This is a genomic window from Nocardia arthritidis (assembly GCF_011801145.1).
Lineage (GTDB): Bacteria > Actinomycetota > Actinomycetes > Mycobacteriales > Mycobacteriaceae > Nocardia > Nocardia arthritidis_A.
The window spans coordinates 8,951,611-9,874,356 of record NZ_CP046172.1; the positions used below are offsets into that span (position 1 = coordinate 8,951,611).

At 65.9% G+C, this 922,746-nt stretch carries 876 protein-coding genes, 9 tRNA genes, 10 pseudogenes and 3 riboswitches (2 of these 898 cut by a window edge); of the genes and pseudogenes, 371 read left to right on the plus strand and 524 right to left on the minus strand.

All coding sequences use genetic code 11. From position 1 onward, the window contains the following. Nucleotides 1-304: the 5' portion of a hypothetical protein gene (locus tag F5544_RS40685; protein ID WP_167471248.1), read on the minus strand. The gene continues 83 nt to the left of window position 1, outside the view; 304 of the gene's 387 nt are visible here — the first part of the coding sequence; the start codon lies at nt 302-304; its stop codon lies off the left edge, out of view. Between the two features lie 160 nt (nt 305-464). Further along, entirely contained in the window at nt 465-929 is a 465-nt protein-coding gene (locus F5544_RS40690) for a MarR family winged helix-turn-helix transcriptional regulator (protein WP_167478064.1), read from the minus strand. Nucleotides 930-1,038: 109 nt separating this feature from the next. On the opposite strand from F5544_RS40690, the gene F5544_RS40695 reads away from it, so the two are divergent. Then, nucleotides 1,039-2,184 (plus strand): GDSL-type esterase/lipase family protein, encoded by a 1,146-nt coding sequence (locus F5544_RS40695; RefSeq protein WP_167478065.1) that lies wholly within the window; start codon nt 1,039-1,041, stop codon nt 2,182-2,184. On the opposite strand, the gene F5544_RS40700 is transcribed toward F5544_RS40695, so the two are convergent. After that, nucleotides 2,181-2,789: a TetR/AcrR family transcriptional regulator C-terminal domain-containing protein gene (locus F5544_RS40700; protein WP_167478066.1), complete on the minus strand. Its 609-nt coding sequence runs from the start codon at nt 2,787-2,789 to the stop codon at nt 2,181-2,183. The genes F5544_RS40695 and F5544_RS40700 overlap by 4 nt on opposite strands. A 75-nt stretch (nt 2,790-2,864) precedes the next feature. Between F5544_RS40700 and F5544_RS40705 the strand changes: the two genes are divergently transcribed. Beyond that, nucleotides 2,865-3,425, plus strand: a complete 561-nt coding sequence (locus F5544_RS40705; protein WP_167478067.1) for a peroxiredoxin-like family protein — start codon at nt 2,865-2,867, stop codon at nt 3,423-3,425. A gap of 38 nt (nt 3,426-3,463) precedes the next feature. Here F5544_RS40705 and F5544_RS40710 read toward each other — a convergent pair whose 3' ends face one another. The 5 genes from F5544_RS40710 to F5544_RS40730 form a co-directional block, all read right to left on the minus strand. After that, nucleotides 3,464-4,042 (minus strand): Uma2 family endonuclease, encoded by a 579-nt coding sequence (locus tag F5544_RS40710; protein ID WP_225725584.1) that lies wholly within the window; start codon nt 4,040-4,042, stop codon nt 3,464-3,466. A gap of 180 nt (nt 4,043-4,222) precedes the next feature. After that, complete coding sequence (locus tag F5544_RS40715; protein ID WP_167478068.1) at nt 4,223-47,812, minus strand: non-ribosomal peptide synthase/polyketide synthase; 43,590 nt, start codon at nt 47,810-47,812, stop codon at nt 4,223-4,225. Between the two features lie 357 nt (nt 47,813-48,169). After that, entirely contained in the window at nt 48,170-48,919 is a 750-nt protein-coding gene (gene cobM / locus F5544_RS40720; protein WP_167478069.1) for a precorrin-4 C(11)-methyltransferase, read from the minus strand. A 27-nt stretch (nt 48,920-48,946) separates the two neighbouring features. After that, nucleotides 48,947-49,372, minus strand: coding sequence for a PPOX class F420-dependent oxidoreductase (locus F5544_RS40725; protein WP_167478070.1), 426 nt, complete (start codon nt 49,370-49,372; stop codon nt 48,947-48,949). Nucleotides 49,373-49,516: 144 nt separating this feature from the next. Further along, nucleotides 49,517-49,771 (minus strand): hypothetical protein, encoded by a 255-nt coding sequence (locus F5544_RS40730; protein ID WP_167478071.1) that lies wholly within the window; start codon nt 49,769-49,771, stop codon nt 49,517-49,519. Nucleotides 49,772-49,838: 67 nt separating this feature from the next. On the opposite strand from F5544_RS40730, the gene F5544_RS40735 reads away from it, so the two are divergent. Beyond that, entirely contained in the window at nt 49,839-50,195 is a 357-nt protein-coding gene (locus tag F5544_RS40735) for a type II toxin-antitoxin system RelE/ParE family toxin (protein ID WP_167478072.1), read from the plus strand. Continuing rightward, nucleotides 50,192-50,497, plus strand: coding sequence for a helix-turn-helix domain-containing protein (locus F5544_RS40740; RefSeq protein ID WP_203217463.1), 306 nt, complete (start codon nt 50,192-50,194; stop codon nt 50,495-50,497). The genes F5544_RS40735 and F5544_RS40740 overlap by 4 nt, the downstream gene beginning before the upstream one ends. Before the next feature lie 7 nt (nt 50,498-50,504). On the opposite strand, the gene F5544_RS40745 is transcribed toward F5544_RS40740, so the two are convergent. Then, nucleotides 50,505-51,239 carry an ABC transporter ATP-binding protein gene (locus F5544_RS40745; RefSeq protein WP_167478073.1) on the minus strand — a complete coding sequence of 245 codons (735 nt, stop codon included), beginning with the start codon at nt 51,237-51,239 and terminating at the stop codon, nt 50,505-50,507. Between the two features lie 13 nt (nt 51,240-51,252). Next, entirely contained in the window at nt 51,253-52,311 is a 1,059-nt protein-coding gene (locus F5544_RS40750; RefSeq protein ID WP_167478074.1) for an ABC transporter permease, read from the minus strand. A 130-nt stretch (nt 52,312-52,441) separates the two neighbouring features. Between F5544_RS40750 and F5544_RS40755 the strand changes: the two genes are divergently transcribed. Further along, nucleotides 52,442-53,683: a sensor histidine kinase gene (locus tag F5544_RS40755; protein WP_167478075.1), complete on the plus strand. Its 1,242-nt coding sequence runs from the start codon at nt 52,442-52,444 to the stop codon at nt 53,681-53,683. Continuing rightward, nucleotides 53,680-54,297, plus strand: coding sequence for a LuxR C-terminal-related transcriptional regulator (locus F5544_RS40760; RefSeq protein WP_167478076.1), 618 nt, complete (start codon nt 53,680-53,682; stop codon nt 54,295-54,297). Before F5544_RS40755 ends, F5544_RS40760 begins: the two co-directional genes overlap by 4 nt. Before the next feature lie 70 nt (nt 54,298-54,367). Here the strand turns inward: F5544_RS40760 and F5544_RS40765 are convergent, their stop codons facing one another. Continuing rightward, nucleotides 54,368-54,877 carry a hypothetical protein gene (locus tag F5544_RS40765; protein ID WP_167478077.1) on the minus strand — a complete coding sequence of 170 codons (510 nt, stop codon included), beginning with the start codon at nt 54,875-54,877 and terminating at the stop codon, nt 54,368-54,370. 393 nt (nt 54,878-55,270) lie between these two features. On the opposite strand from F5544_RS40765, the gene F5544_RS40770 reads away from it, so the two are divergent. Further along, nucleotides 55,271-56,482 carry a lipase family protein gene (locus F5544_RS40770; protein WP_167478078.1) on the plus strand — a complete coding sequence of 404 codons (1,212 nt, stop codon included), beginning with the start codon at nt 55,271-55,273 and terminating at the stop codon, nt 56,480-56,482. Nucleotides 56,483-56,592: 110 nt separating this feature from the next. On the opposite strand, the gene F5544_RS40775 is transcribed toward F5544_RS40770, so the two are convergent. Continuing rightward, nucleotides 56,593-56,736, minus strand: a complete 144-nt coding sequence (locus F5544_RS40775; protein ID WP_167478079.1) for a hypothetical protein — start codon at nt 56,734-56,736, stop codon at nt 56,593-56,595. Between the two features lie 550 nt (nt 56,737-57,286). On the opposite strand from F5544_RS40775, the gene F5544_RS40780 reads away from it, so the two are divergent. Both F5544_RS40780 and F5544_RS40785 read left to right on the plus strand, forming a co-directional pair. Then, on the plus strand, nt 57,287-58,003 hold the full coding sequence (locus F5544_RS40780; protein ID WP_167478080.1) for a helix-turn-helix transcriptional regulator: 717 nt from the start codon (nt 57,287-57,289) through the stop codon (nt 58,001-58,003). A gap of 50 nt (nt 58,004-58,053) precedes the next feature. Beyond that, nucleotides 58,054-58,473: an ester cyclase gene (locus F5544_RS40785; protein WP_167478081.1), complete on the plus strand. Its 420-nt coding sequence runs from the start codon at nt 58,054-58,056 to the stop codon at nt 58,471-58,473. Nucleotides 58,474-58,536: 63 nt separating this feature from the next. Here the strand turns inward: F5544_RS40785 and F5544_RS40790 are convergent, their stop codons facing one another. After that, the gene (locus F5544_RS40790; protein ID WP_167478082.1) at nt 58,537-59,490 is read right to left on the minus strand and encodes a LysR family transcriptional regulator; all 954 of its coding nucleotides are present in this window, start codon (nt 59,488-59,490) and stop codon (nt 58,537-58,539) included. Between the two features lie 102 nt (nt 59,491-59,592). Between F5544_RS40790 and F5544_RS40795 the strand changes: the two genes are divergently transcribed. Together F5544_RS40795 and F5544_RS40800 are read left to right on the plus strand one after the other, a co-directional pair. Further along, complete coding sequence (locus F5544_RS40795) at nt 59,593-60,954, plus strand: MFS transporter (RefSeq protein ID WP_167478083.1); 1,362 nt, start codon at nt 59,593-59,595, stop codon at nt 60,952-60,954. A gap of 26 nt (nt 60,955-60,980) precedes the next feature. Then, on the plus strand, nt 60,981-61,736 hold the full coding sequence (locus F5544_RS40800) for a 3-hydroxybutyrate dehydrogenase (RefSeq protein WP_238846923.1): 756 nt from the start codon (nt 60,981-60,983) through the stop codon (nt 61,734-61,736). Between the two features lie 2 nt (nt 61,737-61,738). Here F5544_RS40800 and F5544_RS40805 read toward each other — a convergent pair whose 3' ends face one another. Then, on the minus strand, nt 61,739-62,290 hold the full coding sequence (locus F5544_RS40805) for an SACE_7040 family transcriptional regulator (protein ID WP_167479840.1): 552 nt from the start codon (nt 62,288-62,290) through the stop codon (nt 61,739-61,741). Between the two features lie 189 nt (nt 62,291-62,479). Between F5544_RS40805 and F5544_RS40810 the strand changes: the two genes are divergently transcribed. From F5544_RS40810 to F5544_RS40850, 9 genes are all read left to right on the plus strand, one after another. Continuing rightward, a complete protein-coding gene (locus F5544_RS40810; protein WP_167478085.1) occupies nt 62,480-64,063 on the plus strand; it encodes a carboxyl transferase domain-containing protein in 1,584 nt (527 codons plus the stop codon). A 5-nt stretch (nt 64,064-64,068) separates the two neighbouring features. Beyond that, nucleotides 64,069-66,117 (plus strand): biotin carboxylase N-terminal domain-containing protein, encoded by a 2,049-nt coding sequence (locus tag F5544_RS40815; protein WP_167478086.1) that lies wholly within the window; start codon nt 64,069-64,071, stop codon nt 66,115-66,117. Further along, the gene (locus F5544_RS40820; RefSeq protein WP_167478087.1) at nt 66,114-67,274 is read left to right on the plus strand and encodes an acyl-CoA dehydrogenase family protein; all 1,161 of its coding nucleotides are present in this window, start codon (nt 66,114-66,116) and stop codon (nt 67,272-67,274) included. Before F5544_RS40815 ends, F5544_RS40820 begins: the two co-directional genes overlap by 4 nt. Further along, the gene (locus F5544_RS40825; protein WP_167478088.1) at nt 67,271-67,741 is read left to right on the plus strand and encodes a MaoC family dehydratase; all 471 of its coding nucleotides are present in this window, start codon (nt 67,271-67,273) and stop codon (nt 67,739-67,741) included. The genes F5544_RS40820 and F5544_RS40825 overlap by 4 nt, the downstream gene beginning before the upstream one ends. Continuing rightward, a complete protein-coding gene (locus tag F5544_RS40830) occupies nt 67,741-68,538 on the plus strand; it encodes an HpcH/HpaI aldolase/citrate lyase family protein (protein ID WP_167479841.1) in 798 nt (265 codons plus the stop codon). Before F5544_RS40825 ends, F5544_RS40830 begins: the two co-directional genes overlap by 1 nt. A gap of 25 nt (nt 68,539-68,563) precedes the next feature. Next, nucleotides 68,564-70,501, plus strand: coding sequence for an acetoacetate--CoA ligase (locus F5544_RS40835; protein ID WP_238846924.1), 1,938 nt, complete (start codon nt 68,564-68,566; stop codon nt 70,499-70,501). A gap of 243 nt (nt 70,502-70,744) precedes the next feature. After that, nucleotides 70,745-70,993 (plus strand): hypothetical protein, encoded by a 249-nt coding sequence (locus F5544_RS40840; protein ID WP_167478090.1) that lies wholly within the window; start codon nt 70,745-70,747, stop codon nt 70,991-70,993. Continuing rightward, nucleotides 70,990-72,477 carry an aKG-HExxH-type peptide beta-hydroxylase gene (locus F5544_RS40845; protein WP_167478091.1) on the plus strand — a complete coding sequence of 496 codons (1,488 nt, stop codon included), beginning with the start codon at nt 70,990-70,992 and terminating at the stop codon, nt 72,475-72,477. Before F5544_RS40840 ends, F5544_RS40845 begins: the two co-directional genes overlap by 4 nt. A gap of 14 nt (nt 72,478-72,491) precedes the next feature. After that, nucleotides 72,492-73,697, plus strand: a complete 1,206-nt coding sequence (locus tag F5544_RS40850) for an aldo/keto reductase (protein ID WP_167478092.1) — start codon at nt 72,492-72,494, stop codon at nt 73,695-73,697. Between the two features lie 156 nt (nt 73,698-73,853). Here F5544_RS40850 and F5544_RS40855 read toward each other — a convergent pair whose 3' ends face one another. From F5544_RS40855 to F5544_RS40865, 3 genes are all read right to left on the minus strand, one after another. Then, nucleotides 73,854-74,039 carry a hypothetical protein gene (locus tag F5544_RS40855; protein WP_167478093.1) on the minus strand — a complete coding sequence of 62 codons (186 nt, stop codon included), beginning with the start codon at nt 74,037-74,039 and terminating at the stop codon, nt 73,854-73,856. Between the two features lie 220 nt (nt 74,040-74,259). After that, a riboswitch (M-box (ykoK) riboswitch) is annotated at nt 74,260-74,430 on the minus strand. A 74-nt stretch (nt 74,431-74,504) separates the two neighbouring features. Further along, nucleotides 74,505-76,520: a serine/threonine-protein kinase gene (locus F5544_RS46885; RefSeq protein WP_238846925.1), complete on the minus strand. Its 2,016-nt coding sequence runs from the start codon at nt 76,518-76,520 to the stop codon at nt 74,505-74,507. Nucleotides 76,521-76,629: 109 nt separating this feature from the next. After that, nucleotides 76,630-77,364, minus strand: a complete 735-nt coding sequence (locus F5544_RS40865; protein WP_167478095.1) for a DJ-1/PfpI family protein — start codon at nt 77,362-77,364, stop codon at nt 76,630-76,632. Nucleotides 77,365-77,486: 122 nt separating this feature from the next. On the opposite strand from F5544_RS40865, the gene F5544_RS40870 reads away from it, so the two are divergent. The 3 genes from F5544_RS40870 to F5544_RS40880 all read left to right on the plus strand — a co-directional run bounded on the left by F5544_RS40870 (nt 77,487) and on the right by F5544_RS40880 (nt 80,704). Continuing rightward, nucleotides 77,487-78,776, plus strand: a complete 1,290-nt coding sequence (locus tag F5544_RS40870) for a TetR/AcrR family transcriptional regulator (RefSeq protein WP_167478096.1) — start codon at nt 77,487-77,489, stop codon at nt 78,774-78,776. A gap of 145 nt (nt 78,777-78,921) precedes the next feature. Then, the gene (locus tag F5544_RS40875) at nt 78,922-80,166 is read left to right on the plus strand and encodes a TetR/AcrR family transcriptional regulator (protein ID WP_167478097.1); all 1,245 of its coding nucleotides are present in this window, start codon (nt 78,922-78,924) and stop codon (nt 80,164-80,166) included. A 100-nt stretch (nt 80,167-80,266) separates the two neighbouring features. Then, on the plus strand, nt 80,267-80,704 hold the full coding sequence (locus F5544_RS40880) for an SRPBCC family protein (protein ID WP_167478098.1): 438 nt from the start codon (nt 80,267-80,269) through the stop codon (nt 80,702-80,704). Here F5544_RS40880 and F5544_RS40885 read toward each other — a convergent pair whose 3' ends face one another. After that, entirely contained in the window at nt 80,705-81,838 is a 1,134-nt protein-coding gene (locus F5544_RS40885; RefSeq protein WP_167478099.1) for a serine hydrolase domain-containing protein, read from the minus strand. A gap of 172 nt (nt 81,839-82,010) precedes the next feature. On the opposite strand from F5544_RS40885, the gene F5544_RS40890 reads away from it, so the two are divergent. The 5 genes from F5544_RS40890 (at nt 82,011) to F5544_RS40910 (ending at nt 85,881) form a co-directional block, all read left to right on the plus strand. Then, complete coding sequence (locus F5544_RS40890; protein WP_167478100.1) at nt 82,011-82,427, plus strand: subtilase-type protease inhibitor; 417 nt, start codon at nt 82,011-82,013, stop codon at nt 82,425-82,427. Nucleotides 82,428-82,481: 54 nt separating this feature from the next. Continuing rightward, nucleotides 82,482-83,291 (plus strand): carboxymuconolactone decarboxylase family protein, encoded by an 810-nt coding sequence (locus F5544_RS40895; protein WP_167478101.1) that lies wholly within the window; start codon nt 82,482-82,484, stop codon nt 83,289-83,291. Nucleotides 83,292-83,371: 80 nt separating this feature from the next. Beyond that, nucleotides 83,372-84,052, plus strand: a complete 681-nt coding sequence (locus tag F5544_RS40900) for a hypothetical protein (RefSeq protein ID WP_167478102.1) — start codon at nt 83,372-83,374, stop codon at nt 84,050-84,052. A gap of 166 nt (nt 84,053-84,218) precedes the next feature. Next, the gene (locus F5544_RS40905) at nt 84,219-84,914 is read left to right on the plus strand and encodes a type 1 glutamine amidotransferase domain-containing protein (RefSeq protein WP_167478103.1); all 696 of its coding nucleotides are present in this window, start codon (nt 84,219-84,221) and stop codon (nt 84,912-84,914) included. Nucleotides 84,915-85,008: 94 nt separating this feature from the next. Continuing rightward, entirely contained in the window at nt 85,009-85,881 is an 873-nt protein-coding gene (locus F5544_RS40910) for an aldo/keto reductase (RefSeq protein WP_167478104.1), read from the plus strand. 4 nt (nt 85,882-85,885) lie between these two features. On the opposite strand, the gene F5544_RS40915 is transcribed toward F5544_RS40910, so the two are convergent. Continuing rightward, on the minus strand, nt 85,886-86,074 hold the full coding sequence (locus tag F5544_RS40915; protein ID WP_167471249.1) for a hypothetical protein: 189 nt from the start codon (nt 86,072-86,074) through the stop codon (nt 85,886-85,888). 262 nt (nt 86,075-86,336) lie between these two features. On the opposite strand from F5544_RS40915, the gene F5544_RS40920 reads away from it, so the two are divergent. Then, the gene (locus F5544_RS40920) at nt 86,337-87,665 is read left to right on the plus strand and encodes a helix-turn-helix domain-containing protein (protein WP_167478105.1); all 1,329 of its coding nucleotides are present in this window, start codon (nt 86,337-86,339) and stop codon (nt 87,663-87,665) included. Nucleotides 87,666-87,898: 233 nt separating this feature from the next. Here F5544_RS40920 and mftG read toward each other — a convergent pair whose 3' ends face one another. The 4 genes from mftG to mftA form a co-directional block, all read right to left on the minus strand. Continuing rightward, the gene (gene mftG, locus F5544_RS40925; protein ID WP_167478106.1) at nt 87,899-89,344 is read right to left on the minus strand and encodes a mycofactocin dehydrogenase MftG; all 1,446 of its coding nucleotides are present in this window, start codon (nt 89,342-89,344) and stop codon (nt 87,899-87,901) included. A 13-nt stretch (nt 89,345-89,357) separates the two neighbouring features. After that, nucleotides 89,358-90,758 carry a mycofactocin biosynthesis glycosyltransferase MftF gene (gene mftF / locus F5544_RS40930; protein WP_167478107.1) on the minus strand — a complete coding sequence of 467 codons (1,401 nt, stop codon included), beginning with the start codon at nt 90,756-90,758 and terminating at the stop codon, nt 89,358-89,360. Nucleotides 90,759-90,956: 198 nt separating this feature from the next. Next, nucleotides 90,957-92,456: a mycofactocin radical SAM maturase gene (gene mftC / locus F5544_RS40935; protein WP_167478108.1), complete on the minus strand. Its 1,500-nt coding sequence runs from the start codon at nt 92,454-92,456 to the stop codon at nt 90,957-90,959. Between the two features lies 1 nt (nt 92,457). Continuing rightward, nucleotides 92,458-92,565, minus strand: a complete 108-nt coding sequence (gene mftA, locus F5544_RS40940; protein ID WP_167478109.1) for a mycofactocin precursor MftA — start codon at nt 92,563-92,565, stop codon at nt 92,458-92,460. A gap of 335 nt (nt 92,566-92,900) precedes the next feature. Between mftA and mftR2 the strand changes: the two genes are divergently transcribed. Both mftR2 and F5544_RS40950 read left to right on the plus strand, forming a co-directional pair. After that, nucleotides 92,901-93,539 (plus strand): mycofactocin system transcriptional regulator MftR2, encoded by a 639-nt coding sequence (mftR2, locus tag F5544_RS40945; protein ID WP_167478110.1) that lies wholly within the window; start codon nt 92,901-92,903, stop codon nt 93,537-93,539. Nucleotides 93,540-93,607: 68 nt separating this feature from the next. After that, nucleotides 93,608-94,666, plus strand: coding sequence for a ferredoxin--NADP reductase (locus F5544_RS40950; protein ID WP_167478111.1), 1,059 nt, complete (start codon nt 93,608-93,610; stop codon nt 94,664-94,666). Here F5544_RS40950 and F5544_RS40955 read toward each other — a convergent pair. The 3 genes from F5544_RS40955 to F5544_RS40965 are packed head-to-tail and all read right to left on the minus strand — an operon-like array spanning nt 94,663 to nt 97,420. Next, a complete protein-coding gene (locus tag F5544_RS40955; RefSeq protein ID WP_167478112.1) occupies nt 94,663-95,403 on the minus strand; it encodes a DNA alkylation repair protein in 741 nt (246 codons plus the stop codon). The genes F5544_RS40950 and F5544_RS40955 overlap by 4 nt on opposite strands. After that, on the minus strand, nt 95,400-96,161 hold the full coding sequence (locus tag F5544_RS40960; protein WP_167478113.1) for a glutamate racemase: 762 nt from the start codon (nt 96,159-96,161) through the stop codon (nt 95,400-95,402). Before F5544_RS40960 ends, F5544_RS40955 begins: the two co-directional genes overlap by 4 nt. Nucleotides 96,162-96,208: 47 nt before the next feature. Beyond that, entirely contained in the window at nt 96,209-97,420 is a 1,212-nt protein-coding gene (locus F5544_RS40965) for an NAD(P)/FAD-dependent oxidoreductase (RefSeq protein ID WP_238846926.1), read from the minus strand. Between the two features lie 196 nt (nt 97,421-97,616). On the opposite strand from F5544_RS40965, the gene F5544_RS40970 reads away from it, so the two are divergent. The 3 genes from F5544_RS40970 to F5544_RS40980 all read left to right on the plus strand — a co-directional run bounded on the left by F5544_RS40970 (nt 97,617) and on the right by F5544_RS40980 (nt 99,597). Then, nucleotides 97,617-97,976 (plus strand): SPW repeat domain-containing protein, encoded by a 360-nt coding sequence (locus F5544_RS40970; RefSeq protein WP_167478114.1) that lies wholly within the window; start codon nt 97,617-97,619, stop codon nt 97,974-97,976. Nucleotides 97,977-97,981: 5 nt separating this feature from the next. Further along, nucleotides 97,982-98,623 (plus strand): TetR/AcrR family transcriptional regulator, encoded by a 642-nt coding sequence (locus F5544_RS40975; protein WP_167478115.1) that lies wholly within the window; start codon nt 97,982-97,984, stop codon nt 98,621-98,623. Nucleotides 98,624-98,721: 98 nt separating this feature from the next. Then, nucleotides 98,722-99,597, plus strand: coding sequence for a hypothetical protein (locus F5544_RS40980; RefSeq protein ID WP_167478116.1), 876 nt, complete (start codon nt 98,722-98,724; stop codon nt 99,595-99,597). On the opposite strand, the gene F5544_RS40985 is transcribed toward F5544_RS40980, so the two are convergent. Beyond that, a complete protein-coding gene (locus F5544_RS40985; RefSeq protein WP_167478117.1) occupies nt 99,594-100,409 on the minus strand; it encodes an alpha/beta fold hydrolase in 816 nt (271 codons plus the stop codon). The two genes, F5544_RS40980 and F5544_RS40985, sit on opposite strands and share 4 nt — an antisense overlap. 145 nt (nt 100,410-100,554) lie before the next feature. Between F5544_RS40985 and F5544_RS40990 the strand changes: the two genes are divergently transcribed. After that, on the plus strand, nt 100,555-101,157 hold the full coding sequence (locus tag F5544_RS40990) for a DUF4232 domain-containing protein (protein WP_167478118.1): 603 nt from the start codon (nt 100,555-100,557) through the stop codon (nt 101,155-101,157). 71 nt (nt 101,158-101,228) lie between these two features. On the opposite strand, the gene fusA (F5544_RS40995) is transcribed toward F5544_RS40990, so the two are convergent. The 13 genes from fusA (F5544_RS40995) to hppD form a co-directional block, all read right to left on the minus strand. After that, nucleotides 101,229-103,325, minus strand: coding sequence for an elongation factor G (gene fusA, locus F5544_RS40995; protein ID WP_167478119.1), 2,097 nt, complete (start codon nt 103,323-103,325; stop codon nt 101,229-101,231). A gap of 258 nt (nt 103,326-103,583) precedes the next feature. After that, entirely contained in the window at nt 103,584-104,774 is a 1,191-nt protein-coding gene (tuf, locus tag F5544_RS41000) for an elongation factor Tu (protein WP_167478120.1), read from the minus strand. Nucleotides 104,775-104,879: 105 nt separating this feature from the next. Beyond that, the gene (locus F5544_RS41005; protein ID WP_167478121.1) at nt 104,880-105,266 is read right to left on the minus strand and encodes a hypothetical protein; all 387 of its coding nucleotides are present in this window, start codon (nt 105,264-105,266) and stop codon (nt 104,880-104,882) included. Further along, nucleotides 105,263-105,745 carry a hypothetical protein gene (locus F5544_RS41010; RefSeq protein WP_167478122.1) on the minus strand — a complete coding sequence of 161 codons (483 nt, stop codon included), beginning with the start codon at nt 105,743-105,745 and terminating at the stop codon, nt 105,263-105,265. The genes F5544_RS41005 and F5544_RS41010 overlap by 4 nt, the downstream gene beginning before the upstream one ends. A gap of 98 nt (nt 105,746-105,843) precedes the next feature. Further along, nucleotides 105,844-106,179 carry a DUF5615 family PIN-like protein gene (locus F5544_RS41015; RefSeq protein ID WP_167478123.1) on the minus strand — a complete coding sequence of 112 codons (336 nt, stop codon included), beginning with the start codon at nt 106,177-106,179 and terminating at the stop codon, nt 105,844-105,846. Continuing rightward, nucleotides 106,176-106,394, minus strand: a complete 219-nt coding sequence (locus tag F5544_RS41020) for a DUF433 domain-containing protein (protein WP_167478124.1) — start codon at nt 106,392-106,394, stop codon at nt 106,176-106,178. The genes F5544_RS41015 and F5544_RS41020 overlap by 4 nt, the downstream gene beginning before the upstream one ends. Before the next feature lie 96 nt (nt 106,395-106,490). Continuing rightward, nucleotides 106,491-107,681 carry an elongation factor Tu gene (gene tuf, locus F5544_RS41025; RefSeq protein WP_167478125.1) on the minus strand — a complete coding sequence of 397 codons (1,191 nt, stop codon included), beginning with the start codon at nt 107,679-107,681 and terminating at the stop codon, nt 106,491-106,493. A 116-nt stretch (nt 107,682-107,797) separates the two neighbouring features. Beyond that, a complete protein-coding gene (gene fusA / locus F5544_RS41030; protein WP_167478126.1) occupies nt 107,798-109,900 on the minus strand; it encodes an elongation factor G in 2,103 nt (700 codons plus the stop codon). Nucleotides 109,901-110,050: 150 nt separating this feature from the next. Continuing rightward, a complete protein-coding gene (rpsG, locus tag F5544_RS41035) occupies nt 110,051-110,521 on the minus strand; it encodes a 30S ribosomal protein S7 (RefSeq protein ID WP_167478127.1) in 471 nt (156 codons plus the stop codon). 1 nt (nt 110,522) lies between these two features. Then, nucleotides 110,523-110,897 (minus strand): 30S ribosomal protein S12, encoded by a 375-nt coding sequence (gene rpsL / locus F5544_RS41040; protein ID WP_014353064.1) that lies wholly within the window; start codon nt 110,895-110,897, stop codon nt 110,523-110,525. Between the two features lie 271 nt (nt 110,898-111,168). Further along, entirely contained in the window at nt 111,169-111,723 is a 555-nt protein-coding gene (locus tag F5544_RS41045) for a DUF3558 domain-containing protein (protein ID WP_167478128.1), read from the minus strand. A gap of 10 nt (nt 111,724-111,733) precedes the next feature. Further along, on the minus strand, nt 111,734-112,258 hold the full coding sequence (locus F5544_RS41050) for a DUF3558 domain-containing protein (RefSeq protein ID WP_167478129.1): 525 nt from the start codon (nt 112,256-112,258) through the stop codon (nt 111,734-111,736). A 147-nt stretch (nt 112,259-112,405) separates the two neighbouring features. After that, entirely contained in the window at nt 112,406-113,584 is a 1,179-nt protein-coding gene (gene hppD / locus F5544_RS41055) for a 4-hydroxyphenylpyruvate dioxygenase (RefSeq protein WP_167478130.1), read from the minus strand. 141 nt (nt 113,585-113,725) lie between these two features. On the opposite strand from hppD, the gene F5544_RS41060 reads away from it, so the two are divergent. Then, nucleotides 113,726-114,250, plus strand: coding sequence for an Lrp/AsnC family transcriptional regulator (locus F5544_RS41060; protein WP_167478131.1), 525 nt, complete (start codon nt 113,726-113,728; stop codon nt 114,248-114,250). A gap of 3 nt (nt 114,251-114,253) precedes the next feature. Here the strand turns inward: F5544_RS41060 and F5544_RS41065 are convergent, their stop codons facing one another. Then, a complete protein-coding gene (locus F5544_RS41065; protein WP_167478132.1) occupies nt 114,254-115,366 on the minus strand; it encodes a winged helix DNA-binding domain-containing protein in 1,113 nt (370 codons plus the stop codon). An 11-nt stretch (nt 115,367-115,377) separates the two neighbouring features. Beyond that, nucleotides 115,378-116,352, minus strand: a complete 975-nt coding sequence (locus F5544_RS41070) for an NADPH:quinone oxidoreductase family protein (protein WP_167478133.1) — start codon at nt 116,350-116,352, stop codon at nt 115,378-115,380. A gap of 200 nt (nt 116,353-116,552) precedes the next feature. Between F5544_RS41070 and F5544_RS41075 the strand changes: the two genes are divergently transcribed. Continuing rightward, complete coding sequence (locus F5544_RS41075; protein WP_167478134.1) at nt 116,553-116,876, plus strand: type VII secretion target; 324 nt, start codon at nt 116,553-116,555, stop codon at nt 116,874-116,876. After that, nucleotides 116,876-117,982 carry a transglycosylase SLT domain-containing protein gene (locus F5544_RS41080; RefSeq protein WP_167478135.1) on the plus strand — a complete coding sequence of 369 codons (1,107 nt, stop codon included), beginning with the start codon at nt 116,876-116,878 and terminating at the stop codon, nt 117,980-117,982. Before F5544_RS41075 ends, F5544_RS41080 begins: the two co-directional genes overlap by 1 nt. A gap of 13 nt (nt 117,983-117,995) precedes the next feature. Here the strand turns inward: F5544_RS41080 and F5544_RS41085 are convergent, their stop codons facing one another. Genes F5544_RS41085 through F5544_RS41095 form a run of 3 tightly spaced genes read right to left on the minus strand, consistent with a single transcriptional unit; the run spans nt 117,996 to nt 123,006 of the window. Beyond that, nucleotides 117,996-119,210 carry a DUF7373 family lipoprotein gene (locus F5544_RS41085; protein WP_167478136.1) on the minus strand — a complete coding sequence of 405 codons (1,215 nt, stop codon included), beginning with the start codon at nt 119,208-119,210 and terminating at the stop codon, nt 117,996-117,998. Continuing rightward, entirely contained in the window at nt 119,207-121,147 is a 1,941-nt protein-coding gene (locus F5544_RS41090; RefSeq protein ID WP_167478137.1) for a serine/threonine-protein kinase, read from the minus strand. The genes F5544_RS41085 and F5544_RS41090 overlap by 4 nt, the downstream gene beginning before the upstream one ends. Beyond that, on the minus strand, nt 121,147-123,006 hold the full coding sequence (locus tag F5544_RS41095) for a serine/threonine-protein kinase (protein WP_167478138.1): 1,860 nt from the start codon (nt 123,004-123,006) through the stop codon (nt 121,147-121,149). The genes F5544_RS41090 and F5544_RS41095 overlap by 1 nt, the downstream gene beginning before the upstream one ends. A 225-nt stretch (nt 123,007-123,231) precedes the next feature. On the opposite strand from F5544_RS41095, the gene F5544_RS41100 reads away from it, so the two are divergent. Continuing rightward, the gene (locus F5544_RS41100; RefSeq protein WP_194252455.1) at nt 123,232-124,005 is read left to right on the plus strand and encodes an acyl-[acyl-carrier-protein] thioesterase; all 774 of its coding nucleotides are present in this window, start codon (nt 123,232-123,234) and stop codon (nt 124,003-124,005) included. A gap of 53 nt (nt 124,006-124,058) precedes the next feature. Here F5544_RS41100 and F5544_RS41105 read toward each other — a convergent pair whose 3' ends face one another. Further along, entirely contained in the window at nt 124,059-125,729 is a 1,671-nt protein-coding gene (locus F5544_RS41105) for an FAD-dependent oxidoreductase (RefSeq protein ID WP_167479844.1), read from the minus strand. Between the two features lie 145 nt (nt 125,730-125,874). Between F5544_RS41105 and F5544_RS41110 the strand changes: the two genes are divergently transcribed. After that, nucleotides 125,875-126,366 (plus strand): SixA phosphatase family protein, encoded by a 492-nt coding sequence (locus F5544_RS41110; protein WP_167478139.1) that lies wholly within the window; start codon nt 125,875-125,877, stop codon nt 126,364-126,366. 7 nt (nt 126,367-126,373) lie between these two features. Here F5544_RS41110 and F5544_RS41115 read toward each other — a convergent pair whose 3' ends face one another. Beyond that, a complete protein-coding gene (locus F5544_RS41115) occupies nt 126,374-126,577 on the minus strand; it encodes a hypothetical protein (protein WP_167478140.1) in 204 nt (67 codons plus the stop codon). A gap of 104 nt (nt 126,578-126,681) precedes the next feature. Here F5544_RS41115 and F5544_RS41120 point away from each other — a divergent pair, with 104 nt between their 5' ends. Together F5544_RS41120 and F5544_RS41125 are read left to right on the plus strand one after the other, a co-directional pair. After that, nucleotides 126,682-127,122: a MerR family transcriptional regulator gene (locus F5544_RS41120; protein ID WP_167478141.1), complete on the plus strand. Its 441-nt coding sequence runs from the start codon at nt 126,682-126,684 to the stop codon at nt 127,120-127,122. 13 nt (nt 127,123-127,135) lie between these two features. Beyond that, entirely contained in the window at nt 127,136-128,149 is a 1,014-nt protein-coding gene (locus tag F5544_RS41125) for an aldo/keto reductase (protein ID WP_167478142.1), read from the plus strand. 70 nt (nt 128,150-128,219) lie between these two features. Here the strand turns inward: F5544_RS41125 and F5544_RS41130 are convergent, their stop codons facing one another. Beyond that, a complete protein-coding gene (locus tag F5544_RS41130; protein ID WP_174867497.1) occupies nt 128,220-128,390 on the minus strand; it encodes a hypothetical protein in 171 nt (56 codons plus the stop codon). A gap of 167 nt (nt 128,391-128,557) precedes the next feature. Between F5544_RS41130 and F5544_RS47695 the strand changes: the two are divergent. The 3 genes and pseudogenes from F5544_RS47695 to F5544_RS41140 form a co-directional block, all read left to right on the plus strand. Beyond that, a pseudogene (locus tag F5544_RS47695) lies at nt 128,558-129,028 on the plus strand (carboxymuconolactone decarboxylase family protein); the annotation flags it as partial. 12 nt (nt 129,029-129,040) lie between these two features. Next, a complete protein-coding gene (locus tag F5544_RS47700; RefSeq protein ID WP_428847204.1) occupies nt 129,041-129,352 on the plus strand; it encodes a GNAT family N-acetyltransferase in 312 nt (103 codons plus the stop codon). Continuing rightward, nucleotides 129,349-130,338, plus strand: a complete 990-nt coding sequence (locus F5544_RS41140) for a pirin family protein (protein ID WP_167478145.1) — start codon at nt 129,349-129,351, stop codon at nt 130,336-130,338. The genes F5544_RS47700 and F5544_RS41140 overlap by 4 nt, the downstream gene beginning before the upstream one ends. A 35-nt stretch (nt 130,339-130,373) precedes the next feature. On the opposite strand, the gene F5544_RS41145 is transcribed toward F5544_RS41140, so the two are convergent. Beyond that, entirely contained in the window at nt 130,374-130,664 is a 291-nt protein-coding gene (locus F5544_RS41145; RefSeq protein WP_238846928.1) for a VOC family protein, read from the minus strand. 47 nt (nt 130,665-130,711) lie between these two features. On the opposite strand from F5544_RS41145, the gene F5544_RS41150 reads away from it, so the two are divergent. Both F5544_RS41150 and F5544_RS41155 read left to right on the plus strand, forming a co-directional pair. Further along, the gene (locus F5544_RS41150) at nt 130,712-130,984 is read left to right on the plus strand and encodes a MarR family winged helix-turn-helix transcriptional regulator (protein WP_238846929.1); all 273 of its coding nucleotides are present in this window, start codon (nt 130,712-130,714) and stop codon (nt 130,982-130,984) included. 127 nt (nt 130,985-131,111) lie between these two features. Beyond that, a complete protein-coding gene (locus F5544_RS41155) occupies nt 131,112-131,750 on the plus strand; it encodes a hypothetical protein (protein ID WP_167478146.1) in 639 nt (212 codons plus the stop codon). Here the strand turns inward: F5544_RS41155 and F5544_RS41160 are convergent. Then, complete coding sequence (locus F5544_RS41160) at nt 131,729-132,592, minus strand: helix-turn-helix transcriptional regulator (protein WP_167478147.1); 864 nt, start codon at nt 132,590-132,592, stop codon at nt 131,729-131,731. The two genes, F5544_RS41155 and F5544_RS41160, sit on opposite strands and share 22 nt — an antisense overlap. A 100-nt stretch (nt 132,593-132,692) precedes the next feature. Here F5544_RS41160 and F5544_RS41165 point away from each other — a divergent pair, with 100 nt between their 5' ends. Then, nucleotides 132,693-133,700 (plus strand): aldo/keto reductase, encoded by a 1,008-nt coding sequence (locus F5544_RS41165; RefSeq protein WP_167478148.1) that lies wholly within the window; start codon nt 132,693-132,695, stop codon nt 133,698-133,700. Between the two features lie 23 nt (nt 133,701-133,723). On the opposite strand, the gene F5544_RS41170 is transcribed toward F5544_RS41165, so the two are convergent. The 17 genes from F5544_RS41170 to rplJ form a co-directional block, all read right to left on the minus strand. Then, nucleotides 133,724-133,799: transfer RNA gene (locus tag F5544_RS41170), tRNA-Glu, on the minus strand. A 273-nt stretch (nt 133,800-134,072) separates the two neighbouring features. Beyond that, complete coding sequence (locus F5544_RS41175) at nt 134,073-134,507, minus strand: CD225/dispanin family protein (RefSeq protein WP_167478149.1); 435 nt, start codon at nt 134,505-134,507, stop codon at nt 134,073-134,075. A 363-nt stretch (nt 134,508-134,870) separates the two neighbouring features. Continuing rightward, on the minus strand, nt 134,871-138,824 hold the full coding sequence (locus tag F5544_RS41180) for a DNA-directed RNA polymerase subunit beta' (RefSeq protein WP_167478150.1): 3,954 nt from the start codon (nt 138,822-138,824) through the stop codon (nt 134,871-134,873). A 105-nt stretch (nt 138,825-138,929) separates the two neighbouring features. Continuing rightward, complete coding sequence (locus F5544_RS41185; protein ID WP_167478151.1) at nt 138,930-142,433, minus strand: DNA-directed RNA polymerase subunit beta; 3,504 nt, start codon at nt 142,431-142,433, stop codon at nt 138,930-138,932. A 433-nt stretch (nt 142,434-142,866) separates the two neighbouring features. After that, nucleotides 142,867-143,583, minus strand: a complete 717-nt coding sequence (locus tag F5544_RS41190) for a DotU family type IV/VI secretion system protein (protein ID WP_167478152.1) — start codon at nt 143,581-143,583, stop codon at nt 142,867-142,869. 10 nt (nt 143,584-143,593) lie between these two features. Next, nucleotides 143,594-144,304 (minus strand): hypothetical protein, encoded by a 711-nt coding sequence (locus tag F5544_RS41195; protein ID WP_167478153.1) that lies wholly within the window; start codon nt 144,302-144,304, stop codon nt 143,594-143,596. Nucleotides 144,305-144,332: 28 nt separating this feature from the next. Then, nucleotides 144,333-145,574, minus strand: coding sequence for an MCE family protein (locus F5544_RS41200; RefSeq protein ID WP_167478154.1), 1,242 nt, complete (start codon nt 145,572-145,574; stop codon nt 144,333-144,335). Then, a complete protein-coding gene (locus F5544_RS41205; RefSeq protein WP_238847542.1) occupies nt 145,571-146,779 on the minus strand; it encodes an MCE family protein in 1,209 nt (402 codons plus the stop codon). The genes F5544_RS41200 and F5544_RS41205 overlap by 4 nt, the downstream gene beginning before the upstream one ends. A 47-nt stretch (nt 146,780-146,826) precedes the next feature. After that, nucleotides 146,827-148,062 carry an MCE family protein gene (locus tag F5544_RS41210; RefSeq protein ID WP_167479848.1) on the minus strand — a complete coding sequence of 412 codons (1,236 nt, stop codon included), beginning with the start codon at nt 148,060-148,062 and terminating at the stop codon, nt 146,827-146,829. A gap of 34 nt (nt 148,063-148,096) precedes the next feature. Further along, nucleotides 148,097-149,107 carry an MCE family protein gene (locus F5544_RS41215; RefSeq protein ID WP_174867499.1) on the minus strand — a complete coding sequence of 337 codons (1,011 nt, stop codon included), beginning with the start codon at nt 149,105-149,107 and terminating at the stop codon, nt 148,097-148,099. Beyond that, nucleotides 149,108-150,187: an MCE family protein gene (locus F5544_RS41220; protein WP_174867501.1), complete on the minus strand. Its 1,080-nt coding sequence runs from the start codon at nt 150,185-150,187 to the stop codon at nt 149,108-149,110. Continuing rightward, nucleotides 150,184-151,530 carry an MCE family protein gene (locus tag F5544_RS41225; RefSeq protein ID WP_167478155.1) on the minus strand — a complete coding sequence of 449 codons (1,347 nt, stop codon included), beginning with the start codon at nt 151,528-151,530 and terminating at the stop codon, nt 150,184-150,186. Before F5544_RS41225 ends, F5544_RS41220 begins: the two co-directional genes overlap by 4 nt. Nucleotides 151,531-151,555: 25 nt before the next feature. Continuing rightward, the gene (locus tag F5544_RS41230; RefSeq protein ID WP_238847543.1) at nt 151,556-152,320 is read right to left on the minus strand and encodes an MlaE family ABC transporter permease; all 765 of its coding nucleotides are present in this window, start codon (nt 152,318-152,320) and stop codon (nt 151,556-151,558) included. Between the two features lie 104 nt (nt 152,321-152,424). Continuing rightward, nucleotides 152,425-153,135: an MlaE family ABC transporter permease gene (locus F5544_RS41235; protein WP_428847205.1), complete on the minus strand. Its 711-nt coding sequence runs from the start codon at nt 153,133-153,135 to the stop codon at nt 152,425-152,427. A gap of 95 nt (nt 153,136-153,230) precedes the next feature. Continuing rightward, a complete protein-coding gene (locus F5544_RS41240; RefSeq protein WP_174867503.1) occupies nt 153,231-154,307 on the minus strand; it encodes an ABC transporter ATP-binding protein in 1,077 nt (358 codons plus the stop codon). Nucleotides 154,308-154,572: 265 nt separating this feature from the next. Continuing rightward, nucleotides 154,573-154,959, minus strand: a complete 387-nt coding sequence (rplL, locus tag F5544_RS41245; protein ID WP_167478158.1) for a 50S ribosomal protein L7/L12 — start codon at nt 154,957-154,959, stop codon at nt 154,573-154,575. Between the two features lie 54 nt (nt 154,960-155,013). After that, on the minus strand, nt 155,014-155,550 hold the full coding sequence (rplJ, locus tag F5544_RS41250) for a 50S ribosomal protein L10 (RefSeq protein ID WP_167478159.1): 537 nt from the start codon (nt 155,548-155,550) through the stop codon (nt 155,014-155,016). A gap of 427 nt (nt 155,551-155,977) precedes the next feature. Here rplJ and F5544_RS41255 point away from each other — a divergent pair, with 427 nt between their 5' ends. Beyond that, nucleotides 155,978-157,600, plus strand: coding sequence for an MFS transporter (locus F5544_RS41255; protein ID WP_167478160.1), 1,623 nt, complete (start codon nt 155,978-155,980; stop codon nt 157,598-157,600). 1 nt (nt 157,601) lies between these two features. On the opposite strand, the gene F5544_RS41260 is transcribed toward F5544_RS41255, so the two are convergent. The 13 genes from F5544_RS41260 to F5544_RS41320 form a co-directional block, all read right to left on the minus strand. Next, the gene (locus F5544_RS41260) at nt 157,602-158,015 is read right to left on the minus strand and encodes a PIN domain-containing protein (RefSeq protein WP_167478161.1); all 414 of its coding nucleotides are present in this window, start codon (nt 158,013-158,015) and stop codon (nt 157,602-157,604) included. Further along, nucleotides 158,012-158,260, minus strand: coding sequence for an AbrB/MazE/SpoVT family DNA-binding domain-containing protein (locus tag F5544_RS41265; RefSeq protein ID WP_167478162.1), 249 nt, complete (start codon nt 158,258-158,260; stop codon nt 158,012-158,014). The genes F5544_RS41260 and F5544_RS41265 overlap by 4 nt, the downstream gene beginning before the upstream one ends. A 39-nt stretch (nt 158,261-158,299) precedes the next feature. Continuing rightward, nucleotides 158,300-158,860 (minus strand): NADPH-dependent FMN reductase, encoded by a 561-nt coding sequence (locus tag F5544_RS41270; protein ID WP_167478163.1) that lies wholly within the window; start codon nt 158,858-158,860, stop codon nt 158,300-158,302. A gap of 90 nt (nt 158,861-158,950) precedes the next feature. Further along, the gene (gene rplA, locus F5544_RS41275) at nt 158,951-159,664 is read right to left on the minus strand and encodes a 50S ribosomal protein L1 (protein ID WP_167478164.1); all 714 of its coding nucleotides are present in this window, start codon (nt 159,662-159,664) and stop codon (nt 158,951-158,953) included. A gap of 72 nt (nt 159,665-159,736) precedes the next feature. After that, complete coding sequence (gene rplK, locus F5544_RS41280; RefSeq protein ID WP_167478165.1) at nt 159,737-160,171, minus strand: 50S ribosomal protein L11; 435 nt, start codon at nt 160,169-160,171, stop codon at nt 159,737-159,739. Between the two features lie 107 nt (nt 160,172-160,278). After that, nucleotides 160,279-161,049, minus strand: coding sequence for a transcription termination/antitermination protein NusG (gene nusG, locus F5544_RS41285; protein ID WP_167479851.1), 771 nt, complete (start codon nt 161,047-161,049; stop codon nt 160,279-160,281). Between the two features lie 140 nt (nt 161,050-161,189). Then, nucleotides 161,190-161,591, minus strand: coding sequence for a preprotein translocase subunit SecE (secE, locus tag F5544_RS41290; protein WP_167478166.1), 402 nt, complete (start codon nt 161,589-161,591; stop codon nt 161,190-161,192). A 67-nt stretch (nt 161,592-161,658) separates the two neighbouring features. Then, nucleotides 161,659-161,731: transfer RNA gene (locus F5544_RS41295), tRNA-Trp, on the minus strand. A 237-nt stretch (nt 161,732-161,968) separates the two neighbouring features. Beyond that, nucleotides 161,969-163,042, minus strand: coding sequence for a fused (3R)-hydroxyacyl-ACP dehydratase subunits HadA/HadB (locus F5544_RS41300; protein ID WP_275107074.1), 1,074 nt, complete (start codon nt 163,040-163,042; stop codon nt 161,969-161,971). Nucleotides 163,043-163,266: 224 nt separating this feature from the next. After that, nucleotides 163,267-163,437 (minus strand): 50S ribosomal protein L33, encoded by a 171-nt coding sequence (rpmG, locus tag F5544_RS41305; RefSeq protein ID WP_029925945.1) that lies wholly within the window; start codon nt 163,435-163,437, stop codon nt 163,267-163,269. A 48-nt stretch (nt 163,438-163,485) separates the two neighbouring features. Continuing rightward, nucleotides 163,486-163,558, minus strand: a tRNA-Met gene (locus tag F5544_RS41310). Nucleotides 163,559-163,625: 67 nt separating this feature from the next. After that, nucleotides 163,626-163,698 (minus strand) — tRNA-Thr (locus F5544_RS41315). A gap of 735 nt (nt 163,699-164,433) precedes the next feature. Then, a tRNA-Tyr gene (locus F5544_RS41320) sits at nt 164,434-164,516 on the minus strand. Between the two features lie 172 nt (nt 164,517-164,688). Here F5544_RS41320 and F5544_RS41325 point away from each other — a divergent pair. Together F5544_RS41325 and F5544_RS41330 are read left to right on the plus strand one after the other, a co-directional pair. After that, nucleotides 164,689-165,180 (plus strand): YajQ family cyclic di-GMP-binding protein, encoded by a 492-nt coding sequence (locus tag F5544_RS41325; protein WP_167478167.1) that lies wholly within the window; start codon nt 164,689-164,691, stop codon nt 165,178-165,180. A 6-nt stretch (nt 165,181-165,186) separates the two neighbouring features. After that, entirely contained in the window at nt 165,187-165,648 is a 462-nt protein-coding gene (locus tag F5544_RS41330; RefSeq protein WP_167478168.1) for a MarR family winged helix-turn-helix transcriptional regulator, read from the plus strand. On the opposite strand, the gene htpX is transcribed toward F5544_RS41330, so the two are convergent. Together htpX and F5544_RS41340 are read right to left on the minus strand one after the other, a co-directional pair. Then, complete coding sequence (gene htpX, locus F5544_RS41335; RefSeq protein ID WP_167478169.1) at nt 165,645-166,520, minus strand: zinc metalloprotease HtpX; 876 nt, start codon at nt 166,518-166,520, stop codon at nt 165,645-165,647. The genes F5544_RS41330 and htpX overlap by 4 nt on opposite strands. A 136-nt stretch (nt 166,521-166,656) precedes the next feature. Beyond that, a complete protein-coding gene (locus F5544_RS41340) occupies nt 166,657-167,712 on the minus strand; it encodes a polyprenyl synthetase family protein (protein ID WP_225731558.1) in 1,056 nt (351 codons plus the stop codon). Nucleotides 167,713-167,930: 218 nt separating this feature from the next. Between F5544_RS41340 and F5544_RS41345 the strand changes: the two genes are divergently transcribed. The 3 genes from F5544_RS41345 to F5544_RS41355 are packed head-to-tail and all read left to right on the plus strand — an operon-like array spanning nt 167,931 to nt 170,137. Beyond that, entirely contained in the window at nt 167,931-169,211 is a 1,281-nt protein-coding gene (locus F5544_RS41345) for a geranylgeranyl reductase family protein (RefSeq protein ID WP_167478170.1), read from the plus strand. A 10-nt stretch (nt 169,212-169,221) separates the two neighbouring features. Continuing rightward, nucleotides 169,222-169,647, plus strand: a complete 426-nt coding sequence (locus F5544_RS41350; RefSeq protein WP_167478171.1) for a helix-turn-helix transcriptional regulator — start codon at nt 169,222-169,224, stop codon at nt 169,645-169,647. Between the two features lie 55 nt (nt 169,648-169,702). After that, the gene (locus tag F5544_RS41355; RefSeq protein WP_167478172.1) at nt 169,703-170,137 is read left to right on the plus strand and encodes a VOC family protein; all 435 of its coding nucleotides are present in this window, start codon (nt 169,703-169,705) and stop codon (nt 170,135-170,137) included. Between the two features lie 41 nt (nt 170,138-170,178). On the opposite strand, the gene F5544_RS41360 is transcribed toward F5544_RS41355, so the two are convergent. After that, on the minus strand, nt 170,179-170,685 hold the full coding sequence (locus F5544_RS41360; RefSeq protein ID WP_167478173.1) for a DUF2505 domain-containing protein: 507 nt from the start codon (nt 170,683-170,685) through the stop codon (nt 170,179-170,181). Between the two features lie 91 nt (nt 170,686-170,776). Here F5544_RS41360 and F5544_RS41365 point away from each other — a divergent pair, with 91 nt between their 5' ends. Continuing rightward, a complete protein-coding gene (locus F5544_RS41365; protein WP_238846930.1) occupies nt 170,777-171,232 on the plus strand; it encodes a DUF3592 domain-containing protein in 456 nt (151 codons plus the stop codon). Nucleotides 171,233-171,236: 4 nt separating this feature from the next. Here the strand turns inward: F5544_RS41365 and F5544_RS41370 are convergent, their stop codons facing one another. Continuing rightward, nucleotides 171,237-171,602, minus strand: a complete 366-nt coding sequence (locus F5544_RS41370; protein ID WP_167478174.1) for a cupin domain-containing protein — start codon at nt 171,600-171,602, stop codon at nt 171,237-171,239. 56 nt (nt 171,603-171,658) lie between these two features. Here F5544_RS41370 and F5544_RS41375 point away from each other — a divergent pair, with 56 nt between their 5' ends. The 4 genes from F5544_RS41375 (at nt 171,659) to F5544_RS41390 (ending at nt 178,405) form a co-directional block, all read left to right on the plus strand. Continuing rightward, nucleotides 171,659-172,120, plus strand: coding sequence for a MarR family winged helix-turn-helix transcriptional regulator (locus F5544_RS41375; RefSeq protein WP_167478175.1), 462 nt, complete (start codon nt 171,659-171,661; stop codon nt 172,118-172,120). Between the two features lie 85 nt (nt 172,121-172,205). Then, complete coding sequence (locus F5544_RS41380) at nt 172,206-173,348, plus strand: glycosyltransferase family 4 protein (RefSeq protein ID WP_203217464.1); 1,143 nt, start codon at nt 172,206-172,208, stop codon at nt 173,346-173,348. Between the two features lie 91 nt (nt 173,349-173,439). Next, entirely contained in the window at nt 173,440-174,144 is a 705-nt protein-coding gene (locus F5544_RS41385; RefSeq protein WP_167478176.1) for a demethylmenaquinone methyltransferase, read from the plus strand. 124 nt (nt 174,145-174,268) lie between these two features. Further along, nucleotides 174,269-178,405, plus strand: a complete 4,137-nt coding sequence (locus F5544_RS41390; RefSeq protein WP_238846931.1) for a bifunctional nitrate reductase/sulfite reductase flavoprotein subunit alpha — start codon at nt 174,269-174,271, stop codon at nt 178,403-178,405. A 1-nt stretch (nt 178,406) separates the two neighbouring features. On the opposite strand, the gene F5544_RS41395 is transcribed toward F5544_RS41390, so the two are convergent. Further along, on the minus strand, nt 178,407-179,441 hold the full coding sequence (locus tag F5544_RS41395) for an aldo/keto reductase (protein WP_167478177.1): 1,035 nt from the start codon (nt 179,439-179,441) through the stop codon (nt 178,407-178,409). A gap of 82 nt (nt 179,442-179,523) precedes the next feature. On the opposite strand from F5544_RS41395, the gene F5544_RS41400 reads away from it, so the two are divergent. Next, nucleotides 179,524-180,135, plus strand: coding sequence for a TetR/AcrR family transcriptional regulator (locus tag F5544_RS41400; protein ID WP_167478178.1), 612 nt, complete (start codon nt 179,524-179,526; stop codon nt 180,133-180,135). A gap of 431 nt (nt 180,136-180,566) precedes the next feature. Here the strand turns inward: F5544_RS41400 and F5544_RS41405 are convergent, their stop codons facing one another. After that, entirely contained in the window at nt 180,567-181,124 is a 558-nt protein-coding gene (locus F5544_RS41405; protein ID WP_167478179.1) for a TIGR03086 family metal-binding protein, read from the minus strand. 216 nt (nt 181,125-181,340) lie between these two features. Between F5544_RS41405 and F5544_RS41410 the strand changes: the two genes are divergently transcribed. Both F5544_RS41410 and F5544_RS41415 read left to right on the plus strand, forming a co-directional pair. Next, nucleotides 181,341-181,577 (plus strand): hypothetical protein, encoded by a 237-nt coding sequence (locus tag F5544_RS41410; protein WP_167478180.1) that lies wholly within the window; start codon nt 181,341-181,343, stop codon nt 181,575-181,577. A gap of 112 nt (nt 181,578-181,689) precedes the next feature. After that, nucleotides 181,690-181,929, plus strand: a complete 240-nt coding sequence (locus F5544_RS41415; protein WP_167478181.1) for a hypothetical protein — start codon at nt 181,690-181,692, stop codon at nt 181,927-181,929. Between the two features lie 64 nt (nt 181,930-181,993). Here the strand turns inward: F5544_RS41415 and menD are convergent, their stop codons facing one another. From menD to F5544_RS41430, 3 genes and pseudogenes are all read right to left on the minus strand, one after another. After that, the gene (menD, locus tag F5544_RS41420) at nt 181,994-183,637 is read right to left on the minus strand and encodes a 2-succinyl-5-enolpyruvyl-6-hydroxy-3-cyclohexene-1-carboxylic-acid synthase (RefSeq protein WP_167478182.1); all 1,644 of its coding nucleotides are present in this window, start codon (nt 183,635-183,637) and stop codon (nt 181,994-181,996) included. 177 nt (nt 183,638-183,814) lie between these two features. Next, nucleotides 183,815-184,264: a DUF6918 family protein gene (locus F5544_RS41425; RefSeq protein WP_167478183.1), complete on the minus strand. Its 450-nt coding sequence runs from the start codon at nt 184,262-184,264 to the stop codon at nt 183,815-183,817. Nucleotides 184,265-184,337: 73 nt separating this feature from the next. Then, nucleotides 184,338-184,535 (minus strand): annotated as a pseudogene (locus F5544_RS41430) (hotdog domain-containing protein); the annotation flags it as partial. A 153-nt stretch (nt 184,536-184,688) separates the two neighbouring features. On the opposite strand from F5544_RS41430, the gene F5544_RS41435 reads away from it, so the two are divergent. The 5 genes from F5544_RS41435 (at nt 184,689) to F5544_RS41455 (ending at nt 189,325) form a co-directional block, all read left to right on the plus strand. After that, the gene (locus F5544_RS41435; protein ID WP_167478184.1) at nt 184,689-185,582 is read left to right on the plus strand and encodes a 1,4-dihydroxy-2-naphthoyl-CoA synthase; all 894 of its coding nucleotides are present in this window, start codon (nt 184,689-184,691) and stop codon (nt 185,580-185,582) included. Between the two features lie 33 nt (nt 185,583-185,615). Next, the gene (locus tag F5544_RS41440) at nt 185,616-186,008 is read left to right on the plus strand and encodes a VOC family protein (RefSeq protein ID WP_167478185.1); all 393 of its coding nucleotides are present in this window, start codon (nt 185,616-185,618) and stop codon (nt 186,006-186,008) included. A 292-nt stretch (nt 186,009-186,300) separates the two neighbouring features. After that, complete coding sequence (menE, locus tag F5544_RS41445; protein WP_167479857.1) at nt 186,301-187,434, plus strand: o-succinylbenzoate--CoA ligase; 1,134 nt, start codon at nt 186,301-186,303, stop codon at nt 187,432-187,434. Between the two features lie 77 nt (nt 187,435-187,511). Further along, entirely contained in the window at nt 187,512-188,495 is a 984-nt protein-coding gene (locus F5544_RS41450; protein ID WP_167478186.1) for an ATP-binding cassette domain-containing protein, read from the plus strand. Continuing rightward, entirely contained in the window at nt 188,492-189,325 is an 834-nt protein-coding gene (locus F5544_RS41455) for an ABC transporter permease (RefSeq protein ID WP_167478187.1), read from the plus strand. The genes F5544_RS41450 and F5544_RS41455 overlap by 4 nt, the downstream gene beginning before the upstream one ends. A gap of 47 nt (nt 189,326-189,372) precedes the next feature. On the opposite strand, the gene F5544_RS41460 is transcribed toward F5544_RS41455, so the two are convergent. After that, nucleotides 189,373-190,203: an NAD(P)H-binding protein gene (locus F5544_RS41460; protein ID WP_167478188.1), complete on the minus strand. Its 831-nt coding sequence runs from the start codon at nt 190,201-190,203 to the stop codon at nt 189,373-189,375. Nucleotides 190,204-190,282: 79 nt separating this feature from the next. Beyond that, on the minus strand, nt 190,283-193,795 hold the full coding sequence (locus tag F5544_RS41465; RefSeq protein ID WP_238846932.1) for an AfsR/SARP family transcriptional regulator: 3,513 nt from the start codon (nt 193,793-193,795) through the stop codon (nt 190,283-190,285). Nucleotides 193,796-193,841: 46 nt separating this feature from the next. Between F5544_RS41465 and F5544_RS41470 the strand changes: the two genes are divergently transcribed. Together F5544_RS41470 and F5544_RS41475 are read left to right on the plus strand one after the other, a co-directional pair. Then, nucleotides 193,842-194,297, plus strand: coding sequence for an SRPBCC family protein (locus F5544_RS41470; protein ID WP_167478189.1), 456 nt, complete (start codon nt 193,842-193,844; stop codon nt 194,295-194,297). 18 nt (nt 194,298-194,315) lie between these two features. Next, nucleotides 194,316-195,188: a 1,4-dihydroxy-2-naphthoate polyprenyltransferase gene (locus tag F5544_RS41475; RefSeq protein WP_167478190.1), complete on the plus strand. Its 873-nt coding sequence runs from the start codon at nt 194,316-194,318 to the stop codon at nt 195,186-195,188. A 35-nt stretch (nt 195,189-195,223) separates the two neighbouring features. On the opposite strand, the gene F5544_RS41480 is transcribed toward F5544_RS41475, so the two are convergent. From F5544_RS41480 to F5544_RS41500, 5 genes are all read right to left on the minus strand, one after another. After that, nucleotides 195,224-195,613 (minus strand): phage holin family protein, encoded by a 390-nt coding sequence (locus tag F5544_RS41480; RefSeq protein WP_167478191.1) that lies wholly within the window; start codon nt 195,611-195,613, stop codon nt 195,224-195,226. 95 nt (nt 195,614-195,708) lie between these two features. Beyond that, nucleotides 195,709-196,296 (minus strand): Clp protease N-terminal domain-containing protein, encoded by a 588-nt coding sequence (locus tag F5544_RS41485; protein ID WP_167478192.1) that lies wholly within the window; start codon nt 196,294-196,296, stop codon nt 195,709-195,711. Continuing rightward, complete coding sequence (locus tag F5544_RS41490; RefSeq protein ID WP_167478193.1) at nt 196,296-196,517, minus strand: helix-turn-helix domain-containing protein; 222 nt, start codon at nt 196,515-196,517, stop codon at nt 196,296-196,298. The genes F5544_RS41485 and F5544_RS41490 overlap by 1 nt, the downstream gene beginning before the upstream one ends. Before the next feature lie 164 nt (nt 196,518-196,681). Beyond that, nucleotides 196,682-197,767: a PLP-dependent cysteine synthase family protein gene (locus tag F5544_RS41495; RefSeq protein ID WP_167478194.1), complete on the minus strand. Its 1,086-nt coding sequence runs from the start codon at nt 197,765-197,767 to the stop codon at nt 196,682-196,684. Continuing rightward, on the minus strand, nt 197,764-198,114 hold the full coding sequence (locus F5544_RS41500; protein WP_167478195.1) for a DUF4229 domain-containing protein: 351 nt from the start codon (nt 198,112-198,114) through the stop codon (nt 197,764-197,766). Before F5544_RS41500 ends, F5544_RS41495 begins: the two co-directional genes overlap by 4 nt. A gap of 182 nt (nt 198,115-198,296) precedes the next feature. Here F5544_RS41500 and F5544_RS41505 point away from each other — a divergent pair, with 182 nt between their 5' ends. The 3 genes from F5544_RS41505 (at nt 198,297) to F5544_RS41515 (ending at nt 199,448) form a co-directional block, all read left to right on the plus strand. Beyond that, entirely contained in the window at nt 198,297-198,506 is a 210-nt protein-coding gene (locus F5544_RS41505; protein ID WP_040783886.1) for a BldC family transcriptional regulator, read from the plus strand. Nucleotides 198,507-198,663: 157 nt separating this feature from the next. Continuing rightward, nucleotides 198,664-198,870, plus strand: a complete 207-nt coding sequence (locus tag F5544_RS41510) for a hypothetical protein (RefSeq protein ID WP_167478196.1) — start codon at nt 198,664-198,666, stop codon at nt 198,868-198,870. A 164-nt stretch (nt 198,871-199,034) separates the two neighbouring features. Next, nucleotides 199,035-199,448 (plus strand): hypothetical protein, encoded by a 414-nt coding sequence (locus tag F5544_RS41515; RefSeq protein ID WP_167478197.1) that lies wholly within the window; start codon nt 199,035-199,037, stop codon nt 199,446-199,448. 32 nt (nt 199,449-199,480) lie between these two features. Here the strand turns inward: F5544_RS41515 and F5544_RS41520 are convergent, their stop codons facing one another. Beyond that, the gene (locus F5544_RS41520; protein ID WP_238846933.1) at nt 199,481-200,176 is read right to left on the minus strand and encodes a helix-turn-helix domain-containing protein; all 696 of its coding nucleotides are present in this window, start codon (nt 200,174-200,176) and stop codon (nt 199,481-199,483) included. Between the two features lie 6 nt (nt 200,177-200,182). On the opposite strand from F5544_RS41520, the gene F5544_RS41525 reads away from it, so the two are divergent. Beyond that, nucleotides 200,183-200,554 (plus strand): DoxX family protein, encoded by a 372-nt coding sequence (locus tag F5544_RS41525; RefSeq protein WP_167478198.1) that lies wholly within the window; start codon nt 200,183-200,185, stop codon nt 200,552-200,554. Between the two features lie 49 nt (nt 200,555-200,603). On the opposite strand, the gene dmpI is transcribed toward F5544_RS41525, so the two are convergent. Next, the gene (gene dmpI / locus F5544_RS41530) at nt 200,604-200,786 is read right to left on the minus strand and encodes a 4-oxalocrotonate tautomerase DmpI (protein ID WP_167478199.1); all 183 of its coding nucleotides are present in this window, start codon (nt 200,784-200,786) and stop codon (nt 200,604-200,606) included. A gap of 178 nt (nt 200,787-200,964) precedes the next feature. Between dmpI and F5544_RS41535 the strand changes: the two genes are divergently transcribed. Then, nucleotides 200,965-201,510: a flavoprotein gene (locus tag F5544_RS41535; protein WP_167478200.1), complete on the plus strand. Its 546-nt coding sequence runs from the start codon at nt 200,965-200,967 to the stop codon at nt 201,508-201,510. A 649-nt stretch (nt 201,511-202,159) separates the two neighbouring features. On the opposite strand, the gene ccsB is transcribed toward F5544_RS41535, so the two are convergent. From ccsB to hemL, 6 genes are all read right to left on the minus strand, one after another. Continuing rightward, entirely contained in the window at nt 202,160-203,128 is a 969-nt protein-coding gene (gene ccsB, locus F5544_RS41540) for a c-type cytochrome biogenesis protein CcsB (RefSeq protein WP_167478201.1), read from the minus strand. 2 nt (nt 203,129-203,130) lie between these two features. Next, nucleotides 203,131-204,732 carry a cytochrome c biogenesis protein ResB gene (gene resB / locus F5544_RS41545; protein WP_167479860.1) on the minus strand — a complete coding sequence of 534 codons (1,602 nt, stop codon included), beginning with the start codon at nt 204,730-204,732 and terminating at the stop codon, nt 203,131-203,133. Nucleotides 204,733-204,778: 46 nt separating this feature from the next. After that, the gene (locus tag F5544_RS41550) at nt 204,779-205,609 is read right to left on the minus strand and encodes a cytochrome c biogenesis CcdA family protein (RefSeq protein WP_167478202.1); all 831 of its coding nucleotides are present in this window, start codon (nt 205,607-205,609) and stop codon (nt 204,779-204,781) included. Continuing rightward, nucleotides 205,606-206,232: a TlpA disulfide reductase family protein gene (locus F5544_RS41555; protein WP_167478203.1), complete on the minus strand. Its 627-nt coding sequence runs from the start codon at nt 206,230-206,232 to the stop codon at nt 205,606-205,608. Before F5544_RS41555 ends, F5544_RS41550 begins: the two co-directional genes overlap by 4 nt. Then, nucleotides 206,229-206,846, minus strand: coding sequence for a histidine phosphatase family protein (locus F5544_RS41560; RefSeq protein ID WP_167479861.1), 618 nt, complete (start codon nt 206,844-206,846; stop codon nt 206,229-206,231). Before F5544_RS41560 ends, F5544_RS41555 begins: the two co-directional genes overlap by 4 nt. 89 nt (nt 206,847-206,935) lie before the next feature. Then, a complete protein-coding gene (gene hemL / locus F5544_RS41565; protein ID WP_167478204.1) occupies nt 206,936-208,270 on the minus strand; it encodes a glutamate-1-semialdehyde 2,1-aminomutase in 1,335 nt (444 codons plus the stop codon). Nucleotides 208,271-208,437: 167 nt separating this feature from the next. On the opposite strand from hemL, the gene F5544_RS41570 reads away from it, so the two are divergent. Next, the gene (locus F5544_RS41570; protein WP_167478205.1) at nt 208,438-208,809 is read left to right on the plus strand and encodes a hypothetical protein; all 372 of its coding nucleotides are present in this window, start codon (nt 208,438-208,440) and stop codon (nt 208,807-208,809) included. Nucleotides 208,810-208,813: 4 nt separating this feature from the next. On the opposite strand, the gene F5544_RS41575 is transcribed toward F5544_RS41570, so the two are convergent. From F5544_RS41575 to hemB, 5 genes are all read right to left on the minus strand, one after another. Further along, nucleotides 208,814-209,056 (minus strand): hypothetical protein, encoded by a 243-nt coding sequence (locus F5544_RS41575; protein ID WP_167478206.1) that lies wholly within the window; start codon nt 209,054-209,056, stop codon nt 208,814-208,816. A 152-nt stretch (nt 209,057-209,208) separates the two neighbouring features. Continuing rightward, entirely contained in the window at nt 209,209-209,442 is a 234-nt protein-coding gene (locus F5544_RS41580) for a hypothetical protein (protein ID WP_167478207.1), read from the minus strand. 36 nt (nt 209,443-209,478) lie between these two features. Continuing rightward, on the minus strand, nt 209,479-209,745 hold the full coding sequence (locus F5544_RS41585) for a hypothetical protein (RefSeq protein WP_167478208.1): 267 nt from the start codon (nt 209,743-209,745) through the stop codon (nt 209,479-209,481). Further along, nucleotides 209,742-210,224, minus strand: a complete 483-nt coding sequence (locus tag F5544_RS41590) for a hypothetical protein (protein ID WP_167478209.1) — start codon at nt 210,222-210,224, stop codon at nt 209,742-209,744. The genes F5544_RS41585 and F5544_RS41590 overlap by 4 nt, the downstream gene beginning before the upstream one ends. A 331-nt stretch (nt 210,225-210,555) precedes the next feature. Continuing rightward, nucleotides 210,556-211,533 carry a porphobilinogen synthase gene (gene hemB / locus F5544_RS41595; RefSeq protein ID WP_167478210.1) on the minus strand — a complete coding sequence of 326 codons (978 nt, stop codon included), beginning with the start codon at nt 211,531-211,533 and terminating at the stop codon, nt 210,556-210,558. A gap of 171 nt (nt 211,534-211,704) precedes the next feature. Here hemB and F5544_RS41600 point away from each other — a divergent pair, with 171 nt between their 5' ends. From F5544_RS41600 to F5544_RS41610, 3 genes are all read left to right on the plus strand, one after another. Beyond that, on the plus strand, nt 211,705-212,493 hold the full coding sequence (locus F5544_RS41600; RefSeq protein ID WP_167478211.1) for a hypothetical protein: 789 nt from the start codon (nt 211,705-211,707) through the stop codon (nt 212,491-212,493). 136 nt (nt 212,494-212,629) lie between these two features. Then, nucleotides 212,630-213,493 (plus strand): tetratricopeptide repeat protein, encoded by an 864-nt coding sequence (locus F5544_RS41605; protein WP_167478212.1) that lies wholly within the window; start codon nt 212,630-212,632, stop codon nt 213,491-213,493. 111 nt (nt 213,494-213,604) lie between these two features. Beyond that, complete coding sequence (locus tag F5544_RS41610) at nt 213,605-213,877, plus strand: hypothetical protein (RefSeq protein ID WP_174867511.1); 273 nt, start codon at nt 213,605-213,607, stop codon at nt 213,875-213,877. 175 nt (nt 213,878-214,052) lie between these two features. Here the strand turns inward: F5544_RS41610 and F5544_RS41615 are convergent, their stop codons facing one another. The 5 genes from F5544_RS41615 to F5544_RS41635 all read right to left on the minus strand — a co-directional run bounded on the left by F5544_RS41615 (nt 214,053) and on the right by F5544_RS41635 (nt 219,442). Next, nucleotides 214,053-215,615: a uroporphyrinogen-III synthase gene (locus F5544_RS41615; RefSeq protein ID WP_167478213.1), complete on the minus strand. Its 1,563-nt coding sequence runs from the start codon at nt 215,613-215,615 to the stop codon at nt 214,053-214,055. Next, complete coding sequence (gene hemC, locus F5544_RS41620; RefSeq protein ID WP_167478214.1) at nt 215,612-216,661, minus strand: hydroxymethylbilane synthase; 1,050 nt, start codon at nt 216,659-216,661, stop codon at nt 215,612-215,614. The genes F5544_RS41615 and hemC overlap by 4 nt, the downstream gene beginning before the upstream one ends. Next, a complete protein-coding gene (locus F5544_RS41625) occupies nt 216,658-218,049 on the minus strand; it encodes a glutamyl-tRNA reductase (RefSeq protein WP_167478215.1) in 1,392 nt (463 codons plus the stop codon). The genes hemC and F5544_RS41625 overlap by 4 nt, the downstream gene beginning before the upstream one ends. A 3-nt stretch (nt 218,050-218,052) precedes the next feature. Next, nucleotides 218,053-218,943 (minus strand): redox-sensing transcriptional repressor Rex, encoded by an 891-nt coding sequence (locus F5544_RS41630; RefSeq protein WP_167478216.1) that lies wholly within the window; start codon nt 218,941-218,943, stop codon nt 218,053-218,055. A 238-nt stretch (nt 218,944-219,181) separates the two neighbouring features. Next, nucleotides 219,182-219,442 carry a glutaredoxin family protein gene (locus F5544_RS41635; RefSeq protein ID WP_167478217.1) on the minus strand — a complete coding sequence of 87 codons (261 nt, stop codon included), beginning with the start codon at nt 219,440-219,442 and terminating at the stop codon, nt 219,182-219,184. A 111-nt stretch (nt 219,443-219,553) separates the two neighbouring features. Here F5544_RS41635 and F5544_RS41640 point away from each other — a divergent pair, with 111 nt between their 5' ends. Next, nucleotides 219,554-220,582, plus strand: a complete 1,029-nt coding sequence (locus F5544_RS41640) for an HAD family hydrolase (RefSeq protein WP_428847101.1) — start codon at nt 219,554-219,556, stop codon at nt 220,580-220,582. Nucleotides 220,583-220,591: 9 nt separating this feature from the next. Here the strand turns inward: F5544_RS41640 and F5544_RS41645 are convergent, their stop codons facing one another. The 8 genes from F5544_RS41645 to F5544_RS41680 all read right to left on the minus strand — a co-directional run bounded on the left by F5544_RS41645 (nt 220,592) and on the right by F5544_RS41680 (nt 228,168). Next, nucleotides 220,592-221,623, minus strand: coding sequence for a lysophospholipid acyltransferase family protein (locus F5544_RS41645; RefSeq protein ID WP_167478218.1), 1,032 nt, complete (start codon nt 221,621-221,623; stop codon nt 220,592-220,594). Next, nucleotides 221,620-222,678, minus strand: a complete 1,059-nt coding sequence (locus F5544_RS41650; protein ID WP_174867513.1) for an NAD-dependent epimerase/dehydratase family protein — start codon at nt 222,676-222,678, stop codon at nt 221,620-221,622. The genes F5544_RS41645 and F5544_RS41650 overlap by 4 nt, the downstream gene beginning before the upstream one ends. A gap of 273 nt (nt 222,679-222,951) precedes the next feature. After that, nucleotides 222,952-223,053, minus strand: coding sequence for a 30S ribosomal protein bS22 (locus F5544_RS41655; protein WP_003402602.1), 102 nt, complete (start codon nt 223,051-223,053; stop codon nt 222,952-222,954). Nucleotides 223,054-223,249: 196 nt separating this feature from the next. Next, nucleotides 223,250-223,504, minus strand: coding sequence for a helix-turn-helix domain-containing protein (locus F5544_RS41660; RefSeq protein WP_225731612.1), 255 nt, complete (start codon nt 223,502-223,504; stop codon nt 223,250-223,252). Nucleotides 223,505-223,708: 204 nt separating this feature from the next. Then, entirely contained in the window at nt 223,709-224,533 is an 825-nt protein-coding gene (gene proC / locus F5544_RS41665; RefSeq protein ID WP_167478219.1) for a pyrroline-5-carboxylate reductase, read from the minus strand. Between the two features lie 24 nt (nt 224,534-224,557). Beyond that, nucleotides 224,558-225,448: a sugar phosphate isomerase/epimerase family protein gene (locus tag F5544_RS41670; RefSeq protein WP_167478220.1), complete on the minus strand. Its 891-nt coding sequence runs from the start codon at nt 225,446-225,448 to the stop codon at nt 224,558-224,560. A 15-nt stretch (nt 225,449-225,463) separates the two neighbouring features. Beyond that, nucleotides 225,464-227,137 carry a hypothetical protein gene (locus F5544_RS41675; RefSeq protein ID WP_167471250.1) on the minus strand — a complete coding sequence of 558 codons (1,674 nt, stop codon included), beginning with the start codon at nt 227,135-227,137 and terminating at the stop codon, nt 225,464-225,466. Beyond that, nucleotides 227,134-228,168 carry a Ppx/GppA phosphatase family protein gene (locus F5544_RS41680; protein ID WP_167478221.1) on the minus strand — a complete coding sequence of 345 codons (1,035 nt, stop codon included), beginning with the start codon at nt 228,166-228,168 and terminating at the stop codon, nt 227,134-227,136. The genes F5544_RS41675 and F5544_RS41680 overlap by 4 nt, the downstream gene beginning before the upstream one ends. A gap of 65 nt (nt 228,169-228,233) precedes the next feature. Here F5544_RS41680 and F5544_RS41685 point away from each other — a divergent pair, with 65 nt between their 5' ends. Both F5544_RS41685 and F5544_RS41690 read left to right on the plus strand, forming a co-directional pair. Continuing rightward, complete coding sequence (locus F5544_RS41685) at nt 228,234-229,082, plus strand: hypothetical protein (protein WP_428847102.1); 849 nt, start codon at nt 228,234-228,236, stop codon at nt 229,080-229,082. 106 nt (nt 229,083-229,188) lie between these two features. After that, nucleotides 229,189-229,530 (plus strand): hypothetical protein, encoded by a 342-nt coding sequence (locus F5544_RS41690; RefSeq protein ID WP_167478222.1) that lies wholly within the window; start codon nt 229,189-229,191, stop codon nt 229,528-229,530. Nucleotides 229,531-229,567: 37 nt separating this feature from the next. Here the strand turns inward: F5544_RS41690 and F5544_RS41695 are convergent, their stop codons facing one another. The 3 genes from F5544_RS41695 to F5544_RS41705 form a co-directional block, all read right to left on the minus strand. Then, nucleotides 229,568-230,257, minus strand: coding sequence for a response regulator transcription factor (locus F5544_RS41695; protein ID WP_014988578.1), 690 nt, complete (start codon nt 230,255-230,257; stop codon nt 229,568-229,570). After that, complete coding sequence (locus tag F5544_RS41700; protein ID WP_167478223.1) at nt 230,254-231,489, minus strand: sensor histidine kinase; 1,236 nt, start codon at nt 231,487-231,489, stop codon at nt 230,254-230,256. The genes F5544_RS41695 and F5544_RS41700 overlap by 4 nt, the downstream gene beginning before the upstream one ends. Nucleotides 231,490-231,648: 159 nt before the next feature. After that, the gene (locus F5544_RS41705; RefSeq protein WP_167478224.1) at nt 231,649-232,053 is read right to left on the minus strand and encodes a winged helix-turn-helix transcriptional regulator; all 405 of its coding nucleotides are present in this window, start codon (nt 232,051-232,053) and stop codon (nt 231,649-231,651) included. 89 nt (nt 232,054-232,142) lie between these two features. Between F5544_RS41705 and F5544_RS41710 the strand changes: the two genes are divergently transcribed. From F5544_RS41710 to F5544_RS41730, 5 genes are all read left to right on the plus strand, one after another. Further along, complete coding sequence (locus tag F5544_RS41710) at nt 232,143-232,808, plus strand: NADPH-dependent F420 reductase (protein ID WP_167478225.1); 666 nt, start codon at nt 232,143-232,145, stop codon at nt 232,806-232,808. Between the two features lie 181 nt (nt 232,809-232,989). After that, nucleotides 232,990-233,349 (plus strand): hypothetical protein, encoded by a 360-nt coding sequence (locus F5544_RS41715; RefSeq protein WP_167478226.1) that lies wholly within the window; start codon nt 232,990-232,992, stop codon nt 233,347-233,349. A gap of 376 nt (nt 233,350-233,725) precedes the next feature. Next, on the plus strand, nt 233,726-236,914 hold the full coding sequence (locus tag F5544_RS41720) for a hypothetical protein (protein WP_167478227.1): 3,189 nt from the start codon (nt 233,726-233,728) through the stop codon (nt 236,912-236,914). Then, nucleotides 236,905-237,150, plus strand: a complete 246-nt coding sequence (locus F5544_RS41725) for a hypothetical protein (protein ID WP_167478228.1) — start codon at nt 236,905-236,907, stop codon at nt 237,148-237,150. Before F5544_RS41720 ends, F5544_RS41725 begins: the two co-directional genes overlap by 10 nt. 15 nt (nt 237,151-237,165) lie before the next feature. Next, nucleotides 237,166-237,402, plus strand: coding sequence for a hypothetical protein (locus F5544_RS41730; RefSeq protein WP_167478229.1), 237 nt, complete (start codon nt 237,166-237,168; stop codon nt 237,400-237,402). Nucleotides 237,403-237,516: 114 nt separating this feature from the next. Here F5544_RS41730 and F5544_RS41735 read toward each other — a convergent pair whose 3' ends face one another. From F5544_RS41735 to F5544_RS41770, 8 genes are all read right to left on the minus strand, one after another. Beyond that, nucleotides 237,517-239,559 carry a CocE/NonD family hydrolase gene (locus tag F5544_RS41735; RefSeq protein ID WP_167478230.1) on the minus strand — a complete coding sequence of 681 codons (2,043 nt, stop codon included), beginning with the start codon at nt 239,557-239,559 and terminating at the stop codon, nt 237,517-237,519. 204 nt (nt 239,560-239,763) lie between these two features. Beyond that, nucleotides 239,764-241,815 (minus strand): CocE/NonD family hydrolase, encoded by a 2,052-nt coding sequence (locus F5544_RS41740; protein ID WP_167478231.1) that lies wholly within the window; start codon nt 241,813-241,815, stop codon nt 239,764-239,766. A 226-nt stretch (nt 241,816-242,041) separates the two neighbouring features. Then, a complete protein-coding gene (locus F5544_RS41745) occupies nt 242,042-242,776 on the minus strand; it encodes a S1 family peptidase (RefSeq protein WP_167478232.1) in 735 nt (244 codons plus the stop codon). Nucleotides 242,777-243,024: 248 nt separating this feature from the next. Further along, nucleotides 243,025-243,765 carry a phosphoglyceromutase gene (locus F5544_RS41750; protein ID WP_167478233.1) on the minus strand — a complete coding sequence of 247 codons (741 nt, stop codon included), beginning with the start codon at nt 243,763-243,765 and terminating at the stop codon, nt 243,025-243,027. A gap of 130 nt (nt 243,766-243,895) precedes the next feature. Next, entirely contained in the window at nt 243,896-244,801 is a 906-nt protein-coding gene (locus F5544_RS41755) for an ROK family protein (RefSeq protein WP_167478234.1), read from the minus strand. Nucleotides 244,802-244,855: 54 nt separating this feature from the next. Beyond that, entirely contained in the window at nt 244,856-245,350 is a 495-nt protein-coding gene (locus F5544_RS41760; RefSeq protein ID WP_428847206.1) for a YbjN domain-containing protein, read from the minus strand. Between the two features lie 5 nt (nt 245,351-245,355). Further along, entirely contained in the window at nt 245,356-246,744 is a 1,389-nt protein-coding gene (gene mshA, locus F5544_RS41765) for a D-inositol-3-phosphate glycosyltransferase (RefSeq protein ID WP_174867515.1), read from the minus strand. 108 nt (nt 246,745-246,852) lie between these two features. After that, entirely contained in the window at nt 246,853-247,674 is an 822-nt protein-coding gene (locus tag F5544_RS41770) for an alpha/beta fold hydrolase (protein ID WP_167478237.1), read from the minus strand. A 65-nt stretch (nt 247,675-247,739) separates the two neighbouring features. Here F5544_RS41770 and F5544_RS41775 point away from each other — a divergent pair, with 65 nt between their 5' ends. Then, nucleotides 247,740-248,474, plus strand: a complete 735-nt coding sequence (locus F5544_RS41775; protein WP_167478238.1) for an SDR family NAD(P)-dependent oxidoreductase — start codon at nt 247,740-247,742, stop codon at nt 248,472-248,474. 76 nt (nt 248,475-248,550) lie between these two features. Here F5544_RS41775 and F5544_RS41780 read toward each other — a convergent pair whose 3' ends face one another. Both F5544_RS41780 and F5544_RS41785 read right to left on the minus strand, forming a co-directional pair. Continuing rightward, nucleotides 248,551-249,789, minus strand: coding sequence for a L,D-transpeptidase (locus F5544_RS41780; protein ID WP_167478239.1), 1,239 nt, complete (start codon nt 249,787-249,789; stop codon nt 248,551-248,553). Between the two features lie 68 nt (nt 249,790-249,857). After that, on the minus strand, nt 249,858-250,940 hold the full coding sequence (locus tag F5544_RS41785; protein ID WP_167479867.1) for a UDP-N-acetylmuramate dehydrogenase: 1,083 nt from the start codon (nt 250,938-250,940) through the stop codon (nt 249,858-249,860). Between the two features lie 48 nt (nt 250,941-250,988). Between F5544_RS41785 and F5544_RS41790 the strand changes: the two genes are divergently transcribed. From F5544_RS41790 to F5544_RS41800, 3 genes are all read left to right on the plus strand, one after another. Next, nucleotides 250,989-251,474 (plus strand): DUF2505 domain-containing protein, encoded by a 486-nt coding sequence (locus F5544_RS41790; protein WP_167478240.1) that lies wholly within the window; start codon nt 250,989-250,991, stop codon nt 251,472-251,474. A 142-nt stretch (nt 251,475-251,616) separates the two neighbouring features. Then, complete coding sequence (locus F5544_RS41795; RefSeq protein WP_167478241.1) at nt 251,617-252,135, plus strand: DUF2505 domain-containing protein; 519 nt, start codon at nt 251,617-251,619, stop codon at nt 252,133-252,135. Then, complete coding sequence (locus F5544_RS41800; RefSeq protein WP_174867516.1) at nt 252,105-252,902, plus strand: class I SAM-dependent methyltransferase; 798 nt, start codon at nt 252,105-252,107, stop codon at nt 252,900-252,902. The genes F5544_RS41795 and F5544_RS41800 overlap by 31 nt, the downstream gene beginning before the upstream one ends. A gap of 21 nt (nt 252,903-252,923) precedes the next feature. Here the strand turns inward: F5544_RS41800 and F5544_RS41805 are convergent, their stop codons facing one another. After that, the gene (locus F5544_RS41805) at nt 252,924-253,499 is read right to left on the minus strand and encodes a hypothetical protein (protein ID WP_167478242.1); all 576 of its coding nucleotides are present in this window, start codon (nt 253,497-253,499) and stop codon (nt 252,924-252,926) included. Between the two features lie 178 nt (nt 253,500-253,677). On the opposite strand from F5544_RS41805, the gene F5544_RS41810 reads away from it, so the two are divergent. Further along, on the plus strand, nt 253,678-254,400 hold the full coding sequence (locus tag F5544_RS41810; RefSeq protein WP_167478243.1) for an LmeA family phospholipid-binding protein: 723 nt from the start codon (nt 253,678-253,680) through the stop codon (nt 254,398-254,400). 55 nt (nt 254,401-254,455) lie between these two features. Here the strand turns inward: F5544_RS41810 and deoC are convergent, their stop codons facing one another. Then, a complete protein-coding gene (gene deoC / locus F5544_RS41815) occupies nt 254,456-255,124 on the minus strand; it encodes a deoxyribose-phosphate aldolase (protein WP_167478244.1) in 669 nt (222 codons plus the stop codon). 179 nt (nt 255,125-255,303) lie between these two features. On the opposite strand from deoC, the gene F5544_RS41820 reads away from it, so the two are divergent. Beyond that, nucleotides 255,304-255,846 carry a GNAT family N-acetyltransferase gene (locus F5544_RS41820; protein WP_167478245.1) on the plus strand — a complete coding sequence of 181 codons (543 nt, stop codon included), beginning with the start codon at nt 255,304-255,306 and terminating at the stop codon, nt 255,844-255,846. Here the strand turns inward: F5544_RS41820 and F5544_RS41825 are convergent. After that, the gene (locus F5544_RS41825; RefSeq protein ID WP_167478246.1) at nt 255,834-256,106 is read right to left on the minus strand and encodes a hypothetical protein; all 273 of its coding nucleotides are present in this window, start codon (nt 256,104-256,106) and stop codon (nt 255,834-255,836) included. The genes F5544_RS41820 and F5544_RS41825 overlap by 13 nt on opposite strands. Nucleotides 256,107-256,189: 83 nt before the next feature. On the opposite strand from F5544_RS41825, the gene purU reads away from it, so the two are divergent. Then, nucleotides 256,190-257,080: a formyltetrahydrofolate deformylase gene (purU, locus tag F5544_RS41830; protein ID WP_167478247.1), complete on the plus strand. Its 891-nt coding sequence runs from the start codon at nt 256,190-256,192 to the stop codon at nt 257,078-257,080. Nucleotides 257,081-257,184: 104 nt separating this feature from the next. Here the strand turns inward: purU and F5544_RS41835 are convergent, their stop codons facing one another. The 5 genes from F5544_RS41835 to F5544_RS41855 all read right to left on the minus strand — a co-directional run bounded on the left by F5544_RS41835 (nt 257,185) and on the right by F5544_RS41855 (nt 261,190). Further along, on the minus strand, nt 257,185-258,216 hold the full coding sequence (locus F5544_RS41835) for an alpha/beta fold hydrolase (RefSeq protein ID WP_167478248.1): 1,032 nt from the start codon (nt 258,214-258,216) through the stop codon (nt 257,185-257,187). 125 nt (nt 258,217-258,341) lie between these two features. Then, complete coding sequence (locus F5544_RS41840; protein ID WP_167478249.1) at nt 258,342-258,638, minus strand: DUF2516 family protein; 297 nt, start codon at nt 258,636-258,638, stop codon at nt 258,342-258,344. A 65-nt stretch (nt 258,639-258,703) separates the two neighbouring features. After that, a complete protein-coding gene (locus F5544_RS41845; protein ID WP_167478250.1) occupies nt 258,704-259,369 on the minus strand; it encodes a heparin-binding hemagglutinin in 666 nt (221 codons plus the stop codon). Further along, nucleotides 259,366-259,869 (minus strand): helix-turn-helix domain-containing protein, encoded by a 504-nt coding sequence (locus F5544_RS41850; protein WP_167478251.1) that lies wholly within the window; start codon nt 259,867-259,869, stop codon nt 259,366-259,368. The genes F5544_RS41845 and F5544_RS41850 overlap by 4 nt, the downstream gene beginning before the upstream one ends. 103 nt (nt 259,870-259,972) lie before the next feature. Beyond that, nucleotides 259,973-261,190 carry a DUF445 domain-containing protein gene (locus F5544_RS41855; protein ID WP_238847546.1) on the minus strand — a complete coding sequence of 406 codons (1,218 nt, stop codon included), beginning with the start codon at nt 261,188-261,190 and terminating at the stop codon, nt 259,973-259,975. 434 nt (nt 261,191-261,624) lie between these two features. On the opposite strand from F5544_RS41855, the gene F5544_RS41860 reads away from it, so the two are divergent. The 4 genes from F5544_RS41860 (at nt 261,625) to F5544_RS41875 (ending at nt 265,910) form a co-directional block, all read left to right on the plus strand. Beyond that, entirely contained in the window at nt 261,625-262,308 is a 684-nt protein-coding gene (locus F5544_RS41860) for a TetR/AcrR family transcriptional regulator (RefSeq protein ID WP_167478253.1), read from the plus strand. Nucleotides 262,309-262,481: 173 nt separating this feature from the next. Continuing rightward, the gene (locus F5544_RS41865) at nt 262,482-263,927 is read left to right on the plus strand and encodes an ABC1 kinase family protein (protein ID WP_167478254.1); all 1,446 of its coding nucleotides are present in this window, start codon (nt 262,482-262,484) and stop codon (nt 263,925-263,927) included. 32 nt (nt 263,928-263,959) lie between these two features. Further along, nucleotides 263,960-265,210: a saccharopine dehydrogenase family protein gene (locus F5544_RS41870; protein ID WP_167478255.1), complete on the plus strand. Its 1,251-nt coding sequence runs from the start codon at nt 263,960-263,962 to the stop codon at nt 265,208-265,210. 67 nt (nt 265,211-265,277) lie between these two features. Then, nucleotides 265,278-265,910, plus strand: coding sequence for a class I SAM-dependent methyltransferase (locus F5544_RS41875; protein WP_167478256.1), 633 nt, complete (start codon nt 265,278-265,280; stop codon nt 265,908-265,910). A gap of 56 nt (nt 265,911-265,966) precedes the next feature. On the opposite strand, the gene F5544_RS41880 is transcribed toward F5544_RS41875, so the two are convergent. The 6 genes from F5544_RS41880 to F5544_RS41905 all read right to left on the minus strand — a co-directional run bounded on the left by F5544_RS41880 (nt 265,967) and on the right by F5544_RS41905 (nt 270,181). Further along, the gene (locus tag F5544_RS41880; protein ID WP_167478257.1) at nt 265,967-266,533 is read right to left on the minus strand and encodes a vitamin K epoxide reductase family protein; all 567 of its coding nucleotides are present in this window, start codon (nt 266,531-266,533) and stop codon (nt 265,967-265,969) included. Between the two features lie 7 nt (nt 266,534-266,540). Next, a complete protein-coding gene (locus F5544_RS41885) occupies nt 266,541-267,314 on the minus strand; it encodes a DsbA family protein (protein ID WP_167478258.1) in 774 nt (257 codons plus the stop codon). Between the two features lie 149 nt (nt 267,315-267,463). Next, nucleotides 267,464-268,309: a polyphosphate kinase 2 family protein gene (locus tag F5544_RS41890; RefSeq protein ID WP_167479869.1), complete on the minus strand. Its 846-nt coding sequence runs from the start codon at nt 268,307-268,309 to the stop codon at nt 267,464-267,466. Nucleotides 268,310-268,350: 41 nt separating this feature from the next. Then, nucleotides 268,351-269,082 carry an ESX secretion-associated protein EspG gene (locus F5544_RS41895; RefSeq protein ID WP_167478259.1) on the minus strand — a complete coding sequence of 244 codons (732 nt, stop codon included), beginning with the start codon at nt 269,080-269,082 and terminating at the stop codon, nt 268,351-268,353. Next, nucleotides 269,079-269,753 carry a hypothetical protein gene (locus F5544_RS41900; protein ID WP_238846934.1) on the minus strand — a complete coding sequence of 225 codons (675 nt, stop codon included), beginning with the start codon at nt 269,751-269,753 and terminating at the stop codon, nt 269,079-269,081. The genes F5544_RS41895 and F5544_RS41900 overlap by 4 nt, the downstream gene beginning before the upstream one ends. A 41-nt stretch (nt 269,754-269,794) precedes the next feature. Next, entirely contained in the window at nt 269,795-270,181 is a 387-nt protein-coding gene (locus F5544_RS41905) for a hypothetical protein (RefSeq protein WP_238846935.1), read from the minus strand. A 178-nt stretch (nt 270,182-270,359) separates the two neighbouring features. Between F5544_RS41905 and F5544_RS41910 the strand changes: the two genes are divergently transcribed. Beyond that, nucleotides 270,360-271,100, plus strand: a complete 741-nt coding sequence (locus tag F5544_RS41910; RefSeq protein ID WP_167478260.1) for a GntR family transcriptional regulator — start codon at nt 270,360-270,362, stop codon at nt 271,098-271,100. 84 nt (nt 271,101-271,184) lie between these two features. Further along, nucleotides 271,185-271,409, plus strand: coding sequence for a hypothetical protein (locus F5544_RS41915; protein WP_167478261.1), 225 nt, complete (start codon nt 271,185-271,187; stop codon nt 271,407-271,409). Between the two features lie 42 nt (nt 271,410-271,451). Here F5544_RS41915 and F5544_RS41920 read toward each other — a convergent pair whose 3' ends face one another. Next, nucleotides 271,452-272,453 (minus strand): zinc-dependent alcohol dehydrogenase family protein, encoded by a 1,002-nt coding sequence (locus F5544_RS41920; RefSeq protein WP_167478262.1) that lies wholly within the window; start codon nt 272,451-272,453, stop codon nt 271,452-271,454. Between the two features lie 100 nt (nt 272,454-272,553). Here F5544_RS41920 and F5544_RS41925 point away from each other — a divergent pair, with 100 nt between their 5' ends. Further along, entirely contained in the window at nt 272,554-273,492 is a 939-nt protein-coding gene (locus tag F5544_RS41925) for an AraC family transcriptional regulator (protein WP_238846936.1), read from the plus strand. A gap of 17 nt (nt 273,493-273,509) precedes the next feature. Here the strand turns inward: F5544_RS41925 and F5544_RS41930 are convergent, their stop codons facing one another. After that, the gene (locus F5544_RS41930; protein WP_238846937.1) at nt 273,510-274,640 is read right to left on the minus strand and encodes a S1C family serine protease; all 1,131 of its coding nucleotides are present in this window, start codon (nt 274,638-274,640) and stop codon (nt 273,510-273,512) included. Nucleotides 274,641-274,815: 175 nt separating this feature from the next. Here F5544_RS41930 and F5544_RS41935 point away from each other — a divergent pair, with 175 nt between their 5' ends. After that, entirely contained in the window at nt 274,816-275,868 is a 1,053-nt protein-coding gene (locus tag F5544_RS41935) for an NAD(P)-dependent alcohol dehydrogenase (RefSeq protein ID WP_167478263.1), read from the plus strand. A 45-nt stretch (nt 275,869-275,913) separates the two neighbouring features. Here the strand turns inward: F5544_RS41935 and F5544_RS41940 are convergent, their stop codons facing one another. Continuing rightward, a complete protein-coding gene (locus tag F5544_RS41940) occupies nt 275,914-277,221 on the minus strand; it encodes a phthiocerol/phthiodiolone dimycocerosyl transferase family protein (RefSeq protein ID WP_167478264.1) in 1,308 nt (435 codons plus the stop codon). A 126-nt stretch (nt 277,222-277,347) separates the two neighbouring features. Between F5544_RS41940 and F5544_RS41945 the strand changes: the two genes are divergently transcribed. Beyond that, nucleotides 277,348-277,905 carry a TetR/AcrR family transcriptional regulator gene (locus F5544_RS41945; RefSeq protein ID WP_167478265.1) on the plus strand — a complete coding sequence of 186 codons (558 nt, stop codon included), beginning with the start codon at nt 277,348-277,350 and terminating at the stop codon, nt 277,903-277,905. Between the two features lie 3 nt (nt 277,906-277,908). Here F5544_RS41945 and F5544_RS41950 read toward each other — a convergent pair whose 3' ends face one another. From F5544_RS41950 to aceA, 5 genes are all read right to left on the minus strand, one after another. After that, nucleotides 277,909-278,640: a ZIP family metal transporter gene (locus tag F5544_RS41950; RefSeq protein WP_167478266.1), complete on the minus strand. Its 732-nt coding sequence runs from the start codon at nt 278,638-278,640 to the stop codon at nt 277,909-277,911. Nucleotides 278,641-278,707: 67 nt separating this feature from the next. Further along, a complete protein-coding gene (locus F5544_RS41955) occupies nt 278,708-279,139 on the minus strand; it encodes a VOC family protein (RefSeq protein WP_167478267.1) in 432 nt (143 codons plus the stop codon). A 90-nt stretch (nt 279,140-279,229) separates the two neighbouring features. After that, complete coding sequence (metE, locus tag F5544_RS41960; protein WP_167478268.1) at nt 279,230-281,530, minus strand: 5-methyltetrahydropteroyltriglutamate--homocysteine S-methyltransferase; 2,301 nt, start codon at nt 281,528-281,530, stop codon at nt 279,230-279,232. Nucleotides 281,531-281,735: 205 nt separating this feature from the next. Beyond that, entirely contained in the window at nt 281,736-282,608 is an 873-nt protein-coding gene (locus F5544_RS41965) for a 3-hydroxybutyryl-CoA dehydrogenase (protein ID WP_167478269.1), read from the minus strand. Between the two features lie 212 nt (nt 282,609-282,820). Further along, nucleotides 282,821-284,107 carry an isocitrate lyase gene (aceA, locus tag F5544_RS41970; RefSeq protein ID WP_167478270.1) on the minus strand — a complete coding sequence of 429 codons (1,287 nt, stop codon included), beginning with the start codon at nt 284,105-284,107 and terminating at the stop codon, nt 282,821-282,823. A gap of 493 nt (nt 284,108-284,600) precedes the next feature. Here aceA and F5544_RS41975 point away from each other — a divergent pair, with 493 nt between their 5' ends. Next, the gene (locus F5544_RS41975) at nt 284,601-285,746 is read left to right on the plus strand and encodes a lipase family protein (RefSeq protein WP_238846938.1); all 1,146 of its coding nucleotides are present in this window, start codon (nt 284,601-284,603) and stop codon (nt 285,744-285,746) included. 6 nt (nt 285,747-285,752) lie between these two features. Here the strand turns inward: F5544_RS41975 and puuE are convergent, their stop codons facing one another. The 8 genes from puuE to uraH all read right to left on the minus strand — a co-directional run bounded on the left by puuE (nt 285,753) and on the right by uraH (nt 295,425). Then, complete coding sequence (puuE, locus tag F5544_RS41980; RefSeq protein ID WP_238846939.1) at nt 285,753-286,679, minus strand: allantoinase PuuE; 927 nt, start codon at nt 286,677-286,679, stop codon at nt 285,753-285,755. Then, nucleotides 286,676-287,641, minus strand: a complete 966-nt coding sequence (gene alc / locus F5544_RS41985) for an allantoicase (RefSeq protein ID WP_167478271.1) — start codon at nt 287,639-287,641, stop codon at nt 286,676-286,678. The genes puuE and alc overlap by 4 nt, the downstream gene beginning before the upstream one ends. Then, nucleotides 287,634-288,875 carry a DUF6986 family protein gene (locus F5544_RS41990; protein ID WP_428847103.1) on the minus strand — a complete coding sequence of 414 codons (1,242 nt, stop codon included), beginning with the start codon at nt 288,873-288,875 and terminating at the stop codon, nt 287,634-287,636. Before F5544_RS41990 ends, alc begins: the two co-directional genes overlap by 8 nt. After that, on the minus strand, nt 288,872-291,673 hold the full coding sequence (locus F5544_RS41995; RefSeq protein WP_167478272.1) for a molybdopterin-dependent oxidoreductase: 2,802 nt from the start codon (nt 291,671-291,673) through the stop codon (nt 288,872-288,874). Before F5544_RS41995 ends, F5544_RS41990 begins: the two co-directional genes overlap by 4 nt. Continuing rightward, nucleotides 291,670-292,527 carry an FAD binding domain-containing protein gene (locus tag F5544_RS42000; RefSeq protein ID WP_167478273.1) on the minus strand — a complete coding sequence of 286 codons (858 nt, stop codon included), beginning with the start codon at nt 292,525-292,527 and terminating at the stop codon, nt 291,670-291,672. The genes F5544_RS41995 and F5544_RS42000 overlap by 4 nt, the downstream gene beginning before the upstream one ends. Before the next feature lie 312 nt (nt 292,528-292,839). Next, nucleotides 292,840-294,210, minus strand: a complete 1,371-nt coding sequence (locus tag F5544_RS42005; RefSeq protein WP_167478274.1) for an 8-oxoguanine deaminase — start codon at nt 294,208-294,210, stop codon at nt 292,840-292,842. Further along, nucleotides 294,198-295,106, minus strand: coding sequence for a factor-independent urate hydroxylase (pucL, locus tag F5544_RS42010; protein WP_167478275.1), 909 nt, complete (start codon nt 295,104-295,106; stop codon nt 294,198-294,200). The genes F5544_RS42005 and pucL overlap by 13 nt, the downstream gene beginning before the upstream one ends. A 1-nt stretch (nt 295,107) precedes the next feature. Beyond that, the gene (uraH, locus tag F5544_RS42015; RefSeq protein ID WP_167478276.1) at nt 295,108-295,425 is read right to left on the minus strand and encodes a hydroxyisourate hydrolase; all 318 of its coding nucleotides are present in this window, start codon (nt 295,423-295,425) and stop codon (nt 295,108-295,110) included. 317 nt (nt 295,426-295,742) lie between these two features. Here uraH and F5544_RS42020 point away from each other — a divergent pair, with 317 nt between their 5' ends. Together F5544_RS42020 and F5544_RS42025 are read left to right on the plus strand one after the other, a co-directional pair. Continuing rightward, nucleotides 295,743-296,342 carry a nucleotidyltransferase family protein gene (locus F5544_RS42020; protein ID WP_167478277.1) on the plus strand — a complete coding sequence of 200 codons (600 nt, stop codon included), beginning with the start codon at nt 295,743-295,745 and terminating at the stop codon, nt 296,340-296,342. Nucleotides 296,343-296,357: 15 nt separating this feature from the next. Beyond that, on the plus strand, nt 296,358-297,395 hold the full coding sequence (locus tag F5544_RS42025) for an XdhC family protein (RefSeq protein ID WP_167478278.1): 1,038 nt from the start codon (nt 296,358-296,360) through the stop codon (nt 297,393-297,395). Nucleotides 297,396-297,407: 12 nt separating this feature from the next. Here the strand turns inward: F5544_RS42025 and F5544_RS42030 are convergent, their stop codons facing one another. From F5544_RS42030 to F5544_RS42045, 4 genes are all read right to left on the minus strand, one after another. Further along, nucleotides 297,408-298,496 carry an ABC transporter substrate-binding protein gene (locus F5544_RS42030; protein ID WP_167478279.1) on the minus strand — a complete coding sequence of 363 codons (1,089 nt, stop codon included), beginning with the start codon at nt 298,494-298,496 and terminating at the stop codon, nt 297,408-297,410. 95 nt (nt 298,497-298,591) lie between these two features. Next, entirely contained in the window at nt 298,592-299,389 is a 798-nt protein-coding gene (locus F5544_RS42035) for an ABC transporter permease (RefSeq protein ID WP_167478280.1), read from the minus strand. Continuing rightward, nucleotides 299,386-300,132, minus strand: a complete 747-nt coding sequence (locus F5544_RS42040; protein WP_167478281.1) for an ABC transporter permease — start codon at nt 300,130-300,132, stop codon at nt 299,386-299,388. The genes F5544_RS42035 and F5544_RS42040 overlap by 4 nt, the downstream gene beginning before the upstream one ends. Beyond that, nucleotides 300,129-300,974, minus strand: a complete 846-nt coding sequence (locus tag F5544_RS42045; RefSeq protein WP_167478282.1) for an ABC transporter ATP-binding protein — start codon at nt 300,972-300,974, stop codon at nt 300,129-300,131. The genes F5544_RS42040 and F5544_RS42045 overlap by 4 nt, the downstream gene beginning before the upstream one ends. 139 nt (nt 300,975-301,113) lie before the next feature. Between F5544_RS42045 and pnuC the strand changes: the two genes are divergently transcribed. Both pnuC and F5544_RS42055 read left to right on the plus strand, forming a co-directional pair. Beyond that, entirely contained in the window at nt 301,114-301,815 is a 702-nt protein-coding gene (gene pnuC, locus F5544_RS42050) for a nicotinamide riboside transporter PnuC (protein ID WP_167479876.1), read from the plus strand. 115 nt (nt 301,816-301,930) lie between these two features. After that, nucleotides 301,931-302,476 (plus strand): hypothetical protein, encoded by a 546-nt coding sequence (locus tag F5544_RS42055; protein WP_167478283.1) that lies wholly within the window; start codon nt 301,931-301,933, stop codon nt 302,474-302,476. 33 nt (nt 302,477-302,509) lie between these two features. Here F5544_RS42055 and F5544_RS42060 read toward each other — a convergent pair whose 3' ends face one another. The 8 genes from F5544_RS42060 to F5544_RS42095 all read right to left on the minus strand — a co-directional run bounded on the left by F5544_RS42060 (nt 302,510) and on the right by F5544_RS42095 (nt 311,706). Continuing rightward, nucleotides 302,510-303,274: a TetR/AcrR family transcriptional regulator gene (locus tag F5544_RS42060; protein WP_167478284.1), complete on the minus strand. Its 765-nt coding sequence runs from the start codon at nt 303,272-303,274 to the stop codon at nt 302,510-302,512. Between the two features lie 8 nt (nt 303,275-303,282). Next, nucleotides 303,283-304,785, minus strand: a complete 1,503-nt coding sequence (locus tag F5544_RS42065) for a cytochrome P450 (RefSeq protein ID WP_167478285.1) — start codon at nt 304,783-304,785, stop codon at nt 303,283-303,285. A gap of 153 nt (nt 304,786-304,938) precedes the next feature. After that, nucleotides 304,939-305,730 (minus strand): DeoR/GlpR family DNA-binding transcription regulator, encoded by a 792-nt coding sequence (locus F5544_RS42070; protein WP_167478286.1) that lies wholly within the window; start codon nt 305,728-305,730, stop codon nt 304,939-304,941. Between the two features lie 150 nt (nt 305,731-305,880). Continuing rightward, complete coding sequence (locus F5544_RS42075) at nt 305,881-307,503, minus strand: AMP-binding protein (RefSeq protein ID WP_167478287.1); 1,623 nt, start codon at nt 307,501-307,503, stop codon at nt 305,881-305,883. 144 nt (nt 307,504-307,647) lie between these two features. Next, complete coding sequence (locus tag F5544_RS42080) at nt 307,648-308,301, minus strand: TetR/AcrR family transcriptional regulator (RefSeq protein WP_167478288.1); 654 nt, start codon at nt 308,299-308,301, stop codon at nt 307,648-307,650. Nucleotides 308,302-308,667: 366 nt separating this feature from the next. Beyond that, nucleotides 308,668-309,573, minus strand: a complete 906-nt coding sequence (locus F5544_RS42085; protein ID WP_167478289.1) for a carbohydrate ABC transporter permease — start codon at nt 309,571-309,573, stop codon at nt 308,668-308,670. Beyond that, nucleotides 309,570-310,469, minus strand: coding sequence for a carbohydrate ABC transporter permease (locus F5544_RS42090; RefSeq protein WP_167478290.1), 900 nt, complete (start codon nt 310,467-310,469; stop codon nt 309,570-309,572). Before F5544_RS42090 ends, F5544_RS42085 begins: the two co-directional genes overlap by 4 nt. Then, nucleotides 310,456-311,706 carry an extracellular solute-binding protein gene (locus F5544_RS42095; protein WP_238846940.1) on the minus strand — a complete coding sequence of 417 codons (1,251 nt, stop codon included), beginning with the start codon at nt 311,704-311,706 and terminating at the stop codon, nt 310,456-310,458. Before F5544_RS42095 ends, F5544_RS42090 begins: the two co-directional genes overlap by 14 nt. Nucleotides 311,707-311,862: 156 nt before the next feature. Between F5544_RS42095 and F5544_RS42100 the strand changes: the two genes are divergently transcribed. From F5544_RS42100 to F5544_RS42120, 5 genes are all read left to right on the plus strand, one after another. Further along, the gene (locus F5544_RS42100) at nt 311,863-312,777 is read left to right on the plus strand and encodes an SIS domain-containing protein (RefSeq protein ID WP_238846941.1); all 915 of its coding nucleotides are present in this window, start codon (nt 311,863-311,865) and stop codon (nt 312,775-312,777) included. A 74-nt stretch (nt 312,778-312,851) separates the two neighbouring features. Beyond that, nucleotides 312,852-313,796: an ROK family protein gene (locus F5544_RS42105; RefSeq protein ID WP_167478291.1), complete on the plus strand. Its 945-nt coding sequence runs from the start codon at nt 312,852-312,854 to the stop codon at nt 313,794-313,796. 166 nt (nt 313,797-313,962) lie between these two features. Next, a complete protein-coding gene (locus F5544_RS42110) occupies nt 313,963-315,162 on the plus strand; it encodes an N-acetylglucosamine-6-phosphate deacetylase (protein ID WP_238846942.1) in 1,200 nt (399 codons plus the stop codon). Continuing rightward, entirely contained in the window at nt 315,159-316,106 is a 948-nt protein-coding gene (locus tag F5544_RS42115; RefSeq protein ID WP_167478292.1) for a 1-phosphofructokinase, read from the plus strand. Before F5544_RS42110 ends, F5544_RS42115 begins: the two co-directional genes overlap by 4 nt. Nucleotides 316,107-316,125: 19 nt before the next feature. Beyond that, on the plus strand, nt 316,126-316,953 hold the full coding sequence (locus F5544_RS42120) for a class II fructose-bisphosphate aldolase (protein WP_167478293.1): 828 nt from the start codon (nt 316,126-316,128) through the stop codon (nt 316,951-316,953). 341 nt (nt 316,954-317,294) lie between these two features. Here the strand turns inward: F5544_RS42120 and F5544_RS42125 are convergent, their stop codons facing one another. Further along, nucleotides 317,295-318,113, minus strand: a complete 819-nt coding sequence (locus F5544_RS42125) for a Scr1 family TA system antitoxin-like transcriptional regulator (RefSeq protein WP_238846943.1) — start codon at nt 318,111-318,113, stop codon at nt 317,295-317,297. A 235-nt stretch (nt 318,114-318,348) separates the two neighbouring features. On the opposite strand from F5544_RS42125, the gene F5544_RS42130 reads away from it, so the two are divergent. From F5544_RS42130 to F5544_RS42140, 3 genes are all read left to right on the plus strand, one after another. Beyond that, on the plus strand, nt 318,349-318,651 hold the full coding sequence (locus F5544_RS42130) for a hypothetical protein (protein ID WP_167478295.1): 303 nt from the start codon (nt 318,349-318,351) through the stop codon (nt 318,649-318,651). 269 nt (nt 318,652-318,920) lie between these two features. Continuing rightward, a complete protein-coding gene (locus F5544_RS42135) occupies nt 318,921-319,352 on the plus strand; it encodes a DUF4254 domain-containing protein (protein WP_167478296.1) in 432 nt (143 codons plus the stop codon). Between the two features lie 184 nt (nt 319,353-319,536). Continuing rightward, complete coding sequence (locus tag F5544_RS42140; protein ID WP_167478297.1) at nt 319,537-320,286, plus strand: hypothetical protein; 750 nt, start codon at nt 319,537-319,539, stop codon at nt 320,284-320,286. Here F5544_RS42140 and F5544_RS42145 read toward each other — a convergent pair. From F5544_RS42145 to F5544_RS42170, 6 genes are all read right to left on the minus strand, one after another. Next, on the minus strand, nt 320,276-320,560 hold the full coding sequence (locus F5544_RS42145) for a DUF3349 domain-containing protein (RefSeq protein ID WP_167478298.1): 285 nt from the start codon (nt 320,558-320,560) through the stop codon (nt 320,276-320,278). The genes F5544_RS42140 and F5544_RS42145 overlap by 11 nt on opposite strands. A 13-nt stretch (nt 320,561-320,573) precedes the next feature. Then, nucleotides 320,574-320,909: a DUF3349 domain-containing protein gene (locus tag F5544_RS42150; protein ID WP_167478299.1), complete on the minus strand. Its 336-nt coding sequence runs from the start codon at nt 320,907-320,909 to the stop codon at nt 320,574-320,576. Between the two features lie 4 nt (nt 320,910-320,913). Continuing rightward, nucleotides 320,914-321,189: a hypothetical protein gene (locus F5544_RS42155; RefSeq protein WP_174867520.1), complete on the minus strand. Its 276-nt coding sequence runs from the start codon at nt 321,187-321,189 to the stop codon at nt 320,914-320,916. Nucleotides 321,190-321,197: 8 nt separating this feature from the next. Beyond that, nucleotides 321,198-322,373 (minus strand): inorganic phosphate transporter, encoded by a 1,176-nt coding sequence (locus F5544_RS42160; RefSeq protein WP_167478300.1) that lies wholly within the window; start codon nt 322,371-322,373, stop codon nt 321,198-321,200. An 89-nt stretch (nt 322,374-322,462) separates the two neighbouring features. Then, on the minus strand, nt 322,463-323,725 hold the full coding sequence (locus F5544_RS42165) for a lipase family protein (protein ID WP_238846944.1): 1,263 nt from the start codon (nt 323,723-323,725) through the stop codon (nt 322,463-322,465). Between the two features lie 99 nt (nt 323,726-323,824). Then, nucleotides 323,825-325,369, minus strand: coding sequence for an ATP-dependent DNA ligase (locus tag F5544_RS42170; protein ID WP_167478301.1), 1,545 nt, complete (start codon nt 325,367-325,369; stop codon nt 323,825-323,827). A gap of 94 nt (nt 325,370-325,463) precedes the next feature. Between F5544_RS42170 and ramB the strand changes: the two genes are divergently transcribed. Then, complete coding sequence (ramB, locus tag F5544_RS42175; protein WP_167478302.1) at nt 325,464-326,870, plus strand: acetate metabolism transcriptional regulator RamB; 1,407 nt, start codon at nt 325,464-325,466, stop codon at nt 326,868-326,870. Between the two features lie 274 nt (nt 326,871-327,144). Then, nucleotides 327,145-327,786 (plus strand): hypothetical protein, encoded by a 642-nt coding sequence (locus F5544_RS42180; protein WP_167478303.1) that lies wholly within the window; start codon nt 327,145-327,147, stop codon nt 327,784-327,786. 9 nt (nt 327,787-327,795) lie between these two features. Here the strand turns inward: F5544_RS42180 and F5544_RS42185 are convergent, their stop codons facing one another. Further along, complete coding sequence (locus tag F5544_RS42185) at nt 327,796-327,936, minus strand: hypothetical protein (RefSeq protein WP_167471251.1); 141 nt, start codon at nt 327,934-327,936, stop codon at nt 327,796-327,798. Nucleotides 327,937-327,998: 62 nt separating this feature from the next. Further along, a complete protein-coding gene (locus F5544_RS42190; protein WP_167478304.1) occupies nt 327,999-329,231 on the minus strand; it encodes an MFS transporter in 1,233 nt (410 codons plus the stop codon). Nucleotides 329,232-329,305: 74 nt separating this feature from the next. On the opposite strand from F5544_RS42190, the gene F5544_RS42195 reads away from it, so the two are divergent. Next, complete coding sequence (locus tag F5544_RS42195; protein WP_167478305.1) at nt 329,306-330,181, plus strand: TetR/AcrR family transcriptional regulator; 876 nt, start codon at nt 329,306-329,308, stop codon at nt 330,179-330,181. A gap of 14 nt (nt 330,182-330,195) precedes the next feature. Here the strand turns inward: F5544_RS42195 and F5544_RS42200 are convergent, their stop codons facing one another. Together F5544_RS42200 and F5544_RS42205 are read right to left on the minus strand one after the other, a co-directional pair. Next, nucleotides 330,196-332,025, minus strand: coding sequence for an acyl-CoA dehydrogenase (locus F5544_RS42200; protein WP_167478306.1), 1,830 nt, complete (start codon nt 332,023-332,025; stop codon nt 330,196-330,198). A 93-nt stretch (nt 332,026-332,118) separates the two neighbouring features. Further along, on the minus strand, nt 332,119-333,009 hold the full coding sequence (locus F5544_RS42205; protein WP_167478307.1) for a nuclease-related domain-containing protein: 891 nt from the start codon (nt 333,007-333,009) through the stop codon (nt 332,119-332,121). Nucleotides 333,010-333,325: 316 nt separating this feature from the next. Between F5544_RS42205 and F5544_RS42210 the strand changes: the two genes are divergently transcribed. Beyond that, nucleotides 333,326-333,871 (plus strand): carboxymuconolactone decarboxylase family protein, encoded by a 546-nt coding sequence (locus F5544_RS42210; RefSeq protein ID WP_167478308.1) that lies wholly within the window; start codon nt 333,326-333,328, stop codon nt 333,869-333,871. Nucleotides 333,872-333,907: 36 nt separating this feature from the next. Here F5544_RS42210 and F5544_RS42215 read toward each other — a convergent pair whose 3' ends face one another. The 3 genes from F5544_RS42215 to F5544_RS42225 form a co-directional block, all read right to left on the minus strand. After that, nucleotides 333,908-334,693, minus strand: coding sequence for a TetR/AcrR family transcriptional regulator C-terminal domain-containing protein (locus F5544_RS42215; RefSeq protein WP_238846945.1), 786 nt, complete (start codon nt 334,691-334,693; stop codon nt 333,908-333,910). Nucleotides 334,694-334,726: 33 nt separating this feature from the next. Beyond that, nucleotides 334,727-335,116, minus strand: a complete 390-nt coding sequence (locus tag F5544_RS42220) for a VOC family protein (protein WP_167478309.1) — start codon at nt 335,114-335,116, stop codon at nt 334,727-334,729. A gap of 163 nt (nt 335,117-335,279) precedes the next feature. Then, nucleotides 335,280-336,128, minus strand: a complete 849-nt coding sequence (locus F5544_RS42225; RefSeq protein ID WP_167478310.1) for an SDR family oxidoreductase — start codon at nt 336,126-336,128, stop codon at nt 335,280-335,282. A gap of 98 nt (nt 336,129-336,226) precedes the next feature. Here F5544_RS42225 and F5544_RS42230 point away from each other — a divergent pair, with 98 nt between their 5' ends. From F5544_RS42230 to F5544_RS42240, 3 genes are read left to right on the plus strand one after another with little or no spacing between them, the layout of a single operon-like run. After that, nucleotides 336,227-336,625, plus strand: a complete 399-nt coding sequence (locus F5544_RS42230) for a winged helix-turn-helix transcriptional regulator (RefSeq protein ID WP_167478311.1) — start codon at nt 336,227-336,229, stop codon at nt 336,623-336,625. Nucleotides 336,626-336,667: 42 nt separating this feature from the next. Beyond that, the gene (locus F5544_RS42235) at nt 336,668-337,828 is read left to right on the plus strand and encodes a heparan-alpha-glucosaminide N-acetyltransferase domain-containing protein (protein WP_167478312.1); all 1,161 of its coding nucleotides are present in this window, start codon (nt 336,668-336,670) and stop codon (nt 337,826-337,828) included. A gap of 8 nt (nt 337,829-337,836) precedes the next feature. Next, complete coding sequence (locus tag F5544_RS42240; protein ID WP_167478313.1) at nt 337,837-338,256, plus strand: PPOX class F420-dependent oxidoreductase; 420 nt, start codon at nt 337,837-337,839, stop codon at nt 338,254-338,256. 58 nt (nt 338,257-338,314) lie between these two features. Here F5544_RS42240 and lpdA read toward each other — a convergent pair whose 3' ends face one another. From lpdA to F5544_RS42255, 3 genes are all read right to left on the minus strand, one after another. After that, on the minus strand, nt 338,315-339,715 hold the full coding sequence (lpdA, locus tag F5544_RS42245) for a dihydrolipoyl dehydrogenase (protein WP_167478314.1): 1,401 nt from the start codon (nt 339,713-339,715) through the stop codon (nt 338,315-338,317). Nucleotides 339,716-339,794: 79 nt separating this feature from the next. Continuing rightward, nucleotides 339,795-340,817 (minus strand): DUF418 domain-containing protein, encoded by a 1,023-nt coding sequence (locus F5544_RS42250; RefSeq protein ID WP_167478315.1) that lies wholly within the window; start codon nt 340,815-340,817, stop codon nt 339,795-339,797. A gap of 66 nt (nt 340,818-340,883) precedes the next feature. Beyond that, complete coding sequence (locus F5544_RS42255) at nt 340,884-341,852, minus strand: dipeptidase (protein ID WP_167478316.1); 969 nt, start codon at nt 341,850-341,852, stop codon at nt 340,884-340,886. Between the two features lie 168 nt (nt 341,853-342,020). On the opposite strand from F5544_RS42255, the gene F5544_RS42260 reads away from it, so the two are divergent. From F5544_RS42260 to F5544_RS42275, 4 genes are all read left to right on the plus strand, one after another. Beyond that, nucleotides 342,021-344,072 (plus strand): prolyl oligopeptidase family serine peptidase, encoded by a 2,052-nt coding sequence (locus F5544_RS42260; protein ID WP_167478317.1) that lies wholly within the window; start codon nt 342,021-342,023, stop codon nt 344,070-344,072. 164 nt (nt 344,073-344,236) lie between these two features. Continuing rightward, nucleotides 344,237-344,860 (plus strand): TIGR00645 family protein, encoded by a 624-nt coding sequence (locus F5544_RS42265; protein ID WP_167478318.1) that lies wholly within the window; start codon nt 344,237-344,239, stop codon nt 344,858-344,860. Nucleotides 344,861-344,933: 73 nt separating this feature from the next. After that, nucleotides 344,934-345,914 carry a LuxR C-terminal-related transcriptional regulator gene (locus F5544_RS42270; RefSeq protein WP_167478319.1) on the plus strand — a complete coding sequence of 327 codons (981 nt, stop codon included), beginning with the start codon at nt 344,934-344,936 and terminating at the stop codon, nt 345,912-345,914. Nucleotides 345,915-346,022: 108 nt separating this feature from the next. Then, complete coding sequence (locus F5544_RS42275; protein ID WP_167478320.1) at nt 346,023-348,158, plus strand: AfsR/SARP family transcriptional regulator; 2,136 nt, start codon at nt 346,023-346,025, stop codon at nt 348,156-348,158. A gap of 13 nt (nt 348,159-348,171) precedes the next feature. Here the strand turns inward: F5544_RS42275 and F5544_RS42280 are convergent, their stop codons facing one another. The 7 genes from F5544_RS42280 to F5544_RS42310 all read right to left on the minus strand — a co-directional run bounded on the left by F5544_RS42280 (nt 348,172) and on the right by F5544_RS42310 (nt 351,677). Continuing rightward, nucleotides 348,172-349,032 (minus strand): alpha/beta hydrolase family protein, encoded by an 861-nt coding sequence (locus F5544_RS42280; protein WP_167478321.1) that lies wholly within the window; start codon nt 349,030-349,032, stop codon nt 348,172-348,174. Nucleotides 349,033-349,068: 36 nt separating this feature from the next. Continuing rightward, entirely contained in the window at nt 349,069-349,701 is a 633-nt protein-coding gene (locus F5544_RS42285; RefSeq protein WP_225726174.1) for a TetR/AcrR family transcriptional regulator, read from the minus strand. Between the two features lie 15 nt (nt 349,702-349,716). Further along, nucleotides 349,717-350,127 (minus strand): hypothetical protein, encoded by a 411-nt coding sequence (locus F5544_RS42290; RefSeq protein WP_167478322.1) that lies wholly within the window; start codon nt 350,125-350,127, stop codon nt 349,717-349,719. Beyond that, nucleotides 350,087-350,434 (minus strand): hypothetical protein, encoded by a 348-nt coding sequence (locus tag F5544_RS42295; protein ID WP_194252456.1) that lies wholly within the window; start codon nt 350,432-350,434, stop codon nt 350,087-350,089. Before F5544_RS42295 ends, F5544_RS42290 begins: the two co-directional genes overlap by 41 nt. A gap of 112 nt (nt 350,435-350,546) precedes the next feature. Next, nucleotides 350,547-350,747 carry a hypothetical protein gene (locus F5544_RS42300; RefSeq protein WP_167478323.1) on the minus strand — a complete coding sequence of 67 codons (201 nt, stop codon included), beginning with the start codon at nt 350,745-350,747 and terminating at the stop codon, nt 350,547-350,549. A 95-nt stretch (nt 350,748-350,842) separates the two neighbouring features. After that, nucleotides 350,843-351,166 carry an ArsR/SmtB family transcription factor gene (locus tag F5544_RS42305; protein WP_167478324.1) on the minus strand — a complete coding sequence of 108 codons (324 nt, stop codon included), beginning with the start codon at nt 351,164-351,166 and terminating at the stop codon, nt 350,843-350,845. A 49-nt stretch (nt 351,167-351,215) separates the two neighbouring features. After that, nucleotides 351,216-351,677 (minus strand): MarR family winged helix-turn-helix transcriptional regulator, encoded by a 462-nt coding sequence (locus F5544_RS42310; RefSeq protein ID WP_238846946.1) that lies wholly within the window; start codon nt 351,675-351,677, stop codon nt 351,216-351,218. A gap of 122 nt (nt 351,678-351,799) precedes the next feature. On the opposite strand from F5544_RS42310, the gene F5544_RS42315 reads away from it, so the two are divergent. Next, on the plus strand, nt 351,800-352,795 hold the full coding sequence (locus F5544_RS42315; protein WP_167478325.1) for an SMP-30/gluconolactonase/LRE family protein: 996 nt from the start codon (nt 351,800-351,802) through the stop codon (nt 352,793-352,795). Nucleotides 352,796-352,827: 32 nt separating this feature from the next. Here the strand turns inward: F5544_RS42315 and F5544_RS42320 are convergent, their stop codons facing one another. The 5 genes from F5544_RS42320 to F5544_RS42340 form a co-directional block, all read right to left on the minus strand. Beyond that, complete coding sequence (locus F5544_RS42320) at nt 352,828-353,211, minus strand: hypothetical protein (protein ID WP_167478326.1); 384 nt, start codon at nt 353,209-353,211, stop codon at nt 352,828-352,830. 58 nt (nt 353,212-353,269) lie between these two features. Beyond that, a complete protein-coding gene (locus F5544_RS42325) occupies nt 353,270-353,560 on the minus strand; it encodes a hypothetical protein (protein WP_167478327.1) in 291 nt (96 codons plus the stop codon). Between the two features lie 2 nt (nt 353,561-353,562). Beyond that, a complete protein-coding gene (locus F5544_RS42330; protein ID WP_203217466.1) occupies nt 353,563-354,156 on the minus strand; it encodes a hypothetical protein in 594 nt (197 codons plus the stop codon). Between the two features lie 173 nt (nt 354,157-354,329). Continuing rightward, complete coding sequence (gene groL, locus F5544_RS42335; protein WP_167478328.1) at nt 354,330-355,955, minus strand: chaperonin GroEL; 1,626 nt, start codon at nt 355,953-355,955, stop codon at nt 354,330-354,332. A 217-nt stretch (nt 355,956-356,172) separates the two neighbouring features. Next, on the minus strand, nt 356,173-356,418 hold the full coding sequence (locus tag F5544_RS42340) for a hypothetical protein (RefSeq protein ID WP_225726165.1): 246 nt from the start codon (nt 356,416-356,418) through the stop codon (nt 356,173-356,175). 233 nt (nt 356,419-356,651) lie between these two features. On the opposite strand from F5544_RS42340, the gene F5544_RS42345 reads away from it, so the two are divergent. Then, nucleotides 356,652-358,724, plus strand: a complete 2,073-nt coding sequence (locus F5544_RS42345) for an NAD(+) synthase (protein ID WP_238846947.1) — start codon at nt 356,652-356,654, stop codon at nt 358,722-358,724. Nucleotides 358,725-358,902: 178 nt separating this feature from the next. Then, nucleotides 358,903-359,577 (plus strand): suppressor of fused domain protein, encoded by a 675-nt coding sequence (locus F5544_RS42350; RefSeq protein WP_203217467.1) that lies wholly within the window; start codon nt 358,903-358,905, stop codon nt 359,575-359,577. A gap of 10 nt (nt 359,578-359,587) precedes the next feature. On the opposite strand, the gene F5544_RS42355 is transcribed toward F5544_RS42350, so the two are convergent. From F5544_RS42355 to F5544_RS42375, 5 genes are all read right to left on the minus strand, one after another. Continuing rightward, complete coding sequence (locus tag F5544_RS42355; protein WP_167478331.1) at nt 359,588-360,307, minus strand: Clp protease N-terminal domain-containing protein; 720 nt, start codon at nt 360,305-360,307, stop codon at nt 359,588-359,590. A 101-nt stretch (nt 360,308-360,408) separates the two neighbouring features. Then, nucleotides 360,409-361,497: an NAD(P)/FAD-dependent oxidoreductase gene (locus tag F5544_RS42360; protein ID WP_167478332.1), complete on the minus strand. Its 1,089-nt coding sequence runs from the start codon at nt 361,495-361,497 to the stop codon at nt 360,409-360,411. Between the two features lie 81 nt (nt 361,498-361,578). Beyond that, complete coding sequence (locus tag F5544_RS42365) at nt 361,579-362,688, minus strand: RNA polymerase sigma-70 factor (protein WP_238846948.1); 1,110 nt, start codon at nt 362,686-362,688, stop codon at nt 361,579-361,581. A 118-nt stretch (nt 362,689-362,806) separates the two neighbouring features. After that, nucleotides 362,807-363,724, minus strand: a complete 918-nt coding sequence (locus tag F5544_RS42370) for a CDP-alcohol phosphatidyltransferase family protein (protein ID WP_167478333.1) — start codon at nt 363,722-363,724, stop codon at nt 362,807-362,809. After that, entirely contained in the window at nt 363,721-364,434 is a 714-nt protein-coding gene (locus F5544_RS42375) for a phosphatidylserine decarboxylase (protein WP_167478334.1), read from the minus strand. The genes F5544_RS42370 and F5544_RS42375 overlap by 4 nt, the downstream gene beginning before the upstream one ends. 334 nt (nt 364,435-364,768) lie before the next feature. On the opposite strand from F5544_RS42375, the gene F5544_RS42380 reads away from it, so the two are divergent. Further along, nucleotides 364,769-365,797, plus strand: coding sequence for a beta-ketoacyl-ACP synthase III (locus tag F5544_RS42380; RefSeq protein ID WP_167478335.1), 1,029 nt, complete (start codon nt 364,769-364,771; stop codon nt 365,795-365,797). Nucleotides 365,798-365,800: 3 nt separating this feature from the next. On the opposite strand, the gene F5544_RS42385 is transcribed toward F5544_RS42380, so the two are convergent. Together F5544_RS42385 and F5544_RS42390 are read right to left on the minus strand one after the other, a co-directional pair. After that, nucleotides 365,801-366,481, minus strand: coding sequence for an SIMPL domain-containing protein (locus tag F5544_RS42385; RefSeq protein WP_167478336.1), 681 nt, complete (start codon nt 366,479-366,481; stop codon nt 365,801-365,803). A 35-nt stretch (nt 366,482-366,516) separates the two neighbouring features. Next, entirely contained in the window at nt 366,517-366,975 is a 459-nt protein-coding gene (locus F5544_RS42390; RefSeq protein WP_167478337.1) for an SRPBCC family protein, read from the minus strand. Between the two features lie 173 nt (nt 366,976-367,148). Here F5544_RS42390 and F5544_RS42395 point away from each other — a divergent pair, with 173 nt between their 5' ends. The 11 genes from F5544_RS42395 to mnhG all read left to right on the plus strand — a co-directional run bounded on the left by F5544_RS42395 (nt 367,149) and on the right by mnhG (nt 378,625). Further along, nucleotides 367,149-367,343: a hypothetical protein gene (locus F5544_RS42395; RefSeq protein WP_167478338.1), complete on the plus strand. Its 195-nt coding sequence runs from the start codon at nt 367,149-367,151 to the stop codon at nt 367,341-367,343. A 95-nt stretch (nt 367,344-367,438) separates the two neighbouring features. Beyond that, nucleotides 367,439-369,106, plus strand: a complete 1,668-nt coding sequence (locus tag F5544_RS42400; RefSeq protein WP_167478339.1) for an FAD-dependent oxidoreductase — start codon at nt 367,439-367,441, stop codon at nt 369,104-369,106. Between the two features lie 13 nt (nt 369,107-369,119). After that, entirely contained in the window at nt 369,120-370,610 is a 1,491-nt protein-coding gene (locus tag F5544_RS42405; RefSeq protein WP_167478340.1) for an ATP-binding protein, read from the plus strand. Next, nucleotides 370,607-370,960, plus strand: coding sequence for a UBP-type zinc finger domain-containing protein (locus F5544_RS42410; protein ID WP_167478341.1), 354 nt, complete (start codon nt 370,607-370,609; stop codon nt 370,958-370,960). Before F5544_RS42405 ends, F5544_RS42410 begins: the two co-directional genes overlap by 4 nt. Before the next feature lie 306 nt (nt 370,961-371,266). Beyond that, on the plus strand, nt 371,267-372,577 hold the full coding sequence (locus tag F5544_RS42415; RefSeq protein ID WP_167478342.1) for a hypothetical protein: 1,311 nt from the start codon (nt 371,267-371,269) through the stop codon (nt 372,575-372,577). A 110-nt stretch (nt 372,578-372,687) separates the two neighbouring features. After that, nucleotides 372,688-375,510 carry a Na+/H+ antiporter subunit A gene (locus F5544_RS42420; protein WP_167478343.1) on the plus strand — a complete coding sequence of 941 codons (2,823 nt, stop codon included), beginning with the start codon at nt 372,688-372,690 and terminating at the stop codon, nt 375,508-375,510. Further along, nucleotides 375,507-375,890: a Na(+)/H(+) antiporter subunit C gene (locus F5544_RS42425; RefSeq protein ID WP_167478344.1), complete on the plus strand. Its 384-nt coding sequence runs from the start codon at nt 375,507-375,509 to the stop codon at nt 375,888-375,890. Before F5544_RS42420 ends, F5544_RS42425 begins: the two co-directional genes overlap by 4 nt. An 8-nt stretch (nt 375,891-375,898) precedes the next feature. Further along, a complete protein-coding gene (locus tag F5544_RS42430; protein WP_238846949.1) occupies nt 375,899-377,479 on the plus strand; it encodes a Na+/H+ antiporter subunit D in 1,581 nt (526 codons plus the stop codon). Continuing rightward, entirely contained in the window at nt 377,476-378,033 is a 558-nt protein-coding gene (locus F5544_RS42435; RefSeq protein WP_167478346.1) for a Na+/H+ antiporter subunit E, read from the plus strand. Before F5544_RS42430 ends, F5544_RS42435 begins: the two co-directional genes overlap by 4 nt. Further along, a complete protein-coding gene (locus tag F5544_RS42440; protein WP_167478347.1) occupies nt 378,030-378,290 on the plus strand; it encodes a monovalent cation/H+ antiporter complex subunit F in 261 nt (86 codons plus the stop codon). The genes F5544_RS42435 and F5544_RS42440 overlap by 4 nt, the downstream gene beginning before the upstream one ends. Then, nucleotides 378,287-378,625, plus strand: a complete 339-nt coding sequence (gene mnhG / locus F5544_RS42445; RefSeq protein WP_167478348.1) for a monovalent cation/H(+) antiporter subunit G — start codon at nt 378,287-378,289, stop codon at nt 378,623-378,625. The genes F5544_RS42440 and mnhG overlap by 4 nt, the downstream gene beginning before the upstream one ends. A gap of 13 nt (nt 378,626-378,638) precedes the next feature. Here the strand turns inward: mnhG and F5544_RS42450 are convergent, their stop codons facing one another. The 7 genes from F5544_RS42450 to F5544_RS42480 form a co-directional block, all read right to left on the minus strand. Next, entirely contained in the window at nt 378,639-380,876 is a 2,238-nt protein-coding gene (locus tag F5544_RS42450) for an AAA family ATPase (RefSeq protein WP_238846950.1), read from the minus strand. Between the two features lie 52 nt (nt 380,877-380,928). Next, entirely contained in the window at nt 380,929-381,363 is a 435-nt protein-coding gene (locus F5544_RS42455) for a hypothetical protein (protein WP_167478350.1), read from the minus strand. A 170-nt stretch (nt 381,364-381,533) separates the two neighbouring features. Beyond that, complete coding sequence (locus F5544_RS42460; protein WP_167479889.1) at nt 381,534-382,817, minus strand: phosphatase PAP2 family protein; 1,284 nt, start codon at nt 382,815-382,817, stop codon at nt 381,534-381,536. Between the two features lie 143 nt (nt 382,818-382,960). Continuing rightward, nucleotides 382,961-384,106 (minus strand): glutamate--cysteine ligase, encoded by a 1,146-nt coding sequence (locus F5544_RS42465; protein ID WP_167478351.1) that lies wholly within the window; start codon nt 384,104-384,106, stop codon nt 382,961-382,963. 9 nt (nt 384,107-384,115) lie between these two features. Then, nucleotides 384,116-384,802 carry a superoxide dismutase[Cu-Zn] gene (gene sodC / locus F5544_RS42470; RefSeq protein ID WP_167478352.1) on the minus strand — a complete coding sequence of 229 codons (687 nt, stop codon included), beginning with the start codon at nt 384,800-384,802 and terminating at the stop codon, nt 384,116-384,118. Nucleotides 384,803-384,933: 131 nt separating this feature from the next. Next, complete coding sequence (locus F5544_RS42475) at nt 384,934-385,521, minus strand: LytR C-terminal domain-containing protein (RefSeq protein WP_238846951.1); 588 nt, start codon at nt 385,519-385,521, stop codon at nt 384,934-384,936. Nucleotides 385,522-385,542: 21 nt separating this feature from the next. After that, nucleotides 385,543-385,890, minus strand: coding sequence for a DUF3263 domain-containing protein (locus F5544_RS42480; protein ID WP_167478353.1), 348 nt, complete (start codon nt 385,888-385,890; stop codon nt 385,543-385,545). Between the two features lie 229 nt (nt 385,891-386,119). On the opposite strand from F5544_RS42480, the gene F5544_RS42485 reads away from it, so the two are divergent. From F5544_RS42485 to F5544_RS42495, 3 genes are read left to right on the plus strand one after another with little or no spacing between them, the layout of a single operon-like run. Further along, nucleotides 386,120-386,707, plus strand: coding sequence for a peptide deformylase (locus tag F5544_RS42485; protein WP_167478354.1), 588 nt, complete (start codon nt 386,120-386,122; stop codon nt 386,705-386,707). Continuing rightward, nucleotides 386,697-387,680, plus strand: a complete 984-nt coding sequence (locus F5544_RS42490; protein ID WP_167478355.1) for an N-acetylglutamate synthase, CG3035 family — start codon at nt 386,697-386,699, stop codon at nt 387,678-387,680. The genes F5544_RS42485 and F5544_RS42490 overlap by 11 nt, the downstream gene beginning before the upstream one ends. 35 nt (nt 387,681-387,715) lie before the next feature. Beyond that, the gene (locus tag F5544_RS42495; RefSeq protein WP_167478356.1) at nt 387,716-388,540 is read left to right on the plus strand and encodes an exodeoxyribonuclease III; all 825 of its coding nucleotides are present in this window, start codon (nt 387,716-387,718) and stop codon (nt 388,538-388,540) included. Here F5544_RS42495 and F5544_RS42500 read toward each other — a convergent pair. Both F5544_RS42500 and F5544_RS42505 read right to left on the minus strand, forming a co-directional pair. Further along, nucleotides 388,533-389,114 (minus strand): Uma2 family endonuclease, encoded by a 582-nt coding sequence (locus F5544_RS42500; RefSeq protein ID WP_167478357.1) that lies wholly within the window; start codon nt 389,112-389,114, stop codon nt 388,533-388,535. The genes F5544_RS42495 and F5544_RS42500 overlap by 8 nt on opposite strands. Nucleotides 389,115-389,243: 129 nt before the next feature. Further along, nucleotides 389,244-391,166, minus strand: a complete 1,923-nt coding sequence (locus F5544_RS42505) for an acyl-CoA dehydrogenase family protein (RefSeq protein WP_167478358.1) — start codon at nt 391,164-391,166, stop codon at nt 389,244-389,246. A gap of 121 nt (nt 391,167-391,287) precedes the next feature. On the opposite strand from F5544_RS42505, the gene F5544_RS42510 reads away from it, so the two are divergent. The 3 genes from F5544_RS42510 (at nt 391,288) to fahA (ending at nt 394,549) form a co-directional block, all read left to right on the plus strand. Beyond that, on the plus strand, nt 391,288-391,950 hold the full coding sequence (locus F5544_RS42510; RefSeq protein WP_167478359.1) for a TetR/AcrR family transcriptional regulator: 663 nt from the start codon (nt 391,288-391,290) through the stop codon (nt 391,948-391,950). A gap of 224 nt (nt 391,951-392,174) precedes the next feature. Continuing rightward, entirely contained in the window at nt 392,175-393,374 is a 1,200-nt protein-coding gene (locus F5544_RS42515) for a homogentisate 1,2-dioxygenase (protein WP_167478360.1), read from the plus strand. 8 nt (nt 393,375-393,382) lie between these two features. Beyond that, entirely contained in the window at nt 393,383-394,549 is a 1,167-nt protein-coding gene (gene fahA, locus F5544_RS42520) for a fumarylacetoacetase (protein ID WP_167478361.1), read from the plus strand. A gap of 4 nt (nt 394,550-394,553) precedes the next feature. Here the strand turns inward: fahA and F5544_RS42525 are convergent, their stop codons facing one another. Continuing rightward, on the minus strand, nt 394,554-395,219 hold the full coding sequence (locus tag F5544_RS42525; protein ID WP_167478362.1) for a TetR/AcrR family transcriptional regulator: 666 nt from the start codon (nt 395,217-395,219) through the stop codon (nt 394,554-394,556). A gap of 97 nt (nt 395,220-395,316) precedes the next feature. Between F5544_RS42525 and F5544_RS42530 the strand changes: the two genes are divergently transcribed. Next, nucleotides 395,317-396,702, plus strand: coding sequence for a lipase family protein (locus F5544_RS42530; protein WP_167478363.1), 1,386 nt, complete (start codon nt 395,317-395,319; stop codon nt 396,700-396,702). A gap of 57 nt (nt 396,703-396,759) precedes the next feature. Here the strand turns inward: F5544_RS42530 and F5544_RS42535 are convergent, their stop codons facing one another. Further along, nucleotides 396,760-397,146 (minus strand): hypothetical protein, encoded by a 387-nt coding sequence (locus tag F5544_RS42535; protein ID WP_167478364.1) that lies wholly within the window; start codon nt 397,144-397,146, stop codon nt 396,760-396,762. A 138-nt stretch (nt 397,147-397,284) separates the two neighbouring features. Further along, nucleotides 397,285-397,866 (minus strand): TetR/AcrR family transcriptional regulator, encoded by a 582-nt coding sequence (locus F5544_RS42540; protein ID WP_167478365.1) that lies wholly within the window; start codon nt 397,864-397,866, stop codon nt 397,285-397,287. A 141-nt stretch (nt 397,867-398,007) separates the two neighbouring features. Here F5544_RS42540 and F5544_RS42545 point away from each other — a divergent pair, with 141 nt between their 5' ends. Next, nucleotides 398,008-399,477 carry an MDR family MFS transporter gene (locus tag F5544_RS42545; protein ID WP_167478366.1) on the plus strand — a complete coding sequence of 490 codons (1,470 nt, stop codon included), beginning with the start codon at nt 398,008-398,010 and terminating at the stop codon, nt 399,475-399,477. A gap of 69 nt (nt 399,478-399,546) precedes the next feature. Here the strand turns inward: F5544_RS42545 and F5544_RS42550 are convergent, their stop codons facing one another. Both F5544_RS42550 and F5544_RS42555 read right to left on the minus strand, forming a co-directional pair. Further along, on the minus strand, nt 399,547-400,008 hold the full coding sequence (locus F5544_RS42550) for a GNAT family N-acetyltransferase (protein ID WP_167478367.1): 462 nt from the start codon (nt 400,006-400,008) through the stop codon (nt 399,547-399,549). A 59-nt stretch (nt 400,009-400,067) separates the two neighbouring features. Next, nucleotides 400,068-400,529, minus strand: coding sequence for a MarR family winged helix-turn-helix transcriptional regulator (locus F5544_RS42555; RefSeq protein WP_167478368.1), 462 nt, complete (start codon nt 400,527-400,529; stop codon nt 400,068-400,070). A 58-nt stretch (nt 400,530-400,587) separates the two neighbouring features. On the opposite strand from F5544_RS42555, the gene F5544_RS42560 reads away from it, so the two are divergent. Continuing rightward, on the plus strand, nt 400,588-400,995 hold the full coding sequence (locus F5544_RS42560) for a VOC family protein (RefSeq protein ID WP_167478369.1): 408 nt from the start codon (nt 400,588-400,590) through the stop codon (nt 400,993-400,995). 49 nt (nt 400,996-401,044) lie between these two features. Here the strand turns inward: F5544_RS42560 and thiC are convergent, their stop codons facing one another. The 4 genes from thiC to F5544_RS42580 form a co-directional block, all read right to left on the minus strand. Continuing rightward, nucleotides 401,045-402,670, minus strand: a complete 1,626-nt coding sequence (thiC, locus tag F5544_RS42565; protein ID WP_167478370.1) for a phosphomethylpyrimidine synthase ThiC — start codon at nt 402,668-402,670, stop codon at nt 401,045-401,047. Next, nucleotides 402,662-402,772, minus strand: a riboswitch (TPP riboswitch). Its footprint overlaps the gene before it by 9 nt. Before the next feature lie 113 nt (nt 402,773-402,885). After that, entirely contained in the window at nt 402,886-403,362 is a 477-nt protein-coding gene (locus F5544_RS42570) for a VOC family protein (RefSeq protein ID WP_167478371.1), read from the minus strand. Nucleotides 403,363-403,417: 55 nt separating this feature from the next. Continuing rightward, on the minus strand, nt 403,418-404,293 hold the full coding sequence (locus F5544_RS42575; RefSeq protein WP_167478372.1) for an NAD(P)H-binding protein: 876 nt from the start codon (nt 404,291-404,293) through the stop codon (nt 403,418-403,420). Then, nucleotides 404,290-404,745 carry a nuclear transport factor 2 family protein gene (locus tag F5544_RS42580; RefSeq protein ID WP_167478373.1) on the minus strand — a complete coding sequence of 152 codons (456 nt, stop codon included), beginning with the start codon at nt 404,743-404,745 and terminating at the stop codon, nt 404,290-404,292. The genes F5544_RS42575 and F5544_RS42580 overlap by 4 nt, the downstream gene beginning before the upstream one ends. Nucleotides 404,746-404,848: 103 nt before the next feature. On the opposite strand from F5544_RS42580, the gene F5544_RS42585 reads away from it, so the two are divergent. Beyond that, nucleotides 404,849-405,676, plus strand: coding sequence for a helix-turn-helix transcriptional regulator (locus F5544_RS42585; RefSeq protein ID WP_167478374.1), 828 nt, complete (start codon nt 404,849-404,851; stop codon nt 405,674-405,676). Here F5544_RS42585 and F5544_RS42590 read toward each other — a convergent pair. Together F5544_RS42590 and F5544_RS42595 are read right to left on the minus strand one after the other, a co-directional pair. After that, the gene (locus F5544_RS42590; protein WP_203217468.1) at nt 405,657-407,186 is read right to left on the minus strand and encodes an MFS transporter; all 1,530 of its coding nucleotides are present in this window, start codon (nt 407,184-407,186) and stop codon (nt 405,657-405,659) included. The genes F5544_RS42585 and F5544_RS42590 overlap by 20 nt on opposite strands. Before the next feature lie 65 nt (nt 407,187-407,251). Further along, a complete protein-coding gene (locus tag F5544_RS42595) occupies nt 407,252-407,815 on the minus strand; it encodes a TetR/AcrR family transcriptional regulator (protein WP_167478375.1) in 564 nt (187 codons plus the stop codon). A gap of 39 nt (nt 407,816-407,854) precedes the next feature. Between F5544_RS42595 and F5544_RS42600 the strand changes: the two genes are divergently transcribed. After that, nucleotides 407,855-409,099, plus strand: a complete 1,245-nt coding sequence (locus F5544_RS42600) for a KasA/KasB family beta-ketoacyl-ACP synthase (RefSeq protein ID WP_167478376.1) — start codon at nt 407,855-407,857, stop codon at nt 409,097-409,099. A 10-nt stretch (nt 409,100-409,109) separates the two neighbouring features. On the opposite strand, the gene F5544_RS42605 is transcribed toward F5544_RS42600, so the two are convergent. Beyond that, the gene (locus tag F5544_RS42605) at nt 409,110-410,582 is read right to left on the minus strand and encodes an ATP-binding protein (RefSeq protein WP_203217469.1); all 1,473 of its coding nucleotides are present in this window, start codon (nt 410,580-410,582) and stop codon (nt 409,110-409,112) included. Between the two features lie 166 nt (nt 410,583-410,748). Between F5544_RS42605 and F5544_RS42610 the strand changes: the two genes are divergently transcribed. Next, on the plus strand, nt 410,749-411,537 hold the full coding sequence (locus F5544_RS42610) for a thioesterase family protein (RefSeq protein ID WP_167478377.1): 789 nt from the start codon (nt 410,749-410,751) through the stop codon (nt 411,535-411,537). A gap of 2 nt (nt 411,538-411,539) precedes the next feature. Here F5544_RS42610 and F5544_RS42615 read toward each other — a convergent pair whose 3' ends face one another. Continuing rightward, nucleotides 411,540-412,184 (minus strand): TetR/AcrR family transcriptional regulator, encoded by a 645-nt coding sequence (locus F5544_RS42615; RefSeq protein WP_167478378.1) that lies wholly within the window; start codon nt 412,182-412,184, stop codon nt 411,540-411,542. Between the two features lie 87 nt (nt 412,185-412,271). Between F5544_RS42615 and F5544_RS42620 the strand changes: the two genes are divergently transcribed. Next, nucleotides 412,272-413,357 carry an epoxide hydrolase family protein gene (locus tag F5544_RS42620; RefSeq protein ID WP_167478379.1) on the plus strand — a complete coding sequence of 362 codons (1,086 nt, stop codon included), beginning with the start codon at nt 412,272-412,274 and terminating at the stop codon, nt 413,355-413,357. A gap of 195 nt (nt 413,358-413,552) precedes the next feature. On the opposite strand, the gene F5544_RS42625 is transcribed toward F5544_RS42620, so the two are convergent. Genes F5544_RS42625 through F5544_RS42645 form a run of 5 tightly spaced genes read right to left on the minus strand, consistent with a single transcriptional unit; the run spans nt 413,553 to nt 418,581 of the window. Further along, complete coding sequence (locus F5544_RS42625; protein ID WP_167478380.1) at nt 413,553-414,701, minus strand: GTP-binding protein; 1,149 nt, start codon at nt 414,699-414,701, stop codon at nt 413,553-413,555. A 42-nt stretch (nt 414,702-414,743) separates the two neighbouring features. Then, a complete protein-coding gene (locus F5544_RS42630) occupies nt 414,744-415,571 on the minus strand; it encodes an ABC transporter ATP-binding protein (protein WP_167478381.1) in 828 nt (275 codons plus the stop codon). Continuing rightward, nucleotides 415,558-416,592 carry a glycine betaine ABC transporter substrate-binding protein gene (locus F5544_RS42635; protein ID WP_167478382.1) on the minus strand — a complete coding sequence of 345 codons (1,035 nt, stop codon included), beginning with the start codon at nt 416,590-416,592 and terminating at the stop codon, nt 415,558-415,560. Before F5544_RS42635 ends, F5544_RS42630 begins: the two co-directional genes overlap by 14 nt. Next, nucleotides 416,589-417,437, minus strand: a complete 849-nt coding sequence (locus tag F5544_RS42640) for an ABC transporter permease (RefSeq protein ID WP_167478383.1) — start codon at nt 417,435-417,437, stop codon at nt 416,589-416,591. The genes F5544_RS42635 and F5544_RS42640 overlap by 4 nt, the downstream gene beginning before the upstream one ends. 4 nt (nt 417,438-417,441) lie before the next feature. Next, complete coding sequence (locus F5544_RS42645) at nt 417,442-418,581, minus strand: LLM class flavin-dependent oxidoreductase (protein WP_167478384.1); 1,140 nt, start codon at nt 418,579-418,581, stop codon at nt 417,442-417,444. Nucleotides 418,582-418,797: 216 nt separating this feature from the next. Here F5544_RS42645 and F5544_RS42650 point away from each other — a divergent pair, with 216 nt between their 5' ends. After that, nucleotides 418,798-419,349 (plus strand): DUF4352 domain-containing protein, encoded by a 552-nt coding sequence (locus F5544_RS42650; protein ID WP_167478385.1) that lies wholly within the window; start codon nt 418,798-418,800, stop codon nt 419,347-419,349. A 92-nt stretch (nt 419,350-419,441) separates the two neighbouring features. Next, a complete protein-coding gene (thiD, locus tag F5544_RS42655) occupies nt 419,442-420,287 on the plus strand; it encodes a bifunctional hydroxymethylpyrimidine kinase/phosphomethylpyrimidine kinase (RefSeq protein ID WP_167478386.1) in 846 nt (281 codons plus the stop codon). A 161-nt stretch (nt 420,288-420,448) separates the two neighbouring features. Here the strand turns inward: thiD and F5544_RS42660 are convergent, their stop codons facing one another. Next, nucleotides 420,449-421,174, minus strand: coding sequence for a TetR/AcrR family transcriptional regulator (locus F5544_RS42660; RefSeq protein ID WP_167479893.1), 726 nt, complete (start codon nt 421,172-421,174; stop codon nt 420,449-420,451). A 188-nt stretch (nt 421,175-421,362) separates the two neighbouring features. Here F5544_RS42660 and F5544_RS42665 point away from each other — a divergent pair, with 188 nt between their 5' ends. Further along, nucleotides 421,363-422,925 carry a flavin-containing monooxygenase gene (locus F5544_RS42665; RefSeq protein WP_167478387.1) on the plus strand — a complete coding sequence of 521 codons (1,563 nt, stop codon included), beginning with the start codon at nt 421,363-421,365 and terminating at the stop codon, nt 422,923-422,925. Nucleotides 422,926-422,941: 16 nt separating this feature from the next. On the opposite strand, the gene F5544_RS42670 is transcribed toward F5544_RS42665, so the two are convergent. Then, on the minus strand, nt 422,942-423,964 hold the full coding sequence (locus tag F5544_RS42670) for an Lrp/AsnC family transcriptional regulator (protein WP_167478388.1): 1,023 nt from the start codon (nt 423,962-423,964) through the stop codon (nt 422,942-422,944). A 105-nt stretch (nt 423,965-424,069) separates the two neighbouring features. Between F5544_RS42670 and F5544_RS42675 the strand changes: the two genes are divergently transcribed. The 3 genes from F5544_RS42675 to F5544_RS42685 all read left to right on the plus strand — a co-directional run bounded on the left by F5544_RS42675 (nt 424,070) and on the right by F5544_RS42685 (nt 429,031). After that, nucleotides 424,070-425,581 carry an MFS transporter gene (locus F5544_RS42675; RefSeq protein WP_167478389.1) on the plus strand — a complete coding sequence of 504 codons (1,512 nt, stop codon included), beginning with the start codon at nt 424,070-424,072 and terminating at the stop codon, nt 425,579-425,581. Nucleotides 425,582-425,744: 163 nt separating this feature from the next. Further along, a complete protein-coding gene (locus F5544_RS42680; protein WP_167478390.1) occupies nt 425,745-427,007 on the plus strand; it encodes a bifunctional glycosyltransferase family 2/GtrA family protein in 1,263 nt (420 codons plus the stop codon). Then, a complete protein-coding gene (locus F5544_RS42685; RefSeq protein ID WP_167478391.1) occupies nt 427,004-429,031 on the plus strand; it encodes a glycosyltransferase family 39 protein in 2,028 nt (675 codons plus the stop codon). The genes F5544_RS42680 and F5544_RS42685 overlap by 4 nt, the downstream gene beginning before the upstream one ends. A 48-nt stretch (nt 429,032-429,079) precedes the next feature. Here F5544_RS42685 and F5544_RS42690 read toward each other — a convergent pair whose 3' ends face one another. Further along, on the minus strand, nt 429,080-429,667 hold the full coding sequence (locus tag F5544_RS42690; RefSeq protein WP_174867522.1) for an SDR family oxidoreductase: 588 nt from the start codon (nt 429,665-429,667) through the stop codon (nt 429,080-429,082). Between the two features lie 191 nt (nt 429,668-429,858). Between F5544_RS42690 and F5544_RS42695 the strand changes: the two genes are divergently transcribed. Then, entirely contained in the window at nt 429,859-430,050 is a 192-nt protein-coding gene (locus tag F5544_RS42695) for a hypothetical protein (RefSeq protein ID WP_167478392.1), read from the plus strand. 69 nt (nt 430,051-430,119) lie between these two features. Here the strand turns inward: F5544_RS42695 and F5544_RS42700 are convergent, their stop codons facing one another. Continuing rightward, on the minus strand, nt 430,120-431,430 hold the full coding sequence (locus tag F5544_RS42700) for a family 1 glycosylhydrolase (protein WP_167478393.1): 1,311 nt from the start codon (nt 431,428-431,430) through the stop codon (nt 430,120-430,122). A gap of 140 nt (nt 431,431-431,570) precedes the next feature. Between F5544_RS42700 and F5544_RS42705 the strand changes: the two genes are divergently transcribed. Then, nucleotides 431,571-432,620, plus strand: coding sequence for a hypothetical protein (locus F5544_RS42705; protein WP_167478394.1), 1,050 nt, complete (start codon nt 431,571-431,573; stop codon nt 432,618-432,620). A 24-nt stretch (nt 432,621-432,644) separates the two neighbouring features. Here F5544_RS42705 and F5544_RS42710 read toward each other — a convergent pair whose 3' ends face one another. The 7 genes from F5544_RS42710 to F5544_RS42740 are packed head-to-tail and all read right to left on the minus strand — an operon-like array spanning nt 432,645 to nt 441,779. Beyond that, nucleotides 432,645-433,274: a TetR/AcrR family transcriptional regulator gene (locus tag F5544_RS42710; RefSeq protein ID WP_167478395.1), complete on the minus strand. Its 630-nt coding sequence runs from the start codon at nt 433,272-433,274 to the stop codon at nt 432,645-432,647. A 5-nt stretch (nt 433,275-433,279) separates the two neighbouring features. Then, nucleotides 433,280-434,080, minus strand: a complete 801-nt coding sequence (locus tag F5544_RS42715; protein ID WP_167478396.1) for an enoyl-CoA hydratase family protein — start codon at nt 434,078-434,080, stop codon at nt 433,280-433,282. An 8-nt stretch (nt 434,081-434,088) separates the two neighbouring features. Then, nucleotides 434,089-435,249: an acyl-CoA dehydrogenase family protein gene (locus F5544_RS42720; protein WP_167478397.1), complete on the minus strand. Its 1,161-nt coding sequence runs from the start codon at nt 435,247-435,249 to the stop codon at nt 434,089-434,091. Nucleotides 435,250-435,258: 9 nt separating this feature from the next. Beyond that, the gene (locus F5544_RS42725; RefSeq protein WP_167478398.1) at nt 435,259-437,313 is read right to left on the minus strand and encodes an acetyl/propionyl/methylcrotonyl-CoA carboxylase subunit alpha; all 2,055 of its coding nucleotides are present in this window, start codon (nt 437,311-437,313) and stop codon (nt 435,259-435,261) included. A gap of 7 nt (nt 437,314-437,320) precedes the next feature. Continuing rightward, entirely contained in the window at nt 437,321-438,919 is a 1,599-nt protein-coding gene (locus F5544_RS42730) for an acyl-CoA carboxylase subunit beta (protein ID WP_167478399.1), read from the minus strand. Next, a complete protein-coding gene (locus F5544_RS42735; RefSeq protein ID WP_167478400.1) occupies nt 438,916-440,067 on the minus strand; it encodes an acyl-CoA dehydrogenase family protein in 1,152 nt (383 codons plus the stop codon). The genes F5544_RS42730 and F5544_RS42735 overlap by 4 nt, the downstream gene beginning before the upstream one ends. After that, entirely contained in the window at nt 440,064-441,779 is a 1,716-nt protein-coding gene (locus tag F5544_RS42740) for an acyclic terpene utilization AtuA family protein (protein ID WP_167478401.1), read from the minus strand. Before F5544_RS42740 ends, F5544_RS42735 begins: the two co-directional genes overlap by 4 nt. A gap of 174 nt (nt 441,780-441,953) precedes the next feature. Between F5544_RS42740 and F5544_RS42745 the strand changes: the two genes are divergently transcribed. Beyond that, on the plus strand, nt 441,954-442,103 hold the full coding sequence (locus F5544_RS42745) for a hypothetical protein (protein WP_167471252.1): 150 nt from the start codon (nt 441,954-441,956) through the stop codon (nt 442,101-442,103). Nucleotide 442,104: 1 nt separating this feature from the next. Here F5544_RS42745 and F5544_RS42750 read toward each other — a convergent pair whose 3' ends face one another. The 6 genes from F5544_RS42750 to thiO form a co-directional block, all read right to left on the minus strand. After that, nucleotides 442,105-442,869, minus strand: a complete 765-nt coding sequence (locus F5544_RS42750; RefSeq protein WP_167479894.1) for an adenylate/guanylate cyclase domain-containing protein — start codon at nt 442,867-442,869, stop codon at nt 442,105-442,107. A gap of 519 nt (nt 442,870-443,388) precedes the next feature. Then, a complete protein-coding gene (locus F5544_RS42755) occupies nt 443,389-444,189 on the minus strand; it encodes an ABC transporter permease (protein ID WP_167478402.1) in 801 nt (266 codons plus the stop codon). Beyond that, nucleotides 444,189-445,133: an ATP-binding cassette domain-containing protein gene (locus F5544_RS42760; RefSeq protein WP_167478403.1), complete on the minus strand. Its 945-nt coding sequence runs from the start codon at nt 445,131-445,133 to the stop codon at nt 444,189-444,191. Before F5544_RS42760 ends, F5544_RS42755 begins: the two co-directional genes overlap by 1 nt. Before the next feature lie 118 nt (nt 445,134-445,251). Further along, entirely contained in the window at nt 445,252-446,010 is a 759-nt protein-coding gene (locus F5544_RS42765) for a thiazole synthase (RefSeq protein ID WP_167478404.1), read from the minus strand. Then, nucleotides 446,003-446,221 (minus strand): sulfur carrier protein ThiS, encoded by a 219-nt coding sequence (gene thiS, locus F5544_RS42770; RefSeq protein ID WP_167478405.1) that lies wholly within the window; start codon nt 446,219-446,221, stop codon nt 446,003-446,005. The genes F5544_RS42765 and thiS overlap by 8 nt, the downstream gene beginning before the upstream one ends. Then, nucleotides 446,218-447,291, minus strand: a complete 1,074-nt coding sequence (thiO, locus tag F5544_RS42775; RefSeq protein ID WP_167478406.1) for a glycine oxidase ThiO — start codon at nt 447,289-447,291, stop codon at nt 446,218-446,220. Before thiO ends, thiS begins: the two co-directional genes overlap by 4 nt. A 112-nt stretch (nt 447,292-447,403) precedes the next feature. Between thiO and thiE the strand changes: the two genes are divergently transcribed. After that, entirely contained in the window at nt 447,404-448,108 is a 705-nt protein-coding gene (gene thiE, locus F5544_RS42780) for a thiamine phosphate synthase (protein WP_167478407.1), read from the plus strand. Nucleotides 448,109-448,151: 43 nt separating this feature from the next. Here the strand turns inward: thiE and F5544_RS42785 are convergent, their stop codons facing one another. After that, a complete protein-coding gene (locus F5544_RS42785; protein ID WP_167478408.1) occupies nt 448,152-448,769 on the minus strand; it encodes an NUDIX hydrolase in 618 nt (205 codons plus the stop codon). Between the two features lie 194 nt (nt 448,770-448,963). Between F5544_RS42785 and F5544_RS42790 the strand changes: the two genes are divergently transcribed. From F5544_RS42790 to F5544_RS42815, 6 genes are all read left to right on the plus strand, one after another. Beyond that, nucleotides 448,964-450,319, plus strand: a complete 1,356-nt coding sequence (locus F5544_RS42790) for a hypothetical protein (RefSeq protein ID WP_238847550.1) — start codon at nt 448,964-448,966, stop codon at nt 450,317-450,319. Next, nucleotides 450,316-451,278 (plus strand): glutamate ABC transporter substrate-binding protein, encoded by a 963-nt coding sequence (locus F5544_RS42795; protein WP_167478409.1) that lies wholly within the window; start codon nt 450,316-450,318, stop codon nt 451,276-451,278. Before F5544_RS42790 ends, F5544_RS42795 begins: the two co-directional genes overlap by 4 nt. 5 nt (nt 451,279-451,283) lie before the next feature. Beyond that, nucleotides 451,284-453,695: a serine/threonine-protein kinase gene (locus F5544_RS42800; protein ID WP_174867524.1), complete on the plus strand. Its 2,412-nt coding sequence runs from the start codon at nt 451,284-451,286 to the stop codon at nt 453,693-453,695. A 659-nt stretch (nt 453,696-454,354) separates the two neighbouring features. After that, on the plus strand, nt 454,355-457,321 hold the full coding sequence (locus F5544_RS42805) for a hypothetical protein (RefSeq protein WP_167478410.1): 2,967 nt from the start codon (nt 454,355-454,357) through the stop codon (nt 457,319-457,321). Further along, on the plus strand, nt 457,318-457,590 hold the full coding sequence (locus tag F5544_RS42810; RefSeq protein WP_167478411.1) for a hypothetical protein: 273 nt from the start codon (nt 457,318-457,320) through the stop codon (nt 457,588-457,590). The genes F5544_RS42805 and F5544_RS42810 overlap by 4 nt, the downstream gene beginning before the upstream one ends. Nucleotides 457,591-457,664: 74 nt before the next feature. Beyond that, entirely contained in the window at nt 457,665-457,952 is a 288-nt protein-coding gene (locus F5544_RS42815) for a hypothetical protein (RefSeq protein ID WP_167471253.1), read from the plus strand. Nucleotides 457,953-458,093: 141 nt separating this feature from the next. Here F5544_RS42815 and F5544_RS42820 read toward each other — a convergent pair whose 3' ends face one another. Both F5544_RS42820 and pta read right to left on the minus strand, forming a co-directional pair. Beyond that, nucleotides 458,094-459,299, minus strand: coding sequence for an acetate kinase (locus tag F5544_RS42820; RefSeq protein ID WP_167478412.1), 1,206 nt, complete (start codon nt 459,297-459,299; stop codon nt 458,094-458,096). Nucleotides 459,300-459,422: 123 nt separating this feature from the next. After that, a complete protein-coding gene (pta, locus tag F5544_RS42825; RefSeq protein ID WP_167478413.1) occupies nt 459,423-461,495 on the minus strand; it encodes a phosphate acetyltransferase in 2,073 nt (690 codons plus the stop codon). A gap of 154 nt (nt 461,496-461,649) precedes the next feature. On the opposite strand from pta, the gene F5544_RS42830 reads away from it, so the two are divergent. Next, the gene (locus tag F5544_RS42830; RefSeq protein ID WP_167478414.1) at nt 461,650-462,159 is read left to right on the plus strand and encodes a nitroreductase/quinone reductase family protein; all 510 of its coding nucleotides are present in this window, start codon (nt 461,650-461,652) and stop codon (nt 462,157-462,159) included. 48 nt (nt 462,160-462,207) lie between these two features. Here F5544_RS42830 and fgd read toward each other — a convergent pair whose 3' ends face one another. Beyond that, entirely contained in the window at nt 462,208-463,218 is a 1,011-nt protein-coding gene (fgd, locus tag F5544_RS42835) for a glucose-6-phosphate dehydrogenase (coenzyme-F420) (RefSeq protein ID WP_167478415.1), read from the minus strand. A gap of 175 nt (nt 463,219-463,393) precedes the next feature. On the opposite strand from fgd, the gene F5544_RS42840 reads away from it, so the two are divergent. After that, complete coding sequence (locus F5544_RS42840) at nt 463,394-464,149, plus strand: HAD-IIA family hydrolase (protein ID WP_174867668.1); 756 nt, start codon at nt 463,394-463,396, stop codon at nt 464,147-464,149. Between the two features lie 2 nt (nt 464,150-464,151). On the opposite strand, the gene F5544_RS42845 is transcribed toward F5544_RS42840, so the two are convergent. Both F5544_RS42845 and F5544_RS42850 read right to left on the minus strand, forming a co-directional pair. Further along, nucleotides 464,152-464,595, minus strand: a complete 444-nt coding sequence (locus tag F5544_RS42845) for a MarR family winged helix-turn-helix transcriptional regulator (protein WP_167478417.1) — start codon at nt 464,593-464,595, stop codon at nt 464,152-464,154. Nucleotides 464,596-464,624: 29 nt separating this feature from the next. Next, nucleotides 464,625-465,260: a DJ-1/PfpI family protein gene (locus tag F5544_RS42850; protein ID WP_203217721.1), complete on the minus strand. Its 636-nt coding sequence runs from the start codon at nt 465,258-465,260 to the stop codon at nt 464,625-464,627. 63 nt (nt 465,261-465,323) lie between these two features. Here F5544_RS42850 and F5544_RS42855 point away from each other — a divergent pair, with 63 nt between their 5' ends. After that, a complete protein-coding gene (locus F5544_RS42855; protein WP_167478419.1) occupies nt 465,324-465,767 on the plus strand; it encodes an RpiB/LacA/LacB family sugar-phosphate isomerase in 444 nt (147 codons plus the stop codon). 54 nt (nt 465,768-465,821) lie between these two features. On the opposite strand, the gene F5544_RS42860 is transcribed toward F5544_RS42855, so the two are convergent. From F5544_RS42860 to F5544_RS42870, 3 genes are all read right to left on the minus strand, one after another. After that, a complete protein-coding gene (locus tag F5544_RS42860; protein WP_167478420.1) occupies nt 465,822-467,036 on the minus strand; it encodes an O-succinylhomoserine sulfhydrylase in 1,215 nt (404 codons plus the stop codon). A 157-nt stretch (nt 467,037-467,193) separates the two neighbouring features. Continuing rightward, complete coding sequence (locus tag F5544_RS42865) at nt 467,194-467,610, minus strand: rhodanese-like domain-containing protein (protein ID WP_167478421.1); 417 nt, start codon at nt 467,608-467,610, stop codon at nt 467,194-467,196. A 14-nt stretch (nt 467,611-467,624) separates the two neighbouring features. Beyond that, a riboswitch (SAM riboswitch) is annotated at nt 467,625-467,741 on the minus strand. 34 nt (nt 467,742-467,775) lie between these two features. Then, nucleotides 467,776-468,222, minus strand: coding sequence for a hypothetical protein (locus tag F5544_RS42870; protein ID WP_167478422.1), 447 nt, complete (start codon nt 468,220-468,222; stop codon nt 467,776-467,778). Between the two features lie 334 nt (nt 468,223-468,556). Between F5544_RS42870 and F5544_RS42875 the strand changes: the two genes are divergently transcribed. Continuing rightward, nucleotides 468,557-469,945 carry an FAD-dependent oxidoreductase gene (locus F5544_RS42875; protein WP_167478423.1) on the plus strand — a complete coding sequence of 463 codons (1,389 nt, stop codon included), beginning with the start codon at nt 468,557-468,559 and terminating at the stop codon, nt 469,943-469,945. Between the two features lie 60 nt (nt 469,946-470,005). Further along, a complete protein-coding gene (locus F5544_RS42880) occupies nt 470,006-470,878 on the plus strand; it encodes an amidohydrolase family protein (protein ID WP_167478424.1) in 873 nt (290 codons plus the stop codon). A gap of 5 nt (nt 470,879-470,883) precedes the next feature. Here F5544_RS42880 and F5544_RS42885 read toward each other — a convergent pair whose 3' ends face one another. Beyond that, entirely contained in the window at nt 470,884-471,030 is a 147-nt protein-coding gene (locus tag F5544_RS42885) for a hypothetical protein (protein ID WP_167478425.1), read from the minus strand. A 217-nt stretch (nt 471,031-471,247) separates the two neighbouring features. Here F5544_RS42885 and F5544_RS42890 point away from each other — a divergent pair, with 217 nt between their 5' ends. Further along, nucleotides 471,248-472,342 carry a CaiB/BaiF CoA transferase family protein gene (locus F5544_RS42890; protein WP_167478426.1) on the plus strand — a complete coding sequence of 365 codons (1,095 nt, stop codon included), beginning with the start codon at nt 471,248-471,250 and terminating at the stop codon, nt 472,340-472,342. A gap of 42 nt (nt 472,343-472,384) precedes the next feature. On the opposite strand, the gene F5544_RS42895 is transcribed toward F5544_RS42890, so the two are convergent. After that, nucleotides 472,385-473,191: an SDR family NAD(P)-dependent oxidoreductase gene (locus F5544_RS42895; RefSeq protein WP_167478427.1), complete on the minus strand. Its 807-nt coding sequence runs from the start codon at nt 473,189-473,191 to the stop codon at nt 472,385-472,387. Between the two features lie 133 nt (nt 473,192-473,324). On the opposite strand from F5544_RS42895, the gene F5544_RS42900 reads away from it, so the two are divergent. Beyond that, nucleotides 473,325-473,900, plus strand: a complete 576-nt coding sequence (locus F5544_RS42900; RefSeq protein WP_167478428.1) for a TetR/AcrR family transcriptional regulator — start codon at nt 473,325-473,327, stop codon at nt 473,898-473,900. Between the two features lie 43 nt (nt 473,901-473,943). On the opposite strand, the gene F5544_RS42905 is transcribed toward F5544_RS42900, so the two are convergent. Continuing rightward, nucleotides 473,944-475,449 carry a PLP-dependent aminotransferase family protein gene (locus F5544_RS42905; RefSeq protein WP_167478429.1) on the minus strand — a complete coding sequence of 502 codons (1,506 nt, stop codon included), beginning with the start codon at nt 475,447-475,449 and terminating at the stop codon, nt 473,944-473,946. Nucleotides 475,450-475,511: 62 nt separating this feature from the next. On the opposite strand from F5544_RS42905, the gene F5544_RS42910 reads away from it, so the two are divergent. Then, the gene (locus tag F5544_RS42910) at nt 475,512-475,856 is read left to right on the plus strand and encodes a hypothetical protein (RefSeq protein WP_167478430.1); all 345 of its coding nucleotides are present in this window, start codon (nt 475,512-475,514) and stop codon (nt 475,854-475,856) included. Nucleotides 475,857-475,934: 78 nt separating this feature from the next. Then, entirely contained in the window at nt 475,935-476,483 is a 549-nt protein-coding gene (locus F5544_RS42915) for a methylated-DNA--[protein]-cysteine S-methyltransferase (RefSeq protein ID WP_167478431.1), read from the plus strand. Here F5544_RS42915 and F5544_RS42920 read toward each other — a convergent pair. Next, nucleotides 476,433-477,692, minus strand: coding sequence for an MFS transporter (locus F5544_RS42920; protein ID WP_167478432.1), 1,260 nt, complete (start codon nt 477,690-477,692; stop codon nt 476,433-476,435). The genes F5544_RS42915 and F5544_RS42920 overlap by 51 nt on opposite strands. 113 nt (nt 477,693-477,805) lie before the next feature. On the opposite strand from F5544_RS42920, the gene F5544_RS42925 reads away from it, so the two are divergent. Further along, nucleotides 477,806-479,017, plus strand: a complete 1,212-nt coding sequence (locus tag F5544_RS42925; RefSeq protein WP_167478433.1) for a helix-turn-helix domain-containing protein — start codon at nt 477,806-477,808, stop codon at nt 479,015-479,017. A gap of 198 nt (nt 479,018-479,215) precedes the next feature. On the opposite strand, the gene F5544_RS42930 is transcribed toward F5544_RS42925, so the two are convergent. Next, a complete protein-coding gene (locus tag F5544_RS42930; RefSeq protein WP_238846953.1) occupies nt 479,216-480,091 on the minus strand; it encodes a hypothetical protein in 876 nt (291 codons plus the stop codon). Nucleotides 480,092-480,640: 549 nt separating this feature from the next. Between F5544_RS42930 and F5544_RS42935 the strand changes: the two genes are divergently transcribed. After that, nucleotides 480,641-482,041, plus strand: a complete 1,401-nt coding sequence (locus F5544_RS42935; protein ID WP_167478435.1) for a glycosyltransferase family 39 protein — start codon at nt 480,641-480,643, stop codon at nt 482,039-482,041. Between the two features lie 8 nt (nt 482,042-482,049). Here the strand turns inward: F5544_RS42935 and F5544_RS42940 are convergent, their stop codons facing one another. Together F5544_RS42940 and F5544_RS42945 are read right to left on the minus strand one after the other, a co-directional pair. Beyond that, the gene (locus F5544_RS42940) at nt 482,050-484,653 is read right to left on the minus strand and encodes a helix-turn-helix transcriptional regulator (RefSeq protein ID WP_167478436.1); all 2,604 of its coding nucleotides are present in this window, start codon (nt 484,651-484,653) and stop codon (nt 482,050-482,052) included. 388 nt (nt 484,654-485,041) lie between these two features. Next, on the minus strand, nt 485,042-486,331 hold the full coding sequence (locus F5544_RS42945; protein ID WP_167478437.1) for an adenylosuccinate synthase: 1,290 nt from the start codon (nt 486,329-486,331) through the stop codon (nt 485,042-485,044). A 358-nt stretch (nt 486,332-486,689) separates the two neighbouring features. On the opposite strand from F5544_RS42945, the gene F5544_RS42950 reads away from it, so the two are divergent. From F5544_RS42950 to F5544_RS42960, 3 genes are all read left to right on the plus strand, one after another. Then, nucleotides 486,690-487,349: a hypothetical protein gene (locus tag F5544_RS42950; protein WP_225726057.1), complete on the plus strand. Its 660-nt coding sequence runs from the start codon at nt 486,690-486,692 to the stop codon at nt 487,347-487,349. Continuing rightward, nucleotides 487,346-488,131: a site-2 protease family protein gene (locus tag F5544_RS42955; RefSeq protein ID WP_174867526.1), complete on the plus strand. Its 786-nt coding sequence runs from the start codon at nt 487,346-487,348 to the stop codon at nt 488,129-488,131. Before F5544_RS42950 ends, F5544_RS42955 begins: the two co-directional genes overlap by 4 nt. Before the next feature lie 291 nt (nt 488,132-488,422). Next, nucleotides 488,423-489,274 carry a glycosyltransferase family 2 protein gene (locus tag F5544_RS42960; RefSeq protein WP_167478439.1) on the plus strand — a complete coding sequence of 284 codons (852 nt, stop codon included), beginning with the start codon at nt 488,423-488,425 and terminating at the stop codon, nt 489,272-489,274. Between the two features lie 272 nt (nt 489,275-489,546). Here F5544_RS42960 and F5544_RS42965 read toward each other — a convergent pair whose 3' ends face one another. From F5544_RS42965 to F5544_RS45895, 3 genes are all read right to left on the minus strand, one after another. Continuing rightward, nucleotides 489,547-490,692: an FUSC family protein gene (locus tag F5544_RS42965; protein ID WP_428847207.1), complete on the minus strand. Its 1,146-nt coding sequence runs from the start codon at nt 490,690-490,692 to the stop codon at nt 489,547-489,549. 61 nt (nt 490,693-490,753) lie between these two features. Then, nucleotides 490,754-491,197, minus strand: coding sequence for a DUF3151 domain-containing protein (locus F5544_RS42970; protein WP_167478441.1), 444 nt, complete (start codon nt 491,195-491,197; stop codon nt 490,754-490,756). A gap of 598 nt (nt 491,198-491,795) precedes the next feature. Then, nucleotides 491,796-492,239 (minus strand): hypothetical protein, encoded by a 444-nt coding sequence (locus F5544_RS45895; RefSeq protein ID WP_238846954.1) that lies wholly within the window; start codon nt 492,237-492,239, stop codon nt 491,796-491,798. A gap of 1,638 nt (nt 492,240-493,877) precedes the next feature. On the opposite strand from F5544_RS45895, the gene F5544_RS42980 reads away from it, so the two are divergent. Both F5544_RS42980 and F5544_RS42985 read left to right on the plus strand, forming a co-directional pair. Beyond that, nucleotides 493,878-495,053 carry a hypothetical protein gene (locus tag F5544_RS42980; protein WP_238846955.1) on the plus strand — a complete coding sequence of 392 codons (1,176 nt, stop codon included), beginning with the start codon at nt 493,878-493,880 and terminating at the stop codon, nt 495,051-495,053. Nucleotides 495,054-495,158: 105 nt separating this feature from the next. After that, the gene (locus F5544_RS42985) at nt 495,159-496,205 is read left to right on the plus strand and encodes a fused (3R)-hydroxyacyl-ACP dehydratase subunits HadA/HadB (protein ID WP_238846956.1); all 1,047 of its coding nucleotides are present in this window, start codon (nt 495,159-495,161) and stop codon (nt 496,203-496,205) included. A 52-nt stretch (nt 496,206-496,257) separates the two neighbouring features. Here F5544_RS42985 and F5544_RS42990 read toward each other — a convergent pair whose 3' ends face one another. Beyond that, complete coding sequence (locus F5544_RS42990) at nt 496,258-496,704, minus strand: hypothetical protein (RefSeq protein ID WP_167478443.1); 447 nt, start codon at nt 496,702-496,704, stop codon at nt 496,258-496,260. Between the two features lie 171 nt (nt 496,705-496,875). On the opposite strand from F5544_RS42990, the gene F5544_RS42995 reads away from it, so the two are divergent. Next, nucleotides 496,876-497,166 carry a DUF4190 domain-containing protein gene (locus F5544_RS42995; RefSeq protein WP_203217471.1) on the plus strand — a complete coding sequence of 97 codons (291 nt, stop codon included), beginning with the start codon at nt 496,876-496,878 and terminating at the stop codon, nt 497,164-497,166. A gap of 21 nt (nt 497,167-497,187) precedes the next feature. Here the strand turns inward: F5544_RS42995 and F5544_RS43000 are convergent, their stop codons facing one another. Continuing rightward, the gene (locus F5544_RS43000) at nt 497,188-497,850 is read right to left on the minus strand and encodes a LuxR C-terminal-related transcriptional regulator (RefSeq protein WP_167478445.1); all 663 of its coding nucleotides are present in this window, start codon (nt 497,848-497,850) and stop codon (nt 497,188-497,190) included. Continuing rightward, complete coding sequence (locus tag F5544_RS43005; protein ID WP_167478446.1) at nt 497,847-499,217, minus strand: sensor histidine kinase; 1,371 nt, start codon at nt 499,215-499,217, stop codon at nt 497,847-497,849. Before F5544_RS43005 ends, F5544_RS43000 begins: the two co-directional genes overlap by 4 nt. 95 nt (nt 499,218-499,312) lie before the next feature. Between F5544_RS43005 and F5544_RS43010 the strand changes: the two genes are divergently transcribed. The 3 genes from F5544_RS43010 to F5544_RS43020 all read left to right on the plus strand — a co-directional run bounded on the left by F5544_RS43010 (nt 499,313) and on the right by F5544_RS43020 (nt 501,908). Further along, nucleotides 499,313-499,669, plus strand: a complete 357-nt coding sequence (locus F5544_RS43010) for a DUF4190 domain-containing protein (RefSeq protein ID WP_238846957.1) — start codon at nt 499,313-499,315, stop codon at nt 499,667-499,669. A 42-nt stretch (nt 499,670-499,711) separates the two neighbouring features. After that, complete coding sequence (locus F5544_RS43015; RefSeq protein ID WP_167478447.1) at nt 499,712-500,431, plus strand: RNA methyltransferase; 720 nt, start codon at nt 499,712-499,714, stop codon at nt 500,429-500,431. A 388-nt stretch (nt 500,432-500,819) separates the two neighbouring features. After that, the gene (locus tag F5544_RS43020) at nt 500,820-501,908 is read left to right on the plus strand and encodes a glycoside hydrolase family 76 protein (RefSeq protein WP_167479899.1); all 1,089 of its coding nucleotides are present in this window, start codon (nt 500,820-500,822) and stop codon (nt 501,906-501,908) included. A 1-nt stretch (nt 501,909) separates the two neighbouring features. On the opposite strand, the gene F5544_RS43025 is transcribed toward F5544_RS43020, so the two are convergent. Both F5544_RS43025 and F5544_RS43030 read right to left on the minus strand, forming a co-directional pair. Beyond that, nucleotides 501,910-502,614 carry a DedA family protein gene (locus F5544_RS43025; RefSeq protein WP_167479900.1) on the minus strand — a complete coding sequence of 235 codons (705 nt, stop codon included), beginning with the start codon at nt 502,612-502,614 and terminating at the stop codon, nt 501,910-501,912. 19 nt (nt 502,615-502,633) lie between these two features. Beyond that, nucleotides 502,634-503,326: a DedA family protein gene (locus F5544_RS43030; protein ID WP_167479901.1), complete on the minus strand. Its 693-nt coding sequence runs from the start codon at nt 503,324-503,326 to the stop codon at nt 502,634-502,636. A gap of 197 nt (nt 503,327-503,523) precedes the next feature. Here F5544_RS43030 and fbaA point away from each other — a divergent pair, with 197 nt between their 5' ends. Both fbaA and F5544_RS43040 read left to right on the plus strand, forming a co-directional pair. Beyond that, nucleotides 503,524-504,558 (plus strand): class II fructose-bisphosphate aldolase, encoded by a 1,035-nt coding sequence (gene fbaA / locus F5544_RS43035; protein WP_167478448.1) that lies wholly within the window; start codon nt 503,524-503,526, stop codon nt 504,556-504,558. 30 nt (nt 504,559-504,588) lie between these two features. Continuing rightward, nucleotides 504,589-505,707 carry a BTAD domain-containing putative transcriptional regulator gene (locus F5544_RS43040; RefSeq protein WP_167478449.1) on the plus strand — a complete coding sequence of 373 codons (1,119 nt, stop codon included), beginning with the start codon at nt 504,589-504,591 and terminating at the stop codon, nt 505,705-505,707. Between the two features lie 32 nt (nt 505,708-505,739). Here the strand turns inward: F5544_RS43040 and F5544_RS43045 are convergent, their stop codons facing one another. Then, nucleotides 505,740-506,051 (minus strand): excalibur calcium-binding domain-containing protein, encoded by a 312-nt coding sequence (locus tag F5544_RS43045; protein WP_167478450.1) that lies wholly within the window; start codon nt 506,049-506,051, stop codon nt 505,740-505,742. Nucleotides 506,052-506,227: 176 nt separating this feature from the next. On the opposite strand from F5544_RS43045, the gene F5544_RS43050 reads away from it, so the two are divergent. After that, nucleotides 506,228-507,664 (plus strand): DUF4185 domain-containing protein, encoded by a 1,437-nt coding sequence (locus F5544_RS43050; RefSeq protein ID WP_167478451.1) that lies wholly within the window; start codon nt 506,228-506,230, stop codon nt 507,662-507,664. Nucleotides 507,665-507,746: 82 nt separating this feature from the next. Further along, a complete protein-coding gene (locus F5544_RS43055) occupies nt 507,747-508,706 on the plus strand; it encodes an alpha/beta fold hydrolase (RefSeq protein ID WP_167478452.1) in 960 nt (319 codons plus the stop codon). 95 nt (nt 508,707-508,801) lie between these two features. Here the strand turns inward: F5544_RS43055 and F5544_RS43060 are convergent, their stop codons facing one another. The 9 genes from F5544_RS43060 to clpB all read right to left on the minus strand — a co-directional run bounded on the left by F5544_RS43060 (nt 508,802) and on the right by clpB (nt 517,456). After that, nucleotides 508,802-509,224 (minus strand): type II toxin-antitoxin system VapC family toxin, encoded by a 423-nt coding sequence (locus tag F5544_RS43060; protein ID WP_167478453.1) that lies wholly within the window; start codon nt 509,222-509,224, stop codon nt 508,802-508,804. Further along, nucleotides 509,221-509,532 (minus strand): type II toxin-antitoxin system Phd/YefM family antitoxin, encoded by a 312-nt coding sequence (locus F5544_RS43065; protein ID WP_238846959.1) that lies wholly within the window; start codon nt 509,530-509,532, stop codon nt 509,221-509,223. Before F5544_RS43065 ends, F5544_RS43060 begins: the two co-directional genes overlap by 4 nt. Before the next feature lie 142 nt (nt 509,533-509,674). Beyond that, a complete protein-coding gene (locus F5544_RS43070; RefSeq protein WP_167478455.1) occupies nt 509,675-510,367 on the minus strand; it encodes a lysoplasmalogenase in 693 nt (230 codons plus the stop codon). A 4-nt stretch (nt 510,368-510,371) separates the two neighbouring features. After that, on the minus strand, nt 510,372-511,430 hold the full coding sequence (locus F5544_RS43075; RefSeq protein WP_167478456.1) for a beta-ketoacyl-ACP synthase 3: 1,059 nt from the start codon (nt 511,428-511,430) through the stop codon (nt 510,372-510,374). Nucleotides 511,431-511,505: 75 nt separating this feature from the next. Beyond that, nucleotides 511,506-512,087, minus strand: coding sequence for an orotate phosphoribosyltransferase (pyrE, locus tag F5544_RS43080; RefSeq protein ID WP_167478457.1), 582 nt, complete (start codon nt 512,085-512,087; stop codon nt 511,506-511,508). Next, entirely contained in the window at nt 512,084-512,905 is an 822-nt protein-coding gene (locus F5544_RS43085) for an SDR family NAD(P)-dependent oxidoreductase (protein ID WP_167478458.1), read from the minus strand. Before F5544_RS43085 ends, pyrE begins: the two co-directional genes overlap by 4 nt. A gap of 82 nt (nt 512,906-512,987) precedes the next feature. Then, a complete protein-coding gene (locus F5544_RS43090) occupies nt 512,988-513,971 on the minus strand; it encodes a hypothetical protein (protein ID WP_167478459.1) in 984 nt (327 codons plus the stop codon). A gap of 100 nt (nt 513,972-514,071) precedes the next feature. Further along, entirely contained in the window at nt 514,072-514,821 is a 750-nt protein-coding gene (locus tag F5544_RS43095) for a DUF5666 domain-containing protein (RefSeq protein ID WP_167478460.1), read from the minus strand. 79 nt (nt 514,822-514,900) lie between these two features. Beyond that, the gene (gene clpB, locus F5544_RS43100) at nt 514,901-517,456 is read right to left on the minus strand and encodes an ATP-dependent chaperone ClpB (protein ID WP_167478461.1); all 2,556 of its coding nucleotides are present in this window, start codon (nt 517,454-517,456) and stop codon (nt 514,901-514,903) included. Nucleotides 517,457-517,728: 272 nt separating this feature from the next. Between clpB and F5544_RS43105 the strand changes: the two genes are divergently transcribed. The 3 genes from F5544_RS43105 (at nt 517,729) to F5544_RS43115 (ending at nt 520,922) form a co-directional block, all read left to right on the plus strand. Further along, nucleotides 517,729-518,664: an NADP-dependent oxidoreductase gene (locus tag F5544_RS43105; protein ID WP_167478462.1), complete on the plus strand. Its 936-nt coding sequence runs from the start codon at nt 517,729-517,731 to the stop codon at nt 518,662-518,664. 240 nt (nt 518,665-518,904) lie between these two features. Next, complete coding sequence (locus tag F5544_RS43110; RefSeq protein WP_167478463.1) at nt 518,905-520,062, plus strand: FAD-binding oxidoreductase; 1,158 nt, start codon at nt 518,905-518,907, stop codon at nt 520,060-520,062. A 77-nt stretch (nt 520,063-520,139) separates the two neighbouring features. Beyond that, on the plus strand, nt 520,140-520,922 hold the full coding sequence (locus tag F5544_RS43115) for an FAD-binding oxidoreductase (protein ID WP_167478464.1): 783 nt from the start codon (nt 520,140-520,142) through the stop codon (nt 520,920-520,922). Between the two features lie 12 nt (nt 520,923-520,934). Here the strand turns inward: F5544_RS43115 and F5544_RS43120 are convergent, their stop codons facing one another. The 5 genes from F5544_RS43120 to dnaK all read right to left on the minus strand — a co-directional run bounded on the left by F5544_RS43120 (nt 520,935) and on the right by dnaK (nt 526,793). Next, complete coding sequence (locus tag F5544_RS43120) at nt 520,935-522,104, minus strand: FAD-binding oxidoreductase (RefSeq protein WP_167478465.1); 1,170 nt, start codon at nt 522,102-522,104, stop codon at nt 520,935-520,937. A 644-nt stretch (nt 522,105-522,748) separates the two neighbouring features. Continuing rightward, nucleotides 522,749-523,150 carry a heat shock protein transcriptional repressor HspR gene (locus tag F5544_RS43125; protein ID WP_167478466.1) on the minus strand — a complete coding sequence of 134 codons (402 nt, stop codon included), beginning with the start codon at nt 523,148-523,150 and terminating at the stop codon, nt 522,749-522,751. Then, complete coding sequence (dnaJ, locus tag F5544_RS43130; protein ID WP_167478467.1) at nt 523,150-524,307, minus strand: molecular chaperone DnaJ; 1,158 nt, start codon at nt 524,305-524,307, stop codon at nt 523,150-523,152. Before dnaJ ends, F5544_RS43125 begins: the two co-directional genes overlap by 1 nt. A gap of 24 nt (nt 524,308-524,331) precedes the next feature. Beyond that, nucleotides 524,332-524,949, minus strand: a complete 618-nt coding sequence (grpE, locus tag F5544_RS43135) for a nucleotide exchange factor GrpE (RefSeq protein ID WP_167478468.1) — start codon at nt 524,947-524,949, stop codon at nt 524,332-524,334. After that, the gene (gene dnaK, locus F5544_RS43140) at nt 524,946-526,793 is read right to left on the minus strand and encodes a molecular chaperone DnaK (RefSeq protein ID WP_167478469.1); all 1,848 of its coding nucleotides are present in this window, start codon (nt 526,791-526,793) and stop codon (nt 524,946-524,948) included. The genes grpE and dnaK overlap by 4 nt, the downstream gene beginning before the upstream one ends. Nucleotides 526,794-527,138: 345 nt before the next feature. On the opposite strand from dnaK, the gene F5544_RS43145 reads away from it, so the two are divergent. From F5544_RS43145 to F5544_RS43160, 4 genes are all read left to right on the plus strand, one after another. After that, a complete protein-coding gene (locus F5544_RS43145; protein ID WP_167478470.1) occupies nt 527,139-527,717 on the plus strand; it encodes a TetR/AcrR family transcriptional regulator in 579 nt (192 codons plus the stop codon). A 56-nt stretch (nt 527,718-527,773) separates the two neighbouring features. Further along, nucleotides 527,774-528,583 (plus strand): oxidoreductase, encoded by an 810-nt coding sequence (locus F5544_RS43150; RefSeq protein WP_167478471.1) that lies wholly within the window; start codon nt 527,774-527,776, stop codon nt 528,581-528,583. An 83-nt stretch (nt 528,584-528,666) separates the two neighbouring features. Then, nucleotides 528,667-529,977 (plus strand): cytochrome P450, encoded by a 1,311-nt coding sequence (locus F5544_RS43155; protein ID WP_167478472.1) that lies wholly within the window; start codon nt 528,667-528,669, stop codon nt 529,975-529,977. 46 nt (nt 529,978-530,023) lie between these two features. After that, nucleotides 530,024-531,181 (plus strand): zinc-binding dehydrogenase, encoded by a 1,158-nt coding sequence (locus F5544_RS43160; RefSeq protein ID WP_167478473.1) that lies wholly within the window; start codon nt 530,024-530,026, stop codon nt 531,179-531,181. Here the strand turns inward: F5544_RS43160 and F5544_RS43165 are convergent. The 6 genes and pseudogenes from F5544_RS43165 to F5544_RS47705 all read right to left on the minus strand — a co-directional run. Further along, nucleotides 531,178-531,822 (minus strand): endonuclease, encoded by a 645-nt coding sequence (locus F5544_RS43165; RefSeq protein WP_167478474.1) that lies wholly within the window; start codon nt 531,820-531,822, stop codon nt 531,178-531,180. The genes F5544_RS43160 and F5544_RS43165 overlap by 4 nt on opposite strands. 94 nt (nt 531,823-531,916) lie before the next feature. Continuing rightward, nucleotides 531,917-533,458 (minus strand): dynamin family protein, encoded by a 1,542-nt coding sequence (locus F5544_RS43170; protein WP_167478475.1) that lies wholly within the window; start codon nt 533,456-533,458, stop codon nt 531,917-531,919. 53 nt (nt 533,459-533,511) lie between these two features. Next, nucleotides 533,512-535,536, minus strand: a complete 2,025-nt coding sequence (locus tag F5544_RS43175; protein WP_167478476.1) for a dynamin family protein — start codon at nt 535,534-535,536, stop codon at nt 533,512-533,514. 69 nt (nt 535,537-535,605) lie between these two features. Further along, complete coding sequence (locus F5544_RS43180; RefSeq protein ID WP_167478477.1) at nt 535,606-535,860, minus strand: hypothetical protein; 255 nt, start codon at nt 535,858-535,860, stop codon at nt 535,606-535,608. Next, on the minus strand, nt 535,857-538,631 hold the full coding sequence (locus F5544_RS43185) for a beta strand repeat-containing protein (protein WP_167478478.1): 2,775 nt from the start codon (nt 538,629-538,631) through the stop codon (nt 535,857-535,859). The genes F5544_RS43180 and F5544_RS43185 overlap by 4 nt, the downstream gene beginning before the upstream one ends. After that, nucleotides 538,632-538,778, minus strand: a pseudogene (locus F5544_RS47705) (IniB N-terminal domain-containing protein); the annotation flags it as partial. It abuts the gene before it with no gap. Between the two features lie 291 nt (nt 538,779-539,069). On the opposite strand from F5544_RS47705, the gene F5544_RS43190 reads away from it, so the two are divergent. The 12 genes from F5544_RS43190 to F5544_RS43245 all read left to right on the plus strand — a co-directional run bounded on the left by F5544_RS43190 (nt 539,070) and on the right by F5544_RS43245 (nt 552,861). Further along, on the plus strand, nt 539,070-540,812 hold the full coding sequence (locus F5544_RS43190) for an Hsp70 family protein (RefSeq protein WP_167478479.1): 1,743 nt from the start codon (nt 539,070-539,072) through the stop codon (nt 540,810-540,812). Beyond that, nucleotides 540,805-543,450, plus strand: coding sequence for a LuxR C-terminal-related transcriptional regulator (locus F5544_RS43195; RefSeq protein ID WP_167478480.1), 2,646 nt, complete (start codon nt 540,805-540,807; stop codon nt 543,448-543,450). The genes F5544_RS43190 and F5544_RS43195 overlap by 8 nt, the downstream gene beginning before the upstream one ends. A gap of 39 nt (nt 543,451-543,489) precedes the next feature. Next, nucleotides 543,490-544,638: a hypothetical protein gene (locus F5544_RS43200; protein WP_238846960.1), complete on the plus strand. Its 1,149-nt coding sequence runs from the start codon at nt 543,490-543,492 to the stop codon at nt 544,636-544,638. 171 nt (nt 544,639-544,809) lie between these two features. Further along, entirely contained in the window at nt 544,810-546,168 is a 1,359-nt protein-coding gene (locus tag F5544_RS43205) for a S1 family peptidase (RefSeq protein ID WP_167478481.1), read from the plus strand. Nucleotides 546,169-546,354: 186 nt separating this feature from the next. Next, complete coding sequence (locus F5544_RS43210) at nt 546,355-547,611, plus strand: S1 family peptidase (protein WP_238846961.1); 1,257 nt, start codon at nt 546,355-546,357, stop codon at nt 547,609-547,611. Nucleotides 547,612-547,709: 98 nt separating this feature from the next. Then, nucleotides 547,710-548,564: an NRDE family protein gene (locus tag F5544_RS43215; RefSeq protein ID WP_167478483.1), complete on the plus strand. Its 855-nt coding sequence runs from the start codon at nt 547,710-547,712 to the stop codon at nt 548,562-548,564. A 75-nt stretch (nt 548,565-548,639) separates the two neighbouring features. Continuing rightward, nucleotides 548,640-549,062, plus strand: a complete 423-nt coding sequence (locus tag F5544_RS43220) for a MarR family winged helix-turn-helix transcriptional regulator (RefSeq protein WP_238846962.1) — start codon at nt 548,640-548,642, stop codon at nt 549,060-549,062. Then, on the plus strand, nt 549,059-549,448 hold the full coding sequence (locus tag F5544_RS43225; protein ID WP_203217472.1) for a hypothetical protein: 390 nt from the start codon (nt 549,059-549,061) through the stop codon (nt 549,446-549,448). Before F5544_RS43220 ends, F5544_RS43225 begins: the two co-directional genes overlap by 4 nt. A 181-nt stretch (nt 549,449-549,629) precedes the next feature. Beyond that, nucleotides 549,630-550,859 carry an acyl-CoA dehydrogenase family protein gene (locus F5544_RS43230; RefSeq protein WP_167478484.1) on the plus strand — a complete coding sequence of 410 codons (1,230 nt, stop codon included), beginning with the start codon at nt 549,630-549,632 and terminating at the stop codon, nt 550,857-550,859. Beyond that, the gene (locus tag F5544_RS43235) at nt 550,859-551,998 is read left to right on the plus strand and encodes an acyl-CoA dehydrogenase family protein (RefSeq protein ID WP_167478485.1); all 1,140 of its coding nucleotides are present in this window, start codon (nt 550,859-550,861) and stop codon (nt 551,996-551,998) included. The genes F5544_RS43230 and F5544_RS43235 overlap by 1 nt, the downstream gene beginning before the upstream one ends. Before the next feature lie 39 nt (nt 551,999-552,037). Then, entirely contained in the window at nt 552,038-552,505 is a 468-nt protein-coding gene (locus F5544_RS43240; protein WP_167478486.1) for a hypothetical protein, read from the plus strand. Then, nucleotides 552,502-552,861: a hypothetical protein gene (locus F5544_RS43245; RefSeq protein WP_167478487.1), complete on the plus strand. Its 360-nt coding sequence runs from the start codon at nt 552,502-552,504 to the stop codon at nt 552,859-552,861. Before F5544_RS43240 ends, F5544_RS43245 begins: the two co-directional genes overlap by 4 nt. A gap of 64 nt (nt 552,862-552,925) precedes the next feature. Here the strand turns inward: F5544_RS43245 and F5544_RS43250 are convergent, their stop codons facing one another. Further along, the gene (locus F5544_RS43250; protein WP_167478488.1) at nt 552,926-555,973 is read right to left on the minus strand and encodes a (Fe-S)-binding protein; all 3,048 of its coding nucleotides are present in this window, start codon (nt 555,971-555,973) and stop codon (nt 552,926-552,928) included. Nucleotides 555,974-556,442: 469 nt separating this feature from the next. Here F5544_RS43250 and F5544_RS43255 point away from each other — a divergent pair, with 469 nt between their 5' ends. Beyond that, on the plus strand, nt 556,443-557,138 hold the full coding sequence (locus F5544_RS43255) for a hypothetical protein (protein WP_167478489.1): 696 nt from the start codon (nt 556,443-556,445) through the stop codon (nt 557,136-557,138). Between the two features lie 71 nt (nt 557,139-557,209). Here the strand turns inward: F5544_RS43255 and F5544_RS43260 are convergent, their stop codons facing one another. The 15 genes from F5544_RS43260 to F5544_RS43330 form a co-directional block, all read right to left on the minus strand. Beyond that, nucleotides 557,210-557,914 (minus strand): DUF7257 domain-containing protein, encoded by a 705-nt coding sequence (locus tag F5544_RS43260; RefSeq protein ID WP_167478490.1) that lies wholly within the window; start codon nt 557,912-557,914, stop codon nt 557,210-557,212. 1 nt (nt 557,915) lies between these two features. After that, entirely contained in the window at nt 557,916-558,803 is an 888-nt protein-coding gene (locus tag F5544_RS43265; RefSeq protein WP_167478491.1) for a phage upper tail fiber protein, read from the minus strand. Next, the gene (locus F5544_RS43270; protein WP_167478492.1) at nt 558,800-559,132 is read right to left on the minus strand and encodes a DUF7264 domain-containing protein; all 333 of its coding nucleotides are present in this window, start codon (nt 559,130-559,132) and stop codon (nt 558,800-558,802) included. Before F5544_RS43270 ends, F5544_RS43265 begins: the two co-directional genes overlap by 4 nt. Beyond that, nucleotides 559,122-559,295, minus strand: coding sequence for a hypothetical protein (locus F5544_RS43275; protein WP_167478493.1), 174 nt, complete (start codon nt 559,293-559,295; stop codon nt 559,122-559,124). Before F5544_RS43275 ends, F5544_RS43270 begins: the two co-directional genes overlap by 11 nt. A gap of 173 nt (nt 559,296-559,468) precedes the next feature. Continuing rightward, complete coding sequence (locus tag F5544_RS43280; RefSeq protein ID WP_167478494.1) at nt 559,469-560,065, minus strand: hypothetical protein; 597 nt, start codon at nt 560,063-560,065, stop codon at nt 559,469-559,471. Continuing rightward, complete coding sequence (locus F5544_RS43285) at nt 560,065-561,093, minus strand: hypothetical protein (protein WP_167478495.1); 1,029 nt, start codon at nt 561,091-561,093, stop codon at nt 560,065-560,067. Before F5544_RS43285 ends, F5544_RS43280 begins: the two co-directional genes overlap by 1 nt. Continuing rightward, complete coding sequence (locus F5544_RS43290) at nt 561,090-561,512, minus strand: phage gene 29 protein family protein (RefSeq protein ID WP_167478496.1); 423 nt, start codon at nt 561,510-561,512, stop codon at nt 561,090-561,092. The genes F5544_RS43285 and F5544_RS43290 overlap by 4 nt, the downstream gene beginning before the upstream one ends. Before the next feature lie 2 nt (nt 561,513-561,514). After that, on the minus strand, nt 561,515-563,158 hold the full coding sequence (locus tag F5544_RS43295) for a phage tail protein (RefSeq protein ID WP_167478497.1): 1,644 nt from the start codon (nt 563,156-563,158) through the stop codon (nt 561,515-561,517). A 7-nt stretch (nt 563,159-563,165) separates the two neighbouring features. Continuing rightward, nucleotides 563,166-564,083 carry a phage tail protein gene (locus F5544_RS43300; protein ID WP_167478498.1) on the minus strand — a complete coding sequence of 306 codons (918 nt, stop codon included), beginning with the start codon at nt 564,081-564,083 and terminating at the stop codon, nt 563,166-563,168. Nucleotides 564,084-564,126: 43 nt separating this feature from the next. Next, nucleotides 564,127-567,960: a phage tail tape measure protein gene (locus tag F5544_RS43305; RefSeq protein WP_167478499.1), complete on the minus strand. Its 3,834-nt coding sequence runs from the start codon at nt 567,958-567,960 to the stop codon at nt 564,127-564,129. 76 nt (nt 567,961-568,036) lie between these two features. Then, nucleotides 568,037-568,288, minus strand: coding sequence for a DUF5361 domain-containing protein (locus F5544_RS43310; RefSeq protein ID WP_167478500.1), 252 nt, complete (start codon nt 568,286-568,288; stop codon nt 568,037-568,039). A 149-nt stretch (nt 568,289-568,437) separates the two neighbouring features. Then, entirely contained in the window at nt 568,438-568,695 is a 258-nt protein-coding gene (locus tag F5544_RS43315; protein WP_167478501.1) for a hypothetical protein, read from the minus strand. Nucleotides 568,696-568,840: 145 nt separating this feature from the next. Beyond that, complete coding sequence (locus F5544_RS43320) at nt 568,841-569,398, minus strand: hypothetical protein (RefSeq protein WP_167478502.1); 558 nt, start codon at nt 569,396-569,398, stop codon at nt 568,841-568,843. Nucleotides 569,399-569,460: 62 nt separating this feature from the next. Further along, nucleotides 569,461-569,880 (minus strand): hypothetical protein, encoded by a 420-nt coding sequence (locus F5544_RS43325; RefSeq protein WP_167478503.1) that lies wholly within the window; start codon nt 569,878-569,880, stop codon nt 569,461-569,463. 325 nt (nt 569,881-570,205) lie between these two features. Further along, a complete protein-coding gene (locus tag F5544_RS43330) occupies nt 570,206-570,742 on the minus strand; it encodes a YdcF family protein (protein WP_238846963.1) in 537 nt (178 codons plus the stop codon). 187 nt (nt 570,743-570,929) lie between these two features. Between F5544_RS43330 and F5544_RS43335 the strand changes: the two genes are divergently transcribed. Then, nucleotides 570,930-572,252, plus strand: coding sequence for a UDP-glucose dehydrogenase family protein (locus F5544_RS43335; RefSeq protein ID WP_167478505.1), 1,323 nt, complete (start codon nt 570,930-570,932; stop codon nt 572,250-572,252). Nucleotides 572,253-572,479: 227 nt separating this feature from the next. Further along, on the plus strand, nt 572,480-573,811 hold the full coding sequence (locus F5544_RS43340) for an Hsp70 family protein (RefSeq protein ID WP_238846964.1): 1,332 nt from the start codon (nt 572,480-572,482) through the stop codon (nt 573,809-573,811). 41 nt (nt 573,812-573,852) lie between these two features. On the opposite strand, the gene F5544_RS43345 is transcribed toward F5544_RS43340, so the two are convergent. The 3 genes from F5544_RS43345 to F5544_RS43355 all read right to left on the minus strand — a co-directional run bounded on the left by F5544_RS43345 (nt 573,853) and on the right by F5544_RS43355 (nt 577,863). Beyond that, entirely contained in the window at nt 573,853-575,127 is a 1,275-nt protein-coding gene (locus tag F5544_RS43345; RefSeq protein ID WP_167478506.1) for a YibE/F family protein, read from the minus strand. Between the two features lie 385 nt (nt 575,128-575,512). Continuing rightward, nucleotides 575,513-576,769: a pyridoxal phosphate-dependent aminotransferase gene (locus tag F5544_RS43350; RefSeq protein ID WP_174867670.1), complete on the minus strand. Its 1,257-nt coding sequence runs from the start codon at nt 576,767-576,769 to the stop codon at nt 575,513-575,515. Nucleotides 576,770-576,852: 83 nt separating this feature from the next. Further along, nucleotides 576,853-577,863: an XRE family transcriptional regulator gene (locus F5544_RS43355; protein ID WP_225726003.1), complete on the minus strand. Its 1,011-nt coding sequence runs from the start codon at nt 577,861-577,863 to the stop codon at nt 576,853-576,855. An 862-nt stretch (nt 577,864-578,725) separates the two neighbouring features. Here F5544_RS43355 and F5544_RS43360 point away from each other — a divergent pair. Further along, entirely contained in the window at nt 578,726-579,175 is a 450-nt protein-coding gene (locus tag F5544_RS43360; protein WP_167478509.1) for a hypothetical protein, read from the plus strand. Between the two features lie 435 nt (nt 579,176-579,610). Here the strand turns inward: F5544_RS43360 and dcd are convergent, their stop codons facing one another. After that, nucleotides 579,611-580,210: a dCTP deaminase gene (gene dcd / locus F5544_RS43365; protein WP_167478510.1), complete on the minus strand. Its 600-nt coding sequence runs from the start codon at nt 580,208-580,210 to the stop codon at nt 579,611-579,613. 111 nt (nt 580,211-580,321) lie between these two features. Then, entirely contained in the window at nt 580,322-581,590 is a 1,269-nt protein-coding gene (locus tag F5544_RS43370) for an amidohydrolase family protein (protein WP_167478511.1), read from the minus strand. A gap of 61 nt (nt 581,591-581,651) precedes the next feature. Between F5544_RS43370 and F5544_RS43375 the strand changes: the two genes are divergently transcribed. The 6 genes from F5544_RS43375 to F5544_RS43400 all read left to right on the plus strand — a co-directional run bounded on the left by F5544_RS43375 (nt 581,652) and on the right by F5544_RS43400 (nt 585,080). After that, a complete protein-coding gene (locus F5544_RS43375; RefSeq protein WP_203217473.1) occupies nt 581,652-582,194 on the plus strand; it encodes a MarR family winged helix-turn-helix transcriptional regulator in 543 nt (180 codons plus the stop codon). Between the two features lie 215 nt (nt 582,195-582,409). Then, entirely contained in the window at nt 582,410-582,733 is a 324-nt protein-coding gene (locus tag F5544_RS43380) for a type VII secretion target (protein ID WP_167478513.1), read from the plus strand. Next, on the plus strand, nt 582,730-583,461 hold the full coding sequence (locus F5544_RS43385) for a hypothetical protein (RefSeq protein WP_167478514.1): 732 nt from the start codon (nt 582,730-582,732) through the stop codon (nt 583,459-583,461). Before F5544_RS43380 ends, F5544_RS43385 begins: the two co-directional genes overlap by 4 nt. Next, nucleotides 583,458-583,931, plus strand: coding sequence for a hypothetical protein (locus F5544_RS43390; RefSeq protein ID WP_167478515.1), 474 nt, complete (start codon nt 583,458-583,460; stop codon nt 583,929-583,931). Before F5544_RS43385 ends, F5544_RS43390 begins: the two co-directional genes overlap by 4 nt. After that, a complete protein-coding gene (locus F5544_RS43395) occupies nt 583,928-584,536 on the plus strand; it encodes a hypothetical protein (RefSeq protein ID WP_167478516.1) in 609 nt (202 codons plus the stop codon). The genes F5544_RS43390 and F5544_RS43395 overlap by 4 nt, the downstream gene beginning before the upstream one ends. A gap of 100 nt (nt 584,537-584,636) precedes the next feature. Next, complete coding sequence (locus F5544_RS43400) at nt 584,637-585,080, plus strand: nuclear transport factor 2 family protein (RefSeq protein ID WP_167478517.1); 444 nt, start codon at nt 584,637-584,639, stop codon at nt 585,078-585,080. 183 nt (nt 585,081-585,263) lie between these two features. On the opposite strand, the gene F5544_RS43405 is transcribed toward F5544_RS43400, so the two are convergent. Further along, nucleotides 585,264-585,797, minus strand: a complete 534-nt coding sequence (locus F5544_RS43405) for a hypothetical protein (RefSeq protein WP_167478518.1) — start codon at nt 585,795-585,797, stop codon at nt 585,264-585,266. A 358-nt stretch (nt 585,798-586,155) separates the two neighbouring features. Here F5544_RS43405 and F5544_RS43410 point away from each other — a divergent pair, with 358 nt between their 5' ends. Beyond that, the gene (locus F5544_RS43410) at nt 586,156-587,658 is read left to right on the plus strand and encodes an APC family permease (RefSeq protein ID WP_167479906.1); all 1,503 of its coding nucleotides are present in this window, start codon (nt 586,156-586,158) and stop codon (nt 587,656-587,658) included. 268 nt (nt 587,659-587,926) lie between these two features. Continuing rightward, nucleotides 587,927-589,528 carry a lipase family protein gene (locus tag F5544_RS43415; protein ID WP_167478519.1) on the plus strand — a complete coding sequence of 534 codons (1,602 nt, stop codon included), beginning with the start codon at nt 587,927-587,929 and terminating at the stop codon, nt 589,526-589,528. A gap of 829 nt (nt 589,529-590,357) precedes the next feature. Here the strand turns inward: F5544_RS43415 and F5544_RS43420 are convergent. After that, nucleotides 590,358-591,833: a hypothetical protein gene (locus tag F5544_RS43420; RefSeq protein ID WP_167478520.1), complete on the minus strand. Its 1,476-nt coding sequence runs from the start codon at nt 591,831-591,833 to the stop codon at nt 590,358-590,360. A gap of 383 nt (nt 591,834-592,216) precedes the next feature. On the opposite strand from F5544_RS43420, the gene F5544_RS43425 reads away from it, so the two are divergent. The 5 genes and pseudogenes from F5544_RS43425 to F5544_RS43440 all read left to right on the plus strand — a co-directional run bounded on the left by F5544_RS43425 (nt 592,217) and on the right by F5544_RS43440 (nt 596,146). Then, on the plus strand, nt 592,217-593,182 hold the full coding sequence (locus tag F5544_RS43425; RefSeq protein WP_203217474.1) for an alpha/beta fold hydrolase: 966 nt from the start codon (nt 592,217-592,219) through the stop codon (nt 593,180-593,182). A gap of 681 nt (nt 593,183-593,863) precedes the next feature. Continuing rightward, nucleotides 593,864-593,956 (plus strand): annotated as a pseudogene (locus F5544_RS46890) (LGFP repeat-containing protein); the annotation flags it as partial. Between the two features lie 6 nt (nt 593,957-593,962). Next, complete coding sequence (locus tag F5544_RS46895; protein ID WP_238847552.1) at nt 593,963-594,559, plus strand: M57 family metalloprotease; 597 nt, start codon at nt 593,963-593,965, stop codon at nt 594,557-594,559. Nucleotides 594,560-594,563: 4 nt separating this feature from the next. Then, nucleotides 594,564-595,253: a hypothetical protein gene (locus F5544_RS43435; protein ID WP_167478521.1), complete on the plus strand. Its 690-nt coding sequence runs from the start codon at nt 594,564-594,566 to the stop codon at nt 595,251-595,253. Nucleotides 595,254-595,399: 146 nt separating this feature from the next. Then, nucleotides 595,400-596,146, plus strand: a complete 747-nt coding sequence (locus F5544_RS43440) for a DUF4261 domain-containing protein (protein ID WP_167478522.1) — start codon at nt 595,400-595,402, stop codon at nt 596,144-596,146. 59 nt (nt 596,147-596,205) lie between these two features. Here the strand turns inward: F5544_RS43440 and F5544_RS46900 are convergent, their stop codons facing one another. Then, nucleotides 596,206-596,517: a hypothetical protein gene (locus F5544_RS46900; protein WP_238846965.1), complete on the minus strand. Its 312-nt coding sequence runs from the start codon at nt 596,515-596,517 to the stop codon at nt 596,206-596,208. Nucleotides 596,518-596,659: 142 nt separating this feature from the next. Here F5544_RS46900 and F5544_RS46905 point away from each other — a divergent pair. Both F5544_RS46905 and F5544_RS43450 read left to right on the plus strand, forming a co-directional pair. After that, nucleotides 596,660-596,856, plus strand: a pseudogene (locus tag F5544_RS46905) (IS1634 family transposase); the annotation flags it as partial. Nucleotides 596,857-597,063: 207 nt separating this feature from the next. After that, a complete protein-coding gene (locus F5544_RS43450; RefSeq protein ID WP_167478523.1) occupies nt 597,064-598,533 on the plus strand; it encodes an alpha/beta hydrolase in 1,470 nt (489 codons plus the stop codon). Between the two features lie 315 nt (nt 598,534-598,848). On the opposite strand, the gene F5544_RS43455 is transcribed toward F5544_RS43450, so the two are convergent. The 49 genes from F5544_RS43455 to F5544_RS43685 form a co-directional block, all read right to left on the minus strand. Next, the gene (locus F5544_RS43455) at nt 598,849-600,051 is read right to left on the minus strand and encodes a tyrosine-type recombinase/integrase (protein ID WP_167478524.1); all 1,203 of its coding nucleotides are present in this window, start codon (nt 600,049-600,051) and stop codon (nt 598,849-598,851) included. A gap of 53 nt (nt 600,052-600,104) precedes the next feature. After that, nucleotides 600,105-600,290, minus strand: a complete 186-nt coding sequence (locus F5544_RS47710; protein WP_167478525.1) for a helix-turn-helix domain-containing protein — start codon at nt 600,288-600,290, stop codon at nt 600,105-600,107. Nucleotides 600,291-600,553: 263 nt separating this feature from the next. After that, on the minus strand, nt 600,554-601,843 hold the full coding sequence (locus F5544_RS43465; RefSeq protein WP_238846966.1) for an RNA ligase family protein: 1,290 nt from the start codon (nt 601,841-601,843) through the stop codon (nt 600,554-600,556). Between the two features lies 1 nt (nt 601,844). Next, nucleotides 601,845-602,744 (minus strand): AAA family ATPase, encoded by a 900-nt coding sequence (locus F5544_RS43470; protein WP_167478526.1) that lies wholly within the window; start codon nt 602,742-602,744, stop codon nt 601,845-601,847. An 842-nt stretch (nt 602,745-603,586) separates the two neighbouring features. Continuing rightward, entirely contained in the window at nt 603,587-605,392 is a 1,806-nt protein-coding gene (locus F5544_RS43475; protein WP_167478527.1) for a DNA polymerase, read from the minus strand. After that, nucleotides 605,393-605,659 carry a hypothetical protein gene (locus tag F5544_RS43480; protein ID WP_203217475.1) on the minus strand — a complete coding sequence of 89 codons (267 nt, stop codon included), beginning with the start codon at nt 605,657-605,659 and terminating at the stop codon, nt 605,393-605,395. Between the two features lie 44 nt (nt 605,660-605,703). Then, nucleotides 605,704-605,961, minus strand: coding sequence for a hypothetical protein (locus tag F5544_RS43485; protein ID WP_167478528.1), 258 nt, complete (start codon nt 605,959-605,961; stop codon nt 605,704-605,706). Nucleotides 605,962-606,061: 100 nt separating this feature from the next. Continuing rightward, the gene (locus F5544_RS43490; RefSeq protein WP_167478529.1) at nt 606,062-606,532 is read right to left on the minus strand and encodes a hypothetical protein; all 471 of its coding nucleotides are present in this window, start codon (nt 606,530-606,532) and stop codon (nt 606,062-606,064) included. A 66-nt stretch (nt 606,533-606,598) separates the two neighbouring features. Then, on the minus strand, nt 606,599-606,838 hold the full coding sequence (locus F5544_RS43495) for a hypothetical protein (RefSeq protein WP_167478530.1): 240 nt from the start codon (nt 606,836-606,838) through the stop codon (nt 606,599-606,601). A gap of 34 nt (nt 606,839-606,872) precedes the next feature. Next, nucleotides 606,873-607,076 (minus strand): hypothetical protein, encoded by a 204-nt coding sequence (locus F5544_RS43500; RefSeq protein ID WP_167478531.1) that lies wholly within the window; start codon nt 607,074-607,076, stop codon nt 606,873-606,875. Further along, entirely contained in the window at nt 607,069-607,314 is a 246-nt protein-coding gene (locus tag F5544_RS47245) for a hypothetical protein (protein WP_342760405.1), read from the minus strand. The genes F5544_RS43500 and F5544_RS47245 overlap by 8 nt, the downstream gene beginning before the upstream one ends. After that, nucleotides 607,311-607,694, minus strand: coding sequence for a hypothetical protein (locus F5544_RS43510; protein ID WP_167478532.1), 384 nt, complete (start codon nt 607,692-607,694; stop codon nt 607,311-607,313). Before F5544_RS43510 ends, F5544_RS47245 begins: the two co-directional genes overlap by 4 nt. 299 nt (nt 607,695-607,993) lie before the next feature. Then, nucleotides 607,994-608,608, minus strand: a complete 615-nt coding sequence (locus F5544_RS43515; protein ID WP_238846967.1) for a metallophosphoesterase — start codon at nt 608,606-608,608, stop codon at nt 607,994-607,996. Nucleotides 608,609-608,875: 267 nt separating this feature from the next. Continuing rightward, nucleotides 608,876-609,130 (minus strand): DUF3310 domain-containing protein, encoded by a 255-nt coding sequence (locus F5544_RS43520; RefSeq protein ID WP_342760436.1) that lies wholly within the window; start codon nt 609,128-609,130, stop codon nt 608,876-608,878. Nucleotides 609,131-609,608: 478 nt separating this feature from the next. Continuing rightward, nucleotides 609,609-610,811, minus strand: a complete 1,203-nt coding sequence (locus F5544_RS43525; RefSeq protein WP_167478524.1) for a tyrosine-type recombinase/integrase — start codon at nt 610,809-610,811, stop codon at nt 609,609-609,611. Nucleotides 610,812-610,864: 53 nt separating this feature from the next. Next, entirely contained in the window at nt 610,865-611,050 is a 186-nt protein-coding gene (locus tag F5544_RS47715; RefSeq protein WP_167478525.1) for a helix-turn-helix domain-containing protein, read from the minus strand. Between the two features lie 263 nt (nt 611,051-611,313). After that, a complete protein-coding gene (locus F5544_RS43535; RefSeq protein ID WP_238846966.1) occupies nt 611,314-612,603 on the minus strand; it encodes an RNA ligase family protein in 1,290 nt (429 codons plus the stop codon). A 1-nt stretch (nt 612,604) separates the two neighbouring features. Further along, nucleotides 612,605-613,504, minus strand: a complete 900-nt coding sequence (locus F5544_RS43540; protein WP_167478526.1) for an AAA family ATPase — start codon at nt 613,502-613,504, stop codon at nt 612,605-612,607. Between the two features lie 928 nt (nt 613,505-614,432). Continuing rightward, nucleotides 614,433-614,963: a DNA polymerase gene (locus F5544_RS46915; protein WP_238846968.1), complete on the minus strand. Its 531-nt coding sequence runs from the start codon at nt 614,961-614,963 to the stop codon at nt 614,433-614,435. Next, nucleotides 614,864-616,150 (minus strand): hypothetical protein, encoded by a 1,287-nt coding sequence (locus tag F5544_RS43545; protein ID WP_238846969.1) that lies wholly within the window; start codon nt 616,148-616,150, stop codon nt 614,864-614,866. Before F5544_RS43545 ends, F5544_RS46915 begins: the two co-directional genes overlap by 100 nt. Beyond that, nucleotides 616,151-616,417 carry a hypothetical protein gene (locus tag F5544_RS43550; protein ID WP_203217475.1) on the minus strand — a complete coding sequence of 89 codons (267 nt, stop codon included), beginning with the start codon at nt 616,415-616,417 and terminating at the stop codon, nt 616,151-616,153. A 44-nt stretch (nt 616,418-616,461) separates the two neighbouring features. Then, nucleotides 616,462-616,719 carry a hypothetical protein gene (locus F5544_RS43555; protein ID WP_167478528.1) on the minus strand — a complete coding sequence of 86 codons (258 nt, stop codon included), beginning with the start codon at nt 616,717-616,719 and terminating at the stop codon, nt 616,462-616,464. A gap of 100 nt (nt 616,720-616,819) precedes the next feature. After that, nucleotides 616,820-617,290 (minus strand): hypothetical protein, encoded by a 471-nt coding sequence (locus F5544_RS43560; RefSeq protein ID WP_167478529.1) that lies wholly within the window; start codon nt 617,288-617,290, stop codon nt 616,820-616,822. 66 nt (nt 617,291-617,356) lie between these two features. Next, nucleotides 617,357-617,596, minus strand: a complete 240-nt coding sequence (locus tag F5544_RS43565; protein ID WP_167478530.1) for a hypothetical protein — start codon at nt 617,594-617,596, stop codon at nt 617,357-617,359. Nucleotides 617,597-617,630: 34 nt separating this feature from the next. Beyond that, nucleotides 617,631-617,834 (minus strand): hypothetical protein, encoded by a 204-nt coding sequence (locus F5544_RS43570; RefSeq protein WP_167478531.1) that lies wholly within the window; start codon nt 617,832-617,834, stop codon nt 617,631-617,633. Further along, a complete protein-coding gene (locus F5544_RS46920) occupies nt 617,827-618,582 on the minus strand; it encodes a hypothetical protein (RefSeq protein ID WP_238846970.1) in 756 nt (251 codons plus the stop codon). Before F5544_RS46920 ends, F5544_RS43570 begins: the two co-directional genes overlap by 8 nt. Nucleotides 618,583-618,599: 17 nt before the next feature. Then, nucleotides 618,600-619,370 carry a metallophosphoesterase gene (locus F5544_RS43580; RefSeq protein ID WP_167478533.1) on the minus strand — a complete coding sequence of 257 codons (771 nt, stop codon included), beginning with the start codon at nt 619,368-619,370 and terminating at the stop codon, nt 618,600-618,602. Then, nucleotides 619,367-619,834: a DUF3310 domain-containing protein gene (locus tag F5544_RS43585; protein ID WP_167478534.1), complete on the minus strand. Its 468-nt coding sequence runs from the start codon at nt 619,832-619,834 to the stop codon at nt 619,367-619,369. Before F5544_RS43585 ends, F5544_RS43580 begins: the two co-directional genes overlap by 4 nt. A gap of 144 nt (nt 619,835-619,978) precedes the next feature. Continuing rightward, nucleotides 619,979-620,248 (minus strand): glutaredoxin domain-containing protein, encoded by a 270-nt coding sequence (locus F5544_RS43590; RefSeq protein WP_167478535.1) that lies wholly within the window; start codon nt 620,246-620,248, stop codon nt 619,979-619,981. Then, nucleotides 620,245-620,661: a toprim domain-containing protein gene (locus F5544_RS46925; RefSeq protein WP_238847554.1), complete on the minus strand. Its 417-nt coding sequence runs from the start codon at nt 620,659-620,661 to the stop codon at nt 620,245-620,247. Before F5544_RS46925 ends, F5544_RS43590 begins: the two co-directional genes overlap by 4 nt. A gap of 61 nt (nt 620,662-620,722) precedes the next feature. Next, the gene (locus F5544_RS47720) at nt 620,723-621,118 is read right to left on the minus strand and encodes a CHC2 zinc finger domain-containing protein (protein ID WP_428847104.1); all 396 of its coding nucleotides are present in this window, start codon (nt 621,116-621,118) and stop codon (nt 620,723-620,725) included. 49 nt (nt 621,119-621,167) lie between these two features. Further along, on the minus strand, nt 621,168-621,818 hold the full coding sequence (locus F5544_RS43600; protein ID WP_167478537.1) for a hypothetical protein: 651 nt from the start codon (nt 621,816-621,818) through the stop codon (nt 621,168-621,170). Continuing rightward, the gene (locus F5544_RS43605) at nt 621,815-622,276 is read right to left on the minus strand and encodes an endonuclease VII domain-containing protein (protein ID WP_238846971.1); all 462 of its coding nucleotides are present in this window, start codon (nt 622,274-622,276) and stop codon (nt 621,815-621,817) included. The genes F5544_RS43600 and F5544_RS43605 overlap by 4 nt, the downstream gene beginning before the upstream one ends. A 21-nt stretch (nt 622,277-622,297) precedes the next feature. Then, on the minus strand, nt 622,298-623,107 hold the full coding sequence (locus F5544_RS43610) for an AAA family ATPase (protein WP_167479914.1): 810 nt from the start codon (nt 623,105-623,107) through the stop codon (nt 622,298-622,300). 11 nt (nt 623,108-623,118) lie between these two features. Next, nucleotides 623,119-623,904: a phage antirepressor KilAC domain-containing protein gene (locus F5544_RS43615; protein ID WP_167478538.1), complete on the minus strand. Its 786-nt coding sequence runs from the start codon at nt 623,902-623,904 to the stop codon at nt 623,119-623,121. Between the two features lie 156 nt (nt 623,905-624,060). Beyond that, nucleotides 624,061-624,855: a RecB family exonuclease gene (locus tag F5544_RS43620; protein WP_342760437.1), complete on the minus strand. Its 795-nt coding sequence runs from the start codon at nt 624,853-624,855 to the stop codon at nt 624,061-624,063. Beyond that, the gene (locus F5544_RS43625; protein ID WP_167478539.1) at nt 624,828-625,055 is read right to left on the minus strand and encodes a hypothetical protein; all 228 of its coding nucleotides are present in this window, start codon (nt 625,053-625,055) and stop codon (nt 624,828-624,830) included. The genes F5544_RS43620 and F5544_RS43625 overlap by 28 nt, the downstream gene beginning before the upstream one ends. 92 nt (nt 625,056-625,147) lie before the next feature. Next, nucleotides 625,148-625,654 carry an XRE family transcriptional regulator gene (locus F5544_RS43630; RefSeq protein WP_167478540.1) on the minus strand — a complete coding sequence of 169 codons (507 nt, stop codon included), beginning with the start codon at nt 625,652-625,654 and terminating at the stop codon, nt 625,148-625,150. 1,171 nt (nt 625,655-626,825) lie between these two features. Further along, nucleotides 626,826-627,545, minus strand: coding sequence for a hypothetical protein (locus F5544_RS43635; protein ID WP_167471254.1), 720 nt, complete (start codon nt 627,543-627,545; stop codon nt 626,826-626,828). A gap of 559 nt (nt 627,546-628,104) precedes the next feature. Next, nucleotides 628,105-628,299 carry a hypothetical protein gene (locus F5544_RS43640; RefSeq protein ID WP_167478541.1) on the minus strand — a complete coding sequence of 65 codons (195 nt, stop codon included), beginning with the start codon at nt 628,297-628,299 and terminating at the stop codon, nt 628,105-628,107. Between the two features lie 28 nt (nt 628,300-628,327). After that, nucleotides 628,328-628,400 (minus strand) — tRNA-Arg (locus F5544_RS43645). 217 nt (nt 628,401-628,617) lie between these two features. Continuing rightward, nucleotides 628,618-628,770 (minus strand): hypothetical protein, encoded by a 153-nt coding sequence (locus tag F5544_RS43650; RefSeq protein ID WP_167478542.1) that lies wholly within the window; start codon nt 628,768-628,770, stop codon nt 628,618-628,620. Nucleotides 628,771-628,805: 35 nt separating this feature from the next. Further along, nucleotides 628,806-628,873 (minus strand) — tRNA-OTHER (locus F5544_RS43655). Between the two features lie 709 nt (nt 628,874-629,582). Further along, nucleotides 629,583-630,857: a hypothetical protein gene (locus tag F5544_RS43660; RefSeq protein ID WP_167478543.1), complete on the minus strand. Its 1,275-nt coding sequence runs from the start codon at nt 630,855-630,857 to the stop codon at nt 629,583-629,585. 192 nt (nt 630,858-631,049) lie between these two features. Continuing rightward, nucleotides 631,050-631,637 carry a hypothetical protein gene (locus F5544_RS43665; protein ID WP_167478544.1) on the minus strand — a complete coding sequence of 196 codons (588 nt, stop codon included), beginning with the start codon at nt 631,635-631,637 and terminating at the stop codon, nt 631,050-631,052. A 469-nt stretch (nt 631,638-632,106) separates the two neighbouring features. Next, nucleotides 632,107-632,367 carry a hypothetical protein gene (locus F5544_RS43670; RefSeq protein ID WP_167478545.1) on the minus strand — a complete coding sequence of 87 codons (261 nt, stop codon included), beginning with the start codon at nt 632,365-632,367 and terminating at the stop codon, nt 632,107-632,109. 62 nt (nt 632,368-632,429) lie between these two features. Then, nucleotides 632,430-632,684 carry a hypothetical protein gene (locus tag F5544_RS43675; RefSeq protein ID WP_167478546.1) on the minus strand — a complete coding sequence of 85 codons (255 nt, stop codon included), beginning with the start codon at nt 632,682-632,684 and terminating at the stop codon, nt 632,430-632,432. 58 nt (nt 632,685-632,742) lie between these two features. After that, a complete protein-coding gene (locus F5544_RS43680; protein ID WP_238846972.1) occupies nt 632,743-633,321 on the minus strand; it encodes a DNA-directed RNA polymerase subunit beta in 579 nt (192 codons plus the stop codon). 140 nt (nt 633,322-633,461) lie between these two features. Then, entirely contained in the window at nt 633,462-634,688 is a 1,227-nt protein-coding gene (locus tag F5544_RS43685) for a helix-turn-helix domain-containing protein (RefSeq protein WP_167478547.1), read from the minus strand. A gap of 2,152 nt (nt 634,689-636,840) precedes the next feature. On the opposite strand from F5544_RS43685, the gene F5544_RS43690 reads away from it, so the two are divergent. From F5544_RS43690 to F5544_RS43830, 30 genes are all read left to right on the plus strand, one after another. Beyond that, on the plus strand, nt 636,841-637,503 hold the full coding sequence (locus F5544_RS43690; RefSeq protein WP_167478548.1) for an NHL repeat-containing protein: 663 nt from the start codon (nt 636,841-636,843) through the stop codon (nt 637,501-637,503). Between the two features lie 369 nt (nt 637,504-637,872). Beyond that, nucleotides 637,873-637,946, plus strand: a tRNA-Leu gene (locus tag F5544_RS43695). A 383-nt stretch (nt 637,947-638,329) separates the two neighbouring features. Next, nucleotides 638,330-638,668, plus strand: coding sequence for an HNH endonuclease (locus tag F5544_RS47725; RefSeq protein WP_167478549.1), 339 nt, complete (start codon nt 638,330-638,332; stop codon nt 638,666-638,668). A 216-nt stretch (nt 638,669-638,884) separates the two neighbouring features. Beyond that, nucleotides 638,885-639,559 (plus strand): hypothetical protein, encoded by a 675-nt coding sequence (locus F5544_RS43705; protein WP_167478550.1) that lies wholly within the window; start codon nt 638,885-638,887, stop codon nt 639,557-639,559. Nucleotides 639,560-640,013: 454 nt separating this feature from the next. Next, on the plus strand, nt 640,014-640,727 hold the full coding sequence (locus F5544_RS43710) for a hypothetical protein (RefSeq protein ID WP_167478551.1): 714 nt from the start codon (nt 640,014-640,016) through the stop codon (nt 640,725-640,727). Then, entirely contained in the window at nt 640,694-641,437 is a 744-nt protein-coding gene (locus tag F5544_RS43715; RefSeq protein ID WP_167478552.1) for a hypothetical protein, read from the plus strand. The genes F5544_RS43710 and F5544_RS43715 overlap by 34 nt, the downstream gene beginning before the upstream one ends. 43 nt (nt 641,438-641,480) lie before the next feature. Continuing rightward, on the plus strand, nt 641,481-642,947 hold the full coding sequence (locus tag F5544_RS43720; protein ID WP_167478553.1) for a phage portal protein: 1,467 nt from the start codon (nt 641,481-641,483) through the stop codon (nt 642,945-642,947). Then, on the plus strand, nt 642,944-643,651 hold the full coding sequence (locus tag F5544_RS43725; RefSeq protein WP_167478554.1) for a hypothetical protein: 708 nt from the start codon (nt 642,944-642,946) through the stop codon (nt 643,649-643,651). The genes F5544_RS43720 and F5544_RS43725 overlap by 4 nt, the downstream gene beginning before the upstream one ends. Nucleotides 643,652-643,713: 62 nt before the next feature. Continuing rightward, nucleotides 643,714-644,259, plus strand: a complete 546-nt coding sequence (locus tag F5544_RS43730; RefSeq protein ID WP_167478555.1) for a capsid assembly scaffolding protein Gp46 family protein — start codon at nt 643,714-643,716, stop codon at nt 644,257-644,259. Nucleotides 644,260-644,277: 18 nt separating this feature from the next. Then, nucleotides 644,278-644,679, plus strand: coding sequence for a head decoration protein (locus F5544_RS43735; protein ID WP_167478556.1), 402 nt, complete (start codon nt 644,278-644,280; stop codon nt 644,677-644,679). Between the two features lie 15 nt (nt 644,680-644,694). Next, entirely contained in the window at nt 644,695-645,732 is a 1,038-nt protein-coding gene (locus tag F5544_RS43740) for a major capsid protein (protein ID WP_167478557.1), read from the plus strand. Between the two features lie 613 nt (nt 645,733-646,345). Continuing rightward, nucleotides 646,346-646,711: a hypothetical protein gene (locus F5544_RS43745; RefSeq protein WP_167478558.1), complete on the plus strand. Its 366-nt coding sequence runs from the start codon at nt 646,346-646,348 to the stop codon at nt 646,709-646,711. A gap of 2 nt (nt 646,712-646,713) precedes the next feature. Next, entirely contained in the window at nt 646,714-646,893 is a 180-nt protein-coding gene (locus F5544_RS43750) for a hypothetical protein (protein WP_167478559.1), read from the plus strand. Continuing rightward, entirely contained in the window at nt 646,893-647,162 is a 270-nt protein-coding gene (locus F5544_RS43755) for a hypothetical protein (protein ID WP_167478560.1), read from the plus strand. Before F5544_RS43750 ends, F5544_RS43755 begins: the two co-directional genes overlap by 1 nt. After that, nucleotides 647,146-647,556, plus strand: a complete 411-nt coding sequence (locus F5544_RS43760) for a hypothetical protein (RefSeq protein WP_167478561.1) — start codon at nt 647,146-647,148, stop codon at nt 647,554-647,556. The genes F5544_RS43755 and F5544_RS43760 overlap by 17 nt, the downstream gene beginning before the upstream one ends. Before the next feature lie 47 nt (nt 647,557-647,603). Then, complete coding sequence (locus tag F5544_RS43765; protein WP_167478562.1) at nt 647,604-648,197, plus strand: phage tail protein; 594 nt, start codon at nt 647,604-647,606, stop codon at nt 648,195-648,197. Nucleotides 648,198-648,294: 97 nt separating this feature from the next. Continuing rightward, the gene (locus tag F5544_RS43770) at nt 648,295-648,606 is read left to right on the plus strand and encodes a hypothetical protein (protein WP_167478563.1); all 312 of its coding nucleotides are present in this window, start codon (nt 648,295-648,297) and stop codon (nt 648,604-648,606) included. Nucleotides 648,607-648,794: 188 nt separating this feature from the next. Further along, on the plus strand, nt 648,795-648,989 hold the full coding sequence (locus F5544_RS43775) for a hypothetical protein (RefSeq protein ID WP_167478564.1): 195 nt from the start codon (nt 648,795-648,797) through the stop codon (nt 648,987-648,989). Between the two features lie 128 nt (nt 648,990-649,117). Next, nucleotides 649,118-653,557 (plus strand): tape measure protein, encoded by a 4,440-nt coding sequence (locus F5544_RS43780; protein WP_167478565.1) that lies wholly within the window; start codon nt 649,118-649,120, stop codon nt 653,555-653,557. Between the two features lie 525 nt (nt 653,558-654,082). Further along, a complete protein-coding gene (locus tag F5544_RS46930; RefSeq protein ID WP_238846973.1) occupies nt 654,083-654,469 on the plus strand; it encodes a hypothetical protein in 387 nt (128 codons plus the stop codon). A gap of 617 nt (nt 654,470-655,086) precedes the next feature. Then, a complete protein-coding gene (locus tag F5544_RS46935) occupies nt 655,087-656,199 on the plus strand; it encodes a hypothetical protein (RefSeq protein WP_238846974.1) in 1,113 nt (370 codons plus the stop codon). A 2-nt stretch (nt 656,200-656,201) separates the two neighbouring features. Continuing rightward, the gene (locus tag F5544_RS43795; RefSeq protein ID WP_167478567.1) at nt 656,202-656,771 is read left to right on the plus strand and encodes a phage gene 29 protein family protein; all 570 of its coding nucleotides are present in this window, start codon (nt 656,202-656,204) and stop codon (nt 656,769-656,771) included. Continuing rightward, nucleotides 656,764-658,035 carry an N-acetylmuramoyl-L-alanine amidase gene (locus F5544_RS43800; protein ID WP_238846975.1) on the plus strand — a complete coding sequence of 424 codons (1,272 nt, stop codon included), beginning with the start codon at nt 656,764-656,766 and terminating at the stop codon, nt 658,033-658,035. The genes F5544_RS43795 and F5544_RS43800 overlap by 8 nt, the downstream gene beginning before the upstream one ends. Continuing rightward, nucleotides 658,035-658,289 carry a hypothetical protein gene (locus F5544_RS43805; protein ID WP_167478568.1) on the plus strand — a complete coding sequence of 85 codons (255 nt, stop codon included), beginning with the start codon at nt 658,035-658,037 and terminating at the stop codon, nt 658,287-658,289. The genes F5544_RS43800 and F5544_RS43805 overlap by 1 nt, the downstream gene beginning before the upstream one ends. A 3-nt stretch (nt 658,290-658,292) precedes the next feature. Next, nucleotides 658,293-658,652 (plus strand): DUF2746 domain-containing protein, encoded by a 360-nt coding sequence (locus F5544_RS43810; protein ID WP_167478569.1) that lies wholly within the window; start codon nt 658,293-658,295, stop codon nt 658,650-658,652. After that, complete coding sequence (locus tag F5544_RS43815; protein ID WP_167478570.1) at nt 658,649-659,302, plus strand: hypothetical protein; 654 nt, start codon at nt 658,649-658,651, stop codon at nt 659,300-659,302. The genes F5544_RS43810 and F5544_RS43815 overlap by 4 nt, the downstream gene beginning before the upstream one ends. A gap of 339 nt (nt 659,303-659,641) precedes the next feature. Continuing rightward, the gene (locus F5544_RS43820; RefSeq protein WP_167478571.1) at nt 659,642-660,877 is read left to right on the plus strand and encodes a hypothetical protein; all 1,236 of its coding nucleotides are present in this window, start codon (nt 659,642-659,644) and stop codon (nt 660,875-660,877) included. Nucleotides 660,878-660,901: 24 nt separating this feature from the next. Then, nucleotides 660,902-661,243 (plus strand): DUF7264 domain-containing protein, encoded by a 342-nt coding sequence (locus F5544_RS47730; RefSeq protein WP_428847105.1) that lies wholly within the window; start codon nt 660,902-660,904, stop codon nt 661,241-661,243. Nucleotides 661,244-661,845: 602 nt separating this feature from the next. Beyond that, nucleotides 661,846-662,997, plus strand: a complete 1,152-nt coding sequence (locus F5544_RS43825; RefSeq protein WP_238846976.1) for an SGNH/GDSL hydrolase family protein — start codon at nt 661,846-661,848, stop codon at nt 662,995-662,997. Between the two features lie 78 nt (nt 662,998-663,075). Further along, nucleotides 663,076-663,501 (plus strand): Lsr2 dimerization domain-containing protein, encoded by a 426-nt coding sequence (locus F5544_RS43830; RefSeq protein ID WP_167478573.1) that lies wholly within the window; start codon nt 663,076-663,078, stop codon nt 663,499-663,501. A gap of 56 nt (nt 663,502-663,557) precedes the next feature. On the opposite strand, the gene F5544_RS43835 is transcribed toward F5544_RS43830, so the two are convergent. Next, nucleotides 663,558-663,989, minus strand: coding sequence for a hypothetical protein (locus tag F5544_RS43835; RefSeq protein ID WP_167478574.1), 432 nt, complete (start codon nt 663,987-663,989; stop codon nt 663,558-663,560). Between the two features lie 381 nt (nt 663,990-664,370). Here F5544_RS43835 and F5544_RS43840 point away from each other — a divergent pair. Beyond that, nucleotides 664,371-664,441 (plus strand) — tRNA-Gly (locus F5544_RS43840). Between the two features lie 83 nt (nt 664,442-664,524). Here the strand turns inward: F5544_RS43840 and F5544_RS43845 are convergent. Together F5544_RS43845 and F5544_RS43850 are read right to left on the minus strand one after the other, a co-directional pair. Continuing rightward, nucleotides 664,525-665,700, minus strand: coding sequence for an FAD-dependent oxidoreductase (locus F5544_RS43845; RefSeq protein ID WP_167478575.1), 1,176 nt, complete (start codon nt 665,698-665,700; stop codon nt 664,525-664,527). Further along, a complete protein-coding gene (locus F5544_RS43850) occupies nt 665,697-666,338 on the minus strand; it encodes a TetR/AcrR family transcriptional regulator (protein ID WP_167478576.1) in 642 nt (213 codons plus the stop codon). Before F5544_RS43850 ends, F5544_RS43845 begins: the two co-directional genes overlap by 4 nt. Nucleotides 666,339-666,719: 381 nt before the next feature. On the opposite strand from F5544_RS43850, the gene F5544_RS43855 reads away from it, so the two are divergent. Continuing rightward, nucleotides 666,720-667,574, plus strand: coding sequence for an SGNH/GDSL hydrolase family protein (locus F5544_RS43855; protein ID WP_167478577.1), 855 nt, complete (start codon nt 666,720-666,722; stop codon nt 667,572-667,574). A 3-nt stretch (nt 667,575-667,577) separates the two neighbouring features. Here the strand turns inward: F5544_RS43855 and F5544_RS43860 are convergent, their stop codons facing one another. After that, nucleotides 667,578-668,744 (minus strand): ROK family transcriptional regulator, encoded by a 1,167-nt coding sequence (locus F5544_RS43860; protein ID WP_167478578.1) that lies wholly within the window; start codon nt 668,742-668,744, stop codon nt 667,578-667,580. A gap of 127 nt (nt 668,745-668,871) precedes the next feature. Between F5544_RS43860 and F5544_RS43865 the strand changes: the two genes are divergently transcribed. The 4 genes from F5544_RS43865 to F5544_RS43880 are packed head-to-tail and all read left to right on the plus strand — an operon-like array spanning nt 668,872 to nt 672,062. After that, complete coding sequence (locus F5544_RS43865) at nt 668,872-669,918, plus strand: sugar ABC transporter substrate-binding protein (protein ID WP_238846977.1); 1,047 nt, start codon at nt 668,872-668,874, stop codon at nt 669,916-669,918. After that, the gene (locus F5544_RS43870) at nt 669,915-670,652 is read left to right on the plus strand and encodes an ATP-binding cassette domain-containing protein (protein WP_167478580.1); all 738 of its coding nucleotides are present in this window, start codon (nt 669,915-669,917) and stop codon (nt 670,650-670,652) included. The genes F5544_RS43865 and F5544_RS43870 overlap by 4 nt, the downstream gene beginning before the upstream one ends. A 41-nt stretch (nt 670,653-670,693) precedes the next feature. Further along, the gene (locus F5544_RS43875; protein ID WP_167478581.1) at nt 670,694-671,863 is read left to right on the plus strand and encodes a sugar ABC transporter permease; all 1,170 of its coding nucleotides are present in this window, start codon (nt 670,694-670,696) and stop codon (nt 671,861-671,863) included. Nucleotides 671,864-671,867: 4 nt separating this feature from the next. Beyond that, a complete protein-coding gene (locus F5544_RS43880) occupies nt 671,868-672,062 on the plus strand; it encodes a hypothetical protein (RefSeq protein WP_167478582.1) in 195 nt (64 codons plus the stop codon). Nucleotides 672,063-672,081: 19 nt separating this feature from the next. Here F5544_RS43880 and F5544_RS43885 read toward each other — a convergent pair whose 3' ends face one another. After that, on the minus strand, nt 672,082-672,432 hold the full coding sequence (locus F5544_RS43885) for a hypothetical protein (protein ID WP_167478583.1): 351 nt from the start codon (nt 672,430-672,432) through the stop codon (nt 672,082-672,084). Nucleotides 672,433-672,554: 122 nt separating this feature from the next. Between F5544_RS43885 and F5544_RS43890 the strand changes: the two genes are divergently transcribed. After that, nucleotides 672,555-673,994, plus strand: a complete 1,440-nt coding sequence (locus F5544_RS43890) for an alpha/beta hydrolase (RefSeq protein ID WP_167478584.1) — start codon at nt 672,555-672,557, stop codon at nt 673,992-673,994. A gap of 6 nt (nt 673,995-674,000) precedes the next feature. Here the strand turns inward: F5544_RS43890 and F5544_RS43895 are convergent, their stop codons facing one another. The 5 genes and pseudogenes from F5544_RS43895 to F5544_RS43915 form a co-directional block, all read right to left on the minus strand. Then, nucleotides 674,001-674,690 (minus strand): DUF899 domain-containing protein, encoded by a 690-nt coding sequence (locus F5544_RS43895; protein ID WP_167478585.1) that lies wholly within the window; start codon nt 674,688-674,690, stop codon nt 674,001-674,003. Nucleotides 674,691-674,816: 126 nt separating this feature from the next. Continuing rightward, on the minus strand, nt 674,817-675,020 hold the full coding sequence (locus tag F5544_RS43900; RefSeq protein WP_167478586.1) for a hypothetical protein: 204 nt from the start codon (nt 675,018-675,020) through the stop codon (nt 674,817-674,819). Beyond that, nucleotides 675,008-675,313, minus strand: a pseudogene (locus F5544_RS43905) (SDR family NAD(P)-dependent oxidoreductase); the annotation flags it as partial. The pseudogene F5544_RS43905 and the gene F5544_RS43900, both read right to left, overlap by 13 nt. 115 nt (nt 675,314-675,428) lie before the next feature. Then, the gene (locus F5544_RS43910; protein WP_167478588.1) at nt 675,429-676,916 is read right to left on the minus strand and encodes an alpha/beta fold hydrolase; all 1,488 of its coding nucleotides are present in this window, start codon (nt 676,914-676,916) and stop codon (nt 675,429-675,431) included. Nucleotides 676,917-677,038: 122 nt separating this feature from the next. Next, nucleotides 677,039-678,235 (minus strand): NAD(P)/FAD-dependent oxidoreductase, encoded by a 1,197-nt coding sequence (locus F5544_RS43915; RefSeq protein ID WP_167478589.1) that lies wholly within the window; start codon nt 678,233-678,235, stop codon nt 677,039-677,041. Between the two features lie 150 nt (nt 678,236-678,385). Between F5544_RS43915 and F5544_RS43920 the strand changes: the two genes are divergently transcribed. From F5544_RS43920 to F5544_RS43930, 3 genes are all read left to right on the plus strand, one after another. Continuing rightward, nucleotides 678,386-678,715: an ArsR/SmtB family transcription factor gene (locus F5544_RS43920; protein ID WP_167478590.1), complete on the plus strand. Its 330-nt coding sequence runs from the start codon at nt 678,386-678,388 to the stop codon at nt 678,713-678,715. Beyond that, complete coding sequence (locus F5544_RS43925; RefSeq protein WP_238847556.1) at nt 678,712-679,368, plus strand: cation diffusion facilitator family transporter; 657 nt, start codon at nt 678,712-678,714, stop codon at nt 679,366-679,368. Before F5544_RS43920 ends, F5544_RS43925 begins: the two co-directional genes overlap by 4 nt. Nucleotides 679,369-679,608: 240 nt before the next feature. After that, nucleotides 679,609-680,376 carry an SAM-dependent methyltransferase gene (locus tag F5544_RS43930; protein ID WP_238846978.1) on the plus strand — a complete coding sequence of 256 codons (768 nt, stop codon included), beginning with the start codon at nt 679,609-679,611 and terminating at the stop codon, nt 680,374-680,376. On the opposite strand, the gene F5544_RS43935 is transcribed toward F5544_RS43930, so the two are convergent. From F5544_RS43935 to F5544_RS43960, 6 genes are all read right to left on the minus strand, one after another. Next, on the minus strand, nt 680,377-681,495 hold the full coding sequence (locus F5544_RS43935) for a methyltransferase (RefSeq protein ID WP_167478593.1): 1,119 nt from the start codon (nt 681,493-681,495) through the stop codon (nt 680,377-680,379). It lies immediately after the preceding gene. 295 nt (nt 681,496-681,790) lie between these two features. Then, a complete protein-coding gene (locus F5544_RS43940) occupies nt 681,791-682,309 on the minus strand; it encodes a flavin reductase family protein (RefSeq protein WP_167478594.1) in 519 nt (172 codons plus the stop codon). Further along, nucleotides 682,302-682,817, minus strand: coding sequence for an NADPH-dependent FMN reductase (locus F5544_RS43945; protein WP_167478595.1), 516 nt, complete (start codon nt 682,815-682,817; stop codon nt 682,302-682,304). Before F5544_RS43945 ends, F5544_RS43940 begins: the two co-directional genes overlap by 8 nt. Nucleotides 682,818-682,838: 21 nt before the next feature. Then, nucleotides 682,839-684,131, minus strand: coding sequence for an acyl-CoA dehydrogenase family protein (locus F5544_RS43950; RefSeq protein WP_167478596.1), 1,293 nt, complete (start codon nt 684,129-684,131; stop codon nt 682,839-682,841). After that, on the minus strand, nt 684,131-685,246 hold the full coding sequence (gene sfnG, locus F5544_RS43955; protein WP_167478597.1) for a dimethylsulfone monooxygenase SfnG: 1,116 nt from the start codon (nt 685,244-685,246) through the stop codon (nt 684,131-684,133). The genes F5544_RS43950 and sfnG overlap by 1 nt, the downstream gene beginning before the upstream one ends. A gap of 108 nt (nt 685,247-685,354) precedes the next feature. Beyond that, nucleotides 685,355-686,737 carry a styrene monooxygenase/indole monooxygenase family protein gene (locus F5544_RS43960; protein ID WP_167478598.1) on the minus strand — a complete coding sequence of 461 codons (1,383 nt, stop codon included), beginning with the start codon at nt 686,735-686,737 and terminating at the stop codon, nt 685,355-685,357. 97 nt (nt 686,738-686,834) lie between these two features. Between F5544_RS43960 and F5544_RS43965 the strand changes: the two genes are divergently transcribed. After that, nucleotides 686,835-687,317, plus strand: a complete 483-nt coding sequence (locus F5544_RS43965) for a GAF domain-containing protein (protein WP_167478599.1) — start codon at nt 686,835-686,837, stop codon at nt 687,315-687,317. Between the two features lie 34 nt (nt 687,318-687,351). On the opposite strand, the gene F5544_RS43970 is transcribed toward F5544_RS43965, so the two are convergent. After that, a complete protein-coding gene (locus tag F5544_RS43970) occupies nt 687,352-688,785 on the minus strand; it encodes an LLM class flavin-dependent oxidoreductase (RefSeq protein WP_167478600.1) in 1,434 nt (477 codons plus the stop codon). Then, nucleotides 688,782-690,053 carry an acyl-CoA dehydrogenase family protein gene (locus tag F5544_RS43975; RefSeq protein WP_167478601.1) on the minus strand — a complete coding sequence of 424 codons (1,272 nt, stop codon included), beginning with the start codon at nt 690,051-690,053 and terminating at the stop codon, nt 688,782-688,784. The genes F5544_RS43970 and F5544_RS43975 overlap by 4 nt, the downstream gene beginning before the upstream one ends. A 104-nt stretch (nt 690,054-690,157) precedes the next feature. Here F5544_RS43975 and F5544_RS43980 point away from each other — a divergent pair, with 104 nt between their 5' ends. Then, on the plus strand, nt 690,158-690,457 hold the full coding sequence (locus tag F5544_RS43980; protein WP_167478602.1) for a DUF1905 domain-containing protein: 300 nt from the start codon (nt 690,158-690,160) through the stop codon (nt 690,455-690,457). A gap of 10 nt (nt 690,458-690,467) precedes the next feature. On the opposite strand, the gene F5544_RS43985 is transcribed toward F5544_RS43980, so the two are convergent. From F5544_RS43985 to F5544_RS43995, 3 genes are all read right to left on the minus strand, one after another. Further along, nucleotides 690,468-690,803 carry a hypothetical protein gene (locus tag F5544_RS43985; RefSeq protein WP_167478603.1) on the minus strand — a complete coding sequence of 112 codons (336 nt, stop codon included), beginning with the start codon at nt 690,801-690,803 and terminating at the stop codon, nt 690,468-690,470. Between the two features lie 92 nt (nt 690,804-690,895). Then, nucleotides 690,896-691,192, minus strand: a complete 297-nt coding sequence (locus tag F5544_RS43990; protein ID WP_167478604.1) for a hypothetical protein — start codon at nt 691,190-691,192, stop codon at nt 690,896-690,898. Further along, complete coding sequence (locus F5544_RS43995; protein WP_167478605.1) at nt 691,179-691,403, minus strand: hypothetical protein; 225 nt, start codon at nt 691,401-691,403, stop codon at nt 691,179-691,181. Before F5544_RS43995 ends, F5544_RS43990 begins: the two co-directional genes overlap by 14 nt. 132 nt (nt 691,404-691,535) lie before the next feature. On the opposite strand from F5544_RS43995, the gene F5544_RS44000 reads away from it, so the two are divergent. Next, a complete protein-coding gene (locus F5544_RS44000) occupies nt 691,536-692,312 on the plus strand; it encodes an alpha/beta fold hydrolase (protein ID WP_167478606.1) in 777 nt (258 codons plus the stop codon). On the opposite strand, the gene F5544_RS44005 is transcribed toward F5544_RS44000, so the two are convergent. The 3 genes from F5544_RS44005 to F5544_RS44015 all read right to left on the minus strand — a co-directional run bounded on the left by F5544_RS44005 (nt 692,300) and on the right by F5544_RS44015 (nt 695,301). Further along, on the minus strand, nt 692,300-692,947 hold the full coding sequence (locus F5544_RS44005) for a TetR/AcrR family transcriptional regulator (protein ID WP_167478607.1): 648 nt from the start codon (nt 692,945-692,947) through the stop codon (nt 692,300-692,302). The two genes, F5544_RS44000 and F5544_RS44005, sit on opposite strands and share 13 nt — an antisense overlap. A 3-nt stretch (nt 692,948-692,950) precedes the next feature. Beyond that, the gene (locus F5544_RS44010; RefSeq protein WP_167478608.1) at nt 692,951-693,718 is read right to left on the minus strand and encodes a crotonase/enoyl-CoA hydratase family protein; all 768 of its coding nucleotides are present in this window, start codon (nt 693,716-693,718) and stop codon (nt 692,951-692,953) included. Between the two features lie 71 nt (nt 693,719-693,789). Next, entirely contained in the window at nt 693,790-695,301 is a 1,512-nt protein-coding gene (locus F5544_RS44015) for an acetyl-CoA acetyltransferase (protein WP_167478609.1), read from the minus strand. A gap of 131 nt (nt 695,302-695,432) precedes the next feature. On the opposite strand from F5544_RS44015, the gene F5544_RS44020 reads away from it, so the two are divergent. The 3 genes from F5544_RS44020 to F5544_RS44030 all read left to right on the plus strand — a co-directional run bounded on the left by F5544_RS44020 (nt 695,433) and on the right by F5544_RS44030 (nt 698,736). Further along, nucleotides 695,433-696,179, plus strand: coding sequence for a crotonase/enoyl-CoA hydratase family protein (locus tag F5544_RS44020; RefSeq protein WP_167479918.1), 747 nt, complete (start codon nt 695,433-695,435; stop codon nt 696,177-696,179). 159 nt (nt 696,180-696,338) lie between these two features. Beyond that, nucleotides 696,339-697,448, plus strand: coding sequence for a DUF4185 domain-containing protein (locus F5544_RS44025; protein WP_167478610.1), 1,110 nt, complete (start codon nt 696,339-696,341; stop codon nt 697,446-697,448). Between the two features lie 64 nt (nt 697,449-697,512). Then, on the plus strand, nt 697,513-698,736 hold the full coding sequence (locus F5544_RS44030; protein WP_167478611.1) for an erythromycin esterase family protein: 1,224 nt from the start codon (nt 697,513-697,515) through the stop codon (nt 698,734-698,736). Nucleotides 698,737-698,745: 9 nt separating this feature from the next. Here the strand turns inward: F5544_RS44030 and F5544_RS44035 are convergent, their stop codons facing one another. Then, the gene (locus F5544_RS44035; RefSeq protein ID WP_167478612.1) at nt 698,746-699,498 is read right to left on the minus strand and encodes a TetR/AcrR family transcriptional regulator; all 753 of its coding nucleotides are present in this window, start codon (nt 699,496-699,498) and stop codon (nt 698,746-698,748) included. A gap of 78 nt (nt 699,499-699,576) precedes the next feature. On the opposite strand from F5544_RS44035, the gene F5544_RS44040 reads away from it, so the two are divergent. From F5544_RS44040 to F5544_RS44050, 3 genes are read left to right on the plus strand one after another with little or no spacing between them, the layout of a single operon-like run. After that, nucleotides 699,577-700,008 (plus strand): DUF4440 domain-containing protein, encoded by a 432-nt coding sequence (locus tag F5544_RS44040; RefSeq protein ID WP_203217476.1) that lies wholly within the window; start codon nt 699,577-699,579, stop codon nt 700,006-700,008. Between the two features lies 1 nt (nt 700,009). Beyond that, nucleotides 700,010-700,582 carry an NADPH-dependent FMN reductase gene (locus tag F5544_RS44045; RefSeq protein WP_167478613.1) on the plus strand — a complete coding sequence of 191 codons (573 nt, stop codon included), beginning with the start codon at nt 700,010-700,012 and terminating at the stop codon, nt 700,580-700,582. A gap of 24 nt (nt 700,583-700,606) precedes the next feature. After that, nucleotides 700,607-701,296 carry a class I SAM-dependent methyltransferase gene (locus F5544_RS44050; protein WP_167478614.1) on the plus strand — a complete coding sequence of 230 codons (690 nt, stop codon included), beginning with the start codon at nt 700,607-700,609 and terminating at the stop codon, nt 701,294-701,296. 78 nt (nt 701,297-701,374) lie between these two features. On the opposite strand, the gene F5544_RS44055 is transcribed toward F5544_RS44050, so the two are convergent. Together F5544_RS44055 and F5544_RS44060 are read right to left on the minus strand one after the other, a co-directional pair. Next, nucleotides 701,375-702,850 (minus strand): alpha/beta hydrolase family protein, encoded by a 1,476-nt coding sequence (locus tag F5544_RS44055; protein ID WP_167478615.1) that lies wholly within the window; start codon nt 702,848-702,850, stop codon nt 701,375-701,377. 92 nt (nt 702,851-702,942) lie between these two features. Continuing rightward, nucleotides 702,943-703,539: an alpha/beta hydrolase family protein gene (locus F5544_RS44060; protein WP_167478616.1), complete on the minus strand. Its 597-nt coding sequence runs from the start codon at nt 703,537-703,539 to the stop codon at nt 702,943-702,945. A gap of 364 nt (nt 703,540-703,903) precedes the next feature. Here F5544_RS44060 and F5544_RS44065 point away from each other — a divergent pair. Next, nucleotides 703,904-705,731: pseudogene (locus F5544_RS44065) on the plus strand (acyl-CoA dehydrogenase). A gap of 13 nt (nt 705,732-705,744) precedes the next feature. Here the strand turns inward: F5544_RS44065 and F5544_RS44070 are convergent. Next, the gene (locus tag F5544_RS44070) at nt 705,745-706,902 is read right to left on the minus strand and encodes a GGDEF domain-containing protein (RefSeq protein ID WP_167478617.1); all 1,158 of its coding nucleotides are present in this window, start codon (nt 706,900-706,902) and stop codon (nt 705,745-705,747) included. A gap of 393 nt (nt 706,903-707,295) precedes the next feature. On the opposite strand from F5544_RS44070, the gene F5544_RS44075 reads away from it, so the two are divergent. Further along, nucleotides 707,296-708,381: a DUF4185 domain-containing protein gene (locus tag F5544_RS44075; protein ID WP_167478618.1), complete on the plus strand. Its 1,086-nt coding sequence runs from the start codon at nt 707,296-707,298 to the stop codon at nt 708,379-708,381. Between the two features lie 57 nt (nt 708,382-708,438). Here the strand turns inward: F5544_RS44075 and F5544_RS44080 are convergent, their stop codons facing one another. The 3 genes from F5544_RS44080 to F5544_RS44090 all read right to left on the minus strand — a co-directional run bounded on the left by F5544_RS44080 (nt 708,439) and on the right by F5544_RS44090 (nt 710,079). Next, nucleotides 708,439-708,681, minus strand: a complete 243-nt coding sequence (locus F5544_RS44080; RefSeq protein WP_167478619.1) for a hypothetical protein — start codon at nt 708,679-708,681, stop codon at nt 708,439-708,441. 540 nt (nt 708,682-709,221) lie between these two features. Then, nucleotides 709,222-709,449 (minus strand): hypothetical protein, encoded by a 228-nt coding sequence (locus F5544_RS44085; protein ID WP_167478620.1) that lies wholly within the window; start codon nt 709,447-709,449, stop codon nt 709,222-709,224. Between the two features lie 339 nt (nt 709,450-709,788). Then, nucleotides 709,789-710,079: a hypothetical protein gene (locus F5544_RS44090; protein WP_167478621.1), complete on the minus strand. Its 291-nt coding sequence runs from the start codon at nt 710,077-710,079 to the stop codon at nt 709,789-709,791. Between the two features lie 185 nt (nt 710,080-710,264). Here F5544_RS44090 and F5544_RS44095 point away from each other — a divergent pair, with 185 nt between their 5' ends. Beyond that, nucleotides 710,265-710,444: a hypothetical protein gene (locus tag F5544_RS44095; RefSeq protein WP_167478622.1), complete on the plus strand. Its 180-nt coding sequence runs from the start codon at nt 710,265-710,267 to the stop codon at nt 710,442-710,444. A 175-nt stretch (nt 710,445-710,619) separates the two neighbouring features. Here the strand turns inward: F5544_RS44095 and F5544_RS44100 are convergent, their stop codons facing one another. The 42 genes from F5544_RS44100 to F5544_RS44315 all read right to left on the minus strand — a co-directional run bounded on the left by F5544_RS44100 (nt 710,620) and on the right by F5544_RS44315 (nt 747,087). Next, complete coding sequence (locus F5544_RS44100) at nt 710,620-713,325, minus strand: DUF3990 domain-containing protein (RefSeq protein WP_167478623.1); 2,706 nt, start codon at nt 713,323-713,325, stop codon at nt 710,620-710,622. A gap of 168 nt (nt 713,326-713,493) precedes the next feature. Then, nucleotides 713,494-713,790 (minus strand): hypothetical protein, encoded by a 297-nt coding sequence (locus F5544_RS44105; RefSeq protein ID WP_167478624.1) that lies wholly within the window; start codon nt 713,788-713,790, stop codon nt 713,494-713,496. 1 nt (nt 713,791) lies between these two features. After that, the gene (locus tag F5544_RS44110) at nt 713,792-714,001 is read right to left on the minus strand and encodes a hypothetical protein (RefSeq protein ID WP_167478625.1); all 210 of its coding nucleotides are present in this window, start codon (nt 713,999-714,001) and stop codon (nt 713,792-713,794) included. After that, nucleotides 713,988-714,773, minus strand: coding sequence for an N-acetylmuramoyl-L-alanine amidase (locus tag F5544_RS44115; RefSeq protein WP_167478626.1), 786 nt, complete (start codon nt 714,771-714,773; stop codon nt 713,988-713,990). The genes F5544_RS44110 and F5544_RS44115 overlap by 14 nt, the downstream gene beginning before the upstream one ends. Before the next feature lie 46 nt (nt 714,774-714,819). Next, nucleotides 714,820-715,266 (minus strand): hypothetical protein, encoded by a 447-nt coding sequence (locus F5544_RS44120; RefSeq protein WP_167478627.1) that lies wholly within the window; start codon nt 715,264-715,266, stop codon nt 714,820-714,822. Between the two features lie 13 nt (nt 715,267-715,279). Next, nucleotides 715,280-715,663: a hypothetical protein gene (locus F5544_RS44125; protein ID WP_167478628.1), complete on the minus strand. Its 384-nt coding sequence runs from the start codon at nt 715,661-715,663 to the stop codon at nt 715,280-715,282. 10 nt (nt 715,664-715,673) lie between these two features. Beyond that, the gene (locus F5544_RS44130) at nt 715,674-716,858 is read right to left on the minus strand and encodes a hypothetical protein (protein ID WP_167478629.1); all 1,185 of its coding nucleotides are present in this window, start codon (nt 716,856-716,858) and stop codon (nt 715,674-715,676) included. 210 nt (nt 716,859-717,068) lie between these two features. Further along, nucleotides 717,069-718,115 carry a hypothetical protein gene (locus tag F5544_RS44135; RefSeq protein WP_167478630.1) on the minus strand — a complete coding sequence of 349 codons (1,047 nt, stop codon included), beginning with the start codon at nt 718,113-718,115 and terminating at the stop codon, nt 717,069-717,071. Nucleotides 718,116-718,120: 5 nt separating this feature from the next. After that, a complete protein-coding gene (locus tag F5544_RS44140; RefSeq protein ID WP_167478631.1) occupies nt 718,121-719,230 on the minus strand; it encodes a hypothetical protein in 1,110 nt (369 codons plus the stop codon). Between the two features lie 10 nt (nt 719,231-719,240). Next, the gene (locus F5544_RS44145; protein WP_167478632.1) at nt 719,241-720,278 is read right to left on the minus strand and encodes a hypothetical protein; all 1,038 of its coding nucleotides are present in this window, start codon (nt 720,276-720,278) and stop codon (nt 719,241-719,243) included. 23 nt (nt 720,279-720,301) lie between these two features. Then, nucleotides 720,302-721,870: a phage tail protein gene (locus F5544_RS44150; RefSeq protein ID WP_238846981.1), complete on the minus strand. Its 1,569-nt coding sequence runs from the start codon at nt 721,868-721,870 to the stop codon at nt 720,302-720,304. Next, nucleotides 721,870-722,763 carry a phage tail protein gene (locus F5544_RS44155; protein ID WP_203217477.1) on the minus strand — a complete coding sequence of 298 codons (894 nt, stop codon included), beginning with the start codon at nt 722,761-722,763 and terminating at the stop codon, nt 721,870-721,872. Before F5544_RS44155 ends, F5544_RS44150 begins: the two co-directional genes overlap by 1 nt. Continuing rightward, on the minus strand, nt 722,760-725,210 hold the full coding sequence (locus tag F5544_RS44160; protein WP_167471255.1) for a hypothetical protein: 2,451 nt from the start codon (nt 725,208-725,210) through the stop codon (nt 722,760-722,762). The genes F5544_RS44155 and F5544_RS44160 overlap by 4 nt, the downstream gene beginning before the upstream one ends. A gap of 47 nt (nt 725,211-725,257) precedes the next feature. After that, a complete protein-coding gene (locus F5544_RS44165) occupies nt 725,258-725,590 on the minus strand; it encodes a DUF5361 domain-containing protein (RefSeq protein ID WP_167478633.1) in 333 nt (110 codons plus the stop codon). A 47-nt stretch (nt 725,591-725,637) separates the two neighbouring features. Then, entirely contained in the window at nt 725,638-725,928 is a 291-nt protein-coding gene (locus F5544_RS44170; RefSeq protein ID WP_167478634.1) for a hypothetical protein, read from the minus strand. 110 nt (nt 725,929-726,038) lie between these two features. Beyond that, on the minus strand, nt 726,039-726,635 hold the full coding sequence (locus F5544_RS44175) for a hypothetical protein (protein WP_167478635.1): 597 nt from the start codon (nt 726,633-726,635) through the stop codon (nt 726,039-726,041). Between the two features lie 132 nt (nt 726,636-726,767). After that, nucleotides 726,768-727,211, minus strand: coding sequence for a hypothetical protein (locus F5544_RS44180; RefSeq protein ID WP_167478636.1), 444 nt, complete (start codon nt 727,209-727,211; stop codon nt 726,768-726,770). Nucleotides 727,212-727,230: 19 nt separating this feature from the next. Beyond that, entirely contained in the window at nt 727,231-727,776 is a 546-nt protein-coding gene (locus F5544_RS44185; RefSeq protein WP_167478637.1) for a hypothetical protein, read from the minus strand. Nucleotides 727,777-728,194: 418 nt separating this feature from the next. Next, nucleotides 728,195-728,479, minus strand: a complete 285-nt coding sequence (locus tag F5544_RS47735) for a T6SS immunity protein Tdi1 domain-containing protein (protein ID WP_167478638.1) — start codon at nt 728,477-728,479, stop codon at nt 728,195-728,197. Nucleotides 728,480-728,946: 467 nt separating this feature from the next. Then, nucleotides 728,947-729,261: a hypothetical protein gene (locus F5544_RS44195; protein WP_167478639.1), complete on the minus strand. Its 315-nt coding sequence runs from the start codon at nt 729,259-729,261 to the stop codon at nt 728,947-728,949. Between the two features lie 203 nt (nt 729,262-729,464). Beyond that, a complete protein-coding gene (locus F5544_RS44200) occupies nt 729,465-729,848 on the minus strand; it encodes a hypothetical protein (RefSeq protein WP_167478640.1) in 384 nt (127 codons plus the stop codon). Between the two features lie 18 nt (nt 729,849-729,866). After that, a complete protein-coding gene (locus tag F5544_RS44205) occupies nt 729,867-731,057 on the minus strand; it encodes a hypothetical protein (protein ID WP_167478641.1) in 1,191 nt (396 codons plus the stop codon). Between the two features lie 13 nt (nt 731,058-731,070). After that, nucleotides 731,071-731,433 (minus strand): phage tail fiber protein, encoded by a 363-nt coding sequence (locus F5544_RS44210; protein WP_167478642.1) that lies wholly within the window; start codon nt 731,431-731,433, stop codon nt 731,071-731,073. 46 nt (nt 731,434-731,479) lie between these two features. Beyond that, complete coding sequence (locus F5544_RS44215) at nt 731,480-731,809, minus strand: DUF7264 domain-containing protein (protein ID WP_167478643.1); 330 nt, start codon at nt 731,807-731,809, stop codon at nt 731,480-731,482. 23 nt (nt 731,810-731,832) lie between these two features. Then, nucleotides 731,833-732,018 carry a hypothetical protein gene (locus tag F5544_RS44220; RefSeq protein ID WP_167478644.1) on the minus strand — a complete coding sequence of 62 codons (186 nt, stop codon included), beginning with the start codon at nt 732,016-732,018 and terminating at the stop codon, nt 731,833-731,835. Next, nucleotides 732,015-733,634, minus strand: coding sequence for a hypothetical protein (locus tag F5544_RS44225; RefSeq protein WP_167478645.1), 1,620 nt, complete (start codon nt 733,632-733,634; stop codon nt 732,015-732,017). Before F5544_RS44225 ends, F5544_RS44220 begins: the two co-directional genes overlap by 4 nt. Further along, a complete protein-coding gene (locus tag F5544_RS44230) occupies nt 733,631-734,053 on the minus strand; it encodes a phage gene 29 protein family protein (RefSeq protein ID WP_167478646.1) in 423 nt (140 codons plus the stop codon). The genes F5544_RS44225 and F5544_RS44230 overlap by 4 nt, the downstream gene beginning before the upstream one ends. A 36-nt stretch (nt 734,054-734,089) precedes the next feature. Beyond that, nucleotides 734,090-735,781 (minus strand): phage tail protein, encoded by a 1,692-nt coding sequence (locus F5544_RS44235; protein WP_238846982.1) that lies wholly within the window; start codon nt 735,779-735,781, stop codon nt 734,090-734,092. Further along, nucleotides 735,742-736,620, minus strand: coding sequence for a phage tail protein (locus tag F5544_RS44240; RefSeq protein WP_167478647.1), 879 nt, complete (start codon nt 736,618-736,620; stop codon nt 735,742-735,744). The genes F5544_RS44235 and F5544_RS44240 overlap by 40 nt, the downstream gene beginning before the upstream one ends. 29 nt (nt 736,621-736,649) lie before the next feature. Next, complete coding sequence (locus F5544_RS47250) at nt 736,650-740,096, minus strand: glycoside hydrolase family protein (protein ID WP_203217478.1); 3,447 nt, start codon at nt 740,094-740,096, stop codon at nt 736,650-736,652. Between the two features lie 38 nt (nt 740,097-740,134). After that, nucleotides 740,135-740,524: a hypothetical protein gene (locus F5544_RS44260; RefSeq protein WP_167478648.1), complete on the minus strand. Its 390-nt coding sequence runs from the start codon at nt 740,522-740,524 to the stop codon at nt 740,135-740,137. Then, the gene (locus F5544_RS44265) at nt 740,521-740,844 is read right to left on the minus strand and encodes a hypothetical protein (RefSeq protein WP_167478649.1); all 324 of its coding nucleotides are present in this window, start codon (nt 740,842-740,844) and stop codon (nt 740,521-740,523) included. Before F5544_RS44265 ends, F5544_RS44260 begins: the two co-directional genes overlap by 4 nt. A gap of 167 nt (nt 740,845-741,011) precedes the next feature. Next, on the minus strand, nt 741,012-741,341 hold the full coding sequence (locus F5544_RS44270) for a hypothetical protein (protein WP_167478650.1): 330 nt from the start codon (nt 741,339-741,341) through the stop codon (nt 741,012-741,014). Nucleotides 741,342-741,366: 25 nt separating this feature from the next. Then, nucleotides 741,367-741,531: a hypothetical protein gene (locus F5544_RS44275; RefSeq protein WP_167478651.1), complete on the minus strand. Its 165-nt coding sequence runs from the start codon at nt 741,529-741,531 to the stop codon at nt 741,367-741,369. Between the two features lie 122 nt (nt 741,532-741,653). Next, nucleotides 741,654-742,568 (minus strand): Ig-like domain-containing protein, encoded by a 915-nt coding sequence (locus F5544_RS44280; RefSeq protein ID WP_174867527.1) that lies wholly within the window; start codon nt 742,566-742,568, stop codon nt 741,654-741,656. A gap of 85 nt (nt 742,569-742,653) precedes the next feature. Beyond that, nucleotides 742,654-743,106 carry a hypothetical protein gene (locus F5544_RS44285; protein ID WP_167478653.1) on the minus strand — a complete coding sequence of 151 codons (453 nt, stop codon included), beginning with the start codon at nt 743,104-743,106 and terminating at the stop codon, nt 742,654-742,656. A 228-nt stretch (nt 743,107-743,334) separates the two neighbouring features. Further along, a complete protein-coding gene (locus F5544_RS44290) occupies nt 743,335-743,532 on the minus strand; it encodes a hypothetical protein (RefSeq protein WP_167478654.1) in 198 nt (65 codons plus the stop codon). 396 nt (nt 743,533-743,928) lie between these two features. Next, complete coding sequence (locus tag F5544_RS44295; RefSeq protein ID WP_167478655.1) at nt 743,929-744,606, minus strand: hypothetical protein; 678 nt, start codon at nt 744,604-744,606, stop codon at nt 743,929-743,931. A 40-nt stretch (nt 744,607-744,646) separates the two neighbouring features. Then, nucleotides 744,647-745,501: a hypothetical protein gene (locus F5544_RS44300; RefSeq protein ID WP_167478656.1), complete on the minus strand. Its 855-nt coding sequence runs from the start codon at nt 745,499-745,501 to the stop codon at nt 744,647-744,649. After that, nucleotides 745,501-746,259 carry an alpha/beta fold hydrolase gene (locus F5544_RS44305; RefSeq protein WP_167478657.1) on the minus strand — a complete coding sequence of 253 codons (759 nt, stop codon included), beginning with the start codon at nt 746,257-746,259 and terminating at the stop codon, nt 745,501-745,503. The genes F5544_RS44300 and F5544_RS44305 overlap by 1 nt, the downstream gene beginning before the upstream one ends. 80 nt (nt 746,260-746,339) lie before the next feature. Beyond that, nucleotides 746,340-746,618, minus strand: a complete 279-nt coding sequence (locus tag F5544_RS44310; RefSeq protein ID WP_238846983.1) for a hypothetical protein — start codon at nt 746,616-746,618, stop codon at nt 746,340-746,342. Nucleotides 746,619-746,865: 247 nt separating this feature from the next. Next, on the minus strand, nt 746,866-747,087 hold the full coding sequence (locus tag F5544_RS44315; RefSeq protein WP_167478659.1) for a helix-turn-helix domain-containing protein: 222 nt from the start codon (nt 747,085-747,087) through the stop codon (nt 746,866-746,868). A gap of 142 nt (nt 747,088-747,229) precedes the next feature. Here F5544_RS44315 and F5544_RS44320 point away from each other — a divergent pair, with 142 nt between their 5' ends. Next, entirely contained in the window at nt 747,230-747,481 is a 252-nt protein-coding gene (locus F5544_RS44320) for a helix-turn-helix domain-containing protein (protein ID WP_167478660.1), read from the plus strand. A 54-nt stretch (nt 747,482-747,535) separates the two neighbouring features. Here F5544_RS44320 and F5544_RS44325 read toward each other — a convergent pair whose 3' ends face one another. Continuing rightward, nucleotides 747,536-747,733 (minus strand): hypothetical protein, encoded by a 198-nt coding sequence (locus tag F5544_RS44325; RefSeq protein WP_167478661.1) that lies wholly within the window; start codon nt 747,731-747,733, stop codon nt 747,536-747,538. 251 nt (nt 747,734-747,984) lie between these two features. Then, nucleotides 747,985-750,027 carry a VanW family protein gene (locus F5544_RS44330; protein WP_238846984.1) on the minus strand — a complete coding sequence of 681 codons (2,043 nt, stop codon included), beginning with the start codon at nt 750,025-750,027 and terminating at the stop codon, nt 747,985-747,987. A gap of 390 nt (nt 750,028-750,417) precedes the next feature. On the opposite strand from F5544_RS44330, the gene gnd reads away from it, so the two are divergent. From gnd to F5544_RS44345, 3 genes are all read left to right on the plus strand, one after another. Then, nucleotides 750,418-751,449, plus strand: a complete 1,032-nt coding sequence (gene gnd / locus F5544_RS44335; protein ID WP_167478662.1) for a phosphogluconate dehydrogenase (NAD(+)-dependent, decarboxylating) — start codon at nt 750,418-750,420, stop codon at nt 751,447-751,449. A gap of 174 nt (nt 751,450-751,623) precedes the next feature. Further along, entirely contained in the window at nt 751,624-753,378 is a 1,755-nt protein-coding gene (locus F5544_RS44340) for an SDR family oxidoreductase (protein ID WP_167478663.1), read from the plus strand. Nucleotides 753,379-753,434: 56 nt separating this feature from the next. Next, nucleotides 753,435-753,590: a hypothetical protein gene (locus F5544_RS44345; protein WP_167478664.1), complete on the plus strand. Its 156-nt coding sequence runs from the start codon at nt 753,435-753,437 to the stop codon at nt 753,588-753,590. Between the two features lie 9 nt (nt 753,591-753,599). Here the strand turns inward: F5544_RS44345 and F5544_RS44350 are convergent, their stop codons facing one another. Then, complete coding sequence (locus F5544_RS44350) at nt 753,600-754,934, minus strand: acetyl-CoA C-acetyltransferase (RefSeq protein WP_174867672.1); 1,335 nt, start codon at nt 754,932-754,934, stop codon at nt 753,600-753,602. 254 nt (nt 754,935-755,188) lie between these two features. On the opposite strand from F5544_RS44350, the gene F5544_RS44355 reads away from it, so the two are divergent. Together F5544_RS44355 and F5544_RS44360 are read left to right on the plus strand one after the other, a co-directional pair. Next, nucleotides 755,189-756,547: a 3-oxoacyl-ACP reductase gene (locus F5544_RS44355; RefSeq protein WP_167478666.1), complete on the plus strand. Its 1,359-nt coding sequence runs from the start codon at nt 755,189-755,191 to the stop codon at nt 756,545-756,547. Continuing rightward, nucleotides 756,547-757,413: a MaoC family dehydratase gene (locus F5544_RS44360; protein WP_167479924.1), complete on the plus strand. Its 867-nt coding sequence runs from the start codon at nt 756,547-756,549 to the stop codon at nt 757,411-757,413. Before F5544_RS44355 ends, F5544_RS44360 begins: the two co-directional genes overlap by 1 nt. Nucleotides 757,414-757,493: 80 nt before the next feature. Here F5544_RS44360 and F5544_RS46950 read toward each other — a convergent pair whose 3' ends face one another. The 3 genes from F5544_RS46950 to F5544_RS44380 form a co-directional block, all read right to left on the minus strand. Beyond that, on the minus strand, nt 757,494-759,098 hold the full coding sequence (locus tag F5544_RS46950; protein WP_238846985.1) for a DUF5685 family protein: 1,605 nt from the start codon (nt 759,096-759,098) through the stop codon (nt 757,494-757,496). A gap of 227 nt (nt 759,099-759,325) precedes the next feature. Continuing rightward, complete coding sequence (locus F5544_RS44375) at nt 759,326-759,925, minus strand: TetR/AcrR family transcriptional regulator (protein WP_167478667.1); 600 nt, start codon at nt 759,923-759,925, stop codon at nt 759,326-759,328. 250 nt (nt 759,926-760,175) lie between these two features. Beyond that, complete coding sequence (locus F5544_RS44380) at nt 760,176-761,327, minus strand: glycoside hydrolase family 3 N-terminal domain-containing protein (RefSeq protein ID WP_167478668.1); 1,152 nt, start codon at nt 761,325-761,327, stop codon at nt 760,176-760,178. A 287-nt stretch (nt 761,328-761,614) separates the two neighbouring features. Here F5544_RS44380 and F5544_RS44385 point away from each other — a divergent pair, with 287 nt between their 5' ends. Continuing rightward, complete coding sequence (locus tag F5544_RS44385; RefSeq protein ID WP_167478669.1) at nt 761,615-762,103, plus strand: universal stress protein; 489 nt, start codon at nt 761,615-761,617, stop codon at nt 762,101-762,103. 99 nt (nt 762,104-762,202) lie between these two features. Next, on the plus strand, nt 762,203-763,372 hold the full coding sequence (locus F5544_RS44390; RefSeq protein WP_167478670.1) for an isochorismate synthase: 1,170 nt from the start codon (nt 762,203-762,205) through the stop codon (nt 763,370-763,372). On the opposite strand, the gene F5544_RS44395 is transcribed toward F5544_RS44390, so the two are convergent. Beyond that, nucleotides 763,292-763,516 carry a hypothetical protein gene (locus tag F5544_RS44395; protein WP_167478671.1) on the minus strand — a complete coding sequence of 75 codons (225 nt, stop codon included), beginning with the start codon at nt 763,514-763,516 and terminating at the stop codon, nt 763,292-763,294. The genes F5544_RS44390 and F5544_RS44395 overlap by 81 nt on opposite strands. Nucleotides 763,517-763,673: 157 nt before the next feature. Between F5544_RS44395 and F5544_RS44400 the strand changes: the two genes are divergently transcribed. The 3 genes from F5544_RS44400 to F5544_RS44415 are packed head-to-tail and all read left to right on the plus strand — an operon-like array spanning nt 763,674 to nt 769,509. Then, nucleotides 763,674-763,844, plus strand: coding sequence for a DUF2613 domain-containing protein (locus F5544_RS44400; RefSeq protein WP_167478672.1), 171 nt, complete (start codon nt 763,674-763,676; stop codon nt 763,842-763,844). 4 nt (nt 763,845-763,848) lie between these two features. Then, the gene (locus F5544_RS44410; protein ID WP_428847208.1) at nt 763,849-768,711 is read left to right on the plus strand and encodes an alpha-(1->3)-arabinofuranosyltransferase; all 4,863 of its coding nucleotides are present in this window, start codon (nt 763,849-763,851) and stop codon (nt 768,709-768,711) included. A gap of 54 nt (nt 768,712-768,765) precedes the next feature. Beyond that, nucleotides 768,766-769,509 carry a nucleotidyltransferase domain-containing protein gene (locus tag F5544_RS44415; RefSeq protein ID WP_167478673.1) on the plus strand — a complete coding sequence of 248 codons (744 nt, stop codon included), beginning with the start codon at nt 768,766-768,768 and terminating at the stop codon, nt 769,507-769,509. On the opposite strand, the gene F5544_RS44420 is transcribed toward F5544_RS44415, so the two are convergent. Then, nucleotides 769,486-770,727, minus strand: coding sequence for an acyltransferase family protein (locus F5544_RS44420; protein WP_174867529.1), 1,242 nt, complete (start codon nt 770,725-770,727; stop codon nt 769,486-769,488). The genes F5544_RS44415 and F5544_RS44420 overlap by 24 nt on opposite strands. A gap of 205 nt (nt 770,728-770,932) precedes the next feature. Between F5544_RS44420 and F5544_RS44425 the strand changes: the two genes are divergently transcribed. Then, nucleotides 770,933-772,078 carry a DUF3068 domain-containing protein gene (locus tag F5544_RS44425; protein ID WP_167478674.1) on the plus strand — a complete coding sequence of 382 codons (1,146 nt, stop codon included), beginning with the start codon at nt 770,933-770,935 and terminating at the stop codon, nt 772,076-772,078. A gap of 93 nt (nt 772,079-772,171) precedes the next feature. Here F5544_RS44425 and F5544_RS44430 read toward each other — a convergent pair whose 3' ends face one another. The 3 genes and pseudogenes from F5544_RS44430 to F5544_RS44440 all read right to left on the minus strand — a co-directional run. Beyond that, nucleotides 772,172-773,371 (minus strand): ABC transporter permease, encoded by a 1,200-nt coding sequence (locus F5544_RS44430; RefSeq protein WP_238846986.1) that lies wholly within the window; start codon nt 773,369-773,371, stop codon nt 772,172-772,174. Next, entirely contained in the window at nt 773,368-774,273 is a 906-nt protein-coding gene (locus F5544_RS44435; protein ID WP_167479927.1) for an ATP-binding cassette domain-containing protein, read from the minus strand. The genes F5544_RS44430 and F5544_RS44435 overlap by 4 nt, the downstream gene beginning before the upstream one ends. A 101-nt stretch (nt 774,274-774,374) precedes the next feature. Beyond that, nucleotides 774,375-774,998, minus strand: a pseudogene (locus tag F5544_RS44440) (polysaccharide biosynthesis protein); the annotation flags it as partial. Between the two features lie 1,434 nt (nt 774,999-776,432). On the opposite strand from F5544_RS44440, the gene F5544_RS44450 reads away from it, so the two are divergent. Beyond that, complete coding sequence (locus F5544_RS44450) at nt 776,433-776,588, plus strand: hypothetical protein (RefSeq protein WP_167478675.1); 156 nt, start codon at nt 776,433-776,435, stop codon at nt 776,586-776,588. Nucleotides 776,589-776,638: 50 nt separating this feature from the next. After that, a pseudogene (locus F5544_RS46955) lies at nt 776,639-778,297 on the plus strand (hypothetical protein); the annotation flags it as partial. Nucleotides 778,298-778,655: 358 nt separating this feature from the next. Here the strand turns inward: F5544_RS46955 and F5544_RS44460 are convergent. Next, nucleotides 778,656-779,822 carry a glycosyltransferase family 4 protein gene (locus tag F5544_RS44460; protein ID WP_167478676.1) on the minus strand — a complete coding sequence of 389 codons (1,167 nt, stop codon included), beginning with the start codon at nt 779,820-779,822 and terminating at the stop codon, nt 778,656-778,658. A gap of 178 nt (nt 779,823-780,000) precedes the next feature. Here F5544_RS44460 and F5544_RS44465 point away from each other — a divergent pair, with 178 nt between their 5' ends. Beyond that, nucleotides 780,001-780,786, plus strand: a complete 786-nt coding sequence (locus tag F5544_RS44465; protein ID WP_167478677.1) for a class I SAM-dependent methyltransferase — start codon at nt 780,001-780,003, stop codon at nt 780,784-780,786. A gap of 1 nt (nt 780,787) precedes the next feature. Here the strand turns inward: F5544_RS44465 and F5544_RS44470 are convergent, their stop codons facing one another. Next, nucleotides 780,788-781,090, minus strand: a complete 303-nt coding sequence (locus tag F5544_RS44470) for a hypothetical protein (protein ID WP_167478678.1) — start codon at nt 781,088-781,090, stop codon at nt 780,788-780,790. A 210-nt stretch (nt 781,091-781,300) separates the two neighbouring features. Between F5544_RS44470 and F5544_RS44475 the strand changes: the two genes are divergently transcribed. Then, a complete protein-coding gene (locus tag F5544_RS44475) occupies nt 781,301-782,746 on the plus strand; it encodes an aldehyde dehydrogenase (protein WP_167478679.1) in 1,446 nt (481 codons plus the stop codon). On the opposite strand, the gene F5544_RS44480 is transcribed toward F5544_RS44475, so the two are convergent. Then, nucleotides 782,743-782,964, minus strand: coding sequence for a hypothetical protein (locus tag F5544_RS44480; RefSeq protein WP_238846988.1), 222 nt, complete (start codon nt 782,962-782,964; stop codon nt 782,743-782,745). The two genes, F5544_RS44475 and F5544_RS44480, sit on opposite strands and share 4 nt — an antisense overlap. 332 nt (nt 782,965-783,296) lie before the next feature. Continuing rightward, nucleotides 783,297-784,241 (minus strand): GlxA family transcriptional regulator, encoded by a 945-nt coding sequence (locus F5544_RS44485; protein WP_167478680.1) that lies wholly within the window; start codon nt 784,239-784,241, stop codon nt 783,297-783,299. Between the two features lie 130 nt (nt 784,242-784,371). On the opposite strand from F5544_RS44485, the gene F5544_RS44490 reads away from it, so the two are divergent. Then, entirely contained in the window at nt 784,372-785,097 is a 726-nt protein-coding gene (locus F5544_RS44490; RefSeq protein WP_167479929.1) for a phosphohydrolase, read from the plus strand. Nucleotides 785,098-785,154: 57 nt separating this feature from the next. Here the strand turns inward: F5544_RS44490 and F5544_RS44495 are convergent, their stop codons facing one another. The 5 genes from F5544_RS44495 to F5544_RS44515 all read right to left on the minus strand — a co-directional run bounded on the left by F5544_RS44495 (nt 785,155) and on the right by F5544_RS44515 (nt 792,186). Next, complete coding sequence (locus F5544_RS44495) at nt 785,155-785,685, minus strand: DinB family protein (protein WP_167478681.1); 531 nt, start codon at nt 785,683-785,685, stop codon at nt 785,155-785,157. Nucleotides 785,686-785,839: 154 nt separating this feature from the next. Next, entirely contained in the window at nt 785,840-787,672 is a 1,833-nt protein-coding gene (locus tag F5544_RS44500) for a phosphoenolpyruvate carboxykinase (GTP) (RefSeq protein WP_167478682.1), read from the minus strand. Between the two features lie 280 nt (nt 787,673-787,952). After that, the gene (locus tag F5544_RS44505; protein WP_238846989.1) at nt 787,953-789,587 is read right to left on the minus strand and encodes a hypothetical protein; all 1,635 of its coding nucleotides are present in this window, start codon (nt 789,585-789,587) and stop codon (nt 787,953-787,955) included. Between the two features lie 625 nt (nt 789,588-790,212). Then, a complete protein-coding gene (locus F5544_RS44510) occupies nt 790,213-791,352 on the minus strand; it encodes a hypothetical protein (RefSeq protein ID WP_238846990.1) in 1,140 nt (379 codons plus the stop codon). A 51-nt stretch (nt 791,353-791,403) separates the two neighbouring features. After that, nucleotides 791,404-792,186: an SDR family oxidoreductase gene (locus tag F5544_RS44515; protein WP_167478683.1), complete on the minus strand. Its 783-nt coding sequence runs from the start codon at nt 792,184-792,186 to the stop codon at nt 791,404-791,406. 173 nt (nt 792,187-792,359) lie between these two features. Between F5544_RS44515 and F5544_RS44520 the strand changes: the two genes are divergently transcribed. The 4 genes and pseudogenes from F5544_RS44520 to F5544_RS44535 all read left to right on the plus strand — a co-directional run. Next, nucleotides 792,360-793,706: a lipase family protein gene (locus F5544_RS44520; protein ID WP_167478684.1), complete on the plus strand. Its 1,347-nt coding sequence runs from the start codon at nt 792,360-792,362 to the stop codon at nt 793,704-793,706. Between the two features lie 48 nt (nt 793,707-793,754). Continuing rightward, nucleotides 793,755-794,567 (plus strand): tRNA (guanosine(46)-N7)-methyltransferase TrmB, encoded by an 813-nt coding sequence (gene trmB / locus F5544_RS44525; protein ID WP_167478685.1) that lies wholly within the window; start codon nt 793,755-793,757, stop codon nt 794,565-794,567. Beyond that, nucleotides 794,564-795,289, plus strand: a complete 726-nt coding sequence (locus F5544_RS44530; protein WP_174867531.1) for an NYN domain-containing protein — start codon at nt 794,564-794,566, stop codon at nt 795,287-795,289. Before trmB ends, F5544_RS44530 begins: the two co-directional genes overlap by 4 nt. Next, a pseudogene (locus F5544_RS44535) lies at nt 795,290-797,617 on the plus strand (MMPL family transporter); the annotation flags it as partial. A gap of 2,991 nt (nt 797,618-800,608) precedes the next feature. On the opposite strand, the gene F5544_RS44540 reads toward F5544_RS44535, so the two are convergent. After that, complete coding sequence (locus F5544_RS44540; RefSeq protein WP_167478687.1) at nt 800,609-802,129, minus strand: DUF6301 family protein; 1,521 nt, start codon at nt 802,127-802,129, stop codon at nt 800,609-800,611. A gap of 207 nt (nt 802,130-802,336) precedes the next feature. On the opposite strand from F5544_RS44540, the gene F5544_RS44545 reads away from it, so the two are divergent. Then, the gene (locus F5544_RS44545; protein ID WP_167478688.1) at nt 802,337-802,975 is read left to right on the plus strand and encodes a DUF4097 family beta strand repeat-containing protein; all 639 of its coding nucleotides are present in this window, start codon (nt 802,337-802,339) and stop codon (nt 802,973-802,975) included. Between the two features lie 537 nt (nt 802,976-803,512). Here the strand turns inward: F5544_RS44545 and F5544_RS44550 are convergent. After that, entirely contained in the window at nt 803,513-805,252 is a 1,740-nt protein-coding gene (locus F5544_RS44550; RefSeq protein WP_238846991.1) for a DUF2339 domain-containing protein, read from the minus strand. Between the two features lie 718 nt (nt 805,253-805,970). Then, nucleotides 805,971-806,417 carry a hypothetical protein gene (locus tag F5544_RS44555; protein ID WP_167478689.1) on the minus strand — a complete coding sequence of 149 codons (447 nt, stop codon included), beginning with the start codon at nt 806,415-806,417 and terminating at the stop codon, nt 805,971-805,973. Between the two features lie 184 nt (nt 806,418-806,601). Here F5544_RS44555 and F5544_RS44560 point away from each other — a divergent pair, with 184 nt between their 5' ends. Beyond that, nucleotides 806,602-807,795 carry a helix-turn-helix domain-containing protein gene (locus F5544_RS44560; protein ID WP_167478690.1) on the plus strand — a complete coding sequence of 398 codons (1,194 nt, stop codon included), beginning with the start codon at nt 806,602-806,604 and terminating at the stop codon, nt 807,793-807,795. Nucleotides 807,796-807,801: 6 nt separating this feature from the next. Here F5544_RS44560 and F5544_RS44565 read toward each other — a convergent pair whose 3' ends face one another. The 6 genes from F5544_RS44565 to F5544_RS44590 all read right to left on the minus strand — a co-directional run bounded on the left by F5544_RS44565 (nt 807,802) and on the right by F5544_RS44590 (nt 813,846). Beyond that, the gene (locus F5544_RS44565; protein ID WP_167478691.1) at nt 807,802-808,464 is read right to left on the minus strand and encodes a DUF1707 SHOCT-like domain-containing protein; all 663 of its coding nucleotides are present in this window, start codon (nt 808,462-808,464) and stop codon (nt 807,802-807,804) included. Between the two features lie 85 nt (nt 808,465-808,549). After that, a complete protein-coding gene (locus F5544_RS44570; RefSeq protein WP_238847559.1) occupies nt 808,550-809,182 on the minus strand; it encodes a response regulator in 633 nt (210 codons plus the stop codon). Between the two features lie 50 nt (nt 809,183-809,232). After that, complete coding sequence (macS, locus tag F5544_RS44575; protein ID WP_167478693.1) at nt 809,233-810,405, minus strand: MacS family sensor histidine kinase; 1,173 nt, start codon at nt 810,403-810,405, stop codon at nt 809,233-809,235. Then, on the minus strand, nt 810,383-811,621 hold the full coding sequence (locus F5544_RS44580; RefSeq protein ID WP_238847560.1) for an AI-2E family transporter: 1,239 nt from the start codon (nt 811,619-811,621) through the stop codon (nt 810,383-810,385). The genes macS and F5544_RS44580 overlap by 23 nt, the downstream gene beginning before the upstream one ends. Before the next feature lie 230 nt (nt 811,622-811,851). Further along, entirely contained in the window at nt 811,852-813,321 is a 1,470-nt protein-coding gene (locus tag F5544_RS44585; protein WP_238846992.1) for a carboxylesterase/lipase family protein, read from the minus strand. Nucleotides 813,322-813,429: 108 nt separating this feature from the next. Next, complete coding sequence (locus F5544_RS44590) at nt 813,430-813,846, minus strand: hypothetical protein (RefSeq protein WP_174867533.1); 417 nt, start codon at nt 813,844-813,846, stop codon at nt 813,430-813,432. 164 nt (nt 813,847-814,010) lie between these two features. On the opposite strand from F5544_RS44590, the gene F5544_RS44595 reads away from it, so the two are divergent. After that, entirely contained in the window at nt 814,011-814,664 is a 654-nt protein-coding gene (locus F5544_RS44595; protein WP_167478695.1) for a TetR/AcrR family transcriptional regulator, read from the plus strand. A 202-nt stretch (nt 814,665-814,866) separates the two neighbouring features. Here the strand turns inward: F5544_RS44595 and F5544_RS44600 are convergent, their stop codons facing one another. Further along, nucleotides 814,867-816,057 carry an NAD(P)/FAD-dependent oxidoreductase gene (locus F5544_RS44600; protein ID WP_167478696.1) on the minus strand — a complete coding sequence of 397 codons (1,191 nt, stop codon included), beginning with the start codon at nt 816,055-816,057 and terminating at the stop codon, nt 814,867-814,869. Between the two features lie 183 nt (nt 816,058-816,240). Next, on the minus strand, nt 816,241-816,747 hold the full coding sequence (locus F5544_RS44605) for a hypothetical protein (protein WP_167478697.1): 507 nt from the start codon (nt 816,745-816,747) through the stop codon (nt 816,241-816,243). Nucleotides 816,748-816,873: 126 nt separating this feature from the next. Here F5544_RS44605 and F5544_RS44610 point away from each other — a divergent pair, with 126 nt between their 5' ends. After that, on the plus strand, nt 816,874-817,422 hold the full coding sequence (locus F5544_RS44610; RefSeq protein WP_167478698.1) for a TetR/AcrR family transcriptional regulator: 549 nt from the start codon (nt 816,874-816,876) through the stop codon (nt 817,420-817,422). Nucleotides 817,423-817,563: 141 nt separating this feature from the next. On the opposite strand, the gene F5544_RS44615 is transcribed toward F5544_RS44610, so the two are convergent. Beyond that, nucleotides 817,564-818,061 (minus strand): MarR family winged helix-turn-helix transcriptional regulator, encoded by a 498-nt coding sequence (locus tag F5544_RS44615; RefSeq protein ID WP_167478699.1) that lies wholly within the window; start codon nt 818,059-818,061, stop codon nt 817,564-817,566. A gap of 58 nt (nt 818,062-818,119) precedes the next feature. Between F5544_RS44615 and F5544_RS44620 the strand changes: the two genes are divergently transcribed. The 4 genes from F5544_RS44620 (at nt 818,120) to F5544_RS44635 (ending at nt 822,017) form a co-directional block, all read left to right on the plus strand. Then, nucleotides 818,120-818,695, plus strand: coding sequence for a hypothetical protein (locus F5544_RS44620; protein ID WP_167478700.1), 576 nt, complete (start codon nt 818,120-818,122; stop codon nt 818,693-818,695). A 242-nt stretch (nt 818,696-818,937) separates the two neighbouring features. After that, a complete protein-coding gene (locus F5544_RS44625) occupies nt 818,938-820,461 on the plus strand; it encodes an adenylate/guanylate cyclase domain-containing protein (protein WP_174867674.1) in 1,524 nt (507 codons plus the stop codon). Between the two features lie 57 nt (nt 820,462-820,518). Further along, on the plus strand, nt 820,519-821,607 hold the full coding sequence (locus F5544_RS44630) for a lysylphosphatidylglycerol synthase transmembrane domain-containing protein (RefSeq protein WP_167478701.1): 1,089 nt from the start codon (nt 820,519-820,521) through the stop codon (nt 821,605-821,607). A gap of 62 nt (nt 821,608-821,669) precedes the next feature. Next, nucleotides 821,670-822,017: a DUF3054 domain-containing protein gene (locus F5544_RS44635; RefSeq protein ID WP_167478702.1), complete on the plus strand. Its 348-nt coding sequence runs from the start codon at nt 821,670-821,672 to the stop codon at nt 822,015-822,017. Nucleotides 822,018-822,023: 6 nt separating this feature from the next. On the opposite strand, the gene F5544_RS44640 is transcribed toward F5544_RS44635, so the two are convergent. Further along, nucleotides 822,024-823,616 (minus strand): NTF2-like N-terminal transpeptidase domain-containing protein, encoded by a 1,593-nt coding sequence (locus F5544_RS44640; RefSeq protein WP_238846993.1) that lies wholly within the window; start codon nt 823,614-823,616, stop codon nt 822,024-822,026. 446 nt (nt 823,617-824,062) lie between these two features. Here F5544_RS44640 and F5544_RS44645 point away from each other — a divergent pair, with 446 nt between their 5' ends. Together F5544_RS44645 and aroQ are read left to right on the plus strand one after the other, a co-directional pair. Then, entirely contained in the window at nt 824,063-824,656 is a 594-nt protein-coding gene (locus F5544_RS44645; RefSeq protein ID WP_167478703.1) for a hypothetical protein, read from the plus strand. A 10-nt stretch (nt 824,657-824,666) separates the two neighbouring features. Further along, nucleotides 824,667-825,098: a type II 3-dehydroquinate dehydratase gene (gene aroQ / locus F5544_RS44650; RefSeq protein ID WP_167478704.1), complete on the plus strand. Its 432-nt coding sequence runs from the start codon at nt 824,667-824,669 to the stop codon at nt 825,096-825,098. Between the two features lie 44 nt (nt 825,099-825,142). On the opposite strand, the gene F5544_RS44655 is transcribed toward aroQ, so the two are convergent. From F5544_RS44655 to F5544_RS44680, 6 genes are all read right to left on the minus strand, one after another. Continuing rightward, a complete protein-coding gene (locus tag F5544_RS44655) occupies nt 825,143-825,775 on the minus strand; it encodes a maleylpyruvate isomerase N-terminal domain-containing protein (RefSeq protein ID WP_167478705.1) in 633 nt (210 codons plus the stop codon). 117 nt (nt 825,776-825,892) lie between these two features. Next, nucleotides 825,893-826,342 carry a nitroreductase family deazaflavin-dependent oxidoreductase gene (locus tag F5544_RS44660; RefSeq protein ID WP_167478706.1) on the minus strand — a complete coding sequence of 150 codons (450 nt, stop codon included), beginning with the start codon at nt 826,340-826,342 and terminating at the stop codon, nt 825,893-825,895. A gap of 162 nt (nt 826,343-826,504) precedes the next feature. Beyond that, nucleotides 826,505-827,407 (minus strand): hypothetical protein, encoded by a 903-nt coding sequence (locus F5544_RS44665; protein ID WP_238846994.1) that lies wholly within the window; start codon nt 827,405-827,407, stop codon nt 826,505-826,507. Nucleotides 827,408-827,585: 178 nt separating this feature from the next. Continuing rightward, a complete protein-coding gene (locus tag F5544_RS44670; RefSeq protein ID WP_167478707.1) occupies nt 827,586-827,966 on the minus strand; it encodes a YybH family protein in 381 nt (126 codons plus the stop codon). A gap of 115 nt (nt 827,967-828,081) precedes the next feature. Further along, nucleotides 828,082-828,690: a L,D-transpeptidase gene (locus tag F5544_RS44675; RefSeq protein WP_238846995.1), complete on the minus strand. Its 609-nt coding sequence runs from the start codon at nt 828,688-828,690 to the stop codon at nt 828,082-828,084. Between the two features lie 150 nt (nt 828,691-828,840). Next, nucleotides 828,841-829,644 (minus strand): ArsR/SmtB family transcription factor, encoded by an 804-nt coding sequence (locus tag F5544_RS44680; RefSeq protein WP_167479938.1) that lies wholly within the window; start codon nt 829,642-829,644, stop codon nt 828,841-828,843. Between the two features lie 158 nt (nt 829,645-829,802). Here F5544_RS44680 and F5544_RS44685 point away from each other — a divergent pair, with 158 nt between their 5' ends. Genes F5544_RS44685 through F5544_RS44695 form a run of 3 tightly spaced genes read left to right on the plus strand, consistent with a single transcriptional unit; the run spans nt 829,803 to nt 831,809 of the window. After that, nucleotides 829,803-830,729 carry an ABC transporter ATP-binding protein gene (locus tag F5544_RS44685; RefSeq protein ID WP_167478708.1) on the plus strand — a complete coding sequence of 309 codons (927 nt, stop codon included), beginning with the start codon at nt 829,803-829,805 and terminating at the stop codon, nt 830,727-830,729. After that, nucleotides 830,726-831,577 carry an ABC transporter permease gene (locus F5544_RS44690; protein ID WP_167478709.1) on the plus strand — a complete coding sequence of 284 codons (852 nt, stop codon included), beginning with the start codon at nt 830,726-830,728 and terminating at the stop codon, nt 831,575-831,577. The genes F5544_RS44685 and F5544_RS44690 overlap by 4 nt, the downstream gene beginning before the upstream one ends. Beyond that, the gene (locus F5544_RS44695; protein WP_167478710.1) at nt 831,567-831,809 is read left to right on the plus strand and encodes a helix-turn-helix transcriptional regulator; all 243 of its coding nucleotides are present in this window, start codon (nt 831,567-831,569) and stop codon (nt 831,807-831,809) included. The genes F5544_RS44690 and F5544_RS44695 overlap by 11 nt, the downstream gene beginning before the upstream one ends. On the opposite strand, the gene F5544_RS44700 is transcribed toward F5544_RS44695, so the two are convergent. Continuing rightward, nucleotides 831,797-832,681, minus strand: a complete 885-nt coding sequence (locus tag F5544_RS44700) for an NAD(P)-dependent oxidoreductase (protein WP_167478711.1) — start codon at nt 832,679-832,681, stop codon at nt 831,797-831,799. The two genes, F5544_RS44695 and F5544_RS44700, sit on opposite strands and share 13 nt — an antisense overlap. Nucleotides 832,682-832,827: 146 nt before the next feature. Between F5544_RS44700 and F5544_RS44705 the strand changes: the two genes are divergently transcribed. Then, nucleotides 832,828-833,181, plus strand: a complete 354-nt coding sequence (locus tag F5544_RS44705) for a winged helix-turn-helix transcriptional regulator (protein WP_167478712.1) — start codon at nt 832,828-832,830, stop codon at nt 833,179-833,181. Here the strand turns inward: F5544_RS44705 and F5544_RS44710 are convergent. Both F5544_RS44710 and F5544_RS44715 read right to left on the minus strand, forming a co-directional pair. Then, nucleotides 833,150-834,310: a glycerate kinase gene (locus F5544_RS44710; protein ID WP_167478713.1), complete on the minus strand. Its 1,161-nt coding sequence runs from the start codon at nt 834,308-834,310 to the stop codon at nt 833,150-833,152. The genes F5544_RS44705 and F5544_RS44710 overlap by 32 nt on opposite strands. Nucleotides 834,311-834,446: 136 nt before the next feature. Further along, nucleotides 834,447-836,024: an alpha/beta hydrolase gene (locus tag F5544_RS44715; protein ID WP_167478714.1), complete on the minus strand. Its 1,578-nt coding sequence runs from the start codon at nt 836,022-836,024 to the stop codon at nt 834,447-834,449. Nucleotides 836,025-836,183: 159 nt separating this feature from the next. Here F5544_RS44715 and F5544_RS44720 point away from each other — a divergent pair, with 159 nt between their 5' ends. Then, entirely contained in the window at nt 836,184-836,495 is a 312-nt protein-coding gene (locus F5544_RS44720) for a GNAT family N-acetyltransferase (RefSeq protein WP_167478715.1), read from the plus strand. Nucleotides 836,496-836,498: 3 nt separating this feature from the next. On the opposite strand, the gene F5544_RS44725 is transcribed toward F5544_RS44720, so the two are convergent. Next, a complete protein-coding gene (locus tag F5544_RS44725; protein ID WP_167478716.1) occupies nt 836,499-837,260 on the minus strand; it encodes a lysophospholipid acyltransferase family protein in 762 nt (253 codons plus the stop codon). Nucleotides 837,261-837,419: 159 nt separating this feature from the next. On the opposite strand from F5544_RS44725, the gene F5544_RS44730 reads away from it, so the two are divergent. The 3 genes from F5544_RS44730 to F5544_RS44740 are packed head-to-tail and all read left to right on the plus strand — an operon-like array spanning nt 837,420 to nt 839,346. Beyond that, the gene (locus tag F5544_RS44730; protein WP_167478717.1) at nt 837,420-838,064 is read left to right on the plus strand and encodes a YqgE/AlgH family protein; all 645 of its coding nucleotides are present in this window, start codon (nt 837,420-837,422) and stop codon (nt 838,062-838,064) included. A 59-nt stretch (nt 838,065-838,123) separates the two neighbouring features. Then, nucleotides 838,124-838,633 carry a sigma-70 family RNA polymerase sigma factor gene (locus F5544_RS44735; protein ID WP_167478718.1) on the plus strand — a complete coding sequence of 170 codons (510 nt, stop codon included), beginning with the start codon at nt 838,124-838,126 and terminating at the stop codon, nt 838,631-838,633. After that, the gene (locus tag F5544_RS44740; protein ID WP_167478719.1) at nt 838,630-839,346 is read left to right on the plus strand and encodes an anti-sigma factor family protein; all 717 of its coding nucleotides are present in this window, start codon (nt 838,630-838,632) and stop codon (nt 839,344-839,346) included. The genes F5544_RS44735 and F5544_RS44740 overlap by 4 nt, the downstream gene beginning before the upstream one ends. A 60-nt stretch (nt 839,347-839,406) precedes the next feature. Here the strand turns inward: F5544_RS44740 and F5544_RS44745 are convergent, their stop codons facing one another. The 3 genes from F5544_RS44745 to F5544_RS44755 all read right to left on the minus strand — a co-directional run bounded on the left by F5544_RS44745 (nt 839,407) and on the right by F5544_RS44755 (nt 841,812). Then, nucleotides 839,407-840,171, minus strand: a complete 765-nt coding sequence (locus F5544_RS44745) for an ABC transporter permease (RefSeq protein ID WP_167478720.1) — start codon at nt 840,169-840,171, stop codon at nt 839,407-839,409. After that, nucleotides 840,168-841,157: an ATP-binding cassette domain-containing protein gene (locus tag F5544_RS44750; protein ID WP_167478721.1), complete on the minus strand. Its 990-nt coding sequence runs from the start codon at nt 841,155-841,157 to the stop codon at nt 840,168-840,170. The genes F5544_RS44745 and F5544_RS44750 overlap by 4 nt, the downstream gene beginning before the upstream one ends. A gap of 115 nt (nt 841,158-841,272) precedes the next feature. Beyond that, a complete protein-coding gene (locus tag F5544_RS44755) occupies nt 841,273-841,812 on the minus strand; it encodes an EXLDI protein (RefSeq protein ID WP_167478722.1) in 540 nt (179 codons plus the stop codon). 215 nt (nt 841,813-842,027) lie between these two features. Here F5544_RS44755 and F5544_RS44760 point away from each other — a divergent pair, with 215 nt between their 5' ends. The 5 genes from F5544_RS44760 to F5544_RS44780 all read left to right on the plus strand — a co-directional run bounded on the left by F5544_RS44760 (nt 842,028) and on the right by F5544_RS44780 (nt 847,426). Continuing rightward, complete coding sequence (locus F5544_RS44760; protein ID WP_167478723.1) at nt 842,028-843,716, plus strand: thiamine pyrophosphate-binding protein; 1,689 nt, start codon at nt 842,028-842,030, stop codon at nt 843,714-843,716. Continuing rightward, on the plus strand, nt 843,713-844,378 hold the full coding sequence (locus F5544_RS44765) for an SRPBCC family protein (protein ID WP_167478724.1): 666 nt from the start codon (nt 843,713-843,715) through the stop codon (nt 844,376-844,378). Before F5544_RS44760 ends, F5544_RS44765 begins: the two co-directional genes overlap by 4 nt. Before the next feature lie 24 nt (nt 844,379-844,402). Continuing rightward, nucleotides 844,403-845,413 carry a 3-oxoacyl-ACP synthase III family protein gene (locus F5544_RS44770; protein WP_167479939.1) on the plus strand — a complete coding sequence of 337 codons (1,011 nt, stop codon included), beginning with the start codon at nt 844,403-844,405 and terminating at the stop codon, nt 845,411-845,413. Further along, complete coding sequence (locus F5544_RS44775; RefSeq protein WP_167478725.1) at nt 845,410-846,447, plus strand: aminotransferase class I/II-fold pyridoxal phosphate-dependent enzyme; 1,038 nt, start codon at nt 845,410-845,412, stop codon at nt 846,445-846,447. Before F5544_RS44770 ends, F5544_RS44775 begins: the two co-directional genes overlap by 4 nt. A gap of 193 nt (nt 846,448-846,640) precedes the next feature. Continuing rightward, the gene (locus F5544_RS44780; RefSeq protein ID WP_238846996.1) at nt 846,641-847,426 is read left to right on the plus strand and encodes a polysaccharide deacetylase family protein; all 786 of its coding nucleotides are present in this window, start codon (nt 846,641-846,643) and stop codon (nt 847,424-847,426) included. Between the two features lie 49 nt (nt 847,427-847,475). On the opposite strand, the gene leuS is transcribed toward F5544_RS44780, so the two are convergent. Next, on the minus strand, nt 847,476-850,319 hold the full coding sequence (leuS, locus tag F5544_RS44785) for a leucine--tRNA ligase (RefSeq protein ID WP_167478726.1): 2,844 nt from the start codon (nt 850,317-850,319) through the stop codon (nt 847,476-847,478). 373 nt (nt 850,320-850,692) lie between these two features. Between leuS and F5544_RS44790 the strand changes: the two genes are divergently transcribed. Continuing rightward, nucleotides 850,693-851,100, plus strand: a complete 408-nt coding sequence (locus F5544_RS44790) for an SdpI family protein (protein WP_167478727.1) — start codon at nt 850,693-850,695, stop codon at nt 851,098-851,100. A 1-nt stretch (nt 851,101) separates the two neighbouring features. Here the strand turns inward: F5544_RS44790 and F5544_RS44795 are convergent, their stop codons facing one another. Beyond that, complete coding sequence (locus F5544_RS44795) at nt 851,102-851,476, minus strand: cupin domain-containing protein (protein WP_167478728.1); 375 nt, start codon at nt 851,474-851,476, stop codon at nt 851,102-851,104. Nucleotides 851,477-851,580: 104 nt separating this feature from the next. Between F5544_RS44795 and F5544_RS44800 the strand changes: the two genes are divergently transcribed. Further along, nucleotides 851,581-852,585: a bile acid:sodium symporter family protein gene (locus F5544_RS44800; protein WP_167478729.1), complete on the plus strand. Its 1,005-nt coding sequence runs from the start codon at nt 851,581-851,583 to the stop codon at nt 852,583-852,585. Nucleotide 852,586: 1 nt separating this feature from the next. On the opposite strand, the gene F5544_RS44805 is transcribed toward F5544_RS44800, so the two are convergent. After that, on the minus strand, nt 852,587-853,297 hold the full coding sequence (locus tag F5544_RS44805; RefSeq protein WP_167478730.1) for a uridine kinase: 711 nt from the start codon (nt 853,295-853,297) through the stop codon (nt 852,587-852,589). 58 nt (nt 853,298-853,355) lie between these two features. Next, nucleotides 853,356-854,051: an SDR family oxidoreductase gene (locus tag F5544_RS44810; RefSeq protein WP_167478731.1), complete on the minus strand. Its 696-nt coding sequence runs from the start codon at nt 854,049-854,051 to the stop codon at nt 853,356-853,358. A gap of 168 nt (nt 854,052-854,219) precedes the next feature. Here F5544_RS44810 and ggh point away from each other — a divergent pair, with 168 nt between their 5' ends. Both ggh and F5544_RS44820 read left to right on the plus strand, forming a co-directional pair. Then, nucleotides 854,220-855,557, plus strand: coding sequence for a glucosylglycerate hydrolase (gene ggh, locus F5544_RS44815; protein ID WP_167478732.1), 1,338 nt, complete (start codon nt 854,220-854,222; stop codon nt 855,555-855,557). Between the two features lie 147 nt (nt 855,558-855,704). Beyond that, entirely contained in the window at nt 855,705-856,379 is a 675-nt protein-coding gene (locus tag F5544_RS44820) for a glycoside hydrolase family 25 protein (RefSeq protein WP_167479941.1), read from the plus strand. A 99-nt stretch (nt 856,380-856,478) separates the two neighbouring features. Here F5544_RS44820 and F5544_RS44825 read toward each other — a convergent pair whose 3' ends face one another. The 5 genes from F5544_RS44825 to F5544_RS44845 form a co-directional block, all read right to left on the minus strand. Beyond that, the gene (locus F5544_RS44825) at nt 856,479-857,318 is read right to left on the minus strand and encodes an alpha/beta fold hydrolase (RefSeq protein ID WP_167478733.1); all 840 of its coding nucleotides are present in this window, start codon (nt 857,316-857,318) and stop codon (nt 856,479-856,481) included. A gap of 123 nt (nt 857,319-857,441) precedes the next feature. Beyond that, nucleotides 857,442-857,738 carry a hypothetical protein gene (locus tag F5544_RS44830; protein WP_167478734.1) on the minus strand — a complete coding sequence of 99 codons (297 nt, stop codon included), beginning with the start codon at nt 857,736-857,738 and terminating at the stop codon, nt 857,442-857,444. Nucleotides 857,739-857,835: 97 nt separating this feature from the next. Then, nucleotides 857,836-858,561 carry an amino acid ABC transporter ATP-binding protein gene (locus F5544_RS44835; protein ID WP_167478735.1) on the minus strand — a complete coding sequence of 242 codons (726 nt, stop codon included), beginning with the start codon at nt 858,559-858,561 and terminating at the stop codon, nt 857,836-857,838. Between the two features lie 2 nt (nt 858,562-858,563). After that, nucleotides 858,564-860,375: an ABC transporter substrate-binding protein/permease gene (locus tag F5544_RS44840; RefSeq protein ID WP_167478736.1), complete on the minus strand. Its 1,812-nt coding sequence runs from the start codon at nt 860,373-860,375 to the stop codon at nt 858,564-858,566. A 138-nt stretch (nt 860,376-860,513) separates the two neighbouring features. Next, nucleotides 860,514-861,308 (minus strand): LLM class F420-dependent oxidoreductase, encoded by a 795-nt coding sequence (locus tag F5544_RS44845; protein ID WP_167478737.1) that lies wholly within the window; start codon nt 861,306-861,308, stop codon nt 860,514-860,516. Between the two features lie 265 nt (nt 861,309-861,573). Here F5544_RS44845 and F5544_RS44850 point away from each other — a divergent pair, with 265 nt between their 5' ends. Both F5544_RS44850 and F5544_RS44855 read left to right on the plus strand, forming a co-directional pair. Then, entirely contained in the window at nt 861,574-862,656 is a 1,083-nt protein-coding gene (locus tag F5544_RS44850; RefSeq protein WP_167478738.1) for an ABC transporter ATP-binding protein, read from the plus strand. A 90-nt stretch (nt 862,657-862,746) separates the two neighbouring features. Continuing rightward, entirely contained in the window at nt 862,747-863,391 is a 645-nt protein-coding gene (locus F5544_RS44855; RefSeq protein ID WP_167478739.1) for an NADPH-dependent F420 reductase, read from the plus strand. An 11-nt stretch (nt 863,392-863,402) separates the two neighbouring features. Here the strand turns inward: F5544_RS44855 and F5544_RS44860 are convergent, their stop codons facing one another. Beyond that, entirely contained in the window at nt 863,403-863,933 is a 531-nt protein-coding gene (locus tag F5544_RS44860; RefSeq protein WP_174867537.1) for a winged helix-turn-helix transcriptional regulator, read from the minus strand. A gap of 99 nt (nt 863,934-864,032) precedes the next feature. Here F5544_RS44860 and F5544_RS44865 point away from each other — a divergent pair, with 99 nt between their 5' ends. The 4 genes from F5544_RS44865 to F5544_RS44880 all read left to right on the plus strand — a co-directional run bounded on the left by F5544_RS44865 (nt 864,033) and on the right by F5544_RS44880 (nt 867,835). Beyond that, a complete protein-coding gene (locus F5544_RS44865; protein ID WP_167478741.1) occupies nt 864,033-865,202 on the plus strand; it encodes a thiolase family protein in 1,170 nt (389 codons plus the stop codon). Between the two features lie 149 nt (nt 865,203-865,351). After that, nucleotides 865,352-865,975 (plus strand): TetR/AcrR family transcriptional regulator, encoded by a 624-nt coding sequence (locus tag F5544_RS44870; RefSeq protein ID WP_167478742.1) that lies wholly within the window; start codon nt 865,352-865,354, stop codon nt 865,973-865,975. Continuing rightward, nucleotides 865,972-866,775 carry an SDR family oxidoreductase gene (locus tag F5544_RS44875; RefSeq protein ID WP_167478743.1) on the plus strand — a complete coding sequence of 268 codons (804 nt, stop codon included), beginning with the start codon at nt 865,972-865,974 and terminating at the stop codon, nt 866,773-866,775. Before F5544_RS44870 ends, F5544_RS44875 begins: the two co-directional genes overlap by 4 nt. Nucleotides 866,776-866,848: 73 nt before the next feature. Then, the gene (locus F5544_RS44880; RefSeq protein WP_167478744.1) at nt 866,849-867,835 is read left to right on the plus strand and encodes an o-succinylbenzoate synthase; all 987 of its coding nucleotides are present in this window, start codon (nt 866,849-866,851) and stop codon (nt 867,833-867,835) included. A 109-nt stretch (nt 867,836-867,944) separates the two neighbouring features. Here F5544_RS44880 and F5544_RS44885 read toward each other — a convergent pair whose 3' ends face one another. Next, nucleotides 867,945-868,451 carry a TIGR04338 family metallohydrolase gene (locus F5544_RS44885; protein WP_167478745.1) on the minus strand — a complete coding sequence of 169 codons (507 nt, stop codon included), beginning with the start codon at nt 868,449-868,451 and terminating at the stop codon, nt 867,945-867,947. Next, nucleotides 868,451-869,296 carry a DUF2786 domain-containing protein gene (locus F5544_RS44890; protein WP_238846997.1) on the minus strand — a complete coding sequence of 282 codons (846 nt, stop codon included), beginning with the start codon at nt 869,294-869,296 and terminating at the stop codon, nt 868,451-868,453. The genes F5544_RS44885 and F5544_RS44890 overlap by 1 nt, the downstream gene beginning before the upstream one ends. Nucleotides 869,297-869,420: 124 nt before the next feature. Here F5544_RS44890 and F5544_RS44895 point away from each other — a divergent pair, with 124 nt between their 5' ends. From F5544_RS44895 to F5544_RS44920, 6 genes are all read left to right on the plus strand, one after another. Continuing rightward, complete coding sequence (locus F5544_RS44895) at nt 869,421-870,713, plus strand: ABC transporter substrate-binding protein (protein ID WP_167478746.1); 1,293 nt, start codon at nt 869,421-869,423, stop codon at nt 870,711-870,713. Nucleotides 870,714-870,763: 50 nt separating this feature from the next. Further along, on the plus strand, nt 870,764-871,747 hold the full coding sequence (locus F5544_RS44900) for a carbohydrate ABC transporter permease (RefSeq protein ID WP_167478747.1): 984 nt from the start codon (nt 870,764-870,766) through the stop codon (nt 871,745-871,747). A 1-nt stretch (nt 871,748) separates the two neighbouring features. After that, the gene (locus F5544_RS44905; RefSeq protein ID WP_167478748.1) at nt 871,749-872,627 is read left to right on the plus strand and encodes a carbohydrate ABC transporter permease; all 879 of its coding nucleotides are present in this window, start codon (nt 871,749-871,751) and stop codon (nt 872,625-872,627) included. A 309-nt stretch (nt 872,628-872,936) separates the two neighbouring features. Continuing rightward, entirely contained in the window at nt 872,937-875,252 is a 2,316-nt protein-coding gene (locus tag F5544_RS44910; protein ID WP_238846998.1) for a transglycosylase domain-containing protein, read from the plus strand. A 230-nt stretch (nt 875,253-875,482) separates the two neighbouring features. After that, nucleotides 875,483-875,941 carry a GyrI-like domain-containing protein gene (locus F5544_RS44915; protein WP_167478749.1) on the plus strand — a complete coding sequence of 153 codons (459 nt, stop codon included), beginning with the start codon at nt 875,483-875,485 and terminating at the stop codon, nt 875,939-875,941. Nucleotides 875,942-875,950: 9 nt separating this feature from the next. Further along, a complete protein-coding gene (locus F5544_RS44920) occupies nt 875,951-876,379 on the plus strand; it encodes a GyrI-like domain-containing protein (protein ID WP_225725852.1) in 429 nt (142 codons plus the stop codon). Between the two features lie 52 nt (nt 876,380-876,431). On the opposite strand, the gene F5544_RS44925 is transcribed toward F5544_RS44920, so the two are convergent. Further along, entirely contained in the window at nt 876,432-877,523 is a 1,092-nt protein-coding gene (locus F5544_RS44925) for an inositol-3-phosphate synthase (protein WP_167478750.1), read from the minus strand. Then, nucleotides 877,520-878,074, minus strand: coding sequence for a PadR family transcriptional regulator (locus F5544_RS44930; RefSeq protein WP_167478751.1), 555 nt, complete (start codon nt 878,072-878,074; stop codon nt 877,520-877,522). Before F5544_RS44930 ends, F5544_RS44925 begins: the two co-directional genes overlap by 4 nt. A 133-nt stretch (nt 878,075-878,207) precedes the next feature. On the opposite strand from F5544_RS44930, the gene F5544_RS44935 reads away from it, so the two are divergent. From F5544_RS44935 to F5544_RS44970, 8 genes are all read left to right on the plus strand, one after another. Then, nucleotides 878,208-878,627 carry a DUF5318 domain-containing protein gene (locus F5544_RS44935; RefSeq protein ID WP_167478752.1) on the plus strand — a complete coding sequence of 140 codons (420 nt, stop codon included), beginning with the start codon at nt 878,208-878,210 and terminating at the stop codon, nt 878,625-878,627. Between the two features lie 210 nt (nt 878,628-878,837). After that, nucleotides 878,838-881,462, plus strand: a complete 2,625-nt coding sequence (locus tag F5544_RS44940) for a transglycosylase domain-containing protein (protein ID WP_167479945.1) — start codon at nt 878,838-878,840, stop codon at nt 881,460-881,462. A 41-nt stretch (nt 881,463-881,503) separates the two neighbouring features. After that, nucleotides 881,504-883,207, plus strand: a complete 1,704-nt coding sequence (locus F5544_RS44945; protein ID WP_167479946.1) for a glycosyltransferase family 87 protein — start codon at nt 881,504-881,506, stop codon at nt 883,205-883,207. 139 nt (nt 883,208-883,346) lie between these two features. After that, a complete protein-coding gene (locus F5544_RS44950) occupies nt 883,347-883,703 on the plus strand; it encodes a nuclear transport factor 2 family protein (RefSeq protein ID WP_167478753.1) in 357 nt (118 codons plus the stop codon). A gap of 97 nt (nt 883,704-883,800) precedes the next feature. Further along, on the plus strand, nt 883,801-884,217 hold the full coding sequence (locus tag F5544_RS44955; protein WP_167478754.1) for a hypothetical protein: 417 nt from the start codon (nt 883,801-883,803) through the stop codon (nt 884,215-884,217). A 257-nt stretch (nt 884,218-884,474) separates the two neighbouring features. Beyond that, nucleotides 884,475-885,845: a TerD family protein gene (locus tag F5544_RS44960; RefSeq protein WP_167478755.1), complete on the plus strand. Its 1,371-nt coding sequence runs from the start codon at nt 884,475-884,477 to the stop codon at nt 885,843-885,845. A 33-nt stretch (nt 885,846-885,878) separates the two neighbouring features. Continuing rightward, complete coding sequence (locus tag F5544_RS44965) at nt 885,879-887,447, plus strand: TerD family protein (RefSeq protein WP_167478756.1); 1,569 nt, start codon at nt 885,879-885,881, stop codon at nt 887,445-887,447. 54 nt (nt 887,448-887,501) lie between these two features. Then, nucleotides 887,502-887,666 carry a hypothetical protein gene (locus tag F5544_RS44970; RefSeq protein ID WP_167478757.1) on the plus strand — a complete coding sequence of 55 codons (165 nt, stop codon included), beginning with the start codon at nt 887,502-887,504 and terminating at the stop codon, nt 887,664-887,666. Between the two features lie 18 nt (nt 887,667-887,684). Here the strand turns inward: F5544_RS44970 and F5544_RS44975 are convergent, their stop codons facing one another. The 4 genes from F5544_RS44975 to F5544_RS44990 are packed head-to-tail and all read right to left on the minus strand — an operon-like array spanning nt 887,685 to nt 893,359. Continuing rightward, a complete protein-coding gene (locus tag F5544_RS44975; protein WP_167478758.1) occupies nt 887,685-888,533 on the minus strand; it encodes an HAD family hydrolase in 849 nt (282 codons plus the stop codon). Further along, a complete protein-coding gene (locus F5544_RS44980) occupies nt 888,533-890,923 on the minus strand; it encodes a phosphoribosyltransferase (RefSeq protein WP_167478759.1) in 2,391 nt (796 codons plus the stop codon). Before F5544_RS44980 ends, F5544_RS44975 begins: the two co-directional genes overlap by 1 nt. Beyond that, the gene (locus F5544_RS44985) at nt 890,920-892,131 is read right to left on the minus strand and encodes an HpcH/HpaI aldolase/citrate lyase family protein (protein WP_428847106.1); all 1,212 of its coding nucleotides are present in this window, start codon (nt 892,129-892,131) and stop codon (nt 890,920-890,922) included. The genes F5544_RS44980 and F5544_RS44985 overlap by 4 nt, the downstream gene beginning before the upstream one ends. A 10-nt stretch (nt 892,132-892,141) precedes the next feature. Next, complete coding sequence (locus tag F5544_RS44990; protein ID WP_238846999.1) at nt 892,142-893,359, minus strand: hypothetical protein; 1,218 nt, start codon at nt 893,357-893,359, stop codon at nt 892,142-892,144. Nucleotides 893,360-893,523: 164 nt separating this feature from the next. Between F5544_RS44990 and F5544_RS44995 the strand changes: the two genes are divergently transcribed. The 3 genes from F5544_RS44995 to F5544_RS45005 all read left to right on the plus strand — a co-directional run bounded on the left by F5544_RS44995 (nt 893,524) and on the right by F5544_RS45005 (nt 896,009). Continuing rightward, the gene (locus F5544_RS44995) at nt 893,524-894,099 is read left to right on the plus strand and encodes a TerD family protein (protein WP_167478760.1); all 576 of its coding nucleotides are present in this window, start codon (nt 893,524-893,526) and stop codon (nt 894,097-894,099) included. 166 nt (nt 894,100-894,265) lie between these two features. After that, entirely contained in the window at nt 894,266-895,345 is a 1,080-nt protein-coding gene (locus F5544_RS45000) for a DUF475 domain-containing protein (RefSeq protein WP_167478761.1), read from the plus strand. A gap of 40 nt (nt 895,346-895,385) precedes the next feature. Next, nucleotides 895,386-896,009: a TerD family protein gene (locus tag F5544_RS45005; RefSeq protein WP_167478762.1), complete on the plus strand. Its 624-nt coding sequence runs from the start codon at nt 895,386-895,388 to the stop codon at nt 896,007-896,009. Between the two features lie 148 nt (nt 896,010-896,157). Here the strand turns inward: F5544_RS45005 and F5544_RS45010 are convergent, their stop codons facing one another. Then, a complete protein-coding gene (locus tag F5544_RS45010) occupies nt 896,158-897,060 on the minus strand; it encodes a DMT family transporter (RefSeq protein WP_238847000.1) in 903 nt (300 codons plus the stop codon). Nucleotides 897,061-897,135: 75 nt separating this feature from the next. Between F5544_RS45010 and F5544_RS45015 the strand changes: the two genes are divergently transcribed. Beyond that, complete coding sequence (locus tag F5544_RS45015; protein WP_238847001.1) at nt 897,136-897,678, plus strand: CGNR zinc finger domain-containing protein; 543 nt, start codon at nt 897,136-897,138, stop codon at nt 897,676-897,678. Nucleotides 897,679-897,684: 6 nt separating this feature from the next. Here F5544_RS45015 and F5544_RS45020 read toward each other — a convergent pair whose 3' ends face one another. From F5544_RS45020 to F5544_RS45035, 4 genes are all read right to left on the minus strand, one after another. Continuing rightward, nucleotides 897,685-898,362, minus strand: a complete 678-nt coding sequence (locus F5544_RS45020) for a response regulator transcription factor (RefSeq protein ID WP_238847002.1) — start codon at nt 898,360-898,362, stop codon at nt 897,685-897,687. Nucleotides 898,363-898,423: 61 nt separating this feature from the next. Beyond that, on the minus strand, nt 898,424-899,557 hold the full coding sequence (locus F5544_RS47255; protein ID WP_167478763.1) for a sensor histidine kinase: 1,134 nt from the start codon (nt 899,555-899,557) through the stop codon (nt 898,424-898,426). Between the two features lie 33 nt (nt 899,558-899,590). After that, a complete protein-coding gene (locus F5544_RS45030; RefSeq protein WP_167478764.1) occupies nt 899,591-900,094 on the minus strand; it encodes a hypothetical protein in 504 nt (167 codons plus the stop codon). Between the two features lie 126 nt (nt 900,095-900,220). Beyond that, nucleotides 900,221-901,597, minus strand: coding sequence for a glycosyltransferase 87 family protein (locus F5544_RS45035; RefSeq protein WP_167479952.1), 1,377 nt, complete (start codon nt 901,595-901,597; stop codon nt 900,221-900,223). A gap of 214 nt (nt 901,598-901,811) precedes the next feature. On the opposite strand from F5544_RS45035, the gene rpsF reads away from it, so the two are divergent. The 5 genes from rpsF (at nt 901,812) to dnaB (ending at nt 906,800) form a co-directional block, all read left to right on the plus strand. Beyond that, entirely contained in the window at nt 901,812-902,099 is a 288-nt protein-coding gene (gene rpsF, locus F5544_RS45040; RefSeq protein WP_120039865.1) for a 30S ribosomal protein S6, read from the plus strand. Nucleotides 902,100-902,225: 126 nt separating this feature from the next. Then, entirely contained in the window at nt 902,226-902,762 is a 537-nt protein-coding gene (locus tag F5544_RS45045) for a single-stranded DNA-binding protein (RefSeq protein WP_167478765.1), read from the plus strand. A gap of 60 nt (nt 902,763-902,822) precedes the next feature. Next, nucleotides 902,823-903,074, plus strand: a complete 252-nt coding sequence (gene rpsR / locus F5544_RS45050; RefSeq protein WP_167478766.1) for a 30S ribosomal protein S18 — start codon at nt 902,823-902,825, stop codon at nt 903,072-903,074. 16 nt (nt 903,075-903,090) lie between these two features. After that, a complete protein-coding gene (rplI, locus tag F5544_RS45055) occupies nt 903,091-903,546 on the plus strand; it encodes a 50S ribosomal protein L9 (RefSeq protein ID WP_167478767.1) in 456 nt (151 codons plus the stop codon). Between the two features lie 704 nt (nt 903,547-904,250). Next, entirely contained in the window at nt 904,251-906,800 is a 2,550-nt protein-coding gene (gene dnaB, locus F5544_RS45060) for a replicative DNA helicase (protein ID WP_167479953.1), read from the plus strand. A 74-nt stretch (nt 906,801-906,874) separates the two neighbouring features. On the opposite strand, the gene F5544_RS45065 is transcribed toward dnaB, so the two are convergent. Further along, nucleotides 906,875-907,747 (minus strand): LysR family transcriptional regulator, encoded by an 873-nt coding sequence (locus F5544_RS45065; protein ID WP_167478768.1) that lies wholly within the window; start codon nt 907,745-907,747, stop codon nt 906,875-906,877. A gap of 108 nt (nt 907,748-907,855) precedes the next feature. On the opposite strand from F5544_RS45065, the gene F5544_RS45070 reads away from it, so the two are divergent. The 3 genes from F5544_RS45070 (at nt 907,856) to F5544_RS45080 (ending at nt 910,629) form a co-directional block, all read left to right on the plus strand. Next, nucleotides 907,856-908,851: a 4,5-dihydroxyphthalate decarboxylase gene (locus tag F5544_RS45070; RefSeq protein WP_167478769.1), complete on the plus strand. Its 996-nt coding sequence runs from the start codon at nt 907,856-907,858 to the stop codon at nt 908,849-908,851. 67 nt (nt 908,852-908,918) lie between these two features. Beyond that, entirely contained in the window at nt 908,919-910,220 is a 1,302-nt protein-coding gene (locus F5544_RS45075) for an IS256 family transposase (protein WP_238847003.1), read from the plus strand. A gap of 151 nt (nt 910,221-910,371) precedes the next feature. Then, nucleotides 910,372-910,629: a hypothetical protein gene (locus tag F5544_RS45080; protein ID WP_167478770.1), complete on the plus strand. Its 258-nt coding sequence runs from the start codon at nt 910,372-910,374 to the stop codon at nt 910,627-910,629. On the opposite strand, the gene F5544_RS45085 is transcribed toward F5544_RS45080, so the two are convergent. Continuing rightward, entirely contained in the window at nt 910,626-910,778 is a 153-nt protein-coding gene (locus F5544_RS45085; RefSeq protein ID WP_167478771.1) for a hypothetical protein, read from the minus strand. The two genes, F5544_RS45080 and F5544_RS45085, sit on opposite strands and share 4 nt — an antisense overlap. Nucleotides 910,779-910,898: 120 nt before the next feature. On the opposite strand from F5544_RS45085, the gene F5544_RS45090 reads away from it, so the two are divergent. Then, nucleotides 910,899-912,722 (plus strand): cutinase family protein, encoded by a 1,824-nt coding sequence (locus F5544_RS45090; RefSeq protein WP_167478772.1) that lies wholly within the window; start codon nt 910,899-910,901, stop codon nt 912,720-912,722. A gap of 33 nt (nt 912,723-912,755) precedes the next feature. On the opposite strand, the gene F5544_RS45095 is transcribed toward F5544_RS45090, so the two are convergent. The 3 genes from F5544_RS45095 to F5544_RS45105 all read right to left on the minus strand — a co-directional run bounded on the left by F5544_RS45095 (nt 912,756) and on the right by F5544_RS45105 (nt 915,491). Then, complete coding sequence (locus tag F5544_RS45095; RefSeq protein ID WP_238847004.1) at nt 912,756-913,439, minus strand: flavin reductase family protein; 684 nt, start codon at nt 913,437-913,439, stop codon at nt 912,756-912,758. Between the two features lie 87 nt (nt 913,440-913,526). Beyond that, on the minus strand, nt 913,527-913,778 hold the full coding sequence (locus F5544_RS45100; RefSeq protein WP_167478773.1) for a hypothetical protein: 252 nt from the start codon (nt 913,776-913,778) through the stop codon (nt 913,527-913,529). A 174-nt stretch (nt 913,779-913,952) separates the two neighbouring features. Continuing rightward, nucleotides 913,953-915,491, minus strand: coding sequence for an MFS transporter (locus tag F5544_RS45105; RefSeq protein ID WP_167478774.1), 1,539 nt, complete (start codon nt 915,489-915,491; stop codon nt 913,953-913,955). Between the two features lie 115 nt (nt 915,492-915,606). On the opposite strand from F5544_RS45105, the gene F5544_RS45110 reads away from it, so the two are divergent. Continuing rightward, on the plus strand, nt 915,607-916,224 hold the full coding sequence (locus tag F5544_RS45110; RefSeq protein ID WP_167478775.1) for a TetR/AcrR family transcriptional regulator: 618 nt from the start codon (nt 915,607-915,609) through the stop codon (nt 916,222-916,224). Nucleotides 916,225-916,227: 3 nt separating this feature from the next. On the opposite strand, the gene F5544_RS45115 is transcribed toward F5544_RS45110, so the two are convergent. Beyond that, nucleotides 916,228-917,475 carry a cytochrome P450 gene (locus tag F5544_RS45115; protein ID WP_167478776.1) on the minus strand — a complete coding sequence of 416 codons (1,248 nt, stop codon included), beginning with the start codon at nt 917,473-917,475 and terminating at the stop codon, nt 916,228-916,230. A gap of 98 nt (nt 917,476-917,573) precedes the next feature. Further along, nucleotides 917,574-918,794 carry a phthiocerol/phthiodiolone dimycocerosyl transferase family protein gene (locus F5544_RS45120; protein WP_167478777.1) on the minus strand — a complete coding sequence of 407 codons (1,221 nt, stop codon included), beginning with the start codon at nt 918,792-918,794 and terminating at the stop codon, nt 917,574-917,576. 193 nt (nt 918,795-918,987) lie between these two features. Here F5544_RS45120 and F5544_RS45125 point away from each other — a divergent pair, with 193 nt between their 5' ends. From F5544_RS45125 to F5544_RS45145, 5 genes are all read left to right on the plus strand, one after another. Continuing rightward, entirely contained in the window at nt 918,988-919,962 is a 975-nt protein-coding gene (locus F5544_RS45125) for a GlxA family transcriptional regulator (RefSeq protein WP_167478778.1), read from the plus strand. Continuing rightward, the gene (locus tag F5544_RS45130; protein ID WP_167478779.1) at nt 919,959-920,612 is read left to right on the plus strand and encodes a DJ-1/PfpI family protein; all 654 of its coding nucleotides are present in this window, start codon (nt 919,959-919,961) and stop codon (nt 920,610-920,612) included. The genes F5544_RS45125 and F5544_RS45130 overlap by 4 nt, the downstream gene beginning before the upstream one ends. A gap of 166 nt (nt 920,613-920,778) precedes the next feature. Further along, on the plus strand, nt 920,779-921,687 hold the full coding sequence (locus tag F5544_RS45135; RefSeq protein WP_167478780.1) for a DMT family transporter: 909 nt from the start codon (nt 920,779-920,781) through the stop codon (nt 921,685-921,687). Nucleotides 921,688-921,750: 63 nt separating this feature from the next. Next, nucleotides 921,751-922,404: a class I SAM-dependent methyltransferase gene (locus tag F5544_RS45140; protein ID WP_167478781.1), complete on the plus strand. Its 654-nt coding sequence runs from the start codon at nt 921,751-921,753 to the stop codon at nt 922,402-922,404. 136 nt (nt 922,405-922,540) lie between these two features. Then, nucleotides 922,541-922,746: the 5' end (the start) of a WS/DGAT/MGAT family O-acyltransferase gene (locus tag F5544_RS45145; protein WP_167478782.1), read on the plus strand. It continues 1,147 nt past the right edge of the window; 206 of the gene's 1,353 nt are visible here — the first part of the coding sequence; the start codon lies at nt 922,541-922,543; its stop codon lies off the right edge, out of view.

A 922,746-nucleotide genomic window follows, 5' to 3' on the forward strand; every position in this document is an offset into this window, starting at 1 on the left:
CGTCGTCGAACTGGACATTGATCGTCGACGCGCGCGCCGGATACCCGCACGCCGGGCATTTGCCGAAGTAGTTCAGGATCGGATCCACCTGGGAGGCAACGATTGTCCGCTGACGGCGGTTGGTCGTGTGGTCCATCCATTCCGCGCCGCAGTTCCAGCCGAGCGCCTCGGCGGCCTCGATCGATTCGTCGTCCCAATCGTTTTCGATGGCGCGACGTTGCTCCTCGGGCAGGTCCGGCGACCATCCGCAGCTGCGCCAGAACGCTTCCCGGTGTTCGTCGCTCAGTGCGTTGGGTTCGCGCATGGCGCTCACTCCTGGTGACGACGGTCTATTCACTGATTGTGGGCCGGTTCCGGCGTCGACATGCCAGGAACCGGCCCACAGACCGCGAGGTCTCGGAACATCGGCGCGGTTTAGCCGTCGGCCGCTCGAATCGGATTCCGTGGCAGCGGAATCCGAATAATCACTCGACGCCCGCGACCGCCTCCGGATTGGCGGCGTCGCGGATCCGCCGCAGTTTGGCGACCAGATCGGCGAGTTGGTCCTCGGTGAAAAGTTCGACGAACCAGCGATCGACGCAGTCCAGGTATTCCGGCAGCAGATTCGCCAATCGCCGCTCCCCCTCGGCGGTGAGCACCGCGTACGCGCTGCGCCGATCGGCGGCATCCAGCTCGCGCCGCACCAGCCCGCCGCGCTCCAGCCGATCGACAAGGCGGGTGACGCCGCTGGTCGACAGTTCGGTCTGGGTGGCCAGATCGGTCATTCGCAGGCGCCGCCGCGGCGATCGGCTGAGCCGCATCAGGGCATTCGAGTCGAGGCCGGACAGTCCGTGTCGTTCGAACACCGGACGCAGCTTGGCCAGCATTCCATTGGACGCCTCGAAGAGCAGGCCGACGCTGGTGAGTCGCGGATCGTCGAACAGGTCCATGCGACCAACCTACCGCAGTAAGTTGCTTAGCGGATAGTTGACACGAGGAATATCTACCAGTAGAAACATGCACAGGAAATATTCCTCGCGTCAAACATTGGAGGGTGCAATGTCGAACACCGGCCGCTGGATCGCCGGCTTCCGCTCCGGGGTGGTCAGCCCGTACGAGCAGATCAAGCTGGCCGTGTCCCGCGAATTCACCGATCAGACGGTGCGGCAGGTACTGCACCTCGCCGGTGGCGGCGAGCAGCTGCGCGTGCGGCTGTCCAATCGTTACGGGCAGGCGCCGCTGACGATCGGCGCCGCTCGGGTGGCGCTGCGCAAGGCGGGGGCCGGAATTGTCGCCGAAACCGATGCGCCGCTGCGTTTTTCCGGCGCCGAGCAAGTGACCGTGCCGACCGGAGCCGAGATGATCAGCGACCCGGTCGAACTGGATGTGACCGCGGGCGACGACCTGGTGCTCAGCCTGTACCTGCCGGGGCCGACCGGGCTCGCCACCTTCCTGCACGAGGCCGGTGAAAACTCATATGTGGCACCGGGAAATGTCACCGGAGACGCCGAACTGCCTGGAGCGGAGGAGGTTTCCGAACGTTTCTTCGTCTCGGGCGTAGATGTCCTTGCGGCCGATGACATTCCGGTGGCGGTCGCGTTCGGGGATTCCTGGTTCGGCGGCGTGGGCACCAGCGTCGGAGCGAATCGGCGGTCGATCGACGTGCTCAACGCACGGCTGGACCGAGGCTGGGCCGTCAACCAGGGCATCGCCGGAAATCGCCTGCTGCGCGCCGAGATCGGCGAGTCGGCGCTGGACCGCTTCGATCGCGACGTACTCGCCACCCCCGGTGTCGGGCGGGTGCTGATCAACTTCGGCATCAACGATCTGATCATCGGCGATATGGCCGATCCGGTGCAGCCGCCCGCCACCGCGGCGGAGCTCATCGCCGGATTCACCGAGCTGGCCCGGCGCGCGCACGCGGCGGGCCTGCCCATTCACGCCGCGACCATCGGCCCGTACGCGGGCTGCGTCTACGAGGGAATGTCGGTCGCCAAATCCCTCGCCGCGCGCCGCGAAGTGAACGAATGGCTGCGCACCACGGATATTTTCGACGGCGTCTTCGATGTCGCCGCCGCGGTCGAGGATCCGGAACGCCCGGACTACATCCGTCCGGAATTCGACTGCGGCGACGGCATGCACCTCAATGACGCGGGCGCCGCGGCCATGGCCGAAACCATCGATATCGCAGCACTTTTCGGCTAGGGGACCAACCCCCGCAGTACGATTTCGGCGCCCGCCCGGAATTCGTCGACGGGCGCGATCGTCCGGGCGAACGCGGCGGTTTCGGTCAAATGCGGGTAATCGGCCGCGGGCAGGCTCGCCAGTGCGGCGGTGCCGAGGCCGGACAGCGCGGCGTAATGCTCGTTGTTCAGGTGGCCCAGCAGAAATGCGATCAGGGTGCGCTGTGCGATCACGCGCTCGCGGCCGGTGAATCCCGCCTCGGTGAGCACCGCGAGCATCGCCTCGATCGTGCGGGTCGAGGCGGCGGCCTGCCGGTGCCGCAGCAGCAGGGGAATGACCTCGGAATGCTCCGACACCGCGGCCCGCATCCGATCGAGCAGGGTGAAAATCTTCATCCGCCAATCGGACTCGTCCGGCGGGACGGGATCGACGGTACCGAATACCCGATCGACGACCAGCACCTCCAACGCATCCCGGTCGGGCACATAGCGATACAGCGACATGGTGGCCATGCCCAGCCGTTGCGCCACCGCCCGCATGGTGAGCGCGGACAGACCGGAGCGGTCGATCACGGCGAGCGCGGCGTCCGCGAGGGCCGAATTCGTCAGCGTTTTGGGCCGGGGCATGGATTGACAGCGTACAAGATACGCGCATACTGATTCGTAGGCGTACGACATACGCCTACGAATCAGGGAGCTCTCATGTCGTTACCCAGCCAGATATCGCGCCGCACGCTGCTGTCCGTCCACGACGAGCCGGTCCAGGTGCCGGATCCAGATCGCCTGACCCACCTGCAATTCCGCCGCTTCGCCGGCTGCCCGGTATGCAACCTGCACCTGCGCACGTTCGCCACGCGCGACGCCGAGATCCGGGCCGCGAATATCCGGGAAGTAGTCGTATTCCATTCCAGCGCAGCCACATTGCGCACCTACACGGCCGATCTGCCATTCGCTGTGATACCCGACCCGAACCGGGTGCTCTACCGAGAATTCGGCGTCGAATCCGCCCCGCGCGCCCTGCTGGACCCACGCGCATGGCCCACCATCGCGCGAAGTATCGCCTACGAGCTCCGCGCGATCCGCCGGGGCGAAAAGGCCGCTCCGCCGAAGACCGCCGAGGGCGGACGGCTGGGCCTACCGGCGGACTTCCTCATCACACCCGACGGCACGGTGCTGGCATCGAAGCACGGCAAACACGCCGACGACCAATGGTCGGTCGACGAACTGCTCGCGCTGGTCCCGAACGCGAAAGGGCGGCAGTGACCGCCCGTGCTCCGGAGGCAACTGCATCGACCGGGGTCTCAAACGGACAGCAGGGCAGCCGGGTCGACGCAGAATTCGAACGGGATGCGCAGGGTTACGGTGTCGCCCGCGGATACGCGGTGGGTCAGCTGGTACGAGCCGTCGGTGCCGAGGACGTAGGTGAATACCACCGGCGGTAGTTCACCTGGCAATTGCGGGTGGACCGGTTGGATTTCGCAACGCCAGTAGTGCGGGATGCCCGCCTCGGCGTACAACAGCGGTTTGATCGAGCGGTCCGCCATGCGCGACGACTCGGAGACCACCTCGATCGCCAGCACCACCTGTTCCGCGGGGACCCTGGACAGGTCGGGATCGATCGGGCTGGCGGTGACGATGAGGTCGGGTATCGGTTCGTCCTGGCCGATCAGCACGCCGAGGCCGTAACCGATTTCGTAGTCGTCATCGGGCAGCGCCGCGTTCAGCGCATGCGCCATGCCGTGCAGCACCACCTGGTGGCGGGTGGTGGGCGGCGCACTGACCACCAGCTGGCCGTTCAGCACCTCGTAGTGCAAACCGTTTTCGGGTAGGTGGTCGAGGTCCGCGCCGGTCCACCGGTCGGAACGCATCGGTTTCGCCACGCCTAAGCCCACCTCCGACCACTTCGCACAGGTCCGGTCCCCGCGCGATTCGGCACGATCGTATCTCCTCGGTCCAGGCGATCCGTCTTCGGAAGGCCCGAATACGCGCGATACGACCGGGTTTCGCCGCTTCGCCGGATGCGGGCCGGGCAGGCGCCGCATCCGGCGAAGCGCTGATCGCTACTCCGCGACGACAATTCGGACTTCGTCGGTGGCCGCGTCGGCCGGTTCGCCCGGTGTGACGAACCAGTGGCCGACCTCGCCCTCGGCCAGGTCGTCGGCGGGTTCGCCGCCCGACGGAATCACCGAGAGCGCGCCCGCCGTCGCGGCGGCCAGGAATTCCAGCACCGCCGTGCGGCCGGTGACGGCCAGGGTGTACGTGGTCGACTCGTAGTCGATCGCGTATTCGTCGCGCAGCCGGACCGCTTGGTCCAAAGCCTCGGATTGAGTAAATGGAGTTCCGTCCACCACGAACGCCGGGTGATCCTCGCCGAGCGGGCGAACCCGGTCGGCGTAGGACACCGGATGCGTTGGCGCGGCGGCCAATTCGGCCCGAACCTGCGGATCGGACGGCACCAGCCAGCGCACCGGGCCCTCGGCCTCCTCGGCGCCGATGCCGAAGCTCGCCCCGGCCGCGGCGATATCCGCCGATCCGGAATCACCGGCGAACAGGCAGGCCGCGCCCGCCTTCTGCACCGCCCAGGCCGCGACAACCGAATCGACCGAATGCGGCAGCGCGATCGCGACGATATCGCCCGGTCCCGCACCGCGATCGATGAGCACCCGCGCGAGCTGCGAGGAACGCCGATCCAGTTCGTGGTAGGCGATTTCGGTGTCGCCGTCCAACAGCGCGGGCGCCTGCGGATCCGCCTCGACCACCTCGGCGAGCACCTTGGCGACCGTGCGCGCACCAACCCATCCGGTCGGTTCTGGCGTGGAAACCGCTGCCGTCACACCGGATTCGGCCAGCAGCTTGGCCCGCTCACCGCTGTCGAGTATGTCGATATCGCCGACCGGAGCGTCGGGATCGCCGAGCAGCGCGTCGAGCACCCGCAGGAACCGCGCGGACAGGGTCGCCACCTCGTCGGCGGTGAACCGGCTGCCCAGGTACTTGAAGGTGAGCTCGATGCTCGCCTCGGCCATCACCAGCAGCGTCAGCGGGTAGTGGGTGGCGTCGTTGACGCCGACACCGGTAACCGAGACGCCGTCGATCGAGCTGGCGGCCGAAATCGCCTCCTTGTCCATCGGATACGACTCGAACACCACCAGCGTGTCGAACAGCGAACCCGCGCCCGCCGCCCGCTGGATATCGGTGAGGCCGACGAAGTGGTGGTCGAGCAGGTCGGCCTGCTCGCCCTGCAGGCGCTGCAGCAGCTGGCCGATGCTCGCCCGGTCATCGATGCGCACCCGCACGGGCAGCGTGTTGATGAACAGGCCGACCATCGCTTCGACGCCGGGCAGCTCGGCGGGACGGCCGGAGACCGTCGCGCCGAACACCACATCGCCGCGGCCGGTCAACCGGCCGAGCAGGATGCCCCACGCCGCCTGCACCAGCGTATTCACCGTGACACCGAGTTCGGCGGCGTGCTTGGTGAGCTGGCGCGTGCGGTCGGCGTCGATTTCGGTGACCAGCTTGCCGATCTCGTACGTCTCGGCCGAACGCGGCTGCGGCGCAAGCTGAGTCGGCTCCTGCACACCTTCCAGCGCGGTCGCCCAGGCACGCAGCGATGCCTCGCGGTCACGCCCGGCCAGCCAGCCGAGGAAGTTGCGGTACGGGGTCACCCGCGGCAGCGCCGCCAGATCGCCGTGAACCGCGTACAGCACCAACAGATCCCGCATCAGCAGCGGCATCGACCAGCCGTCCAGCAGGATGTGGTGGGTGGTGATGACCAGGTGCCACTGCGTTTCATCGGTGCGGAACAGCGTGAACCGCAACAGCGGCGGCTGCGCCATATCGAAATGCGTTGCCTGGTCGGCCTTTACCAGCCGCTGCAGTTCGGGCATCCGCGCGTCCCGCGGCAGCTCGGTGAGATCCACCTCGCGCCAAGGCGCTTCGATCCGGTCGAGCACCACCTGCACGGCCTGACCGTCCGCGTCGGTGACGAAGGCGGTGCGCAGGTTCGGGTAGCGATCGACGATGGCCTGCGCGGCCGTCCGCAGCCGCTCGATATCGACGACACCGCTCAGGTCGACCACCGCCTGCATGGTGTAGACGTCGACGGTCGCCTGGGTGAGCAGCGCGTGGAACAGCAGACCGGACTGCAGCGGCGAGAGCGGCCAGACCTCGGTGATGGCCGGGTAATTCCGTTCCCACAGTTCGATATCCGGCTGGCCGACCCGCACCAGCGGCAGATCCGACGGCGTCAGGCCGCCCGCGTCCGGCCGCTGCGCGTGGGTGGCGAGCGCGGTGAGCGCGGCAACCCAGAGATCGGCGAATTCCTGCACCCGCTCCCGATCGAGCAGTCCGCTCGGGTAGGCGAAGGACGCGCCCAGCTGCGGGCCGTCCGCACCGTCGGTGACGATCGCGTTGATATCGACGGTCGCGTTGGCGGGCATATCCAGATCCATATCGCCGTCGAGGCGACCCAGGTCCGCCACCGGCACCCAACCGATTTCGGCCAGCTGCTGCGGAATCTCCCCCGCCGATGCCCGGCCGAGGTAGTTGAAGCTGATCTGGCCCACCGTGCGCAGGCGCTGCGCGGTGCTCGGGTTCAGGTACCGCAGCAGGCCGTAGCCGATGCCCTTGTCCGGCACCGCGAGCAGCTGTTCCTTGACCGATTTCACGATGTCGCCCATGGCGTTTCCGCCGTCGAACGCCTCGTCGAGATCGGCGCCGGCCAGTTCGAGCAGCACCGGATACGCGGTGGTGAACCAGCCGACCGTGCGCGAAAGATCCGCGCCCGCAACGACATCCTCTTCGCGACCGTGGCCTTCGAGTTTGATCAGGGCTGAATCGCCGTCGCGCCAACGCGCGACCGCCATGGCCAGCGCGGAGAGCAGACCGTCGTTCACACCACCCCGGTACAGACCCGGGATCGCGGTGAGCACCGCGTCGGTGACCGCGGCGGGCAGCAGAACCTCGACCCGCTCGACGGTGGCGAAGGTGTCCACCGCCGGGTCGAACGGACGCGCACCGAGGTGCGGATCGTCGGCCTGCGAGATCTTCTGCCAGAACGGCAGTTCCGCGACCCGTTCGGCCGAGACGGCCTCCTCGGTGAGCGCGTGCGCCCAGCGCCGCATCGACGTCCCGTTCTCCGGCAGCGCGACCTGCTGACCGGCGGCCAGCTGCGACCAGGCGACCGCGAGGTCCGGGATCACGATGCGCCAGGAGACGCCGTCGACCACGAAGTGGTGCGCGACGATCAGCAGCACATCGCGCCGGTCACCGTTGAAGGCGAACCAGATGAACTGCGCCATCACGGCATTCGCCGGATCGAGGCGACCCATCGCGGCGTCGAATTCGATGCTGGCCAGCCTGGACAGCTCGGCGTCGTCGAGGTCGGCGGGCAGTTCGACGCGATGCACGAGCGCGTCGACATCCACCGCGCCCTGCGGCAGCGCCTCGAACGTCCAAGCGTCCTTGGCGTTTTCGGCGTCGGCATTGCGCCGCAGCCGCGACCGCAGCACATCGTGGTGCTCGAACACCGCGGCGATGGTGCCGACCAGGGTCTCCCGGTCGATGCCGTCGGGCAACCGCAGCGACATCGACTGCGAGAACCGCTGATAGGTCGAACCGCTCGCCAGGATCTGGGTCATGATCGGCGTCAGCGGAATCTCGCCGACACCGCCGCCCTCCAGCTCCTCCAGCCGCACCTGCTCGACTTCGCCACCGAGCGTGGCGATTTCGGCCAGCGCGGCGACACTGCGCCGCTCGAAAACGTCACGCGGGGTGAATACGACACCGCGCGCCTTGGCCCGCGACACCAGCTGAATGGACAGGATCGAATCACCGCCGAGCGCGAAGAACGAATCGTCCAAACCGATCTGGGTGACACCGAGCACCTCGGCGAACACCTCGGCGATGGTCGCCTCGATTTCGGTTGCCGGGGCCCGGAATTCGCGCGGCGCCAGCACCGGTTCGGGCAGCGCCTTGCGATCCAGCTTGCCGACCGGGGTCAGCGGGATCTCGTCGAGCACGACGATCGCGGCCGGAACCATGTGCGGGGCAAGGCTGCGCGCGGCGTACTCGGTGAGTTGTGCCGGATCGACGGCCTTTCCGGGCGCGCCGAGCACATACGACACCAGGATCGTCGCGCCCGCATCGGTTTTGCGGCCGATGGTGATGGCGAACTCGACATCCTCGTGCCGGGCCAGCACCGAATCGATCTCGCCGAGTTCGATGCGGAAACCGCGGATCTTCACCTGGAAGTCGGAGCGGCCGACGTAGTCGAGCTCCCACGGCACCTCCGGCAGCGCGGCATTGCCCGCCCGCTCGCCCGGTTCGGCGAACCAGCGCACCACGTCACCGGTGCGGTACATCCGGTCGCCCGGCGCGCCGAAGGGGTTGGCCACGAACCGATCCGCGGTGAGGTCGGGGCGGTTGTGGTAGCCGCGGGCCAGCGCGTCACCGGCCAGGTACAGCTCGCCGGCGACGCCGGGCGGCACCGGGTTGAGCCGTCCGTCGAGCACCAGCGCCGAGACGCCGCGCACCGGCTTGCCGATGGTGATGTGCCGTCCCGGGGTCAGGTGCGCGTACGAGGTGATGATGGTCGCCTCGGTCGGACCGTACGCGTTGAAGTACAGCCGGCCCGGCGCCCACTTCGCCAGCAGCTCCTGGGTGGTGACATCGCCACCGACGGAGGCGACCTCGAGCGCGACACCCTCCGGATCAACGGTGCCGAGCACCGCCGGAGTGATGATCGTGTGCGTCACCTTTTCGGTGCGCAGCAGCTCGGCCAGGTCCGGACCGCCGATGATGCCCGATGGCACCACGACGAGCGTCGCGCCGGTGTAGCCCGCGCACACCCACTCCAGCACCGACGGGTCGAAGCTGGGCGAGCAGATGTGCAGGAACCGGTGGTGCCGCTCGAGCCGGTAGAGATCCGTTGCGACACCGACCAATCCGCCCATACCCGAGTGGGTCACGGTGACGCCCTTGGGCATACCGGTCGAACCCGAGGTGTAGATCACGTACACCGGATGCCAGGAGCGCAGCGGCGCGAGGCGTTCGGCGTCGGTGACCGGATCGGTCGGCTTGCTCGCCAGCAGCACGTCCATCGCCGGATCGTCGATGGTCATCCATTCGACGTCGGCCGGCAGCTGGTCCAGGTACTCGCTGGAGGTGAGGCCGATGACCGCGCCCGAGTCGGTGACCATGTGCCGCTTGCGATCGTCCGGGTAGGTCGGGTCGATCGGCACATGCGCGCCACCGGCCTTCGCCACCGCCCAGAACGCGGCGACCATCTCGTAGGACCGCGGGAACGACAGCGCCACAATCTTTTCTGGACCGACACCGCGATCGATGAGCACCCGCGCGAGTCGCGAAGAGTACTCGTCGAGTTCCCGGTAGCTGATCGAGCGGCCCAGGTAGCGCACGGCGGTGTGGTCCGGATCGAACCGGACGCCGCGGGCCAACAGGTCGGGCAGCAGATCGTGGGTGTCGACATCGACGCCGCACACGTGGGTGAGCAGCTCGTGCTCGTCCTCGTCCAGCAGCGGCAGGTCACCGATCGGCGTATCGGCCTGGGTGGCAATGGCTTCCAGCAGCCTGGTGAACCGCTCGGCGAACACCTTGACGGTGGCATCGTCGAACAGGTCACGGGCGAAGGCGAATTCGGCGAACATACCCGCGCCCGCGGTGTTCGCGCCCGCCTCCCGAACCGTCAGCGACAGATCGAATTTCGCGGTATCCACCTCGAAATCGACCGCGGCGACGCTGAGTCCAGGCAGTTCGAAGCTGCTCTCCGGCAGGTTCTCGAACGACAGCGCCACCTGGAACAGCGGATGCCGCGCCGTCGAACGCTCCGGGTTGAGCAGTTCGACGAGTCGCTCGAACGGCAGATCCGCGTGCGCGAACGCCTGCAGATCCGAATCCTTGGTCTGGGCGAGCAGTTCGGCGAAGGTCAGCTCGCCGCGCACGTGCGAACGCAGCACCAGGGTGTTGACGAACATGCCGATCACGTCGTCGAGTTCGGCCTCACCGCGACCGGCCACCGGGGTGCCGATGGCGATGTCGTCGGTGCCCGACATCCGCGCGAGGAACAGCGCGAGCGCGGCGTGCACCACCATGAACAGCGTCGCGTGCTGTTCCCTGGCGATCTCGGTGAGCCTGCGGTGCAGACCCGCCTCGATCGGGAACACCACGCGCCCACCGGAGAACGACTGCACCGTCGGGCGCAGGCGATCCGCGGGCAGGTTGAGCTCGTCGGGCAGGCCGGCCAGCGTCTTGCGCCAGTAGTCGGCCTGCTGCGAGATCAGGCTGTCCGGATCGGTTTCCGCGCCGAGAACTTCGCGCTGCCAGAGGCTGAAGTCCGCGTACTGCACGGCCAGCGGCGACCAGCCCGGGGTCACCCCGGCCGCGCGGGACGCGTAGGCGACCATCACATCGCGGGTCAGCGGGCCCATGGACCAGCCGTCCGCGCTGATGTGGTGGGCGACGAAGACCAGCACGTATTCGCCGTCCGCCACCTGGAACAGCTTGGCCCGCAACGGAACCTCGACGGTGACGTCGAATCCGGCGCCGATCACCTCGATGATCCGCTCCCGAATCGCTTCGGCCGCAACGGGTTCCGGCGTCAGATCGGGTACCGCGCGCTCGACCGGCAGGATGACCTGATGCGCCGTACCACCCTGTTCGGGGTAGATGGTGCGCAGGGTCTCGTGACGGCCGATGACATCGGTGACCGCTTGTTGTAGTGCGGTGACGTCCAGGTCGCCGGACAAGCGCACGGCCACCGGGATGTTGTTGACCGCTGAGGCGGTGTCGAACTGGTTGAGGAACCACATCCGCTGCTGGGCCAGCGACAGCGGGATCTCCTCCGGGCGTGGACCGGCGGCGAGGGCTTTGCGGCCACCCGCACCGGCGTGCTGTTCGACCTTGACCGCCAGACCGGCCACCGTCGACGCCTCGAACAGTGAGCGGACCGGCACCCGCGAATCCAGTGCGGCACCGATACGGGCCGCGACCTGCGTCGCCAGCAACGAATTACCGCCGAGGGCGAAGAAATCGTCATCGGCACCGACCCGCTCCAACCCGAGCACATCGGCGTAGACACCCGCCACGATCTCCTCGATCGGAGTCGACGGGGCACGGAACACCGTGGTCTCGAATTCCGGCTCCGGCAACGCTTTTCGATCGAGCTTGCCGTTGACGTTGAGCGGCAGCGCGTCGAGTACCACGAATGCCGAGGGCACCATGTACGACGGCAAACCGGCCGCCAGCGCCGACTTCACCTGCGCGACATCGACTTCCGCATCCGAGGCCACCAGGTAGGCGACGAGGCGGTCGCCGGTCTTCGGATCCGACTTCGCCACCACCGCGGCCTGCGCGATCTCCGGCAGCGCGAGCAGCGCGGCCTCGATCTCGCCGAGTTCGATACGGAAACCACGGATCTTCACCTGGAAATCGGTGCGGCCGCGGTATTCCAACTCACCGTTGGCATTCCAGGCGACGAGGTCACCGGTGCGGTACATCCGCTGGCCGCTGGTGAAGGGGTTGGCGACGAACCGGTCCGCGGTCAGATCCGCGCGACCGAAGTAGCCGCGCGCCAACTGCGCACCCGCCAAGTACAACTCACCCGACACCCCAGCCGGTACCGGACGCAGACGGTCGTCCAGGACGTAGACCTGGCTGTTCCACTCCGGCACACCGATCGACACCGAGGTCTGATCGGCCGAGGTGACCCGGTGGCTGGTGATCGAGACCGCGGCCTCGGTCGGACCGTAGAGGTTGAACAGTTCCGTGCGTGGATGTTCCTTCAGGAACTTCTGCGCCAGTGTCCCGGGCAAGGCTTCGCCGATGGCCAGGACCCGCCACAGCGAGGTCGGGAAGTCCCCGGCCAGCAGTGCGTCCAGCATCGACGGCACCACGTGCAGGGTGGTGACCCATTCCCGCGCCATGAGCTCGTTGAGGTAGGCGGGATCGCGATGCCCGTCCGGGGCGGCGATCACCAGGCGACCACCGCATGCGGCGGCCGACCAGAACTCCCACACCGACAGGTCGAAGGTCGCGGCGGTCTTGAGCAGAACCGCGTCCGCCGGGTCGAGACCGAATTCGGTGACCTTCCACAGCAATTGGTTCGCGATCGCGGCATGCGGCACCGCGACACCCTTCGGCCTACCCGTCGAGCCCGACGTGAAGATCACGTAGGCGGTGTTCGACGGGCGCAGCGGCGCAACCCGATCCGCATCCGTGACCGGGGTGGCGGACAGGTCGTTCAGGTCGAGTTCATCAATGCGAACCACTGGCGCGGCATCGGTAGCGAAACCGGCGTCGGCGTTGGTCAGCACGCACACCGGTGCCGCAGTCTCCAGGATGTAGGCCGTGCGCTCGGCCGCCTGGTCCGGATCCACCGGCACATACGCACCACCGGACTTGGCCACCGCATACATCGCCACGACCAAATCCACCGAACGGCGAATCGCCAACGCCACCCGCGACTCCGGGCCCACACCCAACGAAATCAGATGCCGGGCAAGACGATTCACCCTGGCGTCGAGCTCACCGTAAGTCAGCGTGGTGCCGTCATCGGTGACCAGCGCGACTTCCTTCGGATCCGCGGCGACCGTCGCGTCGAGGATCGACACCAGGGTCGCATCCGAATCCACCTCGTATGCGGTGGCATTGCGGCGCACCACCAGCTCGGCGCGTTCGGCGGGGTCGAGCAGTTCGATCTCGCCGACCGCGGTGCGCGGTGCGGCGATGATCTCGCCGAGCAGTCGCGCGAAGCGATCGACGAAGCCCTGCACCGTATCCCGGTCGAACATATCGGTCGCGTAGGTGAAGAAGCCGGTAATGCCTTCCGGCTCACCGGAATCGCTGTAGCGGTCGGTGGCGATCAGGTGCAGATCGAACTGCGACAGCTGGGTATCGATATCCACACCGGCCACGGTCAGACCGGGGAGTTCCAGGCTGGACTGGGCCAGGTTCTGGAACGACAAACCGACCTGGAACAGCGGATGCCGCGCGGTCGACCGCACCGGGTTGAGCACCTCGACCAGGCGCTCGAACGGCACATCAGCGTTGGCGAAGGCCTGGATATCGGTTTCGCGTTGCCGGGCAAGCAGTTCGGTGAACGGCTCACCGGCGTCGATCCGCGAGCGGAACACCAGCGTATTGACGAACATGCCGATCAGGTCGTCGAGCACGGCTTCACCGCGACCAGCCATCGGCGTACCGATCGCGATGTCATCGCTACCCGACAGCCGGGACAGCAGCACCGCCAACGCGGTGTGCACCACCATGAACAGCGTCGCACCCTCGGCCCGAGCCAACTCGATCAACGCCTGATGCGTGGCCGCATCAACCCGGAGTTCGACCTTGCCACCGGCGAAGGACTGCACCGCCGGACGCGGACGATCCGAGGGCAGGTCGAGCTGGTCGGGAAGGTCCGCCAATGCTTGCTGCCAGTAGGCGACCTGCTTGGACGCCAACGACTCCGGATCCTCTTCGCTACCCAGCAGTTCCCGCTGCCAGATCGAGTAATCCGCGTACTGCACCGCGAGCGGAGCCCAACCCGGCGCCTCGCCGAACGCCCGGGCCGCGTACGCGGTCACCAGGTCACGGGTCAGCGGACCGACCGAGGAACCATCACCGGAAATGTGATGCACCACCATCGCGAGCACGTACTCGTCGACCGCATCGGCGATCTGGAACAGCGCCACCTTCACCGGCACCTCGGTGGTGACATCGAAGATCGTCGAAATCAGTTCGATCACAGCGGTTTCCACCGCGTCCGCCGCGACAACCTGAACGTCTAGCCGCGGTGTCGCCTGGGCGGGCGGCAGGATCACCTGCACCGCACCGGCCTCGGTCTGCGGGTAGATGGTGCGCAGGATTTCATGCCTGCTCACCAGATCCGCGATCGCCGCACGCAACGCCGCGACATCCAACGCACCGGACAACCGCACCGCGATCGGCACGTTGTACGCGGCCGACTGCGTATCGAACCGGTTGAGGAACCACATCCGCTGCTGCGCCAGCGACAACGGAATGTGCTCCGGCCGCGGACCGGCGACGAGCGCCTTGCGGCCACCGGCATCCGCATGCTGCTCCACCCGAACCGCAAGCGCGGCAACAGTTGACGCCTCGAACAGCAGCCGCACCGGCACCCGCGTATTCAGCGCCTCGCCGAGCCTGGCGGCGACCTGCGTCGCCAGCAGCGAATTACCGCCCCAGGCGAAGAAGTCGTCGTCCAGGCCGATTCGCTTGCCGCCCTCGCGGTTATCGATGCGCAGCACCTCGGCGAAGGTGTTGGCGACGATCTGCTCGATCGGGGTCACCGGCGCGCGGAAGACCGCCTTCTCGAAGGTGGGCTCCGGCAGCGCCTTCCGATCCAGCTTGCCGTTCGCGTTGAGCGGCAGGGCATCCAGCTCGATGAGCACCGAAGGCACCATGTACGACGGCAATTCGGCGGACAACGCCGACTGTAGCGCGCGCTTGTCCACCGGGCCCTCGGCCGGGACAACGTAAGCGACAAGGCGGTCACCGATATTCGGGTCGGTGTGCGCCAGCACCGCCGCGGCGGCGATCGCGGGCTGGCGCAGCAGCGCCGCCTCGATCTCGCCGAGTTCGATGCGGAAACCGCGGATCTTCACCTGGAAGTCGGTGCGGCCCCGGTACTCCAGCTCGCCGTCGGCGTTCCAGGCCACCAGGTCGCCCGTGCGGTACATGCGGCTGCCCGCCGCGCCGAACGGGTCGGCGACGAAGCGGTCGGCGGTCAGCTCGGCGCGGCCGAAGTAGCCGCGCGCCAGCTGGGCGCCCGCGAGATACAGCTCACCCGAAACACCGACCGGCACCGGCCGCAGACGCGAATCCAGCACGTAGACACGGCTGTTCCACTCCGGCGCACCGATCGACACCGAGGCCCGGTCGGCATCGGTGACCCGGTGGCTGGTGATGGACACCGCGGCCTCGGTCGGGCCGTACAGGTTGAACAACGTAGCGGCATTGTGCTGCCGGAACCGCTGCGCGGTCGCGGCGGGCAGCGCCTCACCGATGGCCAACACACGACGCAGGCTGTGCGGCAACCGGTTACCCGACTCGGTGAGCAGCGCGTCGAGCATCGACGGCACCACGTGCAGGGTGGTGACGCCGGTCTCGCGCATCAGCTCGTTCAGGTAGGCCGGGTCGCGGTGGCCGTCGGCCAGCGCGATCACCAGGCGGCCGCCCGAGACGGCGGCCGACCAGAACTCCCAGACCGAGAGGTCGAAGGTGGCCGCGGTCTTGAGCAGGATCGCGTCATCCGCGCCGAGCTCGAATTCGGCCGTCTCCCAAAGCAACTGGTTGACGATAGCGGCGTGCGGCACCGCGACGCCCTTGGGCTGGCCGGTCGAGCCGGAGGTGAAGATGACGTAGGCGGTGTTCGCCGGGGTCAGCGCGCCGCGGCGCTCATCGGCCCGCACCGGATCAGCGGAGTACGCCCCGAGGTCGAGCACGTCGATCGGCACCACATCGGTTGCCACCGTGTGGAATCCATCGCCGACCGTGGTCAGCACGCACGCGGGTGCGGCGGTGGTGAGGATGTACTCGGTGCGCTCGGCGGGCTGATCCGGATCGATCGGCACATAGGCCGCACCGGTTTTCGCGACCGCGTACATGGCGGTCACCAGATCGGCGGAGCGGCGGATGGCCAGCGCCACCCGGTCCTCCGGGCCGACGCCGCGGCCGATCAGGTAGCGCGCCAGGCGATTCACCCGTGCGTCGAGTTCGGCGTACGAAATATCGACGCGGCCATCGGCGGTGTCGGCCACCAGCGCCACCGCGTCCGGGCCGGCCGCCACCGTGCGATCGAGCAGCGAGACCAGGGTTGCGGCGGTGTCGGTTTCGTGTGCGGTGTCGTTCCACGCGGTGAGGATCCGGTCGGTCTCGTCGGCGGAGAGCAGATCGATCTCGCCGACCGCGACCGCGGGATCGGCCATCACGGCGTCGAGCACCCGGATGAACCGGTCCGCGAAGCCCTGCACCGTCGCCTGATCGAAAAGATCTATGGCGTAACCGAATTCGGTGACGATCTCGGCCGGGGTGCCGTCCTCGGCGTACCGGTCGTAGAGCGTGACGTGCAGATCGGTCTTGGCCAGCTGCGAATCGAAATCGACCGCGCTCACCGAAAGACCCGGCAGCTCGAAGGTGGTCTCGGCCAGGTTCTGGAACGAAAGGCCCACCTGGAACAGCGGATTGCGCGCCGTCGAGCGCACCGGGTTGAGCACCTCGACCAGCCGCTCGAACGGCACGTCGGCGTTGGCGAACGCCTCCAGGTCGCGCTCCCGGACATCGGCGAGCAGATCGGTGAACCGCGCGCCCGAACCCACCCGGGTGCGGAACACCAGGGTGTTGACGAACATGCCGATCAGGTCGTCGAGTTCGCGCTCACCGCGACCGGCGATCGGGGTGCCGACCGCGATGTCGTCGGTGCCCGACAGCCGGGCCAGCAGCACCGCGAGCGCGGCGTGCACGACCATGAACAGCGAGGCGTTGTTGGCGCGCGCCAACTCGTGCAGGCGGGCGTGCCGCTCCGGATCGATCTCGAAGCGAATCGCCTTGCCCTGGAACGACTGCGCGGGCGGGCGCGGCCGGTCGGCGGGCAGCTCCAGCTGATCGGGCAGCTCCGCGAGCGCCGCGGTCCAGTACGCGACCTGCTGCGCGGCAAGCGATTCCGGATCGTCCTCGGCGCCGAGCACCGCGCGCTGCCACAGCGCGTAGTCGGCGTACTGCACCGGCAGCGGAACCCACTGCGGCACATCGCCGCCGACCCGGGCCACGTACGCGATCATCAGATCGCGGGCCAGCGGCCCCATCGACGAGCCGTCCGCCGCGACATGATGCACCGTGAACGCGAGCACATGCTCCTGCGGCGCGATCCGGAACAACGCGACCTTCAGCGGCACCTCGACGGTGACATCGAAGGTGGTGAGCGCGAATTCGATGACCTTGCCCACCAATTCGGACTCGGCCACCTCGACCGGGCTCAGCGCGACCGCCGACGCGGATGCGGGCCGGATCACCTGGTGCGGGCCGTCGGCCGAACGCGGGTAGGTGGTGCGCAGCACCTCGTGCCGGGCGAATACGTCGCCGATCGCCAGTTCGAGCGCGGCGACATCCAGCTCGCCGGACAGCCGCACCGCGAGCGGGATGTTGTCGACGGCCGAAGTGGCCGTGTCGAATTGGTTGAGGAACCAGTACCGCTGCTGGGCGGGCGAGAGCGGAATGCGCTCCGGCCGCTCCCCCGCGACGAGCCGGGGCCTGCTGCGACCCGAGCCCGCGGCCCGCTCCACCCGCGCCGCGAACGCGTGCACATCGGAGGCCTCGAACAGATCGCGCACCGCGAGCTGGGTATCCAGTGCCGCGCCGAGCCGCGCGGTCACCTGGGTGGCCAGCAGCGAGTTGCCGCCGAGGCCGAAGAAATCGTCGTCGAGGCCGACCCGCGCGACACCGAGCACGTCGGCGAAGGTGTTGGCCACGATCTCCTCGATCGGGGTCGACGGCGCACGGAACACCTTGGCCTCGAACACCGGTGCGGGCAGCGCCCGGCGATCCAGCTTGCCGGATGCGTTGAGCGGGAATTCGTCGAGCAGGACGAACGCCGACGGCACCATGTACGCGGTGAGCTGCTTGGCCAGCGCCGCGCGCACCTCGTCCACGTCGATGACGCGATCCGGTTGTGCGACAAGGTAACCCACCAGTTGGTCGCCGGTGCGCTCATCGGTGCGCACCACAACGACCGCCTGCGCGATCGCGGGCTGCGCGGTGAGCGCCTGCTCGATCTCGCCGAGCTCGATCCGCAGACCGCGCAACTTCACCTGGAAGTCGGTGCGGCCCAAGTACTCCAGCTCACCATCCGCAGTCCAGGTAACCAAGTCACCCGTGCGGTACATCCGCGTGGCGGCACCGAACGGGTTGGCCACGAAGCGATCCGCGGTCAGATCCGGACGTGCGACGTAGCCGATCGCCAGCTGCGCACCCGCGAGATAGAGCTCACCCGGCACGCCGACCGGGACCGGCCGCAGCCGCGAATCCAGCACGTACACCTGGGTGTTGAACACCGGCGCACCGATCGGCACCGAGGTGAGATCGGCATCGGTCACCTCGTGATAGGTGACGTCGACGGCGGCCTCGGTCGGGCCGTAGAGGTTGTGCAACGCCGCACCGGTCAGCTCGCGCAGGCGCTGCGCGGTCGGCGCGGGCAGCGCCTCACCGGATGCGAAGACCATACGCAGGCTGGTGCATTCGGCGGCGCGCTCGTCGGCGACGAACACCGACATCAGCGACGGCACGAAATGCGCCGTCGTGACGCCCTCTTCGGTGATGAGCTGAGCCAGGTAGGCCGGATCACGATGACCATCCGGCCTGGCGACCACCAGCCGCGCACCGATCTGCAAGGGCCAGAAGAACTCCCACACCGAAACATCGAAGGTGGCCGGGGTCTTCTGCAGCACGACGTCATCCGGGCGCAGGCCGTACTCGGCCTGCATCCAGACCAACCGGTTGACGATCGCGCCGTGGCTCACCGCGACACCCTTCGGGCGTCCGGTCGAACCCGACGTGAAGATCACGTACGCGGTATTGCCGGGCAGCGCCGGATGATCGGTGAGCGGCTCATCCGAAAGCTCGGTCAGATCCAGCTCGTCGATGCGGACCTGGCGCGCGTGCGTCGTCGCCAGATCGGCGCCGGAGGTCAGCACGCAGACCGGTTGCGCGGTCTCCAGGATGTAATCGATGCGCTCGGCGGGGAAGTCGGGATCCAGCGGCACGTAGGCGCCACCGGCCACCGAAACCGCGTACATGCCGACCACGAGGTCGATCGAACGCCGCATACCAAGCGCCACATACGATTCCGCGCCAACACCGGCCTGCCGCAGCCAGCGCGCGAGTCGGTACACCCGGCTCGCGAACTCGGCATAGGACAGAATTGTCCCCTCGAACGTGACAGCCGTCGCGTCAGGAGTACGCGCCACCTGCGCCTCGAACATCGACACCAGCGTTGCGGCCGAATCGATTCCGTGCGCGGTGGCATTCCACAGCTCGACCACCCGCGTGCGCTCGGCGGTATCGAGCAGGTCGATCTCGCCGACGACCACCGTCGGCTCGGCCGCCACCGCGGTCAGCAACCGCACCAGGCGGCGGGCCAGCGTTTCGATCGTGCCCGCGTCGAACATATCGGTGGCGTAGGCGAATTCGGCGGTCATGCCGTCCGGTGCGCCCGCGGCGTCGAGGCGGTCGGTCAGGTTCAGCTGCAGGTCGAACTTGGCGGTTACCACGTCGAGCGGCACCCCGGCCACCTCGAGGCCGGGCAGCTCGAACGAGGCCTCGCCCTGGTTCTGGAACGACAGCATCACCTGGAACAGCGGATGCCGAGCCTGCGAGCGCGCCGGGTTCAGGATCTCCACCAGCCGCTCGAACGGCAGATCCGCATGGCCGAACGCGGCAAGGTCGGTTTCCCTTGTCCGCGCGACCAATTCGGCGAAGGTCTCGGCCGGGTCGACCTGGCTGCGCAGCACCAGCGTGTTCACGAACATGCCGATGGCATCGTCGAGCGCCGCCTCGCCACGACCCGCGACCGCGGTGCCGATGGCGATGTCGTCGCTGTTGGACAGGCGGGCGAGCAGTGCGGCGAAGGCCGCGTGCACCACCATGAACAGGCTCGCGCCGTGCTCGCGGGCCAGCGCGTTCAACCCGCGCTGCAGCTGCGCGTCGAGCGAGAACTCGTACACGTCACCGCGATTCGACGCGATGGCCGGGCGCGAACGGTCCGCGGGCAGATCCAGCTGATCCGGCAGCCCGGCCAGGTTCCGCGACCAGAAGGCCACCTGCTGGGCGATCAGCGACTCCGGATCCTCCTCCGAGCCGAGCGTTTCCCGCTGCCACAGCGCGTAATCCGCGTACTGCACCGGCAGCGGCGCCCAGCCGGGCGCTTCGCCGCTCGAACGGGCCAGGTAGGCCACCATCACATCGCGGGCGAGCGGCCGGATCGACCAGCCGTCACCGGAGATGTGGTGCACGACGAAGACCAGCACATGCGTCTCCGGCTGCGAGCCGTCCATCGAACCCGCGACGCGGAACAGCTTGGCCCGCACCGGAACCTCGGCGGTGACATCGAAACCGGTGAGCACCAGCTCGCTGATCTGATCGCGAATCTCGGTCTCCGACACCGTGATCGGCGAAAGATCGATGGTCTCCTGCCCCGCGGGCAGCACCACCTGCACACCGTGGCCGTCGGCGGTCTCCGGGTAGATGGTGCGCAGCACCTCGTGCCGGTCGATCACATCGGCGACCGCGCGGCGCAGCGCGTCGGTGTCGAGCGCACCGGTCAGCCGCACCGCGAGCGGGATGTTGTTGACCGCGGTCGCGCTGTCGAACCGGTTCAGGAACCACATGCGCTGCTGGGCAAGGGAAAGCGGAATCTGCGCCGGACGCGGACCGGCCACCAGCTCGCGGCGGCGTCCGGTGCCCGCCTGCGCCTCGAGGCGGGCGGCGAGCGCCGCCACATTCGGCGCCTCGAACAGCAGACGCACCGGCACCCGGGTGTCGAGCGCCGCGCCGAGGCGGGCCACCACCTGGGTGGCGATCAGCGAGTTGCCACCGAGTTCGAAGAAGTCGTCGTCCAGGCCGACCGGGCGATCGCCCTCGGCCGCAACGAGCCCGAGCACCTCGGCGAAGGTGTCGGCGACGATCTCCTCGATCGGCGTCGCGGGCGCACGGAACTCCCGCGCCTCGAAGACGGGTTCGGGCAGTGCGCGCCGATCCAGTTTGCCGTTGGGACTCAACGGCATCGCGTCGAGCACAACGATCGCCGCGGGCACCATGTACGAGGGCAGTCGCGCGGCAAGGGCGCCGCGCAGCTCGTCGGCGTCCAGCTCGGCGCCCGAGGGCACGACGTAGGCGACCAACTGGTCGCCCGTGCGCGCGTCCGAACGCACCATGGCCACCGACTGGGCCACCGAAGCCTGTGCGGTGAGCGCGGTTTCGATCTCCCCGAGCTCGATGCGCAGGCCGCGCAGCTTCACCTGGAAGTCGGTGCGGCCCAGGTAGACGATCGCGCCGTCGGCGCCGCGGGTGACCAGGTCGCCGGTGCGGTACATGCGCGCACCCGGCGCACCGAACGGGTTGGCCACGAAGCGATCCGCGGTCAGGTCGGCGCGGCCGAAGTAGCCGCGCGCCAATTGCGCTCCGGCCAGGTACAACTCGCCCGCCATACCCGCGGCGACCGGGTGCAGGCGCGAATCCAGCACGTAGGCCTGGGCATTCCACACCGGCAGACCGATCGGGACCGCGCCCGCGACCTCGGCGGCCACCGGGCCGTGCGTGGCGTGCACGGTGAATTCCGTTGGACCGTAGAGGTTGTACAGCTCGGCATCGCTCACCCGGCGGATCGCGTGCACCGCGTCGGCGGTGAACGCCTCACCGGCGACGAACAGCAGCCGCAGCGAGGCCAGCGCCTCGCGGCCGATACCGGTCGCCTCGGCATTGGTCGCGAAGACGGTCAGCATCGACGGCACGAACGAGGTCATGGTGATGCGCTCGGCGGCGATCACCTCGGCCAGGTATTGCGGGTCGCGGTGCCCGTCGGGGCTCGCGATCACCATCCGGCCGCCCGTGCTGAGCGGACCGAACAGCTCCCACACCGAGACGTCGAAGGTGGCGGGCGTCTTGAAGAGCACGATGTCGTCGGCGCCGATGCCGTATTCGCCGGTGATCCAGCGGATTTGGTTCACGACGGCGGCGTGCGGCACCGCGACGCCCTTCGGACGGCCGGTCGAGCCGGACGTGAAGATCACATATGCCGGATGTTCGGGCCGCAGGGGCGCGATCCGTTCGGCATCGCTGACCGGCGCGTCCGAGTACTCGTCCAGCTCGAGTTCGTCGAGCGTCAGCGTCTCCCGCGCACCGGCGTCGAACGCGTCGCGCGCGGTGGTGAGCACGCAGACCGGCGCGGCGGATTCCAGCACGTACTCGATGCGCTCGGCGGGTTGATCCAGATCCAGCGGCACGTAGCCGCCGCCCGCGGCCTGCACCGCGTATGCCGCGACGACAAGGTCGACCGAACGGCGAATGCCGAGGGCGACAAGGCTTTCCGGTCCGACACCGGCGTCGATCAGGCGACGGGCCGTGCGATGCACCCGCGCCGCGAATTCGGCGTAGGTGAGGGATGTCCCGGTGCTCGGGTCGACGATCGCGACCGAATCCGGGGTCGCCGCGGCCTGCTTCGCGAATACGTCGACCAGCGTCCGCGCGGCACCCAACTCGTGCGCGGTGTCGTTCCAACCACGCAGCGCCAGTTCGGTTTCCGACTCGTCCAGCAGCGCGATATCGCCGACCGGACGATCCGGTTCCGCCGCGACGGCCCGCAACACCCGGTTGAACCGATCGCCGAATTCGGCCATCGTCCGCGGATCGAAAAGATCGGTGGCGTAGATCAATTCGGCGATGATGCCGGACGGCGTCGCCGCCGTGCCGTTGGTCGCGCTCGCCGCGGTGCGCTCGGACAGCGCCAGATGCAGGTCGAATTTGGCGACATCGATCGGCAGTTCGACACCGCTGACCGTCAACCCGGGCAGTTCCAGCACGTTCTGGCCGAGGTTCTGGAACGACAGCATCACCTGGAACAGCGGATGCCGCGCCTGCGAACGCGGCGGGTTCAGGATCTCCACCAGCCGCTCGAACGGCAGGTCGGCGTGACCGAAGGCGGCGATATCCGTGGCGCGCACCGCGCGCAGCAGGTCGGTGAACGTCGCGCCGCCATCGACCGGGGTCCGCAGCACCAGGGTGTTGACGAACATACCGATCAGGTCGTCGAGCGCGCGCTCACCGCGGCCCGCCACCGGGGTGCCGACGGCGATGTCGTCCTCGCCCGACAGGCGCGCGAGCAGCACGGCCAGCGCGGTGTGCGCGACCATGAACAGCGTCGCGCCGCGGGTGCGGGCGAGTTCGGCCAGCCTGGTGTGTGTTTCGGCGTCGATCTCGAAGGTGTAGGTCGCGCCGCGGCCGGAGGCCACCGCGAGACGCGGCCGGTCCGCGGGCAGATCCAGTTGTTCCGGCAGCCCGCGCAGCGCCTGTGACCAGTACGAGATCTGTTCGGAGATAACCGAATCCGGATCGGTCTCGGCACCGAGCACGGTGCGCTGCCACAGCGCGTAGTCGGCGTACTGGACTTCCAGTGGCCGCCAAGCCGGTTCGCCGCCGTCGACGCGAGCGCCGTACGCGGTCATCACGTCCCGGGTCATCGGGAGCATGGAGAAGCCGTCGGCCGAGATGTGGTGCACCACCAGGGCGAGCACGTGTTCGGTCGGGCTGATCTCGAACAGCCGCGCCCGGAACGGCACGTCGACGGTGACGTCGAAGCCGGTCAGCACCAGTTCCGAAAGCCGCTGCGGCAGTTCGGTTTCACTGACATCGATCGGCGTCAGATCCGGAATCACCTTGCCGGTCGGCACGATCACCTGATGAGCCGTGCCGTCTACCTCGGGGTAGTAGGTGCGCAGCGATTCGTGCCTGGCCAGGACGTCGGCCACCGCGATCTGCAGCGCCTGCCGGTCCAGCAGACCCGACATGCGCACCGCGGCAGGGATATTGTCCACGGCCGATTCGGGATCGAAGCGGTTGAGGAACCACATGCGCTGCTGCGCCAGCGAGAGCGGCACCAGCTCCGGCCGCTGCTGCGGCACCAGCGGCGCGCGCTTGCCCGCGCCGACCCGGGATTCCGCACGGGCCGCGAGCGCGACGACGGTGGAGGCCTCGAACAGCTCGCGCACACCCAGGTCGGTGTCGAGCGCGGCCGAAAGCCGGGCCGCGACCTGGGTGGCGCTCAACGAATTACCGCCGAGCGCGAAGAAGTCGTCGTCCAGGCCGACCCGTTCCAGGCCGAGCACCTCGGCGAAGGTGGTCGCGACGATCTCCTCCACCGGCGTTGTCGGCGCGCGGAACACCGCGGCCTCGAACACCGGTGCGGGCAATGCCTTCCGATCCAGCTTGCCCGATGCGTTGAGCGGGAATTCGTCGAGCGCGATGAGCACCGACGGCACCATGTAGGCGGGCAGCTGCCTGCCCAGATCCTCGCGCACCAGCTCGGTGTCGAGCGGAACGCCCTGTGCCGCGATGACATACGCCACCAGCTGATCGCCGGTATGCGCATCCGAGCGCACCACGACCACCGACTGGGCGATCTCGTCCAGCGCGGTGAGCGCCTGCTCGATCTCGCCGAGCTCGATCCGCAGACCGCGCAACTTCACCTGGAAGTCGGTGCGGCCCAAGTACTCCAGCTCACCATCGGCGGTCCAGGTGACCAGGTCACCCGTGCGGTACATCCGGCTGCCCGCGACACCGAACGGGTTCGCGACGAACCGATCGCTGGTCAGATCCGGCCGCGCGACATAGCCGCGCGCCAGCTGGGCACCCGCCAGATACAGCTCACCCGCGACACCGACCGGAACCGGCCGCAGCCGCGAATCCAGCACGTACACCTGGGTGTTGAACACCGGCGCACCGATCGGCACCGAATCCACGTCCGCCGCGGTCACCTCGTGGAAGGTGACGTCGACGGCGGCCTCGGTCGGGCCGTAGAGGTTGTGCAGTGCCGCACCGGTCAGCTCGCGCAGGCGCTGCGCGGGCTTGGACGGCAGCGCCTCACCGGAGGCGAACACCAGCCGCAGCGAATCGCATTGGGCCGCGGCCGCATCGGCGACGAACACCGCGAGCATCGACGGCACGAAGTGGGTGACGCTGATCCGCTCGGTGCGGATGATCTCGGCCAGATACGCCGGATCCCGGTGGCCGTCCGGCTTGGCGACCACCAGCCGCGCGCCGATCTGCAAGGGCCAGAAGAACTCCCACACCGAAACGTCGAAGGTGGCCGGGGTCTTCTGCAGTACCGCGTCGCCCGCGTTCAGCTGGTAGGCCGACTGCATCCAGACGAGGCGGTTGACGATCGCGGCATGGCTGACCGCGACACCCTTCGGGCGGCCGGTCGAACCCGAGGTGAAGATCACGTACGCGGTATTCGACGGGCGCAGCGGCGCACGGCGTTCCGCGTCGGTGACCGGTTCGTCGGACAGGCCGAACAGGTCGAGCAGATCGATGCGCACCTGGGCGGTGTCGATCTCCAGATCGACTCCGGAGGTCAGTACGCAGACCGGATCGGCCGTCGCCAGAATGTATTCCGTGCGCTCGGCCGGGTGGTCCGGATCCAGCGGCACGTACGCGCCGCCCGCGACGGTCACCGCGTACATGCCGACGACCAGATCGATCGAGCGCCGCATGCCGAGGGCCACATACGATTCCGGCCCGACACCGCGTTCGATGAGCCAGCGCGCCAAGCGGTAGACGCGTGACGCGAACTCGTCGTAGGACAGATTTGTCCCCTCGAACGTGAGCGCCGTCGCCTCCGGCGTCCTGGCCAGCTGTTCCTCGAACAGCGAGACAAGCGTTGCGGCCGAATCGATCTCGTGCGCGGTGTCGTTCCAGCCGGAGACCACCAGCTCGCGCTCGGCGGCATCCACCAGCTCGATATCGCCGACGGCGAGCTCGGGTTCGGTGGTGATGGCGGTGAGCACCCGGATCAGGCGGTCGGCGATGCGGCGCACGGTCGCCTCGTCGAACAGGTCGCGCAGGTAGCCGGCGCGGATCCGCAGCCGCGAATCCAGCTGTGCGATAAGGGTCAGCGGGTAGTGCGTGGCATCGGCCGCGGCCAAGTCCACCACCGACATACCGTCGATATCGGCGGCCTGCGCGCGCAGACCCTCCGCGTCCACCGGGTAGGACTCGAAAACCACCAGGGTGTCGAACAATCCGCCGATACCGGCCGCCGACTGGATATCCACCAGGCCGACGTAGTGGTGGTCGAGCAGATCGGCCTGCTCGCCCTGGGTGCGAATCAGCAACTGGCGCGCCGATTCCGACGGGTCGAAGCGCACCCGCACCGGCACGGTGTTGATGAACAGACCCACCATGTTCTCCACGCCGGCCAGCTGCGCCGGGCGGCCGGAGACCGTGGTGCCGAACAGCACGTCGTCGCGGCCGGTCATCCGGCCGATCAGGATGCCCCACGCGGTCTGCAGCACGGTGTTCGGGGTGACGCCGAGCGATGCGGCCAGCGCGGTCAGGCGTGCGGTGGCGGCCTCGTCGAGGTCGAACAGGTATTCCCCGGACAGCGCGGTGATTTCGCGTCCGGCGTCCGGCCTGGCCAGCAGCGTCGGCTCGGAAATACCTTGCAGCGCACGGGTCCACGCAGCCAGCGAGGCCGCGAGATCCTGCCGCGCCGTCCATTCCAGGAAGTGCCGGTAGGAGCGGGCGGCGGGCAGCACCGAGGCATCCGCGTGCGCCGCGTACAGCACGAGCAGATCGCGCATCAGCAGCGGCATGGACCAGCCGTCCAGCAGGATGTGGTGGTTGGCCACCACGAACTGCCAGCGATCGGCCGCCACCTGGATCAGCGTGAACCGGATCAGCGGCGGCGCGGTCAGATCGAAGCGCGTCATCCGGTCGGCGGCGATCAGGTCATCGGCGTTACCGGATTCGGTGCGGTCGTATTCGGCCCAGCCGACCCGGACGTTGTTGAGCACCACCTGCACCGGATTGCCGTTGGCGTCGGTGACGAAGGCGGTGCGCAGGTTCTCGTAGCGATCGACCAGAGCCTGTGCGGCCGAATGCAATCGGGTCGCGTCCACGTGCCCGGTGAGGGTCACCACCGCCTGCGCGGTGTACACGTCCACCGAGCTCGCGGCCAGGCGGGCGTGGAAAAGCAGACCCGCCTGCAGCGCCGAGAGCGGCCAGATATCGGCCAGCGCCGGGAAACGCCGCTCCCAGGCGTCGATATCGCGCTGAGTGGTGCGCACCAGCCCGAAATCGGACGGGGTGTGTCCGCCCGCACCGGTCGAATTCGCGTGCCGGGCAACCGCTTCCAGCGCGGTGGTCCACAGCTCGGCGAATTCGCGCACCTCGGGGGCGGTCAACAGCGTTGCCGGATAGCCGATATTCGCGGTGAGCTTGTCGCCGACCACGATCGCGTTGATGTCCAGCGGCGCCATCGCGGGCATATCCGCGTCGTAAGCGCCACCGAGCGAGGCCAATTCGGCCGCCGGGATCCAGCCGAAGCCGCGCAGCGCCTCCGGCACATCGCCGTCGGATACCCGGCCCAGATAGTTGAAGCTCACCTGGCCCGGCAGCTCGGCGGGCAGCTGCGCCGCCGTCTCCGGGTTCAGGTAGCCCAGCAGGCCGTAGCCGATGCCCTTGTCCGGCACCGAAAGCAGCTGTTCCTTGACCGCCTTGATGGCCTGGCCGAGCGCCGGGCCGCCGGCGAATGCGGCGTCGACATCGATACCGGACAGTTCGAAGCGGACCGGGAAGATCGCGGTGAACCAGCCCACCGTGCGCGACAGATCCGCGCCCGGCACCACCTCTTCCTCGCGGCCGTGGCCCTCCAGCCGCAGCAGCAGCGCGTCGTCGGTGCGCGTACCCGCCTTGCGCGCACGCCATTTCGCGGTCGCCAGTGCGAGCGCGGTGAGCAGGCCGTCGTTCACGCCGCCGTGGAACAGCGCGGGCACCGTGGTGAGCAGCGCCTTCGTCACCTCGGCCGAGACCTCGACCTGCAGCTTCTCGATGACACCCGATACGTCGACCGCCGGATCCATCGGCCGCGCGGTGAGCAGCGGATCGGCGGTGCCGACCACCGAGCGCCAGTAATCGAGTTCGGCGGTACGGCCCTCGCTCTGAGCCTCGCGCTCGAGCGCGTGCGCCCAGGCCCGCATCGATGTCGCGGGCGCGACCAGCTCGGGCTCCTGTCCCGCGGTGAGCTGACCCCACGCGGTCACGAAGTCCGGCACCAGGATTCGCCAGGTGACGCCGTCGACCACCAGGTGGTGGCCGACCACGATCAGGCGGCCCATCTGTCCGGCGGTCGCCGGATCCAGCCAGACGAACCGGATCACGACGCCCGCGGCCGGATCCAACCGGTCGAGCGCGGAATCCAATGCCGCCGAGGCGACTTCGAGCAGTTCGGCCTCGTCGGTGTATTCGACCCGATCGATCAGCGCGTCGACGTCGACGGTGCCGGGCGCGGCGGTCTCGAGCACGAGGCCGTCACCGTCGTCGTACAGCCGGGCACGTAGCATGTCGTGCCGATCGATAACCGCGCCAACGGTTTTCGCGATACCAGCGCGATCGATACCGGCGGGCAGCTCCAGCGCCATGGTCTGGTTGAACCGGCCGAACGAACCCGGCCGCTCGGCCATGAACCGGACCACCGGGGTCAGCGGCATCCGGCCGACACCGCCGCCCGGCAGTTCGGCCAGCACCGCAACGGCGGGTGCGGCGGCGTCGGCGGTCTCGGCCACCGCGGCCAGCCCGGCCACCGTGCGCTGCTCGAAAACCTGTCGCGGCGTGAAGATCACCCCGCGCGCCTTGGCCCGCGACACCAGCTGGATCGACACGATCGAATCGCCGCCGAGCGCGAAGAAAGAGTCGTCGACGCCCACCCGCTCCAGGCCGAGCACCTCGGCGAAGACCTCGGCGATGGTGTGCTCCACCGGCGTGCGCGGCGCGCGGAATACGACCTCGGTCGCGAATACCGGCTCCGGCAACGCCTTCCGGTCCAGCTTGCCGACCGGGGTGAGCGGCACCCGGTCGATCACCATGACCGACGACGGCACCATGTAGGCGGGCAGCCGCTCCTCGACGTGCGCGGTGAGCGCCGCTACGTCGATCGAATAGCCGTGTGTCGCAACAACATACGCGACCAAGGACACCGCGCCCGCGGAGTTCTTGTGGCCGATGGTCACCGCGAAGTCCACGCTCGGATGCGAGGCCAGCGCGGCGTCGATCTCGCCCAGCTCGATGCGGAAACCGCGCACCTTCACCTGGAAGTCGGAGCGGCCGACGTACTCCACCTCGCCGGTCCGGGTCCAGCGGACCACGTCACCGGTGCGGTACATCCGCGCACCGGGCACATAGGGATTCGCGACGAACCGCTCCGCGGTCAGACCCGGCCGGGCATGGTAGCCGCGCGCCAGCTGCACGCCCGACAGATACAGCTCACCCGCGACACCCACCGGGACGGGCCGCAACCGGCCGTCGAGAATCAGCGATTGCATGCCGCGCACCGGGCCGCCGATGGTGACCCGGTCGCCCTGGGCCAGCGCATCGCTGATGTTCGTCATGATGGTGGTCTCGGTGGGGCCGTAGCCGTTGTGGAAGCGGCGGCCCGAATCGTCTTGCGCGCCACCCCACTTCGTCACCATGTCGGCGGGCACCGCCTCGCCGCCGGCGACGATCACCCGCATATCGGCGAGCGCGTTCGGATCCAGCGAGGCCAGCACCGACGGGGTGATGAACGCGTGGGTGACCCGCTCGCGCCGGATCAGCTCGGTCAGCTCCTCGCCGCCGTAAACACCGGGCGGGCAGACCACCAGGGTGCCGCCGCGGCCGATCGCGAGCAGGAACTCCAGGATCGACGCGTCGAAGCTCGGCGAGGCGAAATGCAGTGCGCGCGTATCGGAATCGACCGCGTAGCGCTCGTTCTGCTCGGCGCGGAAGTTGGCGAGGCCCGCATGGGTGACCACGACGCCCTTCGGCACGCCCGTCGAACCCGAGGTGTAGATGACGTACGCCGGATGCTCCGGACGCAGCGGGCGCACCCGATCATCATCCGAGATCGCGGACGCGGCGTACTCGTCGAGCGCGAGCTCGTCCAGCACCAGCCAGTCCACCGATTCGGGCAGCTCGGCGCGGACAGACGAAACCGTAAGGCCCACCGGCGATCCGGAGTCGGTCACCATATGCGCGATGCGGTCGGCCGGGTAGGCCGGGTCCACCGGGACGAATGCCGCACCGGTCTTGCTCACCGCCCATTCGGCGAAATACGAGTCGTCGGAACGCGGAACCGCGACGGCCACCAGATCCTCGGTGCCGATGCCGCGCTCGATCAGCAAGCGCGCCAAGCGGTTCGAGCGCTCGTCGAGGTCGCCATAGGACAGACTTGTCCCCTGGAATACGACGGCGGTCGCCTTCGGATCGTGCGCGACGGCCTCGGCCAGCAGCTCGGGCAGCGTCTGGAGCGGCTCCGCGGGCGCACCGGTCCGCGCGATCAGATCGTCCCGCTCGGCGGCGTCGAGCACGTCGATCGCACCGACGGCGATGGCCGGATCCGTTGCGACGGCATCGAGTACCCGCTGCCAGCGGTCGATGATCTCGGCGGCGGTCGGCTCGTCGAACAGTTCGGTGGCGTAGGTGAGCGCCAGCGTCATTCCGCCGCGGTCGTTTTCGGACAGCGTGAACTGGAGATCGAAGCGCGCGACGCTCTCCTCCAGATCCAGCGCGGCCACCGAAAGGCCCGGCAGTTCGAAGGTGGTGCGGTCCAGGTTCTGGAAGGCCAGCATCACCTGGAACAGCGGGTTGCGCGCCTGCGACCGTTGCGGTGCCAGCAATTCCACCAGCCGCTCGAACGGCACATCGGCATTGCCGTACGCGTCGAGGTCGGTCTTGCGGACCCGGTCGAGCAGTTCGGTGAACGATTCGCCGGGTTCCACGCCGGTGCGCAGCACCAGCGTGTTCACGAACATGCCGACGAGATCGTCGAGCGCCTGCTCGCCGCGGCCCGCCATCGGCGTGCCGATCGCGATATCGTCGCCGCCGGACAGCCGGGCCAGCAGCACCGCGAGCGCACCGTGCATGACCATGAACAGCGAGGCGCCGCGTTGCCGCGCAACGTTTTCCAGCTCGCCGACGAGTGCGGCGGGCAGCTCCCGGTGCAGCGTCGCGCCGCGCAGCGAGGCGACTGCGGGGCGCGGCCGGTCGGTCGGCAGCGCCAACTCGTCCGGCACGCCGTCCAGCGCCCGCTTCCAGTGCGCGACCTGGCGGGCCATCAGCGATGCCGAGTCGTCCTCCGAGCCGAGGACTTCGCGCTGCCAGATGGCGTAGTCGGCGTACTGCACCGCCAGCGGCGCCCAGCCGGGCGCGCTGTCCTGGGTGCGCGCGGTGTACGCCAACATCACGTCGCGGCTGAGCGGGCCCATCGAGAAGCCGTCGCCCGCAATGTGATGCACGACGACGACCAGCACATGCTCGGCGTCGCCCGCTCGGTAGAGCCGGGTGCGCAGCGGAACCTCTTCGGCCACATCGAATCCGGTGTAGACGAATTCGGTGACCTCGCGGGTCAGCTCGGCCGGGTCCACCGGCACCGGGTGCAGATCGAGCGCGATCTCCTCCGCGGGCACGATCACCTGGACCGGAATGCCGCCGTGCTCCGGATATCTGGTGCGCAGCGATTCGTGGCGGCGCACCACGTCGGCGATCGCCAGCCGCAATGCGTCGACGTCCAGCGTGCCGGACAGCCGGATGGCCATCGGCAGGTTGTATGCCGCAGACGACTTGTCGTACTGGTTCAGGAACCACATGCGCTGCTGCGCGAACGACAGCGGCACCAGTTCATCCGCGGTGCGCGGACGGGCGACCAGGCTGGCGCGCGCCTCACCGGTGTGCGATTCCAGCCGTGCCGCAAGGGCTTCCACGCTCGACGCCTCGAACAGCGCGCGCACCGGGACGGTGACGCCCAGCGCCGCGCCGATCCTGGCGACCACCCGGGTCGCGATCAGCGAGTTGCCACCGAGATCGAAGAAGTCGTCGTCGACGCCGACCTGGTCCAGGCCGAGCACATCGGCGAACACTTCCGCGACGGTCTCCTGGATCGGATTCACCGGCGCGCGGAAGGTTTTCACCTGCGCCGCCGGTGCGGGCAGCGCCCGCCGGTCCAGTTTCCCGTTGACGGTCAACGGAATCCACTCGAGCCGCACCATGGCCGCCGGGACCATGTACGCGGGCAGTTGTTCGGCCGCGCCGTTGCGCACCACCTCGAGCTCGAGCTCGGCATCGGGTTCGGCGACGACGTAGGCGACGATCCGCCGATCGCCCGGCTGATCCTCGCGAACGATGACGGCGGCCTGCGCGACGCCCGGCTGGGCCAGCACCGCGGCCTCGATCTCACCGAGTTCGATGCGGAAACCGCGGACCTTCACCTGATCGTCGGCGCGGCCGAGGTATTCGAGCTCGCCGTGCCGGTTCCAGCGGGCGAGGTCGCCGGAGCGGTACAGGCGGGCCCCGCCCGGATCGAGCGGGTTCGCCACGAAACGGGTCGCGGTCAGGTCCGGGCGGCCGAGGTAGCCGCGCGCCAATTGTGGTCCGGCGACATACATTTCACCCGCGACGCCCACCGGCACCGGCCGCAGCCTGGCGTCCAGCACATACACCCGCAGGCCCGCGATGGCGCGGCCGACAACACTGCCGGAGGCGGCGGCGATGGTGGCGGCGTCCAGCGCCCGGTACGACACGTGCACCGTGGTCTCGGTGATGCCGTACATGTTGACCAGCAGCGGCGCTGAATCGCCGTGCCGGGCAACCCAATCCGACAGACGGCGCAGCTCCAGCGCCTCACCGCCGAACACCACGTAGCGCAGCGCGAGCGGCTGGGCGTCCGGTGCGGCGTTGCGATCCGCCTCGGCCAGTTGGTAGAACGCCGACGGGGTCTGGTTGAGTACCGTAACCCGCTCGGCGCGCAGCAGTTCCAGGAACTGTTCGGGCGAGCGGGTGGTGAAGTAGTCGACCACCACCAGCGTGCCGCCGAACAGCAGCGGGCCCCACAGCTCCCACACCGAGAAGTCGAAGGCGTAGGAGTGGAACAGCGTCCACACATCGTCGGGGCCGAAACCGAATTCGCGATCGGTATTCGCGAACAGCCGCACCACATTCCGGTGCGAGACCGCGACACCCTTCGGGCGCCCCGTCGAACCGGAGGTGTAGATGACGTACGCGACGTGATCCGGGGTCAGCGCCGCCCGGCGGTCGGCGTCGGTGACGGGCGCGTCGTCGGCGTCCTCCACATTGCCGGTCTCCACGGCGAATCCGTCGACCACCACGACCGGCAGGTGCTCGGGCACCTCGACCTGCACGGTGGAATCGATGACGACGCCGGTCGGGCGCGCGTCGGCGAGCACATAGGCGATGCGCTCGGCCGGGTTGGTCGGATCCACCGGCACATAGCCCGCACCGGTTTTCACGACCGCGAGCAGCGCGACGACCAGATCCAGCGAACGCGGCAGGATCACCGCGACCAGCGATTCCGGACCGGCGCCATCGGCGATCAGCCTGCGCGCCAACACATTCGCGCGCCGATCCAGCTCGGCGTAGCTCAGCGCCTCCGCACCGAACCGCGCGGCAGTGCGGTCCGGATGCGCGGCCACCGCGGCGTCGAACAGCCGAACCAGCGTGGTATCCGGATCCGCGAACAGGCCGCTGCCCGCATCCGCGCCGGAGGACACCCAGCGCTGCGAAACATCAAGGCGCTCGGCCTCACCCAGCAGATCGATATCGCCGACGGCGAGCTCCGGATCCTCGGTGATGCCGCGCAGGATCCGCACCAGGCGGTCCGCGAAGGATGCGACCGTCTCCGGGTCGAACAGGTCGGTGGCGTAGTTCCACGACATGGCCAGCCCGCCGTCGCGGGCCGCGCCGACGGTCAGCTGCACATCGAATTTCGCGGTGCCGGGGTCGAATTCGACGACATCGACATCGAGACCGGGGAGCCGCACGGTGTCGATTTCGGTGGCCGAGGCGGCCTCGAAGGTCAGGCCCACCTGGAACAGCGGGTGATGCGCCTGCGACCGGGCCGGGCTGATGACGTCCACCAGCCGCTCGAACGGCACATCGGCATTCGCGAAGGCGGACAGGTCCGTTCGGCGCACCTGCTCCAGCAGATCGACGAACCGGGTGCCCGGCTCGACCCGGCTGCGCAGCACGAGCGTATTGACGAACATGCCGACCAGATCGTCGAGCGCGCGCTCACCGCGGCCCGCGATCGGGGTGCCGATGGCGATATCGGTGCTGTTGGACAGCCTGCCCGCCCATGCGGCCAGCGCGGCGTGCACCACCATGAACAGCGTCACCCCGCGCGAGCGCGCGAGTTCGGCCAGCGCGTCGTGCAATTCGGCATCGATCGAGAAGCCGTGCGTGCCACCGGCATTGGAGGCGATCTCCGGGCGCGGGCGGTCCGCGGGCAGTTCGATCTGGTCCGGCAGGTCGCGCAGCTGTTCGGTCCAGTACGCGATCTGCTTGGCCGCCACCGAATCCGGATCGTCCTCGGCGCCGAGCACCGCGCGCTGCCACAGCGCGTAATCGGCGTACTGGACGTCCAGCGGAGCCCAGGTGGGGGTCTCGCCGCGCATCCGCTCGGTGTACGCCACCACGATGTCGCGCAGCAGCGCGCGCAGCGAGAAGCCGTCCGAGCTGATGTGGTGCATCACGAGCACCACGACGTGGTTCGTGTCGTCCAGGCGCAAAAGGTTTGCCCGGAAGGCGATTTCGTTCGTGACATCGAAGTGGACGCTGGCCAGCTCGACGATTCGGGCCGGCAGCGCGGCCGCCGCGACGGTCTCCGACGGCAGCCGGAACCGCATCTCCGAGACCGGCAGCACCCGCTGGTAGCCGGTGCCGTCCACCTCCGGGTACACGGTGCGCAGCGCCTCGTGCCTGGCCAGCACGTCCGCGATGGCCGCGTGCAGCGCGGTGGCATCGATGGTTCCGGTGAGCCGGATGGCGACCGGGATATTGTTCACTGCGGTCGCGCTGTCGAAGCGGTTCAGGAACCACATCCGCTGCTGTGCCAGCGACAGCGGCACCAGCTGTGCGGTCTCGCCGTTCGGCAGGGTCACCGGCGCGGGCCGCTCCTGCGGCTCCAGCGGGGCCCGGCCGCCCTGTCCCGCAGCGGATTCCACGCGTGCGGCCAGTGCGACGACGGTCGGCGCCTCGAAGAGGGTGCGCACCGGGATCTGCGCGTCGAGCGCCTCACCCAGCCGCGCCGCGACCTGGGTCGCGATCAGCGAGTTGCCGCCCAGCTCGAAGAAATCGTCGTCCAGGCCGACCCGCGGCGCGCCGAGCACCTCGGCGAAGACGCCCGCGACGATCTCCTCCACCGGAGTCGTCGGCGCGCGGAACACCTTGGCCTCGAAAACCGGTGCGGGCAGCGCCCTTCGATCCAGCTTGCCGGAGGCATTGAGCGGGAACGCCGCGAGCACGACATAGGCCGCGGGCACCATGTAGGCCGGAAGCTGTTGTGCCAGTGTGGCTTTCACGGCGTCGAGGTCGATCGAGCGATCCGCGTCGGCGACCAGGTAGGCCACCAGCTGATCGCCCGTGCGCTCATCGGTGCGCACCAGGACCACCGCCTGCGCCACCGCGGCCTGCGCGGTGAGCGCGTTCTCGATCTCGCCGAGCTCGATCCGCAGACCGCGCAACTTCACCTGGAAGTCGGTGCGGCCCAAGTACTCCAGCTCACCGTTTGCCGTCCATGCCACCAGGTCGCCGGTGCGGTACATCCGTGCCGCGTCGCCGAACGGATTCGCGACGAACCGCTCGGTGGTCAGATCCGGGCGCGTGACATAGCCGTGCGCCAACTGCACACCCGCGAGGTACAGCTCGCCCGGCACACCGACCGGAACCGGCCGCAACCGCGAATCCAGCACGTACACCTGGGTGTTGAACACCGGGGCGCCGATCGGCACCGATGCGGTGTCGGCCTCGGTCACCTCGTGGAAGGTGACGTCGACCGCGGCCTCCGTCGGGCCGTACAGGTTGTGCAGGCGCGCACCGGTCAGCTCGATCAGGCGCTGAGCGGCGTTGGCGGGCAACGCCTCACCGGAGGCGAAGACATTCCGCAGGCTGGTGCAATCGGCCGCGCGGTCCTCCGCGACAAACACCGAAAGCAGCGACGGCACGAAATGCGCCGTGGTGACGTGTTCCTCGACGATCAGCCGGGCCAGGTAGGCCGGGTCGCGATGACCGTCCGGCCTGGCGACCACCAGCCGCGCACCGACCTGCAAGGGCCAGAAGAACTCCCACACCGAAACGTCGAAGGTGGCCGGGGTCTTCTGCAGCACAACGTCATCCGCGGACAGGCCGTACGCGGCGTGCATCCACACCAGGCGGTTGACGATCGCCTGATGCGAGACCGCGACGCCCTTCGGCCGTCCGGTCGAACCCGACGTGAAGATCACGTACGCGGTATTCGCCGGGCGCAGCGGCTTGTGCCGGTCGGCGTCGGTCAGCGGCGCGTCCGAGAACTCGGACAGGTCGAGCTGATCGATGCGCACCTCGCGCCCGTACGCGGAGTCCAGATCGGCGCCCGCGGTGAGCACCCGCACCGGTCCGGCGGTCTCCAGGATGTAATCGATGCGCTCGGCCGGGAAGTCCGGATCCACCGGAACATACGCGCCACCGGCGGCATTCACGGCGTACATGCCGACGACGAGGTCGATCGAGCGCCGCATGCCAAGGGCCACATACGATTCCGGACCGACACCGGCCTGCTTGAGCCAGCGCGCCAACCGGTGCACCCGACCGGCGAACTCGGCATAGGACAGACTTGTCCCCTCGAACGTGACAGCCGTCGCGTCCGGGGTGCGCGCCACCTGCGCCTCGAACATGGAAACCAAGGTGGCGGCGGCATTTCCGTCGACAGCGGTCAGCGCGGCATCGATCGGGAATTCGGTGGCGTTCCACTGGTCGAGCACCAGCGCGCGCTCATCGCCGTCGAGCAGTTCGATATCGCCGACCGAGACGGTGGGTTCGGCGATGATGCCGCGCAACACCCGAACGAACCGGTCCGCGAACACATTCGCGAAGTCGGCGTCGAAAAGGTCGGTGGCGTAGACGAGTTCGGCATCCATGGCCGCGTCCGCGCCGGGCACCTCGCTCAGCGTCAGCTGCAGATCGAACTTCGCGGTCGGCGAATCGACGCCGAGCTCGGATACGGTCAGGCCGGGCAGTTCCAGCGTGGTGCGGCCCAGGTTCTGGAACGACAGCATCACCTGGAACAGCGGATGCCGCGCCTGCGAACGCGCCGGGTTCAGCACCTCCACCAGCCGCTCGAACGGCACATCCGCATGTGCGAACGCCTGCAGATCCCGCTCGCGCACCTGGGCGAGCAGATCGGTGAAGGCGGTGGCGGCATCCACCTCGGCGCGCAGCACCAGAGTGTTGACGAACATGCCGACCAGGTCGTCGAGCGCCTGCTCACCGCGACCGGCCACCGGGATGCCTACGGCGATATCGCCGGACCCGCTCAACCGGGCGAGCAATGCGGCGAATGCGCTGTGCACCACCATGAACAGCGTCGCGCCGTTATCGCGCGCCACCCCGTTCAACGCGTCGATCAGCTCGGCGGGCACTCGGAAACGATGCGTTCCGGCCCGGTAGGACGCGACCGCGGGACGCGGGTTGCCCGGCAGACGTAGTTCGTCGGGCAGCCCGGCCAGCGCACCGCGCCAGTAGTCGAGCTGCTCGGAGATCAGCGAGGTCCGATCGTCCTCGGAGCCGAGCGTTTCCCGCTGCCACAGCGCGTAATCCACGTACTGGACCGGCAGCGGCGACCAGCCCGGCTCGGCTTCTCCGGTGCGCGCGACATAGGCCATCATCATGTCGCGGACCAGCGGCCGCATCGAGAAGCCGTCTGCCGCGATGTGGTGCACGACCACGACAAGCACGTAGTCCTGCTCGCCGATCTGGTAGACGCGCAGCCGCACCGGCGGTTCGGCGGTGACGTCGAAACCGCGGGTCACGAATTCGCGCAGCAGATCGGGCAATTCGCCCTCGGCCGCCTGCACCACGTCGAGCGCGGGCAGCGCCCTGGTGGACGACAAGACCTTCTGGTAGGCCACGCCGCCCTGGGACGGGTAGATGGTGCGCAGCGATTCGTGTCGCGCGACGACGTCGGCGACGGCGCCGCGCAGCGCCGCCAGATCCAGTGCGCCGGTGAGCCTTACGGCCGCGGGAATGTTGTTCGCGGCCGAGTCGGCATCGAAGCGGTTGAGGAACCACATGCGCTGCTGGGCCAGCGACAGCGGCGGGTACTCCGGCCGCTGCCGCGCGGTGAGCGCTTGGCGCGCACCGGATCCCGCATGCGATTCGACGCGGGCCGCGAGCGCGGCGACGGTGGGCGCCTCGAACATCGCGCGCACACCGATATCGGCGTTCAGCGCGGCGCTCAGGCGGGCCACCACCTGGGTGGCGACCAGTGAGTTGCCGCCCAGTTCGAAGAAATCGTCGTCGACGCCGACGCGTTCGACGCCGAGCAGATCGGCGAAGATACCCGCGACGATCTCCTCGATCGGGGTCGACGGTGCACGGAACACCTTGGCCTCGAACACCGGTGCTGGCAGCGCCTTGCGATCCAGCTTGCCCGACGCGTTCACCGGGAAGGCGTCCATGATCATCAGCGCGGCCGGAACCATGTAGCCCGGCAGCGAACCCGCGAGCCCGGCCTTGACCGCATCCGGATCGATGGTCGAATCCGGTTCCGCGACAAGGTAACCCACCAGCTGGTCGCCCGCGTGCGCATCGGTGCGCAGCACGACGACCGACTGCGCGACGCCCGGCTGGGCCAGCAGCGCGGCCTCGATCTCGCCGAGCTCGATCCGCAGACCGCGCAACTTCACCTGGAAGTCGGTGCGGCCCAAGTACTCCAGCTCACCATCGGCCGTCCAGGTGACCAGGTCACCGGTCCGATACATCCGCGCGCCATCGCCGAACGGATTGGCCACGAACCGATCCGCCGTGAGGTCGGGGCGGTCGAGGTAGCCGAGCGCGAGCTGATCGCCCGCCAGATACAGCTCACCCGCGACACCGGCCGCGACCGGATGCAGCCGGCCGTCGAGCACGAAAACCTTGGTGTTCCAGACGGGGCGGCCGATCGGCACCGACACCATATCCGCGTCGGTGGCCTCGTGATAGGTCACGTCGACGGCGGCCTCGGTCGGGCCGTACAGGTTGTGCAGCCGCGCGCCGGTCAGCTCGCGCAGCCGCGCCGCGGTCGGCGCGGGCAGCGCCTCACCGGAGGCGAAGACCTGGCGCAGCGTGGAAACGTTTGCCGCGTCGCCGTTTTCATTGCCGAGGGTGGCAACGAATACCGAAAGCATCGACGGCACGAAATGCGTCGTGGTGACGCCGTGTTCGGCGATCACCTGCGCCAGATACACCGGATCGCGATGACCATCCGGCTTCGCGACCACCAGCCGCGCGCCGACCTGCAAGGGCCAGAAGAACTCCCACACCGAAACGTCGAAGGTGGCCGGAGTCTTCTGCAGCACAACGTCATCCGAGCCGATCGGATATTCGTGCTGCATCCACAGCAGGCGGTTGACGATCGCCCGATGCGAAACCGCGACACCCTTCGGGCGTCCCGTCGAACCCGATGTGAAGATCACGTAGGCGGTATTGCCGGGCAGCAGCGGGCGGACCCGCTCGGCATCGGTGATCGGCGCACCGCTCAGTTCGGCGAATTCCGGTGTCGCCATCAATGTTTCGAGGCTCAACTGGGTGACCTCGGTGGCGGCGAATTCGTCGCGCTCGGTGGTCAGCAGCAGCCGGGGACGTGCCGTCTCCACGATGTGGTTGATGCGATCGCCCGGCTGATCCGGATCCAGCGGCACATACGCCGCACCCGTCTGCAGCACCGCGTACATCGCGACGACCAGTTCGGTCGAGCGCCGGATGGCAAGCGCCACCGCGTCTTCCGTACCGATGCCACGGTCGATCAGGTGCCGCGCCAGCTTGTTCGCACGCTCTTGCAGTTCCCGATACGACAGCTGCTCGTCGGCGAACACCAGCGCGATCGCGTCCGGTGTCGCCTCGACCTGCCGATCGAACAGCGAGACCAGCGTCTCGACCGGCACCGGCCGCGCGGTGTCGTTCAACTCGATGACGACGCGCGCGTGCTCCTCCGGCGACAACAGGTCGATATCGCCGATCGCCGTATCCGGATCCGCGGTGATCGCGTCCAAGATCCGGTCCAGCCTGCGCGCGAATCCCGCCACCGTCGACTCGTCGAAAAGGTCGAGCGCATAGGAGAATTCGGCCGACATACCGGCCGACTCGCCCTGTTCGTCGCGGGCCTCCTGCAGGGTGAGCTGCAGATCGAATTTGGCCAGTCCCGGGTCGTAGTCGATGCCGTTCACCGAGAGGCCGGGCAGTTCGAGGCTGGCCTGCCTGGTGTTCTGGAAGGTCAGCATCACCTGGAACAGCGGATGCCGGGCCTGCGAACGCGCCGGGTTCAGCACCTCGACCAGGCGCTCGAACGGCACGTCGGAGTGCGAGAAGGCGTGCAGGTCGGTTTCCCTGGCCGCGCCGAGCACATCGGCGAAGCTCGCCGCGCCGTCGATTTGGGTGCGCAACACCAGGGTGTTGACGAACATGCCGATCAGCTCGTCGAGCGCGGCCTCACCGCGCCCGGCCACCGGGGTGCCGATGGCGATGTCCTGTGTGCCGCTCAGCCGGGACAGCAGCACCGCCAGGGCGCTGTGCAGCACCATGAACAGCGACGCGTTGTAGCGGTGGCCGAGTTCGACGAGCCTGCGCTGGGTTTCGGCGGAGATCACGAACGGGTAGGTGCCGCCGCGGTAGCTGGCCATCGCGGGGCGCGGCCGGTCCGACGGCAGCACGAGTTCGTCCGGCAGATCCGCCAATTCCCGCTGCCAGTAATGGATCTGCGAGGAAACCAGCGAGGTCGGATCGTCCTCGGAGCCGAGCACCTCGCGCTGCCACAGCGCGTAATCGGCGTACTGGACCGGCAATTCGGCCCAGGCCGGCGCCTCCCACGAGGTGCGGGCCGCATAGGCGACCATCACATCGCGGGCCAGCGGGCCCATCGACCAGCCGTCGGCGGAGATGTGGTGCACCACCATACCGAGTACGTACTCGGTCTCGCTGATCTCGAAAAGCCTTGCGTGCAAAGGCACTTCGCTGGTGACGTCGAAGGCCATGGAGGCCAGCTCCACCAGGTGATCGATCAGCGTCGCCTCGCTGACCTGGAAGGGCGTCAGGTCGGGCACGATCTGCGCCGCGTCCAGGACCACCTGCACCGGACCGTTCTTGGTCTCCGGGAAGACAGTGCGCAGCGATTCGTGGCGGTCGATCACGTCGATGACGGCGACCTGCAGTGCGGCGACATCGAGTTCACCGGAGAGCCGGATGGCCACCGGGATGTTGTTCACCGCGGATTCGGTGTCGAACCGGTTGAGGAACCACATGCGCTGCTGCGCAAGGGAAAGCGGCACCAGCTCGGGCCGCTCGCGGGCCACCAGCGCCTTGCGCGCGCCCGCGCCGACCTGCGACTCCACCCGGGCCGCGAGCGCGGCGACGGTCGGCGCCTCGAACAGCATGCGCACCGGCACCTTGGTGGTGAGCGCGATGCCGAGCCGGGCGGCCACCTGGGTGGCGATCAGCGAGTTACCGCCGAGCGCGAAGAAATCGTCGTGCACGCCGATCCGGCGATCCGGGCCGAGATCGAGCACCTCGGCGTAGATCTGGGCGACGATCTCCTCGATCGGCGTCGTCGGCGCCTGGAATTCGCGCACCTCGAAGGTGGGCGCGGGCAGCGCGCGCCGATCCAGTTTTCCGTTGGGGGTCAACGGGATCGCGTCGAGCACCACGAAGGCGGACGGCACCATGTACGGCGGCAGTCCCTGCTGCAGGCTCGATTTCACCGCCTCGACGTCGACGACGCCATCGGCCGGAACCAGGTAGGCGACGATCTGATCGCCGAGCCGGTCGTCCGGCCGCACGATCACCGCGGCCTGGCCGACCAGCGGGTGGGCCAGCACGGCCGCCTCGATCTCGCCGAGTTCGATGCGGAAGCCGCGCACCTTGACCTGGTCGTCGGCGCGCCCGAGGTAGACCAGGTCGCCCTCCGGGCTCCACTTGGCCACATCGCCGGAGCGGTACAGCCGCGAACCCGGCGCGCCGAAGGGGCTGGCGACGAAGCGAGCCGAGGACAGGTCCGCGCGCCCGAGGTAGCCGCGCGCCAATTGCTCACCGGCGACATAGATTTCGCCGGGCACGCCGACCGGCACCGGACGCAGCCGGTGGTCGAGCAGATACACCCGCAGGCCCGGAATGGCCTGGCCGATCAGCGAACCGTTCGCGGCGGCCACCGCCGCGCGATCCAGCGCCCGGTAGGTGACATGCACCGTGGTCTCGGTGATGCCGTACATGTTGATCAGCCGCGGCGCGTTATCCTCGTGCCTGGCGTACCAGTCGTTCAGACGCCGAAGCTCCAGCGCCTCACCGCCGTACACCACATAGCGCAGCGCGAGCGGCTCGGCATCGCTGCCCGCGGCGCGGTCCGCCTCCGCCAATTGATAGAAGGCGGACGGTGTTTGGCTCAGCACCGTGACCCGCTCCTCGCGCAGCAGGTCGAGGAACTGCTCGGGCGAGCGCGAGGTGAAGTAGTCGACGACGACCAGGGTGCCGCCGTGCAGCAGCGGACCCCACAGCTCCCACACCGAGAAGTCGAAGGCGTAGGAGTGGAACATCGTCCACACGTCGTTGGCGTCGAACCAGAACCATTCGCGGGTGTTGTCGAACAGCCGCACCACATTTCGGTGCGGGATCAGCACACCCTTCGGCCGTCCGGTCGAACCCGAGGTGTAGATGACGTACGCGACGTTCGCCGGGCGCAGCGCGCCGCGCCGATCGGCGTCGGTGATCGGTGCCGAACCGAGTCCGGCGATGATCGGGCTGTCCACGTCGAGCACGGGAACGCCTGCGGGCAGGGTCAATTCGTGCTGTGCGGTGGTGACGACGCAGATCGGGTCGGCGTCGGAGAGCATGAACGCGATGCGCTCGGCCGGATAGGTCGGGTCGACGGGCAGATAGCCGCCGCCCGCCTTCAGCGTGGCGAGCAACGCGACGACGAGTTCGGCCGACCGGGGCAGCGCGACGGCGACCAGCGTATCGGGCCGGACGCCGACCTGAATCAGGGCGCGCGCCAAACGATTCGCCCGCTCGTCCAGCTCGCGATACGTCAGCGTCGCGTAGCGACCCGATGAGGGGTGGTGGTCGGGCGACGGGTGGGCCAGCCGCTCGCCCTCGAAGACGACGGCGGTGCGATCGGCATGCGTCGCCACGGCCGTCTCGAACAGCTCGAGCAGCGTGCGCTCGCGTCCGATATCCGGTCCGGCGGAGGTCCAATCACCGGTGACCAGCGCGCGCTCGTCGGCGTCGAGGATGTCGATATCGCCGATGACGGCGTCCGGATCGGCGGTGATCGCCTCCAGGATGCGCAGCAGCCGGGTGGTGAACGACTGGACGGTGGCCGCGTCGAAAAGGTCCGTCGCGTACTGGGCGACGGCCTCGATGCCCTGCGGCTCCCCTGCCTCACCGCGTTTTTCGGTCAGCGTCCACTGCAGATCGAATTTCGCGATGTCGACGTCGAGTTCGTCGGCGGAGACCGAAAGGCCGGGCAATTCCAGTGTCGCGTGCGACATTTCCTGGAACGACAGCATCACCTGGAACAGCGGATGCCGCGCCTGCGAACGCGCCGGGTTCAGCACCTCGACCAGCCGCTCGAACGGAACATCGGCGTGCGCGAAGGCGGAGAGGTCGGATTCCCGTGTGCGCGAGAGGAATTCGCTGAACCGCTCGCTGCCGTCCACCTCGGAGCGCAGCACCAGGGTGTTGACGAACATACCGATCAGGTCGTCGAGCGCCTGCTCGCCACGGCCCGCGATCGGGGTGCCGACGGCGATATCGCTGGTGCCGCTCAACCGGGCCAGCAGCACCGCGATCGATGCGTGCATGACCATGAAGAGGCTGACGCCCTGTGCGCGCGCCAGCGCCGCCATCCTGCGGTGCAGGTCGACGTCGATCTCGAAGCGCACCCGGCTGCCGCCGAAGGTCGGCTCGGCCGGGCGCTGGCGATCGGACGGCAGGTCCAGCTGGTCGGGCAGTCCGGCCAAAGCGCCCTGCCAGTAAGCGATCTGGCGAGCGGCGATGGAATCCGGATCCGTCTCGGAGCCGAGCAGCTCGCGCTGCCAGATGCTGTAGTCCTGGTACTGCACCGGCAGCGGCGCCCAGGTGGGCGGGTGCCCCTCGGCGCGGGCCAGGTAGGCCGCGGCGACGTCGCGGGCCAGCGGGCCGAAGGAGACGCCGTCGGAGGCGATGTGATGGACGACGAAGGCGATCGCGTATTCCGGACTCGCCTCGGCATCCTCGGCGCCGAGCACCTGGAAGACGCGCACCCGGATGGGCAGCTCGCGCGAGACGTCGAAGCCGGTCGCGGCGAATTCGGTGAGTACGCCGAGCAATTCGTGCTCGGCGATGGCCTGGATCTCGATATCGAGATCCACCTCGTCCAGCGGCACCAGCTGCTGATAGCCGCCGTCGCCGGATTCGGGGAAGATCGTGCGCAGCGCCTCCTGCCTGCCGAGCACGTCCAGCAGCGCGGGCTGCAATGCGGCGACGTCGACGTGGCCGCGCAGGCGCACCACGAACGGCAGGTTGTAGGTCGGCGAGGTCGGGTCGAACTGGTTGATGAACCACAGCCGCTGCTGCGCCAGCGAGAGCGGCACCCGTTCGGGGCGCGGCTGGGCCACCAGCACGGGCCGCGAACCCGTTGCCGGAGTTGCGGATTCGGCGCGCGCGGCGATACCGGCGACGGTCGGGGTCTCGAACAGCGCGCGCACACCGAGTTGCACGCCGAACGCGGCGCCGATCCGCGCCATCACCTGGGTGGCGACCAGCGAGTTGCCGCCGAGGTCGAAGAAGTTGTCGTCGATGCCGATGCGCTCCTGGCTCAACACATCGGCGAAGATTCCGGCGACGATCTGCTCGGCCTGGGTGCGCGGCGCACGGAAACCGGCCGCGTCCGCGCTGAACACCGGCTCCGGCAAGGCCTTTCGGTCCAGCTTGCCGGAGGTGTTGAGCGGGAAGGCGTCCAGCACCATGACCGACGCGGGCACCATGTAGCTCGGCAGCTGTTCGCCGACGAACCGCGTCAGCTCCACCGGGTCGATCGAGAATCCCGGCGCGGGAACGACATACGCCACCAACTGCTGACCGGTCGCGGTATCCATCACCAGCACCGCGGACTGCGAGACCGCGGGGTGGGCCAGGGTCACCGTCTCGATCTCACCGAGTTCGATGCGCTGACCGCGGAACTTCACCTGGAAGTCGGTGCGGCCGATGTATTCCAGGGTGCCCGAATCGTTCCAGCGCACCAGGTCGCCGGTGCGGTACATGCGCTCACCCGGCGTCGAGAACGGGTTGGCGACAAAGCGATCCGAGGACAGGTCGGGGCGGCCGAGGTAGCCGCGCGCCAATTGCCTTCCGCCCAGGTACAACTCGCCGGGCGCGCCGACCGGGGCCGGGCGCAGCCGCGAATCCAGCACGTAGACCTGGACATTCCACTCCGGGATACCGATCGGCACGGTCAGCGTGTCGGCCGCCGTCGCCTCCCAGTAGGTCACCGAGACGGCGGCCTCGGTCGGACCGTACAGGTTGTGCAGGCCCGCCCCGGTGATCGCGCGGAAACCGGCGGCGGTCTCCGGCGGAAGCGCCTCGCCGATCACGAAAACCGCACGCAGCGTTGCGCATTGGGCCGCGGTGGCGTGCGCGACGAATACCGTGAGCATCGACGGGACGAAGTCGGTGACGGTCACGCCGTGCCGCTCGATCATTTGCGCGACGTACAGCGGATCCCGGTGCCCGTCCGGCGCCGCGATCACCAGCTTCGCACCGACCATCAGCGGCAGGAAGTAACCCCACAGCGAGACGTCGAACGTGGTCGCGGTCTTCTGCAGATACACGTCGGCCGCGGTCAGCCGGTACTCGTCGAGCATCCACAGCTGCTGGTTCACGATCGCGTGGTGGGTGACCGCGACGCCCTTGGGGCGGCCGGTCGAACCCGACGTGTAGATCACGTAGGCGGTGTTGTCCGGCCGCAGCGGCGCGATCCGGTCCGAATCCGTCACGGGCGCGGTCGAATACGCCGAAACGTCCAGGGTGTCGAGCTCGATCCGGCGCACCGTGTCCGGCAGTTCCAGCCCGTCGCCCGAGAGCGTCAGCACGCAGACGGGTTGCGCGGAATCGAGGATGTACGCCGTGCGCTCGGCCGGATGATCCGGATCGATCGGCACGTACGCGCCACCGGCCTTCAGCACGGCGTGCATACCGATGACGAGCTCGAGCGAGCGCCGCATACCAAGGGCCACAAGCAATTCCGGCCCGACACCGTCCGCGATCAGATGACGCGCGAGCTGGTTGACCCGCGCGCCGAACTCGGCGTAGGTGAGCGTCGCGCCCTCGAAATCGAGCGCGATATCGTTGCCCGACAACGGAATCTGCGCGTCGAGCAGGGCCGCCAGGGTGGTTTCCGGCACCTCCTGCTCGGAATCGTTCCAATCCAGCAGCGTCCGCGACCGCTCGTCGGCGGTCGTCAGCTCGAGTCCCCAGACCGGCGCGTCGGCGTCGGCGGCCAGGAAGCGTTGGAAGAATTCGAGGAATCGCGTGTGATGACGCCGCGTCTCTTCCTCGGTGTACAGGTTCGGGTTGGTCTCGAAATCGATCCGCGCGCGCGAACCGCCCTCGGACTGATAGAAATTGACGCCGAGATCCTCGATGCTGCCCGTCGACAACACCACCATGGTGCCGACCAGCGGCCCGAAGGTGAACTTGTCCTGGAACAGCATGATGTTGACCCACGGACCGAAGAATTCCGTTGTCACCGCGCCGGATCCGGCCGAATCGCGACGGATGTCCTCGTGCCGGTACCGCTGATGCCGCAGCGCGCCCGACACCTCGACCTGGATCTGCTTGAGCAGTTCGGTCAGCGTCGTCTCGTGCCCGATCCGCAACCGCAGCGGAACGATATTCGACGAGACACCGCCGGAGCGGCGCATCACCGCGGTGGTCCGCGCGGTCACCGGCAGGCTGAGGATCACATCGTCCGAACCGGTCCACTGCGCGAGATAACCGGCGAAGGCGGCCAGCATGAGCCCGGCGGGCGTCGAATCATGCCGCGCCACAGCGGCTTCCAGCAGCTCGTTCTGTTCGTCGGTGAGCAGCGCGCTGCTGATGGTGTTGATCGGCGCCGGCGCCGCCGACCGGCCCACCAGGCTGGTGCCGTCCTCGATACCGGCGACCCGTTCGGCCCAGTACGCCTTGTCGGACTGGAAGCGGGTGCTCTCCCGGTACGCCATCTCCTGGTCGTAGAGAGTGCGCAGCTTCGCGGCGTTGGCGGGCGCGACCTCGGTGCCGTCGACGATGGCGGTGTAGTGCTCGGCCACCCGGACCAGGTTCGTCACGGCGCCGAAACCGTCCAGCGCGATGTGATGCGCACGCAGGTACAGGTACCAGTGGTGGTCGCCGATCTGCAGACCCGCGAAACGCAGCAGCCGGTCTTCGAGCAGGTTCAGCGGGGCGCTGTATTCGGCGCGCATCCACGCCATCGCGGCCGCCGCCGGATCCTCCTCATCGCGGAAGTCGACGTAGTAGACCTTGTCGCGATCCGGGATGGTGTAGTCGATCCACTGATACGGCTGACCGTCGATCTCGGTGATGCAGAGCATGCCGGTGCCGCGCTCCTGGCCGGAGCGGATCAGCGCCTCGCGCAGCACCACCAGATCGAGGTCGCCGTGCAGATCGACGTACTGCGCGATGTTGATCGGCACCTGCGGGTCGACGTGCTGCGCGTACCAGATGCCCAGCTGCGCAGGGGACAGGGGGAAAGGATCACTCGATTCCCTCGAATCAGCGCGTGTCCGTTCGCCACCAGTTTCGCCGTTTCCGCCGAAATCCAGCCGGTCCAACCGTAACCTCGCTTCCGGAACACCACGCAAGCGCTCCCCGACGACACCCGGACAGGACGCGCACCTTTCACAGCGTGGCGTCCTGGTCTCCGAGTGCAGAACTCATACTCAATCAGGCAAAAATGTCCATTGGCACTATCTGTCAGCCAGACCGGTCTCGTTACATGGGCCTGTACACACCCATCGCCCACCGACCGGCATCACCGGGAATCTCGCAGCTGACCACCGACCTAATCTACCGTTGCCCACCGACACCCACCAACCACCCTCCATAGCAAGGACGTATCAGACCAGGCGGAATCCCTTCCGGGAGTCGACGATCACGGATGTGACCGCCGACACATCACACCGGGCGGCTCAATGACGGCGAACGCGCGCCGGATCGTAGAGGTGAGATCGGGTGCAGGACAACGACTCAGCGAGTGCCCGGCCGACCAGGATCACCGCGGCCTGTTTCAATCCGGCGGCCTCGGTCCGCTCGGCGATATCCGCGAGGGTGCCGCGCAGGATCAACTGCTCCGGCTGACTGGCTCGGTAGACGACCGCCGCCGGGCAGTCCGGTCCGTACTCCGGCGCCAGCTCCGCGGCGAGCGCGCGGATCCGGGTGACCGCCAGATGCAGCACCAGGGTCGCGCGGGTGTGCGCGAAATTCCGCAGCGCCTCGGTCTCCGGCATCGCCGTCGACCGCGCATGGGTTCGGGTCAGCACCACCGACTGCACCACCTCGGGCACGGTGAGTTCGGCGCCGAGCAGCGCGGCCGCCGCGGCATAGGCCGGGACACCCGGGGTGACATCCCACGAAATGCCGTGCCGGTCCAGGCGTTGGGTCTGCTCGGTCAGCGCCGAATAGATCGATGGGTCACCGGAACACAGGCGCGCGACATCCTTACCCGCCGCATCGGCCGCCACCAGGTGCGCGGTGATCTGATCCAGGTCGAGGTGCTGGGTGTCGATCAGCTCGGCGTCGGGCGCGCAGTGCGCGAGCACCTCCGGGTCGAGATACGTTCCGGCATAGAGACAGACCGGCGAATCGCGTAGCAGGTTGACCGCGCGCACGGTGAGCAGGTCCGCCGCACCCGGCCCGGCCCCGATGAAATGCACGGTCATGCGGGTGAGTGTATGCGGTTGCCCGTGCTACGCCGTCGCGTTGAAGTTCGCGATCACCTTCGTCGGCCGCAACCGCACCACCAGCTCCCCCGGCACACCGTTGCGTTTCCCGAACTCCTCCGCCCGATCCGCCCCCATATACCGGCCGCCGATCGCGGTCGCGGTCCGCAGCAGCTCGTCCGGATCCTCCGACAGCGTCACCGTCCCCTGAACCTGCACCGAGGGATACGGCTCCGCCTCATGATCGACAACCAGCGCGATCCGACCGTCCCGCGCGAACGCCCGCCCCTTCGCCGTCGCCTTCCCCGTGTTGAACACGATCTCCTCCCCCTCCACCACGAACCACACCGGCGAAACCACCGGCCGCCCATCCTTCGCCGTGAACGCGACCTTGCCCGTACGAGTGCCGAAGCTCAAGAACTCGCGAACCCGCGGATCGGATAGTGAGGTCATGGGGTTGAGCGTAGTAACCAACACCCCAGCTTTCCGACCGACGCGTCGGTACGCGCGCGACCCGTCAGGCGTGTCTCCGCATTCGCTCCGGCCATGCGCGGGACTGACGACGGCTTCGCCGACAGCGCCCATTTGGCGTACCCGCTAACTGATCCTTACCTCGGCAAGGTTGTTGGCTGAAGCCGCATGGAAGATCCAGGTTTCGAGCTGACCGAGGTCTTGACACTCGTTGATGCGAGCCTCGGCCTTCTTCGTGACTCGAATACCTCGCTCATGTAGCACCACTAGCAACAGTTTGGCCGCTTCTTCAAGCTTGCCCTTCGCTATGCCCTTCTCCTTGCCCTCGGAGAAGTAGCGGCGGGCGAACTCGCTCTTGTACTTGTACGTGCCGATCGACATAAGGCTCTCCCAAAATTGCCGGGCGGTCTTGGGGGTTACTATCACACAGATGTGATAAATTTGCTGGGTGCTATACGAGATTCTTGCCGAACCCGAAGTGGTCGAGTTCTTGTATCAGCTAGATCCGGCCGGTCGAGCGGCGGCCGACCATCGTGCATGCCTACTTGCCGAACAAGGACCGACCCTCGGCGAGCCGTATAGCCGCAACCTCGGCGACGGAGTACGCGAACTCCGATTCGCACTGTCCACCAGTCAACAAGCACGCATCACGTACTGGTTTCCAGGCGGGCCGCTCATCATCATGTTGACGGCTTTCATCAAACAGCGGCAACGGGAGATGCGGGAGGTCGAGCGGGCGAAGCTCGCCCGCAAGCTTTGCGAAGCACAGCACGACCGCACCTACGAGCACATCATCACGCTTTGAAAGGCAGCGACCCAACCATGGTCACACAGGAAGAATTCGATCGTAGAAGCGCCGAAGTGCGCGCCACTCCGGAGTACCAGACCGCCTATCGGAACGCTGAGATCGCCTACCAGATAGGGAAAACCGTCCGGGAAGCGCGCGAGGCAAGGGGCTGGACGCAAACCGAACTCGCGCACCGTTCGGGGTTGAAGCAACACGCGATCAGCAGGCTCGAGGCAGGGGATGTGGTTCCGACCCTCTCCACGCTCGAGAAGATCGCGCAGGCCTTCGGCGGACACGTCCAGGTAAGCATCGCGGCCTAGTGCCGGCTCAGGCGACTTCGGCTGTGCGGACGGGGGCGGGGGTGAGGTGGCCGTCGATCATCGTGTAGACCGCGTCCATTCGGTGCAGATGGGTGCGGTCGTGGGTGACCAGGAGGGTTGCGGCGCCGCGGTCGCGGACCACGTCGAGGATGAGATCGATGATGGCGGAACCGCGTTCGGTGTCGAGGGCGCTGGTCGGCTCGTCGATGACGAGCAGGGCCGGATCGTTCATGAGGGCGCGGGCGATGTTGACGCGCTGGCGTTGACCGCCGGAGAGCTGGGCGGGGCGCTTATGGTGCTGGTTGGCGAGGCCGACGGCGTCGAGTAGTTCCATTGCCCGGTAACGGGTTTCGCGACGCACCGCACGAGATGTGAAGAGCCGCTGGCCCAGATGGACCATCGCCTCCAGCTGTTCGACGGCGGTCAGCGCCGGGATCAGGTTCGGCTGCTGAAAGACGATGCCGATGGAGTCGCGGCGCAGGGCGGCGGCCTCCCGGCGGCCGACCCGTGCGAGATCGACTGAGCCGTCGGATGTTTCGAGCACTATGCGACCCGAATCCGGCCGGATCAAGGTGGACACGGCGGCGAGCAGGCTCGATTTCCCGGACCCGGATGGCCCGGTGATGGCCGCGATCTCACCGCCCCGCACGGTCAGATCCACCCGATCGAGTGCGGTGAGGCGACCGGCGCCATCCGGGTAGGTGAGCATTACTTCTTCGACGGAAAGTCTTGTGGCAGTCATATTTTCCTCGAAATCAGCGCGCAGCGCCGAGGGCGATGAGCGGGTCGGTGGTGAACAGGAAGCGCAGCGCGAAGGCGGCGCCGAGCAGGCCGAGCACGATCAGGGCGGCGGCGGGCAGCACCGTCGTCGCCGGGCTCAGCACGAAAGGCAGCGCGTCACCCATGAAACCTGCTGCGGCAACGGTGATTCCGAGCCCGATCCCGACCCCGGCGGCGAGCACGATCGCGGCCTGCGCCAGCGCGTCCCGCACCAGCGAACCGGTGGTCGCGCCCAGCGCCTTCAGCGTCGCGATATCGGGCTGCCGCTGCACCGTCCACACGGTGAAGAAGGCGCCGATCACCAGCGCCGAAATGGCGAACAGCAACACCGTCATCACAGTGAGCGAACCGTTTTCGGCCTGATAGGCGCTCAACGCCGACAGCGAACCGGGGACGCTGGTGGATGTGGTGTGCGCGGCGGCATCGACCGCGGCCATATCCGGCACGCCCGATACCGCGAGCACCGTCGCCGCCCCGCCGCGCGGGCTCACCGCCTGCCAGTCGGCGGGCGTCATCCAGACGACGGGCGTATGGCTGTACCAGTCGTCGCCGCCGACCGCATCGATCCGGAAGTCACGGCCGTCGACGGTGATCGAATCACCAGCTTTCGCAGGCAGAGCCTTGGCCGCGCCGGAGCTCAGCACAACCGTCCCGGGTTGGGTTGCGATGCGGTTGCCGAAGGCCGTGCCCGCCGCGCCGAACAGCGCGACCTGCGTCGGAGCCCGCCCCGCGAGAGCGACCTGCCCATGACCGATGCCGATCGGATCGACGGTTCCGTTCGGACCTGCCGCCCGACGCCAGATATCGACCTGCTGCGCCGTCAGCGCCGAAGCGTCGAACGACGGTTTCGCCCCCGTATCGGCGAAGACGACGGCATCGGCGCGCAGCGAATCGATCGCGGAAATATTCTGGTGGGCGAGCCCGGCGGTGAGCCCGCTCAGAAAACTCACCAACAGCGCCACCAGCGTGACGACCAGGCCGATGAGCAGGAATCTGCCGCGCGCGGCCCGCAGATCTCGTAGTGCGACGAACATGCCTCAACTGTTGCGCCGGATCCGGTCCGCGCCATCGCGCTCCGGAAGGAACCGCGGGCCATAGAAGGTTGGGCGGCGTTTTACACCTTTCGATGGATGCCCGCCCGGTTGCCGCACATAAGCTGGCAGGGTGCACTCGTCGCCGCTCACCCCTGTCTTCACCGCGCTCCACATCGGGCTGCATGTGCTGGTGACGACGCTGGCCGTGGTGGTCGCGGTGCGCGGGATGCTGCCCGGCGCGGCGCATCCGGTGGCGACCGTCGCGCTCACCGCGGGATTCCTCGCCGTCTACTTCGCGGGCCGCTGGTTCAGCAGCCGAATTCCGCTCTGGTTGCTGATGCTCACCGTGCTGTGGCTCGGGTTGGTCGTCGCGGCGCCCGACGCCGGATACCTCGCGTTCGGCCTGTTCTTCCTCTATCTGCACCTGATGGCACGGCCGTGGAGCCTGGTCGCGGTGGCGGCGGCGACCGCGGTGGCGGTGACCGGATTCGGCCTGCATCGCGGATGGTCGGTCGCCGGGGCGGTCGGGCCGATCATCGGTGCGGCCGTCGCCGTCGGTATCGGGCTCGGCTATCAGGCGCTGTTCCGCGAATCGGCGGAACGTCAGCGGTTGATCGACGAATTACTCAGCACCAGAGCGACTCTCGCGGAACAGGAACGCACGGCGGGCAAACTGGCCGAGCGGGAGCGGCTGGCCAAGGAGATACACGACACCGTCGCACAGGGACTGAGCAGCATCCAACTGCTGCTGCATGCGGCGGAGCAGTCCGCCCCGGATCATCCTGCGCTGCAACAGATCCGGTTGGCCCGGGAGACCGCCGCCGAGAATCTGGCCGAAACCCGAATGCTCATCGCCGAATTGGCGCCCGCGGCATTGGAGGGAAAGTCGTTGGCGCAGGCCCTGGAACGGATCTGCCGCCGCGCCGAGGGACCAGGACTGAGCACGCAGCTGGTGGTCGAGGGCACGCCGGAGCGGCTGCCGATGGCGATCGAGGCCGCCCTGGTCCGGATCGCGCAGGGTGCGGTATCGAATGTCATTCGGCACGCCCACGCCAGCCGTATGCGTCTCACCCTGACCTACGACGACGATATCCACCTCGATGTGGTCGACGACGGGATCGGCATCGACCCTGCGGTATTGGATCGCAGCCCATCCGGAACATTCGGGCTGGCCGCCATGCGCAGCCGCGTCGAACAGCAGGGCGGCACCATGACGGTGGAGTCCGAGCCGGGGCACACCGCCGTCACCGTGACCTTTCCGCTGGATGGCACATTGTCCGACAGAATCGACTACGACACAATCGAATCCGACGCACAACAGGCGAGTACCGATCCGCCCGTACCGAATTCGACCAATGAGGCACACCGATGATCCGGCTGCTGCTCGCCGACGATCACGCCATCGTCCGCGCGGGCCTACGTGCCATCCTCGACGGCAGCACCGATATCGAGGTACTCGGCGATGTCCCCACAGCCGAAGCGGCCGTTGCCTTTTGCGCCACCACCCCGGTAGATCTGGTGCTGATGGACCTGAGTTTCGGCCCCGGCCGCTCCGGCGTCGAGGCCACCGCTGAGCTGCGCGCCCTCCCGAAACCACCGAATGTCCTGGTGGTCACCAACTACGACACCGACGCCGATATCCTCAGCGCCATCGAGGCGGGCGCCTGCGGCTACATCCTCAAAGACACCCCGCCCCCGGAATTGCTCGCCGCGGTTCGATCGGCGGCGGCGGGCGAATCCGTCCTCTCACCGGCGGTCGCCTCCAAACTCATGACAAGGGTCCGCCGGGCCGACACCACGTTGAGCCCCCGCGAAATAGAGGTGCTCCGCCTCGTCGCCGACGGTCGCGCGAACCGCGAAATCGCCAAGGAATTGTTCCTCAGCGAAACCACCGTCAAATCCCATCTCGTGCACATCTACGCCAAACTCGGGGTGCGCTCCCGAACCTCGGCGGTGGCCCGCGCCCGCGAGCAGGGTGCGATCTGATTTCTCCCGAGATGCGAGCACCGGCTGAATGCGGCGCCGCGGATCATCGATCCGCGGCACCTGATCGACATCAGTAGTCGCAGAGCTTCTTCCAATCGAAATTGCCGTTGCGATCGTCGAGATCGCTGTAGCGGCTGTCGCGGTTGCCCCAGCGGTCGGTGTTCTCGAGCAGGTAGAGGCCGGAACCCGAAACGTAGGGGACGGCGAGGTCGAAATCGCTGGCGCGGTAGATGATCCACTTGCCGTCGCGGGCACCGAGCATCCGCGACTTTTCGGCGCCGTCGAGGAAGCCCATGAAGCTGAAGTCGTGGTTTTCCCAGGTGCCGACATTGCCGTCGAAGTCGGGGCTGGCCCACTGATAGGTACGCGCATAGAAGTAGCCGCCGTTGCGGAAGGGCCGGTCGACCGAACCGGAACAGCTTCCCGTGGCGCTCGACGCGCCGCGGCTGGGGTTCGGGTTCGGTTGCGGGACCGCCGGGCCGGATCCACTCGACCCGGTGTCGGCTTGCGCGGGTGCGGCCGAGAGCAGCGCCGCGGCGGTCAGCAGCACACCCGCGGCAATCCGAGAAATGGTTTTCATTTGTTAATTCGTCCTTCTGCCAAGGGGTTTCGATCCGTGGCAACGGATCGCCTACTTGATCGAGAACGGTCGGTATATCCGTTTCACGCGCGCATAACTTCGCGATCACCGCCCGATCACGGCGCATCATCGATGCGCCACGGCGTGTCGGTATCGACGAAACGCCGCACAACCTCCTTGCGGTACCGGGTATTTTGCCGAATCCGCACCTATCGCGGGGGCGCTTGGTCTTGGATGTCCAGCGATGAGCACGCACACCTGCGTTGGTTTTCGACTATGGATAACCGGACTTGCCCGGCCGACCCGCGATGTCGGCGATGTCGAGCCGAACGACTCGACCCGGTGAACTCATGAGAAAACGAGCGCAATGCTCATGACCAGGCAGGAAATGGTGTGATCAGAAGGCTTTTCGGCAGCGCGGTCCTCGCGGCCGGGTTCGCCTGCTGCGTGGCCGGTGCGGGAACAACCGCGGCACAGGCGGTTCCGGACCCAACGGCCGACCCGTTCTACGCGGCACCCGCCGACCTCGGCGCAAGTCCGAACGGCGCGATCCTGAAATCGCGAGAGATTGCGCCCGGCGGCCTGCCGCTGCCGGTCAAGTCCTGGCAGGTGCAGTACAAATCGCTCGATTCGCACGGCGGCCCGACGACCGGCGTGGCAACCGTTCTGGTGCCCGTCACGCCCTGGACCGGCCCGGGCGCTCGCCCGCTGGTCTCCTACCAGCTCGCCATCGACAGCATCGGAAGCCGCTGCGCCCCTTCGTATTCGATCCGGGCCGGGCTCGGCGCGGGCATCGATAACGCCAACGCCGAGGCCCCGGTGACAGCCATTGCGCTGCAACGCAACTGGGCCGTCGTCATACCCGATTACCAAGGGCCGCAGGAGCGGTTCCTCGACGGCCCGCAGGCCGCGCACCAGGTGCTCGACGCGGTCCGCGCCGCTCGCGCCTTCGGCGCCGACGGGCTCACACCGGACTCCCCGCTCGGGGCCATGGGCTATTCCGCAGGCGCCTTCGCCACCGCATGGGCGATGGAGCAACAACCGAGCTACGCGCCGGAACTCCATTTCGCCGGCTTCGCCGCCGGCGGCATCCCCACCGAACCCCGCGAAATGATCCGATCCGTCGACGGCGGACCCTCCTTCGGCTTGGCGCTGCTCATGCTGGCCGCGATCGACCACAACCATCCAGAACTCGATGTCCCCGCCCTGCTCAACGATCGAGGCAAGGCGGTGCTGGCCCAATTCGCATCCGCCTGCGGCACCGACTTCCAGAGCCTCGCCTTCCAGCGAATGGACCAGTTCACCACCCAGCAGGACATCGCGAGCAACCCGCGCCTGGCCGCCGCCCTGGACAGCATGCAACTGGGCCGAACAGCTCCAAGTACCCCAGCATTCATCTGGCACTCGACCGGCGACAACATCCTCCCGATCGCCGGCACCGACCATCTCGTCGACACCTGGTGCGCCGCAGGCGCATCCATCACATACACCCGCACCGCCATCCCCACCCACCTCGGCGCCGCCGCTGACCTCCCCACCGCCTTCAACTACCTCGGCGACCGTTTCTCGGGCCGTCCGCCCGCCCCAGGTTGCGCGCGCAATTAACGTTTGCCCAATTGCGCATTGCACCGACTCCGCAATCTTTACGGTCGGCTTGAACGCAAGGTGCTCACGGCAACACATGCCGTGAGCACCTTCCTAGTCACTCTTGCCGGTCAATAGATACCCAACTGCTTGCCCATCCAGGTAAGCGCCGCTTCGCGATCGTCACCCGGAATCGCCCGTGTCGCGTATATCGGTTTGCTGATCCAGCGCCGCGAACGGAAACCGCGCACGGGCCGCACTGTCCACCAACCCATCTCACGATCCAGTTGGTAGCCGCCACCAGTATCGTCCGGATGCAACTTCCTCCGACGAGGCCTCGGGCGAGTCAGCGCTCGCCACAAGCCGATCACTCGACCACGTATCGTCTCGCGACCGTGGTAGTCCGCGTAACGTCGTCCGCTCGGCCAGCCCATATCATCCTCATTTGCATTCGTCGGCATTGACATCACGCCGTTTCGTTATCTGCGAAAACAGAAACCCGTTGTCGCACAATGTCGTCTTCGTCGCGATTAACAGGACCCGTCCATGCCTGCGGGCGCAACTGCGGCACCAACTACCACCAACGTGACTACACCACCGGCTGCAAAAGGTAAGTTTCGACCTTTCACTATTTTCCCCTTTTCGAAGTGTGAAGGCACACTACTGAATTGGATGTACAAGGGGAGGATGCACTCCGGGTCGGCCATCGTTGGCACCTTTGGCCCAGAGATCATGTCCAGCGGCGCGAACAGCCAAACCGCATCCACCGAATGGTTCCGTCCTGGACCGGTTCACCGTGTCGGTGAAGTGCGCGACAATCGAGGGGTGACGAAAACCGAGCGGCTGTATGCGCTTGCCGAGGAGTTGCGGGCTTATAGTCCGCGGCCGCGCACGGCCAAGCAGTTGGCGGCGCGGTTGGGGGTGACGACGCGGACGATCGTGCGGGATATCGCGGCGTTGGAGCAGGCCGGGTTGCCGATCGTGGCGCTGCCGGGGCCCGCGGGCGGATATGCGATCGAGCGGGGACGGACGTTGGGGCCGGTGGCGTTGACGCCGGCGGAGGCGGCGGCATTGCTGGTCGCGTTGCCAATGCTGAACGGGAGCCCGTTCGCGGGCGCGGCGCGCTCGGCGGTGCACAAGGTGCTCGCGGCGCTGCCGGACGAAAACCGCGCGCAGGCAGCGGAACTCACCGATCGGGTGCGGTTGATACCGCAGGATCTGGCGCCGGTGCCGCCGCAGGTGCTCGAGGCGATCATCGGCAGGCGGCTGCTGCGGCTCGAGTATCTCGATCGCAACGGTGAACGCACGGTTCGGCCGGTCGAGCCGGTGGCACTGCTGTCCGGCGAACACTGGTATCTCTACGCGTGGTGCCGTCTGCGCGACGGCGTGCGCGGCTTCCGCCTGGATCGGATCGCGAGCGCATCGATAACGGATGAACCGGCGCCGCAGCGGAATATCGATCTGTCGGAGATCCCGACCGGCGACGGCAGGTGGATAGATGTGGCGTCGATCACGGACATACCGTTGTCGCGCGCGCACTGAATCCTGAACGCACACCGCTCGTCCGGAGCGGCCGAAGCATCAGGAGCAGCATGACCACCATCTCGCCCGTCACCGCCGACCAACTGGCCGCCTGGTGGACCGACCTGTGGAACGGATCGTTCGACCTCGCAAATCGTCTGTGCGCCAATGATTTCCGCATATTCTTCGCGGCCGCCGCACCGGCGGATGGACCGCACCGAGGCGACAAGGTCACCGGCCCAGCCCAATTCGTGGAATTCCTGCACGAATACCACGCCACCAAACCGGGCGTCCGATTCGTCGTCGACGGCCCCGCCGCGGGCGCTCTCGACGAGACAGGCGCCGGGAGTTTCGCGATCCGCTGGTATGCCGAACTCCCGGACCGGCGCAAGTTGAGCGGCATCGACATGTTCGACGTCGTCGACGGGAAGCTCACGACCGTGTGGTCGGTCACCGGTCAACGCCTCTTCCCCACTGTCGAGGCCGATTGATACCGCTTCCGGCGATGGGCTCAGCACACCGGCGAAACGTGCTGGGCCCCACCGGCAACCAGCTCAATCTTCGGCGGGTGACCCGAGCAGCATCCCCCGCTGCTCACGCACCCGAGCGCGAATCGCGTCGACCACCGCCGCGACCTCGGGCCGCCGCAGCGTCTCCGGCCGCGCCACCATCCAATACGAGAGCCGAATCGAAACCTCGTCACGCAGCACACGAACCAGATCGTCGTGCCGATCGGCCATGAAGCAGGGCAGCAGGCCCAGCCCGGCGGCGGCCCGCGTTGCCTCCACGTGCACGAAAACATTTGTGGACGTTACGGATTCACGCATCGCGGGGGCGAAGGTGCGAGCCATATCCAAATCGTCGACCTGGAGCATCGTATCGATGAAATAGATGAGCGGACGGTCGGCCAGTTCATCGATGCTCTGCGGTATTCCGCACTCCCGCAGGTAGTCTCGCGAGCCGTACAACCCGAGGCAGTAGTCGGCGAGCCGAGTCGCGGTGGCGCGATGGACCTGTGGCTGGCCGACCATCACCTCGAGATCGAGTCCGGAGCGCTGCTGCGAGATCCGCCGGGTGATGGCGACGATCTCGACACCGATTTTCGGATGCGACCGTTGCACCGCGGCGGCCGCGGGCGCGGCGATATAGGCACAGAAACCGTCGGTCGCGGAAAGCCTGACCACCCCTTCCAACTCCCGATCACCCGATGCGGCAAGCGATTTCACCGCCGTCTCCACCGCCTCGGCCGCGGTGAGCGCCTCGCGCCCGAGTTCGGTCAGCTCCCACGCGCCGCCGACCCGGGTGAGTACCCGCCCGCCCAAGACCTGTTCCAGCGCCGTGATGCGCCGCGAGATGGTGGTGTGGTTGATGCCGAGTTCGGTCGCCGCGGAGACGAACCGTCCGGTCCGGCCGACCGCGAGCAGTACGAGCAGATCGTCGGCGTTAGGTATCCGGCGTGGCGCGCTCACATCTGCATTCTTGCAGATACCGGGTGCGAATCTGGGCATTGCGGACGTATAAATCTGCACGAATACTCTTCCCAATCACGGTTATGTGTGGGCCATCACAATGTGCTTGCGGTGTGGCCCAGATCATGGAGGAGCGGTTCGATGAGTGTGCGAGATACCTTTGCGCCCACCAATTTACGTAGGGTGGTGGCCGCGTCCATGGCGGGCACGATCGTCGAATGGTATGAATTCTTCCTCTACGGCACGGCCGCGACGCTGGTGTTCAACAAGGTCTTCTTCAAGACCGGCGGCAGCGATCTCGACGGCATCATGGCCGCCTTCATCACCTACGCGGTGGGTTTCGCGGCCCGCCCGCTCGGCGGCGTCGTCTTCGGCCACTACGGCGACAAATTCGGCCGCAAGAAGCTGCTGCAGCTCAGCCTGGTGCTGGTCGGTGCGTCGACCTTCCTGATGGGCTGTCTGCCGACGTATCACCAAGTCGGTTATCTCGCACCGGCTTTGCTGGTCGTCCTGCGCTTCGTGCAGGGCTTCGCGGTGGGTGGCGAATGGGGCGGCGCGGTGCTGCTGGTCGCCGAACACTCCCCCGACCGCAGCCGCGGCTTCTGGGCCAGCTGGCCGCAGGCGGGTGTGCCGATGGGCAACCTGCTCGCCACCATCGTGCTGCTGACGCTCACCTCGACGCAATCCGATGCCGCATTCCTGTCCTGGGGTTGGCGCGTCGCGTTCTGGCTGTCCGCGGTGGTGGTGCTGATCGGCTACTACATCCGCACCAAGATCACCGACGCACCGATCTTCGTCCAGGCCCAGCGGGAGGCCGAACAGCTGAAGAAGACCTCACTGAGCGTGGTCGAGGTGTTACGGCGTTACCCTCGTGGCGTTTTCACCGCGATGGGGCTGCGCTTCGGCGAGAACGTCGTCTACTACCTGGTCGTCACCTTCTCCATCACCTACCTCAAGACGCAGGTGCACGCCGACACCACGAATATCCTGTGGTGGTTGCTGATCGCGCACGCCGTGCACTTCACGGTGATCCCGCTGGTCGGCCGGCTCAGCGATCGATTCGGCAGGCGCCCGGTGTATTTCGTCGGCGGCGTCACGGCGGGCACCTGGGGCTTCTTCGCCTTCCCGATGATGGACAGCGGCAATTACGCGTTGATCATGGCGGCCATCATCATCGGCCTGGTGTTCCACGCCATGATGTACGCGGGCCAGCCCGCGTTGATGGCCGAGATGTTCCCGACGCGGATGCGGTATTCCGGTGTGTCCCTGGGCTATCAAGTGACCTCGATCGTCGCGGGTTCGCTCGCGCCGATCATCGCGGTCCGGCTGCTGGAGGACTACAGGTCCTCGGTGCCGATCGCCTGGTATCTGGCCGGATCCGCGCTGATCACCGTGATCGCGGTGCTGTTCGCAAGGGAGACAAAGGGTTTCTCGCTTATTTCGATCGACCAGGCCGACGCCGCCGGCCACACCGGCCTACCCGTGCGGGCCGCCGCCAAATGAGTCCGAATCCGACGAAAGGTGCCGAGGTGACCGAAACACGTGAGCTGGCAGGACGTTCCGCACTGATAACCGGCGGAGCCAGCGGCATCGGGGCGGCATGTGCGCGGGCATTCGCCGCGCGCGGCGCCGAGGTCACCATCGCCGATATCGACGACGTCGGCGCCAAACGGCTGGCCCGCGAGCTCGGCGGAAAGGCGTGGGCGGTGGACCTTCTCGATGTCGAGGCGCTGGAAAACCTGCGGCTGGAGGTCGACATCCTGGTGAACAACGCCGGGGTCCAGCGCATCGACCCGATCCAGGACTTTCCGCCGGAACAGTTCCGCAGGCTGCTCGCCTTGATGGTGGAGGTACCGTTCCTCCTCATCAGGGCGGCCCTGCCGCATATGTACGCGCGGGGCTTCGGCCGGATCATCAATATCTCGTCGGTGCACGGCCTTCGGGCCTCGGCGTACAAGGCCGCCTATGTCACCGCCAAGCACGGGCTGGAGGGCCTGTCGAAGGTGACCGCGCTGGAGGGCGGCCCGCACGGCGTCACGAGCAATTGCGTCAATCCCGGATATGTGCGGACGCCGTTGGTGGACAAGCAGATCGCCGATCAGGCCCGTGCGCACGGCATTCCGGAGCAGGAGGTGCTCGACAAGATCCTGCTCACCGAGAGCGCGATCAAGCGGCTGGTAGAGCCGGAAGAGGTCGCGGCACTTTCGGTTTGGCTCGCATCGCCGAGCGCGGGCATGGTCTCCGGCGCGTCGTACACCATGGACGGCGGCTGGAGCGCCCGGTGAGCTCAGCGCAGCGCCGCCAGTGCCATCTCCCGCAGGATCGGACGGGCCTTGGCGGCGGTGGTCGGCGGCGCGCTGTGCGGCGTGGAGTTCAGCAGACCGAAGGCCGCGTGCGCCCTGACCCGCGCCGCCTCCTCCGGTAGACCGGGGTGCAGCTCACGCAGCACGCCGACCCAGACCTCGACGTATTGACGCTGGGTGCGCCGGATTTCGCGGCGGGCGACCACCGGCACGTTCTCCAGGTCGCGATCCTGGATCCGGATCAGTTCCGGCTCGCCGAAGGCGAAGTCCAGGTGGAACTCGATCAACCCGGAGAGCGCGTCGGATGCCGAAGTATTCTCCGCCGCAACGGCTTTGCCGCCATCGAGCAGTCGGCGACTGACCCCGACCAGCAGCTCGACCAGCAGCGCCTCCTTGTTCGGGAAGTGCCGGTACACCGCCGGCCCGCTGATCCCGGCCGCGGCGCCGAGGTCGTCGAGGCGCATACCGAGGAAGCCGCGCTCCGCGATCAACCGGGCCCCCGCATCCAGCAGTTGTCGCCGCCGCTGCGCCTTCATTTGCTCGCGCCGGGTCGGCGCGACCGGATCTATGCTGGTCACAACCGCTCCTCTCGCCCGACCTGGACATCTTGGTTAGTCAAGATTAACCTGGATTCCAGTTATCGGCCACTAACTGAGGGCAGGATCGCAGGCGGGCGCCCGACCTGCACCCACGAGGCGGCGACCACACCCCGAAAGGCAAGCGGGATGACACTTACCGAACAGGTCGACAACCGCACGGCGCACCGATCGCTGGTCGGCGACCTGCGCGCGCGACTGGCCGCGGCGGCGCTCGGCGGACCGGCCAAGTCCAGGGAGCGGCATGTGGCGCGCGGCAAACTGCTGCCGCGCGAGCGGGTGGACGAATTGCTCGATCCGGGCAGCCCGTTCCTTGAGCTGTCACCGCTCGCCGCCACCGGCATGTACGGCGACGAATGTCCGGGCGCGGGCGTCATCACCGGCATCGGGCGGGTATCCGGCCGCGAATGCGTCATCGTCGCCAACGACGCGACGGTCAAGGGCGGCACGTACTACCCGATGACGGTGAAAAAGCATCTGCGCGCACAGGAAATCGCGCTGCAGAACGAGTTGCCCTGCCTGTACCTGGTCGATTCGGGTGGCGCGCACCTGCCGCACCAGGACGAGGTATTCCCCGACCGCGAACATTTCGGCCGCATCTTCTACAACCAGGCGACCATGAGCGCCAAGGGGATTCCGCAAATCGCCGCGGTGCTCGGCTCGTGCACCGCTGGCGGCGCGTACGTGCCCGCGATGAGCGATGAGGCCGTCATCGTGCGCAACCAGGGCACCATCTTCCTCGGCGGTCCACCGCTGGTGAAGGCCGCGACCGGCGAGGTGGTCAGCGCGGAGGAGCTCGGCGGCGGCGAATTGCACTCGCGCACTTCCGGAGTCACCGACCATCTGGCCGAGGACGACCGCGACGCGCTGCGCATCGTGCGCCGCATCGTCGCCACCCTCGGCCCGCGCCCGGCCGCGCCGTGGCAAGTGCTGCCGAGCAGCGAACCGAGCGCGCCACCGGCCGAACTGTACGACGTGGTGCCGGTCGATCTGCGGACCCCGTACGACGTGCATGCGGTGATCGACCGAATTGTCGACGGCAAGCACGGTTTTCACGAGTTCAAGGCCGAATACGGCAAAACGCTGGTAACCGGATTCGCCAGGATCCACGGCCATCCGGTCGGCATCGTGGCCAACAACGGCGTGCTGTTCAGCGAATCCGCCATGAAGGGCGCGCATTTCATCGAACTGTGCGACAAGCGCAAGATCCCGCTGCTGTTCCTGCAGAACATCACCGGGTTCATGGTCGGGCGCGACTACGAGGCGGGCGGTATCGCCAAACACGGCGCGAAGATGGTCACCGCGGTGGCCTGCGCCCGGGTGCCGAAGCTCACCGTAGTGATCGGCGGATCGTATGGCGCGGGCAATTACTCCATGTGCGGGCGCGCGTATTCGCCCCGATTCCTGTGGATGTGGCCGAATGCCAGGATCTCGGTGATGGGCGGCGAGCAGGCCGCCTCGGTGCTCGCGACCGTGCGCGGCGATCAGCTCGACGGCAATGGTCAGCCGTGGTCGGCCGAGGACGAGGAGGCGTTCAAGGCGCCGATCCGCGAACAGTACGAGAACCAGGGCAACCCCTACTATTCGACGGCCCGGCTCTGGGACGACGGCGTCATCGACCCGGCCGATACCAGAACCGTGCTCGGACTTGCCCTTTCGGTGTGCGCACAGGCGCCGCTCGAACCCGTTTCCTACGGCGTATTCCGGATGTGATCGCGATGATGAACAAGACCCATCCCGTCCGGTTCGACACCGTACTGGTCGCCAACCGCGGCGAGATCGCGGTGCGCGTGATGAAAACACTGCGCGCCATGGGAATTCGGTCCGTCGCGGTGTACAGCGACGCCGACGCGCAGGCCAGGCACGTACGCGAGGCGGATATCGCGGTCCGGCTCGGACCCGCGCCCGCGCGCGAAAGTTACCTCGCCATCGATAAAGTCGTCGACGCCGCCGTGCGCACCGGCGCGCAGGCCGTCCATCCCGGCTACGGATTCCTGTCCGAGAACGCCGCGTTCGCGGCGGCGCTGGAGGACGCCGGAATCGTCTTCCTCGGTCCACCGACCAAGGCGATCGAGATCATGGGTGACAAGATCGCCGCCAAGAACACCGTTTCGGCCTTCGGCGTACCGGTGGTACCCGGTATCGCGAGACCCGGCCTCACCGATGCCGAATTGATCGATGCCGCAGCGGAAGTCGGCTATCCGGTGCTGGTGAAACCATCCGCGGGCGGCGGCGGCAAGGGTATGCGCCGGGTCGACCGGCCGGACGAGTTGCCCGCCGCGCTGGCCTCCGCGCGCCGCGAGGCCGCCGCGGCATTCGGTGACGACACCCTCTTCCTGGAGCGGTTCGTCACCCGTCCCCGGCACATCGAGGTTCAGGTGCTCGCCGACCAATTCGGCAACGTGCTGCACCTCGGCGAGCGCGAATGCAGTTTGCAGCGTAGGCATCAGAAGGTGATCGAGGAGTCGCCTTCGCCGCTGCTCGACGCCAAGACACGTGCCCGGATCGGCGCTGCGGCGTGCAACACCGCGCGCAGCGTCGACTATGTCGGTGCGGGCACCGTCGAATTCATCGTCTCGGCGGATCGGCCCGACGAGTTCTTCTTCATGGAGATGAATACCCGCCTGCAGGTGGAACATCCGGTCACCGAGCTGGTAACCGGTGTCGATCTGGTGGAATGCCAGGTCCGGGTGGCCTCCGGGCAGAAACTCGCGGTGGCGCAACACGATATCCGGATGGTCGGCCACGCGATCGAGGCGCGGGTCTACGCCGAGGATCCCGGCCGCGGCTTCCTGCCGACCGGCGGCACGGTGCTCGCGCTCGACGAGCCGGAAGGCGATGGTGTGCGGGTGGATTCGGGCCTCGCCGTCGGCACGGTGGTCGGCAGCGATTACGACCCGATGCTGTCGAAGATCGTCGCGCACGGCGCCGACCGCACCGCCGCACTGGCGAAACTCGATCGGGCGCTTGCCGATACGGTTCTGCTCGGGGTCACCGCCAATATCGAGTTCCTGCGCTTCCTGCTCGCCGACGCCGATGTCGCGGCGGGCCGGCTCGATACCGGCCTGCTCGACCGCAGAGTCGGCGACTTCACCCCCGTCGCGGTCGCCGATCCCGAATTCATCGCCGCCGCCGCATACCACTGGCTGCGGCGCTGGCCGAGTGCGCCCGCCGATCCGTGGGCGGTGCCGTCCGGCTGGCGGGTCGGTGATCCCGCGCCCACCGCGCTGCGGCTGGCCGCGGGCGATCGCACCGAGCACGTCTACCTCACCGGCGCCCCCGATGCCGCGCGGGTCCGGGTCGGTAACGGCGAATCACGGCCGCTCACAGCGGCTCTCACCCCCGATGGCCTCACGCTGACGCTCGACGGTGTGCGCCGCGCCTACCGGGTCGCCGAGGCGGGCGACCTGCTCTGGGTGGCAAGCCGGTCCGGCGCGGCGCTGCTGCGCGAGGTCGCCGAGGCCGATGTGCGCGGCGGCGCCGAACACGTCGGCGATGCCGAAATCCGCAGTCCCATGCCGGGTTCGGTGATCGCGGTGCCGGTCGCCTCCGGCGCCGCGGTGGCCGCGGGCGCGCCGATCGTCGTGGTCGAGGCGATGAAGATGGAGCATTCGCTCACCGCACCCGTCGCGGGCACCGTCGAACTGCTGGTGGAACCGGGCGCCCAGGTGCGCCTCGACCAGGTGCTGGCCCGCATCGTCGCCGCGACCGAGCCGAACGGCGCGCAGACCTCCGAAACCATTGAGCGAGAAGGAACTTCCACATGACTGACTTCCTGTCCACCGGCAGCCTGCCGGACGAGTACCGCGATCTGGCCATGACCGTGCGCGATTTCGCCAAGCAGGTCGTCGCACCCGTCGCCGCCGAACACGACGCCAACCACACCTTCCCCTACGAGGTGGTGGCCGGGATGGCCGAGATGGGCCTGTTCGGCCTGCCGTTCCCCGAGGAGTACGGCGGCATGGGCGGCGACTACTTCGCGCTGTGCCTGGCGCTGGAGGAACTCGGCAAGGTCGACCAGAGCGTCGCCATCACCCTCGAGGCGGGAGTCTCGTTGGGCGCCATGCCGATCTACCGCTTCGGCAACGAGAAGCAGAAGCTCGAATGGCTGCCGCGGCTCACCAGTGGCCGGTCGCTGGCCGCCTTCGGCCTCACCGAACCCGGCGCGGGCAGCGATGCGGGCGGCACCAGGACCACCGCGGTCGCCGACGGTGACGAGTGGATCATCAACGGCAGCAAGCAGTTCATCACCAACTCCGGTACGAACATCACCGAATTGGTCACCGTCACCGCGGTCACCGGGCAGTCCGGCGGCAAGAAGGAGATTTCGACAATCCTGGTGCCAACGGACACACCGGGTTTCGTCGCCGGACCGGCATACGACAAGGTCGGCTGGAACGCCTCGGACACCCATCCGCTGAGCTTCACCGACGTCAGGGTGCCCGCGGAGAACCTGCTCGGCGAACGCGGCCGCGGCTACGCCAACTTCCTGCGCATCCTCGACGAGGGCCGCATCGCCATCGCCGCGCTCGCGGTCGGCGCGGCGCAGGGCTGCGTCGACGAAAGCGTGCGCTACGCAAGGGAACGCGAGGCCTTCGGTCAGGCCATCGGCCGCAATCAGGCCATCGCCTTCAAGATCGGCAGGATGGAGGCGCGCACGCATGCGGCCCGCACCGCCTACTACGACGCGGCCGCACTCATGTTGTCGGGCAAGCCGTTCAAGAAGCAGGCGTCCATCGCCAAGCTGATCGCCAGCGAGGCGGCGATGGACAATGCCCGCGATGCGACCCAGATCTTCGGCGGCTACGGCTTCATGAACGAGTACGCGGTGGCCAGGCACTACCGCGACAGCAAGATCCTGGAAATCGGCGAGGGCACGACGGAGGTGCAGCTGATGCTGATCGGACGGGAGTTGGGCTTGTGAAAAAGGTTGTGCAGCGCGGGCTCTGGTACGAGGAGTTCGAAACCGACGTCGTATACGAGCACCGGCCCGGCCGCACCATCACCGAGGCCGACAACGTCCTTTTCACCACGCTCACCATGAATACTCAAGCGCTGCACCTGGATGCGGCGTTCGCCGACGGTCAGCCGCCGTTCAACCAGCGGCTGGTGAACTCGATGTTCACGTTGTCCACGCTGGTCGGTCTCTCGGTCGCACAGCTCACCCAGGGCACGCTGGTGGCCAACCTCGGCTTCGCGGATATCGCCTTTCCCAAACCGCTCTTCCATGGCGACACCATGTACGCCGAGACGGTGGTCACCGAGAAACGGGAGTCGAAAAGCCGTCCGGGCGAGGGCATCGTGACCCTCGCGCACACCGCGCGCAACCAGCACGGCGATATCGTCGCGACGGCCACCCGCAGCACCCTCGTCCGCAGGATGCCGGCGTGATGGGCCCGGCCTGGCTGTTCTGTCCGGCGGACCGGCCGGATCGCTACGAGAAGGCCGCGGCCGCCGCCGATGTGGTGATCATCGATCTGGAAGACGGTGTCGCACCGGCCGACAAGGCCGCCGCGCGCACCGCGCTGCGCGAGGTTCGGCTCGACCCGGCGCGTACCGTTGTGCGCATCAACGCGGCGGGCACAACGGATCAGCTACTGGACCTCGCGGCGCTGGACGGCACCGGTTACCGGCGGCTCATGCTGCCGAAATGCGAAGCGCCCGAGCAGGTCGGCGAGTTGCGCGACTACGAGGTGATCCCGCTGATCGAATCGCCGCTCGGTGCGCTCACCGTCGGGCAGATCATGCGGGCCGCCAACGCGGTCGGCGTCATGTGGGGCGCCGAGGATCTGGTCGCCGCGCTCGGCGGCCATGCCAGCAGGCACGCCGACGGCGGCTACCGCGATGTCGCCCGCCATGTCCGGTCCACCGCGCTGCTCGCGGCGAAGGCATACGGCAAATTCGCCTTGGACTCGGTCTATCTGGACATCCACGATCTCGACGGCCTGCGGGCGGAGTCGCTGGACGCGGTCGCGGTGGGTTTCGATGTCAAGGTGGCGATCCATCCGAGCCAGCTGCCGGTGATCCGATCCGCCTTCGCCCCGTCCGACGACGAAATAGCCTGGGCACAGCGGGTGCTCGACGAGGTGCCCAACCATCGGGGCGTATTCGCCTTCGAGGGCCGCATGATCGATGCCCCGGTCCTGCGGCACGCCGAACAGACCCTGCGGCGCGCACAGCGTCGCTGACCGATCCGAGCCAGGAGGTATTGCGGTGCAACCACAGTGGGTGCCCACCGAACGTGACATCGCCGACGCCAACGTCACCGACTTCGCGAAGTTCGTCGCGGCACGCACGGGCGTGAACGCACCGGATTATCACGCGCTGTGGCAGTGGTCGATCGACGACCTGTCCGGCTTCTGGCATGCGGTATGGGATTACTTCGAACTCGGACCGATCGCGGGCGAGGTGCTGGCGAGCACCGAAATGCCCGGTGCGCAATGGTTTCCCGGCACGAAGCTGAACTACGTCGATCAGGTGATCCGGCAGGCCCGCACCGACCGGCCCGCCATCGTGCAGGCCCGCGAGGACGGTTCGGTGCGCGAACTGTCGTGGGCCGAAATGATCGACAGTACAACGGCCTTCGCACGCACCCTGCGCTCGCTCGGGGTGCGGCCCGGCGACCGGGTCGCCGGATATCTGCCCAATATCCCGGAGGCGGTCATCGCCTTCCTGGCCACCGCGAGCATCGGCGCGGTGTGGAGTGCCTGCGGCCAGGACTATTCACCGAAGGCCGCGCTGGACCGGCTCGGCCAGTTGGAACCGACCGTGCTCGTCACCGCCGACGGCTACCGGTACAACGGTAAGGAACACGACAAGCGCGCCGATATCGCCGCGCTGCGGGCCGGTTTGGGCTCGCTGCGGGCCACCGTCACGATTTCCCAATTGGGACTGGATGTTCCGGACACGCTCGCCTGGGCCGAGGCGGTCGAGAACACGGACCTTGCCGTGATCAGCACGGAATCGGTCGATTTCGACCACCCGCTGTGGATCGTCTTCTCCTCCGGCACCACCGGACTGCCGAAGGGTATCGTGCACGGGCACGGCGGAGTCGTCCTGGAGCATTTGAAAGCCGTTGCGCTGCAGGCCGATATCGGACGCGGCGACACCTTCTTCTGGTACACCAGCCCCAGCTGGATGATGTGGAACTTCCAGCTGGCCGGGCTGCTCGTCGGCGCGACGATCGTCACCTACGACGGCAGCCCCACCTATCCTGCCGCGGATGCGCTGTGGCGCATCGCCACTCAGACCGGGACGACGGTGTTCGGCACCAGCCCGGGTTATGTGCTGGCCTGCATCAAGGCCGGCGCGGTGCCGCGCACCCAGCACGACCTGTCGGCGCTGCGCACCGTCGGGATCACCGGTGCGTCGCTGCCGGTCTCCTCGGCCCTCTGGTTGGGCGACAATATCGGTGAGCACGTCCAGGTCTCCTCGATCAGCGGTGGCACCGACGTGGTTTCGGCCTTCCTCGGCGGTGTGCCGACCGTTCCGGCATGGCCCGGCGAACTGTCGGTCCCGTTCCTCGGCGCCGCCATCGATGCCTTCGACGAGGACGGCAAACCGGTGCGCGGCGAGGTCGGCGAGCTCGTGATCACCAAGCCGATGCCGTCGATGCCGGTGCGCTTCTGGGGCGATCCCGACGGAAAGCGTTACCGCGAAGCATATTTCGACGTGTTTCCGGGTGTGTGGCGGCATGGCGACTGGATCACCATCACCGATCGCGGCAGCATCGTCGTGCACGGCCGGTCGGATTCGACGCTGAACCGGCACGGCATCCGGATGGGCAGCGCCGATATCTACCAGGCCGTCGAGCAGTTGCCGGAGATCACCGAGGCGCTGGTGATCGGCGCGGAACAACCCGACGGCGGCTATTGGATGCCGCTGTTCGTCGTCCTCGCACCCGGCGCCGAACTCACCGACGAGCTGAAGGACAGGATCAACACCACCATTCGCACGGAGGTGTCGCCGCGGCACGTGCCCGACGAAATCCTTGTCGCACCGGGTATTCCGCACACCCGCACCGGTAAGAAGCTGGAGGTGCCGATCAAGAAGCTGTTCCAGGGCGCGGAGCCGGGCCGAGTCGTGGAACGCAGCGCGGTAGACGATCCGGCGCTGCTCGACTGGTACGCCGCGGTGCGCCCGGCGCGGTAGTACCACCGATGATTCCCGCATATCGAGCATTCGATATGCGGGAATAAATATCTCGGGCGGTCCGACCTACCGACCAGAAAGTCGAATACGCCGGAATGATCCCGAATCCGAATATCGGTCGACCGAATTCACCGATCCGATCCGAAAAACGGGGCAGCGAGTACCTTTCCGAATGCATCGCTTTCCGGTACAGACGCACAGTACCCTCGATGCATCGGATTCTCATGGCCACAGGGGGTCATCATGTCGGAACCGACCGGCGTCGAAGAAATTTTACGCAAACTCCGGACACAAGCCAGTTTGACCGCCGATGAAGTCGATCGCCTGCAATCCCATATTGATCAATTGCAGAATCGGGCCACCGAGGAAGGCACCCAGCATCACAGCGATTCCACCCCGGGCTCACACCACTCGCACCACGAATCCTCGGCCACCGATCTGATCGGTTTCCTGGAGCGGGTGACGAGCAAACTCCAGCAGCCGCCGCAATGACGATCACCGATGCCCTCGCACCGGATGCGGCGCTGCCCGTATCCGAATTCGACGAGCTGCTGGTATCGCATCCGTTCGGCGATTCCGGATATCTCACCGGACAATTGGAGGCCGCGTTCCGGCGCAGGCTGCTCAGCCTCGCCTACCGATTGCCGCTGGCCAACGACGTACTCGACGCACTGGACGCCGCCACCCCGTACGCGCGCTACCGCATGTTCGGCGACACCGTATTCCGCTGTGCCGTACAGCATTTGCAGGTCCAACTGCTGGACGGCGGCCGATACGGCCTCGACGGCGGGCTGGCGAGGCAGATACTGCGCGCCGCGGCGGACCGGCTGGCCACCGGCGGTATCGGCCTACTCGGCGCACAACTCGACGACCGCATCGGCCCCGAGCCGTACCACGGCTGGATATGGCATGAGGACGGCCGGAATACGCCGGTCACCCGGGCATTTCACGATATCGTTCGCGATCACTACGGGCTGGCGCTGTGCACGCCGACCGAGAACGAAATAGCGCTGCTGATACAGGCCACCAGGCTATTGGAAACGGTGCTGCCCCGGGTGGCTCGCAGCGCACTCACCCACACCCATCTCGTCGCGATCTTCCGGCCCGAGGGCCGCTGGGAATCGACCCGGTCCAGCTCCGAATTCAAGGTCAGCGGAACGATTTTCCTCAACCGGCGTACCTTGACGAATGTCTGGACGGTTGCCGAACATCTGTTGCACGAATCGCTACACCAGCAGCTGTACGACATACGGCAGACTCATTCGCTGCTGGTTCCGAATGCCGCCAGATCCGATGCCCCGCTGATCCATTCGCTGTGGAACACACCGGACCGCGGCGGCGGAAACAAATGGGACACCCATCGCGCACTCGCCGCGTTCCACGTATATATCCATCTGACCCTGTTCGCCCGCGCCGCCGCGTCATCCGGCGAATTCGCCGCACGGTTCGGTCCGGTGCGGATGCTCGGACCGCAGACCGCTATCGCCAGAGCGCAATATCTCGGCGAACAATTGCGGCAGCGCGGCTGGCCCGAACTCGGGCGGGCGGGGCACACGCTGGTGGAGTGGTTGGATTCGATCCGCCCCGCGCTGATGCCGCCGCTGGTCACCGGATCCTTCGTCCATCTGCTGCTCGACCGATACTGGCGCGAGGCGGCGACCGTCGCCGCGGCGGCGGCGCGCGGCGAGCCGGACGACGACGGCCTGCTCGATGCCCTGATAACCCGCGAAATCGAGTCCGTGCGAACAATTCTCACCACCATCGACGGTGACGTGCGCGGCTTCGACGAGGCATTGGAGACCAATGCCGACACCCCGGCGGAACGGTTCACCACCGCCAGGGCGGTCATCGCGGAAACCCTGATCAGGGCCTGTCCGCGCAGATACGAACTGGCCCTGACGCGAGAACCGGACGAACTGGTCCGATCGATGATCGAACTGTCCAGTGAGCAATTGCGGGTCTACCTCGGACGGTGACGGAAGGCGGACGGATGGAGGCGCAGCACCCTGGTCTGCGTTCGGTGCTCGACGCGGTCCGCAGTGGTCGGCCGCTCAGCGATTCGGAGCTGGCGATCCTGGAAAGCCAGCTACGCGTGCTGCGGGCGGCGGGCGCCGCGAATCCGCCGTCCGCGCCCGAGCCGCAGGTCACCGAACGCAGCGTGCCCGCGCTGCCGGGGTCCATGCTCACGGGCGGGGCGCGGGCCGACGGCACCGCGGCATACGCGGCCGCCGGACCTTCTACCGCCGGATTTTATCGTGTGGCCCAGGGACTTTCGTTGTCCTCCATCGGTATCGGCACCTATCGGGGCGGGCAGTCGGCCGGGGTCGACGCCGCCTACATCGCCGCACTCCGGTACGCGCTCGCGCACGGCGTCAACGTCATCGACACCTCGCTCAACTACCGGCGGCAGCGCTCGGAAGTCTGTGTCGGCGCGGCACTTCGGCACTTCGTCGAATCCGAGCACGGCCGCAGGGACGGGGTGCTCGTCGCGAGCAAAGGCGGCTTCCTGGTGCCGGGCGCGCTGCCTCGCCACCTGCCGTTCGCCGACGAAATCGTCGGCGGCGCACACTGTTTGGCGCCCTCGTTCCTGGCCGACCAACTCGACCGCAGTCGCCGCAACCTCGGGCTCGACGTGATCGACCTCTACTACCTGCACAACCCGGAAACCCAGGCCAGGGTGGTCGATCCGCGAATCTTCGCCTCCCGCATCACCAGAGCCTTCGAATATCTCGAATACGCCGCCGACGAAGGACTTATCGGCTGGTACGGCATCGCCACCTGGGACGGATTCGCCAGCGGGCTGCTGTCGTTACCGACCCTCGCCGCCACCGCCCGGCGGGTCGGCGGTGAGCGGCACCGGTTCCGCTTCGTCGAACTACCGCTCAGCCTCGGCCTGCTCGATACCCTTCCGGCACTGGAGAATGGCGTACTGCGCGAGGCGCCGGATCTCGGTATCACCGTCCTCGCCAGCGCGGCCCTCATGCAGGGCCGAGTCAGTCGCGATCTCCCCCAATGGATCACCCGCGCCATGCCCGGCCTGTCGGACGCCCAGCGCGCAATCCAATTCGTCCGCTCCATCCCCGGCCTGACCACCGCGCTGGTCGGCATGCGCGACGGAGCCCACGTCCGAGAAAATCTCGACCTGGCCGCCCACCCCCCGCTGACCACCGCCGAATACCGCGCACTGCTCGACTGACCGACTCGCGAACCTACGTGCTCGGGCATTGATCCATCGCCAGTTGTGGCTATGGTTGTCGACCTGAATATGGCCGCCTAAGGGCACCAGTGGAGGCCACTACTGGACGCGCAGTGACTCCTGTTGCGGCGCGGCCGAATTCGCTGCGGCCAGCCGTCAGCGGTAGTAGGGATGGCCGCCGATGGATGCGGTGAATACGGCCGCGTATTCGGCGCGGCACTTGGCCAGGTTGCGGCGCTCCTCGGGAGTGAGGCGGTAGCGATTCCAGGCGCGGCGGGCCGATTCGCCCAGGGCGGTCAGCAGCGCGCGGTCGCGCAGGCGCGGGAAGGTTACTGTGGTCATGATCTGCTCCTTTGCGGAAAAGCAGGCACCACAACCGATTACCGGCACGCTCCGGTGCGGCGGTGGTGGATTGGGCAGGATGTGGGTGGCCGCCTACTCGGGTACGGGTCTTCGCCGTAATCCATGTCCATCACCTCCTTGCCGCCGAGACGCACGCGTCGTCGATTCGTCCGTGCCAGAACCACGCACGGCAGGAGCACCGCCACCGAAAACGGCAGGGCGGGCACCCCTCTCGTCTGAGCTTCGGCACTGCACGACGTATCCCGTTGCGGGGAAGCCACTTTGGATCGCGCCTTAATCCGGGACGATCTGTCCTAGCCCTGGGCGTCTCTCGACGTCGTGGGACCAGTGGCCTTTGTTCGTACAGGAGCCTCGCCTAGCGAGGTGCTGACCAGACCATCGTCGACCCACCGCTGAGCCGCGTCAAGTCGGATCGACGTAAAGATGTCGCGTGGACGGGTCCGCTCAGGCGCGCCCGGCCCAGCGACGCACGGGGCGCGACGCCACGCCGAACAGAATCACCGTCGCGGCGGCGAACAGCACGCCGTTCCCCGCGACAACGCTGGTGTGCAAGCCGCCGTTCATGACGAACCGGTAGCACAGGACTGTCGCGACCGTGCTCAATTGCGTTATCAGACAACCGGTTACGAGCATTCTCCGGGATCGCCGCCACCGCACGAACAGCAGCAGCGCGCCGAGTGTCAACAGGAACGCGCTCGGAATGGCCGTCAGATAATTCAGCAGCACGAACTGCCCCCACTCGGACCGCGCCAGCATGTGCTGCACGCTGCTGCGAATGGTGTCGAGGTGTCCGTAGGCGCGCCACGCCTGAACCCCACCCACCAGCAGAGCCATCAGGCCGACCGGCAACGCGACCACGGCTCCGGACGAGGGCCGCGCGGTATTCGCATCCGCCCGTCGCGGAGCCTTCGCCGCATCGTCCACGGGCACCGCGCCCCGACCCTGTTCCGGACCGCGCCGGGAACTCTGCGACGCGGCGGAGCCCGATCCGTGCCCACGGGCGGCTGCCTGCGCCGAAGCAGCACCCTGCCCACCCGCTGCCGCCTGGGCAGCGCCGTGATCCCGCACGGCACCCGGACCCGCACCCTGCCCGCGCGCAACCCCCTGCGCCCCGGCCGCGCCGGAACCCTGCGCCGCAACGGGAATCGCGTCCTGCCGATGCGCGCCGACCTGCCCCGCAGCGGGAATCACGCCTCGCCCGTGCGCGGCGGCCTGCGCCGGAGCAACAGCGGGACCTCGCCCATGCGCCGCGCCCGCGACGGAGCCGTGCGCCGCGACCGGAGCGGCGGCCTGGCCCCGCGTCGCGGATTGCCCCACAGCGGGAGAAGGCCCCTGCCCGTACGCGCCGGCTTGCCCCGCAACCGGAAGCGCACCTCGCCCATTAGCGGCATCAGGCGCGGCCGGAGCCTGACCTTGCACTCCCGGCACCGGTCCGGGCGCGGCCCCGAGCCCCGCACCGGCGCCAACACCTTGCGCCACACCGGTATTCGACGCTCGAACCGCGCCAGGAACCGAATCGCGCGTCCGATCATCGGCCCCGAGCCAACCCGGCCGCCGCCCCGGAATCCCTTGCGCCGGAGCCTGATCGGCTCGCATCCCGGCACGCGGTGGCCCGGCATGCCATCCACCGCCCGGCTCCGCGCGCATACGCAATACTGAAGCCGCAGCCGCCGCGAATTCCCCACAGCTGGCGAATCTTTCGGCGGGCCGCTTGCTCATCGCCCGCGCGATGACGGCGTGCAGCCGCGGCGGCACATCGGCCCGGGTGAGCGGCGGCACCTGCTGGCTCAGGTGACCGGCCACGATCTGGCCGGGATTCGTTGCGGAAAAAGGTGTTTCACCCGCCAGCAGCGCGTAGAGCGTGCAGCCGAGCGAGTACTGGTCGCTGCGGTGGTCGAGGTCGGCGCCGGTCAACTGTTCCGGCGAAGCATAGGCGAGCGTCGCCGAAAACGTGCCGGTGGCAGTCAATTTCGTATTCGTGTCGAGCATCCGCGCGATGCCGAAATCGGTGAGCACCGCGCGTTCGGCCCGACCGGCGTCGGGCGTCGAGAGCAGGATGTTGCCCGGTTTGATATCGCGGTGCAGCACGCCGCGGCTGTGCGCGTAGTCCAGGGCCGCCGCGGTTTCGCCGACGATCCGCACGGCTCGTTCGACGGTCACTGTTCGCGGATTCAGCTTGGCCGCGTCGACGCCCTCGATGTACTGCATGGCTATCCACAGACGATCGTCCTCGACGCCGCGGTCGTGGATTCCGACGATGCCGGGGTGGTCCAGCCGGGCGACGACATTCGCCTCCCGCTCGAACCGCGCCCTGATCTCCGGATCGGCGGAAACCTCCCGGTTCAGCAGTTTCAGCGCCACCATCCGCGGCAGACGCGGATGGCGCGCGAGGTAGACGGTGCCCATACCGCCCTGCCCGAGTACGTCCTCGATCACGTACCCGGCAAATGTCTCACCCACCCCTACTTCCACGCGATACCTTCCAGACGGCCGACCCATCGGCAGCATAGCGAGCATTGCGGGCCCGCGCCCCGGTGCAGCTCACCGCCGGTGCGCCCACGCCGCCGAATCAGCGCCGCATCCGCCGAATAGCGCTGCGCCACAGCGTTTTCTGTGCACCGGTCAGTGAGGAGACAAACGTCTCGCTGGCGCGCATTTCCGGGGCCGAGCGCACCATATCGGCGAGCGCCTTGCGTTTCACCGCGCCGCTGGCCTTGCTCACATGTCCGGCGTCGAACGGCGGGCGCGGATCGTATTCGATATTGAGCTGGATCGCCTCGGCTTGTTCCCGCCCGAACATCTCCCCTGCCAGCCACAACGCCAGATCGATGCCCGCCGAGACGCCCGCGGCGGTGACGATCTTCCCGGTCCGCACCACCCGTTCTTCGCGCTGCGGTTTCGCACCGAGCAACCCGAGTGCCTGCTGCGCCGACCAGTGCGTCGTCGCGGGTTCGCCGTCGAGCAGACCCGCGCCCGCGAGCACGAGTGCGCCGGTGCAGACCGAGGTGGTCCAGGTGCTGGTCCGATGCGCCGCGATCAGCCAGGCGAGCAGTTTGTCGTCGGCCGATGCGGCGGTGGCCGCGGGCCCGCCGGGGACCAGGATTATCCGTGGCCGCGGCACCTCGGCGAAGGTGTGCGTCGCGCCGATGGCCAGCACACCGCTGTCGGTGATGACCGGACCGGCCTCGTGCGCGACGAACCGGATCCGCGCGCCGGGCATCATCCGCAGCACCTCGTACGGCCCGATGGCGTCGAGCGCGGTCATTCCCGGATACAGCACGATGGCGATGTCGAAGTCACTCATTGTCCCACCCCTATCCTCCGATTGATCGGACACAATGCGACGCTATCCGAAATGCATGTTGTCCGGAACACACCACTACCTGGGGAAATCCCCGGCGGCAGCGGCTAGTTACGATGTCCGGCATGAGTGTCGAGAATCGCCGTACGGCGCGAAAGGCCGTCGCCCGGGGACTGCAGCCCGCCGAGGCCGCGGGCCGGGCGAACGCCACCGACTCGGCACCGCGGGAGGTCCGGCGCAGGCCCAAGAACCGGCGCGCCCAGATCGCCGCCGCATCGGCCGCCGCGTTCGGCGCGCTCGGCTATCACGGCGTCAGCATGGAGGACATCGCCTCCGGCCTCGGTATCAGCTCGGCCGCGCTGTATCGGCATTTTCCCAGCAAATACGCGCTGTTCCGCGAGGAGCTGATGCGGGTCGGCCTGGCGATGACCGAATCGGTGCGGCTGCCCGCCGCGGCCGCGGGCCGGTCCGCCGAGCAGCGGCTGCGCCAGATACTCGACGCGTTGATCGCGGTGACGATCGAGAACCGCCCGACGGTCACGCTGGTGCGCTGGGAGGGCCGCTACCTCGAACCGGAGGATCAGACCCTGCTCGCCGAACAGCAGCAGACGGTGCTCGGCGCGCTCGGCGAGCAATTGCACGAGCTGCGGCCCGAACTCACCGAGAACGATATCCGGCTGCTGCGCGCCGCCATGCTGAGCGCGATCACCAGCATCGCCGACCATCACGCCACCATGCCCGCGAAATCCCTTGCGCGCCTGCTCGCTTCGGCCTCCTGGTCGATCGCGCAGGCCCAATTGCCGCCGGAGCAGCCGACATCCGCGGCACCGGTGGCGATCGAGATCCCGGACTCGTTCAAACACGAACTGCTGCTGCACAAGGCCGTCGAACTGTTCCACGACCATGGCTACCCGAATGTGAGCGTCGAGGATATCGCCACGGCCGCAGGACTTTCCGCGGCGTCTGCGGTATACCGCTTCTACCGCGGCAAGAGCGATCTGCTGGCTGCCGCGTTTCGCCGTGCGGCGGAACGGGTTTCGAGTGCGATCGGTCCCGCGGTCGCGGCGAACACCAGCTGCGAGGCCGCACTCGATTCGCTGATCGGCCAGTACGTGGCGGGCTCGTTCACCGAGCGCGCGCTCACCTTCGTGTATTACACGGAGTTCCAACATGTTCCGCCGGAGGAGCGGACGGTGCTGCGCAATATCCAGCGGCTCAGCGTCGAGGAGTGGGCGCGGCTGCTGCGCGAGGTGCGGCCCGAACTCTCGGCCGCGGATGCGCGATTCCTCATCCACGCCGGGTTCGCGTTGGTTGTCGACCTCGGCCGCGCCTTCGGCAACGATCCGCTCGCCGCCCAGGACCGGGTGCGGCTGCTGATGCAGCTGGAGCTGTTCGGCCGCCCCGCGCAGGTCTAAATATGTTATCGGCAATTCTGTCGAGTCCGGCCTAATAATCGAACGTAGCTCCCGTCGTGGTGGTTGGTTTGTGACGAAGGATTCACTTCGGGTCCAGCGATGCAAGCCCGCTTTACCGAACGTCCGATTGGGCTAACATCGCGGCATGACCGCCGACGACCGAGATCCGGGAGCGGGTCCACCGCATGGACAGAACCCGGAGGGGCCCAAGACAATTCGGCGACGGCCGCGCGACCGGCGGGCCCAGATCGCGGCCGCGGCGGCGGAAGCCTTCGGCGCACTGGGTTATCACGGTGTGAGCATGGACGATATCGCCGCCCGGCTCGACATCAGCTCCACCGCGCTGTACCGGCACTATCCGAGCAAGTACGCGATCTTCCGGGAGGAGGCGCTGCGGCTCGGCGACCAGATCGCGCGCGCCGCACGGCTTCCCGACGAGGCGGCGGCCTGGACTGCCGCCGAACGGCTCGAGCACGTCATCGACGCGCTCATCGCCGCCGCCATCGCCAGCCGCCGCAGTGCGGCGCTATTGCGTTGGCAGAGCAGGTATTTGGCTGAGGACGACCGGCTCACCCTGCAACGGCAGCTCGCCGCCACCGTCGCGGCGATCCGGGAATTGCTCGGCCAGACCAGGGCGGGTCTGGCAGGCCCGGAGCGCGCGGTGCTCGCGACGGCCGCGATGAGCGTGCTCGGCAGTATCTCCGATCACCACGTCGGCATCCCGGTGCGCGCGCTGAGCGGTCTGCTGCACGACGCCTGCCTCGCGGTCGCCCGGTGCGAGCTGCCGCCACCCGATGATGAACCGGAATCGCCTGTGGCAAGCGCGATTCCGAGCACGTTCAAACATGAACTGGTGTTGAAGTGCGCGATCGAACTGTTCCACGAGCGGGGCTATCCGAACGTCAGCGTCGAGGACATCGCACAGGCGGCCGGGCTGCCCGCCTCCTCGGCCGTCTATCGGTTCTACCGCGGCAAGGGGGATATCCTCACCGCCGCGTTTCGCCGTGCGGCGGACCAGGTTTCGGGTGCGATCGCGCCCACCATCGCCACCTCGGACGGACCCGAGCAGGCGCTCACCCGACTGATCGACCTCTACGTGGCGGGTTCGTTCGCCGAGCGCAAACTCACCTTCGTCTACTACGCGGAGATCAGCAACGTGCCCGCCGACGACCGCACGGTGCTGCGAAATATCCAGCGGCTCAACGTCGAAGAGTGGGCCAAACTGGTCGCCGCGGTGCGGCCCCAGCTGTCGGCGGCCGAGGCCCGAGTGCTGGTACACGCGGCGCTGGCGCTGGTCGTCGACCTCGGCCAGTGGTTCGGCCCCGACAATCCGCTCGCATCCAGGGCGCGGGTGACGCACCTGATGCGGGTCATCCTGCTCGGTTGTTGAAAACGCGTTTCCTGCGGGGCCATACCGAAGTTCGGGCCCCCGCGGCCGATATGCACCGTAGGATGCGCGGGCAGAAGTATCTCCTCTGAGTGGAGCCGCTATGCGCACGGTGGACATCGAGCGAACCATCGAAGCCCCCATCGCCGATGTCTTCGACTGGCTCACCGATGCCACGAATTACCCTCGCGTACCTTTGGTTCGGCGCGTCACGTTGGTGCGGCCCGGCGATACCCATCCACAGGGGCGAGGCGCGGTGCGCCTGGTCGTGACGCCCGTGCTGCGGTTGACCGAGGAGATCGTCGAATACCATCCGCCGACGCTCATGTGCTACCGAATCCTGCAGTCCATACCGACGCTGCGACATGAGCAGGGGCGCATGGAATTCCGGGAGACCGCGAACGGCACCAGGGTGCGCTGGCTGAGCCGCTTCGAACTGGAATCGGCATGGTCCGGTTTTTTCACCGCGGCGCTTTCGCCGGGCATCGCGCTCAGCTTCCACCTGTTGCTGCGCACCGCCGCCCGGGACCTGCAAGGCTGATCAGGAGCACAGCGCGTGGCCGAGTAGGGACATCACATCAGGCTGCGGGAACGAGTCCGAGTTGAAGGAGTAGGTCACCGCCCGGCCCTCCGGTGTGGCGCCCGACAGCGCCGTGAAGCCATAGATCCCGCCGGTATGGCCGATAAACTTTGCACCGCACGGCAATTGCACAATGCCAACGCCCAGTCCGTACAGCTGTCCGGTACCCGACCCGGTCGGTACGCCATCCAGCATCTCCAGCCACTGCTCCGCCGACACCACCTGACCCGCCGCCAACGCCGAGTAGAACCGATTGAGATCGGCGCCGGTGGTGACCAGCGCGCCCGCGCTCCACGGCACCGACGGCTCGATCCGCGACACGTCGACCTGCTTACCGTCCTGTGTGTCATAGCCTTTCGGATGTGGTGCACGGATATCGCGCTCGCCCGCGGGCGGCAGATAGGTGTCGCGCAGCCCGAGCGGCCGCAGGATGCGCCGGTCGAGTTCGTCGGCATACTTTGCGCCCGTGACCTTTTCGATCAACATGCCCGCGACGATGTAGTTGGTGTTGCTGTACTTGTACTGGGTGCCCGGCGGGAAAACCGCCGGATGCCGCAGCGCGATCGCGATCTCCTCCTCCGGCGTCTTCGTCCGGCCCGCCAGCGCGTCCTGGTACTCGTCCACCTCATGACCGTCGGTGATATTCGGAATGCCGCTCTGGTGCCGCAGGATCTGGCGCACCGTGATCGCGCGCCCGTCGATACCGTCGCCGTGCAACAGCCCGGGCAGGTAGGTCTCGATCGGCTCGTCCAGCCGAATCTTCCCCTCCGCCACCAGCTGTAGCACGACTGCGCTGGTGAACGACTTGGTGATGCTACCGACCCGCACGTGCTGCGGCGGATCGACCGGGATCGGCGTCCGCGCCTCGAGATCGCCGAACCCACTGGTGAGTACGGTGTCCCGACCGTGGTCGCTCAGCGTGACGATCGCACCCACCGCCCCGGACTTCACCGCAGCGTCGATATCGCTCTGCACCTGGGAGGTGTTCTGCGACTGGCCGGTTCGGGATGGTGACGCGGGCGCACCCGAATCGCTCGAACATCCGGCGATGAGTGCGGCAGCGGACAGAGCACCGGCGATCGGCAAGAGACGCATGCCTCGACGCTAAGCTCCGAGCCGTCGGAGCACATCAGGGTCACCCCTGAACTTCCCCTGATTCGGGGTGATTAGAGCCCTGTTCAGGACGAATTAGAGAACTCTGAAGACCGGGTTCGCCGGCGAAATACCGCACTACGATCGGTCGATCCACCCGCTACGAGGAGAGACCATGTCCCTGGGTACTCGAGTGACGAGCGCGGCCGTCGGGGCGCTGGCCGCGCTGGCGCCCGCCGCGGTTCCGGCGCACGCCCAATCCGCCATCAACGGACCATCGGCCATCACTTTGACTGTGGGCGAAGGAGATTCGCTCGCCACTGCGGCAAACCAGCGCACCGCCTGGCTGGTCTGCGCGCCGCTCGTCTTCGGCAGCCATCCGAAATCCGGTCAGGCCTGCGGTGAATTGACCGAGGCCGGTGGCGATTTCGATAAATTGCGCGGGCACGGCATCCGCTTCTGCCCCTTCATCTATCAGCCGATAACCGTTTCGGCGGAAGGCATTTGGAACGGCGCGCAGGTTTCCTGGCAGCACACCTATCCGAACAAGTGCGTCCGGATGAACACCGACGACTACGTCTTCGATTTCTGAACCCGCGCGCGACGGCTTGCGTTGGAGTGAACTCCAGCTCCTAGAGTCTGAGTCATGACCAACGCACAGCAGCCGACCAGCAACGACGACCGGTACACCCGCGGACTCGCCCTGCTCCAGCAGATCGGCGGTAAGGAACGCCCGGCGGTGCTCGACAGCCTCGCCGATATCGCCCCCGACCTGGGGCGCTTCACCGTCGAATTCGGCTACGGCGACATCCTGTCCCGTCCGGGCCTGCCGCTGCGGGAGCGTCAACTCGCCACCGTCGCAGCGCTCACCGCCCTCGGCAACGCCGCGCCGCAGCTGCGCTTCCACATCGACGGGGCGCTCAACGTCGGTTGCACCCGCACCGAAATCGTGGAGACCATCATCCACGTCGCCATCTACGCGGGCTTCCCCGCGGCATTGAACGGGCTGTTCGCGGCCCGCGAAATCTTCGCCGCCCGAACCGATCTCCCCGAGTCGCCCGATACCGCCACGGCACAGGACGGCGACCGCTTCGAACGCGGCCGCGCCCTGCTCGAAGAGGTGGACGGCCACGCCGCCGACGCGGTACTCACCGCCCTGCGCGAGATCGCCCCGGATCTGGCCCGCTATGTCATCGAATTCGCCTTCGGCGATATCTACGCCCGTCCCGGACTCGACCTGCGGACAAGGGAAATCGTGACGGTCGCCGCCTGCACCGCGCTGGGAACCGCCGCGCCGCAACTGAAGGTGCACCTGCACGGCCTGCTGAACGTCGGCGGCACGCGCACCGAGGCGGTGGAGGTGATCAGCCAGATGGCCGGTTACGCGGGATTCCCGGCCGCGCTCAACGCGATCGCCGTCGCCAAGGAGGTGTTCGCCGAGCGCACGGGGAACTGATGTCATGCCGAGCAACTGCGCCTTCGGTATGGTGGCCGGACGGCCGAGGGGGCCGTCCCGGGGGAATTAAGGAGTTTGCATTGGTCGCGCCGCGCCAACCCGAACCGTTCGCGCCAGGGCAGCAGCCCGGCTATCCGACCGGGTATCCGGCACCCGGATACGCCCCGCCCGTACGCCCGAAAGCCAGTGGAGCGGACTGGATTACGGCGCTGACGCTGCTGCTGGCGGCGATTCTGCGGATCGTCGTGATCTTCCTGGAGCGGGGCCGCGTATACGACGATAGTGCATTCGATTACACGGCTACGGCGCTGAACTGCCTCGCGGCTTTCGTCGCCGCCATCGTGCTGATGACGGGCGCGGGTGCGCGCAACCCAGCGTTCCGTGCGCTCGCCGCGAGCGGTGCAGGCGCATTCCTCTTCACCGCCATCAGCAATGTTGTCTACTTCTTCACCGGCCAGCTCTGGGACCACCTGTCCTTCCTGCACTACAGCCCGGTGGTCTGGTTCCCGATCTTCCTGCTCGCACTCACCGCGACCATCACCGCGATCATCTCGGCCAAACCGGCGACACCCCGCCCCGCGGCACCGGCCCGGCAGTGGCCGCAGCAGCAGTGGCCCGCACCGGCCCAACCCACCGCACAGCCCTACTATCCGCAGCCATTCGCCCAGCAGCAGCCGCAGCAACCACCGGCGATGCCGCAGCAGGCGATGCCGCAACAACCGCAACAGTTCCCGCCGCAGCAACAGTTCCCACCACAGTGAATCCGCGCACACAACACCGGTGACCCATCGAAATCCCGATGTCCGATATCGGCGATCACATTGGATACCGCCGACCGATCGGCCTACCTTCGAGCACGTCGCGCGACCGACCGCGACATATCACGGCTGACACCGCCCGTTCGCGGGCCGGACTCGGGAGACATCAATGTCGAAGATCCTTTTCGTGCTGACCGGCGTCGATCATTGGACGCTCGCCGACGGCACGCCGCACAAAACCGGTTACTGGGCCGAGGAATTCGTGGTGCCGTACACCGCGTTCAAAGCGGCGGGTCACGAGATCGCGGTGGCGACGCCGGGCGGCGTGCCACCCACCGCCGATGCCGCCAGCCTGACCACCGACGCCGCGGGCGGGCAGGACAACGCCGACCATATCGCGGCCGTGCTGGCCGATAGCGATGAGCTGCGAAACCCGCTGCCGCTCAGCAAGATCCAACTCGACGATTACGATGCCGTCTTCTACCCGGGCGGCCACGGACCGATGGAGGATCTGTCCGCCGACCCGGAATCCGGCCGATTGCTCACCGCCGCACTGGAATCCGGCAAGCCGCTGGCGGTGGTGTGCCACGGCCCGGCCGCGCTGCTCGCCGCGACGAAAGCCGATGGCGGCAATGCCTTTTCCGGATACCGCCTGACCGCGTTCACCAATGCCGAAGAGACACAGGCGGGTTTCGCCGACAAAGCGCCCTGGCTGTTGCAGGATCGTCTGGTCGGCATCGGCGCGGACTTCCAGGCGGGCGAGCCGTGGGCGCCGCACGTCGTCGTCGACCGGAACCTGATCACCGGCCAGAACCCGGCCTCCTCCGCACCGGCGGCCACCGAATTGCTGCGCATGCTCGGCTGACGAGCCAGCGGGAACAGGGAACGCGACCGCGCTGTTGGTAGGTCCTGGGGGACTACAGTCCAACAGCCCGATCCTCCGATCGAAAGGATCACCTATGGCAACAACGAGTACCTCCCGCCCCGCCGATGCGTCGGGCACCTTCGCCATCGGCGGCGATCTGACCGTCAACCGACTCGGCTTCGGTGCGATGCAGCTCACCGGTCCCGGCGTCTGGGGCGATCCGAAGGATCCCGACGAGGCCGTGCGCGTTCTGCGCCGCGCGGTCGAGTTGGGTGTGAACTTCATCGATACCGCCGACTCCTACGGTCCGTTCGTCAGCGAACAACTGATCCGCAAGGCGCTGCACCCTTACCAGGACGATCTGGTCATCGCCACCAAGGGCGGGTTGAGCCGATCCGGCCCCGGCGACTGGCGCCCGCTCGGCAGGCCCGAATATCTGCGCCAGCAAACCGAATTGAGCCTGCGCCACCTCGGCGTCGACCGAATCGACCTGTATCAGCTGCACCGCATCGATCCGAAGGTGCCGCTGGCCGATCAGCTCGGCGAGCTCGTACTGCTGCAGCAGGAGGGCAAGATCCGGCACATCGGCGTCTCACAGGTGAGCGTCGACCAGTTGAAGCAGGCAAGCCAGATCGCGACCATCGTCTCCGTGCAGAACCTGTACAACCTGGCCAACCGCACCGACGAAGATGTGCTGACCTTCGCCGAACAGGCGAATATCGCCTTCATTCCATGGTTCCCGATCGCCACCGGCGAACTCGCCCGCCCCGGCGGACCGCTCGACGCGATCGCGAAGGAGCACGGCTCGACACCGGCCCAGCTGGCGCTGGCCTGGCTGCTGCGCCGCTCGCCGGTAATGCTGCCGATTCCGGGCACCAGCAGCGTCGCGCATCTGCGGGAGAATCTGGAAGCCGCGCGAATCGAATTGTCCGACAAGGAATTCCAGGCACTCACCGACGCGGTGTGATGCGTCAGCGCTCGGCGGCCCGCCGATAGCAGTAGGCCGCGGCGGCCAGGTATTGCCGACACCTGGCCCCGTGGCCCGCATGCACGGTCAGTAGAAAGCGCGCCCGGTCGTAGTCCAAACCGATAGGTTCCTGCGTACAGTCGCGTCCCTGTACCAACCACAATTCGCGCATATCCGTACGCAGTACATCCATCTGTTCACCTCCGGTGCCTGATGTGTGCACCCGGCGCCGCGACGTCACTCCATACCGCATTCGACGCGGTTGGATCGGGCCGCGTCGAGACCGTGCAGCGGTATCGGAGAATCAACGCCCACGAAAGGGTTTCGGGCCGGTTCCCTCCGGTGCCGGGTGCCGATCAAGCGTGCGCGTTCGGCACTCGTGCATACCAGTCCCGAATGCGGATAATTGCGAGTAATTTCCGTTTGTATCGGTCCGGTACGAGGAAGCGATCCCTATGGTTGAGATCGACTGGACGGGCGAAGACGTGCTCGCACTGCGCACGGCGATGCGGCGAAGTCGCTCCGAATTCGCCCGCCTGGTGGGAGTTACCCAGCGCACCGTGATCTTGTGGGAAAACGGCCGGACCGCCCGGATGCACGCCGCAAGTCAGCGCTTACTCGACCGGGTGTTGTCCGAGGCCGATTCAGTCGTCGTCGCGCGATTCGAGCGGGCGATCACAGCGGGCCGGGAGATGGCGCCCACCAACCCCGCCGGCGCCGCCGGCCGCCGAATCCCGGCCCTCGACAAGGAAGTCGAGGATGACGACATGCAGAGGCGAGAGTTATTGGCCTGCATCGGCGCGGGTCTGGCCGGCCAGGCGGCGGCCATGGTCGCGGGTGAACCGGAGAAAATGCTGGCGACCCTGGACGCCGGATCGATAAGCGAACGCAGGCTCGCCCTGCTGGAGGAATCGGCGGATACGCTCGGCCGCACCGTTGTTCAGGTGCCACCGCACGAATTGTTGCAGGGCACGCTCGAGCAATTCCGTACCGTCCGTTCGATTCTCGCCGATCGGCAGGCGACACATCAGCAGATCAGGCTGGTGCGCAGCGCGGGCCGGCTGGCCAATATCGTCGGCGAAATCCTGTTCAACGACGGGCATTTCGGCCGGGCCCGAATGTGGTACACCACGGCGATCCACGCGGCACAGGACATCGGAGATCGTTTTTCCGAGGATATCGCGCTGGCCGGTCTGGCATATCTGCCCACCTACAGCGACAAGCCGAGGGAGGTGCTGCGATTGCTGGGACCTAGGCTCGGGGAAAATCCGAATCACGGTGCGGCGGCTGCCTGGTTGTGGGGTATGGCGGCCCGTGCGCACGCGAGCGTCGGCGAGTCGGCGCAATTCGAATATTGCATCGCGCGATCGGCGAATGCGTTGGACGGAATTCCGAATGCCGAACTACCGGTCGGCATTTTCTCCTTCCGGCCGGAGAAACTCGCCTTCTATCGCGCGATCGGTTATTCGCGGCTCGGTCGCGCCGAGGAGACCGCACAGGCGGCGGCACAGGCACTTTCGCTCTACGACCCGAGGGAGACCACCGAACCGGCGCTGGTGCGGTTCGAGCACGCCACCGCGCTGCTCGAATCCGGCGAGGTCGAACACGCATGCGCCGTCGCGACCGAGGCCATCACCGACGGCAACACCTACGTCGGGCTGACCGTTGGCAAACGCGCGCGGCTCTTCGACGCGGCGCTGACGCATCGGCGCGGGCCCGCGATCGCCGACTGGCAGGAGCGGGCGCGTCCGGTGCTCGCGGCGGCGACGGACCGGTCGATGTAGCGCAACGAGGCGGCCGGTCAACGGAATCCGGCCCAGAGCGATCCAGCCCTGCGCAATTCGGCCAGCGGAATCCAGCGAAGCCCGCCGGTGCCGAACCTTCCCCGAGTCCGGCACCGGCGAAGCAACGGTGTGGGCGTACCGAGACGAATCCGGTCGCTCCACCATCCAGCGTACTTGCCGAAGCCAGGCTGTCCGGCGGTTCGGGCGCTATTTTTTCGGGCCTTCTCGCCGGGTCAGCAACGGCTCAGCCATTCGGCCGCGCGCTCGGCGAGCAGCACAACGGTGGCCTGCGGACCCCGGCTCAGCGGCACCGGCACCACCGACAGATCCACCACGGACAGACCGTCCAGCCCGTACACTCCGCACCGCGCATCGACGACCGCGCGCTCGTCGTCGGCCGGGCCCATCCGACAGGTTCCCGAAAGATGTTGCGAGGTACCGAGATTCGCCAGCAACCAGGCAGCCCACGCCGTACCGTCGCCGGACGGCGCCCGCGCGGTCACCCGTACCGCTGGCACCTTGCGCAATAGCTCGTCGGCCACCGCGACACCGGCGCGCAGCCGCTCCCGATCCTCGGTTGCGGTGAGGTAGCGGTACTCGATCAGCGGTGGCTCCGCCGGGTCGGCGGAGCGCAGTCGCACTGTCCCGGCGGACCGTGGCCGCATCAGCGCGACGCCGAGCATGCGCACCCCCGGCCGGAATGTCACGGTGTACGGCCGGATCTCGAGATCGTCGAGTGCGAGCACATATTCCACCGCGACACCGCCGCGCCCGGTATGCGTTGTGTCGCGCCGATATTCGATGCCGATCTCCGGGTGGTCGCTGAACCGCTCGCCGACGGGCAGCGCCTGGACAACCGTAATGCCCAGCGCCCGTAGCCGTTCCGGATCGCCGATCCCGGACCGCAGCAGCAGCGCGGCCGATTCGATCGCACCCGCGCAGACCACGATCCGGCCGGCCGCGATCGTGCCCGTCGCGCCGCCGCGCCGATAATCGACGCCGACCGCGCGATCGCGGCGAAATCTGATGCGCGTCACCAGGGTTTTGTCCTGCACCACGAGATTCGGTCGCCCGAGCGCGGGCCGTAGATAGGCCGACCCGGTATCCATCCGCAGACCGTCATCGACGCTGCACGGCACCGGCGCCAGCCCGATGGCGGGCGCTGCCACCGCATTCAAATCCGGAATGAGCGGAAAGCCCGCTGCCGCAGCGGCTTCGGCGAACTCCCTGGTGATCGGGGCCGGATTCGCGATGCGGCGCACCGGAATCGGGCCGTCGGCACCGTGCTCGGGACTGTCGCCGTAGTCCAGATCCCGTTCCAGCCGCCGATATCCGGGAAGCACCGCGTCGAATGCCCACGTCGGGCCGATGCCCGCCGACCAGGCCGCGAAATCCGCCGCGGTCGCGCGCGCGAAATAGCCGCCGTTGATCGCGCCGGAACCGCCGAGTACCTTGCCGCGCACGATATTTCCCGGCACGCCCGCGGCCAGCGTCACCGGATAGCGCCACAGCCAGTCCGCTTCGGGTCCGATCGGCAGCCGGGTGGCATCGCGCAGCTCGGCCGATACCGCACCGCTGCCCGCCTCCAACAGCAATACGCGGTGCCCGGGATCCGCGCTCAACCGCGCGGCAAGCACACAGCCCGCGGTACCGCCCCCGATGACGAGCGTGTCGACCATCCGGACCGGGCGATCAGTGTGGCGGCGCGGTGGGTTTCAGCGCCTCGACGCTGCGCGCGCGGAATGCGCCGAGCCACAGCCCGGCGCCGTAGGCGATATCGTCGAGCCGCTTGTACGCCACATAGCGCACCGGATCGAGTCCGCCCGCATCGCGGTGGGTGAACCAATCGGCCAGTCCGTCCGCGACGGCCATGGTCACCGCGATCCGGCGAATCCGCTTGGACGCCAACATCGCCAACAGGGTGACCGGCCAGTAGTGCCTGCACATCGCCGAGGCCAGCCGCCACAGTCCGGCGAAGAATCCGCGCGAGAGGTAGATGGCCGCGATCCGCGTCGAATTGTCGACGCCGGTGAACACCCTGCGTAGTCGGATCAGCGCGGTGGCCAGCGTCAGCAGCCCGCCGAACATCCCCCACTTGGTCAGCGTGCCGAACAACACGGTGGCAAGCACCGTCCAGGACGGCACCTGCAGCGGCGACACCATGCCCTTATGCCGTTCGCCGAGCGGGGCGGCGCCGGTGCCGTAGAACAGCTTTCGGCCGAACCACGCGCGGAACGACACCCGGTGGTCGTGCGCGACGTGCGCGGCCGGTTCGTAGCGCAGCCGCCAGCCCGCCTGCTCCAGCCGCCAGCACAGGTCGACATCCTCGGCCACCCGCATGGATTCGTCGAAGCCGCCCTCGCCGAGCAGCACCCGCCTGCGCACCAGCAGCGCCGCGCTCGGCACGTACGAGACCAGCCCGCGGGACTGCACCGCGGCCTCGCGCCTGCCGAGGTCGAGCGACGACCTGGTGTGCTCGTAGCGGGCCAGCGTATTCGACTCGGGGTCGAGCGCGACGATGCGCGGCGCGACCAGCGCGACCTCCGGATCGCTGAAGTGACCGAGCATCACCTCGAGCCAACCGCTGCGCGGCACCACATCGGAGTCGAGAAATGCGACGAACTCGGTTGTCGCCGCCCGCAATCCGGCATTGCGCGCCGCCGCGGGGCCCTGCCTGCGGTCGTGCCGCAGCACGGTGACCCGGCAGCGGGTGCCTCGGTTGCGCGGGATGCGCACCGGCTGGTCCGAGCCGTCGTCGACGACGATCACATTGTGACCGCGCAGCGCCGCGAGCAGCCGGGCGAGCCCGTCCGCGTTGTTGTACAGCGGCACAATGACGGTCACGTCCTCCGGCGACGGCAACAGCCGGGGCCGCGGATTGGCGACCCCGGAGTCGAGCAGCCTTCTGGCAACGACGGCGGACTTCGGACCGGTCACCTCCAGGTACCCGTCGCCGATCATCTCGGCGGCCTCCGGGGCAAGTCGCAGCAACCTCGCGGGCGAACCCCCGATGAGGATCCGCCCTCCGGAGTATGCGCGTACCCGTGGATCGATCCGCACCCCGAATCCGTCGGGCAGGCGATCATTGCGCATTCCTGGCATGCTAGGCGGAGATTCGCGCGCAGGCATCATCGGCCCGGTAAAAAGGACAGAAATCCACCCGAAACCCGTGGCCCGCGTCCACAATCCCGCGCGATCGCATATGCCGAACGGTCGCCAGCGGACCGAAACCCCACTCTGGCAACCATTCAGCTATCGCCAATCGGCACATCCCCGGCTATCGCTTCACCCCTACGCCAGCGGGCTTTCCGCGCAGGCACGCGACGGTCGGCGAACCGACAGCGTCAACGGGACGGGGCCGCGGGACTCGCGCCGCGCCGCGCTCGGACGCGAATGATCGACCGCCGGACGCGGAATGGTGCGCCCGCCATCGGCGAGCGCCGCCGCGCCGTAACCCTGAACGCACTCCGGATCGGGTCCGTCGGCGGGCAGCCCGGTGAAGAATTTGGCCGCCATACAACCGCCGCGGCAGGCGTCGTAGTGCGCGCAGCCGGAGCAGGCCCCGCCGCCACTCGGCACGCGCAGTTCGGCGAACAGCTCCGAATCCGCCCATACCCGCTCGAAACCGCCGTCCGCCAGCACATTCCCGGCCCGGAACCGGTCGTGAATGGCGAACGGGCAGGCGTACACATCGCCGACCGGATCCACCAGGCACACCACCCGGCCCGCGCCGCACATATTCAGCCCGGGCAGCGCCTCGCCGTACGCGGACAGATGGAAGAACGAATCGCCGGTGAGCACCCCCTCGCCGTTTCGCAGCAGCCACTCGTAGAGTTCGCGCTGCTGCTCGGCCGTCGGATGCAGTTCGTCCCATACGTCCGCACCGCGGCCCGACGGCCGAAGACGCGTCAAACGCAGTGTGGCGCCGTATCTTTCGGCTATCGCGCGGAACTCGTCGAGCTGCGGGATATTGTGCCTTGTCGCGACGACGGAGAGCTTGGCGTCCCGGAAGCCCGCCGACGCGAGGTTTTCCAATGCGCGAATGGCCATCTCGTACGAACCGGGGCCGCGCACCGCATCGTTCACCTCGGCATCCGCGCCGTCCAGCGAAATCTGTACGTCCACATAGTCGCTCGCGGCGAGCCGCGTGGCCACCTGCGGGGTGATGCGAACACCGTTGGTGGAGAACTTGACTCCGACGTCGTGCGCGGTCGCATAGTCGACCAGCTCCCAGAAGTCCTGTCGCACGGTGGGTTCGCCGCCGCCGATGTTCACATAGAACACCTGCATCCGCTGGAACTCGTCGATCAGCGCCTTGCACTGCTCGGTGCTCAGCTCGCGCGGATCGCGCCGTCCCGATGCGGAAAGGCAGTGCACGCAGGACAGATTGCATGCGTAGGTGAGTTCCCAGGTGAGGCAGATCGGTGCGGCCAAACCGGTTTCGAATTTGTCGATCAGGCGGGTGCCGCGCGCCGGTTGCGCGATCCTGCTCGGAATATCCGAAACAGGCTGTGCGACAACCTGTTTCCCATCACCGACCAGCATGTCGGATTCGGCCAGCTGCGCGAGCGCCCGCAGGTACGGACCCGCCGCGTCATCGGCGATGCCCGCGGCCCGGATCGCGGCGGACGCCGAAGCGTGCTCGGGCAACGAGCGGACGATCTCGACGATCCGCGGGCTCTTCAGGAAGGAGAGCTTGCGGGTGCCGAAATGGTAGAGCAGCGCACCGAACGGTTCGGGGCGCAGCGCCACCCGGGGATGCAGCCGCCATCGAGTTTCGACGTCGAGCATGTCAGTAGACGCCGCACATGCCGTCGATGGACACCTCTTCGATCAGCGTCTCCTCGATCAGGTCGGCGTCATCGACCTCGCCGGCGGCGGGGAATGCGTACTGCGACATGGCAACCTCCGAGTCAGGCGTTCGCGACTACCCGATGTAGTCCCGATCACACGATAACGTCATCGACTGACGAAATGGAACGGGTTCTACCCGAATTCCCGGCCGCGACGCGCCGCCGACAACGCGCCGGACCGGCCGGTCGCCCGTCGCGGTGGTATGCGCACCGCCCCGGCGCACCCGGTAGGCGCTCTAGACTTCCGGATGTAAAGCAGCTGAACAGAACGTGACGGGTGATCAGCACCCGCGTGGTAGAGGTGGCATGGGAATCGGACGGATGCGGGCGAGTGGGGGCGGCAACGCCCAGCGGTACGAGGGTCGGACCCGGAGGCGGAAGCTTGCGTAACCACGGCGGGACCGGGGGTACCGCGAATCAAACACTGTCGGAATCCGAGATCGTCGAGGCGGCGCTGCGGGTGGTCCGCGAGGACGGCGTGGAGAAATTGTCGATGCGGCGACTCTCCCGCGAACTGGGCGTCTCACCGATGGCGCCCTACTACTACGTCGCCGACAAACGCGAGTTGCTCGACCTCGTCGCCAGTGCCGCGCTCACCGGAGTGCGCACGCCACCACCGGAATCCGGGCCGTGGCAGCAGCGCCTGCGCGACCTCGTCGACCAGATCGATGAGAAGTTGCGCAAACATCCCGGCCTCGGCGATGTGCTGATCGAGCAGATGCTCGGCAAACAGCTGGATTTGATCGCGGCGGTGATGGAGATACTCTTCGACGCGGGCTTCAACGACCGCAATGTGCTCGCCGCGTACGCGACGATCCACACCTACCTGTTCGGCCGCAGCCGGGTGAACCCGCGCGACCGTTCGGCGCCCGCCGATGTCACCCTCCCCGACTCGGTGGCACGCGCCACCAAATACATTGCGGACCTGCGCGGAAAGTATTCGTACGACTTCGGCATGGACGTACTCGTCGCGGGCCTGGAGGCCCAGCTTGTCCGTCAGCCGAAGGCAGACGTACGATAAAACTGAAACACGTTCTAGTTTTGCTTCGAGGGGCGCACCCGGCGGGGCGCCCTATTCGAGAGGACGATATGACGACAGCATCGGAGCTTCCGCACGGCTCGCGCTCGGCCGTACTGCGGGTGGCCGCGGTCATCGCCGAAACACCCGACACCTGTTCGCTGGTCTTCGACGTGCCCGACGAGTTGTCCGCCAAATTCGCCTACCAGCCCGGCCAATTCCTCACCCTGCGCATCCCGAGCGAGCTGACCGGCTCGGTGGCGCGCTGCTATTCGCTGGCCAGCTCCCCGTTCACCGATGACCGGCCCAAGGTCACCGTCAAGCGCACCGTCGACGGCTACGGCTCGAACTGGTTGTGCGACAACGTGAAAGCCGGCGATCAGCTCGAAGTGCTGCCGCCCTCAGGGGTTTTCACGCCCAAGGACCTGGACGCCGATCTGCTGCTGTTCGGCGCGGGCAGTGGAATCACACCGGTGATGTCCATCCTCAAATCCGCGCTGGCCCGGGGCAACGGCCGAATCGTGCTGGTATACGCCAACCGCGACGCCGAATCGGTCATCTTCGCCACCGAACTGCGCGAGCTGGCCGACAAGAATCCGCAGCGGCTCACCGTAATTCACTGGCTGGAGCCGCTGCAGGGCCTGCCGACCGCCGACGGACTCGCCACCCTGGTGACGCCGTACACGGATTTCGAGGCGTTCATGTGCGGGCCCAAACCGTTCATGGACCGCGTGCACGACGCACTGTCCCGGCTCGGCGTCCCGCGGGCGCGCACCCACGCCGAAATCTTCAATTCCCTTGCCGGAGACCCGTTCACCGACGCCGAGCCGGTCGAGGTCAGCGAGCAGGACGCGGCCGAGGCTGCCACCGTCGAGGTGGAACTCGACGGCGAGGTGCACGAGCTGAAGTGGCCGCGCAAGCAGACGCTGGTCGACATCATGCTGGCCAAGGGCATCGACGTGCCCTACTCCTGCCAGGAGGGCGAGTGCGGCTCCTGCGCGTGCACGGTGCTGGAGGGCAAGGTCGAGATGGACAACTCCGAAATCCTGGACCCGGAGGATATCGAGAACGGCTACATCCTCGGCTGCCAGGCACATCCGGTGACCGACCGCCTGCGCATCCAGTTCTAGCGCGAACGGTAGTCGGCGCGCGTTTCGGCATCCAAATGCTCTGTGGCATAACTCAATGCGGTGCGGCCCAGCTTCGCGGCATTGACGTCGAGGAAGCCGGTGAGCAGGGTTCGATCGATCCGCTTACCCACCTCGCGCAGCATCCAGCCCAGCGCCTTCTGGATCAGGTCGCGGCGATCGTCGAGCAGTAACTCACTCAGCGCGAAGGTGGTCGACGCATCGCCCGCTTTGATGAACGCGAAGGTGGACAGCAGCGCGACCCGCCGCTCCCACAGCGAATCCGCTTGGGCCAGTTCGAAAAGCAGATCGCGAGGCCGGTCCAGCAGCCACGGCCCGATGATGTTCTCGGCCGAAACGTCCACCAGATCCCAGTTGTTCACCCGGCCGCGACGCACGGCGGCCAGATACCGGTCGACGATTCTGCGCTGCTCGACCTCGTCGGGTACGCCGCGCGACGCCCGCGCGAACCGGCCGTTGAGCAGCACCAGCCCGGCCAGCCGCTCCTCGTGCACCGGGCTGTCCAGCAGTAGGTCGATCTCGTCGAGCGGAAGTGCCGCAAAGCGTTTCGCGATCGAACGAGTCACCGGGACCCGCACGCCGATGAAGACATCGCCCGCACCGTATTCGCCGGGCCCGGTCTTGAAAAAGCGCTGTAGCGCAATGGCATCGGCCGGATCGGCGACCTCGGCCAGCGCCGCCCGCACCTGCTGCGCCGTCGGAGCGCCGGGTCGGGTCACGCCTGTGCGCCGAGAATCCGTCCGGGCTCGAAAGCGGCAGCGCTGCTTGGCAATTCGCCGGGGCGGCCGCTGTTGAAGACGAGCACCCCGCCGTTGCCGGTGGTCGGGCGGCCGAGTGCGTCCATGCGCCGAATCGTCTGCGCCGCAACGGCTTGCGCACTGTCGAAGAGCCGGACCGCATCGGGCAGCGCACCGACGATCGCGTCGAGCATCAGCGGATAGTGGGTGCAGCCCAGCACCACACCGTCCACGTCGGCGGGTGTCTGCTCGGCGGCGAGCCGGATCGCGTCCCGCGCGGCGGCCAGATCGCCCGCGTCGATCGCCTCGGCCAGGCCAGGGCAGGCGACGCCGACCACCTTCGCCTCACCGGCGAATCTGGCGATCAGATCGGCCTGGTACCGGCTCGCGGTGGTGGCCACCGTCGCCCACACGGCCACCGAGGCGCACACCGCCGCGGCCGGTTTGATCGCGGGCACCGTGCCGATCACCGGGATGTCCGGGCCGACCTCGGCGCGCACCTGCTCGAGCGCGGTGACGCTGGCGGTATTGCATGGCAGCACGATGACCTCGGCGCCCAATTCGATCGAACGATGCGCGGTGCCGACCACCCGATCGATCGTCCACTGCTCCGGTTTCGGTCCCCACGGCATACCGTCGGGATCCAGTTGCAGCAGCAGATCCACATCGGGACGCAACTTGCGCAACCATGCCGCCGTCGGCAGCATGCCGAGACCCGAATCGATGAGCGCGACGATCACACGACCACCGTATTACAGTGCGGCGATCGATCCCACACGGATCTGCGTCACTGGCTCGGCGCGAGCATCTCGTCGATCGCCGTACCGGCAGCGACGTTGGCCCGCGCCTTCATCACCTGCGGTGTCATACCCGCCCCGACCACACCGGTCAGATGTCCGTGCTGGGCGTAGTAGGCCAGGAAGCGTTTGCCGTCGTCGGCGACGATATGCACGTCATCGGATGCCGACGGCGTACCGAGCGCTTGGATCTTCACGTCGTACTGGTCGCTCCAGAAATACGGCACCCGCGCCGCGGTCGGCGGTTCGGTGCCGAGCAGCGCGCAGGCCAGCAGCCTGGCCTGTTCGCCCGCGTTGGTCCAATGCTCGACCCGTTTGCGAATTCCGGTGTCGTGCAACCACGCCGCGACATCGCCGACCGCCCACACCCCGTCGGCCGAGGTGCGGCCGACCTCATCGGCGAGCACGCCGCCGCCGTCCGCCGGATCGGCGAGCGCGATACCGGAACCGGCCAGCCATTCGGTCATCGGACGCGAACCGATACCGATCACCACCAGGTTCGTCTGCACCTCGGCGCCGTCGGACAGCCGCGCGGCACGAACCCGTTCCGCACTGTCGGCGACAAAGGTGTCCAGCCCGATCCCGCAGCGCAGATCGACACCCGCGGCCACATGCAGGCGCGCCACCAGCGCGCCGACCTCGGTGCCGAGCACGCCCGCCAGCGGTACGGGTTGCGGTTCCACCAGTACGACATCGAGTCCGCTCGCCCGGAAACTCGCCGCGAGCTCGCAGCCGATGAATCCGGCGCCGACCACGAGCGCCCTACTGACACCGGCCAATTCGGCACGCAGCGCACTCGCGTCGGCGTGCCCGCGCAGCACGTGCACGCCGCCGAGATCCGGCAGCCCGGGTAACCGGCGCGGGCGCAGGCCGGTCGCGATGATCAGCTGGTCGTAGGCCAGCGACCCGCCGTCGGCCAGTTCGACCCGGCGCGCCTCGGTATCCACGCCGACCGCCGCGGCGTCCAGGCGCAGCTCGATCCGCTTCTCGGCGAAAAACGCCGCGGGCCGCAGCGTGGTGTCATCGGTTTCGCCGCGCACGAATTGCTTGGACAGCGGCGGCCGGTCGTACGGCAGCCGCGCCTCGTCACCTACCAAAACGAGCCGGCCCGCGTATCCGGCCCGCCGCAACTCCTCCGCGGTACGAAGTCCGGCGAGCCCGGCGCCGACGATCACGATCGGGGCTTTTTCGGAAGGCGACACGAACTCACCCTAACGTCTGCTTGGTTGAACCCGACAGTGGCGGCGGTCACATGCCAGCGATCATGACATGCCGCGCCACTGCCCGTCGCCACCCCCGTGAATTTGACGCATCAATCGTATCCATCCGGATATTGATCGGGCGGTCAATCAGGTTTATACCGGAAACAGGACATAATCCGAGCCCAAGGAGGCACATATGTTCACCGATAGCCGCGCACAGCACTTCCTGGTAACCGTGCTTGGCGTGATCACCGCACTGTCCCCGATCTGGGTGACGCACAGCGACAAGACCATGTGGTCGCTGATCGTGCTCGGCGTGCTCATCGCGCTCACCGGTCTGGTGCAGATGTACCGGTCCGTCGGGGCGCTCGGCGATTACGCGCTCGGAGTCTTCGGCGTGCTGCTGTTCATCTCGCCGTGGGTAATGGACTTCGCGAGCGACCACAAGGGCGCATCCTGGACGGCATGGGTAGTCGGAGTGGTGACGGTGGTGGCCGCGCTGGCGGCGCTGCCGATGGTGTCGGGTCGCCTGGACAAGATGGTGCCGCATCACTGATGCAGATGCCGATACCCAGAAGGCCCGGGAAATCGGGTCGAGCGGGGCGCCGCCGTTCCGCGAAGGTGGACGGCGACGCCCGTCAGCTCATCCTGGACGCGGCCGAGAAACTCTTCGCCGCACAGGGTTTCGACGCCACCGCGACCGCGGCCATCGCGGCCGCCGCCGAGGTGCCGAAGGGCCTCGTCTTCTATTATTTTCCGACCAAGGATTCGATCCTGTCCGCGCTGATGGCCGAGCGGGTGCCCGCCGCGCCGATCGATGACATCGGCACCGTTGTAGCACCGGGCGATCCGGCCACCAGCCTGGTGAACCTGGACGCCGCGCTCAACCTGCGCGATCACCACTCCTCGGTGCTGCGGGTGATCATGTGGCGCGAGGCCGACACCCATCCGGACGTGCGGCGTCAACTGCGCAAGCTGCGCGATCAACTGCTCGACGTCACGGCGCGGGTGCTACAGGCCAGCGCGCCGGATCCGGTGCGCCCCGGCACCATTCGAGCCTGCGCGGCCGCCTGGGTTTCCGCGATGTTCGCGATCGCGAGCACCGATCGCTTGCACGCGCTCGACGGAGTTCCGATGCCGACGGCGGAGGAGATCTTGAACGTCGCGCAGGTGGTCGCCGCGGGGATGACGCACCTCGGCTGAGCTGGTCTTTCGACCAAAAGTTATCAACACCCCTGGAGTTGTCCCCAATCGGTGATCGGGTGGTTGTCGCGGTGCCTGCGGCGGCCGAGGATCGCGATATGGATGCACCGCAACTGATCTCGCGCAACCCGGCGCGGCCGCCGGGCTCGCGATATCCACGTCCGGATGCGGCGTCCGCCGACCGCACCCCTGCCGGTCGGCATCTGCTGCGTGTGCGGGCGATCGCCGAACTCATGCCCGCCGGCGCGGCCACAAGCCACGCTTCGGCGGCAGTACTGCACCGGTTGCCCGTCCGGGCGCCCCGGTTCGATCGCGTCCATCTCACCCGCAAGACCAGCAACGGAGGATGTATGGGCGGCCAGATCGTCATGCACTCGGCCGAATTCGCGCCGGATGAGGTCACGATCGTCAACGGCATCCGGGTCACCACCCCGCCGCGCACGGTCATCGATATCGCCAGATGGGAGGGATTCGAGCAGGCCGTCATCGTCGGCGATGCGGCACTGCACCGCGGCCTGACCACCGCCGATGAACTCCGCGAGCATCTGCGCCGGGCCGAACACCGGCCCGGCTATCGCAAAGCGGCGCAAGTGATTTCGTTCCTGGACGGCCGCAGCGAATGCGTGGGCGAATCGCGCAGCCGGGTCGCGATGCACCGCGCGGGCCTGCCCGCACCAGAGCTGCAGGCCTTCGTCCTCACCGAGGCGGGCGAGCCGGTCGGCCCGGTCGACTTCCTCTTCGACGACCTCGGCGTCATCGGCGAATTCGATCGAAAAGACCATAGCCACAACGGTTTACCGCAGTCGGCGGCCGCCGGCCATGTCACCGATGCCGAACTGCGCGCCATGGGCTGGTCGGTGGTCCGCTGGACCTGGGATGACCTGGACGATCCCGACGAACTGCCGCAGTTGCTGCGCACGGCCGCCACCACCGGGCCGCGCCGCGGTTCGTGGCGGGCGACACCGCGTACCTAATGGGTCAGGAATTCGATGACATCGGAGGTGAAACGCGCATGCTTGAGCACACCCGTATGCGTCGCGTCGGGATAGATGGTCAAGCGCGAGTCGGGAATTCCATCCGCCGTGCGACGGAAATTCTCCGTCGAATAGTAGGCGTCGCGCTCCCCGCCGATCACCAGGGTCGGCGCGGCGATCTTGCCGAGCCGATCGCCGATGTCGAAATCGTCCTCGGCCCGAGCGAAGGCCAGCGTATCGGCCGGATTCAGCGGCCGCACAAGCGGATCGAGCAGCCACATGGCGGCGGTGGCGACCCGGCTCAGCGCGGGCGAGGAGAACAGCGCGTCGGACAGCAGGTGCAGCGCGCGGCGGCCCTCATAGGCCGCCCGCGCGTACCGCATCTGCGAGGCGCGGGCCGCCTCCTCCAACCGGTAGCCGGACGACACCACCACCAGCTTGCGCACCTCGGCCGGATAGTCCGCGGCCAACTGCAGACCCACCGAACCCCCCGAGGACATGCCGATCACATCGACCGGGCCGCCGAATTCGGCGGCCAGCGCCTCGGCGTGCTGCCCGGCGATATCGCGCATGGTGGTGCCCTCGGGCATCCGCGGCGCGCGATTCACCGCGTACACCCGGAAATGCCGGGCCAGCGGCGCCAGCATCCTGATCTCCGCCTCACGCATCCAGCCGCGCGGGTTGGCGTGATCGGGGGTGAACCAGCGCAGGAAAACCAGCGGCCGCCCCGCACCGAGCGCCAGATACGGCAACCCGTGCTTCAACGCGCCGGTACTGACCCCAAGCTCGGCGGCGAGGGGAGACTTGCCCATGGTTCCTCCGAATTCTCCGATGGGTACTGCGCAGCTCACGACCCGGCCCGGGACCGGTTGCTACACGTTAATCGGCGCCATCCGCGGTCGGTAAAGGGCCACCGACTCCCCGCCGGGTATCGCCGATTTGCTCTACCCTGGCGTCATGCGCCCCGCAGCTGTCGCGATCCTCGCGGCTGTCCTACCGCTGGCGGCATGTGGCTCATCGACCACCTCCCCATCGAGTGCGCCGCCGACCACACCCACCGCGACGAACCTGCCCGCCACCGGTGGGCCATCGGTGACCATCACCAATCCCACCCCGGTGACCCCGACCCCATCCGATGTACCCGCCTGTGCGACAGACGATCTCACGGTGACGGCCGGTCGCGGATCGGGAGCGGCCGGACATATCTACACGCAGCTGGTCTTCACGAATTCGGGCAAGGCCGCCTGCACGCTCTTCGGCTATCCGGGCGTCTCGCTGGCCACCGGATCGCCGCCCGCGACGATCGGCCCCGGTGCGGAACGGGATACCAACAGCGGCAGCCCGCAATTGGTCACCCTCGCCCCCGGCGCCGCCGCCGAGACCACCGTCCGCTACGCCCAGGCGGGCAACTTCGACTGCACGCGCACCCCCGCCCAGTTCCTGTTGATCTACCCGCCCAACCAAACCGCGTCCACCACAGTGCCTTTCAACGCGGACGCCTGCACGAACCCGCCGATCGCCCTACTCCAGGTCGGCTTCGTGAAGCCGAGCGGCCAGTAGCCGTTCGACGGCCGCCGAGCCGGAACCCGGTCGGTACCAAACCCTTTCGGCTCGATACCGACCGGGCGGATTCAGCTCGCCTTGCCGATGATCGTCCGCTGCACCTCGGCCGGAACCGCGGCGTACGAGTCGAACACCATTGTGTAGCTCGCCCGGCCCTGCGTCCTGGACCGCAGATCACCGATATAGCCGAACATCTCGGCCAGCGGGACCAGCGCCTCGACGACGCGAGCGCCCGCGCGTTCGGCCATGGCATGGATCTGGCCGCGGCGGGCACTCAGATCACCCATCACCTCGCCGAGGTAGCGCTCCGGCGTCACCACCTCGACCCGCATGATCGGTTCCAGCAGTACGGGATTCGCCTTCGTCATCGCATCACGGACGGCATGCGCCGCCGCGGTCCGGAACGCGAGATCGGACGAATCCTTCACGTGCGCGGCGCCATCGAGCAGCACCACCCGAAGATTAACCACCGGATAGCCTGCCAGCACGCCGCTCTGCATGGCGTCCTGTGCGCCCGCGTCGACCGCGGGGAGGTACTCCCGCGGCACCCGTCCGCCGGACACCCGGCTCTCGAACTCGTAGATCGCGCCATCGTCGCCGACGAACGGTTCCACCGCGAGCACCACCTTGGCGAACTGACCCGAACCGCCGTGCTGCTTGCGCAGGGTGAATTCGAGCCGTCGCACCGGACGGGTGATGGTCTCGCGGTAGGCCACCCGCGGCTTACCGACATTGGCGGCGACATCGAATTCGCGACGCAGCCGATCCACCATGATCTCGAGCATGAGCTCGCCCATACCGCCGATCACGGTCTGGCCGGTCTCCGGATCCTGCCGCACCGAGAACGTCGGATCCTCCTCGGCCAGCAGCCGGATCGCGGTACCCAGCTTGTCCTGATCGGAGCGGGTCCTCGGCTCGATCGCGACCTCGATCACCGGTTCGGGGAAGGTCATGGCCTCCAGCACGATCTGATGCTGCGGATCGCACAGGGTGTCACCGGTCGTGGTGTCCTTCAGGCCGATCGCGGCACAGATATGCCCGGCCCGCGCCTCCTCGATCGGGTACTCCTTGTTCGAGTGCATCTGAAACAGCTTGCCCAGCCGCTCCTTTCGCCCCTTGGTCGAGTTGAGAACCGCCGAACCCGATGCCGCGCACCCGGAGTACACCCGCAAATAGGTGAGCTTGCCGAAGAACGGATGCACCGCGACCTTGAAGGCCAGCGCCGCGAACGGTTCCGCCGCACTCGCCGCGCGATGCACCACGGTCTGCTCCTGCCCCGGCAGGTGGCCGTAGGCGCCGCCGCCGTCCAAAGGCGAAGGCAGATAGTCGATTATCGCGTCGAGCAGGGGCTGAACACCCTTGTTCTTGAACGCCGAACCGCACAGCACCGGATAGCCCGCCGACGCGACGGTCACCCGGCGCACCGCGGCCTTCAACTCCGCGACCGACGGGGCCACACCGGCGACGAATGTCTCCAGCAGCGCCTCATCCGATGTCGCGACGAGTTCGACCAGCGCCTCGCGATACCGTTCGGCTTGCGCACGCAACCCGTCCGGAATCGGCGCCATCCGATAGCGGATGCCATGGCCGGTGTCGCCATCCCAGATCTTCGCCGTCATCTCGATCAGGTCGACAATGCCGGTGAAGCTGTCCTCGACGCCGATCGGCAGTTGCAGCACAAGCGGTTTCGCGCCCAACCGCTCCTCGATCGACCGCACCGTGCCAAAGAAATCCGCGCCGAGCTTGTCCATCTTGTTCACGAAACAGATGCGCGGCACGTCGTACCGGTCCGCCTGCCGCCACACCTGCTCCGACTGCGGCTCCACCCCCTCCTTGCCGTCGAATACCGCGACCGCACCGTCGAGCACCCGCAGCGACCGCTCCACCTCCACGGTGAAGTCGACATGCCCGGGTGTGTCGATGATGTTGATCTGGTGGTTGTTCCAGAAACAGGTGGTCGCGGCCGAGGCGATGGTGATGCCGTGCTCCTGCTCCTGCGGCATCCGATCCATCACGGCGGTGCCGTCGTGCACCTCACCGATCTTGTAGGTGACACCGGTATAGAACAGGATCCGCTCGGTGGTTGTCGTCTTACCGGCATCGATATGCGCCATGATCCCGATATCGCGTACCAGGTTCAGGTCGGCCAGCATTGCGCGCGTCATGAGAAATCCACTCCAGCAACGAGTTCCGTCGATTACGACACTCGCCGAGCTGTTGCGTCCCGCCGACGGCACGAGCATCATGCGCGGCGCGAGCGGCGCCGCCGATGCCCTATCGGTGAGACCGCTTCTTACCGCGCTCGCGGATGTGCTGGAAACATGCCCCCATGTCTACCGACTACCAACCGACTTGTCGACCGAAAATCGGAATACGCGAAAGATCAAACGGCGCCGGGCATTTCGCCGCGACGCCGTTCGGCCTCATTTCAGAATCTTGGTGACCCGTCCGGCGCCGACGGTGCGCCCGCCCTCACGAATCGCGAAACGCAAACCCTCCTCCATCGCGATCGGCTGGATCAGCTGGACGGTCATCTGGGTATTGTCGCCGGGCATCACCATCTCGGTGTCCTTCGGCAGCGTCACCACACCGGTCACATCGGTCGTCCGGAAGTAGAACTGCGGCCGGTAGTTATTGAAGAACGGGGTATGTCTGCCGCCCTCATCCTTGGACAGGATGTACACCTGACCCTCGAATTCGGTGTGCGGCGTAATGGATCCCGGCTTCACCACCACCTGGCCACGCTCCACATCCTCCCGTCGGATACCGCGCAGCAGCAGGCCGACGGCATCGCCCGCCTGACCCTGATCCAGCAGCTTGTGGAACATCTCGATCCCGGTGACATGGGTCTTCATCCGCTTTTCCCGCATGCCGACGATCTCCACCTCCTCGTTCACCTTGATCACCCCGCGCTCGACGCGGCCGGTGACCACGGTGCCGCGGCCGGTGATGGTGACGACGTCCTCGATCGGCATCAGGAAGGGTTTATCCGTCTCGCGCTCCGGCTCCGGAATCGATTCGTCGACGGCGTCGAGCAGTTGCTCGATCGACCGGATCCAGTCCGGATCCCCTTCCAGCGCTTTGAGTCCCGAGACCCGCACCACGGGAGCGTCCTCGTCGAACTCCTGCGCGGCCAACAGCTCCCGCACCTCCAGTTCGACCAGTTCCAGGATCTCCTCGTCATCCACCATGTCGGCCTTGTTCAACGCGACCAGGATGTAGGGCACGCCGACCTGGCGGGCGAGCAACACATGTTCCCGGGTCTGCGGCATCGGGCCGTCGGTGGCCGCCACCACCAGAATCGCGCCGTCCATCTGTGCGGCACCGGTGATCATATTCTTCACGTAATCGGCATGCCCCGGCGCATCGACGTGCGCGTAATGTCTACGGGCCGTTTGATATTCGACATGCGCGATATTGATCGTGATGCCTCGTGCCTTTTCCTCCGGCGCCTTATCGATCGCGTCGAACGGGGACATCGCATTGAGATTCGGATACTTCTCCGCCAGAACCTTGGTGATTGCCGCGGTCAGCGTCGTCTTGCCGTGGTCAACATGACCGATGGTGCCGATGTTGACGTGAGGCTTCGTCCGATCGAACTTCGCCTTCGCCACAGTGCAGCCCCTCCCTGGACTCGCCGGAATATCTGTAGCGAGGGCCCCAGCGGATTCGGGCACCCAACGGAACCCTCACAGCGACCATAACCCCCAAACCCCCGCCTACCCCCACTTTTCAAACTCCCCACCCGGATCGCTAATCGGTAATTTTGGATGACCCGTTCCGGCATGAACAATCCACACTGTCCGCTGCACATCGTCGATCAAGTACCAGATGCGGCCGCCACCGGTCACCTCGTATTGCCACTGTTCGAGGGTGTTGCCCTTCCAAATCATGGAGGCCAGCTGTCCCTTGAGCCGGTGCTGGCGATCCGGATTCGTCGTCGCCCTCGGCGACGCGCGGATAGCGTCGTAGGCGCGATGCAGATTGCCCGGCGCCTGCTTGGCCAGATGCTCCCATCCGGCGCAGGAATCCGTTGTAGCCAAACGTATTTCGAATTCATCTCCAATCGCGGGCGGAGCGGCCCGATCCCCTCGCTTCGGACTCATCGATCCACGTCCCCCGATTCCGGAATAGGGGCGGGTCCGAAATCTCCCTCAGGTTCACGGCTGAGCAACTCCCGAAGCGCCGGGTCGGCATAGACCTCGGCACTGTGCCGCCACTGCGCCAGCAGGGTAGCGACCGGAGCCAGATTCTCCAGTGCAGCTGCACCCTGTGTCACCGCAACCAATTCGGTAAGGAACAGTTCGAAATCACCCGCCGGAAGAAAAGTCACCCATGGAACCGCATCGGGCAGCGCCTCGCGCACTCCATCCATGCCGAATCGCCGCACGATACTGGCGAGCAGCCGCGCCGTGAAATCGACGACGACACCCTCCGCATCAAGTTGCTCCACCCGCATCAGCGCCAGATCACCGGCATCCCGCCGACGCAGCCGCAGCGCCCGAACGCGATCCAGCAGTCCAGCGGTAACAGCAGGCCGGTGCAGCAGATCGCTGAACGGAACAACATCGTAGGCAAAGCTCATAACATCCACACTACCTTGGATGTCCGCCCACTCGATACCCCTCCCAAAACGCGAAACGGCGCCGCCCCTTTCGGAGCGACGCCGTTCGGCTCAGTGATTCAGCGAATCTCGACTATCGTTTCGCCAGCCTGCAGCATCTCCACTACCGTCGGCAGCACCGGTAGAAATGCATCCAACAGTGCCCGCCGAGTGCAATTGCCGATCCTTATCCACACGACGGCGGGACCAGGTTCACCGGATCGGCCCTTCCCGATAAGGATGAAATCCTCGTCCTTGGTGACGATGACGGCGTCGCGCCGCAGAGCCTCTTGCCACACTTGGTGGTCCGGTGCCGACGTCAGATCGATGTCACAGACATGCACAGCATCATGCCCATGGTCTGCGAGAGCTCGCGCCAGTGCCGGTGGCAATTGCGCGTCGACGAGGAATCTCAAGAGGCCGTCCGCAGGATCGGATGATCGATCTCAGCAGCGGCGAACTCCAGGCAGGCGCGGATATCCTCGCGCTCGAGGTACGGGTAATCGGCGAGGATCGAATCCTCGGTCTCTCCTGCGGCCAGGAGTTCGAGCACGTCTTTTACCCGGATCCGCATACCGCGGATACAGGGGCGACCTCCGCATTGGTTCGGGTCGAACGTAATCCTGGACACCTGGCAAGCATACCGGTCGCGGTGCGCCGGTCCCCGAAACGCGAAACGGCGCCGCTCCTTTCGGAGCGACGCCGTTCAGCTCAGCGATTCAGCGAATCACTTGATGATCTTCGTGACGCGACCGGCGCCGACGGTGCGGCCACCCTCACGGATCGCGAAGCGCAGGCCCTCTTCCATGGCGACCGGCTGGATGAGCTTGACGCTCATCTCGGTGTTGTCGCCCGGCATGACCATCTCGGTGCCCTCGGGGAGGGTAACGACACCGGTCACGTCGGTGGTGCGGAAGTAGAACTGCGGGCGGTAGTTGTTGAAGAACGGGGTGTGGCGGCCGCCCTCGTCCTTCGACAGGATGTACGCCTGGCCCTCGAACTCGGTGTGCGGGGTGTTGGTGCCCGGCTTGATGACGACCTGGCCGCGCTCCACGTCCTCGCGCTTGATACCACGAACCAGCAGACCGACGTTGTCGCCCGCCTGGCCCTGGTCGAGCAGCTTGCGGAACATCTCGATACCGGTGACCGTGGTCTTGGTCGCGGTCGGGCGGATGCCGACGATCTCGACTTCCTCGTTCACGTTGATCACGCCGCGCTCGACACGACCGGTGACGACGGTGCCACGACCGGTGATCGTGAACACGTCCTCCACCGGCATCAGGAACGGCTTGTCGGTCTCACGCACCGGGTCCGGGATGGACTCGTCGACGGCGTTCATGAGCTCGAGCACCGACTCGGTCCACTTCGGGTCGCCCTCGAGCGCCTTCAGACCGGAGACGCGGACGACCGGAGCCTCCTCGTCGAACTCCTGGGCGGCCAGCAGCTCGCGGACCTCCATCTCGACGAGCTCGAGGATTTCCTCGTCGTCGACCATGTCGGCCTTGTTCAGCGCGACCAGGATGTAGGGCACGCCGACCTGGCGGGCCAGCAGCACATGCTCGCGGGTCTGCGGCATCGGGCCGTCGGTCGCCGCGACCACGAGGATGGCGCCGTCCATCTGCGCCGCACCGGTGATCATGTTCTTGATGTAGTCGGCGTGACCCGGAGCATCGACGTGCGCGTAGTGGCGCTTCTCGGTCTGGTACTCGACGTGGGAGATGTTGATCGTGATACCACGAGCCTTCTCTTCCGGCGCCTTGTCGATCTGGTCGAACGCGAAGGCCGCGTTCAGGTCCGGGTACTTGTCAGCCAGCACCTTGGTGATCGCTGCGGTCAGCGTGGTCTTGCCGTGGTCGACGTGACCGATGGTGCCGATGTTGACGTGCGGCTTCGTCCGCTCGAACTTCGCCTTCGCCACTTGTTGTCCTCCTGGACTTGTTGGTGCGTGCAGTTGCAGCAGTGCGATTTTTACTTACGGGGGGTCGTGCAGACTCCCGGCTATTGAGGCAAGTGTGACATCTTGCCTCAATTGAATTACTCGCCGGTCGCCTTGGCGATGATCTCCTTCGACACGTTGGCCGGAACCTCCGCGTACGAGTCGAACACCATGGAGAAGTTCGCCCGGCCCTGGGTCTTCGACCGCAGGTCACCGATGTAACCGAACATCTCCGAGAGCGGAACCAGCGCCTTGACGACACGGGCACCACTGCGTTCCTCCATGGCCTGGATCTGACCACGGCGGGAGTTCAGGTCGCCGATCACTTCGCCCATGTAGTCCTCGGGCGTGGTGACCTCGACGGCCATGAGCGGCTCGAGGATCACCGGACCGGCCTTGCGGGCCGCTTCCTTGAGGGCCTGCGCACCCGCGATCTTGAACGCCATTTCCGAGGAGTCGACCTCGTGGTAGGCGCCGTCGAGCAGGGCGGCCTTCAGGTTGACCAGCGGGTAACCGGCGAGGACACCGTACTGCATGGCGTCCTGGATGCCCGCGTCGACCGAGGGGATGTACTCCCTCGGCACGCGACCGCCGGTGACCTTGTTCTCGAACTCGTAGGTCGCGCCGTCCTCGCCCTTGAACGGTTCCAGGGCGATGATGACGCGCGCGAACTGGCCCGAGCCACCCGTCTGCTTCTTGTGGGTGTACTCGTGCTTCTCGACCGCCTTGGTGATGGTCTCGCGGTACGCGACCTGCGGCTTGCCGATGTTGGCCTCGACCTTGAACTCGCGCTTCATCCGGTCGACGTAGATGTCGAGCTGGAGCTCGCCCATGCCACCGATGACGGTCTGGCCGGTCTCCTGATCCAGCTTCACGTTGAAGGTGGGGTCCTCCTCCGCGAACTTCTGGATGGCGGTGCCCAGCTTCTCCTGGTCGGCCTTGGTCTTCGGCTCGATCGCGACCTCGATGACCGGGTCCGGGAAGGTCATGGACTCCAGCACGATCTGGTTGTTCGGATCGCACAGGGTGTCACCGGTGGTGGTGTCCTTCAGGCCGATGACCGCGTAGATGTGGCCGGCCTGCGCCTCGGTGACCGGGTTCTCCTTGTTGGAGTGCATCTGGAACAGCTTGCCCAGCCGCTCCTTACGCCCCTTGGTGGAGTTGATGACCTGGGCGCCGGAGTCGACCTTGCCCGAGTACACGCGAACGTAGGTCAGCTTGCCGAAGAACGGGTGCGTCGCGACCTTGAACGCGAGCGCCGCGAAGGGCTCGGAAATGCTCGCGTCGCGGTGGATGATCTCGTCTTCCTTGCCCGGCACGTGGCCGTCGGCGCCGCCGTCGTCCAGCGGGGTCGGCAGGTAGTCGATCACGGCGTCGAGCATGGGCTGCACGCCCTTGTTCTTGAACGCCGAACCGCACAGCACCGGGTAGAGCTCGGAGTTGACGGTCATCTTGCGGATGGCGCCCTTGATCTCCTCGATCGAGAGCTCCTCGCCGCCGAAGAACTTCTCCAGCAGCGCCTCATCCGATTCGGCGACGGTCTCCAGCAGTTCCTGGCGGTACTGCTCGGCCCGCTCCTTCAGATCGGCCGGGATCTCGACGACCTCGTACTGCTCGCCGAGCTTGGTCTCGCCCCGCCAGACCTTGGCATTCATCTCGACCAGGTCGACGATGCCCTCGAAGGTGTCCTCCGCGCCGATCGGCAGCTGGATGACCAGCGGCTTGGCGCCGAGGCGATCCTTGATGGTCTGCACGGTGAAGTAGAAGTCGGCACCCAGCTTGTCCATCTTGTTGACGAAGCAGATGCGCGGGACGTCGTACTTGTCGGCCTGCCGCCAGACCTGCTCGGACTGCGGCTCGACACCTTCCTTGCCGTCGAAGACGGCGACGGCACCATCGAGCACGCGCAGCGAACGCTCCACCTCGACGGTGAAGTCGACGTGCCCGGGGGTGTCGATGATGTTGATCTGGTTGTCATTCCAGTAGCAGGTGGTCGCGGCCGACGTGATCGTGATACCGCGTTCCTGCTCCTGCGCCATCCAGTCCATGGTGGCCGCGCCGTCATGGACCTCACCGATCTTGTAGGTGATGCCGGTGTAGAAGAGGATGCGTTCGGTTGTCGTGGTCTTACCGGCATCGATGTGGGCCATGATGCCGATGTTGCGGACCTTGTTCAGGTCGGTGAGCACGTCCTGTGCCACGGAAATCTTCCCGTCTCGTAGCTAGTTGGGATCTTCGGGTACGAGACCCGGTGTCCGGGTCATCACTATGTCAACGCCGGAAGTGGCACCGCAGTGCCACACCGACTGACTGCCTGCCGGCGCCGACGTGAGTGACGGGCCGGACGGCAATCACCAGCGGTAGTGCGCGAAGGCCCGGTTCGACTCGGCCATCTTGTGGGTGTCCTCGCGACGCTTCACCGAAGCGCCGAGGCCGTTGCTGGCGTCCAGCAGTTCGTTCGCCAGACGCTCGACCATGGTCTTTTCCCGACGGGCGCGGGCGAAGTTGACCAGCCAGCGCAGCGCCAGGGTGTTGGCGCGGCCCGGCCGAACCTCGACCGGAACCTGGTAGGTGGCGCCACCGACGCGGCGGGGCTTCACCTCGAGGGAGGGCTTGACGTTGTCCAGCGCACGCTTGAGCGTCACGACCGGATCGGTGCCGGTCTTCTCGCGCGCCTGCTCCATCGCGCCGTAGACGATGCGCTCAGCGGTCGACTTCTTGCCGTCGAGCAGGATCTTGTTGACCAGCTGGGTGACCAGCGGCGACCCGTAGACCGGGTCGTTGATCAACGGACGTTTGGGTGCGGGGCCCTTGCGCGGCATATCAGCTCTTCTCCTTCTTGGCGCCGTAGCGGCTGCGGGCCTGCTTGCGGTTCTTCACTCCCTGGGTGTCGAGCGAGCCACGGATGATCTTGTAGCGCACACCGGGGAGGTCCTTCACACGACCGCCACGCACGAGCACCATCGAGTGCTCCTGCAGGTTGTGGCCTTCGCCCGGGATGTAAGCCGTGACCTCGACCGCGCTGGTCAGGCGAACACGCGCGACCTTACGCAGCGCGGAGTTCGGCTTCTTCGGGGTCGTGGTGTACACGCGGGTGCACACGCCACGACGCTGCGGGCTCCCCTTCAGGGCCGCAGTCTTGGTCTTGGCGACCTTGTCGCGGCGACCCTTGCGGACCAGCTGGTTGATGGTTGGCATAGACCGGCTTTCCTTATTAGTTAACGCGGTGTCTGGAACTTCATGTCTTTGTCATCGAGCGTTGGCTCGCACGTCCGTCCACGTTTCTCGCGTCCCGAGGTCGGGCGTGTCGTACGAGAAACCTAGCCCTTTTTCTGGGCATGCCGGAGAGGTCAGCCGCTCTCGCTGGCCTACATTTCCGCACGAACTTGCCCGCATGCTTCCGGGCACAGCGATCCACGATACCCGTGGCCACGACGGAGGGTCAAAGCGGGGGTGCTGCGATACCGGCTCACCTGGCCAGATTCAGGGTCAGCTCGGTGAGCTTGCGCGCGGCGGCACACGGGTCGGGATGCGCGGAGCCCGCGCGATAGTTGATCCACCAGCCGACGATGCCGGTATCCGGCGCGGCGGCGCTGATCCCACACGAATCCGGATCGTTGGGCCGCAGCGTCTGCAACCCGAGACTCTCGCCGAAGTTGACGTTCGTGGTGCTGTAGCCCAGCCGGTCGTTGTTGGCCTTCTCATTGGTGAGCGAACCGAGCTCGTACCAGTTCAGCGTTGCCATGGCATTGCCGCCCGGCGCGCCCTGCACCTCCCACATGCACACCGCACCGTAGAAGGTCGGCTGGGCGTAGGAGCCCTTGCCGCCGACGATATCGCCGATCTGATCCATGGCCACCGCATCGCATTCGCGCAACAGCTTGTCGAATTTGGTGTTCACCGAATCGCTCGACCCCGCGGCCTGGGGATTCCCATTGATGGTCCGGCCGCAGCCGCCCGCCGAGACCGCGACCGTCAACAATGCGGCCGCGACGAGGGCACAGCGCTTCCCGCGCATCATCATCAGTTCTCCCCTACTGCAACCGCTGCACGGTCAACTCGGCCAGTTTGTGCATCCGATCGCACGGATTCGGCCCCTGGGAAATGCCATACGACATCGACCATTCGAAGAAGTCGTCGCCGAGCTGCACCGCGAGATCGCACACCTGGCCGCCGGGAGCGAGCGACTGGAATCCCTTGTGCCCGATGACGTCGATCGTCTCCGGATTCCTGCCCTGGGTGGAAACCCAGGCGCGCTCCCGATCGATCGGACTGCCCCGATACGACGCGAAGGTGACGCTGGGCGAATCGAGCCCCGCGGACTGCCAGTTGCAGCCGACCGAATTCCGGCGCACCTGGGAGATCTGCAGCAGCCCCGCCGCGGCCCGCACCTCGTCATCGGTCACATGGCCGCATTCGCCGACGAACGGACCGAGCGCCGCCACCTTCCGCGGCGGCCGGACCGGACCGTTCGACGAGTCGGAGTTCCCGCCCGATCCGCACGCCGACAGCAACAATGTCAGGGCAAGACCGGTGACAATCGCCGACGGAATCCGCATGCCGTGAACTCTACCGGCGGTGAAGTAGTGCGGACGTCCTGCGAATCGCCGCGCACAGGAACCTCACACTTTGTTCGGCGGCTGCCGACACGTCCGCGCGGTCGATCTGCGGCGCAGGTATTTTCGATCGCGCGGACGGGTGTCGCCTCAGAGGTTGCCGCGCGCCTCTTGTTCGCGCTCGATCGCCTCGAACAGCGCCTTGAAGTTGCCCTTGCCGAAACCGAGCGACCCGTGCCGTTCGATCAGCTCGAAGAAGACGGTGGGGCGGTCGCCGATCGGCCTGGTGAAGATCTGCAGCAGGTAGCCGTCCTCGTCGCGATCCACCAGGATGGCGCGGCTCTTCAGTTCCTCCACCGGAACCCGGACCTTGCCGATGCGGGCGCGCAGTTCCGGATCCTCGTAGTAGGCGTCCGGTGTTTCGAGGAATTCGACGCCCTCCCGCCGCAGCGCGTCGACGCTGGCGAGGATGTCGTTGGTGGCCAGCGCGATGTGCTGGACGCCGGCGCCGCGGTAGAACTCGAGGTACTCGTCGATCTGCGACTTCTTCTTGCCGATGGCCGGCTCGTTGAGCGGGAACTTCACCCGGTGGTTGCCGTTCGCCACCACCTTGCTCATCAGCGCCGAGTACTCGGTGGCGATATCGTCGCCGACGAATTCGGCCATATTGGTGAAGCCCATGACGCGCCGGTAGAACTCCACCCACTCGTCCATCTTGCCCAGCTCGACATTGCCGACGACGTGGTCGATCGCCTGGAACATCCGCTTGGGCCGTCCGGCGCGCGGCTCATAGCTGGACTTCCTGGTGACATAGCCGGGCAGATAGGGCCCGTCGTAGCGGGAGCGGTCGACCAGCGTGTGCCGGGTCTCGCCGTAGGCGGCCAGCGCGGCCGAGCGGACGGTGCCGAATTCGTCGGACTCGTCATGCGGTTCGACCAGTACGGTTGCCCCGTGTTCGCGCGCCCATTTCACGCAGCGGTCCACATCGGGCACCTCCAGCGCGATATCGACGATGCCGTCGCCGTGCCGGTCGTGGTGGCCGACCAGCGGGCTCTCCGGATCCACCGCCCCCTTGACAACGAAACGCGCTGCGCCGCTGCTCAATACGAACGACTTGTGATCACGGTTGCCGGTCTCCGGGCCGGAGTAGGCCTCCAGCCGCATGCCGAAGGCGGATTCCAGGAAGTGGGCGGTCTGTGTCGCGTTGCCAACCACCCAGACCAGTGCGTCCCAACCGATGACCGGGAACGGGTCGACGCTGTCGTCGTGGTCGACCAGCCCGACAAGTTTGCGCAGCTCACCTTGGGTGGGCAGTTGCTCGATCGTCATGCACCAAGGTAATCGCCGCGCATCGACGATAGGCAACAGCGAGATTTTTCGATAGACAGTGTGGCGAATTGGACTAGCTGAAGGCCCCGAATGCTGGACAATTTGAATAGATATGAGCTGTACCACACCAGGAGGGCCCCGATGTCGCGCACCCCGGCGAAACTCGACGAACTCGATCTCGCAATCCTCACCGCAATGCACGAGTACCAGAAGGCGGGGATTCTCGAGCTGTCGCGCCGAACCCGGGTCGCCAGAGCAACCGTACAGTCCCGCATCGGCCGAATGGAGGAATCGGGGGTGATCGCCTCCTACGATCCGCAAATCGACGTCACCGCAGCAGGTTTCGATGTACAGGCCTTCGTGACGCTGGAGATCGCACAGGGCGCGCTGGACGCGGTCGCCGCGGAGCTGGAAGCGATTCCCGGTGTGCTGGAAGCATATGCGACCACCGGATCCGGAGATGTGTTGTGCCGCATCGGCGCCGACTCACACGCCGGTCTGCAATCCGTGCTGCTGAGCATCGATCGGACCACTTCGGTGGTGCGCTCGCACAGCGTGATCGTGCTGTCGACGGTGGTATCACGACGGACGCTGCCGCTACTGCGCACGCTGACACCCGCGGGCACCAGCAAAGCCCCCGCATACCGCGAGGTCCGCGAGGGCTGAGTATTACGGCCGCAGATCCGCGTTCACCTCCAGGATTTCGACACTGGGCTTCCGATCCGATTCCAGGAAGGCAAGCAGCGCATGGGCTTCCGCTTCGACCTCGGCGCTCTCGCCCCGGGTCCATTTGCGGGATGGGACGACTCGCAGCCTGGCGATCCCGTTCTGCGGGAAGATCTTGTAGAAACCGCCCAGGTAACCATCGACCAGAATCGGGGAGACCATATTGGCGAAGGCGCGCAGCGTCGGCGGCCCGCCGTCGGGCACGATCCTGGATCGGTCCTGATGCGAAAGGACCGCATTGTCGTACCAGCCGAGCAGGCGGGCCGGGGCGGGTAGTTCGGGATCGGCCAGCTCGCCGTCGGCGACGTCGTAGAGGGTGCGGCCACGCTCATCGGTGTAGGTGCGCAGGCGGTCGCCGAGTTCGGTGACCGCACCCTTCATCCCGGGCAGCTTCGACCACGTCTGCATATCCATCGTGCTGGCCGGGCCGAATGCGCGCAGATACCGAACGATCAACTCCCGCAACGGATACGACGGGTCGAGGGGTGCGCCCAGCCACGGTTCGACGCGCGACCACACCGGCCTGCTGTTGTCCTTCCAGCGTCCGCGCGGCGGCGTCTGCAACACCGGCAGTTGATACAGCCACGTCTGCACCACCGCCCCCGCATCGCGATCCGGATAGCGGGCCGCGGCGTGGGTGCGCAGATCGGCGGCCGACATCGGCGCGTCACCCAGCACCGCCTCACCGTGTGCGCGGACCTCGTCGGGATCCAGCCCAACCATCGCGCCGGAGTTGAAACCCTTGCGGAACGGGATCTTTTCCAGCTCCGGTTGCAGATGCGGTGCGATCCGCAGCGCATCCGGCGGGGTGACCAGATGAATCGTGCCGCGCATCAAGGTGATTCGCACCAACGATCGATCCTCGAGGCCAGTCGAGACCGTCGCCGGATCGAAATCGGCTATCCGGCTCCACAGCGCGACGAACGGCGGCGGCACATCCTGGGCCTGCAGACCGACCAGATGATCACACATCTCGGGCACGGTCAGCGCGGACCGTCGCAGCAGATGCTGGCGGGCCAGCAAGGTGCGGTTCAGGATTCGATTGGACAGCGCCATATTTCGGTCGATCAGCGCAGCGTGACCACGACTTTGCCGGTGGCCGTGCGGTTTTCCAGCGAGGCGACCGCCGCGGCGGCCTGCTCCAGCGGATACAGCACCGGCTGCGGCGGTGCGATCTTGCCGGACGCCAGCAGCGGCTCGACCTCGGCCCACTGCTCGGCGAGATAGCCGGGATGGGTCATCACCCACTCGCCCCATGCCGCGCCGACAACCTCGACGTTCTTCAACAGCAGCCGGTTCACCTTCACCGTCGGAATCTCGCCCGCGGTGAATCCGACCACCAGCAGGCGGCCCGCCGAGGCCAGCGACCGGATGCTGTCGGTGAACCGGTCACCGCCCACCGGATCCAGCACGATATCGACGCCGCGCCCACCGGTCAGCTCCTGCACGGCCGCGAGCCAGCCGTCGGCCAGCACCACATCCGTCGCGCCGTTGGCCCGCGCGACCGCCGCCTTCTCCTCGGTGCTCACCACCGCGATCACCCGGCCCGCGCCGAGCGCACCCGCCATCCGCAACGTCGACGTGCCGATCCCACCCGCGGCGCCGTGCACCAGCACCGTCTCCCCATCGGCGAGCCTGCCCCGGTTACGCAGGCAGAAATGCACGGTCAGATCGTTGAACAGCACACCGGCGCCCGCCTCCAGCGAAACATTGTCCGGCAGCCGGAAAACCATCTGGGCGGGCACCACCGCCACCTCCGCCATCGCATTGCCGAGCAGCGTCAACGCCAGCACTCGATCGCCGGCGCGGACATGCGCGTCGGCGGGCGCTTCGCGCACGATCCCGGCAATCTCACCGCCGACCACGAACGGCAGCTGCGGCTTCATCTGATACAGCCCGCGCGTCATCAGCACATCCGGAAACGCGACACCGGCCGCATGCACATCGATCACCACGCCACCCGGATAGGCCGCGGGCTCCGGAATCTCCACCACCTCGACCGACTCCGGTCCGTCCAGCTTGCTCACCTGGGCTGCGCGCATCCGCCGACCTCTTTCGTCCACATCGGCAACTCCGTTATCGCCGATTGCACTGTGCCCAACCTAATACGCACTGTCGGCGAAGGCCGTCCTCAGCCGTGAATGCGGCAGTACGCCTGACAACCGACCCCCGCGCCCTGTCCAGACGAACCGATTTTGGCTATGCTGACCCGGACTTATGGTGGGCGGGAAGGGGGATTTCCGTGGTAGAGCAGGCACAGCAGCCGGTAACGGGTGTGCAGGTCGAGCCGGACGCGTTGCGCAAATTCGCCGATATGTTGCGCGCGGAGGCCAAGACGATCACCGATCTCAACGCGGGCGCCGAATTCGGCAACGCAGTGAACGCGTTGCCCGGCACCGATTTCGGTGGCGCGGCCCAGCAGGCCAAGGACGCCGTCGAGAAATGCGTCGGCCGGATCGGCGATCGGTTCACCACCCTCGCCGAGAGCCTGCACACCGCCGCGGGCGCCTACGAACTCACCCAGGACGACTTCACCGCCAAACTGAAGACGATCGGACTGCAGTAATGGCACTCACCATCCCCGATGTCGAGAAGTGGAAGCCCGAAGACCTCACCGCCGCGGGCAAGCACGCCGGCGATATGTCCGCCAAACTCGACTCCGCCGAAAACGACGGCATCAAGAACGCCGGCGAGCTGAAGTGGAACGGCGCCGCGGGCGCCGCGGCAAACACCCGCATGACCGCCGAGCAAGCGCGAGCGTCGAAGGTCAGCCAAGCGCTACAGGCCTTGCAGAAGGCGTTCAACGACCACGCCGAGAATCTGAAGAACGCCAAGGACAAGGTCATCCAACTACGCGACCAGGCCCAAAGCGATTCGAAGCACCCCGGCCTGGAGGTCAACGCCGACGGCACCGTCTCGGCCGCCAAGCGCATCGCCCAACTCGGCAACGCGAGCGATCGCGTCGTGCTGGAGGAAGAGCTCGCCGCCGCCCAGTGGGAATTCCAGATCACCAACGCCCTCCGCGACGCGGAAACCCTTGCCGGACAAGCAAAGACCGATGTAAGCCAAGCGACCACGGGTCTGGACACGGCATTCAACGATTTGGGTGACCCGAAGGCCGAAGCACCCACCGCACCGAAAACCCAAACCCAGCCCGCAACAACGGTTCCGCAATCGACGGATTCCCCCACCACCTACGTGCGCTCGAATTCGGGCTCGCCGAGCAGCAACAACGGATCCCAATCACACTGGACCCCATCCGTCCCGCACATGGGCACACCGATGACCCAAACCCCCATCGGCCCGATGCCGTCCGGGGACGTGGCGGATTGGATCAAACAGGCCAAAGAAGAATTGATCAAGATGGGCTACAGCCCGGACGATATCGATGAGCGAGCGCTGGCACTCATTATCGAGAAAGAGTCCGGCGGCAATCCCCATATCGTCAACGAATGGGACAGTAACTGGGTTGCGGGGCATCCCTCCAAAGGACTTATGCAGACCATCGATAGCACCTTCAACGCCTATAAAGCGCCTGGTCACGACGATATCTATAATCCGGTCGACAACATCATCGCCGGAACTCGGTATGCCATCGCGACCTACGGTTCGCTGAAGAACGTTCCTGGTGTGAAAGCGGTCGACACGGGCGGCTCGTACGTCGGCTACTGAGCCCTCGACATCGCTACCCCTGACTGTTCGCAAGCAAAGCGTATTGCGCGGCGGCGCGCTGCTGGGTCTCCCACAGCCGACCGCCGAGTTCCAATGCCGCATAGCGTCGATAAGCGACAAAGCATCGGAACTGGGCTTCCTTGGCAGCCGCATAGTCCTGGACACACGCCGCATTGGGGATACCGTCCGGAGGATCGACCGCCCTGCGATCAACCGCATCCCCGAGCTCCGCCGACTCCTTCACGAATTGCGCTGCGGCCGCGTCGTCCCGGGCGCGAAAGACGAAGGCAGTGGGCGACATTGCCACCCGATCCACCCCGGCGCGCGACATGACCGGGAACCGACTCGATTGGTCCTGCACATAATTCAGATAGCCCCGGAGCGTGTAGACGACCTCTCCCTGACCGTCGGGCGCCGGCACGACCCCGTTGTCCTGCAGCAATCGCGCGAGGACGCCGTCCGGATCCTGCCGTAGGGTGTCGAATTTTCCAGGCGGAGTCGCCACGTATCCGTCGAGTTCCGGAATTTCCGCGTCGAGGTACTTCTGGGTGACGTCGACGAGGTGATTCACATCGGTGTTGCGAGAATCCGCGAGAATACTGATCACATAGGGACCGTGCGGCGTGGTGCTGCCCAGCGTCGGCACCGTCGGACGCCAATGGGCATGCGCATCAGGATATTTGGGCAGCTTGACAGCCACGTTCTCCGGATTGAGCGAAGAATCGACCGCGTCCAGTTCCGCCGCCGCCGAGTTCGCCGCCGCCGCATCCGGAAAGCGCAGGACCGTGACCGTGAGACCTTCACGTTTCCTCGTGCCGTACAGGGCTTTCTTCAACGGCACACGTTCATCGGCCGAACCGGTGGAGAACCCGATGAGGAAGCCGTACTTCTGCAATGTCGGAACAGTCTGGTCGGCCAAGAAATCGGTCACCGTCTGCGCGTCGGTGTGTATCTCCGCCGAGGCGCCGATCGAATAAACAGCGGCATCCACCTCATGTGGACTCAGCACAGCCCCTGCCAACCGCGCCGCCTCCAGACGGGCATAGCCGACACTGTCCAGACGTGACGCGAACTTCGGTGGCGCGGTGGGAAATCGACCGGTATCCAACGTTCGTACGTCGATCTCGGCCGGAACGCCGGTGCCTGACAGTGTCGCACCGCATCCCGCCACCACGATGCCGGTCATGACGACAGCCAGGATCGGCGGGATTCGCCGTTTCCAGTTCATCCGCCCACCTGCGGAAGGTTGACCATGATGTTGGCCAGGATGGTCTGCGCGGCCAAACACCGAAACTCCGGATGCTGCGACAGCGAAGCATTGTCGATGTTCACCGTGACGATCTCGGCGTCCACATTGTCGATAGCTCGATACTGCCCCTGCCGAATACAGGTTGTCGACTTGAACTCCGAGTCATCCATATTTATGACATTGCCCCCGCCGAGATCTATCTGAATCGGCTTATCGGGTGGCACCAGGATTTTCGCACGCTCGAAGACGACGGTGACGGTACCCGTCGCGACCCACTTGCAGGAATGCAGCAGATCGGGAGTGCCGCGTACCTGATCGCCGATATTGAGTTTCACCACGATATTGTCGACGGAGGCACACGGGTCGAGTCGAGCGATCGAGTTCCGAATATTCGGCATCATCGGTGTTCGCTCGGATATTCGCCGCGTCAGCTCATCGGACGCACCGTCGGCGATGCCACACAGCTTGTCGGACTGCCCACCCTTCACCCGGACCGTAATACCGAACTGCGGATCGGTTTTCGCGGGCAGCAGAGCGCGGCCACAGCCATCCGACCCGGCGGTCACATCGTCGAGTATCGGCACGTCATCGAACCGACGGCCGTTATCCCGATAGCCCTCGATACGTTTGATGTCGATCACGAACTGATGACCACCCGCCGTCGCGGCGCAATTGCCCCACTGGGCGGATTCGGGCTTCGCCGTCCACCCGCCCAGCGACGGCACCAGGGGTTCATTGATCAGTGAACACACATCGATGGACCTGAGCTTTGTCATATTCAATCTGTCGAGCGGATTGCTCGCGCTCGATGTGGGTTCATCCGACCCACCGAACCCGACGACTCCGACGATAATGCCGCCGATCAAGACGAGCACTCCGATCAGAGCTCCCACCAGCAGGCGCACTCGACGCCCCCGTTCGGATTCCGTCCGCGACTGCTCGACGAGTTCCTGGAGCCGCTGCTCGAAATCAACGGGAGATGGTGCTACAGCGGCCGATTCGCCATCGATGACCTGGGTGGTCTCCGGATCGGACTGCAGCGCCGACAGCTCGGCGGCCTGCGCGCGTATGGCCTCGTGAACGGCGTCCGACCATGGGCGGGTGTGTGGCGGCAGCGGCCCGAGGTAGTCCAGGATCTGGGCCGGTGTCGGACGGGCCTCCGGCTTCTTCGCCAGACAGGGTTCGACCAATTGGCGCACGTCCGGCGGCAGCTCACTCAGGTCGGGTTCGGTGTGCACAATGTTGTACAGCGTGTGCGGCATCGAATTCGCCGCGAACGGGCTCTTTCCGCTCGCGGCCAGCACCAGCACCGTACCGAGCGAGAAGATATCGCTGGCCATCGTCAACGGCTGCGATTGCGCTTGTTCCGGTGACATGAACGAGGGCGAGCCGATGACCGACCCGGTGTGGGTCAGCTCGGAGCGCTCTTCGGCGGCTCGGGCGATACCGAAGTCGATCACCCGGGGGCCGTCCTCGGCGAGGATGACATTGCCCGGCTTGAGATCTCGATGGATCAACCCGACGCCGTGGATGGCCGCCAGAGCCGAGCTCAAACCGACCGCCAGCGTGCGGATCTGCTCAACGGTCAGCGGACCATAATCCGCGACCGCCTTGTCCAACGGCACACCTGGTACGAAAACTGAAGCCAACCAAGGAATTTCGGCATTGATATCGAAATCGATCACCGCTGCGGTGTACGCGCCGGAAACTTTTGCCGAGGTCTGCACCTCCCGCCGGAACCGAGGAAGAAAATCCTCTTCGGCCACCAGGTGCGGATGGATCTGTTTGATCGCGACGAGACGACCGTCCGGACCGACACCGAGCAGTACCCGCCCCATACCACCGGAGCCGAGCACCCCGAGCAGCCGGTAGCGTCCGATCCGGGGCGGGTCGTCTGGTTCCAGCGGTGTCGGCATCAAAGCTCCCGGAGCCGGGCGACGACCCCGGTCAGCACCGCTTCGGTCGACGCGCAGGCGGTTTGCCCGGCCTCGGCCGTCTTCGGCAGTACGGTCACCGTGATCATCTCCCCTCGATCCTCGATGGTCGGGCGTACCAAATAGTAGGTCGCACATGTTCCGTCGGCATCGATGCGGCGCCGCGACTGGAAATCGCCCTGTTTGCCGCCGTTGACAATGACCGGCAGGTATCCGGGGTCGGAGTCGACACGTTTCGACTCGGCGGTGTGCACCGTGACGACGGCCGCGGTCCCGGTCCACATGCAGGTGTGCGCGTCGACCGGTGACGGCGAAACGTTCGACCCCGATGCCGCGGCGATGATCGCCGGATCGACCGACGTGCACGGATCCATGCGCACTACCGACTGTTTCGGCGGATTGGCACTCGGGAAGTTGGTAACCAACCTGGTGACAACAGCTTTCAGCGCGGAGATGACCAGCCCACACGAATCTCCGTCGATCTGGTCGATTTTCAGGTCGACGCCGTGCGGCGGCTGATCGCCGAGCACGACCGCTCTGCCGCAGGAACGGTTTTCGCCTGTGGTGTCGACAACCGGTCGGCCCGCGATGCGGTCGGATGTCGGTCCGGCGGTGGCCGCGATCGGAGTTCCCACGGCGACGGTCAGCTTTGTCCGCATGCCCGCGCCGGTTACGAAATCCGTTGTGCACGTGGCGGAGTCGGTCAACCCAGGCTTGACCGGCTGGCCCAGTTTGCCGATGACATCGGTGCCGAGGAGTTGGCAGGAATCGACAAGGCGCAGCTGATCCTCGGAGAGCTGGAGGGTGCGGCCCGCGAGCGGGTCGGTCGGAGTGTCGGCCTGTCCGCGGGTGAGGACCACGGCCGCGGTACCGGCACAGGCGAGCAGGACGACCGCGGCGGCAACGGCGATCCATCGCCGCGAGCGACGGGGCTTCTCGAGATCCGGCAATCGCCCGTCGAGTTCATCCCAACGCTGCGCCTCCGCCCGCCCCTGAGCGATGGCGGCCCGCACCGAACCGGGCCATCCGGACCTTGCCGTCATCGCGTCGACGGCTTCCAGCAGTTGGGTCGGGGTCGGTCGGTGGGACGGGTTTTTGTCGAGGCATGCGTCGATGACGGGGCGGAGGGCGGGTGGGACCCGGCTGGTATCGGCCCGATTGTGTACGACGTTGTACAGCGTCTGCGGGGTCGAGGACCCGAGGAAGGGGCTTTGGCCGGTGGCGGCGAGGACGAGCATGGCGCCGACCGCGAAAACGTCGCTGGCGGGGGTTAGTTCGTGGCCGGAGGCCTGTTCGGGGGACATGTAGGCGGGGGAGCCGATGAGCGAACCGGTGGCGGTGAGCTGGAGATCGGCCTCCATGGCGCGGGCGATGCCGAAGTCGATGACGCGCGGGCCCTCGTCGGCGAGCAGGACGTTGCTCGGTTTCAGGTCGCGGTGCACGATTCCGGCGCGGTGGATCTCCAGTAGTGCGCCCGCCAGCCCGGCGGTGAGCAGGCGCAGGCCGCCGAGCAGCATCGGGCCGCCGGATTCGATGGCGTCGCGCAGTGCCGGGCCCGGTACGAAAACCGATGCGAGCCAGGGTGATTCGGCATCCGGATCGGCGTCCATGACGGCCGCGGTGTACGCGCCGGTGACCCGCCGCGATGCCTGCACCTCGAGCCGGAATCTGTTGCGGAACTCCGGATTCCGGGCCAGGTGCCGATGTACCGTCTTGACCGCGACGAGTCTGCCGTCCGGTGCGCGGCCGAGGAATACTCGACCCATCGCGCCCTGTCCGATGACGGCGAGCAGCCGATGCCGCCCCACGATGCGTGGATCGCGTTCACCCAGCGGCTTCACCGTATCCCCTCCCTCGATACCTGCCGGGATATTACCGGCGTCGCCGCGCGGGTCTGCTGAGTTTTACCGGCGGATCGGATTGGTCATGGTGTGATCATGCCCGCCCGAGTGGCATAACGGTTGGTAGAGACGACTCGACGCGAGGGGTTGACGCCAGCCCCGTAAAGTCGTGTCACAAAGCACCGCACGAAGAACGCGGCACCACGTGCAGCGCGAGGAGCACAAGTGTCACTCGATCAGCCACTCGCCCCGCTTCCCGAGGAGGGCATGGGCTTTGCCTCGTCGTGGCCCATCCGCGCCGGTGACGTCGACCCCTATGATCGGTTGCGCTTCGACGGCATCGCCCGGTACCTGCAGGACATCGCGTGGGAGCAGCTGCATCAAACGTTCCTCTACAAGACGGATCCGAATTGGATCGTGCGGCGCACGGTGATCGACGTGGTGCGGCCGGTCCACTGGCCCGATCAGGTGCGTCTGCTGCGCTGGTGTTCGAGCATGTCGACGCGGTGGGCGAATATGCGCGTGCGGATCACCAGCGACAAGGGCGGTTTGATCGAGACCGAGGGTTTCTGGATCAATATCAACGGCTCGACCAATATGCCGACGCGGATCAGCGACGACGGCATGGCCTACCTGGCGCAGACCACCACCGAGCAGCGGCTGCGCTGGCGGCCGTATCTGACCGACGCCACCCCGCCCGAATCGGACACCGATCTGCCATTTCCGGTGCGCGCCACCGACATCGATCAGTACAACCACGTCAACAACGCCTGCTACTGGCAGGCGGTGGAGCAGTTCCTCGTCGAATACCCGAAGTTGTTGACGAGCCCGCATCGCGCGGTGATCGAGTATATCGCGCCGGTGTGGGCGCGCCAGCATGTGACGGTGCGCAGCCGATTCGAGGCGGGGGATGTGAGCGGCAGACCGGTGCTGCGGTTGTGGTTCGTCGTCGGCGACACCACGACCACCGTCGTGCGAATTATGCCGCTGCCCAATTGATTCGCGGCATGGACACCGGCCGCTGGTTTTCCGGCCGGTGTCCGTGCGAACGCTCAGCCCCGCGCGGCCTTGAGCAAATCCTCGCGGGTGGTCAATTTGACCCGCGGCCTGCCTGCCGATTTGCCCGCGGATTTCTCGGCCAGATCGATGGCCCGCCAGCCGTCCCGGTCGACCAGGTCGGGCTGCCGCTGCCCCAGCAGGGTCCGCAATGCCGCCCGATCCGCTTGCGGCACAGCAAGTTTGCCCGCCGTGAAATCGGCGATCAGGTGCTCGACGGTTTCCTCCGAATCGAGCCGGTTCGAGCCGATGACCCCGCGCGGGCCGCGCTTGATCCACCCGGTCACGTAAACGCCGGGCAGCGGCGTCCCTTCCGGCCCGACGACCCGGCCGTGCTCGTTGGGCACGGTGCCGCGCCGCTCGTCGAACGGCAGCCCGGCCACCGGTTCACCGCGGTAACCGATGGACCGCAGCACCAGCGATGTGTCGATCCGCTCGGTGCGGTCGGTCGGCCGGGCGGCCAATTGCCCGTTCTCGGAGACCAATTCGTTGTGCGCGAATTCGATCGCATCGACCTTGTCCGAGCCGAGCAGCGCCGTCGGCGATGCCAGGTAGCGGAAGACGATCCGCCGGTGCGCCGGATCACGCGGTGCGGCGGCATACTCCTTCGCGAGCGTGTATTTGAGCCGAAGTGACGGCTCGATATCCGGATCGTCGAGCAGCCCTTGACTTTCCGGATCGAGACCGAGCTCGGCGTCATCGATCATCACGTCGACGCCCCGCAGATGCGCCAGCGCCATGAATTCCGGCGAGGAGTACGCGGCCTGCAGCGGCCCGCGCCTGCCGAGCACGACGACCTCGCGAATATTGCTGGCGCGCAACGCGTCCAGCGCGTAGTCGGCGATATCGGTCCTGGCCAGCTCGGCCGGATCCATGGTGAGCACCCGCGCGACGTCCAGCGCGACATTGCCGTTGCCGACGATCACCGCCCGCTCACCGGACAGATCGAATTGCCGGTCCGCGTAATCGGGATGCCCGTTGTACCAGGCGACGAATTCGGTGGCCGAGTGGCTGCCCGGCAGTTCCTCGCCGGGTATGCCGAGGTGCCGGTCGGTCGCCGCGCCGACCGCGTAGATCACCGCGTGGTGGTGCGCGAGCAGCTCTTCATGCGAAATATGCTTGCCCACTTCGACATTCAGGTAATACTGCAGTGTCTCGCGCCGGAACGCCGATTCGAACATGCCCGCCACCAGCTTGGTTTCCGCGTGATCCGGCGCGACGCCCGCCCGCACCAGACCCCACGGCGTCGGCAGCCGGTCGAACAGCTCGACCTCCACATCGCTGCGCCGCAGCAGCTCGTCGGCCGCGTAACAGGCCGCCGGGCCCGCGCCGACGATGGCGACCCGCAGCGTGCCCAGTTCCTTCGGCGGGCGCGCGGGCGTGACGATCGGATCGAAATTCGATTCGAGCGGATGCCGCTGGAAGTACTCCGCGTTGACCTCGCGGTACCTGGCCAGCGACGCGGTCAGGTCGTCCTCGGCGTAGATCGCCTCGACCGGACAGGCATCGACGCAGGCCCCGCAGTCGATACAGGTGTCTGGGTCGATATAGAGCATCTCGGTGGTCGCGAACTCCGGCTGATCCGGAGTCGGCCGGATGCAGTCGACCGGGCACTCGGGAACGCAGCTGGCATCGTTGCAACAGCGCTGCGTGATTACGTAGGCCATATTGTGCAGATCCTCGAAAAGGTACGTGGGCTGGGCGACCCGTGGGTCCCGCATCTGGGGCTGCGGGCGCGCCGGTTGTGACGCCGCTTTCAGTTTGCCTCGAGTGTGGTCCAGACCTCTGCGTTGGACGCTCTACGGTATCCCTATGGTGCGGACCTTGATCCTCATGCGGCACGGCAAATCGGCGTATCCGGACGGCGTCGCCGATCACGAGCGGCCGCTGGCGCCGCGCGGCGAACGCGAGGCCGGCCTCGCCGGGCAGTGGCTGCGATCCACACAGCCCGCGATCGACGCGGTCCGCTGCTCGACCACGACGCGGACCAGGCAGACGCTGGCGGCGACGGGCATCGACGCGCCGGTGGTGTACGAGGCCGGGATCTACGAGGCCTCGCCGCGCACGCTGATCGAGCTGATCCAGCTCAGCGACGACGACGTGCACACCCTGCTGCTGATCGGACACGCACCGGGAATGCCGTGGACCGCTTGGGAGTTGGCGAGCAACCGGGATTCCGCGCAGGCCACCGAGCTGAGCCGCAAATTCCCCACCTCGGCGCTGGCGGTGCTGGAGTTCGACCGGCCGTGGGCCGATATCGATCCCGGCACCGGCGAGCTCGTGCGGTTCCACATCCCGCGCTGAGCCCGCGCTACCGCAGCAGTTTGCCGCCGACCACCACGACGACGCCGAGCGCCACGAGCAGCACGAAGGCGGCGAACCCGCCGAACAGCCACCACACGACGCCGAGCGCGACCAGGAACGGGGCCACCGCGATGGCGGTGATCACCGGACTTTCCTTGACGGTTTCCAGGGCCGAGTGCGCCCTGACCCGCTTGATTTCCTTACCAGGCATGGCACCCAGGGTAGGCCGGTTTCCCACCGCGCAGAATAGTTCTTGCTTGGAGTGCACTCCAGGTGACTAGCGTCGTCAGAGGTACGACGAGGAGGGCGAGGGCGATGACTGCGGTGGCACCCCGGGGCGCGGAGACCGAATGGGATCGGCCGCGGTATTCGATCGGCGAGGTATCCGAGCGATCCGGGCTGAGCCGCGACACTTTGCGCTGGTACGAGCGGATCGGCCTGATGGGCTATATCGGGCGCGACCATGCGGGCAAGCGCCGCTTCAGCGACCGCGACCTCAACTGGCTGGAGCTGATCGGACGGCTGCGCACCACGGGTATGTCGGTGGCCGACATGGTCCACTACGCCGAGTTGGTCCGCGAGGGTGAGCACACCTCGCCCGAGCGGCTGGCGATGTTCCGCAACACCCGCTCGGAGGTTCTCGCCAAAATCGCCGAACTGCAACAGACCCTGGCCGTGCTGGATTACAAGATCTCGGTCTATGAGGGCAAGACCAGCGGTGGCCGGACGGTCGCGGAGATAACGCAGCACTGCTGAAAGGACGCGGGATATGACCGCAAAACTGCCGACCACGAAACTCGGTGCGAGCGGCATCGATGTGGGTGTGCAGGGACTCGGCTGCATGGGCATGAGCGACGCGTACGGCACGGCCGCCGATCCGGCCGTCGCGCGCGAAACCCTGGACAAGGCTTTGGAACTCGGTGTCACACTATTCGATACGGCCGATGGCTACGGAATGGGCCGCAACGAGGAACTGCTGAGCGATTTCGTGCGGGCCAATCGCGAGCAGGTGTTGCTGGCCACCAAATTCGGGATCGTGCGCAAGGCCGACGATCCGGGCTATTTCGGAATCGACAACTCCCCCGGCTACATTCGCACGGCCATCGAGGCCAGCCTGCGCCGCCTCGGCATCGACACCATCGATCTGTACTACATGCACCGCCGGGATCCGCAGGCGCCCATCGAGGAAACCGTCGGCACGCTGGCGGAGCTCGTGCGGCAGGGCAAGATTCGGGCCATCGGATTATCCGAGGTGACCGGACCCGAACTGCGCGCGGCACATTCGGTGCATCCGATCGCGGCGGTGCAGTCGGAGTGGTCGCTGTTCTCCCGGGATGTGGAGAACGCCGTCGTGCCGACGGCCGCCGAACTCGGTGTGGCATTCGTACCGTATTCCCCGCTCGGCCGCGGGTTCCTCAGCGGATCATTCACCACCGCAAGCGAATTGGGTGAGCATGACTTCCGGCGGCAGTTCCCTCGGCTCAGCGGCGACAATGCGGCACACAACCATCAGTTGCTGGAGCCGCTGCGCGCCATCGCGGCGGACCGGGGCCGCACCCCCGCGCAGATCGCACTGGCTTGGGTGCACGCACAGGCGAAAGTCCATGCGCTGCCGGTAATTCCGATCCCGGGAACGCAGCGGGTCGCGCGCGTGGTGGAAAACGTCGCCGCGGCGACGATCGAACTCACCGACGCCGAGCTGGCGACGCTGGAACCGATCGCGGGCAAAGTTGCCGGAAACCGTTCCTGGAATATGAATTTCATCTCCGCCGGTCGCGAATAGCAATCGATACGGAATCGGGCCCCCACACTGCCTCGGAGTGTGGGGGCCCGATCCTTTCAGCGTTCGCCGCTCAGCGTTTGGCGTGCCCGCCGAGGGAGGCGGTGATCACCGCGGGCGGGGTCCAACTCGCCAGCATGTTCGCGCGCTCCTGCGGGGTCAGATGATGCCTGGCCCACATCCGTTGCGCACTGCGGCGGCACGCGGTGACGAGCTCGGGCGCGGGGCGGTAGCGGAATGCCATGACTTTTCTCCTTCTCGAACTTGCCATTCTCGACCGGATTCGTTGGGCCGCGCGAGCTTTCGGAGATGATCTCTACGAGTTCCATATACCGCCGTAAAAGCCGGTTCCGGACGGGATCGGAGCCGCCGCCGGAGTGCGACTCGCGGGAAAAGGTAGACTTGTCAACCATGAAGCCCGGAGCGCCGCACGAACGGGTGTGGCTCGACAAGCAGACGCCCGAAGCCTTCCGCGCGCTCACCACGGTCGCCAACAGCGTGCGCGCCGCGGGCGCGGCGGTGGGGTTGGACCGCAAGGTGATCGAGCTGATCAATATGCGGGTCTCGCAGCTCAACGGCTGCGCGTACTGCCTCGACGTGCACTATCGCGCGGCCATCGCCGCGGGCAATTCCGAACAGGAACTCGCGGTGCTACCCGCATGGCGGCGCACCGATATCTACACCCCGGTCGAACAGGCGGCGCTGGCGCTCGCCGAGATAACCACGACATTGCCCAAGGAATCCGATATCGACCGTGAGTACGCTTTCGCCAGGAAGCATCTCAGCGAAGACCAGATCTCGGCCGTCATTTGGGTGGCCACCACGATCGGCGCATTCAACCGCGTATCGATCCTCAGCAAACACCCGGTAAAGGCACGGAAGGAACGCACAGGCATGACCGATCCGGCGGCGGAGACCAAGGTCGCGAACAATGGCGCGGCGAGCCGATACGAGATCCGCTACGGCGGCGAGCTGGCCGGCTTCGCCGAATACGACGAGCGCGACGACGAAACGATATTCGTGCACACCGTCATCGACGACGCATTCTCCGGTAAGGGCCTGGGCAAAATCCTGGCAAAGGAGGCGATCGAGGATGCCATCGCCCGTGGGCGGGCCATCCGGCCGCTCTGCCCGTTCATCCGGACATACCTGGAAAAGCATCCGGAATACGATGCGCACGTCATCGGTAAGGGGATCAAGCGGTGAGTGATCTCGAGGCCGATCCCGCGGTGGCGGTGTGCGAGCCGACGGCAGGGCCCGGCCCCGTCGCCGAACTCTATCCGGCGCGCGAGGTCCCGCTCGGCGGCGTACGCGGCGTCTTCGTGGAACGCGTACTGCCGCAACGGGATCTGCCGACCGTCGGCGCCTGGTGCTTCCTCGACCACTTCGGCTCGCCGACGGTGACCAAGACCGGGGCGCCGCCGGATATCGATCCGCATCCGCATATCGGCCTGCAGACGGTGACCTGGCCGTTCGAAGGCCGGATCCGGCACCGGGATTCGGTGGGTTCGGATGTCCACATCGAACCCGGCCAACTGAACCTGATGACCTCCGGCCGCGGTATCGCGCATTCGGAATACGCCGACGCGAACGCACCCGCCGGGCACGGCCTCCAGTTGTGGATCGCGTTGCCGGGCAGCGCAACCCGGATCGAGCCGCATTTCGAACAGCATCGTGAGCTGCCGGTGTACACCGCGCCCGGCATCCGCGCCATAGTGCTCATCGGCACGTTCGCCGGACTGACCTCACCCGCCATCGCCTACACCCCGATCGTCGGCACCGACGTGCGGCTCGAGCCCGGCGCGGATGTGCGGATTCCACTCGAAATCGGTTATGAGCACGCACTTTTCGTGATCGACGGCCAACTGGAGGCCGCCGGTACCGAATTGACTTCCGGCCCGCTGCTCTATCTCGGCACCGGCCGCGACGAACTGCGGCTCACCAGCGGCGCGGGCGCGCATTTCGCGCTGATCGGCGGCGAACCGTTCGGCGAGGAGCTGGTGATGTGGTGGAACTTCGTCGGGCGCAGTCACGAGGAGATCGTCGAGGCCCGAAACGATTGGGAGAACCGCGATATCGCCCGCTTCGCCGATATCGCGGGCCACCCGCCGGACCAGCGCATCCCCGCCCCACCCCTACCGGGCCTGCACCTGAAACCGCGCAAGCGCCGAATCGGATCCAACCACGACTGACACACCGATCCGGCTCCGCGCCACAGCTATCCGAATCACGGCACTGCGGTGAAGAATTCGTAGCTGTGTCCGTCCGGCGCGCCGACATAGACGCCGCGCCCGCCCGCCAATCGGTTGATCGTGCGATCCCAGCCGTGCTCCGGCCCCGAGCCGTAGTCGACGGCGGGCCACTTCGACAGCCGGAACAGCAACCCGTCGAAGGTCTCCTCGTCGACGAGGAAGCCGAAGTGCCCCGGCCGGACCGGACCTCGATCGTCGAAATCGAAGGTCAGCTGATCGTTCACCGCCACCGGCACGAACGGCCCGGTCTCCGCGCCGACCGGCACATCCAGTAACTCCGCGAAAAACGGGCACGATCGTGTGGTTCAGGACGATGGACATCTCAACCCAACTCGGGCTCGATCATTCCGGCGCCAGCCGGATGGTTCGCGACGCCGTCGCCGCCGGATATGTCGAGCGCGCGCCGTCCGAATCCGACCGCCGCAGTGCCGTTTTGCGGCTCACCGCGCGCGGGCGGCGGCTGCTCGCCGACGCGCACGAGTGGCAGCGCACGGTTTTCGACGAGCTCACGGCGGACTGGAGCGAGACGGATCGGCGCCGGTTCGCCGGTTACCTGCAACGGCTCAGCAATCAGATGCACCCCTGACCGGCGCGAAAGCTGCCGCACCGCAGCGGATCCCAACCGGCGTGCGGCAATTGGGCCTTCCACAAAAGATCACGAAACGGTATCGTCGGCGGGCAACCGGACAATCGGTGGCGACGGAAGTAGCACGATGAGAATTTCGAAATTCACCGCGACGGCCCTACTCGCCATTGCCGCAATGGGATTCACCAGCGGCGCGGCGCACGCGGACCCGGCACAGGCACAGGTCAATCCCGCCGATCCACTGGCATTACGCGGCTCCTTCCACGAAATCGCCTACCAGGTAACGCCTTCCACGGACCGCCGAGCCACGGTGGCCGCGGTGCAGAACGGCCGGTTCGCGGTGACACACGACGGCAAGATCGTGACGTTGACCGACGAGTCGGGCAATGTGGTCGCCGCCATCCCGATGGCCGTGCATCTGTCCGGCCACCGCGTCGGCCTGCTCCCGACCGTCGACGAGACCGGCAGCACGCTCACCATCACCCCGGTGAACGAGGCCGAGGCGCCGGTGCGCGACGTCGACGCGCAGGAACGACTGATGGGCGAGGTCCAGCAGGCCATGCCGACCATCCTGGCCGGCGCGGGGATCGGCGCCGCCATCGGATTTCTGCTCGGCTTCCCGCTCGGCCTCTTCATCGTCGACGTGATCACCGTACCGATCACCACGGTCGCCGGCGCGGCCATCGGCGCGGCGATCGGCCTCGCCGTCGGCGGCGGTCAGCCCGCCGTCGACGCGGCGCTCGCCTACTTCGACGCCCAGCCCTGATCCACCGCCGCGAGCGTTTGGGTTCCGATGACGCGCAGCAGATTCAGCTTCTCCGCGGCATCGGTGCCCGGACGCGGCAGGTAAACCAGCACGCGCTGATCGGCATTAGGTGTCAACAGGCTCTCGCAGATGGTGTCGATCAGCCCGACCTCCGGGTGCAGAATGCGCTTCTCATCCGAAATACGCACCGCCACTTCATGTTCATTCCACAATTCATCGAATTCCGAACTGACCGAGCGCAATACCTTGATGTATTCGGTGACATCCGGGTCACCGGCGCGGCGGGCCGCGGTGGCGCGTAGATCCGCGACATGCTTGCGGCCCAGGCGATCCCAGTCCTCCTCCGGGAAAATCGCCTTGGACCCCGGATCGGTGAACCAGCGGTAGGCGTAGTACCGCTCCCAGCCACGCCGATTACCGTGATCACCGACCAGCAGGGTATGCATCCGGTTCTGCACCAGCACCTCGCCGAGATCGGAGATCACCGTCGCCGCGGTGTCGTCCAGCTTCGCGAGCACATGCATGATGCCCGGGCCGACATGTCTGCTCGCTCGGCTGCGCGCCGTCACACCGTGCCCGACGAGGTGATAGAGGTGGTCGCGCTCGTCGCTGCTGAAGCGCAGCGCCCTGGCCAGCGCGTCCAGCACCTGCACCGACGGACGCGGCCCGCGCGCCTGCTCCAGCCGGGTGTAGTAATCCGTGGACATCCCGGCGAGCAGCGCCACCTCGTCGCGGCGCAATCCCGGGGTACGGCGGCGTACGCCCGGCGGCAATCCCACCTCGGCCGGGGTCAGCTGCTCGCGGCGTCTGCGCAGGAAATCGGCCAATTCGGAGCGGTCCATGCCACCACTTTCCCGCACCGCCGTCCGGTAAGCCAGGGATCGGCGATCCCCCGATAAGCAATCTCTCCCGGCGGCGTTATCCGTGGTTCAGGCTTGAGCCATGACATCGAAGATCCCCACAGTTCAGCTCGGCAGCACCGGCCCGCGGGTCGGCCGCATCGGACTCGGCGCCATGGGCATGTCCGGCATGTACGGCGCGACCGACGACGCCGAATCCATCGCCACCGTGCACGCCGCCATCGATTCGGGCGCCAACTTGATCGACACCGGCGATTTCTACGGCATGGGCCACAATGAAATGCTGATCGGCCGGGCCATCGCCGAACGGCCGCGCGAGGATGTGGTGCTGAGCGTCAAATTCGGCGCGATGCGCGGACCGGATACCGCCTTCGTCGGCGTCGACGGCCGCCCGGCCGCCGTCCGCAACTTCCTGGCTTACTCGCTGCAGCGGCTCGGCGTCGACCACATCGACGTCTACCGGCTGGCCCGGCTGGATCCGGCGGTCCCGATCGAGGACACCGTCGGCGCCATCGCCGAGCTCATCGAGCAGGGTTACGTCCGGCATATCGGGCTCTCCGAGGTGAGCGCCGAAACGGTGCGCCGGGCCGCCGCGGTACATCCCATCGTGGACCTGCAGATCGAATATTCGCTGATCTCCCGCGGCATCGAGGCCGAAATCCTGCCGGTGTGCCGGGAACTCGGCATCGGCATCACCGCGTACGGCGTGCTCTCGCGCGGCCTGCTCAGCGATTCGGTGCGCCCGGGCACCACCTTCGCGCCCAACGATTTCCGTGCGCACAGCCCACGGTTCCAGGGCGAAAACCTCAACCAGAACCTGAAATTGGTCGAGGCGCTCGCCGAAATCGCACGCGCCAAGGATGTTTCGGTCGCTCAGCTGGCCATCGCCTGGGTGCTGACGCGCGGCGCGGATATCGTCCCGGTGATCGGCGCCCGCCGTCGCGACCGCTGGGCCGAAACCGTTGCCGCACTGGACGTTCAGTTGTCCGCCGACGAACTCGCCGCGATCGAAGCGGCCATCCCGGCCGACCAGGTGGCGGGCGAACGCTATGCCACCGCGCAAATGGCGATGCTCGACAGCGAACGCTGACATGCGCGATTGACGAAAATCGGCGACGCAGATCGGAATCGAACCGACGAGGCTCCTGAATGAAAGTCAGGCCGCCCATACCAGCAGAGCAACTGCGCCAACGAAAAAGGGCCGCTACGGATTTTTTATGCTCCGCGGCGGCCCCTTTTCGAGTTTCGCCTACGGATCACCGGCGGCGCGGCCGAGCCGTTCCGCCGACGACGCGGAAATCGCCTGCAGGACACGACGTTCCACGGCGGCGCGTAATACCCGCAACCTCCGCCTGAACCCCATCTCCGTAGCCATCATCCGCAACCTCTCGTCATTTTTCGGTCAACCGACCGTAGCAACAACCACCGACATGCGAAACCGAATTACCCACCGGGACGGCCGTCAAACGCCGCTGTTGGCCCGTGCGACGGCGTAAATGATCACGACAATGAAGCCGATCACATCGACGATCGCACCCGCGATGACCCATTTCTTGGTCCGCTCGGAAGCCTCCTGCGCACGCTGGAAATCACCCATATTCCACTTGGATTTCACCTGGTTGGCGTTCACGATCGACGCGATACCGAGACCGAGACCGAGCAAACCGCAGCACAGCGCGCCCACGATGGTGACCGCGATCGCCCACCCCAGGTAATTCTGCGGCGGCTCCCCCTGATAGGGCTGATATCCCCCGGGCTGCCCATACCCCGGCTGCTGCCCATACCCCGGCTGATATCCCCCCGGCTGCTGCCCATATTGGGGCTGATAACCCCCCGGTTGTCCACCACTGTTCGGATACGGATCGTTCGGCCACCCCGGCGTCTGCCCGTACGTCATTTATCCACTCCTTTTCAGGGGGATTTACCAACCTCCCCCACGTGAGCAATCTAACCGCCCGACCTCCCCGAGTCGAATCGGCCAACCCCACCCCGACGGTCAGCGGGCATCGATCAGAACCACTTGCACGATTATCCGGATCAGCGACGGGCCGGCCTCGCGCAAATTGTAGAAGATCGCCACGCCACCGATACCCCATTCGTAGGCATTCGGAATCTCATCCCCATCCGCCCGAAAAGGAATGGCGCCTTTGGCAAATCCCTATGGCCGGTCGAAGACGTCGTCCCGAAGCAGATCCTCATCACATGAAACGGCCCCCGCACCTTTCCGGTGCGGGGGCCGAATCTTGTTGCTACGCAACGACTACCGGTAGTCGCTGAAACCGTAGTCGTCGAGCGGGACCGCGGCGCCGGTGGTCTGGCCGAAGCTGTCCGGGCTGTAGTAGGTGTCGTCGTAGGACGGCACCGCGTACGCCTGGGCACGGGCCTCCTCGGTCGGCTGCACCTGGATGTTCCGGTAGCGGTTGATACCGGTACCGGCCGGGATGAGCTTACCGATGATGACGTTCTCCTTCAGGCCGATGAGCTTGTCGGAGCGGCAGTTGATCGCCGCGTCCGTCAGCACCCGGGTGGTCTCCTGGAAGGAGGCCGCCGACAGCCACGAGTCGGTGGCCAGCGACGCCTTGGTGATACCCATGAGCACCGGACGACCCGACGCGGGCTCGCCGCCCTCGGCGACAACCCTGCGGTTGGACGCCTCGAACTCGGCGCGCTCGGTCAGCGAGCCGGGCAGGAACTCCGTCGCACCCGAATCGATGATCGTGACGCGACGCAGCATCTGCCGGACGATGACCTCGATGTGCTTGTCGTGGATGGACACACCCTGCGACCGGTAGACCTCCTGGACCTCGTGGACCAGGTGGACCTGCACCTGACGCGGGCCCATCACGCGCAGCACCTCGTGCGGATCCGCGGCGCCCTCCAGCAGCTGCTGGCCGACCTCGACGTGGTCGCCGTCGGCGAGCAGGCGCTCGGAGCCGTCGTCGTGCTTGAACACGCGCAGCCGCTGACGCTTCGAGAGCTTGTCGTACACAACCTCTTCGCCACCGTCATCCGGGATGATGGTGATCTTGTAGAAGCGGTCGTCGTCCTCCAGCCGCACGCGACCGGAGACCTCGGCGATCGGCGCCTTGCCCTTCGGCACGCGGGCCTCGAACAGCTCCTGAACACGCGGCAGACCACCGGTGATGTCGTCACCCGCGACACCACCCTGGTGGAAGGTACGCATGGTCAGCTGGGTACCGGGCTCACCGATGGACTGCGCGGCGACGATACCGACGGCCTCGCCGATGTCGACCAGCTTGCCGGTCGCCATCGAGCGGCCGTAGCAGACCGCGCAGACACCGGTACCGGTGGTGCAGGTCAGCACGGAGCGGACCTTCACCTCGGTGATGCCCGCATCCAGCAGCGCCTCGATGGCCGGGTCGCCGAGATCGTGACCCTTGGCCACGATGACATTGCCCGCCGCATCGACCGCGTCCGCCGCCAGGGTGCGCGCGTAGGTGGAGGTTTCCACATGCGCGTCCCGGATGAGCGAACCATCGGCCTGCTTCTCCGCGATCGGCACGATGATGCCGCGCTCGGTGCCGCAGTCGGTCTCGCGCACGATGACGTCCTGCGAGACGTCCACCAGACGACGGGTCAGGTAACCCGAGTCGGCGGTACGCAGCGCGGTGTCGGCCAGACCCTTACGGGCGCCGTGGGTGTTGATGAAGTACTCCAGAACCGTCAGGCCCTCGCGGAACGAGGACTTGATCGGCCGCGGGATGAACTCACCCTTCGGGTTCGTCACCAGGCCCTTCATACCGGCGAGGGTACGGGTCTGGGTGAAGTTACCCGTCGCGCCCGAGTCGACGATCGTGATGATCGGGTTGTCCGGCGGGTAGTGCGCGCGCAGCGCCTTACCGACCTCTTCGGTCGCCTCCTGCCAGATCTTGACCAGGGCGTTGTTGCGCTCCTGGTGGTCGAGAGCACCGCGCTGGTACTTCTTCTCGATCTGGTCGGACTGCGCCTCGTAGCGCTCCATGATCTCCGCCTTCTCCGGCGGCACCAGGACGTCCGACATGGAGACCGTGACACCCGAACGCGTTGCCCAGTAGAAGCCCGCGTCCTTCAGCTTGTCGACGGTCTGCGCGACCACGATCATCGGGTACCGCTCGGCGAGATCGTTGATGATCGTCGCCTGCCGCTTCTTCGGCATCGGCTCGTTGATGAACGCGTAGTCCGTCGGCAGCAGCTCGTTGAACAGCACCCGGCCCAGCGTGGTTTCGATGTTCCAGGCGTCGCCGCGCTGCCAGCCCTCGGGGAAGAGCTCCGCCTCGATCTCCTTCGGCGGACGCTGAGTCGTCAAGCGCACCTTGATCTTCGAGCGCACGGTGAGCTCGCCGCGGTCCACCGCCATCTGCGCCTCGGCCGGCGAGGAGTACACGCCGAACTCCGGCTCGTCCTTCGTGGCGGGCCGGTACTCGCCCTTCGCGCCCTCTTCGAGGCGGGTCAGGTAGTACAGACCGGTCACCATGTCCAGACGCGGCATGGCCAGCGGGCGGCCCGACGCGGGCGACAGGATGTTGTTCGAGGACAGCATCAGGATGCGGGCCTCGGCCTGCGCCTCCGCGGACAGCGGCAGGTGCACGGCCATCTGGTCACCGTCGAAGTCGGCGTTGAACGCCTCACAGACCAGCGGGTGCAGCTGGATGGCCTTACCCTCGACCAGCTGCGGCTCGAAGGCCTGAATACCGAGGCGGTGCAGGGTGGGCGCGCGGTTCAGCAGCACCGGATGTTCGGCGATGACCTCTTCGAGGACGTCCCACACCTGCGGCCGCTGCCGCTCGACCATCCGCTTGGCGGACTTGATGTTCTGCGCGTGGTTCAGATCCACCAGGCGCTTCATCACGAACGGCTTGAACAGCTCCAGCGCCATCAGCTTCGGCAGACCGCACTGGTGCAGCTTCAGCTGCGGACCGACGACGATGACCGAACGGCCCGAGTAGTCGACGCGCTTACCGAGCAGGTTCTGGCGGAACCGGCCCTGCTTGCCCTTGAGCAGATCGGACAGCGACTTGAGCGGACGGTTGCCCGGCCCGGTGACCGGACGGCCGCGGCGGCCGTTGTCGAACAGCGCGTCGACGGACTCCTGCAGCATCCGCTTCTCGTTGTTGACGATGATCTCGGGCGCGCCGAGGTCGATCAGTCGCTTGAGGCGGTTGTTGCGGTTGATGACGCGGCGGTACAGGTCGTTCAGGTCGGAGGTGGCGAAGCGGCCACCGTCGAGCTGAACCATCGGGCGCAGCTCCGGCGGGATCACCGGAACGGCGTCGAGCACCATGCCCATCGGCGAGTTGCCGTTGGTCTGGAAGGCCGCGACGACCTTGAGCCGCTTGAGCGCGCGCAGCTTCTTCTGGCCCTTACCGGTGCGAATGGTTTCGCGCAGGTTCTCGGCCTCGGCGTCGATGTCGAAGTTCTCCATCAGCTTCTGGATGGACTCCGCACCCATGGCGCCGGTGAAGTACTCGCCGTAGCGGTCGATGAGCTCGCGGTAGAGCACCTCGTCCACGATCAGCTGCTTGGGGGCCAGCTTGGTGAAGGTGTTCCAGATCTCCTCCAGCCGGTCCAGCTCGCGCTGGGCCCGGTCGCGGAGCTGGCGCATCTCCCGCTCGCCGCCGTCCTTGACCTTGCGGCGGACGTCGGACTTGGCGCCCTCCTGCTCGAGCTCGGCCAGATCGGCTTCCAGCTTCTGGGCACGGGCCTCGAGGTCGGCGTCGCGCTGGTCGGCGACGGCCTTCTTCTCGACCTCCATCTCCGCCTCGAGGGTGGAGAGTTCGTTGTGCCGCAGCTCCTCGTCGACGGCCACGATGACGTAGGCGGCGAAGTAGATGATCTTTTCCAGATCCTTCGGCGCCAGGTCGAGCAGGTAGCCGAGGCGCGACGGCACGCCCTTGAAGTACCAGATGTGGGTGACCGGCGCGGCCAGCTCGATGTGGCCCATCCGCTCACGCCGCACCTTGGCGCGGGTCACCTCGACGCCGCAGCGCTCACAGATGATGCCCTTGAAGCGGACGCGCTTGTACTTACCGCAGTAGCACTCCCAGTCGCGAGTAGGACCGAAGATCTTCTCGCAGAACAGGCCGTCCTTCTCCGGCTTGAGCGTGCGGTAGTTGATGGTCTCCGGCTTCTTGACCTCACCGTAGGACCACTGGCGGATATCTTCTGCGGTGGCCAGGCCGATCCGGAGTTCATCGAAGAAGTTGACGTCTAGCACGTAACTTCCTTTCCCCTGTTCGGGTCGAATTCGAGCAAAAGTTCACTAGTGGGTCGAGCGCGGAGGCCGGATGTCGTTGGCGGACAACAACATCCGGCCGACCGCCTAGTTCGCCAAATCGTCGACGGTCGCGGCTTCGTTGCGGGAGAGGTTGATTCCCAGGTTGGCGGCCGCGCGTTCGAGGTCTTCGTCTTCGCCTTCGCGTAGTTCGATGGCGGCGCCGTCGGAGGAGAGTACTTCGACGTTGAGGCACAGGGATTGCAGCTCTTTGAGCAGGACCTTGAACGATTCGGGGATGCCGGGTTCGGGGATGTTCTCGCCCTTGACGATGGCTTCGTAGACCTTGACCCGTCCGACGACGTCGTCGGATTTGATGGTGAGCAGCTCTTGCAGGGTGTAGGCGGCGCCGTAGGCCTGCATGGCCCAGCACTCCATTTCCCCGAACCTTTGGCCACCGAACTGGGCCTTACCACCGAGCGGCTGCTGGGTGATCATCGAGTACGGGCCGGTGGAGCGGGCGTGGATCTTGTCGTCGACCAGGTGGTGCAGTTTCAGGATGTACATGTAGCCGACCGCCACCGGGTACGGGAACGGTTCACCCGAACGCCCGTCGAACAACTGGGCTTTGCCGTTGGCGTCGACCATGCGTTCCCCGTCCCGGTTGGGCAGGGTCGACCCGAGCAGGCCGGTGAGTTCTTCTTCGCGGGCGCCGTCGAACACCGGGGTCGCGATATTCGAATCGGCGGGGGCGGCCAGCATTTCCTCGGGCAGGGCCTTGGCCCAGTCCGGGCGGCCCGACCCGTCGGCGTCGACGTCCCATCCGGCCTTGCCGATCCACCCGAGGTGGGTTTCCAGGATCTGGCCGATGTTCATCCGCCGCGGCACACCGTGGGTGTTCAAGATGATGTCGACCGGGGTCCCGTCGGGCAGGAACGGCATGTCCTCGGTGGGCAGGATCTTGCCGATGACACCCTTGTTGCCGTGGCGGCCGGCGAGTTTGTCACCGTCCTGGATCTTGCGCTTCTGCGCCACATACACCCGCACCAGTTCGTTGACACCGGGGGGCAGGTCGTCATCGTCGTCGCGGGAGAACACCCGGATCCCGATGACCTTGCCGGACTCGCCGTGGGGCACCTTCAGCGAGGTGTCGCGGACCTCGCGGGCCTTCTCCCCGAAGATCGCCCGCAACAGGCGTTCTTCCGGGGTGAGTTCGGTTTCACCCTTCGGGGTGACCTTCCCGACCAGGATGTCCCCGTCGCGGACCTCGGCACCGATCCGCACGATCCCGCGCTCGTCGAGGTCGGCGAGGACCTCGTCGGAGACGTTGGGGATGTCGCGGGTGATTTCCTCGGCACCCAGTTTGGTGTCGCGGGCGTCGATCTCGTGTTCCTCGATATGAATCGAGGTCAACACATCCTCTTCCACCAGGCGCTGCGAGAGGATGATGGCGTCTTCGTAGTTGTGGCCCTCCCACGGCATGATCGCCACCAGCAGGTTCTTACCCAACGCCATTTCACCGTTCTCGGTGCACGGCCCATCGGCCAGCACCTGCCCGGCTTCCACGCGTTGGCCCTCGTCCACGATCGGACGCTGGTTCGAGCACGTGCCCTGGTTCGACCGGTTGAACTTGCGCATCCGATACGACTTGCGGGTGCCGTCATCGGCCATCACCGTGACGTAGTCGGCCGAAACCTCCTCCACCACACCAGACTTCTCGTTCACCACCACGTCACCGGCATCGACCGCGGCCCGCAACTCCATGCCGGTACCCACCAACGGGGCCTCCGACCGAATCAACGGCACCGCCTGACGCTGCATATTCGCACCCATCAGCGCACGGTTCGCGTCATCATGCTCGAGGAACGGAATCATCGCCGTCGCCACCGACACCATCTGACGCGGCGAGACGTCCATGTAATCCACCTCGGCGGCGGAGACGAACTCGACCTCTTCACCGGCGCGACGCACCAGGACGCGGTCCTCGATGAACCGGCCTTCGGCGTCGACGGGCGAGTTGGCCTGCGCCCGGATGTGGCGATCCTCTTCGTCGGCGGTCAGGTACACGACCTCGTCGGTCACCCGGCCATCGACGACCTTGCGGTACGGGGTCTCGATGAAGCCGAACGGGTTGACCCGCGCGTACACCGACAGCGAACCGATCAGGCCGATGTTCGGGCCTTCCGGGGTCTCGATCGGGCACATGCGGCCGTAGTGCGAGGGGTGCACGTCGCGGACCTCGAGGCCGGCGCGCTCACGGGACAGACCGCCCGGGCCCAGCGCCGAGAGGCGGCGCTTGTGGGTCAGGCCCGAGAGCGGGTTGTTCTGGTCCATGAACTGCGACAGCTGGGAGGTTCCGAAGAACTCCTTGATCGCGGCGACCACCGGGCGGATGTTGATCAGGGTCTGCGGCGTGATCGCCTCGACATCCTGAGTGGTCATCCGCTCGCGAACCACGCGCTCCATGCGGGACAGGCCCACCCGGATCTGGTTCTGGATGAGCTCGCCGACGGTGCGCAGGCGGCGGTTACCGAAGTGGTCGATATCGTCGATCTCGACCGGAACCTCGACGCCGCCCGGCGCGGTCATCACCCGGTCACCGGTGTGCAGGCGCACCAGGTACTCGATGGTGTTGACGATGTCTTCCTTCGTCAACACCGAGCCGGTGACCTGCTCGCCCATGTGGATGCCGAGCTTCTTGTTGATCTTGTAGCGGCCGACGCGCGCCAGGTCATAACGCTTCTCCTTGAAGAACAGGTTCTCCAACAGCGTCTGCGCCGACTCCTTGGTCGGCGGCTCACCCGGACGCAACTTCCGGTAGATATCCAGCAGCGCCTCGTCCTGACCGGCGGTGTTGTCCTTCTCCAAGGTCGACATCATGATCTCGGAGAAACCGAACCGCTCGACGATCTCCTCGGTCGTCCAACCCAGCGCCTTCAACAACACCGTCACCGGCTGCCGACGCTTACGGTCGATACGCACACCCACAGTGTCACGCTTGTCGACGTCGAACTCCAGCCACGCACCACGCGACGGAATCACCCGCACACTGTGCAGATCCTTCTCGGTGCCCTTGTCGACCGAGTGATCGAAATACACACCCGGCGAACGCACCAACTGCGACACCACAACACGCTCGGTGCCATTGATGATGAACGTGCCCTTATCGGTCATCATCGGGAAATCCCCCATGAACACCGTCTGGGACTTGATCTCACCAGTGTTGTTGTTGATGAACTCCGCGGTCACGAACAACGGCGCCGCGTAGGTCATGTCCTTGTCTTTGCACTCATCGATCGAGGCCTTCACCTCTTCGAAGCGCGGATCCGAGAAGGACAACGACATGGAACCGGAGAAGTCCTCGATCGGCGAAAGCTCCTCGAGCACCTCCTCGAGTCCACCGACTAGGCCGACGTCACCACGAGCGGCGACCTTCTCACGCCATTCCGGTGAACCGATCAGCCATGCAAAGGAATCAGTTTGAAGATCGAGAAGACCCGGCACCTCCAAGGGTTCACGGATCTTCGCGAAAGACACCCGCTTAGGGGCTCCGGGGATTCCGGCAACTGCCTTGGTCTGGGTGGAGACTGCCAAGATGCGTCCTTCCAGCACCTCACGCGCGTCGCGTGGTGGTCCGCGACCGTCGCTTGTCTGCTACGAATTCCGCTGGTTACAACCCGAACGAAACCCGAACAGGCAACAACGGAAGTAACACCGGAAGGTGGAACTTACGTGTGCAAATCGAGGTATGGACAGGAGGCAGCCAGCGCAACGTCCAAACTTACACCAACACACACGGGGATGTCAAAGTACCACCCGTGTGGACTTCCACGTGGCTGGCGCGCCGGGCCGAATTCGCTGGCTGCGCGGTGGGCCGCGGGCGCCTGAAGCCACTGTGACAGCTGCCGCTGTTGTGAATAGCGTGACGGGTCGGGCGAAACTCGTCAAGTGGCAGGGCGCACCGCCTCGGCGGTACCGGATCGGCCGCTATGCGGCCGAGATCGACTGTCTCACTGGATGATCACCGTGATAGACCGCCCATCGGTCACTGCGGCGGGGCCTGCAGGACCGGCCGGTCCGGGATCTCGCTGGCCAGCCAGTGGCCGTTGACCTTCTGCATTCGCACGATGATGGGCCCGGTGGCGCTCGGCTGCGCCTCGCCGCCCTTGGAGGCGCTCACCACCAGGTTCACCAGCAGTTCGGCCCGGTCGTCGGTGAGCATCGTCACGCCCGTCGGCCCGGGTTTGGCATCGGCCTTGACCTGGGCCTGCCCCAGCGCGGAGAACGTGGTGTCGGCGTACTTGTCGAATTCGGCGAGCATGGTTCCGGTGAGCACGCCGCGCAGTGCGGCCTTGTAACCGTCGACGTTCTTCGCGTCGGTGGAGTAGATGGTCTTCAGCGCGTTCTCGGCGGCGGCCTTGACCTCCTCCGTCGACTTGGTGTCGATGAACGCCTTATTGCTGTCGTCGACGCCGGGACGCAGCGCGGCGAGCACCGCGAACGCGCCGAGCAGCACGGCGGCGACCGATAACGCCGCGACGCCTAGCCAGGACCGCTTCGGACCCGCCGGGCGCGGCAACCTCAGCTTCGGGCGCCGGGCAGGCGCGGCGGCGGGCTCGGGATCGCGCCGCGGCCGCGCCGCGGAACCGGAAACCCTGGTCCGCGTCGCGCGCGCGGCGGCCGGGCGCGGCTTGGCGCGCTGCGCGGTCTCCGCGGGCTTGCGCTTGGATGTGACCCGATTGACCGGTCGACCAGATGCCATCACTGTTCTCCTACGATCCGGGCTTCGGCGTCGGCTGCGCGGGCGGGGCCGGAGTCTGCGGGGCCGCCGGGTTCGCGGGCGCCTGGGTATCCGAGCCGAGCTCCACCGGCTGCTCCAGCGAGGCCACCTGCTCGGCCTTCCAGACATCGCCGACCTTGGCCATATTCAGGCTCCAGGTGTAGCGGTAGTTATCCGGCGGCTGCGAGTGGTCCTTCTTGGTCTCGGTCACCCGCAGCACCACGATGGCCGAGGCGCGATCGAGTTCGCTGTCGAGTTCGGTGAGCGACGAGCCGACCACCTTCGAATTGACCTGCACGCCCGCGCTGGTCATCATCGCCTCGATCTGCTGCTGATTCTTGGTGGCCGAATCCAGCAGCGCACCGGTCATCGACGAACGCTGCAGCGCGGACGAGCCGGGCACATCGTCGAGGTTGGTGGTGGTCATATTGAGCGCGGCCTGCCGGGCGCCGTCCAGCGCGGCCTCGCGGGCCTGCGCGCGCGGGCCGTCGGTGAAATAGGCGGCCCGCACCCAGCCGACACCGAACCAGGCGGCCGCGGCCAGCGCGACCACCAGCGCGGTGGAGGAGACCACGAATGCGATCGTGCGCGCCTTACCGGTGCCGACCTGTTCGTTCGTTGACTTGGCGAGCCCCGCGGGCCGCTCGTCGGCCGAGGTTTGTCTCGGCTGCGAATCGGATTCCTTGGTTATGTCGATGCTCACGCAAGACACCTAACGTCGTCGGTCTCGGTCACCGCTTCGGCGTGACCCCCATCAAAGTGGCCAGCTGGACGGCGACCGGGTTCAGATTCAGCTTGTCCGGATCGGTCTTCGGGACGGTATCCCACGGCTGCGCGATGCTGGGGTCGGCCAGCTCGGCGCGTTCGCCGCCGCGCACCGCCGTCGGATTACCGAACGGCACGGTGCACTTCGCGTCCTTGTTGAACGGGAACTCGTCGCGGGTGTCGTCGAAATTCGGATCCTTGGCCTTCATCTCGGCCAGAATCCGCTGAGTGCCCTCGTAGCCGACCGTACACGCGGGCGGATTATTGGTTTCCAGCACCAGGCCGAAGTGGCTGGTGCCGTCGCCCGGTGCGGTCGAGGAACCGCCCACCGAGAGGTGCGGCAGCATCTGCAGCAGCGGCTTGATCGCGTAGAACTTCGGCGAGATCGTCAGCAGCAATTCGCGCAGGTTGCCGAAATCCTGGGTCAGCGCGGGGCCGCTCTCCTTGATCAAAGCCTGCAGCGCCGCGCCCGCATCCGTGCCGGTGCCGATCAAACGACGGATATCCGGGTCGTTGGAACGCAATTGGGCGGTGAGCTGATCGAGGCCGTCGCTGAACCTGCGGATCGCATCCGACTGGTCCACCTGGGTGCCGAGCGCGACCTTGCCGTCCTCGATCAACCGAATCGTCTGCGGCAGTGTGTCATTGAAGGTGGCGGTGAACTTGTTGAGCGAGTCGACGAAGACCTTCAGATCGTCGCCCTTACCGTTGAACGCCTTGCCGAGCTCGGTCACCGTGGTGTTCAGCGCGGTGAGATCGACCGTGCGCGTGAAGGTGTCGACGCTCTGCACCAGCGTCTCGACCGAAACCGGCGTGCTGGCACCGTGAATCACCGAACCGTCTTTCAGGTACGGCCCCTTGTCCGCGTCCGGCTGCAGATCCAGATACTGCTCACCGATCGCGGAGCGGTTCGCCACAACGGCTTTCGCGTTGTCCGGGATCTTCGGCGCGTCCGAATTGAGTTCGAGATCCATGACGACACCGTCGGAGCTCAACTCGAGATCGCCGACCCGGCCCACCGGAACGCCCCGATAGGTCACCTCGGCGCCCTTATAGATGCCGCCGGTCTGCTTGGCCTGCACCTTCACCTGGTATTGGCCGAAGCCCAGCATCTGGTTCAGCCGAATGTATTTCGCGCCGACGAAAACCACACCGACAACGGCGATCACCGCGAACGCGATCAGCTGCCACCGAACCAGCCTTGTCATCGCGGACCACCCACTCCCAGCTGTTCGAGGATCTTGCCGACCGGATCCTGCGGGCCCGGCACGCCGACCGCGGGTACCGGCGCGAGCGCCATATTCGGTGGCAGCGGCAGCAGCGACACCGTCGGCCAGCCCGGACGCGGACCGTTGCCGTTGTAGTAGGGGTTGGTCGGATTCACCGGCACCGGCGGGCCGGGCGGCGGGATGTAGACCGGATCGGGTTTGCCGACACCGAGATTGCTCAGCGTCTGACCGATCTGCAGGTCCACCGACAGCCAGGTGTTCAGCTGGCCGCCGTAGAGGCCGTCCAACGAGGAGTCGGGGAACGGATAGGTGGGGATGAGCGGGAACGCGGTCACCAAATCCGGTGCGGCCCTACCCAATTCCTGCAGCGTCGGCCGCAGCGAGGTGAGGTCGCGGATCAGGTCGTCCTTCGACTTGTTCAGGATGTCGAAGCCCGCCTGACCGACCCGGTCCAGCTGCTGCAGCAGCGAGATCAGTTGCGGCCGTTGCTCATTCAGGATCTTGATGCCCTGCGGCAGCTCGTCGAGCACCTTGCCGATCTGATCGTTCTGCGCCGCGACCCGGCCGCCGAGCGTGTTCAGATTGTCCAGGGCCCTGTTGATCTCGTCGACCTGCTGATTGAGACCGATCACCAATTTGTCGGCCTGCTCCAGCAGCGAGCGCACATGCGGCTCACGGCCGCCGAGGGTTTTGTTGAGCTCGGTGACGATCGGCGTCAGATTCGCCACGCCACCGCCGTTGAGCAGCAGCGACAGTGCGCCGAGTACCTGCTCCACCTCGGTGGCGTGCCGGGTGCGCGTCACCGGGATGGTGGCACCGCTGGACAGCTTCTGGCTGTCCGGCTCCTCGGTGGTCGGCTTGGACAGCTCGATGAACTTCTCGCCGAGCAGATTCGACTGTCGCACCTCGGCGCGCGCGTTGGCGGGCAGGTCGACCGAATTGCTAACCAGCACATGCACATCGGCGGTCCAGCCGTCCTTGGCCAGCCCAATGTTCTCCACCCGCCCGACCGGAACGCCGTCCACCTTCACCGCCGACTGCGGCACCAGATCGAGCACGTCGTCGAATTCGATGTTCAGGTTCATCGGATGCGCGCCGACATCGGCGCCGCCGGGCAGCGGGACGCTGTATATACCGTCGGACGCGCACGAGGTCAGCAGCGTCGCCGATAGGCCGATCGCCAGTACGCCACCGAAAACACCTGCGCCGGAACGGATTCGACTACCTCTGCTCACCGGTCACCTCCCCGCTGGGACGGCGGCTGCTGATTCGACGGCGTGCCGGGAACGGTGCCGGGCACCGGGGCCCGCTGCTCGTTCTCGCCGCTGAGGATGCCGAACGGCAGGATCAGCGACGGCGTCTTCACGCCCGCGGTGATCTGATCGCTGAGCTCCTTGCAGTGATCGAGGATCGGCCGCATCTGCCTGCCGAGCGCCTCGAATTTGGGATCGCCCGGCCGCAGCTTGCTGACATCGATCAGCTTGCACATCACGCCGAACGGATCCTGCAGATCGGTGAAGTTGGAACGCATATCGAGGGTGCCCGATTCGGCGTTGTGGATATTGACCAGATTGCTCAGCGCCAGCGGCAGCACCGGCAGCGCCTTGGCCAGATCGTCGCGCTGATCGGCGAGCGTCTTGGTGAGCGTGATCAGCGCTTCGGCATTGCCCTTGATCTGGTCACGGTTGTTGTCGACGAACCGCGCGACATCACCGAGCGCGACCGACAGCAGGTTAAGCGCCTGCCCGAGGGTCTGGCGCTCATTGGCGAGGAAGCCGGACAGATCGGCCAGCTGTGCGTTGAAAGTCCGCACCTGATCGTCGTTCTGGGCCAGCATGGTGACGAACGTCTGCAGGTTCTTGATGGTGTCGAAGATGTCCCCGCGCGCGTCGGAGAAATAGCGCGCGGCCCGCGAGAGCTGAGTCAGGCTGTTGGCCAACGCTTCTCCGTTGCCCGCCAGGTTCGCCGCCGAGGTGCGCACCAGCGTATTCACCGCGCCGTCCTTGTTGGCGCCGTTGGGGCCCAACGCATCCGACAGTTCGGTGATGCTCTTGTACAGCTGGTCCACCTCGACCGGGGTCACCGTGTGATCGCGCGGAATCGTCGCGGTGCGAGCCATTTTCGGCCCGCCCTGATAGACCGGCGTCAGCTGGATGTAGCGGTCGGACACGATCGATGGGGTGATCTGCGCGGCCCTGGCATCGGCCGGGATATCGTACGAACGGTCAACGCTCATCACGATTTTGACCTGATCGCCGATCGGCTGCACCGAATCGACATGTCCCACCGGCACACCGAGGATGCGCACGTCCGAACCCTCGTAGATGCCGACCGAGCGATCGAAGTACGCGGTGATGGTCGTGGTGGTGAGCCGATCGAACAGCCACCACAGCGCACCGACGGCAACCACCGCGGCCACGGTCACCAGCGCGATGACGGCCTTTGTGCCCCGGCCGGATTCGCGCAACGCGGTGAGCGGTTCCCTACGCCAGTTCGCCAACTCAGTTACCTCCCAGGTTGCGTACCGGCGGGCGGTTGCCCGGTACCTCCGGCAGGGCGGGCGGAATCAGGTTGACGATCACCGCGTCGAACCAGCGGCCGGTGCCGAGCACGTTCGCGTAGATGCCGTAGAACGGCGCGGCCAGCTCCAGCGTTTTGGACAGGTCCTGCTGGTGGGCGTTGAGCAGATCGATCGCCGACTTCAGATTCGTCAGCGCCGGACCGATCTGCTGCTCGTTATCCTTCACCAGCGCGGTCAGCTCGGCGGCGACGGTGCGCGCGCCGGAAAGCAGCTGGGCGATGGACTGCTGGCGAATGTTGAGCTCGGTGAGCAGTTGCCCGCCGTCGCCGAGCAGCTTCTCGAACTGGGCGTTGCGGTCGGCGAGCACCTGGGTGACACCGCGGGTGGCGGCGAACAGCTTCTTCAGCTCCTCGTCCCGCTTGGCCAGCGTCTCCGACAGCCGGGCCACACCGTCGATGGAGCTGCGGATCTCCGGCGGCGTCGTGGCGAACGCGTCGGAGAGCACCTGCATGCTGTTGGCCAGCTGGCCGGTATCGATCTGGTCGATCTGCTTGGCCGCATCGCTGAACGCGTCCACCACGTCGTACGGGGAAACGGTGCGCGACAACGGAATCGGCTTACCCGGATCGGCGGGACGCGACCCCTTGGGATCCAGCGCCAGATACTTCTGCCCGAGCAGGGTCTTGATCTGGATGGACGCGGTGGTCTCGTCCCCGATCCAGGCGTCCTGGGTGCGGAAGTCGACCCGAACCTTGTTGCCGTCCAGCCGCACATCCGACACCGAGCCGACCTTCACGCCGGCGATGCGCACCTCGTTGCCCTTCTTGAGGCCCGCGGCCTCGGAGAACTCCGCGGTGTATTTGGTGCCGGCGCCAATGATCGGCAGCCGGTCGAGGAAGAACGCCGATACCGTCACCAGCAGGACCATCGCCAGGCCGAGCACACCCATGAATGCGGGGCTGCGCTTGCCGAGCAGGATCCGGTCGTCCATTTAGTGGCCTCCCTTGCCACTGCAACGCGGCGCGGCGTTCGTGTAGAGCGGCTGATTGATCGTCGGCAGGTCGGCGGGCAGGTTCAGCTGCGGCGCGGAGACCGCGCCGGGACCGACGACGATATCGATACCGCACAGGTAGAACTGGAACCACGAACCGTAACTGCCGACGCGGCCGAGCTTTTCCATCTTGATCGGCAGGTTCTTCAGCGCCTCGTTCACCTCGTCGCTGCGTTCGTTCAGCGTGCCGGTGAGTTGGCTGAGCCCGGCGATCGAACCCTGCAGCGTCGGGCGCACCGGAACGAGCAGGTCGGCGGTGGCCGAGGCCAGATTGCCCAGTGAGGTGACGGCGTGGCCGACGGTGTCGCGCTCCGCGGCCAGCCCGCTGACCAGTGCCTCGGTATTGGTGATGAGCTGGTCGAACTGATCGTCGCGCTTGTTCACCGTCTGCAGCACCTGGGTCAGGTTCGTCACCAGCTGGCCGATCACCGCATCCTTGTCGGCGATCTTGTTGGTCAGGCTCGCGGTGGTGCCGACCAGATCCTGGATGGTGCCCTGCTCACCCTGGAAGACCTGAATGATCTCGTAGGACAGCTTGTTCACATCGTCGGCGGTGAGCGTGCGGAACAGCGGCCGGAATCCGTTGAACAGCGTCGTCAGGTTCAGCGCCGGACGGGTCTGCTCCAGCGGAATCGTGCCGCCGCCGTTGATCTTTCGGCCCTGTGCGCCCGGCCCCTGCTCCAGCGCGATATAGCGCTGGCCCACCAGGTTGCGGTACTTGATGGTGGCGATGGTCGAGGCGGGCAGCCAATTGCGGTCGGTGAGTTCGAAATTCACCTCGGCCAGCCGCTTGTCCACGATCTTGACCCCGGTCACCTTGCCGACCCGCACACCGGCGATGCGCACTTCGTCGCCGTTGTTGAGCGAGGTGACGTCGGTGAACCGGGCCTTGAACGAGGTGCCGCCACCGCTGTAATTGGCGATGGACAGCCCGAGGAAGACGGTGACGAACACCGTGACGACCACGAAGATGATCAGTTTGGTCAGCGGCCCGCCGAGGCCGCGCAACTTCTCCCTCATCGCACGCTCACCTCGCTACCGCGCAGCGCCGGAGCGCCGATCCGGGTGATCCAACTCGGCACCTGTTCCGGCGAAACGCCTTGCGCCGCACCGTAGATCGCGCCGAGCGCGCGCTGCTCGGCGGGTGAGCCGACGGTGGTCGGCGCCTTGGCGGCCGGGTACGCGCTGAACTGCGGCGGCGACAACTCACCGGTCGTCTGATCGCCCGGGTTGCGGCTGGGCACCGCGTAGGAACCGTCGCTGAACGGGCCGTGCGGATACTGACCCGGATCGACGCCGGACGGCGGCTCGGGCACACACCACGGTCCCTCGGTGCTCAACCAGCGCGGCTCATCCTGATTCGGCAGGTAGCGGCCGCGAGTGTTGGTGAGCGCCACCGAAACTCGCGAACCGGGATGGTCCGAGCCCTGGCCCATGATCTGGTCGATGCGCGGCTTCACCTTCGCGAAATTGGCCAGCGCACAGGCATAGCTCGGCGAGTAGTAGGCCAACTGCTCCAGCGCGGGCCGCGAATCGGCGGATACGTCGATGATGTTGTCGCGGTTGGCGATCAGGAAATCGGCGGTGGTCGCCGACGCCGGGGTCAGCACCGCGTACAGCGAATCGATATCGAAACGCCGCTGCACGATGGTGGCATTGGTGGTCCGGAAATTGTCCAGCGTCTCGACCAGCTGCGGCAGCGCGTCCGAGTAGGTCGCGGCGACATCGGCGAAGCTCCTGATGTCCTGCTGCAGATCGGGCATCACGCCGTTGAGTCCGCGGAAGATATTGTCCAGCTTGTCGACGCTGTCACCGAGCGCCAACCCCTGACCGGACAGCGCCTGCGCCAGCGAGCCGAGGGTGTTCGCCAGATCCTGCGGCGGAATCGCCTGCAGCAGCGGCAGCAGATCGTCGAACAGCTTGCTCAACTCGATCGAATTGCCGCTCTTGTCCTGATGCAGCGTGACGCCGTCGGTCAGCTTGCCGCTCGGCTGCTCCGGGACGATCAGATCCACATACCGCTCGCCGAACAGCGTCTTCGGCAGCAGCCGCGCCGTCGCGTTCGATGGAATCTGTTGCGCCTTCGCGGGATCGATGGCCAGGTGCAGCGTCACCTTGCCGCCCTCGGACTCGCTGGAGCGCACCTCGCCGACCGAGACGCCGCGCACCTTCACCTCGGCATTGCGGGTGAGCGCGTTGCCGACGGTGTCGGTGATCAGGTTGACCTTCACGGTGTCGGTGAAGGTCTTGTTGTATATCGCGATCGTCGTCCAGAGGAACAGCGCGACGATCACGAAGAACGCGATACCGAGCAGCCGGACTCGCAGCTTCTCCGTCGCGCGCCAGGCCTGCACCGAGCTCATGACGCCCTCCCGAGCAACCGCCGCCTCATCCCGCGACCCGCACTGTCGTCGTCGTACCCCAAATCGCCAGGCTGAGGAAGAAATCGAGCACGTTGAGCAGCACGATCGCGGCGCGCACCGCGCGGCCGACCGCGACGCCGACGCCCGCCGGGCCGCCGGTGGCGTGGAAGCCGTAGTAGCAGTGCACCAGGATGATCACGAATGCGAAGATCAGCACCTTCAGGAATGAATAGAGCACGTCTTCGGGTGGCAGGAACAGACTGAAATAGTGGTCGTAGGAACCGCTGGACTGCCCGTTGAACCAGACGCTGATCTGACGCGATGCGATGTAGGTGCCGAGCAGGCCGACGACGTACAGCGGGATCACCGCGACGAATCCGGCGATCACCCGGCTGGTCACCAGGAACGGCACACCGGGCACCGCCATGACCTCCAGCGCGTCGATCTCCTCGGAGATCCGCATGGCGCCGAGCTGCGCGGTGAAACCACAGCCCACCGTCGCCGACAGCGCGATCGCCGCGACCAGCGGCGCGATCTCGCGGGTGTTGATGTAGGCGGTGAGGAAGCCGGTGAGCACCGAACTACCAAGGGCATCAAGGGCTTTGAAACCCTGCAAACCGACGACGACCCCCACCGAGCCGGACATGAAGATGATCACGCCGATGGTGCCGCCGATGACGGCGAGCGCGCCGGAGCCGAAGGTCACCTCGGCCAGCAGCCGCATGACCTCCTTCCGGTAGTGCACCGCGGTGCGCGGAATCCAAGCGATCGCCCTGGCGTAGAACGACATCTGCTCGCCCGCGCGATCCACCACATTCAATGGGGCACGCACGATTTGCACGACCCGACGGGTCGACTTGGCCAGGGCCGGGTTGCGATACGACGTTGCCACGGTTATGCGCCCTTGGCGGGGACGACCTGCAGGTACACCAGGGTCAGCACCAGGTTCACGAAGAACAACACCAGGAACGTGATCACTACCGATTGGTTCACCGCTTCACCGACTCCTTTCGGGCCACCCTTGGGGTTGAGGCCCTTGTACGCGGCGATCACGCCTGCGATGACACCGAATATCGCGGCCTTGATCTCGCCGATCCACAGATCGGGCAGCTGGGCCAGCGCCGAGAACGACGCCAGGTACGCGCCGGGCGTACCGCCCTGCAGGAGCACGTTGAAGAAGTAGCCGCCCGCGATACCGACGACCGAGACCAGGCCGTTGAGCAGCAGCGCGACCAGGGTCATGCCGAGCACCCTCGGCACCACCAGCCGGTGGATCGGATCGACGCCGAGCACCTCCATGGCGTCGATCTCCTCACGGATGGTCCGGGAGCCGAGGTCGGCGGCCACCGCCGAGCCCGCGGCGCCCGCGATGATCAGCGAGGTCACCACGGGGGCCGCCTGCTGCACGGTGGCGAGCACACTTGTTGCGCCGGTGAAGGATTCGGCGCCGAGCTGTTTGATCAGCGAGCCGGTCTGCAGTGCGACGACCGCACCGAACGGGATGGCAACCAGCGCACTGGGCAGGATCGAGACACTCGCGATGAACCACGACTGCTCGATGAACTCGCGCATCTGGAAGGGCCGGCGGAAGGTCTTGCGCACCACATCGATGAAGAGCGCAAAAATATTGCCGGCCTGGGCAAATCCCGACTCCAGTGGAGTCCGCAATCGCGCCAGGGTCGAATTCACGATCGCAGATGTTACCCGTTAGTTGGGTTGTGACGCACGGTGGTGTCGAACGACCCGCCCTGGTATCCCGCCAGGTCACCGTTGTTGTACGCGATCACTTGCGTATCGTCGTTCTCCGCAAGTGACTCACGGATCGCCACCTGCGCCGCGTGCGGCAGGGTATGCATGATCTCTCTGACCCGCTCCTTGCGGCGTAGCACCGCCTGGCGCACCGGCATGCCTGGGGTGGCCCGCATCTGCGGAATGATGCCCTCGACCTCCTCTGCACCGCCGTGGTGGTGGCCGGCGTCGACCAGCGCCTGCTCGCGCGCCATCTGCGCCTCGTCCTTTTCCTCGCTCATGCCGATCGGGCCGATCATGCGGCCGTTGAGGAACTGTTTGACCACGGGCTCATCGGAGGTGAGCAGCACCTCGCGCGGGCCGAACATCACCAGCTGGCGGCGGAACAGCATGCCGATGTTGTCCGGCACGGTGCGGGCCAGGTTGATGTTGTGCGTGACGATCAGGATGGTGGCGTCGATCTGCGCGTTGATATCGATCAGCAGCTGGCTCAGATATGAGGTGCGCACCGGGTCCAGACCGGAGTCGGGCTCGTCGACCAGGATGATCTCCGGATCGAGTACCAGGGCGCGAGCCAGGCCCGCCCGCTTGCGCATACCGCCGGAGATCTCGCCGGGCAGTTTGCCCTCGGCCCCCAGCAGACCGGTGAGCTCCAGCTTCTCCATGACGATCTTCTTGATCTCCGACTCCGTCTTCTTCGTGTGCTCGCGCAACGGGAAGGCGACGTTGTCGAAGAGGTTCATGGAGCCGAACAGCGCGCCGTCCTGGAACAGCACGCCGAACTTCTTGCGGATTTCATACAGCTGCTTGTTGGTGCAGGTGGTGATGTCGACGTTGTCGATGTAGATCGAACCGCGTTCCGGGCGCAGCAGGCCGATGAGCGATTTGAGGAAGACGGATTTACCCGTACCGGACGGGCCGAGCAGTGCGCTCACCTCACCCGCGGGCAGGGTCAGTGAAACGTCCTGCCAAATACGCTGGGAACCGAAGGATTTCGTTACACCCTCGGTCCGGACTTCGACGCCCACGCCAACCTCCACAATTCTCAGCGAACTGCCCACCGGCGAACCGCGCGCTGGGACATCGCGGTGTGTCACGTCACAGTGGGTGCGGTCACTGTAACCCATGAGATTGACGGGGCACAGCCCAACCTGACCGAAGAGTAACTAGGAATTGTGTCCAGCAAAACAAATCTCGGTCCGGTGTCGGCGGAAAAAGCAAACGGGCGGTCCCCCGAGTGGGGGACCGCCCGTTCAGCGATTCGCGGCGCCGCGGCGCAGAACAGATCGCGAATTACTTGACGGACACCTTGGCGCCGGCCTCTTCCAGCTTCGCCTTGGCGGCCTCGGCGGCCTCCTTGGCGACCTTCTCCAGGATCGGCTTCGGGGCGCCCTCGACCAGGTCCTTGGCTTCCTTCAGGCCCAGGCCGGAGACGATCTCGCGGACCACCTTGATGACCTGGATCTTCTTGTCGCCCGCGCCCTCGAGGATCACGTCGAACTCGTCCTGCTCCTCGGCGGCCTCGGCCGGGGCAGCGGCACCGCCGACGGCGGCGACGGCGACCGGAGCGGCCGCGGTGACCTCGAACTTGTCCTCGAACGCCTTCACGAACGCGGACAGCTCCAGCAGGGTCATCTCCGAGAAGACGTCGAGCAGCTCTTCGGTGGACAGCTTGGCCATTTGTATTTCCTTTCGGTAGTTGAATGTCTATGTGGGCGAACCCGCACAGGGTGATTACTCGGCGGCGGCTCCGCCTTCGGCCTGCTTCTTCTCCTGCAGCGCGGCGGCCAGGCGGGCCACCTGCGAGGCGGGAGCGTTGAACAGACCGGCGGCCTTCGACAGGTTGCCCTTCATGGCGCCGGCCAGCTTCGCCAGCAGCACCTCGCGGGTCTCCAGGTCGGCGATGCGCTCGACCTCGGACACGGACAGCGCGGCGCCGTCCATGTATCCGCCCTTGATGATGAGCGCCTTGTTGTCCTTGGCGAAGTTCTTCAGCGCCTTGGCCGCGTTGACCGGCTCACCGGTGATGAAGGTGATGGCGGTCGGTCCGACGAACAAGTCGTCCAGGCCCTCGACGCCAGCCTCGGCGGCGGCGCGCTTGACCAGGGTGTTCTTGGCGACGGAGTACGTGGCCTCCGCGCCGAGCGCGCGACGCAGCTCGGTGAGCTTGCTCACCGGCAGACCACGGTATTCCGTGACAACGGTTGCCGTTGAGCTCTTGAACTGCTCGACGATCTCCGCGACCGCGGTGACCTTCTCAGCTTTTGCCATACTTCGCCTCCTCTCTGAATGGTCGGTTCGTCTGCGAACTACCGATTCAGGGGCCGGCGACAAAACGAACGCCCCGGACGCAAGGCGTTCCGGGGCGCGACAGAAACAATCCGGGCCATGCCCGGATCGGTTCCCAGCCTCGGTTCTCCCTGCGTGGGCCGCCGGCAATGTCGCCGGACCTTCGACCGAACCCATGCGGGATCGGCGACCAACGGTCTTCGGTAGAACGGATTGGGTAGATATCGAACTCGTCGATAACTGACAGCCAGGGTACCTGGACCACCCGCGATCTGCCAAAACGAGGATGAATCACGGCTTTTGCGCCATCCAATCGTTGTGCGCCAGCTCACATTTCACCGGCGAACGTGAGCGAAGTCTCGGCCGACAAGTGTTACTTGCGGTGACATTTACTGGTTCACTGCCAATTATGGCACTCTCCATAGTCGATCCACCGGTGCTGCTGGAACGACGTTTCCAGCGCTATCTCGCGCTCGCGGTGATCTGCCTGGCCGAACTCCTCGTTCTGCTGGACAACACCATCGTCAACGTTGCGCTGCCGTCCATCGGCGTGCAGCTCGCCACCGGCGTCAGCGGCCTGCAATGGGTCGTCGACGCCTACACCCTCACCTTCGCCGGACTGCTGCTGGCCTGCGGAAACCTCGGCGACCGCTACGGCCGCCGCCGGGTGATGACGATCGGCCTCGTCGGCGTCGGCGTCATGTCGGTCGCGGGCGCGCTGTCCGAAACGATGGGCGGCGTCATCACCGCCCGCGCCGCCATGGGCGTCTTCGCCGCCGCGGTCTTCCCCGCGACGCTGGCCCTGATCATCAACATCTTCACCGAGAAACGCGAGCGGGCGCTCGCGATCGCCGCCTGGACCGCGATGGCCGGAATCGCCATCGCCATCGGACCGATCTCCGGCGGCTGGCTGCTGGAGCATTTCTCCTGGCATTCGGTGTTCTGGATCAATGTCCCGGTGGCCGCGGTCGCGGTGCTCGCCACCATGCTGTGGGTGCCGGAATCCCGTGCGGCACAGGTGGGTCGGCTCGATCTGCTCGGTATCGCACTGTCCATTTCGGGCATCACGCTGATCGTGTGGGCCATCATCGAGGGTCCGCGCTACGGCTGGCTCTCGGTGACGACGCTCGCCGCGGGCGCGCTCGGATTCGCATTGCTCGCCGTCTTCGTCATCTGGGAATTGCGTACCAGCGCACCAATTCTCGATATGCGACTGTTCGGAATTCGCCGATTCTCGTTGCCCGCCTTGGCAATCGCGGTCGGCTACTTCTCGATGTTCGGATTCCTGTTCCTCATCACCCAGTATTTCCAAGGGGTGCGCGAATACACGCCGCTCGAATTCGGCATCGCCTCATTACCTTTCGCCTTCTCGGTGGGTGTCGGCGCACCCATAGCGACGCTGCTCGCCCAGCGGTTCGGCACCACGCCCGTCATCGTCGTCGGCCTGCTGACCATGGGCGTCGGCTTCTACCTCGGCGGCCAGGTGACGGTGGACAGCCCCTATCTCACCGATGTGCTGCCGTCGATGGTCGCGATGGCACTCGGCGTAGCGATCGTGCAGGGCCCGGCCACCGAATCCATCATGGGCTCACTGCCTTTGGACGAGGCCGGGGCGGGCTCCGCGGTCAACGACACCACCCGCGAGATCGGCGGCACCCTCGGTGTCGCGGTACTCGGCTCCATCGTGGCCTCGTACTACACCACCCGGATGGCCCCCAAGATCGACGTCATCCCCGCCGCCATCATGAACGACCGGGAAAAAGGCCTCGTCAAGGCGAGCCCGCTGAGCGTCCTCGAAATGCGCTCCCGCCCACTCCCCCCGTTCCTGGACGCCCAACGCGAAACCCTCATCACCGCAATGAAATCCGCCGCCCTACAGGGCTCCCACGCCGCATCCCTCGTCGCCACCGGCGCGGTAATAGTCTGCGCCGTACTCGTCGCCATCTTCCTCCCCTGGGGCGTCCAAGAGGGCGAATCCATCCTCCTCGGCTGGCGCAAATCCCCCAAGCCCCAACCAGATTCAACCCTGTAGCTCAGTCAGCCGAGCCGAACCCCACCGGTTCGACTCGGCTGATGCTCTTCACCCTATCGATCCCTCGATCGAATGAGGCGATACTCGAGCCCGGATCCGCCTCGGCAAGTGCCACCAGGTAGGCATCGGCGAAGGAGAGCCGATGGTGTTCGTAGACATCGATCGTGCGAATCAACAAAGCAGGGTCGTCGCTGATGATGTTGCGCGAACCAATGATGACTCTGGCCAACGCGGCAACCTGCGGACGTTCCACCCGATAAACGCTCTGCAGGACGTAAACCGTTTCAGCCAGTATCAGATCCGGCAAGTACAGTTCCTCGGCTTCCGCGAGGAAGGCGGTCGCTCGCTTGCCCATTTCCGGCGGATCCTGGGTGAGGTGACGAACCAGAACGTTCGTGTCCAGGAAAACCGTCACTCCCGACCCTCCCACTGCGCGGTCCAAGCGTCATCTCTGATCTCATCCCAGGACTTCCCCCGCACATCGGGTGGGACGGGCACGCTTCCGGCCAACTCCAGCAGGTCCGGGGTGCGTGCAAGCACGACGACCTGGCCTTCGACCCGGAAGTGCACGTTGTCGCCAACTTGCAGATGCAGCGCATCGCGCACCGCCTTCGGTATGGTCAGCTGACCTTTCGATGTCAACCGGGCAAGCGCATCCATGGCTTCTCCTTACATTGGGGCCAATGTAAGGATAGCTAGCTACTTGGAGCTAGGTCCTAGGTCGAGTTTTCTGTCCGTCGCGTATTGGGCTAGTCGGGTCAGCGCTTCGAGGGCGCCCTTTTGGAATTCCGGGGCGGTGACCGTGCCGTCGGGGGCGACGTCGTCGCGGAGGACGGTCAGTTTGGTGGGGCTGTTGGGGAGTAGGTCGGCGCCGACGTAGCCGAGGACGGAGTGCAGGGTGGCGTCGGTGCCTTCGCCGCGGCCGGGGGCGGCGACGTTGATCCAGGTGACCGGTTTTTCGTAGAGGTGGGCGGTGCCGACGGTCCAGTCGAGGAGGTTTTTGAAGCTGCCGGGGAGGGTGCCCGCGTATTCGGGGGTGCAGAGCAGGACGGCGTCGGCGTCGGAAAGTTGTTCGCGCAGTGCGACAACCGCGGGGTGGGCGGTGCCGTCGTCATCGGGGCTGAAGGCTGGGAGTTCGGAAAGACCTTCGTACCAACGGGTTTCGATATCGGCGGGTGCCGTGGCGGCGACGGTGCGCAGAGCGGCGGTATTGGTGGACGCGGTCCGGGTGCTTCCGGAAATCAGCAGTACAACGGTCACATCGTCAAGCAACGATCGCGGCGAGCGGATTAGTCCGGAAAACAGACAAGGGCGGGAACGCGATGCGTTCCCGCCCTTGTGGTCTGCTACCTACGCGTCCTCGTCGAGGAGGTTGCGGGTGCGGTTCGGGTCCACCGGGATGCCCGGTCCGGTGTTCGTCGAAACCGTCACCTTCTTGACGTAGCGGCCCTTCGCCGTCGACGGCTTGACCCGCAGGATCTCGTCCAGCGCGGCGCCGTAGTTCTCGACCAGCTTGGCCTCGTCGAAGGACGCCTTGCCGATGACGAAGTGCAGGTTGGCCTGCTTGTCGACGCGGAAGTTGATCTTGCCGCCCTTGATGTCGTTGACGGCCTTGGTCACGTCGGTGGTGACGGTGCCCGTCTTCGGGTTCGGCATCAGGCCGCGCGGGCCGAGGACACGCGCGATCCGGCCGACCTTGGCCATCTGATCGGGGGTGGCGATCGCCGCGTCGAAGTCCAGCCAGCCGCCCTGGATCCGCTCGATGAGATCCTCGGCGCCGACCGCGTCCGCACCGGCGGCCTCGGCCTCGGCGGCCTTCTCACCGGCCGCGAACACGATGACGCGGGCGGTCTTACCGGTGCCGTGCGGCAGGTTGACCGTGCCGCGAACCATCTGGTCCGCCTTGCGCGGGTCGACACCCAGACGGACGGCGACCTCGACGGTCGCATCGGTCTTGGTGGTGGCGGTCTCCTTCGCGAGCCGCGTGGCGGCCAGCGGGGAGTAGAGCTTCGTGCGATCGACCTTGGCGGCCTGTTCCAGGTACGCCTTGCTTCGCTTTGCCATGATTCTCTGTCCTTAAAGTGCTTGGTTCAGAAGTGGTTACCGGGTCTGGCCGACCCTCCCACCGAGTTGGGCTTACGCCTCGACAGTGATACCCATCGAACGCGCGGTACCCGCGATGATCTTCGCCGCCTGCTCCACGTCGTTGGCGTTGAGATCTTCCATCTTGGTCTTGGCGATCTCGCGCACCTGGTCCATGGTGACCTTGGCGACCTTGTTGCGGTGCGGCTCGGCCGAACCCTTCTGCACACCGGCGGCCTTGAGCAGCAGCTTGGCGGCGGGCGGGGTCTTCAGCTTGAAGTCGAAGGACCGGTCCTCGTACACCGAGATCTCGACCGGGACGACGGTGCCACGCTGCGACTCGGTCGCCGCGTTGTACGCCTTGCAGAACTCCATGATGTTGACGCCGTGCTGACCGAGCGCCGGGCCGACCGGCGGAGCCGGATTCGCCTGGCCGGCCTGGATCTGAAGCTTGATGATCCCGGCGAGCTTCTTCTTCTTGGGGGGCATCTTTCTTTCCTAGGTGTTTGTAGTCCTTGCTCTTTGCAAGCCTCGTGCATCAACCCGTGGACCGGGCCGAATCATCCCGTCGTGTGTCGAACAGCCGACGGAAGCAACTAAATCTTCGCGACCTGGTTGAACGCCAGCTCGACCGGGGTCTCGCGACCGAAGATCGACACCAGCACCTTCACCTTCTGCTGCTCGGCGTTGACCTCGGAGATGGTGGCGGGCAGCGTCGCGAACGGGCCGTCCATCACCGTCACCGACTCGCCGACCTCGAAGTCGACCTCGATGACCGGCTTCGGCGCGATATCGGTGCTGGCCTCGGCGGCGGTGACAGCCGCGGCGACCGGCTTCTTCTGCTGCTGCGCGGCCGGGACCAGGAACTTCACCACATCGTCGATGGACAGCGGCGACGGGCGCGAGGTGGCGCCGACGAAACCGGTGACACCGGGTGTGTTGCGCACCGCGCCCCACGATTCGTCGTTGAGTTCCATCCGGACCAGGATGTAGCCGGGCAGCACCTTGCGGTTGACGTGCTTGCGCTGACCGTTCTTGATCTCGGTGACCTCTTCGGTCGGCACCTCGACCTGGAAGATGTACTCCTCGAGATCGAGGTTCTGCACGCGGGTCTCGAGGTTGGCCTTCACCTTGTTCTCGTACCCGGCGTAGGAGTGGATGACGTACCAGTCGCCGGGGGCGCGCCGCAGCGCGGCCTTCATCTCGGCAACCGGGTCGGCGGGTTCGGCGTCGATCGGAGCGGAGGCAGCGGGCTCGGATTCCTCGACCTCGGAGTCCTCGACGGTCGCGGCATCGTCGATGGTGGGTTCCACCACCGCGTCGTCGACCGGGAACTCGTCGTTTGTGTCGTTCTCCGGGGTGCTCACTGCGGCACTCGCTTCCTGTGTCGTCACGTACATCCTCTGCTGGGCCAGGCGCGGCGGATAGTCCGCCCGTCCGCCCCGAATCGGCTACCGGCTTCGGCGTCGCTGATTCGAGCGACCTGTGAGCGGTCGCTACGGCCCGGCTAGCCGAACAGCCAGTTGACACCCTTGATGAACGCCAGGTCCAACCCGCTGATGAACGCGACCATGAAGATCACGAACACCAGAACAACGCTCGTATAGGTGACCATCTGCTTCCGGTTGGGCCAGATCACCTTACGCAGTTCCGCGACGACCTCTCGCAGGAACTTGATCAGGCGCTTGAACGGGTTACCCGTCTTGGCGCGCTTGGCCTTTCCGGCAGTTTTATCCGCCTTCCGCGACGTATCCGGCCGGTCGAGCGTGGCGATGGTGCCCGTATCGGCCGATGAGGACGAACGTGCCCGCCGGGCGGACCGCTTGCCGCTCGGCCGAACCGCTGCGGCGGTGCCATCGCCCTCGTCGGCGGCATGCGCGCCGTGGCGAGTGTCCCGCTCGTCGGTCACGTCGATACCTCTCTCGTCGCTGGCATCTGGCCCTTTCGAGCGACCGGCAAGCGGCCGCTACGGAAAGCAGGGGCGACAGGACTTGAACCTGCAACCTGCGGTTTTGGAGACCGCTGCTCTGCCAGTTGAGCTACGCCCCTTCGGTTGAACCTCGGTGCTGTTCAACCATATTCAATTTTCGTGCCGGACATCGCTGCCCGGCACTGGCGTCACACACAATACGCGCGCCGCTCCGGCGGTGGCCGGCCCCGTGGGCGGTGGCCGGAGCTACCGCCTGGAACCAGCCCCATAGAGCAGCGCGCAGCGGCTGGTGACCCCAGAAACCCGAGTGTACGTTACCGCCCACCGCAATAGCCAATCAGGGTCACTCGACCAGGTCAGGACAGCTGCACCGTGGCGGTGGCCCGACCGAAGATCTTCTTGCCGCCGGACTTCGCCACGATCGCGATGACCGCGGTACGCGTCTCCGGATCGACCGATTTCACTTTACCCGTGTATTCGACCTCGGCCGCCTCGTCGACGCCGACATAGACCGGGCTGGTGAAGCGCACGTTGTATTCCTTCACCGCGCCGGGGTCGCCGACCCAGGAGCTGATGAAGCCGCCGCCGAGCCCCATGGTGAGCATGCCGTGCGCGACAACGTTTTCCAGGCCGACGAGTTTGATGACCTCGTCGCTCCAGTGGATCGGGTTGGCATCGCCCGAGACGCCCGCGTAGTTGACCAGGTCGCCGCGGGTGAGCCGGACGATGCGGGGCGGGAGTTCGGCGCCCTCGGTGACGTCCTCGAAGCGCAGCGCCCGCTTGCTCGGCACCACCTTCGGCTGGGTGGTGACCGGCAGCGGCGGCGGTTCGACCGGCGGCGTGCTGCGCGGGTGGTGGCCCGGCTCCTCGGGGCCGATGCCGTGCATGAGCACGTTGCGGACGGCGTTGTTGAGGTTCGGGTCGATATCGCCGCCGCTGCGGCCGACGAGGGTGGTGTACGTGGTCTGCACCAGCTCGTCGTTCTGCGCGGTGACGATGTTCTTGGTGACGATGATGTCGCCACCGAAGGCCTGCCGGAACGAGTGCAGGTAGACATCGCAGGTCAACTGGTCGCCGACCTTGATGGGCCGGTGGAATTCCAGGATCTGGTCGGTCTGCATGATCTGGCTCAGGTCGTAGCCGGTGACGATCTGCTCGAACAGCTTGCGCTGGGCCAGGATTCCGACCAGCGAGATGAAGGTGAGCGGCGCGAGCAGGCCGTCGTAGCCGTACTCCTGCGCGACGTCCTCGTCCCAGTGCACCGGGTGGTAGTCCTGCACGGCGCGGGCGTATTCGCGGACCTTCTCGCGACCGACCTCGTAGTAGTCGTCGACGCGGTAGTGGTGACCGACCATGGCCGCCGCGTGCGCAGCGGGGTCGAAGTCCTCGGCTCCGACCGCCTGGACCGCTTCGTCTGTACCGGTGTTGATTGTCACGTGGAGGACTGTACCTATCTGACTCCGCGACCCGGAGTCGGCGGAGCGATCACGACCCGGCCGACCTCCGGCCGCGACATGACCGCGTTGGTGGTTGTGTCCGATCTTCGCGCGTTCAGCGACCGCACATACCCGTGAAACGCGTCAGGGCCGGACGGATGTCCGGCCCTCGCAGTTCCACGGAACCCAACCACGCGGTACTGCACGCGTGGCGCGAATCAGCGGGATTCGCGGTGCGCCCGGTGCGTGCCACAGTTCGGGCAGAACTTCTTCAGCTCCAGCCGATCCGGGTCGTTACGCCGGTTCTTCTTGGTGATGTAGTTACGGTGCTTGCACTGCTCGCAGGCCAAGGTGATCTTTGGCCGGATATCAGTGGACTTCGCGGCCACGATTCTGCCTTCTTTCCGGTCAACCAGAGGGGGTCAATCAGTATGGGGTAGCGATGGCCGGACTTGAACCGGCGACACAACGATTATGAGTCGTTTGCTCTACCGACTGAGCTACACCGCCATGCGCGGTCTGCACAGCGGCGCCCGGCTCTGGAGTGCCAAACCCGGTCACCACCGGCAATCCGGCGAGCCCCCTAACGGAATCGAACCGTTGACCTTTTCCTTACCATGGAAACGCTCTGCCGACTGAGCTAAGGGGGCATGACTACATCCGCACCGAGACTGCTTTCGACAACCCCGGGGCGGTGAAGCCTTGAACGAGGTTACACACTCCCCCGTCCCACCTCCAAACCGCGTGGTCAAACCAGGTTTTGAAACCACTGCCCGCCCGCTGTGAACCCGGCCCCTCCGCCGGAGCGGATTAGATCACCGCCGATGGCACCCGGTTGGGCACGCCGCGCCAAAACGCCCGTTCCGACGAATCGGCAAGTTGGGTTGTCTGCAAGTTCCGAATCGGACTGAATCGCGCGAGGTATCCGCAGGCCCGCTTCATCAGCCGCCCCACCAGTCCCCATCCGGTCACCAACCACAATCGGGCCCACCCAAAGCTCGAACGGTCTCTGCACCTGATACCCCGCCACACCACATGCCCCGACCTAACGCCGCACCCCGTCTCACAACCGTGCACACAATGCACGGGGTGCCCGGCTCCAAATGAGGGTTCGAACACCCCCACCAGTAACGCACTCAGTAAGAAGGCCCCGGGATAGCCATCGATCAACCAGACTCCAACGCCCCCAACAAATCCCACCACCCAAACCGCAACAACCCCTAAAAACACAACCACCCATCAAGGGGGCAAGGGGCGGAGCCCCGTGGGGGGTTCGGGGGGCAAAGCCCCGCCGGGCGGGGTGTGGGGTTGCACCCCCACAAAGCACAACGAAAAGCGACCCCTGTACGCGCTTTCTGCGTACAGGGGTCGCCCAGGAGCGTTCGTGGCAGGTGTAGGATTCGAACCTACGTAGGCTTTCACCGACAGATTTACAGTCTGCTCCCATTGGCCGCTCGGGCAACCTGCCGTTCGCGCACTGTTTTGGTGCGGTGAGCAGAATACAACGTACCCTCCCCTGAAATGCAAACCGGCTGGCTATCGGCCGTGCGACGGGACTAACGTGCTCCTTCCGGGTAGAACTGACGATGCCGGTTTTCCGGCGTTCGTGACCCGTCGGACCGTCTGGACAGGAGCGCAGTGTGGCTGATTCGTCTTTCGATGTTGTGAGCAAGGTTGACCGGCAGGAGGTCGACAACGCCCTTCATCAGGCGGAGAAGGAGCTGAACACCCGTTATGACTTCCGTAACACGGGCGCGAAGATCGAGTGGTCCGGCGAGGACAAGATCGTGTTGTCCGCGGAGGCGGAGGAGCGGGTGAAGGCGGCCTTGGATGTGTTCAAGGAGAAGCTGATTCGCCGCGATATCTCGTTGAAGGCGTTCGATGCGGGTGAGCCGCAGCAGTCGGGGAAGTCGTATCGGATCACCGGCACGCTGGTGCAGGGTATCGATACCGAGCATGCGAAGAAGATTTCGAAGAAGATCCGCGATGAGGGCCCGAAGGGTGTTAAGGCCCAGATTCAGGGCGATGAGCTGCGGGTGAGCAGTAAGAAGCGGGATGATTTGCAGGCCGTGATCGCGCTGTTGAAGGGCGAGGATTTCGGTATCGCGCTGCAGTTCGTCAACTACCGCTAGGAACGTATGCCGGACGAGCGTGGCGCCGGGGTCGATGAGAGTATCCGGACGCTGTTGTTGTTGATGCCGCGGGTGGTGGGCCGGGCGAAGCGGTTGCGGGTTCCGCCGGAGCTGGAGTCGTTTTCGCTTGCGCCGCGGCATCTTTCGCTGTTGGCGAATCTGGTGTTCGACGGGCCGACGTCGATCAACGAGTTGGCGGCGCGGCTGGAGGTCGCGCCGACGACGGTGAGTTTGATGGTGGGCGAGTTGAGCAGGCAGGGCGTGTTGGAGCGGCGCGAGGATGCGGCGGATCGCAGGCGGGTGCTCGTGGGGATCGCGGCGGCCCATCAGAAGGCGGTGAACAAGTGGCTCGGGCGCAGCGCGCAGGCGTGGCGTTCGGTGCTGGAACCGCTTGCGCCGGAACAGCGTCGGTTGTTCGTCGAGACGTTCCGGGCGTATGAGGAGCGGTTGGCGGCGGACGAGACTTAGCGCCGCCCGCCCGCCATATCCTCGAGCCGGGCGATCCGGTCGGCCATCGACGGGTGGGTGGAGAACCAGCGGGCGGCGCGCTCGCCCGCGCGGAACGGGTTGGCGATCATCAGGTGTGACTGGGCGGTCAGCTGCGGTTCAGGCGGCAGTGGGGCGGCCTGTACGCCGCGTTCCAGTTTGCGCAGTGCCGACGCCAATGCCAGTGGGTCGCCGGTTAATTCGGCGCCGGATTGATCGGCCTGGTATTCCCTCGAGCGGGAGACGGCGAGCCGGATGAGGCTGGCCGCGATGGGGCCGAGCAGCGAAACCAGCAGCACGCCGAAGATGTTGGGGCCCTCGCCATCTCGGCCGCCGCCGAACATGGAGGCGAAGAACGCGAGATTCGCCAGGCCGGAGATGACGGCGGCGAGCGCGCCCGCGATCGATGAGATCAGGATGTCGCGGTTGTAGACGTGCGACAGCTCGTGACCGAGCACCGCGCGGAGTTCGCGTTCGTCGAGGATTTGCAGGATGCCGCTGGTACAGCAGACGGCGGCGTGGCGCGGGTTGCGGCCGGTGGCGAAGGCGTTGGGCGCGTTGGTGGGGCTGATGTAGAGCCGGGGCATCGGCTGACGCGCGGTGGTGGCGAGTTCCCGCACGATGCGGTAGATGACCGGCGCCTCCAATTCGCTGACCGGCTGGGCGTGCATGGCCTTCAACGCGATCTTGTCGCTGTTGAAATACGCCCACGCGTTCATGCCGACGGCCAGCAGGATGGCCAGGAACAGGATGGTCGGGCTGCGGAACATCGCCCCGGCGAACACGATCAGCGCGGAGAGCCCGACCATCAGCCCGAACGTTTTCAGTCCATTCGCATACCCGTGCGTGTGCATCTAGCCCGTCCGCCTCTCGCGTCTACGAATTCAGCTGCCGCGTCGACATCGTCTCGCGTGTGCATTACACCAGGTCAACGACGGAAGTTGACCGAAGGTTCCGAATCGGAGTGTGAGTGGGCGGACGGACCGGTGGTTATCCGACCCGTTCGATGGTGTAGCGGACCAGGTGTTCCAGCGCGTCGTTGGCCGGTCCGGACGGCAGCGCGGACAGTTCCGCATGCGCCAGATCGGCGTAGCCCTGCAGCTTTTCCTTGGCCAGCACCATGCCGCGGGAACGCGACAGCAGTTCGAGTGCCTCCGCCACCTCGTCGTCGGTGTGCAGCGGGTGGGCGAGCAGTTTGCGCAGGCGGTCGCCCTCGGCGCCGTCGTCGCGCAGCGCGTACAGCACCGGCAGGGTGTGCACGCCCTCGCGCAGGTCGGTGCCCGGGGTTTTGCCGGACTGTTCGGAGACCGAGGCGATGTCGATGATGTCGTCGGAGATCTGGAATGCGGTGCCGACGGCGTCGCCGAGCCGGGCGAGCCGTTCGACGTGGTCGGGGCCCGCACCGGAGAAGGTGCCGCCGAAGCGGCCGGAGGCGGCGATCAGCGAGCCGGTCTTCTCCCACACCACGCGCAGGTAGTGCTCGACCTTGTCCTGTGATTCGCGGGCGCCCATGGTTTCCCGCATTTGGCCGGTGACGAGTTCGGCGAAGGTTTCGGCGATGATGCGCACCGCGTCGGGGCCGAGGGTGGAGGTGAGCCGGGAGGCGTGCGCGAACAGGTAGTCGCCCGCCAGGATGGCGATATTGTTCCCCCAGCGCGAGTTGACGCTCTGCGCGCCGCGGCGCATCGACGCCTCGTCCATCACGTCGTCGTGGTACAGGGTGGCCAGGTGCACCAGTTCCACCACGGTGGCCGCGGTGATCAGCGCCGGGTCGGTGGGGCGCGGGCCGAGCTGACCGGTGAGGATGGTGAACAGCGGTCGGAATCGCTTGCCGCCGGCCTTGGCCAGGTGCAGCGCCGCCTCCTGTAGGAATTCCTCCCCGTCGGACAGTTCGGCTACGAGCAGCTTCTCGACCTCTTCGAGGCCGTTGCGCACCGTCTCGGCGAGCTCGAGGTCGCCGAGGTCGACCCCGGCCACCACCGTGCCCTCCCCGTCGGCTCCGCCTCCTACCCTCTCCGAGTGCTGATCCACAGCCGATGTGCTCATCTCTTCTCCCAGCGCTGCGTCCGACCCCACGGTAGAGAACCTAGCGTGTCCCCGTCCGATGGCCCATGAACACCGTCACTATGCGGTGTACCAGACACTTTCGCATACGCTCGCACACGAGTCGGTTACCCACACTCGCAGACACTATTGAGCGACCGCGCGCCAGGTGATATCCCCTTCATCGACACCGCCGAGATCGTCCTGCGAGTATGGACGCCATGGGTGCACCGGACGTAACTCCCGCAACCGAACCCGGGGACGCTCCCGGCGCGCTGCCCGACCGGGCCGAGGTGCTCGTCGTCGGCGCGGGCCCGGCGGGTTCGGCGGCGGCCGCGTGGGCGGCGCGGGCGGGCCGGGACGTATTGTTGCTCGATTCCGCGGTATTCCCACGTGACAAGACCTGCGGCGACGGTTTGACACCGCGCGCGACCGCGGAGTTGGAACATCTCGGGCTCGGCGAATGGGTGCGCGCGCACACCGTGAACCACGGCCTGCGACTGTCCGGATTCGGGTGCGAGGTGCAGCTGCCGTGGCCGGGCGGGTCCTTCCCGACATATGGAAGTGCCGTTCCCCGAACGGAACTCGACGACAAACTGCGTGAGACGGCGGTGAAGTCCGGCGCGGCGATGGTGGACGGCGCGAAGGTGGTCGATATCACCCGCGAGGGCGACCGGATCACCGGTGTGATCGTCAAGACCGCTTCCGGCGCCCGCACCATCGGCTGCCGCACGCTCGTCGTCGCCGACGGTGTGCGCTCCCCCGTCGGCAAGATGCTCGGGCGCACCTGGCATCGGCGCTATGCGTACGGCACCGCGGCGCGCGCGTACATCAAGTCCGGGCGCAGCGACGATCAATGGATCACTTCGCATTTGGAATTGCGCAACGCCGCCGGTGAGCTGGTGCCCGGCTACGGCTGGGTGTTCCCGCTCGGCAACGGCGAGGTGAATATCGGCGTCGGCTCGCTGGCCACCGAGCGGCGGCCCGCGCATATCGCGCTGAAACCGTTGCTGGAGCACTACACCGGGCTGCGCAGCGCGGAGTGGCAGTTCGACGGTCCGGTGCGCGCCGTCGCCTCGGCACTGCTGCCGATGGGCGGTGCGGTGTCGAATGTGGCCGGGCGCAACTGGGCGCTGGTCGGTGACGCGGCGGGCTGTGTGAACCCGTTGAACGGCGAGGGCATCGACTACGGCTTGGAGGGCGGGCGCCTGCTGACCGGGCTGTTGGACGAGCCGGATCTCACGAGGGTGTGGCCGGAGCTGCTGCGGGCCCGCTACGGACGTACCTTCTCGGTGGCGCGACGAATCGCCGCGCTGGCCACTCATCCGCGCATGGTGCCGCTGGGCGGGCCGCCGGTGCTGCGGTCGAAGTACTTGCAGCGCACCGCCGTTCGAGTGATGGGCAATCTGGTCACCGACGAGGACGCCGACGTGACCGCGTGGGCGTGGCGGACGGCGGGACGCGCGTCGATGCGTCTCGACCAACTACAGCCCTTCGCGTAGGGGCACCGCGATGGCGCGGCCCGAGCGGACGCAGCCGCCGCTGCAGCTGCTCACCCATCTGCGCCGGGCGCGCGATCACGCCGACCGCAACTATGCCGAGCCGCTGGATCTCGACGAATTGGCCGCTGCCGCAGGGATTTCCAAATACCACTTCCTGCGCGCGTTCGCCGCAGTGTACGGGGTGACGCCCGCGGCCTATCTGGCCGAGCGGCGGATCGAGCGCGCGCAGGATTTGCTGCGTGCGACGAACCTGATGGTCACCGAGGTGTGCATGCTGGTCGGATACAGCAGCCTCGGGTCGTTCAGCAGTAAGTTCCGGGAGCTGGTCGGGGTGACGCCGTCGGAGTATCAGGCGAAATTCGCCGATGGCGCGCCCCGGATTCCGGGTTGCTACGTCTTCATGCACGGGCTCTCGGATTGCAAACCCCGCGCCTGATATTTCCGCAATTCCGGAGAAGCACACGCGACCGCCCCGGCGATAGCCTGCTCGCATGACGATCACCAATGTTTCCCTGACCACGATCTATGTCACCGATCAGGATGCGGCCAAGCAGTGGTACATCGAAAAGCTCGGTTTCGTCGAGCACACCGATATCACGATGGGCGACAACGGTTTTCGCTGGGTCACCGTCGTACTGCCGAATCACCCGGAGCTGGAGGTGACGCTGATGATCCCCGGGCCGCCGCTGGACGAGAACTATGCCGAGGCGGTCCGGCGGGCGCTGGCCAGCGGCACGCACGGCGCGCTCGGGCTGCGAACCGACAACTGCAAGAAGACCTTCGACGAGCTGACCGCCAAGGGCGTCGAATCCATCCAGCCGCCCGCGGAGCGTCCGTACGGCACCGAGGCGATCATCCGGGACAACTCCGGCAATTGGCTGGTGCTGGTGGAGCCCAAGGAGTTCACGCCCTCGGACTTCGCGTGACCTCCCCGGCGTCCCCGGGCAGGGGACGCGGGGGTTGTCGGTCACACCGCGGACTGGGTGGCGTACCACTCCTCGATGAATTTGCGCTCGCTGTTGAGCACCCGGTGGTGCAGCTGTTCGGCGAGCGGTTCGATCGCGCCGCCGACCACCGGCACCTTCACCTGCACGGTGCCGACCACCTCGATCTCGGAACCCTCTGCGGTGGAACGCATTTCGTAGGTGCCGGACATCTCGGTGACGATGCCCTGGGTGGCTCCGGCGAACGAACCCCTGGCGACCTCGCCGTCGAGCGCGCCCCAGTTGTCGGTGCGCTCCAGCACCAGCTGGCTCTTGAGCACCTTGCTCACGATGCTGGGAACCTTTTCGTCACTTGCCTTTTCGGTCATATGGATGCGAATGGTGTTGTCGCCCTCGGGATGCGACAGCTCCAGGGTCGCCGTCTCGGCCCCGGCGAAACGGGCATGCCAGAGCTCGTCGTTGGTTACCGCCCGGTGAAGCTCTTCTACCGGGACGGTGTAGGGCACGGTGAAGCTGAATTTTCGGGACATGGCCGCACACGGTAGCCGAGCCGCGAAGTAGCCTGTTGCGGTGTCGGAAACCACGCAGTCTGATCGCCGCAGGCCAGGCCTTCGCCGGTCCGTGCGCGCTGCCGTGGACGGCCCGCCGGACCGGCGCCGGATTCGGCTGCGGCGGGCGGCGATCGGCGTCGTCGTCGCGGCGTCGGTGGTGAGCGCGCTCACGGTGCTGCTGGTGCTGGCCGCCTGGCGCAACGACTATCTGATCAATTCGGACAAGGGTGTCGCCACCGCCGAGGTGTTGTCGGCGGGGCGGCTGCGGTCCGCGGTTATGTTCGTCACGCCGGACGGCAAGTCGCACAATCCGAAGGTCGGCGTGTTGTATCCGACCAATCTGACGGCCGGGGAACGGATCAACGTCGAGTACTCGCGCAGCGATCCCGATCTGGTGCGGGTGGCCGGGCGCGATGTGCGCGTCGCGATACCACCCGCGCTATCGGTGATCGCGGTGAGTTGGGCGGTCGCGCTACCGACGTTGCTGGTGCTGCGCCGGGCGGCCCGGCGCAAGCCCGCGGACTAAAGCGCTACTGCGCCCACGGCGGCCGCACAGCGGGGCCATCGGCCATCTTGGCGGCGAAGCCCGCCGCGATCGCGACGAAGGCCTCGGCCGGTTCGTCGTTCGGGTTGGCGACGGTGATGGGTTCGCCCGCGGGGATGACGACGGTATCGCCCGCGCGCACGACTCGACCGCTGATCTCGAGCCGACCCGAGGTGAGCATGAAGATCTCGTCGCGATCGAGTACGTGCGGATCGTCGCTGGCCCGATGGGGTGCGACGGTGATGCGCCAGGTACAGAGCTCTTTCGAGCCGCGGCTCGGCGCGGCCATTCCGGTGAATTCGATGCCGGGAACCTCGAACTTCGGGGTTTCCTCGGCCTGGATGACGTGCATGACGCTCCTAAATAGACAAGCCAGCTTGAACAAGTTGGCTTGTCTATCATGGCGGTATGAGCGCAGCGCCGCAAGACCTCGGCATACTCATGGGCCTGGCCTACCAGGAATTCGTCCGCCAACTCCGCGAGGCACTGGCCGAACAGGGTTTCGGTGATGCGGGCCCGTCCTACGGCTACGTATTCCGCAGCCTCGCCGAGCGGCCGATGAACACCAGCGAGCTGGCCGACCGACTGACGATCACCAAACAGGGTGCGGCCCAACTGATCGAGGAGATGTGCGAACGCGGCTACGTCGAACGCCGCGCAAACCCGGCCGACCGGCGCGCCAAACTGCTCTACCTGAGCGATAAGGGCAATCGGGCGCTGGCCGCCGCCCGGCGCTTCCACCGCGACTTCGAGCGCGAACTGACCGAGGCCAACGACGCGGACAGCGTCGCGGCGCTGCGGCGCATGCTCACCGCGATCGCCACCGAGGAACGGCTGGCCGATCCGCGATGGCGGTCACCGCATGTGTGAAACGGGGGCAAGCGTTTGCCGTAACTTTCCGCGCTCTTCACGTCGGTGTCGGGGTGTGGCGCGCTGGCCCGGTCACCCTGAAAACGTGCGTGTAGCGATCGTCGCGGAGTCGTTCCTGCCGAACATGAACGGCGTCGTCAACTCCGTGCTGCGGGTCCTGGACCATCTGGACCGCCACGGTCATGAGGCGCTGATCGTCGCGCCGGACACCGTGCGCGGTCTGCCGCGCGCGCCGCACCGGCACGGCCGCTTCCCGGTGCACCGGGTGCCCGCCGTAATGGTGCCGAAGATCAGCTCGCTGCCGGTCGGCCTGCCGCAGCCCGGCATCACCGCGGCCATCGCGGCCTTCGACGCCGACGTCGTGCATCTGGCCTCGCCGTTCCTGCTCGGCGCCGGCGGGCTCGGCGCCGCGCTGCGGCTGGACCTGCCGACCGTCGCGGTGTACCAGACCGATGTGGCCGGCTTCGCCAAGAGCTACGGGCTCGGGTTGGCGACGCGCGCGGCCTGGGCCTGGACCCGCCGCATTCACGAGGGTGCGACCCGGACCCTGGCCCCCTCCAGCGCCGCCGCGGAAGACCTTGCGCGCCACGGTATTCCGCGAATCCACCGGTGGGGCCGGGGTGTGGATATCGCGCGGTTCACCCCGTCGGCGCGGCGGACCGAGCTGCGCGAGACCTGGCTGCGCGGCGGCGACCGGCTGCTCGTCGGATTCGTCGGGCGGCTCGCGCCGGAAAAGCATGTCGACCGGCTCGCGGCGCTGGCCGACGATCCCGGCATCCAGCTCGTCATCGTCGGCGACGGACCGGAACGGGCCCGCTTGGCGCGGCTGATGCCCGGCGCGGTGTTCACCGGCGAACTCGGCGGCGACGAGCTGGCACAGGCCTATGCGAGCCTCGATGTGATGGTGCATCCGGGTGAGCATGAGACGTTCTGTCAAGGCGTGCAGGAGGCGCTCGCCTCCGGGGTCCCGGTGATCGGGCCCGACGCGGGCGGGCCGCGCGACCTGATCGCGCACTGCCGCAACGGATATCTACTACCGGTCGACCGCTTCACCGAACTGCTGCCCAGCGCCGTTGCGGCGCTGCGGGATCCGCGGTTGCGGACCAGATTCGCCGGTGCGGCGCGCAAATCGGTGCTGCACCGCACCTGGCCCGCCATCTGCACCGAGCTCATGGGTCACTACGCGGACGTCATCGGCACGCGAATTTCATTGCCGCATACGGCATAAATCGCGTACGTCGGATCCGGTGGCCCTTTCGGACGCATAAATCCACCACTGCGGACAAGCCGACCCCGGCGGCATTTATTAGGGTCGTTGCGTGGCGAATACACAATCGACTCGCGCATCGCTGGACAAACAGCCGCACGAGGTCGCGTCGATGTTCGACGGTGTCGCGAAGCGATACGACCTGACCAACACCGTGATCTCGCTGGGTCAGGACCGCTACTGGCGGTGGGCGGTGCACCGGGCGGTGGCGCCCCGGCCCGGCGAGCGGGTGCTCGACCTCGCGGCGGGCACCGGCATCTCAACCCTGGATCTGGCGAAATCCGGCGCGTGGTGCCTGGCCGCCGATTTCTCGCAGGGCATGCTGGCCGCGGGCAAATTCCGCGGGGTGCCGATGGTGGCGGCCGATGCGACGAATCTGCCGTTCGCCGACGACTCCTTCGACGCGGTGACCATCTCCTATGGCCTGCGCAACATCTCCGACTCGGACCGGGCGCTGCGCGAAATGCTGCGCGTCACGAAACCGGGCGGGCGGCTGCTGGTATGCGAATTCTCCACGCCGATCGTCCCGGTCTTCCGGACCGTGTACATGGAATACCTCATGCGGGCGCTGCCCGCGGTGGCGCGCGCGGTGAGCAGCAATCCGGACGCCTACGTCTACCTGGCGGAATCCATTCGCGCCTGGCCCAACCAGCGTCAACTCGCGGTGCGGATCGCCGATGCCGGGTGGTCCTCGGTGAAATGGCGTAACCTCACCGGCGGCATCGTCGCGCTGCACCGCGGCTACAAGCTGGGCTGACCGGCCGAATTCAGCCGACGAAAATTCTTCCTCACCGTCGCCCCGCCCCGGGGTGAGGGGGATCGTCACGCACCGATAACGCGAGGTAAAGCCGCCGAAATCGGCGCTGACCATGATCGGTGCCATGGCGGAAACAGTCTCGGCCCCCGGTACGCGCATCGCCAGAACGGCGTGCTCGTACTGCGGCGTCGGTTGCGGGATGACCGTCGAGACCAAGTCCGACGCGCAGGGCGCACCGGTAATCGCCAAGGTCGCGGGCGACAAGCTGCATCCGACGAATGCGGGTCGGTTGTGCACGAAGGGCGCCACCCATCTGGAGCTGATGCGCACGCCGGGCCGGATGGCCACCGCGTACCGGCGGCCCGAGCGCGACGCCACCCCGCTGCCGGTCCCGGTCGACGAGGCCGTGCGCGAGGCCGCTGCACGGCTGCGGGCAATTCTGGACGAATACGGACCGGACGCGATCGCGCTGTACGTATCGGGCCAGATGTCGCTGGAGGCACAGTATTTGGCTACCAAGCTGGCCAAAGGCTATCTGCGCACGGTACATATCGAGGCGAATTCGCGGCTGTGCATGGCCAGCGCGGGCACCGGATACAAGCAGTCGCTCGGCGCCGACGGGCCACCGGGATCCTATGACGATCTCGAAAAGGCCGATCTGTTCTTCGTGATCGGTGCGAATATGGCCGACTGTCATCCAATTCTGTTCCTGCGCATGGCCGATCGGCTCAAGCACGGCGCGAAATTGATCGTGGTGGATCCGCGGCGCACCGATACCGCGGCGCGCGCCGACCTCTTCCTGCAGATCGCGCCGGGCACGGATCTGGCCCTGCTCAACGGATTGCTGTTCCTGCTGCTCGAAAACGGCGATATCGACAAGGATTTCATCGCCGAACATACCGAGGGCTGGGACGCGATGCCGGAATTCCTCGCCGACTATCCGCCGCACCGGGTGGCCGAGATCACCGGACTCGCCGAGGCCGATATCCGCACCGCGGCACGCTGGATCGGCGCGGCGGGCGAATGGATGACGCTGTGGACGATGGGCCTGAATCAGTCCACCCACGGCACCTGGAGCACCAACGCGATCTGCAACCTGCACCTGGCGACGGGTGCGATCTGCAGGCCGGGTAGCGGACCGTTCTCGCTGACGGGGCAACCCAACGCCATGGGCGGGCGCGAAATGGGCTATATGGGACCGGGTTTGCCGGGGCAGCGCAGCGTCCTCTCCCCCGCCGACCGCACCTTCGTGGAAACCGCGTGGGGTATCGAACCGGGCAGCCTGCGCACGGAGGCCGGACCGGGCACCATCGAGATGTTCCGCGAAATGGCCGACGGCCGGATCAGGGCGGCTTGGATAATCTGCACCAATCCCGTTGCCAGCATCAGCAATCGGAAGACGGTGATCGCCGGGCTGGAGGCGGCCGAGCTGGTGATCGCCCAGGACGCGTATCTGGAGACCGCGACCAACGCCTACGCCGATATCCTGCTGCCCGCCGCGCTGTGGGCCGAAGCCGATGCGGTGATGGTGAATTCGGAGCGCAACGTCACCCTGCTGCAACAATCGGTCGATCCGGTGGGCGCGGCGCGAGCCGACTGGCGGCTGATCGCCGACGTGGCCACCGAAATGGGTTTCGACGGCTTCCAATTCGATTCCAGCGCGGAGATTTTCGAGGAGATCAAACGGTTCGCCAACCCGGCCACCGGTTACGACCTGCGCGGGATGAGCTATGACCTGTTGCGCGATGGTCCGATGCAGTGGCCGTGCCCGGATCCGGCCCGGCGGCGCAATCCGCTGCGCTACCGCAACGACGGGGTGAGCCAGGACCTCTATGTCGACGCCGACGGGCACCGGCCGGAATTGGCCTTCCCGACCCCGAGCAGGCGGGCCGTCTTCTGGCCGCGCCCGCATCTGCCCGCCGACGAAATGCCGGACGGCGACTACCCGTTCGTATTGAACACCGGCAGGCTGCAACATCAGTGGCACACCATGACCAAGACCGGGAAGATCGACAAGCTGAACAAGCTGAACGGGCAGCCCTTCCTGGAGATCCATCCGGATGACGCGGAGCGACTGGAGCTGCGCGATGGCGATCAACTCGAAATCACCTCGCGCCGTGGGCGAGCCGTGCTGCCGACGCGGATCAGCGACCGGGTGCGGCCCGGCGACTGCTTCGCGCCGTTCCACTGGAACGACGAACAAGGCGAATACCTGACCATCAACGCGGTGACCAACGACGCGGTGGACCCGTTCTCGCTGCAGCCGGAATTCAAGGTCTGCGCGGTGGCACTGCGGCGGGTGGCACCGATGACCGAATCCGCAACGGGCACAGAGCTTTCCACCGAGGCCGCGGCGGTGCTCGCACCAGATGTTCCCGCGCACCCGCTCGCCGGGATACTCGGGCTGGACGCCGACGCGACGCCGACGCTCACCGAGACCGAACGCATCTACCTCAGCGGGTATCTGACCGCGCTGCAGGCGATTCCGGTGCACGGGCAGCCGGTGCTGCCGGATTCCGCACCGCTGGCGCCGCACAGCAGGCTCTGGATCGATGGTCTGCTCGCCGGAATGTATTCGCGGGCAACGGTGGCCGGTGCGGCCGCACCGGCGGTCCAGCGCCCGGTCACCGTGCTGTGGGCCTCGCAGACCGGGACGGCGGAGGAATTCGCGGCGGTGGTGGCCGAGCGGCTCACCGAAACCGGCTTCACCCCGCGACTGCTCGATATGGATTCCTGTGAGCTGACGGGACTGACCGGCGATGTGCTGGTCATCAGCAGCACCTTCGGCGACGGCGGGCCGCCGGACAACGGGGCGGATTTCTGGGATCGGCTGCACGACAGCACGATCGGGCTCGCGAACGTGCGGTACGCGGTATTCGCCCTCGGCGACTCGTCGTACGACGATTTCTGTGGGCACGGGCGCAAACTCGACGAAACCTTCGCCGAACGCGGTGCGACCCGGCTGCTTCCGCGCCTGGACAGCGAGGCCGACCTCGGCGAACCCGCGACCCAGTGGCTCGACGATATTATCGCGGTACTCGCTGGAGAGCCTAATAATACTGCGGCACAGCCTGATTCAGAAGGTATGCCGATCGAAACCCGACCGCGCGGCGCGACGATGCTGACCGCGCCGACGCGCACCCACCGCGCCCCGGCCCAGTTCACCCGCAGCGCACCGGTGCACGCCACGCTGCTACGCAATGAGGTGCTCTCGCAGGCGGGCACCTCGAAGGAGGTGCGGCAGTTCGGCTTCGACCTGCGCGGGCTGGAGGCGAGCTACGAGGTCGGCGATTCGCTCGGCATCTGGCCGACCAATAACGAAGCGCTGGTCGCGGAATGGCTCACCGTGACCGGGCTGGACGGACGCCGCGTCGTCGAACTCGACGACCGGGAGCTGCCGCTATCCGAGGCGCTGCGCACGCACTACGACATCAGCAAGGTCGGTGCGGAACTGCTCGGCTTCCTCGCCGCCAGGAATGCCAGCCCGCAACTGGCCAAGCTGCTGCGCCGGGACAACCGCAACGAGCTCGACAACTATCTGTGGGATCGTCAGGCCGTCGACGTGCTGCGCGATTTCCCGGTGCGCGCCGATCTGGTCGACTGGCTCGGCATGCTGAAAAAGCTACAGCCGCGCCAGTATTCGATCTCGTCGAGCCCGCTGGTCAGCCCGGACGAGGTGCAGCTGACCGTCAGCGTCGTGCGCTACGGCGAGCGCGGCGGGGTGTGCTCGACGTATCTGGCCGACCGGGTCGGCGCGACGCCCGTGCCGATATTCCTGCAGCGGGCACCGCATTTCCGGCCGCCGCAGGATCCGGCGGCGGCGATGATCATGGTGGGGCCGGGCACCGGCATCGCGCCGTTCCGCGGCTTCCTGCAGGAGCGGCGCGCCGTCGGCGCCACCGGACGCAACTGGCTGTTCTTCGGCGAACAGCATGCGGCGCACAACTTCTACTACCGCGCCGAGCTGGAGGATATGTTCCGCTCCGGCTTCCTCACCCGGCTCGATCTGGCCTTCTCCCGCGACCAGCGCGAGCGGATCTACGTGCAGCACAGGATGATCGAACACGGCGCCGAACTCTGGGCCTGGCTGCGCGATGGCGCGCACTTCTATGTCTGCGGTGACGCGACCCGGATGGCCAAGGACGTCGACGACGCGCTGCTGCGCATCGCCCGCATCCACGGAAAGCTCGACGAGGCAGGCGCGCTCGCGTTCCGCAAGCAAATGATCGCCGAAAAACGTTACGTCCGAGACGTTTACTGAGCTACACCGCAGGGGGATTCAGCCTGGCGAAGTCCGGGAGGCGGTAGTACGGGTAGTAGGGGTAGGGCGGGGTTGTCGCGCTTGCCTTGTCGAGGCGGGCGATTTGAGTGGGGTCGAGTTGCCAGCCGAGGGCGCCGAGGTTCTGGCGCAGCTGGTTCTCGTCGCGGGCACCGACGATGACGGTGGCCACGGTTGGACGCTGGAGCAGCCAGTTGAGCGCGATCTGCGGCACCGTTTTGCCCGTCTCCGCGGCGATTTCGTCCAGGACGTCGACCACGTTGTAGAGCAGTTCGTCGTCGACGGGCGGGCCGGCCTGCGCGGTCCGATGCAGCCTGCTGCCCGCCGGAAGTGGTTGGCCACGGCGGATTTTGCCGGTGAGCCTGCCCCAGCCGAGCGGGCTCCACACCACCGCGCCGACACCCTGATCCCGAGCCAGCGGCATCAACTCCCACTCGTAGTCGCGGCCGACGAGCGAGTAGTAGACCTGATGCGCCACATAGCGGGTGAGCCCGTTCCGGTCCGCCGACGCAAGGGATTTCATCAATTGCCAGCCCGCGAAGTTGGATGCGCCGAGGTAGCGGATCTTGCCCGCCCGCACCAGATCGTCGAGTGCCGCGAGCACCTCGTCGACCGGGGTGCCCGCATCGAAGGCGTGCAGCTGGAACAGATCGATGTGGTCGATGTCGAGCCTGCGCAGCGAGGCATCGACCGCGCGGATCAGCCGGGCGCGCCCGGAACCCGCGTCGAACGGGCCGGGTCCGGTCGGCAGCGAGGCCTTGGTGGAGATCAGCACCTGATCGCGGCGGCCGCGAATGGCGGCGCCGAGCACCTCCTCCGATGCGCCGTCGGAGTAGACGTCGGCGGTGTCGAACATGGTGACGCCCGCCTCCAGGCTGATATCGATCAGCCTGCGGGCCTGGGCCGCATCGGTTCGACCCCACGCCTCGAACAGTTCACCCCGCCCGCCGAAGGTGCCCGCGCCGAAGCTCAGGGCCGGGACCAGCAGACCTGATGCGCCGAGCCGCCGGTACTCCATGATGACTCCTAAAGGGTTTATAGTTCCATTAACACTTCGGACCATACACCCGGTTCGTCATAAATGAAACTGGAGTTCCGTTATGACCCTGGAGAGTGCCACGCCGGGCTCGATCCGCCCCGGCGGACGCACCGCCCGCGTCCGCGAATCCGTGCTGCGCGTCGCGGGCGATCTGCTGGCCGAACGCGGCTTCGCCCACCTCGACCTGACCGAGGTCGCGGCGCGGGCCGAGGTCGGCAAGACCACCGTCTACCGGCGCTGGCGCACCCCGACCGGACTCGTCACCGACCTGCTGGCGGAGATGGCCGAGGAGTCCGTGCCGCGCGCCGACACCGGATCGCTGCTCGGCGACCTCACCGCCAACGCCCTCCTGGTCGCGCGCACCCTCGCCGACCCGCGCCAAGGCAGGCTCTTCCGCGCCGTCATCGCGGCGGCCACCTGCGACGAGACCGCGGCCGACGCCCTGCGCCGCTTCTACGACACCCGCCTCACCGAATGGGCGCCCTGCGTCGAGGCGGCCATCGCCCGCGGCGAGGCCCCGACCGGCACCGATCCGCGCGCGGTACTGTCCGCGGTCTCCGCGCCGCTCTACTACCGGCTGCTCGCCAGCGGGGATCCGATCGACGACCGGGTCGCGGTCCAGTCCGCCGAAGCGGCGATGAATGCCGTTGCCGCAGGAACTTTCGTCGGATAAACCGTCTTGGTGACTTCCGGCGGTAATCGGTACGTCAGCGCCTGGTCGCGTCGCTACGACGATTCGGTCGCCTCGAGTTGGGAGTGATCGGTACGCCGGGTGAGTAGTCGCGTCGCTACGACGGCTGAATCGCCCAGGTAGGCGCGTGGTGCGCTGACATGTGGCGGCGCCGGTTCATCTTTGACCCAGTAGGTTATTCGCCGCCGCACCCCGTCTTCGAACCAAACACACAACGTACGGGGTGTTCGGCTCACACCCGGGGTGCGGCTAGCTCTGGAATGCCTTGAGCCCGTGGGAACAGTGTCATCCGTGGTGCGAAACCGCCGGACCGCTCGGCAACGCAGCCCCGCACCCATCTCGGGCGATCCAGCCGTCGTAGCGGCGCGACCACCAACCCGACCGGCCGATTCCTCCGAAACGACGGCCGCGGACTACGCCTGCCAGGAAGGCGATCGGCCGCTGCGGGCGATCACGCGATCAAGGACGGACGCGTCGTCGGGCACCGGGACGGCGGGGGCGAACATGCCGGGCATGCCCTCGGCGGGCACGTTCTGCCACCAGCCCCCTAGCACCTCCAGATCACCTGGGGCACATTCGAATTGCTGACCGGTCGCGACCGCGAGATCCCAGCCGTGCACGACCAGTTCGTCGAGCGCGATGTGCGCCCATGCCGACGCGGGTCGGGTACTGCCGAACACCTCCACATCGCCGTCCCAGGCCGCGGGCTCCCGCCAGGCGATGGCCAGCCCCTTCAGCTGGGTCGGGATCAGGTCGCGCCAGTCCGCAGGCAGCTCCTTCGACGGCGCGGAGACCTGCTCGCGCGCGGCCAGTCGGCGCAGCGCGTCGACGGCACCCGAGGTGTGCGCGAGCAGTTGGCGCACAGTGAAATCCGAGCACGGCGTCGGCTCGTCGAGTTGAGCTTCGGTGATCCCGCCTACTATGCGCGCCAGCGCGTCGGCGGCTTGCTCCATATCGAATTCCGGTTGCATTTCAGCTCCTACCGTTCATTCGGGTTCTCCCCGTGTTGAGACTATGCGGCCCAGCGGAATTCATCGGCGTCTCCGCATTTTCCGGTGAGTGAATTGTCAGCAATCCGATACGCCACGGTCGCGAAAACGTCTCGGCCCGATGACAACTCGGCCGACTGCCCGCGCCGATACCACCCTGTAGCAGCGAAAACCGCTGGAAAAGCGGAGAATTGGTAGATGAAGGGCGATCGGGTGGAGATCGTCGTCGATGTCGGCGACGGTACTCGCAATTACGAGGTGACGGCGACAAGGGCCGGGCGGCGCGTCGAGGTGCGGATCGCGCGCGGCGTCGTGGAGGTCAGCGAGGTGACCAGGACGGGAACACCGGTGCGCACGGCACGGTTCATGTCGGCCCGCACGCTGGCGCTGGTCGAGCATCCGGCGAACGGGACCGGTCCGGTCGACGGCGAATAACCCGGACCGACCGGTTGCCGTAATGGTGCGGGAAGGGCATCCTCGATGCTGTCGGCTGTTCATTTCAGTGCACCGCCGACGCCGCCGATCCACAACGGGGAGAGGAGCGCCGATGACAGACCGCAGCACACCCCGCTTTCTGGATGAGGTACCGGAAGCGGACTTCGCCGAGCAGTCCGTGCCCGCGTACCCCGACGACGGGCTGAATACGGACGACGCAACGGATAACGCGATCGACGAGGTGGCCGCCATGGTCGAGCGCGACGCGTTCAGTGCCGATCCGGCGGATATCGTCGAGCAGTCGATTCCGGTTCCACTCGACGACGAACCCGATCAGCAACCCGCGTACTGACGCACGTCTGCCCCGCACCCGTCGGGGTGCGGGGCAGACGAATATCGTTGGGCGCCAGCGAATATCAGGGTGCGATCTTGGCGCGCACGGTCGCGTGCAGCTCACGCAGGCTCGACCGTTCGGTGGCCACCTCCAGCACCCGCATGCCATGCGTCTGCTCGGCCAACTCGACGGCCAACCGCTCCGGATCCACCTGGCGGTGCGGAATCCGGTAGGCCGCGCACAACGCAGCGAGATCCATCCCGTGCGGGGTGCCGAAGACCCGCTCGAACACCCCCGCGTACTGCGGATCGCCCTGTTCGAGCAGTTCGAAGATGCCGCCGCCGTCATCGTTGGCCACCACGATGGTCAGGTCGGCGGGCCGCGGTTCGCCCGGACCGATCAGCAGCCCGGACGCGTCGTGCAGGAAGGTCAGGTCGCCGATCAGCGCGATGGTCCGCCCGGGGTGGTGCAGCGCGGCGCCGACCGCCGATGAGACCGTGCCGTCGATACCGGCGACGCCGCGGTTGGACAGCACCTTGACGCCCGGCTTCGGCTGCGAGACCAACGCCGCGTCCCGCACCGGATTGGACGCGCCGAGCAGCAGCTGATCGCCCTCGTGCAGCGCATCCATCACGACGGCCGCCACATGCAGTCCGGTCGGCTTCGGATGCCGGGCCAGCTCGGCGCGAACCACCTGATGCGCCTTGGCATTCAGCTCGCGGCAGTGCGCAAGCCATTCGGGCCGCGGCGCACCGGTCGTCACCGCGCGGGTGCCGGTGCCGAGCACATTGCCGGAGACATCGGGCCAGCGCGGGCCGGTGGTCAGCGCGTAGACCATGACCTCCGGGTCGGCGAGCACCTTGGCGACCTGGCGGTGCAGGGTCGGCCGGCCCGTGATGATGGCCTGGCGCGGCCGCAGCAGCGGCAGCGCGAGCGGATGCAGCGCCGGGCCGTGCATGGGCGCGGTGGGTTCCGCGACCGTCGGCAGATCGGCCAGTTCCGGCCGGAGTCCGGCGCCGTGCCCGGAGATCACCACGGTGTCGGGGCTCAGGTCGAGGTCTAGCGGGACATCGAGGGTCGCGTACCGGGTCTCGGTCCAGGCCCGGTCGCCGGTGCGGCCGGTCGGCACCGCCTCGCCGGGCGCGATATCGGGCACCAGCGGTTCGCGCAGCGGGATATCGAAGTGCACCGGCCCGGCATTGCCGGAGCGGGTGCCGCGGGCCGCGGCGAGCACCCGGCAGACGGCGGTGCGCCACTGGCTGTTCTGACGCTGATAGGGCGGGCATTCGGCGGATCCGGACTCCGCCTCGGCCAGGCCGAGGCTGACCGTGAGCCGCACCTGGCTGCCGAACAGACCGAGCTGTTCGATGGTCTGGTTGGCGCCGGATCCGAGCATTTCGTACGGCCGGTTCGCGCTGAGCACGATCAGCGGCACCCTGGCGTAATTGGCCTCCAGGACGGCGGGACCGAGGTTGGCCACCGCGGTCCCCGAGGTCATCACGACGGGTACGGGCAGGCGGCTGGACACCGCGAGCCCGATGGCGAGGAATCCGGCGGTCCGTTCATCGATGCGCATGTGCAACCGGAGCCGGTCGGCCGCGTCGGCCGCCTGTAGGGCGAACGCCAGCGGCGCGTTGCGGGATCCGGGGCACAGGACGACATCCCGCACACCCCCGCGCACAAGTTCGTCGACGACGACCTGTGCCTGTGCTGTAGACGGGTTCACACCCCCAGCCTCTCAGACAGTCCGGCCCACGTCTGCGTCACCCTACTCACAGTGTCTGATCGGCCACCAAGCCCTTGCGTGAACCCCGGACACCTCTGGCGCGCCGCACCCCGAAAGCCGTTCCTGCCAACGGCTTCCGGTGCTGCGACGCGCTCGACGCGCACGGCGCGCGCGAACTCAGTTGGCGTGGCGCTGAATCAGGTCGCCGACGCGCGGCAGTGCCTCGATGACGTGCTTCTTGGCCGAGCCACGCATCGAGGAGTAGACCTTCTGCAGCGCGGGCCGGGTCGAGCCCTGCGCGCGCTCGTCGGTGACGGCGAGCAGCGCCTCGGCCACCTCGTCGGACTTGGCGGTGAGCAGGTCGGCGAACTTGCCCGCCGAGCCGGCCGCCGCGTACTCCTGCCAGAACGGCTCCAGCTGCGTAAGCATCTTGGGCGCCAACGAATCCAGCAGATCCGGCACGATCGACGGGCTGATCTTCTTGACCGCCGCGTAGCCACCCTTCACGGCCAGCCCGGACGCACCACCCTTGTCCGAGACCTCGGCGTCGAGAACCTCGACGGCGTCGGTAAGGAAGGCCTTACGCTTGGCGTCGTCGAGCAGGGATTCAGACAGTGCTGCAACCACTTTCAGGTTCCTCCGGATAGGTTTCGATGAACGAGCAGCCGCAACTATACGTGCCACGGCCGGAGTTCACGCTCTATGGCTGCCACGGCAGCAACTGGACCATCAGCCCTTCACAATCGGCGAGCAAATCGCCCTGCTCATCGCGCAATTCGGCGGTGATGAAGGTTTTGCGTCCCTCGATCCGATCGACACGGCCGCACACCGTCAACGGGGCTTGCAGTGGAGTGATCTTGCGGTAGTTCACATGTAGGTACGCGGTGCGGCTGATCGGACCTGTTCCATTGCCAGCCTCTGGAACAGGTTTCACTCGCTCGCTCATATTTGCACGTTATCGCGAAGCTTTACACCGTCAAGTCGAATTGCTGGTTCCAGCAACGGGAACAGCGGACCCTGCGCCCCGAACGCCAGGACAATAATCGGACCGGTGACGTTCAATCCCAAACTGTGGCGGCCCGTTCCCGGATTCGAGAACCTGACCGATATCACCTATCACCGGCACGTCGACCAGGGCACCGTGCGTGTCGCCTTCGACCGGCCGGAAGTGCGCAACGCCTTCCGCCCGCACACCGTCGACGAGCTGTACCGCGCGCTCGACCACGCCAGGATGACCTCCGATGTCGGCGCCGTGCTGCTCACCGGCAACGGCCCGAGCCCGAAGGACGGCGGCTGGGCCTTCTGCTCCGGCGGCGATCAGCGCATTCGCGGCCGCAGCGGCTACCAGTACGCCAGCGGCGAGACCGCCGACACGGTGGACAAGGCCCGCGCGGGCCGGCTGCACATCCTGGAGGTGCAGCGGCTCATCCGATTCATGCCGAAGGTGGTCATCGCGCTGGTGAACGGCTGGGCCGCGGGCGGCGGACACAGCCTGCACGTGGTCTGCGATCTGACCCTGGCCAGCCGCGAGCACGCCAGGTTCAAGCAGACCGACGCCGATGTCGGCAGCTTCGACGGCGGCTACGGCAGCGCGTATCTGGCGAAGATGGTCGGGCAGAAATTCGCCCGCGAGATCTTCTTCCTCGGCCGCCCGTACACCGCCGAGGAAATGCACCAGATGGGCGCGGTCAACAAGGTGGTCGACCACGCGGAGCTGGAGAATGTCGCGCTGGAGTGGACCGCCGACATCAACGGCAAATCCCCACAGGCGCAACGCATGCTGAAGTACGCGTTCAACCTGCTCGACGACGGGCTGGTCGGCCAGCAGCTGTTCGCGGGCGAGGCGACCCGGATGGCCTACATGACCGACGAGGCGGTCGAGGGCCGCGACGCGTTCCTGGAGAAGCGCCAGCCCGACTGGACCCCCTACCCGTGGTACTTCTGATCTGACGGAACCCTCGATCGCGGACGGAGAACCTTGGACATCCTCAGCAGCCGGGTGCTCCTGCGCCCGGCCGACTACGAACGCACGCTCGCGTTCTACCGGGACGGGCTCGGGCTGGCCATCGCGCGTGAATATCCCGGCGGCACGGTCTTCTTCGCCGGTCAGTCGCTGGTGGAGATCGCCGCGCACGGCGGATCGGGCAACCCGTCGGCGTTCGACGGGGCGCTGTGGCTGCAGGTCCGCGACGCCGCCGACGCGGCCGCCGAGTTGGCGCTCAAGGGAATTCCGATCGACCGGCCCCCGGTGCGCGAGCCGTGGGGCCTGATCGAGATGTGGCTGCGCGACCCGGACGGAGTTTCGATCGTTTTGGTCGAAGTTCCGACCGAGCATCCGCTTCGACGCGATTCGCGCTGGTCATCGCCGTAATTGAAGCCTGGAATACGGCATTTGCACGGTAGGCCGGGTTGCCAAGCGGCAGCGCGGCGAGGACGATAGCGCTCGATGCCTCCCCGACCACCGACGTCCGAGGTGGCCGCCGATGACAATCGTCCGACGAGGGAATCGCTGTCTCGATGCCTGGCCTTCCAGAACCCCATTCCTTTGGGGTGGCCGCCGTACGCCCGCGCCACCCCAGCAAACCGCCGGTGCGCGGACATGACACGATCGCAGGCGTGAAGGGCAAGGAGGGGTCGTGACAAGGACACTGCGCACGCTGCCCATGCCGACCGGATCCGGTGTCGGCGATGTACTGCCGCACCTGCGTGAGGCATTGGAGGGCGGCGGCCCGGCGTGGCTGCCGATCCCGACCTCGGATCGTCGCGAGGCCAGACGGCTCAGCGACGCGCTCGCGCCCGGCGAGGCGATCGATGACGAAGTGGCGCTTGTGGTTACGACCTCCGGCACCACGGGTGTGCCCAAGGGCGCGCTGCTGAGCGCGGCCGCGCTGCGGGCGAGCGGCAATGCGACACACGATCGGCTCGGCGGTCCCGGCAGCTGGCTGCTCGCGCTGCCGACCCACCACATCGCGGGCCTGCAGGTGCTGCTGCGCAGCATTCTCGCGGGCACCGAACCCACCGTGCTCGACGTATCCGGTGGCTTCCTGCCCGAGGCGCTGGCGGGGGTCATCTCTGGAATGCGTGGCGAGCGCCGCTATACCTCGCTGGTGCCCACCCAGCTGATCAAAGCGCTCGACGCGCCCATCGCGACAAAGGCGCTCACCGAACTCGATGCGGTGATCGTCGGCGGCGCCGCGACGCCGCTGCCCGTCTACGAGCGGGCGCTCGACGCCGGTATCAACGTGGTCCGCACCTACGGCATGAGCGAAACCTGCGGCGGCTGCGTCTACGACGGCGTCCCGCTGGACGGCGTGCAGGTGCGCGTCAACGACGGCCGAGTGCTGCTCGGCGGCACCGTGCTCGCCTCCGGCTACCGCGGCCAGCCCGACCATCCCGCCTTCGCCGAACCCGGCTGGTTCCGCACCGATGACGCGGGAACCTTCGACGACGGCAAGCTGACGGTGACCGGCAGGCTCGACGAGGCCATCATGACCGGCGGGCTGCTCGTCATCCCGCAGGTGGTGGAGGCGGTGCTGAGCACGCATCCGGCGATCACCGAATGCGTCGTGCTCGGCGTGCCGGACGAGCGACTCGGTCAGCGGGTCGCGGTCGCGGTGGTGCCCACCCGCGATGCGGTGCCGACCCTCGACGAACTGCGCGAGCATGTGATGCGCGAGCTGGATCCGATCGCGGCGCCACGCGAATTGACTCTCATCGAGGAGATTCCGCTGCGCGGGCCCGGCAAGCCGGATCGGGCCAGGCTGCGCGAGCATCTGCTGGCGGAATCGGCGCACTGACAGCGCGCAAGCGGGTGTAAGCGGCCGCGCCATCGCGGTGCAAGGACCGTGCAAGACGCGGACCGCACAGTTGGCTCATGACTTCTTACGCACCAACTTCAGCGCTCGCCGTCGAGGCGGACCGGCTGGTCAAGGTGTTCGGGGAACAGCGTGCCGTGGACGGAGTGAGCCTGGCGGTACCGCAGGGCGCGGTGTACGGCGTGCTCGGACCGAACGGCGCGGGCAAGACCACCACCATCAAGATGCTGGCCACCCTGCTGCGACCGGATGGCGGCAGCGCCCGCATCTTCGGCCACGACGTGGTCGCCGAACCGACGGCCGTACGGTCGCTGGTCGGCGTCACCGGGCAGTACGCCTCGGTGGACGAGGACCTGTCGGCCACCGAGAACCTGATCCTGTTCTCCCGCCTGCTCGGGTTGAGCCGCGGCGCCGCCCGGCGCAAGGCGGCCGAACTGCTCGAGGAATTCGATCTCGTCGAGGCGGCGAACAAGCCGCTGAAGAACTTCTCCGGCGGTATGCGCAGGCGACTCGATCTGGCGGCCAGCCTGATCGCGGCCCCGCCGCTGCTGTTCCTCGACGAACCGACCACCGGGCTGGACCCGCGCACCCGCGCGCAGATGTGGGAGACCATCCGCAGGCTGGTCCGCGAGGGCGCGACGGTGCTGCTCACCACGCAGTACCTGGACGAGGCCGACCAATTGGCCGACCGCATCGCGGTGATCGACCACGGCAGGGTGATCGCCGATGGCACGGCCGATGAGCTCAAGGCCTCGGTGGGCGGCTCCTCGCTGCACCTCACCTTGGCCGACCGAGCGCAGCTGCCCCAGGCCCGCCGCGTGGTCGGTGAATTCCTCGGCGCCGCCGCGACGATCACCCCAGAGGCCGGCAGGCTGACCGCGCCGCTGCCCGATGCGGATGTCACCGCCGATCTGCTGATTCGCTTGCGCGAGTGGGAGATTCCGATCGATGAGATCACGGTGACCAAGCCGAGCCTCGACGAGGTCTTCCTCACCATCACCGGCCATCCAGCCGAAGACGAATCCGAAAGGAGCGCGGCATGACCACCATCACCGCACCCAGTCCGGCGCGCCATGCCGCGCGCGAGATTCCGGCCGCGAGTAACCGGATCTCCTTGCGGCAGACCGTACAAACCTCGTTCACCATGGCCTACCGCGGGCTGCTGAAGATCAAACACAATCCGGAACAGCTGTTCGACGTCACCGTCCAGCCGATCCTGTTCACGGTGCTGTTCGCCTACATCTTCGGCGGTGCTATCTCGGGCAATGTGCACGATTATCTGCCGACACTGATCCCCGGCATCTTCGTGCAAACGGTGATCATGACCTCCGTCGTCACCGGCACCCAATTGCGCGAGGATATGGACAAGGGGGTATTCGACCGGTTCAAATCCCTTCCCATCGCCCGCATTTCGCCGCTGGCGGGTGCGCTGCTGGCGGACGTCGTGCGCTATCTGCTCGCATCCGTGCTGACGATCGTCGTCGGCCTGTGCCTCGGCTACCGGCCGGAGGGCGGGTTCTTCGGCGTCGCGGTGGCCGGGCTGGCCATCATCTTCTGCTCGTTCGCCGTGAGCTGGATCTGGGCGCTTGTCGGCGTCACCGGTAAGAGCGCGTCCGGCGTACAAGGCATTTCGATGATGATCATGTTCCCGCTGACCTTCATGTCCGGCGTGTTCTCCACCGTCGCCACCATGCCGGGCTGGCTGCAGGGGCTGAACAAGGTGAACCCGATCTACTACATGGTCAACGCCTGCCGTCAGCTGATGAACGACGGCACCTACGGCGCGGATCTGGGTTGGTCGCTGCTCACCTCGGTGGCCGTCATCGCGATCTTCGCACCGCTGGCCGTCGCCGCCTACATGCGGCGGGCGTAAACCCTTGCCGGACAACGCCGGACAGCCACGAGCTGTCCGGCGTTTCGTCATGCGGCGAAATCGGCGTGATGCGCCAGTGCCCAGTCCCGGAAGGGGCGGGCGGGGTGGCCGGTGACGCGTTCAACGGTATTGGTGAGCGCGGCGGGGACGCCCACCGATCTGGCCGAGGTGTCGAGCAGGATCTCGAGTACCGGCGCGGGCAGCGTCGCCCGAGCCAGCGCCTGTTCCCTGGTCAACTCGTCGACCGGAATCTCTTGGCCCAGAACATCTCCCAGGGTGTCGACCAGATCGCGCAGGCGCAGCGATTCGGGTCCGGTCAGCATCAGCATGCGCGCCCGATTGTCTTCGCGCACCAGAAGATTCGCGGCGACCTCGGCGATATCGTCGATATGGATGGGCGAAACTCTGGCGTCCGGGTAAGCCATCGCGACGCGACCCGTCTCACGAATTTGCGCGCCCCAATCCCGGCGGGCGTTGGTGGCCAGCCAGCTCGGATACAGAATCGTGTGCGACAGACCGGATTTCACCACAGCCGCCTCGGCGGCGCGGTGCAGCAGACCGATTCGTTTATCGAATTCACCCGCCTCGAACGCGGCGGGCGACGATAGCAGGACGATGTGTCCTACACCGAATTCCTTTGCGGCGCGCAGGAATTCCGCGGTATCGGCGCGGGCGGTGTACAGGAATACGGCCGAGACGTCGCGCAGTGCGGCGGCGGCGTTGTGCGGCGCGGTGGTATCGAGTTCGACGGCGGGCACGCCGGGCGGCAGACCCGCCAGATCGCGTGCGGAGGCGCGAACATCGTGCCCGGCCGCCGCGAGGGTGGCGACCAGGCGCGCGCCGATATTGCCGCGCGCGCCGGTGACGAGGATGGTCATCGCGAAACCCACTGTCCCGAGCCGTGACTCGATCGCAATTTAGCTTTGCCTTCAAAGTTAAATTGCGACCGCGCGGCTGTCAACGATCCGCGACGAGCTCCGCGAACAGCCGCATAATTCGCCTGGCGGAATCGTGCCTGCGCAGGTGCGCGTGCTCGGCGCGGACCGAATCGACCCGCTCGGCGCCGAGCGCCGCCCTGGCCGCCTCGATGTGCGATGCCATCAACAACGATGGAAAATCCTGGCGGGCATACACATTCGGCACCAGGGCGAGCAGTTCCAGACCACGGTCGATATCCCGCCCCGTCACAACGCAGTGCGAGCCGATCACGGTCGCCGCGCAACCGACCTGCGGCAGATCCTGTAACTGGGACAGCGCCACCCTCGAGTGCGCGATCAGGCTGTCCATCAACGAATCCGTCGCGACCGCCCGGCCGTGCAGCACCCGAGCGCCGAGCGCGGCGGCCCCGATCATGATGCCGCCGGGGCCGGGCGCCAGCGCCTGGTCCGGCCAGCCGAAGATCTCCAACGCCCGGTCGAACCTGCGCAGGCCGAATTCGATATCGCCCTCGGCGAGGCTGAGTTCGGCAAGACCGACCACCACGGTGGCCAGTAGCGGGTTGGCGTTGGTCCAGCCGCCGCCGTCCACCAGACCGTCCGGATCGGCGCTGCCGAGCGCGATGACCAGTTGCTGGCGCGCCTCGGTCAGCGCACCGGCCCCGACCATCGCCGCGGCCAGCATGGCCCGGGTCTCGGTGGCCTCCGAGTGCGCACCCAATTGCCGCAGGTCATCGATGGCTTCCAGATAATGATCGACCGACTGCGCGTACTGGCCCGTCTGCGCGTAAACCCCGCCGAGATGCCGGGACACCGCAGACCGGGCGAACAGATCGCCGGGCTGAATGAACCGCAGCGCCCGCTCGGCGTCGAGCTTCGAACCCCAAATATCGCCGAGATTTTCGCGAATATTGGCGCGCATGATCAAGGCCGCCGAACGGACTTCGAAGTCGTCATCGCGGGTGGCCTCGGCGATGAGCCGGAACAGGCCCTTGGCGTCGGAGCGAGCGGTCATGACCCGGGCGAACAGGATCGAGAGCGGGCCGAGATCCGTACTGGTACGCAGCAATCGACGCACCCGCACTCGCAGACGTGCCAGCGCCCGGAAATTGTCGCCCAAATGAGCCAGGTGCATGAACAGCGCGGCGTACGCGCACAGGTGCAGATCTCCGGATGGCGAATCGGGTTGGCCCGCAACCGGTTCCAGATCGAGGACCCGGGCCTGCCAGGACAGCACCTCGTCGTGCAGACCGCGCGATACCCACAGGATGGCGAGCACCGGAAAGATGGTGTACACCGAGTTGGCATCGCGCCGCTCGACCGCGTATCGCATTGCCGCGAGCAGATTGTCGAGGTCGACGGAGACCTCCGAAACCACGGCGACCTGTTCGGGCGTTTTCAGGCGCAGCGCCGCATCGTTGGTGAAATCGCGGGCCCACGATACGATCCGGGACGTCACCAGATCCGCCTCGCCGGGCAGCGCCGCGAGCTGTTCCTCGCCGTATTCGCGCACCGTCTCCAGCATCCGGCACCTGGTGCCGAAGCCGACGTCGAGCACGGTCAGCAGCGACTGGTTGACCAGGCCGTCGATCGCGCTCGCCACATCGGGTAGATCCGGCCCGCCCGCAACGGCTTCCGCTGCGGCAAGCGTGAAACCCGCCGGGAACCGGCACAATCGGCGCAGCGCGATCTGCTGCGGCTCGTCGAGCAGATTCCAGCTCCAGTCGATCACCGCGTGCAGCGTGCGATGCCGCTCGGGCGAACTGCGATCGGTGTTGCGCAGCAGGGCGAATCGGTCGCGCAGCCGCGCGCTGATCTCCTGCACGCTCATGGTTCGCGCCCGCGCCGCGGCCAATTCGATGGCCAACGGCAGGCCGTCCAGGGTGTGGCAGAGCCAGGCGATCTCCTGCGGGTCGAGCCGGATACCCGGTCGCACCGCCCGCGCCCGTGCGATGAATAGATCGGTGGCCGGTGAACCAGCCGCGTCAACGGTCAAGGGCGGCAACGGATATACCGCCTCCGCGGTGATCATCAGCGGCGCGCGGCTGGTGGTGAGCACGGTGAGCCGATCGCACGCGCCGACGAGTTCGGCCACCACGATGGCCACCGCATCGATCAGGTGTTCGCAGTTGTCCAGGATGAGCAGAATCGGCCTGGCACCCAGCGCCTCGCGTAGCCGCTGCCGCACATCCGGCGCGCGCCCACCGCGCAGCGCGGCCGTGCCGTCGAGGTAGCGCTCGCCGAGGCCGAAGGGGGCACCGATCGCGGCCTCGATCTCCAGCCGAGCCTCGTCGATGTCCTCGGCCCGCACCGAGGCGAGCTCGACCAGCACGACGGACTGCCGGGATGCGACGCGCGCACCCAATTCGTTTGCCACACGGGTCTTTCCGGTGCCGCCGGGGCCGAGCACGGTGGTGACCCGGGAGCCGGACAGCAATCGCTCGAGCTCGGCGAGGTCGGCTTCGCGGCCGAGCAGAGCGTTCGGCGCGGCCCGCAGCCCGATCGGGGCGGGCACCACGGATGCCGTGGGTGGTTCCGGCATTCGGGTTGCGCCCAAGGCGAATTCGACTGGGGCGTAGGTCAGGCCGTCGGAGGGCGTCCGAATCCCCGCGGAAGCCGCGGTATCTCGGCGGTTCGCCTCGGCGGAAATGCCATCCCGCTCGACAACGGGACCCGGCGCTGATGCGCTGTGCCACAACGGTTCTCCGCGCAGGATTGCCGTATTCAATTCCACCAGCGCACGTCCCGGATCCGCGCCGAGCTCATCGGCCAGCCGGGCCCGGAACGCGGCGAAGGATTCCAGCGCCTCGTTCGCCCGCCCCGCCGTCGCGAGCAGCCGCATCAGATCGGACTGTGCGGGCTCGTCCAGTGGGTTGGCGGCGGTCCTGGCGCGGGCGATGCGCAGCGCACCGGCCAGGTCGCCGGTGGATTCGCGCGTCGCCAGCTCGATATCGTCCAATTCGCCGAGGCGGGCGGCGGCCATCGTGCGCAGTTCGTCGGCGACCGGTCCGTCGGGCAGATCCGCGCCCGGTTCGCCGCGCCACAGCGCGCGGGCCCGCGCGACCGCGGCCAGGCAGCCGGGCACATCACCGGCCGTGCGGCAGCGCCGCGCCGCGCCGACCAGTTCGTCGACGGCCGCCAGATCCACCTGTTCGGCGCATAACGCCAGCCGGTAACCGGCGGGACCGATCTCCAGCGCACCGTCGGGCAATGCGGCGCGCAGCCGCGACACTTGGGTGTGCAGCGCGTTCATCGGCGCGCGCGGCGGCTGCTCGCCCCATACGTCGTCGATGAGCGCCTGCGCGCTGCGGCTGCGGCCCGGCCGCAGCGCCAGCGCCGCGAGCAGCAGGCGCGAGCGGGCGCCGGGTAGTGCGGCGAGCGCACCGTCGCGGCGTAGCGCGATTTCGCCCAGCAGGGCCACCACGAGCGACTCACCTGTGGACTCGATCAACGCTTGTCCGCGGCCCACCTGGCCGCCCTGGTCCGGAAACATCCCACGGACATCGTAAGCGAGCAGGCTGGAATGGGTCTTCATGGTTTTCCTCCCCCTTTTCCGGCGCAGGGAACCTACGCTTTTCCGCATGGCTGAGTTCGAAGTGGTCCGGCAGGCCGTCATCTCGGCCGAGCCGTCGCGCGTGCACGAATTGATCGACAACTTCCACGAATGGCCCGCGTGGTCGCCGTGGGAGGACATCGATCCGCAGCTGCGGCGCACCTATTCCGGCGCCGAATCCGGCGTCGGCGCCCGGTATTCCTGGAGCGGGAACCGCAAGGTGGGCAGCGGCAATATGGAAATACTCACCAGCACCGACCGCGAGATCGGTATCCGGCTCGAGTTCGAGAAGCCGTGGCAGGCCACCAACGACGTGACCTTCGAGCTGAATCCGGTCGAGTCCGGCACCGAAGTGGTGTGGCGGATGCGCGGCAAACAGCGGGGCCTGATGGGCCTGCTGTCGCGGGTGTTCCCGATGGACCGGATGGTGGGCAGGGACTTCGAGAAAGGACTTGCCCGGCTCGGGAGGGCCGCCGAGAACTGAACGAACTACGCTGCGATCATGGCTACAGCAGCGCAATGGCTCGAGGGCGCCCGGCCCCGCACCCTCCCGAACGCGATAGCGCCCGTCATCGCCGGAACCGGGGCCGCCGCCGCGTACGACGCCGTGAACTGGCCGAAAGCCGTTCTCGCGCTGTTCGTTTCGCTCGCACTGATCGTCGCGGTCAATTTCGCCAACGATTACTCGGACGGCATCCGGGGCACCGATGAGGTGCGGGTCGGGCCGGTGCGGCTGGTCGGGCAGAAGTTGGCCGAGCCGGCGCATGTGCGCAATGCCGCATTCGCCAGTATGGCCGTCGCGGCCGTGCTCGGCCTGATCCTCGCGGCGACGACGGCCTGGTGGCTGGTGCTCGTCGGCGCGGCCTGCATGGCGGGCGCCTGGTTCTACACCGGCGGCAGCAAACCGTACGGCTACCGCGGTTTCGGTGAGGTCGGCGTCTTCGTATTCTTCGGACTCGTCGCCGTGCTCGGCACCGAATACGTTCAGGCCGAACATCTTTCGTGGGTGGGGCTGGGGATGGCGGTCGGCGTCGGCAGTTTCTCCTGCGCGGTGCTCGTCGCGAACAACCTGCGCGATATCCCGACCGACAGCCAATCCGGAAAGACCACGGTCGCGGTCAAGATCGGCGATTCCCGCACCCGCACGCTGTACATGACGCTGGTGATCGTGCCGTTCGTGATCACGCTGGCGCTGATCGCCAAGACCCCGTGGGTGTTGGCCGGACTGGTGGCGGCGCCGCTGGTGCTGCGCGCCAGCGCCCCGGTCCGCACGGGTCAGGGCGGGCCGAAACTGATTCCCGCGCTGAAGGATACGGGCTTGGCGATGCTGGCCTGGGCGCTCGTCACGGCGCTTGCGCTGGGCTTGGGCAGCTGACTGGGCTTCGGCAGCTGATCGCGCCGAGTGCTCGGCTAGTCCTCGTCCGGGACCAGGATGCCGAGCACCCAGTTGACCAGCGAAATGATGATCGCGCCGACCACCGCGGTCCAGAACCCGGTGACCCGCAGACCGTAATCGCTGCTGGCCGCCTCGGTGATCTTGGCGGTGAGCAGCAGCATCAGCGCGTTGATCACCAGCAGGAACAGGCCGAGGGTCACCACCACCAGCGGCAGCGACAGCAGTTTGACGATCGGCTTGACCAGGGCGTTCACAATAGTGAACACCAGGGCGATGCCAAGGACGACAAGGACTTTCACCCCGGTGCCCTTGTCCGGCGGGCTGAGGATGTCGATCTTGTCGACCCACGCGGCCGCGAGCCAGATGGCGACCGCGTTGATGATCAACCGAATCACTAGCGTCATGCGGCCATGCTAAAGCCGCCGGGCCGGTGTGCGCTGTCCGTAACCGGCGTGGCGGCGACGGTCGCGCATACATCGAGTCGTCCGTTTCGCCGGTCTCAGGCCGCCGCGTCCAGCAGCGCGTGCACCTTGGTGCGCAGCGCGCTGATGCCCTCGGCGCCGCCGAGCAGGCCGCTGACGGTTTCGTTGGGCGCGCGCAGGATGCCGAGCAGCACATGCCCGGACTCGATGGCGCGGTCCTTCCTGTTCAGCGCCTCGCGCAAGGCCAGCTCGACCACCTTCTTGGCATCGCGGGAGAACGGGATGTGGCCGAAGTTCATCCTGTCGCGCCCGCGCCCGAACGGGCCGGGCCGCTCCTCCCTCGGCAGCGGGCGGTCGAGCGCGTCGGCGCCGAAGGTGGCCTCCAAGCTCTCCCGCACCGCGTCGAGGTCGATGCCGATCGAGCGCAGCGCCTCGGCATCCTCCGCGCCGAGCGGAATCCCGTTGCCCGCCTGCCGAAGCCGCTCCACCACGCTCTCGTGGGTGAGCCCGGCCTCGGCGAGCAATTGCTTGAGTTCGGGTTCGCCCTGCGAGAGCAGGCCGAGCAACACGTGCTCCACCTCGATCCGCGGGGCGCGCAGCTCTCTGGCGTCTTCCTGCGCGAGGACGATCGCGGTCTTCGCCGACCTGGTGAATCGTTCGAACATCAGCGGCCCCTGCCTCTCCGGTTGTATTTCTGGTGAACCGCCTGCTTGCTGACCTCCAACGCCTCCGCGATCGCCTGCCAGGACCAGCCCTGTGCGCGGGCATTGTCCACCTGGATCGCTTCGAGACGTTCGAGCAGCCGACGCAGTGCCAGCACCGCGCGCAGCCCGACCCTGGGGTCGGGGCTGCCTGCGGCGGCCGCCAGTGTGGTTGCCTCAGTCATATCGTCAATTTAAATTGACACTCGCGCGGTGTCAACAAAAATTGACGACGAAGTCGGGGGCGACCCCGAAACAGCAAGCGGCCCCGCCCTCCGGATCTCCGGAAGACGGGGCCGCTCGGCCGTCGAATGGGCGCTGCTGGAACGAGATTCGGCGTCGCAGCCGACTAACCCGACCAGGTGCCGGTGGCGAAGAACTTCTCCAGCACCGCCGCGGGCTCCGCCAGATCCAGCCCCTGCGACTGGATCCACGCATCGTCGTAATACGTTCCCGCATAACGATCTCCGCCGTCGCACAGCAGCGTCACCACGCTACCGCTGCATCGGTCGGCGATCATCTCGGCGATGAGCGCGAATACGCCCCACAGGTTGGTGCCGGTGGAGCCGCCGACGCGGCGGCCGATCGCCTTGCTCGCGTGCCGCATGGTCGCGATGGAGGCGGCATCGGGCACCTCGATCATCCGGTCCACCACCTGACCGACGAACGACGGCTCGACCCGCGGACGGCCGATTCCCTCGATGCGCGAAGGCATTCCGGTCTGATAGTCGGCGTCGCCGGTCTCGTAACCGCCGTAGAACGCCGAGTTCTCCGGATCGACCACCGCCAATTTCGTTGCGTGCCTGCGGTATCGGATATAGCGCCCGATGGTCGCGCTGGTGCCGCCGGTGCCCGCGCCGACCACGATCCACTCCGGCACCGGATGGGATTCCAAAACCATTTGCTGGAAAATGGATTCGGCGATGTTGTTGTTGCCGCGCCAGTCGGTGGCCCGCTCGGCGTTGCTGAATTGATCCATGTAGTGGCCGCCGCACTCGCGGGCCAACCGCGCCGCCTCGGTGTACATATCCGGTGGCCGCTCGACGAAATGGCAACGGCCGCCCTGCGCTTCGATGAGCGCGATCTTCTGCGGCGAGGTGCTGGCCGGCATCACCGCGATGAAATCCAGGCCGAGCAGTTTGGCGAAATACGCCTCGCTCACCGCGGTGGATCCCGACGACGCCTCGACGACGGTGGTGTTCTCGGTGACCCATCCGTTACAGATCGCGTAAAGGAACAGCGAACGCGCGAGCCGATGTTTGAGGCTGCCGGTGATGTGGGTCGATTCGTCCTTGAGGTAGAGCTGCACATCCCACTCGCGCGGCAGCGGATACCTGAGCAGGTGGGTGTCGGCGCTGCGCTGGGTATCGGCATCGATCAGCCGGACCGCGTTATCCACCCAGTCGCGCGGTGTGCTGCGGTCACATGACCTCATGCCTGCGCGTCCTGGTCGCCGGATTCGCCGCGCAGCCGGGCTCGCAACTGGGCCTTGTCGTGGCGGCGCTTCTCGTCCACCAGCGCGATGTCCTCGTTCACCCGCGCGCGCAGCCGTTTGAACAGCGTCAGCGATAGCGGCAGCGCGATGACCAGCGCGAACAGAATCGCGACGATCACCGGGATATCAACCTTCACCAGCTTGGCCACCAGCACGATCACCGCGGTGATGACGGCGACCAGCACCAGCCTGGCCAGGGTGTAGAGCGCGAGATTGCGGGCCAACCGCCTGCCCGCACCAGCGGGTTGCCGTTCGGGAGCACCTTGCGGTGGAGTTGCGTCACTCACGCCGACCAGCCTATGCGAAGCTGTTGCTCCGCCTCGCTCGGCTCCGCCGGTCGAGGTCGAACGCGTATCCGTTTTGTCTATTACTTCCCCTTTACCAACTGTAGGTAGTTCGAGTACCTGGGGGTCTCAGTGCAACGATGACGCCACTGATGAGGGAACTGTCGAGAACGGAGAGGTTTGCTATGACTGCGATCACCGTCGGCGGCCAGGACACTCTGCTGACACCCGGCCAAGTGGCTGCCCTGTTCCACGTCGATCCCAAGACCGTCACCCGTTGGGCCCATGCCGGGCGCCTCGGGTCACTGCGCACGCCGGGCGGACACCGTCGGTTCCGCGAATCCGAAGTCCTGCAACTGCTCAAGTCGCTGACCACGGAGGCAACCGCGCGCTGACGCCACATCGGCGCGGGCCCGTCGTGCCGGGGCCCGCGCCGATGTGGCGTACCTGCGAGGGACAGGTGCGCCGTGGAGTGGAATCACCACAGATTTCGTGTCTGCGGTGTGCGTACCCCACTCACGCGGCTACCCTCGATAGCAGGAGGTGAGCGACGTGACGTACCTGTTGGCACTCATCGCGGTGGTAACCGTCGCGGTGTTGTGCTGGAAGGCGTTCGGCCCTGACAAGGCGGCCGGACCGACCGTCCCACACACGCGTTCACCCAGGCGCAAGCGCGTCATGGGGCCCGATGACGACCCCGAATTCCTCTGGCGCATTTCGCGCCAGCATCGCGACGGCGACGGTTCCAGCGACCGCTGAGCGATCGTTCCACACACCGGGCGATGTCGTGCGTCCGCACCAATTACCCGATGTGACAACCGAATACGTAAATGCCCCTTGACGGACCGGTCCCCGATACCGGTCCGTTTATTTTGCCGACGGTTCTCGAGAATCGAAACGATTTGCCGTGCAGGGAGTTACGAGTGGCGCACACCGGAACCGGGCCGCTGCCGCCGCTGCGATTCATGCAGGTGCAGTCGGCCGAGGCCAATGCCGAAATGGATTTCTACCGGTATATGGAGACGCTGAATCCGACCGGCCTCGGGGTGGCACTCGGTCTGAGACACCAAGGGTCCGACGATTACTACGCACTGCTCGGCGCGGCCAATGCGAATGCCGCCGTCTTCATGGTCATCGACGGCGGGCACGAACTCGGCATCTCCGGAATCAGCGGTATCGAGGTCCGCGCAGGTCTGGACATCCGCTACTACTTCACCCCGTGGGGGCAGGGTCACGGTGCGGGATCGACCTCGTCGAGTTCATCGTCTTCGGCGTCCGGAACGATGTCGAGCGCGTCCTCGGAAAGCTTGGGGTACAAGTCCGAATCCAGTTACTGAGCATTGACCGGGTGGCCACTGCTTCGCGCTGGTCACCCGGGCCCGAGCGATCCCGGAGTACGGCCGAGCAGGCGCTGCGCGGTTCGCGTCAGGTGGGACTGATCCGCGAATCCGGCCAAGGCGGCGGATTCGGCGAGCGGGCGGTGCGCCAGCTCGCCGACCGCAACGCGCAGGCGCTGCCATTGGCGGATACGGCTGAGCGGCACTCCGATTGCCGAGCGGACCAGCGCGCGCAGACGCGGCGCCGATAGTCCGATCTCCCGGGCGAGGTGCTCGAATCCTCCGGTATGACCGCAAGATCGGAGCACGTGCCCGAGCCGCGGATCAAGCGCCGGGCCCGCACCGAATATGCCCGACAGCTCGGAATACGCTGCGGCGAAATCCCATTCGTCGCCGAGCGCGTCGAGTAGACGACGAACCGTGCCGCCGTCCAGCGGGACCACTCCGGTCACCGGAGACAGGCGCCATGGTTCGACGAGAAGCGTGACGAACCCGGATGTCGTTGCGCAGGAATGGATCAGCTGGGGCGGCACCACCACGCCGGGCAGGTGGGCGCCATCCAGCACCACCGTTCCGGAGATCGGGAGCACCAGCTTCCGAACGGGATGACAGTGCAGGCCGACGGCCATCGCGCGCGTCTCGCCATAGGCATCGATGCCGTTACCCGTGGCGAAGCGGAGCACACGATCGTTTCGTTCAATACGCCAGTCGGTGCTGGTCGTGATCATCCGTACATGTCCACAGTCGCTGCCCTCCTGCTCGGAACCTACTTGGCCTGCACCGGAATCAGCCACTTCGCCGCGACGCGGTACTTCCGATCGCTGGTGCCACCATGGTTGCCCACCCCGAACGCCGTAGTCGCGGTCACCGGATTGGCCGAGGTCGGTATCGGGGTGCTGCTATTTCTGCCCGGTACCCGTGTGGTCGGCGGTTGGCTTGCCGCCGTGATGATTTCGGGATTCCTGGTTACGTGGCTGGACATCCTTCGCCGCTGGAATCCCGCCGCCGAGCGAATCACGCACCGCCCGCTCGGAGCCGCCGCGGCACTCATCGTCAACATCGGCTATGTCGCGTGGGCGGTGTATGTCGCCTGCGATATCGCCTGAGTTCACCCAATAGGGGGCCCGCGCCCACCGCGAACGCGGGCCCTATCCCCTACTTGTCGGCGGTCAACACCCCACCGACACCCCAGCTGTCGGCCGGGGTTTCGTGAATCCACACCTGCACGGCCTCGGCCGGAATCTCCAGCGCCTCGACGAACGCGTCCGTGATCTTGCGAACCAGCTCCCGCTTGAGCTCGATGGTGCGCGGCCCCTGCTGCACGGTAACGATGGGCATGATCTTCCTCCTCAGTGAAAACTCTTGCACTCCAGCGGTTTTCGATTCTCAGTCGCTCGAACTCCGCTGTACACAGTTCACTCCGATTCGAGCCGCCGAACAATGACCACTCCGTGTATGCAGTGATCACGAATCGTGATGAACGCACATCCACGACTCCAGCTGCCACCATGGGGCAATGAACGATCAGGGAAGCCCGGTCCTCTACGCCATCGTCACCGGTTCGCCCGCCGCCCGCGACGTCGGCAAACTCGTCGACCTCGCCCAGGACGACGGCTGGGACGTCTGCGTGATCGCCTCACCCGACGGGCGACGGTTCATCGACGCCGACGCGCTCACCGCCCAGACCGGGCACCCGGTGCGCACCCAGTACAAGGATCCGGGCACGCCGGACGTGCTTCCACCTGCCGACGCGATGATCGCCGCCCCGATCACCTGCAACTCCTTGGCCAAGTGGGCCGCAGGCATCTCGGACACCCTGCCGCTGGGTCTGCTGGTCGAAGCGGTCGGCCTGGCCCTGCCGGTTGTCGCCGTCCCATTCTCCAGCCCGGCACACCTGAGCTTCCCGGCAATCCAGAACGCCATGCGCAGCCTCTCCGACTGGGGCGTAACGGTTCTCGGCGACGACACCCGCGAGCCAGGATCCGACGAGATCCCAATCCTGCCGTGGGACAAGGCATGGCAGGCGCTACACGCCAACCCGCGACTCACGATCGACAAGTAATCGGCCCGAAAAGGCCTGGCCGACAACGCGAGCGATGTCTCAACGCCCACTCCCCCACGTACCCAGCACCGCTGCGTCCCAAGGATTGTCATCCGGGGTGTTTGAGAATTGATGGAACCGAACTACGGCTGGCGCATCTGGGATGACGGATTCGAAATGACCCAGGCCGCACAGCAAGCCTGCGGCCATAAAGCGATCCGCCGTCTCCAGACCTGGGGATCTCAATAATGATCGTTAGCCACTGAGACCAAACCCATTGGCGCGGGGGCAATTCGACGGGCGCGCGGGCACGTGAGCGTCTAAACACCGCAGACGCGGTAGATCGCTACGGAACCAGCAACAGCTGGCCGACCTTGGACCGGACAACGGAGAAATGCTTGCGATCGGATCACTAGATCGTGCCCCGATCCAGTTCTTCTCGAACGATCTCCTTAGCCCGCTCACCCAGGTCAGGTTCGGCGGACACGATGCCGTCGCTGTGGAAAAGTACGCCGGCCGGATTTCCGGACCAGCTGACGCAGCAACGCGGCCGGTACCTGATCGTCGGGCACAGCCTCGGCCAACCGGAGAAGTTCCTCGCGACTGGCGCGCATGATCACAGTGTATGCCGTACGCAGCCGAGTCCGACGGGCCTGGAGGGGTCCCCCGCTCAGTTGAGCCCGGCGTACGAGTGCAACCCGCTCACCACGATGTTGATGATGAACAGGTTGAACAGCATGGCGACGAAGCCGGCGGCGTTGATCCAGGCGGCTTTGGTGTCGCGCCAGCCGGAGGTGGCGCGGGCGTGGAGGTAGGCGGCGTAGAGGACCCAGGCGATGAAGGAGCAGGTTTCCTTGGGGTCCCAGCCCCAGAAGCGGCCCCAGGCGGCCTCGGCCCAGACGGCGCCGAGGACAATGCCGGCGCTGAAGAGGGGGAAGCCGATAATGGTGGTTTTGTAGGCGAGGCGGTCGAGGGTTTGCGCGTCGGGGAGGCGACGGGCGATGGCGCCGAACGCATTCGAGGATTCGTGGCCGTCGGACTGGCGCACCCGGTACAGGAACAGCATGCTGCAGACGCTGGAGAACATGAAGATGCCGCTGCCGACGCTGACGATGGTGACGTGCAGCGGCAGCCAGTACGACTTGAGCGCGGGCACCACGGGCGCGGCGTCGGCGTAGAGCACGGTTCCGGCCAGGAACATCAGGATCAGCACCGGGACGAGCAGGAAGACGAACATCGACCGGAATCGCTGCTCGCGCAGGAAGATCAGGCCCATCACCATTGCCGCGCCGGTCGCCATGGTGACGAATTCGTACATGTTGCCGAGCGGGAAGCGGTGGGTTGCGAAGCCGCGCAACACGATTGCCGCGATATGCAGCACCACCGCGACGTGCAGCACGGAGAAGCCCACATTGCCGTACCGCTCGGAAAGCGGTGTGCCCTCTGGTGTTTCGACCCGCCCCGGCACCGCCGGATCCGGCGCGGGCCCGCCGGAGCCGACCAGTTCCCGTTCGAGCACCCGCTTTGTCTGCGCCGACGCGTACTGCACAATCAGCAGCACCAGCACGAGCGCGTAGACGACGATCGCGGTTTTGAACGCGAAATCGCTGTAGCGGGCCAGGGTTTCGTCGATCGGCATGGTCATTCTCCCGTGGTTTTCGCCGCGGTCGGCGGGGCATCGTCGAGCAGCCGGGCGCGCAGGCGGTCGAATTCGCCGCCCCAACCGGCCTGATCACTTCTGGCCAGCCCGCCCATATCTACTACAGTGCGTCGTTGATCGACGGTACTCGCTTCGTCGGCGGCTGGATAGGCGCGCAGCCAGATCCGCCGCCGCTTGACGACCAGCGAAACCAGCAGTCCACCCAGCAGCGTTATCGCGGTGACCAGCACCCAGTTCTGCGCCGGATCGTGCGAGACCTGGAGATTCACGAATTCCTTCGCGCCGTCGAAGCTCACCTTGGTGCCGTTGGACAGCGTGGTCGACTCACCGGGGCGCAGGTTGACCCGCGCCTCCTTCGTCAAGCGGTGCTGACGCTCCAATTCCGGATCCAGCGCGAAGATCGACTGCGGCCTACCGGTGTCCAAACCGGTGTCGCCGCGGTAGATGTCGACCGCGACCGCCGGATCGTCCATCCTCGGATACGCGGAGCTCAGCAGGGTGCCCTGCATCAGCGCGGTCGGCGCGAACAGACCCTCGATGGCGATCTGGTTCTTGCGCCGCTCCTCGTCGCCGGCGTACATGCCGCCGGGCGGGTCGATGCGCAGCACACCGCTGGACAGGAAGGTGCTCGCGTTATCCGGCCGCCACTGCACGGTCTCGGTGCGGGTCTGGCCGTTCGGGAAGGTCACCGTGAAGGTCGGCGCGAAACCGTGGCCCTGCAAGTAGATTCGGTCGCCGCCGACGCGCAGCGGGTGGTTCACCTGGATGGTGGTGTCGCGCCAGGTGTTGGTCCGCAGATCGCCGCCGGCCTGGTAGGAGATGTTCGAGGTGAACATCTCGGCCTGACCGTTCTTCAGATAGTCGGCCTTGAAATCCTTGACCCGCACGCAGATCGGGGTCATGCCGGTGCCGTCGTTGACATTGCCCGCCCGGAAGGAGTCGAATACCGCGGGCGAGGTGGTGCAGAAGCCGGGGCCGTTGTCCGCGATGACGATGACATTGCCCTCGTATCCGAACAGCTTGCCGGCGGCGAAGGCGACCAACAGCCCGACCAGCGACAGATGGAAGACCAGGTTGCCGAATTCGCGCAGATAACCCTTCTCGGCCGAGAGGGTGACCTCACCGTCCCGCTCGCCCGGCCGCACCTCGACGCGCCAACCGCGTAATTGCTTGCGCGCGTTGCCGATAACCTCGTCCGGCGATCGCTCGGCCGAGGTGGCGAAATGGTGCGGCAGCCGAGAAAGGTTGCGCGGGGCCCGAACCGGCGGTGTGCGCAACGCCCGGTAATGGTCGTAGACGCGCGGCACGACGCAGCCGACGAGCGAAATGAAAAGCAGCACATAGATTGCCGTGAACCAGAAGCTGCCGAAGACGTCGAACAGCTGGAACCGGTCCATCCACGGGCCGAGGGTCGGCCGGTCGGCCAGGTACTGCGCCACCTTCTGCGCGTTGAGGCTGCGCTGCGGCAGCAGGGCGCCGGGGATGGCGGCGAGCGCGAGCAGGAACAGCAGCACCAGCGCGGTCCGCATGCTGGTGAGCCCGCGCCAGGTGTTGCGCACCAGCGCCCAGGCCCGGCCCGGCAGCGATTGCCGAGGGGTGTCGGTCGGATGTCGGTTCGGTCCAGCACGGTCATATCGGCAGGGTCACCTCGGAGACGAACGCATCACGGATCCAGGCCACGAACTGATCCCAGGCGCCGGTCACCAGCGCGACGCCGACCGCGACCAGCAGCAGGCCGCCGATGATCTGGATGATCCTGGAGTTGCGCCGCAGCCAGCCGACCCCGCGCAGCGCGCTGGCCGAGCCGAAGGCCAGGATCACGAACGGCAGCCCGAGGCCGAGGCAGTAGGCGACGATCAGCGCGACGCCGCGCACGGCGGTGGTGCCCTGGGTGCCCGCGGACACCGCCATCACACCGGACAGTGTCGGCCCGAGGCACGGCGTCCAGCCGAGTGCGAACACCGCGCCGAGCAGCGGCGCGCCCGCGATGCTGGTGAGCCTGCGCGGTTCCATCCTGGTGTCGCGCTGCAGCGCCGGGATCAGGCCGATGAACACCAGTCCCATCAGGATGGTGACCACACCGCCGATGCGTTGCAGCAGTTCACGATTCACGTTCAACGTCTGGATGACGCCGAAGACCGTCGCGGTGGCGAGGACGAACACCACGGTGAAGCCCGCGACGAACAGTCCGGCGGCGCCCGCCACCCGCAGCCGCCCGGACCGCTGCGTATTACGAACCGCCACAGTACTTTTCGCCTCGGCAACGGTGACGGGCGGCGACTCCGCGCCGACCAGCCCGGCCAGATACGACAGATATCCGGGCACCAGCGGCACCACGCACGGCGAGGCGAACGACACCAGCCCCGCGAGCAGGCAGGCGCCGACGGCCAGCAGCAGCGGACCGGTGGCCGCCGTCTGCTGGAACGAATCCCCAACGCCCGCAAGTACTGTCACGCTCATGCCGGACCCTCGTCGGCCAGCCGCCGCACCACCGGATCGAGATCCTGCGGCAGCAGCGTCTTCAGGAAGACCGCGGCCACCCGATGCTGCCGATCCAGTACGAGCGTGGTCGGGATGACGCTGGTCGGGAAGTTACCGCCCAGTGCGAGCAGGGTGCGCATCGACGGGTCGTAGATCGACGGATAGCCGATCTTGTTGCTGACCACGAAGTCCTGCGCCTTGTCCTGCTCGGGATCGCGAATGTTGATGCCCAGGAAGGCAACTCCCCGGTCTTTGTTCTCCGAGTAGACCTTCTCCAGCGCGGGCGCCTCGCCGCGGCACGGCCCGCACCACTGGCCCCACAGGTTCAAAACCACGACCTGGCCGGGAAAGTCGTCGACGGAGGTGGTTTTGCCCGCCGTCATCAGATCGGGCCCGGCCAACTTGCCGATGGTGCCGCGCGAGGACGGCGGATCGTAGAAGATCTCGGTTTTCCCGCCCGGCGAAACGAATTGGAAGGTGCCGCCGCCGGTGGCCACCGCGTCTTTGCCGGAGCAGCCCGCGAGCGCGGCGACCAGCGCCACGCACGCGAGCAGAACCGGCGCGAACCGCCGGGCCGACCGGGACACGGTGGCGGCTCTCATGCGCCGTGCACCGCGGGATCCGAACCGCCCGCCGGCTCCGAATATACGATGTCGACCAGCGTATCCCCTTGGTAGACAAGGGAAGTCAACGATGCGAGGGAGCACTGCCTGCTGCGCGGATCGTGCCATAGCCGCTGCCCCTGCAGGAATCGGCGCAGCGTCCACACCGGCAGCTGATGTGAGACGAGCACCGCCTCGCGCCCGGCCGCCTCCACCCGCGCCTTGTTCACCGCGGCCAGCATGCGGTGCGCGATCTGCAGATACGGCTCGCCCCAGGACGGAGTGAACGGATCGCGCAGCTTCCACCAGTGCCTGGGCTTGCGCAGCGCGCCGTCGCCGACCGAAACCCGCAGGCCCTCGAAGGTGTTTCCGGCCTCGATCAGATTCTCGTCGGTGCGCACCAGCAGTTTGTGCTCTGCGGCGATCGGTTCGGCGGTCTCCTGCGCGCGCTGCAGCGGCGAGGCGATCACCAGGGCGATGTCGTGGTCGGCGAGCGCGCGGGCCACCGCCGCGGCCTGCGCGCGGCCGGTCACCGACAGGCTGAAGCCCGGAAGACGGCCGTAGAGAATGCCTTTCGGGTTGTGCACCTCGCCGTGCCGGAGCACGTGCACGATCGTCTCGACGGGTTCGGATTCCGGCTGCGGGGCGTTATCGGATCCGAGCGCTAGTTCATGCTCGGATCGGGAAAGTTCGTGCTCGGAACTCACGCGATTCCTTCGGGGGTGGCGGCCGCGGCCGCGTGTGCGGCCGCGGGCAGAGCGGCGGCGATTCGGTCGAACGCGTCCTCGTCGAGTGCCGCGGAGACGAACCAGGTCTCGAACGCGCTCGGCGGCGCGTAGACACCGCCGTCGAGCAGTGCGTGGAAGAAATCCGGATAGCGCCAGGTCTGGCTGGCCTTGGCGGATGCGTAGTCGGTGACCGGGCGGTCGGCGAAGGACACGCTCACCATATTGCCCGCGAACTGCACCTGATGCTCGACCCCCGCGGCCGAGAGCGCCTCGTGGAACAGGCCGCCGAGCCGCTCGGCGTTGCGGTCGAGCGCCGCGTACACCGCGTCGTCTGCGGCGCGCAGCGTCGCCAGACCCGCGGCCACCGCGACCGGATTACCGGAGAGGGTGCCCGCCTGATAGACCGGCCCGAGCGGGGCCAGATGGTTCATGATCTCGGCGCGGCCGCCGAACGCTGCGGCGGGCAGACCGCCGCTCATCACCTTGCCGAAGGTGTACAGATCGCCCGCGACCCCGTCGCGCCCGAACCAACCGGCGCGGCCGACCCGGAAGCCGGTCATCACCTCGTCCATGATGAGCAGCGCGCCGTTGGCGGCGGTCAGCTCGCGCAGGCCCGCGTTGAATCCGGGCAGCGGCGCCACCGTGCCCATATTGCCCGCGGCCGCCTCGGTGATCACGCAGGCGATCGCGCCCGGATGCGCGGCGAACGCGGCGGCGACGGCGTCGAGGTCGTTGTACGGCAGCACGATGGTGTCGGCCGCCTGTGCGCCGGTGACACCGGGCGAGGTGGGTAGGCCGAGGGTCGCGACGCCCGAACCCGCGTCGGCGAGCAGCGCGTCGACATGCCCGTGATAGCAGCCGGCGAATTTGATGACCTTGGCGCGCCCGGTGAATCCGCGGGCCAGCCGGACCGCGCTCATGGTGGCCTCGGTGCCGGAGTTGACCAGCCGCACCCGGTCCACCGGCGCCACCCGCTCGGCGATGAGCTCGGCCAGTTCGATTTCGGCCTCGGTCGGCGCGCCGAAGGACAGCCCGCCCGCGGCGGCGCGCTGCACGGCCTCGACGACGGCCGGGTGCGCGTGGCCGAGAATCATCGGACCCCAGGAGCACACCAGGTCCACGTATTCGTTGCCATCGGCGTCCACCAGGGTGTAGCCGTTCGCGGCGGCAATGAATCGCGGTGTGCCGCCGACGGATTTGAATGCCCGAACCGGGGAGTTGACGCCGCCGGGAATAACCGAACAAGCCCGTTCGAAGAGCTGAGCGGAAACCGGTACCGATGCCCTGGTCGCGCGCGGAGAAGAACTCACGCGAACCAGTCTGTCAGCTCGCCGGGATCGAGTCGACGACAGGGTGTAGTGGAGGTGACCCAGACCGCAACACGCCGAACCCGATTTGGGCGGAATATTGATCGCTGATGGTTTGCCAATGCGTAAGGTTCCGGTCCGTACGCAAACCATCGGCCGGGAGGGACACCATGCGGATCGCCATTGTCAGCGCGGCCTTCGTCGCACTAGCCGCCAGCTTCGGCGCGGGCGCCGCCGCCGCGGCCGACCCGGTGAGTCAGCCGGATCGCGTCGGGCTGAGGTTGAGCCACGGCGAAACCCTGGGGCTTTCCGACGGACCGCTGCCCGCCATCGTGACGATGATGGTGCCGCTCAACCGAATCGGCGCCGGCCTCAAGGGCGACACCAAGATCTTCCGCGACGATCAGGGCGGCGTGCACGCATCGCTGCGCCAGATCATCATGGAGGCGGCCGACCACCCCGACGGCACCGTCACCATCTACCTGAACGCGCCCGGCACCCGCAACGGACGGGTGCTGGACGTTTACCAGAACTGGCAGTAACCCGCTACGTGTACATGCACGGCACCGCAGGCAGCATCGAATGCAGCATGCACATGAACTGGTTGTACGGTCCCGCCGAACCCGATTCGGGCACGAAGTCCAGGGTCGGCCGCGCCGACTGAACCACCTGGCCGTCCGCGGTCCGCTCCAGCGGCAATCCCGGATTCGCCGCGGCGGGTCCCGCGCCCATTCCGATCACGGCCGCCACCGCGACCGCCGCACCCAACTGACCGACCAACCGCTTCACCAGGTAAACCCTTCGTTTGCCGCTTGACCATCGCGCGGCCGAAATACACACGGCCGCACGGATATTCCGGAAATCGCAGCGGCGGTGCCGCGGCGATCACGTGCACGCTACCCGTGATCGCCGGGCGAATGAAGTGGCAATTTCGGCCGCGCTCAGCTCTGCGCGGTGATACCGACGCACCACAGTGCGAACCCGGTGGTGAACAGGCAATCCAGCGGTTCGGGCAGCACATGCAGCAGCGGTGCGGGCGGTGCGAGGTAGACGACCGGCGAGCGGGCCGGGCCGACATCAGGATCCGCGGCGGCCGGAGCCGCACAGGCCGCGCCGAGTAGACCGGCCGCCACCACCCCGATCAGATATTTCCGTACATGGGCTGTGGACTTCATGGGTTCGATATTCCCGCGAACCCGGCGCGAAAACGATCAAATGCGCGTATCGGCCGCTACGTCGGAGCGAACAATCCGGACCGCGCGGGCGCTACCGTCGATCGCGACGACGCCGCCGACCGTCACGAGCACCGCCGCCAGCAGCAGCCACGGCGCGGCATACCGGGTCGCCTCGAAGCCGGGCGTGTCGCCCGACCGCGCGAACACCGTCGTATGCAGGCCACAGCGCCAGCTCAGCACCGCGCCCACGAGGCACAGCACCGCGACGACCACGTCCGTCGCGAGCAGCAGCCAGTTCCTCACCGGTCGACTCCGTTCCGCTCCAGCGCCTCGGTCAGCGCGGCACGCAGGCCACGGTGGTCGCGCGCCCACGCCTGCACCAATCCACCGTCCGCGAGTCGCAGCCCGATACCCTTGCGCCGCCGCGGCACCCCGGTGAGCTCACCGAGCGCCCGCGCCGACTCCCATTCCGCATCCTTCTTGGCGTGCTCGTCGCGCTCGGGCAGCACCTCGGCGATCGTATCGAGCGACAGCGTCTCGGTGCCATCGCGCAGCGCGGTATCGGTGAGTTCCACGCTGACGTGCCTGCGCCCGGCGACCACCTGCAGCGCGACGAATCCGGCGATCAGCGCGGCGCAGAAGATCAGCGCGAACCAGTGGATATCGGTGCCGGTGGCCGCCTCCATCAGGAGTACGGCCAGGCATAGCAGCGGCCCATAGGCCACCGCGCGCCAGCGGGCGCCCGGCTCGGAAAACAGGACGGCGGAGGCGGATTCGGTCACGCGGCACTTCCGGGAACCGGCACGCGGCGATCCATCGAACGAGGGCTCAGCGAGTCAGACTCGGCAGCAACAGCACCGCTATGGTGACGAGACCGAAAAGGACCAGCAGGCTCAGCACGGCCAACTCCCGCCGAATGCTCTGCGGCTGTTGAATGACCACGCGCATCGAAGCCTCCGATCATCCGGAGCGTCTGCCGAACAAACGACTTCCGGTACACCTGTCCCCTGTGACAACCCTCACGATACATGGTGGCGTGTCCTGGACAAATTCGGTGCCCGATCCGTTCGGACGACGCCGAGCCTTCACCCGGAGGCCGCATGCGCGACAGGTTCAGGACAACCAGTTCGCCGCCTCGGTCGCCCAGTAGGTGAGCACGAAATCCGCACCGGCCCGGCGAATACCGAGCAACGATTCGAGCACCGCGGCCCGCCGATCGATCCAGCCGCGCTGCGCGGCGGCGGTGATCATCGAGTACTCGCCCGAAATCTGGTATGCCGCAACGGGAACGTTCGAGTTGTCGGCGACGTCGCGCAGGATGTCGAGATACGACATGGCGGGCTTCACCATCACGATATCCGCGCCCTCGGCCAGGTCCAGTTCCAGTTCGCGCAGGGCCTCCCGCCGATTCGCCGGATCCTGCTGGTAGGTGCGCCGGTCCCCCTGCAGCGACGAGCCGACCGCCTCGCGGAACGGTCCGTAGAACGCCGAGGCGTATTTCGCGGTGTAGGCCAGGATTCCGGTATCGGTGCGGCCCGCCGCGTCCAGCCCGGCCCGGATCGCGCCGACCTGACCGTCCATCATGCCGCTGGCGCCGAGCAGGTCGGCACCCGAATCCGCTTGTGCCAGCGCCATTTCCACGTAGACGCGCAGGGTGGCGTCATTGTCCACCGCACCGTCGGGCGCGAGCACGCCGCAGTGGCCGTGGTCGGTGAATTCGTCCAGGCAGGTGTCGGCCATGACGACCGTCGCGTCGCCGACCTCCTCGGCGAGCGCGCGCAGGCCGCGGTTCAGGATGCCGTTCGGATCGATGGCCTGGCTGCCCTCGGCGTCCTTGTCCTGCGGGCGCGGCACACCGAACAGCATCAGGCCGCCGACGCCCGCGCCGACCGCCTCGGCCGCCGCCTTGCGCAGCGAATCCATCGAATGCTGTACGACACCCGGCATCGAGGCGATCTCGCGCGGCTCGTCCAGACCGTCGGCCACGAACATCGGCAACACCAATTGCCGTGGCTGCAAGGAGATTTCGGCTACGAGACGGCGTAACGCCGGGGTGCGGCGCAACCGCCGCGGGCGGTCCATTCCGGTCATATCCGCGAGCCTACGCCGGTGACCGAATCGTGCCGACGGCACATCGCATCCCGACAGATCATGGATTGCGGTCCGGCGCGGTGACCAGGTGCGAGTCACCGACAGTGAGCGCGAGCACGTTCCCATGGCGCATACTTCACTCGCAGGGCAACTTCCGGGGGGCCGCAGGCAATGACCGATCCGCAGACCGACGCCTCGCTGGCCCGTGCCGCCGATTTCGAGTCATGGGCCGCGGTGGCCCTCGCGCAATGGTGGCCGCTGCTCACCGGCGGCCTGGCCCCGCCCGCGACGGCACTGCGCGCCTGGCGCGCCATCGACGGCAGCGGGCGCGAATTCCGGGTCGGCTTCATCGCGCGCAAACTCGCCGGTCCGGAACTCATGCCGGTGGCGCGCAACGCATTCGATCGCTTGGGTATGACACCGGACGAGCACGAGTGGCGGCAGTCGCAGGGCAGGCATCTGGTCGGCGGTACCGAGGACGCGGTGGTGCGCGTGCGGTTCTCCGATACCGCGCACACCGTTTTCATCCGGCTGGAGAGCAGACCGTGCGAGGTGTCATGGGCCGCGGGCCGCAGGCTGCTCGGCACACCGGACGAGAACGTGCCGTTCCCGAGCACAACGGTCGGCCCGCTGGATGTGCGGGTGGCGCGCAACAGCGCAAGGCATCTGCTGACCCAGCACGGTGCGGCGCTCGCCGAACCCGACGACCCGTTCCAGCTCGGCCCGCCCGATCACGTCTTCGACGTCGGGTGGGCCTTCATATTTCCGTGGTCGACCACGTCCTGGTACGAGGCGGGCAGACCGCCGCGCCTGGCGGCCGACAGCGGCGGGCCCATCGTCGTCGTCAAGGACACCGGACATGTCTGGCTGCTCGGCAGCATCGGCAGTTTCGACGCCCAGCTCGCCGCTTACGCCCGTGATCAGGGCTATCACCACACCATCGGATATCCGTCCGGGTAACTGGGGTCATGACAGCGCGCCCGCGCGGGCCGATCATGGATGACGGGGAGGGGACGCGTGCGCATCGACCGACCCGGCGACAACTGTGCGACCACCAGTCCCAGCACTGAAACCGCTACCTTCAGGACCGCCGCTCATGTTCAGTGATCCACCAGATCCGACGGGCATCGCCAACGAGCGAAAGCTGAACGCGCTGCGCGGGTTGGCCGCCGACGGCGACCCGCGCGCCATGGAACAGCTCGGGCACATGCTGTGGGATCGCGACGATCTGACCGGCGCCGAACACTGGTTCCGCCGCGCCGCCGACCTCGGCAGCGGCACCGCCATGGCGAATCTGGGCCTGCTCACCGGCACCGACGGCCGGATCGGCGAGGCCATCGGCTGGTTGGAGTCGGCGGTCGGGGCCGGCTGTCCCGGTGCCGATCAGCAGCTCGGGCTGCTGCATCTCGAGCGCGGCAATCTGGACGAGGCCGAACGCTGGTTCCGGCCCGCCGCCGAGGCGGGCGTGCCGGAGGCGCTGTGCAATATGGGCGTCATCGCGAACCGGCGGGGCGACGACACCGCGTCCGAGGAGTGGTACGAGCGCGCGGCCGGCAACGGAAACCCAACGGCCATGCGAAGTTTGGGGCTCCATCTGGCCCGCCGCGGCGAACTGGGCCGGGCTGTCGCACTGCTCACCGAGGCGGTGCGCCGCGGCCGCATCGACGCCATGGCCATCCTCGGCTCGATCCACCTGGACCACGGCGATGCGACGGCGGGCGAGGACTGGTTGCGGCGCGGCGCCGAGGCAGGCGATCCGGATTCGATGTTCCATCTCGCACTTTTCCTGCGGGAGCGCCACATTCAGGTGCCGGGCACCCTCGACGACCCGGATACCCTGCGCACCGTCGCCGGCATCATCACCGGCGCGATGTCCCCGCATCAGGAGGCGCAGGACTGGCTGGAGCGCGCCGCCTCCCTCGGCCATCCGCAGGCCATGCAACTGCTGCACGATCTCTGAGCCGCCGCGGTCCGGAAACCCTTCGTACGCAGCGGTTTTTGTCGGTGCCGCCGAGTACAATCGAAGACGTGTTCGAGGGGGTTCGGACACCTGCTCGATGGGAGGACACTCGTGCCCAAGCCGAAGACGGTTGTCATCGACCGGCCCTATGTTCCGTTGGAGAAGAAGCCGCTGCCCGCCGGGCGGCCGCGGTCGTGGTACGTCACTCACAACCGGCGACTGAAGGCGATGCGCCTGGCGATCGCGCTGCTCGATTCGGGGGTCTACCGGGCAAGTCAGGCGGATAACGAAAAGATCAGGCGCACCGCGGAATTGGTCGGCATCCGGCCACCGTCCAACACCACCTGCCGCCTGGTCCGCGACATGATGCGCACCCGGCGGTGAACCACAAGCAGAGCGAAATCAGTTGTCCGACTTGTGAAGCCGGACAACTGATTTCGCATGCACATGGGTAACTCGCCGGGTACCGGCTAACTCAGCCACGAGGCGAACCGGCGGCCGCCAACGCTCGTCTCACGGCACCCGAGTCTGGCCTGAAGACACGGAGAGGCGGGACAGCCTACCGGCTGCGGCGGCTCTTCTTGCGCGGCGGCGGCAGCAGACCCTCGGCGCGCAACCTGGCCGCATGCTCGGCCAGCGCCTCGACCAGCGGACCGACCTGCGCGACCTCCGGCTGCACATCCACCCGCAACCCGAATTCGATTGCCGTCTCGGCGGTTTTCGGGCCGATGCAGGCGACGATGGTGCGCGCGTGCGGCTTACCCGCGATGCCGACCAGGTTGCGGACCGTGGAGGACGAGGTGAACAGGACCGCGTCGAAACCGCCGGTCTTGATCATCTCGCGGGTCTCGGCGGGCGGCGGGGATGCACGCACCGTCCGGTACGCGGTGACGTCGTCGATTTCCCAGCCGCGATCGCGCAGCCCCTCGGCCAGCGTCTCGGTGGCGATATCGGCGCGCGGCAACAGAACCCGGTTCACCGGGTCGAAAACGTCGTCGTAGGGCGGGAAGTCGGCGAGCAGGCCCTCTGAGGACTGTTCGCCGCTGGGCACCAGCTCCGGATTGATGCCGAACGAGCGCACCTTGTCGGCGGTGGCCTCGCCGACGCAGGCGATCTTCACACCGGAGAACGCCCTTGCGTCCAAACCGAATTCGGCGAACTTCTCCCACACCGCGCGCACCGCGTTGGTGGAGGTGAACACCACCCACTGGTACCGGCCGTCGACCAGACCCTTGACCGCGCGCTCCATCTGCGCCGGGCTGCGCGGCGGCTCCACCGCGATGGTCGGCACCTCCATCGGGATGGCGCCGTGGGTGACCAGCCGCTCGCTCATCTCGGCGGCCTGATCCTTGGTGCGCGGCACCAGCACGGTCCAGCCGTACAGCGCGCGCGACTCCCACCACGACATCTTCGACCGCGCGGCGACCACCTTGCCGATGGTCACCACCAGCGGGCCGACCAGTTCGGATGCGGCGCTGTTCAGCGTGGCCAGGGTGGCCTCGATGGTGCGCTGCTGGCGGGTGGTGCCGCGCACGGTCACCGCGACCGGCGTCTGCGGCGCCATCCCGTGTTCCACCAGGGCGCTCGCGGTCTCGGCCAGATGGCCCGAGGTGGCGTGCAGCACGAGCGGGCCGGGGGCCGCGGCCAGCGCGGCCCAGTCGACCTCGCCGCGCACATCGGCCTCGGTGTGCCCGGAGCCGAGCGCGATACCCGCGTAGCTCGGCACCGCGGATCCGGTGGGCAGCCCCGGCAGCACCTCGAAGACCACATGCGACCGGGTGACGGCGTTGACCTCGGCGATCACCGAATCGGCCGTCAGCGGATCGCCCGCGACGACGCGCACCACATCGTGGCCGTTGCGCGCCTCGGCGACCAGCGTCTTGGCCACCTCGGCGGGTTCACCGAGCGCCGGTCGCACATCGACCGGGCGGGTGCCGTCGGGGTCCTCCTCAACCGCGGTGCCGATCAGGGCCAGCACACCCTTGTCGACATCCGGGTCGGTGAATGCCAGTGTCGCGCGGCCGAGCACCTCGCGGGCGTGCACTGTCAGCAGTGCCGGATCGCCGGGACCCGACCCGACGAAGAGGATCCGACCGGGATGCTTTTTGGTGGCTCGACTCATTCGAGGTTCTCCATTGGACTGGGGTTGGCAAAGTCTGCGGGCGGATTCACCGCCTGGGTCGAGCCATTCGGCTCCGGTGTGCCGAGCAGCTCGCGGGCACCCAGCTCGAGCAGCTCTCTGGCCAGCGCCCGACCGAGCTCGGCGGCCCGTTCCGGCGCGCCGACCACGGAGGCGCGCAGCACCTCGGATCCGTCGACGGCGGCGGCGCACGCGCGTAGCGAGAGCTCGTCGACGATGCGGCCGTCGTCATCCAGCGACTCGACCACCTCGGCCAGTGCGCCGATCGGCGCGGTGCAGCCGGCCTCCAGCTCGGCGAGCAGTGCCCGCTCGGCCAGTACAGCGGCCCGGGTCGCGGCATCGTCGAAGCGGCTCAGCGCGGTCACCAATTCGGTGTCGTCGCTGCGGCATTCGATCGCCAGCGCGCCCTGCGACGGGGCGGGCAGCATCTGCACCGGCTCCAGCGCCTCGGTGACCGCGTCGGTGCGGTCGATCCGGGCGAGGCCGGCTCTTGCCACGACCACCGCGTCGAGTTCGCCATCGGCGACCTTGCGCAGCCTGGTATCCAGATTGCCGCGCAATGGAACGATCTCCAGGCCGAGCCCGAGCGCACGCAGCTGCGCGGCCCGGCGCGGCGCCGAGGTGCCGATCCGCGAGCCGGGCGGCAGTTCGCCGAGCACCAGACCGTCGCGCGCCACCAGGGCGTCGCGCGGATCCTCGCGTGGCGGGATCGCGGCAATGGTGAAGCGCGGATCCTGTGCGGTGGGTAGATCCTTGTACGAGTGCACCGCGATATCGATTGCGCCGGCGGCCAATTCGTCACGCAGCGCCGAGGTGAACACGCCGACGCCGATCTGCTCCACCGGCTCGCTCGACAGGTCGCCCGCGGTTTTGACGACGACCAGCTCGGCCGGATGCCCGGCGGCGATCAGCGCGTCGCGGACCGTGCCCGCCTGGGTGAGCGCGAGCAGGCTGCCGCGGGTGCCGATCCGCCACGGCGCGCGGGTGCCCGCGGTCGTCACGTCCTGCTCCTCCCGCACCATCGTCATGCCTGCCGCTCCTGTCCGCCCGCTTGATGTCCCGCGGTGAAATCGTCGGCGAGCTCGCCGATCGAGCTGATCTCCATCGGCGCGGCAACCGCTTGTGCCGCACCGGGTTTCAGCTCGAACAACTCGCGCAACGCCTCGGCGTAGCTGTCCCCGCCCGGGGTGGACGCCAGCTGCTTGACCCGCACCGTCGGCGCGTGCAGCAGCTTGTCAACCACCCGGCGCACGGTGCGCGCCACCTCGTCGCGCTCCGGATCGGCCAGGCCGGGCAGCCGCGAATCCAGCCGCAGCAGTTCGGCCTCGACCACCTCGGCGGCGCGCTGACGCAGCGCGGCGACGGTCGGGGTGACCTCCGCCATCCGTTGTCCGGCAAGATATTTCGCGAGTTCCTCGGCGACGATCGCGCGGGCCGCCGCGGTATCGGCGGCGGCCGCGCCCGCGGCCGGATCGCGCTGCAGCGTCTCGATATCGATCACGGTGACGCCGGGCAGTCCGGCCACCGCGTGCTCGACATCGCGCGGCAGCCCGAGGTCGCAGAGCACGAGCGGCCTTGTCGCACTTCGGTTCTGATCGGTCAGCGCCCGGTGCACATCGGCGAGGGTGATCACGGTGCCGACCGCGCCGGTACAGGTGAGCACCACGTCGGCGGTGGCCAGCGCCTCGGCCAGCCGGGAGAGCTCGAACCCGACGGCGGCGCGCACCCCGTGCGCAAGCGCGGTTTCCGCCAGCCGGTGGGCCCGCTCGATGGTGCGGTTCACCACGGTGATCCGGTCCACGCCCGCACGCGAAAGATGCGCTACCGCAAGGCCGCCCATCGCGCCCGCGCCGACGACCACGGCGGTCTTGCCGGTCAGGTCGCCGAGCAGCTGCTGTGCCCGCTCCAGCGCCACCGAGACCACCGAGGCGCCCGCCCGGTCGATCCCGGTCTCCGAATGCACCCGCTTGCCGACCCGCAGCGCCTGCTGGGCCAGCTCGTGCATGGTGCGCCCGACGGCCTGCTGCGCGTCGGCGGCGGCGTACGCGCCGCGGATCTGGCTGAGCACCTGCTGCTCGCCGACCACCATCGAATCCAGCCCGCTCGCCACCGCGAACAGGTGCTCGGCCGCGGCCTCGCTGTAGCGGACGTACGCGTGCTTGGTCAGATCGGGCAGCGGCAGTCCGGAGTGTTTGGTCAGCAGCTCGCCGACCTCGGCCAGGCCGCCGTGGAAGGCGTCCACCACCGCGTACACCTCGACGCGGTTGCAGGTGGAGACGATCATCGCCTCCGAGACATGACTGGAGGCCAGCATGCGGTCGATCAGCTTCGGCCGGTCGGCATCGGTGATCGCGACCTTCTCCAGTACCGCGACGGGTGCGCTCCGATGCGAAATCCCGACTAGCAGAACACTCATGCCCTAAACCACCGATCCCTTGCTGGAAGGCTCCGTTGCCGAATGGGAGGCTGCGGCGTGCTTCGCCGTCGCATGCTGGGTCGTCGAATGCTTGAGTGCCGGATGCCCGTTCGCGGCGTGTCCAGCCATCCCCCGATGTCTACCGTCGGCCGTTACGCCGGGGAGGGTGATCCGGCCCGGGATCGCGGGTGTCACCTCGGGCAGTTCGGCCGCCGCGGTGGTCTCCGCGACATTGCGGGCGGTCTCGAACGAGAGCATCTGCAGTTCCGCCGCCAGATCGACGCGCCGCACCTCGACGGTGCCCGGCACGCTCAGCTCGCACGGCGCGAAGCTCAGAATGGATTGCAGCCCGGCGGCGACCAACCGGTCGCAGACGTCCTGGGCCGCGTCGTCGGGCACGGTGATGACGGCGATGGTCGGTGCGAGCGCGGCGACGGCGGCGTCCAGATCGACGACATCGCCGACGGTCAGCCCGGCCACCTCCAGCCCGATCACCGCGGGATCGCTGTCGAATATGCCGACGACGGTGAACCCGCGCCGCGGGAACCCGCCGTAGCCCACCAGCGCGCGCCCCAGATTCCCGGCGCCGACCAGCACCACCCGGTGCCCCTGCGAGAGCCCGAGCACATCCTCGATCCTGGTGTGCAGCTTGACGACGTCGTAGCCGACACCGCGCACGCCGTTGGGTCCGAGGAAGGACAGATCCTTGCGCAACTTCGCCGAATTGACACCCGCCGCGACAGCCAGTTCCTCACTCGATACGATGGCAACACCGTCGTCGGCCAACATGGCGAGGACCCGGAGATAGGTGGCCAACCGCGCCACCGTGGCCTGCGGGATGTCCTTCTGCAGAGCCCTGGAGACGCCGCCTGGCGCCTCATGCTGCTCTGTCACGTCGTCGGCTCCTCGTCCGGCCCGTGCGCGGTCCGGGTCGTCTGTCGACCTGCGGCCGGAAAACGGTCCGGTGCCACGGTCGATGTGTCGGATTTCAGGGGTGGGTTCGCGCCTCGGCGCTGCGGGTCGCGTGCCACCACCGTAACTGCTTGTGAAGCCCTGCACAAAGTCGGTGAATTGCGCCTCATTTTCCGCCGCGACCCGCCGTGTTGGGCAAAGCGACACGACCCTGTTTGGGTCAGCGACTGAGATCCGCGCGCAATCGGGGCTCGTCAACGTCGAAATAGCTGTGCTCACGACCGTTCAGCAACACCACGGGCAACCTGTCGCCGAACTCCGCGCGCAGCGCCGGATCGGTGGCGGCCGCCACGTCGACGTCGACGGTTTCCGGCTCGATCCCGAAATCCGCGCAGATCATCCGCAGTTGATCCAGTGCGACGGCGCACAGGCCGCAGCCCGCGCGGGTCAGCAGGGTCACCGAATGTGTGGCATTGGTCATGACGGACATTAAATCCCCTCGCCACATACCGGTTGGTCCACGCGGACCGGGTATAGGTGTCATCGAATCCGGTTAATGTGGACGTGGTTCGCGCGACGGGCGGAGGTACTGGTGCCGGAACGATCGAAGGTGGAGAGGGCCGGATTCATCGCGGGACGATTCGGCGAGTTTCCGGTGCGCTGGAATTTCGGGCCACTCGGCCAGAACCTGCAGGATCAGCTGGCGCGCATCTCGCGCAGCCCGTTCGGTCCGAGCGAGGAGGAGGTGCGCGCCAACCTGGCGGGCGAGGCCAGCGCCGATGCGGCGCTCGCGCTGCACGACGCCGAATTGGCCGCCGCCGATGCCGAACCCGCCGGTCCGGAGGCCCCGCGCGATCTGACCGCCGCCGCATTCTTCGATGTCGACAACACGATGGTGCAGGGTGCGTCCATCGTGCACTTCGCCCGCGGGCTGGCCGCGCGCAAATACTTCAAGACCTCCGACCTGGTCGACATCGCGTGGAAGCAGGTGAAATTCCGGGTCACCGGCAAGGAGAACAGCACCGATATGGCCAGCGGTAAGGAGAAGGCGCTGGCCTTCATCGCCGGCCGCTCCACCGCCGAATTGGCCGCGCTCGGCGAGGAGATCTACGACGAGATCATCGCCGACAAGATCTGGCCGGGTACCCGCGCGCTCGCGCAGATGCATCTCGACGCCGGACAGCAGGTGTGGTTGGTCACCGCGACGCCGGTGGAGCTGGCGCAGGTGATCGCCAAGCGGCTCGGCCTCACCGGCGCGCTCGGCACGGTGGCCGAAAGCGTAGACGGGAAGTTCACCGGCCGCCTGGTCGGCGATATCCTGCACGGCCTCGGCAAGGCACATGCGGTGCGCACCTTGGCGATTCGCGAGGGACTGAACCTCAAGCGGTGCACCGCGTACTCCGACAGCCACAACGACGTACCGATGCTGTCACTGGTCGGCACCGCGGTGGCGATCAATCCGGATTCGGATCTGCGCGAGGTGGCCAAGAACCGCGGCTGGGAGATCCGCGACTTCCGCACCGGCCGCAAGGCGGCAAAGGTCGGCGTGCCGACGGCGCTCGCTTTGGGCGCGGCGGGCGGCGCGGTGGCCGCCGTGATCACCCGCCGCCGCGAGCACTGAGGCGAAAATTCAGCCGGTGAACGGGTTCCGGCGCTTGTTCAGCAGCTTGTACAGGGTCTGCTGGATGGTCTCCCGAACCTGATCGGTGACCTCGAACATGGTCATCGGGTCGTCGGCCGCCTCCGGCTCGTAACCCGTTGTCGGGATGGGGGTTCCGAATTCGATGTACCACTTCGACGGCAGCGGCAGCGCACCGAGCGGCCCCAGGTGCGGGAACAGCGGCGTCACCGGGAAGTACGGCAGCCCGAGCAGCCGGGCCAGCGGCTTGATATCGGTCAGCTTCGGGTAGATCTCCTCGGATCCGACGATCGAGCACGGGATGATCGGCACCCCGGTGCGCACCGCCGCGGCGACGAAACCGCCGCGACCGAACCGCTGCAGCTTGTACCGGTCCGCGTAGTTCTTGCCGACGCCCTTGAAACCCTCGGGAAATACCCCGGTCAATTCGCCTGTGCGCAAGAGCCTTTCGGCGTCGGGGCGGCAGGCCAGGGTGTGCCCCGCCTTGCGGGCGAGCATGCCGAGCAGCGGCATCTCGAAGATCAGGTCGGCGGCGAGCAGCCGCAGCGCGCGCTGCTTGGGATGGTGGTCGTGCACGGCCAGCTGCAGCATCAACCCGTCGAGCGGCACGGTGCCCGCGTGGTTGGCCACCAGCAGCGCACCGCCGACCTCGGGAATGTTCTCGATACCGCTCACCTTGACCCGGAACCAGATATCCGAAAGCGGCCGCAGCGCGGGCAGAATCACCGATTCCAGCAGATGTTCGTCGAAACCGAATTCGTCGATCTGGTAGTCACCGGTGAGCCTGCGCCGGGCGAAATCGGCTGTCTTGCCGATCTGTTTGCCGATCGCACCGCGCACCAGGTCCGAAAGCGATTGCGGCGCGGGAGGTTCCGCCGCGGTCAGCCGATCGGTGAGCGAGGTGACCGGGCTCGGCAGGAAATCCGCGTCGGGCACCGTATCGAGCCTGCGCCGCGCCGCCGGTCGCAGCCGCGCCTCCAGCTGTGCGTCGTGGAGTTGAATGACCTTCGCTACATCGTTCATGAGTGTGCTCCCGTATCGGCCCCGACCAGGCCGAGCAGTTTTCGTTCTGCGACATCGATCCACGCGGGATCGAAGACGGGCCGCAACGCTGCGCCCCCGATGAAGTCGTCGAATGCCTGCACCGTCGTCCAGCGCGGCTGGAAGCCGAGCTCGGTGCGCATACGGGTGGTGTCCAGACCACAACCGAAGTGGAAGTAGTCCAGCTGCTCGCCGCTGAAATCCCGCATCACCGGGCCCATCAGCGCGCGGCCGACGGTGCGGAAAACAATGAACGGGACCGGTACCTCGATGCGTCCGGCCCGGCGCACCGCCTGCGAGAGCGCGAGCGCGCCGTCACCGGCGATATTGAAGGTTCCGGCGCGTCCGGCCGTCGCCGCGGTCGCGAGCGCCGCGACGGCGTCCTCCTCGTGCAGCAGTTGCAGCCGCGCGTCCCGGCCGAAGACGGTCGGGGTGATCGGTGAACGTAAATACTGCGCGCCCCGCGCGGCCGACCGCGGACCGACAATGGGCGCGAAACGCAGAATCGTCGTAGCGATATCCGGACGACGCCGCGCCAATCCTCGGACGAATCCCTCGATTTCGATCATGTCCCGGGCAAACCAACCGCTCGGTGGTTGTCGGGCGCCCATTTCTTCGGTGAATTTCGCCGGATCTTTCGCACTGCACCCGTACACCGCCGACGACGAACGCACCACAACTCGCTCTACGTTCGGCGATTTCTGGCATACCGCGAGCAACTGCATGGCGCCGAGGACGTTGAGATCCTTCATCACCGCCCGCGCACCGCCGGCGGGTGGGCGCGACAGCACACCCGCGTGCACCACGGTGTCCACCGCGTTACCGCCGATTATCTTGCGGATCAACGGATTTCGAATATCGGCCCGGATGAACTCGGCGCGCCCCATGCGGCGCTGCAGCTCGCGGCTCGGGGTCATCGTGTCCACCGCGATGATCCGCTCGATCTCCGGATCCTGGGCAAGGCGCGCCACCGTGTTGCCGCCGAAAAAACGGCTGGCACCGGTCACCAGCACCACTTTGGGTGCGCTGCCTCGCATCTCGGATCCCACCGCCACCTGCCTGGCCGCAAAGCCGAATTATTTCGCGTTCCAGAGTAACCGTAGTCATCGGCGGTCTCGAGGGTATTAACCAGCTTCTAACGATGACTTCAATCACTCGATACATGGCTTTGCGACCCTGCGCCGCAAGGAATTTCAATGCCGGTGATTTAAACGAAAGTTCGTTGCGCCCCTAGACGCGGCAGGGGCGAATCGTCACATGAAAGAGGCCCGGCACTGCGTACAGTGCCGGGCCTCTCCGCTCTCGCGCGCTTACTTGCCGAGTTTGCGCCGCTGAACACGCGTGCGGCGAAGCAGCTTGCGGTGCTTCTTCTTCGACATGCGCTTGCGGCGCTTCTTGATCACAGAACCCATAGGGTTGTTCCTCGCGTTCTCTCTACTCGGCACGCGCATACGTTCGCGCGCGTTTGCTGTCCGGTCGTTCGGCAAGCCTCACGCCCCATGTCCGCGCCGCCGGATACCACGGCGCACCGACTAGCGGTGCGGCCGGCGGGCGAACACGAACCGAGGGTCTATCGTACCGGGACGTCCTGGATGGACTCGAACCGGCTCAACCGGCGTCGAAGTAGGACGTCTCCAGGTAGTCGTGCACCGCCTTGGCGTGTACCCGGAACGAGCGGCCGACCCGCACCGCCGGCAGTTCGCCGGAGTGCACGAGCCGGTACACCGTCATCTTGGATACCCGCATCAGATTCGCTACCTCGGCGACGGTGAGGAACTGCGTTCCGCCGCCGATCACCGGTTGACTTGCCCTGCTAGATGAGCCGGAACCGCTGCCGGACGACCCACCATTGTTCGCAGACATCTTGTTCGAAGACATCATTGCACCATTGACCTCCGGCACGTCCGCGCCGCCGGCTTCCCCACCGGCGGAACAGACACGCACGTGCTCCTTGAAGCTTAGCGGGGCCAGTGGGATTACTGCGACGGGAGTGAGAAATCGGGTTTTACGATTGGGAACCGACCGGTCACGGTGCGTTTACTGGGTTGAATCGGCTCGTAAGATTCGCTAGCGGTCCTCACCCGCCTGGCCCAGCTCCGCCGATCGATCCCGGGCGGCGTGCAGCGCCTCCAGAAACGCCGAGCGCACCCCGTGACGCTCCAGCTCGCGCATCGCCGCCGCCGTGGTGCCGGCGGGTGAGGTGACCGCGGCGCGCAGCTCGACGGCGCTCTGATCGGCGTCGTCGAGCAGCGCGGCCGAACCCACCAGCGTCTGCACCACCAACTGTGTGGCCACCTCACGGTTCAAGCCCAGTCCGACGGATGCGTCGATCATGGCCTCGACCACCAGGAAGAAATAGGCGGGTCCCGATCCGGACACCGCGGTCACCGCATCCATCTGCGCCTCAGCGACGGTGGCCACCTTGCCGACGGCGCCGAGCAATTCGGTCACCTGGGCCAGTTGCTCGGCCCTGACGTGGCGTCCCGGCGCCAGCACGGACATGCCCTGACCGACCAGCATCGGAGTGTTCGCCATGACCCGGACGACCGGGAAACCCGCAGGCAGATGCCGTTCCAGCCGCGCGATCGGCACGCCTGCGGCCAGCGAGACCAGCACCTGGTCGCGCTCGCCGCCGATGACGGCCTTGCTCAGATCGGTCATCACCGATTCGACGTCGCCGGGCTTGACGGCGATCACCACCAGATCGGCGCCGGTCACCGCGTCGGCGACCGCATCGGTGACCCGGATGTCGAGGCGGTCGGCGAGCAGCAGCGCCCGATCCGGATGCGTCTCGACGACAACGAGATCCTTGGCCTGCCGACCCGATTCGAGCAATCCGGCGAGCAACGCCTCACCGATCCGGCCGCCGCCGATCACCGCAATCCTCGTCATGGAATCCAAGGCTAGAGGCGGCTTTCAGCCGCGGTTCGCGTGGGTCGGCTCGGCGGCGGGCGCCGGGGTCATGCCGTTGAGGTGGGTGCGCGCGAAGGTGAGCGTGCGGCGCAGCATGGCGGCGCGGTCCGCGGTGGTGCGCGCGTTCTGCGTATTGATCTCGGCGACAGCGTGTCCGGTGAATCCGGAACGCACCAGCATCGCGCACAGTTCGACGCACGGCTGGGTGCCGTCGCCCGGCACCAGATGTTCGTCGTGCGCGGCGCCGCGGCCGTCGGCCAGATGCAGGTGGGTCAGGTTGTGCCCCATCCGCGCCGCCAGCGCCAGCGGGTCGGCGCCCGCGGTGGCGGTATGCGAAAGATCCAGGGTGTAGTGCCGGAACCCGGTATCGGTCGGATCGTAGGACGGGCTGAAGGCGGTGAGCGCCAAGCCGGGACCGCCGCGGCGCTCCAGCCGCTTCACCGAGGCGCCGCGCCGCCCGAACAGCGTGTCGGCCCGCATCGGGAACATATTCTCCACCGCGACCGCGACCGGGCTCGACTCCTCCAGCTCGGCCACCTGCTCGGCGAACCCGTCGGCGTATCGACGCTGCCAGCGGAACGGCGGATGCACGACGACGGTATCCGCGCCGAGCGCCTCCGCGGTGCGCACGCTGCGCTCGAGTTTGGCCACCGGATCGGCGCCCCAAACCCGTTGCGAGATCAGCAGGCACGGCGCGTGGATGGCGAGCACCGGCACCCCGTACTTGTGCGCGTACGCCTGCACGGTGGAGATGCTCTGGCTGGCCGGCTCGGCCCACACCATCAATTCGATGCCGTCGTAACCGATTTCGGCCGCGTAGCGGAAGGCCGCCTCGGTGTTCTGCGGGTAGACCGAGGCCGTCGACAAGCCGACCCGAATCCCGTTGTCGCCCACTGCCCGCTCCCCGGCTCAGCTGGTACTGAGGAGAAAGGCCAGCGGTCCCAGCGTGACGAAGCTGCCGACGACGACCGCGATCACCGTGCTGAGAATGTCATCGGTGCGGCGCAGGATGCGGACCAGCGCGACCAGGCCGAGGATCACGACCATCGCCAGGATCAGCGCGACCCACGGAAGCATCTCCCACATCCGCTCGAAACCCTTGAACAGCAGCATGCCCGCGACCGCGGCGCCCGCGCTCTGACCGCCGAGGATCATCCACTGCCTGCGGTTGGCGTCCTCCTCGGACTGGCGCGAGGACCGCGCGCGCCGCGAACCGGTCCTGGTCGCGGTGGCGAAGGTCCGTGTCGCGGTGGCGAGCCGCTTGGGCCGCGAATCGGCTTCGGCGATATCGTCTTCCGCCTCGTCGACGGCGCGCTTGCCCATGCCGACCGGCGCGTAGACGTCGGTGTGACCGTCGTCTATCTCGTCGTCGCGTTTGCCACGACCGAAGCCCCGGCCGGATTTGCCGCCGTCCCGACCGGATTCGGCCCGGTCGAAGCCGCGGCCGGACCTGCCATTGCGGCCGTCGCGATCGGCCCGTTCGGCCTCGGCCCGGTCGACGCCGTCGCGCAGCAGATCGCCCGCGACGGTGTGGCCGGAGATGAGCTGTTGATCCTGGCTGGCCAGCGACCACGCGGCCGTCGGAATGCCGCCGGGTTCCGGTGCGCGCTCGTCTGGTGCGGCGGGCTTATGTCTTCGCGCCGACCAGGCGGGCAGGCCGCCGTCAGCGGGGCCGCGCTTGGCCGATCTTCGCGTATCCGGTTGCGGCGGTTCGGGATTCGCCGGACCGGCGGCGCGGCCGCGCGGTTCCGGATCGGCCGCGTAATCGGTGGTCGGCGACCAGGCCGCGGTCGACGGCCCTTCCTCGGCCGCCTCCTTGGCGCGGCGGCGGGCGGCCCGGCTGCCGGGTTTGGGCTCGTCATGGTTCGGCGCGCCGCGCCTGCCCGCCGGGCCGGGCGGCGCGTCGAGTTCGCGCAGCCGCTGCACCTCGGTGGTCGCGTCGTCCGGGTCCGGGCGATGCCTGCGGCCGGATCCGCCCGAGGGCGGTACACCGTTCGGCAGCGGATCGGCGACGTACGGGTCACCAACCGGATCGGCGACATAAGCGGCCGGGGCGAGCGGATCGGCGCGCCGCCCGGACCTGCCGTGCGGAATCTCGGTGGCGCCCGGCATTTCCCGGCCGGGCAGGCCGCGGGCGGGCGATTCGGGCATCTCGCGGCCGGGCATGACCCGGGCGGTGTACCCGGGCTGCGGATCCGGCGGCGGCGCGTACGGCTCCGGCGCGGCATAGGAGCGCAGCGGGTCGTACATGGTGATCGGCCCGGACATCGGCGAGTAGCCGGCGGGCTCGGGGGCGGGCTCCGGCGGGTTGTACGAAACCGGCTCGGAGGCAGCATAATTCGACAGCGAGTAGTCGAAAGGCGATGGTTCCGGCGCGGATTCGGCGGGCTCGTCCTCGGGTGCGGCGTGCGCGGAGTGGCCACGACCGACCGGGACGACCGGCAGATCGCCGGTGAGTTCGGCGACGGAGATACCGCGGCCGCCGCGCCTGCGCCGACCACCGCTCGAAGAGGGCGCCGCGCCCTGCTGACCGTTGCGGGCCAACAGTTCCGCGACCGAAAGCTGTTTCGACTCGTCCGTCACGAGGGCACAACTCCAATCGGCCCCGATAGTGCCGCGTCACCACCGGGCCTCGGCTTGCCGCTACCGGCCGCCGGGCCCGGGGAGCACTTGGCCCGGGGTCCGCCGTTCATATCGGTATCCAGTTTGCGCAGGATCAGTCCCTCTCGCAGCGCCCACGGACAAATTTCGAGGGTGTCCAGCGATAGTGCCCGCATACTCGCCTCCGCGACCAATGCGCCAGCCACCAATTGCTGTGACCGATCGGAACTTACGCCTTCCAATTCTGCACGGTCGGCGGCCGTCATTCGCGATATGAACGCAATCAGTTGGCGCAGACCTGAGCTGGTGAGTGTACGACGCACCCTGGCGCCCGCCCCCGAGGGTGCCGCCCCGGTCAACCGGGCAAGCGACCGGAACGTCTTGGACGTGCCGACGGCGAGATCCGGTTTACCCACCTCGATCAGCTGTTTCGCCGGGGTCACCAGTTCGGCGTCGAGCCAGTCGCGCAGCACGGCGACCCGGCGTTTGCCGGGCGGATCCTCGCGCAGCCACTCCCGTGTCAACCGGCCTGCGCCGAGCTGCAGCGAGAGCGCGACGTCGGGTTCCTCGTCGCCGCCGTTGGTCATTTCCAGCGATCCGCCGCCGATGTCGAGGTTGAGAATGCGGCCCGCGCTCCAGCCGTACCAGCGCCGCACCGCGAGAAAGGTGAGCCGGGCCTCGTCGACCCCGGAAAGCACCTGCAGATCCACCCCGGTTTCCCGGCGCACCCGGTTGAGCACCTGGTCGGAATTGGTGGCCTCGCGCAGCGCCGAGGTGGCGAACGGCATCAGCTCGACGCATTTGGAAGTCTCGGCGATGCTGGCGAATTCGGCCACCGTATCGATCAGCCTGCGCGCACCCGCCTCGGTGATCCGGCCGTGGTTGTCCATATTCTCCGACAGCCGCAGCGTGGCCTTCGTCGAGCTCATCGGCATGGGGTGGCCACCACGATGAGCGTCCACCACGAGCAGGTGCACGGTATTGCTTCCGACGTCGAGTACCCCTAGCCGCACAAGAACACGGTACTGGGTCGACCGGCGCTTCAGGTCACGCGATCGAACTGTTAGCGTCTCGCACTGTGACGGAAGGCGCAGCTGCGAAGACCCGGCGCAAGCCCCGACCAGCGGGAAAGATCGACCCGAGCCCGGAGGTGGCTCTCGATTTCCCGCGTGAGTGGATCGAATTCGTCGATCCGGCAAACGATGAGCATCTCATCGTCGCCGACCTCACCTGGCTGCTGTCGAAATGGACGTGTGTATTCGGCACGCCTGCGTGCCAGGGCATCCTCGGCGACCGGCCGGATGACGGCTGCTGCTCACACGGCGCGTTCCTCTCCGACAAGGACGATCGCAAGCGCCTGCAGAAGGCTGTGAAACTGCTCACAACCGAGGACTGGCAGCTCATGGACGAGGCCAAAGACGCCGACGGCAAGGTCACCAAGAAGGGCTATCTGGAGGTCGACGAACTCGAGGATGAGCAGGCGCTGCGCACCCGCCGGTTCGACGGCGCGTGCATCTTCCTCAACCGTCCGGGTTTCGCGGGCGGCGTCGGTTGCGCACTGCACACCATGGCGTTGCGCACAGGCGTCGAACCGCTCACGGTGAAGCCGGATGTGTGCTGGCAGTTGCCCATTCGCCGGACCCAGGAGTGGGAGGACCGCCCGGATGGCGTCCAGATCCTGCGCACCGTGATCACCGAATACGACCGGCGCGGCTGGGGCCCCGGCGGTTTGGATCTGGATTGGTACTGCTCCGGCTCCCCCGACGCGCATGTCGGGGCCCGTCCGGTCTGGCAGTCGTACGCGCCGGAATTGACGGAGCTGATCGGCGAGCCCGCGTACGCGGAATTGGCCAAGCATTGCAAGCGCCGAGAGGGGTTGGGGCTCATCGCGATCCACCCCGCGACGGCGGCGGCCGAGCGGGCCTGAACAGGCCGTCCAGTCCGCCGACCTGCATGTCTGGGACATGAAAATTGCATTACGAGCCATTCGCGCGCAATGCGCTTTTCACCGCGATCCGGTTTGATGGGCGGTCATGTTCAACAAAGCCATCACCTTCGCCACCATCGCCGTCGGCGCCGCGCTCACCGTGACCGGTGTCGCGCACGCGGACAACGCCGCCGACCCCACCCAGTACTCCGACCACACCGCGGACTTCGTGAACTCGACCGATCCCGCGGCGCTCAACGCCAAGGCCGACGGCAAGCAGCTCGTCGTCAGCCCGTACGGCACCCGCAGCACCATCGTCTGTCGTGGCAACGGCGCCGACGTCGCGCTCTACGACTGCAAGCAGGCCGACCCGTACGGCTTCGGCTGGATCGTCCTCGACAAGCAGGAAACCCCGCTGGGCACCGCATGGGTGCACATCATGCCTTGAGTCGCCGATCCAGGGGCCCGGGCGACCGGGCCCCTGATCACGCTTCCAGCTTGTAACCCAGCCCGCGCACCGTCACCAGGTGCTCCGGCTTGGCCGGATCGGCCTCGATCTTCGAGCGCAACCGCTTGACATGCACGTCGAGCGTCTTGGTGTCGCCGACGTAATCGGCGCCCCACACCCGGTCGATCAGCTGGCCGCGGGTGAGCACCCGGCCGGAGTTACGCAGCAGGTACTCCAGCAGGTCGAACTCCTTGAGCGGCAGGGTGACCGGCTTGCCGTTGACCAGCACCGTGTGCCGGTCGACATCCATGCGGACCGGGCCGGCCTCCAGCACACCGCTCTCGTTGCCGCCGTCCAGCTCGTCACCGGCGCCGCGGCGCAGCACCGCCCTGATGCGGGCGATCAACTCGCGCGCCGAGTACGGCTTGGTCACATAGTCGTCCGCGCCGAGCTCCAGCCCGACCACCTTGTCGATCTCGCTGTCCCGCGCGGTCACCATGATCACCGGGACACCGCTGCGGGTGCGCAGCTGCTTGCACACGTCGGTGCCGCTCATACCGGGCAGCATCAGGTCGAGCAGCACGATATCGGCGCCGGACCGGTCGAATTCGGCAAGCGCGGATGGTCCGTCACCGACCACCGTTACCTCGAATCCCTCCTTGCGCAGGAGAAACGCGAGCGGATCGGCCAGCGACTCCTCATCCTCGACGATCAGAACACTCGTCATCTGCGTGCCTCCACACCGTTGGTTCGGCCCGGACCCGTGGGACGCGGGCTTGTTTCTCTCGTGCCCACCCCGGACTCGGCGGAATCCTCATCTCCGTCGGCCTCGTGATGGGCGGGTATTCGCAGGGTGAACGTCGATCCGGTACCCAGCTTGCTCCACAGGGTGATCTCACCGTTGTGGTTGGCCGCCACATGCTTGACGATAGCCAGCCCGAGGCCGGTACCGCCGGTGGCGCGCGAGCGGGCCTTGTCCGAGCGGAAGAACCGCTCGAACACCCGCTCCTGGTCTTCCTTGGCGATGCCGATGCCGCGGTCGGTCACGGCCATCGCGACGTGGTCGCCGCGCAGCGAGCGGCTGACCGAGACGTGCGAGCCGGTCGGCGAATAGGCGATCGCGTTCTCCACCAGGTTGGACAAGGCGGTGACCAGCAGGGTCTCGTCACCGAGCACCTCGAGTCCGCTGGGGCGGTCGGTGCTGACCGTGATGCCCGCGGCCTCCGCCGCGGTGCGGGAGCGGTCCACCGCCTGGTTGACGACGGTATCGACGTCGACAACGGATAGATCGGGCAGTTTCTCGGCACCTTGCAGTCGGGACAGCGCGATCAACTCGGTGACCATCTTGCCGAGCCTGCGCGATTCGCCGAGCACCCGCTGACCGAAGTGGCGCACCGCATCCGGATCGTCGGCCGATTCCAGCAACGCCTCGGCCAACAGGCTCATCGCGCCGACCGGTGTCTTGAGCTCATGGCTGACATTGGCAACGAAGTCGCGCCGGGTGGCCTCCATGCGGGCCTGCTCGGAATCGTCGTCGGCGAAGAGCACCGTGAAATTGGTCTCCTCCTTGGACAGCGGCCGGGCGACACCGCGCACCGCGATCCGGCTGCGGCCGGGCATCGGGTTCTTGGCGGTCAGGTCGAATTCCGCGGATTCGCCGGTGGCCAGCACCTTTTCGACCGCGGCCCAGGCGCGTTCGTCGAGTAGTCGGTTGCGGACCAGGCCGAGCTCCTCGGCGCGCGGGTTGACCAGCACGACGTCGCGGTACTCGTCGACCACCGCGATACCGCTCTCCGAGGCGAGCACGATCAGGTCGAGCACCTGGGACATGGTGAGACCGGAATCGGCCTGCCGCCGCGCGGCCTGCCTCGCATTCATATATGGAATCAGTAGCCCGCCGACTGCCAGGCCCACGACAGCCGCGAGGACTGCCAGCAGGACGGCCTGGGGAACACTCACACTTGAATCGTACGGTCGACTAGCGACATACCAACGCCGGGTACACGAAGTTTCATGCAGGTCACAGGCCCTTTAGCGAGTGTTAGCCGCGCGTTTACACAGAATTCCGGCGACCGTGTCCGCATCGTTGACGCAGATCAAGACCGCTTGACCGAGCCCTCAGTCCTCGTCGTCGCCGTCTGCCAATGCGGCGGTGACCGCCGAGCCGTGCCGGTCCACCCAATCGCCCAGCGCATAGAGCGGTATGAGCAGATCGAGGCCCGCCTTGGTCAGCTCGTACTCCACCCGCGGCGGGGATTCGGCGTAGCGGCGGCGCTCGACCAGCGTCATCCGTTCCATCTTGCGCAGGGTCTGGGTGAGCATCTTCTGGCTGATGCCGCCGATGACTGCGCGCAGCTCGCCGGGACGCATCGGACCGTTGCGCAGCGTGTACACCACGACCGGTAGCCAGGAGTTGCCGAAGAGGTCGACGCCGATCCTGGCCGGGCAGTCCGAGGTGTAATCGCCGTATGCCGGGAATTCGACCGGGCCGATGGTGATGTGTTCGACGTGTGCCAGCGCCATCGTTTCAGCTTGCCAGGTTTATTGCGCACCCGCAGGTGCCTATCGGAGTCCCTAATTTCGATCGCGTTCCCCTCACTACAGGAGTTGATATGCGAATCGGAATCATCGGCGCGGGCTCGATGGCGGCGGCGCTCGGCGGCGGCTGGGCCGCGGCGGGGCATGAGATCCGCATCGGCGCTCGAAATGCCGGTGCCGCAAGCGAATTGGCCGCGAAGATCGGTTCGGGCGCGACCGGCGGGTCGATCGCCGAAGCGGCAGAGTTCGGCGAAGCGGTGCTGCTCGCACTGCCGCCGAGCGCGATGGACGCGGTATTGCGTTCGGTGCCAGGCGGTTTCGCCGGAAAGACCCTGATCGACTGCTCCAACGCGTTCATGCCGGACGAGGCCGCGCCGGAGGGCACGTTGGCGTTCGTCCTCTCCGAGGACGCGGTCGCGGAGCGGATCTCGGCCACCGTGCCCGACGCACACGTGGTGAAGGCGTTCAACCTCCTCGCCGCCGAGATCTTCGCTGCGGACACAAGGGAATTCGAGGGCCGCACGCTGGGGATGCCGTACTGCGGCGACGATCCCGCCGCCCTACGCCTGGTGGCCGATCTGATCGAAGACCTGAAGTTCCAACCGATCCCCGCGGGCGGACTGCACCGTGCGCGATACCTGGAGGCCACCTCGGTCTTCGTCGTCGGACTGTGGTTCGGTGGCCAGGACGCCAGGGCGATGTTCCCGCCCGTCGAGGCCACTTACGCCGAAGTCGATTGAGCGGCACCGCTTTTACTCACATGATCCTGCCGATGCACCGACTTCGAACTCAGCGGGCGAGGGCCTGATGCGCCAGTAGCGAAGGGCCCCAGAACTGCTCTGGGGCCCTTCGGATAGCCGATTCCAGCGCTCGCCAGCCGATTTCGGTCACCGGCTCCCGTTGAGTGATCTACTCATAACCATGGAGAAATTCGACGCCTGGCTGAACCAGATTCACCATTGGGAAGACCAGTTCGACTATCGCGCAATCTACTCCGCGTACTTGAACGCCGCCGGCGGTACCGAGTCGGAGAGCATCGAGTCGACGTGCAGACGGCGTCCAGATGGCGGCTACGAGATCTATGCGGGTCGAGAGACGATAGCGCTTGCCGACGATATCGAGCGAGAGGCATTGGCCGCGCATATCGCACATCGCTATTGCGGAGACCGCTATCCGGATATGGAAGCTTGGCACTGGCAACAACACGACTGGTATGTCGAGGATCTCCGTGCCTGGACAAGCGCTGATGGCTGGTCGAGTCAGGCCAAACCTCCGGCGTAAAGTTATGGCGGCACAAACTCATCCGCCGGTCCCGCAGACGGTAAGCGCTGACCAGCGTAGTTGTCCCCCGAGATGCGGCCGGATCCCAGCACCGCAGCCGAAGTCGATCTTGTCTTAGGTGAAGCCCTCTTGCTAGGCTGAAGCCTCCGGCGGGTCGAGTGCCCGTCAAGCAGCTCTCACCCAATCCTGTTGTCAGGGTTGGGTTTTTTCATGCCCCAACTCGGAGACGACTCCGCGATCCGAGACGGCGGGCGATCCGATCCGCGTAATCCGTAGCAGCCCGCGCCCTTCGGGCCACTGCGTCGCGCCTGCCTCCTGTTGTGTGGCCGACTGTGCTGTGGCGCAACCGATTACCTGACTTGACGAGGTCTTCGCCATGGCGAACTACGACGCCATCCTTCCGAACCCATCACCCGTCCCCGAGTGGACTAATCGGCGAGCAGCCCAGCTCACCACATACCGTCTTGCCCGCACCGAGGAACTCGACGAGTCCGCCGATGCACGTGGCGGCCGCGTATTCGACTTTCACGGGATGACCCCCGATTCAGCAGCCCGACAGCTGGATCGTATCTTCCGGGCCCGTGAATTGGCGGACTCGGCCATCGAATCATTCACTGTCGCCGACTCTTTCACGCCCGCCGGGCGCTCCGACGCGTCAGTTGCGGAACACGGCCAACCATCCGCACCGGGTGTCTCGCCTCAGCTGATCAAACCGGTCAGCTATGTCACCGGGGCCGGGGCTCCGTCTCCCCAAAACGAGCAAGAGCGCGACCGGATCATGGCCGAGCAGCAAGAGTACTGGAAGCAACGCAATCCGAATCCGCAACCCAAACCAATGGAAACGCAGCCGAATCCCCCTGCCAAGGCACCGAATTCGCCTGCACCGAACAACACCCCAGCTCCCGCTCCGAAGCAATCGGCACCCGCCCCGGCACCGGAAAGGCCAGACATCGCCGGGCCGGACAACAGCGCTGCCGCGCCGGAGGCACACCCCGAGCGCGTCGAGTCGGCAACGACGATCGACCCCGAAACCGTCCGCCGGACCCCGATGCTTCAAGGGTTCTACAACCTCGACGGCACACCCAAACAATCGCCGATGACGGTGCCGACGGAAGCCCAGCAGGCGTTCGATCAGTTGCCCTCGCCGCAGCGTGCGGTGATTGAGCAGACTATGTCCGGGCAGGTCACCTTCGAACACAAACCTCAGCCTGCGTCCCCGGGGCCGACCATCACCGAGGCGGGGCCACCTCTGGGGCGTCAGCCCGTCGAGCGGGTGACCAATGCCGATGGCAGTCAATCGCTCGTGGTGCCGGTGCAGGGGCGAGATGGGCTCTCGCGCATCGTGTTCGGGCCCGACGGCATCACGGTTATCGATCCCGATGGAACCCGTACTCCGGTCAACTCTCAGGGCATCGCGCCACCCCGGCGCACCCACGCCAACCGGATGTTCGATCCCGAACTCGGCGCGTGGATCATGCCGCCCCCCGAAACTCCGAAAGGGCTGGTACCGGAGGTAAGGCATTCACCGTGGCTGGATGCGGTAACCGACCTGCTCGATGGCAATGGCAGCACCACGAAACCATCGGTAGTCATCCCGCGCAGTGACGGTTCGACCGAGGTCCGCACGCCGGGTGGTGGCTCCGCCGGAGCCGATCGACCGTGGACCGAGGTGCGGATCCTCGACGCCGATGGCCGTGAAATCGCCTATTACCGTGAGGGATCCGACGGCAACAAACACTATCCGCTGGGCGCGGGCCACGACGTCACCATCGGCCCGGACGGCAAAGTCGTCGACCCGCCCCACCTCTCGCCTGCGCCGCTGGACGCGATCGGCCCGCCCGATCGACGCGGCAGGATCGGCTACATCGAGCCCGACGGCTGGACCACCGCCCTCGAACCGATCCCGCTACCGCCCGGTGTTCCCGGCCAGGCGTTGTATGCCCACGACGGTCGCCTGCTCATCCGAGACACGAACGGGAAATACCACTGGGTCGACCAAACTCCCGAAACCCCGTCGCCGACCCCGTCCCAGCGCAGCATCATCGTGCCCTGGGACGCCCCCAAGGGGGTCGATAGCTACCGGACCATGGACGGCACTTGGTATTTCGATGTCAACGGCCACAAGGTCGCATTCACCCCAGACCAACAACAGGTCATCGATATCCCCAATGGGTTGCGGCCCACCGGGACCGGCGGCATCTATGTCGACGATCGCAACCTCAGACCGGAAAGCATCGTCACCGCCGTCTTCCCGATTCCGAGCAAACAAATCCCGGTACCTGAAGGGGTACCAGCGACTGCCCTCTACGAACTCGAAGACGGACGTCTCGTCGTCGTCGACCGCGAGGGCGGAAACCATTACGTCTCACCGCTACCCGCACTCCCACCCGAAGGCTGGGTCAAAGGACTCGTCCGAGCATTTATGGACGTTGCCCTCACCTACGGCGGACGCAAAGGCGGCTGGGCCGCAGCTCCGGGACGCCCTTATCCCCGCGTACTGGAGCCAACAGCTCCCTGGTATCGCGGACCTGCAACGAAGTCCGGCCCGACAAAGCCCGGGTCCGAAGACGCTCCATCACCGGGACGTGGTGGTGGCAGCACCGTCAAAGATGAAGACGCCAGCCAAGTTACGGACAACAAGCCCAAGTCGCACACCAGTGTGGAGGGCGAAACCGAGGTCGTCTCCACACCGGATTCGAGCGGAAAGAACCGTGGATTCGAAGAGCCACGGCTGCGGGAAGACCCACCCGGTGGGCAGGGCGGGGACAAACCACCGACCGGAAGCGGTTCAGGTACCGAATATTCCACCGGGTCGACAGTCGGCAGAGCGAAGGCTCCTGGCGATTCGCCATCAGCCAAGCCCGCCAACGGGATTGATGACCTGCCGACGGTACGGGAGTTGTTCGACACCGACGAAGGCGAACTCCGGGGCATCCTACAGTGTGGGCTGGATGGTGAATATGGTCTACCTGACCCGAATGAAGGCTGGCGACTCCGCCTGCAGGTCGACCACGTCGAAAGTACGCGAAACACGAGGACCGGACGGCCCTACCTGGAGTTCGGCGCTACGATCCGCGACGGTGCAGGCAACGATGTCGGCCGCGTCATGCGTGCCTTCACAATCGACAGCGACGGAGATCCTGTTGTCGAACATGCGTGGCTCAGACTGGACAAATCTGTGCGTGGCCGGAATTTTTCGTCTGACCTGTTCAAGACCTTGTTGAGATACTACCGTCGCTCCGATGTCTCGGCAATCACCCTATTCGCCTCACTCGATGATGGTGGGTGGGCATGGGCGAAAGCTGGTTTCCGATGGGACAATACAGGACCGAAGAAGGAGCAGGGGAATCGCGCATCCATGCTCGAACAGATCCAGGAGGTTCGCACCGATCCGAATGTTTCGGAGGCCGATAAGGCCCTTCTCGATGGCCTAGCGGATCGCTTCGCCGGGCCGAGCGAGCGATGGCCAACACCCTTTGAAATGACAAGACTGGCAAGTCAAGACCCAAGCCTTGCGGAGCGGATTCTGCGAGGTTCGTCATGGTATGGAGTGATGTGGTTGTGAAGATCGAGGGCAGTAAGGCGTATCAGGAGTTTGTGAAGGAACAGAGTCGGGCGTTTTCCCGGCACTTCTTCGAGTTCATTTGGTCTCGCAATCTGGACATTGAAGACGAGTTCTGGTCGGAGCAGGACAAGGCTGACTTCAATGCTGAATCCGATCTGCTGCTGGCGGAGTGGAAACGCAGGGAGGCCGAGATGTGGGCGGCAGAAGAGTCTGATGATCGGGCACCCGAGTCATAAGCGTGGTGGGCAGTCTTGAAAATCAAAGGGAGCAAAGCGTATCAGGAGTTTGTCAAGGCGCGTAGTCGAGCGTTCGGCGAGCATTTCGACGAGTTCGTCCAGTCACGTGATTTGGATATCGACGACAAATACTGGTCGGAGCAGGATAAGGCCGATTTCAATGTTGGATTCGACGCACTCCTGGCAGAGTGGGCTCTCAGGAAGGCTGAACTATTGGCGGCTGAGGAGGCTGCGCAGAATGGCGAGTCGTGAAGCTGTACTAGACTTTGAATGCAGAATCGGATGTTGGCTGTGAAAATCAAAGGACTTCCGAAATGGCGACGTGTGTTCGCCAGGGCGGGCCCCAGCGAACACCAACCCCTCGCATCACCAGCCGGGATTGCCGGACACCGGCAGGTTGACGTAGCTCGGTTCGGCTGGGTCTAGCAGCAGGTGCTGGGGGCGTAGGCCGGTGTCGACGGTGATCGGGGTCGGGGTCAGGCCCTTGGGGAAGTTGGCGGCGAATACGTCGACGCGCAGGCGGTGTCCCGGCTGGAGGACGGCGGCTATGCCGGGCACCGAAATATCCAGTGCGGTTGGTTGTCCCGGCACCGTCTGCTGTCGGGTGTCCAGCGAGAGGTCGGGTACCGGATCGGTGTAGTCGCCGTCGGGCGCGCGGGTGCTGCGCGCCTCATCGATCTTTCGCAGTGAGGCGACGAGTTGGCCCGAGGAGAGCACCGTCGACTGTCCGTCCGGCGCCACATCGTTCACGGTGGTGACCCAGTAGCCGTCGGCGGCGTCCTGAATGGTGTTGAGGTGCACCGCGATCGGGCCCGACAGGTTGGTCGGCGCGGCCACCGGGGCGCTGGTGAAGGTGAGCGCGGCGACCTCGGCCACCCGCGAATCCTTCGCGCAGCCATCGATGATCGAAAGGATTCCGGCGGATTCCTGCGCCGCGTCCCTGGAGCAGATGGTGGAAAGCCCCGGTGCGACGGTGAGTTGATCGGTGCCCGGATCCGGTTGTGGGACAAGCGATCCATCGTGTGCACTGACGCCGGAGGCGCCGCTGGACGTGGCCGAGAGGTACATCCGCCGGTAGTCGACCCCCGGCTCGGGGAAGGAGGGCGCGGTGATCCAGCCACCGCCCTGCTGACGCACGGTCACCGGGCCGTATGCATCGATGCCGTTGTCGATTCCCTTGAGCCACTTGTCGAACCAGGCGCGCTGCAGCACGTCCATGCGCGGCGGCAGACCGGGCTTACCGGATTCGTTGCCGTTGCTGATGTGGTAGCCGTCGCCGATCAACAGCTGTTTGCGCCCGGGCGGCAACGGCATTCGCCGGTAAACGTCGGCCTGCGAGTTGACGAAGACATCGTGCCAGCCGCCGGTGATGAAGGCGGGCACGGTGATTCGGCTCGGATCGTTCTCCCACGCCTGGCGGATCGGGCTCGCGGCGTGCAGCAGATCCTGCACCTTCGGGTCGAGTTGGTCGATCTCCGGCGTGACGAACACATTGACCAGCGCGTCCATGAAGGTGAACGGGTCGGCCATCCGGTCCTGTAGCCATTTGAGGTCGAACCGACCGCCGGCCAGCGCGGACAGATCCGGCACCAGCTTCGCGCCGTTCACCGCGAGCAGCCAGGCGGGCATGAAGGCGACGCCGACAGCGCCGCCGGGTGCGACCAAGTCGCGGAACGGATTCCGGCTCGGCACCACCGGAAAGATGGCCTTCAACGCGGGCGGATTCTTGGCCGCGGCCTGCAACTGGTTCAACGCCGAGTAGGAGACGCCGGTCATCCCGATATCGCCGGTGGACCACGGCTGATGCGCGGCCCAGTCGATCACCTCGACGGTGTCCCGCTGTTCCCGATCGCGCAGCAGATCCCAATCCCCTTGGGAGAAGCCGGTTCCCCGGACATCGACCACCACCTGGGTGTAGCCGCTCTTGATCAGCTGCCGGTCGACCGAGAAATTGCGGATCAGGCCGCCGCCGAGCGCCTTGGTCAGGTCGGTGATGCCGGAGAACGGCGTGCCGGATAGGTCGGTGTCGCGCGCCACCTGCATGACCGCGTCGGACAGCCACGGGATGGAGATGAGGCTGTCGGCGATCATCGAGCCGAGTTTGGTGTACGGGGTGAGGTTCACGATGGTCGGTGTCGGCGCCGAAATCGGTTGTCCCGCAGCATCGGCCGGACGGTAGACGTTCGCCTTCAGCACGGTGCCGTCGCTCATGGTGATCGGCACGTCCCAGTCGATGTGGACATTCGGATACTGCTGTGGACCGTCTTCCGCGGCCGCCCATGCCGCGCCCGCGGCGCCGCCGTCCGGGCCGGCCGGTGCGGGCTCGGCCGGAGCCGCGGCGGGAGATAGGAAGGGCGCCAAGGCGATTGCGGCGAACAACGCGACGGCACAGCGCAGAGTGGACCGCATCCGACTACTTTCTATGAAAAGGCCATCTTTTCGGAATGACCCTAAAAGTAGGTCGAACGGTCGGAACTGTCCGCGAATCCGGCATGCGGACCGGAAATTCGTGCAACCTCACAACGTTCGGAGGTGCGGCTACGGCATCCGCACACAGAAAAACGCCCCCGCCCGACACCGTTGTCGAGCGAAGGCGCCCTTCTCTTCTCGCCGTTACCAGCCCGGGTTGCCCCGCACCGGAACATTGACGAAGCTCGGCCGCTGCGGATCCAGCTGCACATGCTGCGGGCGCAGTCCGGTGTCGAGCAGCATCGGCATGATCGGCAGTCCCTTCGGGAAGTTGCCCGCGTACACGTCCACCCGCAGGCGGTGTCCCGGCTGCAGCACCGCCTCGGTCGCGGGCAGCGCGATATCCAGCGTCGTCGCCTCGCCCGGCACGGTCGGCTGCCGATAGTCGATCGAGGTGTAGGCGCGCGGATCGGTGTAATCGCCATTGGCCGAACGGGAACTGGCGGCCTCGTCGACCTGCCGCAGCGAGGCCATCAGCTGACCGGAGGACAGCACCGTCGACTGTCCGTCGGGGGCGACATCGTTCACCGTGACGACCCAGTACCCGTCCGCCGCGTCCTGAACGGTGTTGAGGTGCACCGCGATCGGGCCCGACAGGCTGGTCGGCCCGCCGACCGGCGCACTGGTGAAGGTGAGCCCGCCGAGCTCCTCGATCCTGGAATCCTTTGCGCAGCCATCGATGATCGACAACACGCCCGCGCTGCCCTGCGCGGCGTCGTTGGAGCACAGGCTGGCAAGCCCGGGTGCGACGGTGAGCCGGGCATCATCGGAAACCGCTGTCGCACTGAGTGATCCGTCGTAGACGCTGTTCGCGGTGCCGCTGCGGGCCGCCGACAGGTACATCCTGCGATACTCGGCTTCGTCGGTGCCGGTGGCGGATTCGCCGAACCCGTTGCTGGTGACCCAGCCGCCGCCCTGCTGGCGCAGGGTGACCGGGCCGTATTTATCGATGCCGTTGTCGATGTCCTTGAGCCATCTGTCGAACCACGCGCGCTGCAATACGTCCAGCCGGGGCGGCAATCCGGGCTTGCCGTATTCGTTGCCCGAATTGACGTGGTAGGTATTGCCCATCAGCAGCTGCTTCTGGCCCGCGGGCAGCGGAATGTCGTTGTAGATCTTGGATTCCGAGTAGGTGAACAGATCGTGCCAGCCGCCGGTGACGAAGGTCGGCACCTGGATCCGGCTCGGATCGCCCAGCCACGCCTGGCGCGGGCCGGAATTCGCGGTGAGCAGTTCCTTCGCACGCGGATCGAGGTCGTCCATCTTCGCGGTGGTGTAGACATTGAGCAGTACGTCCATGAACGTCAACGGATCTCGCACCCGATCGGCCAGCCACTGGGTGTCGAACTGCCCGTTGAGCACCGAGGCCAGATCCGGAACCAGCTTGAGCCCGTTGATCGCGGTGAGCCACAGCGGAATGAAGTTGAAGCCGAAGCCGCCACCGGGCGCGAGCACATCGTCGACCAGATCGCTACCCGGCACGACCGGGAAGATGGCCTGCAGTGCGGGCGGGCGCTTTTCGGCGACCTGCACCTGGTTGATCCCCGAGTAGGAAATGCCGTTCATGCCGATGCGCCCGTTGGACCACGGCTGGCGCGCCGTCCAGTCGATCACCTCGACGGTGTCCTGCTGTTCGCGATCGCGCAGCATATCCCAATCCCCTTGGGAGAAGCCGGTTCCGCGCACATCGACGACCACCTGGGTGTAGCCGCTCTTGATCAGCTGCCGGTCGACGGTGAAGTTGCGCAGCTCACCGCCGCCGAATGCCTTTGTCAGATCGGTGATTCCGGACAGCGGGGTGCCGCTCAGATCGATCTGGCGGAACAGCCCGAGCAGCGCGTCGGACAGGCCGGGTATGGACTGCGCGTGGTCGGCCAGGTTGGAGACCAGCTTGGTGTAGGGCGTCAGGTTGACGACCGTCGGCGTCGGGGTGTCGATCGGCCGCCCGGCGGCGTCGGCGGGCCGGTAGACATTGCCCTTGAGCACGGTGCCGTCACTCATGGTGATCGGGACGTCCCACTGAATGAACACATTCGGGTACTGCTGCGGACCGTCTTCGGTTGCGGTCCAGGCCGCACCGGCGGCGCCGCCATCGGGGCCGGTCGGGTTCGGCGCCGCGGACGCGCCGGATGCGAGGAAGGGGACGAGCACCGCCGTGGCAACCGCCGCCACTGTGGCCCGCAACGCGTACTTCATCGGACGTGATCCACCTCTCATACTGGTCGAACGCCCGAAACGTAGCATGCTTACTGGTCGGTAAGGAACTCGGGTAACAGTAAATGTGACGAGAATGCCGATTTACATATCCAGTACGGCTCGCAATAGCGGCTGGGTATAGCTGGAAATGACGCTGTTCGGCGCAGAATCAAGATTTACCACAGCGCGGGTCGACGGCAGTAACCATCGACCCGCGCAGCCAGGTTCAGAACGGACGGAAGCCCGCGCCGATCCCGCCCTGGCGATCGATATCCGACAGCACCAGCGCCATCGTGGTGGACAGCTCCGGCTGGTGCAGCAGGTCGCCACCGCCGCTGCACAGCGGGAGCGGCACGGTGATCGGGCCCGCCTTGAAGTCCGAACCGGCTACGACCATGCCGACCAGCTTGTCGCCCATCAGCACCGGCGCACCGGAATCGCCGTGGTTGGCGCACACCTGGCTGCGGAACCACGCCTGCTTGGTCTCCCAGGCGGGGCCGCAGGTGAAGCCGGTGGTGCGGCCGTTCTTGCAGACGATGTCGCCGACCTTCGGCGGCGCGCCGATTCCGGCGATCACCGACTGCGCGACCTGCCGAGTCGGCGACACCCGCGCCGGGTCGAGTTCGATTACCGCCCAGTCATTGTCGACGCTCTTCGCCGCGACCTTGCCGACAACGCCGGACTTGGGCGAATATTCGGCGGCCACCCGCATGCCGATCTCACCGCAGTGCCCCGCCGTCAACCCGACCAACCTGTTGTCGCGATCGAAACCGATTGCGGTGAGCGTGCATTCGCTGACCGTATCCGGTTCCGAGGCCTCGATGTACAACCCGGAACCGCCGCCGAGCACCGCGGGACCCTCCGCCGATGCCGTCCCCCCGGAAAATACGCTGGTGGCGGCCAGAGCCGTCACCGCCGCGGCGACCCAGTGCACGATCCGGGTCCGCCCCGCTGAAAACATCTCTACTCTTCTCTATTCACCCCGGACCCGCCGGAGCCGGAACTCACACCCACGAACCACCGCACAGCCTCGGCATGAGGACCAAATCCCCCCTGGCGGAAAGCATCTCGACGGCCACACGAGCAAGGACGTTGGCACCCTATCAAGTGCCGCCGAGATCCGCGCGGCCGTCGATCCGCGACCGGATACGGCGGTGCGCCGCGGCCGAATCGACCGCGGCGCACCGAGTTATCCACTGCTACAGCGCTTTACCGGCCACCACCCTGGTTGGCGACAGCGGCCGCACCGGCCGCGGCGGCCTCCGGGTCCAGGTAGGCCGCCGGACGCACCGGACGCAGCTGCTCGTCCAGCTCGTACACCAGCGGGATGCCGGTGGGGATGTTCAGTCCCGCGATATCGGCATCCGAGATCCGGTCCAGGTGCTTGACCAGCGCGCGCAGCGAATTGCCGTGCGCGGCAACCAGAACCGTCTTACCCGCGAGCAGTTCCTTGGAGATGGTCGACTCCCAGTACGGCACCATCCGGTTCACCACGTCGAGCAGGCATTCGGTCTTCGGAACCTCGATGCCCGCGTAGCGCGGATCGCCGTCCTGGCTGTACTCGTCGGCCGGATCGATCGGCGGCGGCGGGGTGTCGTAGCTGCGCCGCCACAGCATGAACTGGTCGTCGCCGTACTCGTCGCGGATCTGGGCCTTGTTCTTGCCCTGCAACGCGCCGTAGTGCCGCTCGTTCAGCCGCCAGTCCCGGACCACCGGGATCCAGTGCCGGTCGGCGGCGTCCAGCGCGATATTGGCGGTGCTGATCGCGCGGCGCAGCAGCGAGGTGTAGACGACGTCCGGCAGCACACCGTGTTCGGCGAGTAGCGCCCCGGCCCGCTTGCCCTCGGCGATGCCCTTATCGGTCAGGTGCACGTCCACCCAGCCGGTGAACAGGTTCAGCGCGTTCCATTCGCTCTCGCCGTGGCGCAGCAGCACGAGGGTGTACGTCATGGCGGCCATTCTTGCAGGTCCGCCGGTAACGGTGGCAGCCGTGCGGGCTCGATGCCGGACAACTCACACTCGCCGGGACCGAGCGCGCGGGCGGGCGAACACCGGCGGCGCGCCGGTCCGGGGCGGCTGGTCAGTCGATGGTGTCGGCGGTCGCGTGCCCGGCCGCGAGCACACCGGCGCCGACGAGCGTGGCCCCGTTGGCGATTCGCGACTGCACCACCCGCAGCTTGCTGAGGAATCCCAGCCGGGCGTGCTTGGCGACGGCCGCGCGCAGCGGGGTCCAGAGCGGATCACCCGATTTCGCGAATCCGCCGCCGATCACCACCAGATTGATATCGAGCAGCGCCGCGGCCGAGGCGATGGCCTGGCCGAGCGCGGTGCCCGCCCGCTCCAGCGCGGCCAGCGCGACGGCGTCGCCGATATGGGCGGCCTTGGCCAGCTCGGCCCCGGTGGTTCCGGCCCAGCCCTGCGCCCGCGCCCAGCGCACCGAGGACATTCCGCTGGCGACCGCCTCGACACAGCCGACGCCGCCGCAACTGCACGGCGTATCCCAGCCGGGGACGACGATATGCCCGACATGTCCGGCATTGCCGGTGCGGCCGAGCACCACCTTGCCGTCGACGATCAGCCCGCCGCCGATTCCGGAGGACACCGTCATGGCCATTCCGTCCGGCAGCCCGCGCAACGCGCCGACATGGTGTTCGGCCAGCGCGAGACAGGCTCCGTCGCTGGCGAATCGGATGGCGGCCGCCGGAAACAGCTCCTGTACCTTCGCGACGATCGGGAAGCCGGACCGCCATTCGGGCATATTCAACGGCATCGTCTTGCCGTGCGGCACATCCACCGGACCCGCCGAACCGATGCCGACCGCGGTCACCGGCTCGTCGCCCGCCACCTCCAGCAGCAGCGCCCGGCACACCTCCCAGACGCCGTCGGGCGGCACGTCGACCTGACGCACCTCACGCACCCGCCGTCCGGCGTGCACCCGCCCCGCGGCGAATTTGCTCGCGCCTATATCCAGGGCAAGAACCGTCATCCATCTACCGCCTCTCGTGCTCGTGCCAGATCATGCCCGAGCCGAGCGCGAACTTCAGTGCTGTTCGGTGGACTCCACCAGATGTTCGAAGGCGCGCAGGTTCTTCAGCGACTCACCGCGCGAGACCCGCCACTTCCATTCCTTCCGGATGGATTCGGCGAAACCCAGCTCCAGCAGGACATTGAAATCGGCGTCGACGGCCTCCAGGACCTGGCCGAAGACCCGATCCAGTTCGTCTGCGGTGACGGCGTGCGTCGCGATCCGGCCGACGAGGTAGATGTCGCCGACACGGTCCAGGGTGTAGGCGACGCCGTAGAGCCTGCGGTTGCGGCGCAGCAGGAATTTGTAGACGCCCTCGAAGTTCTCGTCCGGTTTGCGGCAGACGAAGGATTCGATGCGCACGCCGTGTTTGCCGACGGTGAGCATGACGGTGGTCTTCAGTTTGCGCTCACCCGGCAGGATGACGACGAAGGTCTCCGCACCGGGGTGGGTGTATTCGATTTCCCTTTCGCGCAACGTCTCATCGATCAGCTGCGCGGTGACTCGCAGCTCGCTCACCTTTTGACTCCCATCCGTCGTCGCAGCAGCGCCCGCGGCGCACTGCGTTCCAGGCTAACCCGCTCGCCGGGACGCGCGTTCGCGCCGCGGGAGATCGCGCCGCGGAACCTGGCGTGCTCGGGACGGAATCCGGCGAGCGCGGCCGAATAACTGGCGAGCAAACCGTCCGCGGTGTGCTCCCAGGAGAAGTTCGCCGCATGATCGACGGCCCGGATTCCCATGCGCCACAGGCGAATCCGATCGGCGAGCAGGTAGGTCAGCGCATCGGCCCATTCCTCGGTGCGGTGCCCGGGCACCAGCAGGCCGGATTCGCCGTGCCGCACCGCGGTGCCGAGCCCGCCGACATCGGCGGCCAGCACCGGGGTGCCGCTGGCCTGCGCCTCGATGGCGACCAGGCCGAAGGATTCGTTATAGCTGGGGACCGCGACCAGATCCGCCGCGCGATACACCTGCACGAGCCGGTCCGGCGGCTGCGGCGGCAGGAAGGTGACGCGGTCCGCGATGCCGAGCGCGGCGGCCAATTCGATCAGCGAGTGCGGGCGTTCCAGGCCGGTGCCCGACGGCCCGCCGACGATGAGCACCCGCAGGGCGCGCTCCGGTTCCCGGCGCAGCACCTCGGCCGCGGCGCGAATCAGCACGTCCGGCGCCTTGAGCGGCTGGATCCGGCCGACGAACGCGACGATCTGCTCCGCCTGCGATAGCCCCAAAGCGGTTCGGGCAGCGGCCTTTTCGCCGGGACGATAGCGGGCGAGGTCGGCGCCGGGCGGTACCACGTCGATCTTTTCCGGATCGGCGCCGTACAGCTCGATCAGCTGTCGTGCCTCCTCGACGGTGTTGGCGACCAGCCGGTCGGCCTCGCCGATGAGCTGCTTCTCACCGATCTGCCGGGATAGCGGCTCCGGACAGTCGCCGTCGGCGAGCGCGGCGTTCTTCACGGCGGCCAGCGTGTGCGCGGTGTGCACCAGCGGGACCCGCCAGCGATCCTTGGTCAACCAGCCCACCTGGCCGGATAGCCAGTAGTGCGAATGGATCAGGTCGTAGTGGCCGGGCAGCTGCCTGGCCTCCTGGCGCAGCACCTCCGCGGTGAACGGGCACAGCTGGGTCGGCAGATCGCGCTTGTCCAGCCCCTCGAATGGTCCCGCGACCACATTGCGCACCAGGACACCGGGCGCGGCCTCCTGCACCGGCGGCACATTCGACGAGGTGGCACGGGTGAAAATCTCGACCTCGATGCCGCGTCTGGCCAGTTGCACGGCGGTTTGCAGCACGTAGACGTTCATGCCCCCGGCGTCGCCGGTGCCCGGCTGAGCAAGTGGTGAGGTGTGCACCGATATCACGGCGATCCGACTGGGCCGTATGTCCGGGCGTTGACTCACACTCTCCATAGTGCACGGGGAATCGCCGGACTCAGACACCGTCACCGGGCGGAGTGACAGCCATCACAGCCCGTTCGTGAGTACTGTCACCCGCCGCGGCGCAAGGGATTTATTCGGTCAGAGTCGTTCGACGAAGGCCGTCACCTCGGCCACGAATCGCGGCCGGTCCTCGATGAACAGGCCGTGCTGCGCGCCGTCCCAGAACGACGAATGCGCGTACGGCGCGGTCTCCAGGATGTAGCGCGCATTCTCGATCGGCACCACCGGATCCGCGGTCCCGTGCAGCACCAGCACCGGAATATCAAGGGCGCGAAGGGTTTCGGTATTGTCGACGGTTCGGTAGAACAGCGCCTTGCGCACCGAGGGCAGCGTCGCGAGGCTGGTGCCGAACATCCGCTGCGCCTCGACGCCCTTATCGGCGCCCGGCCCGGTATTGGCATTGCCGAAGGCGCCGAACGCGCGTACCGCGGGCCCGGCGTGCTCGTCGAAGACGCCGGGAATCGCCGCCTGCATGGCCGGTCCGGTGGCCGCACCCGGCACCCCGCGGCCGATATTGGCCATCGAACCGCTGTAGATGACGCCCGCGATCGCGCCCGAGCCGTAGACGGTCAGATAGTCCGACAGCACGATGCCGCCGTACGACCAGCCGAGCAGCACCGCGCCCGCCGTGATCCCCTCGGCCGCGAGCACCGCCGCGATATCCGCGGCCCAGTTCTTCGGATCGTCGTAACCGGCGGCGGGCGCACCGGAATAGCCGTGACCGCGCAGGTCCACCGCGATCACCCGGAAGCGGGCGGCGAGATCGTCGGCGGCACCGCCCCAGCAGCGCAGGTTGGCCGACCAACCGTGCAGCAGCACCAGCGGGCGAGCCTGCGCCGGACCGGTGACCTGGTAGACGATGGCGGTGCCGTCCGCGCTGGTTACTTCCCGTATAGCCATGCCGCCAGGCTAACGGTGAGAAGGACAACAGCGTCGGCTCCAACGGCCCACCTAGGATTGCGCACATGAGCATTCGCACCGCCGTCGTCACCGGAGCCAGCTCGGGTATCGGGGAGGCCACCGCCCGGGAACTCGCGAAACAGGGCTACCACGTGATCATCGGCGCGCGGCGGCTGGACCGGCTGGAGCGGCTCGCCGACGAAATCGGCGGCACCGCACTGGAACTCGACGTCACCTCGGACGATTCGGTGCGCACCTTCGCCGAGGCGATCGAGCGGGCCGATGTGCTGGTGAACAATGCGGGCGGCGCGAAAGGTCTGGCCACGGTCGCCGACGCCGACCTGGACGACTGGCGCTGGATGTGGGAGACGAATGTGCTCGGCACCCTGCGCGTCACCAAGGCGCTGCTGCCGAAGCTGATCGCCTCGGGCGACGGGCTCATCGTCACCATCACCTCGGTGGCCGCGTTCGTCACCTACGACAACGGTTCCGGCTACACCTCGGCCAAGCACGCGCAGGCGGTACTGCATCGCACACTGCGCGGCGAACTCCTCGGAAAACCGGTGCGGCTCACCGAAATCGCACCCGGCGCGGTGGAAACCGAATTCTCGCTGGTGCGTTTCGGCGGCGACGCCGAGCGCGCCGCGAAGGTGTACGAGGGCATCGACCCGCTGGTCGCGCAGGACATCGCGGAGATCGTCGGATTCGTGGCGAGCCGCCCATCGCATGTGAACCTGGACCAGATCATCGTCAAGCCGCGCGACCAGGCCGACGCCGGGCGTTTCGCCCGTCGCAACTGAGTCGTCAAGCGCGCATTGATACGGAATTGGCCCGCGACATCAGATGATGTTGCGGGCCAATCGAATCGGAGGGACCTCAGCGTCCGCCGACGGGCTGCGGCGGCACCGGGGTGGCGGTAACCACCTGCGACGGTTCACCTTTCAGCGCCGACATGGACTTCCAAGTATTCCAGTCTATGGTCCAGTCGTAGAGGTCGCCGTCGGCGGCCGAGAGCGGAATCGATGTGCCGGTCACCTCGACCGGATCGCCGTAGAGCGCGGTCGGGAAGTACTTCTGCGCATCACCGGGCGAGAGGTTGATGCAGCCGTTGGTGACATTCGCCGAACCCTGTGACGCAACGGATTCCGGGTTCGCGTGGATGAATTCACCGTTGTTGGAGATGCGTACCGCCCACCGTTCCCGAACGTTGGTGTAGAACGGCGGATTCGACATCATGAAGTCCTCGTACTTCTCGGTGACCACATGGACGCCGGAGCGGGTCACGTTGCGCGGCTCGTTGCCCTCGCCGTAGCTCACCGCGAAATCGAAGATGACCTGCCCGTCGCGCACCACCTGCATGCGGTGACTCGGCGCGTTCGCCTTGACGATCTGACTGCGGCCGATCTTGAAATCCGAAGTGAGATCGGTATATCCGTAGTTGCCGTTGCCCAGGTCCAGGCCGTACAGCTTGGCCGCGACGTGCACGGTGGTGCCGGGAACCCAGTAATCCTTGGGCCGCCAGTGCAATCGGGAGCCGTTGTCGTCCGGGAACCAGGCCCACGCCCCCTCGGTGGGCGGATCGGTGGTGATGGTGAGCGCCTTCTCGACCGCCTGCTTGTTCTGCACGGATGCCTTGAACTGCAGGATGATCGGCGCCGCGATGCCGACCTCTTGATTATCGGCGATATTGATGGTCGCCGGGACGGTGTTCTTGGGCGCCAGCGTGCTGAAGCTGCCCTCGATCGGAATCGGTTTGTGGTCGGTGCCGATCGCGGTGCCGGACCAGGTGTATGTGGCGTTGTAGCCGAGCGCCTCGGTGATCTTGAAGCTGTGTTTGTCGGGTGCGAGCTCGCCGGTGACCTGCTTACCAGCGGCGTTCGTCAGCGCGACCTGATCGATGGTGCCGTTGGCGACGCTGACCGAGACGGGATCGACCGGGTTGACGTTCTTCGCCTTGTCCCCCGGCGCCAGGGTCACCTTCGCGACCGGCTCCGCCGCCGCCGGATTGTCTTTCTTACCGCTTCCGCTCGAACATCCCGCTACCAGCGCGACCACCACGAGCAGTGCGGCCGATACGGCGAACGCCGATCTTCGGATCACTGGACGATTGCTCACTTCTTCGAATTTACGCGGAGCGAATAGTTCGGTCGGCTACCGAAAAATGTGGTGTCCGTTTCACCCGGTTAGAGGGTTATCCCGACGGTGACCGGCTCGGGCTCCAACCGGATGCCGAACCGCTCGGCCACCCCCGCCCGCACCGTCCTGGCCAGCGCGATCAGCTCCGCCGCGGTCGCATCGCCCCGGTTCGTCAGTGCCAGCGTATGTTTCGTGGACAGCCGGGCCCGCGCATCCGGCCCCGGATACCCCTTCGCGAAACCCGCGCGCTCGATCAGCCAGCCCGCTGAGAACTTCACCCCGTCCGGCGCCGGATAAGTGGGAATCGTGATATCGCCCACATGGGCGCGGATCGCGGCCAGCACCGCGTCGACGCGCGCGTGCGGCACCACCGGATTGGTGAAGAAGGATCCGGCGCTCCAGGTGTCGTGATCGGCCGGATCGAGCACCATGCCCTTGCCCGCACGCAACCGCAGCACCACCTGACGCACCTGATCGGCGGGGCGGGACTCGCCCTCGGCCGCGCCGAGCGCCGCGGCCAGCTCCCGGTAGCGCAGCGGCGCGCTCGCACCGCTGGGATCGAGCGCGAACTCGACCGCGAGCACCACCGCGGCGTCGCTGTGCTTGAGCACGCTGGTGCGATAACCGAAACCGAGCTCGTCCGGTGTCGCCCAACGGATTTCACCGCTGGCCCGATCCAGCAGCCGGATCCGGCGCAGCAGCTGCGCGACCTCGACGCCGTACGCGCCAACGTTCTGCACCGGCGTCGCACCCGCCGAACCGGGAATCCCGGACAGGCATTCCAGTCCGCCGAGACCCGCGGCCACGGTCCGCGCGACGACCGAATCCCAATCCGCGCCCGCCTCGGCCAGCACGCCGTCGGCACCGAGCGTCACGGCGTCGTTGGCCACCCGGACCACGACGCCGTCGAAGCCCGCGTCCCCGATGAGCAGATTCGAACCACCCGCGATGAGCAGCAGCGGGATTCGCGCCGCGTCCAGCGCGCGTACGGTCGCCACCAGCGCATCCGTCGTCGGACATGTCGCGACGGGAGCCGGACCGCCGACCCGGAGCGTGGTCAGCCCGGCCAGCGGCACGTCCGGCCGCAGCGTCGCGCCGGTCGCGGCCAGTGTGGCGCGCAGCTCGTCCATGGACACCACCCGAGAAGTTCGCACAGCCAGACGGTAGCGTGTCCGACCATGGCAACATGGTTGGCGTTCACGGCCCGCTACGCTCACTCGCTGGACGCCGTCCGTGCGGCGCTCGCGAACGAGCAGTATTGGAAGGACCGCATCGCCGAGGTCGGCGGGCCGAACGCCCGGCTCGACTCGGTCACCGTGCAGGGCGACCATGTGCGCGTCGAGATGGTGCAGGCGATCGCCGCCGAACTGCTGCCCGCCGCGATCACCGCGGTGCGTCCCGGGGATCTGATCATTCCGCGCACCGAGGAGTGGCAGGGCGATTCGGGCACCTTCACCGCGCGGGTCGAGGGTGCGCCCGCCGAGGTCGCGGGCACCATCAAGCTGGAAGCCGACGGCGCGGGCGCGGTGGCGACCGTCAAGGGCAGCATCGAGGTGAAGATTCCGCTGTTCGGCGGCAAGATCGAGGCCGCGATCCAGGAGCGCCTCGTCGAACTGCTCGGCAACGAGGAAGAGTTCACCAACACCTGGTTGTCCCAGCACTGAACGTCCGCGGGCGAGGCGCGTCCACGCCTCGCCGGTAGGAATTCGCGGCCGACGTGGTAACGCTGCTTCGGACCTCAGACTCGCGCCGCGCGGGGCCCGCCGAACGATGCGCCGACGATTCGCTCGCGTAATCTGTGCGCTCATGGCACGCCGACTCGACTACTCAGCCCGCTACCCGCTGCGTACCACCAAGGAGCTCTACGCGGCGCTGTCGAACCGCGACTACTGGGATGCGCGGATGGTGGAGATGAACAAGTACGCGCCGGGTAACGAGGTGGCGAGCTTCGAGGCCGGTGACGACGGCATCGACGTCGTGCTCAACCACGTCCTGCCGCGCGAGATGCTCCCCGAGATCGCGCAGACGGTGATGCGCAAGGATATGGTCATCACGCACAAGGAGACCTTCGGCCCGTTCGGCCCCGAGGTCGAGGGCAAATTCTCCGCCTCCATCCCGGCGGGCCCCGGCAGCCTCGGCGGCACCATGCGGATGTTCCCCACCGACACCGGCTGCACCATGCGCTATTCCTCGGAGGCAAAGGTTTTCATTCCGATGCTCGGCCCGCGGCTGGAACAGCTCATGCTGATCAACCTGGTGGACCTGTTCCGCGGCGAGGCCGAATTCACGATCCAGTGGCTGGACGAGCAAAACCCGATCAGCTGAGCAAACCGGTCGGCGCCATCACCCGGGGCACAACGGGTGTCAACCGGCTGCGGCGCAGCGACCGCTGGCTGATCAACGACGAACTGGTGACCGCGCGCCTGCGCGCCGCCGCCGATCCGCTGGTGGTCGATCTCGGTTACGGCGCGAGCCCGTGGACCACGCTGGAGCTGGCCGCCCGGCTGCGCACCGTGCGGCCGGATGTGCGGGTGGTCGGGTTGGAGATCGATCCGGACCGGGTGGTGCCGGGCCGCGACGGCGTCAGCTTCGCCCGCGGCGGATTCGAACTGGCCGGGCTGCGGCCGGTTTTGGTGCGCGCGTTCAATGTGCTGCGGCAGTATCCGGAATCGGCGGTGCCCGCGGCGTGGGACACCGTCCTCGCCGGTTTGGCGCCCGATGGCCTGCTGGTCGACGGCACCTGCGACGAACTCGGAAGACGTTGCGCCTGGGTGCTTTTGGAGCGTTCCGGACCGCTGTCGCTGACGCTGGCCTGGGATCCGTTCACCGTGGCGCGGCCGTCGGATATCGCGGAGCGGCTGCCGAAGGTGTTGATCCACCGCAACATTCCCGGCGAGCCGGTGCACGCGCTGCTCACCGCCGCCGACCGCGCGTGGGCCCGCGCCGCGCCGCTCGCGCCGTTCGGGCCGCGCGTTCGATGGCGCGCCGCAGCGAATTACCTACGGGCGGAAGGGTTTCCGGTCCGCGCCTACCGCCGCAGGATGCGCGACTGCGTGCTGTCGGTGCCGTGGTCGGTGGTCGCGCCACGCTGATACCGGGTCGCGCTCGACCCGTCAGCCGAGCGCCCGTGCCAACCGCGCCGCCGCGCGCGGTGTGAGCGCGGCTGCCGCGGAACGGATTTCGGAAGCGACGCAGCGCCCGATGGCCACCGCATCGCCCACCACCTCGTCCAGCGAGGTCTGGCCGATCTCCGATTCGGCGAGATCGAGCACCGTGCGCAGCGGCGTCGTCACCAGGAACGGACCCGCCGACTCCACGTCCGGGCCGCGCAACCTGCGCCGCAGCACCACCAGCCGCGGCGTCACCGGCGCGCGCCCGACGCCGACCGACAGATGCAGGAACCGCGGCCGCAGCCGGCCGAGCCCGTGCAGATCGGCCGCGCTCTGATGGCAGACCACCGCGGCGCCGTCGAACCAGGCCGACCACATGGCGAATTCGTCGAGCGGGCCGACGGGCCATTCGGCTAGTCGCAGCAGCCCGACTCCGGCGCGGGTCACCGAGCCGTCGCCGAGCCCCGCACGCACCCTGGCCTCACACCCGGTGCGCACCACCTGTCTTGTTGTGAAGAAACCGGCATGGCGCCCGGCGTACCGCCGCAGCACCCGCCACCCGTCAACATTGCCGGTCATTCACTCGAGGCTACGCGCCGATACTGTGCCACACGTCACAATTCGGAGCCCTCGCCGCGACACGAGCGTCAAGCCCGAAGGCGGCAGCACCGTGTAACCACGCAGGGCTAGGGAGTGGCGCAAATTCCACACAGCGTCCTCAGAACCAACACAGATTTTTCGGGAAGAATCTCTGCGCATGAGCTTGCAAGCCCCTTCGGGCCGGACCATCAGCCGGCGCACCCTGGTGATCGCCATCACCGCGGTCGCGGTACTGCTGGCGACCGTCCTGGTTGCCGGCGAAGCGTATGCCCGACACACCGTCGCCAAATGCATCAGCTCGCAGTTCGAGAAGGAGATGGGCTCCAAGATCGACGTCGGCTTCGGCTACAAGCCGCTGCTCATCAGCTGGGTGGACGGCAAGGTCGGCGAGGCCGACGTCAGCACCGATGACACCAAATTCGGCCCCGCCGTTGGCATGGTGGTGCACGCGACCTTCCGCGATATCGAAACCTCCGGCGGTAGCCAGGGCGGCGGCGTCATCGGCAGTTCGTCCGCCGACGTCACCTGGGACAACGACGGCATCCGGCAGACGCTCGGCGGGATGGTGAGCGGGGTCCGATCGTCGGCGTCCACCGGTCAACTGACCCTGGACGTCCTCGGCGGGCTGGCCCAGTTGCAGGTGCAGCCACAGATCAAAAATGGTGTCGTGCAGGTGGATACGAGGTCGGCCAAGGTGTTCGGCATCGGCATCCCGACCGATCTGGTGGCGGGCATCGTCGACATCTTCACCAAGAGCCTGCAGAGCTATCCGTACGGAATGCAGGCCACCGAGGTCAAGGTGACCGACGACGGCATCCACGCGACGCTGGCCGGTGGGCGGGCGGATCTGCCTGCGGCACAGGGCAACTCGGGCTGCTGATTCAGGCCGGGTTGTTGATTCAGGCCGGGCTGCTGATTCAGGCCGGGCTGTTGATTCAGGCCGGGAAGGCGTCGAGCACCGCGCGCGACTTCGACAACCCCAAACGCGTTGCGCCCGCGGCGATCAGCTCGGCGGCGGCCTCGGCGGTGCGGATCCCGCCGCTCGCCTTCACGCCGAGCCTGCCGCCGACGGTCTGCGCCATCAGCCGCACGGCGTGCGCGCTCGCCCCGCCCGCGGGGTGAAATCCGGTGGAGGTCTTCACGAAATCGGCGCCCGCGCGCTCGGCGGCCCGGCACACCTCGACGATCGCGGCATCGGGCAGCGCGGCCGCCTCGATGATCACCTTGAGCAGCGCCCGATCCCCCATCGCCTCGCGCACCGTGACGATATCGGCGAGCACCGCGCCGTAATCCCCCGCCAGTGCCGCGCCGACATCGATGACCATATCCACTTCGGCCGCACCCTGATCCACCGCGAGCCGCGCCTCGGCCCCCTTCACCAGCGAATGATGTTTGCCGGACGGGAATCCCGCGACGGTCGCGACGGTCAGCCCCCGCGCGTCCACCGGCAACATGGACGGGGAGACGCAGATCGCGAACACCCCCAACGACCTGGCCTCATCCACCAGCGCGGCCACCTCGGCGGGCGTCGCCTCCGGGGCGAGCAGGGTGTGATCGATCATGGCGGCAACTTCGGCCCTGGACGGCATCACGATTTCGGCCATGAGGTCAGAGTCTGGCATACCGGCGCGCGCCCGCCGTCCGCGTGCGGCGAATTCCGTTGCGCGCCTGGTGGCACTTCGCGCACACTCGTAATGGTCGGCGATAATCGGGCGGTACGGTTTGCCCGGCCGGCGCACAGACAGCGGGTGGCCCCAAACTCGGTCGGGAGGAGACGAACACCGTGCTGATCCGTCGCGAGCGCGCCGACGACGCTGCCGCGATCGCCGCGGTGCACCGCAGCGCGTTCGGTCCGCAATACGCGGACGACAATGTCGCACCGGAGGACAGCGCGGTGGATCCGCCCGAGGTCGATCTGGTTACCCGCCTGCGCAGCGACGCCAGCTGGATTCCCACCCTCGCCCTGGTCGCGGTGGTACACGACACCGTCATCGGACACCTCTGCCTCACCCGCGCCGGCGTCGGCCCGTTCCCGGTACTTGCCCTGGGCCCGATCGGCGTCCACGCCGACCATCAGGGCGTCGGCGTCGGATCGGCCCTGATGCATGCCGCCCTCGGCGCCGCCGACGCACTGGACGAACCGCTCATCGGCCTGCTCGGCAGCCTCGACTACTACCCGCGCTTCGGTTTCGTCCCGGCCGTCCGCCTCGGCATCACCCCCGACGAACCCGCCTGGATATCGCATTTCCAGATCCGCCAGCTCACCGCGTACGACTCCCAGATAGTCGGCGAATTCCATTACGCGGAACCGTTTTACGAGATGTGAACGTCGTAGACGTAAGAGCGATCGCCCTTTCTGCTCACCCAGGCTCCGCCCGGCGGCAGCGCACCGTGCCCCGCATCGTCGAACGGCCGCGCCGCGATCACACCGTCCGCGGTGCGCAGCACCCAGCCGAATTCGGGTAGCCGCTCACACCACAGGTCCAGATCGATCCGCTTGTACGACGGATAACCATGCGCCGTCCCGTCATCGACGAATTCGTAGGTGAGGCCGTCTGTGCGGCGCACGAACTTCAGGCTGGTCATCTGTCGATCATGCGGGGCGACGGAGCCCACATTCCAGCCGGGCAGGTCCCGGCGGTCCGACAGCCACCTGAAAGACTGAGCCAATGAGTTCCGCTCCACCCGCCTCGGACGACCGACGATTCGTGCTGACCCTCGGCTGCCCGGACCGTCCGGGCATCATCGCCCGGATCACCTCGTTCATCGCCGAATTCGGCGGGTCGATCGTCGAGGCGGGATACCACTCCGACGGCGATACGGGCTGGTTCTTCACCCGGCAGGCGATCAAGGCGTCGACGGTGCCGTTCGGGCTCACCGAACTGCGGGACCGGTTCGCGGAGGTCGCCGCCGAATTCGGACCGCAGACGGAGTGGCAGCTGCACGATTCCGGCGCCCGGCGCCGGGCGGTGCTGCTGGTCAGCAAGGACGGACACTGCCTGCACGACCTGCTCGGCCGGGCGGCCAGCGGCGAGCTGCCCGCCACCATCGAGGCGGTGATCGGCAACCATCCGGATCTGGCCGGTATGACCGAGGCGCACGGCGTGAAGTTCCACTACGTGCCGTTCCCGAAGGATCCGGCCGAGCGCGGCCCGGCCTTCGCGCAGGTGCGCGCGCTGGTCGACGCGCACGACCCGCACGCGGTGGTGTTGGCCCGCTTCATGCAGGTGCTGCCCGCCGAACTGTGCGAGTACTGGGCGGGCCGGGCGATCAATATCCACCACAGCTTCCTGCCCTCGTTCGTCGGCGCTCGCCCGTATCACCAGGCCTTCGCCCGCGGCGTCAAGCTGATCGGCGCCACCTGCCACTACGTCACCGCGGAACTGGATGCGGGCCCGATCATCGAGCAGGACGTCATCCGCATCGACCACGCCGACGATGTGCGCGACATGGTGCGGCAGGGACGGGATATCGAACGGGTCGTGCTGGCCCGCGGCCTGCGCTGGCATCTGGAGGGCCGGGTGTTGGTGCACGGCCGCCGGACCGTCGTCTTCTCCTAGATCCCAAGGACTTTCCAGACCTGGCGAGCACTGGGACGGCGGGGTGGGCCTCTGCGATGAAGGGCGCCCGCCCCGCCGTCCCGGCACTCGCCGGGCCGTCGGTGTCAGCCCGCGATCTCGGCGACTTGTGTTGGGTGATCGACGGATTCGAGTACCCGCGCCAGTTCGGCGTTGAATTCCCGGTACGCCTCGACATTGCCGAGATGTCCGGTGCGCAGCACGTGATAGCGCGCCAGACTGCCCGTCTCGCGTAGGATTTCGACGATTCGCTCCGAATGCGACGGCGGCGTCATGTCATCCAGCGATCCGGCCAGAATCGTGGTGGGCACCACCAGATTTCGCGCCGCATCGCCCAGATCCATATCGGCGAGCAGCAGGCCGAACCGGGCGCGCACCCGAGCCGGGCAGGATCGCACGATATTCATGCCGTAGCGCACCGTTTCCGCATCGCATTCCCTGCTCATCACCGTGTTGGCGAAGATCCAGCGCACCGGCGCGATCGGTGGGAATACCAGGGGTGTGCCGAGCGCGGCACGACCGATGAAGTGCGGCAACGGAATTCGCCGATGCAGCAGCGGCAGCTCGCTATTCACAAACGGCACAACGGTGGTCGCGGCGATCAGCCCGTCCGGTGCGGTGTTGGTCAGCAGTACGGCGTGCGCCCGCTCGGTCACCCGGTCCGGATAGCGCCGCGCCCACGCCTGCAATGTCATACCGCCGAGGCTGTGTCCGGCGAGCACGGCGCGCTGTCCGGGGCGTAGTGCGGCGGTGAGCACCGCATCCAGATCGTCGGCGAGCAGATCGCAGTCGAGGTGGCTGCTGCCGAGTTCGCTTTCTCCGTGCCCGCGCTGGTCGTAGGCGATCACCCGGTAATCACCCGCGAAGGCGTTGATCTGGGCGTTCCAGTACTCGATGGCGCAGCTCCAGCCGTGCACCAGCACGAGGACCGGGCGGTCGGCGGGTCCGTAGGCGTGTACACGCAGCCGCGCGCCGTCCCTGGTGGTCACCGGGATGGTTTCGGGCACAGCGGTCGGTGGGTTGTATGCCGAGGTCGCGTAGGTACGCGAGCGCAGATCGGCGCGGTGCGCATCCAGAAACTCGCGGATGCGCCCGGGGGTCGGCAACGGTGCACGCATCGGACACTCCTTTGTGTTACTGCTCGATACAGTAAACCCGATTTGCGCCGCTTGCCAGTGCAAGCACCCGAAAAGTTATGCGCGGTTCTGTCCCGACAGCGCGAACCAGCGCGCGAAAATCCCGCCTACCAGCGCGGACCCCGCTGAATCTCATCCACCTTCGGCCGCACATCCGCCAGATAGATACCGGTCGCCACGATCGCGAGCACACCGATGAACGGCATGGACAGCCCGAGGAACAGCAGCGCGGCCAACGCCGCGGCCAGAATCGTCATCCAGATGGGCTTGGTCAGCTTGTCCACGGCCGTGAACGCGTCCGGACGCTGCCGGACCGCGTGGATGAGCGCGAAGATCGTCGCCCCCAACGCACCCAGCCAGAGAACGAACATGATGAGCCCGGTCAATCCGTGCACAAAGGTCACTCACCCATGATAGAAGGAACGCCCCCGCACACCAGGGGTGTGCGAGGGCGTTGCGAAAGTCCTTCTTACTCGGCCTTCTTGGGCGCGGCCTTCTTGGCGGGGGCCTTCTTCGCCGGCGCCTTCTTCGCGGCGACCTTCTTGACCTCGCCGTTCTCCGCCGGAGCCGGCTCGGTTTCGGTGGTCACCTCGACGACCTCGCCATCCACCACCGGCTCGTCCCCGAGCTCCGCCTCGCCCTCGGCCTTGGCCGGACGATTCAGCAGCCCGTTCACCCGATCGATGACCACCTCGGCGCGGCCGGCCGCATCCTTATAGATGGTCTCGACGCGCTCGATCTGATCCTCGACCAGGTGGTTCGCGCGCAGGCGCTCCACGGTCTCCTCACCGCGTACGGCGAGGTCGGAGTACAGGTCGAGCAGTTGGTGGAAGTACTTGTCGGCCAGCGAGCGCAGTTCCTCGGCGGTGAACTTCTCGCGCAGCTCGGCGATATCGTCGGGCAGCTCCGACGGGAGGCCGGCCAAACGCTCGCGCAGCGATTCGAACTGCGCCTGCACATCGGCGGGCACATTCGCGAAGCGCTCGCGCGCCTCCTCGACCCGGCCGGAAAGGTCGGTGGTGCCGGTGCGCTCGCGCACCTTGCCGACAACGTCGACGACGGCGGCGTAGACGGCGTCACCCGCACCGACGGTGGCGTAGATGGGCTTGGTCACGGTGGGGTTCTTCTCGGTCATGGTTCCTGTGTCTCCTGGCGTGACGGAGTTTCGGTTGTGCGCGGAACGTCGCTGTCCCTGTCGGGTCCCCCCGGATCGCTCGCGCCGTTTTCCCGGCGGAACGATTCGTAGATGTCCAGCAAGACCTGCTTCTGCCGTTCGGTGATCCCGGTGTCGGCCAGCAGGGCATCCCGGACCGGACTGTGCGGCCGCTGCTCCAGATAGCCAGCCCGTACGTACAACACCTCCGATGACACCCGCAGTGCCTTGGCGATCTGCGCGAGTACTTCGGCGGACGGATTGCGCAATCCGCGCTCGATCTGGCTGAGGTACGGATTGCTCACTCCCGCGAGTTGGGCGAGTTGACGCAGCGAAACTTGCGCGGCTTCCCGCTGCGCCCTGATGAAACCTCCGATGTCGTGCGCCGCATTCGCGACGCGACCCCCGCGCTCTCCGGCGCCGGCGGATTTCTCCGCCGAACCTCCGGTGTACTCGGCGGAAACCTCGGGCTGGTCTGCCATCACTCACCTTCTGGCGGTTGTACGTGTGCAATTCTAGGACAGGGTGCTAGCTATTGCAAGCAGTCTGCTAGCACCCTTATGGCAAACATTCGGCGGCTACTTCTCAGCCACCGAATGTCAAATACGAGATCGTGTAAATCACCAGTCCGGCAATCGAACCCACGACCGTTCCATTGATGCGAATGAATTGCAGATCACGCCCAACCTGCAGTTCGATCTTCTTACTTGCCTCATCGGCGTCCCACCGGGCAACCGTATCGGTGACCAGGGTGGTGATCTCCTGCGCGTAGTTCCCGACCAGATACCGCGCACCGCGATCGATCCAACCGTCGACCTTGTCCCGCATCTCGGAGCCGTCGCGCAGTCGCTCACCCAACTGCTGCACGTTCTCGGCCACCTTGCTGCGCAAGGCCGAATTGGGATCATCCGCCGACTCCAGAATCAATCGCTTGGCCGCCCGCCAGGTGGCCTCGGCCATCCCGGTGATTTCCTCGCGGCCCATGATCTGGGCCTTGATCCGCTCGGCCTTCTTGATCGTGGCATCGTCGTGCTGCAGATCGTCGGCGAATTGCTCGAGAAAGCGATTCGCCGCCAGCCGCAGCTCGTGATCCGGATTCGATCTGACCTTCCAGGTGAACTCCACCAGCTCCCGATAAATTCGCTCGGACAGCAGGACGTTCACGAATTTGGGCGCCCACTGCGGCGCGTCGCGCATGACGATCCGGTCGATCGTCTCCTGACTGCCGAGCGCCCACTGATGCGCCCGCTCGGCGAGCATGTCCAGCAGCGGCAGCTGCCGGTTGTCGGCGAGCAGTTCGGCGAGCACCCGCCCGATCGGCGGCCCCCACAGCGGATCCGCGATCCGCTTGACGATCGTGCTGTCGATGATCTGCTCGACGTCCTCGTCCCGCAGCACCCCGACCACCGCGCGCAGAATGGTCGAACTCTCCTGCGCCACCCGCGCCGCATGCCCGGGATCGGCCATCCAGCGACCGATGCGGAAGGAGACCTGCGCCGAGCTGACCTTGGCCGAAACCACATCGGGCGCAAGGAAATTCGTGCCGACGAAGCTGCCGAGACTGGCCCCGAGCTGATCCTTCTTCTTCCGGATGATCGCCGTGTGCGGGATGGGTAGGCCGAGCGGATGCCGGAACAGCGCGGTCACCGCGAACCAGTCGGCGAGCGCGCCGACCATGCCCGCCTCCGCCGCCGCGCGCACGAAACCCACCCAGTCGCCGCCCGTGCCGCGCGATTCCAGCCAGCGACAGGTCAGGTAGATCGCCGCGGCGAGGGCGAGCAGTCCGGTCGCGATCGCCTTCATCCGGAACAGGTCGCGCTTCTTGTTCGCCTCGTCGAGTACGGACGCGAAGCCGAGCGGCGCGGGGGCGGGCACCGCCAGGTGCTCCCGGGGACCCGCCCCGTTGCGCTCCGGTGCCACGTCCGGGGCCTGCGCGCGCACCACGGTGTTGCCGGGGGATTCCTCCATGCCTCCATTCTGCGTTGCACCGGATGGGGGTATGGCTTGCGCCAGGTAACCGCCGGGCGAAATACACACACCGACCGGAAGAATTCCGTTGAGAAATCTGTGGTTCGCGCCGCATCGGCGACCAAACGCGCATATCGGGGGTTGCCTGCACCTAAGCTGATAAGCCTCGGCACAAAGCCGGTGGGTTTCTGCACACACGAGCGAGGGAGCCAACGCTGTCCACCGAAGACCTTGTCGACATCGGCGAGCGCGCGGAGCGCCCGTCGGCGGTGCGCGGCGGCCGGATGGACGGCCGCAAGCGCCGGTGGCGCCAGCACAAGATCGACCGCCGCGAGGAGTTGGTCGACGGTACCCTCGCCGCCATCCGCGCCCGCGGCAGCAATGCGGGGATGGATGAGATCGCCGCCGAGATCGGCGTCTCCAAAACCGTTCTGTACCGGTATTTCTCGGATAAGAACGATCTCGTGCACGCCACCATGCAGCGGTTCATCGAGACGACGATGATGCCGCGGGTCTACGAGGCCATCAGCCTGGACGCCGACGAATATCAGCTGGTGCGCTCGGCGCTGGCGGCCTACGTCGGAACGGTGGACGACGATCCCGAGGTCTACCGCTTCATCATGGGCAACGGTTCGGCCGATCAGTCATCGCTGGCCGAATTCGAGAAGCTGTTCGCCGAGGTGGTCGCCGCGGTGATCACCGACCGGGCCAGCGCCCGTGGCATCCAGACCGACGGCGCACTGCTGTGCTCCTACGTACTGGTCGGCGGCATTCAACTGGCCACCCACTGGTGGACGACGAGCAAGTCCATGTCCCGCGACGAGGTGCTCGACTACCTCACGATGATGGCCTGGAGCGCCATCGAGGGCATCGCCAAGGCCGAGGGTTCCCCGGCCGTGTTCAACCGGCAGCCGCATGTGCTGCCGACCCCGAACCGGCCCGCCGCGGACTGATCCCTTCTCGGGAAACGCGCGGCGCGCGGCATTTTCGACACCGCTAGCTGGGGTGCTAGCAAAAGTTTGGTTGCGGACTCGACTTTGCGGTTTCGTTGGCTACTCTGAAGCCGAGCGGTGCGGCTAGTGGGCTGCGTCACCGCGGGCGCGTCGGCACCAACGGAGGTACCTCGATGGCGAAGCAAGTACCGACCTCCCGGCTTGCTCGTGGCACCAAGCTGGGTGCGGTCGCGGCCAGCTCGGTGATTCGCACGCAGCGCGCCAAACTATCCATGCGCGGCAGATCGCAGCGGGTGCGGGCCAAAATGGCCGAGGAATCGATGATCCGGACCACCGAGCAGGTGGTGATGGTGCTCGGCACCATGAAGGGCGTCGCGATGAAACTCGGCCAGATGATGTCCGTGCTGGATATGGATCTGGTTCCGCCCGCGCACCGGGAACGCTTCCAGCAGCGCCTCGCCGTGCTGCGAAACGCCGCGCCGACCGTATCTTTCGAGGCCATGCGCCAGGTGATCGAGGAGGACTTCGGCAAGCCGCTGGACTCGGTATTCGCCGAATTCCAGCCGGAACCGGTCGCCGCGGCCTCCATCGGACAGGTCTACCGGGGTCGGCTGCACGACGGTCGCGATGTCGCGGTGAAGGTGCAGTACCCCGGTATCGATGCGGCCGTGCGCGCGGATCTGAAGAACCTCAACATGTTTCGCCGGGTGTTGCAGTCGGCGATGCCGTGGGTGACGCCCGCGGTGCTGGACGAGCTACGCCTGAACATGGAGGGCGAGCTGGATTACCACACCGAGGCCGCGACCCAGCTGGAGATCGCCGGGTTGTACGCGGGTCACCCGTTCATCCGGGTGCCGCGCTCGATCCCGGAACTGAGTTCGACACGGGTGCTGGTCAGCGAATACCTACCGGGCCGTGGCTTCGAGGAGATCCGGCAGCTACCGCAGGCCGAGCGGGACCGGATCGGCGAGATCATCTACCGCTTCTATGTCGGATCGCTGTTCACGTTCAACGAGTTCTGCGGCGACCCGCACCCCGGCAATGTGCTGCTATGCGATGACGGGCGGGTCGGGTTCCTGGATTTCGGACTGTTCAACCGAATGGACCCCGAACACGTGCAATTCGAGGCCATCTGTCTGCGCGCGGCCGCGGAGGACCGCGCGGAAGACCTACGCGAGTTGATGATTCAACGCGGCGTCATCGATTCGCCGGAGGAGATCGGCGCCGAGGAATGCCTCGAATACGTGCTCGCCGCCTCCGAATGGTGTTTGATCGACGAGGAATTGAAGATCACCCCGGAACTGGCCAGCGGCGCGTTCCTGCTCGCGGTGGATCCGCGGGCCAGTGAATTCGCCGGTATGAAACAGCAGAATCTGCCGCCGGAGCATCTGTTCTCGCGGCGCGCCGACTTCCTGACCTTCGGCATGCTCGGTCAGCTGGACGCCACCGCGAACTGGCATGCGATCGCCCGCGAATGGCTGTACGGTGAGCCGCCGGTCACCGAGCTGGGCCGGATCCACCACGAATGGCTGGCACAGAACCCGCCGCCCGCGCCGAAGCCGGCGCGTGGCAGGCAGAACTCCAAGTCCAGGGCCAAATCAACGGCGCGCAAGGCCTGATCGCAGATATCAATCGGAAGTAGATGAACGATATGGCAGATAGCCGCGAATTCGACATAATCCTTTTCGGCGCAACGGGTTTCGTTGGCAAGCTCACGGCGCGCTACCTGCTCGGCGCGGCGCCGGACGCCGCGCGAATCGGGCTGGCGGGCCGGTCGCTGGACAAATTGACCGCTGTCCGAACCGAATTGGGGCCGAAGGCCGCGAATTGGGGCCTGGTCGTTGCCGATTCGACCGATCAGGCGGCGTTGGACGCGCTCGCGGCGCGGACCAAGGTGGTGATCACCACGGTCGGACCGTATCTGCGTTACGGGATGCCGCTGGTCGCCGCCTGCGCCAAGGCGGGCACCCATTACACGGACCTCACCGGTGAGCCGCTGTTCATCCGGGATGCCATCGATCAATATCACGACCAGGCCGTCGCGACCGGTGCGAAGATCGTGAATTCCTGTGGCTTCGACTCGATTCCGTCGGATCTGAGCGTGTACGAGGTGTACCGGCGCACGGTCGCCGACAACACCGGCGAGTTGGAGGACACCACGCTCATCGCGTCCATGCGGGGCGGGGTCAGCGGCGGCACCATCGATTCGGGGCGGGCCATGATGGAGGCCATCGCGGCCGATCCGGCCAAGGGATCCGTTCTCTCCCACCCTTATTCGCTCAGCCCGGACCGCTCGATGGATCCGGATGTCGGCCGCCAGTCCGATCAGGCGCTGATGCGCGCGAGCACCATCGACCCCAGCCTGGACGGCTGGGTCGGCACCTTCATCATGGCCTCGCACAACACCAAGATCGTGCGCCGCACCAATGGGCTGCTCGGTTGGGTGTACGGCAAGAACTTCCGCTACCGCGAGGTGATGAGCGCCGGTAAATCGCCGGTCGCGCCGCTGGTGGCGGCGGGTGTCGCCGGCGGAATCGTGGCCACCATGGCGGCGGGCGCGGTGCTCTCCCGGGCGGCGGCCGGGCGCAAGCTGCTCGACCGGGTGCTGCCGAAGCCGGGCACCGGACCCGGCGAAAAGACCAGGGACAGTGGCTGGTTCAGCATGAAGACCTACGCGTACACCTCTTCCGGCGCGAAATACGTTGCCACCTTTGCCGGTAAGGGCGATCCCGGCTACAAGGCGACCTCGGTGATGCTCGGCGAGAGCGGGCTGTGTCTGGCCTTCGACACCGACAAACAGCCGGAGCTCGCCGGAATCCTCACCCCGGCGGCGGCGATGGGCGACGCGCTCACCGAACGACTGCGCGCGGCCGGGATGACCATCGAGGTGGAGCGCGCCTGAATCATGCTGCGGCGGGCGATATTTCGATATCGCCCGTCTTTCCGTATCCATCAGCAAGGAGCCGACGTTGAACCTCGCCCGGCGCACCATGAACGAACCCGCTCTCGCCGCCGTCTACGAGCGGGCATGGCGCCCCGCGCTGTTCTATCTCGCCAGCGGGCGCACCACCTCGGCGGATCGCCGCGACGCGGTGCGCACGCTGCGGCTCGGCGGCGATCAGAAGGTTCTCGATATCGCCTGCGGCCCAGGCAATTTCACCCGCTACCTGAGCAATGCGCTCACCGGCGGCGGCTACGCCGTCGGCCTCGACTACTCCGAGCCGATGCTGGCCCGCGCCCGCATCGACAATTCCGGCCCCCGCGTCGGCTATCTCCGCGGCGACGCCCGGCGACTTCCCTTCCAGGACGGCGCCTTCGACGCGGTGTGCTGCTTCGGCGCGCTATATCTGATTCCGGACCCGCTCACCGCCACCCGCGAGATGATCCGCGTGCTCGCGCCCGGCGGCCGCATCGCCATCAGCACCAGTCACCGCTGGAATCCGCCGTTCAGCCAGGCCAGCAAGATCGCGGGCGGCTGGATCGGCCTGCGCGTGTTCGATACCGAAACCTTTCCGACACTCTTCGCCGAGCACGGTCTGGTCGATATCGATCAGCGGATCCACCGCTCCCTCCAGTACGTCAGCGCGACCCGCCCGCGATGAATACGGCGAAGGGCCGCAGCGCATCCGATAGCGCTGCGGCCCTTCGTATCACCGAATTACACCAGCGAGAGCCAGTAGTCCTGGAAGCGCAGGAAGACCAGCAGCAGCACCACCGCGTAGAACAGCGCGACGAACGTCCACCGCCACTCCGCGACAATCCGCAACGGCCCTTTGGATCCGCCCCACAGCTGCTGGGTGCTCACCGCGAGCAGCGGGGTGATGATCGCCCACACCACCATGCAGTAGGGGCACAGCGCGTTGATCCGGTACAGGCTCTGGAAGATCAGCCAGCAGATGAAGCCGACACCGAGCACATTGCCCAACCACAGCCCGCCCCAGATCCAGCGCGGCATCGCGACACCAGCGACGGACAGCACCGCGAGCGTGACGACCACGGAGAATCCGACGACGCCGATGAGCGGATTCGGGAACCCGAACACCGCGGCCTGCTTGGTCACCATCACCGACCCACAGGACAGGATCGGGTTGATGCTGCACGACGGGGTGTAGCCGGGATCGGTGAACAGTTTGAACCGTTCGATGGTCAGCGCAACCGCGGCCAGCCAACCCGCCAGCCCGCCGATCAGCAACAACCAGGAGCCCCGGACCGAGGTAATACCCACTATCGGCTCACTTGGCCGCGTCGGCGATGACCGGCGCGAGTCCACCCTGCGCGAAGAGCACCTGGCTGGAATCGATCTGCTTGCCGTTGACGTACACCGTAGGCGTCGATTGGATACCGCTCTTCAGCACGTCGTTGGTGCGCGCCTGCACGTACTTGTTGTACTTGCGATCGGTAATGCACTGTGCCACCGAAGGATCGGTGTACCCGGCGTCCTTGGCGATCTGGATGATCTTGTCGTCGGTCAGGCCCGTACCGTTTTCCGGCGGCTGCTGGGCGTACATGGCCGCCACCCACGCCTGGAATTTGGTCGGATCCGAACCGGCGACGCAGTATGCCGCGTTGGCGGACCGCGAGGAGTATTCGGTGCCGCCGGACATGCGGTCGAGGAATGCGATGATGTTGTATTCCACGGCGGCGGTGCCGTTCTTCACGGCGTCCTCCAGCACCTGGGCGTTGGCCGCCTCGAAGCCCTTGCAGGCCGGGCACTGCAGGTCGGCGATTACCCGGACGGTCACCTTGGCGTCCGGCTTGCCGATCCGGATCGCGCCCTTGTCGGTGATGGATGCGGCGAAGTTCGCGGTGTTCTGGGTGGCGGCGATGGTCGGCGTCGGGCCCGGATCGTCTTTGCGCGCCTTCTTGATCGCGATCCCGACTCCGATGGCGGCCACCAGGCCGATCAGCACGACGGCCACCGCGACCTGAATGAAGATGGTGCGGTTGCGATCGGCGTTCTGCACCTTGGACAGCGCATTCTTCTTCCGACCCGGATTCTTGCTCACCGTGCGTTCACCACGCCTTTCGCTCTGCCGGCTGCCTGCCGTCACGATCGTAGTTCCGGAGTACGCCCCGGGCACGACCGGCCACGAGGCACATCATGCTGGCCGAACCTGAGAGAACCCGAAATTTCCGGCATCACGGTAACTGGGGGTCAGGCCCGCTCCAATAGTCGCAACTGTTCCGTCACGTCGAATTGGGCAGGCGGCCAATCCAATTTCAGCCGCTCCAGCGCGTCGATCAACAATTCTGTGACCGCGAGCCGGGAGTACCATTTGTGGTCGGCCGGCAGCACATACCAGGGCGCGTGCTCTGTCGAGGTCCGCTCCAGCATCACCTGGTAGGCCTCCTGATAGGCGGGCCAGTAGGCGCGCTCCTCGATATCGTTCGGATTGAACTTCCAGTACTTGTCCGAGCGTTCCAGGCGTTCGCGCAGCCGGCGTTTCTGCTCGTCCAGCGAGACGAACATGGCCACCTTCACCAGCGTGGTGCCCTCGTCCACCAATTCCCGCTCGAAGGCGTTGATTTCGTCGTAGCGCGGCTCCCACACCTTCGGCGGCACCAGGTTGTGCACCCGGACCACCAGCACGTCCTCGTAATGCGAGCGATCGAAGACGCCGAGCTGTCCGCCGCGCGGCAGCTGTTTGCGGATGCGCCACAGATAGTGGTGCCGCTTCTCCTCCGGCGTCGGAACGCCGAACGCGGCATGGTCCACACCCTGCGGATCCACCGATCCGATGACGTGCCGGACGATGCCGCCCTTGCCCGCGGTGTCCATACCCTGCAGCACCAGCAGCACGCTGCGACCGTCGCCGGAGCGACCGTTGGCGTACAGCTTCTCCTGCAGATCCGACAGCACCTGGGTGCGTTCGGCCAGCAGCTCCCGGCCCGCCTTCTTGTCACCCTTGAAGCCGGGTGTGCCGGAGGTATCCAGATCCGCGATGCGCAGACCGTCGGCCCGCAACGCATCGGTCGCGGGACGCGCCCATTGTTTGGCCATCATTCAGAACTACCACGTGCGTGCGCACAAATCGCGCAGCATCAGCAGATATGCGCCATCCGAAGCAGTTCGGCGGCGAATTCCGGATCCGAGACCGGGGTGAGCACCATGTCCTGCGCGGTGGTCAGCAGGTACCGTCCGTCGCCGGTGAAATCCAGCCAGGTGCGGTGCCTGGTCGGCGGGGACATCGGATTCTCCGGTTCCACCGTCACCGTGATGAAGCCGCGGCCGTCCACCGGCTTGCACAGCATCTGCCGGAATCGGGCCGCACCGCGAGATCCGTTGGCCGACGGCGGCTCCTGCGCGCCGAGCGGGGTGAGTACCGCGTCCTGCGGTTCACGCAGCGGACCGACCCGCCCGGCCCGCGCCGGGCCGATGATCTGCACGAGCAGCTGGCCGAGCGCGTTGATGTGACACATCCGCACGGTGACCCGCTCCGGCGTCGCGACCAGGATGCCCGCATGTTTGTGCACCGCGGCGGCGAAGGCGAGAATCCGCTCGTCCTCGGGTCCGGAACCGTTGCGGGGCGGCCGGGTTCGGACACCGGAGACGGTGACGGTGGTGGCATCGGCTCTGGCGCAGAGCGTGAGCGCCGCGGCCAGGTCCGCATCGGCCTGTTTGCCGAAGCGCTGTGCCAAACGCAGTGCGGCATATTCCTTTTCGGTGCGCACCGTATTGGCTTGCACCAGGTTTATCGGGTAGGGGCGGCGATCGAGATTCGTTTCGTTCTCCCAGACGTGGGTGAATTCGTCCGGGGTGAGCACCCACTTCACGGCAAGGCGCTCCCGCTTCCGGAGGAGGGCACGGCGGGTGGGCCCGCGGCCGCGGTCCGGTCGTCGGGCGGGTCGGTGAAGCGGGGTACGCGATCGCCGGAGGCGGGCATGGTCGGCGTGTATACGTAGGTCATCGTGTCCTGCGCATCGGCCTGGGCCGCGGCGGCCGCGATGTCGTATTCCATCCTGCGCCGACCGCCGAGTGCCGCCTCGGCGGCCGGGTCGGCGAGCGGTAGGTATGGCTGCGGGGCCGGTATCGCGGCCCGGATGGTTTGTGCGGCATCGCAATTCAGTTCCATCAGCTGCTGTATCGCGCGAGCGGTCTCGTGCGCGTCGATACCCGCCATGACGAATTCGCGGGTTGCCTGTCCGGCCGCGGCGGCGGTGCGTCCGGACCAATTCGCGAATTCGCGGTTGACGGTGTCGGAAAAGGCTTGGAACGCTTCGGCAACGGCGTCGGCGCCGGCCTGCCAGGCCTCGACGACCCGGCCGAGGGCGGCCGGGTCGAGCGCCTCGTGGACCAGATCCCAGATCTCCTGGTGGGTGTAGCCGCCGAAGTGTTCCCGTTCCGGTGCGTACGCGGGATCGGTTCCGCCGCTGGGTGATTCGGGCCTCGCCGCGAGGCGAGCCCGGATCCGGTCGGCGGCGGCGCGTGCCGTGGAGTCTGCCATCGGTCCCCCTCAGCGCCGCCGAGTGCGGCAGGCGGGGGTGGTCACGGTAGCTCCAGTTGATCGGCGGCCAGCTCCAACGCCGCCCGGTTCGCCGCGTCCGCGGCGCAGAGCTGGTGCGCCGCCGCCAGATACGCGGCCTTGTAGAGCAGCGCGGTTTCCTGGAAGGCGGTCAGCAGATCGAGGAACTGCCTGCCCTTGGCATTGAACCCTGCCGACAACCCATGTCCCGTCGGCAGATTCGCGAAGCCGCGCACATCGGTGACGAGATGCGCTGTGGCCTTTGCCCTTTGCAGATCGTTCACCAGTTTGTCGCAGGCCGCCGCCAATTTCTCGGCGACGTCACCCGCCAACACGAGGGGTTCGTTCCCGGTCGAATCGACGGCGGCGGCGTACAACTCGCGTGCCCTGCGCTGCCCGGTATCCGGCACCGCCAGCCACCCCCTTCCGTTCGGTCCACACCGTTTTCGGCGTGCACTCTACCGTCCGGTAGGGCCGCGCGTTACCCGCTTGACGCACGCCGGGTGTGAACACGCGATGTGGCGCATCACGACGCGTTGTTACACTGCCCGGAGGTTATCCGGCGATGTCGGCGGCGGAAGGCGTCCTGTGCCCGAATTCGATGCGGTGGTACCGAAATATCTCCAGATCGCCCAGGACATCCGGAACCGGATCGAGCGCGGCGAGCTCGCGGCGGGCGACGAGGTCGAGTCCGAGCGGGAATTGGCGGTGCGCTGGAAGGTCGCCAGGCCGACCGCGGCCAAGGCGCTGAACACCCTGCGGCAGCAGGGCATCGTGGAATCGCGTCGCGGTTCGGGAACCTACGTGGCCGACCGCGGAATGCCGGCCGTCGATCGCGAACAGTACGGGCATACAAGGAGTTTCGGCGCACCCTACGCGGAGCACGCGTCGGTGCGCATACTCCGGGTGGCGGCCGTCGACCCGCCGGAACACGTCGCGGAGGTTCTGCGCCTGCCCGATGGACACGCCGCGATCATGCGTAAACGGTTGGCTACCACCGATTCCGGGCCAACAGAGCTGGCAACCTCATGGTATCCTGCAGCGTTCGCCGCCACCGCACCGAAACTCCTTGCCGCCGAACGGCTCTCCGGTGGCACGCTGGCTTACCTGGAAGCCGCCGGCGGCCGCCGGGCCGTACACGGCCGAGACCGGGTCAGCGCCCGGCTGGCCAACGGCGAGGAGCGGGAACTGCTCGGACTGCCCCGCCCCGCCGCGGTCCTGGTCTACGAGCTCACCCTGTACGCGACCGACAACACCGTCATCCAGTTCGACGAAGTGGTCTTCCCACCCGGCCGCCGATTACTCCAACAGGAGTATTCCGCCAGGTAGCGGCCCATTTTCGACATTGACACCCACTCGAATTATTGGCATAGTCCAGAGTGGAATCGCGGCATAGTCCAGAGGGTGGGAGGCGTGGTGCTGGATCAACTGTCCATCGGTAGCTGGGTAGTCATCGGCGAACACTGCTCGGTCCGCCGCGCCCCGCTACCCGACGGGGACTACCTCAACTTCATCTTCGAAAGCGGCGGCAACGAATTCGAATTCGCTTTGGCCCCAGGGGTGTTACGTCGAATGGTCGCGCTCAGCACCATCCCGCCGCCCGGTGAGCACCGATCCGGCGACGCCGAGGTTCGATAGCCGAATCCGTTGCCGGAGCGCGGATGCCGGCGACTTCCGTTCTCAGAGTTCGACGACGATCTTGCCGGTGTGCGTGCCTGATTCCATCAGACGGTGAGCGTCGCGAATGCTGTCCAGACCGTCGAAAACCGCACCGACGTGCGGCCGGAAAACACCGTCGCGGATGCCGGAGGCGATCCAGTGGTTGACGCGGCGACGACCCTCGGCGGTGGCCGCCAACTCCATATTGGCGTAGCCGTACATTCGAAGGGGCCAGTTCATGGGCATCGCCATCGGGCGGTGGTCGAGCCAGCCGTAGACCACGATCGTGCCGTTATGTGTTGCGGCGGTACTCAATTCGGCCAGGCCGGGACCGCCGACGGCGTCGAAGACCACCTGCGCGCCCGCACCGTTGGTGATGCGGCGGGTCTCGGCGACCACATCGGTATCCGCCGAGGCTATGACGTGCGCCGCGCCGTTGTCGATGAGGTGCTGTCGCTTCTCACCGGTCCGGGTCACCGCGATCGGAATGGCTCCGATGCGGGCGGCGGTCTGTAGCGCCGCGATGCCGACGCCGCTGGAAGCCGCGGTGATCAGCACGTGGTCGCCGGGCCGCAGACCACCGGTTTCCAGCAATCCCCCGTATGCGGTGGAGTAGGTGAGCCAGGTCGCGGCGCCCGTGACCGCATCGAGGCCCTCCGGGCGGGGCACCACGGAATCCACCGAAAGCACCACCCGCTCGGCGTATACGCCAGCCGAGCTCATCTCGATATTGGGCCCGGTCAAAACCTTGTCTCCCACAGCGAATTCGGTGACATCGGCGCCGATCGCCTCGACAACGCCGGAGGATTCGTAGCCGAGCCGCGAGCCCGGCAGCGTCGGCGGATAGTAGTAGGTGCCGGCCCGGAACAGGGCCTCCGCGCGGTTGAGGCCCAGCGCCTCGACGCGGATGCGGACTTCCCGCGATCCGGGTTCGGGCAGCTCGAGATCCTCGATGGTGAGCACATCGGCGTCACCGAGTTCGTGGAAGACGACGGTGCGTGCGGTGATCGTGTCGGTTGTCATGACACCGACGCTATGCGCCGACGACGAGATGATCTATGCGTCAACGTCTTGCGGAAATATCCATTCGTCTCGCCGGGAGAACGTGGGATATCGTTCGGAGATGGGTTTGGACGTGCTGAGCGATGCGGTCGCGACCATGCGCACGGGCCGCCCCCACTCCTCGCTCCAAGACAAGTTCGCACCGTGGGGTATGCGCTTTCCCGCCTCGAACGGCGCCGGATTCCATGTGATATTGCAGGGTTCGGCATGGTTGATCCCACCGCGCGAGGACGGCGAGCCGATTCCGCTCGGCCCTGGCGATATCGTCTTTCTGGCGCACGGCCGCGGCCACGCGCTGGCCAGCGATCCCGCCACGCCGCTGCGTGAGGTGCGGCCGCTGCCGGACGGGTCATGGCCACAGCCCTTCTCCGAACCGCACGCACCAGATGCTTCGGCCACCGTAATGCTTTGTGGCGCATATCAACTCGATCATCGACGGGCCCATCCACTGCTCGCCGACCTGCCGGATGTCGTCCACCTGACCCCTCGCGTCGGCACGGACAGCTCCCTGCGCGCCGCGGTGGAGTTACTCGGCACCGAACTCGCGCAACCCCAACCAGGTTCGGACGCGATCGTCACCTCGCTGCTGGACACCCTGCTGCTGTACATTCTGCGCGCCTGGTGGCTCGGCGCTCAGGACGACGACACGATCCCGCACAACGGCTGGGCCGCGGCATTGGTCGACCGCCCCGTCGCCGCCGCGCTGCGCGCGATCCACACCAGCCCCGAACACCCTTGGACCGTCGAGGAACTCGGCGCCATCGGCGGCCTGTCGCGCGCCGCCTTCGCCCGCCGTTTCACCACTCTGATCGGCCGCGCCCCGCTCGCCTACCTGACCTGGTGGCGCATGACCATCGCCGGGCGGCTGCTCCGCTCCGACGACATCCCGCTGCGCGCAGTCGCCCAACGCGTCGGCTACACCTCGGAATTCGCCTTCGCCAAGGCCTTCAAACGCGAGTACGACATGCCGCCCGGCCGCTACCGCGCTCATCATTCGTAATCCCCATGCGGCGCAATTTAATTGGGGGCGCCGAGGGCGAGGACGATCGGTACGGTGCGTTGGGAACCGTCGGGGGCGATGATTCCGACCTGGATGGTCTCGTCGGGTTTGCGGACGTTTATGGCCGCGCGCAACGCGCTCGCGGTGGTGATCGGGCGGCCGTCGATTGCGGTGATCACCTCGCCCTCGGTGAGTCCGGCGGACTGGGCGGGGAGGCCGTAGATGGCCACGTCGATGTGGGCGCCCACCGTGGATTTGGCGTCGGAGACGACAACGCCGAGGGTCGCGGTCGGCCCGACGTGCACGGTGTCGGTCGGTGTGCCGGAACGGATTTGGCGCACGATGCGCATGGCCGTATCGATCGGGACGGCGTAACCGTTCGGCGGATGACCCACCGCCTTGCCGGAATCGCCCGATGCCGCGGCCACGACGCCGACCACCGCGCCGAGGCGGTCCGCGAGCGCGCCCCCGGACTGTCCGGAGGTGACCGGCGCCGCCACCTCGAGCATGCCGCTGAGCGACTTCTTGGTGAGATCGGCGGCGTTGACCGCGACGATGGCGCTGTTCAGATCGGTGATCCGGCCGCCGACCGCGGTCGGTGTGCCGCCGACGCCGCCCGCATTGCCGATGGCCAGCACCTCGTCGCGCAGGTGCACATCGGCGGAGCTGCCGATACGCGCGGGCACCAGATCGTGTGCGCCGGCGAGCGCGAGCAGCGCGATATCGGCGGCCGCGTCGTAGCCGAGCACGGTGGCGTTGTAGACGACGCCGTTGCCGACATCGGTGACGGTGACGGTGTCCGCACCCTTCACCACGTGATGGCTGGTGAGCACCTGACCGTCGGTGGTGAGCACGATGCCGGAGCCCGCGGCGCCGAGCCCGAACGGTTTGGTGGACGCGCTGATATTCACCAGCGCCGGATCGACGACCGATTTGACGTAATCCGGATCCAATGGCGGTACGGCGGCCAGCGTGACCGGCGCGGTTTCGCCGTCGGACGGCGGCCATCCCGGCAATTCGCCACGGAAGCCGAGAAATGCGGTGACGGCCAGGACCGCGGCGACAATGGTCGCCAGTACGCGGCCGCCACCCGCGCCGCGGCGCCGTGCCGCGTCGTCCGGCGGTATTCGCGGGCCCTGCGTGGTCACGCTGCGCTACCTCCTCCGGGCCTGACGCTCATGCCGCGTCGACCAATTCCATTGTGGCCGCATATGCCCGTCCCGGATCGGAAAAACACCGTCCGCCCGGTCCGCGCGGCCGGGTGACCTGGCAAATTTCGTTAGCGATTGGCAATTACATCCATGCGGCGGTAGGCATAGAAGCATGACCACAGCTGCCGCTTACGCCATCTCCGCACCCGACGGCGCATTCGAGAAGGTGACGATCGAGCGCCGTGAACTGGGTCCGCACGATGTGCTCATCGACATCAAATACGCGGGCATCTGCCATTCGGATATCCACACCGCCCGCAACGAATGGAACGGCACCTCCTACCCGTGCGTGCCGGGGCACGAGATCGCCGGACTCGTCGCGGGCGTCGGATCCGCCGTCACCAAATACCGGGTGGGCGACCGGGTCGGCGTCGGCTGCATGGTCGGCTCCTGCGGTCGGTGCGCGCCGTGTCTGGCCGATGAGGAGCAGTACTGCGCCAACGGCACCATCTGGACCTACAACACCCCCGTCGACGCGTCGCAGCAGGCCGAGGGCTACACCATGGGCGGGTACTCGACCCAGATCGTGGTCACCGAGAATTTCGTCGTCGGCATTCCGGAGGGCATCGGGCTCGATGTGGCCGCACCGCTGCTGTGTGCGGGCGTCACCCTCTACTCGCCGCTGCGGCACTGGCAGGCGGGCCCCGGCAAGCGGGTCGCCATCATCGGCATGGGTGGGCTCGGGCACGTCGGGGTGAAGATCGCCGCCGCGATGGGCGCCGAGGTCACCGTGCTCAGCCAGTCGCTGCGCAAGCGCGAGGACGGCCTGCGCCTCGGCGCGACCAACTACTACGCGACCAGCGAGCGGGAAACCTTCCGCGAGCTGCGCGGCCGCTTCGACCTGATTCTCAACACGGTCTCGAGCGACCTGCCGATCGACCAGTACCTGAAGCTGCTCGCCCTCGACGGCACCATGGTGCTGCTCGGCCTGCCCGAAACCCCGATGACGGTCACGGCGCGCAACCTCTCCGGCCTGCGCCGATCCCTGGCCGGTTCGATGATCGGCGGTATCGCGCAGACTCAGGAAATGCTGAATTTCTGTGCGGCGCACGGCATCGGCGCGGAAATCGAACTCATCTCCGCCGACGAGATCGATTCCGCGTACGACCGCGTCATCGCCAGCGATGTGCAATATCGGTTCGTCATCGACATTTCCACGGTGTAAGCCGTAAGGCCGCTCCGAAACACTTGCCGGAGCGGCCTTTTCGGCTTACTCCACACCGACCACACCGCGGGTGACGAGGCGAATCTGTTCGGCCGTCGCCCGGGTGAGCCTGCCCATCTGCGCGTGCGTGTGCTCGGCGGTGTCGTATTCGACCTGGATGATCAGCCGGGCGCCGACGGTGAAGATAGTCATCTTGGGCGGCATCCCCGGCATCATGGCGAAGACGTCGTCGCGGATGACATCGATACCCGCGGGCAGCGAATGCGCGGGCAGCCGACCGACATTCGACAGTGCGAGCGTCGGCCCGGCAGCGAAGACGGCCGCGGTCAATTCGTCCAGTTCGCGCTGGTTGGCTCGCATGAACAGGGCGGCGAAGCGGGTGTCCAGCGCCAGCCGCATCCCGTCGGCGACCGCCCGCGCCAGCGCGATCGGGTCCGCGTCCTCGTCGGCGACGACCGGCGTCCCGACGCCGGAGGCACAGTTGAGCATGGTCGATGCGGACAGGCGCGGGACCAGTTCGTAGCGCAGGTCCACCGCGTGGCCGCACAGCAGCGGCAGCGGTCCGGTGCCCGGCTCCAGCTGGGCGCGGACCGCGGCCATGGCGGCGCCGGACAGCAGGCTGTTCACCGAAAGACCATGTGTCCGTGCGGTATTCACCAAGGCTCCGGTCTCGTCCTCGGTCAGTTCGATCCGCTGAAGCGCCAGCCTGCCGCGCGGATCACCAACGCCGTCACCGTCTTTGGGCAGCATGCGCGGCGCGTCCGCCGGGTCCGCGGCGAGTACGGCGGCTCGGATACCCGCCAGGAATTCGTCCACCTCGGCCTCGGCGGTGACGGCGGCGAGCAGATTATCGACGCCATCGGGCAGCAGTGTCGAATTCACCTGCGGCAGCGGCGATCCGACGATATGACCGGTGTAGCGCTGCCACATCTCGTCCAGCAGGGCGAAGGCGGAGCGGCCGTCGGCGATGCCGTGATGGATGATCAGCACGATCCGGGTCAGGTCACCGTCGCGCAGCAGCCGCGCCCGGAACAGTCCCGCACGCCAATCCTGTTGGGAATTCACTAATTCCAAGTATTCGGCCGCGCCGCCGTCGGCGATCTCCAGCACCGGCCGGTGGGTGTCGACGCACCGGAAGCTGAGCACCCCATCGGTTTCCACGATCGAGCTGCGCAAGAGCGGATGTCCGGCGGCGAGTTCGGCCAGCACGCGACGCAGGATTTCGGCGTCGATCCGGCCGCGGACGGTGCTGCCGATGTAGAGCGGCATGCCGCCGATCGGCACGCTGCCGAGGCGGGCTTCGGTGCTGAAGTAGCTGGTTTCGAAGGGGGAGAGCAGACGCTGAGCGGTCATATCCGTGAACTTTCGTGCGGTTGAGCCAACAGTCATGACCATACACATGTCTCAAACATTTGTCACAAACATATGTTTGAAACAGTTGTCACAAACGTTCGTATGCCCCGCTGCTACCCTGGGTGGGTGGGAACCCGAGAAGATCTCCTCGCCGCGGCCAAACTGTGCCTGGCCGAGCGCGGCTACGCCCGCACCACCGTGCGCGATATCGTCGCCGCATCCGGCACCAATCTGGCCGCGATCAACTACCACTTCGGCACCCGCGACAAACTGCTCAACCAGGCCATGCTCGAATCCACCGCCGCGGCCGTGACGCAGCTGCTCGAATCCCTGCCCGACGCGGGGACCGGCGATCCGGCCGCGCGGCTGAATGCCTTCTGGCACAAGCTGGTCGACTCGTTCACCGCGGATCGCGCGCTCTGGTCGGCCAATGTCGAGAGCACCGCGCAGGCACTGCATCTGCCCGAGGTACGCGCGGAAACCGCTGCGGCCCAACAGGCTGCCCGCGCCGGACTGTCCGAACAACTCGGGCAGTCCGATCAGCGGATCGGCGTCGCGCTGCAGACGCTGATCGGCGGCATGCTGATCCAGTGGATGGTCGATCCGGAACACGCACCGTCGGCCGATGACCTCATCGACGGCATCGGGGCACTGGCCGAACTGATGGACGCCAATACCGACTGACGGTCAATTATTAAGCGCCGCAACGAGAAACATCAACGCGGCACCGGCGAGCATATAGAACAGGACGGCGCGCGACGGCCGCCCGGCATGCGCCTCGGGCAGGATATCGGCGGTCGCCAGGTACAGCAGAAATCCGGCGAAGTAGCCGAGATACAGTCCGGCGAATTCCGCGGGCACGGTGAGCACGGTGCCGAGTACCGCACCGGCGACCGGCGCGAGCGCGTCGAGCAGCAGCACCAGCAGCGCCCGCCGCCGCGCGTTGCCGTACAGCGTCGGAATGGTGAAAGCGTTGAAACCATCGGCGAAGTCGTGACAGATCACGGCGATGGCGACCGCGATACCCACCGAGGCGCCCGCCTGGAAGCCGATCCCGATGCCGAAACCGTCGAGCATGCTGTGGAATACCAGGCCCGCCGCGGCGAGCAGCCCCACCGATTCCAAATCGTGTGTGTGCGAACCATATTCGCCCTCGTGCCCGCGATGGATCGCCATCTCGCGCTCGATGATGTGAATGGTGAAGAAGCCGACCACCGCGGCCAGCAGCGCGACCGGAACGCCGTGCACCGGCGGCCGGGTCTCGATAAGCGCCTCCGGCAGCAGGTCGAAGAACACCACCCCGAGCATTACGCCCGCGGCCAAGCCGAGCACCAACCGCCTGCGCTCGCCGACGCGCATCGCGATCAGCCCGCCGAGCAGGGTCGAGCACATCGACACAAACGCCAGCACAATGGCCATCGGACCAGCATCGGACACCCACCTGGCGAATCGCGGTATCCGGTCCGGTATGTCGCCCGGCCCGGTGCTACTGGGACCGGAACACCGGCTGCGGCAGCAGCAACACCTGCCAGCCGTCGGGATCCGCGAAGGCCAGCGCGCCGTGTTCGGTCCAATACGGATTCTCCGGCGTCACCTCCGGTGCGCCGAATTCGCGCAGCCGCGCGGCCACCCGCTGCTGATCGGCCGCGCCGTCGAAGTAGAACACCAGCAGATGCTCCGCGCTCGGCGCATCACCGGGACTGCCGTCGACATGCGAGGTGAACTCCAAATGGTATGCGGCGCCGGGCAATCCGAGCATCACGACGCTGTAGCCCGCATGCCCGTCGGCGCGGAACAGCTCACGCAGCCCCAAACCTTCTGCGTAGAACCGCACCACCTCGGCGAGCCGGTCGGTGGGGCGGGCGATGCGCACCTGAGCGACCGGCAACGGCTCCGGCCAGTTGTTCTCGGTAGTCATGCCTCGATAGAACGCTCTCCGGCCGCGGTGAAATTCCGGCCCGTCGCGAAATTGGCCGCCTCACCATGAAATGGCAAGGCGGCCAACGTTTCAGCCCTGTTCAACCCGGCGGCGCAGTCGGCGTGCGGCCGCGACCATATTCCGCAGCGACGGCTCCAACTGCCAGTAGTGCCTGGTCTTCAGTCCGCCGTCCGGATTGGCCCACAGCCGCTCCGGCGTCACGGCTTCGGCTGCGGCGGTGAGCAATTCGTCCAGCTCGTCGATATCCGGGATACGCGCGGAACGACTCTCGTACACGCCGGGCCCGACGCCGTGGCTCAGCCCGTGCCCGGACGCGCTGTCGGTCTTCAGCGCCTTGAGCACCCATTCGATCGAACGGGTCGCCACGATCGCGGTGACATCGGCATCGAGCTCCTCGATCGCCTCGACGACCTCGGCACGGCCGGAATACCCGATATGCGTGTGGATTTGGGTTTCCGGCGCGACGCCCGAGGTGGCCAGCCGGAACGCGCCGACCGCCCAGCGCAGGTACTCCGCCCTGCCCTCGGGACGCAGCGGCAGCATCTCCCGGATGGCGGGCTCGTCCACCTGGATGATGGCGATGCCTGCCCGTTCCAGATCGGCCAGCTCGTCACGGATCGCGAGCGCGACCTGATCGGCGGTCTCGTGCAGCGGCTGATCCTGCCGGACGAACGAGCGCGCGATCATCGTCACCGGACCGGTCACCATGCCCTTCACCGGCTTGTCGGTGAGCGACTGCGCGTAGCTGATCCACTCCACCGACATCGGCGCCGGACGCGCCACGTCACCGTAGAGGATCGGCGGTCGCACACAACGGGATCCGTACACCTGCACCCAACCGAAGTGGGTGGTCGCGAAGCCGTCGAGCAGCTCGGCGAAGTACTGGATCATATCGTTGCGCTCGTGCTCCCCGTGCACGAGCACATCCAGGCCGATGTCCTCCTGCAGCCGGATCGTCGACTCGATCTCGGCCTCGATCCGCTTGCGGTACTCCTCGTAGGACAGCCGACCCTGCCCGAGGTCGTAGCGCGCCTGGCGAATCCGGTTCGTCTGCGGGAAGGAGCCGAGCGTCGTCGTCGGCACCGGCGGCAGATTCAGCTTGCGCTGCTGCGCCTCTCGGCGCACCTCGTACGGTTCGCGCGAGCGCATATCCGAGGTGATCGCGTAAACCCGTTGGCGCACCGCGTGTTTCTGCTTGAAGTGCACCTCGGTCGGCCGCTTGCGCCACTTGTCCGACGGACCCTCGGTGAGCGCCTTCGCCAGCGAAACCACCTCGCCCACCTTCTGTTTCGCGAAGGCGAGCCGGTCGGCGACATTGCCGTCGATCTCGTACTCGACGAGCAGGTCGTACGGCACGTGCAGCAGCGTGGTTCCGGTGGAGACCACCAGATCCGGGCACACCTGCGCGAGCTCGTTGAGGTACTCCAACGTCACGTAGCGATCGGCCCGCCACACATTGCGACCGCTGATCACACCCGCGTACAGGCGCTTGCGCCGGATGCCGGGCACCTGCGCCAGATCCTCCGGACGCATCCGGTGGCTCGCCAGATCGAGCCCGATCGCCTCGACGCCGGTGCGCGCCAGAATCGTCAGCGCCGCACCGAAATCGCCGTACTGCCCGGTGACCAGCATGCGCGGCCGCAGCGGCGCCGTCGAAAGCTGTTGGTAGGCCCGCTCGAACGCGGCCAGTTCGGCCTCGGTGCGCTCGCTGGTGAACGCGGGCTCGTCCAGCTGCACACAGGTGGAACCGCGCTTGGCCAGGATCTCGAACAGCTGCTCGTACACCGGAAGCAGCTTGTCCAGCAGGCTCAGTGTGTCGAATTCGGCCTCGCCCGGCACCGGACCGGCCTTCGAGAGCAGCAGCAGCGAAACCGGGCCGAGCACCACCGGACGCAGCTCGATATCCTGCGCCTTCGCTCGGTCCCACTCATCGAGCAGGGCCTCCGGATGCAGCGAGAATTCGGTGTCGGCATCCAGTTCCGGCTGCCGGTAGTGGTAGTTGGTGCTGAAGTAGCGCACCAGCTCCAGCGGCGGCAGATCCGGGCGGCCACGGGCCATCAGGAAGTAGAAGTCAAGCGGATCCAGCCCATCCCGGTACGGCTCGAACCGCTTGGGCACCGCGCCGAACAGCAGCGCGTTGTCGAGGACGTGGTCGTAGAAGGAGAAGGTATTGCCGGGGACCTGGGTCAACCCGGTCGCGGCCAGCTCGTTGAACTGGCGCTCCTGAATATCGCGGCCGACGGCGAGCAGCTCCGCGCGGGACAGGCTGCCGTGCCAGTAGGACTCCAGCGCCCGCTTGAGTTCCCGATGCGGTCCGATTCTGGGGTAGCCGAGGATGCTGGATCCGAATCCTTCGGTGACATTGACCATGGCGGCGGGCTTCCCTTTCGATCATCCGTCCGGCGGCCCGTGAGCGGGGGCCGCCGGACAGCGCTCGCTATCGATGTGCGGCTGTCGACGAGCGCCGGGCCGCCGGCTCGACTCGACGCGGGCGAACCGCCGTGACCAGCGGTTCTCTAAGCAGCTTAGGCCGGAAACGCCGCGGGCCCGGTTGATTACCGGGCCCGCGGATATATCAAGCGCGGTTGTACTGATAGAAGCCGGCGCCGGATTTCTTACCCAGCAGCCCGGCCTCGACCATTCGCATCAGCAGCGGCGGGGCCGAATACAGCGGCTCCTTGAATTCGGCGTACATCGAATCCGCGATCGACTTCACGGTGTCCAGCCCGACCAGGTCGGTCAGCGCGAGCGGGCCCATCGGGTGGGCACAGCCGAGCACCATCGCCTTGTCGACGTCTTCCTTTGTGGCGAAACCGGATTCGACCATCCGGATGGCCGAGAGCAGGTACGGCACCAGCAGCGCGTTCACCACGAAGCCGGAGCGGTCGGCGGAGCGCACCACCTGCTTGTCGAGCACATCGCTCGCGAAGGCCTCGGCGCGCTGCGACACCGACTCGCTCGTCTTGAGCGTGGTGACCAGCTCGACCAGCGGGAGCACCGGCACCGGGTTGAAGAAGTGCATGCCGACAACCCGCTCCGGGTTGGCGGTGGCCACCGCGATCTTCATGATCGGGATGGATGAGGTGTTGGAGGCCAGCACGGCGTCCGGGTCGGTGACGACCTTGTCCAGCTCGGCGAAGATCGAGGTCTTCACGTCCTCGTTCTCCAGCACGGCCTCGACCACCAGCTGGCGGTCGGCGAAATCGCCGAGGTCGGAGGTGAAGCGCAGCCGCCACGCGGCCTGCTCACGCTCGCGCTCGGTGATCTTGCCGCTGCTCACGCCGCGGTCGAGGGAACGCAGGATGCGGGCGCGTCCGGCGGCAGCTAGTTCCCGGGTCTGCTCGTACACCAGCACGTCGACATGCGCCCTGGCACACACCTCCGCGATACCCGCGCCCATCTGTCCGGCGCCGATAACGCCGACGCGTTGAATCTTGTCGCTGCTCACGTCCCGCTCCTGCTGTTTGTCTTGGCTGTCGGTGGCTCTGTACGAAGGTGGGCTCCGGAGTGTGAGCGCCTTCGATGGACCAAGGTATAGGGATGCCCTCCCCGCTGGGGCTGTTCAGCGGGAAGGGCTGGTGAGCCGGTGCCGGGAGCGCCGCTCCGCTCCCGGCATCGACTCATGGATCAGATGCGTGAACATCCGAAAGTTGTTCCGGCTCAGTGGAACTGACCCTCTTCGGTGGAGCCCTTCAGCGCCGCGGTCGAGGTGTTCGGGTCAACCGTGGTGGCGATGGTGTCGAAGTAGCCGGCACCGACCTCACGCTGGTGCTTGGTGGCGGTGTAGCCGCGGGCCTCGGCCGCGAACTCGCGCTCCTGCAGGTCGACGTAGGCGGTCATACCCTCGCGGGCGTAGCCGTAGGCCAGGTCGAACATGGAGTAGTTCAGCGCGTGGAAGCCGGCCAGGGTGATGAACTGGAACTTGAAGCCCATCGCGCCCAGCTCGCGCTGGAACTTCGCGATGGTGGCGTCGTCCAGGTGCGCCTTCCAGTTGAAGGACGGCGAGCAGTTGTAGGCCAGCAGCTGGTCCGGGAACTCGGACTTGACCGACTCGGCGAACTTGCGGGCCAGCTCCAGGTCCGGGGTGCCGGTCTCCATCCAGATCAGGTCGGCGTACGGGGCGTAGGCCTTGGCACGCGCGATGCAGGGCTCGATGCCCTTCTTCACGTGGAAGAAGCCCTCGGAGGTGCGCTCGCCGGTGATGAACGGCTGGTCGCGCTCGTCCACATCGGTGGTGATGAGGGTGGCGGCCTCGGCGTCGGTGCGGGCGATGACCACGGTCGGGACGTCGGCGACGTCGGCGGCCAGGCGCGCGGAGGTCAGGGTGCGGATGTGCTGCGAGGTCGGGATGAGGACCTTGCCGCCCAGGTGGCCACACTTCTTCTCGGAGGCCAGCTGGTCCTCCCAGTGGGTGCCCGCGGCGCCGGCCGCGATCATGGCCTTCTGCAGCTCGTAGACGTTCAGCGCGCCACCGAAGCCGGCCTCACCGTCGGCGACGATCGGGACCAGCCAGTTGTCGACCGAGGTGTCGCCCTCGACCTTGGCGATCTCGTCGGCGCGCAGCAGCGCGTTGTTGATGCGGCGCACCACGGCCGGAACCGAGTTGGCCGGGTACAGCGACTGGTCGGGGTAGGTGTGGCCGGAGAGGTTCGCATCACCGGCGACCTGCCAACCGGAGAGGTAGATGGCCTTCAGGCCGGCGCGGACCTGCTGGACCGCCATATTGCCGGTGAGCGCGCCGAGCGCGTTGATGTAGCCGTCGCCGTTCACGCCCTCCCAGAGGATCTCGGCGCCACGGCGGGCGAGGGTGTTCTCCTCGACAACGGTGCCCTGGAGCTTGGTGACCTGCTCCGGGGTGTAGTTACGGGTGATGCCCTTCCAACGCGGGTTGGTGTCCCAATCCTTCTGGATTTCCGCAGCGGTCTTCGGGGTGCCGGTGGTCGACATCTCTGACTCCACTTCTCTGGTCGGTCGGTGCCCCACGGTCGAGTTCGACTCGAACTGCTGGAGCGGCAATTTGCAGGCTTGCTAGGCCCATGGGGTGTACTTCCACACGATTGCACACGGTGAAATGGCCGTCTACCTGTTGCTAATGTGAATGTTCGCTAGGTTTCCACCTGGGTTTGCTAATTTTGCGAAATTAGCGGGTGAATTGCACGAGTGAAACCTACCCGCGAGTAGGCCTGACGTGCGGTTTTAGCGTAACGCTCGTACTGTTTGTGATCGACAACGGGATGTGACCTAACACCGGACATACCCCGCGGTTGTGAGTACATTCACAGGCCCGGCGACCACCTATGTGTGGGCTGGGCCACCACTTTCAGGGGCGGGGATCGGCATCGGGCACACTTGGGCTTCCCCGAGATCCTGGACGCACGTCCGGTCAACGCCCGTCGCGCGTCGGCAGGAGCCGGTACGCCGTGATCCGGACAGGAGCATCATGCCGAAACCGCGTATGACCTCGACCTTCGCCGCCGCCATCGGCATTGCCGCCGCAAGTCTGCTCGGCGGACCCACCGCGAACGCGGCCCCCGCCGCGGGCACGGTGTTATCGCTGGCGCCGCTGCCGCCGGTGGCCACCCTGCCGGGATCGGTCGGCTCCACCCGGATCCTCTACGGCTCCACCACCGCGAACGACCGATCGACAACAACGAGCGCCGCCGTTTACTTCCCGCCCGGTGAGCCCCCGGCGGGCGGCTGGCCGGTGATCGCCTGGGCGCACGGGACCGTCGGGCTCGCCGACAAATGCGCCAACAGCATCGGCGGACCCGCGCTGCCCGACCGCGACTGGGCCTACCTCGGCGCCTGGCTACGGCAGGGTTATGCGATCGTCGCCGCCGATTACGCCGGACTCGGCACGCCCGGCGGACATCCATATTTGAACGGTGTGACGACCGCGCACAATGTCGTCGACGCGGTGCGGGCGGCTACCCGCGAATTCGCTTCGCTGTCAAAGAAATGGGTGGTGGTCGGGCAATCGCAGGGCGCGGGCGCCGCGGTATTCACCGCGCGATACGCCACCGAATTCGGCGGGCCGGAATTGGATTACCGCGGCGGTGTCGCCACCGGAATTCCGGCATATGTGGAAGACGGCATGGCGCCGCTGGGCCCACACCTACCGCCCATCGAACTACCCCCGCACACAACGGCCTACCTGCTCTACATCCTCAACGGCCTGCGCGTCACCTACCCCGAGCTACATATCGAATCCTTCCTCACCGATGCGGGCCGCGCCTGGCTCGCCCGCGCCCGACGGGACTGCATCGAGCCGTTCGGCGACGAGATCGCCGCACAGCACATCGTCTTCGGCGATCTGCTCGCCCGCCCCCTCAGCGACATCCCCGATGTGCACAACTTCCTGCACCGCTACCTGGGCCTGCCCGAATCCGGTTACGACAGACCGCTTTTCCTCGGCCAGGGCCTACTCGACACCGACGTCATCATGCCGGAAACCCTCCGCTACGCCGCCGTCCTGAAATCCAACGGCGAACCCGCAACCTTCCACACCTATCCCCAAGACCACAGCGGCACCGTCAACGCCTCCCTCCCCGACTCGATCCCATTCGTCCGAAACCTGTTCGGCTAGTTGGGACTATCGGGCCGGGTGGGTTTTCTGCCAGTGGGTGGCTATGTCCAGGCGGCGGGTGATCCAGATTTTGTCGTGGGATTGGATGTGGTCGAGGAAGCGTTCGAGGGCGGCGGTGCGGGCGGGGCGGCCGACGAGGCGGCAGTGCAGGCCGATCGAGAGCATTTTCGGATTGCCTTCCGCGCCTTCGCGATACAGGACGTCGAAGGCGTCACGCAGGTGGGTGAAGAACTGCTCGCCGCTGGGGAAGCCGGCCGGGGAGGCGAAACGCATATCGTTGGTGTCGAGGGTGTACGGCACCACGAGGTGATCGCGGCCCTGCACTTCGACCCAGTAGGGCAGGTCATCGGCGTAGGAATCCGAGTCGTAGACGAAACCGCCGTGCTCGACCACCAATTCGCGGGTGTGCGGCGAATCGCGCCCGGTGTACCAGCCGAGCGGGGCGGCGCCCGTCAGGTCGGTGAGGATGCGAACGGCCTCGGCCATATGGGCGCGCTCGGTCTCCCGATCTACGAGTTGGTAGGACTTCCAACGCAGTCCGTGGCAGGCGATCTCGTGCCCCAGTTCCTGAAAGGCCGCCACCGCTTCCGGATTCCGCTGCATCGCCCGCGCCACCGCGAAAATGGTGAGCGGCAGCCCACGCCGCTCGAACACCCGAAGTACCCGCCACAGCCCGGCCCGCGAACCGTACTCGTACAGCGATTCCATGCTCATGTGGCGATTCGGAAACGCCTCGGCCGGAGTCATTTCCGAAAGAAATGTCTCCGAATGCGCGTCGCCGTCGAGCACATTGTGCTCCGCGCCCTCCTCGTAGTTGAGCACGAACTGCACCGCGATGCGCGCCCCACCGGGCCACCGCGGATCGGGTGGATTCGGCCCGTACCCGACGAAGTCGCGCATCAGCGCACCGGAATCGCCTGCTGCCGTTGTCATTTCACCAACTCCCCGTACAACCGCAGCCGGGCGAGGCCGCCGTCCGGATAGATGTCGAGCCGGGCCTCGTACACCGCGTCGGACGCCGTGACCGGAAATCGATGCCTGGTGTCGGGCAGCAGTTCGACGCGCGATAGCAGCTCCACCTCGGTGCCGTCGGCGGTGCGGCCGGTGAGCCGGGCCGCGCCAGGACTGTTGCCGAGAAAATAGGAGGTATCGATCTCGGCCAAATTGATTCGGCCCCAACCGGCGAGCCGGACTCGCACCCAATCGTTGCCGTCGTCGCGGCGGCGCGCGGTCTCCCAGCCGTCGCCCATTTTCCGGGCCAGCCCCGGATACAGCAGCTGGTTCGGTTCGCTGTAGAAGCGGTTCGAGCAGTCGAGCACCAGCGCGCCGTTCTCGATCGCGGCCAGGTCGAGCGGACCGAGCCCGAGCAGCCGCGGGTCGGGGCGCCCCTCGCCGTGCACCCGCAGCCGGGCCACGCCGCCATCCGGGTGCATGGTGAGTTTCACGTGGGTCCACCGCTTTTCGCTGACCACCGGGAACGGGTTGCGGCTGTCACCGGAGACCGGCGCCCGGTCCACCAGGGTGACCCAATCCATCCGCGCGGCAATGGTTTCCGCGTCGGGATAGCCGTCGATGGCCAGCGCGGACACCGAAACCGCCGGTGGGAAATTGCCTTTGAACCAGGCGGTGTCGACCACGACACCGCGGATCACACCGGGCACCCCGAGCCGGACGATAGCCGCATCGTCACCCGGTTTGCCGCGATGCCTGCGGGTTTCCCAGCCGTCGTATACCTGCCCCTTGTGGCCGAATGTCGACGGGCGATAGTCCGCGGGCCCGGGATTGATCAAATTCTCCTTCTCGGCGAAGAATTCGTCGTTCGCCCAGATCACCGAGCCACCGAGCGGCCGGACCGCTAGATCGGGCAGCAGCGTGAAATCCGGATCGCTACTCATTGTCGGCCTCCGCCGGAACGGGCTCGCGCGCCACCAGCGCCCGCAGCACCTCGGGCGTCAGCCGCGGCGCCATGGCGACCAGTTCGTCGGCCGTGCGCGCACCACAGTTCAGGCCGCGCAATACGGTGGCGGCCAATGCCTCCGCGGTCGCGGGCTCATCCAGCACGCCGCCCGAGCGCCGGGCCAGATACGCCTGCAGACGCGGCACCGCGACATCGATGGCCCTGCGGAAGAAGTCGTAGGTGGCCAGCCACCGGGTGATCAGATGTCCGGGGTGCATATCCCAGCCCTGGTAGTACCCGCGTTGCAGTGCCCGGGTGACCAGCCGGTGGTGATTGCGCAGCGCGGCTTGCGGATCGGCGTCCGGCACGATCTGTGTCGATCCGTCGCATACCCAGACGCCGGTCTGGGCGGCGGCCACCTGCATGACCGCCTTGGCGAAATCGGCGGCCGGATGATCCAGCGCCTGATCGGGTGCGGCGACACCGCAGGCCGCCGTGTAATCGTAGGTACCGAAATGCAATCCGCTGCAGCGTCCACCGGCGGCGCCGATCATCCTGGCGATCGGGACCGTGCCGTCGGCGGCCAGCACCGCCTGCGGACTCTCGATCTGCAGCTCGAAACGTAACGCGCCGTCGGCGAGGCCGGACCCGCGCTCCAATCCCTCACACAGCGCGGCGAACGCCGAAACCTGTTCTACCGCACGGATTTTCGGCACCGTAATAACGAATCCGTCGAGTACGCCACCGGCGGCGTCGAGCACCAACTCCAAGGTCCGCAGCGCGCGGCGACGCTCGTTGCCCGCCAGACCCTTCAGCCGAATGCCGTATGTGGTCGGACCGCTCGGATCCTTCGCCCAGGCGGCGAGGACCGCGCCCGCGGCGGTGGCCGCGGCATCCTCCTGCGCGTCGGCGCGGAAGCCGTAGCCGTCCTCGAAGTCGATCCGCATATCCTGAATCGGGTGCTGGCCGAGGCGTTTCCACACCGTCGGCAGCGATTCCGTGCTGTCGAGCCCGGCAAGCAGCTCGTGCTGGGCATCGAGCAGTTCGGTTGCCGTCCTTCCCCATTCGCGCGGGGTGTCCACCGTGACGCGATCCGCGGCGACATACGCCGTATGGATCGGCTGGGTTCTGCCATCCGGCCCTGGATACCGGGTGCGCAGCTCGGCGTCGACCGCGTCGAGCATCGCATCGATGCGGGCGCGGACGTTTTCGGGGAGCCGTGTCACGGTCACCCTTGTGCTCCTTCCTGGATGGCCCGCCAGATCCGGTCCGCCGTCATCGGCAGCCGGTACGGGCGGACGCCGACAGCGTCGCGAATCGCGTTGGCCAAGGCCGGCGCTACCGGGTTGTAGGGGGATTCGCTCATCGATTTGGCTCCGAGCGGGCCGAGTTCATCGGCGGTTTCGGCGAAATAGACTTCGGTACTGGGCAAGTCGGCCAATTGCGGGATGTGGTAGTGCCGCAGGATATCGGTGGTCACCTTACCGTCCACCGACCGCATATCCTCGTATAGCGCGGTACCGATCGCCTGGGCCACCCCGCCTTCCACCTGACCGCGGCACTGCACCTCATTGAGTACCGTCCCCGCGTCGGCGGATTGGACGGATTGCAGGATCCGCACGGTACCGGTCGCGGGCCGCACCGCCACGCGGAAGGCGTGCACATTGAAACTGACCGAGCGCGTGCTGCCGTCGTGGCTGCCGTGGGCCGAAAGTTCCTCGGCGGTAAGCAGTTCGGCGGGTCCGACGAGCCGGTCGCCGCACCTGACACCATCCGGCGTCAGGTGGCATTCGGCGAGATCGACACCGGTCAGCCGAGCCGCGTGCTTCAACAGCAGATCGTGCAGCGCGAGCGCCGCCGCGTGGACGGCCTTGCCCGCCACGGTGATTCCGGTGGATCCGAACGCCCCGGTGTCGTGCCCCACCAGATCGGTATCGGATTGCCGGATCACGATCCGGCCCGGCTCGGTGTGCAGCGCGGCGGCCGCGAGTTGGGTGTGCACGGTGGTGGTGCCGTTGCCGAATTCCGCGGTGCCGACCCTGACCTCGTAGCGGCCGTCGGGCAGCAGCGCCACGGTGGCGTCGGCGCGGTGGCCACGCGGTGGAATGGTGGCGATCATGGCGACCGCCATGCCGACGCCCACCTGCCAGTCCGGACCCGGTGCGGCAATTCCGTTGCCGCGCAGTAGGGCCCGTTCCGCGAGATCGAGACACTGATCCAAACCGTAACTGCCGAAATTCAGATCCTCCTCCACCGATGCCCCGACGAATCGGTCGCCGGGCACCACCACATTGCGCCGACGGAATTCGAACGGATCGACACCGGCCTTTCCGGCCAGTTCGTCGAAGGCCGATTCGATGCCGAAGATGATCTGGCCGAGACCGTAGCCGCGGAACGCACCCGACGGAATGTTGTTGGTGTACACCGCCTTCGCGTCCACCCGCTTATTCGGGCAGCGGTAAACGCCGATCGATTCGCCGACGCCGTGGAACATCACGCCCGCACTGTGGTTGCCGTACGCGCCCGCGTCGGCGAGCACCTCGACAACCAGCGCGGTGAGCACGCCGTCGCGGTCCGCACCCGCGCGCACCGTCACCCGCATCGGATGTCGGCTTGTGGCGGAGGTGAATTCGTCGGATCGAGTGAATTCGTACTGCACCGGGCGCCCGGTGCGCAGTACCGCGAGGGCGATCAGGTCCTCGGCCAGCATCTCCTGCTTCGCCCCGAATCCGCCGCCGACCCGGGCCGCGAAAACCCTTACCCGATCGCGGGCCAGCCCGAAGATCCGGGCCAGTTCGTCGCGCACCAGGAACGGCACCTGAGTGCTGCACCGGATGACAAGCCTGCCGTCACCATCCAACCAACCGATACCACCGTGGGTTTCGAGGTGGACGTGTTGGGCGCGCGGCGAATACCAGACACCGCTGACCGTATGGGCCGCGGCCGCCAGACCCGCCTCGACATCACCGGTTCCGCCGTGTGCCTCGGCGACCAGATTCCGTTCCCCGTCCGCGATCCGGGCCGAATCCGGTTTGTCGCCGTGCAGTTTCGGCGCGCCGGGCGCGAGAGCCGCCTCCGGCTCGAAAACCGCGGGCAATACCTCGTATTCGACCCGCAGCGCCCGGCAGCCGGCCCGCGCGGTGTCGAGACTGTCCGCGACGACGGCCGCAACCCGCTGACCGATGAATCGGACGGTGCGATCGAATACGTAGGTGTCGTCCGGATCGTCCTCGCGGAGTTCGTGGCGCGCGGTGGAAAACGCGAAATCGGGTGCGTCCCGATAGGTCAGCACCGCGTGGACACCGGGCAGCGCCTCGGCCGCCGAGGTGTCGATGGATACGATGCGCGCGTGCGGATGTGGACTGGGCAGCACCGCGATATGCAGCGGCGCGGTGGGCGGCGCGACCGACGGGTCGGCTCCGGCGGGCGGCACATCGAAGGTGAAAGGCTCCGTTCCGGTGCAGATTCGCGGCCCGGCGGGCGCACCCGGCCCGTTTCCGGCGGGCCGCGCAGCGCACGCTGTGTGGACGGGGTCGGACGCACCTTGGTCGTCCGGCACGCTCGATGCGTTTGTGCCTGTTGATAATTCAGCCGGTTGTCCGGTGAGCGCATCGGTGATCGCGCGATAACCCGTGCAGCGGCACAGGTTTCCCTTCATCAGCTCGGGCAGATCCGCCGGATCGGGCCGACCCGCGTGGCAGCCGAGTCCCGCGGCGGTCACCACCATGCCCGCGGTGCAGAAACCACACTGGAAGGCGGCGTTGTCGACGAAGCGGCGCTGGATCGGATGCGGCTGTTCGGGCGTGCCGAGCCCGGCGGCGGTGGTGATCGACCGTCCGGCGGCGCGGTAGGCGGGAAATATGCAGGAGTGCACGGTCATTCCGTCGACCTGCACCGAGCAGGCGCCGCAATCGCCCGCGTCGCAGCCCTTTTTTACGGCGAAATGGCCCTGTTCGCGCAGGAGGGTGCGCAGGCATTGACCCGGGCGCGGCTCGGCGTCCACCGCACCGCCGTCGACCTCGAACCTCATAGCTGCTCCCCCGGCATATCGCGCAGTTCGTCGGCCACCTCGCGGACCAGCAGCTCGGTGACATGCCGACGCCAATCCGGTGCGCCGTGCGGGTCGTCGAACCACAGCGCCGGATCCAGTGCGGCAACGGCGCTTTCGGCCTCGGCCGCGGACGGGACGGCCGTGAATTCCAGCACCACCGGACGGACGGTTGCCGCGGTGATCGTCAATGCGCAATCGCCATCCGGCATCCGCCGCCCCATCACAACGGATCCGGACCGGCCGAGCGGTGCGAGCGCGATCTTCCGGAATGCGGTGCGCGCCTGCAGCATTCGCAGCGGAACGCTGATCGAACGCAATACCTCACCGGGGTCGAGCACGTTTCGCCCTGGGCTGACCACGAACTCGCGCAACGGAATTCGACGGTCGGTCCCGTCCGGCGCCCACACCAGCGCCACACCGTCCAACGCGGTGAGCGCGGCCAGCACCGCACCGGCCGGCAGCGAAAGACAGATATTGCCGCCGACGGTCGCGGTCCGCCAGATCTTGTGTGAGGCCAGCAGCGCCCGGCAGGACTCGGCGAACAGCGCGGTACCCGGCCAGTCGGCCCGCAGCACCGGGCGACCCAATTCCCGCCCGGGCTCGGATCCGGCGAATTCGGCCAGCGTGCAGGTGGCGGCGATCTCCAACCCCTCGGCGGTTTCGCGGAGCGCAGGCCAGCCGAGCGCGGTGATATCGACCAGCCGGTCGAGGTGATCCTGCGGTTCGGAGAAAAGGAAGGTGCCCCCGGCCAGTACCGCACTCGTCGGCCCGAGGATCGAGAGGTCGGCCCGCTCGCGTGCCACCCGTACCTCCCGGATCGTATCCAGGTCCACTGCTCACCTCACTCACTAGCTTCGCCGCAACACTAGGAGCCTCGAGTTGCCGCGATGTTGCGCGGCAACCGGCCGACATTGCGTCACGGTTACCTCGGCGACCAGCGCCGATACACCAGGACGGCCGGTGTCGTGCCCGGCCCGACATCACCGCCCCGGTGAACCGACCGTAGCGTGCGCGGCCCCGGCGTTGCGACCCGGCTCACATCCGGGACGTGCATCACCGCGGCTCCCGCCCCCCGATCGGTGCGTTGCCCATCGTGCGCTGGAGAACCGAGCCGGTCGAGATTCGAGTACGACCGTGCCAGGTCGCTACCCCGCCTTCGCCACCAACTCCGCCTGCGCCCGCGCCACCTGTCCGCCGACGAACTCCTCGTCGACCGTGCGGACGACGCCGTCGGAAACCACCTCACACCCGTTGACGAGCAGCAGCGCCACCGGTGGCGGCGCGCCGAGCAGCAGTGCGATGACCGGATCGTCGATGCCCGCGTACGCCGGTCCATCGAGCCGCCAGAGCGCCAGATCCGCCAGTTTGCCGACCTCGATCGAGCCGATCTCGGCGCCCCGCCCGAGCGCGCGGGCGCCACCGATCGTGGCCATTTCCAATGCTTTTCGAACGCTCAGCGCCTGCGGACCACCGTGCGCCCTGGCATAGAGCAACGCGGTGCGCGGCTCCTCGATCATCGAGCAGTATTCGTTGCTGGCCGCGCCGTCGACGCCGAGCCCGACCGTCACCCCGGCGGCGACCAGGTCGGCGGTGCGGGCCAGCCCGGCCCCGATCCGGCCGTTCGAGGTGGGGCAGTGCGCGATCGCGGTGTGCGAGGCGGCAATCGAGGCGATGGCCGCATCGTCGAGGTGAATACCGTGCGCGTACCAGACATCTGGGCCCAGCCAGTCGAGCCCGGCCATATATTCGGCGGGCTTGCAGCCGAATACCTCGAGGCAGAACCGTTCCTCGTCCTGCGTCTCGGCCAGGTGGGTATGCAGCCGAACCCCGTATTCCCGGGCCAGCCTTGCGGATTCGCGCAGCAGATCGGTGCTGACCGAGAACGGCGAGCACGGCCCGAGCGCGATGCGCAGCATCGAATCGAAGGAGGTGTCGTGCCAGCGGTCGATCGCCGCGGCGCAGGCCGCGAGCACGGTATCCAGCGATTCGACCACCTCGTCCGGCGGCAGTCCGCCCGCACTCTGCCCGAGATCCATTGACCCGCGGCAGGGTTGGAAGCGCAGACCCACCTCGGCGGCCGCGGTTATCTCGGCGCCGAGCAGATCGCCGCCGTCGCGCGGGAACAGGTAGTGGTGATCGGTGGTCGTGGTGCAGCCGGTGCGTGCGAGCGTGGCCAGCGCACCGGTCGCGGCGATCCGCACCGCATCCTCGTCGATACCGGCCCAAATGGGATAAAGCGTATTCAGCCAACCGAATAACGAATCGTCGGCGGCCAGGCCCCGAGTAATCCATTGGTAGAGATGGTGATGCGTATTCACCAGGCCGGGCGTCAGCAGGCAGCCCGTGCCGTCGACGCGCCGCACGCCGCGGAATTCCGGCGCGGGACCCGCACCGACCGCGCCGATCCTGTTGCCGTGCACCACGACATGGCCGCTGCGGTATTCGATGCCCGCCGCGTCGACGGTGGCGACGGCACAGCCGTCGATGACGAGCGTCGGTTCGTTCACTGCTCCCATGCGGGTCCCGCTTCCGGTGCGTCGGCCCGCTGCACGGTGGCATGAATGAGCCCATAGGGCCGGTCGTCGGCATGGTAGACCTCGCCGCGGTTCTCGATACCGAATCTGGCCAGGTCGTAGTCGAAATGGTGTTTATTGGGCGCGGCGAGCCGGATCTCGGCGAGCACCGGGTGCGCCGTCAGCGCGGCCTTACCCATCTCGAACAGCGTCTGCTGCAGCGCCTTCGAATGGTGGGTCGCGAACGTTTCGGTCAGCCGGGTGAGCACGCCGGTGTAGACGGCATCCCAGTCGATACCATCGGTATCGGCGAAACGCCATTGCGCGACAAGGGAGGTCGCCAGCATCCGGTCGTCGGTCGGTGCGAGCACGGTGAATTCGTCGGTCAGGAACCCGGCGAATTCGGAGCCGGTCGATTTCAGGATGGTCAGATCCTTCACCCCGCCGATCACCCACGCACGCCGCTCGGATCCCTTGCCCGCCACGGTCACCGCCGCCGTACGCACCTCGGGACCGCGCCGCACCCAGGTGTGATCGTGTTCGGCGCCACCGACCGTCACCCGCTGCCACGCGTATTCGTCCACCTCGACCCGGGCGCTGGCGACCGGCTCGATATCGGCGACGAAATGCCCGGCCAGCGCCAGCGCGTAATCCTCGATCGGTTGTGCGCCGGGCTTTTTCGCGTACGCGTACGCGGTCTGCTTCTGTGTGTCGGTCGGCAGCACCTTGGACTGATCACCGGTGACGTACGCGTCGGCGAAATCCCCGCGCAGCACCGTCGAGACGTTGAGGTCGCGGATCTCGTGCCGGGGCGTATCGCGGTAGATCCGCACGATCCGGTTCTCGGCCTTGCCGTATCGGTTGTCGGCCAGCACGATCGGTCCGGTCAGTTCCCGCACATCAACTCCCTCGGTAGGTGGAGAACGCGAAGGGCGAAAGCAGCAGCGGCACGTGATAATGCCGCTCGTCGCCGACGGTGAACGAAATCGAAACCTCGGGATAGAAGGTCTCGATACCGTGTTCCGCGAAATATCCGCCGGTGTCGAACACCAGCCGGTACGCACCCGGCGGCAGATCGGCGGCCAGCGCGCCGATCCGGCCATCCGCGTCGGTGATGGCCGAACTCAATTGCCGCGCACCGTGATACACCGATACCGAGATTCCGGCCGCGGGCGTGCCGCGCATGGCGTCCAGCACGTGCGTGCTCAATGTGCTCATCCGAGCGGTCGAATTCGCTCGGTCGTCGCCGATTCCCTACGCATGAACCGCCTTTCGGTCGGTGGATCGTCGAGCACCCGGATTCCCGGTCGCGGCCGAAGTCCGGCTGCCTGCGCAGACCGAGTTTCCCGCGGCGCGCGCAGCAAACACGTCGGCATCGGCGCGTCGAACCGATGCCACCGATCCAGCATCGAGTACCGCATGCACGCTCGCCACCCGAACAAGCAAGATCACGTTCGGCGTGTCGCGACCGGCCGGAGGAGTTCCTAACATATTTCGGACACCCACCGGCAACCCGGACCGGCTACCGTCTACCCATGGCTGCACTCGACAGCACACCAACCCCTCCCAGCTGCGCGGGCATCGTGCTCGCCGCGGGCGCGGGCACCCGCTACGGCATGCCGAAGGCACTCGCGGAAAACGGCGCCTGGCTGCGTGCCGCGGTGACGGCGCTGCGCGACGGCGGCTGCGATCCGGTGATCGTGGTGCTCGGCGCGACGGGGCCGTCACCGGACGCGGTCGCGCTGCCGGCCGGCGCCCGCGCGGTGTGGGCCGCCGACTGGGCCACCGGGATGGGCGCCTCGCTGCGCGCCGGCTTGCGCGCGGCCGCCGAATCCGGCGTGCGTTACGTCGCGATCATGCCGGTGGATACCCCGGACGTCGGCGCGGACGTGGTCGCCAGAGTGCGCGCCGCCGCCTTCACTTCGCCAACAGGCTTGGCGCGCGCTGTGTTCCACGACACACCTGGACACCCCGTCGTTATCGAGCAAAACCATTGGAACGCGGTTTTCTCGACGGCGGAAGGAGATTCCGGTGCGCGCACCTATTTATCCGGTAACAACGATATGGTGTGCGTCACGTGCGACGACTTGGCGACAGGCAGCGATCGTGACTACCCGGCCGGCGCCGCACGCTGATCGGAGCGAAAACTGATGCGGGACATCGTCGACGACCTACTCCGGCTGTGGCATTCCGGCCGGACCGGTGGCCTGGCCACCATTGTGCGGACCGTAGGAACCGACACGTTTCCGGTTGGCTCGGCCATGCTCGTCGGGCCGGAGGGTCAGGCATACGGCACCATCGGCGGTGGCCCGCTGGAGGAAACCGTCTACGAGGCGGCATTTCAGGCCGCCCGAATCGGCCATCGCGGATTGCAGCGGTACGCGGTGGCCACCGGCCGGGAGACGAGTTCGCTCGGCGACGGCACGGTCGATATCTTCACCGAGCCGTTCTCCCGCCGCGACTTTCCCGAATTCCCGACGGTGGCCGCGGAAATCGCGGCGCACCGGCGGATCACCGTATTCACCGTCGTGTGGAATGCCGATCCCGATGTGATCGGCCAGCACCTGATCACCGACAAGCGGCACGGCACCGAACTCATCGCGCTGCCCGAATCGGATGTCTTCGTCGCCTCGTTCGCACCGCCGCCGCGGCTGATCATCTTCGGCGCCAACGCATTCGCCGCCGCGCTCACCACCCAGGCGCGGCTCATCGGCTACCGGGTCACCATCTGCGACGCCCGGCCCGACTTCGCGTCGTCGAGCGCGTTTCCGGGTGCCGAGGTGGTGACCGACTGGCCGCACCGCTATCTGAACTCCCTATCGGCTGCCGGTGAAATCGATTCCAGCACAGCCATTGTCGTGCTCGCACACGATCCCAAGTTCGAGATCCCGCTGCTGACCATCGCGCTCCGACTACCCGAGCTGGGTTATCTTGCCGCACAAGGTGATTCGATAACCCACGGCAGAAGGATGGAAGATCTGCGGGCGGGCGGCTTCGACGAGGCGACGCTGGCCCGCCTGCACTCCCCCGCCGGACTCGATCTCGGCGCGCGCACCCCGGCCGAGGTCGCGGTCTCGATCATCGGCGAACTGCTCGCCGCCCGCTCGGGACGCACCGGACGCGCCAGATCCGCCCCACAGCCCCCGCCCGCCACAATCGCGAAAGCCCCAGCGCGAATGGGGCTTTGACGAATCCGTCGGCTACTTCAATTCCGGATGCTCGGCGAACAGCTCGCGCAGGACCGACAGATCGAAGAGCTTGTCGGCCTTGATATCGATCTTGGCACTCTTCAGGGCGGCGACATTCTGCTCGATCAACTGATCGGTCATGGTGAACAGCCCGTTCGCCTTGGTCTCCGCCGAGGCGACCAGACCGTTCTGCGCCGCGGCCTCCTTCGTCTGCTCGGCCAGATCCAGTTTCTGATCCTTGCCGTACACCTCGACCGCGAGCCGGGCGGCCTCGGCCGAATCGGCTACCGCATCCTTCCAACCCTTGATCTCCGCGATCAGGAAGGCCTTGAGCTTGTCGCGCTCCTTGTCGATGGTGGACTGCTTCACCGTCAGCGTCTCCGCGACCAGCGGCAGGTTGTAGTCCGCGAAGAGGAAGTTGGTGTTCTCGAATCCCTTGGCCGTCAACGTAATCGGTTCGTTGGTCACATAACTGACCCAGCCGTCGACCTCGCCGTTGGCCAGCGGGCTCGGATCGAATTGCGCGGGCACGATGGTGACATCGCCCGGTTTCATCCCGTTGGCGGTGAGCAGCGCGTTGAAGATCAGCTGGTTGCTGTCCTGCACACCGATCTTGCGGCCCTTCATATCCTGCGGATTCTTGATCGGCTTGGCGGCGGAACTGACGATGCAGAAAGGGTTCTTCTGGTAGGTGGTGCCGATGATCTTGGCGGGCAGGCCCTCCAGCACCGCGGGCGCGGTGGTCTGCGGGGCGGACATGCCGATCCAGATCTTGCCGGTATCCAGGCCCGCCTCCACCGAGGTGCTCGCCGCGCCGCCCGCGATGAGATTCACCGAACCGAATCCGGCGTCCTTGTAGTAGCCCTTGGAGTCGGCGAAATATTCGCCGGCGAATTCGATGTTCTTCAGCCAGGACAGCTGCACCGCGACGGTGCCGTATTTGGATCCGTCCGCGGACGAGCCGCTCGACGATCCGCCGGAACCACCGCACGCGGCGAGCAGTCCACTGCCGCCGAGCGCGGCGCCGGTCAGCGCGGAATAACGAAGAAAGGCTCGGCGGTCCAGGTTCGGCCCGAACGAAGAGCGTTGCACGGGTGTCATGGGCCGAATCTAGGGGGATTTCGTTTCAAATTCTTTGCTTTCGAGTTCCGGATGTAAATTTCGCGCGAATCGGCCCGGGCCATCGGATGATCCCATCAACGCCCGGCGTCCGGGCCGAAACGGGCCAGGACCAGGTTTTCCACCACGCCGACAATCGCGTACAGCACCACCGAGACCAGCGTGACGATGACGATCGATGCCCACAGCCGGTTGTATTGGAAGGTGGGGATGGCCCGGATCAGGGTCGAACCCAAACCCGTTCCGCTGCCGAGCCATTCGCCGAGCAGGGCGCCGATCAACGCACCCGGCACCGAGATTCGCGCCGCGGCGAATACCGAGGGCAGCGCGGCGGGCACCGCCACCATCCGCAGCCCGGTCCAGCGCGAACCGCCGTATGCCGCAACGAGATCCAATGCCTGCCTCGGCGCGTTGCGCAGACCCGCCATGATCATCACCAGCGCCGGGAAGAATACGACGATCGCGGCGAGCACGGTGACGCCGACCAGCCCGCGCCCGAAGACGAGCACGATGATCGGCGAGAGCGCGACCAGCGGCACCGAACGCAGCAGCATGGCCACCGGCATGAAGGTCTGTTCGACCGCAGCGACCGAAACGAACAGCGCCGCGACGACGAGCGCGGCGAGCATGCCGACGCCGAAGCCGATCGCCGCGTCCCGCAGGGTGATCTGCAGATCGTCCAGGATCGCCTGCCGCACCGTCGGGGCGCTGTCCGAACTCACCAGATACCGCCAGATATCGGCGGGCGTCTTGCCGACCCGCGGACCGACCTGCGGAAATGCCTTCAGGAAGACAATCCAGATGATCAGCATCAGCACCAGCGAGGTGAGCAGCGGGAACAGGAACAGCCCGATCCGCCGTAGCGCGTTCTTCATCGTGTCTCCTGTGCCGTCCACGGCGCGACGAGCCGGGCGGCAAGCGCGACGATCACGTAGCCGAGCCCGGCCAGCGCAGCCGCCGCCAAAGCCATTCCCCAGGTGCGCGGCACGTTGTACGCCGTCTGCGCCGCGGTCAGCGCGACGCCGATACCGCTGTCGACACCACCCAGATATTCGCCGATGATCGCGCCGAGCACCGCCGATGGCGCGGCAATCTTCAAGGCCGCGAAGGTATTCGGCAGCGCCGCGATCAACTGCACCCGGTACAGCCGCTGCCAGCGGCCGCCGCCGTACGCGCGCACCAGGTCCAGGCTGGTGGCATCGGCCGAGCGCAGACCGGTGACCGTGCCGACCATGGTGGTGAAGAAGCAGTACATCGCCGCCAGGAACACCGTCGGGGTGCGCCCGCCGAAGACCACCAGGATTATCGGCCCCAGCGCGAGCAGCGGCGTGCAGTAGCTCAGAATGGCCAGCTGAGTGGCCAGCGATTCGATCGGCGGGATCAGCATCACCAGGATCGCCAGCCCGATGGCCAGCGCATTACCCCATACGAAACCCTTCAGCGCGCCGAGCGCGGTGATCCGGAAATTCGGTCCGTACAGGCCCCAACCGTCGGTGTACATGGTGTGCAGCACCTGCCACGGACTCGGGATGGTGCCGCCCGCGACGCCGAGCGCCGCGACGATCCACCAGATGGCGACCAAGCCGGCGATGCCGAGCGCTCCGCCGAGGCGTTTCATGACCGGCCGTCCTGATCCGTTGTGGCGCTGGGTGTTTCGGTGACCACACCGCCGGTGCCCGACTTGCCGAAGAGCAGCTCGGATAGATAATCGTGCAGTTTGTGGAATTCCGGGGTCCGCATCATCTCCGGTAGTCGCGGACGCGGCAGATCGATCTCCACCAGCTCCAGCACCCGGCCCGGCCGCGGGCTCATCACCGCGACCACGTCGGAGAGGAATACCGCCTCGGCGATGCCGTGCGTGACCATCAGTGTGGTGGCGGGCTTTTCGGTCCAGATGCGCAGCAGTTCCAGGTTCAGCCGCTGGCGGGTCATATCGTCCAGCGCGCCGAACGGCTCGTCGAGCAGCAGTACCGTCGGCTTCATCACCAACGCCCGCGCGATCGAAACCCGTTGGCGCATACCGCCGGACAGCTGCGCGGGCTTGGCCTTCTCGAAACCCTCCAACCCGACCAGCCGGATCAGGTCGGCGATCAACCCGGCATCCGTGCCCATCCCCGCCACCTGCAGCGGCAGCTTGATATTGGATTCGACTGTGCGCCAAGGCAATAGCGCCGAATCCTGGAATGCGATACCGAGCTCGTGGTGTCCGCGCAGTTCGGCCGGGGTCTCGCCGTTGATCAATGCCTTACCCGAGGTCGGCGTCTCCAGACCGGCCAGGATGCGCAGCACGGTCGATTTGCCACAGCCGGACGGGCCGAGCAGCGAGAGGAACGCCCCCTGCTCGGTATGCAGGTCGACCGAATCCAGCGCCTGCACCGTGCGCCTGCCGACCTTGAAGGTTTTGGTCAGCCCGCTGATGTGAATACCTGTCCCCCCGGCAGGGCTGCTTTCCGTACTCATGCAGGCAACCCTAGAAGGGGTCGGTTGCGCGGATATTGCAAATCGCCATCCCAGATTGCGCGGTCGTTACGTCGACGCCGATTTCCGCAGGCCGCGCCCCGGCCGGATGAAACCGCCGCCGACTCCGGTTACACAACAGGTGAATCCTCTGGTCGCGCTGCTGGACGCCAAACTGCACATCGCGGGCTCGGAGATCCTCTGGCGCGAGATCATCGGCAATGCCTTCGGGGTGGCCTCGGCGGTCGGCGGGATGCGCAGGCGGGTGTGGGCGTGGCCGGTAGGCATCGCCGGGAACGCGCTGCTGTTCACCGTATTCCTCGGCGGCGTCTTCGATACGCCACAGCATCTGAATATGGCGGGGCAGGCCGGGCGGCAGCTGATGTTCATCGCGGTCAGCGTGTACGGCTGGTGGCAGTGGTACCGGCATGCGCGCATCGATACGGGACTGGAGCATCGCGGCGTCGACCCGCGCTGGGCCTCCATGCGCGAGCGATTGTTCCTTGTTGTCGCGATGCTCGCCGGGACCGCGCTGTTCGCTCAGCTATTCCAGGCGCTCGGATCATATGGGCCTTGGGCCGAAGCCTGGATCTTCACCGGATCGGTACTCGCCACCTACGGTATGGCGCGCGGCTGGGCCGAATTCTGGTTGGTGTGGATCGCCGTCGACATCGTCGGAATTCCATTGCTGCTGAAAGCGGGTTATTACCCTTCCGCAACACTGTATTTCGTGTACGCCGGGTTTGTGCTGTGGGGATTTGTCGTGTGGGCCAGGAACCTTCGTTTCCGGAACGTTCCAGGGCGGAACCCCAGCAACGTTCCAGAAACGGTGGCGGACAGGTGAATCGACGCGGTTGAGGGCCGTCGCCAACGGCTCGGCGTGTTGCATTTTGGCGTGTCGGCAAACCCGCGTGTAGCTTCCGTCATCGAAATATTGTTCGAACGAGTTAGGGGGAAGTATGACCAATCAGGATCTAGCAGAACGCGTCGGTGCGCTGGAGAGCCGTGTAGAGGAGATGGGAGAGAAGTTGGAGCGCACGGCCGATATCTCCCGCGAGGCGCATAATGAAGCGATGGCCGCCAAGGATGCCCATCATCAGAACATCGCGTTGCTCAATGCGCTCCGGGTAACCCAAACCGAGCAGGGCTCGGTTCTGGCGGAACACACGAAAATGCTTAAAGAGCACCAAAAAACCCTGGACGAGCACACCGTGATCCTCGGTAAGCTCACGCTCGGTATGCACAAGATCGAAGCATTGCTACACAGCCAAGAAGAGCTGTTCGAGAAACAGGATGCGCGGCTCGACCGGCAGGAGGAGTTGTCGCGGACGACGAGCGGAAGACTCGACACGATCGATACCAGGCTCGAGGCAATCGATACAAGGTTCGAGGCAATCGATACAAGGTTCGAGGCAATCGATAGCCGATTCGAGTCCATGGACTCCAGGTTCGACGTCATCGAAACGCTGATTCGCAAGCACTTCAACGATCCAGTAGAGAACTGATCGACGGAGTAGGGCGCGGGATCATCCCGCGCCCTACTCTGTTGGTTCAGCCTCGACCGGTTGATCGGCGGCGGTGGAGAGCAGCTTGCTGAGCACGGTGCCCACCTGAGCGGTCCGGTCGAAGTGATAGCCGAGGTCGGCGGCGTGCCCCGCGTAGAGGTGCCAGACCGATGAAGTCAGCAGGCGGGCAATGGATTCCTGGTCGGGACGCGCGGAATCGTCGGGGGTGCTGAGGTATTGGGTGATCACGCCTTCGACCAGCCCCGCGACGCCGTACACCAGCGGGCGGTACCGCGTGACATCGATGGCGAGCATCGATGTCCACGAGGAGAAGGTGTTCCACAGTGTTTCCGCGACATGCTGACGCCCGATCAGCGGGCTGGTCTCGTCGGCGGCGTGCCCGTGTACCAGTCCGGTCTGACCGAACCGGTACAGCCGAGGATGGTCCGCGGCCCAGCGCACCACCGTGCGCATCACCGCGAGGATGATCTCCTCGGAATTCTTGGCCGGATCGAGTACCAGCACCTCCTCGATCGCGGCCGTATACCGATCCAGAATGAACTCGCGGATTCGCGAATCCAGATCCTCCCGGTTCTCGAACTGCCGGTAGACCACCGAGCGGGCCAGTCCCGCCCGCTCGGCGATCTGTTGAATCGAAACCTCGACGCCCGGATCGTTTTCCTCGAGCAGCTCCACCGCCGCCTCGAGGATGCGGGTCTGCCGCTCGGAATTGTGTTCCCGCCAGCGCTGACCGCCCCCGCGTCTGCGATGGGTACGCATATGGACGGGCGGCTTCACGGTCCCGACTATACGGCGGTGTCGGCGCGCTCCTGCTGCGGCAGGAATCGCGGACGCATCGGCAGCGGCCCATCCGGACCGCCGGTGAACGAGATCTGCCTGCGCACCCTGGTATCGGAGACGGCATCGAACTCGAGGTGCTGCGCGAAGGTGGCCACCACCATGGTCGCCTCCAAACTGGCGAAACCCGATGCGACACACATCCTTTTGCCCGCGCCGAACGGCATGGTCGCCCGCTTGTGCGCACGCTCCACCTGCTCCGGCAGGTAGCGGCTGGGATCGAATTCCTCCGGCCGGTCCCACACCCCCGCGTGATGGTGCACGCCGTGGATGACGATCGCGATGGTATCGCCCGGTTTTATCGGGTAGCCGCCGATCACGTCGTGATCCTTTGCGGTCCTTGCCAATCCGATCACCGGCGGCAGCAGCCGCATGGTCTCCATGATCACGGCCTGGGTCCACGGCAGCCGGTCCAGATCCTCGGCGGTGGCCCGCCGCGAGCCGAGTACGGTGCGCACCTCGTCGCGCAGCCGGTCACGCGCCTGCGGATGTTCCGCGAGCAGCTGCCACACCCAGCTCAAAGCCGTTGCGGTGGTTTCCATTCCGGCGCCGATGAAGGTCATCAGCTCGTCGTGGATCTCCTGATCGCTGTAGCGGTAACCGGTTTCGGGGTCCTCGGCATCCATCAGCAGGCTGAGCAGATTGTCCTTGCGCGCGATCCGGCCGTTGCGGGCGTCGGCGATCAAACCGTCCACCACCCGCTCGGCATGGCGCAGATCGCGCATGCTCCGCGGTTCGATCACCCAGCCCGCCGCACGCATGACCCGCATCGGCAGCCTGCTGTTCGGGTCGCGCCGCTGCAACCAGGTCGCGATGTGGTGAATCGGATGACTGAGATTGGTCATGAATCCGCGACCGAAGAAGCGCAGCAGTCGCCACAGCACCACATCGGACATGGGCCCGGTGATATCGGTGCCGAACATGGTGCGGGCGGTGACATCCAAAGTGAGCCGGTTCATTTCGGCGCCGACATCGACGGTCCCGTCGGCGGCGGCGAGCTCCCGGATCCGCGCCACCGCGTCCTCGGCGGCCTCGACCATCACCGGCGCGAACCCATCCACGTTGCGCTTACCGAAGATCGGCTGCACCAGGCGCCGATTGCGTTGCCACAGTTCGTCGTTCAGGTCGGTAACGAGTCCGCGCCCGAAGGCGACGGCGAGCATGTCGTACTCGGGACTCTTCATGTAGTTGTTCTGATTGGTGACAAGCACGTGCCGCGCCAGCTCCGGGCTGCGCAGGACGATGAATTTCTTGAACGGCACCCGCGCGACGAGCACATCGTCCGGCCCGGGCAGCGCGGCGACGTAATCGACCACGGTGTGGTCGCGCACCCGCGGCAGCACCTTCAGCGCCAGCAACCAGGAACGCCACCAGCCGATCTCGGTGCTGTGCCAGCGGATGAAGGTGGGCGCCCAGCGCGGTGGGTGCAGGGTGGTATCGACATCGGACATGGCTCGGTCCCCTTGCCGTGAGCTTTATATGGGACGACGCGTCCCACTAAGGCTAGTGAGACACCGTGACCCAGTCAACAAGCGCTTCGAGCCCGGCCCCGCTAGGCACACCCGTCACCCGACCGCCACCCCTCATCGAATCGCTACGCGATGCTAGACAACATCGACCCGCACTCCCGTCGACCGAATCGCGGCCAGCGCGACCGGATCCGCCGCGGCATCGGTGATCAGCAGGTCGACCTCCTCGATCGGACAGATCCTGGCCAAGGCCGTCTTCTCCAATTTGTCCGCGGTGGCGACCACGATGACGTGGTGCGACCGCCGCACCATCTCGGTATTCACCCCCGCCTCGTCGATATGTCTGCACTGCGCGCCGCCCGCCGCGGAGATGGCGTTCACGCCGAGGATCAGCTCGTCCAGATGCAGCTCCGCCAGCGCCCGCTCGGCCAGCGGACCGTGCAGCTCATAGGATTCGCGGCGGGCCACCCCGCCCAGACAGATGGTCCGCAGATGCGGTCGCAACACCATCTCGCCCGCGATATTGAGCGCGTTGGTCACGATGGTCAGTTGATCGTCCGCCGACTTGCCGAGATCGGGCCGCCCGGCCAGCGCCCGCGCGACCGCCGAGGTGGTGGTGCCGCCGTTGAACCCGACCACCGCACTCGGATCCACCAGTGCCGCAGCGTATTCCGCGATCCGCTGTTTCGCCTCGCCGCCGGTCTGCCGGTAGCGGGCCGGCAGGTCGTACGCCACCGAGGTGGCGACGACGCCGCCGTGCGTGCGGGTGGCCAGCTGCTGTTCGGCCAGCGCGGTGAAATCGCGCCGCACGGTGGCCGGTGAGACCCCCAACCGCTCCGCGGCGTCCTCCACCGAGAGCCTGCCCGATTCGGCGAGCAGTTCCAGCAACCGATTCCATCGCTGCGGCCGATCCGTCGACCCGGTCATTTCCCGCCACTCCGCTCGCCGCGACCTGCCATTTCTGTACGCACGCGAACAATATGACCACAGCGCGCCGCACGACCGCGCGAAATCCGGCTCGGCGGCGCATGTCCAAGGCGGCCCCACAGCGAAGATCGTAGGTACCGCCGAGACGGCTCAGCCGGCCGACAGATCCCCGCGCAACAGTTTCCCGGTACTCGTCCGCGGCAGTTCGTCGACGAAGGCGACCTCTCTCGGCACCTTGAACCGGGCCAGATTCGCCTTCACATGGGCGCGCACCGCGTCGGCGTCCAGCGCGGCGCCGGGCCGTCGGACCACGAAAGCCGCCAGCCGCTGGCCGAATTCGTCGTCGGGAACCGCGACGACGGCCGCCTCCGCGATATCCGGGTGCCGGTAGAGCAGTTCCTCCACCTCACCGGGAAAGACGTTTTCGCCGCCGGAGACGATCATGTCGTCATCGCGGCCGTCGATGAACAGCCTGCCGCCCGAATCCCAGTGCCCCACATCGCCGGAGGACAGCAAACCGTCGATGCTGTCTTTGGTGCCGCCGCCCGAGTAGCCGCCGAACGAGAGCATGCTGCGCACATAGATGGTGCCGCGGCGGTCGGGTTCGGTTATCACGCAACCGTTTTCGTCATAGAGTCGCACGGTGCACACGGTCGGCGGCCTGCCGACGGTGCCCGGCGCGGCGCGCCAGTCCTCGGGGGTCGCGACGGCGGCGACGCCGACCTCGGTGGAGCCGTAGAAGTTGTAGAGCACCTCACCGAACATCCGGACCGCGGCATCGCCCAACGCGGCGGGCAGTGCCGAACCGGCGCTGAAAATCACTTGTAGGCTTGATGTTTCGTACTTGGCGAGCACCGTCGGCCCGAGCTCGAGTATGCGGCGCAGCATGGTGGGCACCAGTACCAGCACCTCGGCGCGGTGGGTGTCGACCGCGTCCAGCGTCGCCTCGGCATCGAATCGCCTGCGCAACACCACCGTCGAGCCCAGGGACAGCGCCAGCATGAACTGGTTCAGGGCCGTACCGTGGAACAGCGGCGCGGCCAGCACCGCGGTCTGGTTGCGGCGCAGTGGGATTCGTTCCAGCAGGGCGGCGGCCGCCAGCGGCGAGCGCACCTCGCGCGGGACACCCTTGGGCAGGCCGGTAGTGCCGCCGGTCAGTAGCACGAAACCGCCCTGCCGGATGGGCGGCGGCAATTCGTCCGCCGCGTGGTCCGCGATCAGCTCATCGACCGATGGAATACAGTCGACCCCGGCGTCGTCATGCGCGGCGAGCACCCGCCGGATCTCAGCGGGCAACTCCGCCAGCAAGCCGTGGAATTCCTGGTCGTACACCACGGCGTGCACACGCTCGCGCACCGCGACATCGGCCAGCTGCGGGCCGGCGAAGCCGGTGTTGAGCAGCACCAACCGCGCCCCGATCCGCGCGGTGGCGAGCATGGTGTCGACCAATTCGCGACGGTCGCGGATCAGCGTGGCGACCGTACTGCCCGGCCCGAGGCCCAGGCCGAGCAGACCGCGGGCCAACGCGTTGGCCCGCGCCTCCAATTCGCGGTAGGTCAGCGGGCCGAGCTCATCGATCACCGCGACCCGGTCCGGCTCCCGCCGCGCCGAGATGCGCACCGGCCCGGCGATCGCACCGTACCGCCGCACCGCCCGCGCCGCTCGGGAAATCTCCAGTGGCGCAAGCAGATTGATCATCCCGGCGCGCTGCAGCACACTCACCGCATGCGCGTTGACGGTCGCCGCGCGCACCGCGCTGCCGATGGCGGACATACCCGCTCCCTCCCGTGAATCGTCGCCCGCCACGTACCGGTGCGGGCGGTACCGACTCTAGAGAATTCCGAGCCAATTCGGCAAGACATCTTTTCAGATACTTTGCGCAGAATCGCTCGATCCCCTCTGGGACGAATTCGAAAATCAGGCCATGCCAAGTCCAGAATTGACGAAATACGCGATCTCATCGCATATTTCGTCGACTGAGACAGTGGTGTCGGGCAGCGTGGTCTGCACCAATTCCTGGGCCAGCGAGTTCACCGCGCCGATCACCGCGAGCGCGAAAAGGTCGAAACGCCGCGCCTTGATCTCCCCGCGTTCCACCGCCCGCTCGGCCTCGCTGGTCATCAGCGCGGACAACAGCCTGCGCTGCTGGCGCCGCCAATTCTCCACGGCGGGACTGACTCCGACCACTTCGACATAACACACCCGGGCCGAGCGATGATCGGCGCAGGTTACCTCCAGGTATGCCCGGAATCCGTGCACCACCCGATCGGCCAGCGGTTCGCCCTCGGATTTCTCCAGGGCGGCCAATGCCCGCTCGACGGCATGCGAGGTCGTGCGATTCACCAGCGCGATGAGCAGCGCTTCGCGGCTGCCCATATCCTCGTAGAAGCTGCGCGTGGAGACATTGGCCTCCGCACACAACTTTTCGATCGATGTCGCGGCATAACCCTGGGTACCGAATAACTCCAACGCCGCATCGATCAATCGCGTCTGCCGCTGTGCTACCCGCTGCTCCTTGGACAGTCCGCCGTAGCTGCGACCGTCTTTGGTTTCGTCATCCCGCCGTGCCACCGTTCGATGCTACCGCGCAATGCGGCCCGGCTCCGGCATCCGCGCCGCTACCTCTCCGCACCAAACGCCCGCGGCGACCGGGTCAACGAAATCACCTGTGCGAGTTGCCATTCGGCTATCGCGCGCACCGGTCCGCCGATGCCCGGCCCACGGCAGCCGATCGATCCGTCACCAATGACGGGACACCTGAAAATCGATCCGGAATTCGGGCGCCGGGAACGTCCGAAATTCGGGCACCCCGCTGACGAATGCCCCAACACACCGCCGACATAAGCGTCGGAACATACCGCGGGCAACCGACGGGCGGCACACGGTTCCGGCAAACCGAGAGCGGACTCTCCATGGTGTGCCGCGCGCCGGTCGGCTCTACTTCACACTTCCCGCGGTCAGGCCCGCCACCAGGCGCTTCTCGATCAGCGCGAACAGGATGACGACCGGAACGATGCCGACGGTGGAAATGGCGAAAACGTATTGCCACGAGGTGTCGTATTGCCCGATGAACTTGGTCAGCGCCACCGAGAGCGGCTGATTCTCCGGCGTGGTCAGCACCACCAGGCTGGCGGCGAATTCGTTCCAGCACGACACCGCGACGAAGATCGTCGCCGTCACGATGCCCGGCCAGACCAGCGGCAGGCTGACCCTGGTCAGGATCTGGAACCGGTTGAGACCGTCGAGCTGGGCCGCCTCCTCGATCTCCACCGGAACACCGGCGAAGAAACTGTGCATGATCCAGACCGCGAACGACAGGTTGAACGCCGCGTTGACCAGGATCATGGCCAGCCAGGTGTCGTTGATGCCGAGGGTGAAGAATTCCCGGATCAGACCGGTGACCAACACGGTCGGCTGCAACATCTGGGTGACGAGCACCAGCCCGAGGAAGATCGCCTTACCCGGAAAACGGTGGCGCGCGGTGTGATACGCGGCCGGAATGGCCACGAGCAGCACCAGCACGGTGGCGCACACCGAAATGATGATGGTGCTCGCCAGATTGAACGGCAGCGGCGTCTCCGGCGTATTCCACATGGTGGAGTAGTTGTCCGGATGCCACTTCTCCGGCAGATAAGTCGGTGGGATGCGCAGGATTTCGGCGCGGCTCTTCAGCGAGCCGAGCAGCATCACCAGATAGGGCGCGAGGAAGATCAGTGCGATCACCGCACCGACCGCGCTGAGCTCCCAGCGCCTGCGCCTGGTTCGGCCACCGCGCCGTTCCAGCGTGTGTTCCGGTGGGACGGTTACGGTTTCGATCCGCGCCAAATCGGTCTGGGTAGTCATGCGTCAACCTGCTGCGTCGGTTTGATGAGCTTCACGTATATCGCGATGATCACGATGATCAGCACGAAGTTGAACACGCTCATCGCGGCGGCGGTGTCGACGTGCTGGTTCTGCCGAATCAGCTTGAACGTCAACGTCGTTGTGGTGTCGGCCTGGAATCCGGCGATGCTGCCGGTGATCACCTGCAGGATCGGCAGCGAGTTGAAACAGTTGATGATGTTGATGATGGTCGCCACCGCGAGGGCCGAACGCAGTTGCGGCAGCGTCAGATACCGGTAGCGCTGCCACGCGCCCGCGCCGTCGATCCGGCCGGCCTCCTCGATCTCGGCCGGAATCGATTGCAGCCCAGCCAGAATCGTGTAGGTGGTGAACGGAATGGAGACGAAGACGGCCACCACGATCGCGACGATGAACGCCTGGGTCGGCTGTTTGGTGAACCCGTAACCGCGGTCCAGCAACCCGATATCGACCAGCAGCCGGTTGAAGATGCCGTAATCCGGATTGAGCAGGTAGTAAAAGACCGTCGTCGTCATCACCACCGAGGCCGCCCACGGAATCAGGACCGCCATCCGCACCGCGGTGCGGCCCGGAAAATCCTTGTTCAGGAACTGGGCGAGCCCGGCCGAGATGAGCAGGGTGATCCCGACGACCGCGACCACCCAGACCACCGTGTGCAGCAGCACCGTGCCCAGCTCCGAAATACCGAACAGGGCACGGTAATTCGCCAAACCGGCGGCCCCGCGATCCTGTCCGTACGCGCTGAGCTTGCGGGTGCTGGTCCACACCATGTAGAGCGCGGGGAAGGCGACGATGGCCGCGATCAGGACCAGCGATGGTCCGATCCACGGCATCGCCGCCAGCGTGCCCTTACCGCGTCGCACGTTACTTAGCGGCATCCGAAACCCGCTGTAGGACCTGCGCCGGGTCCTGTCCCTGTCCGATGGTCCCCATCTGCTGCCGGATCGCGCCCTGCGCCTTGGCCCAGTTCGGGTTGTTGCTCGGGTAGAACTTGGCCACCGGGAGCGTCGCGGCGAATGCCTTGGTCACCGGGTCGTCGGCGAGTTTGGCCGCGGCCGACTTGGTGATCGGGATGAAGCCCTCGTGCTGCACGAAGTTGGCGTAGGTATTGGCCTGATAGAAGAAGGTCAGGAACTTCTTGATGCTGTCGGTCTTCTTGCCGTCCTTCTTGAACGCCATCAGATGGTCGGCGACGCCGAGGGTGACCGGGGTGCCACTCTTGGTGGGCGACGGCGCGGTCGCGTATTGCAGACTCGGGTTCTTGTCCTTGATCTGGCCGATGGTCGGCGGCAGACCCTCGATCATGCCGATCTTGCCCTGGATGAAGGCGTTGATCACGTCCTTGCGGTCGGTCGCGCCCGGATTCGGTTCCGTCGAACCGGAATCGATCATCGCCCGCATCGCCTGCACACCCTCGAGGTTCTGCGGGGTGTTGATGGCGAGCTTGTCGCCGTCGGACCAGTTGCCGCCCGCGCCGAAGGTCCAGATGGAGGTCTCGCCCTGCGCCTCCTCGCTGCCGAGCGGCAGGCCGTAGCCGGATACGCCGCCGCCGAGCGCCTGGATCTTCTTGGCGTCGTCGGTCAGCTCGGCCCAGGTCTTGGGCGGCGCGGCGATATTCGCCTTGGCGAACAGGTCCTTGTTGTAGAACAGCGTCCGGGTGGAGGCGAACAGGGGCAGCGCCCACTGGGTGCCGTTGATCGAAGCGTTCTGTTTGAAGGCCGGTTCGATATCGGCGAGCACCTGATCGGAGACGATATCCGAGGCCGGGTACAGCTGGCCGTCGGCGGCGAAGGTGGAATACGCGTCGATATTCAGGATGTCCGGGGTTGTCGACTTGGACTGAAGTTTGGTCCGCACCACGTCGTTGATCGAGTTCCAGGACTCCATCTGCAAATTGACGTCGATGCCCGGATTCGCCTTCTTGAAGTCCGCGATGATGCCGTCCCACAGCGCTTTGGTGCCGGTCGGACCGTCGCTGTAGACGGGGGCGAGGAAGTTGATCGTCGTGTCGGAGTCGTCGGAACTCTTCGACCCGAACCCACACGACGATGTCGCCAGCACAACGCTTGCGGCTATCGCGACCCCGGCCACTATGCCGTGGAGTGGTCTTTTCACGAGCAGAACCTTTCAAAAAGTGCGCACCCACACCATCGGACCGATGATGATGGAACGAACGATCGTTTGACCAACAATCTAGACCCAATAGTGATCGAGTGTGACTGTTTCGCTCAGATATTTGACATGAACGATCACCGGGCGGATTCTGTTCGTGTGCCGATCTCCGCTCATTCCACCCCCGTGACCCACCTCGCCACCGAGGTCGCCACCCAGCCGGAAGACTGGGTCCGCGCCGCGACGATCGCCGCCGACCACAAGGCCGTGCTGCCCCAAGAGGGCGAGCGCGTCGCCGTAATCGGCTGTGGCACTTCCCTGTTCATGTCCCGCGCGATCTCCGCGCTGCGCGAGGAGGCGGGCCACGGCCTGACCGACGCGTGGCCGGCCAGCCAGGTGCGCTTCGGTCGCGAATACGACCGCTACCTGGTGATCTGCCGCTCCGGCACGACCACCGAGGTGGTCAATGCCATGCGACAGATTCCGGCGGATATTCCGCGCACCGTCATCTGCAGCAGCCCGGGCACCCCGGTGCTCGACCTGGGCGATCCCATCCTCATCGATGAGGTCGATGAAAAGTCGGTGGTACAAACGCGTTTCGCCACCACCGCGCTGGCCATCCTGCGCTGGCACCTCGGCGAGGACCTGAACCCGGTGGTCGCCCAGGCGCGCGCCGTACTCGCCGAGGATCCGGCCGAATCGCTCGCCGCGGTGCGCAAGGCCGAGCAGATCAGCTTTGTCGGAATGGGTTTCGCCGCCGCCATCGCCGATGAGGCCGGCCTCAAACTGCGCGAATCCTGCCAGTCCTGGACCGAGAGCTATCCGGCCACCGAATGGCGGCACGGCCCGATCAGCATCGCGACGCCCGGGCGCGCGGTGTGGGCATTCGGGCCGCTGGAGCCGAACTTCGAGGCCGATGTCGCGGCCACCGGGGCCCACCTGGAATACCGCGATATCGATCCGATGGCCGATCTCGTTCGAGTGCAACAGCTCTGCATCCTGCGGGCGGCCGATCTCGGCCTCGACCCCGACCACCCGCGCAGCCTGGCCCGCTCGATCATCCTGGACCAGTGAGACAGGGGCACACGGTGACCGGCGCGACCTCGAAGCCGACGACATCAGCGCGGCCGGGAACTACTGTGCCCGAAATGGGAGCTGCGGAATTCACTGGGGATCTTTCCCCAGACGCGTTGGTGCTCGGCATCGACGTCGGCGGAACGACGATGAAGGGCGAGATCACCGATGCGGCGGGCCTCGTCTACGCGGCGGGCGTGCTCGAAACACCTAAGGGCGAGGCCGCTTTCGACACCATGGTGGCGCTCGGCGACCAGTTGCTCGCCGACTTGACCGACGCGCAGCGCGATCTCGTCGCCCGCGGCGCGGTGATCGTGCCCGGCATCGTCGATATCGCGCGCGATATGGCGGTGTTCAGCAGCAATATCGGCTGGCGCGATGTGGTGATCGGCGACCGGTTCAGCGAGCCATGGGGTATGCCGGTGCTTTTCGAGCACGACGTCACCGTCGCGGGTTGGGCCGAATGGCGTTTCGGCGCGGGCCAGGGCGTCGACGATGTGTGCGTGCTGATGCTCGGCACCGGGATCAGCGGCACCCTCTCCGTCGGCGGGCGGCTGGTGCGCAGCGGATACGGGCAGGTCGGCGAGTACGGGCACATCCCGGTGCGCTACCCGAACGGATTGCGTTGCGCCTGCGGCAATATCGGCTGCGTGGAAACCGTGGCGTCCGGCGCGTCGGTCGCGCGGGCCTACGCCGCCCGGACCGGTCGCGAAACCCGGGGCGCCGCCGAGGTTTTCGCCCTGCTGGACACCGACCCCGATGCCAAGGCGGTGATCGCCGACGCGGTCGACGCGCTGGCCGACGGGCTGATCGGGGTGGTGCACGCGGTCTGCCCGCGGCTGGTGGTGCTCGGCGGCGGCCTCGCGGGCGCGGGCGCCGCGCTGACCGAACCACTGCACCAAGCGATTTCCGAACGCCTGCGCCTGGTACCGGCACCCGAAGTGGTCGTCGGCCGATTCGGTGCGCGCGCAGGACTCATCGGTGCCGCCCGTTTCGCCCGCTATGGAGATCTCCTATGAGCCACCGTGGATCTCGGTTCCATCAGCCCCACCCGCACCGCCGGAAGACGCTCACCCGCCCGGTCCCGCACCGGCTGGCGATCGCCGGCCTGCGCCCGCACGACAACGAAGAGCGCTCGCGCGGAGACGATTTCGAGCCGGAGCAGAAAGGGGAGCTGTCGGGCGAGTGCCTGCGGTGCGGCAGGTCCGGCGTCTGGTGGTGCCCGTGGGCGCGCTGAATCCGGACGCGGTCCGCGGCCGGATCGTCGCGGCGGGCGCCGAGATGTACGACGGCGTGGTCTCCATACTCGACGACCGGATCGCCGACGTCATACCGTTCGCGGAATGGGTTGCGGCCCATCCTGATTCACAGACTCCCGAATTCCAGGGCACGATACTGCCCGGACTGGTCGACATCCACAACCACGGTGGCTACGGCAACCGGTTCGATACCGTCGACCCCGACGAGGCACGCCGCGCCGCCGAATTCCATCACAGACGCGGCACGACGACGCTGCTGGCCAGCGTGGTCACCGCACCGGGTGACGAGATGGTCGCGCAGGTCGCGATGCTGCGCGGTTTAGCGGAGGACGGGACCATCGGCGGGATACACGCCGAAGGGCCGTTTCTGGCCGAGGCCCGGTGCGGCGCACAGGATCCGCGTTACCTGTGCGATCCCGATCCCGAGCTCACCGAACGGCTGCTCACCGCCGCGGGCGGACAGCTGCGGGTGATGACGCTCGCACCCGAGCGGGTCGGATACGACAAAGTGGCACAACGACTTTCGGACAGCGGCGTGGTGGTTTCGCTCGGCCACAGCGATACCGAATTCCCGCGGTTCCGCGCCGCGTTGCGGCCGAACGGATTCGGCAGCCTCGTCACCCATCTGGCCAACGGGATGCCGCCCCTGCACCACCGCAGGCCGGGGCCGGTCGCGGCCGGATTGGTCGCCGCGGGCGACGGCGACGCGATCGTCGAACTGATCGGCGACGGCGTCCACATCGACTCCGGCTTCGGCGAACTGGTCTTCGCGACCGCGCCGGGGCGGGTCGCGCTGATCACCGACGCCATGCAGGCGGCGGGCATGCCGGACGGGGAATACGTGCTCGGACCACAGCAGGTGACGGTGACCGACGGCGTCGCCCGCATCGCCAACGGTTCGATCGCGGGCGGCACCAGCACCCTGCTCGATGGCGTGCGCTGGGCCGCCCTGGAATGCGGTGTGCCGCTGCGGGATGCGGTGTGCGCGGCCAGTTCCGTTCCGGCACAGGCGATCGGGCTCACCGGCGTCGGTGACCTGCGGACCGGTCTGTTTGCCGATCTTATTGTCGTAGATCGCGATCTCCGCTTGCGCCGGGTGCTCAGGCGAGGAGAGTGGTTGTCGTGATCCTCACCGTGACAATGAATCCCGCCTACGATATGACCTACCGGGTCGAACGATTCGAGCGCGGACAGGCGCACCGGGTCAGATCGGTCGAGCAGCGCATCGGCGGCAAGGGCATCAACGTCACCAGGGTGCTGAATCAACTCGGAAAATACGCGCGCGCAACCGGTTTCAGCGACCATGCGTTCGCCGCGGCGGCCGAGCTGGAAATGCCGGTGGATTTCGTGCACGCGCTGCCCTGGGTGCGCCGCACGGTGGTGATCAGCGAATCGGTGGACGGTACCGCGACCGCGCTGTGGGAGCCGGGCGCCAGGATCACCAATCCCCATGCCGCCGAGCAGCTCGCGGTCCGGGTCACCGGAATGCTGCCCGATATCAACGGATTGGTCATCTCCGGATCGTTGCCCGGCGGCATCGATCCCGGGCTGCCCGCGCAGATCGCGCGCTCGGCGCTCGCCGCGGACATCCCGACCATCTGCGATGTCGACGGTGAGGCGCTGCGTCTGGCCGCCAGGGTGCCCGGCATCGTCCTGATGCCGAATACCGATGAGCTGCAACGGCTCACGGGCGCCTCGCCGCGCACTGCCGACGAGGTGGCCGCCGCGGCGCAGCCGCTCATCGAGCGCGGCGTGCGCGCGGTGATCGCCACCAGGGGCGCCGAGGGTATGGTCGCGGTCACCTCCGAGGGCGCGTGGACCGCGACGCTGCCCGAGCCGATTTCCGGAAATCCAACCGGCGCGGGCGATTCCGCGACCGCAGCGGTGATGGCGCTGCTCTCGGAAACCGCGATACCGGATTGGCCCGCCATTCTGACCGACGCGGTCGCGACCTCCGCCTCGGCCGTCGTGGTCCCGGTGGCGGGCGAGATCGACCGCTGTCTGCGCGACCGCCTGCTCCCGACCGTCGTGGTGGCGGAACTGGCCTGCGCCAAGGAGACCGCGAAATGACACCCGAGGAGAACACCCTATGCCGTTGACGCCCGTGCCCGAACTGATCGCCGCCGCCCGCCCCGGCGGCCTCGGCGCCTTCAACGTGATAACGCTGGAGCACGCCGAGGCCATCGCGACCGCCGCCGAGGATGCGAAAAGGCCGGTGGTGCTTCAGCTTTCGGAGAACACGGTGCGTTACCACGGCGGCATCGCGCCGCTGGCCCTCGCCTGCCTGCGCATTGCGGCCGACTCCCCCGCGGCCGTCGCGGTACACCTCGACCACGCCACCGATCCCGAATTGGTGCGCACCGCGGTCGATCTCGGCATTCGCTCGGTGATGTTCGACGGTTCGACCCTCGACTACGCCGCCAATGTCGCCGCCACCGCCGAAATCACCCGCTGGTGCCACGATCGCGGCGTCTTCGTCGAGGCCGAGCTCGGCGAGGTCGGCGGCAAGGACGGTGCGCATGCCCCCGGCGTCCGCACCGACCCCGACGAGGCCGTCGAATTCGTCGCGAGCACCGGGGTCGACGCACTCGCCGTCGCCGTCGGCTCATCACATGCCATGCACACCCGCACCGCCGAACTCGACAACGAGCTCATCGCCCGGCTCGCGGCCAAGGTCCCCGTCCCGCTGGTGCTGCACGGTTCGTCCGGCGTCCCGGACCCCGGCCTGCGCGCCGCCGTCGAATACGGCATGACAAAAGTCAACATAGCCACCGCGTTGAACGTCCGCTGGACTCGGACGATCCGCGAGATCCTGGACGGTTCGCCCGATCTCTCCGATCCCCGCAAATACCTGAACCCCGCCCGCGCAGCCATCCATTCGGAGGTGACGCATTTCCTCGCGCTACTCGCGCTGTAGTTGCGATTTGAAGCAAATATAGGTCCGACCGGCGGCGCTGGTTGCAGGGGATGGCGCCGCCGGTCGGCTGGGGAGGGATGGCTGGGAGCATCCACTCGTTTGTCGTCGAGCGGGAGGGCTGGCCGGCGGCGCCGGCTAGGTGACGCCGCCGGTCGGCAGGGAAGGATGGACGCGGGCAGTGCGTTCACCCCGACTCGATCTCGACAGCTTCTATGCTCCGCCCGCGAACTCGAGGATGCAGCGAATCGAGCTGTGAGTCAGCTGGGAATCTTGCTCGGTCGCGTAACGGTCGGACGATTCGGGCAACCCCCCGGCGAATACGACGACCCGAGTCGGCGCGTCTACCGCCCGCTCAGTCGGCGCTCGATCAGCGCGAGCGAATCCGCCTGCGGCAGCGCGTGGTCCGCGAGTGCGATCGCGAACATGGTGTCGACGTTGTGCACCGGCTCCGCATCCTCGACCACACCCAGATGCAGCAGCGTTTCGGTCCAGGCGATATCGGGCAGCACGGCGCTGTCGAATCCGAGCAGATGAAATGTCGCACCGCCCAGCAGCGTCCCACCGGGCGCCTCGAACGGGATCACCCGGATATCGACGGCCGGATGCCGCTCCACCACCGAAAGCAGATGGCGCAACTGACCTTCCATCACCTCGGTGCCGCCGGTTTGCTGAGCCAGCGCCGCCTCGCCGATGATCGCGGTCAGCCGCAGCGGATCGTCGCCGGACAGCCGATGCTGTCTGCGCATCCGCACCTGGACCCAACTATCGATTTCGACCTTGCGGACGCGAGCGATGTCGTTGTCTATCACCGCTCGGGCATAGTCCGCGGTCTGCAGCAGCCCGGGCACCAGCACGCTCGAATAGGTTCGGATGCTGTCCGCGCCGTATTCCAGACCGTACAGCCGGGCGATCTCGACCGAAAGCAGCCCACCGTAGGCCGACCACCAACCGCGCTGCTTGGCGGCCTCCCGCAGCCGCAGCATCTCCGCTTGTTCGGCGGGGTCGAACTCGAGCAGTTCCATCAGCCGCTTGAGTTTGTCCGCGGCGAGGATCCGTTCCTTCTCCACTTTGGACCAATAGGAGAGGGTGAATCCGAGCTCCTTGGCAATTATGCCGGGACTGACGTCGAACTCGTTGCGGCGACGCCTGATTCGCAGCATAAGCTCCCAACGAGCGACCGTTGGCGAGAGTGGTGCCATCGTCCGATGGATCCTTCCAGCTCTGGCAGTGCGTGGGATGAAACTACTACGCGGCAGGTCGATCCCCGATTTCACCTTGTCGATACGTCAACTTGACGTATCTATCGACCGGAATCTAATCTTCGCGTGTCACACATCACAGGCGGGAGCTCTCTTGCCGGGCCCGCACGGCGGCGGGATGTCCAAGGGGGTTCTCATGTCTGTGCATGTCATCGATCGAGTGTGGATGGTGGGCGACCACACGGCCCATCAGGCGCGCCGGGTCGCCGATGACCGCTGGGTGGTGTCGTACCTGCGGGGCCGGATGCTGTCCACCGAGCAGGCAACGGCCGCGATTCAGGCGGCCGACGCGGCGGCGTGGGTGGAAGACCTGGCTCGCCACATGGGCCTCACCGCGCTGGAGGCAATCGGCCTCGCGGTAACCGAAAGCCCCTGGGAGATAGGGCCACACCGGCGCCGCAAGCGGTTCACCCGCCCACCCGGGCGTCATCGCCGCTGACGGCGGCGCGCTCATCGGGGACGCCTCGAGAGCAAAACCTTTGTGCGATAGAGCAATCCGATCACCTGGATGCAGGGAGGCATCTACAACACATCACCGCACGGAACCGGGCTGCCCCCGATGCCCGGCCACAAGAAACCCCTCGACAAGCGGATAGCGCGATGGCGGGCGAAGCGAACCGTCATCGACCCACATGGGCGATCGATATGCCCCGACCACAAACAGAAATGCTTGTCCAGCAAGGTAATTCGCTTCAGGGGGTTATTCCGATGGAACCTTTGCCAGCCAAGGAACAACTGCTCGCCGCATGCCGGTCGGCGCCGGTGAACGGACATCCCGTGCTCGAATCCGCTTATTTTCTGGCGGGATTACATCGACGCCGCATGGAGGCTCGGCCTGGCGCCGCCGCTGCGATCGACGAGCACCGCGCCAGGCTGGTGCACGCCATCGACCGCTGGGTCGCCAGCGAACTGCCGCTACCGTACGGCGGTGCGCATATGCATACCGAAAGCGTTGGCGCAGTGGTGGATCGGCTCGCCCAATACTCGGTGACCGCGCACCGGATCATCGAAGAAGCGCCCGAGTGGGTAATACACGCGGCGTGGGAGCGCCTCGCCGAACTGGCACTCGGCTACGAGGATCTGGCCTACGAGGTGTCGGCGGGGTTGCGCAGGCTCCCCAGCCATGATCACTACGACTGATCTCGGCACCCGCGGGAACGCCGCGCCGGGCACGCGCGACCGCTCTGCGCGTGTCCGGCCGTGGCGGATTCCCGAAACCCGTTATCTGCCATCATGTTTCCGATTCAGTACCGCGACCCGCCACGACACGCGGACCGCAGGCACCTCCGCCGCATTTCATATCGCATAGCTATAATTCGAACGCATGCGAAGCGCGCGGATCGGATGGGCGGTTGCGGTCGCGGCACTGTGCACGCTGCCATCGATACCGCCGAAAGCGAACGCGGACATAGGCTTTTGCGATGGTGAGGCGCGCACGGCCGCGCTGCGCCAAGACGAGGCGCGGGTGCTCGCCCGGCTCGGCAACCTGACAACGCTGCGCGGTCCGGCGGATCTGGCCGGTTTGGCCGCGCTGGGCTATCCGGTGCCGCCGAATATGCTCACCAGCTTCGTGAATCTCGGTGTCACGATCGCACGCGCGGATTCGTTCATCGGTCAGCAGGTGCGTTCCGGGAATCCGGCGGCACTGTTCTACCGGCCGAATCCGCAGGTTCCGTATGTGAAAGACCCGTACCGGCCCGCATTCCCGTATCAGCTCATCGGCTGGGAGCACGACACCGCGTACACCCCCGCCGCGCTGCCGACCTCACCCGATCTGTGTGTGAGCCAACTGGATTGGTTCGTACACGAACAGGGCGTGCACGCGCTGCCCGACTGGACCTTCACCCCGCAGCCGCCGCCGGAGCACTACCGCGGCGCGTCCAGCGGCGACCCGGTACCGCTGCCGACCTCGGCCTTCGGTCCGACAACCGGTCGATACTGGACCATCCACGTATGGCGCGATCCGGCCGGTGGCCCGCCGACCATCTCGGTGCAGCGCCCATACGACTACATCCCGGGCGTCTCGATCCGGCCGAACGCCACCTTCTTCTATCCGGAGCACCTCACTCGTTGAGCGGCCAAGCCCTGGCCTCCAGCCGGGCCCGCACCCGTGCGACATCCGGCTCGGACGGCATCTCGTTGGTGACCTTGGTGATCAGCACCTGGATATCGGTCTTATCGATCGGATGCTCGCCGGTGGACCACAGTTCCTCGGCGATCTGGCGCACTTCGTCATCGGACAGCCGCCTGCGCAGCAGCGCGAGCAGCGGGACGTAGTCGGATTCCGGGACGCCCTCCGGATAGCCGGCCCGCAGCCAATCGATGATCGCGTTGAGGAAAGGTGGCATAGGCGAACGCTTTTCAGTCGGTTTCGGACAGTGGTGTCGCCAACGGCCAGCCACCGGCGGCCAGATGTGACGCGACGCGAGTGACATCGTCCTCGCCGGGTTGTTCCTTGGCGAAACGGGCGATGGCCTGTTCGATCTCGTCGCGACCTATCGTGCCCTCCTCGCGTCCGTCGGCCAACTCCTCGGCGATCGCGACCACCTCGTAGTCGGTGAGATGCCGGTGCAGCACGGCGAACAGCGCGACATAGTCCGATTGCGGGATGCCCTGCGGATATCCGGCTCGCAGCCAGCCGATCACCCGGCTGAGCACTCGCGGCCGCAGCTGCCCGAACTTCGACTGCTCAGTCACCGCATCACCCCTGTCCGAACATGTGGATACCGAATCGCGCGGCGATGAAGGCCTTCGCGGTGTAGAGGATTCCGGTGACGATCGCCGCGATCACCACGGCGAAGCAGGCGAACGCACCGGCCAGCGCCGGGTAATTGCGCTGCGCCGCACCGCCTTCGGGGACCGCGGCCGTCCACAGCCGCACCCCGAACGCGAAGATGATCGGCAGTCCGGCGCCGAGCACCAACGCGGCGAGCATCACCTTCCACAGCGCGTTCAGATTCGTGATCAGCGTGTGCACAGCGCCTCCTATACCTGCGCCGAATGCTTCGGCTCGGCGACGGATTCGGTGTCGGCCGGCCATTCGTTGACATTGTCACCGCTCACCGGATCCCGCCGCGAACGCAGATAGATCGCCGCCGAAAGCGCGATCAGCAGCGCGAACACCACCAGCACCCCGGGCAGCCCGCCGATGAAGTGGGCCAGCGCCCAGCAGATCGCGCCCGCGATACCGGCCAGCGGCAGGGTGAGCAGCCAGGCGACGGTCATCCGGCCCATCACGCCCCAGCGCACCTCGGCGCCCTTGCCGAGGCCGGTGCCGAGGATGGATCCGGTGGCGGTCTGCGTGGTCGACAGCGGCAGGCCGAAGTGCGCCGAGCTGAGAATGATTGCCGCCGAAGCGGTCTCGGCGGCAAGGCCCTGCGGTGAGTCGATCTCGACCAGACCCTTGCCGAGCGTGCGGATGATGCGCCAGCCGCCGAGGTAGGTGCCGAGTGCGATGGCGAGGGCGCAGGCGGCCATCACCCACAGCGGCATATCGGCGTTCTTGGTGAGGGTGCCGTGCGCGACCAGCGCCAGGAAGATGACGCCCATGGTCTTCTGCGCGTCGTTGGTGCCGTGCGCGAGCGAGACCAGCGCGGCCGAACCGATCTGACCCCAGCGGAAACCCTCGCTCACCTTCTCCGGATCGGAGCGGCGGGTGATCCGGTAGACCGCCCAGGTGCCGATGGCCGAGACCAGCGCGGCGACGATCGGCGCGAGCACGGCGGGCAGAATGATCTTGGTCACCACCCCGTCCGCGCCCTTCGCCCATATCACCCCGCCCCAGCCGAGCGCGGCGATGGTCGCGCCGATCAACCCGCCGAACAGCGCGTGCGACGAACTCGACGGCAGGCCGAACAGCCAGGTGAGCAGGTTCCAGAGAATGCCGCCGACCAGACCGGCGAACACGATGATCAACAGATCGTGTCCGTGGACCGCGTCCAGCCGGACGATGCCCTTGGCAACGGTCGCGGCGACCGCGACGGAGAGGAAGGCGCCCAACAGATTGAGCACCGCGGACAACGCGACGGCCACCTTGGGCGGCAGCGCACCGGTGGCGATGGAGGTCGCCATCGCATTGGCGGTGTCGTGAAAACCGTTGGTGAAATCGAATGCGAGTGCCGTGATGATGACGATCAATAGAACAAGTAGTTCACCGGTCACACCTACAGTGTGCGGTACCGCGTTCATTGATTGCCAAACGGTTGCCCAATGCCGGGCAGACATCGGCATGCTTTAGCATGAACGTCTTCTTACAACCCGAAGCTCGAACAGCCCGTCGGCGCGGGCTTTCCGGCGAAGCGATCCTCGATCCAGCCGGTGGCCCCGGGAATGCCGCTGAGGCCGACCACCGAGTGTTCGCCGAGGTAGACCTCCAAACGCACCTGGGCGCCCTGCCCGCACCAGTCGTGATAGAGGTTGGTCGCGCTGGCCAGCGGGATCCAGAATTCGTTCGCGCCGTGATACAGGAATACCGGCACCGTCGGCGCGCTCGCGCCCAACCGGTTCTCGGCCAGGATCCGCCGCACCATCGGCAGCTCGGTGGGCGCCTTCTGGTCGGTGAACGTCTGCACCGTCAGCGGCGCGACCGCGCCGAGCACGCCCTCCGCGTTGACACACATATCGCGTCCGAGCCGGGCCAGCCGCCAGCCGTTGTCGTTCATCAGCTCGAGCATCTCGGGATACTCTCTGGCCAGGCCGAGGGTCGCGGCCAGGAAGACACCCGATGCGGCGTTCTTGCCGTTCATCGTGGCGAGCAGCAGGCCGAAATCGGCGGGCACGCCGCCGAATGCCGCGCCGACCAGGTGCACGTCGGGCGCGTACTCGGGGGCGAGCTGGGCGGCCCAACCGCTTGCGATGGCGCCGCCCGAATATCCGGTGACCACGACGGGCGCGTCCGGACGCAATCCGAGTTCCGGTGTGCCGATCGCGGCGCGGATGGCGTCGAGCACCGCGTGCCCGGCCATCCGGCCCGCGGCGTACGCCTGCCGAGGACCCTCGTGATCCGGAATCACCACCGCGTATCCCTTGGCCAGGGAGATATTGGTCTCGAACATCTTGTCGGACGAACCCTGCCGCAGCTTGTAGGAGGGCGCGCATTTGTTGCCGAGCGAGTCGATCGCGGCGTTGTACGAAACCAGCGGGCGCGGACCGGATCCCGGCCACGGCGCGACCGGGACGAGCAATGTCGCGACCACCGGCACCGGATTGTCCTTGGCGTCGGTGGACCGCAGCAGCAGCTCGGTCGAGGTCACCGGGACCGTGCCGGATGGTGTTCCACCCGGACGGGATGCGAGAACCGTTCCGGGAGCGAGCTTTTCGAATCCCAGCGGAGGCGAGTAGAAGGGATCGTCCAGCGGCGTCGGCAGGATATCCGCGGGAATCCGTGCGGGATTGAGTAATTCACCGACCGGATCGGCATGTGCACCGGGTGCGAGCAGTGCGGCCGCGATGGCGAGGGCCGCCGTGAAACTCCCGAACATCCGCGCGCCGCGCAGACACCTCACACTCCGCACGCGCCGAAACCCTCCAGAACCGAACCAACCGCCATTGCAGTGTGATCGGAGCGCGGCGGAATATGGAGCCCATATTTACAGTGGCACAGCGGAATTCGCTCAACCAGCGCCCGGCAGCAGCGCACGCACCGCATCGATCGTGTCGACATCGGCCGGATCCTTGTCGGGGCGGTAGCGAACCACCCGGGCGAAGCGCAGCGCGACGCCGCCCGGATAGCGCGGGCTCACCTGCACGCCGTCCAAGGCGATCTCCACGACCAGTTCGGGGCGCAGGTAGACCGCGTATTCGTCACGCGCACGTTCGTGCAGCGGGAATTCCGCTGTCTGCCAACGCAATAGCTCATCGGTGAGGCCCTTGAAGGTTTTGCCGACCATCACCGGCTCACCGGTTTCCGGATCGCGTGCGCCGAGATGCAGATTGGACAGGAAACCGGTGCGGCGGCCGTAACCCCATTCGGCGCCGAGCACCAGCAGGTCGAGCGTATGCGTCGGTTTGATCTTCTGCCAGGAACGGCCGCGGCGGCCCGCCGCGTACGGCGCGGTGAGCGATTTGATCATCACACCCTCGTGTCCGGCGGCCAGCGCACCGTCGAAATATTCGGCGGCGGCCTCGCCATCGGGCCGGACCAGCGCGGGCATGCTGTGCGCGGCGGCGACCTTGGCCAGCGCGATACGGCGCTCGTGCAGTGGCGCGTCCAGCAGATCTTGCCCGTCGAGGTGCAGACAGTCGAAGAAATAGGGGTGCAGCAACAGATCTCGGGTAGTGCTTGCGCCCGGTGGGATGAGGGTCGGGTCCAGCACGGCGAACCGGCTCATCGTCTCCTGGAATGGGCGAGGGCGGCCGGAATCGTTGAGCGCCAACGTCTCTCCGTCCAACACCACGCTGGTGCAGTCCAGTTCCGCGACCAACCGCACCAGCTCCGGCACGCTCGCGGTGATATCGCGCAGCGTCCTGGTGAATACCCATACCTGAGAGTCGTTGCGGTGCACCTGTATTCGCGCGCCGTCCATTTTGAGCTCGACGATCACCTCGGCGAGCTCGGTCAGCGCCTCGTCCAATGATGCGCCGGGCGAGGCCAGCATCGGCTGGATCGGCCTGCCGACCGTCAGCCGGAATTCGGTGAGCGCCGCCGCGCCGCCGCTCATCGCGGCCACCGCGGTGACCGGCAGTTGACCAGAGAGCATGTAGGCCCGGCGCACCAGCTCCAGCGGAACGCCCGCGGCCTGGGCCACCGCCTCGGCCACGATCGCGGTGAGCGCGCCCTGTCGCAGCTCCCCGGTCAGCAGGCGGATGAAGAATCCCTGCTCGGCCTCGGTGGCCGCCCGCCACAATTCGGCGAGCAGCTCCCTGCGGCGGGCCGCCGAACCCGTGCCCGATACGGCGGCCAGCTCGGTGAGCGTCGTGTCGACCGCCGAAACCGTCAGCGTCGCAACGGCGGCCGGTTCCTGTGCCAATCCGGCCACGGTGCGCCAGCCCGTGCCGATCCGGCCCTGCAAGAGCTCGCCGGACACCCAGGCCACCACCGCGGCGAGTTCGCCGGGCGCGGCCGCGCTCAGCAACCCGGCCAGCGCGGCGATCTTCGCCTTGCGTGACCTGGTCGCGCGCACATTCTCCGAGGCTTGCACCACGTCAGCGAACAACACAGCCTCGACGGTAATCCGGCGGTGTGACACATTGCTCGCCTCGCGTGTTAATCGGCCATTGGCATGTATGCGAAGGTCTCCATAAACTGGTCGCATGGCCAAGACATATGTCGGGGCGCGGCTTCGGCAGCTGCGCACCGAACGCGGGCTGAGCCAGGTCTCGCTGGCACAGAAGCTGGAGATCTCGGCCAGTTACCTCAACCAGATCGAACACGATGTGCGCCCGCTCACCGTGCCGGTGCTGTTGCGCATCAGCGAGGTATTCGGCGTCGATGCGACCTTCTTCTCCTCCCAGGACGACACCCGGCTGATCGCCGAACTCCAGGAGGTCGTGATGGATCAGGAGCTCGCCATCGAGGCCGATACCCAGGAGATCGCGGATATGGTCTCGGCCCACCCCAGCCTGGCCCGCGCCATGGTCAATATGCATCGGCGCTACCGCAACACCTCCGCCCAGCTGGCCGCCGCCACCGAGGATCGTTTCGCCGACGGCTCGGGCAGCGCCGCGATCAGCAAACCGCACGAGGAGGTGCGCGACTACTTCTATCAGCGGCAGAACTACATTCACGAATTGGATACCGCCGCAGAGGAATTGACCGCGCGCATCCGTTTCCACGGCGGCGATGTGAGCAGTGAGGTCGCGCGCAGGCTGCGCGCGCACGAGGTGCGCATCGTCGAGCGCATCGATCTCGGCGAGGGCGTCCTGCACCGCTACGACCGGGACACCAGGCAGCTGGAGATCGCACCGCACCTGTCCGGCGGGCAGCGCACCTTCAAACTCGCCGCCGAACTCGCTTATTTCGAATGCGGCGATCTGCTCGAAAAGTTGGTCGAGGAGGGCAATTTCGTCTCCGAGGACACCCGCAAGCTGGCCATGCTCGGGCTCGCCAACTATTTCGCCGCGGCAACAGTGTTGCCCTACACGCATTTTCATGAGGTGGCCGAGGATTTCCGCTACGACATCGAGCGACTCTCGGCCTTCTTCACCCAGAGTTACGAGACCATCTGCCATCGGCTTTCGACACTGCAGCGGCCCAAGTTGCGCGGCGTCCCCTTTTCCTTCGTGCGGGTGGACCGGGCCGGAAATATGTCGAAACGCCAGTCCGCCACCGGATTCCACTTCTCCTCCAGCGGCGGCACCTGCCCGCTGTGGAATGTGTACGAGACCTTCGCCTACCCGGGCAAGATCATGACCCAGATCGCGCAGATGCCCGACGGGCGCAAATATCTGTGGGTCGCCCGCACCGTCGAGCGCCGGGCCATCCGCTACGGCCAGCCGAGCAAGATCTTCGCGATCGGGCTCGGCTGCGAGCTGCGCCACGCGGGTCGCGTCGTCTACGCGGACGGTTTCGACCTGGACGAGGTGCAGCCCACTCTCATCGGTGCGGGCTGCCGAGTCTGCGAACGGACCAATTGTCCACAGCGGGCATTCCCACCGCTGGGGAAAAAGCTGGATATCAGCGAGCACCGCAGTTCGGTCTCGCCGTACGTACTGAAGTGAACATCGACGTGACGGCCGAATTCGCTGTCGCCCATGTCTTCTCACCTATGTGACCGAAATCTCCATCGCGCCGGGCATTCTCGCCGACTGCCGGGTATCCGCGCGGGCAATCGGCTGCCATGACTTCTGGTGCCCACGAAATTGTGGTGCGCGGAGTATATTTCGCCGTGTCGATCCGCCAGCCTAGACTGTCCTGGCTTGCGCGGGACCGAAAACACTTCTGTCTCTTATAGATCCCACGCAGGCGATGATTCGGTCGAACCAGAGGATCACCATGAGAGTCAAGAAGATTGGCGCAGCGGCCATCTTCACCATCGCGGCCATGGGCATCGCGGGAGGCGTCGCGCATGCCGACCCGGCACCGGGCTCGACCGACGCGGTTCCGTATACGGTGCACGGCGCCGAGCACGGCGTCGCCTTCGAGATCTCGCGATCCGCCGACGGAAAGAGCCTGGCCGCCAACCTGTCCGGCGGCACGTTCACGGTGACCGAATCCGCGTTGAACATCACCGATCCGACGGGCGCGGTCGTCGCGAGCGTACCGCTGACCATCGAATTCGAGCAAGGCACCGTCGACCTGCGGCCACAGGTCGACGCGACCGGCACCCATCTCACCGCCGAACCGATCGGCACCTGGCACCAGAGCTCGCCCAAAGAGCGCAGCTCCTGGAGCGGGGCCGCCCTCGGCGGCTTCATCGGCGCCACCCTCGGCATGCTCGGCATCCTGGGTGGCCCGCTCGTCATCGTCACCTTCTTGGGCGGAGCCTTGATCGGCGGCCTCATCGGCTACGGAATCGGCGCGGCCATCCCCAATTCCGATATTCCGGACCGCTGGGACTACATCGAACCGCAGAGGTCCGATCCGCCGTCCATACCGGGCTGCTACCCGCGTAACGCCCTGTACCCCCACTGCTGATGAACGCCGTCATGTCTCCCGCAGCCCGAGCCTGCGATGCAGGCGACGCGGCGCTGCGGGAGCCCACCAGTTGGCGGTCCCGAGCAGCCGCATGACGGCGGACACGAGCAGTCCGCGGACCACGGTGGCATCGACGACGAAGGCCCGCACCGGAATTGTGTTCCGGTGCGGGCCTTCGTCATTCGTCGACCAAGCCGTATTCGGCCGGTGGCTCAGGCGGCCGGTGTCGCCCTCCGCTGCAGACGCATGCCGACCAGTGTCAGCGCGAAGGCCGCGACCAACAGCAGCGCCAGCGTCCAGGCCAGGATCGAAAAGCCGTGCGGGGCGGCGGCCGCCGCGACGATCGGGCCGGCGGTGGCGCCGACGTAGAAGCTGAACATGGCGACCGAGGTTGCGGCGGCGCGGGATTCGCCACCGAGCTCGCCCGCGCTCTGCAACACCGCGGGCCCGATGGTGCCGAGCCCGCCGACCATGACGGCCAGCAGCACGGTCAGCACTCCGAGGTGCGTGCCCTCGAAGGTGGCGACGACCATCGCGGCGGCGGCCACCAGCACGCCGAGCACGATCTGCGCCGGCTTCGTCAGCCGGGACAGCGGCACGGCGAGCAGCGGTAGCGCCACCATGACGGGCAGTGCACCCGCCCGCAGGGTGAGCAGTTCACCGGAGCCCTTGACCAGGCCGGTGAGCTCGATGCCGGTGTAGACGCCGACCATTACCGACATGCTGAGCGCGCCCGCCGCCAGCATCGGCAGCAGCGCCCTGATCCGCAGCACCGCCGGGATGGCGGCATAGCTGTGCAGCAGCGGTTTGTCCGTGCCGGTCGGCACGTCGTCCAGCATGACCGCGCGCTGGGCGAGGGCAAGTGCCGCGAAAACGATTGCGGAGCCGATGAATACGACGCGCCAGGGGAAGGCGGCGACCACCGTCTGCGAGACGATCTGCGCGATCACCGTCGCGGCGAGGAACGAGGTGGCCACCGACATGGTCACCACGGCGCGATGCGCCGGGGCGATCCGGGTGGCGACATAGGCCATGATCGCGGGCGGAATCGACCCGACGACCAGCCCCTGCACCACTCGCAGCGCGACCGCGAGCGGCGCGCTGAACGCCAGACCGGTCAACAGGGTGACCACCGAGGCGACCAGCATTCCGGTCATCAGCACCCGGCGGTGTCCATAGCGATCGGAGAGCGGGCCGAACAGGACGAACCCGCCGGCGTAGCCGAAGGCGAAGGCGCTGATGATCCAGGTCATCACGCCGGAGCCGACATTCCAGTCGGCCTTCATGGCGCTGAAAAGCGGTATCGGGACATACATCTGACCGGTTGCCAGCAGTGCGGACAGTACGAGGACGGGTAGCGTGCGGCCGGTGTGCGCGCGGTGTGCCGCGCTCGTGCCGGGAACTCCGGCCGGTGCGGCCGGGAGTCGGATTGCCTGCGTTGCCATGCGGAGAACATTAGGGTTCCAACCGTTCGGTTGTCAACCAAATAGTTGGTTTAGGCGATGGTAATGTCGATGCCATGACCACCGAGGCCGCGCCGAGCACACGGCGCAGTGATGCGACGCGGCAGGCGCTGCTGCGCGCCGCACGCGACGAATTCGCCCAATACGGCCTGGCCGGTGCGCGAGTCGATCGGATAGCCGAGGCGGCAGGGGTGAACAAGGAGCGCATCTACGGCCTGTTCGGCAGCAAGGACAAGCTGTTCGACGTGATCCTGATCGAGACCATCGATGAGTTCATGGAGATGGTCAACCCGTTGGCCGAGACCGATCCCGGTGAGTACGTCGCCAAACATTTCGACTACCACAGCAAGCATCCACAGCTGATGCGCCTGATGCTGTGGGAGGCGCTGCACCGCGGCGACGACGAAGCGCACGATATCGATGGCAAGCGCGCCCGGCACTACCAGCAGAAGTTCGCAAGCGCCAGCAAGCAATTCGGCGTCGACCCGGGTAACGGCGGACTGCTGCTGCTCGCGCTGTGCGGACTGTCCAACTGGAATCTCGCGATACCGCAGGTGGTCCGGCTACTGCTCGGCCCCGGCGCCGACGACAAGGCGGCCACCAGGGAATTCATGAAGGAATTCGCCAGGGCCGCCATGCGCGATCCGGAGCTGTTCACACCCGTGAAGGGTGGGGACAGCCCGAATTCACCCGAACCCGAACCCGAGCCGGATTCGGAAGCCGACAGCGCACCGGTCAACGATATGACCAGCGCGGTCGACAGCGCCGCGGAGCGACTCCGCCTCGCCCAGGCCGCCGCCGACGCGGCCCGCGACGAGCTCGCCGCCGCACTGCGCGCCGCCAATGCGGCGGGTGCGAGCGCGAATCAGTTGGCGCGCCGGGTGTCCGGCACGCTTTCCCGTCCGGTCGTGCTCAAACTGCTTGCGGAATAACGCTATTCGCGCGATTAGAACGCCGCCTCGTCCAGGTTCATGATGTCGTTGTCGATGGCCGCGAGAATGCCCTTGACCGCGGCCAGCTCCGGCAGCACGTTCTTGGCGAAGAAGCTTGCGGCGGCGATCTTTCCGCTGTAGAAGGCGCGGTCCTTCGCCTCCGGCTCGGCCGCGAGCGCCGTCGCGGCCACCTCGGCCTGCACCAGCAGCCGCCACCCGATGAGCAGATCGCCGACGGCGAGCAGGAATCGCACCGAACCGAGCCCGACCTTGTACAGCTCCTTCGGATCCTGCTGGCCCGCCATCAGATAACCGGTCAACGTCGCCGCCATCGCCTGCACGTCGGCGAGGGCGGTGCGCAGCAGCTCCCGCTCGGCCTCGAAGCGACCGGTCTTGGTCTCCAGGAAGGCGCCGATCTGTCCGGTGACGTGCCCGATGGCGACGCCCTTGTCCCGAATGATCTTGCGGAAGAAGAAATCCTGCGCCTGGATGGCGGTGGTGCCCTCGTACAGCGAGTCGATCTTCGCATCGCGGATGTACTGCTCGATCGGGTAGTCCTGCAGATAACCCGAACCGCCGAGCGTCTGCAGCGATTCCGTGAGCAGCTGATAGGCCCGCTCGGAGCCGACGCCCTTCACGATCGGCAGCAGCAGATCGTCCACCCGATGCGCCAATTCCGCATCCGCGCCCGAAACCAGCTGTGCCACATCGGCGTTCTGGTGCGCGGCGGTGTAGAGGTACACCGCGCGCAGGCCCTCGGCGTAGGCCTTCTGCGTGATCAGCGAGCGGCGCACATCCGGGTGGCGGGTGATGGGGACGCGCGGGGCGGCCTTATCGGCCATCTGGGTCAGGTCCGCGCCCTGCACCCGCTGCTTGGCGTAGTCGAGCGCGTTGAGGTAACCGGTGGATAGCGTGCCGGAAGACTTGACGCCGACCATCATTCGGGCGTTCTCGATCACCTTGAACATCTGCGCGATGCCGTTGTGTACATCGCCGACCAGCCAGCCCTTGGCGGGCACCGGGCCGCCGCCGAAGGTGAGTTCGCAGGTGGGCGAGGACTTCAGGCCCATCTTGTGCTCGACATTGGTGACGTAAACGCCGTTGCGGTCGCCCAATTCGAGCGTTTCGTGGTCGAAGAGGAATTTCGGCACATAGAACAGCGATAGGCCCTTGGTGCCCGGCCCGGCGCCCTCGGGGCGGGCCAGCACCAGGTGGAAGACGTTCTCGGCGGTATCGCCGACATCGGCGCCGGAGATGAACCGCTTGACGCCCTCGATATGCCAGGAGCCGTCCTCCTGCTGAATCGCCTTGGTGCGGCCCGCACCGACATCGGATCCGGCGTCCGGCTCGGTGAGCACCATGGTGCCCTGCCAGCCGCGCTCCAAACCCGCTGTGGCCCAATGCTTCTGCTGCTCGTTGCCGACCTCGAAGAGCACCGCGGACATCACGGCGCCCATATTGAAGAAGCTGGCCGACGGATTCGCGCAGGTGATCAACTCGTTGACCGCCCAGACGACGGCGTTGGGCGCGGGCGTGCCGCCCATTTCCTCGGGCAGGCCGAGCCGGACCCAGCCCGCCTCCTGCACCGCCTCGACCGTTTTGCGCAGCGGTTCCGGCACCGAGATGGAGTGGGTCTCCGGATGGAAGACCACCGGCTCGCGATCGGCCGCCGCGAACGAGTCGGCCACCGGGCCCTCGGCCAGCCGCTTCACCTCGGCCAGAATCTCCCGCACGGTGTCGGAGTCGAGATCACCGTAGGCACCCGCATCGAGGAGCTTGTCCAGCCCGAACACCTCGAACAGGTTGAACTCGATATCCCGGACGTTCGCCTTGTAGTGACCCACGGGTCCTCCTCGGTGTTTTTGACGTCGTACAAACGAAGACTGCCGCACCGTCATCCCGCTACGCAACCGTAGGCCGCCGCGCGTTTGCGGAATTCAGCAACCGGGTTGGAACGGCCAGCACTGGACCGGCCGGTAGGGCGCCGGTGACGGGGTCGGGCTCGGCACGACGCTGGTCCGCTCCGGCGCGGGATGGGCGGTATCGGTGGCCAGCGCCACCGCGACGACGCCCACCAGGATCAGAATTCCGACCACGGCGACGGCGGTGATCAGCCAGGACAGTATGCGCTGCGCATCGGACGGCGGTCGCGGTGTCGAAGGTTCGCGCGGTTTCACCTCACGCGCAATGGAAGTCGGCGATTCGGGGGCGACGGTCTCGAATCCGTCCGCGAGCAGTTCATCGCGAGAAGGCGCATCGCTACTGAGCCCCAACGCTTTACACGCCGAGACGACGCGATCGGCGGTCCAGTTGCGCGGTCCGGCGGAGAAACCCTCGAGATAGATGCGCAGATCGGTGGCGTCGGAGACATTGCCGACCACCACATCCAGACCCGGCCGCAGGTTGGTGCGGGCCGGCCGCACCACGACACCGCGGAACGGCACCAGCACCACCGCACCGCATACATGTCCCGGATCGAGCAGCGCCCGTTCGAGCGCGCTGCGCACCTCGAAGACGGACTGCTCCAGTTCGTCGGTGGGGCTGCCGGTGCGGGTGTCGTCCAGATCGGCCGGGGTGTCGCTGATCGTCCACGCGCCGTCGGCGGCGATATTGAGAATGCCGCTCTGCCTGCGCCGGAAGCCGAGCACATGCAATACGGTGAGCCCGCGGGGGGTGAACACCACCGCGTCCACCCGCCGTGTTCCTCGGTTGTCGCCGACCCGCAGATCGGTGAGCGCCAAGGCCGGAGTGGGATATTTCCGCAGGCAGTCGACGAATTCCTGCTCCGCGCCGGAGATATCGGCTCCGGGCTTCACCCGCACGAGCATGTTTGCCCGCCTCCCTGCGTATTCCGGCCAGACTTGTAGGCAGCGAGAAACGCCTCGGCTGTCGGCGGTTTGGCTGCTGCGGAGTCGGCCCGTCCCCGGTGAGTGACCCGTGTACTCACGAAATTGATCCTAACGATGGAAATTCCGGTGTGCGCGGGTAATTCGGAGCGGAGCCGCCGGACAGACCGCCGCGAACCTCGGCGGCTCGTAATTCACCGGCTACCGGGTAGGCTCCGGTTCTGCGGCGGGCGCTCCGCCGCTCGACGTGATTTCGTCCGGCGCGCAGGCGCGGTGAACGCGAAAGAGGCGTACTGACATGGTTTCGACGCGGCAACCAAGAATCGCTCCAGGCCGGCTCCGTGAGCTCGGGCCGATCAATTGGGCTGTGTGGCAAGTACTTTCGCGCGCGATAGGCACCGACGACGCGCACCTGTTCAGCACGCTCGGCCGCACCGGCGGCCTGTTCCGCGGCTGGTTGCATTTCTCCGGCAGGCTGATGCCGGGCGGCAGATTACCGAGGCACGAATCCGAACTGGTCATCATTCGCGTCGCGCATCTGCGCGAATGCGCGTACGAGATGGACCATCACATCCGGCTCGGCAAGCGCGCCGGGGTCACCGAGGAGATACTGGAGCGGTTGCGCACCGGCCCGTCCGCCCCGGAATGGTCGGCCAAACACCGCGCCCTGCTCACCGCCGTCGATCAACTGGTCGGCACCCGGGATATCGACGATGCCACCTGGGCCGAGCTGGCCGCACACTACGACGAGCGCATGCTCATCGAAATCGTGCTGCTGATCAATCAATACGAGGGCTTGGCGTCCACCATCACCGCGCTGCGCATCGAACGCGACGGAATCTGATCGCACACCACTATTTTCCGCCCGGACGAGAACCGATTACGTTCCGGGGGAATGCTTTTCGATCAGCCTTTCGAGGCCGTCCAGCACCAACCCCAATCCGAACTCGTATGCGTGGTCGGCGCTGTACGCGCCGCCGTACGCCTTTCCGGCCGCGGCGCCGACCCGCGCGCCCAACGGATACGCCGCGGGATCCACGACCTCCGCGAGCAGTGGCGCGGCCCGCTCCCACCACTGGTGATCCGATATGGCGCTGTCGGCGACGGCGGCGGCGGAATCGATGGCGATGCGCGCGACGGAATTCACGAAGCCGAGCACATGGGTGAGCGCGGCGTCCATGGTGACATCGTCGAGGCCGAGGCCGTCGAAGGCATGCAGCTCGTATTCGTATTTCGCGGCGAGACCGGGTCCGAGCGGCGGACGGGTGGTCGGCAGGTAGGCCACCCAGGGATGCCGGGTCAGCAGCGCGCGATTCGCCGCTGCGATCAGCGCGACCCGCTCCCGCCACGGCATTCCGTCCATGCTCGCGCGCGGCATATCCCCGTAGACGGCGTCCAGCATCAGATCCACCAGCTCGGCCTTGCCCGGCACATAGGTGTAGGTGGACATCGGTGTGAGCCCGAGTTTCGCGGCCACCGCCCGAATGGTCAGCGCGCCGATGCCGTCGGCGTCGGCGATCCCGATGGCGGCGGCGATCACCGCGTCGACGCTGCTGCGCTGTTTGGGGCCGCGACCGGATTTCGGATTCCGCTCGACCCGCCACAGCAATTCCAGCGTGCGCACCGGATCGCCGGAGCCGCTGCGTTCCTTGGGCTCGCCCGCCACCGCATCCTCCTCACCTCGGCCCGGGAATCCGCGCTACCGCGGCGCGGGTTCGGTCCATTCGAGTACTTCGACCACGATGCCGTTGGGATCGGTGGCCTGGAACAGCTTTTCACCCCATGGCTGCTCCATCAGCGGCAGTGTGATGTTCGCGCCCGCCGCGCGCAGCCGAGCCTCCTCGGCGGCGACATCGGCGACGGTGAAGGCAAGGGCCATACCGCGGGTCGCGACGTCGCGCTGCTCCTCGGGCAAGACCTCCAGACCGCGGCGGTGGATGGCGATGCCGACGGCTCGATCGGCGTGGGTCAACGATACGAAACCGTCTGCCGCGATGGCCTCTTCGTAGCCGAAGAGGTCGACGAGGAACTTTTTGGTCGCGGCCACGTCGTCCACGGTCAACGACACGGTGCTGTCAACAATGCGCATTCGATGCCTCACCCTCCCCGGCAAGCCGGGTCGACTCGGAAATTCTCCGTACAATGTACACCATACATAGTACAGGGTTTTGATCAATGCGCACGAACGACGGCAGCGAGGCCCCCGCCATGCGGGAACCTCGCTGCCGTGTAACGGTTTTCGTCGATCGAAATCAGCCGAGCGCGGCGCGGAACACCTCGACCGCCGGGGTCGACGGACGGCCGAGCAGCTTCTGCAGATCACCGGAGTCCACATCGAGGATTCCGGAGTCGATGCCCGCGTCGGCGTCGGCGAGCGCCTCGGCGTACATATCCGGCAGCCCCGCACCCTTCAGGGCGGCGGCATAATCGGCCTGGGACAGGTTCTCGTACCGCACCTGCTTGCCCGCGGCCTGCGAAATCTCCTGCGCCAGTTCGGCATAGGTGAGTCGCTGGTCGCCGCCGAGTTCGTAGATCCGGCCCGCGTGGCCGTCGGTGGTGAGCACCTTGGCCGCCGCGTCGGCGAAGTCGGCGCGCGCCGCGCCGGCCACCCGGCCCGTTCCGGCCGCACCGTGCAGCACGCCGGTCTGCACGGCGTGCGCGAGCCCGCCCAGGTAGTTCTCCCAGTACCAGCCGTTACGCAGAATCGTGTGCGGCACAGTGGTTTTCGCGAGCTCGGCCTCGGTGGCGATATGTTCCTGCGCCAGGATCAGCGGGTTCTCGGTCGCCTTCGGAATACTGGTGTAGACCAGCAGCTCCAGTCCGGCGCGCTCGGCGGCGCGAATCACATTGGCGTGCTGGGCCACTCGGGCGCCGAATTCATTGCCCGAGACGAGCAGCAGCCGATCGACACCGGCCAGCGCCCGATCCAGCGCGGCCGCGTCGTCGTAGCTCGCCTGGCGGACATCGACGCCGCGCTCGGCCAGATCGGCCACCTTCGCCGGATCGCGCACGATCGCGACCGGCTGTACTCCCTCGCGCAACAGCGCCTCGACGACCAGGCGACCCAGCTGCCCGCTGGCTCCGGTGACTGCGACGGTCATGACATCCTCCAGATTTGTGACGGTTCGACTAGTACTAACTATTCGTAAGCACTATGCATTCCGGAACCACTTTGGTCAAGTTGGGTACTATCGATGTCATGAGCACACAGCGCACCCTGCCGATCGAGGCCGAAGACCCCGCGCTGGAAGCCGACGTTTTCGCAAAGAACTGCACGTCACGGCCGGTATTGCAGAATGTGGCCAGCCGCTGGGGCATCCTCGCCCTCGTCGCGCTGCGCGAGGGCCCCTACCGATTCAGCGCGCTGCGCCGCCGGGTCGACGGTGTGAGCGAACGCATGCTCTCGCAGACCTTGCAGGCCCTGGAACGCGACGGCATGGTGCACCGCGAGGTGCACGAGACGATTCCGCCGCGCGTCGAATACACCCTCACCGATCTCGGCGCCCAGGTGGCCGAACGACTGGAGGCGCTCATCGTGGTCGTCGAACAGAATATGGACCAGGTGCACGCGGCCCAGGCTGCCTACCACCGGCAGTGACGCTCACGATTCCTTAATCCCGGCTCGGGCACAGTGCTCGGCATGGCTGTCGAAACTCGTCTACCGACGTCGCGGCCCGCGGCCGACCGCACCCGGATCTCCGCCGTCGACACCGCCCGCGGACTCGCCGTCATCGGGATGATCGCGGCGCATACGCTCGACCTCACCGACCTCACCTGGACCGATCCCGGCCACTGGTACGCGGTCGTTTCGGGACGGTCGTCGATCCTGTTCGCGGTGCTCGGCGGGGTTTCGCTGGCGCTGCTGACCGGGCGGACCCGGCCGCCGAGCGGACCGGATCTGATCGCGGCGCGGCTGCGCGTCATCGTGCGGGCCTGCCTGCTGTTCCTGCTCGGCGGAATCCTCACCGCCACCGCGCCGAGCGCCGCGGTGATCCTCGAGTATTACGCGGTGATGTTCGTGCTCGCGGTGCCGTTGCTGACCTGGCGGCCGCGCAGGCTGCTGCTCGCCGCGGCCGTCTGGGCGTCGGTCACACCGGTGCTGATGTGGTGGCTGCTCGGCGTGCTGCCCGAAAGCGCAAGTGCCACAGGCGGAATCGTCAACCTTGGGATCACCGGAGTTTATCCCGCCGCTATCTGGGTCGCGTTCGTCCTGGTCGGCCTGGCTATCGGGCGCAGCGATCTGGGCGCGGAATCGACCCGAAAACTGTTGCTGTTGGGCGGATCAGCCGCCGCACTCCTCGGCTACGGGTGTGCATGGCTGGCCACCTGGCTGTGGAACCCCGACAACGCGAGTTACCTCGCCGGAGACGAATCATCGCTCTCCAGCACTTCGCGGCCACCGAATCCCGGTTTCACTACTCTGCTGAACGCCGAGCCGCATTCCGGAACCACCTTCGAGATCGTCGGCTCGGTCGGTGTCGCCGCGGCGATACTCGGCGCGCTGCTCTACCTTCCACCGGCGCGGCATCGAATTCTGTTGCCGCTCAATGCGATCGGATCGATGCCGCTCACCGTCTATGCCGCGCACATCATTTCGCTCGCGCTCTGGGAGCCGGAGGACGATCCGCGCTTCCTGCTGATCTCGATCGTCATCGCCGCGCTGTTCGCACTGCTGTGGCGCCGATTCGTCGGCCGCGGCCCGCTCGAATGGGTGATGTACCGGGTGAGCGCCGCGGCCCTCCGCCATACCCGGGACACGCCAACGGCGAACGGGGAAGGCCGGGCCGCCACTGCCGGTTGAATACGGCCATGGACATTACGACCGCACTCGATTTCGCGCGCGAACAGCGCCGTTCGGTGCTCACCACCATCCGCCGCAACGGCCGCCCGCAGCTGTCCAATGTGCTGCACGTGGTCGGCGACGACGGCATCATCCGCATCTCCATCACCGCCGACCGGGCCAAGTACCACAACCTGGTGCGCGACCCGTGGGCCGCGCTGCACGTCACCCGCGCGGACTTCTACGCGTACGCGGTGCTGGAGGGCGCCGTCGAGCTGACGCCGGTCGCCGCCGCCCCCGATGACGCGACGGTCGAGGAATTGATCGCCTACTACCGCGCGGGTTCCGGTGAGCATCCGGACTGGGACGAATACCGCAACGCGATGGTCCGAGACCGCAGGGCGCTGGTGAAGTTCACCCCGACGCACGCGTACGGAATGCTGCCGTAAACGAAAAGGGCGGCGGCCCAACCTTTTCGGTTGAGCCACCGCCCCGATCGAGCCGTGCTCAGAAGTTGATCATATGCCCGGCGAGGCCGTGGAAGGCCTCCTGCAGCGCCTCGCTGAGGGTCGGGTGAGTGTGCACATTGCGGGTGAGCTCGTTCACCGTCAGGTCCCACTTCTGGGCCAGGGTCAGCTCGGGCAGCAGCTCCGAGACGTCCGGACCGATGAGGTGGCCGCCGAGCAGTTCACCGTACTTGCCGTCGGAGATCAGCTTGACGAAACCGGTCGGGTCGCCGAGGCCGTGCGCCTTGCCGTTCGCGGTGAACGGGAAGGTGGCCACCTTGACGTCGTAGCCCTCGTCGCGCGCCTGCTGCTCGGTCAGGCCGAAGCTGGCGACCTGCGGCTGGCAGAAGGTGGCGCGCGGCATCATCCGGTAGTCGCCCAGCGTCACCGTCGGCGCGCCCGCGATGGTTTCGGCGGCGACAACGCCCTGCGCCTCGGCGACGTGCGCGAGCTGCAGCTTGCCGGTGACATCGCCGATCGCGTAGATGTTCGGCACGTTGGTGCGCATATTGTCGTCGATCGCGATCGCGCCGCGCTCGGTGGCGACGCCGGTGTTCTCCAGGCCGTAGCCGTCGATGCGCGGGGCGAAGCCGACCGCCTGCAGCACCTTGTCGACCGTCACCGTCTCCAGTGCGCCGGTCTTGTTGTCCTTGATGGACACGGTCACCTTGGCGCCGTCGTCCTCGATGGACTGCACGGCCGCACCGGTGGTGATGGTGATGCCCAGCTTCTTGTACGCCTTGGTGATCTCCTTGGAGACGTCGGCGTCCTCGTTCGGCAGCGCACGATCCAGGAATTCGACGATGCGCACGTCGACGCCGTAGTTCTTCAGCACGTAGGCGAATTCCATGCCGATCGCGCCCGCGCCGACGATGAGGATCGAACCCGGCAGATCCCGGGTCAGGATCTGCTCCTCATAGGTCACCACGTTGGCGCTGAGCGAGGTGCCGGGCAGCAGCTTGGTGACGGTGCCCGCGGCGATGATCACATTGTCGAACGTGATGGTCTCGGTGCCGCCGCTGTTCAGCGCGACCGAGATGGTGTTCGCGTCGACGAAGGTGCCCTTGCCGTCGAACTCGTCGATCTTGTTCTTCTTCATCAGGAAGTGGACGCCCTTGACCCGGCCGTCCGCGACCTTGCGGCTGCGGTCGAACGCCGCGCCGAAGTCGAAGTTGACGTCACCGGAGATGCCGAACGTCTTGGCTTCCTTGGTGAAGATATGTGCGAGCTCAGCGTTGCGCAGCAGGGCCTTGGAAGGGATGCAGCCCACGTTGAGGCACACACCGCCCCAGTACTTCTGCTCGACGATCGCGGTACGGAGGCCGAGTTGTGCCGCGCGGATGGCGGCGACGTAACCGCCAGGACCGGCACCGAGAACGACTACGTCGTAATGGGAAGTCACATGTCCGAGCCTAACTCCGTCGGCTATCTTCCACCCACCGGTCCCCCGACCACCTGTGGATCGGGCCACACCGATCCCGTCAGCGCGGCACCCGGACCGGACGGCGCATGGGGACGAGGGTCAGCCAGGTCGCGCACCGCCACAGCCACTCGCACGGACCGTACCGGAACCGGCGCAGCCACCACGCGCAGAAAACCGCCTGCGCGACGACGAAGGCCTCGGTGCATCCGAAGGTCACAGCGGAATAGTTCCAGCCCGCGACATCGAAGGCGGCGGCGAATGCCACCGCCGCGGCGGCCTGCACGAGGAAGTTCGTCAATGCCATTCGTCCGAGCGGCGCCAGCGCCGCGACCAGCGCACGCCGCGCTCGCGTGCGCAACAGCAGCAGCAACCCGGTCACGTACGCCACCGAGGTGGCCAGCATCGCGACCTCGCCGACCGCGGAACCGGATACCGTCACGGTGTCCGAATGCAGCACGTTCGCGACGATCGCCAGCGCCGCCGCGATCAAGAATACGGTCCGGATCGCCGCGGTGTGCCGGGGCAGCTCGTCCTGGATCCGGTAGTTCACCACCGTCGCGCCGAGCAGCAACAGCCCGCTCGTGATGGCCAGGATTTTCACCGCCTCGCCGACGCCACTGTCGGCGAACGGAACAGATACGAACAGCAATCCGGTCGCCAGCGCGAGCACTACCCGGCGCGGCAGGTACGAGGCCGGTAGCAGCAACACCAGGCCCAGCGTCGCGTACACCACCAGCTGCAGATTCCCGTCGAGCAGGAACAGCTGAAATATGCCGAATGCCAACAGCATTGCCAATCGGCGCGCGAGCACCAGACGCGGCCGCGGCGCTCGCTCGGCCGCGGCGCGCAGGACCAGCGCGAAGCTCAACCCGAACAGGAAGCAGAAGATCGTCACGAAGCGGTGCAGAAACAGATCGTGGTAGATCACCGAGGAGATCGGGCCCGGCACCGGATAATGCGACTTCCCAACGGTCAGCCCGAGATTGATCACCGGAAGTCCGGTGATCGCGAAACCACGCACCACATCGATGTCCGGAATGCGTTCGGCCATACGCGCCAGCACAACACGGCGCGATCGCACCGCACATCACCCCGCAGCGCTGAATCCGGCTCCCACCACGGTCCTACTTGCTGATACGAATGTGGCTCAGCGCCAAACCTGTTGGGCCACCCTGGCGAAGTTGCCGCCGAAGACCGCCGCGCGGTCGCCCGCGCTGAAGCCGCGGGCGGCCAACGCCTCGTCGAGGCCGGGAAAACCGCCGCGGCCGAGCAGGTCTTCCGGGGGAACCCATTGCAGTGGGCCCCATTTGGTGATCGCCTCGGAGTACGCCTGTGGATTGTTCCGCAGTTCGTCGTTGAAATCGTCGGCGTCGAAGGAGAAGTCGGAGCCGATGCCGATGTGATCGATGCCGACCAACTCGACGCCGTATTGGATGTGCGCCGCCATGGCCGCCACCCGCTCGGCACGTTCCTCAGGGGCGTTGTGGCCCAGGAAGATTCCGACGCCGTTGATGCCGATCACACCGCCGGTGTCGGCGCAGGCGCGGGCCTGCTCATCGGTGATATTGCGCGGATGGTCCCACAGCGCGGCGAAATTCGAGTGGCTGTAGATCATCGGCAGCACGCTGCGCTCGCACATCTCCAGACCGCTGCGGCGCGAACAGTGTGAGCCGTCGACGAATACGCCGATCTCGTTCAGCGTCGCCACCAGGTCTCGGCCGTACGCGGTGAGTCCGGTGTCCTCGGTGTCGAGGCAGCCGCCGCCCGCCGCGTTGGCGTAGTTGTAGGTGGGCAGCAGCGAGCGCAGGCCCAGTCCGTGGAACATCTCCACGTTGTCGAGCTTGCCCTCCAGCGGCCCGCAATCCTCCAGGTCGAAGGCGAGGGCGATCTTGCCCGGCGGCAGATCGCTTGGCCCGCCGACCATTTGGAATCTTCCGTCGGCCACCGCGTCCTGCCGGAACCGCCGCGCGAGCGCCACCGAATCCGCCGTGGACTGCGGCGAATACCCGATGTTCACCGATACATACGACCCGAGCGGATAGCGGGCCAGTTCCGCGATCCGCGCCGATGGCTGTAGCGGCAGGCAGCAGTGCTGCTCCCAGAGAAACGGCGGCAAAGTGGAACCTCCTGCTCGGAACGCCCCGATCTTACCGAGCGCCGCCGCGCGCGAAAGGGTTCGCGAAACCGCCGTCGATCGCCCACTTCGCACTCGGCGAACATGACCGATATCACAGCAACTCCCCGTTTTCGGCGTTTCGAGATGTGGCCCGGCAACAATGTGCAGATGACCCACGTTGACGAGAGTGTGACCGACCCTTACCTCTGGCTCGAGGAAGTGACCGACGAGCGGTGCCTGGATTGGGCCCGCGCGCACAACGACGTGGTAATCGAGCGGTTCGCGTCGGCGGACCGGTTCACCGAGCTCGAGCGCCGAATCCTGGCGATGCTCGATACCGACACCAAAATCGCCTACCCGGGCCGCCGCGGGCGCTGGTTGTACAACTTCTGGCGCGATGCCGAACATCCGCGTGGCCTGTGGCGGCGCACCACCTTCGAGGAGTACGCGAAGGAAGCCCCGGAGTGGGACGTGCTGATCGATCTGGACAGCGTGGCCGCCGCCGAGGAGGAGAACTGGGTGTGGGGCGGGGCGAGCGTGCTGCGGCCCGAACAGAGCCGGGCGCTCATCAGCCTCTCGCGCGGCGGCGCGGACGCCAAGGTGATTCGTGAATTCGATATGGAGACAAGGGAATTCATCGAGCCGGCGGACGGTGGATTCTACCTGCCCGAGGCGAAATCGCAGCTGAGCTGGATCGATATCGACAATGTCTATGTCGGAACCGATTTCGAGCCCGGCTCGCTCACCGATTCCGGCTATCCGCGCATCGTCAAACGCTGGCGGCGCGGTACGCCGCTCGCCGAGGCGGTCACCGTATTCGAGGGCGAGACAACCGATGTCGCCGTCTCGGCCGGCTACGACCGGACCCCGGGCTATGAGCGGCACTATGTCGGCCGGGCCACCGACTTCTTCAACGAGGAGGCGTATCTCGTCGAATCCGACGGCACGCTGATCCACATCGACGCGCCCAGCGATGCCAGTAAGTCCTGGTACAAGGACTGGCTCACCATCCGGCTCAAGACCGACTGGGAGGTCGGCGGCGTCACCTACCCGGCGGGCGCGCTGCTGGTCAGCGATTTCAACAAATTCCTTTCCGGCGCACGGGAATTCGAGGTGCTGTTCACGCCGGACGCGCATACCGCGCTGCACGGCTACGGCTGGACCGAGAACTATCTGCTGCTGATCACCCTGGAGGATGTGCAGACCAAGCTGTACGTCCTCACCCCCGGAACGTGGACCATCGAGCCACTCGCCGATACCCCGCCGATGGCCACCACCAGCGTGCTGAATCTGGATCCGCTCGAGGGTGGCGACGAATTCATGCTCACCACAAGCGGTTTCACCACCCCCGGCACCCTGCTGGCCACCTCGGTCGGCGGCAGCACCGCCAAGCTGAAGCAGGAGCCCGGCTTCTTCGACCCCGACGGCATCGAGACCGAACAGTTCTTCGCCCGCTCCGACGACGGAACCATGGTGCCGTACTTCGTGATTCGGCATCGCGACCACCGCGACAGCCCGCGTCCGACGGTGATGTCGGGCTACGGCGGCTTCGAGGTCTCGCGCACCCCCGCCTACAGCGGTGCGTCCGGCATCGGCTGGCTGGAGAACGGCGGCACCTGGGTGATGACGAATATCCGCGGCGGCGGCGAATACGGCCCGCTGTGGCACACCTCGGTGCAGAAGGAGAACCGGCACAAGGTGTACGAGGATTTCTCCTCGATCGCCAAAGACCTTGTCGCACGCGGCATCACCACACCCGACCGGCTCGGCGCGGTGGGCGGCAGCAACGGCGGCCTGCTGATGGGCGTGATGCTCACCCGCTACCCGGAACTGTTCGGCGCCATCGTCTGCCAGGTGCCGCTGCTCGATATGAAGCGCTACCACCTGCTGCTGGCGGGCGCGTCCTGGGTGGCCGAATACGGCGACCCGGACAAGCCGGAGGAATGGGCATACATCTCGAAATACTCGCCGTACCAGAAAGCAATGGAGGCCGATGCTCCCGCCTACCCGCCCATCCTGCTCACCACCTCGACCCGCGACGATCGCGTACATCCCGGGCACGCCAGGAAGATGGCCGCGCTGCTGGAGGCGCAGGGGCATCCGGTCTGGTATCACGAGAATATCGAGGGCGGCCACGGCGGCGCGGCCGACAACAAGCAGTCCGCGTTCCAGGCCGCACTGATCTACGAATTCTTCACCCAGATGCTGCTGGAGAAGTAGCCCGTCGGCCGCCGCGGCGGCAATAACGGATTTATCCATCCATTATCCGTTCATTGCCGCCGTGGGCCGTCGACCGGCATTGCCCGCCAACGATGGAATTCGAATGATATTTCGGTGATGAGTTGATTTCCCGGACACCCGTTGCGGTGTGCTGTACTCGGCTCATGGTTTCACCGAACAATCAACAGCCACAAGTTTCGCGAACTCACTTGGGCTACTTCATATTTCTGAGTCGCTGGCTCCAGCTACCGCTGTACGTCGGATTGATCGTCGCGCAGGCGGCCTACGTATGGCAGTTTCTCCGCGACCTCTGGCAACTGGTCGCCGGGCTGTTCGAACACGGCGGTGAGGCCGAAACCAACATCATGCTGGCGGTGCTCGGCCTGATCGATGTGGTGATGATTTCGAACCTGCTGATCATGGTGATCGTCGGCGGATACGAAACATTCGTCTCCCGGCTGCGGATCGACGACCACCCGGACCAGCCGGAGTGGTTGGCGCAGGTGAACGCGAATGTGTTGAAGGTGAAGCTGGCCATGTCGATCGTCGGCATCTCGTCGATTCACCTGTTGAAGACGTTCATCGGTCTCACTCAGGATCCGAATCCGGGCGGGCATATGGCGAGCTACCTGTGGCCGACCGTCATTCACTTCACCTTCGTGATTTCGGCGCTGCTGTTGTCGAGCATCGATCGGATCATGCCGCATCCGTCGACGCACGCGCACCACAGGCAGCACCACGAGTCCAACGGCCGTCACCGAGAGCTGGAATCGGCCGCGCTGAACTGAGATAGCGCTCTACCAAGATCCGCACTGTCCGTGATCAACTATCAGGTCGATCGGACAGGAGGTAGCCAGAGATATGGTCGACGCGGCAGCCGAACTCGGGCATGACGATGTAATCGGCGTCTACCAGGCTTTGGTGAGTAATCCCGAGTGGGGTGCGGCGGAGTTGCGCGGCCATCTCGGAATCACCGAGGGCCGAGTTGCGGCCGCGCTCGCGGCCCTGACAGATATGACCCTGCTGCGCCGCTCGGTCCACGATCCGCGGCGCTGGCATGTGATCGATCCGAAAACGGCTTGCGAGAGCGTATTTCGCCGTAGACAGGAAGAGTTGCTGCGCCAGCAGCAACTGATGTTGACCGTCGAGAAGATGATTGCGCGGCAGTCGGCGCACCCCGAATCCAACGCCCTCCCGAATCAGCACGAAACATTGGTCGGGATCGATTCCCTGCACGCCTTTCTCGGCCAATACGCCAACGAGGTGCAGACCTCGTGGTACGCCGCCACCCGAAACGCCGTCCCGTCCGAGGTCATGGCGGCGCCCATCCTCGAACAACATCTCTCGGCGCTGTTCCGCGGTGTCGACCTGCGCAAAATCGTTCCCGAAAGCGCCAGGCACGATCCGGTTACCCGGCACTATGCCGACCTGCTCGCGCGGGTGGGCAACGAGATTCGCACCGTGCCCACGCTGTCGCTCGAGCTGATCGTGCTCGATTCCACCGTCGCACTGATCCCGCTGAACAACGACGACATATTCAACGGGGTGGTCGTATTGCGCGAGCCGAGAACCGTGGCCGCCCTCGCCGCTTGTTTTCAACAAGCCTGGGATATCTCCGAACCGTTCAACCGAATCGCGGCGGCGGATGACACGCAGCTGAGCGCGCAGGAGCGCCAACTCTTGCGTTTCCTCGCCGAGGGGATGACCGATGAGGCAATTGCTCGGCGATTGGCGATATCCGCACGCACCAGCCGCCGCGTGACGACCGGTCTGATGCGACGGCTCGGCGCACGGAGCCGATTCGAGGCGGGCGTGAAAGCCGCTCGCCTCGGCTGGGTTTGAGATCTGGCCGGAAGCGTCCAGGCCGTTTCCGGCCACGCCTGGCATATTCCATCTTCGAGACTCTCCTGGGCAACCTTTAGAGCCGAAGATGTGCGATGAGGGGTTGCTGTGTCGTTTGTATACGTGGGTTTGCTCGGCCCGCTGGAGGTTTCGATCAATCGAGTCGTCCACCTCGGCCCGCAACAGCCGAAACAGCAGGCAACCCTGGCCATGATCACCAATCAGCCGGGACAGACGATTTCCGCGACGAAGCTGATCGATGGCATCTGGGGTTCCGGCGCGCCGCAATCGGCGCGGAGTTCGCTGCGCAACTATGTTTCCTCGCTGCGCGCCACGCTCCGGCGGCACGGTTGTCTCGATGCCGACGTGCGATGGGTCGGCGGCGGATACCGATTCGACGGGGAACTGAGCACCGATGCCATGGCCGCCGCCGAACTGGCGGTACAGGCACGCCGCGACCGGATGAACGGGCGGCTCGGCGATGCGGCGGACAAGATCGCCGAGGCGTTGCGGCTGTGGCGCGGCGAACCGCTGTCCGGTGTGCCGGGCCCGTGGGCGGAAGGCGAGCGCGCGCGGCTATATCGAACGCGAGATATGTTGCGCCAGTGGCGCATTGAGATACAGATCGAATCGGGCGACTATACCGATGCCATCTCCCGGCTTGCGGCGCTCGTCCGGACCGAACCACAGTGCGAAAAGTGGTGGCTGCTGCTGATGACCGCGTTGGCGCAGAGCGGGCGGCGGCTCGACGCGCTCGGCGCCTACCGCGACGCCCGGCGCTGGTTCGTGAAAAACACGGGGTTGGAACCGGGGCCGGAGTTGACCGATCTGCACCGCCGCCTGTTGAGCGACGATCAGCCCGCGAACGTACACCGGCCGGACACCGTGGCGCACGCCACTCCCGAGACTCCGGGGCCATCGCAATTACCCGCGGGCACAGTCGATTTCATCGGTCGAGCCACCGCGGTCGAGCAGCTCGTCGCGGCGGCGACGCCGGGAACCATTGTTTCCGTAACGGGTCTGGCCGGGGTCGGCAAGAGTGCGCTCGCAGTCCATGTCGCACATCGATTGCGGGAAAGGTTTCCGGACGGTCAGCTCTACGCCGACCTCCGACACCCCGTGGACGCCACGGCCATACTGCGACGCTTCCTGAGCGCCTTCGGAATTCACGACTCCGAAATACCGGACAACGTCTTCGAGCAATCGACCATGTTTCGTTCCGTCGTCGCGGGCCGCCGGGTGCTGATCGTCCTCGACAACGCCGATGCCCCTGGACAGCTCGAGTGGCTACTACCCGGCGCGGCCGCGAGCTCGGTCCTGGTCACCAGTCGAGGCCCGATCACCGCGACGCCTACCGCACTCCGGTTGTCGCTCGGTTCCCTCACGCAGGACGAATCGGCGGCGCTGCTGAGCCGGACCATCGGCGACGCCAGACCGACCGCCGAATCCGCCGCGTTCGCCCGCCTGGTCGGTTTGTGCGGCGGGCTGCCGCTGGCCATCGGCATCATCGCCACCCGGTTGGCGGCGCGGCCGTCCTGGCCGATATCCAGTGTGGTCGAGCGGCTGTTGGACGGCCGAGATCCGCTGCGGGAGTACCGGTTCCAGGACACGACGCTGGAGGCGGCATTTCGATCCGACTATCAGCGGCTGGGCGCCGAGCAGGCTCGGGCCTTCCGACTGCTCGCGCATGCCGAGGTACCGGACCTGACCAGCTTCGTGGCATCGATTGTCCTCGATCGCGAAATCGGTGCGGCCGAGGCGCTTTGCGACGATCTCGTCGACCGGAGTTTGTTGGACAGCCCGGATCCCGGACGGTATCGGTATCACCCGCTGGTCCGATCGTTCGCGCGCGGATGCGTCGATGCCGGTCCCGGCATCGACGTCGTCACATCACTTTTGGCCGGCTACCTGGCGCTGATCCAGCCGCGGCGCCGCGATTCCCGGGCCGACCGGTGGATCCTGCCCGCCGAATCCGTGCGGACACCGCCGATCACGGCCGCCGGCGACGACGAGGCGTTTCCGGCCGCCGAATATCGGAACCTCGTCGCCGTATACGGTTTCGCGCTGCGGGGGACGGCCCGACAGCGGCAATTCGCCGCCGAAGCGGCGCCGGTCATCGCCGAACTGATCGGCACCGCTCAGTTGGCCGTACTCGATCAGCGGGCGCGATACGGCGCGGAGTGGACTCGGTATCCGGACAGCACGCCGGACGTCGACAACGAAATCGACTCCTGCGCCTCATGAATCGGCTGCCCGGTCAGCGATCGCGCAACCACTTCTCGATCTGATCGATCGTGGTCTTCGACTCGGTGATCCAGCCGTTGTGCCCCAACGGTTCCGGCTGACGCCACCACGTAACCTCGGCATGCGGCAGCTTTTCCACCAAATGTTCGGCCGAGCTCTGCGGGGTGAGATCGTCGCCGGTCATCGTGATGGCCAGCACCGGAAGCTTCAGCCGGGCGATCCGCTCCTCGTAGTCGATATCGGCGCCGACCGGCACGAACCGCCCGGTGCGGGCCAGCCGGGCCCAGTCCGAGATCAACACCTTGGACTGGCGGCCGAATCCCGCCTGCCCCAAGCGATCCCCCGGCCAGAATCCGGCGAGATTCGCGGTCAGCGAGACGGCGGCCGTGCCGAACAACATGCCGGGACCCGAAATCCCGCGGTAGCCACGGTAATACGGCGTGCCCGAGGCGACCAGGACCAGCCCGCCGAGCCGACCGCGGATGCGCGAGGCATACATCACCGCCAACTGCCCGCCCATGCTGTGACCGAGCAAATACGGTGTGCTGTCCGGGAATCGGGCGCGCACCACCTCGAACATCGCCGGGAAATCCACCGAAACCAGTTCGTGGTAGCCGTAGGCGCTGGCCGAGCTCGGCTTCGGCCTGCTGTCACCGTTGCCGCGCAGTTCGCCGATCGCCACGTCGAAGCCGCGCCGCGACAGTCCGAGCGCGAATCCCTCGTAATACCCGCCGGGTACGCCGAGCCCGGGCACGATCACCACGACCGGGCGCGGTGCGTCGGGGGTGACCGGGTGACGATGGGCGCCCCCGGCCGGGATCAGCCGTACCGGGACGGTACTTCCGTCCGGCATCTGGATCGGAACTGTCTCCATGGTGCGCACGCTACCGCGTCGGGTACCGGCCGGGCGTCAGGCGCCGACCGCGCCCATGATCACCCGGCTGAGCACGCGGATCACATCGTCCAGCGGCGGCCGCGGATCCGAACCGCTCCAGGAATCCACCACGTAGTTGACCGCCCCGATGATCGCGAGCACCCGCATTTCGTAGTCACCGGGCGGGATTTCGCCCTGCATGGCGGCGTCCTCGGCGGCGCTGGCGAGCAGCGAACCCCAGACCCGGCGCAGCTCGAGGCGGAACTTCTCCACCTTCGGCCCGGCGCCGACCACCTCGACCAGCGCGACGCGCGCCTTGCGCGGATCGGAGCCGATCGACTCGACGTACGCGCGCACCGCGGCATCGATGATCTCCAGCGCACTCGCATCGGCCTTCGCCGCGAGCGCCGCGGCCACCGCGTCACGCGACTCCTTGTCGATCTGCTCGTAGAGCTCGAGTAGTAGGGACTCGCGGCCGGTGAACTCCTCGTAGAACTGTCGCGAGGAGAGCCCGGCGTCCTTACAGATGGCGCCGACCGAACTATTCGCGTAGCCGTCGCGTGCGAAGACCGTCAGGCCCGATTCCAGAAAACGCGCACGCCGCTGACGTTGCCGGTCCTCAACGGGTTGCCCGGCATACATTCGTCCCGTATTCGCATCCTGTGACATTGGGCCAGACAATACCTAAGCCCTACAGTTCCCCGGCACCGATCCGGGTGTTCCTTTCAACCGATACGCAATCGGGCGATAGCCGAAAGTTGGCGGCACAGTTGCACACTCGGTATTTAACGGACCAATCAGACGCAGCCCCTTGGGCTTAGGCAGAGCTGTTGGCTCGAAATCGACAAAGTTGGTTGATGTCACTGGAGGTTTGCCAAAAAGGCGATAGTGAGCGATCACATCAATTATGTAACCTTTTTGAAGGAAATCTTTAGAACAATTTCTGACGGTCTGAACATCAAACTCCGTGACACGATTCGATAAGTATTTGCTGACAATACGGACACGGTGCGCGCGTTGTTCGCGGGCGATAGCTGTTGGCGTGCTCGCGAACTCAGCTGCTGCCGCCGCCGCAGCCGCCGCCACCGCAGCCACCGCCGCCACCGCACCCGTGGTGGCCGCCGCCGCAGCCGTGATGTCCGTGGCCGCCGCCGCTGCCGCTGCCCGAGTCGAAGTAGTAACTCGAGCTCGCGCCGGTGCCGCCCGACCGCCACGCCCGCCTGCGAGCCGCGCGATCACCCGGCGCAACGGGCCTTCGCCCCGCCAGCACCACGAGCGCGATGACCCAGGCGACCGCGGCGATCAAGGCTGCCGCACCGGCCCATGCGGTACCTAATGCCCCGAGCAGCCCCAACACCGCTATCAGCGCCAAACCCCCGAACAGCAGAAATTTGCCAAACATCGTTCCTCCCCGGACGATTCGGCCACGGCGGGCCGCTTCGCTTGATATTGCCCAATTCTGCCGGGTTCGAACCATCCATCGGGTCCACCAGTTCTCGGGGCAACCGGAACGATCAGGAGTCCCAGAACCTCAGCCTGCGTGCGATCTGGTCGTACCCGGCGATGTCGATGGCAAGGGCCGCAAAGCCGATCACCACCAGGATCACGAAAGCCAGTGCCGCCCAACTGATATCGAATGAAGCCACCACGGCCGCCGGTGCGGCGAGCCCGAATGCCACCCGCCAGACCCATTTCGGTTTGTCCTCGATCGCCAACACCGCAGGCCTCCTTCGCCACAGCGCCGCTTCAGCCTTCACTCCATCGTCGCAGTGAAACCGGCCGGACGGCAACGCGAAGCGATGTCAGGCCCTCATCGAATCGCCGCGGGATGCTCGGTCGAGATGGCGGTGAGCAGACCCGGGAAGCGGTGATCCAGATCGTCGCCGCGCACCTGCACCAGGCGGTTGCGACCGGAGGCGAAGGTGCTGATCACCCCGGCGTCCCGGAGCACCTTCCAGTGGTGCGAGAGGGTGGCGGCGGTGATCTCGACGTCGAATCTGTCCGGACCGCACCGCATCGGCTCGCGCCGGCCGAGCAGCGCGCGCACCAACTCCAATCGCACCGGATCGGCCAGCGCACCGAGCACCCGCACCAGATCGAGATCCGCACTGTCGGGCTGGGGCAGCAGGCGCACTTTCTCGCTCCGATCGATTAGACGACAGTCGCGATGGTACCGATTCGTTCTAAGTGGCAGCGTTTTTCGTTTCCGGCCTGATCGAATCCAGTAGGTCCGCGCAACGAATCAGCAAGTCTTCCAACGCCACCCGCTCGGCATCGGTGAATTCGGCGGCGAGCGCGCGCTCCACCCGGATCGCGCGCGCGTCGGCATCCGCCATCACCGCCCGGCCCGCCTCGGTCAGCCTGGTCTCCAACACATTCCGATGCCAGGCGTGCGGCGTGCGTTCGATCAGACCTCGGTCCTGCAGGTTGGCCAGGATCGTATTCATCGTCGGCGGAGTGACCCCGCACAGCCGGGCCAGCGCCGCGGCCGAGATACCCGGGTTCTCGGTGAGGTAGAGCAGGGCCGCGTACTGCGGAACCGTCACGCCCGCCGGTTTCAGCGCGCTCGTCTTCGCGGTTTGCAGCGACCGCTCGGCGCGCTTGATGAAGCTGCCGATGCGCTCCGCGGCGGGCATCGAGGTCATGCCCGCATGGTATCCGCCCATCCCATGATTAGAGTCTTGACTGTCATTAGAACTCTAATCTATGTTCGTATGCGTTCAACGATGCGCCTGCATTCGAGTTAACCGAGAACAAGAGGAAAACCATGTCCCACCTGCTGCGTCGCGGCCTGGCGAGCATCGCGATCGTCATCTGTGGCCTGACCGATCAGGCGATCGCCACCGCGGCCAACGATCCATCCATCGCGGTCGCGTACGCATTGCCCGGCGACCGCGCGTACCCGGAGAGCATCGCCGTCGACCCGCGCAACGGGGATACCTACGTCAGCTCGTACACCACCGGCGCGGTGTTCCGCGCGGCCTCGGGCGCGGCCACGGCCGAGACCTTCCTCGCGCCGGGCGCCGACGGCCGCAATACCGCGAACGGCGTCAAGGTGGATCCCGCGGGCCGCCTGTGGGTTATCGATTCGACCGCAGGAGTTTCGGTGTACGACACCGTGACTCACGCTCGGCTCGCCCGATTCACCGTCGCCGCAACGAATCCCTTCTTCGTCAACGACCTGGCCTTCACCGCCGACGGCACCGCCTACCTCACCGACAGCAAACGACCGGTCGTATATCGAGTCACCCCAGGGCAATTCGCCGAGGCCACGGCCAATGGCGGTTGCGGCGAACTGATTCCGGCCATGGACCTCGGCGCCGTCGTTCCGCCGCACGGACCGGATGCCTTCACCCTCAACGGTATTGCCGTCGACCCGACCGGCCGCTACCTGCTGACCGTCGATATGACCGGCGGCGGGCTCTTCCGTGCGTCGCTGAACCCCGGCGACCCGAATCCGGTACGCAAGGTCACGCTGAACGGCGGTGATATGAAGGCGGCCGACGGGATCGAACTGCGCGGCGAAACCCTCTGGGTCGCACACAACTCGACCAACTCCATCTCCCGCTGGCGACTGTCCGACGACGGCGCGACGGCCACCCAGGAGCAGCGGTTCACCGACCAATCCCTGCGCGTCCCAACCGGACTGGTGCACGTCGGCGACCGGCTGCTGGTCACCGCGTCACAGTTCGACAAGGGCGGACCGATGGGCCAGGGCACACCGACATTGCCGTTCGCCGTGCTGGACGTCTCCGGCATTTGATCCGAAAGCCGGTGCACCGCACCGGCTTTCGTTCAGTAATCGCAAAGCTTGATCCAGTTGCGGTTGTCGTATGTGTTGTCGGCGACGAACAACCCCGCCCCGCTCACATACGGCACCGCGAGATCGAGATTCCCCTTGCGATAGACCGCCCACTTGTAGTTCCGCCCGTAGACGAGCCCCGCATCCTCCATACCCGAGAGAAACCCGTTGAAGTTGAAATTGTGGTTCTCGTTCCCGAAGGTACCGTCGGACTGCAGGTACGCGTACTGGTAGGTGTACGCGTAGTAATACCCCCAATCCGAAAGCGTCCCAGAGCAACTCCCGGAATTCGAGCTGGAGAACGAATCGGCCCGCGCCACCCCGACCCCCACCCCGAACACCAATACCCCCACCAGCCCCACCAAAATCCGTCGCATATCTCCCCCGTAGACTCCCGCCCTGTCAGTACCCCCCAAACCTAGTAGCCCGCCCCGATCAGCGACCAGCTATTTCCTTAAAACCCCAGCACTCGAACCCTTTCCGAGTAACCGGCCGCACGACCTCGACGGATTCATCCGTCTCGAACGGTCCGCGCAGCCTCCGCAACAGCTCGGGCTCCGCATAGATTTCGGCGGTCGCCCGCCACTCGATCACCGCTCGATCGAGCCGCGCCGATCCAGTCACCGAATCATCCCGAGCACAAGCCAGCAATTCGGCGGCACACTGTGCGCGTGCTTCTTCGGGAAGCCAACCAAACCAAGGGAATTCGTTGTCGGATCGCTCCACGCTCAACGATCACCTGCTGAGTGAGCGGGAGCGCAATCCTCGCCTGCCGCGGTTCGCAGGAAATCGACCAGATCGTCGATCCGGTAGCCGAGCAAGGGGGCGCGCTCGATCGCCATGAGCAGGAGCTGCCCCAAAATCTTTGCGCCCCAACCATCGAGGCCGCCGGAACACCACTCTTCGACTTTCTCCACGCCGAGGTCGGACATCATGAGTCCGTGTTCGGCGCGGATCTCGGCACACAGCTCGGCGACCGCTTCGAGCAAGGTCGGGGCCTGGCGCTCGCATTCGAGTGCGAAGTAGCCGCCCGCATCCTCGACCTGGCACCCGCTCGGCGGCACCGCCTTGATCCCGTCGAAACGCGGATCATCGAATTTGATGTCCCACAAGCCGATTGGGCAATACGTCAGACCGAACCGATGCCATCCCGGCGGCAGCGGCGGCGGGGGCCGATAGGCGGTGAATCCGAATGCCTCCCGCGCCAACGCGGTGGCCTCGTCTCGGGATTCATGTCTGATCGTCACGGTGGTGTCACCGTCATCCCCGGTGACCACCCATTCCCCGCTCTCCGGATCCTGCTCGTAACGGTACGAAACCATGCGAACCCCTCCCTAGCTCGATCAAGTAGCACTCGACGGGTGCAGGGTACTGTGCTCGTCACGGTCGCATCGACGAATTTCCAGGGGTTTTCGGGGTCGCCGGAGAAAGGCCGAAGGCCGGTCCCACCTGGAGTGGAACCGGCCTTCGGTTTCGAAAGGGGTTGGGGGTGGACTCAGAAGTCCATGCCGCCCATGCCACCGGTCGGGTCGCCGGCGGGAGCGGCGGCCTTTTCCGGCTTGTCGGCCACGACGGCCTCGGTGGTCAGGAACAGCGCGGCGATCGAGGCCGCGTTCTGCAGGGCAGAACGGGTCACCTTCACCGGGTCGGCCACACCGGCGGCCAACAGGTCCTCGTACACACCGGTGGCGGCGTTCAGGCCATGGCCGGCGGGCAGGTTGGCCACCTTCTCGGCCACCACGCCCGGCTCCAGACCCGCGTTGAACGCGATCTGCTTCAGCGGCGCCGACAGCGCCACCTTCACAATGTTCGCGCCGGTCGCCTCGTCACCGGACAGGCTCAGCTTGTCCAGCGCCGGCACCGCCTGCAGCAGCGCAACGCCACCACCGGCGACGATGCCCTCCTCCACGGCCGCCTTCGCGTTACGCACCGCATCCTCGATCCGGTGCTTACGCTCCTTCAGCTCGACCTCGGTCGCCGCACCGGCCTTGATCACCGCGACGCCACCGGCCAGCTTGGCCAGCCGCTCCTGCAGCTTCTCCCGGTCGTAATCCGAATCCGACGCCTCGATCTCGGCACGAATCTGCGCGACCCGGCCCTTGATGGCCTCAGCGTCGCCCGCGCCCTCGACGATGGTGGTCTCGTCCTTGGTGACGACCACCTTGCGCGCCTGGCCGAGCAGCTCGACACCGGCGGTCTCCAGCGAAAGGCCGAGCTCCTCGGTGATGACCTCGCCACCGGTCAGGATGCCGATGTCGGCGAGCTGCGCCTTGCGGCGGTCGCCGAAGCCGGGCGCCTTGACCGCGACGGACTTGAAGGTGCCGCGGATCTTGTTGACGACCAGGGTCGACAGGGCCTCGCCCTCGACGTCCTCGGCGATGATCAGCAGCGGCTTACCGGCCTGGATGACCTTCTCGAGCAGCGGCAGCAGGTCCTTGACGGTGGAGACCTTCGAGCCGACGAGCAGGATGTACGGATCCTCGAGGACCGCTTCCTGACGCTCCGGATCGGTGACGAAGTAGCCGGAGATGTAGCCCTTGTCGAAGCGCATGCCCTCGGTCAGCTCCAGCTGGAGGCCGAAGGTGTTGCTCTCCTCGACGGTGATGACACCTTCCTTGCCGACCTTGTCCATGGCCTCGGCGATCAGCTCACCGATGGAGGTGTCACCGGCGGAGATACCGGCGGTTGCGGCGATCTGCTCCTTGGTCTCGACCTCCTTGGCCGAATCCAGCAGCGTCGAGGTGATCGCCTCGACGGCCTTCTCGATACCACGCTTCAGACCCAGCGGGTTCGCACCGGCCGCGACGTTGCGCAGGCCTTCGCGCACCAGCGCCTGGGCGAGCACGGTCGCGGTGGTGGTGCCGTCGCCCGCGACATCGTCGGTCTTCTTGGCGACTTCCTTGACCAGCTCGGCGCCGATCTTCTCGTACGGATCCTCCAGCTCGATCTCCTTGGCGATGGACACACCATCGTTGGTGATCGTGGGAGCACCCCACTTCTTCTCCAGGACAACGTTGCGACCCTTCGGGCCCAGCGTCACCTTCACCGCGTCGGCGAGGCTGTTCAGACCCCGCTCGAGACCGCGACGGGCCTCTTCGTCGTACGCAATTGTCTTGGCCATTGCGTTGGAATCCTCCACATGTATATGGGGCTGACACACAGGACGACCGCAGGTTGGATCGTCCCAGTTACGCTGGCCAGGTTCGGTGCCCGCGACGGACGACCGAGGGTGTCGATGGAACCCGGTCTCACCGTCCCGACCTGGCACTCACAGGTCAGGAGTGCCAAAGCCATTTTTAGCACTCGGGGGTATCGAGTGCAAGGTCCGGCTCGGCGGATCAGTGCGTGCGGGCGTCGTCGACCCGCAGGACCAGCGCGACGAAGGCATCGGCCCTGCGCTCCTCCGGCGACCGCGGTTCGCCGGATTCGACCGTGACCAGCTCGGCGTCGTGCAACAGCAGCTCCGCCTCGACCCGCATGATCGCCCTGATGAACGGCGGCGCCACCTCTGGTGGCAGGTCGCCGTTGATGATGTACTCGCCGTCCGGACCCGATTCGGTGGAGACGTAAGACAGTGCCCGCATAAGATCTGCGCGCCGCTCCCCTGCAATTAGGTCGGAGTCCCTGTCATCCGCCATAGCCACATCTTAGCTATTGGCAAACGGCCGGGTGATGACGATCCGTGCAACCGTCCAGGAACAGCGCGGGTCGGCGACTCGATGGCGGCCGAGGTCAGGCGTAGATTTCCGGGCGAACCACGATCATGCTCGACACGCGCCGCGGCGCGAGCGTCGGTCGACTACCGAAAGGGGTCCCCGTGCCCGCTCTCCCCTTCGATTCGCTCTACCGGCACGGCTTCGCGCGGGTGGCGGTGGCGGTGCCGCGAGTCCGCGTCGCGGATCCGGCGTTCAACGCCGAGGCGACCTTGGAACTGGCCCGGCGGGCGGCCGACGATCACGCGGTGCTCACCGTCTTCCCCGAGCTCGGCCTGTCCAGCTATACCGCCGACGACCTGTTCCACCAGGACGCGCTCGACGACGCGACGGCCGCCGCGCTGAGCGCGATCGTGGCGGCCAGCGTCGATATCGATACGGTGCTCGCGGTCGGCGCGCCGGTGCGCGCGCAGGGACGCCTGTTCAACTGCGCGATCGCGATCTATCACGGCACGGTGCTGGGCGCGGTGCCCAAGAGCTATCTGCCGAATTACCGGGAGTTCTACGAGAAGCGCCAATTCGCCGCCGCCCGTGAGGTTTTGACCGACCATGTGACGATCGCGGGGCAGCGGGCGCCGTTCGGCTCGGATCTGCTGTTCACCGCGACGAACCTGGACGGGTTCACCATGCATATGGAGGTCTGCGAGGACGGCTGGGTTCCGCTGCCGCCCAGCGGTTTCGCCGCGCTGGCCGGCGCCACCGTGCTGGTGAACCTGTCGGCGAGCAATATCGTCATCGGCAAAGCCGACTACCGGCGCGCGCTATGCACCGCGCATTCGGCCCGCTACCTCGCGGCATACCTGTATTCCGCTGCGGGACATGGGGAATCGACCACCGATATGGCTTGGGACGGGCAGGCGCTGGTGTGCGAGAACGGCGATCTGCTCGCCGAGGGCGAACGCTTCGCCGATCATCCACAGCTGGTCACCGCCGATATCGACCTGCAGCGCCTGGCCGCCGACCGGATACGCACCACCAGCTTCGCCGATAACGTGCACGACCACCGCGAACGACTGAACCGGTTGCGGCGCATCGAATTCGAACTACCGGTGCCATCCGCCGCCGTCCCGCTGCGGCGGGAAATACCGCGCTTCCCCTACGTTCCCGCCGATCCGGCCGCCCGCAACGAGCGCTGCGCGGAGGTGCATCACATCCAGGTGGAGGGGCTGAGCACCCGCTTGCGCGCCACCGGATCCCAACATCTGGTGATCGGCGTATCCGGCGGCCTGGATTCGACGCAGGCACTGATCGTCGCGGCCAAGACGATGGACCGGCTCGGGCTGCCGCGCACCAATGTGCTCGCCTACACCATGCCCGGGTTCGCGACCAGCACCCGAACCCATACCGACGCACACCGTTTGATGTCGGCGCTCGGTGTCAGCGCGGCCGAGATCGATATCCGGCCGTCGGCCACGCAGATGTTGCGCGACCTGAATCACCCTGCCGCGGACGGTGTTCCGCAATACGACATCACCTACGAGAATGTGCAGGCGGGTGAGCGGACCTCGCATCTGTTCCGGCTCGCGAACCAGCACCGCGGGCTGGTGGTGGGCACCGGCGATCTGAGCGAACTCGCGCTCGGCTGGTGCACTTTCGGCGTCGGCGATCATATGGCGCACTACAGCGTGAACGCCTCGGTGCCGAAAACCCTGATCAAATACCTGATCGCGTGGGCGGTGGACACCGAGCAGTTCGGCGCGGAGGCCGGTGAGGTGCTGTCTTCCATTCTGCGAACCGAGATTTCGCCGGAGCTGATCCCGGCAGGCGCCGACGGGACGGACGCGGCGCCCGGCCAGAGTTCGGAGGCCACTGTCGGCCCGTACGAACTGCAGGATTTCCACCTCTACTACCTGCTGCGCTTCGGTTATCGGCCGAGCCGGATCGCCTACCTGGCCAGGCACGCGTGGTCGGATCCCGACCGCGGCCGCTGGCCGGACCTGGTCGAGCAGCACAACGCATACGACCTTGCGGCGATCAAGTACTGGCTCGCCGAATTCCTGCGCCGATTCGTGCAGACCAGCCAGTTCAAGCGGTCGACGCTGCCGAACGCGCCGAAGGTCGGATCCGGCGGATCGCTGTCCCCGCGCGGCGATTGGCGCGCTCCGAGCGACGCATCGGCCGCGGCCTGGTTGGACGAACTCGCCCGCAACGTGCCCGGCTCCCCCGCCTCCCCGTGACTTCAGGCCAGACTCGACTGCCGCGAGACCGGCGTTGGCGGCCGACGGTAAGTAGCTGGATGAGTCAGCCCGTACCCGGCGAGTTACCCATGTACTAACGAAATCAGCTGTGACGGTGACCATGGAGCTGATGCGTCTCGGTTGGGCCGGTATTCGCGGGACTGTCTATCGTTGCGTAGTGAGTGAAGCACCGGGCTGGAGCGCCATCGACGCCGCGCTGCGAAACCTGTACGGAGAGACCGTTCCCGCGCACTGGACGCCGCAACAGCCCTGGTCCCTCGGCGGGCCCGACCCGCTGGACGGCATCAGCGCCTACCCGCGCACCGATCCGGTATCGCACTGGCACTACGTCACATACGGGATGTCGGAGCTGTACGAGAAGGAGTGGGACAATCCGGCCGTATCCGGTTGGGGATTCGAATTCACCCTGCGCCTGGCCCGGCCGACGTCCGACGCCGACCCGCCGCTATGGGCGGCGGGTTTCCTACAAACCTTGGCGCGCTATGTAATTCAGTCCGGGAAATGGTTCGAACCCGGTAACACCATCAAAGCGAACGGACCGCTCGATCCGGAGCGGCCCGAGTCGGCCATCCAGGCCTTCACCTTCGTCGTCGACCCCGAGCTCGGCTCGATCGACACCCCGCACGGCGCTGTGCGTTTCCTGCAGGTGGTCGGGCTGACCATGCCGGAATACCGAGCCGCGTTGGGCGGCAAGGCTCTCGGCCTCCTGCGCGATTTCGAATCGCGAATTCCGTTGTACGTCACCGATCTCGATCGAGCCACCTTCGTCAACGACCCGAAACCCCAAGCCCGCTGGCCGCGTTGGGGTGGCGGGCTGCGCGGTCGTCCGTGACCGAATCCGGTTATTGCTTGGGCTTCATGAAGGCCGCGAGCATTTCGCCCAAGTCCTTCTCCACCTTGGCCTTGGTGACACCGAGATCGGTGACCAAGCCGGAGCCGTTCTCGAATTCGAGGATGGCGAGCAGGATGTGTTCGGTGCCGATGTAGTTGTGTACCAGGCGAATCGCCTCGCGGAAGGTCAGATCCAGCACTTTTCTGGCGTCGGCGTTGAACGGTATGAGGGCGGGAACCTCATCGGCCCTGGGCGGCAGCGCCGCGATCGCCGCGTCACGCACCGCCTCCATGGTCGCTCCGGCGGCCACGAGTTCCTTGGCGGCGAGACCGTCCGGCTCACTCAGCAGACCGAGCACCAGATGCGGAATCCCGATCTCGGCGTTGCCCGCACCGTGCGCGGCCTGCTGCGATGCCACTATCGCCCGGCGCGCCCGGTCGGTGTACCGCGAGAACCCGCTGCTCAGGTCGATGGCCGTCGCATCGCCAGGTTCCTTGGGCACGAACCGCTTCTGCGCGGCCTGCTTGCTGACGCCCATGCTGGCGCCGATATCGGTCCATGAGGCGCCGGAGCGGCGAGCCTGGTCGACGAAGTGGCCGATCAGATGATCGGCCACTTCACCGAGGTGATCGGCGACGACCACGGCGTCGGAGAGTTGGTCGAGCGCGTTGTCGGGACGGGCTTTCTTGATGCCGTCGATCAGTTCGTCGAGGCGGATATGCGATGTCATGCGTCAACTCTAAGTTGACGACCCGAGGTCGTCAACCAAAGGTTGACGCGTACTGCGCCCCGTTCACGGACGGCGAACGGCATAGACACCACACAAACGAATCAGGGACGAGCGGTCGCGAACGCACCCCGGACGATCACCTCCTTGACCCGAGCCGCGATGCGCCCGGTGAGCACCGTGCGACCCGGTGCGTCGTCGGCATGCAGCGCCTGGATCACCCCATCCCGCCGACCGAGGCTGATGCACTGAATCAGGTAGCGGAACTTCAACTTTCGCGGCTCCCGCCCATCCAGGCCCGCGATGACGGCATCGGCCGCGTGCTTACCGGTCGGCAGCGCGGTGGCGCAGGCCATCCGCAATTCCCGGCCGCCCGGCCCGGCGATCACCGCGCTGTCCCCGGCGGCGTAGATATCGGGATGGGAGACCGAACGCAATGTCTCGTCGGTCAGCACCCGGCCGGTTCCGTCGACGGCGATACCCGCCCGCGCCGCCAGATCCGGCACCCCGAAACCCGCGGTCCACACCGTCACCGCGGCCGGGACGACGGTCCCGTCGGCCAGCCGGACACCGTCCGCGAGCACCTCGACAACCTTTGCACCGGACCGAATTTCGACACCCAGACGGGTCAGCGTGCGCTGGATGTGCGCCGCCGCCTTGGTCGAGAGCCAGGCGCCCGGCGCCTCCGAACCGAGCAGGATCACCCGCGAATCCGGTTGCGCCTCGGCGAGTTCGGCGGCCAACTCGATCCCGGTCGATCCCGCGCCGACCACCGCGCTCGGTCCGCGCGAAAGCCGCAGCCGTGCAACGTCTTCCGGAGTGGCCAGCGCGAAGGCGTGCTCGGCGGCACCCGGAACGCCGGACAGATCCGCCGTGCTACCGAGCGCGTAGACCAGTGCGTCGTAAGCGAGCACGTCGCCGTTGTCCAGCAGTACCCGGCGGCCCACAGTGTCCAGCTCGGCGGCCCGCGCATGGACGAACCGAATCTTCTTCGGCTCCAACAATTCCCGCAGACCCCACTGGGAGATCCGCTGCCCGGCGGCCGACTGGTGCAGCCGGACCCGCTCGACGAATTCCGCACGGGCATCGACGACGGTGACCTGTGCGTCCCGCGCCTTGCCCGCCAGCCTGCCAGCCGCGGCCAGCCCGGCGTACCCGGCGCCGAGAACGATGATGCGATGCTGTCCGGTCATGATGTGGCTCCTTCCGATTAGCCGACACCGACCAGACCGGACAGCTCCCCCAATACTGACAGCCTTGATCTATGAGCCCCGTCACGCCCAGACGCGCGCCAGGTAGGTGAGCTTCTCCGGATTCACCACCAACCGCAGCTCCCCCACCTGATCACCGTCCAACTGGACCGCGACCACCATCATCGGTACGCCGTTGACCAGCACGACAACCGAGGGCGCGCCGTTGATCTCGAGCACCTCGAGCACCATGCCCGGCACTTCCCAGCGGAACAGCCCGGCCAGGTAGCGCGCGACACTGTTGGCCCCGACCACCGGCCGCCGCGCGGCATTGATCACTCCGCCGCCATCCGCGATGGATACCGCGTCGGCCGTGAGCATCCGCTCCAGCGCCGCGATATCGCCGGTGCGCGCCGCCTTCAGGAATCGTTCGATCAGCTCGCGGGCGTACTCGTCGGGAATCTCGAAGCGGGTTCGATCTTCCTGGACCCGCTGCGTGGCCCGGCGGTAGATCTGCTGCGAATTGGCCTCGGTGACGGTGAGCATGTCGGCGATCTCGCGGTGCGCGTAGCCGAACGCCTCGCGCAGCACGAACACCGCCCGCTCCACCGGGCTCAGCCGCTCCAGCGTGGTGAGCAGCGCGAGCGAAACCTGTTCGCGTTCCTCGACGGACTCCAGCGGACCCAGCTCGCCCCGCGCGGTCGGCACCGGCTCGGGCAGCCACGGCCCGGTATATGTCTCGCGCCGGGCCCGCGCCGAGACCAGCCAGTTGCGGCAGATGTTGACCACAACGGTGGTCAGCCACGCCTCGGCGGAACGGATTTGGCGACGATCGGCGGCGTCCCAGCGCAGATACGCCTCCTGGACGGCGTCCTCGGCCTCCATCGCCGAACCGAGCATGCGGTAGGCCAGCGCGAACAGCCGGGGCCGATGCGCCTGGAATTCGCGCAGCCCATCCGCTTCCACGTGTACCTTCTTCCGATCCCGCCGTCCCGGTAAGACCGTACCGCTCGGCATGATCGCCGCGCGCGGGTGTCTCAGCGGTTCACCGTTGAATCGGCCGACATCGAAGAAGCGTTGCTCGCGCAGGCCGAAGACGACGCCGCGCACTAGATCCGGCAGCGTCGGTCGCCGGCAGACCCACGCCTCGAAACCCCCCAGCCGCAGGCCCCCCAGCGCTGCAAGAGCATTCATACCGAACAGCCTGGTATGCGGCGCTTTGAGAATCCTTAACAAATGCCAGTGACGCCGACCTCACCGGCACAAAGTTCCAGGCGACCGAATTGCCGCACCTTGCAACGAGATCCGGCGGTCAGTACCGGATCTCGTCGGGCCTGCGCTGTTTGTTGCCCGGACGGCGCAGCCGCAGCCGCGCACTGGAACCCCGGATGGTCGGACGCCGGATCACCGGACGCCGCGGATCGGCCCTGCGCTGTGCCCGGCGCTGGGCGCGCCGCTCGGCGGGCTTGTGCTGCCAGGTCTCCGGACGCGCCGCCACCCAGCGCTGGGAGTGCCAGGCGAAGGGAATATGCCCGAGATACAGCAGCACGAGCACCAGCAGCAGCACGATCGGATAGGTGACCAGCGCCGCGGCCGCCAGCGCGACCAGCACCAGCAGCCCGGCCGCGGCCTGCGGCGCCACCGACACCGACTTCATGGCCAGCGTCGGAATCGTGCTGACCGCGAGCGCCGCCGCGAACACCGTCCACGCCGCGGTCACGTAGAACCCGGCCCACCAGCCGTCGCCGAATTCGACGAACATCGCGATCGGCACCATGGCGATCAGCGCCGCCGCGGGCGCGGGCACGCCGACGAAGTACTCCCGCGACCAATCCGGCCGGGTGTCGTCGTCCATCAGCGTGTTGAACCGGGCCAGGCGCAGCACCAGGCTCACCGCGAACACCAGCGCGACGATCCAGCCCGCGCTGTCCTTGTTCAGCAGCCCGACATACAGAACCAGTGCGGGCGCGACGCCGAAAGAGATGGCGTCGGAAAGGGAATCGAGTTCCGCGCCCATCTTGGTGGTCGCGTCGAGCATGCGGGCCAGGCGACCGTCCAGGGTGTCGAGCACGGCGGCCGCGCCGATCATCGCCAGCGCGAGTTCGAATTTGCCGTCGAGGCCGAACTTCACCGCGGACAGTCCGGCGCACAGCGCCAGGATGGTGACGATGCTCGGCAGCAGCCGGATGCTGCGCCGCCGCCGATTCGATGCGGGCACGGCCTCCATCATGACAAGTCGGCCAGCACGGTTTCGGCCCCGATGGTGCGCTGGCCGGGCTGGACCAGCAGTTCGGTGCCCGCGGGGAAGTAGGTGTCGACCCGGGAGCCGAAGCGGATGAGGCCGTAGGTATCACCGATGGTGAGTTTGTCGCCCGGCCGCGCATCGCAGACGATGCGCCGCGCCAGCAGGCCCGCGATCTGCACGACGACCACCTGCTGCCCGGATTCGGTCTCCAGCACCATGCTGTTGCGCTCGTTCACCGAACTCGCCTCGGGCAGATCGGCGGAACGGAACTGGCCGGCCTGATGCAGCACCTGACGCACGATTCCGGACACCGGGACGCGCTGGACGTGCACGTCGAGCACGGACAGGAAGATGCTCACCCGGGGCAGCGGTTGATCGCCGAGTCCCAATTCGGCGGGGGGCGTTGCGGTATCGACCAGCGCGACCTCACCGTCGGCAGGCGCGACGACGACGCCGGCCCGGTTCGGCGGCACCCGGTGCGGATGCCGGAAGAAGCAGGCGCATGCGGCCGCGGCGAGCAGACCCGTGCGGCGCAGCCACTTACGCCTGCCGCCGAGCACGGCGACCGCGAGCGGTGCGGCGACGAACGGCAGCCCGGCCGGATGCAGCGGGGGGATCGCGTTGCGCACCAAATCGACGACGTGGCCGACTCCGGTGCGTTCCGGCGTGCCGGGCGGGGTGGGGCGGCGTGCCACAGGCTCCTCTTTCCTCATGGTTAGAACTGGCGCAAGCGTTCACCCTACGCCGAACGGCGCCCGTAGCACGCGTCGGTCAGCGCCGGAAATCACCGGATACACCGGGAGCGAGAAGGCCGCCGCCGCCAAAGGTTAACGCCGCGTACAGCAAGCGTTGCGCGAACGCGGGTATACCCGGGCAATGTAGGAATAGGCACTCGCTTCCGGGGTCCCGCGAGCTAATATGAGGGGGCCTCATGTCTACGGGTTCGTAGGTATCGGGCCGATGAGGAAATCATTCCAGGCTTCGGGGTACAACCCGGCGGCAGGGCCGCAGGTACATAGGAGACGGACCATGGCTGCTCGAATCGCCCAGACAGCAGGGCAGGAGCACACCGCGATCCTCGGGCTCGGCGTATACCGCCCGGCCCGGGTGGTCACCAACGAAGAGGTGGCGGGCCCGATCGACTCGAGCGACGAGTGGATTCGAACCCGGTCCGGAATCAAGACCAGGCGCTTCGCGTCGGAGTCGGAAACCATCCAGAGCATGAGCGTCGCCGCGGCGCGCGGCGCGCTGGAATCGGCGGCCGTCGCGGTCGATCAGGTCGATTGCGTGATCGTTGCCACCTCGACGCATCTGCTGCTGACGCCGGCCGCGGCGCCGCAGATCGCGACCGAGCTCGGCATGAACGGCGCTGCGGCATTCGACATTTCGGCGGGCTGCGCCGGTTTCTGCCATGCGCTGGCGCTGGCCTCGGATCTGGTGCGGGCGGGCACATCGAATCACGTGCTGGTGATCGGCGTCGAGAAATTGACCGACACCATCAACCCGCGCGACCGGTCCACCGCCTTCCTCTTCGCCGACGGCGCGGGTGCCGTGATCGTCGGTCCGTCCGAGGAGCAGGGCATCGGCCCGACCGTCTGGGGTTCGGACGGCACCCAGAGCCACGCGATCCGGCAGGACAAGAACTGGGTCGAATTCTTCGCCGAGATCGAGGAAAAGGGGCTCGGCGCGGTGCGGCCCTACCTCACTATGGAGGGCACGGCCGTATTCCGTTGGGCCGCACACTCGTTGGAGAAGGTCTGTCGTGACGCGATGGACCGCGCCGGGCTCGCCCCCGAGGATATGGACGCGATGATCCCGCATCAGGCCAATGGCCGGATCATCGAAATCATGGCCAGGACACTGAAATTGCCGGAGCACTGCGCGCTGGCCAACGATATCGAGGAGACCGGTAACACATCGGCCGCGTCGATTCCGCTGGCCATGGAGGCGATGCTGCGCAAGAACGAGGCGAAGCCCGGCGACACCGCGCTGCTCATCGCATTCGGCGCCGGCCTGTCCTACGCCGCCCAGGTGGTGAAACTGCCTAAGTGGCAGTAATTTTCACCCCAACGCCCAGGTGACCTTCACGGTGAAGGTCACCGTCTGGGTGCCGGGTTCGAGCGAAAAAGATTCGGGCGCGTTCGCCGACTGCGGCTTCGGGTTGTCGCTGGTGGCCTCGTTGATGGTGACCACGTCCTTCAGCTTCAGCCCGGCCAGTACGGCATATTGTTCGGCGCGGGATTTCGCGTCGGCGAAGGCGCGGGCGCGCGCGTCGGAGATCAGCTTGGAGTTGTCCTCCAATGCGAAAGACACACCGCGCAAACGGGTTTCGTTACCGCCGGCCTTTATCGCACCGTCGAGGACCGCGGAGGCCTTCGACAGCTCGCGCACCACGACGTGCACCATATTCGTCGCGCGGTAGTCGGTGACGGTGTGGCCGTCGGGCGTGTACTGCGGCTGGATCGACAGATCGGTGGTGCGGATGTCCTCGCGGGCGACGCCCGCGGCGACCATGGCATCGGTCATCGCCTTGGCCCGGTCGTTGACGGTGGCGATGGCGCCGGAGACATTGCCCGCGGCGACCTCGACACCCAGATCGGCATTCAGGGTGTCCGGTGCGCCGCGCACCTGACCGGTGCCGACCACGGTGACATCGCGGTCGGCGGGCGTCGCCGATTTGCCGCATCCGGTGCAGAGCATGGCCGCACCGGCCACCACGGCCACGAACGGCATGTATCGCATACCCGGAACTTACGCGCCGAATCCCGCGGATCCGATCAGCCGCGCGCCTCCGCCGCGGATTTGATCTTGCCGAGGGTTTCTGTCATGCCGCGCACCAGATCCGCCTCGAACGACTCCTCACCGCCGAAGCCGATACTGATCGACTTGCGGACCACCTGCGGAATCCCCTTGGGCGCAACGTCGCGACGCTCGACGAGCCGGGTCCCGGCTTCGGTCGGCTCCAGGGTGTAGCTCCAGGTGGTCCGGTTTTCGTTCATCCGAAAGGCGAGGGATTTGTTCGGCTCGAACCGGACGATGCGCGATGACGTGGGCCAATACTTCTTGCCGTCGGTGTTCAGATTGATCGTCCAGGTGCCCGCCTTGACCCGGCCGAGCGGGAGCATGCGCACGCATTGCGGGCTGAATTCCGGCATGCGTTTGAGATCCGCGAGCACGGCCCACACCCGTTCCGGCGGCGCGGCGATATCGATGGCGACTTCGAGATTCTTGGGCAACGCTGCCTCCGGGGGGCTCGGTGCTTCTGCTGTCGTGATGATAATCGGGAAGACAGTTGGGTCACATTTTCGCATGTTGTGAAGGCCCCTTGTAATACACGGCGCACAATGGCTGATAGACGAAGCACCAGACACTGCCACCAGCTTTCCCGTCAAACGTGAGGTGATCGGCCGTGAAACTGCGCTCACTCCTCCATCGCAGGCAGTCGGACAAACTCCCACTGCTCCCCGCAACCGAATCCGAAGACGGGCACATCGTCCGTGGCGTGTTCTCCCTCCGTGAACAGAAATCGAGCGCCCAGGAGGAACGCCTGGAACGCCTGCTCACCCCGAAAGAGCTGGATCTGGTGCGGGAGAACCGGCTCTGAGCGCCGGGCAAATTCACACCCACGCGACGGCCCGTTCGCGGCGGGCTGACGAAACGCCGACGACATGCCGTCGGCCGAGACTCCATACTCTTTAGGTGACTTCACCCGCTGCCACGAAGCCGGCCATCCTCAGCGTCGACGACGATCCGGGGGTTTCCCGCGCGGTCGTCCGCGACCTGCGCCGCCGTTATGGGGCCGATTACCGGATTCTGCGCGCGGAATCGGGCGCCGCGGCGCTCGACGCGCTCCGTGAGATGAAATTGCGCGGCCAGCCGGTCGCCGTGCTGATCGCCGACTACCGGATGCCGGGTATGGACGGCATCGAATTCCTGGAGCAGGCAATGGACCTGCACCCGTACGCGCGGCGCGTACTGCTGACCGCCTACGCCGACACCAATGCCGCCATCGACGCGATCAACGTCGTCGATCTGGACCACTACCTGCTCAAGCCGTGGGATCCGCCGGAGGAGAAGCTCTATCCGGTGCTCGACGGGCTGCTCGACGCCTGGCGCGGCAGCGAACAGCGCCCGGTGTACGAGACCAAGGTGGTCGGCAATCGCTGGTCGCCGCGCTCCTCGCAGGTGCGGGAGTTCTTGGCGCGCAATCAATTGCCGTACCGCTGGTACCTGGCCGACGAGCCCGAGGGCGCGCGGCTGCTGGAGGCGGCGGGCGCCGATCCGGAGCGCTGCCCGGTGGTGATCACCGCGACGGGCGAGGCGCTCGTCCAGCCGAGCGATGGCGAATTGGCCGAGAACGTCGGGCTTTCCACCACGCCGACCGGCGATTTCTACGACCTGATCGTGGTCGGCGGCGGGCCCGCCGGACTGGGCGCCGCGGTGTACGGCGCGTCCGAGGGCCTGCGCACGGTACTGGTCGAGCGGACCGCGACCGGCGGCCAGGCCGGGCAGAGTTCGCGCATCGAGAACTATCTCGGCTTCCCCGACGGGGTGTCCGGCGCGCAACTGGCCGACCGGGCACGGCGGCAGGCGGCCAAATTCGGCGCCGAGGTGATCACCACCCGCGAGGTGGTGGGGCTGGAGGTGAACGGGTCGGCGCGCACGGTCCGCTTCGCCGACGGCGGGCGGCTGTGCGGGCACACCGTGATCATCGCGACCGGCGTCGACTACCGGCGCCATCCCGCGCCCGGCGTCGACGATTTCACCGGGCGCGGCGTCTATTACGGCTCGGCCATGACCGAGGCCGCCGAATGCGCCGACTGCGAGGTCTACATCGTCGGCGGGGCGAATTCGGCGGGCCAGGCCGCGGTATTCCTGTCCCGCAACGCCCGCACGGTTCACCTGGTGGTGCGCGCGGATTCGCTGGAGAAATCCATGTCGCACTATCTGATCCAGCAGATCGCGCAGATTCCGAATATCGAGGTGCACACCAGGACGGAGGTGGTGGCCGCCGACGGCGACGATCACCTGCGCCAGATCGTGCTGCGCAATAACGACACCGGCGTGGAAGAAAAAGCCGATGCCGAACGGTTGTTCCTGTTCATCGGGGCCGCACCGCAGACCGAATGGCTCGACGGCATGGTCACCCGCGACCCGGCCGGGTATGTGGTGGCCGGGCCGGACCTGATGGTCGACGGCAACAGACCGGCGGGCTGGGAGCTCGCCCGCCCGCCGCATCACCTGGAGACCAGCGTGCCCGGCGTCTTCGTGGCCGGTGACGTGCACGCCGACTCGGCCAAGCGGGTCGCGTCGGCGGTCGGCGAGGGTGCGATGGCGGTCATGCTCGTGCACCGGTATCTGGCTTAGGGAAGGGTTTTCAATGACTTCTAATGAAATCGCCCAGCGCAGTGCCCGTTTGGTCTGCGACCCGGCCGAGCTGCGTTCCCTGTTCCTGTTCGAACACCTCGACGACGAACAGCTGGACTGGCTGTGCCGGGACGGCCGGGTCGAATACATCGAGCCCGGAAAGGTTTTCGCCGAGGGTGATCAGGCCACCTGCTTCTATGTGCTGATGGACGGCGAGGTGGTGCTCACCAAACTGTCCGGCGGCACCGAGATCGAACTGGTGCGCACCCAGCACCACGGTTCGTACGCGGGCGCCTGGCAGGCGTATATCGGCGACCAGGCGGACCAGCACTACACCGCGTCGATGTATGTCACCCGCAAGTCGCGGTTCTACGTCCTGGACGCGGCGATCTTCGCGCGCATGATGCGGGAATGGTTCCCGATGGCCGTCCATTTACTGGAGGGCGTCTTCTTCGGCAACCGGAACACCAACGCGCGCATCAGCCAGCGCGAGCGGCTGCTCGCGCTCGGCTCGCTCTCGGCCGGACTCACCCATGAGCTGAACAATCCGGCCGCCGCCGCGGTGCGCGCCACCGCGGGCCTGCGCGACCGGGTCGCCGGGATGCGGCACAAGCTGGCGATGATGGCCGACGGCAAATTCGATCCGAAATCCCTTGTGGCCATGGTGCAGTTGCAGGAGGAGGCGGCCGCGCAGGTGGCCAAGGCCCCCGATCTGACCCCGATGGAGGCCGCCGACCGCGAGGACCTGCTCGGCGACTGGCTGGAGCAGCACGGCATCGAGGACGCCTGGAATCTGGCGCCGAATTTCGTACAGGCCGGCTTCGACATCGACTGGCTGGAGAAGGTCTCGGCCACCCTGGAAGGCTGCGAGGCCAAGGTTTTCCAGGGTGCGATCCGGTGGCTGAACTACACCATCGAGACCGAGCTGCTGATGAACGAGATCGCCGATTCGACCACCAGGATTTCCTCGCTCGTCGATGCGGCCAAACAGTATTCGCAGATGGACCGGGCACCGTTCCAGGTGGTGGATATCCACGATCTGCTCGACAGCACACTGGTGATGCTCAGCCGTAAGCTCGGCGACGGCATCGAGGTGGTCAAGGAATACGACCGAACGCTGCCGCAAATTCCTTGTTACGCAGCGGAATTGAATCAGGTATGGACGAATCTGATCGATAACGCGGTGTACGCGATGCAGGGCTCGGGCACGCTCACCATTCGCACCAGACGCGAAACCAATTGTGTCGTAGTGGAAATCGGCGATACCGGGCCCGGCGTGCCGCCGGAAGTGAAGAATCGGGTCTTCGAACCGTTCTTCACCACCAAGCCGATGGGCGAGGGCACCGGGCTCGGCTTGGATATCTCCTTCCGCATCGTCGTCAACAAGCATCACGGCGATATCCGGCTGGAATCCGAGCCAGGCAACACCAAATTCACGGTCTGGCTGCCGCTGGACCGCCCGGCGGACAACGGCGCCGAAGCCGAGGACGGAGATCAGCAGTGACGCAGGAGCTGGACGGTATCGATCCGGCGGTGCCGCCGAGCGGTGCCGGATGCGTGGAATGCGAAGCGGCACAAGGTTGGTGGGTGCATCTGCGGCGGTGCGCCCAGTGCGGGCACGTCGGCTGTTGCGACACGTCGCCCGCACAGCACGCCAGCAGGCACGCCAAGGAGACCGGGCATCCGTTCATCCAGAGCTACGAACCCGGCGAGGACTGGTTCTGGGACTTCCGCACCGAGGAAATGTACGGCGGCGGACCGGAATTGGCGCCCCCGCACAGCCACCCCGCCGATCAGGGCGTACCCGGCCCGCGCGGGCGGGTGCCCGCCGACTGGCAGGCGCACATCCACTGAGGTTCAGCGTCCCGGCGGTCCGGACGCCTCCTACCTCCTGTTCAACGACGAGAACGGCGATGAGAAGGGCGGTATCGTCGCGGCGAGCGATGGCACCCTGATCTCGCTCGACTACCCCAACGGCGACGCCATCCTCGACGAACAGGGCGCGGTGGTGAACGAGCTCCGGGGCGGCGATAGCAAATCGCAATAATCCAGCAAAACCAGCTCTGGCCTGGGTTTCCTGGCATAACGTCCGTCGAGACATGGTTCAGCGAAGTGATAGCAATCACAGGTTGAACGCAGACCCGCAGGTATGTTCGGAACGTGCGACGGATCGGCGAGACGGTGGACGCGGTCGCGGCCTTCCTGGGAGCGGCGGTCGCAGGCATTGCGCTGTTCCTGCCGATCAGCTTCAGCTGGACCGGCGACACCACCCCGTACCGGATCGCCAGCCTGATCAACAGCGTGCCGCGCGGCGCGGCCATCGGCTTGATCGTCGCGGTCGCGGTCTGCGTCGTGGTCGTCACCTTCACCCGGACCTCGGCCGCCTGGTTGGTCGCGACGGTCGGCATGATCGGGATGTTCGCCAATCACACCGCGGGACGCCATGTTTCGAATGCGGACATGCTCACCACGCAGAACTATCTCGATTCGGTGTGCTCCGGAATCGTGCTCGGCGCGCTCGGCGCGGCGGTGTTGCGCAGGCGGATACCCGCGGCGGCGTTCGCGATCGGCAGCGCGGGCTTCTTCGTCTTCGGCGATCTGGCCGATATCCTCGAAATCTCCGACCAGGACCCGTACTCCGTACTGGAGACCCCGCCGCGCTGGCTCATCGCCGCCGCCATGGCGCTGCTGATACTCGGCACGCTGCGCAACCGTTCGCGGGTCAAACACCCCGACGCGGTGCGGATGGCGCTGGATCTGCCGCTCGCGCCGATCGTCGCGGCCATGGTGCTCTCGCTGGTGGTGCTCGCCACCTCGGAATGGCTCGCGCGCCAATTCCAGAACTCGCCGGATGCCGGGCACGGCGTCGATATCGGGCTCGCGGTGGCCGCGACCCTCGCGGCGGCGACCGTCGCCGCGATGCTGCTGCCGGGCCGGGACGGCACCGGCGTCTATCTGGCGGTGGCCCTGGTGGCGGCGGCGGACGCGATCGGCGGCGCGCCGCGGCCGGGGTGGAGCATCTTCGCGCTGCTCGTCCTGACCGCGCTCGGCATGTTCATCGGGACGCGGCTGGCATCGACCGCGATGGCCGCGCTGCTGATCGCCGGGCTCGCCGTCTACGCGATGCTGCTGCCCGACGTGCACGACAACACCGTGCTGCATATGACCGGCAGTTCCGCACTCGCGCTCATCGCGGGCTACTGCTGCGGCGTCGCGTGGCCGCAGTACGCGCCGAGCGGGGTACTCGGGCTGACGGCGCTGTATCTGCCGTCCATCGTCACGGCGCTGCCGCTGGAGCGGGCGGCTTGGCCGGTGCCCGACGCTACCTCGCACGGCACCAGGCTCGGGCGGACCGCGCTCGCGGTCGCCATCGGCTGCGCGGTGGGTTTGGCTGTGCTGCACCGCATTCGGCCGCGACACCGGCCGACGCCCGCGACGCCGGTAGCTGACGAGTCATTTGCCGATACATAGCGACACTTCGCGGACATGGCCGACGCCATAGTCGCCCGATGCGCGAATCCACCTGGTTTTTCTTACGATTGTCCTGGACAGCCCGAGATACCGACCAGCCGGAGTGAAGTTTGCTCATTATCCTGCTCGCACACGCGATCGCCGCACTGGCCGCGCCGCTGTGCGTGCGGGCACTGGGACGCAACGCCTTCTATCCGCTCGCGTTGGTGCCGCTCGGCTGTCTCGGCTGGGTGATCGCGAATTGGGGTGATACCCAACAGGTTCGGCTCGCATGGGCACCGAGCATCCAGATGAACGTCGACCTGCGCTTCGATTCGCTCGCCGCCATCATGTGCGCGCTGGTGCTCGGCATCGGTGCGCTGATAATCGCTTACTGCGCACGGTATTTCGAGGACGACGAGCCGCGTTTGGGGCTGTTCGCCGCCGAGCTGGTCGGCTTCGCCGGGGCCATGTTCGGACTGGTCACCAGCGACAATATGGTGCTGCTGTTCATCTTCTGGGAAACCACGACCGTGCTGTCGTTCCTGCTGGTCGGGCACAATGCGGAGCAGCCGGTGAGCAGGCGGGCCGCGATCCAGGCGCTGCTGGTGACCGGCGCAGGCGGGCTGGCGATGCTGGTCGGCATCATCATCGTCGGCGAGCGCAGCGGCAGCTATCTGCTGTCCGACCTACTCGCACATGGCAATCCGCCGACCGGTGCGGCCATGGACGTCGCCGTCGCGCTGCTGTTGCTCGGCGCGCTGAGCAAATCGGCGATCGTGCCGCTGCACTTCTGGTTGCCCGGCGCGATGGCGGCGCCGACGCCGGTGAGCGCGTACCTGCACGCCGCCGCGATGGTGAAGGCGGGCGTGTACCTGGTGGCGCGGCTGGCGCCGGTCTTCGCAGGCAACCCGCTCTGGCATCCGATCGTGCTGACCCTCGGGGTGGCATCGATGCTGCTGGCCGGGCTGCGGTCGCTGCAGGTCACCGATCTCAAGCTGGTACTGGCCTTCGGCACGGTGAGCCAGCTCGGATTCCTGCTGGTGCTGGTCGGGATCGGCACGCCCGAGGCGGCGCTGGCGGGTACGGCGCTGATCGTTTCGCACGCACTGTTCAAGGCGTGCCTGTTCATGGTGGTCGGGATCATCGACCATTCGGCGGGTACCCGGGATCTGCGGCTGCTGTCCGGGCTCGGGCGGCGGGCGCCGGTGCTGTGTGGCGCCGCGGTGCTCGCCGCGCTGAGCATGGCCGGATTGCCGCCGATGATCGGTTTCGTGGCCAAGGAGAGCGCGCTGGACTCGATCCTGCGGGCCGATGGTCTCGCGGATCCGGCCCGGATCCTGCTGTGCGCCGGGGTGGTGCTCGGCTCGGTGCTCACGGTCGGCTACAGCGCGCGATTCCTGTGGGGTGCGTTCGCGGACAAGCGGATTCGCGATGCTTCCGCGCCGTGGCATGCGCCCGGCGCGCTATTCCTCGCGCCGCCAGTGGTTTTGGCCGTAGCGAGCCTGGCGGCCGGACTCGCCGCCGGCTGGGTGAGCGACCGCCTGGCCCCATACGCGAAAACCCTGCCCGGCGAGCTGGTTTCCCATCTCGCGCTCTGGCACGGCTTCGGCACACCGCTCGCGCTGACCATGGTCGTTATCGCGCTGGGCCTCGTGCTGTTCGAAATCCGGGACCGGCTGGGCGAATCCGCGAAACCTCGCCTCGGCAATGCCGACCGCGCCTACGACGCGACGCTGCGCGCGATGGACAATCTCTCGCTGCGGATGACCAGGGCGACCCAGCGCGGCTCGCTTCCGCTGAGCCAGACCACCATCCTGATCACGCTCATCGTGCTGCCGACGGTGATGCTCGCCACCGGCACACGCACCGGAATCGAACTGCGCCTGTGGGATTCGCCATTGCAGGCGGTGATCGGCGCGATCATGGCGGTGATGGCGATCGGCGCTACGGTCCTGCGCAACCGCCTGGCCAGCGTGCTGTTCGTCGGGGTCACCGGCTACGGCTGCGGCGTGCTGTTCGCGCTGCACGGCGCGCCGGATCTGGCGCTCACCCAATTCCTGGTCGAGACGCTGACGCTGGTGATCTTCGTGCTGGTGCTGCGTGCCTTCCCCGCCGAGATCGAGGCGAGCCGCACCGGACGGTTCAAGAAGCGCAGAGCGCTGCTGGCGATACTGGTCGGCGCGGTGGTGTCCGGCCTGGCAGCGTTCGCCGTCGCGGCCCGGTCGGCGGAGCCGATCTGGCACCGGATCCCGCCCGCCGCATACCAATTCGGCGGCGGCAAGAACGCGGTCAATGTGCTGCTCGTCGATATCCGCGCCTGGGACACCCTCGGCGAGATCTCGGTGCTCGTCGTCGCCGCGACCGGCGTCGCATCGCTGGTATTCCGGAGTCGCCGGTTCGGCAGCCTGCCGAGGGCGGTGGAATCGCCCAACTACCGACCCGACATGGTGACCTGGTTGACCGCCGGACGACTGCTCGACCGCCGGTACCGGTCCATCGTCCTGCAAATCACCACCAGGCTGGTCTTCCCGACCATCATGGTGCTCTCGGTGTATTTCTTCTTCTCCGGCCACAATGCGCCGGGCGGCGGTTTCGCGGGCGGACTGACCGCCGGATTGGCGCTGGTGCTGCGCTATCTCGCGGGTGGGCGCTACGAGCTGGCCGAGGCGCTGCCGATCGAGGCCGGTCACCTGCTCGGCGCCGGCCTCGCGCTGGCCGCGGGCACCGCGACCAGTTCGCTGCTGCTCGGCGCGCCGCCGCTGTCCTCCGCCGTCGTCGCGATCACGCTGCCGGTGCTCGGCCAGATCAAACTGGTGACCGCGCTGTTCTTCGATTTCGGCGTCTACCTGATCGTCGTCGGCCTCGTGCTCGATGTGCTGCGCAGCCTCGGCGTCCGGCTCGGCAGCGAGCTGGACACCGAAAATGTTGCGGCGAAAGGGGTTTCGCGATGACGGCGAATCTTACCCTGCTGCTGGTGATCGGTGTGCTGGTGGCGTGCGGGGTGTATCTCATCCTGGAGCGCGCGGTGTCGAAGATGCTGCTCGGCATGATCCTGTTCGGCAACGCGGTGAACCTGCTGATCATCACGGTCGGCGGGGCATCGGGGCGACCGCCGATCTTCGGCGATTCGAATCCGGATCACCGCGCGATGGCCGATCCGCTGGCCCAGGCCATGGTGCTCACCGCGATCGTCATCACCATGGGCATCGCCGCGTTCGTGCTGGCCCTCGCCTACCGCTCGTATGCGCTGACCACCACCGAACAGGTCGAGAACGATCCGGAGGACCGTGAGGTCGCCACCCGGCGCGAGGCGGAGGATCCGGAAACATGATGGGCCCCATGGCGATGCTGACGCCGCTGCCGGTGCTGGTGCCACTGCTCGCCGCGGCGGTCACGCTGATCGCCGGGCGCAGGCCGCGCACCCAGCGCGTCGTCACCCTGCTCGCGCTGAGCTCGGAGGTGATCGTCAGCGGCTGGCAGCTGTATCTCGCCGACCAGCACGGCATTTCGGTGCTGCAGGTCGGCGGCTGGGAGACGCCGATCGGCATCACCCTGGTGGTCGACCGGCTTTCGGCGGCGATGCTGGTGGTCTCGGCCATCGTGATGCTCGCCGTCATGGTCTACGCGACCGGACAGAACATCCGCGACGGCGACGACAAGCAGCCCACCTCGATCTTCCAGCCGACGTATCTCGTGCTGAGCGCGGGCATTTCGCTCGCCTTCCTGGCCGGCGACCTGTTCAACCTGTTCGTCGGTTTCGAAATCCTGCTCGGCGCCTCGTTCGTACTGCTCACCCTCGGCGGCACCAGGGACCGGATCCGGGCAGGCGTTTCGTACGTGATGGTTTCGATGGTGTCGTCGCTGATCTTCCTGTGCGGCATCGCCTTTGCCTACGCGGCTGCGGGCACGCTGAACATGGCGCAGTTGGCGCTGCGAATGGACACCGTGCCGGGCGGAATTCGGGCCGCCATCTGCGCGGTCCTGCTGGTGGCGTTCGGGATCAAAGCGGCGGTGTTCCCGCTCTCGAACTGGCTGCCCGACTCGTATCCCACCGCGCCGGCGCCCGTCACCGCGGTATTCGCCGGATTGCTCACCAAAGTCGGTGTGTACGCGATCATCCGGACCAGCACGCTGCTATTTCCGGACGGCCACTTCGACGCGCTGCTGATGATTTCCGGGCTGCTCACCATGCTGCTCGGCATCTTCGGCGCCATCGCGCAGAACGACATCAAGCGGCTGCTCTCGTTCACGCTGGTCAGTCACATCGGATACATGATCTTCGGGGTCGGGCTGGCGAATCAGGAGGGGCTGGCGGGCGCGGTTTTCTATGTGGCGCACCACATTCTGGTGCAGACCACGCTGTTCCTGGTGGTCGGCCTGATCGAACGGCAGGCCGGGTCGGCCTCGCTGCGCCGACTGGGCGGACTGGCCGCGGCGAGTCCGGTGCTGGCCGGGCTCTTCCTCATCCCGGCGCTGAATCTCGGTGGTATACCGCCCTTTTCCGGATTCATCGGCAAGCTGGCGCTGCTGGAGGCCGGTGCCGCCGACGGCAGCGTGCTGGCATGGGTGCTGGTCGCCGGATCGGTGCTCACCAGCCTGCTGACCCTGTACGCCGTCGCGCGCGTGTGGAGTAAGGCGTTCTGGCGGCCGCGCGCCGAAGCGCCCGAAGGCCATCTCGCCGCCGCGGCGCCGCCGACGCTGGTGGAGGACGACACCGATGTGCTCTACGACGAGCGCGACGATCCGGGACGGATGCCCTTCTTGATGCTGGCGTCCACGGCGGCGCTGGTGGTGGTCGGTCTGGCGTTGACGGTGCTGGCCGGGCCGCTGTTCGACGTAGCCGACCGGGCGGCAGCCGACCTGCGCGATAGATCCGTGTATATCGGTGCGGTGCTGGGTAATCCGGGTGGGCCGTCATGAATCGCCTTGCGCCGAGCCGCGGCAGACTCGTCCAGATCGGCGTGCTTTGCTGGCTCGCCCTGGTCTACGTCGCGCTGTGGGGCGATTTCAGCGTCGCGAATACCCTTGCGGGCCTTGCCATCGGCGCGGTGATCATGCTGGCGCTGCCGCTGCCCCGAGTGCCGGTCGCAGGCCGGGTGCATCCGCTGTCGCTGCTCGTACTCATCGCGGTGAGCGTCTACTACGCGCTCGAATCGAGTCTACAGATCGCGTGGTTCGCGATTCGTCCTGCGCCGCCGCCGATTTCGGGTGTGCTACGAGTCCGGCTGGAGATCAAATCCGAACTGGTGCTCGTGCTCTGCGCCGATCTGCTCAACGTCATCCCCGGCACCATGGTGCTGGAGATCGACCGGGAGCGCCGCTTCGTCTACGTGCATGTCCTCGACGTCGGCAGCGAGGCCGCGGTCGAGCATTTCTACCGCACCACAAAGCGTTTGGAGCAACTGCTCATCGCCTCGTTCGAACGTCCCGTCGAATGGGACGAGAACGCATGGCAGAAGGAGGATGCGTCATGACTGTCGTTGCCGTGGTGGCCGCGATCCTGCTGTCGGCGGCGGCCATCCTGACCAGCTACCGGATATTGACCGGCCCGAGCACGCTGGACCGGGTGGTCGGCATCGATTCGCTGACGGCCATCGCCGCGGCGGGCCTCGCGGTGTGGGCCGCCTACACCGACGATGCCACCGTGGTCCCGGCCATCGTCGCCGTCGCGCTGGTCGGCTTTCTCGGTTCCGCCGCCGTATCCCGCTTCCGGGTCCGGGACGACCGATGATCGTCCTGGACTGGCTCGCCGGCGCGCTCATCCTCACCGGCTCGACCCTGGCGCTCACCGCGGCCATCGCCCTGGTCCGCTTCCCCGACACCTTCTCGCGCATGCACGCCGCCACCAAACCCCAAGTGATCGGGCTGATCCTGATCCTGGCCGGCGCCATCATCGAACTGCGCGGCCACGGCAATATCTGGGCGCTCGCCCTCGTCGGCCTCTTCACCCTCCTCACCGCCCCGGTGATCGCCCACCTGATCGGCCGCACCGCCTACCGCGAACAACGCCACCGCGACGGGCTGCTTCGCGTCAACGAATTGGGCGACGAACTCGATACTCCGTAAGCCGTCGCGAGGACTAGCTTCTGGTCTCCGCGTACCGGCGCAGCGAATCTACCTGTTCGGCATCGAGCGACGGCCGCACCTTGGCTCGGGCGGCCGCGATATCGGCGGCGGTGACATCGGCCGCGTCCATGTCCCGGCGCATCGCGGCCAGTGCCGCCTCGCGCAGTAGTGCCGCGCAGTCCGCGGCCGAATAGCCGTCGAGGTCGCGGGCCAGTGCGGCCAGGTTCACGTCCGCGGCCAGCGGCACCGATTTACCTGCGGTGCGCAGGATTTCGCGCCGGGCGGCGGCGTCGGGCGGCGGCACGAAGATGAGCCGTTCCAGTCGGCCCGGCCGCAGCAGCGCGGAATCGATCAGCTCGGGGCGGTTGGTCGCGCCGAGCACCACCACATCGCGCAGCGGTTCGACGCCGTCGAGTTCGGTGAGCAGCGCGGCCACCACGCGATCGGCGACGCCGGAATCGGCGCTCTGCCCGCGGCGCGGCGCCAGCGCGTCGATTTCGTCCAGGAAGATCAGCGATGGCGCGGAATCCCTTGCGCGCTGGAATAATTCGCGCACCGCACGCTCGGACGAGCCGACCCAACGGTCCAGCAGCTCGGGCCCCTTTACCGTGTGCACGCTGAGATGACCGGTGCCGGCGAGCGCGCGCACCAGGAAGGTTTTGCCGCAGCCGGGCGGACCGTAGAGCAGCACGCCGCGCGGCGGTTCGATGCCGAGCCTGGCGAACGAATCCGGATGCCGCAGCGGCCACAGCACCGCCTCGGTCAGCGCCTGCTTGGTCTCGGCCATATCGCCGACATCGTCGAGGCCAAGGCTGCCTATCGCGAGTTCCTCCATGCCGGAACGGGATAGCGGCCGGATCACCTGTAGCGCGCCGAGCAGATCGGCCTGGGTGAGTCGCGGTTCCGAATGTTCCTTGCTGGCACGGGCGGCCGCGCGCAGTGCCGCCTCCCGGCACAGCGCGGCCAGATCGGAAACCACGAAACCCGGTGTCCGCGAGGCTATTTCATCCAACTTCAGCTCGACGGTCGGCACCTTGCGCAGCAAGGCCTCCAGCAGCGATCTGCGGATCGGGGCGGTGGGCAGCGAGAGGGCCAGCTCACGATCGCACAGATCCGGTGCGCGCAGCCGCGGATCCACCCCGGCCGGATTGGCCGTTGTCGCCAGAAAGGCGACCGCGGGTTCGGCGACCGCGGCCCGCAACTGATCGATGATCAGCGTCGCCACCGGTTCCGCCGCAACGGGCAGCAGCGCGTCGATATCGGTGACCAGCAGGATTCCGCCTTGGCCGGAACCGATTTCGGCGACCGCGGCCGCCACCCTGCGCAGCCTGGACCCGCTGTCGATCGCGCCGACGGTCGGCCCGTCGAGTTCGACGATGCGGCGGTTGCCCGCCCGGCCCGTCGATGTCCCCGGCCGCGCGGCGACCGCTCGAGCGAGGGTGGCCTTGCCGACACCGGCGGGCCCGGTGATCAGCACACCCAAATGTGGTGTGGCACCGAGTGTTTTGAGCAGTTCGGGTTCGTCGAGGGCCAGGCTCAGCCATTCGGTGAGCTTCGCGGCCTGAACCTGCACGCCCGCCAATTCCTCGACGGCCACGGGAGAAGTCCGAGCGCCCCCGACTGTCACATCGGAATCGTCTGCGCCGTACTGGATTTCGGCAACGACGCGATCGGCCGAATCGCGGGCGGCCACCGCGCCCGCGCCCCAGATCACCGCCGTATTCGGCTGGATGCTCACCGGACCGCGCCCCGGATCGACCGCGGTGACCGTCAACAGTTCGGTGGTCCACGCCACGCCGAAGGTGCGGGAAAGCGCCTGGCTGGCCGCCGCCGAACTGATATCCGGGCCCAGATCGCGCGGCAGCAGCGACACCGCGTCACCGACCGTCACCACCTTGCCCAGCAACGCCTGCCGCAGGGTATCCGCGGGAATGGTGCGGGTGGCCTGCACCGAGCCGCTCACCGAAACCTGTTTCGCGCCGTACACGCGCACCGGTTCGACGACGACGGTCGCGTTCTCGCGCAATCCGGTGTTCGACAACGCGATATCGTCGAGCAGCGCGACCTTGGCCGGTGTTCCCGCGGGCGCGATACCGACCACCGCCGCCGTGCGGCGCGATCCGATCAGCGCGATGCCGTCCCACTCCCGCAGTCCGAGCGCGGCCAGCGCCTCCGGATGCAGGCGCACCAGGCCGCGGCGGGCGTCGGCCGCGGAGGTGTTGAGGCGGACGGTCAGCTCTAGGTGTGCCACCGTGCCATTCTGCCGGTGATCGATGCGTCGCCGCCGCGGGTTGGTCGGATGGTTAGTTGGTCTTGGGCACGATCCGCGCCGCGACCGCGACCGGCGTATCGGCGTAGCTCGACGCCAGGCAGACCAGTTTCGCGGTGCCGAGCGCGACATTCGGGCTGCCCGCGAAGGGGCTGTCCGGATTCTCCGCGAGGATCTGCTCGATCAGCGCCTTCTCCGCCGCCTCGTCCAATTTCTTGAATTCGGCGCAGGTGGTCTTCGACGCCGCCCCGGCGGCGGTCGGCTTGGCCGTAGCGGTATCGGACGCGGTGGTGGTCGCGGCGGCCGCGGTGCTCGTCGGCTTGGGTGCGCCGGTAGTCGACGTAGCGGTGGGTCCGTTCTTGCGCAGCCCGTTGGCGTCGACGGAATCGTTCTTCTTCGAATCACCACAGCCGACCAGCGACACGGCCAGCGCCCCGGCGGCCAAGGCGATGACGAAATTACGCTTCATGGAATGTATTCCCCGGTGGATCGAGACGCCGGAGCCTCCGGCGCGTTCGCAGCGTACCGGGTGCGAAAATCAGTGGTCATGTGAACCTCGGATCAGCTGCCGTGCTGTGCCCACACTCCCTTGCGCCGCTTACGATTCCCCAATCGATAACTGAACGCACACGGTACGACCTAACGCTCGGCGAGCGCGGGTTCCGTTGACGCAGGCAAGGTTTGGTGGGTGAACCAGGTGGCGTGGAAGGCGGCGGCGAGCCCGGCGAGCAGCGCGAGCACTATCGTCCCGGCGACCACCGGGTATTCGGCCATCGGGACCGCCAGGTAGCGGTAACAGATCAGCAGGGCGGCAAGGATTGTCGCGCCGAGACCGACTATGCGGACACGGAACCAGCCCCAGCCGCGCTCCGGTTCGCGCAGCGCGGATTCGACGGTGAGGCACAGCACCGCGCCGGCGACCAGATCGACGCCGTAGTGGTAGCCGAAGCCGAGGGTCGCGGTGAGCGTCGCGATGAGCCAGAACGTGCCGAGGGCACGCAGCCACAGCGGGGCCGGGCCGCCGTCGGTATCGCGGCGGGTGTGCAGGAACACCGACAGCGCCCAGGCGGTGTGCATGGATGGCATGCAGTTGCGCGGGGTGAAGCCGTCGAACGGCATATCGGCCGGGCTGCGGTCGATCGGCGGGACCACATCGGGCCAGTAATTGCCCAGCTGCAAGCCGTGGCCGTCGGCGCCCGCGGCGAACATCGGGCCGACGACGGGGAAGACCAGGTACAGCACCGGCCCGACCAGTCCGAGCACCAGGAAGGTGCGCACCAGGTAGTGACTCGGCCAGATACCGTCGCGCACCACCCGGCGCAGCTGCCAGATCGCGACGACGATGGCGGCCACCGGCAGCTCGATATACACCCAGTGCAGCACCGCGTGCACGGCCGGACCGAGCGCGTCGAGCACCCGGGCCACCACCCAGGACGGATCGCCGAGCGCGTGATCGGCCAATATCGCGTATTCGTCGAAGACGGCGGGCCGGGTCACCACCGTGATGTGCAACCAGACATCGCCGACCTTCGTGGCCAGGATGAGCAGCGCACCCAGCGCCGCGGCGTGCAGCGCATTGCGTCGGTCGGCTCCGCGCCAGCGGAACCCGGCCACCAGCGCCAGACCGGCGAGCACCCACACCGGGCCGTTACCGATCGCGAAATGCCCGCCGGCCAGCAGCCGGACGGTGGCCGCGATCACATCGATCGCGACGGCGGCGCCGAGCGCGATCAGCCTGCGCCGCATGGAAATTCCGATCAGCGCCAGAATCAGTCCGGCCCACGGCACCGACATGGATTTCGGGGTGCCGATGTAGTCGTTCAACAGGCTGCCGAGCGGTCCCTCGAAATCGTGCCCGATCGAGGCGATCTGCAGCGCGATGAGCAATACCGGAACCGCGGCGATACCGGCGGCGAGCCAGATCCGCGGCCGGGGTGCGCGCACTTCTCGGGTGACGCCACCTACCCCTGGTCCCGGATCAATCAGCACCCGACCATAGTAAACGCCGGATTAACGGCACCCCCCTGGCCCGCTGAACTCCGAACGCCGCGTTTACGCCCAGGTCATTACTGGTTCAATTCCTTGACCAGCGCATCCACCACGGCGACCAGATCGCCCTGCGCGGCCGCCGCGACCCGGCGTTGGCGCTGATAGGACGCACCGCGCTTGGGGATATCCGCGACGAGCGCCAGCTCGTTGGCGCAACCGAGACGCTCCGCCGTCGGCTCCAGCCGGTTGAGCAGATCGGTCAGGTCGTCGGTGACGAGCCGCTCATTGCTGGCGTCGTCGGTGATGATTATCGCATCGAGACCGTAACGCGCTGCGCGCCACTTGTTTTCCTGCACATGCCAGGGCGGCAGCGTCGGCAGCCGCTCACCGCTTGCCACCCGCCGCTCCAAATCGACCACCAGGCAATGGATCAGGGCGGCCATCGCGGCCAGCTCGGTCCTGGTGGGCACGCCGTCGCAGATGCGCACCTCGATGGTGCCCCACTTGGGCGCGGGACGGATATCCCAGTGCATGCCGCCGAGCTGTTCGAACACACCGGTTTTCAGCTGGTCGTGCACGAAATGTTCGAACTGTGCCCAATTTTCGAATTGGAAGGGCAGGCCCGCGGTGGGCAACTGCTGGAACATCAGCGTCCGGTTGCTCGCGTACCCGGTATCCGAACCCGCCCACATCGGCGAGGACGCGGACAGCGCGAGCAGATGCGGATGCGTGAGCAGCAGCGAGTTCAGGATCGGAAAGACCATGTCCCGGTGCGAGATCCCGATATGCACGTGCACGCCCCAGATCATCATCTGGCGGCCCCACCACTGGGTGCGCTCGATCAACTCGTCGTAGTGCGCGGACCGGGTGAGCTGCTGCGCCGACCACTGCGCGAACGGGTGGGTGCCCGCGCAGAACAGGTCGACGCCGAGCGGATCGGCGGCCCGGCGCACCGCGTCCATGGTCTCGCTTAGATCATCGACGCATTCGGCGACCGTATCGTGCACGCCGGTGACTATCTCGACGGTGTTGCGCAGCAATTCCTTGGTCACCTGCGGGGTGCCGTCGTAGGCGCGGCGGTCACCGACCTGATCGAATACTGCCGCTGCGGTATTGGACAGATCGCGCGTCACCTTGTCGACGAGCGCGATCTCCCATTCCACACCGATCGTCGGCCGGGGCGAACCTTTGAAGGGAACTGACGCGACTGCTGCCCCGGCCATGGCGACCCTCTACTGGATGACGCCGCAGGCGACGCGGCCACCCGCGTCGCCCGTGGCTAGCGTTGACTCGTCCGGACCCGCGACGCCATCGGCGCGGACGTAGCGACTTGGAATGTTGCCGAAGTTATCCGCATCGGCGTGGATGATGATGGCCTTGCCCTTGATGTCCTTGAGGGTTACCCCGTCGGTGGTGGTGGTGAGCTGGCCCGCGCCGTCGGAGCGAATCTCGAGGGAGGTCAGGTCGCCGCTGGACGGATGCGCGTTCGCGCTGCCCACCTGCAGATGGCCGCCCGCGGAGAGGAAGTCGCCGGACGGACCGCCGGTCGGCGCCACCGAATTCGCCTCACACTTACCGACCTGGTGGATGTGCAGGCCGTGGAAGCCGGGACGCAGGCCGTGCGCGTCGACGGAGACCTGCAGGTAGTTGCCGACGTTGGTGATGTTGGCGGTGGCGACCGACTGCCCGGCCGCATCCTTCAGATCCACCTTGTAGCCCGGGTTGGCGTTCGCGGTGCCGGTCTCGGTGCCGAATTGGCCGTTCGGCGGGGTGGACGCACCGGTCCACACCGGCGGGGTCGTTCCCTTGACATCGCTGGATTCCTGGCTGTTCGAGCAGGCTGCGAGGCCGAAGACCGCGACCGCAAGCACCGGGGTCACAGTCCGCCAGGACGGGCGACGAGTTGTGGACGGGGCCATCGGGGGAACTCCTTTACGAGTACCGAGTTTACGAGTACAGCGGGGTGGACACGTTCGTTACCGGACAAGATGATGCCACGGTCGCCGTGTCGGACGACGACAAGGGCCGTGTCGCGTACTACAGACTGTAGTCAGTTACCCGTCACGATGACGACAACGCCACTCTGATCGGTGAAACCGCTGCCCTTCGGCTCGGCCGAGGCGCCGAGCTCACTCGCGATGGCCAGCGCCGCTTCCTTCTCGCCGGGTGAGTTGCCGTAGTACACAGTGGTTTTGGGGATGTTCTCACCCGGGAAGTTACCGGTGGATACGTTCGTCCAGCCGTCGGCGCCGAGCTCGCTCGCGGTCTTGGCGGCCAGTCCGGCGATCATGCTGTTGTTGAGCACCCGCACCGGCACCGAATGATTCACCGCCGCAGCGGTACTCGTGGTGGTCGGGGGCAACGACGGTGCGGCGGTACTGGTTACCGGCGCGCTGGTAGGGGCTGCGCCGGCCGGTGTGGTCGGCGGCGCGGGCGCGGCGGGCGCGCTCGTTTTGGTGGGCGCCTGCGGGGCGGCGGCCACCGCGGAACTGCTCGTCGAACTCGGTTCCGAGCCGTCGGAATCGGATTTCGACAACGACATCGCGCCGAGACCACCGAAGACGATGGCGAGCGCGATCAACACCATTGCCAGCGCACGCAACGGTGGACCACCAGAAGTGGTGTTCGGGTAGCTCACGAATAAGACCCTAGCCGTTTATCAGACTTGAAAGCCGAGACGGCGCGCAGCTCTTGCCTTCTGCCTGCTCGCGCGCAGTCGCCGCAGCCGCTTCACCAGCATGGGATCGACGGCGAGCGCCTCTGGCCGGTCCACGACCCCGTTGAGTACCTGGTAGTACCTGGTGGGCGACATGCCGAAGAGTTCGCGAATCGCTTCCTCCTTGGCACCCGCGTACTTCCACCATTTCCGTTCGAAGTCGAGGATTTCGCGCTCACGCCTGCTCAGGCCGCCGTCGTCGCCGAAATTGTCCGGCTCCGATAGTTCGGCTCCCTGCGCCGGACCTTCCGCTGTGGCATCTTCGAGATTCCGAGCCGCTGCGCCGTCCATCTTGCTCCCTCGCCGAGTCACCACCGGAGGTATTCGATCGGCGGCATTTGCCTGGCCCTTCGTGGTCACGCTCCGCTACCGCCTCCGGGCCAACACTCATGCCGCAGAAAAAGCCTATACGTCGCGGATCATTCAACCACGGACCGCGCGGATTGCCGGGGCGCCCGCACGGCGTGTTCGACTACCGACCGGTAGGGGTGTGTCGAGGTGCATCATCCATAATCGTCCTATGGCAATTCTTCCGATCGTGATCGTCGGCGACCCGGTGCTGCACACACCCACTGAGAAAGTCGACCAATCGCCGGAGGAATTGGCCGAGCTCATCGCCGATATGTACGAGACGATGGACGAGGCGCACGGCGTCGGCCTAGCGGCAAATCAGGTGGGAGTTTCGCTCCGGTTGTTCGTGTACGACTGCCCCGATCTGGCCGCGCCGGGGCAGCCGCGCCGCAGGGGCGCGATCGTCAACCCGGTGCTGGAGACCTCCGCCATCCCGGAGACCATGCCGGACCCGGACGACGACGAGGAGGGCTGCCTCTCGGTGCCCGGGGAGCAGTTCCCCACCGGGCGGGCCAACTGGGCCAAGGTCACCGGCACCGACGAGCACGGCAATCCGGTGACGGTCGAGGGTGAGGGCTTCTTCGCCAGGATGCTGCAGCACGAGGTCGGGCATCTGGACGGCTATCTGTACACCGATGTGCTGGTCGGGCGCAATGCCCGCGCGGCGAAGAAGGCGATCAAGCGAAACGGTTGGGGCACACCGGGACTCAGCTGGATTCCGGGTACCGTTCCCGATCCGTTCGGCCATGACGACTGAACCGGACATCCCGCTGGGCCGCCGGGTTGTGCTGCGGTACCTGCTGCCCGCAGGCTATCCACAGTCGATGACCGATGTGATCGGGGAGCTGATCTCACTCGATCCGCCGACGGTGCGCGCGGCCGACGGATCCGTCGTATCGGTTGCCTACGATCGTGTGGTGGCTTTGAAAGCATTGGGACCCAGGCCTATTCGAACCGGCGAGATCCGGGCGCTGGAGTCCGCCGCGGCGTACGCCTGGCCGGGAATAGAGCAGGCCTGGATCGATGGTTGGCTGGTACGGGCCGGGCACGGATATACGCGACGGGCCAATTCCGCTGTGCCGCTGGGCAATTCGGATGGTCCGGCGGTGCTGGCCGCCGAGACCGTACGCCGTATCGGCGAATGGTACGGCGCGCGCGGCCTACCGCCGCAGCTGGCGCTGCCGGACCGACTAGCCCAGACGCCGCCCGGTTGGCAGGCGGGCGAAGAGGTCCAGGTACTCGCCATCGATATCGAGAATTTCGTATTGCCACAGGGCCCATCGATGGTCCGGGTGGCACCGGAACTGGACGAGGCCTGGCTGCGGCTATACCGCACCCAGGGCGGTGCCGTTGCGGCGCAAGAGTTTTCGGTGCCAGTCGAGGTGATCGCCGCGGTGCACGACGGCGCGGTCGGCTTCGCCTCGCTCGGCCTGCCGGAGCCGATCGCGGTGGGGCGCGGGGCGATCACGACCGCCTCGGACGGCCGCCGCTGGATCGGGCTCACCTGCGTCGCGGTGTCGGTGGACCATCGCAGGCGCGGGCTCGGCACCCTGGTCTGCGCCGAATTGATCCGATGGGGCAGCAAGAACGGGGCAACACACGCCTACCTCCAGGTGGAGTCGTACAACACCGGCGCGATCGCGCTGTACCGGGATATGGGATTCCTGGAACACCACACCTACCGGTATGCAACGCCGGATGATGCGGCGGCGCCCGCCGAAATTCGGTAGAACAGAGCAATAACCCCTGTGAAGAAAGGTCTTTCGTGCGCCTCGCGACCTGGAATGTGAATTCGATCCGCTCCCGAATCGACCGGGTCGCCGCATTCCTGGATCGCCAGAACATCGATGTGCTCGCCATCCAGGAAACCAAATGCCGCGACGACCAGTTCCCGTACGAGCGGTTCGACGAACTCGGTTACGAGGTGGCCCATCTCGGCATCAACCAGTGGAACGGGGTGGCCATCGCGTCCAGGATCGGCCTGGCCGATGTGGAATTCGCCTTCCCGAACCAGCCCGGCTTCGACAAGGACGCGGGCGAATCCCTCATCAGCACACCGGTTGTCGAATCCCGCGCGATCGGCGCGACCTGCGGCGACATCCGGGTGTGGAGCCTGTACGTGCCCAACGGCCGCGCCATCGACGACCCGCACTACGCCTACAAGCTGGAATGGCTTGCCGCCCTGCGGGATAACGCCGCCGGTTGGCTGGCCGCCGACCCGGCCGCGAAGATCGCGCTGGTCGGTGACTGGAATATCGCGCCGACCGACGACGATGTCTGGTCGGTCGAATTCTTCACCGGCAAAACGCACACCTCCGCCCCGGAACGCGACGCCTTCAACGCCATCCTCGACACCGGCTTCGCCGACATCATGCGCCCGTACGCGCCCGGCCCCGGCGTCTACACCTACTGGGACTACACCCAGCTGCGCTTCCCCCGAAAAGAGGGCATGCGCATCGATTTCATCCTCGGCTCCCCCGCCCTCGCCGCGGCAGCCACCGACGCCGGTGTCGACCGCGAGGAGCGAAAAGGTAAGGGCCCCAGCGACCACGCACCCGTCATCGCCGAGTTCACGGACTTGGTTAGCTGACCCAGTCCTTCAGGGGTTCGGTGTCGAGGGTGATATCGACCGGCTTCGGCAGGTGTATCTCGGCGCCGAACAGCACGGTCACGACCCGCTCGTAGCGATTCCCATTGGGCTCGCTGTGCACGGTTACCGTGCGGAAATCGCGATCGATGAGGAGATACACCGGTATGCCGGTATCGGCGTATGCCCGCGGCTTCTCCTGTCTGTCGCGACGCTCGGTGTCCTGATCGGCGGATGTCACCTCGACAACCATGAGGGCAGGCTCCGGATCTGCCCATTCACCTTGCCCCGCAAAAGCTTCCGCCTCGGCAAGCGTGCCATCAGGCCGAGCGCGGCCCGTTCGGTTTCTGCCGACGTTCAGTCCGCGCGCCGGACTCAGGAACAACTCGGGACGAACCATCAAAAAGGTACGAATCAGCCATTGCATGATCCGGCCGTGGTCGCCATCCGGCATCGCCTTTGCCGCCAGCTGCCCGTCGATGAATTCGAGACGCACACCCTCAGCGATACATTCAGCCGCCCGTGCGAGTTCCTCGAACTCCTCGATGGTCATAATCGGCTCATGCACCACGGTCATGGCCGTACGCTACTGAGCTTCCGGCATAGATCAACGGAATTACTGACCAGCGTATCCGCAGCACGGTGAGCCGCGCTCGACACGCCGATGTGGCCACACGTGCGCTGGCATGAGTGGAAGACGATCCGGTCAGGGGTTCATTTCGTAGGCACCGGCGTGTGCGCGCGCTCGACCCAGGACGTTCGCGAAGCGGGCCGAGTCGGCGACGGGTCTGCGGATCAGGTCGAGGGCGCGGTGTTGCTGGGCCTGGGTCGCGGTCGGCTTGGCGTGCAGTGTCAGTGCGTGTTTGGCGAATTCGCGGATGAATATGTCGAAGATCTGGTCGATTACGGCCGGGTCGGTGTGTTCTATCTCGGCCTGTTCGAGGATTAGTTGGGCGTAGGGCAGCATTGTGAACAGTTCGCCGATGGCGAAGAGGAAGTCGACGTCGCGTTGCTGTTCTCGTGTCGGTGATGCGGCGGCGAGCAGGGTTTGGAAGGCGCGGGCCTGTTCCAGGAACAGCGCGACATTCGGTATGTGCGCGAATTTTTCGAAGACCGGGCGCCAGTCGGCGAAACGGATACGGCCGAGACCGCTGCTCGGGCCCTGGTGGAACAGGAATTCGTCGTCGGCGGCGTCGCGGCGGGTCGGAATGTGTTCGTATTCGGCCCTTTTCAGCTCGGTGGCGAGTTTGGGGACCGCCGCGCCCGCGCGCGACGCAAGGCCACGGCTCGTCCAGCTGAGCGCGCCCGCCGCCGCCCGTACCGCACCCTTGGGCGCGCTGCCCGCGCCGGGAAGGTAACGCAGCGCGGCCAATCCGGCGTCGGCGGGATGAAACATGTAGTTGGCCATGAACTTCAGCGAGAGCGCCATGTTCACATGCACCGTGCCTTCCAGACGGGGCAGTCCGAACAGCCCGAGCATGGCCATCGGGAAGTACATATCGTTCTCGAAACCGCGGGCCGCGATCACATCTGCCAGATCCTCGATGATCCGCTGCCCCTGCCGGGTGACGGTCATCTTCTCGATCGCGTTGAACAGCAGGTAGCGCCGGTCTTCGGCATGGGCCGAACGCATGTAGTCGATGGCCCGCTCGCTGTACAGCTTCATCGCGACGAGGCGGGCGTACGAATCCGTCAGCAGCGAACGCACCTGCGGGAATTCGGTTACCCGGTGCCCGAACAGGATTCGGTTCTCGGCATGCGTGATCGCCTCGTAGAAGGCGTGTTCGCAGGCGCCGACCGCGCCGAATCCGAGATTGAACTTGCCGACGTTGACCGTATTCATCGCGGCGTGGAAGGCCGCCTCGCCGCGATGCAGGATGTCGGCCTCGGCGACCGGGTAATTCTCCAGATCGAATGCGGCCACGTACATCTGGCTGTCCACCACATTGCGCAACAGCTTGTAGGCGGGATGTTTACTGTCCGCGACGAAGAACAGGTATCCGGCGTAATCCTCCTGTGCCGGTTTGCCTTCGAGCGCCTTGGCGCTGTCGATGATCGGCTTGTCGGCGCGCCGACCGAATACCGAGACCAGGCCCGCGAGGTTGCCGTTACCGATGTAGTGCTTACCGCCGGTCGCGTGAAAACCGCCGTCCGCCAACGGTTCCAGCACCATATCGGTGGAGTAGACGTCGGCGCCGTGCGCCTTCTCGGACAGGCCGAAGGCGAAGATCTCACCGGAGTCCAGCAGTGCGGCGGCCCGCTGTTTGGCCGCGGTGTTGTCGCTCTGCCAGATCGGCCCGAGCCCGAGGATGCTGACCTGCCATACATACCAGTAGGACATGCCGTAGAAGCCGAGGATCTTGCTCAGCATGGCGATGCGCGCGGTGTCCCAGCGCTTGTTCGGATCGCCGTTGGCCAGTGCGGCCGGGGTGAGGAAGGTGGCGAACACCCGCTCCCGCTTCACGAAGTCGAGGAATTCCGAGTACCAGACGCGATCCCGGTCGTCCTGCTTGAGCCGCGCCTTGCCCCGGGCCTCGAACCAGTCGACCACGGCGCGCAATATCCGCCGGGTCTCCGCGTCGAATTCGGCGAAATCGTAGGTCTTCGGGTTGAACAGGGTCTCGGTCATCTCGGCTCCTCGGGCGGTTTCATGCATGAATGTAGCATTATTGTTCGCGGATGTAGGAAGTTGATCTTCACCCCTCGAGACCAGCAAGAACCTCGATCGCGGCGCTGATATGTTGGACGTCATGGGTAGCGATTCGGCGGTGCGGCCACGGCAAGGGGCGGTGCCGCCGAACACGCCCCGGCCGCGGCAGCGGGCACAGCACCTCGGCCCGGAGCGCAGGCGTCCGCAGGTGCTGGACACCGCGCTGGCCATCGCCGTCGAGGACGGCATCGCCACCGTCACGATGGCGGCCGTCGCCGAACGCATGGGCGTCACCCGGCCGGTGGTGTATGCGTGCTTCGCCGACCGCAGGGAGCTGATCGCGGCGCTGATCCAGCGCGAGGAGACCTACCTATTGGACGGCGTGCGCGAGGTGCTGCCCGCGCGCACGGTGAACGCCGACGAATCGGTTTTCGTCGAGGGCTTCCGCGCGCTGCTGAAGAAGTCCGCCGCCCGCCCCGACGCATGGCGGCTGCTGTACGGCAATCCCGATCCGGCCGTCGCCGATTCGTTCGGGCGCGGCCGCGCACTGGCCCTCACCCGCTGCCGCGAGCTGCTGCGGCCGACGCTGCGCGCCTGGGGCACGGCCGATGCCGAACGCAAACTCCCTGCGCTGGTTGAACTTTGGGTGTCCGCAGGCGAGGGCGCGGTGCGCACGCTGCTCACCGGCGAGGGGGAATGGACGCCGGAGGATCTCGGCGCGTTCGTCGGCGCCGCGGTGTATCGGGCGATGCGGCACGCGTGAACCGCAGCTGAGCACGCTGCCACGGCCGAACCCCGCAGACCCGCCGCATGGGTAGCACGATGCACAGAAACTGGCCGACACAGTGCGCAAATCGACTGCCACACGGTAGGACGTAGTAGTGGGCCCGGGATGCGCGGCAGGCCGAACTCGGCCCGACCAAGATCACCCGGGCCTACCATCGAGTCGGATCAGTATCCGACCATCGACCTGGCGGAGGTGCAGGGATGGCGTTTTATCGGCAGGTGGGTGCGGTGCCGCCCAAGCGGCATACGCAGCACCGCGACGAGAGCGGGCAGCTCTACTACGAGGAGCTGATGGGTGAGGAGGGTTTCTCCGGCGACTCGTCGCTGCTCTACCACCGCGGCTTGCCACCGGCCATCGTCGACTCACAGGTCTGGGAACTGCCCGACCAGACGACGACACCGAATCATCCACTGCGCCACCGGCATCTGAAGCTGCACGAGCTGTTTCCCGGCGATACGCCGTCGCGCACCGACCCGGTCACCGGGCGGCGCCTGCTGCTCGGCAACGCGGATGTCCGCATCTCGTACGTGGCCGCCACCAATGCGTCCCCGCTGTACCGCAATGCCATCGGCGACGAGCTGGTGTACGTGGAATCCGGTGCGGCCGTGGTGGAGACGGTCTTCGGCGCGCTCGACGTCCGCCAGGGCGATCACGTGCTGATCCCGCGCGCCACCACCCATCGCTGGCTGCCCGACGGACCGGAACCGTTGCGCGCCTACGCGATCGAGGCGTCGAGCCACATCACCCCGCCCAAGCGTTATCTGTCGAAATTCGGCCAGCTGCTGGAACATTCGCCGTACTGCGAACGAGACCTGCACGGCCCCATCGAATTGCTGAACGAAACCGGGACCGACGTCGAGGTGCTGGTCAAGCACCGGCCCGGCGGCAAGGTGGTCGGCACCAGGCTGACTTACGCGACGCATCCGTTCGACGTGGTGGGCTGGGACGGCTGCCTCTACCCGATCACCTTCAATATCGCCGATTTCGAACCCATCACCGGGCGCATCCACCAGCCGCCGCCCGCGCATCAGGCCTTCGAGGGAATCAATTTCGTGGTCTGCAATTTCGTACCGCGCAAGGTGGACTACCACCCGCTGTCGATTCCGGTGCCGTACTACCACTCCAATGTCGACTCCGACGAGATCATGTTCTACTGCGGCGGAAATTACGAGGCGCGCAAGGGATCCGGGATCGCACAGGGGTCGGTGTCGGTGCATCCCGGCGGTTACGCGCACGGCCCACAGCCGGGTGCGTACGAGCGCAGCATCGGGCTGGAATTCTTCGACGAGTTGGCAGTGATGGTGGATACCTTCCGCCCGCTCGAACTCGGCGAGGGCGCACTGGCCTGTGAGGATCCGGCATACGCCTGGACCTGGTCGGGACGGGGGCGGCAGGCGTGAGGGTCCGCATGGAAATTCCCGAGGATTCGCTCTTCGGCGTCGACAACCTGCCATACGGCGTATTCGCCCCGGCGGGCGACGCGCTCCGGGTCGGCGTGCGGGTCGCCGACAAAGTGATCGATCTGGCTGCGGCGCTGGAGGATCCGGTCTTCGCCCAGCCGAACCTGAACGCACTGCTCGCCCAGGGTCCCCGGCGCTGGCGCGAGGTCAGGCATCGGGTGCGCGAGCTGGTCGACGGCGAAATCGATGCCACCGCAATCCATGAGCTCGCCGCGGTGCGGCTGGCGCTGCCGATTCAGGTCGGCGACTATGTCGACTTCTACGCGAGCATCGACCACGCGACCAACCTGGGCAGGCTCTTCCGCCCGGATGCCGAACCGCTGCTGCCCAATTGGCGGCATCTGCCGGTCGGCTACCACGGCAGGGCCGGCACCGTCGTGGTATCGGGCACCGATGTGGTCCGGCCCCGGGGTCAGCGCCGAACCGATTCGGGCACACCGGATTTCGGCCCGTCTCGGCGGCTCGATATCGAGACCGAGTTGGGTTTCGTGGTCGGCGTCGGCTCCGCGCTCGGCACCCCGATCGGCGTCGACGAATTCGCCGATCATGTCTTCGGTGTCGCGCTGGTCAACGACTGGTCCGCGCGCGATATCCAGGCCTGGGAGTATCAGCCGCTCGGCCCGTTCCTCGGCAAATCCTTCGCGACGTCGCTCTCTGCGTGGGTGACCCCGCTGGCCGCGCTGGAGAAGGCGCGTATACCGATTCCGGAGCAGACCCCGGAACCGCTGCCCTACCTGCGCGGTGACGAACCGCGCGGGCTCGACATCGACCTGACGGTGACGTGGAACGGCCAGGACGTCGCGCATCCGCCGTACCGGCGGATGTACTGGTCTCCCGCGCAGATGCTGGCCCACCTGACGGCGAACGGCGCGTCGACCCGAACCGGCGATCTGTTCGCATCGGGCACCATCTCCGGGCCGGAACCCGAACAGCGCGGTTCGTTCATCGAATTGTCTTGGGGCGGAAGCCAACCGGTGGACGTCAACGGCGAGAAGCGCACCTTCCTCGCCGACGGCGACGAGGTGGTGATCACCGCGACCGCGCCGGGTCCGCACGGTAACCGGATCGGCCTCGGCGAGGTCGCCGGGCGGATCCGGCCCTCGAACGGCCGATAGGCCGCTACTCCGTCGACGTGCGCCCGGCGTAGACCACGGTGACGAACCGGGTCAGATCCTCGGTCAGCGTGTCGACCGCGTCGGGCGGGCCGCCGTCGTCGTGGTGGTGCAACCAGTCCGCGATCAGCTCGAACATGCCGCCGATTGTGGCGAGGGCCAGGGCGATACTGCGGTGGTCACCGGTGCCCGCCCACTGCTTGTCGAGGAAGGCCGCCGCCCAGCGACGATTGCTGCGTCGTTGCCGTTCCACCGTCGGTGAAATGCCGCCCGCCTCACCGAAGGTGACCTTGGCCAGCCGAGGATCGTCGGCGATCGCGTGCACGAAGGCGCCGATAATCGCCTCCAACCGCGGCTGCCACGCCAATTGCACTGTCTGCTCGGCGACTTCGGCGACGCGGCCCCGGATCTGGACGGTCAGCTGCTCCAGCAGCGCGATGTAACAGGCTTCCTTGCTGTCGAAATGGTCGTAGAACCCCTTGGTTCCGACGTATGCGCGCTGGCAGATCTGTTCGATCGATGTCCCGGAAAAGCTCTGGGCGGCAAAGAGTTCGGTGGCCGCGTCGAGTAGCTGGCTGCGTCGTTGCGCACTGCGCTGCTCGGCGTCGAGTCCGCGGATCCGGCGCCGCGCCGGAGTCGGGGCAGGCCGCGCGGCGGATTTGCTGCGGGTCATGCCTTCGACCATAGCCCGCGTAATTGAAACAAGAAGCCTTGTTGCTAATACGGGGTCGTGTTGTAATCGCTGTCACCTGATGAAGGAGGGCAGACGAGTGTCCGTGATCAATGGAGATCGCATCCGGCGCGCCATCGCGCTGGCGGTGGCGGGGGTCGTCACCGTGGCGACCGCGTTGGTGATCGGCGGCTTCACCGCGGGGCAGGCGGCCGCGGTGCCGCCGCCGACACAGGACGCGTTCTATCAACCACCCGAGGGCTTCGAATCCCAGGAACTGGGCACGGTACTGCGGTCACGCGAGGTGCATCTCGCGGCGCTCACCGTATTACCGCTGAACGTGCGGTCCTGGCAGTTGATGTATCGCACCACCGACCTGTTCGGCGCGCCGGACGTCGCGGTGACCACGGTGGTGCTGCCCGCCGGCGCCGACCCGGCCCGCTCCCGGCCGCTGGTCTCGCTGCAGTTCTACTACGACAGCGCGAGCAACGACTGCTCACCGTCGTTCGTGCTGCAGCAGGGCGCGGGGCTGCCGGGTCTGGAGGGCATCCACTCGCAGAGCGAACTCATCGCGCTGGCCGCGCTGATCAGCCGCGGCTGGGCCATTTCCATCCCGGATTACGAAGGGCTGCACGGACATTTGGCCGCGGCGAAGGAGCCCGGATACATGGTGCTCGACGGCATCCGCGCCGCCGAGCGCTTCCAGCCGCTCGGTCTCGACGGCGCGAATACGCCGGTGGCGATGTGGGGCTACTCCGGCGGCGGCATGGGTTCGGGCTGGGCCGCCGAGCTGCAGCCGAGCTACGCGCCGGAATTGAATGTCAAGGGCGTCGCGCTCGGCGCGCCGACCTCCGACGTGGTTTCGCTACTGCACGTCAACGGATCGATGTTCTCCAGCCTGATCGGCATCGGCATCGCCTCGCTCTACAACGCCTATCCGAAATTCAAGGAGGCGACCGACCGGGTGATGACCCAGGAGGGCAAGGACCTGCTCGCCCGCACCAATGCGCAATGTCTGCCACGCAACGCGCTCACCCAGATGTTCGTGGATTATCAACGGTTGCTGACCATTCCGATCTCCGACTATCTGGCGCTACCGGAGATCAAGGAGGTCTTCGACGCGACGGTGCTCGGCAGCGACCATCCGACCGCGCCGATCTTCCTCTACCAGGGCGTATTCGACGAGGCGGTCCCGATGTGGACGAATGACAGGCTCACCCGGCGTTGGTGCGATCAGGGCGCCTCGGTGCTCTATAAACGCGACCACCTCAGCGAACATCTGACGCTGCCGTCGCTCGGCATGGCCGACACCTTCAACTGGCTGACCGCGCGCCTCGCGCCCGGCGCACCCGATCAGGTCGGCTGCCAAACCCAGGATGTGGTGTCCCAGCTGGCCGATTTCAACGCGCTGCTCACCCAGATCGAGATCAACCTGAACGCCACCTTCGGCGCGCTCGGCTTCCCGATCGGGCCGCGGGAGCGGTAATGCGGTATGGCCCTCAAGCGGATCGAAACCGGTTGGGGGCCACTATCTCTCACACAGTTATGCGGGGCAGGGCGTGCCGTTCCCGCCGGGGCTCACCTCGATGCCGATGGTCCGCTCGCCGCCGATCTGCGCGGCGTGCAGCATGTGCATACCGGGGGTGTGCGGCGTCCACTTCGCGATGACGTCACCGTTGCCGCCCGCCTGGATCGCGCTCGGCGGATTGAATTCGCCGTCTTGGCTGTCGTAGAAACTGATCCAACTGCCGGGCTCGGTCGTCGCCAACGCGGTGTAGGCGCAGCCGGTGACGAAGACCAGCGGATCCCCCGGCGTCACGGCGAAAGCGTTGATCGCGGCGGGCGCCGACGGCGCCGTCAGCACCAGCGCGGCAGCCATCGCGCCCATCGTGGATATCGCAGCCGCAGCGGACTTATGTGATCGGAGCATGTGGAGTTCCTTTCGAGTCACGGCGAATTGCGGCCGCCCGCCCGAGCCTATCGATCGAACCCGCTGCGCCGGGAGCGTCATTTGTAGGGGCTGCCATTTCCGGCACCGACAGGTACTGTCCCGTACACGCTGCGGCGGTTAGGTTTTCGCGACGCCCACCCAGCCGTGCTCGAGCAGCGCGAAGATATCCCGCATCGCCGCGGCCGGATCATCGGAGTCCGCGACGATTCCCGCGCTCATCAGGGCGAAATGGGCCAGCGCAACGGTTTTCACATCACCGATCGGCAGGCCCGCCTCCTCGGCGATGACGGCGGCGACCGCGCTGGTGTGCCGGAGCATCATCTGCCGCCAATATTCCTGCAGCGCAGGCGTTTCCGCGATGAGCTGGAGAAATCCGCTGGCCTGTAGATCGTCGGTGGAGGCCATTCGAGTATCGAGCAGGTGATCGCGCAGCGCATCGAGGATCGATTGCCCATCGGCCCGCTCGCGCACCGCGGCGACCAAACCCTCCTCCATGTCCTCGTCCTGATCGAACAGCAGCGCTTCCTTGCTGGGGAAGTGCTTGAACAGCGTGCTCAGCGAGACGTCGGCCGCCTCGGCGATCTCGCGCACGCCGACCTCGTCGAAGCCGCGCTCCAGGAACAGGCGCAGCGCGGCATCCGCCAGCGCTTGGCGGGTCTGGGCCTTCTTGCGCTCGCGGCGTCCGGTGGGAGCGGTCATGCGGTCGATGATACGCCATTAGGATATCGGCACCAAAAGTAGAGCAGTTGTATTTTTATAGTTGATCTGCTTTCCTGATGAGCGTGGCAGGCCACCCGAAAAGGCGGGGCCGCCCATTCGATTTGGAGGAGGTGAGCGGCCATGACCGCAACCCAGACCGAGACCGCTTCGCCGCGGTCGATCCGGCTGGTCCTGGCCGGAGTCCTGCTGGCGATCCTGTTGGCCATGCTCGACAACGCGATCGTCGGCACGGCGATGCCGACGATCGTGCGCGAACTCGGCGGCCTCGACAGGGTCGCCTGGGTGGTCACCGCGTACACCCTGCTCTCGGCGATCTCCACGCCGGTGTGGGGCAAACTCGGCGATCAATTCAGCCGGAAAACGATATTTCTCGGTTCGATCGGCATATTTCTGATCGGCTCGGTGCTGGCGGGCGCGGCCTGGTCGATGCCGACATTGATCGCGTTCCGCGCCATCCAGGGGCTTGGGGCGGGCGGCATCTCGGTAACCGCGCTGGCGCTGATCGGCGCATTGGTGCCGCCGCTGGAACGCGGCAAATATCAGGGCATGATGGCCTCCGCCATGGCGGTCGGCACCATCGGCGGTCCCCTGCTGGGCGGCGTCATCACCGATCAACTCGATTGGCGCTGGGCGTTCTACATCAATATCCCGCTCGGCCTGTTCGCCCTCGGCTGGCTGGCGTATCAGTTACGAATTCCGATGGTGCGCAAGCAGGTTCGTATCGACTACGCGGGCATCGCCCTGCTCTCCGTCTTCATCGCCGCGCTGGTGCTGATCGCGACGTGGGGCGATATCGAATACCCGTGGCTCTCGGCACAGATTCTCGGGCTCGCCGCGGTGGCGGCGGTCGCGCTCGCGGCATTCCTGCTCGTCGAGCGGCGGGCGGCCGACCCGGTGATCCCGCTCGGATTGTTCCGCAGCCGCAATCTGACGATCGCCTCGACCATCGCACTGGTCGGCGGGGTGCTGACCTTCGTCGGCGTGCTGTATCTGCCGCTGTTCCAGCAGACGGTGCAGGGTGTTTCGGCATCGAGTTCGGGATTGCTGTTGCTGCCCATGATGCTTCCGCTGCCCATCGTCTCGCAGATCGTCGGCAAGCGGATGAGTGCCAGCGGCAAGTACAAGGTGTTCATCGTCCTCGGCGGCGCGCTGTGCACGGCGGGCACCGCGCTGCTGGCCTTCGTCGATGCCGATACCGGCAGGCTGACAACGGGATTGGCCATGGTGGTGATCGGCACCGGAATGGGCTGCTCACTCCAGCTCACCACCGCGGTCGCCCAGAACAGCGTCGATATCGCGCATATCGGCGCGACATCCGGACTGATGATGCTGTTCCGCACGTTGGGCGGCTCACTCGCCGTCGCCGCGTTCGGCTCGATGTTCACCCGCGCGATGCGGGGACACAGTCCCGCTGAAGGGCACGGCTATCTGTCGGCCTTCGCGTCGGGCACCGGCACGGTATTCCTCGGCGCGACATTGATCTGCGTTGCCGGATTCGTGATTTCACTGTTGCTGAAGGAGGTTCCGTTGCGCGGCAAGGCATCCAGCGGACCCACTGCCGCGGCACAATCGACGAAGGCGGCGGCCTGAGCATTCGAATTACGTAGGGCGCGGTGGGACTGTCTCCACCGCGCCCGTCGGTATGAAGCCACCAATTCGTCAGGGCCGCTCTATATTTCGTTCGAAGGTCATCATGTGGCGCTCGGGACCGTTGTAATCCTGGATGGGACCGGCGACCGTGAAGCCCATCTTGCGATGGAAGTTGATCGAGCCGGTGTTCACCGGGGAGGTGATCGCCCGCACGATGGTCCGGCCGTCGGCGCGGGCCATATCGAAGAATCGCTCGTAGAGTTCCCGGGCCAGCCCGCCGCCGCGGTGCTCGGGATGGATGCCGATGAATTGGATGTAGGCCGTCGACTTCACGCTCGGCGAGAAAAAGCCGATCAGGAATCCGGCGAGGGCACCGCCGGATTCGGCGATCGAACTCGTGTCGGCGAAATGATCGAGGAACAGCCGCGGGAGGGATGCGGACAGCGGCCGGCCCCACCACTCGTCGACCACTCGGATGACGGTGTCGTAGTCGGCGGGTTCGGCCTTACGGAGGACTATCTCATCGCGCATGCACCAGATTCTGCCGTCGGCCGGCCGCCGCCGCGCCTGCCTGCACTGGGGATATCTCGTCAGTCGCTCACGGTATCCGGATGGACGTGATCGAACACCCGGCGGAGCATATCCGCCAGCAATGCGCGCTCGTCCGTATCGAGCGGGGCCAGGATCTCCGCACCGACCTGTCGCGCCTGCGCATCCAGTGCCCGCAGCGCCGCGCGGCCGGATCTGGTGATCCGCACGGTGATTCGCCGCCGGTCCGCGGCGTCGCGGGCCCGCTCGACCTGCCCGGCAGCCTCGAGTTCATCCACCGCCTTTGCCACATCGCTCGGATGAATTCCCAAGCGCTGCGCCAGATCTCGTTGCGCATGCGGCCCGAAATCGGCCAGCGCCGCCAGGATGGCCATATGCCACAGGCGCAATCCGCGCGCGGCGAGCCGATCGCCGAAGCCGGCCCGCGCGGCCTTTCCGACGCGCGAGAGCAGGTAGGTGTCGAGCCCGAGCAGGCTCGGCGGCAGCGCACGGCCATTGTCCATCGGCCCATTCTATGGTACTCACCTATCATAGGTTCACACCTACTATTTGGAGAAGGTTATGGACGCGCTGTATCCGCGCTTACTCGTCGACGATTTCGCCGCCTGCTTCGACTTCTACGCGGCGGTGCTGCCGGAACTGGCAGGCGCGAAACTGATCAAGGGCACCGCCGCGGGCCCATACGCCAACTGGGACGTCGACGACCAGGCGATTCTCGTGCTCTACGACCGCGCGACCATGGCCGCGACGGCAGGCACGACGGACTTGCCGACACACCCGGCACCGGCGCAGGACACCGCGATGCTGGTGCTGCGGGTGGCCGATGTCGACGCGGCATTCGCCCACTGCCTCGCGCACGGCGGCACCGAGGTGGTCGCACCGACCGACCGGCCGCAGTGGGGTCCGAACCTGCGGGCCGCACATCTGCGCGACCCGAACGGCACGCTGCTGGAACTACAGTCCTACTGATGCACGGAAACCGGTGGCGCACAACGACCTTGCGCCACCGGGTCGGGCGTCAGGAAACCACCGGCAGGTAGACCTTGCCGCCGGCATCCGCGAATTCCGCGGATTTCTCGGCCATTCCGGCCTCGATGGCGGCGGCATCGGTGAGCCCGTTGCGCTCGGCGTACTCGCGCACATCGGCCGAGATCCGCATCGAACAGAACTTCGGCCCGCACATCGAGCAGAAATGCGCCGTCTTCGCCGGTTCGGCGGGCAGTGTCTCGTCGTGATATTCCCGGGCGGTGTCCGGATCCAGCGACAGCGCGAACTGGTCGCGCCAGCGGAATTCGAAGCGCGCCTTGGACAATTCGTTGTCCCGGTCCTGCGCGTGCGGATGTCCCTTGGCCAGATCGGCGGCGTGTGCGGCGATTTTGTAGGTGATCACGCCGACCTTTACGTCGTCACGGTTGGGCAGGCCGAGATGCTCCTTGGGCGTCACGTAGCAGAGCATCGCGGTGCCCGCCTGCGCGATGATCGACGCACCGATCGCCGAGGTGATGTGATCGTAGGCCGGTGCGATATCGGTGGCGAGCGGGCCGAGGGTATAGAACGGCGCCTCCTCGCACAGCTCCTCCTCCAGCCGCACGTTCTCCACGATCTTGTGCATCGGGATGTGGCCCGGCCCCTCGATCATCACCTGCACGCCATGGGATTTCGCGATCTTCGTCAACTCGCCGAGGGTACGCAGCTCGGCGAACTGCGCCTCGTCGTTGGCGTCGGCGATGGAACCGGGACGCAAGCCGTCGCCGAGCGAGAAGGTGACATCGTACTTCGCCAGGATCTCGCAGAGTTCGGCAAAGTTGGTGTACAGGAACGACTCTCGGTGATGCGCCAGACACCACGCGGCCATGATGGAACCACCGCGCGAGACGATTCCGGTAACTCGCTTGGCGGTCAACGGGATATAGCGCAGCAGCACGCCCGCGTGCACCGTCATGTAGTCGACGCCCTGCTCGCACTGCTCGATCACGGTGTCGCGGTAGATCTCCCAGGTGAGTTTGGTCGGATCGCCGCCGACCTTCTCCAGCGCCTGATAGATCGGCACGGTGCCCACCGGGACCGGCGAGTTGCGCAGGATCCACTCGCGGGTCTCGTGGATGTTCTTACCGGTCGAGAGGTCCATGATGGTGTCGGCGCCCCAGCGGGTGGCCCACACCATCTTCTCGACCTCCTCGGCGATCGAGGAGGACACGGCCGAATTGCCGATGTTCGCATTGATTTTCACCAGGAACTTCTTGCCGATGATGGTCGGCTCCAGCTCCGGGTGGCGGTGGTTCGCCGGGATCACCGCGCGGCCCGCGGCGACCTCCTCGCGCACCAGGTCCGGCGAAACCCCTTCGCGCGCGGCGATGAAACGCATTTCGGGGGTGGTGATGCCCTGCCGCGCCCACGCGAGTTGGGTTCGCGGGCCGTCGATCTCGGGCTTCGTCCAGCCGTCGCGCAGCTTCGGCAGCCCGGCCTCGACGTCGATCACCGCGCTGTCATCGGTGTACGGACCGGAGGTGTCGTAGACATCGAAGTGCTCGCCGTTGGTCAGGTTGATCCGGCGCACCGGAATGCGCAGATCGTCGACCTCCAGGTAGTGCTTGACACTGCCCTCGATGGGTCCGGTGGTGACGGAATCGACAGGTGTGCCCATGATGATCCTCCCTACGCCGGCATTACCCGGTCAGGTTCATACGGTCGACGGCCCATCAGCCGTCCTCTCAGCCCGCTGGTGCGAGCCCCCGTTGGCTTGTTCAATTGACCCGGCCGACCTTACCCGCCCCTGCGGCGACACCGCGCGGAGATCGGACGATTCTCCGATCCCGCGCGATCTACACCGGTGTTCACCTCGGCGGTTCCGACAGCGCGTCAGGCCGCCCGGAACGCCTCCCGCATCCCCTCGATCGAAATCTTCTTCATCCCGAACATCGCCTTCGTCGCCCGGGTGGCCGCCGCCTGGTCCGGGCTCATCAGGAGTTCGGTGCATTCGGTCGGCCAGATCTGCCAGGGCACCCCGTGCTTGTCGAACAGCCAACCGCATTGGTCCTCGCGCCCGCCGTCGGCGGTCAGCGCCGCCCACAGTCGGTCGACCTCGTCCTGGTTCGCGCAGTTCACCAGCAGCGACATCGCATACGTGTACTGCATCGCGCTCCCACCGTTGATCGCAATGAAATGCTGCCCGTTCAGCTCGAAATCCACCACCATCACGGTACCCGGCGCTCCCGGACCGGCCTCGGTATACCGTTGCACCGCAAGCACTTTCGAGTCCTCGAACAGAGAGCAGTAAAACTCCACCGCCTCCTCGGCATTGTCGTCGAACCACAGGTTGGTAACGATCTTCTGCATTGGGTCCTCCCGGATTCGTAGTTCCGTCCGGTAAGACTCCGCGGCGCACCGGAACTCATCGGTCGCGCGGTCCCGGCAGTGCGATTCGGTCGCGGTGGATCGCGATGAATTCGCCGAAGGAACGTGGCATACGGCCGGTGACCCGGGCGACCGTCGTGGTCACCCGGTCCTCGGCGCCCGCAGCGATGAGCCGCTCGGCCCCGGCGAGCACCGTGGCCATCTCCGGCGGCACGCCATGAGCGGTGAGGTGCTCGGCCAGTTCGCCGGGGGTCGAGTCGATATGCCGGACCGGGCGCGGCGGGGCGAGCGATCGGTTGAGCAGGCGGGCGATGTCGTCGTAGGACAGGGCCTCCGGTCCCGTGATCACGTACTCCCGGTTCGGCGCGGCATCGTCGAGCAGCGCGCGCACGCCGACGGCGGCGATATCGGCGGCGTCGACGAAGCCGATACCGCGACCCCCGGTGGCGCTGATCAGCTCGGACCGGGTACGCAGCCCGGCGGCCATCGGATGCGTCGGCACGATGAAGTTCTGCATGAACCACGACGGTCGCAGCACCGCCCATTCCGCCATCCGGCATACCGCGCGGCGCGCGTGATCCAACCCAGGCGCGCCGGGTGGAATGACGTCGGAGCTGAGGAACACCACGCGCCGCACGCCCGCCGCACGCGCGGCGCTCAGAAAATGATCGATCGGTTTCGCCGGATTCGGCATGCCTATCGGCGCGACGAGGTAGACCCGTTCGACGCCGCTCAGCGCCGGTCGATAGGTCGCGGGATCGGCCCAGTCGAAATGCACGTGTTCCCCGCCCGATTCGGCGCGTATCTGGCCGCGCGTAGCCGTACGAACCGGGACGCCCGCGGCGCGCAGACCCGCGGTGACCGGGCGGCCGGTATTGCCGGTCGCGCCCGTGACGAGGACCGGTCCGGTCATGCCGCACCGTCCGTTTCGTCGTTCGAGCGCAGCGCGTCCAACAGTTCGGGCAGGGTTCCGGTGGCGATGGCGCCCGCGACCGGACTCCAGTAATCGCGCCAGCCGACGATCGCGCCGTCGCGGGCCCGGATCACCGCGATGTAGGCGAGTTCGTACCGCTCGCCGGTGCGCACGGTCGTTCCGCTGGCGGTGAATTCCACGATAATCGTTGCCGGATCGGTGGTTTCGTGCACGACGACCGCCGGAAACTCGTGGATATCCAGCCGTTCCGGATAGTCGGCCAGATAGTCGTGCAGCTGTGCGCGACCACGCAGCCGTCCGGGTGTGCCCGCGACCGCGAACGGCAATTCCAGCTCCGCGTCGACGGCGAAGAGTTCGACGAATCGTCGCATGTCCTTGGCCAGCAACAGGTTCAGGCCTCTTTCGAATAACTCGCGTGCGCCTTCGGTCATGAATCGAGACTGGCCGAGGCCGACCGTCGCGCGGAACTGCCGGTGTAGCCCCGGATCATTGATCCGTGGCTCGGTTCGGGTGGGTTTCGGCAGACTCGACGATATGGACAAGCACGCGCTCGCCGACTTCCTGCGCCGTCGTCGCGCGGGGTTGCGTCCGGATGACGTCGGGTTGCACCCGGATCCGAAACGGCGCAGACGAACTCCGGGGCTGCGCCGCGAGGAGGTGGCCTGGTTGGCCGATATCTCGGCCAACTACTACGAGCGGCTGGAGCAGGCACGGGCGCCCCGGCCGTCGCCGCAGGTGCTCACCGCGCTCGCCGGGGTGCTGCGGCTCGGGCCCGATGAACAGCGCTACCTCACCCAGCTCGCCGGTCACGAACCGAGCCGTCCCGGTGTACCCGACGACGAGGTACCGGCCGGGGTGCTGCTGATGCTGGAACGGCTCACCGAGGCGCCCGCGTACGTGCAGAACGTTCGCTATGACGTACTTGCATGGAATGCATTGGCCGCCAAGTTATTCGACGATTTCGACGCAGAGCGCAACCTCTTGCGGATCGCATTCGGCTCCCGAAGGGAGCGGGTGTCGTGCGGCGGCCGGGACGGCGCGGCGCGGTTCGTCCGGCAGGCGGTCGCCGAATTGCGGGCCGCGGCGGTGCGGTATCCGAACGACCCGCGGATCCCGGAGCTGATCGAGTGGCTTTCCACCCGCGATATCGACTTCCGAAATGGTTGGGCCGCACACGAAGTGGCTCCCCCTGCGACGATCTGGAAACGGTTCGAACATCCGGATGTCGGCGCGGTCGAACTCGACGCGCAGACGTTATCCGTGCCCGGCCACGACCATCGGATCGTCATCTATACGGCGGAACCGGGCAGCCCGGCCGCCGAGGCACTGCGCGAGCTGCGCATCAGTGCCCAACGCCGGTAACGCGAAATCCCTTGGGCACCAGGCGAACCGCAACGACGGCGACCACGGCGACAATTGCGGCCGAGACGTATGAGGTGGTGGTCAGTGCCGTGTCGAAGGCATGGGTCGCGGTATCGATGACGTGGGTGCCGGTGACGTTGTCGAGTCGGGCCGCGACATCGATGGCACCACCGACCGAGCCGGTGGCCTCGTCGAAGTCCTTGCCGGACAGCGGTAGTCCGGTCATATTTGCCGTGAAGATTCGGCCGTGCAGGCCGCCGAGCAGCGCGACGCCGAGGCCGATGCCGAGTTCGTAATTGGTTTCCGAGACCGCACCCGCCTGCCCCGCGCGCTCGGGCGGCACGGCGGCGACGAGTACCGCGGCCGCGGCGGTCACGGCGAGGCCGTCGCCGAGGCCGAAGGCCGCGAGGACAAGGGCCACAACGGGATACGTGGTCGGCTCCGGGCTGAGCGCCAGGATCAGGAAGCCGAGCGCGAGCGCGCCGAGCCCGATGGCGAGGACGGCGCGGACGCCGAGGCGATGCATGAGGGCGGGGGTGGCCAGGGATGCGAGCAGCAGGGTGACGGCCGAGGGCAGGGTGCGCAGACCGGCCTGAGCCGGGGTGCAGCCGTTGATGTATTGCAGCCACAGCGAGATCAGGAAGAGCGCGGCGCCGATGGCGAGCATGGCGAGCAGGGTGGATACGGCGGCGGCGAGGAAGGGTCCGTTGCGGAACAGGCGCACGTCGAGCAGCGGATCGGCGGCGGTGAGCTGCCTGCGCGCGAACCAGGCGAGCAACACCAGGGCGAGCCCGAAGACGAGCCAATCGACCGGTCCGGCAACCCCTTTCGCAATATGTTTGAGTCCCCATGCGAGGCCGACGATTCCGGCGATGGACAGCAGCGCACTGCACCAGTCGAGCGAACCCGATTGCGGCGCACGGTATTCCGGAAGCAGCCAGACGCCGAGCCCGACCGTCAGCACGACGATCGGCACGTTGAGCCAGAAGGCCGATGCCCAGCCGAAGGTCTGCACCAGCACGCCGCCGACCACCGGCCCGATGGTCGCGCCCGCCCCGGCGACGGCGGCCCAAATGCCGATGGCGAGGGTCCGCTCCCGCGCGCTGGTGAAGATATTGCGGATGAGCGAAACCGTCGATGGCATGACCATGGCGCCGCCGATGGCGAGCAGCACCCGGCCCGCGATCAACTGGGCCGCGCTGTGCGATGTCGCGGCGACCACCGAGGCGATGCCGAATAGCACGAAACCACACAGGAATAGCAGCCTGCGGCCGATCCGGTCGCCGAGCGCGCCGGTGGTGATCAGCAGGCCGCCGAGCACCAGACCGTATATGTCGATGATCCACAGCTGTTCGAGCGCACCGATCCGCAGATCGGTGATCAGCGAGGGCAGCGCGACATTGAGAATGGTGGCGTCCATGGCCACGAGCAACAGACTGGCACACAGCACGGCCAGCATCAGCCAACGCGTCGAACCGAAGGTCGGAGCGGGTTCACTGGTCGCTGACATGAGGTCCCTTCGGTCAGTCGAACCGGACGCGAGGCAGCGTTGCCGGGAGTCGGGCGAACTTCAAGTTACCGTGCCGGTATGGTCCGATCGATGAGCATGCGGCCCGCGCGCTCGGTGCGTTCGATGTCACCGGTGATGAACTGATCCTGGATCACCCCGCGCAGTCCCGAAATAAGAAGGGTGGCAACGGCTTCCGGATCATCGACGGCGCCGGTGCGGCGCAGCGCGTCCCCCAGCGCACCGACCAGGGTCGCGACGGCGGCATTGGCGTATTCGGCGTACGGGCTGTGCGGCGCACAGGCCGCGCCGAGCACCTGCAGCATCACCCGCACGCTGACCGCGTCGGCGCCATCGAGATTCGCGCAGAAGAAAGTGGTCAGCCGGGCGCGCAGGGTATCGGCATCCGTGACGTCGGCGAAGATGGCGGCGACGTCGGGCCGCTGCGAGCTCAGTGCCTGTACCAGCAGTTCTTCCTTCGTATTGAAGTAGTAGATGAGCATGCGGGAGCTGGTGCCGAGTGCGGCGGCGAGCGGGCGCAGCGATAGTCCGGCCAGCCCGTGATCGGCGATATAGCGCACCACCTCGGTGAGCAGTTGGGCGCGTTTGGCGTGGTCGAGTGGGCGGGCCATGGGTTGACTGTAGCGAGTGCTACAGGTATTCATGTCATCGTGACTGTAACAAGTGCTTCAGAAACTCGGGCCTCGGTCGTGCTCACCGGTTACGCCGCCACCACCTCGCTGGCCGCGGATATGGATACGACCTGGTCCGAGCTGTTGCTGGGGCACACCGGAATCGGCAGGTTGGACGACGATTTCATCACCGAGTTCGACCTGCCGGTCCGGATCGGCGGCAAGCTGAAATCGCATCCCGGCGAACTGCTCACCCGGATCGAACAGCGGCGGATGTCCTATGTCGAGCAGTTGGCGCTGGTGCTCGGCAGGCAGGTCTGGCAGCACGCGGGCGCGCCCGAGGTGGAGGGCGAACGGCTCGCGGTCGCCATCGGCACCGGCCTCGGCGGCGCCGACGCGCTGATCGCCGCGGTGGACACGATGCGCACCAGTGGATACCGCAGGGTGTCGCCGCTCGCGGTGCCGATGGTCATGCCGAACGGTCCGGCCGCCACGGTGGGCATCGAAATCGGCGCCAAGGCAGGTGTTTTCGCGCCGGTGTCGGCCTGCTCATCGGGTGCGGAGGCGATCGCGCAGGCCTGGCGGCTGATCGTGTCGGGCGAGGCCGACGTGGTGGTCGCGGGCGGCGTCGAGGGCCATATCCACGAGGTGCCGATCGCGAGCTTCGCCATCATGCGGGCGATGAGCACGCGCAACGACGAACCGGAGCGGGCGTCGCGGCCGTTCGACCGGGACCGCGACGGTTTCGTCTTCGGTGAGGCGGGCGCGCTGCTCGTGCTCGAATCCGAGCGGCACGCGCGGGCCCGCGGCGCCCGCATCCACGGCAGGGTGCTCGGCGCGGGCATCACCTCCGACGCGTATCACATCGTGGCGTCCGAACCGGGTGGCGCGGGCGCGGCACGTGCCATGCGCAAGGCGATCAGCACTGCGGGACTTCAGGTTTCGGATATCCAGCACGTCAACGCGCACGCCACCTCGACATCGATCGGCGACGCCTCCGAGGCCGAAGCCATCACCGCGGTCGCACCCGCCGCCTCGATCTACGCCCCCAAATCCGCACTCGGCCATTCCATCGGCGCGGTAGGCGCACTGGAATCGATCATCACAATGCTCACCCTGCGCGACCAAATCGTCCCGCCCACACTGAATCTCGACAACCAGGACCTGACCATCGATCTCGACATCGTGTCGGGCGAACCGCGCACCCAACGAATCGACTACGCCCTCAACAACTCCTTCGGCTTCGGCGGCCACAACGTAGCCCTCGCCTTCGGCCGGGCCTGATCATCACCCGCTATTCGGCGAGCCGGTAAATGGTCGCCTTGCCCCGACCACCGATCTGTTCGACAAGCCCCAGCACCCGGAGCTGAACGAGCGCCTTGCGAATTCCGGGACTGGACAACCCCAGTGGCTGTGCGAGATCGGCGGCACCACATGGTCCGGACGCCAAGATGTCGAGAATCCGCCGCTGAGTGCTGCTCAGAGCCATCTCCTCCGACAGTAACGGTCGGCCGGTTTCCTGGAATCGTTGCGGCTGAACGCTTCTGGATCGAGACCGCAACACCGCGGTAAATCGGATACCGGCATCGGCATAGTTCGCCGGCGGCAGACCCGCTTCAGTGAGCGACCGATTGATCGTAGGGATACCGGTGGCGAGCGCTTCGACGACCCGGCCACCAGAGTCCGGTGATCGCAGATACTGACAGATATTGACCAACCATCTGTTACGCGCCGAGGTCACCGCATCCTTGCCCAATCGATCCACCGTAATGCCGTAGAGGCCACCGGGATTGGAAACGACCAGTCGATCGCGACGCAGCCTGACCTCTACCGCCATGCCCGCGGACCAGTGATCGAGGTCCCGATGCAGCAGTGCGTTGGCGATCAACTCGCGAAATGCGACCATCGGATATTCGGGAACATCGATCACTCGTCCGTCCGGTTGGTCGACGATGATCGTGTCGAATGTCTGTTGCGCCCATTCCATGGTGGCATCCAGCATCCTGGGAATCGGTCCGGTTATGACCTGTTGATTACGGACACGCGCATCCGGTGGATCCGTCGGCGACGGTTCGGCGGCGGCCTGAATTACGTAGCGCGGGAACCACTGTTGTGGGTGCACGCCCAGCGCGAGTAAACCTGCGACCGTGGGTATTCCGTCGGTCGTGACCACGCCCGCCCTTCGCAGCAGCTCGGCGCCCTCGAAACGGCCGAGCCCGCGACGGTCACGAAGTCGCACGGTGTGCGCGAAATCAGCCACCAGTTCGTCGTCCAGGTCGGCGATCTCAGCCCCAGAGACCGGCGCATGATCGAATTGGGGACACTGGCGTGAGGCCAGGAATGCCTGTTCCTCGAGTGCCGACATCTGGAAATCGCCGTCGTATCCACGCAGATACGCGGCACCCGTTGCGCTCAGCCGACACGGTTTGGCCGATGGGTCACATTCGTGCACGATGGCAATGATCACGGGAAGGTCGTCGACCACGTCATCTTCGATGGTGAGCCGGATCGGCGGCGTGAACGCGCGTGCCTTCTTCGCCAACCCCTGCTTCAGCTCCTGCGGATTCGTCAGGATGACGGGTTCGAAACCATTCCGTTCGTCCAGCCCGAGGATGATGATGCCGCCGCCGGGATGATTGGCGAACGCCGACAACGTCGGAATCAAGGAGTGCGGTAGTCCGCCGGCGGCGGATTTGACTTCCACGTCGGTGCAGTCGCCTCCAGTAGAGCGCAGGGCGGCAATCAGATCGGGCAGGTTCAACGGCACGTGGTAATGCTACCGAAATGCTACCGGTGCTGGTAGCATTTCAGTAGCATTTACTCCTGCGGGAAACCCGCCTACAGCGGACGTCTCCGGCCGGGTCTGATATTCCCCACAGCGGTGCGTCGGTAGTGTCGTTTCCGAAGCGAAGGATCGTGGAACGGATGACGTCGTGACCAGCGCCTTTTATCTGCCGGACCCTGCGGATCCGAGCCGATTCCTCTCCACCGAGCTCACCAGGGGGCCTTGGTCGGCGGATGCGCAGCATGCCGGGCCGCCTTCGGCGTTGCTCGCGTATGCGCTGGAGCGGTGTGAACCGCGGGCAGGGTTTCAGATCGGGCGGGTCACCATGGAGATTTTTCGGCCGATACCGTTGGAGCCGTTGACGGTCGATGCCAAGGTGGTGCGGCCGGGACGCAGTGTCGAATTCTTGGAGGCGACGCTGTCCACCGAGCGTGGGCTGGTAATGCGGGGGGCCGCATGGCGTTTCAAGCTTGCTGATCCGGAACTTCCGGTGCCCGAACGGTTTCTGCCATCCGGGAATCGGCCGGGGCCGGAACGTGAGCCGTCGCCGTTTCCGACCTCGAACGCCGTCGGGTTTCACAACGGCATCGAATATCGCTTCGTCACAGGGGCTTTCGACGAACCGGGTCCCGCCGTGTGTTGGATAGGGCTACGGAATCCGATCGTCGCGGGCGAGATCCCGAGCCCACTGGAGCGGACCTTGATCGCGGCCGACCACGGTAACGGCGCCAGCTCGATATTCGACTGGGACCGTTACCTTTTCATCAATACCGACCTCACCGTGACACTGCACCGGATGCCGGTCGGCGAGTGGGTCTGCCTGGACGCGGTGACCTATCCGCAGCCGTACGGCATCGCGTTGGCCGAGTCGGCGCTGTTCGACGAGAAGGGCCCGATCGGCCGGAGCACCCAGACCCTGCACCTCGCCGAGCGCTGAGATCAGCGGCGCTGCCAGCGCCAGGCGAATTCACCGGGTTCCGGTGGCGGGCCCGGCAATTGGCCCTTCGTTTCCAGTCCCGCGAGCATGAGGTGCAGGACGCGGCGGCGCAGCTGCGCGGTGCGCGCCGGGTCGGGCAGCGAGATGGCCGCGCATGCCTCCAGGATCAGGCCGAGGTCCGATGGGTTCACCTCATCGCGCAGCCTGCCGGTCGCTTTCGCGCGCCGGACCAGTTCCGCGCTCGCCTCGGCCGAATGCTTCACCTCGGGCAGAATCGATTCGTCGGGGGTGAAGGTGCCCGCCAGGTGGACGGTCAGCGAATGCACATCGGCGTCGACGACGCGTTCCAAGAAGCCCACCAAGGCCGACCAACCATCCGAATCCGCAAGCGCCGCATCGGCTTCCGCGTTGTAACGGCGTAATCCCTGATAGCAGAGGGTGCGCAGCAGCACCTCTTTGCTCGAATAGCGGCGATAGAGGGCGCTGATGCCGACGCCCGCGCGTTCGGCGACGGCGGCGATCGGGGCGTTGGCATCGGCGAGGAACACCGCGCGAGCGGCCTCGAGAATGAGCCCGTCGTTGCGGGCCGCCTGCGCCTTGCGCCCGGGGAGCGCCTTCTGAGCTGGGGTTTCTACTGGCTTCGGCATGCATCGAGAATAGCACTTGAAACGGAATGATCCGTTCTGATACTGTTTGAAACAGAACGAAGCATTCCGTTTCACAAGGAGTCACCGATGAACGCCATCACCCCCTTCCGGATCGACATCGCCCAGGCCGACCTCGACGATCTGCAGAACCGGCTGGCCCGCACCCGGTGGGCCGATCAGATCCCCGGTTCGGGTGACACCTACGGCGTCAGCGTCGACCGGGTGCGCCACCTGGTGAACTACTGGCGCGACGGATTCGATTGGCGCGCCATCGAGGCGAAGCTCAACGCCTACCCGCAATTCACCACCGAGATCGACGGGCAGAACATCCACTTCCTGCACGTGAAGGCTCAGCAGGACAACAGCTTTCCGCTGATCCTGACGCACGGCTGGCCGGGGACGTTCGTCGAATTCCTCGGCGTCATCGAGCCGCTGACCGCGGCGGGCTTCGATCTGGTCATACCGTCGGTGCCGGGTTACGGCTTCTCCGGCCCGACCACCGAACAGGGTTGGAACGATCAGCGCATCGCCCGGGCTTGGGCGGAGCTGATGCGCAGGCTCGGATACACCCGGTACGGCGCGGTCGGCAACGACGGGGGCGCGCAGGTCTCCCCCGAGCTGGGCCGAGTCGCACCGGAAAACGTTGTCGGCGTGCACGTTTCACAGGTGTACTCGTTCCCGTCCGGTGATCCGGCCGAATTCGCCGACCTCAGCGCCGAGGAGCAGCAGGCGCTGGCGACGCTGGACTGGTTCGTCAAGAACAAGATGGGTTTCAACATCCTGCAGTCGCAGCAGCCGCAGACGCTGGCCCACGCCATCATGGATTCCCCTGCGGGGCTTGTCGGTTGGAACAGCCAGCTGCTCGGCCCCGATCTGGACGACGAATTCGTGCTCACCAATATCGCCATCCACTGGCTCACCGGCACCGCCGGCTCGGCGATCCGGCGCTACTTCGAGCAGGACAAGGCGGACAAGCCCACCGAGCCGACCACGGTTCCGCTCGCGCTGTCCGGATCGGTGGGCGATTTCCACGGCATCCGCCGCTTCGCCGACCGCGATCACAAGAACATCGTCTCGTGGCGGACGCACGAGGTATACAGTCACTACCTGCACCACGTCGCGCCGCAGCTGATGGCGGGCGAGATCACCGAATTCTTCGGCCGGTTCCGCTGATTCGCACCACCCGAGACGCGGCCTACGCCCCCTCATCGGCGCGCAGGCCGCGTCATCAGGTCACTGCGAAACCTACAGCCACTCGCCACGATTCGCTCGTCGGCGGCGAGCGTCACGGGAGCCGGACCGGAATAAACAGCCGCACAAACGACATGGACGTGGCAGGAAATGTCACGTCCATGACCGCTGTCGTGCTCAGGCGTGTTCGTGCAACTCCCCCCAGGCCGGGAAAGGGTCGGCATATGTGGCCCAGATATCCGGGCCCGCCGCCCATTCCGCGTCGGTCAGCAGCGCGGCGTCCAGCAGCCCGCGCACCCGGTCGCCATCCAGCTTCACCCCGATGAAGACGATCTCCTGCCCGGCGGGCACCTCCAGCGACGACCACCAGGCGGCCGGTTCGAAGGTCAGATTCGGCCCGGCCTGCGACCATATCGCGGCCAGCGCCGACCGGTTGGCCAACCAGCAGAAACCCTTGCTGCGCAACACTCCGCGCAGCTGCCCGAGCGCCCGCTCCAACCGCTCGGGATGAAATGGCCGCTCCGCGGTGTAGGTAATGCTGCGAATACCGTATTCCTCGGTCTCCGGCGTGTGTCCACCGGCCAATTCCTCGGCCCAGCCCTCGGTTTCGGCGGCCGCGACGGGGTTGTAGCGGCCGGTGGCCAGCACCTCGTCGAGTGCGACGCCGCCCTTGACGGTACGCAGCACCCGGGCACGGGGATTCAGCCTGCGGACGGTGGCTTCGACTGTACCCGCCGCCTTTTCGCTCACCAGGTCGGCCTTGTTGATCAACAGCACGTCGGCGAATTCCACCTGGTCCACCAGCAGGTCCGCGATGGTGCGGGAATCACCCTCGCCCGCTTGCATATTCCGCTCGGCCAGGGCTTGGCCGCGGGTGAGCTCGCCGAGGAAGGTCGCGGCGTCGACCACCGTCACCATGGTGTCCAGACGGGCGATATCGCCGAGCTTGGTGCCATCCTCGAACTCCCAGTCGAAGGTGGCCGCCACCGGCATCGGTTCGGAGATGCCGGTGGATTCGATCACCAGCTGATCGAATCGGCCCGCCCGCGCCAGCTTGCCGACCGCCTCGATCAGATCCGCGCGCAGGGTGCAGCAGATGCAGCCGTTGGTCAGCTCGACCAATTTCTCCTCGGTGCGGTCCAGATAGCCCTGGCCCGCGACGAGCGCGGCATCGATATTGACCTCGCTCATGTCGTTGACGATGACCGCGACGCGGCGGCCGTCCCGGTTGGCCAGGATGTGGTTGAGCAGCGTGGTCTTGCCGGCCCCGAGGAATCCGGACAGCACGGTGACGGGCAGCAGGTCGGAGCGCGATGAAGTGGTCACCAGCTAATGATAACCATTTTCATTAATGTCATCGCGGCGGGGTCATGCCGCGGCGGCCTTCACCGCCTTGGCGATCTCTCGTCGCACGGCCAGGAATTCGGCCGATCCGCGCAGCTCATCCGGATCGATATCGGATCGGGGCAGTTCGACCGGCAGATCGAGCGCGATGCGGCCCGGCCGCTTCGTCAAAACGACAACCCGCGAACCGAGGAAGGCCGCCTCATCCGCGCTGTGTGTGACGAATACGGCGGTGCGCCCCGATTCCGCGCCGACCCGGCGCAGATCCTCCTGCAGCCGCTCCCTGGTGAGCGCGTCCAGCGCCGCGAACGGCTCGTCGAGCAGCAGCGCACGGGGACGGTGGGTGGGCGACGTATCGGCGGCCAGTGCGCGGGCGATGGCCACCCGCTGCTGTTGCCCGCCGGAGATCTCCCAGACGCGACGGCCGCCCATCGTCTCCAGGCCCACCCTGCGCAATAGCTCGTCGCGCCGCTCGGCCCGCCGATCACGCGGCACCCCAGCGTATTTCAGCGCCAACTCGACATTGCCGCCGACGGTCCGCCACGGAAACAGCCGCGGCTGCTGGAACACCATGCCGCTGGTGTGGCCGGGCACCGGCGCGGCGCCGGAGACGACGATCCGGCCCTCGGTCGGCTTGTCGAATCCGGCGATCAATCGCAGCAGCGTGCTCTTGCCGCAGCCGGAAGCGCCTACCAGGACCAGGAATTCGCCCGGCGGCACCGTGAGATCCAGCGGGCCGAGCGCGATCGCCCCGCGACCGTATCGGTGCGCGACTCCTTCGATCACGATGGCTGGCTGATCCGAAACCTGTTCTGCCGCAGTGGAATCTCGTAGTACATCAGTCGAGGGCACCGGGAAGCCCCTTGACGTAGATGGATTCGCGAATCTTCGCGATACCGGGCGCGGCCGGGATCTGCCGTTGGCCCGCGAGGAATTCGGCGGCGCTGGCCAGGCTGGCCGCGATCGCACCGGGCGCGGCCTCGGTGCCCAGCCATTCCGGCGAGGTGAGCTGATCCTTGGTGAGGAATACGCCCTGCTTCAGCTGCTGCGCGGCATCGTCTGGCGTGGTGCCGATTTCGGCGGCCACCGCCCGCGCGGCGGCGTCGGGCTGGTCCTGGATGGTCCGCAATGCGCGCAGCTCCACCCTGCGCCACACATCGACGACGTCCGGGTGGGCGTTCGCGAAATCCGTTGCGACAACGGCCAAATCGAGCGTCGGTTTACCCGCCGTCGCGAGTTCCCGGCTGGTGATCAGCTGTTTGCCGCTCTTGCGCAGCTGATCCAGCGTAGGCAGCCAGGTGTACACGGCGTCGATATCGCCGCGCTCCCATGCGGCCAGCGATGCCTGCGGCTGTAGATCGACCAACTTGACATCGTTGGCGCTCAGCCCGTTTCGTTCCAGCGCCGCGAGCAGGCTGTAGTGCGCGGTCGACGCGAACGCGGTACCGATCCGCTTACCGCGCAGCTCGGCGATGGACTGGATGCCGGTGCCGTCGCGCGCGACCAGCGCCTCGTTGTCACCCGCCACATCGAGCACGAAGGCGACCCGATACGGAATATCGAGCGGGGCCGAAAGTCCGCGCGCCACCGGGCTGGAGCCGATCGCGCCGAAATCGAGCTGCTTGGCGACGAATGCGGTGTTGACATCGGCGCCGGAGTCGAATTTCGTCCACTTGATGTTGTAGCCGGGCAGCTCCTGTTCCAACCACCGGTTGTGTTTCACGATCAGGTCACCACTCGGAAACGTCTGGTACGCAATGCGAATGGTGGGTTTGCTGCTATCGGCGCCGGAGTGGTCGATGGCGCACCCCGCCGCGGCGACGATCGCCGCGCCCGCGACAACCGCTGCGGCAAAACGCGTTAGGCGCTTCATATCTTTCCTCTCCAAGGCACGGCGCGGGCCTCGACCGCGCGCAGTAGCCCGTCGATGATCAGGCCGGATATGCCGATGGCCGCGATGCCGACCAGGACGACGGGTGTGTTGTTGTAGTTGCTCGCGTCCTTCACCACGCCGCCGATGCCGGGCATGCCGTTGAACAGTTCGGCGGCGACCACCGACGAGTAGGCCATGCCGACCGCCAGCCGGATTCCGGTCAGCGTTTCGGGCAAGGCCGCCGGGATCACCACATCCCGGATCACCTGTGCGCGTGAGCCGCCCAGCGCTCTGGCCGCCTCGACGAATCCGACGGGCGTCGCGGCCACCGCGGTGGTGGTCGCCATCGCGGTGGCGGGCAGCGCGGCCAGCGCCAGCAGCGTCACCTTCGGCGCCTCATCGATGCCGAGCCAGATCACCAGCAGGAAGAAGTAGGCGAGCGGCGGCAGCGTGCGCAGGAAGGTCAGCCACGGCTCGAGGATGCTGCGCAGCCAGCCGACGGTGCCCATGGCGACACCGAGCGTCACCCCGGCGGCGATGCCGATCACCACGCCGCCGAGCACTCGGCGCAGCGTCATATAGAGGTGCTCCCAGAGCAGATAACCCTGATAGCCCCGGACGCCGTCGTGTGTGGTCGACAATTGAATCGCGGCCCGCCACACGGCAATCGGGCGCGGCACGAAGGTTTCGTTCCAGATGCCCGCCGCGGCCACCAACTGCCAGGCGACCAGAAATACCGCAACGGACAGCAGCGGCAACAGCGTTCGCGCGACCCGGCGGGCCGTTGCACCGGATTCCGCTGCCGCCGAGTCGGTTACGGAGACCTCTTCGATAGCTGAGCTCATCGTTTCAGAGCGCCGCGACGCCGAGCGGCGCGCGTTCGACCGGCGCGGCCGGATGCCGCCACACCCCGCGCGCGGCCAGCCGGGGCAGCACGCCCTCGCCGAACCAGTACGCCTCCTCGAGGTGCGGATAGCCGGAGAGGACGAACTCGTCGATGCCGAGCGCGTGATACTCCAGGACGCGCTCGGCCACCTCGTCGTGGCTGCCGACCAGTGCCGTACCCGCGCCGCCACGCACCAGGCCGATACCGGCCCACAGGTTCGGGTAGATCTCCAGATCGTCGCTGTTTCCGTTGTGCAGGGCCAACATTCGGCGCTGTCCCTCGGATTCGCTCTTGGCCAGCGACGCCTGGATCTCGGCGACCGCGGCCGGATCGAAGCCCGCGAGCAGCTGGCGCGCCTCGCCCCACGCGGCCGCCGAGGTATCCCTGGTGATCACGTGCAGCCGGATGCCGAAGCGCACGCTGCGGCCCTCGCGCGCGGCGAGCTCCCTGATCCAGGCGATCTTGGCGGCCACCTGCGCGGGCGGCTCACCCCAGGTGAGATACACGTCGGAGTATTTGGCCGCGACGGTGCCCGCGATCGGCGACGAACCGCCGAAGTAGATCTGCGGCACCGGATCCGGCACCTGCGCCAGCGCGGCCTGCTCGACCCGCAGATGTTTGCCGGTGAGGTCCACCGTGTCACCCGCCCACAGCCCCCGCACGATCTCCAGGAATTCGCCGGTGCGCTCGTAGCGGGCGTCCTTGTCCAGGAAGTCGCCGTATGCGCGCTGTTCACGGGATTCGCCACCGGTGACCACATTGAGCAGCAGCCGTCCACCGGTCTGGCGCTGATAGGTGCTCGCCATCTGCGCGCCGAGGGTCGGCGAGATGAAACCGGGCCGGAACGCGACGAGGAACTTCAGCCGCTCGGTGCGCTGGCTGATCATCGCCGTGGTGAGCCATGCGTCCTCGCACCAGGCACCGGTCGGGGTCAGCGCGGCCTCGAAGCCGACGGCCTCGGCGGCGGCCGCGATCTGGCTGAGGTAGTGCACGCTCGGCGGGCGATCTCCGGCGGAGCTGGTGGCGTTCGCACCGTGACCGCCGCCGACGACATTGCGGCTGTCGCCGTTGGTGGGCAGAAACCAGTGGAAGGTCAACGACATTGGTCCGATACAACCCGGTTCCGGCGACCCTGCCCAGAGATGGGATCGGCCGGATTCGAACCCTTTCGGCGGCGCTCGAACACCGCATTCCCAGCATTGGGCATTACGCGACACATTTACGTCATTTTCGGATCATGCGACAAAATCGCGTCAATTCGGAATAATTCTTCTCCCGCACGGGTTGTTTCGCGGGCGGCCGTCGCTACACTGGCTCCGGTGGGGTCTGATTCAGCACGGAAAAAGCTGTCCGCCAATGGAATTGCGGCAATAGTCGGTGTGATCATCCTCATCGTCGGCGGCTACTTCGCCGTGCACGCGCTGATCGCGTCGGCCGGGACGAACGGCGGCCAGAACAACCCGATATCCAACGCGCCGACGGGGACGGCGCAGCCGATCGTCGGAAAGCCGGTGCAGGACGGCGTATTCGAGTACATCGTCACCGGAACCGAGACGGGCGCGAAGACGCTCAGCGAGAACGGGATCAGCAAGCAGGCCAGGGGCGTATTCACCGTCATCGTGGTGAAGGTGAAGAACATCAGCAACGACAAGCATTCGTTCTCGCCATCGGATCAGGTGGTGTTCGACGCGCAAAACCGGCAGCACGAAGCCGATTTCACCACCTCTTTTTCGAAGGCCTATGTCGACATCGAGCCGGGCGCCGAAATCACCGCCCGACTGGTGTACGACATGGCCCCGGATACCGTGGCCAAGCGAATCGAGTTACACGATTCGATGTTTTCGTTCGGAACGAAAGTCGATTTCAACTGACCCACCGTGAGGCAGCCGGTCGGCGACGGCTTCGCCCAGCTATACGCGGCCTATGGACGCTTCGCCGGCAGCGCACATTAGGGTTTGTTCCTGTGAAACTGCTCCCACTCCCCGCCGACGGCGAGACTCCGGTGCGCGTGCTCACCATCGCGGGCACCGACTCCGGCGGCGGCGCCGGGATACAGGCCGACAGTCGAACCATGGCGCTGTGCGGGGTGCACGCGTGCGTGGCGGTGGCCGCCGTGACCGTGCAGAACTCGCTGGGCGTCAGCGGATTCCACGAGATCCCGCCGCAGGTGGTCGCCGATCAGGTGCGCGTGGTGGCGGGGGATATCGGGATCGGCGCGGCCAAGACGGGCATGCTCGCCTCCACCGCGATCATCGAGGCGGTCGCCGAGGTGTGCCGGGAGGTCGGCATCGGACGCGACGGCAGCGTGCCGCTGGTGGTCGATCCGGTCGCGGCATCTATGCACGGCGATCCGCTGCTGCACGCCGAGGCGCTGGACGCGGTGCGACAGACGCTGATTCCGCTGGCCACCGTGGTGACGCCGAATCTGGACGAGGTCAGGTTGATCACCGGGATCGATGTGGTCGACGACGCCGGCGCCCGCCGGGCCGCCGAGGCGTTGCACAAGCTCGGCGCGCAATGGGCCGTCGTGAAGGGCGGCCACCTGCGTTCGGCGCCGGTCAGCACCGATCTGCTGTTCGACGGCGATCGGTTCCTCGAATTCAGCGCGCCCCGCATCACCACCCGCAACGACCACGGCGGCGGTGACACCCTGGCCGCGGCCATCGCCTGCGCGCTGGCGCACGGCTATCCGGTGCCCGCCGCGGTCGAATTCGCCAAGGAGTGGACGCGGCGCAGCCTCGTCGCGTCCTACGATCTCGGCGCCGGACACGGTCCGGTGTCGCCGCTGTGGCGGCTGCACGAATCCTGAGGCGGGAGCGGTCCGGTCAGTCGTCCGCGGCCCGAAACCTGTCGGTGGGTGGGGTCATACTTGGATCGACGCATCGGCCGCAACGGCGCGGCTCGCCGGAACAGCGTGGTTCCGGTCGGTGGGCAGCGATTCGATCGGGGGTGGTCGGGTGACGGGTGGGCCTAGTCCATCGAAAAGGCAAGGTGCAGCGGCAAATCGGCATCGACGGTGATGCCGTTGAGCCGGGAGTTGGCGTGCACCAGCGCGGAGATTATCTCGGCGAGATAGGCGACGAAACGTTCGATCGGCATCACGTGCGCCTGCGTCCGGTTGACGCCGAGCCACCAGTCGGTGGCCGAGGCGACCGCGCCGAAAATCGAGTAGTTGACGAGTTCGACGCTGTCCACATCGACCGATTCGTCGTCGAGCACCTGGACGACGAGTTCGGCGGCCCGGCGGGCCGATTGCCGCGCCGACTGCAGCGCGCGCTCGGAATCGCTTGCCTGCTGGGCGAAGTGGCTGTGCAGCATGAAGCGGAAGACGTTCGGATGCTCGCTCACGGCGAGCGCGTATTCGGTCGCGCCGCGGCGCACCAGATCGCGCGCCGAATCGTTGGTTAGGTCGATGCTGGCGATGATGCGCTCCCACAGCAGGTCGCGCACCCGGTCGACGATCGCGTTGTACAGGTCGGTCTTATCCTCGAAATGCCGATACAGCTTGGGTTTCGCGGCGCCCGCCTCCTTGGCGATATCGCCCATGCTCACCTCGGGACCGAACTTGTCGAGCGCGCGGAAGGCGGCGTCGACGAATTCGTCGCGCACTTTGAGCCGGTGCTCGCGCCATCGCTCGGTCCGCGCGTCCACGCGCTTGCGCGGCCCCTCGTCCAGATTCCGGCCGCTGTGCTTCATAACCATGGCATGGTACTCGAGCGCGGGCGCCGCGGGCGGCGCATTAAATACCGAGACGGCCGGTTGACATTGTCTGGGACGGCGAACACACTGGTCAGTGCCGGTGGAACCAGAAGTATTGGATACCAATGGTTCCGGCGGGCCGGGCCTCGGTCCGGCGAGGACATCGATGTCCATGAGGATGCGCTATGGCACCACGGAATTCACCGGCGATCCGGACAACGGTGCTGATCGTCGGCAGCGGCTTCTCCGGACTCGGCATGGGGATCGCGCTGGACCGGGCGGGCATTGCCGATTACCTGATCGTCGAGCAGGCCGGCGAACTCGGCGGCACCTGGCGCGACAACACCTATCCCGGCTGCGCGTGCGACGTTCCGACCCACCTGTACTCGTATTCCTTCGAGCCGCGCACGGACTGGCGGCGGCTGTTCTCCGGCCAGGCCGAAATCCAGAACTACCTGAACGAGGTCGCGGACAAATACCGGCTGCGCACCCACATCCGGTTCGGGCAGCGGATGGATCACGGCGAATGGGATGAACGGCGGCGGTGCTGGCGCGTTTTCAGCGCCGACGGACAGGAGTATGTCGCGCGCTATCTCGTCTCCGCCATCGGCGCGCTGCACGTCCCGAGCATTCCGGAATTTCCAGGGCAGGCGGAGTTTCGCGGCCCGGCGTTCCACTCCGCGCGGTGGGACCACTCCGTCGACCTGACCGGCAAGCGCGTCGCGGTGATCGGAACCGGCGCCAGCGCAATCCAATTGGTGCCGGAGATCGTCGACGAGGTCGGCGGGCTCACCGTCTACCAGCGCACCGCGCCGTGGGTGCTGCCGCGCGCGGATGTGGTCTTCTCCGACCGATTCCGGCGCGCGCTGCGCCGAATTCCCGGTCTGCGCTTCGGCTTACGCAACGGCATCTACTGGGGCGCGGAACTCGCCGCGTACGCGATGAATTGGCGACCGGATCTGCTCAAAGGCATCGAGTGGGTCGGTAGACGACATATCGCACGCCAAATCGCCGATCCGGAACTGCGCCGCAAGGTCACCCCCGACTACCGGGCGGGCTGTAAGCGACTGCTCGGCTCCGACACCTACTATCCGGCGCTGACGCAACCGAAAACCGAACTGGTGACGGCGCGGATCGATCACCTCACCGCCGACGGCATCGTCACCGCCGACGGGGTGACCCGGCCCACCGACGTGATCATCTACGGCACCGGATTCCGCGTGCTCGAATCGTTCACCAACCTGTCGGTCACCGGACGCGACGGCGTCGACCTGGCCGAGCGCTGGCGGCGCGAGGGCGTGCAGGCGCACCGCGGCATCACGGTGGCGGATATGCCGAATTTGTTCTTCCTGCTCGGCCCCAACACCGGACTCGGACACAATTCGATCATCTTCATGATCGAGGCGCAGATCCACTACGCGGTGCGGGCGATTCGGCTGGTGCGGCGGCGGGGCGCGGCGGCATTGCTACCACGGCGCGCGGCACAGGACCGGTTCAACGCCGGGCTGCAGCGCGGGCTCGCGCACTCGGTGTGGAATACCGGCGGCTGCAAGAGCTGGTACCTCGACGAACACGGCAACAACCGCACGCTGTGGTCCGGATTCACCTGGCAGTACTGGCTGCGGACCCGCCGAGTCCGGCCGTCGGAGTACGAGTTGCTGTGGCCCGAATACTCCGTTACGCCGGAAGCGTCTCCGCCACAAGCGATTCCGGTGGATCCGCGCCCAGACGGCACCGTTCGCGCATAACCTTCGGTACGGGGAATCAGAGACGACGCGGACGGGACGGCGGCGGGGGGCTGAGGCGGCCGTCGATGGTGCACGAACCCGCCTGTTTCAGCCGCTGCAGGACCGGCGTGAGCTCGAAGTCGTGTACGCCGTCGAGGGTGGCCAATTTCGTTGTGACATAACGGTAGAAGTCGGCGGCCTGATCCGCGGCCAGCGCGGCGAAGATGTTGAACGGGCCGGTGACCGCCGCGGTGTAGGTGCTTTCCGGATGTTCGGCGACGGCCTGGCCGACCTCCTCCAGGCGTGCGGGCGCGACGCGGAGCCAGAGGTATGCCGCGGTGCCGGAACCCATTGCGGCAGGCGCGATATCGAGGTCGAAGTAGAGGATGCCCGCGGCCTGCAGTGCCGCGATCCGGCGGCTCACCCGGCCGACGGTGAGGCCGGTGGCGCGCGCGAGGGTCGAATAGCCGGTGCGGCCGTCGCGGGCGAGTGTTTCCAACAGGATTCGGTCCTCCTCGCGCAACCGCAGTTCGGACTCCGTGTAGTCCGGATCGCCGGGCCGGGCCGCACCGGATGCGAATTGTCTTCCGCGCCAATCCTTCACATCGGCCTCGACGAATCGGTGCAGCACCATCGACGCGCCGATATCGTGCACCGGCGCGCTGCGCCGCAACCGCTGGACCAACAGGTCGTCCCGGGCCTGCTGGGTGCGCGGATGCAGCGAGAAGTTCACCTCCGCGCCCGCCGCGGCAATGCTCACCCACGCCGAATCATCGCGCCGGGCCAGCGCTTCGGCCACCTGTAGGGCGGCGTCGGGGCGGCAGCGCACCCGGATGATCCAGTCGTTCTCGCCGAGCGCGAGCGGGTCGACCCCGCCGATCACCCGCACCAGGCCGTCGCGCCGCATGCGTCCGTAGCGGCGGGCCGCGGTCTGCTCGGAAATGCCCAGCTCGGCGGCGATCCGGCGGAACGGAATCCGCGGATCCAGCTGCAACAGACGCACGATCCGCACATCCGTCGCGTCCAAAAAGGAATTTTCGTGCACCGCCAGGCCGCCCATATGGCGGAAATTTACGCCGATCCGGCGCGCAGGCGACGCCGAGCGCGCCCGATTCGGATACTCGACGCCGCTCGCTAATCCGAATTCCCGGAGAGGACAACGACTTTGCGTAAATGGCTGCCGCTGCTGACGGTCTGCCTCGGCACCTTCATGCTGCTCATCGACGTCACCATCGTGAACGTGGCGCTACCCGATATGCGCAACGATCTCGATGCCACGCTCAGCTCGCTGCAGTGGGTGGTGGACGGCTACGCGCTGGCCACCGCGGCGCTCCTGCTCGGCGCGGGCTCGATCGCCGACCTCATCGGGCATCGGCGCACCTATCTCGCCGGGCTCGCGTTATTCGCGATCTCATCGCTGATCTGCGGGCTCGCACCGAATCCCACCGTGCTCATCCTCGCGCGCATCACGCAGGGCATCGGCGGCGCCGCCATGGCATGCACCACGCTCGCCCTGCTGAACAGCGCTTATCCCGGCCCTGACCGAGCGACCGCGTTCGGACTGTGGGGCGCGGTCGCGGGCAGTTCCACCGCCGTCGGACCGATTATCGGCGGCGTTCTCACCGATCTGGCGTCATGGCGGTGGATCTTCTTCGTCAACCTGCCGGTCAGCGTGGTCGTGGTGGCGCTGTGCCTGACGGGCGGCGTCACCAAGCCGAGCCCGGATGCGGGCCACGGCCGGATCGATCTGCCCGGCATGGTGAGCTTCGCGATCTTCGCCGCGGCGGCGACCTACGGACTCATCCACGCGAACGAGTACGGCTGGTCGAATGCGGTGACCGTGTGCTCGCTCGCGATCGCGGCAGTCGCGCTGGTGGTGTTCGTCGCGGTCGAACGCCGGGTCGCGACGCCGCTGCTGGAGCTCGCGCTGCTGCGGGACCGCTCGTTCACCGGCGTGCTGCTCGCGGCCGGTGCGCTGTTCCTGTCCTCGTTCAGCGGGATCATGTACGCCCAGATCTGGTTGCAGTCGACGCTGGGCCTGAGCCCGATCGGCGCGGGCCTGATCGGGCTGCCGCTTTCGGTTGTGGCATTTCTGGTGTCCGGTGGCGCGGGCCGTTATCTGCACGGCGAGCACAGCGGCCGGATCATCTGCGCGGGACTGCTCATCGCCGGTGTCGGCGGCCTGCTCGGCGCGGCGCTGGTGCGCGGTGAATCCGGTTGGGCCGCACTGGTTCCCGGATCGGTGGTGGTCGGCCTCGGGGTCGGCCTGGCAACGACGACGCTGAGTTCGGCCGCGGTATCGGCGGTTCCGGCGCGGCGGGCCGGAATGGCGGCGGGCGCGCTGAATACCGCACAGCAGCTCGCCATGGCGGCGGGCATTGCGATCCTCGGCAGCGCGTTCACCAGCAGGGCATCGAATGTCCTTGCCGCGCATGGGGTTCCGAATGGCGACTCGGTCGCACACGCGGTCGGCGGCGGACAGTCCGGTGTGCTGCTCGCCCAGGCGCCCGACGCGTACCGGCCCGCACTCGATACCGCGCTGCACACCGCCGCCGCGGCGGGTGTGCAGGCCACACTCTTGGTCAGTGGGATTGTCGGGGTGGTCGGCGCCGGGCTGGCGGCGGCGCTGCTACGTGCTGGGAGGAAGGCGGCCGAGCCGGTGCCCGCGCCACACTGAGCATCCGCCGGGCACTCGGGCAGCCGACCAATTCCCGGGCAGAACCGGAGAATACGGGTCGGGCGAAATGACGACTTCCCAGCTCAGGCCCGGCGCGCGGCGCCCAGCAATCTCACAGCTGAAGCCCAGCCCGGCGACAGCGTCGGTCGCGAGGGTTGATCCCATGACCGAAGCCGCGACCGCCACGCACCGGGCGGAATCAACCAAACCGGTGATCACGCCCGTGCTCGACGTCGTGATCCCCGTCTACAACGAAGAAGTCGACCTCGGAGTTTGCGTTCGTCGGCTGCACGAGTACCTGCGGGACGGCTTCCCATTCCCGGCCAGGATCACCATCGCCGACAACGCGAGCACCGACGCCACCCTCCAGGTGGCGAACCTGCTGGCCGACGAATTCGAGAACGTGCGGGTGGTGCACCTGGACGCCAAAGGACGGGGCCGGGCGCTGCGCGCGGTGTGGGAACACTCCGACGCGCAGGTGGTCGCCTATATGGATGTCGATCTGTCAACGGATCTGAACGCGCTGCTGCCGCTGGTGGCTCCGCTCATCACCGGACATTCCGACCTGGCCACCGGCACCCGGCTCAGCTCCTCCTCCCGGGTGGTGCGCGGGCCGAAGCGCGAGATCATCTCCCGCTGCTACAACCTGCTGCTGAAGGCCTCACTGCACGCGCGTTTCTCGGATGCGCAGTGTGGTTTCAAGGCGATGCGCTCAGAGGTGGCCAGGCAGTTGCTGCCGCTGGTGCGCGACGGGGAATGGTTCTTCGACACCGAACTGCTGGTCCTGGCCGAGCGGGCCGGGTTGCGCATCCACGAGGTGCCGGTGGACTGGATCGACGATCCGGACAGCCGGGTCGATATCGTCGACACCGCGCGCAAGGATCTGCTCGGCATCGGCAGGCTGCTGCGCGCCCTCTACACCGGTGCGCTGCCGTTGGACGAGCTGCGCCGGGCGGTCGGGCGCGAACCGCTGGTGCCCGGCGTGCCGCTCGGGATGGTGGGCCAGCTCGTGCGCTTCGCCATCGTCGGCGTGCTGAGCACCCTCGCGTATCTGCTGCTTTACCTTGTGCTGCAACCATTTACCGGCGCACAGGCGGCGAACTTCCTAGCCCTGCTCACCACCGCCATCGCCAATACCGCGGCCAATCGGGCATTCACCTTCGGGGTGCGCGGCTCGGCCAATGTGGTGTCGCATCAGTTCCAGGGCCTGCTCATCTTCGGCTTCGGGCTCGCGCTCACCAGCGGCTCACTGTTCGCGCTGCATCACTGGGCGCCCGCGGCCGAGGTGCATCTGGAGCTCTTCGTGCTGGTGCTGGCCAATCTCCTTGCCACACTGCTGCGATTCGTGGGCCTGCGCTGGGTCTTCCGTAACGCGGGCGCCCGCCGTGCGCGGATCGTCGAGGTGAACCGCGAGGGTGACCGATGACGGCCGCGCTGGCCGCGCCGCCCACCGTCTCCGGACCGGAACCCGCACCGCGACGCCGAATCACTTGGGAATTACCGGCTTTGGCCGCACTGCTGCTCGGCACCGGCATCGCCTACCTGATCAACCTGAGCGCCAACGGCTGGGCCAACTCGTTCTATTCCGCTGCGGTGCAGGCCGGTTCGGTGTCCTGGAAGGCGTTCTTCTTCGGATCCTCCGATGCGGGCAACTCCATCACCGTCGACAAGCCGCCCGCGTCGCTGTGGCTGATGGAGCTCTCGGTGCGGGCGTTCGGGCTGAACAGCTGGAGCATCCTGGTGCCGGAGGTGCTGCTCGGCGTCGCGACGGTCGCGCTGCTGTGGGCGACCGTGCGGCGGCCGTTCGGCCCAGAGGCCGGACTGCTGGCCGGATTGCTCTTCGCCGTGACTCCCGTTGCGGCGCTGATGTTCCGGTTCAACAACCCGGACGCGCTGCTGGTTTTCCTGATGGTCGCGGCGGCATGGGCGATGGGGCGCGCGGTCGAGGACGGACGCTGGCGCTGGCTGGTGCTCACCGGCGTCTTCGTCGGATTCGGTTTTCTGACAAAGCAATTGCAGGTGCTGCTGGTGGTGCCGGGGCTGGCGCTCACCTACCTGATCGCGGGGCCGCCGAAGCTCGGCAAGCGCGTGGCACAGCTGTTCGCCGCGGGCGCGGCGCTGGTGGCCGCGGCCGGCTGGTGGCTGCTCGCCGTCGAACTGTGGCCCACCTCGTCCCGGCCGTGGATCGGTGGCTCACAACATAATTCGATCCTGGAGCTCACCCTCGGCTACAACGGGCTCGGCCGTCTGAACGGCAACGAGCGCGGCAGCGTCGGTCCGGGCGGCGGCGATATGCCGATGCGCGGCGGCGGTATGTGGGGCAGTCCCGGCATCGGCAGGCTGTTCGAGCCGGCGCAGGGTGGGCAGATCGCCTGGTTCATCCCGGCCGCGCTGGTGGCACTGGTGGCCGGAATGGTGTTGTGCGGCAGGGCATCGCGCACAGATCGGCGGCGCGCCGCGCTGATCCTCTGGGGCGGTTGGGGTTTGGTGACCGGCCTGACGTTCAGCTTCATGGCGGGCATCTTCCACCAGTACTACACCGTGGCACTCGCGCCCGCGGTCGCCGCGCTCACCGGCGCCGGTGCGGTGCTGCTCTGGCGGGAGCGCGAGCGGCTGTGGGTCCGGCTGACGATCGCGCTCGCGGTGGCGCTGACCACGGCCACCGCTTGGATGCTGTTGAGCCGCAGCAGCACCTTTGTGCCGTGGCTGCGCTGGGCCGTGCTGGTCGTCGGGGTGCTCGCCACGCTCGCCGTGCTGCTGCCCGCGCCGCGCAAAGTGGCGATCGTCTCGGCGTTCGCGGTCGCGTTCGCCGGATTGGGCGGGCCGGTCGCATACGTCGTCGATACCATCGCCACCGCGCACGCGGGCGCGATTCCCAGCGCGGGACCGAATGTGCAGCGGTTCGGCAGGATGCCGTGGATGAACGGCGAAATGTTCGGCAGGCCTGGCGCTTTCGCCGGACCCGGCGGCATGCAGCACGGTCCCGGCGGCCGCAATTCGCATGGCGGACAGCCCATGCCAGGCGGTCCCGGCGCGATGATGCGCCCCGATGCGGGCTTCATGGTCGGCAACCTGCTCGAGGCGGGCAAACCGAGTGATCAGGTGGTGCGGCTGTTGGAACAGAACGGCGGCGCGTACACCTGGGTCGCGGCGACCACCGGCTCGAACAGTGCGGCGGGTTTCCAGCTGGCGACTCAGCTGCCGGTGATGCCGATCGGCGGCTTCAACGGCAGCGATCCCTCGCCGACGCTGGAGCAATTCGAACAGTATGTGGCGCAGGGAAAGATCCACTACTACATCGCCGGCGGCAATCGCGGCGGCCCGGAGGGATTCGATTTCGGCTTCGGCGGTTCGTCGACCAGCCGGGCGATCTCGCAATGGGTGGAACAGCATTTCACCGCCACGACGGTGGACGGCGTCACGCTTTACGATCTGACCGTCACCAAATAGTTATCCGGAAAGTCCGCACCGGCGCGGGAATTGCGCCGGTGCGGACTTTCACTCGGCCGGGTAGGTGGCCTCGAGCCATTCCGCGAAGGACGGTCCGGCGAGCACCGCGTGCGGACCGGGCAGCAGCCTGCCGTCCTCGTACACCGCGCGGTCCGGGTTGTTTTCGTCGCTCACCTCGCGCACCTCGGCGGGCGCGCCGAGCGCGCCCGCGAGCAGCGCCGCCGCTCCGGCCATGGTTTCCACCTTGGGACCGGCGATTTCGGGGAAGACGCCGTCCGGCGTCGTCGGCGCCGGACCCGTCGCGAGATCCACCAGCGCCTCGGCGACGGTGCGCGCCGCGACCAATTGGGTCTGCTGCTTCGGCAGGTACCCCACATCGCCCTGAGTGCCCCACCGCAGCATCAATTCGACCAATTCGTGGAATTGTGCCGCGCGCAGGATCCGAACCGGCAGCGGGCCTTCCAGCAGTGCCCTTTCATGCGCCAGTTTGGCGGCGTTGTAACCGCCGACGGTGCCGTCGATTCCGATGATGGATACGGCGACGATCGACTCGACGCCCGCCCGCTGGCCCGCCGCGTGCAGATTACCCGCGGCGGCGGTGAAGAATTCGGTGGCGATGTCCTTGCTATCGGCCATGATTCCCACTCCTCGCAGCTATCGCGTTGCGGCCGGTGTGCCGCGCTCATCCAGACGACGACGTGAGTACCGCGTGTGTGACATCCCATGAATATGCAGCTCAGCCCGTATACGGCGGGATATCACGGAACGGAATCGACACGCGGGACCGGGATTTGACGTGTCACGCGAGCGGTGTCATGCTCGCGAGAATGAACGATCGCCTGAAGCTCGTCTTCCCGTGGATGGAGTCGTTGCCGGAGTCGGCGCGTGCGGAGTTCGTCGGCGACTTTCTCGAAACCTGGCGCGGCAGTCTGGATGTCAAGCGGATCGAACGTTTGAGTTCGACCGTGGCGACGTGGAAGACCACCGCGCGCGCCCACACCGGCCGCCAAGCCTCCTGATTCGATACCGCTGCGCCGGATCGGCATTCGGGTCGTCGCCCGGCGAAGCGGGCTGCCTCCGATAGCCTTTCACGGCTGCGGCAGCGTCTCGGCGCAGATGTCGGCGGAATCCAGCGCGGCACAGTCGAGCGACGGGCGGACCGGGCGGTAATCGGCGGGCACGCCGCCGTCGCGAATCAGGCGAGCGTAGGCGGCGACGGCGTCGGTGGGATTTCTGGCCAGGGCCGGGTCGTTCACCACATCCACCGTGTACAGCCCGAATCGCGGGGCGTAACTACCCCATTCGTAGTTGTCGGTGAGGCTCCAGTAGTTGTAGCCGATGACGTGCATCCCCTCCGCGACCGCCCGCTGTAGCCAGTACACGGTGTCGCGCAAATGATCCGAGCGGGTGTAGCCGTCGGCGCGCGGCTTGCCGTTCTCGGTGGGCATCCCGTTCTCCACCACGTACAGCGGGCGGCCGGGAAACAGGTGCGCGTAATGCCGCAACGCGTAGTAGATCCCCTGCGGCTGCAACTGCAGATCCCACATCGGCACACCGGCGACACCGCCCTGTACCGCGTGATCGGATTCGGATTGCGGCGCGAAGTAGTAGTCGACGCCGATGAAGTCGAGCTTCGCCGAAATCCGGTCCACGAGTGGCTGATTCACCTGCGTCTCGGCCCCGGCCACGTAGCCGATATTGCTCGTCACCATGGCGGCGGGCTGGTTGCTGTGGATGGTGTCGTAGATTTCGTTGTGCGCCTGCGCGATTCGGTCGAGCATCGCGGGCGCCTCATTTCCGGAAATGCCGCCGATGCGCAGTTCGGTGCCGATGTAGGCGACCGGTTCATTGAAGGTGACCCACAGCGGATCGCGAGCGGCGTAGCGGTTCACCACCTTTCGCGCGTTCACCAACCAGTCCTCGACCATGCCCTGATTGCGCCAGCCGCCGCGGTCCCAGGCCCAGCCCGGATACACCCAGTGGTCGAGGGTGAGCATCGGCCGCATCCCGGCCGCGACGATGGCGGCGATCACATCGTCGTAGAACCGGAAGGCCGCCTCGTCCCAGTCCACCGGATGTGGTTGTACGCGTGCCCATTCCACGCTTATCCGATACACCTGCACGCCGAGCCGGGCCGCCAGATCGATATCGGCCCGGTAGCGCGTCATGAAGTCGACGGAGTCGCGGTAGTCCTCGGCGCCGCCGGAGGCGATGTAGCGGGTCCAGTTGCTGTCCGGCGCATGACCTTCGGTCTGGAATCCGGATGCGGCGACGCCCCACAGGAAGTCCTTGCAGAGCGGCGCGGCCGGCGGGGTCGGCGGGACGGCGCGGGCGATACCCGGCATCGGCAGTGCGGCAGCGGCGGCGAGCGCGAGCAGATCGCGTCGACGAATCCGCATCGAACTCCCGTCCCGAGCATTCGGCCGCAGTGGTTGCGTCAGCATAGCTGTGAGATAGCTGGAATCCCGGCGCGACATGCGGATTTGCCCCATGATCACGTGTCTGGACGACGGCCCGACCGGTCGATAGCGTGCCCGGAATGAGTTTGGGGCAGGACCGCTTTCTGGACGCCATCGCCGAATACGGGCGGGCGATGTTGACACTCGACGCATCCGAAATGCAGCGGGCACACGGGGAATTGATCGACTCGTATCACGAGGCGAGCGTGGCGACGCGGGCCGAGGGCGGGCCGCGGCTCGCCGCCGTGCTGGATACCGTCCCCGAAACCATGCGCGGACATATCGCGGTGCTGGTCGGCGCGTGCGTCGAACAGGGCGCGGATCCGGTGGCCTGTGCACCGCGGGTGCTCGGCAACCTGGACAGGGCACTCGCCGCGGCACGCGCATTCGCCATGGCATGGCGGGAACATTCGGAACCCGATATGGAACTGCCGGATCCCGAGGCGAATCCGTTCGAAGATCCGGAATCGGAACTGGCCGAGCTGGCCGTGACCTACCCGTCGCTGTGCTGGTGGACGCTGCCGCAGTGGCGGCGGGCCGCGATGGCCATGCTCTCGCACGCCGCGGTGCGCAAACTCTGCGGACCATCGATCCGGGAATCGCTGCTGGACCGGAACAACGCACTGGCCGAGGCCGGCGGCGAATGGGATAAGTGCACGGCGTACGCCCTACAGGTGCTCGATGACGAACCGCTCATCGTGCTGCACCGTGCGACCGGCACGGGATACCGCATGCGGATATCCGGTATGGGCGACAACTTCCAGCTGCACACCCTGGTGGCCGATGCGCTGATCAACGGCGGGCACGTCACCGGCGAATACGCGCCGTCCGCCGAGGCGGTCGCGGCGTGCCGGGATGCCGAGGACATGGTGCCGACCATCGGGTCGTTCCTGATGTACGCCCCCGACGGCAACCGGGTTTGGAACGAGGGCACGCCCGCCGATATCCCGCTGACCGAGGGCATGCGGGTGCTCGTCCTCGATCCCGCGCCCTATCCGCATCACTGGCCCGCCGGGCGGTTTTTCCCCAGCATGCCGGGTGAATTGGCGCTGACCGAGGTGCTCGATGCCGCCGAAGCCGCCCGGTGGTTCACTCATGTGGGCCCGCCAACAGGTGTCGGCGCGTACTAGGGCTGCGCGCGATGTTGGGGTGCCTCAGCCGTCCCGTCCCCGATTCGGGGTGTTGAGCGCGGCATGCAATGTCGCGGCCCACTGCTGGACGATGTCCTTGCGGCGGGTCGAGTCGTCGGTGAGCACATCGGCAAGGCCCAGTCCGCGGGCCATATCGAGCGTCGCCTGCACCAGGTGGTGGGTCACCGGATCCCGGTCGTCGACGCCGAGCGCCTCCACCGCTCTGCGGTGCGAGATGCGGCCGAACTTGGCCTCCAGCGGCACGATTCGCTCGCGCAGCGCCGGATCGGCGGCGGCGTGCGTCCACACCTGCAGCGCCGCCTTGAACAGCGGGCTGGTGTACGACTCGACCAGCCCGGCCACCACCGCCTCCGTGCGCGCGACGCCGTCCGCGCCGGCATTGACCGCCGCGGCCTCCTCCTTCGCTTGGGCCGTTCTGGTGTCGAACATGTACTCCAGCGCGGCGGTGATCAGATCCTCCCTGGTCGGAAAGTGATGCTGCGCCGCACCGCGCGAAACCCCGGCCCGCTCGGCGACCACCGCGACCGTCGCCGCCGCCCAGCCCATTTCGGCCAGGCAGTCGATGGTCGCCTCCAGCAGCCGCTGCCGGGTTGCCCGGCTGCGGTCCTGCTTGGGTTCGTGGGGTGTCGCCATGACGATTATTCTGCCCGGCCCGATTCGGCCGCCCAGCTCGGCGGACGGCGCTGCAGGAAGGCGAGCATGCCCTCCTGGGTTTCCGGCGTGCCGAAGAAACTGGCCGAGCGGCGGGCCAACTCCTCGGCCGAGGTATCGAATTCGGCCAGTATGGCCGCGTTCACCAGCCGTTTCGCCTCGGCCAAGCCCTGCGGCGAACCCTTGCGCAGCTCGCCGCACAGCCGGGCCACCTCGGCCGCCGGATCGTCGGCCGCGACGGTTACCATGCCGATCCGCTCGGCCTCCTCGGGACCGAACTTCTCGCCGGTCAGGTAGTAGCGGCTCGCGGCCCTGGCATCCAGCCTCGGCAGCAGTGTGAGTGAAATCATGAAGGGCGCCAAGCCGATTCGCACCTCGGTGAGCGCGAACGAGCTGGCGGGCCCCGCGACCACGATGTCGCAGGCGGCCACGATGCCCATGCCGCCCGCCCGCACATTGCCATCGATCCGCGCGAGCACCGGCTTGGGGATCTCGACCAGCCGCCGCAGCACGCCGATCATCACCCTGGTGCGCTCGTCGGCGGCGACGGCCGGGTCGGCATTGCTCGCCTCGCTCAGATCCGCGCCCGCGCAGAAGGTATTGCCGGTGTGCGCCAACACTATTCCGCGCACCGACGGGTCCGCGGCCGCCCGGTCCAGCCCGGCGATCAATTCGGCGACCAATTTCGACGACAGCGCGTTGCGATTGTGCGGCGAATCGAAAGTCAGTGTGGCGAAACCGGATTCGACCTCATACCGGATATACGGCGCGGTGCCGTTCTGCGTCATGGCGACTCCTAGTAGGACTTGGGCAGGCCGAGTGAGTACTGCGCGACGAAGTTGAGCACCATCTCCCGGCTCACCGGCGCGATCCGGCCGATCCTGGCCGCGGCGAGCATGGCCGCCAGGCCGTATTCGCGGGTGAGGCCGGAACCGCCGTGCGTCTGGATGGCCTGATCGAGCGCCTTGATACTGGCCTCGGCCGCAGCGTATTTCGCCATATTCGCGGCCTCGGCGGCACCCATCTCGTCACCGGCGTCGTAGAGCGTCGCGGCCTTCTGCATCATCAGTTTGGCCAGCTCCACCTCGATCTTCACCTGAGCCAGCGGATGCGAAATGCCTTGGTGCGCACCGATCGGCGTCTTCCACACCTGCCGCTCCCTGGCGTATTCGACGGCCCGCTCGATGGCGTAGCGACCCATGCCCACCGCCATCGCCGCACCCATGATGCGCTCCGGATTCAGGCCGGCGAACAGCTGCATCAGCGCGGCATCCTCCTTGCCGACCAAGGCATCCGACGGCAGCCGCACATCGTCGAGGAACAGCGTGAACTGATGGTCCGGCTCGATGATGTCCATTTCCTGCGGCGTCTTGTGGAAGCCGGGGGCATCGGTCGGCACGATGAACAGCGCGGGCTTGAGCTTGCCGGTCTTGTGATCCTCGGTGCGCGAGACGATCAGCACCGCCTCGGCCTGATCGACGCCGGAGATGAAGATCTTGCGGCCGTTGAGGATCCAGTCGTCGCCATCGCGGCGCGCGGTGGTGGTGATCTGATGCGAATTGGAGCCCGCATCGGGTTCGGTGATGCCGAAAACCATCTTGCCGGAACCGTCGGCGAGCTTCGGCAGCCAGCGCCGCTTCTGCTCGTCGGTGCCGTATTTGGTGATGATGGTGCCGCAGATGGCCGGGGACACCACCATCAGCAGCAGGCCCGCGCCGTGGGCCGAAAGCTCCTCCATCACCAGCGACAGCTCGTACATGCCCGCGCCGCCACCGCCGTATTCCTCCGGCAGGTTCACCCCGAGAAAGCCGAGTTTGCCCGCCTCGTCCCACAATTCGGTGAGCGGCTCGTTCTTGCGCGCCTTGGGCAGCACGTAGTCGCGGTAGTTGAATTTGGCGGCGAGCGCGGCCACCGCGGACCGCAGCGCCTTCTGCTCTTCGGTTTCGATGAAGCTCATCGGTATCTCCTAATTTGCGGCGGGTTCGACGGTTTCGACGGGTTCGACCACCGCGAGTACGGTGCCGACGTCGACCTGCTGGCCGACGGTGACGTTCAGTGCGGTCAGCACGCCCGCGGCGGGCGCGGCGATGGTGTGCTCCATCTTCATCGCCTCCAGCCACAAAATCGGCTGTCCGGCCGCCACCGGCGCGCCGACCTGCGCGCCGAGCCGGATCACGCTGCCGGGCATCGGCGCGAGCAACGATCCGGTGGCCACCTGATCCGCCGGGTCGCTGAAGCGCCGCAGCCTGCGCGCGCTCACCGGGCCGAGCGGCGAGTCGACGCACACCAGATCGCCGTAGCGGGCCACTTCGAATTGTCTACGGACCGGGCCTCTTTCCCCCGGCACCGCGAAAACCACTGTGGTCGGCGCGGATTCGATGAGTTCGAGCCCGTCGTGCCCGTCCACCGCCACCGCGCCGCGGGTGAATCGGTAACCGACCTCGTGCACTCCGCTCGTCCGGCTCTCGTACAGCTTCACCTGCGACTGCGACGGGAGGTTACGCCAGCCACTCGGCAGACCACCGCCGACGCGGGCGGCACCGCGATTCGCCGCGGCATCGGCGAGCGCGGCCGCGACGATGGACAGCGCCTCATCACCCTCGGAGACCAAAGGTGCTGCGATAGTGGACAATCCGTGTGTCTCGAAGAAGGCGGTATCGGTATCGCCCGCCAGGAAGGCCGGATGACGCAACACCCGGACCAGCAGATCCCGGTTGGTCACCAGGCCGTGCAGCTTCGCCCGATGCAATGCGTTGGCGAGCAAACGCGCCGCCTCGGCGCGGGTTTCGGCGTAGGAGATGACCTTGGCCAGCATCGGGTCGTAGTGCACGCCGACCGCCGAACCGTCGACGACACCCGAATCCAGACGCACGCCGGGCCGGTCCAGAAGATCGAATTCCGTTGTCACCGAGGGGATATCGATGCGATGAACGATGCCGCTCTGCGGCTGCCACTCGTGCGCCGGATCCTCGGCGTACAGCCGGACCTCGATCGAATGACCGCGCATGGCGGGCGGTTCGGCGGGTAGCGCGCCGCCGTCGGCGACCGTCAGCTGCAACCGCACCAGATCGAGCCCCGTGGTGCATTCGGTGACCGGATGTTCCACCTGCAGACGGGTATTCATCTCCAGGAAGAAGAAATCGCCCTGCTCGTCGGCCAGGAATTCGACCGTGCCCGCACCGGTGTAGCCGATCGCGCCCGCGGCCAACCGCGCCGCGTCGAACAACCGCTCGCGCATGGACTCGATGCGCTCGACGAGCGGCGACGGCGCCTCCTCGACCACCTTCTGATGTCTGCGCTGAATCGAACATTCGCGCTCGCCGACCGCCCAGATGGTGCCGTGCGCGTCGGCCATCACCTGGACCTCGATATGCCGCCCGGTCTCGAGATAGCGCTCGCAGAAGACCGTGGGATCGCCGAACGCGGATTCGGCCTCCCTACGCGCGGCCTCGATCTGGTCGTTCAACTCGGCGAGATCGCGCACCACCCGCATACCGCGCCCGCCGCCACCCGCCGACGCCTTGATCAACACCGGCAGCTGCGCCGCCGTCACCTCGGCCGGATCCAGTTCGGCCAGCACCGGAACACCGGCGGCGTCCATCAGCTTCTTCGAGGCGACCTTGGAGCCCATCTGCTCGATCGCCGCCACCGGCGGCCCGATCCACACCAGTCCCGCCGCCTGCACCGACCGCGCGAAATCCGCGTTCTCGGAAAGGAATCCGTATCCGGGGTGGATGGCGTCGGCGCCCGCCGCGAGCGCGGCCTCGATCACCAGATCGCCGCGCAGATAGGTCTCGGCCGGGGTATTGCCCGGAAGCCGAACGGCAGCATCGGCTTCCGTGACGTGCGGGGCCGCGGCATCCGCGTCGGAATACACCGCGACGGTGCTCAAACCCATGCGGCGGCAGGTGGTGAACACCCGTCGCGCGATCTCGCCGCGGTTGGCAACCAACACAGTCGATATCGGCCCACCCGTCGCCCGGCCACCGCCCCCCACCGAATCGCTACGCGATGCTGTCATATTGGCCTCACATCCGGAAGACGCCGAAGCCCTCGGCGCCCTTGATCGGGGCATTGTGGATGGCGGACAACGCCATTCCCAACACCGTCCTGGTATCGCGCGGATCGATCACCCCGTCGTCGTACAGCCGCCCCGACATGAACATCGGCAGCGATTCGGCCTCGATCTGTGCCTCCACCATGGCGCGCATGCCCGCATCGGCCTCCTCGTCGAACGGCAGGCCCCGCGATTCGGCGGCGGCCCGGCTCACGATCGAGATGACACCGGCCAGCTGAGCGCCGCCCATGACGGCGGATTTCGCACTGGGCCAGGCGAAGACGAAGCGCGGATCGTAGGCCCGCCCGCACATGCCGTAGTGGCCCGCGCCGTACGAGGCGCCCATGAGCACCGAAATATGCGGCACCTTCGAATTCGATACCGCGTTGATCATCATCGCGCCGTGTTTGATGATGCCCTTCTGCTCGAACTCCTTGCCGACCATGTAGCCGGTTGTGTTGTGCAGGAACAGCAGTGGCGTATTCGACTGGTTCGCCAGCTGGATGAACTGGGTGGCCTTCTGTGACTCCTCGGAGAACAGCACGCCGCGTGCGTTGGCCAGAATGCCCACCGGATACCCGTGCAGCTCGGCCCATCCGGTGACCAGGCTGCCGCCGTAGAGCGGTTTGAACTCGTCGAAATCCGAGCCGTCGACGATCCTGGCGATCACCTCGCGCGGATCGAACGGGATCCGCAGATCCGACGGCACGATGCCGAGCAACTCCTCCTGGTCGAAAAGCGGCTCGGCCACCGCACCGCGCGGCGCGGGCCCCTGCTTTTTCCAGTTGAGCCGCTTGATGATCGAGCGCCCGATGCGAATCGCGTCCTGCTCGTCGACAGCCAGATAATCGGCCAGGCCCGAAACTCTGGCATGCATATCCGCGCCGCCGAGCGATTCGTCGTCGGACTCCTCGCCGGTGGCCATCTTGACCAGCGGCGGACCGCCGAGGAACACCTTGGAACGTTCCTTGATCATCACCGTGTAGTCGGACATGCCCGGGATGTACGCCCCGCCCGCGGTCGAATTGCCGAACACCAGCGCGATGGTCGGCACGCCCTCGGCCGAGAGCCGGGTCAGGTCGCGGAACATCCGCCCGCCGGGTACGAAAACCTCTTTCTGCGTCGGCAAGTCGGCGCCGCCGGATTCGACGAGACCGATCACCGGCAGCCGGTTCTCCCTGGCGATATCGTTCATCCGCAGGTTCTTGCGCAGCGTCCACGGGTTCGAGGTGCCGCCGCGCACCGTCGGATCCGGTGCGACAATCATGCATTCGACGCCCTCGACGATGCCGATACCCGCGATAACGCTCGCGCCGACGTGGAATTCGCTGCCCCAGGCGGCAAGTGGGCACAGCTCCAGGAACGGCGAATCCTCATCGATGAGCAGTTCGATGCGCTCACGCGCGGTCAGCTTGCCGCGCTTGCGATGCCGGGCCAGCTTATCCGGGCCGCCGCCCGCGATATTCTTGGCGAATTCCGCCTCCACCTCGCGCAGCTTGGCCGACATCGCCTCCGCGGCCGCGGCGTAGTCCGCCGAGTTCGAGTCCAACGTGCTACGCAAGGCTGTCATGACTGGTACCCCAATCGTTTCGCGGCCAGGCCGGTGAGGATTTCGGTTGTGCCACCGCCGATTCCGAGGATTCGCATATCGCGGTACTGCCGTTCGATCTCGACCTCGCGCATATAGCCGAGGCCGCCGAAGAGCTGGACGGCCTGATTGGCCACCCATTCACCGGCCTCGACGGCGGTGTTCTTGGCGAAGCACACCTCGGCGATCAGATCGGTTTCACCCTCGGCGGCGCGCTGCACCACGCTCCGGGTGTACACGCGGGCGACATCGATGCGCCGGGCCATCTCGGTCACCGTGTTCTGCACGGCCTGTCTGGTGATCAGCTTGCGCCCGAAGGTTTCCCGGCTGCGCACCCACTCCAGCGTGAGGTCCAGGCAGCGCTGCGCGCTCGAATACGCCTGTATCGCGAGGCCGACCCGCTCGCTGACGAACGCGCCCGCGATCTGGAGGAAGCCCGAATTCTCCGGCCCGACCAGGTTTTCCACCGGCACCCGCACGTCGGCATAGGACAGCTCGGCCGTATCGGAGGCGAGCCAGCCCATCTTCTCCAACTTGCGGCTGACCGTGAAACCCGGTGTGTCCTTGTCGATGATGAGCAGCGAGATGCCACCGGAGCTCGGTCCGCCGGTGCGCACGGCGGTGACGACGAAATCGGCGCGCACGCCGGAGGTGATGTAGGTCTTCGCGCCGTTGACGATGTAGTGGTCGCCGTCGCGACGCGCGGTGGTGCGCAGATGCGAAACATCCGATCCGCCATCGGGTTCTGTGATGGCGAGCGACCCGATCCGCTCCCCGGCCAGCGTCGGGCGCACCCACCGCTCGATCTGCGCGGCATTGCCGGAGGCGATGATGTGCGGCACCGAGATGCCGCAGGTGAACAGCGAGGCGAACAGTCCGCCGGAGGCGCCGGCCTGATGGAATTCCTCGCAGACGATCATGGCGTCGACACCGTCGCCCCCGGAACCGCCCGCCGATTCCGGGAATTGCGCGCCGAGCAGGCCGAGCGCGCCCGCCTTCTTGTGCAGCTCGCGCGGGATCTCCCCGGCCCGCTCCCATTCGTCGAGGTAGGGCAGCACCTCGCGGTCTACGAAACCCCTTACGGTGGCCCGTAATTCGCGCCGTTCCGGCGTATCCCACAATTGAGTCATTTCAGCAGCTCCACCGGAATGTCGAGGTGACGGGACCGCAGCCATTCGCCGAGTCCCTTGGCCTGTGGATCGAATCTGGCCTGATACGCGACGCCCTGGCCGAGAATGTCTTCGACGATGAAGTTCACGGCGCGCAGGTTGGGCAGTATGTGGCGGGTGACGGTGAGCGAAGCCGTCTCGGGCAGTAGCTCTTTCAACCGGGCGACGGTGAGCGTGTGCACCAGCCAGCGCCACTGGTCGTCGTCGCGCACCCAGACGCCGATATTGGCGTTGCCGCCCTTGTCACCGCTGCGGGCCAGGGCGACGGCGCCCAGCGGTGCGCGCCGGGTTTCGCTCGGCGGCAACGGTTCCGGCAGCGGGGGCGCCGGAACCTCGGTCAGCTCTCGGGTTTGCGCGGCGGGCGCGATATCGATCCGGTCGCCGTTCGGCAGCACCGCGATATGCGGCACCTCGGCCGCGTCGACATAGCCCGGCGTGAACACCCCGTACGGAGATCCATTGCCGGGCAGGGTGGTAAAGGTGCAGCCGGGGTAGCTGGCCAGGGCCAGTTCCACCGCGACGTTCGAGAACGCCCGGCCCACCCGGTTCGGATCCGGATCGCGCACCACGCAGCGCAGCAGCGCGCTGGCCTGTTCCTCGGTCTCGGCGTCCGGCCGGTCCAGCCGGGCCAGCGTCCAGGTCAGTTCGGCGGGCCGCACCGGCAGCCAGGATTCCAATTGCCGCTGTGCCAGTTCGGCTTTCGCCTCGATATCGAGTCCGGTGAGCACGAATTCCATCTCGTTGCGGAAGCCGCCGAGCGTATTCAGCGAGACCTTCAGCCGCGGCGGCGGCGCCTCGCCGATGACGCCGCCGATCGACACCCGGTCCGGGCCGTCCTGGCCGAGCCGGATGCTGTCCAGCCGCACGGTGACGTCCGGCCCGGCGTAGCGCGCCCCCTGGATCTCGTACATCAGTTGCGCCGCAACGGTATCCACCGTCACCGCACCGCCGGTGCCATCGTGTTTGGTGATGACGCTGCTACCGTCCCTACGGATTTCGGCGATGGGGAAGCCGGGCCGCCCGAGATCGGCGATTTCGGTGAAGAAGGCGAAATTGCCGCCGGTGGCCTGGGTGCCGCATTCGATCACGTGCCCGGCCACCACCGCACCGGCCAGCTGGTCGTAATCCGTTGCGCCCCAACCGAAGTGCGCGGCGGCCGGGCCGACGACCACCGAGGCGTCGGTGATCCGGCCGGTGACGACGATATCGGCGCCGGCGTCCAGGCAGGCCGCGATGCCGAACGCCCCGAGATAGGCATTGGCGGCGAGCGGCGTGCCGAGGCCCAGTTCGCTTGCGCGCGCGGTCAAATCGTCGCCGGCGACGTAGGCGATCTTGGCGTCCAGCCCGAGGTCCGCGGCGACCTTGCGCAGCTGTTCGGCCAGCCCCGCCGGATTCAGGCCGCCCGCGTTGGCGACGATCCGCACCTTGCGCTCCAGGGCCAGCCCGAGGCAGTCCTCGATCTGGCGGACGAAGGTCTTCGCGTAGCCGAGGCTCGGATCCTTCATCCGGTCGCGGCCGAGGATCAGCATGGTCAGCTCGGCGAGGTAGTCGCCGGTGAGCACATCGAGCCGCCCGCCTTCGAGCATCTCGCGCATCGCACCGAATCGGTCACCGTAGAAGCCGGAACAGTTGCCGATCCGGATCAGGTCCGGGTCGGCGGCCAGCGTACTCATCAGCGGGTATGCCTCCTGTGCTGGACCGGGGCGAGCGCCGCCACCCCGATGTGGTCCACGTTCCGGAGACCAGCATCACATCGAGCCGAGAAAAAAGCAAGCATGCGTGCTTGTTATTCCAACAGGCCGCCGGGCCGCGAAAAACCGAGATGAGACGCCATGCAGAATCGAGGGGTGACCGCAGCGGTAATCATCCTGTTCGCCCTGGCCGGATTCCTCATCGGCGGGGCGTACACGACGTGGAAAACCGCGCGCCCGCTGTCGATCGCACTCGGCGTATGCGCGGTTCTCGCCGCTGTCGGCGCCTTCCTCTGGCTGAAGTAGTTCAGTTCTCCGAGAGCCGGAAGATCCGCAGATCCTCCGGCACCCCGCTCAGCGGCGCGGCGAAGAAGCTGCGGCGATACGGTTTGGCCACCAGGCCCAGCTCCGCGAGCGTCTCCGGCTTCAGCGACTGCAACGTCGATTCGGAGAGCATGGTGTTGCCGTTGCCCGCCGACTCCATCACCCGCGCGGCGATGGTGACGTCGACGCCCAGCCAATCGCCGCCGATCTCCCGGGGCGAGCCGGTGTGCAAACCGATCCGCATCTGCGGCCGATAGCCGCGGTAGTCGACGCCGGACAAATTGCTCTTCGCCGCCATCGCGGCGCGCACCGCGCGATCGGCCGACGGGAAGACGGCCATCACGCCGTCGCCCATTCGCTTGACCACCTGACCGCCGCGCTCGGCGATCGGCGGTTCGACAGCCTTGGCCACCCGGCGCAGCAGGTCGAGTGTCGCCTCGTCACCCGCGGAGAGCGACCAGCTGGAGAACGCCACCAGATCGGTGAACATGACAGTTATCTCTTGGCTACCTTTGCCTCGGCCCATCCGCTCCAGCATCGCCTGCCAGACCTGCAGTGCGCCGAAGCCGATCTCACGCGCCGCACTAGGGGTATCACCGACCAATTTGTCCGCGGCGCGCGCGACCGCGCGGGCGCCGCCGGGTCCGGTCACCGACAGCGGATCGCCGAATGACGGATCGCCGGGCAGTAGCTCACGTCCCTTGCGCAGCACACCGATCAGATCGGGGCGCTGCCCGGCGGCATTCATCAACGCGGAGAGCTGTCCCGGCCGCCTGCCGAGCCCGGTCCGGCGGCGCGGCTCCGGCGTATCGGCGGGCACCAGCGGGATGACCACCTCGGGCGGCACACCATTTTCGTCCTCCGGCGCGGGGCCGGAATCAGCGCCGCCGGAAGGGGTACGGGTCACGTCCCGAGCGTATCGCAGCCGATCTACGGTCGGCTCGTTACCAATGATCGCCACCTTGCACCTCTCATCGGGCGGAGCGAACACGTCCTTGGGTCCGCCGATGGATAACACGATGGTTGCTGGCAGCCAGGTTAGTGATGGCCATTACCGATTGGAAGCGATCCCGATCACACTCGGCCGGAGTTGTTCTGATGTTTACCTGCCGGGTACACCACCGGCCCGGTGCGAAGGGGATCACACCGGGCCGATAGTTCACACCGCCGCCGGGCAGTGGCTGGCGGTGGCCGGATACCGCACCTCCCGACAAGGCCGGTATCCACAACCCGAGTGGCGAGGGAGGGCTACTCGGGTCAGCTCACCTCATGCGTCGCGCTTGTTCACCACGAACAGCGCGGCGCCGAAGACGATGGCGACAATGGCCGCGAAGTAGATCAGGCTGGCCCACGGACCCCAGTGCCAGTAGCTGGAATCCGGCACCGTGCCGAGGAAGCGGCCCGCGTTCTCGAAGGGCAGGAACACCTGAATGTTCTTGCCGTACTTGCCGAACGCCCCGACGATCGGTTCGATCAGCACCGGCCACACGATCAGCAGCGAGAGCGCGCCCGCCGACTGCCGCAGCAGCGTGCCGACCGCGACCGCCAGGAATACCGTGAGGGCGACGAAGATCGGGACCTTGTAGAAGATGTCCAACTCACCGTGCGCCAGGCTCAGCTCCCGGCCGACCTCGGCCGTGGTGACGGCCTGCAGGATGAAGAAGCTCAGGAAGGTCAGCACCGCCGAGAGCAGCGCGCCGCCCACCGCGATCATGCTCGCCTTGGTCACCAGCACCGGGGTCCGCTTCGGCATCGCCAGGAAGGTGGCTTTGATTGTGCCGAAACGGTATTCGTTGGTGATCGCGAGCGCGGCCAGGATCATGATCAGGATGTAGCCGAAGCCGGGAATGCCGCCCGCGCCGGTGATGCCGATCACGGCAAGGCCGTTCACCGCACGCGGCGGTTCGGTGGCGATCGAGGGATCCTTCTCCCACGCGCTGCGCGAGACGTTCAGCAACAGACCGAACAGCGCCGAAATCCCGAGCGCGAACACCACCGTCAGCGCCGTGCACCACCAGGGCGAGCGGGTGGAGGTGAGTTTGATGCGTTCCGCGGCCAATACGCCCATCAGAGGGCACCTCCCATCACCTGATCGAACCCCTCACCGTGGTACTGCACCGCACCACCGGTCAACCGCATGAACGCCTCCTCCAGCGAGGCACGCTGCGGCGCGAGCTCGTACAGCGTGATGTCGTTGGCGCCGGCCAGTTTTCCGACCGCGTCGCTGGTGACCCCCGCGACGACCAGCGCGGGACCGTCCTGGCCGTCGCCGACCTCGCGCACCGTCATACCGTTGGAGGTGAGCAGGCTGCGCAGCTGATCCAGCTGCGGACTGCGCACGCGCACCGTCGATTCCGAAGCGCGCTCGACGAATTCCTGTGTGGTGGAATCGGAGATCAGCTGCCCGCGGCCGATGACGACGAGATGTTCAGCGGTCAAAGCCATTTCGGAGAGCAGATGGCTGGACACCAACACGGTGCGACCCTCGGACGCCAGCCGCTGCATGAACCGGCGGATCCACAGGATGCCCTCAGGGTCCAGGCCGTTGACCGGCTCGTCGAACAGCAGCACCTGCGGGTCACCGAGCAGCGCGCCCGCCAAGCCGAGCCGCTGCGACATGCCGAGCGAGAAACCGCCCGCGCCCTTGTTCGCCACCTCGGAAAGGCCGACCAGCCGCAGCACCTCTTCCACACGCGTGGCGGGGATGTCGTTGGACGCGGCCAGCCACTGCAGATGCGCCCGCGCCGACCGGTTCGGATGCACCCACTTGGCGTCGAGCAGCGCGCCGACGGTGCGCAGCGGATGCTCCAGCTCGGAATACGGCTTGCCCTGGATGAGCGCGGTGCCCGCGGTGGGCTTGTCCAGGCCGAGGATCATCCGCATGGTGGTCGATTTACCAGCGCCGTTCGGCCCCAGGAAGCCAGTCACCTGTCCGGGGCGAACGGTGAAGGACAGATCCTGAACCGCGACGGTCTGGCCATAGTGTTTGGTCAGGCCTCTCAGCTCGATCATGCCGCCAAGCATTCCGTAAAAAGGCCGCGCGCGCGTCACTAGAAGGTGTCGAGTTCGGTCATCCTCGAGTATGACCGGAGCCCCGAATCTTCCCCTGAGGCGGTGACCTGCGAACCCGTCAAAGCGAGGGTGACGAGGCCTGTGCCCAGAAACGTTTCGGAATGCGTCCGGCTCGCCGGGCGAGTCGGCCCGCGCGCACGCCGTCGGCCATCGCGGCGGCCATCAGCGCCGGTTCCTTGGCCCGGGTCACGGCGGTCGCCAACAGCACCGCCGAGCAACCGAGTTCCATCGCAAGCGCGGCGTCGCTGGCGGTCCCGATACCGGCGTCGAGGATGACCGGGACGCCCGCCGCCGCGACGATCATCTCGATATTGTGCGGATTGCCGATGCCCAGGCCGGTGCCGATCGGCGCGCCGAGCGGCATCACCGCCGCGCAACCCGCGTCCTCCAGGCGGCGGGCCAGCACCGGATCGTCGGTGGTGTACGGCAGCACGGTGAAGCCCGCGTCCACCAATTGTTCGGCGGCGCTGAGCAATTCGATCGGGTCGGGCAGCAGGGTTCGCTCGTCGGCGATCACCTCCAGCTTCACCCAGTTGGTGTCGAGCGCCTCGGCGGCCAGCCGCGCGGTGAGCACCGCCTCGGCCGCCGTGCGACAGCCGGCGGTATTCGGCAGCGGCGAAATGCCAAGGCGCTTCAGCAGTTCCAGCACACCGGTGCCGCCGACGGCATCGACCCGGCGCATCGCGACCGTGGTCAGCTCGGTGCCCGAGGCCAGCAGCGCCTCCTCCAGCACGGCGAGATTGTCCGCGCCGCCGGTGCCCATGATCAGCCGCGAGCCGAATTCCCGGTCGGCGATCCGGAATACGTCCTCAGCCACCCTGCACCGCCGTCAAAACCTCGATCGCCCAACCGCGCCCGACCGGCTCGTCCCAGCGCGACTTCGGGAACACCGCGCCGTCCACCGCGACGGCGACACCCTGTGTCGGCAGCTCGAGCCGCGTCAAAAGCTCACGTACCGTCAGCGATTCGGCGAACTCGTGCTCGCGTCCGTTGACGGTGATCCCGATCGGGATGGCCGTGGCACTCATCGAATACCTCCTGTGGATAACGAAAGACGTTGGGTATCGGCCGCTTCCGCCTCCGGCAGCGCCGATCCGGCGAGTACGGCCAGCACCGCGTCGGCGGTGAGCGGGACGGCGAGCATGCCGTTGCGTCCGTGTCCGGTGGCCGCGACAACCCGGTCGGACAGCCGGCCGATCAGCGGCAGATTGTCCGGACTGCCCGGACGCGAACCCGCGCTCGCCTCGGCCAGTTCGTATTCGCCGATACCGGGCACGATGGCCTCGGCGTCGGCGATCAGGTCGCGCACGCCCGCGACGGTGACGGCGGTGTCGAAACCCGCCTCGTACTGCGTCGCGCCGACGACGATGCCGTCCGCGCGCGGCACCAGATAAACCGGTCTGCCGTGCACCCTGGCCCGGATCACCCGCGCGGGCGGCGGCGGCGAACCCGGCCTGCGGCGCAGGCGCAGGATCTCCCCCTTCACCGGGCGGACCGGCAGACCCGGCCACAGCCGGGCCGAGGCCGCACCCGCGGCGAGAACGATCTGGTCGTGCGGCAACTGGTCGAGCGATTCGACCGTTTCGGCCCGCAACTCGACGCCGACCTGTTCCGCCGCCTGCCGCAGCGCGGTGACCAGCTTCCGATTGTCGATGGCCGGTTCGGCGGGGGCCAGCAGTCCGGCGCGGACGGTGCGGGCCAGCGACGGCTCCAGCGCGCGCACCCCGGCCCGGTCGAGCAGCCGCAACTCGTGGCCGCGGGCGCCGACCCAGTCGGCGATCGTGTGCAGGTCGGCGGCGTCGGCGGCGTCCAGCGCGACCAACACCGTCGCATCGGCGACGAAAACATCGACATCCGTTGCCCGCCGGATCTCTTCGGCGAATTCCGGCCAGCGCGCCAGCGAGGCGGCACCGAATTCGAGCGCCCGGTCCTCACCGGGCCAGCCCTCCGAAAGCGGCGCGAGCATGCCGCCCGCCACCCAGGAGGCCCCCGAACCGACGGCCGGATCGAAGAGCGTGACCGACCAGCCCCGCGTCGCGGCCCGCCAGGCCACCGCCAGCCCGATCGCGCCGCCACCGACGACGGCAACAGTCCGCATTCGTTCCTCACCTCTGTACTCGTGTGCGCCCAACCGGCGGGGCGAGCTCGCTCCGCGCGCGGCGATCTCGATCGCCGCCTGTTCGCATCCCCACGGTAGCGCGGCTACGGTCATGGACGTGCAACCGTCCCACCCCTACCGATCCGTATCCCCCAGGCAACGCCTGGCGGACGCGCGGCTCTATCTATGTACCGACGCCAGACGCGAAAAGGGCGACCTGGCGAAGTTCGCCGAGGCCGCGCTCGCCGGTGGGGTGGACATCATCCAGCTGCGGGACAAGGGATCGCCGGGCGAGGCGAAATTCGGCCCGCTCGAGGCGCGCGCCGAGTTGGGCGCGCTCGCCGAGCTGAAGGCGGCCGCCCGCAGGCACGGCGCGCTGCTGGCGGTGAACGATCGCGCCGATATCGCGCTCGCCGCGGGCGCGGACGTGCTGCATCTGGGACAGGGCGATCTGCCGCCGTGGTATGCCCGCCAAATCGTCGGCCCGGACGTGGTGATCGGCCGGTCGACCCACAATCGGGCGCAGGCCGGGCTCGCCGCCATCGAGGAACACATCGATTACTTCTGCACCGGACCCATCTGGGGCACCCCTACCAAACCCGGTCGCCAAGCCGCGGGCATAGACCTGGTCCGCTCCACCGCCGACGCGCACCCGACCCTGCCATGGTTCGCCATCGGCGGCATCGATATCGCGCGCGTGCCGGAGGTGCTCGCCGCGGGCGCCACCCGCATCGTCGTAGTCCGTGCCATCACCCAGGCCGACGATCCGCAGGCCGCGGCACGGGAACTCAAGGCCGCACTGCTCGCCAACGGTTGATGGACGCAGTCATCGGCAGGACCCACGCACGGCCGAGATACGGCTAACCCAGCAGCTGCTCGCCGGTCAGTTCCAACTCTGGCCCCGGCCCATCGGGATCGTCGTGCAGCCAGAAGAAACCCTCGTCCGCCAGGTCGACGGTGCGCGGCAACGCCTTTGCGAGCGAATGCGGCTCGACGGGTTCGGTCAGGCGGATGCGGGCGGGCGTCGCGCGCAGCAGCGGCCAGGCCACCGCGAAACCCGGATGCAGCGCGCGGGATTCGACCTCGTCCTCGGGAACCCAGGCCAGCGCGGCGGATTCGCGGTTGCGCTTGGTCGGCAGCGTCAGCACCGCATCGGCGATGACGGTGGTATAGGTCCAGCCGCTGGGCGCCGACGCGGTGATCCGCTCGGCGCGCACGGTGACATCGGCGGCGTGGATCCCCGCCTCCTCCCAGGCCTCGCGCACCGCGGCGTGCACCGCCGTCTCATGACTGTCCCTGGCTCCGCCCGGAAGCGCCCAGGTATTGCCCTGATGACTCCACGGGGCCCGATGTTGCAGCAGCACAGCGGAACCGCCGCCGGCGACGGGCGCGCGCAACAGCAGCCCGGCGGCGCCGAAGCGGCCCCAGTGCCGCTGGCCGTTCACACCGGCCGACCACCCGTCGCCGTCACCACGCATCACACTCACCTCGTCCAGCCGCGGCGCCGAAACGGTTCGATCAGCGGGGCGTTTCACACCGCACGGCATCCGTAGGACCACAATAAACTGCGCAACTACGCATCTGGGACGGCCGGGTTGTCCGGTTCGGGTGTGGGTGGAAGCCGGAAGCGTTCGTGAAAGCCGCGGAACCGGCCCAGACTGGAGAGGTGGACATGGCGCTCGTCGAGCAGCAGCCTGTCACCCCGGAACAGCCCGGGGTGCTCCGGGCTGCCGCGCTGCGCGGGCAGCTGGATCCGGCCAATCTGAGCTCGTTCGCCCGTTCGTCACCCGGCAGGTTGATCGCGATGGGCCTGCTGCTCATCGGATTGTGCCTGGCCGCGGGCGCGATGACGGCCTCGACGGTGAGCAGCAGGCAGCAGACGCTCGACCTCCTGCTCGAGGACACCGAGCCGGACGCGCACGCCGCCCATCACCTATATACCTCGTTATCGATCGCGGATGCCGCCGCCAGCACCGCCTTCATCTCCGGCGGGCTGGAGCCGCAGGCGGTGCGCGACCGGTACACCCAGGCGATCGGCGAAGCCGCCGCCGATCTGGTCGCACAGTCCGGGCATGCGCCGGGTTCGGTCACCGACGCGGCGAACGATCCGGACGCGCGGCTGCGCACCGGCATCGCCACCGGACTTCCGGTCTACACCGGTCTGGTGGAGACCGCCCGCGCCAACAATCGCAGCGGATACCCGGTGGGCGCGGCCTATCTGAGCGAGGCATCGAATCAGATGCAGACGAAGCTGCTGCCGATGGCCGAGGATCTGGCGAACCGGCGCTCGGCGGCGGTGGATACCGCGCAGCGCAACCACATCCGCCCGCCGTGGCCCGCGATAATCCTGCTGCTGCTCGCATTGGTCGCACTGGTGCTCGTGCAGCGGGAGCTGGCGCGCCGCTGGCGCCGGGTGTTCAATCCCGGGCTGCTGCTCGCCTCGGCCATGATGGTCTTCCTGCTGGCCTGGACGGTGATCGCCGGATCGATCTCGGCGACGGCGATGATCCGCGGCCGCGACGACGGCGCGGCTCCGTATTCGAGCCTCACCGAGAGCCGCATCCTCACCCAGCAGGCCCGCTCGGCCGAGACGCTGAAGCTGGTGCGGCGCGATGCCACCGGCGACTACGACCGCACCTACGAGACGAGCATCAAACGGCTGTCCGAACTGCTGCGCGACTATCCGAGCGACGCGCCCGACGCCGACCTGATTTCGAGTGCCCGTGTCGCACTTGATCGTTGGCGGGTGGCGCATCAGCGGATGAACGACACCCTCGCGCACGGCGACTATCTCGGCGCCGCGACGGTGGCCACCGGCCCCGGCGTCAACGATGCCACCGCACAGGTGGGCGCCCTGGACGCCGCACTCGACAAGGGCCTGAGCATGACCCGTGATACGTTGCGCGGCAACATTTCCCAGGCGGCGCGGGTGCTCGACTTCCTGGCGCCCGGCGCGTTCGCGCTAGGCATCCTCGGCGCGTGCTATGTCGCGATCGGCCTCTGGCCCCGGCTGCGGGAGTACCGATGAGACGTTCCCTTGCGGTGATATCGCTGGCCGCAACGGTTTTCCTCGGCGGCTGCGCGAATTCGGAAAGTCCGGCCGCGCCGACCAGGACCGGGACGTACACCGAGATGCCGATGCCCGCGCAGGCCACCACGATAGTGTCGAGTTCCCCACTGCCAACGGCGAATCCGGATCAATGCGGCAATCCGCTTGCGAGCCTGCGGCCGTCCACCGCGGGCGGGCCGACCGTCGACGCCATTCGCGCGCGGGGCAGGCTGATCGTCGGCCTGGACACCGGAAGCAATCTGTTCAGCTTCCGCGATCCGAAGTCCGGCACCATCATGGGTTTCGACGCGGATATCGCCAGGGAGATCGCCAAGGATCTGCTGGGCGATGCGAGCCTGATCGACTTCCGCACCATCGGCTCCAGCGATCGTGAGAAGGCGCTGAAGAGCCATACGGTCGATATCGTCGCCAAGACGATGAGCATCACCTGCGAGCGGCGCAAGGACGTCACCTTCTCCACCGTCTACCTGCAGGCCAGCCAGCGGGTGCTGGTGGTGCAGGATTCGGGGATCAACGGGATAGCCGATCTGGCCGGTAAACGCGTCTGCGTGGTGCCCCGCACCACCTCGATGGACAACATCCGGCGCGGTCAGCCCGCCGCCAGCCTGCTCACCGTGCCGAGCTGGGCCGATTGCCTTGTCGCACTACAACAGCGGCAGGTGGACGCGGTGAGCACCGACGACGCCATCCTGGCGGGCATGGCCGCCCAGGATCCGTACACAGCGGTGGTGGGCGGACCGATCAGCCCGGAGCCGTACGGAATCGGAATCCCCAAGGGCGACGACGATCTGGTGCGTTTCGTGAACGCGACGCTGGAGCGGATCCGGACCAGCGGCCGCTGGCAGGAACTGTACGACGAGTGGTTGGTCGGTGCGCTGCACGAGTCCAGTCCGCCGACGCCGACCTATCAGGACTGACACAGATGACCACGCAGCACGAACCCGAGGCGGAGCCGCCGCAAGCCCATTCCGGGGCGGACGACGAATCCGAACCGGCCTCCCCATCGGAAACTATTGCGCCGCAGCAGAATTCAGCCAAGGCGACGAAGAAGCAACTCGCCCGCCCCGAGATCCCCACCGCACCGGAAACCCGTGCGATGGGCACGATGTCGGTCGAATCGGCCGTGATGCCGACCGAACTCAGCGTCGAGGCCGGACGGCGGGAGGTCAGCGCCGCCAATTCCGGTGCGACGGTGCGCACCTCGGGCCGCAGCCGGACGGGGCGCTCGCGGCCGTCGGTGCGCAGGCTCGGCGCCGGGCTGGTGCCGATCACCACGGTGCCGCCGGTGGATCCGCGCACGGCGGTACTGGACGATCCGGTGGTCGCCGAGGGCAAGCGCTTCTGCTGGCGCTGCGGCAACCCGGTGGGCCGGGCCACCGCCACCCGGCCGGCGACCACCACGGGCATCTGCCAAACCTGCGACGCCCCATACGATTTCCGCCCCTCGCTGAACGAGGGCGATATCGTCTCCGGACAGTACGAGATCCAGGGCTGTATCGCGCACGGCGGACTCGGCTGGATCTATCTCGCGGTGGACCGCAACGTGAACGACCGCTGGGTGGTGCTCAAGGGCCTGCTGCACGCGGGCGATGCCGAGGCGCAGGCGGTCGCGCTCGCCGAACGCCAATTCCTCGCCGAGGTGGCGCATTCCAGCATCGTGAAGATCCACAACTTCGTCGAGCACACCGATCCGGACGGCACCCCCGTCGGCTTCATCGTGATGGAGTACGTCGGCGGACGGTCGCTGCGCGACATACTCGACGCCTATCCGCGCCCGGAGCGGATGCCGGTCGCCGAGGCCATCGCCTACATCATGGAAATCCTGCCCGCGCTGGACTACCTGCATTCGATCGGGCTGACCTACAACGACCTGAAGCCGGATAACATCATGGTGACCGAGGACCAGGTCAAGCTGATCGATCTCGGCGCGGTCGCCACCGTCGAATCGTATGGAAATCTTTACGGCACCAGAGGTTTCCAGGCGCCGGAGATCGCGAAGACCGGCCCGACGGTCGCCTCGGACATCTACACCGTCGGCCGCACGCTCGCCGTGCTCACCCTGAATATGCCGATGGAGCAGGGCCGCTACCTCGACGGCATCCCGGAGGATCAGCCGACGCTACAACGCTACGAGTTCTTCCATCGGCTACTGCTGTGCGCCACCGATCCCGATCCGGCCCGCCGCTTTCCGTCCGCACGCGCCATGTCCGCGCAGTTGGCCGGGGTGCTGCGCGAGGTGCTCGCGCTCGATACCGGCATCGAACATCCGCAGCTGTCAACGGTTTTCAGCCCGCCACGGGGCAGCTTCGGCACCGAGGAGCTGATCAGCCAGACCGACGCCTACGCCGACGGGGTGGCCAGGAGCAAACTGCTCATGCCATCCGAAGTCGTTGCCGTGCTGCCCTTTCCGCTGCTCGACTCGTCCGACCCGTCGGCGCCGCTGTTGGCCGCGACCATGCATCCGGAGCCCGAGCAGGCCATCGACGCCATCCGCGAGGCCAGGGAGCGCGCCGAGGGCGACCCCGAAAACGCCCCGGAGACATTGGATCTGGAGCTGACACTGGCCGAGGCGCGGGTTCGCCTGGAGATGGGCGAATCGGCCGCGGTGCTGCATCTGCTGTCCCGGATGCCCGAGGACCACGATTGGCGCGTCGACTGGTACACCGGCCAGGCCCGGTTGCTGGAAATGGACTTCGAGAAGGCATTCGCCAGCTTCGACGCGGTGCTGCGGGTGCTGCCGGGCGAGATCGCCCCGAAGCTCGCCATCGCCGCCACCGCGGAACTCATTCTGCAGAACTGGGATTCGGACGGGCCGGAGCAGTGGCGCGATTACGCGGAGAAGTTCTACGAGACCGTGTGGCGCACCGATCGCGGCGCGGTGAGCGCCGCCTTCGGGCAGGCGCGCCAGCTCGCCGCGGCGGGCCGGGTCGCCGACGCGGTGAACGCGCTCGACGACGTGCCTGCCTCCTCGCGGCACTACACCACCGCGCGGATGACCGCGGTCCTGCTGCTGCTCACCGCCGCGCCGGTGGCCGAGCTCGACGAATCAACCCTGCACATCGCGGCGTCCCGGGTGCTCGGCCTGCCCAACGGCGAGAGCCGCGCGGTGCAAATGCGGGTGCTCGTGCTCGGCGCGGCGCTGGCCTGGCTGCAGGCGGGTAACGAGCCGAAACGCCCCGACGCCACCTTCTTCGGCGCACCCTTCACCGAACGCGAACTCCGCGCGGGCACCGAGGCGGGCCTGCGCGCCCTCGCCCGCAGCGCACCCGGCCGCAAACACCGTTACGCCCTGGTCGATCTCGCCAACGCCATCCGCGCGAAGACCTGGGTCTGAAACGGCGAGTGGCCCGGCCGGGAGGGAAGTGGCCGGCCGGGCCCGGACCGGTCGCCGATCCCGCGCGTGCCGACCGATGGGCAGACCGGTCGGCGCGGAAACGACGAGGGCAGCCGGGTTTCCGTGCGCGGAAGGAGTCCGACCCGACTATTGCGGCACACCGGGCGAACCAGATCCGTAACCCATACTCACCCACCGATCATGAGTATTTCGTGAACCACCCCCGGCAGGGTCGGGTGAGCTCCTCGTTCGCCGGAACCACAGCACCACGGTCCGGAGCTCTCGGATCAGCGTCGAACTGACGACTCAACTAGGCCCTGACCAACGCGCGACCCGGATACCGTTCGGGTGCCGATCTCGGAGCACACCATAAGGGCGGAAGAACCGGCCGTGCGCCGACTACAACGAAAGCCTATGTCTACCTGCGGCTTTCGAAGACATACGCCGACGTGATTGACAATTTCCGTCCGTTAGGTGAAGCTTTCTACAGCGCTAGAGCTGTGCCTCGCACGCGCTTCCATCGAAAGCCTCCCTCCTGTAACAAGTTTCACCGCTTGGTTATCGGAGCTTCAACCTCACGGTCGGCGATCTCAACTCGAGCATTGAGCGCGTCGATCGAACTGTGTTGACGGCGTTACCAATTCCGTTGACGGACTCGTGTGCTCCGGCTCAACGCCGCACCCGAGGCCGCTGCATTTTCTTTCGAATCCATCGAGACCGGCGTGTTTCCCGACACGGCGGTCTTCGTCATATTACGAGGAGCTGTCGTGTCGGATGCGATGAGACCGCTATACACGCAGGAGGATTGGGCGTCGATTATCCCGCCGTTCAAACCGGGTCCGCTGGCGGGTTCGGCCGCTGCCGGTGGACGACCCGAGGGAATTGGTGGCAGAGTGTACAACTTCCATGGATTGACCGCTGAGGGTGCGGCTCGCATGTTGGAGCGGATCTGGGCCGTCCAGGACATGATGGCCGCCGCGACTCCTGAAATCCGTTACGAGCCATACGATTTCTTCACGATCCCGGAGAACGACGAGATCAAGGGTGTACCGCTGCCGCAGGCGAGGGCCGTCACCGACCCACAGTCCTACACCCCGATGGACAACAACGGAAACCGCCTGCCCGACCTTCCCACCGTCCCCAACCCGAACAACGACACCGCACACCACCGAAACCCCCAACCCGCCTCACCTCCCTCGACAGCGGTCACCGATAGTCCGGGAACGCTGTGGCCGGGCCAATCGGTGCCCGCGGGCGCGCCAGGAACCCCGGAATACACACCGGGAAAGCCGAATCCTGTACCGCCGCAGCCGAACCCGCAACCGCCAGTCGAGCCCACGCAGGGTCGGCCCCTGGACCGGGTCGACCCGGCATTGCTGAACACCGTCCCGGGGTTGAGCGGTGCCTACAACAGCGACGGGACGCTGAAAACACCGCAGCAGCAAGGCACGGAGCGGACCGCGCAAGACCTGGTCGATGTGCCGAAAGCGTTAGTGGACAACCGCACCGGAATCACCGGCCTGGGTGGCGGCGGCCGGGTCGAGAAGACGATCACCGCGACCACCGACGGCTGGCAGGTCGACTACAACCTCACCCTCGCCAACGGATACACCTCCACCACCAGCAAAACCGGCGTCGATATCGAACAACTCGACAACGGGCGCACCGCCACCACCCTGTCCTACCAAGACGCGGCGCGGCAGGCCCGCACCGAACTCGGCCGCATCCAACAGCAGATGCTGACCCCCGACCAGAACCAGCCCGACAACACGATCGTGAACAACCCGTCGGTGTTCAGTTCGGGGATCACCGACGCCGGTGACGCACGACAGTTGGTCGAGGCACTCGAACGGCTGACCGCCAATCCCCACGCACCGATCAGGATCGTCAAAGACGCCACGGGCCGGATCACCACCCTGACCGTGCTCAGCGCCGACGGCCGAGAACACGTACTGGTCCTCAACGCCGGCGGGGTCAGCTACGACCAGGAGAACAAAAAGTATTTCGAGTTCTACCGGCAACCCGACGGTGTGATCAGAACCTCGGACGGGTACCGGATCGTCGACATCGACGGCCAATTCATTCGCCTCGACGATAGCGGCGCTCCGGTGATACCGACCAACCCGACCGCCGATGAGGCCCGAGTCTTCGACAGCAACGGTGTGCGCACCAGCGCCCCACACGGCGCGTCGTTGCTGCCCGGCAATACTGGGCCGTCGACCCCGGACTACGGTCCCTCACCCTCGACGCCGCCGACCACACCCAATAATGACGGGCCGCTGCGCTACCCGGTGACCCCGAACCCCAGCGGGCCGTTCGTCGTCGAACTCCCCAACGGCGACTTGGCCCCGATCTCGGAAATCCAGATCCCCAAAGGTGTTTCCGCACACCGGATGTACAAGGTCGACGGCGGCGGACTCCTCGTCGAGAACCAGACCGGCCTGCATTGGGCCACCGACCCCGGCCGTCCACCCACCCCCGAGGAAACCGGCAAAGCCATCACCAACGCCGTCGCCGAAACCATCATCTGGACCGCCGCCGGCGAAGGACTCGGCTACATCGCCATCCGCACCGGCGCGAAAGTCCTCCCCAAAATCACCGACATCCTCACCCGAAACACCGGCAGAACCGCCGACACCGCGATCACATCTGCTGGCACGACGACGATGCGAGCGGAGGTTCGAGCAGCCCAACCCGGAACCCGAGGCGCCGAATCGAAAGCAGCCGTTGGATCGCACGACGAAATCGACTATGAATCAACGGCTTCCGTCGAAGAGGGCGTCAATAGGGTTCGACAGCCATCGGAAGTTACTGCGGAGACGGAACTTTCTGACCGATCCGCCCGCTTCCACGGAACAGGGCCCGAGAACCCCGGGCAAGACCCGGTCGGTCAACGACATCAGCCCCCCAAGGGTGCCCAATCATCACAAGGTGTCGGTAACGCGAGTACGGGGGAGCAGGTCGAGGCATACCTATCCAACCGATACGGACTCCCTGTTGTGGGGTTCACTGATCCTGACCTTCCTGTGGAACCGCTCGCCGAGTTCGCCCGTGCTATTGATGACATTGTGGCTCGATACCCTGATATCGAGTTGCCGAGATTTGTCGGTGTCGCCGATGAAGGCCCGGGTTCAATCGAGTACGCGGTCACGACGGGCATCGAACAACCTGATGGAACGTGGGTTGCTCAGGCGCTGACGTTGAATCGAGAGTGGGTCGCATCCCTGGAGAGGATGCGGATCGTGACCCATGAGAACGTCGCGACGGGATACCATCCGCCGGGTCTCGAACGCCGTCCTTGGTATGCGACGACTGTGCACGAACTCGGTCATGTGCTCGACATCCAGGGGAATTACCACGCGTCCAACGCGGCAACGCGGGCGCTGAAGACCTACTTCAAGCGGCATGTGCCCCACTCGAGTGATCCTGTCCGGGCCTCTGAAGAGTTCGAGGCTTGGGTCAGTGCGTTAAGTGGATACAGTTTTGAGGAGGGCGAAGATCTTATGCTGAACGAGGCAGAAGCGGTCGCCGAAGCATTTGCTGACGTCGAACTGAACGGAGCCAACGCATCCGAGCCTGCCAAGGTACTGCATCAACTACTAATTGAATCAAGGAGACACAGGTGAGTAGGGCGAGCCGGTACCTAAGCGAAAGCCAATTGCGGGCCACCTTCGACAGAGAGCTGTCCCGTGCTCTTCGCGGCGAGGGTGCCCGTAATCATTCTGGCCTCGACTTCGACACCTACCGGGCTTTGGCCCGAGTCGCAGGGGCGTATCCGAACATTCCGCCGGAGCTGATCGAGGCCGCGCGGACGGCCTTCAGTGGACAACTCGACGGCTCCAACAGGGCGGCAAGGCCCAAACTTTCCTTCGAGCCGGGCGAGCTTAATAGCTGATATTCCCGAAGGAATGAGGTGTGTTCTCCAGACACAGTCGTCGCCGGACTGTTGATCGAATCGAGGAGACAGAAGTGAGACGCAGCCGACCCGACGACGAGCCGTTAGATTACCGCGAGCATCTTCAAGCTGAGTTCAACATCCAGTTCACTAACGCGATGGCTGGCAAAGGCGTCAGCATGTGCACCGATTTAGATCTCGAAACCCAAGAGGTACTGGCCCGGATTGCTGGCCACTATCCGGACATCCCGCCAGAGCTGATCGACGCGGCGCATGCGGTCTTCGCCGGACAGCTCGACGGCTCCCGCGACGACGAAGACATCGTTCCTTCGTTCGTAACCGGCAGGGCGACAAACGAGTAGACAACCCGCGGGGTCTCATCAACGCGCTCGGCGACGACGATCAACCACTCGACGTGACCTGTTTCATCAAGCCCTCGTGGCAGGACTGTTGAGAACCAGACCCGACGCCACGAATCAATCATCCCGATTCGTGAACGCCGCTCAGGCCGTTTCGGCGACCACCTGGGCGGCGGCGCGGGCGATGGCCAGTTCCTCGTTCGTCGGGACCACCAGTACCGCGATCGGCGCGCCGTCGGGCGAAATGTAGCGCGCCGCACGGTTTTTCGCGGTATTTCGAGTTTGGTCCACCTCGATGCCGAAGTGGCCGAGTCCGGCGAGTGCGTCGGCGCGCACCTGGGGGCTGTTCTCGCCGACGCCAGCGGTGAAGGTGATGGCGTCGACGCCGCCCAACTCGATCAGGTACGCGCCGAGATAGCGGCGCAGTCGATGGATGTAGACATCGTAGGCGAGGCGGGCCTGCTCATCGCCTGCGTCGATGAGCCGCTGCAATTCCCGGAAATCGTTGACACCCGACAGGCCCTTGATACCCGAGTCGCGGTTCAGCAGCGCGTCCACCTCGTCGATGCTCAGGTGGGCCGAGCGCATCAGATGCGGCACGATTCCGGGGTCCAGATCGCCGGACCTGGTACCCATCACCAGACCCTCCAGCGGCGTCAGGCCCATGGTGGTGTCGATCGGCCTGCCGCCGCGGACCGCCGACGCCGACGCACCGTTGCCCAGGTGGAAGACGATCTGGTTCAGCTCGGCCGGATCGCGCCCGAGCAGCGCCGCGGCCTGGCCGGATACGTACTCGTGCGAGGTTCCGTGAAAGCCGTATCGCCGAATACCATGCGCCGCAGCGACTTTCGCATCGATGGCGTAGGTCTTGGCGGCGGCGGGCAGCCCGTGGAAGAACGCGGTGTCGAACACCGCGACCTGCGGCACCCCCGGCAGCAGCTGCCGCGCGCTCTCGATACCCGCGACATTCGCCGGATTGTGCAGCGGCGCAAGGGCCGACAGCTCGGAGATGGCCGCGACGACGGCATCATCGATCAGGGTGGGCCGATAGAACACCTCGCCGCCGTGCACCACCCGATGCCCCACCGCGTGCACACCGGCCCGCCGCAGATCGTGTCCGGTCTCGGCGAACATGTCGAATACCGAACGCAATCCGGCCGTATGGTCGGCGATCCGGCCGCTGTGCTCGATGGTCCGGCCGTCGGCATGATGTTCGATACCGCCGGTGTCCTCACCGATCCGCTCGACGATGCCGGATGCGGCGAGGACGCCCGACCCCGGATCGAGCAGTTGATATTTGATCGACGACGAGCCGGAATTGATCACCAGCACCAAGTTTTCGGCACCCATGAGGCCTCCTACCCTCGGCTCGGCCGCGGCATAGGCGCGGTCGGAGCATATTCTCCGCAACCGCGACCGGACCGCGGTTGTTCCGAAACCACCCGCATCGTCGCACGTGTCACAGCGCGCCGCTCAGTCCTGCTGCGCCTGGATCGCGGTGATGGCGATCGTATTGACGATGTCGGCCACCAGCGCGCCGCGCGACAGGTCGTTGACCGGTTTGCGCAGACCCTGTAGCACCGGCCCGATGGCGATCGCACCGGCGCTGCGCTGCACCGCCTTATAGGTGTTGTTGCCGGTGTTGAGATCCGGAAATACGAAAACCGTTGCCCGGCCTGCCACTTGGGAATCGGGCAGCTTGGTGTTGGCCACCGTCGCGTCGATGGCGGCATCGTACTGGATCGGGCCCTCCACCAACAGTTCCGGCGCGCGCTCGCGCACCAGCTTGGTGGCGACCCTGACCTTGTCCACATCCGCGCCACTGCCGGATTCGCCCGTCGAGTACGACAGCATCGCCACCCGCGGCTCGATGCCGAACCGCGCGGCGGTGCCGGCCGACGAAATCGCGATATCGGCAAGCTGTTCCGAGGTGGGATCGGGGACGACCGCGCAATCCCCGTACGCCAGAACACGATCCGCGAGGCACATCAGGAAGACACTCGAGACGGTGGAAACTCCCGGCACCGTCTTGATGATCTCGAACGACGGCCGGATGGTGTGGGCGGTGGTGTGCGCCGCGCCGGAGACCATGCCGTCGGCGATGCCGCGGTGCACCATCATGGTGCCGAAATACGAGATGTCCGAAATGGTTTCGCGGGCGCGCTCCAGCGTCATCCCCTTGTGCGCGCGCAGCTTCGTATATTCCGCCGCGAACTCCTCCAGATATCCGGAGTTGCGCGGATCCAGCACCTCGGCGGCCCGGATGTCGACGCCGAGTTCGGCGGCGCGGGCGCGCACCGTCGCCTCGTCGCCGAGGATCACCAGATCCGCGATCTTGCGCTGCAACACCCGGCCCGCGGCGCGCAGGATCCGGTCGTCATCGCCCTCCGGCAGCACGATGCGTTTGCGATCCGCCCGCGCCCGCTCGATCAGCTGATATTCGAACATCTGCGGCGTGACCACATTACTGAGCCGAACTTCGATGCGCCGCAACAACTCCGGGGCATCAACATGCTGTTCCATCAGGGCCAGCGCGGTATCCACCTTGCGCGGGCTGCCCGCCGACATCCGGCCCCTGGTGCCGTGCACCGCGCTCGTGGTCTCATAGGTGCCCAGCGCGGTGGTCAGGATCGGCAGCTTCGCCCGCAGGCCCGCCATCAGCCGGGCCACCGCGGGATGGGGCAGCATACCGCCATTCATGATGATGCCGGACAGCGACGGAAACCCTTCCGCCTCATGGGCATTCATCACGCTGAGCAGTACGTCGGAGCGGTCGCCCGGCGCGATCACCACGACGCCGTCCACCAGCCGCTCCAGAATATGCTCGGCGGTCATGCCGCCGACCATCACCTCCAGCGCCTCGCGCTGCAGCAATTCCTGGTCGCCGCTGTACATTTCGCCGTCGATGGCCTGGCACAGCTCGGCCATGGTCGGCGCGAACAGCAGCGGCACCTCCGGCAGGCTCCACGACGGAACGCCGAACGGTTTCAGCACCGCCGTCACCTCGTCCAATTGCCTGGGGTCGCAGCGGTTGACGACGATGGCGGCCAGCTCCGCATGCTCGTGCACCAATTCGGCCGTGCACAGCTCGGCCAGCTGTTTGACCGCCTCCGGTGTGCGCCCGGAACCGCGCAGCACCAGCAGCGTCGGGGCGCCGAGGTTGGCGGCGATGCGCCCGTTGAAGCGCAGCTCGCTCGGGCTGGCCACATCGGTGTAGTCGCTGCCGACCACCACCACCGCGTCGCACACCTTGGCCACATCGTGGAAGCGCATGACGATATCGCTGATCGCGGCGTCCGGATCGGCGTGCACATCCTCGTAGGTGACCCCGATGGCCTGCTGGTAATCGATATCGGCGGTGCTGTGCTCGAGCAGCAGCTCCAGGATGTAGTCGGGCTCGGTGGTGGAACGGGTGATCGGCCGGAAGACGCCGACCCGCGCCGTTGTCGCGCACAGCATCTGCAGCACCCCGAGCGCCACCGTCGACTTCCCGGTGTCACCCTCCGGCGAGGCGATGTACACGGTGGATGGAGCGTTCTCGGACATGTCCGAGAGCTTAGTGAACGAGCGGCTACCTGGACCGTAGAGCGAGACCGTCATCACCGATGGTCCCGCGAACACACGACCGATGGCCTCGGGCCGAGGTGCCGGACGACCCGACGCGCAGGCGGCGGCGCGGCCCGGCGGATATAGTCCGCACATGGCCGACCAGTTCCCCGACCGGCAGTGGGGCTCCCGCACGAATGCCGTTTCCCGCCTTGCGAACAAGTTCGCGGCGACCAAGCCGGGCTCGTGGCTGATCCGCAAGATCACCCCGCTCGACCGGGCGGTGCTCGAACGCACCGACGCCAAATACACGGTGCTCGGCCCCATCGGCGCACCGGTCATCCTGTTGACCACAACGGGTCGTAAATCCGGTGCGGCACGCACCCAACCGCTGCTCTACGTACACGGCGGCGACGTGCTGTACGTCATCGGCAGCAATTTCGGCCAGGCCCACCACCCGGCCTGGACGGCAAACCTGCTCGCGAACCCGGCCGCGACGGTCGCCATCGCGGGCCAGCGCATCCCGGTCACCGCAACCCTGCTCGAAGACGACGCCGAAAAAGAGCGCATCTTCGCCCTCTTCGCCGACATCACCGACGCCTACGCGGCCTACCGCAACCGCACCACCCGCGACCTGCGCATCTTCGCCCTCCACCGGGCCTGACGCACCGACCCGCGAACGCCGGAATCGCGGCGTTCGCGGGATAGCCGGCTACCCGAGCGCGCGCAGCCGGGGGGCCAGGTCGCGCTCGAACAGTTCGAGGAAGCGCTTCTGGTCTTGGCCGGGGGCGTGGAAGACCAGGTGGTTCAGGCCCGCATCGATGTAGGGCTTGATCTGTTCCACCGCTTGGTCCGGATCGCTGGCCACGATCCAGCGCTTGGCGATCTGCTCGATCGGGAGGGCGTCGGCGGCGGCCTCCATTTCGATCGGGTCGGTGATCGAATGCTTCTGCTCCGCGGTCAGCGACAGCGGCGCCCAGAAGCGCGTATTCTCCAGCGCCAGTTCGGGATCGGTGTCGTAGGAGAGTTTGATCTCGATCATCCGATCGATATCGTCCACCGTCCGGCCCGCCTTGGCCGCGCCCTCGGCGACGGCGGGCATCAGCTTCTCGGTGTACAGGTCCATACCCTTGCCGGAGGTACAGATGAAGCCGTCGCCCGCGCGCCCCGCGTACCTGGCGACCAGCGGCCCGCCCGCCGCGATGTAGACCGGGATACCGCCCTTGGGCACGTCGTAGATCGACGCGCCGACGGTCTTGTAGTACTGCCCGTCGAAATCGGTGCGCTCACCGGTCCACAGCGCGCGCATCAGGTCGACGGCCTCGCGCAGTCGCCCGAAACGCTCCTTGAATTCCGGCCATTCGCCGGTGTAGCCGGTGGCGATCTCGTTCAACGCCTCACCGCTGCCGACGCCGAGCATGACCCGCTGCGGGTACAGCAGGCCCATGGTGGCGAAGGCCTGGGCGATCACCGCCGGGTTGTAGCGGAATGTCGGGGTGAGCACCGAGGTGCCCAGCTGGATCCGCTTGGTTCGCTCGCCGACCGCGGCCATCCAGGCCAGCGAGAACGGCGCGTGCCCGCCCTTGTGCCGCCACGGCTGGAAGTGGTCGCTCACGGTGGCGCTTTCCAGGCCGTGCTCCTCGGCCAGCACCGCGATTTCCACCAGTTCGCGGGGGCCGAACTGTTCCGCCGATGCCTTGTAACCGAGCTTGAGTTCGCCCATATGCCTGCTCCTCGAGGTCTTTTCGTCGCTCGTTCCGACAGTAGTCAACCGCGCGGCAGCGCGGGAATATGCCCGGATTTCGCGGCGCGGTGCACACCGACCGGTTCGCACGGCCATAGCGGATACTTGACACGTGACTGCAGCGGCCGAACCGATCTTGTCCTACCTCACCGATATGGACGGCGTCCTCGTGCATGAGGACCACCTGGTCCCCGGCGCCGACAAATTCCTCGCCGAACTCCGCGACAACGGAACCCCGTTCCTGGTGCTGACCAACAACTCCATCCGCACCCCGCGCGATCTGCAGGCCCGGCTGCGGCACACCGGACTCGACATCCCGGAGGAGGCCATCTGGACCTCCGCGCTGGCCACCGCGACCTTCCTCGACGAACAGCGCCCACACGGAACCGCTTATGTGGTAGGCGAATCCGGGCTGACCACCGCGCTGCACGATATCGGCTACGTGCTCACCGACAGCGATCCGGACTATGTGGTGCTCGGCGAGACCCGCACCTATTCGTTCGAGGCGATCACCACCGCGATCCGGCTGGTCGAGCGGGGCGCGCGGTTCATCGCCACCAACCCGGACCCGACCGGGCCGTCCCGCGAGGGCTCACTGCCCGCGACCGGTTCGGTCGCCGCGCTGATCACCCGCGCCACCGGCCGTGACCCCTACTACGTCGGCAAACCGAATCCGCTGATGATGCGTTCGGCGCTGCGGCGCATCGGCGCGCACTCACAATCCGCCGTGATGATCGGCGACCGGATGGACACCGATGTGGTCGCGGGTCTGGAGGCGGGTATGCGCACCATCCTGGTGACGTCCGGCATCTCCACCCGCGGTTCGGTCGAGCAGTTCCCTTACCGCCCGACGATGGTTCTCGATTCGGTGGCCGATCTGGTCGGTCGCACGGCGAATCCGTTCGACTGACGTCAGTCCGGTTCGCCGATCGCGTCCAGCGCCGCGGACAGTTTGGTGAGCACCTCGACGGTCAGCGCGAACTGTTCGGCGCCCAATTCGGTTGCGAGACGGTCCGCCAGGACCGCGTGCCGCGGGGTGATGCGGGCGATGGCGGCGCGGCCGGCGTCGGTGATGGCGACCAGTTTGGCGCGGCGGTGCGCCGGGTTATCGCGGTATTCGGCAAGTCCCTTGTCCACCAACAGATCCGCGATGCGCTGCACGCTCTGGCGGGTGATGCCCATCTCCCTGGCGATGCCCGCGACCGGCAGCGGAGTGTGCAGCACCGCGCCGAGCACCTGCCACCAGGCGGCCGTCAGCCCGGCCGGGCGCGCCAATTCCTCTGCGATGGCGAGGAATTGGCCGTTCAGCTTGAATGTGGTGATTGCCGCGGTGCTGAACAGCCGTTGTTCGGTCACTCGATCGCCTCCGATTCGATTCCGGCGCACTAGGCGTGCGCGCGCTGCCCGGCCGCGTAATCCGCGAGCACCGCGTAGGCGGCGGCGTCGCCCTTCCCGTATACCCCATACCAGGCATCGAGGATGTGCGGCTCGTAGACATCGAGCCTGCCGAGCACCTCGCGCGCGAATTCGAAAGGCGCGGTGCCGCTTGCGGTTATCACATTGCGATCGGTGACCGCCGGTTGCCGGACGAAATGGGCTCCGCCCGAATATCCGCTGTAGGCAAGGTATTCCGGGGCGTTGCTGGTGTGCGCGATATCGTCGAGGATGCCAGCAGCCGCCAAACCGAAAGTGGCGCCACACATTCCGGCGACCGGAACGCCCGCGTCGAGAAATTCGCGTGCCTTGTGCGTGAATTGCGCCAGCGCACCCGACTCCCAGGTTTGCGCGCCCGCCAGGATCAGCATCTCGCTGTCCCCCGGGCGCAGCTCGTCGAGCGCGAGATCCGGCACGATGCGCACCGCGCCCATCGTGGTCACCGGCTCCCGGGTGGGCCCAACGGTCTTGACCTGGAAGGCGCCGGGTTCCCGATGCCACTGATGATTGCCGTTGATGTGCGCGACCGCCGCACCGACCTCCCAATCGGCGAGCGTGTCGTATACCGCCATGTGCACCGTTTTCATCATGACAGCATGCTGTCATATTTGACAGCATGCTGTCAATAATCGAACCCGTAATCTGGACGCATGCGAATAGCGGTGGCCGCCGACGAACGCGTCGGCGTCGCGACGGAACTGAGCGCCGAACTGGAGAAACGAGGTCACGAGACCACGCTGCACGGCGCGCTGAGCGCCACCGAGCGCGACGACTGGGCCTGGGCGAGCGAGGCCGCGGCCCGCGAGGTCGCCGAGGGTCGCGCGGATCAGGCCATCGTCTGCTGTTGGACCGGCACCGGCGCATCGATCGCCGCCAACAAGGTGTCCGGCATTCGAGCCGCCCTCTGCGCCGATGGCGCGACCGCGGCGGGCGCGCGCAACTGGAACGACGCGAATGTCCTTGCGCTGAGCCTACGTTCGACGTCGAGCGCGGAGCTGCGCGAAATCCTGGACGCCTGGTTCGGCGCCGCGCCCAGCGCCGACGCCGCCGATCAGGCCAATATCGCGCACCTCGCGGATATCGAAAACTCCTGAAAATCGCCAAAGGCGTGGACTCCCAAGGGAACCCACGCCTCTAACGTTGCGGATCTAACTCAGCGCATGATCCAGGTCGGCGAGCAGATCCTCGACATCTTCCAATCCGACGGAGAGGCGCACCACGCCGTCGGACAGGCCGATGGTGGCCCGGCCCTCGGGTCCCATCGCCCGGTGGGTGGTGGTGGCCGGATGCGTGATCAACGTCTTCGAGTCACCGAGATTGTTGGAGATATCGACGATTCGCAGCCGGTTCAGCACCTCGAACGCGCGCTTCTTCGCCTCACCGTCGCCGGCCGCGAGCTCGAAGGTGACGACGGTGCCGCCCCCGCTCATCTGGCTGGTGGCCAATTCGTATTGCGGATGCGATTCCAGGAACGGGTAACGCACCCAGCTCACCGCGGGATGTCCCTCGAGGAAGCGCGCGATCCGCAGCGCCGAATCGGTGGAATGCCGCACCCGCAGCGGCATGGTCTCCAAACCCTTGAGCAACGTCCACGCGTTGAACGGGCTCAGCGACGGACCCGTATGCCGCATAAGGGTTTTCACCGGACCATCGATGTAGTCCTGGGTGCCGAGGATGGCGCCGCCGAGCACCCGGCCCTGTCCGTCGATATGTTTGGTGCCGGAGTAGACCACCGCGTCCGCGCCGAGTTCGAAGCCGCGCTGCAGCAGCGGGGTGGCAAAGACGTTGTCCAGCACCACCTTCGCGCCCGCGGCATGGGCCAACTCGACCACCCGCCGCACATCCACCAGCGTCTGCATCGGGTTGGCGGGCGTCTCGAAGAACACCGCCTTGGTGGGCACCGAAAGCGCCTGCTCCCACTGGTCCAGGTCCTCACCGTCGACGAAGACGGTCTCGACGCCCCAGCGCGGCAGGATCTCGTTGCACACCACGAAACAGGAACCGAAGAGGCTGCGCGCGGCCACAAGTCGGTCGCCCGCGCCCAGAAGCGCTCCGAGCGCGGTGAATACGGCCGACATACCGCTGGCCGTCGCGAAAGCCGCCTCGGCGCCGTCGATCAGCCGGATCCGCTCCTCGAACATGGCCACCGTCGGGTTGCCGTAACGGGAGTAGACGAAATGCTCCCGCTCCCCGGTGAACGCGGCCTCCGCGGATTCCGCGCTGTCGTAGACGAATCCGGAGGACAGGTAGAGCGCCTCGGCGGTCTCCTCGAAGCCGGACCGCCGCACCCCGCCGCGCACCCCGAGCGTCGCGGGGCCGACACCTTCGGGCAGGGGTTTGTCGAATGCGCCGCCGGTGATCATGACCGTCGCCCTTCGTCAGCGGCCGGACAGCAGGCCTCCGATTGTCCAGCGGGCTCGACACCGCCGGCGACCACGACTGCCGCCGATCGGCAGCCGACCCGGGCGATCATGACTGCCGCCGATGGGCAGAGCTCCGGCCGCGCGCCAACCCCGGCGATCATGACTGCCGCCACGGAAGTCCGGCCGCGCGCCAACCTTCACTGCCGCGGTGCCCGTCGGCGTCCAGCCCGCCCTCGAAACCCTCCAGCACGTTGTACGAGGGTTCGATGCCGAGCGAGGTGGCGACCCGTGCAGCGTTCGCGGAACGCTGCCCGGAGCGACAGATGAATACGACGGGGGCGTCCGCGCCGCGGCCTGCCAGCGCCTTGTTGAGTTCCTCGGCGAATTCCGGATTCCGGGCGCCGCGGCTGTCGACCCATTCGACGAGCACCGTCGGCCGGTCGATCGAACTGGTGTCGGGCACCCCGACGAATTTCCACTCGGCCTCGGTGCGCACGTCCACCAGGACTGCCTCCGGATTTTCCCGCAATATTTCCCACGCCTGCCGCGGGGTGATGTCACCGGCGTAACTCATGTGGACCTCCTCGGAATCCGCACTTGCCGCGCCCGGGTTCGGCGCGCGGCCAGGTCGTCACCCGGAGCACCCCACCGCGGAGGAGGGTTGCCGACCAGCAGAGCCGGGGCTTGACGCTGGTTCTCATGACCTTCAACTAAAGATGGCCAACGAATGGCCACCGTGTCAATCGCAAACCAGCCATCGATCCCCGGAGCGGGTCAGGTTCCAGGTCGTCGTCCGCTCGTTGCCGTCGATTTTGACCGTGACGTCCGCCTTGGCCCGGTCGCCGTCCGCGATCGGATTCTCGATCTTGGTGATCTCCACCGTCTTTCCGCTCGGCCGATCCGCGAGCGGCGAACGCTTCGGATCGAAGCCCTGGCAGACGCTGCCGGGCGCGGCCGGGCTGTCGGTGTTGTTGACGCCGCTGACGAAATCGCGCACCGAACCCGCGACCCGGTCCGCGGTTGTGACATTTTTCTCAGCGGGCGAGAGCAGCCCGCCGAGCACGATCGCGACGAGCACGACGGCGGCGAAGCAGGCGGCCGCGATGAACGGCCACAGGGACCGGCGGTCGGTCTGGTCGATCTCGATCACTTCGCCGTCGTCGGCCGCGGGCTGCTTGTCGGTCATGGTCCGATCATCCCTGGTGGGGTACCGAATTCCGGCGGCGGCCCCGGCGCGCGACGGCCGCGACGGCAACCCGCTGGACATCGGGCCGCGCCGAGCGGCGACCAGCCTCGTCCGCATGCCCGACCGCGATCGCGAACTCCTATGGCATCCGTCCGGCGCATCGACCGGCCGTCACCGGGTATACCCGGCACCGATAGAATCGCGAGACTGCGTCCTGCGGTCATAGCCGAACGACAGGACAGTCGCAGGGGACGCGTCAAGTTAGCCTAAGCTAATTATTAGAGGGCTAGAACCGACGCCATCAGTAATTTCGACCATAAGGTGCGCGTAAAAGATGACCGAACAGAGTGTAGGGCCACGCCCACTCCGCATTGCGATCGTTGGCGCCGGACCGGCCGGAATCTACGCCGCCGACGCGCTGATGAAATCCGATGCGGACGTGTCCATCGATCTGTTCGAGCGCATGCCCGCCCCGTTCGGCCTGATCCGCTACGGCGTCGCACCCGATCACCCGCGCATCAAGGGCATCATCACCGCGCTGCACAAGGTGCTGGACAAGCCGCAGGTCCGGCTGCTCGGCAATATCGACTACGGCGTCGACATCACCCTCGACGATCTGCGCGTCTACTACGACGCGGTGATCTTCTCCACCGGCGCCAATGCCGACCGCGCGCTCGACATCCCCGGTATCGAACTCGACGGCAGCTTCGGCGCGGCCGATTTCGTCTCCTGGTACGACGGCCACCCGGACGTACCGCGCACCTGGCCGCTGGACGCGGAGAAGGTCGCGGTGCTCGGCGTCGGCAATGTCGCGCTGGATGTGGCCAGGGTGCTCGCCAAAACCGGTGACGAACTGCTGCCCACCGAGATCCCACCGAACGTGTACGCGGGCCTGCGGGCGAACAAGGCCGTCGAGGTGCACGTCTTCGGTCGCCGCGGTCCGGCGCAGGCCAAGTTCACCCCACTCGAACTACGCGAGCTGGACCACTCGCCCACCATCGAGGTCATCGTCGATCCCGAGGACATCGATTACGACGAGGGCTCCGAGGCGGCGCGCCGTCACTCCAAGCAGGTCGACATGGTGGCGAACACCTTGGAGCAGTGGGCGATTCGCGACCAGGGCGACCGGCCGCACAAGCTTTTCCTGCACTTCTTCGAATCTCCCGCCGAGGTGCTGGGCGCGGACGGCAAGGTCGTCGGCCTGCGCACCGAGCGCACCCAGCTCGACGGCACCGGAAACGTCAAGGGCACCGGCGAATTCCGGGAGTGGGACGTGCAGGCCGTGTACCGCGCGGTCGGCTACCTGTCGCAGAACATCACCAACCTGCCGTTCGACGAGCAGGCGGGCACCGTGCCCAATGAGGCGGGCCGGGTGCTGCTCGACGAGAACGCCGACGGCGCGGCGCGATACCTGTCCGCCACCTACGTCACCGGCTGGATCAAGCGCGGTCCGGTCGGCCTGATCGGGCACACCAAGGGCGATGCCAACGAGACCGTCGCCTGCCTGCTGGACGACAGCCCGAACTTCACCCCGGCCGCGAAGCCCGACCCGGAGGCAGTGGTGGAATTCCTGGAGGGCAAGGGGATTCCGTTCACCACCTGGGACGGCTGGTACCGCCTCGACGCGCACGAGCGCGCGCTCGGCGAACCCGAGGGCCGCGAGCGGGTGAAGGTGGTCGAGCGCGAGGACATGCTGCGGGCCAGCGAACCCCACAAGGTTTAGGGCCGCGCTCAACTGGCGATCTTCGCAGCGGAAAATCCGGTACTGAGGCATTCTGTACAGGTGTTCGATGCCCATGTCCACATCATCGATCCGCGGTTCCCGCTGGTCGAGAACGAGGGCTACCTGCCGAAGCCCTACACCATCGCCGACTATCGAAAGCGCATGTCGCGCTTCGATATCGCGGGTGGAGCCGTGGTCAGCGGATCCTTCCAGGGCACCGACCAGACCTTCATGAAGGCCGCGCTCGCGGAGCTGGGTGAAGGCTGGGTCGGGGTGATCGCGCTCGATCTCGACGCCACCGATTCCGAGATCGTCGAGCTGGACCGGATCGGCGTGCGCGCCTTGCGCTTCAACCTCAAGCGCGCCGCCGCCGACATCACCGAGATGACGCTGCAGGCGCTGCGGGCACACGACCTGGTCGGCTGGCATGTCGAGGTGTACATCGACGGGCAGATGCTGGCCTCGCTGCAGCCGGTGATCTCGAAGCTGCCGGTGTTCTGCGTCGACCATCTCGGCATGTCGGATGCCTGCCTGGACTACCTGCTCGATCTGGTCGATCAGGGCGCGCGGGTGAAGGCCTCCGGTTTCGGGCGGGTGTCGATGAACGTCGCGGATACGCTGCGCCGGATCCATGCGGTGAATCCAGGGGCGCTGATGTTCGGCACCGATCTACCCGGCACCCGGGCGGGCCGTCCGTTCCGGGATGCCGATATCGACCTGATCTGCGATGTGGTGGGCACCGATATGCACGCGGTGCTGGAGGACAACGCGCGCGAGTTCTATCGGCTGCCCGCGCGGGAACGGCCGACACCCGCCGACCCGGAGCCGACGCTACCGCTGCCGGGTGCCTACCAGCCGACGCTGCCGCTGCGCCGCGACGAACTGCCCAAACCCGAAGCGGCCGATACGATTCCGTTCCGGGCCATCGACTGATCCGGTCAGCGTCGGTCGTACCAGCTGCCGGGTCCGTGCACCGCGGCCGCCGATCGGAACGCTCTGGTACAGATCCGGATATACGCCGACGCCGCGGCGAACAGGCCGAGGACGACCGCCGCGACGAAGGCGGGCACGAGCCTGGATCGCATGAAACCCTCCCTAGCTGGACCTGAGCAAAATCCTTGTGGGACAGCAGATCCGGTACTCCCTCTAGCGCGCATCAGCCTACCGTCGGGCACGGGTTCGGGGCGGTCGAGCGATCTCGCGACCCAGACAGGTTCCAAGAGGCGGCGACGGCGTTATTGTCATACTGTCAATACACCGCCGGGCGCGGTGCGCTGGATCGACGACGAACCGAGGTAGGGCGTGACAACTCCATCCACCAGACAGGGCCCGCTGGCGGGCATCAGGGTAGTCGAGCTGGCCGGAATCGGACCCGGACCGCATGCGGCGCTGCTGCTCGCCGACCTCGGCGCCGACGTGGTCCGGGTGCAGCGGCCGAATCTGCTGCCGGGCTTCATGGAACGTCCGCAGTGGCGGGGCCGCACCATCGTCGAGGCCAATCTGAAGGATCCGGCCGATATCGAGCGGGTGCTCGGGCTCATCGCGAAGGCCGACGTGCTGATCGAAGGCTTCCGGCCCGGCGTCACCGAACGGATGGGCCTCGGCCCCGACGAAGCGCTGGCCCGCAACCCGCGCCTGGTGTACGGGCGGATGACCGGTTGGGGTCAGTCCGGTCCGCTGGCCGACCGCGCGGGCCATGACATCAACTACATTTCGCTCACCGGCGTGCTGAATGCGATCGGGCACAAGGGCGAACGGCCCGTACCGCCGCTGAATATGGTGGGCGACTTCGGTGGCGGCTCGATGTTCCTGGTGTTCGGCATCCTCGCCGCGCTGGTCGAACGACAGACCTCCGGCAAGGGTCAGGTCATCGATGCCGCGATGATCGATGGGGCACTTGCCCTTTCGCACATGATCTGGGGTATGCGCGGAATGGGCCTGTGGTCCGACGAGCGCGGTGCCAACCTGCTCGACACCGGTATGGCCTTCTACGACACCTACGAAACCGCCGACGGCAAGTACATGGCGGTCGGCGCGATCGAACCGCAGTTCTACGCGGAACTGTTGCGCGGCTTGGAGATAGACCCCGATGGCCTGCCCATGCAGATCGACCCGAACGGTCAGGAACAGCTGAAGAAACTGTTCACCGAGAAGTTCAAGACGAAGACCCGCGACGAGTGGACCGCGATCTTCGACGGCACCGACGCGTGCACCACCCCGGTGCTGACCTTCACCGAGGCGGAACGAAACCCGCATATCGTCGCACGCACCGGACTCATCGAAATCGACGGCGTGGTACAGCATGCCCCGGCGCCGCGATTCTCCCGCACCCCGGCAGGCACGCCGACCCCGCCGCCGAACGAGGCGACGCCGATCGAATCGATCTGGGCCGATTGACAATTCGTTGGAGGCGCGAATTCACCGCGCCTCCAACGATTTTCATGCCGCCCGAGTCGCCGCGTCGGCAACGCCCCTGGTGATCTGTTTGGCGATCCGGGCGACCATGGCGCGCGGGCGGCGCGGCATCAGATGGGCCGAAGCGAAATTCTGAAATCCGGGAACGACATACCCCCTGTCACGTTCCAGTGCACGCAGAGAGGCCGAGACAACCTGGGCCGCGGTGCCGATGCGGCCACCGATCGCCGCGTCACGGGTACCGACCACATCGAAGAAGGCCGTTTCGGTCGGTCCGGGGCACACCGCGAGCACCTTGATGCCGCGACCGCGGTATTCACTCCACAGGGCGAGGCTGAAATTGAGGACGAAAGCCTTTCCCGCGGCGTAGGTCGCGAAATACGGCGCGGGCTGGAATGCGGCTGTCGAGGCCACATTGATGATCTCGCCGGCACCCCTGGTGAGCATGCCGGGCACCAGGCGGCGGGTAAGTGCCGCCAGCGCAACGACATTCACCATCAACTGAGCTTGCTCGCCATCGGCGGACAGCTCCTCGAACCGGCCCGCGCTGCCGAAACCCGCGCTGTTGACCAGAATGTCGATCGAAATCGACCGCGCGGCAAGTTCATTCGCGATGCGCTCGGCGGCGTCCGGCTCGGTCAGGTCCTGGGCGATCACGTGAACTTCGCCGTGGTATCGACTGCGTAGTTGGGCCGCAACAGCTTCCAGCCGATCCGCCGAGCGGGCGACGAGTATTACCGCATCGCCGCGAGCGACGAGCGCGGCGGCGAATTCGGCGCCGATACCCGACGAGGCGCCGGTGACGAGCGCGGTCTTCGTGGACTGGGTCATAGTCAACTCCTTCGAACTAGTGCTACATCAGAGTAGCTATAAATTTTAGAACTGCAACATCAATGTTGCAGATATGCAAGAAATAGCAGCTCACATGTACTATCTAGTCGAGTCAACCGAAGGCGAGGAGCCCATGACACGCACCTCAACCCGCCCCATGCGCGCGGATGCCGAGCGCACCGTTCGGACCATCCTGGCCGCCGCCGAACGCGTGCTCGGCCAAAATCCAAGTGCCACACTGGAACAGATCGCCGAAGCCGCGGGCGTCGCGCGCACGACCGTGCACCGCCGCTTCGCCAATCGCGACGACCTGTTGCGCACCATGAGCCGCAACAGCTGGCAACGCATCGTCGCCGCCGTCGACGCGGCCCGTCCGAATACCGCGCCGCCGCTGGTCGCCCTGCACCAGGCGACGGCCAACGTCATCGAGATCAAGTACGGCGCGAAATTCGCCCTCGACCAGGCCGATCCGGCCGACCGCGAAGTCGTCGCGCTACAGGCGGACGTCTTCGCCAAATGCGATGTGGTCCTGACCCGCGCCCAAGAATCCGGTGCCATCGCCCCGGACGCCGATCTCGACTGGGTCCGGCGCGTCTACTTGGCCCTCATCGCCGAAACCGTGCACGGCGCGGCCGAACCCACCAGCGATCCGGATGCGCTCGCGGGCCGCGTCATCGAGACGCTGCTGCACGGCTTCGGCCCCCGCTGAATCGGCCGAACAGCCTGCGGCACCGCGCTTTTCGCCGCGACGATCAGTAACAGGTGAGCGGGTTCAGCGGGTCGGCGGCGCGCGGCGTCAGCGCCTCGTATGCCGCGGCGATGGCCTTCACGGCCAGGCGCAGATCGTGCTCCTGGTGGGTGAAGGGCAGGCGGAGGAAGCGTTCGAACGCGCCCTGAACGCCGAAACGCGGTCCGGCGGCGAGCAATATGCCGTGATTCGGGGCGGTCGCGGCGAGCGCCGTCGAGACCGGCGCCGGAAGCTGGGCCCACACGGACATCCCGCCCGCGGTGTCGGTGACCCGCCAATCCGGAAGTTCTTCGGCCAGGGCGGACAGCAGTGCGGCACGCTGCGAACGCAACTGGCCGCGACGGCGGTCGAGGATGGTTTCGGCATGTTCGAGCAGATATCCGACGGCGAGCTGATCCATCACCGGTGTGCCGAGGTCGACGGTCGAACGGATGCCGAGCAGCTTGGTGATCAGCGCCTGATTGGTGCGAATCCAGCCGACGCGCAGACCACCCCAGAACGATTTGGAGGCCGACCCGATGGTGACGATCTCACTGCCCTTCGCGAACGCGGCCACCGGCAACGGCGGCTCGGCAGCGGTGAGCCGCAGGTCGACCATGGATTCGTCGATCACGACGGTCATCCTGGTCTCCCGGGCGATCGCCGCCAGCTCGGCGCGATCCTCGTTGTTCATCAACAGCCCCGTCGGGTTGTTGTAGTCGGGCACCAGATAGGCCAGCGTCGCCGCCGTTTGCCTTGCGGCACTGCGGATTCCGTCGAGATCCCAGCCCGAGCCGGGCAGTTCGGGGCGCACCGGGACCGGAATCGGCCGTGCGCCGACATCACGGATGGCCTCGATGGCATTCGGATACGTCGGGTGATCGATCAGCACTCTGGCCGCGGGCGAGGCCAGCACGTTCAGCAGCAGCCGCAGGCCGTGCTGTGCGCCGAGGGTGACCAGGATCTGGTCGGGTTCGGTGGGCAGGCCGCGCTCGGTGTAGCGGCGGGCCAGCGCCTCACGCAGTGCGACGATGCCGACCGGATCCATGCCGTGCGTGCACAGATATGCCGGAATCCCTTCCAGCGCAGCGGCATACGCGTCCTGCATCTCCAGCGGCGCGGCCATCGCGGCATAGGTCATATCGATCGTCGGCAGCGCCGAATGCGGCATCGTCGCCATGATGCCCCTGGTCGGCTTCATGCCGTCGTGCGGGACCGCGGGCGGCAGCGCGACGGTGCTGCGCGAACCCTGACGGCTGATCAGATAACCGTTCTCCCGCAGCAGCGCGTAGGTGGAGGTGATGGTGGTGCGGCTGACGCCGAGCGTGGTGGCCAGATCCCGCTCGCTGGGCAGCGCGACGCCCAGCGGTGCGCGACCGTCGTGGATCAGCAGCCGGATCCCCTCCGCCAAGGCCAGATACGCGGGACGGGCCGAACGACGCGTCACCTCGCCCCGCTCGCCGTCCTCCGCGCTGCGCCAGTGGCCCAGATCCCTTGCCAAACTGGACGCGCCGATCACCCGTGTCGCCATAAAGTCCAGTATTGACCGAGTGGATATTTATTGGCAAGGCCAGTTCACCGCAGGCTGAAGATATGGAAGCTCTAGCCGCACTGCTCCTCATCGCCCTGTTCATCTACCTGACCCGGCCGCTGCGCGGCACCGGGTATCGGCTGGAGCGGTATCGCCCGGATCCAGCGGGTCTGTCGTATTACGAAGAGCAGCGCCGATACTCGGAGCTCGTCGCGATCTACGGGCGTAACGATGCCTCGGATACCGAGACGCTGCCCGGATCGGCGCGACCGGTGGCCGATACATCCGCGGAAACCGGTGCGGCCAAGGTGAATCCAACCTGGCCGCGCAGGCCGACAAGCGATACACCGGCGCGCCGGACCACATCGGCGTGCCCCCGCAGGCCGAATCCGCTTGCCGCCGGATGACTCGGCCGCGAATGGCCAGTTTCCCGGAACTGGACTGGTATTTCGAAATATGTCATGGTCGCGGTGCACACTGTGCACATGAGTGACTCCCCCGCCGCGACGCTGTTCGACACCGAGATCGGCAGCTGCGCCATCGCCTGGAGCGCGACCGGGGTGATCCGGTTCCAGCTGCCCGAGGCGACCCCGGCGGCCACCCGGACACGAATCCTGCGCCGCCGCAACGGAATCGAAGTCACCGAGCAGACACCGAGCGGCCCGATCGCCGACGCCATCGCCGCCATCCGCGCCCACCTGGCGGGCGAACTCACCGACCTGCGCTGGATCCCCTTGGACACCAGTGGAATTCCCGAATTCAACCGCGCCGTCTATACGGTGACCCGTGCCATCGACCCGGGCCACACCCTCAGCTACGGGCAGGTCGCGGACCGCATCGGCGCCCCCGGAGCCGCCCAGGCCGTCGGACAAGCCCTCGGCCGCAACCCGATCCCGCTGATCATCCCCTGCCACCGCGTCCTCGCCGCCGACCACGCCCTACACGGCTTCTCCGCCCCCGGTGGCCTCGAAACCAAGATGCACCTACTGGCGATCGAACGCACATCCGGTTTCGGCGAGCCGACCCTCTTCTGACGACTCGGCGGCATGGTTCCGGCCAACCGGCGATCGCCTGCCACGGAGCGTCCACCCGATGGTGAGGGCGGCGAGCGTCCCGATAACTGCGGCAAACGCGGCGACGGCGCTGAACAGCGAGGTGACGTCGGCGGCTATGCCAACGCCTAGGACGGGGAAGGCGACACCGCAGTAGAGGCAGACGTTGAACGCCGCCGACAGCTCGGCTCGACGGTCCGGCGGGGCAATGCGATTGAGTTCGGCTTGGGTGCTGAGGAAGGCGAGCCCGAGACCGATTCCGTCGAGTACCGCGCTGGTCGCCAGCCACCGCGCCGACTGGGTCGGGAAGGCGATGACGAGCGCTATCAGACCCGCGATGAGCAGGGCGAATCCGGTCGGTTCCGCGATTCGGTCCGGAATCGAGCGCAGCGTCGACTGTGTCGCGGCCGCGGTGGCGAGCATCAGGAAGGCGACCGCCCCGAGAACCGCGAGGTTCCGGGTGCCGAGCAGCTCGACCGCATACGACGGGACGACCGATGTGTACAGTGCCCCGACCGACCAAGCGGTGAAGACACCGATTCCGATGCGGGCGAACCGGATTCGGATTTCTGGTGGTATCCGGGGCGACGGCTTCGCAGTGCCGGGGCCGCTCGGCAGCGGCCAGTCACCGGTGGTGGACACAGCGGCGGCGATGGCGAGCAGCGCCACGGTCTCGATCGAATAGCTCAGCACCGACGGTGACGGCGCGTATTGGGCGAGCAGTCCGCCCAGCAGCGGACCGACGGCTCCGCCGCCCGCGACGGCCGAGGTCGCGACCGAGGCGGCCCGTCCACCTCGCGTATCCAATTCGACCAGCGCGGCGGTCGCGGCGCCGGTGGCGATGCCGACTGCCATGCCCTGCACGGCACGACCGGCCAACAGCCCCGCGGTCCCGGCGGCCATGGCCAGCAGCATCGAACCCACCGCCGCACCGAGCAGGCCCGCGACCACCAAACGCCGCCGCCCGAAACGGTCGGCAAGTCGGCCGCCGATCAGCAGAGTCGGGATCAAGGCCAGCGCGTAGGTGGCGAAGATCGTGGTCAGCATGGTGTTCGACAGGCCGAATCGGTTCCGGTACAGCACATACAGCGGGGTCGGGATCTCGGTTCCGGCGATCAGGGCCAGCAGTGCCGCGGCCGTCGACCAGAATGCGGCGTCGGTGCGGCGGGACGTGGTACTCGTTGCGGACATGTGATCGACAGTGCTGATCACCCACCCGTCGGGTCTGGTCGTATTCGGACATGGGCGCAGGTTTGTCCGGATCTGTCCGAGGTCGCCGTCCCGTGCCGAACCATTATGGGGAGATGGGTGAGTTCACAGGGGTGGTGACGACCGGCATCTACTGCCGACCAGGCTGTGCCGGCCGGCCGAAACCGGAGAACGTGCGGCTGTTCACCACGGCCGCCGCGGCCGAGGCGGCCGGGTTCAGGGCATGTCTGCGGTGCCGTCCATATCGCGGTGCGCCGCCAGTTGGCCCGCCGGGAGCCGAATTGGTTTGCCGCGCAGTACGTTTGATCGTCGATGGAGCACTCGACGGGCACGGTGAAGCCGATCTCGCCGCGCGGCTCGGGGTCTCGGCGCGCCACCTCCGGCGCCTGTTCGCCGCGACGCTGGGCCTGAATCCGGATCAACTCGCTCGCTCGTCGCGGGCCCATTTCGCACGGCGACTGCTGGACGATACCGACATGTCGATCGTGGATGTGGCCTTCGCGGCGGGATACGGGAGCGTCCGCCAGCTCAACCGCGCCTGCCGGGAGATCTTCCACGCCCCGCCGAGCGAGCTGCGCGCTCGACGGCGCACCTCCGACCGCCTGATCGCCGACGGTGGAGTGCTGCTGCGGCTGGGATACCTGCCCGCGCCGGAGCATGGAGCCATGCTCGACTACCTCACCGCGCACGCGATTCCGGGCGTCGAACATGTCACCGATAACGTCTACCGACGCACCATCCTCTCCGGCCGACGCCCCGGCGTGCTGGAGATCATCGCCGACCCCTGCGGCGACCTATTCCTACGCGCTCACGTGCCCGACCTGCGCGGGCTCATCCACCACGTCCAGCGCGCACGCCACATCTTCGATCCCGATCACCGCCGGACAACAGCATCCCGGCTCGCCGAATCTTCGGTGTCATCGATACCCGGCACCTGGGATGGATACGAAACCGCCGTACACACACTCATCGCTCGCGACACCAACGCCGCGAACACCCTCACCGGCCGCCTCGTCACCCACTACGGCACCCGTGTCCCCGGTTTACACCCCATGGGCCTCAGCCACCTGTTCCCGCCGCCGCCCACACTGGCCGAAGCCGACCTGACCGCCATCGGCCTACCCCACGAAACAGCCCGCACGATAAAGGAATTCGCCCGCGCAGTGATATCCGGCGCGATCCTCCTCGATCGCAGCCAACCCCTCCTCGCCCTCCTGGCCTCCCTCACCGCCCTACCCGGCATAGACCCGACAACCGCCCACCGAATAGCCCACCGCCTCGGCGAACCCATACCTCGTCTCGCTTGACCAAGCCCCAAAACCCCGACAGCACAGCCGCATTCCACGACTTAAACCACCAATCAATGCGCGGGCGTCGTCCCACCACCCGAGCACCATCATGGGCTCCTACGCTCGAAGGCGGCGACCGCCCAGACCGGAACGAGCGCCACGGCTGATCCGGTAATCGGCTGCGGCCGTGGTCAATTCGAAGGACCAGCTGTCGTGCTAGAGGGTGGCACCGAGGGCAGCGCCGCCCGCACCGCCGAGCAGGCCGCCCGCGACGCCGCCGGCCAGAGCGGCCGGAATGCCGAGGGCCGCGGCGCCCGCGACCGCGCCGACGCCCGCGCCGATCGCGGCACCCGCACCGGTGCTCGCGGCGGCGACCGGCCAGGCCGCGACGAAGGCCGCGCCGACGGCGGGGAGGGCGCCGGCGCCGGCGGAGGGGACACCGGCGACGGCGGCGGCGATACCGCCTGCGGCGGCGGTACCCGCGACACCGACCGCGAAGCCGATTCCGGCACCGACACCGGCACCGATCGCGGCGCCGCCGACACCGCCGAGCACCGCGGCGGGGATGCCCGCGACGGCCGCGCCGGCTAGCGCACCGCCGACCGCGCCGGCGGCGGTCGCGGCGGCGATCTTGTCGGAGCGGGATGGATTGATGCCGATGGACCGGCCGCCGGTGGCGATCGCCGCCTCCGCGGTGGCCGCGGTGCCGTTCACGCCGTCGAGCAGTTCGTTCGGCACCTCGTTCGGGACCGGGCTGGTGAAATCACCGATGCGCAGGGTGCGCGGCGGCGGCGCGATCGGGGCCACCGGCGCCACCGGCTCGGGTGCGTGCAACTGTTGCGGCTCGATCGGCGGCGCGGGCTGATTCTGCGGCATCGGCCGCGCGTTCTTCAGATTCTGCGCCGGATCCGTCTCGGACTTCGGCCGCTGCGGACCCGGGGCGGTGACTCCGGGTTGGCTGAGCGAACGCTCCGGTCCCGGCGCGCTCGGCGCGGTGACACCGGGCTGGCTGGGCGACTGCGGCTCGGCGACCGCCACCCCCGCGCACGCCACCGCGACCACCAGCGGCAACGCACCCACCACCGGACGCATCGCCCCCCGAACCGCCGAGCTGTTCACTTTTCGATGACGAGCCACGTCGAAACACCACCATCAGGATTGAGGAAATCGGCACGTCCCCGCGCACCGTGCCACGCACGATAACCATTGCTGAGCGGATGCTGTCAAATTGAAACTCTCGAATACACAGCCCGGAAACACTTCTCCTTTACCCGAAGTGCTGGCGAATTGTCCACAGCTACCCCCAGATTCCATCACCCCGGATCGATAGCTGAAAGGTGACTGAATCCACTCTTCAGGCGATCCGGTCGCGACCATCTACCCAACACACCGATCACCGCGACCTCGGGTCGTACTTTCGGCCGTACTCGGATCGCACTCGAGAGGTAGACGCACGCGACTCCCGGTCGATTCGGAACACCCCCGGCCGGTCGCAGAATCATGCGACGAGGGTTCGAGGAGGCGTTGGGCATGGCGGATATCACCGCGGGGCTCCGGCAACCCGGCCGGTCCACGACAGCGGAAGAACATCAGAACATTCCGAAAGTAGCTTGGGGACCAATACTTTTGGTCGCAGGCGCGGTGGGCACGGCACTACTCATCGCCAGCCGCGATTACGGCTATTTCTTCGACGAGGCGTATTTCGTTGTCGCGGGCCGCGATCACCTGTCATGGGGTTACTTCGATCAACCGCCGCTGGTCCCCGCGCTGGCCGCGCTGATGGACCGGATCGCACCGGGTTCGCTGCTCGTGCTGCGTCTGCCCGCGACGCTGGCGGCGGTCGGCGGCATGATCGGCACCGCGCTGATCGCCCGCGAATTCGGCGGTGGGCGAGGCGCGCAGCCATTGGCGGCCTTCGCCTACGCCTGTTCGATCTGCGTCACGCTGGCCCACTGGCTCGCGACGTATTCCATGGATCCCGCGTGTTGGGTCCTGCTGATCTGGCTGATCGTGCGCTGGACCCGGCTGAATGCCGAAGGGCGCGCGAATGATCGGCTGCTCCTGTACGCCGGATTGATCACCGCGGTCTCGCTGCAGATCAAATTCCTCGTCCCGGCGCTGTGGGTGGCGCTGTTCAGCACCGCGCTCGTCTTCGGACCACGACGCATGCTCGGCCGTCCGGCCCTGTGGCTCGGCGCCGCCGTCGCCACCGCCGCCACGGTGCCGAATCTCATTTGGCAGCAACACAATAACTGGCCGTACACGCATATGTCCGAGGTTGTCGCCGCCGAGTTTCCGGGTCTCGGCCGCTTCCTCTGGGACAGCGCCGTCGGCGCCGGATTGGCGGTCGGACTGCCACTGGTCGCGGTCGGGCTGCCCGCACTATTTCTGGTCCCGCGTTGGCGGCCATATCGTTTCGTCGCGGCGGCGCTGATCCTCGTCTTTCTCGGCTATCTGGTCATGCACGGCCGGTCCTATTACGTATGTGGCCTTTACGCAGCGCCTTTGGCGGCAGGCGCGGTGATCGTGACCGGACTGTGCCGCCGCGTGTCGATCCGTGCGGTCGTCGCGACGGCCGTCGCTGCGGGGACCATACTGTTCGTCGCGGCGATACCGATATATCCACGGTCGGTCGCCGAGCGACTTCCGGACACCGATGTGATCATGACGGCGCGAGGCTTCGTCCGGTCCGATACGATGGTCGGCGATTTCTCGGATATCGTTGTGGCGGCCTACGATTCGCTTCCCCCGGAGATGAAGCCGCATATCGCGATCGTCGCCGAATCGTACCCGTTCGCCGCCATCGTCGACCTGTATCGCGGGAAGACCGGCCTCCCCCGCGCGTACAGTCCGCACCGAGGCTATTACTACTTCGGCACCCCACCCGAAACCGCCACCGCCATACTGTATTTGGGCACACCGACGCCGACCCTGACGGCCGCTTTCACCAGCTCCGAAACCGTAACACCGGACCTCGCAACGCTTTTGGTCGGACGCAAAACGCCATGGACCACACTCTGGCCGCAGCTACGCGCTCAGTGAAGCGCGGATCACTCCCCCGGCGACTCGCCCCGCATCAGCGCGGCCAGCGACTCCCGATCGGTCACATCCATTTTGATGCACGCCCGGTACAGGTGCCCCTCGACGGTGCGCACCGAAACGGTAAGCCGGTCGGCGATCTGCCGATTGGACAACCCCGCCGCGACGAGGTTCGCGATCTCGCGTTCCCGCGCGGTGAGGGGCAACGGTTGGGCGGCTTGCCGCAGGGCCGGGGTGCTGGCGCCACCGCAGGCGGCGGCCAAACGGTTTGCCGTGGCGGCGGATTCGAGTAAGCGGCGGCGGTCTCCGGCGCGTTCATGCGCGGAGGCGGCCTGAGCGGCGGCGTCGGCGGCCGAGAGCAGCGCGCCGATCCGCTCGAATTCGGCCGCGGCGGCGTCCAATCCGGGACCGTCGTGGGCGGCGAGCGCCACCGCATGCCTGGACTGGATCTGGACCAGCCGCCCATCCACCTTGGCGGCGAGGTCGGCGAGCCGCCCCGCGACGGAGGCGTCGCCGAAGCGAGCCGCGGCATGTAAGGCGAAGGCCTCGATAGCATGCTGGTGGGCGCGTGCGGCGGCATCGGCGGCACCCATGGCCAAGCGGATGGCAGGTGTGACCGTGCCTTCCGCGGCCGACAACCACGCCCTGGCGATATCGAGTTGCGGTTCGTACACCGCGCTGTGCCGCCCGCCCCTCGACGTCGCCTCGGCAATGGTCTCGGCGGCCTCGGTGGCCCGCCCCAGCGCCGAATACGCCTCGGCCAGACGGATTCTCGCCGGAAACATCCACGCCGACGCACCCTCGGCGGCCAGCGCCGCCAGCGCCTGCTCGAGATGTTCGATACCGTCCGGGAAGCGCCCCTGCGCCACATCCACGGTGCCCTGCAGAATCTTCGACATACCCCACGCCACGTACTGGCCCGGCGAGGAGTATCCGAAATATGAAGTGGCACAGCGCCGCGCCGCCTCGAGATCACCGATGAAGGTGAGCGCGAGCACCTCGGCATGCGCGGACATGAACAGGTTCAGCGCATCGATCTCGTCCTCGACCTCGTGGCCGCGCGCCGCGTACTCCCGGGCCGCCTCACCCTTGCCCATCAGCGCCAGCGCCAGCCCACCGCCGAAGGCCGCCCACCAAACCGCCCACGCCGGTGCGTCTTTCATCGAAATGACCCGTTCGGCCAGCGCGAAACCGTCGTCCAACCGGTTCTCGTTCACCACGCACGCCGAGGCGAGCCCGTCGAAGGTCGCCGCGATCTTCGGATGCGTCGCCTTACTGCGCACCAGCGCGAGCACCCGATCGGCGCGATCCGCATCGCCCATGGCCCACAACAGATTAGCCACCCGGGTGCTGCCCCAGCGGGCCAACTGCACCTGATTCAGTTGGTCCGGATCGAAGCTGGCCAGCATGCGCTCGGCCTCGATCCGGTGGCCCTGCCACAGCAGCGCACGCGCCAGCAGATCGGCCGCCTCCAACCCGCCCTGCCGCTCCACCGCGGCCCGTGCGAACCGTTCGCCCAGCGGCAGATTCGCCAACCCGATGGCGTCGGCCGCGGCCGCGACGAACAGCTCGAGATCCGCCGATTTATCGCTGTCCAAGGCCAATTCGGCCAATCGGATGCGGTCGGCCGCCGAATTGATCGGCCGCTCCCGCAGCGACGAATACAGCCGCCCGCGCAGCCGCCGGGCCGAAGCGATACCGAGCCTGCGCCGGATCACCTCACCGAACAGCGGATGGTTGTATCGCACGGTCAGCTGGTGCGTATTCTCCACAACCCTTATGACGCTGCGGTTTTCGGCCTGTTCCACCGCTTCCTCGCCGGCCAGTTCGGCCAGCACGTCCAGATCGATCGGCTCACAGAACGTCAGCAGCTCCAGCACCCGCAACACCGGCTCCGGCAGCTGCTCGACCCGATCCTCCAGCAGCGCGGCCAGTTCCGAGGTCACGGCCGCGCGTCCGCGCAGCTGCCACACCCCGTTCACCTGGCGCAGCGTGCCCGCCTCCAGCGCGCCCTCCACCAAATGCCTTAGGAACAGCGCATTCCCGCCCGAGGACTCCCACATCAGGTTGGCGGTGAAACCCTCCAGCTGCCCGCCGAGCATCTCCTCCACCAGCTGCACGCTCTGCCGTTGGGTGAAGGGGCGCAGATCGATCCGCAGCAGATGCCCGTCTTTCCACAGCGAGGTCACCGCGTCGGGCACCGGCACCCCGCTGCGCACCGTCGCGACGATGTGCGCTGCCTTGTCGATCGCCAACTGCAGCAGCAGCGTTGCGGACAGTTGATCGAGCAGATGTGCGTCGTCGACGCCGATGATGGTGTGCCCGTCGGCCAGCAGCGCCTCCCGCGCCGCCGACATGAACGTCACCGGATCGTGCGCGGTATAGACGCCGACCATATGCGCGAACACCCCGAGCGGAATGCTGCGCGCCGACTCCGTCCCGGCCACCCAGCGGACATTGCCGCCGACCGCGGCCGCAACCTGTCTGGCCAGCGTTGTCTTGCCGACTCCTGCGTCACCGGTGAGCACGACCCCCATGTGCTCCGGCCCGGTGAGCGCAGCGCGAATCGCGTCGAATTCGCCCACGCGCTCGATCATCGGCCAGTTCCGAGCCATACCTCTACTGTAGTTGGCCGCCGATCATGATCGAAGCGAACACCCAACGGCCGCACCGGGTTCGCAAATTCGATCGCATGTGTCATAGCCGACCGATATGGTCGTGACACCTCCCTTCCGAGCGGTGACAGCCGGTTCGACTGTCGCCGTCAGGAAAGGAGGTGAATGGGAGATGGGTAAACACCGGAAAGAGGAGCCGGCGAACCCGGCAGTCTGGTTTGCGGCCACTGTCGCGGCCGCCGGGCTCCTCTACATCTTGGTTCGATTGAAGCGGACTAAGTAACCCATTCGGATAGGGTGCCGTGAGGAGCGGTGCCCTATCCTCTCCAACCATCACTTACGTGACGAACTCATTCTACGTGCTCGAACCCGATCAGGTCAGCTGATTTCAGCCGAGCACATCGTGCCGCACGATCGTCTCGTCGCGACCGGGCCCGACACCGATGCAGGAGATCCGCGCACCGGACAGCTCCTCCAACCGCCGCACGTACGCCTGCGCGTTGGCGGGCAGATCCTCGAAGGTGCGCGCCCCGGAGATGTCCTCCCACCAGCCGGGCATCTCCTCGAAAATCGGCTTGGCATGGTGGAATTCGGTCTGCGTCGTCGGCATCTGCTCGACCCGCTTGCCGTCGATCTCGTACGCGACGCAGATCGGCACCGTCTCCAGGCTCGACAGCACGTCCAGCTTGGTGAGGAAGTAATCGGTGACGCCGTTGACCCTGGTCGCGTAGCGGGCGATGACTGCGTCGAACCAGCCGCAGCGCCGGGCCCGGCCGGTGGTGACGCCGACCTCACCGCCCGCCTTGGCCAGGTACGTGCCGTGCTCGTCGAACAGTTCGGTCGGGAACGGTCCGGAGCCGACGCGGGTGGTGTAGCACTTGAGAATGCCGAGCACCGTGCTGATCTTGTTCGGCCCGATGCCCGCGCCGACCGCGGCGCCGCCGGAGGTGGGGTTGGACGAGGTGACGTACGGGTAGGTGCCGTGGTCGACATCGAGCAGGGTGCCCTGCGAGCCCTCCAGCAGCACGGTCTCGCCGCGCTCCAGCGCCTCGTTCAACTTCAGCCTGGTGTCGGCGATGCGATGCTTGAAGCTCTCGGCCTTGCCGAGCACCTCGTCGACCACCTGCTGCGGGTCGAGCGCCCGCCGATTGTAGATCTTGACCAGCACCTGATTCTTGAATTCCAGTGCGGCCTCGACCTTTTGGGTGAGGATCTTCTCGTCGAGCACATCGGCGACGCGCACGCCGACCCGGGCGACCTTGTCCTGGTAGCAGGGACCGATACCGCGGCCGGTGGTGCCGATCTTCTTGTTGCCGAGGAAGCGTTCGGTGACCTTATCGATGGCGACGTGGTACGGCATGATCAGGTGCGCGTCGGCGGAGAGCAGCAGGCCGGAGGTGTCGACATCGCGCTCTTCCAATCCGGCGAGTTCGTCGAGCAGCACACCGGGATCGACGACGACGCCGTTGCCGATGACATTCGTCACGCCCGGGGTCAGGATGCCGGACGGGATGAGGTGCAGGGCGAACTTGGAACCGTTCGGCAGCACGACCGTGTGGCCCGCATTGTTGCCACCCTGGTATCGGACCACCCATTGCAACCTGCCGCCGAGCAGATCGGTTGCTTTGCCCTTGCCCTCGTCGCCCCACTGGGCGCCGATCAGCACGATAGCCGGCATGGAGATTCTCCTACGAGTCGACAGGCAACATCCCGGGAGCTGGCAGCCGACGGAGCCGGCGGGGTGTAAACACCGATGTTGCAGCTACCTGCCGTACTGAGGCGGTGGCCGGAAGCACAGTCTAGCCGACGGGTCGGCACCGTCATCGAAGCGACTCCGCCGCCCCGCGCCCGCTAGGCGAGCGCCTCGCACAGGAGCTCGGCCCGGCGCGGGCTGAGGGCGGGCTTCGCCCGGCAGCGCCCGCTAGGCTCGACAACCGTGTAACCACTGCCCGCGCGGCTATGGTTGCACCCGAACAAGGCATTTACGTGGCGTGGACCGACGGGTGTCGGACGGACCGAGGAGGGTGTACGGCAGTTTGAGTACCCACGTTCTCCGCTGCGACGGCGCACCGGTTCCGATCGCGCTCGCGGCGCTGCCGACCACTCAGACCTCAGCCATTCCGGAGACCGGTCACATCGATGAGCTGTTGCCGGTGCTCGCGGCCGACAGCCTGCCCCGGCTGATCGTCCTCGGCGAGGATGCCGGACTGGCCGCGGTGCTCACACATCTGATGCGCACCGAACGATTGCATGTCGAAATCGGCTATGTGCCGATCGATAAGACCTACGGCTCGCGCGCCTACCAGACCGGCACCGGTAACGCGGCCGCCAAACTGGCGCTGGAGGGCCGGGCGACGGAGACGCCGCTGATCCGGGACGACACCGGTAAGGTACTGGTCGGCCGGGCCACGATCACCGGTGTCGACGGGGGAAAGTTGGAGGGGGAAGCGTACGTGGACGACACTCAACTGTTTTCGGGCCGGGTGACGGCGATGCATATCTCGCCGACGCTCGACCTACCCGGCGTGCGGGCGACAGTTCAGCGCGGCATGTGGAAACGCCGCTGGGTGGAGGGTCGCGCCGCGCAGCTGGGCACGCCGGGTGCGGTCGTCGTCCGCGACGGCATCCGCTCCGACCGCACCGTGCCGCGTTCCAGCTTCTACCGGCACAACGAACCCTGGTTGCTGGTCCGATGAATTACGCGCAGCGTCGCAATTCGGGGCTCAGCGCCGTGCGGCCGAGCCCGATCTTCCTGCTGGTGATCGTCGCCGCGGTGGTCGGCGGCGCGGTGGCATGGGATGCCGCCGAATGGGATTCGACGCAGGCCAGGATCGGCGTCTTCGTCATGGTGGTGTTCGGCTGGATCTTCTCGCTCTGCCTGCACGAGTTCGCGCACGCGTACTTCGCGTGGCGGGCCGGTGATCACGAGGTCGAGCTGCGCGGTTATCTGACGCTGAACCCGCTCAAGTACAGCCATCCGCTGCTATCGATCGTGCTGCCGATGGTGTTCATCGCGCTCGGCGGATTCGGTCTGCCGGGCGGTGCGGTCTATGTGCACTCGCATAATTTCAGCCCGCGCACGCAGCGATTGATCAGCGGTGCGGGTCCTGCGGTGAACGCCCTGTGCGCGATCGTGCTGTTGCTGGTCGTACGCTTCGCCGGCGAGCAGTACGCGCATCACGCGTTCTGGTTCGGGCTGAGTTTCCTTGCCATGCTGCAGATCTCGGCAACCCTGCTGAACATCCTGCCGATTCCCGGCCTCGACGGTTACGGCATCCTGGAGCCATCGCTGAGCTATCAGACAAGGCGCTCGCTGGAGCAGTTCAAGGCATTCGGCATGCTGCTGCTGTTCATCCTGATATTCACGCCCGCGATCAATCACTACTTCTTCCAGTTCGTATACGGTCTGTTCGAACTTTCCGGCGTACCGCGGGAATGGTCGCAATGGGGTGGCTACCTCGTCCGGTTCTGGACCTGACCCACCCCTGCCGCCCAGGCATCGCCGCGGTCGATTAATCTATCGAGGTTTGAATCGCCGTCCCGTCGGAAAAGTAATACCTACCAGGCGGTTTCGTACGTCGCCGTGCGCTGACCGTAGCAACCATCCGGTTGTTCATAATGTCCAGTGGACACATCATGTCGGCCCAAGGCACACTCGGCGCCGGTTACATCCAACGCCCATTGCACCGCGGCCCGGAACCTCGGTCAACGAATTGGGCGCCACGCATTTCGGAACACCCAAATCTGAAAATCGAAACGGAAACACCGCATGACGGAACCGCATCCCCCGACGATGCTCACGGTTGTCATCCCAGCCCTGAACGAAGCCGCGGTCATCGAGCGCTGCCTGCGCCTGCTCGTCGCGCAGGACGCCATCGATGAGGTCATCGTCGTCGACAACGGCAGCGACGACGGCACACCCGCCATCGTGCGCGAATTCGCGGCGGCCAACCCCAAGGTCGAGCTGGTCCACGAGCCGAATCGTGGCATCACCCCGGCCCGCAACACCGGATTCGACAAGGCCCGCGGCGAATTCATCGCACGCACCGACGCGGACACGCTGGTCGGCGCCGAGTGGGGCCGCACCATCCGCGACTATCTGCTCGCCCATCCGGAGACCGCGGCGGTCACCGGAATCTGCACCTACCACGATTCACCGGTCGGATTCTTCCTGAAGTTCGGCCTGTACCTGCAGGACCGTCGCGGCAAACTGGGCGGCCGGGTCGGCAATATGCACGGGCCGAATATGGCCCTGCGGCGCGAAGCCTGGCTGCAGGTGCGCGACGACACCCAGGTGAGGGCCGATGTCGCCGAGGACCTCGACCTGGCGCTATGCCTTTCGAAGCGCGGCCTGCGCATCGATCAGCTGAAGGATATGCGCGCCGAGACCTCATCGCGGCGGCGGCGCACCAGCCCGAGCAAGTGGTGGAAGTTCCAGCTGATGGGGCTGCGGACCATCGCCGATCACGGATTCCAGGTGCGTCCGTTCCATCGCGCGGTCATCGTCGGCGCCTGGGTGACACACACCGTCCAGTGGCCGATCTACCGGTTCTGGGATTTCGACCGGCGGCGCTTCTCGCTGCGGCCGGGTGCGGAGCGCATCTCCGCTGTCGGCGACTGATCCCGAACAGCCGGTCGCCCGGTCCGACCTCAGGACCGGGCGACCTTCGCTTCGCCGGACCACATCTCGCCCCCACCCGCCCGGCCACCACACCACTATGGCCGGCGGGACGATCCGCTGTCCTGCGAAGTCCTGACCGCAATTACCCCTCGTCAACCGCGGTCACATGACGAAATTAGGCCGCGATCCGGCTCCGGACACGAGTAGCGGACTACCCAAATGGCATGGTTCGCCCCGAAGGCCGCCGAACCGTACTACTCAGTAGGTTGGGCTCAATCCTCCGGCGGCACAAAGGGATGCGGCACCGTCGGCGGCAGCAGCGCCATCGCCGAAATGCGTTTCACGCCGCACACCTGCATCAGATCGACCACCGCCGAGCGCACCTGCGCGAACACCACGTGGGCCGAGAGTCCCGCTCCCGCAACGAGTTCCGGGCGCGCGAGTTTGGCGACCGAACGCAGCACCCTGGCCGCCTCGGCCTGATCGGGCTTTTCACCCGGATCCGCCAGCATCATCCGGCGGATCACGGCCACCGCCTCGCCGAGCCGTTCCACCAGATCGATCAGGCGCGGATCCAGGATTTCGTCATCCTGCACCAGGGTCAGCGAACGGCGCAGCAGCACACGGGTATTGCGGACGGCGTTGTCGAGCGGATCCGCCGTCGCCCTGATGCGCTCCAAGCGGGCGCGCGAATTCCAATACAGCGGGGAGATCCGGCTGATCTCGCGGCCGCCGTCCAGGGCCGAACGCAGCGAATCGATCTTCGGCTGGGTGGCCCGCACCGTCGCGAGGGCATCGCGCAACTTATCCGTCGACTGCGCGAGCAGACCCTCCGCGCATTCGGTGAGTGCCTTACCCATCACGTCCAGGATGTCGGCGGCCTGCTCGCGGGCCCTACGCACCGGATGTAGCGGGATCGCCGCCACGACGACAACACCCACCAGGCCGCCGACCAGCGCGTCGACCATGCGCGACAGGCCGCCCCCGTTACTCGGCGGCATCAGCGTCGCGACGAGTACCGCCGAACCCGCCGCCTGCATGGTGATGATCGATCCGCCGTCGAGGAATACCGCCAGCGCCATGGCGACCGCGACCACCAGCGCGATCTGCCAAACGCCGGTACCGGCCCTGCTGATGAATACGTCGCCGATGCCGATGCCGACGGCAACCCCGCCCACCAGCTCCACCGACCGCTTCAGCCGGGCGCCGAACGAAATACCGATCGACACCACCGCGGCCGTCGGCGCGAAGAACGGCTGCGGATGTCCGACCACCACATGCGCGACGAACCAGGACAGCGCCGCGCCGACCGAGCACTGCACGATCGGCAACGCCGACAGCCGCAGCCGCGACCACGAACTCCGCAGCGTCTCGATGCTGCTCGCACGGGCGACGCCGACACGCGAATTCGGATCGATCAACGCGCCACCCGACGGCCGCGCCGCGCGGAATCGCTACGTATTACCGCGATCAATGGGGTCAGTCGAGGCCGAGCTCGGCCGCGGCGCGCGGGTCACAGTCCTCGAGCAAATCCAGGCAGCGCGCGTACTCGTCGGTCTCGCCGATCAGCTTCGCCGCCCTGGCCAGCGCGCCCACGCTGCGCAGGAAACCGCGATTGGGCTCATGGCTCCACGGCACCGGCCCGAAACCCTTCCAGCCGTTGCGCCGCAACAGATCCAGGCCGCGGTGGTAGCCGGTGCGCGCGAACGCGTACGCCGCGACGACGTCGTGGTTCACCGCGGACTCCTGCCCCTCGCCGCGCGTCAACGCCGCCTCCGCCAGCGCCGCCCACGCGACCGACGCCGCCGGATGCGCGGCCGCGACCCCGACCGGGTCGGCCTTCTCCAGCAGTGCGTCTTCCGCATCGGAGATTTCGGGTAGCAGTACCGGTTGCGGTCCGAGAAGATCACCGAACGAGGTCATGCGCTTCATTCTGCACGCCGACGCAACAGTCGGGAATCAGCGGCTCCCAGCCGAGGTGTTGGGCTCTCCACATTTGTTATCCGGCGTACCTCCGCATTCGGTCCGGCCGTGCGCGAGTTTGCGGACGACTTCGTCGACAGCGCCCACTAGGCTGACCGTCGAGTTCGCACGATCCGCCTTACGCGAGGGGTAGTAGGTGTCCGACCCGAAAGACGAGAAGAGCCCGGCGCGGGAATCCGCGCGTCCCGCCGACGACACACGCCCGGCAGCCCCCTCGAATCCTGAAACCAGTCGGCCCTCGGTAAGCACGCCGTCGTCCGGTTCGGCCGCGCCGACAACGCCCTTCGCGACACCGGCGGGCGGACCGGTCCAGGGCGGTCGTCCAGGCGTCCAGCCGCCCGCACCCGGCGGCCGCCCGAACCCGATGTCACGATCCGCGACTCCGAACACCCCCGGCGATGTGATCGTGCCCGCGAACCGTTCGACCCCACCGCAGTCGGAGAGCACCGGACCGGCCCAGGCGGGGCGTCCGGGCAATGCGAACCAAACCCCCACTGCCACAGCACAATCCGGGACTCCGAAGCCGCCCCGCAGCGCGTCATCCGGCCCGTCGTCGAGCGGCCCCGCCCCCAGCGGAGATCGACAGGGAGCACACCAAAACCCTTCGGGTGCAACGCAATCCCCCGCCAAGGGAACCGCCGCGGAAACAGTGGTATTCAAACGAGACAGCGTCAACCAGCCCACGACCCCCGCCCAGGACGCCACCCGCCCGACCACCCCGGGCCCCGCCGACGCGAAAACCACCGCACTCCAGCCGGGATCCGGCGGCAAACCAACCGACAGCGGCACCACACAATCCAACACCCGTGGGCCGCAAGGCCCCTCCGCCAGCGGAACCGCAAACCAGCAGGGCCAGCAGGGCCAGCAGGGCCAGCAGGGCCAGCAGGGCCAGCAGGGCCAGCAGGGCCAGCAGGGCCAGCAGGGCCAGCAGGGCCAGCAGGGCCAGCAGGGCCAGCAGGGCCAGCAGGGACGAGTCCAACACACGGTCGCCCCGAGCCCGATGCCACCGAGCCCCGCCCGCGCGGCCGATCCAAAGGCAACCGATTCGCCCCGCCCAGGCACCGAGGGCGTGCGAACTCCCTTACAGCCCAAAGTAATTCCCGGCACGGCCGGAACCCGCCCCAACACCGGAGCACCAACACCCGTCACCCCGCAGAACGCCGATACCGCCGCCAACCAAGGGCCTGGCAATCGTCAATCGAGCGCTCCCGGCACTCGCACGCCAGGCAACGCAGCATCGCCCGGTGCTAACCGGCCCGGCGTTGGAACCCCACCGAGCGGAGCTCCGCGCGGCGGCACCGCAGCGGGTACGCCTGGAAACCAGGCGAATGCGGGCGGTGCGAGGACACCGAATCCGGCGCAGCAGGATGTCCAGCCTGCCGGTGGTCAGGCAAGCACCGCCGGAAATCGCGGACCAGGTTCCTCGGCACCGCTGAATCCGGTCCGTCCCGGTGCCGGGAGCGGAGCACCAGGAACTACGCCCCGCTCCGGATCCGCCGCCGCAGGATCAGGCAACGCCGGAAAACAGCAGGACGCAACCGATCCCCGCCGCCCCGGCGGAGGTACACCAGGTTCCTCACCACTCGGCACACCAGCCGACCAGCGGTCTGCGGGCGGTTCTCAATCGAGCGCGCCAGGCAACGCAGCATCGCCCGGTGCTAACCGGCCCGGCGTTGGAACCCCATCGAGCGGAGCTCCTCGCGGCGGCACCGCAGCGGGTGCGCCTGGAAACCAGGCGAATGCGGGCGGTGCCAGCACACCGAATCCGGCGCAGCAGGGCGTCAAGCCTGCTGGTGGTCCGGCGAGCACTGCCGGAAGTCGCGGGCCGGGTGGGGGCACACCGCAGAATCCCGCGCGGACCGGTGCAGGGATTTCCGGGGCTGCAACCGGTTCCGGCTCGGGTGCATCCGGTGGCCAGTCGAAGGTGACCGACAACCGCGGGCCGGGCGGGAGCACATCACCGAATCCCGCGCGGGCCGGTGCGGGGACAGGGGCTTCCGGGGCGCTCGGTTCGGGGGCGGGTACTTCGGGTGGCCAGTCGAATGCGGACGACAACCGTGGATCGGGTGGGGGTCAGGGACGGTCCGGCGGGGCCGAAGCCGGAGCGGTTGGCGGCCAGTCGGGCGCAGCCGGTGCGAAGGAGACGGGCGGAGCTGCACGCGGATCGGTGCCGCCGTCGACCGGTGCCGGTGGAGCCGCTGCGGGGCGACCGGGTGCGGTCGAGCGTGGTGGGGCGAATGTGGGTGCGGGGAAACCGGATTCGGCGGCGGCAGCCGCTGGCCGTTCCGGTGCGGGAACCCAAACCCCGGCTACCGAGCCCGCTGGAGCGGGTGCCCGGCCCGACGCCGAAGCGACCGTACCGGGCGCCACCGTTCCATCGGGCACGGGAAACCAGCCCAAGGCAGCCGGTCCCGCCGGATCGGGAACCAAGGCGACAGCGGCGGCCACCGGCGGTTCGGGCGCGGCAACCCAGGCCGGGACGGCGGCGGCTGCTGCGAGCGGTTCTGCGGCCGAAAGTCGTTTCGGGACAACGGCTCCCGCCGGATCGGATGCCGATTCGACCGTGCCGGGCGCTACCGGGCGGTCGGGTGCGCAGACTCCATCCGGGACAGCTGGTCCGGTGAACAAGGCGACCGCAGCGGGAGTTTCGGCTGTCGGGGACCGGCCGGGGACCGGCGCTGCCGCGGCGGATGCGCAGGACGCCGGTGCCGAAAAAGCCTCCGACACCATGGCGTCCGCTAATAAGGACGCTGAAGGTGGTGGGGCGCAGCGGGATTCGGAAGACGGCGATGATAACGCCGGGGCCGGGAACGCCGATGCGGTGACCATGGTGATGCGGACGGTGCGGCCGGGGCAGCGGGATAAGTCCGAGGAGACACCGCAGGACGAGGTGCCGGGGTCCGAGGACAAGACGGTCGCGATGCGGATCGTGCCGAATCCGGCCGAGGCGAAGACCATGGCGCTGCCGATTCAGATACCGCCGGGCCAGCCGCCGAAGCAGCGAACCAGCAAGGGCGACAAGGGATCCGGCAAGGGCACCGATCGGGTGGCCGCGGGCGCGCCGCTGACCAAACCGCCGAGCACGCCACGTCCGGCGCCGGGGCCGAAGCAGCCCGGCCCGGGCCCGAAACAGCCTGGACCGCAAGGTCCTTCGGCGGATGCCGATGTCGAAGAGACTCGGCCGTCCGCACCGAAGCCCGGGAAACCGCGCCCGGTGGTGGCGACGGCGCCGTCGCCGGCGGATATCCAGCAGACGACTCCGGGACAGGTGCCCGGGCCCCGGCGGCCGCAGCCGCGCGCGGTGGCCGCGCCGCAGAAGATCTCCCCCGAATCGGCGGATCAGGCCGCGTCGCAGCGATCGAAGCGACTGCTGTTCACGGTCGGCGGTGCGGCGATAGCGGTGGTCGCGTTGATCGCGGTGGTAGTGACTTTGGTCACCACCACGAAGGGCAATTCGGCGGACGGTCAGATCCGCGGGGTGATCACCGATTTCACCAAGGCGTTGAAGTCGGGCGATCTGGCCGCGCTGCGCAACAGCACCTGTGGTCAGCTGCACGATTACTACCAGACCGTCGCACCGGACCAGTTCGCGAACCTGCACCAATTGTCCATGGACCGCAAGAACATTCCGATCGTCGACAATGTGGGCGCCATCAAGATCACCGATGACAAGGCGGTCGCCCAGGCCGTTGTGTACACCGATGCCGATCCGGGGAAACGCTCGCCGCGCACCTTCGATTTGCAAAAGACCAACGGCGCCTGGAAGGTTTGTGAACAGCCTGCGGGTACTCAGTAACCGAAGGCAGAACGGGCGCGATATCCGGTCGTGCAGATCACAGTTACCTGGTCAACGGACCGGTTCGTCAGTAGCATGACCCGGATCATGGGCAGGGAACAAACATTGGCAGAACCGGAAGCCGACACCGTCGTGCGGACGGCGACGCTGACAGGACAGCGGTTCCGGGTTCGGGATCACTACGAGGTCGGCAGAGAAAAGATCCGCGAGTTCGCACGCTCGGTGCAGAACTATCACGGTGCACACCACAACGAGGCAGACGCGCACGCGCTCGGCAACGAGGGCATCATCGCACCGCCGACCTTCGCGTCGGTGATCGGTTGGACCAGCACCAGGGCGCTACTGGATTCGGTGCTCACCCACTACGACCTCTCGCAGATTCTGCAGACGGATCAGAGTTTCGAAATGCTGCGTCCGATGGTCGCCGGTGACAAGATCACCAGCGATATCGTGATCGAGTCGGTCCGCGAATACGGTGACAACGAGTTCATCACCGTGAAATTCGTGATGACCAACCAGCGCGGCGAGGTGGCGCAGCTCGGCCATACGACGATCGTCGGCCGCCGCGGCACCGAGATCGACCCGAATCTGGCGAAGCTGGTGGGGGGCATCATGATGCACACCCCGTCACGCCAGGAATTGGGTCTGGGCGACACCGACGTGCTGATCAGACTCGGCGCCGACAGTGCGCTGGAGGTTGACGCCGAGCGCGAGAACACCCCCGTCTACACCGTGCCCAAATTCGCCGATCTCGCTGCGGGACAAGCGCTTCCGGCTTCCACCGCACAGGTGACCCGGGGCGACCTCGCCAACTACGCCGGTGTTTCGGGCGATACCAACCCGATTCACTTCAGCGAGCAGGCCGCACAGCTCGCCGGACTGCCGACCGTGGTGGCGCACGGCATGCTGTCGATGGGCCTGGCCGGCGGCTACCTGACCTCGTGGCTCGGCGATCCGACCGCGATCGAAAAGTTCGGCGTGCGGCTGTCCAGCCTGGTCGCGGTGCCCGCGGACAAGGCGAGCACCATCGAGTTCAGCGGCAAGGTCAAGTCCTTGGATCCGGAACGCAAGACCGCGACGCTGTTGCTGAACGCCACCTCGGAGGGCCGCAAGATCTTCGGCCGCGCCATCGCCGAGGTTCGCCTGTCGTAGCCGAATTACACGGCGGCAGCGCATATTTCGCGTTGCCGCCGAAATCGGCTCGTCAAAGCACGAGAATGATTCGGTCGCGGTTATCCGGATCGACACGGATGGAAATCGTCCCGCCGACGGCGAGCCGGGCCTTATCCGCCGGCATCACATCGAAAACAATGGTGCCCCGGTAACTTCCGGAGCCGGGCACGGTGAGTTCGAGATCGAATTCGGTGAGCGTGCTGTGGTGGTCGGTGCGCTCCAGGGGATGCGCGCCCTCGATGGTGGCCCAGCCCTCCAGCCCATTGCGCCACAGCAGCCGGTCGGCCTTGGACGGCCGCGAGGCCAGCAGCATTCCGAGGCCGAGTGCGGTGCCGAACACCCCGACCAACGCCACAATTTGGAACGGCACCGTCTCGGTAGGGGTGAAATGGACCAGCCACCCCAGCCAGAGGCCGAGCACGACGAGGTAGCCGGCGGTGACCCCGAGCACCGTGCGGAGCATCCGTGCGTGGTCCATGGCGACCTCCACCCCGACAACCAGATACCCAGAATAAACGGCCGGGCCGAAAAAATGGTCTCGACGTAATTTCGAGTTCCTGACCGGCCTGTTATCCCGATTACCATTCGCTGATATAGGGATTACCCGAACGGTGACGAACTATTCCCGTTGTCGCCCTATGGTTTTCGCGTGAGCAATTCTTATGGAGCAAATCATCCCAGGACCACGACGGTGCTGGTGCTCGGCATTCTGAGCCTGGTGCTGTGCCAGTTCCTCGGACCGGTCGCCTGGGTAATGGGCAAGAACGCGCTGAAGGAGATCGACGCCTCCGGCGGCGGCATCGGCGGACGCAGCAATGTCAAGGTCGGCTACATCTGCGGGATCATCGCCACCGTGCTGCTCGTGATCGGCATCGTCGCGGGCATCATCGTCAACGTCGCTGGCGGCTCGTCGGAGACCGCGGCCGCGTTCGCCGCCTGATTCACCCCTTCAACCCCTATTTCACCCCTTCAACCGCAATACCGCGAGGACCCGGCGGTGATGGGTATCCGACGGGGGCAGGTCGAGTTTGGTGAAGATATTGCCGATGTGCTTCTCCACCGCCCGCTCGGTGACGCTGAGCGCGCCCGCGATGGCATTGTTGGACAACCCCTGCGCCATCAGTTCCAGCACCTCGCGCTCGCGCGGGGTGAGGCGGGCCAGCGAATCCTGCTGGCGGGACGCGCCCATCAATTGACTTACCACCTCCGGGTCGAGTGCGGTGCCGCCGGTGGCGACCCGCTGCAGCGCGTCGACGAATTCGCGCACATCGGCGACGCGGTCCTTCAGCAGATAGCCGACACCGGCCGCACCACCAGCGAGAAGTTCGGTGGCGTAACGGGTTTCGATCCATTGGGAGAACACCAGCACGCCGGTCATCGGGTATTTGCGGCGCAGCTCGAGCGCGGCGAGCAGACCCTCGTCGGTGAAGGTGGGCGGCATCCGCACGTCCACCACTGCCACATCCGGATTATGTTGCCCAACAACGTCATTGAGTGTGCTGGCATCACCGACCATGGCGACCACGTCATGTCCGCGCTCGGTGAGCAGCCCGGCCAGCCCGTCCCGCAGGATGGCGCTGTCCTCGGCGATCACCACCCGTAGGCCGGATTCGTTGGCGGTCAACGGGTTACCTCCTTCGGTAGTAGCAGCGTCACCACCGTCGGCCCGCCGGGCGGGCTCTGCACGGTCAGCGTGCCGTCCACCGACCTGGCGCGCGCGGCCAGGCCGGACAGTCCGCTGCCCACCCCGATCACCCCGGAATCGGGCGGTAATACACCGCCGATTCCGTTGTCCCGCACGGTAATCGCAATGGTCTTGGCATCCGTCGGCACCACCGAGACCCAGGCGCGGTCGGCGTTCGCGTGTTTGACGACGTTGGTGAGCAGTTCGGCCACCGAGAAGTAGGCGATGGCCTCCACCGCCGGACTCGGCCGCTCCGGCAGCAGCACCCGCAGCTCCACCGGGATCGCGCAGCGCGAACTCAGCGTCTCCAGCGCCGGAGCCAGCCCCAATTCCAGTGCGGGCGGATGAATTCCGCGCACCAGCTCGCGCAGCTCGGTGAGCGCCTCCTTGGACGACGCGCGCGCGTCGGCGATCAGCTCGGTGGCATCGCCGCCCTCGGCTATCCGCTCCTCGGCGCGCCCGAGCGTCATGGCGATGGTCACCAGCCTGGCCTGCGCGCCGTCGTGCAGATCCCGTTCCACCCGGCGCAGCGTCGTCGCGGAATCCTCCACCGCGATCTGCCTGCTCACCGTGAGCTCGTGCATCCTGCGGTCGCGGGCGGTCGAGCTCAGCAGCGCCGCGATGAGCAGCCGGTGCACGACGCAGACCGCGCGAATCAGCCAGGGCAGCGCGAACACCGCGACAACGCCGATCAGCGAGAGCAGCAGCATTCGCGGCCAGGTGTCGAAGTAGAAGCTGCCGAATTGCAGCATCGAATGCCGTTCGACGCCGTTGCTATCGATATTGGTCGGATGGAACACCGCCCACACGACCGGCGAGAGCACCAGGAAAACCGCTATGGCGATCGCGAGGAGCACGAAATAGCCGACAACCAGCCCGAGAATCACCTGCAGGAATAGGAAAAGCAGTGCGCGCCAACTGGTTCGGTCGGTGAACGCGCTCTTCAGGAAGCCGAACAGGCCCGGCACCGGCGCGAACTTCGGCGGGGCGGGCAGTGGCGAATCGAGCAGATCCTTGGCCAGCGCCAAATAGATCCGGCCCCAGATCCGTCCGCCGAGCAACACCAGCGCGAGCACCGGAATACCGACGATGGTGAACGAGAACAGAATGCCGCCGCCCACCGCCAGATAACCCCACGTCGCGGCCAATCCGCCGAGTAGGAAAGCCGTTAGCAGATAGGCGATTTCCTTCCAGGTTCGCAGCTGGATCGGCGCGCGCAGCACGGCGCGGGCCACCGCGCGGGCCCGCGCTCCGGGATCCCCGGACGGCGCGTCCGCGACGAAGGTTTCGACAGGCGTCTCGGTCATATCTCCATGGTTGTCGGTATCGGACGGGTATTCGATCGGGCTGCCCACCGAATTGGAGGTGGGGCCAGCTACACCATGCCACTACCATCCGGAGTGTGACATCTCCGCCGCAGCCGCCCTATGGGCCGTACGGGCAGCAGCCTTACGGGTATCCCGCCTACTATCAGCGGCCACCGGATCACCCGCAGACCACAACGATCATGATCCTCGGCATTCTCGGCGTCGTCATGTGCCAGGCACTCTCCCCGATCGCCTGGGTGATGGGCAGGCGCGCGCTCGCCGAGATCGATGCGTCCGGCGGCGCGATCGGCGGACGGAGCAATGTGCAGATCGGTTATATCTGCGGCATTATCGGCACCATTCTGCTCATCCTGGTCGCGGTGTTGATGGTGGCCGCGTTCGCGCTGCCGTTCATCTTCTTCGGGCTGTTCGGCACGAGCACCGGCGCATAGCCGCCGGTTATCGCCGCGACCGCCCGAATTAGCATCGACGGAGTGAATTACCCATCGCCCGACGCCACCGGGGCACGCGTAGGTGTCCACCCGGCCCCCGAGGAAACGGAACTCGCCGGCCCCACCGAGTGGGGTGAACATCCGCACGGCGTCGGCCCATGGGCGCTCGAATACGGTACGCCCGCGCCGGACGATCCGCGTTTCGATCCGGAATTGCTGGCGGGCGGTGACCGGCGCAATGTCGTCGACGCCTATCGGTATTGGCGACGGGAGGCGATCATCGCCGATATCGATCGGCGCAGGCATCCGTTCCATGTGGCGATCGAGAATTTCGGGCACGACGCGAATATCGGCACCGTGGTGCGCACCGCGAATGCCTTTGCCGCGGCCGCGGTGCATATCGTCGGCAGGCGCCGGTGGAATCGGCGCGGCGCGATGGTCACCGATCGATATCAGCGCATCGAACATCACGCCGATATCACCGAATTGCTGGCGTTTACCGAACGGGCCGGGCTCACCGTCGTCGCGGTCGACAATGTGCCCGGTTCGGTGCCGCTGGAGACGGCGACGCTGCCGCGCGAATGCCTGCTGCTGTTCGGACAGGAGGGGCCGGGCGTCACCGCACACGCGAAAGACGGTGCGGCCATGACTGTTTCGATCGCGCAGTTCGGCTCCACCCGGAGTATCAATGCCGGTGTCGCCGCGGGTATCGCCATGCATACCTGGATCCGGCAACATGCCGACCTCACGACCGCTTGGTAATTCAACGAAATACGACGCGACACGCCCGAATTCCCAGGTGGGAGTTCAGTATCTCCGTTATGTAACAAATCGGGCACGAAACGTCGCCGCAAACTGGCACCATTGACGCATGACCTCGCGGAGCGGCCAGCACCCACAGACCAGCCCCGGCGCCGCGCAGAGCAATACCAGTGCAGCGACGGACCCCACCGCAACGCCGACCGAAACCGGTGCCAACCCACCCCCGGTCGGCTCCGCAACCCCGGACGCCACCGCGTCCGGAGCCGAAGCGGCTCGCACCCAGCAAGCCGGTGCCGCGCAATCACTACCGAAAGGACAGCCGCGCCGAACCGGACGCGATGTCGACGCGGCGGACGCCACCCCGGCCGTCTGGTCCGAGCGCGCCGATATGGCCGAGTCGGCGATCGTCTCCCGCCATCTGCGTGCCGTATGGGCTTTTCCCGGAACACATTTGGGCGTCGTCGGCTGGCCGGCCACCAAACGGGAGCGCGGCTTCGCGTACTGGAACTATTGGTGGCAGGCCCATCTGATCGACTGCGCCGTCGACGCCGCCAACCGGGCGCCGACCCCGGCACGGCGCAAACGCCTTGCGGCACTTACCCGTTCGCATCGGCTGCGGAATATCACCGGCTGGACGAACAAGTACTACGACGATATGGCTTGGCTGGCCATCGCATTGGAGCGCGCGGCCCGCACCCAGGGCGTCACCGAGGCGCGCGGCGCGCTTGTCGCGCTGGAGAAGCCGCTGTACGAGGGTTGGGCGCCGGAGAAGGGCGGCGGGCTGCCGTGGCGGCTCGGCTCGGATTTCTACAACGCCCCGGCCAACGGCCCCGCGGGTATCGCGCTGGTCCGGCTGGGTCATCACGCCAGGGCGCAGGAGATGGCCGACTGGCTGGACACCACCCTGCGCGACCCGGAATCCGGCCTGATCCTGGACGGTATCCACCTGCCATCCGGTGAGATCGAGCGTCCGGTGTTCACCTACTGCCAGGGCGTGGTGCTCGGCCTGGAGACCGAGGTCGCGGTGCACACCGGCGAATCGCGCCACGTCGAACGGGTGCATCGGCTGCTCGCCGCCGTCGAGGAGCGCATGACCACCAAGGGCGTCATCCACGGGGGCGGCGGTGGTGACGGCGGCCTGTTCAACGGCATCCTGGCCCGCTATCTCGCGCTGGTCGCGCTGATGCTGCCCGGCGCGGAGCCCGAACAGGTCGACGACCGGCGCAGGGCCGCCGCGATAGTGCGCGATTCGGCGCGGGCCGCCTGGGCGAACCGCCTCCAGGTCGAGGGCGAACCGCTGTTCGGGCACGAATGGAACAAACCGGCCACGCTGCCCGGCGGCACCGCGGGCGCCGCACGTTTCACCGCGGGCGGCTCGGTCACCTCGTCGCGCATTCCGGAACGCGATCTCTCCGTCCAGCTTTCGGGCTGGATGCTGATGGAGGCGGCCTATCTGGTAAGCGCGGCCGGACTTTGACCTATCCCTCTGCCTCGCAGGTCCGGGCCGACCCGCCGCGTTCGATGGTCGGCGTCGGCCCGAGCTCGAAGTCCTCGGCGGGCCTGCGCATCTCCTGCCGGTAGTGCCGAATGCCGAGCCCGGTGCCGATGACCAGGCCGACCACCAGCGTGCCGATCACCGCGGGCATCAGCCACGGCACCCGCTCCAGGAAACCGCCCGCGTAGTAGCCGATGAGCAGTAGCACCGGCGCCCAGATGACCGCGCCAATGGTGCTGGCGATGGTGAACTTGCGATGGTCCATCCCCGCGGCGCCGGCCACCGTCGGGCACAGCGTGCGCACCCACGGAATCCAGCGCGCGACCAGCACCGCCAGGAAGCCGTGCTTGTGCAGCAACTCCGCGACCCGCTGCAGATTCCTGGTGTTGATATAGCGGCCGTTCTTGCGCGCGACGATGTGATGACCGGTGCGCTGCCCGATGACGTAGCCGACCTGATTGCCCGCGATCGCGGCGACCATCGTGCCGAGCGAGAGCGCCCAGACGTGCCGCTCATCGGATGCGTTGGAGGCCATCACGATTCCGGCGGTGATGAGCATCGAATCGCCGGGCAGGAACAGGCCGAGCACGATCGCGCATTCCAGGAAGACGAAGGTCAGCACCACCGTCCAGACGAGCGCGGGCCCGGCCGAGAGCAGTGGGTCGAGACTGCCCACGGCTAGGGGCAACTGCACCGCGGACACCTGCTCAGTGGATGGGCTCGTTCGTCGGAGCGGCCAGCTCGCCGTTTGCCGAACCGGACGCGTCCCGGTTGAGCAGCCGCTTCGCGAAGGCGATGATGCCGGGCAGGATCGAGATCAGCACGATCAACAGGAAGATCGCCTCGACGTTCTTGCGGATGAATTCCACATTGCCCAGGAAGTAGCCGAGGACCGTGACGCCGCCGCCCCACAGCACCGCGCCGACGATGTCGAAGGCGACGAACTTGCGGTAGTCCATCTTCGAAACGCCCGCGAGCACCGGCATGAAGGTGCGCACGATCGGCACGAAACGGGCCAGGATGATCGTCTTCGGCCCGTGTTTTTCGAAGAAGGCGTGCGTCTCGGTGACGTAGTGCTTCTTGAAGAAGCGGGTGTCCTCCTTGCGGAAGATCGCCGGGCCGATGCCCCGGCCGATCCAATAACCGGACTGGTCGCCGAGGAAGGCGACGATCGCCACCGCGGGCAGCAACACCCACAGCTCGACCGGCGGATGCGGTTGCGCGCTGAGCAGACCGCCGGTGAACAGCAGCGAATCGCCGGGCAGGAGTGGGAAAAGCAGACCGGTCTCGATGAAAACGATCAGCAGAATGGCGGGCAGCACCGCGTGCTTCAGGGAGGACTCGGTGAGCAGATACATCGGGTCCATGAAACGGGGCAGCAAGGCAAGGTTGCTCGTCACCGCATCGGTAGCAGCCAGCGCAATCACCCGGCCCACAGTACCGGGTGTCGCTGAAAATGCTGTATGGAATGGCCGCCGCGAACCTTCGGTGCCGCGCGCGTGTGCATTGTGTCTCCCGTCAAAGACTGCGAAACCACGCTGGCCTAGTCTGTGAACTGACAAAATTGTCTCTTGACGCACACACGGAGGTCTTCACAGTGCCCATCGCGACTCCGGAGGTCTACGCCGAGATGCTCGGTCGGGCCAAAGCGAACTCCTTTGCCTTCCCGGCGATCAACTGCACGTCGTCGGAGACGATCAACGCGGCCATCAAGGGCTTCGCGGATGCGGGCAGCGACGGCATCATCCAGTTCTCCACCGGCGGTGCGGAATTCGGTTCCGGCCTCGGCGTGAAGGATATGGTCGTCGGCGCGGTCGCATTGGCCGAATTCGCGCATGTGATCGCCGCCAAGTACGACGTCACCATCGCGCTGCACACCGACCACTGCCCGAAGGACAAGCTGGATTCCTTCGTGCGCCCGCTGATCGCGATCTCCCAGGAGCGGGTGAACGCGGGGCAGAATCCGCTGTTCCAGTCGCATATGTGGGACGGCTCGGCGATCCCGATCGCCGAGAACCTGGAGATCGCCAAGGAGCTGTTGAAGGCCACCTCCGCCGCCAACATCATCCTCGAGGTCGAGATCGGCGTCGTCGGCGGTGAAGAGGACGGCGTCGAGGCCGAGATCAACGAGAAGCTCTACACCTCGCCGCACGATTTCGAGCGGACCATCGATGCGCTCGGCTCCGGTGAGAACGGCAAGTACATCCTGGCCGCCACCTTCGGCAATGTGCACGGCGTCTACAAGCCGGGCAATGTGGTGCTCAAGCCGGAGGTGCTGGCCGAGGGTCAGCGCGTCGCGGCCGCGAAGCTCGGCCTGCCCGAGGGTTCCAAGCCGTTCGATTTCGTCTTCCACGGCGGTTCGGGCTCGCTGAAGTCGGAGATCGAGGACTCGCTGCGGTACGGCGTCGTGAAGATGAATGTCGACACCGACACCCAGTACGCGTTCACCCGTCCGGTCGCGGGCCACATGTTCGCCAACTACGACGGCGTGCTGAAGATCGACGGCGAGGTCGGCAACAAGAAGACCTACGATCCGCGCAGCTACCTGAAAAAGGCAGAGACTTCGATGGCGGCGCGGGTCGTCGAGGCGTGCAATGATCTGAAGTCCGCGGGACGCTCGATCAGCGCCTGACCTAACGACCCCACGGGGGGCTTGGAGCACATGAGTCTGGATGTGCGCGTGCTCGGGCCCGTTCGATTGCTCGTCGGCGGTGAGCCGGTGGCGGTCGGCGGGCCCAAGCCGCGGGCCTTGCTCGCCGCGCTGACGGTGAACCGGCGACGCGCGGTGAGTTCGGCCGCCTTGGCCGACATGGTGTGGAACGAGGATCCACCCGATTCCTATGCGGCGAGCCTGCAGGTATTCGTCTCGAATATCCGTAAGGCCCTGCGTAATTCGGGTGTCGATCCGGCGATGGTGCTGCGCACCGAGTCGTCCGGGTATCGGCTGGAGATCAGCGAGAACGAATGCGATCTCGGGCGATTCGAGGCGGCGCGGGACGCGGGCGCCAGGGCCGCCGAGGTCGGCGACCATCCCGGAGCCGGCCAGCTTTTCGGTGCGGCACTGAAGGAGTGGAGCGGACGCGCACTGGCCGATCTGGCCGGTCTACAGTTCGCCGACGGTTTCGCCACCGCGATGGACGAGGAGCTGCTGCTCGTCACCTCCGCCCGGATCGATGCCGAAATCGCTTGCGGGCGGGCGTCATCGGTGATCGGCGAGCTGGTCGCGCTGACCACCGACCATCCGCTGCGCGAACCGCTGTGGGTGCAGCTGATCACCGCGCTGTATCTGTCGGGGCGCCAGGCCGATGCGCTGGATGCCTGCCGCCGGGTGCGCACCGTCCTCGCCGAGGAACTCGGCATCGATCCGAGCCCGGCGCTGATGGACCTGGAGCAGCGGGTGCTGCGCCAGGAACCGCTCAGCACCATGGAGATGAAGCGCGCCGAGCGGATGGCCGCGGCGATGACCGAGACGGTCACCGAACTGCCGCGCGCCGTGCGCAGCGGCCAGCTGCGTATGCCGGACGGCCGGGCGGTGCGAATCGCCCAGGGCGGCATGCGAATCGGCCGGATGACCGATAACGATCTCGTCCTCGACGATCCGAAGGCCAGCCGCTACCACGCGCACATCATGCCGAGCCGGGCCGGGCTGCTGATCAAGGATTTGCATTCGGCCAACGGCGTTTTCGTCAACGACGCACCGATCGACAGCGGTGCGCTGCTCGCCGACGGGGATGCCATCCGGATCGGCGCGACCGTGCTTACCTTCCAGGCGATTTCGTAGCGGACGAAGTCCGACCTCGGCTGCGGGCACGCCTAGTACTCGCAGTCGACCCCGTCGTGGTTCGAATCGAGGGCCGGGTTGTAACCGGGTTGGCCGATGGTGAGCGGGCCCGGGTGCATGGCCCGCACCGTGCTGCAGTCGAAGTAGAAGGCCGGTTCTTGCTTGTCCTTCTTGTCCTTCTTCTCCTGCTCCTTGATCATTTCCCTGGAGCGTTCCGGATCGTTGTCGGAAATCGTCTTCGCCGACGGGATGGGGGGTGCGGCTGCGGCCTGCGGCGCGAATGCGATGCCGACCACCACCAGTCCGGCGCCGCACAGCGCGGGCAGAGCATAGAGAACCTTCACCCCTTCATCCTGCGCCCTACTGGACGGTATCGTGCGCGGTGACCGGCTGAAAGTCTGCTGTGAGTTGCCGGGGAAATCTGTTGTGCGGATCGGAAAGTCGCACCATTTATCCGATGTCCGGCGGGTAGGGTCACTGGCTGGTGCGTGTACAGCCATCGGATTTCGAGGGGATGCCTATGGCCGGGCGGTTGGCTGCCGCGGTCGGTGCGGTGGTGTTCGGGGCAGGTGCGCTCGTCGGGCCCGCCGATGCCGCGCCAGTCGGCGTCGGTCCGTGCGCGAACGATCCCGCGCCCACCCACGAGCCGCTGGTTCCCAAAACGCTCGAGGTGCCCATCCCGTATCCGGCGATCACCGTGGTGCCCGAGCGGCCTGCCGAACCGGCGCCGACCCGCACCGAAATGGAGTTGCCGCCGGATCCGTGCACCAACCCGTGCCCGGACCTCACCGACCGGCCCGCACCGCCACCCGGCCTGGCCCAGCAGCTCGGTATCCCGGAAATCCTGTTGCGCCCCAAGCCTTTCTATTTCGCCATACCGGGACCGAGCCCGGAACCGGGACCGGCGCCGCCACCACCCGCGCCGGTACAGCCACCCACCGAACCCGCGGCGCAGACGCCCGCGCGGCCCGCGCCGCGGATCGGCGAAGTCCGCGAGGTCGCCAAGCTCACCGGAGCCGATTCGGTGAACCGCACCGATAAACGCTGGCAGGTGCAGGGCACCGACCTCGGCATCATGTGGGAGAGCGCGCCCGGTGAGGTCGCCGTCGCATTCGGCGATACCGTCGGCCGGGAATTCCATCCGCCCGGCGGTATGGGATCCGATTGGCGCAGCAATGTTCTCGGCTTCAGCACCGACCACAATCTGACCTCGGGCATGATCATCGATCGCATGGTCACCGACGACCGGTGCCACGCCGCGGAGGTGCTGTCCAGCCGCAAACTCGACAATGTCGAGATAACCACCATTCCCACTTCGGGTTTCGCGATCGGCGCGCGACAGTACCTGAGCTATATGTCGATTCGCACCTGGAACAGCATTCCCGGCACCTTCTACACGAATTACGGCGGTATCGCCTACTCCGACGACCACGGCCAGACCTGGACCAAGGATCCGTACGCGCGCTGGGACAACATCTTCGGGCTCGCGAATTTCCAAGTGAGCGCGATGGTTCCGCACGGCGACTACGTCTACATGTTCGGCACGCCGAACACCAGGCTCGGGCAGGTCGGGCTGGCGCGGGTGCCGAAGGATCAGCTCCTCAACACCACCGCCTACCAGTACTGGCGGGACGGGGACTGGACCCCGGTCGGCGGATCCGCCTCGGCGACACCGATCGTCGATGGCACCGTCGGCGAACTCTCGGTGCGATTCGACGCGTCCCGAAACGTGTGGCAGATGAGCTATCTCGATACTCAGCGCACGGCAATCGTTGTGCGCGAAGCGGATTCACCGCAGGGCGAGTGGTCCGATCCCACACCGACGGTCCACGTGTCGGATTATCCGGAACTGTACGGGGGTTTCATTCACCCCTGGTCGTCCGGATCGGACCTGTACTTCAACATTTCGACGTGGAGCGATTACAACGTCTACTTGATGCATGCCACCATCGAGTGACGATCCGCGAGATTTCCGCTGACGGAGGATGTCAGTGATTTGCCGATAGCCTGCCCGGACCCGTTCAGAGGAGAGGCAGCGGATGATCCACAGCGACGAAACCTTCGACGGCACTTGGCCGTTCCGCCCGAACTACACCGAGGCCGCCGGGTTTCGCCAACACTATGTCGACGAGGGTCCCCGGGATGCGCCCGAAACCCTTGTCCTACTGCACGGCGAGCCGACGTGGGGCTATCTGTGGCGGCACCTGATCGGCCCGCTCGCCGCCGACCGCCGCGTGATCGTGCCCGACCATATGGGTTTCGGTAAGAGCGCGACCCCACCGGACCGCGAATACCTGGCCGTCGAACATATCGACAACCTGGAAACCCTGCTGGTCGAGGTGCTGGACCTGGAGCGGATCACCTTGGTGCTGCACGATTGGGGCGGCCCGATCGGCGCCGGATTCGCGGCGCGCCACCCGGACCGGATCGCGCGCATCGTCGCGATCAATACGGTGCTACCACTGGGCCAGCCCGGTTATCAGGAGCTGATGAACGCCAACCACGATGACAGCGCCTGGTTCCGCTGGGCGGGCGCGGCCCAAGCCGACGGCTCACTGGAACAGATCCTCGGCAACGCCGGCCACACCGTGACCCATCTGATGCTGGCCCTACAAACCATCACCCGCCCGGAAATCGTCACACCGACCTGGATACGCGCATACGCAAGCCATTTCACCGACCGCGCGGCCTGCCGCGGAGTGATCCGATTCCCGCAGCAGCTGGTCACCCCAGGCGCGAAACCGCCTGTGCTGCCGCCAGATCCGGAAATCGCGACCATACTGCGGGCCAAACCGGCTCTCCTGCTGGAAGGTATGCGCGACACCGCACTGCTGCCGCGCCACATCATCCCGGCGTTCCGCGCCGCATTCCCGGACGCGCCGGTCATCGAATTGCCTGAGGCAGGCCACTTTCCACAGGAGGACGCACCGGAGGCACTGCTCACCGCGATCGAACTGTTCCTGCAATCGACGGACGTGCGGACAGCAGCCCGCGCCTGACCTGTCCCCGAAGCCCGTCCGTCATGCCGACGGGCGGGCTTCATGCGCCCGCGGATCGCCGACCAGGTATCAGGCGGCCGCGGCGGTGACCGAGATCAGGATCGGTTGTCGGGATGGGTAACCGGGTGGACCACTAGCAACCGCTCGAGGCCGAGAAAATCGTCCGGATTAACCGTGAACAGCGGAAGTTTGTTCGCGATCGCGGTGGATGCGATCAGTAAGTCGACGTAATACCTGCGTGGTTTGCGGCCGACAGCAACGGTAGCCGCATACACCCGGCCGAATGCTCGGGCAGCCGCGGCCGTGAACGGGATCGGCTCGAACTCCGCTTCCGTTCGGCCCAGCACCGCCATTCGCGCGGCAACCTCCTCGGGGTCATCGGTGGCCAGCGGACCAACAGACAACTCGGCGAGCGTGAGCGCGCTGATCGCTTGCTCGGCGGGAAGCTCATTCTGATCCAGTCCATCCATCAGGATGAGCACATTCGTGTCGAGCAAACCCTGTCGCGGCAGCGTCATGTGTCGCGGCCCGCTTCCCGCGCACGATCGAACGGGTCGTACTCCGATTCCTCGAACAAGGCACGGACATCGTCACGAAACCTGCGATTGTCCAGCACCGGCGCACCGGAAAACGCGGCAGCAATTCGCTCTTTCGGGACAAACGTCGGACGCGGGCCGATTGGTGTAACTGTGGCAATCCGGCGTCCGTTGCGAGTGACCGTGAAGGTCTCCCCCCGCTCGACGGCGTCCATGATCTCACTCGCGCGCAGCTTCAGGTCGCGCTGATTGATCTCATGAGGCGTGGACATGAACCAAGTGTAGCCCAATGTCCCACACCGTGGCCCCAATGATCGCGTGCACGATACCGAAGTGCCGTATCCGCAACCAGCTGCTACGCGGCGCGGGGACGCTCTCGATCAAGGCTCTCGATCCGGCTGAAACACCGGTTCGCGCGTAGGCTTCAGCCCGCTACAACGGTTTCGCATGCGCTCGCGGATCGGCGAGCAAGTACTGTGCGGCGGCATAGGTGGCGAGGACGACGCCCTCGGTCAGCCGCCGGGCACGCTCGCTGCGTGCGAACAGCTTGCGCAGCACGATCAGTCCATCGGAGGCAGTGAACAGCAGTGCGCCGAGACCGATCCTGCTGCGCGGGTCGGGGCCTGGGATATTCAGGCCCGCAATTGTTTTCGCTTCGGGAGCCAATTCGGGGTCGGAGGCGAGGACAGCGGCGGCGCCCAGTGTCGCACCGTAAACAGTAAGCGGCACAGCGACATTCGGCGCTTTGGTACGCATAAGAGCGGCGGCGCCGAGCCAGGCGGCCAGTCTCGGCAGTGCGATATCCGGGCGCGGGCGGGCGCCGTGACGCAACCACAGCGTCGAGTATCCGGCCTGCATTACCGCGAAAGCTGAAGCGCCGCAGATCAATCGGCGGTCGTCGTCGGGTTCCATGAGCAGGATGTCGCCGACCGTGGCGGCGGTGAGGGAGCCGAGCAGGACCGTGCGGTCGGCTCGGTTCATGCCGGAACCCTGGGTGGCCACGTCGGCGGCGAGCAGGGGCATCAGGAGTGGTTTGGTCGACCACTGCAAGCGGTCCCGGCCGCGCACCGCGCCGTAGACGGTTACCGCCGCGGCGGCCAGGTAGCCCGCGCGAAAGGGGCGCATGCGATCAGAAGCTCGGCTCGACCGGCTTCGGCGGCAGGGTGACCACCTGTCCCGCATAGCTGAGCCCGGCGCCGAAGCCGAGCAGCAGCGCCAGCTGTCCGCCCTTCGCCTTGCCAGTGACCAGCATCTCCTCCATGGCCAGCGGGATCGACGCGGCCGAGGTGTTGCCGGTGTTCTCGATATCGTTGGCCATCGGGATCTCGTCGGCCAGGCCGAGGTTCTTCTTCATCAGCTCGTTGATCCTGGCATTGGCCTGATGCGGCACGAAGACCTCGATATCCTCCTTGGCCACCCCCGACACCTCCAGCGCCGTGGACAGCGCGCGCGGCAAAGTCACTGCGGCCCAACGGAATACCCGCGGCCCCTCCATCCGCAGCGACATCCGGCCGAGCGGTTCGATCGCCGGATCGGTGCCCTGCATGGCCTGCGCCTTCTGCATGTACTCCAGGAAGTCGACGTCCTGCGCGATGGCGGACGCGTTCTCGCCGTCGCTGCCCCAGACCGTCGGGGAGATGCCGTTCTCCTCGCTCGGCCCGACCACGACGGCGCCCGCACCGTCGCCGAAGATCATCGCGGTGCCGCGGTCGGTCGGGTCGAGACCGACCGTCATCGTCTCCGCCCCGATCAACAGCACGTATTCCGCCGAACCCGCACGGATCAGATCCGCGGCGACACCGAGACCGTAGCCGAAACCGCCGCAGCCGGAGGTCAGGTCGAATGCCGGAATACCGTTCAGCCCCAGGTCGTAGGCGACCTGGGGTGCGCCGTGCGGGGTCAGGGTGAGCCAGCTGGAGGTCGCGAAGATCAGCGCGCCGATCTTCGACCGGTCGATCCCGCTGTTGACCAGCGCCCGCTCACCCGCGGCCGCCCCGATACTGCGCAGCGTCTCGTCACCGCTGATCCAGCGGCGATTGCGGATTCCGGTGCGTTCGAAAATCCATTCCGGGGTCGAGTCGAGGACCTCGCACACCTCGGCATTGCTGACCACCCGGCGCGGGCGGTAGGCGCCGATGCCGAGCATCGAAACGTGCTGCCGATTCTTGTTTAACGCAAGGCTCACCACGATGTGACACTCGACCCTTCACAGAATGAACGAACTGACCGGAGTCCAGGCTAACCCACCGGTAGCTTTCGCAGGTCAGCCGAGTGCCAGGTCCTTCAGTCCGAGGATGGAGCGGTACTCCAGCCCCTCGGCCGCGATGACCTGGTCGGCGCCGGTCTCCCGGTCGACGACGGTGACGACCCCGACGACGGTCGCGCCCGCGTCACGCAGCGCGCGCACGGCGGTGAGCGGCGAATTGCCGGTGGTGGTCGTGTCCTCGACCACGAGCACCCGCTTGCCGACCACGTCCGGGCCCTCGATCTGGCGCTGCATACCGTGCGTCTTGGCGGCCTTGCGCACCACGAACGCGTCGATCGGCCGGCCCGGGGCGTGCATCACGGCCAGCGCCACCGGATCGGCGCCCATGGTGAGCCCGCCGACGGCGTCGAAATCCCAGTCCGCCACGAGCTCGCGCAGTAGCTTGCCGATGAGCGGCGCCGCCCGGTGGTGCAGGGTGGCGCGGCGCAGGTCGACGTAGTAGTCGGCCTCCTTGCCCGAGGACAGCGTCACCCGGCCGTGCACAACGGCCAGCTCGCGCACCAGCGCGGCCAATCTGTCCCGGTCGGATTCGGCGGCCGCGTCCGCGCCGGTCGCCTGGTCTGTTGCCTGATCGATCATTTCTGCGTCCTTCCGCGTGCGTTGAACAGTCCGCGATTCATTCGGGCCGCCAGGGTGCGCGGGATCATTCCCGCGACCGTGGTGATCGCTTTGTACTGCACACCGGGCACGCTGATCACCCGGTCTTTTTCCAGATCGCTCAGCGAACCGGCCACGACCCGGTCCACGCTGAGCCACAGTTGTTTGGGCAGCGACGACATGTCGATACCCGCTCGCTCATGGAATTCGGTGTGCACGAAGCCCGGGCACAGCGCCTGCACCCGGACCCCGGTGCCTGCGAGTCCGCCCGCCAACCCTTCGGTGAAGGATACGACGTAGGCCTTGGAAGCCGAATACGTCGAGCCCCGTCCTGGAATCAAACCGGACACGCTGGCGACATTCACCACCGAACCCTTGGCCGCCGCGATCATCGCGGGTAGCGCGGCCCTGGTCAACCGCACGACGGCGGTGACGTTGACGTCGAGCTGCCGTTGCAGGTCCGCCGGGGACAGCGTCCAGAACGCGCCGGATTGTCCGAAGGCCGCGTTGTTGACCAGGAATTCGACACCCTTTTCGGCGCGCGCGATGACCCGGGCCCGATCGGCCTCGTCCGCCAGGTCCGCCGCGAGCACCTCGGAGCGGGTGCCGAAGCGGCGTTCCAGTTCGTCGGCCAACGCGGCGAGACGATCCTCGTCGCGTGCGACGAGGACCTGGTCGTAGCCGAGCGAGGCCAGTCGCAGCGCGAAGCCGTGCCCGATACCGGAGGTGGGTCCGGTGATCAAGGCGACAGGGCGAACAGCACCGGGCAGACGAGCCGGTGCGGGATTCTCGAAGGTCATGGCTGCTCGAATCGCGATAGGAACGGTAAGGCTGAGCAAGCATGCGCGCAGAATCGGGGCGGGCCGGACCGGCGCGGCCCGGTCACTGCGGTACGGGTCCCTGATACGGGCGGAAGCCCGGATGGAACGGCCCGCCGGCCTGTTCCGGTGTTTCGGCGGACTCCTGGTGCGGCTCGGGGCGGTTCGGTTTCTCCGCCCACTCCTCGTCGTCGTCGGGCCAGTCGTCGTTCTGCCATTCGGCCCGGGCCTTGGCGCGCGCGTCCGGCACCACCGCGAGCGACGGCCGCCGCGGCGCCTCGTGCTCCTCCGGCTCCTCGAACGGTTCCCGTTGTGGGCGGCCGGATCTCGGGTAGTCGTCCCGTTCGTCGTCGAACTCGTCCGGTTCGGCTTCGCGGCCGCGCTGACGCGGATGCGGGCGACCGGGATCGTGACCCGCGCCGTCCATCCCGCGCGGTTCGCTCACCGGCGGCAGCACGTGCAGCAGGCCCGAGAGCCGCAGCACCGCATCGATCGCGGTCTCCCACTCGCGCGCGATGGTGCCGACCGAGAGCATGCCGAGGGTCCAGTTGCCCTCGCTCCACAGCATCTGCACGGAGTCGGGCAGTGATTCGATGAAGGCGACCATCCGCTGATCGACGGCATGCCTGGCGATTTCCGGGTTGGTGGCGAAGACGACACGGTCACCGATCGCGCCGAGCAGTTCGAGATCGGCGTCCTTGGGCGGCGATGCGGTCTTGAGCCGCATATCGATATCGATGTCCGAGCCGATCTGGCGGCGCACCGCGACCAGCGTCGCGGAATCCTCCAGATCGAACAGCACGAACTTCTCGCCCTTGCGGATTCCGGAGACCACGTCGACCGCCGACAGGTAGCCGAGCTTGGCCAGCGCACCGCGCCGCCAGGTGGACGGCAGCGCGGGTTCGAGCGAAACATAGGTGTAGCCCTGAGCTTTCGCCCACACCTGTCGCGCATGCCCGGTCCGCTGCCGCTGTTTCCGATCGAAATAGAGCAGCACGATCGCACCAACCAGTGCGATCGTCGCCAGCCCGAACCACATTGCCGTCATCGCCGTCTACCCTAATGGTTGCTGCCGGACGAAGTCCGCCATTGCCCCGCGCACGGCCGGGGCGAATGCGGGCGTACACCTGGATTGTCCGCCGTCCGGCTCATTTGGGCCCACCGGGCAGCGAAGTGCTGATGATGACCTTCGCCTGAATCGATCCGTCGGCGGCCTTATCCCCTTGCACCACAACCACATCGCCGACGGGCAGATCGGCGGCCTTGGCCGCCGAAACCGAGATCACCTGGGTTTTGTCGTCGGTGTGCACGGTGACGGTCGAGCCGAGCAGCGAGTTGATGGTCAGGGTGCCGCCGCTGTTGGCGGTGATGGTGCCGAGGGTGGCCCCGAGGGTGTCGACATTGCCGAGGCCGGGGATGCTCGGGATGCCGCTGGTGCCCGGCTGGCCGGAGCGGGTCGGCGCGGGCAGTTGGGCCGTGGTGGTGGACTGGGCCGAGGTATTCGACGAACCCTTGTCACCGAGCAGCACGCCCGCGACCACGCCCGCCGCACCGACGAGCAGGATCACTCCGATGCCCAGCAGCACCCAGAGCCCGGTATTTCGGCGCGGCGGCTCCTGCTGGGGCGGCGGGCCGCCCGGCGGAACCGGACCGTTCGGCCCCCACTGCTGCGTGCCGGACCACTGGCTCTCCAGCGTCGGCATCTCACGGGTCGCGTTCGGGGGCGGCGGGGACCACGAATCGAACTGCTCGGCCGCCGGATACGTCGACGGCGCGGACTGGCCGTACGCCTCGTTGTACTCGGTGGTGTGCAGTGACGGTTCGTACCCGGACTTGCCCAGGTATTCGGTCGGCGCTTCCTCCGGCCGCTGCCCCCAGGGATCGTTCGGGTTCGTCATGGGTTCCAGAGTAGAGAAAGTGCGTGCCCCTGGAGGAAGGCACGCACTTCTGATTCTCGAATGACCCGACGACCGCCGGTTACCTGCCCACGACGAGCCCGTCACCATCCGGGCTGACGGACACCTTCACGGTGTCGCCGTCCTGGACCTCGCCCGCGAGCAGCTCCTTGGCCAGCGTGTCGCCGATCGACTGCTGGATGAGCCTGCGCAGCGGACGCGCGCCGTACACCGGGTCGTAGCCGCGCACCGCGAGCCAGAACCGGGCCGAATCGCTGACGTCCAGTTCCAGCCTGCGCTGCGACAGCCGCTTCTGCAGCTGCTCGAGCTGGATGTCGACGATCTGCTCCAGCTGTTCCTCGTCGAGCGCGTGGAACATGACCACATCGTCGAGGCGGTTCAGGAACTCCGGTTTGAAAGCCGAGCGCACCGCGTTCATGACGAAGTCCTTATCACCACCCGCACCCAGGTTCGAGGTGAGGATGAGGATCGTGTTGCGGAAGTCCACCGTGCGGCCCTGGCCGTCGGTGAGCCGTCCCTCGTCGAGCACGGCGAGCAGGATGTCAAATACATCCGGATGCGCCTTCTCGATCTCGTCGAACAGCACCACCGTGTACGGCCGCCGCCGCACCGCCTCGGTCAGCTGACCGCCCTGGTCGTAGCCGACGTAGCCGGGCGGCGCGCCGACCAGGCGAGCCACCGAATGCTTCTCGCTGTACTCGCTCATATCGATCCGGACCATCGCGCGTTCGTCGTCGAACAGGAAGTCCGCCAACGCCTTTGCCAGCTCCGTCTTACCGACGCCGGTCGGGCCGACGAACATGAACGAGCCGGTGGGCCGGTTCGGGTCGGCGACCCCGGCGCGCGCCCTGCGCACCGCGTCCGACACCGCCTGCACGGCTTCCCGTTGTCCGACAACGCGTTTGCCGAGCTCCTCCTCCATCCGGAGCAGCTTCTGCGTCTCGCCCTCCATCAGGCGGCCGACCGGAATGCCGGTCCACGCCGAGACCACCTCGGCGATATCGTCGGGCCCGACCTCCTCTTTCAGCATCACCTCGCCGTCTCCGGCTGCGGCACTTGCCTTTTCGGCGGCGGCGAGCTCCTTCTCCAGCGCCGGGATCTTGCCGTAGCGCAGCTCGGCGGCCTTGCCGAGATCGCCGTCGCGCTCGGCCCTTTCGGACTCGCCGCGCAGGGATTCCAACTGCTCCTTGAGAATCCGGACCTGGTCGATGGCCTTCTTCTCGTTCTGCCAGCGGGTCATCAGCTGGTTGAGCTTTTCCCGGTCGTCGGCGAGCTCCTGGCGCAGCTTGTCCAGGCGCGCCTTGGACGCCTCGTCGGTCTCCTTGCTCAGCGCGACCTCTTCGATCTCCAGCCTGCGCACCGCGCGCTCGACCTCATCGATTTCCACCGGGCGCGAGTCGATTTCCATGCGCAGCCGCGAGGCCGACTCGTCCACCAGGTCGATCGCCTTGTCCGGCAGGAAGCGCGATGTGATGTACCTGTCGCTGAGCGTCGCGGCCGCGACCAGCGCGGAATCGGTGATGCGCACACCGTGGTGCACCTCGTAGCGCTCCTTGATGCCGCGCAGGATGCCGACGGTGTCGGCCACCGACGGCTCGCCGACCAGCACCTGCTGGAAGCGGCGCTCCAGTGCGGCATCCTTTTCGATGTGCTGGCGGTACTCTTCCAGCGTCGTCGCGCCGACCAGGCGCAGCTCGCCGCGGGCCAGCATGGGCTTGATCATATTGCCCGCATCCATCGCCGATTCGCCGGTGGCGCCCGCGCCGACAATGGTGTGCAGCTCATCGATGAACGTAATGATCTGTCCGGCACTGTTTTTGATGTCCTCGAGCACGGCCTTGAGCCGTTCCTCGAATTCACCGCGGTATTTCGCACCGGCCACCATCGCGCCGAGGTCGAGCGATACGACGGACTTGCCGCGCAACGATTCCGGAACGTCACCCGCGACGATGCGCTGGGCCAGCCCCTCGACGATGGCGGTCTTGCCGACGCCCGGTTCGCCGATGAGCACCGGGTTGTTCTTGGTGCGGCGGCTCAGAACCTGGACCACGCGCCGGATTTCGGTGTCGCGCCCGATGACCGGGTCGAGTTTGCCCGCGCGCGCGGCCTCGGTGAGATCGGTGGAGTACTTCTCCAGCGCCTGGTAGCTGCCCTCCGGGTCGGGTGTGGTGACGCGGTGGTTGCCGCGCACGGTCGTGAACGCCTCACGCAGTGAATCAGCGGTGGCACCATACTTTTTCAGCAGCATGGTGATATCCGAGTCGCCCTCGGCGAGGCCGACCATGACGTGCTCGGTGGAGACGTATTCGTCACCCATTTCGGTGGCGAGCCGCTGGGCGGCGGTGATCGCGCCGAGCGCCTCGCGGCCGAGCTGCGGGGTGGTGGTGGCGCCGGTGGCCCGCGGCAGCCGGTCCACGATGTCCTGTGCCTCGCGTCGCACCGTCGCTGGGTCGACGCCGACGGCTTTCAGCAGTGGGGCGGCGATGCCATCGGTTTGATCCAGCAACGCCACCAGCAAGTGCGCCGGACGGATCTCCGGATTCCCCGCGGCCGATGCCGCCTGCAGGGCGGCCGTCAGCGCCGCCTGGGTCTTGGTGGTGGGATTGAACGAGTCCACAAATCACCTTCCTACTAGTTGTTTCGCACGGCCCCAAGGGCAGTTGGTCGACGGAATGATCAACCGACTGCCCTGCCGTTCATACCGTCCAACGTCGGAAAGGTTGAGTCTGTTCCGCTCAAGTTTGAAAAGTTACAGACCTATCGGGAAACGCTACGCCGCGACACCACCGAATGGGACGAATCATCACGTCTTACCCATACCCACGCATACGATGGCCGTGGCCGTTGGTTGATGCATCACTCGTCAGCCGGACTCTGAGGAGCTAATGGATGCGCGCGATCGTGGTACGGAGGTTCGGAGCGACACCGGAACTGGCCGATATGCCGCTGCCCGAACCCGGGCCCGGTCAGGTCCGGGTGCAGGTCGAGGCGGCCGGCGTCAACCCGTTCGACCAGCGCATGGCCACCGGCTTCCTGGACGGCAAACTGCCGCACGACTTTCCGATGATCCTCGGGGTCGACGGGGCGGGCACCATCGCATCGGTCGGGCCCGGCGTCACCGAATTCGGCGTCGGCGACCGGGTGGTCGGCAAATTCCTCTATCCGCCGGTCGGCCACGGCAGCTTCGCCGAATACGCGGTCGCCCCGGAACACGGCACCCTGGTGCCCATCCCCGACGGGGTCTCCACCGTCGCCGCCGCTGCCCTGCCGACCGCGGGTATGACCGCGCAGGACATCGTCGACGCGGCGAAGATCCAGCCGGGGCAGCTGGTGCTGATCATCGGCGCGACCGGCGGCGTCGGCTCATTCCTGGTGCAGCTGGCCAATATCGCAGGCGCGCATGTGATCGCGACCGCGCGCGGCCCGGCGGCGGATCAGGTGACGCGGCTCGGCGCGGCCGAAACCATCGACTACACGTCCGGCCCGGTCACCGAGCAGATCCGCGCGCTGCACCCGGACGGCGTCGACGTGCTGTTCGATCTGGTGAGCCCGCCGGAGGCGCTGGCCGAGCTGACCACCCTGGTGCACGACGGCGGCGTCGTCTACTCCACCATCTGGTCCGCCGACGAGGATGCGTTGCGCGGCCGAGGTATTCGCGGCGGCAATATCGAATCCAAGGGCGGCGCGCCGGAATTGGCCCGGCTGCTGGTCCGGGTCGCGGACGGCGACGTGGTGGTGCCGGTCGACCGGACGGTGCCCATGGCGGAGGCGGCCTCGGCGATCGGCGCCACCGGCGCGCGCGGCAAGACGGTCCTGGCCATCTGACCAAACGAGCGGGAACCAATGCGCCACCCTCCGCGTTGGTTTCACCGTCGAAAAAGTCCGGCCGATTCGGTCTCGTAACCATGCTGGACCATGTAGTTTGCCCACCGGTTACCCGCGGGTTCGGTGCTCCCACCGATAAGCACCCGGCCACGGCATTTTCAGGGATACTTGACCACGGAGGACCGCCGGTTACGGGAAGGTCGCCGGGCAGCTCATCAGAGGGAAAGGAAGCTCCACGTCGTGGATGCGCGTTCAGCAGCGCTGGTCCGCGCCAACTTCCGTTCGGTGACCGAATCACCGAACGGACCCGAGCGGTTGATCAGTGCGTTCTACGGTCACCTGTTCGCCGAGAATCCCAGACTTCGCGAACTGTTCCCGCCCGCCATGGATATGCAGCCCAAGCGGCTGGTCACGGCCATCCAGTACGTCATCGACCATCTCGAGGACTGGCAACGGGCCCAGAAGTTTCTGGAGCAGTTGGCCCGCGACCATCGCAAATACGGTGTCGAGGCGGCTCATTACGATCTGGCGGGCCGCGCCCTGCTCGCGGCGTTCCGCGCGTACAACGGCAGCGCGTGGAACCGCGCGCTGGAGGAGGGTTGGCGCGACATCACCATCCTCATATCGGCGTCCATGGCCATCGGCGCCAATTCGGACAAGTCGCAGCCGTACTGGGAGGCGACGGTTGTCGGCCATCGGCGGGTGCTGGAGGATCTGGCCATCGTGCGGCTGCAATCCGACAGCCCGGTGCCGTATCAGGCCGGGCAGTATGTTCCGGTCGCGATACCGCAGCGGCCGAAGATGTGGCGCTACTTCTCGCCCGCAATTCCCTCGAATCCGTACGGGGAGATCGAATTCCACGTCCGCAAGGTGCGCGGCGGCTGGGTCAGCCCGGCCATCGTCAACGAGACCAGGGTCGGTGACCGGTGGCAGATCGCCGGCCCGCTCGGCGGCCTGCACGTCGACCGGGACAGCGGCCGCGACGTGCTGCTGATCGGTGCGGGCACCGGAATAGCGCCACTACGCGCGCAGCTGATCGAGATGGGCCAGCGCGGCATCAATCCGCGGGTGCACTTCTTCATCGGCGGCCGCTACCCGTGCGATCTGTACGACGTGGAGAACATGTGGCAGCTCTCGCAAAGCAATCCGTGGCTCACCGTCGTTCCGGTCTGCGAACAGAAGACCAATCCGTGGTGGTATCCGCATCCGCCCGCCGACGCACCGTACGGCATGCATCGACGGCTGATCGGTAATCTCGGCGCCGTGGTTGCGAGCTTCGGCGCATGGGCGGACCGGCAGATCCAGATCGCCGGTTCGGCCAGGATGATCGCCGACACCCGCCGCGCGCTCATCGCGGTCGGCACCCCGGAGCAGAACATCAGCTGCGATCCGGTGTGAGGTAGTCGCATCCGACGATTCACGCGAGTACGAAGAGTTCTCGCGCCATTGGCGCGACAAGATTGGATACGGCAAATATGGATATCAACCCGGGCGCGCTCGGCAACGGGCTGCATCGGGAGCCCGAATGGACCGCCACCGTCGTCGGTCATCACCGGCTGCGCCACGATCTCGCGGTGATCCGGCTGATCGGTGAATTCGTTCCGTTCACCGCGGGGCAGTCGGTCGAGGTGCAGGTGCCGCAGCTGCCGGGGATGCGGCGGCGCTACTCCCCCGCGTTGCCACCGTCGCTGGACGGCAAGCTGGAGTTCCACGTACGCACGGTGCCGGGCGGCTGGTGCAGCGGTTCCATCGTTGCCGACACCAAACCGGGCGATGAGTGGCGAATCTCCGCTCCCCTGGGCACTTTCATGATCGATCCGGCGGGTCCGGACGTGGTGATGGTCGCGGGCGGCACCGGTCTGGCGCCGATGCGTTCGCAGATCCTGGAATTGGCCCGTAAGCCGGAGCCGCCGCGCACCTATCTCTTCGTCGGCGGCCGCTCACCGCGCGATCTGTACGCCGAGGACATGCTGGTGCTGCTGGCCGACGAATTACCTTGGCTCACCGTGATTCCCGTGGTGGACAGCCCGGAGGATCCCGGCTGGGCCGATGAATGGTACGAACAGGCGCGGGTGGACATCGGCTTCCAGGAAGACGACCTACTGGTCGGAACGCTCGCCGATGTCGTTGCCTCCCATGGGGCTTTCGACGATCACCAGGTGTTCGTCTGCGGTTCGCCCGCGATGACGCGGGCCACCGTCGACCGCTTGGTCGCCGCCGGAACGCCCCCCGAACTCATTCAGTTCGAAGGGATTTGACCGCAGCACCGCTCAGAACAGCGGATCGTGCCGGATGTTCTTGGTCTGCGTGCCCGCGGCCATCAGCCGGAACTTGGTGGTCTGCACCATGGATGGCGCGCCGACGATCTGCACGTCACGATCGGTCCACGGCCCGTGTGCGGCGACCACCTTGCCGATCTGACCGATGACGCGCGGTTCGAGACCGGGCAGTTCGGGCTCCGGCTCACCGGAATCCAGGTACCACCAAGGGTTTTCGTCGCTCTCGGCGATCGGGGTGACGGTGAGCCACTTGTTGGCGACGGCGAGCTGGCTCAGCACCGGTAAGTCGTAGAGGTCGCACGGATGGTGCCCGCCGACGAATAGATGGACGCGAGGGTTGGTGCGGCGCTGGGCCATTGCCATCAGCTGGGCCCGCAGCGGGGCGATGCCGGTGCCGCAGCCGACCATCAGCATCTTGCGTTTGGTGTTGCGCGGCACGCCGAGTCCGCCGAGCGGCGAGCCGAGCAGCCACTGATCGCCGACGGCGGTGTGGCCGACGATGGCCGGGCTGACCCAACCGCCCAGCACGCTGCGAATGTGGAATTCGATCTCCCCGTTGGCATTTGCGGGCACCGCGGGGGAAAGGTAGCGCCACATTCGCGGGCGGGCCGGAACCTGCACGCTCATGTACTGCCCGGCGGCGTATTGCATGGGCTGATCGAGCTGCAGGCGCACGATGGTGAGATTACGTAGCACGTCGCGGCGTTCGACGACGGTGCCGGACCAGACGGGCGGCGTCGTCTCCTTTTCGGCGGCGCCGATCATGGTGTCGGCGATGACCTTCAGGCCCTCGTCCCAGCCCGCGTCCACCTCGTCGGTCCACATCTCACTGTCGGCAAACCCGCGCAGCGCGGCCTTCAGCGAGGCGCCGACGGCGACGTAATGTTCCGGCTGCACACCGTATTTGCGGTGGTCGCGCCCGAGCTGGGCAAGGAATGGCAACAGCTTGTCGGGTTCCTCGAGGCGGTCGAGCGCGTACATGATCGCCTTGACCAGGCGGTCGCGCTGGGCATCCATTGATGCGGGGAAGAATTCACGAACATGGGGGTAGTCGGTGAACAAGATCGCGTAGAACGATCTCGCCAACTTCTCCGGCCCCCCTTCCTCCGCAGCAACCGCCTTGAACGTGGTTCGAATCAAAGCGACAGTCCGCGAATCCATTTGTGTCACAACCCCATTTCGCACTCGAACACACCCGTGCCGGCGAGTGAGGGTGCTGCGGGACACTCGACAGCAGCCGTTGCCGAGAAGTGTAGGTGAGGTTAGCCAGCAACGGAATCCTTCGTTTAAACAACACCGGTGTAATTCCGTTCAACCAAGGTTCCCGCGCGCAAATCCGGCTTGAAACAAACTGCAAGACCGCTATGCCACAAGGAAATCGGTCGAGTGCACACCGAATTTGCCTGCCCCGATTTGCAAGATTCATCCCGATTCGTGATCGCGGAGCGATCGGGTGGCAACTTCAGCGGCGCAATGGTTTTCACGGCCGTACCGAATGCCACACCGCACGCCTCCCCAACCACGTCAGAATCCGAATAGCAAACGAGTCACACAATCGGTGATGGACGGTTGATCGAATTCCAGCTTACCGTCAGCTAATTCGCTTCTAAAACGATTCAATCGGGCAATAGGGCAACAACCGGACATCGATTTGCCAGCTTGCCACCGATGTTTGCTGATCGGTTCCGGAAGCGATTGCGGCGCATTGCCGAACGATCATGTGTCAGATCGGAAAACGACAAGCGGGCCGCGGAATTCCGGTCACCGAGTGGTGAAACCGGCTCCGCGGCCCGCTCGTTCGGTCGTTACGAACGCCGATTACGTGGCTGCCACACCACCAGCGCGGTACTGCGCTGCTGCGGAACGAGATCCGGACGGTAGCCCGCCCGCAGCCGTTCCAGTTCCGCCCGCGTCTCGACGAGCTGCTGCTGCAGCGCCTCCACCTGATTGGTGAGCTCGATGATGCGCTTGATGCCCGCCAGGTTGACGCCCTCGTCCTGGGACAGCCGCTGCACCTCGCGCAGCAACTCGACGTCCCTGGCCGAATAGCGCCGCCCGCCGCCCGAAGTACGTTGTGGCGTAACCAGACCGAGTCGGTCATAGGTGCGCAGTGTCTGCGCGTGCATGCCCGCCAGTTGGGCCGCGACCGAGATCATGAAGAACTCGGTCCGCGAACCGCCGCTCGCCTGCTTCGGATCAGTGGACATCACGCACCTGCCCATCCCGCACGTGGATCGAAACCGCTGGCCTTCTCCGCCTCCGCATAGCGCTTCAGCGCCTCGCTCGCATCGTTGTCCAGCTTCTGCGGCACCGCAACCTTCACGGTGACCAACAGGTCACCCGCGCCGCCGCCGCGCTTGGGCACGCCGCGGCCGCGCACTCGAAGGATCCGGCCGTCGGCGGTGCCCGGCGGCACCTTGACCCCGACCCTACCCTCCAGGGTAGGCACGGAAACCGTTGTGCCGAGCACCAATTCGCTGTAGCTCACCGGCAGCACCAGGGTCAGGTCGTCGCCGTTGCGGCCGAAAACCTTGTCCTGGCTGACGTGCACGGTGACATACAGGTCGCCCGACGGCGCGCCCCGCAACCCGGCCTCACCCTGCCCGGCCAGCCGAATCCGTTGCCCGTCACCGACACCCGGCGGAATCCGGACGGTGATGGTGCGGGTGCGGTTCTGGATACCGCTGCCGTGGCAGTCGACGCACGGGTCGTCGATGATCGAGCCGGTGCCCCGGCATTCGTCGCACGGCTCACTGAATCCGAACGCGCCCTGGTTGCGGCTGATCACGCCGGTTCCGTTGCAGATGGGGCAAACTCGGGGACTGGTCCCCGGTTTGGCCCCGCTGCCGTGACAGGTGGTGCACGGCGACGGACTCGTCATCCGCAGCGGAACGGTGACACCCTGTGCGGCCTCGCGGAAACCGAGCGTCGTCTCGGTCTCCACATCGGCCCCGCGCCGCGGCCTGCTCGACGTCCGGGTGCCGCCGCGGTTGAAGAGGCCGCCTAGTAGATCGCCGAGGCCGCCGTCACCCGCGCCCGCATTGCCGAAGATGTCACCGATATTGAAATCGCTGGAGAATCCGCCGCCCGCGCCCGGCGTGAAACCGCCGCCGCGCGGATACCCGCCGGCGAAAAGCCTGCGGGTCTCGTCGTATTCCTTGCGCTTGGCCGGATCCGACAGCACGGCATGCGCCTCGCTGACGGTCTTGAAGCGCTCCTCGGCCTTGGTGTCACCCGGATTCGCGTCCGGGTGCAGATCGCGGGCCAGCTTGCGGTAGGCCTTTTTGATCTCGTCCTGGGAGGCGCTGGAGGAGACACCCAGCTCCTTGTAGAAGTCCTTTTCGATCCACTCCCGCTGACTCACCGAGTATCTCCTCCTCCCGCAGACTTATTGGTTTTGTACGTCGGCATCGTCGGATGCCTCTGTCTCTGTGGTGGCCGAAGCGAGATCGGCCACGCCATCGGTTACCCCGACGAGCGCGTGGCGAAGCACGCGATCGCCGAACCGATAGCCCTTGCGCATGACGACACCGATCACCGGATCGTGCCCGGAACCCTCGTGCTGCACGGCCTCGTGCAGCGTCGGATCGAAAGGCTCACCCTCGGAACCGAATTCCTCCAGACCCTGCTTCTGCAGGGCGGCGGCCAGCTTGTCGGCCACACCCTTCAGCGGGCCGGACTCCAGGTCGCCGTGTGCGCGCGCCCGGTCGAGATCGTCGAGCACACCGAGCAATTCGCCAACGACGGCGGCCTTGGCCGAATCGATCGCGGCCTTGCGGTCGCGCTCGACGCGGCGCCGGTAGTTCGCGTACTCGGCGGTCAGCCGCTGCAGATCAGCGGTGCGCTCGGCGAGTTCGACGCTGATGGTGTCGGCGAGGACATCGCCCTCGGGCCCGTCGGCGGAACCATTGTCCGCCAACGGTTCCCGAACGTCACCGGTCTCCGGGTCAATCTTTCGATTGTCGACGATGGTGATCGGCTCCTGTTCGGAGTTGTCCTGTGTCACTTCTTCTCCGTGTCGACCGGCTCGTCAACAACCTCGGCATCCACGACCTGATCATCGGCCGCCGCGCTCGACGCGCCGTTACCCGACGCGGCCGACTCCTGCGCCGAGGCCTCGTAGATGGCCTGGCCCAGCGCCTGCGACTCGGTCGCCAGCTTCTCCACCGCGGACTTCACCTTGGCGATATCGGTGCCCTTCAGCGCCTCGTTGGCCTCGGCGATGGCCGCCTCGACCTTGGACTTGACGTCCGCGGGCACCTTGTCCTCGTTCTCCTTGATGAACTTCTCGGTCTGGTGCACCAGCGACTCGGCCTGGTTGCGGGTCTCCGCCTCCTCGCGCCGCGCCTTGTCCTCGGCCGCGTGCTGCTCCGCGTCCTTGACCATCCGGTCGATCTCCTCCTTGGACAGGCCGGAGCCGTCCTGGATCTTGATCGTGTTCTCCTTGCCGGTGCCCTTGTCCTTCGCGGTCACGTGCACGATGCCGTTGGCGTCGATGTCGAAGGTGACCTCGATCTGCGGCACGCCGCGCGGGGCCGGCGGGATGCCGGTCAGCTCGAAGGAGCCGAGCAGCTTGTTGTGCGAGGCGATTTCGCGCTCACCCTGGAACACCTGGATCTGCACCGACGGCTGGTTGTCATCGGCCGTGGTGAAGGTCTCCGAACGCTTGGTCGGAATGGTGGTGTTGCGCTCGATGAGCTTGGTCATCACGCCGCCCTTGGTCTCGATGCCCAGCGACAGCGGGGTCACATCGAGCAGCAGGACGTCCTTGACCTCACCCTTGAGCACACCGGCCTGCAGCGCGGCGCCGACGGCGACGACCTCGTCCGGGTTGACGCCCTTGTTGGGCTCCTTGCCGCCGGTCAGCTCGCGCACCAGATCGGTGACGGCGGGCATGCGGGTCGAACCACCGACCAGCACAACGTGATCGATATCGGACACCTTGATGCCCGCGTCCTTGATCACCGACTGGAACGGCGCACGGGTGCGGTCCAGCAGATCGGAGGTGATCTTCTGGAACTCCGCGCGGGTGAGCTGCTCGTCGAGGAACAGCGGGTTCTTGTCCGCGTCGACGGTGATGTAGGGCAGGTTGATCGAGGTGCTCTGGCTGGAGCTCAGCTCGATCTTGGCCTTCTCGGCGGCCTCGCGCAGCCGCTGCATCGCCATCTTGTCCTTGGTCAGGTCGATGCCGCTGGTGCCCTTGAACTTGTCGACCAGCCACTGCACGACCCGCTCGTCCCAGTCGTCACCACCGAGGTGGTTGTCACCGGAGGTGGCGCGGACCTCGACGACGCCCTCGCCGATTTCCAGCAGCGAGACGTCGAAGGTGCCGCCACCGAGGTCGAAGACCAGGATGGTCTGCTCCTTGTCGCCCTTGTCCAGGCCGTAGGCGAGCGCCGCCGCGGTGGGCTCGTTGACGATGCGCAGCACGTTCAGGCCGGCGATCTGGCCCGCTTCCTTGGTGGCCTGCCGCTGGGCGTCCTCGAAGTACGCGGGCACGGTGATGACCGCGTCGGTGATCTCCTCACCGAGGTAGGCCTCCGCGTCGCGCTTCAGCTTCATCAGCACGCGCGCGGAAATCTCCTGCGGTGTGTACTTCTTGCCGTCGATGTCGACGTTCCAGTCCGTGCCGATGTGCCGCTTGACCGAGCGGATGGTGCGGTCGACATTGGTGACCGCCTGGTTCTTGGCCGGCTGTCCGACCAGAACCTCACCGTTCTTCGCGAAGGCGACGATCGACGGGGTGGTGCGCGATCCCTCCGAGTTGGCGACTACGACCGGCTCGCCGCCTTCGAGAACGGCGACGACCGAGTTCGTGGTCCCGAGGTCGATTCCGACCGCACGAGCCATGGTTCCTCCTAGTTGACGTAAAACAATCTGTGGTGGTGCCGGACGATTCGCGGTGTCCGCCGCGAAAGGCCCGTCAGCGACTTCGCAGTCGCGAGACCCAGCCCCGATACCCCAGGCCCCCGGTAACCCGGGATTCGCCTCGGCACCCTCATAGAGCACGGTCTCAGCAACGCTGAGCGTGGTCGGCTCAATCCTGCCCCTCCCGAGGGCCGGGAGTCAACTGGAACTTGAGTCGATCGCGCTCAACCTTGTCGAAAGACTCAACGGCCGGTATCCGCGAATAATTCCCAGACCCGGCAACTTCCTAAATTTGACCTACAGGTACAAAACACTAGAGTCAACGGCATGGGCAGGCCCAAGCAGTTCGACCCCGACGCCGCCGTCGAGCGGGCCATGGAGGTCTTCTGGCGCAAGGGCTACGCCGCGACAACACCGCAGGATCTGGTCGATGCGCTCGGTATCGGCAAGGGCAGCCTCTATCACGCGTTCGGCAGCAAGCACGCGCTGTTCGAGCGGGCGCTGCGGCGGTATCGCGAGGCGCAGGCGACCACACTCACCGACCTGCTGGAACAACCGGGACCCGCCAAGGAGAAGCTGTGCACCGCACTGCGATTCATCGCCGAGGACACTCTCGCCGATCCGGATCGCCGAGGCTGCCTCGCGGTCAATACCGCTGCGGCGCTGGGCAATACGGATGATGCCGCGGCCGAGCAGGTACGCCGGATGTTCGACCGCACGGAAGCGGCCTTCCGGTCTGTGATCGAGGAGGGGCAGCGGGCGGGCGAGATCGATCGCACGCGCGACGCCGCGGATCTGGCCAGTTTGCTGCTCAATACCGTTGTGGGACTCCAGGTTCTGTCGAAAACCGCGCAGGGGCCCGAGCGGTTGAACCGGGTTGTCGACGGGGCGCTCGCCACGATCTGAACACCCGACGCTGATTAGCGCAGCGTCGCTATTTGTTCGAGGAAAGAAGGAATTTCATGGACCTCAGGCTGAGCGGCAAGACCGCATTGGTCACCGGCGCGAGCAAGGGCGTCGGGCTGGCCACCGTGCGCAGGCTGACCGCCGAGGGCGTGCGGGTGGCAGGCGCCGCGCGCACCATCACCCCAGCACTGAAAGATACCGGCGCGGTGGCGATTTCGGTCGATCTGAGCACGCAGGACGGTCCGGCCGCGATGGTCGAGCAGGCCGTCGCCGAACTCGGCGGCATCGATCTGCTGGTCAACAATGCGGGCGGTGGCAGCAGCGCGGACGCGGGCATCGGCATGGGCGGCTTCGCCGAACTCGACGACGCGCACTGGCAGCGCACCTTCGACCTCAACCTCTACGCCGCGGTCCGCACCACCCGGGCCGCGCTGCCGAGCCTGCTGGAACGCACCGGAGAATCGGGCGGCTCGGCGGTGGTGAACGTATCCTCCATCGGCGCCTGGCTGCCCGCGGGGCCGCCGTTGGCGTACAACGTCGCCAAGGCCGCGCTCACCGCGTTCAGCAGGGGCATCGCAGAAGAGCTCGGCCCGCAAGGCATTCGGGTCACCACAGTGTCGCCCGGACCGATCCGCACCGATATCTGGGAGTCGGCCGACGGCTACGGCGGCCATCTCGCCGCGGCCGCGCAAATCGAGCACGAGCAGTTCCTCGAACAGGTTCCGGCGATCATGCGCATGATCACCGGGCGCATCGCCGAACCCGACGAGGTTGCCGCGCTCATCACCTTCCTACTGTCGGATGTCGCGGCCAGCATCGCCGGATCCGATCACCTGATCGACGGCGGAGTGGTCAAAACGGTCTGAAATCTCCGACCACGGTCCGATGCTCCCCGGTCTGTTCCGGACCTACCATCGGCGCAAAGTCGCCTATGCCAGTGGGGGTTTCCATGACCATCGGGGTTTCGACACGGACGCGCATCTGGCTACGGTGGGTGGCCTACCACGCCGCCCCGCGCGCATTTCTCGCGATGCGAGCGCGGCAGGGCGACCCACTCGCCCGAATCATGGTGGGCCGCAACCGCTGCGCCGAGCTTTATCCGATGATCGAACGGGTCCGGGCCGACGGCAGGCTGGTCCGGACCCGGTACTTCACCGTGACGGCGGACCACGAGCTGTGCCGGACCATATTGCGGGACAACAGATTCGGCGTGCTCACCCCGGAAAATATGGATATGGGGCGGCCGATCCGCTGGATTCTGACGAAAACCGATCCGGGGCTGCCGAATCCGGTGGAGCCGCCCGCCATGGTCGCGGTCGATCCGCCCGAGCACACCCGATACCGGCGCCCGTTCACGAGCGCGTTCACCCCGCGCGCCATCGCGAAACTGAATGATCGCATCGTCGAGGTCACCGATCAGCTGCTCGACCAGCTGGCCGAGCGGCCCCGGCCGGATCTGATCGCCGATTTCGCCTGCCGGCTACCGGTCGCCATAATCGCCGAAATCCTCGGTGTGCCAGACGAAGATCACGACATGCTGCTGTCCTGGGGGCACAGCGGCGCACCGCTGCTCGACCTCGGACTCAGCTGGCGGACCTACCGCGAAGCGATCGCGATACTGGTCGACGGCGACGACTACTTCGACCGGCACATCGACCGGCTCAGCGCCGATCCGGACGCCAGCATCCTCAGCCACCTCGCCGAGCAGCGCGAGCTCGGCAGGCGGGAGCTGTCCGCCAACTCCACGCTGCTGCTCGGCGCCGGCTTCGAGACCACGGTCAACCTCATCGGCAACGGCATCGTGCAGCTGCTCGCACACCCGGAACAACTGGCGCTGCTGCGCGACGAACCGGACCGCTGGCCCAACGCCGTCGAGGAGATCCTGCGCTACGAGAGCCCGGTGCAGATGACCGTGCGCCGGGTCAACAGTGATCTAGAGCTTGCGGGACAACACCTTCCGGCGGGCACCACCCTTGTCCTGCTGCTCGGCGGGGCCAACCGCGACCCGGCGGCCTTCGACGACCCGAACCGCTTCGATATCACCAGAGCCAATGCGCGCGACCACCTCGCGTTCGGCAGCGGTATCCACGCCTGCCTCGGCGCGGCCCTGGCCAGGATGGAGGGCGCGACGGCGCTGCGGGCGCTGTTCGAGCGGTATCCGGACCTGCGGCTGGACGGGGCTCCGGTGCGGCGCGACCTGGTCACCCTGCACGGGTATCAGCGGTTGCCTGCGAAACTCGCGGTGCCCGTGGCACATTGAATATCGAGGTCAGCGTAGGGAAACGACAACTGTTCGAGGAGTCGCCATGCGGGCAGCCGTGGTCAGCAAAACCGAATTCGAGGTCAGGGAGCTACCCGCGCAGGCGCCCGGTCGCGGCCAGGTGCTGCTCGACGTAACCCGCTGCGGTATCTGCGGATCCGATCTGCACGCCCGCACACACGCCGACGAAATGGCCGATTTGGCCGCGGCCACCGGCTACGCGCACTTCATGCGCACCGAGCAGAGCATCGTATTCGGGCACGAATTCAGCGGGACGATAGCGGAATACGGGCCGGGCTGCCGCAAGCGCTGGCCCACCGGAACCCCGGTGGTCGCGCTGCCGATCGTGCGACAGGGTCGCGAACCGCACCTGGTGGGCCTGTCCGCCGCCGCGCCCGGCGCGTACGCGGAGCAGGTCGTCGCGCAGGAATCGATGACACTGCCCATCCCGAACGGACTCTCGGCCGAGCACGCCGCACTCACCGAACCGATGGCGGTGGCCTGGCACGCGGTGCGCAAGAGCCGAATTCGCAAGGGGCAGACCGCCTTCGTCATCGGCTGCGGTCCGATCGGGCTCGCCGTCATCAGCATGCTGAAGGCCGCGGGTGTACGCACCGTCGTCGCCAGCGATTATTCGCCGCGGCGGCGTGCGCTGGCCACCGCCTGCGGCGCCGACACCGTTGTCGATCCAGGAACCGAATCCCCGTGGGCCGCAGGGCCGAAGCGCGGCATCACCGGTGCCGCCGATGTGCTGAACCTCGGCTTCGACGCGATGGAACGGCTGCGGCTGATCCCGAATATCCCGTGGTGGTACGTCTTCCGGCTCGCGCACACCTTCAACGCCGGCCCATCCGGCCCCGTGATCTTCGAATGCGTCGGCGTGCCAGGCATTATCGATCAGATCCTGGCCGCGGCGCCGCCGATGTCACGCGTCGTTGTCGTCGGGGTATGCATGCAGACCGACCGCTTCCAGCCCGCCGTCGCCATCAACAAGGAGATCGAGCTGCGCTTCGTACTCGGTTACGACCCAGGCGAATTCCGGGACACGCTGCATATGCTCGCCGATGGCAAGGTCGATCCGGCGCCGCTGATCACCGGCACCGTCGGCCTCGGCGGGGTCGACGCGGCCTTCACCGCGCTCGGCTCACCCGATGAGCACGCCAAAATTCTGGTCGATCCCAGGAGCGGCGTGACCGTCCCTTAGCGGGTCGTCGCCAGGATCTCGTCGGCGATATCCTCGTCGAGGCTGATCCGGACCAGGGCCGCGGCCAGCGCGGCGGTGCGGTCCTTCGGCGCCAGGTCGGCGAGGCGGTCCGGATCGGCGGGCAGCCGAATCCTGCTGGCGCCCTTGAGCGCTCGCTCGTCGAAATGCGGGCGCACCCAGGGCCAGATGTCCTGCACCTCGCGCAGGAAGATATCGCTGCCGACCGGACCGATGCCCTGGAACTGCTGCAACAGCTGCGCGGCGTGTTTGGGGTCGCACCTCGACTCTCGGGCGAGTTCGCGCAGGTCACCGTGGTAGTGGTCGAGAACGCGGGCCGCATTCGCACCCAAGCGGGAGGCGGTGCTCTCGTCGTAGCGGCGGTAGTGGGCGCGGCCGAGCGCGTCGACCAGCTCCTGCCAGTCGGCGTCGGCCACCCGGCGCGGGGTGTTGTATCCGGTGTCGACCAGCTCCTTCGTCGCCGCCACCGCGATCCTGGCCGCGATCCGAGTGCTCAGCAGCTGGGAGAGCATCAGCAATTGGAAAAGCGGCGCGGGTTTGTCGGCCAGCGCGATACCCGCTTCGGCGGCATAGCCGGTACCGATCCGCTGCATCAGTTCCTTGACGACATCCTGCTGCCCCATGGTGGCCTCCTCTGCGGATATCGGAGACGTACCCACCAATCGGAAGCCCACACCATCCAGCCGGTCAAGCTGGGGAAACCCCTATTTTGTGCCGTTATCGCGGGATGAGGCTCAGGGTCCCTTCGGCGCTGCGGGCGGCGGTGAGGCAGGCGGTGGTGGTGAATTGGTCGGCCAGGGGATGGCGGGCGCGGGCGCGCCATTTGCGGACGGCGGCAACGGCTTCGGTGCGCTGACGGTCCGGGTGTGCGTCGATGGGGAGACCCAGGCGCAAGTGCGGGGCGATGCCGGAACCGCCGATCAATCGGTGCAGTTCGGCGAGATCGGCTGGGGGAAGGGATAATTCGTCGGTGCGCAGGCGGCCGAGCAGACGCAGTTCGGCGAAGCCGTGCACATCCGCGAGCAGGGTGCGCACCTGGGGCAGCAGCTGGTCCGCCGCGGTGCCCGGATAGGCGCTCAACACCCGGGCCAGGGCGGTCAGCGCCGAATGCGCCTTCAATTGGTCCGCGCGCTGGGCGAATTGGATATCGAGCACGGAACGCAGTTCATCGACACCGCTGCGTTTGGTCAATTCCGCGGCCAGCGTTGCCGAATCGCGGACACCGAGCCGGATCAGCGTGATCGCCATCCGAATCCCGAACAGCCCGAACCGCTCGGCGAGCTGGGCCCGCATTTCGGGTCCGACCGGCAGCGGCAGGTCGGGGCGGGCGAAACGATCCGCCGACAGCAGCGCCGCACCCAGATCGTCGACGTGCACACCGGCCAGCGCCTCGAAGGCGGCGAACTCCTGCTGCCGCAGCGTCGCCGCGGCGAAGGCGAGCAGTCCGGCCACCGGAATCACGGCCTGGCACAGGCCGGTTCGCTCCAGCTCACCCGCGAAACGCACGGCGACATCGCGGGCCGAATTCAATGCGTCGATCCGGCCCGCGCCGATCTCGTCGGCCCTGGACACCACGCCGACCACACCCAGTGGGCCCGGCAGGCTGGAAAGTCCCGGCCCCGCAGCGGTTCCCGCGCCGATCCGCTCCAGGAACCGGATATCGGCGGCGTCCAGCCTTCGCAGCAGATACACCACCGCATCGGCGCCGGGGACGGCCATACCGCCCGGATCGGCGCCGGGCGTGAGCAGCCGCGCGGTGCGCTGCGACACCTCACGCGACAGCGACGAGGTGCCGGGGGTATCGATGATCGTGGTGTGCGTGAGCGCGGCGGCCGGCCATTCGACCTCGAGACGGTCGATTTCCCGCGGCCCGGGAACACCCCAATTCAACTGTCCGAGATCGAATGTCAGCCCGTGTGCGCCTGCGCCGCGGCGCACGACGACATGCGCCCGCTGCCCGTCCGGCGCATGCGCGGTGACGCTCGGTGTCGAACCGTAGCGATACCAGGTGACCACCCTGGTGCATTCGGTCGCGTCGGTGGGGGCGATGTCCTGTCCGACAAGCGAATTCAACAGCGTTGACTTACCCGCCTTGAGCGAGCCCGCCAGCGCGACCCGCAGCGGCTGCTCCAGCCTGCGGGCGCAGTCGGCGAGCAGCGCGCGCGGCTGCTGATGCCCGGTGTACGCCTGTCGTGCCGAGTCGACCAGCCGATGCGCCTCGGCCACGATTCCGGGCGCCCTGCGCGCATCGGCTTTCATGCGGATCTCACCAGTTCTCCTCGGCACTCGCCGGGGCAGGACCATGCCCGGCTTCACCGCGACACCGTACCCGTGGACGCGGATCCGGGCGTGGGATCCGTGGCGGAGCCGGTTCGCAAACCCGGCTCACCTGTTGAATCCACAGGCTGTGTCGATATCCGCCGAGGCGGCACGGGCAGGCGGGCGAGGGCTCCCGCGTGTTCCACAGCGTGCGGAGCCGGGCCGACGGCAGCGGGTGGTGCGGACGCCAACTGCTGCGTCTGCATCGCATCGGCGTATCTGCGGAGTTCGGCGACCACGCGAAGCTGCCGCTCGAGAACGGCGGCGCGCTCGGTGCGGCGCGCCGTTTCCATCGTGGCGGCCTCCTGTGCGGCACGCAGGGATTCCTCGATGGAGCGCAGGCTGCGGTCGGCGACACCGGTGAAGTGATCACGTAGCGCCCGATGGATGCGGTGCAGGCGATCCTTGGATTCCTTACCCGCATGGAAGGCCACATCGTCGAGGAAACGGCGGATGGCCTGTTTCGCCTCGTTCCGGCGGCGCGCCAGCCTGGCCTGCTGCTCATCACGATAAGCCTTGCCGCCCACCAGGACTCCGGCGCTGATGGAGATCGGGTTGAGCATCGCCAGACCGGCGAACGTGCTGGCCAACCCCACCATCAGCACACCGCCGTACGATCCGCGCATGCCGACGAGCAGTTTGCTCACGATGCCGATATCGGGTTCCAGATCAGCCAAAGTGCCCGAGCCAGTGCGACTTTCGGTCGGAGACACATCGGGTCCGACATCGGGCAGATCCACCGCGCCGACCTCGGTGAAGTGCTCGGCGACCCGTTCGGCCAATTCCACGGCCCTGGTGTGTGCGATCAGCAGATTGTCACCTATGGCCAGATCGACTGTACCGCTGAGCCATTCGGATATCCGATCCCACTGTTTACCGGGATCGTTCTCGTCGATCCATTCGTCCGCGGTAGCGGCTATGCCGCGCAGCCGCTCGCGCAGATCGTGATCGACATCGCTCGCCAGATCCGTGACACCGTCGCCGAGCGTCTGCTGCCAGGCTGCGGTGCGCCGATGCAGTTGCTCGGCGGCGGTTTTCGCCGACTGCAACTCACGCACCGCGGCCGCGCCCTGACGTGGATCACGCAGCGCCACCAGCTCGCTTCCCAGCGCGAGCGCCAAATGTTCCGCGGCGGAATGGATATCGCGCGCCACCGCATTCCGCGTCAACAGCTGATCACGCGCGACCACACGATCCCGCAGGAACTGGTAGAGCTCGCCGAATCCGGATTCGCGGCCGAGCTGCGAATCCTGCAGGCGCATCGCGTGTTCGCGCAGCAGCGCCGAGACCGCAAGCACCGGGATATCGAGCCGCGCCCGCGCCAGATGCCGCAGATCCGCGGCATGCACCTGACGCCAGTGCGGATAGAGGTCGGTCTTGCCGAGCAGCAGCGCGGTCGACGGGCACAGCTCGCGCACCTGCCGCAGAAAGGCCAACTCCGGCTCGGTCAGCTCGGTAGACGCGTCGGAGACGACGAATACCGCGTCGGCCGCCGCGGCGAGTCCGAGTACCGTTGCCGCACCGGAACTTCCGTGCGCGCCGACGCCCGGAGTGTCGACCAGCACGATGCCGTCGGCCAGCAACGCATTCGGCAGCTGGATTTCCAGGCGCAGGATCCGCCTGCCCTGCGCCAGTGCGGATCGCGCCGAAATGCTCGCGATCTCATCGATCGGCACCGCCACCCGGATCTCGCCCTTGGTCGCGGTGTCGGCGGCGAGCACCAGATCGGCGCGTGGCTCCTGGCCGTGTACGAGCAGCGTGGTGACCGTGGTGGTCACGTCGTCGCCGACCGGGCAGATCGCGATATTCAACAGCGCGTTGATGAATCGGCTCTTGCCCTGGTCGAGTTGTCCAGCGATGACGATGCGGTGGCGCGGATCGCGCACCCGTTCCGCCGCCGCCTCCAAACGGCCGACCAGGTCGTTACGCCCGGCGGCACGGGCGGCGGCGATCGTCTCGCCGAGCACCGGCAGCAGGGGCGCCGCCGGTGGTCGAGCATCAGGTACAGGGGTACCCATCGGGAAGGTGACCTCTCTCAGTCCGGTTCGAATCCAGTGAGGTGCGAAACCTCAGTGCGATTCGAAATCTCAGTGCAGGCCGAGACCGCCGTGGGTATCGGTGGCCGCGCCGAGATCTGCGTGCGTATCGGCATGTACGCCGGTGCCGCCATGCAGACCCGAGTCGAGTCCCGAGCCGAATGCACTCGAAACATCAAGGCCAGACCAGGTATTCGCGGTCGAGTCGATGGTGGAGGCGACGCCCGAGTGCGTTCCGATGCCACCGCTCAGCCCCGCGCCGGTGTCGACCGCACCATGCGTACCCGCGCCGACGGTCCCGCTCACCGCGGCCCCGCTGTGCAAACCACTGTCGATCCCTGTGGAAACCCCTGTGCTCGAACCACTTCCGAGCGCGGCGCTCCCCACCCCGCCACCGAGATCCGATACGGCATGTGCGCCACCATCCACAGCACCACCCACGCCTGTGGAAATACCTGCCCCAAACCACTTCCAACATGCGCACCGGTATCCACCGCCCCGCCGACGCCGGCACCGACCTGCCCTCCGGCATTCACCGCGCCTGCCAACCCACTCGAAATACCCGTCTCCAATCCGGTCCCGACATGCGCACCGGCATCCACAGCGCCACCCACCCCACTGGCCAGCCCGGTCCCGACGTGTGCACCACTGTCAACCGCGCCGGTAAGTCCCGCAGTCAAATCCGACGCGGCATGCGCCCCACCGGACAGCCCCGTCCCCAAACCACTCCCAACCTGTGCACCGGCATCCACAGCGCCACCCACGCCACCGGTCAGCCCGGTCCCGACGTGTGCACCACTGTCAACCGCACCGGTAAGTCCCGCAGTCAAATCCGACGCGGCGTGCGCCCCACCGGACAGCCCCGTCCTCAAACCACTCCCGATCTGTGCACCGGCATCCACAGCGCCACCCACACCACCGGAAAGCCCGGTCCCCAAGCCCGTACCCACCTGTGCGCCAGTGCCAACCGCACCTGTAAGCCCAGCAGTCAAATCCGACGCGGCATGAACTCCATCCGACAGCCCCGTCCCCAAACCACTCCCAACCTGTGCACTGGCATCCACAGCGCCACCCAGGCCACCGGAAAGCCCGGACGCCAACCCCGTTCCAACCCCGAGCCCAGTCGACAACCCGGTCCCCACCTGCGCCCCGGTACCGGCAGCCGCCGTCAGGCCGCCCGAAACCGCCGAGCCAATGTTTCCAACCGAATCAGCCGTACCGTGCAAGCCCCCCGTAAGAGCGGACCCCACCTGTGCACCAGCTCCGGCATCGATGCCTGTGGACAGACCGGCACCCACCTGCGCCGCAGTACCGACCGCACCCGTCAAACCGGTGGACAAGCTACTACCCACAGCCGCACCAGAATTCGCAACACCCTGCACACCGGCCGCAAGGTCGGATCCGGCATTCACCGCCGCACCGAGACCAGTGGACAGTCCGGCCCCGACCTGTCCAGCGGAATCCGCCGCACCCGTCAGTCCACTGGAAACGCTGTCGCCCACGGCCGCACTGGAATTCACTGCGCCCTGCAGATCAGCAGACAGATCCGTGCCAACCTGCGTACCAACATCGGCGGCGGTACCGAGTCCGGTCGACAGACCAGTCTCCAGACCGGCACCCGCCTGCGCCGCAGTACCGACCACACCCGTCAAACCCGTGGACAAGCCAGCCCCGACCTGCGTGACCGAATCCGCCGCAGCCATCAATCCACTGGAAACGCTATCGCCCACGGCTGCGCTGGAATTCACCGCGCCCTGCAGACCGGCAGACAGATCCGAGCCAACCTGCGTACCGACATCGGTTGCGATGCCGAGTCCGGTCGACAGCCCAGTCTCCAGCCCGGCACCCGCCTGCGCCGCGGCATCAACCGCACCCGTCAAACCCGCGGACAAGCTACTGTCAACGGCCGCACCGGAATTCGCGACGCCCTGCGCACCGGCCGCAAGATCGGATCCAGCGTTCACCGCCGCATCGAGACCAGTGGACAGACCAGCACCGACCTGCGTGACGGAATCCGCCGTAGCTGTCAGCCCGCCGGAGAGGCTGTTGCCAACGGCCGCACTGGAATTCACCGCGCCCTGGAGATCAGCCGACAGATCCGAGCCAACCTGCGTACCAACATCGGTGGCGGTGCCGAGTCCGGTCGACAGGCCAGTCTCCAGACCGGCACCCGTCTGTGCTGCGGCATCAACCGCACCGGTCAAACCTGTGGACAAGTTACTGTCAACGGCCGCACTGGAATTCACTGCGCCTTGCAGAACGGTGGAAAGGTCGGAACCGATTTGGGTTCCGGTGGAGAGGCCGGTTTCCACATTGGTGGCTGCCTGGGTGCCGAGGGTGCCGGTCAGGGCGGTCGACAGGTCTGCTCCGGTGTTGGCGCCGGCTTGCAGGTCGGTGGAGAGGTCGGTGGCGGCGGTTGTCGCGGCTTCGAGGCCGGTGGTCAGTTGGGTGGTCGCGTTCAGGGCGGTGCCGAGGTTTGCGGCGGCGTCGGTTATGCCGGTGAGGGCGGCGCCCGCGTCGGTGACGCCATGCAGGGCAGCGGCTACATCGCCGCCGAATCCGTTGGATACCAAAGCATTCAGACCGGTCGCCGCCGATGCGGCACTGTCGATGGCACCGGTGAGGCCCGCGCCGAGACCGGCGGCGGCCTGCAGTCCGGTGGCGAGATCGGCTCCCGCGTTGGCCGCGCCTTGGAGTCCGGCGGCGACGTCGGCGCCCACCTGTGTACCGGTGTCGGCGGCGCCGAGCAGGCTTGTGGACAGGCCAATGCCGGTGGACAGGCCGGTTTCCAGACCGGTCAGTGCCTGCGCGCCTGCGCCGAGCGCGCCGTTGATTCCCGCCGCCAGGTCGGCTCCCGCGTTGGCGAGGGCGCCGACATCGACTCCCGTCTGCAGGCCGGTGCCGAAACCACCATTCACATCGAGGCCGGTGCCGACGTCGGCGGTCGCGCCCGTTTGTACGGCGGCCCCCAGGTTCGCCGCGGCATTCGTCTCCGCCGCGGCGACGGACTGGCCGCCCGCCGCGATGATGGCCGAGAGCTGAGAGCCGCCGGTGATCAGCGCCGACTCGGCGACCATCGGCGCGACCGCGGCGATATCCTCCGGTGTCACCGCGCCGAGACCGGCGGCGGCCAGGGCTTCCGCCGGATTGGCGCAATACCCGACCGCGGCGTCGGGGTGGCGCAGCAGGTTGAGGATGAACTCCAGAATCGCGTTGGGTGTCATCGAGAATCGTCTCCTCCAGATGGGCGGACCAACCCGATCCGCTGCCGTTCGAATGAATTCCACGCTAGGTAGCCACCCGGTTACCGCGAAACGGGGTGAGCCCCTACATCGCCCGTGCGGGATGCGTTAGGGGCGCGGCATCCATTAGGGGAATCACCCCGAACTTTCCCTATGCGGTAACGGTGGCCGCCCAGCAAACGACAGATGTGTACGGGTCAACCGATCCGCCCAGTCATTCCGTACTACTCATAGCGATACCGGCCAACACAGTTTTCGATCGGGGATCTCGTAATGACAGAGCGTCTGGCGCTCGGCATCAATGTCGGAGCGTCGAATTCGGTCGCCGTGGCGGCTGTGGGGGACGGTAGCGATTCGGACAATGGTCCAGCAGATGGGGGTTCGGTCAGCATTCATCCGAGCGTGTTGCGGCTCACCCCTGATGCGCCGCCCGCCTTCGGCACGAGGGCCAGGGTGCGCGGCAGGCATTCCAACGACGTGGTCGTCGAGGGCTTCCTGAACCGGGTGGGCGATCCGGTCGACATGCTCACCGAGGATGGCGCCACCCATCCCGCCGCCGATCTGGTGGCCACCGCACTCACCTGCTTGATCGACGAAATGTCCACGCGCGCAGGCCAATCGGCATCGGCCACGATCGCCTGCCACCCGGCGTGGTGGTCCAAGCACACCGTCGATATCCAGCGCGATGCACTGGGCCGCGCCGGCCTCACCGATGTGACGCTCGTCCCGGAACCGCTGGCGGCACTGCGCTGGCTCACCGCGACGCACGGCCCACTCGGCGACGGCGCGGTGGCGGTATACGACCTCGGCGCGGGCGGCCTGACCGTATCGGTTTTGCGCACCGGTGAGCAGTCGGGCCTACTCGGTACGCCACTGCGCAGTACCGATATCGCGGGTGCCGAATTCGATCTGTTGACCATGCGCCATGTGCTGGCCAATGCGCTGGGCGGAAATGATTTCGATCCATTCGACCCCGTTGTCGAACGAGAATTGGCGGCATTGCGCATACGCTGCCGAAATGCGAAGGAAGAGCTTTCCATTAATACCGCGACGGTGGTCGCGGTGCGACCGCGTCCGGGTGACCAACGCGATCAACAGATCCGGCTGGTGCGTGACGAACTCGAGGAGTTGCTGAGAGGTCCGCTCTTGGCCTCGACCGACCTGATCCGGGACGCCGTGCACCGCGCGGGTCTCGAGGTGGGCGATATCGGCCGGGTGTTGTTGACCGGCGGCGGTGGTGCTATTCCGCTGGTGGCCGAGCTGATTTCGAGCGAGTTCGGCCTGCCGGTGGTCGCCGCGCCCGATCCGGCGCAGACCAGCGCCCGCGGCGCCGCACTGCTGGCGACGGATCTGCTTGCCGAAATCCGAAGTCTCGCACCGACTCCGATCGTCGCGCGACCGGATATCGAACCGACACCGAAAACCAAGGAGCTTCCGGCACTTTCGAGCGCCCCGACATTGCCCGAGCCGCCGAAGCGCAGCGGCCTCACCGGCAAGCAGCGCGCCGCGATCATCGCGGGCACCATATTCGCCATCGGCGTGCTGACAACCGGCACGGTCGCGATCGGCACCGGCATCCAATCCGGTCCGAATCACGCTCCCGCGGTGCAGGATACGACAACGACTCCCGCACCGGTTCAGGTCGCGGCACCATCCGGTGCCCTCGACCCCACCACCGGACGCGCCGTCTCCCCCGCCGCCGACACCACCGGCGGCAAGGCGAAACCCACCGGCGCCCAACAAACTCCGTCGAGCGACCCGGCGATCGTCGCGGTGAACAACCCGCCCGCCACCGGCCAGCCGGATCCAGCCGCCCCGGCAGCACCCGCACCACAACCGAACCCACAACCGAACCCCCAGCCACCCACGGCACCGCAGCAGCCACCACCGCAACCCCCGGCGCTACCGTCACCGCCGACGCTGCCGAACCTCGGTGACACCGTGGACAAGGTGGGCAGCGCGGTACCGACGGCATTGCCCGTACCGCCGGTGATCCAGGGAGGCCACGGTGGCTGATACGGCATTCGACACCCTGCCCTCGGCCCGGGAGATCTTCCGCGAACTCGATTCCGCCGATCGCGAGCCGGTGGTCTATCTGATCCGGGGTCGGTCCTGCACCGGCAAGTCCACCCTGCTCGCCGCGGTCCGGACGAGGTTGCGGGCCATGGGCGTCTCGACACACGAGGACCCCGCGGCCCTCTTGCCCGATACCAACGAATCCGAGTACGCCGCAACAACTCTCGTCGTCGAGGGAGCGCACCGGATCATCCCGGCCGCGTTCGGCGGCCCGCCGCCGCGGATCGAGGCCGAACACAACGGTCGCCCGAACCCGGCCGCGCTGGTGGTCGACAACGCGCAGACGCTGAGCCGGCATCAGCTCGAACAAATCTGCGCCACAATCGAATCCGGCGATCACACGGTGGTGATTGCCGCCCAGCCACGCCCGCACGACCCGAATCTGCGCGCCCTCACCGACCTGGTGTCCAGGCGCGGCCGCGTCGTGGATCTGCGCCCGCTCGGCGTCGCCGATATCGCGCCGTTCGCAAGGGAATTGGGGCTGACGGTGCCGCGACCGGTGGCACAGCACATCCATCGGCAGACAGGCGGCATCCGCGGCGGTGTCGTCGCGGCGCTGGCCGCCGCCTGCTCGGCCCGGCTCGACGCGGGGATCCGCGCGGTGGACGATGCGGTGACCGCGTGGACCCGCGCCCTGCTCGACGATATCGAGCCGGATCTGCTGGAAACCTTGGTGGTCGCCACCACCGGCGCCGGCCTGGACGCCAGCGAGCTCACCGAGGTGCTGGATGTGGAATCCGCTGCGGCACAGGATCTTATCGACCGAGCCAGGGCGAGTGCCCTGGTAACCGATGCCGATCTGCTGCTCACCCCTGCGGTCGCGCCGCTGCGCACCCTGCTCGGCGATCGACGCTTCGTCGGAGTGCAGCGCAGGCTGCTCACCGCCCGCCTGGACGCGGGCCTGCTGCGCGACAACACCGCGCTGCTGCTCGCCGAGTCCGGGGTGCGGGATCGGCGGCTCGCCGAATTCCTCACCGCGGCAGCGGAAAAGGCGGGCCACGAGGCCGTCCGCTACTACGCCGCCGCGGCGGCGACGGGCGCCGATCCCGATGACATCGCGCTGCGCTGGGCCGAGGCGGCCGCGCGCGTCGGCGACGGCGACACCGCGATGCGGCTGGCCGAACCGATGCTGGCCAGGCAGGGCGTCGCCGGGCCGGATCTCGCTGCGGCGGTACGGATCTGCGCCGCGGTGCTGACCAGGCGCGGGTTGGTGAGCCGGGCCGCCCAGCTCTATACCTGGCTGGGTCCGCGGCGGGTCGGCGCCGATTGGGCGATCGGTGCGACGGTGCTCTACCTCGCGGGCGAGGTTTCCGGTGCGGCGGCCATGTCCGCGTCGGCGGCGCAGTGGCCGCCGACCGAGGCCAACGCGCACGCCCGGCTGATCGCGACCTCGCTGGAGCAGACCATCGTCCGCAATCCGGGCGAAATCGGCACCGCCGCAGCCGTTTCCGCGCTGGTACAGGCGTCGTACGCGGATGCGAGCGTCGACCGCTTCCTGCCGTGCACCGCGGCGTCCATCGCGGCGCTGCTGTGCCTGAGCACCGGCGAGCCCCGCCGCGGCGTCGACGCGCTGCGCCGCGCGGACAGCGGCGGTCTGCGCTGCCATCAGCTGCAGGTGCTGGCCGCCTGGACCGCCATGCTCGGCGGCGACGAGCAGGCCGCGGCGGCCGCGGCCGCGACCATCGACCATGAAACGCTCGACATCCGCGACCGGCTGCTGGCCCACGCGGTCACCGTCGGGCTGGCCCGGCGCAGCGGCGATCACGCCGCGCTGGCCAAGGCCTGGCAGGCGGCCCGTCCGCTGTTCGACGACGTCGACGCCGATCTGCTCGCCCTGCTGCCGATCGGCGAGCTGTGGCTGGCCGGCATTCGCCTGCGGGACGAGCGCCGCATCGCACCGCTGGTCGATGCCGCGCTCGGGCTGCTTCGCCGCCTGGGCAGTCCACCGGCCTGGGCCAACGCTTTTCACTGGTACGGCGTGCAGGCCGCGATCGCGCACGAGAGCCCGGACGAGTTGCTGCCGCATGCGCGCGCACTGAAGGCCGCGGCGGAATCCGGCGATCGGCATGCCGCGGTGCTGGCCGCCGCCGGCCGCACCTGGGTGCTGGTGCTGCGCGGTGAGGTGGCGGCCGGTCCCGTCGAAACGGCCGTCGCGCAACTCGGCGAAATCGGCCTGACCTGGGATGCGGCCCGGCTGGCCAGCGAGGCCGCGCTGGCCGCAGCCGATTCCGCGACCGCGACCGCGCTGCTGAAGCTGGCCAGGACGGTGCGCGCCGAGGCACGGCCGCCTGAGCGTCCGGCTCGCCCGGCGCCTGCCGTCACATCGCCGGGAGCCCAGGCGAGCAGACCCGAACCCGCCCCGCTGGACGGGTCGGCCATGCTCAGCGAGCGCGAGCGCGAGGTCGCCGAACTGGTGCTGCTCGGCCTGACCTACCGGGAGATCGGCGCACGCCTGTACATTTCAGCGAAGACGGTCGAGCATCATGTGGCCCGCATTCGGCGTCGGATCGGTGCTCGTTCCCGATCGGAGTTATTGTCGATGCTCCGCGCCATGGGACACGGCTCGCTGCTGGTGTGACCATGTAGTGCCAGCAGGATCCGAAGCGAGGTATAGAGGATGGCCACAGGGGTGGGCCTGCGCATCGCTGAGGACGGGTGCACGGCGTCGATCGTGTCCGACGGCGACGAACCGCAGTACATCGTCCGCGACGCGGTGCTGTACATGTCCGACGACGGCGACGCGGTCCTCGGTGGTCCACCGCCATCGGGACATTCGCGTCCGATCGGCGGATTCGTCGCCGCGGTCGGCGATCCGACCGGAATCAGCGTCGACGACGGCGAGGCGTATCGCGCCGAAGACCTGATGGCGACGGCACTGTTCTGTCTCATCAACCTGACCGCGGAACATTTGACCGGATCCGCCGAGTTCTATGCCACCCACCCCGCATCGTGGCCGCCGGAATATGTGCAGGCGCTGCGGGAGGCCATGGACTATCTGGGCCTGCGCTCGGTGGTGCTCGTCAACGAGGGCGACCTACCCAGTAGCACCGATCCACTTGCCGCGCTCGGCGCGGGCGGCGCCGCCGATATCGGACAGTCCTTCGCCTATGACGCCGCGCGCGCCGCGCTGACCGCGGTGCTGGCGACCCCGGCGGGCGCGACCCCGCCGGATCCCACCACCGCCGAGAATTCCACCCTCGACACGATCGTCTTCCCGGCCATCTCGAATACCGATCGGCCGCAGGCCTATTCGGCGGCCATCCCGGTGGCCGAGCCGGTGGTGACCGAGGCCGTCCCGGCGCCGACCATCGCCGAGCCGATCACACCGGCCAAGAATCGCAAACAGCTGCCGCTGCTCATCGGCGCGGCCGTGGTAATCGGTTTGGCGCTCGGCGGCGTCGGCGTCGCCATGCTGCTGCGCAACAGCGGCGATACCCCGGTGCCACCGATCAAGGACGCGCGCTCCGAGGTGACGGTGACGGTGCCCGCACCGCCGCCGTTCATTCCGCCACCACCGACGACGACCCCGCCGACCACGACGCGTCCGCCGGTGACTCGCGAGGTGGTACCGGATCCGACCACGACGACGCCACCACCTCCGCCGACCACCACTCCGCCGCCGACCACCACCACGGCGCCGCCGACCACCACCTACCCGTGGCCGACCCTTCCGCCGCGACCGACCCGGACCCCGCGACCGACGCCGACACCGTTCGATCCGTTCCCCGATGGCCCCCCGCAGCTGGAGATCCCGGGCCTGGGCTGATTTGGTAGCGCCGGACCCGGGTTTGTGCCCTAAAGTGGTGCGCTGACCGGTGTTGTTGTTGGCGTTAACGAACATCCGGTCGTCAGCTGGATCATTGGCTGTGTGCAACGGTTTCGGGCGGGGGCCGTGGCGTACGGATGAGCGGGCACACCGTGCCGACGAAGGGACTTCATGCGCAAGTTGGTGGCGCGTCGCGCCGCGGTCAAAGCAGCCACGCTCGCCTCGACCGTTTTCCTGGCCCCCTTGTTCGGTATCGGACCCGCCCAGGCGGATCCCGTCGCACCCACCCAGCTGAACGAATCGAATCTGCCCCCCGAACTCGTGCAGGCCATCGCCCGCGATCTGAAGATGACCCCGGCGCAGTATCTCGACCGCGCCGCCAAGGCACAGCAGCTCAGCGACTACGCGCGCGGATTCCGTTCGGAGCGGCCGGATTCCTTCGCGGGCGCCTGGCTCACCCCGGACGGTAAACCGGTGGTCGCCGTCACCACGGCGGACGCCGCCCGCATCGCCACCGCCGACGGCTACCAGACCAAGATGGCCCCGATCTCCGCGGACAGCCTGGAAAGCTCGCTGACGCAACTGAATCAGTGGGTGTCCACACTGCCGCGCGAACTGTCCCAAGCCATCAACAACGTCGCGATCGATTTCCTCAACAGCCAATTGGTGTTGAGCCTCGCCAACACCCCGGCCGGGCACGTGCTCAACCTGCCCACGCTGATCGCCAACATCAAGGTCATCCTTTCGCCGAACGGCGGCGGTCCGGTCGAGCACCGGCCGATGGGCGGCGACACCTACATCAGCGCACCGACCTCGCTGCAGGATGCCGAGCTGAAGACCGTCGACGTCTGCTCATTCGGTTTCAACAGCGTCGACGCGGCCGGTAATGCGCTGAATATCAGTGCGGGACACTGCAATCCGAATATCGACAAGGCCAACGACCAGGCCTCGGTCTACCTGCCGAACGTCAGGGACGTCGCGGCCAGCCCGGAGCTCGGCACCTTCGTCCGCGCCAAGCTGGGCGGGCAAGGCGCACTGGACTATTCGGTGATCAAGCTGAACGACCGCGCGGTGCGGGCGGGTATGGATCAGCCGTCGGTGCGCGGCGCGAACGGCACCACGCTGTCCATCACCGGCATCGCCGACCCGGTGACCGGCGCCCCGGTCTGCAAGTCGGGCCAATCCTCCACCTTCACTTGCGGTTTCGTCGTCGCCGATCGAGTGGAGACGCAGCTGTACACCGCGGAGGGCGTGAGCAAGATCGTGCGCGGCTTCGCCAGCTCGGCCTGCACCCTCGGCGGCGACAGCGGCGGCGCGATCGTGTCCGGCACGCTGGCCCTCGGCATCACCAGTGGCTCCAACGCGGCCGAGGCGCCGGATTGCAACGAGGCCAATATGGCGCTGGCGCAGTACGGCGGCACCGCGACGCTCGGCATCCCGATCCGCGCGATCCTCGCCGATATCGACGCAGGCTCCGGCGGCGGGCTCGGCAGCGGCATCGAGGTGCGCACCCGGCGTGATGTCGGCTGAATCGGGCCGTGACGGGCAATACGGACAATTCGCTTGGACGCGGCGTCCGAATAATCCGCGCACTCCCGAAACCGCGCCCTGAGATGAGTAGGCATACCGGGCGGAAGCCCATATAGTCTGGTCATGCTCCTGCCACGTATAGGTCAGTTCCGATCCGCTGCGCGACAGACCAGGATCCGAAAATCAGTGATCGCCGCTTCGGCGGCGATCCTGCTGTTCGGGCCCACCGCGGCAGTAGCGAACGCACAGCCGGATCCGGCCCCCCAACTGCCGCCGGAACTCATCACCGCCATCACGCGCGACCTGAAGATCTCACCGCAGGAATACCTGCATCGCGCGGATGTCGCCCAGCAGGTCGCGGCGTTCGGCACCACGGCGCAGCGGCAGTACCCGCAGGTGTTCGCCGGCTCCTGGCTCGACGACGCGGGCAAGGCGGTCGTCGCGCTGGCGCAGGGCCCGGGCAGCGACGAGGCCCGAAAGGCCGCGCAGTCGGCCGGATTCGAGGTGCGCAACGTCGCCAAGAGCGAGATGACGCTGCGTGGTGAGAAGAGCGCGTTCGAGCAGTGGCTGAGCGGACAGCCCGCCGAGGTCGCCTCGCAGGTGCGTGGCGCGGTCATCGATACCGTGAACAACACCGTCGCCGTGCGCGTCGACAAGTCGGGGCTGCCGATGCCGAGCTTCATCGACCCGGCCCGGGTCATCGTGATGCCGGCGCCGCCGCAGGCGGGCGAGCCGATCGCGGCGGCCATCGCCAGCGCGTCGAACCTCGGCCCCAAGGCCGCGGGCGACTCGTACGCCTCGCTGATGGGCCGCCTGCAGCTGCGCTGCTCGCTCGGCTTCAACGGCACCCTCAACGGCAGCACGGTGAATATCAGTGCGGGGCACTGCAATCCCGATCTTCCGTCGGCGGGCGGCGATAATGCGGCCGCGGTCGTCGCGCTGGTGACCGATAACAGCGGCCCGCGGGTCGGCCAGTTCCAGAAGTCGGTGCTCGGCCAGCAGGACTACTCGATCATCAAGATCAACGACGAGTTCCGGGACAGCTTCTCCAACAACCTGGTTCGCGTCCCGAACGCCGCACCCATCGCGCTCGGCGGCGTCGCCGTTCCGGTGGTCGGCGCTCCGGTCTGCAAGTCGGGCGCGCGCACCGGCTTCAGCTGCGGCGTCATCAACGCCGTCGACCAGACCGTCCAGATCGGCGACCGGCAGCAGACCCAGAGCTTCTCGGCCAACATCTGCGCCCTGCCCGGCGACAGCGGCGGCCCGGTGGTGACCGGTAATCTCGCCCTCGGCATCTCCAGCGCGTCATCGGTGGCCGACTACCCGATCTGCGAGATCCCCAACCTGATCGGCGCGCTCACCGGCAACGTGCCGCAGCTGTTCGCGCAGCCGCTGAACGTCGTCCTCTCGGACAACCCTGGTCTGAAGGTCAACGGGAGCTGATCCGCCAGTCGTCGAAAAGGCCGGTCGCCCTTGTGCGATCGGCCTTTTTGCTGTCACTTTCCTGTCAGCCGGCTGACGGGTGCGGCATCCTGGATTGCATGTGTTTGGTGTTGATCGGCTGGCGCGCGCATCCGGACTATCGCTTGATCGTGGCGGCCAACCGGGACGAGTTCTACACCCGGCCCACCGAATCCATGCGCTGGTGGCCGGAGGTTTCCGGATTGCTCGCCGGGCGCGATCTCGGCGCTGTCGGCCGGGCCGCGGGTGAGCCGCCGGGCACCTGGCTCGGCCTGCGCGGCGAGGTCAACAGATTCGCCACCGTCACCAATGTGCGCAACCCGAATGATGAACGCCCCGATGCCCGTTCGCGCGGCGCACTGCTGATGGACTTCCTACGCGGCAGACCGGCGGGCGAGTTCCCCGGCCCGGAGAAGTACGTGCTCGACATCGCCAGGGCCACCGACGAATACAACGGTTACAACCTGGTGGTCTCGGATCTCGAGACGCTGTGGTGGTATTCGAACCGGGCGATGACGCCGCCCCGCGAGCTGCTACCCGGCTGCCACGGACTGTCCAACGGCGCCTTCGTCGGCTCCCTGTCCAACCCGGAATCGACTGCACCGCAGCCCATCTGGCCGAAGGTACGGGCGGGAGTCGCCGGGCTGCGGGCGGTGATCGAATCCGATCCCGGCAATATCGACCGCTATTTCGAGGTGCTCGCCGACCGCGCCGAAGCGCCCGATGATCTATTGCCGCACACCGGGATTCCACTGCCGCGCGAACGCGCGCTCTCGGCCCGCTTCGTCGCGCACGACCTGCACGGCACGCGCGCGAGCACCGTCCTACTGGTGCGCAACGACGGTTCGTATCTGATAGCCGAGCGATCCTTCGAGCGGTTCGGGCGCGCGATCGGTGCCGAATCCTTTTCCGGTCGACTCGATCTGCCGAACTGATCAGCCAGGCCGGGTTATGGCAGGCCAAGCACAACCAGGCCTTGAATTTAGTACGGATTCGGATAATCTGGATTCGTGAAGTCCGGATCCGTAGTAGATGAGCCGCTGTTGCTGGCATTGCAGCGGGCCACTCATGCCACCATGCAGGAGTTATCCGCGGCGGTGGTCGATCTGGACGTGACCGATTCGGAGGCCAACGCCCTCGCCAACCTCACCGATGGCGGTCGCACCGTTTCCGAACTGGGCGCGGGTATCGGTATCCGCCCGACGACACTCACCGGGGTGCTCGATCGCTTGGAACGCAAGGGGCTCATCACCCGGGGGATCCGCCGGGGCGACCGGCGCGCCGTACTGATCGAGCTCACCCCGGCGGGAGCCGCCGCCGCGGCGGATGTCCGGCAGGCGATGGCCGAACTGGAAACCCGTTTGCTGGAAGGCCTTTCGGTGCGAACGATCGATGAAGCGCGGCGCGTACTGAAGGCGTTGACCGGATCGTGACCGCCTTCGACGATCTACTGGCCGAGGTGCCGGCCACGGCCGAGCGCTTCGGTCATCGCGAACACGTACACCTCACCTGGCTCGCCGTGCGGCGGTTCGGGCTTCCCGCGGCAATTCCCCTAGTCAGCGACGGCCTCAGGAACACGGCCCGGTACGCCGGGGTGCCGCGGAAATACAACGCGACGGTCAGTCGAGCATGGGTCCTCCTGGTCGCTCACCATCTGCAGCAGACGCCGGTCGATGATTTCGACGAGTTCATCGACCGCAATCCCGGCCTGCTCGACAAACGCCTGCTCATGCGGTTCTACCTGCCCTCGACACTGGCGAGCGCCGCCGCGCGCGGCGGCTGGGTCGAGCCCGACCTGGCGCCACTTCCCGCCGCTTGAACCGCTTCGGTTGCCGGCGGTAGTCGATTTGTCGTCAGCCCATTGCGGTCCCGAATGTTGTCCATCAATTGCGGGCAGGTGACATCAGTTTGCTACGCTCGGCCGGACGGTGCGGGAGCGCGCCGTCTCGCACCGGCCAACGGCCGGGTGATGCACCGATGCGGACCCTCCGGGAGGGCAGATGGAATACGACTGGTCAGCGGCGGATCTGGCCTTCCGGGACGAGGTGCGCGCCTTCCTCGCCGCCGAGCTGACACCCGAACTGCGGCGGGCCGGGCGGCTGGCGACGAGCGTCTACCCGGATCACGCGGCCAGCATGGAATGGCAGCGGATTCTGCACGCGCGCGGCTGGGCAGCGCCGGCATGGCCGGTCGAATACGGTGGCTGCGCATGGAGTCTGACCCAGCACTACATCTTCGGCAGAGAACTGGCGCTGGCCGGTGCGCCCGCACTCTCGCCGATGGGTATCAGGATGGTGGCTCCGGCCATCATCGCCTTCGGCACACCTGAGCAGAAGGCATACTTCCTGCCGCGCATCCTCACCGGGGAAGTCTTTTTCTGCCAAGGGTATTCGGAGCCGGAGGCCGGATCCGATCTCGCGGCGCTGAGCATGGCGGCGATCCAGGACGGCGACGACCTGATCTGCACGGGCAGCAAGATCTGGACGACCCATGCGACGGAAGCGAATTGGATCTTCTGCCTGGTACGCACCGGGCGCGACGGCAAGAAGCAGCAGGGCATCACCTTCCTGCTCATCGATATGACCACGCCGGGAATCGAAATCCGCCCGCTCGTCATGACCTCCGGCGAACAGGTGCAGAACCAGGTCTTCTTCGACAACGTCCGGGTGCCGAAAAGCAATGTGCTCGGCCGGATCGACGACGGCTGGACCGTGGCGAAATACCTTCTGGTGCATGAGCGCGGCGGAGCCGCCGCACCTTGGTTGCAGGTGATGGCCGCCGATGTGGCCGCCGCGGCGGCGGAACAGACCGGGCCCGACGGAAACCCGCTGATCGACGACCCGTCATTCGCCGCGCGGCTGGCGGACGCCAGGATTCGCACCGAGGTGCTCGAAGTTCTGGAGTACCGAACGATTTCCGCGATGGCCATGGGTGAGAATCCCGGCCCCGCCTCGTCCATGCTCAAGATACTCGCCACCGAGTTGAGCCAGCGGCTCACCGAACTCGCACTCGATGCCGCCGGTCCGCGTGGCCGGGTCTACCAACCGCACGTCACCGCGCCCGGCGGGCCGATCGCCGAATACACCCCGCCCGCCGACGATTACGTCAGCGGCGCGCCGTGGCAGGCGGTCGCGCCGCTGCGTTACTTCAACGACCGGGCCGGCTCGATCTACGCGGGCAGCAACGAAATTCAGCGAAATATCCTCGCCAAGGCAGCATTGGGGCTCTGATGAACTTCACCCTTACCGACGAGCAACGGATGCTCCGCGACGCGGTCGCCGGATTCCTCGGCGCCCGTTACGAATTGACGAAGAGCCGGGCGGCGGTGAAATCCGCGGCGGGTTGGGATCCGGCGATCTGGCGTGGATTCGCCGACGAGATCGGCATACTCGGCGCCACGCTGCCCGAGCGGGTCGGCGGCATGGGCGGCGGGCCGATCGAACTGCTGGTTATCGCCGAGGAACTCGGACGCGCGCTGGTCGTCGAGCCGTTCGTCGACACAGTCGTGCTCGGCGCGGGGCTGCTCGACCGGTCCGGTGGCGCGGATGACGTACTGCGGCAGATTGTTTCGGGCTCGGCCCGGGTCGCGTTCGCGGCGCTGGAGCCCGGTTCCGGCGATATTTTCCACGATGTGTCGACCACCGCGCGGCGCGACGGCGCCGAGTGGGTGCTCGACGGCACGAAGATCGTGGTGACCGGCGCGCCGATCGCCACCCACCTGGTCATCGCCGCACGCACCTCCGGGGCGCGCCGAGATCCGGCCGGAATCTCGTTGTTCCACACCGTATTCGACGCGGCGAATCCGCCGGCGGGTGTCGAGGTGCACGCCTATCGCACCATCGATGACCGCGTCGCGGCCGACCTGGTTTTCACCGGCCTGCGCCTGCCCGCCGAGGCGCTGCTCGGCGCCGAGGGCGAGGCCTGGCGGGTCATCGAGCCGACCATCGACGACGCCATCGCCGCGATCACCGCCGAGGCCGTCGGCTGCATGCGAAAAGTGTTGGCCGACACCGTCGAATACACCAAGCAGCGGCACCAGTTCGGCCAGCCCATCGCCGGCTTCCAGGTACTGCAACACCGCATGGTCGACATGTACCTGGAACTCGAACAATCCGTCGCCGCCGCCTACCTGGCCGCGAACTCGCTGCGCACCGCCCAACCCGCCCGCGCCCGCGCCATCGCCGCCGCCAAGGTCACCGTCGGCCGCGCCGCCCGCTTCATCGGCCAGAACGCCGTCCAACTGCACGGCGCCATGGGCATGACCGAAGAACTCGCCATCGGCCACTACTTCAAACGCCTGACCGCCATAGAACGCGAATTCGGCCCCACCCCCCACCACCTGACCCGCTACGCGGCCCTGACCAGATAACGCTGGCGAGTTCAGAACTAGTTCTGACATACTGGCCACATGGGCGCTACAGCGACATGGTCGGAATTCCTGCGGGACCCGAACCGGGTGATCGAAACGATGGAGGCGGACGGTTCGGTCACCCTGGTTCGCCGGTCGGCGCCGCCTGTGCGCTTGTCCGATGCGGATGCCGCCGTGGCCGCAGAGGAGACGCTGGGCGCGCTCACACTTCTGCTATCACTGGCACTCGACGATGACATGCTCACCAAGTTGGTCAGCAAGCTGACCTTCGCCTTTCCCTGGATCGAACTTCTCCCGGAAACACAGCGCCCCGAGTTCGTCGCGGATTTCCTGCATAACGCCAGAGCCGGTTTCGCCATCGGTCGCCTCGATGTGCTGACAGCAACCCTGGCCGCGTGGCGCGATACCGCGACCGCGTACGCCGACAGCAGGATTCGGGTCGATGGTTCCGATCTGCACTACCTGGAAAACGCGGTGCCGGTACCGGATCCGAAAGGCGATGAGTGACCAAGCGCCGGGAGGTAGCACGCCCGCTCAAACGGACCGAGTACGAGATCGTCTTCATTACGAACGAAGCGCAGAAAGGCTGGACCGACTGTCTCGCGGCGGCACGCAATGCGATGGTCGAGGCCTGGGAGGCTCTGACACGAGCTCCGGTGACCACATCGGCGCGGCTCTACCCCCTGAGAGGGGAACTCAGGTACGGCACGTACCAAGGTCAGACCTACGAGCGTTACCAATACAAGTTCACTGACGGAGGTCGGCTCTGGTACTTCGTCGAACACGCGCAGAAAGGCGATAAGACCGCCGGTCGCGTGCTCCTGGAACGCTGCCTTCCAGGGCACCCCAAGGAGACCGAGTAGCACTGCCGACAAGCAATCGAGCCCGGGTCCGTTGGACGGGCCCGGGCTCGATTATCGATTCGGTTCAGTTCTTGCGGCCGGGGGCCTTGGCGCCGGACTTGAAGCCGAGGCCGCCTGGTTTGGCGGTCGGTGGGGTGACTTCGGTGCCGTTGCCGTTACTGGGTTGATCGGGTTCGGTCGCCGAATCCGCCGGGGGCGCAGGTGTTTCCGGGGCCGCAGGCGCTTCCGGGGCGGCCGGGGTGGCCGATGCGCCGGGAGCCTTCGGCCCGGGGCGCTTGAAGCCGGACTTCATGGCCAACCCCTTCGGCGCTACCGTCGGCTTACTTTCGGTCGAAGCCGGTTCGGCGGCAGCGGATTCCGTGGCGGAGGACGGCGGCTCGGCCGCCGATGGCGCGGAGGTCGGCTCGGCGGCCGGGGCCTTCGCACCCGGAGCCTTCGCGGCACCCTTCATGGCCAGCCCACCGCCGGGCGCCTTCGCACCGCCCTTCATCCCAAGCCCCTTCACCGCGGGGGCCTCGGAAGGGGTTGCGGCCGGGGCGGATTCGGCGGCGGGCTCCTTCGTGCCCGGAGCCTTGGCCCCACCCTTGAGCCCGAGCCCACCGGGAGCCTTCGCCGGACCCTTCATTGCCAAACCCTTGACCGGAGCCTCCTCGGTCGGAGCCTCGGCCGGCTTCGCACCAGGAGCTTTCGCGGCGCCCTTCATCCCGAGACCACCACCGGGCGCTTTGGCCGCGCCCTTCATCCCCAGGCCACCCCCCGGCGCCTTCGCGGCACCCTTCATGCCCAGACCACCACCGGTCGGCGCGGCCTTGGGCGCCGCGGGCGTCTCGGCGACGGGTTCCGGCTCGGGCTCCGAAACCGGTTCGGGCGCGGCCTTTTTCGGCTCCTGCACCACGGTGAGGTTTTCGGTGAGCTTGGCCGGTTCCACCCGCTCGATGGCATCGAGCATGAGCTGGGCGACGTCGACGACCTCGACGCCCTCGCCCTGCCCCTTCTCCTGCCGCGCGGTGACGCCGTCGGTGAGCATGACGCGGCAGAACGGGCAGCCGGTCGCGATCTTGGCGGGCGATGTGGACAGCGCCTCATCCACCCGGTCGATATTGATGCGCTTGCCGAGCTGCTCCTCCATCCACATGCGCGCACCACCGGCGCCACAGCACATGGACCGCTCACCGTGCCGGGGCATCTCCACCAGCGTGGAACCGGACGCGGCCATCAGTTCGCGCGGCGCGTTGTAGACCTTGTTGTGCCGCCCGAGGTAGCACGGGTCGTGGTAGGTGACGTTCTGCGATACCGAGGCCACCGGAACCAACTGCTTCTGCCGCACAAGGCGATTCAGCAGCTGGGTGTGGTGCACAACCTCATACGTTCCGCCCACCTGTGGATATTCGTTGTTCAGCGCGTTGAAGCAGTGCGCACAGGTGACCACGATCTTCTTGCGGTTCTGCTCCACACCCTCGAACACCGAATTCAACAGCTCGATGTTCTGCTGCGCCAACTGCTGGAACAGGAATTCGTTGCCCGCGCGCCGCGCCGAATCGCCGGTGCAGGTCTCCTCCGCACCGAGCACCATGAATTTCACACCGGCGGTTGCCAACAGCTCGGCGACGGCCTTGGTGGTCTTCTTCGCCCGGTCCTCGTACGCGCCCGCGCAACCGACCCAGAACAGGTACTCGTATCCGTCGAAGCTGTCCGCGTCCTGCCCGAAAACCGGGATCTGGAAGTCGAGTTCGTTGATCCAGTTGAGCCGGTCCTTGGCGTTCTGGCCCCACGGGTTGCCCTTGTTCTCCAGGTTCTTGAACAGACCCGCGAGCTCGGACGGGAACTCCGATTCGATCAGCACCTGGTACCGGCGCATATCGATGATGTGGTCGACGTGCTCGATATCCACCGGGCACTGCTCGACGCACGCACCACAGGTGGTGCAGCTCCACAGCACCTCGGGATCGATGATGCCGTTGGCCTCCACGCCGCCGACCAGCGGCCGTTCCGCTTCCGCCTTCGCGGCGTCGGAAATCTTGGCCAGCGCGGCCTCGTTCGGCTTGCCGTCGGCGTCGACCAGGCCGATTTCGTCGCCGCCCATATCCTTGCGGCCACCGGCCAGCAGGTAGGGCGCCTTCGCATAGCCGTGGTCGCGCAGCGACATGATCAACAGCTTGGGCGACAACGGCTTTCCGGTGTTCCAGGCCGGGCACTGCGACTGGCAGCGACCGCATTCGGTGCAGGTGGTGAAGTCCAGCCAGCCCTTCCAGGAGAAGTCCTCGATGCGACCTGCGCCGAAGGTGTCGTTATCGGGGTCGGCGGTCTCCATATCGACCGGCTTGCCCTTGGACATCATCGGCTTCGCGGCGCCGAGCGCGACGTCGCCGTCGTCCTCACGCTTGAAGTAGATGTTGAAGAAGGCCGAGAGCCGGTGCCATGCCACACCCCAGGTGACGTTGCGGCCGACGAAGTAGAGGAACGCCATGCCGGAGACCAGCTTGATGAACGCGAACACCGACACCATCGACTCGTTCGCGGGCAGCAGCTCGGAGATCGGCCCGCTGACGAAGTCGGTCCAGTGGTATTCGTCCTTCAGCGCGAGCACACCGGCCTTCACCCCGATCATGCCGATGCCCTCGAGCAGCACGATGGTCTCGATGACGTAGGCGGGCGCGAACTTGGATCCGGTGAAGCGGGACAGCCGCTCGGGCACGCGGGGATGGTTCAGCTGGCGGATGGCGATGAGCGCCACGATGCCGACGACCGTTGCGATGCCGAGGATTTCGTCGCCGAGGTGGAACCACCAGGTATCGCCGATGAACGGCCATGCGAAGGTCGGCTTGAAGGTCTGCCCGTATGCCTCGAACCAGAATTGCATGCCGGCCAGGAAGCCGATCATCACCAGCCAGTGCGCCCAGCCGACGGTGCGGAACTTGTTCATGCGGGTATGCGCGATGAACTCGATCAGCATCTGTTTGAAGCGCGGAAAGAACGGCCGCCAGCGATCGGGCGCGGGCTGTCCGACTCTGATGGCGCTGACGATTCTCCACACGCCGCTGATGAACGCGGCCCAAGCCACCAGGCTCAGCAGCGCCCCAATCGTGCCCAGCGTCACTGTCAGGGCATTCATGTCGCGACCTTTCTTTAGAGGCAACACGAGTCGTTGCGGGGCGGCCTCGGCGCCGCCCGATTGGCTCGTATCCTAACTGGCGGTAAGTTACCCGCCAGTAACTACCCCACTCCATCGTACGATCGGCGGTTCGTCGCAGCCCCCTCTTCCTGGGGCTTGACCCTTTTGCACGTTGTGATCAATATCACGCAAATCGCGCCAATCCATGCGCGCCACAGCTGTTCACCACCGTAAACGGCGCGCACCCCGACACCCTCGCTAAGGATCGCCTTAGTCAGCCGAATTGCATTGAATCTGTTACAGATCTCGCATCGAGGTCTCCATTCGATTACGCTCACCTCGTTTTCTGTTTGCTGTGTCGTACCCACCACTGCTCGGGGAGGTCCGGGGCCGAATCGCCCTGGGTTGCATGAGTTCTCGCGTGGCGGTACGGCTCCCGCGGACAACCTGATGATGGATTGGAAACTGAATGAAACTCCGCAGCACCACCGCGGCTGCCGTGCTGGCCATCGGCGCGATGACCATCGGCTTGGGGTCCGCGTACGCTGAACCCGCTGCTCCAGCCGCCGATCCCGGCGTCAACTACTCCGTCAAGCTGGTGGACAAGACGGTCGTCGCGACGCTCAAGGGGGGAACCTTTTCGCTGACCGAGCAGGACGGAGCCACTCCCGAGAGCCCCAAGACCCAGATCGCGAACGTCAAGGACGCGAAGGGCGCGACGCTGGTCTCCTTCCCGCTCGATTACAAGATCACGGGTACCGACGTGCCAGTGAAAGCGGTCGCGAAGAACGACGGCGCCGTCTTGGAGATCACCCCGGAGAAGCCGGCCAACCTGCAGATCGTCAACCAGCCACTGCAGGTCAAGGAGATCGCGTCGCCGGTTGAAAACCAGCGTGCGCAGAACGAATTCGCCAGCAAGTTCGGCATCGCCACCGCCGTCGGCGGCTTCGTCGGTACCGCCGTTGGTGCGATCATCGGCTGTGTGGTGACCTTCATCGCTGGCTGCATCCCCGGTCTGCTCACCGGCGCCGGCGTCGGCGGTATCCTCGGCACCATCGCCGCGGGTGGCCCGACCCTGGTCGCCGCGGGTATTGAGCTGCTGAACACCCTGCAGGCGCCGGACGGCACCACCCAGTGGGCGGACAAGCCGGCGGGCCAGAACTGATCTCGGCCTAGAAACCAATACAAGAAGCGGCCTCTGGCATTGCTGCCAGCGGCCGCTTCTTTGCACAGGCATCACATAAGGTCGCCGCCACTCCAGTTGTCCATCGCCCAACTGGAACTACTCGAACCCAAGGCATCCGTCGCGGCGGAGATCCATATCCCGACGAAACGATAGTTGACACCCTTGGAAACCACATTGGCCGTGTCGGTCCACGAGATACGTTGTGTACCGGCAAGGTATGCCTGATAAGTGTTCCCCACAGCGGTCACTCGCAGTTTTGTTCCCGGTGCGATAGTGAGCCCGTTGGTCTCTGCACGCACCGTCGACGCGGTGAGGCTGTTCAATGTGACAATTCTGATCCCAGTCTCCGTCGCGACGACGGTGACCATCGGTCCGTCACCAGCTCCGGCTCGAAGTACCACTCCTGCGTACAACGAGCCGGATTGATCACCTGCCGGAGCTGCCAAAGTGACTGCGACGTCTTGGTCATCCGATTCACTCGGCGCCGACCATCTCGCCACATAGGAGACGCTGGAATTGGCACCGCCCGCGTACGGACTGTCGGCTTTGTTGCCAGCGATCACCGGAGCGTGAGATCCGATAGCCACCCAGTTCGCACCCAGTGCGCCATCAGCTCGATTGAAATTATCGGAGAACCGAACGCCACCTGACCAGATGGCACTGTCACCAAGTGAAATCTTCTTCACCGCAACAGATCCCACACTCACCGACTTGACCTCCACCCCGCCGATCGAACCCAGGTTGATCCCAGGCATCTCACGCCGTCCTCATGTAGATGGTGTTGGCGTCCTTGGTAGGGATCGCGTTGTACTCCGCCTCGGTGCCCACCCAAAGAACCAGGGTTCGCGGCCCCGTTTTGTCACTCCCGGACAATCGGCCCACCGCCAACTTCGCCAGCGGCACACCACCATCGGCGAGTTTGCCACCCGACACAGATCCGTCGGCGAGTTTGGAATTGGTAACGGCACCGTCGGCCAACTTGCCGCCGGTCACCGCGCCATCGGCAAGATCCGCGCTCGGTATACCTGATGCAGGTCTCACATATCTACCGTTGATCGCGGCATTGGTCTCATCGGCGAACGTGGGCTTGTTGCCGATCGCGGCCGCGATCTTGCTCAAGGTATCGAGCGCGCCGATCACTCCGCCACGCAACGTACTGACGGCCCCTGCAGGCTCCTTGCCGTCCAAAGCCGTTGTCAGCCCGGAGATATCGGCGATCGAATGGCCGTGGCCCGGCTGGCTGGCCGTCTCCGCCTTGCCGAGTGAATTACGAACCGGAGCCGCAAGCTTGGCGGCGGTTACGCTGCCGTCCGGCAAGCCTGCCCCGGCAGCCGCATCAGCCCAGCGCTTCGCATCGGAAGCAGACGCGGCAGCATTCGTCGCAGAGGTCTGTGCCTGGTCACGCCAGGACGCGAGCGAATCCACCTCAGGCAGTGGAACACTCGGTAAGTCACCAGAGTCCCGAGTGAAGGTCAACATCGCGCCGACCCGGCGGACACCGGTAACCGCATCACCTGCGGGCCCGCGCTCACCCTGTGGGCCGCGGTCTCCCTTCGGACCGAAGACGGGGATCAGCATGCCGCCCGACGGCAACTCGATCGGACCGAGAATCGGCACAGCGGGCGGATTTCCGATGAGACTCATCGCGGCTGCCCTCGCTTCACGGCCCCGTAGCACAGTACCGTCTCATCGGTCGGCGTCACGTTCTTGTCCCGGTATATCAGACGGTAACCGAGCCGGTTCGGAACAGCGTCCGCCACCTCCGATTGCACTCGAATCGAGGCCGTGTCACCGGTTATGGCGAACTGCCACTTGTCACCCCAGCCACCGTTGGGTCCGTTCCGAAATTCGAGATAGAGTTCCACATTCGTTGGGAAAACACCGTTCTCCCAACGATATCCCCATTTGAAGTCGTCGCCGGATATCAGGTTCAGCGCCCGGACCGGTGCGGTACGGCCGATCTCATCGGTCACCGTGTGCCTCCTCCTCGATCGCATAGCCGCCCAGTAGTCCGAGCGCCATTCGGTACGCACCCTCCACGTATTCGGAGGTGTCCGGTTCGTCGTGCAGGACAAAGGATCCCGGTCCGCGCAGCATCGAATTCGTTGCGGCGGATCCGGATTCCGTCGCGGCCACAACTGCCACCTCGGCTGCCTGATGGGCATAACGCGGCTGGATCCAAACCGTCACATACTCGTGCGGTACACCATTGAACTGCTGCGGAGGATCGAGTCGATAGCAACGGGCCGCGCCAGGGTAACCGCCTACGTCGTCAAGGTGTGGGAAAGCTCTGTTGGTAACAGTGCTAGTCATGTTTTCTCCTCTTGTAAGTATTCGATGACCGTGACCAGACCATTCGCGCCAGCTGCACCGACACCGCCGCCACCGGCGGGAAATCCGCCTGCCTGACCGGCATTTCCACCGCCCCCGGACTGATTCCATTCCCAGAGAACGGGTTTCGATACGCCGCCCGGAACCAGACCGGAAGCACCGCCGGTAGATCCCGCGCCCGCGCCTCCGCCACCACCTGCAAGCAGCCGGACGATTCCGGAGGATGCGCTCATACCGGGTTTGCCCGCCGTTCCGCCGTCCCCGCCGCGCATATAGGAAAACCCACCGAATCCTCCGTTGGATCCGCCCCTGCCACCAGCAGCGACAATCAGACTCCCGAATGCAGAATCGCCGCCGTCGCTACCGAGACCGCCGCCCGCCCCGACCACAATCGGAACCGAATCGGGAAGATGCAGAGGGGTGAACCGCGCCCTATCGACCGCGGCGCCACCGCCACCGCCGATCTTCGATTCCCCGCCACCGCCTGCGGCACGCACCACAACAGCAATCCAAAGCAACTGCGGCGGCTTGAACCATGTAGCGTTCGAGTCGAATACCAGCAGCCGCGCACGCATCAGCTGGTCCGCTCGATGACATAGGCGATTCCGTTGCCTCCATTACCGCCCGACGAAGCACCGCTAGCGCCGCATGAGGAACCGCCGCCCCCGCCAGCCGGGTACGCACCCGGCCCGCCTGGAGCGCTATCGGTAATACCGCCCCCACCACCGCCACCGCCAGTCGCAACCACCGGCGACGGAGAGGTGCCCGGATATCCCGGATTCCCCGGCTGACCGCCGGGCGAGATCCCGCCGATTCCTCCCGGAGTGCCGCCGCCGACGGCACCACCAGCACCACCACCGCCGCCACCTCCGTATAGGGCGTATGCGGACACGGAGTTTTCGCCCGGAGTAGCGGGGGTGTGGCCACCGCCGCCCGTCGACCAGGCGCCAGTACCACCCTTGCCGCCTGGGATCATCCCGGCTCCACCAGTTCCGGAATCGCCCGGAGGCGGATTCCCCCAACTTCCGCCATTGCCTCCCCCGGCAACGAGCCAAGGGACGCTGCCTACGGGGCCAAGCGTCGTGTCGCCACCCCCCTGACCAACATCACGATCGCCGACGGCGCCCCTACCACCCGCGCCGATCACGATACTGATGGGTCGAAACTTCCCGGCGTCGTCCTTCGGTAGCAGCGACGCAGGAACCGTGGTGTGCACTTCACCACCACCGCCACCACCGCCACCCGACCGGTAGCCCAAAACGATGTCCTTGCTTCCGGAGCTCCCGCCGCCGCCCGCTCCGATCAGGATCACGTCGATCGATACGATCCCTGGACTCGGAACGTACGTGGCGTTGCTCGGGAAAACGATCGCCTTGCCCTGCAGAATCAATTGATCGAACGCAGCTTTCAACTCGTTGATGCTGCGCGAATGGTCGTTGATCACATTGTTGTAGGTGCCGTGAGCAACACTCTGGGCGTTTGCGAATGACGAAACCACCCCGCCCTTCATGATCGCCTTCGCGGACTGTTCGGTGATGTTCTGCCCGAACCGGCTGCCGACGACGAAGGCGCCGTCCGGTGCGTGCTGTCCCGGCGTGGTCATTTTCGTTCCCCCCTTACGGCACGCAAATTCGTTATCTCCGCGACACTTTGGGGCACCGGCGCTTCAGGAATACGTCCCAGCTCTTTGAGCTGATTGATAATGAATTCCTGTTCGTGCACGGTCATCGCCGAAACATCCGGCAACTCGACAGGATCCGGTTCCGGATCCTCGATTGGCACCCACCGGGCAGAACCATTGAGCATATGCTGCTGACCACGGTGCGGAGCCTGTAGCTTCTTCTCCTGGAGTTCTGGGTGATGCCGAAACCCGCACTCGTACAAGTGTTTCGATATTGTCCGCGCGATCGACTCCTGCAACAGCATCGGCTGTGTGGGCGACATGGCGATCTGCGCCAGCCCCCACAGCAGGTGTTCTTCCGGGTCGTTCATATCGCATTGCCGCTGAGTAGGCAGCCGCATGACTACATCACTCCTAGATCATGGGCGATTCCGAATAGCTCTTGGATCATTTCCAGTGCTTTCACCACCGGATCGCGCTCTTCACGATGGCCGACGGTGATCATCCAAGACGGCGATTTCTCGCGACTCCAAGACAGCGTCGCCTCTGATACCCGTTCGACGTAGATCTTCCCTTTCGGCGCGCCTTTTACTGTCGTGCCGATTCGATCACCGACGTAGAAATGCCCCTTGCCACGTTGTCCGACGAGCCAGGGAGCACCATCGGCGATCTGCACTCGATGCGAGAACTGTTCGCGGGTGGCCCAGAGCTTGGCCCGCAGTGAGATGAGCGCCGACAGCGTGTATGCCTTGTCGCCCGCGCTGGCGAGACCCTCCTTGTAGTGGGACCAACCGAGTTGTTGTGCGCGGGCAGGCGATTTCCACGCCATCCAAGCCAGAACCGTGTCGTTGTAGAGAGGCTTCAGCAATGCATCCGCAGCACCGCCGACCGGCGGGACGCCGATCATCATGGCGATCATGTCGCCCGCCATCTGAATCGCCGCGCTGATCAATTCGTTCACGCCCGGCATGCTGTGTCCACCCGTCACCACCTGGACGTCGGTGGCAGGGCGGGCGATGAATCCCGAGGAGACGATGCCGTTGTGTTTGGTTTCGCGGTATACGATGCCGGGCGCGGATGGCAGTGTGCCCTTCCAGCCCGGCTGGTAATACTCGTCCGGGAAGGCCGGGTCGTCGATAATTCTGGTGCCCTCGGTCATGCCGTCGCCGGCGATATTCGTCGCTGCTCGGACCAGCCCAGTGAAAAGGTCTCCGCCGAAAGAAGTTCCGGTGATCCAGCCCGACTTGTCCTCGATATCTATAACCAAGCAGCCGTGTTTCAGCTTGGCACCCGGCCACGGCGGATCGTCACCGTCCAGATAACGCCGGAATGTCGGCGTCAGCTGACCGTCGGCAAGGATGCGCTTGGCGACCGTATGGAAGTCTTTGAACCGCGAATGCACCACGGCAAACGGCGAATTGTCGTCCTGAATCTTCAGCGGCTTGACCACCATCGACCAGGTCGACTGGTCGAAATTGAACCATTGTTTGGGATCGAGCGGATCATCCGGCAACATCCACAGTGACGACTCGAGCCGCATGATGTTGAGCAGTAGGGTCAGCTTCAGTGCCCACTTGGCCGGACCGAACATGATCCACAACCGAGGGAACTGGATTTCCGCGAGAAGGAAAGGATTGCTCCAACAAATGATATGCTTGAGCTCTTCATAATCGTGCTTGAACAGCACCCGAACGACGGTGTGCCCGTTGGCCGATTTATCGATCTCGTAGGAATCCATCCGCCCCGACCAGCGCACCCCATCCTTGTCGACGGTGACGTGGATGTTCTTGGTCGACCGGCTGTCGTGATCGATAACCCATTTTGACAGGTAGTAATCCTCGGGCATCTCGATCTTGCCGGTACCGGTCTCCGAGTCGATCTCCTGAAACGAGCCGGAGTAGGTGTGTGCCACCTGCCCCCGCAACACCCAGTTGCCATCCCACAACCGAATCAGCGGCGGCCGAAGGCGTTTGATACGATTCGCCTCCAGCCGGGCGACGATCGCGGCGTACTCGGCGTCGAAATCAATAGTCTTCACAGTAGTCATCGCGATCTCATTCCAGCCCCCACGGCCGAGTCCACGGCCTCGGACAGCGCACCTGCAGCCCAGCACCCTTCGGGGCACCCGTAACTGCAACGGGCAGAACAGTTTCCGCTGTATATGGCGGAATGGGATACAGGAACATCTTGCCGTTCATCCGCTGATACACCGCGGTGTCCAGCGATGAAACCACCTGGCCTTCCATCCCCATCTCATCGGTGTCGACGCGGACATTCTCACCGGTCCGTAGTTCAGGCATCACGAGCATCCGATCCTTGTCCCGATCCGCACGATCGAAACGATCGTCTCCGAAAGAGAAATCGGGCAAAGTCCACTTGATACCCGAAGTACCCTGCAACATCCATTTCAGCCAGATCTCGGAATCGGTCGGATTAGAGATCCTGACCGAGCCGAGTTCTGTGCTGCCATCGGTGCTGTCCTTGGTCGTGACGAACTGGTCGGTCACCTCCGGCTCCATCCATCGCGGATGCGCCGCCGCCAGCGGCAGCAGCACTAAGCCGTATTGCTGCCCGTGCGGGTCGTGCCCCACTTTGACCCTGGGATTGGAAACGAGTTGGACCGCCAGCCAGCGCCGCGAATCCTCCACCTCTACCCAGATCTTCGAGCGCTTCTCATATGAGAAGGCCTTTCGCAACGCGGAATCCGCATAGCGCCAAGGATTTTCATCGGAGCCGACGACATGGAAGGCCAGCGTGAACTGATATTTCTCTTCCCGCATCCCACCGTAGCTGGCACCCAATTGGAAAGCCGTCGAGTTCCATATCGTTTTTACTGGCGCATCATAGAGGCCATCGAACTCGGTACCCTCATTCTCCGGCGCCAGATAAACACCGCGATCGCCGGCACCCAACCCGGATACGGTAAACCACTCCCCGTTCTGACCTTCCAGCTCGATCAGCACATCAGTCATAATTGCGTCCTTAGGGTTGAAATATTCAGTGCTGCTTGCGAAATCATCGGCGCACGAATCCCAGCGAACGTTCTTTCTGAATCAGGTTCAGCTCGTGGCGGAGATCTTCCGCAGTCATGCCCGTGTGGAGGTTCTCGATGTTGATCGAGTTATCGGTCGAGCCGCTGCCTTCCGCCAGGTCCGACATCTGAGCCCACTGCTGGGCATTGAATACAGGTTCCGGTCGACCGGTCTTGTTCTCCACCAACGTAAGACCGGTTGGCAGCCAGCCGCCATCGTCGTATCGAGTAGGGGCAATCCGACTCAGAAGTGCGTTGGCCACACGACCTGGCAGATCGAGCAACTGTTCCGGCCCGCGGTTCGGATCCCACCAGATCGAGGTGTCATCGGACGGCGGCATCCGATCACGCGTCTGTTCCCATTGAGCGTGGGCGGCACTGTCTTTGATGAACTGCTGACTGGATTTCTCCCAGGCCGCTCGCGCCTGCCACAGTCCGGAACTCTTGGGATCGGGAGCACCGACGACCTTGAGAAAATCTCCGAACATGCCCTGCGCAAACGCATCTCCTGCCCGTTGGAAATTCGACGTGATCGAGTCGAAGATTTGATCCTGCCGCTTGACCATGGGCGAGCGGTTGTCTGTGGGCCCACCTACAGGCGCGGAATTTGCGGGCGTCGGGTTCGGACTCGGCTCGATCCCGGTGGGGGACGCCATTTGGGCGGCCGCGAATTGGAAGAACGCATGATCGGTGAACATCGGGTCATTGGCGCCGACCGCCATTCCGCCGTATTGACCGTTCCCGCGCTGACCACCCATCTCGAAGTTCACTCCGTTCGGCGGAGTGGCAGCGGTATGACCGCCGAATTGCCCGCCGTTGTACCAGCCGACCTGTAGGCTTCCTATCGGGCCGACACCGTATTGGAACCCCCGGGCAACAAGCCCCTCACCCTCGTCCACAGTGGCGAATCGCGAACCGAACGGCGGCAGTCCCGCAACGAAATTTGCGAGCGCGGAGATCGCGCCCGAGCAGTCACCCCAGTTGACGCCACCCCAGTTGTACACCGCACCTTCGACTCCCTTGGCGAATTCGACCAACTGATCAGCAGTTACCAAACCGCCTTGGGCATACGCCGGCAACGCGCCGCTGTTGATCGCCTGGAGCAACGGCAGATGTTCGGTCGTCGCCTTCGCATTGACCACGAATTCACCGTCGGACAGCCGTGCGAGTATGGAATCACTTGTGCCAGAGCCTGGTCCGGAGATGTATCCGCCGGTCGCATGCCCCGTGAGAAAATTGACGGCGGTACCGATACCTGGGATCTTGCCCACGGTGTCCACGACCGTACCGACAATGTCCTTGATCTTGTTCCAATAATCGAGAATGGTGTTCACGGCATTGATCACTTTGTCGCACAACCCATCGAACCAACCCTTGCCGGTTTCGATGGCGATCCTGATTATTTCCCAGCCTGCTTGGAACCCTGCCTGGAATGTCTCCCAAGCCGGTTTGATAAATTGATCCCACATCGCCTGGAAAGTAATGCCGACCAACTGAAGGGCAGCGATAAACGCGTCCCAAACCGGTTTGATGATGCCGTTCCAGATATTCGAGATGCTGTCGCCGATAAATCCTATAGTCGGCTGGACGACATCCGTCCACAACCAGCTGATCACCGTGCCGACGCCCTGCACGGCCCAGACAAATCCGTCCCAGACGGGTTTGACAAGACCGTTCCACCACACCGAAATCAGATCACCGGCCAGCCCGAGCATCGGCTGCGCAATGTTGTTCCACCAGAACCCGATCGCATCACCAACAAGCTGCAACGCCTCGACAAAACCATCCCAAACCGGCTTGACAAGACCATTCCACCACACCGAAATCAGATCACCGGCCAGCCCGAGCATCGGCTGCGCAATGTTGTTCCACCAGAACCCGATCGCATCACCAACAAGCTGCAACGCCTCGACAAAACCATCCCAAACCGGCTTGACAAGACCATTCCACCACACCGAAATCAGATCGCCAGCCAGCCCGAGCACTGGCTGAATTATGTTGGACCACAATGAGGTCAGTGCGTCGCCCACCGAGTTCATCGCATCGAGGAATCCGCCCCAAACCGGCTTGATGTATTCCCAGGCCGCAACCACAGCCGACTTGATCGACTCCCAAATCGTTTCCCACAGCTGCTTTCCGGTATCGGTCTGGGTGAAGAAGTAGATCAAGCCTGCCGCAATCGCGCCAACAATGGTGATCACCGCACCGAGCGGCGCCGTGGCGGCTTCGAATATCGCAATGGCGATTGCCCAGGCCCGAGTGGCGATAGCCGCGATGTTCTGGGCTATTGCCACCGCATTTGTCGCCACCGCATTAGCAATTTGGGCGGACGTAGTCGTGAGCATCCGCGCCGCGAGAACCGCGTACTCGATTCCGAGCTTCACCAGCAGCGGCAGGAAGAATGCACCGATCGCGACTCCCACCGAATTTATGATGTCGGCCCACTCACGATAGAACGCGATTATTCCGACACCGATTTCCGTCAACTTGCCGAAACCGTTGATGATCAGGTCGGCAATGGCTTTCGATACCACATCGATCCCAACAGCAACCAGCACGGATGCGTCTTCGAACATCTTGAAAGACCTGGTGATCACGTTGGTATTCTGTGCGGCAAGGTCCGCGGCCACACCCTGCTGAGCTATCGCCGCACTAACAGAATCGAATGCCGATGCCCCCTGTTGCGCTGCGACAGCCGCCAATTTGACCGCGTCCGAACCGAATAGCGCCGAGGTGGCCATTTCGTACATGCCAGGCGCCATGCGCTGCGAGGCACTGTGCAGCTGATCGAATAATGTTGGCAGGCCAACGAATTTACCGTCGACACCGGTCAACGACAGACCAAGTTGTTCGATCGCCGTCTGTGCGGGCGCACTACCCGAGGTCAGTCCACGGAATGCTGATGCGAGCATGTCGCCCGCCTGCGACGCTGGCACCCCCGACTGGGCGAGCACTGCCATGGCCGAGGCGGTGTCGGCCATGGACAGTCCGAGCTTCGTCGCATCCGCGCTGGATGCGACCAACCCTCCGGCCACATCGTTGACGTTGACGCCCATCAATTTCGCGGAACTGGCCAATACGTCGGCGGCGGTTGCCGCGTAGTCAGCGTTCTTGCCGTATGACTGGAGGACCTTCGCCTCGAGGTCGGCGGCCTGGGCCGCACCGAGATGGGCCGCACCGGCCAGTTGCAAGGTCCCTGTCGCGGCGGCCATCGATTGGTCGACTCTGAACCCGCTCTTGGCCAACTCCGCCATCGCGGAGGCGGCATCCTTGGCCGAAGCCGATGGCAGGTCACCCCCGAGACGCCGTGCGGTTTCGGACACCTGCGACATCTGGTCGTCGGTGGCCTTCGACGCGGACTTGATCTGCTCCAACGACCCATCGAAATCTTTGCCGACAGCGATCATCTGATCGACGATGCCGCCGAGACCCGCACGGTCGGCGAAACCACTCAAACCTGCGGTCATGCCCGCAGATAGACCTTTGGCCAGGACTTTTCCGGTGTCCTCACCACCCGTCGCGGCGTCCTTCAACGCGTCACCGAGTGCGGTTTTCAACACCGGAGACGCGGCCGCGAAGGCGCTGCGCATTGAGGCGCCGAGCACGTCCCACGCGCCGACGGACGCGTCTCGAAAAGCATCCCCGAGCGCGGTCTGCAAACCTCGTTTCAGTTTGCCCGCCGTCTCCTCGACCGGGGCCGAGAACGCATCCCGAAATGCTCCGCCCGCGCCGACGACCCCCGCGACGAGCGCGGTCTGGAACACCTCCCGAAACGTTCCCGCCGCCTGTTCGGCCGCCGCTGCTTCATCTGTGGACATTGAACCTCTATTCAGGGTTGGCAGAATATGCCTCGGCGGCACGACAATTGGTGCTGCACAGCGATTTTCGAAATGTTTAGGCATCCGACGTGTCAGTCGGCGCCGAGCGCAGAGCCGCTAGCTTGGCGTGCACCTGATCCATCGGTACCGCGGTGCCGCTGACCCGACGCCTGGACTTGTCCTCGATACCGGGACGCGGATACGGCTGTGGGCGATTGCGGTTCTGGCCGCCGTCCTTGGTTCTGCTCCACAGCAGCAGGTTCGCGATGTCGACCAGATCGGCGAGCAGGTGTTCGGCCTGCCCCCAGCGGTATCGGTCGGGGTACATAGCTCGCAGCAAGGCACTGTCTGCGCTGGACTGGCGCAGTAGAACCGTGAAGTCGCGCCAGGTGAAACGTTTCGAGCCGACATCTCGCAGACGGACACCGGCTCGAATCAAGTCGGCTTCGATCGCCTCCCCATGCTGATCACACAGCTCTAGGAGGCCGAGGATTCCCCCAGGTCGACGCTCGAATCCCGCTGCCATGCGGTCATCAGTTCGCGAACCTCGGCCTGCGTCATCGTGTCGATGACGGCGAGATCCTTTGCGCCACAAACACCTTCGATAAGTCCGAAGAACTGTTCGGTCTCACCTTCCTTACGGAGGGTGCGGATGACACCGAACGGGATGTTGTCGAAGCGGGGCAGTGTGATCTTCTTGCCGCTCTTGGCGGTGTAACTGAACTTTTCCATCATGGACCGGACCTTTCCTGCATGGTTAATCGGATTGCCTGGTGGACAGGGCCTTTCGAAGCCCGCCCGGTGAGGGCAGGCCCGGTCCGAGGGTTGATCAACCCCACCGGGCGGTCTATTGGGCGAGATTCGCCGCGCGACCAGACAATTACGAGTTCTTGTGGATGTACTCGTAGATGTTGTTGCCGCTGCTGTCCTCGAAGCACTCCATCGTCACCGTGTACTGGATCACGTCGGAGTGCACTTTGATGATGTCGTCGACCGCGGTGATCTGGCCGTTCGGAATGAAAGTGCGGATCGCGCCGACGGATTCGTCGACGGTGTCGATGATCCAGGCGTTGTGCGGCAGCACCTTCTTGTTCTTCTTCACGGTGAGGTCGCCGGTCTTGGCGTCGGGGACGACGTTCGTATCACCGAACACAGCTTTGAGCACGTCGGCGTTGGTCGACTCGAGGAAGGCGAACTTCACGGTCGCGGTGTAGTTCTTCTGCAGCACCTTGACGGTGGAACCGCCGAACGACTTCTTTTTCTCGTTTTCGCGGGTGTTGGATTCGGTGAAACCACCCTCGCCGACATACCCGCAATCGACGAAGGCGGAGTTCGGCAGATCCGTGGCACCACTCGGCCCAGGGGTGCCGAGCGGTGCGCGAAGCACCGCACCGCTCGCTTTCGGCATAGCGGAGTAAACATTGGCAGTAGTTGCCATGGTGTAGAGCCCCTTTCAGGCATCGTGGACCGGGCCTGGAAACTCTGTGACGCGCACGACGTCTACCGGGGCTTACCCCGGAGCGTGAGCGATACGGTGAACTGATAGTTCGGGCGGGCCGGTGTAGGTTCCGGCAAACGGAGCGCGGACCGATCGAGTGTCACCGCGTCCACACTGTCCACCCCTTGTATGGCCGGAACAGTGGGATCATGCCGTGCCGCTCGTAGAATGGCGAAGCAAAGCTCAGCCAAATCAGCTGCGCCGGAAGGCGTTACATCGGCACACTGGACAGTGATCAATCGCGATGCCAGCACGAGTCCGCGGTCCGAACCCCAGAATCCCTTGACCCGGACCATCCGACTCGGCGGGGAATCCGGGATCACGCGGGTGACGAGGGCTTTATCGCCGCGCACAGCGAGCTGTGCGGAAAGATAGGAAACAACAATGGATTCGGCATCCGGGAAGACGACCAGTTCTACCATCGTTTGCTGCTCGGATCGACGATCATGAGGGCATCCTGTTCGAAGTTGCTCCCCGGGGAACGCCCACGGCTCCGACCTCATGAAGAGAGTCGGAGCCATGAGTGCAGTACTGCTCTGGTTGATCCCTAAGGGAGAGAAGGATTCCCGAGATATTCGGGATGAAGGCGCACGACTGGCGCTGGACATATCTTCACGTAAGCGTCTTCTCTTGTCAATACCAACCGGAAATATCCAGCTAGGAACGAGTTTCCGACCCGCCATGGCAGGTGTTGCAAAGGCCGACTTGTCGCCAGAAGAGATGCGCGCGCGTGGCGCTGAAAACTACTCAGCAGTCCTCGAAGAACGCCTTCACGAAACCGGCGGACTGGTAGGCGTAATCCCACGCCCAGCGGGCCACCGACAGGTGCGGGGCCGGATCCAGGAACAGCAGCTCACCGCCCCAACACTTTTCGAGAATGTAGCGGGCACGGGAGATATGCGGGGTGAATGTCACCACCAGCACCCGATGCCAGTTGTTCGCGCGGGCCAGCGCGGCCAGCTCCCGGCCCTCGCCGCGGGTCGTGCGCGGCGACGGATCGAAACAGGTGACCTGGAAGCTGTAGCGGGAGTGGCAGATCCGGTTCATCACCGCGCTGTGCTCGTACGGATCGGAGAACAGGACCCGCGGCGCGTAGCCGTCGTGCGCCAATCGCAGACCGAGTTGTTCACGACCGTCGTGCGCGCCGCCGAGCACCAGGATCGCGTCGGCCCGAGCGGGCCGGTCCACCCGCGGATCGACATACACCGGCCATAGCGCCCCGACGGCCACCGACAGCACGGCGATCAGGCCCAGCGGAACCCAGGTGATCCGGTGTCGTCGCACCGGGCCGATGGTAGCTCGCCGTGTTAGCCGTCGGATCGCCGTTTGCCCTGGCAGCGGGCCTGTGCGGGGCCAAACCGAATGTTGGGCGAACACGGTGTGACCCACGTCGCCATCTGTACACCCGATGTTGCCGTGACCCTTGCCTCGCTGACGTGGTGCGGCCATCGGCGGCGCTTACCAATCGATCATGCGATGCACAGTCTTCGGAACCGGGTACCTGGGGGCCACGCACGCCGCGTGCATGGCAGAACTCGGACACGATGTGGTCGGCGTCGACGTCGACCCAGGCAAGGTGGCGAAGCTGTCCGACGGCGTCGTGCCCTTCTACGAACCGGGTTTGGAGGAGGTGCTGCGACGCAACCTGGAGGCGGGGCGGCTGCGGTTCACCACCTCGTATCCGGAGGCCGCCGCACACGCCGACGTGCATTTCCTCGGCGTCGGCACCCCGCAGAAGAAGGGCGAATACGCAGCCGACCTGAAATATGTGCACGCCGTTGTGGATACGCTCGCGCCGCTGCTGGAGCGCCCGTCGGTGATCATCGGCAAGTCCACCGTGCCGGTCGGCACGGCGGCCGCGCTCGGCGAACGGGCGCGGGCGCTGGCCACCACCGATATCGAGGTGGCGTGGAATCCGGAATTCCTGCGCGAGGGTTTCGCGGTACAGGACACGCTCCGCCCGGACCGGCTGGTGCTCGGCGTCGACCGGTCCCGGGACAACTCCGATTGGGTCGAGGAGCTGGTCCGCGAGATCTACGCCGACCTGGTCGCCGCCGACGTGCCCTTCCTGCTGACCGACCTGGCCACCGCGGAGCTGGTCAAGGTCTCGGCGAACGCCTTTCTGGCGACCAAGATTTCGTTCATCAACGCGGTCTCCGAGGTCTGCGAGGCGACCGGCGCCGACGTGACCGTGCTCGCCGACGCGCTCGGCTACGACGCACGCATCGGCCGCCGCTTCCTCAACGCCGGACTCGGTTTCGGCGGTGGCTGCCTACCCAAGGACATTCGCGCGTTCATGGCCCGCTCCGGTGAGCTCGGGGCCGATCACGCCGTCGCCTTCCTGCGCGAAGTCGACAACATCAATATGCGCCGCCGCACCAAGATGGTCGATATGGCGACACGCGCGGTCGGCGGCTCGCTGCTCGGCGCCAATGTCGCGGTGCTCGGTGCCGCGTTCAAACCCGAATCCGACGATGTGCGTGACTCGCCCGCGCTGAACGTGGCCGGGATGATCCAGCTGCACGGCGCGGTGGTCACCGTGTACGACCCCAAGGCACTGGAGAATTCGCGCCGGGTGTTCCCGACGCTGAACTACGCCACCTCGGTGGTGGAGGCGTGCGATCGCGCCGACGTGGTTCTGGTGCTCACCGAGTGGCAGGAGTTCACCGCGCTGCGACCACAGGACCTCGATCGAGTGGTGCGCAGGCGGTCGATAATCGACGGCCGGAACTGTCTCAATCGTGCCACCTGGCGAGATGCGGGATGGGTGTACGCGGGACTCGGCACCCCGTAGAGTGGCTCGGCAGTGTGGATTGCGGCGTTCGCGGGTCCCTACGTGGTTAAGCAGGCTGCCTCCTCCGGGCCTGACGCTCACGCCGCGAGCGGGGGTTTTACTGCCGGACGACCAGTCCTGCCTTACGTGTCGCCGGTCATCGACGGTAGGGTCCGTGAGGCGGGCCCGATCCACCGGTGAGCGGCGCAGGCTCGCATGTCGTAAGTGTGAAACGAGATGGGCAGCTGATGAGTTCGGTACTGGGAGTTTCGGTGGGGGCCGGCGCTGTCCGTATGGCGCGACCACACCTCGGGAACCCCGGCGGGCCCATCGGTGCACACGCCTTCGACCTGCAGCACATCGCGGTCAACGGACATCCGATGGCGGAGTTGACGGCCCAGGCCATCGGCGTCACCGTGGCGAGTTCGCCGGAACCCACCGCGACGGCCATCGCCTATCGCAGTGAGGAACACGCACACGGCATCCGGGCCGCGATGGCCCGCCAGCAGCTGACCAATTACGAGTTGGTCCCCGAGGTCGTCGCCGCGCTCGAATTCGCCGAGGCCACGGGCGATATCCGCGGCATCTCGTCGCTGGTGGTGTACGACCTAGGCAGTTCCGGACTTTCGGTGAGCGTGGTCGATACGCAGACCCGGGAGGTCCGCTACAGCGAACGCACCAGCGATATCAGCGGCGACTATCTGGATTCGCTTATCCGGGAACAGCAGATCGCGTCGGGGCGGATCGCCCATCCGCAGGATCCGGCCGGTTTGGCCGCACTGGACGCGCTGTGCTGCGAGGCCAAGGAACAGCTGTCCATCAATACCGCGGTCGCGCTGCCGAGCGAGCACGGCCTTGTCCTGCTGGCGCAGGAGAACTTCGAGGCGCTGATCATGCTGGCGATCGAATCGTCGGCGCGGATGGCGCGCGATGTGATCGTGCGCTCCGACCGCCCGGTGCACGGTGTGCTTGCCATCGGCGGATGCGCGCGAATCCCCTTGATACCGCGGGTTTTGGAACGCTGGATGGGTGTTCCGGTGATCGTGCCGGAAAGTCCGGAGACGGTGATGGCGCGCGGCGCGGCGCTGCTGGCCAGGCAGCTGCGGCCGTCGCGTCAGGTCGCCCCGGCGCCCGTACCCGGTCCGGCGGCCGGCCCGCCCGGCCCGGATGAACTATCGCCCGCCTGGCTGTCGGCGCCGCCGAAGAAGCACGGCAAGCGGGGGGTCAGTGCCGCGGTGCTGACCGTGAGCGCGCTCGCGGTGGTCGCGGCGATCGGACTCGGACTCGGTTACGGCCCACAGGTTTTGACGAGGGACTCGCAGAGCACCGACAAATCCACGCCGTCCCCGACCACCACCGCGCCGCGCACCACCACCCTCGAACCGCAGATCGTGGTGTCGCCCGCGCCGACCACCGAGAGCGAAGTGCCCGCCGCACCGCCGCCGCGCCGGGCCGCGACCACGACACCTCCACCGCCCGAACCCGGCCCGAATACCATTGTGGTGCCGGGACTTCCACCGATCGTGGTACCGACCATTCCACCGGTCATCATTCCGGGTTTCCCGGGTCCGGGGCAGTGAACGGATAGCGCGAGTTCTGTTCTCGCGCAGTATGTTCCGTACTACTGGTCGACCCTGGCATGCCGGGCACGGCGGGGCGGGGCCGGTGGGCGGCGGGATCCGATGGGCCGGGCGAGCAATACCGCGATGGCGGTGGTCAGCGGCACCGAAAGGGCAAGGGCGATACCGCCGACCGCGGAGCGGGCGATTTCGATGCCGACCGCGTCACCGGTGAGGATGTTGGTGATGGACCGCCCGGCGACGCTGAACAGCAGCAGCAGCGGCAGCGCACCGCCCGCGTACGCGAGGACCAGCGTGTAGACGGTGCTCGCGATGTGGTCGCGCCCGACACGCATCGCGGCCGCGAAAACCTCACGGCGGGAAGCGGCTTCGTCGAGTGCGGCGAGTTCGAAGGCGGCCGAGGCCTGCGTGATGGTGACGTCGTTGAGCACGCCGAGCGAGCCGATGATGAATCCGGCGAGCAGTAGCCCGGTGATGCTGACGTGCTGCAGATACGTTGCGACGTTGGTGTTCTGCTCCTCGGACAGACCGGTGAGATGGGTGGCCTTCAGCGTCACCCAGGACAGTACGGCCGCCACGATCATCGACGTCAGCGTGCCGAGCAGTGCGGAGCTGGTGCGCAGGCTCACCCCGTGCGCCAGGTACAGCACGGCGTACAGGATGACAGCGCCCGCCACCAGCGCGACCGGTATCGCCGGTTTACCGTCGAGCAGGGCGGGCAGCAGGAAGACGACCAGCACGAGGAAGGCGAAGCCGAGCCCGAGCACCGCCCGCAGGCCGCGCCAGCGCGCCACGATGGCGATGACCACGACGAAGGCGAGCACGATCAGGGTGATCGGCGTCCCGCGGGAGTAGTCGTCGAACGAGTAGAGCGGGGCCCCGTTCGGATCGGTCTGGCGGATGATCCGGATCTTGTCGCCCGCGTGCAGATCGGGTTGTCCTGGGCCGGGGGCGATTTCGAAGAGCGTGTGATTGCCCTGATGCGGCCCGGAGTCGATGGAGATGATGCTGCGCTGGCAGTTGTAGCCGTTGCTGCGCGGCGCGTCGGGCTTCTCGATGAACACCTTGCCGTTCGAATTGCTGCCGCACGGACCGATGTCCTGTGACACGACGGTGCCGGATTCGGTCTGCACCGCGCCGCCGCCGGCGTTCTGCATGGGCAGCGGAATGTCGACGTGTTGACGGCTGGGCCACAGCCAGATGGCACCGATGACGACGAGAATGCCGATGGCGGTGAGTAATCCGATCACGACGCGGGCCGCGTTGGCACCGATCTCGATCGGTCCTTCGTGGTGATGGTGATGATGGTGATCCACCGGGCTCCTACCTGTCCGTCGAATCCTGCCCGCGTGCGAGCTTAAAGGATCTGATTTTCAAGATCACCTCATGCACGCGGACAACACGGCTGATAGCCCGTGGGCATTCGAGAACAGCGGAGAGAATTCCGGAGGGGGCGGCGGAGAGCAGGGGGATGTCTCCGCCGCCCGCGAGCCGGCGCCCAGGGGGGTAGGCGCCCGAACTCGAGATCCGGTTGCTCAGGGGGGTAAGCAACCCGACCGGGCACTCGTAGTGCCAAGAGCTACTGTACACAAAAGATCGTCTTTTGCGCTAGATCAGTCTTCAAACGTCCTAATTTCCGAACCTCAAGTATGTTTCATGTCCGGAACCGGGGCGATTCGGTTGCTCGTGGCGCGCTGAGGGCTATTGCCGATAGCTGGAAAGAAAGTTGCCGAAACGTTCGATCGCCACCGCGAGATCCCGTGCCCACGGCAGCGTCACGATCCGCAGATGATCGTGATTCGGCCAGTTGAAGCCGGTGCCCTGCACCATCAGGATCTTCTCCGACAGCAGCAGATCCAGGATCAGCTTCGAATCATCATGGATCTCATGGACGTTCGGGTCCAGGCGGGGGAAGGCATACAGTGCGCCACGGGGTTTCACGCAGGACACACCGGGAATCATGTTGAGCCGCTCCCATGCGACATCGCGCTGCTCCAGCAGCCTGCCGCCGGGCAGGATCAGATCCTCGATGCTCTGATGTCCGCCGAGCGCGACCTGAATCGCATGCTGCGCAGGCACATTCGGGCACAGCCTGGTGGAGGCGAGCAGATCGATACCCTCCAGGAACCCCCCGGCGTGCTCCTTCGGACCGGTGATCGCGAGCCAGCCGGCACGGTAGCCAGCCACCCGGTAGGCCTTGGACAGACCGTTGAAGGTCAGGCACAGCAGGTCCGGCGCCAGCGTGGCCAGCGAAATATGTTTGGCGTCGTCGTAGAGGATCTTGTCGTAGATTTCATCGGCGAGCAGCAGCAATTGATGCTTTCGCGCTATATCGACCAGCTGCTGCAGAATCTCCGACGAATACACCGCACCCGTCGGGTTGTTCGGATTGATCACCAATAGCGCTTTGGTCTTATCGGTGATCTTGGATTCGATATCGGCGATATCCGGCTGCCAGCCGTTCGACTCGTCGCACAGGTAATGCACCGGGGTGCCGCCCGCCAGACTCGTCATCGCGGTCCACAGCGGGTAGTCCGGCGCGGGGATCAGCACCTCGTCGCCGTTGTTCAGCAGCGCCTGCATGGTGATGGTGATCAGCTCGGAGACGCCGTTGCCGAGGTAGACATTGTCGACATCGAGCTCCGGGAAGCCGGGCACCAGCTCGTAGCGGGTGACGATGGCCCGCCGCGCGGAGAGAATGCCCTTCGATTCGGAGTAGCCCTGGGCGTACGGCAGCGCGGCGATCATGTCCCGCATGATCACGTCGGGCGCCTCGAATCCGAACGGGGCCGGATTGCCGATATTGAGCTTGAGGATGCGGTGGCCCTCGGCCTCCAGCCGTGCCGCCTGCGCGTGCACCGGTCCACGAATCTCGTAGAGCACATCCTGGAGCTTCGTGGACTGCTCCAGTACGCGCGGCGGGCGATGCGGTAGATGACTTGGGCTCACCCGTCCAATGGTGCCATCCGCCGCAAGAGGTTAATCCACGTCACAACCCATCGGGCGGCTAGCGCTCGGCTACCCGCCCGATCCGGTCGCGACTACGCGCCGGAGCCGCCGGGCGGTATGTTCTTGGCCGCCGACGATCCGCAGAACTCCTCGATGCGCTCGTCGAGCCTGCGCGCCTCCACCGCGTCACGGAAGGCCGGGCCGGCGATCTTGCGGCGCACCCCGGTGAGCCGCTCCTCCAGCTGGGCGATGCGCTTGTCCTCGGCGAGGCCCAGCACCGGCTGCAGCACCTCGGCCGCGCCGTCCAAACTGCCATTGATCAGGTGGGCGGCCGCATTGTCCACCCGGGCAAGCGATTCCGCGCCGTACGAGCGTTGCTCCGTCGGCCCGCTGGAGTACAGCTCGATGGCCCGCCGGGTCGCGGCCAGCGCCGGTTCCGCCTGGCCGAGATTGATATACGTTGCGCCGGCGTAATATTGGCTCTTCGCCTCGTTGAATCCGAATACGCCGCCGATCTCGTCGTGCAGGGTGTCGGTCTCGGCGATCTCCCGCGCCTCGTCGGCCGCCACGATGCAGCGGTGCGTATCGGCCGAATTGCCAAGGCGCGCCCAGATTCTCGCTTCGATATTGAGTAAACGCACCTTCGCCGTTGCCGATTCGGCGTACTCCTGCCCGCTCTGCGCCAGCACCACACCGCGGCGCGGGCGCTCGGACTTGTACTCGATCAGCGCATGCATACCCCTGGTCCAGGCGCGTAACCCGTTGTGCCCGCACAACTCCGCGTACGCCCAGGCCGCACGGACCTGCTCGCCCGCGGCGTCGAAATAGCCCAAATCGGTACTGGCATTGGCCAACAGCCCGGACAGGCTGCCCGCCAAAAGATAGAGGTGACTGGTATCGGATGGTCGCTGATGGCCCTCCAGCAACCGGTACACCCGGCGGCGCACCCGCAGCATCTCCACCATCATCGGTACCGGTGGAATGTGCACATAATCGTTCGCAATGCGTGTGACATCGGCATCGAGCTGTTCCAGTGTGGTCGCACCCACATTGGAGCTCTCCGCCTGGCCGGCGTGCTCGCTGGCCTCATGGGCAGCCGCCATGATCAGATCCCTCTCCGAAATCGCTGCTAACGCATCACCTCTCATCGCACCGGCATCTATGAGAGCCAATAGGTCCGCGTCGCTCGAATAAAGAGCGCGCCCCGAACTGGTTGCGCGCGCGTCTAATCCGGGCCCGGCTGGACGATCGACTATGGGCTGATCGATCATCGCGGCAAACCGTGCCCGCACCACATCGTCGGACCTGGCCAGGGATGTATCCAAGGCGGCTTGATTGATCGGACGTGGGTGGACCCGCGCGCCACCGGCCTCCCACTTCGATACCAGACGCTCGTGCACACCGAGATGCGCAGCGAACTCTCTGATACTCATCCGCTTGGCATCGCGAAGGGCGCGGGCTTCACGACCTGACCACTCCCGGACCACGATGTCATCCCTTCCGAACGAACTCTTTCTCCAGGGTACGAGCGCTTTGTGAGAGCGGCCACAGCCGAGATCTTCCCGGTATCAAAGGGTTTGCGTCCGACTATTTGGGGTGATGCTCGGGTTTCGGTCGCCGCGTCTCTCAGGAGCACGTACACCGGCACGGCGGTCGCGCACAAGCTGACGAGGGAAGGCGTCCGGGTCCGCCTATGTTCGCCCGAGTCCCGCTCACCCCCTTGCGAATTCGCTTCCGCATGCGTCAGCGGCGGTAACCGGCCGGTCCGCGGTATCGGCGAATTCACCGAGGGCGAGACCTCGTCCGGTGTGCCGCTGGGCCGTACCTGGCGGATTCGTTCCGGTCACGCCCGCCGCTGTCCGGCTTGCCCGTCGGGCAGCGGAAAGGCAGCGGAAGGAGGGCATCGGGGCAATTCCGCAAAGCCCGCCTCGGCGCGAACCTTGATAGCGAGGCAAGGAGTTCGCCGTGAACGTGGAGAAACTCAGAACAGTCGACGATTGGGTGGCATATTACCGACACGAATTCGGGCTACCGGTGACCGAACGTGGCGGGTTCGTGATGCTACCCATCACCGGCCGCATCTGCGTTGTCCACTTGCCCACCGCCCGGGCCGAAAAGGTCAGGGCCGCTTTGGAACAGCAGGGGACGAGGGGCCCCATGCTGGCGAGGCAGATCAGGTGGAGCTTCCTCGCCGAGCCGGACAGCAGGCCGGGAACTCAGGTATTGGAGGTGCTGAACCGTCTTGATATCGGCATACCTGCCATCGGCAGTGCCGTGATGTTGCCGACCGGACTCGGTCGCTGGACCCGGGAAGGGTGCTTCTGGGTCAGCCCGCCGAGCCGCGGCGACACGCTTCCACCGCTATCCGCCATCATCACGACGGCGCTCGCGGTGGGAGCGGGCGGCGGGGACTGAATCGCACGCGCCGCGATCGGTTCCCCGCGGCCGCCCGGCGCCGGGCCGAGCCGAACCCGCCCCTTTTCCTGGCAGTCGACGGGGCGGACTCGGTGGGGTGCGGCGACCGGGCCTTGGCACTGGTCACGATGTCGCGCAGGTGTGTAACGGATTAGGTGGGATTGTGGCACCCGCCGATCCGGTGTGCGGCGGACGTTCGCGTCGCGAGCGCGGTGCGCGGATGTGTGGTGGCATCCGCCCCTTTCGAAAGATCCGCGAGCGCGACGCGACGGCCGTCGGCACGTTGCGGTATTCGCCGCTGTGTCGGGTCAGGATGTGTGGTGGCATCCGATCCGGCGCAGCGGCGAATGCGTTACCGCACAACGGGATCCGGCCCGCACGGGAGGAAGCGTGTGCGCGGGGTTCCGGTGCCGGTCGGCGGGCCCGGCGTTCGGGTCAGCGGGTGGTGGCCGCGTCCACCGCCGCCGGCGAGATCGGGAAGTTCAGATAGGAGCGCGACGGTGTCGGGCCGCGCTGGCCCTGATACTTCGAACCCACCGCGGCACTGCCGTACGGATTCTCGGCCGGGCTGGTCAGCCGGAGCAGGCACAGCTGGCCGATCTTCATACCCGGCCACAGGGTGATCGGCAGGTTCGCGACATTGGACAGCTCCAGCGTGATGTGGCCGCTGAAGCCGGGGTCGATGAATCCGGCGGTCGAGTGGGTGAGCAGACCGAGCCGCCCCAGACTCGATTTACCCTCGAGCCGCCCGGCCAGATCGTCCGGCAGGGTGCACACCTCCAGCGTGGAGCCGAGCACGAATTCGCCGGGATGCAGCACGAACGGCTCCCCGGGCGCCGGCTCGACCAGGCTGGTCAACTCGTCTTGGCGCTGAGCCGGATCGATATGGGTGTAGCGGGAGTTGTCGAAGACCCGGAACAGGCCGTCCAGGCGCACGTCGATACTCGACGGCTGAACGAGGTTCTCCAGCAACGGCTCGACCCCGAGACGCCCAGCGGCGATCTCCGCACGGATGTCACGATCGGAAAGCAGCACGCCGACGAGCGTAGCGTCCGCCCGATCATGCGGTTTCACCTGCACCTGCCGGGCGAGTCGCGCTGCACGCCCAGTGGGACCTCGGATCACCGCCGGGCCTTCCGAAAGGCCTCAACGAGCGGCCACCGACAACCGCTCCAGGGTGGCTGTGACCGCCGCCACTGGAGCGGAATTCACCAGACGACCATGTCTTTTCACGAACTGTCCCGCCACCAGGACGGTGTCGATATTGCCGGGATGGGCGGCGGTTACCACGGCGGCGATCGGATCGTTGTGCGCCGGAGCCAGATTCACCGCGTCCGCGTCGAGCAGTAGCAGGTCTGCCTGTTTGCCGACGGTCAGCGAGCCGATACGATCGTGCAGGCCAAGGGCTTTCGCGCCGCCGAGGGTTGCGGTGTAGAGCATGTCGGCGACGGTCGGGCGCGGCCCCGCACCGAGGTGGCCGCTCAGCAGCGCGGCGCGCATGAGCGAGAACATATCGCCCGCGACGGCCGTCACCACATCGACGCCGAGGCCGGTGGTGACGCCCGCCGCACGCAGGCGGCCGAGCATCGGTGCGCCATGGCCCATCTGGGCCTCGACGGCGGGTGCGATCGACACCGCGCCGCCGGATTCCGCGATGAGCTCCAGTTCATCGTCGGGCAGGGAATTGCCGTGCACATAGAGGGTGTCGCCGGTGAGCAGGCCCGCATCGCGAAGGGCGGCGATCGGGTGGTGCGCGATCGGCCCCGCGCCGACGTGGACGGTGATCGGCAGCGCCAATTCCCTTGCGAGCAGCCAATCCTCGCGGACCGTCGCGATATCCGAATAGGACGGGCCGGAAGGCGCGTACGCCATGGTGACCAGTTGGTCGTTTGTCGCGAAGTATTGGGCGCGAACGCGGCGGATATCGTCCAGGTCGCGCGACTCGGCGTGAAACGGTGTGCCGTAACCGAATACGGCGCGCAGGCCCGACTGCCGCAGCCCGTCGACCGCGGCATCGGCATGGCCGGGCGTGTAGAGGGCGTGCGAGAAGTCCTGCAGGGTGGTAACTCCGGCATCGAGCGCGTCCAGGGCGCCGGCCAGGGTGCCCGCGTGGATGTCGTCCGGGGTGAATCGCCGCGCGGTGGTGTGCACCGCGTCCAGGTAGCCGCGCAGGTCGAGGTCGGCGGTGCTGGCGCGCAGCGCGGTCTGCCAGGTGTGGCGGTGGGTGTCCACGAAACCCGGGAGCAGGATGCGGCCGGTCGCGTCGACGATCTCGGCCTCGGCCGACAGCTCGCGGCCGACGGCGGTGATCACGCCGTTCTCGATGAGCACATCGGTCGCGGATATCACTCGGGGTTCGGGGTCGGTGTCGATGACGTGGCGGGCATTGCGGATGAGCAGGCGGTGCATTGGCATCCAATCCACTATCTAGAAAGCTTTTCTTAAAGCTATTTCGATAGCAACTAAGATGTCAAGGGTGACCAGGGAAGCCGACCGCGTCGACCACCTCATCGCCGCGTGGCGGTCCGAACTGCCGGACATCCTCGGTCCGAGCAGCGAGCTGACCAAGCGCATCCTGCTGCTCGCGGGCACGCTGAACGCCGCGACCCGGTCCGCCCTCGCCGAATTCGGGCTCACCGAGGCCGAATACGACGTCATCGTGGCGCTGCGCCGCAGCGGCGCGCCCTACCAGCTCAAGGCCAACGAGCTCGCCAGTGCGCTGTTCCTGTCCACCGGCGGCACCTCCAATGTGGTGAATCGCCTCGAATCGGCGGGCCTCGTCCGGCGGGAAAACCACCCGACCGACGGCCGCAGCACCCTCGTGGTCCTCACCGCCGCGGGCCGCACCCTCGCCGAACGCGCCGTCCGCGCCAGCACCGCCGCCCACGAAGCGATATTCGCCGAGGTCTCCCCCACGACCCTGCGCGCCGCGACATCGGCCCTGCGCGCCATCGGCGTCCCCGCCCGGCACCCCATACCTGCGCCCGGTCGCATCAAACGCGGCAGCGCCGCCACATAACCCGGACCGAGCCGCACGAGGAAATGGGCCTGCGCCCGTCATCCAGATGTCGTCTCAGGTGAAGCTATTCGGAACGCGCGTAATTCCAGAACGATTGCGGCCCAACAGAATAGATCGACGCAGGTCCACCACGAATGCGATTTCGCGGGCGAGGGGAACCCGAGGCAGACCCGATGCGTCATAGTTGTTGGAAGATTGTCGACGATAGGACTCCGATGGCAGAAGATCTAACGGTAGACCCGGCCGCGCTCGACGATTTGTCGACGAAGCTGAAGCAGCTCGGTACCGACAACGCCCAGGCGGAGACGTATCTGAAAAAGCATGTCGAACTGTCGCGCGGCCAGACGGGTCTGATTTTCGGCCGAGTCGCCGAAACCATCCAGCAGTTACGCGAACAACTGGAGTCGAATTACGAGACGCTCGGGCGGGTCACCACCCAGTCCGGCGACGAGGTCGCGAAGGCCGCGCAGATGTACCGCACCACGGATCACAACACCGCCGTCGCGCTGGACCGCAGCTACCCCGGAGGTAAGCGATGAGCGATAAACCGATAGATCAGCTGGCCGAACCGCAAAGCCACGACCCGGTACCGGATCTGGTCGAATTGTTCCTCAACAACAATGTGTATTCGCCGACCTATTGGGTCGACCAGTTCATCGTTCAGGTCATCGGCAAGGACCCGCTCGGCTGGGCGACAACAGAATTCGCGGGCGACTGGGCGCAGATGCAAAAAGCCGGCGCGGCGATCAGGAACCTCTCCAAGTACAGCGGCAGCTATGAAAGCTCGATTTACGCCGCGGTCAAGGATGTCGATTCGTCGTGGCGCGGAAATGCCGCCGATTCGGCCCGAGATTATTTCGGCGGACTCCGCGACGCGATCAGCAATCAGGTGGGGCCGCTGAAGAACATCGCGCAGGACATCGATACCTTCGCCCTGTCCTCATACTATGCGGCGCAAGGCATTTCATTTCTGATCCAATCGATCATCGACACCGCGATCATCGCGGTCGCCGAAGAGGCCGCCGCTGCCGCCGCCGCGAGTACCGGCGTCGGAGCGATCGCGTCGGTCGGCTTGGAGGCGGCGGTCGCCTACGACATGGTCAAGATGGTCGGCCTCTGGAATCAGGTCCTCACCAAGTACGCGACCTTCGCCACCGCCGGTGAAACCGCCGTCGCGGCGATCCTGGACGGCGTGGCCACGGTGCGATCGAAGGACATACCGCAATTGCCCAGTGCGGGCTACCACCACCCCGGAGTAGTGGAATGAGCACTCCCGAACCGGTTTTCGATGTCGCGCACGGCGATATCGCCGTATCGCGACGCCTGTCCGCCGCGCTGCGCACGCTCGCCGCCAACACCGCGGATCCGGCGATGAAGGAGCAGATCCGCGCGGTGCTCGCCGGAAAGCTCTCGATGCGCGAGTTCGCCCGCACCGAAACGTTCAACCGGACTCTCGACCGAGTGATGCCCGCCGCGCTGCAGAGGCTCGCGGCCATGCCGGACGAAGAACGGGATCGTCTTGCCGCACAGGGGCGGGCCGATCTCGAGCGATACCGCGAACAGCCGGCGGAATCGGATCCGCCGCGACCGACACCACCCGCGGGCCCCGACGCCGCAGCGGGACACGTGATCGCGGGCACCCGTAAACCCAACCGGGAGCGAATCGTCACACCCGACGATCCGGACGACGATGACCGCTACTACCAGGAACGCCGAGAACGCGGATGGCTGGTGTGAAAGTAGACGTGCCCGTGCCGGTCCGCACCAGCACCCGTCCCATGAGCGGACTCGAATTCGGTTCGCGCACAGGACGTTCGGCGACACCTGGCTATCTGGCACTGGAAATCAGCCAGCCGCTGCCGGAAGTATGCGCTCGGCATGGCAGACCCGCGACCGAGCGACGCACCGGCGTCGTGCGCTTCCACGAGGAAGCACACGGCCGCGTACAGAGCACGCTGAGCTCGAAATTCCTTTGGGGGCTCGGGCATTTCCGCGGTTTGCCCGATACCGACACCGAACTTTACGGCGAGTGGCCCCTCTGCCGACGCTGCGTCCGCCAATCCCAACTGCTCCGCCAGATCAGTTATGTCCTGGCCCTCTCGGGCATCGTCGCCCTGATCATCCTGTGGCTGATGGCCCAGGCCGGGACGATGCGGCAGGTACCGCTACCCGTGATTCTCGCGCTCGCTCCCGGCTGGTTTCCCCTCGGCCTAATCGTGGCCGCCGCAGCATTCGGCCGAGCCAGCAGATATGTCCGCATCCGGCCGATCGTCGACAGAACGACCGTAACGATCCGCGCCCACCAGAACTTCGCCGCGGCGATCCAGAGCAACGCGTCGTAGTCCCGCCATCATGTCCGACGCGGCAGCCACTTCCCTTCCGCCGCAACGGCAATACCCCGGAGGTAATCGACACGGCGTAACAGTCTGGCAAGCTGCCGGTATGAGCGATCTCGGGACAACCACAACTCGCGGCGTCGTCGAGGAATTGTTGCGGCGGATCGGCGCGGGCGATCCGGACTCCATCGCGCAGATGTACGCCCCGATCAGCGACTGGAAACTGAATTGGCCGGAGAACGAGCACAACCGACCCGCGACACCGTGGATTCGGCATCGGTCAACCCGCGACGACGCGGCCGAACACTATCGCGAGATCATCCGCCACCACGTACCCGAGGAAGTCGGCACGGTGATCGAACGCATCCTGGTCGACGGCCCGGACGCGGTGGTGCTCGGCGAGATCCGCCAAACCGCCCGCACCACCGGCCACCCCTACCGCTCGCGCTTCGCCCTCCACCTCACCGTCGAAAACGGGTTCATCACCCGCCACCACGTCTACGAAGACACCCTCGCCGTCGCCCAGGCCTTCGACATGTCCCGGTCATGACGACACCGGTAGCGACCCACCGTGGTCTCCCACCTATCAGCGGGTGACGTTTGCGGCATCGCAGAGCGGGTCAGGGTGAAGTGATCTTCGAGGCCGGGGCGATCACGAACGTGCCGTTCAATGAGAGCGCGTCGCCGTTGCTCAATAAATTCGACGGACAGTTCGGGCCGACATTGGCGGCGGTCAGATCACCGCTGCCACTCGGCCCGAAAGTAAAAGCACCACTGGAATTGGAGAACTGACCGCGCATCGTCGCGGCGCCGCCCCACGGCCGACGAAGTCGGCGGTACATCCATCACCGGCCTGAAGATGACCGGTGATATTGGTGAGCGTAAGTGTCGTCAGGTCGCTGCCGTCGTAGGTTATTGCGTTCCAAAAAGCGGGGGTGGTCGGCGATGCCGATAACGTGATGTCGTAAGGGGTGTTGTTATAGGCGACGCAATTGGTAAGAGTAAAGCCGGTGAAAGCGGCGATCTTATCGCCGGACTGGCCGGATCCGGATCGGGCGGTACCGCTACCGGTGAGCGCATCGCAGTCGACCTCGCGGCCCTTCGTGTCGTTGGAAAGCCAGATCGGTCCGGAGGAATTGGCGGTGATGGAACCACCGGGGCTGACAGTCCAGGTGGCGTCGGCATGGGCCGTAGCAGTCGGCAAGAGCGCCGCCGCAACCACCACGGAGGCAATTCCGTATTTGCGATATTTACGAAGGGTTATCACGCTTCTCGTCCCCTGGCCGAGTTATCGGAAAAAAATCGAGCAGCATGATTCTAGGCGCATCATCGGCAGTTACCAGCGGGCAAGAATTTGCTATTTTCCGTGGCTTGGTTCGTAGATTCTCTTTGCCGACAAGGCGGCAAGTCGATGAGCGGCGATCCGAGTGCTCGCCTCGCCATGCGGGGTCATGATACGGCCCGACCGGTGCGGTCCCTCGAAGGATCGGAACGCAAAGGTTGTGGCGACCGTCATATTATTCGCGGCCGGTGGTAACGCGGTTTCATCTCCCGGCAACATTCCGGAACGCACAATCCCTCACAAGGTCGATACGGCCGAGGATGAGGAGTGGCGGATGGATCAGATGACGCGGCCGACGGAAGCGTCCGGAGACTCTGGGGCACAAGATGTTTCGCGGTTGAAGCCGAATGCGGTCGGCCTGCTCGGCGTGGTGTTCATGGCCGTGGCCACCGCGGCGCCGATCACCGCGATGACCGGCAACGTGCCGTTCATGGTCAATGCCGGTAGCGGAATCGGCACGCCCGCAGCATTTCTCATCGCGATGGTGGTGCTGGCCATCTTCGCGGTCGGGTTCACCGCGATGTCCAAGCACATCACCGCGACGGGCGCGTTCTACGGTTTCATCTCCTTCGGGCTCGGGCGCAGCGCCGGTTTGGCGGCCGGACTGCTCGCGTCCTTCGCCTACATGGTGTTCGAACCATCGCTGGTGGGCATCTTCTCCAGCTTCGCCACCAATACGGTGACCGATCAGCTCGGTGTGCACGTGCCGTGGTGGGTGTTCGCGGTAATCATGTTGGCGATCAATGCACTCGGCACCTGGTTCGGCGTCGACGTGGCGGAGAAGCTGCTGGTCGTCCTGCTCGGTACCGAGGTGACGGTGCTGGCGATCATGGCGGTCTCGGTGGCGCTGCATGGCGGTGGGCCCGACGGGTTCTCGCTGGCGCCGGTCAATCCGGTCAACGCATTCCACGGCGCGTCCGCCGGGCTCGGGCTGTTCTTCGCGTTCTGGTCCTGGGTCGGCTTCGAATCAACCGCCATGTACGGCGAGGAATCCCGCGATCCGAAGCGAATCATCCCGCGCGCCACCATGATCGCGGTCCTCGGCGTCGGGGTGTTCTACGTCTTCGTCTCGTGGATGGCGATTTCCGGTAACGGACAGGGTGATTCGCTGTCGCTGGCCGCCTCCGCCAACCCGATGAACGTCTTCTTCAATCCCACCGAGCGCTATGTCGGCCACTGGGCCGTGATGATCATGCAGTGGTTGATGATCACCGGATCGTTGGCCTGCGGCATGGCATTTCACAATTGCGCGGCGCGCTACCTGTACGCGCTCGGCCGCGAAGGCGTGCTGCCGTCACTGCAGCGCACCATCGGGCGCACCCATCCCAAGCACGGCTCGCCGCATATCGCGGGTGTGGTCCAAACCGTCTGCGCCGCAGCGCTTGTGCTCGCCTTCGGCCTCGCGGGCAAGGATCCCTACACCGGCATCTACACGCTGCTGGCGATCCTCGGCACCATGGCGATCCTGGTGGTGCAGGCGGTCTGCTCCTTCGCGGTACTGGCGTACTTCCGCAGCAACCACCCGGAGAGCCGGCACTGGTTCCGTACCCTGGTGGCCCCGCTCTTCGGCGGTATCGCCATGCTCGGCGTGGTCTGCCTGCTGATCTTCAACATGGACACCGCCGCAGGCGACGAGGCCGGCTCCCTGATCCTGAAGGCCAGCCCCTGGCTCGTCGCCGCGGTGGCGATCGCCGGCTTCGCCTACGCGCAATATCTGAAACTGCGCGACCCGTCCCGCTACGCACTACTCGGCCGCACCGTACTGGAGGAAACACACGAACGCTGAGGTCTGGCTGGCCGGCCGGCGGGTCCGGCCAGCCGACGCCGTCTATCCGCGGCCGAGCGGGGTGCCTCAATAGCCATCTGGCGGGCGAACCAGGTGTCAATCTCCGCTGATTTCAACCGACTGCGCCGCCGTGCTCTTCCACTGAATTCTCCGGTTCCGAAGGTATATTTCGAGACCGGCGCGGCACCGGCGTATTTGCTCGATTACCGGATTACCAGCGCTGCGCGATCATCTGTTCGGGTACGACTCCTACAGAGCAGGCGGGCCGTTGAAACAGCTACGAAATATCACGATCTCGATTGTGCTGGGTTATTCGTTGACGCTGGGGCAGGTCCCTGCCGTCGCGGACAGCCCTGCGTCCGGGAACCCCGAGCCGCCTACCTCCGCACCGGCCGCTCCACCCATTGGTGCGGACCCGGGACCGACTCCTTTCCAGCAATGGATCGATGACCATATTCCCGCGCCATCGTCGGTCCTACCCCAGACCGGTTCCGCTGCTACCCAACCCGGGGGGCAGCCGAATTCGGCTTCGCTGTGGAACGAGATCCAGTCCGCACCAGTCGGTGATCCTTTTTTCGACGTCGTACCGACGAATCTCGCGCAGTACGCACCCGGTGATGTCATCGAATCACGAGACGTCACGTGGCCGGCGGTACTGATGGCCCTGGGAACAGTGCTGGCACCCTTTCAGCGGGCGATCCAGATGAAATTCCGCAGCACGAATTCCTCCGGTGCGCCTTCCTTCGGGACCGCGACGCTGCTGTTGCCCTTCACTCAATGGACGGGACCGGGAAATCGCCCGGTGCTCCTGAACGCACCGCCGATCAACGCGCTCAACCACCGCTGCACTCCCGGCTACATACTCTCCCATGGCTACGACCTCACCTCCGGCACCGGCAACGATTTCGTCCCGTCGCCGACCATGTGGGCCGTGAGCCAGAACTACGCGGTTGTGATCCCGGACCATGAGGGTCCCTTGATGGCCTACGCCGAGCCGACCGTGGCCGGCCACATAATGCTCGACACGGTGCGCGCGGTTCGTCATTTGATGCCCGAGCAGTTCGGTGAGAGTCGTTTCGCCATGACCGGTTACTCCGGCGGCGCAATCGCCAGTTACGGCGCCGCGATGCTGTCCGGCGAATACGCCCCGGAATTGGCCCCTTACCTTGCTGGAGCCGCAATGGGCGGCCTGCCCACCGACTATGAATCCTTCGCCAAGACCTTCGACGGCACCTACGCATCCGGACTCATGCTCGTCGTCACCCTCGCGTTGGCCCGAGAACATCCCGAAATTCTCGATCGCATGAATCATCTGGCGCAGTGGGCGGCGATTTCGCCACTCAAAGAGGTATGCAGCTCCACCATGGCCGATATCGGAGTGTTCGTACCGTACGAGGCCTTGGCAAATGTCCACGACCCGCTGCACACCGAATTCGCGAACATGCTGTTCCAGCGGATGAGCCTGAAAGACAAGAAGGCAGGCATCCCGATATACATCTACAACGGCGTGCACGACCCCTGGATGCCCGTCGAGAAGGCCAAGGCACTTTACGCTGAACAGTGCGCTCTCGGAGTCCCCGCCACAAAGAACATCGTCGGCGGCGAACACATCCTCGGCTACTTCAACGGCTTCTTCGGAGCCACACATTGGCTGGGCGAACGATTGACCGGTGTCCCGGCACCCCATACCTGTGAATTGCCGCCGCCCCCGTCCACCACCCCAGCGACTGACAGCCTTCCCCAACCCGACGCCCGCTCCGCCTCCCCGGGCAGCGAGCCGGACCGCAAGCAACCCGAGCGCGGCGACAACGCCCGAACACCGGCCGCCGATCCCTCGTCGAGTCATCCCCACCTACCACCCGGTTGGTGAGATGGCCAGGCCAAGCGGCCACAGCAAACAATGTCGAATCTTCGTTCGCAGCACCGGTTTTCGCTCGACACCGCACACTCCGGGCCAGGTGCGGTGTGCCGAGCAACCGTCAAGAGACTGTGAGCGTTGCGTGCGCGTAGACGTCGTTGGTGCCGGTGATCCGCCCGTACGCGGTGAAGTTGTCGGTGCCGGTGGCGGTGGGCGTCAGGGTCACGGTGATGCTGGCGGCGGCTCCGGCCCCCAACGCCGGGTTGCCGCAGTAGATCAGCTTCCTGAGATTGCGTGACGGTCAGCCCCACCGTAACCGGGTCCGTATCGACCGCGGCGAAGGGCGCCGCCGCCAATACCGTTCCAGCACATAACGTGACCACCATCTTTCCCCTGATACCCATTGCCGTCTCCTGACTTTCGCCGATGGGTGGTGCCGCAGGAGTACCGTCCGGCGGAATATCGACTTGCCCCGCATAGCCCCTGGTCGGCGTGTGCGATCCGTCGTCGGTATCGCCGGGCACGGACTGCACAAAGATCGGACCTGGTCTCAGGCATACGAGTCCGCGAAGCATCTGGAAGGAGACCTCGGGATTGCTTGGGCCCCCTTCGAAAAGGGGATCCGCGTCCGCGCATAGCCGCATATCGCGTGGCCCTGTAGGCCGCGGCGGGACATTCGCCCGTCCCCTTACTGGCTTGAAGTCGGGTCGATTACATCCGTATCCGCCGAATGGCTTTGGAGGGAACCGAAGTCGAGGGCTACGTCAGCTGCATGCTGTAGAAGTTGTTGCCCGAACGGCGCTTCCGGGGGCGCCCTTCGGGTGTGTCGAGCGGCCTGCAGTTAGATCGGGTATGCGCCCCGGCGCCTTTCGTCGCGGACATCGGCCGGTACGGCCAGAACGCCTGTGCCTTCGATCCGGGTGTGTGGTCCGAGCCTTTCCGGGTTCACAGACAGCCGCCAGGACACACCCTTGACGCCGAATTCCCAGTGGGTCAGGGCGTTCGGGCGATAGGACACCTCGTCCTCAACGATGTCGTCGACGTTGTCGTTGGCTTGAAACTTCCCACGCAGGGCGGCAATGGCTTCTCTGCGTGATAGGACGCGGAAACTGTCGGGGATCGGTTCGCGATGCCCCGTGCCGTGGTCGTTGTCGTTCAGCCAGGCCCGCAGTTGCTCGACGGTCGACTTTCGACCGGAGTCGTCCGGAAGAACGACTACCTCGTCGTCGAGGACCACGCAGCCCTGCTGGAGCACGCCATCCGCTGCGACACACCAGTCCGCGTCCCAACCGTGACCGTTGTCGCCGTGGCTATACCAGTGCGCGGTGCCGAAGCGCCGGCTCAATTGTCTGCAGCGGCGGCGTACTTCGTCGTCCGGCTCGTCGCCGTAGATTCCATCCGCCCAGGCGGTGTCACCGACTATCAGCGTCCAGCCGTCCAGCCCCGGTGTGACGAAGACACCTCGATCCAGGTATGAATTCGGCTGGTATTCGGACGGCCACGAGAACGAGTTGATGGGCAACGGCTGCCACGTGCGTTCCCAGCGGTACCTGTCGAATCCCATGCGCAGAGTCGCGGGTGCCGGATTGTGTAAGTCCATTGCCTCCAGTACGGCCGCCTGGTCTGTGGTCGGCACCGCGAACCATCCCGCGCGCAGTTCCATCGGCTGGGGTACTTCGGTGAGTTGCTTGGACCGAATCAATCGCCGCAGCAATCCGGCATCGGCCGAATCGATTTCCTCCCAGCCGAATTCGGCGAGTACCTGCAACACGTCGCACCGTCCGGGCAGCTTCGAGCGCCGCACGGTCCGCAGGATCGGTGCCACGCCGGGGCCCAGATTTCCCAACCGCTCCAACGCCAGCCGCCGGACCGATTCGGTGCGGCTTGCGAGCAGCATCACCAGCGCCGCCACCTGCCTGCACACCCGTGCCTCGGTACGCTCACGCTCGCACATCAGGCATTCGATGCGCAGCTCTCCGACGGATTCGGTGGTGAAATCCGGAAGTGTGGTCCCCGCAGGCACTCCGAGCGCGTCGAGCAGCCGGCCACCCGGACCGCTCAGCTCCCAGACCGTCAGCGCTCGCACCAGCAGAGTGAAGACCATGCCGTTCGGCCTCATGGCCCGGAATATTTCAATGCAATCCGGCCAGGCGTGGGCGAACTGCTCGTCTCCCAAAACCTGTAGCACCACAAGGGCACGAGCGTGCAACACCTCCCATTCGAAGATGTCGTCCTCCAGTGCACCCCACACCTGCCGACGTATCTCGGGATCCGGATCGATCAGGAATTCCCGCAGTTCGTCGGTCTTCACACGCATGATCGGATCCTATCGACCGGTAGCAGAAGTGACCTCGGCACCGATCTGGTCTCATTCGTGCAGCTCGATCGAACTCGCCACCGCGGCATCGGTTTCCGGTGCTGCGATCGATCATCGTGATCTGGATGACGATTGGGCAAGACTGCGCGAACTGCTCCCGATACGGTGCAGATATGCCCGGCCGTCGATGTCAACGGCGCTCGCCAGACCCACAACCGAACGAAGCAGTGTTGAATCCGATTTCAGCTCAGACATCGGCACTGGCGTCGACCTGGTGGGCGCATTGACCGCTTGAACCCACACCGCTGTGTGGGCGTTCGAATGAGCCACAGCCGTTGGCTGCCAGTCGATCTCACGAACCATCCGCAACTGCCGATGTGGGCGTGTCGTTCGACGGCAGGTCTGCTGGTGGCCTTGGCGTCACCGCCCAGTCGGTCCTGAATATTCAGATGCCGGGCTGTGGTGTGGTCGTTACGCTCCCGATCATGAGTACTCGCCATACCGATCCTACGTTCGTGCTGGTCCACGGGTCCGGCTCCAGTTCGTTCATGTGGGCGCCGGTCCAGCGGGAACTGGCGTTGCTCGGCCGTCGCAGCTTCGCGGTCGATCTGCCGGGGCATGGGTTCGACGCGCAATACCCGGTGGCTTATCAGGCCCCGCAGGATCTCGACGGGTGGGCGGCCGAGGCGTCGACGCTGGCCAAGGTCACCTTGCAGGACAACGTCGACATGGTCGTCGATATCGTCCGCCGGCTGGCCCAGCACGGTCCCGTGGTGCTGGTAGGTGCCAGTCTCGGCGGGACCACCATCACCGGAGTGGGCAATACGGTGCCCGAACTTGTGGACAGGCTGGTGTACATCTCCGCGTGGTCGTGCGTACAGCGGTCCAGCCCCGTCGAGTACATGCAGGAGCCCGAGTTCGCCGACAATCTGCTGGCACCGCTGTACGCGTTGAATGTGGGCGACCCGGCGGAACTCGGCGTCGGGCGGGCCAACTACCGTACGGCCGATCCCGCCCTGCTTGCCGCGCTCAAGGCAGCGATCATGGCCGATGGCACCGACGAGCAATTCCGGGCCTTTCTCAACATTCTGCAGCCCGATGAATCCCTCGCGGTGATGACGGCCGACGCCAGGGTGCAAGCCGACACCTGGGGAACAATCGCCCGCACCTATATCCGGCTCACCGGCGACCGCTCGCTTCCGATAGCGATGCAGGACCGTTTGATCGCCGAGGCTGACGCACTGACGCCGGACAACCGTTATGACGTACACACCATGGACGCCAGCCATACGGGTTTTGTCCTGCGGGCGGCGGAGGTGGCCGAAATCCTGGACCGGCTGATCACCTAGATGCTCGGTACCGGGGCGCAGGCCCCTCGCTCCTGGCAAAATCACTGCCTGATCGCGACGACGGCGACTGCTGATGCGAATAAGGACGAACGCACACCAATACCGCTGCGCGGGCGTTCGAGAACGCGGCGTGGTCCGGCATCGCCCTCGAACTCGCCGAGCCCTACATCCCACCCCCGGAAGCCGCCCTCCTCGGCCGCGAACAACGCCGACTCGTCACCGAACTCATCCGCGCACTCGCGACCACGAACCGACGCCCACGGCCGCCCTTGAAAATTCCAGCAGTTGAATCTTGTTGGCAGAGGGTGGACTCCGAGCCATAACGTGATTTAGCCCGACTAGTGGGGTTAGTGAAAGACGCGATCCTTGTACCGCACTGTTCGGGCAAGCGCACCATAGCGATGAATGCATTGTGTCGTAGCGCGGTTGGCACCGAACACGATCGCAAGGGGCATGAAGCATGGTCACCAGTGCCTGATCGGCGACGACCGGAGCCCACATTTCGTACAGAATCGCCTTGCCCGCAACCGATTCCGCAATAGCGTAGACAACCAGCAGTGCGCTGCCCGCCGATCGCAACCGGGGCGGGTCGAGTCCGACGCTGGGGACAAAATCCCAATCATCGAGACCTTCCGACCGAGGCCCGATGATGTGACGATTTGAGTAGATCAAGCAATTCCATTGGGCCAGTGGAGATTTAAATGCACCGACGACCACGCCCACCAGATCGGCGGTAGAATCCGGGACAAATGGGGAGATCTCGGCTGGGAGAACGGAACCTTGAAGTATCCGACGACCAGAGAACTCCCAACCCGGAAACCGGGGCGCTTCAACAACTTCGAAGGCGGGTCGATCTACTGGTCCAGCGAGACCGACGCGCACAACATCTGGGGACTGATCCGCGACAAGTGGGCCTCACTCGACTGGGAGAACGGCCGCCTCGGGTTCCCGACCAGCGACGAATTCGGCACCCGCGACAACGGCGCCGGCCAGCACATGGAAGGCGGCGAACTGTATTACTCGCCCTCCACCGGTGTCCACCCGGTCTGGGATGCCATCCGCGGCCGCATCAATGTCACGACAGATATTCCCATCGGTACCGAAGAAAAACTCGAGGTTACCGACGTAAATTTGCCCGATGTCGATTGGGACGGCCAGTACCTGCCGGGAGCCACCCATGACGGACTATGGTTCAACACTCATTATTTCGACTCCTCCTCGTACAACGACGCCATGCAGAAACACGTGGCTATCCACGAGTTCGGGCATGCTCTCGGTCTGCGGCACAGCTGCAAATTCCAGATCATGGGTGCCTACACCGACGACAACACAGCCCTCGGCCCGATAGACATCGACTCCTACCGTCAGCTTTGGTGATCCAATGAATAAGAAAAAGATCTGGACAACAGCAGCGGCGGCCGGATCGGCAACAGTGCTGACAGCGCTCGTGGCGTGCGCACAGGATCGAGGCACCTACGATCCAGCGCCAAAAGTCAGGACGGTGGAGACTTCCTGGGCTTTCGACAAGGCCGATCAACGCGCCTTGGCAGGGTGGGCGGATGCGATCTTCGTCGGAACGGTTGCGGAAAAATCCGGAACCGAATCTCGTATACCGTCCTTACCCGAATCCCAATTCCGGGTCACGGTCCTCGAAACGCTGAAAGGGGAACTACCGGAATCCGTCACGGTCAACCAGCAAGGCGGGTTTCTGCCCGAGCGAAACGAACTCGTCCTCATCGAGGACGACCCGCTGCTCTCGGTCGGCAAGAGCTACCTCTTCGCCACCAGACACGCACCGGACAAGAACTGGTACACCGTCTCGTCTCGAGTGGGAGATGTCGAACTGACTCCGATGGAACTGCAAGGCGTGCAATCAGCCCTGCGCACCGGTGCAACTGAGCCGGAGAAAATCCAGAAAATGCGAGAATCGATAACCCAGGAGATCCCCCCAGGAGACAAACGCGAGCCCGGGTCATCGGCCACTGCATCGGTGGCGCCCTCGTCGACACCCAGCACTCCGGCAACATCCGGGTCCACATCAACACCATCCCGGACGACAGGAAATCGGTAACTCCGACAGCTACGTTGATTGTTCACTTGTGTGCCGTATCGGCGGCCGACGGCGAGCCCGGTAGACCTCTGTGGTGAGGCGTTCGCGGCCGCAGCCCCCACAACGACGGTCTCGCACGGTAGCCGGTGCTGACCTACCGTCGCCGCGTGACCGGCAATGAAATTCTCGTCTATCCCCGCCATGTTCTCTGCGTCCTCGGGTCCGGCTTGGACCTCGATGCCATCGAAAGCCGCGCCGAAAAGGCCGGTTTCGAGCTCGACCGCGAGTTCTCCGAGGCCGAGCCGGACCCCCGGATGGCCGACGCATTCGAGAGTTGCCTAGCGGCAGTGTCTTTCACCGAGGCCGACTGGGCAGCGGTCGAGGATCACGATACTGTCGCCTATCTCATCTCCCGCCCGATCTTCCCGTTCGTCGCGATCGATGCCGCGCGGTGGGCCCTCGATCTGACGGCCGATTTGCTGAAATCCGGTGCCACCGCGGTGAAGAACGAGAGCAACGGCCTCGCGCACGGGCGGGACCAATGGCTCGAATTCGCCGACGATGCGGCCGACGACGACACATCGGACGTTGCCCTCTACTACGCCTGGGTCAAACGGCCGATCGTCGACGACGACGTGTACTACAGCTGCGGAATGCATCTGCTGGGTCTTCCCGATATCGAGATCGAGCCGCGCGATGCGATGGACCCGCAGGAGCTGGCGCGCCTGATCGACGAGCTGGCGCTCTATCTGCTGACCGAGGAGCGCGCGCAGGAGATGCGGGACGGCGCCGGCTTCCGCCTCGCCGAGGACGCGCCCCGCTGGATTCTCCGCCAATTCCCGTGTGCGCGATACGAAGAGGATGACTTCTACTTCAACCCGTACGGTTACTGGCGCCTCACCCCGGCACCGTAGCCCGATTCGGTTCTGGCCGCATCGATTTCAGGCGCGCTGACGTTCGACCCGCCGCCGGATCAGCTCCTCGACGGCGGTGGGCAGGGTGGTTTCGAAGTCGATGAGTTACGCCCAGGTCGGGGTGACGACGATCCGCACCATGCCGTCGTAGAGCGAGCGGACCCGGCCTCCCACTCGACGCGCTGCTCGGGTGTCATCTTGTAGCCGCCATTCATCTGGAGATACTCGTCCGGGATGCCGTCGACGACGTCCAGCTCGGCCCGCTCGCGGATGAGCAGGATCTTCGGCGGGTTCACCTCGGTGTCGATCGTCAGGCGATCATCGGATTCTTTTGCAGCGCAGTCAGTTTCGTGGCGTTCTTCGAGGTGCACAGCACGATCTGCGAACCGTTCCAAGTGAAGGCGATCGGGATGCTGCGCGGTGTGCCGTCCTTGGCGACGTAGGCCAGGCGGGTCAGGTCGCGGGCCAGCAGTTCCTGGCTGATCGGCCGGTTGAGGATCTCGGTGATCTCGTGCCATCGTGTTCGCCGCCCTGGCCGTGTCCCACTGGATCGAACCCGAACCGGTTGGAGCATCAAGAAATTCGCGCAGACCGCACGTCGCTACCGCACCATCGAGATCAGCACCGGCCACCACACCATCACCGCTGCCGACCTCCTACCCGACGACCTCCGCCGAGCACTCGCCCCAATCACCAACGGTGCGCGCTAAATTGAGCCAAGTCGGGAACTGGGTGCTGGTGATGCTCGGTACGGATGTGTGAAGTGTGCTCGCATCAGATAGTTTCGGTGGATGGCCACTATTGCGAGGTGGTGCCGAGCGATCGGTGCGACGGTACTCATGGTGGGTAGCACAGTGGTGGGCGGGGGTGCCGCCGATGCCGGAGAGCCTGCGCTGGAGTGGGTCAATTGTCCTGCCGTGGAGCAGATTCCGGGTTTCGAGCGGTTGCAGTGCGCCACCCTCGAGGTGCCGATGGACCACACCGAGCCGAACGGAACCACGGCACGGATCGCGCTGTTCAAGGCACCCGCGCGGGATCCGGGACAGCGCCGCGGCAGCCTGGTGATCAATCGGGGTGGGCCGGGCTACCCGTCGTCGGTGTACTTGGCGAGCTTGGCGTCCGGCGCGATGCGGGCCCCCTGGGATGACCGGGTCTGGGATCGCTACGACGTGATCGCGGTCGATCAGCGCGGCATCGGCTTCGCCACGCCAGCGGTGACCTGCTTCGACACCCCCACGGCCGCCACCACATTCGGTTCCGAACTCACCGCCGTCCCCATGGGACCGCTGGATGCCGCGGCGCGTGCGGTCCGAGATGCCGAATTCGCCGCAGCGTGCCGACAGCACAGCGGTAGCCTGCTCGACCATCTGACCACGGCGGCGGTGGCGCGCGACCTCGACCTGGTGCGCGCCGCGCTCGGTGAGCCGAGGTTGAATTTCCTGGGTCAGTCCTACGGCGCCGCACTCGGCCTGGTCTACGCGAATCTGTTTCCGCGCCAGGTCGGTTCGTTCGTTCTGGACAGTGTGCAAGACCCAGCCTGGACCTCGAGCGGACCGGCCGACTCGGTGTCCTCGGAACGAACCGGCGGCGACGTCGCGACCACGGAGGCCATGAACGAGGCACTGCGCCTGTGCGCCGCGGGACGATCGTGCGCTTTTGCCGCCGACGATCCGGTGCGGGCCTTTCCGGCGCTGCTGGCCGCGCTGCGGGAGCACCCATTGGCGCTTGTCGCACCGAATGGTGCCCAGACGTCGCTCACCTACTCCAAACTCGTGTCCTACCTTGGCGGAATGCTGTACCAACCGTGGATGTGGCCCGAGGCGGGGTTCGACCAGGTGCTGCATCTCGCCCACCGGGTGACGACCTCGCCGAGCGATACCCAGGCCACCGCCGCATTGGCTCAGCTCGTGATCGAGAAGATCGATCCCAGCGGCCTCGACCGCGCATACTCCCCGTGGGCCGCGGCCTACAGCGCATTCACCTGCAACGACGACCAGCTACCCCGATTTGCGCCCGCCTGGTGGTCGGCAGCGCAACGACGCGAGAGCCTCGCGCCGGGCTTCGCAACGCTGCGGGCATACGACACGAGCCAATGCGCGTTCTGGCAATCGAATCCGACCGACCGCTACACCGGTCCCTGGGACACACGCACCGACACCCCCGCGCTGATCCTCAACAGCCGGTTCGACCCGGCCACACCCCTCGCAGGAGCGCTCGACGTCGCCCGGCGACTCGCCGGCAGCCGGGTACTCGTCCACGAAGGAATCGGTCACGTCGTCACCCAACAGTCCAGCTGCGCGGTCCGCGCGGTCTCTGACTACCTGGCATCGGACACGCTGCCCGCCGAAGGTACGACCTGCAGCCCGGACACGATCCCCTTCGCCTGAACACTCCACAGTGACGACTTCATCACCGACGTCGAGGACTACGTGGCCTCCTTCGCCGAGTCCGGCGACGCCTGACCCCTCCCCCTGAAAACATGGAGTAAAGGTGGACCAGGCCCCCTCTGGGGTCTGGTACCAGGCACGACAGGCAAGACTTGCCCCGCATAGGCCCTGGTCTGATAAGGTGGCGAACGCACTCCGGTGCAGGCCGATGTAGTTCAATGGTCGAAAGTTGCTCCGACCAGGGCTTTAGCTCCAATTCCGGCCATTCAATCAGCACCAAGTCAGCACGGTAGTTAGATCGTGTTGACTCCGTCCTCATTCGGCCCATAGCGCCGCCTCAAGCGCGAGCTTCGCGGCCAAGTCCATTGCCGGTACAAGGTGGCCGTAGATGTCACCCGTCACCTGAATACTCCGGTGCCCGAGCCATCTACTGACGTTCAAAATCGGAACCTTGTTGGCCAGGGCCGTGCTTGCGTAGAAGTGCCGCAAGTGGTGGGGATGGTAGAGCGGCTTCCCATCAGGGGTCACTAATCCAGTCTTTTTCTGAGCTTTAAAGAAGTAGTACTGAAAGTGACTCTTGTTAAGCAGCTTGCCGCCCGCACGGTGAATGGCGACTTCTTCGTGAAAGGTAGTCTTGCCCGCTTGCGCAGTCCGACGAACACAGCCGTACTTGCGCGTATGTGCGTCAAGCTCCTCCAGAAGCGACGGCGCAGCAGGTGAGTCCCGGTATTCCCCCTCCGCCCGGTGCTTAAGCGCCCGTAGCCGAGGCTCAGTCTCGTAGCTCGTCTGCCAGCGAATCCGGAAGTCGCCACCCCGGACCGTGGTTGGTCCAAGAGCTAGAGACTCACTAAGCCTCATACCGGCCCCGCTCTGGGCTAGGACGGCAAGTTTGAGGGTCGGCTCGATAGCGTCCGCGATAAGCCAAACATGCTCCGCTGAGGGGATCTCGTCGTCGTCCACGGCCCGACCGCTAACACGGGGCAGTGCTAGAGGTGCCTTCGGGTCGGCAGCTGGGTTGGTGCCCCGTACTTCTTCAGCCACGGCAGCATTGAACATGCCCCGGATCTTGGCTATCCAGTCAGCGATAGTCCGTGGCTCGTAACCACATTCTTGCAGGTAGACAACGAACGCTTGTAGATCGCTCGGTGGGATTGCAGCCATGTCCGTGTCCTGCCCTAACTGGGCATACAGCCGATTTTCGAAGAACCATTCGTAGTCGCGCCGTATCCGATCGGACAGCATACGACCGCCAAGCCACTTGTCGCCCCAAGCCTTGAGCGTGTACTTCGGGCGTTGGACAGATACAATCCCCTCTAGCTTGTCGTTTTCAACCTTCGTAGCAAAGGCATCCGCGCCGTCTGGGCCGGTCTTCTTAGGAAACGTCTTCTCACGTTGTCTACCGGATCGACCACCGTTCTCCCGGTACCTAACCGTCCAGGGATGGCCGCAGCGTGCCTTATCGCACGGGTAATTCTTGTTGTCCTCGTCGGACTTGCATTTCTGGAAGACAGTAGCCATCTCTACTCCTCCTCCATAAGCTCAGTCTGACCAAGCACTGGCATTACTCGTTCCTACTCTCCGTAATGGGCATCCAGATAGGCCACGACATCCCGCTCACGGAAGCGGAGAAGCCTCCCAACCTTCTGCGATTTAAGGCCCCATATCCGGTACTTGTTCTTGACAGTGATTTCGCTGACCTTGAGCCATTCGGCTACTTCTTGAGGGGTCAGAAGGCGGTTGCTTCCGCCTGGAGACATAGATACCGGTCCTTATGTGCGGGTGTCTACTAATCCCAAATTGGCTCGGAGTTAACTAAGCAACGTTGCTTGACTGGCATTCACACGGCCAACTACATTGCCTGGGTCTGGGAAGAGACCACGAGTACCCGAACGAGAACAGGCCCCGATGCTCGGATGCATCGGGGCCTGTGTTCGGGGTAATCAGACTAGGGGCGGCTCAGCTCCTAGTTGATCCGGTAAAGCGTAGCAGGCATATGGGTAGCTGCCCTGCATCACCACGCTTACGCGGCGTCGGCAAGATCTTCGCCCTGACTCGACTCCAGATCATCAACACCCGTGTCGAGCATCTTGGTTTCGTGCTCCAAGAAGTCCGGAGACTTGGCCTTGAGCAGCTGGGGTGTCATCCCTTCGATACGAATGACAACACCTTCGTCTACCGTCTTGCCCGGGTCCAGCTGTACAGGTTGGTCGATGTAGGCGCAAACCCAATCGTCGGCATATCGCCGATTCATCCAAACATCTACGTCGAAGTCGTCCGCGTAGCCCGTCCAGAGAAGCGGGACGGTACTAAGACCTAGGTTTCGGCAAAACTCTTCTACCTGAGGCCAAGAGAGGTCAGTAACGATGCCTTGGGCGTTGACGTGTGCCACTCGGTAGACGTAGAGCCGAGATTCACCTTTGGGTACTTGGTAGGTGTAGCCCTTCTGGATAGGTTCGTGGTCCGGTGTCCAGCCGATGAGTTCACCGAAGACCATATAACCGGCAGGGATTAGTCCATCTAGCTTCTTACCGGCCCGAGTCCAGATATCCGACGAGTAGTAGTGAGTCGTGTGAGCGTTGGCATCCTTGATTACACGGCGGGAGCCGTAGACGTTGTCGTATTCGGTCTCTTGGATCTTGGCACCGATGAACCGGCCGAACCTATCGCGCAGGGTGAGCTTGCGCTTAACGATCGTGTTTCCGATACGGACGGAGCTGCCATGCAGCTTCTGAGTCACGTAAAGATAATCTCCGCCGTCGACGTTGTGCTGCATCCGCCACCAGTTACCCGTGTCGATATGCTGAGGGAAAAGCTTGCCATCCACCCGGCTGCGCTGGAGCTTCGGAACCTGACTGTTAGGCCCCTGCGGTTTCCGAACCTCATACTTACGGCAGATCTCAAATCCGCCGAGAGTATCGAACGTGTCGCCCTCCCGCAAAAGGCTCGTGTTCACTCCGGTGAACTCAAGCGACGATAGCGGCATAAACAGCGCGTTCGAACGATGGCCGCCGAGTCGGATTGCTTTCACTCGACGGTTATCCTCAAGATAGCCTTTCTGGCTGGGGTCTTCATTCATATGCTCGTGGCGGTAGAGGTTGTTGATCGACGCGTATTCATGGCTGAGTTGGACCTCTGCCGGGAAGAAAACTCCGAGGTCTCCGGGTTTCCAGCCTTTCGAGGCAATTGCTTGATGGCCGAACAAGGGCAGCGCCTCTATGCGATCACGGTTAGGAAGCGAAACCACCGCCTTGACCGAGGTTATGACGGCCGCATAGTTTTCGTTTTTTGGTTGGTGGAAGGTCAAGGCCAATCTAGAAGTTCCCTTCTGCTACCTGAAATGTTCTGATACCGAGTCGACGCCACATGTCTACGACACGGTTCCGATCATCGAATACGCCGCGAACATTGAAGCTGTCGCGGATATACTTATCGAAGAGTTCAAGCTTTACTATCGTGTCTTCTCGATTATCGCCTTCCGGCCGCATATATACATACTCGGTGGGTATGCATTGTTCTCCGAGCCAGATAATCGTGTCGCGTCTGCACACTGAGTCCCGGCCCGACACTATGATTATCTTTGCTCCAGTATCATCTAGCGCCCAGAGGGTTTGCACCACGGCAAGATTTACCGTGTCCTCTCTTACCCGGTGCCAGTCGAAGGGTCCGCGTCCGGACATCTGGGCAAGAGTTCCGTCTATGTCGAAGATCCAAGCCGACGGCTTCGTGAAGTCCGGAATGTATGGTGTTACGGCTAGCTCGGGGCGGGGTGTAATCGTCTGCCAGTTCTCAATGGGAAAGCGGCGGGCGATATCTTCGATAGCTTGTGGGTCTACGTATCTTCCGCCCGCATAACCGCGCGCCTCGTTTCTGGCTATACAGTCTTCTAGGCCAGCTTTGATATCGACTACTTCGAAATGAACGTTGTGTTCTAGAGCGAGGTCCGCCCAGTCTCTTGCGTGCCGGGTCCGTAGATTCGTGTCGTCGATGACAACCGACAACCCCGAGTCCAGGAGTACCCGCACGGCGGCTTTCTGAACTGCTGTTATGACCTGTTCTTGCTGGGGTGTCCCGAACCCTTCGATTCCGTACAACGTGTTCCGAAGCTCGTCCCGGCTCGGTGCTTTGGCTCTACCGGGTTGAGCGGCCCATTGCCGCGCGTACGTGGTTTTGCCGCTACCTGGGTAGCCGCGAGTGATCACAAGTTCTGTCACTCATTCAACCTCTTCTATTCCTGCTTCTTGAGCGCACGTACCTTTGTGGGCATCCCACTCGCCTTCGGCATCTCGGGCATACTCGCCGGGGCTTATTGGTTGGAAACAGATGCAGCACATACCGGCGAAGAATGGTATTGGTGAACTCATTAACATGTGCTCCGAATCATCGGTTATGCGGCGAGCTGGTCTTGCTGATACCTCGGTGGTGGTAAGGTGTTCCAGTCGAGTGACGGCCATCCGCAGATAGATTCGAGGTGCCTTCTCTCTGCCCGGTTGCCTGTGGCTATCCAGTATTTGACTTTCGGAACCCTGCGTACTGTGTGTGATATTCCGCTTCTGTACGCGTCTCTTGGATGCTTGCTAGGGTCTATCGGCACGTAGTCGAGCCGTGGCGTCCTTCTTTCCATGTCGGTCCAGCCGGCGTAATGGAAGTTCAGGGCTCGATATATGTATCCGTAATGCCCGACACTCGTATCCGCATACGATGGCACTAACAGCGGCGGTAGGGCTTTCAAGGCCCGTGAAACGAACCATGATCCGGTGTTCTTAGGTAGCTCATCGAGTGTCCATAGCCGATTGAGTTCTATTACCCTGGACGGGTTCGAAGGGCATACGGACTGCTGTAGGTGCCTACTGGGCGGGGTTCCGAAGGTGACTGCCCCGACTAGATGTTCCCGGTCGTAGAGGCCGAAACAGTGGCTAGCTGGCGCCCTCCGGTGTAGGTAGTGTTTTTCTATCAGGAGGGGCATAGCCGTTTTGCTGTCGATTCGTTCGACTTTGAATAACTTCATATGATCGGGTAATTCGGCTCCTTGCGTGTATCCGGTTCAGCCTTTGCGCTATTTGCTCATGTATCCGTGCCCCCAGGAAGGGCCGTAGATCTCTGGGTCGGTGTCGATTAGTACTCCACGGAACTCCATTGCCATCAAGCGAGCGATCTCTTTTGCCCCCCATTGGGCTTTATTTGCCGGTATGGATGCGACGACTTCATCGTGTACCGGTAACCGTAGGTATGGAGTAAACCCGGCCTTGTGGAGGTTGATAAGTCCTCGGCAAGTGACATCTCTCGATGTTGACTGAATCATGTAGTTGAGCGCCGAGTATGCGCGGTCCGGATCTACTGGCAGCCTACGGCCCGTGGGAGTAATCACGTAGCCGCTATTCTTCGCCTCGTTCTGAATCTTTTCAGAGAACTCGTCTACTTTCGGGTATGTTCTGTTGAAGCTTTCGAGAACACGCTTTGCGGCGAGGAAAGAAATACTCGCGTTCTCGGCTAACTTCTTAGCGCCACCGCCATAGGCAACCAAGAAATTCGCCATCTTGCCGACCTTGCGGTCAACGCCCGCAGCATCAGCGGTTACCTGATGAAGATCGGCATTCGTGGCGAAGGCTTCTCGCATAGTTGGATCGCCGGACAATGCCGCCAACACTCGTAATTCTTGCGCCTTGTAGTCCACGCTAACGATGGTTTGGCCCGGGTCTGCGATAAAGCAGCGCCGTACCATCCAATCCCCCGAGGGCAGTGTTTGAGCCGGAATGCCCTGGATGCTCATCCGGGCCGTACGTGCCCTTAGAGGAAGGATTGAGGGGTGGACACGGCCGTTGCTGTCCATGCCTTTGAGAAACCCATCAATCCATGTAGTTCGCCACTTCCTAGCCCGTTTAGCTTCGGTTACCGCTGCCGCGAGGTGCCCCGGACTACCGACCTCCGGTGTATCGGTTAGAAGCGAATCGAGCAGCTTCTTATCGACCTTCCGCTTTCCGGTGTTTGTAAACTCCGTGAACCGATGCCCTAGTCCTTCTAGGGCATCGGCTACCTGCTCACTGGAGTTGACCGAGTCCACATCAAAGAAGGTTTCTGCGTGCCAAACCGCCTCTTCTTCTTCGATGGTCAGCCGGGTACGAAGATCCAACGTGTACTCGACATCGAGTTTGAAACCCGCGCGTTCCATGTACGAGCAGATTTCCGCGAGCTTGTGCTCGTATCCGATCAGATGCCGCGAGTAGTGCGGCACGAGCGGGTTAAGCTTCCAATACAGCCGGATAGCTAGGATCGGGTCCATACCGGCGTACATGGTGTAATCCGGATGGTCGATACCAATGCTGGACCAAATCCGGTCTTTCGTTGTTTTATGTTCCTTGGCCAGTCGAGCCATTAGACCCTTAACCTCATCGGCGACCACCGGGTCTATGTGCTCCCTAATCAGCTGCTCTAGGCCGTGTCCTGTACCGCCTTCTTCTTGTCCACGCGGGTCGGCGAGATGGGCAATAATCCTGGTATCTGTGACCTTGGACCAAAGCTGTTCCATTGGCATCTCTAGATGCCTGTCGAAAACCTGGAGATCGAAAGCCGCGTTATGAAGTACAGGGTGTTCGAGTCGTTCTAGCGCGAGCCGTGCGGCTTGATAGAATTTGGAGCCTTTCTCGACCGGGATAACCCAGCCGTCCCATTCGCTACCGAACTGGACTGTGCGTAGTCGATTCGTGTCCGCGTAGATGTCGAGGCCAGTGGTTTCCGAGTCCACCCCGATAGGAAGTTCGGCTACGGCCGTCAGCCATTCCCAGAATGTGGCGAGATCTTCATCATTTTCTGGTACCCGCACCGTGACGGGTTCGGACCCGATTCTGTACGGGTATTCGCGCAATCATTCCGCCTTGTGATAGGTGCCGTTGATCGTTCGCGAAATCGTCGCTTTGTTCACGTCGAACGATTCGGCGAGCATCCGATGCGGGTAACCTTGCCCACCCAAGCGGCGGATAAGCTCGACCTCTCTTGCGCTCAGCTTCTTCCGGTTATCAGTCTTTCGTCTAAGCTCGGTGTTCTCTCGTTCCAGCTCGGAAATCCGGCGCTTCAAGGTCTCGATGTCTGCCGGTTCAGCAAGAAGAGAACCCGGAATATAATTCCAACTCATAGCGGTACCTCAATGGTTAGAAGTGATCAAACGGGTAACGAATGTCAGGATTCGGTTTCCTCGGCCAAAGCAAGTCGAATGTCTTCCTCGGTAAGCCGGGAAGTGGAGAAGAACACGACGTGATCAAAGTTGAAAGTGATCTGCCCGTCTTCCATGTTGTCCGTGATCAGGACAAGAGTTCGTTCTTTCTCGTCGAACTGGGCGAAGGTTCCCGGGAAGTACAGTGGGCCTTGCTCAAGCCCGACCGTGACCATGCTGATAGAGCCGTCATCATTAGGGATGAAGCCAAACGGATAGTTCATCAACGCCTTTCGTGTAGTAAGGGGCCGGAGCAGGAATCTCTCCGGCCCCGGTCGACCCGGTCCGGGACACATACCCGGGCAGTTATCTGTCAACTTTTGGCTAGAAGAAGACCGGGCTATCGTTCGAGCCTTGGGGCGGCATCCAGGCTTGCCAGGTTTTTCCGTTCTTCTTAGAGATGCCGGTCTTATAGACCCAGTCCGGCCCTGGTGCTTCGGGAGCGCCATCCGGTGGTGCTTGCCGTGCGGGCCGCTGGGCTTGCCCATTGCCGGAAGGCTTGTTACTGCTCGGGGCGTACTCGGCGAACTTTTGGGCGGCAAGCTGGGTCATCCGCATCAGTTCCACCGATCCCTTGACTAGTGCTTCCGCTTCTTCGATGGAATCGGCGTGGTGGACAATCCAGGGTGCTTCATAACCAGGGCCGCCCTTGAGGGTGACAACTACTTTGCTTTCGGCGGTAACGATGGAGTTGGGAGTGTTCGAGGGCGCTTTGTGGTTCCCGGTGGCTGCTGTGGAGGCTCCGGCGTTAGGCTCGTCGGCCGGTGCGGAAGCGAACGGGTCATAGTCGGTCAAAGAGAGAAACCTTTTCTCGTAAGAACTTCGCCAGCTCGGACGAGCTGGCGACAAGGGGAGGTTTGATTAATCCTTCAGTGCTCGGATCAGATCCGCGAAGTCGCCCTTATAGGTGAACTCCTTGGTGCTTCGGTTAGAGTCGCGATACGCGATGTCGATAACGGCGTACTCGTATCGGCATGTGTCGCAATAGCCGTCATCGACGGTTCGATCACTGAAGGAAATAACTTCCTTGACGTCAAGACACTCGGTCTTGCGCAGGTACTCGGCAACCGCTTTCAGGAATTCATCGCTGTAGATTTTCACCTGGTCTCCGATCGGCTTAGTGTGTTGTTGGTTGTCAGTCGTCCTCTACGAGGCTGACGATTCCCAAGATGATCAGTCCGATAAGCCCGATCGAAACCACAATCATGTATGGCCCGAGAATCAGCCACCAAGGAAGCGGGGTTACTCCGGAGAAGTTCAACGCTAGTGTGCTGATTGTCCACGCGTTCAGCAGGAAGCCCAGCACCGCGCCACTGTGGTTGTCGATACTGCTACTCACTCCAGCAATCCTCTCGGTCGTTCTCGTGCCAGGTTTCGATACGAGCGGGACGCTCGCGCGGGTACATTTCGGGTTGCACCCAAGACCGGTACATGTCGATGCCCGGGATGCCATTGAACTCGGAGTCAAAGATGTTTTGAGAGTTGTTGACCGCTTCGGGGAACACTCGACGTTTCGAGCCCGGACCGTCATTGAGGGTTCGGAACGCTTTACCCTCGGAATATTCCTCGTAAGTCACTGCCTCGGAGGGAATAGCTCGGTCGAACTTCTGTCGCAAAACCCGATTCGTTTCCTCTGCGAGTGCGGTAACGGCCCGAGATAGCCTTGTCCGATCAGCGCCCGCCTTGGGCTGTTCATGCCGAGGTAGCGCGCCTCGATCGCTGCCGCGTAGTCGGGGTTCCGTATTCTGAGTGAATCGAGGCCGGCGGTCATATCGTCTATCAACTCGGACCAAAGCGTTTCACCGCTGAGCGCATTCTTTATATCCTCCGCCGAGTATTTGATCTGGCTGGAGAATCGAGCGTTGGCTTCCCGCTTTACCGAAGCAATCCTATGAGCCTGCATAGTGGTAAGCCGCGCCGCTAGCGGGTAATCGGATTCGCTGATTTTTGCTTGCACGGCGGGGCTCCCAAGTACCAGAGCCACAGCTCTTGCGCCAGGTCGTCAGCCTCAACAACACCCGGCCATGAATAGACAACCGAGTCCGCGGACTTCTTGAACAGTTTGTTTAGATCCTCAGTGCTCATACTCTCCAAGTTATCTGTCAACTAATCGACCAAACCGAGCCGTCTACGATGAACTTCTTATGCTCGATTTTACCGGCACCGCGTTAGTATGCTGTCCGTCCAATTCAAGGAGTCCAAATCCCTGCTGCCAGTTCGCGGCGGCACCGTTGAGATAACCTGCGAGTTGCATATTCATGAGATTGCCCACCTCGAAGCCCCACAGAACTTTACTGACCCGGCCGTCATATCCATATGAATGCGGCTGAAGCCTAGCCGGTGGGTGTGCCCCATGACCACACTCTTATGAAACCTTTTCGCGGCGTTGAGGGCGGTTTTACCGGCTTCCTGGCTGATTCGGATACCGCCGAGATGCCCGTGTGTGGAAATCCATCCCGGAGCAATCGGATAGAAACCCGGCGCCAAGCTGATACCGAACCCGTCGAAGTCACACAGTTTATCGATATCGAAAACGTCGGTGCCAGACAGGGCAGGAGAGTACTTGTCTAGATAAATCCTGGGGCGTTCATCGTGGTTTCCTTCGTGGGCCATAACCCGGCCGTCGTAGACGGTTCGCAGTGGCTCGAACAGCTCACGTTTGGCCAGCTCGACATCCGCGTAAATGCTACCTTCGAATTCACCGCGAGTGTCTTTGTTCCACCTGCTCGGCTGCGGGAAATCGAGGACATCACCGATAAGAACAACCTCATCGGGTTGCGTGTCTCCAATGAACTGGATAACCGATTTCAACGCCCTACGGTCATGGAAAGGAATCTGTAGATCCGGGACGACAACGATTCTCTTTGTCAAGCAATCACCTCTGTATATGGGCCAAACACATCGTTGACAGGCGGCCCTTCAACCGTCCACCATTTATCCCCATCGTTATCGGTCACTACCTGTACCTCACGGGGTATATCGCGAACCGTTCGAACATGCGCGGGACCGTGCGAGCTGCCGCCTCTCTGTAGTCGACGAGCCGGACAACTTCCTCGGTCGGCTTATCCGGACCGCACCACCCAGGAACCGCGGAGTCTTTCCCAAGCTTCCGGCGCTGCGGGGTTGAAGTCGATAACCTCAAGGCGATACAGCTCGCGAGCTGATACCACAGCCCTTATCGAGGTCTTCGATAAGAGTATCCGGGCTCTTCTCCCCGGCCCGCACCACATACTTAGCGGCGTTGAACCGATTCCCGGGAAGATGCTCGATAAGGTCGATAAGCTGAGCGCCGTGACGCTGGTAGTGGCTGGGGTTGATAGCATCACTCACAGTCGTTTTCCCTTTCGATCTGATCAACCCATCCATCCGACTCGTCTCCGTAATCTTGGGCATGGATGCCGTCAAAGACTTCGCCCAGATGGCAGTCACATACCGGAGATTCACATTCGTAGTAGTCGTCAAGATCAAGCATGGCTAATGGTCACCTTTGACCAGATAACGAAGTGCCTCGATATCGTCCGGGCGGAACCCGGACACGCACCCTGCTTGCCGTTGACGTTCCACTCGACAACCGGAAGTTCTTTGTAGCCCTGCGCTGTCAGCGCTTCTTGAACTTGCGGATTACGAGATGTGTTGATTCGGCAAACGGTATACCGTGCTTCATCAAGTAATTTTGGTTGCCTTACAGGGTTGGCAATTATCTTTGGTGTAAACCGTGATGTCGTAGTAGAGATCTGTCATGCAATCCTGTCCAATAATGGCCGATGTAGTTCAATGGTCGAAAGTTGCTCCGACCAGGGCTTTAGCTCCAATTCCGGCCATTCAATCAGCACCAAGTCAGCACGGTAGTTAGATCGTGTTGACTCCGTCCTCATTCGGCCCATAGCGCCGCCTCAAGCGCGAGCTTCGCGGCCAAGTCCATTGCCGGTACAAGGTGGCCGTAGATGTCACCCGTCACCTGAATACTCCGGTGCCCGAGCCATCTACTGACGTTCAAAATCGGAACCTTGTTGGCCAGGGCCGTGCTTGCGTAGAAGTGCCGCAAGTGGTGGGGATGGTAGAGCGGCTTCCCATCAGGGGTCACTAATCCAGTCTTTTTCTGAGCTTTAAAGAAGTAGTACTGAAAGTGACTCTTGTTAAGCAGCTTGCCGCCCGCACGGTGAATGGCGACTTCTTCGTGAAAGGTAGTCTTGCCCGCTTGCGCAGTCCGACGAACACAGCCGTACTTGCGCGTATGTGCGTCAAGCTCCTCCAGAAGCGACGGCGCAGCAGGTGAGTCCCGGTATTCCCCCTCCGCCCGGTGCTTAAGCGCCCGTAGCCGAGGCTCAGTCTCGTAGCTCGTCTGCCAGCGAATCCGGAAGTCGCCACCCCGGACCGTGGTTGGTCCAAGAGCTAGAGACTCACTAAGCCTCATACCGGCCCCGCTCTGGGCTAGGACGGCAAGTTTGAGGGTCGGCTCGATAGCGTCCGCGATAAGCCAAACATGCTCCGCTGAGGGGATCTCGTCGTCGTCCACGGCCCGACCGCTAACACGGGGCAGTGCTAGAGGTGCCTTCGGGTCGGCAGCTGGGTTGGTGCCCCGTACTTCTTCAGCCACGGCAGCATTGAACATGCCCCGGATCTTGGCTATCCAGTCAGCGATAGTCCGTGGCTCGTAACCACATTCTTGCAGGTAGACAACGAACGCTTGTAGATCGCTCGGTGGGATTGCAGCCATGTCCGTGTCCTGCCCTAACTGGGCATACAGCCGATTTTCGAAGAACCATTCGTAGTCGCGCCGTATCCGATCGGACAGCATACGACCGCCAAGCCACTTGTCGCCCCAAGCCTTGAGCGTGTACTTCGGGCGTTGGACAGATACAATCCCCTCTAGCTTGTCGTTTTCAACCTTCGTAGCAAAGGCATCCGCGCCGTCTGGGCCGGTCTTCTTAGGAAACGTCTTCTCACGTTGTCTACCGGATCGACCACCGTTCTCCCGGTACCTAACCGTCCAGGGATGGCCGCAGCGTGCCTTATCGCACGGGTAATTCTTGTTGTCCTCGTCGGACTTGCATTTCTGGAAGACAGTAGCCATCTCTACTCCTCCTCCATAAGCTCAGTCTGACCAAGCACTGGCATTACTCGTTCCTACTCTCCGTAATGGGCATCCAGATAGGCCACGACATCCCGCTCACGGAAGCGGAGAAGCCTCCCAACCTTCTGCGATTTAAGGCCCCATATCCGGTACTTGTTCTTGACAGTGATTTCGCTGACCTTGAGCCATTCGGCTACTTCTTGAGGGGTCAGAAGGCGGTTGCTTCCGCCTGGAGACATAGATACCGGTCCTTATGTGCGGGTGTCTACTAATCCCAAATTGGCTCGGAGTTAACTAAGCAACGTTGCTTGACTGGCATTCACACGGCCAACTACATTGCCTGGGTCTGGGAAGAGACCACGAGTACCCGAACGAGAACAGGCCCCGATGCTCGGATGCATCGGGGCCTGTGTTCGGGGTAATCAGACTAGGGGCGGCTCAGCTCCTAGTTGATCCGGTAAAGCGTAGCAGGCATATGGGTAGCTGCCCTGCATCACCACGCTTACGCGGCGTCGGCAAGATCTTCGCCCTGACTCGACTCCAGATCATCAACACCCGTGTCGAGCATCTTGGTTTCGTGCTCCAAGAAGTCCGGAGACTTGGCCTTGAGCAGCTGGGGTGTCATCCCTTCGATACGAATGACAACACCTTCGTCTACCGTCTTGCCCGGGTCCAGCTGTACAGGTTGGTCGATGTAGGCGCAAACCCAATCGTCGGCATATCGCCGATTCATCCAAACATCTACGTCGAAGTCGTCCGCGTAGCCCGTCCAGAGAAGCGGGACGGTACTAAGACCTAGGTTTCGGCAAAACTCTTCTACCTGAGGCCAAGAGAGGTCAGTAACGATGCCTTGGGCGTTGACGTGTGCCACTCGGTAGACGTAGAGCCGAGATTCACCTTTGGGTACTTGGTAGGTGTAGCCCTTCTGGATAGGTTCGTGGTCCGGTGTCCAGCCGATGAGTTCACCGAAGACCATATAACCGGCAGGGATTAGTCCATCTAGCTTCTTACCGGCCCGAGTCCAGATATCCGACGAGTAGTAGTGAGTCGTGTGAGCGTTGGCATCCTTGATTACACGGCGGGAGCCGTAGACGTTGTCGTATTCGGTCTCTTGGATCTTGGCACCGATGAACCGGCCGAACCTATCGCGCAGGGTGAGCTTGCGCTTAACGATCGTGTTTCCGATACGGACGGAGCTGCCATGCAGCTTCTGAGTCACGTAAAGATAATCTCCGCCGTCGACGTTGTGCTGCATCCGCCACCAGTTACCCGTGTCGATATGCTGAGGGAAAAGCTTGCCATCCACCCGGCTGCGCTGGAGCTTCGGAACCTGACTGTTAGGCCCCTGCGGTTTCCGAACCTCATACTTACGGCAGATCTCAAATCCGCCGAGAGTATCGAACGTGTCGCCCTCCCGCAAAAGGCTCGTGTTCACTCCGGTGAACTCAAGCGACGATAGCGGCATAAACAGCGCGTTCGAACGATGGCCGCCGAGTCGGATTGCTTTCACTCGACGGTTATCCTCAAGATAGCCTTTCTGGCTGGGGTCTTCATTCATATGCTCGTGGCGGTAGAGGTTGTTGATCGACGCGTATTCATGGCTGAGTTGGACCTCTGCCGGGAAGAAAACTCCGAGGTCTCCGGGTTTCCAGCCTTTCGAGGCAATTGCTTGATGGCCGAACAAGGGCAGCGCCTCTATGCGATCACGGTTAGGAAGCGAAACCACCGCCTTGACCGAGGTTATGACGGCCGCATAGTTTTCGTTTTTTGGTTGGTGGAAGGTCAAGGCCAATCTAGAAGTTCCCTTCTGCTACCTGAAATGTTCTGATACCGAGTCGACGCCACATGTCTACGACACGGTTCCGATCATCGAATACGCCGCGAACATTGAAGCTGTCGCGGATATACTTATCGAAGAGTTCAAGCTTTACTATCGTGTCTTCTCGATTATCGCCTTCCGGCCGCATATATACATACTCGGTGGGTATGCATTGTTCTCCGAGCCAGATAATCGTGTCGCGTCTGCACACTGAGTCCCGGCCCGACACTATGATTATCTTTGCTCCAGTATCATCTAGCGCCCAGAGGGTTTGCACCACGGCAAGATTTACCGTGTCCTCTCTTACCCGGTGCCAGTCGAAGGGTCCGCGTCCGGACATCTGGGCAAGAGTTCCGTCTATGTCGAAGATCCAAGCCGACGGCTTCGTGAAGTCCGGAATGTATGGTGTTACGGCTAGCTCGGGGCGGGGTGTAATCGTCTGCCAGTTCTCAATGGGAAAGCGGCGGGCGATATCTTCGATAGCTTGTGGGTCTACGTATCTTCCGCCCGCATAACCGCGCGCCTCGTTTCTGGCTATACAGTCTTCTAGGCCAGCTTTGATATCGACTACTTCGAAATGAACGTTGTGTTCTAGAGCGAGGTCCGCCCAGTCTCTTGCGTGCCGGGTCCGTAGATTCGTGTCGTCGATGACAACCGACAACCCCGAGTCCAGGAGTACCCGCACGGCGGCTTTCTGAACTGCTGTTATGACCTGTTCTTGCTGGGGTGTCCCGAACCCTTCGATTCCGTACAACGTGTTCCGAAGCTCGTCCCGGCTCGGTGCTTTGGCTCTACCGGGTTGAGCGGCCCATTGCCGCGCGTACGTGGTTTTGCCGCTACCTGGGTAGCCGCGAGTGATCACAAGTTCTGTCACTCATTCAACCTCTTCTATTCCTGCTTCTTGAGCGCACGTACCTTTGTGGGCATCCCACTCGCCTTCGGCATCTCGGGCATACTCGCCGGGGCTTATTGGTTGGAAACAGATGCAGCACATACCGGCGAAGAATGGTATTGGTGAACTCATTAACATGTGCTCCGAATCATCGGTTATGCGGCGAGCTGGTCTTGCTGATACCTCGGTGGTGGTAAGGTGTTCCAGTCGAGTGACGGCCATCCGCAGATAGATTCGAGGTGCCTTCTCTCTGCCCGGTTGCCTGTGGCTATCCAGTATTTGACTTTCGGAACCCTGCGTACTGTGTGTGATATTCCGCTTCTGTACGCGTCTCTTGGATGCTTGCTAGGGTCTATCGGCACGTAGTCGAGCCGTGGCGTCCTTCTTTCCATGTCGGTCCAGCCGGCGTAATGGAAGTTCAGGGCTCGATATATGTATCCGTAATGCCCGACACTCGTATCCGCATACGATGGCACTAACAGCGGCGGTAGGGCTTTCAAGGCCCGTGAAACGAACCATGATCCGGTGTTCTTAGGTAGCTCATCGAGTGTCCATAGCCGATTGAGTTCTATTACCCTGGACGGGTTCGAAGGGCATACGGACTGCTGTAGGTGCCTACTGGGCGGGGTTCCGAAGGTGACTGCCCCGACTAGATGTTCCCGGTCGTAGAGGCCGAAACAGTGGCTAGCTGGCGCCCTCCGGTGTAGGTAGTGTTTTTCTATCAGGAGGGGCATAGCCGTTTTGCTGTCGATTCGTTCGACTTTGAATAACTTCATATGATCGGGTAATTCGGCTCCTTGCGTGTATCCGGTTCAGCCTTTGCGCTATTTGCTCATGTATCCGTGCCCCCAGGAAGGGCCGTAGATCTCTGGGTCGGTGTCGATTAGTACTCCACGGAACTCCATTGCCATCAAGCGAGCGATCTCTTTTGCCCCCATTGGGCTTTATTTGCCGGTATGGATGCGACGACTTCATCGTGTACCGGTAACCGTAGGTATGGAGTAAACCCGGCCTTGTGGAGGTTGATAAGTCCTCGGCAAGTGACATCTCTCGATGTTGACTGAATCATGTAGTTGAGCGCCGAGTATGCGCGGTCCGGATCTACTGGCAGCCTACGGCCCGTGGGAGTAATCACGTAGCCGCTATTCTTCGCCTCGTTCTGAATCTTTTCAGAGAACTCGTCTACTTTCGGGTATGTTCTGTTGAAGCTTTCGAGAACACGCTTTGCGGCGAGGAAAGAAATACTCGCGTTCTCGGCTAACTTCTTAGCGCCACCGCCATAGGCAACCAAGAAATTCGCCATCTTGCCGACCTTGCGGTCAACGCCCGCAGCATCAGCGGTTACCTGATGAAGATCGGCATTCGTGGCGAAGGCTTCTCGCATAGTTGGATCGCCGGACAATGCCGCCAACACTCGTAATTCTTGCGCCTTGTAGTCCACGCTAACGATGGTTTGGCCCGGGTCTGCGATAAAGCAGCGCCGTACCATCCAATCCCCGAGGGCAGTGTTTGAGCCGGAATGCCCTGGATGCTCATCCGGGCCGTACGTGCCCTTAGAGGAAGGATTGAGGGGTGGACACGGCCGTTGCTGTCCATGCCTTTGAGAAACCCATCAATCCATGTAGTTCGCCACTTCCTAGCCCGTTTAGCTTCGGTTACCGCTGCCGCGAGGTGCCCCGGACTACCGACCTCCGGTGTATCGGTTAGAAGCGAATCGAGCAGCTTCTTATCGACCTTCCGCTTTCCGGTGTTTGTAAACTCCGTGAACCGATGCCCTAGTCCTTCTAGGGCATCGGCTACCTGCTCACTGGAGTTGACCGAGTCCACATCAAAGAAGGTTTCTGCGTGCCAAACCGCCTCTTCTTCTTCGATGGTCAGCCGGGTACGAAGATCCAACGTGTACTCGACATCGAGTTTGAAACCCGCGCGTTCCATGTACGAGCAGATTTCCGCGAGCTTGTGCTCGTATCCGATCAGATGCCGCGAGTAGTGCGGCACGAGCGGGTTAAGCTTCCAATACAGCCGGATAGCTAGGATCGGGTCCATACCGGCGTACATGGTGTAATCCGGATGGTCGATACCAATGCTGGACCAAATCCGGTCTTTCGTTGTTTTATGTTCCTTGGCCAGTCGAGCCATTAGACCCTTAACCTCATCGGCGACCACCGGGTCTATGTGCTCCCTAATCAGCTGCTCTAGGCCGTGTCCTGTACCGCCTTCTTCTTGTCCACGCGGGTCGGCGAGATGGGCAATAATCCTGGTATCTGTGACCTTGGACCAAAGCTGTTCCATTGGCATCTCTAGATGCCTGTCGAAAACCTGGAGATCGAAAGCCGCGTTATGAAGTACAGGGTGTTCGAGTCGTTCTAGCGCGAGCCGTGCGGCTTGATAGAATTTGGAGCCTTTCTCGACCGGGATAACCCAGCCGTCCCATTCGCTACCGAACTGGACTGTGCGTAGTCGATTCGTGTCCGCGTAGATGTCGAGGCCAGTGGTTTCCGAGTCCACCCCGATAGGAAGTTCGGCTACGGCCGTCAGCCATTCCCAGAATGTGGCGAGATCTTCATCATTTTCTGGTACCCGCACCGTGACGGGTTCGGACCCGATTCTGTACGGGTATTCGCGCAATCATTCCGCCTTGTGATAGGTGCCGTTGATCGTTCGCGAAATCGTCGCTTTGTTCACGTCGAACGATTCGGCGAGCATCCGATGCGGGTAACCTTGCCCACCCAAGCGGCGGATAAGCTCGACCTCTCTTGCGCTCAGCTTCTTCCGGTTATCAGTCTTTCGTCTAAGCTCGGTGTTCTCTCGTTCCAGCTCGGAAATCCGGCGCTTCAAGGTCTCGATGTCTGCCGGTTCAGCAAGAAGAGAACCCGGAATATAATTCCAACTCATAGCGGTACCTCAATGGTTAGAAGTGATCAAACGGGTAACGAATGTCAGGATTCGGTTTCCTCGGCCAAAGCAAGTCGAATGTCTTCCTCGGTAAGCCGGGAAGTGGAGAAGAACACGACGTGATCAAAGTTGAAAGTGATCTGCCCGTCTTCCATGTTGTCCGTGATCAGGACAAGAGTTCGTTCTTTCTCGTCGAACTGGGCGAAGGTTCCCGGGAAGTACAGTGGGCCTTGCTCAAGCCCGACCGTGACCATGCTGATAGAGCCGTCATCATTAGGGATGAAGCCAAACGGATAGTTCATCAACGCCTTTCGTGTAGTAAGGGGCCGGAGCAGGAATCTCTCCGGCCCCGGTCGACCCGGTCCGGGACACATACCCGGGCAGTTATCTGTCAACTTTTGGCTAGAAGAAGACCGGGCTATCGTTCGAGCCTTGGGGCGGCATCCAGGCTTGCCAGGTTTTTCCGTTCTTCTTAGAGATGCCGGTCTTATAGACCCAGTCCGGCCCTGGTGCTTCGGGAGCGCCATCCGGTGGTGCTTGCCGTGCGGGCCGCTGGGCTTGCCCATTGCCGGAAGGCTTGTTACTGCTCGGGGCGTACTCGGCGAACTTTTGGGCGGCAAGCTGGGTCATCCGCATCAGTTCCACCGATCCCTTGACTAGTGCTTCCGCTTCTTCGATGGAATCGGCGTGGTGGACAATCCAGGGTGCTTCATAACCAGGGCCGCCCTTGAGGGTGACAACTACTTTGCTTTCGGCGGTAACGATGGAGTTGGGAGTGTTCGAGGGCGCTTTGTGGTTCCCGGTGGCTGCTGTGGAGGCTCCGGCGTTAGGCTCGTCGGCCGGTGCGGAAGCGAACGGGTCATAGTCGGTCAAAGAGAGAAACCTTTTCTCGTAAGAACTTCGCCAGCTCGGACGAGCTGGCGACAAGGGGAGGTTTGATTAATCCTTCAGTGCTCGGATCAGATCCGCGAAGTCGCCCTTATAGGTGAACTCCTTGGTGCTTCGGTTAGAGTCGCGATACGCGATGTCGATAACGGCGTACTCGTATCGGCATGTGTCGCAATAGCCGTCATCGACGGTTCGATCACTGAAGGAAATAACTTCCTTGACGTCAAGACACTCGGTCTTGCGCAGGTACTCGGCAACCGCTTTCAGGAATTCATCGCTGTAGATTTTCACCTGGTCTCCGATCGGCTTAGTGTGTTGTTGGTTGTCAGTCGTCCTCTACGAGGCTGACGATTCCCAAGATGATCAGTCCGATAAGCCCGATCGAAACCACAATCATGTATGGCCCGAGAATCAGCCACCAAGGAAGCGGGGTTACTCCGGAGAAGTTCAACGCTAGTGTGCTGATTGTCCACGCGTTCAGCAGGAAGCCCAGCACCGCGCCACTGTGGTTGTCGATACTGCTACTCACTCCAGCAATCCTCTCGGTCGTTCTCGTGCCAGGTTTCGATACGAGCGGGACGCTCGCGCGGGTACATTTCGGGTTGCACCCAAGACCGGTACATGTCGATGCCCGGGATGCCATTGAACTCGGAGTCAAAGATGTTTTGAGAGTTGTTGACCGCTTCGGGGAACACTCGACGTTTCGAGCCCGGACCGTCATTGAGGGTTCGGAACGCTTTACCCTCGGAATATTCCTCGTAAGTCACTGCCTCGGAGGGAATAGCTCGGTCGAACTTCTGTCGCAAAACCCGATTCGTTTCCTCTGCGAGTGCGGTAACGGCCCGAGATAGCCTTGTCCGATCAGCGCCCGCCTTGGGCTGTTCATGCCCGAGGTAGCGCGCCTCGATCGCTGCCGCGTAGTCGGGGTTCCGTATTCTGAGTGAATCGAGGCCGGCGGTCATATCGTCTATCAACTCGGACCAAAGCGTTTCACCGCTGAGCGCATTCTTTATATCCTCCGCCGAGTATTTGATCTGGCTGGAGAATCGAGCGTTGGCTTCCCGCTTTACCGAAGCAATCCTATGAGCCTGCATAGTGGTAAGCCGCGCCGCTAGCGGGTAATCGGATTCGCTGATTTTTGCTTGCACGGCGGGGCTCCCCAAGTACCAGAGCCACAGCTCTTGCGCCAGGTCGTCAGCCTCAACAACACCCGGCCATGAATAGACAACCGAGTCCGCGGACTTCTTGAACAGTTTGTTTAGATCCTCAGTGCTCATACTCTCCAAGTTATCTGTCAACTAATCGACCAAACCGAGCCGTCTACGATGAACTTCTTATGCTCGATTTTTACCGGCACCGCGTTAGTATGCTGTCCGTCCAATTCAAGGAGTCCAAATCCCTGCTGCCAGTTCGCGGCGGCACCGTTGAGATAACCTGCGAGTTGCATATTCATGAGATTGCCCACCTCGAAGCCCCACAGAACTTTACTGACCCGGCCGTCATATCCATATGAATGCGGCTGAAGCCCTAGCCGGTGGGTGTGCCCCATGACCACACTCTTATGAAACCTTTTCGCGGCGTTGAGGGCGGTTTTACCGGCTTCCTGGCTGATTCGGATACCGCCGAGATGCCCGTGTGTGGAAATCCATCCCGGAGCAATCGGATAGAAACCCGGCGCCAAGCTGATACCGAACCCGTCGAAGTCACACAGTTTATCGATATCGAAAACGTCGGTGCCAGACAGGGCAGGAGAGTACTTGTCTAGATAAATCCTGGGGCGTTCATCGTGGTTTCCTTCGTGGGCCATAACCCGGCCGTCGTAGACGGTTCGCAGTGGCTCGAACAGCTCACGTTTGGCCAGCTCGACATCCGCGTAAATGCTACCTTCGAATTCACCGCGAGTGTCTTTGTTCCACCTGCTCGGCTGCGGGAAATCGAGGACATCACCGATAAGAACAACCTCATCGGGTTGCGTGTCTCCAATGAACTGGATAACCGATTTCAACGCCCTACGGTCATGGAAAGGAATCTGTAGATCCGGGACGACAACGATTCTCTTTGTCAAGCAATCACCTCTGTATATGGGCCAAACACATCGTTGACAGGCGGCCCTTCAACCGTCCACCATTTATCCCCATCGTTATCGGTCACTACCTGTACCTCACGGGGTATATCCGCGAACCGTTCGAACATGCGCGGGACCGTGCGAGCTGCCGCCTCTCTGTAGTCGACGAGCCGGACAACTTCCTCGGTCGGCTTATCCGGACCGCACCACCCCAGGAACCGCCGGAGTCTTTCCCAAGCTTCCGGCGCTGCGGGGTTGAAGTCGATAACCTCAAGGCGATACAGCTCGCGGAGCTGATACCACAGCCCCTTATCGAGGTCTTCGATAAGAGTATCCGGGCTCTTCTCCCCGGCCCGCACCACATACTTAGCGGCGTTGAACCGATTCCCGGGAAGATGCTCGATAAGGTCGATAAGCTGAGCGCCGTGACGCTGGTAGTGGCTGGGGTTGATAGCATCACTCACAGTCGTTTTCCCTTTCGATCTGATCAACCCATCCATCCGACTCGTCTCCGTAATCTTGGGCATGGATGCCGTCAAAGACTTCGCCCAGATGGCAGTCACATACCGGAGATTCACATTCGTAGTAGTCGTCAAGATCAAGCATGGCTAATGGTCACCTTTGACCAGATAACGAAGTGCCTCGATATCGTCCGGGCGGAACCCGGACCACGCACCCTGCTTGCCGTTGACGTTCCACTCGACAACCGGAAGTTCTTTGTAGCCCTGCGCTGTCAGCGCTTCTTGAACTTGCGGATTACGAGATGTGTTGATCTCGGCAAACGGTATACCGTGCTTCATCAAGTAAATTTTGGTTGCCTTACAGGGTTGGCAATTATCTTTGGTGTAAACCGTGATGTCGTAGTAGAGATCTGTCATGCAATCCTGTCCAATAATGCTTGCCTGCCGTGGGAGGCGACAAACGAGTTAACGTCTTCTCCGGGTGGCATAGGAATCACTCTCGCGTTGGGTAGCTGCCCTGCCACCGCATTAGCGAACCTGATTCCCGGCTCGTCCCCGTCTGCAAGCACATAAACCGCCTCATAACCAAGCATTGGTTCTTTGTAGTGTTTCTGCCATGTCTCGGCACCGGGAACACCTACAGCCGGGAGTCCGCATAAATGTGCGGTGATGGCGTCTAATTCGCCTTCTGTGACACAGACAAAAGGAGAGGGCTCTAGCAGGTCGGCAGTGTTGTACAGCCGAGGTCGGTCACCGGGAGCTGTCAGATACTTACCGTGCCCTTGATGCTCACAGTTCGGCCGGAGACACCGAAACCGGATCGAAACCACGGAGAGTTGCTTACCTGGTGACCATCTCAGATACGGGATGGAGAGAAACCCACGGTACTGCTCATGACCAGGGTGCGGGTTCTCGACGAATCCCAGACCGAACCCGGGAACCAGCAACCCCCGATTCGCCAAATACTCTGCGGCTGGACTTCCTTCGAGGCTCTGAGCGTACTGACTCGTTGCCTCCTGGAGCGATTTTCTCTGAGAGGCGTTTAGCCTCCGCAAAACCTACTCCTTCCTCATGCATGATTATCGAGTAAACATCTCCCTTCACACCGCACGCACGACAGATGAAGGCATTGTTTGTATAGGAGATAGAGGCGGAAGGGTGCGACTCGCCATGAAACGGGCAGAGAGCTTTAATCCATTCTCTACCTCTATCGTCGGGCGCCTCGAACTCCGGGTAATACTTTCGGATTACCTGAACAATCGCAGAAGATTCCAATAAGCCCACCACCTATCAGGATTCTCGGGGCCTGGCGCCACGTCATAGCAGCCATCGCCGGTCACGAGATCACCTCGGTATACGGGCCAAACAATGCGGTAGACGGCCAGTTGCCGTATGTCGCGCTCTCTCGGCGCTCACCTCGGCCCCACGTATCCCCGCCCCGATCTTCGATCAGGGTCACGTCGTCCGGAGTATCGTCCGGATTTGTCCACGTACGAGGGCCAGTATCCGCCACCGCCGTAAGCGACCTGGCATCAATGTAGCCATAGACGTCGGGATCTGTCAGCCGTGAGATAAGGATGTCGCCATCCTCGTCGGTCGCGCGGTCGACCCGCACAACTTCCCCAACCCGGAAATAACGAAGAAACTCACCATAGGCGCTATTCAACGGTCCGACGATCAATGCTTTATCACCCACGTCGAGCGGTTGACTCGGAGACTCCTGCCGTGCCGCATCGTAGAAAGCTTTCATCCAGGTCCGGAATCCGGGCAGAGTAGTCTCGAAGTCGAAACCGAACCAGTACTCTTGAGTTTCCGCCGTATCGAATGCGCGTTTAACCGCGCTCAAATCACCCAGAGCCTTAATTTCGTCTGCCCTGAGAAGTCTAAAGATATACTCTCCGATCTGGTTGGCGATGTAATCATCACCTTGTTCGGCCGCATAGTTACCGGCAGTCGTCAGGGCATCAATCAGTGTTTCGTCAGTCAATGTTGCTCACCTTCATGGCTAGGCACCACGCGTACACCGATCACGGCATATGCGGGCGGCTTGGTTAGATATTGTTGCCCACGTACAAACGCGGCTATCTCATCTCGGAAGTACCCGAGGACATCTCGATTGCATCTCTGGCATAAGAGGCCGCGTATCCGGCCGGTCGCATGACAATGGTCTACCGAAAGCTTCTTACGGTCTCGCGCCCTGGGCCGGTCGCATATATAGCACTTGCCTTCCTGGGCTTCATAGAGTTGCCAGTACTCATCCGAGCTTAGGTCGTAGGTTTCCCGGAGGTGCTTCTCCCACAAGTAATCCCGTCGGCTTGTTCTTCGTGCTCGCCGGTGCGTGGCGCACAGGGACGGCTTACCGGAGACTTTCCGTTTGTTTGCAATCCCTTCCTTGGCGCAATCTATGCACCGTGGCTGGCTGATCTTGGCTGGTTTCAGCAACACACCTCAGTTATCTGTCAACTTTCACAGGCCGGAAAGATCGCGAATTGTCATCGTGTCTCCGATGAATTCGAGTTCCGCGAAGTCTCCTCCAGATGGGTCCGCCCGACCACCCCGGTTCTTGACCGTGCTAACGCACAACATATCCGGTCCGAACTCAGCTGTCCGCCTGTGAAGCGTGAGAACCATTTCAGGCACTCGGGTAATCTGCCCCTTGACTCCACTCAAAGGGATCGGTTTATGCGCGTCGTTGTATCCGCCGGTCACATGATGAAGCCCGAACACACACGCATCCGTCTGCCTGCCCATCGTGTGTAGATAGTCCATTAGCGATTCAAGCCCGGTAAACGGGTCTCCATCGGTCTCGGTATCAGTCCGAACGTTTGTCACGTTATCGACGACTACGAGGCTCGGGAAATCGCCGTATACCTCGTCGTACGCCAGCATTGTTCTCTCGATAGTGTCGAGATCGGGACTGGCATCATAGATTAGCCGGACCGGTATCTCTGCAAGTCTTTGCTCTGTATCAGCGTCCAGCTTGCCATCCAAGACGGCCCGGCCACTGTCTTCGAGCCGCCATCCGGTGAGACACGATACCGAGCGTGTGAGCTGAGTGAACGCATCACTATCCGCCGAGATGTACAGCGCCGGAACCTTGGCCTTCAACACGTAATTGAGCGTGAATGCTGATTTTCCCGTTCCGGGACCAGCGCAGATCAGGCACAGTTGCCCTCGGAGGAATCTGGCCCCTTTGGACTCTAGGGCCTGCCAGACAACCGGTAGCGGTTCGCCAGCTGCTCCACGGATTCGAGCTGATTGATTGAGCGTATACAGCTACTCGACTCCTAGCCTTGAGCACGCTTATGAATCTCGCGCACAAGCCGATCCTTACCTTTGGGCGTGATATAGCCGGTAGCTCGAAAGCTTCCTAGCTGGTATTCATACGGCTCACAGGTCATGTATGCCAACCGCCGCGCGTACGCCGTCGGGTTGTTCGCGTGCTTCTCGATCCATCCGAGTTCCCGCATCAGTTCCCGGAGATCTGTGTCCCGCATACCGAGGAGACGCGCGGTCTCGCGAAACTTCTTGTCTTCGGGCTCCGTCACGAGCCGCTTACCTTGTTCGGTGTACGGCTCGTCTTCTTCCACCTTGGCCGCCAGCTCGACCGTCCGAGCCTCCGCCAGCTCCGCCCGCTCATACTGGTTCGCCGCCTCCCGAAGTGCCTCCGCGTAGTTCTGGGGAACCGCAGGCCGAACCGGCCGAGTCTCAGCCTCCCGGGTGCGGATAGCAAAATATGCCTGTGCGGCAGCAACCTGCGGCTTGTTCGGATCGCCGTTCATGGCGACCAGATACGCGGCGAACCGTGACAGTTCGTAGTCCTCCTGCACGGGGCCACGTCTGCCGGATACTTTTGTCGATCGACAAAAGTTGCTACTGACGGCGATGTTTTGGTTAGCGGCTGCTTGCATTGCCCGCTTCAAAGGCTTCATGAACTCGTGCCATCGGCCATACGCCATGATCGGCATGAGCTCTCGGCCCGACCAGTACTCCGAGCCGTCCGGCCGAACTCGCTGGAGATCATCGAACGGGCTTGCTTTGTCGGTGCCCTCGACGGGCATGATTGCTGTCATTGCTATCTTTCAGAATTCGGTGTGTGGAATGTATTCCCATGAGCGGTCAGAAAACAGCACCAACGCCAACGATTCACCGGTCACGGCTACATCGGCGTCCCATTGGACATAGATCGTGGTTCGCATTGCACCCTAACGTTATCCGTCAACTTTTGGTTATAAAGAAAACTCGCACGACATCGAGACCGAGCAGAATCGACACTTTGACGGCTCCGGGTCCGGGTCGAAGCGCTCTGACTGGATGTTGTCGGCTAGAGCGTGGAACTCTTCGGCTACCCGCTCTTTGGTCCAGTCGCTGAGGTCTTGCGCGATGGTCGGCTTACCGGTCCGGCCCATCCAATAGTCCCCCTCCGAGACTTCCACACCGTAGGCATCCTCTACCGCTACTTTGTAGGTGCCTAGCTGGAACAGATCACCCGGAGTGTTACCGGTCTTGTTGTCGCGAACGAACAGATAATCTTGCTTGACGTTGCGCATGACTGCGTCGATATAGCCCTTGATCATCACACCATCCAGATCAAGATCGAACTCCATTTCGATACCCGGGGTACCATCCTCGGATACCCAGACAACCTCATGCGGATGCGCTTCATACCATGCCTGGTACTTCTCTGTCTGCTCTAGCCCAATCAAAAAACGACGCTCAATGTCTTGAGCGCCGCGATACGGTCCGGAACCGAACCAGTGTGTGAAATTAGGAGTGTCTTTCGTGTATTTGGCGATTTCGTCGGCGTACGACTGCCGATAGGTCTCCTTCATGTCTTCTACGGGGAGCGTACGCCCCGACCTTTCGTACGCCTCCGCTGCCGCGTGAACGGCCGTGCCTTGTGCTAACCATGCCGCCGGTCTCTGCCAGGCTTTCTCAACCTTTTCGAGATACCATGCTCGCGGACATTTCTGATAGGTCTTGTATTGAGATACGCTCAGGCGAATCTCGTCGGTTGTTTCGATGGGCTATCCTTCTGGCCGAAGATCGCATAGGTGGTTTCGACCGCCCGAAAGTGGAACATACTCTCGTCGTCTTGCTCAACCTCTGCGATCTTCAAGTTCTCGTGTTGCTCCAGAAATTCCGCAACTGGGCGATAGACGGGTTGGTGAGGCTTGAGCTTCACCGAGGCGTAAACCACGAGACACAGCTGTTCGGCGAGCACTGTTGTGTGTGCAAGCAGAATCGTTGGTGACACAACTAAGAAGTGGTGTTGAGAAGCTGCTATCGCGGTTAACAAAATATCCCCTTAAATCCCTACGGTCCTTCGCCGGGATCAGGCAAAACCCAGATTGTGTAGCTCTCCGGTGACATCTGGGTATAGCCGTTCACCCGAATCAACAAATCTCCGTCCTCTTCTTGACGAGGACGATAGGCGAATCCTCCCCCGGGGCTCACACCGTCGATCGCTGGTATTTCCGGGTCGAATTCGAGCACAACATTGTTCTCTCGCAGGTACCGGTGCCACCAACGAAGGCGGTCCAGCTTGTAGCCCTGCATACCTTTACCGCCGGTCGCCATCCATTCCCCATGGTCGCGCATCCTCTTGTACGGTGATGATTCGCGAAAGTGTCGAGGAACTTCTTTCCATGGGAAATGTTGGCCGACCGTTTGGCGTGGTGTTTGCGAGCCTCCGTGAAGTCTGACAACTTTAGAGACCGCTTGCTTTGTGACGCCCTTGATCTTTGCTATCTGCGTGTATGTCAGCCCCTTGTTGTGGAGATCTTCAATTTCAGCGAACGAAAGTAGCGGCTTGCGGCCCATCGGCTAGGCCCCTTCCAAGTTCCGGGGTGTCAATGTTTACAGATAACGATGACACCCAGAACGTTAGCAGTCAACTTTGTGGGCGCACCCTGGACGGCTCGGAAGCTATGTACAGAATTAACGAATTCTAAGCAATCGCTTGCTTTAAATAGGTTTAGCCCCAGGTCAACGATGGGTTGACACGACAATCAATGCGGGTTGCTCGTGAGAATGGCCAATCCGGCGAGTCGCCGTCAAGCTGCGGCTAGTGATCATGCTCTCTCCCCTGGTAAATACCTTGCGGTCTAGACCGGACATTAGCCCGCTAGTCCTTCCATATTGAAGTACGAGACCAAACCGTTACCACCGAGCGGGTTTAATGCCCGCTTGCATGGTTTCGCGTCCATCTCGGCGCGGCTTGGTGTCGATAGAAACATGCAATCGCCCCCGTTCAACCCCTGATTTCGAACGTTCGTTCGATTCGCCTAGGCTAGCTGAAGGCCAGGGTTCCGGCAAGAATCTTCCGATCGTGGCGAGCTGCCCGGACTGCTGCCGGTCTCGGCCGGCGCCCGATGAACGCCTAGCGAGCCGGACCCAGACCGGAAGTGTGGTGGTACGACCAACGATGCCCTCGAACATAGCGGCGCTTCTTTCCGGCGCAATATCATTCGATGCCGGAGGGCCTACGCGTGGCTTCTGCCGAACGCGGCACAGGGGCGTTCCGATCATCCCGCCCACCGCCGACTCTTCGGCTGTGAAAAGGACTGAGCGGCGGGTGCTAAGCGATGAGAGCACAGCTATGGCGCTGTTGGAAGGATCACCTAAGCGAGCGGTGTTTGTCAAAAACGCTGGTGAATGACGGCTGTCCGCACGCTTGACTTCGGTCAGCATGTCAGCGCACAGGCGATTGCGCCACGTATGGAACGTTCCAGCACAGATAACTGCCGGGAGTGTTGCGGAATAGTTTTTAGGCATGGCGCGACCTTTCGTACCCGTCTTCCCAGACGAGTTCTAGGTATCGCGCGCTTGTTGCTGTCCGCACGCAGAGTGATCTTGCATCCCGGATGCTGCCATGGGAACGACCGGCCGTCAACTCGTCAAGTTCTGCCGGACAGCGGGCGACGAGAGTAGGCGTTACTCCCGTCGCCCTAGTCCCCACGGTTGTCGTCGACGCGTACGCGTGGTCAGCCGCTCACTTCTTCGTCGGCTCTTCCTCTAGGACTGTTGCGAGATCTCCTAAGGCTTGGCACATGTAGAGATAAAGCGTTTCATGGTTAGCGCCTGGCTGTCCGAAGCCGATAAGCGCGTCTTTGATCCGTGTAACGCCACCCTTGAACCGCTCGGGCAGTCGTTTGGTCTCTATACCCTCCGCGATCAGCAAGGCTTTACGGGCGCGCTTGTTACCTGGCTTGGTGGCGTCCAGGTCGATATCGTCATCGAGGCTCGAATCCGACTCGGCCGATAATCCTTCCGATTCGCTCTTAGAAGCCCGATTATCGGCAGACCCGGTTGCCCTACCCTTGCGAGGTTCCGATGGCTTACGTGAAGCTTTGGGCGGGTTTATGTACTCGTCCCAATCAACCTCGGGGAGCGCGATAATGTCGCCCGGCATCACATGAGTTGCGTAGCCGTCTTGGATCGCGAGCGCCCAAGCGCGACGGTACTTCCGCACCGAGTTCCGAGACTTCAGCCCGGCAAGCGCGAGCTTGGCGAACTCGTCTATCGACTTGGCTACTGGTGACTCTTGACCAGTAGACCGACCGCCCGGCCGCCCCTCATAGGTGAAGGCAAACACTAGCGCCGCACGCTGCCACTCTGTAGCCGTGACAAGTTCACCTAAACCTTTGAGGTCCAACACGGCCGACTCTATGTCATCAGGAATCCGCATCTCGTTGGCAGCTTCGATGTTCATAACTCGACTCTCTTTCTTGAGGTTGGTTGGGTCGTGTTATCAACACCGGCCAGAGCATCCACCCGGCATAACCGGGCAATTCGTTCTGGCCGATGCAAACCACACGATGCGTTATCTGTCAACTTATTGGTAGAAGATAAGCCCCCGGCTAGGGTCCGGGGGCTCAACTGTCTAACCGACTACCGTCCAATAAGGTTCGTCAGCTTCGATCAGCCCGGGAACCTTGCAAACCCGGTAAGGCCCGTACCGGCCCCCGAAGCTTCCCCGCACATGTCGGTCGTCGCGAGTGAGGCGTCCGACTTCCGTCAGAGCTGCGTCTAGATCGGAGTCTTGATGAGCGTTACGACTCGACATGGTTATTCCGTCACTTCCTCTCCATATGCGGCCAGGATAGTTCGCGCAACTTCGGCGTCCTTGCTGTTCAGTGCGGACTGTTCGAGGACCATCCGTGCCCAGCCAATCATGCCGTTGCGGTCCGGTGTGATATCTAAAGTCTCCACTAGTCTCTCCATTCGCAAGGAAGTCCCGGAATCGACACATATTCGTCGCTCATACTGCCCTACCCCCGAAACTTCAACCTGAATTCGTCTTCAGGGTTAGCCTCACGCAAACGCTTAAGTGCATCTTCAGCGGCCCCCTTCCCCATCTTGTCTCCGTCATAGAAGGAATCAACTCGATAGAAGGCACCGGGCACGATACTCCACTCACCACGCCCGTCGCGTCGTACTTCTATGAAATATTCCTGAGTAGTCATTTTGATCTCCCTTGGTTGATTGCCGCTGTAGGTCTGCCGGGACTCGAACCCGGAACCCGCCGATTAGAAGTCGGCCGCTCTGCCAGTTGAGCTACAAACCCGTCCATGACGCGCCTACTGTAACGCTTCCTAGGGCGCTTGAGCACTCGTCGCGTCGGCTGCCTCAGCGGCACCCAGCTTCGTCCGATCCGGTCCGTTCCCGAGCCTGGTCACTCGGACCCTGTTCCTTGCTCCCGTACACCTCACAGCACAGATCCATGAATGTCCCGGACCACACAATTGTCATCTCATCCTTGTCAGTCATCGCCTCACGCCTTTCTAGTAATCCATGCCATTAAAGAAGGACATCCGCCCGTTGGCGATCATATGCGCTGCAATCAGCACATCCGTCATGCAATTCAGCTCGTTGTGGCTCATCGCCTCAACAAATTCCTTATAACTTATCTGCCCGTATTCCCATCGATCACGCATTTCTAGCTCCTTCGAGATATGTGCCGCGCTTTCCGTGGGCCTGCCCGGATTCGAACCGGGATCTACTCAACCGAAGCGCTATAACCACTTGAGCTGCAGACCCTTTGCGATCCGATAACCTCTCTCGGACACGGGCCTAAGCCCGCTCGGATCTCAGCGCGCTGTCGTTTCGCCTCACCCTTACGGAACGGTATCGGGACAAGTCACCGAGGAACCGAACTCGACGGGGGGAGTGTTTCCGCGCCGTTTCTGTATATCCGAACAAGCCTCTCCGCCTTTGGAGGATTTGCACCAGGTTCTCTGCGCCTTACGGGGCTCCCCTGGATCTTGCTGTTCGGTTGTTGGGTTCAACCCTAAATGGAATCGCGTTATCTGTCAACTTTGGATTTGAACTACACGGCTCGTAGTGTTGCTGCATTAGCTCTCTCACCCTAATAGATTCAGGGCTCCCGGCCGCTTGTCGGACTCCGTAGTTCCGATTCCCTTTGAAGTTGTGCCGTAAGCCTCGCACGGATAGACGTTATCTGTCAACATATTCATGAAGACGCAGGTCAGCGCGCCGAGTTGGTTCGCTGCCTTACGGAGCTGTAATGGCCCTAGTCCGTGAAACGTTCCCGTATCGCCCGAAGTACGGGTTCAAAGTCCGGATACTGCACTGGGATTGCCGGGCCGCCCGCCAGCTCGTCCAGCAGCTCTAGGACGTTCTCCAAGTCCTTCTGGCCTGCCTGATCGTCACTCGTGCCCATCTGTGCCCCTCCCTGAGTCGAGCTGACCACGGTAACTGCGTCCAATCGTCCAGGAGGGTCGAATGGCTAGTTCCGGGTTCGTTCTTGACCTCGGCCCCCGTCGTCACCCCGCCCGCCTCGCTGCACCTCGGGCGCGTCGTCGCCTCGGTCCCTGTCACGTTCGTGCCCTACGGAGGGCGCTTCCACATAACCCTGATTTCTGGCGATTACCGGTGGTAGCCCTCGTTCAGCCAAGTTCTTGGAGTACGCTTCTCGCGCCGCACGGTCTCGCGCGTCTCGTTCCTGCCGGTCCTTGGCATCAGCTCGTGCCTTGTCTTCCCGGTCCGCGATCTCCCGGATTCCTTCGATACGCTCGGCCGTCTTCGAATCCCGTTCTCGTTGGATGATTTCCATGGCACGTAGATGCTGTTGTCCGTCTTTAGCGGGTACGTCTTTAACCTGATCTCGGAACATCTGGTTTTCGATGGCTTGCACCGCGCCGAGTGCATTGCCCAACGCGAGATGCTGCTGCCTCAATTGCTCGGGATTGATTGGCTGCCCTTGTTCCCGAGCCTGCGCTACGGCTTTCTCAGCTTCTCTGGTTGCCTTAGCGATCTCGGCACGCTCTCTGTCGAGAAGTTCGTGGGTCACCGCGTCGATTGCTGTCGCACGTCCTGCATTTTTATCCTTGGCTTGGGCGTCCAGGAAGCTCTCGATTGCCCGTGATTCGTGATAACGGAGCCCAAGCGCCTGGCGGGCTTGCGAGGCGTTATCGTGGTCGATTCTCGATTGTGCCTGGTTCATGTCGCGAAGGATCTGATTCATTTGCCGAAGCTGATCAATCTCGACTGGACGGCCCTTTTCGTTGGCCTGCTGAACCTCGCGTAGAAAATCTCGTGCGATCTGTTCTACCGCCAGAACCGGGGTTTCGCGTATCTGAAGCTTGGCGACATTCTTCTCTAGCTTCTGCTGCTGTTCTTTCTGAACTGCTTTTAGGCCCGCCGAAAAGATTCGTTGGTAAACCTTTTCTTTCATTGACATCAACCGGAACCGGTTGGGGAATTCTTTCTTGCACTTCGCTATCAGCTGTTGGACCTCCCTGGACATCCGGTCTTGGCGTTCCGCTCGAACCACATAGATGACCCGTTCGCCGTCCTTGAGCTTCTGGTAGTAGCCTTTCAGCTGGTCGATTTCACGATCCTTGTTGACATCGCCAGTTTTCGTTTCCATGTTCTGAGCGATGCCGTCTTTGGTCTTAGATTTCGGCTGATGTCTGTCGACATAAATATGCTTGCCGTCGCCATGCTCGTAGTACACGTGAGGTACCCAACCGGCTTGCGGCAAGCCGAATACAATATCCATGCCGCGTTCGAACGCTCGGCCATGGAGTTCTTGTGTCCGCCAAAACGTAGAATGTTCCAGCCACTTAGCCGGTGATCGGGGAATTTCGTTCCGGTCGACCTTACCTTGAACGTATCTTTCATATTGCTCTCGCTGGGCCGGTGTCAGCCTATCGGGCGTATCCGGCCTGTCTTCCCCACCCATTATTGCCTTCTACACTTCGTAGTCTTTCGCGTTTTCGAGAAGTGCGTCCGTCTGCATCTTTTCCCACCGATCCAAGTCTGGGCGACCAGCGGCAACCCAATTCTGGTAGTCCTCTTTCGAATTGTTGTATACCCAAATCATTTCGCCCTCGGGATGCCCGGGATCTCTTTTGGACGGCTTGAAGAAGGCGAGCCCGAGCTGATCATGTGGGTCAATGTATCCCGATGCCGGCCGGTTAACGATCGGCCAGAACTCCGCCCCATCAGGCCCATTTCCGGGTATGTTTCGCCAGTCGCCTTCGAAACTTCTCCGATAGCACTCGCCGACATAGCGAACGTACCGGTCAACAGCTTCGCGGTTCTCGGGCATGTAGAGCGCCTGCAAGTTCCCAAACGCAGCCACCGCAGCGGCTCCCGCAACACGGAGCCCATCGGCCGACCACCGATCGGGGAGGCCCACAATCTCCGGCGCATCCTCGCTGAAAAATCGCTCTAACACTGCGTCCATCCTTGACCGCCATTCCAGGTAGGCGGGTTCTTGCTGATTGATTTCATGCTGGCGACGTTCCGCCTCGGTGGCCTTACGCGTGTACCCCATACCTCTACTCCTATCTCGTCGTGTGCCGAACAGACCAGTACCCCGGTCAAGGGTGCCCCGCAGGTTCGCCAGTATGGTGCGTATCTGGCTGGCATGTCGTTTCGGGTCAACCCATTCGTCCCACTCGGTGTGGGCTAACCGCTTTACTTGTGCCTCATCCCATGCGAGGGCTTCAGTCCGGCCCGGGTCTATCCAGCCGATCGCTGCCGGTCTTCCGTTCATATGGAATCGTCCTGCTGCCTGGTGGAATGGCCTTCGCCTTCCTCCGGGTGTTGAGTAATATCAGGTACATCGATACGGTAGAAATCTAGCCATATGTCAACCTGCCACAAGTACCGAAAACGGACAGGCCCATGCTGGTTGTTCAGTTTCCAGCCGAGCGTAAACGTTCGCGTTAACGTGAAGCCCTCGTTTAGGGCCTTTGCTCTGACGGTTAACCGCGTAACTGTCGGCCGGTCTTCTACTTCCTTCATAAATCCTCATCGACTTCTGTATCCACAATACTGATCGGCAGCACTTCGATGACATCGGCTTTATCCAAGTTCTCATAGCTGACGAGAAATCCACCCTCGTCGACCCTGTCCCACGAACCATCTTCCCGCTGAATTAAAACCGGGCTGTCCTCCGGCGCAATCGCCCGTTTATGTAACGTGTCGGCATGGAATTCTTGGAGTAGCTTCTTAACATCTGGGGCGACTTCACGATGCGCCCACCACGCAACTTCGGACATATCTCTACGCCCCCGTCAACGCGGTGATGTAAAGCCGAGGCCCACAACGGCATTCGGGATACTTACACATCGGCCGCCCCTTCTGCGTCCGGCGTGACGGCAACGGGCGGCGTCGCGTGGTAGTCACGCCTCAGTGCGTCCCACAGGTCACCGTGTTCGGGGAACCTGGATCGAACTTCCTCGAAATCGGGGTAGCTGTCGAAGATCACTGTGCCGGGCTCGGCCTCCGGAACCGGTACCAACGACGGTGACCGGTACGCGGTGAACGTCTCGCCCGGGAAGTCCATTCGCAGCACCCACGCAGTACCGCCAACCATTCGCCACACCGCCCGCTTGCGCCCGTCGCTGGTTTGGCTGACGCGCGTCGCATCCTTTTTAGGCATCGGTCTCGACCGCCCTGTGTGGACGCGGTCCGTGTCCGCTGCACTCGCGAACCGCATCCAGAAGCCTTAACCCGGATTGACGAAACGTGTCGGCAGGGGCTTTGACCCAGACCTGAAACAGCCCACCTCGGTCGGCCGGACTGGGCAGCGCGATCACGCCATCGTCCGCGATGTGGATACCTGCCGCGAATAGCTCGGGGAACAGTTCCATACCCTTGGACACATCCGGCCGGATAAGAAACGTCCAGCGAGCCGACCGAGGATGCGACACGATTGGACCGCACGCCTGGAGGTGGTGACCAAGATTCGCCTTCACCAGCTGCCCGAGCGGCGCGGGCATGATCAGTCCCCACACACCCGCCGTCTTCATAATGATCCGCCCCAGCTCTGGCCGATCAACGTAGGCAGGCAGACCACACACGCGCCGATAGAACTGGCAACGAGACACCGGAGTGTCTCCAAACGACCCAGGATTGATTGTTAATGCCTTGGTCCCGAACTGGTTTCGTTGCTCCTGCGCGCTTGATACATCGCTGCAAAAGAATCCGGGCACCGCCGGTTGCTCCCGCATGGCCACCCCTCACGTCGATGTTGTTGAGCAACCCGACCGGGGGCCGACCTCACCCCGGTCGAGCGCTGGACATCGACATTAGGAACGACCACACCCGTTCTCTGTCCTGAAAGGACAAACGGGCATAACAATTCGGCCGCTCAGTGCTCCGGGGCGATACCGAGACGCCACGCCAACCCGCGAAGGTTCCTGCCACCAGCGTCACGGCGGGCAGAACGGAGCTGATCCGCGACAGCTTCCCGCACGAAGATGTCGGCTCGAACACGTTGCGGCGCAAGGTCTTCCGCGCGGAGCAGCAACGAAAGACCCTCTTCCTTCCTGGCAGGTTCGGCCAAGAGTGCACGACCGATTTCGCAGTAGTACTCAGACCGGCGCACGGTGGAGGGAATGGCGTCTACGTGTGCGCAGGGATAGCGTTCGGCGACTGCCGCACCGTCGCCAAGTTCCATTCCTATTGTGGCGCGCCAGATTTCGACGTTCGCGCGGCCAAACCACATGCGACCGAAGGTACCTACTTCCGCGTCCATGCGGTTTGCGATCTCACCAGCTTCGTTCAGATGAGTGAATGCTGTCTCTCGGTCGGTCTGCACGGATGCAGCAAGCGCGGCCGACAAATGGAGCATCCCGTACGACTGCACTACCTCGGGATCGTTGAGGCTCGATGAGAGTTCATCGGCCGTACGGACAGCCCGGCGATATTGCTCGGGACGCGCAAGCCCTCCGGTCGCGTCTCCACGAAGCCACGCCGTGTAGCCGATCCACGCGGCCGACTCCATCATTTGCGCGCACTGCTGAGCCGCTCGCGCCGCCAGCAACGGCAGACCTCGACCTTGCAATCGCTTAGTAACCCACACTGCCGAGGCGTAGCAGGCGATCATGCCGCGCAGGATCTCCTCGCGTGGTGCCGCCTGGCGAGCATACGCGGCGTGCAGCTCGCCAAGCAGATTCGGGCCGAGTTCGCCCTGCCGGATGTAATCGCCAGCCTCAATTAGATCGCGCAGGCGGTTAAGGTCCGACGCGATGAGGGGCCATTCCCGGACCGGCAATCCAGGGTCGTCGCCGATCTCGAACGCATCCAGCGCGTTTTCGATCGCGACCAACCCGGCGTGCCCGTTGGCGTCCGGGCCGTCTGGCTCCCATGGTCGGCCGTCAATCTCGCTCGGCGCGACCTTCAGCGCCCGAGCCAGCGATTCGAGTGTGGCCCTGTTGGTTAGGGCTTGCTCGCCGCGTTCGAGACGGCCGAGGTAGCCGTAGGAGATGCCCGCGAGCCCGGCGACGACTTCGAGGGACTGACCGCGCCACGACCTGATCTCCCGGAGGCGGCGGCCGGTGTTGTTGGGGGGAACTTCATGTGTGGTCACGCCCATACTCCGAGGCTACGACTACGCGGCAGACTCGTACAGGTCTGAGCGCTCCGCAGTCCGGTCACGAGCGGCCGGCGCCCAACGCGCTACTGATAAGCTGTAGCGTCCCCTCTAGGGACAGAAAAGCCCCCGGCTAGGGTCCGGGGGCTTTTCTATGCTTCTTATTTCGCTGGGAGCCTAAGCAAGATCTCTCGCAAGAGATTCGTGTGCTCTGCCTGCACTGCCTTGATGTCGGTCACGGCTTCCCGGAGATCATCCACTGTTCCCGAGATATCTTCGAGTCGAGATCGAACACTTCCGAACTCGTCCATCACGGCTTGGTGATCCGATTCAAGAAGTCGGCGGGTAGTACCACCCTCCGCTTTAAGGTCGTTCACTTCTTCCTCCAAGTCTGCTACCCGCCGGAGAAGCGTATTAAGGTTAGTCACGGCTTGCCTTTCCCGAGGTATCTTACCAGGTTCCTTTGCGGAACGGATTTCATCTAATCAAACCAATAGGTTATCTGTCAACTTAAAGATGAAGAAACCTAGAACAGCCCCGCGTCATCGACGGAATCATCTAAAGCCCCAGCGTCGGCGGCTCAGCTTCCGTGAAGGTGAGTAGGGATCGATGGATGTACGGGAAGCCCGTTGGCCCGAACCCCGGGTCTTTCTTCAGGGAAACATAGAAATACCGATATTGGCCGATGTAGTCCATTGGGTACGCAATTGCGTCATGCTCGCCGTATTTGCAAGAAAAGCTTTCCAACATTTGTTATCCCTTGAGTATTATCAGTGGCGGTTACACGTTAGCTTTCGGGGCTGAAGCTAGGGTCTTCAGCCCCGAAAACTGGGTTCATTTACCCTCGGCGGTTAATGTCTCACATCCCGCCACCCTCCCGGTTCCGAACGATGGACATATTGACCGCTTGGTGCCCGTATCCACATGTGACACTCTTCTGGCTCGGGTCATCCGCCCGATAGAGATTGGCAGTCACGTAGTAGATCTGCCCATTGGTCAACTTCTGTAGAAGTGGCGTCTTTCTAACCTCCTCCACAATCCACTCAATCGACCCTGGGCCGATTAGATGATCTCCGACTTCCAAGTCCATCATCATCGGATTCTGAATGATCACTGTTGTGATCCTCTCTTTAGTTTTCAATGTTCAGCTTGTCTCGCTGACATGAATGAGCCTATCTGCCATGATCGTTATCTGTCAACTTATGATTTGGGATGATGCCTTCACCTATGTAGAGGCTCTATCTAGCTGGCTTTATGACGATCCAGCCCGCGCAAGACTCCCGCGAGCGCTACGCCCCGTCGCATCAGCTCCGCTTACCCCATTGACGGGGTGCAGCCTCCGTTAATCCCGAGTCCAAAGCCCAGGTGGATAAGAGTCTTCCAGTGATCTCCGTCACCCCCATTTTCAGTGACCTGGGAAAACGCGAAAAAAGTGCCAGTGTTGTTACACCTACTTATATATGAGGGAGGAAGCGACCGAAGGGAGCGACCGACCGACCTTAAGCCGGTCCTTGAAGACCGGCCCTTGGTTAGGGCCGCCCTAAGCGGCCCCGTATTAAGAGGGGATCAACCCTCGAAGGTTGATCGTTTACGTAGACCGAAGTCAGATTACGAAGGTCTACGCTAAAGCACCAGCCTTCTTAACGGCGGGCATAGGCCCGCCTTAACACTAATTAATGGGCCGCCCGAGGGCGGCCCTAATAGGGGTAAGGAATCAAGAATGTCCTACGGTGTCACTCCTGATGTCGTGATCACTGCTGGCAAGGCTCTGCTTAGCCTTGCTGGTGTTCTGCTGCCGATCATCGTGTCTCTGCTCTGAAGTCTGGACAACGGCAATACGGTCGTCGTCTAAAGCCTCGGAGGGTTGAGCAGTCCCGGCTGAGTCTCTGCGCCATGTCGCTACCCGTTGGCGGCTCAGATCTTCTACTGGTCACTGTTTACCGGTAGCGGCTCCCCTCCGGGGCCGCTTTCGAATCCGACCTATCACACTACGCTCACTCCCGGGCGATATGTGGTAAATGTCCTAACTACAGAGGGGTTACACACCTTTATGCCGAATATGCAGTTTCCGTATATTGGCCGACCGAACAGCGTTACCGTGGATGCAGCCGGGAACGTCTACGCTTGCGGAAGCATCACAAGCCAGATTTACAAAATGGCCCCGGACGGTACCGTATCCGAGGTCCCGTTTAAGTACGGGGTGTCTAACCCCACCGCACTAGCGGTAAACCCTGAGGGCACTGTGTATGTCGCGAAGACGCTCGATGGGCCTTCCCCGCGCATCTACACCATGTCGGTAAATGGAACCCAGAGCTACATCGACGTGCCAGAGTTGCACGCCCCTACAGATCTGCGATTCGATTCGGTCGGGAACCTTTACGTAGTCGATTCGTGGAACAACAGAATTGTGCGTATCAAGCCGGGCGGTATTCAGGAGACTATTCCGCCCGGCAACCTGGATCGTCCGTACGCGGTGCACGTGGATGCGGTCGGGACGATCACTGTTTCGAACAGGGCTCCCGGTGCTGGCATCACTCGCTATACGGCGGCCGGAGTTCAGACCACGATTCCGCTTACCGGGCTGGATGAACCTACCGGCCTTGACTATGACATGGACGGCAATCTCTACGTTGCTCAGTCCGGTACAGGCCCGCTGGGACCGCGCGTGATCAAGTACACCCCGGACGGCGTTCAATCGAACGTTGCATTCCCGCTCAACTCTCCGGATGCTCTGTACAAGCCCATGGGTATCTGTGTGCGAGACGGGTTCCTCTACGTCGCAGATCAGGTTTACGGAATCCTTAAGCAAGCTATCTAGGCGGTAATCAATCATGATGCAATACAACGCTGTCTATGCGTTCAACGGGACTCCCAACAGCTTCAAGGCGTACGCGCCAGGGTTGACTATCCGGAACTGTGATCACCTGGGCCGTACCGCGTATCTCTCGCTTTCGCCGACCGGTTCCACGACCGGGTTCCCAATCCTTGCGGGCGAAACCGTCACGATCCCTATGGATTCCACTACCACGGTATACGCGTGGAATGACGGTCCGGCGGATGTATCAGGCCCCGACGGATGGGTGTACCTGAGGTACTTTACCGCCGGTGGCATCGCCTAGTTAGACATGTGGTCTGCACACAGGGAGTGTGCGGGGTAACCGGGGCACGCACTCCCCGGCCACTATTCCGCTCTGTAGCCCAATCGGTAGAGGCCCTGGTCTTAGGAACCAGACAGTGAGAGTTCGAATCTCTCCAGAGCGACATATACCGGTAACTAACACGCGGCTAGCATAAGACCGGGCTATTCGAGGTAACCTACAGTACGCGCCGTGCTCGGCTGATGTAGTCCCACCCTTTACGGCCGTCATCTGTCGTATAAGTAAATATCATCAGCAGGTCTTGCCTAGTAACCGTATTGACCGTAACTGCTATGTCACTCGGGTAGCGGCTGTCCGGATCGTTTACTACTACTCGCATCTCTGACTGAATGTCACTTGATTTCATGCGATGGATTATAACGATCAATTGCTTAATTGGCATAGCAGAAATTTGAAACATCTTGTGCCCTGAGTCTGCTTCGCGCGGTTTGGGCTTAGATCTTCCTGGCGCCCTTCGGGCACACTTGGGCGACAAAGGTATATGCGATGACAGGCAGGCGCAGAAGCGGGTTAGACCACAGAGCTTACCGCAGAGCCAAAGACAAACTACGCAGGCAATCCCAGATATGCCACCTGTGCGGAGGCGTAATCGACCTCAAGCTATCCACGGAATACCCTAACCATCCCGACGCTTGGACAGCAGACCACATAACCCCAAGGTCCAGAGGCGGTCATCTACTTGGAGAGATGAAAGCCGCGCATCGGCGCTGTAATTCAGCTAGAGGCAACAGACCGCCGGAACAGGTTCAATTGCCTACTTCGCGGGTTTGGGTGACGCTCGGCCGGCCCGAAGACTCTAAAGTCCCAGGTCAGACCGGCGTGTGAGCTATTATGCAGGTTAGAGACCCCAGGGGGAGCGACCCCCGGCATAGCCTCGTGGCCTGCCCTCAGGCATACGGGCCGATATCCCCCCGAGCTTAAAAATCGCCTCTCTAAACCGGTTTAAACCTGGCTTCCTGAGGCTTGTTGCCCACAGGCGCGAATAGGCGCTCAGATTAAAAGATAGAGGCCGTTACCAGGGCTCTAACGGAAAGAGGGTTAGTGACTCAGTTCCAGATGCTCAGGGTGCTAGCAAACGCCCCTGGTCAAGTCAGCTGGCTTATCGGATTTCCGAATAACACCGGGAACATCACGGCATATGCCAAAGTCGAACATGACCGGTCCGGCGGAATCGTGATCGAAGCGTGTGACGAGAACGGCAATGTTCCCCAGGACAGCAATAGGTTTTGGTTTCAGCTCGTTACCCGGTTCTTCGAGCCGGATCGGGCATCCGTCGAACGGAAGATTCGGGAAGCCTTCTCAGTGATTGAGCGACTAGGAGTCGACGGCGGTAGGGATAACGGCGGGCTTCCGGCGGGAACCCTTCGAGGAACAGCGACCCGCGATACCACTGCAACGAACATTCCTGACTTGCCACAAGCGGGCAAGCCGCCGCAGAGCCGATTTAACCGACGCTACAAGCTGAGCCCTGCTGTTTCGATAGGAGACGCCGCTTATAGCTCGGTAGATGTAGTGTTTTACGCTAGTGCGTTCACCAATGGCGTTCCGAGTACCTGTTATGTGAACGTGTTCCCCGCTGATAACCGCGAAACCTTCTTGACCGGTACTTATTATCTTCCAGGTAAGCGGCTTCCGGTCTCCTCGCGCGAGGGTCACTACTGGGCAACGATTGCGTTGGACATCCTCGGCTACGACGTTGTTGGAGACGATTTCTAGTTACCGGAAAGCCCCGCCGCAGCGGGGCTTTGATCACCTAGTGAAGCTGTCGTATCTTTCTTGGCACCTGTCGCAGATTGGAACCTGTCCGATCGCTCCCGCGTTCAGCAGATGCGTCGCGTCGTTGGTGCAGAGCGCAAAGTACATGCACACGCCCAGGTCTTCGAGTTTGTCTCGTGTGTCCATTTCTTCGGCACCTTTCCTAGCTTCACTGCATTGTAAGCATCTTATCGCCGTTTACGTTATCTGTCCACTTATATGCGGGGTTCTCACGTGTTTGGAGATATGGAAGACCCGGACATGTTGAAAGCCTTGACCGCTGCACGAGCAGAACTCGTGATGCGGATGGCCGATTCGCGCGGGCAACCATATGCAGCGCTGTTCAAGATGTATCTAGAGGTCCAAGAAAAGATCGCGGCGCTTACTCCGATGAGCAAGAAGGATACGCCGTTAGATGAGCTTGAACAGAGACGGGCCAAGAGGCAATCAGAAGCCGAAGGTTCTGCTATCCCGAGAAGGAAAATGGACCGAAAGTAGTGAAGCCTGCTTTTTGGCCTCGAAATATGGTCTGACTCCGGACCCTTGGCAAGAGTTCGTCTTGCGCCATTGGATGTCTGTAGAAGACGGACGTTGGAAGAGCTCGATTTGTGCGATGACCGTTCCTAGACAGAACGGCAAGAACGCGCTTATCGAGATGGTCGAACTCTACTACACGGTAGAACTTAGCCTCAGAGTCCTACATACCGCCCACGAGGTGAAGACAGCCCGCAAAGCTTTCCTTCGTATCGCTTCGTTCTTCGAGAACCCTAAGAAGTACCCGGAACTTGCCGACATGGTGCAAGAGATCCGGCGCACTAACGGCCAAGAGGCAATCGTCTTGAAGAATGGCGGCTCTATCGAGTTCGCCGCTCGGTCTAAGTCGTCCGGGCGTGGCTTCTCAGTAGATTGCCTAATCTTAGACGAGATTCAGGAATGCACCACGGAAGCTATTGCCGCATTGCTTCCCACTATTTCAGCGTCTCCGATGCCTCAACAGATCCTCGTAGGGACTGTTCCAGGGCCGACCGCTAATGGTGAGGTTTTCGAGAGCATCCGCAAAGACGCGTTCGAGGGTAATAACCCCGGTTGTCTTGGATGGAGTGGAGCGCCGACAAGGACGCCGATCTAGACGACATCAACACCTGGTTGGATGCTAACCCGGCTGCCGGTATCCGACTACTTCTCGACACCATTCGTGATGAACGAAGCGTTATGGATGACGAGACTTTCATGCGGGAACGACTCGGCATTTGGGATGCCGTGGCCTCTAACGCTGTCATCGACGCTACGAGTTGGGGGATTGTCGCTGACGGCTCGTCACAGGCCGGTGATCAACTCGCGTTCGCGGTTGACGTTTCTCCGGATCGCTCGATGACTTCGATAGCGGTAGCCGGTGTCCGACCAGACGGGCTCTACCACGTAGAGGTCATCGAAAATCGCCGAGGTACCGATTGGGTAGTGCCGTATCTGGCGGCCCTGGTGGCGCAGTGGGGTCCGGTCGCCCTGGTTGTCGACGGACCCGCTTCCTCGTTGATACCCGAGCTGGCGCACCTCGAGGTGCCGGTACTCACGCTGAGCGCATCAGAGTACGGCGCGGCGTGCGGTCTCTTCTACGACTCCGTCATGGGGATGTCGTTACGACATCCCAATCAGCCACTGTTCAATTCGGCTATTGAAGCCGCGCGGAAACGCCCTATCGGCGACATGTGGGGTTGGGGGCGGAAGAATGCGGCGACGGATATTACTCCGGTTGTCGCAGCCACTTTGGCTTTATACGGCTTTGTTATGTGCAAGCCGATTCGACGTAAGAAGAGGGCTCGAAAGGCATTGGTCCTCTGAAAGAGGACTAGTGAGCGCAAACCTTGATATCACGCTACCTACCTTGACCCTGTCCGAAGAGGAAGCCGCTCTATTAGGCAAGCTTCGCGGCCGGATCATGTGGTATGCGGAGGTTAACCGGAAGAAGCAGCATTACTACGAGGGTCGTCAAGCAGTTAGGCAACTCGGAATATCGGTACCGCCTCAACTCTATGATTTGGCTGTCTCTGTCGGGTGGCCCGGCACTATCTGTGATGTCCTGGAGGAACGCCTAGATTGGCAGGGCTGGACATCGGTAGCCGATGAGCTGGACGGCCTGGACGAAATCTATCGCGATAACCATCTAGGCATTGAAGCATCCCGGGTCCACCTAGACGCCCTGATAACCGGTACTGGTTTTGTGACGGTCGGTAGGGGAGATATTTCGGCGGGTGAGCCTGAGGTGCTTGTTACTGTCGAATCGTCATCGTGTGCAACCTCTATCTGGGATTACCGTAAGCGGCGGGCGACTGCGGCGCTCTCGCAGACTTGGAACGAGTTAGGCCAGATAGTTCTAGAAACATTGTATCTGCCGAATGAGACGGTCACGCTGGCCCGTAACGCTGATTCGGTTGTCAACGCGACCGGTACCGGTAACAACAAGTCGATGATTGTCGTTGACCGTGACCAACACAATCTAGGCCGTGTTCCGGTGGCCCAGCTCCGTAATCGTGACCGTGCTTATGACCTACGCGGCCGTTCGGAGATATCTCGGCCGATCATGTACTACACGGATGCGGCGTGTCGAACCATGCTCGGGATGGAGGTGTCCCGGGAGTTCTATTCGGCACCCCAGCGGTACGCCCTAGGCGCTGAACCAGAAATGTTCGGAGTTAGTGACGAGTCTACGGTGGATGACCGGATTCTAGCCGGATGGCGAGCGGCAATGGGCCGCCTAAACATCATCCCATTGACCGAGGATGGGGACATGCCCCAGGTGGGGCAATTCCCAAGCGCGCCACCTACACCTTATATTGATCTGATTCGAACTTATTCCCAGATGGTTTCGGCGGAGTCGGGTATTCCAGCGCCCTACTTGGGATTCTCTACCGAGAATCCTTCGAGTGCGGATGCTATCCGACAAGCCGAATACCGGCTCGTCAAGAGGGCGGAGCGTCGGCAGACCAATTTCGGGCAGGCGTGGCGAGAAGTAGCGTTCTTGGCCCTGCTGATCCGAGATGGCAAGGTTGATCGGGATTTCTTCCGAACTATCGACGTCAAATGGCAGGATGCGGCAACACCTACGAGAGCCGCTGCGGCTGATGAAGCTTTAAAGCTTACGAGCGCTGGAATCCTAACACCGGATTCGACGGTTACCTATGACCGGATCGGGCTGTCTCAGCAAGACCAAGCCCGAGTTATGGACGACAAGCGCAAAGCTCGACTTAACGGCGTAGTGGATAACCTCAAGAACGCGTCGAAGAACGTTCAAGATAACAACCAATTTGTTGCCGAGGTAGCCGCTCGGAAGGTTCCGGTGTCTGCCCAGTGACCCCCGAAGAGTTCCAAGCGGTTCTAACCGATTTGAACACGGTCATGCTGGGAGATTTGCACAGCTTATGGAACGAGCACAAAGGTCTAGACGCTCCGGAATTCAAAGACCTGATTGTCTCGACTTATCCGGAAGTCGTCTCGCCACATATCGCACTTGCCGGGGAGTTAGCCGCTAATTGGTACAACGAAGCGGCACCACAGCTTGCCTACAAGGCCACGGCGGCCAAGCTGCCGCTAGTAGAACAGCTTCATGCGTCGGCAGGGTGGGCTATGTCGAATACTGCGGCATTCGACTTGCTGGCTGGCTCTGCTCAGAGAGCAATATTTAGCAGCGCCCGACGAACGGTGATCGAGAATTCTCAGCACGAAAGAGGCGCCAGGTTCGCGCGATACGCGAGTCCTAATGCTTGTCGCTTCTGCCAGATGCTCGCAACCCGCAAAGATGTGTACACGTCGGAGCGTGCGGCGCAGAGAGCCATAACCGGCCGGCGGGCCGGAGACAAATATCATGACCATTGCCATTGCATAGCGGTAATGGTTCGCCCGGGACACTCATACAAGCCCCCCGCCTATGTAGCGGAATGGACTTCCGACTACAAGATTGCTGCCGGACTTGCCTCGAATGAGTCCGGCTCGAAGAACATTAAAGCCGTCATGGCCGCATACCGGCAGATGGACAGCGAAAGTTCTCCGAGTAACTGACACGCCTACGCCCGGCGTCAAAGGGCGGTTAATGCTGACGAGTTTACGGAGAGTGTATTTCAATGACCGATTCTAAGGTCGATGCGAGCCCCGCTACCGCTGATCAGGGTATCGGTGCCGATGATCCCGTGATCCCAGAAGCTGTTACAAGCTTTCAGGCGATTACAAAGCAGGAAGACCTAGACCGGATTATCCAAAACCGGCTTGCCCGCGAACAAGCGAAGTACGCCGACTACGACACTTTAAAGGAAAAGGCGGCCCTTCACGACCAGGCGGAAGCCGACAAGCTTTCCGAGATCGACAAGGCCAACAAGCGCGCCGAGAAGGCAGAGACCGAACTAGCCGAGCTTCGGCTTGAGAAGCTTCGCCGAGACGTGGCGGAGGCCAAGGGGCTCCCGGCCCACCTTGTTCCGGGCACTACCCGAGACGAGATGGAATCCGCCGCCGACGCGCTTCTTTCGTGGCGCGGTGAAGTCCCCGCCGCACCCCCTAATCCCACTCCGAGCCCCCGGCCTGTGGCCCAGCAGGGCAACCCGTCGACGACGGATCGGCCCTCCGGTATTGCCGCCGGAGAGGACGCCGCCCGGCGTAGGGGCTGGATCAAGTAAGAGTTTCAGGAAACAGGTATGACTAGTATTGCGGTGCGTACGATCGGTACGTTCGTTGGCGAAAAACGAGATTGGCTCTTGTCCGATCACGGGGTCGAACCCAACGAAACCCCCGGCATTACTCTCGATATTGCAAAGTTCACCGCCGGTACTCACTATCCGGATGGCTATATTCCCTCGGGCATTGCGCTCGGCAAGGTGACTACTACTGGCCTTTATGGCCCGTATGATGCTGCGGCTAATGATGGTCGGCAGAAGGCCGCGGGCCTTCTTTTCGCATCGCTTCCTGTGCAGGGCAACACCCGTGTAGGTGGTGCGCTCGTGCAGCACGCTTTCGTCGACGCCGCGAAGCTTCCTGCGAATAGCGGGCTCACGACTGCGGGCCGTGCTGATCTGCCGCTGATCATCTTCACGAACTAAGAGGTATGACCTTTAATGCCTATCTACTACGACGCACCGATTGTTCCGGATACGCTGACTACGTATATCCGTAAGCAACCGCTGCCGACCGGAAATACTCTCTCGGCGTTGTTCCCGGAAGAGTACAAGCCGACCAACATGGTTGACTTCATGGAGATTGTGAAGAAAACCCGGACGGCTCAGTACCGTACGTTCGATGGTCGGATTCACGTCACCAGTCGCGATCGTGGCACCGAGAAACGCGTTCCTCTGGCTCCGCTGTCGGACTCGTTGGGGGTCGGTGAGTTCGAACGCCTGCAACTAGAATTCGCTCGGCTCGGTGGTACCGCCAAGATTCAGCTTGAGCAGGCTATCTACAACGATGCCGAGAACCTGACCACCTACGTCCGTAACCGCGTCGAGCTGGCTTGGGGTGACGTGCTGGCGGATGGAAAGCTGACTATCAACGAGGGCGGTTTGACCTCGGAGGCGGATTACGGCATTCCGGCCGACCATAAGGTTACTGCGGCTGCGTTGTGGACTGATCCCGCTAGCGCCGACCCGCTCAGTGACCTGATGGCGTGGTGCGATATCTGGACCAAGGACAACGGCGATACCCCGGGTCATATTCTCACCTCACTGAAGGTTACGCGCGCTCTTCAGCGGAATAAGGCGCTGATTGCTGCGATTACCGGTAGCACTATCGGCAAGACGTTCGTTTCGCTGGACGAGATAAATACGCTCTTTGCTTCGAATGGGCTGCCCACATTGCTACCGCACTATGACACCCTGTTAGATGTAGACGGCAAGGACACTCGAGTTCTTCCGGATAATCTGGCCGTCCTTCTGCCTACCGACAAACGCGAGCTTGGTTATATGGCTTGGGGTATGACGGCTACTGCCTTGGAGCTTATCGAGGCCGGTCGTACCGAGTACACTTTTGAGAATGCCCCGGGCATTGTGGGTGTGGTTATCAAAGACGGTCCCCCGTTTAGACAGTTCACGTTTGTCGATGCTGTCGGCCAGCCGATCCTAGAGAACCCGTACAAGATTGTCATTGCGACTGTCGGTTAATCGGAAAGGCTGAAGTATGGCTAAGATCCGTGCTGATCTAGACGGCATCGTTTGCGCATTCCGGGAAACCGGAGAGGTCATCCAGCTAAAAGCCGGTGACGAGATCCCGGCCGGTATCCACCTAGGTTCGCATCTGGTCGAGTCAGTCCCGGCGGAACCGCAGCAGGAAACGGTCCTTGCGCCGGAGGGACCAGAGAGCGCGGCCCCGAAACGCCGAGGTCGGCCCACTAAGGGGCCGCAGATGGCGTTGGCGACTAGCGACGATGTGAAAGCACGTTTAGGTCGTGATCTGAAACCGGATGAAGTCGCCCGCGCCGCTGGGCTACTCGATGAGGCATCGGACTTGGTCGTTGGATTCTTGAGACCGAGGGCTGTACCTGATCCCGCGCCGGACGTGGTTCGGCGTGTGGTCTCACGCATGGTTGCTCGGGTGCTGGAGTCCACAGCCCGACAGGCCGGAGTGGCTAGTCAGCAGATGACGGCAGGCCCGTACCAGCTTTCGAATACGTTCGTCCCGGATTCGACATCCGGCGGCCCATGGCTGACCAAGGCAGACAAGATTGCTCTCCGATCCCTGAAGCTGGGAGCCTTCTCGGTAAGGACGTGGTAGCCGGTGGGAATTTTCCCGACGCCGTACACGGTCCAAACCAGGCGCTTCCGGCAAGGCCCTGAGAAAGACCCCCGGGGTTCCCTCGTCAAGAAATGGGACGCCCCGGCTGTTCAGCCGGTTATTGCTATCGGGCCTAAAGAACGGTTCACCGAACCAGCGGTATCCGGGTATGACCGGGTGGTCATCCGGCGAGAGATCTTTGTACCTCCAGAATTCATCGCCGGACCTTGGGACAAGCTGATCATTCCGGCGCACCGCAACGAGCCGGAACTCGAATACGAGGTGCAGGGCTACCCCGAGGATTACAACGATGGACCGTGGGCTTTTCAACCGGGCCTCGTTGTTCGAGTGACTAGGGCGGAGGGCTGAACATGGCCGTCGAAGTGATAGCCGATAACGAAGATTCGATCATTTACGCCGACGCCATAGGATTCCGGACCGAAGAGGAATACAACAATCTCGAAGTCTCGGACGCCCACGGCCGGATTATCGCCGCTTATGCGGGCGGTAAGTGGGTTGCTGCCATCATGGTTACCGAGGAGGGGAACTAATGGACGTTCAGATTCAGTTCAAGTCTGGCGCGTTCAAGAAGCTCCGTTCGGAGCCCGGTGTTGCTGCCGACCTGGAGCGGCGGGCTAAGCGTTACCAGCAAGCCGCAGAAGCGATGGACGGCGGGAAGTACAAGGTGTACAGCCAGCAAGGTAAGGCCGCACCTCAAGGGCGCTGGCGTACCTCGGTCACAACCGGAGACCCGCGAACCATCCGGAAGAATGCGAAACATCACACGCTTCTCAAGGCTCTTGATGCTGCTCGGCAGTAAACGACATCCGGCGGTTAGTGTCATAGTCACCTATCTAGCGCCCAAGATCTCTGTGCCAATCATGAACCATGCTCCGGCTAATCGGCCGGATTCTTTTGTGCGCGTAACGCGCGTTGGCGGCGTGAAAAAGAATATCGTCACCGATGGCCCAATGCTCACATTCGAATGCTGGCACCCGGTCAGCGCCGAGGCTCTGTCTATGCAGATTCTAGACCTTCTGGAGAACGCGCCTGGAGAGGCCGTTGATTATCTCGGAGATGACGGCAAACCACATAAGGCTTGGTTGGCGTTCTATGAAGAGGTGGGGGCTCCGACGCAACACCCTGATCCCGAGGTGCCACAGACGGATAGATGGGTTCTAACTGCCCGCCTCGGCATCTCTACCAACCTCTGACGGCTTTTCGTTGCCGCGAAAGCCGATCAATACCACAAGGATGATTCGTGCCTACTGATACCAGTAAGGTTTATATTCCTCAGGCGCCCAAGGTTAAGGGCATCATCTACCGTGCGCCTCTCGGGACTGCGCTACCGACTGATGCGATTACCGCGCTGCCCGCCGCCTTCAAGGATCTCGGCGGCATTAGCGATGCAGGCATCGTGAATGCTCAGGCTCGCGATGTTAAGAAAGTCAAGGATTTTGCCGGTGACATTATTGCCACTCCGCAAAGCGATTACAGCGAGACGCTGGAAGTCGAATTCGTGGAGGCTACGAACCTCGAAGTCCTCAAGGCTGTTTTCGGTGACCTGAACGTCAACGTCAAGCAGGCGACTACTACGTCGGGCATGGAAATCTCGATTGATCACAACTCGGATGTTCTTCCGAAGACAGCGATCGTTGTCGAGACTATCCAGGGTACCGGCATCAGGCGGATGGTCGCCGGTATCGCCCAGCCGATCAAGGTGGCGGACGCAACTTTGATCAATACAGATATTTTGAAGTACAAAGTTACTTTCGAATGCTTCAAGGTTGTCGACGGACAGACCACGTTCAATATTCGTGAATTCGTCAACGACGGTAAGCCGAAGGCCGCGTAGCGCGGCGAATCCTACCCGGGCAAGTTCTTTGACCGGACCTCCCTTGCCCGGGTGGGCTAGGTCCGTTCAACCCCAAGCTTATAGAGAAGGTCTGGTCATGGCTGTGTACGACGTTCCCGCCTCTAACGGAAAGAAGAGAGAGAACCGGTTCGCTTTCCGGCATTCCGGTAAGGTCTATTCGATCCCAAAGACTCCGTATCTTTCCGGTAAAGCCTCTAAGTTCATCAAGGACAACCAGGAAGATACGAGTCACGCGAACCTTACGCGGGGCATTATCGAGATCGAATGCCCGACGGCTGCTGATGCAGTGTGGGAGATGGACGACGAGCAGATCGTCAACATTGCCGAAGCGTGGTTCGAGGCCAGCGGGTTTAGCGCGGGGGAATCGGAAGGCTCGTCGGATTCCTAGAGGAATACGAGGGGCCGATCAGCTTCGAACTTCTGAAGATCGGCAAACACGTCAGAGATGTAGGCACTGAAGATCTCGACTGGAAAGAGTTCAAATTCTTTGTCGAGAACCTTCCACCTGTTCCCGAGAATGCCGTGTTCCGGGCTATGCGCCCGAACTCGTACAACTGGGATCTAAATATTTGGTTCTTGTCGATGATGCTGTACGCCCTACAAGGCGCGAACTGGCAGCGATCCGGCGGAGATGACGACAAGAAACCCATCCCGATCACCAAACCTTATGAGGCGTGGGAACAGCCGGACCAAGACGACGAAGAAACATTCGAGTTGAGCGAGATTCGTAGCGAGCTGGAGAAGCGGCGAGAAAGGCTCGCGCATAGTTAGAGGTTTATATGGCTGTCGAACTGGCAACCGCGTATGTGTCGCTAGTAGTCAGTACCAAGGATGTCCCTAACCAGGTTCGCAACGGATTCCGGGATGCCCCAGGGATAGCCCGCAGTACTGGGCAAGGCATGGGCACCGAGATGGCCCGGGGTGTCGGTGACACACTACGGACCGGTTTCACATCCGCAGTTAGCGCCATTCCGTTCGCCAACATTCTGACCAGTGCTCTCAACACAGGGCTCAAAGGTGCCGCAGTCGCTACCGCTGCCGCCGCCGGTGGCACGATCGCCACAGCACTTACCAAGGGCTTCGAACGTCTTACCGCCATTGATACCGCACGCGGCAAGCTGACTGGCCTTGGTCATGACGCCGAAGCAGTGTCGGGCATTATGGAGAGCGCTTTAGCAGCCGTCAAGGGCACAGCCTTTGGCCTCGGTGATGCGGCTACCATTGCCGCCTCTGCGGTCGCTGCCGGTGTGAAACCCGGTGAGCAGCTGACTGCGTATTTGAAGCTGACTGCCGATGCCGCCAGTATCGCGGGCTCATCTCTCGGAGAGATGGGCTCGATTATCAACAAGGTTCAAACCGGGCAGAAAGCCTACACCGGTGACCTTAATATGCTCGCCGACAGGGGCTTGCCCATCTTTCAATGGTTGCAAGCCGAGTACAAGGTTTCTGCTGCTCAGCTTTCCAAAATGGTGGAGGCCGGCAAGGTCGACTCGGAAACCTTCAAACGCGTCATCCAAAAGAATATCGGCGGCGCGGCCCTGGCTTCGGGTAACACGTTCCGGGGCTCTATCAGTAACCTGAATGCGGCCCTCGGCCGATTGGGCGCAGCTGCCGAGCAACCGACATTCAATCGGATGATCGGGTGGGTAAACGGTGCCACTGCGGCCGTCGACCGGTTCACGCCGAAGACCGGGCAACTTGCCAAGCAACTCGATGCGAAGATCTTTACCGAGTTCGGCCCCAGGCTAGCCAAAACTTTTAACGAGCTGAAATCGTCGAAAGTCTTCCAAGACAACCTGAGCCAGGTTAAGAGCGTCTTCGAGTCCTTGGTTACGACTGGTCGTGCTGCGGCCACGGCTATCAAGTCGATCGTGTCGACTCTGACCGGGGCCTCTTCAGCCACCGGTATCAGTACATGGCAAATTTTGCTGAAAACCTTAGAGGCTACGGCGACTATCGCTAATTCGGTTCTCGTCCCGGCGCTGCAAACTATCGCGGGCTTGATGCAGAACCATACGGGCCTCGTTACGGCCCTGGTAGCGGGGTGGCTGGCGTTCCGGACGATCCCGAACATGCTGACATCGTTCGGCGCATCGCTGTCCGGGACAACGAGTCAAGCCGGGGCCATGGCCCGCAACATGCGGGAAGTTGCTACGGCGACCGGGCGAACAGCGGAAGTGGCTGGATATGGCGCCACTACCCTCGGCCGGTTCGGGTCGGCTATTCAGCAGATGGGTACTCACTCGCCGGTTATCGCGCGGATGCAATCCGCGTTCTTGGATAGCGCGGCCGGTGCTACTCGGTTCGGCCGCACCGCCGGTACGGCGTCGGCGGCCCTGGTGGGTTTGCGGTCGGCAGCTGGCGGCGTGGTTTCGGCTCTCGGCGGTCCGTGGGCTTTGGCGATCACGGCCGCAACCGTGGGTGTCGTCAAGTTCGGGTCTGATCTGGCTGAGCACGAACAGCGTGTGAAGGCGGTAGGGGATGCGTGGCGGGGGTTAGTCAAGTCCCGCAACGACATTGGCGTCGTCTTCAACGAAAACCGTGGCGGATTCGACGACAAGGCAATGTCGAATGTCACCGCCCAGGTTGGACAGTTGAACGATGCCATGGAGAAAGCGGCTGCCAATCGTACGAAGTGGTACGACGTTCGAGCCCTTTTCCAGGCACCGTGGAACGACAACGTTCGTAAAGAGAACTGGGACGCTGACCAGTACAAGGCAGCCCAAAGCGCTATCGAGAACTTGGGTATGTCGAATGAGCGCATTGCCCAGATGATTACGGGTGATAGTTCCTGGGATCAGCTCCGGACCAAGTTGGAAAGTGCCGGGCAAGGCGGGAAGTTTGCCGCCCAAAACCTTCAGTGGTTGCAGGATACCATCATGCAGTCCCGGCAGGTTGCCGCGAACACCACCCCGGGGTTCTTCAGCCTCAGCGAGGCATTCAAGACGATTGCTGATAATGCTTCGAGCGCCGATCAGCGGCTCACCGCGATGAAGCGGGCTCTTGATGTTCTGTCGGGTCGCCCGATGGAACTCGGCAACGCGATGCAGGCATACAACCAGGTGATCCGGCAGACCACCGAATCCAGCCAAGGGTTGGCGGAAGCATCGCAGGGCCTTGGGCAAGAGCTGATCAACACTGATGGCTCTATCAATACCAAAACGGCTAACGGCGACAAGCTACGTACCTCGTTGCTGCAAATCCGGGATGCCACTTTGGATGTCGCTAAGGCCGGTGGAGACCTCGGCCCGATCTATGCAAACAATGCGGCGGCTTTCGAGAAGCTTGGAAAGCAATTCGGTCTCGACAAGGACCAGGTAACCGCTTTGGCGGCTTCCATCGGGTATCTGCCGGACAAGATTACGATGTTGGCGGAGCTGAGAGGCGCGAATGACACCACTCAGCAACTAGCGGTTATCAAGTCGCTGTTGGATAAGAACCGTGAAGGGGTGGATATTCCCACCGACCTTCCCGCTTACGCCGATGTCAAGAAGAAGCTCGAAGAACTTGGCTTGAAGGTTACCAATGTTGTCGGCAAGCCCGGAATCGTGAAGATCACTGCTGATACTAAAGAGGCTTGGGATAAACTTCACGAGATAGATCTAACGAAGATCTCCAACAAGACGTTCACGGTTACCGAGCTGTACAACCGCGTCGACAACGGGCTGAACAACCGGGAAGTTCGTAACAATGCTAAGCCGTACTCCCCGGAGTCGGGTTATGTTCACTACGAGACTGGCGGTTCCGTTACTGGGGCTGGCACCGGTACATCTGACTCTATCCCTGCGATGCTCTCGCACGGCGAGCATGTATGGACGGCGCGCGAGGTTGACGCAGTCGGCGGACAGAACGCTATGCGCGGTCTTCGCGCTGCCGCGCTTGCCGGTGGGTTGAAGTTCGCCACTGGTGGCGAAGTGCCCTTCGGTATCGAAGAGGCTATTAAAGCCGCTCAAGAGATGGAAGGCCACGCCTATAAATGGGCTGGCATCGGTCCGAGCAATTTCGACTGCTCAGGGTTTATCGGCTTTCTTCAACAAGTCGCTATGGGCCTCGGTAAAGCTACTAAGCGACTGTACACAACCAACACGCTATTAGAGGGGCAAACTGCGGGTTTAAAGCCCGGTACCGGTCCTTCTGACACATGGTTCCGAGTCGGTGTCTCAACTGAACACATGGCGGCGACGATTGCCGGTCTCAACGTCGAATCTGGCGGTGCCTACGGCACTTCGGGTATCGGCGGTGGCCGCGCTGGCGCGGCAGACTCCCAGTTTCCGAACAAGTTTTACCTACCGAACGAGCTAGTTGCCGGTTTCGGCAGCTTGACTACGGGCGGCAAACTTATCACTTGGACCGATGATGACGAACTAGAGCTATTGCAGCTTCAGGAGGCTGTCACTCAGGCGCAGCAGCGGCGCGACAAGGTTTACGGTGAGGAGAAGGCTACCGATTCCGATAAGCGAAAAGCCGATCTCGATGTTCGGGCAGCGCAAAACAAAGTGCTGAAGAAGCAAGAGCAGAAGGACCGACAAGGTCAGCTCGAAGGCGGTACCCGCATAGCGCCACAGGCCCCGGCATTGCAAAAGAAGTACTCGGACGACGAGAAGAGCAAAGCCGAACTGCTCCAGGCTGTAGAGCAAGCTAACAAGAACCGAAATCAGGTATACGACGATAAAACGTCGACAGAGGCTGATAAGCAGATCGCGGACATCAAGCTACAAGACGCAATTGAGAAGCTGGAGAAGGGCGGAGATTCCAACACGAAGTCTCCGGCCAACACTCTCAAGGATGTATTTACAACCTTCGCGTCCAGTGCGGCAGGGATTCTCTTCGATGCATTCAAGGCTCAGTTGCCCGACAAGATCAGCGGTTCTCGTTGGTGGGATGTCGCAGACAAGGTTATTGCTCTCTCGAACTACAACAAGGACAAGAACAGCCCGGCGAATGGTGTTGGGGATGCTCTGTCGAATATCGGTACGTTCGGGGCCGAAGCTTTCCTAGGGCAGCTCGGCTACACCAAGAAGCCGAACCAGATTCCGGACTGGGTTAAGAACCTGAAGAGCGCCGCAGTGTATGACACGGGCGGTTGGCTGCCTCCGGGCGGCATGGCCGTAAACCTTAGTTCAACCCCTGAACCGATTTTCAATAGCCCGCAGCAGCTACACGCATTCGCAGGTTCACAGCTCCAACCCGCACAAAGCGGAAATCTTACCGAACAAGACCTAGAGCGGTATATGCGCTTGCGGCCGGTCTACAACATCACGACGGCGGATGTTCGCGGAGCTGTCCAAGAGATCCGGACCGAGCAGAAGCGGCAATCTATGACATACATGAGGAGATAGGTTTTGCCTAGCGGACTCCGATTTGAGTTCGAGTCATGGCGGAGCCCGGATGACACGTGGATCATTCACGGACAGGGCGCGGGAGACCGAGGCATCTACCTCGGCACCCATCCCGAGGGATTATACGATGAACCCGTCGAATCTATCTGGGGCTCGTACGCCTACCAGATCGGCGCGGACTTCGGCGGTATCCGGATTCACAAACGCGACGTGATCCTTGGCGTGGAGATAACCAACACTCCAAACCAGTCCTGGCAACGCAACGACTCAGATTTCAGACGGGCTTGGAGCTACAAGAAGGACTCTAAACTTTGGTGCACTACCGATGAATGGGGCCGTAGGTCTCTGAGCCTACGACTCACCAAGACGCCGGACTTTTCTCCCGATGTCGACCCTTTCCGAGATCAATACGGGCATGTCATCTATAGCGGCACCGCTGGCTACCCCCGATGGCAGCAAGACGACCTAACCGCTGTATGGGTCAGCTCCACCGACACCACTAACGGGTCATGGAGTGACGGAGTCGTGAAGATCTCTAATCCGACCGATACCGAGATGTGGGTTAAATGGGTTCTCCAAGCATATCCGGGAGTCGTTTACAAGCTTCCGGACTTCTCGTTTGGTGATGACCGATTCGGGCGAGCCACGGTTGACGCTAACCGCAAGATCACCATGCCCGCGCTTGTGGCCGGCGAGCATCTGCGGGTTGATACCGATGAGAACGCCGATCAAGTTGTCTCGGATATCGATACCCAGGCGTGGCAACGGATGCGCGGAGTGCGGTTTCTTTATCCGATTCCGCCCGAGACTCCCGAAACCTTATTGCCGGTGTCTGTGAAGAATGCCCCGGCCGGTGTCGGCGTCCAGGTGCGTTGTCCACGGAACTGGACTCGTCCATGGGGTTTGGACTAACAAGAGGATTATATGGTTACAGCAGTCGATACTATCGACTTTGACGCTGTATTCGCCGAGATCTCCGACCGACTACAAGCAGAATCCGAGAGGCGTTTACTCCCGCCAACGGTCCGCCTGTGGGATGGCGATTGGAATCTACGCGGACTCGTCAAGAAGGAATACAACGCCAAGTTTCAGTTCCTCGACAATGACACTGGCATCGGAACGTTGGAGATGCCGCTTACCTACTATCTGTCTCGATGGCTAGTCGATATCGACACCCGGCCGACCACTAACGTGCATATCACCGTCGACAAGGATGGGGCTCGGTGGTCGGGCAGCATCGACGAGCTTCTAGTCATCAAGGACGAGCAAGGTAAGCGCTACGTCAGAGTCACGTTTAAGCATGACTATGAGCACCTACGGCACATCCTGGTGTACAGCAACCCCTTTGTCCGCCGCCCCGGCCTTAACCGGTCGGGGCGGCGGGCGAAGGGCCTAAACTCCTACCTCCCGAGGTCCAGTTTCCAAAGCTATGGGTACTTTTCGGCCGAGCGCGCTGGTGCCTCAAAACCACACTGTTAGTTAACCTTATCCGGCTCAACTCGTCGATATGGACATTGCCGGATAACCCATTGGACCTATCCCAGTGGCTGAATTTCAGGCAAGAAACCTGGACACAGGTTGTCAAACCGGATCTAACCCCTGATACCTCGGTCGGGGCAATCGTCTACGGACGGTTCAAGTATCTGCATGATGTCAGCAAGAAGGTTGTAGCGGATTCTCAGCTTTCTTGGGAATGCCGCCGATACCTGAAAGATGAAGACGAGCCACCATGGCCCGGCGCTAACCTCAAACACGGTTGCCTGGTATGGGATCTCATCGACAATTCCGGATGGAACACCGGAACTTCTTTCGGCGGTGACGTATTCCGTGGGCTAGCGCAGGAAGTAACCGAGTTCTTTGTTGACCAGCCAAACGGCATCATCAACGACACTCGCCGCGCCGTAGACCCGAACATACCGCCGGAGTATTCGACTCCCGGCTATAGAGGCACTAACCCAGCCTGCCCCGGTGTGATCTTCTACGAGACCGAACACGGCGGTGTTGCTTCGTCCGAGTTTTCTTGGCGACCGGCTACGGACGTTGGCGTTGTAGGTGGTGGGCACTCGATGCCCGGCGTCAATGAACTGTTGTCGGCTGCGGTCCAAGCTTTAGGCGATCTAACCGCCATGATCCCGGGCGTCCCACCACTCGGGGGAGCCATTGAGGCAGTGCTGCGTCCACTATTCACGGACGTTTTCGCCGCATTCGGTAAGTGGAAAAGCCCGGCGAGAGCGACACGCCTAAGCACTCAAGGATTCCACTATTTCGAGAAGTGGGCCGACGGCGCAGACGCCGGATACACCATTGCATGGCTATTAGCTATGCGTAATGGGCTCTGGCAAACCCGGGAGACGACCCGGCATAAGCTAACGATCCAGGATGGCGCATCTGGTTGGGTGGTCGGACAGCGGGGACACGGGCACTTCTTTCTAGGTGACCGTATCGGTTCATCGGTCCTGGGTATGCCACCCGGCAAGATATTTGTTGACCGGGTCTCCGAGTTGACTCTTTCATGGTCCCGGACTTCCGCCCCGTCTTGGGACATTGTTGTAGGGCAGAAGGAGCCCGAAGATCCTGTGGTGCAAGCTTGGGAACAGTTCCAGGAGATCCTATCTATCCTCCATGATTTAGGAGTCATCTAACCGTGTCCCGGTTTCCTACTTATGAGAATTGCCAGCCGCCGGAAGGTCAGGAGCCAGACCCCAAGGTTATCTATCAGTGGGCTTTAGCTGCTATACCGTTCCATGGCAGTACTCCATTAATCCTGCAAGAAGAGGCTCGGGCACAGTTGTCCGAGCTTCTTTGGAACCTTGGTTTTGAACATAACCCGGAGAAGCAGACGAAGAAGATCCGAGCTCCGTGGCGTGGTCAGCAACATTATCTGAACGGCGCGATTGAAGTCGTCGACGTGAACGACCCGGAACCTGATCCGGTGACGATTCCTGATCCTCTGGCGTACACCGCGCATGAGCAGGCGGTTATGGCTGAGCGGCTGTATCACACAGGAATGTTGGGCGACCGGGTACCGGCATACCGGGAGCACGAGTTTGCAGAAGAGGAATCCGGCGCACCGTTCGACCCGGCTGAACATTCGCCGTCCACAGTGAATGGATATCTTATGGCGGCTAAACCGCCCGAGCGTCGGCGTGTGATCGCCGCCGAAATGGTCGGTAAACAAAGAGATCAAATCCTGAGGAAGTGGCGCGGTGTCTAAAGACGACTACGCACTAGCGATTATCCGAGAAGGGCAACGGCGCGGGATTACCCCGCGCGGAATCCAGATCGCTCTAGCTACGGCACTGGTTGAGTCCAACCTAGTGATGTACGCGAACGAGTCCGACCCGGAGTCACTGAAATACCCGCATGAAGCTTTGTCACGTGACAAGAACTCTTCGGGTCTGTTCCAGCAACGTGCTCCGTGGTGGGGGTTCGCTGCCGATCGGATGGACCCAGCGCGAAGCGCAGGCTTGTTCTACGACGCACTAGCGAAGCTCGATTACAACAACCCGGGCCGGACGCCCGGATCGTACGCACAACGAGTACAGCAATCCGCCTTTCCCGGTCGGTATGACCAGCGATGGCCTGAAGCCCAATCGCTATACGCCCGGCTGATTGGTGGCTTCCCTGCCACCGGAGGAAGTGAGCCAATGACCCAACCTGCTTTTACCGAGATTGACAAGATGGGGAATAGTTGCGATCCGCGTTCGCGGCCCCCGGTCAACTTTTTGTTGCACACCGAGGAAGGTAATTCGTCTGCCGCCTCGCTAGCGGACTACCTAAACAACTCAGACAATGGAGTAAGCTACCACTACACCCTGAGAGACAGCATTCTTGTCGATGTGGTGGACACCGACTATGCGTCATGGTCGGTATTGAGCGCTAACGCATTCACGATCAATTTGTGTTTTGCCGGTTCCCGCGCCTCGTGGACTCGGGACGAGTGGCTACAGCGCGAACGGGATATCGAGATTGCCGCGTATGTCGCAGTGCAGGACTGTGTCAAGTACAACATCCCAGCGATAGTCATTAAGCCGCCCTACGCCGAAGGACCGGGCATCTCGGATCATCGGTATGTGACCGAATGCCTTGGTATCGGTGATCATCGGGACGTCGGACCAAATTTCCCATGGGATGTATTCGAGGGCTACGTAAATAAATGGTCGGGGAAGGTTCCGGCCGATTCGGATGGAGATGATATGAGCTGGGGCGAAACTATTAGAAACCTCGACGGCCAGGACGTGAGCCGAGAGGACATGCTCAAGTGGATTGACAAGCACGTTAACCAGTTGCTGAACGTCGGTATCGCCATCCTTGACCAACTCGGCGGCCCGGGTGTCGGTCAGGCCGTCGCTGACGGCCAACTGGTCAAGTTTGATGGGTACCCCCAAGGCGGTAACCGGCCTGCCTATGACCTTCAAGCGGCCATCGCCAAAGCTGTTGGTGTACCGGGAACTAGGGATATGAAGGAAGGTAAGTAATGCATGGAATCATCTCGCGCAATCTGAAGGCGGTAGAAGCCGGCATCGGCTCTATCCTCATGGTCCTAACCTTTGTTGCGTCGTTCGAGGGTGCGTTGCCGCAGGCATGGGCCGGAGGCATCACAGCTGTACTGGGCGTGCTAACCACGTTCCGGGTTTGGCTGGCCAGGAATGAACCACTGATCAGTCAGGCCGAGGACGCCGTAGACGAATTGGTTGATAAGACGGTCGGCGCGTTCCAGATTCGAGGTTAGCGGTTGACTTCCCTCCCGGAAGGGGCCGCCGATTATGTGGTGGCCCTCTGGGTTCTGGTTCCGGTATTCATGGCAGCTATCGCCGCATGGACTAACCAGCGAGTCAGAACAGATCAAAAGAAGCACGGCGAAGACCTCAAAGAGGTCAAAGAGCAGGTCACTAACTCGCACAACTCGAACCTCCGGGACGACTTGGACGAGATAGCCAAGGAAGTTCGCGGCGTCCGGCAAGACATCGCCGAACTGAGAGCCGAGGTCAGAGATCTTCGGGGGCAAGTTCGGGATATCCGGCAAGAGTCCACGGATTTCGAACACGACGTTCGGGAAGTGCTTCGGCGTACACACCCTGACGAGGTTCTATGAGTTATCCCGTAGGCCCGGCCCCAGACGGGGCCTGGAAGCTCGGTGGCCGGTATGGCCAGGACATCGAGAAAGATGCTGTACCGGCTATCGTGACCAATGGGGCGAAGACCAAATGGTCGGATGCTCAAGCCGCGCATAAGACTAATGTCCGCGATCGAATCGACAGCACTTATACGATTGCGGTCTCTGCGAACGGCTCTGCGGACAAGGCTGTCACGACGGCCCAGGCCGCCGCAAACGCGGCAGCCAACGCCCAAGAGAAAGCCAGCACCGCCTACGAAAACGCATCGTATTGGATTCTGGAATGCGTCGTTGCCTCAGCCGAGGTACTGCTAGGCGTCAACGAGCTACTACTTGGCCCGGTGCTCAATGTTCCCAGCAACCGGAAGGCCGTCCTTACCGACGTACACATCGCGCTCTTGGAGCAGCCGAACGGAATGAGCCTGGAGATACGCAAATGGAATGCGCCCGGTACCCAACCAACAACAGTAACAACGGTAACGCTCGACCCCAAGGTTACTCGGCGAAATATCGCGCTGCCCTCGGTGCCGGTACTCGATAAAGAACGCTTCTACTACTACGTCACTAGCGTAACCGGTTCGATTCCGCCTCAAGTGCTACAGGTAGCCGTCGCTGGGGCCTACCTCTGATCGGATAGTTATGGATCGTCATTTTCATTGCATAGCAGACAGCACCAACTACCACTCGTCCCAAATTGTTCCAGAGCACCGATACAAGCTATGGTGCTCGGCCTTCGATACAGACTCGCTCGACCATCTATTCGATATGACACCAGCCGAGAAAGCCATACCGGTGTTCGATTCGGCTATCGACCGTTTCAACTCCCATCCTGAAGAACTACGGGCCTGGGTGGACAGCTCGGATCTCGGAGGGCTACGCGGAAACCGCAATGCCCTCATAGGTATTCGCACATTCCTTGCGACCAACGGCGGTACGATCTCGGGCACGTTCACAGATCCGGTGTAGACGTGAGCTTTCTTATCCGCCGTAACCCGGCGTGGGCGTGGGCGGGATGGCGAGATCTCGACCCGCAACACGCTCGGCCGGACGAAAACCCGATCCAAAAGCCGTGGAAGAAGACTAATTTCAATCGCACGGTACAGCTGATAGACAATCAGGTTGTCATAGCCGACGCTTTCGAAACCCCTTTCCAGGTCGGTGGCGTGTCGTACGAAGCTATGCCCTTCACCGACACCTGGGGTTGTGAGTTCGACCTGAATATTGACGGTAATATCGTTCAGCTTCAGTTCTTCGGGATAGCGTTATCCTCATCGTGGGCGAAGGTCGGTTTCGTTGATCTCCTCGAAGCCCCGATACTGGCCATCTGGCGAGATGTTGCTTCGACGACGCAAAGCCTCCGAGTTGTCGTCTATCACTCTCTATCGAATATCGAGACGTTGGCGCGGTCGCCGAGCTTGGCGTTGATGATGAATAAAATATGGTATCGAGTCAAGATTCTGGTGGAGCGTGACCGGTACCTTCGTGTCTTCGTGAACGATATTCTTCGGTTCTCGTTCTGGCTGCCGCCCCAGTACGCGGCAGCACCCAACCGGCGCGGGCTCAATTTCTTGAATCAGACGAGCGCCCCCGCCTTCCTCAAAAACTTCATCCTCTACGACCGACCCACCGACATCGCTACCGGAATCACATGGCACCGAGAAGTCGTTAGCGATGATTTCCAACGTCAGAACGGGCCGGTCACGAATGGATGGACTGAGTTCGGTACTGGCGCAGCGATCGTGTCTGGCCGGTGGGCCTTTACCGGAACGGCGGAAGGTTCGGCGGGTATCTTGCGCGACACCGGGGTAACGCACGGCGCACAACGCGCTGAGGGCACGATACGCAACCCCGATCAGTCTGCCGACGCGAGCCTGGTTCTCCGCACCACCCCGGATGGATCTTCAGGACTCGCCGCGAACATCTGCGCGGACAAGATCTACATTTCGCTCTTTACAGGTGGGCTAACCAATCCGACATTCACCGACTACGTGTCTACGCCGTGCACGGTTAAAGATGGTGATCGGGTGGTTTTCTCCGCCAACGGCGAAGGTGCCTGGATTGAGATAAACGGGCAACTTCAATTGATGACAACCCTGGACGGTCGAGCACCAGGCGCGAACCAATGGGCGGGAGCCCGAGTCTGTCAAGTAGGCGACAACAATTCTGGAGCCTGGGACGACATCCAGATTCTGACCGCGTTCTAGTTGCGGCCGATTGAGGACTGAAAATTGGCAGGACGTAGAGCGGCCGTTGAGCCGCTAATTTTGATTACCGGCGATGACTTCAAATGGGCTTACACATGGATGCCCAACGGCTCACAAGCACCATTCCCGCCGAACCGCGAACTCTACTACGAGTTCAAGAACGGGACTGGCGGCGCATGGTCGGGCAGCTTGAAGTGGGTTTATACGATCTCCGGGGCCGTCGCCTCGATTCGTGTGGAGTCCGAAATTGCGGACACCATTACCAACCGAACCCCGTATAGGCTCGTGTTCCGGGACAAGGGAGCTTCCCCGACTGATAAGTCCGTGATGATTATCGGAAATGTAGAAAGGCAAGAACCTCGATGAGTCTGGTTAGTTCCGAACAAGATGTTCCAAATCTGAGTCCCGGAACGTCAGATACGAATGGAGTATTGCAGCCCGTTGCCCCGAATGCAGGGATGATCTACCCAACACCCGGACCTGCCGGTCCTCCCGGCCCGCAGGGACCGAAAGGCGATACAGGGTCGCAAGGGGCTCCGGGTGCACCAGGTCCTAAAGGGGATAAAGGAGATACCGGCGAGCGCGGACCTCAAGGCCCGCAAGGTGACGGTCTACAGATTTCTGGGCAAGTCTCGACTTATGCAGACCTCCCCGCTTCCGGCGGTGTTCAAGGGGCCGTATGGCTCGCGAGCGGAAAGCTGTACCGCTGGAATGGGACGGCATGGCCTCCGGAAACCTCAGGCACACCGGTACAGGGACCGGCAGGCCCGAAGGGTGATACCGGTAGTCAAGGGCCACAGGGTTTAAAAGGTGACCCTGGTCCGGTCGGCTCGCAAGGACCAAAGGGCGATCCCGGTTCCCCTGGAGCGAACGGCGTCAAAGGCGACAAGGGAGATAAAGGCGACAGCGGCCCACAGGGCGTTAAAGGCGATACCGGTCCTAAAGGTGACCCAGGTGGAGCGCCGCTAGTGACACGCATCATCCCCTATTGCAACGGAGGCATGGACCAAACCGTTGCGCCAAACATCACCGTTAGTACACAAGCCGGATTCCGTACGTCGGTGAAACTTCCGGTTAGCTCCACTCGTTGGCGGGTCAAGATGCGAAACTACGGCATGACCGGCGCCAGCAAAACCGCGTTGACCGGTAAGGGCATCAAAATCGGTGAAGCCGCAAGGGTTACCGCCGGATCGGCTACCACAAGCCGGACAGGAGCGTTCGTCGGCAAGACAGCCACAACGATCGTCGGAACCAACTTCCCCATACCCGGAGATGGGACTTGGTACACCACCCCATGGATCACCGACACTGCCAATCAGCTTGTTGCCGGTAAAGAGTACCTACTTGCCATCGGCTACACGGTGCCATCCAGCACAAGCATTCAGACTACGATCGGCGAATGCTTCTACTGGGCTAACGCCACATCCGCGCTAGACCCGACAGTCGTAACCGGCAGCAGCGTGGCCGCCGGTATCCCCCTCGATATGGTCATCGAATACGAGTGCAACACGAGCCGTAACGCATGGCTGTTCATCGGAGACTCGATTGCCGAAGGCGTGATGGGTAGCCGTGGCACGTCCGGATCGTCGATCGTGCCGCAACCCATCTGGCGGTGCTACCCGCAACAATGGGCTGCCCGAAACAATGCATTGGTGTGCAACATGTCCATGGCGGGCATGACGACCGGCCAGTACCTTCAGTTCCGCGAGTTCTTTAGCCGCATGGATCTGGCCAGCGCCAAGCTCGACGGCGCGATCATCGCGACCGGAAGTAACGATTTCAACTCCGATCGGAGCCTTGCCGACTATCAGGCAGATATCTCAAGGCTCGTCGCTCAGATCCGGACCGTTATAGGCAATGACAAGCCCATCTACTACTGCACAACCATCCCCCGATCCGCGACCGGCAACGCTGCTCGCATAGCCGCTAACGAGTGGCTGGCGTCGCTGCCTTACGGTGCGGCTGGCTGTGTCGACATGGACTACGGGATGCGTACCGCTGTCGACGACACGAACATTGCCGCCGACTTGACGTGTGACACGATCCATCCGTCGTTCAAGGGTTCTGAGGTTATGGCCGCTCTCCTTGCGGGCGTGATCGCGCCGATCAGCGACAACTAAACAGACGAACCCTCAGCCCTGAACATGGCTGAGGGTTCTATTATTTTCTAATGCCTTAACAGTGGTACTCTCCCGGTTATGGCCAAGGAAGTTGTCTACAAGGATGACGTTACCGGGGAAGAGATCAACAAGGAACTTGTTGGCGGTAACCCTACGATCATCATCGAGATTGATGGAGAGCGGTATGCCCTCGATGCGGGTGTGAAGACAAGGGATGCTCTGAGGAAGTCCCTTCAGAAGTACATCGACGTTGCCCGCACGCCGACCGCAGACGAAGACCCGGTTACCGCGCTCATCTCCAGCACAGGCGGAGGCCGTCGCAACCCGGCCCGTGGGGCTGCTAAATCCTCTTCCTCCTCTACAGGCTCTGGTAGGTCTTCAGAAGAGCTTCAGCACATCCGGGATTGGGCTCGGAAACAAGCCCAGTTCAAGGACCGGAACATCTCTGACCGTGGCCGCGTTGCCCAAGACATTCAGGATGCGTTCGACGCCGCGCACAAGTAGACCCGAGAAAGCCAAAAAGCCCCCTAGCGCGATGCCAGGGGGCTTTATCTATGCGTCTAGAGTTCTTCCTCAGTGAGGGCGCTTTTAGGATCCCCGATCGAAGTTACCGAGTCGGCTCCAGCAGCGGCAAACACGACCTTGAACCACATGTCAGCCGTCTTACCGTCCTTAAACAGCTTTGCCGACATGATCACCGAGAGATCCTTGTACTTCGGTTCGCTGTGGTTGATCAGCGAATACCCTTTATGCACCACAAAAGCGGTTATGTCCTCGATGGCTTGCCTTCTCATCTCCAGCTGTCCCGCAGTGGTCTGCCAGTACCGCGCACTCGTCGACGTAGTCGAAGCTTGGGCGTTGGTTCCGCTGTCGGACGCACAGGCCGCACTGAATCCGACGCTGACGGCTGCAAGGACAGCCAGCGGTACTGCTAGCCACCGCTTCCGACCGTAAGCCATAGGCGCGCTTGTAGGTTCGGTCGTCGTGGTCACTTGTCCCCCTCGTCAGGATCGCGTGAACCAACCTACCGGATTCGCTTCCGTCTGGAAGCGCAACAGGATTCCGGCCGAAACCTATCTTGCTGGAGCATCCCGATTGGTAGGGCGCGCTTCAACCCTTCGGAGTGCTGGACGGTTGCCGAGTACTTCAAGTGTGATGTATGCCACTGCCCGTTAGAATCTTCGCCTTGCCCCCGGCATACCAAGTCAGCACGGCCCCAGCACCGAACAGGATTGAAGGGGTGACGACGGGTGACTACAGGTCAGCACCAAGTCAGCACAGGCCACGCCACCCCTCCGAAACCGAACCGAGCGTCACCCCTTCTACCTGCGGGTTTGACACCGTGCTACGGCAGATAGTATGAAATCACTATCGCCGATGTAGTTCAATGGTAGAACTTCTGCTTCCCAAGCAGACAGCGCGGGTTCGATTCCCGTCATCGGCTCAATTGACTGAATTTATTGTGTGTCAGGACTTTTCGTTATCTAACCCGGTCGGGTTCGCCCATGGTTCCGGGTTACTGGGCGGCTATCGCGCCGGGACCCCAACGCTTCGCGAATGTAGGGCGGCGGTGGCTAGTTCGGCGGCGCGCACGGCGCTGTTGATCGCGATTTCGCCGCGCATGCCGGGGGCGGCGACCATGTCGCCGGTCAGGTAGATGTTGTTGCCGCGGTCGATGGCGGGGCGGTCGCGCCAGGTTTGTCCTGGGAGGTCCAGGGCGCCGGTGCGGCCCTTTGCGCTGGCGGTGCGTTGGAAGGTGGCGCGCTGCTGCCAGCCGGGGAGCACGGTGTCGGCGAAGGCGGTCAGCCGGGTGTGCGCGTCGCGGCGGGATTCGCCGGTGCGGATCGGCATCTGGAGTTGGAACAGCGACTCACCGGCCGGGGCGATGGAATCGTCCTGCATGGTGTAGCTCTCGTGGAATCCGCCGCAGTCCAGGTCGAAGACCAGGTTGCGGTCCATGCGGCTGGATGTGACGGCGATATCGAGCAGTGCGGCGAAACCGGACGTCCAGGTGAGCGAATCGTCGCGGAGCAGCGCGCGGGCCGCCGGGAGATCGGTGGCGACTATCACCGGGCCGTCGGTGGGCAATTGGCTTACCCGAGAACCGGTTTCGATGACGACGCCGAGTTCGGTCGCGCGGGCCACCATCCGGTTCACCACGGTCTGCCAACCGCCGCGGACGAATCTGACGGCGGGCACGCGGGCCCCGAACACCCGCTGGTACAGCCCCCACACGAATGCCGCGGACAGGGAGCCGGTGTCGGCGGAATACGTTGTCACGCTGATCCCGTTGGCCATTTGCTCGGCCACGGTCTCGCCCCACCGGGCCCCGGCCCAGGTCCGGAAATCGATGTCGACCGGTGCGGTGAGCCCGCGGCGCACCGACGCACGCAACATCCCGACCGGCGGGGCCTTGCGGACGCGACCGCCGACACGGAACCCCATCCGGGTCGCGGCGGCGGGCGACGGCCAACCCAAGCCGGCGACGAAGCCACGCCGCTTCAACCACGTGTAATGCGGACCGTCCGCATAGAAGACATGCGCGCCTTCGTGGGCGACATACTCCCCCGCGATGGCGCGACCGCGCCCACCGAGCACGTGATGCGCCTCGTGCACGGTCACCGATGCGCCCGCCTCCGCACTGGCGATCGCGGCGGTGAGCCCGGCGATGCCGCCACCGATGACGGTGATGTGGTTGCTCATTTCGTGTCCTCTCCACATTGAGTTGTCACTCGATCGAGCCGGGCCGCGGCCAGTTCGGCCACGGACCGCAAATAACGTTGCGCGTCAATGGATGTGGGATGTTCGCCGCCGAAAATGTCACGGATGATCCAGAAGTGGGCGACCGCGCCGACGATCACCGCCGCGGTGGCGGCCCAGTCCTCGTCGTGCCGGTCCGGTCCCGCGAGTTCGACGAGCACCCGCGTCGTCACCCCGTTGATGACGTCGTATTCCTGACGCCGGAAGACCTCGAGCACTCCGGGCCCGATTGTGTTGTCGCGCGTCAGGATTCGGGTGACGTCGCGATCGTGCTCCAGTCGCTGCAACCCGATCTCGCACAGCGCCGTCAGCTTGTCGAGCGCGGACTGCCCGCCGAGATGATCGACGATCGAGAAGTCCGGATCGAGGAACCGCGCCCACTCGCCGCGGTCCACCAACCGCGCGCTCACCGCTTCGACCAGCAGCTCATCCTTGGAGCGGAAGTGGCGATACAGCGCGCCCGACCCGGCCGAAAGCCCCGCCGCCTGTTCGATCTGCGCGATAGTCGTTCCCGCATAACCCTTTTCGCCGAACAGGCGCAGCGCGGCCGTGATGATCCGCTCGCGTGACGTCGGAACCACACATCCTCCTGCAAGTAACTACTTACTTACATGGAAGGTCGTTGCGCGCTGAAGGGCAATGCACCGCGGGTGTGTTTCGGCCCACTCGCGGACCCGCGAGCGGGAAGGACGGTGCCCCAACGGTTTTGCACTCGATCGCGGGTCGGCCCCACGGTGCCGCCCGAGGCGGAGATCCCCAGTGGTCCCCAGTATTCGGGCGACACATCGGGCGCGATGGGTCGGCACACTGAAATCACTGCTGCCGGGAATTGTCGGCGCGCAATTCCGGCTCGGAGTCCGATGAGTGAATTAATGGAAAGCAGGGCTGGAATAATGACGGAGCAATGCGAGGCCCATCGTCGTGAAATCAGGCCGCGAAGTCTGATATGCGGCGCGGTAGCGGTGGCTGCCGCATTTACCACCGCGATGGGGACCGGGGCGACAGCCCACGCGCAGCCGGACGCGCAGGTGCACTATGTCGCACTCGGCGATTCTTATTCGGCCGGAGTCGGTGGCGACGGCATCTTCACCTGGGCGGGGCCATGCGGGCGCACCGACAAGGCATATCCGGAGCTGATCGCGAATCAGTTGCGCGAACAGGGACAGCTCGGCTCCTTCGACTTCCCGGCCTGCGCCGCCGCCACCATCACGAACGGTAATGCCGCGCTGGCGGTCGATCCGACGCAACTGGCGGCGTTGCAACGGGATACGTCGTACGTCACCATCACGATCGGCGGAAACGACGCGGGTTTCGCCGATGTCCTGATCAGCTGCACCACCTCGGATGATCAGGGCTGCGCGGATCGGCTGGACCGGGCCAAGGATTACGCGCGCAAAGAACTGTCCAATTCGGGTAACGCGAAGCTGCGCAAACTGTACGACAAGATCAAAGAGAAGTCGCCGCGGGCCACCGAGATCGTATTCGGCTATCCGAAACTGTTCGATCCGACTGCTGATTGCGACAGCGATGCGCTGCTGAGCCCGAAGAAACGGCAGATGTTGAACGATGCCGCCGAACTTCTCAATCAGTTGGTAGCGGAAGCCGCGCAGGGGCACGCCACGTTCGTTCCGGTCGATCAGCGCTTCGAGAATCACCGGATCTGTTCGGCCGACCCATGGATCTGGGGATATCTGTCCGGCGAAGGATATTCGGCCCAGGAAATCCAGTACGCGGGATTCCACCCGAATGCCGCGGGCTATCGGCACGGATATTTCGAAGCACTGAACGACGTGGTCAGCGAGCTCGGGCTGCGCTGAGCATCACAACCGGCGTTCGAAAAGACGGTCGCGGGCCACATCCAATGCGCGGGAGACCGCGCCCGACAACACCCCGTCGGAACCGAGTGCGCTCGCGACCACCCGTGGCCGCAGCGGGCCGAGTTCGGATATCCGCGCGGCGATGGCCTCGCGCAGCGAATCCAGATTGTGGCCGATACCGCCGCCGAGCACGACCAATTCGGGATCCAGGATGGCGGCGACAGCGGTGATCAACGCACCGATGCGACGGCCCTCGGATTCGACGACGGCGCGGGCGCGCGGATCACCCGCCGCCGCGGCGGCGAAGACGTCCTCCGCGGAACCGGCGGGTAACCCCGCCAGCACCGCCGTATGCGCGACTCCGCTTGCGGCGGCGGCGGTTTCGGTCATACCGCGCTCGCGGGCGTCCAGCGGGGACGCGTCGACGTCGGCCGCGGGCAGAAAGGAGACCTCGCCCGCCGCACCGGTACTGCCGACATACAGTTCACCGTTGATCACGATGCCCATGCCGACGCCGGTGCCGATGGAGATGAGCACGAAGTTGCGGATGCCGACTCCCGCACCGAAAGTCAGCTCGCCGAGCGCGGCGAGGTTGATGTCGTTCTCGATGGCCGATTCCACCTCCAGCGCGCCCCGCAACTGCTCGACCAACCCGGCGCGGCCCCAGCCGGGTAAGTTCGGCGCGTAATCCAGCCTGCCGGTGCTCGGATTCAATACGCCGGGACTGCCTATCACCGCGTAATCGACTGTAGTCCAGTCTATTCCGCATTCATCGGCCACCCGGTGCGCCAGGGTGCGCACCCGCCGCACCAGATCGGCGGACGAGCGCGCGGTGTTGCGGACATCGCGGCGACCGATGAATTCGCCGCGCAGGTCCGCGATGGCGAGCCGAATCCAGTTCCGGCCGATATCGACTCCGGCGACAACACCCGCGCGCACATTCACGTCGTAGATGGCCGTTGTCGGCCCCGGCCGCCCGCTGAGCGAACCGACCAAGCACACCAGCCCCGCCTCCTCCAGACCCGAAAGGGCCGCGGAGACGGTCGGTTTCGACAGACCACAGGCCTTGGCCAGCTCACCGCGGGAGGCGGGCCCGTTGACGCGCAGGTGGTCGAGCAGCAGCCGCTCGTTCATCGTGCGCAGCAGTTGCGGCTTACCGGCCTGGCTCATCGATTTCCGCCTCCTCAACCACTGGACACCTCGGAGTTAGTAAACTACCTTTCTTACCAACGCTCAACCGAGCATGGTAAACCTCTCTCGGCACGGTGACCTCATGCGTCGAATTACGCTCAGCCTCGTGGCAATTGCCGTTCTCGTCCCAGTCGCGGGTTGCGGTACCGGCGACGGCAAATCGAACGGGGACAACCCGACCATCGCACTACTGCTCCCGGAATCGAAGACCACCCGCTACGAGGCCTTCGACCGGCCGCTGTTCGAAGCGAAGGTCAAGCAGCTCTGCGATAAGTGCAAGGTGCTCTACTTCAACGCCGACCAGGATGCGGCAAAACAGCAGGGCCAGTTCGAATCCGCGCTCACCCAGGGCGCGAACGTCATCGTGCTGGACGCGGTCGACGCCGATTCGGTTGCGCCGCAGGTGAACAAGGCCAAACAGAAGAAGATCCCGGTGCTCGCCTACGACCGGTTGATCGCCAAAACCGGCTACGACTACTACGTTTCGTTCGACAATGTGAAGGTCGGCAAGGTGCAGGGCGAGGCGCTGCTCGCCGAACTCGCCAAGCGCGGTACCACCGACAAGGGCCAGATCATCGTGCTGAACGGCGCGCCGACCGATCCGAGTGCGGGCGATTACAAAACCGGCGCGCATCAGGCGCTGGACGGCAAGGTGAAGATCGGGCGCGAATTCGATACGCCGGACTGGTCTCCCGACAAAGCGCAGCAGGAGACCGAGCAGGCGATCACCGCGCTCGGCAAGGATCAGATCGTCGGCGTGTACTCGGCCAACGACGGCATGGCGGGCGGGGCGGTCGCCGCGCTGAAGCGGGCCGGATTCGCCACGCTGCCCCCGCTCACCGGCCAGGACGGTGAATTGGCGGCCGTACAAAGGATTTTGACCGGCGAGCAGACCATGACCATCTACCTCAACTACCGCGCCCAGGCCGAGAAATCGGCGGAGCTCGCCGTGGCGCTCGCCAAGGGCGAGCATCCCGAGGCGCCCGCGAAAACGAATAACGGTGCGGCGGACATCCCCTCGTTCCTGCTGGAGGCGATCGCGGTGAACAAGGCCAACGTCAAGGACACCATCGTGAAGGACGGCCTCTACACCGTCGCCGATATCTGCACACCGGACGTCGCCACCGCATGTCGGGCGGCGGGGCTCGAATGAGTACCGCCGCAACGGTTCTGTCCGCCCGCGGCATCACCAAGCGATATGGCGCGGTGCAGGCGCTCGCGGGCGCGGACCTCGAGGTGCGGGCCGGCGAGGTGGTCGCCTTGGTCGGCGATAACGGTGCGGGTAAATCCACTCTGGTGAAGGCGATTTCGGGTGCCATCGCGGCCGATGACGGCGTGCTCGTGTTCGCGGGCGCCGAGGTGCGGATCACCAAGCCGCAGGACGCGCAGGCGCTCGGCATCACAACGGTTTTCCAGGACCTGGCACTGTGCGACAACCTGGATGTGGTCGCGAACCTCCATCTCGGCACGGAGACAAGGCATTTCAGTGTGTTGAACGAGATCGCGATGGAGCGCGCCGCCCGCGATCTGCTCGCCTCGCTGGAGGTGAAGATCAAGGATGTGCGCACCCCCGTCTCGGCGCTCTCGGGCGGCCAGCGGCAGTCGGTGGCCATCGCCCGTGCGCTGCTCGGCAATCCGAAGATGGTGATCCTCGACGAGCCGACCGCCGCCCTCGGTGTCGAGCAGACCGCACAGGTGCTCGCGCTGATCCGCCGGCTGCGCGAACGCGGTCTCGCGGTGCTGCTGATCTCGCACAATCTGGTCGACGTCCGCTCGGTCAGCGATCGGGTGGTCGTGTTGCGACTCGGCCGCAACGCGGGCGAATTCGAGACCGCGCAGGCCACCCAGGAGCAGATCGTCGCCGCCATCACCGGAGCCTCGTCATGACCGAAGTTGCTATGAAAAGACCAGTGTGGCAAGGCAATCCGATGCGCGGACTGACCGATTCGGCCGTGGACCGGCTGCGCCGCGGCGAGGTGGGCTCGCTGCCGGTCGCGGTGGGGCTGGTGATCATCGCGATTGTCTTCCACCGCCTCAACGCGCATTTCCTCTCCCCCGAGAACCTGACCAACCTGGCCCTGCAGATGGCCGCCACCGGCACCATCGCGCTCGGCATCGTGCTCGTGCTGCTGCTCGGCGAGATCGACCTGTCCGCGGGCTCGGTCAGCGGTTTGACGGCCGTGGTGATGACGCAGCTCTACGTGCATCACGGCTGGCATCCGCTGCTCGCGGTGTTGGCCGCGCTCGCCGTCGGCGCCGCGATCGGAGCACTGCACGGCCTGATGCGGACGGCGCTGAGCATGCCGTCGTTCGTGGTGACGCTGGCCGGATTGATCGCGTGGCAGGGGCTCATGCTGTACCTGCTCGGCAAGGAAGGCACGGTCAACCTGCCCTTCGACCGCGGTATCGCGAAGATCAGCGATACCTGGCTGGCGCCGTGGCAGGCGTGGCTGCTGGTGCTCCTGCTCGCGGGTGGACATTTGACGGCCGGACTGGTCACCAGACGGCAGCGGGTGCGCGCCGAACTGAATGTGCCTGCGGCAGGCTGGATCGCGGCGCGTTCGGGCGGACTGGCGGTGCTGCTGGTGGCCACCGTCCTGGTGCTCGATTCCGATCGCGGGGTGCCGTTGACGCTGGTCGTCTTCGGCGGCCTGGTGGTGGCCGTCGATCTTGTGTTGCGGCGCACCGTATTCGGGCGGCGCGTCTACGCGGTCGGCGGCAATGCCGAGGCGGCGCGCCGGGCCGGGATGAACGTCGACCGGGTGCGAATCGCGGCATTCATCGGATGTTCCGTGCTGGCCACGGTCGGCGGTCTGCTCGCGGCGTCGAGACTCGTTGCGGTGAACCAGAGTTCGGGCGGCAGCGATATCCTGCTCAACGCCATCGCGGCCGCGGTGATCGGCGGCACCAGCCTTTTCGGCGGGCGCGGACGCGCCTATGCCGCGCTGCTGGGCATCCTCGTCATCCAATCGATTACGAATGGCATGCTGTTGCTCAACGTTGATTCATCAATACGGTTCATGGTCACCGGCACGGTCCTCGCCGTATCTGTTGCCATCGACTCGGTGGCGCGGCGGGGAGCAGAAGGGACCCGGTGATGACATGGAGCCGCGTCAATGCCATGTCCACCTCAGCGTCGAGGACGGTTTGACGTTCGACTACCGCGCGGAACCGCGTGCGGCCTACCTGTTCGCGCGGGATGTCGGCGCGCTGCTCGGAGCGGAGGTGACCATCGACGACCAGGTGCACGACGGGCTGCCACCGCTACCGTGCGCATGCCTTTGGTCGTCGCGATAGCGCGGAAATACATTCCGCCTCAATCGGTTTGAGTCCAGGCGGCAACCGGCAGAACCAGGTAGACACCGAAATTGTCGAGATCGACGACCTCGGCGATGCGGTCGTGCAGCAGGTCGGTGCGTTGCTGCCGGTTGACGGCGCGGCTCTCGAAATACTTCGAGCGCACCTCGATAACCGCGTCCAGTTCGCTGCGGTCGTACGGGCCGAGCGCGCGGAAGCGCAGCTCGACATCGCCGGGCTGCAGATCGCCGTCGTACGGCTCCTCCGGACACTCCACCGCGGTCGAAACGATATGCGGCAGTACGTCGGCCAGCCTGCGCAGCGTGGCATCGGGGACGTGGGGCGCGTAGGTCACCTCGACTAGGGGCATCAGGCCAGACTAATCAGTCCGGAGTGACCTCGGCACCGTGAGTTGTGCAGTACCCGAGGGTGAGGCACGAATCGCACGGCAGGGTGATGCGGGCGGATTGCCGGCACTCCCAAGATCGGCGTATGCACCTCCGTCGCACCATGTTCCATGGCGTCCTCGCCGCGCTGTGCGTCTGCGTGGCCGCATGCGCGCCCGCAGCTCGGCCAGCGCCGCACCTGTCCTGGGCCCCATGTCCCGAGAAGGCCGAATTCGACTGCGCGACAGTTCAAGTGCCCATCGACTGGACGAAACCGGCCGGGCCGCAGACCGATATCGCGATCGTGCGGCAACGGGCCAAGGATCCGGCACATCGGGTCGGCGCGCTGGTGTCGCTGCCGGGTGGCCCCGGCTCGTCCGGTGTCGACGACATCCTCCATGGCGGAAAGTTTTCCGCGACGCTCACGGATCGCTTCGACATCATCAGCCTCGATCCGCGCGGCGTCGGGCGCAGTCATCCGGTGCGATGCGATGCCGCACTCGCCGGACACCCGCCGAACGCGGTACCCGACCTCGACGGGCAGATCAGCGAAATCCACTCCTACACAGCGGCTCTCGCGCAGAGCTGCCGGACGTTCACCGGTCCGTTGCTCGATCACGTCGACGCGGCAAGCGTCGCGCGCGACGTCGACGCGCTACGTGCCGCGCTCGGTGCCGACCAGCTCAATATCTACAGCCGCTCGTACGGAACCATGCCCGCGCAGGCCTATCTGGAACTGTTCCCGCGCCGGGTCCGCACCATGGTGCTGGACAGTGTCGACGACCACAGCCTGAACGGGCGCGATTTCCTCAACACCGAAGCGCGCGCCGGCCAGGACACCTTCGATGAATTCGCGGCATGGTGCGCCAGAGAGAGCACCTGCGTCCTGCACGGCACCGACGTGCACCGCACCTTCGACGACCTGTACGCGAGGGCGTCCAGCGGTACCCTGCGCGATCCGCATGCTCCCGATAAACCGCTGGCGCCGATGGATTTGAGTTCCGCAGTGCTCAAGCGCCTCTATCACCCGGATTGGTCCGCGCTGGCCGATGATCTGCGCACGCTCACCAACCAGGCGCCCGCACAGTCGATCCCGCCCACCGCCGCACCACAGCCATCCGGCCAACCGGCTCCGATGCCCGTCGTGATCGCCTGCACCGATTGGCAATTCGAACTTCCGGACCAGGCGGCCTGGCAACGCCAGTGGGCCGAACAGAACGCCGCCACGCCGACCCTGCGCGCGCACTTCGCCTGGGGTGCAGGCAGTATGTGCTCCGGCTGGCCGACCGCCGCACCGAATCCGCCGCACCGCCCGCACGTTGTGGACGGCCCGCCGGTGCTGATCCTGAGCTCGCGCCACGATCCGGCCACACCACGCGAATGGGCCACCCAGGTCACCGCGCAGACCCCCGGCGCCATCCTGTTGACGTACGAGGGCTGGGGGCACGGCGTCTACGACCGCACCCCGTGCACCACCTCGGCCACCGACGACTACCTGATCTCCGGGGCCCGCCCCTCGAACACGAATTGTCCTGTGGCACAATAGAACTGGTTATGCGTCCTTATCGCCGTAGTGTGCCGCGATATCTTCGGATGAGCTCCACCGGCTGTAGGTGGGCGACTGCGGCCAGCCCTCGGGCGAATCCTGCCATTCCTCCTGCCGCCCGTACGGCAGTAGGTCGATCAGCGCGAAGGAGTGGCTGAGTTGTTCGGTGCCGCGACCGTTGGTGTGCCAGGTGCGGTAAACGGTATCGCCGTCACGCAGGAATACGTTGACGGCGAATCCGCCGCCGGGCGGCGCGCCGACGTCGGCGCCGAACGGGCTGTTCGCCGTGGAGTACCAGGCCATCTTGTTCCCGACCCGCCGCTTGTACGCGAGCGCCTCATCGATCGGCCCCTGGGTGACGATCACGAACCGGGCATCGTAGTTGTCCAGGAATTCCAGCCGGGTGAACTGCGAGGTGAACCCGGTACAGCCGCCGCACTGCCACTCCTCGCCCGGAAACCACATGTGGTGGTAGGTGATCAGCTGCGGCTTACCGCCGAAGACATCGGCCAGCCGGACCGGCCCCTCCTCGCCCTCCAGGATGTAGTCGGGCATTTCGACCATCGGCAGGCGGCGCCGCTGGGCGGCTATCGCATCGAGTTCCCGGGTCGCGGCCTTCTCCCGGACCCGCAGCGCGTCGAGTTCACGCTGCCACGTATCGGCGTCGACAACAGGTGGAAGTGCGTTGGTGCTCATGAGTTCCTCTCATTGATCACGTTCACAGGGATCTGTGGATATAGACGCCATCCGCTCGTCGAACTCATCGGTGACCGAACCCGACCCCGCCTGTGGATATCCCGCCATCCACATCTCATCGCACAATCAGTGCCTCGATGCCCGTTGGGCGCGAGCGATGATGGCATCCATCAAACGCGCGGTCGGTCCGGGCGCGGCACCGGCGAACCAGCGCATGATCCGACTGCCGAGCGACGGCACCACCGTCGCCTTGCCGCGTGCGGCGCCGGTGAGCAGCGCCCGGGCGACCGCATCGGCGGTGATCGGCGCGCCGGTGTTCAATGCCGACAATTCCGGTGGCCTGGTTGCGAGTTCGGCCGCCAGCTGCGGGGTGTCCACATCCGGCGGCAATACGACGGTGACGGTGACGCGCCCGGTTTGAGCTCTTGGCGCAGTACCTCGCACAGCGCGCGCACCGCGAATTTGCTTGGGCTGTAAGCGCCGTAGCCGAAGCACGGCAGCACGCCTGCCATCGAGGAGATCACCGTGATGCTGTCGCGATCGCCCGCATGCAGATCGGGCAGCGCGTCCCGGATCACGTTCAATGTCCCGAAGTAGTTGACCGCCATATGTCTATCGAAATCGCTCGGGTCGAGCGCCGGTCACCACCACATGCCGATCGGACCAGTATCGCGTCACATCGGCAGATAGGTTGCCGGGCAACGTATTCGAGATGGTCATGGTCATTGCCTTCCGTGCTCAGCCGGCGACCGGAGTCACCGCGATGGGTGGGATCGCGCTCAGGCAGGCGGTCGAGCCCGGGGCGCCGGTCCGTACGAATTCCGCGACGATTCCGGTGACGCAGCCGCTCGGCTCGAGATCCGGGACATGTCCGGTGTTGGGCACCGAAACGAAGGTCGCGTTCGCGAATCGGGCCGCCGCGCGCTTGCCGTTGGCGTCGGGCGTGATGGCGTCGAGATCGCCGGACAACACCAGTACCGGCACGTTCGGCAGCGGTTCGCGCATCTGGTCGGGGCGCTGATGGTTCTTCAGACCCGGCCAGCGAATGCAGGAATCGCCGCCGTCGCGCAGCGCGGCGCCGAAGCCCTCGACGCTGAACGCACCCGACTCCGCGGGCGGGTTCGCAAGCGCCTGCCGGTACTGCTGTTCCCGCTGCGGCAGGCTCGCGTCGGGCGACCACAGCGTCGGATAGTCGTTGCAGGTCACCGCCACATAGGAACCGATGTTCTCGTATGCGGGCTCATCCGTTGTCGCCCGGACGAATTCCGAGATTCCGCGGTCGTCGCCGCGCACCGCGCCGTGCAGCGCGGCGGGCAACATGCCAAGCGGCACAAGCTGTTCCGGATGCGCGCCGACATTGCTGGTCCCGGCCTCGAAGACCAGGTTGCCGAGCTTGCCCTCGTCGAGCAGAAGCGGCCCGTGGTCGGTGGCCACCGTGATCGGCCGGGTACGCATCCGCTGTGCCACCGCCGCGAGATCGGCCACCGCGGCATTGCCGTCGCAGGCCCTACTGCGTTCGCAGATCCGTTGCAGCGCAAGCGATACCGCTTCGGCATTCGCGGTCCCCAGCTGATTCATATCCGGCGAGTACGCGCCCGTCAGCACGATGGACTGAACGTGGTCGGGATGGCGTTGGGCGTAGACCGGCATCAGGTAGGTGCCGTAGGAGATGCCGTACAGCACCAATTTCGGGACGCCAAGCCGCTCCCGCACGGCATCGAAATCGTCGGCCGCGGCCGCCGAGGTGTAGCCCGCGGCACGCGAACCCAGTTGTGCACCACAGTGTTCCACGGCCGCCAACTGCTGTTCCCTGGTGCCGAGCTGAAACTGCCGCGCATCGATGCCGCAATCGAGCGGACTCGAAACCCCGGTCCCGCGCGGATCGATCAGCAGCAGGTCGTGATCGGCGAGCAAGTGCTCCGATACGGCCACCGCCTCGGCCGCGTGCGCGATCATCGGCACCCCGGGACCGCCCGGATTCGGGACGACGGTGCCCGCGCTCGGCACATCCTTGCCGTGCCGCACCAGCGCGTACCCGATGTCGACCGTGCCGAGGTCGGGCCGATCCGCGACCAAGGGGCGCTGTACCTGCCCGCATTCGACGGTGTAGCCGGGCACCGTCGGACACCAGGACAGCGCATCCGGTTTACCGCCGGGATCGCCGCATCCGGCAACCAATCCGCCGACGACCACCGCGGCCAGCGCCGCGCTCACCACAGTGCGCATTTCAGGATTCCTCCGCTCGTCAACCATCGGATTGCTGATGGTGATCCTGCGCACCGCCTGTCAAAGGCCAAGCAAGTGAACGGCAAAGCCAGGTAAGAATTTCGCGGCGATACTGAGCCGAGTTACCGCAGGTGGCGGATGGTAGACGCAATTGCCATGTCCACCTCCGGCACCAGATGACGACGGCGGCTCGGCACCATCAGCGTCGGATGCATGATGCTCCAAGCCGTTGCGGCGCAGATAAATTCCTTGATGCGGGCACCGAGGCGACCGGTGATCACGACGGATGTCGGCTCGTCCTCGGGCGTCACCCGCTGCACGATGCCATCGCGACGGCCGAGGCTGATGCATTGGTTCGCATAGCCGATCGGCGCCGCGGAAACCTTGCGACCGGTCAGGCGCGCGGCGAGGGCGTCCGCCCCCTGCCACGCCATCGGAGTCGCCGTCGCGCAGCCCATCCGCAGCGGCTTACCGCCGACCCCTTCGGCGAACGCGGCGTCACCGACCGCGTACACATCGGGGTGCGAGACCGAGCGCATGGTGGCGTCGACGACGATCCGTCCGGTGTCCGATACCGCCAAGGTGGTGGCCGCCGCGATCGGATGCACCGCGAAACCCGCTGTCCACACGATCATTTCGGCCGGAATCCGCCCTGTGGCGGTGACGGCCCCTGCTGCCTCGACGCGGGTGATCTCGGCACACTCCTCGACCTTGATGCCGAGCCGTTCGAAGGCTCGGCGCAGGTGTCGCTGGGCCTTCTCGTCGAGCCAATCGCCGACGCCGCCACGCGCCGCGATCGTGACCCGGAGATCCGGCCGGGCCTCGGCGAGTTCGGTGGCCGCTTCGATGCCGGTGAGTCCGCCACCGACAACGAGCACCGCCGCTCCCGGCGCCAATTCACCGAGGCGCGCCCGCAACCGCAGCGCGGCCTGCTTGCTCGCGACGTGATAGCCGTATTCGGCCACCCCGGGGACTCCGCAGTCGGCGACGGTGCTGCCCAGGGCGTACACCAGGGTGTCGTAGCCGAGGGTTTCGGCGCCGTGCTCACCGAGGATGCCGACGGTCCCGCCGTCGACATCCACCGCGGTGACCCGCGCCTGCCGGAAGCGAATCCCGGTGCCCGCGAACACGTTACGCAGCGGCCGAGCGGGTAGCCGCTGCCCGCTCGCGAGCTGATGCATCCGCACCCGCTCCACGAACTCCGAATCCGCGTTGACGACGGTGATCTCGACGTCGTCGGGATGCAGCCGCTTGGCGAGTCGACCGGCGGTGATGGCTCCGGAGTACCCGGCGCCGAGAATTACGATGCGGTGCTTCATGATCCGACTCCTGTCTCGGTGGGTTCGACTCCTGAACCGGACAGCGCCGCGAATGCTGACAGGCTCGAGATGTGATGCGCGTCACCATCATTCGATGCCCAGGGAAGTTCATCCTTTTCTGAATACAGAAAAATCTGTACTATCTGCCGAGTGGAAACACTGCAGCATTCGGATGCGCTGGCCAGGTTCGGGCATGCGCTGTCGGATCCGACCCGCACGCAGATCCTGTTGAGCCTGCGATCGGGGCCGGGCTATCCGTCGGACTTGGCCGAGCGGATCGGCGTATCGCGCCAGATTCTGTCGAATCATCTTGCGTGCCTGCGCGGTTGCGGATTGGTGGTGGCCGTTCCCGAGGGGCGGCGCAGCCGATACGAGCTCGCGGACGCCCGCATCGGCCGGGCACTGCACGACCTGCTCGGCCTGGTGCTCGCGGTCGACCCGGCATGCTGTCCGGCTTCCGACGCCGACGGGTGCTGCTGATGCTCGAGGTGCGCAGGCGAGCGGTGCTGGAGCGTCGGATTCGCCTGTTCGTCGCCGCCACGATCTCCTACAACGCGCTGGAGGCGATCGTCGCGCTGGCCGCGGGTGCGGAGGCGGGGTCGACCGCGCTGATCGGGTTCGGCTTGGATTCGGTGATCGAGGTGTCCTCGGCCGCGGCCATCGCCTGGCAGTTCGCCGGACGCGATCCACAGGCGCGGGAGCGGGTCGCACTCCGGATCATCGCCTGCTCGTTCTTCGCGCTCGCGGCGTACGTCACCGTGGATTCGATTCACGCACTGTCCGGCGCCGACGCCGCGCGACACGCGCCGGTAGGGATCGGGTTGGCCGCGGTCAGCCTCGTCGTGATGCCCGCGCTGTCGCGGGGGCAGCGGCGGACCGGTCGCGAACTCGGTTCGGCCTCCGCCGTCGCCGATTCGAAGCAGACACTGTTGTGCACGTATCTCTCGGCGGTGCTGCTGGCCGGGCTGGCCTTGAACAGTTTGTTCGGTTGGACGTGGGCCGATCCGGTCGCCGCGCTCGTCATCGCCGGGCTCGCGGTGAAATCCGGCCGCGACGCGTGGCGCGGTGACACATGTTGTCCGGCACCGGTTTCCGCCGAGCGAATCGGACATAACCGCACATGTTGTGAATAACCAACTGGTCAGGCATCGCACCGAACAATTTCCGAACCTGCGGGCGCAAACGCGCCGGGCGACGTCGAGCAATAATCTGGAAACCACCCAATAGTGCTGCGCCACTTATATTTACGTCATATCGATGGTGTTGAAAAGGTTTCGTTCCCGCATTGCGCGACGCGTATCGCGCCGGACCGGCGGCTTGTAGGATCGAAGGCATATCGAGGAGGTACGGTGTCGAATAGTCGAGGTGCACCCATGGGCATCGAGACACGAAAGCCCAATTCGGCGCGAGTGTACAACTACCTCCTGGGCGGAAAAGACAACTACGAGGTAGACCAATTGGTCGCCCAGCGGATGTTGGACGTCGCCCCCGATACCGGCACGGTCGCGCGGTTGAGTCGCCGTTTCCTGGTCCAAGCCGTGCGCATTGCCGCCGAGGCGGGCATACAGCAATTCGTGGACCTCGGCGCGGGCATCCCGGTCTCGCCCAATGTGCACGAGATCGCCCAGAAGATCGACGCATCGGCTCGGGTGGCATCCGTCGACCACGACCCGGTCGTGTACATGCACAGCACCGCGCTGCTTTCGGGCGTGCCCGGCGTTATCCCGATGCTGGCCGATATCCGGCGCACCGACGAACTCATCGACCGGCTCCGGACCGAGGCGCTGATCGATTTCGACCGGCCGGTGGCGATTCTGCTGGTCGGTGTGCTGCACTTCGTCGTCGACAAGGCGCAGCCGCCCGCGATCATCGCCCGGCTGCGCACCGAACTCGCACCCGGCAGCTACCTCGCCTTCACCCACGGCTCCGATGAATCCGACCGGAGTTTCATGCTGCAATCGCTGTCGGATACCGCGGGCAGCACTGCCCAGAGCGTGTACCGCTCCCGGGACGAGGTGCGCGGCTTCTTCGACGGCTTCGAATTCCTCGGCCCCGGTTTGGTACCCATCCAGGAATGGCTGGACGACGGTCCGCCCAGAACCAGCCTGGTGATATTGGGCGGCGTCTGCCGTAAGCCGTAGTTACCCGGGCGTCAGCCGCCACAGCGAGGTGATCTCGGCGATTCTGGCTTGGTGCAGCGGGTCGGCCGCATCGCGCGGCCGCCGATGCCGCGGGCGGATTTCCAGCCGGTCGACCACACGCAGACCGGCGGCGGCGATTCGGTCCGGCAGTTCGCCGGGCGCGCGCAGGCCGAGGTGCTCGGCGAGGTCGGAGAGGATGAGCCAGCCTTCGCCGCCTGCCGCGAGGTGATCGGTCAAACCGGCGAGGAAACCGTCGAGCATTTCCTCGTTCTCGTCGTAGACGCCCCGCTCGAGTATCGAGGTCGGCCGCTCGGGCAGCCAGGGTGGATTGCACACCACGAGGTGCGCACGGCCTTCGGGATAGAGTGTGGGACCGGCGATTTCGACGCGATCGGCCAAGCCGAGCCGATCGATATTGTCGCGGGCGCAGGCCAAGGCTCGAGAACTGTTGTCGGTAGCGATGATTCGATCGAAACCGCGCCGCGCCAGCACCGCCGCCAGCACACCGGTCCCGGTACCGAGATCGAATGCGGTGCGCGGCAATCCATCCGACACCTCCGGCAGCGGCGCCCGCGCGACCAGGTCGATGTATTCGCCACGGACCGGCGAGAATACGCCGTAGTGCGGGTGGATGCGCGCACCGAGCGCAGGCACCTCGACACCTCTTATCCGCCACTGATGCGCCCCGAGCACACCCAAAAGCTCGGTGAGCGAGACGGTTCGGGGTCCCGATGGCGGACCGTACGCCTCCCGGCAAGCCTGCCGCACATCAGGGGCGCGGCGCAGCTCCAGCGCGTAATCGTCGTCGAGGAGTACTACCAAGCGCCCGAGGATCCGCGCGCGGTCGCCGCGTAGCCGCCGATACTGCTGGAAGGTGCCGCCGGCCCGCTGCTTCGATCTGCGGTCGACGCGGCGGCGCAGCGCGCTCAACAGTTGCCTGCCGTTGTGGAAATCGCCGCGCCACAGCAGGGTCACGCCATCGGCGGCCAGTTTGTATGCGATATCCGCCTTCATGCGGTCGTCCGCCACGACAATCCGAATTTGTTGCGGCACATCACTTTCGGAATGCCGACAGGCAGATCGGTCGGTATGTTCTTCGGTCTTTCGAATCGTGGACATCTGGAGTACTCCTCGTAGGCAAACGCACAGGGCCCGAAGAGCACTTCGAGGCGGAACCGGCGACTATCGGGTCGAAGTCAGCGCGCGGACGGATTCCGCGTCGAAGCGCGTGCACCGTCGTCGCCCAACACCATGCCGTAACCCACGACCTCACCTCTCCCGAAATAACCTGCGAAAAACAGTCTAGCTATTGTTCGACGGCGGAAATGAAGTTCAGCCTCGGCAGCCGCGACCGAGCAGGCCCGCGCTGCGACATCCCGGCGGCCCGGCCGGATGTCGCGGCCGCGCCGGACCCTCAGCTGGCGACGCTACGGGTCTCCACGGCGTGCAGCCGGCGAAATCGACTGCCGTGGAATACCAGCGGATCCACATCGCCCCTGGTCGCGAGCCGGTGGATCCGCAGGATCACCACGGTGTGGTCGCCCGCGGGCACCTGCGCCTCCGGCACACCCTCGATCCAGGCCGACGCACCCTCGATGAAGATCGCGTCGCCGGTGCCGCGATGGAGTCGCACCCCGGCGAAGCGATCGCCGGTGCGGGTGCCGAGGGCGCGGGCCGCGTCCTGTTGATCGGTACCGAGCAGGCTCAGCCCCAGATGCGTCGCGCCGGTGAGCTTCGGCCAGGTCGAGGAGTTGTTCTGCACGCAGAACGAGACCAGCGGCGGGTCGAGCGAAACCGGGACGAAGGTGCTCACCGCCAAACCGTGTGGCGTGCCGTCGATTTCGGCACAGACCGCGACGACGCCGCTCGGAAAATTGGCGAAGGCCCTGCGCAGCCCGGCACCGTCGGCCGGAAATTCGAAGGACTCATGCATGATTCGTCACCTCGACACCCGCGACAAGCGCCGATACCACCGGCCGCCATCGGTCGGTATAGCGCTCGATCACACCGTCTTCCTGGAATGTGCTGTCCGACAGGTAAAGGCCAGGCAGCGCACTGGTCGCGCCGAGTTCGGTGAGCACCGGTTTGAGCAGCAGATCGGGCGCGAGCGCGTGCACGGGACCGGCGCCGAGCATCACCGGGACGGCCACCACATCGGCCAATCCGGTTCCGCCGTCGAACTGTTCGAGAAACAGCTTCAGCAGCCCGGTGTAGGTGGCCTTGAAGGTCGGGCTCGCGAACACCACCAGCCGCGAATCGCGCACCGTGCGCACCGCTTCGGCGACGGCCGGATCACCCCAGCCGAGCAGCGCGGGCCCGAACGAGACGAGGTCGAACACGGTGGGTTCGATATCCGGCCGCAAACCCTTGGCCACCAGCGTCGCCGCGGTCAGCGTGCGGGAGGCCGGTTTCGGATTGCCGACGACTACGGTCACTGCCACTTTCGTATCCTCTTCACTCGCTCAGATGACCCCGTGCCAGGGCGGCGCGGCATCGTGCAGCAACGCCCGGCCCAGGTGCTGATATTTCCAGCGCACCGGGTCGTGCAGGGTGTGTGTCCTGGCATTGCGCCAGAAGTGGTGCAGGTTCAAATCGGCTGCGGCGCTGCGTGTTCCACCCACTTCGAACAGTGATGCGGACACCTCGTTGGCCGCGCGATCGGCGAGGACCTTGGCCGCGGCCACCGCCAGGGACGCTCGCGCGACCGGGTCGTCTCCATCCGGGCTCGCCGATACACCACCGAACGTTGCGGCCGAACGTCCTGAGGCTCCGAACAGTTCGCCGCCGGGCCGGGATGCCACACCGACGGTTGCGGCGTCCACCGCGGATCCCGCCGCGACCAGCGTCGCCTCGGCCGCCGTGACGGCGACCGACAATTCGCCGAAGCGCTGGATCAGCAGTGGGTCATCGATCGCGCGAGCGACACCCGACTCGAACCACGGACGACTCGTGGTGCGAACGAATTCCGTTGCGGCGGTGAGTGCCCCGCGGGCGATGCCCGCATCTATAGCGGCGTGCAGCAGTTGTGCGAAAGAGCCGTATCCGGTCGGTGCGCCCACCGCGCCCGCGCGGGCGATCAATTGGTCGCGGTCGACGAATACGCCGTCGAGGTGAACCGTGCCGCTGCCGGTCGTGCGTTGGCCGATTCCGTTCCAGTCATCGATGATTCGCACACCGGGAGTGTCGGCGGGCAGGTACGCGATGTACTCGCCCGCGGCGAGCCCGCTGACCTCCTCGGGATCGTCGAGTCTGGTCAGCACCGCCAGTACATCGGCGAAAAGAGAACCGGTGCAATAGAATTTGGTTCCGTCGATCTGGAAACGCGTGCCCGCAGGTCGCAGGGTCGTCGAGATATCGGCGACCGTCGCGCCGCTGCGCTCCGATTGCGCGTTGGCTATCCGGCCGCCCCGCAGCACCTTGCCGAAATAGTGCCTGCGCTGCTCGTCCGATCCGGCCAGCCGCAGCAGATTCAGATAAACGAAGTGACTGTGCGGTATTTGGGCGATATTCGGATCGGCGGCGGCGAGAATCCGCACCACCTCGGCCACCACGCTCGGCGGCAGATCGGCACCGCCGTACCCGGCGGGCACGGTCGCGGCGAGCAGTCCACTCGCCGCGAGCCGGTCCACCTCCGCGTACGGCAGTGCGCGGTCCCGGTCCCGCGCGGCCGCCCCCGACGCGAAGTCGGCCGCGAGTTCCCCGGCCACCGAAATGGCCTGCGCCGCAGACCTTATCTCGGCGGCGACCGCGGTCATCAGCCCACCGCCGCGACCGGTTGCTCCGCGGCCTCCAATTCGCGAACCAGCGGAAGCACTTTCGCGCCGAAGTACTCGATCTCCTCCTGGAAGTGCAGGAATCCGGCCAGGATGAGATCGACGCCGAGCCGCCGGTAGGCGACGATGCGTTCGGCCACCTGTTCCGGTGTACCGATCAGCCTGGTGCGGAAGCCGTCGTTGTACTGCACCAGATCCTCGAAGGTGGAATCGGCCCACATACCTTTCCGGTCCGCGGTGGACGCGCCCGCCTGCTGGACCGCGTCCCGGAACCCCTCCACCGCGGGCTTGTTCGCCTTCTCGATGATCTCCCGGAGCGTATCGTGCGCTTCCTTCTCGGTATCGCGGGCGATGATGAACCCGTTGAGCCCGAACTTCACCGAGCGATCGTACGCCCGCGCGATCGCGCGCAGCTCGTCCAATTGTTCGGTGACGCCGTCGAAATCCTTGCCGTTGGAGAAGTACCAGTCGGCGTAGCGGCCGCCGTTATGCCGCGCCGCCGTGGAGTTACCCCCTTGGAACAGTTCGGGATTCGGACGTTCCGGGGTGTTGAGCGGCTTGGGCTTCAGCGTGAAATCCCGGATGCGGTAGAAATCGCCGCCGTAATCCACGGCGTCCTCGGTCCAGATCTTGCGGATCACCTCGAGGAATTCGGCGCTGCGCCGGTATCTTTCGTCATGTTCCAGCCAGGGTTCGCCCAGCGCCCGGAATTCGCCCGCGAACCAACCGGATACGACGTTGATGGCGAAACGGCCATTGGACAGATGGTCGGCGGTGGCGCCGAATTTGGCGAGCACCGCGGGGTGCCACAGCCCGGGGTGCACGGCCGCGATCACCTTCAACCGCTCGGTCGCACCGAGCAGCGCCAGGCTGAACGACGTCGACTCGTGCTGGTATTCGGCACCGTAGGAGGCGGTGTAGCGGACCTGGGAGAGCGCGTAGTCGAACCCGTTGTTCTCCGCGGTGCGCGCGAGTTTCCGGTTGTATTCGAAATCCCAGCCGGTGCGCTGTTCGATATCACTGGTGACCAGTCCCCCGCTGACATTGGGCACCCAGTAGGCGAACCGGATCTGCTCGGCGATCTGCTCCGTACTCATGAATGTTGCTCCGTAGGGTCGGGGGCCGACGCTGGTTCCACTCCAGCACCCCGGTTCGATCGGCACGAGGGTTTGAATCTGTGCGATCGGATCGGTCGGCCACGGGTTTCAGACGTTGGCGAGTTCGTTCGAGAAGGTCGATCGGGCGAAGGCGCCGGCGGGCGCGAATCGCGCGAGCAATTGCGCCGCATCGATTCCGGTGACCCGGGTGATGAAATCGTGTGCGTCCCTGATGGATTCGACACCGAGGAACGGCTGCGGGCGGTGCAGCAGGCCGACGAGCGCTGCGGCGAAGTCCGGATCGACGGCGGCGGCGGCGAAGAGGTCGTTACCGATGTCGGCGAGTTCCGGATCACCCAGGAACAGCCGAGTCACCTTGTTCGCCGCATCGCCGCGGGCGGCGAGGAACGCGGTGTACTGCTTGGTCAACCAGTCCCCGTCGAACGGCCCATCGTGCACCGCGGCCGCGGCGACCAGGCGCTGCGCCTGGATCAGGCCGCTCTGCGCGCCCTGGCCCGCGATCGGGTCGTATGCGATCGCGGTGTCACCCAGCGCGGCGACAGCGTGCCCACCCGCGGTGCGGCCGACGCCGGCGCGCACGACCGGACGCACCGCACCCTTCAGCCAGGAATGCGGATCGTCGGCGATCACCTGGGTCGCCAGCACCTCGGGCAGATCCCATTCGATGAAGTCGCGGTAGAGGTCTCGCACGATTCGATGCGCCGATTCCGCCGAATCCGCTGCCGCGAACCGGCTTTCCCATTCGCTGCCCGGTTTCGCCCAGCCGAGGAAGGCCCAGCTCGGCCCGGCATCCTTGTGCAGGTACGGCCCCCACCAGCCCTCGCCCTGCTCGGCCAGGATCGAAAAGCCGCTGTGCGCACCACCCGCCGGACTGCGATGCGCGAAAACGCTCGCGTCATGGCCAATTCCGTTGACCGTAAGGGTCAGCAGCGAGCGCTGCGGCGCGGCATACGGCGTGCGCGCCGGATCGATGGGGAAAAGTTCGGACAGTCCGCCGCGACCGGTCGCCACCAGGGTGAGATCGTTCTCGGCCGCGATCGGATCGAGTGCTTCCGGAGTCACCGCCGCGACCACGAAGCGCCCGCCCCGCTCCAGGAATGCGGTGAGCCGTTCATCGGCCTTCAATCGGGTATCGACGGCGACACCGACATAACCGTCGAAATTCCCGTCGAATTGGATCAATTCGGCGCCATCGGGTCCGGCGATGCGCACGCTCAGACCGGTATGGCGGGGCGCCCGTGCGGTATAGCTGTCCAATCCGAGCGCGGCCTCGGCCTGTTGGGCCTCGCCGAATTCGAGCGCGGTACCGGTCGCGGGCACGTCGTCGCGCAGCGCGCGCTGATCGCGATCGCTGTACAGCGTGACGTCGAAACCCGCGTCGAGTAAACCGAGTGCCGCGGTGACACCGGTTTGTCCGGCGCCGATTACCGCTGCCCTACGAGTGGAATGGGAGGAATTCTGCGATGTCATGAATGAATTCTCCGGACGGCGCCACGTGTTCCGCAGTGTTGCGATCACGGAGAATCGATGGGCAGACAGGGATTTCCGGTGGCGTACCATTCGGCCCATGTCGTTCACCGTCGCCGATCTGAGCGGATCACGGGCAGAGCAGTATCAGCAGCTCGCCGACCAGGCGCGGGCGCTGGTCGCGGGCGAGGCCGACCGCGTCGCCAACGCCGCCAACCTCGCCGCGCTCGTCTATCACGCGCTGCCCGAACTGAATTGGGTCGGCTTCTATTTCTATGACGGCCGCGAACTCGTCGTCGGACCGTTCCAGGGCAAACCGGCCTGTGTCCGAATTCCGCTCGGCAAGGGTGTGTGCGGCACCGCGGCACAGTCGAGGGAAACTCAGCTGGTGCCCGATGTGCACGCCTTTCCCGGACATATCGCCTGCGATGCGGATTCGCGGTCGGAAATCGTTGTTCCGCTGATACACGATGGGGAATTGATCGGCGTATTCGATATCGACAGCCCGAAACCGGATCGCTTCGACGCCACCGATCGCGACGGCATCGAAACAATCGCCGGAATATTCGTCGACTCGCTCTGATCGAGAAAGCGGGGCTCCCACCGGAGCCCCGCGCTCAGGAAATCTCGGCGGCGGCAGCGCCCGGCCGGGCAACCGAATCCGGCAGCGCCGTCGACAGCGGACCGCCCAGGCGGTACCGCGCGCCGCGATGCTCGCCCGGCAGCCGGTCGCCCGCGCCGAACAGCGCGTTGCGCAGCGTCCCCGGCACGTATTCCGTTGGGTACACACCTCTTTCGGTGAGCACCGGCACCACGTGCCGGATCACGTCCTCGAACGTCCCCGGTGTGATCGCATAGGCCAGGTTGAACCCGTCGAGGTCGGTTTCGGCGACCCACTCCTGCAGCAGGTCCGCCACCGTCGCGCCGGATCCGACGAAAACCGGTCCCATACCGCCGATTCCGGCCCAGCGGCCGATATCCCGGACGGTCCACTCCCGGCCGTCGTCGTCGAATTCCTGGAAGGCCGCGACGGCCGACTGGATCGCGTTGCTCCGCACCTGTCCGATCGGATCGTCGAGGTCGTAGCGGGACAGGTCGATGCCCATCCAGCCGGACATGAACACCAGGCCGCCCTCCACGCTGGCGTAGGACAGGTACTCCTCGTGTTTGCGCCGCGCCGCCTCGTCGGTGGTATCGGTGATGATGGTGGCCAGCGCGTAGATACGCGCGGCGTCGCGGTCCCGGCCCGCCGCCGTCAGCGCCGCCCTGATCCGCGAAACAGTCTGCGCCAGTATTCGTTTCGATGGTCCCGCGACGAATATCGCCTCGGCGTTCTCGGCGGCGAACCGGACCCCGCGCGGCGACGCGCCCGCCTGATAGATCACCGGTGTCCGCTGCGGCGACGGCTCGGACAGGTGAATGCCGGGCACCGTGTAGTGCGCGCCGCGATGCCCGATGTGGTGCACCTTCGCCGGATCGACGTAAATGCCCTGTGCCGCATCGCGAATCACCGCGTCGTCGGCCCACGAGCCCTCCCACAGCTTGTACAGCACCTCGAGATATTCGTCGGCCTGGTTGTACCGCTCGTCGTGGTCGAGTTGATCGTCCGCGCCGAAATTCCGTGCCGCCGAGGGCAGATAGCCGGTGACGACATTCCAGCCGATCCGGCCTCCGGTGAGGTGGTCGAGGGTGGACAGCCTGCGCGCGAACGGATACGGATGCTCGAATCCGGTGCCGGTGGTGATGCCGAAGCCGAGATGTTCGGTCGCCGCGGCCATCGCCGAAACCAGCAGCAGCGGATCGGCGACCGGAATCTGCGCGCCCTGCCGCAGGGCGGCGATATCGTTGCCGCCGTACACGTCGTAGGTGCCGAGCACGTCGGCGATGAAGATGCCGTCGAATCGCCCGCGCTCCAGCAGCTTCGCCAGCTCGGTCCAGTAGCTCAGCTCCTTGTACCGATGCGACTGGTCGTCGGGATGCCGCCACAGCCCCGGCGATTGGTGCGCGACGCAGTTCATATCGAAGGCGTTGAAGCGAATTCGGCGGGTCATCGCGTGGCCTCCGCCCGGCGCTCGCCCGCACTCCATGCGAACGGCAGCTCCGCACCGTTGAGCAGATGATCGCCGATCGCCCGCGCCTTCTGAATGGCGGGATTGTGCACCGAGATGGTGCGGGCGTTGCGCCAGTGCCGATCCAGCCGCAGCCGCTCCGAAACCACCGATGCGCCACCGACTTCGAACAGCAGCGTGGTGGCGGGCAACACCTGATCGATCACCGCGAGCTGGGCCTGCGCGGCGGCGAGTTCGGCGGCGACCAAAGCCTTTTCGTCGCGCGCGCCATCGGCGAGCACACCGTCGAGCACATCGGCGACGGCCAGCACGGCCGCGCGGGCGGCGAACGCGGCGGCCGAGAGGCGGCCTATCACCTGCTGCACCAACGGATCCCGGCGCGGCAGGTCGGCCGCGGCGTGGGTATAGCTGCGGGTGCGCGCCGCAACCCACTCTCGCGCATCGCGTTCGGCCCGCTGCGCGATTCCGGCCAGCACCGCCAACTGCACCACCTGCAGGTAGGAGGTGGCGTAGGTGGGTCCGGCCACGCCGTAACCCGGCCCGAGAATCCGCTCGTCCGAAACAACGACATCAGTGAATTCCGTTGTGCCGCTGGCCGTCAGCCGCTGACCGAAACCATCCCAATCGTCGTGCTGTCGAACGCCGTCGGCCCGCGCGTCCACCAGCACGCCCACCCGCTCGCCGTCACGATCGGCCGCGGCCAGGATGTAATCGGCGTACAGCGAACCGGTGCTGTAGTACTTCACGCCGTTCAGCAGCCAATGATCGCCGTCCCTGGTCAATCGGGTGTGATACCGGTCGACCGCGCCGACGCCGGGTTCGGTGATCGCGTTTCCGACCAGCGTGCCCGCCGCGACCGCACGCAACCAACGTTCCCGCGCCGGACCCGGCTCGGCCAGCAGCTGATCCTCCACGAAGGAGAAGTGCACCCGCAGCGCCTGCGGCAGATTGGATTCGGCCGCGGCCAGCTCGACCAACTGCCGGAACAGCTGACGAACGGTCGCACCGTATCCGCCGTACTCGACCGGCACCCGCAACGCCCCGAATTTCGCCTCGCGCAGCCAGCCGACCTGTTCGTACGGCAGGGCTCGATCGATTTCGCGCTCGACCGCGCCCTCGGCGATGCGATCGAAGATCGGGCCGAAGATCGCATCGAGCTCGGCGTCCGATTTGCCGCGCTCCGCTTTCGCCTCCCGCCCCGTCGCTCGCGCGGCGGGATCGGTGCTGGATTTCGCCTCGATGGATGTCATCGCCCCACGATGACGCAGGTCGGCGGGCCGCTCACGGGTTGCGCGCAGCCCGATCGTAAATAGCGATCGGCAATGATGTCGGTGGTGACCGATAGAGTCGTCCCGTGGCTGGATCACAGTATTCGTTCACCGCGCGGGTGTGGGAACACCCGAGCGGGTCGTGGCATTTCGTATCGCTACCCGAGGAGATCGCCGATGAGATCGAGGAGCGCTACGCACATCTGGCCGGCGGCTGGGGCTCGGTGCGCGTCGATGTCACGATCGGCGAAAGCCGTTGGTCTACCTCACTTTTCCCGGACAAGGGCCGGGCGACCTATATCCTGCCGGTGAAGAAATCGGTGCGCACCGCCGAGGATCTGATCGCCGGTTCGGAGGCGAAGATCGAACTGGCCGTAGCCATTTGAGCGACGTCGCTCATCCGGCCTGGCTGCACTGCTTGAATATCTTGTCGTTCGCGGAGCGCGCCTTGTCCGCATCCTCTTTGCTCATTCCGAGCGTATTCGGATCCGCGGCCTTCTTGTCGTATTCGCTGCCGATCATCGCGCGCAGCCCGTCCTGCGAAATACCCTCATCCACATAGATTTTCGCGGCGCAATCGGTGAATCCCTGATCCCGCACGCCCTTGTCGCGCAGCGCCTTGGACAGATCGGCCGCGGTCACCTTGGGCGGGGTGGCGGCGGCTTTGTCGCTGCCACATGCGGTGAGCACGGGCAGGGCGACGAGCGCCGCGGTGAACAGGACGATCCGCACCTGACTCCCCTTTTTCTGATCGACGGGCCACCGCTGTCGAATGCCGTGGCGCACACGATCATGCCGCATGCCGCGGATCGGACACCAGACGGTCAGAGATCCATCGCGGCGCGCAGCGCGGTATCGAGCCGGTCCAGCGTTTCCGGGTCGACCGCATCGATCCGCTCGGCCAGCCAGCCGCGATAGATACGGCCGATATTGCCCGCGTGCAACCAGCCGTACCGGTCGACGGACACCGCGAGAATGTCCTGCGGATCCGCATCGACCACCTCGGCCGCGATCAGCCACGGGCGGGGTGATTCGTTGATGCCGTCGCTGCTGATGAGCACGATGGTGCGCCGGCGAGCCGAACCGTGCGGGTGATAGGTCCAGATTTCACCCCTGCGCACGCAGCTCCTCTTCGGCGGTGGTCAATTCCGCCTCGTCGGCCGCGGCCAGCGCGGCCACCTCGGGCACCGGCCCGACCCCGGTGCGCACCGCCTCGCGGCGCGCCGCCTTCGATATCCACGCCGACGGCGACATACCCGCGCGGGCCGCGGCCTGTTCGGCGAATGACCACGCGGCCGCGTCCAGCGAAAGGGTGACCTTACGCGTTGCCATACCATTTATCGTACCGGTTCGGCGCGGCTCCGCCAGTGCGGGAAATACGACGTCATCACGGGTATACAACATCTGATGTCAGCTGACTGCTGTTAAGGTCGGACCATTCGGCAACAGAGGTTGGGGATCGCGATGACCATGTTGAACCACTACCGCGCGGGCACGGGCGAACCGCTCGTGCTGGTACACGGAATCGGCAGCCGATGGCAGGTCTGGGAACCGCTCTTCGCGACGCTCGCCGAATCCTTCGACCTGATCGCGATCGACCTGCCCGGCTTCGGCGGTTCCACACCGCTCGCACGCACCACCGTGCGGACGCTGACCGACGCGGTCGCGGATTTCCTTGCGGCACAGGGCATCGAGCGTCCGCACCTGGCCGGTAATTCGATGGGCGGGTTGATCGCGCTGAACCTCGGGGCGCGCGGCCTGGCCCGTTCGGTGACCGCGTTCTCCCCGATCGGCTGCTGGGACAAGGCCGGTCGCGTCTGGTGCCAGCAGTCGCTGGGGAAGTCGGTGCTGCTGGCGCGGCGGTTGCGGCCGGCGCTGCCCGCCATCCTCGGCAATCCCGCGGGACGAACGGCGTTCCTGGGCTTGGTTTTCGGGAAACCGTGGGCCGTCACACCGCAGATCGCCCTGTACACCGCGTACGGCGCGGCCGACGCACCCGGCTTCGCGGAGGCGCTCGTCTCGTTCGCGGACGCGGAGCTCGAAAACGGGGGCCCCACAGGCATTCCCGTCACCATCGCGTGGGGAAACCGGGACATCCTGCTCACCTACGCCACCCAGAGCCGCCGTGCGAAGGTGCTGCTGCCCGCGGCCAGACACATCACCCTGCACGGCAGCGGCCATACGCCGTTCTACGACGATCCCGACGCCTGCGCGAAGGTGATTCTGGATCAGCTCGGCTGAGCGCCCGGATCGGTGAGCGTGGCCGCCGGTGCGGTGCCCAAGAGGATTCGCACCGCATTCGCCCAGCGCCGCCGCAGTATTCGAGTGCGGTCGACATTGCCGGTGAGCAGGCCGCGCATCGCCAGTCCGGTCATGATCTCGATGGTGAATTCGGTGATGGTCGGAATGCGCGGGTCGTCCGGGAATTCCGCGCGGAAGATATCGCGGATGCTCTCGTGCATCAGCACGAACAGCCGCTGTTCGAGCGGGAGGAAGGCCCGCAGCAGCTCCGGGTCGCTCCGTGCGCCGACCCAGATCTCCAGCGCGGCAAGGAATGTCGGCCCGGTGAACAGGCGGGAGGTCAGCTCCACCGCGCGGTCTATCCCGTCGGCGTACGGCCCTGCGGCGGAGAATTCCGCTGTCAGCTGGGCGGATCGGCGTGCGGCCAGATATTCGACGGTTCCGGTGAGCAGATCCGCCTTCGTCGGGAAGTGATGCTGCATGGTGCCGCGCGGCACACCGGCGCGCTGCTGCACCGCCAAAGTCGTTGTCCCCGCGTAGCCGACCTCGACCAGACTGGTGACCGCCGCGTCCAGGAGCCGCGCGCGCATGCGGTCGCTGCGCTGCCGCTGCGTCTCCCGGACGCGTTCCGTCATCGGCTATTTACCCTGCCATTTGGGCTCACGCTTCTGCGCGAACGCGAGCGCGCCCTCCGCGGCGTCCTTGGAAAATAGTGCGGGCAGCGCGATTTCGCCCTGTTTGGCGAAGGCCTCGGCCACCGACCAATCCGGGGATTCGTCGATGATCCGCTTGCTCGCTGCCACCGCGAGCGGTGCGGCGGCGGCGATCTGCGCGGCCAATTCCAGCGCGCCCGCCAGCGCCGCACCGGGTTCGGTGAGCCGGTTGACCAGCCCGAGCTGGTAGAGCCGTTCGGCGCCGATCCGTCCGCCGGTCAACGCCAGTTCGGCCGCCGTGCTGCGCGGCAGCCGCTGGGTCAGCCGGAGCACGCCGCCGCCGACGGCGACCAGCCCGCGCTTGACCTCGGGGATTCCGAACTGCGCGTTATTCGCCGCGACGATCAGGTCACCGGCGAGCGCCATTTCGAAACCGCCCGCGAGCGCGAACCCCTCCACCGCCGAAATCATCGGTTTGGCGGGCGGTTTCGCGGTGATGCCGAGCGGACCGCGCTTTTCCGTCAGCGCCATCTCACCTTTCGACGCTGCGACGAGATCCAATCCGGCGCTGAAGGTTCCACCCGCGCCGGTGAGCACGAGCACGCGGGCGGCGGCATCGGCCTCGAATTCGTCGACGGCGCGTTCGATGGCCTGCGCGGTGGCCAGGTTCACCGCATTGCGCACCTCGGGACGGTTGACGGTCAGCACGGTGATCGCGTCGTGGCGCTGCACCAGCACCAGATCCTCGGACATCGGAAATCCTCTCGATTATCCCTTGTCATTCCGGCGAGCGCCGGGATGACGGTGGGCGTGCGGCGGCGGGATCACAAGGTCAACCTGTCGGCCGCGGTCACCTCGGCGGCGGCGCCGATCGGATCGCCGTCGACGAAGGCCGAGACCGTCTCGGCGTCGGACGCTCGAACCAGTATGCGGGCGCCCGTAGGGGTGAGCCCGCTGACGACGACGGCCTCGGGCTCGTCGGCGTGTTCCGGCGCGGGCCCCTTGCGATAGGCGACGGTGTACGCCTCGACGGTCACCGGGCCGGTATACCCGAATGCCGAATCACGGTGCGCGGCAGGCACGTCCGCTTCAATCGCACGGAATATCCGGGTCGGCGGCCGCGATGAATAAACGCCGACACCGTGTTTGGTGATGTACCAGCCGAGCGCCGTTGCCAGACCGTAGGATTCGGGTTCCTCGCGTAGCAATCCGGCCAGCGTCGCAATCGAGTGGGTGGTGTAGTTGTTGCCGGGCCCGCCCGCGAAGGTGAGCCCGCCGGTGACCGAGAGCGGCCGCGCCGGATCGTCGATCGGCAGCCCGAGCGCCTCGGCCGCGACCTGAACGGCCACCGGAAAACACGAATAAAGGTCGATGTGCGCGACGTCATCGATGCCGATACCCGCCGCCCCGAGCGCGGCCCGCCCGGCCGCCGCGATGGCGGGTGACGCGGCCATATCCGCGCGCTCCGAGACGAACCACTCGTCGGTGGCCGTCGCGCCGCCGTGCGGGAAGACCCACCGCTCGCGCGGCACGCCCGCCGCGTCGGCCGCGGCCGCGCTGCACAGGATCAGCCCCGCGCCCAGATCCACCGACAGGTTCGCGACCAGCAGTTTCGGATACGGCGTCGACACCATCCGGTTGGCCGCGCTCGGCGTCACCAGATCGGCGACCGAACGTTCGACGGGTTGCCAGGCATACGGATTCCGGGCGGCGACGGCCGAGAACCGGGACCACAGCCCGCCTATCCTCTCCCGATGCGCCGTGATGCTCATTGCGAGCCTGCCGCGCAGCGCCGATTCCATGAGCGCGTAGAAGTACACCGGCCCCCACAGCCCGGCCGCGGTCTCCATCTCCGAATTCGGCGCCCGGTCCGTGCCGACGATCTCGTCCGGTACGGCGCTCTCCGGCTGCTCGGGCCAACCCGTCGGCGTGCCGGCGCGGGTCGCGGCATTCCAGGACGCGACCGCCTCGGCGCCCGCGAGCAGCGCGATCTCACAGCGGCCGTCGGCGATGGCCTGCGCGATGGTGTTCACCATCCGCTGCGGCGCGTCGCCACCGAAGCGCACCGATTGCAGCGTGCGCTTCGGTGATGCGCCGAGCTCGGCGGCGACCAGGGCGGCGAGATCGGTATACGGCCAGCTCACCGGGGCTATCCCGGCGACAATGTCGGCCGCGCGCAGCAGGCGGTCGCCGGTGGCGCTGTCCGCGCCCGCCCGGCGCAGCGATTCGGCGGCGAGTTCGACGGGGCCGGGCAGTCCCGGCTCACCCGGGCGATGCACCACCTGGCCGACCCCGACCAGCACCGGCGTCCGGGGATCCATTCCCGCTGGCAGCATGGGCTTCTCCAATCCCTTACCGTCAGAATTGACGGTAACTTGTCACTGATTAGAGCAGACCCCGGCGAACCGGGCAATAGCCATGGAGCCGATAACTGACTCACGGGTAATATCCGGAGATGGGCTCCAACATCGCACTGCGCATCGACGGCGACCGCGCATACGTCACCCTCGACCGACCCGATAAACACAACGGCCTGACCATCGAGATGCTGCGCGAACTCGCCGAGACTGCGCGCGGCATCGGCGCCCGCAAGGACATCAGGGCGGTGATCATCAGCGGCAACGGCCCAAGTTTCAGCAGCGGACTCGATATCGCCAAGGCCAGCGGCGACCCGCTGTCCATCGTGCGCGCCTTCATTCCGCTGCCGTGGCGCGGCACCAATGTTTTCCAGGAGGCCTGCTGGGCCTGGCGCAGGCTCGACGTTCCGGTGATCGCCGCGGTGCACGGCCGCTGCTACGGCGGCGGACTCCAGATCGCGCTGGCCGCCGATATTCGATACGCCACTCCGGATTCGGAATTTTCGGTCATGGAGGCCAAACACGGCTTGGTGCCGGATATGACCGGCGCGGCGTCATTGTCCCGGCTCATCGGATTCGACAGGGCGCTGTTGCTCACCATGACCGCCGATACCTTCGACGCCGCATATGCCGCCGAAATCGGGCTCGTCACCGAGGTGACGGCCGATCCGGTGGCCGCCGCGGAGAAACTCGCCGAACGGATCGCGACCCGCGCACCGCGGGCGGTCGCCGGCGCGAAACGGCTTTTCGACCGGTCCTGGCACGCCTCGCCGCGACGCACTTTCGCGATCGAGCGCGCGACCCAATTGCCGTTGATCGTGCGCCGGGCGCTCGCGGGCGGCAAATCCGCCCAATAGCAACGTATTTATGAACTTTCGGAACACAAGGCCGGAAATCTCCCCGCCCTGCTGTTAGCATTTCCGTCGATTTGCCAGCCAGTTCGAAGGTCGTGCGGGACACACTGCGGATGGTCTGTGTAGCGCCCCTTCGTCGAGAAACGGGAGGGCCGAAAGACTTTGACCAAGACCGCATCCATCCTGCTGTCCGCGATCGCAGGCGCCTCGGCCCTGCTCCTGACCGTCACCGCCCCAGCCACGGCGAACCCGAACGCCATCAACCCGATTCCGGTGCTCAACGGCACCACCGGGCTGCCCAATCTGGTCGGCCGGACCCGGGCGGTGTTCCAGGTGACGGGTATGGCCAGCCCCAACAACACCCAGTCGTACAACGTGCTCGGCACCGATCTGGGCATCATGTGGGATAACGGCGGCGGCGAAATGCTCACCGCATTCGGCGACAGCGCGGGCCTTGGTTTGCCGAATCTGCTCGCGGGCAGCACCTGGGCCTGGCGCAGCAATATTCTGGTGCGCAGCCACACCCACGATCCGGCCAACGGCATCTACTTCGACAGCGTGGTCCGTGACGTATTCGGGCAGGCCCGCGATCTGATTCCGAGTCCGAAGATTCCGTTTCTGGAGATCAGTCGCATTCCGACGGCGGGCATTTCGGTCAACGGCGTGCAGTACATGAGCCTTATGTCGGTGCGGAGTTGGGATAACGTCGGCCAGTGGACCACCAATTACTCCGGGCTCGCCGCATCGGCCGACAACGGGGAAACGTGGGCCGATCTCGCCTTCACCCGCCGGCCGAACGACGGCGGCAATGCCAACTTCCAGATGAACGCCTTCCTGAAGGACGGCGGGTTCGTCTACGAATACGGCACCAGATCCGGGCGCAACAATGCCGCGTATGTCGCGCGGGTGCCGGAGAACGATATCCAGAACATCGGCGAATACGAATACTGGACCGGCGACAAGTGGTCGCACAAGGGTGATGTGAATGCGGCGGCGCCCATCATGTTCGGCGTCGGCGAGCTGTCGGTGATGTACAACTCGTATCTGGGCCAATACATTTCGCTCACCACCGACCCGTGGAATTCGGTGGTCATGCGGCGCGCCCCCAGCCCGACCGGCCCGTGGACCGACCCCGAGGTGCTGATCGACACCAGGGAGCTCCCCACCGCGTACGCGCCCTCCATCTTCCCCTACCAAACCGGGCGCGACCTGTACTTCCTCACCACGGTGCACAGCCAGTACAACGTGGTGCTGATGCGCACGCCGCTGTAGGGCTTGACCTAAACATTGGTTCAGCTAGCAGGCTTGGGGTCGAGCGATCGACCGCGGAGGAACCATGACCCCGAGCCCTGTGCCCGCCTCGAACGAAACGACCAGCGCCACAGCGCAATTGCGCACGTGGCTACACACCAACGCATACCCCGTCGTGTCGACAGCACCCGACCACACCGGGCCGGACCTGCGTCGGCTCACCGACCGGCTCGGCGCCGCGACGGTGGCAGGTCTCGGCGAATCCACCAGATTCGCCGAGCAGACCTTCGGGGTGCGTGACCGCATCTTCCGAAACCTGGTGCGAGAGCACGGGTATCGGGCTCTCGCCATCCAGGACGACGCGCGGTCCGGCGCCCGTCTCGACCGGTACGTGCGAGATGGCGTCGGCGATCCCGAATCCGCGCTCGCCGACGCCTGGCAGCCGAACCGCACCGCGGAAATGATCGCGACGCTCTCCTGGATCCGGGACTTCAACCAGCGACATCCGGATGATCCGGTGCGCGTCTTCGGCGTCGAGCCAGCACATGCCAACAGCTCGGACTACGACGCGGTGTTCGACCACATCCGGCACGCGGCACCAGAGCTCCTGGGCGACATGGCAATTCACCTGAACCCGATCAGAACCGCCCATCGCATCCCCGAACATGTCCAGCGGCACCGGGGAATTCATCCGGGACGGCCATTCGCCGAGGACGCCCGCGACGCGCTCGCTCTACTGGACGGATTGCCGATGACACCGGAACACGATGTCGCGCTGCATCACATGCGGTTCATTGTCGCCTTCCATGAGCAGAGCGTGGCGGGCACCGGCAGCTTCGGCAGGGATGAACGGCCTTCCGCCGCAAGGGTTATCGAATGGCAGCAGCGGACCGGTGCGAAAATCGGTTATTGGGATGGCATTGCGCACACCTCCGCGCTCGCTCAGGGATCCATCGGGAGCTATCTACGGGAACACTTCGGAGACCGGTACGCATCGGTCGCCATCGGCTTCCACCACGGCGATCTCGGACTGGCCGTCGCGCCGACACCGTCGGCCGATCTGGTGGACGCACTGCTCGGCGAGGTCGAGCTGCCCGCCTACTATGTCGACTTGCACACTGCCGCAGCGCAATCCGTGCGGCACCTACTCGACGGGCCCGCTCAGCTACGGGTGATCAGCGGGGTATACGACCCGGCGGAGGACACTGCGGCGCGGATGCGGGTCGACTCCCTGACCGGCGCGTTCGACATCCTGCTGCACATTCGCGCGGTGACACCGGTGCACTGGCTGCCACAAGCCACGGCGTAAGGAAATGCGCTACGCCGGACCGTCGTCGGATTGCCTGGGGAGGCTGGCGGCAATGCCGTTGAGTACGTGGTCGAGACCGTAATGGAAGCGATCTTCCGGGGGCAGATGCGGGACCTGAGCCTCCATGACGGAACGGTTGAACATCGGATATCGGCCCTCGGCAAGGATCTTGGCGACATACGGTCCGACGTAACCGCTCATCCACTGTGCGATATCCATACCGGTCCGGCGCGCCTCGTCCAGCCAACCGATCTCCCGGTGGACCGCGCTGTGGACATAGTCGCCGAGCATCCCGGCGAGGCTGGCGATCTCATCGATATCGAGTCCGAAGCCGTCGAGCGCGGACCACAGGAATTCCTGTACGCGAAGCGAATTCGGGCCGAGCGTCGGTCGCCGGTTGGCCAGCGCGATCTGCCACGGATGCCGCAATCCGACCGCCCGCGAGCCTTCGGCGACGAGGGTCAGGTCGGCCCGCCAGTCACCGCTGGGCGCGGGCGGCAGCTCGATCTCGCCGAGGACCGCATCGATCATCAAGTCGATCAGGTCGTCGCGACCGGTGACGTACCGGTACAGCGACATCGCGCCCGCACCGAGTTCGGCGGCCACGCGGCGCATCGTCACGGCATCGATGCCGTCCTGATCGGCGACGGTGATGGCCGCCGCGGTGATCCGGTCCCGGCTGTAGCCCGGTCTGCGCCCCGGACCCGAGCGTTCGGGCTGTTCCGGGCGCATCCAGATCGTCTCCTGGCGCTGGCCGAGCATGAATCTCCCTTCGTTTGCGTACATCGTACCTGAATTGCTATCGTCAATTTGAGTACGTTGTACCCGAAAAGGAGAAGGATGATGACCACTCGACCGGTCTTCGACGATCCAGCACGCCGCGAGCTGGCGAACGACGTGGCGAACGGCTTCGCCGCCGCGCTGCAGGGCGCGGGCGGCGCCGACGATTACGATGCCGAATTCGCTGCGGATGTGTTGTGGGGCAGCCCATTCGGGGCAAGCGTCCGCGGCTGGGACGAACTCAACGCCATCCACCACCGGCTGACCGAGGCGAAGGTGGCACCGCCATCGCGGTTCGAAGTCGTCGCGGCATTCTCCCCATCGCCGGGCGTGGTGGTCACCCAGATCCGCAGGCAGGCAACGGAATCCGCGGGCTTCTCGGAAATGGCGCTGTACGTGCTCGCCGAGCGAGGTGGTCGCTGGTGGTTGACCGCGGCGCAGAACACTCCCGTCGGAGTGTCCCCGCTGGACCGTTCCGAAACGGAGCGGTGATATGCGACTGGCCATCGTCATCGGCAGCGTCCGCGAAGGGCGTTTCGGCCCGACCGTCGCGGCCTGGTTCGCGAATCAGGCCAAACGACACGGAGATTCGGAGCTCGACATCATCGATCTCGCCGAGGTGGCACTCGGGTCCGCCGGGCCGTCGGCGTCACCGCCCGCCGAGGTGGCGTCGGCACTCGACGAGCTGACCCCGCGCCTCGCCGCCGCGGATGCGTTCGTGGTGGTGACACCGGAGTACAACCACAGCTACCCCGCCGCGTTGAAGAACGCCATCGACTGGCACGGACCGCAATTCCACGCCAAGCCGGTCGCCTTCGTCTCCTATGGCGGACTCTCCGGCGGGCTGCGCGCGGTGGAACATCTGCGGCTGGTTTTCGCCGAACTGCACGCCGTCACCGTTCGCGACACGGTGAGCTTCCACGGCGCCTGGCAACAATTCGACGAACTGGGCGAGCTCCGCGACCCCGCCGCGGCCGAGGCCGCTGCCGAAAAGCTGCTGGACCAACTCGATTGGTGGGCGCTCACGCTGCGCGACGCGAAGGCCGAGCGACCTTACGTGGCCTGAAGCGCGATCAATACACTCGAACGCATGGATGCGGCCGATTGGGATACCCGGTACACCCAGACCGAATTGGTCTGGGGCGCACCGCCGAACAGCACGGTGGTGGAGCAGGTGTACGGCCTGGACCGGCGTATCCCGCTCCAGCCGGATACGCCGGGCGGCGAGCCGCCGGAGCTGCCGCGCGCGCTCGATCTCGCGTGCGGCGAGGGCCGCAACAGCCTCTGGCTGGCGACGCACGGCTGGCAGGTGCACGCCGTCGACTACTCCCAGGTCGGCATCGACAAGGGCCGCACCATCGCGACCCGGCTGTCGCGTGCGGTGCGCAGCCGGGTGCAGTGGCAGTGCGCGGATGTCACCGATTTCGCCGCGGCCGGCATCACCGGACCGTATGAGCTGGTGCTGATGGTCTTCCTCCACCTGCCGCCCGACCAGCGCCGCGAGGTCGTCCGCGCCGCGGCGAACGTCCTCTCCCCCGAGGGCACGCTGCTCGTTCTCGGCCACGATTCGATAAACCTGACCGAGGGTTTCGGCGGCCCGCAGGACCCGTCCATCCTCTTCACCCCCGCCGATATCCAGTCCGACCTCGCCCCGCTGTCCGAGCGCATCCGGGTCCGCGTCGCAGACCGCGTCTACCGCGCCACCGAAGGCCGCGACGCCATCGACGCACTGGTGGTCGCCACCCGCCTCCCGGATCCGGAAAACGCAACCGACGAATGACCGCACCCGAAATCTTCGGCCATGACGACGAGGAGACCACCGGAGCGGTAAGGGTTTTGGATCGGCCGTTCGCCTGACTCAATACGGCAGGAGCACCCGCCATGTCAGAGCCCATGGAATGAAAATGGCTGCGGTACAAAGAAGTACGGCCAATCGCAGCCGGAACGCGCCGGTTGTCGCCGCCCGCATGCGCCACCAGACGAAACCGGTTGCGATCGCCGTGAGCAGGACCAGCGATGCGAGGATATGCAGGAGCAGCCAGACGAGCGGCTGGCCCGCGAAGAAGGCCGACTCGGTTTGGCCGCCGAAAGAGAAGAGCCAGAGCAGATATCCGACGGTGCCCACCACCGTGACAATCCCGAGCAGGGCGAGCAATCCTGACCATCGGCGAATCGATTTCGACTGTGTCGCATCGCTTTTCGACCCGATCCAAGCGGTAAGCGGATAGCCGAGGAACCCGATCAGCATCAGGACGAGCATGCCGATGCGAACGAATGCGCTTTCGTACCAGGACACATCGCTCACCGGACGGCTCAGCGCCTCCTGCCGCGGCATCGGACCGATCAGGCTCGATGACGGCGGATTGCCCGCGGCGACCTCGTGGATCCATGCGGTGATCACATCGGCGTAGCCGGGCATGAGTTCGCCGAGCGTCCTGCCGTTGACGACCGCGCCGCCGACCCGATCGAAACCGTCCGAGGTGCGATGACCGTTGTGTGCCGCCAAGTGTACGAAACGTAGCGTGGCATGCGGGTTTTCGGAGAGCGCCTGCTGAAAGATCCGCGCGCTCTCCGCGGGTGGCGACTGGGTGTCACGCTCACCCCACAGCGCGAGCACCGGCTGGTGGACCTGCCGCAATACGGCCGCCGGATCGTGGTCGGCCTCGGGGAATACGCCCAGACTGTCGAGGAATTGCCCGCCCGGCCCGGCGACCGCGTCCAGTAGCGATCCCGAAACACCGTGGTGGCGTAGCACATTGTCGGCGCTCCAGGTCGACTGGCGCAGCGGCGGCTGCCCCGATCCGCCGATCGTCACGACGAAGGCGACGTCCGGCGATTTCGCCGCCGCGATCGGCGATACCCAAGCGCCCTCGCTCAATCCCCAGAGCCCGACCTTCGACGCGTCGACGTCGGGGCGGGTCCGCAGCAGTTCGACTCCGGCGAGCGCATCATCGGCGAGCTGCGCGTAGTCACGATGGGTGACCGAATATCCATCCGTCCGCTTGTCGAACGCCAGGGTCACGATCCCGGCCCGCGCGAAAGCCTGTGCCTCGGGGACGTATTGGGCGCGCTGCCCCTTACCCGATCCGTGCACTAGAACGACCCCGGGCGACCTGGCCACCGCACCGGGCGGCAGATAGACGGTGCCGTGCAGGGTGGTGCCGTGACTCTGGAATTCCACCTCCTCTGTTCGCGTATCCTGCTGCACCGGTTGGGCATTCGCCGCTCCAGCGCTCAGCGGACCGATAAGGACGACCATCGCACAGCCGATCACCAGCAGCAGCCGTCGTGCGAAGCCGCTGAGTTCCGCCGCGTGGGAGTGGAGTACACGCATGCGCAGACCGTAGGAGCGGCCGATGCGTTCGAGCATCGAACCCTGGTGTGAGACAACGAATCATCGCGTCATACCCGGGTCCGATGCCCGGATCACTCCGACCAGCGCCGCAACCACGGCGTAACCGTCGCGCCGATCTCCTCGAAACCGGAACGAAACGAATGCGGCTGTCCCGGAATGACTTTCACCTCGGCGGCGTCGGCGGCATCGGGCACACCGAACGGATCGTTGGCACCGTTGATCACCACCACCTCGATCTTCCCCGGCGCGAGCAGTTCCGCGCGCCGCGTGTTCTCCGGTTTACCGGGTGGATGCAGCGGAAACGACAGCGCGATCACCCCGCGCGCCGCCACGTCCACCGCGGTCCGACAGGCGACCCGGGCGCCGTTGCTGCGCCCGCCCTGGATCAGCGGCGCCCGCTTCACCCGATTGCGCAGGTCGGCGATGATCTCCAGCCATGCCTCGTCCTGTTTGACGGCCGATCCGGGCGCCCGCCGTCCGGCCACTCGGTAGGGCTGCACCACCCGCGCGACCGCGCCGCCGAGCTCCAGCGCCGAATCGCGCACGGCGAGTAGGTCTTTCGCATCGACGCCACCGCCGGAGCCGTGGGTGAGCACCAGTAGGAAGGCGGGTTTCCTCGGTTTGTCGAGCTCGATCTCCGCGGGTCCCGCGCTCGTCTCGATTCGCACACCTCACCGTAGCCGCCGGGCGCCCTGGTGATCCGCTGGCCACCCGTCGCAATCCTGCGAATCACCGTCCTAACCCGCCCGATTACGAGCTATCGACGGGCAGCTATCTCCCCAGGTAATGGCGACCAGCGATTTGCTATCCGATCACCAATGCGCGCGACGTCCCGCGACACGACCGAACGGCGGTGTTCGTCGCATCACATTTGCCCGTTCCAACCTTGGCCAGCGCTATTACCCGCCGGTAATATGAGGATAAGTTACCCGCGAGTAGCATGCGCAACTCCGGCACGGCTATCCGATGGCAACAACGGGCGGGAACGGCAGACAACCGACCGCACCAACTCAACGGAGAGTGAGTACTGACATGGGGCACTACAAGTCCAACGTGCGCGACCTGGAGTTCAACCTCTTCGAGGTGCTGGGCCTTGGTTCGATCCTCGACAGCGGCGCCTACGGCGACCTGGACACGGACACCGTCAAGGAGATGCTCAACGAGGTGCGTCGCCTGGCCGAGGGTCCGCTCGGTGAATCCTTCGCCGACGCCGACCGCAACCCGCCGGTCTTCGACCCGAACACCCACTCGGTCACCCTCCCGGAGTCGTTCAAGAAGAGCTACCGCACGCTGCAGGACGGCGGCTGGGACAAGCTGGGCATCGCCGAGGAACTGGGCGGACTGAACATCCCGCGCGCCGCCTACTGGGCGATCGCCGAGCTGATCCTGGGCGCGCAGCCCGCCGCGTTCATGTACGCCGCTGGCGCGGGTTTCGCGAACATCTTCTACAACAACGGCACCGAAGAGCAGCAGGGCTGGGCGAAGATCGCCGCCGAGCAGGGCTGGGGCGCCACCATGGTGCTCACCGAGCCGGACGCTGGTTCGGATGTCGGTGCGGGTCGTACCAAGGCGATCAAGCAGGAGGACGGCTCCTGGCATATCGAGGGTGTGAAGCGGTTCATCACCTCCGCTGATTCCGATGACCTGTTCCCGAACATCATGCATTTGGTGCTGGCCCGCCCGGAGGGCGCGGGTCCGGGTACCAAGGGGTTGTCGTTGTTCTTCGTGCCGAAGTTCCATTTCGATCACCAGACCGGTGAATTGGGTGAACGCAACGGCGTTTTCGTCACCGGCGTCGAGCACAAGATGGGTTTGAAGGTGTCGGCCACCTGCGAGGTCACCTTCGGCGGGCACGGGATCCCGGCCAAGGGGTGGCTGGTCGGTGAGGTGCACAACGGTATCGCGCAGATGTTCGAGGTGATCGAGCACGCGCGGATGATGGTGGGCACCAAGGCGATCGCGACCTTGTCGACCGGATATTTGAACGCGCTGGACTACGCCAAGCAGCGGGTGCAGGGCGCGGATCTGACCCAGATGACCGATAAGGCCGCCCCGCGGGTCACCATCCACCCACCACCCGGATGTGCGGCGCTCGCTGACCATGCAGAAGGCCTACGCCGAGGGGCTGCGCGCGGTGTACCTCTACACCGCCGCGCACCAGAACCCCGATGTGGCGCAGCTGGTGTCGGGCGCCGACAAGGATCTGGCGGCGCGGGTCAACGATCTGCTGCTGCCGATCGTGAAGGGTGTCGGCTCCGAGCGGGCCTATCAGTACCTGACCGAATCCCTGCAAACCCTGGGTGGTTCGGGGTTCCTGCAGGACTACCCGATCGAGCAGTACATCCGCGACGCCAAGATCGACTCGCTGTATGAGGGCACCACCGCCATCCAGGCGCAGGACTTCTTCTTCCGCAAGATCGCCCGCGACCGCGGCGTCGCCCTGGCCCATGTGGCCGGGCAGGTGCAGAAGTTCATCGACTCCGAAGCGGGCAACGGCCGACTCAAGGGTGAACGCAAACTGCTGGCCACCGCGCTGGAAGACGTCCAAGCCATGGCGGCCAGCCTGACCGGGCACCTGATGGGCGCCCAGCAGGACCCCAAAGAGCTCTACAAGGTCGGCCTGGGATCGGTGCGGTTCCTGCTCGCCGTCGGTGACCTGCTCATCGGCTGGCAGCTGCTGCGCGGCGCCGAGGTCGCCATCCAAGCCCTCGACAACGGCGCCACCGAGGCGTTCTACCACGGCAAGGTCGCGGTCGCGCAGTTCTTCGCCCGCAACGTCCTACCCGAACTGACCGCCACCCGCACCGTACTGGCCAACCTCGACAACGACATCATGGAACTGGACGAAGCCGCCTTCTAACGCGCCGCATCGACTACGAAACGGGCCGCGATTCCTTCGGATGGGAATCGCGGCCTGTTTCGTCGATTCTCGAATCATCAAGTACGACAAGGTTTCCGCCGCAGCGCTTGGCCTGATACATGGCGGCGTCGGCGGCGTGCAGCAGCTGATCGGCGGTGGCGCGCGGACACTGGCGCGGCGCGCCGTCGGAGACCGCGACGCCGATGCTCGCGGTGACCGCGACCTCGCCGGGTGACTGCGCCACCGCCGAGCGCAATCGCTCGGCCTGCGCGGCCGCCGTGGCCAGCGTCATCCGCCCGACGATCACGAACTCCTCGCCGCCGACCCGGGCGACCACGGCGCGCGGATCGGCCGCCTCGCGCAGCCTGCGCGCCGTATCGACCAGCACCTGGTCACCGATGCGGTGGCCGAAGGTGTCGTTGACTGCCTTGAACCGGTCGAGATCGACGCTGATCACACTGATTTCGGTAGCCGGCCGGTGTGCGTCGGACCTGCGGAGGTTGTCGTATTCACCGAGCATTCTGGTGAGCCGATGCTCCAGGCCGCGGCGGTTCAGCAAGGTGGTGAGCGGGTCGAGCAGTGATTCGGTCCGCAACAGCCAGTTGACGTACTGCAAGGTGGGCAGTACGACAACGACGCCGCACACCATGGTCAGCACAATGGCGCAGGCGATCCGCGGGTCGATGCCCTCGATCACCATTCGCACGGCCAGCACGAGCACCGTCAGCAACGACCATGCGGAATGTGCCGCAACCACTTTGGCGCTATGGAAAAAGGTCAAATAGCCGCCCGCGGCGACCAGCAGAATGGCGAGCAGCGCACCGTAGACGCGGTTGGCGTCCTGCAGCACATTGGCGGTGACGGCCAGGTCGGCGAGCCCGAACAGTATCAGCGATTCCGTCTCCTGCGGCCACGGTCGCACCGCCCACCACACGGACCAGAAAACGGCGAACGCCAGGCAGATACCGGCCACCACATGTCCGACCCTGCCCTGTGGGCCGTACGCGGAGAACAGCGTGAGGAGCGTGATGATCGCCATCACGGCACCACCCACCGCGATATTCAGCCGCACCCAGCCGAGTGCCGAATGGGAGGCGAGCGCCTGCACCTGCCAGGAGTAATCGGCCGGATCGCGCCACCACTGCCGCACTGACGTGCGAGCATCGCCCATCTGGAACCACCTAGCGTCTCGGAAAGGATCCGCCAAACCCTTCGGCAACGCCCAGCGCGAGACTGCGTCGTAGGAATCTCACCAGTTCATCGCGTAAGTGTAGGGGCCCGGCCGCGCACCGCCAAGATCAAACCATTCCGAGCGGAAGATTTTTTCCTTTCCGGGCGATTAGACCGGAAATGTCTATTTGTCGCGATTGTGAGCGTGCATTCGATATCGGTGCACGGTAAACCCGTTCCCGCGGTGCGATTCCGGCGTTTCCCGGCGCGTCGTCGCGTGACACGCCTCGGGAATTCGCGCATGGCTGCTCGCATAGTCCCAGACAGCAGACGAATTCACGGTCGCGGATGCACAATGGCCCGTGATCGCGCGCTGCTAGAAGGGATTATCCGGATGAACCGATCACTGTCCGCACTCACCAGAATCGGCGCCATCGCCGCGGTCCTGTCCCTCGGGGCAGCGGGGGCCGCGAACGCCGATCCCAACGACATCATCCCGATTCCCGCACTGAACGGAATTCGCGGACTACCGCAACTCGTCGGCCCCACCCAGGCGGTGTTCCAGGTGACCGGCATGGACAGCCCGAATCGAACACAGAACTTCAACGTCCTCGGCACCGACCTCGGCATCATGTGGGACGACGGAAACGGCCGGATGCTCACCGCTTTCGGCGACAACGCGGGCCTCGGCATCCCGAACCTGCTGGCCGGCAGCATCTGGGCCTGGTCGTCGAATGTGCTGTTCCGCAGCGGCAACCACGATCCGTCGACCGGCATCTACTTCGACAGCGTGGTGCCGAATCCGTTGCCGAGCCCGAAGATTCCCGGCATCGAGATCAGCCTCATCCCCACCGCGGGCATCTCCGTCGGTGGCGTGCAGTACATGAGCTTGATGTCGGTGCGCGCCTGGGGTCAGCCGGGCAAGTGGGAAACCAATTTCTCCACCCTCGCCGCATCCGGCGACGACGGGCAGACCTGGGCCCCACTCACCACGACCCGGCGCGGCAATGCCGATGGCTTCGAAAACTTCCAGCAGAACGCGTTTTTGAAGGATGGCGGCTACGTCTACCGATACGGCACGCCCGCGGGCCGGGGGAATCCCGGATTCATCTCGCGCGCAAAGGAATCCGATATCGCCAATATCGACGCGTACGAATATTGGGACGGAAAGGATTGGCGGCCAGGCGATCCCAGAACCGCCGCACCGATCGTCGGCGGCGTCGCTGAGCTGTCGGTGATGTGGAACGACCACCTCGGTCAGTTCGTCATGCTCACCACCGACGCCGCGAATTCCGTTGTGCTGCGGACAGCTCCCCGACCGGAGGGACCCTGGAGCGAGCCACGGGTATTGATCGACGCGCCGGCACTGCCGTCGGCATACGCGCCGATGATCTTTCCCTATCAGACCGGCGGCGACCTGTATTTCATGGTCACCCAGCACAAGCAGTACAACGTCATTTTGATGCGAACGGCGTTGTGACGCTGATTGATACATGGAGCGGCCCGGCAGAAGTTGCCGGGCCGCTTCTTTCGTGCCTTAGTTGGCGGAGGGCTTGCCCGAACCGGAGTTCAACGCCTTCACGAGCGCCTTGATGGCCTCGCCGATGCCCTTGCTGGAGCCGGTACCGCCGGTCGGATCGGGCTCGCCGACACCGATGATCGGCGTCGCGCTCTGGGTCGCGGGCTCGAGCGGAATCGACGCCGCCGACGCCAGGCCGGACCCGGCCAGCAGAACACCCGCGGCCGCGACGGCCACCCCGAACATACGCACTTTGCTCATTTAGGTTCTCCCTGAAGTTCTTTGGTCGATAACGGTTCGATCACCGACGGAAGACTTTCTACCACAGGGTTTTACGGGAATTCTTCCCAACAATGGGGATATTTCCGATTCGCATGTTGCGTGCGCTTCGCCGGGTACCACGGCGAACAACCTTGCGTGCCAAAGGAATCTGGGCCCCCAATTACTTGGGCTTTCCAAAAAGACCGATTACCGAACTCTCTACATCGGCGCACGTCGAAGGCCGTCGAATCGACGATCGAGCCCAGAAACCACTGGGGCCCAGCAACTCTCACACAGAGGGGTTAGTCCAGACGGCTGGTCAATATGGCAAACCAGGGGCTAATTTGTGACAAATCTCCCATCAAATGGAAGTAACGAACCGACGGTAGCAGCGATTGAGTCGGACTCGCTCCGAGACACGGTCGCGGGTTCCATAATGGTTATCAGTATCAAGCATACGCACGCACCAATCACATTGCGCAGCCACCAATACGAAAAAGCGGCCCAGGCAGTGCCTGGGCCGCTTCGGCTATTCGAGGGTCAGTTGCCGGTCTTCTTCCCCGACGAACCCGAGCTCAGTGCCTTCACAATGTCCGTGACAGCCTTGCTGGAACCCGCATCGGTACCGGCGTCACCCCCCGTGCCGGTACCAGCGACCTGCTCAACACCCGGCTCCAACGGAATCACCGCCGCCGACGCCAACCCGGACCCACCCAACAGAATCCCGGCCGCCGCAACAGCAACCCCGACCATGCGCACCTTGCTCATACAACTCTCCCTCATAGGTGTCTCATACGGTGCGGCTCCGGAACCGACGAATCAGGTTCTATCACAGGGGTTTACCGAAACGGACATCGGTCGACACCGTGCTCGGACAGCCCGGATTGCCCAGGGATAGCGAATCTTTCACCGTGCGAGGCACGAAAAATTGCACGCAAAGCGATGGAGCTAACGGAATCGATCGAAACACGATCGCGAATGTGCGTCGCTTCTCCTGGGAGGCATTTGACGCGTTCACGGCACACCTTGTCCACGATGGCGTTCCGGTACCCGGCTAGTTCAGCGTTCCTGACAGCAGGTCCGAATTCCCCACCTGCGATAGCTCGTCTATTTAATATGCCTTCCGCGCATGAAGGAGGGCAGGCCGTCGTCATCCCGCGAGCCGTCGAGTTGTCCAGCGAAGATCGAGTATGCGGCCTCGATCAACCCTTGCGGAATGTCCGGATATGCACCAGCGATCCGGGCCAATGCCCGTTTGGTCTCGCCATCCAGGCGGCGGGCGTGCATATTCACCCCTACGCCTGCCATGCATTCCGCGAGCTCAGCCTCGAACTCTGCCCGGATCTCCTCGTTCTCGTCGGCCTGCCCGTCATCGAGATGGGAGTCGCTTCGGCTCACTTCTGTGCCCTCGATTCGATCAATAGTCTGTGCAGCACCTTGGCGGGTTCCGAGGCCTTGTCACCGTACATGGCGCGAGCGATCATAATTATCATGGCGCAGCCAGTTCAAGAACGGCGATGAAATCCGACACACACGGCAATGTCACCTATTCCGCAGCCTCCGGTGTCTGAATCGCATCTTCAATGTCCACCATTTCCGTCGATATTGCCACCATCGACGCCACCACCATTGGCGCTGCAGCAGCCGATGCGCCCGACCCGGAGAAGGCAGCGGCTCAACGTTACCCTCATTGTTCCACCAGTAAGAATGGTGCCCATAGACAATATCTTTCGACCAAAATTCCTCCGATCTGTGATAAATGATATTGTCGCCAACTATCTCCAACCCAGCAAATCGGTCATTTATCCTTGCCACAGCTTCGTCTTCGGACATATTGAAGGACAGCTGCATCTCGCGCAGGATACTGCTAAAGAAATCTTCCGCGTCGGAATCAACACGGAAAGCGAATCTGGCCATGGCCGCCTTTCGCGATTCGGCTCATAGGTATGGATCGTCTATCAGTGCTTTTCGCAGAATATATACCGCCTCTGCCGTGTGCCAACTGGTCTGCTGTCCCCGCCCTGTCGGCTGCCCGGACCTCCGGAAGGCTATGACATCAAGATATGGCCCCTCCACGATGTCGTACGGGTGCATAGTAGCATCGCCAGAGCGGTTTCGAGTGACGAACTCGATCCAACCGGGATCTACATCATCGAAAACTTGTCGGCTCAGCAAGGCAAAATCTCGTACTGGAACACGGAACTCGACGATCCAAGGCTCGCCACCAAATTTATTGGACGCCACATGAGCCCAATCGGATGCCTCACTCAGCACTCTCGTCGTGTAGAAACCGCGACCGAAATCTGCCTCAGCTTGCCCTCGGGCGATGTCGATTCCATTTTCCCGCAGATCGGCTGCAGCTGCGCGAGTTGTACCGTGATAGAAAGAGATTCGTTCCTCCCACAGTGGTCGTACAGCATGCGCAGTAGTCTCCCTTGCGGTCTTCGCCCGAGACCACGGCCACCGAGAAATTGAACCGAATACCGACGGCCAGCCCAGAGAGCCGCGTGAAGGCTTGGAGGCCTCGGACAGGGCAGGTATGCCTCTAGCGGAGACATACGATGAGGAATTGAACTTTGTGGTGAGCCATTCGGATATCGGGGTTCCGGCGGCGGCGAAGCCAGCTGGCGCTCCGGCAGGTGCTAGACCGTAACCAGCGAGCCGTTGTTCGACCGTGGCGACCGATTCGATAACGCCCTGGAAGGCGGTGCTGGTCCAGGATGTGAAGCGCTCCGGGAGCGTTCTGATTCGGTCGAACCCGTTGGCGAGGACGGTAGGCGGTGTCGACGGAACACTTATCCCGTTCCTCGCGAAGCCCGGAACTGTGCTCAGCGGATCTGGTGGTGTGCCCAGACCGCGGAATCCATTGTCGGCCCGTTGTGTCCAAGCAGGGAAGGCGGTCGACGGGGCCGATGGGTAGGTCGGCGGTGTGAACTCGGGAGACTTCGGTGACGTTGTGGTGTAAGGGTTTTGGCGTTCAGAGGTTGGTACGAGGACGTCGGTGTCGCGTTCGACCGGTAGGGGGGTGCCGGTCCGGGGTGGATTGGCCCGGTTTCGGCCTAGCTGGAACTGTTCGACCTCGTCGCGTAGCTGTCGGCGGCGGATCTCGTTGCCGATGCGGGATGCCTCGTCGGCGCCTGCGGCGCCCTTGAAGAGGGCGCGCACTTCCTGACCCAGGGCATACAGTTCGGGGTCGAGCTTCGTCGCCGCGGTGACGCCCTCGCCTATGCCTCTGATGATGAGGACATCGGGGCCGGGCACCGTGGTTGCGATGTTGAAGCCGAGTTTGGCTGCGGCCCAAGCCGCTTCGGACCCGCTGTGGTTGCCTTTGCCGTGGGTGTACTCCCATAGAAGTACGCCGGGATCGATGAATTCTTCGGTGAAGGTATCAGTGACGGCGTTGTTGATGTCTGCCTGGAATTGGTTGAGGGAGAACGGCTTTCCTGCGCGGGGCGGGCGGCCCCGATCGATCGGCGGAGGGGCGGGATACCGAGGCGGATCGGACGGGCTGGTGAGAACCAGGTCGTTCTGATGTTTGCGGGCGTATTCGACTACCGCCGGGTCCCCACCGTAAATGCCTACGGCGGCCAAACGATCGAACGCCATTTGGCGCAGCAGCAACTCGTCGGAGTTGCGGGCGGTGCGCGTCATCCATTGCAGGTCGTCTTGCAGCTGGGCCGGGGTGTAGCGGGCCTGCTCGAGGCGGGCAGTCGCGGCGAGGTATGGATCATCGTCACCGACCCACGGGATTGGACCGGCACTGATCCTGGCAAGGTCGGCGTCCAACTGCGGCTGGGAGTAGTCGGATCGCGGGACGAAAACCACGCGCGGATGAGCGATTAGGTCCGGCAACGGGGGCGCGGGGTTGGCGGCTGCACCATTGCCGACCTTGGCGGTACCGTAAACCTCGACGGACCACGATTGTGGTTGTCCCGGTGCGTATTCGACTGTTGCTGGCGCGCCCGCAGGCACCGACTGCCCCGGCCACAACGTCCCCCGGCCGTCGGTGACGGCCGGATTCGTCGACTGCCCGCCGGCCATGATGTGCGGCAACTCGTCGAGCGTCTGCTGCATCGGTGTCGACGAATCTGCTCGCGTGCCTGCCGATGATGGCTGCGGCTGTTGTTTGCCCGGGGTGTATTCGGGCGTCCCAGGTGCGCCCGCGGGCACCGACTGCCCGGGCCACAATGTCCCCGGACTATCGGTGACAGCTGTCGACGGGGGTGTAACCGGGCTGGGTTGGGGGTTCCGGTGGTGGGCGCTGTTGTTGTTAGGGTTGGGGACGGTGGGCAAGTCGGGGAGCCGGTTGCCGTTGTTGTCCATCGGGGTGTAGGCCTGGGGATCGGTGATTTCCTTCGCCAGCGGCAGCGAGTTTCCGGGAGCAACAGCGGGTAAGCCGTCGCCAGTGGCGAACGAATCTACGACAGAACGCAATTCGGTAGCGCTGGCAGCCAGCTCGCGACGCCTGAAGATCCGATCGACCATGTCGGCCGCCGATTGCGGGTTCATGCCTTCGTAAGTGAAGGTGCGTCCGACCTCGACATCGCCGCCGGTGTCGACGGCGATGGCCGGTGTCAGCGACGCCAACCACTCAGCCTGCTTACCTACCCACGGGGGCCGGTACGACTCGGCAACAACGGGCATGTGAACACCTCACGAAGGCTCGAAAAGCACGGAAGGACGAATCGAGTCCGGCGGCTCGTGTCGAGGTCCGGTGCGCGGAGCGGAAGTTGCCGGAGACACAAAGCGGCCCAGATTGCTCTGGGCCGCTTCATGTTTCGATATGCAGATGGTGATCGAAGGCGGAGATCCTCAGATTTCCTGCTGTAGCGAGGAAGGGATCCGATAGCGCGCTACCGGTGGTTCCTGACCCGGCAGGTGCAGACGCAGGAAGGTCCGCAGTTCATCGATATGATGCTGGAGTGCGCGGATGAGGCGGATGGCATCGCGGAAGCGCCTTTTATCGTCTGCCGCTTGGGTTTCCAGCGCTTCGATGCGGGCGCGGAGCTTGTTGACCTCCCGGGCCTGCCATGCGGTGACCGCGCCGATCACAGAGGCAAGCGCCATCCCGGCGGCCTGGATTAGTTCGGGGTCTACGGCTGCTTCCACATCAGCTCCCGCCGTCCACGCGGGCGACCGGCGTAACCGCAGGGCGGATTACGAGTCCGGCTATCACCGGTGCCGCCATGCCGTAAAGCGTTGTGGCAGAGTCGATCCAGTCGGTGTTGAGTTGACGGCCGAGCAGGTAGGCGATGACGCCGGTGAAAGCGACCAGCACCGACCGGACAACCGCCGGTTCGGGAAATCTAGTGAGGCGCATTCGCGGTACCTCCCGTGAGCCCGAGCAACTGGTCGATCTTCAATTCCAGAGCCTTGAGCCGCTGCTCGTTGCGGTAGTCCGCCGCATCGGAATTCAAGATGTAGCCGGCCAGGGTGTCGTGATACGCGGAGTCCGCGACCCGCGACTGGAACCCATAGGTGAGTTCGAAGTGCACCCGACGCAATTTGTCGAGCAGCTCACGCTGCTCCTGATCCGAAAGTGCCATCAGCGCACTGCCTTTCAATCGATCCGCAACATCTGCGCGGAACTGGTCCATGTCCATGCGGCCGGGATCCCATTTACCTTGTTTGGGCCCGGCCCACTCCTTGTGGCCGATCACCCGGTCGGCGCCGCGGCCGAGCTTGCGCAGAATCGCCGCGCAGCAGCCGACATAGGCGTCGTATTGGGTCTGCGACCAGCCTTCGGTGCCGTTGTTGGCCGCTTCGATGCCGATGGTGTAGAAGTTGGCGTTGTCCTCGGGTAATCCGGGCCACGAGCCCGCACCCGCATGCCAGGCGACACCGGCCGCGATCACGGTGACCGTGCCGTCCTGGGATAGATGCAACTGTGAAAGCGGACCGTCCAAACCTGGTACACCATCGGCTATTTCCGACGGCGGGGTATTCGATCCGCCTGTGTGGTGGGCGACGATGCCCCAGATGTCGCCGAAGTCACCGTGCCCGCGATCACGCCAACCGGGGTATTCGACTACTCGCAGACCTTCGTCGCGCAATATGTCCGCGAGCCATACCGGATCACCGGTCCAAGGCATAGTCGTCCTGCTTTCAAATACTGAGCGGCGCACTGCCGCACACCGTTCACATGATTTGTACGGAGGTACCCGCACCTGGCGAGATGGTGGTGGGCGTGCCGCCGCCGAGACCGGTGATCGTGCACATGACCTGGACGGTCAGCAAATCGCCCGCGTTGACAGGGACGGATCGGTCGATATTCAACGTGCCGGATTCTCCGGTCACCTCGTCGCTGGTGGCGACCACCTTTGTACCCACGAGAAGCTGAGCCTTTTGCGAGATGCCGCCGCCGAGTGGTGCGGACCCACCGGAGAACGCGATCGTGACGACCACCCGGGCTGAAGCTTTGCCGCCGAGCACCTTCAGTGCATTGCCGACTACAACCGAACCGGTGTCGGCTTTCCAACCCGGAACGACGGTCCAGCCGGCGGGCATCTGCCACGCTGCGGCCTTGACCATGCTCGATGGCTGGAACGGTGGGATCGGATTGCCCACAATGACAATCAAACTCACGAGATCATCACACCTATCCAGTTGAGTTGCCGGATTTCGGCACTGCGACATCCGTTCGTAACGTGCCGGTGGCCGCCTCATCAGCCGTGACCGTCGCGTTGGTCAGGGGTTTGTAAACCCACAGCACGGTGCTCTCCTTGACGAACGGCACCGAGCCGGGCAAGCCGGACACTCCGCGCGTCTTGGCTATCGGATCGGGGTTGGGCGGCAACGGCATCGAGTCGAATCGCACGCGACGCGGCTCATCGGCGGCCGTACTGTGATCGCCCTCATGACACCAGTACGTCGTTGTTTTGCCGTATTCTGTTCTGGCCCAAACCAGTTCGCTACCCTTCGGAACCAGTATGTCGGTCCAGGACGTCCCGATATCGGCCCAGAGCCGGAAAATGGCTGTCATGATTGGCCTTTCACAGGGTGGTCACCCCTTTCAGGCTGGCCTGTAAGCCGTTGCCTGCCGGATTGTCCACGGTGGTGATATTGACGGTGAGCCGATCGCCGGTGTTGAACGGCCACGACCCGGTGAGCACCGTATCCGCGGTCTGCGCCGTCGACGCGATCGTCGCCGAAGTTCCTGGCACCGGTTTTCCGCTATTGCGAAGTTCCACAACCAGATTGCCGGTGCCTGCGGTTTCACAACGGTACGTCACCGACGTCACGGTGATATTCCGCTCGATCCGAATACCTTCCGGCATAACGTTCCCCGCGGTCGCGGTGCGCGCGCCGAAATGGGATTTGAATGCGATGTCATATGCCTGGCCCGCCACCGTCGGCGTCCGCGGGTCGCTCAGCCGCGAATCGTCGGCCGCCACGGCCCCGATAACGGTTCGAGCGGTTGTCGCGTCCGCGACGGTGACCAGCGAGCGTCCGAGAGCCGTAGCGTCGGCAATCTGATTCACGGGGTGGGTGTGCGACAGCGGTGGTCTCGCGTCGCTGAGGCGCGGGTCGTCGCCGGCCACGGCGGCGGTCGAGCTCGCACCGATCGTCGGCGGGAAAGTCGCTGGCTTGCCGGTGATTCCGGCCCAGTCCGTGACGCCCGCGGGTCCGCGGATGACGATGCCCTGTCCGTTCGGCAGCCAGCCACCCGCGGTGGCGCGATACACGTACAGCAGCCCATCGGCCTGCACTACGTATTGCGCACCGTCCCGCGGATTCGACGGCAGCTGCGCGTAACTGGCCACTTGGCCATCGATCTGGATACCCGCGCCACGCTCACCGCGCACCACGGCACTTCCCGGTGAAGCAGGGACCGGCGAGACAAGCGTCAGATCGACCAGTCCGGTCGAGCCCGCATCCGGGTTCGCTCCATCCGGTCCCGGAATATATTCGGGCACAACGAAACTGAACGACTCGATAGCCACTCGATCGCCGCCGTACGAAAGATCGAACGAAACATGCCACGTCCAATCCTTGGGATTGGTGGCATCGCTCGGGGCCACCAATCGAATGCCGCGGCTGCCACGCCAGGTGATGTAGCCGTCTCCATCGAGTTCGCATTCGTAGTACTTGGGTAATTGAACATAGGTTGCGGGCGGTTTAGCCCCGGCAACCAAGATCTTCGGCGCGTTCGCGGTAAATGCAACGGTCCCGCTCAACGGCGGAAATTGGGGCAGGTCACCGAGTTCGGGACCGTGGGCGATATTCGCGAGGAATCGCCCGACAACCTTTCCATACCTCAATGGGGGCAGAGCGGCCATGAGTCAATGCCTTTCGAACTGTGGGCAGCCCGGATCGGCACGCCGACTTGAATCGTTGCGCGCGCCGATAGGGAGAGATGGCTATTGGGGTTGCGGCCAGAACACCGGCTATACCGGATCGGCATAGACGATGAGCTGGGCATCGTTGGGCCGCACGGAGTACCGTGCGGCGCCGAATACCCGTCGAGCGATTACGTACAGCGTGACGGTGAGATTCGCGGCGACGACACCGAAGGGCGACGTCGGGCTCAGTGGATTCTGAAACTCGGGCGAAATTACGGCGCCGCCGAAGTTCGGATCCGAGACACCATGCCCATAACCCACCAGATCACCGTCGGGGCCGCCGATCCGCACCTCGATGTCACATTTGGATTGGGCGCGGTCACCCTCGGTCCTGATATTGACCCAGCCATTGACCATCGGGCGCCATGCCATAGGTTGACCCGGAATGGTGATGACGGCGAGCACTTTCGTGGGGTCGTTCAGACCCGTGCCGCCGGAGAACTGGCCCTGCCCTATGGCCCACGGACCACCCAGTCGCGGGCTCGGCGACGGCACGAACCGGTTCAGCGCCGTATTCCAGGCCAAGACGTAATCCTGCGCCAACACATGGGTGGCGTCGATCAAGACATCCGCAGCGTCCTGAATTCGGCCCGCGACTCCGGGATCACCCACATCCCCGACATCTCCTCTCGGGAAGGTGATTTCGAGTTGCTGGCCGGGCGCGGTGCCGATGACCCGAGCCGTGGCGGCTGATCCCGGCGGGCCGGCGACTGCGGATCCGGTCAGCGTATTCGCTCGGCCGGGCGGCCCGGTTTTACCGAAAGCCGCTGTGAAGGCGATGAATTCGAGCCCGGTCCAGTAGTAGACGGCTTGTTCGGATATCACCCGCCATGCCTTGCGCGCATCCGCGGCGGTCAGCCGGAGAGCCCGTAGCGCGGGCAGATCGGCAATGTCGCCCTGCCATTCCCACGGCCAGGCCGGTTCGCCGGCGGGGCCAGCGGGGCCCTGCGGGCCCTGTTGCAGTTCGATGATCGCCTCGCGGTCGACCAACTCGAGCGGGTTCACGGTATACGGCAGACCGATCGAGTCGGTGGTGCCGCGCATGGTGATTATTATGTCGTTGTCGTAGACGGTGTTTCGATCGTTCGCCACTTCACTCACTCCATCCCGTTGAAGCGCAGCGCGCCGGATATCGGTGCCGGAGCGACCGGGCGAACCCAGCAGACGACCTGGGCCCGATCCATGATGTAGTTGTAGTTCGATTTGCCGGTGATGATCCGGAGCACGACATTCAGTACGGCCGGCTGTCCTGCTCGCACCACGCCGACGGAACTGTCGGGTGTAACTCGCGCGCCGTAAAACGGTTGAAAGCCACAGTGATAGGCGATTCCCGACCCCATTCCAGGGCCCAGAGCGACGATCTGGCCACTATCGGAGCCGAGCCGAACCTCCGCATCGACACGGGTGTCGAAGGTTTGGCTGTCTTCCACCGTCTGCGCGATGACGCCTCCGGTGACAACCGGTCGCCAATCACAGTCCTGTGGCGGAATATTCAGTCGGGCAACGATATTCGGCGATGCCGACGTGTTGTACATGGAGTCGGCGAAGCCGGGCCCACCATCCCATGCCTGGCCGCCGACGATCGACCAAGGACCGCGCAGGCCGGGATACGCACGCGGAACCCACTTTCCGACGGCTTTGCTCCATACCGGAACTGCTCCGTCGAGATGGGGGCCGTCTGCGTAGTCGGGCGCTTTTCGGATCGGCCCCGGGCTGCCCTGATCGCCCTTGCGGCCCTTCACTCCGCGGGGAACGGTCAGGTTCATCGTCAGATTCGGCGGTGTTCCGGTGACCGTGACCTGAAGGTCGGAGCCCACCGGACCGGTGTCAACCGTACCGACACTGACCGTGCACGCGACGCCCTCGGGTCCGGCGGCCCCGAACGCATCGGCGAAGGTGTCGAAACTCGTTCCGTTCCAATACACCAAGGTGTCCGTACCGCGCACTCGCCACGCTTTTCCCGCATGCGCCGTATCCAGCTTTGCGGCAAGTGCGGAAAGCACTGCCTGATCGGCGATTTCGCCCTCCCATTGAAATGGCCGGGCGGGATCGCCGACCGGCCCGGTGTCGCCGAGCGATCCGGTCATCAGTTCGAGCGAGCCGTCGCGGGGCGTCCCATGCAGGGATTGGACGAGCCCGTCGCGCCCGATTCCCTCGTCGAGCCCCCGGATAAGGGCGGATTGAAAGTAGTCGCCAACGGTAGACATGTCACCTCACTCAGATGGGCTGGGCGTATACGACGAGTGACGCACGCGCGCGGTCGTAACCGATGTTTTGCGTGCCATGGACCGAGCGCTCCACCGCCACCACGAGGCTGGCACCCTGACCTGCGGGAACAGCGGCGTACGCCGAGGTCGGCGACATTGTCTTGGTCGCCTGTTCATCCCGGTAGGTCGGGAAGATCGGCATGTAGACCCAGACGCCGGCGGTTTCGATCGCGCTGGCCACGACATCGCCCTGTGCGTGATACAGGCGCACGACCGCACGCGAACTCTGCGTCTGGTCGTTCACCGAATAGGTGCTGAGATGTCCGTACACAATGGGTCGCCATGCGAAGGGCTGCGCCGGAATGGTGAAGCTGCCCGCGATCAGTTGATCGGCCTGGGCGGTCTGATTCGCCGCGAAATCGTTTTCATACCAGGACCACGGCCCCGCACCGAGCGGTGCGGGCACGCCTCGGAACTTCTGACTTCCTCGGTTATATGCGAATACCCCGTTGTTCACAGGCCCGGCCGACGGTTCGAAATCAGGGGAGCCGCTGATCGGACCCGATGCCCCCGCAGGCCCCTTCGGTCCCGCAAAACCCGCGGGCACAGTCACTTTGAGTTGTTGCTCGGCGCCCGAGCCACTGAACTCGACCGCTGGGATCGTCAGGTTCTCTTTGTGCACAGGTTTGACGGCCGTGATTTTATTGGCCGGTCCGACCGGCCCTTGCGGCCCAACCGCATTCGACGAGTGTTGCCAACCGGCGCCGAGCCACACATCCATGCCGTTGTCGTCGAGCCGGTGCCACCACTTGCCACGGTCATCGGGACCGAGTCCGGTCGGGCGGGCGGCCGCGTTCGCGATGACGCCCATTTTGCGGAAGGTGGATCGCGGATTACCCCGTTGCCCCTGAGGCCCTGCCGGGCCCAGCGGCAGCGGCAGCGTCGCCGCCTCGCTCTGAACGGTCACCCGAGCGGTCAGAATAGGCAGCCCGTCGACATCCAACTCTCTGTCCACCGTGATGTGGGCAGGAAAACTGATGTCCGCCATAGATTTTGTCCTCTCCGAAGAGATCAGAAGATGAGCAGGTCCAGGTCGGCGCCGACGTCGGTCGCTAGATCCTTGACCGCGGCGGCGACACGACCGAGCCGTTGCCATGCCTTCACGATCGAATCCTCTTCATCCGAGCCGTCGCCGACGACGATCTGCCATTTCGCCGCCGTCTCCCGGTCGTCGGTGAAGGTCAACTCGGTGACGTAGTCCGTGAAAATCTTGTCGTCAAGCGCGAATCCGATTTGGTCGCCGAGCTGGAAATCCCTGCCGAGGATGTACGGTGCGTTGTCCTCGACGGTGACCCGCTTGCTGGTATAGCCGCGGGTCAAATGCATGCCCTGACGAGCGGCGACCAAACCGTCGAGATTGAATGCCTTGTCGCTGCCGGCGATATACAACTCGCGAAACGCGTACGGCCCGGCACGACGCACTCTTTCCGTGTCCCGGTAGACCATCCACGCGAGGAATACATCATTGAGCTGGCCGCGATAAAGCCAGCCGAGACCGATCAGCGATAGCAGACCCTTGAGCACGAGTTCGATACCCGCGTTCACCCAACCCGGTGAGCGGCCACCGACGATGACGTCGGTCGCCGTCGGCTTGTGCAGCGCGATCTCGGATCGACCGATACCGGAGTATTCGCCCTCGAAGTACCACACCCATGGGAATTTGCGGAATGTTCCGTTCGCGCCCCATTCCCCGTAGACCGTCTCGTAATCGCTGGTGGAGTTGAGGTTCGGATAGCGGTGCGGCGTGGTGCCGTCATCGCCGAATTCCTCTATCCATTCGATGATTCCGTCGAGGAGCGTGCCGGTGGGGCCGGTGATGCCGGACTTGTCGATCGTCTCCAGTACCACCGTCGGCCGATCCAGATAGAACCAGTTCGGAGCGGGCTGCGCATCCTCGCCCGGGAGGAAGAAGCGGGCCGTCAGCATGACGCCGGAGTCCTCCAACATGGGCGCGAACAGCTTGTCCGCCATGTCGAAACGGGCCGACGCGGCGCTCCATCTGCTGGTATCGGTCTGCGGATCCACGGGCACGACGGCGATCGGAAACAACCCGTCACCGCCCTGCAACCGCAACAGGTTCGCCAGAAGGTAGTTGGTGATGATCGTGCGGACGGGACCGAACTGGATCATATGTCGCGGGAATTGGGCCAAGATCGGGGCGAAAGGGTTCGCCCAGCAACAGATCGTCGCGACGTGGTTCCAGCAGTGGATCGCCTCGATGTCAACGGTTTCGACACCGTTCTCGTCGCGGACGATCGAGGCCTTGGTGATATACCCGTCCCAGCGAAACCCCTTGGTATCGACCGTGATCGGGATGGTGGCATCTTCTTCGTCGATATTGTTGAACAGGTGATCGAAGTGAACCATGTCGCGCGGGCAGATCATCTTCAACCCACCCGCGGAATTGCGCGGATAGGTGAATTCGAGTGAGAGGTAGCTGTGCTCTTCACCGACCTCGTTCATATCTCTATCCCAGTAGCGCACAAGCACTTCGGGATCGCGCAACGCCTCGCGCTCGGCCTTGACCACCTCGTCCATCCGCCGGGATTCGGCCGGCGGATCCCATATCGGTGCGCTCATCAGAACGGCCTCGACGAGCGCGGCGTCACGGAGACGATCAGGCTCGATTGCAAGCTGCCGCCATCGATCTGGACGATGATGTCGGTGGAACTCCACGGCGGCAAAGAGGCCAACCAACGCCTGCCCGCCATTTGGGCCCAAATATTGTGGGCCGGCTTACCTTTGTCCTTGTACAACTGCGCGGTGCGGTGCCGCGGATGGGTATCGATCCGCAAGGTGTCGCCGACCGATAGCATCGGCGTCTGCACCATGCGTGGCGTGTCGGCGTGCGTCGGGTCCAGGATCGACCAGCGGCCGGGGCCATTCATGGTGTAGCGCGGCCAGGCAGGCTGATCGGCCGCATTGCGTGCGCGAACCGTACCCTGGTTGAGTCCGGAACTGTTGGTCCACACCGACCTTTCCTCGAAATGGCGTTCCAGTGGATCCATGGCCGTCGCCGACATCTTGTACACCGCAACCGCATTGCGTGCGGGATCGACATCGCCGACCGATTCGGGGGCATGATCCAACTGCACCTGCTGAAACCGCCAGCCCTGATGCCGAGTGAAAAAGCCTACGGTGCAAGGCCTGTCGGTAGACCAGCCACGAAACCAGGCGTCATGCACCGCATGAAAATCTCGAACCGTGTTGGCACCAGCGCTATTCGACGCCACCGAGATCATGACCAGGAAATCCCATTCCTTTTTCGAACGCACGGAGCGTAGGAAGGTCGCGCCATCCTGCCGAGCCCCCTCGGAAACCAGCAGCTGCGCCGGGGCGAACATATATCCGGACTGCTTCGACAGTCGGACGCCTTCACGTCCGGCATTCGCACCGGACAGGTGCCATACCCGGCCGTTGACATCCCATACGACGATTTTGGTGTCATGGGAGTTCAAAAGTTGATTGATCATCTGCCGAGCCCTCCTCCACGTTGTTGTGCCACGGTGCGGCGACGGCGCACCCGCTCGACCGCGATGGCGGCGCTCTTCGGATCCATGCCGTTGAAGTTGTACATATCGCCACGGGCGGTGTGGCCGCCCGGACCTTTGGCGAGATTCACCAGGCCGAAGCCGCTGCCGACCTCCTCCTTCGCCGCATTGGCCGCCCATTCGATGGGCTTTGTCAGGACTCCCGCCGCAGTTGAGCCGATCACCGATCCGAGCGCCTGCCCGATGGCCGGTGCCACCGCTCCCACGGGCCCCAGGAATGGTGCGATCGCGGTGCCGATCGCACCACCCGCCAAACCGCCGATAGACGAGGCCGCGCCGGAGATCGCGCCGGTGATACCGCCGACCAGACCGTGTTGCTGGAGACCCGCGATACCGCCCTGGAGAGCCGCCTGACCTACCTGGCCGGCCTGCTGATCCAACGGCATCTGCTGCGGTGGCTTGTAATCCTTTGGCTGCCAGGGGATATCGGCGGCAGGACCTAGCAAGTACCCGAGGGCGTTGGTCAAGTTATGGGTCGGGTCGGCAGCGCTCAACGCGAGACCGGCCTGGCCCAGCAACTCGCCCGTAACACTGCCGAACTGCTTAGGCAGGTTCGGATCAAGACCGAGGAGGGGTACCAGCGAGTTGCCGGCATTCTCACCGAACTTTTGGCCGACCAGATAACTCCACCCAGCGAAGTTGCCGTCTGTTGGGTTGTAGCGCGCCAGTTCCATGGTCTGCGCCAACCCGCCGACGGGTATGCCGCCGTATGTTCCTTCGCCGACGGAGCCTCCGGGCTCCACCGGATTCGCCGCTCCGGCCTGCCCATTTTGCGTTGATGAATTAGGCAGTACGCCATACCTTTTCGGAATCCAGTAGGGTCCGACGTTCAGCCAAGGTTGTCCCGCATCGCCGACAGCTCCCGGCAGAGCGCTCCAGCTATCGCCAGCGGTTCCCGGGATAACGTAGCTAGCAGCGGGGTTGCCCGCCCAAGGCTGATAGCTTTCACGGACCGAAGGACCGTTCGTATCAACAGGATTCGTCCCGTACGCGTAACCCGCTGGGTTCGAACCGGTTTGACCAGTTACGGTCATCGATGCCCGCAAGCTTCCACCGAATCGGGATCCGATCAGGCTGCCGAGTTGCGCACCGATCTCGGGTGCCAATACACCGGCCGGCCCGAGCGCGGGACCGATCGCGGCGCCGAGCGCCGCGCCGACCCGTCCGCCCGCTTCGATCGCGGCGGCTTCCATGCCACGACCGAAAGCATCTGCGAGCGTGCCGATTTGGATGCGCGCAGCGCTCTGTGCGCCGCCGGGTGTAGTTGGCGGATACAGGCTGGACAAGTTCCCGACGGGCGTCGAGAACGCAAGACCACCCGCCGGAATCCCCCGCGGTTCGATCCGCAACGATGCCGACATCGGATCCGGCGCTCCGGTCGTCTCCGGGGTCGATCGCCGCTCCACGGCCGACCACGATCGAGAACCGTCATTCGACGGACCGCCGAACAGTGAGCCGAGCAGACCGGAAGGCGCGAACACCGGCGCTATCGCGGAACCCAGCGCCGCGCCCGCGGCACCGCCCGCATCGGCGGCGGAATTCGCAAGACCACCGAAAATGTCTGCTGCCCAACCGAATATGCCGAAGTCCTGCGGACGGAATCCGTCCACCGCCGGTTTCATCGGAGCTATCAGCCCTTGGCCGAGCAGTTCGCGCCACAGCCCGGCGGCCGAATTACCGACCAGTCCCCCAGCGGCGAAGCCCGGTAGCATGCCCGCCAGGAATCCCGCCGACGGCACCCAGCCGGCATTCAACGCTTCCAGCAGCGGCAACGAGTTGGCGGTCGCTGCGGCGTTGACCACGTACTCGCCGTTCGAAAGCCGGGCGACAATCGAATCGTCCCGTGCGCCACCGGGTCCGGACACCATGCCGCCGGAGGCGCGACGGATCGGCATCCGCTCTCCCGCATCCGGCAAGGCCTGCGCAGCCGGATCGTGCGCACGGAGCTCTTCGATGGCATCGCCCTTGCCGTACTTGCGTATCGAAGCGCGGGTGCTGATCCGGACAACGCTGGTTCCGCGCTCCGCCGCGGCAGAAGCGAGGGACCAGTGTGCGAACAATTTCGGCATCACGCCCAGGACATGGCGAAAGACGTTGGCCAGCACATCGGATCGCAGCGCAGTACCCGTGATCGTATTCGCGGCGGCTTCGCCTTCCACGAGAATCGGTTCCGCACCGGGCAGGGTGATCACCGAGGTTCCCGCGATATGACCGCCCTGCCAGACCGCGCCACTGGGCAGCTTTACCCGCGCACCCGGAGCGGGCTGCCCGTGCTGGGTCATCGCCAGAATATCCGGCAGCGCGAGCACCGATGTGCGCTCCGGCCGAGAAGTATTGGTATCGAACGGAATCCGTACCTCGGAGCTCATTCGTTTCTCCACTATTCATCCACCTTCCCGGGCCGTTCGACGCACCGCTACTCGCCCCAGTCGAGGAATTCGTTCATTTGGTCGATCCCGGTCGCGCCGACGCCGTACCGTTCCCGATCGGATTTCACGCCCGGCCGCTGCACAGGCTCCGGCATGCTCCGACCATGCTGCGCATCAGCGCTTTTCGCCCAGACCAGCCAGCGCAGCGAGTCGGTCATATCGGCAAGCAGGTGCTGAGTGAGCTGCCACCGGTACGCTTCCGGATGCATCGCGCGCAGCAGCGCCGAATCCGCGGGCAGACCCCGAACTATCGCGTTGAGGTCCTGCCAGTTCAACACCTCGGAACCCAGCTGACGCAACCGCAGACCAAGCGTGATCAAGTCGTATTCGATTGCCTCACAATGTTCTTCGAGAAGAACATCGAGGCTCAGGATTCCCCCAGGCCGACCCCCGAATGGATGCGCCACGCCTCGAGCAGCTCGTGGTACTCCTCCGGATCCATCTCGTCGAGCACCGCGAGCGCATCGGCGGACAGCGTCAGCTCGAGCAGCGTGTACATGGCATCGACATCGCCGAGCCGGCGAATCCGCCGGACCAGGCCCGGCTTCAGGTACGACAGCGACGGCAGCCGCAGTTCGACACTGCCGACCCGGTGGACGAAGTCGTCCTTCACCTGGATCGGGCGGTTGAGGGTGATGGGGGCTTTCGGTGAAGTCATTGGTGCGCAGACCCTTTCATTAGTTGCGCGCAGGCATTTGTTTTGGGAAAGGCCCAGCGGCGGCGGGCAGGGCCTGCGCATAGGTGTGAAATCCCGCCGCCGCTGGGGGATTAGGAGGTCGCGATCTGGCCGTCGTCGAAGTAGCGGTAGGCCTTCACACCCTGGCCGTCCTTGAACGCCTCGACGGTGATGGTGAAGCCGGCCAGTTCCTTCGACACGAACTTGCGCTCGGCAACCTGCGAAATCTGGGCATTCGGCAGCACGATGCGCAGCTTCTTGGTGTCGTTCTTCATGTCGAACACCCACATGCGGGGCTTCAACACCGCACCGGTTTCCTTGACCGTGATGAGGTTGCCATTCGTGGTGGTCGGCGGGGTGGGCACCGACACCTGCTCGGCGCCGAACACCTCTTTCAGAACATCGTTGTCCCAAACCGCGTACAGGGTCAGCCCGAAGCGAGTCGAATGCTCGGTCTGCAGGTTCGCGATGATATCCGCGTTCCAGTCCTTGACCTGCTCGATCTTGCGCTCACCCTTGGACTCGATACCGTCCTCGGAAACATAACCCAGCGGCACGAAGATCTTGGGGTCCAACGCATCCGACACACCGGCCGGAAGCTTGGCGCTGACCGGCGCGACCAGAACACCACCGGTGACGGCGATATTCGGAGTACCGGCCCCGATGAGCTTGGAAGATGGAACAGCCATCTTTGTTTCTCCCTTGGGATTGTTGCGCAGGCCCTTGGGATTTCAGTTATTCAGTTAGGGCTTCCCATTGCGGGAGCCATGCGAGAACACAGCCCTCATTCGAACAGGCCGGCCGAATCCTGCTGCCGCCCTTCAGTTCGCAGGGAGGACCTTCCCTCGCACAATCAGGTCGGCAGTGACCGTCTGCCGTGGCGTAGCGGTCGCCGGATCGGTATCGCTCTCGACGCCGACATCCTCGATATAGTCGCACCAGACGGATCCGAGATAGCCCGGCGCGGCACCGGCAAGGATCGCTCGAATCAATGCGGCCAATGCGGCGGCACCACCGGAATTGTCGGTGCATTCGAATACGACGCGGGGATGGTCGAAGATCAGGTGCGGGCCGCGGCGGCCCTCCCTATCTTCACGATCGGCACGCAGTTTGCGGTCGTTGCGGACCACACGCACCATCCGACTCGGTCGTGGATCCGGTACTCGGGTCACCACTTTCGCAGTATCGGACGATGCCGCGAGTTGTGTCGTCAAGTAGTCGACAAGGGTCTTCTCGATATCGGGATATGCGATTCGCTCGGTCATCGCGCTACCGCCTTTCCGGCTATTGGTTGCCGCGCGCCTGCTCGATCCGCTCACGCAGTTGATCGACCAGCCCGGCATAGGCTTCGGTCTTGGATGCGGCCTCGAACGAAAGACCGCGGGGATGGATGGCGATCCAGATACCGTCGTCGGTCTTCGTGACCTCGACCTTGTCGATGTCGTAGAAGGATTCGGGATCCGGGGCGGGCCACTCCCCGTTCTCGTCCTTGGTGATGTGCACACCGGTGTCGAAGGCCCCGGGCGGACCGCCCGGCGTGGCCACCCAGCGGATCTCCTCCAGCTCGGGATGCATTCGCACACCGCGCTTTACGAGATATTCCGCAACTCTGGTCGCCTGCTTTATCCCGGTGACCGTCGGTTCGGCGGTGCGTGGACCGGTAGGGCTCTGCCACTCCGGCAGATGAATCACCGACAGCTCTTCGGCGAGCGCTTTCACCTCCGGGTCCAGTCGCTCGGATTCCGCGGACTCGGCCAGCTTGCCGCTGAGCGCCTGCTCGATGAGGGCCAGAAACTCCGGCGTAACCAGCTGCCCCGCATCGTTTTTCACGTACCCCTGCGGTGGTTGGTGGTTGGCGAATCGGATTGATTCAACTATTTCGTTGTCAGACATAGGCTTTCGTCACCATGGAGGTCGCCCTCCGGTATGGGATCGGTTGGTTTCGGTCAGCTCGCGGATTGGCGTGCAGCTGCATCCAGGTATGAAAAAACCCAACCCCGACAACAGGATTGGGCTCTTGGGTGTGATTGGCGGACATACACCTCGCCAACGGCTTGAGCCTAGCAAGAGGCGATCACCTAACGCAAGATCAACTTGCCTGACCGCCGAAATGTTCCCTAGCAGCCTCTTTCATCGCCGTGATCGTCGGCCATCGAATCGGAGCAAGCAAGCTGTCCGGCCAGGCTCCGATTCTACTCACCTCTGATGTCCAGTACATCCCTGAACGCCTCTAGTTTGAGAGATCTGGCTAGCGACGAGGGTCGGCGACCATCAGGACTCTCGGGGTGACTTGATTCAGAATTCGCAGGTGAACCTCGGCGTCCAGGATCTCGATATGATCAGGCAACATAGGGTCACCCAACGCCGCAGCCGGAACGAACCCGTATACCGAGCTCGGACCTACCGGACCCAATCGCCCCAAAACACGCTTAAATAGCATCTCGTCGTCATCACCATCAAGATCCAACGTGTTTTCCAGCGTTAATAACGACGAATAGATCTGGGCTTCACGGTCGAAGTCATCAGCCCGCAAAGCCCAGCTCTCGCCACAAATTCAGAAGTAAATTCGGCAGCACGCCCGTGTATTTTGCGAAGCGCTCAGACGGAACATTCACCGAAAACGACGAGGTGTCCAACTCATCGGTGACCGGGTGCGGCTGCTGCGTCGTCCCGGTTCCAGTTAGAGTCCAACGGAGTCCCAGCCTGTGGGTCGGTGACCGGTTTCGCCTGCGCCGCAACCGTATTCAACTCGGCTGGCCGGGTAGGCGACGATAAGCCCCGGGGGTGCCCGCGGTGTTGGTGACGTCGAACGACTCCGCGACAGCGACAATTTGGGCGTTCGATCTACTGCCTTGCGCCCGCAATCCATTGCCGACGACGACAGAGCCTGAATCGGTCTGCCACCCGCTGACAGTGCTCATCGTCTCCGGCATCGCGCCCCCTGGCTTTGCGGCACCGATTTCGGAGTAATTCCCATTCTGCTGAGCGGCATAGTTTCCGCTACGGCATATTGGGTGGAAAATCCCCGGATTCGTATTTCTTCCACCACAGCACCAAGCTATTAGGACCGACGAACACATTGGCATTCGGCAGACCGGAAAGACCATCGAAAGATCCGAGCCGGACCAAATAACGTTCAGTATCGGAGCCCTCGTCGTCGGTAGCCCAGGACGTCCGGATGAAGTCTCTCCTAATAGGCGGTTCCGGCGCACCGACATTCACAAACTCCGCCCAGACCATGCTGCTGGCATTCGGTACGTCTATATACGTCCACGCATCCTTGGACTTGATTCGAATTGAAGCGATTTTCGACATGAGTATCCTCCTTATTGATAGTTGATTCGGGTGGGCTCCCGGAGTTTCCGGCGTCACCGCCCGAGACCGCCCCCGCGCTGTTGCGCCAGGCTGCGACGGCGCTGGACCCGCTCGATGGCGATCGCTGCGCTCTTCTGGTCCATGCCATTGAAGTTGTAGATGTGGCCGCACGCGGTGTGACCGCCCGGCCCTTGGCCAGGTCGTTAAAGACCAAAAACGCTGTGCACAAGTTCTTTTGCAATGTTCTGCAGATACTTGACGCCCTGACCAACCGTCTGCGTTGCCCAACCAGCGATATCGGGTCCGCCCGGTTTCACGCTGTTACCCTGTGAGCCCATCGACATCACGCTCTGCCCGAGCTGGCTACCCGAAATACCGCTCTGCAGTGTGCCTTTCAACAGGCCGGGCGCATCGATTCCGGCGGCCTGGAGTTGGCTGACGCCATTGGTCCCGTTCGGGCCAAGCGCCAGCACCCCCTGGCCTAGCTGCGTGCCGAGCGCGCCACCGAGGCTCGACCCGATCATCGGGGCGAAGGGGCTGAGGAAACCTAGGGCCGGGCCGAATGCTCTGCCGAGGTCGGAAACCATGTGCCGGACCGGATCCCGTCAGCTGACGCGCACGTAGGACGCTGCGCCGACTTTCGCGGCCGGTGGGTATACGCCGCTGCCGAGGCCCTTGACGGTGATCACGTCGTTGGGGGCGACGGTCTGCTTCGCGGTGACTCGTACCGTGACCGAGGCATTGCCCTGGATCGGCGTCTCGTCGCTGGTCGCGAGCAGTTGGGTGTTCAGGTAGAGCTGCAGTCGGGCGGTGGCGTTGTTCCACATCGCGGTGCCCGAGAAGACAACGGATGCAACGATATCCGCGCCCGCCTTGGCATTCTGGACCACCAGGCCGTTCGACTGCACGCTCGAGCCCGGATACCCGTTGGTGTCGGGCGCCCAATCGGGGATCGTGGTCCACTGATTGGTCAACGGCCAGTCCTTGTTGGCTTTGATCATCGACGAAGGCTGAAAGCTCGATCTGGCATCCGCCGACAACGTGCCTTCGGCGAGGGGCGCCGCCGCGGCGGTACCCACTGGAGTGGCGGACAACGTCAGAGCGCCCATACCACTGAAGATTCCGGGTAGCGACACCTGTGCCGACAAGGAACCGGTTGTGACACCGGATGATTGGGCACCGACGGCGACAACTGCGCCGAGCCCTCCTGCCGCGGACCAGTTTCCGGAAATCAGCACGATGCCCGTCAGCCCGGTGACCGTGGACAGTGTGCCCTCGCCCCCGCCCGCGATGGTCAGCGGCGGTTGTCCGGAGTAGTGGCCTTCCATATTGAATGGGGCATCTGCGGTGTCGATTACCGCGTACGCGATCCCGATCGCGCCTTCGGTGGTCGCGCCCGCCATCTTGGCGACGCTGATGACCGCATCGAGCTGTCCGGTACTCGCCGGCGCGGCACCCAGTAGCACCCTTCCTGATTTGATCGCGATTTTCGCATCGGCGGCACCGATCGCGCCGCCAGCGGGTGTCATTGCGAGCCACCATGATTGGTTACCGCCAAGTGTCCCGGCCGCGGTCGCGCCCGCGATCGGTGACGAACGGATGCCGTTCAGCCCGGTGACCACCGAACCACCACCGCCGAATGCCGCGACCAGATAGGGCCGGATCACCGGCACCTCGACGGCGAGCACCGTCACCGGCGGCAACGGCGAACGCAGCTGTGTCACCGAGCTTTTCGGAGCATCGATATCGGTAATCGGTACCGCGGGCGCGACCGCACGAGCTTGGTTGACGGTCATGCGGCACGCACCGCTAGTTCACGGTGAAGGTCGGCGTGATCAGCAGTTGCCCCTGGGCGCCCAGCGTGGTGGGGGTGATCGCGACCTTATCGATGAAATCCGCCTGGCCACCGGTGGCCGACTTCCACAGACCGATATGGGTCCAGGTGCCCGCGGGCAGATCGATCGTCACCTGCGTGCCGTTGAGTACGCCGCCGGTACCGGAGGTCCACGTCGTCTGCTTGCGGGCATAGGCGGGTGACCCGTCCTTCGCCTCGCTGGCGCCGGTGGTGCTCGGATCGGCGAAGTGCACGCTCACCCAGGCGCCGGTATTGCCCGCGATGGTCTTGTACGCGTCGGCGAGCACCTGGCGGGTAGCGGGAACGATGATGGCCACGACAGCTCCTAAAATGTTGAGAATTGTTGAGCAGCAACCGGTTCGGCTACTGCTTGCGACGGACCGCGCCGTAGAACCACAGATATTCGGTGGTCGGGGTGGTCGGATACGACACGTACAGGCGGTATTTCGCCCCCGCGGGGATCAGGTCGGCGAGTTCGGATTGGATGACGAAACGCGCCTCGGTGGTGGTGAGCACCGCCGACCAGGTGTCCAGCACCGTTTCCGTGGCGTCGAGAAGGATGATTCGCACGGCTGTGCCGGTTGGGAAACCCGGGCCGTCCGCCAACGCGACGGTGTGGACGAAGTCCGCTCCCTTGGAGAGCACCAATGTGCGATTGATCGGGTCGAACCCGAGCTGTTTCTGATCGGTCATGACTTCCTGCCGGTCGAATGCGATCAATCTGGTTGCGGTGCAACCGGATCCGGTTCGATGAAGGTCGGCTCGGGCTCGGGTTCGAGCGGGCCGAGATAGATGCCACCGCGCGGCACCGGGCCCGCTTTGCCGACCGTCGAGATGGTCAGCAAACCGTTGGCGAGGGTGAGCGACAGCTCATGGCCGTCGATCTGCACGATGGTGGTCATAGGTCCTCGGCTTTCCAGTAGTCCCAGCCGTTGCTGTTGACCCAGCTCGCCCGGCTGAGCCCGAGGCCGGTGTAGCGGTATGCCGGTCCCGTCGGCAGCACCTTGTCGGTATCGGTGTAGGAGAGGAACTGTGTCCAAGTTCCATTGATTTTGCGTTCGGCGGTGAAAACATTGCCGACCGCTTTAACTCGCACTTCGTCGTTGTCGGCGACGGGCGTCGTGGTGACCGCCAATTGGCTGTAGGTCTCACCGTTGACGAACCGCAACAGTCCGGCGCCCTTACTGCCGACCGCCAATGCGACATATGAACTGTTCGTCGCATCCGAACGCACCATCAATAGTCCCGCCTGTGTAGCCGGACCCCGAACGCGACCGCTCACCATCTGGTCGTCGTAGTTGAGATTGCGTGCGTAGATGTAGCGACGGATCCCGTCGGTCCCACCCCAGACGACGAAAACCCCACCCTCCACGGTGGCGTAGGTGCTCGACATCCGGGCAAGCGTCGATGGCATGCCGTTTTCGAAGTCCTCGAATAACACCAGCTTTCGCGGCGGTCCGGTGACTATGGCCCGGCCCAGCGAAACGTAGGGCACCATCGTGCCGGTGAAATCGAAGCTGCCATTGGCGATGACGGATCCGGCAGTGAGTACCGCGCCGGATGCGAAACGCGCCTTCAACCGCGGCGGCCAGACGTCGGCCGCCCGGGGAATTTCCGCGGACGCGACGGCCATGAGCGGTCGGGGCACGCCAGAACCGCGCTGCTGGATTCCGATGAAAGCCGTATCGCCCGTTGCGAATACGATCTCCTTCGGCATCGTGATGGATCGCTCGAAACGAGACTTCGTGATATTGGGTGTCTGATTGTCGGAAACCCATTCGATCTTGATGTTGCCGGTGTCCAGCAACCGGCCGACCACGACGTACAGCTCGCACGGGTCGCCGGCCACCGCGTCGGGAATGTAAGTCACCACCTGGCGCGGGCCGTCGTATAAACACCGGATGAAGGTCGCTTCCAGCGTGTTGGCCGGGGGTGTGTAATTCGGGCTCATGTTGAGATAGAGCGCCCCTGCCCCGGCGCTGCCGACCTGAATGTCGTACTCGGTGTAACCCGCTACCGGTGTCGTCGACGCATCCCAGACCCCGTAATGCAGCAGATGCCGTGGGAACGAGGATTCCTCGGTGAGGTTCAGCGTCTCCCAATACGGCCGCAGCGGCAGCCCGTCGATCACCACCTGCACCTTCGAATTGGTCGATTTGATGATCGGCGTCTGATTGTCGGCGGTCTGCTGGGCGGTATCCGCGGACTGCTGTGCGCCCCTGGCGTCCTGCATCGCCTTCTCGGCGTCCTTGCGCAATTGCCGCGCCCACCCGGACAGGTCGATCAGACCACCGGTGAATCCGGTGATGGCGTCACAGAGGTTCGCCGCGAAAAGGTCGAAGCCCGCCTCCATGAACTTGCCCATGTTGACCTGGACTCCGGTGTAGGAGCGCAATACGCCACCGGTCATCGCCGCCTTCGCGGAATTCTCGTTGTATTTGGCGACATTCCGGACGCCGGATTGGCCACCGCGGCCGGAATACGAGCCCTCGGGTATGACCTTGTCGGGTGATGTCACGGCTCGACCTCGAACGTTCCGGTCCGCGCCAGATCGGGTTCGAAAACACCGCGGTCGACCAGATGCGCCAGTTCGCCGGACTCCTGGAGTTGCCGCACCAGCTCGCGTCGCTCGTCGACCGACAGTTCGGCTATGGACGGCACGGTGGCCGTGGGCGGCGGCGGTGTACCGACCGGAACCCACCGGCCCGCCTGACCGAGCCAGTGCTCACCGTCTCGGGCGGCCGGCTGGTACTCCAACAGCTGCTCCTCGGGGTGATGCCGAAAACCCAAATCCCACAAGTGTTTCGACCATTCCGCCAGTACCTGGGGCGGTAGCAGGAGCGGCCCGTTGCGCGGGCCGGGCAGTCCGACGAAGGCCCAGAGGAAGGCCTCGCCCGGGTCGTCCGGATCGCATTCATGCTGTAGTGGCAGCGCCATCGAAAGTCTCCGTATCTCGAAATATGCTGCGCCGGTTCACATCACGCCGAGCTCATGCAGGTCGCCCATGATCGACTGGATGTGCCGCAGGCTGCGGGTGACCGGGTCTTCCAACGCCTTGTCGTCGCCGATGGTTACGGCCCACCCGGGGGTGACCCCGCGCCGCCATGAAAGCTCCAGCGCCGTAACCTGATCCACGAAGATCTGGCCGGGCGGCATTCCGGCGACGGTCGCGCCGACGCGATCGCCGAGGAAGAAGTGGCCTTGGCCGTTCTCTCCGATCAGATATGGTGCGCCGTCGGCGACCGTAAGCTTGTGGCTGGTAAAGGCTCTCGTCGCCCACAACCCGGCGCGCAGGGCAACCAGACCGGACAGCGAGTAGCCCGATTCCGCACCCTTCTGGAAATGCTCGAAGTAGTGCGACCACCCCATGCGCGGCGCGCGCAACGGGGACTTGAACGACAGCCACGCCAGGATCGTGTCTCGGTACAGCGGTTTGAGGAAGGCGTCGATCGTGCCGCCCAGCGGCACACCGGTGACTCCGAGGATCGCATTCGCCATCAGGTCGCCCGCGAGGTTGACCGCGGCCGAAATACCTTCATTCACACCGTAGGCGCTGTGTCCGCCGGTATTGATCTGCACCGCCGTCGCCGGAGAGATGGTGAATTCCGATGTCTGGATACCGGTGTATTCAGATTCCCGGTAGATCACCCACGGACTGCTCGGCAGCGTCCCGAGCCAGTCGGGCTTCTGATATTCGGGCGGACTGTTGGGGTCCACCTCGGTGGGCTCCTGCTCCAGAAAGTCCTTGGTGAAATTCTGGATGGTGTGGATAAGCCCGGTGAGCAGCGAACCACCCTCGGACGTACCTGAACCCGTATAGAAGCCCGACTTGTCGACGATGTCGAAAACCAGGCAGCCGTGCCGCAGGTTCGCTCCGGGCCACGGCGGCGGATCGCCGTCGAGGTATCTGCGGCAGGTCACCATGAGCTGCGCGTCGTCCAAGGTCGGCGCGGCCATATCGTGCCAGGTCTTCCAGCGCGAGGAGATCACCGTCCACACCGAGGTGTCGGACAGGAAGTCGTTGGGCGCCACCACCATCGACCATTTGGACTGGTCCAGGTTGAACCACTGGGCCGGATCGAGCGGGTCGTCCGGCAGCGCCCACAGACTCGCCTCCTTGCGCAAGATGTTGAGGAATAGGGCGAGTTTCAGGCACCAACGCGACGGTCCGGCGAGCATGAACACCCGCGGAAACTGGATCGCGGCGGGCAGAAAGGGATTGCTCCAGGCCTGGATGAACTTCAGCTCGTGATAGTCGTGCATGAATTGGATTGCCACGGAGTGCAATCCGGACTCGGTCTTGCGCAAGGTTGCCGACTTCATCCGCCCGCTCCACCGCGCACCGTCCTTGTCCACCGTGACGTGCACGTTCTGCGTGGTCCGGTGGCGCGCGTCCATCACCCACTCGGCGAGGTAATGATCGGCGGGCAATTCGAGCAGCCCAGTACCGGATTCGTTGAGCAGCCACTTGAAATCGGCCGAATATTCGGCGCGGCAGATCCCGCGCAGATTCCAATCGCCATCCCATATGCGAATCAGCGGTGGCTGAATACGCAAGTCGCGACGCTGTTTTCGCGTCGCGACCGCATTGCGGTAGATCACATCGAGATCGGAGGACGGGCCGGTCACTGCAGCCCCCATGGCCGCGACCAGTTCCGAGGGCACCGTACCTGGACCTTCGCACCGGGGGGCGCACCCTTCACGGTCACCGGAAGCTTCGTCTGTGGTGTCCAGGCGGGCACCGAATGCAGGAACAGTTTACCGTTCATTCTGGCCCAGACCGAACTGTTGTCGGCCGCCACGACCATCTCCTGCAGTGGATCGGTGTCGACCGTAATATCTTGTCCTGCAACCAGAGTCGGCATGGTAATGACCCGGTTCCGGAACGAGTCGTTCTTCCAGGAGAAGTCCGGCAGCGTCCAACTGCCGGGGGCGGTGGCGACCCAGCGCAACCACATCGGCTGATCGGTCGGATTCGACACCGGTAGCCACAGGGTTTCCGACGTCCCATCCGGGCGGGTATCAGTGCTGGTGACCGCCGTCGCGGTGACATCCTCCTCCACCCACCAGGGCACGCCCGCCGTACAGGTCATCACGATATTGGCCCACCGCTTGACGTGCGGATCGATCTTCGGTTTGAACTCCGGCTGCTCCGATAGCCGCAAACGCAATGTGCGCGAGCCGAATTCGGTGGTTATGGTCAGCTTCGAATCGCGGTCGTACGCCCAGGCCTTGCGCCAGGCGGAGTCTACCGATTCCCAACTGGCCGAATCGGTTTCGTAGATGTTGACGCCGAATACGACGTCACGTTTCTGCCAGTTCGTACCACCGTAGGTAGCGCCGATCTGGAAGGCGGATGAGTTCCAGATCGTCTTCACCGGCGCGTCATAGAGTCCCGTCGGCGCGCTGGCCAATTCGACGCCCTCGGCGGCCTGCCCGGCGCCGGAGAGCGTCCAGTGGGAGCCGTCGACGCCCTCCACCTCGATGAGTGCGGCCTCGGCCACGTCGCTTCACCTCTGTTCGGTCGAATGTCCTAGGCCCAGCGCCCGACAAAGGTCAGTGCGCGCTGCGCCTCATAGGTCTTGGCCTTCTGGAAGGCTGTGTCCACATCGGCGGTGGTGATGTTGATGATCATCGAGTTGTCCACGGCGCCAGGGTTGTTGCCGCCGTGCTTGATGCCGCCGCCGTTCACAACCGGGGTTTGCCCCCGAAGCGCGGCAACGGCTTTCGCGTCCTCGGCCGCCTTCTTGGCCAACGCGTCGTTGATCTGGTTGTTCGCCGTCGCACCCGCCTGGAACGCATATGGGATGTTGTCGGCGCCGATCAGCCCCAGCGCGTCACCGACATTGCCGCCGATGAACGCGCCGAACGCATCGCCGAACTTGCCGATGTCGTTGTAGACGTTCTCCCCGACCTGTTTCTTGTCGACACCGGAGAGCAGCTTCATAAAGCCGTCCTTGGCTTTGTCCTGCGCCATGGCCGACCAGGTGGAATACACAGTGCCACCGTCCGCGAACCGCTGGGTGTCACCGTTGTTGATCGCATGCAACAGCGGCAGATGTTGTTCTGTCGCAGCGGCATTCACTACGAACTCGCCATTCGACAGCAGTGCGGGCACCCTGTCCTCGCGCGGACCTCCGGGGCCGGAGACAAAGCCGCCCTCAGCGAGCCGCACGGCCTTGGCGGGACGCGCGGGCTGGTCGAATCCGCCCCACCGCTTCGCCTCGCGAATGGTCTTGCCCGACTCCGGCGCATCGATAATGTTCGCGACGTCATCCGCGACGATGCCGACGTGCATGGGTTCACCGTTGACGAACTCGCCCCAGATCACATCGCCGGGTTGCAGATCGTCCATGGCGACGGCCCAGCCCCTGGACTGCTGCAGCTGATTGTTGGCATTGGGTTGCAGGTCGATCTTCTTACCTGTGCCCTGCCAAACCGCGTACTCCACAAGGTGTGAGCAGTCGAAGCCGACCTTTTCGAAGTCACGGTTGCGGTCGGCATCGCCGCCACCGTCCGAAATGCCAAGGCCCGGACCTTCTTTCCCGCCACCGCCCCAGGCATACGGCACGCCGATCTGGCTGCGGGCGGCCGCGACGATAGCCTTGCCGATATCGCCGGGCGCCGAATTGTCCTGCGCGGGTGCGGGCTTGTCCGCGGGAGCGGCCGGTGCCGGATTGCCTGCCGGAGCCGGATTGTCCTGCGCCGGTGCGCTATTCGCCGGCGCCGGTTTAGCAGCGGCATCCGGCCCCGCCACGGGCGACCCGAACAGATCCGCCTCGGCCTTGCGCCGCCGCACCAGCCCCTCGACAACACCGTTCGAGTCGTGCACGAATAATCCGAATGCCGTCTGAGCGCCTGCGTAATCGCCCTGATTGAGCAGCTTCAGCACATCCGAGCCCGCCAAGCCGCCCGCGCCGAGGTTGTAGGTGAAGCTGGTCAGCGCGTCGAATTGATTCTGGTTGATCGGCACCTTCACCTTTTGACGCACGGCGTCCTGTGCCCAGCCGGTATCGTTGCGCAGGTATTCCTCGGCCTGCTCCGGCGTGATCCGCGCATCCGAATTGTGCGGCACATCCGGGCCGGTGTGGCCGTAGCCGATGGTCCAGATTCCGTTCGTATCCTGATACGCGTAGAAGGGGCGGCCCGGCTTGCCGTTGCCCTCGAATCCCTTCAGCAGCTCGACGAGGTTCGCACTGGCGCTGAACGAATCGGCGGAGGCGACTCCGGCCGTGCCCCTTTGGTGCGCCTCTTTGAGGTCCTGGTCCTGCGGTCCGCGATTCTTTGCTTGCTTCAGATTCTGGTCGGGACCGGGCGTGCCCGGAGCCGGACCATTCGCGGCGGGAGCCGAGCCGGTGCTACCGAATAGGTCGGCCTCGGCCTTACGCCGCCGCACCAGCCCCTCGACAACACCGTTCGAATCGTGCACGAATAATCCGAATGCCGTCTGAGCGCCTGCGTAATCGCCCTGATTCAGCAGCTTCAGCACGTCGGAGTCGGCGAAGGCGCCCGCGCCGAGGTTGTAGGTGAAGCTGGTCAGCGCATCGAACTGTGCTTGGGTGATGGGCGTCTTGACCTTGCCGCGCACCGCGTCCTGCGCCCAGCCCGCGTCGTTCCGGAGATATTCCTCCGCCTGTTCCTTGGTGATCTGATAATCCGGATCGGCTTTGACATCCGGCCCGGTGTGGCCGTAACCGATGGTCCAGATACCATTCGTGTCCTGATAGGCGTAGTAGGGTCGCCCGGGTTTACCGTTGCCCTCGAATTCCTTTATCAGATCGAAGAATCCGGGACTGACGGAGTAGCTGTCCGCCGCCGCTTTGGTCGCGCCGTCCGGCTTTGCCGCGGGGTCCGCGGCCGACTTTGCCGTCGGATCCGCGGGCTCTTGGGCAGCCTGTTTCGGCGCAGCAGGATTCGTTCCTGCCTGCGGTTTATCCGCCGGGTCCGGCTTTTTATCGGGTTGCGTATTCGCGGGAGCCGGTTGCCCCGCGCCTTTCGAACCGACCGGAACCCGCACCGCCCAGTGGACGTGATCGCGGTGCTGGTCCATCGTGGAATCGCCGTAGAAGTTCGTGCCATCCCCGACATCGAGCGTCTTTCCATCGGTGGCGCTCTTGTCGGTCTCGCTCTTCCAGTCGTAGCCGATATTCCGGCCGAAGGGCCGGTGGATGAGCTGGACGGTCTCGTCCTTGTAATTGTCCGCGATCCAGTTGGCCAGCGCATCCATTGCCGGCGAGCCGTCCTCTCCCGCACCGACATTCGAGAAGTCGGCAGCCTGCCCACGCGGATGGAAGCCGTTGTCGGTGAACCGGAGCCCCGAGGTCATCTGGAGTTCGGGGAATTTCTCCTGGACCACTTTGGTCATCGACTCGATATAGCCGCCGTCGGCAAACCGCCCCGCCCCGCCGTTGATCGCGTCCAACAGCGGTCGATTCGCGGCCGTCGCCGCGGCATTCACCACGTACTCGCCATTGGACAGCCAGGCCGGGATCATATCGTCACGCGGGCCGCCCGGACCTTGGATCGCGCCACCGATCGCGCGGGCCTGCATGAAAGGCGATGCGGGCGGCTGGCTTACCGCGTACTGGGTGGGAATCGCGGTGCGCGCCTTGATACTCACCTCGTCGAGCAACGCGGTCAGCGATTTCAGTTGCGCGACAGCATGATCGGTGTCGATATGGATGCTCAGCTCGCCCGTGGCCGCGCGCAACTGTTGTAGCTGGCTATGCGCCACCGCGGTGTCCAGCGCGACCGGGGTGGCAACCTGATGCTTAGTCGCGATGAACGCCTGCAATTCGCGCTCCGCACCCGACAGGTCGAGACAGGTGGGCACGGTGAGGTCACCCGCCGGTTTCAGATTCAGTTCGAAGTCCGCGCCGAGCGACTTCAGCTGTGCCTGCACCGCCTCACGGAATCCATCCATCAGCTTCGGCCGCATCGTCACCGCTGCGGTATCTGGAATACCGTTGCCGTCCACCATGATTCACCACACCGCCTGATCGGTTGAGTTGTGTAACTTCAGCTGATGTGCACGGACACCAGCAGCCCCGCGCCGATGGCCTGGCCGGTGCCGTTCTGCTGCAATCGCACATCGAGAACATCGTTGGGGCGCAATACCGGTTGGGCGCCGAGCGGAACGGTCACCGGGATCTCCGCGGCCAGGTCGATACCGGCGGCTGTCGTCAGACGCGCGAAGGTCCGCACCACCGAACCGCCACGCAACTGCCGGACGCTGATCGTGACATTGTTCGTCGCGGATCCGCTGACGGTCGTAAACCCGTACGGCGCGACCACAACCACGTCGGTTACGGTGTCGCCGCTGAAGAACGCCTGCTTGTAAACGCCGGCCAGGACGATCGCGTCGGCGCCGCCCGCCGCCTGGGCAGGCAGCATCGCACTGTAGATCATGAGAGCGAACTCGTTTCGTCTTCGGTTGCCGGAGGAAGGAATTCGTCGATGAGATGCTGCATCGACCGCAGCCTCAGCTCCTCGCGGACGGTGTCGAGCGCGGTCACCGGCCGCGGCATCGGTTTGATAGCGGGAGGATCCGCGCCCGCCGCCGCGATCACCGCCGCTTGCACGCCCTGCAGTGCGTCGATGATGCCGAGCAGCAGATAGGTATCCATGGTGTAGCCGTCGGGCGTCGGCGCGTCCTCGGACGGCGCCGTCCCGTCGGCGGCGGCCGCGGCCTCCAGCGCGAGGATTTCCCGAGCGATGGTGCGGTCCATCGCCAGAGCGGTCTTGTACTGCGAACCTCGGGGCAGCCGATCCTTGAACCGCCAGAGGGTCCGCCAGTCACGAGTACGAAATTCTTTGGGCCCGAAGCAGTCTCGGAGGTCGATGCCGCGCTCGAGCAAATCGTAGTCGAGCGCGTCACCGAACCGGTCCCAGAACTCTACGAGCCCGACGATCCCCCCGGCAGCTCCGCCGCGCCCGCGCCATAGAAATGCGCGTACAGATCGCGTTGGAACGCGACCCATTCGTCGAACGGCCGGTCGTCGTAGAGAGCCGCTATCGCCTCGTACTGACCGCCGAGCAGGATCTTCAACTGCTCCTCGTCACCCTCGGCATCCCGCATGGCGATCGCCTGCCTGCGGGTCATCGGTTGAATGACAATATCTTTGGTCAGCTGATACGGGCCTCGACGCCGGTCCGACAGCTCCTGCTGGATCTCGAAGAAGCGGCCGACCGCTTCGGCGGCAGTGGATGATTTGCGAGTTGCCATGGGGGATCTCCGGTTTCGCGTACTTTCAGTTGTTGCGTGCGGACTTCTCGGTGGACACCACGGCCGTCTCGGCGCGCCGGTGCCCCAGCCCGTACACCGCGTTGACGTAGCCCGTCGCGTCGAACACCTCGTATTCACGGGCGCCGTCGGTCAGGGTGACCGGGTAGCTGGTGGGAATTGCGGACATCATGCCCTGCTCTCTCTCCGATGCTGTGAAGGAAGGAGTGACTGCGTGCCGCGACCGGAGACACGCGGCACACAGCCACGACTCGGGCCCGCGCGACTGGGAAATCGGTTGGGCGGTAGGCATTCTTACGAAACGGTGACGTTGCAGACCGTATTGAGCGCCGCACCGCCACCCGCCGGGGTGTACGTCACGTTGATGCTGGTGGTACCCGCGGCAACACCGGTGACAGCGCCATTGGCGGCAACGGTCGCCTTGGCGGGAACGGTCGAGTTGAACGTCACCGCCGGAGGCGTCAGCACGCCGCCGAGCTGGTCGGTGACGACCAGCGGCGCCGAGGTCTGACCGACGGTCAGCGCAAGGGTCGGCGCGACCGAGATCGAGGTCACCGGGTAGTTGATCCCGGTCTTCGACAACAACTGCTTCCAGCCCGCACCGCCGAAGCCGTGCGCGACCGCGTAGCCGACGTTGTCGTCCTTGAACGCGGTCAGGGTGAGCTTCTGCGACAGCACGGTGGTGGGGGTCCACTGCTCACCGGCCCACTTGGTCACGGCGACCTTCGGCATCACCTTGATCACGTAGATCGGGGCGGCATCGGTGCCGTCCTTGCCGATCACGATCGCGGTGTAGTAGGTGATCTGCGACGCGCTGGGCTGGGCGAACCACACCTCGCCGTTGGCCTGTGCGGCCAGCTGCTGCACGTTCACATTGGTTGCCAGCGCGATGGTCAGCGCGCTGGTCTGCTGCGGTTCGAATTCCAGCGTGGTGATATCGCTGGTGATGTCGTCGCGCATCGGCTGCATTTCGCCGTAGGACTCGATCGGCGCGGCGGTAACGGCGCGGGCGAACGCCACACCCGACTTCTTGTCGATCAGACCCACCGACTGGAACGCCGGCGGTAGGGTCTGCAGGTTCGCGCTGGCGTCGGTGAACGACGACGGCACCGGGGTGCCCCACGGCGCGAGGAATACGGCGGCGTCGAGCGGCTTGAGCAACAGCGAGTTCTTCGCGGCCTTCAGCGTCGTCAGATTGGTGGATGGCAAAGCTATCTCCATTCGAGTGCCCGAGATGCGGGCGCGGATACGAAAATGGTTCGCTCTCAACAGGTTCAGCGAGAGCGCTGGCTCGCTACTGACGACGGGCGTCCAATGCGAACGCGAGGTCGACCATCTGGTTGAGCGGGTCCAGATCGGGGAACTCCAGCAGGTTCCGGCTGCGGCGCAGGGTGGGCGGCTGGAATTCGGGCTCGGTCACGGCGATTTCCTCGACCCAATCGACGAGCACGCCATTCACCCGCGCGGCCGGTGCGTTCAGGACCGCTGCGCGAACCTGCGTCGCGAGCATCTGCGCCTGTGGCCTATTGCTGCCGAACACCGCGAGACGAACATTCGCCCGATAGGTAATGGCGTTGAAATCCACTGTGCCACCGGTCTTTCTGGCCCAAATGAACGGCAGCGCGGACTGGAAGTCATCACCCGTCGCGGGCAGCGTGGATACGGTGGTGGCAATCGACTTCAGCAGATCGACCATCACTTGTTCGAAGTCGGGGAACTCTCCCGGCGCCGGATAGGGCGTCGTCACGGCCTCACCTGCACCTCAACGTGCAAAGTGCCGGTGTTGGCGATGGTTTCGCGGTCGACATCGTCGGCGTCCGCCTCGTCGTATGCGGTCAAAGTCTCCTCCATGGGGTCGAACGGATGTCGTCACAGACCGAGCAGCGGCAGGATCACGGGAGCGATCTTCAGCGCCAGCTCGAGCAGCGCGATGATGACTGTGCCCAACGGATTCACCTCCTTTCGTCGGCGAAAATCAGTGGCGCCGAGAGGAATCCGGCACGATACGACCTGCGGCGACCAAAACGTCGAAAGCGAACGCCTTTCGGCGGCAGTGCTCGATCACGCAGGCGCGATGGACACGCATGGCCTCGTGCGCCCCGTCGATGGTGAGCGGATGGGCAGGCGCGACATGCTCGGCCATCTCCAGCTGCGTCAATACCGTGTAATCCATTGGCGGACCTTCGATTCAGCATGTGGGTAGAGGCCCCGCCCCGGGCATCGATCGCCCGGGGCGGGGCGTGCGCCCCGTGCGCGACATCCGTCTACAACCGCCTGAAGGGGAATCGGCGGGAGACGGGCGCGTGATCGGGGCGGGTATGTGGCAAGCTCTGGCCCGCTTGTGCTTTCGGCATCGAGGGTTTCGGGGGCGTGCCACGTGAAAACGATTGTGGCCTCGAACCGTTGGAACGGTTCGAGGCCACAATCGAAACTTGTTGGAGTTCTGAGGGATTCCCGTGATTTCGGGATCAGGGCGCAGCTCTGGCGCTGCACCAAGCTTCACTCAAGAAGCTCCGAATGTCAAGGAAGAACCGAAATACGCAGGTAGACAAGGGTTTTACGGACCGCGTCACGAACGCACCCGCTTACGGGACGGGTAGGCGAGATGCGCATCCAGCACCAGCCCGACCACGTACAGCTCCGGCCAGCCCGGCGCCCACGGACCGGGTACCGGCACGATTCGGCCCGCCTCGCGCAGAGTCTGAATCCGCCGCGCGGAGAGCGTGCGATACGGCTCATCCAGTTCCTTGGCCAGTGCGACGATTCCGGATGCATTGAGTCGATGAGCGCGCGCCCGCGCCAGATCGTCCGGATCGATCCGCACGGGCCGCCGCGGCGGACAGACGACATGTAGCGCGGCGTCGTACACCGCCCGGATCTCGGACGGTGCGGTCTCGGCGCCCTCGGTCATCGCGAACGCGACAATGTTTCGTTCCAGCCACCGAGCCAACGCGGATGTCGTTGTCGCGCCGGAATATTCGAAGCTTCGCTGCTCACATATGACCCGCACCCAGGAGACGAGCACGGCGTGCAATTCGTCGGCGGCCCGGGACGCGGCCGGGTTGTACGGCAAGGGTTGCTCACTCGGCCTGCGGTGCATGCGATAGTCCGCCGCACCGGACAGCCGATCCTGCCTGGTCATGGTGATTCCGAGATCTTCGACCAGATCCGGGATTCCGCGCAGCAGTTCGGCGAGCTCGCGCAGCTGGTCGCGGTCGAGATAGCGGTGGTTCGGATCATCGGTCATCGTACGACCGGTCCCGGCATCATGGCGGTCGGCGCCTCTGTCATGGTGTCGCTTCCTCTTCGATGGAATGCCAGTGATCGAGGGTGGTCTCGGCGGTGTGGTCGCAGCGCAATACCGGCGGGTCCGGATTCACCGCGAGCAGTTCGACGGGCGGATGCCGCCAGCCGGCGTCGTCGCACATCGGACAGCTCCGGATCGCGTCCCGCCGTTGCGCCGCCTCGGCGCGAATTTCGTTTCCGTGCAGCAGTTCCCAGCGCTCACGAGCCCGCCTGGCCTCGGCACATCGGCCGCATGGCGGCGGAGCCGGATGAGTGCGGTGAACCGCACAACGGCGGTCGGGCCTGCCCGACGACGATCCGATGTCCCGGACCGCCGCCGCCGGGCTTCCCGCCGAATCAACCCGGTGCGGCTCGGACTCGATCGCGAATCCCGCGCTCCCCGAAGACTTTTCATGGCCAAGGGCAGGGACAGGGGTTCGACGTCGCTGCGGCGCGCGCTCGGCATCGGCCGAAGCCATGGCCGGTGCGGAGGTTCGGGCATTTGCCGAAGCATCAGCTTGCGCCCGCCGGGCCTGACCGGACACCTGCCCGCCCTTGCGGCCCGCCTCCGCCCGCTTGCGCCGCCGATCCTCGATCTCGTTCTTGGACAGCTGACGCTCGGCCCACCCGTGGAACTGATACCCGCCCTCGGCGGCGGCCCAGAGGCCAACTTCGACAAGCTTTTTCGCCTGCGCGGCGGTGCCGAGCCCGCGCACGATCGCCGTCGGCACGAAACCTTCGGTGAGCTGCTGCATCGACCACGATCCGGCACGTACCCAGAGCCCCATGGCCGCGTTACCGGCGGCCACCGTCTTCGGATGGAATCCGAGCTGGTCATCGACTTGAAACCAGGGCATCAGCGCGTCCCCGCGCCTACCTCACGGTTGATCACCTCGGCGAGTCGTCGCGCGTGACCGCAGCGGATGTAGTCGTCGGTATGCCGCCCATCCAGGAGGTAGCCACGCGCATAGGCGACCGCGCCGCCCCAACTGCGCCAATTCGCCGGTGACCACCACTGCTGCAATTGGCCCCGGATCGCGACATCGAGCATGCTCTGCCCCCAGCGCAACGCCGCGACCGGATCGGCCAGATCGAAGTAGGCCGTGAGATCGGCGATGGTGCGCAGGGGGTTGCCTGCGGGCAGCGCGGTGATCGGATCCCCCTCGGCAGCAACCCAATACGCCGGCACTCCGGCTATCGGGCGCTGACCGGCGATGCCATAACCACCCGGATCCGGCGGCACGCATTGCCCTTCCGGTCGTAGCGGATCGGCGATCAGCGCACATGCGACCACCTCCAATCCCGGCAGCTCACCGCGGCCGACCTGGGCGGCCACCTCTCCCGCGATGGCGGCTCCCTGCGAATAGCCAGCCAGCACAACACGATTCGGAGTCGAACCGATGGCGTCCAGCAACGCGTGGCGCCCGACTGCCACACTGTCGGCATAGGCGACACGACGCCCGTAGTCGGCCGGATACGCCACCATGCGCGGCGCGAATCGCTGTTGGTCGAGGGCGGCCGCGAAGGTTTGGCAGATGCCCTCCCCACCAGAGTTCCAGGTTCCACCCATGATCAGAACGTCGAAGACCTCTTTCTTCGACCAGAAGAAGGCCACGGCCTCTCCTTTCCATGACATGCCAACCAGGCGAATGCCATTGCGGCTCCGCCATTTTCGGGACGATGAGGGATAGCGCCTCAGGGCGTGCAGCGCGGCGGGCCGTCGAGGCACCGCGATACAAGGGATTCCATCCGCAGATTGGCCGGATGGGTCGCGATCGAATTGCCTAGTTCGGGACAGATCGGATTCGGATATCCGTAATCCACATAGACCATGCGGTGATCCGCACCGGTGATAACGCCGTGTTCGACGGCACCACGTTTAGCCGCCATGCCGGGCGGGGTGAAAATAACGCGTTCCCCGATATGGCGCCGGAACTCCGCAACCGCCGGATCGATGCGCTGTCGCGCCCTCATAGGACGCCGCGCATTGTCATAGCGGGTGGCCTGACGGCGAGCCCGCCGCCCGGGTTATCGGCGGGCATACCGTCCCGTCCACCGAATACCGCGCTGCGCGGGGTCGGCCACTGCACCCCAATCGAGAAAAGCTGTGAGTTTGCCGAGAAGTCACTTCGGGCCGCCGACCAGTCACGGATTCGATAGTGATTCCTGTCACATAATGTTTGAGAAGCGGCGGGTGCGCCGCGCCGAATTCGGCCGACCATCACCACTCCCCCTCCCGTGGCACAAAGTCGGCCGCGCGGCAGTCGAGCGCCGCCGCGATTCGAACGAGTTCGAACAGAGTGAAGGACTCCACCGCGGACAGACGCCGCCGCAGATCCGACGCCGGTAAACCGGAACGTCGGGCGAGTTCGGCCGGACCGAATCTCGCGATGGCCATGGCCTGCCGCACTCGCTCGGCGACCATACGGTCCAAATGTTCCATATGGAGCACGATAAGGTCCGTTTGGAACGGTTGCAAGTCAAATCAGACTGATCGGCTGGAATATTTGCTAGGCGCTCAACGGACCGGCGTGTCCCCGGCATGTCGTTTGCCAGGTAGCCGTTCGGACCTCAGAATGGTCCATATGGGTGTGCAGAAGGCGGCATCGGACATCAACCGCGCCGTGGGTAACGAACTTCGAGCGGCTCGGGCACGGCGCGATCTGACTCGGCCACAGCTCGCGGCGCTGACCGGACTCGGGGTCAGCACGATCCAGCGTTTCGAAAACGGTGAGCGCTCACCGGATATGCAGCAGCTGCACGCGCTCTGCACGGCGCTGGACATCCCTATGCGGGATTTCGTCGCGCTGGCATTGCGCGACATCGAGCGACCCTAGAAATGCTCGAAGCTGCCGAGCCATCGTGGTCCGGCTAGCGATTCGGGCACGGCGTCAGGCGCAGCGCGGATCGAACGTACCCGTCGCCGCGGATCCGCCGGCCGCCTCGGCGTATTCCAGTACCGCCGTAACCGGATCCACATCCATCGACCACGCCGCCAGGACGATGTCGCACAGGGTGCCCCGGCCACCGACGACACGGTGGGCCGCGTCATCGCCGATTGCCGCGCCCAGCATGATCGCGGTACCCATGCCTCGCACCCAAGCTTCGTCCGCTTCTGAGTCGTTGTCCACGAACCCTGTTCCCCTTCACTCGCGCTCGACTATGAGCCCTCCGTTCCGGGACGAGAACCAAACGGGCGTCCCGGATCTGGCGTAGTTATATCCCATCGGCCAAGGGGTCGCCGACCAAAGTCACCGTGCCACACCGAGTTTCATTGGGCTATGCGCGCGGCCGAGCCATCCGGCGCGGTAGCAGGAAATTAACTAATTATGGGTAACTTTTACTCGCACTTGACCACCGGAATCGGGTCGTACTTGACCGTCCTTGTGCGACGGGAGATTTCGCGTCCACTGCGTCGGTCGGTGATCACTCGGGTGTCGGAAGTGGTGAAGCCTGGCTGGCCTTCGGTGGCGATGCAGTCGCGCCCCTTCGGCAGCTTGATCGTCTGCGGCTCGGTGGGTTTGGTGCGGTCGCCGGTGATGGACTCGACGTTGACCGTCTTCACGCCCCAGATTCGCACGGTGATCTCCGAGTCGGTGCCCAAAGTCTCTATGTATATGCCGTTTTCGGTGTTGTTGCGGAATTTCAGATCGATCGCGCCGTCGAAGACGGTGGCCTCGCGGGCGGCCGGATACCGGGAGATGTAGTAGCTGTGCTCGGTGTGCCCGGCATCCTCGAGACCGGCGAAATATGCCGCGTTGTAGAGGGTGGTGGCGAATTGGCTTATGCCGCCGCCGACCGCGGTGCTCGGGCGGCCGTGGTCGATGATGCCCGACTCCACGTAGCCCTCGGCGGTGCCGCGCGGGCCGGTGAAATCGTTGAGCGAGAAGGTATCTCCCGGTTTGACGATGGCGCCGTCGACCTTCTTGGCCACCGTGCGGATGTTCACGCCGGACGGTCCGCTGAAACCGCCGGTGGTGAACTGGCCCATCACCTCGGTGATGTTGAGCGCCTGCGCAGCCTCGGTGGTGAGCTTCGGATCGACCTTCTCGTAGACGGCCTGCGCGGTGCGCTGCTGCGGCGCGGCGATCAGTGCGGGCAACTGCTCCAACGACTTCGGCCAATTGATCTTGTCGCCGATCACCGCGGGCACCACCGTCGCCGCCCCGCCCGCGAAGGCGAATTTCGCATCCTTGGGCTCGACCTCGGAGGCCGCGAGCTGCGGTGCCAGCAAACCGATGGCGACGTCTTGTTGGAAGGTCGGTGCGAGCCCGCCGTTACCGTCCGGGGTGAATGCGAGTATCGAGGCGATCTGCGCGGGATCCAGGACGGCCGCACCGCCCTTGCCCGCGAAGGTGATCGGCGCGCTGACCGCCGGTTCGGCGATCTCGTGCAGCGCCCGGTCCACCGATTCGGGCCGCACCCGCATCGGCGCCGCGGTCTGCGGTAGATCGAGCGGCCGGGCGAGCATCCATTCGTCGACGATCAGTCGCCGGGCCGCGTCCACATCCAGCACCCGCCCTGGAACCGGTGGCACCGCAACGGGTTTGGTGTTCTCGAAGCGGACCGTGCCCTCGACCGTCGGGCGGTCGTGCACGCGCAGCGCACCGAGCCGGCGGTCGAGTGCGGCGGCGTCGACGGTGCTCACCACCGGAACCGTGTGCGAATGGAACAGCGAGACCAGTCGGGTGATCGGGTTCAGCGGCTGCCCGCCGATTCCGGACCACGTTGCGGGCCAATCGATCTCGAGTCCGGCCGCCTTCGGCACCAGGGTGGTGCGCAGATCGCCGATGGTGATCGGCACCTCCTGCGCGGACCGCGATTCCAGTGCGGCGCGCAGCCTGGCATCGGCCGAGCCGGGGCTCATGCCGCCGATATCGACCCCGGCCACCACCGTGCCGCGCGGCACCGAACCCGAGGTGAGCAGGAGATCCGCGACGTAGGCCAGGCCGCCGACCACCACGAGCGCACCGACCGCGACGCCGAATCGTTTGGCCATGGGTGAGATGAGCTTGGCCCTGACCGTCGCGGATCTCGACGGGCTTTCGGGTCTCGGGCCGCGGGCCGCCGTCCAGCGGTCCGTGGCGGGTGTGGTCCGGTCGGCGGGTTCGGCGTCGAGCGCCTGCGATTCGGTCCGATCCCGGCTGCCGAACCTGCCGCGCTTCTCGGCCGCGGCCGATTCGGTCGCGCCCCGCTGAACCGGCAGCGGAACGGTCGGCATCGAATCGATATCGAGCTGCGAGTCGACGATGGGCAGGCGTTCGGTCACCGGATCCGAATCGTCGGTCTCGGTGACCCGATTCGATTCGAGGAGCCGCCGCAACCCGACCTCACCCTGTGCGCGGCGCGGGCGGCGCCGCCCGGCAGTCGACTCGCTGGTCACGAACCGGCCTCCCCGCTTCGGTTGCTTCGGGCCGCGCACCGCGCGCGACCGCCGCCCACAATAGTTGGCGGCACGGGGTGGCGTCGGGCAGCCATCGGGCTACAGCAAATCGTGCGCAAGGTATCTCACCGGGTAACGCGCGGTAGATAAGAGAACTCCGCGCAGTTGCCGGGTCGGGGGTCTGGCAACTACGCGGAGCAATCCGTTTATCGGCACGGCGTTCGCGGCGTTACACATGCCCGCCGACATCGATGTGAGCAGACGCGAGACAATCGAATGCGACTCTTCGGACTGCCGCGGCGTGCGCGTCAAGGCCCGGAGGCGGTAGCGCAGCGGGCCCACGTAGAGCCTCGGGAACGCCGCAACTCGAACACAGAGGGAGATGATGGCATGCAGCTGGGAATGATCGGCCTCGGCCGGATGGGCGCCAATATCGTGCGCCGCATCGTCAGAGACGGCCACACCGCCGTCGGATACTCACGGCACGAGGAGCAGATCAAGGAGTTCGTCGACGAACTCGGCGACAGCTTCCAGGGCGCAACGGACTACAAGACCTTCGTCGCACAGCTGGAGCAGCCGCGCATCGTCTGGGTGATGATCCCGGCGGGCGCGACCGGCGCCGTCATCGATGAGGTGGCCGAGCTGCTGGATCCGGGCGACATCATCATCGACGGCGGCAACAGCCGCTACCACGAGGACATCAAGCGCGCCAAGGCGCTGCAGCCCAAGGGCATCCACTACCTGGATATCGGCACCTCGGGCGGCGTCTGGGGGCTGGAGCGCGGCTACTGCCTGATGATCGGCGGCGAGGCCGACACGGTTTCGCATATCGAACCGCTGCTGAAGTCGATCGCCCCCGGCGTCGACGCCGCGCCGCGCACGCCGGGCCGCACCGGCGAGCCGTCGGCGGCCGAGCAGGGCTACCTGCACTGCGGCCCGGCCGGCGCGGGCCACTTCGTCAAGATGGTGCACAACGGCATCGAATACGGCGCGATGGCCGCGTATGCCGAGGGCCTCAACATCCTGCACAAGGCGAATATCGGCCTGGACCAGAACGGCCTGCACTCCGCCGAGGAGACCCCGCTGGACAACCCGGAGTGGTACCAGTACGACATCAATGTCCCCGAGGTCACCGAGGTGTGGCGGCGCGGATCGGTGGTCGCCTCGTGGTTGCTGGACCTCACCGCGAGCGCGCTGCACGCCGATCCGGAGCTGTCGACATTCGGCGGCCGGGTGTCCGATTCCGGTGAGGGCCGCTGGACCATCGACGCCGCGATCGACGAGGGCGTCCCGGCGCCGGTGCTGTCCGCCGCGCTCTTCGCCCGCTTCTCCTCGCGCGGCGAATCGCTCTACGCCGACAAGATGCTTTCGGCCATGCGCAAGGCCTTCGGCGGCCACAACGAGCTGCCCGGTAAGCAGTAATTTCGCGTCAGCGGCCCTCGCACTTCATGGAATACGAAGTGCGAGGGCCGTTTTCGTTGTGGGCCCGGCGTGGCCGAATATCACGTTCGGATCCGGGGCTTCCCGATTCGGATTGTCTGAGACAGAATTGATTCGGATATCCGCATTGGGCGGATCCGAAATGTGGAGTGACGCATGGCCGACAAGCACATGGTCCGCAATGGCGAGGTCGAGCTCGCGGTATTCGAGGAGGGCAATCCGGACGGTCCGACAGTGCTGCTATTGCACGGCTGGCCGGATACCCACCATCTGTGGCGCAATGTGGTGCCCGAGCTGACCGACCGTTTCCGGGTGCTGAGCGTGGATAACCGCGGACACGGCGAATCATCGAATCCCACTGGCACAGCGGCGATCTCGGTGGACAATTTGGCGGCCGACTATATCGCGGTGATCGAGCGACTCGGCAACGGCCGCCCAGTGCACGTGCTGGCGCACGACTGGGGCAGCGTCGCGATGTGGGAGGTGGTGTGCCGACCCGACGCCGACCGCCTTGTCGCGTCGTTCACCTCGGTATCCGGACCGAGCCTGGCGCACGTCGCCCGCTGGGCGCGCGGTCGGCTCTCCCGGCCGACCCCACGCAATCTCGCGTTGCCGCTGGCGCAGCTCGGGTCGTTCGCCTATTCGATTCCGTTCTCGCTGCCGGTGTTGCCGAAGGCCGTCATCAAGCTGGGTATGAACGAAACCCGCTGGCGCAGTATGCTTTCCGCCGCCGAAGGGGCGCCGCCGGAGCGGATCCACCTGGCCCCGAGCTTCAAGGAGGATATGGCGAGCGGGCTGCGGATCTATCGATCCACCTTGGCGGCGAACCCGCTGCGGGCCCGCGACGCGTTCACCACCGTGCCGGTGCAGATCATCGTGGGCACCCGGGATCCCGCGGTGCGGCAATCGAGTTACGCCGACGAGACCCGCTGGGCGGACAAGGTATGGCTGCGCGTGGTGAAAGGCGGCCACTGGCTGCCCTTCTCACATCCGGGGTTGCTCGCCTCCGCCACGATCGAACTGATCGACGCGACAAGCGCTGCGCCACAGTCACGTACGCTGCGCCGAGCGCGAATGGGCGTACGGCGCGGGCCATTTCAGGATCAACTGGTGGTGATCACCGGCGGCGGCAGCGGAATCGGGCGCGCCACCGCGCTGGCCTTCGCGCGAGAGGGCGCGGAAATCGTGGTCTCGGATATCGACCCGATCGCGGCGGAGGCGACCGTCGCGCTGATCGCCCAGGCGGGCGGCGCGGGACATGCCTATGAACTCGACGTCGCCGACGATACGGCGATGCGCAAACATGCCGAGGACGTCATCGGTGCGCACGGCGTGCCCGATGTGCTGATCAACAACGCGGGCGTCGGGCAGGCAGGCCGATTCCTCGACACCGAACCGGAGGACTTCGACCGGGTGCTGAACGTCAACCTGCGCGGCGTGGTCAACGGCTGCCGCGCCTTCGCGGGCCCGATGGCCGAACGCGGGATAGGCGGGCACATCGTGAACCTGTCGAGCATGGCCGGATATACGCCGCAGCAGGGATTCAGCGCGTATGCGACGAGTAAGGCCGCGGTTCTGATGTTCTCCGATTGTCTGCGGGCCGAATTGGCCGGAAGCGGAATCGGGGTGAGCACCATCTGTCCCGGCATCGTGCACACCAATATCGTTCGCACCACCCGGATTTCGGGCATCTCCGCGGCAGAGGAGGCACGCAAGCAACAGTTCTACGACCGGCTCTACCGATTGCGCGGATACGGTCCGGACAAGGTGGCGAAGCAGATCGTGCGGGCGGTGCGGAAGAACAAATCGGTGGTCCCGGTGACACCGGAGGCGCGGGCGCAGTACGTCTTCGGGCGCCTCGCGCCCGGCGTCGTCCGCTTCGCCGCCGCGCACGGCCGGCTCATCCGGTAAGCGATCCCGTTGCGGGAGATGACATCCCAGCGTTGGGAACGCCCTACGTTGATGGTGTGAACGCGCCCCGTCTCGTGAAAACGTTGGTGGATGTGATCCGCGGATTCGTGATCGGGCTGCGCTACGGCCATTCGGGCCTGACAGCGGGCACCTGGGCGGAACACGACGCGGCGGCATACGATCGTCGATCGAATACCGCCGCCCGCCGATGACTTCCGGACTCAGCGCTCCAGGATCGCCACGACGCCCTGACCGCCCGCCGCGCAGATGGAGATCAGCGCGCGGCCGGATCCCTTCTCCGCCAACAGCTTCGCGGTCGAGGCGATGATGCGGCCGCCGGTCGCCGCGAACGGGTGACCCGCCGCGAGCGACGATCCGTTGACGTTGAGCTTGCTGCGATCGATCGAACCGAGCGCACCGTCGAGGCCGAGCCGCTCCTTGCAGTACTGGTCCGATTCCCACGCCTGCAGAGTGGCCAGCACGACCGAGGCGAACGCCTCATGGATCTCGTAGTAGTCGAAGTCCTGCAGTGTCAGGCCGTTTCGGGCGAGCAGCCGCGGCACCGCGTAGGTCGGCGCCATGAGCAGGCCGTCCGGGCCGTGTACGTAATCGACCGCGGCGACCTCGCTGTCGACCAGATTGGCCAACACCGGCAGGTTGCGCGAGGCCGCCCATTCCTCGCTGGACAGCAGCACCGCGGAGGCGCCGTCGGTGAGCGGGGTGGAGTTGCCGGCGGTCATGGTGGCTTCACCGAGCTTCACGCCGAAAACCGGCTTGAGCGTGGAAAGCTTTTCGATGGTCGAATTCGGCCGCAGGTTGTCGTCGCGGGTCAGGCCGAGGAACGGGGTGACCAGGTCGTCGAAGAAACCGCGGTCGTATGCGGCGGCCATCCTGGTGTGTGAAAGGTAGGCCAGCTCGTCCTGCGCCTCGCGGCTGATGCCGAATTCCTTCGCGGTGATCGCGGCGTGCTCACCCATGGAAAGCCCGGTGCGCGGTTCGGCATTGCGCGGGATCTCGATGCCGACCATGCTCGGGCGCAGCCGGCCGACCAGCTTCGCGTAATCCTTGTTGCTCTTCGCGCGATTCGCGTCGAGCATCCATTCGCGCATCGACTCGCTGACGCCGATCGGCGCGTCGGAGGTGGTGTCGGTGCCGCCGCCGACGCCCGCCTCGATGCGGCCGAGCGCGATCGCGTCGCCGACGGTGACGATGGACTGCAGGCCGGTGCCGCAGGCCAGCTGCAGGTCGTGCGCCGGGGTGTAGGGCGAGAGGGTGCTGCCGAGCACGCTCTCGCGGATCATGCCGTGCTCGCCGACCCGCTTGAGCACCGCGCCGCCGACGACCATGCCGAGCCGCTCGCCCTGCAGCCCGAACCGGCTGACCAGGCCGTTCAGCGCGGCGGTGAACATGTCCTGGTTGGACGCGTGCGCGTACTTACCGTCCGAGCGCGCGAACGGAATCCGGTTACCGCCGACGATCGCGACCGGACGGGCGGTTTTACCGGTCTTTGCGGCGGACTTCGCCGAACGGGCTTTGGTAGTCACTCGAGTCTCCATGGTCTCGTCGATGAGGTTGTCCGGCGGCTCCGATGCCTGCGCGGATATTTCCGCACGGATCGGCGCCCCGTCGCATTGGTTTACTTTAAACTTACTCTGGAGTAAGTTTGTTGTCGACACCGTAGCCGCAAATGTGCGTAACAAGACTGCGCGACAAGAGCAAACGGGCGAGCCCACAAACAAAAGCGGTGCGCGGTAACTTGCGACCAAGGTCCCGTGCACGTCGTCGATCACACACAGAAAAGGTAGGAACAGTGGCAGCCAGCAAGAGTAAGGGTGCTCCCAACCTCTACGGATCGTTCGTACACTCCGCGCCCGGCGCATTCCTGGCGAGCAAGCTGGGACTGCCGCAGCCGGAAACCCTGCGGCGCTACGTCAAGGGCGAACCGCCGCTGCCCGGCCCCGTACTGCTCGGCGGTAAGGGCCGCGCGGCCGAGGCGGTGCGAAACCTGTTGTCCGACTACACCTTCGCCGATTCGCTGAGCTCCGGCACCAAGTACGGCGCGCTGGTATTCGACGCCACCGGCCTCGGCACCATCGACGATCTGGCGCAGCTGTTCGAATTCTTCCAGCCCGCCATGCGCAGCATCGCCGCCTCCGGCCGCGTCGTCGTCATCGGCACCACGCCAGAACTGGCCGCCAGCGTTGAGGAGCAGATCGCCCAGCGCGCGCTGGAGGGCTTCACCCGCTCGGTCGGCAAGGAACTGCTGCGCGGCGCCACCGCACAGCTGGTGTACCTGCACCCCGCGGCGTCGAGCGCCGCCACCGGACTCGAATCGACCCTGCGCTTCCTGCTCTCGGCCAAGTCGGCGTTCGTCGACGGCCAGGTGATCCGGGTCGGCAAGGAGGACGCCATCGCGCCCGCCGACTGGGATAAGCCGCTGGACGGCAAGGTCGCCGTGGTCACCGGTGCGGCGCGCGGCATCGGCGCGACCATCGCCGAAGTGTTCGCCCGCGACGGCGCCAAGGTGATCGTCGCCGACATCCCGGCCGCCGGCGAGGCGCTCTCGGCCACCGCGAACAAGGTCGGCGGCACCGCGCTGGCGCTGGACGTCACCGCCCCCGACGCCGCGGAGAAGCTCGCCGAATTCGCCACCGAACGCTTCGGCGGCATCGACATCATCGTGCACAACGCGGGCATCACCAGGGACAAGCTGCTCGCCAATATGGACGAGGGCCGCTGGAACGCCGTACTCGGCGTGAATCTCGCCGCGCCGCACCGCATCACCGAGGGTTTGGTGGCGCGCGGTGCGCTGAAGGAGGGCGGCCGGGTGATCGACGTATCCTCCATCGCGGGCATCGCGGGCAACCGTGGCCAGACCAACTACGGCACGTCCAAGGCCGGCGTCATCGGCATGGTGAACGCCGAGGCGCCGAAGCTGGCCGAAAAGGGTGTCACCATCAACGCCGTCGCCCCCGGCTTCATCGAAACCGCGATGACCGCGGCCATCCCGCTCGGCACCCGTGAGGCGGGCCGCCTGCTCAGCTCGCTGTACCAGGGCGGTCAGACCGTCGACGTGGCCGAGACCATCGCGTACTTCGCCAGCCCTGCCTCGAATGCGGTGAGCGGCAACGTGGTTCGCGTCTGCGGTCAGGCACTGATCGGAGCATGATGACCAAGACCATCACGCTCACCGAACCGCCGAAGAACAGCGGACTATTCGTCAAGGCCGCGCTCGGCGCGCTGCCGGTGCCGCTGCTCTCGGCGCGCAAATCCACCCTGCCCGACCGGGTCATCCGGCTCGACGGACTGAAGGTGGACCCGGATCACCTGGCCGCCTACTGCCACGCGACCGGGCTGCGGTTCGGCGACGCGCTGCCGCTGACCTTCCCGTTCATCCTCAGCTTCCCGCTGGCGATGCAGCTGGTCGTCGCGCGTGACTTCCCGTTCGCCGCGGTCGGCGCGGTGCACACGCAGAACCTGATCGAACGCAGCCGGGAGATCTCGGTCAGCGAACCGCTGGACTTCCGCACGCACATCGAGAACCTCCGGGAGCATCCGAAGGGCCTACTGGTCGACGCCATCACCTCGGTAAGCGTTGGGCGCGAACAGGTTTGGCGTCAGGTCACCACCTTCCTGCACCAGCAGCGCACCTCGCTGTCGGATCAGCCGAAGGAGGAGCCGAAGCCGGAGGAGACGCCGCCACCGCCGATGCGAACCATCCGGGTGGACCAGAAGATGATCACCCGGTACGCCGCGGCCTCCGGCGACCACAACCCGATCCACACCTCGGCCATCGGCGCCAAGGCATTCGGCTTCCCGAAGGCCATCGCGCACGGAATGTGGTCCGCGGCCAATATTCTCGCGAACATCGAGGGCCGGATACCGGAAAAGGCAACGTACGCGGTCAAATTCGGCAAGCCGATCCTGCTGCCCTCCACCGTGAACGTCTACGCGGATCAGGTCGAAGGCGGCTGGGACCTGGCCCTGCGCAACCCGAAGAAGGGTTACCCCCACCTCACCGCGACACTGCGCTGAGTTTCGAATACGAAGGGCCGCAGCTTGATAAGGCTGCGGCCCTTCGCGCAAACCTGCCGATCCCTCCGAACCCGGCTGGATCAGCAGCTACAGTCGCAGCCGCAGCAGTCGCAATCACAGCAGTCACAGCCGCTGCAGCAACTGCAGCAGTCGCAATCACAGCAGTCGTCGCACTCGCAGCGTTTCATCCAAGCCTTTTTGTGCTCGCCACTGCATGGGCGACGATGGTCGGCGCAGCATGCGTAACCGGTGCAGTACTGGCCGAGGAGCAGGCCGATTCCCTCCAGTAGACCCGGCGGCTGGATCGGTGCGGCCACTGGCAGGTCGGGATCGGCGGTGGGCCAAACCGGCTGCTGCCCAGGGAAATTCGGCTGCTGGCCGGGAAATGTCGGCTGCTGATCGGGAGACCACGGCTGCTGCCCAGGCCCCGGCTGTGGACCAGTCCCGACCGGCTGCTGTTCAGGGGAACCCGGCCGCGAATCAGGCCGGACTGGCCGCTGACCGGGAAAACCCAGCTGCTGAATGCGGCTACTCGACTGCCGCGCAGGAAGACTCAGCTGCTGCTCGAAAGAGTCTGGCTTACGATCCGACCAAAACGGTTGCTGCCCAGGCGAATTCGGACTATCTCCCGGCTGATCTCGATGATGGGCGGTACCGCACGCGTGGGTGGAGACCGCGCCGATGCCGCGGCCCAGTCGGTGCACTACCGCGCGCAGCGGATCGAGCAACATCCAGCGAACAGTCGGAACATGCTGCAGTCCCGCGGCGGCGATGGAGCTGCGTAAGCTCGAATTCGATTGCCGCAGAAGGTCGTGCGCCTCGGGTATGGCGGTGCCGGTCGCGGCCAGCGGGTTGAAGCGGCCGCGGGCGAGGTCGGCGTCATAGTCCTCGACCGCGTCGGCCAGATGTGCGATGCGACCGAAGTGGCGGCCCGCTTCGCGCAGCGCATCCACATTCTCCGGTCGCCGCGCCAGCACCGCGGTGTGCGCGAATAACTCCGCCGCGCACAACTGGGTCGGTGCGGTGAGTTCGTCCAGCGTCGGGATGCCGGACCGGCCGTCGCCGAGGTCGGCGATCCGATCGCGGCGCGACGGAACGTCGGCCCGGGTGCCGTCCGAAGTCGCATCGCCGTCGGACCAGGGCAGGTCGGCGTGGGTCTGCCGCTCGAGTACGCCGATCGCGCCCGATACGGAAGCGCTTCGAGCGCGCATCGCGCGCTGCTCCAGGTGGTATTGCGAATTTATCGCCGCGATAAGCGGTTTCACGTCCAGGTCGATCAGCGCGGCCTGCGCTCGCGCACGCTCGGCCCAGCGGTTCGATATCCGGGTCATCGGCCGCCCGGTCAGCCGCGAGGTGTCGCCGTCGTCGACGTGGTCGCGAATCTTGGCCGCCCCCAACAGCAGTGACGCGGTGGCCGCGAGCATGACACCCGGCGAACCCGGGGTGGCGACGCTGGCGCGCTGCATACCGCGCAGCGCACAGCGTCCCGCCTGCGTGCGCGACACCGGTTCCCGCAGCTGCGCCTCGGTGAGCACGCTCAACAGGATCGCGTCGGTATTGGTTGCGGCCCTGAAGGATTGACCGTGCCCGTCGCGCAGCCCGAGACACAGTCCGCACAGATGGGCGCGCCACTGCGCCGCGTCGATTCCGTATTTCGCCGCGCCGTGCGCACACGGCCTGAGCAACCCGAACACCTTCGCCCTATCCGTCCGGCGCTCACCCTTCAGCGGCCGAAGCGGCCACCGGGCCCAACACGCGCCGGAAAGCTAGCACCGGGCCGTCACGAACTCTGGCAGGCCGCCGCCGCAACGGCAAGCCGGACGCGCCGAGCCGGACTCGTACCCGATGAGCACTACCGGACAAAGCCCGACCGCAATCCGCGCCGGACCGCAATCCCCCACGAGGCGCTCGCCTACTCTGCTTTTTTACGCCCCGCGAGACCACGCCAGGCCAGGTCGTCCAGCAGATCCACTGCCTCGGCGACCTCGATGCGGCCGCTGGCTACCCGGTCGGCGATGGCTTCGCCCGCACCGATCACGGCGACCGCGACGATATCGAAATTGGTGCCGGGTTCGGCGTGTTTGGCGCTGGACTCCAGCAGTTTCGCGGTGAGCTCGATGACTCGTTCGCGGGCGTTCTCGATTTCCGAGGCGAAGGCTTGCTGTCCGATCGCCTGCCGGTAGAGCACCTGCCAGGAGCGACGGTTGCTGTCGACGAAGCCGAGAAATCCCTCGAGCGCGGTGCGCACCTGCTCGTGCGGGCTGAGCAGCGGATTCCCCGCGGGCGCCACCGATTCGATGAAACGCAGACCCTCGCGCTGGATGCATGCGCGGAAAAGTTCGTCCTTGGAACCGTAGTAGAGGTAGAGCATCGGCTTGGAGATCTTCGCCTCCGCGGCGATCGCATCCATAGAAGTATCGTGGAACCCCTTGCGCGAGAACACCTCGACGGCGGCGTCGAGCATCTGTTGCTCACGAACCGCTCGAGGAAGTCGCTTCGTTCCGCCCGCCATCACTCTCCTACCGCATGGTGAAGCTCATATATTACTCCAAGGTAAGTTCCGGCACGCTCATTCCGCCTCCCCGCGTCTTCAGGCCAGACTTGTGTGCCGCGAGATTTATGTTGGCGGCCAGCGGTAGATCGCTGGTCGAGTTAGCCCGTCCCCGGTGAGTTACCCATGTTCTTGCGAAAGTCTGATGTTACGTCGAGTCAGATTCCGGTGAGCCGCATCGGCAGAAACAGTTGCTCAGCGGTGGCTCGGCTCAGCACTGCACAGGCGCACCCTTGAACTTCGCCATCCGCAGCACCGACGCATCGACCTGGGACATCGGAAGTTTTCCGGATTGCACCGCCTGTTCCAGCCGATCGAGCACCTTGGATACCGCATCGGTGGTGATCCACAGGGCGTTGTCGGCGCCGGCCTCCAGCGCCGCCTCCACCGCGTCCTCGATCGACATCCGATTGGTGATCGCGGCCATACCGCCGAGATCGTCGGTGAAGATCGGGCCCTGGAACGGTGCGGCGCCGTAACCCGTTCCGTCCCGCAGCAACCGCATGGCCTGCGGGCTGATGCTGGCCGGAACGTCGGGCGTCGTCAGCCCGGGCACGTCGAGGTGGCCGACCATCACACCCGCCCCCGCCCCGACGAGCGCGCGGAACGGCACGAGATCGACCTGTTGCAGCTGATCCAGCGGCGGCGTGCGGACCGCACCCTTGTGGGAATCACCCGAACCTGAGCCGTGCCCCGGGAAATGCTTCATCACCGTGCCGACGCCGACCTCGCGCATGGCGCGGATGTAGGCGTCGGCGTACTTCGTCACGACCGCCGGATCGTCGGAGAAGGAGCGGTCGCCGATCACCGAATCGTCGGGCTGGCTGCTCACGTCGACATCCGGGGCGAAATTCACCGTGACGCCGAGGTCCTTCAACGCGCGACCCCTGGTCAGCGTCGCCTGATAGAACTCGTCGGCGCTCATGGTCTGGGCGGTGACCCGCGCGGACGGTGCGGCGCCGATCAGATCCTTCACCCGGGAGACGCGGCCGCCCTCCTCGTCGATGGTCACGATGAGCGGCGCTTTCGCGGCGGCCTTCACGTCGACGATCTGCTTGTCGGCCAGCAGTGCACGATCGGTCCACCCGCCGACGAAGATGCCGCCGACCTGCTCGGTGCGCACCACCCGCGTCGCGTCGGCGGCGTCGGTAACGCCGACGGTCAACAGCTGCGCCAGCTTCTGGCGAGTGGTGAACTGCGCCAAATAGTCTGCGCCACAAGCCTTTTGCGCAGCAGAGGTGGCAGGCGTCCCGGATTTCGATTCGGCGGTGCGGGTCGGTGAGGGGGCCGCGCCGGTGCCGCCGGAGCAGGAGGTCGCTACGGTGGCCAGCAGTGCGAGCAGGACGAGAGGCGTCTTCCGCATGGAACCACACCGTAATGCGCGGACCGCGTCGCGATGCGCGTGGGTAGGTTCGGTGATCCAATGACCTTGCCCACCAACGGTTTACCCGTCCACCCCGATCCATATTCGTTGGCGGGACATCTGTTTCGCCAACGCCGCGGCACGCTCGGGACCGATCGTGAAATATTAAGTTTCCGCTGGTCATCGGATTCTTTGTCGACGATTTTCCTCGCGCGGCAAGCGAGTACGCGGCACCCGTCCGGGGTACCCTGATTGGGTAGTCATGAGACTCCCACCTGGAGGTCATCGTGCCCTGCGATCTGATGCTCATCGCCTACGACGGATCCGAGAACGCCAAGCGGGCCATCGAATACGCCGGGCGTTTCCTCACCGCGAACAGAGCCGTCGTCCTCACCGCATGGGAGCCGATGGTGCGTCAGGCCGCCCGGCTTTCCGGCATCTCCGGAGTGATGCAGCCGGAATGGGTTCCCGATGAGGAGATCGAGGACATCGCCTACGTCGATGCCAAGGCCATCAACACCGAAGGTGTGCGGCTGGCCAAGCTGGCCGGTCTCAACGCCGAGGCCCGCACCGCCGAATGCACGACGACCATCTGGAACGCCATCGTCGAATGCGCCGACGATCTCGATGTCGACATCATCGTGGCGGGCACCCGCGGCGCCACCGGTATCCGGGCCCTGCTGCACAGCAGCGTCGCCGACGCGGTCCTCAAGCACTGCCACCGCCCGGTGTTGATGGTCCCACCCGGCAAACAACCCGGAAAATCGGAACACTAGGGTTTCCACAGATCCGGGTTCTACACAGGTGAGCTAGCCGACGTGAGAGTTCCGTCGCTAGACCCCAATCCATCGGTTTGCCGGGGTTAGGGTCGGGGCATGTACGGATTTCTGCTCGCCAGGCCCGATGGTGTGCTGCGGGCTTCCGGGACGCGGGGGACCTTCGACGAGGTAGCCGGTGCGGCACGCGCACTGCGCGACGGATCGGCCGAGCTGGTCGTCGGCGCGCTGCCGTTCGATCCCAGGCTGCCCGCCGCGCTGAACATTCCGGCGCACGCCGAGCACACCGCGGGCCCGTGGCGGCCCGCCGCCCTGCCCGAACTGCCCGCGGTGCGGGTGGTCAGCGAGATGCCGAGCCCGGCCGAACACATCGCCCGCGTGACCAAACTCATCGAACAACTCAATGACCCCGCGCTACCGCTGCGCAAGGTGGTCGCGGCGCGATCGGTACTGGCCGAGGCCGCCGACCCGCTCGATCCGGAACTGACTGCCGCACACCTGTTGACAAGACATCCACATGCCAACGTCTTCGCGGTGGATCTTTCCCCATCCGGCCGCCTGGGGACACTGGTCGGCGCCACACCCGAGGTGCTGGTCGAGCGGCGCGGCGCCACCGTCATGCTGCGACCGCTCGCCGGTACGGCGCGGCGGCTGGCCGATCCGGCCGCCGATCTCGCACAGGCACGAGAACTGTTGGCCAGCAACAAGAATCGGGACGAGCACGCCTTCGTCATCGACTGGATCAGGGAACGGCTCGGCCCGGTGTGCCGGGAGCTGAACATTCCGGACGGGCCGGAACTGGTGAGCACCAACGAGGTCTGGCATCTGGCAACGCCGATCACCGGCACGCTGCGCGACCCCGCGGTCAGCGCGCTGGACCTGGCCGTCCTACTGCATCCGACGCCCGCGGTCTGCGGCACGCCGACCGAACTCGCACTCGACACCATCGCGGATATAGAGGAGGAGCGCGGCTTCTACGGCGGGGCCGTCGGCTGGTGCGACGCATACGGCGACGGCGCCTGGGTGGTGGCGATCCGCTGCGCCGAATTGTCCGCAGACGGCCGCTCGGTGCGCGCCTTCGGCGGCGGCGGCATCGTCGCGGCCTCGGATCCGCGGGCCGAACTCGACGAGACCACCGCCAAACTGCGCACCCTGCTCGGCGGACTGCACTGCGCGGTGCCGGAACATTCAGAGTCGGGGATCGAAGACGAGCCGAAAACCGCTCAGCCCGTTGTCGTCCCGGGTCACCCAGAACAGACGCCCCGGTAATTCGTTGACGGGCAGTTCCGCCTGCTGCGCGATATCCGACGCGGGTACCCACACCGGCGTCTCCCGGGTACTCCACGGCGTCTCCAGCTGGGCCTGCTCGCCGAACACCAGGACAACCCGCACCTGAAAACGATCGACAGCCATGTCTGGAGCCTTCCGCGAACCTCGCAGTTCGATGGTGCATCAGCGAACCACCCGGTGGGCACTTCGCGATGAAACCGTGGGCTGAAGGTAGGCCGACCGTAATGCTCCTGCTAGGTTGGCCGGGAATGTGCCTGCCCTCGATGTATTGGAGTGCGCGATGAAGTTTGCCGTCCCCGGTGTTGCCAGCGCGGTCCTCGGCGGCGTGTTGGGCGTGGTCGCGGTGCTGCTGGTCACGATGGCGGTCGAACAGAACACGGTGCCCTCCGTCGACCGCAGCGGCGACAAGGACTCCTCGCTACTCAACAACGTCCAGTACGGCAGCCGCTGAACCGCTGAACTCCGCTCCATCCGACGCAACCGCGCCGCTGGGTCGGCGCTGGTTCGCCGGGACCGTCGCCGCGGCGTTTCTGCTGACCTTTCTGCAGGCCCCCGGCCGCACGGTCGCCGACACCAAATACGACCTCGCGCAAAACCCGCTCGGCTTTCTCGACCGCGCCGCTCACCTGTGGAGTAGCCAGGCCCCCATGGGGCAGGTGCAGAACCAGGCCTACGGCTACTTCTTTCCACACGGCGCCTTCTTCTCCGCCGGACACCTGATCGGCATACCCGCCTGGGTGACGCAGCGAATCTGGTGGGCCCTGCTGCTGCTCGCCGGTTTCTGGGGCATCATCCGGCTCTGCGAACTGCTCGGCATCGGCACCCGCGGCTCGCGCGTCATCGCCGCCATCACCTTCGCACTATCCCCCCGCGTGCTCACCACGCTCGGGTCCATCTCATCGGAGACCCTGCCGATGATGTTGGCGCCGTGGGTATTACTCGCGCCCGCCGCACTCGGAGTCGCGATGCGCGGGCGGCGCTCCGGAACGGGGGCGGACGACATCGGCTCGGCCGATTCCGCGGTCGCGCAGCGGGCCGCACGCTCCATCGACGTGCCGACTGACCGGAGGTGGATCCGAGGGGCGGGGCGCAATCGCTTTGCCAGCGTGCCAGCTGATCGGCGGTGGCTGCGGGGTCTTGCGCGCGGGATGGGTGATGGCGCACGGCGGTTCGGGGGTGCGGAATCGGCGGCGGGCAGCGCGCTGGCGCTGGCGCTTATGGGGTCGGTGAATGCCGTTGCGACGGTGGCTGCGTTTCTGCCCGCGGCGCTGTGGTGGGGGTCGTTCCGGCCCGACCGGCGGTGGCTGCGGTTCACCGCGGCGTGGATTCCGCTGCTGGTGCTGGCGACCTTCTGGTGGGCGGTGCCGCTGCTGCTGCTCGGCAAGGTGAGTCCACCGTTCCTCGATTACATCGAATCCTCCGGTGTGACAACGCAATGGGCGTCGCTGGCGGAGGTACTGCGCGGCACCGACAGTTGGACGCCGTTCGTCTCGCCGGAGCGGATCGCGGGCGCGGTGCTGGTGACCCAGCCCGCGGCCGTGCTCGCGACCGGACTGCTGGCGGCCGCGGGCATGGCCGGACTCGCGATGCGCTCGATGCCGAATCGCGGCAGGCTGGCCCTGATCCTGTGTGTCGGATTGGTCGGCATCTGCGCGGGATACGCCGGACAGCTCGGCGGACCATTCGCCGAATCGGTGCGGATCTTCCTGGATTCCGGTGGCGCGCCGCTGCGCAACGTGCACAAGCTGGAGCCGCTGATCCGAATTCCGTTGGTGCTCGGCCTGGCTCACCTGTTGGCCCGGGTGCCGCTGCCCGCCTCGGTGCCGATGCCGGTGTGGCGCAGCGCCTTCGCCCATCCGGAGCGCAACCGCTCGGTCGCGGTGGCCGGACTGATCCTGACCGCCCTCGCCCTGTCCACCTCGCTGGCCTGGACCGGCAAGCTCGCACCGCGCGGCGCGTACGACCGAGTGCCCGCCTACTGGCAGCAGACCGCGGATTGGTTGGCGCACAATGCCTCCGATACCCGCGCACTGGTGGTGCCCGGCGCGCCGTTCGGCAGCCAGATCTGGGGGCTCACCCGCGACGAGCCGCTGCAGGCACTGGCTAGTACACCGTGGGCGATCCGGGACGCGGTACCGCTGAATCCGCCCGGCACCATTCGCGCCATGGATTCGGTGCAGCGCCTCATCGCCGATGGCCGCCCATCCGCCGGGCTGGCCCGCACCCTGATCGATCAGGGCATCGGAATTGTGGTGCTGCGCAACGACCTCGACCCGGAAACCTCCCGCTCGACCAGGCCGATGCCGGCGCATCAGGCCATCGAAGGCTCGCCGGGGCTGACCAAAGTGGCCGAATTCGGTGCGCCGGTCGAATCCACCGCCATCGCACGGGATCTCGTCGTCGACGGTGATCTCCGCCCGACCTATCCGGCGATCGAGATCTACCGGGTCGATACCCGCACGCCCGGCACGCCGATCCGAATACGCGGCGGCACAGGCGCACCCGGCTCGTTTCCCGGCGCATATACCGTCCCGCTCACCGCCGCCGGAGTCGTTCAGGGTGGTCCCGAGGTGCTCGAGCGCCTCAATCGCGACGGCGCACCAGCGCCCGTGACCGGACTCGAAACATCAAGCGCGACATCGGCATTGGACGGAAAGGCGCCGTGGGTGCTGGCCTCCGACGCCGAGCGGGCCGGGGTGCCGCTGCGTTCGGTATTGGTGACCGATACGCCGATGAACCGGGAAGCCGACTTCGGCCAGGTGGACAACCACAATTCGGCGCTGCGCGCGCCGTCCGATCCGCGCCGCACCCACAATCTGGTGCCCGATTACTTGGTGCCGGGAGCCGAACTGGTTCAGGGCGAATGGTCCGGCGCGACCATCACCGCATCGAGTTCGGCGGCGGATGCCACCCAGATCGGCGGCAGCGCGCCGGGTAGTTCCACCGCGGCCGTCGTCGACGGTGATCCGTCGACGGCCTGGATCAGCAACGGGGCCGAACGCGCACTGGGACAGTGGCTGCAGCTGGACCTGGACAAGCCGATCGGGTCCGGGCTGCTCACCCTCACCACCAGCGCGGCCGCCATCGGCGATCCGGTGCGCTGGGTCGAGGTGGCGACCGAGAACGGCACCGTCTCCGCGCAGATTCCGAAACCCGGTGAGCCGGTGAAGATTTCATTGGCTCCCGGCCGGACTCGCTGGGTGCGGATCACCGCGGCGCACACCGAGGGCGGCACCCGCGGTGGACAATTCGGCATCAGCGAACTCGCACTGGACGATTACACCAACCGCGCCGCGCCCGTCCACGTCGATATCAGGCACCGCACCGTACTTCCGCCGACCCCGCCCGGCGTCCGGGTGGACGGCTGGGATCTCGGACAGGAATTCCCCGGCCGCAGCGCCTGTTTCGACGCACCGGACCGGGTGCGCTGCCACAAGGGTCTCGCGCTCGCGCCCGAGGAGCCAAATACCTTCGAGCGGACGCTCTCGGTGCCCGAGCCCATGACTGTCGCCCCGGAACTCACCGTGCGCACCCGGCAGGGTCCGGCGCTCGCGGCGCTGCTCACCGACCATGATCGCCCGGTAGCGCGCGGTCAGGCCGACGTCGGCGACCTGCGCGGGTCCGCCTTCGCCGCCACCGACGGCGATCCGCGCACCAGTTGGACCGCGCCGGAGGATTCGGTCCGCCGGATCACCGGCGGCAAGCCGACGCTCACCATCGAACTGCCCGCGCCCGCGCTGGTCACCGGGCTCGAGCTGACCCCGTCGAAGGGTGGTCTGCCCGCCGAACCCGCCACGGTCGCGGTCAACCTCGGCGACGGTCCGCAGGTGCGCGAACTCGACGGCAAACGAGGCGAGGCATCACGAATCTCCTTGCACCCCAAGGTGACCGACCGGATAGAGGTGAGCCTGCTCGACTGGCATCCGGTACTCGACCGCACCGCGCTCGGCTTCGTCCTCACCCAACCCGCCGGGCTCGCCGAGGTGAGCGTCATCGGACCCGACTACCCGGCGCCCGCCTCCCCCGATCGCCTCATCACCATTCCGTGCGGCGCGGGCCCCGTGATCGCGCTCGGCGGCCGGACACTGCACACCACCGTCACCGCCACCGCCACCCAGCTGCGCTCCGGCGCACCGGTACCGGCTCGGGTCTGCACTGATTACGATGGGGCCCAGGCGGATTCGAATGCCACCTTCGATATTCCGCAGGGCCGCGCCGATGTCACCGTCGCACCGACCGAGATGTTCTCCGTCGACCGGCTGCGGTTGACCCGTGCCGCATCGGACCCCAGCACCGCAGCCTCATCTGTATCCGGCTCCAGCTCCAGCTCCGGAGGAAGTCTCGGCACGGTCGCGGTCGGCGAATCGGCAGGAACCCCGGATTCCCAAGCGGCTGTTGCCCCCTCTGGACTTGTCGCACCCGCCGGAACTCAACTGCTGGTTCTACCGCTGAGCACGAACGTCGGCTGGCAGGCACATACCGCGGACGGCCGAACGCTGTCCCCGATAGTCGTCAACGGCTGGCAGCAGGCGTGGTTGCTGCCAGCCGACGCCGTCGGCCCGATCACCGTCTCGTTCCCGATCGACCGGTGGTACCGCCTGAGCATCTTCGGCGGCCTCTTCCTACTGATCCCGCTGATCGTCCTCGCGATTCCACGCCGCCGCCCATTCCGCCTGCGCTGGAACCGATTCCGATCCCAAGCGGCCGATCATCGGCCCATCGAAACAGCGGAAGTCTCGCGCCAGCGCCCCGCACCCGGATCCCGGTCTGATATCACGAATTCGTCGGGAAGCGGTGCAATGCAACATGTTTCGTCATCGCCCGGTGAGCAGGTCCGCAGCGGCGTCGGATACAGCGACATCGCACCCGAACCCAGCGGAATTGTCGACGACGGATCCAGTAGGCGGGACGCCGATGCGCTCGCAGACGGCAGCGGCCTGTCCTTGACATCGGACCATGACGGATCGACTACTAATCACGTTGCTACCCAGGATAATTCAACGTCACGCACCTGGGGGACCCGCATTACCGGAGCCATCGCGCTCGTCGCGGCGGCGATGCTGATCTCCGGTCCGGTCGGCGCCGGACTGGCCGTCGCCGGTATCGCAGCGGCCCATTTCCTGCCGCGCTATGCGCCAAAAGCGTTGGTAATTCTCGCCGGAGTCGGCACCGCGATGTCGGCCGCCGCACTGTCCACCGGCCCGTGGCGCTTCCCCAACGGATATATGGGCGGATCCCTGTGGGCCCAGTTCCCGGCCCTGGTCGCAGTGATCGCGCTCGGCATAGCCGCCCTGCCGTCCCGGCGCACCATCGAATAACGCACGCCCCATGCGGTATTGACCCACCATCACCCGAATCGACATGCTGGCCGGATGTTCAGCGAACAACGGCGCGACCAGTTACGTGACGAGTTGGTGGCAGCGGCGCGGGCGGATCAACGCATCACCGCGGCAGCGCTCACCGGATCCGGCGCGATCGACCGGACCGATCGCTGGTCGGATATCGATCTGGCGCTGCGGCTGGCCGACGACGTGGCCGAACAGGAGGTGGTCGCGGACTGGACCGACCGGATGTACCGGGCGCACGAGGCGCTCGACCACGTCGATATCTATCTGCGCCGCACCAGGTTTCGAGTATTTCTGTGCGCCGACACGTTGCAGGTCGATATAGCCTTCTGGTCCGCGACGGAGTTCGGGGCGATCGGCCCCAATTTCCGGCTGCTGTTCGGCAGCGCGAATACCCGGCCGCAGGCCGCCGCACCGGATACGAGTACCGCGATCGGCGTCGGTTGGCTCTATGCGCTGCATGCCAGATCGGCGATCGCCCGCGGCCGGGTTTGGCAGGCGCAGTATCTGATCGATGGTCTGCGTGAACAGGCGCTGAACCTGGCCTGCCTGCGCCACGGCTTGGTGGCGGTGCAAGGGCGCGGCTATGACGATCTGCCCGCCGAGGTTCATGCGCTCTTCGCCGATACGCTGGTGTCCGGCGTCGGCGTCGAACATCTACGGAGCGCTTTGCGGGCCACGATCGAGGCGCTGTTGCACGAGACCGATGCGGTGGATCGCGAACGCGCCCAACGCCTCCGGCCGACGCTACGGGAATTGACGGTCGGCTGATCCCTCGGCGGCTGCCGAGAGAACCGGCTCGTCCCTGGAAGCATCACTCGCCGAACGCTTTTCGGCGATCGGCGGCCGAGACCCATCCCAGCGGCGGGCGAATCGGCGGGCCGGTTCCTCGATCAGGGCGTAGCTCGCGGCCGCGATGGGCAGCGTGATGGCGATGGTGAGCACGAGGACGTAGCGGAAGTTGCCATGGAACGGCAGGATGCCGAAGACCGGAAAGATAATGCCGAGTACGGCGAGATGCCAGATGAAGATGCCGTAGGACCAGCGGCCGACGGTCGCGGCGACCCGGGATTCCAGCCAGCGGTGCGGGCGGTCGTTCAGGATCAGCGGTGCGAGCAGACAGAATCCGATGATCGCGCCGAAACCCATTTTCGCGGCGTACTGCCACGGCTGGGCACGGGCCAGCCCCATCGGTCCGGCGAGATCGGTCGCGGACAGCAGAAAGGCGGCCGCCGCGATACTCCACAGCAGCGGCTGATTCCCTAACATCCGCCGCCACTTCGATAGCAGATGTGCATTATCGACCAATTCCGCCAACAGCATGCCCGCCGCGAACCACGGCAGATATCCGGGCAGCCAATTGTCGGAATGGATCGCATCGGGTGTCGGCACCGGGACGAAATTCCAGCCGAGGCATACCAGTCCCAACACCAGCACCGCGGGTGCGCGCCACCGAACGGCCCTGCCGCGCAGCCGGACCAGCGCCCAGGCGAGCACCGGCAGCGCCAGATAGAACGCCACCTCGACCGAAAGACTCCACATCTGAGTCAACCCATCGGTCAAGGTCAGCGGCACGAAAACCTGGACCAACGCCAGATTCGCCAGCCACACCCGCAGCCCGGCGGTACCGGCCGCATTCGGCAGCAATACCAGAACCGCAACCACCACAACCCAATACGCAGGCAAAATGCGTGCCGCGCGATGCCGGAGGTAATAGCCGACCGACGGCGCCCGCCCGGTGCCGCGCGCGGCGGCGGCATGCGGGCGCCACAGCAGGAATCCGGAAAGCCCGAAGAACACCGCGACCGCCATATCGAACCGGCCCCAGATCCGGCCGATGACAGGCATATTCGCCGCACCCGTCTGAAATGCGACATGGGTGAGCAGCACACCGAGAGCCGCCATCCCGCGCATCCCCTCCAGCGCGGGCACGAAACCGCGCGACCCGGCCGATCGGGCAGCAGCTGGCCCACGTGATGCTGTATTCATTGGGCTCCAGTCTGCTCGACGGCCCGGATTGTCGAGAAACCGGCTTTTCACATCCCGGGTTAGACTGCGGGCGTTTTCTGCGCCGAATCCGGCCTCGGCACCGCATGGTACGACAACGGACTGTTAGTGTCGGGGCTCACGAGTGCCGCGGCGCGCCCGCAGTACTTGCCGGATCGACGTGTGTTCGACGACGAGGAGAGTTTGCATGGCACTGAGTGCCGGTACCAGAAGGACGGTCGCCTGCCTGCTCGTGGGATTTGGCGCGTTGTTTCTCGCGGCGACGGTGATGATCCCGACCTACGCCCTCGGCGAACTGGCCAAGACGCCCCTCAACCTCGAAATCACCACCATCGCGACCAACCAGAGCGGCGAAGAGTCCATGGTGCTGGACTCGAAATCGCTGACGTCGCCGGATGGCTCGGCGAAGGTGGACACCAATGTCCCCCTCGTCTCGCAGCGCTTCCTCACCGTCGAAAAGCCCTCCGATGCGAACGAGATGACCGTGCAGGCGGGTCAGACGCTGCGCCGCATCGATAAGCAGGGCGACACCGGCCTACTCACCGCCACCATCGACCGGGTGACCATCGACCGCAAGAACGGTATGCCGGTGGACAAGGACCCGAACGGCGCGATCGCGGTGAGCGTCGACAAGAACCTGGACAGCGTGCTGGAGCCGGTGCAGCACACCGGTCTGCAGTACCGGTTCCCGATCGGCACCGAGAAGAAGACCTACCCGTACTTCGATCTCAACGCGCGAAAGACCTTCGATATCAAGTACATCGAAGAGACCGAGATCAACAACCTGAAGGTCTATCACTTCCAGCAGACCATCCCGGTGACCAATCTGAACGACGTCTACCCGACGCCCACCAGCAAGCTGACGTTCCCGGCGAAGAAGTGGGGTGTCGAGGGCGACGGCGACATCACGATGTACCGCTTCTACACCAACACCCGTGACGTGTGGATCGAGCCGGAGACCGGCACCGTCATCAAGGGCGCCGAGCAGATCCACCTGTTCTACGCGCGCAACGGTGACAAGCCGGAGGTCACGGCGCTGAAATCGCATCTGGTGTTCGACGAGAACACCATCGAATCGCAGATTTCGGTGGCCAAGGAGAATATGGACAAGCTCTCGCTGTACGGCCGGATCCTGCCGATCGTGCTCGGCGTCGTCGGCGCGATCCTGTTGATCGCCGGCATCATCTTCGGTATCCGCGGCGGTGCGGCGCCGGCCGCGGGCCCGGCTCCCCGGCAGCGGCGCACCGGCGGCCCGGCGCCGAAACCCGCGCCCGGTCCACAGGATTCCTACGATCCGCCGACCGAGCAGATAAATATCAACAAGCGCCCGTAACGAAATCGGCCCCCAGGTTGGGGGCCGATTTTCGTTTTATCCACAATTATTTCCGGCTGTGCGCAACCGAATTTCGGTGCCGCTGTGGATAATTCATCGACGCAAGGCCTGCCGCCAGGTGATCCGCGCGCCGGTGTGCAAAATGCTGCGCGCATAGATCCGCGCCGCGATCGCGGCGACCAATCCACAGGCCAGCACCATCAGCACCAGCGAACCAACGATTTCCACCGGCCGCGCCACCCCCGCGGCGATCCGGATCGGCACGATATAGGCCGAAAACGGTGGAATCCAGGTCAGCACCGCGCCGAGGGTACTGTCCGGATTCGAGATCGTCGTGATGCCGATGACGTAGGAGGCCATGATGACCAGCAGCAGCGGCGCCGTCGCACCCTGCACCTCCTCCTGGCGCGACACCAGCGAACCCGCCGCCGCGTACAGCATGGAGAACAGCAGATAGCCGAGTACGAACCAGGCCAGCGCCGCGACGAGCGCGCCGATCGCGGTGGCGGAGAACGTGATCAACCCGGCGGAACTGCCTGCGACGGCGGCAACCGCGCCGATGAACACCACCTGCACCAGCGCCGCCGCACCGATGCCGAGCACCTTTCCCCACAGCAATTGCAGCGGACGCACAGTGGACAACAGCAATTCCACAACCCGGCTGGACTTTTCCTCCACAACGCCCATCGCGACGTACACACCGAAGCTGATCACCGACATCACCAGCAGGATCAGCACCACCCACGACATCCGGATCCGCTCGTCACGATGCGGATCCGGCGGCTGCTGCGCCTGCACGGTGACCGTCGCCTTCGTCACCGCGCCGAGCACCGCCGATTTGTCGATATCGCCCGCGCTCAACGCCTGATCGAGCGCGGCGGCGCGCACCGCACTCGAAAGCACCGCCGCCAGTGTCGGATCCAGTGATTTCGACACCACGGCGGTATAGCCGCCCGCAGCGGACCCGAGCAGCGCCACGTCCGCCGAACCATCCGAAACCTGTTGGCGTGCTTGCTCATCCGATAGATCGGCGTGGACGTCGATGTCGAATCCCGCGGCCTTTCCGGTCACCGGCAGCTGTGTGGCCACCGCGGGCTGCGCACCGGCCAGCGCGATGGTTTCCGTCTTCGGGCCGTCGGTGTGCACGAACGAATAGATCACCGTCGCGGCGATGATGCCCGTCGCCGTGATCAGGATGCCGATCCGGTACGCCTTGGTCCGCACCTGTGCCAGGAACTCCCGCCGCACCACCAGACCGACGGACCGCAGATACTGCCTATCGGGAAGTTTCACGAGGCGACCACCTCTCGATACAGTTCGGTCAGCGACGGGCGGTACGAGGCGAAGTGGTGCACCGGCCCGGCCGAAAGGGCTTGGCGCAGCACAACTTGGTCGTCGACACCGTCGTCGAGTTCGAGCACCGTGCGCGGGCCCGCACCATTGCGTTCGGCAGTGTGTGCCAGCACCCGGACACCCGGAATCCCTTCGGCCCATGGCGAATCCGATTCGACCGATACCGCGAGCCTGCGTTCACCGCGCGACCGCAGCTCGTCGACGGCGCCGACGGCCCGCATCCTTCCCGAGACGATAATGCCGACCCGGTCGCACAGCCGCTCCACCAGCTCCAGCTGATGACTCGAAAACATCACGGGCACACCGGAATCGGCCTGCTCGCGCAGGACCTCGCTCATCACGTCGACCGCCACCGGATCCAGCCCGGAGAAGGGCTCGTCCAGCACCAGCAGGGTGGGTCGGTGCACCAGCGCGGCCGTCAACTGCACCCGCTGCTGATTGCCGAGGCTCAATTCCTGCAGGTACTGCTTGCGTTTCTCGGCGATGCCGAGCCGCTCGGTCCAGTGTTGCATCGCCCGCGTCGCGTCGGCGCGGCTCAGGCCGTGCAGTTCGGCGAGATAGATCAGCTGTTCACCCACTCGCATCTTCGGATAGAGCCCGCGTTCCTCCGGCATGTAGCCGAAACGCTGACGCATCGCGAAATCGACCGGCGCACCGTCGAATCGGACCGTGCCCGCATCGGCGGCCAGCACGCCGAGGATGATCCGCATCGTCGTCGACTTGCCGGCACCGTTACTGCCGACGAATCCGAAGATCTCGCCGGGCCCGACCGTGAAGCCCAATCCGTCCAGCGCGGTGATCGCGCCGAACCGCTTATCCAGTCCATCCACCTCGAGCACCACAACCACCTCCCCACTACTCGGCAACTCGGCCAATCTATCCGGAAATCAGAGGTCACCTGTGCAACCGCGAGTGGGAATTCGCGCTCCCCCGATCGCGGGATCTACGGCCGGGACAGGTCGTCCTCGGCGGCAACGGATTTCACCGCGCCCCGGTCGGCGGTGCGCGACACCGTCGCGGCGACGAGCACGGTGGTCACCGCCGCGACGCCGACGGCGGCGACGATGGCCCCGGACACCGAGTCGACCGCGGTGCGGATCACGATCACCTCGACCGCGAGCCCCAGCCAGGTGAGCATGGCGAGCGAGGTCCGGTCGCCCGCGATGGCGGAGAGCAGCGCGCCCTGCAGCACCGCGAGCAGCGCGCCCTGCGACGCGAACAACCACAGCAGGCCCTCGATCGGCGCGTAATCTCGCCCGGCGAACAGGGGCGCGAGCGGTGCGGCGACGGCGGCACCGAGCACCGCGACCATGCCGATGCCGGACAGCACCGCCAGCGCGTCGCGGACGGCCCGCGCCGAATGCGCGGGCTGCGCCATCCGGGGATAGAGCACGACCCCGACCGCCTGCGGCAGCCAGAACGCGATCTTCGCCGCGATCGCGCCGAGCGCGTACCGGCTGGCATCGGCCTCGCCCAGCACCATCCGCACGACGATCAGATCGGCGGATGACAGCGCCATCAACGCCGCCTGCACCTGCGCGGCCCGCAGTACGGGCAGCACACCGATGCTTCGAACCACCTTCTGCGACAAGGACTTCGGTTTGGCGCCACGGTCCTCTGCGGTGCCCGAATCGTCGCGGTACCGGCCGTACGCGGCTGGTCGCGAAGTCTCCCGTTCGGCTTCGTCGAAATCGGCAGCGAATCCACTGGACTCGCCGCGGTCCGGAACCACCGACCCACCCGCCGTCGCCGGGCAGCCATCCCGTTCGGCTTCGTCGAAATCGGCAGCGCACCCACCGGACTCGCCACGGGCCGCTACCACCGACCCACCCGCCGTCGCCGGGCAGCCATCCCGTTCGGCTTCGCCGAAATCGACAGCGCACCCACCGGACTCGCCGCAGACCGGAACCACCGGACCACCCGCCGTCGCCGGGCAGCCATCCCGTTCGGCTTCATCGAAATCGACAGCGCACCCACCGGACTCGCCGAAGACCGGAACCACCGACCTACCCGCTGCCGCTGGATCCGATTCGACTGCACCGAACTCGGCAGCGAATCCGCTGGGCTCGCCGCGGTCCGCAACCACCGACCCACCCGCTGCCGCTGGATCCGATTCGACTGCGCCGAACTCGGCGAAAGACCTATCGGATTTAGCGTGCCACCGGGTCGGCGCACCATCGGTGACCACCCTGGCCAGCACCGCCGCCCCGGCGATACCGACGGCCGCCGCGGTCAACGCCGCGGCCGCACCGCCCCCGAGTGCGAGCACGACCACCGCAGGCGCGACCCGGGCGATCCCGGCTGCACCGAGCACCACGGCCAACGCACGAAATCTGTTGCTGCCCTGAAGAATTCCCTCTTCGCCGGATAGCAGGACCAGCACCGGCGCCGCGCCGAGGGCCGCCGCACTCGCGCCGACACCGACATTCAGCAGCATGGTCACCGGCGCGACCAGCATCGCCGCCACCGCGGCGACGATCACCGCACACCGCCACTGCAACCCACGCAGCGCACCGACACCGACGCCGCGCACCAGCTCCCTGGCCACCACGTTCTGCAGGGCCAGCGCGGGCACCGCGCACAGCAACTGCACCGCGAGCAGACTCGCGAATCCGCTGTACCCGGCGACCCCCAGCCAGCGCCCGGCCAGCAGCTGCAGCAGATACCCCGCCGCATTGGCAACCATCGCCCCACCGGTCACCAACGTCAGATCCGCGACAACGGGGCGACGACGGACAGCGGACACGCCAGCCATCGTCCCCCATCCGATCCGCATCACGACGACCGGTGGCCGAACACGCGCTACCCGGGCCACACCCGTTCCCGCTCGCGGGGACCGACGATGGCGGTTGCGACCAGCGCGATGAGCCCGAGTGTGGCGACCGCGAATACGACGCCCACAGTCTGCGGACCCATGCCGAAGCGGCGAGCCCTCCCCGATGACGGGCACCGAGATCGCCAGGTAAGCCACCACGAAGAGCACGAAGGTGACCTCCGAACGGTGGGCGCGACCGCGGCGACGGCGCGCACACCGGCGCTGAACGTCATGCCCCGGCCCGCTCCCGCGACCAACGCGATGAGCCCGAGTGCGGCGACCGCGAAATACGACGCCCGCGGTCCGCGGACCCATGCCGAAGCGGCGAGCCCTCCCCGATGACGGGCACCGAGATCGCCAGGTAGGCGGCGGCCGTGGCCGTGGCCTCCACGATGGCGACCGTGGCGGTGGCGGTGGCGGTGAAGATACCCGCCGACAGCTCGGACAGAGTCTCGACCAGTGCCGGATCGCCGGTCGCCGCCGCCCGGAACGTAGGGTGCTCAAACGTGAGTGACGGCCTTGGATGGCGAGACCGGTTGACGCGGTGGCTGCCCGCCGGATACAGCGCCGCGCTGGCCCTGCTCATCCTCGGACCGCTGCTGCGGCCGGGCCATCTGCTGTTGCGCGATGCGGTGAGCACGCCGCGGTCGTATCCGACCGATTCCGCGCTCGGCCTCGGCGATGCGGCGCCGCGGGCGGTGCCACAGGATGCGGCGCTGGCCGCGCTGTCGTCCATCGTCGACGGTGGGATCGTCGTCAAAGCGATCCTGATCGTCGCGTTGTGCGCGGCCGGATGCGGTGCGGCGGCGCTCGCGCGCGAGCTGCTGCGGCTTCCGGTCGCCGCGCAGTTGGTGGCCACGACGGTCGCCATCTGGAATCCCTATGTGGCCGAGCGCCTGCTCCAAGGACATTGGAGCCTGCTCACCGGCTATGCCGCACTCCCGTGGACCGCCTTGGCCGCGTACCGAATTCGGCGCGGGCCGCGCGATATCCGCGATTGGCTCGCGCTGGGCGGCTGTTTCGCGGCGGCCGGGCTGACCCCGACCGGAGCGCTATTGGCCGGGGCCACCGCCGTGCTCGTGGTCGGACTGCGGAATATCGGTGCGGCGCTTGCGCTCTCGGCCATCGCCTCGGCACCGTGGCTGATGGCGACGGCGCTGTCCGGCGCCGGAACCGAGCCATCGGATCCGGCGGGCATCGCGGCCTTCGCGGCCCGCGCCGAACCCGGCCTCGGCACCATCGGCAGCGTCGCCGGGCTGGGTGGAATATGGAACGCCGACGCCGTACCCGGTTCGCGCACCACCCTTTTCGCGCTGATCGGCACCGCCGCGCTGCTCGCCGTCGTCGCATCCGGGGTCCGCGCCGTCGCCACCGATATCGACGGTGCCGGTAACGCGTCGACGACTCGGCTGCGTGTCCGCCGAATCCTATTGGTACTGGCGATATTCGCGGTGCTGTTCCCGGCCTTGGGCGCCACCCCCATCGGCCGAGAGCTCTTGGAATGGCTTGTCGCCAACGTGCCCGGCACCGGCCTACTGCGCGACACCCAAAAGTACGTCGCGCTGGCGATGCCCGCATACGCGCTCTGCGCCGCCGCCGGATCCCACGCACTCGCCCAGCGCCTCTCGCAACGCGACCATCGATTCGACGAAACACCCGACCTCCCGGATCGGTCTGACGTCACCGCGAACTCGCCCACCACCATCTCTGAGGATCCGTCCGCAGACCCACCCATCGCCGCTGCGGCCTTGCCGACCTCCTCTACAAGGCCGTCCACCGTCGCGAATTCGTCTGCCCTTCCGGCAAATTCGACGACCACTCTCGTAAGATTCACAACGGCGGTGCTGTTCGCAGCCCTGCTTATCCTCCCCTTGCCGGATCTTGCTTGGGGCGTGCACGGCGCGATCGAACCGGTGCGCTATCCCGCCGACTGGGCCCAGGTCGCCGGAAAGCTGGACGGCCCAGGCGATATCGCGGTACTACCCGGCGGAATGTTCCGGAAATTCCCGTACACCGGCACTGCCCCGGTGCTGGATCCGGCACCCCGGATGCTGCCGAAGGACGTGTTGCAGACCGGTGAGCTCCCGGTGCGCGATCACACCGTCGCTGGCGAGGGCGCCCGGGCCCGGGCCGTGGAATCTCTACTTCTGCACGGCGGTTCGGCTCGGGAGCTGGCCGCGCTCGGTGTCGGCTGGGTACTTGTGGAACAGCACACCCCCGGCCCCCTGGGCGATTCGAAAAATACTGTCGCCCAATTGAATTCGGTTTACTCCGGCCACAACCTCACGCTGTACCGAGTCCCGGGCGCCGTAGATCGCCAACATGCGTCGGCATTCCAACGCGCACTCGCCTATGCGGCACACATTCTTTGGGCCGCATTGCTTGCCGCCGGGCTATTGTCGGCGATACCTAAGGTGCGGGCGGAATCAGCCCCGACCGATACTCCCCCCGCGCCGCCGCGGCGAGCACCTCGTACACTCCGTTTCCCGTTTGCTCCCAAGAGAATTCGCGGGCGCGGGCGCGGGCCTTCTCGCCCATGACGGTGCGGGTCGCGGGGTCGTCGAGCAGTTCGCCGACCGCGTCGGTCAATTGTGCGATGTCGTCGACCAGGATTCCGGTGACGCCGTCGACGACGGAGTCGGTGAGCCCGCGGGAGGCGCGGTAGCCGATGGTCGGCACGCCGTGCTGTGCCGCCTCGATGACGGCGAGCCCCCAGCCCTCCTTGCGCGAGGGCAGCACGTGCACCCATGCGCGGGAAAGCAATTCGTGTTTGCGGCGCTCGTCGACGTGGCCGTGGAAGGTGACGGCGTCGGCGATGCCGAGTGCGGCGGCGTCGGCGGCGAGATTGTCGGCCCACCAGCCGCCGCCGACAACGTCCAGGTGCAGATCGGGAATCCGGGTCCGCAGCCGAGCCACCGCGGCCAGCGCGTCCTCGATCTGCTTGTGTGGCACCAGCCGGGAGAGCACGACGACGCGCGGTCGCGCGGAACGGGTTTCGGCGGCGCCGGTCGGCGCGTCAGCGGGTACCGGTTCGGCGCCGTTGCGCACCACCGCGATTCGTGCTCGGTCGACGCCGAGGGTGGCCAGTTCCTCGGCCGAGGGCAGCGAAACGGTGAGGTATTGATTGCGCCGGTGCACCCGCGGGGACAGCCGTGATTCGATCCACCAGCCGATCCGGCCGACCAGCCGGCCGGCCACCGGCCATTGCTCCCGATGTCCGTGATGCACCAGGACCACCGATGGCGCACCGGTCGCAGCCGTGGCGAAGAACGGGATTCCGTTCTGGGTGTCGATCACCGCGTCGGGTCGCAGGCCGCGCAGCGGACCGAGACCGAGCCTGCCGAACAGGATGGCGGCGAGTGCGCGCGGGTAGACGGTGTAGCGCCCGCCGCCGCGGCTGATCTCGATGCCGTCGATCCGCTCGCGCCGCGGCGCGCCGGGATAGCGGGCGGTGCGCAGCGTGACCTTGACCCCGCGCGCGGACAGCCGGGCCCCTACCTGCTCGAGGTACCGTTCGCTGCCGCCGCCCTGTGGGTGCCCGGTGTCACGCCAGCAGAGCAGGAGGACTTCGCGCACGGTGGAGCTCTCTCGGTCGGAGACGGATGTAGCGCCTCACCATAACCCGACCGTCTATCGATCGGCCCGGCCCACACGGACAATCCCGGGGTCCGGACCGCGGAAACCCGACTGGACCATCGCGATAGTGTCCACCTGAGCCGGATGCACCGCGACACGCTGTGCGACACTCGGCGCCGTGCTTCGAGCGAAAACGTCGTCACCCGATCGCGCCGTCCCGAGCTTCGCGCGCCGGGCCACGCTGCGTCGCTCGTTACGCCTGCTCGCCAGCTTCAAATTCGAGCAGACCGATCCGGCCCACTTCTACGGCGGTATCGCCACCGACAGCGCCGAATTGATCGCCGATTACTACGCCGATCTCACCGGCCGCACGCTCTGCGGCGCCACCGTGCTCGATGTCGGCGGCGGCCCCGGCTATTTCGCGGACGAGTTCGGCGCGGCGGGCGCGCGGTATATCCCGGTGGAACCCGATCCGTCGGAACTGCATGCGGCGGGACTGTCTGTGTCGGGTGCGGTGCGCGGCTCGGGAATGGCGCTGCCCTTCCGGGACAATGCCGTCGATATCTGTTTTTCCTCGAACGTCGCCGAACATGTGCCGCAACCGTGGCTGATGGCCGAGGAGATGGTGCGGGTGACCCGGCCCGGCGGGCTGATCGTGCTCTCGTACACGGTGTGGCTCGGACCGTTCGGCGGGCACGAAACCGGTCCGTGGCATTACCTCGGCGGCGAGTACGCGGCCCGGCGGTATCGGCGCAAATATGGCAGGGAACCGAAGAATCGCTTCGGCGAATCACTGTTCGCCGTGCGCGCGTCGGACGGATTGCGCTGGGCGGCAACGACTTCCGCGGAGGTGCTGGCGGTATTCCCGCGCTACCACCCGCGCTGGGCCTGGTGGCTGGTCCGGATGCCGCTGCTCCGCGAATTCCTGGTGAGCAATCTGGTGGTGGTGGCGACCAAGGTTTGAGCTACTGCTCGAGCCGGCCGCGCCGCCAGTGCCTGCGACCGCAAATCTCGCGCACCGGTTCGCCCCACGGCGATTCCTGAATGGCCAGCCCGACGGTTTCCAGCGTGGTGAGCCCGACCTGATCGGCCAGCATGCCAACTACAGCAACGGCTTCCGCGGCCTGCATGGCCGCCGTCGCCTGCTCGATCGTCAGGGTGCGGCCCGGCAGGAAGGAGACAACCCAACCGCCGCCGCCGACACTCTTCGCCTGATGCTCGGTCTGATCGCTGGTCATCAGCGACCTGCCGACAACTTGCACCGCCATGACTCGGATCTCCCCAATTGCGGGTATCGGTTCGTGAATCGAGCGAGCTGATAAGTAGCTAAAGCATCCTCCACTCAGCAACAGAACGCAATAGTGCGTTCTACGAAAAGCGAACCGACAGGTTGGAATTCACGCAGCTCAGACGGGTGCGCCGAAAGAAAACTGAAACGGGTTACAGACAGCCGCGCCACAAAACTGTAACGTGTTCTCATGCATTACGACAGCTTGTTCATCGGCGGCCGGTGGACGGCGCCGACCAGTTCCGAGCGACTCCAGGTCGTCTCGCCCGCCACGGTCGAGCCGGTGGGCAGCGTCCCGGTCGTCGAACGCGCCGACGTCGACGCCGCGGTTGCCGCCGCCCGGCGGGCCTTCGATTCCGGGCCGTGGCCGTCGACTCCGCCGGAGGAGCGCGCCGAAGTATTGTCGCGCGCCGCCCGGCTCATCGAGCAGCGTTCCGCGGATTTGCTCGGTGCGCTCACCGCGGAGATGGGCGCGACGGCGACAATCGGCTTGACGCTCAACCAGATTCCGGCCGTCGCCGCGCTCGACACCTATGCCGGCCTGGCGAAGTCGTTCCCCTGGAAGGAAACTCGCACGGGTCTGTTCGGCACCTCGCGGGTGTCGCGTGAACCGCTCGGTGTGGTCGCCGCCATCACCGCGTGGAACGTTCCGCTGTTCCTCGCGGCCAACAAACTCGCGCCCGCACTGCTCGCGGGCTGCACCGTTGTGCTCAAGCCCGCACCGCTGACGCCGTTGTCCGCCAACATCGTCGCCGATATCTTCACCGAGGCCGGACTGCCGGAGGGCGTGCTTTCGGTGCTGCCCGCCGAGGCGGAGGTGGCCGAGTACCTGGTGCGCCATCCCGGTGTCGACAAGCTCACCTTCACCGGCAGCACCGCCGTCGGCCGCAGGATCGGCGCGATAGCGACCGAGCAACTCAAGCGGGTCTCGCTGGAGCTGGGCGGCAAATCGGCCGCAATCCTGTTGCCCGACATGGATCTTGCCGCGAGCATCCCCGTGCTCGCCTTCTCCGGTTTGATGAACAGCGGCCAGGGCTGCGTCGCACAGACCCGAATTCTGGCCCCGCGCAGCCGGTACGACGAAATCCTCGACGCACTGGTCGAATACGTGAAGACGATGCGGGTCGGCGATCCGAGCGATCCGAATGTGCAACTGGGACCGTTGATTTCGGAACGTCAGCGCGACCGCGTCGAGGGTTACATCGCGAAGGGCAAGGCGGATGGCGCGCGGCTGGTGCTCGGCGGCGGGCGGCCCGCGGGCATCGACCGCGGCTGGTTCGTCGAGCCGACCATCTTCGCCGATGTGGACAACGGCTCCACCATCGCGCAGGAGGAGATCTTCGGGCCGGTGCTCTCGGTGATCCCGTACGAGACCGAGGACGAGGCCGTGGCCATCGCCAACGATTCGGTCTACGGTCTCGCCGGTTCGGTGTGGACGCAGGACATCGAGCACGGCGCCGAGATCGCGGCCAGGGTGCGCACCGGCACCTACGCGATCAACTGGTACGCGTTCGACCCGTCGTCACCGTTCGGCGGATACAAGAGCTCCGGGCTCGGCCGGGAGAACGGCCCGGAGGGTCTCGACGCCTTCTGCGAGCAGAAATCCCTGCTCATGCCGATGGGGTGGACCGGCTAATTCTCCGGCATCACCACGCGGAGGATCGATTCGCGTTCGCGCCCGGGACGCTCGGGCGCGTCGACCACCTCGACGCGCCAGCCGGGAGGCAGCACGGCCTGTAGGCGGCCCGCGGCGCGACGCAGTGGTGTGCTCGCGGTGGCCAGCTCGAGTCCGGCCACCAATGGCACCGCCGGCACTCGGAACGGCATGGCGGCTCCAGTATCGAGATCGGTCATGCTTCAACCACCTCTCGCGCGTCGATCTCATCGTTTGCCGCCGGCCGCACCGGCGGAGCCACGAGTCGATAGGGAAGTAGTTCAGTCGATCAGTTATTGATTAGCAATCGGACTGGGCGGTCATGAGACTGAGAACACAGCACAGCATAGGGCACCGCTGGGCAAACCTCGCACACCGGGCATCTACCCCTTTCGATGGCCGTGCAAACCCATGCCCGCAACTACTCAGCAGCGTCTGCCGACGCCGTATCGATCGCGGTTCCTTCGACTTTGCCAGCTCCGCGGCGCCGCGGACTGGGGATGGCGAAATCTCTCGCAACTGGGGAATGACATCAGCGGCGGCGAGAGCGGCGATAGCCCGCCGGGGTGGCGCCGGTCGCGGCGCGCAGATGTGCGCGCAGCGCCGTGACGCTGCCGAAACCCGCCTGTGCCGCAACAACTTCCACCGGCAGGTCGGTGGTTTCCAACAGTTCGCGGGCGCGCGCCGCACGCTGCGCGTCGAGCCAGCGGCGCGGCGTTGTGCCGACCTCCGCCTTGAACTTCCTGATGAAGGTGCGCTCGCTCATCAGCGCATGCCGTGCGAGATCGGGCACCGCGAGTTCGACGGCGGGATCGGCGGCCGCCCAGGCCAGCGTCGGCGCCAGGCTGTCGTGAATATCGTTGCGCTGCCTAGGATTCGGTAGATACTGCGCCTGACCGCCCTCGCGATGCGGGGGGCGGACGTTCCACCTGGCAAGTTCGGCGGCGATCGCGGCGCCCAACTCTTTACGGACGATGTGCAGGCACAGATCCCAGCCCGCGGACAGGCCCGCCGAGGTGAGGACGTCACCGTCGTCGACGTAGAGCGCGCCGGGGTCGAGGCGGACCGCCGGATACCGGGCGGCGAAGTCGTCGCAGAAGGCCCAGTGGGTGGTGGCGGGCCTACCGTCCAGCAGCCCGGCCTCGGCGAGCACATAAGCGCCGATACAGATGCTCACCATGGTCGCGCCGCGCGCCGCGGCCGCCCGCAATGCTTCGAGCGCCGCGTCTGGCACCGGGCCGGGCGCGCGGCCCGGAACGATGACGATATCGGCGTCCGCCAATGCCGCCAGCCCGTGCTCGACGTGCAGTTCGAAACCGTCCGGCGACGCGACCGGCCCGGGCCGCACACCGCAGGTGTCGAACCGAAACCCAAGGGGCGCACCGTCTTTGCCCGGGCAGTAGCGGAAGGCCTGCACCGCGCAGGTCAGGTCGTATGTGATGAGCCCGTCCAACGCCAGCGCGACAACCTTCCGCATGCCGCCATTCTGGCAGAAACCCGAGCATTAGTGGCATTTCCGCCACTCGTCTCCGCGCATACCGACCGGTTCACTGAGGTCACGAACTTTTGCGACAGAGGGAGACTCGGAAGTGACCGCGCCAACAGGTATGGATTGGGACTGGGCCATCGACACGGGCGGCAATCTGTCGGGCAGCCAACGACGTCAGCAGCTCGGCTTATTCCTCGCCGCGGCGCCGCAGCTGATCGCGGGACGGGTGAAGCTGGCCATGGGCCGCCGCGGCAACGGTCGCTGCGATCTCGGTGACGTCCCCGATTCGAAACTGGCCAAGGCCGCGGAGATCGAAGCGCGCGAATGCCTTACCCCGCATGTGCTGGAGCATTCGTACCGCACCTATTTCTTCGGCCGCGCCCTCTACGAATTCGTCGGCGCGCCCTACGATGACGAACTCGCCTACGTCGCCAGCCTGTTACACGACCTGAAGCTCGAACACCCAACTCCCGGAAGGTGTTTCGCCGTCACCGGCGCGGAGCGCGCCGTCGATTTCGTCAAGGCGCACGGCGCGACCCCGGAGCAGGCCGCGACGATCGGCGCGGGCATCGCCGCCCACCTGACGGTCGGTGTCGCCCAACAGCTGGGCGACCTCGGTTTCGTCTCGGCGGGCGCGGGCACGGACGTATTCGGCACCGGCCTGGCCGAGATGTCACCCGACTGGGTGGCCGCACTCCTGCGCCAGCATCCGCGTCACGATTTCAAGCGCCACATGCGCGCCGCGGTCGCGGCCGAATCAGCCGCGGTCCCCGGCGGACGCACGAAATGGTTGAGTACGGTGGGATTCCAACAGCTGATCCAGCTGGCGCCGTTCGCGGAATAGCCGAAGACCTTGTCACACAACGGATGAGCGCCGAATCCGCGGCGCTCATCCACCGGCTCACCCGAGATCGTCCGGCGCGGAAACGGATTCGATCGGATGCAGGATCTGTTCGCGCAGAATGTCCGCGTGCCCGCAGTGCTGCGCCAGCTCGCGCAGCACATGCATGTACACCCAGCGCAACGGCAACGGCCCGCGCCGGTTACCCGACACGATGTCGTCGATCCCCAGATTCGCCGTCATCCGCCGCGACGCCGCGCAGGCCGCCCGATGGGCCGCACGCACGCTCTCGATCGTGTCCTGCTCGGTAAGCACGAACGTTTCGTCGGGGGTCTCGGGAATTCCGATCTCGGCCCGCGTCCGCCCGGTGATCGCCTCGTCGAACCACACCTGCTCGGCGAAGGTCACATGCTTGACCAAACCGAGCAGGGTCGTCTTCGAGGACACCAGCCGCCGTCGCGCCTGCTCCTCGGTCAATCCGTCCAGGCAGGCATTCAGGTACGCCCGATGCTGGTCGATGAAGGTCTCGAACTGAACCTTTGGCGGAGCGTCGATTACCGACTCCGCGCGTATCGCTTCGGCTTCACCCATCCAGTGAGTATGGCCCAAACCCGGAAACCGGCGAATCCGGACAACCGGAACAGCCATTTGGGCAACTGGCCAGCATTGCCGAATTATCCTTGTGCACAAACGAAACCGCCCGCTCCGTTCGAAAACGAAGCGGGCGGTTTACATTCCGTTAGGGTTAGCCCAAACGCTGCTTCAGCGCTTCGAATTCGTCCCTAATACCGGACGGCAGCTTGTCGCCGATGAACTCGAACCACTCCTCGATGAGCGGGATCTCCTTGCGCCATTCGTCGGCGTTGACGGCCAAAGCCTCGTCCACATCGGCGGTTTCGACCTTCAGGCCGTCCAGATCCAGATGCGTCGCGGTGGGCACATTGCCGATCGCGGTTTCGACGGCCTCGGCGCGGCCCTCGATGCGGTCCACGATCCACTCCAGCACGCGGGAGTTCTCACCGAAGCCCGGCCACAGGAACCGGCCGTCGGCGCCGCGCCGGAACCAGTTGACGTAGAAGATCTTCGGCAGCTTCGCCGCATCGGCGTTCTTGCCGATATTGATCCAATGACCCAGGTAGTCGCCGACGTGGTAGCCCATGAACGGCAGCATGGCCATCGGGTCGCGGCGCACGGTGCCGACCTTGCCTTCCGCGGCGGCGGTCTGCTCGGAGGACAGCGTCGCGCCCATGAAAACGCCGTGCTGCCAGTCGAACGACTCGGTCACCAGCGGGACGGTGGTCTTGCGGCGGCCGCCGAACAGGATCGCCGAGATCGGCACGCCCTGCGGGTCCTCCCACTCCGGCGCCAGGATCGGGCACTGCGCCATCGGCGTGCAGTAACGCGAGTTCGGGTGCGCGGCAAGGGTTTCCGTCTCGCGGAAGTACCAGTCGTTACCCTTCCAGTCGATCAGGTGGTCGGGCTCGCCCTCCAGGCCCTCCCACCACACGTCGTTGTTGTCGGTCAGCGCGACGTTGGTGTAGACGGTGTTGCCCGCGTCCATGGTGGCCATGGCATTCGGGTTGGAGGAGCGGTTCGTGCCCGGCGCGACACCGAAGAAGCCGTATTCCGGGTTCACCGCGTAGAGGCGGCCGTCCTTGCCGAAGCGCATCCAGGCGATATCGTCGCCGAGGGTTTCGGCGCGCCAGCCGGGAACCGTCGGCTGGATCATCGCGAGGTTGGTCTTACCGCAGGCGCTCGGGAACGCGGCGGCGATGTAGTAGGCCTTGTTCTCGGGGGAGATCAGCTTGAGGATCAGCATGTGCTCGGCCAGCCAGCCCTCGTCATGGGCCATGGCCGAGGCGATCCGCAGCGAGTAGCACTTCTTGCCTAGCAGCGCATTACCGCCGTAGCCGGAGCCGTAGCTCCAGATCTCCCGATCCTCCGGGAAATGCGTGATGTATTTGGTGTCGTTGCACGGCCACGGCACATCGGCCTGCCCGTCCGCCAGCGGGGCGCCGACCGAATGCAGCGCCTTCACGAACGGGCGATCGGTGCCGAGCTTTTCCATCGCGGCCGCGCCCATGCGGGTCATCACCCGCATGGAAACCACGACGTACTCGGAATCGGTGATCTCGACGCCCAGCTTCGGGTCCTCGGCGCCGAGCGGGCCCATGCAGAACGGCACCACATACATGGTGCGGCCCTTCATCGAGCCCCGGTACAGCTCGGTCATGGTCGCGCGCATCTCGGCCGGATCGACCCAGTTGTTGGTCGGGCCCGCGTCGGCCTCGGTCTTGGAACAGATGTACGTGCGGGACTCCACCCGGGCCACGTCGGAGGGATCGGAGAGGGCGAGGAAGGAGTTCGGCTTCTTCTTCTCGTCGAGCTTCTTGAAAGTGCCCGCGGCGACCAGCTGCTCGGTCAGCCGGTCCCATTCCTCATCGGAACCGTCAGCCCAGACCACCCGATCCGGCTGCGTGAGTTCCGCTACTTCTTGCACCCAGGCGAGTAGTTCGCTGTGCTCGGTCGGCGCCTTGCCGTCGGATCCACGAAGACCAGGAATGGTCGCTGAGGTCATTGAAAACTCTCCTGAGATGGGCGGTTCACGATGCTGGCCCGGCATCGAGTGCCACCATTGGCGGTAAGGCACCCGCTACGGCCCGTCTATTGCGCGCCCAAACCGGCGGCGTGCAAGGACTGAAGCGGACGCCCAGGTTCCTGAATAGAGGTTAACGCGCTGTGACCTCTGGTACGGAATCGGGTTTCTCACAGTATCTATTTCCGCGCGAGTGTGCTGCCAACCACAAAGTTGTGGAATTCACCCGTCGCAGTCGGTGCGGCGGAACCCGGCCACCCGGCTAATCCGACGGCGGAACCCAGCGATCGAGGCATTCGATATCGCGCTGGCAAGCGGCCAGTTGACCCGGTTGTTCGGCCGCCATCCGCCGTATTCTGGCCTCCAATTCGGCGATTCGGCGGTCGGTCTCCACCATGGCCGTGGCACTCGCGCGAACCACCCGGTCGGAGAACGCGGTCTCGGTCTCCACCAGCGCGGTAGTGACCCGCTGTTCCAGCTGGGCCTTCACATTCACCAACGCCTCGGACACCCATTGCCGGACGTGGTTGCGATCGGCGACCTGACCGCGGGCGCGCACCACCCAGGCCGCCGCACCGGCGCCCAGCAACAGGGTGAACGGCACGCTGGCCACGTCGAGCGCCGGGACCAGCGCCAACGGCGAAACCAGCAACCTGCCTAGACCGACACCGGCCGAGGCGCCGAGCGCGATCATGAGGTGATCTTCGACACCGCGGTGGCGCGGATCCGGATCGGGGCCGACCCGCGGCGCCGGATCGCGACGCCGATAGGGGGCCGGTTCGGCCGGGGACAGTTCGTCGACGCGATGCGCCAATTCGGCCAGGCGCTGGTCGATTTCGGCATCGAGCTGGCCGGTGAGCTCGGTGACGGCCTGCTGCAGCCGGTCGGGATAGTCGCCGAGCCGGTTGGGGCGCAGGCGATCGAGTTCGCCGCGGGCCGCGGTGTGCAGCGCGCGCACCCGGCCACCGACATCGGTCAGCAGATCGACGCGTGCCAAGTGGAGTTGACCGCGCAGGGTCGACAGCGAGGTCGCGCGGCCGCCGTCGCGGCCCGCCAGCAGGGTGGCCCGCTCCTCGCGCAGGCGGGCGATCTCGCCGCCGGAGCGCAGCTGTTCGATCTGATCCTCGATGCGCCTGCGGGTTTCGGCCAGCACCCGCACGGTGATCGCCGCGGTACGGTCCGCTCCCGCGGCGTCCGCGCCCATCGCCGCCGCCGTGAGTTCGGCGTGCAGCGCGCCGAGGCCCGCGCGATCCATCAGGCCGGGATCGCCCGAGGCGCGGGCCGCGACGGCCAACCTGCCCGAGACCGGCAGGACGTCGATATCGCCGAGTCCGGCGCCCGCGAGCAGACCGAGATTCAGCTCGCGCACCGAACGCCAGTCCTGGTGTGCGTGAATTCCGTTCATCGCGAGCAGGATTCGCGTACCGTCCTGGCGCAGCCGCTGGAGCATCCGCAGCGTGTCGCCGCCGAGCGTCGTCCCGGCGTCCAGCAGTACCAGCGCGACCGCGGCGGGGGCCTGCCCCGACGGGGATGTCGACTCCACCGCCGCGTGCGCATCGGCCACCGGATCGCCGAGCGCGATCCGCGGCTCATATCTGGCCAGCTCCGTACGCAATAGGGTGGTGTTCGCGTCGTCGGGGCCGATCAGCGTCACCGCCGATGCGTCGCCGGCGCGCCGCACCGCCTTCAGCAGCGCGACACCCTGCGGATTCCACCGCGAGACAACGGCTTCGATCTCCGGCGACAACTCGCCAGGCTGTCCGGGCCTGGGTCCGGGCGCCTGCGGTGCGCCACCCGAACCAAGCTGCGGCACAGCCGAATTCGATGCCGAACGCGCGGCTTCCGGCCCCGGCTCGATCGGTTCGGTAATCGCCCTGATCAGCGGCGCTCCCATCATCGGCCGATCCGCGCCGCCCGCGTTCGAACCAGACTGCGGCACCGGCCGATTCGGCGTCGACTGACCTGCCGCCTCATCGACCGGATATGCCGATGCGGGCGACAAATCCGATCCGGTCGCGGAATCCGATTGCCGCGCAGGGCTATTCGATCGCGAGGAATCCGCCCCACGCTCAGCGGACGGCCCGTCCGAACCCGACCCACCCGACGTTCCAGGATCCGTCGCGTTCTCGGACGACGACGTCGACGTGCGATGGCCGTGATCCGGCGGCGGCGTGGTTCGACTCGATGCCGCGAGGTGCGCCACGCCTTCGGCGGACGGCGTATTCGACTGCGGCACAGAACCACCCGGCGAGCCGGACGACGACGCGTCAGCACCCGACGGTTGGCCCGCTGAACCCGACTGCGGCACAGAACCACCCGGCGTTCCAGGATCCGTCGCGTTGTCGGACGACGTCGACGTGCGATGGCCGTGATCCGGCGGCGGCGCGGTTTCACTCGATGCCGCGGGACGCGCCGAACCTTCCGAGGGCGTCGTATTCGACTGCGGCACAGGCTCACCCGGCGGGCTCCCCGCCCCGGACGAACGCTCCGGTGCTGGCGGGTCGAGCCGCTGGGCGCTCATGTCAGAGTCCGGCACTGGTCAATCGATCCCATAGGCGGACGTAGCCGTTGTGCACGCGCAGCGCGGCGCGGCAGGCGGCGGGCGGCATATCGCCGGAGACGATGACCCGCCAGCGGGCGGCCCTGACCATCGCGTCGTCGGCGTCGTCGGGAGCGGGCCTCGGATAGCCCGCGGCCAGGTGGGCGACGGCCGGACAGGCCAGGCCCGCGCACAGGCCGAGCCAGCTGGCCTCGTCACCGGATAGATAGTCCTCCAGCAGGGCGCGGCCGCGGCTGCCGTCGACCGGTACCGCGCGGGCGGCCAGCCGGGTGAGCTCGTCGAGCAGGTCGCCGCCGCGCAGCGCCTGAACCTGTTCGTAGCGGCGGTGCAGCAGCCGGTGCAGCGCGTCGATACCGCTGGCGGCGTGCATGAGTTGCAGCAGCGCCTGCGGGGTGATCGCCGGATCGTGCCGCAGCGCGGTGAGCGCGCACGCCACGCCGTACAGATCCCAGCGATTCAGTAGTTCGACGCGTTCGGCGACATCGGGTCCCGCGGTGCGCGCGGTGAACAGATCGGGCGAAAGGGTAAGTGCGGGATCGGTATTCGCGGCGTGCCTGCGCAGCGTGCGCAGATCGGCGTCGGTGATCGCGCCCGCGCGGGTGCGCACGGCCAGCGACGCGACCACCGGCAGGGCGGGCACGCCGAGTTCCCTGCCGATCTGATCGGCCGCGGCGACGGCGTCGGCCCAGCGCGAACCGATCGCATCGGCCTTGTTCACCGCGACGATCGCGCGGTCGGCGGGCAGTTCGCCGAGCACCCGGCGGTCCGCCGCGGTCGGGGTGCCCGCGAGCACGTAGACGATGATGTCGGCGTCGAGCACCGGATCCGGATTGCCCGGCGCGTCCACCGGTTCGGTCTCCACCGCCGACATGAGCGCCAGCGCCTGCAGCACGGTGGTCCGGCCGGAATGCGCCCGGCCGGTGACCTGGATGCGCGGCGGTTTGCGCCACTCGTTCACGGCCGCGCCGACGTAGTAGCCGAGCTGGGTATCCGCACCGCCCGCGACCAGCAGGTCGTTGAGCAGCTGTTCCAGTTGATCGTGTTCACGCCCAGGCACCCCGCGTTCGCGCATCGGCCCGTCCGGTCCCGTCTGTGTCGGCATCACTGCACCCCCTTTACGCTGCGCAATTCTTGCAGAAACCGTCGCGGGGGCTCAGCTGCCGCTGAAGTATTTGTTCACGGTGCGCACCGCCCAGTTGGGCGAGTACTTGGCCACGGTGGCCAATACCTTTGCCTGCGTGCCTATTTCATAGTGCACCCGGGGCAGTCTGCCGCGTTTACTCGTCGCCGACCAGATACCGTTCGCGACGTCGTCGGCGGTGAGCCGGATGCCGAGCGATCTGGTGGTCCCGGTGTCGACCCCCTCGACCATGCCGGTGCCGACGAACAGCGGCCACACCGCGATCACCCGGATATCGTGGCGCTCCCATTCGAGATCGAGCGCCTCGGTGAGGCTCTTCACCGCCGATTTGGTCGCGCCGTAGCTCGCGAGCTCGGGTTGGCCGTATAGCGCCGAGGCCGAGCACAGGTTCACCACCTGCGCGCCCGGCGTATCCCGCAGATACGGGAACGCGGTGTGCGTCCCGATGACGACACCGCCGAGGTTGATATCGATGATCGCCTGGTGGCCGGCCAGGTCCAGCTTTTCGAAGGGACCCGCGCGCAGGATGCCCGCGTTGTTGACGAGGATGTCCAGCCGTCCGACGTCGGCGTGGAAGTCCGCCAGCCGCTCGGCCCAGTGCGTGGCGTTCGTCACATCGAGCACGCCGGTGCGGATGCTGCCGCCGGATGCGGTGATCTCTGCGGCGAGCCGAGTCAGACCGACCTCATCTATGTCGTACGCGCCGACGCGATACCCCTGCGCAGCGAAAAGCAGTGCCGTCGCCCTGCCGATCCCGGCCGCGGCGCCGGTGATGAACATAGACGGTCTGGTCATACCGGCAGTCTAGTGCCGGTATGCCCAAGGGAGTCCGGGGTTTTCACGGCACCGGCCGCTGGCTTACGCTACTCGGATGGTCGCTACCAGACCCGGTGCGCGACTTGGTTTTTCGATCGCGGCACGCCGGTGGGCAATGGGGAGTGGGGCCGGGATTCGACGAGGAGGTGGCGATGACGCTCGATGTCGTCGATGCGGAGCCCGAACCGATCGCGCAGCCCGCGACAGGTAAACCCCTACTGCCGAGCAAGGATCCGTTCCATCGGCCCCCGAAGGGTTTCGCCAGCAAGCCCGCGGGAACCATCCTGCGCGCCCGGCGAATCGAGCTGGCGCTTTTCGGCATTGTCCCGCAACAGGTCTCGGCCTGGCAGCTGCTCTACCGCAGTTGCGACCTGCACGGCACCCCGGAGGCGGCGATCACCACCGTGCTGCTGCCGCTGGACGCCGATCCGCGAGAAGACCGGCCGCTCTTGGCCTTCCAGACCGCGATGGACGCGGTCACCGAGCGCTGCGCACCGTCGTACGCGCTACGGCTCGGCGCGCACGCACTCGGCTCGATCACCCAGCTCGAATGGCTGTTGGTGGCCAATGCGCTACGCCGCGGCTGGGCGGTGAGCATCGCCGATCACGAGGGTCCGCACGGAAACTTCGGCGCGCCACGCGAACCCGGCTACCGCGCGCTCGACGGCATCAGGGCGGCACTGCGTTTCGAACCGCTCGGCCTGCATTCCGGCACCCGGGTCGCGGTGTGGGGCTATTCCGGTGGCGGGATGGCCAGCTCGTGGGCGGTGGAGATGGCCCCCACCTACGCACCGGAAATCGATATCGCCGGTGCGGTATTGGGCGCGCCGGTCGGCGACCCAGGACAGGTTTTCATGCGGCTCAACGGATCACACTTCGCGGGTCTGCCCGCGATCGTGATAGCCGCACTGCGCAGGCTCTATCCGGCGCTCGGCGCGTTGATCGAAGACGAACTCACCGGCGAGGGGCTGCGGATGGTCGCCCGCGCCGAAAGCACCAACCCGATCCTGGCCGTGCTCACCCTGACCGGCAAGAAGTTCGACGACTACCTGGGCCGCCCGCTCACCGAAGTGCTTGCCGCGCCGGCCTTCCTGGCCATGTTCGACGAGCTGCGGCTCGGCAATTCGGTCCCGGACTGTCCGCTGCTGGTGGTGCAGCCGGTGCACGATCAGGTCATTCATATGGACGGCATCGACGGCCAGGTCGACCGGTATCGGCGCGGCGGTGCGATCGTCAGCTATGTGCGCGACCGGCTCAGCGAACACTTCTCGCTGTTGCCGTTGGCCACCCCGATGAGCCTGGATTGGCTGAACGAGCGATTGGCCGGGCAACCGGTGAGCGACGAGGAGACGCGAACGGTGTGGTCGGTCGTCGCCTCGCCCGCCGGGGTGCGTGGTCTGTGGGAGATGGCCACGACGGCGGTGCTGTGCGCGCTCGGTAGGCCGCTGCGCCAGGAGTCGGCTCCGGTGGCGCGGATCTCCCGCGTTCGCGCGGCCTGAGCGGCGAGGAGACAGTCGATTGCGGCGCTGGTCGGCGAATGCTGGACAATGGACGCCGTGAACGACGCCGCCAACCACACTGCCGAGTCGGTTCCGGGCCAGCCGTCCACAGCCGCGGCCCCGACCGCCGCTGCCCGCCGTCAGGGTTCCGGATCTCGCCTGTATCCGAGGGTCACCAGCTTCCGCTCGCGCAGGGGCGCGCTGACCGCGACCCAGCAGCAATCGTGGGACCGGATGTGGCCGTCGATCGGTCGCGAAGTGGCCGACGAGCCGCTCGACGCCGCGGCCTGGTTCGGCCGGGAGGCCCCGCTGGTCATCGAGATCGGTTGTGGCACCGGCACGGCGACGGCGGCCATGGCGCAGGCGGAACCGCACCTGAACCTCATCGGCATCGAGGTGTACCAGCCGGGTCTGGCGCAGTTGGTGCAGCGGGTCGAGCGGGAGCGGATCCCGAATATCCGACTACTGCGCGGCGACGCGGTCGACGTCCTGGAAAATATGATTGCTGAGCAATCGCTAACCGGCGTCCGAGTGTTCTTTCCCGACCCGTGGCCCAAGGCGCGGCACCACAAGCGCAGACTTCTGCAGCCGGCGACGGTGAAATTGATCGCGAGTCGGCTCCGCCCCGGCGGCGTGTTGCACGTAGCGACCGACCATGCCGATTACGCCGAGCAGATTCTCGAGGTCGGATCGGCGGAACCCCAGCTCATCGGCCTGAACGAGACCACGGGCGGGGTCAGCGCCGAGCATCGGGACACCGCCCCGATCGGCTTCGAAAGGCCCGTCACGAAATTCGAGGGCAAGGCACATCGCGCCGGAAGCGCTATCACCGAACTCATATGGGGGAAGATCGACATATGAGTGTCAGTGAGATGGCCCACGAGGTGGTCGATGTTGCCGGGGAGGTGCACGGAACCGTACCGGAAGGTATGAACCCCACACCCGACGTGCGGCGCGTTCTGCTGGTGTGGGACGCACCCAACCTGGACATGGGCCTCGGCGCCATCCTGGGTGGGCGGCCCACCGCCGCCTACCGGCCCCGCTTCGACGCGCTCGGCCGCTGGCTACTCGCCCGCACCGCCGAACTATCCGTCGGCAGCCCGACCCGCGTCGAACCCGAGGCCACCGTCTTCACCAATATCGCCCCCGGCACCGCCGACGTGGTGCGGCCATGGGTCGAGGCGCTGCGCAACGTCGGCTACGCGGTATTCGCCAAACCCAAGATCGACGAGGACTCCGACGTCGACGCGGACATGCTCGCACATATCGAACTACGCCGCCGCGGTGCCGGATTGGCAGGCATCATGGTCGCCTCCGCCGACGGGCAGGCCTTCCGGGAACCGCTGGAGGCGATCGCCGCCGCCGGAATTCCGGTACAGGTGCTCGGCTTCCGCGAGCACGCGAGTTGGGCCGTCACATCCGATACCCTCGAATTCATCGACCTCGAGGACATCCCGGGCGTGTTCCGCGAACCGCTGCCCCGGGTCAGCCTCGACTCGCTGCCCGACGAAGGCGCCTGGCTGCAGCCGTTCCGGCCGCTGTCGGCGCTGCTCACCTCACGCCCCGCGCAAGGAGTCGCTTAAGTGTTCACACGCTGGGGCGATCTGGTCTACAAGCTGCGCTTCGCCGTCATCGGCGTCGTCGTTGCCGCCCTGCTCGCGCTGGGCGGATACGGTCTCGGCCTGGAAGACCACCTCAGCTCCAGCGGTTGGGACGACCCCACCTCGGAGTCATCGAAGGCGGCCCATATCGCCGACGCCGCGTTCGGCCGCGATCACAACAGCGATGTGATCCTGCTGTACACGGCGCCGGACGGTAAGACGATCGACGACCCCGAGTGGAGTCGCAAGATCGTCGACAACCTGAACAGCCTGCCCAAGGATTACCCGGACCAGATCGCCAAGGTCAACGGCGCTTACTGGCGGACGAACACCGGCGCGTCGGTCCCGTCGACCTTCGGCACCAAGGACAAGAAGTACGCCTTCGCCTCCGTCGCCATCGTCGGCGACAACGACACCGATATGGTGCGCAACTTCCGGAAAGTGAAGGACGTCTTCTACATTCCGGGCGTCGACGTACAGGTCACCGGTCTGCAGGCGGTGGCGGGCACACTCAACGACACCATCGCCAGCGATGCGCGGCGCATGGAGGTCATCGCCATCCCGGCCGTCGCGGTCCTGCTGTTCTTCATCTTCGGCGGCATCGTCGCGGCCGCCATGCCGTTGATCGTCGGCGGGCTCACCGTCATCGGCGCCAACGGCATCGTCATGTTGATCACCCGGTTCACCGAGGTGAACTCCTTTGTCGGCAACGTCGTTTCGATGATCGGCCTCGGTCTCGCGATCGACTACGGCCTGTTCATCGTGAGCCGATTCCGCGAGGAGCTCGCCGAGGGGTACGACACCCGGGCCGCGGTGCGCCGATCGGTGATGACCGCGGGCCGCACCGTGGTGTTCTCCGCGACGATGATCATCGCCAGCCTCGGCGGCATGCTGCTGTTCCCGCAGGGCTTCCTGAAGTCGATCGCCTACGGTTCCATCGCCACCGTCGCGCTCGCGGCGCTCACCGCGCTCACCATCCTGCCCGCCATGCTGAGCATCCTCGGCAAGCGCGTGGACATGCTGGGGCTCAAGCGATTCCGCAAGACCAAGACCGCCGAAGAGGTCGAGAACGGCATCTGGGGCAAGTCGACGCGCTGGGTGATGCAGCATCCGCTGAAGATCGCCATTCCGCTCTGCATCGTGCTGCTGCTGTTGATCATCCCGGTCAAGAACCTGGCCTTCGGCGGCATCAACGAACGTTATCTGCCGCCCGACGATCCGGTTCGGGTCTCGCTGGCGAACTTCTACAAGGTCTTCCCGCTGAAGAAGACCGACCCGATCCAGCTGGTCATGGTGTCCGACAACAGCAATGACGTCGGACAGGTGTGGCGCGAGGCCCAGCAGGCGCCGGGGCTGATCACGGCGCCGGGCTCCGCCGGTCCGTTCGGGACGCCGTCGCCGTCCACCACGGACAAGACCGTTTATCAGACCACCGCGACGCTCGTCGACTCCGATAACGCCGGACCCACCATCGAATTCCTGCGCTCGATGGACGTACCCGACGATGTGCAGGTCTACGTCGGCGGGCAGCCCGCCATCCAGCAGGACAGCATCAACACGCTGCTGCACCGAATGCCGGGAATGATCGCGCTGGTCGTCTTGGTGACCACGCTGCTGATGTTCCTCACCTTCGGCTCGCTGGTGCTGCCGATCAAGGCCGCGCTGATGAGCGCGCTCGGGCTCGGCTCCACCCTCGGCATCCTGACCTGGATCTTCGTCGACGGGCACGGCGCGGGCCTGCTCAACTTCACCCCGCAGCCGATCATGTCGCCGGTGCTGGTGCTGATCATGGCGGTGGTCTACGGACTTTCGGTCGACTACGAGGTGTTCCTGCTGTCTCGCATGGTCGAGGCGCGGACCAGGGGCGCGTCCACCACCGAGGCCGTCCGCGCCGGTACCGCGCACACCGGCAACATCATCACCGCGGCCGCGCTGATCCTGCTCGTCGTCACCGGCGCGTTCGCGTTCTCCAAGCTGGTGATGATGAAGTACCTCGCGTACGGCATGGTCGCCGCGCTCTTCATCGACGCGACGCTGCTGCGCATGCTGCTGGTGCCCGCGACGATGAAGCTGCTCGGCGACGACTGCTGGTGGGCGCCGAAGTGGATGAAGAAGATCCAGGAGAAGATCGGGCTCGGCGAGCCGATCCTCGACGACGAACTGCCCGGCAATGCCGAGCTGGTCGACCTGGTGAAGACCACACCCGTGACCGATCCGGTTACCACGGTGATGCCCGCGTTGAAGACCACGCGCAAAACGCCGCACCGGCCGCGCACCGTCGAGGAAATCGAGGCGGGCGCGCCGACGGTGCACTTCCCCAACCTGAAAAACGCGGTGACCAAACACGATCCGACGCGGCCGATGCCACCGCAGGCGTTGGGTGAGTCCGGATCCGCGGACTCGGGTGTGCAGGGCTCCGATGGTGAATTCGGCTCGCCGGGGTCCGGGGACTTCGAGTCGGATGAATCGGGTTTTCCGGCAACGGAGTTCCTGCGGTTGCCGTCGGAGTTCACGCAGGGTGGTGAGTCGGGAGCGTCCGGGTTCGACCGGGGTGCTGAATCTGAGCAGTCATCTTTCAACCGCGGTACTGGATCGGGGACGACCCGGGGGGTCTCGGGGCAGCCCGAGTTCAACTACGGTTCCGAGTCAGGGGCGCCCGGATTCGATCGCGGTGCCGAGCCGGGGCCAGCCGCATTCAATCGCGGGCTCGAGTCAGGGCCGGGCGAGTTCAGCCGGGGTGCCGAATCAGGGGCATCTGCATTCAATCGCGGGCTCGAGTCAGGGCCGGGCGAGTTCAGCCGGGGTACCGAGGCGGGGCCAGCCGCGTTCAACCGCGGTGCCGAGTCGGGGCCAGCCGCGTTCGAACGCGGTGCCGAATTGGGGGCATCTGCATTCAATCGCGGGTCTGAGCCGGGGCCGACCGAATTCAATCGCGGCGTCGAATCAGGATCGGGCGAGTTCAGCCGAGGTGCCGAGTCCGGGCCAGCCGAGTTCAGCCGAGGTGCCGAGTCGGGGCCAGCCGAGTTCAATCGCGGCGCCGAACCGGGCCCAGTCGTATTCGGCCACACCGAGTCGGGGCCGACCGAATTCAACGCGTGGGAGTCGCCGTCGGATCCCGATCCGGCCGGGTCCGCGCCCAGAGTGCTGCCTGCCGGATCGAGCAGGCCCCCTGTTCCGCCGCGGACCGTCGCGCCCGCGCCGATTCCACCTATGCCCCTTGGCGATTCGAGCGGGCCGCGGGTGATGCCGCCGAATCCGCCTGCCGGGGAACCCGTTTCCCGCCTCGATCAGCCACTGACCTACAGTGCGGAGCCACCACGCCCCACCTCCGCACCGCAGCCGATCGACCCCGCCGCGCGGGTGCTGCCGCCGAATTCCGCTCCCCGCGAGGATATTTCGCGGGGCACCTACTCCGCGCCTGGCGCGGAACGGCGAGTCGCGCCGTCACCACATCCGCCGGTGCCGCGCAATACGTCCGCACCACAGCCGTTAGATTCCACCTCGCGCGTGCTGCCTCCCAATTCACCGGCCGTGGAGCCGGGTACGCACCTCGGGCGACCGCAGGCCTACAGCGCGCAGAACCCCGACCGGCTCGGGTCGGCCCCGGAGCCGATCGACCCGAGCACACGGGTACTACCGCCGAATCCGTCCGCCGCAGAGCCGAATTCACGCCTCGGCCAGCCGCAGGCGTACAGCGCGCAGAACCAGGCCTACAGCGCACTGGCGCCCGATTCCGCACCACAGCCGATCGACCCGAGCACACGGGTACTACCGCCGAATCCGTCCGCCGCAGAGCCGAATTCACACCTTGGCCAGCCGCAGGCGTACAGCGCACAGAATCAGGCCTACAGCGAAGCGGGTCCCGATGCGCTCGGCTCCGCACCGCAGCCGAGTAATCCGGCCGCGCGCGTGCTGCCACCGAATTCATCTGGGGGCACGCACTTCGGCCAGCAGGCGCACAGCGCGCAAAACCAGGCCTATAGCGCGCAGAACTCCGACCGGCCAGGCTCCGCTCCGCAGCCGACCGGCCCCGGCGAGCGGGTGTCGCCACCGAATTCCGCGGCCCGCGACGATATTTCGCGCGGGGTGCCGCCGCAAGTCAGGCCAGGTGTTGATTCGAGTGGCCGGTCGAGCGCACCGTCGGACTTCGGCCGCAATGCCGCCGGTGATCCGGGCGCGCGGGTACTGCCACCGAATTCTGGGGCGCCGGAATCGGATTCGCGGATGCGGCAGCCGGATCCGACCGCGCGAGTGTTGCCGCCGCGCACCGTGACGCCGCCAACGGATTCCACCGCGCCGATGGGGCCACCCTCGCAGCCGACGCCGGCCGTCGACGACACCCGGCAGACGCCGGAGTCCACCGAGCGCCCCTCGCATCGCGCACCCACCGATCCAGACAATGGCCCGGACACCAGCCGCAGCAGCATCGAGAACTGGATGGCCGAACTACGCTCGTCCCGGCGCCGCATCGGCAACCGCGACGAGGGCCGCCACCACAGCGGCGACGGCCGCACCGTCAGCGTCAACGAGCTACTGCGCCGCCGCGAAAACGACGAATAGGCCAGGCCGTCTGCCGATCGCCGCGCACCCCGAGCCGGATCTCGGTGAAGCCCTGCGGTCGGCCGCAGAGCCAGACCTCGCACCACGGCGGCGATGGATGCTCCATCAGCGTCAACAAGCTGCGACACCACCACCGCGAAACGACGAATAGTCCGGGCTGCACCAGCGGCAGTCCCGCGCCGTCGGCCGATCGCCATACACCTCGAACCGAATCCCAGCGAAACCCTACTGGTCGACCGGGAGCCGGGCCTCGCACCACAGCTCCTGCCGCGCCGCCGCGAAAATGATGAACAGGCCGGGCTAACAGTCCAGTGGTAGTTCCCCGCGCCGCAGGCCGATGCCGCGCACCCCGAACAGACCCCGGTGGTCGGCCGAGGGCCAGGCCGCGCACCACGCTCCTGCCGCGCCGCCGCGAAAACGACGAATAGGCCGGGCTACACCGGCGGCAGCCCGGACCGTCTGCCGATCGCCAGCACCCCGCGCCGGATCTCGGTGAAGCCCTGCGGTCGGCGGGGACCAGGCCTCGCACCATAGCGGCGATGGACGCACAGTCAGGTCAACGAGCTGCCGCGCCGCCGCGAAAACGACGAATAAGCCGGGCTACACCCAGCGGCAGCCCCGGCCGTATGCCGATCGCCACGTACCTCGAACTGGATCCCGGCGAAGCCCTGCGGTCGACCGGCGCCAGACCTCGCACCACAGCTCCTGCCGCGCCGCCGCGAAGACGGCGAGTACGCCGGGCTACCAGTGCAGTGGTAGGTCCCGCGCCGCGGGCCGATCGCCGCGCGTCCCGAAGCGGATAGCGGTGAATCCGTGCGGTCGGCCGGGGAGCCAGGCCTCGCACCACAGTTCTTTCGGCATCGTGCCGGGGGCGCGGATCGCGGTTATGGCTTTGTTCGCCACCAATCGGCCGGATAGGCGCTCGGCCGGGTAAGTCCAGGTGCGGAGGCCGCCTGCGTCGTAGGTGTGTACGCCGCAGCCCGTTGCGGAGAACCAGCCGTGCGCGATTGGTGCCAATTCGTCGTATATGCCGATCGCCCAGCCGATTTCGTCTATATCGGGGACGAACCGCAGCTCATCGGCGAATGAATCGAACAGCAGTCGCAGATTGTCGGCGAAGTGGTCCCATTTGTTGACCGCCCAGGTGGGGTCGGTGGCGCGTCCGAAGTGCGGACGCACCGGGCGGGCGGGATCGGGCCGGAAGTGCCATCGCTGGTGCGGGTCCGGGTTGTAGTAGTCGTAGTGGCATTCGTCGTAGCTGTCGTAGTCGTCGTAGTCGTCGCCCTCGAGCGCGGCGGCCTCGTGTGCCAGCCAATTCTGCGTCGGGTCGGTCGGCGATAATCGCACAGCGACCCCCATGGCGCCGTAACCATAGCGGCTGGCGCGACGGGTGAGTTCTACGGTGGTGTCCGCACCGTTCCAGATTACAAATAAATCTGCGCCCCCACCGATCAGATCCGGGACGCCGAGCAGTTCTCGACAGGTTGCGAATATTGTCTGGAATACATTGTCCAGCAATATGTCTGAGCACCCATGGGCTAGTTCCAGGTACGCTGTCTCGCCGTAGCCGAATGCGGCGCGTTGCTCGTCATCGGCGGGCTCGACGGTAATGTCGGACCTCTTACCCGACGGGTCATCGGATTTCAGCCCGAGCCCGGCCAGGGTCGCATCGATCTCGGCACGCGACCACGCGCCGAACTCGGCTCGCAGGAGCCCCGACACCGCATCGGTGAAACAAATCTCCTTATCCCCCAGCCGTTCTGCGGCGCGGGTCCGGATATCCTCGCGCCAGTCCCGATATTCGATCCAGTGGTTCTGCTCCATCGGGCTCACCAGCACGACATCGATGGCGGCGCCGTGCACTACTCCGGCGACAACGCTGCCGAAATCCCAGCTCGGGCCGTAGCGGGCCGAAATCCACTCCGCCGTCGGCTCGTCGAATTCCTCGACCAGCGCGGCAACCGTGCCCGATACCGCGTCAGCACCGAATTCGCCAGCACCACGACCATTTTCGGATACAGGCACGGTGACGGAGATCAGCCGATCACCGACGAGCCGGAACGTGGCGACCGCATCTTCGATCTCGATATCGGTGCGCGCCCACCAGATCGCGCGATCGTCCCACCACTCCCGTGGTTCCTCCCAACCCATCCGGGAGCAGAAACGGTCGATATCGCCTCTCGCCCAGGTCCAGTCGAATTCGGCCGCCTCGGATACGACGGCAACCGCGCCCGCCGTATCCGTCCAAGAACTCTCCAGCACGCGGTGACCATAACCCGGATGCCCGACAGATATTGCAGGGCAATGCCTTTCGTAGTGTCCCTTCGCCACCCTTGGGAAGGCTGAGCGCCGTGTCAGTCGGCATGTCAGGTCGCTGTCGGCCCGCTGTCAGCGGGGCTGGCGAAAGTAATCCACATGAACGGCACAGCGAGTGCGGTTCCCACCGATTCACACCAAGGGAGTTCAGCCATGTACAAGTTCCAGACCTCGGATCCGATCGCCGTCGCCGTCGACGTGCTGTCCGGCAACGTCACCGTGATCGCCTCCGACCGCACCGACACCGTTGTCGAGGTCCGGCCCGCCGACGAGTCCAAGAAGAGTGACGTGCGGGCCGCCGAGCAGGCCAAGGTCGATTTCGCCGCGGGCAAGCTGACCGTGCAGACGCCGAAGGACTGGCGGACCTACAGCCCCTTCGGCGGCAACCCGACCATCGAGGTGGTCATCGAGGTGCCGGCCGGCTCCGGCTTCCAGGGCAGCACCAGCATGGGCCGACTGCTGGGCTCCGGCGAGCTCGGCGAGTGCGAGCTGGAGGTCGCCGCGGGCGACATCATCGTCGAGCGTCCACTCGGTTCGGTGACCGCGAAGACCTCGAAGGGCGATATTCGCATCGGCGAGGCGTCGCGCGGCGTGCTCCGGCTGGAGACGTCGACGGGCGAGCTGGAGATCGGTATCAGCGCGGGGAGCGCGGCGCAGTTGGAGGTCAACGCGCACGGCAGCGTGCAGAACCTGATGCAACCGGTCGATCCGTCGAAGGGAAACGGGGACACCGTGCAGGTGTATGCGCGAAACTCGTTCGGCAACGTCATCATCCGGCACGCGACCGCCTGATGACCGTTGTCGGGGCGAGTTCCCGTGCGAGGCACTCGCCTAGAGCACGCATCCGTTACTCGATGGCACCGTATCGCGGTGACCGGAATCGGGGACGAATCGGTATGGCAGGTAGGCGGTTACGCCACTACGACGGCTGGATTGCCCCAGGTAGACGCGGGATGCGTTGGCATGCGGCGGTCCGGTTTCGCATCCGGAGTGAGGCCGATATCCGTACCAGCGCTGTAGCATCCGGCCTGAACGGACAAAACCAGACGATTTCCGCGGGTTTTCCGCCTATCTCTGCTGGTTTTGTCCGCCTAGGCCGACTGGATCGCACCCCGTCCCGCTTCACCTTTGCTCCAGTAGGCAACCCATTAATGCATAGCAACTAGCTTCTGGCACAGGTAATCGCCTGTGCCAGAAGCTAATTGGCGCGGTGGAACGAAGCCGCGGCGTGTCGGCGGCATGCGCGTCGGTTACCGCACCCCGTACCTCTCGCATCGAGTGTTCGGCTCGAAGACGGGATGCGACAGTCCCGGCTACTTGCCCACAGCGTCAATTGCGAGCCGAATCGTTGTTCGCGTCGGCGAAGGCGCGGGCGTAGCGGGTGCCCGCGAGCAGTAGGAGGACGCCGACTACCAGGAAGGCGGCGGCGCGCAGGAGGCCGTCGAGGGTGGCGAGGTCGAAGAGGAACAGCTTGGCCAATGCCGCCGCGGTGACCAAAAGCCCGGAGACCAAAGCGGTTTTGGCGAGGGCGGCGGAGTGCGCGAGCATGCGCAGACCGAAGAGGAGGGCGGCGGTGGCAGCGATCATCCACAGAATGGTGGCGGCGGTGTGGCCGATGCGGAAACCGTCCCTGGTGGCACTGGCGACACCGAGGGAGACCGTCGCGGCGGTCACCGCGTACAGGCCGGTGAGGCTGGCGGTGATCCAGAGACCGGATTCGGTGCCGGGGTCCGCCACACCCGGCAGCCTGCGCAGGGACCACAGCGCGGTGGCGGCGACGGCCAAGGCGAGGACCGCGGCGAGCGCGGTGGAGATTCCGAGGTTCTCGGACGCGAGATGCTGGGAGGCGAGGGTCGCGGGCGATGCCTGGCCGACGAACAGCATCGCGCCGAGCGCCGCGAAGGCAATGCCGATGGCGGCAGGCACCTTGGCGTGCAGCTGTCCGGCGATGGCGAAATAGCCGAGGGCGACGAGGAATAGGGCGATCGGAAGGGTCTGCACCCTGGTGACGCCGAGGCACGCCTCGAACAGGGCGAAGGAACCCGCTATCGCGGCGACGACGGTCGTATGCGCCGGAATCCTCAGTGACGCAGCCAGTTTCGTGACGAAGCTGGCTGCCGCGAGTGCGAGCAGCACCGCCGCGAAGCTCCCCGAGACGATGGCCGCGGTCGCCGCATCGAACAGCGCGGGTGCGGCCAGTAGCGGCAGCGTGGACAGCGCGAATGCCGCGGTGGCCGTGAAGTCCCGGGGCCGCGTGCGTACCGCGAGCAGCGCGCCGATCAAACCGATCGCCGCGACCGCGACGGCGGCGGCCAGCAACCAGTACAGACGGTCACGCCCCGGTGTTTCGAATGCGGTTCCGGCCATGTAGAAGAGCACGCCCAACGCCACCGGCAGTGTGCGGGCGATATGCAGCAACGGCCAGTCGCGGCGCAGCTGCACCGGCAGGAACGCCCCCTGCAGCACGATGAGGAAGGCGAGCAGTACCAACTCCCCGGTGAGCGCGGGCGACAGCAGCGCCGCACCCGATACCACCAGAACCGCCAATGCCTGTGCGCCCCAACGCATCGCGAGCGCAACACCGCCCGCGGCAACCATCAGGGCCAACACGAGCCCGAGTTCGGCGGGAACCCAGTGGTAGATGGCGGTCACCGCAACCACTTCCAGGTAGGCCCCCGCAATACCGGTGGCCGCCAACGCGATTCCGCCGGTTCGTCCACCGGCCCGCCCGAAGACCCGCATACCCACCGCGAGAAGCCCCACCGAAAAGACCGCTCCGGCAACCACTCTCAACACTGGCCCGAAGAATCCGGCCTGCGCCGCCAAAACCAGCAGCATCACTACACCGATCAACGTCACCGCAACACCGGCAACCGCGAGCAGCCGACTGATCACCCCGTCCCGCTGCCACCAAGGCGTCCGCGGCTCCCGCCGCACCGGCGGCATCGGCCGCTGCACACCCCAAAGCCCGACCGGGGCACCGGCCATCTGCCCCCAACCCGAAACCGGGACGCCCGCAACGGAACCCGGCTGCGGAATCGAAGCACCGGCCGCCGCTCCCGACGCCATACCCGCACCCGGAACCCCGGCACCACCAGCCGAACCGGGACGCGACATCGGACCGCCACCCGATGCCCCTGAAGCCCCCGCCGCCATACCCGCACCCGAAACATTTACAGGCGGGCGGCCTTCCGCACCAGGTGCACCCGCAGTCACCGGCATTACCGGTGTGTCCCGGATCGGAACCGGCGATGCCACGCCGCCCGGAAGCATCGAGCCACGATCGGCGGGTGCAACCGCGGGGTCCGGCGCACCACAGGTCCCTGCTGCGGACCTACCTGGCGCCGAACCATCCGAATCACTCGCTGCCGGAGCACTATCCGCTGAACCGCGACCGGTAGGCGCGGCAGCGGCGGACGACGCACCCTCTGGTGCCGAATCGTGATCCCGACCTTCCGCCGGAATATCCGGCCGGGCATAGAACCGTTCCGCCGATTCGGACGAAGTACTCTGTACCGCATTGCTTTCCGTCGCAAGCTGGCATCGGAGTAATTCCAGGTCGCGGCCGAGTACACCCATCTGCGTGCCCAGCGCGGTGAATTCACCGGACAGCCGAGTAATGAGCGCCGGATCGATAGATGTGGTCATGTCTCGATACTCGGCCGGAGCCGGATCGAAAACATGAGTAGAAACCCCTGGGTGGGTGTCGGGTACTACTCGAATTCGCCGTGGTGCCTCGACCGGTCCCCACCCGGGAGTCGAGTGGGGGCCGGTCCCGGCAGGTGGTTCAGGAGGCGAGTTGCCGTTCGGTGGTCTGGTGGACGGCGGCGATGACGGCCGCGCGGGGCGGCAGCCGCAGTACGCCGGATTCGGGCTCGCCCGCCCAGTGCCAGCCGAGCGGCGAGTCGGTGGCCGGGAGCATGACGTTGCGGCCGCTCGGCACCACCGTCACATGGTGTTCGGCCAGGTCACGGCGGACCTCGACATCGACGGACAGTACCGGGTCCACCAGGAAGGTCCAGGTGCGCTCCCCCGGGTCGGCGACGACCGGCGTGGAGTAGCCCGGCTCCACCGCCGCGAGCACCCGCTGGCCCAGTTCGGCGGGCATCACCATGGCGCCGAGGATGGAGCCGGTGGTGATCATGGGTCGGCCGGCGATCACCTGGACCGGTAGCCCGTATCGGTGACGCAGTAGATGGGCGATGTCGTGTGGTGAGTGACAGCTTTCGAACACCGGCCTACTCCTCCCACACTCGACGCATGGTCATTGACGCGGCCCCTTTGCATTCTCAAAGTTGCAGAAAGACAACGGTATTCCATCGCGGGGTGAACAAGTCGTACGCAACGTCCCACTTTTACGAAATCAGGCCGCCTACTCTCGTACCCTGAAACCCAGATTTAACAAAGGAATTGGGTAGATGGACGATTCGTCGATCGGTGTGCGCATTCGGCAATTCCGCGGCAAAGCATTGACACAGCGTCAGCTCGCCGATCAGGCCGGGGTGAGTGTGGATCTGGTGCGCAAGTTGGAGCAGGGTGGGCGGCAGACGGCGTCCATTGCCAGCCTCCAGAAGATCGCCCGCGCGCTCGATGTCGACATCGCCGACCTGATCGGCAGGCGGCACGGGATACCTTCCAGCAACCCAGATGCCGGAATTGTCGCGATCCGCCGCGCCTTAACACCCGTCGACGACCTGCTCGGCGAGACACGGGAGGAAACGGCCGTCGGCCACGCCGAGGGTTCCCGCGCGGTCGAATACGCCTGGGGCGCGTATTGGGCCGGACGCTACGAGCTGCTCACCACGATCCTGCCGCAGGGACTCACCCAATTGCGGGCCACCGTCCACGCCGCGCACAACGGCGCCGTCGCCGCCGCGAACGAGCTGCTGGCCCGGATGTACTGGGTAACCGGTTGCACCCTGGTGCATCTCGGGCAGACCGATCCGGCCTTCATGGCGATCCGGCATGCGCTCACCGCCGCGGCGAAGGGCGATGATCCGTTGCTGCTGGCCACAATTCGCGGTTCGGTGGCGTGGCAGCTCCTGGTGCAGGGCCGGTACGAGGAGTCGCACGGCGTCGCACTGACCGCCGCCGCGGCACTCGAACCCGACGGTGATGCGACTCCCGCGCACCTGTCCGCCTACGGATCCCTTGTGCTGCAAGGCGCTACGGCCGCCGGACGAGCACAGCGCGTACCCGAGGCGCTCTCGCTGATCGAGACGGCCTCGGCGATCGCACTGCGCATCGGTGTCGACCGCCGGGATTACGAAACCTATTTCGGCCCCTCCCAGGTCATCATGCAGACGGTGGATGTGAACGTCTGCGCGGAGCGCTATCCGGAGGCGTTGAGCGCGGCAAAGGCCATGCCGCCCACCGGTGGTGGGTTACCGCAGGCCGCGCGGGCCCGGCATCTGACCGATACCGCGGTCGCGCTGACCCGCACCGGCCAGCACGAGCGCGCGTTCTCCGCGCTGCTCGACGCCGAACGCGTCGGCGGCGCGGACTGGATCAAATACCAGACACTGCCCCGCCACATCGTCGCCGAGCTGATCGACCAGGATCGCCGGGCTCCGTTGCGCGCCTTCGCAACTCGGCTCGGCATGAAGGTCTAGCCGGGCTCAACCGCCCATCAGCTTGCGCCACTGTGCCATGAACGGATGCTTGGCCGTGATCGAACCCAGCCGGATCCGGCCGTGCACCACCACATGCAGCGGCCCCATCGGCGGCCCGGTGCGCACCTTGTTGTTGACAGTGGCCCCGATCAGCTCGACACCGTTCAGATCGACGGTGGCGGCGGCGGGCACGATCAGCGTCAGCGAGCTGAGGAAATCGTCCACCCGCACCTCGACGACCTGGGTGGACATCACGGCCTCGGTGAAGTCGAGGGTGACGCCGGCAAACCAGTTGTTCAGGTGCAGGGTGGGCGGGACCTGCCACGGACCCCGGCGGGTGAGGTTGGACAGCCGGCTGCGGATCACATCGCCGCCGGAAGCGGGCGCCGGGCGCTTCGCGTAGCGGGGCGCGGCATTCACGAACGGCGTCTGCGGGGCGGCGGGTTGGCCGACCAACCGGACTCCCGGCAGGTCGATGAGCACGGCGTTGAGTTCGCCCCTTGTCTTGGCGGCCAACGCGGTATCCATCCGCTCGGTGAATTCGCCGAGCGAGAGCATGCCGAGCCCGACCGCGCGCTGCAGCAGCTGACCGACATGCTCCCGTTCGGCATCGGAAACGCGCAGTTCCCGGTCGCCGACGGGACCATTCGTTGTATCGGGGCCACCCATGGTGTCGAGATTACCGAGCGAACACCGCGTCCGGCATCGGGGCGATCCCGGATTCGCACCATCCCTCCCCGGTCGGATACCGCCGCTATTCCAGCCCCTGTTCGATCGCATAGCGGGTGAGTTCGACCCGGTTGGCCAGCTGCAGCTTTCGCAGCGTCGCCTGCACGTGGTTCTCCACGGTGCGATGGCTGAGCCCGAGCCGGGACGCGATCTGCTTGGCGGACAGGCCCTTCGCGACCATCCGGAGCACCTCGGTCTCCCGTTCGGTGAGCGCGGGGCGCTGCGGCTCGTCGGGCTGTGCGGGCGCGGTGGCCATCCTGCGGTATTCGCCTAGCACCAGACCCGCGAGCCCCGGGGTGAACACCGCCTGCCCGGCCGCAGTGGCCCGGACCGCATCGATCAGTTCCGCCGCCGACGCGCTCTTCACCAGATAGCCGGACGCCCCGGCCTTGATGGCATCGAGCACATCCCCCCGTTCGGCGGAGGCCGAGAGCACCAGCACCCGGCTGTCCGGCGATACCCGCAGCACCTCGGCGGTGGCCTGCGCGCCGTTGCCGTCGGGCAGCTGCATATCCATCAGCACCACCGCCGGTCGCACGGCCGCGGCCCGGCGGGTGGCCGCGCCGACGCCGTCGGCGGTGGCCGTCACCTGGAATCCGGCCTCGGCGAGATCACGGGAGACCCCATCGCGCCACATCGGGTGATCGTCCACCACCATTATCGAAATATCCTCGGCCGCAATATCTTCGGTCACCGCACGCCCTCCTGTCATGCTCGCGGCACCCGGAATTCCCATTCCGTGCCGAATTCGTCCGCCTCGCTGAGCAATTCCGCGGTACCGCCGAGCGCGGCCAGTCGCCCGACAATCGATCGGGAGACGCCGAGCCGCCCCTCGGCCGCCGCCTCGGCCAGCCGACCCGGCGCGATGCCGACCCCGTCGTCGCGCACGCTGACGATCAGCTCGTCACCGGTATCTTCCAGCAGCACATACGCTTTCGCGTCCGGTCCGGCATGCAGCGCGACATTGGACAGCGCGTTCGCCACGGCCGCCGCCAATTCGCCGGCCACCCAGCGCCCGACCAGCACCGGATCCCCCGGGATCGAGACGAACACCGTCGGCGTCGCGTGCGCGGTGAGCAGCGGACGCAGATCAACTTCGGCCGCGCCGGAATCCGGGCGCGGACCCTGTTCGGAGATCAGGGTCCGCAGCGCCACCTCCTGCTCGCCCGCGCGCTGCGCCAATTCGTTGGTGTCCCCGCCGATTTCGCTGCCGCGCCGTTTGATGTAGCTGAGCACCTGCAGCACGCCGTCGTGCACCTCACGCGAAAGTCGTTCCCGCTCTTCGGCGGCCGCGGTGATACGCATGGCCCGCTGCAGCTGATCCTGCGCCCGGCGCGCCGTGTTGGCGGCCAGCCCGAGCGCCAACCCGACCGAAACCAGCACGGGCACGGTGGCATCGGTCCAAACGTCCTGACCCCACTGATCGCGGACGGTGAGCGCCACCGACGCGATCAACAATCCGGAGCACATGCCGCCGACCGGTCCGAGCAGGATGCCCGCCGAGATCACCGCATTCGCCGACCAGAGCGTGGTCGGCAGCGTCTGATGTCCGTGGAACCAGCCGTAATCGGCGACCAACCGGGTGGACGCCATCAGCGCCGCGACGACGAGGTGGTCGCCGAGCACAACCCAAACCCGCAGCCGCCGAGCCAATTCGGGAAAATGCCACTGGGACAACAACAGTGCCGAAATCCCTGACCACATCGCCATCAACGCGATCAGCACCCAGCTCAACCGCTGGTTGTGATAGTGCGACACCGAGGCGATCTGCTGCCCGACCGCGTACAGCAGCGTCACCAGCCGCAGCGCCTGCGCGGCCCGCCACAGCGGCGCGGTCGCGATCTGATCGGGGCCGAGTTCAGCCGTTCGGGTGCGCACCATCGGCTTCGTCTGCGACAGAACCGGTTCCGCTCGGTTTCTCGGAATCGTTGGGCACCTTGGCTTTACCGCCCGGCGAGCCGTCCGGCCACTGCGCCGCATCGGCATCGGCCTCGGCGTCGGCAAGGATGTCCGCGGGATCGAGACTTCGTGGCTCATCCGGTACGACCCTTCGGTCGCCCGTGATCAGTTCCTCGTATATCTCCTCGGGGCCGTCGGCCAGCAGCGAACGGATCGCCGTATTCAGCATCGCGACCATCGGCACCGCCATCAGCGCGCCGCCGATCCCCCCGACCACCGCGCCCGACGCGATCGCGAGCACCACGGCCAACGGATGGATATTCACCGCCCGGCCCATCAACAACGGTTGCAGCACATGGCTTTCCAGCTGCATCACCGCGATGATCACACCGAGCACGATCAGCGCGGTGACCCAGCCCTTGGTCACCAGCGCGATGAAAACCGCGATGGATCCGGCCAGGAACGCACCGATCACCGGAATGAACGCGCCGACGAACACCACCGAGGCCAGCGGCAACGCCAGCGGCACATTGAGTATCGCCAGCCCGGCGCCGATGCCGATGGCATCCACCGCGGCCACCACCACGGTCATCCGGACGAAGCCGACCAGCGACCCGAAGCCGAGACGGCCGGCGAGGCGCACCCGCTCGCGGTGCTGGGTCGGGATCAGCCGGGTGACGAACTCCCAGATCTGCTCGCCGCCGTACAGGAAGAAGATCAGGATGAAGAAGGTCAGGAACGCGCCGGTGAGAATGTGCCCGATCACCGTCGCGGTGGCCAGCGCACCGCTGGTCAGCGTGTCCTGATTGGACCGGATCGATTTGACGATGGTGTCGCCCGCGCTGCGGATCTGCTCATTGCTCAGGTGCAGCGGCCCGTTGATCAGCCAATCCTGTACCTCGTGGATGGAATGGGTGACCTCGTCGGACAGCTGCGGCACACCGGCGATGAACTGTTCGACGACGAAGGTCATGATCCCGGCGAGCACCCCGAGCGAGCCGACCAGCGCGACGAATACCCCGACCGCCCGCGGGATCCCGAACCGGTTCAGCAGGTTCACCAGCGGCGCGAGCAGCGCGGCCGCCAGCAGCGCGATGGCCATCGGGATGACAACGGTCGAAAGCTTCTGGACGATCAGCCAGCCGGTGAAGGCGGTCCCGAAGATGATCAGCAGCCGCCAACACCATTCGGCCGTCATCCGGACGAGCGGATGCACCGCGTCGGCGGCGACCCATCCGTCGGCCGCCGACCGCCGCTCGAACGGTGCGCGCTGGGGACTCGCCTTCGGGTCGGTCACTCCAGCGAGCCTAATATGCACTGCCGGGCGAAGCCCGTCCTGAGCCCGCGCATGGCCGGAGCGAATGCGGAGGTACGCCTGATATGCGCTGCCGGGCAAAGCCCGTCCTCAGCCCCCGCATGGCCGGAGCGTCAGTACAGGTCGACTCTGTCCCACAGGTTCCGGTTCGGGTACGGGTCGTCGACGACCATGGGTTGGACGTCCAGTCGCATGGTGGTCCTGCGGGTGGGTTCGTACCGCGGCCAGTGCACTCGGCCGGTGTGAGCGAACCGCACCCAGGCGCCGTGGACGAGGTCGGCCAGCTGCTGTGGTGGGTTCGGGCCGGTGATCCATCGCAGCCGCCGGTCGCCCAGTTGGTCGAAGACGAACGGAACCTCGAGGAAGTGACATGCTCCGAGTTGTCCTTCGAATTGCGGTGAGCGCCAAGTGAATTCGTACATATACGTGGCCGCCGGCGCACCGGCGCGCGCGTCGGCGAGCCGCAGGCCGGGGATGGTGTAGAACCAGTCCGCCTGCAGGATCGCCAGCAGCGCACCGGGATTCGCGTCTGGATAGACGGTGCGGTAGGCGGGTAGCGCCCGGTCGACGGGTAGTCGGTACAGTCGCATCGCCGTGGTCAGTTCCGCCTCGGTGACCGAGTCGAGGCTGCGGAACGGCAGCAGCGACAGTCGCCCCTCCTCGGCATTGTGGCCGAGCAGCACGTCCACGTCGGCGGCGACGCCCGCGGTGATCGCGTCGATGGGTTTGACGGGCAGGGTGTCGCCGTCGATCGTGGAGCGCCACATATTGACGCGACACCCCGGTTCACCACCCCAGCGCTGTGGATCCGGTTGCCGGGCAAGGTCACTCATGACCGCGGACTGGGCGGCGAGCACGCGCTCGACACCGGCCGCAGCGACGGCTTCCCGCGTCGGCGCGACACCGAGCTTGTCGACGAGCCGCCGCCCGATCTCACGGGCGGTGTCGGTGGAATAGCAGATATTGCCCGCGCCGCTCTCCATGATCGCGCGCCGGAAGAGCCCCTCGGCGCGCGGCATCGCCAGCAGCGTGCCGACGGCCATCGCGCCCGAGGACTGGCCGAAGACGGTGACGTTTCCGGGGTCGCCGCCGAAGGCCGCGATATTGTCGCGGACCCATTCCAGAGCCGAAATCTGGTCGAGCAGACCGATATTCGCCAGGCCGTCGTCGAGGAACAGGAAGCCTTCCGCGCCGAGCCGGTAGTTGATCGCGACGAGGACCACGCCGTCGCGGGCGAAGGCGGTGCCGTCGTAGAGGCCGTTGCTTCCGGTGTCGAGACCGCCACCGTAGATCCACACCATTACCGGCAGGCGCGCCGAGCCGGGGTCGGGGGTCCAGATGTTCAGGTTGAGATAGTCCGCGCCGGGGATCGGTGGCGCGAAGAAGTCCAGCGGCGGCGGGGTCGGCGGCTGCGGTGGCGTGGGGCCGAGGGTGAGCGCGTCGCGCACCCCGGTCCACGGCTGGACCGGGCGCGGCGGCAGATAGCGGTCCACGCCCCGTGGTGGCGCGGCATAGGGCACGCCCTTGAATGCGTGCACGCCTGCCGTCACGCTGCCTCGCACCCGCCCAGCACGTGTCGTCACGATTGATTCGGCTGTCCGACCGGCGCCGCATCCGGTGACGGCCAATGCGGCGAACGCGGAGGCCGCGGCCGTGCCGCGAAGAAATGTCCGGCGGTTCAAGATTTTTCCCTACACCGATCGGGTACGCGGACCACGCCACAGCAGCGCGACGGCCACCAGGCCCGCCAGGCTGGGCGCCATCCCGACCCAGCCCAACGCCGCGGGCAGTCCGGTGTCCCCGGAGGTGTCCTTGGTGAGCAGTGTGGTCAGACCGACGCTTGCGCCGAGCACGAACATCCCGGTCGCGGCGGGGCGGGCCCACCGCTTGTCCTTCTTGACCGCCCACATTGTCCCGAGCCAGGCGACGACACCGAGCGCTCCGATAACGGACAACAGGAGCAGGTAGGTGGTTACGGCCGAGTCGATCTCCATCCGGGTGTATCCGGGATAGCCCGACCGGATGTGATCGGCCAGCAGATCCGAGGTGGCACGGTCGATGTACGGGACGACCGCGGCGACGACGGTGAGCACGAGGCCCGCATACATCGCTCGGATCGCCTGTCGATACTGAAATGTCTTGGCTATCACTGACTTTCCTTTCCGGTCACGCGCCGAGAGCGACGCTGACGGCTTCGCTCAAACCTACGTCGTAGGTTTACGAGTCGACGGTATATCCTACGGTGTAGGTTTGGCAAGGAAAGGGAGCGGACGTGGCCAGACGCACACAGGGCACTTCGGCAGGGCTCACCCACGAGCGCATCGCGGCCGCCGCCGTCGCACTCGTCGACCGCGACGGCCTGGAGCGCTTCGGGGTGCGACGACTCGCCGACGAGCTCGGAGTCGATCCGATGTCGATCTACAACCACATCAAGGGCAAGGCGGCGCTACTGGACGCGGTCGGCGAGGCCGTACTCGCCGAGATGCCGACCGGCACCGGCGATGAGCCCGCCACCTGGGAAGAGATCGCCCGCTGGACCGCGCACAACTACCGGGAGATCGCCTACCGGCACCCCCACGTGGTCCCGCTGCTGGCCACCCGGCCGCAAACCTCACCCGCCGCACTCACCGCACTGGAGCGCCTCGTCACCGGGATGCGCGCAGCCGGTCTGCCCGACCACGTCATCTCGGATACGCCGCTGGCCCTTTTCGGCTTCCTCAACGGCTATCTACTGGCGGTCCTCAGCGGCGGACCCGACACTCCCGCAACCGTGCCCGCATTCGACCCCGCGCGGTACCCGACGATGGCCACTCTCGCACCCCGGATGGCCGACTTCGGATCCATAACGGAATTCGACCGGCTGCTCGAAACCGTGCTCGCCGGAATCCGGGACCGGGCCGCTCGCGCCGATCAAGTCAGCTCGTAATCGAACCAGATGCGGTGCGTGCCATCGGCATCCACGGCCATCCCGTCCGAATCCGTTGTGCCCACTACAAGCAGCGGAAACCGGCATCGACGCGTGGCGGCGATTAGACCGAGCCTTCCTGGCGCTCGAGTTGTTGATCATCGAATCCGATTGCGCCGCAGTGCATTCCACCGTAGCCGGCATACCGCGGATCTCGGTGTCGCTACGCGACCGGTGCCGCCGCATTGTCGCGCTGGGCCTGTAGCAGCATCGGCCGGTGCTTACCGTCCTTGAACCAGTGGTGTGCGCCGGGCTTGCGCGCCTCGGTCGCCAGGTGCTTGATGCCCGCCTGGCAGGCGAATTCCTTGAGCTTGCGCCCGACGAAGCCGCTGAAGTACAGCCGCATCGCCGTATCGTTCTTGCGGCCGAGCTGGTAGATCCCGGCTTCGCGGCCGAAGCTGAGGCACATCGCGGGGAACGACAGATCGATCGGCGTGGGCTGTTCCCCCGCGATCCGGTGCAGCAGGGTGTCGGCGGCGTGGGCGCCCAGGCAGTATGCGGTGTAGGCGCTCATCCGGAACGGTAGGTCCGACGGCGCCGACGAGTCGCCCGCCGCGATGATGCGCTCATCATCGATGCTGGTCAGCGTCTCGTCGGTGAGCAGTCGCCCGGCGTCGTCGGTGCGCAATCCGCTGCGGGCGGCCAGGTCGGGCACCCCGAAGCCGGCCGTCCAGATCGTGATCGCACTCGTCAGTGTCCGGCCGTCGCCGATTTCCACGGTGTCCCGTGTGATCGCGGTGACCGCCGCCCCGGGTCCCTCGATGACGTTCACCCCCAGCTTGGCGAAGTACTTGCGGGCGGTGCGCCGGGCCTTCGGGTGCAGGTACGGACCGAGGACGCCGCCGCACACCAGGGTGACGTCGCGGCCCTGCTCGGCCAGCTCCGCCGCGGTCTCGATCCCGGTCGGTCCGCCCCCGATAACCGTCACCGCAGCCGTCATGGGCGTATCGAGGAGCGCCGACCGCAGCCGCTGCGCGGACTCCAAAGTCGCTATCGGATAAGCGAACTCGGCCGCGCCCGGCACCCGCGGCCCGGCATTGCCGCTGCCGACCGCGTAGATCAGGTAGTCGTAGCCGAGTGTGCCGCCCTCGGCCAGTGTCACGCTGCGCTCGGTCGCGTCGATCCGGGTCACGCTGTCGACGACCAGCCGGACACCGTCGGCCAGGATTTCGGTGTAGTCGACGACCGCGTCGTGGGTGCCGCCGACCAGCTGGTGCAGCCGCAGCCGCGGGACGAAGACCGACCGCGGATTGATCACGGTCACCCGCACACCGTCGCGTTGCGTCAGGCGATTTGCCGCCATCACTCCGGCGTATCCGCCGCCGATCACGATCACATCGATGTTCTGGTTCATGGTTTTTCCTTCGTTCTGATGGGCTCGAATACGTGACAACTGAGCGACAGAATTTCTGACATCCCGTGACCCAGATCACTTGATCCGGGCTTTCGATACGACTGTTCAGCCATTGCGCTCACAAGCCGTGCCGTCGCGACGTCCTAATCGGAAGATGTTCGGTCACAAGTCATCTCACGACTTTCATGCGAGCTTGCCGATTTGGGCTTCCAGTAGCGAACGGACGAATCCCAGATGTGCGGGCAGCACCCGTTCCCACACGGTTCGCGAGGCGGGGTCGTGGAATTGAACGAACGTCGCCAGCACAAGGCCGCTCTGGCGGCATTGGAACAGCAGTTGCCCTTCGAAGCCCAAGGCGGATTCGGCCTGCAGCAGTACATAGTCGGGACGGTTGTGCGCGATCGACCAACCCGCGATGGCGTCGGTACCGCCGGGGGTCAGACGGAGGGCGATGACCTGCCATGCTCGTTCGAGTGCGGCCCGCACCTCGGCGGGCACGTCCTCCATGACCGCCCGGGCCCATTGCTCGGCATCGCGATCGGGGGCATGGTCGATGCGCAATAGATGCGCATCGGTGTGCTGAATGTTGGTCAAAGTACTGACTGCGAGCATTTCGGCGTCGGTATTCACAATGTCGACTCGCGACGGCCCGATGTCGGCATGGTTCTCGCTCATCCTTTGACGCGTCATATGACTTCCTGTCGATCGATCCCGCAAGCACAAGGCGGCGGGCCGCCAATGATAGATACAGAACAGTACTGTATCTATCATGAATGGTGTAATCAAGAGCCCCTGCGACTGATTGGTTGACTGCCGATGGCCCCACCGGTGCGAACTCCGCGGCAAGCCTGGATCGACGCCGCTCTGGCAATCTTGTCCGAGTCGGGACCGGACGCCGTCCGCGTGGAAACCCTTGCGGCCCAATTGAATGTGACCAGGGGCGGGTTCTATCGGCAGTTCTCCAGCCGCCAGGAGTTGCTCGACGCCGTCCTCGACTCCTGGGAACACCGCAGCATCGACGAGGTGCGTTCGCGCGTCGAGCAGGAGGGCGGCGACGCCGCGAGCAAGGTGCGCAGGGCCGGTCGGCTGACGTTCTCGAAGGAGCTGCTGCCGATCGATCTCGCCGTGCGGGAATGGGCGCGCCGCGATCCGGCCGTCGCCGCCCGACTCGAGCGCGTCGACAACCGCCGCATGGACTATCTGCGTGACCTGATCGGCACGATCAGCGACGACCCGCGCGATGTCGAGGCCCGCGCCATGCTGGCGTTCTCCCTGGTGATCGCCGATTACCTGATCGCGGCCGGCCACCGCACCGGCACGCGCGCCGAAATCATCGAAAGCGCCGCCCAGCTGATCCTGGGGTAGACCGCCCGGCAAGCGGTCCGCATCACATGCGAGATCGACCTTCCGACGACTTGTGATCGAGCTCTTCGAGCCGAGGTTCTCGACCTGGGATTGGTCGATACCGTTGTCCCGGTAGCCGATCCGGAGCTCGAAACCGCGACTTCAGTCGGTCTGCATTGCGGTGACGGACTGTCCGGTGACATAAGACGATCCGGCGCCGCCGATAACCGCGAGCAAGGTGGATCGCAATCGCGCCACCTCATCCCTGCCGATGATGGCGTCGAGATGCTCATCGAACCGCTGCACCACCGCGAGGCCCGCGTCGACGACCGACCAGCCGCGGGAGGTCAGTCGCACAAGCCGGGCACGACCGTCGGCGGGGTCCGGGATGCTCTCGACATAACCTCGGCTCTCGAGGTGACGGACCAGTTCTCCCATGGCCTGTTTGGTCATTCCCGCGCGTTCGGCCAGCACACTGGACCGGGTGCCCTCGGGGTCGATGACCTGGAACACCGGTGCGTGCGCGGCGCGCACATCGGCGAACCCGGCCGCCGCGAGGCCCGCGTCGAGTTCGGCCGCCAGGGTGCGGGCGGCCGCGTTCAGCAGATTCCCCAGCGGTGGCGGACGATCCGACAGCGGATTAGTCAGGCGCTTGACCATTTTCTGGGCCCTCTCTACTCTTTTGGTCAACCACCTTACTATCTGCCTGGAGGGGTTCATGATCGCCCGCACGATCGCAATCGCAACCACCGCAATGATGCTGGGGATCGAGGTGGCATGGCTGCTGTTCGCCCACGGGTCGATCGGGTGGATCACCGCGCTCGTCGCCGCCTCCGTCGGGGTAATGGTGGCAACGGCCGCGCGCTATCGACCTTCGATGATTGCGGCGCGAATCCTGGTCGGTCTGCTGCTACTCGGTTCGGTGGCCGATCGGTTCGGGCTATTGGGCGGGCCGGGAAGCAGCGGAGTGTCCTGGGGCGAGTACAGCGCCTTCACCGACTACACGCGAAAGCTGTTGCCCCTCCGGCTCGCACCACTTGCGCCGACCGCGGCGGCCACGGCCACCGCAGCCGAATTCACACTGGGCCTGGCCCTACTGATCGGTTACGCGATCCGGTACGCCGCCGCGGCAGCGGCCGCACTGCTCACGACATTCGGTCTGGCCATGGCAACGTCGGTCGGTATCAGCGACATGCTGTCCTACGCCGTTCCCGTTCTCGCCGCCGGAGCCGCGCTGATCGCCACGACAGCCACCGCACCCGCCCGCCGCCGGTCGACACTCCAACCATCATGACCATCGGAAGTGGCGGCCGATCCAAACCCCGCACACACCGACGGCACCTCGATTAGGCGTACCTCCGCATTCGCTCCGGCCGTGCGCGGGTCTGCCGACGACTTCGTCGACAGCGCCCATTAGGCAATCGTCCAAACCTGGGCGCGGCCGCTTGTGGCGACCATGCTCACATGATCGGAACATGGCCGGGAACCGCTAGATTGGAATCCGTGTCGGCGCCCCTGGAAGCGGTCAAACAGACCATGCGAACGCGCTGGCCGCTGTACCTGACATCGATGCTGCTGGCCAATGCCTTCGGCGCGATTCTGGTGTGGGCGTTCATCCAGTACGGACTCCCCGTTCCCGAGGGCTCCACACACAGTGTCAGGAGCATCGGCCTGCTGATCCCGGCCCTGATCTTCGTGATCGGCGGCCTGCTCAGCATGGTCGCGTCCGCGCTGATGCTGCGCCCGGTGATGCGCTGGCAGCTGCGCGGCGGCCCGCCGAGCAGGCAGGAGCAGATGGCGGCGCTGCACGCACCGCTGCGCCAGGCCATCCTGCATCTGGGGCTGTGGATGGTCGGCGGCGCGGTCATGGCGGCGCTGATCATTTCGGTGGAACCGAAGCTGGCCGCGACCGTCGTCGTCACCGAATGCATGGCGGCCACGATCGTCTTCGGCTTCACCTACATGCTCGGCGAGCGGATTCTGCGCCCGGTGGCGGCCGAGGCGCTGACCGAGGGCGCGTTCGATCACACCCTCACCCCGGGCGTCGGCACCCGGATGGCGATGACCTGGGGCATGGGCACTTTCGCGCCGACCTTCGCCATCGTGCTGCTGTGCATCACCCAGATCTCCTCCGACGTGAAGTTCAGCGCCACCTCGCTGGCGATCTCGATCCTGCTGCTGTGCGGTGTGGTGATTTCGCAGGCGCTCGCGCTCTCCATGCTCACCGGCTCCAGCATTTCCGACCCGATCCGCCAGCTCAGCCAGGCCATCGACCGGGTGCAGGAGGGCGCCCGCGACGTGCAGGTAGAGGTGTTCGACGGCAGCGAGATCGGGCTGCTGCAGGTCGGTTTCAACCGGATGATGGAGGAGGCGGCCAAGCGACGCCAACTCCAGGAGCTGTTCGGCCAGCATGTGGGCGAGGATGTGGCCAAGCGGGCGCTGGCCTACGGCACCGAGCTGGGCGGCGAAACCCGGTTCGTCGCAGTGCTGTTCGTGGATATGGTCGGTTCGACGGCCACCGCGGCGGAACGTCCGCCCACCGAGGTGGTGAGCCTGCTCAACGAATTCTTCCGGATCGTCGTCGATGTGATCGACCGGCACAACGGCTTCGTCAACAAATTCGTCGGCGACGCTGCGCTCGCCATTTTCGGCGCGCCGCTCGATCGTCCCGACGCGCCGACCGCGGCCCTGGCCGCCGCCAGGGAACTGCGGGAAACGCTGCGCGAGGTGCCCGGTCTCGATATCGGCATCGGTGTTTCCGCGGGGCTGGCCGTCGCCGGAAATATCGGCGCGGCAAACCGTTTCGAGTACACAGTGATCGGTGACCCGGTGAACGAAGCGTCCCGGCTGACCGAGCTGGCCAAGGATCAGCCGGGCCGGGTGCTGGCCTCCGGCAGCGCACTGTATTTCGCCGACGAGGACGAACAAGACCGGTGGGAAACCGGCGCCGAGGTGCAGCTGCGCGGCCGCCGCAGGAAGACCCGGCTGGCCTGGCCCAGACAAACCGCCGACCCGGTGGCCGACGATACGGACCTGGAATCGGCCAATTCGTTACGCTGACCTCGTGACGGCCAACGGGGAACTAGCCGGACCACCCGCACCCATCGGTAGCGCGGCATGACCACGCCGGGTCCGGGCAGCGCGGCGAATCCGATACCGCCCGCGGCCGAGGGCCGGGGCAGATTCTGGTGGGTCCGCTGGGTGCTCGGCAGCGCGCTGCTCGCCCTGCTGATCGGCGAGGGCTGGTATCTGTGGCCGCAGCTGCACAACTCATGGGCGAAACTCACCGAGCTGCACTGGGATTGGGTTGTGGTCTGCATCTGGATGCAGGCGCTTTCGATGAGCGGTTTCGGCAGGATTCAGAAGCAGCTGCTGCGCGCGGGCGGGGTGCGGGTCACCCAGGGGAAATCGGTGGCCGTGGTGTACGGCGCCACCGCCATGTCGGTGACTTTGCCCGCCGGACAGGTGTTTTCGACCGCGTTCACCTACCGGCAGACCCGGCGCTGGGGCGCGAGCCCGATCGTCGCGTCCTGGCAGCTGGTGTTTTCCGGGGTGGTCGCGGCGGCGGGGCTCGCACTGCTCGGCGTCGGCGGCGCGGTGCTGGTCGGCGATCACATCGGACCGTACAAGCCGATTCTCTCGGTGGCCGGGGTGCTGGTGCTGGTGGCCGCGGGCAATTACGTATCGAACAATCCGGGTGCGCTACAAGCCGTGCTGCGGCGCGGGCTCGCCACGATCAACCGGCTGCGCAAGCGGCCCACCGACGCGGGCATGGACAAAATCGTCGAGGTGCTGGCGCAATTGGAGTCGGTGGACCTCGGCAAGCGGGACGGCGCCTGGGTGACGGGGTGGGCGCTGGTGCACCGGTTCGCGGATGTGGCATGCCTCGGCGCCGCCTGTTACGCGGTCGGTGCGGAGCCGAAGCTGGCCGGGCTGCTCATCGCGTTCGCCGCGGGTAAGGCGGTGGGCACGATTCCGTTCGCGCCGGGCGGAATCGTCTATGTCGACGCGACTCTGTTCTACGGTCTCACCGTCGGCGCCGGGCTGCCCGCGGCGCAGGCGTTCGCGGCGGCCTTCGTGTATCGCCTGGTCAGCTTTATCCTGGTGGCCGTTGTCGGCTGGATCGTCTTCCTGTTCCTGTTCCGCAAACCGGATGCCACCGACGCCGAATTCGAGAAGGAATTCGAACAGCGCCGCGGCTTCTGAGCGGCGGAGGTCGGCTGTGTCGCGAAGCGGGGTCGCCGAGCGCGGCAACTACGCTGTCCGGCGTGAAGAAACTGGTGGCGTTGGCGGTCGATGCACTGCTTGTGATCTTGTTCTGCGCGATCGGCAGGCGCAGTCACGACGAGGCGGTCTTCACGGGCCTGCTGCGCACCCTATGGCCGTTCGCGACCGGTCTGGCGATCGGCTGGGTGGTCGTGCTGGTGAACCGGCTACCCCGAACCGCCCTGTGGCCCACCGGAATTCTGATCTGGCTGTGCACGCTGATCGGCGGCATGGTGTTGCGCGTGGTGAGCGGTCAGACCATCGCGTTCTCGTTCGTGCTCGTCGCGGCGGCGGTGCTCGCGCTGTTCCTGCTCGGCTGGCGGGCGGCGGTCAAAGCCTTGAAGTTCTGACCGAATTCACTTGTCCCGATCCGGGGTGGCCAGCGATTGCAGCATGCGGGCGGCCATCCGGACCGTCGCGTTATCGCTGTCGATGTCGTTGATGTGGATGGCGAAGGCCAGATCGCCCATGGTGGCGATCAGCCAGCCGTCGGGTCCCGAATTCGCGATATATCCGGAGACGTCGCGATAGGCCCGCAGGCCGGCGAATTCCGGCCGATCCGTCGACTCGCGCAGCATGGCCCGCAGCCGATCCTGCACCGGCTGGGCCAGCGGAGTCAGCTTCGCATCGGTGGCACCCGGCCGCCCGACCTCGATCATCGGCGCGACGATCGCACCGCGTGCGACGGCCGCCGCCGCGATGGCCATCCCGTACGGGCTGGCCAGCACCGCGTCGTTGCCGCCGCCCTGACGCACCTGTTCGGCGCTGCGGCCCGCCGCGGTGATCCGGCCGGTGACCTCGTCGAGTCCGGGCACCTTGAAATCGACGCCGACCCCGAGCTGGGGCGCGGTCTCCGCCGCATCCTGAACCGAAATATCCTGTGGCGCTTTACCTTTGTCGACCGCGGCGATGTTGCGGAACAGTTCGAGCAGCCCGCCGACCGGATACAGGCCGGTGAAGGCGACCGGCCCGTGCTCGCTGGCCTGGCTGTTCTGCGCGACCGCGACCACCGCGCCGCTGGACGGCTGGATGGCGACGATCGATGCCGGGGTGCCGACGCTCACCACCGCGTCCTCGGCCGCGCGCTGCAATTTCTGATCCATGGTCGCCGCGATATCCGGGCCCGGCGGCCCCTGCTGCCCCGCGAGCTGGGTGACGTAGCGGCCGTCCTGTTCGAAAACCTGTACGCCCCAACCGGAATGCTGGGTCTGGCTGTCGGCCTGCACCTTGCTCAGCGCGTCCAGCATCGGCGACCAGATCCGGCGGTCCACGGAGATCAGCCGCGGCTGCTTCTCCATCACCACACCGGGTACGCGCGCCATATCCGATTCCAGGATCGCGAAATCGGCATCGCGCAGGTTCACCGCGACGATCGGTTTGCCCTGTGAGGTGGACAGCTGCTGCAGCAGCGCCGGACCGGTGATCAGCGGCGCGACCGGTTCGATCGCCTTGGCCAGCGCGTTGGTGGACAGGACCGGATCGGTGATTTTGGCCGGATCGAGTTTGATGACGTTGATGGTCTGCTCGGCCATCAGCGGCTGGCCCGCGATGTCGTTGACCTTCGGGGCCGGGGTCGGGATGGTGCGCACCAGGCGCACGGTGCGGTTGTGGTCGAGTTGCGGCATCACGACGCTGGGATCCCAGGAGATGCGCCAGCCGATGGCCAGCTTGCGGATGGTGCCCTGCAGCGTGTAGTTCCAGTTCCGGTTCTCGCCGAAATTCCAGGCGACGTCCATGCTGAAGATCGCGGATTCCGCGTCGAGGCCGATGAATTGGGTCTTCTTGTAGTCGACCTTGCCCGGCTGCAGGCCCGCGAACATTTGCTTCAGGGTTGCCGTAGCCGCGCTGGGGTATGAGGTGAGCTGTGCGGCATCGACGGCGTTCTCGTCGTCGAGCAGGCTGGTGAAACGTTCGACGATGGCCTCCGGCTCATTCGTCTTCTGGTGCAAACCACACGATCCCATCGCAATCGCGAGAGCCGCCACACCCGTGAGTGCCAATGCGCCCCGGACGCGAAAGCGGCGGGATCCCCACACATCCATGTCGCCCACTCTTCACTCTTGTCACTCCAGCAACAAGACCACCGTACCTGAATCGGACTGCCCGCCGGCCGCCCGGCCGCCGAAGACGTTACCCATGCTCAGCATCTCAATTCTGCCCGAATTATCCCAGGAGTAGTGGCTGACCATAGCGTTGCCCGTACGTCACCGGGACAAACCAGCGCCGTTACCGTACCGGCCCCGACTTGAACTGTGGCGATAACGGTCCAGGTCGGCGTTTCCGCGACGGGCCTGCGGCGCCGGTCCCGTTCGCACAGAGCGGAACACGTGCGCCCACTATCGACGTAATCTTGTAATCATTGCAAGTAACGCAGCACAGTAAGTAGGTGATCCCCATGAGGCACACACATCGCGGCCGGGGTTTCGGGCGGACCGGCGGCTGGCAACAGGCCGACCTGCCGGACGTCTCCGATGCGGCCGACTGGTTCGCCGGACGATTGCCCGGCGACTGGTTCACCGGGCCGCCGACCATCGAGATCGACCGCGACGAGATCGTCGTCATCGGTGAACTCGCCTTCGACCCCGCCGCCGATCAGCCGCAGGACGCGGACACCCCCGCGGCCGAAATCCCCGCCGCCACCAAGGAAGGCATCGTCGCGCGCTACCGGGAGAGCACCCGGCCCGCGCGCATGCAGATCGCATCCGAGGCCCAGCAGCGCTACGGCCGCAATGTGGCCTGGGGCGTTTCGGTGGACGGCAACCGAATCATGTTCACCCATCTGGCCGTTCCGGTGATGACCCGGCTGCGCCAGCCCGAGCGCAAGGTGCTCGACACCCTCGTCGACGCCGGCGTCGCGCGCTCCCGCTCCGATGCCCTGGCCTGGACCGTCAAGCTGGCGGGCCAGCATGCCGAGGCCTGGCTCGCGGAACTGCGCGAGGCCATGCGCAAGGTCGACGACCTGCGTTCGGAAGGTCCGCAGGGCTTATAGAGTTGCCGTCATGGTGGATCCGATCCTCGTGCTCAACGGCCCGAACCTGAATATGCTCGGCACCCGCCAGCCCGAGGTGTACGGGGCGGCGACGCTGGACGATGTCGTCGATCTGTGCAAGCGGACGGCGGCCCGGTTCGGCCGCGAGATCACCGCGTTCCAGTCGAATTCCGAAGGGGCGCTGATCGACCGGATCCACCAGGCGCGCGGCGCCGAATCCGGCATCGTCATCAATCCCGGCGGGTTGACCCACACCTCGGTGGCGCTGCGCGACGCACTCGTGATTCCGGAGGTGCCGATCGTCGAGGTGCACATCAGCAATGTGCACGCCCGCGAGGAATTCCGGCACCATTCGTATATTTCGCCGATCGCGACCGCGGTGGTCGCCGGGATGGGTGTGTACGGTTACGCGGCCGCTATCGAATTCCTCTGTCGCGCATAGGTTTCGCTGAGCGGGCGGCGAATCGTACTGTCCGCTGGGCGGTTTCAGATACCCGCGATGGTCTCGGGCGCCCGTTCGGCCCGGCTGAGTGCGCGCAGTACGGCCGTTTGGCCGTGGCGGGCCACCGCCAGTCGGGCGAGCAGGTCGAGTACGGGTTCGAAAACCTGCGGCGGGAGCGGGGGTGTCGTGATGTTGGCGCTCACGGCGAGGTCGTCCGAGTGCACGACGATCTCCATCAAGCGGGTCAGCAGGAAATCGTCCAGTAGCAATTTGCCGGTGAAGAACGCGACGATACGGTGGGCGGGCTCGGCCGCCAGGGCCGAACGCTGCTGAGCCACAGTCGATTCGACCTCGGCGACCAGCGCCTGTGCGCCCTGCGCCGCCGCGGCCTCACCGCCTTGCCGGATGCGCACGCTGATCTCGTCGTCCACGTCGGCCTCGAATGCGGTGGCCCCAGCATAGAATTCGGCAACCGTCAGCGGAACGCCGTCGGGAACCTCGGCCGCCAGCGCTCGCGATACGTGCAGGACCTGTGCGCCCAGGTGACCGGCGAGCCCGCGAACACTGAACTCCGGCAACGCACTCGGCCGATCCCACACCGCGGCCACCGCCGGATCGGCGAGCAGCCGCGCCGCCGACTCGGCCGCCGCCAAATACGCATCCCTGATCGCGCTCAAACCCTCGCCCTTCAACTATGCCCACGGAACCGTATCCCGATCCCGCCTCGTGGGCATCTCGATCGCTGGCTTCTAGCTGGCACCCCGTACAGTTCGAAGACGGGTGCGGCGCGGGTTTCAGGCGATCCGGAAGACCGGGAAACCCGGTGCGATCGCGGCCAATTCGGCGTCGGTGGAGTCGTTGGTGACGCCTTCGAAGAATTTGCCGACCTCCCAGCCCCACTTCTGCAGGTAGAGGCGCAGCACCGCAACCTTGTTCGCATCGGCGATCTCGGTGGCGGTGAACGCCTCGGCCTTACGGCCGAGCCGCAGTTCACCATCGCCCGCGGCCCGCAGGTTGCGCACCCACTGGGTGTGGCCGCGGGGTGCCACCAGATAGCGGGTGCCGTCGGCGTCGATCAGCAGGTTCACCATCGTGGTCCGCCATTCGCCGGTCTTGCGGCCGCGCACCGCGAGCAGTCGCGAGCCCATGACGCTGATGCCGACCCGGGGCAGCCAGTTGGCGATCTTGTTCATGATCGGGTCGAAGCCGGTGGGGGCGAGGTAGCGGGTGGCTTGGGCGTTCATGGCCTTCTCCTTTGTGAGCACTGCTCTCTGTTGTGAACAAGTGTCACACCGGGGCGGGTAATAAGTCAAGAGCAGCGCTCTCTTTCTTGTTTTCGCAGGTGAACAAGGCCCTGAACGCAAAACGACCCCGGCCGGTGCGGCCGGGGTCGATTCGGAGTGGGATCAGTTGTGCGGTACGTCCGCCGCGGTGGGCGCGGTCGACTCCACCTGCGGCTGCGACTCCACCTGCGGCTTGTCGGCCCACTTGGTGGTGCCCGGCTCGGCCTGCATCGTGTTGAGCAGGTCGATACCCGCGACGACCAGCGTCGGACCGCCCGCGACAATGGTGCCGATCAGGCCGCCGATGCTCGCGCCGGTGACGATCCCGGGCAGGCAGCCGACGCCGAACAGCGGCAGACCGAAGACGCAGCCGACACCCGCGCCGATGGCGGTGCCGACGAATTGGCCGATCGTCGTCGCGAGACCGAACTTGCTGGAGAAGTCGTTGCGCGCCCGCTCGTCCTCGACCGCCGAGGCGATCGGCTTGACCACGAACTGCCGGTCGGCGACCTGCACACCCGCCGGCTTGTCCGGGGTGAGCTCCAGCACGGTGTTGTCCTTCGCGGCGACCGCCTTGACCGGCACCGCGGCCCCGTCGACCTTGAACTCGAGCGGTAGCGAGAGCACCGTCGCGCCCTTGTCGTCCTTGATGTCGACGATCTGAGCCTTCGGCGCATCGGGCGTATCGCCAGGCCGCTCGACGAGCGCGAACGTCCCACCTTTGAGCGTGGCGACGACGGTCTTGTCCACCAGCTTGACCGAGTATTTGAGTCCGGCAGCGGCGGGTGTGGAGTCGGCGACCTTGAACTCGAGCGGTAGCGAAGTCACCGTCGCACCCGTGCCATCCGTGACGGCGGCGCTCGCGGTCTGCGGCGGCTCGGGCTGCAGGGTAATCGCTCCGGGTCCGGTGACCGAGTATCCGGGCACCGTATCGGCAGGTGCGGGGTCGGCGCCTGCGGTCCCTACACCGACAACCAAGCCGCCGATGGCGAATAGTGCTGCGGCGGAGAGACTTCTGAGGTTCATGCGGCTTCCAATCGATGACGAACGCCACGAGCGTGCGAATAATCGGTACAACGCACCTCGCGTACGGTGTCGACGGTCGCCAGCGAGGAGGCACCGTGAGCGTAATCGACCGGAGGCCCCACCTCCACATACGGGAATAGCCCGAATTCCTTGGGCTATCCCCACTTTCACAGCAGCGTCACACGGTCCCGAGGGGATTGAGTACGGCGAAGCGCCATTGGCCGCCGTCGACCTGCCGAGCGATATTTGCCGTTGTGCCGCTGGGGAATACGCGCGTGCCATCGGGGGCATCGATTTCGAGGGTCCAGTCGGTGACCAGTAGCGCCGAATCCGCGGCGACGAGCGCGTGCCTCGGGGTGTTGGCCAGCCGCGCGCCCGCGGCGACCGTGCCGCTGATCTCGCGGTGCAGGTCGTCCCGACCGGTGATGACGGCGCCCGAGGTGGTGCGCATTACCGCGCCGGGCGCGAGGAGCGCCAGCACGCCTGCCACGTCGCCCGCGTTGAGGCGCTCCTCGAAGACGGCGGGTAGCTGAGCGGGATCGGTGATCCGGGTGTCCATGACGGTATTCCCTTCCGCGTACCGGTGATTGGACCTCAATGGTCCGCACCCGCCGAATCCGCGGCGAGGTGGAAATCTGCCCCGGCATGGTCGGAAACGGTCAATCCCCGTGGTGCTACTCCACTACCTCGACCACGTCACCGGGTTCGAGGTATTCGAAGAATGCGCGGGCGCCGTCCGGCGTCATTCGGACGCAGCCGTGTGACGGCTCCTCGATCGGCCCGATGTGGGTGGCGATATCCCCGTTGAAGAAGACCGCATAGCGCATTTCCGCGTTGTGCAGCGTGCTCCAGTGGTAGATCTCCTTGAAATTGACGCGAAAAACACCGGGTGGCGTTTCATAACCGGGCCGCCCGAACGAGACCGGGGTGGGACCGTAGGTCACCTTCCCGCTGTCCATCAGCCAGCCCTCGTTCGTAGACAGCCGGAAGCAGGCTCGGGCATGCGCCGAGCACGGCGCCGTTACCGGTGCGGGCGGCAGCAGCGCGGGAAGTCCCGGAAGCGCGGGCACGCTCGGCAAATCCGGAATTTCCGGCCCGGCGGGCACCTCGGGGCCCGCCGACCACAGCGGACCGGCGGGCCACAACGGACCCGCCGACCACAGCGGTTGAGCCTGCGCGGAAACCTCCGTCCCGAATCCGGCGGCCGTCACTCCGGCGACAACCGCGGCCCGAGCACCCCACCGGTTGATCGCACTCTCGCTCTTTTTCCGGTGTCTGCCCACCTATTTCGTCCTCTCCACGGCCCGATGCCAAGCGCACCGGAACGCTAATATCCGAAACCGCGGAAAACCAGACAGATTAGGTGCAATTCAATTGATTTCAGTTGCCGATAAACAAATTTCGCGCGACGGGCAGGCGCACCGGGAGAACGGTCACCGTTGGGCGGCTTCGGGTTCCGGCAGGGTCTCGCCGGTCTCCAGCAGCGTCTTCAGATTCGCCAGAATGGCGGGCCAGCCCTCGCTGATACCCGCGAGCACACCGCTGCCCGGCCCGAAACCATCATGCACCACAGTGAGTTTCACGATCTCACCCAGCGGCTCCAGCTCGAAGGTCACCTTCGACCGCGGCTCCGCGGCCCATTTCGCCAGCTGTTCCTCGCTGAAGTCGAAGGTCTCGGCGAAGGCCGGGTCGAAGGTGTGCCAGGTGTAGGACAGCCTGCGATACGGGTCGGCCTCCAGCACCACTTGCTCCGGATCCTTGCTGGACCAATCACCTTGGTGCCAAACCATTTCCGAGCCGGGCCGCCAGTCGGTATCGGCGGCGACACCCCAGTAGCGCTTGGTGAACGCGGGCTCGGTGAGCGCCTGCCAGAGCTTCTCCGGCGTGGTCTTGATGTATGTGGTGTATACGAATTCGGTCTCGGCCATGGGTTGCGCCTCCAGTGCTTTCTTCAGATCGGCGAGTGCGTGCACCCGCGCGCGGTCGTACTGCGTGATCCAGCGTTCGGCAATGGCGTTGATGGGTTCGGCATTGAGGTAGTGCAGTTTCTCCCGGCCGCTGCGCCGGGTGGCGATCAGGTTGGCCGCCTCCAGAATCGCGAGGTGCTTGCTCACCGACTGGCGCGCCATCGCCAGCCCGGCGCACAGTTCGCGCAGCGTCTGCCCGTTGCGGGCATTGAGGCTGTCGAGTAGCCGCCTGCGGTTGGGATCGGCGAGCGCCCGGAATACCTCGTCCATATCGCCTTTCCGATTCATGCAGCCATTTGGCTGCATTTCCCGAGATTAGGCAGCCGAGAGGCTGCATGTCAATGGGGTTGCGCCGCAGAAACAGCATTGTGGCGTCGAAATGTAGTAGGTATGCTATGAACAATCCCTGACTTACAACGGAGGAAAGTATGACCGCGGGGGAGGACGTCGTACTCGACGTCTCGCAATTGCGCATGAGATACGGCACGAAAGACGTCCTGCACGGCGTCGACTTCCAGGCCCGGCACGGCGAGGTGGTGGCGCTGCTCGGGCCGAACGGGGCGGGCAAAACCACCACCATCGAAATACTCGAGGGGTTCCGCAGCCCATCCGCCGGACGGGTCGAGGTGCTCGGCGTCAACCCGATACACGGCGGCGAGGCGTGGCGCGCCCGGATCGGCGTCGTCCTGCAATCCTGGCGCGACCATGCCAAATGGACGGTGCGCCAACTACTTTCGCACCTCGGCAGCTACTACGCGCCCTACGGCACCGAACGCATCCGAAGACCTTGGAACACCGACGAACTCATCGCCACCGTCGGGCTCACCGCACAGGCCGGGAACAGAATCAAGACGCTCTCCGGCGGCCAGCGGCGCAGGCTCGACGTGGCGATCGGCATCGTCGGCAGGCCCGAACTGCTGTTCCTCGACGAGCCGACAACGGGATTCGATCCCGAGGCGCGCCGGGAATTCCACGACCTGGTGCACCGCCTCGCCGACGACGACACCACCATCCTGCTCACCACCCACGATCTCGACGAGGCGGAAAAACTCGCGGACCGCATCCTGATCCTGGCGGGCGGCCGGATCATCGCCGACGGCTCGGCCGACGAACTGTCCCGCAGCATCGCGGTCGAGGCCGAGATCAGGTGGACCAGGGACGGGCAGCGGTACGTGCACACCACGAACGAGTCGACCAAATTCGTGTACGAGCTGTTCAAACAGTACGGCGAGGAGATCGGCGAACTAGAGGTGCGGCGGGCGTCGCTGGAGGAGACGTATATGACCCTGGTGCGGCAATTCGAATCCGGGCAACAGCAGACCGAGGTGCGCACGCTGGAGGAGGTGTCGCGATGAATCCGATGGTCACCGCGGTCCGCGCCGGAATCCAGCGCGGGGTACTGGAATTGGGACAGATGGCGACCAACCCGGAGGATCTCTTCGGCGCGCTGTTCTTTCCGATCGGCACGATCGTCGCGCTGTACTTCATGCGCAACGGCCATTTCGCCGACAGCGGTTTCGGCCTCGGCGCGCTGGCGCTGCCGAGCATCCTCGGCATGCTGATCGCCTTCAACGGCACGCTGGTCATGGCACAGTTGCTCGTCGTAGAGAAGGAAGACGGAACCTTGTTGCGCGCCAAGGCAACTCCCAACGGTATGACCGGTTATCTGATCGGCAAGATCGTCACGGTGTCGTGCTGGGTGCTCTTCCAATTCACGGTGGTCCTGGTAGCCGGATTGATCCTGATCGGGGGAACCAGGATGGGAACCGCCACGGCCTGGATCGAACTGATCGGCATCGTGCTCCTCGGACTGCTGGCGACCCTGCCGATCGGCGCCATCCTCGGGTCGGTGCTCAGCAGTCCGCGCAGCTTCGCCGTGGTCTCCCTGGTGGTCATGGTCGTGGTCTCGATCTCCGGGATCTTCTATCCGATCTCCTCACTGTCCGGCTGGCTACAGGGCCTCGGGCAGGTGTTCCCGATCTACTGGATGGGCCTCGGCGTCCGGTCGGCCATGCTCCCCGATGCCATGTCCGCGGTCGAAATCGGCCAATCCTGGCGGCATTTCGAGACATTCGGCGCGCTCGGCGCCTGGGTGGTCGTCGGCTTGATACTCGCCCCGATCACGCTGCGGCGGATGGCCCGCAGGGAGTCCGGATCCGGCGTCGACGGCCGGCGTGATAAGGCTTTGCAACGTGCCTACTGAGGTCATCTACAACCGGATCGCGATGCTGCGCGCCGAGCGCGGCATCTCCCGGCGCGAGCTGGCCGATGCGCTCGGCGTGCACTACCAGACCATCGGATATCTGGAGCGCGGCGAGTACAGCCCGAGCCTGCATCTGGCGCTGCGCATCGCCGCCTACTTCGAGGTTGCGGTGGAGGTCGTCTTCTCCACCGCCCCCTTCCCCAGACTCGGCTCGGACGCTCACTCCGCCTGAGCGGTGCCGCCGATCAACCGGTAGACCGGAACCACCTCGCCCGACGCCTCACTCGCGGCGATGGCCCGACGCCAAAGCCCCTGTGCGGCATGGGAAAGCGTCGCATCGACGCCCACCTCCACACTGGCGTCGATGATGTGCTGAGCGCCCGCGTCCATCATCTTCAGCGAGGCAAGGGTGCCCCAGCCGCCCGCCTTGGCGGCCGCCGCGAAATCGGCGATGAAATACGGGTACGCATCGGCGGAGCGCAACGCGTAGGGCAGGAACTGATCAATATCGTGACCGGAGCGTGCGATCACCGCGAGCGCCTGTTCGAAGGCGAGCATCCACGGATGGAAAATGATCAGTCCGGCCTGGTAGAAGACCTGGGCGAGCCCGTCATCGACGCCGAGGTACTCCTGCGGGCTCAACGGACGCAGCAGTTCGGCGTGCGCGTCGAAGACCTCCTGCGGGCCGCTGTAGAAGATGTAGGACGCCGGGTGCGTGATATTGTCGCCCGCCGACATGACGCCACCGGAAATGAACTGCGCCCCATGGGATCTCACCCATTCACCGCCCTTGCGCGCCTGCTCCGGCGAATCGGAGGACAGATTCGCGATCACCTTGCCGGGGAGGTGGTCGACCGCCTGCCCCAGGACGTCGTACATGGCGGCGTAGTGGGTGAGGCTGAGCACGGACACCTCGTTGGCGTCCAGCGCGTCGGCCACGGACGCGGCCCGCTTCGCGCCGAGTGCGACCATCTCGTCGACCTTGCCCGCGCTGCGGTTCCACACGGTCACCTCGACGCCGGCCGCCAGGAAGGCCCGGACCATCGCCTGCCCCATCGGGCCGAGGCCGATGACGGAGACGGAACGGGTGCTGCTGTCGGACATGCTGTATCCCTTCGGATCTGGAGTCGGTTGAATGTCGGCGCCGGAATGTATGGTTCATCGCCGCAGGTAGAGTCGGGAAGACCGCACGTTCGAGTTCGGTTGCTTACCTCGAGGTTCGAAATAAGGTCACAGGGAGTGCGTGGAATATGAGCAGTGATGCGGATCACGAGGAAGTCTGCGGGATGTCGCTGGCGATCGACGTCGTCGGCGGAAAGTGGAAGATGCACCTGATGTGGGTGCTCGGCTCCGGACCGGTGCGGTTCGGGCAGATCCGCAAGCTGCTGCAGGGCGTCAGCGAGAAGGTGCTCGCGGAGAATCTGCGTCAGCTGGAGGCCAACGGCATCGTGCACCGCGAGATCTACCCGGAGATCCCGCCGCGCGTGGAGTACTCGCTCACCCCACTCGGCCAGGAGCTGGCCGAGGCGCTGCGTCCGCTGGAGGAGTGGGGCGACAAGAACCGCCGCCAGCTCACCGAGAACCTGCTCGCCTCGGCGAGTTAGTGCCCTCCCGGCCGGTCGCGAAACTCGCGGCTATCGCCTCACCGATCTGCTCCAGCAGGTTGGATGCGTCGGTCATCGAGCGGGCCGGGTCGGGTTCGAGGTCGGTGAGTGCGTAGCAGGCGGTGAAACCGGCGGCGCGGATCTCGGCGGCGGTGAGCGTGTTGCGGCCGACCGCGGCGATGACGGGAATGCCTGCGGCGCGGGCTATTTCGCAGACGCCGATGGGCGCCTTCCCGTGCAGGCTCTGGATATCCAGTGAACCTTCGCCGGTGACCACGAGGGTGGCTCCGGCGAGCAGCGAAGGGAAATCGAGAAGTTCGAATACGACCTCGATACCGCTGCGGACCTGAGCGCCGAGTACGGCCAGGGCGCCGAAACCGGTACCGCCCGCCGCGCCGGAGCCCGGAACGTCGGCGAATTCCGGACCCGCGAGTTCGGACCAATTCTTCAGTGCCGCTTCGAGATTCACCATATCCTCGGTGGTAGCGCCCTTTTGGGGCGCATACACCGTCACCGCACCGCTCGGTCCGAGCAGCGGATTATCGACATCGCACGCCAGCGTGAACTTCGCAGTCGCGACGCCGGGGTGTATCTCGCCGAGATCCAGTTGCGCGGCCCGCACCAAAGCCGCACCGCCGGAAGGTAATTCGTTTCCATCGATATCCAGCAGGCGCGCGCCGAGCCCGCGCACCATGCCCGCGCCTCCATCGGTTGACGCGCTGCCGCCGAGGCCGATGACGATATCGGTGGCACCGCGATCCAATGCATGTGCGATGACCACGCCTAGGCCCTCAGTGCCCGATCCGAGCGGATCCGGTTGTCCGCCAGGAAGTTTCGCCAATCCGACGACCGCGGCCAACTCGACCACCGCGGTCGTCCCACGCACCGCGTACGAGGTCGGAGACGGCACACCGGTCGGCCCCGGCGCGATCAACTCGACCCGCGCCCAACCCGCGGCCACGAACGCGTCAACCGTGCCGTCGCCACCATCCGCCACCGGCGCCTGCCGCACCTCGGCCGTCGGCGCGACCCGCCCGATGCCGACCGCGAGAGCCGCCGCCACCCGCGGAGCGGTCAGCGACCCCTTGAACTTGTCCGGCGCAAGCACCACCCGAGGAACGCCCGTCATCCCCACATTGTGTCGGGTGCCGCAGTAACTGCCAGCACCGAGGACTCCGCGCACAGGTCCGAGCACGCCCGACAACGAGACTCGCACGCAACCTGTCAGCGCGGCACGATCATCCCGACACCAACTAGCCGACACGTCAGCGCAGCGGAGCCTGCTCAGCCTGCGTAATGGTGACCTGTCCGGTCTTCAGGTAGTTCAGCACCGCGTCGTCCACCGCAGGATTGCGGCGGCCGAAGGTGCCGTGGTCGCCGCCGTCGACCGTGATCAGCGAGCCCTGCAGTGCACGCGCCATCGCGGTGCCGCCCTCGTATGCGGTCAACGCGTCGTTACGGCTTTGCAGCAGTAGCGGTTTGGTGGCCAGTCCGGCGCCGGTGATCGGCACCGGTTTGGCGACCGGACGCCAGGCGCCGCAGGACATGCCGGATCGAACCAGATCCGCCTTGGCGTCCATCGCGTTGCCGCCGGAGGCGATGATGCCCATGGCGGCGCCGAGTAGTTCGGGCCTGCCGTCCACGGCGTTCTCGTTGCAGGTCACGGCGGCGAAGACGAAGCGGCCGGTGGGGTCGGTGCTGGTGGCGCCCTCGATGGCGAGCAGCTGGCGCACGTTCGCCGGATCGATGGCGGCATCGGCCATGGCGCGGGCGAAGGTGGGCCAGAAATCGCGCGTGTAGGTGGCGACGGCGGTCGCGCCGAGCAGCGGCACCTGCGCCGACGCACCGCCGGATACCAACGTGCGCATCAGGTTCTGTAGTTTGCCCGCCTGCTCCACACCGCCGTTGAATCCGTCGCGGGCGATCTCGGCCAGCGGCTCCGGCAGATCGCGCGGCAGGTCGGCGACGCCGGCGGGCGGCGGGGTCAGGTTGGCGTACCAGCCGCCGCCCTGCTCCTGCGCCAGCCGCGCCCAGGTCTGGTAGACCTGCAGCGCGGTATCGCCGAGGTGGTATTGGTCGCGGTGGTCGGCGATCCAGGCGAACAGGTCGTCGAGCCTGCGCTTGCCCGCCACCTGCTGCTGGGCGAATTCCTCGGTCCACACCCAATCCGGATTCACGTTGGAGTCCAACACCATTCGATCGACCCGGCCCGGGAACAGCGTGGCGTACACCGCGCCGAGGTAGGTGCCGTACGAGGTGCCGAGGTAGTCGATCCGGTCGACGCCGAGCGCGGCGCGCACCGCGTCCATATCGCGGGCGGTGTTCTCGGTGGTGATGGTGTCCAGGTAGCCGGGCTGGGCGGCGTCGCAGGCCTTCTTGATGGTGTCGCGGTTGCCGCCGGTGAGCGAGACCTGGTCGGCGGTCGAGTCATCCGTCTCGCTCCCGCAGCGCAGCGGTGTGGCCCAGCGCAATCCGCGCGGCTGCACCGCGACGCGGTCGTAATGGGTGAGTTCGGCGGGCATTACGTCGACGCGGCGCGCCCAATAGTCCAGCGCGTCGGCGCCGGGGCCGCCCGGATTGGTGAAGATGACGCCGCGCCGCTCGCCGACCGCGGCGATCCGGCTGACGGTGAGGTCGATGCGTTTGCCGTCCGGCTCGGCCGGATTCATCGGCACGCTGATCACCGCGCATTCGACACCGCGATCGGCGGGCACCGAACCGGCCGGGCAGGCGCCGAATACGGGACTCGGCGTGGCCGTGGACAGCCCCGCGCTCACCGATCCGGCGAGCACCCCGGCCACCAGCGCCGCGAGCAGCCTCGAAAGCGACGGTGTCCGCAGCATTTTCCGCACCTCCAGGCAAAGCTCGTGGCGCGGTGACGCGATCCGCCCCTGGAGCATTCTGCGCAGGCCCGGCGCGTCAGACAAGTCGGGCGGTACGTTTTCGGGCGGGAGGTGTTGCGAACCATACGGATATCGACCCACGGTAGTACCGTCGCAGCCATGCCGACCGAGGTCCGGAACAACACCGCACTGGAACGCTTCGAGATCTACGTCGACGGCGCGATCGCGGGCTATGCCGAATATCAGGACACCGCGGCCGAACGCGCGTTCGTGCACACCGAGATATATCCCCGGCACGAGGGCCAGGGCTTGGGCAGGAAGCTGATCGAGGCCGCGCTGAACGCCACTCGCGCCGAGGGTTTGGGCGCGCTGCCGATGTGCCCGATGGTGCACCACTTCGTGGAGAACAGGCCCGAATACCTGTCGATGGTGCCGCACTGGGCCCGCGACCGGCTCGGGCTGCCGCAGTAGTTTTCAGTACGCGGCGCGCGCGCCGTCGAGGGCCTTTTGCAGGTCGGTGCGAACGAGCCGGGCTATTTCGGCTGGCCGCGTTGGCAATTCGGTGATCGGCACGCCGAAGTAGAAGCTGGCCGATTTCGCCTCCTCCTTTGTCGGCAGAACTGTCGGGTCGGTGCGCGGCCCGTAGCTCAGCCCCATGCTGACCAGCACCGGCTCGGCCCCGAGCTTCATCGCGCGGAATGCGATGTGCCCGATACCGCTGCCGACCGGCTGCACCTGGGTCGGGTCGACGTCGTTGCAGGTGCCCTCCGGGAAGACGGCGAGCCCGTCGCCGCGGGCGATGCGTTCGGCGCAGATATCCATCATCAGCTGCCCGGCCGCGTTCACCGCGCGCAGACCGTGGTCCTTACCCCGGAAGACGGGGATGCCGCCCATCATGTCGATCTTGCGCCGCTGTTCGGGCTCGAGGAACAGCTCATCCTTGGCCAGCACCCGCACCCGGCCGATCACCCGCCGCAGCTCGCTGCGCCACGCCGCCGCCGCGACGGTGTACGGATCGTTCTCGGAGAGGTGATTTATCGCGATCAGCAACGGCCTGCGCTGCGCGTTCACCTTCCGTAGCACTTCACGGGCGCCGGCGGCGTATGCGATCCGCGGGAAGTAGCGCCGGGCGAGCAAGGCGTATGCGCCCCATGCCTTCAGGCGGTTCTGGCGGTGGTCGCGATAGAAGTCGTAGACGACATCAGCATTGTCGAGGAGAACCTCGGGCCGTTCCATGCGCGCACTCTAACCCCGCGCCGCTCCAGACGGTGTTCCCGGTCACGGCGACCGGGAAATCCAACCAAATACCCGTATTCGGACCGGCGCGCAAATCTTGCAACGCCGAACTCGCCCGCAAAAAGGGCGCACGGGCGCAACAACTGCGATGATGTCGGAGTGGCACGCGCAGATGACCCGGATGATCGGAAGACTCGCGGCGGGCACGGCGACCGCAGGCGGCGCGATTTCCGGCACGGCGAGCAGGTGGTACGTGCCGGCACCCTGCTGCTGGCGGCGACCGATCTGGTCGAACCGACCTTCCGGCGCACCGTCGTCTACATCATCGAGCACAACGAGGCCGGGAGTCTGGGCGTTGTCCTGAACCGCCCGAGCGATACCCCGGTGCATGATGTCCTACCCCGCTGGACCGAACTGGCCGCCGCACCGCGCACCCTGTTCATCGGCGGTCCGGTGAAACGCGATGCGGCGCTCTGCCTCGGCACCGTCCGGGTCGGCGCGTCGATCGACCGGGTGTCCGGACTGCGCCGCATCGACGGCCGGGTGGTGCTGGTCGACCTGGACGCCGAACCGGAACGGATCGAACCACTCGTGGAGGGCATCCGGATCTTCGCGGGTTATGCGGGCTGGACCTTCGGCCAGCTGGAGGGTGAACTGGAGAACCGCGACTGGATCGTGTTGTCCGCCTTGCCTTCCGATCCGATCAGCGTCGATCGCCCAGACCTGTGGGCACATGTGCTGCGCCGCCAGCCGCTGCCGCTCTCGCTACTCGCCACCCATCCCATCGAACTCGAGCGCAACTGACGTTCTCAGCTGTTGAACCTTCTCCTGTGCTGTTTCGTGGGATGAGCGGGAGGTGAGCGATGCCGGAGAGCCAAACAGAGCTCATGCGGGTGCTTTACGACGAGCATGCCTCGGCGTTATGGCGCTATACGCTCGGTTTGGTTCGCGATCCGGGACGAGCCGAGGACATCGTGCAGGAGACGCTGCTGCGCGCGTGGCAGCGCCCCACCGTGCTCGATCAGTCCACATCGTCGGCGCGGGCATGGCTGTTCACGGTGGCCAGGAATCTGGCCGTCGACGAACACCGCAGCGCCCGCAACCGGCGCGAGTTCCGCACGGACAACCCGCCGGAGCAGGCCGCGCCGGACCAGGCCGACCGGGCGCTGGACGGCTGGCTGGTCGCGGACGCGCTCGGCAGACTCAGCGCCGATCACCGCGAGGTGATCGTGCGTGCCTACTATCGAGGCCTTTCCACCCATCAGATCGCGGCGGAATTGGATATCCCGCCCGGAACGGTGAAATCCCGTATGCACTACGGCATGCGGGCATTACGGCTGGCACTACAGGAAATGGGGGTGACGAACCAATGACGGATATTGCCACCGGTCGCGATGCGGGCGACCGGTATCTCACCTGGGATGCCCCGTATGTGCTCGGCTCCCTCACCAGATCCGAGCGCAAGGAGTACGAGGAGCATCTGGCCGGCTGCCCGGACTGCCGGGCCGGGGTGGCCGAATTGGCCGCGCTGCCCGGCATGCTCTCGCTGGTCGAAACGGATACCGCGCTGGCCATGATCGAACCGGCCGAGCGGGCCGAGCCGCCGGTCCCCGAACTGCTGCCCCGGCTGACCGCGGCGGCGGAGCGCAGTCGCAAGCGGGGTAGATGGGTGACCATCGGGTCCGCGATCGCGGCCGCCGCGGCGGCGGTAACCATCTCGGTTCCGGTGGCCACCACCCTCGCCGGATCGCACGGCTCCGGCTCCGAGCAGGTTTTCGCCGAACGCTCCATGCAGCCGGTGGAACCCAATCCGGTGACGGCGAGCGTGAAAATCATTCCGTACGAAGGAAAGACGCGCGTCGTGATGACCTGCGAATACGGCCGGAGCGATCAGCAGTACAGCTGGAATCTGGCGCTGTTCGTCGTCACGTCGGACGGGCAGACCGAAACGTTGGGACAGTGGCCCGCGGGCCCGGGCACCGAGTTGACGATCGATCGAGTGGTCGACGCACAGCCGGATCACATCCGGACGGTGTACATCAAGCAGTTGGGCACAGATAAGACGCTGCTGTCCGCAACGATCTGAGCCTCCGCCGCGGCCTTGGTTTCAAGGGGTGGTCGCGGCGAAGGCTCAGTTCATCGTTTTTCAGCGAGTTTGCTTGCGGTAAACGGACTTCGACCACAGGTAGCCGACCGCGGTGATGCCGGTGCACCAGGCCAGCGCGAGGATGCCGTTATTGCCGATTTCGGTGCCCATCAGCAGTCCGCGCATGGTTTCGGTGAGCGGGGTGAACGGCTGATATTCGGCGAACTGGCGCAGTCCGGCGGGCATGGTGTCGGTGGCGACCAGCCCGCTGCCGAAGAAGGGCAGCAGCATGATCGGCATCGGCGTATTGCTCGCGGTTTCCGGGGTCGGCGCCAGCAGGCCGAGCGCCACCGAAAACCAGATGATCGCGAAGAGGGCGAAGGCGATAAGCCCGAGCGCGGCAACCCATTCGAGCGGGTTCGCATGGGGACGCCAGCCGACGAGCAGCGCGACGCCGATCATGAAGACGACGCTGAGCATGCCCTGGATCAGCGCGCCGACCACATGTCCGGTCAGGAAGGATCCGGGCGAAATCGCCATGGTGCGAAAGCGATTCACGATTCCCGTCGTGGTGTCCATCGCGATGGACACCGCCACCGACGAGGCGATGGTGGCCGGCACCATCAGCAGCATGCCGGGCGCCAGATAGTCGATGTAATGTCCGCCGGACGACTTCTCCAGCGCGCCACCGAATACGAATCGGAAGATCAGCAGGAAGATCGACGGCATGACGATCATGTAGAAGACCATCGCGGGATAACGCTTGAGGTGCAACAGATTCCGGCGCACCATCGTGGTCGAGTCGACCAGGGCGTAGGAGCTCATCGAACGGCTTCTTTCTCGGTGGTCGGGTGGCCGGTCAGGGTCAGGAAGACGTCGTCGAGGTTCGGCGTGTGCACCGCGAGACCCTCGACCTCGATCTGTTCGTAGTCGAGCCGATCCAGCACGGCGCGAATGGATTTCACGCCGCCGTCGCTCGGTACCGCCAGCGTGAGATCGTCCTCGTCGAGATCGTGGTCCGCGTCGTTGCGCACGCTGGTGGTGGTACCGAGCGCGGCGGCCGCCTTCAGCAGCGCGTCACGGTCGGCGAACTGCAGGCGGATATGGCCGCCGGGCACCAGCCGCTTCAGTTCCGCGGCGGTGCCTTCCGCGACGATGTGCCCGTTGTCGAGCACCGCGATGCGGTCGGACAGCTGATCGGCTTCCTCCAGATATTGAGTAGTAAGGAACACCGTTACGCTGTAATCGCGGACCAGGCCGCGAATGATCTCCCAGATCACCCGGCGGCTGCGCGGGTCGAGGCCGGTGGTCGGCTCGTCGAGGAAGATGATCCGCGGATCGCCGACCAGGGTCATGGCCAGATCGAGGCGGCGCTTCATACCGCCCGAATAGCTGGATGCCGGTTTATCGCCCGCCTCCACCAGGTCGAAGCGCTCGAGCAGTTCGGCGGCGAGGCGTTTGGTGTCGCGCCGGGGCAGATGGTGCAGATCGCCCATCAGCAGCAGGTTTTCCCGGCCGGTGATCAGCTCGTCGATCGCGGCGAACTGACCGGTGACCCCGATCAGCGAGCGCACCGCATCCGGTTCGTGTGCCACGTCGTAGCCGCCGACCCGGTTCTCGCCGCCGTCGGCGTGGATCAGCGTGCTGAGGATCTGCACGGTGGTGGTCTTGCCCGCGCCGTTCGGGCCGAGCAGCGAGAAGATCGTCCCCTCCGGGACGGTGAGGTCGATGCCGTCGAGCACCACGTGCTCGCCGAAGGATTTGCGCAGACCCAGCGCCGAGATGGCGGGTGCGCGGTGGCCGTTGCTCATGGCCGGACCTTCCTGGAATCCATAATTGAATGCGAATAAGGGCATGTTTCAGCCGCACCGCCCCCTCAGGGGTGCGGATGAACAGGGTATTCAGTTGTGCCGGTGCGGGTTTCGGCTAGATGTCGAGATCCTCGATCTGCGGATGCTCGGCCAGGTCGGCCACCCGCCGGTAGAGCTTTCCGGGCATCTTGTCCTTCAGCTCGGCGATCGAATCCGCGATATCCAGCGTGAAATCGCCCCAGTCGTGGGTTTCGCCGATGCCGACCATCCGGCCCCAGTCGCGCCAGGACCGCCAGTTGAACTGATTCGCACCGCCGGTCGCGGTCGCGGTCGCCATATCGGACCACTTGGCGTGCTGGCTGTGCAGGACGAATTTGCCCTTGCGGCTGCGATACACCTTGAGGTGCTCGATACGCTTGTCGTCGATATCGTGCCACTCGCCGAGCAGCACGCCGGAGAACCTGACCTGACGAACGCCATCGCGCCCGACCCGGAGCACGACCTCGTCGTAACCCTCCTGCCTGCCCTCCTCGAGTTCGATGAACCGGCGCAGCGCGGTGACCACCGCACCGGACAGGTTGCCGCCGACCAGCTCCTGCGCGCGCTGGAACAGCGGGAGATCGTCGTCGGCAACGTAGATCGTCTTGTTGGGCATGCACTCACTATACGTAGATGTATACGTACACGCAAGAGGTCGGTCCCGTCGCCCGATTTGCGACCCTGATCCCGGTTCCACCCCCCATAATCCATCGCGCGCTAGATATTTTCCGGAAATCGTGAACCACCCGCCGAGCTGACCCGTATCCCACGTGTACGCGGTCGTGATCATCACCGCCCCGCGGTGACGATCAGCTAGTAGGAGCGGTGCCTATGCCGAACAGGGTCGTTGATTATCTGGTACGGGCGGTTTCGACCCTGGGCGTGCGGCACATCTTCGGCGTGGACGGCGCGAATATCGAGGACCTCTACGACGCCATCTTCGACACCCCCGACGGCATCACCGGAATCGTCGCCAAGCACGAATTCTCCGCGGCCACCATGGCCGACGGCTACGCCAGAACCACCGGCGGGCTCGGCGTCGTCGCCGCGACCTCCGGCGGCGGAGCGATGAATCTCGTTGCCGGACTTGCCGAATCGTATGCGTCCCGGGTCCCGGTGCTGGCCCTCGTCGGTCAGCCACCCGCGACGCTGGAGGGCAGGGGCGCGTTCCAGGACACCAGCGGTAAAGCCGGAACCATCGACGCCGTACAGCTTTTCGGCGCGATCTCGCACTACTGCGCCCGCGTGACATCCGCGGCCGAGCTGCCCGCCGCGATGGACAGGGCGATCGACGCGGCCCGGCGCGGCGGGCCCGCCGTGCTACTGCTGCCGAAGGATGTGCAGCAGTCCGGCATGGGCGATGCCGAGCCGTTCCGGATGTCGGCGCGCACCGGACGACAGGACGAGGGCGAGTTCGTCCGCGTGCGCGCCGCGCTGGCCGCGGCAAGACGAACCGGAAAAGTGGTGGTGATCGCGGGCGACCAAGTGGCCCGCAACGATGCCAGAGCCGAATTGGCTTGGCTGGTAGACACTTTGGATGCCGCGGTCGGGGTGGCGCCGGACGCCAAGGACACCTACGACAACGACGATCCGGCGTTCTGCGGGGTCGCCGGGCTGATGGGACATCCGGAGCTCGGCGAGGCGATCCGCTCGGCGGCCCTGTGCCTGCTGGTCGGCACCACGCTGCCGCTCACCGCGCGCACCGGACTCGATCAGCTGCTCGGTACCGTCGCGGTCGCGAGCATCGGCGCCGCACCGCCTTTCGTGCCCGCGATCCATGCGACGAGCACCGATCTCGCGGCCACCCTCGGCGAGCTGGCCGCCGACTTCTCCGGGGGGCAGCGGCAGGCGGCGCCCCGCGCGGCGACGAATCGGCTCACCCCGCTCGCCGTCCCGCCCGCGCACGGACCCGGCCTGCGGTATCACGATCTGGTCGAGACCATCGCGGCCGAATTACCCTCGGGCACAGATGTATTCGCCGACGCCGGAAATACCGGCGCGGCGGTGGTGCACCACCTGCGGATCCGCGGGGACGCACGGTTCGTCGTCGCGCTCGGCATGGGTGGCATGGGTTACGCATTCGGCGCGGGCATCGGCTCCGCGTTCGCCCGCCGCCGCGGACCGGACGGAACGAGGCGCACGGTCGTCATCGCCGGTGACGGCGCATTCTTCATGCACGGCATGGAGGTGCACACCGCGGTCGAGCACGCACTGCCCGTCACGTTCATCGTCCTCAACAACAACGCGCACGCCATGTGCGTCACCAGGGAACGGCTGTACTACCGGGATCGGTACAGCTTCAACAGGTTCCGGCCCGCACATCTCGGCGCGGGCCTCGCGGCCATGTTCCCGGATCTGCCCGCGCACACCGTCGGCACCACCGGCGAACTGGCCACCGCACTGCGGCGGTGCGCGGAAAGCGAAGGGCCGTCGTTCGTTTCGATCGACTGCGACCCCGATGAAATACCACCTTTCGTGCCGTTTCTGACGGCGTTGGACGCATCCAGGAGGGCGTCGTGACGACAAGCAGTTTCCCCTTGCCCGCGCTGAGCGACATTCCGGAGGACGTCGTGCCGGGCGTCTTGCGGATCGAGAACTCCGACCGCGAGGCGACCACTCCGATCATCATGGACATGCTGCGATCGGTGTATCCACACGACCAGGTCTTCGGCGAATTCTGCCCGGTACAGGGCTATATCGCGGCGCCGCCGCGCGAGGTGTGGGCGTACCTGGCCGACACCAGGTCGCTGGAGGAGTGGACCTACAGCCTGCGCGGCTTCGTGGAAACCGACGAGCCCGGGCTCTGGCTGGCCTACGACCGGCTCGGCGACAGCACCCGGATCTACACCCGCACCGTCGCCGACGCCGCGGCGATGACCGTCGACTACCACTGCGCCTGGGATCAGGGGCAGCACCTGTGGATGGTTTACCTGATGCGGGTGATCGACGCGCAGGTGGTGCTGAACAAGCCGGGATCGGTTGTGCTGTGGGTCAATTGCCATCATCCGTTCTACGACGAGAATCCGTATCCGGAGACCGCGCCCGCGAAAAGGCCGGTGTGGGTCGGTGATTTCTGGGAGATGTTCTCGGCCGGACATCAGCTGGAGCTGGACAACCTCCGGGCGATCTGCGAATACCGTGCGGCGCACGGGCTTCCGATCAAACCCGAATGGATGCGGTGAGGTAGCGCCATGACCGATCCGACAATGCCGACCGTCAGCCTGATCGATGTCGCGAGCTATCTGCCCGGCAATCCGGTGCCCACCGAATACTTCACCCAGTTCGCCCGTTCGGACCGGATGGCCAAGAACGTCATGTTCCGCGCGCCCAAGGGCCGCCATCATGTCGCGCGCGACGAAACCGCGGTCGATATGGTCGAGCGGGCGGTCGCGCCGCTGGTGCAACGCCATGGCAGCCAACTACTTTCGCGGATCGACGTGCTCATCACGCACACCCAGCTGCCGGACAATCCGGTGCTCGGCTGCGGGCCGGAGGTGGCGCGCAGGCTCGGCATGCGGCCCGGCCACGTCTTCGATATCCACAACGGCGGCTGCGCGGCCTTCGTGCACATGATGGGTTTGGCCAGGATGATCCTGCAAACCACCGACGCGCGCACCGCGCTCATCGCGGCGACGCAGAACTGCGCGGGCCCGGTATTCACCCAGACCGAGATCCGCAAGCTGGCCCAGGCTCCGGTGCCCGGCGACGGCTGCGGCGTCGGGCTGCTGGTCAAGGACGACAGCGCGCCGATTCTCGACATCGAATGCCGCACCTATCCCGAATTCGCCGGGGATATGGACTTTTCCACCAACGGCGCGCGCAAGTACTGGGAGCCGGGCGTGGGGCAGGGCTGCGTCAGCTTCACCGAATCCAAGGTCACCAAGGTGTTCGCGCGCGGCAATCGGCTGGTGCCGGAGGTGGCGCTCGCGGTCTGCGAGCGCATCGGCGTGAAGGGCCGCGATATCGACACCTTCGTCACCAATCAGCCGAACCGGCTGTTCCTGCGCAACTGGCACGATGCGCTGGAACTACCGGCCGAACGGCATCCGGACACCTTCGATCGGTGCGGAAACCTTTTCGCCGCAGGCATTCCCGTCACCCTCGACATCACGAACCGGGCGGGCGGGCTGCGCAACGGTTCGGTGGTGCTGATGGCCGCCTTCGCGCATGCGGGCGATTTCGCCGGGGCGGCGGCGGTGCGGTGGGGCGCGGCATGAGTATCCGGCTGGCCGACGACACTCGCCCGGCACCGCGACATCGCGCGGGCGCGACGACCAGATTCGATCTCAGCCTGAGCGAAAACCCCTTTCCGCCACTGCCTTCGGTGCTCGCGGCGGTGCACGGCGTGCTGGCGCAGGCGAACCGGTATCCGGAATTCCTGCCGCGCACGCTGCCACGGCTCATCGCCCGGCATCTCGGCGTGCACGAGGATCAGGTGGTGGTCGGGGCCGGTGCGACCGGGGTCGCCATGCAGATCATGCAGTCCCTCACCGCACCGGGCTCGGGCATCGTCTTCGGCTCGCCCACCTTCGACGGCTACCCGATCATGGCCGAGATGGCCGGGTTGGACGCGGTGCCGGTCCGGCTGGATTCCGCTGGCGGCCAAGATATTCGGTCGATGGTGCGGGCCATCGACAAGCGGACCGGACTGGTCGTGCTGTGTCGTCCGCACAATCCGACCGGGACGGTGCTTCCGCTCGATGAGCTCAGGGCGTTCCTGTGCGCGGTACCGTCGCGCATCCCGGTGATCCTGGACGAGGCGTACGCGGAATTCCTCGCGCCCGCCGATCGCGCCGACAGCATCGCGCTGCTCGAGCGTCACCCCAATCTGCTTGTGCTGCGGACCTTTTCGAAGGCATACGGGCTGGCCGGACTGCGCATCGGCTACTGCTTCGGCAGGCGGGAGCTGGCCGGGCGGGTGCGTAAACTGCAGCTGCCGTTCGGCGTCAGTGCCGCCGCGGTGGTCGCGGTCGCCGAATCGTATGCCGCGGAACCGGAATTGCGCGCGCGCATCATCCGCATCACCACTCAGCGGGAGGCGCTGCGGAATTCGCTGCGGCGCTGCGGGATCGCGGTCCCGCGCAGTCACGCCAACTTCCTGTACCTCCCGGGGCCGGGCGTGGCGACGGCGCTGCGGCGCGCGGGAATCGGCGCGAAGGCCTATCCGGACGGCAGCGCGCGGGTGGCGGTCGGCGATCCGGAGGCCGACCGGGCGGTGCTGGCCGCGCTCGAATTCCTGCGGCCGGGGTGACGCTTCCGCGGGGCACACCTCGGTGACTCGGGTATACGAGCGATCCGGCACCATGATCGGGGAGCGGAATCTCGCGTCGCTGCCACCGGGCCGATCCGGCCGTTCGCGCGATCGACAGCGGCGATTTCACTCCAATACAGGTAGCTTCGATAGCGTGCAACCGTTTGTATGCAGCTAGAACGAGGATTTGCCGGTGGAACGACGCCAATTGCTGACATTGCTCGCCGCGGGTACCGCGCTGGTGGTGACCGGTTGCACGTCCGCGACGGGTGCACCGATCGACAGCGGTTCGGCCGGTAATCCGCTGGCCCCGCCCGCGCCGCCGCTGCTGCCGCCACCCGGCGGCCCGAAGTCGCCGATCCCGGCGGGCACCATCACCGCGCTGCCCGGCGCGGGCAACGGCATCGCGCTGACGGTGGACGACGGCGCGAGCCCCGAGGTGGTCGGCGCGTACATCCAGTTCGCCAGGGACACCGGCGCGCGCTTCACCTTCTTCGTCACCGCCTACTACGACTCGTGGAATATCCACCGGAACGCGTTGCGTCCCCTGGTCGACTCCGGCCAGATCCAGCTCGGCAACCACACCTGGGATCACCCGGACCTGACCAAGCTGTCGGCATCGGCCGTCTCGTCCCAGCTGGACCGGGCGAAGAAGTATCTCCGCGACAATTTCGGCACCGACGCCACACCGTACTTCCGCCCGCCGTACGGCAGGCACAACGCCACCGTCGACAAGGTGGCCGCCGACCTCGGCTACACCGTGCCGACCATGTGGTACGGCTCACTGGCCGACTCCGGCGTGATCACCGAGCAGTATCTGATCGAATGCGCTCGCAAATACTTCAACCCGCAGACCATCGTCATCGGCCACGCCAACCACCCGGCCGTGACCCACTGCTACGGCCAGCTCGTCGACATCATCAAGGAGCGCAAGCTCGCCATGGTCACGCTCAACGACGTGCTGCTCCCGCCCCGCTGAATGTTCAACGGCCCCTGCGCTTTACGCGCGGGGCCGTCGACAGCGCCCATCAAGCGACGATATTGACCAAACGCCCCGGCACCACGATCAGCTTGCGCGGGGACGCACCGCCGAGCAGTTCGGCGATCCGCTCGTCGGCCAGTGCCGCCGCCTCGATCGCGGCCTTGTCGGCATCGGCGGGCACCTGAATGCGGCTGCGCACCTTGCCGTTCACCTGGATCGGGTACTCCACCGACGCGTCGACCAGCAGCGCCGGATCGGCCACCGGGAAGGGGCCGTGCGCCAGGGATTCGTTGTGGCCCAAGCGTTCCCAGAGTTCCTCCGCGATATGCGGTGCCAGCGGGGCGAGCATCAGCACCACCGGTTCGACCACCGAGCGGGGCGCGCCGTCCGGGTAGGTCTTGGTGAGATGGTTCGTGAGCTCGATCAGCTTGGCGCCCGCGGTGTTGTCGCGCAGCGCGGCATAATCCTCGTCCACCCCGGCGATGGTCTTGTGCAGCAGGCGCAGCGTCTCGTCCGACGGTTGCCCGTCGGTGACGCGCACCGCGCCGGACTCCTCGTCCACCACCAGTCGCCACACCCGCTGCAGGAACCGGTGCGCGCCGACGACATCCTTGGTCGCCCACGGGCGCGAGGTATCCAGCGGGCCCATCGCCATCTCGTAGAAGCGGAAGGTGTCCGCGCCGTAGAGATCGCACATCTCGTCCGGGGAGATGGCGTTCTTCAGCGACTTGCCGATCTTGCCGTACTCCTGGAACACCTCGATCTCGGCGCCCGCTGTATCGGTCCAGAAGAACTTGCCATCGCGCTCGACCACCTCGGCGGCGGGCACGTACGCGCCGCGCTCGTCGGTGTAGGCGAACGCCTGGATGTAGCCCTGGTTGAACAGCCGCCGGTACGGCTCGCTGCCCGATACGTCACCCAGGTCGTAGAGCACCTTCTGCCAGAAGCGCGCGTAGAGCAGGTGCAGCACCGCGTGCTCGACACCGCCGACGTACAGGTCGACGCCGCCGGGATCGTTCGCGCCGTGCTCACCGGTGCGCGGGCCGAGCCAGTACTGCTCGTTCTCCTTGGCGCAGAAGGCCTCCGAATTGGTCGGGTCGGCGTAGCGCAGCTGATACCAGGAGCTGCCCGCCCAGTTCGGCATGACGTTGGTGTCGCGGCGGTACTTCTTCGGACCGTCGCCGAGGTCGAGTTCCACGTTCACCCAGTCGGTGGCCTTGGCCAGCGGCGGGGACGGCTCGGAGGCGGCGTCGTCCGGGTCGAAGGTGACCGGCGCGAAGTCGTCGATCTCCGGAAGCCGAACGGGCAGCATGGATTCGGGCAGCGCGTGCGGTGCGCCGTCCTCGTCGTAGACGATCGGGAACGGTTCGCCCCAGTACCGCTGGCGGGCGAAAAGCCAGTCGCGCAGCTTGTATTGGACGGTGCCGCGGCCGTGCCCGTCGGCCTCCAGCTTCGCGATGATGGCCGCCTTCGCAGCCTCGACCGAAAGGCCGTTCAGGAAGCCGGAATTCACGATCTCGCCATCGCCGCTGTATGCCGCCTCGGTCACGTCGCCACCCGCGACGACCTCTTCGATCGGCAATCCGAAGGCGTTGGCGAACTCCCAGTCGCGCGGATCGTGGCCGGGCACCGCCATGATGGCGCCGGTGCCGTAGCCGCTGAGTACGTAATCGGCGATGAAGATGGGCACCGCGGCGCCGTCGGCCGGATTGGTGGCGTAGGCGCCGAGGAAGACGCCGGTCTTCTCCTTGTTCTCCTGGCGCTCCAGGTCGGATTTCGCGGCGATCGACTTGCGGTACGCCGCAACGGCTTCCACCGGGTTCGCGGAGTTGTTGGTCCAGCGCGGATCGACGCCGTCCGGCCACTGCGCGGCGGCCAGCCGGTCTACCAGTTCATGCTCCGGCGCGAGCACGACGTAGGTCGCGCCGAACAGCGTGTCGGGCCGGGTGGTGAACACCTCGATCGAGCCCGCGGGCGAATCGAATTTCACCTGTGCGCCGCGCGAGCGCCCGATCCAGTTGCGCTGCATGGCCTTGACGTTCTCGGGCCAGTCCAGCCGCTCCAGATCGTCGACCAACCGGTCGGAGTACGCGGTGATGCGCATCATCCACTGCCACAGGCGCTTACGGAACACCGGGAAGTTACCGCGCTCGCTGCGGCCGTCGGCGGTGACCTCCTCGTTGGACAGCACCGTGCCGAGCCCGGGACACCAGTTGACCATCGAATCCGTCTGGTACACCAGGCGATACGAGTCGAGTACGGCGGCCCGCTCGGCGGCGGTCAGCGCATCCCAGGAGCGGCCGTCCGGTGTCGGCCTTGCGCCGGAGGCGAATTCGGCGGCCAGCTCGCCGATCGGGCGGGCGCGCCCCAAATCCTCGTCGTACCAGGCGTTGTAGATGCGTAGGAAGATCCACTGGGTCCAACGATAGTACTCGGGATCGGTGGTCGCGAACGAGCGGCGCCGGTCGTGGCCGAGGCCTAGGCGATCCAATTGCCGCTGCATCGTCGCGATATTCGACTCGGTGGTGACCCGTGGGTGCGCACCGGTCTGCACCGCGTACTGCTCGGCGGGTAGGCCGAACGCGTCGTAGCCGAGCGCGTGCAACACATTGCGTCCGCGCATCCGGTGGAACCGCGCGAAGACGTCCGTGGCGATGTAGCCGAGCGGATGCCCGACGTGCAGTCCCGCACCGGAGGGGTACGGGAACATGTCCTGAACGAATAGCTTGTCGGCGGGTGTCGGACCGGCCAGCGGACCGACCGGGTTGGGCGCATGGAAGGTTCCCCGCTCGTTCCACGTCCGCTGCCACCGCCGCTCGATGCGGCCGGCAAGCTCCGCGTTGTACCGATGCTGGGGTACATCGCTTTCGGTTGCACGGGTGTCCTGCACGGTCCTGCCTTCTTGTTATCGCGATCCCCGACAAACTACGTCTATCAGGGTAGAACGTGGCATCGGCGGGTCCGGCGCATGGGCCGTGCTGAATTTGCCGCAGCGGCGTTCCGGTTTGCCGCGCCGGCCCGATCCGCTATGTGTGATGCCTTGCGTTACACCAACTTTCGCGTTTTCACACCGATCGACCGCTCGGTGTGAAAAGGTGCGTTTGCTGTGCGTCCGGCCGCGCGTTCGGCAATGTGGAATGCGCTCTTCCGGGCCGTGCGACACCGGCTGCTGAATAATTGCTCGATCTTGATCCCGGCCCGGTGCACAGGTGCGGGAAGGTGCGGGCGGGCGACGATACCGAGCGGTGCGCTAGCCTGCATGGGTGTTCGTCGTCGCTCTCGTCCTGTTCGTGCTGGCCGCCGTGGCCATCGCAACCGGCGTACTCGGGCTGACGGGTCGGCTCCCGCGCAACCGCTTCGTCGGTGTGCACACCGAGACCGCCCTCGCCAGCGACGAGGCCTTCCGGATCGCGAACCGCGTCGCCGCCCCCACCTCCGTCGCGGCGGGCGTGCTGCTCTTCGCCGGCGGCCTCGTCACCTTCGCCGCCACCGGCCCCGTCGCCATCGTGGTGCCCATCGCGGTGGCCGTCATCGCGGTATTCACCCTCGGCGGCGGCGCGAACGCGGCCACCAATGCCATCGCCCATCTCGCGCCGGTCCCGGTGACGGAGGGCTGCGGCCAGGCATGCGGCGCGTGCTCGCTGCGCGACGCCTGCTCCACCGCGAACTGAACTACTCCCCGGGCGATTCGACCGGCCGGGACAGCGGGCTGCCCACCGGATTCCGATAGAGCACGAACAACGTCACCGGCGTCGTGCCCCGATTCCGCGCGACGTGCGGATACCGCGGACCGCTCGGCTCGACGAAGACGCGGCCGCGCCGATAGGTGACCGGCACGCGGTCGGCGCCAGGATGATCCAGGGTGCCGCGCGCGACCAGCACCAGCAGCGTCCCATCGTGATAGTGCCAGCCGCTGCTGCCGCCCGGTTCGATCCGGGTCTGGCGGAGCAGATATTCGCGGCCGCCCAGGCGGAATCGGAACCACTCCCGGCTCGCGGTACCCGTGGCCGGCGGCGGATTCGGCCGCAGTCCGCGTCGCGCCGTCATGACCTCCATCAAACCATCGGGCAGGCAAGATCAATCGTCCTATGATTCTGCGAGATGCGTCACCATTTCGAGGCCGCGGCGCGGGCCGGAGTTAGCGTGTCGCCGTGCGGTTTCTGAGCAGGTTCTATATAGACGGGTTCATCCTCGCGATCCTCGCCACGGTCGGCGTAGCGAGCGTGTTCCCGGCGCGCGGCTCGTTCGCCGACGTCGTCACCTGGGCCACCAAGATCGCCATCGCCATCCTCTTCCTGCTCTACGGCACCCGCCTGGCCCCGCGCGAGGCGCTGGCCGGGCTCACCCACTGGCGGTTGCACACCGTGGTGCTCGGCTGCACGTTCATCGTCTTCCCGCTGCTCGGGCTGGCCGCCGTGGTGCTGAAACCGCATGTGCTCACCGACGACCTGTACACCGGCCTGCTGTTCCTGTGCCTGGTGCCGTCCACCGTGCAGTCCTCCATCGCGTTCACCTCGATCGCGAAAGGCAATGTGCCCGGCGCGATCGTCAGCGCGACCACCTCGAACCTGTTGGGTGTCTTCCTGACCCCGCTGCTGGTGATCGCGCTGATGAACACCACGGGCGAGGCCAAGGTCAATTTCTCCTCGATCCTCGACATCGTGCTGCAGCTGCTGGTGCCGTTCCTGATCGGCCAGCTGATCCGGCCGAAGGTCATCGGCTGGCTGAAGCGCTACGCGGAACCCACCAAGCTGGTGGATCGCGGCTCGATCCTGCTCGTGGTCTACAGCGCCTTCAGCGCGGGCATGGTGGAGGGTATCTGGCACATGATGTCGCCGTGGCGCATCCTCGCGCTGGCCGCCGTCTGCGCCGGCCTGCTCGCGCTGGTGATGAGCGTCACCATGGTGCTCGGCCGGATGCTCGGATTCGAGCGGGCCGACCGGATCGTCATCGTGTTCTGCGGCTCCAAGAAGAGCCTCGCCTCCGGATTGCCCATGGCCACCGTGCTTTTCACGGGTCAGCCGATCGGCCTGATCGTGCTGCCGCTGATGATGTTCCATCAGATCCAGTTGATGACCTGCGCGGTGCTCGCCCAGCGCTGGTCGCGCACCGACGAATCCGGCGCGGCGGATCAGGCGCTGCCCGAGGCGGCGTAATTCAGCCCCGGACGATCGATGGACGGTCGAATGCCGAATTGTCGATGACGATGTCGGCCCGACGGGCGGGATCGACCTCGTCCACGTACACCTGCTCGGCGACCGCGTAGCGGTCGCGGTGCACGTCGGCGGCATCGGCGCCGTCCCGTTCGACGCCGCGCCGGAACGCGGTCTCGGCGTTCACCGCCAACCAGATTCGATAGTTCCAGTAACGGTTTATCTCCGGACGGAGCGCGAAGACTCCGTCGACGATCAGCACCGCGTCGTCGGCCGCCTGGGTGCGGACGGCGGAATGATCGATCTGGGTGAGCGGATCGATGCCGCACAGCGCGCAATCGCCCGAACCGCCCGGACCGAGCGGTTCGAGCAGCAGGCGCGCCACCGCGTCGTAGTCGAAAGCGTTGCGGTAGTACCCTTCTCCCGACTCACGGTCGTAGAGGTGCCGGTCGCGCCATGGCCGCTTGAAGTCGTCGAGGCTGGCCCGCAGCACCTGCCGTCCGGTACCGGCGATCCGCTCGGCCAGTTCGTGACCGAAGCTGGTCTTGCCCGCACCGGTCGGCCCGTCGACGGCCACCAACGGACGGGTGACGGGCAGCGCGAGCACCCGCTCGGCAACCCGCGTCACCAGGGTGTTCCGCTCGGACGATGCCGAACCGGGCAAGGGCTGCTGCCAGCTGGACACCGAATGCCGCACTGCCGGATGTGATCGCATGGCCCGAGAGTATCCGGGCCGCTCGCCGCTGCGACAGACGTCAATCCGGCGGGGCGAATCAGTATGGGCGCAGGACGATTTCGGTCGGATGGGCATCGCGCGGGGTGTCGATGGCATTGCGCACCGTCCATGCGACGGTCTCGGCGCGCAGGAATTCGTCCGGGTGGTATTCGCGCCCCTCGCCCGCGATGATCTCGCGCTGCATATCGGTGTCGATGCGGCCCGGGTGAATCGAGGTGACGCGCAGCGACGGCTCCTCCAGCCGCAGCGCGTCGCCGAAGGCGCGCAACCCGAATTTGCTCGCGGCATAGGACGCCCAGCCCGGATTCGCACGCAGGCCCGCACCCGAATTGATCAGCACCACATGGCCGTTCGCGCTGCGCAGGGCCGGAAGCAGCAACCTGGTGAGCTCCGCGACCGCGATCAGGTTGGCCTCCAAGGTCTTTCGCCACTGCTCCACCGAGGAGTCGGCGATGGTGCCGATATCGGCGATTCCGGCGTTGTGCACCAGCACGTCCAGGCGCGGAATCGCCGCGGCCGCGGCGGCGACCACCGGATAGTCGGTGAGGTCGACGGGCCAGCCGGTGGCGCTTGGCAATTCGTCCAGGATCTTGCGCAGCGAATCCGCGGACCGCGCGCCGAGCAACAGTTCGTGCGTCGGCGCGAGCGCGCGGGCGATGGCCGCGCCGAGGCCGCGGCTGGCGCCGGTGATCAGTGCGACGGGCGGTGGGGTGCTGGTCACGGGCTCGGTCATAGAGCAACCGTAGCGAGCCCCGAAAAGGACACGTCAAGATCGGTAGCATCCGGGGCGCGCGCCGCGATGCTTGCATACATGACGGGGTATGCCGCGCTCAGCTCGACCGAATCACGACCAGGTACCGCAGGGCGGGCGTATCTACCGGTGACATCGCAGAATAGTTGGATGGCACATCCGGGTTTCACCCCCACTCAGCTCGCGGCCCGCGCCGCGTACCTGCTGCGTGGCAACGACCTGGGCACCATGACCAGCGCGGCGCCGCGGCTGTATCCGCACATGTGGAGCTGGGACGCCGCCTTCGTCGCGGTCGGGCTGGCCCCGCTGAGCGTGGAACGCGCGGTGATCGAGCTCGATACGCTGCTCTCGGCGCAGTGGAAGAACGGGATGATCCCGCACATCGTCTTCGCCAACGGCGTCGACGGATACTTTCCCGGCCCGGCCCGCTGGGAGTGCCGCAAGCTGGCCGCCAACGCCCCCGACGGACCGGATACCTCGGGCATCACGCAACCGCCGGTGCACGCCATCGCGGTGCAGCGCATCCTGGACCATTCACGCAGGCACGGCCGCAGCACCAGGGCGGTGGCCGAGGAATTCCTGAACCGCCGCTGGCCCGATCTGGTGCGCTGGCACCGCTGGCTGGCGCATGCGCGCGACCCGAAGGAGAGCGGCCGGATCACGCTGTACCACGGCTGGGAATCCGGGATGGACAATTCGCCGCGCTGGGATCGCGCCTACGCCAACGTGATTCCCGGCGAGCTGCCGCCGTATCAGCGCGCGGATATCGCGGTGGTGTCCGATCCGACGCAGCGGCCCAGCGACCGCGAATACGAACGGTATCTGTGGCTGGTCGAACAGATGCGCCGCGCGGGTTACGACGACTACCAGCTCGCATCGACCATGAGCTTCGCCGTCGAGGATGTCTTCGTCACCGCGATATTCGCGCTCTCCTGTGAGGTGCTCGCGCAGATCGGCGAGGAGTATCACCAGCCGAATGCCGAGGTCCGCGAGCTGTTCGGCTGGGCGGACCGGTTCCGCGACGGTGTCATCGCGACCACCGACGCGCGCACCGGCGCCGCCCGCGATTTCGATGTGCGGCTACAGCGCTGGATCACCACCGAAACCCTGGCCATGTTCGCGCCGCTGCTGTGCGGCGGCCTGCCGAGGGAAACCGAGCGCAGCCTGCTGCGGGTGTTCGAGGGTCCGCGCTTCTGCGGACATCCGGATCTGCGCTACGCGCTGCCGCCATCGACCTCGCCGGTATCCAAGGATTTCCGGCCGCGCGAATATTGGCGCGGGCCGGTCTGGCCGGTGATGAGCTGGCTGTTTTCCTGGGTGTTCGCCCGGCGCGGGTGGGCCGAACGCGCCTATATGCTGCGCGCCGAGGGACTGCGCCAGGCCAGCGACGGCAGCTTCGCGGAGTACTACGAACCGTTCACCGGTGAACCGCTCGGCAGCATGCAGCAGTCGTGGACCGCGGCGTCGGTACTGGACTGGTTGGGTTGATCCAGCCGCGTTGACAGGTTCGAGCTACCAATTCGCAAACGCACCATCCGAAACTCTGGTCACATCTAGAGCAAATGGCTATCGTCTGACGCCATGGATACCACGAGTTGGAGAGCGAACATCCGGCGCTGCGCGACAACGTTGTCCATGATCGCCATTACCGGCATCCTCACCGCAAATGCCATGGCCGCCGCGGCGCCGAGCGGCCCGGATGTCTCGTCATGGCAGCACATCGACGGCCGGGCGATCGACTGGTTCTCCGTCAAACGCGCCGGGCACGACTTCGCCATGGTGAAGGCGACCGAGGGCCTCAACTACGTCAACCCCTATTTCGTCCAGGACAGCCTGCTCATGCGCACGGCCGGAGTGGCCCGGGGGACATACCATTTCGCGCGGCCCAATATGGCGCCGGAGGCACAGGCCGCGCTCTACTCGACCGTGGTACTCGGCCAGAACGGCCCACTCGACCTGCCGCCCGTGCTCGACCTGGAGAGCTCCGGCGGCCTCGCACCCGCCGCGCTGATCAACTGGACGCACCGGTATCTCAACACCGTCCAGGCGCTCACCGGCCGGACACCGATCATCTACACCTATCCCCGGTTCTGGCAGACCGCGATGGCCGACAGCAATGAATTCACCGGTTACCCACTGTGGATCGCGGATTACCGTGGCAACTCCGCACCCGAGGTACCCGGCGGCTGGCCTACCTGGACGTTCTGGCAGACCACCGACAGCGGCAACATTCCCGGCATCAACGGCGGCACCGATGTCAACGTATACAGCGGCGCCCAAGGCGATTTCGCCCGCTTCGCGCATATGTGAACATGCGACGAATCCGCTACGCCCCCTCGGGCGTAGCGGATTCGTTGCGGCTACGTCGGCAAACCCACTGCGGTCGGGACTCACGCAAACCGTGGTCGCTCAAACCCGATGCGCCAGTAGATGTTCCATTATCAACCGGGTCAACGCCTCGGGCGCCTCCTTCGGGATCCAGTGCGAGACGTCCTCCAGCATCTCGAATCGATACGGCCCGCGGACATATCCTTCCGCGGCCAGCGCGGCGGTCGACCCGACGGCGGAATCCTCGGTGCCCCAGACATATAGCGTCGGCACCTCGACCTTCCCGACCGGACCGCTCAAATGCATTGCGCGGTACCAGTTCAGCGCGGCGGTCAGCGCCTCCTGCTGCCCCAACCGGCCGACGTGCTCCTCGATCCGCTCCTGCGGAACCTTCCATTCGAAGGCTTTGCGCAGTGCGGCGCAGTCGTCGGCGAGCAGTGTCCGCTCGGCCACCCGCGGCTGCCTCAGCAGCTGCATGTACGCGGACCGCTGGGCCTGATCCTCGTCCTCCGCGATGGCCTTCAGGAAGGCGGCGGGGTGCGGCACCGAAACCGCGGTGAGGCTGCGGACCCGCTCCGGCTGTTCGGCCGCGAACGCCCACGCGACATACGCGCCCCAATCGTGGCCGACCAAATCGAAACGCCGCCAATCGAGTTCGTCGGCGATGGCCGCGACATCACCCACCAGCTCTTCGAGCCGGTACTCGGCGACCCGTTCGGGCCGGACGCCCGGGGAGTAACCGCGCTGGTTGGGCGCCACCGCATGACATCCGCCGCCGCCGAGCGCGGTCAACTGGAATTCCCATGCGGCGGCCGACTCCGGAAAGCCGTGCAGCAGCAGGACTTCCCGGCCGCCCGGTGCGCCCGATGACAGCGCGTCGAAGGTTCCGGCGGCCGTGGGAATGTTGATCGCTTCCAGCACGGCCCCGACTCTAACCCCTCAGGCTTGTCGCGAAGATCGGCTGGGCAGCGGTTCGAGACAGGACTCAGCCCCACCCGTCGCCCGACCACCACCCCTCATCGAATCGCTGCGCGCTGCTAGAACTCAGTGCTCGTCGTAGTGACCGTCGTGCGCCGCGTGCCGATGTCCATCGTGCAGGTAATCGACGTGATCGCCGTGCCGGACCGCGGTATGACCGCAGCCCTCGCCGTGCACATGGTCGTGCGTCGCGTGCTGGACGTGGCCGGTCGGCTCGCATTCGTCGTAGTGGCCGTCGTGTTCGCGGTGCAGGTGGCCATCGTGCGCGTAGTCGATGTGATCACCGTGCTGGACGGCGAGGTGGCCGCAGCCGTCGCCGTGCCGGTGATCGTGTCCGGTGTGCTCTGCGTGTGCCGTAGTCATCCGGATGCCTCTTTCCGTGTGCGGACTTATGAGTCACGAACCCCGGATACCCTAACGGATGCGCATCCATGCATGTAGCTATTCGATAGCCGGTATGTCACAGCACCTGGGAGAGGAACCGTTGCAGGCGCGGCGTCTCGGCGGCGTCGAATACCGCGTCCGGCGTCCCCGTCTCGACGACCTGCCCGGCGTCCATGAACACCACCGTGTCGGAAACCGATCTGGCGAAACCCATTTCGTGCGTCACCACGATCATCGACATACCGCCGGCGGCCAGCTCGCCCATCAGCGCGAGCACACCCTTGACCAGCTCCGGATCCAGCGCCGAGGTGGCCTCGTCGAAGAACATGATCTCCGGGCGCATGGCCAGCGCCCGCGCGATGGCCACCCGCTGCTGCTGCCCGCCGGACAGGTTCGACGGCCGGGTGTCGGCCTTATCCCGCAGGCCGACCACCTCCAGCTGCTCCAGCGCGAGCGCCCTGGCCTCCTCCTTGGACAGGCCGCGCAGCTTGCGCGGACCGAGCGCGACATTGTCGGCCACCGTACGGTGCGGGAAGAGATTGAAGTGCTGGAACACCATTCCGATGCGCTGGCGCAGCCGGTCCGGATTCTCGGTGAGCACCGACTTGCCGTCCAGCAGCACATCGCCCGCATCGGGTTCGTGCAGCCGGTTCAACACCCGCAGCAGCGTCGACTTCCCGGAACCGGACGGGCCGATCACCGTCGTCGTCTTGCCCGCGTCGACATGGATATCGATACCGCGCAGCACCTGATTGCCGCCGAGCCGAAGATGCAGTCCGGTACCGGTGAGTGACGAGCTCATGGTCAGCGCCCTTCCGTGATCACGGCCTGCTCGACCGGATCGATCGGCCGATCGGGACCGGTCCGCATCCGCCGGTCGATGTAATTGACGAGGTGGGTGAGCGGAATCGTCAGCAGCAGGTACACCAGCCCGGCCGCGACCAGCGGGGACAGATTGCCGGTCTGCGCGTTGAGATCCCGGCCCACCGCGAACAACTCGCGCTGGGAGGCGAGCAGTCCGAGGAAGTAGATCAGTGAGGAATCCTTGATCAGCGCGATGAACTGGTTCATCAGCGCGGGCAGCACCCGGCGCACACCCTGCGGAATCACCACCAAGGTCATTGCCTGCCGGTAGCCGAAACCGATGGCGCGCGCCGCCTCCAGCTGCCCCGGCTCGACCGACTGGATACCGGAGCGGAAGATCTCCCCGATGTACGCGGAGGCGAGCAATGCCAGCGCTATCGCGCCGAGCCAGTACGGATTGTTCCCGGTGATATCGCGGACCACCGGGCCGACGCCGAGCCCGATCACCAGAATGATCACCACCGCGGGCAGCCCGCGGAAGATGTCGGTGTACACCCTGGCGGGCCAGCGCAGCCAACGGGTGCGGGAGATGCCCGCCACCGCGAGCAGCATGCCGAGTACGGTGCCGAGCGCGCCCGAAACAAGGGCCAGCACAAGGGTATTCGGCAAGCCGGTCTTGAAGAGATCGGGAAATGCCTTGCGGTACAACGACCAGTCGAGGAAGGTGTCCTTCAACTGTCGCAGTGTGGATTTCGGCGCCTGCTGCGCCGTATCGTCCGGCTTGTGCTGTGCCGCGATGGCCGCGAAGTCGGGGAGCTGGGGCACCGGTGCGGCCTTCGAACCGGGTTTCCAGCCGGGCGGCAGCTGGCGCGGCACCCAGTCGGCGTACAGCCGGGCATAGGTGCCGTCGGCGATCACCGCGTCCAGCCCGCTGTTCAGCGCGTCGATCAGCGGCTGGTTGTTCTTGCGCACCGCGTAGCCGACGAAATTGTCCAGGCTGAAGGTGTTCTGCGCCACCGAGGTTCCGTCACCCGGTTTGACCAGACCCTGGGCCTGCACCGACGGGGCGACCCAGGCGTCGACCTGACCGGACTTCAGGTTCGCGTACGCGGTGTTGTAGTCCGGGAACTTCACCGGATCCAGGTGCAGCTGATTGACCACATAGTCGTCCTGGACCGTGCCCTGTACGACGGCGATCCTGGTGCCGCGATTCAGATCCGAAAAGCCTTTGATAGCACTGCCATTCGGCAACACCAGGGAGAAGTACCCGAAATCGTAGCCGTTGGTGAAGCCGACCAGCCTGCGGCGCTCGTCGGTGGTGGTGATGTTCGACGAGCCGACATCGAACCGCCCGCCGGCCACCTGGGATAGCAGCGGCGCGAATTCGGTACCCGAAAACTCCACTTGCAGACCGAGTTTCGCGCCGATCGCGCGCAACAGCTCGTTGTCGAAACCGGTGTACACGCCCGCCGCGTTCACACAGATGCTCGGCGGCGCGTCGGAGATGGTGCCGACGCTGAGCTTGCCCGGCGTGCTTAAGCCGAGCTTCGAGGTGTCCACGGCGTTCAGCGGCACCACGCCGTCGGTGGTGTAGCGGTCGACGCCCGCGCCGGTCCCGGTAGCCAGATTCGTCGGTGCGGCGGAGGCCGCGGCGATACCGGGCGGCGCGCACTGGGAGGGACCGCCGCCGCCGGAACCGCAGGCCGTCGCGGCGATACCGACGGCGAGCAGCAGCACGGCGAGTATCGAACGAGACCGTGCCCGCGAACGAGAACCGGCGGAGTAAGTGCGCACAGCGGGCAGACCAGCCATGATAGGTAACCCTAGCCGCCGCCCACCTGCTAATTCGCGGCAACCCCCGGTCGCCTGACCAGTCGCCCGTGACGGCGGAATCGAGACCGTCGTGATCCGAATTCCGTCGGCACGGGAAGCCGCTATCGAGCAACCGGATCAGGCCAGTCCGTTGACCGGCTCCGGGTTCACCTCGTCGCGCCAGCGAATCGCCTCGCGCACCTCGGCCAGGTCGTAATCGGGTCCGCTGACCCCGACGGTGAACAGCGACACCCCGGCCTCGTGCAGCTTCAGCGCCCGATCCGCACCCGGCCACTGCACCGACCGCTCGATCTTGGTCTGATCGGCGCCGACCTGCGCGCAGTGCTCGGCCAGGATCCGGTTCTTGCGATCGAGCACCTGCAGATCGGCGAAGGTGTGCCAGATCTGGGCGTATTCCGCCACCAAACGCAGCGTCTTCTTCTCACCGCCGCCGCCGATCAGAATCGGGATCTCCCTGGTCGGCTGCGGGTTCAGCTTTCCGAGCCGGGCCGTGAGCCGGACCAGGTACTCCTTCAGCAGGGCCAGCCTGCTGCCCGCGGTCCCGAAGTCGTAGCCGTATTCGAGGTAGTCCTTCTCGAACCACCCGGCGCCGATACCGAGGATGAGCCTGCCGTCGCTGATGTGGTCGACGGTGCGCGCCATATCGGCCAGCAGGTCCGGATTGCGGTAGCCGCCGCCGGTGACCAGCGCGCCGATCTCCACCCGCTCGGTCTGCTCGGCGAATGCGGCGAGCATGGTCCAGCACTCGAAGTGCGCCCCGTCCGGATCGCCGGACAGCGGGAAGAAGTGGTCCCAGTTGAAAATCACGTCGACGCCCGCGTCCTCGGCCCGCAGGACCGCGTCGCGGATGAGTCCGTACTTCGGTGCGTGCTGCGGCTGCAGCTGAACTCCGATACGAACCGGACGACTCATGAGGGCTCCTCGGTTTCGGGATCTACTTCCGTAAACGACATTAGGCCCACCCGTCGCCCGACCACCACCTCTAATCGAATCACCGCGCGATGCATGGCGCACCTGTCGCCCGACCGGCACCCCCATCGAATCGCCGCGCGGTGCCGAGCCGTTCGATCACTTCGCGCAGCCGCCTGCGGGATCGGCTTTCGCCCAGTAAGATCGCCGCAACCCTGTACTCGGATCGTCCGGCACGTTCCTGCCGGTGAATGGGATGTGATTTGTCATGGCCACAGTGACCTTCGACCGTGCGACGCGGCTCTACCCCGGTGCCACCAAACCCGCCGTCGACGCGCTGGATCTCGAGATCTCCGACGGTGAATTCCTGGTTCTGGTCGGCCCGTCCGGCTGCGGAAAGTCCACCTCGCTGCGCATGCTCGCCGGCCTGGAGGATGTCAACGACGGCCGAATCCTCATCGGCGCCAAGGACGTAACGCACGCCGAACCCAAAGAGCGCGATATCGCGATGGTGTTCCAGAACTACGCGCTCTACCCGCATATGACCGTCGCGGAGAATATGGGCTTCGCACTGAAGCTGGCCAAGGTCGCCAAGGCCGAGAAGGAAAAGCGGGTGCAGGAGGCGGCCAAACTGCTCGACCTCGAGCCGTATCTGGACCGCAAACCCAAGGCGCTGTCCGGCGGTCAGCGCCAGCGCGTCGCGATGGGCCGGGCGATCGTGCGCCAGCCGCACGTATTCCTCATGGACGAGCCGCTGTCGAACCTCGACGCGAAACTGCGCGTGCAGACCCGCACCCAGATCGCGCAGTTGCAGCGCAGGCTCGGCACCACCACCGTGTACGTCACCCACGACCAGGTCGAGGCGATGACCATGGGCGACCGGGTGGCGGTGCTGAAAGACGGTCTGCTGCAACAGTGTGCGACGCCGCGCGACCTGTACCGGGATCCGGCCAACGCCTTCGTCGCCGGATTCATGGGTTCGCCCGCGATGAATATGTTCACGCTGCCGATCACCGACGGCTCGGTACAACTCGGCGGGTACGCGCTGCCGGTGCCGCGCCACGTGGCCGACGCCGTGCAGGGCTCGGTGCAGGTCGGCGTGCGCCCAGAGCATCTGGAAATCGGCTCGGACGGTATCGAAATGGAGGTAGACGTGGTGGAGGAGCTCGGCTCCGACGCCTACATCTACGGCAGGACCGTTGCCGACGGCTCGTCCAACGGCGCCGGGGAAACCGTTGTGGCACGGGCTGATTGGCGTAACCCGCCGGCCAAGGGCACCCGGGTGCGGCTGTCGACCGACCCGGAGCACACCTACTTCTTCGACGCCGCCGACGGGCGCAGGCTGCACTGATACGCCCACGGCGAAACGACCGCGCGGCCGGTGCCGCGTCCGTAAGCTTCGAAGTCTCGGTTAAGCCTTTGCAGGGCAGGAGAGTTGACGATGAAGATTGCGGTATTCGGCACCGGTGAGGTCGGTAGGCGGTTGGCGAGCAAGCTCGTCGAGCTCGGACATGCGGTGACGCTCGGCTCACGCACCGCCGACAATGCGGCGGCGAGCGAGTGGGCCCGCGAAACCGGCGGCGCACACGGCACTTTCGCCGATGCCGCGGCCGATGCCGAGCTGATCGTCAACGCCACCGCCGGCACGGCGTCGGTGGCCGCGCTCACCGCGGCGGGCGCGGCGAACCTGAGCGGCAAGGTGATCATCGACGTCTCGAACGGACTCGAATTCACCAGCGGCGGACCGAAACTGGTGATTCCCGAGGCCGGGAGCGTCGCGGAGGAACTGCAGCGGGCCTTTCCGGAGGCGCGCGTGGTGAAGACGCTCAACACCATGAACAACAAGACCATGGTGGACCCGTCCCGGGTTCCCGGCCCGCACAACGTCTTCCTGAGCGGTGACGATGCGACGGCCAAGGCCGATGTCGCCGGGCTGTTGCGGTCGTTCGGGTGGGGTTCGGAGCAGATCATCGATCTCGGCGATCTGAGCACCGCGCGAAGCACCGAACCGCTGGTCATGTTGTGGATCAACCTGTCTCGCACATTCGGCACCGAGAACATCAACCTCGCGGTGCGGCACGACTGAGTCGAAACCCGTCAGCCTTTGCGCCCCGGGGCTTTCCGCCGCTTCCGTTCCCGCATGTAGTCCTCGTTCAACCGCACGCCCAGTTCCTCCAACGAAATCTCCCGTCCGCTCGCACTGCGCACCTCGACCCGCACCGGCGCACCGGTCGACTCCTCCACCAGAAGTAGCGGTGCGGGGCCCGGCTGCAGGTATTTGTCGCCCCACTGCATCAGGGCCAGCACCACCGGTAGTAGATCGCGGCCCATTTCGGTTAGGACGTACTCGTGGCGGGTGCGCTTGCCCTCCTCCTGGTACGGCTGTTTGGCGAGCAAACCGGATTCGGTCAGCTTGCGCAGCTGACTGGCGGCGGCCGCGTCGGTGATGCCGACCCGAGCGGCGAAACCGTCGAAACGTGTTGTCCCGTAATAGGCTTCGCGCAGGATCAGCAGCGCCGACCGGGTGCCGACCAGATCGAGCGCCTTGGCGATCGAGCATTCCACCGGCTTCCACGAACTCAGATCCGCGAGCGAGCCCTCCATCACTGCTGCCATGACGCACATCATAGCCCAGCTGACTTGCCTCAACTATCGCCAGGCGTAATCTGACTATGTGTTGATAGAGCCAGGCAAGGCGGCCGGGCTCTCGATCCGGAAGGAAACGCCATGAGAGACGCGGTGATCGTCGAGGCGGTGCGCACCCCCATCGGCAAGGGCAAGCCCAATGGCGCGCTGCACGATGTCAACGCGGTGGATCTGCTCGCGCACAGCCTGCGCGCGTTGATCGACCGCAGCGGTATCGATCCGGCGCTGGTCGACGACGTCATCGGCGGCATCGTCACCCAGGTCGGCGAACAGGGCATGAATATGACCCGCCGGGCGGTGCTGGCCGCGGGCTTTCCGGAATCGGTGCCCGCGACGACCGTCGACCGCCAGTGCGGCAGCAGTCAGCAGGCCATCCACTTCGCCGCACAGGGCGTTATCGCCGGGGCCTACGACATCGTGATCGCGGCGGGCGTGGAATCGATGGGCCGAATTCCGATGGGCGCCAACCTGATCGGCTCCGACGATCCGAACGGGGCCGGATTCGCCGCGCGCTATCCGCAGGGTTGGGTCGGGCAGGGCATCAGCGCCGAACTGATCGCGGCCGAATGGGGACTGACCCGGACCCAACTCGACGAGTTCGCCCTGTCGAGCCACGAAAAGGCCGCGCTGGCAACGAAAAACGGGTTGTTCACCAGCGAGCTCGCGCCGATCAACGGGCTGGAGACCGATGAGGGCATCCGAGTCGGCAGCACACTGGAAACCCTCGCCAAGCTCAAGCCCGCGTACTACGACCCCGCGATGGCCGAACGCTTCCCGCAGATCGACTGGCGGATCACCGCGGCATCGGCGAGCCCGATCAACGACGGCAGCGCGGCGGTCCTGATCATGACCGGCGAGCGCGCCAAGGAACTCGGACTGAAGCCGCTGGCCCGGGTGCACAGCTTCGCGGTGGCCGCCGACGATCCGCTGCTGATGCTCACCGCGCCCATTCCGGCCACGCGAAAGGTATTGCGGCGGGCCGGACTTCAGCTGTCCGATATCGATCTGGTGGAGATCAACGAGGCCTTCTCCCCGGTGGTGCTGGCCTGGGCGCACGAAACCGGCGCCGATATGCGCAAGGTGAATGTCAACGGCGGCGCCATCGCCATCGGCCACCCACTCGGCGCGTCGGGCGCGCGATTGGCCACCACGCTGGTGCACGCGATGCGGGATCGCGGCGCCCGCTACGGCCTGCAAACCATGTGCGAGGCGGGCGGTTTGGCGAACGCCACCATCTACGAACGCATTTGAGTCGCCGAGGCGCGGCGTTCGGCCCACGGGCCGGGCGCCGCGCCTTCGTATGTCCACGCCGAACCCGGTTCGGCTCAGCACATTTCGAGCTATCAACAAAGTGTCTAAATTAATTAGCCATTTGTAAAGTACTGCGTTATGCTGCGAAGGTGACCGCCCATCGAACCCCCGAGCCCGCCGACCGTGTGCGCGATGCCGAACGCACCAAGCGCTGCCTGCTGGAGGCGGCGCTCGACGAGTTCGCCGCGCACGGTTACGCCGGAGCGCGGGTGAGCGAAATCGCCGCACGGGCGCGTGTGAACAAGCAGCTGATCACCTACTACTTCGGCGGCAAGGCCGGGCTGTACACGGCGCTACAGCGGTACTGGCAGGAGCGGGAACGCGATATCGACGATCCCGGGCTGCCGCTCGCCGATGTCGTACTGCGCTACCTCGAGCATGTGCTGCACGACCCGCGCGGCCTGCGCCTGCTCATGTGGCGCGGACTGTCCGACGCCGAAACCCCGTCCGGCATCACCCCGATCACCGAAACCGACCTGGCCGAGGCCCGGACGCGGCAGCGGCGCGGAGAAATCGCCGCCGACCTCGACCCGGCCGCCTACCAGCTCGCCATCCTCGGCATGGTCGCCGCGCCGGTGCTGTTACCGGCCCAGGTGCGCACGCTCTTCGGAATCGACCCGCAGACACCGGAATTCGAACGGCACTACGGCGAACAGCTGCGCCGCATCATCTCTCGTCTCGCCGAATCCAACGAACAAGGAGTACAAATATGACCTACCTGGTCACCGGTGCCGGTGGCGGTGTCGGCCGCGCCGTCATCGAAACGCTGCGCACAGCCGGAAAACCCGTGCGGGCCACCAGCTCTCACCCGGATCGAGTCGAACTGCCAGACGGTGTCGAGCTGATCGGTCTCGACTTCACCGACCCGGACGCGGTCGCGGCCGCGCTGGACGGCGTGGACAAAGTGTTCCTGTACGCGCTCGACGAGGGCATCGAGAACTTCATCGCCGGGGCGCGGTCCGCGGGCGTCGAACATATCGTGCTGCTGTCGTCGATCGCCGCGGCGAACGACCAAAATCCGATCGGCGCAAGACATGTCGTGGTCGAGCGCCCGCTGCTCGCATCGGGGCTGCCGGTGACGATCCTGCGGCCGGGCGCCTTCGCCGCCAATGCCCGGCAGTGGTTCCCCTCGATCAAGGCCGAACGCGTTGTGCGCCTTCCCTTTCCGGATCTGCAGCTCACCCCCATCCACGAGGCCGATCTGGCGGATGCCGCGATCGCCGCGCTGGACGACCCGGCGCACGCGGGCAAGATCTATCCGCTCACCGGGCCCGAATCGCTGACGCACCGCCAGCAGGTCGACGCCATCGCCGCCGCGCTGGGCGAACCGGTCGAGCTGGTCGAACTGAGCTACGAGCAGGCCAAGGAGTTCTACTGGCAGCCGGTGCTCGACCTGTGGGCGAAGGCGGGAACCGGACCGAGCCCGGTCGGCCCCACCGCCGAATCGGTGACCGGAAAACCGGCACGCACCTTCGCCCAGTGGGCAATCGACCACGTAGCCGAATTCCGCTGACCTTCCTGACGCTGGGCATCCGCTCCCGGCCATGCGAAGTCCGAGGACGGCTGTGCCCGTTAAGCTGGCGGCGATGATCGAGCCGACCGCCAGCCTCGTGTACGCCGTCCCGCTGCGGACCCGCTTCCGCGGCATCACCGTGCGGGAGGGGATGCTGATCGAGGGTCCGCTCGGCTGGGGTGAATTCTGCCCGTTCCCCGAGTACGACGATCGGGAGGCGGCGGGCTGGCTGGCCACCGCGCTCGAACAGATCGCCGTCGGGTGGCCGGAACCGGTGCGCGACCGGATTCCGGTCAATTGCACGGTGCCCGCGGTGGATCCGGAGCGCGCGCACGCCATCGTCACCGGTTCGGGCTGCCGCACCGCCAAGGTGAAGATCGCCGACCACCCGGATTCGCTGCCCGAGGATCTGGCCCGGGTCGAGGCGGTCAGGGACGCGCTGGGGCCCGCCGGCGCGGTCCGGGTGGATGCCAACGCGGTATGGGATGTCGAAACCGCGGTCGCCGATATCCGGGAAATCGACCGGGCCGCAGGCGGTTTGGAATACGTCGAGCAACCATGCCGCACCATCGACGAACTCGCCGAGGTGCGTCGCCGGGTGGATGTCCGCATCGCCGCCGACGAATCCATCCGTCGCGCGGAGGATCCGCTGCGGGTCGCGGTCGCGGGCGCCGCCGATATCGCGGTGATCAAATGCACGCCGCTGGGCGGGGTTCGGCGCGCCCTCCGGGTGGCCGCCGCGGCCGGACTGCCCTGCGTCGTCTCCTCGGCGCTGGAGACCAGCGTCGGGCTGGCCGCGCAACTGGCGCTGGCCGCCGCACTGCCGGAACTCGAATTCGCCTGCGGCCTGGGCACTTTATCCCTGTTCACCGGCGATCTGGTGACCGACTCGCTGCGCCAGGTCGACGGATACCTCACCGTGCCGCGCACCGCCCCGGCCCCCGACCCCGGCCTGATCGAGAAGTACCGTCATCCCGATCCCGAGCGGGTCGACTGGTGGCACAAACGACTGGCCCGTGTGCTGCCACTCGCCCAAGAAATCCTGCTTCCGGCAAAGTAGCCGGATAGTAGCGCCCGCTTCCCCGGCAGAGCGGCAAAGGGACCCGAGGACTCAGCAGATCCCAACCCACTACGCGACTGGCGCATATTCCGGTTCATCCGAAACCGGATCAGCCGATCTCCACCCCGCACCCGAGCATTGTGGTGCGCAGCAGCAGCGCGGCCTCCGGCCCGATCACGCCATCGACCAATTCGAGATACCGCGAACAGAATTCGGGTCCGTGCGGGGCGACCTCGGCGGGATCCGGCTCCAGATGATGGGTCAGCTCGTGCAGCACGACGAGTTCCCGTAGCGCCCAGGCGGTTCCGCCGGAGTGCAGCGGGACGGCGAGCACTCCATCGGCCGTCTCGTAGTGCGCCGCCGTCGCACCGGCGCGAGCGCGCACCCGAACCGTTACCGCGGCCCGCTCCCATTGCGCCCTAACCCAATTCAAGGCCAACACCTTGTCGGCGTAGCTCTGCACCGACGCGACCGACGCGAACCGGCGCTCGATCGGCAGGGTCAGCTGCGAACCGTACAGCTCGACGGTGCGGTTGCCGTATTCGTCGGCCCGGTCGAAAACCCCACGGACCAACTGTTCGGCGTCATACACCTTGGCGCGCTGCGCATCCCGCACTACCCGTCGCTCCCCGACGTCAATTGTCCCCTGGCGGAACCGAGTTCGGGTGAATTTCCCAGTCGCGCCGCCTTGCCCGCCCGGTCGCCGGCCCGTCGCGCCGCCGCCGAATGTCCCGCCGACGCGGCCGGTCCGCGCCAGGTGCCCCGCGCCTCCGAGGTGCTGCGATAGAAGTCGGTGAGCTCGATCTCCTTGTTGCGCAAGGCGAGTGCGGTGCCGGTCGAGCCGGCGGCCTCGGGCACCGCCTCCGCCTCGACCTCGGCCTTCACCTCGGCCAACCGCTTGCCGATGCGCGCGGCGAAGGCCATCTGGAAATTCAGCCGTGCCGTCACCGCCGCCACCGGCGCCTGCACCCGCCGCTCGACCGTTCTGCCCCAACGCTTTTCGACAACGATCTTCTCGACGGTCGCGGACCGGTACTGCCCGGATTTGATGTAGTGATCCGAGGCTCGGACCATCTGCACCAGCAAGCTGGTGTAAAGCGCCTCGCACGTATCGATATCGGAATCGAATCCGTACGCGTAGACCTGGGTCGAGGTGCGGGCAACATCACAGCGCACGTCGTTCGCGTGCGCGATGGCCACGAAAAGCTGGACGTAGGTTCGCAATCCCTTCTTGCCCGGCTCGCCGATCGGGATCACCCGCTGCACCGGCGTCGGCCGCCGCTCCCGGCCCGCGACGTGCGCACGCGCCACCGCCAGGTCGATCGACGACCGGGTGGCGAGCCGTTGCGCCGCCGCGAGAAACGCCTCGGCCTCGTGCTCGTTATCGGTCGATTCGGCCTGGCGCAAGAGCCCGCCGATGCGGGTGAGCATCCGGTCGGGAACCGCGTTGGGCGAAGTCATCGACAGTCAGATTAGCCAGACTTTCCAGTGCAATTCCGACAAGGCAGATGAACACCATGTATCTTGCCTTGTGCACCGGCATTGGGTGTGCTGCTGCTCACGTCTCGATACTGGAGAGTTCGCGATGGCCTTGAAGAAGTCCCTACGTTGGTCGCTCGTGCCGCGAGTCGCGGGTGCGGTGGCCGCGGCGGCGTTGTTGACGCCGATGTTCACCGCCTGCTCCAGCAACAGCGGCGGAAACCCGCAGAGCCAGAACCTGAACGACCGCGGCCCGATCACCTATGTGGAGGGCAAGGACACCACCGAAACCGGTGCTGTCAAACAGCTCATCGAGCGCTGGAACGCCGCGCATCCGAGCGAGCAGGTGACGTTCAAGGAGCAGTCGAACGATGCCTCGCAGCAATACGACGACCTGGTCGAGCACATGCGCTCCAAGCAGTCCAGCTACGACGTCGTCGCGCTCGACGTGCCGTGGACCGCGGAGTTCGCGGCCAAGGGCTGGATTCAGCCGCTGAAGGACAATTTCTCGATCGACACCTCGGCGCTGCTGCAGCCGCCGGTCACCAGCGCCACCTACAACGGCACGCTGTACGCCGCGCCGCGAAACACCAACGGCGGCCTGCTGTACTACCGCAAGGACCTGGTGCCGACCCCGCCGAAGACCTGGAAGGAAATGCTCGGCGACTGCCAGATCGCACAGCAGCACAATATCGGCTGCTACGCAGGGCAATTCGCGTCCTACGAGGGTCTGACGGTGAATGTGGCCGAGGTGATCAACGCATTCGGCGGCAGCTTCGTCGGTCCCGACGGCCGCAAGCCGACGGTGAACAGCCAGCAGTCCAAGAACGGTCTGAAGACGCTGGTCGACGCGTACAAGAACGGCGACATCCCCAAGGAAGCCATCACCTACAAGGAGCCGGAGAGCCAGGACGCCTTCGAACAGGGCAAGCTGCTGTTCCTGCGCACCTGGCCGAGCTTCTACGGCCCGGCCGGTAGCGATGCCTCCGCGGTGAAGGACAAGTTCGGCGTCGCGCCGCTGCCCGGCGAGAACGGCGTCGGCGCCTCGACGCTCGGCGGCTACAACGCGGCCATCAGCGTGTACTCCAAGCACAAGGCGACGGCGCTCGACTTCCTGCGCTTCCTGATCAGTGAGGACGCCCAGCACATCGTCGCGACCGGCGCACTGCCCTCGGTGCGCGCATCGCAGTACGACGACCCGGCCCTCATCGCCAAGATGCCGTACCTGCCCGCGCTGAAGGAGTCGATCGCCAGCGCCGTTCCGCGCCCGGTCACCCCGTTCTACTCGGCCGTTTCGAAGGCCATCCAGGACAATGCCTATGCGGCACTGCAGGGCACCAAATCGGTCGACGACGCCATCACCGGAATGGAAAAGGGCATTTCGGCGGCGGGATCGTAAGCTGACGGAATGATCAGCGGACCCGACCAACCCGTAGGAGAGAGATAACGGTGTCGGATCCTTCGGGAACGGCGTCACGCGCGTCGGCATTTGTTTTGGAACTGCGGCGCTCGGGCCGGGCATGGCTTTTCGTGACGCCGGTGCTCATCGCGCTGGCCGTCGTGGTCGGCTACCCGGTCACCCGGGCGATCTGGATGTCCTTCCAGAAGGACTCCGGACTCGATCAGGCGACCGGGATGTTCGTCGAGGGCGGCGGCGCCGGCTTCTCGAACTACACCCACTGGCTGCTGCAGCAGTGCCAGGTCGCGGGTGAGACCACGTCCTGCCCGACCGGCAATCTCGGTTCGGCGTTCTGGTCGTCGATCGGGGTCACCCTGCTGTTCGCGGTGGTCACCGTGACGCTGGAGGCCACCATCGGCCTCGGCATGGCGATGATCATGGGCAAGACCTTCCGCGGCCGGGCGCTGCTGCGCGCCGCGGTGCTCATCCCGTGGGCCATCCCGACCGCGGTGACCGCGCGGTTGTGGGAGTTCATGTTCCAGTACAACGGCGTAGTGAACCGGGTGCTCGGTACGCACATCCTGTGGACGACAGATCCGTTCTTCTCGCGGGTCGCGGTGATCGTCGCCGACGTGTGGAAGACCACCCCGTTCATGGCGCTGCTGATTCTGGCCGGCCTGCAGGTGATTCCGGGCGACGTGTACGAGGCGGCCAGGGTGGACGGCGCCTCGGCCTGGCAGCGGTTCACCCAGATCACCCTGCCGCTGTTGAAACCCGCGCTGCTGGTCGCGGTGCTGTTCCGCACGATGGACGCGCTGCGGCTGTACGACCTGCCCGCGATCATGACGCTGGGCAATCCGAGCACCCGAACCGTCTCGATCCTGGTCGTCGATCAGGTGCGGCAGGGCCCGAACAGCGCGGCGGCACTGTCCACCCTCACCTTCCTGATGATCTTCGCGGTGGCCTTCGTGCTGGTGAAGGTCTTGGGCGCGAACGCCGTCCGGACCCAGGAAGCGCAGCGGGAGGCGCACTGATATGACCACGACCACCGCCGAACCCACTGTCGCGCAGTCGATTCCGTGGACCAAGCGACTCGGTTCGCTGCGCGTCTACGTCGGCGCGCTGATCATCCTGGTGTGGGGGCTCGGGCCGTTCTACTGGATGGCCGTCACCGCGTTCCGCGACGAGGCGTACACCTTCGACAACACGCCGTGGCCGACCCACCTCACCTGGGCCAACTTCAGCAATGCCTTCGACACCAGCCGCGGCAACAACTTCGGCAAGGCGCTGATCAACAGCCTGATCATCGGATCGATCACCACCGCCATCGCGCTGCTGGTCGGTGTCATGGCGGCATATGCGTTGGCGCGCATCGGATTCCGCGGCAAGTACCTGGTGTCCGGATTGATCCTGAGCGCATCGATGTTCCCGGTGGTCGTGCTGGTGACCCCGCTGTTCCAGCTGTTCACCGACCTCGGCTGGATCGGCCAGTACCAGGCGATGATCATTCCGAACATCTCGTTCGTACTGCCGATGACCGTCTACGTACTGTCCTCGTTCTTCTCCGAACTGCCGTGGGAGCTCGAGGAGGCGGCGCGCATCGATGGCGCGAGCAAGCTGCAGGCCTTCCGGCTGGTGATGCTGCCGCTGGCCGCGCCCGCCGTATTCACAACGGCCATCCTGGCTTTCATCGCCGCGGTGAACGAGTACCTGCTCTCGCGGCTGCTGTCCAACGACCGGACCGAACCGGTGACCGTCGCGATCGCCCGGTTCTCCGGCAATGATCCGCACGCCATCCCCTATGCGGCGATCATGGCGGCGGGCACCATGGTCACGGTGCCGCTGGTGATCATGGTGCTGCTGTTCCAGCGCCGCATCATCTCCGGTTTGACCGCCGGTGGCGTGAAGAGCTGATCAGCCCCCTACCGAACGCCGGAATCCGCTGTGCGCAGCGGATTCCGGCGTTCGTCGTTCGTACGGACCGGCACGGAAGCGACATTTCCGGCGAGTATGTGAAAACACAGTGACCGCCGCGCAGCGGTGTTAGCATCGCCGGTCGGCTCCGAGCGGTAAAGTCGAGCGCATCGTGCCCTGAATTGGCGTAAATGTTTCCGTCCAGGTGAGTTTTACCGACGCTCCGGAGGGAGATCAGGTCGTGAACGAGCTTGCGAGCGAACCATCGACACGGCGTGCCGCGCGCCCGACTACCGGCGAGGTGGGGTCGTGAGTTCGTTCCGCAAGCGGCGCGACCGCGGACAGCACGGCGCCAGGGGCACACCGGACAACACCTTCGTCACCAGTTGGAACGCGCGGTCCACCTCCCGCGCCAGTCGGCGGCGGAACACCGGTTCGGCCAAGACTTCTCGCTACCCGACGGAATCGCGACCGGCCTGGCCCGGTCCGCAGCAGGCCCGCTGGAGCGGCACCCGGCCCGGCTCATCGCCGCGTTCCGGGGCGGCCCAGCCGCGCCGCAGTCGCGGCGAACGCATCCGCCGCCTGACGCTCGCCCTGTTCATCATCTTCGTCGCCTTGCCCGCACTGCTTTTCGTGCTGGTCTACTGGAGCGCCGAGATACCCGACCCGGCCTCGGTGCAGACCAATCAGATCGCCACCATCCTGGCCGCCGACGGCGCCACGGTGATCGCGAAAGTCGTTCCGCCGGAAGGTAACCGCACCCCGGTCCCGTTGAGCGACGTCCCGCAGCCGGTCCGCGACGCGGTCATTGCCGCCGAAGACCGCAATTTCTACGGCAATCCGGGCTATTCGGCCACCGGCTTCCTGCGCGCGGCCCGGGACAACCTGCTCGGCCGAGAGGACGCCGGCGGCGGTTCCACCATCACCCAGCAGTACGTCAAGAACGCCTTCCTCGGCTCCGAGCGCACGCTGACGCGCAAGATGCGCGAGCTGGTCATCGCCGCCAAGATGGCGCGGCAGTGGAGTAAGGACGACATACTCGCCGCCTACCTCAACACCATCTACTACGGCCGCGGCGCGTACGGCATCGCCGCCGCCGCGAAATCCTACTTCGGCAAACCGGTCCCGCAGCTCACCGTCGGCGAAGGCGCGATGCTGGCCGCGCTCATCCGCACCCCGTCGATCCTGGATCCGGAGACCCACCTGCCCGATCTGCAGGCACGCTGGCGGTATGTGCTCGACGCCATGGTCGAGATGGGCAAACTCTCGCCGGCGGATCGCGATGCCACCACCTTCCCGCAGGTCGTCCCGATCACCGAGGTGGCCGACGACAATGTCGCGCACGGCCCGGAGGGGTTGATCCGCACCAAGGTGGTTCGCGAACTGCGCGCCTCCGGCATCAGCGAACGCGAACTCGACACCGGCGCACTGCAGATCACCACCACCATCGACGCCAAGGCACAGCAGGCCGCGCTCGGCGCGGTGCACGACCGGCTCGACGGGCAGCCGCCCGAGTTGCGCGCCGCGGTGGTGTCGATCGACCCGCGCTCCGGCGCGGTGCGCGCCTACTTCGGCGGCTACGACGGAACGGGTTACGACTACGCGCAGGCCCCGCTGCAGACCGGGTCGGCGTTCAAGGTGTTCGCGGTGATCGCTGCGCTGCAGCAGAACATTCCGCTGTCCAGGGTGATCGACAGTTCGCCGGTCACCGATCGCGGCACCAAGATCACCAATGTCGACGGCGAATCCTGCGGCCGGTGCACCATGGCCGAGGCGCTGAAGCGCTCGCTGAACACCAGCTTCTACCGGCTCACCATGTCGATGTTCGACGGGCCGAAGGCAATCGCCGACGCCGCGCATCAGGCGGGTATCCCGAAGCAGATCCCCGGTGTCGCCGGGGAGACGCTCACCGAGAACGGCGAGCACCCGCTCAATGGAATCGTCTTGGGTCAGTACCTCGTTCGGCCGATCGATATGGCATCGGCCTACGCGACCATCGCCGCCTCCGGCGTCTACCACGAACCGTACTTCGTGCAGCGGGTGGTCACCGGCGACGGCCGGGTGCTGCTCGATCGCGGCGAAGGCCAGATCGGCGAGCAACTGCCGCAGGGCCAGCAGCGCATCCCGAAACCGGTCGCGGAGAACACCATTCAGGCGATGATGCCGATCGCGGCCTACTCGAACGGACATCAATTGGCGGGCGGGCGGCCGTCGGCCGCCAAGACCGGCACCACCCAGCTCGGCGACTCGGACCGCAACAAGGACGCCTGGATGGTCGGCTTCACGCCGTCGCTGTCCACCGCGGTCTGGATCGGCACCGAACACTCGCAACCGATCCGCACCGCCCGTGGCGGCGATATCTATGGATCCGGCATGCCGAGCGATATTTGGAAGCAGACGATGGACGGCACGCTCGACGGCGCCCCCATCGAACAGTTCCCGGCGCCCGCACCGGTCGCCGGTCAGGCCGGGTTGCCGAAACAACCATCCGGCAGCGGCCCGTACGACATCCTCAACCCGCCGCCACCGCAGCAGCGAGAGCCGGTCGTCATAATTCCACCGACTACGGCACCCCCGAAAGAGGTGGAAATCTTCCCCGGGCTCAGCATTCCGGTGCCGGGCTGACCGTGATTCCGACCACCTCGACCACAGGGAACGGATGACATGGCAGCATCGTTTGCCAGAGTGCGCAAATCAGACCGGGCCGACGCCGCCGCGGCGACATCGATGCGGAAGGATAGACGCACGAGCGACGACAGCGGCGCGAACGACAGGCCAGGAGGCGGTACCTGCGTAGCCAGGAAAGGCCAGGGAGCGCCGCCGATGCAGACAGACGAGACATAGGGGCTACGCCGGTGGATTTCAATGTCGTTGACCAACCCGAGACGCTGGTTGCCGGGACCGTGCTCCGCAGCCCGGCGCTCGCGGTCGAGGGACCGCGGCGCGCGAAGGTGGAGGAGGCGTGGAAGCGCAATCTCGCGCGCAGCCTGCCCGGCCCGCCGACCACCGCATATGTCGATCACGCGCCGGAGATCAACTCGTATCTGACCCATATCGTCGGCTACCGCTGCCGCAGCCTCGACGACCTGCTGCCTGGTGATGTGCTGGCCAGGGTGCCCGCGGGCCGGTTCGCCCGTTTCATCGCCAGCGGCGAGAATCTGGGCGACACCATCGTCAGCGTGTGGCGGGCGGTGTGGGACGCCGAGGCGGCGGGCCGTTTCGTGCGCGCGTACACCGGCGACTGGGAGCACTATCCCGAGGCGAAGACCGTCGAGGTCTTCGTGGCGTTGGCGGACGATCAGGTCGACGGGTAGGAACGGACTGTGGTGGACTTCGAAATCGTCACATTGGACGAAAGCCTGATCGCCGGACTCACCGTCCCGCTCGCGGGCCGTGAGGTGACCGCACGCGACCTGGACCTGGTGAACTTCACCTGGGATCGCTACCTGGCGCGGGAGAAGACCGTGCCGAGGGTGGCCGCCTACATCGGCCAGAACGATCATGCGGTCGCGGTACTCGGCTATGAGGTGAAGGGGCTGGACGACCTGGACCCCGGCGATGTGCTGACCCGCATCCCCACCGGCCGCTACGCCAAATTCGTCGTCTCCGACAAACCGTACGATCTGCTGCGCACCGCATGGGCGCAGGTCGCCAAGGCGGAGAGCGCGGGCACCATCACCCGTTCGCACACCGCGGAGATCGAGCGTTACACCGGACCGACCTCGGTCGAGGTCTACGTCTCGCTGGACTGAATACGGATCGGCCCCGGAAAACCAGCGTTTTCCGGGGCCTGTTCCGAAGAAACTACTCGGCTCCCACGATGAACGCCTCGAGCTGGGCCCGGGCGATATCGTCGGCGAGCTGCTGCGGCGGGGACTTCATCAGGTAGGCCGAGGCCGGGAGGACGGGTCCGCCGATGCCGCGGTCCTTGGCGATCTTGGCCGCGCGCACCGCGTCGATGATGATGCCCGCCGAGTTCGGCGAATCCCACACCTCGAGCTTGTATTCCAGGTTGAGCGGCACATCGCCGAAGGCGCGGCCCTCCAACCGGACATAGGCCCACTTGCGGTCGTCGAGCCAGCCGACGTGATCGGACGGGCCGATGTGCACGTCGTTGGCGCCGAGCTCCTTCTTCAGGTTGCTGGTGACCGCCTGGGTCTTGGAGATCTTCTTGGACTCCAGCCGATCGCGCTCGAGCATGTTCTTGAAGTCCATATTGCCGCCGACGTTCAACTGCATGGTGCGGTCGAGCTGCACGCCGCGATCCTCGAACAGCTTGGCCATGACGCGGTGGGTGATGGTGGCGCCGACCTGGCTCTTGATGTCGTCACCGACGATGGGAACGCCTGCCGCGCGGAACTTTTCGGCCCACACCGGATCGGAGGCGATGAACACCGGCAGCGCGTTGACGAAGGCGACGCCGGCGTCGATGGCGCACTGGGCGTAGAACTTGTCGGCCTCCTCGGAACCCACCGGCAGGTAGGACACCAGCACGTCGACCTTCGCGTCCTTCAGGACCTGCACCACGTCGACCGGCTCGGCCTCGGACAGCTCGATGGTTTCGGCGTAGTACTTGCCGATGCCGTCGAGGGTCGGGCCGCGCTGCACGACGACGTCGGCGGGCGGCACATCGGAGATCTTGATGGTGTTGTTCTCGCTGGCGAAGATGGCCTCGGCGAGATCGAAGCCGACCTTCTTGGCGTCGACGTCGAACGCGGCGACGAATTTCACGTCGCGCACATGGTAGGGGCCGAACTTCACGTGCATGAGGCCGGGCACGGTGGTCTTCTCGTCGGCGTCGCGGTAGTACTGCACACCCTGAACCAGGGATGAGGCGCAGTTACCGACACCGACGATGGCCACCCGCACTTCGGTGGTGTTCTCGAGATCACTCATGGCCGATATTTCCCTCTTTCTGTGGTGCCGCCTTCGTCGATTGCTTGCTCTGCCGCAATCAACTCGTTGAGCCAGCGCACTTCGCGCTCGCTTGATTCCAGACCGAGCTGATGGAGCTGGCGGGTGTAGCGATCCAGCGAGCCGCTGGCTCGTTTGATGGCCTCCCGCAACCCTTCTCGGCGCTCCTCGACCTGCCGTCGCCTGCCCTCGAGAATCCGCATCCGCGCCTCGGCGGGGGTGCGGCTGAAGAAGGCCAGGTGAACGCCGAAGCCGTCATCGGTGTAGTTCTGCGGGCCGGTGTCGGCGAGCAGCTCCTTGAATCGCTCCTGTCCGGCCGGTGTCAGTTGGTAGACCCGCCTGGCCCGGCGGGTGATACCGGGGGTGTTCTCCTCGTCGATCAACCCGTCGGCCTGCATGCGGCGCAGCGTCGGGTAGAGCGAGCCGTAGGAGAAGGCCCGAAACGGTCCGAGCAGGCCGGTGAGCCGCTTGCGCAGCTCATAACCGTGCATGGGCGCTTCGAGGAGCAGCCCGAGGATTGCCAGCTCGAGCACCGGGCGTCACCCCCTGACTATTGAACGGACCTAACGGTGGATGCGATTACCCACTATATCGGAGCGATACATCCAAGAACAGCCCGACAAAGACCCGGCGCGGTAGGCAGCAGGCCCCGCTACTCTGGTTCTCGTGCGAATTCAGCGGCAAGTGGTGGACTACGCGCTCCGGCGCAGATCACTGCTGGCTGACGTCTACGCGGGCCGTGTCGATGTCGCCGAGGTGTGTGATGCCAACCCGTACCTGTTGCGGGCGGCGAAGTTCCACGGCCGGGGGAGCGAGGTCACCTGCCCCATCTGCCGGAAGGAACAGCTCACGCTCGTAAGCTGGGTCTACGGCGACGACCTCGGGCCGGTGGCCGGATCCGCTCGCACACCGGAGGAGCTGATGCGCCTCGCCGAGACTCGGGAAGAGTTCTCGGTCCATGTCGTCGAGGTATGCCGGACCTGCAGCTGGAATCATCTGGTGCAGTCCTATGTATTGGGATCCGCTCCGGCGCCGACGCGCAGGCGCGGCGGATCCCGCACGAACCGGCGCACCGCCGCCGAATGATGCGCCTGGTCATCCCACGGATGACATGCGGAGCCGTCATGTGTCCGCAGCGGTTCCGGCCGCACCGCACGCAGACCGTTACGAGTTATGGAGACCTTGTCAGTGAATTCGCCCTACGAGACTTCCCCCTACGGCGATGAACCGCACGGCGGCCGTCCTTCGCGAAGCTCACAGCCGGGTCCCAATCCGCGTCAGGGTCCACCGCCCGGTATGCGCCCCGGCCCGCCGCCCGGCGGGCCGCGCCCTTTCGCCGGTGATCCGCGCGGACCACAGCCGCCGCGCAGGCCGGGCCCGCCCCCGCAGGGACGGCCGCCGCAGGGCCCCGGTCCACAGGGTCCGCGTCCGCAGTCGCAGAGCGGTCCACAGGGCCGCCCGCCCCAGGGACGTCCACAGCCCGGCCCGCAGGGCACCCAGAAGATCGAACGCGGTTCGCTGAGCGAGGCCGTCAATCGGCGGTCCGGTCCGGCCACCGGCCCGCGCCCCGCGGCGGCGCGCCCCGGCACCGGAGAACGGCCCGCGGCGCGCCGCACCGAAAACGGCATGAACACCGGTGAGCGCAGGGCGCAGAGCGGCCCGCCATCGGGTCCGCCGCCCCGACGCGGGAACGGCGGCAGCGGCGGCTCGGGTGGTCCGGGCAAACGCGGTCCCGGGCAGCAGAAGAAGAAGTCGGCGTGGCGCTGGGTCCGCCGGGTCTGCTACGTCGGCCTGGCATTCGTTCTGGTCGGTGTCGTCGCGGGCGTTGTCGCCTACACGACTGTCCCGATACCCCAGCCGGGCGATCTCAAAACCAATCAGGTGGCGTCGATTTTCGCCTCCGACGGCACCACGATCATCAGCAAAGTCGTTCCGAAGGACGGCAATCGGAGCGAGGTCTCGATCGACCAGATCCCGCCGCACGTACGCAACGCGGTGATCGCCGCCGAGGACCGGGACTTCTACACCAATCCCGGCTTCTCCATCAGCGGCTTCGTCCGCGCCGCCAGGGACAACATCCTCGGCCGGGAGAGCGCCGGTGGCGGTTCCACCATCACCCAGCAGTACGTGAAGAACGCGGTGGTCGGTGACGAGCACTCGTATTCGCGGAAACTGCGCGAGCTGGTGATCTCGGCGAAGATGGCGAACAAGTGGAGCAAGGACCAGATCCTCGCGGCCTACCTGAACACCATCTACTTCGGTCGCGGCGCCTACGGCATCGATGCCGCGTCGAAGGCCTACTTCAACAAGCCCGTCAACGAGCTGACGCTGCCCGAGGGCGCGGTGCTCGCCGCGGTTATCCGGTCGCCATCCGGCCTGGATCCGGAGAAGAATCCGGATGGTGCCAAGGATCGCTGGAACTATGTGCTCGACGGCATGGTGCAGGGCGGCTCACTCTCTGCGGCCGATCGGCAGAAGCAGCAGTTCCCGCAGGTGGTGCCCGCCGCGCAGACCAGCGACAAGACGCTGGACTCAGGTCCCGAGGGCCTGATCAAACAGCAAGTGCTGACCGAACTTTCGGCGGCCGGTATCAGCGAGCAGCAGCTGAACCAGGCGGGCCTGCAGATCACCACGACAATCGATCCGAAGGCGCAGCAGGCAGCGGTCGACGCGGCCCGCAAGGTGATGGACGGCGAACCCGAAAAACTCCGCACCGGAGTCGTTTCGGTGGATCCGCACACCGGCGCGGTTCGCGCCTACTACGGCGGTGAGAACGGCCAGGGCTGGGACTTCGCCGGTGCGCCGCTGCAGCCGGGTTCCTCGTTCAAGGTGTTCGGTTTGGCCGAGAACCTGGCCGAGGGCAAGCCGCTGTCGCAAATGTATGACAGCTCGCCGCTGCAGGTGCCCGGCGTCAAGATCACCAACGTCGCGAACGATCAGTGCGGCATGTGCACCATCGCCGAGGCCCTCAAGCGATCGCTGAACACCAGCTTCTACCGGATGGAAATGGAGATGCAGAACGGTTCGCAGAAGATCGCGGACATGGCGCACAAGCTCGGCATCCCGGACACCATTCCGAAGTTCGGCAAGACGCTCGTCGAGCCCGACGGCGGCCCGCCGAACAACGGTATCGTGCTCGGCCAGTACCCGGTCCGCGTGCTCGACATGGCCTCGGCCTACGCGACTTTGGCGGCCTCCGGCATCTACCACGCGCCGCACTTCGTGCAGAAGGTGGTCACCGCCGACGGTCAAGTGCTGCTGGATCGCGGCGAGGTCGCCGGTGAGCGCCGCGTCGACGCGGCGGTCGCCGACAACGTCACCGACGCGATGAAGCCGATTGCCGCGTGGTCCAACAAGCACAACCTGGCCGGAAATCGCGATTCGGCAACCAAAACCGGCACCGCCCAGCTCAACGACACCGATGAGAACAAGGACGCCTGGATGGTCGGCTACACGCCGTCGCTGTCCACGGCGGTGTGGGTCGGCAGCACCGACAATACGAGGCTGCGAAACGCCAACGGCAGCATGATCTATGGCTCCGGCCTGCCCGCTGACATCTGGAAGGCCACCATGGACGGCGCGCTCAAGGGCACGCCGAACGAGACCTTCCCGAAGCCCGCCCCGATCAAGGGCCAGGCGGGCGTCCCGGCGTACACCGCGCCCTACACCCCGCCGTCCACCACCGAGCAGCCGATCCTGCCGCCGGTGATCAACCTGCCCCCGACCATCGATACGCCGTTCGGCCCGGTGCAAAACCCGTTCGCACCACCGCAACAGCGACAGAACCCGCAGCCGGAACCGCAACGCTCCCAATCGCACGAGCCCGACCCGGGCCCGCTGCCGGGTCAGCCGATCGCGCCACCGGACGGTGGGCAACCGACTGCGACGGGCGCACCGAAGCCATCCACCAGTAACCGGTAGCCTCGGATGACGTGACCGATCAGCAACTGGCGGATCAGCGGATGGATGGGGGCGTGCCGCGGGACGTCGTGTTGTCGGCGGATGGGCGGCGGTACGCCTCGCCGGGACCGTTGGCGGCGGATCTGCGGTCGGCCGATGCGCGAGATCGGCCGAGCCGCAACGATTCCGTGACGGCGCAGCTGAGCAACGTCATCGGCGGGCCGGTCGGCGAGCACGCGCTGATCGGGCGGGCCAGGTTCTGGACACCGATGCGGGTGCTGTTCCTGTTCACGGTGGTGTTCCTGGCCTTCGGCTGGTTCGGTAAGGCCGGCTGCATCCAGCAGACCAGCACGGGGAACGGCACTTTGACGCTCGACTGGAACAACGGGCGTCAATACACCGCCATGTGCTATTCGGACACCGTGCCGCTCTACGGCGCCGAGCGGTTGAACGAGGGCGCGTTCCCGTACAAGAAGAGCTGGGTCGAGAAGGACACCGACGGCACCGTGGAGACCAGGTACATGGAGTACCCGGTGCTTTCCGGTCTGTACCAATACTTTTCGATGCGGGTGGCCAAGGCGTGGGACGCGTCGCCGCTGCCGGGCGCGCTGCAGGTGGTCATCTATTTCAATGTGGTGGCCTTCGGGTTGGCGCTGGCCTGGCTGGTGACGGTCTGGGCGTCGGCGCTGCTGTCCGGGCGGCGGGTGTGGGATGCCGCGCTGGTCGCCTGCTCACCGCTGGTGATCGTGCATATCTTCACCAATTTCGACGCGCTGGCAACGGCTTTCGCGGCCACCGGCCTGCTCGCCTGGGCGCGCAGGCGCCCGCTGCTGGCCGGGATGCTGCTCGGACTCGGCGGCGCGGCGAAGCTGTATCCGCTGCTGCTGCTGGGTCCGATCGTGGTGCTGTGCCTGCGCGCCGATCCGATGGAAGACACCTGGAACGCGAAACTCGCGCTGCGGCTTCGTGATATCGACAGCCTGGCCGCACTGCGGCAGTGGCTGCGCGAAACCCCTTACCGCACCGCGCTGCTCACCGCCCGCCCGCTGGGCGCCGCACTGCTCACCGTCGGCGCGGCCATGGCCACCTGGGTCGCGGTGAACCTGCCCATCGCCGTGCTCTACCGTCCCGGCTGGCAGGAGTTCTTCCGGCTCAACACCACTCGGCACGCCGATCCGGATTCGGTGTACAACGTCATCACCTCGTTCACCGGCTGGTCCGGCTTCGACGGCAGCCTCACCCATGCCGAGCCGCCGACCATCCTGAACGTGGTGTCGCTGCTGGTCTTCCTCACCGCCTGCGCACTGATCGCCTACATCGGGCTCACCGCGTCGCGCCGTCCACGGCTGGCCCAGCTGGGTTTCCTGGTGGTGGCCGCCTTCCTGCTGACCAACAAGGTGTGGAGCCCGCAGTATTCGCTGTGGCTGGTGCCGCTGGCCGTACTCGCGCTGCCCCACCGGCGAATCCTGTTGGCGTGGATGACGATCGATGCCCTGGTGTGGGTGCCGCGAATGTTCTACTACCTCGGCATCGACAAAAAGGGCCTGCCCGAGCAGTGGTTCACCGGCACCGTCGCCCTGCGCGACCTGGCGGTAATCGGCCTGTGCGCCTTGGTAGTCCGCCAGATCTACCGACCGGAGGAGGATCTGGTGCGCCGCGACTTCGTCGACGACCCGGTCGGCGGCATCGTCGACCGCGCCCCCGACCCCCAGCGCCCATGGCTCCCTGAACCCCTGCGCCCCAGGGAAACGTTCGCCCGCGCCTGAATTCCGCAGGCATACGTATAGCGCGGCGGAAAGTACTTATACGCGACTGATTCGGGGCACCCCGGCGCGGAAATAACGTAGTTCCTGTCACCGAGACCGGGACACAAACCGCAGCTCAGAGCCCCGAAAGGATCTGAAAATGAACGAGATCGTCGCCCAGTACCTGGAGGCATGGAACACCACCGACGCCGCCGCCCGGCAGGCCGCCGTCGCCCGGGTGTTCACCGAGGACGCCGGCTACGTCGACCCGCTGATGGCCGTCAACGGGCACGCCGAGATCGACGCGGGCATCGCCGCCGCGCAGGCCCAGTTCCCCGGCCTGGTGTTCCGGCAGGCGGGCGCGGTCGACGGCCACCACGACCAGGTCCGCTTCACCTGGGAGCTGGGGCCGGCCGACGGCCCGGCCATCGTGGTCGGCTTCGATGTCGCCGTGCTCGAAAATGGCCGCATCGCAAAGGTTTACGGGTTCCTGGACAAGGTTCCCGCCGCCGCCTGACCGGCCCCGGCGCAGCTCTGCGCCCTGGGCCGGGTTGTCCGGCAACGCAATCCGGCCCGCGGGCGCCCGATCCACTTCATCTTTCGAGGAATACGTCATGACCGCCACCACCGGCTACCTGTCCACCCTGCTCGCCCCCGGCCAGCTTCTGCTCCGCCTTTCGCTGCGCCTCGACGCCGTCGTCACCACCGTCAACGGCCTCGCGTACCTGGCGCTGGCGAAGCCGCTGGAATCGTTGCTCGGCCTCGACGCCGGGATCGGCATCCCCGTCGGCATCTTCCTGACCATCTACGGCATCGCCGTCGCACTGACCAGCGCGCCTGCCACCATCAACCACACCGCGGCCCGCGTGGTCGCCTCGGGTAACGCGGCATGGGTGGTGCTCTCCCTGGTGGCGCTCGGCGAGGGTGCGCTCGATGTCAACCTCGTCGGCGGCGTGTGGACCGTATTGCAGGCGATCACCGTCGGCGCGTTCGCGGCACTGCAATTCCTCGGCGTGCGCCGCGCCCGATGATCGGCCATCCACAAACGGAATACGCGCGAATGCGGCACCGGACCACGCTCCGGTGCCGCGTTCGCGCGTATCGGCGAATCGTCGGCCGACCGCCGTCCGAATACCTGGAAACCGGGATGTTTGCCGAGGGCGCGGAACGGGAATCCAGCGAATTCTTCGGATACCGAACTGCGTAGCGCCGTCCCGACGAACTCTGTCGGTGACCTTTACGCGACGTAGAGTGGCAGTCGAACGCACCGACAAGCGAAGGGTCGAACTTGTCCGCAACACTCGTCAAGGGCCAGAACGGTCCGCTGACCGTATCCGACGTGGTGATCTCCGTTCAGTTGGCCGCGCCGGCGGATTTGTCCGCGCTGCTGGTCACCGAGCGGGGCAAGGTCCGATCCGATGCCGACTTCGTCTTCTACAACCAGCCCTCCGGCCCCGGCGTGAACCTGCTGCCCGCCGTCGCCGGGCAACCGACCTCGCTCGCGATATCGCTGAACTCGGTGCCGCCGGATATCGATCAGATCCGCGCCGTCGTCACCCTCGACGACAGCACCAGCAATTTCGGCCGTTTCCCCGCACCGGTCGCGCATGTGGCGAATTCGGTGGGCGAGGTGCTCTACGAATACCGGATCGAGGGTTTGACGAGCGAATCGATCGTCATCGCGCTGGAAGTGTATCGGCGGCAAGGCGGTTGGAAGGTGCGCGCGGTCGGGCAAGGCTACGCGGGCGGATTCGCCGCGCTGGTCACCGATCACGGCGTCAAGGTCGACGAGGCGCCATCGCAGTCGGGCTATCCCGCACCGAGTTATCCGGCCCAGCAGGACTATCCGACCCAGCAGGCACCCAACTATCCGCCGCCCGCGCCCGCCTACCCGCCGCAGGTGCCCCAATATGCCCCTGCCACCGGTTATCCGCCGCCCGGCCCCGGCTATCCGCCGCAGGCGCCGGGGTATCCGCCGCAGGGGCAAGGCTATCCGCCACAGGGACAGGGCTATCCGTCACAGGGACAGGGTTATCCACCGCAGGGGCAGCAGCGCCCCGGCGACCTCATCGGATCCCATCCGGTCAGCCTGACGAAGGGCCAGCAGGTCACCCTCCGCAAGGAGGGTGGCGCCGCGCTGACCTTCGTCAAGATGGGCCTCGGCTGGGATCCCGTGCGCACCAAGATGTTCAGCAACCGCACCGTCGATATCGATCTCGACGCGTCGGTGGTGATGTTCGCCGATATGAACCTGGTCGATGTCTGCTACTACGGCCAGCTGACCTCCAAGGACGGCTCGATCCGGCATCAGGGCGACAACCTGACCGGTGAGGGCGAGGGCGACGACGAGACGATCCTCGTCGATCTCACCCGCGTTTCGGCGCATGTGAACACGCTGCTGTTCATCGTCACCTCCTACAAGGGGCACACCTTCGAACAGGTGCAGAACGCCTACTGCCGCATGGTCGACGGCGTCACCAACGCCGAGTTGGCCAGGTATTCGCTGGCGGGCGGTATGCCGTTCACCGCCATCGCGATGTCGAAGGTCTACCGGGTCGGCAACGACTGGAAACTGCAGGCGCTCGGCGAGGGCTTCCACGCCAAACATCCGGGCGAGGCGGTGCCCCAGCTCGGGCGGTTCCTCGGCTCCGGCCGCTGAGCACACCGGGTGCGAAAACGGGGGATCAGCAAGATGATTCAGCTCGCGGCGGGCCAGAACACCCGGCTCACCGCCGATACGCTCCAATTCAGTGCGAAAGCCGATGTGGCGCTGGATGTTTCGGCGCTGGTGGTGGCGCCGAACTTCCAGGTGTTCGACTCCGACGATTTCGTCTTCTACAACCAGCCGCAGGCCGCGGGAGTGCGTCTCACCGATGACGGCATAGTCGTCCGGTTGAGCGAGATCCGGGCGGATGCCCGGGCGGTGTTGCTGGTGGTGAGCGTCGATCCGGACGCACCGCCGCGCGAATACGGGCTCGGCACCATCACCGCGACTTTGGCCGAAAAGGATTCGGTGCTCGCGGAATTCGTCACCACACCGGCCTTCGGGGAAACGGCGCTGATCTGCCTGGAGGTATACCGCCGCGGGGACGAATGGAAGCTGCGCGCCGTCGGGCAGGGGTATTCCGGCGGGTTGGCGGTGCTGCTCACCGCGCACGGCGTCGAGGTGGAAGACGCGTCGGGTCAGCCGACCGGTGGTGAATATATCGGCGCGACAACACATTCCGAGTCACAGGTGCTGACGGCGCCGAATGCGTCGTTCGAGGTCGACCACGGCCTGGAGCGGCTGTGGATGATCTTCGAGGACGCGGCCCGCTCCGCCGCCGCCCTGGTGTCGGCCCGCGACTTCGCCGAACGCAGGCTCGACGACGAATTGTCCGCGGCGGTGGCCGATCCCGCCGTCAGGAACTCCCCGGCCGCGGCGAGCGCCAGGCAGGCGGCGCAGCAGCGCTGCGACGAGCTCATCGTCATCGCCGAACGCAACCATCTCACCGACAGCCACCAGCTGATGCGTGAGCTCGCCGCCGCCGATCGAATCCTGCCGCCCGCCTTGGCATCCTGGGACGCACCGACCTGGGACGGTCCGCACGCCGCCGCCGACGGCATCCGGCTCGGCGAGCTCTACGCACCCGACCGGGGACAGCTGCGGGTGCCCTACTGCGTGCCGGTACCGCTCACCCGTCCGCTGTGGATCGACAGCGAATCCTCCGCCGCGGTCGCGCCAGTGGTCGGCGCGCTGCTGGCCCGGCTGCTCGCCGCGACACCGGATCGGCGCACGCTGCTCGACATCGTCGACCTGAGCCGCGCCTTCACCGGCCTCACCGAATTACTCGCCCCGGCGCTGAACGGCCCGCCGATAACCGAATTCGGCGATATCTCGCCCCGGTTGCAGGCGCTGGCCGACGCCGCTGAGCTCGCCGAATTGGCCTACACCAGCGGCGGTTTCACCCCGCCGATGGATCATCGGGTGCTGCTGCTCGCCGATTTCCCGCACGGTTACGTGTCATCGGATATCCGCCGATTCGCCGGACTGATGGTCCGCGGCGAGCTGATCGGGCTGTCCACCATCATCATCGGCCCCGACGAATCCGATTCCGACGACGCGACATTGGCCGGGCTCGCCCGATCCTGCCGCCACCTCCCGACCACCGGCGCCACCCCGCTTTTCGATCCGTGGACCGGCAGCCCGTGGCTGCTCGACCTGGATATTCTGCCCCGCGAACCGGGTCGTCAAGCGAAGCTGCTGCGCCACAACCACTGACCGCGCCGGAAAAATCAGTGGAACCGGCCGGTACCGTCGCCGTAGCCTGCGGCTATGAGTATCGAAACAAATGCGGGAGCCGGGGTGAGCCGCAACCTCGCCGCCGAGCGATGTCCGAAATGCGGTGTGAAAATGCGGTTCGGTGACGAACCATGCCCGCGCTGTGCGGGTCGGGGCGATCTGATCATCGAGCGCCCCGCCATCTGGTTCGTCCGCTGAACGAACCGAAAGTTGTTGTCAGTCAGCGAGTTCAGGGGAGGCAGAGATGAACCAGTCGACGATTTCCGCACCGGCGAGGATGCCGGAGGCTCTGGTTACGGTCAGGTTGGGATGAGTCCAGTTGAGCTGTTCGAGCTCGCCGTGGCGCGGGCGGATGGCAGCGTCGGCCGTGCGCAGCATGGCGGCATCGAGCGCGCCGTCACCGGCGGCGAAAGTTCTTGCCTCATCGGCTAATTCGCCGTTCTCCCGAAGGCGGCGGCGCACCTCGGCCACCGCGCGGCTCTTGCAGACGGCATCGGGCATCGCATAGATCTTGCGCCCCTGCTGGGATACGGACCAACCACGCGCCCGGCACCACGAATCCCATTCCGCGAGAAATCCTTCCGGAACCGCCCTGGGTTTGACCACCAGATAGCAGAAGAGCTGGTCGGCGACCCGGAATTTATCCACCCACGAATCATCGATGCGGTCCGCGAGCGCCGCGGTGACCTCGGTGAGCGTTGCGCCACCCGCCCGCACCAGCGCATCGATATCGCCCCGCCAGTACCGATCCGGCACACCGTCCACCAGGATATTGCCGCCATTGCTGGTGATCGCGTACCGCCAAGGCGCACCCGGCAATTGGATCCGATCGAACTGCTTGATGGTGCGGGTGGTCGCGGGTACGACGGCCGCCGATACGGTCAGCGCCTGCATCCGCAGCGCGGCCGCGGTGGTCATGAACGACAGCGGCGAGCCGTCCAGCTGTTCCACGCAGACGGTCGGCACGTCGGTCGCGGTGTCGAAGGCATTGCGCGAGTAGATCATCGTCCGGTCCAGGTCGGTGGCTACCAGCGCATGTCTTCGGCGCCTGTGGAATTGGATCATCAGCGCACATCCCTGATCAGTCCCATACACGAATAGGCCAGCTCCGGCACCACCTCGACCGGCACGCCGCGGGCCGCGGCGAGCAGGCGGATATGCGCGTGTTCCGGTGCGTCCGCCGACCGGACCAGCACCCGCCACGGCACCCGGCGCAGCAGCACCCGAGTGGTCTCGCCGACGCCCGGCTTCACGAAATTCACTCCGGCGATGCCGTATTCGGCGCGCACCCGCTCCACCGAGGCCCAGCCGGACCAGGTCGGGGTGCGATCGGTGGCGCGCACGGCGGCGACGGCCGCGGCCACCCGCGGCCGCACGGTGTCGAAGGCGGCCGTCACCGTGTCGAGCAGGTGGGCGGACACATCGGCGGCGGCCAGTTCCCGGTAGAACTTCGCGCCGTGGAAATCTCCCGGCCCGATGAGCTCGGTGTTCAAGACGGTTCGCGAAACAAGGCCGGAGACGGTCGAATTCAGGCAGGCCGAGGCGATCAGGAAATCGTCGCGGGTGCCGAAGGTGCGCACACAGTGGCCCGGGTCGGCGAGCACCGCGAGTTCGGCGACGAACCGCGCGCCGCCCGCTGCGTGATAGGCGTCGAGCGCGGCGGTGAGCTCGCGGGCGATCGCACCCTTGCCGGTCCAGCCGTCGACGAATACCACCGATGCCGGATCATGGTGCCCGGCAAGATAATCCAGCGCCACCGCATCGATGCCGCGATCACGCACGATCGAAACGGCGTAGTGCGGTACGGTCAGCCGCGGCAGTCCGGCGTCGCGTCCGAAGGCCAGCCAGCGCCGCATCAGAATGCCGACCGGCGTACCGGCCCTGGCCAGCGACGCCAGCACGATATCCGGACCGCGTTCGGCGACAACGAGTTCCGCAACGGTCGCGACCGCGAGCGCCAACCGCTCCGCGCTCGCCGCGAGTACCTTCTCGAACAGCTCGCGATAGTCGGCATCCGGCTGATATTCGATCGGCAGCGACTCCGCGTAATGCGCGGTACCCGCCTGGATGCGTTTCTCCCGCTCGGCGATATCGGCCTCGAGATCGGCCTGCGACAGATCGGTCAGCAGCCAGGAGACCTCGTCCGCCGCATACGATCCGAAATCCGGACCGTGCAGCGGACGAGGCAGTTCCCGTGCGGCGCGCAGTTCCCGCGGATCGGCGACGGGCAACACCGCCAGCAGGACATCTGACCCGGCGGCGGTCAGTACATCGATCAATCCGCCGTCGGCCGTCAGCGCATCGGTGTCGGCGGGCGCGTCGATCACCACGAGCAGAATCGGATCGGATCCACCCGACTCGTCCGGCCACTGCGCGTTGTACAAATAGCGCGGCTGATCCTCACCCGGTTCGGGAGCTGTGAAACGAAAGCCGCGGCGCAGCGGATAACCGGGCTCGTCCAGAACGTAAGCCGGTGAGCGAGTTGTCGTTTGGAAGCGCGTCGGCGTGCCTGACTCGGCCAGTCCGGCGGCCAGCCGCAGCGGAAGATACATCAGTTCTTCATGCCCGAGCACGATCACGGGCCTGCCGGGTTCGACGCGCGCTCGCAGCACGTCGGTCGCCGCGGCAACGGCCGAATCGAAGGCCGCACCATCGGAATCCAGGAAACCGTGCCTACCGCCCTCTGGAACCCCTGCGGGCCAAGGCAATTCGATTCGATCGAAGGAACCGCGCCACGGCGCTACCGGATTCAACGACGGTTCGGGCAGCTCCGCGACCTTGGTGATCAGATCCTGCGGCAGCACCGTCCGCCCCGACGCCAGGCATACCGTGTCGATCCGCGCCCCGAGTTCGATTGCCGCGGATTCGAATGCGGCTCGATGCGCGTCCGTCCGCATATCGACGAGCGATGCGAGCACGTAATGCGACCGCAGCGCGAACTCGTGCAACGCCCGTATCGCGTCGATGGCCGTCGCACCGGTTGAGATCTCGTCGTCCACCAATACCAGCGGCAGGTCGTTGACGAAGATGTCCGCGGGCGCCGGCTGTAGCAGATGGGAGGTGGCGTGCGAATGTCCCTCCTCGAATCCGGTCAGCGTCTCGGCCGTCGCGACCGCGCGCCTTGTCGAATGCAGGTAGCAGCGCGCCCCGATCCTGGCCGCCACACAGTGGCCGAGACCCGTTGCGGTTTCGGCGAATCCGAGCACAACGGCGTCTCGGTCGCCCAGTGCCGCGCGGACCAGATCACCAAGCCGATGCCCGGCATCGAGTACGCGGTGCGGGTCGGCGGGCAGGTGTTTGCCGAGCACCGTCGAGACCAGCAGATGAGCCCGCCGCGGATTGCGCCGCAGACCCGGCCGGATCAGCTCGTCGACCGATGGCCCGGCACCGTCCGGGCCACGCCGCAGCTCGAGTCCCAGAACCCGTGTGGCCCATGGGATTTCGTTAGGCGTCATACGGTCACCATGGCGGTCAGCAGGTCGACGAACGACACACCCTTGTTCGCGACCCCGAAAACCCGCGCCCGCAACAGCGTCTGCCGCGCCCAATTCCGGTGCGGCTTCATCTCGTTCATCTTGTTCCGGTATGCCGAGGCGGCCACCCCGCCGACCTCCTCGCGCATGATGTGCGAGGCGTCGGAATATTCCTCGTGCGTCACCACCGAAAGCGCGTGCACCGCGGCGACGTGTGCGGGATGGATCACCGTCTTGCCCTGAATCCCGTTGGCGCGATCCAGCGTTATCTCGCGCAGCAGCCCGTCCAGGTCCCGGCTCACCAGGTACTGACGGAACGGCACCGCATCGGATTCGGCGAACGGCGCGGTGCGCAGCAGCGGCCGGAACATCCGCTCGTGGTCGGCGAAGTACTCCCACACCGGCCCGGTGATCACGAAACCGGTTCCGTCCGCGCGCCCGAGGTAGTTCACGATATCGGCGATCACGTCCGCGACCACCCGCACGTCATAGATGGTGAGGTCGCGATCGCGACGAATTCCGAAGGTGGAGCACATATCGGTGGCGCCCACGCGCACCGCGAGCACCCTTTCCCGATGTTCGTCGAGTAGCCGGGCGATCCGGCCGAGTTCGCGATCCCTGGTCTGCCGATGCACCAGCTCCGGCGATTCGAGCACCGGCATGCCGAACACCGGGCGCTCCAGGATTTCGCACGCTTTATCCAGCGCGGCAAGGTATTCCGGGCCCGAGGCGGCCGTGAATTTCGGAAAGACGAAGCCGGTGAGCACCCGCGCGCCCGCGCCGAGCTGTCCGGCGATCTCGACCACCGATGCCGCATCGCGCACCCGGACGAACAGCAGCGGATTCGGATCGACGCCGCCGGCAAGCACATTCAGCGTCTCCACGGCCAGATGCTCGGCCAGCTCCAGCTCGTCGTCGGCGACCGCGTCCTCCAGATCGATCACCATCGAGCACACGCCCTGCGCGGCCCGCCGCTGAATGGTCCGCACCAGATCGGGCCGGGTGGCCGGGGCATAGAGCGTCGCGCCGAGCGCGACGGCCAGCAGTTCTCGATCGGCGCTGCCGCCGAACGGTTCTGGCTGCCGATAGAACAGCTCACGCAGTCGCGGACCCTCGACCTGTTGAAAATGCCGCAGCGGAAACCGTTTCCGCAGGGATACCGTCGGCCGGACGGCGAAACCCGCGGTCACCGGTTGACTCTCATACTTCTCGTGGTCCTGCTTGCTTTCTGATTCGGTCGACAACGCCCGCGACGAATTCGGCGACGGCATCGAGTTCGGTCACATACGCCCAGTAGTCGGGGTGGCGCCCGGTCAGCGACTCGGTGATCCGGTCGATCCTGGCGGACTGCGCGTCGAGTACCGAACCCCATTCTGCGGTGAGCCCGCGACCCACCGCGAGCATCTGCGCGTCGCGCAGCCGGAATCGTGTGGCCTTGGCTTTCTCCTGTGGATTCTCGCGAACCTCCCGCAACAGGGTGAGCCGCTTGGTGACGGCGTCGACCAACCGGTCGGCCTCGGCGAGGTGATCGCGAGCGGCAGTGGTCAGATCAAGGGCAAGCTCCGGGTTGTCGTCGGTCAGTGCCGCGCGAGCCCGGCCGAGCGCGGAGTCCGCGGCGTCGATGGCCCGCTGGCTTTCACGCCCATTGTTAGCCAGATCCGCGGAACTCGCAGCATTGAATTCTCGCAGCAGACCCGAATACGCCGGATCGAGCCGCTCGGCCCTGGTGCGAACGGCGGCGAGCCGGGTGGTCGCCGACGCGATCGCGGTGGTTGCCGTGCCGCGCCGAGATGGGGCCTGCGCCAACGCATCCGACAGCTCCTTCGCCGCCGTCGCCAACCGGTTCGCGGCCTCGCGTTGTGCGTTGACATCACCCTGCGCGCCCGCGGCCTCCAATGTGAGCAGAGCCTCATCCACAGCCGCGGCGTGTTCGCGCACAGAGGGATATCCCGCGTACTCGGATTCGGCCGCCTCCCGCCGCGCCCGCGCCGCGTCGGCGGTCACCTGCTGCACCAGCTGCGGCACCGCGCCGAGCACGGAGACGGCGTGTTCCAGCGCACCCTGGTTGCCGCGATAGAACTCGTCCACCCCTCTTGCCGCATCGGCGAGCTGCCGCAGCACCGCGTCCACCTTGGCTTGGCCCTGGTTCACCGGAGTCTCATCGCGCTCGGCGGCGTCCAGTTCCTCGGTCAGCGCGAGATACGCACCCGCCGCGGCATAGCACCTGGCCCGCACCGCATCCCAGCGCGCGCCGAGCCGCCGCTCCGGAAAGACCTGATCGGCCGCGACCGTCGCCGCCTCGGCCACACTCTGCCGCTTGTCCATATCCAGGAAAGCGGCCGTCAGCGGCGGCCGGACCTGTTGAAACCACTCGGTGTTCCCGGAGGATCGGAACCACCCACGCCTACGGCCTGCCACGAAACCGATCGTAGGAGATCCGCGGCGGCCAGGACCGTTACGCGGTCAGCCGGATGTCCGGTGGGAGCCAATCGCCGCGGAAGCTATTACTGTCGTAAGACGTACCCGGCGTTTCGGACATTGCTGGGGAACCGAGCAGGCAGAACGATTGGAAGGATCCCCGCATGGGCGTCAGTTTGTCGAAGGGCGGCAATGTCTCGCTGACCAAGGCAGCGCCGAATCTGACCGCGGTTTCGGTCGGTCTGGGGTGGGATGTCCGCACCACGACCGGCACCGATTTCGACCTGGACGCGAGCGCCATCGCGACCGGCGCGGACAAGAAGGTGCTCTCGGACAAGCACTTCGTGTTCTTCAACAACCTCCGCTCCCCGGAGGGCACCATCGAGCACACCGGCGACAACCTGACCGGCGAGGGCGAGGGTGACGACGAGACCATCAACGTCGACCTGGCCAACACCCCGCCGAATATCGAGTCGATCGTCTTCCCGGTGTCGATCTACGACGCCGACGCTCGCGGACAGTCCTTCGGCCAGGTGCGCAACGCCTACATCCGCGTTGTCGACCGCAGCAGCGGCGCGGAGCTGGCCCGCTACGACCTGACCGAGGACGCCTCCACCGAGACCGCGATGGTCTTCGGCGAGCTGTACCGCAACGGCGCCGAGTGGAAGTTCCGGGCCATCGGTCAGGGCTACGCCTCCGGCCTGGCCGGCATCGCGCGCGACTACGGCGTCAACGTCTAACGCGCGCAACGGCATTGGTCTAGGGGCCCGACAGTGGGCCCCTAGACGCGCGTTCGGGCTGGTCAATGCGCTAGCGCGCAGTGTTGGACATCCGGCGGTTCAGCGGTCACGCTGATTTCGACTGCCGCCATCCGATTCCGCTGAACCGATAATGAAAGGTCCCCGCGTGGTACTGCGTATTTTCGGCCTCTCCGCCGTCGTGACGGTGATCTCGCTGATCGCGGCACTCATCTACGGCGGGCCGACCGCCCTCGCGCTCTGTGCCATCCTCGGCGTGCTCGAAGTGTCACTATCCTTCGACAACGCCGTCATCAACGCCACCGTGCTGGAGCGGATGAGCGAGTTCTGGCAGAAGATCTTCCTGACCGTCGGCGTCGTGATCGCCGTATTCGGCATGCGGCTGCTGTTCCCGCTTGCCATCGTGTGGATCACCGCCAAGCTCAACCCGATTCGCGCATTCGACCTGGCGCTGAACCCACCCACCGACGGCAGCAAGACCTACGAGCAGCTGCTCACCGACGCGCATCCGCAGATCGCCGCGTTCGGCGGCATGTTCCTGGCGATGCTGTTCCTGAACTTCATCTTCGAGGAACGGGAGATCACCTGGCTCAGCTGGCTGGAGAAGCCGCTGGCCCGGGCGGGCAAGCTGGATATGCTCTCGGTGGCGGTCGCGGGTGTCGGCCTGCTGCTCACCGCGGAATTCATTGCCTCCGACGCGAATCGGTCGACGGTGCTGATCGCGGGGCTGCTCGGCATGGTCTCCTACATCGTGATCGACGGACTCGGCTCGTTCTTCCACACCGACGAGGAGGGCGAGGGTGGACCGTCGAAGCTGGTGAAGGCCAGCGGCAAGGCCGCGTTCTTCCTCTTCCTGTACCTGGAGGTGCTCGACGCCTCGTTCTCCTTCGACGGCGTGATCGGCGCCTTCGCCATCACCTCCGACCCGATCATCATCGCGCTCGGCCTCGGCCTCATCGGCGCCATGTTCGTGCGATCGATCACGGTGTTCCTGGTGCGCAAGGGCACGCTGTCGGAGTACGTCTACCTGGAGCACGGCGCGCACTGGGCCATCGGCGCGCTGGCGTTCATCCTGTTCCTCTCGATCGGCGTGGAAATCAACGACATCGTCACCGGTCTGGTCGGTGTCGGATTCATCGGCGCCGCATTCATCACGAGCATCATTCGCAACCGCCGCGAGGATGCCCGCGACGTCGATGCCGAACGGGAACGGACGCCGGTAGGCTGATTTCGCGGCCGAGCATTCGAAATTGACGAGGGGGATCGCGATGACGACCAACAATCCTGGTGGGGTGAACCTATCCAAGGTGACGCTCACCAAGGCGACGCCGAGCATCAGCCTCACCAAACCCGGTGACCAGCACGGAATCATGCGGGTGAACCTGAATTGGACGACGGGCGCGCGACGCGGGCTGTTCAAGCGGTCGAACCCGATCGATCTCGATCTCGGCTGCCTCTATGAATTGTCCAGTGGCAAAAAGGGTGTCGTGCAGGCGCTGGGCAACAGCTTCGGCGCCCTGGATGGCGAGCCCTATATCCGGCTCGACGGCGACGACCGCAGCGGCAGCGCGGCCGGCGGCGAGAATATGCACATCAATCTCGAACGGCCCGACCTGTTCCGGCGGATCCTGATCTTCGCGTTCATCTACGAGGGCGTGCCGAACTGGGCCGCCGCCGACGGCGTCGTGACCCTGTTCCCGACGGCGGGCCCGCAGATCGAGGTCCGGCTCGACTCCCCGGTGGACGGTGCTCGCTCGTGTGCCATTGCCCTGCTACAGAATCAGGGCAATGGCATCACGGTGCACCGCGAAGTGCATTACATCAACGGTGCGCAGCGGGAGATCGATAAGGCATACAACTGGGGGATGGACTGGAAGAGCGGCCGTAAGTAGGCCGTTCGTTCCTGCTCCTCTCGTGGGCGAGCTCTGCTCACGAAGAGCGTTCGCCTGGCTCGATCCGCCTGTCTTGTGGGGGTGCAACCCCCACACCCCGCCCGGCGGGGCTACGCCCCCCGGACCCCCCGGTTTCGCTGGTTGCGTTTCAGCGAACCGCAAGCACCGCAGCGGGGCCGGGTTGCCGCACCGGCTCGGCGCTCGGCTTGCGCGAGGCGAACATCATGCCTGCCAGACCGATCGCGAGCCCGGCAATTGTCAAGGGGTGCAGCGGTTGGCCGACGATCAGCCAGGCCGCGACGGCCGTCACCGCGGGCGTGACGAACAGCAACCGGCTCACCCGGGTGGCGTCCATGCGCCGCAGCATCCAGAAGTAGAGCAGGAATGCGGCGATCGAATTCAGCAACACCATCCAGGCGATCGCGCCGCTGAACCGGACCACGTCGTAGACGTGCAATTGCCCGGTGGCCCAAGCGATTATCCCGGCGACGGGGGCGCTGATGAGCAGGTGCACCGAGGTCGCCGCCTTCGGATCCACCCCGGATACATAGCGCTTCTGATAGATGGTGCCGAGGCTCAGACCGAGCAATCCGGTCACGCAAAGCAGCAGTCCCGCAAGGGAAAACGAGGTCTTGTCCAGTACCGCGAGCGCGACGCCGACGCCACCGATCGCGAATCCGAACCACTGCCGCGGCGTGATGGATTCGCCGAGGAATCCGGCGAACAATGCGATCACCACCGGGCTCAGTCCCTGTATCAGCGCGATGACCGCACCGGGCACGTGCTGACCCATCGCCGAGTAGAAGCCGCCGAACTGCACGATCTGCAGCAGTAATCCGGCGACGATCACATGCCCGAGTTCTCGTCCGCGCGGCCATTTCACCCGCACGAGCATCGAATAGGCGGCGAGTAGTACGCCCGCGATGCCGAAGCGCGCGAACAGCACCGTCATCGAGGGCGCCGCGCCGACACCGATGATCCCGGCGATGAAAGCACTGCTCCACATGAGCACGAACAGCGGCTGGACACCCGCCGCGAAATAGGTCTTCACGATCTTCCCTCCAAGTAACCCCTCAAGGTGGTTACACCCTCACACGATCCGCGATAACCTGTCAAGGTGGTTACTATGGAGCTCATGCACACCTTCGTCAGTGGGAACCTCGCCCTCGACTTCGCGGGGACGGTCCGGGGCCGCACCACCTACAACGAGGACACGCTCACCGATCCGGCCGCCTTCGGCCGGTGGACGGTCGCGGCGTCGGTGCTGGACCAGGCGCCGGACTGCGACGCGCCAACGCTGGACCGGGCGATCCGGGTACGCGAGGCGAGCTATCGGCTCGCGCTCGCCGCTATCCGTGGCACCGCGGCCGACGACGCCGACCGCACCGTGCTCAACGCGGCCGCAGGCGAATTGCCAACGCTCACTTTGCAATCCGACGGCACACTGACCAGGACCGGCGATGCGAACGCGGCCATTTCCGCCATCGCGCGGGCCGCGCTCGAACTGCTCGGCACCGATCAGCGCCACCGCATCAAGGAATGCGGCCGGGACGAATGCACTCGGCTGTATGTCGATACCTCGCGCGGCGGTTCCCGGCGCTGGTGCGATATGACCGGCTGCGGTAACCGCGCCAAGAGCGCCGCCTTCCGCGCCCGGCACGCGGACTGAGGGGGTTCACGTCCCGGACGGTCCGAGACCCATTCGGTGTGCCTGCGCGATCGCCTGGGCGCGATCGCGCACCCGCAGCTTCGCGAACAGCGAGTTGACGTGGCTCTTGACCGTGCTCACCCCGATGAACAACTCCTTGGCGATCTCGGAGTTGTTGCACCCCTTCGCCATAAGCCGCAGCACATCGAGTTCCCTTGCGCTGAGTCCCAATTCGGTTGGCGTCGGGAGCTGGGGCGCCGTCGTGAGCGCCGCGACCAGGCGCTGCCCTACCTCGGCGGAGAAGGTGGCCTGCCCGCCCGCGACGGCCCTTATCGCCGTGGCGATTTCGTGTCGGCCCGCATCCTTGGTGAGATATCCGCGCGCGCCCGCCCGCAACGCACCCGCGATGGATTCATCATCGGCATAGGTGGTCAGCACCAGCACGGCGGTGCCGGGACACGCCGCGGCGATCGCGGCCGTCGCGGCGACACCGTCCAGCACCGGCATCCGTAGATCCATCAGCGCCACATCCGGTGCCAGCCGCGTCACCAACTCGACCGCCTCGGCGCCATCGCGCGCCTCACCGACCACCTCGATATCCGGCAGCAGCGACAGCACCGTGGTCAACCCCTCCCGCACAATGGTCTGATCGTCGGCGACCACCACCGAAATCACCTGTGCTTCACCATCTTTCGCGTCAGGCACCGATCATCTCCCGCTGGGCCATCGAGTATTCCGCGCCCGATCACCGAGTCGACACACCGATTCATCGGCGCGGCACCGTAATTCGAACGGCCCACAGCTCACCGACCTTTCCCGCCTCGGCGGTCCCGCCGAGCGCGCCGACCCGCTCACGCATGCCGAGTAGCCCCGCACCCATACCCGAGGCCGCCAGCAGTCCGGCTCGGGCACCGAGCGGGTTCTCGGCCGTCAGCTCCACCGATTCCGGTCCGGCAACCAGGCGCAGCGTAACCGCGGCGCCCGGTGCATGCTTCCTGGCGTTGGTCAGCGCCTCCTGCGCGCCGCGCAACAGCGCCAGGCTCACCTGCTCACCCAACTGTTCGACCGGGCCATCGATATGCAAGTCCACCTGGCCGCCCGCCGCCCGGTGCTCGTCCGCCACCCGAGCCAATTCGGTTGGCAGATCAATACTTTCGGCACGCAACGCACCGACGACCCGGCGCGCGTCGGCCAGTCCGGACGCGGCGAGCCCGCGCGAGGTCCGCACCAACGCCCCGGCCCGGTCCACCTCGCCCGCCTCGAGCAGCGCATCGGCCGCATCCAGTTGCAGCACCAGTCCGCCGAGCGTATGGGCCAGCACGTCGTGCACCTCGCGCGCGATGCGGCCGCGCTCGGCCAGCGCGGCCGCCCGGTCCCGCTCGGCGCGGATCTCCCTGCTCTGCTCGACCAGCAGCCGATTCTGTTCCGCGGTCACCCGGAACTGCCTGCGGCTGGAGCCGAGCAGCGAGACCAGCGCGATACCACCGAGCAGACCCACGATCACGCCGAGCGGCGCATGACGCAGCAGCGCCGAACAGCTCATCGTCACCGCGGCGAGCACCGCGACCGCGATACCGAACGGCAACGAATGTTGTTGCAGGGCAATGGCTACGAAGACGGCGACCCATACGATGATCGCCGAGCCGCCGAACCACGCGACCGTCAGCCCGCCGCACACCGTCATCACCAGCAGCGCGGCATGATCGATCAGCAACCGGTCCGCGGGCAGCAGCGCCCAGATCAGATAGGCAAGCGCGCCGATCCCGGCCAGCACCAGCACCGGGACGCCGAGCCGGTCCAGGTCGTAACCGCGCAGCCAGGCGAAAACGGCGACGAGCCCGGCCAGGCGTACGAGCCTGACCAGGATCGTCGGCTGCGGGACGTTCGCGCGGTCGAACATCCGGTCAGTATCCATTGCCGCGGCGGGACCGATTCACGCCGCGGGCGTCCGAACCGGCACCGGCCCGGCCAGCCGCTCGACCCGCCGCGAGATGATCAGTATCCGGCCGAGCCGATTGATCCCGAGCATCGCGACCAGCGCACCCGCCGATGCCACCGCCGTCGCGCCGTAACCGACTGCGACAACATCTATTACGATGCGCACCACGATCAGCACCAGCCACAGCGAGGAAGCGAGCGGTCCGGTCCGAACCAGCAACCCGCCCTGCGGATCCCGTGCGAACTGCGACATCGCGCCCATCACCGCGCCGACCGCGAGCGAGAGCGCGCCCTCGAACACCAGCAATGCGATATCGACCGTCCCGAGCGCGGCGACCTCGACGGAATTCACAAAGATGACGGCCCCGACGATCCCGAAGATCAGCGGCGCCCGCCACATGCGCGCCGGATCGTAGAGCCGCCACTGATTCTGGCGATAGATGATCCAACCGACGATGACGACGGCGATTGCGATGGAGAGCAGGGTCTGCTGGTTCATGCCTCTCACCCTGCGCTTTTCGCCTGTGCGACAGCACCGCCCGAGGGTGGAACGCGGGTGGAATCCGCCGGTCCACCTTCAAGCGTGGAGACGGCCCAGGGTATGGATGCCGGTGGCGTCGATTCTCTAGACGGGTACGAGTTCACCTGGGTCGTAGCGCGGCACCGGGGGCGTCGGTGCTCGATAGCCGCGCGGCGTGGCCCGCAGAAAGAGGAAGAAGAAGATTGCCAGCAGCACCGCACGTCCCCAGACGCCGAACAGCACGACGTTCTCCATCTGGTTCATCCCGGACGCGCCGGTGGCGATCACATAGAAGTACCGGAACACACCGATCCCGATCGCCGCGTCGGCGAGCAGGTAGCCGCCGATCAATGTCCACGGCACGTCTAGCAGCACGAAGAAGGGTAGTAGCCACAGCGTGTACTGCGGCGAATGCACCTTGTGGAACAGCAGGAAGCCGCACAACATAGCACCGCTCACGCCCAGCCATGGGAATACGCCGGTGGAACCGTAACGCTTCCAGCCCAACCACATCGCCAGCGCGAACGACGAAAGCACCAGCGCCGGTGAGGCAACCGAAACCGTGTGCTGGAAAAATGCCTCGCTCGCAACGTCATCCGGGGCGAACAAACGCCGAAGCCCCCAGTACCAAATGGAATTGGTGGTGATATCGGCCTGGCGCAGCTGCTGGAAGGTGATCGATGCGCGCCAGCCGTCGTATCCGGCCACCGCGAACGGCAGATTCACCGCGACCACCGTCGCCACGGCCGACGCGGCCGTCAGCAGGGCGCCGCGCACATCGCGACCGGCGCGTTCCACCCCGCCGGTGAGCACGTACACGGCCAGCGGCAGCACGAAGATCCCCGGATAGAGCTTCAGGCAGAAGCCGATCCCGAGCAGTACCGCTGCCGCGATCCCTCTGGCGCGCAACGAATATCGGGTCGGCACGGTGACGATGTACACCGCCGCCACCGTCGTGGCGACCACCGGTAGCTCCCAATTGTGGAAGGCGTAGAGCACCAGCGGCGGCCCGGCCGCCCACAGCAGCGCCGCGCGGCCGCCGAGTCGGGCCAGCAGCAGCGCCGTCAGCAGCGCGAACGGTGCGAGCAAGAGCGCGCTGTGCGCGAGGAATTCGGCGTCGTTGTGCGCACCCTGACCGCCCAGCCACATCAGCACGCCGCTGAGCACCGGATATTCGACCGCGCCGCCGACGAGCTGACCGTCCGGGGTGATGTCGCCGTTCACGTACGGAAAGACGTGCTGGTCGATATCCCGTCCGAGCCACAGGAATTGGATATCCGAATAGCAGACGTCGGAATCCTTGATGAGGTCGAAGGCGATGCTGCGGCCGCTCGCTTCGAACGGCGCGCCCGCACATCGTGCCTTGTTCGCGTATGCGAGCAGCAGCGTGAGTCCGCACAGCAGCATCACGACCGCGGTCAGCGCGGTTTGCCGGGTCACCCGCCCGGCGAACAGGTCGCGGGCGACGAGTCCGGTCGGCATGGGCACCACCCTAGGTGCCAATCGGCCGAATTGCCGGTAGTCCCCCGCGAGAACCGGCGCCGTGCCTTGTTCCACCCGCGCACCGGTCGGCTCGCCGGACCTGATTTCGCTGCTCACCGGCCCTTCATGTAGCCTTGTCGGGTTGCTGACGCAACGACCCTCCTGCCACGGACCGTCCGTGGCCGTTTCCCAGTCCACAGGAGGTGATTGGTCCGTGCGTCATTACGAAGTGATGGTCATCCTCGATCCGAGCCTGGACGAGCGCACTGTTGGTCCGTCGCTGGACAACATGCTCAGTGTCGTTCGCACCGATGGCGGCAAGATCGACAAGGTCGACATCTGGGGCCGTCGCCGGCTCGCATACGAGATCCGCAAGCAGGCCGAGGGCATCTACGCCGTGGTCGATCTGACCGCCGAGCCCGCCACCGTGAGCGAGCTCGACCGCCAGCTCGGACTCAACGAGTCGGTGCTGCGCACCAAGGTTCTGCGCCACGACAAGTGACCGCGTCCGCACGATCGTCCCGGTGAAAGCCGGGATGACGACTCCTCGATTGCGTCGGTGTCTATCTCTAGGCTCTAGCGCGACAGCGAGTTGCATGCGGACCGCACACCGAGCAGGAGGAACCACATGGCAGGCGACACGGTCATCACCGTCATCGGAAATCTGACGGCAGACCCCGAGCTTCGATTCACGCCCGCGGGGCAAGCGGTGGCGAATTTCACCGTCGCGTCCACTCCCCGTGTGTTCGATCGCAATTCGAACGAATGGAAAGACGGCGAGGCTCTGTTCCTGCGCTGCAATATCTGGCGCGAAGCTGCGGAGAATGTCGCCGAGAGCCTGACTCGCGGCTCCCGAGTGATCGTGAGCGGACGACTCAAGCAGCGCTCCTACGAAACCCGCGAGGGTGAGAAGCGCACGGTCGTCGAGCTCGAGGTCGACGAGGTCGGCCCCTCGCTGCGCTATGCCACCGCGAAGGTCAACAAGTCCAACCGCGGTGGCGGTGGTGGCGGCGGCTTCGGTGGCGGCGGTGGTTTCTCCGGCGGTGGCAACACCGGTGGTGGTGGCGGTGGTCGTTCCGGCGGAGCCGAGGACGACCCATGGGGCAGCGCGCCCGCGGCAGGCTCCTTCGGGGGCGGCCGCATGGATGACGAACCGCCGTTCTGACAAACGGCACTGATCGGCCCGATTTGTTTTGGGCCACAATAATTTACGGAGTAGAAGACCATGCCTAAAGCGCCCGCGCGCGAAAAGGTGCTGAAGAAGAAGGCCTGCGCTTTCTGCAAGGAAGCCAAGTCCGGCGTCGTTTCGATCGATTACAAGGACACGACGCTGCTGCGCAAGTACGTCAGCGACCGCGGCAAGATCCGCGCCCGCCGCGTCACCGGCAATTGCGTGCAGCACCAGCGTGATATCGCCGTCGCCGTCAAGAATTCGCGTGAGGTCGCGCTGCTGCCTTACGTGTCGACGGCTCGCTGAGAAAGGGAGGCACACAATGAAGTTGATTCTGACCGCTGATGTGGACAACCTCGGTGCCCCCGGTGACACCGTCGAGGTCAAGGACGGCTACGGCCGCAACTACCTGCTGCCGCGCGGCCTGGCCATCGTGGCCAGCCGGGGCGCTCAGAAGCAGGTCGAGGGCATCCGCCGGGCCCAGGAGGCCCGCCGGGTGCGCGACCTGGATCACGCCAACGAGCTGAAGCAGGCCATCGAGGCCCTGACGTCGGTGTCGCTCTCGGTGAAGACCGCGGGCACCGGCAAGCTGTTCGGCTCGGTGACCCAGTCGGATGTCGCCGCTGCCATCAAGGCGGCGGGCGGGCCCGTCGTCGACAAGCGCAGCATCGAGCTGCCGAAGGCGCACATCAAGACGACCGGTAAGCACGGCGTCGTGGTGCACCTGCACCCGGATGTGGTTGCCAAGTTCGACCTTCAGGTCGCGGCGGCCAGCTAATACCGCATCGGTCGAAGCCACTCTTGTGATCACCACAAGGGTGGCTTTCGGCTGCGCTTCTTCGGGTGCTATCTGCGGTTAGCTCTGAATTTGCTTGCGTGTCGCTGCCGGTGTGTCGTGAATGGTTGGGCGATTGATCGAAATGGTTCGACCTCCGGTTATTCGACCTGTGGATTACCGGCAAAACCGACCGGACGTAATGTGACTCAGCTCATATCCGGTCCATGTGCTGTTAACCCAACACGCCCGGCCGTTCAACTTGGCCGACACGCCGCAACTTCATTCATCCACACGTGGATAGATCGGGAAATCCGGGCCTATCTGCGCATTCAGGCGATGTGACCTGGGTTTTCCCCAAGTTGTACACAGGGGGTGCACACCGTTAGGTGAACAGTCCCCAACTTATCCACAGCTGTGTGCACAGTGTGGTTTGGCGACTGCCCGCCGGGTCGCCTAGGTTCGTCGCATTGCCGTGAACGAGCCGCCCGGAACGGCGCGAGTCGTCCCATGCCTCGGCGATAGCTGGCCACCGGGTATCGGACATGTCGGACCCCGGGGGTAGAACGTGTCATCGATAGGTTGGGAACCCGGTCGTGGGGTAGAGAGGACGGTCGAGTCAGGTGACAGCCACCGATGACCGTGGGCACACGGACTTCCCGCCCGAACCGCCCGGCGAGGACTTCGGGCGGCAGCCACCGCACGATATGGCGGCCGAACAGTCGGTGCTCGGCGGCATGCTGTTGAGCAAGGACGCCATCGCCGATGTGGTCGAGGTGATCCGGCCCGGCGATTTCTACCGTCCCGCGCACCAGTCCATCTACGACACCATCCTCGATCTCTACGGCCGCGGCGAACCGGCCGACCCGGTCACCGTCGCCGCGGGCCTGGACCGGCGCGGTGAACTCAAGCGCATCGGCGGCCCGCCCTATCTGGTGACGCTCACCCAAACCGTGCCGACCGCCGCCAACGCCGGCTACTACGCCGAAATCGTTGCGGAGAAGGCCATTCTGCGGCGTCTGGTGGAGGCGGGCACCCGCATCGTCCAGTACGGCTACGCGGGCGCCGACGGCCAGGACATCGCCGAGGTGGTCGACCGCGCCCAGGCCGAGGTCTACGAGGTCACCGAGCGCCGCAGCAGCGAGGACTTCCTCCCGCTGGAGGAACTCCTGCAACCGACGATGGACGAGATCGACTCCATCGCCAGCCGCGGCGGCATCTCCCTCGGCGTCCCAACCGGTTTCACCGAACTCGACGAGGTCACCAACGGCCTGCACCCCGGCCAGATGATCATCGTCGCGGCCCGCCCCGGTGTCGGAAAGGCGCTCGCCCTCGACACCCCGCTGCCAACGCCGACCGGCTGGACCACCATGGGCGAGGTGCAGGTCGGCGACGAACTCCTGGACGCCCATGGTCGCCCCACCCGCGTGGTCGCGGCCACCGAGATCCTGCTCGGCCGCCCCTGCTACGAGGTCGAATTCTCCGACGGGACGGTGATTGTCGCCGACGAGCAGCATCAGTGGCTGACCGAGACCCGCGCCTCGCGGCGGTCCGCGCAGCAGGCCTCCACCGGGTACAACGGATATCGCAACCAGCGCACCTTCGCCGCCGTACGCACAACTGCCGATATCTTGCGGACCCTGCGCTGCGACACCGCCGATCGCCGGCTCAACCACTCGGTGACGAATACCCGGGCGTTGGAACTGCCGACACGTGAATTGCCGATTCCGCCATACACATTCGGCGCATGGCTCGGCGACGGGACGTCCGCGGCGGCACAGCTCACAACAGCGGATCCGGAGATCGTCGCGCGCATCGAAGCGGAGGGGATCGTCGCGATCGCCTCATCTACCGCGCCGCTGCGGTACCAATTGCGGCTGCCCGCCGACGAACCGGTCGCCCAACGCGAATGTGCCATCTGTGGCGCGGAATTCGTGCCACAGACCAGTCAAGTGCGCACCTGTGGCAGGTCATGCGGCGGTAAGGCACGCTTCCACTCCGCACCGGTGCCCGCGCCGACATGCGGCCACTGCGGCGGGCCGTCGAGTGGTCACCGGATGTGCCAGTCGTGCCGAAACACCGTGGGCAGCGTCCAGGCCCGGCTTCGTACCTTGGAAGTACTCGGCGACAAGCACATTCCAGCCCTCTACCTGCGCTCCGGGCAAGCGCAGCGTCGCGCACTGCTCGCGGGCCTGCTGGACACCGACGGAACCGTCACCAAGGGCGGCTCGGTCCAGTTCTCGGTGACCAGCGAGCGACTGGCCAACGATGTTCGAGAGCTCATCGTCGGTCTCGGTTATCGCTGCCACATCTCCACCAAGCGCGTGCGTGGACGGTCCGAGAAGTCATCGATCGCGTACACACTGACCTTCGCCACCGATGACGAGGTTTTCGGACTCTATCGAAAAGCGCTCCTACACAAGGAGCGTAGAGCGGGTCGCAACGATGCGCGGTCCGGGTCGCGGTTCATCGTCGCAGTGCGCAAGGTCGACAGCGTGCCTGTGCGGTGTGTGGAAGTCGACAACGCAGACCATCTGTACCTCGCAAGCCGTTCCATGGTGCCGACGCACAACTCCACGCTCGGTATGGATTTCATGCGGAGTTGCTCGATCAAGCATGGGTTGGCGAGCGTTATTTTCTCGTTGGAGATGAGTCGCACCGAAATCGTTATGCGGCTGCTTTCGGCCGAGGCGAAAATCAAGCTGGGCGATATGCGTTCGGGGCGGATGAGCGACGACGACTGGACTCGGTTGGCGCGGCGGATGAGCGAAATCAGCGAGGCGCCACTGTTCGTCGACGATTCGCCGAACCTGACGATGATGGAGATCCGGGCCAAGGCGCGGCGGTTGAAGCAGCGTCATGATCTGAAACTCGTTGTGGTGGACTACCTTCAGCTGATGACCTCCGGTAAGAAGGTCGAATCCCGTCAGCAGGAAGTCTCGGATTTCTCCCGAAACCTGAAGCTGCTGGCCAAGGAACTCGAGGTCCCGGTAGTCGCGATCAGTCAGCTGAACCGTGGCCCCGAACAGCGAACCGACAAGCGCCCCATGGTCTCCGACCTCCGCGAATCCGGATCGCTGGAACAGGATGCGGATATGGTCATCCTGCTGCACCGCCCCGATGCGTTCGAACGGGACGACCCGCGCGGCGGCGAGGCCGATCTCATTCTCGGTAAACACCGTAACGGTCCGACGGCCACCATTACCGTTGCGCACCAGCTGCATCTGAGCCGGTTCGTGGATATGGCCCGCGGCTGATTCGGGGTATCCATCGGCCTTGCGGGCGGCCCGTGTGATCGTTTCGGCCAGTAGGCCGTTCCCGCCGATAGGGCTCAGAGGCCGTTTTCGGCGCGGGAACTGTAGCTGCGTTCTGCGACCTGGACGAAGCTGCGGATCAGCGGGCTGCGAGCGGTTTTCAGCCACGCGACGACGAGATGGCTTGGCGGGCGATGGCGGAACGGGACGGTGACCAGGCCAGGGGGTAGCGGCTGGTCGACCGGGGCGAGCGCCGACGTTCCGTTCCATAGGACGGCTTGCAGGCATTCCTGGATCGTCCGCATCGGGGGTGTTACGGCGTCGTGCGCGTCGCCGGTCCAGTAGGCGGTCCATGCTGGGTCAGTGCCGGGTGGCAGCCGGACCCATCGGCGGGCGGTCAGGTCGACCGGCGACACCGAAGTACGACGGGCGAGTGGGTCGTCGTCACGCATCACGACGCCGACAGGTACCGAGCGCAGGATGCGCATGCTGATTCCGTTGTCGTCGAAGGGCGTTCGAGTTAGCGCCACGTCGACGAGCCCGGCGTTGAGCCCGGCCGTCGGATCACCGAGATCGGCTTCGTGAACGCTGACGTTGATGTGCGGATGGCGTGCCCGGAACGATGCCACCAGCTGGCCGCAGACGTGCGCGGCGGTATCGGCGAGCGTCCCGATCGTGAGGGTCGCGGCCCCCGCGGCGGTTCTCACCCGGTCGCGGATCCGGTCGGCTCGCTTCAGCAGTGCACTCGCCTCGTCATACATCGTCGCGCCGGCCGGAGTCAGGACGACGCCCTTGGGGGTGCGCTCGAACAGGATGACGCCGAATTCGTCCTCGAGCTCCCGGATGGCCCGGCTCAGCGGCGGCTGCGTCATGTGTAGGCGATTCGCCGCCCGGCCGACATGACGCTCCTGCGCGACCGCCACAAAGTACCGGAGCACACGAAGATCCACCACAACACGATACCTACGCGGTATCGCGATTGCGGAGATGGACTTGGACAGCCGCGATCCGACGGAGAACTGTCGAAAGCGTAGGAGCTGACAAGGAGATCCACGCTCATGACCAACGCCATTCTCAGTATCGGATGCTTCCGATACGACACCACGCGGACCCTTTTCGACGGCGGTGCCACTGTCGACGGCAGCGGCGTCACGATGGAAACCGCGGCCACGCTGCCCGAGATCTTCGAACGGCTGATTCGCGGAAACGAGTTCGACATCGCCGAACTCGGGCTCACGTTCTACCTGCGCCTGCTCGAAACAGGCACGCCGTATATCGCGCTACCGATCTTCCCGAATCGGGTGTTCCGGCACTCGTGCATCTTCGTGAACACCCACAGTGGCATCACCCACCCCGCACATCTCACCGGACGCACCATTGGAGAATTCGGTACCTACGGCCAGGACTCCGGCGTATGGGCCAAAGGGATCCTCACCGACGAGTACGGGTTCCGGCCCGAACGGAACCGCTGGGTTATCGGCGGCCTCGAATCTCCCACGCCTCCTTTCGATTTCATCCCGCACCCGCATCCGGCCGATCTCGAGGTGACCACCGCGCGGGGCACGACACTGAGCGCGATGCTCGATGCCGGGGAGATCGATGCCCTGTTCTCGGCGAACGTTCCGCAGTGCGTGCTCGACGGATCTTCGAACGTCACCCGGCTGTTCCCTGATTTCGAGCCACTGGAACGCGACTATCACCAGCGAACCGCGATCTTCCCGATCATGCACACCATCGTCGTGCGCAAGGATCTGCTGCAAGAACGCCCCGGCCTCGCGCGGGATGTCTACCGAGTCTTCTCCGAGGCGAAAGACGCTGCCGCCGAATACTATCGCCGCAACCGCAGGCTGTACGAGGTCCAAACCATGGTGCCGTGGACGAACGCACTGATAGAACGCAACAGAGAACAGTTCGGCGACAACTGGTGGCCTTACGGCATCGCAGCCAACCGCACCACCCTCGACACCTACCTGCGTTACCACTTCGAACAAGGCTTGTCGTCTCGACAATGGACCATCGAGGAGGTCTTCGCCCCAGAGTTGCTCGACAGCTGACAGTTCTCCTGGTCGAAACGGGACTGTAAATACAACGGTGTAACTCCCAATCAAGGAGTGGCACTTGATGTCTGATGTGATGTCGGCGGATGTGGCCGATACTGGCGCGGTGGCGAAGCGTAGGGAGTCGAAGGTCCCGGCGGTGGATGCTGAGCTGGTGGGTCAGCTGGTGGCTTCGGCCCGGGCCAACGGATTGCAGTTGACCGGTGAGGGTGGGTTACTGGCGCAGCTGACCAAGATGGTGGTCGAATCCGCTCTCGACGGTGAGATCACCGACTATCTCGGCTATGACCACGGTGATCCGGCGGGGCGGGGAACTCCCAACTCCCGCAACGGAACCCGCTCGAAGACCGTGGTCACCGACGTCGGTCCGGTCGAGATCGATGTTCCGCGGGACCGGGACTCGAGCTTCGAGCCGCAGATCGTGCGTAAGCGGCAGCGTCGGTTGAATGGTGTGGAGAACATGGTGCTGTCGCTGTCGGCCAAAGGGCTCACGCACGGGGAGATCTCCGCGCATCTGCGTGAGGTTTATGGCGCCGAGGTGTCCAAGCAGACGATCTCCACGATCACCGACAAGGTGATCGACGGGATGGCCGAGTGGCAGAACCGGCCTCTCGACAGCGTGTATCCGGTGATCTTCCTGGATGCCATCCACGTGAAGATCCGCGACGGCAAGGTCGCCAACCGGCCCATCTACGTCGCTCTCGCTGTCACTGTCGAGGGCACCCGTGACATTCTCGGGTTGTGGGCCGGAGACGGCGGGGAGGGCGCGAAGTTCTGGCTGCAGATCCTCACCGAGCTGCGCAACCGCGGTGCCGCTGATGTGTGCATGCTCGTCTGCGATGGTCTGAAGGGACTGCCCGAGGCCATCGAGCAGGTGTGGCCGGCCGCGGTCGTGCAAACCTGTGTGGTGCACCTGCTGCGGGCCTCGTTCCGCTACGCGGCCCGCCAGCACTGGGACGCTATCGCCAAAGCATTGAAACCGATCTACACCGCGCCAACGGAATCGGCTGCGCTGCAACGATTCTGCGAGTTCACCGAGGCTTGGGGCGCGAAATACCCGGCCATCGTCAAACTCTGGGAGAACTCCTGGGCCGAGTTCGTGCCGTTTCTCGCCTTCGACACCGAGATCCGCAGGGTCGTGTGTTCGACCAACGCTATCGAATCGGTCAACGCCCGCATCCGCCGAGCCGTGCGCGCCCGTGGCCACTTCCCGAACGAGCAAGCAGCGTTGAAGTGCGTCTACATGGCGATCATGGCCCTCGACCCCACCGGCGCCGGGCAGAAACGCTGGGTCACCAGATGGAAAGCAGCGTTGAACGCCTTCGACATCACCTTCGAAGGCCGACTCACCGTCGGACGAAAGTAACCGAATCAAACCGAGTTACACCGTTCGACGGACAGACCCGTCGAAACGCTCGGATATGTCCGATCATGGTTGCGTGCATGGTGATTCGACCGCGGGAATATAGGCTGTCGTATTCGATTGGCGGGGAACGCTCGGAGTTGTTCCGTCCGTATTGGATTGGACGCGCGAGGCGTTGGCGCGGATCGGCCGGGCCGATGGTCGTGAGCCCGCGCTGGCGCTGGCGCGGGTCATCGCGGCGGCTGCGGGGAAGCCGAATCGGTTGGTCGGTGATCGGCCTTCGCACGACGGTGCCGCCGTCGATATCGGGATGCCGACGCTGCTCGTTCCGGTGCTGACGGAGGCCGGGCAATGCAGACTCCATCTCGCTACCGCCGCGGCCGGTATCCGAACGTCCGCAACGAAGAGTTAGCGGGCATTCGCGCTGATCCCGGCCCGTGGGGAGGCCGAGCACCGCAACGCGGGGGAGACGGTGCCGACGTGCATGACGACGAGACCGGTGGCAGGCATCAATTCGTGGTCGAAGATCTGGGCATATCGGCGGTAGAAACTGCCAGCCATGGGGTGGGTGAGCGAGACAACGTAACGCTTTGGCGCTGATTCCCGACGTTCTCGATGACATACGGGCCTTCGGGGGGCCTGTCCCGTCCGCTTGTCGGTGATGGAATTGGGGAATTGGACATGGCATTTCGCGCGTTCATCGCGCAGCACCGGATAGCTACCGCGGCTGTTGCGATGTCGACACTCGGTGTCGCGGCGGTCGGCGCCGTAATCTGGACGCCGACCTCGGCACCGACGAAACTCGACCCGCGACTCACGTCGTCGGTGACCGAATGCCACGACATGGTGACCATCTCGGTGGCCGGTCGTAACGACACTCCGGTCGCGGGAACGACGAAAATGCTGGTCGACGCCAACGGTAACGAGCTGCCCGCCGCCCTGTCCGGCGACCACCGCAGCAACTGGGTGGATCCGGTGGTCAACGCACCGGCGGGCTCCGTCCCACCCGGTTCGTACGCCGCCATCTACATCGCCTACCCGGCGAACCTCAACAGCTATGAGGACGCCGTCAACACCGGCGTCTCGAATGCCGAGCAGGTGATGCGGGATATCTCCGCGGCCTGCCCCGATACCAAGTTCTCCATCGTCGGCTACAGCGAGGGCGCGGATGTGGTGCGCCGGGTCGCGATGCAGGTCGGTCACCAAAATGCCGACCAGAACGGCAAATACGGGATCGTCGATCCGAAACATGTGCTCGGCGTTGTCATCCTGGCCGATGCCGGGCGCTCGGCGAACGGGGGACCGTTCCCGGGTGCGAAGGATCCGAACCATCCCGACGGTTACGACCAGCAGTACGGCGGCAAATCGGCGTCGGGCCAGGGCGCGCTGCCCGGCACCTCCGGCGATTTCGGCGCGCTGAACGGCAGGATCGCCTCCTTCTGCTCCGATGGCGACCTGACTTGCGCCGCGCCGCAGAACATTTCGCTGCTGCAGCTGGCGGTGAACGTCGGCAGGCAGCTGAATGTCGATGCCCTGCAGCGCGACGGGCTGACGCCGGCGACCGGACAGGATGTCGCGGTGACCCTCGGGCGCATCGCGATGGCGGCCTTCTCGGATATCGCCTCGCAGCCGAACTGGATGCAGAGCAACGAGACCTTCCTCCAAGTGCTGCTTCGGGTTTCGGATCCGGCGTACAAGCCGGGCCAGAACCCGCCGCCCGCCCAGGCGGATACGATCGCGAGCAGTGGGATGTCGCCGCTGGCCTACCTGCCGCAGAAGGTGTTCAACGAGATCGTCGGCCTGATCGTGACGAACCAGAACACCATCCCGGTGATCATGAGCGACCCGTACCAGCTGACGCTCGGACCGAACGGCACCGGCCACCACTTCGACTACTGGCGCGACTCCGACCCGGCCAACGGCAAACCGCTGACCTCCGCCGAGTACGCGGCTGCCTGGCTCACCCACCTGGCGCAGCAGGCGCAGGCGGGTAAGGCGATCGATACGAACGCCGCGCCGACACCGGCCGATGTCGCCACCGTTTACAAGACGGCCGCGGAATACAAGGAGCCCCCGAGCACCAAGTGGGCGGCCAGCACGCCGACCAGCACCGCGACGCCGACCAAGACCACGGTCAGCGGCCAGCCGACGACATCGGCAGCTTCCGCGACGCCCACGACAGTATCGGCGGCGCCGGTCGCCTCCGGTGCACCGACCACGCCGACGACACCGCCCGCGCCGACGACACCGCCCGCGCCGACCACAACCGTGGCGCCGACACCGACCACCTCGGCCGCACCGACCACCTCGGTCGCACCCGCCAAACCCGCGACGCCGACCACATCGGCGGCGCCGGTCGCCTCCGGTGCACCGATCGCCTCCGGGGCACGCACCCCGGCGGCGGCACCGGCCCCGACAACCACATCGGCCCCGACAACCACCTCGAAGCCTGAATCCCCAACAACGACAACAACATCCGCACCACCAACGACAACGAGCCGCTGACGAAAAGGGTCTTCCAACCGGAAGACCCTTTTCTCATGCGATCCGCGCCCGGTCGATATCCGGTGTCCGATAGAGCTTTTCGGGAATGCTGGCGAGGCGGGAGGTATGCGCCCGCGGCCCGAGCCCGTACAGCTGCTGGAAGCTCATGATGAGTGGCCGCCACGCGTCGGGGTCGATGCGGTCGGCGGTTCCGGCCATCCGGATGTCGTCGTGCACATGAACGCGCAGCACCCTGGCCTCGATGATGGCCACGTTGCCGTTCTGCTCCGGATCGTCGGCGGCGAGCGGATGGAGCGCGGTGACACTGGCCTCCAGCGCGACCGGACATTCCGCGACCCGCGGCGGCGCAACGGTTTCCGATGCGACGGGGGTCAGACCGGATATCCCGAATTTGTCCGGCTCGTATCGGTAGCCCCGCTTGGCCCTCGGCTCCGGGACCGGATTGCAGCCGGTGGTCAGCGCGAGCCGGTCGACGTGCGTCGCCAGCGCGTCGGAGGGCAGGTTCAGCACACATTCGCCGGTGCGGCGCAGGTTCTGCACCGTCTTCGAACGCATGCCCATTCCGAGGACCGCGCGCCAGCCGAGCCAGAACGCCGATGACATCGGCGCGAGGTTGGGGCTGCCGTCCTCGTTGCACGTCGCGATCAAAACCACCGGCGTGCCGAAGTACAGGATGTTGGGCTCGATCTCGGTGTGGGTCATCGTGGTCGTAGTCACCACACCAGCCTGATATGCCCCATCAGCGCGGGCTGGCGGATATCAGACATCGCGTCCGAGTCGAAAAACGCCGGTATACAGGCTGTTTCAGTTGCGGCGGCGAAGATCGGCGCCCCACCAGGTCAGCAGGCTCGCGAGCGAAACATGAAGGGCGAAGGCCAGATAGGCGAGGGCGGGACCGAAATCGCCGGCCCAGCGCGACAGGTTGGGCGCGGCGACACCGGCGGCGATCAACATCGCGAGGCCGAGGACGATCGCCGGGACGGCGAGCGGACGGATCTCGGCGACACCGGTCGCTTTCGTTCGGGATGCGGGCCGGTTTGGGGTCATGATCGTCACCGAGCCACCTCTTGTTCAGACCCGGCGCTCGGGCACAGCAAATTCACAGGCCGCGATGGCGGTTGACGAAACTCCACGGAAATCGCTCCAACTCCCCGAGTGGCAAACATTCAGCAAATTTCATAACCGAGTTTGCCCCATACCGGCGCGAGCGGAAGTGAAAAGTGAGCGGTGTCACATTCTCCGGGGCAGCAGCGCACCGACCGCGACGGTGCCGACGGCGAGCACGATCGTCGCGATCAGGCTGGTGTGCGATACCGCGTGCGCGAACGCGGCATCCGCGGCGGCGGTCAGGTTCTGGGCCGACTGCGACAGCCCGACCGCGCCGAGCCGCTCGGCGACCACCTGCGCGCCCGCGACCGAATCCTGCACCGCCGCAACGGCCTGTGGCGGCAGCTTGCCGGATACCGCCGGTTCGATCTGCGACCGGTACGAGCTGGACAGCAGCGAGCCCAGAATGGCGATGCCGAGTGTGCCGCCGAGTTCGATGCCGGTGTCGTTCACCGCGCCGCCGACGCCGAGCAGCCGCTCCGGGAACGCGCCCATGATGGTGTCGGTGCACGGCGAGACGCTGAGCCCGACGGCGAGCCCGAGCAGGATCAGCGGTGTGACGAAGCTGCCGTAGCCGGACCGGGCGTCGACGGCGATCATGCTGGCCAGCGCTGCGACGCCGAGCAACATGCCGCCGACCACAACGGTACGCAGGCCGAGCCGCGGCGCGAGCACGCCGGTGAGTGCGGCGCCCGCGAAAACCGCACCCGCCAAAGGCAATAGGCGCAGACCGGTGGCCAGCGGGTCGAGACCGAGCACGAACTGCAAATGCTGTGCCACGTAATAGATCGCGCCGAAGGCGGACAGAAAGAACAGCAGCACGGCGAGATTCGCGCCCGCGAAGGCGCGGTCGCGGAACCGGCGGATATCGAGCATCGGATTCGGGTGGTGCAGTTCCCATCCGACGAATCCGGCCAACGCGAGCACGGCAACGAGACAGGCGCCGAGCACCGGAAGATGCCATCCGTTGCGTGGCCCCTCGATGATCGCGTACACCAGCGCGGCCAATCCGAGCACCGACAGCGCGCCGCCCGCGAGGTCGAGCCGGTGCTCGATATCGGCCCTGGACGGCGGAACCAGTACGAGTGCCGCGCCGATCGCGACCAGCGCGATGGGCACGTTGATCAGGAAGGTCGACGCCCAGCCGTGCTCGGTGAGCAGCGCGCCCGCCAATAGCGGACCGGCGGCGATGGCCAGGCCGGAGGTCGCCGTCCAGACCGTAATGGCAAGGGCCCGTTCCCGTTTCGGGAAGGTGGCGACGAGCAGGGACAGCGTGGCCGGCATGATCATCGCGGCCGCGGTGCCCATGGTGGCCCGCGCCGCGATCACCAGGCCGACGGTGTGCGCGGTGGCGCCCAGCACGGCACCGCCCGCGAAGAGCCCGAGCCCGAGCAGCAGCATGGCCCTGCGGCTGTATTTGTCGCCGACCGCGCCCATCACCAGCATCAGCGCGGCGTACGGAATGGTGTACGCGTCGATGACCCATTGCAGATTCTGGCTGGTCAGCGCGAGGTCACGGTACATATCCGGCGCGGCGACGATCAGCGAGGTATTCGCCATGACGACGATCAGCAGGCTCAGACACAGCACGCCGAGCGCGGCCCACCTGCGGCGATACGACCGATCCAGTTCGGTGACCGGGGTGGTGACGATCAGCGCCATGCGAACACCTCCGAACGTAATTGCACACCAACGTGCAAATTGCACAGTAGTGTGAAACTACCGCTTTTGCACAAAGGTGTGCAACGGTGGAACCCTCGAACGTGAAGGGACTCACATGACCGCGAACCCGCCCACCCCGCCGAGAGGAGCGCGCGCCGAGGCGAACCGCACGCGCATCCTGACCGTCGCGGCCGCCGAGCTGGCTCGCGATCCGGCGGCCAGCATGGAGGAGATCGCCGCGGCCGCGGGCGTGGTGCGCCGGACCATCTACGGGCATTTCCCCAACCGGGAGGCGCTGATCGACGGGGTGCTCGACCACGCTGCCGACGAGATCAACAACGCATTCGACCAGACCTACCGCGCCGAACCCCCGGCGGTCACCTCCGCCCGGTTCACCATCGCGCTGCTGAACGCGGGCGACAAATATCGGCTGCTGCTGCGCCTGACCGAAACGAACCTGCGCCCGCGGATCCTGGATCGGCTGGCGCCCATGCGCGCGTACGGCGTCCGGCTGCTGAAGGCGGGACAGGAGGAGGGTGCGTTCAGCGATCATCTGCCGCCGGAAACCCTGGCCCGGGTGCTGGAGGCGATTCTGCTGAGCCTGGTCGATGCCCGCAACGACGAGTCGTGGATCGATGAGCACCCGGCGAAGGCGGCGGCCCGGGCCTGCCTGATCGCCGCGGGCGTCGCACCGAGCGACGCCGCCGCCATCATCGACTCGATCGACGACTGAAGGTCATTGCGGAACGGGCAGCGGCGGCGACGCCGGAAATTCGACCGGTAGCGAAACCAGGGCCCGATGGAACGGCCCTGGGCGCCAAGACAATTCGCCGGGGGCGACGGCCAGCCGAAGTTCCGGTACGGCATCGAGGAGTTGATCGATGGCGTCCTGTGCGACGAGGTAGGCCATCGAACTGGCGGGACATACATGCGGGCCGGCGCCCCAGGCGAGATGGGCGCGATTGCCCGCGTGGGCGCCCGCGATGATCGCCGGATCGGTATTGCAGGCGGCCATGCTGATGACCACCGGTTGATGCGCGGGCAGCCAGGTGTCGTCGATCAGGACGGGCTGGCGCGGAAAGCTGATGCAGAAGTTCGCCATCGGCGGATCGTTGAACAGGACCTCGTCGAGGGCGTCCCGGGTGGCCAGGCTGCCGCCGAGCACACTGCCGCCGAAACGTTCGTCGGTGAGGATCAGCAGCAGGGTGTTCACGATCAGGTTCTGCTGCGGTTCGATACCCGCGCCGTACAGGGTGGCCAGCTGATGCACCATTTCGGTGTCGTCGAGTCCGGCCGGATGGCGCAGCATCCTGGTGGCCATATCGTCGCCGGGCTCGGCCCGCTTGCGCAGGGTGAGCTCGAGCAGCGCGTCGGCGAGCATCTTGTTGCCGCGCGTGGCGTCGACGCCCTCGAAGATCGCCGCCATCCCGGTCGCTACCCGCTGCGCGAGTTCGGGCGGCGAGCCGAGCAGTGCGTTCAACACCTCGAAGGCGATCGGAAATGCGTACTCGCGCACCAGATCCGCGGTTCCGGTCGCGCAGAAGCGGTTGATCAACGGGATGGCGATCCGCTCGACGGTCTCGTGCAGGCGGTACAGATCCACCTCACCGAGGCCCGCCACATTGACCTGACGGTAGCGCGCGTGTTCGGCGCCCGCGCTGCGCAACGCGTTCGGGCGCGACTGCATCATCGGCAGCACCGGACAGTCGGCTGGAATGTTCTGCTGCCAGATTCGCGGATCGGCCGGAAAGTGGTCCGGATCGTTGAAGATTCGTACCGCGACGTAATAGCCGAGCACCAGCGTCGCCGGCACGCCGGGTGCGAGGTCTACCGGCGCCATCGAGCCGTAGCGTTCCCGCATCGCGCGGTAGGCGGCGTGCGGGTCGGCCGCGAATTCCGGTGTGTACAGCGGAATTCGCGGTCCGTCGCGGTCGGCGGGCGAGGCGTAGTTCGTACCCTGCGCGGCGGGCGGCGGCATCGTCATCTGCGAAACTCCCGGCGGTCGAACGACATTGCCGAGTGAGCGTAGACACTTCTACGGATGCGCGTGCCGGAATGCGCCTCCCACTGCCGGAGGGTGCGCTAGCGCCCGATCACCTTGCGCAGGTGGGTGGTCAGGATTTCGACCCGCCTGCGCTGCAGGTCGGTGAATTCCGCCGGGTGGTGGATTTCGACGCTCAGCCGGTCGGCGAAGGTGCTGATGATGCAGGTGCCCGCGCCGGGTTGTTGCGGGCGGCGGCCGGTGCGGTCGGGTTTGGCGATGATGGTGGAGCGGAAATCATCGATGCGCAGCCCGGCCGGGGCGGCAAGCGCCGGTATGGCACCCCAATTCGTCGCGACGACGATGCCCGGCGCGGGCGGTGGCGCCGCCGACATATCCGCGACATGCAGCGGGGTCTGCTGGACGATTCCGGCCGCGAGCGCGGTACGCAGGGACTCGGCGATACCGCGGGCGATCGCGATCGGATCGCCGCCGGCCTCCGGTGTCGGCAGGTAGGTGGCGAGGCCGAGCACGTTGGTGCCCTCGGCGGGACCGATCGGCGGGGTGAGCCTGGTGCGCAGATCGACGGAGTAGAGGTAGAACAGCTGCGAGATCGGGAGATCGCGAATCTCGGCCTCGGTCAACAGGATTGCCGCGGAGACCAGCCCGTGTAGGGTGACCTCCGCGCGGTGCCCGACTTCGACGAGCGCGGCGGTTTCCGCGACGGTCAGCAGGCAGCGACTGGTGACGGGTATCTCGTACGGATCGTCGTTGTCCGTGAATTCCGGTGCCGCAACCGGCTTTTCGGCCGTACCGGGCGGCGCGATCTTGCTGATCCCACGGGCCGCGAGTAGTTCCTCGACGGGCCCGGGGTACGGGTGCACGGACGCCAACACCGGCCGTCCCTCGACGAGCGAACCGTAGGCGGCCCACAGCGCGCGCACGATCTCCATGGCGTGGAAGGTGTCGGCGACGCTGTGATGCAGCATCACCGTGACACTCGCCGAATCACCCTGCCGCACAACACATAGCGCGCTGACCGCGATGCGTTGATCGAATCTCGCTCCGGTGAGCGGCGATTCGGGATCGCCCTCGACGACGAATACCTCCGGCGGCCCGTCGGCGACCACGAACGAGTACCCGCCATCGCCCAGTTCGATCCGGGTGCCGAGGATCGGGTAGGCCCGCACCACCGCCGCGAACGCCGATGTCAGCAGCGCCGGGTCCAGTCGGCCCGAGACCCGGGCCGAATATCCGATGAAAACCCCACCCCTGGCGAACAGGCCCTCGCTCGGGGCGAGCCCGCGCACAATTTCAGCCACGGTCGATCGGCTCCCTTCCCTATCGCGCGTCAGGCTAACTCAATTCCCCAGTCTCCGTTGGGTTCCCGCGAACGGCGGCGGGTACGACGGTGCGATGCGGAATCGGGAACTGCCATGATGCGCTCCCGCGATGGCAGAAATCGTCATAGTCTTGTCCTTGCTGCCGAGCCCCGGATGGACAAGCATCTGATTCGTGGAGTCCGAAAAGCAGATCGTCGCGGTGGTTTTCGACGACTGCACGCTCCTCGATCTGGCCGGTCCCACCGACGTATTCCGCGCGGCCTCGATGCTGAACCGGTCCGGCGGCTACCGGCTGACGCTCGTCTCGCCGGATGGGCGCGCCATCAGGGCGTCGAGCGGTATCGGTATCGCCGTCGACGCGGCCATGGACGCGGAGCTGGTCGGCCCCGATGACACCGTTCTGGTGGTGGGCGGCAGCGGAATTCGGCAACTCACCCAGAATCCGGCGGCGCTGCGCGCCCTGCGCCGGATGTCCGCGCGGGCTGGGCGCACCGCATCGGTGTGTACCGGCGCGCTCGCCTTGGCCGCGGCCGGACTGCTCGACGGGCGCCGGGCCACCACGCACTGGGCCTCGTGCGGCCTGCTGCGCGACGGCTTCCCCCTGGTCCGGGTCGAACCGGATCAGATCTATGTCCGCGACGGTGACCGCTGGACCTCGGCGGGTGTCTCCGCGGGCATCGATCTGGCTTTGGCGCTGGTCGAGGCGGATCACGGCACCGAACTCGCGCATGCGGTCGCGGCCTGGCTGGTGGTCTTCGCCCGGCGGCCCGGCGGACAGGCGCAGTTCAGCGTGCAGCTGCGCAATCAGCCGGGGCGCACCCCGGCCATCGTCGAGTTACAGCATTGGCTCCCAGACCATTTGACAGATGACCTGTCGGTGGCCGCCTTGGCCGACCGCGCCGGCATGAGCCCGCGCAATTTCGCCAGGGTCTTCCGCGCGGAGGTCGGCGTCACGCCGGGAACGCTGGTGGAGGGCCTGCGCATCGAGGCGGCCAAGCGGCTGCTCACCACCTCGGATCTACCGGTGTCCGTAATCGCCGCGCGCACCGGATTCGGCAGGCCGGAAACCCTGCATCGCGCCTTCGCCCGCCGCGTCGGCACCACACCGCATCGCTACCGCGATCACTTCACCAGGAGGATTTCGTGATCATCGCCATCGGCCTTTTCCCGGGCTTCACCTCACTCGACGCGATCGGGCCGTACGAGGTGTTCAGCGCGCTGCCCGGTGCGGAGGTGGTGCTGTGCGCCGCCGAGCCGACGCTCGACGACGGCAACAACATGCTGCATTTGCGGGTGGACGCGACATTCGACGAGGTCGCGCGCCCGGATGTGCTGTTGATCCCGGGTGGCCCCGGCACCCGTCGGCTCGCCGCCGTCGACCATCCGATCGTCGACTGGGTGCGCAATGCCCATCCGCACACCAGGTGGACCACATCGGTGTGCACGGGTGCGCTGGTGCTCGGCGCGGCGGGATTGTTGGACGGCCTGCCCGCGACCACCCACTGGCATTTCTACGATCTGCTCGCCGGATACGGCGCGCACCCGACCGAACAGCGGGTCGTCCGCAACGACGCGGAGCGCATCGCCACCGCGGCGGGCGTATCGGCCGGTATCGATCTCGCGCTCACCCTGGCCGCCGAGCTCGCCGGACCCGAAGTGGCCCAAGGGATTCAGCTCGCCATCGAATACGATCCGCAGCCACCCTTCGACGCGGGCGCACCGTCGAAGGCGCCGCGGGCGGTCCGCGATGCGATCGCCGCCCGCTTCGACCAATTCGACAGGCTTGCCGCGCAATAACCCATCCCGCCCCCACCCGGCAGACCGGGTGGTCCGCCGACGAATAGCACGGCCTACCGAAATGTTGTCGGTTCATGGGATCACCACGTATTACGCTCCCCATGATCGAAAGCGAGTAAGCCATGCACGACCGATACGTCACCACGTTGGCCGCGGGGGTTGCCCGATGACCAAGCGCGGATGGATGCTGTTTCTGGCGATGGGCGTCATCTGGGGCGTGCCGTACGCGATGATCCGGATCGCGGTGCGCGAGATCGACCCACTGGTGGTCGCTTTCGGCCGGACGGTGCTCGGATCGGTCCTGTTGTTGCCGATAGCCATGTACAAGAAGCAGCTCACACCCGTCTTCCGGCGGTGGCGCCCGCTGCTGCTCTACACCGTTGTCGAGATCACCGGGCCCTGGCTGCTGATCGGCTTCGCGGAGAAGACGCTGAACAGTTCGACGGTCGGGCTGCTGCTCGCCGCGGTGCCGCTGATCGCGGTGATCTTCGTGACCATGCTCGGACATGATCGCTTCGACGGGCGGCGGGTGCTCGGGCTGGTCGTCGGGTTCGCGGGCGTCGCGCTGCTGGTCGGGCTGGATATCGATCTGACGAATCCGGCGGCCGTCGGCGCGATCGGATTGGCCGCGGTCGGTTATGCGATCGGCCCGATCGTCATCAATCGCCAGCTGGCCGATCTGCCGTCGCTCGGCGTGGTGACCGGCTCGCTGGTACTCGCCTCGGTGGTGTACGCGCCGTTCGCGGCCTTCCGTTGGCCGCCGCATGTCTCGGCGGGTTCGATCTGGTCCGTGCTCGGTCTGGCGGTGATCTGCACGGCGGCCGCGTTCGTGGTGTTCTTCGCGCTGATCGCCGAGGTCGGTCCGGCCCGGGCCACGGTGATCACCTACATCAATCCCGTTGTGGCACTGCTGCTCGGCGTCGTCGCGCTGAACGAACCGGTGACGGCGGGCATCCTCGTCGGCTTCCCGCTGGTCATTCTCGGCTCGATCGTCGGAACCAAACGCAGTGGGCGCGAGGAGATCGAGGCCCTCCCGCCCACGCCGGAGGCCGCGGCGCAGGCGCCCGATCACTGAGCGGTTGTGGGACACACCACTCGATCTGTCGGCGCGCCGACGGGCCCCGGCATCATGGGTCGGATGAGCACGGCACAGGAACCCTCCACCGAATTCGACGATGTGCGGGTCACCCGCGCCGCCTACGACGAGATGGCCGAGATCTATGCCGAACACGCGGCAAACATCATGGCGCGCAAGCCATTCGATCGCGCGATGCTCGACGTCTTCGCCGAGGCGACCCCGGCCGGTCCGGTCGTCGAGATCGGCTGCGGTCCCGGCCGGATCGCCGCGTACCTGGCGGACCGGGGCCTCGACATATCCGGTATCGACCTGTCGCCGCGCATGATCGAATTGGCCAGGGCGGCCTATCCGGCACTGCGTTTCGAAGTCGGATCGATGGAAGAGCTGACCTTCGCGGATGCGAGCCTTACCGGACTGGTCGCCTGGTATTCGGTCATTCACCTTCCGCCCCAACGAGTTCCGGCGGTGCTGACGGAATTCCACCGGGTGCTCCAGGTGGGCGGGCAGCTCTTGATCGCCGGATTCGCGGACGAAATACCGGATGCCGCCGAACCATTCGATCATCGGGTGGCTACGGCATACCGGTGGTCGCCGGAGCGACTAGCCGACGAGGTGGCGAAGGCCGGGTTCACCGTCGGCGCCCGGCTCGTCCGCGTAGCCGACCCGGACGAGCGGTTTCTGCATATGTACCTGATGGCGTCGAAGGATCGTTGATTCGACCACCACAGGTGCGTCGAGCCCGGTAAATTTGGGACCATCGCGCACAATTTCTTCGCAGCGCGGGCCCGTCCGACAACGTGGTCGATTGATTCCGAGATACCACCACCGTCGCGTCAGGGGGCGACCAATCATGGAGCTCGTTTCACCGATCGATGCCGTATTCCTCCTCGGAGAGTCGCGTGAGCATCCGATGCACGTCGGCTCGGTGCAGCTGTTCGAGGCGCCGGACGACGCCGGACCGGATTTCGCCCGGCAAACCCACGAAACATTGCTCGCCCAAAGGGAATTCGATCCGACATTCCGTCGTAAACCGGCAAAGCTCTTGGGCGCACCACA

Coding starts and splice junctions, on each gene's coding strand:
- F5544_RS42525 (WP_167478362.1), bottom strand. CDS start 395,219: ATGACCCGCAGCAAATCCGCCGCGCGGCCTGCCCCGACTCCGGCGCGG.
- F5544_RS42720 (WP_167478397.1), bottom strand. CDS start 435,249: ATGAGCTTCATCGAAACCGAAGAGCAGAAGGCGCTGCGGTCCGCGGTG.
- F5544_RS44975 (WP_167478758.1), bottom strand. CDS start 888,533: ATGATCCAATTCCACAGGCGCCGAAGACATGCGCTGGTAGCCACCGAC.
- F5544_RS43970 (WP_167478600.1), bottom strand. CDS start 688,785: ATGACCCGCCGAATTCGCTTCAACGCCTTCGATATGAACTGCGTCGCG.
- F5544_RS42230 (WP_167478311.1), top strand. CDS start 336,227: ATGAGCACACAGCGCACCCTGCCGATCGAGGCCGAAGACCCCGCGCTG.
- F5544_RS40795 (WP_167478083.1), top strand. CDS start 59,593: ATGAGTGTGCGAGATACCTTTGCGCCCACCAATTTACGTAGGGTGGTG.
- F5544_RS45005 (WP_167478762.1), top strand. CDS start 895,386: ATGACGACCAACAATCCTGGTGGGGTGAACCTATCCAAGGTGACGCTC.
- F5544_RS43555 (WP_167478528.1), bottom strand. CDS start 616,719: ATGAACTATCCGTTTGGCTTCATCCCTAATGATGACGGCTCTATCAGC.
- F5544_RS42515 (WP_167478360.1), top strand. CDS start 392,175: ATGGCGTTTTATCGGCAGGTGGGTGCGGTGCCGCCCAAGCGGCATACG.
- F5544_RS42265 (WP_167478318.1), top strand. CDS start 344,237: ATGGTTTCACCGAACAATCAACAGCCACAAGTTTCGCGAACTCACTTG.
- F5544_RS41160 (WP_167478147.1), bottom strand. CDS start 132,592: ATGGACCGCTCCGAATTGGCCGATTTCCTGCGCAGACGCCGCGAGCAG.
- F5544_RS41370 (WP_167478174.1), bottom strand. CDS start 171,602: ATGCACGTCATCCAGGCCGAGGAAACCCCGAAGTTCGAGGTTCCCGGC.
- F5544_RS44880 (WP_167478744.1), top strand. CDS start 866,849: ATGATCGAGCCGACCGCCAGCCTCGTGTACGCCGTCCCGCTGCGGACC.
- F5544_RS41635 (WP_167478217.1), bottom strand. CDS start 219,442: ATGACCAATGCCACACATTCGGTGACCCTGCTGACCCGCGCGGGCTGC.
- F5544_RS44150 (WP_238846981.1), bottom strand. CDS start 721,870: ATGAGCGCACCGATATGGGATCCGCCGGCCGAATCCCGGCGGATGGAC.
- F5544_RS42635 (WP_167478382.1), bottom strand. CDS start 416,592: ATGAAGCGCCTAACGCGTTTTGCCGCAGCGGTTGTCGCGGGCGCGGCG.
- F5544_RS44170 (WP_167478634.1), bottom strand. CDS start 725,928: ATGACTTCACCGAAAGCCCCCATCACCCTCAACCGCCCGATCCAGGTG.
- F5544_RS42260 (WP_167478317.1), top strand. CDS start 342,021: ATGACCCACGTTGACGAGAGTGTGACCGACCCTTACCTCTGGCTCGAG.
- F5544_RS42730 (WP_167478399.1), bottom strand. CDS start 438,919: ATGACAGCCTTGCGTAGCACGTTGGACTCGAACTCGGCGGACTACGCC.
- F5544_RS41650 (WP_174867513.1), bottom strand. CDS start 222,678: ATGCGAGGCAGCGCACCCAAAGTGGTGCTGGTGACCGGTGCCAGCCGT.
- F5544_RS45105 (WP_167478774.1), bottom strand. CDS start 915,491: ATGGCGCTGATCGTCACCACCCCGGTCACCGAACTGGATCGGTCGTAT.
- F5544_RS44630 (WP_167478701.1), top strand. CDS start 820,519: ATGACCACGCCGGGTCCGGGCAGCGCGGCGAATCCGATACCGCCCGCG.
- F5544_RS43005 (WP_167478446.1), bottom strand. CDS start 499,217: ATGACCGAGACGCCTGTCGAAACCTTCGTCGCGGACGCGCCGTCCGGG.
- F5544_RS41855 (WP_238847546.1), bottom strand. CDS start 261,190: ATGAAGGCGATCGCGACCGGACTGCTCGCCCTCGCCGCGGCGATCTAC.
- F5544_RS42240 (WP_167478313.1), top strand. CDS start 337,837: ATGGACATTACGACCGCACTCGATTTCGCGCGCGAACAGCGCCGTTCG.
- F5544_RS42715 (WP_167478396.1), bottom strand. CDS start 434,080: ATGACGCAGAACGGCACCGCGCCGTATATCCGGTATGAGGTCGAATCC.
- F5544_RS42330 (WP_203217466.1), bottom strand. CDS start 354,156: ATGGTTTCGTACCGTTACGAGCAGGATCCGGAGAGCGGGGAATGGGTG.
- F5544_RS42075 (WP_167478287.1), bottom strand. CDS start 307,503: ATGTCCGCCATCGGCAGCGCGGTGCGCGCGGCGACCGTCAACGCGCAT.
- F5544_RS44835 (WP_167478735.1), bottom strand. CDS start 858,561: ATGAGCTCGTCACTCACCGGTACCGGACTGCATCTTCGGCTCGGCGGC.
- F5544_RS45045 (WP_167478765.1), top strand. CDS start 902,226: ATGGCAGGCGACACGGTCATCACCGTCATCGGAAATCTGACGGCAGAC.
- F5544_RS44290 (WP_167478654.1), bottom strand. CDS start 743,532: ATGGATTACACGGTATTGACGCAGCTGGAGATGGCCGAGCATGTCGCG.
- F5544_RS43675 (WP_167478546.1), bottom strand. CDS start 632,684: ATGGTTGGCGGTACTGCGTGGGTGCTGCGAATGGACTTCCCGGGCGAG.
- F5544_RS44710 (WP_167478713.1), bottom strand. CDS start 834,310: ATGACGGGCGTTCCTCGGGTGGTGCTTGCGCCGGACAAGTTCAAGGGG.
- F5544_RS43740 (WP_167478557.1), top strand. CDS start 644,695: ATGCCTATCTACTACGACGCACCGATTGTTCCGGATACGCTGACTACG.
- F5544_RS43715 (WP_167478552.1), top strand. CDS start 640,694: ATGGAGTGGAGCGCCGACAAGGACGCCGATCTAGACGACATCAACACC.
- F5544_RS40985 (WP_167478117.1), bottom strand. CDS start 100,409: ATGGGCAAGTCTCCCCTCGCCGCCGAGCTTGGGGTCAGTACCGGCGCG.
- F5544_RS41710 (WP_167478225.1), top strand. CDS start 232,143: ATGCGAATCGGAATCATCGGCGCGGGCTCGATGGCGGCGGCGCTCGGC.
- F5544_RS44200 (WP_167478640.1), bottom strand. CDS start 729,848: ATGGTTTCCGACCTCGGCAGAGCATTCGGCCCGGCCCTAGGTTTCCTC.
- F5544_RS43860 (WP_167478578.1), bottom strand. CDS start 668,744: ATGAGCCAGGCCGGTAAGCCGCAACTGCTGCGCACGATGAACGAGCGG.
- F5544_RS44015 (WP_167478609.1), bottom strand. CDS start 695,301: ATGCTGCCAGCGGGAATGGATCCCCGGACGCCGGTGCTGGTCGGGGTC.
- F5544_RS44480 (WP_238846988.1), bottom strand. CDS start 782,964: ATGACCGATCTCGATACTGGAGCCGCCATGCCGTTCCGAGTGCCGGCG.
- trmB (WP_167478685.1), top strand. CDS start 793,755: ATGGACGCCGTGAACGACGCCGCCAACCACACTGCCGAGTCGGTTCCG.
- F5544_RS41115 (WP_167478140.1), bottom strand. CDS start 126,577: ATGCCTGGTAAGGAAATCAAGCGGGTCAGGGCGCACTCGGCCCTGGAA.
- F5544_RS42960 (WP_167478439.1), top strand. CDS start 488,423: ATGACGGAACCGCATCCCCCGACGATGCTCACGGTTGTCATCCCAGCC.
- F5544_RS40690 (WP_167478064.1), bottom strand. CDS start 929: ATGGACCTGTTCGACGATCCGCGACTCACCAGCGTCGGCCTGCTCTTC.
- aceA (WP_167478270.1), bottom strand. CDS start 284,107: ATGTCGACCACCGGCACCCCGAAGACCGCTGCGGAAATCCAGAAGGAT.
- F5544_RS43255 (WP_167478489.1), top strand. CDS start 556,443: ATGAAACTCCGCAGCACCACCGCGGCTGCCGTGCTGGCCATCGGCGCG.
- htpX (WP_167478169.1), bottom strand. CDS start 166,520: ATGCACACGCACGGGTATGCGAATGGACTGAAAACGTTCGGGCTGATG.
- sfnG (WP_167478597.1), bottom strand. CDS start 685,246: ATGAGTACGGAGCAGATCGCCGAGCAGATCCGGTTCGCCTACTGGGTG.
- F5544_RS42645 (WP_167478384.1), bottom strand. CDS start 418,581: ATGTCGTTGACCTTCCACTGGTTTCTGCCCACCAACGGCGACAGCCGC.
- F5544_RS42860 (WP_167478420.1), bottom strand. CDS start 467,036: ATGATCACCGGCGGCGCATTCGACAAACCCCTGCCCGAAGGTGTCGGC.
- F5544_RS40910 (WP_167478104.1), top strand. CDS start 85,009: ATGGCAACAACGAGTACCTCCCGCCCCGCCGATGCGTCGGGCACCTTC.
- F5544_RS44580 (WP_238847560.1), bottom strand. CDS start 811,621: ATGACGGCCGAATGGTGTTGGCGGCTGCTGATCATCTTCGGGACCGCC.
- F5544_RS42905 (WP_167478429.1), bottom strand. CDS start 475,449: ATGGCGACACGGGTGATCGGCGCGTCCAGTTTGGCAAGGGATCTGGGC.
- F5544_RS41150 (WP_238846929.1), top strand. CDS start 130,712: ATGGACATCTCAACCCAACTCGGGCTCGATCATTCCGGCGCCAGCCGG.
- F5544_RS44895 (WP_167478746.1), top strand. CDS start 869,421: ATGGCCTTGAAGAAGTCCCTACGTTGGTCGCTCGTGCCGCGAGTCGCG.
- F5544_RS43230 (WP_167478484.1), top strand. CDS start 549,630: ATGGAATACGACTGGTCAGCGGCGGATCTGGCCTTCCGGGACGAGGTG.
- F5544_RS43300 (WP_167478498.1), bottom strand. CDS start 564,083: ATGACTGATGTGCTGATCGAGCTGGAAGGTCAGAACGGGGAGTGGTTT.
- F5544_RS42560 (WP_167478369.1), top strand. CDS start 400,588: ATGGACGCGCTGTATCCGCGCTTACTCGTCGACGATTTCGCCGCCTGC.
- F5544_RS43310 (WP_167478500.1), bottom strand. CDS start 568,288: ATGTACCCCGACCGATACCGCTGGGGGCAGGCCGAACACCTGCTCGCC.
- F5544_RS42725 (WP_167478398.1), bottom strand. CDS start 437,313: ATGACAGCATCGCGTAGCGATTCGGTGGGGGGCGGTGGCCGGGCGACG.
- F5544_RS44140 (WP_167478631.1), bottom strand. CDS start 719,230: ATGTCTACCGTTGGCGACTACTTTCAATCCGCCCTTATCCGGGGGCTC.
- F5544_RS42295 (WP_194252456.1), bottom strand. CDS start 350,434: ATGTTTGGCAAATTTCTGCTGTTCGGGGGTTTGGCGCTGATAGCGGTG.
- F5544_RS44740 (WP_167478719.1), top strand. CDS start 838,630: ATGACGGATATTGCCACCGGTCGCGATGCGGGCGACCGGTATCTCACC.
- F5544_RS41070 (WP_167478133.1), bottom strand. CDS start 116,352: ATGCGCGCAGCCCAGGTGAGCAAGCTGGACGGACCGGAGTCGGTCGAG.
- F5544_RS42820 (WP_167478412.1), bottom strand. CDS start 459,299: ATGGGTGCCGAAAACTTGGTGCTGGTGATCAATTCCGGCTCGTCGTCG.
- F5544_RS42355 (WP_167478331.1), bottom strand. CDS start 360,307: ATGACATCGCATATCCGCCTCGACGAACTGATCGACGGCATCAAGAAA.
- F5544_RS41715 (WP_167478226.1), top strand. CDS start 232,990: ATGGAGAAATTCGACGCCTGGCTGAACCAGATTCACCATTGGGAAGAC.
- F5544_RS41600 (WP_167478211.1), top strand. CDS start 211,705: ATGACCGATCCGCAGACCGACGCCTCGCTGGCCCGTGCCGCCGATTTC.
- F5544_RS44115 (WP_167478626.1), bottom strand. CDS start 714,773: ATGCCTTGGACCGGTGATCCGGTATGGCTCGCGGACATATTGCGCGAC.
- F5544_RS44755 (WP_167478722.1), bottom strand. CDS start 841,812: ATGCCCAACAAGACGATCTACGTTGCCGACGACGATCTCCCGCTGTTC.
- F5544_RS42085 (WP_167478289.1), bottom strand. CDS start 309,573: ATGACTACCCAGACCGATTTGGCGCGGATCGAAACCGTAACCGTCCCA.
- rpsR (WP_167478766.1), top strand. CDS start 902,823: ATGCCTAAAGCGCCCGCGCGCGAAAAGGTGCTGAAGAAGAAGGCCTGC.
- rplL (WP_167478158.1), bottom strand. CDS start 154,959: ATGGCCAAGCTGTCCACCGAAGAGCTGCTCGACGTCTTCTCGGAGATG.
- macS (WP_167478693.1), bottom strand. CDS start 810,405: ATGGTGCGCACCCGAACGGCTGAACTCGGCCCCGATCAGATCGCGACC.
- F5544_RS40820 (WP_167478087.1), top strand. CDS start 66,114: ATGACTGACTTCCTGTCCACCGGCAGCCTGCCGGACGAGTACCGCGAT.
- F5544_RS43730 (WP_167478555.1), top strand. CDS start 643,714: ATGACCGATTCTAAGGTCGATGCGAGCCCCGCTACCGCTGATCAGGGT.
- F5544_RS43175 (WP_167478476.1), bottom strand. CDS start 535,536: ATGGGTACCCCTGTACCTGATGCTCGACCACCGGCGGCGCCCCTGCTG.
- F5544_RS43670 (WP_167478545.1), bottom strand. CDS start 632,367: ATGTCCGAAGTTGCGTGGTGGGCGCATCGTGAAGTCGCCCCAGATGTT.
- F5544_RS41265 (WP_167478162.1), bottom strand. CDS start 158,260: ATGGATGCGCTTGCCCGGTTGACATCGAAAGGTCAGCTGACCATACCG.
- F5544_RS46920 (WP_238846970.1), bottom strand. CDS start 618,582: ATGAGCACTGAGGATCTAAACAAACTGTTCAAGAAGTCCGCGGACTCG.
- F5544_RS45030 (WP_167478764.1), bottom strand. CDS start 900,094: ATGAACCAGCAGACCCTGCTCTCCATCGCAATCGCCGTCGTCATCGTC.
- F5544_RS40700 (WP_167478066.1), bottom strand. CDS start 2,789: ATGCCCCGGCCCAAAACGCTGACGAATTCGGCCCTCGCGGACGCCGCG.
- F5544_RS43160 (WP_167478473.1), top strand. CDS start 530,024: ATGCGGGCAGCCGTGGTCAGCAAAACCGAATTCGAGGTCAGGGAGCTA.
- uraH (WP_167478276.1), bottom strand. CDS start 295,425: ATGAGCACATTGAGCACGCACGTGCTGGACGCCATGCGCGGCACGCCC.
- F5544_RS44325 (WP_167478661.1), bottom strand. CDS start 747,733: ATGGGTACCGCGATCATGCTGGGCGCGGCAATCGGCGATGACGCGGCC.
- F5544_RS41555 (WP_167478203.1), bottom strand. CDS start 206,232: ATGAGAGCCGCCACCGTGTCCCGGTCGGCCCGGCGGTTCGCGCCGGTT.
- F5544_RS42440 (WP_167478347.1), top strand. CDS start 378,030: ATGACTGTCGTTGCCGTGGTGGCCGCGATCCTGCTGTCGGCGGCGGCC.
- F5544_RS43770 (WP_167478563.1), top strand. CDS start 648,295: ATGGCTGTGTACGACGTTCCCGCCTCTAACGGAAAGAAGAGAGAGAAC.
- F5544_RS43630 (WP_167478540.1), bottom strand. CDS start 625,654: ATGGGCCGCAAGCCGCTACTTTCGTTCGCTGAAATTGAAGATCTCCAC.
- F5544_RS44680 (WP_167479938.1), bottom strand. CDS start 829,644: ATGGACGAGGTATTCCGGGCGCTCGCCGATCCCAACCGCAGGCGGCTA.
- F5544_RS42535 (WP_167478364.1), bottom strand. CDS start 397,146: ATGCTCCGATCACATAAGTCCGCTGCGGCTGCGATATCCACGATGGGC.
- F5544_RS42740 (WP_167478401.1), bottom strand. CDS start 441,779: ATGAGTACGCTGGCCGCCGACCCGGACCTGATCCGGATCGGCAACTGT.
- F5544_RS40875 (WP_167478097.1), top strand. CDS start 78,922: ATGACCGCCGACGACCGAGATCCGGGAGCGGGTCCACCGCATGGACAG.
- F5544_RS44605 (WP_167478697.1), bottom strand. CDS start 816,747: ATGACGCGTCAAAGGATGAGCGAGAACCATGCCGACATCGGGCCGTCG.
- F5544_RS40790 (WP_167478082.1), bottom strand. CDS start 59,490: ATGCCCAGATTCGCACCCGGTATCTGCAAGAATGCAGATGTGAGCGCG.
- F5544_RS43170 (WP_167478475.1), bottom strand. CDS start 533,458: ATGAAAGCCGATGCGCGCAGGGCGCCCGGAATCGTGGCCGAGGCGCAT.
- F5544_RS47710 (WP_167478525.1), bottom strand. CDS start 600,290: ATGTCTCCAGGCGGAAGCAACCGCCTTCTGACCCCTCAAGAAGTAGCC.
- F5544_RS41810 (WP_167478243.1), top strand. CDS start 253,678: ATGAGCTTGCAAGCCCCTTCGGGCCGGACCATCAGCCGGCGCACCCTG.
- ramB (WP_167478302.1), top strand. CDS start 325,464: ATGGCCAAGACATATGTCGGGGCGCGGCTTCGGCAGCTGCGCACCGAA.
- F5544_RS42785 (WP_167478408.1), bottom strand. CDS start 448,769: ATGCGTGGTGACGGCGACGGGTGGTCGGCCGGTGTGAACGGCCAGCGG.
- F5544_RS43735 (WP_167478556.1), top strand. CDS start 644,278: ATGACTAGTATTGCGGTGCGTACGATCGGTACGTTCGTTGGCGAAAAA.
- F5544_RS40705 (WP_167478067.1), top strand. CDS start 2,865: ATGTCGTTACCCAGCCAGATATCGCGCCGCACGCTGCTGTCCGTCCAC.
- F5544_RS40915 (WP_167471249.1), bottom strand. CDS start 86,074: ATGGATGTACTGCGTACGGATATGCGCGAATTGTGGTTGGTACAGGGA.
- F5544_RS42790 (WP_238847550.1), top strand. CDS start 448,964: ATGGCGCTCGTCGAGCAGCAGCCTGTCACCCCGGAACAGCCCGGGGTG.
- F5544_RS42005 (WP_167478274.1), bottom strand. CDS start 294,210: ATGGGAGCAGTGAACGAACCGACGCTCGTCATCGACGGCTGTGCCGTC.
- F5544_RS42135 (WP_167478296.1), top strand. CDS start 318,921: ATGGAACCTTTGCCAGCCAAGGAACAACTGCTCGCCGCATGCCGGTCG.
- F5544_RS43940 (WP_167478594.1), bottom strand. CDS start 682,309: ATGCATGAGTCCTTCGAATTTCCGGCCGACGGTGCCGGGCTGCGCAGG.
- rplI (WP_167478767.1), top strand. CDS start 903,091: ATGAAGTTGATTCTGACCGCTGATGTGGACAACCTCGGTGCCCCCGGT.
- F5544_RS41340 (WP_225731558.1), bottom strand. CDS start 167,712: ATGAGCACATCGGCTGTGGATCAGCACTCGGAGAGGGTAGGAGGCGGA.
- F5544_RS41535 (WP_167478200.1), top strand. CDS start 200,965: ATGAACGATCAGGGAAGCCCGGTCCTCTACGCCATCGTCACCGGTTCG.
- F5544_RS44315 (WP_167478659.1), bottom strand. CDS start 747,087: ATGGAACATTTGGACCGTATGGTCGCCGAGCGAGTGCGGCAGGCCATG.
- F5544_RS44220 (WP_167478644.1), bottom strand. CDS start 732,018: ATGACCACCATCGTGCAGATCGACGGCCATGAGCTGTCGCTCACCCTC.
- F5544_RS42270 (WP_167478319.1), top strand. CDS start 344,934: ATGGTCGACGCGGCAGCCGAACTCGGGCATGACGATGTAATCGGCGTC.
- F5544_RS42885 (WP_167478425.1), bottom strand. CDS start 471,030: ATGCGATCCAGGCTCGTGCCCGCCTTCGTCGCGGCGGTCGTCCTCGGC.
- F5544_RS44545 (WP_167478688.1), top strand. CDS start 802,337: ATGTACAAGTTCCAGACCTCGGATCCGATCGCCGTCGCCGTCGACGTG.
- F5544_RS43090 (WP_167478459.1), bottom strand. CDS start 513,971: ATGACGGCAATGTGGTTCGGGCTGGCGACGATCGCACTGGTTGGTGCG.
- rpsG (WP_167478127.1), bottom strand. CDS start 110,521: ATGCCGCGCAAGGGCCCCGCACCCAAACGTCCGTTGATCAACGACCCG.
- F5544_RS44955 (WP_167478754.1), top strand. CDS start 883,801: ATGACCGCCACCACCGGCTACCTGTCCACCCTGCTCGCCCCCGGCCAG.
- F5544_RS44155 (WP_203217477.1), bottom strand. CDS start 722,763: ATGATCAATCAACTTTTGAACTCCCATGACACCAAAATCGTCGTATGG.
- F5544_RS43380 (WP_167478513.1), top strand. CDS start 582,410: ATGGCAGAAGATCTAACGGTAGACCCGGCCGCGCTCGACGATTTGTCG.
- F5544_RS42435 (WP_167478346.1), top strand. CDS start 377,476: ATGAATCGCCTTGCGCCGAGCCGCGGCAGACTCGTCCAGATCGGCGTG.
- F5544_RS41850 (WP_167478251.1), bottom strand. CDS start 259,869: ATGGCAGACCAGCCCGAGGTTTCCGCCGAGTACACCGGAGGTTCGGCG.
- F5544_RS41395 (WP_167478177.1), bottom strand. CDS start 179,441: ATGGAGTACCGGCGGCTCGGCGCATCAGGTCTGCTGGTCCCGGCCCTG.
- F5544_RS43370 (WP_167478511.1), bottom strand. CDS start 581,590: ATGCCAATGCACCGCCTGCTCATCCGCAATGCCCGCCACGTCATCGAC.
- F5544_RS44000 (WP_167478606.1), top strand. CDS start 691,536: ATGACCATGTTGAACCACTACCGCGCGGGCACGGGCGAACCGCTCGTG.
- F5544_RS42020 (WP_167478277.1), top strand. CDS start 295,743: ATGGCTGCACTCGACAGCACACCAACCCCTCCCAGCTGCGCGGGCATC.
- F5544_RS42210 (WP_167478308.1), top strand. CDS start 333,326: ATGGTTTCGACGCGGCAACCAAGAATCGCTCCAGGCCGGCTCCGTGAG.
- F5544_RS42545 (WP_167478366.1), top strand. CDS start 398,008: ATGACCGCAACCCAGACCGAGACCGCTTCGCCGCGGTCGATCCGGCTG.
- F5544_RS42235 (WP_167478312.1), top strand. CDS start 336,668: ATGGCTGTCGAAACTCGTCTACCGACGTCGCGGCCCGCGGCCGACCGC.
- F5544_RS40990 (WP_167478118.1), top strand. CDS start 100,555: ATGCGCCCCGCAGCTGTCGCGATCCTCGCGGCTGTCCTACCGCTGGCG.
- F5544_RS44085 (WP_167478620.1), bottom strand. CDS start 709,449: ATGAGCAAGGTGCGCATGGTCGGGGTTGCTGTTGCGGCGGCCGGGATT.
- F5544_RS44860 (WP_174867537.1), bottom strand. CDS start 863,933: ATGATGTGCGTCATGGCAGCAGTGATGGAGGGCTCGCTCGCGGATCTG.
- F5544_RS41475 (WP_167478190.1), top strand. CDS start 194,316: ATGGCTACAGCAGCGCAATGGCTCGAGGGCGCCCGGCCCCGCACCCTC.
- F5544_RS43910 (WP_167478588.1), bottom strand. CDS start 676,916: ATGCGCACTGTGGTGAGCGCGGCGCTGGCCGCGGTGGTCGTCGGCGGA.
- F5544_RS42035 (WP_167478280.1), bottom strand. CDS start 299,389: ATGAAGAACGCGCTACGGCGGATCGGGCTGTTCCTGTTCCCGCTGCTC.
- F5544_RS43185 (WP_167478478.1), bottom strand. CDS start 538,631: ATGGTCGCCGAGTCGGCGCTGATCACCGGCGGCTCTCAGCTCTCGGCC.
- F5544_RS45085 (WP_167478771.1), bottom strand. CDS start 910,778: ATGGCTGGCAGTTTCTACCGCCGATATGCCCAGATCTTCGACCACGAA.
- F5544_RS41345 (WP_167478170.1), top strand. CDS start 167,931: ATGGGTGCACCGGACGTAACTCCCGCAACCGAACCCGGGGACGCTCCC.
- F5544_RS42620 (WP_167478379.1), top strand. CDS start 412,272: ATGAACGCCATCACCCCCTTCCGGATCGACATCGCCCAGGCCGACCTC.
- F5544_RS42190 (WP_167478304.1), bottom strand. CDS start 329,231: ATGGCAACGCAGGCAATCCGACTCCCGGCCGCACCGGCCGGAGTTCCC.
- F5544_RS43060 (WP_167478453.1), bottom strand. CDS start 509,224: ATGACGCTGCCGCGACAGGGTTTGCTCGACACGAATGTGCTCATCCTG.
- F5544_RS43975 (WP_167478601.1), bottom strand. CDS start 690,053: ATGACATCCATCGAGGCGAAATCCAGCACCGATCCCGCCGCGCGAGCG.
- F5544_RS44750 (WP_167478721.1), bottom strand. CDS start 841,157: ATGAGCAACGGCCACCGCGCACCCGCCATCTCGGCGCTGGGTCTGCGC.
- F5544_RS42850 (WP_203217721.1), bottom strand. CDS start 465,260: ATGAAAACGGTGCACATGGCGGTATACGACACGCTCGCCGATTGGGAG.
- F5544_RS44700 (WP_167478711.1), bottom strand. CDS start 832,681: ATGTCCGACAGCAGCACCCGTTCCGTCTCCGTCATCGGCCTCGGCCCG.
- F5544_RS44260 (WP_167478648.1), bottom strand. CDS start 740,524: ATGATCTACAGTGCGATGCTGCCTGCCCAGGCGGCGGGCGGCGCCGAC.
- F5544_RS41995 (WP_167478272.1), bottom strand. CDS start 291,673: ATGAGGTTCGAGGTCGACGGCGGTGCGGTGGACGCCGAGCCGCGCCCG.
- F5544_RS44275 (WP_167478651.1), bottom strand. CDS start 741,531: ATGATGTCCGCAATTCCCACCAGCTACCCGGTCACCCTGACCGACGGC.
- F5544_RS42660 (WP_167479893.1), bottom strand. CDS start 421,174: ATGAAGCACAGCGGCCGGAATCTGGACGAGGGGCCGCGCAAGCGCGTG.
- F5544_RS42380 (WP_167478335.1), top strand. CDS start 364,769: ATGGCTGCTCGAATCGCCCAGACAGCAGGGCAGGAGCACACCGCGATC.
- F5544_RS42360 (WP_167478332.1), bottom strand. CDS start 361,497: ATGACCGGACAGCATCGCATCATCGTTCTCGGCGCCGGGTACGCCGGG.
- F5544_RS43070 (WP_167478455.1), bottom strand. CDS start 510,367: ATGCGCCCCTTTCGCGCGGGCTACCTGGCCGCCGCGGCGGTAACCGTC.
- ggh (WP_167478732.1), top strand. CDS start 854,220: ATGGCACATCCGGGTTTCACCCCCACTCAGCTCGCGGCCCGCGCCGCG.
- F5544_RS43750 (WP_167478559.1), top strand. CDS start 646,714: ATGGCCGTCGAAGTGATAGCCGATAACGAAGATTCGATCATTTACGCC.
- F5544_RS41525 (WP_167478198.1), top strand. CDS start 200,183: ATGTCCACAGTCGCTGCCCTCCTGCTCGGAACCTACTTGGCCTGCACC.
- F5544_RS42910 (WP_167478430.1), top strand. CDS start 475,512: ATGGAAGCTCTAGCCGCACTGCTCCTCATCGCCCTGTTCATCTACCTG.
- menE (WP_167479857.1), top strand. CDS start 186,301: ATGCCGACCGGATCCGGTGTCGGCGATGTACTGCCGCACCTGCGTGAG.
- F5544_RS43590 (WP_167478535.1), bottom strand. CDS start 620,248: ATGACAGATCTCTACTACGACATCACGGTTTACACCAAAGATAATTGC.
- F5544_RS41790 (WP_167478240.1), top strand. CDS start 250,989: ATGGCAACATGGTTGGCGTTCACGGCCCGCTACGCTCACTCGCTGGAC.
- F5544_RS44500 (WP_167478682.1), bottom strand. CDS start 787,672: ATGACCTCAGCGACCATTCCTGGTCTTCGTGGATCCGACGGCAAGGCG.
- F5544_RS44685 (WP_167478708.1), top strand. CDS start 829,803: ATGACCGCGGGGGAGGACGTCGTACTCGACGTCTCGCAATTGCGCATG.
- F5544_RS43875 (WP_167478581.1), top strand. CDS start 670,694: ATGCGCGGACTGACCGATTCGGCCGTGGACCGGCTGCGCCGCGGCGAG.
- rpsL (WP_014353064.1), bottom strand. CDS start 110,897: ATGCCAACCATCAACCAGCTGGTCCGCAAGGGTCGCCGCGACAAGGTC.
- F5544_RS42705 (WP_167478394.1), top strand. CDS start 431,571: ATGAGTTTGGGGCAGGACCGCTTTCTGGACGCCATCGCCGAATACGGG.
- F5544_RS42750 (WP_167479894.1), bottom strand. CDS start 442,869: ATGAATGCCGCCGGGCAGCGCCCCGATCTGATCGGTGTGCTGCGCAAG.
- F5544_RS40890 (WP_167478100.1), top strand. CDS start 82,011: ATGTCCCTGGGTACTCGAGTGACGAGCGCGGCCGTCGGGGCGCTGGCC.
- F5544_RS41220 (WP_174867501.1), bottom strand. CDS start 150,187: ATGAGGGAGAAGTTGCGCGGCCTCGGCGGGCCGCTGACCAAACTGATC.
- F5544_RS42070 (WP_167478286.1), bottom strand. CDS start 305,730: ATGACCGGGTCGACGGATCGGCCGCAGCGATGGAATCGGTTGCTGGAA.
- F5544_RS47725 (WP_167478549.1), top strand. CDS start 638,330: ATGACAGGCAGGCGCAGAAGCGGGTTAGACCACAGAGCTTACCGCAGA.
- F5544_RS44010 (WP_167478608.1), bottom strand. CDS start 693,718: ATGTCCGAGGATCTGGTGCTGGTGCAGCGCCACGACGCGATCACCGTG.
- F5544_RS43650 (WP_167478542.1), bottom strand. CDS start 628,770: ATGCGTGATCGATGGGAATACGGGCAGATAAGTTATAAGGAATTTGTT.
- F5544_RS44565 (WP_167478691.1), bottom strand. CDS start 808,464: ATGGGTGGCCCCGATACAACGAATGGTCCCGTCGGCGACCGGGAACTG.
- F5544_RS43660 (WP_167478543.1), bottom strand. CDS start 630,857: ATGGATATTGTATTCGGCTTGCCGCAAGCCGGTTGGGTACCTCACGTG.
- F5544_RS43235 (WP_167478485.1), top strand. CDS start 550,859: ATGAACTTCACCCTTACCGACGAGCAACGGATGCTCCGCGACGCGGTC.
- F5544_RS44420 (WP_174867529.1), bottom strand. CDS start 770,727: ATGAATACAGCATCACGTGGGCCAGCTGCTGCCCGATCGGCCGGGTCG.
- F5544_RS44820 (WP_167479941.1), top strand. CDS start 855,705: ATGATCGCCATTACCGGCATCCTCACCGCAAATGCCATGGCCGCCGCG.
- F5544_RS41705 (WP_167478224.1), bottom strand. CDS start 232,053: ATGGCGCTGGCACACGTCGAACACATCACCATCGGCCCGGTCGAATTC.
- F5544_RS45075 (WP_238847003.1), top strand. CDS start 908,919: ATGTCTGATGTGATGTCGGCGGATGTGGCCGATACTGGCGCGGTGGCG.
- F5544_RS43145 (WP_167478470.1), top strand. CDS start 527,139: ATGGGCAGGCCCAAGCAGTTCGACCCCGACGCCGCCGTCGAGCGGGCC.
- F5544_RS41215 (WP_174867499.1), bottom strand. CDS start 149,107: ATGGACGACCGGATCCTGCTCGGCAAGCGCAGCCCCGCATTCATGGGT.
- F5544_RS45135 (WP_167478780.1), top strand. CDS start 920,779: ATGACCAAGCGCGGATGGATGCTGTTTCTGGCGATGGGCGTCATCTGG.
- F5544_RS40920 (WP_167478105.1), top strand. CDS start 86,337: ATGGTTGAGATCGACTGGACGGGCGAAGACGTGCTCGCACTGCGCACG.
- F5544_RS43815 (WP_167478570.1), top strand. CDS start 658,649: ATGAGTTATCCCGTAGGCCCGGCCCCAGACGGGGCCTGGAAGCTCGGT.
- F5544_RS41825 (WP_167478246.1), bottom strand. CDS start 256,106: ATGACCAGCCTGAAGTTCGTGCGCCGCACAGACGGCCTCACCTACGAA.
- F5544_RS43040 (WP_167478449.1), top strand. CDS start 504,589: ATGAGTCTGGATGTGCGCGTGCTCGGGCCCGTTCGATTGCTCGTCGGC.
- F5544_RS41695 (WP_014988578.1), bottom strand. CDS start 230,257: ATGACGAGTGTTCTGATCGTCGAGGATGAGGAGTCGCTGGCCGATCCG.
- F5544_RS40805 (WP_167479840.1), bottom strand. CDS start 62,290: ATGAAGGCGCAGCGGCGGCGACAACTGCTGGATGCGGGGGCCCGGTTG.
- F5544_RS42580 (WP_167478373.1), bottom strand. CDS start 404,745: ATGACCGAAGGCGCACGCGAGTTATTCGAAAGAGGCCTGAACCTGTTG.
- F5544_RS44425 (WP_167478674.1), top strand. CDS start 770,933: ATGGCACTGAGTGCCGGTACCAGAAGGACGGTCGCCTGCCTGCTCGTG.
- F5544_RS44665 (WP_238846994.1), bottom strand. CDS start 827,407: ATGAACCTCAGAAGTCTCTCCGCCGCAGCACTATTCGCCATCGGCGGC.
- F5544_RS41120 (WP_167478141.1), top strand. CDS start 126,682: ATGACTGCGGTGGCACCCCGGGGCGCGGAGACCGAATGGGATCGGCCG.
- F5544_RS40850 (WP_167478092.1), top strand. CDS start 72,492: ATGGAGGCGCAGCACCCTGGTCTGCGTTCGGTGCTCGACGCGGTCCGC.
- F5544_RS44875 (WP_167478743.1), top strand. CDS start 865,972: ATGACCTACCTGGTCACCGGTGCCGGTGGCGGTGTCGGCCGCGCCGTC.
- F5544_RS44080 (WP_167478619.1), bottom strand. CDS start 708,681: ATGAGCAAAGTGCGTATGTTCGGGGTGGCCGTCGCGGCCGCGGGTGTT.
- F5544_RS42195 (WP_167478305.1), top strand. CDS start 329,306: ATGACCACCGAGGCCGCGCCGAGCACACGGCGCAGTGATGCGACGCGG.
- F5544_RS44100 (WP_167478623.1), bottom strand. CDS start 713,325: ATGCCCGTTGTTGCCGAGTCGTACCGGCCCCCGTGGGTAGGTAAGCAG.
- F5544_RS42710 (WP_167478395.1), bottom strand. CDS start 433,274: ATGGCGACACCCCACGAACCCAAGCAGGACCGCAGCCGGGCAACCCGG.
- F5544_RS43755 (WP_167478560.1), top strand. CDS start 646,893: ATGGACGTTCAGATTCAGTTCAAGTCTGGCGCGTTCAAGAAGCTCCGT.
- F5544_RS44510 (WP_238846990.1), bottom strand. CDS start 791,352: ATGCCGACACAGACGGGACCGGACGGGCCGATGCGCGAACGCGGGGTG.
- F5544_RS44475 (WP_167478679.1), top strand. CDS start 781,301: ATGCATTACGACAGCTTGTTCATCGGCGGCCGGTGGACGGCGCCGACC.
- F5544_RS40745 (WP_167478073.1), bottom strand. CDS start 51,239: ATGACTGCCACAAGACTTTCCGTCGAAGAAGTAATGCTCACCTACCCG.
- F5544_RS43965 (WP_167478599.1), top strand. CDS start 686,835: ATGTCGTTCACCGTCGCCGATCTGAGCGGATCACGGGCAGAGCAGTAT.
- F5544_RS42455 (WP_167478350.1), bottom strand. CDS start 381,363: ATGAAGCGTAATTTCGTCATCGCCTTGGCCGCCGGGGCGCTGGCCGTG.
- F5544_RS41200 (WP_167478154.1), bottom strand. CDS start 145,574: ATGACAAGGCTGGTTCGGTGGCAGCTGATCGCGTTCGCGGTGATCGCC.
- F5544_RS43845 (WP_167478575.1), bottom strand. CDS start 665,700: ATGAGCAACCACATCACCGTCATCGGTGGCGGCATCGCCGGGCTCACC.
- F5544_RS44725 (WP_167478716.1), bottom strand. CDS start 837,260: ATGGAACGGCCCGAGGTTCTCCTCGACAATGCTGATGTCGTCTACGAC.
- F5544_RS41925 (WP_238846936.1), top strand. CDS start 272,554: ATGGGTTTGGACGTGCTGAGCGATGCGGTCGCGACCATGCGCACGGGC.
- F5544_RS42970 (WP_167478441.1), bottom strand. CDS start 491,197: ATGACCTCGTTCGGTGATCTTCTCGGACCGCAACCGGTACTGCTACCC.
- alc (WP_167478271.1), bottom strand. CDS start 287,641: ATGAGTAGCGATCCGGATTTCACGCTGCTGCCCGATCTAGCGGTCCGG.
- F5544_RS41805 (WP_167478242.1), bottom strand. CDS start 253,499: ATGACCGGCAATGTTGACGGGTGGCGGGTGCTGCGGCGGTACGCCGGG.
- F5544_RS42510 (WP_167478359.1), top strand. CDS start 391,288: ATGGGTAGCGATTCGGCGGTGCGGCCACGGCAAGGGGCGGTGCCGCCG.
- F5544_RS44690 (WP_167478709.1), top strand. CDS start 830,726: ATGAATCCGATGGTCACCGCGGTCCGCGCCGGAATCCAGCGCGGGGTA.
- F5544_RS42045 (WP_167478282.1), bottom strand. CDS start 300,974: ATGAGTACGGAAAGCAGCCCTGCCGGGGGGACAGGTATTCACATCAGC.
- F5544_RS41845 (WP_167478250.1), bottom strand. CDS start 259,369: ATGACCGAGAAGAACCCCACCGTGACCAAGCCCATCTACGCCACCGTC.
- F5544_RS43480 (WP_203217475.1), bottom strand. CDS start 605,659: ATGAGTTGGAATTATATTCCGGGTTCTCTTCTTGCTGAACCGGCAGAC.
- F5544_RS42900 (WP_167478428.1), top strand. CDS start 473,325: ATGACACGCACCTCAACCCGCCCCATGCGCGCGGATGCCGAGCGCACC.
- F5544_RS42555 (WP_167478368.1), bottom strand. CDS start 400,529: ATGGACAATGGCCGTGCGCTGCCGCCGAGCCTGCTCGGGCTCGACACC.
- F5544_RS43265 (WP_167478491.1), bottom strand. CDS start 558,803: ATGAGTCTCATCGGAAATCCGCCCGCTGTGCCGATTCTCGGTCCGATC.
- F5544_RS42370 (WP_167478333.1), bottom strand. CDS start 363,724: ATGATGGAGGCCGTGCCCGCATCGAATCGGCGGCGGCGCAGCATCCGG.
- F5544_RS41230 (WP_238847543.1), bottom strand. CDS start 152,320: ATGTCGTTCTACGCCAGGGCGATCGCTTGGATTCCGCGCACCGCGGTG.
- F5544_RS40885 (WP_167478099.1), bottom strand. CDS start 81,838: ATGCGTCTCTTGCCGATCGCCGGTGCTCTGTCCGCTGCCGCACTCATC.
- groL (WP_167478328.1), bottom strand. CDS start 355,955: ATGGCCAAGACAATTGCGTACGACGAAGAGGCCCGTCGCGGTCTCGAG.
- F5544_RS42615 (WP_167478378.1), bottom strand. CDS start 412,184: ATGCCGAAGCCAGTAGAAACCCCAGCTCAGAAGGCGCTCCCCGGGCGC.
- F5544_RS43690 (WP_167478548.1), top strand. CDS start 636,841: ATGGCCCCGGACGGTACCGTATCCGAGGTCCCGTTTAAGTACGGGGTG.
- F5544_RS41410 (WP_167478180.1), top strand. CDS start 181,341: ATGAAGGGCGATCGGGTGGAGATCGTCGTCGATGTCGGCGACGGTACT.
- F5544_RS41480 (WP_167478191.1), bottom strand. CDS start 195,613: ATGACGCTAGTGATTCGGTTGATCATCAACGCGGTCGCCATCTGGCTC.
- F5544_RS42735 (WP_167478400.1), bottom strand. CDS start 440,067: ATGACTCAATTGTGGGATACGCCGGAACGGCGCGAATTACGGGCCACC.
- F5544_RS42800 (WP_174867524.1), top strand. CDS start 451,284: ATGACCACGCAGCACGAACCCGAGGCGGAGCCGCCGCAAGCCCATTCC.
- F5544_RS44570 (WP_238847559.1), bottom strand. CDS start 809,182: ATGGTGGTGGACGATCACCCGATGTGGCGCGATGGGGTCTCCCGTGAT.
- rplK (WP_167478165.1), bottom strand. CDS start 160,171: ATGCCCCCCAAGAAGAAGAAGCTCGCCGGGATCATCAAGCTTCAGATC.
- F5544_RS41450 (WP_167478186.1), top strand. CDS start 187,512: ATGACTTCTTACGCACCAACTTCAGCGCTCGCCGTCGAGGCGGACCGG.
- F5544_RS41940 (WP_167478264.1), bottom strand. CDS start 277,221: ATGACCGCTCAGCGTCTGCTCTCCCCCTTCGAAACCAGCTACTTCAGC.
- F5544_RS41655 (WP_003402602.1), bottom strand. CDS start 223,053: ATGGGTTCTGTGATCAAGAAGCGCCGCAAGCGCATGTCGAAGAAGAAG.
- F5544_RS40775 (WP_167478079.1), bottom strand. CDS start 56,736: ATGGGTTGGTGGACAGTGCGGCCCGTGCGCGGTTTCCGTTCGCGGCGC.
- F5544_RS43020 (WP_167479899.1), top strand. CDS start 500,820: ATGGCCGAGTCGGCGATCGTCTCCCGCCATCTGCGTGCCGTATGGGCT.
- fgd (WP_167478415.1), bottom strand. CDS start 463,218: ATGGGCGAACTCAAGCTCGGTTACAAGGCATCGGCGGAACAGTTCGGC.
- F5544_RS41175 (WP_167478149.1), bottom strand. CDS start 134,507: ATGACGTACGGGCAGACGCCGGGGTGGCCGAACGATCCGTATCCGAAC.
- F5544_RS45015 (WP_238847001.1), top strand. CDS start 897,136: ATGGAGCTCATGCACACCTTCGTCAGTGGGAACCTCGCCCTCGACTTC.
- rplA (WP_167478164.1), bottom strand. CDS start 159,664: ATGGCAAAGCGAAGCAAGGCGTACCTGGAACAGGCCGCCAAGGTCGAT.
- F5544_RS42590 (WP_203217468.1), bottom strand. CDS start 407,186: ATGTCAGCGACCAGTGAACCCGCTCCGACCTTCGGTTCGACGCGTTGG.
- F5544_RS44720 (WP_167478715.1), top strand. CDS start 836,184: ATGCCGACCGAGGTCCGGAACAACACCGCACTGGAACGCTTCGAGATC.
- F5544_RS43190 (WP_167478479.1), top strand. CDS start 539,070: ATGACAGAGCGTCTGGCGCTCGGCATCAATGTCGGAGCGTCGAATTCG.
- F5544_RS41690 (WP_167478222.1), top strand. CDS start 229,189: ATGTTCAACAAAGCCATCACCTTCGCCACCATCGCCGTCGGCGCCGCG.
- F5544_RS42320 (WP_167478326.1), bottom strand. CDS start 353,211: ATGCGACGGATTTTGGTGGGGCTGGTGGGGGTATTGGTGTTCGGGGTG.
- F5544_RS43520 (WP_342760436.1), bottom strand. CDS start 609,130: ATGCCCAAGATTACGGAGACGAGTCGGATGGATGGGTTGATCAGATCG.
- F5544_RS44795 (WP_167478728.1), bottom strand. CDS start 851,476: ATGACGGCGCGACGCGGACTGCGGCCGAATCCGCCGCCGGCCACGGGT.
- F5544_RS42025 (WP_167478278.1), top strand. CDS start 296,358: ATGCGGGACATCGTCGACGACCTACTCCGGCTGTGGCATTCCGGCCGG.
- F5544_RS41125 (WP_167478142.1), top strand. CDS start 127,136: ATGACCGCAAAACTGCCGACCACGAAACTCGGTGCGAGCGGCATCGAT.
- F5544_RS42755 (WP_167478402.1), bottom strand. CDS start 444,189: ATGGGCGTATTGGCCGCGGAACGCATCAAACTCACCTCCACCCGCTCG.
- F5544_RS44055 (WP_167478615.1), bottom strand. CDS start 702,850: ATGCGTGTACTCCACTCCCACGCGGCGGAACTCAGCGGCTTCGCACGA.
- F5544_RS43115 (WP_167478464.1), top strand. CDS start 520,140: ATGGATATCAACCCGGGCGCGCTCGGCAACGGGCTGCATCGGGAGCCC.
- F5544_RS43325 (WP_167478503.1), bottom strand. CDS start 569,880: ATGGTAGAACTGGTCGTCTTCCCGGATGCCGAATCCATTGTTGTTTCC.
- F5544_RS44970 (WP_167478757.1), top strand. CDS start 887,502: ATGAGTATCGAAACAAATGCGGGAGCCGGGGTGAGCCGCAACCTCGCC.
- F5544_RS41605 (WP_167478212.1), top strand. CDS start 212,630: ATGTTCAGTGATCCACCAGATCCGACGGGCATCGCCAACGAGCGAAAG.
- F5544_RS42465 (WP_167478351.1), bottom strand. CDS start 384,106: ATGGCCGGGGCAGCAGTCGCGTCAGTTCCCTTCAAAGGTTCGCCCCGG.
- F5544_RS42550 (WP_167478367.1), bottom strand. CDS start 400,008: ATGCGCGATGAGATAGTCCTCCGTAAGGCCGAACCCGCCGACTACGAC.
- F5544_RS40855 (WP_167478093.1), bottom strand. CDS start 74,039: ATGACCACAGTAACCTTCCCGCGCCTGCGCGACCGCGCGCTGCTGACC.
- F5544_RS43285 (WP_167478495.1), bottom strand. CDS start 561,093: ATGACCACGCCGGGACAGCACGCACCGGACGGCGCCTTCGTCGTCGGC.
- F5544_RS44485 (WP_167478680.1), bottom strand. CDS start 784,241: ATGCGGAAGGTTGTCGCGCTGGCGTTGGACGGGCTCATCACATACGAC.
- F5544_RS40810 (WP_167478085.1), top strand. CDS start 62,480: ATGACACTTACCGAACAGGTCGACAACCGCACGGCGCACCGATCGCTG.
- F5544_RS41400 (WP_167478178.1), top strand. CDS start 179,524: ATGACCCTGGAGAGTGCCACGCCGGGCTCGATCCGCCCCGGCGGACGC.
- F5544_RS44035 (WP_167478612.1), bottom strand. CDS start 699,498: ATGCTCGGCCAGCGCCAGGAGACGATCTGGATGCGCCCGGAACAGCCC.
- F5544_RS41775 (WP_167478238.1), top strand. CDS start 247,740: ATGAGCATTCGCACCGCCGTCGTCACCGGAGCCAGCTCGGGTATCGGG.
- hemB (WP_167478210.1), bottom strand. CDS start 211,533: ATGACCGGAATGGACCGCCCGCGGCGGTTGCGCCGCACCCCGGCGTTA.
- F5544_RS41490 (WP_167478193.1), bottom strand. CDS start 196,517: ATGACTGAGGCAACCACACTGGCGGCCGCCGCAGGCAGCCCCGACCCC.
- F5544_RS41550 (WP_167478202.1), bottom strand. CDS start 205,609: ATGAGCGTGACAGTACTTGCGGGCGTTGGGGATTCGTTCCAGCAGACG.
- mftA (WP_167478109.1), bottom strand. CDS start 92,565: ATGTCGCAGTACGCATTCCCCGCCGCCGGCGAGGTCGATGACGCCGAC.
- F5544_RS44995 (WP_167478760.1), top strand. CDS start 893,524: ATGGGCGTCAGTTTGTCGAAGGGCGGCAATGTCTCGCTGACCAAGGCA.
- F5544_RS42105 (WP_167478291.1), top strand. CDS start 312,852: ATGGGAGCTGCGGAATTCACTGGGGATCTTTCCCCAGACGCGTTGGTG.
- F5544_RS44610 (WP_167478698.1), top strand. CDS start 816,874: ATGGCCCCACCGGTGCGAACTCCGCGGCAAGCCTGGATCGACGCCGCT.
- F5544_RS44125 (WP_167478628.1), bottom strand. CDS start 715,663: ATGACAGCCATTTTCCGGCTCTGGGCCGATATCGGGACGTCCTGGACC.
- F5544_RS41225 (WP_167478155.1), bottom strand. CDS start 151,530: ATGAGCTCGGTGCAGGCCTGGCGCGCGACGGAGAAGCTGCGAGTCCGG.
- F5544_RS41740 (WP_167478231.1), bottom strand. CDS start 241,815: ATGAAGTACGCGTTGCGGGCCACAGTGGCGGCGGTTGCCACGGCGGTG.
- F5544_RS44600 (WP_167478696.1), bottom strand. CDS start 816,057: ATGAACCAGAACATCGATGTGATCGTGATCGGCGGCGGATACGCCGGA.
- F5544_RS44005 (WP_167478607.1), bottom strand. CDS start 692,947: ATGACGGAACGCGTCCGGGAGACGCAGCGGCAGCGCAGCGACCGCATG.
- F5544_RS43885 (WP_167478583.1), bottom strand. CDS start 672,432: ATGCCCCTAGTCGAGGTGACCTACGCGCCCCACGTCCCCGATGCCACG.
- F5544_RS42915 (WP_167478431.1), top strand. CDS start 475,935: ATGAGTGACTCCCCCGCCGCGACGCTGTTCGACACCGAGATCGGCAGC.
- F5544_RS44855 (WP_167478739.1), top strand. CDS start 862,747: ATGAAGATTGCGGTATTCGGCACCGGTGAGGTCGGTAGGCGGTTGGCG.
- F5544_RS45140 (WP_167478781.1), top strand. CDS start 921,751: ATGAGCACGGCACAGGAACCCTCCACCGAATTCGACGATGTGCGGGTC.
- F5544_RS43295 (WP_167478497.1), bottom strand. CDS start 563,158: ATGACTACTGTGAAGACTATTGATTTCGACGCCGAGTACGCCGCGATC.
- F5544_RS44070 (WP_167478617.1), bottom strand. CDS start 706,902: ATGGGCGATGCTCGCACGTCAGTGCGGCAGTGGTGGCGCGATCCGGCC.
- F5544_RS41485 (WP_167478192.1), bottom strand. CDS start 196,296: ATGTTCGAACGATTCACCAGGTCGGCGAAGACCGCGATCGTCCTCGCG.
- F5544_RS44050 (WP_167478614.1), top strand. CDS start 700,607: ATGGATGCGGCCGATTGGGATACCCGGTACACCCAGACCGAATTGGTC.
- cobM (WP_167478069.1), bottom strand. CDS start 48,919: ATGACCGTGCATTTCATCGGGGCCGGGCCGGGTGCGGCGGACCTGCTC.
- F5544_RS41010 (WP_167478122.1), bottom strand. CDS start 105,745: ATGAGCTTTGCCTACGATGTTGTTCCGTTCAGCGATCTGCTGCACCGG.
- F5544_RS41405 (WP_167478179.1), bottom strand. CDS start 181,124: ATGCAACCGGAATTCGATATGGAGCAAGCCGCCGACGCGCTGGCGCGC.
- F5544_RS41255 (WP_167478160.1), top strand. CDS start 155,978: ATGGCACTCTCCATAGTCGATCCACCGGTGCTGCTGGAACGACGTTTC.
- F5544_RS45035 (WP_167479952.1), bottom strand. CDS start 901,597: ATGCCGACCGGACTCGTCGCCCGCGACCTGTTCGCCGGGCGGGTGACC.
- F5544_RS43915 (WP_167478589.1), bottom strand. CDS start 678,235: ATGAAGCACCGCATCGTAATTCTCGGCGCCGGGTACTCCGGAGCCATC.
- mftC (WP_167478108.1), bottom strand. CDS start 92,456: ATGCTCGACGTCGAAACTCGATGGCGGCTGCATCCCCGGGTGGCGCTG.
- F5544_RS43305 (WP_167478499.1), bottom strand. CDS start 567,960: ATGTCCACAGATGAAGCAGCGGCGGCCGAACAGGCGGCGGGAACGTTT.
- F5544_RS42140 (WP_167478297.1), top strand. CDS start 319,537: ATGCGAAGCGCGCGGATCGGATGGGCGGTTGCGGTCGCGGCACTGTGC.
- F5544_RS44375 (WP_167478667.1), bottom strand. CDS start 759,925: ATGGCGGGCGGAACGAAGCGACTTCCTCGAGCGGTTCGTGAGCAACAG.
- dmpI (WP_167478199.1), bottom strand. CDS start 200,786: ATGCCCATCGTTACCGTGCAGCAGGGGCCGCGCACCATCGAGCTCAAG.
- F5544_RS41755 (WP_167478234.1), bottom strand. CDS start 244,801: ATGACGGTTCTTGCCCTGGATATAGGCGCGAGCAAATTCGCCGCGGGG.
- thiS (WP_167478405.1), bottom strand. CDS start 446,221: ATGAGTGCCACGGCCATCCCGATCGGGATCACCGTCAACGGACGCGAG.
- F5544_RS43355 (WP_225726003.1), bottom strand. CDS start 577,863: ATGGCGGCTGCCCATGAGGCCAGCGAGCACGCCGGCCAGGCGGAGAGC.
- F5544_RS42875 (WP_167478423.1), top strand. CDS start 468,557: ATGACCGAACAGAGTGTAGGGCCACGCCCACTCCGCATTGCGATCGTT.
- F5544_RS42930 (WP_238846953.1), bottom strand. CDS start 480,091: ATGCGTCCGGTGGTGGGTGCGTTGCCGCTGGTGGTCGCGGTGGCGTGC.
- F5544_RS44840 (WP_167478736.1), bottom strand. CDS start 860,375: ATGGCTGGTCTGCCCGCTGTGCGCACTTACTCCGCCGGTTCTCGTTCG.
- F5544_RS43685 (WP_167478547.1), bottom strand. CDS start 634,688: ATGGGCGTGACCACACATGAAGTTCCCCCCAACAACACCGGCCGCCGC.
- F5544_RS44030 (WP_167478611.1), top strand. CDS start 697,513: ATGACCCCGAGCCCTGTGCCCGCCTCGAACGAAACGACCAGCGCCACA.
- F5544_RS44295 (WP_167478655.1), bottom strand. CDS start 744,606: ATGACCGATGATCCGAACCACCGCTATCTCGACCGCGACCAGCTGCGC.
- F5544_RS43335 (WP_167478505.1), top strand. CDS start 570,930: ATGCGATGCACAGTCTTCGGAACCGGGTACCTGGGGGCCACGCACGCC.
- F5544_RS42315 (WP_167478325.1), top strand. CDS start 351,800: ATGTCCCACCTGCTGCGTCGCGGCCTGGCGAGCATCGCGATCGTCATC.
- F5544_RS41415 (WP_167478181.1), top strand. CDS start 181,690: ATGACAGACCGCAGCACACCCCGCTTTCTGGATGAGGTACCGGAAGCG.
- F5544_RS44075 (WP_167478618.1), top strand. CDS start 707,296: ATGAACCGATCACTGTCCGCACTCACCAGAATCGGCGCCATCGCCGCG.
- F5544_RS40975 (WP_167478115.1), top strand. CDS start 97,982: ATGCCGATACCCAGAAGGCCCGGGAAATCGGGTCGAGCGGGGCGCCGC.
- F5544_RS42125 (WP_238846943.1), bottom strand. CDS start 318,113: ATGCTGCGAATCAGGCGTCGCCGCAACGAGTTCGACGTCAGTCCCGGC.
- F5544_RS43200 (WP_238846960.1), top strand. CDS start 543,490: ATGGCCACAGGGGTGGGCCTGCGCATCGCTGAGGACGGGTGCACGGCG.
- F5544_RS44505 (WP_238846989.1), bottom strand. CDS start 789,587: ATGATGGGAGCGCCGCTGATCAGGGCGATTACCGAACCGATCGAGCCG.
- F5544_RS40785 (WP_167478081.1), top strand. CDS start 58,054: ATGACCACCATCTCGCCCGTCACCGCCGACCAACTGGCCGCCTGGTGG.
- F5544_RS42120 (WP_167478293.1), top strand. CDS start 316,126: ATGCCGTTGACGCCCGTGCCCGAACTGATCGCCGCCGCCCGCCCCGGC.
- F5544_RS42760 (WP_167478403.1), bottom strand. CDS start 445,133: ATGATCGAGCTGAGAGGCCTGACCAAACACTATGGCCAGACCGTCGCG.
- F5544_RS42680 (WP_167478390.1), top strand. CDS start 425,745: ATGACCGAAGCCGCGACCGCCACGCACCGGGCGGAATCAACCAAACCG.
- F5544_RS44775 (WP_167478725.1), top strand. CDS start 845,410: ATGAGTATCCGGCTGGCCGACGACACTCGCCCGGCACCGCGACATCGC.
- F5544_RS41350 (WP_167478171.1), top strand. CDS start 169,222: ATGGCGCGGCCCGAGCGGACGCAGCCGCCGCTGCAGCTGCTCACCCAT.
- gnd (WP_167478662.1), top strand. CDS start 750,418: ATGCAGCTGGGAATGATCGGCCTCGGCCGGATGGGCGCCAATATCGTG.
- F5544_RS45110 (WP_167478775.1), top strand. CDS start 915,607: ATGACCGCGAACCCGCCCACCCCGCCGAGAGGAGCGCGCGCCGAGGCG.
- F5544_RS43400 (WP_167478517.1), top strand. CDS start 584,637: ATGAGCGATCTCGGGACAACCACAACTCGCGGCGTCGTCGAGGAATTG.
- F5544_RS41890 (WP_167479869.1), bottom strand. CDS start 268,309: ATGGCCAAACAATGGGCGCGTCCCGCGACCGATGCGTTGCGGGCCGAC.
- F5544_RS42700 (WP_167478393.1), bottom strand. CDS start 431,430: ATGCGGATTCGTCGACGCGATCTGCTCGCGCTCGCCGCCGCTGCCGCA.
- F5544_RS41005 (WP_167478121.1), bottom strand. CDS start 105,266: ATGAGTCCGAAGCGAGGGGATCGGGCCGCTCCGCCCGCGATTGGAGAT.
- F5544_RS47715 (WP_167478525.1), bottom strand. CDS start 611,050: ATGTCTCCAGGCGGAAGCAACCGCCTTCTGACCCCTCAAGAAGTAGCC.
- F5544_RS44160 (WP_167471255.1), bottom strand. CDS start 725,210: ATGAGCTCCGAGGTACGGATTCCGTTCGATACCAATACTTCTCGGCCG.
- F5544_RS41900 (WP_238846934.1), bottom strand. CDS start 269,753: ATGGCAGACTCCACGGCACGCGCCGCCGCCGACCGGATCCGGGCTCGC.
- F5544_RS44320 (WP_167478660.1), top strand. CDS start 747,230: ATGGGTGTGCAGAAGGCGGCATCGGACATCAACCGCGCCGTGGGTAAC.
- F5544_RS44805 (WP_167478730.1), bottom strand. CDS start 853,297: ATGCGATCACATCCGGCAGTGCGGCATTCGGTGTCCAGCTGGCAGCAG.
- F5544_RS44530 (WP_174867531.1), top strand. CDS start 794,564: ATGAGTGTCAGTGAGATGGCCCACGAGGTGGTCGATGTTGCCGGGGAG.
- F5544_RS44760 (WP_167478723.1), top strand. CDS start 842,028: ATGCCGAACAGGGTCGTTGATTATCTGGTACGGGCGGTTTCGACCCTG.
- F5544_RS42180 (WP_167478303.1), top strand. CDS start 327,145: ATGAGAGTCAAGAAGATTGGCGCAGCGGCCATCTTCACCATCGCGGCC.
- F5544_RS43550 (WP_203217475.1), bottom strand. CDS start 616,417: ATGAGTTGGAATTATATTCCGGGTTCTCTTCTTGCTGAACCGGCAGAC.
- F5544_RS44395 (WP_167478671.1), bottom strand. CDS start 763,516: ATGGCTGTCGATCGTTTTCAGGTGCGGGTTGTCCTGGTGTTCGGCGAG.
- F5544_RS43240 (WP_167478486.1), top strand. CDS start 552,038: ATGGGCGCTACAGCGACATGGTCGGAATTCCTGCGGGACCCGAACCGG.
- F5544_RS40870 (WP_167478096.1), top strand. CDS start 77,487: ATGAGTGTCGAGAATCGCCGTACGGCGCGAAAGGCCGTCGCCCGGGGA.
- F5544_RS44270 (WP_167478650.1), bottom strand. CDS start 741,341: ATGGCAACTCGCAAATCATCCACTGCCGCCGAAGCGGTCGGCCGCTTC.
- F5544_RS43895 (WP_167478585.1), bottom strand. CDS start 674,690: ATGAGCACCAACGCACTTCCACCTGTTGTCGACGCCGATACGTGGCAG.
- F5544_RS47255 (WP_167478763.1), bottom strand. CDS start 899,557: ATGTTCGACCGCGCGAACGTCCCGCAGCCGACGATCCTGGTCAGGCTC.
- F5544_RS42945 (WP_167478437.1), bottom strand. CDS start 486,331: ATGCCGGCTATCGTGCTGATCGGCGCCCAGTGGGGCGACGAGGGCAAG.
- F5544_RS44735 (WP_167478718.1), top strand. CDS start 838,124: ATGCCGGAGAGCCAAACAGAGCTCATGCGGGTGCTTTACGACGAGCAT.
- F5544_RS44850 (WP_167478738.1), top strand. CDS start 861,574: ATGGCCACAGTGACCTTCGACCGTGCGACGCGGCTCTACCCCGGTGCC.
- F5544_RS42870 (WP_167478422.1), bottom strand. CDS start 468,222: ATGACCGACAAGCAGCCCGCGGCCGACGACGGCGAAGTGATCGAGATC.
- aroQ (WP_167478704.1), top strand. CDS start 824,667: ATGGTGGATCCGATCCTCGTGCTCAACGGCCCGAACCTGAATATGCTC.
- F5544_RS41745 (WP_167478232.1), bottom strand. CDS start 242,776: ATGTTTTCAGCGGGGCGGACCCGGATCGTGCACTGGGTCGCCGCGGCG.
- F5544_RS43050 (WP_167478451.1), top strand. CDS start 506,228: ATGGCCGGGCGGTTGGCTGCCGCGGTCGGTGCGGTGGTGTTCGGGGCA.
- F5544_RS43085 (WP_167478458.1), bottom strand. CDS start 512,905: ATGACCTTCGAGAATCCCGCACCGGCTCGTCTGCCCGGTGCTGTTCGC.
- F5544_RS44865 (WP_167478741.1), top strand. CDS start 864,033: ATGAGAGACGCGGTGATCGTCGAGGCGGTGCGCACCCCCATCGGCAAG.
- F5544_RS43935 (WP_167478593.1), bottom strand. CDS start 681,495: ATGTCCACGATTCGAAAGACCGAAGAACATACCGACCGATCTGCCTGT.
- F5544_RS41390 (WP_238846931.1), top strand. CDS start 174,269: ATGGCGGAAACAGTCTCGGCCCCCGGTACGCGCATCGCCAGAACGGCG.
- F5544_RS45090 (WP_167478772.1), top strand. CDS start 910,899: ATGGCATTTCGCGCGTTCATCGCGCAGCACCGGATAGCTACCGCGGCT.
- F5544_RS41870 (WP_167478255.1), top strand. CDS start 263,960: ATGGCAGATAGCCGCGAATTCGACATAATCCTTTTCGGCGCAACGGGT.
- F5544_RS43290 (WP_167478496.1), bottom strand. CDS start 561,512: ATGCGGCTGCCTACTCAGCGGCAATGCGATATGAACGACCCGGAAGAA.
- F5544_RS44180 (WP_167478636.1), bottom strand. CDS start 727,211: ATGACCGAGCGAATCGCATATCCCGATATCGAGAAGACCCTTGTCGAC.
- F5544_RS43870 (WP_167478580.1), top strand. CDS start 669,915: ATGAGTACCGCCGCAACGGTTCTGTCCGCCCGCGGCATCACCAAGCGA.
- F5544_RS41795 (WP_167478241.1), top strand. CDS start 251,617: ATGGCACGCCGACTCGACTACTCAGCCCGCTACCCGCTGCGTACCACC.
- F5544_RS41085 (WP_167478136.1), bottom strand. CDS start 119,210: ATGAACTGGAAACGGCGAATCCCGCCGATCCTGGCTGTCGTCATGACC.
- F5544_RS42040 (WP_167478281.1), bottom strand. CDS start 300,132: ATGAAACGCCTCGGCGGAGCGCTCGGCATCGCCGGCTTGGTCGCCATC.
- F5544_RS42285 (WP_225726174.1), bottom strand. CDS start 349,701: ATGTCACAGGATGCGAATACGGGACGAATGTATGCCGGGCAACCCGTT.
- F5544_RS42430 (WP_238846949.1), top strand. CDS start 375,899: ATGGCGATGCTGACGCCGCTGCCGGTGCTGGTGCCACTGCTCGCCGCG.
- F5544_RS41165 (WP_167478148.1), top strand. CDS start 132,693: ATGACATCGAAGATCCCCACAGTTCAGCTCGGCAGCACCGGCCCGCGG.
- F5544_RS41060 (WP_167478131.1), top strand. CDS start 113,726: ATGTCGCGCACCCCGGCGAAACTCGACGAACTCGATCTCGCAATCCTC.
- F5544_RS44890 (WP_238846997.1), bottom strand. CDS start 869,296: ATGACTTCGCCCAACGCGGTTCCCGACCGGATGCTCACCCGCATCGGC.
- F5544_RS41770 (WP_167478237.1), bottom strand. CDS start 247,674: ATGGCTATACGGGAAGTAACCAGCGCGGACGGCACCGCCATCGTCTAC.
- F5544_RS41920 (WP_167478262.1), bottom strand. CDS start 272,453: ATGACAACCGACACGATCACCGCACGCACCGTCGTCTTCCACGAACTC.
- F5544_RS44360 (WP_167479924.1), top strand. CDS start 756,547: ATGACCAAGACCATCACGCTCACCGAACCGCCGAAGAACAGCGGACTA.
- F5544_RS42030 (WP_167478279.1), bottom strand. CDS start 298,496: ATGACACCCGTGCAACGCTCTTCGTTCGGGCCGAACCTGGACCGCCGA.
- F5544_RS42225 (WP_167478310.1), bottom strand. CDS start 336,128: ATGACCGTCGCAGTCACCGGAGCCAGCGGGCAGCTGGGTCGCCTGGTC.
- F5544_RS43435 (WP_167478521.1), top strand. CDS start 594,564: ATGAATAAGAAAAAGATCTGGACAACAGCAGCGGCGGCCGGATCGGCA.
- F5544_RS42840 (WP_174867668.1), top strand. CDS start 463,394: ATGGACGGCGTCCTCGTGCATGAGGACCACCTGGTCCCCGGCGCCGAC.
- mnhG (WP_167478348.1), top strand. CDS start 378,287: ATGATCGTCCTGGACTGGCTCGCCGGCGCGCTCATCCTCACCGGCTCG.
- F5544_RS43340 (WP_238846964.1), top strand. CDS start 572,480: ATGAGTTCGGTACTGGGAGTTTCGGTGGGGGCCGGCGCTGTCCGTATG.
- F5544_RS43950 (WP_167478596.1), bottom strand. CDS start 684,131: ATGACCGCGGTCGCCGCCGAGATAAGGTCTGCGGCGCAGGCCATTTCG.
- F5544_RS40845 (WP_167478091.1), top strand. CDS start 70,990: ATGACGATCACCGATGCCCTCGCACCGGATGCGGCGCTGCCCGTATCC.
- F5544_RS42055 (WP_167478283.1), top strand. CDS start 301,931: ATGACCAATCAGGATCTAGCAGAACGCGTCGGTGCGCTGGAGAGCCGT.
- F5544_RS40760 (WP_167478076.1), top strand. CDS start 53,680: ATGATCCGGCTGCTGCTCGCCGACGATCACGCCATCGTCCGCGCGGGC.
- F5544_RS43485 (WP_167478528.1), bottom strand. CDS start 605,961: ATGAACTATCCGTTTGGCTTCATCCCTAATGATGACGGCTCTATCAGC.
- F5544_RS42540 (WP_167478365.1), bottom strand. CDS start 397,866: ATGACCGCTCCCACCGGACGCCGCGAGCGCAAGAAGGCCCAGACCCGC.
- F5544_RS44965 (WP_167478756.1), top strand. CDS start 885,879: ATGATTCAGCTCGCGGCGGGCCAGAACACCCGGCTCACCGCCGATACG.
- F5544_RS40695 (WP_167478065.1), top strand. CDS start 1,039: ATGTCGAACACCGGCCGCTGGATCGCCGGCTTCCGCTCCGGGGTGGTC.
- F5544_RS43805 (WP_167478568.1), top strand. CDS start 658,035: ATGCATGGAATCATCTCGCGCAATCTGAAGGCGGTAGAAGCCGGCATC.
- F5544_RS40970 (WP_167478114.1), top strand. CDS start 97,617: ATGTTCACCGATAGCCGCGCACAGCACTTCCTGGTAACCGTGCTTGGC.
- F5544_RS45115 (WP_167478776.1), bottom strand. CDS start 917,475: ATGACGATGCCGCCGCCCGCCGCGCAGGGTACGAACTACGCCTCGCCC.
- F5544_RS43215 (WP_167478483.1), top strand. CDS start 547,710: ATGTGTTTGGTGTTGATCGGCTGGCGCGCGCATCCGGACTATCGCTTG.
- mftF (WP_167478107.1), bottom strand. CDS start 90,758: ATGCGCAATGATCGCCTGCCCGACGGATTCGGGGTGCGGATCGATCCA.
- F5544_RS41460 (WP_167478188.1), bottom strand. CDS start 190,203: ATGACCATCCTCGTCACCGGCGCGCGCGGCAATATCGGCGCGCGCCTG.
- F5544_RS43150 (WP_167478471.1), top strand. CDS start 527,774: ATGGACCTCAGGCTGAGCGGCAAGACCGCATTGGTCACCGGCGCGAGC.
- mftG (WP_167478106.1), bottom strand. CDS start 89,344: ATGGTCGACACGCTCGTCATCGGGGGCGGTACCGCGGGCTGTGTGCTT.
- F5544_RS44300 (WP_167478656.1), bottom strand. CDS start 745,501: ATGCCCTGGTTTCAAGTCGATGACCAGCTCGGATTCCATCCGAAGACG.
- F5544_RS44390 (WP_167478670.1), top strand. CDS start 762,203: ATGTACGGATTTCTGCTCGCCAGGCCCGATGGTGTGCTGCGGGCTTCC.
- F5544_RS43780 (WP_167478565.1), top strand. CDS start 649,118: ATGGGCACCGAGATGGCCCGGGGTGTCGGTGACACACTACGGACCGGT.
- F5544_RS43155 (WP_167478472.1), top strand. CDS start 528,667: ATGACCATCGGGGTTTCGACACGGACGCGCATCTGGCTACGGTGGGTG.
- F5544_RS44205 (WP_167478641.1), bottom strand. CDS start 731,057: ATGACCGTCAACCAAGCTCGTGCGGTCGCGCCCGCGGTACCGATTACC.
- fahA (WP_167478361.1), top strand. CDS start 393,383: ATGGAAATTCCCGAGGATTCGCTCTTCGGCGTCGACAACCTGCCATAC.
- F5544_RS41080 (WP_167478135.1), top strand. CDS start 116,876: ATGGCACTCACCATCCCCGATGTCGAGAAGTGGAAGCCCGAAGACCTC.
- F5544_RS41355 (WP_167478172.1), top strand. CDS start 169,703: ATGACGATCACCAATGTTTCCCTGACCACGATCTATGTCACCGATCAG.
- F5544_RS43205 (WP_167478481.1), top strand. CDS start 544,810: ATGCGCAAGTTGGTGGCGCGTCGCGCCGCGGTCAAAGCAGCCACGCTC.
- F5544_RS43880 (WP_167478582.1), top strand. CDS start 671,868: ATGGAGCCGCGTCAATGCCATGTCCACCTCAGCGTCGAGGACGGTTTG.
- F5544_RS43665 (WP_167478544.1), bottom strand. CDS start 631,637: ATGGGGTACACGCGTAAGGCCACCGAGGCGGAACGTCGCCAGCATGAA.
- F5544_RS44045 (WP_167478613.1), top strand. CDS start 700,010: ATGCGACTGGCCATCGTCATCGGCAGCGTCCGCGAAGGGCGTTTCGGC.
- F5544_RS41090 (WP_167478137.1), bottom strand. CDS start 121,147: ATGCCGACACCGCTGGAACCAGACGACCCGCCCCGGATCGGACGCTAC.
- purU (WP_167478247.1), top strand. CDS start 256,190: ATGAGTTCCGCTCCACCCGCCTCGGACGACCGACGATTCGTGCTGACC.
- F5544_RS42855 (WP_167478419.1), top strand. CDS start 465,324: ATGCGAATAGCGGTGGCCGCCGACGAACGCGTCGGCGTCGCGACGGAA.
- F5544_RS42385 (WP_167478336.1), bottom strand. CDS start 366,481: ATGCGATACATGCCGTTCGTGGCCGTGGTGGCCGGTGCGGCCATGCTC.
- F5544_RS43385 (WP_167478514.1), top strand. CDS start 582,730: ATGAGCGATAAACCGATAGATCAGCTGGCCGAACCGCAAAGCCACGAC.
- F5544_RS44845 (WP_167478737.1), bottom strand. CDS start 861,308: ATGAGTCGTCCGGTTCGTATCGGAGTTCAGCTGCAGCCGCAGCACGCA.
- fusA (WP_167478119.1), bottom strand. CDS start 103,325: ATGACGCGCGCAATGCTGGCCGACCTGAACCTGGTACGCGATATCGGG.
- metE (WP_167478268.1), bottom strand. CDS start 281,530: ATGGTCAATGTCACCGAAGGATTCGGATCCAGCATCCTCGGCTACCCC.
- F5544_RS42990 (WP_167478443.1), bottom strand. CDS start 496,704: ATGGACCACGCACGGATGCTCCGCACGGTGCTCGGGGTCACCGCCGGC.
- F5544_RS42690 (WP_174867522.1), bottom strand. CDS start 429,667: ATGGCCGATAGCAAGGACATCGCCACCGAATTCTTCACCGCCGCCGCG.
- F5544_RS43280 (WP_167478494.1), bottom strand. CDS start 560,065: ATGCGTGCGCGGCTGCTGGTATTCGACTCGAACGCTACATGGTTCAAG.
- F5544_RS43680 (WP_238846972.1), bottom strand. CDS start 633,321: ATGCGGGAGCAACCGGCGGTGCCCGGATTCTTTTGCAGCGATGTATCA.
- F5544_RS40815 (WP_167478086.1), top strand. CDS start 64,069: ATGATGAACAAGACCCATCCCGTCCGGTTCGACACCGTACTGGTCGCC.
- pta (WP_167478413.1), bottom strand. CDS start 461,495: ATGTCCGAGAACGCTCCATCCACCGTGTACATCGCCTCGCCGGAGGGT.
- mshA (WP_174867515.1), bottom strand. CDS start 246,744: ATGGAGAGTGTGAGTCAACGCCCGGACATACGGCCCAGTCGGATCGCC.
- F5544_RS43410 (WP_167479906.1), top strand. CDS start 586,156: ATGACGCGGCCGACGGAAGCGTCCGGAGACTCTGGGGCACAAGATGTT.
- F5544_RS41935 (WP_167478263.1), top strand. CDS start 274,816: ATGACCACAGCTGCCGCTTACGCCATCTCCGCACCCGACGGCGCATTC.
- F5544_RS44670 (WP_167478707.1), bottom strand. CDS start 827,966: ATGGACACCCGGATCACCGATCCCGCTCAGCTACCCGCCGTCTTCGAG.
- F5544_RS42505 (WP_167478358.1), bottom strand. CDS start 391,166: ATGACCGAGACCCTGTTCAACCCGAAGACCTACGATTTCGCCGAATTC.
- F5544_RS43930 (WP_238846978.1), top strand. CDS start 679,609: ATGGGCATCGAGACACGAAAGCCCAATTCGGCGCGAGTGTACAACTAC.
- F5544_RS42865 (WP_167478421.1), bottom strand. CDS start 467,610: ATGAGTTACGCCGGTGACATCACCCCGCGGCAGGCGTGGGAAATATTG.
- F5544_RS44625 (WP_174867674.1), top strand. CDS start 818,938: ATGCGAACGCGCTGGCCGCTGTACCTGACATCGATGCTGCTGGCCAAT.
- dnaK (WP_167478469.1), bottom strand. CDS start 526,793: ATGGCTCGTGCGGTCGGAATCGACCTCGGGACCACGAACTCGGTCGTC.
- F5544_RS40830 (WP_167479841.1), top strand. CDS start 67,741: ATGGGCCCGGCCTGGCTGTTCTGTCCGGCGGACCGGCCGGATCGCTAC.
- F5544_RS41105 (WP_167479844.1), bottom strand. CDS start 125,729: ATGGCCTACGTAATCACGCAGCGCTGTTGCAACGATGCCAGCTGCGTT.
- F5544_RS41835 (WP_167478248.1), bottom strand. CDS start 258,216: ATGCGTGCACCGTTGCCGACCCCCGGGCGCATCCGCGAGTTTCTGGAT.
- F5544_RS43125 (WP_167478466.1), bottom strand. CDS start 523,150: ATGTCCACTGATCCGAAGCAGGCGAGCGGCGGTTCGCGGACCGAGTTC.
- sodC (WP_167478352.1), bottom strand. CDS start 384,802: ATGGCCCCGTCCACAACTCGTCGCCCGTCCTGGCGGACTGTGACCCCG.
- F5544_RS43635 (WP_167471254.1), bottom strand. CDS start 627,545: ATGAACATCGAAGCTGCCAACGAGATGCGGATTCCTGATGACATAGAG.
- F5544_RS44950 (WP_167478753.1), top strand. CDS start 883,347: ATGAACGAGATCGTCGCCCAGTACCTGGAGGCATGGAACACCACCGAC.
- F5544_RS42640 (WP_167478383.1), bottom strand. CDS start 417,437: ATGAGCTCAGCTATCGAAGAGGTCTCCGTAACCGACTCGGCGGCAGCG.
- F5544_RS41375 (WP_167478175.1), top strand. CDS start 171,659: ATGAGCGCAGCGCCGCAAGACCTCGGCATACTCATGGGCCTGGCCTAC.
- F5544_RS42425 (WP_167478344.1), top strand. CDS start 375,507: ATGACGGCGAATCTTACCCTGCTGCTGGTGATCGGTGTGCTGGTGGCG.
- F5544_RS41110 (WP_167478139.1), top strand. CDS start 125,875: ATGGTGCGGACCTTGATCCTCATGCGGCACGGCAAATCGGCGTATCCG.
- F5544_RS41465 (WP_238846932.1), bottom strand. CDS start 193,795: ATGAAGACCCATTCCAGCCTGCTCGCTTACGATGTCCGTGGGATGTTT.
- F5544_RS40905 (WP_167478103.1), top strand. CDS start 84,219: ATGTCGAAGATCCTTTTCGTGCTGACCGGCGTCGATCATTGGACGCTC.
- F5544_RS42365 (WP_238846948.1), bottom strand. CDS start 362,688: ATGAATGCTCTTGCAGCGCTGGGGGGCCTGCGGCTGGGGGGTTTCGAG.
- F5544_RS44195 (WP_167478639.1), bottom strand. CDS start 729,261: ATGTCGAAAATCGCTTCAATTCGAATCAAGTCCAAGGATGCGTGGACG.
- F5544_RS42940 (WP_167478436.1), bottom strand. CDS start 484,653: ATGGCTCGGAACTGGCCGATGATCGAGCGCGTGGGCGAATTCGACGCG.
- F5544_RS43525 (WP_167478524.1), bottom strand. CDS start 610,811: ATGGCTACTGTCTTCCAGAAATGCAAGTCCGACGAGGACAACAAGAAT.
- F5544_RS42485 (WP_167478354.1), top strand. CDS start 386,120: ATGGCAATTCTTCCGATCGTGATCGTCGGCGACCCGGTGCTGCACACA.
- thiO (WP_167478406.1), bottom strand. CDS start 447,291: ATGCGGACTGTTGCCGTCGTCGGTGGCGGCGCGATCGGGCTGGCGGTG.
- F5544_RS44590 (WP_174867533.1), bottom strand. CDS start 813,846: ATGTATGCGGGCCTCGTGCTCACCGTCGTCGCCGCGGTCGTCCCGTAC.
- F5544_RS44145 (WP_167478632.1), bottom strand. CDS start 720,278: ATGGCGGACATCAGTTTTCCTGCCCACATCACGGTGGACAGAGAGTTG.
- F5544_RS43420 (WP_167478520.1), bottom strand. CDS start 591,833: ATGCGTGTGAAGACCGACGAACTGCGGGAATTCCTGATCGATCCGGAT.
- ccsB (WP_167478201.1), bottom strand. CDS start 203,128: ATGCCGATCGACGAAACCCTGGCCCGCTACAGCGATTTCGCGTTCAAA.
- F5544_RS44215 (WP_167478643.1), bottom strand. CDS start 731,809: ATGACCGATCAGAAACAGCTCGGGTTCGACCCGATCAATCGCACATTG.
- F5544_RS45070 (WP_167478769.1), top strand. CDS start 907,856: ATGACCAACGCCATTCTCAGTATCGGATGCTTCCGATACGACACCACG.
- F5544_RS41615 (WP_167478213.1), bottom strand. CDS start 215,615: ATGAGTCGAGCCACCAAAAAGCATCCCGGTCGGATCCTCTTCGTCGGG.
- F5544_RS43615 (WP_167478538.1), bottom strand. CDS start 623,904: ATGACAGCAATCATGCCCGTCGAGGGCACCGACAAAGCAAGCCCGTTC.
- F5544_RS41625 (WP_167478215.1), bottom strand. CDS start 218,049: ATGAGTGTTCTGCTAGTCGGGATTTCGCATCGGAGCGCACCCGTCGCG.
- F5544_RS42280 (WP_167478321.1), bottom strand. CDS start 349,032: ATGGAGACAGTTCCGATCCAGATGCCGGACGGAAGTACCGTCCCGGTA.
- F5544_RS44340 (WP_167478663.1), top strand. CDS start 751,624: ATGGCCGACAAGCACATGGTCCGCAATGGCGAGGTCGAGCTCGCGGTA.
- F5544_RS44745 (WP_167478720.1), bottom strand. CDS start 840,171: ATGAGCTCCTACGCCCTGGTCGACTCGACCACGATGGTGCGCCGGAAT.
- F5544_RS44940 (WP_167479945.1), top strand. CDS start 878,838: ATGCGCCCCGGCCCGCCGCCCGGCGGGCCGCGCCCTTTCGCCGGTGAT.
- F5544_RS44110 (WP_167478625.1), bottom strand. CDS start 714,001: ATGCGCCTCACTAGATTTCCCGAACCGGCGGTTGTCCGGTCGGTGCTG.
- F5544_RS42585 (WP_167478374.1), top strand. CDS start 404,849: ATGGACAAGCACGCGCTCGCCGACTTCCTGCGCCGTCGTCGCGCGGGG.
- thiC (WP_167478370.1), bottom strand. CDS start 402,670: ATGGGCACACCTGTCGATTCCGTCACCACCGGACCCATCGAGGGCAGT.
- F5544_RS43120 (WP_167478465.1), bottom strand. CDS start 522,104: ATGGATTCGCGGACTGTCGCTTTGATTCGAACCACGTTCAAGGCGGTT.
- F5544_RS42490 (WP_167478355.1), top strand. CDS start 386,697: ATGACGACTGAACCGGACATCCCGCTGGGCCGCCGGGTTGTGCTGCGG.
- F5544_RS42205 (WP_167478307.1), bottom strand. CDS start 333,009: ATGCTCGTGCGGGTGAAGCCCGGAGCCGATATCTCCGGCGCGGAGCAG.
- F5544_RS43315 (WP_167478501.1), bottom strand. CDS start 568,695: ATGATGGAAAAGTTCAGTTACACCGCCAAGAGCGGCAAGAAGATCACA.
- F5544_RS44040 (WP_203217476.1), top strand. CDS start 699,577: ATGATGACCACTCGACCGGTCTTCGACGATCCAGCACGCCGCGAGCTG.
- F5544_RS44520 (WP_167478684.1), top strand. CDS start 792,360: ATGACGCTCGATGTCGTCGATGCGGAGCCCGAACCGATCGCGCAGCCC.
- F5544_RS42955 (WP_174867526.1), top strand. CDS start 487,346: ATGAATTACGCGCAGCGTCGCAATTCGGGGCTCAGCGCCGTGCGGCCG.
- F5544_RS44980 (WP_167478759.1), bottom strand. CDS start 890,923: ATGACGCCTAACGAAATCCCATGGGCCACACGGGTTCTGGGACTCGAG.
- F5544_RS41645 (WP_167478218.1), bottom strand. CDS start 221,623: ATGAACGATGTAGCGAAGGTCATTCAACTCCACGACGCACAGCTGGAG.
- F5544_RS40865 (WP_167478095.1), bottom strand. CDS start 77,364: ATGAGTGACTTCGACATCGCCATCGTGCTGTATCCGGGAATGACCGCG.
- F5544_RS43640 (WP_167478541.1), bottom strand. CDS start 628,299: ATGACTACTCAGGAATATTTCATAGAAGTACGACGCGACGGGCGTGGT.
- F5544_RS47250 (WP_203217478.1), bottom strand. CDS start 740,096: ATGGTGGACGGCAACGGTATTCCAGATACCGCAGCGGTGACGATGCGG.
- F5544_RS42145 (WP_167478298.1), bottom strand. CDS start 320,560: ATGCCACCTTTCCTCAACGCGATCATCGATTGGCTGCGGGCCGGCTAT.
- F5544_RS44380 (WP_167478668.1), bottom strand. CDS start 761,327: ATGCGGAAGACGCCTCTCGTCCTGCTCGCACTGCTGGCCACCGTAGCG.
- F5544_RS41975 (WP_238846938.1), top strand. CDS start 284,601: ATGCCGAAACCGCGTATGACCTCGACCTTCGCCGCCGCCATCGGCATT.
- F5544_RS43105 (WP_167478462.1), top strand. CDS start 517,729: ATGCGCGCGATCGTGGTACGGAGGTTCGGAGCGACACCGGAACTGGCC.
- F5544_RS44175 (WP_167478635.1), bottom strand. CDS start 726,635: ATGGCTGTTCCATCTTCCAAGCTCATCGGGGCCGGTACTCCGAATATC.
- F5544_RS44415 (WP_167478673.1), top strand. CDS start 768,766: ATGTTCAGCGAACAACGGCGCGACCAGTTACGTGACGAGTTGGTGGCA.
- F5544_RS43320 (WP_167478502.1), bottom strand. CDS start 569,398: ATGGCAACTACTGCCAATGTTTACTCCGCTATGCCGAAAGCGAGCGGT.
- F5544_RS44310 (WP_238846983.1), bottom strand. CDS start 746,618: ATGAGGGCGCGACAGCGCATCGATCCGGCGGTTGCGGAGTTCCGGCGC.
- F5544_RS44550 (WP_238846991.1), bottom strand. CDS start 805,252: ATGGCGTCGGGAGCGGCGGCCGGTGCTTCGATTCCGCAGCCGGGTTCC.
- hppD (WP_167478130.1), bottom strand. CDS start 113,584: ATGACGATCGAGCAACTGCCCACCCAAGGTGAGCTGCGCAAACTTGTC.
- F5544_RS40880 (WP_167478098.1), top strand. CDS start 80,267: ATGCGCACGGTGGACATCGAGCGAACCATCGAAGCCCCCATCGCCGAT.
- F5544_RS41520 (WP_238846933.1), bottom strand. CDS start 200,176: ATGATCACGACCAGCACCGACTGGCGTATTGAACGAAACGATCGTGTG.
- F5544_RS41785 (WP_167479867.1), bottom strand. CDS start 250,940: ATGGACGAGCTGCGCGCCACACTGGCCGCGACCGGCGCGACGCTGCGG.
- F5544_RS44925 (WP_167478750.1), bottom strand. CDS start 877,523: ATGAGTGATCTCGAGAACACCACCGAAGTGCGGGTGGCCATCGTCGGT.
- F5544_RS43390 (WP_167478515.1), top strand. CDS start 583,458: ATGAGCACTCCCGAACCGGTTTTCGATGTCGCGCACGGCGATATCGCC.
- F5544_RS41065 (WP_167478132.1), bottom strand. CDS start 115,366: ATGGCGCTGTCCAATCGAATCCTGAACCGCACCTTGCTGGCCCGCCAG.
- F5544_RS41735 (WP_167478230.1), bottom strand. CDS start 239,559: ATGCGGTCCACTCTGCGCTGTGCCGTCGCGTTGTTCGCCGCAATCGCC.
- F5544_RS40730 (WP_167478071.1), bottom strand. CDS start 49,771: ATGTCGATCGGCACGTACAAGTACAAGAGCGAGTTCGCCCGCCGCTAC.
- F5544_RS40750 (WP_167478074.1), bottom strand. CDS start 52,311: ATGTTCGTCGCACTACGAGATCTGCGGGCCGCGCGCGGCAGATTCCTG.
- F5544_RS41130 (WP_174867497.1), bottom strand. CDS start 128,390: ATGGCATTCCGCTACCGCCCCGCGCCCGAGCTCGTCACCGCGTGCCGC.
- F5544_RS44490 (WP_167479929.1), top strand. CDS start 784,372: ATGGATTGGGACTGGGCCATCGACACGGGCGGCAATCTGTCGGGCAGC.
- F5544_RS41050 (WP_167478129.1), bottom strand. CDS start 112,258: ATGCGGATTCCGTCGGCGATTGTCACCGGTCTTGCCCTGACATTGTTG.
- F5544_RS40765 (WP_167478077.1), bottom strand. CDS start 54,877: ATGAAAACCATTTCTCGGATTGCCGCGGGTGTGCTGCTGACCGCCGCG.
- deoC (WP_167478244.1), bottom strand. CDS start 255,124: ATGGCCGAAATCGTGATGCCGTCCAGGGCCGAAGTTGCCGCCATGATC.
- F5544_RS41470 (WP_167478189.1), top strand. CDS start 193,842: ATGGCTGAGTTCGAAGTGGTCCGGCAGGCCGTCATCTCGGCCGAGCCG.
- dnaB (WP_167479953.1), top strand. CDS start 904,251: ATGGCGGCCGAACAGTCGGTGCTCGGCGGCATGCTGTTGAGCAAGGAC.
- F5544_RS44350 (WP_174867672.1), bottom strand. CDS start 754,934: ATGGAGACTCGAGTGACTACCAAAGCCCGTTCGGCGAAGTCCGCCGCA.
- F5544_RS43995 (WP_167478605.1), bottom strand. CDS start 691,403: ATGGCAACGCGTAAGGTCACCCTTTCGCTGGACGCGGCCGCGTGGTCA.
- F5544_RS42310 (WP_238846946.1), bottom strand. CDS start 351,677: ATGACCTCGATGCCCGCCGCGGAGCGCATCGGCAGCTTCATCAAGCGC.
- F5544_RS42570 (WP_167478371.1), bottom strand. CDS start 403,362: ATGCAGAAGATCGTTACCAACCTGTGGTTCGACGACAATGCCGAGGAG.
- rplJ (WP_167478159.1), bottom strand. CDS start 155,550: ATGGCAAAAGCTGAGAAGGTCACCGCGGTCGCGGAGATCGTCGAGCAG.
- F5544_RS44265 (WP_167478649.1), bottom strand. CDS start 740,844: ATGGACCGCACCATCGCTCGGGAAATCCTCGCGCTGGAGGCCGCGGCC.
- F5544_RS44770 (WP_167479939.1), top strand. CDS start 844,403: ATGCCGACCGTCAGCCTGATCGATGTCGCGAGCTATCTGCCCGGCAAT.
- F5544_RS43890 (WP_167478584.1), top strand. CDS start 672,555: ATGCACCTCCGTCGCACCATGTTCCATGGCGTCCTCGCCGCGCTGTGC.
- F5544_RS42340 (WP_225726165.1), bottom strand. CDS start 356,418: ATGCGGGCACTGTCTTACGTCTCCACCGAATCGGGTCCGGACGGCGAG.
- F5544_RS44560 (WP_167478690.1), top strand. CDS start 806,602: ATGGACGATTCGTCGATCGGTGTGCGCATTCGGCAATTCCGCGGCAAA.
- puuE (WP_238846939.1), bottom strand. CDS start 286,679: ATGACAACGGCAGCAGGCGATTCCGGTGCGCTGATGCGCGACTTCGTC.
- F5544_RS42920 (WP_167478432.1), bottom strand. CDS start 477,692: ATGTCCGCAACGAGTACCACGTCCCGCCGCACCGACGCCGCATTCTGG.
- F5544_RS42220 (WP_167478309.1), bottom strand. CDS start 335,116: ATGCGCATTGTTGACAGCACCGTGTCGTTGACCGTGGACGACGTGGCC.
- F5544_RS44230 (WP_167478646.1), bottom strand. CDS start 734,053: ATGGCGCTGCCACTACAGCATGAATGCGATCCGGACGACCCGGGCGAG.
- F5544_RS43250 (WP_167478488.1), bottom strand. CDS start 555,973: ATGAATGCCCTGACAGTGACGCTGGGCACGATTGGGGCGCTGCTGAGC.
- F5544_RS43760 (WP_167478561.1), top strand. CDS start 647,146: ATGCTGCTCGGCAGTAAACGACATCCGGCGGTTAGTGTCATAGTCACC.
- F5544_RS43260 (WP_167478490.1), bottom strand. CDS start 557,914: ATGCCTGGGATCAACCTGGGTTCGATCGGCGGGGTGGAGGTCAAGTCG.
- F5544_RS40840 (WP_167478090.1), top strand. CDS start 70,745: ATGTCGGAACCGACCGGCGTCGAAGAAATTTTACGCAAACTCCGGACA.
- F5544_RS42685 (WP_167478391.1), top strand. CDS start 427,004: ATGACGGCCGCGCTGGCCGCGCCGCCCACCGTCTCCGGACCGGAACCC.
- F5544_RS43830 (WP_167478573.1), top strand. CDS start 663,076: ATGGCCAAGGAAGTTGTCTACAAGGATGACGTTACCGGGGAAGAGATC.
- F5544_RS44945 (WP_167479946.1), top strand. CDS start 881,504: ATGGATGGGGGCGTGCCGCGGGACGTCGTGTTGTCGGCGGATGGGCGG.
- F5544_RS41155 (WP_167478146.1), top strand. CDS start 131,112: ATGAGAATTTCGAAATTCACCGCGACGGCCCTACTCGCCATTGCCGCA.
- F5544_RS42065 (WP_167478285.1), bottom strand. CDS start 304,785: ATGTCCGATGTCGATACCACCCTGCACCCACCGCGCTGGGCGCCCACC.
- F5544_RS43165 (WP_167478474.1), bottom strand. CDS start 531,822: ATGGGGCAGCAGGATGTCGTCAAGGAACTGATGCAGCGGATCGGTACC.
- F5544_RS42925 (WP_167478433.1), top strand. CDS start 477,806: ATGGGTGAGTTCACAGGGGTGGTGACGACCGGCATCTACTGCCGACCA.
- F5544_RS44095 (WP_167478622.1), top strand. CDS start 710,265: ATGTCCACCATTTCCGTCGATATTGCCACCATCGACGCCACCACCATT.
- F5544_RS41045 (WP_167478128.1), bottom strand. CDS start 111,723: ATGATGATGCGCGGGAAGCGCTGTGCCCTCGTCGCGGCCGCATTGTTG.
- F5544_RS40980 (WP_167478116.1), top strand. CDS start 98,722: ATGGATGCACCGCAACTGATCTCGCGCAACCCGGCGCGGCCGCCGGGC.
- thiE (WP_167478407.1), top strand. CDS start 447,404: ATGGACGTGCAACCGTCCCACCCCTACCGATCCGTATCCCCCAGGCAA.
- F5544_RS41330 (WP_167478168.1), top strand. CDS start 165,187: ATGCCGGACGAGCGTGGCGCCGGGGTCGATGAGAGTATCCGGACGCTG.
- F5544_RS43710 (WP_167478551.1), top strand. CDS start 640,014: ATGAGCTTGAACAGAGACGGGCCAAGAGGCAATCAGAAGCCGAAGGTT.
- F5544_RS44620 (WP_167478700.1), top strand. CDS start 818,120: ATGATCGCCCGCACGATCGCAATCGCAACCACCGCAATGATGCTGGGG.
- F5544_RS44810 (WP_167478731.1), bottom strand. CDS start 854,051: ATGACCGAGCCCGTGACCAGCACCCCACCGCCCGTCGCACTGATCACC.
- F5544_RS41865 (WP_167478254.1), top strand. CDS start 262,482: ATGGCGAAGCAAGTACCGACCTCCCGGCTTGCTCGTGGCACCAAGCTG.
- F5544_RS42795 (WP_167478409.1), top strand. CDS start 450,316: ATGAGACGTTCCCTTGCGGTGATATCGCTGGCCGCAACGGTTTTCCTC.
- F5544_RS42895 (WP_167478427.1), bottom strand. CDS start 473,191: ATGACCCAGTCCACGAAGACCGCGCTCGTCACCGGCGCCTCGTCGGGT.
- hemC (WP_167478214.1), bottom strand. CDS start 216,661: ATGACGATGGTGCGGGAGGAGCAGGACGTGACGACCGCGGGCACCCGC.
- F5544_RS44645 (WP_167478703.1), top strand. CDS start 824,063: ATGAGGCACACACATCGCGGCCGGGGTTTCGGGCGGACCGGCGGCTGG.
- F5544_RS47700 (WP_428847204.1), top strand. CDS start 129,041: ATGACCGATCCGGCGGCGGAGACCAAGGTCGCGAACAATGGCGCGGCG.
- F5544_RS43095 (WP_167478460.1), bottom strand. CDS start 514,821: ATGACGAACCCGAACGATCCCTGGGGGCAGCGGCCGGAGGAAGCGCCG.
- F5544_RS44715 (WP_167478714.1), bottom strand. CDS start 836,024: ATGCTGCGGACACCGTCGCTTTCGAGGCTGCTCGCGGCGCTGGTGGCC.
- F5544_RS42500 (WP_167478357.1), bottom strand. CDS start 389,114: ATGACCGTGGTGCATGAGCCGATTATGACCATCGAGGAGTTCGAGGAA.
- F5544_RS44705 (WP_167478712.1), top strand. CDS start 832,828: ATGAGCAGTGATGCGGATCACGAGGAAGTCTGCGGGATGTCGCTGGCG.
- F5544_RS42130 (WP_167478295.1), top strand. CDS start 318,349: ATGTCTGTGCATGTCATCGATCGAGTGTGGATGGTGGGCGACCACACG.
- F5544_RS41720 (WP_167478227.1), top strand. CDS start 233,726: ATGGCGAACTACGACGCCATCCTTCCGAACCCATCACCCGTCCCCGAG.
- F5544_RS43960 (WP_167478598.1), bottom strand. CDS start 686,737: ATGACATCGCAGAATTCCTCCCATTCCACTCGTAGGGCAGCGGTAATC.
- F5544_RS41505 (WP_040783886.1), top strand. CDS start 198,297: ATGACTGCGATCACCGTCGGCGGCCAGGACACTCTGCTGACACCCGGC.
- proC (WP_167478219.1), bottom strand. CDS start 224,533: ATGACGAGGATTGCGGTGATCGGCGGCGGCCGGATCGGTGAGGCGTTG.
- F5544_RS44495 (WP_167478681.1), bottom strand. CDS start 785,685: ATGGGTGAAGCCGAAGCGATACGCGCGGAGTCGGTAATCGACGCTCCG.
- F5544_RS44615 (WP_167478699.1), bottom strand. CDS start 818,061: ATGGTCAAGCGCCTGACTAATCCGCTGTCGGATCGTCCGCCACCGCTG.
- F5544_RS41750 (WP_167478233.1), bottom strand. CDS start 243,765: ATGACGTACACCCTCGTGCTGCTGCGCCACGGCGAGAGCGAATGGAAC.
- F5544_RS44400 (WP_167478672.1), top strand. CDS start 763,674: ATGAAGTTTGCCGTCCCCGGTGTTGCCAGCGCGGTCCTCGGCGGCGTG.
- F5544_RS40895 (WP_167478101.1), top strand. CDS start 82,482: ATGACCAACGCACAGCAGCCGACCAGCAACGACGACCGGTACACCCGC.
- F5544_RS42830 (WP_167478414.1), top strand. CDS start 461,650: ATGGCCGACCAGTTCCCCGACCGGCAGTGGGGCTCCCGCACGAATGCC.
- F5544_RS44660 (WP_167478706.1), bottom strand. CDS start 826,342: ATGAACGCCCAAGCCACCCGCTACCTCGCCCCCACCGGCTTCGACCCG.
- F5544_RS41190 (WP_167478152.1), bottom strand. CDS start 143,583: ATGGCATCTGGTCGACCGGTCAATCGGGTCACATCCAAGCGCAAGCCC.
- F5544_RS44830 (WP_167478734.1), bottom strand. CDS start 857,738: ATGACTACGGCACACGCAGAGCACACCGGACACGATCACCGGCACGGC.
- F5544_RS42695 (WP_167478392.1), top strand. CDS start 429,859: ATGAACGATCGCCTGAAGCTCGTCTTCCCGTGGATGGAGTCGTTGCCG.
- F5544_RS41495 (WP_167478194.1), bottom strand. CDS start 197,767: ATGAGGTCATGTGACCGCAGCACACCGCGCGACTGGGTGGATAACGCG.
- pyrE (WP_167478457.1), bottom strand. CDS start 512,087: ATGATCGATCAGGCAACAGACCAGGCGACCGGCGCGGACGCGGCCGCC.
- F5544_RS43055 (WP_167478452.1), top strand. CDS start 507,747: ATGATCCACAGCGACGAAACCTTCGACGGCACTTGGCCGTTCCGCCCG.
- F5544_RS42670 (WP_167478388.1), bottom strand. CDS start 423,964: ATGGGCGGCCTGGCGGTGCACGAAAATTCCTTTTTGGACGCGACGGAT.
- F5544_RS41455 (WP_167478187.1), top strand. CDS start 188,492: ATGACCACCATCACCGCACCCAGTCCGGCGCGCCATGCCGCGCGCGAG.
- F5544_RS42665 (WP_167478387.1), top strand. CDS start 421,363: ATGGCACCACGGAATTCACCGGCGATCCGGACAACGGTGCTGATCGTC.
- F5544_RS41955 (WP_167478267.1), bottom strand. CDS start 279,139: ATGACTACCGAGAACAACTGGCCGGAGCCGTTGCCGGTCGCTCAGGTG.
- F5544_RS40950 (WP_167478111.1), top strand. CDS start 93,608: ATGACGACAGCATCGGAGCTTCCGCACGGCTCGCGCTCGGCCGTACTG.
- F5544_RS42090 (WP_167478290.1), bottom strand. CDS start 310,469: ATGCCGCTAAGTAACGTGCGACGCGGTAAGGGCACGCTGGCGGCGATG.
- F5544_RS42405 (WP_167478340.1), top strand. CDS start 369,120: ATGACTTCTAATGAAATCGCCCAGCGCAGTGCCCGTTTGGTCTGCGAC.
- F5544_RS41360 (WP_167478173.1), bottom strand. CDS start 170,685: ATGTCCCGAAAATTCAGCTTCACCGTGCCCTACACCGTCCCGGTAGAA.
- F5544_RS44905 (WP_167478748.1), top strand. CDS start 871,749: ATGACCACGACCACCGCCGAACCCACTGTCGCGCAGTCGATTCCGTGG.
- F5544_RS41660 (WP_225731612.1), bottom strand. CDS start 223,504: ATGTCTGCGAACAATGGTGGGTCGTCCGGCAGCGGTTCCGGCTCATCT.
- F5544_RS42575 (WP_167478372.1), bottom strand. CDS start 404,293: ATGACCGGACCGGTCCTCGTCACGGGCGCGACCGGCAATACCGGCCGC.
- F5544_RS43455 (WP_167478524.1), bottom strand. CDS start 600,051: ATGGCTACTGTCTTCCAGAAATGCAAGTCCGACGAGGACAACAAGAAT.
- F5544_RS41950 (WP_167478266.1), bottom strand. CDS start 278,640: ATGGCCATTGTGCTGGCGTTTGTGTCGATGTGCTCGACCCTGCTCGGC.
- F5544_RS44515 (WP_167478683.1), bottom strand. CDS start 792,186: ATGACCAGACCGTCTATGTTCATCACCGGCGCCGCGGCCGGGATCGGC.
- F5544_RS41570 (WP_167478205.1), top strand. CDS start 208,438: ATGCGGATCGCCATTGTCAGCGCGGCCTTCGTCGCACTAGCCGCCAGC.
- F5544_RS42595 (WP_167478375.1), bottom strand. CDS start 407,815: ATGGCCCGCCCACTCGACCACGCCAAACGCGCCCAACTGCTCACCGAG.
- F5544_RS41580 (WP_167478207.1), bottom strand. CDS start 209,442: ATGAAGTCCACAGCCCATGTACGGAAATATCTGATCGGGGTGGTGGCG.
- F5544_RS42480 (WP_167478353.1), bottom strand. CDS start 385,890: ATGGACGGCGCAGCGGCTCGGAATCTCGAAGATGCCACAGCGGAAGGT.
- F5544_RS44470 (WP_167478678.1), bottom strand. CDS start 781,090: ATGGCGGTGCAAGTTGTCGGCAGGTCGCTGATGACCAGCGATCAGACC.
- F5544_RS40725 (WP_167478070.1), bottom strand. CDS start 49,372: ATGACCTCACTATCCGATCCGCGGGTTCGCGAGTTCTTGAGCTTCGGC.